The sequence below is a fragment of the Ureibacillus endophyticus genome, assembly GCF_024159215.1.
Lineage (GTDB): Bacteria > Bacillota > Bacilli > Bacillales_A > Planococcaceae > Ureibacillus > Ureibacillus endophyticus.
In genome coordinates, this window is record NZ_JAMYWW010000001.1 from 492672 (window position 1) to 1415417 (window position 922746).

The window sequence follows — 922746 nt, forward strand, 5'->3', positions numbered from 1 at the left end:
AGTTCAAACAAAATGGGGGATTTATATATGACAATTCAAAAAGTGATGGTCGTTGGAGCAGGGCAAATGGGATCAGGTATTGCCCAAGTTTGTGCACAAGCTGGCTTTGACGTAACACTAAATGATATAAAAGAAGAGTTTGTACAAAGAGGATTGGGTGTAATTACAAAAAATCTTTCTCGGGATGTGGAAAAGGGGCGTAAAACTGAGGAAGAAAAGCAAACGATTTTAAACCGAATCAGTTCTTCGGTAGATTTAAAAGATGCTCATGATGCGGACATTATTATTGAAGCAGCCACTGAAAATATGGATATCAAGCAATCTATTTTTAGAGAGTTAGATGCAATCGCTCCTAAACATGCAATTCTAGCTTCTAATACTTCATCTTTACCAATTACAGAGATTGCAGCAGTAACTGAGCGACCTGAACAAGTGATTGGAATGCACTTTATGAATCCAGTACCGGTAATGAAACTAGTGGAAATTATTCGTGGTCTTGCAACAGCGGATGAAGTGTATAAATCCGTTGAAGATATGACGGTGAAGTTAAGTAAAACGCCGGTTGAAGTGAATGACTTCCCAGGCTTTATTTCGAATCGTATTCTGCTTCCGATGATTAATGAAGCAATTTACGCGTTATATGAAGGGGTAGCAACAATAGAAGCAATTGATGATGTTATGAAGCTTGGGATGAATCATCCAATGGGTCCATTAACATTAGCAGACTTTATCGGATTAGATACATGTTTATATATTATGGAAATCTTGCATGAAGGTTTAGGAGATAGCAAATATCGTCCATGTCCACTGCTTCGTAAATATGTAGCGGCAGGATGGTTAGGCAAAAAGACAGGCAGAGGATTTTACATCTACGAAGACTAAGGAGCGATTTGCATGAATCTCAACTTTTCCGAAGAACAAGTAATGGTCCAAGATATGGTTCGTCAGTTTGCTGAAACGGAGATTGCACCATTTGTTGAAAAAATGGAAGAAGGCGAGTTTCCACGAGAGATTTTAAAAAAAATGGGCGAACTTGGTTTAATGGGGATGACTACTCCCGAAAGCTTAGGTGGCGCAGGGATGGACTTTACTTCTTACATCATAGCAATTAATGAGATTTCTAAAATTAGTGCAACAGTCGGTGTTATTTTATCTGTTCATACATCAGTGGGAACGAATCCAATTTTGTATTTTGGAACAGAAGAACAAAAGCAAAAGTATGTTCCGAAACTTGCAAGTGGTGAGTACTTGGGAGCGTTTTGTTTAACAGAGCCTGAAGCAGGGTCCGATGCAGGGGCGTTGAAAACAAGAGCCGTCAAAAAAGATGATCATTATGTTTTAAACGGATCAAAAGTGTTTATTACAAATGGCGGGGAAGCAGATGTGTATATTGTTTTTGCTTCCACATCTCCTGAGAAAGGGTCAAAAGGAATTTCCGCATTTATTGTGGAGAAAAACACTCCAGGACTAGTGATTGGTAAAAACGAACATAAAATGGGGCTTCATGGGTCGAAAACAGTACAACTTACTTTTGAAAATATGAAAGTGCCTGTTGAGAATTTACTAGGTACGGAGGATGCAGGATTTAAAATCGCACTTGCAAACCTGAATGCAGGGCGTATTGGTATTGCAGCTCAAGCACTTGGTATTGCCGAAGCAGCTTTAAATGCAGCGACAAAATATGCTAAAGAGCGAGTTCAATTTGGTAAACCAATTGTGGCAAATCAAGGGGTTGGATTTAAGTTAGCAGATATGGCGACAAGTGTTGAAGCAGCAAGATTACTCGTGTATCGAGCTGCCGATATGCAATCCCGTGGAATACCAATTACAAAAGAAGCATCTATGGCAAAACTCTTTGCCTCTCGCACAGCTGTAGAAGTATCAACAGAAGCTGTTCAAATTTTTGGTGGCTATGGCTATACAAAGGATTATCCTGTAGAACGTTACTTCCGAGATGCAAAAGTAACCGAAATATATGAAGGTACAAGTGAAATTCAAAAAATCGTAATAAGTAAAGCGTATCTGGTTTAAACGTGTGTACCAGGTACATCACAATAGGGGGATGTAAAATGAATTTTCAATTATCAGAAGAGCATGAGCAATTAAGAGAAATGATTCGTGATTTTGCCGTTAATGAAGTGGCACCATCAGCAGCAGAACGTGATGAAAATGAAACATTTGATATGGAAATTTGGCACAAGATGGCTGAACTAGGTCTTACGGGTATTCCTTGGCCAGAAGAATATGGTGGAGCAGGGTTTGATTATTTAGCTTATTGTATCGCAGTAGAAGAGCTTTCCCGTGTCTGTGCGTCAACAGGGGTAACGCTTTCTGCCCATACATCACTAGCTGGTTGGCCAGTTTATAAATTTGGTACAGAAGAACAAAAGCAAAAATATTTACGCCCAATGGCAGAAGGTAAGAAAATCGGGGCGTACTGTTTAACAGAACCTGGTTCAGGTAGTGATGCAGGAGGAATGAGAACGACTGCAAAACTAGAAGGTGATGAATACGTTTTAAATGGTTCTAAAATCTTCATTACAAATGGAGGAATTGCGGACACTTATATCGTATTTGCCGTAACTGATCCAGAATCAAAACATAAAGGAACAAGTGCGTTTATTGTTGAATCTAGTTTCCCAGGCTTTGGTGTAGGGAAAAAAGAGAAAAAGATGGGGATCCGATCATCTCCTACAGCTGAAATTATTTTCGATAATTGCCGAGTTCCAAAAGAAAACCTTCTTGGAAGCGAGGGAGAAGGTTTCAAAATCGCGATGCAAACATTGGATGGCGGACGTAACGGAATTGCAGCTCAAGCAGTAGGTATTGCCCAAGGAGCTTTAGATGCAGCAATTGACTATTCAAAACAACGCGTTCAATTCGGTAAACCAATCGTAGCGAACCAAGGAGTATCATTCAAATTAGCGGATATGGCGACAGCTGTTGAAGCTTCAAGACTATTAACTTACCAAGCAGCTTGGTTAGAGTCTAATAACTTACCATACGGAAAAGCATCTGCAATGGCGAAATTAATGGCGGGCGATACAGCGATGTCTGTTACAACGGAAGCTGTACAAATTTTCGGTGGCTATGGCTATACAAAAGAATACCCAGTGGAACGTTATATGCGTGATGCAAAAATCACACAAATTTACGAGGGTACGCAAGAGATTCAGCGCCTAGTTATCTCGCGTATGTTAACGAAATAGATGTTAGAAAACGAAGAAAAAATTTTAGTTCAAACTAACGTGAAAGATGAAAACCTGATTGAAATAAGGCGCAAACAAATCGTGAGCGGAGCAGTGAAATTATTTAGAGAAAAAGGTTTTCATCGGGCAACAACGCGGGAAATTGCAAAAGCGGCTGGATTTAGCATTGGAACATTATATGAATATATTCGTACGAAAGAAGATGTTCTCTACTTAGTGTGCGATAACATTTATGATCAAGTGATTCAGCGTCTTTCTACAATTTCAACAAGTAAAGGGACGTTAGAGGAATTAAAATTAGCAATCAAGCAATACTTTTCGTTGATTGATAGCATGGTAGATGAATTTACAATCATGTATCAAGAAACAAAATCACTTCCAAAAGATAAGCAACAATATATATTGCAAAAAGAATTGGAAATGGTATCACTATTTGAAAAAATTATCAAAAACTGTGTTCAATCTGGGGAACTGACTATCTCCAATCAAGAAATTTATTTGGCAGCAAATTTACTAGTCGTCCAAGGTCAGGCATGGGCGTTCCGTAAATGGGCACTCCAAAAGCATTTTACGATTGAAGAATATACAGAAGCACAAATAACAATGTGCTTATCAGGACTATTGCATTATGAGTGAAGGGGGAACATCGCTAAAGAGCATACGTAAATTTGCGTTGCATTTTGGCGGTGTTTTTCATTTCTAAAAGGCTAGATGGGAAAATAACATTTGTTCATTGAAAAGGGGTATATCAAATGGTGAAAGTAGATGAAAAGAAACAACAATCTCATATTTACAGACCACAACATCACGTTCGTTTTGTAACAGCTTCAAGTTTATTTGATGGACACGATGTTTCAATAAATATAATGCGCCGTATTTTACAAGCAAGTGGTGCAGAAGTCATTCATTTAGGTCATAATCGCTCTGTTGAAGAAGTGGTCAATGCAGCGATTCAAGAAGATGCTCAAGGTATTGCTATTTCCTCCTATCAAGGCGGGCATATGGAATACTTTAAATATATGTATGATTTATTGTTAGAAAAAGGGGCACCACATATTAAAATTTACGGTGGTGGTGGTGGAGTTATCCTTCCACGTGAGATTGAAGAATTGCATGATTACGGTATTGCGGGCATTTTCTCGCCAGAAGATGGTATGAAACTAGGGTTACAAGGGATGATTAATAAGCAATTAGAAGGAGCAGATTTTTCAACCCTAAAAGGAAACTACTTAGAAAAATTAGAACGACTATCCACTGAAACACCTGAAATTTTAGCAAACTTAATTACTGCTGCTGAAATTGGTGGAGATGGTGAAGTGACGTATTTACTTGAAGAAGCGCGCAAAAAATCAAAAAACACTCCTGTATTAGGTATTACGGGTACTGGTGGAGCAGGTAAATCTTCGTTAACAGATGAATTAATCCATCGTTTCTTGCGTGAATTCCCTGACAAAAAAGTAGCCATCATTTCAGTAGACCCTACTAAACAAAAAACGGGTGGCGCACTGCTTGGCGACCGTATCCGTATGAATGCAATTTTCAATAATCGTGTTTATATGAGAAGTTTAGCGACGAGAGGATCGAGAACGGAACTATCTTCGGCGACTGGGGATGTCCTTGATATTGTAAAAGCAGCTGGCTACGACCTTATCATTGTAGAAACAAGCGGTATTGGTCAAGGCGATGCGGAAATCACAAAATATACAGATCTTTCGATGTATGTAATGACAAGTGAGTTTGGTGCACCAACGCAACTTGAAAAAATCGACATGATTGACTATGCAGACTTAATTGCCATCAATAAATTTGAAAGAAAAGGTTCCGAGGATGCCCTTCGCCAAGTTCAAAAGCAATACCAACGCTCTCATGAATTGTGGAATGAACCTTTAGATAAAATGCCTGTTTATGGTACGATTGCTAGTCAATTTAATGACAAAGGGACAAATTCATTATTTGCTGCACTTGTTGCAAAAATCAACGAGAAGTTTGGATTTAATTGGAAAACTTCCTATGAGCAGTTTGTTCAAACTCAAAAGCAGGATGTCATCATTCCAAATGATCGCCGCTATTACCTGCGTGAAATTGTTGATACAGTAAGAAATTATCACAAACATGCGGCACATCAAGTAGAGCTAGCAAGAAAACTATATCAACTAGAAGGTACGATTTCGCAAGTTCAGCAAAACTCACCAGAGGATGCTTTATTACAATCTTTACAATCTCTTGCCGATAGTGTGAAAAACGAATTATCAGCAGAATCTAAACGTATTTTAAATAACTGGGAGAAATTAAAAGAAGCGTATTCTGGGGATGAATTCGTTACAAAAGTTCGAGATAAAGAGATTCGTACAATTTTAAAAACAACATCTTTATCAGGGACAAAAATTCCAAAAGTGGTCCTTCCAAAATATAAAGATTACGGGGAAATCTTAAGATGGGTTTATGCTGAAAATGTACCAGGTGAATTTCCGTATACTGCTGGCGTATTTCCATTTAAACGCCAAGGTGAAGATCCGAAACGTCAATTCGCTGGGGAAGGTACACCTGAACGAACAAATAAACGATTCCATTACTTATCAAAGGATGATGATGCAAAACGATTATCAACAGCCTTTGATTCTGTAACATTATATGGAGAAGACCCTGATTACCGTCCAGATATTTATGGGAAAGTCGGGGAGTCTGGGGTTAGTGTTTGTACCCTTGATGATATGAAGAAACTATATTCCGGATTTGATTTATGTGCACCATCTACGTCTGTTTCTATGACTATCAATGGACCTGCACCAATTATTTTAGCGATGTTTTTAAATACAGCGATTGATCAACAAGTGAAAAAGCGTGAACAAGAACTAGGTCGTACGCTTACAGTCGAGGAATTTACTCAAGTACGTGAGCAAACATTGCAAGTTGTGCGCGGAACTGTTCAGGCAGACATTTTAAAAGAAGACCAAGGTCAAAATACGTGCATATTCTCTACTGAATTTGCTCTTCGTATGATGGGGGATATTCAAGCATACTTTATCGACCATAAAGTACGAAATTATTATTCTGTTTCTATTTCTGGTTATCATATTGCAGAAGCTGGGGCGAATCCAATTTCGCAACTAGCGTTCACATTAGCGAATGGATTTACTTACGTAGAGTATTATTTAAGTCGAGGTATGAAGATTGATGATTTTGCACCAAATCTTTCGTTCTTCTTCTCGAATGGTTTAGACCCAGAATATACAGTAATCGGTCGTGTTGCTCGTCGTATTTGGGCAATCGTTATGCGCGATAAGTATGGTGCAAATGAGCGTTCTCAAAAATTGAAATATCATATTCAAACATCTGGTCGTTCATTACATGCACAAGAAATTGATTTTAATGATATTCGTACAACGCTTCAAGCATTAATGGCGCTACAAGATAATTGTAATTCACTTCATACAAATGCATATGATGAAGCAATTACAACACCTACAGAAGAATCCGTTCGCCGCGCAATGGCGATTCAAATGATTATTACAAAGGAACATGGATTATCGAAGAATGAAAATCCATTACAAGGTTCCTTCATTGTTGAAGAATTAACAGATTTAGTGGAGCAAGCGGTTTTAGAGGAGTTTGAACGACTTAATGATCGTGGTGGCGTGCTAGGTGCAATGGAGACTCAATATCAGCGTGGAAAAATTCAGGAAGAGTCCATGTATTATGAGCATCTAAAGCATACTGGTGAATTGCCAATCATTGGTGTAAACACTTATTTGAACCCTAATCCACCTTCAGCTGATGAAATCAATAACATGGAAATCGCCCGAGCAACAAAAGAAGAGAAGGAATTGCAAATTAAAAATTTACAGGAATTCCAAAAACGCAATGAGGCAAACTGTTCTACTGCATTAGAAAAATTAAAACAAACAGCTCTTTCTGGAGGGAATATTTTTGCAGAATTAATGGAAACAGTGAAAGTTGCGAGTCTTGGGCAAATAACGCGAGCGTTATATGAAGTTGGTGGGCAATATAGAAGAAATATGTAAATATGATTAATTATAAAGCGCTTGCAAATGAGTATAGTTCAATTGTGCAAGCGCTCCTTTTTGTTAAAAAAGTTTTTTCTCACAATACTGAAATTTCCTTTTTTAAGCAAATTTCTACTCACTTAATAAATATTTTACTGAAATTATAATTTTAAGGAGAATGTGGCATGCTGTTTAGTAGCAATTTTTAGTTTTTTTGTCTAAATTTTAGCTATAATATATTGTACAGAAAGGAAGTTTTGCACTTTGATTAAACAATATTATCATTACATTTTTATACTTTCTTGTTTACTGGCAACTTTCTTTTTGTATAATAAACAGTTAGGTTCTATACCATTACTGATATTATCAGGTTTTTTATTTTACTTAGGGTTTAAAGAAGTTTATAAAATAAAAAACAGTAAATGAAACTAGCATAGTGTATAGTACTTTGTATATAATGGATATTATGCTTAAGATATGTAGAATCGCAAAACAAGAATATGCGAAATTGTATTGATAGAAAGGACGTGCACGAGTTGAATATTCGTGAATTGACAAAAGAACAATTAGCAGAAGAATCGTTAATTGACTTAGCCTACGCAGTATTAGAAGAGAGAAAATCACCGATTGCATTCCATGACTTACTTAAAGTAATCCAATCTTTAAACGGTCTTTCAGATGAAGAAATCCAAGCACGCCTTGTACAGTTTTATACTGATATGAATATTGATGGACGTTTCCTTCTAAACCATGAAAACGGCTGGGGCCTACGTGAGTGGTATAAAGTTGAAACAATTGAAGAAGAAACAGCTCCAACAGTAAAAGCTCGTAAACGTAAATCTAAAGCAGTTGATGAAGAAGAAGAAGAATTAATTGTTGATGAAGACGATTTAGTATTCGAGGAAGACTTCGAAGAGTTTGTTGACGAAGAAGAAATCGATGAATTAGATGATGAAGAAGATTTAGAATTTGTTGAAGAAGAAATTGATGATCTTGACGATGTCGATGCAGACATTGACGATGAAATCATTGAGGACGATGAGGAATTCATTATTGAAGATGATGAAGAAACAGAAGAACTTGAGGAAGAGGAAGAAGAATAATATAAAAGTGTTAGATTTTGCCGCTAGATAAGCAGAAACATCATTTTATTTTTCAATACTCATTTTAAAAGGGCTTGACTTCTCCTATTTTTCAATATACTCTTTTACTTGGGCTCCTTAAAAAAGGAGATTGACCGTGATAAATTCACGCTCCCTCTGCTATTTGCAGAAGGAGCGTTTTTTATTTTGAATAAGAAAAACAGAATAGACCATTAAAAACGTATAGGTTTAAATATCCGGTGGAATGTTTTTATAGAGATATAAAAATTTTGATTAGAAACCACGGTAATGTTCTGTCTTTCAAAAAATGTGTAATAGTAGTATTGAGGAGGAAAATTTGCAATGACAAAGTATATTTTTGTAACAGGTGGAGTAGTTTCTTCACTTGGAAAAGGGATCGTCGCTTCATCTTTAGGACGATTACTAAAAAATCGTGGATTAGAAGTAACAATTCAAAAATTTGACCCTTATTTAAATATAGATCCAGGTACAATGAGTCCATACCAACATGGTGAAGTATTCGTAACAGATGATGGCGCAGAAGCTGACTTAGACTTAGGACACTATGAACGCTTTATTGATATCAATTTAGGTAAACATTCTACTGTAACTTCAGGACGTGTATATAAATCTGTTTTAGCAAAAGAACGCCGTGGTGATTATAACGGTAAAACGGTGCAAGTTATTCCTCATGTTACAAATGAAATTAAAGACCGTATTCAACGTGCAGGACGTGAAACAAACGCTGATATCGTAATTACAGAAGTAGGCGGAACAGTTGGGGATATCGAATCTCTACCATTCCTTGAAGCAATTCGCCAAATGAAATCAGATCTTGGTCACAATAATGTTATGTATGTTCACTGTACATTAATTCCTTACATTGCTGCTGCTGGTGAATTAAAAACTAAACCAACGCAACACTCTGTAAAAGAATTACGTTCATTAGGAATTCAACCTAATATTATTGTTGTACGTACTGAGCAACCAGTATCTCAAGAAATGCGCGAAAAATTAGCTTTATTCTGTGACGTAACGGCACGTGATATCATTGAATCTCGTGATGCAGAGCATTTATATGAAATTCCGTTAAACTTACATGCTCAAGATTTTGACGATATCGTTTTAGAACATTTCCGTATTGAAGCACCAGAAGCAGACATGTCTGACTGGAAAGAACTTGTTCATAAAGTAAAAAATCTTCGAAATAAAACTCGTATTGCTCTAGTAGGGAAATATGTAGAGCTTCAAGATGCTTATATTTCAGTTGTAGAAGCTTTAAAACATGCAGGATATGTATATGATTCTGATATCGAAGTAGATTGGATTAACGCAGAACATGTGACTACTGAAAATGTTGGAGAGTTATTAAAAGATGCAGCTGGTATTTTAGTTCCTGGTGGTTTTGGTGATCGTGGAATTGAAGGGAAAATCGCAGCTATCCAATATGCTCGTGAAAACGATGTACCATTCTTAGGAATTTGTTTAGGTATGCAGTTAGCAACAATCGAATTTGCTCGTAATGTTTTAGGACTTGAAGGAGCACATTCTACTGAATTAAACAAAGAAACACCTTACCCAATTATCGACTTCTTACCAGATCAAAGTGATGATATCGATTTAGGTGGTACATTACGTTTAGGATTATATCCATGTAAATTAAAAGAAGGTTCACGTGCAATGGCGGCATATGATGATGAATTAATTTACGAACGTCATCGTCACCGTTACGAATTTAACAACGAATACCGTGAAGCAATGGAAGCTGAAGGGTTAGTATTCTCTGGTACAAGCCCTGATAATCGTTTAGTGGAAATTATTGAATTACCGGAGAAAAAATTCTTCGTGGCATGTCAATTCCACCCAGAATTCATCTCACGTCCACAACGACCACAACCATTATTCCGTGAGTTCGTAGGAGCAGCATTTAATAACAATAACTGTTAATAAACAAAAAGGACTGTCATTTGGAGACAGTCCTTTTTTAAATATTACTAAATTTAATTCTTTAATATAAAATAGAATTAATCCAAGTCATCATCTGATAGCATTTCATCATAGTTTAATTTGATTGCTTCATAGACAAATAAACCGGCCATTAAATATGGAATAACAACACGTTCTCCTAAATTTGTTGGATGAGGTAATATTCCACCACGAATTTTCATAGAAACATAAGTATAGGCTAAATCACTTAATAGATTCTTTTCGCTCGGCGGTTCACTTGAGACAACGGAAAAAGGAATAAATTTATCATATAGCATATTGGCAAGTTCTATAGCTTTAGAATTTTCAACACTTGGAGTGAAAATACAAACGCGATCTACATCAGTGATTACAGTATCTTCTGACCATTTTTCAAGATTCGCGAATTTTTCTATTCCGTCTAGAGCATTCGTTTGAATAGCTTCTAACCCATCAAAACAAGCAAAGTATACTTTACCTTGTCCAACACTTGCTTGTGCTAGTAGACGAGCAGTTTCTTCGATAGCATCTTCTTCACTTTGAATGATTCTTTGGAATAACCCACTCATTTGAGTAGAAAGTATTTTTGACATAGTTCCACCTCTTCTTTTGGTATTATAAAATTTCGAAGGGTAAAAATCAAAATTTGAAATTATTGTGAATGATTAGAAACTGGGAAATAAAAATAGCAGGACATACATGTTTATATATGGAAATATAGGGAAATGTAAAAGTGATAATACATAAATCTAAATTTTTTTAAGGGGAAAAGAACTGTGAGAAATATATTAATTGTAGATGATCAAAGAGGCATTCGACTTTTGTTGGAAGAGGTATTTTCAAGAGAGGGTTATAATGTTTTTCAGGCAGTGAATGGTTTAGAAGCACTAACCATTATCGAAAATAACATAATTGACTGTGTCTTATTGGATATGAAAATTCCGGGTATGAATGGTTTTGAAATTTTAAAACATATTCGAGAGCGTGATTTTATGATGCCAATTTTTATGATGACAGCTTTCGGCGATCAAGAGATGATGGAGGAAGCCAAAACTCTTGGTGTAGTCAGATATTTTACGAAGCCATTTAATATATTCGAGGTAACGAAAGAAGTAAATGATTTGTTAACAGCTTGATAAATTTTTTTATAGTGATTTCTCCTTAAACCACTATTTTAGTTTATATAAAAATTGATTTTAAAATTCCTGTCTCTTTTTTGAGTGATGGGAATTTTATTTGTTAATAGGCTATAAATGTGATTTATATCTGAATTGTCGATAAAGCTTTAGGTTCATTACGTTTATGTACTAAAAAATATATAAAGAAAGGATCTGACGTTATTTTACATGTCGGTGTGCTTTCTATTAAGAAAACAAGTTATTTTGACAAAAAGTAATTTTTCCAAAAGATTGAATAAGTGTTAGCTTTCTCGAAAAAAAGTTGATTGGAATGGAGTGTGGCTGAGTGTAGCTGACGGCATTCGCCTTTCGCTACAGAGCAAAGCTTCCTGCGGGAATAGCAAATTTATTTGCGACGAAAGCGGAGCGACAGTAGCACTGAGCCGAAAATCCATTTTTGCCGGCGTTAGCCGGAAAAAATTAGTTGAGGCCATGCCCGCGGAAAGCGTCCACACGGAATGGAAATCAACTTTTACTTAATAAAGACCATTTGCAAATAGATGTTAGGATCCTGAAATGTATAAACTAAACTTTTTTAATTAAAAACTAATAAGAGTTTTTGAGCTTGATGCTTGCTTTCACCGCAGAAAAGCAAGTCGTCTCGCACTTGAGAGACGAGAATAAGGAAATACATTAAAAATAATAAATTACTTATTGAGAAGTTTTTGCGCCTTTCGCTACGCTGTCGGCGCAGAAAACGATGTAGTCTCACTTGAGAGACTAATAAGTGAAAGCCTTAGAATTATTTGAATACTTATTAAGAATTTTTGCGCCTTTCGCTACGCTATCGGCGCAGAAAAGCATGTCGTCTCGTACTTGAGAGAGTAGATTAAATAACAATTCCGGTAAAGTAATATTTACTTTATAAAAGTTTTTGTGCCTTTCGCTTCGCTGTCGGCGCAGAAAACGATGTAGTCTCACTTGAGAGACTAATAAGTGAAAGCCTTAGAATTATTTGAATACTTATTAAGAATTTTTGCGCCTTTCGCTACGCTATCGGCGCAGAAAAGCATGTCGTCTCGTACTTGAGAGACGAGAATAAGAAAATACATTAAAAATAATAAATTACTTATTGAGAAGTTTTTGCGCCTTTCGCTACGCTATCGGCGCAGAAAAGCATGTCGTCTCGTACTTGAGAGACGAGAATAAGAAAATACATTAAAAATAATAAATTACTTATTGAGAAGTTTTTGCGCCTTTCGCTACGCTGTCGGCGCAGAAAACAATCCCGTCTCTAACTTGAGAGACTCAATAAGTAACAATTTCGGTAAAGTAAAATATAACTTATAAAAGATTTTGTGCCTGACGCTCCGCTTTCGGCGCAGAAAACACAGTAGTCTCACTTGAGAGACTAACAAGTAAAGCCTCTGAATTAGTGTAATGCTCATAAAGAGTTTTTGCGGCTGACGCTTCGCTTTCGCCGCAGAAAACGATGTAGTCTCACTTGAGAGACTAACAAGTAAATACTTTAAATTGCAATGAATTACTAATTAGAAGTTTTTGCGCCTTTCGCTACGCTGTCGGCGCAGAAAACAATCCCGTCTCTAACTTGAGAGACGGGATTGTTTTTGTTATAGTTAATCTGGAATATTTAATGGAATGTTTTAGCATAATAATAAAAAATTTTGGTCTGGGAGTGTATTTAACGATGCCATTAGTTTCTATGAAAGAAATGTTAATTAAAGCGAAAAAAGAAGGTTATGCTGTAGGGCAATTTAATATAAATAACCTAGAATTTACTCAAGCGATTTTACAAGCAGCTGAAGAAGAAAAATCACCAGTTATCCTTGGTGTTTCTGAAGGTGCAGGGAAATATATGGGTGGATTTATTGCAGTTGTCCACATGGTAAAAGGGTTAATGGAAAGCTACAAAATTACAGTTCCAGTGGCAATTCATTTAGACCACGGTTCTAGCTTTGAAAAATGTAAAGAAGCGGTTGATGCAGGATTTACTTCTGTTATGATTGATGCTTCTCATCACCCATTTGATGAAAACGTAAAAATTACTTCTGAAGTAGTGGATTATGCACATTCAAAAGGCGTTTCTGTTGAGGCAGAGTTAGGTACTGTTGGTGGAGAAGAAGATGGCGTTATTGGCGGTATCATTTATGCAAATCCACAAGAGTGTAAAGCGTTAGTAGAACAAACAGCAATCGATTGTCTAGCTCCTGCATTAGGATCTGTTCATGGACCATATAAAGGTGAGCCAAACTTAGGATTTGCAGAAATGGAAGAAATCTCAAATTTAACAGACCTTCCACTAGTACTTCACGGTGGTACTGGTATTCCAACTAAAGATATTCAACGTGCAATTTCTTTAGGTACAGCTAAAATTAACGTAAATACAGAAAACCAAATTGCAGCAACAAAAGTTGTTCGTGAAATTTTAGAAAAAGACCAAAAAGTTTATGACCCACGTAAATACTTAGCACCAGCACGTGAAGCAATTAAAACAACTGTTATTAGTAAAATGCGCGAATTTGGTAGCTCACAAAAAGCTTAATTTAAAGGTTGCAGAAATAGTTTATAATGATTAGTAAAATGTTTACTAAGTGAAATATTTAAATGAAACTCTGCTTTTCTTGATTGAATATTAACTTACAGGAGAAGAGTCGTTTGTGTTAAACCGACCTTCTCCTCATTTTTGATAGATGACTATTTGAGGAGGATTACACAATGAAATTTTTTATCGATACAGCAAATTTTGAAGAAATTAAAGAAGCACACTCATGGGGTATTTTATCTGGGGTTACAACTAATCCATCCTTAGTTGCAAAAGAAGAGAACGTTTCATTCCACGATCGTCTACGTGAAATTGCAGAGCTTGTTGATGGTTCTGTTAGTGGTGAAGTAATTTCACTTGATGCAGAAGGAATGATTAAAGAAGGTCTAGAATTAGCGGCAATCGCTCCTAATATTACGGTTAAATTACCAATGACTCCAGAAGGATTAAAAGCATGTAAATTCTTCTCAGAAAAAGGCATTAAAACAAATGTGACATTAATCTTTAGTGCTAATCAAGCATTAATGGCTGCACGTGCCGGCGCAACATACGTATCTCCATTCGTTGGACGTCTTGATGATATCGGTCAAACAGGATCTGAATTAATTAGCACAATTGCTGATATTTTTGCAATTCATGATATCCCAACTCAAATCATTGCAGCGTCTATCCGTCATCCTCAACATATTACAGAAGTCGCTTTAGCTGGAGCAGATATCGCTACAACTCCATTCAAAGTATTAAAACAGTTATTCCATCATCCGTTAACTGATAAAGGAATTGAAGGATTCCTAGCTGATTGGGAAAAACGTAAAAGTAAATAACCAGTTGTCCCGATTGTCAACATAAATGATATTTACAATACAATAGAGTAAATTGAAAAAAACTTAGATTCTTTATGGAAATTAGTCTTTAAATTGGGAAATTGGTAAATAATAAGAAGTAATTAAAAAATTATTATTTGGTCACCTTTGTTTTAGAAAGTGAGCGGATCTAACTGATGCGTAAAGGACAATAATAAGTGAAACTTTCCAATCAAAAGGGAGAACGTGTAATGGATGTTTATAAAATCATCGGCGGGAATCGTCTAAAAGGAACAGTGAAAGTTAGTGGAGCAAAAAATAGTGCAGTTGCTTTAATTCCAGCTTCGATCCTTGCAAATTCAACTGTTACAATTGATGGAATACCTGAAATTTCTGATGCTTGGACGTTAAAAGCATTATTAGAGGAAATTGGTGGGGAAGTCCTTTTCAAAGACGGTCAAATGGAAATTGACCCGACCCAAATGCAAGCAATTCCTTTACCAAATGGAAATGTCAAAAAACTTCGCGCTTCTTATTATTTAATGGGGGCGATGCTTGGTCGTTTCAAAAAAGCTGTAATTGGGTTACCGGGGGGATGTTTTCTAGGCCCTCGCCCAATTGATCAGCATATTAAAGGTTTTGAGGCACTTGGGGCGAAAGTAACAAACGAACACGGAGCAATTTATTTACGTGCTGATGAATTAATTGGTGCAAAAATTTATTTAGACGTTGCAAGTGTTGGAGCCACTATTAATATTATGTTAGCAGCAGTCCGTGCTAAAGGGCGTACTGTTATTGAAAATGCCGCAAAAGAACCGGAAATTATCGATGTTGCGACTCTTTTAACAAATATGGGTGCAAACATTAAAGGTGCTGGTACAAGTGTAATTCGTATCGATGGTGTCGATGAATTACATGGTACAAAACATACGATTATTCCAGATCGAATTGAAGCAGCTACTTTTATGATAATGGCAGCTGCAATTGGTGATGGTGTAACGGTTGATAATATTATTCCTCTACATTTAGAAGCTATAACTGCAAAATTACGTGAAATGGGTGTTAAAGTTGTTGAGGGCGAAGAAAGTATTTTCATCCCTAGAACTGATGCACTTCAAGCAGTGGATGTAAAAACACTGGTTTACCCAGGTTTCCCGACAGACGTGCAACAGCCACTCTCGGTATTAATGACACAGGCAGTGGGTGCTTCTAAAGTAACTGATACGATTTATTCTGCGCGCTTTAAACATATCGATGAACTGCGACGTATGAATGCAAACGCAAGAGTAGAAGGGAATACGGCCATTATTCAGGGCCCAACTCGACTACACGGATCGAAAGTTACAGCTACCGATCTTCGTGCTGGAGCGGCATTAGTATTAGCAGGTTTACTTGCAGATGGCGAAACAGAAATACAGGAAATTTATCATATCGAAAGAGGATATAGTTCTTTAATTGAAAAGTTGTGTTTATTGGGTGCAAATATTCGTCGTGAAACCATTAGTGTAAGTACAACCAACCGTGTTGATTAACGACTTAGTTAAATGAAAACCTAAAATGCAAAAATCACAAAGTATGTTACAATAAAGACGTGATAAGTTTCGGCATTTCCGAAAACAGGAGGCAAATATAGAATGGAACGTAGTTTAACGATGGAAGTAGTACGCGTTACCGAAGCAGCAGCAATCGCTTCTGCGAAATGGATGGGACGTGGCTTAAAAGAGGAAGCTGATGACGCAGCTACAACAGCAATGCGTGCGTTATTTGATACAATTCCAATGCATGGTACCGTGGTAATTGGTGAAGGAGAAATGGATGAAGCACCAATGCTTTATATTGGTGAAGAACTTGGCCAACGTAACGGCGGTCCGCATGTGGACATTGCAGTGGATCCTCTAGAAGGAACAAACATCGTTGCAAAAGGAACAAACGGTGCAATTACTGTATTAGCAATAGCTGACCGTGGAAATCTATTAAATGCACCAGATATGTATATGGAAAAATTAGCTGTTGGTCCAGAAAGTAAAGGGAAAGTAGACATCAATGCATCTGTTACTGAAAACTTAATGGCAGTAGCAAAAGCAAAAAATAAAGAAATTTCAGATGTAGTTGCCATTTTACTAGATCGACCTCGCCATCAACATATTGTAGATGAAATTCGCGCTGCAGGTGCACGTATTAAATTTATCCAAGACGGGGATGTAAATGCTGCGATAAGTACAGCATTTGATGAAACTGGTATCGATATCATGTTCGGAACTGGTGGTGCTCCAGAGGGTGTAATTTCTGCTGTAGCATTAAAATGTTTAGGTGGAGATTTCCAAGGTAAGCTAATTCCAGAAGACGAAGAGCAGGCTTTACGTTGCAAAAATATGGGGATCGATCTTGAAAAAGTGTTATACTTAGATGATCTTGTAAAAGGTGATGACGCAATCTTTGCTGCAACGGCTGTAACAGATAGTGAATTACTACGTGGTGTGCAATATAAAGGTGATTATTGCTTAACTCATTCCGTTGTTATGCGTGCAAAGACAGGAACAGTACGCTTCATCGAAGGTCGTCACAGTATTGAGAAAAAACCAAGATACGTAAAAGAATAACTTCAAAATAAATGCCTGATTAAAAAATAGTGAAAAAGGAAATTCTTTTTCTAAGAAAAAGTTCCTCAATATTTCTACATAATTTTAATCAGGCTTTTTTTCCTTCAAAACTTTCAAATAACCCTACAGTAAGTAAATTCCAACAAATTTTAAAGTTATATAAAAATATAAAAGACTGGAGAAATGCTATGTCAGCTCTTACGATAGCACAATTAGAAAATATGACGTTGAAAGAGTTATATGCTCTTGCACGTGATTACAAGATTTCATATTATAGTAAATTAACAAAAAAAGAATTAATCTTTGCAATATTAAAATCTCGTTCCGAACAAGAAGGTTTCTTCTTCATGGAAGGAGTTTTAGAGATAGTAAATCAGGAAGGCTTTGGATTCCTTCGACCAATCAACTATTCTCCTTCAAAAGAAGATATTTATATTTCTGCTTCCCAAATACGTCGTTTCGATCTTCGTAATGGGGACAAGGTATCTGGTAAAGTAAGACCGCCAAAAGAAAATGAGCGATATTTCGGATTACTTCAAGTAGATGCAGTAAATGGCGAAAATCCAGAAATCGCAAAAGAACGAGTTCACTTCCCAGCATTAACACCACTTTATCCAGACCGCCAAATTAAATTAGAAACAGAATCCCATAAACTATCAACTCGCATAATGGATTTAGTTGCTCCTGTTGGATTTGGCCAACGTGGGTTAATTGTGGCACCACCAAAAGCAGGGAAAACATCGCTTTTAAAGGAAATTGCTAATGCTATTACAACAAACTATCCAGAAGCAGAGTTAATTGTTTTATTAATAGACGAACGACCTGAAGAAGTTACAGATATTGAGCGTTCTGTAAAAGCAGATGTAGTAAGTTCTACTTTTGATGAAGTTCCTGAAAACCATGTAAAAGTAGCAGAACTTGTATTAGAACGCGCCCGTCGTTTAGTTGAACATAAACGAGATGTTATTATTTTAATGGATTCTATTACGCGTCTTGCCCGCGCATATAACCTAGTAATTCCACCAAGTGGACGTACATTATCAGGTGGTATTGATCCAGCAGCATTCCACCGCCCGAAACGTTTCTTTGGATCTGCTCGTAATATTGAAGATGGTGGTAGTTTAACAATTCTAGCAACAGCTTTAGTAGATACAGGTTCACGTATGGATGAGGTAATCTATGAAGAGTTTAAGGGTACTGGTAACTTAGAACTTCACTTAGACCGTCAACTTGCTGAACGTCGTATTTTCCCAGCTCTTGATATTCGTCGTTCTGGTACGCGTAAAGAAGAATTGCTAATTCCTTCAGAGCAGCTAGAGAAACTATGGGCAATTCGTAAAACATTCTCAGATGCACCTGACTTTGCAGAACGTTTCTTGAAAAAACTTCGTAGTACAAAATCAAACGAAGAATTTTTCGAGAAACTTGATAGTGATATGAAAAAGGCAAAAGGTAAAGGTTTGCTATAATCGAGTGAGTGGGATATTTGCGCGAATATACAATTCACATACTATATGTGGACAAATTCTAAGCATGAATCGACAAACTATGTAAATGGCAAATATTTTTCCTTGCGATAAGTAATATTACTTGCTATAATCTTTTAGGTATGTAACGTGTGCATATATAACTGGCATATTCGGGTTATGTAAGGCACAGTACGAATAATAACTCTGTTCCGGATGGTTCAGGGCGAGAGGAGAAACGAATATGAAACAAGGAATTCATCCAGATTACAAAACTGCAACAGTAACTTGCTCTTGCGGTAACACTTTTGAAACTGGTTCAGTAAAAGAAAAAATCACTGTTGAGTTTTGCAACGAGTGCCACCCATTCTATACTGGCCGTCAAAAATTCGCGTCTGCTGACGGACGTGTGGATCGTTTCAACAAAAAATACGGTCTTAAATAAGAATTTTATAAAATGCCTGCCAAGCAAATGCTGGCAGGCATTTTTTAAGTTTTACGATAAAGGTTTGTTCGTCCAACGATGATGAAATTGAAGAAATGAGGTATTCTTGAATGGCGCAATTATTTTTTAAACATGGTGCTATGAATAGTGGAAAGTCTATTGAAATTCTTAAAGTTGCTCATAACTATGAAGAACAAGATAAACCAGTATTAATTTTTACATCAGGAATCGATACGAGAGATGAAGTAGGTTACGTATCTAGCCGAATTGGACTTCGCCGTAAAGCAATACCTGTTTTTGATGAAACAAACATTTTTGAATACGTGAAAAACTTTCCAGGAAAATTATATTGTGTTTTAGTAGATGAAGTGCAATTTCTAACAAAAGAACATGTTTTACAATTAACTAAAATTGTCGACATTTTAAATATACCTGTAATGGGCTTTGGATTAAAAAATGACTTCCAAAACGAACTGTTCGAAGGTAGTCGTCATATGCTCATTTATGCGGACAAAATCGAAGAGATGAAAACGATTTGTTGGTTCTGCCATAAAAAAGCAACAATGAATTTGCGTGTTGATGAAAATAACAAACCTGTCTATACAGGAGAACAAATTCAAATTGGTGGCAATGATACATATTATCCAGTTTGTCGCAAATGTCATGTAAATCCACCTTTATAAAAGGTTGTAATTTCTTTATACTAAGAAAGAAAAAAGCAATTGGCGGATAAACGCCTCGATTTGGCGGATAAATTCAAAAGTTTGGCGGAAAAACCCCTCAAATTGACGGATAAATACCCATTTTCGGCGGATAAACGCTAGTACACATAAATTATAATAATCAAAACAAGAGGTGAAATCATGTTTGATCGTCTACAAGCGGTTGAGGACCGTTATGAAAGATTAAATGAATTATTAAGTGATCCGGATATCGTAAGTGATAGTAAAAAACTTCGTGAATATTCAAAAGAACAATCAGATATTCAAGAAATGGTAGAAGTGTATCGTGAATATAAAAGTGTGAAACAACAATTAGCCGATACGAAAGAAATGCTAGAAAACGAAAAAGATCCAGATATGTATGAAATGGTAAAGGAAGAATTTAACGAATTAAATGCGCAAATTCCAGCATTAGAAGAACGCCTAAAAATCCTTCTTATTCCGAAAGACCCGAACGATGATAAAAACGTTATTATGGAGATTCGCGGTGCTGCAGGTGGGGACGAGGCAAATATCTTCGCAGGAGACTTGTTCCGTATGTATTCTCGTTATGCAGAAGCTCAAGGTTGGAAAATTGATATTATGGAAGCAACACCGAATGCAATGGGTGGTTATAAAGAGGTAATCTTTATGATTAACGGCCAAGGAGCATACTCAAAATTCAAATTTGAAAACGGAGCGCACCGTGTTCAACGTGTACCAGCAACAGAATCTCAAGGTCGTATCCATACTTCTACAGCAACAGTTGCATGTCTTCCAGAAGTAGAAGATGTGGACGTTGAAATTCATGAAAAAGACATTCGTGTTGATACATTTGCATCTTCTGGTGCAGGTGGGCAATCCGTTAACACGACAATGTCTGCTGTTCGTATGACCCATCTTCCTACAGGTGTAGTTGTTTCGATGCAAGATGAGCGTTCACAAATTAAAAACCGTGAAAAAGCGATGAAAATTTTACGTGCTCGTGTTGCCGATATGTATCGACAAGAAGCACAAAAAGAAATTGATGCAACACGTAAATCAGCTGTTGGTACGGGAGATCGTTCTGAACGTATTCGCACATATAACTATCCACAAAATCGTGTCACAGACCATCGTATTGGTTTAACTTTGCAAAAGCTTGATATTATCATGGAAGGCAAGTTGGACGAAATTATCGATGCATTAATGTTAGAAGAGCAAGCATCGAAACTTGCCCACTTAAATGATGAAGCATAAAACTATTTTTGAGGCCCTCAAATGGGCTTCTTCTTATTTAGTGGACAAAGGTCGTGACGAAAATGCTGCAAGACTATTATTGCAGCATATTTTACAAACGAATTATTCTGGATTAATGATGCGAATGCACGATGCAATTTCGAACGAAGCACTCGAACAATTTGAAAACTATGTAGAGCAACATGCAAAGGGGCGCCCTGTGCAATATATTACAGGGGTTGAGGAATTTTACGGAAGACAATTTACTGTAAATGAATCGGTATTAATCCCACGACCAGAAACGGAAGAATTAATTGTTGCCGCGCAAGAACGTATCCACAAATTGTTTGGCAAAGCCGCTCCTATAAAGATTGCTGATATCGGAACAGGAAGTGGTGCTATTGCTATTACAATGAAGTGCGAAATGCCAAACGCTGAAATTACTGCAACAGATATTTCTGAATCTGCTCTTGAAACAGCCCGTCTTAATGCTAAACAACACAATGCCCAAATAGATTTCCGTCTGGGTGATTTAACAGAACCACTTCAGAACGAAAAGTGGGATGTCATTTTATCAAATCCACCTTATATTAGCTATGATGAAGCAAAAGAAATGTCAGAGGTTGTTTTAGAGCATGAACCACACTCTGCTCTTTTTGCTGAGGAAGACGGACTCATCTTGTATCGAAAACTTGCAGAGCAACTGCCACCTTTATTAAAAAAGCCAGCATTAATTGGTGTGGAGATTGGTCATTTGCAAGGTGAAGCGGTTGCGAATTTCTTTAAATCTAGCTTTCCAGAAGCAAAAATAGAAATCATAAAAGATATTAATCAAAAAAATCGTTTTGTTTTTTGTGAAATTGATGTATAAAAAAATCTCTTCCTGCCAATTATGATGTCAGGGAGGGATTTAATATGTTAAACGATTACGAGATTACAAGAGTGGAAAACGATGAGAAGGTAAATACGATTTTAAGTCTACTAAAACTAGTAGCTATTTCAGTAGCGATATTATGTTCAATCATTTTATTGCCAGATTTATTCGACAAAGTTTATGAAACTAGAGAAAGTGCAATAGATGATTCATTAAAAATTCGTGTAGTTGCAAATAGTAATACAACTGCCGATCAACAACTAAAAAATGAAATTGTGGATAGTTTACAACCAATTTTTACGCAAATTCAGAAAAATGAATTAAATGGTGTGGATAACGATGAAAGTTATGCACAATTGGTAACTTTCGTACAAAAGCATTATCCACAAGAAGAAATTAATATTAATATTGGAGAACATTTAATACCACCAAAGTTTGATGCAAACACGTTTTACCCACAAAATGTGTATAATTCTCTTGTATTAACAATAGGAAGCGGTCGTGGTGACAACTGGTGGTGCAGTATTTTCGGAAATGTTTGTGAAAGTGCACAAGCAAAAGAAGATACAAAACAAGATACAAAAGAAGTTGCGAAAGAAGAAGAAAAAGACGAACCAGAAGTGAAGTTCTTTATTTGGGAATGGATTAAAAAATTATTTAGCTAAAAGTTTTTTCAAACAATTTAGAAAGTTGTACACATAAGTTGATAAGTTATCCACAAATTGTGTATAACTATGGAGTAATACTCAAAAATAAAGGAGGGAGTAGGATGGAGACTTTCCGATTGCTTGTGGATAAAGATGGGGATAATGAACAGATTTATTCACAAGCTGTGGATTTATTAGAAAATGGGGAAGTTGTAGCCTTTCCAACCGAGACTGTTTATGGACTAGGCGCAGTTGCAACAGATGATCGGGCGGTAAAGAAAATCTTTGAAGCAAAGGGCCGTCCATCTGATAACCCATTAATTGTACATATTGGTTCTATTGAAGAAGTATCTAATTTCATAGAAGAGATTCCTCAAAAGGCAAGCAAGCTGATGGAGATTTTCTGGCCGGGAGCGTTAACGCTTATTATGAAAGTAAAACCAGGTGTATTTGCCCCGAGCGTTACAGCAGGGTTATCCACAGTTGGTTTACGTATGCCGGATCATGAGGTTGCATTAAAACTACTGAGAAAATTAAAAAAACCAATTGCAGCTCCAAGTGCGAATAGAAGTGGGAAACCAAGTCCTACGAAAGCAATTCATGTTGAAGAAGATTTGCGTGGAAAAATCCCGCTTATACTTGATGGGGGTACTACTGGCATCGGTTTAGAATCAACAGTGTTGGATATAACAGTTAACCCGCCAGTCATTTTACGTCCAGGTGGAATTACAAAGGAAATGCTCGAAGAAGTAATAGGTGAAGTGATTTTACCGAATAAGGAGCAACAACAACTTGAATCAACACCAAAGGCACCAGGAATGAAGTACACTCACTATGCTCCAGAGGCACCTGTTTATTTAATTGAAAGTGATCAACAAAAAGTGGAAAAAGCCATTGCCCAACTAAAAAATGATGGAAATAAAGTAGCTTTACTTGCTCCGTCAAATTACCACGCTATTGGCGCCGACTATTTCTTTACGTTCGGTATTGAGGGTGACCAAGAAAGAATGGGAGCAAAACTATATGATGATCTCCGCGCTTGTGATAAAACAGAAGCAAATATCATTCTAGTAACTACTACCTCAACAGAAGGAGTAGGGGCGGCAATCATGAATCGACTAGAAAAGGCTTCTGGTGGGAAATGGTATACAGTTTAAAACATAGGTTAGTAATTAGGACATGACTAATTGCTAACCTTTTTTATTCTTACTTTAAAATCTATGTCGATGAAAAGCCATGATATTGTAAACTTTCTACGCATAAGATGGTAGAAATCTTAAATAGGAAAGAGGACAATATTTGCAGGAAATATTAACGGGTCTCATTGTCGCTTTAGATGTTGTTGCATTATATTTACTACTACCAGATGTGAAAAAACGTTTCTTACTCTCTTTATGGACAGCAATTTTACATATGATATTCCCAATAATCGGTTATAATTTAGGTAACTGGATGTTATCTATTTTAACTCAGTGGTCGAATCTAATATCTAGTATTCTTTTGTTTTTTATTGGTCTTCAGTTAATACTATCGACAAAAAATCGCCAAGTAATAGCGATACCTCTCGTAATTTTAGCAATAACAGCAAGTTTAGATACCTTTTCAGTTAGCATTTCTTTTGGTATGCTAAACTTACAAAAACATTTATTTATAATGAGTGCAGGTATATGGACGTTTGTCCTATCTTATATATCGCTCTATCTTGCCAAAAGTCATTTCCCTATTAAAGGGGATATTTTGAAATGGATTGCAGGAATATCACTATTAACAATTAGTATCCTTACTTTTATTAACAGTCTTGATAATACTTAAAAGGAAGAGTGACAGCATGAATATCTATTTTATATGTACAGGTAACACATGTAGAAGTCCAATGGCTGAGGCCATTTTAAAAGCACGAAATATTCAAGGGGTTCAAGTAAAATCTGCAGGAATCTATGCACTGGAAGGGGGAGAGATATCTGAGAATGCCAAAGCAATATTAGCGCAAGATCAGATTCAGTTTGAACATATTACATCTCAAGTAAAGCAACAAGATATTGAGTGGGCCGATTTAATCCTTACGATGACATTGGCGCATAAAAATATGATTTTGCAATCGTTTCCAAATGTTCAAAATAAAACATTTACTTTAAAAGAATATGTTGCTCCATATAGTTCCAAAGATGTATCGGACCCATTTGGAGGAGATATTAATACGTATAGACAAACATATGAAGAATTATCGAAATTAATTGACGAATTACAACATAAGATTGCTGGGGGTTGTACTACTGAATGAAGAACAATAAAAACTTTAACTTACGCAGAAAGTTAGTTTTATTCGTTGGCGTATTAGCAATTATTACGTACTCAACTAGTTTTATATTTATTCATTATTTGCATCCAATGTTCTTCTCAAAATTTATACCAAATCTTATAGTATTTGAATTTTTAACATATGCTTTAGGTATTTTATGGTCTTGTATTTTAGCAGCTATTTTTAGTGTGGTATTAGTAAAACCATTACAAAAACTCGAAGAATCAGCAACCCTTGTTGCAGAGGGGAAAATTGGACGAGATGTGGAAGTTAGAAACTCTCATGATGAAATTCAATCTGTTGCGGAAGCATTCCAATTAATGCTGACGAACTTAAGACAAATGGTTGATAGTATTGAAAAGAACTTCCAAACAACAAATGAAACGATTATTAATCTATCAAATCAAACAGAGTCTGCTTCAAGAAAAGCAGAGGGAATTGCACACACAGTAAGTCAAATTTCTGAAGGAGCAGAGGCTTCTGCAGTGGCAGTTCAAGAAACAGTAGAAGCAATTGAAGATGTTCGATTACTTGCATCAGAAGTAAATGAGCGAGCACTCAATTCAGCTACACAATCTAAAAAAATTATTGGAAACTTAGAGTCAACTACTGATTCGATTCAAGGCTTAGTAAGTAGTATTCAACAAATTGCAAATGGAAATGAAAAAGCGTTAGACAGTATCCATCAACTTGAGAAAAATGCGGAACAAATTCAACAAATTATTAGTTTAGTAGGCGATATTGCAGCTCAAACGAATTTACTCGCTTTAAACGCTTCAATTGAGGCAGCAAGAGCAGGGGAACATGGTAAAGGGTTTGCTGTCGTTGCTGAAGAGGTTCGTAGTTTAGCAGATGAAAGTGGAAAAGCAGTTCAAGGAATTACGGCGTTAATTAAAGCAATGCAAGAAAATGTGAATCTCGTTGTAAAACAAATGAATGAACAAGTAACTTTTGCTGTGAAAGAATCTTCAAAAGTCTCTCAAACTACTGCGATTGTAGAAGGAATGGCGTCAAGAGTTCGGGAAATGGCAGATGCCGTTGTGGATATTTCACAATTAGTAGAAAGACAAATGATTAATATCGAAACAACTGCTCGACAATCTCAAGAGGTAGCGGCAATTGCTGAACAAACATCAGCAGGAGCTCAAGAAGTTCGTGGCTCAACAGAAGAACAAGCCTTTGCCATCGAACAAGTAGAAAAACTATCTCAAGATTTAAAACGTCAATCTGAGGAATTATATCGCATGATTCAACAATTTGACCGTTCAAATTAAAATTCCATATTTAACCAATAGTGCTATAATAGTTATAGCACTATTTTTTTATGGAAGGGGATTGTTATGAAGGGGAATGGATTCATTAAAATTCTACTAATTAGTTGTTTTCTTCTCATTTTAATAGCTGGTTGTAGTGAAGATGAAAAGGAGTCAACAGCAGAAACAAAAAGTACACAACAAGAAGAAGGACAAGCTTTGGATGAAGCGTTAGTAGCAGAGGGAGAAAAAATCGCGAAATCTAGCTGTATTGGTTGTCATGGGGTTGATTTATCAGGCGATATTGGACCAAACTTACAAAACATTGCGTTATCAAAAGAGCAAATTGTTGAGGTTTTAATAAAGGGAAGAAAAACAATGCCACCAGGAACTGCAAACGGAAATGAAGAAGCCGTTGCGGAATATTTGTTGTCTTTAAAATAACCAACGCTGTAATACATAAGAGAAGACGTAATCACTATAAATGAAGTGCGGCTTACCACAGTAAGCAGCGAATTTTTTTGTAAGAAATCATTGTGAATTTATCCATTACAAAAAAGTGGACGCCTTAATGACGTCCACTTTTGCTATTCAGTAATTTCAAACATAGTTCGAATCGCTGGGATTCCTGTTCCAGGATGATCTTCGCGATAAGTCAGCATTGGTCTTAAATAATAAGTTGGTTGTGTTTGTTGACCCTTATAGATAGATGGGTAAATATCGATAAATTGGTATCCTGGTTCGCCAGTTGCTTTCAATCGTAATTTGATTGTTCCTTGGCTATTAAATCCACAAATATATCCAATATAAGAGTTATTATATAGTACCCCTAAAGCATTATCGAATTCTGTCCATCCTGAACCTTTAATTTCAATAACAAACTCAGTTCCTACAGGACCAGATGATGGTGTTACTGAAACGATGGAAGGTAAAATTCTTAAATAGGTTTGACCGTAAACTTCATCCCCAACCTTCAAGTCGATTAGGTGAGGAAGCCCACCTAAATCATCTGGAATATTAAATTGATGAGTTAAATTACCATTAGCATCCGTTTTTCCTTCGCCAATATCAAATACTTCCTCGCCATAGCCTTCAGCCGTTACGCGAGTTCCAACCATAGTATGCCAATCAAACTTAATCGTTTCATTTTTAGGTAAACCGGAAGCTGTTAACACTACAGGTTCGCCAACTGTTCCTTCCGATTTGTCGATTGAAACAGAAACCCCATCTTTATTCACAGGGTCAGGTAATTTAATTCCGCCGTTTGCAGGTTCTGGTGCTTCTTCGACATAGGAAGCGGTTGTAATTGGCTGATCTCCTGTCACTTCAAAATTGAAATAATGTGTATCGATATAATTGATTGCAGAACTACTTCTACTTAAGTATGGGAAGCCCATTGCACCACTTTCTACTGTGATGCTGTGTAATCCTTCATTACCAGCCGCGCGTACAACAGCTTTTGCTTTTCCGTTTGTCGTAATTGCTGTAATAATTCCTGAGAAGTTGTTATCGTAGTTTAAATGCCATAAACTACCGAACATTTTCCAGCTTAACCCTTCACCAGTAACAGTAATTTCAGTACCAGGTGGGCCGGATTCAGGACTCATTGTAAAGACCGTTTCTACGAACACATTCGCTTTTCCAACGACTGTATCTTCCTGATAAATTAATAAGTCGTGATCGTCACCAAAGCCATCTGGAATAGTAAAAGTGCCTTCCCATTTTCCTGCACTATCAGCAGTACCTTCTGCAACCGTTTTTTCTACAGGTTCGTAAGTAGTACCAATAAATGAATAATTATCTTCAATTTGATAGGAACCAATCATATCTACCCATACTAATTTTACAGGTAAATCAGGTTTTAACGATTCTGCTGTAACTTTTATTTCATCTCCAATGCGTCCGCTTGCATTATCTAATGTAATTTTTCCTTGGAGATTTATTTCTGTTTCTTTTTCTTCAGGTTTTGTAGTTTCGTTTGCTTCTTTAGATTCAGACGAATTTGTTGTTTCATCTGGTGTTTTTGATTTCTCTTCGTTTGCGGCATCAGTACATCCGCTTACTATGAATAGTAGTATAAATAGTGCTGCGGTTAGATATTTTTTCATTTCTATGCATCACCTTCTCCGTCTGCTGGTTGCTGTTCAGCGTTCTCTCCTCCGCCTTCAGCTTCTTCTTGAGCTTTTGCTTCAGCAGCAGCCTTGGCTTCTGCAGTTAATTTCTCTTCAGCACCTTTTTCAAGAATCGTTAATTTAGATAAAGAAACATTAAATGGTTCATGGGTATACTCAGTACCATCAACATCAGCAATGATTTTATAATCAAGTGTTCCTGTTGGGAAATCGTCTGGAATTGTCCATAAAACTGTCCAGAGTATCGTGCCTTCTTCACCATGAGGGCCCATTTTCATTTCATATTCTTCACCATTACCTAAAACAACTTTTACCTTAGCGTCTTCAATTGTTTCGTTTGTTTTACTATCGATAACATTTGCGCGGAAGACTATACTATGGCCACGTTCAAATCGACTATCCACAACACAAACTGCATCGGCTTGGAAGTGGGAATTAATCGTATCTCCTTTCACAACAACAGCAGGTACTTCACTAGCTGCTGTCTCAGTTGTTTCAGTATTTGCTGGACTTTGTTCGGAATCTACTACTTGAACGTCCTCTTCTGTACATCCCGCTGCAATCATTGATGCTAGTAAAGCGCTTGCAATTAAACTTCCCTTAGCTTTCCACTTCATAACATTCCCCCTAATTAAATGTAATTTATCCACCATTTTTTCCAAAATAATGAAGTTACTTTCTATTATAATATTGGTGAATTTTTAGTCAATGGACAAAGTTTTGTAATATTCAATGAATAATAGTGAAAAAAGTAGAATTTTCACTATTCTTTGACACATCTCCTTGGATAAATTTATTCGGTTTAACAATAAAATTTGAATGATTTATATTGAATTTCGTGTTAATATCAACTTAAAAGTGAACAATTTCATGTATGTAAGCGAAATCATTCGTATTTTCAGAAGAAGTTTATCGTTTTCTATGTAAAATTCATGTTATTCTTCAGCATTTAGTGGTACACTGATGATGAAACAATCGCGTAGGAGGTTACAAAAGTGAAAATCGCAATTTCTTCTGACCACGGTGGGAATAATTTACGTAGAGAAGTTATGTCACTTTTAGATGAACTAAACATTAGTTATGAAGATTTTGGCCCACAAAATTCAGATTCAGTGGACTATCCTGATTTTGCAAAACCGGTTGCGGATGGCGTAGCTAGTGGGAAGTTTGATCGTGGTATTTTAATTTGCGGAACTGGCATTGGGATGTCAATTGCTGCAAACAAGGTAAAAGGAATTCGTTGTGCTTTAGTACATGATGTGTTCAGTGCAAAAGCAACACGTTGTCATAATGATTCAAACATTTTAGCAATGGGTGAACGAGTAATTGGTCCAGGGCTTGCTTGTGAAATTGTAAAAGCTTGGCTTGGTACTGAATTTGAAGGTGGTCGTCACACTCGACGCATTGAAAAAATTACAGAACTTGAAGGGTAAGTGACATCTATGTCGTTTCAACATCTACAAGATCAATTAGCTCAATTGCTTAATGAAATGGAACAACAAGTCGATTTTCAACCAAAGCAATTATTCGTCATTGGTTGCTCTACATCTGAAGTTGCTGGTTCTAAAATCGGTACTGCAGGTGCAATGGAAGTGGCAGAAGTACTTTATGCAGAATTAAAAAGTTTTGCTAAGAAACACGATTTATACTTAGTTTTCCAAGGCTGTGAACATATTAACCGTGCCTTAACTATGGAATATGAAGCAGCGTTAAAGTATTCATATGAGCCTGTTACTGTAGTTCCGGTGAAACATGCAGGCGGATCCATGTCAGCATACGCTTATACACAAATGGAAAATCCAGTTGTCGTAGAACATGTACGCGCCCATGCAGGTATCGACATAGGACAAACAATGATTGGAATGCATTTAAAAGAAGTGGCTGTACCAATTCGAACATCTATCCGTCAAATTGGGGATGCGATTGTTACGGTGGCAAAAACTCGACCAAAATTAATCGGTGGAGAACGAGCTATTTATATAAAAGTAGAAGAGTAGTACAAGGTGTTTTCAGATAAGTTTGATAAAAATCTAAATTAAGATTTTTTCACTATATAAAATTTACAAGATTCTTAGGGGGATTTGAACAATGGCATACGAAAAACTAGCAGCGCAAGACAAAGCGGTACTAGAAGGAATTTTAGCGGAGAAAAAACGTCAACAATTAAATATTGAGTTAATCGCATCAGAAAATATTGTTTCGGAAGCTGTAATGGAAGCACAAGGTTCTGTATTAACAAATAAATATGCAGAAGGTTACCCTGGTAAACGTTACTATGGTGGTTGCGAACACGTTGACGTAGTAGAAGATATCGCACGCGATCGTGTAAAAGAAATCTTCGGAGCTAAATTTGCAAACGTACAAGCCCATTCAGGTGCACAAGCTAACATGGCTGTATACTTTACACTTTTACAACCAGGCGATACAGTACTTGGTATGAACTTATCACATGGTGGTCACCTAACACACGGTTCACATGTTAACTTCTCTGGTATTCAATACAACTTCGTAGAGTATGGTGTAACAAAAGATACAAACGTAATCGATTATGAAGATGTTCGTGCAAAAGCGTTAGAACATAAACCAAAATTAATCGTTGCTGGTGCATCTGCTTATCCACGTGAAATCGACTTTAAAAAATTCCGTGAAATCGCGGATGAAGTTGGAGCATACTTCATGGTAGACATGGCACACATTGCAGGTCTTGTTGCTGCAGGTGAACACCCATCACCAGTTCCTTATGCAGACTTTACAACTTCAACAACACATAAAACATTACGTGGTCCACGTGGTGGATTAATTTTAACAAACAATGAAGAGTTAGCGAAAAAAATTGACAAAGCTGTGTTCCCTGGAATTCAAGGTGGTCCATTAATGCACGTAATCGCTGCTAAAGCAGTAGCATTCGGTGAAGCATTACAACCAGAATTCAAAGAGTACGCAAAACAAATTAAAGCAAATGCTCGTGCTTTAGCTGAAACATTATTAGCAGAAGGATTAGAGCTGGTATCAGGTGGTACTGACAACCACTTATTACTAGTAAACGTAAAATCTGTAGGTTTAACTGGTAAAGTTGCAGAACATTTACTTGATGAAGTAGCAATCACTGCTAACAAAAACACAATTCCTTACGATGAAGAAAAACCTTTTGTAACAAGTGGTATCCGTTTAGGTACTGCTGCAGTTACTTCTCGTGGCTTTAAAGAAGAAGACCTTAAAGAAGTAGGTTTAATCATCGCCAAAGTTCTTAAAAACCCTGAAGATGAAGCAGTTAAAGCTGAAGCTCGTGATCGCGTAAAAGCTCTTACTGACAAATACCCAATCTATGAAGATTTAGTAACTAATATCTAATCGATTTTGAATCCTCGCTCATAATAGGGCGAGGATTTTTTATGTGAATTTCAACAGTATCTAGCATGCCGGCACTGTGTAATTTCATTCTGAGTTAATGAAGTGTCCATAGTTTTTCTTTTTTCGACATTATGTTTTATGTTTAAACATTTTTTGATATACTATGCTAGATATAAAGTGAATCTTCATTATATAGATGGGGAAAATAGTTAGGAGCGAACAACATTGAGCAAAGTTTATGTATTTGATCACCCACTAATTCAACACAAATTAACGTATATTCGTGATAAAAACACAGGAACGAAAGAATTCCGTGAACTTGTAGACGAAGTAGCAACTTTAATGGCTTTTGAAATTACACGTGATTTACCAGTAGAAGAAATTGAAATCGAAACTCCAGTTCAAACGGCAAAGGCTAAAGTTCTATCTGGTAAAAAAATCGCTCTAGTTCCAATTTTACGTGCTGGTATCGGAATGGTAGATGGAGTATTAAAATTAATTCCAGCTGCAAAAGTAGGTCATATTGGTTTATATCGTGACCCAGAAACTTTAAAACCAGTAGAATATTATGTAAAACTTCCTGCTGATGTTGAAGAACGTGAATTCATCGTGGTGGACCCAATGCTTGCAACAGGTGGTTCTGCTGCAGAAGCGATTCATTCATTGAAAAAGCGTGGAGCTAAAAATATTAAATTTATGTGTTTAATTGCGGCCCCAGAAGGTGTACAAGCACTTCAAGAAGAACACCCTGATGTGGATATATATATTGCAGCGTTAGATGAAAAACTTAACGACCATGGTTACATTGTTCCAGGTCTTGGTGATGCTGGCGACCGTTTATTTGGTACGAAATAATAATTTGTTAAATAATTTGTAGGGAACCGCCCATATAAGGCGTGAATCCGCCTATAAAAGGTGGAAAACCGCACATAACCACACCAAAACCGCTCATAAAAAATCAATTTGCGTCCTTCGTCTAGGCGAAGGGCGCTTCACAATTTAAAAGGATGGTGCAAGACATTGACTAAAAAGTGGAAAGTAATGACGATTTTCGGAACAAGACCTGAAGCGATTAAAATGGCACCGCTTGTTCTAGAATTGCAGAAACATCCAGATAAAATCGAATCAATAGTTACCGTTACTGCACAACACCGCCAAATGTTAGATCAGGTACTTGAAACATTTCAAATTCAACCTGATTATGATTTAAATATAATGAAAGAACGTCAAACTTTAATTGATGTTACAACAAATGCACTTAAAGGTTTAGATGAGGTCATGAAAGATGCAAGACCTGATATTGTGTTAGTTCATGGTGATACATCAACAACATTCGTAGGAAGTCTTGCGGCATTCTACAATCAAATCGCAATCGGTCATGTAGAAGCAGGTTTACGTACTGGGAATAAATACTCGCCATATCCGGAAGAAATGAATCGCCAACTAACTGGTGTAATGGCAGATTTACATTTTGCTCCTACAGAAAACTCAAAAGATAACTTGTTAAAAGAAAATAAAAATAGTGAAAATATTATTGTTACGGGAAATACTGCAATTGATGCATTAAAAACTACTGTTAGAGAAAACTACACACATCCTGTACTGGACCTAGTTGGGGATAATCGAATGATTTTACTTACAGCCCATCGAAGAGAAAACTTAGGTGAACCAATGCGTAACATGTTCCGTGCAATTAAACGATTACTTGGCGAACATGACGATGTTCAAGTAGTTTACCCTGTTCATTTAAATCCAGCTGTAAGAGAAGTTGCGGATGAAATATTAGGCGACGATCCTCGAATTCATTTAATTGAACCTTTGGAAGTACTAGATTTCCATAATTTTGCTGCCCGTTCGTATATGATTTTAACGGATTCAGGTGGCATCCAAGAAGAAGCGCCATCGTTAGGTAAGCCAGTACTAGTATTGCGAGATACAACAGAACGTCCAGAAGGAATTGCGGCGGGTACTCTTAAATTAGCAGGTACAGAAGAAGAAACAATCTATCAATTAGCAAAAGAATTACTAGAAGATGCTTCAGCATATGAAAAAATGGCTCATGCTTCAAATCCATATGGTGATGGATACGCTTCGGAGCGAATTGTCAAGGCTCTAATTAGCTTTTTAGAAAAAACTTTATAATATTAAGCGATAGTGAGCATAATTTTGTTGAAAAATTAATATTCCATACATTTTTAACAAGATAATTGAACATAACTTACAACATAAATTCAAATTGTTATCATAAATTTGTCGACAATTTGACAAGATTAGAGTTGATGTGAAGTTTTTCACCGGAACCAATTGACATCAAATTACCCCTATTGTATGCTTACAAAGGGTAAGAAAGATAGGGGTTTTGAGTCCGGAAATGGTCCCGAAACGCTTGTTATATCAAGTTTCTACTAGGTTGACAGTTGAAATTAATCAATTGTCAATTTGCAACGTTTTCAAGCGTCTGAATACTTAATGATTGCATTGGAGAAAATGTGGTAATAAGGAAGGAAATTTTCGAAATTTCGACAAATTTCTGATTAAAACAAGATTTTCCAATTCCAATTTTCCACATGCATGTCAATACACCACGCTTGATTTCCTTAAAGTAGAGAGCGATTAAACACATTACTCGAAAAAGATTTGGGAGATAAATTGCCAATGCTAGATTTGCATCACATTTTCGCTATGCAGAAAAAAGCGTTATTTTTTTTGCTTGCTCTTTGTGCATTAGGTTGGGGGTTCACCTCACATCCTACAGTATTTGCTGGTATTGCTGTCGGTGCTTGCTTTGGTACATATAACTTTTGGATTCTTGTTCGAAGAATGGACAAGTTTGATCGTTCCTTAAGTGAAGGGAAAAAAGTAGTATCACTCGGTTCAGCTTTACGCTTTGGATCAGGTGTTGCAGCAGTCGCAATCGCAATTACGTTGCCACAATATTTCCACTTAATTAGCACAGTGATAGGGCTAATGATTCCATACGTGTTCCTGAGTGTAGGGGTATTCGTATATGTAGTAAGAGACAATAAGGTAACTAGAAAGTGAGGTGAATGCAAGAATGAATCATGAATCTCCAGAGTTAACGTTGGACCTAGGTGCCTTTTCACTTACGTTCAACTTATCCACAGTTTTAATGCTAGTTATCACAGCTGTTGTAGTGTTTCTAATCGCATTTATTGCAACTCGTAATTTAAAGCTGAAACCAACTGGCATGCAAAACTTTATGGAATGGGTAATGGACTTTGTAAAAGGGATTATCAAGAGCAACATGGATTGGAAAACTGGTGGTCGCTTCCACATTTTAGGGATCACTCTTATTATGTTCATCGCAGTTGCAAACTTGTTAGGTTTACCATTCTCAGGGATAGTAATTAATGATCAGTTATGGTGGAAATCCCCAACAGCTGACCCAACTGTTACATTAACATTGGCTTCAATGGTAACGGTTTTAGCTACTTGGTATGGTATTAAATTACAAGGTAGCAAACATTATTTCGGTACATTCTTCCAACCTATGTCATTTATGTTCCCATTAAAAATTATCGAGGAGTTTGCTAACACATTAACGTTAGGTCTTCGTCTTTACGGTAACATTTATGCAGGGGAGATTTTACTTGGTTTACTAGCTGGTTTAGCTGGTTCAGGCGTAGTAGGATTCGTAGGTGCTATTATTCCAACAATGGCATGGCAAGGATTCTCAATCTTCATCGGCTTTATCCAAGCCTTCATTTTCACTATGTTAACAATGGTTTACTTATCACACAAAGTGAGTGCAGACCATTAATAAAAGCTTTTAGTGTAAAACATTAGATGCTTAATAAAAAAATATAAACAATTCCAAGGAGGAAATTTTACAATGACAGGTTCATTAGGTTTATTAGCAGCAGCAATCGCAATCGGTTTAGGTGCACTTGGTGCAGGTATCGGTAACGGTCTTATCGTATCACGTACAGTTGAAGGGATCGCTCGTCAACCAGAAGCTCGTGGCGTTCTTCAAACTACAATGTTCATCGGGGTTGCGTTAGTTGAGGCCCTACCTATCATCGCAGTAGTAGTAGCATTCATCGTAATGAACCGATAATTATCGGTTTACAATGTGGCGAAGAGTTTTCCACAAGAAGAACTTCGCCATTCCTTTTGTTATAACTAATGGAAAAATTCCAGTTCTTAATAGTAGTAAATAGAAGTACAACACATAGATGAAAAACCTATTACAATAAGTAATTAGGTTGCTTGTATACATTATCTGAAAGCTCTTGAAGGGAGTGAAACAATCGTGAATTTAGATTATTTAGTACTAGGTTCTGACGGTCACTTTAACGGTGGAGACGTTCTTGCAACTCTAGTTATTTTCCTAATCTTAATGTTCCTTCTTAAGAAATTCGCGTGGGGTCCATTAATGGGCGTTATGCAACAACGTGAAGAATTAGTTAAGAGTGAAATCGATGCAGCTGAAAACGCTCGCAAAGAATCAGCTAAACTATTAGAAGAACAAAAAAGCCTTTTAAAAGATGCTCGTACTGAAGCTCAAACAATCGTGGAAAGTGCGAAAAAACAAGGTGAATTACAACGTGATGAAATCATCACTGCTGCACGTGCAGAAGCAAACCGATTAAAGGAATCTGCTGTACGTGAAATCGAAACTGAAAAAGAAAAAGCAATCGCTGCAGTTCGTGCAGAAGTCGTTTCACTATCAGTTCTTGCTGCATCTAAAGTTCTTGAGAAAGAAATTTCTGAAGAAGATAATAGCGCATTAATTAAAGAAACGATTGCGAAGGCAGGCGAGGCGAAATGAGTCAAGTAGCGAAACGTTATGCGGAGGCATTGTTTCAATTAGCTCAACAAAAACAAGTTGTTGACGAAATCACAACTGATTTAGAAGAGCTTATTAAAGTAATTGAAACAACTCCAGAATTACTTTCATTACTTTCTTCGCCAAAGTTCTCTATCGAACGTAAAAAACAAATCGTTGCTGAGATCTTTGCAAGTGCAAGTCCAATTGTTGTTAATACGTTACAACTTCTTATTGATAAAAAACGTGTTGACGAAGTAAAAAGTTTAGCAAATGAATATAAATTACTTGCTTCAGGAGCTCTAGGTTCTGCGGAAGCAACTGTTTACTCAACTCGTGAGCTTACAGATTCAGAGAAAAATGAAATTTCTACTGCATTTGCGAAATTAGTTGGTAAAGAAAAATTAATCATTAAAAATGTAATCGAACCATCATTACTTGGTGGTGTTCGTGTTCAAATCGGCAACTACATTTTCGATAACACTGTAGCTAATAAGCTAGAGGGTCTAAAACGTACGTTAGTTGGTTAATTCATAAGAAATGTGAGAGGTGACATTCATGGGCATCAAGGCTGAAGAAATCAGCGTGCTGATCAAAAAGCAGATTGAAAATTACCAATCTGAATTAGAAGTAAGCGAAGTTGGTACGGTAATCACAGTTGGTGACGGTATCGCTCGTGCTCATGGCCTCGACAACGTCATGGCTGGAGAGCTAGTAGAGTTCTCTAACGGTGTTATGGGTATGGCTCAAAACTTAGAAGAAGGTAACGTTGGTATCATTATTCTAGGTAACTACCTTGGCATTAAAGAAGGCGATGAAGTTCGTCGTACAGGTCGTATCATGGAAGTACCAGTTGGTGAAGAACTAATTGGACGCGTTGTTAACCCACTTGGTCAACCAGTGGATGGACAAGGCCCAATCAATACTACAAAATCTCGTCCAATCGAAAGTCCAGCTTTCGGTGTAATGGCTCGTAAATCAGTACATGAACCATTACAAACTGGTATTAAAGCGATTGACGCATTAGTACCAATCGGTCGTGGTCAACGTGAGTTAATTATCGGTGACCGTCAAGTTGGTAAAACTTCGATTGCTATCGATACAATCCTTAACCAAGCAGACCAAGACATGATTTGTATCTATGTTGCAATTGGTCAAAAAGAATCTACAGTTCGTGGTGTAGTTGAAACATTACGTAAACACGGTGCTTTAGATTACTCAATCGTTGTAACTGCATCTGCATCTCAACCAGCTCCATTATTATACCTAGCTCCTTATGCTGGTGTATCTATGGCTGAAGAGTTCATGTTACAAGGTAAACACGTATTAATCGTATATGATGATTTATCAAAACAAGCAGCTGCTTACCGTGAGCTTTCATTATTATTACGTCGTCCTCCAGGTCGTGAAGCTTACCCTGGTGACGTATTCTACTTACACAGTCGTTTATTAGAACGTGCTGCAAAGTTAAACGAAACTTACAAAAACGGTTCTATTACAGCTCTTCCATTCGTTGAGACTCAAGCTGGGGATATCTCTGCATACATCCCAACAAACGTAATCTCAATCACTGATGGACAAATTTTCTTACAAGCTAACTTATTCCACTCAGGTGTACGTCCAGCGATTAACGCCGGTCTTTCTGTATCACGTGTAGGTGGTTCTGCTCAAATTAAAGCGATGAAAAAAGTTGCTGGTACATTACGTCTTGACTTAGCAGCATTCCGTGAACTTGAATCATTCGCTCAATTTGGTTCAGATTTAGATAAAGCGACTCTTGCTAAACTTGAACGTGGTAAACGTACGGTTGAAGTATTAAAACAAGACCTTAACAAACCAATTAAAGTTGAAAAGCAAGTAACAATTCTTTATGCTCTAACTCGTGGTTTCTTAGATGATATTCCAGTACAAGACATCGTTCGTTTTGAAAATGAATTCTTAAGCTGGTTAGATGTAAACCACACTAAAGTTTTAGATCATATCCGTACAACAAAAGACTTACCAGCTGATGCAGACATGGCTGCAGCTATTAACGATTTCAAAAAAGTTTTCGTTAAATCAGAATAAGTAATTTTGTTGTAAAACGTGTGATATTTGATTAAAAACTTAAAGGTGGTGAAATACCAGTGGCAAGCTTACGCGAAATAAAAAGCCGTATTAACTCTACGAAGAAAACAAGTCAAATGACAAAAGCCATGCAAATGGTTTCTGCTTCTAAAAGTAAACGTGCTGAACAAAATGCAAAAGGATATGTTCCTTACATGGAAAAAGTACAAGACGTGGTTGCAGCAATCGCGGGTGGTACTAGTGATGCATCACATCCAATGTTAATTTCACGTCCAGTAAAGAAAACAGCTTATCTTGTTATCGGTTCTGACCGTGGATTAGCAGGTGCATATAACTCAAGCATTTTACGTCAATTATCACGTACACTTAAAGAACGCCATAGATCAAATGATGAGTTTGTAATTTTGGCAATTGGACGTGTTCCTCGTGACTACTTCGTAAAACGTGGTTACAACGTAGTTGAAAGTATCGTTGGTTTACCAGACCAACCTACATTCTCGGACGTAAAACAAATCGCTCGTAAAGCTGTTGGTATGTTCGCTGATGGTACGTATGATGAACTTTATATGTACTATAACCACTTTGTCAGTGTTATTTCACAAGAAGTTACTGAGAAAAAGGTATTACCAATTACTGATATAGCTCCAAAAGCAAATGAAGGTTTATCTGCTTCTTATGAATTCGAACCATCTGGTGAAGCAATTCTAGAAGTATTACTACCACAATATGCTGAAAGTTTAATTTATGGTGCTTTATTAGATGGTAAAGCCAGTGAACATGCTGCTCGTATGACAGCGATGAAAACAGCAACTGATAACGCTAATGAACTTATTAGAGACTTATCACTTGTATATAACCGTGCGCGTCAAGCGGCGATTACACAAGAAATTACAGAAATTATTGGTGGGGCAGCAGCTTTAGAATAGTTGCGCTCCCTAACTCGGATAAATTGACGGATATGGCAAAGAGCTTCCTTTTTAGATTCACTAAAGTGGGTGCACACATTTTAGTCATTCATAAAAAAGAAGTATCTTGCCTATGAAGTTTTTTAGGAAGACAGCATGGGTGAATAATTCACATCAGCTCGACACCAATCTTGATAGGAGGGTACACAGGAATGAATAAAGGACAAGTTATTCAAGTAATGGGTCCAGTTGTTGACGTTAAATTCAGCAACGGTCAATTACCAGCAATCTATAACGCTTTAACTGTTAAGATTGAACGTCCAAACGAAGAAGCTGTTACTTTAACATTAGAAGTAGCAGTTCATTTAGGTGACGATTCTGTCCGCACAATTGCCATGTCATCTACTGACGGTTTACAACGTGGTGCAGAAGTTACAGACTTAGGAAAACCAATCTCTGTTCCAGTTGGTGACGTAACATTAGGACGTGTATTTAACGTACTAGGAGAAGTTATCGACTTAGGGGAAGAAATCGCTCCAGAAGCTCGTCGTGATTCAATCCACCGCGAAGCTCCAAAATTTGAAGAATTAACTACAGAAGTACAGATCCTTGAAACAGGTATTAAAGTAGTAGACTTATTAGCACCTTACATCAAAGGTGGTAAAGTAGGTTTATTCGGTGGTGCCGGTGTAGGTAAAACTGTATTAATCCAAGAGTTAATCAACAACATCGCTCAAGGTCACGGTGGTATTTCGGTATTCGCGGGTGTAGGTGAACGTACTCGTGAAGGTAACGACTTATTCCACGAAATGAGTGACTCTGGCGTTATCGGTAAAACATCAATGGTATTCGGTCAAATGAACGAACCACCAGGTGCACGTATGCGTGTAGCTTTAACTGGTCTTACAATGGCTGAATATTTCCGTGATGAACAAGGCCAAGACGTATTACTATTCATCGACAACATCTTCCGCTTCACTCAAGCAGGTTCGGAAGTATCTGCCTTACTTGGACGTATGCCTTCTGCGGTAGGTTACCAACCAACTCTTGCTACTGAGATGGGTAACTTACAAGAACGTATCACTTCTACAAACAAAGGTTCTGTTACATCAATCCAAGCGATTTACGTACCAGCCGATGACTATACTGACCCGGCTCCAGCAACAACTTTCGCTCACTTAGATGCTACAACTAACTTAGAGCGTAAATTATCTGAGATGGGTATCTACCCAGCCGTGGATCCATTAGCATCAACTTCTCGTGCACTTTCACCTGAAATCGTTGGTGAAGAACACTACAAAGTTGCTCGTGGCGTTCAAATGACGTTACAACGTTATAACGAATTACAAGATATCATCGCAATCTTAGGTATGGATGAATTATCTGATGAAGACAAGCAAACAGTAGAACGTGCTCGTCGTATTCAATTCTTCTTATCTCAAAACTTCCACGTAGCGGAACAATTCACTGGTCAACCAGGTTCTTTCGTACACGTAAAAGACACTGTTCGTTCATTCAAGGAAATCCTTGAAGGTAAATACGACCACTTACCAGAAGATGCATTCCGTTTAGTAGGTAGCATTGAAGAAGTAGTAGAAAAAGCGAAAAGCATGGGCGTAGAGGTATAATTTTAGGGACGAGGAGGAAAAAATATGAAGACAGTTCAAGTCAATATTGTCACTCCCGACGGCCCAGTATACGATTCAGAAGTCGCAATGGTTATCGCAAAAACAGTTTCTGGTGAAATTGGGGTTCTTCCTGGACACATTCCAATGGTAGCTCCTCTTGCAATTAGTGCAGTTACTCTTAAAAAAGATAACGGTTCATCAGAAGTAGTTGCTGTTAGCGGTGGTTTTATTGAAGTTCGTCCTGACAAAATTTCAATTTTAGCTCCATCTGCTGAAGTTGCATCAAATATTGATGTAGCACGTGCTAAAGAAGCTATGAAACGTGCTGAGGAACGCCTTCAAAAGAAACAAGATAACATCGATTTCAAACGCGCTGAGCTTGCTTTAAAACGTGCGATTAATCGTATCAGCGTTCATGAGGGTAATAAATAATAATTAATTTAAGAAGCGGGCAGGTTTTCTGTCCGCTTTTTCATATGTGTCAAAATGATGGAGGAAACGAAATGGAAGTATATCAATCTTTAGGACTGCAAGCAGTATTAGGGCTATTTTCGCATATATTTTTTATCGGCATTACGTTTTATGCCATTCAATCATTCCGCTTTGATCAATTATTTAAAAAAGGGCACACTTTTCAGATTCAATTAGTTTATATTTTGCTTAGCATTGCAATCGGATCATCCGTGTCAAATTTTGTTTTAGAAATTACAAATTGGTCTCGACAATTACCTTATCTTTTTTCGTAATTCGAACATACTATATAGACAAAAGGCAACAAGTTATATGCCTTGTAAGGACAAATGAAGTTCGTTTGCCGTTACAACACATATAGATTTAATTTTCCCATCCATGATTTACTTACACGTGTAAAAATTTGCCGCACTTTGAAGGTTTTATCTATTTCCTGGGTAATATTGTAGAAATTTGTACACCTCAAGAACAATTCACCAAAAGTTTTATTACGCGTAATATAAAAGTGTAGATAATTATTGAGAAGTACCGTAAAATAGTGATTTGGATGCTTGTTTAACCCGTTAGAAAGCATTAACATAGTGATAGTTTGTGTGTTTTATAGCTTACAACTTTTTTTAAAATGACAGTTTTTGGACAATTGAATTCGGAGGGACGAATTGTGGAGAAAATCATTGTTACGGGAGGCCAAAAATTACGTGGAGTCGTAAAAGTAGAAGGAGCCAAAAATGCCGTACTACCAATTCTAGCTGCATCTTTACTAGCTTCAAAGAGTATAAATATTATAAAAGACGTTCCGAATTTGGCGGATGTTCATACAATAAATGAAGTACTCAAAAGCTTAAATGCTACTGTAGAATATAATGAGAAGAATAATGAAATTTATATAAATGCTCAACAAAAATTATCAAGTGAAGCACAGTTTGAATATGTAAGTAAAATGCGTGCATCAATACTTGTTATGGGTTCTTTACTTGCACGCAATGGATATGCTCGTGTTGCGTTGCCTGGTGGTTGTGCAATCGGTTCTCGACCAATTGAATTACACTTAAAAGGCTTTGAAGCAATGGGTGCAAAAATTTCTTTTGGCCATGGCTATGTGGAAGCAAAAACCGCTGCTGGTTTACACGGTGCAGAAATTTATTTAGATTTCCCAAGCGTAGGAGCTACAGAAAATATTATGACGGCTGCTGCATTAGCGAAGGGTGTCACTGTAATTGAAAATGCTGCAAAAGAACCTGAAATTGTCGATTTAGCTAATTTCATTAATGGTATGGGTGGCCGAATCTTCGGTGCTGGTACAGATACAATTCGTATTGAAGGTGTTTCTGAACTACACGGAACTACACATCACGTTATCCCTGACCGTATTGAAGCAGGTACATTTATGGTTGCTGCAGCAATTACACGAGGCGATGTATTTATCGAAAACGCAGTACCTGAGCATATGACAGCTTTAATCGCGAAATTACGTGAAATGGGTGTTGAAGTGTTAGAAGAGGGTGACGGCTTACGTGTACGTGCCACAGATCCTCTAAAAGCTGTTGATATTAAAACGATGCCACATCCTGGTTTCCCAACAGACATGCAAGCACAAATGATGGCATTATTATTAACAGCCAATGGAACGAGTATTATTACTGAGACAGTGTTTGAAAATCGATTCATGCATGTGGAAGAATTCCGTAGAATGAATGCACAAGCAAAAATCGAAGGTCGTTCAGTTTTCATTGAAGGACCTGTGAAATTACAAGGTGCTGAAGTTTCCGCAACAGATTTACGTGCAGCAGCTGCATTAATCTTAACTGGACTTGTTTCAGAAGGTGTTACACGCGTTACGAAACTTAACCACCTAGATCGTGGATATGTTGATTTCCACAAAAAACTCGCTGCTCTTGGTGCAAACATTGAACGTGTTGCAGATATGGATTTTGAACAATCACCAAAGCATACTATCGAAATATAGACTTTGCCCATTATAATTTATCTAATTTAATTAAAATTATGTATAAATGAGATAAATTATGACGAAAAATTTATAATGACCAACGAACGACAAAATTCTTAAAAGTGAGTTTTGTCGTTTTAATTTATCCTTTCCTTTTATCCCTCAGTCAGAATTTCCAAATTCTACTTCTTCATAAATCATAAATTTTCCTTCCATATCATAAATAATATGTATGAAAAAATTTAAGAAGAAAAAGCAGTTAATAGTTGTTGCATCAATTTTTGGCTTTATTTCTCTACTATTTTTCTTCCCATTTCTTTTCAAGCAAATGGATCATAAAACTGAAGCTACATCAGAAAAAGAAGAAGGAGAAAGCTTTGCGAACGCTTGTGAACTAACTATCCAAGTAAGTGGTAGTGATGAGCCAATTGATTTAGAAGAGTATGTAATTGGTGTTGTTTCGGCTGAGATGCCAGCAAACTTTCATCCCGAAGCATTAAAAGCACAAGCAATTGCAGCTAGAACGTATGTATTAAAAAACACCGAATATGGGAAAAAGGCAATCGAACCAACCGTTGCAAAACAAGTTTTTTATGATTCAAATACTCGAAAAGAAGTTTGGGCAGAGTCCTTTGATGATTATGAAAAAAAAGTGAGACAAGCTGTTGAAAGTACAAAAGGAGAAGTTATTAACTATAATGGAGAACTCATAACGGCGATGTTTCATTCGATGAGCAACGGTATGACGGAAAGCTCCAAAAACTATAGTGGGACAGACCTTCCATATCTACAATCCGTTGCAAGTACAGATTTTCAATATGCGGATAATTACGAGGTGGAAAAAAGTTTTACTATTAATGAATGGAATCAGCTATTAAACACCAATTTGACTCTAAATCAGCTTAAAAACGTACGTATAAAAAGAAATAATACAGGGAGAGTAGAGACCGTTATTGTTGGAAAAAATGAATGGTCCGGGCGTGATATGAGAACGTTACTCGATTTGCGCTCTACAGATTTCCGTATTGAAGTAAAAGGAGAAAAAATCGTTGTAACAACTGAAGGTTATGGTCATGGTGTTGGTATGAGCCAATACGGCGCAGATGCAATGGCGGAAAATGGTGCAACTGCCCATGAAATTATCCAACATTATTATAAAAATACAAATATTGAAAAAATATCTTGTAAATAATAGAAATTTTTTTCCAAAATGTGTTTAGAATTGTAAAATCTTGTTCACACTTCAAACAGAGGTGATGAACATGAGAGAAGAAAAACAAACTACTCCTTCTCCTAATAAAAACAGTTGGCAGAAAAAGCCATGGTTTTGGCCGTCAATCTATGCAGGTATCGCAGCAGTGTTAATCGGTCTAATTTTCAGTTATAATGCAATCATTAATGATGACGAAGAAAAGGAAGTTGCATCAACTAATAATGAAACAACTTCACAAGAAACAGTCATCGAAACAAATGCTCGCCAGGAAACATTGAAATATCCTTTCAGTGAAGATCATTTAGATCAAGTACAAGTGTTACAAGATTTCTATGATGTAACGGCTGATGAAGCAACAAGAGAAAAAGCACTATTAGTATTTAACCAAACATTCTCTACTTCATCTGGTGTATCTCTTTCTGTTAATGGCGAACCATTTGAAGTACTTGCTGCAATGAGCGGTGAAGTAACTGAAGTAAAATTAGATGCATTTACTGGAAATAAAATCGTAATTACTCATCCAAATGGCATGGAAACACAATATAGTTCTATAACTGATATCCTTGTTAAAGAAGGGGATACAGTAGAACAAGGCCAACCATTAGCGACAACAACTGAAAACGAATGGAATCCAACAGCTGGAAACCATCTGCACTTCCAAGTGTTACAAGATGGCGAACACGTTAACCCAAGAAATTTCTTAGCTTTCTAATTTGACAAGATTCAACTTTTTGTACAAGCAATAAAGCAGAACGTCCATAAACCCTGTACCGTTGAAACCGACGAAATTTTACCTAATTTCAATGGAACAGAGGAATTATGGGCGTTTTTGCAGTTTTGTTCACAAAATTGGTTCTTAAATCACGGAATTCCTCATATGGTGAATAAACGTTATATCGCTAGTTGCAAAAATTTCAATGAAACACTCACAATATGAACATGTTGAAGAAGACACCTCTCGTTAGCAAAACGGCACATTCTTATATCCGATAGAAAGGAAGAGAACGTGCACGAGCACATTCGGCATCGTTGCGTACGGCTTGGAGAGCTGCTAATTGAAACTGGTGAGACAGTTCGTGTCCTGGCGAAAATGACGGGTTATTCGAAGAGCACAGTGCATAAAGACCTAACCGAAAGACTGTTCCTAGTTAATGAAGAATTAGCGAATGAAGTAAAAGAGATATTAGCTTATCACAAATCGATTCGTCATTTACGAGGAGGCGAGGCAACCCGTAAGAAATGGCAGTCCCGACAAAAACAATGAAAGAGCATTTAGTTTGGCTTTCTTTACGAAGTCAACTAAATGCTTTTTTATTGGTGTACCGGGTACATATACAATTTTGAATATTCTGAATTGTTTGTGTACCTGGTACACAAACAATTCTAAACTGCACACAAAATTGTAATACAACTGTAACGACATTGAAATTAAAGATGTAATTACTACATGAATATGATAAAATAATCTAGATAAAGAGAAATTTTGAACGTGAATCATGTTGGAATTGGCGGGAAGGAGAAATATACATATGTTTTCAAAAGATATTGGGATAGACCTAGGAACGGCAAACGTCCTAATTTATGTTAAAGGTAAGGGAATTGTTTTAAATGAGCCTTCCGTCGTAGCAATAGACAAAAACACAAATAAAGTACTTGCAGTTGGTGAAGAGGCACGCCAAATGGTTGGACGTACACCTGGAAATATCGTTGCCATTCGACCACTCAAAGATGGTGTTATTGCAGACTTCGACGTAACTGAAGCAATGTTAAAACATTTTCTAAACAAACTGGATTTAAAAGGATTTTTCTCAAAACCACGCATTCTAATTTGCTGCCCAACAAACATTACAAGCGTGGAGCAAAAAGCAATTCGTGAAGCTGCTGAAAAATCAGGCGGGAAAAAAGTTTACTTAGAAGAAGAGCCAAAAGTAGCTGCAATTGGTGCTGGAATGGATATCTTCCAACCAAGTGGTAACATGGTAGTAGATATTGGTGGCGGTACAACGGATATCGCAGTACTTTCTATGGGTGATATCGTAACAAGTGAATCAATTAAAGTAGCAGGTGACGTTTTCGATAATGACATCTTGCAATACATAAAAAAAGAATACAAATTACTTATCGGCGAACGTACTGCTGAAGCGATTAAAATCAACATCGGTACAGTTTATCCAGGGGCACGTGACGAATCAATGGAGATTCGTGGCCGTGACATGGTAACAGGTTTACCTAGAACAGTGACAATTCATTCTACAGAAATCGAAAAAGCACTTCATGAATCGGTATCATTAATCGTTCAATCAGCGAAAAATGTATTAGAAAAAACACCACCTGAATTATCAGCTGACATTATTGATCGTGGCGTATGTATTACTGGAGGCGGCGCGCTTCTACATGGCATGGATCAACTATTAATTCAAGAACTAAAAGTACCGGTATTTGTAGCGGATAATCCAATCGATTGTGTTGCGATTGGAACAGGGTTAATGTTAGACAATATCGATCGTGCTCCTGGTTCTAGAATTTAATCAGTTCGATATTTTATTGAAATAGTTTTGTAAACTGAATACTTTACAATAAAAAGAGGTGAATATAGTTGTTTAAAGGGTTTTACACAGTTGCTACAGGTATGATTGCACAACAAAGAAAAACAGAAATATTAACAAATAATATGGCAAATGCGAATACACCTGGCTTTAAAGCAGACCAATCAACAATACGTTCATTTCCTGATATGCTTCTTTCTGCAAGGGGTACTACAAATATCCCTACAGAAAAAGGTATTAATACATTAAAAGCAACTGAAATTGGTGCACTTAATACTGGCGTATATTTACAAGAAACACTAGCAAACTATACACAAGGTACTCTTATAGAAACAAACCTTACAACGGACATTGCTCTATTAAACGGTGCAATGCCGATTGATCAAGAATCTGGTCAAGCTGGTACGATCTTTTTCCGTCTAGAACTTCCTGAAGGCGGAGAAGCATATACACGTAACGGAAACTTCACAATTGATGGCCAAGGATATTTAGTAAATCCTCAAGGCTTATATGTACTTTCAGATCAAGGAGAGCGTATACAATTACAAAATGAAGATTTCCAACTTTCACAAGATGGGCGTATTTTAGTGGATGGTCAACAAGTTGCAACTTTAGGTGTGGCTTTCTCAGCAAATCCTGATGTGCTTATTAAACAAGATAATGGTTTGTTCCGTTCTATTGACGGGGAAATGCTACCATCTGCGTATGGACAAGATGGAGTTACCTTTGCACTACAACAAAACTATATTGAAGGTTCCAATGTAGATGCTGCACAATCCATGACAGAATTACTTACAGCTTATCGTGCCTTTGAAGCAAATCAAAAAGTACTACAAGCGTATGATAAGAGCATGGATAAAGCAGTCAATGAAATCGGTAAAGTGTAGTTGGGAAGGGGATAAAACATGATCCGTACAATGATTACAGCAACAAATACATTAGGTCAGTTACAACAACAAATTGATACAATTAGTAATAATATCGCTAATAGCAATACAACGGGTTATAAAGCAAGAGAAGCACGTTTTTCTGAGCTTTTATACCAACAATTTGAAAACGACCAAATGGATCCTACAGTACGCCAATCACCAGTAGGCATTCGTTACGGAGTTGGTGCGCAACTTGCTCAAATCCAAGTGAATACAAAGACAGGTAGTTTACAAAATACAGAACGTGATTTAGACATTGCTTTTACAAAAGCAAATCAATATTTCAACATTATTATGCCTGATGGTGAAAATGGACAACGCACTGTTTATTCACGCCAAGGTGACTTTTATGTAACCCCTGTTAACAATGGCCAAGTCATGCTTGTCAATCATGATGGCTACGCTGTTTCAGATTCGAATGGGAACGCAATTACTTTTGCGGATAACATGAAAAACTTTAATTTACTAGATGATGGAACGTTATTAGTAAATTATAATGATGGTACAACACAAGGATTTGAATTAGCGGTTACACGAGTGGACAAACCTCAATCAATGGAAAAGTTATCGGGTTCATATATTGGGGTACCAGGAAATCTTGAACAATTAGGATTAAATGAGGCAGACCTTTATACAAATTTACAAGGTGGTCTTCGAACTGAAATTGGACTTGCTAATGGGAAACTTGAAATGTCAAACGTCGATATTTCTAAGGAAATGACGGACTTAATTAATGCCCAACGCTCATATCAATTCAGTTCTCGCGCAATTACGATTGCTGACCAAATGTTAGGGTTAATTAACGGAATTCGATAATTGACCCGAAAACTACCTAATAAAGTATACCCTCTATATCAAATATTAAGCATTACAAAAGGGAGAAACGGCCAATGACTAACGACTTAAAAAGTAATTCGCTAAAGCCGAATGTTCCTCAAGAAGAAAAGGAAAAACGAACAGCTAGATATTCTGAAAGACCGATTCGTTTTCATAGCTTTCGACTTTTTCCGATTTGGTTAAGATTACTTATTGTTTTTATTTTATTATTCCTAGCAATTTGTTTTGGAGTAATGATTGGGTATGGAGTCATTGGAGATGGAAAACCGTTAGATGCTCTAAAATGGGGAACATGGCAACATATACTAGATATCATAAATGGCAAAGAATAAATATTACATACTCTTGGGGGGAAGAACATGTTAACTGCTGATCAAATACAAGAAATTTTACCGCATCGTTATCCATTCCTTTTAGTGGACCGTATTTTAGAAGTAGAAGAAGGAAAACGCGCGGTTGGAATTAAAAATGTATCAATCAATGAAGACTTCTTTAATGGACATTTCCCAGGATACCCTGTAATGCCAGGTGTTTTAATTGTGGAAGCATTGGCACAGGTTGGTGGAGTAGCTTTATTAATGTCCGAACAGTTTAAAGGCCGTCTTGCCTTCTTAACTGGAATTGATAACTGCCGATTTAAACGACAAGTGGTACCAGGAGATCAATTAAAATTAGAAGTCGAATTTGTAAAATTACGCGGTGCAATGGGTAAAGGACACGCAATTGCGACAGTTGAAGGCGAACTAGTTTGTGAAACCGACATTTTATTTGCAATTGGACCAGTTCAACCGAAATAAAAAATTGTTCCTTCACTAAAATAAATGAATTTTCTTAGTATAAAATCCAATTTTTTATGGGTATGAATGCTATAAGAAGATTTCGTCAAATGTCCGTGAATTTGCATTTTAATAGTGAAGGATATACAATAATATGGTTGACTTTATTTGTACGTACGAATATACGTATTGTTTGGCTTTTTAAACGTAGGAGGTTTTAAATAGATGTATAAACAGTTGTCTTCAGGCGTCAAGATCAGCATCACTCGATCCATCTCAACGTCTTTCGAGTCATACTTAGCAAGCATTGGATGGGATGAAGATAAATTCTCAATGGAAGACTTCGTAGCAAGCTGGCAAAAGTATTTTACGGAAAACGCTGCTTGGTTCGATAAAGTTCCTCCAGAAGTATTAGTTAGTCAAGAGTTTCATGAGGAGATTGCAAAGAAAATTGACGAAACAATCGCAAAAATTCTAAATGAAAAACCGACTAAAAAGCAAATTGATTCTATCGAAAAAATGCAAAAACAACTTGGTACAAGCTACACATATGGATGTAAAGCAGAAGCCGCATATGTTGAACAACTTTTAAAAGAACAATTAGATAAATAACGATGTCAATTTTTTAAAGATTAACTAAAATCGACTCGTTTAAATTTCGGATAGTTCCCTCCTTTCCCGGGCACTCTATAACTAGTCACATTTAAATGTGATGGAGTGTGCAAATCTTGAAAGGAGGGAATTTTTTATGTGGAAAAAACCAGTCTTTGCATTTATTCTTGGTTCAGCATTACTTGTAGGGTGTAACAACGCTGCAAATGACACTGAGGATGCTTTAGAGGATGTTGGTGAGGACATTAATCAAGGCGTTAATGAAGTACAACGTGATGTAGATGATGCCATTGATAATGATATGAACGATAACAATGGTAACGGCTACGATGCTGACCGTAATGTAGATCAAGACGGTGTTCCAAATAGCAATGGTGCAGGTCAAAATGGTACTTCTGGTACGGTGAACAACAATGATGAACGTATCCTAAATGACAACCAAGAAGACATTATTGAAGATAATCGTGATGTCCGTGACCGTGACCAAATAGATGAATAATAAAACAAAAGATCGTCTCATTCAAGTGAGACGATCTTTTGTATGGCGTGCGGGGAGTGAAGTTGGAGCAAAAGAGGGAAGGTTATGATTCTCGCAAGCGCGGACGTTCACGCATACCCTTTTTAAATCGTTCCAATAACTCATCCTTTGATAAATTTTCTTCTAATAAAAGCTTTAGCAATTGTTCTGCATATTTATTTCGTTGCGCCTTAATTGTCCCTTTCAGTAAAACGGAAATGTTTTCTCCAATTTCCTTAATGGAATAGACAATCACTTTGAACGGGGCAGGTTCATTTTCTGGAAAGGAAATAATGGCGTGCACATCTAAAATATCTCCAGAGGATTCATATTTTTCAAACGTGGACTTGTGTTCTTTTGAAGTAAATATTTCTAATATCCATGATTTGTGACTATTTTCTTGATTAATAATAATCCCATCAATTAGTGGTATATTTAGCTTCCCTCCCTCATTGATAAGATCAAAAGAGAGCATTTTAAAAGTCTTCATTCACGTACCCCCTGTAGATTTTCGTTAATTTTAGTATAACATAGAAAAAATGCAAAAATTATAAATTGGACACACTCAATAAATAAGAATAAACCCTTCTCATATCTACATTTATCCAGATATTAATAAAAAATACATATATTGAAAAATTATTTTTCAAAACGGAAACGAGGCCAAAGTTCATTTTCCTGATTTTGCTAAATATTTTAACTTAAGTTAGGATGTAGTCAAAGGAGGTGAACAACATGAATCAAGTCGGACTAGTCGGTAGAATTACTAAGGATCCTACACTGAAGTCGTTTTCTGAAACTCGTAACCAAACTAGTTTTGTCATTGCAATCAATAGAAACTTTCGGAATAGCCAAGGCATGATTGATGCAGATTTCGTACCCTGTATAGCGTGGGGAAAGCTTGCAGAACGAATTGTTCAATATTGCGGAAAAGGATCGTTGATTGGAGTTAACGGCCGTCTACAATCAAGATCTTATATTACAAAGGAAGATACGAAAGTTTATACTACAGAAGTTGTAGTCGATGATGTCCGATTTTATGCACTGAAGTTACCACAAGATTCAAAACTCTCCGCACCAAAAGATATTGCACAACACTTTGTACTTCCTGATCAACAGGATGTAGTACCTGTTCCGTAACTGTTAAACATTGTGGATGAAGTTGTTATCGTTGTTGAAGGGTAAGTAAGTTGTCAGTAACCATTCTCCTTGTTAAAAATGTAGAGGGGGTGATAGTTCAACCTCTACTGCTGACCGCACAGTAGTGGTTCCCATTTCTCCTAACTCTACATATCTTTTGCCATCTATACGAAAGTAACGTAGAGAAAATAACAACTGAATATTGGAATAAAAGTGAAAAAGGATAACGAGACTAAAAAAGAGTCGAGTAACTACTACCTACTCGACTCTTTTCATACATTTAGTTTCTTATGGTTGTTGTATCTAACATTAATAAATCCATTAATTCCTCTTCTTGAAGCTCTGTTAACCACGTACTTGATTGAATCAATTCTTCGGATAAAGCGGATTTTAACTCAATCATCTTATCAATTTTTTCTTCAATCGTTCCAATCGTGATAAATTTATGAACCTGGACAAATTGTGTTTGCCCGATACGGTACGCACGATCCGTTGCTTGATTTTCAACAGCTGGGTTCCACCAACGATCCGCATGCAATACGTGATTTGCAGCAGTTAAATTTAAGCCAGTGCCTCCTGCTTTTAGAGACAGTAAGAAAATCGGGAATTCTCCTGTTTGGAAAGCATCGACTAACCGGTCTCGTTGTTGTTTTGGCATACTACCAGTTAAAAATGGTACATCAATATCATACAGTTCTGAGAAGCAATGCTGTAACAGATGCCCCATTCCAATATATTGAGTGAATATTAAACATTGTTCGCCATTTTCAACGATTTCCACGGCCAGTTGCACGATGCGTTTTAGTTTGACTGATCGATTCATCAACGTTTTCGCATCATCAAAAGGTTCTTTTAAATACAAAGCAGGGTGATTACATAGTTGTTTTAATTTACTTAGCATTTGTAAGATACGTCCCTTTTTCTCAAATGCAGTCATTGTATCAAGCTGTGCCATTGTATCTTCAATATACCCTTCATATAATGCCGCTTGCTCGCTTGTAAGGGAGCAAAACTCTTTTGTCTCTTGTTTATCCGGTAAGTTTAGCATCAAATCAGGGTCATTTTTCGTACGGCGCAACAGGAATGGACGGATTTTAGTACGCAAGATTTGTTTATGACGTTCCGATTCATCCCGTTCAATCGGCAAGATAAATTGTTCTTGGAATTTGCCGAAGCTTCCTAAATAACCTTTGTGAATAAAGTCAAAAATAGCCCATAACTCAGAAAGGCGGTTTTCAATCGGAGTACCTGTTAACGCAATATGATGTTTACCATGTAATTTTCGTATTGCCCTTGATTGCAATGTTTGCATATTTTTAATGTTTTGCGCTTCATCAAGAGCTACTGTGGACCAATCGATATATTGTAAAAACTCAATATCCTGCGAGATTGTTCCGTAAGTGGTGAGCACTACGTTAGGTTGCTCCGTTTCAAGATAGTGTTTGAAATCCTCATCCTTTAGGCGCGCGGAACTGTAATGGGTATATACTTTCAAAGAAGGGGCAAACCGAGCTAATTCTTTTTGCCAATTTCCTAATACGGAAGTTGGGCAAATGATTAAAGTTGGTAGCACTTCACCGAGACTTTCAACCGTATGCAATAAGTAACTAATTAATTGAACAGTCTTTCCGAGCCCCATATCATCTGCTAATACAGCACCGAATTGTTGGTCACGCATAAATACAAGCCATTCAAAGCCTTCTTGTTGATATGGTCGTAATTCTGCTTGTAGTCCATCTGGTCGTTGAACTTTTGGTAACCCCTTCTTATGTTGTAGCTGATCTATATAATTTTTCAAAGAATGCTGCATTTCAAAGGCAAATAATGGGTCGTCCCGTTCGGCATCTTCTTCATCCATTTCTAAAGGAGCAGTCAGTTCTTCAGGCAATTCTCGGAAAAGCAGTTCGCGTACAGTCCAATTTTCTTCCTCAGCCTTTTCCATCAGTTCGCGAATTTCATTCATCCATTCAGCATCCATTCGGAACCATTCATTGCCGATACGGATAAATTCACGCTTTTCATCGACAATTTTGCGGAACTCCTTTGAAGAAATTTCCTCGCCATTAAGGGAAAGTTGCCATTTGAAGGATAAAATATCGTCTAGTCCTGCAACAGACCGTTGTGTTTGACTATTTGCACTCACACGAACACGCATTTTTGTTTGTTTTAATTCTTTTAGCCATGCAGGTAAGATTACTTCAAACCCTAATAAACTTAGCTTGGCAAAGTCATCACGTAACAGTTTGCGAACATCCGCATCTTCTAAATAAACATGTAAGAAAGTATCCTCAGAAACGTGGTACTTGCTTAAGTCCAGTAGTTCTAGCATTTGATGTTGCAAATCCGATATATCTTCCGCAAAGGGTAACCATTTATCCGGTAATGCCCGTTCAATAGGCAAGTGACGTTTCCGAACGGCTGGTGTCCAATGTTTGGAAGTACTTTTCGAGCTTAATACAGTTTCCAATAGCCATTCTGAAGAAGTTTCTTCCGGTTCACTTAAACGAAGAGCGACTTTTATATTACCAATCGACCGTTCTTTGTTCATTGGCCAACCACCATTTTTGAAAAATGGCATTAATGTAGGAAGATCTGTTGTTGATAATCCTGCATTTGCAAGTTTCTGAATAGTAGCCATCGTTAAAAGGGAAGCGCATTGTTGTAAATCAATCGTCTCTTTTCCAAAGATACTCTGAACTGTCTCATCTTTTGAAAACTGAGTGGGAAGTTCAAAAGATAATCCATTGTCTAACGAAGCATAATCCCAAAGTGCAGCACTATTCCAAAGTAGTTCAATGGCTTTTGAAGTTTTCAGAAGTGTTTCTGAATCGCTATCTGTCCCTACTAAGTTCATGAAGGGATGTTGATACCTTGGGGAGAGAAGATCCAGTAATTCTGAAATGCTTAGTAATAGTTCGTTATCATCGACATTTGCCATCAATCCATAAAAGTTAGGCTCAAATCGATAAAATAGTTGAGGTGTCCAACTTGCCGCTGGGATAATAGTTCCGTCGTTATTGATTGCTTTAATTGAATAATATCCTGGTTGTTGTTCTTCAAGCTTTATATGAATCGTTTTTGTGAATGGTGAAATGTTTGTCATGCAAGTAAATTTCCTTTCTCTAACTCTTCTTGCAATGCTCTTAAACGTTTAAACTGTTCCCGAACCGTTTGAATATAGTCGGTCCAAAAATTTACCTTCCCGCTTTTTTTCGCAGCGGATTTCATCATCTTCCATATACGTACCGCTTGTTTATAATTCATACGCGATTTTTGATTCACTTCTTCCAAGGCGTAATAATGATATAAAGGTAAGGTTGCTGCTGGTTCGTGTTCAAGTATTTCCTTTAATCCACACGTTTCTAAATAAGAAATGGAAGAAGGGTAAAGAAGATGTAGGGCAACCCATTCCTCATAACGTTGTTTCTTTAATAAGAAAGATGAATAAGGTTGTACGCCATGAACACCAAAAGCAGAATAAAGCAGTATTTCTTCTTGTTCGGTTAAATTAATATTGTCGTATAATGAATGAATTCTTTTCACAGACAGTTGTCGTTTGGAAGGCATTAAATAATGATTAATATAATCGCTTAAAAGAGGAAGAATGGATTTTAAAATGTACTCACTCGCAACATCATCTCTTTTAGATATTGAAAATTTAGCAAGCCCAAAGTATACATCTAAATGCTCAGGGTTGATTTCTTCTAAGTTACGCTTTAGCTCTTCATAATTTTTAAGCAAAATATGAAAAATGTTAAGGATATCAGATAATGGAACATCTTCACTAACTTCTTGCAGATTCGCTAAGACATCTCGCTCTTCTTCGGCTCTTCGTCTTTCAGTAAAAATTGAATCCCAAAATAATAAATAGATGTTAAATCTTCTGCTAAAATAAGTGTTTCGTTCCACTAACAGTTCGCGTACCATCACTTGAAGAGCGTCGAAAAACACATCTGTTGCAAATAATCGAGATTTTCCCGCTAATTCATTTACATAAATTTGAATCCCTTCAAAACGACGATCAATAAAGTACTCGAAGTATTCTTGTTTCATTCCTACATTTGTTTGAAAAATATGCTTCCAAAGTTTGCTTATAATCGCTATTTCCATAAACAGATGATAAATCGGTTGCCATTCCCTTTCGAAAGGTTGATGCTTCCGCAATTTTGTATAGGCATTTTCGTAAATAGTAGAAATTAAATAATGTTCAATTTGCCGTCCAGTTGGTAAAAGATGTGACATTACCTCATCAACCATTGCTAGCCAATTTTCGGGTGTCCGTTCAGCGGCTAGAAGGTGTAAGTTAACCCCTTTTTTCGCTCTCCACTTCGCTGCCCAATCTTGAACCGAATCTAAATATTGATATAAGGACAAAATCACGCTCACCTTATGACGGCACCATCCATCATGGGGGCAGTTACAAACAATGATTTGGCTATGCAAATGAAGCATGACTTCAGTAGGTCGAACATCTTGTACTTGTGTATATAAAATCCCGTTAGACGGAATATAACGCCCGATAACAACGGACTTGTTACGAACAGCAAATAACGCGCGGCGAACCAATTCCTCGTCTTCTGTCACAGAAGGGTGTAATGCGCGTTCAATTTGCTCCACTTGTTCTTTTATAAAAATTTCATGCTCACGTGCGAGGGATGAAATTGATAAAGCCATTCTATTCGCTCCTTAAGTTTGCGGAATATCCGCTTAAAAAAGTCTTTCTCTCCATTATAACTTGAATGAGGAGGGATGATAAGTAAAAGGATTGAATAGAAAAAGGCAACGCATGATTTTGCACTACCTTACACCACTATTCAGTTACAAGTTCATCGGCTAAATCGCTGTAAATGACTAAGATGGATTTGATTGCATTTAAACATAACCGACGTTTTTTATCATCTAAATTATTGAGGAATCCTAACAATTGCCTGAGTTCTTGTGTATTGGAAATTAAATCAAAGTAAGATTCTCCAAAGCTAATCATATATCGTTCACGCAATTCTTTTGTTTGTATTGCTAATTTATCAACGGGCAATTTCTTACGATGATGGGATTGATTAAGGAGCATGTCCAAAAATTGTTCATCTGGAATGTTAAACGCTTTCTTAATTTTTGGAAGTAATTCAATTGGAATTGGTCTTTTGCAACGTTCGTAATTGGAATATGTATTCGGTACTAAGTCTAACTGATAAGCAGCTTCGAGCTGGGTAATGTTCATATTTTCCCGGTATTGTCTTAACGATTTTCCAAAACTCATTCACTCGACCTCCATTTTTCAGAATTTAGCTTAATTATACTTTAATTTTGTCGGATTGAGGGGAAATCTGATAAATGTTTTGAAAATTATTACAATGGTTACTGAAAATTAATTTGAAATGGGGGAATGATGATTGGCGATGGTTGAAGTTTCAATTCCGGTGACGAACAATTACTCTGCATTTCAATGGACGCTTACGATTTTTGAAAATTCTGTGCAGAGGCGACTTCTGTACTCGTCATGTAATGTGTACGAAGAGATTGGAAAAATTGAAATCAATGGATACTCATATGAGAAATTAATTTTTGATTTTCAGAAAGGGAAATTACATATTCAATTACTGAAAAATGATCCCAAAGCTGTTATAAATATTTTAAATGCTTTAACCATTCATACCTCACCGACGTCACAAATGTATTTCTTAAAACGAGGTAAGAGACGTCGGAATCGAGAGGTATAAATTTTAAAAGATTTCGTTTAAAACAAGAAAAGTATGGGGAATATAGCATTAATAAGAAGGGAGAAACGTATAATACATTACAGAGGCTCATATACTTCATGAAACCCTAAGAGATTGAGGAGGGGATTGGATGATTCAAGTGCAATTTATGAAACCTTTTTACACGAAAGTAACTGGCAAAAACCTACGTCTCGTTTTTGCGTACCAGTATTTTTCAATTGTAAAAGATGATGAGCTTTACCATTTTGTGCCGGTGGAAGGAAAAGAGATGATTGTCAACTTAGAAACGAAGCAAATCGAAAATCTATCGGAAATTTTTGTTTTCCAGCGCGGTAATCGTTTTATTAGAATGCCATTGTATCAGTTACTTCTGATATCAAATGTACATGAGCATTTATCACCAATTTTGGATAAAGCCTCAACCCACGAAGAAACAGTCAATCTCTTACCGAAAGATGAGGAAGTATCCGAAGTGCAAAAGCTAATTCGTCGATTTGAAGAAGATAATATTAACCGTTTAATTGATGAGGCTTTAGAACAGCGAGATGAAAAGCGTTTCTATCAATTACTTGATGAAAAGGCAAAAATGAATTGGGCATAACAATGTATTCTACAACAAGATCGCATATGACAACGGAGGATAGACATCATGAATAGTCACAAAAAATAAGCACCCTCGATTTGGTTGATAATCGAAGGTGCTTAAATTTTTTAGGGGAGGAGGAAGGGAGAGTTTCGAGATACAGTTCAGATAAAAAAATTCGAATTAACAAAGAGTTGGATGATGATCATTACAATTCCAGAGCCGATAATTCCTAGAATACAATCCTCTTTTGAAAAGGACAGTCGTTTTAAATCCTTCATTCGTCTCCCTCCTATAAGAAGCATTTCCAATGGACTGGAAAATTAAACGTAAATTATGGAAATTCTTTTGAGCTTGACCGATAAAATGAATAAAGGAGGGTTCCACATGCTTGGACAATGGTCGTCTACTGGGATGTCCATATTAAACAATATGAATCGTAACTGGCATTCCGCAAATCAAGCTCTAATGCGAATATCTACAGGGTACCGAATTAATAGCGCGGCAGACGACCCAGCCGGTTTAGCGATTTCTGAAAAAATGCGTGCGCAAATTCGAGGTCTTAATATGGCAGCAAAAAATATCCAAGATGGCATATCCCTTGTACAAACTGCTGAAGGTGCACTAAACGAATCTCACGCCATGATCCAACGCATGCGTGAATTAGCTGTACAAGCTGCAAACGATACGTTAACAGATGATGATCGTAAACAAATCAACATTGAATTTCAGCAGCTGAAGGAAGAGATTACGCGAACAGCTACAGATACGGAGTTTAACACTCGAAAATTATTAAATGGGGATTATGAATCTAACCCATTAAAAATTCAAGTGGGTGCTAATGCTGGGCAAACAATAGATATCTATATTGGTGGGATGGATAGTACAAGACTAGGCATTGACGATTCTGACATTTTGACTCGAGAAAATGCGGACAAGGCCATTGGAGAACTGGACGATGCTCTTAAGAAAGTTTCATCTGAGCGATCTCGACTAGGTGCATATCAAAATCGAATGGAGCACGCGTATAACAACAATGTAAATACCGCCGAAAACCTAACAGCAGCCGAATCCCGTATCCGTGATGCCGACATTGCCAAAGAAATGATGAACTACACAAAAGCTAGCATCCTCCTGCAAGCAAGCCAATATATCCTTGCCCTTCATATGCAACAAGCCCAATCTGTTTTAATGTTATTGAAAAACGACTAAAACTCACTTTTGGAAGTGAGTTTTTTACATTTAGATGGCTGTTTTTGTAAACGCATTCACAAGTATGTTCGAGTCTGATACTTTAATAACAAAAACGAGGAAGGTGAGCGCGGTAGTGATTTTGAAAGGGTTTGAGCCATACGAGCTTAAGAGCGGACTAATAGCACTGAAGAAACGATTACCTCCGTATCATGAGAAATATCCTTTGATTGTGGAGGACTTGAATAAAATGGAGGCAGGGGAGAAAGGGGAGGCTCATGTCTTTAATTTACTAAATTCGTATCCATTAGCGAAAAATACAGTGCTTCTTCACAATGTTTCCCTCAATTCAAATATCCAGTTTGATATTCTCGTGATTTCTCCAAGTTGGTGTCTAATTCTAGAAGTTAAAAATATAAAAGGATCATTATATTTCAATCATAATCCTAAACAATTGATCCGTATGAGTGATGAAGGGAAAGAAGAAAATCTCGGTAGTCCTGAAACTCAGGTAGAAATTTATATGAGAGGTTTGCGAGCTTTACTTGATAAATTAAGAATAAATATTCCAATCTATGGTGCTATCGTATTTGCATTTCAAAATGTCATTATCAAAAAATCTCCTTCAACAGTACCAGCAGTAATAGGACGCGAGCTTATAAGTTATATTGGTAACCTTCCGATACAGGAAAATAAGGTAGATCCCTATTCGTTAGGAAGAAATATCCTGCAACAGGTAAAAGCGAGAAATGTATTTCCGTTGTGCCAAGAATATACAATCGGTGCTAATGAGATAATTAAAGGAGTGGAATGCCCCTCGTGTGAAACTTTTTCGATGTTGCGTACGTTAAGAACATGGTACTGTAAAAATTGCGAGAAAACCTATAATAGGGCGCATGAAAGAGCATTAGCAGATTACTCCATGCTAATTAACGATAAAATTACTAATAAAGAATGCGTGCAGTTTCTAAATCTAAAAAATCATCAAGTAGCAACAAGAATTTTAAAAGCAAACAGTACAGCGCGTATGGGACATAATCGCAATAGTGTATATGTGTTAAAGAATTTTAAGGATATTTTGAATGGGTAGTGAATTGAATAAAGCTGAGTGGACGAAAAGGATACGTATCTGGACGAAAGCCTGGTGTATGTGGACAATACTTGAGTCTATGTGGACGAAACGTGGCTGAGTGGACGAAAAGGATTAGTATCTGGACGTAAGCCTGGTGCAAGTGGACAATAGTTTAATCTATGTGGACGAAACGCAGCTAAGTGGACGGAAAGGATTCGTATCCGGACGAAATCCTGGTGCAAGTGGACAATAGTTTAATCTATGCGGACGAAACACAGCTAAGTGGACGGAAAGGATTCGTATCCGGACGAAAACCCAGTGCATGTGGACAAAAAGTAAATCTATGTGGACGAAACCGTTGGTTATATGGATGATACCAATTAGTATACGCACAAAACAATTAGCAAAAACTTCAATCTTAAGATTTTCATTTCACAGAACCTCATGAAAGTTGTATACTATAATGCGAGATTGTAGAAGCGTTCATCCAAATAGAATGCTAGCATATAAATCGAGTAGATAGGCGTGTGCTGTGATTTGCATAAATTCACAGTATGTGGACATTTTAAATAGAAACTGCTCGAAGATGATATAATGATGTATTGAATATAACCACACTCGTTCTCGAAGTTGAAAGGAAGTAACGAAGATTATGACAAAGACAGTTTGTGTTGTTGGTTTAGGATATATTGGATTGCCAACAGCAGTTATGTTTGCAAACCACGGTGTGAAGGTGCATGGTGTTGATGTGAATCCTGCAGCCGTACGAAGCATTCAAGAGAAAAAATTACACATTGAAGAAACAGGATTGCAGGAGCGTTTGAACCAAGCTGTCGATGAAGGATTCTTAACAGCATCGACGACACCAGTGGAGGCAGACGTATTTATTGTTGCCGTTCCTTCACCAATTAATCCTGATAAAACAGCAAACTTAGAATATGTACGACAAGCAACTGCATCGATTGTGCCATTCGTGAAAAAAGGCAACTTAGTTATTCTAGAATCAACAGTGCCACCAAAAACAGTGGAACGTATAATGATTCCTGAATTAGTGAAAACAGGTCTTGATATTGGATCAGATATTTATGTTGCCCATTCTCCAGAGCGTGTTATTCCTGGACGTATTTTTGAAGAGTTAGTGAACAACGATCGTATTGTTGGTGGGATTAACAAAAAATCTGCTGTATTAACAAAAGAACTTTATGAAACATTTGTAAAAGGGACAATTCATTTAACAGATGCCACAACTGCTGAGTTAGTAAAAGTAATGGAAAACACATATCGTGATGTAAACATTGCCTTTGCCAATGAATTAGCGAAAATGGCAGAAGTGTTAGATGTAAACATTTGGGAAGCAATTAAATTTGCAAACTTCCATCCTCGTGTAAATGTTCACTTCCCAGGACCAGGTGTAGGCGGACACTGTATCGCAGTAGATCCATGGTTCTTAGTTGAGCTTGGTGGAGAAAAAGCGCAAATTATTCATATGTCTCGTAACACAAATGACAGTATGCCAGCATTCACTGCTCAAAAAACTCAAAGCATCTTAAATCGTAATAAAATTGCTGGCGGAAAAGTAGCAGTACTTGGACTAGCATTTAAAGGTAACGTAGATGATATGCGTGAAAGTCCTTCTGTAGAAGTGATTGAGCAACTTCAACACCTTGGATTAGAAGTTATTTCGTATGATCCACATATTAAAGAGAACAAACACGAAACTCAAACGCAAAGTTTAGAAGAAGCGACTAAGGAAGCGAACATTATCGTTGTGTTAACGGATCACAATGAATTTAAAACATTAAATCCTTTAACAATTAGCGCGGAAAATAAAATTGTCTTTGATACGAAAAACTGCTTAAACCGAGAAGCTTGGCAAGAAGCAGGATTCCAGTTCCATCTATTAGGGGACGCGAAAAACAAATAATAGTAGAAGGCATGATTATTCATTGAAATAATCGTGCTTTTTTATTAAATCAGACTAATTCCGGGTTGAAAGAAGCACTCTCCTCTTATTTCTGATATGATGGAAGTAAACATAACAAAAATGGACGGTTGAACAAAATGAAAGAAACAGTATTAGGCATCAAAGTGAATACAGAGAATTATGATGAATTGATAGAAGAGATTTTCAAGCGTATTGAGAAAAAAGAAAAGTCACTGATTGTGGCGATTAATCCTGAGAAGATAATTAAAGCGAAGGAAGATCCAGCACTCAAAAAACTATTAAATGAAGCAGAATTCCAAATTCCTGATGGTATCGGTGTAATCCTTGCATCCAAAATTCAAAAAGGGCAAATTACAGAGCGGGTAACTGGCGTAGACATGATGATGCGTTTATGCGCGGAATCTGCGAAACATCAGAAGCCTATTTTCCTATATGGTGGTAAGCCAGGAGTTGCAGAAAAGGCTGCTGTCAAATTAAAAGAACTATATCCAACTATTCAAATTGCTGGGACTCAAGATGGATATGAGAAGGATAATGAAAAGGTCCTAACGAAAATCAATGAAGCAAAACCAGATATTCTATTCGTTGCAATGGGTAGTCCTAAGCAAGAGAACTGGATAAATGCAAATCGTGATAAACTTCACCCAACGATTTATCAAGGGGTGGGCGGGTCCTTTGACGTACTAGCAGGAAATGTGAAACGTGCACCAGAAGCGTTCCAAAAAGTGGGGATGGAATGGTTCTATCGTTTAATGAAGGAACCGAAGCGAGTTAAAAGACAAATTGCATTACCACTATTCTTATTAGAAGTAGCACGAGGATCAAAACGTAAATAACAAGAAACATAAGCAAAGCTTACATTGGCTTTGCTTTTTTACTTTAAATCACCAAATTATTCTGTAATGTTTGTAATATTTGATTGTTAAAATGTAATGATGGTGATACAATGTAAAAAGTAGTAAAGATTTCCTCTACAATATAATTTTCCCTGCAAGGAAAAAACAAATGGTTGGTAGCCCGAAAAGAAGGCCTAAGCAGCATAATGCTTGGGTCTTCTTTTTTGGAAGAGTAAAATCAATACACAATTTATTCATAAATTCCATTCAACTTCGAGGAATATTTCTACCCCCCCCTCATATACTTATTCGGGTGATTAAATCTATCACAATTTCAAGAGACGACTAGTTAATTTGGAAGAAAAATAAATAGAATAAAATCCAAAACTAATAATATTTCAAATTTCAACATTTGTAACAATAATTTTAATTATTTTACAAAAATAATCTATTGGTAATGTATCCGACATTAATGACGAATAAAACAACATTTCTAATGTAAAAAAATGTAAAACTGGAAAAAATAATGTTAAAAAGTAATATTTTCTAAAAATTACTTCCAAGTATTGTTAAAGAAAATGTTGGTACTACTAGTCGTTTTGTGTCATAATGATAGAAATTTGAAGTTATCCCAATGCAAATCTATGATTCAATTATGAGTATGATATAGGCGAAATATGCCAGAAATGCTAAAAAATGATTGACATACCATTTGTATACTACTAAACTTTTATAGTGTAGTTATTAATCTACTACTCTAGTAAGTTATGGATAACTAAAATTATTAATTGGACTATGAGGAGGAAATTTTTCTATGGCTAACCAACCAAAGAAATACAAAAAATTCGTAGCAACTGCTGCAACAGCTACTTTAGTAGCATCTGCAATCGTGCCAGTAGCATCTGCTGCAGGATTTAAAGATGTAGCAAACAACGATCACGCAACAGCAATCAACGCATTAGCTGACCAAGGTGTTATCAACGGATATCCAGATGGTACTTTCAAACCAAATAAAGAATTAACACGTTCTGACGTTGTTAAATTATTAGGTAAATACTTAGTATCTAAAGGTTATGAAGTTCCTGCTGATTATTCAACAGTACAACGTTTTAACGACGTTCCTGTAGATTATAAAGATGAAGAATTAGTAAAATACGCTGCTTTAGTAAAAGATACTGGCGTATTCAAAGGTTCTAACAACAACTTAAACGCTGCGAACAAAATTACTCGTGGTCAAATGGCTCTTGTAGTTGTTCGTGCATTAGATACATTAAACGATACAGATCTTGTGAAGTTTGTTGCTGGTCAAGATTTCGATAAAGAAGTTATCGATTTAAACTCAGCTTCTAAAGAACAACAAGGTGCTATCGATGTATTAGACTTCTTCGATATCACTAAAACTGCTAAATTCAATCCAAACAACACAACTACTCGTGGTCAATTCGCATCATTCTTATACCGTGCGATCAACACTGACTTCTCTGATGTAACTGATGTGGCAGTTAAATCTGTTAAAGCAGTAAACGCAACAACTGTTGAAGTTACATTTGAAGAAAATATTGATGATATCAAAGCTCTTGATTTCTCAATTGAAGGTTTAGAAGTTAAAAACGCTGCAGTAAAACAAACTGCTAAAAACGTAGCAGTATTAACTACAGCTACTCAAGAAGGCGGAAAGGACTACACTGTTAAGTTAGGCGATAGCAAAATCGGTACTTTCAAAGGTATCTCTGCTGTAATCCCAACTAAAGTTGACGTTGTAGAAAAATCATTACAAGGTACTCTTGGTAAAGAAGTAACTGTAAAAGCTCAAGTTACTGTAGCTGACGGTCAATCTAAAGCTGGTATCCCAGTAACTTTCAACATCGTAAGCGAAAATTCAAACTTAAATAACAAAATTGAAGTAGAAGCTTACACTGACGAAAATGGTGTTGCAACTTATACTTATACTCGTTATTACAAATCAAATGATGAAGTTACAGTATATGCAACTGACAAATCTTCAGTATACTCTCAAGGTAAAGTTTACTGGAGCCAATTCTTAACATTAACAGAAGTTACTTCTGGAAATGATTTAGTAAACGATGCGAAAAAAGTTTACAAAATCCAAGTTAATAAAGACGATGCTCGTAACTGGAATGTAGATGATTCAGGTCGTAAATATGTTAACGTTACTTTCAAAGAAAACGTTGATGTAACACCAGACAAAGCAGTTAAAGATGCTAAAATCGTTGATACTTATGCATTAGGTAACAACACTTATCCATACCAATACACTACTGGTGGTAAAAATGAAGTACGTGTTTATTTAGACAGCGACTACTCAGCTACTTTCACTGTAACTGGTAAAGCTGCAACAGTAACTCCAGTTGTATTTGTAGACTCTGACAAAGATGGTAAATTCGATGCAACTGAAGTATTTGTTCAAGCACCAACAGTTTCATTCACACTTAAACATACTCTTTCAACTAACATAGTTGGTCAAGGTACTAACTTAGCTGCTGCTATTTCTGAAACAGGATCAACAATTGGCTTTGGTGGTCGTGAGTTTGTTGTAACAGTAACTGACAAAGACGGAAAATTAGCTCCTGCTGGTACAGTTGTATATGTTGGCTTCAAGAAAGATGATTTAAGCACAAACAAAGCTGTTTACATCAACACTGATTCAGCTAACGACTATCCAGGAAAAGGAACTCCAGTACGTGTTGATAGCTCATCAGATAAAAATGATTTAACTCGTTTAGTAGTAGGTGCAAACGGTCAAGTTAAATTCAAATTAACTGGTGAACAAGATGCATTTGCTCGTCCAACTGTAACATTAGAAAACGGTAAAGAAACAGGTAATATTGATTCTGATGATACTCAATTCACTGCAACTGATGTAACTTACTTCTCAGATGCAAAAATTAATGATGCTACATTAAAAGTAACTGATGACAAAACTGATGTTAATGTAGAAAAAGCTACAACTGTAACTTATACTTCAGTTGACCAAAATGGCTTCCCATACTACAAACAAGATGGTTCATACACTTACTTAGTATCATTTGAAATTACAGCTCAATTTGCTGACATTAAAGCAGAATATGTAAATGCAAACGGTGTATTAACTACTGAAGTAATTGAAAAAGGTACAACTGCTACAATTACTGCAAAAGCTTCTGCTGGTAAAGCTGATGTTAAATTAAGCTCTGTAGATGCTAAAGCTGGTAGTGCGATTGTAACTGCTTCTTCTGCATATGCTGGTTTACCAAACAAATCAATTACAGTGAACTTTGTTGCTTTAGCTAACACAGCAAATGTAACTGTTCAAGCATTACCAGATACAGTTGCAAAAACTGTGAAAGTTTTACAAGGTGGCGTAGTAGAAACTATTTCTTACTCTGGCGATAACATTAGCCTATACAATAATGGTGTAGCAGTTTCAACTGTTGCATTTGAAAAATTATTAACTGTAGGTACAGTTGTAGAGTACACTAAAACAGCTAATGGAAAAATTGAATTAAACGTAAAAGGTACTGTTCCACCTCCAACTATCCACAAAGTTGAGTTTGCTGATACAGATCTTGATGCTGGCGAAATCGCAGGTGAATTAAAAGTAACTGCTTTAAATGCAGTGAAATACAAAGTAGAAATCGGTACATTAGTAATTGAAAATACTACAGGTACTTTCATTATTCCAGAAAATACTAAACTTGCTGATGCAGTAATCACTGTATCAAATGATATTACTCCTCCAGTTAGTAAAACTGTTACTTTAAAAGATGAAACAACAACAGCAGCTGAAGGCGTATCGGTTGAATCATTAGTTGAAGCTGGTATTGTATCATTTAAAGAAAATACAGTAACAAAACAACAAAGTGTATTATTAGATACTACAAAATTAACAGATGAAAATCTTGTTGGTAAAGAATTAGTATTAGTTGTTGGTACTGAAACACTTGAATTCAAAGCTAACCCATTCTTAACTACTACATTAGAAGTATTAAACACTAACTTCACTGTAGATCAATTAAAAGCTGGTAAAGTTCAAGTTAAATAATTAATTCAAAAATTAGTCACATAGGGAATTTATCCCTATGTGACTATATAATAAATAATAAATTCATAGAAAAATGAGAAAGAGGGACATACATGGCTAAGAAATCAAAAGTTCTTTCTAAATCTGCAATCGCAGCAGCATTATCAGTTTCTGCAATTGTACCTGTAGCAGCAATCCCTGCAGCAGCTGAATCAGCTTCTTCAGTAACAGAAGTTGTTTATGTTGTAAATGGACAGAACGTATCATTAAGTTTCGAAGACTTTACATCAGCACTTAACGTTGGTGCTCTTAAAGATTTAGATATTAAATATGTAAAAACTAATACTGATAAATTCTATTCATTCGAAAACTTCTCATCAGCTTTCAATGCAACTGAAAACGGTACTGTTGATGAAGTTTTTGCACTATTAGAAACAAAACCAGAATTTGAAGTTTCACTTACTGACGTAGTAGAGGGAACTATTGGTAAAGAGGGTAATGTTGAAGCGCCTAAAACAGCTGAATTAACAGTCCAATCTGTAAGTGCGATTGACGAAACTGGTGTAACAGTAACATTTGAAGCTCTTACAGAAGCTCAAGAAGGTGCTAAAATCACTGTTGTTGATCCATCGGGTTCAACTGTTGAAGTAACTCCTGTAAACCTAGAAGTTGGCGACACAACAGTTACATTTGACTTTGTAACTGCTTATGAAGAACTTCCTCTAGGTGTTTTTAAAGTTCAAGGAAAAGACTTTGATACAGCAGCAGTAGCAGCAGTAGCAGCAGTAAATACAGCTGGTAACGTTGTAGAACTATGGGAAGCTCTACAATCTACATACTTCACTGGAGTTGTAGAAGAGAACATTGAAGATTATGATGGCGAGTTAGATGGTACACAAACTACTGTTGCCGAAATTCAAGCTATCATTGATGAGGTTAACCAAGGTAAAGTTGATGCAGAAGCAGAAGGAACTGTTGTGAAAAAAGTAGCAGATGCTACTAACGTATTACAACTTTTAAACGCTCTTAAAGATCCTGCATTTACACGTGTAAATGCTGATTGGATTACAGATTATTCTACAGAAAATGTAGTTCTTGCTGATAACACTGATATGGCTCCTTCTGTAGCTGGTTTATTAGCTCTTGGTTCAGTTAACTACTTTGGTGAAACAAAAGGTGCTACAATTGAAGCTATCCAAGCAGCTATTGATGCTGAGAATACAGCAAAAGCTACTACTGCAGTTGGTAATGCTGAAGGAACTCTTTCACTAAGTGATATTGCGGATGCAAAATCTTTAGTTAACACATACGTCCCAGAAGATGTTGAAGGTGATACTACTAAAAAAGATCTTCTTGATCGCTTAGCTGTACATGAAGCAGTAGTAAACGTAACTCTTGCTAATACAAATGCTAAGTTAACAGCAGCTCTTACAGCATTAGATAATTTATCTGATGACTTCGATGTTGCTACTGTTAATCCTAATGAATTAACACGTTATAGAACTGATATTACTACGGCTAAAGCTACTGTAACAAATGTTAACACTGCAACTTTAATTCAAGGTATTATTACTGCTGCAAATGGAGATGCTGAAGATGATGCAGTTGATGCAGTAGCAAATGTATCTGCAACAGCTACATCAGCACAAGTTAAAACACTTTTAACTACACTTGCAGATCGTTCTGCGTTTGCTTCTGAAGATTTCGATGGAACTACTGTAATTGATGCATTATTAGAAGATTATAGAGATGCTATTGTTGGTGCATTTGCTAATGATCCACTTGATGTTGATACGGCAGCTGAAATCCAAGGTCTAGTTACAGCAGCTAATAGTCCGACAGCAGCACTTACTACTCTAGTTGATGCTGGCAATGCTTTAACTGACGCCGATAAACTTTTAGCAGCTCTTAAAGCTAAGACACTTAACTTGACTGTAACAGACGCTAATAAAGCTGCTTACTTTGAAGATATTGCTGCAGTTAAAGTAGCGGCAGGTAGTAACGCTGACGCTGTACAAGCTGTAATAAATGCAACAGATGCTCGTGTAGCTCTTAACGCGGCAACTACTGATTCTGCAGCACAAACTGCATTGACTAAGTTTGCTATTGCTACTAGCAATACAACTTACATCAACTTGTCTTCTACTGCGAAATTAGAAGTAGCAGGATTAGTATTGGCTGAAAAGCCGGCTAACGGTTATGCTGCTAATACTGCGGTAACTGCTGAAATCGGTACGCAAAATACAGCTCGTACAGGACTTCTTGCAGGTGTAAATAATGCTGCTGATATCGATGCTATGAACACAGCACTTAAAGCACTTGACTATGCTGCATACACTGAATTATCAGAACTTGATAAAATCACTGTTGCTGAAGCGTTCTTGAATGCTTTCCCTCAAGATGACAACGGCAAAGTTAACTACACAACATTAACAGCTATTAAAGCTGATCTTGATAAAGTAATTGCTCAATAATTTAATTTATTTCTATTAAACTATAGGTAGTTAACAAGAAAGGACCAGCCTTCGGGTTGGTTCTTTTTTGTTAGTTTAATGTAATGGTAGAAAATATGATAAAAAATATTACTATTATAAGCTTAGTAAATGTTTTATAATTATTAGTATAGGTTAGGAGGAACTAGTATGATTAACATTTCAATTCTACCGTCAAGTGTCGCTACTAAAGAACATATTGCTGTTCCTTCTGTTATAATGGGAGTGGTTTCAATTGAAGTACAAGATGAACAAAAAGTATATAAAGAATTATCTCATAAATTAATAGAACTTGAGACTTCATTAAATTATTCCCTACAAACAGTAAATGAGATTGAAAAAATGGTAAATCAAATGATAATTGCCATCGATGAGAAACATGAATTGCTTTTACGTTGTGAATGGCTTGTAACTATGTCAGAAATAAAAGACAAGATAGATAAGATAACGTCATTAGAAGATATCAAATCAGCTCGTGCTAAGCTAAGTCATGTACAAACGTGCCCATTAAAGAAACAGTTAATGGAACAGCTTGAACAGAAAGAAGCAAACCTTGAACCAGTGGAAGTTATACTATCATCTAAGGCTGCATTAGTAGAAGCAATCTTTGAAAGTGGTAACGAAACATTTATTAATTTAGGTAGTGCTGGTCGAGAATATGTTTTAGAAGAAGTATTAGCAAATGGTAAAGGTACGATAGAAGAAACTATTGCAAATGCAGTAGCACTAGAAGCATCTGTACAAGCTGCAAAGCAATCAAGTTCTACAGCTGAACTTAGCCAAGTATTAGAGTCACTACCATTACAACATTTTGGAAACATTCCTACAGAATATGTAGAAGAAGTACTACAAAGTCTTCTTGATAATGCAAACTGGAATGGATTGTTCCAACTAGATCTTCAAATCAAACATACAGTCACACAAGTATATCGTAAACATAATCCAGTACAAGAAGGTCCTCTGACAACGCTTGTGATAGACGAAAAGATGATTGAAAAGTTAGGTGTACAACAACTGTAATGGTTGGAAAATCAAATATATATTATATCCTTGAATAAGCTCAAATGACTTACTAATGGTCATTTGGGCTTTTTGTATTTACTAAACTATTCAAGGAGGAATTCATAATGGAAGAAAATCAAAAGAAAGTACCTGCAAAACGTATTCAGCTTGTCGATGTAGTGCTAGAAAGAAAAGGTTCTCAACTGTTTGAAGGGAGACGTGTACGTTCACCAATAGATGCAGCGAATATTATTCGTGACTTCATTGGAGATAGTGACAGAGAGAGATTTGTAGTTCTAGGATTATCTACTAAAAACGAGCCTCAAGTTCTACAGGTTGTTCACACTGGCTCAATCAATAGCTCAATTGTTCATCCTCGTGATGTGATGAAAGCATTAATCTTAGCAAACTGTGCTTCATGCATAGTCGCACATAACCATCGTGCGACACGTTCGTAACTGAAAAGGTTGCGCACGCTGTCCGAACGTCTAAATGACAAGTAAGAGAGTCGTGAACTCTTCACTCAATAGGTGGAATGAGAGGGTAACGCCTCAAAACGCCTACTCTAATACTCCGACATGCGTTATTCAAAGGTGTAATTGAATAAGGTGTGAAGCTCGGTGAAGTCGGCTGAACGTTACCGTAGTGCTAATATAGTAACCGAAAGGCACCTAGAGGTAGGGGCTGTAACGGATAGGTCGGGAGTCGTAAAAAACCTAATATGGTGAGAATGTGGTAAAACACTGACGAACTAGCGAATGAACTATCTGTGAGTGGCGAGTATTCAGAAATGAATAGACTTGTTGAAAGAGACAAGTGCGTTCCGTGGGCGAGTAAGTATGGTGGTTTCGAAAGCTCCATGCACCGTTACAGGCGGTGGAGAGGACGCCAGGTAAGAGCTAGCACCTAAGTTAGGACATTGATAGAGTGAAGGGAACGTGGAAAGCTACCAACATGGAGCGGACACACGCGATGAAGTGGTAGAAAGGAAAGGTATCTAACTATAACTTTCTTTTATGGTAGTGAGAGTAGAGGCAGGAGCGTTGAAGTTTCTGTAATGGAAATGGAGCAATAGCCTCAAGTCGTTCACTTAATGTATTTCAACTCAAACCTTCAGGGATTCTCGTATGACTAAAAAGGTCACGAGCCAAGATTGGAGCGTGATACACCATGAGCGAAAACTTCAAGAAGATTCCTAGAATGAAAAACACAAGGCTACGACATGCCGAGTATTATGGTATGACGGAAACTTTTGATGAATTATATGCCAAAAGTAAAGAAAACCAACCATTTAAAAATCTGATGCACATCATCACATCAGATGACAATATTCTGCTCGCTTACCGTAATATTAAACGAAATAATGGTAGTGCAACAGCGGGCGTTGATGGTGTAACCATTAATGATATAGAAAAATTAAGTACGGCGGACTTTATCATAACTGTTAAGAAACGCTTTCAACATTATCATCCACGCCAAGTGAAACGGGTAGAAATCCCAAAGCCAAATGGAAAAATGAGACCGCTAGGTATTCCATCAATGTGGGACCGTATCGCCCAACACTGTATATTACAAGTACTTGAGCCGATTTGTGAAGCGAAGTTTTATAAATATAGCTTCGGATTTCGACCAACAAAGTCTGCTGAAAATGCGATATCATTAGCAGCCGGTCGTATTAATAATAATCGAATGCAGTACGTTGTAGACATTGATATTAAAGGATTCTTTGATGAAGTGAGACATACAAAACTCATGCGTCAGATTTGGACGATGGGTATCCAAGATAAGCAGTTACTCGTTATATTGAGGAAAATGCTAAAGGCACCCGTTGTTCTACCGAATGGTGACATAACATATCCGACAAAAGGAACTCCACAAGGAGGCATTCTTTCCCCACTACTTGCCAATATCAATCTTAATGAGTTCGATTGGTGGATTGCGAATCAATGGGAGAGTAAGAAATGTCGCTCAATTAATGATTATTATGTGAAGAGTACGGGTTTATATAGCCATCAATATCGTTACCGACAATTAAGAAAAACATCAGCGCTAAAAGAAATGTATATTGTTCGTTACGCAGACGATTTTAAAATTTTCACCACGTCACGTGCGAATGCCAATAAGATTTTCATTGCGAGTAAAATGTGGTTAGAAGAACGACTGGGACTTCCTATCTCAGAAGAAAAATCACAGATTACGAACTTGAAAAAGAAAAGCAGTGAATTTTTAGGGTTTGATTTAAAAATGGAGCGAAAAGGCTATGACCGAGTTGGAAATAAGAAGTTTGTCTGTCAATCACACATTACAGAAAAAGCACGAAAGCGTATTAAAGAACAGTTGAAAAATCAAATAAAGGTGATTCAACGAGCACCGAATGGACAAGAACTAATGAAGCAACTTCAAGTCTACAACAGTATGGTTATTGGGATTCATAATTATTACCAAATCGCGACACAAGTAAATGCGAGTTTGATGCCAATTCAATATCAATTAACAATAGTAGAACGACACCGCTTCAAACATCTGTCCTTAAAGAAACGCTCACCAGCTCATCGGATAAATGATAAAGGAATTCGACCGTATCTAAAATCAGAAATGACAAGGTATATCAACGGTTACCCCATTATTCCAATTGGTTTTATCAAAACAAGAAATGCACTTATGCCCAAAAATGGCGTCTGTAAATTTACATCAGAAGGACGTGCACTAATTCATCGAGACCAAAACAGTGTCTTAGAATGGAAGCTACAATGGCTACGGGAGCATCCGATAAATAGCGAGCGTGCAACTATTGAATTAAATGACAACCGTATTTCCTTGTTTGTCGCACAAAACGGCAAATGTGCTGTCATGGGCGATGAATTAATTTTAACAGAGATGGATTGTCACCATAAAACGCTATGGCGTGAAACGAAGGATGACCGTTATGTGAACTTGGTTTTAATATCAAGAGATGTACATAGATTGATTCATGCGACAAAGGAAGAAACCATTCTAAAATATGTAGACAAGATAAAACCAAATTCGGAACAACAAACAAAAATTAATCAGTTAAGAAAGATGGTTGGCAACGAGGCTATTTAAAATTGGGAAATTGAAATAATCGTGGTTTGAGCTAAACGAAATAACAAAATGAACGATGGAACGCCGTGTGCGATGAAAGTTGCATGCACGGTGTGGAGCAGGGGAAAAGGTGGAGATGACATCAAAACCTTACCTATTGCTATCATCGAATGACGTTACACCAAGTCCAGAAGATATTGACGTGACGAAGAGATTAGTTGAAGCTGGTCACATCATTGGCATTGAAGTACTGGATCATTTAATTTTAGCAAGTGATCAAGCACTTTCATTAAAAGAAAAAGGTTACCTGTAAAGGAGTGATTTATCATGACTGCTGAAAAACGTCTCTCGCAAGTGCTAACTAAGAAGTTAGGATACTATGTTCCTATTAGTAAAATTGGCTACGAAACAATGTCTTTCTACAAAGATGAAGTAGATGAACAACTAGTACCAGCGCACATCATCGAAGACTTAGCAGAACCAATCATGGCAGATTCAGCTAGTTACACAGATGAAGATGGAAATTACTATTTAGTTATCATAATCGAAACTGGACTAGTTGAACCGTATGAGGTTTGGGTCGTTAACGATTCAGTCGAAAAGAACTTTGTGGAAGGAGTAGAATGAAAATGTTAAATAAAGAATATATAAGTGTAACAATCGACCATGAAACGTACTATCGTGAAATACTGGAAGATGATAGACTTGGAGAATTAATACCTGAATATCAATTTCGTGAAATGCTTTTAGAAGAAGCTCTTGCACATGTAGTCAAAAATGAGTACACGATAAATTTTAACCAAATCTATCGAGGTGTTGAAAGTATTGTAGATGTAAATGATCGAAAAGTGATGAGTGATTTTGTAGAGTACACTCAGCAACTCAATGGAATTTTTGACTAGCTCGCGACATTTCTAACAAAAAGCTTACGACAAAAGTAAATGCAAATGGTAAAGAAAACGGTAAGTGCATGCGACACATAGCATGTGCTCATTTTGTGTGCCTAAAAACTGACGCCATTATTATATAACTGCAGTGAGCCAAATTAGAAAACTAAAACAGAATAGGAGAATGAAAAATGACATTACCAAATATACCATGTCAAACTCTTGGAGGGAAATACTTCTGGGAGACACTAGCCAACTCAAATGGCTGGAAACTACAGAAGAATAGATTCACCAATCATTATCGCATTTTAGATCCAGCAAATATCAGACAAGCATGGAATATAGATGAAGAGGAGATTTGGCATGTATTTAGAGCAATGACTAATCAACAGGAACATCAGAAGGTAATTGAACATCTATGACAATTTATAAAAGTAAAAGGAGGTGATGTGGATGTGGCAACAACTAGTTGTAGCTACAGTAGTCGCTGTTGTAGGTGCTATCGCAAAGGAAATCATTGAGGAGAGATAGAATGTTCATGTGCCCATGTATATTGAAAGAAAGAAAGTGTAAAAAATGCCGTTCAAGAATAGTGTTATGGTAAGCAGATTGAGTTAATGTGGTACCCAAGTCAAGGACAAACTAAAAAAAGAGTTTAAGCTATTAAGAGATGGTTTCTGTATTGTACAGGAGCCATCTTTTTTAGATTCCATTGATAACGATAATTGTTGTAGTAAACCATGTAGTGATCGATTTTAGCGCGTAACTCATCCAGTGTTTTGACCATGCTGAAATCAACTTCGTCTTTTAAGTGTCCGAAAAAGGATTCCTGTGGTGCGTTATCCCAACAGTTGCCTCGACGTGACATCGATTGACCAAGTTTATAGTGCTTTAAAAGCTTTTGGAATTTTGGACTTGTATAATGAACACCTTGATCTGAATGGATGAAGGCTTCTGGATGGAGCTTTACACGTTTATTGCGGAATAGTTTCTCAACAGTTTTTGTTGCGAGGTCCAGCGTAATACGATCTGATACATGATAAGCTAAAATTTCATTGGTAGACCCGTCTTTAATGGTCGACAAATAAGCCATTGTTCCGTTATAGGGAATATAGCTAATGTCTGTTAATAGGACTTTGCCTGGTACACCTTGCTTAAATTGGCGCTCTAGCTTATTTGGCACAACACGATGTTCTTTTGTTGCTTTCGCTATTTGTTTATACGGATTGGCTTTGCGGTGAGGGCAGACAATTCCATACTTTCGCATAATACGTTGGATTTTCTTGCGATTCATCACGATGCCAAAGTCGTGTTCAAGTGTCATTTTAATTGAACGTGACCCCTTCTTATAACCACGGCGATTGAAGGCTTTTAAGATCAAATCACGTGCTTCTCTATCCTTCAACTCTTTCGTTGCACGTGTCTCACTTGTCTTTAAATAGTTGTAATAACCAGAACGTGAGACGTTTAAAAGTGCGCAAAAATAAGTCACCATTCGTTTAAATGGAAACTGCTCTAGTGTATCGGAAATCAGTTGGAATACCTTATTTGTGCTTAATTTTTGACTGGTGTTTAGCAGCCTCCTTTCTGTCACTTCGAGCTTTTTTAGCATCTCTACTTGCCCTTCTAGTAGTTCAATACGTGCTGCTTGTCTTCCGAGAACTTCTGCCATCGTTAATTCACGCTTTATAGGTCTTCCGGAACTCGTTTTACGTGTATCGGTTAGCCCAATTAAACCATTTTTCTCATACGCTTTTCTCCAACGAGAGGAGGCTTGTTCAACACGTTTCATGCCTATTACTTCAATATCAAAACCGTATTCCTCAAAAATTCGCCGAGGTGTTTTGCCTGCTAAATATTCATCTATAAATTTACTTTTAAATGCATCTGCGTAAGTAATGGTACGTTCGCTTACCTTTAATACATGTGGATTCTTTTGTAGTTGTTCAATCTGTTCTGGTGAAAATAATTGTTTACTCATCGCTGTCTTCTGTCCGTCCTTATTCCTCTTGAAAGTCTAGTATATAAAAAATACCTGTGAATAGCACACTCTTTTTCAAGTGTCCTATCCACAGGTACCATATTAAGTAGTGGTGAAAATACCGCTACTCTTTTTTTAGTTTTGGAGGAAATGTAATGACAGAAAATATACTAGAATCGTTTCGACAATGGCTCATTGAAGATGGTAGAGCTATCGCTACAATAGATAGTTACATGAACGACATACGAAAATTCAATGATTATTTGGTTGAGAAAGATTGTGATCCTGAAGTGTTACTTAGTCGATTCTATTTCACTAGCTACATGAAACACCTTGAAGTAGAAGGAATGGCAGTTAGCACTCGCAACAAAAAGGTGAATTCATTGAAGGTTTACAATGACTATTTGTTCAAAAGTAGATTTGTAGATGATATTTTCATTAGCATCAAAAGAGACAAGGTCAAAATCGCTCATGGTTCAGAAGGTGAAGTTTCTGTACTAACAGATGCACAAGTGGAACAGTTCTTGTTTCACCTAGAAAAAGAAACACAACGTAACAAACTCATTGGCTACCTGCTCCTGTACACAGGCATTCGAGTGACTGAACTGGTGGACATCAAAATTTGTGATGTGGATCAACTGACCTCACATCTCACAGTGCGGGGCAAAGGGGGCAAAATTAGAGAGATTCCATTGCGGAAAGATGTTCTCGAAGCCATTCAGGTGTACATGCGGGGCGAAAGGGGCAATTCCAAATTCCCCAAAAGCCCCTTTTTGTTGGTGAGTCAACGTGCAGAGAAGATGCACAGAGATGCTGTCAGAAGGTTGCTTGAGATAACGGGCAAACAGCTAGGCTTCCACATTCACCCGCACATGCTTAGACATACATTCTGTACTAGATTGATACGAAATGGAGTTGAAATCAGTACAGTTTCTAAGTTGGCAGGGCATGCAGGAATCAACATGACAGTGAAATATTATATCAATACATCTAAGGAAGAAAAACAAAACGCAGTTGACTTACTATAACAATACAATTGAAAGAAGGAAAATAAATGAGGATCATTCAATGTTTAAGCGATATTGAGTATCTAAGGACATTAGGTTACTTACCTAATTTATTTATTAAAGAAATTGAACAAGATTTCCTTGGAATATATGAAGCAGAGAATCATGACAATATCTATTTATTAAATTATCGCTTGCCATTAGTGCAAGCTCTTTTTGTGTTTGAAAATGGCGATGATGTAATTGGAAGGTTTAGTGATCCATTTGCATTAGAATTCGTAGAGAAAGTTGAGATTGATGAGGTTGCATATTACCGTTGTGGACTAAGAAAAGGACCATTCATACAACTCTACTATTCTTTAGTGAATAGCCATAATGCAAAAATAGAGGAATGGCTTCGTGAACAAGCAGAATGGAATAAAGGAATTGGTGATTTCTAATGTTTGAACCAACCAAACAGTTCTACATGACGAGAGCAATTGCAGAGGAATTATCAGTCGAACATCAGCAATTCATTCTAAAGTATATCTTTGAACATCATCAAAAACTAACGGACTATCTACAAATCTTTGAATTCTACATTGAAAATGAACAACAATGGCTCATTCAAAGACAAGAGGAACCAGAGCGGGAAACTACAATCTATGTTGAACTTACAACAATCAGACCAATAGAACGCAAGATTTGGGTGATGGATGAGTTAGACCATGTGATGATACTATTTCCTGAAGATTACTAGAACTAATAGGAACAGATAGCAACTAGGCTAACTGTTCTTTTTTTGATGATCAGCGACCAATTCATCAAGGAACGCAGAAATATTGGAGATGTAGCCATCAACTTTTAGTGTTTTGAGATATTCAACTGTTTCGGGGTGTAGATGTGCAGTGAACTTTTTACGTTGTTCTTGGTAACGTTCACCTTCAGCTTTTTTAGGTCGACCTCTTTTTTCTTCTACACCGAGCTTTTTGAGTCGACTAGAAATACTAGAAATGGAACGTTCAGCACGCTGCAATCTTGTTGTGTACAATTGTTTTTCCTGAATGGTTTGAGCTTGAGTTAGGTGTTCGAGGAGTTGCTTTCGTTCAGTTTTCAAGTGTTGTAGGGATTGGATTAGCTGAAGGATCTTTAGTTCATTTTGTTTAATAAGGTCTTGCTTTATTCGTTCTCTACTATTATATAAGTTCATTTTGTCACCTCAAAAATATTGATTACAATTATGTTCATTATTTTTGGTCGACTTGAAATTTGAAAAGATTACTACTAAACGCAAACGAGTGTAGTAGCTCTTATAGAAATGGAAGTATATGTTTCTGTTAGAGGTGTTCATGATGGTTCCTTATTGTTGAAATAATTTTTGCTATATATAAAGGAAGAAAACAATAAAAATAATAAGTCTACGCTTAGGTAGACCCAGATGTAGACTTAGAAAGGATGGATGTAAAATGGACAAACCACAATGGGTTATCAATGGAGAAATGTTTTCTCCAAAAATTATTGATGTAGCAGCAAAACCTAAGTTTAAGGAATCGCATACTAGGGTGACAACTTATTTAGAGAATAACCTTCATGTAATAATCAAGTTACTGCTAGAGCATGGACAGATTGAATCAATTTCTGGATTTATCAATGAAAGCATCAAATATTATTTAATGAAAGAAAAGAATGATTTCTCAAATAATGATTACTAATATTAATTAATAGGTTTTGCTATCGATTAGGGATACACTATTTTTCTATTTAAAGGCTATATTTATAATCGTATAATATAGGTTGAATAATCAAAAATAGTCTCTAAGGTGGTTTGGTAATATGGCATATAATTTAACTGATGTTGGAAGAGAAGCGTTCCCCCATAAAACACCAGAATATCAACATCGTAAAACTTCTAATATTATAAGAGAGTTATTAGCGATACCATGGATTGATGAAACACAATATAAGGCGGTTGGAGCAAAAGAGTATTCATTTTCTAAACCAGCATTTGATATTTGGGTATTCTTAGTGAAGCATTATAAAGACTTCAAAGATTATAATGAGGAGTTTAGTACGAAAAAGGAAAAGCAAAAAATAAACCAATTCGTTCTGGACATAATCGCATTTAAAGAACAAATGGATCAATATTTAACAAAGAAAATCGAGAATAATGAAAATCAAGATGATATATCAAAGGAAGAGAAGTTAATTTATCAAGAATACCAACAGCTTTCAGATGCTGATTTTGAAAATGTGTATATGTTGTTCAATAATATTTATTATGCATCTTTACAGCATGGTGATCGAATAGTAGCAAAGTTGAAGATGAATTATATGGAGCAGGTAAATAAAGAAATTGACCGAGTGTTAAAGCAAATATATGATGTTTCAGAACCAGACAACATAACAAAGCGTGCAGAGCTATATATTGAAGCAATGTTGAATAACATTAAAAAGGATAGTGAAACGTACCTTAAATTAATTGAATAGTATTGAAAAAACGAGTGAAATATATCACTCGTTTTTTTATTTGCAAAATACCTGCGAAAAACAGTGTAAAAAAAGTGCAGTTTTTGCAGTCACAATCAATAAATAAAGAACTAAGATGATAGACATAAAGAATTTGCTACAAAACAAATTCAAGAAAGGAGAAGAATTAACGAATGAAAGATTAACAAAAATACCTTCGAAAAACAGTGTAAGAAGAGTACGATTTTTGCAGTCACAAGAAAAAGACAAAAAACTATAATCAAAGACGTAGAGAAATTACTACAAAAATAATTTAAGAAGGTGAAGAGATGATAAAAGAAAATAACCCAAATGTGTTAGACGTACAAACATAATCAGTGTGAAATGTGGCAGATGCTACATTTCACACAATAAATTTAAAACTTTAAGAAAGAAGGAATTAATATGTTTTACAAAGTGACTGATGTATTAGATGTTCAAGAGTTAATTTGGGCTGTACCTAAGGAATTGGTTTCCGAGGCTAAAATTAAGAATTATTGTCTGAAATATGGTAAGTATCGGTTAATTTCAATAGAAGAGGACAATGAGTATTATATTGTTCAATTGTCAGTGGTTTCAGCTTTAGATTTTGAAACCATCAAAGAGTTAATTACAGATTGCCAGTATGAGTTAAGTTACCAATTTGGTAAATTTACTATTCAAAGTTCTGTCATAGTACCTCTAATAGATGGCGAGATTTATGACTACGAATATATGTACTGAGGAGTATTTAGCAGCAAGATCAAAACGGTCAGTCGTATTTATGAAGTGTCTCATGGGAGCTGCAACTTCCATGAGACGAATAACAAAAGTTATGTAAAACAATTATACCTTGAAGGTAGATAAAAAGATTAACTGATTAAATAGTTGTTATCAATAAATTACCTAAGCAAAAAAGAATGGGGCGAATGAAAATGGACCAACAATTTGAGAACATTACAGACACAAAACAATATAGACTCTTACATCCGATTGATTCAAATCATATTGACACAACCTTATTACCTGAAGTTGTTGCACAATATGGTAAACGTGTGACGTTGATACTTATAAATAGCAAATTGAATAACTCCCGATTTGAAGTGAAATTCGATTTTAAAAAAGTGAAGGAAACGTTAATGAAAGGAGAATTTGAAGATTTAGCTCTTTTCCATCATGACTTTACTGTCTTAAAGACACGAAAAAATACGGTGAAATTGAAAGAAATCGAAAAATTGTTTGATGTGAGTAAAATTACAGAAGATGATACAAAAATCACGTATACCGTATCTTTTCAAGAAGGTCCGTATGCCAACACAATCGATGAAACAGTTGACAATATTAATAAAAACTTGGGTAAAGAATTTGAAAAAATTGTTAACCAACTTGATTTAGACGATTACCTTATGACGTTTAAAATCTCACTAGCGTATTAATAAAAATAATGTGAATGAATCGACTGTAATAAGAAAACTAAAAAACTCATCTAAAGGAGATGTAGAATATGACCACATCATTTGGTAGTAGTAGAAGTCGTAGTCGTAGACCAGTAAAAGAAGTTAAACCACAAGAGAAATCTCGTAAGCGTAGAAAAAAAACTCAAATTGTTGAGGGTATACCCCAACCGCTACGTGTTTTAGAGTGTCGTGAAGGAAAAAAAGATATGATCCATGTGGATTTTCAGCATATCTACTCAAAAGAGATTTTTACTTCAACTGTATTTGAAAATCGAGCACCGCATTATATAGAAGATAAAATCATTGATGCAATTTTGCCAGAAGATGTATTGGATTATGATCTTGAGGATTTAGTAAATGGTGGGATTTTTGCGACGTTAAAGTTTTATGAAAAAAACAGTGTAACGTATATCAACATTGTAGAAGTAAAACCATTAGACGAAGAACATCAGGCGCTTTTGGATGAAATTTTGGAAGCAGAAGAGCAAGCAAAGCAACGCACTACTCAAGAAGTCAAGGGAATCGAAGATGAGTTGGGTGAAATGGACACACATGATCCATTTAGTCGCCAACCTATCAATGAAATGCCTAATGATTATAGGTTAGTAGATTACGACGAAAATGATAATCAAAACGATGAGAACGATATCGATGATTTACTCGACCTTGATTTAGATATTAATGATGATGACCTGAAAATCGATGATGAAGATGAAGCTTAATAGAAATAAACAAGGAGGCAATTATCTATGAAAACATTAAAAGAAAATCATGTACAAAATAAAAAATCCAAAATTGAAGTTCCGACAAAAGGTGTGCAAACAGACATTGATGTGCAAGAGCAGGCACAGGCGTCAACAGAAGTCATGAAATCCGATTCAGAGACAGCTGTAACACTTGTCGAAGCAATCGAGTCAAACGCACCAAAAGAACATCAAAAAGCACAAACTGAACAAACACAAGATGGGGTTGCTGCAAACAATGCTGCAGCTTCCCCTGTTCCAGCCATTCAAAAGCTTGAAGAAGCAGCCGCTGATTTGTTCGAAGGGGCTACACTACCAACTGTACCTATACCTCGCAACCAAGTTAAACATTCAGTACTACAAGTGGTCAATCACACAAATGGAAAACGAATTACATTTAGTAAAGACATTGCAAACCGTCTCCAACTACAAGAAGGAGACTCGGTGAATATTGCGGTAAAACCCAATGAGATCATTATCATGAAGGATTCATCAAGTCGTGGGTTTGTTATATGTAAAGAACGTAAAATCTATGGGAAGGAATTGGTAGAACTCATTACCCAGCAATTCCAACTAGATTTTACAGGCAAATCTACATGTCATTTGATGAATGTTGAATATCAAAATTATCAAGGACAAGTTGTGGCGATTATCACAAACTAAGGAGGTCGCTAATTTATGTCTAAACAATTATTAATTATAACGGAGCAAGAATTAAAAAATGGTGCTGAATTTAATGTACAAGAATTCAGTTTGAATGACCAAGACCTTGTGTACTTTAAAAAAGGTAGAAAAGGATTAGGGGAGCATGAGGAAATACTCCTCTCTCCTCCAATCTTCATTGAATCACAGGAAAAAGATTATCTCACAGGAGAAGTGAATATCCATCTTATCTATAAAGTCGGAGGTGAGTATGTAAAAGTAGTGATTCCAGGTGGGCAATTTGCAAATGGAAAACTAATTCAAACACTCGCAACAAAGGGATTTTATGTCTTGGATGCAAACAGTGGGATGTTCTCAAAATACTTAAAGCTTTGTTCAAATGAGATTCCATATATTGATACGTATAGTCAAATCGGCTTTTTATTAAAAGATGCTTCAACAAATGAGAAAGATCTGACCTACGGACTATCAAAATCATTTGGAAAAAGGGCGAATCTCACTTGGAATCAAAAACAATCTCCAAGTGATGTCTCTACAAATGGTTCTCTTTCTGAATGGCTAAACATGGTGAAATTAAATGTTGTCACACATATACCCATGTTATTCATCCTCGCAACATCCTTTGCGTCCATCCTTGTCTGGTATCTTCGATGGAAAAAAATCATCGATGAAAATCCAATCATTCACATGGTTGGACCGACGACGACAGGGAAATCCACAGCTGGAAAACTAGCAGTCTCTGTCTTTGGAAGTCCGATGATTGGACAAAAGAGTTTATACAAAACTTTTAATGCAACAGAAAATGCCTTCCTGCGACAAGTCGGTGGACATCATGGTGTGTTAGCCTACTTTGATGAATTTTCGATGAGTAGCATTGAAGATACAACGAAAGTTATCTATACACTTGCACTAGGAACGGAAAAGGAACGAATGACTGAAACATTGGAGATGGCAGCATCTAACACTTGGGAAACACTCATTCTCACAAATGGAGAAGTGTCGATGCTAGATGCTTCAAATGGCAATGGAGGCTTGTACTTGCGTGTCCTAGAATTTCAAGACGAGCAATGGACAATCGATGCGGAACATAGTGAACGGATTGTCGAGACAGTCATGAATCACTACGGACTCCCTGCACATGCATTTGTTGAATATTTAGCAAAGGAATGGAGCATCATCGAGACTTCATATAAAAAAGCGTTAGAAGAAGTTAAGGCATTTCTACCTCCAGGCGACTTAAAAGATCGTATAGCAAAAAAATACGCCATCATCCTCGCTGCATTGTCGTTAATGGTAGAAGTTTTTGATATCGACTATGACCGACAAGCAATGCAAGACTTTATATTGAAACATGAAAAACGAATGATGAAAAATCGTTCGCTTGCTACTTTCGTATATCAAGAAGTCATTCAAGATGTCATTAAGAATATTAGATTCTATACAACATCTAAACAGAATATCTCTTCTCAATTTTATGGAGATGTTTCCTTACAGGCGAATAAAAAACAATTCAGAATCAGTGTTGCTGAGGACCATTTTCTAGACTTATTAGATTTATTGAAAATACCCGATCACACGAAGTTATTTAAAGAAATGAAGAAATTCAGTTGGTTCGATCATGAGCAAGGAAGAAACTATCATCGACATGTCATTCAGGGGAGACGACGTAAAGTCTACGATTTCTATGTACCTAAAGAAGCATTAAAGACAATCAAGTCGTACTTAGTGTAATGATATGAAACGAAGCGATTTGTAAATAGATATTATATTTATGAATGAAAGCAGGGACTAGTTATCACCCTGCTTTTAAATAATAAGGAGTGAATCATTATGGTTAACCAATTTAGCAAACCCAACTTTGTCCGTGAAACCTTACTAGTAGAAGCTCCGACCTACAACCAAGGAATAGTCGAGTTCTTAAAATCCCTCAAGTATAAACAAATGAGTCCTCAAACCATTCAAGGATACGCTGGAGATTTGAAGCAGTTCCAAAAGCATCTTACAGGAAACAGCAACGCACCAGCCTTTGTCTCATCCATCACAGAAGAAAAAGTGGAGAGCTTCAAACAATCTCAAATCAAAAAAGGACTAAGCGCAGCCAGTGTAAACCGACGCATCAATGCTGTCTCAAGTTTTTGTCAGTTTGCGGTCAAGAAACACTGGTTACCCTACAATCCTGCAAGGGATGTTGATCGTGTGAAAGGTCAAAAGCCTAAACGAACATTCTTGTCGAAACGGGAGATGCAGCAACTCATTGCAAATGTGAAACATCCTATCATCAAATATGTTGTGATATTGATGAGTAATACTGGATTGCGTGTAAGTGAAGCTGCGAATCTACGAATCCAAGATGTTGATTTTGAGCAAAACATGGTTCATGTCATCCAAGGTAAAGGAGGAAAGAATCGAGATGTTCCAATGAGTCCTGCACTCAAGAAAGAATTGCAATATTACCTATACAATGTACGTCCTGAAACAACCTCAATCAATTTCTTTGCGACGAAAAAAACAGGTGGAATTAGCCAGCAATACATTAATCGAGTCATCAAAGAAACGTGCCAAACTCTAGGCTTTTCAAAAGAAGTGACAAGTCATGCACTACGACATTCCTTTGCTTCAAACCTTGTAAAAACGGATACACATGTTGCAGTAATCTCAAATTTATTAGGTCATGCAGATGTGCGGACAACCTCTGTCTATATGCATGCAGATATGACAGATTTACAGAAAGCGGTCAATACGATTGAATTTCTAGAATCGGATGGTGATAAAGCATGATGAAACCAGATGAACGCACACAAGAAATATTAGACTTGTTGGCAGAAGGTTGGACTAGAGAAGAAATTGCTGATCGAGATGGAGTGGGATGGCAAAGTATCGCTCAACACATGCGACGACGTGGCTACTGTTGGTCTAAAGAACAGCAAACCTACATCCCAAAGACTGACGAACCTGAACCACCATCGGCAGCAGCCATGCAACCATCCACACAAAAGCAGCACAAATCATCCGAATGCTCGATGTCAAACATCCCAACATCAGACAAACAGCAACTAAACAAGGGTTTCAGTCCATTGAAGAAATGGGCGAATACATGAAATCACAGGGATACATTTGGAATGATGAAATAGAAAACTACCAAGAAGATCTCACAATTGAGTCAAAGTCACAAGTAGAAGAAATCTCTAAATCGATATTTTCAAAAGAAATGAGTCCTGAAGAACTTTTACGCTACTTGGTACAACATCAATCGGAGCTTCTCTCACTTCTACAATCAGAGTCTTCTAATCGAATTAAAGTGTACAAATTCAAAGGTGCTAAAACGAATAAAACATTGTCAGTTGCTTCTAGTGTTGCTACTCTGCTGGAGGACTACCAGAAGGAATACAATCTAACACAACGTGCCATTGTAGAGACCGCCTTAGCGGAGTTTTTTCTGAAGTATGGTTATCACGATCAATTAAAACTAGCAACAACTTAATAGATAAAATAGAAAGAGTATGGCGAGAGTCATACTTTTTTTCTATGTTCCCTCAAAATCCCCACTAAGGAACCCGCAGCAAACCTTTGTGCCAGTTGGAGTTCCCGCAAAACCCGCACATTTCCGAAAGAGGCAGACTTGAGAGAAACAAGGTGAAAATTTTTAGTTGTTTCAGTAACTTGCACTTTGTATCTGTATAGGCTATTAATGAAACATCTACCTTTTATTAATTTATTTCTTTTTTAGTAATTTGTTTATTTACGGATCTTCGATCCTTTATTTCTTCTTTTTAATATAAGATTTTGTTTCATTATTGTCAGTTATAGATACTATTATTATTATTATTATTATTATTTTCACTCTTATTCAATTTTATTATTTTATAGTTTTTATTTATTTAATCTGTTTTAAAGTAATTTTTATATATTTTATATAGAGTTTCTACCTATTATATAGCAATGTTTTGAACCTGTTTTTTTCTTATGTGGAGTCTGTCCAAAATTGATGGGTTTTTTGGGGTTTCGATGGGAGTCATGGAAAAGTTGCGGGTTTGGTTCGATTGAATTTGCGGGGATAGCTCTAATATTGGTCTACAGAATTTATAAAGTATTTTAGTATATCTACAACAACTCGCCTATTTTTTCTATCTATTTTTTGTATACCTTGTTTTTGAGGCTTATGGAATTCGATGTGTCCCATGGATTGAGAGAAATGAATTTCAGTATAAAATTTGGTTAATTTTGTGCGATTAACAGTACTCAAGCTGAGGTAACATTCAATAAAGAAGTGAAGGAAGTAAAACCTGCTAACTTCAAAGTAACTGATAAAGACGGCAACCTTGTATTCGTTAGCAAAGTAGAGCTAAACGAAGAGAAAACTGTTGCTACTTTGTCTTTCTTTGATAAGTTTGCAGATAAAGGTGTTTACACAGTTGAAACTTCTGGTGTAGCTGATGTAGATGGTAATACAATTGCAACTGCTTCTAAAGCATTTGAATACACGGCTGCGGCAGTTTCTAAAGTAGAATTTATTCAAACAACTGTACCTTATACAACAGATCTAAAAACTGTTGTTAAAGTGACGGATGCGTTAGGGCGTGATGTTTCAGGTGAATCAGAAGTAGAATTTGAAACATCTAATACCAATATCATCAATTTATCTGGTGTAGCACAGTCAACTGATGGATCTGCAATTGTTGTAGCAAAAGTTAAAGTTGGTGATACTTATGTAAAATCAGCACCAACGACAATTACTGTAAAAGATGTAACAGCTTCAACATTTGCTGGTTTCTATGCTTATCCTGGTACTGGTGCAGCAGCTGCTGATACAGATGAATTCGCTAAATTAGATGCTGATAAGAAGTTGGACTATGTATATGTAGACGGAACAGCAATGAAATTAGGTCTTTACTATAAAGATCAATATGGTGAATCAATGGCTGTTGCTGATAATACTGACGTAACAATCACGAACTTAACTCCAAACGTTGTTATCGTTGAGAAAAATGGTGGAGATACAACTTTAGACATTAAACCAATCTCAGCTGGAGAAGGTTTTGTTAAAGTTAAAGTTGGTGATGTTGAACAAACAATCAAAATCACAGTAAGAGCAGCAGCAAAAGTTGCATCTTTTGAAGCTGAAAAAACTGAGGTTGCTGTAGGTACAGGCACTAGCGTTAACAGCCAAACAGTAAAAGTTGCTTACAAAGACCAATTTGGTGCTGATGTAACTCCAGCTGCATCAACTCTTAAAGCAAAAGTTGCAGATGAAACAATTGCACTAGCAACACCTGCTAGTGACGGAAAAACTGTAACTATAACAGCATTAAAAGAAGGTTCAACTTCTGTAGAGTTAAGCTATAAGGTCGACGCTGATACTACATTGAAACAAACAATCAATGTAACAGTTACAAAAGCAGGTGACCTGGCTGCTTACACTGTTGAAAATGCAGCTACTAAATTAGATGTAAATGCAAGTAACACAGCAAACCCTAAAACTCCACAAGACTCTTTAGTGAAGGTATTCTCAAAAGATGCTAATGGAAATAAAATTGAAGAACTAGCTGTTACAACAGACTACACTTTAGTATCAGTTGATAAAGATGGTAATGCTGATTCAAGTATTGTAGCTATTGATGGAACAACTAAAAATAAAGTAAACGCTGTAAAAGCTGGTACTGGTTATGTACAAGTTAAGGTTGGATCTTTAGTAGTAGATACTTTGACATTTGAAGTAGTTAATACAACTGAAGTTGCTAAAACTGCGACATTTGACAGTGTAGCAATCGTTCTTGGGGAAATCGAAAATGATGCTACAGTTGAACTTAAAGCTAAACTTCAAGATATTGTTAAAGTTAAAAACCAAGATGGTAAAGACTTAACTGGATTTGATAAAACTAAATTAGCTTTCGAATACACTATTACAAATGCAGATGGCACAACATTTAATCAAACAACTCAAGATGCATCATTAACTGGTTTAACAAAAGCAAATGCTTCTGCTGATATTGTTATTACAAAAGTAACTTACGATGGATCAGACAATTTAATTACTTCTCCTGTAGTAGTTAAACTATCTGCGAAAGATACTACAGCTCCAGTATTAGCAACAGTTGGTGGAGTTTCATTAGATGTTACTAATAAAGTAGTTACATTAACATTCACTGAAGCAATTACTAACAACCTTGTAGATCCTACAGCTCTAAAAGCTGCGGTTACTGTTGCTACAGATGGTGAAACTTATGAAGCACTTGCTGCTGAAGATGAAGTAGAAATTTCAGGGAAAACTTTGAAAATTACTTTTGATTCTGCATTAACTGGTGCTACAAATACAATTAAGGTTAATGCAAACGCATTAAAAGATGCAGTAGGTAATAAAACTCTAGAAATTATTACTGATGCAATTGATGCTTCTGCTAACTAATATAACGAAACGTTACTTCATAAGCTATTAAACTAGTGAAAGAAGTGGAACTAACACCTCATGATGATGACAACTTAGACAAGTGTTACTTTTCATGAGGTGTTTTTCTAACTATTACTTCCATTTAATAGGTGTAATTCCTATTCATGGTAACAGCCTTTTATCATGTGCCTAATCCTCCTGCATCCAGTGAGGCGCTAACAAGCCGAAAGGGTGAAGTCAGGTGAAGTCGTACTCGAAGATCGAGGCGGGGCTCCTTAAAAGGTGATTATGGTCAGGCAGACGAATCCATGTAGGCAGGGTGAGTTAGTGAATGCTAAGACATAAGCTAGCAGGTTAGCATTCATCCTTATATTTGAGATAATATAATTGGCGATTGGAACAATTCAGGCTGTTAAACCAGTCGTTCTCATTCCTGGATAGTGGAGACCTAAGGTCATCAAAACAAGGGATAGAAGTAATGGAACGTTTGAAGTCTTGCTAGAAGAGGTGTGTTAGCACCAGTGAAGCTAGTAAGATGGCAGCGGGTTCATAGTAGTGTTGATCGCTAGCCGTTTGGACTTGCATGGTAACATGTGAGAAGGGTAAAACTAGCAGGAACGAAGGAACCCAGTCAGTAGTAGATATTCTTTATAAAAGCTTATTTCCCTAATATTAAGCTGAAGTGATATAGAGCCAATCATGTTTTCATGATTGGCTCTAAATTTTAATTATTATATGGGTATAATTTACTGTTTGTAAATTTAGGGATGTCATAAATGAAAATCATTAAAGGACTTAATTCCCAAAAAAATGAGTAATAGAATATACTGACGGATCGCCGTGTGCGGTGAAAGCCGCCTGCATGGTGAAGGCTCGAAACGAAAGCTATCATTTTGATGGTATAAGACGAGAATAGTGGATTATTAGCACCTACTAATGTACAGGGGACATCGCAAGATACAGTTCAATATAATTGGGGTGGCGTACAAAATACAATTTCATGGACTGACAGTCAATCAAGTGGGACGATTACGTATACAATTAAACGTAATACTGTAGATTCTCTTACTGGAGCAACTATTTTACAATCAAATATTCCTTCGGGGACAGAGCAATATGTTTTTATGGATACAACTGCTTCAAATAGTACAACAATAACATATTATTATTTTTTAGAAGCAACAAATGGTACGGAAACTGTTGTTACAGCTAGTTATCAATTAACAACGGTTCAGGATGTAAAAGTAGTTTCAAATCTAAACTATCAAAATCAGAAATTCGCAAATGTTGTATTTAACCCAGCAACAGGTTCTTTTGAGCGTATCTAAAAATTCTAAAGTAGCCTACTTAAATAGTAGGCTACTTTTTTGAGGTGAAGGCATTGGAAATCGTGAAGCTTAGTGTAGAAAATTATTTACTATTTAGTCCTTATTTGAATCCTAATCATTTTCAAAGATTCGAAGATTGTGATGAATTATTTTGGGGATTCGGTTTAGTAGAGGGACATGCACCATATGGGGTTCTATTAGCTGAGTTATACAGTGTAAATAATGCTAGCATTACGCATTTTGAAGTAGTTCAAGATGAGCAGCATATCATTTATTTAGAGCGGTTATTTGATTACGCAGAAAGTCAACTTCAACAAAATAGCGTTGTCTTAACGAACATGAGATTGAACGTTCCATTTGAAATTGTATCCGTAGAGGGACTATTTAGGAAAAAAGGTTGGAGCAAAGAAAGTGAAGCGGTCAATCAATATATAATTGATTTTAAAAAGATGCAATGTAATGAGTGGGTTTGGAGTTTGAAAAAGCCTGAAAACATCGCTATTCAAAAATGGGATGTTCAGATTGAACGGGCATTTAAAAGGGCGGTACATATTGAAGAGAAGTTTAATGACTTTGTCTTGCCATTAGTTGATAATTTGGGGGTAATTGACGAGCAGTATAGCTTTGTTTTAACTGTGGATGGGGAGATTATGGGATGGTGTCTTTGTGAAAGAGTCGCAAAGAACATGTTGCTTTCACCAATGAGTTATGTGGAACGAACACCTGCTACAAGACTTGGGGCAATGCTTTTATATGCAGAGCTTGTAAAAAAGGCATTAGAAACAGACATGTATGTGACATTTTTTGCAAATGTAGATAATTTTAATATGCAAAATATCATAAATAGAAGATTTAGGGAATGCATTATTCAGAAGAAAACAATTATACATTTCTCTAAGAGCAAGTAGTTGCCTTCAAAAAAATCTACGTTTGAATTTCTAGCACAGAACAGATTAAAATATAAAAAATAATCGGATAGAATGAGAGTATAGCAACATTTTTATCTACTTTTATCTCGAAATAACAACATACTAGAGGGCCTTTTAGGTCAAAGAAACTGTTAAAAATCATCGTGGACAAAGTTTTTGCTAACTAGAACACTTGTCTAATTAAAAGTAGAACAAATTTAGGTGAGAATAGTTGAAAAATGACTATTCTCATCTTTTTTTGTTAATAGATAACTGAATATTCAATTATTTATAAAGGTTAAAAAAGGGGATTGTGAGTAAAAATGTTGCTTTTTTTATGAGAATTAATTTGTCAAGGAGCAGGTAAAGGAAGTTAGTGCATTGATATAAATTCAAGTACAGATTCAATGGTCAATGTTTTCTTAAATGTAGAATGCCATCTTAGCATTCGTTTGACCGTATTCTTTTTTAGGTTCTGTATTAGTTCTAAAAATGCGAAAAATTCATCAGCTTGTTTTTTAAATGTCTTTTCGTAGAGAAACTTTAACCATTTGGGCATTTGCCGTTTTTCTCGTGATTGGTCAAATCCATCAGCTTTATGTTGCAACTTATTCAACATATTCCATACTCGATATTTTTTATGGTTCTTCCCATAGCATCGTGAATATTTAGCCAACACCTGTTTCCCATCTAACGTAACAAGTCTGACTGTACGGTCTGTGTATCGGACGATAATTTTCTCACCTTTGTATTTCTCTGGAGCGGAGTAATAGTTACCATCGAATGCAACCAGTGTATTGTTCCTGACACATTTTATTTCGTCTTGGAAATAAGCCATATGTTTCTTTGGAACAGGCGAATTATACCGATTTTCGTGTTTAAGTAAATTGATAATCGTGTCGTTTTTTTCGTGATGTTTCTTTCCATTTAAGTGATTGAAGATCTTATGTATTTCTTCCTGTAGTTCATTGAGAGAAGAAAAATCTGCTTGATAAGCAAATAAGTGTGTTTTTAAAGTTTTGACTGCATTTTCTACAGTTCCCTTTTGATTTGGTCGGTAAGGAGTGCATAGTCGAACTTCAATATGGTAATGCTGCTCAAGTTGTTGAAACAATGATGTCAATTGTGATTGTTGATCTTGGTATTTTTTATGACGAGCTGCGATTTTCATATTATCAATTAAAAGAATAGGATAAACTCCACCGATATGTTTGGTAAATTCAATAAATGCTTTTATAAAGGAACGGCCATCCATTTTTTCTGTGACATACACATAGCTGGTTATGGCAAACTAAAAATGTACCATTCGGACATTAATTTATGCATGAAAAAACCACTTGTCAACATTATCCAATAAAGTTACACTCCTCGTTGGACCAACAACGTTTAACAGGAGGTAATATAGGAGATGTTGCAAGTGGTAGAAATTAATTATATCAGACATGAAGTTAATCATAAAGGGCGTTCCTACAAGGAAGTTGCAGAAAGCGTAAATCATGATCAACGTACAGTTAAAAAGTACGCTGATTTAGAAGAGTTTCCACAAAAGTTAAAGCAAAAACGCAAATCGCCCGTATTAGATGCCGTAAAACCGATCTTAAATAGTTGGCTTGAAGAAGATTTAAAAATGAAAAAGAAGTTCCAGCGTACTGCAAAACGCATGTATACGCAGTTAGTTGAGGAACATGGATTTAAAGGTTCAGCAAGAACTGTAAGACGTTATGTTAGCTCGCGAAAAGAAGAGTTAAAGAAAGAAGCAGAAAGTGCTGTACTTCCATTAGAGGCGCATAAAGGTACTGCACAAGTTGATTTTGGGAAAGCCCCTTTTAAATATGCAGGGGAAATAATAGATTTACCATTTTTAGTAATGTCTTTTCCTTATTCAAATACATTCTACTTTCAGGTATTTCCATCCGAAAATACAGAATGTCTATTAGAAGGTCTGCAACGTATATTTAAACGGTTAGGTAGCGTACCTAAAACAATTCGTTTTGACAATCTTTCACCTGCGGTTAAAAAGATTCACGCAAAGGGAGAGCGTGAGTTAACGGACATGTTCGAACGTTTTGTTTTACATTATGGATTCGAATATGAATTCTGTAATCCTGGCAAGGGAAATGAAAAAGGACACGTTGAAAACATGGTGAAGTATTCACGAAACAACTATTTATTACCTGCGCTATCGCTTACAGATTTAAATGAATTGAATGAGCAATTATGGGAAAAGGCTGAGAAAGACTGGGAACGGATTCACTATGAAAAGAAGCGAAAGCAGTCTGAACTTCATTTAGAGTCCGTCGCAAAACATTTAGTTTTACCAGAAAAGGAGTTTAATTGCGCTCGTATCATGACTGCGAAAGCAGACAAATCTGGATTTGTGCACATCGATTCAAAACTTTATTCTACTTCACCGCGTTTTGCGCAAAAGAAAGTGTTCGTAGAAGTTCTGTATGATGAAATTCGGATTTTAAACGAAAACTATGAATGCATTGTAAAGCATCCGAGATTGTATGGCAATCAGGCCAAATCTATGGTTTGGCAACCTTATTTAAAATTATTGGCACAACGGCCAAAAGCAATTAAATATTCGGGTGTATATGATCATTTACCATCAGAATGGCAAGCCTATTTAAAAGCCTCTACGGAAGATGAGCAAAAGGCAGCACTATCACTTTTAGCAGAATTAATGACCGTAGCTACATTTGGTCAACTAAACGAAGCGTTGATGACCGCATCTAGTAATGGGCATCCTTCGGCTGAACAAATTAGGCAGGCTTTTAATGCACAAAAATTCAATCAGCAGCTCTATCAGGACATTCAAACCTCTGAGGAAATCCCTAAACTGCCAGAAGTGACTAGAGGTTCAAGTCACTATGATGATCTTTTTAAAATGGAGGAGAAATCATGACGCAGCTACTAGAGGATTGTGCAAAACGTTTGAAATTAAGTCAGTTACGTTCACATATTGCGGAATTAACCGCTGATCAAATTCAGTTTCTAGAGCAGCTCTTTACACGAGAAATTGAGCATCGTGAAGCAACAAAACTGAATTTATTATTAAAGCAGGCGCAGTTGCCTCAAAGTGGTCATGAGCCGTTTAATTGGCAGCATGTGCAACTAGCCAAAACATTATCGAAAGAGGATTTATGGGATGGACAGTTTATCTCTGAAAAGGAGAATCTTATTCTTTACGGTGGTGTAGGCACTGGAAAAACTTACTTAAGTCGTTGCATTGCATTAAATGCCATTACTAAGTTTGGTCATAAAGTACGCTTTTACACAATTGCAGGACTCGTTAATCAACTGATTGATGCGAATCAAAAAGGGCAGCTGAATAAATTAATGAACCAAATTGATAAATTAGACCTCCTTATTCTTGATGAGCTAGGCTATATTCCGTTAGGAAAAGAAGGGGCAGAGCTTCTCTTTCAAGTGATTTCGATGTGTTATGAAAAGCGTAGCGTCATTATTACGACGAACCTTCAATTTGGACAATGGAATCATGTATTTGGGAATCAAATTTTAACAGAGGCGGTAATCGATCGCTTAATCCATCATTCACATTTAATCATCTTTACTGGAGAAAGCTATCGATACCGTAATTCTAGTATTCGAAAATAAGTAAAAATAGTGTTGGCAAGTGGTCGCAAAATTAATGACCATTTATTACATTTTTTGATTGCCAAATGCAATTGCCTTTGGTGGAGAGAAAATAGCTAGCATTTGTAAGGAATAATGTTTAAGAGTCTTTATAACTTTCGCTTTCAGTACTAAATGAAAAAATAATTATAAATTATTTTTATTAATATTAACTCAACTCCTAATTCCATTTGTGGAGTTAGGGCTATTTTCATTTCAAGGAGGAAGATTATGGGCAATCTATAAAGTTGAAATACGGGAAATTTTATTTAGAATTTGTGTTGCAAAAACAAGGGAGGATACAATACGTCAGGTGGAGCAGTTATCTTATAGTGAATAGATTTGTTTAGTAGAGGGTGACCTTGTTAAGTGGACTTTAAAGTGCTTGAAGAATAATGTAAGAATAACCTGCAAAACGTGTTGACATTGTTCAAGTGAAATTAGTTAGAGAGGAAACAATGATATACAAAAATCGTTGCATTCGTTCCCCGTATGATGCTTATGATCTGATGAAAGAGTTTCTAGGTGACGTGGATCGTGAACATTTCATCTACATTGTATAGACGCGAAGAATCAATCTACAAGTATTCAAACGGTTCACATTGGTAGCTAGAATTCTAGCATTATACACCCTAGAGAAGTGCTATAACCAGCAATCCTTTTTAACTCTGCAAACAACATTTGTTTTCACAACCATCCCAGCAACTACAGTTGACATAATCCATAAGACTTGTAGTAAAGATAAGATATGTAAAAGATGGAGGTAGTCATTGAAGTAATTTATTATACCTACTAAGTAAAATGAATTATATTTGTATAGAAGTGTTTGGGATAGCTTGATATAGGAAAGGAAATTTCCTTTAAGTAATAGAATCTCTATATAACTTACCTTAAATTTATATAAATATTCGAATTTTTATAAGAAATATATATTTTATGCAAAAAAATTAACAAAAAATATACTAAATACGTTATTATAGTACATGTGGAAAATACTACGTAAAATTAGTATATTCATTAACTATAGGAGGAATACATATGAAAAACCGAAATAAATGGTTTGCAAGTGTTGCAGCAACAACTATTGTAGCATCTGCAGTAGTACCTGCTGCTAGTGCAGCATCTTTTGTAGATATTGAGGGAAATAGCCATAAAGAAGCGATTTTAGCGTTAGCTGAAGCGAAAATTGTAAGTGGTTATCCAGGTGGTTTATTTAAACCAAATGCAGTTGTTACACGTGGTAATGTAACGAAATTTTTAGGAAAATGGCTTATTGCAGAAGGATTTGCTATTCCTGCTGATTATACATCTAAAGCACGATTTGCAGATTTACCAACTTCAGCAAAGGATCAAGAATTATTGCAATTTGCGGCACTTGTAAAAGATGCTGAAGTTTTTAAAGGGTCAAATAATCAACTACAATATAATAATAATATTTCACGCGAACAAATGGCAGTGGTATTAGTTCGTGCAATTAAACAGGTTTATGGCATTGATTTAATTAGCTTATATAAAGAAGTTAATTTCAAAACTTCAGTGACAGATATTTCAAATCTACCAACTGAAAAGAGAGAAGCAATTATTGCATTGGATTTTGCAAAAATCACTACTGTAACTACATTTAATCCAAAAAACTCATTAACACGTGGTCAATTTGCCTCTTTCTTAAACCGGACGATTGTAAATATTACAGGACAACCTAAACCAGAACCTGGAAAAGAATTGGCGATTAAAAAAGTTATAGTAACTGATAATACAACATTAAAAGTAACACTTTCAGACAACACAACACATACAGTTATACTAAGCGATCCATTAGAAAAAAATATTGAAACAAAAGTAGACTTTACTATTAATGAAAAACATTTTAGTACAACTGTTACTTATGTTAAAACTGAAAGTGATGCAGCAGTAAGTGTAAAAGAACTTATTACAGATGGTGTAGTGTCATTAAAATCAAATCCTGTAACGAAACAGTTAAGTATTATTATTGAGAGTTCAAAATTAACAGGAGATTTAGCTGGAAAAGAAGCAACTGATCTTGTTTTAGTTGTAGATAATCAAAACTTTGCCTTTACAGTAAATTTATTTAATACAAGCTATTATGAAGTATTAAATACAAATTTCACAGAAAGTCAGTTAACAAATTCTGTGATTCGAATAAAATAACTCTTTTTTGCCTTCTAATGATGATTTCAAACAATCACCATTAGAAGTTTTTTATTATAGTAAGGAACAAATTAGAGTTTTTGCCGTCTTTAATAATTATTAGTGAAATTATGTATGTTATAATTGTTCTTGTAATAATATAATTGGAGTGTCATAGATGAAGAGAAAATTACTATTTATATCCTTTCTTGCAGTTCTATTAGTTACTGGCTGCTCAAACGATGAGAATCAAACTAAGGAAGAGGAAAATAATGAGCAAGATATTGTACAAAATGAAACGAATAAAGAAAAAAAATCATTAGAAGAAAACAAAAAAATTACAAAGAATTTGCAACAGGAAAAAGGCGTTATTTCTGGACAAGTGATAGAAGAAAACGATAAAGTGAGTGCTCTAATTGAAATAGAGGAAAAAGTTAATGAAAAAGAAGCGAATACATTAGCTGAAAAATATGTTCGTGAATTAAAAAAAGTGTTTAAAAATCAAGACATTATTGTAAAAGTTGAAAAAGAGGGAAAAGTCATAGCGAAAATATCAGATAGTGATAATGAAGCTAAAGATAAAAATATAGAAGAAAAAGAATCAAAATCAAAAACAACACCTTCAAATAATATAACTCTAAAATCATTAAGTGAAAAAGGTGGTTTAACATTAAATTCTAATCCAATTACTCAACAAATTAGTGTAGTTATTGATAGTTCAGCATTAAGCAAAGAATTAGCAAATAAAAAAGCAACAGATATAATTTTAGAGGTAGAAGGTAAAGAATATCCTTTTACTGTTAATCCTTTTAAAGAAACGCTTTTTGAGGTTCAAAATACAGATTTTACAGAGAAACAGCTCCTAGCTGCAATAATAAAAATTAAATAAAATAAGAAAAACAACCTATCCCAACATGCTGGAATAGGTTGTTTTTTAATCAATTCCGATTACTTCAAAATCAATTGAAGATTGTGAAGTTATTACTTTACCTGTTGAAACATCAACTTGACCAATAATAACATTAGTTAATGGTTGTGCATAACTATTGTTGTTATTTAAGGCTTCAGTTGCTAAGTTTAATGATCCAAATGCATTAAGAGCAGAAGTAAACATAGAAAATTGATAGTATTTACCATTAGAAAGTTGAATATATTGAATATTTAAATCTGTTAATACTTTTGCGTTAATTGCAGATGTAAAATAATCAAAATTCAATGCTACATTACTACCATTTACGATGTAGACAGTTTGCGTAGGAGTAAAAGATTGAGCAGAAGCCTCTTGTACTGGTGCAACAGCTACAATAGTAGGTAAAGTCAGTGCAGCACACGCCAATAATTTAGTTGCCTTTTTCATAGGAATAAATACCTCTTTCACCATTTTTAACTAATTATAATGGAAAAAAAATACTCTAGCAATGGGTATTTAAGAAATGGCATAGATAGTACTTCAAATAAACAACTATAAACTGATAACCTCAGCCTCTCTTAGCAGCTCTTCTGTATATTCATTAGTATCAAGTGTTACATCTTTTATGTTAGAATCAAATGGATTAATACTTAATTTGTATTCTTTATTATTAATAATTATACAATAATTTTTATTAGCTTCATCCATTTTATCTTCAAAAATTATTACCCCAAACGCTCGTGAAATGGGATTTATTTTAAATGTTGCTTTTCCTTCATCTACTAATTGTCCGAATTTAACCATATTTCTACTCCTTAATATGTAATTTTCCACTATGTTTTAGTAACTTTACATATTCTATTATATTAAAGAAATATGCTTTACACAAACTAATATTAATATGTTAGATATTATCCTATGATAGTCTTGATGAATTTAGTAACATAAATAAAAAGGAGGTATAAGTAAGTGAATAAAATTAAATACCTTTCTATAATTTTTGTAATGGTATCTTACATAGTTATAAATAGTGTAGATGGAAAAGCCATTGAACAAAATGAATTTATAATAAAAACCTCATACATAAAAGATTTAACTGAATCCTATTCTATTAATATAGTTGACACTATCGAAGGGGAAAATATTTATAAGATTTCTATAGTAGATGACATACATAAAAGCATTAACGGATTAATGGAAAATCCGAGAGTAGAAAGTTACTCTACCAACGTAGAATTGGAATTGCCGATAGAGTCAAAGTTACTTTTCAGTTCGGCATTTGCTCTGCCAAACAATTGGGGTTATAAATCTATGAATTTCCCTATACATAACGTAATAAACAATGATTCAGATGTTGAGATTGCAATTCTAGATACTGGTGTTGACATTAATCATCCTGTCTTGAAGTCTTCAATAGAAAAGGGTTTTGATGCTTTTGGCTATGAAAATATTAATGACGAAAACGGACATGGTACTCATATCGCTGGTGTCATAGTTCGAGATACATCACAAACGAAAATTATACCAATAAAGGTTTTGGACCATAACGGTAAAGGTGATTTATTCACAATTCTTCAGGGACTTCAATATGCAATTGACCAAAAAATTGAGATCATCAATATGAGTTTAGGTATTTCAAAAGATATTCCTCTACTAAAAGAAAAAATTGATGAGGCTATTGATAAAGGAAGTATTATTATTTCATCATCAGGGAATGAAGGGAAGAGCTCGCTTCAATATCCAGCAAACTATCCAAACGTCATATCAGTTGGTGCCTATGACATCAATGAAGCGATAGCCAGCTTTTCTCAGTATGGAGAAAACTTAGATTTCGTTGCACCAGGGGTAGATATTTGGAGTACTTGGAATGATGGAGAATTAAAAATGCACTCAGGGACAAGTATTGCCGCTGCATTTGTAACAAAAGCTGTAGGTTTAATTAAATCTTCCAAACCAAATATTAAAAATGAAGATATTGTTGATGTATTAATTAACTCAGCAAAACCTCTTGCACAAGAAACAGAAAAACAAAAAATGGGATACGGAAAAATCGATGTATCTAAAGCACTTGATATATCTAGTGGAGAAATTAAATATTTCAAATCTAAACATGATGTACCAACTAATAAAATTTGGAGCGTCACCATGTCGGGAGCTATTGATGCGAAACTGTTTAATAAACAACTTATTAAAGTAATAGACGAACAGGGTAAGATTATGCAAATTGAACCTGTGATAGATAAAACTAATCCCTCCATCATAAAAATAATGCCACCTATAACCGGATATGAAATTGGACAAAGCTATCAACTAATAATCGAAAAGGGAATAGTATCTAAAGATGATAAAAACCTTCAAAAAGAAGTAAGAATGCAGTTTACTATCGAAGAATAAGAAAGGAGTGGTCTGAAAAGTGATTTTGAGACAACTCCTTTGCGACGAGGATAGTGGAAATTTATTTCGACTACCGCAGGAGCAATAATTCATAAGAGATATTTATCAAGAAAGAAAAGAGGTGTCCAAAAAATTATTACTTTTTGGACACCTCCTTTTAAATTACTTAATAGTAAAGACTTTCGTATATTCTTTATTTAAGTTTTTATCAGTAGATGATTTTACCTGATCTGTAATCACCAGTTTATACTGTTTACCACTAGTATAAAGTGATCTAGGCGTTACAACTACTGATGATTTACCATTCGAATGAACAGTTTTCAAATCAACGGCAACTCGGTTTCCACTCTCATCTAGTACATAAATGGAGTTTGCATTTACTGAGTTTTCATTTACTTGATGTGAGAAATTAACTGTCCATTTTTTATCAGCTGCTACAATATTACTATTTTCAAATTCAGGAATTGTTAACTTAACATTAAATGTACCTGTTATATCCGGTAACTGGATATTCGCATATTCAAAGTAATCAAGCGGTACTTCATATTTATCTTGAGAATTATTTACATTTGTGAAGATTAACTTCGCGTTCACATTGGACCAATTATTTGTATTATAAATAGATCTCAGTGTGTTATTGTATTGGTCTTTGAATAAGAGTTTATTTCTTCCATCATAAAAATTAACTGATTCTCCACCAATGTATTCGTCTTTCTCAAATGAAAGTTCTCCTGTAAAAGTATTATCTACAGATAAAATGGAATCACTACTTAAATTAAAGTCACTATTTCCTACATTGTATGAAAATTTGCTATCTCTAAGAGATAAGTTCACATCGTACTTTCCTTTTTCAAGTAGGATGCTATCTATAAATGGAGCTGATAAATAAGCTCCTGTTTGACGATTATTAAGAGAAATACTTTCAGGCTTAATTTTTGAGTTCGTTTTTAATGAAACAAAATTGCCAGTATCAATTGTTAATTTATTGTCGCCTTTTTTCACTGTGAAGTTGTTTTTTGTTAGAGCCATCAATAAATTATTTTGACTAACAGTAGCAGAAAGGTTATAAACACCGCTTGGAACGTAAATCTCATCTGTTTCGGAATAGAATCGAATTGTTCCTTCTTCTTTACCATTATTTAATATATCTAATTGTGCACTATTAAACTTCGCTGCTGTTGGAAGTGTAATTTTTGTATCAAAATCATTTGCAGAAAACGTTAGCTGTTGTTCTTGTCCTAAATTAAAGATAAACGCTTTGTTATCAATGGATAAAATACCTTTTACTGTATTAAAGCGTTTTAAATCTTCTTGTTTAACAGTTAGTGTTACTGTTACCCCATTACTAGTATGATTGAACTTTTGATCGTATGATAGATTTGAACAGTAATTACTATTTGTAGTAATTCCACATACATCCACACTAGAAGAGCCCGTTCTTTGCATATCTTTAATCGTAATTGTGTACGTTTTTGAAGTTCCTTGTTTCACTGTAACTGGAATAGATAGTTCTAATCCATTATACTTTGCTACTAATGTTGTTTGACCTTGTTTGACACCACGGATTCGATTGCTGTTGTTAATCTCTGCAATTTTCGAATCTTGGACTGTATAAGTTGCCTGTTGTGAAACATCTTGTTTACCATTTTCGTCTTGTAAGTATAGTCGGCCTTGAAGTGATAATGTTACCCCTTCTTCAACTGTTAAAGTCGTACCTTCAAAAATTAAACTTTGTTTCATTTCAACTGTAGTTTCCCATTTCTCTACAGTTTGGTTTCCAAATTTATCGACAACTTTTAACTCGATTGTATGTTTACCATTAGAAAGTGCTTGAGGGAGTGAAACCCATCCACGGCCATTACTAATCTTGTATTGGACTGGACTAACTGGTTGACCATCAATGATTAAAGCTAGTTCTTTAATAAGAGAGTAATCTTTGTATAACGCATCTTTAAAATCAAATGTAATATATTTCACTTGCTCTGCTTTTTTTCCAGGGAAAACATTGATCATTTCAGGACCTTTTGTAGTCTTTGGATAAACAGTGAAGCTTTTAGTTGTTGTATTATTTTTATCGCTAATTTCGTACTTTTCAAGACCTTGGTTAACAATCACTTTAATTTGATGATTCCCAGCAGAAGGAGTCCAATTAAGTGGTATTGTATTACTATCTAATTTTGAAACGTAAATATTACCTGAGTAAATCACCTGGTTATTATCTAAGACTTGTACATCAGTGAAACCACCACGAGTACCAGCATTAAATAATTTAATTGATAACTTGTTCGCTGTATTTTCAAATATCGGTGAATTATCTACTGTAATCATTTCAGGATAAACCTCAAAGTCAGGTTTGGAAACGACAATATTATCTTCAAATGGTGATTCAATTACTTCTACAGTTTCATTATAACCAATGTAAATTGGAATCGTTTTATCATTTGGTACAGGGATATAAACCTTTTTCTCAGTTTCAATGATATAACTACCTTTATTTTTATGTGTATTTAACTGATCAAGATAGTTTTTACCAGTGCGAATTAAATTCATAGGGAAACTGAAGGAGAATGGACCTTCAATTGTATCGTCATTTACGTTATATACAGGTGTATCATTTACTTTAAATGTAAAGTCTTCTGGATAATAGTTGCTAGTGTATGGTCGATGTATTCTGGAATAAACATAACCATTAGAACTATTATTGTTACTTATATAGTTATTTGGGATTTCAATTGTATTTTCTAAAAACTTTCTGTTAATACATTGCCAACCATAAAAATCATTTAAGAAGTAAAGTAGTGAATCAGCAAGATATTCATTTGTACTATCTGGGAAGCCTAGTTGCTTTTTAAACCAATTATCAGCTTTACTACCAAGTTCTGAAACAATAAATGCACCTGTTCCAGTAAGTGGATCCTTTCGTGTTAGTCCAAAAGCATTCCAACCAATTTTCCCTACTTTAAAAGCAGAATACCCTACATACTCACCAAAACTAATATCACCAGATTTATATTTTTTTTCGGCGATATCTAATTCTACTAAATCTGTAGCAGTTCCATCAATAAACACTGTCCAACCTATTTTAGGGTTATAGACACCACTATATCTAAATGCCATTGCAGCGTCAGAACTACCATCGAATACTATCTGTGATGAGAAGACATCATTTTCTTCTTCATATTTTTTTCTCAATTCTGCAACTTCAGCAGCACTTAAAATTCCTTCAATTGTATAATGGATATTTCCATCTGGTGCTTCAGTATAATTGAATTCAACCTCTTTTTTTGGCGTATCAGCAGGCAACATTTCAATTTCAAGTGATTGCTCTAATTGGAATCCTTCGTTCGTTTGTGCAGTGAATTCATATGTTGATTTTTCTTTCGTTTCAACAATATTTGAATCTACTATCTCTAATGAAGAAAGTTTATCTTTTTCTTTTTTGAGAATATCTTCTACGGAATACTCATATAAAGTTCTGTTTTTAGGTATCTTGAATTGAATTGGTAGACTAACCTTTTTGCCAGCTGCTGTTGCAACGATTTCACTAGATATATCACTAGTAATTGCTGTTAAATCTGGGATGATATTTGTTGTAACCGTCTGACCTGGTGACAGCACCATTTTTTCAATCATCGGATCAAAAGTTGCTTTGCCTTGTAATGAACTAGGTAATGCAATACTTAAGTCAGAAATTTTATCGCCAGTATTAGTAATTTGAATAGTTTTTGCTAATGTATAAGGATTTTCCTCAAGTTCCTTTATGGCAAAATTAACGTTTTGGAAGTCTACTGCAATACCGACGTTTGCTTGTCCCAAATTTGCTCTCGTATTGCTATCTACTGCATTAATTTGAAATTCATATGATTTTTTCGTTGCATCCTGAGTATGTATACTTAATTGAATTTCTTGCTCTTCACCTGGAAGCAGGATAAAAGGATGTTCTGATGAACCTTTCCCAATAAAATCAATCGCTAAATCCTCAGAAACTCCTTCAGTTGTTAAATAGAATTCCATTGGTTTAGATAAAGGGTTGGAAATGGGAATATTGACAACCTGGTTGTAATCTCGCTTTACTGTAAAGTTGTAAGTTTCCTTTGTGAATAGGTTTGCAACAACCTCTTTTTTACTTCCTTTGATTGTAATTGTATCAGTTGCAGGTATAACTGATAGAGACTCACTTGTACTTGCAGCAACAGTATCATAGCTTGTATTTGCCTTTACAGATGTTATGCCTGTTGAAGCCAACGTACCTAAAAAGAAAATTGATGCCGTAGTACTATAAAGTAACTTCTTAAATGTCTTCATCTTACAAAAATCACTCCTTTTTTACTATAAAATACCAAACTATTATAATCTATTAATTGTTTAAATTCCATAAAATTGTCAAAATATTTGGGTTCTTTTGGAAATAAGAAGAAATAAATGGGTGACTTAAGTAATAAGTGATACAGAAAAAATATTAGGAAACATCGTTTAAATAAGTACTTTGTATATTGAAATACTATTGTAATAAAAGCTATTATAAGGTTATATTTGTAATTAATTACATAGGGAGGAAATTATTACTTTGAAGTACATAAAAATTTTTGTAGCACTATTAATTTTTATTAGTTTTACACCTTTTACTAGTAGTGCAAGTGCAAGCGAAATAGATTCCGTTCAAAAACTATGGGATGGAATAAATGGTCAGTTGATAGATGCCAAGACTAATAGCTTTAATGAAACGATTGCTGTAGTAAAAGATATAGAAAGTAGACTTTTACTTGTAAAGTATAGTGAATCTGGAAAACTATTGAAGAAACAGGTTTTTTCAAACAACGGAGACATAAAAATATTTAAAGACCGAGCAGGGAAATTATTTGTACCAGTTTTTGTGAAGCCAAATACTTTAGTGGTTTATAATGAGGATCTAACAATGAGATGGTCTGAACGCCCTGATGTCCGCCCTGAGAATGAGTATATTTATTCATCCTTTGAATTCTATCAGGATGGGGACAAAATTTTTTTGAATAACCTTCGTCAAACACATGGCACTGAATCTTCTAATGATTTTTTTGTTTATACATCTGAGGGAGAATTGATAAATATTTATGAGGATTTTGAGTTTGACTTTTATCCATTAAAAACAAGTCGTATTAACGATGGATTTTTAGCTTACGATAGAACTGATAGACTATATGGAAAAGAACCAAGTACGGTTGAGACAAACTTTAGATTATCTGATTATGGATTTGATGATGTTCATTGGGAAGAGTCATATCTTTATGTATATGATAATTTTGATATTGCCATATTACAATCGGATAATGGAGAATTGGCAGTAAAGTTTGATAAGTCAGGTAACGTATTAAGAACTCAACCAATCTCAGGTTCATTCTTGCAAGCTACAGATGATTATGCAATTATTCGAGGGTTTTTTGAACCAAGCTATCATATGGATTTAAATACATTAAAACTTACAAAATATAATATTAGCGAAGAGAGCATCCCGGATTATAGCCAAGAAGCAAATGCTATTTCTGATGGTGAAAAAGTGCATATTTTAGATGATACAGGGTATATTTCACACTCGATTCAAGCAACAAGTGATGTGTATAGTATTTCGGAAAAGTATATTGCAGTAGCTTCTAAAGAGAAATTATCAGTATTCGAACGTCAAACAGGAATAAAAGCTGGTGAAGTATCAGGTCAATTCGATAGGGTATTCCCAGGGAAAAATGACAATGAGTTTTATGCAACAAACGATAACAATTGGGCATATTTTTCAATTGGTAAAACAAATGTAGGCACAACATATGAACCAACAAAACAATGGTCAATTTCATTCAGCACGGAAATTGATGCATCAACTGTAACACCTTCATAAATCTACGTAACAAATAAAGCAGGCCAAAAAGCAGCAGTTACAACAAAAGTCGATGGTTCAAAAATCTACCTTAGCGCACCAGCATCCGGTTATGTATCAGGGGAAACCTATACTCTACATATAACAGATGTGTTGAAAGCAAAATCTGGTTCAAAATTATAGAATGGTGTAACGAAAGAGTTTACAATACGATAATAATAGTAGAAGGCTTAGTATGAGGATAAACTTCCCTCGTGCTAAGTTTTTTTGTATAAATATTCTAAACCAACTAATACTGATAAGTAATTTAATAATTGTGTAGGCTTTGAACTATTGTGTAATGAACAAAAAGGAGGTGAAATTAATGAACAATACACAGGATTTGAGAGCGATTAGTGAAATTGGTTGGCGGAATGAATGTTAGTACAACAGATGAGAGAAGATATTCTAGAACTGAAAAAAGAACAACAGGAGATGAAAAAAGATATTCTGGAAATGAAAGCTGAGATACAAGAGATAAAAGCTGAACAGAAAATCATGAATAATCGTATGGACAAGTTAGAAATGAAAGTTGAACAAGGTTTTAGAACATTGAAAGCTTGAAAGAGAAGTAGAAAAACTAAGAAGACTGTAATTTTTCATGTCTCGTTATCCTATGCGTCTCCTTTTTCAGCTCTTCAGGGCAGTTTTCTTTTTTTATTTGTTTTTAAGAAATTTGAAACTAATACTAAGCAATAAAAAAGAACAGCCCAAACTGAACTGTTCTTCCTTCATTAATATTGCTCCACCACATTAAAATTCCGATCATTATACGCGAAAAATACATAATCTGGGTCAAGCTCTGCAATCAAATCAACCGGGTCGCCCTTAGTATAACGAAGGTCCACGATAGTTGTTTGTTTGAAATGACTTGCCACGTGGAATTGGATGGCGTTCATGTATGAATCTTTCACAATGACGATATGCTTGTCTGAGTCATAATCTTCATTTAAAAATGACAACATTGCATAGTCTAATGAATATCCCGTAGCATAGGAAACGAACTCATTTTTGTCCATATTCTTCGCTCCACCATATATATCATTAAACGTATACTCTTTTCCTTCGCCAACTTTCCCCATGTACACTGTGAATTGATTTTCAAAAGACTCAGGGTAGTTGTAACAAATTTGATCATCGTTTGCGACTGTCAGATACAATACTTTGTTCCACGAACCGCTAAAGTCATTTGGTAAGCAGCTCATGTTCTTTTCTTCAAAAGGAATTGGTTCAATTTTTTCACCAATTCGTTCATTAACGTTTTTCATCAATGCTAAATATCCTTGGTATGCACCAAACATATTCCAGTGATGGTCCGTTTTAAAGTACATATCGTGGACGTCTACAGCTTTCGGAATAGCATCCATTATTTTTGTATTATCAATGCCATTTGCTGTTAACTTTTCGTGAAGGCGAGCATTGTTTTTGATTCCCATATCTTCAGGTACAAATGATGGGCTTGGTTTACGAATGTACGTTGCTTTTGCTGGGAATGTGAAAAATGCCATTGGGATGTCATGTGCGGATAACCCTTCTTGGATATTTTTAAAATCCTCAACAAACGCATCTAGTTTTTCGTCTGGAACAAGGTCAGCCGCTTTTGATACAATCCAGCCTGTTCGAGCATCTACATAGTATTGATCTTTAATCACTGTTTTTCCCGTGACACTTTGGAATTTTACAAAGGTTTTCATCCAATCATCACGAAAGGCAAATTGATCGGAAATGTAAGATTCCACTTCTTTCGTAAGCTTTCCTGAAATAATATCCTGAACACTTGTTGAAAAATTCGCTGTTTGGAGCTCACGATTTTCCATTTCTGAAACTTCTCGATCCTCTGTCGTAAAAAAGAGGGTTAAGCCTATTACGAGCACCGCCAAAAAAGCGGTGGGTAATAGGAGATTTAATATTTTCATATGTCTCACCTAGAATCTAAAGTAAATAAATGGATTATGTGTTGCATTTACTAAAAACATTGTAATGAATAAAATCAACCCAACGTAGATGACAGTTTGCACAATACGTAATGGAATGGCGAATCCAATTGAATGTTCTGCTTTTGTTTCAGACCATTTTTGATACATGATGTAAACAGGAATTGCAAGGATAATCGCTGCTACAAAATAAATTGCGTAGTCCATTAAATAAACGATTGTGTTGTAATCATAGGCTACGTTATCTGTCATAAAGAACATGGTTTTAATATAATCCCATGAATAAGCAAAATTATCGGCTCTAAAGAATACCCAACCAATCATGACTAGAATTAAGACATATACATGGCGGAAGAAGCGCGGTATTTTTTCAAGCCATTTCAGTATAAATTTCTTTTCTAGGCAAATGATGATTCCATAATAGAAACCCCATGCCATAAAGGTCCAGCTTGCGCCATGCCAAAAACCTGTGAGTGTCCATACGATTAATAGGTTACGATACACTTTCCACTGATGGCTTACACGGCTACCGCCAAGTGGGAAATAGACGTAATCTCTAAACCATGAACTTAATGAAATATGCCATCTGCGCCAAAATTCCGTAATGGATTGGCTAATATATGGATAATTAAAGTTCTCTTCAAAGCGGAAACCGAAAATTCGCGCTAACCCGATTGCCATATCACTATAACCTGAGAAGTCAAAGTAGATTTGCAGTGAGTAGGCGATAATTCCGATCCAAGCTGTTCCTGTTGTTAAGTCTCCAGCTGAGAGGGCGAAAATTTGGTCAGCCACTTCACCCATTGGATTGGCGATTAACACTTTCTTTCCTAAACCTTGAATAAAACGTCTTGTCCCAATCATTAAGTCTGAACTTGATGTAAAACGAGATTTGATTTGCTCATCGATCGTTTGGTAACGAACAATCGGACCCGCCACAAGTTGTGGGAACAAGGTAATAAATAAGGATAAATCAATTAAACTGCGATTTGCTTTTACATCTCTTCGATACACATCAATAATGTAACTGATTGCTTGGAATGTATAGAAGGAAATCCCGATTGGTAGTGGAACCGCTTCCCATTCAACTTGCTGACCAGTAATGTCTGAATAGATATCGATAAAGAACCCTGCATATTTGTAATAACCTAAAATTGCTAAGTTAATGAGGATTGTAGCCACAAGCAAAGTGAGTCGTTTTGATTTTCCATCTGCTTTATCAATGAAAATCCCCATAATGTAGTTCACAACAATGGAGAGTAACATTAATACGACATACTTTGGTTCACCCCAAGCGTAGAAAAACAAACTGGCGATTAATAGCAGCGTGTTTCGAAACCACTTTGGTGAAATAAAATATAAGATGATCACTAACGGTAAAAATACGTATAAAAATATCAGACTACTAAAAACCATGAAGATTACTCCACTTTCTGCAAAATTTAATTCAATGTAAGAAGTATACACTAGTAGCGGGGGGGAGAACAACTAGTGTACAAATAATGTACCCGGTACACAAACAATTCTGAAAATTAACTACAATTTAATAAATGATAGTGAGGATGATATAATTGGGGGAATATCAGGTAAGAGTAGAGGTGTTCGTGGAATGATATTTCAATTTAAGATTACGTTAAAAGACTCAAAACCCCCAATTTGGAGGAGATTTGAGGTTAAGGATACAATGACGTTTTATGATTTGCATAAAATCATTCAAATAGGATTTGATTGGATGGATTCTCATCTTCATGGTTTTGATGTGAGGAAGTCAAATGGCTATCAAATTCACCTTGGAAATAGAATAGGTCCTATTTTAGACGATGATTTTGGTTTTTCAAGATGTGATTATGATGAAGAAGTTGTGCAACTAAAGGATATATTTAAAAAGGAAAAAGATCGTGTTCTTTATACATACGATTATGGTGATGATTGGGAGCATGAAATTTTATTAGAAAAAATATTGCCTACTGATAAAAAAGCTTTCTATCCACGTTGTACAAAGGTAATGCGAGATACACCAATGGAAGATAGCCGTTTTTTATATTTCGAAACAGGTATTGTCACGGAGGCAGTAAACGGCAAGTTGTTTATGGAAGAATATAATGAAATTCTTAAAGAAGCATTCACCAAAGATGAATCTGAGAATAGTAAAATTGAATGGTCCAAGCTGCTGTATAATGTAGACCGATATAAAGACTTACAACCTTGGAAGTGGATGAGCGATGATCAAATTTTTATCATACAAGATCCTGAGACAGAAGAATTTATATATTGCAGCATCTTAGGGAAGTCAGGTATTGAGTATGGTCTAGCTGCTTTTATTGGGGATGAGGGACACACGTTTCTTCAAGGCCTTAGTAAAAAGGAAAACGCAAATCCCCATTTCTATATGAAACAAAGAAGCTTACATTTAAGCTTTTCAAATCGAGACGAGTTAGAAACAGAAGATTACAAATTACTAAAAGCTTTTGGCCGTTCTTACTTTGGGAAAAAGCAATGGCCGCAAATGCGTAGTTTTAAGCCTGGATATTATCCATGGTTTTTAAATGAGGAAGAAGTAAGACTATTTTCGATTGTTTTAGATCAAACTGTTAAAGTATGCGAAATGGCAAAGAAAAATCCAGATTTAATTGGAATCAATGATGGTACTCATTATTTTGCAAGAGCTTATAATAAAAAGAAGAAAAAGTGGGAAAGTGGAGAAATTACATTATATCCAAATGAAAATTATCAAAAAAATCTTCCTTTATATATTAACGACATTGAATTAATGAAATTAAAGAAAATACAAAAAAGATTAAATACTTCTGTGGAATTCGATTGTCGCTACTTTGCAACACCTATTCAAGACTTTCCAGATGAACAACCTTATTTTCCAAAATTGTTACTTGCAGTGGATAAAAAACGAGGTTTGGTACTTTTTAATGAATTTATGGAAATACAAAATGAAGTGGAAGCTGTCCAAAAAGGGTTTGTTCAGTTTATCATCGAAATGGAGAGCATCCCTCGGGAAGTATTCGTCAACGAAGAAACGGCACACTCGATTATGCAAATTGCAAAGAGTCTAAACATCAAATTAATCGTCGTTAACTCGCTACCAGTTACTGAAGAGGTATATAAAGAAATAGATGAAATGATGAGAAAGGGCAAGTTTTAGGAGAGAATTTTGTAAAAAGAATAATATTAAACATGTTGAGTAATTTGGAAGGGGATGTCCGCAATAAAACATCCCCTACATTATTATTCGTTCAACTGTTTCCGAATTTTCTCCATCAACCGTTGTCGGCGTTTTTTTAATGTTGAAATGGCAATACCGTGTTTTTCCGCCAAAGCTTCATAGGAATAGCCAAAGAAGTAAAGATCCAATAGTAGTGCTAATTCATCATCTGTTAAAAGTTCTTCTATCTCTTCAAACAATACCACCTCTTGTACTGTATTATTTTTCATTTGATAATGATGCGCGGCATTCGTAAGGTCATCCCTCTCCCATGCAATTTGAACATAGCTATATCTGTTTTCTTTTGTCATTTCCTTTAATAGCGTTGTTTTAATTGTTGTGTACGCGTAATTTGAGAATTTTCCCTTCGCTTCGTCAAAATTCAGCCACGCCTGCCAAAGTGCAATTCTCGCTGTTTGCCTAAAAGAATCATAATTTTTATAAATATTAAGTTTACGAATAATAGAAGAAATCATTGGTTCATATTGTTCTAGAATCTCTTCGAACGTCTCCATGACAAGTCTCCTGCGACATGTGCACATATCAATTATTCCTAGGTGACTTCATCATAAAATGATTTTTGAAATCCTTCGAACAGGCTATAGATGAGATAGTTTTGTGCGATTTATGAAATTTCATAGAGAAGTTTCTAGAAAAAAATGCTGAAATTTAGAAAATTATAGCTTTTTTCCACGAAATTTTTACTGGAAATATTTACAAAGGTGAGTATATATTTTAGAATATTCAGTAAATGGAGGTGGGTTTATAGAATAGATCAAACTAGTTGCTCATTGGAGTTTCGTGTCTTATGTGAATGAATAGTATAAGAATTTTATTTTTGAAAGGGGAATAAAATTGAAAAAAACAATGCAAAAAATTTTGATGTTGAATGAAACACTATGCCTTGTTCCTCATTATGAAGGTAAGATCTCTTCTATTATTTATACAAAGGACGAGTCCTTCAAATTTGAGGAAAAAGTTGAAACGATAATTAATTCGTACTGTTTACAATATGCCTCTAATTTACAAGGGAGAATACAAGCTTCACGTGAACGATTTAGCTTTATCAAAAACCCCCCTATAAATGTCAACGTTAATATGTACATTTTTGCTCATTTAAGGATGTACAAAATTACTCGTCTATTGGTTCGAGATGTTGTTTTAGACGATATGAATTACCTGTAATTGTTACTACACTTGCGTGATGTAAAATTCGGTCTAAAATTGCATTTGCTAATTTTGGTTCTGGGAAAATTTCTTCCCAAGATTTAAAGTTCACATTGGTTGTAAATATGGTGCTTTTCTTTTCATAACGTGCATCGATGAGCTGGAAAAATAGCTTCGCATCCTCTGAATCAATCGGTAAATAGCCAATTTCATCAACGATCAATAATTTATACTTCGTATAATGCTTTAAACGACTTTCCAAACGATTTTCGAGATATGCTCTTTTTAGATTTTGAATTAAATCATGACACTTAATAAAATAGGTGCTTGTACGTTTCTTCGCAGCCATGATTCCAATCGCTATGGCTAGATGGGTTTTACCCACACCACTTGGGCCTAGAAATACAATATTCTCATTTTCTTGAATAAAACGTAAGCTTTGAAAATCGAGTATTTGTTGCTGATTTATGCTTGGTTGAAAAGAGAAGTCAAAGTCTTTCATTTCTTTTAAATGAGGAAATGCTGCGACCTTTACCATCGCATGAATCATATTCTGTTCACGTACATCTACTTCGTAATTTGTTAATTTTATAAGTGTATCTATAAATGAAAGCTCATTCTTAATACCGAAGTCGATGGTTTCACTTAAATGGAGACCCATTTGCTTTAATTTTAAATACTCCAAGTTTTGTTGAAGCTGTTGATAATTTGAGTTCATATTAGGATTCATTTATAGATTTCTCCAATCGCTGCTAAATTTCGTTTCGCTAGATCATTAATATCTGGATAGTTCGGTAGTGCTTTTAATATTGTTTCAAGATAATGGGCTTCCTGGTAATTAAGTTTTGCATCACTTATTTTGTGGTGTGCGATCAGTTCCATGTTATAATAAATCCATAAATGCTCATCATATACTTGTAAACTTACTTTCTTTCCTTGGTACCCTGGTGGGACAGAGTACTGATTGGATTTGTAAGTAATCATGTTCGATGCATTGACCTTTACAGGTGTATGCTTGATTTTATAGGAATCTCTTACTCGTTCAGTTGGTAGCTGGAGTAAGTGATTCTTTTCTTTTTGGAATTCAAGTAACGGAATTTTATTTGTTCCTTGATGAAGTTCACTGTTAATTCGATTACATAAACGTTCAATATAGTCATATAATTCTTCCATATTAAACTTACCTTGATATGCATGAATCTCATCAAGTAATTTCATTGTTGTTTCGACTTTCCCCTTTGTTCTAGGACGACCTGCGATACATGGTCTGACTTTAAAACCAAAATCCTTCGCAAATTGGGCAAACTTCGCATTTACTTTTCCTTTTGAAAATTCGGTACGTGCTTCATCCATGACTGTCTTCATATTGTCTGTAACTAGCTCTTCAGGGACGCCACCCATTTTTTCAAACGTTTCCGTTAGGAAAGAAAATAGTACGGATTGTGATTTAGAAATACTCATATAAAAGAATCGCATGCGTGAATGGCTCAATACTAAAACGGCTATATTTATTTCTACTTGTTCGCCATCTTTTGTTTCATACATAATGCTTTCTTTCCAGTCTAATTGTGCTTGTTGCCCAGCACGCGTTTCAAATCGAATCCCACTGTTTCCCATACTTGAGATACGTTCATCTTTCTCGAAATACGCTTGGAATTCTGGTGTAGTCGCAATATAATTTCGAAACGTTGATTGCCCACATTCTAAGCCGTGATTATCTTTTAAATACTGCCAAAGATTACGCCGATAATAAAACACCTGCTTTGAATCCTCAGATAATAAACTTGCGATTACTGGATAAAACTTATCGATTTTAGATGGTTTATTTCGTTTCTTTTTGGGAACAAAACCATTTAAATATTTGTCGATTGTACGACGATCTACTCCTAAGTCCCTTGCTAATTTACTTTTATTTATTTTCATTTTTAACTGCTCCATTATTTTTTTGAATCCTGCTAAGTCTGCAAGACTATTTATTTCAAATTTTGTTTCTACGTTTAGTTGGATATACACTCCTAATCACCTCTAGATTAGTATGTATACCCCGAGCATTTATGTACATAGTTATTAAAGCGATAATGTACATATTTAAATTAGCATTTATACCCCCCAATCGTCATTTCCGAACTCAATACAATTGTAGCCATGCAATTACCTGTACTGCATTATCCAGAAAGCATGTGGATTCTTGATTTAAGTTTCAATGTTGAAAAAACAAATAAGCAAAGTGTATCGAATTCCATAACGGTTTGAATTTTAAAATACCACTATCCAAAAATGCGGTCATGGATAGGAAAAGAAATGCCTATCAATTAGTGGTGGAATGTTTAAACATTCAAAAGAAACATAAATAAAGAGAACATTATGATACATAATGAAAACGCTTCCATACCTTGTGGCGAAAGTTATCAAATTTTCGTCACTTCTTTAATTTTAATAAACTATTTAATACAATCAATTGCTATAATTATCCTGTATAGTAAATTTACGGAGGTGTTAGATTTTGAAGAAAATTCTTAGTTTGCTGCTTGTTCTGGCGCTATTTCTCCAATTTAATATAGTAAGCGCGGAAGAAGTTTCATCGTTACAACAAGTGGCTACGATTAACTATAATAGTACAGTCTCTTCTGTTGATTATAGTAAAGACAACCTTTTTATTATCACAGGAAGTACAGATGGTAAAGTTTCAGTGTGGAATGCAGATAGTGGGCGGAACATTAACACTTGGTCCGTATGTAATTGTTCTGGACCAGTACATGTCAAATTTAGTCCGGATAATTCAATTATTGCTACTGCAGATACATATGGAAAAATTAAATTATGGGATACAACATCAGGTAAGTTAATAAAAACGTTGAGTAAGACAGAAGGACAAGGAAAACCAATCAATGATATTATTTTTAATATAACTGGCTCAGTATTATATTCCGCAAATGTAGACGGCAATTCGATTACATTATGGGATATTACGAAAGGTACTGCTATAGAGGAATACTCGTTTAATTCAGAGCCAAAAACGATTGCTTATAATCCGAAAAAACTTCAAATAGCTGTTGGTTTAGCAAATGGTAGTGTAAATATTCGACAATCTGATACAGGCGCATACATAAAAGAAGTTACGGATTTAATGAATGGGTTTAGTGTAGAGCAGCTAGAATATACACCAGATTATCAATATCTTTTTGGGATAAGCTCGAAACCTGACCAAACGCAACCTTATGTGTTAGATGTATCAAAAGATTATGCAAAAGTTAACCTAGCATCAAATGAATTTTCTATTCAACCTACAACTTCTGAATGGTTAGGCTTTTCATTTAGTAATGATGGGAAATATTTAGCGGCAGTTACGAGTGAAGGGAAAACATTGAACATTTTTGACGTTCAGACAAGAGCGTTAATTGCCTCTGTTTTTGCTGGGGCACATCCAGAAGCAGTTGCCTTCAGCCATAATCATGAAAGAGTTTTTGCAGGGAAAACGATTTTTGATTCGACAACATTACCTACCTATCAATATAAAGGGATTGTCGCTATCCCAGATTCCGATACAATTCGAGTTGGGGAGCCATTGAACTTATCTGTATATGCCATTTACCATGATGGTAGAAAAGAGGAAATCAGTAATTATGATGTAACTTCAAGTAATACAGCCGTTTTAAATATAAGATACGGTAAATTAATTGCCATAAAAGAGGGTACATCTACTATTACGGTTGACAACGGTACATTTAAAACATCGTTAAAGGTATATGTCAATAATTTTAAAGAGCTTGAGAAAAAAATAAATCAAGCACCAAATAAAATATGGGTAGTAAAATTTAACGCACCAGTTGATATTTCTTCTGTAAACAAAACAAATGTCTACGTAACAGATACAAACAAGGAATTTGTAGAAGTAAATTATTCTTTGAAATCTAGCAATGAAGTACAAATTACACCTAAACAATACTATAAATCTGGTGAAACTTATACAATATGGGTGAAGGAAGTAAAATCAAAATCAAACCAGACTATCAAACAGTATACGAAAATGGATTTTCAAATTAAATAAGTTTAAGGGATCCTGCATTCTATGATGCGGGATTTTTTATTGAATTTGGTTGGTGGTACTGGATTGGTGGGATTCCGCCTAAAAGTGAGTTAATTCCGCCAAATTTGGAGAGAATCCCGCCAAAAAGTTTGTTTATTCCGCCAAAACTAGAGAAAATCCCGCCAAAGTAGGAGTATTATCCGCCAAACAACATATCTCGTCATAGATTTAGATTTTTTTCCATTTACATATCAAATTTTAAAGTTATAGATATAGTATAAATCTTCCTGCTATAATAATCGTAAAATATTATATGGAAGATGGTGAATGTTTTTGAAAATTATTGTAAAACTATTGTTCAGTTTTATTCTTGTATTTTCTATAGGGTTTTCGGTAGCAATAGATACAACTCAAGCTGCGGAACAGCAATGGGTTGAAATATCTAGTAAGTCAACAACAGATTTAAACAAACCATGGACAATTACATTCTCAAAAGATGTAGATAAAAGTAGTGTAAATTTATCAACATTATATGTAGTAGATTCGAAAGGTTTAATTTTAGAGGTTAATACTCCTGTTGTGAATGGAAATCAAATTGTTGTCACACCAAAGCACTCTTACATAGCTGGGGAAACGTATACCTTATATTTAAAAAATATTAAGTCGTCTTCAGGTGAAACTTTAAAAGATACAAAATTTAATTTTACTGTGCTGGAAACGAATAATGCTCCAAAATTGGTAAAAGAGATTCCGAATCAGTCGACAACGGTTGGAGAAAATCTAACTATTAACTTAGGTGATTATTTTGTAGATACAGATAAGGGCGATACACTAACCTATACAGCTACTAAAGGGCAAATTACAGGGAATTCTTGGGTTTATGAAGCAACTAAAGAGGTAGTAGAATCTGTAACGATAACTGCAACTGATAAAGCAGGGAAGAACGTAAAGAGTATATTTACGATTTCTGTTAAAGCTGTTCCAACACAAAATACATTATATGATACAATTTATAATGCCCTAGTGAATATTCAACCAGAAGTTGATGTTAGCCAATTTACAACTGATAGTGCATTAGTATTTGATATTTTAGAAAAAGTTTTAGATGATCATCCAGAAATTTATTATTTCCAACATAAGGGGAGTTTGTTCTGGAGTAATGGACGATTTGAATTAAAATATCGATATTCTGAATCAGAAATTTTATCAATGAACAGCCAGCTAGAACAAGTTTCGAACAAAATAATTTCTCAAAATATTACAGCAGGAATGAGTGACTTTGAAAAAGTTAAGGCTATCCATGATTATGTTGTATTAAATGCAGCATATGATTATAATAATTATTTAAACGGTACAGTTCCAACATCATCTTATCATATTGACGGACTACTATTAAAAGGCATTGCTGTTTGTGATGGCTATGCAAAATCAATGGTATATTTATTGAATAAAGTAGGAATTCCAGTGCTTTATGTTACAGGTGAAGCAGGTGGGGACTTGCATGCTTGGAATAAAGTGCAAATTGATGGTACTTGGTATAGCTTAGATGCAACTTGGGATGATCCTGTGCCAAATAAAGAGGGACAAGTTCGCTATGAATATTTTTTAGTTCCTGATAGTGTATTAAGCGTTGATCATAGTTGGGATGATTCAGAATTCCCAGATGCAACAGATTCCAGATACTTATTTATGGCTGATATGTGGGCTTTTGAATTATATGAGGGACAATATTATTATAGTAGCATAGCAGATGATATCAATATTTATAAAATTAGTTTAGATGGGAAAGGTAAACAAAAGATCTCGAATGAACGTGCAAATGAGTTAGTTGTGTACGATGGATGGATTTACTTTAGTAACTATTCTAAGGGTGGTTACCTTTATAAAATGAAGACTGACGGAACACAACTCACAAAATTAAATGACTTTATCATCTCTAATCTTCAGAGAAATGCTTCAACCCTCACATACACGAATAAACAAGGTAAGAAATATACGTATGAAATAGAATAGTTTAATCTAGTAAAGATGATTCCAATTCTCAGGAATCATCTTTTTGTTTTATTAAGACTTTTAATATCACTATATTTATTTCTATGGTTACCGTTTTATTCCTATTGATAATACTATATACTTATTCCAAAAGTAATAGTATGGGAGGATAATAATTTGAGGAAAAAAAGGTGTTTGATAGTATACATATCTTTATTGTTTTTTGTTTTCCAATTTTTCCAACTAGAGCAAGTGGCTTTTGCCAATAGCGATAAGGGGGAGACAAATTGGAAGTATTGGGGGAAAAAAGAGGAAGTTCCGAAAAATAAAACTTGGACAGTCAAATTCAGCCAACCAGTGGATGTGGATTCGTTAACAGATGAAAATATTTATGTAGTAGATTCCTATAATGGGAAAATACCAGTATCATTTTCTCTATCAAATGAAGGTAAGGATTTGCTCATTGAAGCTCCATTTTATGACTATTATCCCTATGAGACATACACGTTATATATAGAAAATGTGAAGTCTCAAAATCAACAAGTATTAAAAGAACCAATAAAAATGGATTTTACAGTAAATGAAAAGCAAATAATTGTAGAATCTGAAAAACTTGTACCTCGAAAAGATAGTAAAAATGAAGTTAACTATCAAGATAATGTAGAACTCATTAGTGAAAAGCAAAGTCAATTGTTTCAGGTGATTGATGTGAATACATTGGTACTAGAATCTGCGAATACATCCTTAGAAAAAGGGGATATTCTCATTTTGCCCCCTTCAGATGAATATCCATTTGGGTTATCGAAAAAAATCATTTCCATCGAAAAAGGTGCGAATCAATTTGTAATCAAAACAGAAGAGCCTACTCTTGAAGAAATCGTTGAACATATCGATATTTCACAACGAATTCCAATTACTATGGAGCATGTTAAAGGTGATTTGAGTTTAAAAGGGGCAACAATAGCTTCAACTGATTACAAATTTTTAAATGAGTCTAGCAATACAAAAATCTTAAATAATGGGGTCATTGCTTCTCAAGACTTAAATGATGATATTATCCTTACTTTAGGAAAGTTGAAAATTGGGGATAATTACTATGTAGATGGTGCGATTACTCTGAAAAATGCCGACCTTTTTGTAGATGTTAATGACAGCTGGTGGTGGAAAGGGGTAGAAACTGGCGTTGTTGAATTTGAAGGCACAATTGATATTAAAGGGGCAATCAATGCTAAGAAATCTAACAAAGAAAATAAATTAGCAAAACGAGTAAAAATAACAGATTTATATGTCCCTGTTCCTGCATTCCCGGTTGTTGGTGCATCTATCGAATTATTTTTAGTTATAGATCTAAATGGAGAAGTACGACTAGAATACAACAAAAAAATGGATTTTCGTTTAGGTGCAAGCTTTGATGATGGGAAAATACAAAAAATTAATGACGTTGACTATCCTGAAGAAGAACCACTAACAAATAAGTCTACATTTACTGGAGAAATAAACTTTAATGGAAAACTTGGTATCGGTGCGGGACTTTATTTGTCATTAACTCAAATTGATTTAGCAGGTTTAGAGATGGATGCTGGTCTCAAAACAAAATTAGCATCCTATTTATATAAAGGTACAGTTTGTTATAAAGGATCAAATTCTCTCTATTTTGATGCTGGAATCAACGTAAAAGTGTTCAAAACAAAAGTGACATTACTTGGAATAGAAAAGTTGCTTGATAACGGAAATATTTGTGAGGTTGTAGAAGAATTAGAGGTATACCCGTCAGAGCTCGCATTGCAACCAGGTAAAAGTGAAACAATTTATGTCGAAAAAGTATTTAAAGCTGGTGGATCTGATTACACATTAAAGGATATTTCATTTACTTCATCTGATCAAAATGTTGCAACAGTAGATGAAGAAGGGGTCGTTACAATTAGTAAAAATGCAACAGATGAAGATTCAGCTGAAATTATCGTTACGTATAATAATGGGAAAAATGAAATTAAAAAAACTATTAAGGTAAACGTTTTTATACTTGAAGATGAAGAAGATGATGATGAAAATGCAATCAAAGAGAGTCAGATTATAGATGGCAGCTCCCATTATGTAAGAAAGATTGCATTTAGCTCAGATGGACAAACTATGGCATTTAGTTCGGATGGTGATCCACAAAATATTGAAATATGGAGAAAATCCAATGATGAATATGAATTAGATTACATTATCACTAATGCTCATAACGATCATATAGGTGCTTTAGCAATTTCTCCTGATGGGAAATATTTAGCTTCTGGTGGAGGCGAAATAATTTATCTTTGGGATATCCAAACAGGGGAAAAAATGGAGACATATATAGAAACTGGTTCGGATATGGAAAAAATGATAATTGATGTCGCATTTAGCCCCGATGGAAGTACCTTAGTATCTGCGGATTGGTATGATTCGTTAAACGTTTGGGATGTTAATAGTGGAAATTTAATTCGTTCATTGTTACGAGATTCTGATATTAAATATGAAAGTTCTAGTTGGAGTGTAGCCTTTAGCCCTGATGGAAGCATGTTTGCTTATGGTGGTGGCAATGATACAACTTATTTAAGAAATGCCACAAATTTAAGCATCATTCGCTCACTTCCGTATATTGGAGCTGACTACTGGAAGGGTGGTTCTGATGGTTGGGATTCGGCAATTAGAAGTGTAAAATTTACTAAAGATGGCCAACAAATCATTACTGCATCTTCAGAGGACAATACGGTGAAGATTTGGAGTTTAAATGGTGAATTACAAAAAACAATCCAAACCGATCATAGTGATATTATTTTAGATATGGATATACACCCAGGTCAAAGAGTAATTGCAACTTCAGCAGAAGATGGTGTTGTTAAATTATGGGACAAAGTATCTGGGCAATTAATTACTACTTTATATGGCCATTATGGTGGCGTTACTACAATAAAATTCAGTCCAGATGGAAAACAACTAGCTACAGGCTCATATGATGGACGTGTAATTATTTGGGATTTACCATAGATTAGAACAAAAAATATCAAATTTCTCCTAGAGAAATTTGATATTTTTTTGCTTGTAGAGGACTTTAATGCTTATAAAGTAAATACCCCTTCGCAACCGAATCATAGAATAAAATCTCTGTCTTCGATGCGGCAACTGGCATTAAACTTTCATCAGTTTCTAATACCACATCCGTTTTTAAATCGTAAATTTGCGTATTTTTAATTTTTGTATGCGAGTTGTCTGTATTCCAAGCAATCACCGAATTCCCCATAAATACAATATCTTGGTTAACTGAATCGCCTTCTGCAACAATTGAGTAATCAAAGGTTCCTTTTGTTGCGATATTGTAGATGTAAACAGAACGATCTGTGGATAAATTTGAGTTATTGTACCAATAAGCAATGTATTTTGCATTTGTTTTCACGAATTCTCCATCAAATGGTAATCGTACTTTATTTTTTAAATTTTTCGTGCTCACATAATAAACCGCTTCATTTAATTCCATCAAACTCGTACTTGGCACTGTGTATGAGATGATATCACCTGACATATGCGCGGATCCAACTGAAGCTTCAAGTTTCGTCTTCTTTTTCGATTTGTTGTCATAATACCATAGTTCGTTGCCTTTAATTACGTTATCAACAGTATAAATGAGCCCAGTTGAAGACACTCCTTGTAACGTAATTTGACTTTTGTTATATATAAGCTCACTCAAAGTACCCTTCGCAATGTCGTATTTCATAATTCGATAATCTTGCTCACTGTAACCCGCAAATTCGTATGTCGAAAATATAATACTTTGATCGACAAGTTTAATATCTTTCACTTTCGTATACTTGGACATTTTCGATAATTTTAAACTAGATTGCTTATTCGATTTACGATTTAAATACACAACCTCCACATTCGGTGCTTTTGTCCCTACGATGTACGATTCATTTAAATCATGGGGGACAAACTTTACATTTAAGTCTTCAAGAGTACCGGATTCTTGGGCAGCTGATGCGAAAGTAGGTATTGCAAGTAGGGAAAAGAGCATAAGGAGAGACATTAAAATTTTTAGATTTCTTTTCATTCGAACCTCCTAAATTATTATTTATCCAATAATTACATATGAATTCCAAGTAATCTTAATTCCTAGTTAGTAGGAAATTAGGTACAAAATTACTAATCTCTATCAAAATAGTAAACAACCCTTTATTTCAACTAAAAGGTACCGATATAATGGCTATATGTAGAATTATTTTATTAAAAACGTTGTAAGTACTTAGGTAAAAAGGAGTGATTGTTAGTTAGGAATTTAAGGGATTAAATTCACAATCAATTTTACATATCAATAGAACAAATAGAGGAGGAAAAAAATGAAAAGGAATAAACCAATGAAATGGCTATATGCGTTTCTAGCATTTATGTTGGTGTTTTCGGCAGTGCCTTTTGGTGGGGTGAGTGCTGATACGTTTGATGTTGAAATAGATATAAATCCAGGAACAACCGAAGATTATATCACTGAAGAAGGAATAAAAAGTAGTGATCAAATAATTACATTGAAGTTACCTAGCGGTAAGAAATGGGTCGATGTTAGCGATAAACAAAATTTAATAAGATCTATCATGGTTTCGGATGTTGAAACAAACAACTGGGAGATGTATAAAAAATCTATTACAGCAACTGTTAGTGACGAGGTGACTGGTGATAATAGAATTCTTACAATAAGGTTACCTAAATCCACAAACTTTAATATTTCTAAAAACCAAAAGATTAAAATTAACTTGACCTCTGCTCTTATTAATGAGTGGCCTGGTGAAGTGAATCCTAAAGAATTTACTATTTATGCACAACCAGAATTAAATATTGGTGGAACAATTGTAAATGCCTCTGCAAATGAATTGAGTGGAAAAACAATTGAATTATCTTTAATAAATGCTCATTGGAATGAGAATAAATTTGATAAATGGATTAGTGATTCAAGTGATGGCATAGATTTAAAAACATATTTAGAAGCTTTTAAAATAAGTGGTACCACAAAAACCTGGCCAGTAATCGATACACTAAAAAATAGTGACCCAAATAATTTCCTTTCGTTTAAAGATAGAGATAATAATGGCAGTAATCCACGTACATTAGTAATTAAATTACCTACTATAACACAAACAGTAAAGTCCGAGGAAATAGAGTTTACTGTGCCTGAGCCACTTGTTCTAAATCAGCCTGGATTCTATGAAGTAGAATTGGGTGAAAAATTAATAGGTACAAAATCATTCATAATTTCACCGCCAGCAAGTGGAGAGATGAATCTTGAATTTACACCAAGTATTCTTGAAGAAAAAATTATCAATGAGGGAGATGTTGAAATAGACATCACTCTCCCAGAAGGAATTAAATGGAATGATATAAATGGTGGAAAGCTATCAATTTATGAAAAAGAGCTATTATTAGGGGCATTTAATCCCTTAAATCAACAAGAGCAATGGAATAAATTAAAGAAACAGATAAAAAATGAGGATGTTAATATAGAAAGTATTAGTCCTAATGATAAAAGAAAACTTACATTGATCATCCCGACAACAGAGGATTATGAACTAACTGAAAATCAAATTATTGAATTTAAAGTACCTCCCCTACTTTTAGAGGATGCAGCTGATTTACCTGCACAGCAATTTATAATAAATGCGGAGCCTAAAGTTTTAGTAAGTGGTGGTTCGGCAATACCGAATGTTTCTCACCAAGATTTAATTAAAGGTGGAAAAACTATAGAATTAACACTTGTAAATACAACATGGAAAACAGATGTTGCATCTAATACGACCAAGCGTCAAGAGTTACTTTCATGGTTTAATTGGGATGCTTTAGGTGGTGCAGTTGATGAAATTAAAAAACAAATCTTAACTAAGGCAACAGTTCAACGTAATAATGATCAAAAGTTAACAATTGTTTTACCTGGGTTAAATGACTTTAAATTAGTTAATTCAGAGCTAAATTATCTCACTACAAATGGATTAACGGATAATGCAATCCAAATTGAAAATTTAGTTGATAAAAAAATAGCTCTATATGTTAATGAACTAGGAAATGTCACAGCAACTATCAATGCTCCTAAGGGGAAAAATGAATTTGATGTTGCTAAAGAAGGCTATACTTTTACTATTACTTTATCAAATGATAAATGGAAAAATACTGAAATAACTATTCAAGATCAAAACGAAAAAGTACTTTCAAATACTGATTTTACATTAACTAAAAAAAGTGACTCTGAGCTTGAAGTGAAAATTTTAACAAAATTAAATTTAAAAGAAAAAACTAAATTTAATGTGATTATTCCAGAAAATTCTTTATCGTTTTCTACTACTAAATTAACTACTTCATTTGAAATTGAAGATGTTAAAGCTGAATTTTCAGGTACAACTAATGGAAGTTTAGATGCTAAAGAGTTAGAAAAAGGTGGAAAAACCATTGTATTCACTTTAGATAAAGCTACTTTTAAAAATGATATTACTACTACCGCAATTGCTAATAAATTAGATCTTCTAATTAGTCCATTAAATACAGAAGATAAGAGATTAAGCGAAGTAGTAATTGAATCAATTAAAAAATCTAATGATAATAAAACTATTGTTGTATCAGGAAATAAATTAACTATTAAGTTGCCACCAATTACTGAACAAGTGAGCGGTTCCTTAGAATTTAAAATACCAGCTGAATTTATTGAAAAGGCACCAGATGGTTACGATTTGAGTGTTCAAACAAAGGATGGAAAAACTGCAGTATTATCAGTAGGAGCAGTTGCAGGGGCAAAAATAAATGATTCTACATCAAATGTAACAATATTTGTATCTGCTATTAAAAGTGGGGCTGCAAAATTTAAAATTAAATTAACCAATGCTACATGGGATCCATCTATTACAGATAATAAGTCTAAACAAAATACATTACTAAAAGGTTTCTCTGTAGATGATCAAGATAATGAATGGAAAAAGGTGTTGGATTCGTTTAAAAATAATGGGAAATTTACATTAATAGAAGGTAGTAATGGAACTGAGTTAGAAATACAAATCCCAGCTATTGCTAACTATGAACTTATCAAAAACCAAGAAGTATCTATCAAAATTCCTAAAGCTGTATTAGCTGACTACAAATATGATATTGATATTAAAGAAAAAATTATCATTAAAAGACCAGAAGGTCAAAAGTCGGATGACACATTCCTTACCGCTCTGACAGACTTACCAAAATATATTGAAGAAAAGGGTGGCTTAGAAAAGATTCGAGTAATCGTTCCTGAGAAGAAGATTGAATCTGTTCAGGTTACCTCTATAAATGTTCCTGGTACTAATGATTTAATATCAACAGTAATTGTTAAAACAAATAGTAAAAATGAAAAAGTTTCCGTATCTATAAGTCACCAAACAAAAGAAGGTCAAACTGTCACTTCAACACAGGAAGCCCAAGATACTTCAGATAGTAAGGATAGTTTTACATTTGTTTTTTCAAATGTTAATCCAAAAAGTGATATAAAAGTAACTTTACAAGAAGATAATATTAAAGAAGAATTGTCAGGGAAATTAGGTAAAGGTAAGAAAACGTATAGTGATGTACCTAAGAAACCAATTCATGGTAGTTATTCTTTATCTAGCTTACTAACTGATGAGAAGTTATTAAAAGATATTTTTAAATATTACTTGCCTGGTGATCTTCAAATGGAATTATTAAATTAAGGAGGATAAGAAAACATGAAAAAAGCATTAATTGTATTGTTTAGTGCAGTGTTGTTTCTCCTCCTCCCATTTGAAACATCACTTGCGAAAACTTGGAACTTTCAAACAACAGAGGATGTTTACAAACACTGGAAAGTCAATTTTAGTGGAAAACTAGATGCTTCTACTGTTTCGTCTAACAATGTTTACGTATTAGATGGACAAACTAAACATCCAACGACTCCAACTGTGACAAACGGTGGAAGTTCCATTGAGGTAAAACCAAATTCACCATATCAAATGGGGAAACTTTATCAACTAGTTATTAGTACCAATGTGAAAAATGCTAATGGAATAACTTTAAAAGAGTCAGTGACGATGCCTTTTAAAGTAGTAGATTCTAAGGCAATCATACAATCTGTACATGAGATTACTAGCCAAAGTATCACGGTTTTAACCATCGCTACAAATAGTGATGTATTTGAATTGAAAATTGGTACGGAATCCTTGAAATATCTAGGTAACAATAAATTCCAACATGTACTGATCGGTGAAAAAGTAGGATCTAAAGTTACAATTAACGCCTATGATGAGAATAATAAACGCATTGATCAATTGACTTATACAATCGGTCAATAATGGTAAAGCCTAACTCGAAATTGAGTTAGGTTTTTCTTTTTAATGACAAATGATATATTTTTATTACATGAATTATTTTCCTGTATCAAATGATAGATTTCTATTATAAACTGAAAATTGGTTAGAATTCACTCTAACTATAAAAATCTACCGAAAAGGGGATAATTTATTAATGTGTAATAAAAATGTGAACAAATATTTTAAAGCAGGAGTTGCGGCTGCAGTTGTCGTTTCAAGTGGTGTTGTTGTTGCGCCAAGCGTATCACAAGCTGAAGAAACGCAAACTACCATTTCATTTAAAGATTTAACAACAAAAAATCAATTTTATAATGACATAATGAACTTAGCTCAACGCGGAATTCTTAAAGGATTCCCGGATAACACATTTGGTACATATAAAGAAATTACACGTGGACAAGCAGCTAAAATTCTAGCGAAAGTATTAGAACTGGATACAGAAAATGTAACTGACCCAGGTTTTGTTGACGTTAAAAAAGGACATGAATACTACGGCGCAATTGCTGCGCTACAAAACGCTGGCATTATTAATGGTTATTCAACAGACAACACATTCCGCATGAATGAGTTAATCACACGTAACCATATGGCAAAAATGCTTACAATTGGTTTTGGATTGGAAGCAAATAGCGCGGCACCATTTACAGATATGCATGATTACTATAAAGATTTTATTGCAGCATTATATGAAAATAAAGTTACAACTGGTAGAACGTCTACAACATTCGAAGGTTTATCTCATGTAACACGGGGTCAAATGGCTGCTTTTGCTGTGCGTGCAGAAAGAATTGAAAAAGAAGTAACATTCACAATTAAAGATATCGAAGGTGGTAAAATTATAACGGCTGAAGGTCAATTTAGAACATCTCTACCTATCTTTAACTCAGAAAACGCTTCTGCTTTAGAAGGCGCGGTTGTAAAAGCTGTTATTTCGAAAGGTCAAGTAAAAGCGATCAAAGCATTAACTTTAAATAACTCTGGTTCAGAGGAAAATCCTGTTGTCCTTGATGGTAAAAATGCAGTAATTGATGGTAATTTAACAGTGAATGCGGACTTTACGAATCTTAAAAATATGACTATTAACGAAGATGTCATTTTAACAAGCACAGTTGCTAACAACTTTGATGCAAATAGCTTAAATATTCAAAGAGAATTAGTGATTGCTGAAGGTGCTCAAGCACAATTAGCTTCATTAAATATGGTTGCTAACTCTGTGAACGGTCCAAAAGTTAACTTATCAAATTCTACAGTTAAAGCAATCATTACTAAACGTAACAATGTTGTGATTACTTCAAACAACAAATTACCAGAATTAAAAGTTGCTGCTAACGTATCATCAATCGAATTAATTGCAAATGTTGAAAAAGTAACAGTTAGTGAATCTGAAACACTTCAAATTAAAGGTTCAGCATCTATTGATAATATGGATGTACAACAAGCTACTAATCTTGATTTAGCTGTAACAGGTTCAGTAAAACAACTTGACGTAGCTAATGCGAATGCAAAAGTTTCTCTTGGTGAGAATGTTGCTGTTGAAAAATTAGTTGTTCCAACTGATTCAGATATTTCTACTATTATTAATGACTATGAAATAGTAAAAGAAAAAATTGAACAAGTTGTAGACAAATCAGGTACAGTTGTTGTGCCTCCAGGTAATAATGGTGGTAATCAAGGTGGAGACGGTTCCCCTGGAAATAATGATGGTGGCAACACTGGCACACCTGGTAATGGTGGAAATCCAGGAAATGGCGGAACTCCGGGTGGTGATAATGGAGACCAAGAAGTTAATCCAGCAGTCGCAACGATTTCAAATTTATCTGATTTAAATGAGGCATTAGCAAACAATCAAATCACAACTATCACACTTAATGCTGATTTAGAAAATCTTACTGAGCGAATTGTAATTAATCGTCCAGTTACAATTAATGGTAACGGAAAAACAATTAGTTTTACTAATGAAATTAATACTAAGACATATGGTTCACGTCAAGGAATCTTAGTACATTCAGACGATGTAACAATTAAGGACTTATCAGTTGTTTTAACTGAAAAAGCTGAATGGCAAGGTGCTTATGCAGTACAAGTGTACAATGCGAAAAATGTAACACTTCATAACTTCTCAGGAACAAATGCAGATGGTGCGTTACTCGTAAACAGCTCTACAGTGAAATTAACTGGAACAATTGATGTAAGTGGCAACGAGTTTGGTGGTATCGAAGTATCGAATGGTGTAGGTGTTGAAGCGAAACCGTCATTAGATGTGACAGATGCATTGTTCGTGAACACAACAGAAGCTTTCAGTTTACCAACAATTTGGGAAGATAAAATTACTGGATCGGTAGTTGGAGCGGGAACAAAACTAACAGATAGTAATGAAGTAGTAGAAACTCAAGTTCAGTACTATTTAAACCCAGCAAATGTGGTAAATCCAGCAGTCGCAACGGTTTCAAGCATAGCTGAGTTAAATGCAGCATTAGCTGATAACAAAATTAAAACTATCAAGCTAAGCGCTGATATTGAAAACCTATCTGAGCGAATCGTAATTAATCGTCCAGTTACAATCGATGGTAATGGAAAATCAATTAGCTTTACTGATGAAATTAATACTGCAGCAAAAGGTACTCGTCACGGAATCGCTGTTACTTCGGACAATGTAGTAATTAAAGACTTATCTGTAGAATTAACAGAAAAAGCTGAATGGCAAGGTGCCTATGCAGTACAAGTGTATAATGCGAAAAATGTAACACTTCATAACTTCTCAGGAACAAATGCGGACGCAGCATTACTTGTGAATGGTTCAACTGTTGAATTAACAGGGAAAACGGTTATTTCAGGTAACGAATTTGGTGGAATTGAAGTTTCTCAAGGTACGGGATTATCAAATCAATCGAAATTGACTGTAACAGGTACAATTGAAAATACAACAGAACAATATGGACAACCTTCAATTTGGGTAGTAAATGGACAAGGTTCTGTTGATGGGGACGTTCCAACAACTGTAGACACACTTATTAATTCAGAGCAAACTCAATACTACTTATCTGAAACTGCAGTATCTACTAAAAATGTTCATACTGTTGAAGAGTTAAAAATAGCATTAACCAATGACAAAATTAAAACTATTAAATTAGCAAATGATATAAAAACATCTGAACGTATCATAGTTAATCATTCAGTTACACTTGATGGTGCTAACCATAAAATCACATTTGAAGGTGATGCAAAAGATACGTGGAATTCAAATTACATCATTCAAGTTTACAACACAGCGGATGTAACAATTCGCGACATCAAATTAACAGGTGGAGACGCTGCATTACTTGTAAATAGTTCGAAGGTAAAACTTGCTGGAACAATCGATGTAAGCGGAAATGAGTTCGGTGGTATCGAGTCATCAGTAGGTAAAAACTTAACAACAAAACCAGAGCTTGATGTGAATGATGCTACTTTCGTAAATAGCACAGAGGCATATGGTTTACCAACAGTTTGGGAAGATAAAGTAACTGAAACTGTAAAAAATGGGGATGTATTTACTACAAATGATTCAGTTGTAGCTCAACAAGTCCAATACTATCTAGATGCAAATAAAGCAATTGATTCTACAACAATTGCAAATGTAAAAAATGTTGAAGAATTAGAGGATGCGTTAGAAGACAACCGAATAAAAACGATTAATCTAACAGCTAATCTCGAAATTTCAGAACGTATCCTAGTTAATCGCCCAGTAACAATTAACGGTGCTAACCATACAATTGAATTTGTTGGTGATAATGACGGTTGGAACTCAAACTACATCATTCAAGTTTACAACACAGCAGATGTAACAATTCACGACATCAAATTAACAGGTGGGGATGCAGCGTTACTTGTAAATAGTTCGAAGGTAAAACTAGCTGGAACAATTGATGTAAGCGGAAATGAGTTCGGTGGTATTGAGTCGTCAAAAGGTAAAAACTTAACATCGAAACCAGAGCTTGATGTAAAGGATGCGACTTTCGTAAATAGCACTGAAGCTTACGGTTTACCAACTATTTGGGAAGATCAAATTACTGGTTCTCTAGTTGGAGTGGAAACAAAACTATTTGAAAATGCTAATGTAAAAGAAAAACAAGTACAGTATTATCTAAATGCAGAATTTGCAACAATAGCAAATGTTGCAAGTGTTGAAGCTTTCGAAAAAGCATTAGAAGACGATAAAGTTAAAACTATCAACCTAAATGCTGATTTAGATAATTTAGCAAAACGAATCGTTATTGGACGCTCTGTTACAGTTAATGGTAATAATCATTCAATTAGTTTCAATGATGCAATTAACACAGCTTCAGACGGTACACGTCACGGAATTGCAGTACTTTCAGACGATGTAACAATCAATGATCTAACAGTTACTTTAACTGAACAAGCTGACTGGCAAGGTGCTTATGCGCTTCAAGTGTATAATGCGAAAAATGTAGTTCTTAATAACTTCACAGGAACAAAAGCAGATGCAGCTTTATTAATAAATGCATCAGATGTTCAATTAACTGGTTCGACAACAGTATCGGGTAATGAATTTGGTGGTATTGAAGTATCAAAAGGTACAGCTGCTAGTCTATCTGCATCGGTACTCGATATTAAAGGTACTTTAGTTAATACAACTGAAGCTCATGGGAAACCAACAATTTGGGTTGTTAAGGATCAAGGTACTGTTACTGGTGAATTTCCGACTAATGTAGACGTAGAAAAAATCAAACCAGGGCAAATTCAGTATTATTTAAATTAATGTACCCGGTACAAAAACAATTTTGACAATTGTATACAATTTAACCGAGTTCAATCTTTGAGAGATTGAACTCGGTTTTTTATGTTTAGAGTGGAAGCTCTATTTCATCTTCTTTATTTGTTTCGCAATATTCGAAGTAGTGTTCTTTGGTTTGGAGAAACGGATAAATAAAACAATCGTAAAGTGGCTTAGTATCGAAGAATGGATATGGGCAAGGTTGATTGTGTTTATAAAATACATAGCTGCTATAGCGATAATGTTCAAGTTTACGTACAATTGGGGTTGTTGTATTAATAGGGTTTCGATGAATATATCTACTAACCCTAATCATCGAACTAGGAGTTGTGATTAATTCGGAATAGTATCTTTTCTCATATAGGTGACCAGTATAATGATATTTCTTTCTAAAATAATCACCATAACGATGATTAATAATTCTCATAACCTTACCTAGCGGAACTTCTGGTGATTGTAGTAATAAGTGGTAATGATTAGACATTAAACAAAAAGATGTGATGATAAATGGATATTTTTCGTAGGTATAAGAAAGCACACGAAAGAATTCTATAAAGTCTCGATCACAAAGAAAAATATTTTGGCGATTATTACCTCGGGAAACAACATGATTAAATACATCAGGATGCCACATTCGTGTATTTCTCGGCATAACTAAAACCCCTTCCTTATTTAACTTTGAAAATTCGTATAAAAATAATGCAATAGCTTAATATAAAAATATTCTTCTAATCACTTTGTGTCTATCTCTGTATATTTTCCAAATAGTATCAAATTGCAAATTTAATGTACAAATCACACCTAAAATAAAAAAATAGTATAATAACCTGCCTCAAAAAAATATTTTGACTGTATTTTAAGAGAATTGTACAAAGTTTTCAGAATTGTTTGTGTACCGGGTACATTAACAAATCAAAGTATAAATTCCAATGAATTTCTTATACTGAAAACGATACTTTTAAAAAGGAAGGGATACCTTTGGAAGAGACAAAATTTGCAGAACTAAATCAAGAACAACTCAAGGAAATAAAACAACTAGAGGATAAATTAGAAGTAACTTTAATTGCTTATGACAATGCTGTATTAGAGAATCAAAATAGCTTTGGTAAAACATTAGAATAAACATTTCTCGGCTTTTATACAACATATAAAAAGGCGTGGGAGCTCCCACGCCTAAATGAATTGTATAAAGTTTTCAGAATTGTTTTTGTACCGGGTACACTAATTTCTAATTCTTTTCAGAACCAGCTGCCACTTGATACCCAGATACATCTTCATCAAGTAAGAAGGATGTGCCGCGTTTTTTGTGTGCAGAGATGAAGAAGACTGCTACAAGAGCGATTGTAGCAACTGAACCACCAATATAGGATGCATTTAGCGGTATTCCGAATCCCATTGTTGGTTCAAATAAGATATATACAATAACCATATACGTCATAAAGATTGCAGGAACGGTAGCAATCCAGTGATTTTTCTTAGCTAGGAATAAATACATCGCTCCAACCCATAATGCAATGACCGCAGTTACTTGGTTTGCCCAAGAGAAATATTGCCATAAGATTTGGAAATCAATTTTTGTTAATGCATAAGACATAATGAAGAGCGGAATTGCAATCCACAAACGGCTTAGTAACTTAGCTTGGCCAAATTTAAAGTACTCAGCAATAATCATACGTGCTGCGCGGAATGCAGTATCTCCAGAAGTAATTGGTAAAACTATAACTCCTAAAATGGCAATTGTTCCGCCAATTGAACCCATCATTAACAATGATACTTCGCTAACAACCGCTGCAGGACCACCGGCAGCTAGTAATTCGTTTAAACCATCATATCCATCAAATAGACTCATAGCAGCAGCAGCCCAAATCATGGCGATAATCCCTTCAGCAATCATCATACCGTAGAAAATTTTACGACCTTGTTTTTCATTTTGAGTCGTACGAGAAATAATTGGTGTTTGCGTTGCATGGAAACCAGATAATGCACCACAAGTAATCGTAAAGAATAATAATGGGAAAATCGGTAATTCTTTTGGATGCATATTCGTGAACGTTAATTCAGGAATTGGTGCTCCTGTAAAAATTAAACCTAAACCGATTCCAAGAGCAGAAATTACTAAAACTGCACCGAAATAAGGATAAAGTCGACCGATAATTTTATCTACAGGTAAAAGTGTAGCTAAAATATAATATAAGAAAATTACACTAACAATGATAGTTAATGTAGATGCATCACCTTCTAGTAAATTATTAATTAACATTGCAGGTGATGATACGAAAACGGTTCCAACTAATAACAATAATAAAAGAGCAAAAACATTTACTACATGTTTCATGAATTTCCCTAAAAACTTCGAAACTAGTTCCGGAACATGAGCGCCTTTGTTTCGGATTGAAATCATCCCAGTTAAATAATCATGTACAGCCCCAGCGAAAATACATCCAACTACAATCCAAATGAATGCAACAGGGCCATATAATGCTCCTGCAATTGGACCGAATACTGGACCAGTACCAGCAATATTTAATAATTGGATAAGTGAGTTTTTCGGTGTGGACATCGGAATATAATCAACTCCATCTGCATTCACATAAGCTGGAGTTGGTCGATCTGGCTTTTCACCAAATACCTTTTCAACATATTTGCCGTAAGTAAAAAAACCGACAATTAATAAAGCAATACAGACTAGAAAGGTAACCATTCTGTTAGCCTCCAATACTATTTAAATTTTCACAATATTTACTATAATAATGATGTTATCACATTATGTTATAGAACAGCAATAACTTTTATATAACAGTTGAGTAATCTTTTAAGTCTTGTCTAATTAATATGAAACTTCCTTATATAATAGAAGAAAATGATTTAGAGAGTTGTCCATCTTTGTCATTCTAAAATATCAGAAAAGCATTACTTAAGGTGAAAGTGGAACTAATTCTTCGTATCAAATGGGAGAGGAGTATGAGGCACGATAATTCGTGGTACATAGGTTTTTTAGCAATACTACTCAAATAGAATGTGAAAGCTATACTATTATAATAGAAGAAACTGCTGAAAATACATGCGTTAGTTGAAATTGTAGTAAGTTTTCAGAATTGTTTGTGTACCGGGTACACAAACAATTCTGAAGCACTTATTTAAGCCAAGAATGGTTTTTTCATCATAATGAGTCCGTAAATCATAAAGAACAGGCCACCTGTGATGAATGTAAGAACGACAAATAGGATGGCTTTTCCTGAATCAGCAGTCCATCGATAAAGTATACGGTACATGTAATAAATTGCAATGATCATCATTGCAATTGATGCTAGGAACCCAATGATTGGAATGATCGAAATAATGGCAAGTACGAAATAAATAATCGTAAATTTAATTGCGTCCTTTTTAATTTCTTCTAATGTTGTTTTCGTAGAACCTAATGCAAATAATACATATACATTTAAAAGTGGAATCCATGACCAAAAGGCAATGTCCTGTAATCCATTTGTTTGAGCAGTTTTATAATAAATAATGGCAGTTAAGATATAAGCTAAAATTGCAAAGAGTATGATAAATATCCCGAATGTAACAAGTAGTCCTCCAAGAAACAAATCTAACTCAGCTGGATAACTGTCGTAAGATGACATCTTTTCAACACCTCCCTATAAATTTTCATCCTATGATGAATTTCGATAGTAGTATATGTTTTCATAATCTGATTTATATGTTCCTGTAGTTTTTTATTTTTCAAAGTAAAAAGTCTGAATATTACGCCTCAAGGTTACATATGTGACAAAAAATTACAATTAAATCTATTTTTTTATGAAATAGTACAAAATCAAATCATTGTTCTTTTAATAAAGAAGTGATAGACTAAAATTGTAAAAGAATATTTCCTCTATAACTATATTTTTACAGTAGTGCAAGGAAAATAGGTTGGTAGCCCAATAACAAGAGCACAAGTTATCACACTTGTGCTCTTGTTATTTTTTTAAAATTAACTGATAATCTACTAAATGTCAAAAATATGATAAAATCAATAGGGTTAATACTTTTTGAAACAATATCGTAAAGAATGTAAAAATTATTCCGATATATAGAAGGCGGTAGCCAATAATGTCATTTAATTGATATAAAACGGAAATTTTAGAATAATAAACCAATAAAACAGTAATATATACCAATCTATTATTTTCCTTTGACAACCAACATATGCTACTACTATAATAAAAATAGTTATTGTGCTAAACAATAACATTTATAAGAATATTAACTATTTGATATTTTAGGAGGAACTTCTCTATGACACAATATAAAAAATTCGTAGCAACAGCTGCTACAGCAACTTTAGTAGCATCTGCAATCGTACCAGTGGCTTCTGCTGCAGGCTTTACTGATGTAGAAAACAACGGTCACGCACAAGCAATCAATGCTTTAGCAGATCAAGGAATTATCAACGGATATCCAGATGGTACTTTCAAACCTAACAAAGAATTAACTCGTTCAGACGTTGTTAAATTATTAGGTAAATACTTAGTATCTAAAGGTTACTCAGTTCCAGCAGATGCTAAAACAAAACAACGTTTCACCGATGTTCCTGTTAACTATAAAGACCAAGAATTAGTAGAATATGCTGCTTTAGTTAAAGATGCTGGTGTATTCCAAGGTTCAAACAACAATCTAAACGCTGCAAACAAAATTACTCGTGGTCAAATGGCTCTTGTGGTTGTTCGTGCATTAGATGCGTTAAACGGAACTGACTTAGTAAGTTTTGTAGCTGAACAAGATTTCGAAAGAGAAGTTATTGACTTAGATGCAGCATCTAAAGAACAACAAGGTGCTATCGATGTATTAGATTTCTTCGATATTACTAAAACTCCTAATTACAATCCAAAAAGTTCAACTACTCGCGGTCAATTCGCATCATTCTTATACCGTGCAATTAATGTTGAATTAGAAGTACCAGAAGTTGAGCTAACTGTTAAAAATGTACAAGTGGTAGATGCTACAACATTAAACGTTACTCTTTCTGATGATACAGCTCACGTTGTTAAATTAAACAAAGCTTTAGAAGCTAATAAAGCAACTGAAGTTACATTTACAATTGATGAGAAAGAATATTCAGCTACTGTTACATACGAAGTTGAAGAATTAAAAGTCGATTCAGTTAAAGCTATTAACACTACGACAGTTGAAGTTAAATTCAATAAAGAAGTAGAAAAAATCGATGATATTACAGTAACTGACACTAAAACAGGCGAAAAAATTTACGTTAAAGAAATCAAATTAGCACAAGATAAAAAATCTGCAACAGTAACTTTATTTGATGCTTTAAAATCAAATTCTACTTATGAAGTTGCGACAAAAGTAGCTGGTAAAACATTTGCATCTTCATTTAACTTTGTAATTGGTCAACCAAAAACTATCGAATTAGCTTCACAAACGGTTGCTGATAACGGTAAACTTACTTACAAAGTATTAGATGAAAATGGCTTAGATATCACTGCTTTTACAGCTGTTGATATTGAGTCTGATAAAAATAACGTATTCTCTTATTCAAATGGTGCGGTAACAGTTGACTGGAAAGACGATGTTACTTCTGCATTCTTAAAATTATCTGTTAAAAAAGATGGTAAAGTAATTGCGGAATCATCTCGTGTAACTGTTTCTACAAAAGCAGCACCTGTTGCTACTTCTTTAGATTCAGTTTGGACTGTTGGAGAAGGTAATTTTGCTGCTGATGATTTTAAAGCAGAAAAATCAGTAGCTTTAGGTTCAACAAATAAAGCTGTTAAATTCCAAGTTTTAGATCAATATGGTGAACCAGTTAATGGTGCTACAGTTCAATATACATCATTAGATGCATCTGTTGCAGTAATTGATAAAAACTCTGGTGCAGTTACTCCTCGTAAAGAAGGTAAAGTTGCAGTTAAAGCTGAATTAGTAGTAGACGGTAAAGTAGTTGATACTAAAATTGTTGAATTAACAGTTACAGCGGCTGCAAAATTAACTACTATTGAACTAGCAAAAACTGAAGCAAACCTAACTTTAGGTGGTAATAATGCTGAAGTAACATATAAAACGTTAGATCAATTTGGTAATGAATTTGCAGTTTCAGAAGATACTGAAGTAAAAGTTACAACTGCAGATGAAAAAGTTGCAAAAGCTAATGTAGCTGATGGAACAGTAACAATCACTGCTGTTGGAGAAGGTTCGACTTCAATTACATTAACAGTTGGTACACTTGAAAAAACAATTGCAGTTAAAGTAGCAAAAGTAGGAACAATTGTTGACTACACTGTAGAAGGTTTCGTAGAAGATTTAAAAACTAAAGATGATGGTAAAACTGCTACAGTAACAGAAAATCAAATGACAGTTGCAATTTATGGTAAAGATGCTAATGGTACATTAGCTACAACACCAACAAGCGCTACATTCACTGTAACAGATAAAGATGGCAAAGTAATTACTGCTGCATCTTCTAATGGATCTGTAGCTAGTCAAACTATTTCTTCAAGTGCTCTTGAAGCTGGTCAAACATATACATTAACAGCTAAAGTAGGGACTTTAACAGTTGCTACTAAAACATTTACAGTTACTGAAAATGGTGTTGCACCAACAGTTAAACTTGTAAAAGATAAATTAACAGTTAAAGGTGGAACAACTGTTAAAGCTGAATTAGATAAATTAATTCAATTTACTGCAAATGAAAATGTAGATGTAGCAATTACTGGTTTAGACTATATTTCTAACAATACTAGTGTTGTAGCAAGCTCTACTGCAGATAATTTAAATTTCTCTACAACAGTAGACGGAACAGCTGATGTTTTTGTATCAGCAATTAAAGTCAATGTTACAGCTAAAGATGGTGCTACTAACGTAGATCCAAAATTATTAGGTAACTTCACAATCGAAAACGATTGGAAATTTGCATTTACAACAGACAATACTGCACCAAAATTTGCTGTACCAACAGAAATTAAACTTGAAGAAAATATCTTAAAATTCAACGTATCATTTGATGATGTATTATACTTCAATAACAAAAATGCAGATTCAATTGATAAATTAGTAGCTGGTAAAGGGGTAGCATTTGCTTACATCAACGCATTTAAAGTTGGTACTGAAAATATTAAAGTGAATGCTGACCAAATTAATACATCTAATCAATTTGCTAAACTTTTAGAAGATGGTAAAACGTTTGAAGTACAAATTGATGCAACTGACTTAGACTTAACTAACGGTGTTAATATTCAATTTGCTTTACCAGAAGGAGCAGCTGAGTTAACTGACGTTTTAGGTAATGCTGTGAAAAATTCAGCTGTATATGTAATTAAAAAAGGTAACGATAATAAAATTACAATTACTGAATCTAAATAATATGAAATAAACTTCCTCTATAAACTAGTTTTCTAGTAAAAGGAGTGGAATAAAGCCTTGTGAGTCATCACTTCTTAAAATCCTGCAAAGATTTTAAAGTAGTGAAAAATTCACAAGGCTTATTCTAATTGTTAGTGTACAAACACAGTTGAAATACCAGTCATAGATAGTAAGTTTAGTGGATATAGTAAATATCCTTGGTATTTCATTAATCATTTCAACCGCGGTTTTACATGTACCGAGGAAAGAAATAGGTTACGTAAAGTGAACTATAAGAATTTAGAAAGGGGATATATTAATTGACTAAAAAATCATCCTCAAAAACAAAAAATAAGAAATTTAAACTCTTCACCGCTACATCAATCGCTATTGCAACTACAGCAGTAGTAGTCGTGCAACTTCCAGCACTAGCAAAGCAAGAAAACCCGTTCACTGACGTTAAGCCGGGATATTCCCATTATGAAGGTATTGTTTCATTATATAATGAAGGGATTGTAGCGGGGATAACTTCAACAACCTTTAAACCAAATCAAAATGCTACACGCGGTGAGACTGCACAATTTATTGCGAATGCTTTAAATTTGGATACAACGAATGTAACAAATCCAGGATTTAAAGATGTTCCAAAAGGTCACAAATATTATGGTGCAATTGCGGCCCTATATGAGCGCGGAATCATCGGTGGATATGGGGATGAATTTAAACCAAATAACTTGTTAACACGTTCACAAATAGCGAAAATGCTTACTTTAAGTCTTGACCTTAATTTAGCTGGATCGGCTAAAACGAAATTTACTGATGTGAATAAACTTAGCGATACAAATACTAAACTTTATATTCAAACTTTAGTAGATTACAGTATTACGACAGGTACAACTCCTACTACTTTTAGTCCAAATGGCAATTTAACACGTGGTCAACTCGCGACATTCTTATACAGAGCGATAAATGAAACGGGAGATTCCTTCGAGATTATTGGAATTGAATAAGTTACACTAAAAGCGTCCTCATAAATGAGGGCGTTTTTTGAGCTCTATCGACTTTGTTAATTTTTCACAACTTCATAGGATTCACTCAAGAAAAAAGTATTGTGTTATAATATTAAAGATTACTATAAAAAGGAGGGCGTTTGATGTGCGAAAGAAGAGAATACTTACAACCTTTTTAGTTGTTGTATTAACAAGCACTTTATGGTTTTCAAAAACAGAAGCATCAAACGTCGTTGAAAGTTCTAAACAAGTCTCCCAATCCTATTCTTCGACTCACTATTTTAAAGATGTGAAAAAAACGTTTTGGGCTGCAGAATCTATTAAATCCTTTGTAGATGAAGGTTTTATTCAACTGTATCCAGATGGTTCTTTTAAGCCGAATAGTATTGCGACAAGGGAAGAAGCTGCTTGTGTCATTGCAAGAGCGATGGGGATTTCTTTAGAATCTGATTTTAACTTGAATGCGACAGATGTGCCTGAAACACATCCTTACTATAAAGAAATACGGAAGCTGGCTGAATTAGGGATTATACAAAACAATAGTAAATTTAATCCAAATGAGCCGTTAAATCGAGCTCATATTTCGAAAATGTTAGCCAATGCTTTTGAAATTGAAGTGGATCAAAAAAATACAAAAACGTTCAAAGATTATCCTTCGACATTTTGGGCCAAAGACATAATAGAATCATTGGCTGATGTAGGAGTTATTAATGGTACATCAACTACAACATTTTCACCTAACAATCCTGTATCTCGTGTACAATTAGTAGAATTAACGAAACGTGCAATGGAGTTTCAAGATAAGGTAGAAAATTTAGAAGTAGCCTACGATTATTTGGCAAAAGATTATATATCAACAACGATTACCGCTGAAAATTGGGCGAAGGAAGTAGTTTCTCTTGTTAATGTGGAAAGAGAAAAACATAGTTTAGCACCATTACAAAGCGATGAGGAACTACAACAATTGGCCATAATCAAAGCTCAAGATATGATAAAAAGAAAATATTTTGACCATGATTCTCCGTTTTACGGTTTGCCGTGGGATATGGCGACACTATTCGACTATCAATATACAAGTTTTGGAGAGAATATTGCTCGTAACTTTAATACACCTAAGGAAGTTGTTGCGGCTTGGATGGCGTCTGAAAAACATCGCTCAAATATTTTAAAGCAGAATTATACAAACATAGGCATTGGAATTAAGAAAGATAGAAATGGAAAATTCTATTGGGTTCAACTATTTTCTAGTAAATAATTATGGTAAAAATTTCTTAATTTATTACAATGATATTACTTATATAATATATTACTTACGAATAAGGTCTCTAAAAACCGCTGAATTTCTATATTTATGTAGAAATTCAGTATTTTTTGTTTACTAGAAAACGTTACATAATTGAAAAGTAATTTGGTAATTTTCTATGATACTCTTTATTTAGGCAAAAAAAGCTATGGGCTTTTTGGAAGGAGTATCTAACATCATGAAAAAAAGATTGTTATTACCGATCTTTGCATCATTTATGCTATTTACTGGTATCGGTGCAAATGTAACAGAAGCAGCAACATTTTCAGATATAAAAGAAACAGCATCACAATACATAGGAACACCATATAAATACGGTGGAACAACATTAAATGGAATCGACTGTTCTGCATATACAAGTCTGGTATTTTCAAAATTCGGAATTGATTTAGAACGTACTTCAAGAGCGCAATATACACAAGGAACTGCGGTGTCGAAATCTAACCTTCAAACAGGAGATTTAGTTTTCTTTAATACATCAGGTTCTGGTATTTCACACGTTGGAATTTTTATTGGTGATGGAAAATTTATTTCTGCAACAACTAGTAGAGGCGTTGCAATTGATAGTATAAATGGTGGTTACTGGGGCCCAAAATATGTTGGGGCGAAACGAGTAGCAGACTTTAGTAATGAAGTAGCAGAAGTTAAAGATGCTGCAATTGATTTTACTTATTATATTTCTCGTGGCGATGTAGCATTAAAACTTGCAGAAGCCTTAAAATTAGACACAACTAATACTAATTCACCTTTCCCAGATGTAAAATCAACATCTGAATATGCGGGTGCTGCGACGGCACTAAACAAACTAGGAGTATTCACTGGTAATACAGAGGGTAAATTTAATCCAAGATCTGCGTTAACACGTGCTCAGCTTGCAAAAGTATTAGTTGAAGCGTTTAACCTGAAATTAGTAGATGGTGCAGAACAATTTACTGATGTATCTAAAAATGATTGGTCATATGAATATATTCAAATTTTATCTTCAAATAAAATTACATATGGAAAAGGCGACGGCACATTTGGTGTGAACGAAAAAGTGACAATCAAGCAAATGGATGCATTTATTGATCGCTTAAAACGTAATTCGAAAAACTAATTTTGTATGTAAGTTCGAGCTAACAGGGCTACCAATCTTGTAGGCAGAACTTTTACATAGAGCATTCAATTTGAGTGCAAAAGAAGAGGGGCATTTATTTGCTCCTCTTCTTTTTTTATTAAAAAAGAGAGTGACGAAAATACTGTTACAAAATTATTAAATTGTAGGAATTTGTGAAATAAGGTAGAAAAGCCTGATGCATGAATTTGTCTAATTTGGTAGAATAGGAAATACAAATATAAGAAGGGAGGAAGTGGAACATTGTCTTTAAAAAAGGTCAGTCTGATTGTAGTATTCTTCGTGGTGTCAATGTTTACGATACATAGTGTAAGTGCTAGCCAACGATTTGCAGATGTCCCTTCGTCAAACGCAGCGTATGAAGAAATCAACTATCTTGTCGACCGGGGAGTTATTAAAGGGTATGAAGAAAATGGTGTAACTAAATATAAGCCAAATAACCCTGTTACTCGTGGACAAGCAGCAAAAATGGTGATCGAATCTACTAATAATAAACCATTAGTAGTATCACAATCTTCATTTACAGATGTAAAGGTAGGGACAGAGCTTTCAGGTTATGTTGAAAGTGTTGTAAAACTTGGTTTCATTGCAGAAAAGAGTAAAGGGGTATTTTCACCGAACACGCCTTTAACACGTAATGAGATGGCTAAAGCATTGTCAATTGCCTTTAACTTAAATGCAGAAAAATATGCAAATTTATCAATTCCTTTTACAGATGTTTCAGTAAACAATTCTTACTATAAATATATTGCAGCAATCTACTATAACGGAATTACAAAAGGTAGTGCTACTGGAACAACTTTCAATCCAACAGAATCAGTTACTCGTGCTCAATTTGCTTCATTTGTAGCACGTGCATCAGAAGAAAAGTTTCGTTTAGAATTACCAGTTCAAGGTGTTACAGTACCAAACGAAGCGGAGAAAATTGGACAAGTTGTATCAACGACAGATGGTTTAAATGTTCGAACTTCAGTATCAGTTGCTGATAATTCAAATATTATTGGTCAAATTAATAAAGGAGATACTTTACCATTATTTGAGGTTTTAAATGGATGGTATAAGGTTTCATATAATGGTCGCTATGCTTACATTTCTGCAACCTATTCAAAAGAGGTTGGGTCTGAGCCTGAAACTCCAGAAGAAACTCCTGAAGTGGAAGAGCCAGAAATTGGAGAGCCTGAAGTAGAGGAACCAGTTGTCGAAACGCCAGGCGCGACAAATACAATTGGTATCGCAACAGTGAATAGCTTGCATATTCGTGCTGCTGCAAATGCTTCTTCAAAGTCTTTAGGTGTAATTAACCGTGGTACAGAAGTGAATGTCTACTCAACAGAAGGTAAGTGGGCAAAAATTTCTTATAAAGGTATTGAAGGGTATACTTCGAAAAAATATTTACGCCTAGTGAATGTTACAGGAAGTGCAGTGAAGGGTCGTATTATTGTCTTAGATCCAGGACATGGAGGGAAAGATCCAGGAGCATCAAGTAGTGGTGCTGTTGAAAAGAAAATCGTATTAGAAGTTGCGAAACTAGTTCAACAAAAACTAGAAGCTGCTGGAGCCATCGTTCACATGACACGTGTTTCCGACACATTCCCAACATTGGATGACCGTGTGAAGTTTTCAGAAAGTAAGAATGCTGAAATCTTTGTAAGTATTCATGTTAACTCAGCTACAAATACTTCTGCAAAAGGAACGGAAACTTACTATAGCGTTTCTTCAAATGATAATGAGAAAGAAGATTATCGTTTGGCAAGTGCGATCAATTCACAGATCGTCAAAAATGCAGATATGAATGACCGTAAAGTAAAACGTGCTGATTACTACGTTATACGAAATCAACTCATTCCATCTGTACTAGTTGAGTTAGGTTTTGTATCAAATGCTGAAGACCGTGCAAAACTAGTAAATAGTAAGTATGTTGAAATTTTCGCAGATTCCATTTATAAAGGAATTCTCGAATACTATACGAAATAATCAAAAACTGATGAAAACGTTTAAGTTTTCATCAGTTTTTTAATAGGTGCTAAATGTAAATTTCTATTCTATTAACCTCGCCAATAAAAAACTGCATCACCAATTGTCGACCAATTAGTGATGCAGATGTTATTAATATTTTGGAAGTACTGTTACTAAATCTCCACGAATCCAAACAAATTTTGCGATGGATGGATCATCTGAGTAGACTTTGTACCATACATATCCATCAGAGCCGATTGTTTCTTCAACGATTGCAACTGGATAGCCGAACTCTTTTGATTCGCCTGTCCATTTTTGTCTGTAGGTGAAGGCAATACCGCTGCTTGTAGATGCTTCTAGGCGCGTATTTACAGATCCTGTACCAGTTGGAACCATTCCGATATGGGATTTACCATAGTCTTTTAAGCCGTACTTAGCATCGATTCTATACATATGTCCTGCGATTTTTGCACCCCAATGTGGATCGGATGCATAATAAACATTGATACCTGTTGTTTTGTTACCAGGAACTGCTCCGAATGGATAAACGGCCGTTTGTGGAACATATCGCTTATTCATATAACGTTGAACAAAGGCTTTCACACTATCTGCTGGTGTTGCATATTTCTCACCTAACGATTCATTGGAATCATACACTTGAATACCAAACAAGTTATTTTTCGTTTGTGCATTTGTGCTCATTCCGTAATTACTTTCGTGAATGGCAGCTGCTAGAATGAATAGCGCGTTAATATGTTCAGTTTCTTCCATGGATTTAATCGTTTTACCTAACCCGATTAATTTTGATTTTGTAGTGGCATTTTTATATTGGTCCCCACCGAATGCTTGGCGGTTTTCAAGTTCTGCCATAATAATTTTTTCTAAATCACTTGCCGTATAACTACTTGGTAGACGTACAGAAGCAAATTGGAAGTAAGGGAAATATGTTCCTACTAAACTATTGTTTCGATTATAGAAATGAACACCGTCAAAACTATAATATTTTGCACCAGACTGCATAAATTTTGGCACTGGACCTACTGAATATTTACCTTCATATGCTTTTTTCGAATGATTGTAAATGCGATGAACAAGCATGGAATCCTCGATATAATATTCATCACGGCCATCAATTAGATCTGTTGGAATTAAAGTAACAGCAGATGGTTTTGCGTAACCAACTACATCTCCTAGTTGTACAATGACATAATCACCGTTTGCAGATGTACCGTTGTATTTTAATTCACGTCCTAATTGTGTATAAGTGATTTGTTTTTTAAAGGTTTTATCTTCATAGATTGAAGTCGTTTTTGCAGTCGTATCTGAAGCATAAGCTAATCCGCTCGACATTTTTACGATATTGTCACCTTTGAAAATTAAATTTAGATTACCAGATGCATTTAAAGCAGATAAAGCTTGTTCGTATGTTGTATAAATTGTAGGATTTTTTGATACAACACCGTTTGTAACTTTACCAATGTAGTATTTAGATGAATCTACATTTCCGGTATTATTATTTTGGTTGCCATCAGTATTTTTAGCAACTTCTAATGTACGGTAAAGATAAGCTGCTGCATGTGCTTTTGTTGCTGAATCTCCCGGATTAAAGTAAACACCATTTGCCGTATGTGCACCACGAATAATGTTATAATAAACAGAAGTGGACACAGCTTTAACAAAAGAATTATCAATTTTATTATTATCCTTAAATGTTAATGGTGCTTGATGTAAAGGTACATCTAAATACCTCAAAGCGTTGTATAGCATACCTGCCATTTGTTGACGTGTAATCTTTTGATTTGGTTTAAAAGTTCCGTCAGCATAACCACCTAAAATACTAGCCCCTGCTGCATTTTGAATTTCCTGTGCTTCACGAGTTCCTTGTTTCAAATCCGAAAAAGTATATTTCGTTGAATCAGGTAACTCTAGTGCGCGCGCAATGTATGAAGCAAATTCGCCACGTGTGACAGCACTATTTGGATTGAAATTCCCTTTTGCATCAGGGAGAATGACGCCTTTCTCCGCAAAATATGTAAGTTCGAACTTCATCTGATGGTTACTTATATCATTTGCGAAGGAAGTGTTTGTTCCGATTGAGAGTATGAAAATAATCGAAAATATAAAAATAGTAATCTTTTTTAGCAAATTATTGCCTCCCTTCCATTACGCTCCTATTTTATCAATTTTCGCTATAGATTAATAGAGAAAATCAAACTATTAAAAGGTTTGTAATAAAAGTGCAACCATATTATACTTAAACTCGTCGTAAACTTGATTAAAATAAAAAAATGATAATTGGAGATTCTATAATAAATTAGTTGGGATGGGTCTCCAGCCTAAATATAGAGGTGTGAATAAAGAAAAATAGAGAGGATAGAAATTGATGGTAGACATTTCCACAGAAATCAGAAAAAAAGAATGGCTAGAAATTGCATTAGCTGTGGCTGTTTTAATTGCGGGGACGCTGTTGCCTTCTCAAATTGCGTTAATCACCACTTCCGTTTTCTTCGTGCTCTTTGCATTTTTTAAACCATTCCAAAGTTTAGTCATCTTAATTCCATATGTTATTTTCCGAACACTTTTTACTGATTTAAATAGTGGGATGAAGTTAATTGGGGATTTAATAACAATCGTAGTACTGTTCCGCTTGTTATTACTTAATTTAAAAAACTGGAAAACATGGTTACATTTTAAAAAGTTTGAATGGTTTTTCTTTATCTTTTTAATTTTTGGTGCAGGTATCGGTTATTTAACAGGTGTTTCAATTTCCGCAATCATATTCCAAATTCGAACATTTTTAATTATGTATCTACTTTATTACATATTAAGCCGAAGCGAATTACCGAAAAACTTCTTCGTCAAGTTAGCTTGGATTACAGTATTTTCAGGATTCGTGTTATTTGTACAAGGTGTAGTTGAAAAAATCTCACTACGCCGTATGTGGATGCCAGAAGCTTGGTCAGAAAAAGTTTTATCTGCTACAAACTTTGTGCGTATCTATGGATTGGTAAATAATCCAAACTCTCTTGCACTGGTAATTTTCTTTGCAATTAGCGCGACATTTTTCCTTCGCTGGGTATATAAAGATGGACGATATAAATGGCTTCTGTTAATTTCACAAGTTGCGTTTATGGGGTTACTTTTATTAACCCTTTCTCGAGGAACATGGATTTCTTCATTTGTATTTGTCGTATTCTTTATTCTAGTATCAAGAAATTGGAAAATGTTGAAACGAATTTCACTCACTGTCATTGTCTCACTCATTCTTGTGTATGTGCCAGTGAATATTGGTACAATGCTTGTTCAAAACTATGGAAGCGATGTAAGTGGGGCTCCATCAGTTGGAGGCTTAACAAATCGTTTTGCTGAGACATTTGATGAAGGAAATCTTGAATTAATGGCTCAAAGTGGACGAGTATTCTATATTAAAAAAGGATTTGAAGTATTTTTTGACCATCCAATAACAGGTACAGGTTTTGGTACTTTCGGTGGTTCTGCAACATTATCTTATGATTCGCCAATCTATGAGAAATACGAAATTCGTTCTGATATTTATGGCGGCAAAAACTTCTATTCAGATAATCAATATATTCAAGTCATTGCAGAAACAGGTGCAATCGGTGTTATCCTGTTTGCAGGTTTCTTACTAGCGATGGTATGGATGTTCTGGAAAGATCGCAAACATCCATTTGGCCAATACATGTTTGCATTATGGTTTGCAACAGGTGTCTGTGGAATGGTTTATAATATTTGGGAACTAAAAGTTTATACAATGTTCTTCTTTATGTTGTATGGTATATGGTCAGCAACACATAAGCTATATCCAGAGTTACAGCTAAGTAAGGACGAAACTCAAAATTAATTTTTAGGAGACAAAGCGTATTTTATGCTTTGTCTTTTTTTGTTGCGAAAATCCCGCCAAAAACATCGTTAATTCCGCCAAACCCCAAAAAAGCGACAGTCACAAAATAAATTGTACTGTCGCTTTTTATCAATTTTCCCAATGGAATATAATAATTCCCTTAATGTAACAATAGTATCATAGATTATAATGGAGAAATTTGTTATCTTTATACATATAAGTAGATTGAGAGGAAGGTGACACGCTTCGTCAAGATTATGAAGCAGTACAAATGAAAAGACAATTTAATTTAGTAGTATCTTTCTTACTAGCATTCTCGTTGATGTTAGTTGGAGTCGAACAAGCGTATGCATTTCAAACGACAAATGACTCATACCCAGTTTCACAAGGGGTAAAATATTCGAATTATACATATTCTAGTAAGCCTATTAATCATTTAGAAGTTGATTTATCTAATCCATATACGGAGCTACAACTTGGCTTACCGTCTCCTATCAATACTGTATCGACATTAACGGATCGTGCCAATAAAGATTCAAGAGAAGGCAATCGTGTTGTCGGTGCAATCAATGCTAACTTCTATAATATGACAGATGGATATCCGCTCTATTTAATCTCTCAAAATAACAATATTGTAATGCCAGAAGTACTTTCTGATACGAAACAATATTATGTAAGTGAGCCAATTGCCTTTGGGGTTACTTCAAATGGACTGGCTGAAATCGATTATTATGATAGCGATATTATTGTTCAATACAATAATCAAAGCATTGAACTAAACGGTTTAAACCGTACACGTGAATCAAACGAGGGGATTTTATACACACCTCAATATTTAGTTTCAAAAACGCCAACGAATAAATATGGGATGGAAGTAATTGTCGAAACATCTCAAACAATTGGGGCAACAAAATTTGGACAAACATTAACAGGGAATGTAACTGCAATCCGTAATTATGGGGATGAAAATAGACCAAAAATTCCTCGTAATGGTTTTGTTTTATCTTTTAACGGAAAAGCAATGGAGAAATTTAAAAATGTAAAAATTGGTGAGCAAATTTCTGTATCGATTTCCATTGATGCAAAATGGCAAGACGCTAAATTTATCATGGCAAGTGGACCATTACTTGTGTATGGTGGAAAAGTTAACGTTACAATGGATACAACTAGTTCCCGTGCAAGACAAGTAACTCCTCGTACAGCCGTTGCAGTTAGTAAAGATAAGAAAAAAGCGCATCTTATTACAGTAGATAAAGGAATGTCCCTTGCTCAATTTGCTGCGTATTTAGAGAAACTTGGTGTAGATCGTGCAATCAACCTTGATGGTGGTGGCTCTACAACAATGGGTATCCGTAAATACGGAAGCAATACTGTTGTTTTAGCAAACAGTCCATCAGGTGGCACACAACGTAAAATTTCAGCAATCATTGAAGCAGTGAGTACAGGTGCAACAGGAACTGCCACTACAATGAAAGTAACACGAGATCAAATTGGTACAATGTTAGTTGGTTCAACTGTTACTTTAAAACCGAACTATCTATTGGACGAGCACTACAATCCGTTACCAATAAATGTAAACGACTTTATCATTACATCTTCTAAGAATTTAGTAACGGTGAATGGATTAAGTTATACGGCAGCCACACCTGGTTCTGATTCAATTACTGTTCAAAACGGCAATGCACGTCAAAATATTTCAGTAACAGTGGTTGATGCGCCTGCAAGTCTATCAATCTCTTCAACTAGCAAAACGATTGAACAAGGAGCATCTATGCAATTTACTGCCAAAGCAAAAGATGCAAATGGCAACAATTTAATTTATGCACAATCTCAATTAAAATGGGCAGTTGAAGGGGATATCGGTACAATTAGCAGTACTGGTCTATTTAAGTCAAATGGTAAAGATGGTAAAGGAAAAATTAAAGCTACTTTAGGAACAAAAACAGTTTCAACAGACATTGAAATTAATAAAAAACCAATTTTCTCAGATATCAGTAATTCAAATCCTTATAAAGAAGAAATTCAATATCTAGTTGAGCATGGGTTAATTAGTGGTTACGCAGATGGCACTTTCAAACCAAACGCTAATTTAACTCGCGCACATGCGGCAGTTTTATTAAGTCGCGCATTAAATTTGAATGTGTCTAAGGTAACGAATCCGAACTTTACAGATGTTCCGAGCAGTCACGTCTATTATAAGCAAATCGCTGCGATTGAAAATGCCGGAATTATGGGTGGAGTTGGCAATGGGAAGTTTAATCCAAGTGCCAATTTAACGCGTGCTCAAATGGCTAAAATTCTTGTTGAAGCGTTTGATTTAAGTGGTACATCCGAAACGAAATTTAAAGATGTGGGCGAAACGCATTGGGCAGCGCAGTACATCGATACGCTAGCAACGAATAAAATTACAACAGGTTACGGTGACAACACATTTAAACCAAATGTGGAAGTTTCACGAGCACATTTCGCGGTATTCTTATATCGAGCAATAACTAAATAAGTTCGTAAGTTGGTGGGAAACTTTTGTTTTTCACCAACTTTTTTTGATTGGGATGGGGAACCGCCCATAAACTTGCGAAAAGCGCCCATAAAACCCGAAAAACCGCCCATAAATCACTAATAAACCAAACATCAATTCCGCACTTCCACAATAAGACACTATTCGCGTCATTATGCTATACTCAAACATAGAAAAAAGTAAAAGGATGAAGGTACATTGAAAATTGGAATCGTAGGCAACTATGGAAATGATAATAATGGAGATGAAGCAATTTTATTAAGCATCATTCGTCAACTCCAAAAGGCATTCCAAATTGAAACAAGTAATATTACAGTGTTTAGCAATAATCCTAAACAAACAGCGGAGCAATACGGAGTCGAAAGTTACCCGCTTTATTATAAAAACGGCAACGCCATTAAAACATTCATGAAAACGTACAAGCTAAATGTAAAAGTTGTCCAAAAATTAGATTTTGTCGTAATTGGTGGTGGCGGTATTTTAATGGATTTATACAAAAGGGAAGCACCATTGTACGGCTCTTATGCAATGATGGCGAAAAACTCAAATGTTCCTTATGTCGTATATGGATGCGGGGCTGGTCCTCTAAATACCGGTTTAGGTAAATGGTTTATTAAATTCATGGCAAAACATGCTCAAAACATTTCAGTACGTGATCCAAAATCTAAACAACTATTACAACAAATCGGAGTCAAAAGAGAAGTGCATTTAATTGGAGATCCAGCATTTAGTTTAGAAGTGGAACGCAATGGATTTAGCGAGCGTCCTAAAAAAGTAGGCGTTACAGCTGTACCGTATTATAATGCATCTTACTGGCCAACTGGGGATGAAACACTTTATAACAATTACATCACTGGCATGGCAACAAATTTGGATAAACTGATTGAAGAATTTCAGGTGGATGTAACATTTTTTGCAACGAAATATCCGCAAGATGCTGATGTGACAAAGGATATTCAACAAAAAATGAAACATGCTGACAAAACTTCTATTATTGATGAAAATTTAAAGCCACAAAAACTATTGGACCTTTCTGCAACTTTTGATGTATTAGTAGGAACACGTTTGCATTCTCTTATTTTAGCGACAGATGCAAATACACCGATTATTGGCGTTTCATACCATACAAAAGTAAACGATTTTCTACAAATGGCTGGCTTAGGTGATTATTCAATTCCAATTGATTCATTACATGAAAGTGATGATCAATTTACAAAGCTAGTTTCAAAAATGGATAATGATTGGGAAGGCGCAAAACAATTAGCAGCCAATACTAATGGTGATTTTAAACAAAAATCGAGCCTCGGCTTAAAGTTATTGCAAGAAGGTGCGAGTAAATAATGAAAAAAGTATTCGTGATAAGCAATATGTATCCGTCAAAAGAGCATCTGTCTTATGGGATTTTCGTGAAAAACCAGGTAGAGCAGTTGCGTGCACAAGGGATTGATACCATCTTAGCGGTGAATACAAATCCAAATACAGGGAAAGTCAATGTTTTAAAAAAATATGCAAGCTGGGCTGGACAAGTATACTCACTATTTCGAAAAAGTAAATCGAGTATCGGGATTACTCATAGCCATTATGTTTTTCCAAGTGGGATGTTCTCTTACATATTAAATAAACGCTATGGCATTCCATATGTTGTGACAGCTCATGGTGGCGATATTAATAAAATGGCTAAAAAAAGTGCGCGGATTAAAGGTTATACTGAAAAAATATTGCAGCATGCAGACCACATTATTGCAGTTGGAGAAGAGCTTGCTTCTGACATACAAAAGGATTTCCAAATATCGAAAGAACGAATTTCGGTTATGAGTATGGGGATAGATCGCACTGTTTTCCAAGAACCTGTAAACAAAAAAGACCAGGCTGCCTCCTTAGGTATGGACACTAGTCGAGTGAACTTTTTATTTGTCGGAAATATTATTCAAGAAAAAGGTGTGCAAGAATTAATCGAAGCCTTTTTAAAACTAGAAGAAAAATATCCTGAAAAAGCAGCTTTGTATGCTATTGGGTCTACTAAAAATGTTGCTTTTTCTAATCAAATGAAGGAACTTGCACAAAAAAGTAACCATATTCATTTCTTAGAGCCAATGCCCCAAAAGAAACTAGCAGGTTACTTCCAAGCTGCGGATGTTTTCGTCTTACCGTCTTACATAGAAGGGCTAGGTTTAGTTGCATTAGAGGCACTTGCATGTGGTACACCTGTCATTGCATCAGATGTCGGCGGGTTACACTACATGCTTCAAAATGATGCAGGGATTCTTGTACCACCAAAAAATGTAGGAGCTTTATACGGCGAACTGGAGCAAGTCATCCGACAAAATGGACAACTCCAAGTAAATGAAAATCAAATTCAACAATTACTTAAGCTTCATGATTCGAAAGAAATTATAGCGCGGTTAACAGAGATTTACGAAAAGTATTCTGATTAGGGAATGATACATTTTGAAACGATTTTTAAAGATTGTCGGTGCAGTAGCAGCAATCAATGTTCTCGCAAGATTGTTTGGTTTCTTGCGGGAAATTATTATTGGAACTCAATACGGAACGTCTTATATTTCCGATAGTATTTTTAATGCCTATACGATTCCAAACTTTTTATATTTAGTTATTGGTGGCGCATTTACTACCGCCTTTATATCGATTTATCATAAAACGAAAAGTTCAATTGAAGATTATATTAGAAGAACTTTTACAACGATTTTGGTGTCAATTACGATTATTACTCTCATTTTTGTTGTATTTGGTGAAAGTATTTTACATATCGTTTTCCCTGAAGAAACAGGAAAAGAATTCGATATGTTACTTGAACTCTATCAATGGATGATGCCATCGACAATAATGTTAGTGCTGTCTACATGGTTAAGTGGTGTGTTAAACGTACAAGGGAAATTCCATTTATCGAGTTTTTCGGTACTCGTTTATAACATGTCCTTTTTAGTAATTTCAGTTGGATTGTCTTTAGTAATTGGTCCAATTGGTTATGGGATTGGTGCTTTAATCGGTGCGATTTTTATGGTCGGATTCTTACTATTTGGGGTAAGAAAATTAGAGCATGTATCCTTTAAATTAAAATTTGAACGTGCAGAAGATCAAAAAGAGCTTTGGAAAGTTGCGTTACCAATTATGTTAGGTGGAGCAACGGCCCAGATGTATACATTACTTCAACGTATTTTTACAAGCCTTTTAGCAGAAGGTACGGTTTCGGCGATGAACTATGCAACAAAAGTGTCTCAATTTCCACAAGCAATCTTAATGACGGCGGTAACAACGGTTATCTACCCACTTCTTAGTAAGAAAGAAGGAGAAGGGGATGAAGCATCTGTAAAGGCTCTTTACCTAAAGGGAATGCGCATGCTGTACTTACTAGTAATGCCTATTTCAGTTTATTTCTTTTTCCAACCTGAAACAATCGTTCGAGTTGTTTTTGAATACAACAAATTTGGTGCTGCATCAACAGCCATTACTGCACCACTTTTACAAATCTTTAGTTTAACGATGTTTTTCCTTGCTGCAAACACGTATATTACACGTTTCTATTATGCAAAGGGAAACTCGATGACACCGGTAATTTTCAGTTTAATTACTGTTTTTGGTATAAATATTGGAATAACTTATGCTTTAATCGACCGTTATGCTGGAGAAGCGGTTGCATGGGGAAATTTAATTAGCGCCATCATAAACTTCCTATTATTAGTGGCTTACTTACAATGGAAGTATAAATTAAATATCATAGATAAGAATAGCTTACAATTTATTAAGCTAGCTGTATTAACAATTGTGTTCGTCCTAATCAATTGGATGATTGCATCATTTATAGTAATTGATAATAAATTTATCCACATGATTGTTACATTGTTTGTGGCATTGATTGGATATGCAATCATTGTTTACTTATTGAAATTTGACGAGGTAAAAGGAACTATAAATAAAATTCGAAGTAAATTAGCCAAAAGTAACAAATGATTCAAATTAAAATAAGCATCGCCATTTTACAAATTTCCTATATTTAGTTAATTTTTAATATAATAGTTAGGGTTTATGGCATAATTATGATAAAATCCTTTTAAAACAAATATCTTTAATATATAATAAAATTAGTATAATTAAATGGAATATTCTGTTTTTTATAGTTTATATTTTATGGAACTGAATAGGAGAGAGTTAAATTGCCAAAGGGAAGAAGAGTAAACTCTAGTGGGGAAAAAAGTAAGAAATTACTATTAGAAAAAGCAATGGAGCTATTTTCTACTTATGGATATCACGAGACAAAAATTAGTGATATTGTAAAAGCGGCGAATCTAACTCAACCGACTTTTTACCTATACTTTCAAAGTAAAGAATCATTATATAAAGATTTAAATGAGGAATTTAAAACAAATTTTTTTCAATTAGTTGAACAGGATTTGAACGAAAGTAATATGGTGGAAAGTAATATTGAGAATCTTTTAGAACATGTCTTCACATATTTTACTGAAAATCCATACTTAACGAAAATCGGTTTTTACGATTCAGAGGAAGCAGTTGAGATTAAGGGGAAATTTGCAAATATAATATCAAAGAAATTACAAGCTAGTTCTTTAAATGTTGAACCAATTATATTAGCAGATTCAATCGTTGGGGCTATTGAACGGTTAACTTTAACTGCACTATTGCCAAAGCTACGTGAACCAAAACAATTAGCAAAAGATATTGTAAACATCTATTTTGCAAATCAAAAAGAGCTTGTAGGATAAAATGCTTTTAAAGAAAAATGGGCATCTCTAATAAAGAGACGCCCATTTTTTATTCTTTTACAGTAATGTGTATATATTCTCCTGATTTTAAAGCTTTACCATTTTTATCTTGAATCGATGGGTGTACAATAAGCATATATTGATAGCCAGCTTTTAATGATTTTACCGGTTTTACAATTACTTGATTATTGCTGACTTCATAGGTTGCTTCCACTTTACTTCCACCAAGTTCTACTAATTCAATGGCGTTAGCGGCAATCTGCTCTTTCACTGGTTTATTAAATGTAATTTTAAACGTTTTAGAGACTGGCACATTTAGCATTGCTTTTCTTTCTTTATATGTTGGGAATTTTTTAGTGATACTATCGTAATGTGCTTTAAATATAGGGTTTGTAGTCGTTGTAAAATGTGGTTTTAGACCAACATCTTTTACTACCGTCCCCTTTGGACCAAAAAATTCGGCCATTGTAAGCTTCAAATAGCTTCCATCGGATAATGGATATAGTGCTTGCATTGTTCCTTTGCCGTAAGTATTTTCACCATAAACAATCGCTGCATTTTGATCGATTAATGCTGCAACGGTCATTTCAGAAGCACTTGCACTAAATCGATTCACTAGAATTCGTGTATCTTTAGGAAACTTAATATTTTGGGATATTGATTTCTCAAGATAAGTATTTTTCGACTCTTGAAGTTTATATGCATAAGGTGCATCTGGGAACATCCCAATTAGCTTTTCAGCAGTAGATACATAGCCCCCACCATTATTTTGCAAATCAAGGATGAACGATGTTGCACCTTGATTTATTAATTTTGTATAAGCGTTTTTCACTAAAGTCGTACCATTATCTGAAAAGGAGCTTAAAGCAATATAGCCTACATTGCCATATAGCAATTTGCTAGTAACATTAGGCATTGAAAAGGGTAGTCTAGTAATTTTTTTTGTACTTTTTGAGCCGTCTTCCTTCAAGAAAGTTAAGTCAACAGTTGTATTTTCCTTACCTAAAATAAGCGTTTGCGCCTGTTCTATACTCAACTCTACAGTGGATTGACCATTTACGTTAATAATTATATCTCCAGGAACTACGCCTGCTTTGTATGCACTTCCACCTTCAAAAACATCTACTATTAAAATACCTTTTTCGTGTTTTTCAATGACAACACCGATACCTACAGTAGTCATTTCAATTGAATTAGTAAATGCCTCGAATTCTTCTTTTGTAAAATAAGAGGAATAGGGGTCAAGCATTTCAATCATTTCATCAATTGAGTTAGCGCGGTTTAAATCTCCTTTTATTTCTCCAACATAATCATTTTGTATTAGCCATTTAACCTCATCAAATGTTGAGGCAAAGGATTGTATAGGGAGGATGAATAATAGAAATAATCCTAAAAACATTGGTATAATTTTTTTCATGTAAAAACTCCTTATTATGTGACTGTTCTCATTATATATCTTCTAGATTGGTAGTAGATATTAATATTACCAGAAAAATTTCGACAAATTATTTAAGTGATTCTTGTAATTCTGCTTGAATCGTTTGAAGTTCTGTTTTATCAGGGAAGTAGTACCAAATCCCGTTTTCGATACGACCATCACCTTTTTCAAAGTTTAATTGTTTAATATTATTTAAAGCAGGTTTATATGATTTTATGAAAGTTTTCATATCATCGTAGGTAATATTCGTTTCTACGTTCGAACGAATCGTTTCCAAAACAGAAGGGACTTGCCAGATAATATTGAGTGAAGATAGTTGATTCAATATGCTTTCTACAACCATTCTTTGACGAATTTGCCGCCCAAAGTCTCCAAGGGGATCATCATAACGCATCCGCACATAGGCTAAGGTTTCTGGTCCCGATAATACGATCTTTCCTTTAGGGAAGTCAAATTCATCTGTTATAAAGGCAATTTGATTGTCAATTTCAACCCCGTTTAAAGTATCAATTAAGTCTACAAAACCTTCCATATTAATAGAAACAACGTAATCTATCGGAATTTGCAATAAATTTTCTACCGTTGCATAAGTCATCGCTACGCCACCAAACGCATAGGAGTGGTTTATTTTATCGTAAAAATTTAGTCCAACAATTTCTGTATATGTATCTCTAGGGATACTTAACATTTTGATTGTTTGAGATGTAGGATTAACAGTTAGTACAAGGATGGTATCAGCTCGTCCAGGGGAATTTTGTAACTGATCAATGCCAAGTAAAAGAAGTGTTATAGGTGGCGTGTTATTTTTTAGTTCTGAGCTATTTTGAGAGGGTGTAGTAGTAGGAGTAGGTGTAGGTAGAGCTATTTCAGATGATGTATTTTCAATTGTTAGAGGTGAATGGATAGCCTTCATAGTAGCTTTTACATTTAGGAAAAGGTAAGTGGCATAACTAATTATTAATAGAAGGAAGATAGAAATCGTAATGATAATTATTTTTTTCAAAAAAATCTCCTCCTATTACACAATATGCAATGGGAGGAGAGGGTAGTAATTTTTTGTAAGAAAAAACGGGGTGACTTTTTGATTGTTATAATTGAGTGGGTTTTCGGGCTAGACCTTCGACAAACTTAGAAACGTATTCTAGGCAAAAACGTCCTGTCTACTATCTTTCGTTTGCGGTCACCGCTTTTCTTATTGTCTAGCACTATATGTGTTTTTGGTCATTAAATGAATAATCCAACCAATTGCTAGTCCAACGATTGCTGGAATTAACCAGCCAATGCTTTGATCGTACAATGGTAAAGCTGACAAGATGTTTTCGTACCAAGAAACTTCTATTCCAGCCGCTTTAAAACCATCGTATAAACTTACAAGAGCTGTAGCAATTAACGATAAACTGTAAACGATAGGTCTACGGTCAAATAATTGGTCAAATAACACTAAGAACATTAGAACAATCGCAATAGGGTAAATAAACATTAATACTGGTAATGTGATTGAAATTAATTTAGATAATCCAAAGTTTGAAATTACTAAACTAAATAATGTAAAGATTACAGCTAACGTTTTATAAGATAGGCTTGGGAAGAGTTTATGGAAATACGTTGCGTTTGCAGAAACTAATCCAACTGCTGTCGTAATACAAGCCAAAACAATAACTAGCGATAAAATAATATTACCTGCACTACCAAATAGCACTCGTGCAGATTCGGCAATTATACTAGCACCGTCTCCTAAATAACCGATTTTTTCAGTACTTGTAGCACCGATATATTCTAGTGAGATATAAACAAACGCTAATCCAAGAGCAGCGACAATACCTGAGAAAATTGTAATTGTCACTTGTTTTGAGCGCTCCATAATGCCTTTCGCTTGTAATGATTGAACGATGACGATACCAAATACTAAAGAAGCTAACACGTCCATTGTTAAGTAACCTTGTACAAAACTTTCAGAAAAAGCCTTTGTTACATATACCCCTTGTGCCTCACCAAAGCTACCCATTGGAGTAATAAATGATTTAATTGCAAGTAAAGCGATAACGATTAGTAAAGCAGGAGTTAAGATTTTCCCAATACGGTCTACTAATTTTGTTGGATTTAAAGATAAATAAAGCACAACTGCAAAGAAAACTAACGTAGTAATTAATAATGGAACTCCACTTGTTTTAGTAGCCTCAGATAAAAATGGAGCAATCCCAATTTCGTATGTAACAGCACCAGTTCTAGGTATTGCAAAAAGTGGTCCTATTGATAAATAGATAACCGCAGTGAAAATGGCACTAAACATTGGATGGATTCGATTTGCGACCACTTGTAAATCTCCACCATTTTTCGCAACTGCAATTATCCCAATTAACGGTAAACCGACACCAGTAATCAAAAATCCGATAATTGAAGGAAGAAATTCTGTTCCGGCGTTTTGACCTAGTTCAGGTGGGAAAATAATGTTACCAGCACCAAGGAATAATGCAAAAAGCATAAATCCAACAGCGAGGTTTTCTTTAATAAACTTCATAAAAACCTAAATCCTTTCTAAATTTGAAAAGCAAAAACTTTCAAAAAATAATAATTATTTGTGTTCACACAAGGTGAAATTGTATCACAGAATTCAAAGAAATCAAATAGTATATTCATATTCTTTACTAACATTTGTCGAAATATTGATAAATTCGTAAAATTTTTTCTTTAAATAATGGATTGTGTATCGTCGAAAAATTAACTAAGATGGTAATATAGGAAAATTCCTCATTGAAAGGGTGATTACACCAAATGAGTTACAACAAAAAATTACTTTTATTTACATCTGCTATCATAGCAACTTCTATTGTTACACCCCAAATTGCAGAAGCTTCTACATATGTAGTAAGTAAAGGCGATACATTAACAAAAATCGCAAAAACTAGTAATACTACTATTGATCAGTTAAAAGAATGGAACAAATTAAAAAATGATACTATTTTTGTAGGTCAAAAACTTGTTGTCCAAAGTAGTAAAACTAGTAAGCCTGTAGCAAATACAAATACGATAACGGAATCAATTGAAAAGGATGTTTCTACCTATAAAATAGAAAAAGGTGATACGTTATCCAAAATCTCTAAAAAATTCGGAGTTTCAATTGCGGATTTACAGAAGTGGAATAAACTAGATTCTGATAAAATTTTTGTTGGACAAGTATTGAAATTAAATCCAACAGCACAAATTAGTAATATCGGAGAACCAGTGAAGGATTTTGCAAATGAAGTAATTGCTACAACAGATCAACAAATTAATAATCAGCTTTCAAAAGAAGTTCCTATTAAACAAGCTCCTTCTAGTAACGTTCAAACAATATATAAGAAAGTAATAGAGTTAGCAAATACGTTTATTGGTACACCTTATTTGTATGGTGGTAATACTCCTGAAGGTTTTGATTGCAGTGGTTTTGTACGCTATGTCTATTCAAATGCAGGAATCAATATTGTTCGAAAAAGCAGCAATGACTATTTTTTAAATGACACAACAACGGTTCAGACAGCGGTTCCGGGGGATTTAGTGTTCTTTAAAGAAACATATATTGCAGGAATCTCACATATGGGAATCTATTTAGGTGATGGCGTATTTATCCATGCTGGCAGTGATGGAGTTGAATTGTCGAAATTAGAGTATGAATATTGGAATTCACGGTTTGTTACATTTAAACGCTTTAACCAAATAGCTTCTAAATAGTTAATTCTATTAACCACCTCTATCTTTAGTAGGTGGTTTTTTATATGAATCTATGTAAAAAAGACGATTTAAGTAATGAAAAGGTTTCATTTTATATTACAAATGTTACAAAAATCGAGAAATTTCTTTTCAAATTTTATGTTAATAGCTTAATAAAAGTATAAATATAAATTTAGAAACTAAGGAAAACCTTGGTATTATTGGGTTTTAATCCATTACTAAAAATGCGAAAATTATCAAACTATGTAACTTCTTTGTTATTAAACTGTAATGTCACAGAACAAAATCTCGTGGTACTCTTAATACAGATAATTTGACAGAATATTTACTTTTAGAAGTTGGAGGGGCACATGAGATATAGCAAGCGAATTCGACAATTCATACTAGCAACTGTAGCTGGACTAGCATTATACTTTTCACCAATCGTGGCAGAAGAATCTTTTGCTGCAGAAAAGGGAGATATAACAGCGGTTGAGTTAAAAGAATCAGCAAAACAATATTTAGGTGTCCCTTATCGATATGGCGGCACATCAGAAAATGGTTTCGATTGTTCAGGGTTTGTTTTAACGGTTTATAAAGAGTTAGGAATCAAATTACCACGAACTTCTTCATCTATGTATCAAGTAGGTGAAAAAGTAAGTAAAGATGACTTACAACCAGGCGATTTAGTATTCTTTAATACTTCTGGCAGTGGAATTTCTCATGTGGGTATTTACTATGGTGATGGAAAATTCATTCACTCACAAACAGGTAAAGGTGTAAGTATTACAGAACTTAACGACAAATGGTACTGGGGCGACCGTTATGTAGGTGCAAAACGTGTTGCAAATGTAAAATTAGTAGCAAAAGCTGACTAATACATAGAAAAAAGTGTAGATGGAGACAATATTATTGTCTATATCTACACTTTTTTCGTTTTTGCGTATTTAAGAAATTAAAAGATTGTATTTGTATTTATAATAGGGATAAAAAAGGAGGTGTCCAAAAAGTAATAATTTTTTGGACACCTCTTTTCTTTCTTGATAAATATCTCTTATGAATTATTGTTCCTGCGGTGGTTGTCACCATCCTCTTCACAGTAAAAATGCTCATGCGGTAGTCGAAATAAATTTCCACTATCCTCGTCGCAAAGGAGTTGTCTCAAAAATGACTTTTCAGACAACTCCTTTAATACTAGTTTTTATCGCAATTAGGAAAGCGGCTTACTCATTTCTAATTTATTGAACAACTCTTGCTGTCCAGCGAGAGAAGTCTGCGTTTTCTGCATCTACTAATTCAGCTGGGAAGATAAATGTCCAAGGTTTTGTTGAATTTGGTTGTACAGTTAGGATTGGATCTAATTTGAATGATCCTTTTGCAACTCGTTTACCATTTGCATCGATAATTTCTAATGGTAGTTGTTCTAGATTAATTGCTTTATCGTTTCCGTTACGGATAAAAATCGATGCATGTAAGCTTTTATCATCACGCAAATTCACTTGTAAACCAGTAAAGTTCACTTCTGTTTTACCTAATTTTGGTAAGTCTTTTACAACTTTCTCTAATAGTTCTTGTTGTTCTTTAGGAAGTTGTTTTTTCCACGTTTCATCAAGGTCTAACTGATGTCCGCGTAAAGAAATTAAATTGAAGGCGATTTTCCAACCATCTTCAGGAACTTCTTCTGCTTCGATTGAGTTTTTATCAAAAGTAAATACCCAAGGACGAGCACTTTCTGCTGGGATTGTGCCTAAATCTTTAAAGTTGAATTGTTTTGAAGCTAAACGTTTATCATCTTTGTCTAGTAAAATTAATTCAATGTCGCCTAGTTCAATTGGTTGTGATAATGATGAACGGAAAAATGCTTTTACGTGCCAAGCTCCGTTGCGTGCTTCTTCTTCAATGCTGATTGCCGCTAAAGATAATTGATTTGGTTTTAGTGGTTCCAGTTCATTTGCTAAAAAGCGAAAAACATATTGTTGTTCTTGAGGAACGTTCCAATCTGGATGGAAAGAAAGTTTTGTTACTACCTCTTTTGTTGATGTTTTTTTATTTTCAGAACCTTTTAATAGTTCCTTTGAATCGATTGCACTATCTTTTCCGACTTTATCTGTTTTCTTGAAAAAATCAAAAATACCCATTATTGTTCCCCCTCTTGTCTTGCCAGTTGTTTCATAAACGCTATAAGCTCTCCTACGATTGAACGGCGTAGCTCTTGATAATTTTTACCGAACAATTCTAATCCTTCACGTTGGTAAATACGCATTGGGTCTTCTTGTTGGTAATGACGTAAGCCAATCCCTTCTTTTAAATGGGCCATTTGCTCTAAATGTTTTACCCACATTGAGTCGATGAAACGTAACATAACTTGTGGAATAACTGCCATTACTTGTTCGTTTTGTTCAAAGTTTTCAATCGTGTTTTCGATTTCATCAACTGATGATTGCATTGATTCTAGAATGCGTTTTGCTTTTGTTTCTTCACGATTAACCAAAACAGGTGTTAAGAATAGTGAGTTCACCGCATTTTCCATTTTATCGAAGTCCCATTCAATTGGATCGAGTTCTTCTGGTGCATTTTCAAAAACAGCAAATTCTACTGTTTCTTTTAGCATTGTTTTCAACTCGCCGATTAAATCATTTCCTTCTAACACACGATCACGAAGGTTATAAACAACTCGACGTTGATCATTAATTACATCGTCTAGTTTAAGGTTGTATTCACGCATTGAGAAATGGGCACCTTCAACAATTCGTTGTGTACGATTAATTAACTCGTATACGTCCTTGTTTGTGATACGTCCGATTTCATCCACTTGCATTTTGCTTTGGAATTTTTCGACTTCTTCTTTAGCAAAACGGCGGAACATGTCGTCTTGAATTGAAATGATGAATCGGCTTTCGCCTGGGTCACCTTGACGTCCAGAGCGACCACGTAATTGGTTGTCAACACGGCGGCTTTCGTGCTTTTCTGTACCAATTACATATAGACCACCTAGTTCATCTACACCGTCGCCAAGTACGATGTCAGTACCACGACCAGCCATGTTTGTTGCGACTGTAATACGTCCTTTTTGACCAGCTTCAGAGATTAATTCAACTTCTTGTTCAACCGTTTTGGCGTTTAACAATTGATATTTCAAACCATATTTATCTAATCGTTTTGCTACTTTTTCAGATTGTAAGATAGAAGTTGTACCAATCAATACAGGTTGACCCTTTTCATGACGGCGAGCAGCTTCTTGCGCTACATATTCGTATTTCGCATCAATTGTATCGAACACCATATCTTGTTGGTCAATACGAATTCTTGGACGGTTTGTTGGAATTTGCACAACACTCATTCCGTAAACTTCCTGGAACTCTTTTTCTTGTGTTTTACCAGTACCCGTCATACCAGAAAGTTTTGGATACATTCGGAAGTAGTTTTGAATGGTAATTTGTGCTTGTGCTTTATTCTCTTCCGTAATTGTAACGCCTTCTTTTGCTTCAATCGCTTGGTGTAAGCCGTCTGACAGAGAACGACCTTCTAAAATACGACCAGTAAACATATCAACTAGTTCGATTTTGTCATCTTTTACAATGTAATCTACGTCACGCTCGAACATCACGTGAGCACGAACAGCTTGAATTACGTAGTGGTAAAGTGTTTGATGTTCTAATTCATAAAGATTATCAACACCAAAAGCAGCTTCAACTTTTTCGATTCCTTGATCTGTTAGGGAAGTTGCTTTTGTTTCATCATCGAAATCATAATCTTCATCTTTTTTGAATCGTTTTGCAAGAATCGCTGCAATTCGGTGAAGTTCTTCATTAGCACTCATTTTACCTGCAATGATTAATGGAGTTTTTGCTTCATCAATCAGAACTGAGTCCACTTCGTCTATAATGGCGAAATGATATGGGCGCTGAACTTTATCTGCAATGGAATGCGCCATATTATCACGTAAGTAGTCAAAACCGAATTCTGTTCCTACACCATATGTAATATCTGCATTGTATGCTAATTTTTTTTGATCTGGTTCCATCATTGGGACGTTTAGACCAACTGTTAACCCTAAAAAGCGGTGAATTTGACCGATTAGTTCAAAGTCACGTTTTGCTAAGTAATCATTTACTGTAATTACGTGTACGCCTTTTCCTTCTAATGCACGAACATAGGAAGGAAGAGAGGCAACTAAAGTTTTCCCTTCACCAGTAGGCATCTCCGCAATGTTTCCTTCAGTAAGAACAAGCCCACCGATTAATTGCACATCGAAATGTCTCATGTTCAGTACACGTTTTGATGCTTCACGCACTACAGCGAATGCATCTGGAATAATGTTTACTAGGTCTTCACCTTGCTCTAATCGTTCTTTAAATGTGAACGTCATATTACGAAGCTCATCGTCTGTCATCGATGAGTATGTAGCTTCAAGATCATTAATTTTATCAACTATTTTATAGTATCTTTTTAATTCTCGAGCACTCGTTTTTTCTTTGTTACGACTAAAAATTGAGAACATGTATTTTACGCTCCTTTAAAAATTGCCTATACTTGTAGACACTTCATTATTCTATCAAACTTTTGGGGGTATGACTATAAAACCATAGGGAAAACTAAGGGTGAAAGAGCCAGCTTTATGCGTTAATTTCCAAAATTAATAATTTCATAATATTTGTTCCACTTTTGTAACAGAGAAAGACCTATATTTTAAAAAATAATCATGCTATAATTATTCTGGATTATCGTGCATATATTTTATTTTTGAGGAGGAGAGACATGCTTTACGTGTCTTTAATCGTGGCGTTATTAACGTCTATTTTAATTACTCCGTTAGTAAAGCGATTAGCGTTTCGTATAGGTGCAGTTGACGCGCCAAACTATCGAAAGGTCCATTCGCGCATCATGCCTCGATTGGGAGGTTTAGCGATTTTTATTGCATTTGTAGTAGGTTATATCATTCTAATGCCTGAAACACCAAAATACGAATCACCATTCATGCCTTTAGCAATTATTTTGGGTGCTACAGTGATTGTTATTACAGGTATTTTTGACGATATGTATGAAATCTCTGCAAAAGCAAAGATGTTGGGTCAGATTGTAGCTGCCTGTATTATTATTTTCTTTGGCGGTATCCAAATTGAATTCATCAACTTACCATTCGGTGGTGCATTAGATTTCGGATTTTTAAGTATTCCATTCACACTACTTTGGATTGTTGGAATTACGAACGCCATTAATTTAATTGATGGACTTGATGGACTTGCTGCAGGTGTTTCTACAATTGCACTAATTACGCTAGGGTGCATGGCATTCATCATGGGGAACGTGTTTGTTGTCGCAATTGCAGCCATCTTAGCATGTAGCACGATTGGTTTTTTATTCTACAATTTCCATCCAGCGAAAATATTCATGGGTGATACTGGTGCATTATTCTTAGGATTTATGATTGCTGTGATGTCGCTTTTAGGTTTCAAAGGAATCACAGTGTTTTCGTTCATTATCCCAGTTATTATGCTTGGTGTTCCAATTTCTGATACATTTTTCGCAATTGTACGTCGCTTACGAAACAAACAAAAATGGTCGGATCCAGATAAATCACACTTACATCACCGTTTAATTGATATCGGTTTTTCACATCGTCAAACGGTTTTAATTATCTATGCAATCGCATCATTATTTGGACTAGCAGCAATTACAATTTCAGTGTCCAAGCTATGGGGAGCAATTCTTCTTATCACGGTTATCATCGTTGCAATCGAATTATTCGTTGAAATGATTGGCCTAGCTGGTAAGAACTACAAACCTTTACTAAATATCGTGAGAATTTTTAATAAGTAAAAAAATAATTTATTAAAATAATTTGATGAGCCACTACTTCTCTAGAAGTAGTGGCTTTTTGTATGCGTTAATTGTCGAAAAAAGCTATTCTTTATATAGTAAAATAATATAGTACATTTGACTCATTTAAAGTAAAATATAGGTAAAATACTTTAGGGGAGGAAGGTTAATATGAAAAAAGTTATCTATCCTCTGTTTGCATTAGTCGTGTTGTTACAACTAGTGATTTCGCCTTTATCCGCAAATGCTGCAGAGCAAGTTTATTTTACCGAGCCGAAAGAGGGTGTGTATAATCCATTGCATCCTAATACGTTGAATTGGACGGGGAATGTGTTAGTTGATGGTGGGTATAACTTAATGACGAACAGTTTATATGGACGTGGTGAAGGGGGCCAGGCTGATATTGTCATTACAAGTAAAGAGATTGGAGCAAATGCTATTATTGATTTAGGAGCGAATGCAAATTTATCTGCTACAATAGAAAGGGACCAATATCGAGGATGGAAAACTTATTTTTCACTTAATTATTCGACTTATCTAATTAAAACTCACAATAACAAATTTGCAAAAATAAAAATTACAGATATTCAACCTAATAGAGTGTATTTCCAATACGTATTAGAAACGGATGCACCAGTTCAAGGTGATTGGAGGGAACTACCTGCTAAAAATTTGCAGCCAGCAGATAAAGTATGGCGAATAAATTTTAGTAAAGAAGTTGATGCAACATCTGTACACTCTCAAAATGTGTATGTGATTTCAGAGAGCGGAATAATGGTAAATGTTTCTGTTAAAGTTGATCCATCTAACGCTAAAACGGTTTTGGTACAGCCACCAAGCAGTGGGTATGAATTTGGAAAATCCTACACTGTTTATGTTCAGAATATTAAGGAAAAAGGAACGAGTAAACTAATAAAAGAAAATGTGAAAATGAAGTTTACGATTGAGAATCCAGTAATGCCTGTTCCTTTAAAACCACCTTCAAACGTTAAATATGAAATTGTCGATAAGTCTATTAAATTAACATGGACAGATAGCGAAGATGCTAATCGAAATGATTTTAATGGTTATTATATTTATATAAGTACTAACGGAGTGAACTATACAAAATTAACAAATTCCAATAACGGCAGTAATATTTTTAAAACAAATTCTGTATTCCTTGATGGTTATTCAGGAAAGAATGTTTATATTTATGTAACTGCAGTTGATTTGTTTGGTAATGAGTCTATTAATTCAAATACAGTAACAGTTACCCCAACTCCAGTATCCAATGCGCCAATAATTTTTGATACAAATGCAGGAGATGGTTGGGTAACAGTTGATTGGTACGACATATACGATCCAAATTTATTAGGGTATTATCTATATATTAGTGAAGGCACTAGCAATGAATATGTTCGTCAAAACCAATTATTAACGGTATCTAATGCTAGAATTAATGGATTAACAAATGGTGTTAAATATAACTTTTACGTAACAGCTGTTTATAAGAGTGGTGAATCTAGTAAGTCCAATATAGTCTCAGAAACACCAACAGCTGCCGTAACAAGTACTTGGGAAGGGCAGTGGAGTACAAGATATGGAACTATTAATATGGTACAAAGTGGGAACAAGGTTAAAGGGACATACCAATATGGAACAATCGAAGGAACGGTAGAGGGAAATAATTTAATAGGCACTTTCTATGAAAGTTCAGTGAGTAATGGTGAAATCAAATTTACAATTTCAAGTGATGGGAATAGCTTTGATGGTAAATTCAAATATACTCGCGATAATATTAATGATTGGGCTGACTGGTCAGGAACTCGTTTGAAATAAATTTTTTGCACAACTAGTAATTAGGACTAGTTGTGTTTTTTTGTCTTTAAGTGTAGTGAAACTTCCTAAACACACATGAGAAGTTCCTAAGTGCGCGAGTGGATAGGCTAAACGCACAAGTAGTTAAACTTAATGCACATGAAGATGTGACAAGTGCACGAGTGATGTAATTAACCGCACATCTTTTACAGCAGGGATTAGTTGAAAGCTATTTGCATATGGACGAAAAGAATTGCCAAGTGGACGAAAGCTGCTCGTATGTGGACGGAAAGAATAGCTAAGCGGACGAAAGCATGTTATGTGGACTAAAAGATTAACTAAGCGGACGAAAGCTACGTGTATGTGGACGGAAAGAATAGCTAAGTGGACAAAAGCCTCCGTTATCTGGACGAAAACAAAAACTATGTGAGCAAAACCAGCGCCAATGCAGGCTAAAACTCGAAAACCCAATGAGAATCATCCCAAACAGCACATAAAAAACCACGAAGAAGAAATTCTCCGTGGTCTTCAATATTAATTATTCACCGAAACATTTGATTCAGCTTCTACAGCTGTTTCTTTTTCAGGTGTTGTACTCGAAATGTCAGATGTATCTGGAATTAAGCCGAGGTGACTTTTTAGAATATGTTGTGTTTCTGACAGCGATTCTTGGTCAAGTTGATAATAATAAACTCCAGTGGACATATCATCATAACCTTGTAACGTAAGTGTATCGATTTGCGGAATACCTTTTGATACGTAACTGAAGAAGGATTTCATTTCATCAAATGTCATGTCCGTCTTCATGTTGTCACCGATTGCTTCGATGATGTCATCATATTTTGTGATAGATGAAACTGAAGCTGCTTTTTTTGCAATTGCCTTTAAAATATCTTGTTGACGTTTACCACGCATTACATCGCTATCGTGTTTTCGTGTACGAGCTAGTGATAAGGCTTGACTACCATTAAGTTGTTGTAAACCTGGTTCAAGTTTTACTGTGTAGCGATCGTTTTCGTCTTTTTCTGTGAAAGCATATGGAATGTCGACATCTACTTCAATTCCGCCTAGTGCATCCACCACATCGATGAATGCATCAAAGTTCATTCGTACATAATAATCTACAGGAATATCAAATAATTCCTCAACTGTTTCAATTGTTGCGCGTGTTCCACCAAATGCATGAGCGTGTGTAATTTTATCGTTATATCCGATTTCTGGGATATAAACGTATGAATCACGAGGAATACTAACTAATTTTACTGTTTTATCTTCGTTGTTTAATGTTGCTAACAATAAAGCGTCAGAACGGGAATTTTCAGCACCTTGCCCGCGTTTTTCACTATCATCTACACCAACGAATAAAATGGAAACATTGTCTTGTATTGGTTCGACTTTAGCTTCCCGCTTTTCAGAAACTGGGCGATCCTCAATTACTTCATAAGAATCTTTTACTGCAAATTCAGCCTTTTTTGTAATGTATACACCATATGCAGTGACGCATATTAAAAGAGAAGCCGACAGTAAAAGCAAAACTTTAAGAATCAAAGAAAATTTTGTCGACTTTTTTTTCTTCTTTACATTATGTGTTTTTGATCTTTTCATTTAAAATTCTCCTCTAAAATGTAGGGATTGTGTATATTTAATTATCGAATTGTATATATCTATAGTATGTCGAACATTTTTCGAAAAATCAGTGGTAATACTTTCACTATGTAATCAATGACAATCACATTTAACGGGCAGTATGACTCTAAATAATTAGAGTAAACACTGCCCGTTATTCGTTTTAAATTTATTAATACGATTAATTATACTATGTTGTCGAATAGTGGTAAATAAAATTTTATCACTCTACTATAAATTCTACAAACTTCTTATCTACGCAACTGATAGTAGACTGTCCATTTGTTAATTCTGTTATCCAATTAACAAATGCTTCCTCATCATCCTTTAATACCTCTACAAAAACGTCAACACCCTCAGCATATTGAATTTCTGCGAGTGTATAATGTGAATTCCTTACTTCATTTTCCACTTTCCCTAACCATGTATAGTCTATTGAAATTTTCATAACATGATGCAATTTTCGTTCAACAACTTGTGCAGCATCGATTCCTTCTGTGGTTGCTTTACCGTAAGCGCGTATTAAACCGCCGCCACCTAATTTTATGCCGCCGAAGTATCTTGTCACCACAACGACCGTATCTTTTAGGCCTTGTTTTTTTAATACCTCAAGCATAGGGACGCCAGCTGTTCCACTTGGTTCCCCATCGTCATTAGCTTTTTGAATTTGATCATGTTCACCAATCATGTAACATGAACAATTATGGGTTGCATTTGGATGCTTTTTCTTAATAGAATCAATGAAATTAAGAGCTTCTTCTTCTGTTTCAGCTCGATTTACATATCCGATAAAACGGGATTTTGAAATGACAATTTCTCTTTCTCCGTAGCCTTTTACAGTTTTGTAGTCTTTGCGCATTATTCTTTCTCCTTTTTTTACCAAAAAATGATATCATATGATACATAGGGATATACTTAATATTTAATGTTAAAATGGTATAATAGTTTTTAACATAGCATTAAATGGTTTTTTATAGAAAAAATCTTTATATTGTTATAATATCAACACCAATTAGATTGGGGAAAAGGTATGTTTTCGAACGATAAAGTTGACATAGGTTCACTTGACGTTATTTTTAATCGAATGGTAGAGACCATTACAAATTCAAAAACTGATATATTTGTTATAAGCGAACAAAGCCGTAGAAGCTTTGAAGAGATGCAAGCTGAACTAGAACTCATTAAACTTAAAATAAAATATTTAATTGACGAAAGTGACGATTTAGAAAAGAGAACCAAACTCGCCAAAGAACGTCTAGTAGAAGTGAGTCGTTATTTTGATCGCTATACGGAAGAACAAGTTCGTGTTGCATATGAGTTTGCGAATGAACTTCAATTAAAACTTTCGTTAACCCGTGCAGAAGAAAAGCGTTTACGTGAAAAACGAGATGATTTGGAGCGTCGTTTAAAAACATTATACGATACAATTGAACGCGCTGATCATATTGTTAGTCAAGTAAATGTTGTGCTGAATTTCTTAACGTCCGATTTAAAAAGCGTAGGTGCTGCGTTAGAAAAGGCAAAAATAAAGCAAGATTTTGGCGTCAAAATTATTTCTGCTCAGGAAAAAGAACGGAAACGCCTTTCACGAGAAATTCATGATGGACCAGCTCAAATGATGGCAAACGTACTGATGCGTGCAGATTTAATCGAAAGAACGTACCGTGAAAGAGGAATCGAATCGGCCATTAAAGAAATTAAAGAATTAAAGGGAACGGTTCGAAGTGCGTTATCCGAAGTTCGCCGTATCATTTACGACCTACGACCAATGGCATTGGACGATCTTGGAGTTGTTCCTACCTTGAAAAAATATTTATCCACAGTGATGGAATATAATCCAGGTGTTCAAGTCCATTTCCAATCATACAGCAACGAAAAGCGTCTACCTTCTGATTATGAAGTTTCCATTTTTCGTTTAGTGCAAGAAAGTGTAAATAATGCTATTAAACACGGAAAAGCCTTGGATATCTGGGTGAAAATTGAATGGCTTAATAATTGTGTTAATATAGTAGTGAAAGATAATGGGACAGGATTCGATAAAGATAGTATTAAAGAGCAATCCTTTGGTATTATCGGTATGAGAGAAAGAATTGAATTATTAAAAGGGACAATGGAGATTACAAGCAGTGTTGGAAAAGGAACGATTGTGATGTTTAAACTTCCATTTCCCGATAATGAGTTAGAATAGTATTTTTATTGTGTAGGGGGTAACATTTTTATGACGAAAATTATTATTATTGATGATCACCAATTATTCCGCGAGGGTGTTAAACGTATATTAGATTTTGAAGATACGTTCCAAGTAGTCGCAGAAGGAGACGACGGTACAGATGTAATTAGTTTATACCGTGACCATTTACCAGATGTTGTTTTAATGGATATTAATATGCCAGGGAAAAATGGTGTAGAAGCAACTGCTGACCTTATTGCAGAATTCCCAGAAGCAAAAGTAATTATGCTATCTATCCACGATGATGAAACATATGTAACGCATGCATTAAAATCTGGGGCGCTTGGTTACATGCTAAAAGAAATGGATGCAGATGAAATCGTAGAAGCAATTAAAGTTGTTGCAAAAGGCGGTTCATACTTACATCCGAAAGTAACGAAAAACTTAGTAGCGGAGTTCCGTCGTTTAAGTGAACATGAAAATAAAGGCAATTTCCATCAAACTGAAATTCGCCGTCCATTCCATTTATTAACTAAACGTGAATGTGAAGTACTTCAATTGTTAACAGATGGACAATCAAACCGTACAATCGGTGAAACATTATACATCTCTGAAAAAACAGTTAAAAACCACGTTTCTAGCATTCTTCAAAAAATGAATGTAAATGACCGTACGCAAGCAGTAGTAACAGCAATTAAAAATGGCTGGGTTGAAGTACGATAAGTAAAAGAAACCCCCTCTCAAAAAATTAAATTTGGGAGGGGGTTGTTTTTTGTTCTTTGACGCTATTTTAGTTGCATTTGCTCAATAATCTTTGCATTTTAATAAAAAGGGCTGAAAATCAAAATTTCCCTCCTAAAAACGAAACTAAATCTAACATTTTATCGTCTCGATTACGATAAAGTAACAAATGATATATTTCACTTACAAAATTCGACTTAAATTTACGTTATTAGCCACAATAAGACAATTATGCTACAATATGCCCAGGAGGTTTAAAGATTATGAAAAAATGGTTATTAATGGTGGTAGCAGCCCTTTTGCTTACTGCTTGTAGTGATAAAGAAGAAACAACAAAGAATGAAATAACAGACGAAGAAAGTACAATTGGTTTCGAAGTATTGGGCGATGAAGTAGCAGAAGCCCCAGATGTCCCAAAAGATGAAGAAGAACAAATTTTGGCAGCATTTGATGAGTATATTCAGTCATTTAACTCAAAAGATATTGATCGTTACGTTCAAACGTTATCAAAAAATCCTCAAGGTTTTAACTATGAAGACGATTTAGAAACTGCAAAAAAAGCATTTGAACAATATAATATTGAAAGAACTCCTTCAGACGTAACAATTGTGAAGTATAGTGAAAATGAGGCTCAAGTATTTGCCAATTTAGATATACAAATGACTGAGATTGAAACAGATGTAGAACTAACAAGTAGTGGTCGTCAAGTAACCGTTTTTGTAAAAGAAGACGATGCATGGAAAGTAACAAGTGTTTATTATATAGGAAATGATTCTCAACAATAGAGAAGGTTGTAGTAATTTGTCTATCAAAATAAAAGTAATCAGAATGCGTTTCATGTACAATTATTTGTATATGGAGCGCTTTCATTTTGATTCACATAGATGAAAACTTAAGGTAAACTATTGCTAATAGGAGAGTGGGATATGAGAATTGCAATCGTTACAGACAGTACAGCTTATTTAACCCCAGAGGAACGGGAACGTTATAATATTCATATGATTCCTTTAAGTGTGAATCTTGAAGATGGTAGTTATGAGGAAGAAGTTGAAATTACATCTTCCGAATTTTATGATAAAGTGCGTAATCAAAAACAGTTTCCAAAAACAACTCAACCGCCAGTAGGGAAATTTGTAGAGTTGTTTACCGAACTTTCAAAGAACTATGATGATGTCATTTCTATTCATTTATCTAGTGGCATTAGCGGCACATTACAAGGCGCAATGCAAGCTGGTCAAATGGTAGAAGGAATCAATGTGCATGTCTTTGATAGTGAAGTTTCTTGTTCACCACAAGGCTTTTTCGTGATAAAAGCTGCTGAACTGGCGCAGCAAGGAGCAACAGTAGAACAAATTTTAAGCACGTTAGAAGAAATGAAATCAACGATGGATGAATACTTCGTAGTAGATGATTTGGCACATCTACAAAGAGGTGGAAGACTTTCATCTGCAGCTGCACTTGTAGGCGGTCTACTTCAAGTGAAGCCAATTCTTACTTTTGAAAATAAAGTAATCGTACCTTTTGAAAAAATCCGTACGAAGAAAAAAGCCCTACGCCGGGTAGAAGAAGTTTTTGCAAATGCTGTTCAACAACACGATCAACTGAAAGCAGTAGTTATCCATGCAAACTGTGAAGAAGAAGGCCGTGAATGGATGAATCAATTAGCAGAAAGTTATCCAAATGTGGAATTTAGCTTTAGCTATTTTGGTCCAGTAATCGGAACTCACTTAGGTGAAGGCTCTTTAGGGCTTGGTTGGGTAAAGAAAATATAAGTTAGTAAAACAGTCTCGATTCTTTTTGAATTGGGGCTGTTTTTTTTGTTGGAAGGCAAATAAACATGCTGGAAAAGCAAATAACTTCGAAACACAAAGGAGAGATGCTAATGAAATTATTAAAATCGCCATTTAAATGGTACAAAGGAATAATCATAGAACCCCAAATCCGTGATTTCTTTTTAGGTCGTATTTGGATTAGAACTAGCACGCCCTTCCCACAAGAGAAAATCGAAACTTATTTAAGATTTTTCAAAATAACTCCGGGGATATCCAATAAGCGAGGTCTTTTCAAACGTAAAATTTATAGCTGTAATCGATGTCACAATGAAAATCAACAAGAATTCGTCCACTACGATTGTGCGCGGTGTAATCAAACATGTGTGTATTGTAGACATTGTATAAACATGGGGCGGGTGACAAGTTGTACAGATTTAATAACGTGGAATGGGACAATACCGAAGTTTAGCCGTAAACACAGATTAGATTGGAACGGTACGTTTACCGAAGCGCAATCAAAAGTTTCAAAGGAACTGACAGAAAGTATCAAACAAAAAAATAATCATCTCGTACATGCAGTATGTGGCGCAGGGAAAACAGAGATATTATTTCCTGCAGTACTTGCGGCACTTAAGAAAGGTTTGCGTGTTTGTATTGCTACACCACGAACAGATGTTGTATTAGAATTATTTCCCCGTTTTAAAAAGGTATTTCCAGATACTATTAGTCACGCGCTCTATGGAAATGCCCCAGTACAATCAGGACTTGCACAACTCGTAATTGCAACTACACATCAATTATATCGTTTTGAAAACGCCTTTGATGTTGTCATTATAGATGAAGCTGATGCTTTCCCGTACACGTACGATCCTACTTTGCAAAAAGCGGTATTTAAAGTTAAAAAGCAACATTCACCAATTGCTTTAGTTACAGCAACCCCATCCCATCAAATCCTCGCCCAAGTCAAACATGAAAAATGGGATTACTCATTTATTCCGAAAAGGTATCATGGACATCCGTTACCTGTTCCACAATTCCATTCATTGTGGTCCTATGACAAGCAATTCCTAAAAGGAAAAATCCCTAGCAAACTATTAGAATGGACAAAAACTAGACTTAAAAACAATGAACCATTTTTAATCTTTTTCCCAACAATAAAACTAATGGAAATTGCAGCACCACTATTCCAGCAAATTAATGAAAATATATTAAGTGTTCATGCAGAGGACGCAGATAGAAAAGAAAAGGTGTTAAAACTCAGGAATGAAGAAATACCAGGGCTACTTACAACCACTATCTTAGAACGGGGAATCACGATAAAAAATGTACAAGTAGCGGTAGTAGGGGCAGAATCAAAAATTTTTACATCCAGTGCTTTAATTCAAATTAGTGGTAGAGTGGGCAGAAACGTGGATTTTCCAAGTGGAGAAATTATCTTTTACCATCATGGCATTACAACAGAAATGGATGAAGCCCGAAATGAAATCATACGATTAAACAAAGAAGGCTTTGGGGCGAAAACAACATGAGAAGGAATGAAGTAACAAATTGTCTGCTTTGTAATACCCTACTAAACCATCAAATAACGTGGAAAGCGCTCCTTACAAACACTTTTCCAAAAACAATTTGTACAGAATGTGAACAAAGTTTTGTACCATATGAAAATACTTCGAAGGAAGTAATATCGCTTTATCAATATAACGATGCAATGAAAGATTTTTTACATCGATATAAATTTATGCATGACGTAATACTTGCCAAAGTGTTTCGGGCACAGATACATCAGAGACTCTCAAAAACCGATGCTACTATTGTCCCTATCCCGTTGCATCCTACTAAATTGAAAGAGCGCTCCTTTGCTCAAGTAGATGAATTATTAAAAGCTGCACATATACCTTACGAACATTATCTTGAAAAAACAACGACAGAAACGCAAGTGGGAAAAACTCGACACGAACGCCTTGCAACCCCACAATTTTTTAAACTAATAAAGAATTGTAAAAATAAAGAAATTATATTAGTTGACGATATTTATACTACAGGGGTAACGATATACCATGCGAAAAATCTTCTTCTTGATTCCGGTGCGAAATCTGTACGAGCATTTACTTTAATTAGAGGGTAATAATAAAAAGTAAGGAAATTTGAGGTTTCAATAGTATAATAGAAAGTAACAAAAACTAAACGGGAGGGATCTTCAATGGCGGAGGTAAGAAATTGCTCAAGTTGCGGTGAGTTTTTCAATTATACGGGTATACGAGATGTATGTTATAAATGTGCTCAAAATGAAGAAGAAATGTATCAAATTGTTTACCGTTTTTTAAGAAAGCGAGAAAATCGAGCTGCAACAATTGAGAGAATAGTAGAAGCAACAGGTGTAAGTGAAGAGTTGTTACATAAATGGGTCCGAAAAAATCGTTTACAACCAGCAGTGTTCCCTAATTTAGGATATCCTTGTGATAATTGTGGTCATCTTACGAATTCGGGGAAACTCTGTAGTAAATGTCAAAATGAAATAAAAAAAGATTTACGTACTTTTGAAGCTGCAAAAGAATTTAGAGATAATATTACTAAAGCAGAAAGAGGAACTTACTTAGCATCAGAGCGAAAAAAATAAGTAAATGAGAAGCTCGCATTTATACTTAATAACTTGAAATGAGTATTATACCATTCAAGTATGAGTATAAAATGTGAGCTTTTTTCGTCAAAAACGTTAACATTTTTGTGAACATACCGAAATAAACGATAGTAACAAAATCGAAGGAGGGGTAGTTGTGAAAATTACACCAATTCAAGTAAATTCAGTAAATCCATATAACAAACAACAACGAAAAATTAATGCAACTGCTACAGCATCTACATATGCAGATAAAATCGAAATTTCAACTACCGCAAAAGAAATGTCAACAATTAATACAGAACGTGCCCAAAAAATTCAAAATTTAAAAGAACAAATCCAAACGGGTGAATATAAAGTTGATGCACGAAAAGTTGCAGAAGATATGTTGAAATATTATCGCTATTAAAAGGAGTTCGAAACCATGTCTGTTCAACAAATTATTACGACACTGGAAAATCTTGAAAAAATGCATAAAAGTTTGCTTGAGCTAGCCTATAAAAAAACTGAAATAGTGAAAAAAGGCGACATGGAAGAACTTGATGTGATGTTAAAAAACGAACAATCTCATGTAGCAGCTATTGGAACACTCGAGCAACAGCGCCAAGTATTAGTACAGGATTACTTGAACGCAAAAGGAATTGCAACTACTGGCACACCAACTGTTCTCGATGTGATCGAAGTAGCTGAATCAGAAATCGAACGTAAACAATTGGAGGAGGTTCGTAAGCGACTAATGTTAGTTATTGATGATTTGCGAAAGCAAAATGATTTGAACCAAAAGCTTATTTTCCAATCATTAAAATTCGTTAATATGACATTAGATCTGTTGCGACCTCAGCCTAGTCAAATCAATTATTCAGGAGATCAAACAAGAAACGCTGTACCTAAAAACTCATCTTTTGATTCTCAAGCTTAAATTCTACTACTTAAACGATTTAAGGAGGAAACTTCATGCGCTCCACATTTATGGGATTAGAAGCTAGTAAGCGCGGACTTTTTACACAACAAAGTGCTTTATATACAACAGGGCATAATATCTCAAATGCAAATACTGAGGGTTATTCCCGTCAGCGAGTAGATATGGCACCAACTCAAGGATATCCAGGAATAGGATTAAATGCTCCGAAAACACCAGGTTTTATTGGAACAGGAGTTGAAGCAACAGCTGTAGAACGAATTCGCGATAAATTTGTAGATACGCAATACCGTCAAGAAACAAGTAAACTTGGGTATTGGTCAACAAAGTCCCATTCAATTACGCAAGTTGAAGATATTTTAAAAGAGCCATCTGATTATGGTTTAGCCCAATCTTTAAATGAGTTTTGGAATTCTCTACAAGATTTAAATGTACGACCAAAAGACGGTGGGGCTCGTGCAGTAGTCGTTCAACGTGCTGTTGCAGTTACTGATTCTTTCCATTATATGCATAATTCAATCAAACAAATTAGAGAAAATACTGGAGCAGAAATAGGAATTTTATTGAGAGATGCTAACTCAGTCTTAAAACAAATTGCTGAGATAAACTTTCAAATTCAATCTATAGAACCAAATGGCTATATGCCTAACGATTTATACGATGCACGTGATAACTTAATAGATCAATTATCTACTTATTTCCCGATTGATATTTCTTATACGAAGTCTGGTGGTAATTCCTTACCAATCGCAGAAGGTTCTGTAACTGTTACATTAAAAGTGAATGGCGCTCAAGTTAAACTTGTGGAAGGCAATAATCATGCGGTATTAAGTAATGATGGAGAGAATACTTTAGCAGATGGCGTTACACCTACAAAAATGGTAACAGGATTGGTAGTTAGTGGTATAGATAATCAAGAGATATCAGTAGATATTAATGACTTTAATGATGTAGGAAAATATAAATCATTAGTTGATTCATATGGATATGCTTCTACAGATGGAAGTGAAAAAGGTTTCTTACCTGAAATGCTAGAAAATATAGATAAGTTAGCTAAGGCTTTTGCAGAAGAGTTTAATAAAATTCATAGTGAAGGAACTGATTTATCAGGTGCATCAGGTGGAGAATTTTTTGTAATTAAAAAAGATTCAAGTGATACTAGCATTAATGCTGGGAATATTACCGTATCACAAGAAATTATAGATGATCCAAATTTAATTGCTGCTTCAGATTCAGAACAAGTTCTTGATACAGAGGGTAATCCTGATTCAACTTACGCAGAACCAGGGAATGGGAACAATGCTCTAAAACTTGCGAATATGAAATTCAATTCATTAAAAGCACTAGATGATGTTAGTGCTCAATCCTATTTCGAAGGGCTAATAGGTCAACTTGGTGTTGATGGACAACAAGCATCCCGTTTACAATACAATGCAGAAACGCTACAGCAAGCGGTTCAAGAACGTCGTGATTCCGTAAGCTCGGTCTCATTAGACGAGGAAATGACAAATATGATTACATTCCAAAAAGCATACAATGCAAATGCTCGTATGATTACTGTAATTGATGAAACTTTAGATAAAATTATTAACGGCATGGGCCGCGTTGGATTATAAGGAGGTTTAAACCATGCGTGTAACACAATCTATGCTTTCTGGTAATCTGCTTCGTAACTTATCTAATAGTTATGCAAAACTTGGAAAAGTTCAAGAGCAGGTAAATACGGGAAAAAAAGTAACTAGACCATCAGATGATCCTGTCACAGCAATGAAGGGGATTAACTATCGTACAGAACTAAATAATGTCGAACAATTTTCCCGTAATATTGGTGAAGCATATAACTGGTTAGATACAACAGATGATACTTTTGATAAAGTAGGCTCTACTTTACAAAGAGCAAACGAATTAATGGTACAAGCTTCTTCTGATACTATGACTCCAGAAGATCGAGAAAAAATTAGTGCAGAGTTACAACAATTAAAAGAACATATACGAAGTCTTGCAAACACTAAAATCGCTGATAGTTATATTTTTAGTGGTACAAAAACAAATACAGCACCTTTTAATGTGATTACAAATGAATATGAAGCACCTATGGATGATAATAATCCAACAGATCCGAAAGATCCATTGAATAAGCCGGTTGAAATCGAAGTATTTGATGGAATCACTATTCAAATTAATACGACACCTATTCAGCTTTTTAGAGAAATAGATGATATGTTTAATAAAATAAGTAAAGATATTGAAAATGGAGCAGAGGGTTCTGAATTATCTTCACATCTTAGTGCAATTGACAATATAATGAGCAAAATACTTACAACTCGTTCTGATATTGGCGCTCGTCAAAATCGTGTCGAGTTAATGGATGCTCGATTAGATTCTCAAGAAGTGATTGCAACATCAAGAATGTCAGAAAATGAAGATATTGATTATGAAAAAGCGATAACTGAAATGATTACACAGGAATCGATTCATCGTGCTGCATTATCAGTTGGCGGTCGAATTATTCAACCAACGTTAGTTGACTTTTTAGGATAATAAAAAGCGTTTGGAATACTTGTTCCAAACGCTTTCTTTGAAGGGAGATTATATATGAACATCCCAAAACTACAAATTCAATCGACCCATGCCCAGATCGGTTTAGACATACAAAAACCTGTTCAGCAAATCGAACAACCACAAGCGAATCTTGATCTTCAGCAACCGCAAGCAAAAATGTCAATTCAAACAACCAAATCTAAATTAACCATAGACAGCTATGATGCAAGAGAAAGTATGGATTATAAAACGTCTATGAGTCGTACTCGAGAAATAGCGCAACAAAGTCAACAAGAGTTGTTAGAGGGGATTGCTAGAAGGGCACAGGAAGGTCAAGAACTTATGCAAATTGAAAATGGTGGAAATCCTATTGTAGAGCATGCAAAACGTAGTGGAAGGCAACCATATTCTAGTTTAAATATTAAGTTTATTCCACAAGCTGGTACTGTTAAAGTTAACTTTGAACCAGGAACTGTAGACATCCAAATTGAACCTCAAAAAGTAATTAATAATTCAACTATCAATAAACCAATACATCAGTACACTCCAGGTAAAGTAATGGTAGAAATGTTACAATATCCATCTTTAAAAATTGATTGGTTAGTATGAGTAAGGAGCATTTAAATATGAAAATAAAAACGGCATATATGGGTGAAATTACGATTGATCCCAATGAAATTTTGCATTTTGCACACGGTATTCCAGGATTTGAAGAAGAAGATAAATTTATTCTTCTTCCATTAGAAGAAAACAGTGCCTTTCAAATTCTCCAATCTATAAGAACGGAGCAGCTTGCTTTTATTATTACAAGTCCATACATTGTTGTTTCTGATTATACATTTGATATAGACCAAGCAACAATAAAAGCATTGGATATTCAAAATGAAAATGAAGTGGCTGTTTTTGCAATTATTTCATTAAAAGACTCCTTAGAGAATTCAACAGTTAATTTAAAAGCACCAATAGTTTTTAACACAACAAATAAGAAAGCAAAACAAGTAATTCTTGAAAAAGAAAACTATGGGATCCGCCACAAATTTCATTTTGAAAGTGTAAAGGGGTGAGCAAATGCTAGTGCTATCCCGAAAAGTAGGAGAGACAATTTGGATTGGTGAAGAAGTGGAAATCATTGTTTCAGAAGTGAAGGGCGAACAAGTGAAAATTGGAATAAGAGCTCCAAGAAATATAGATGTCATTCGTGGAGAATTAAGACAAGATATATCTACTTCAAATAATGAGTCAGTAGTGAAGAATTTAAATATTTTAAAAAATTTGAAGTAAATCTTAACCATTTTTCTCGCTTTTTTAGGGCGAGAAATTTTTTTATATAGAGGATTCTCAATAATTAATAACCTTGAAAGGCCAAAGAAAAAATGAAAATAAAAATAAAAAACTATTAAAGAAAATTTTGGGCATCCGATATTAATAATGTAAGCAAGAGAAAAAAGAATCGGCCGGCTTGATTCTCTTCTACATAAATAGAATTGCTCACAAGGACGTGAGCTAATTATTCCAAGGAGGAACTAAAAATGAGAATTAATCACAATATCGCAGCTCTTAACACTCACCGTCAGTTAAATAGTGCAGCTGCAGGACAATCAAAATCAATGGAGAAATTATCTTCAGGTTTACGTATCAACCGTGCTGGAGATGACGCTGCAGGTTTAGCAATCTCTGAAAAAATGCGTGGACAAATCCGCGGTTTAGACATGGCAGCGAAAAACTCACAAGACGCAATTTCTTTAATCCAAACAGCTGAAGGTGCTTTAAACGAAACTCACTCAATTTTACAACGTATGCGTGAATTAGCTACTTATGCTGCTAACGATACAAACACTGAAACAGACCGTAATGAAATTCAAAAGGAAATTAACCAATTAACTTCCGAAATTAACCGTATCGGTAACACAACTGAGTTCAACACTCAAAAACTTATCAACGGTGAAAAAGATAATACTTTAGTAAGACAATCTGATTCAATTAGTGGTACAATCTCAGGAATGAGCGCATCACTTGCATCTAATGCTACATTAAAAGCTGGGGATTATACATTAGAAGTTACGAAAGAATCTAGAATTATTACAACTGAAGCTTTAATGACATCACCAGACTTGAAGGCTACTATTTCAGGTGGAGGCTTTGATTTTGCAGGTGGTGGAATCACAGTCGCTGCTACTTCCGGTGACGCAATGATAGACGGTACTTCTGGTTCTAAGATTGAAATTGCGAGAACTTCAGGAAATACTATTACTGTAACAATTACGAATGCTGGTGCTTCTGGTATTACTGCGACAGATGTTATTACTGCAAATGCAAGTGGTAAATTTGTTTATAGTAACCACGGAGTAGAATTTACTATTAATGGACTTGATGATACAGCAAACGGTGAAAAAGTTACAATTGATTTAAACGGACATAGTGCTCAAAAAACTTATGGAGTTAATCAACAAGGATGGACTTCACTAAGTGTAGACGCTACTGACTCTGGTGCAAAATCACCATCGTTTGCTAGTGGCAAAATTACAGTAAATACAGCCAACGAAGATGTTCAGAAAGGTACTTGGACTGGAACAATTAACACTTCTGGAAACAAACTAACATTATCGTTCGTTGGTGCAGATGGGAAAACAACATTTGATGATGAAGTACAACTAACATCAGGTAAATTCACATATGCTGAACATGGTATTTCATTTGAAATAGATATGACGGATGTAAAACTTAAATCTGCTGCAGAATTTAAATTTGATATTAAAGAAGACTATACATTAAAAGGCACTTTAAAAGATTCTGACGGCAATGCAGTAAGCGGCGCAACAAATGTTACTCTTGTTTCAGGTTATGATGGTGTAAAAGCATCAGGGACTACAATTACTGGTATTGGTGGAATTAATTTATCACAAACTGGCCAACTTAAAGAAGGAACTTTCAATCTTGAAGTAGAAGAAAATTACACAGGGGAAGATAAGTCGCTTAATTTCCAAATTGGTGCGAATCAAAATCAATCATTAAATCTAAGTATTGCTGATATGCGTTCAGAAGCACTAGGAATTAGTAGTAGTGATACTAAGACTCTTACATTCACACATAATGGTAAGCAAGAAACAGTTAATCTTACTCAAACCAAAGATGTAACTGACGGTACAAATGCTGCAGGAGCAGAATATGCATTAGATGTTTCTACAAGTGAAAATGCTTCAAAAGCGATCACAGTTCTTAATAATGCTATTGAAAGAGTTTCAGCTGAACGTTCAAAACTGGGTGCAAATCAAAACCGTTTAGAACATACAATCAACAACTTAAACACATCTTCTGAAAACTTAACTGCTGCGGAATCTCGTATCCGTGACGTTGACATGGCGAAAGAAATGATGGAACAAACTAAAAACTCTATCCTTTCTCAAGCTGCACAAGCTATGTTAGCTCAAGCTAATCAACAACCACAAGGTGTTTTACAACTTCTTCGTTAATTCTAGATTTTATAAAAGAGGCTCTAGTTTTTCTAGGGTCTCTTTTTTACGTGATGAACAGTAAAGTAATGATTCTATATTAATTGTTGAGGTATTCTTGCAATTTATGAAAAAGAAAATGCACAACATCACTAATTCTTTTATACTTGAATTGACCAATAACAAGTAGAGATGAGTAAGTTTTGCATTGTGAATTTTGACATGGAATTACAGGATAAAAGGTGGAAATACTGAGAAGTTTGTTAAACAAGATAATCATGTTCTAATCTATTTTCCAGGGATGGAACAAAATGCATATTGATCCAGCGTATGGGAATTTTGGGGACGTTTAACTAAGTTGATGTATAAATATCGTGGCTTCGTAGTCAATGTAAAAAACGTTTTGCCGAAAAGGTACCATTTGTCGGGTGAGATCAACGTTTTTTTAGGGAATCGCATCAAGGAAGTATAATTTAATCCGCTAAATCTCAAAAACATTTAAAGATGCTGTGAGAACACTTCTTGGGCTACTACAGCTTAATTAACCTTCTTAAGAAGATTTTAGTAAACAAGCAAAAGAGATATTACCAAAAGGGGGTAAATTTACGTTCAAGGTAATTAACCAATTCAGTATGCGCTAAATACATTAAAACAGGTGTTTAATCCTTGAAACAACAACTGTTATCTATTACTCATTAGTAAAATTGACGCTATTTGTATAACATTTTAGAAAAGTTGTCGATATAAAGATTAGAAAAATAATTGGAAGAGGTATTTATATGGAGAATTTAATAGATGATATTAAACATTCGTATTACGAATATGTAAGTAAAATTGCACCAGGTTGTGAGGCAATAGCTAATCAACTGCGTTTAGGTGAGATAAATGATGCATTACACTTAATTATCAATTTTGCGGAAGGATTATCTTGGTTGTTATCTGTAGAAGAAAAAATGAAGGAATATGAATTAAAAATTAATTCGAGAATTGGCGAAGCTCAAAGTTTTCTTAAAGAAATTAATCACGAGTTGGAACAAGGTGATTATATTACGGTAGCGGATTTATTTGAATATGAAATATATCCATTGTTTAGCAGTTCTACGGAATGGGTTTTTGAAAAAGTTAATTAGGAGGAATATGTTTGTTAATTGATAATAGAATTATTTTGAAGAAAAAAAACAGTAATACATATAATAAATTAATAGAATTAGAGAATACTTCTAGTAATATTCAAATCATTCCTTCTAAAAATGGAGAAGATACCCTAGTACTTAAACTCGATAATCAAAACTATAGTTTGCATAGTAAGTACAATCCAAGACGTGAAGCACAAACTTTTATTGAAAAATACAATGATGTTTCAAAAAATGAACATATCCTATTCATAGGAACAGGTCTTGGATATCATATCGAAATGATATTAGAAAAGAATCCTCATTTATCATTTTCCATTTTTGAACCAAATCTTGAAATACTGGAAGCTTTTTTATCTAGAATAAATCTCAAAAAATATAAGGAAGAAAAAATTAAGGGAATTTTCACAAATATAAATGATATTAATAATTTTAAAGAGTTCGTTGAGACAATAGTGAGGAATTCTGCAATCATTGAGTTGCCGATAACAGGGCGATTATATAGAGAAGAAATTGACAATTTACATTTTAAAATAAAAGATGCTTTGAAAAAGAAAAAAACAAACATTGGAACAGATGTTGTTTATCAGAAAAGATGGATTTTGAACTCTGTAATGAACTTTTCTGAAGTGTTAAAAACACCTGACTTATTTAAAGATATAAAAAGTAATTTATTACAAAATAAGCCTGTAATTCTTGTTGCTGCGGGCCCTTCATTATCTTATGAAATTGAAAATCTAAAAAAAATTAAGAATGAAGGAAGAGCATATATATTTGCTGTCGGATCAGCAGTAAATGCACTGATTGAAGCAGAAATACTGCCAGATGCATTTTTTAGTTATGATCCAAACGCAATTAATGCAAAAGTTGCAGAGAGGATAAAAAGAGAACAGTTATCGATACCTTTAATCTTTGGGAGCTCAATAGGTTTCGAAGTATTAGAAGATTACCCTGGTAAAATGATTCATTTTGTAACTAGCCAAGACACCTTTTCTCAACATATTTTAGATATAGATACAACTGATATCGTTCCAGATGCACGAACTATTGCTGTAATTACACTATTTATTCTTTTAAAGCTAAAGATCAAAACAATAATTTTAGTAGGGCAGAATTTAGGGTTTGTAAACAACAAACGTTACGCAAATGAAATTATATATGATTTCATCAATAATGAATTAAGTGAGACGGAAAAAAAAGGGATCCTACTAGTAGACAGTGTTGATGGAAGCAAGATTGAAACAAACGAAGGTTTTTTAAACATGAAAGAAGATATGGAACATATCTTAAAACTTTGTAATTCTCATTCTGAAGTTATCAATACGACGAAAAATGGAGCGAAAATTACTGGAACTACATTTATGACTTTAGATGACGTAATAGAGAAAAAATTGCAACAGGGCAATATAGTTACAGATGAATGGTTACAAGGCGCTCCAAATTATAATGTAAACAAAATTATGAATAATATTAAAGAATTTGAAAAAAGTTATGAAGAAATGATTGATTTGTTTAGAGAAGCTAGCAAGATTCAAAAAGAAATAATTGACGATTATAATCGAGGAATTTTTTCAAAACTAGACTCACAACTAAAACATTTTGATCGTGCTTTTAATAAGCTAAAACGTATGACATATTTTAAAATAATTGTTGTACCTGCTACAAGAGTTCAATATGCGAAATTTATGAGCAGAGCCCATGAAGTAAAAGCGGCTCGTCTTCCGCGGCAAAAAGTGGAGAAGTTTGGAGATGTTTTTTTACGGTATATGACAGCAATTTTAGAAATAAACAATTTTATGCACCCAGCATTAATAAAATTAAAAGACGACAATATTTTTGAAGAAAAGGAAAAATAACTGATGTCGCTCTTTTTTAATGATAATTAATAACTGAACTATGTATTAAGGAGTATACAACATATGTTAAACAATAAAACGGTATTAGTTACAGGTGGTACAGGCTCATTTGGTAGGAAATTTATCAAAAAAGCATTAACTTTAGGAGTAAAAAAAATAATTGTTTTCAGCCGTGATGAATTAAAACAATATGAAATGAAGAAAGAATTTGGTGATGAACGTATTCGATTCTTTATTGGAGATGTACGTGATAAGGACCGTCTATATCGTGCGTTTGACGGGGTGGATATTGTAATACATGCTGCGGCAATGAAGCATGTAGATGCATGTGAATACAATCCTTTTGAAGCTATTAAAACAAATATTCATGGAGCTCAAAATATTGTAGAAGCAGCAATTGATCGAAATGTTGAAAAGGTAATTGCGCTTTCTACTGATAAAGCATGCAGTCCTGTGAATTTATATGGTGCAACAAAGCTTGCATCGGATAAGTTATTTGTTGCTGCGAATGCATACGTTGGGGAGAAGAATACTCGTTTTGCAGTAGTGCGCTATGGAAATGTTGTGGGCAGTCGTGGAAGTGTAGTACCTTTCTTTAAAAAAGTACGTCATACTGGTGTATTACCGATTACGGATGAACGAATGACAAGATTTTGGATTACTCTAGATCAAGGGGTACAATTTGTCTTAGATAACTTAGAAAGAATGCAAGGGGGAGAAATATTTGTACCAAAAATTCCAAGTATGAAAGTGATTGACCTTGCAAAGGCAATTGCTCCAGAGTGTGAGATTGAGATTATTGGTATTCGTCCTGGTGAAAAGTTACATGAAGCTATGATTATGGAAGATGATGCTCGGCACACGGTCGAATACGAAGATTATTATGTAATACAACCAGAATTATCATGGTGGAAAAAAGAAGAGCATACAGAGGGAAAATCACTACCTGAATCTTTTGCATATACAAGTGATTCCAATACAGATTGGTTAACAATTGAACAAATAAAACAATTAGTAGAAGAAATGTAGTCATTGATTGTATTAAGGAGTAAAATGATGCGTGATTCCTATTTACCGTATGGAAAACAGTGGTTAGATGATGATGATATACAAGCAGTAATTAATGTATTAAAAAGTGACTATTTAACAACTGGACCAAAAATTCTAGAATTCGAGAAAACGATAGCTAATTATGTTGGAGCAAAATTTGCTGTAGCATTTGCAAATGGTACTGCTGCATTACATGGTGCATGTTTTGCTGCTGGGATTGGTGAAGGTGATGAAGTAATTACCACACCGATAACATTTGCGGCAAGTGCAAATTGTGTAAGCTATGTTGGTGGCAGGGTTGTTTTTGCAGATATCGATGAGAAAACATATAATATTGATCCATTTGAAATTGAAAAGCAAATTACAGATAAAACAAAAGCAATCATACCAGTACACTTTACTGGTCAACCAGTTGATTTAGATCCAATTCATAAACTTGCAAAAAAGCATAATTTAATTGTAATAGAAGATGCTGCTCATGCATTAGGTGCAGCTTATAAAGGTAAGAAAATTGGGTCTTTAAGTGATATGACAATGTTTAGCTTTCATCCAGTAAAACATATTACGACGGGTGAAGGTGGAATTATTACAACAAATGACGAACACTTTTATCAATTGCTTTTGCAATTCCGTTCACATGGAATTACACGTGATAAAAGTTTATTACCCAAAGATGAAGGACCTTGGTATTACGATATGCAATTCCTTGGTTTTAACTATCGTATGACTGATGTCCAAGCAGCACTTGGTATAAGTCAATTTAAAAAATTAGATAATTTTATAAGTAGACGAAAGGAAATTGTAAAACTATATAATAGTGCTTTTGCTAATATTTCTGAGATTATTATACCATTCCAAAAAATGGAATGCGATTCAAGTTGGCATCTTTATATTATTAAATTAAAAACTGTTGACAGAAAAGAAATTTTTGAAAAGCTATTAAAAATGAATATTGGAGTAAATGTTCATTATATACCAGTACATACTCTATCATTTTACCAACAATTAGGTTATAAAAAGGGGGATTTACCTAAAGCAGAATCTTTATATGAAAATATTATTACGTTACCTTTATATCCAAAAATGACAAATAGTGATGTTCAAGATGTAATTCATGCTGTGAAACGCGTACTAGGATATGAAAGGGAGTCTAACAAATGAATATTGTATTAGGGACTGCTCAATTTGGAATGGATTATGGAATAACTAACATGCTAGGCATTACCCATAAAAGCGAAGTAGAGCAAATTCTTAATTATGCTCAAGAAAATTATATAAATACACTGGATACCGCTCCGGGATATGGAAATTCGGAATTGGTTATAGGTCATTATCATAGAAATCGATTCAAAATTATTACAAAAACGCCGCATATAACTAACGAAGTAATCACAGATGATGATTTAAAGTTCGTCAAGGATACTTTAAAAAGCTCTTTAAATCGTTTAAATATTTCTCAGGTTTACGGTATATTTATTCATAATGTTGCTGATTGCTATAAAAAAGATTCAGAAAAATTGTTTTTAACATTAGAAAAATTAAAATATGAAGGGCTTGTTCAAAAAATAGGTGTTTCTGTCTATGAGACACGAGATATTGAAATGTTGCTAAATTCAAATTTGAATTTTGATATAATTCAGCTACCAATTAATGTATTAGATCAACGTATATTACGAGGTAATCATTTAAAGGTATTAAAGGCGAGAGGGAAAGAAATATATGTTCGTTCTATATTTCTTCAAGGACTTCTATTGGAAGATATATCTAAAATGCCGGAAAAATTTGTAGAAGTGCTAAGTTTTTATTTCGATGCTATAAAAACAAAAGGATTAACTAAATTAGAATCAGCTCTTTTATTTATTAATTCAATAAATGAAATTGACAATATTATTATTGGTGTTAATAATTTGAATCAATTAAAAGAAATTAATGAAGCATATAAGAGAATTCAAAAAATGCAAATTAATACAATTGATTTTAGCAGATATGCAGTAAATGAAATAGACATCATAGACCCTAGGAGATGGTAGTCAGTGTCAAGTTTATTTTCTTTAAAAGGAAAGGTTATTGTTATAACTGGAGGTACTGGTTATTTAGGCTCTGCTATGACTGAAGGTTTTTTAGAGCATGGAGCGAAAGTATATATAGCTAGTAGAGGTATAACTGAAAAAAAACAATTTGTTGATGGTTTAAGAGAAAAATACAGTAGTAAAATAGAATTTCTAAAAATGGATATTACAAAAATTGAATCGATTAAAGATGGTATTAAATATATCCAATCAAAGGAAAATAAGATAGATGTTCTTGTAAATAATGCCTATTATGGTAAAACCGGAGATCTTTTAACAAGTAGTGAGCAAGATTGGCTTGATTGTTTTAATGGTTCTATACATGCAACATATCGTATGACTAAAGAAGTCCTTCCAATAATGTTGGAAAATGGCGGGGGAAGTATTATTAATATAGCATCAATGTATGGTTTAGTTTCACCTAATCCATCAATTTATGGGAAATCTATGCAAAATAATCCTCCACAATACGGTGCGGCAAAGGCTAGTATTTGCCAATTTACTAGATATTTAGCTGGTCATTTTGGTAACCAGAATATTAGAGCAAATTGTATTGCACCTGGCCCATTCCCTAACGAAACTACACAAAAAAATCAAGAGTTTATTACACAATTATCAGAGAAAAACCCAATGGGGAGAATTGGGAAACCAGAAGAGCTTAAGGGTATAGCCGTACTTCTAGCTTCAAATGCATCGAGTTATATTAATGGTCAAACTATTAGTGTAGATGGAGGCTGGACTATATGGTAAAAATAGTTGGTATTATCCAAGCAAGAATTTCTTCAACAAGATTACCAGCGAAAGTAATGTTAAATATTGATGGTAAAACTCTTTTAGAAAGAGTAATAGAAAGAGTAAAGGTATCCAAGCTTTTGCATGAATTATACATAGCCACCTCAACTAACTCAGAAGATGATTTAATAGAAGAAATAGCTTTAAAAAATAACACCAAATGTTATCGGGGCAATTTAGAAAATGTATTCGAACGTTTTGTAGAGGTCGTAAATTTAAGTAATGCTGATATTGTTGTGCGGATTACTGCAGATAATCCATTAACAGAGGCAAAGCTTATTGATTATGGAGTAAACTTTATAATTGAAAATAATTTCGATTATATTGGATATAAAAATACTCCAATTGGATCAGCTGTAGAGATTTTTTCAGCAAAAAGCTTTTTAGAAATACTAACTCAAAATAATTTGTCTTTACATAATAAAGAACATGTTACATCATATTATTATCAAAATCCTCATAGATACTCTGTTTATTTTATTGAAGATTTCTATAAAGAAAATCTTAGTGATATTTCAATAACAGTAGATACATTAGAGGATTATATTAAAGTATATAAGATATATAATGAGTTTAATATTCCTGTATCAGATATTTTAGACGCTTACATAACGCATGTAAGAAAAGAGAAAAATTAAAAAGTTTGGAGGAAATGGATATAAAGGGCATTTTTATTAGAGTTGATGCTTCTGTAGAAATTGGTACAGGTCATGTAATGAGATGCTTAACGTATGCTCACGAGCAAAAAAAAAATGGAAGTGTTGTTGTATTTATTTGCCGTAAAGCACAAGGTGATTGTATTGAATTAATTGAGCAAAATGGCTTTGAAGTTCATGAACTACCTTCAGTAAATACATCTTTATGGCAGTATACAAAAGAGAATTGGATTATTGATGCAAATCAAACTATTAAGATACTAGAACAATTTGAAGTAAAACGAGTAGTAATTGATCATTATTCAATAGATGAAAAATGGGAAAAAATGATTACTCCTTTTACAAATGAAATAATGGTAATAGATGACTTAGCCAATCGTAAGCATTATTGTGATATCTTATTAGATCAGAATTTTTATTTAGATATGAATACTCGTTATGATGGATTAGTTTCTAGTGATACTAAGCTTTTACTCGGCCCAAAATATGCGCTTCTTCGTGAAGAATTTAAAAATGCTCGCCAAAAAATTAAACCTTTTTCTGGACAGGTGGAACGTGTATTTATTTTCTTTGGTGGAAGTGATCCAACAAATGAAACAGAGAAAGTACTACGAGCAATTAAATCTTTAATTGAAATTTATCAATTAAAAGTTGATGTAGTAGTAGGGAATTCAAATTCAAAAAAGAAAGTTATAAAAGAACTTTGTAAATCAATTCATGGGGTTATGTTTCATTGTCAAGTCAATAATATGGCCGAATTGATGGCTAGGGCGGACTTAGCAATAGGAGCTGGCGGAGCAGCAACTTGGGAAAGAGCATATTTACTTTTGCCATCAATAGTTATTACAGTTGCAGATAATCAAATTGAAATTGCTGAAGGATTACATAAAAAAAATATAATATTTTATTTAGGAACATCTTTTAAGGTTACAGAACTGATGATTAGAAATTCAATGCAACAATTTCTTAGCAATCAAAGTTTAGTTACTAAAATAAGTGACAATTGTCTGTCTTTGTTTAAGTAATAATAAAGGTAGTGAGAAAATTGATTCAAGCTAATTTAAGAGATATACATAGAGAAGACTTGGGAAAAATCTTAGATTGGCGCAACCAAGAATTTATAAGAAATGTAATGTTTAGTGATTCAATTATTAGTTGGGAACAACATATCACTTGGTACGCTAATCTTCTAAAAAGTAGTAATATGATTTCAAAAATTTTCACATTAGATAATGAAGATTATGGCATTTTAAATATAACTGATATAGATTTAGTCTCTAATAAATGTAATTGGGGTTTTTATATAGGTAAGAATAATCCAACAAAAGGAGCAGGACTATTTTTAGGATTCACTTCTTTAGAATATATATTTTCTATTATGGGTATTAGAAAATTATGTGCTGAAGTCTTAGGATCAAATCTCATTAGCCAAAATTTTCATGACAAATTAGGCTTTAAATTAGATGGCGTTCTACGTAAACATATTCAAAGGAATGAAAAATTTGAAGATGTACTTCTTTATAGTATCTTTAATGATGAATGGCAAGAAACATCTAGTAATATTAGAATGGAGTTAGAGGAGCGGTTCAAATGTCACAAATTAAAGTAGGTCAATTTAAAATAGGCCCTTTAAATAGACCCTTTATTATTGCTGAAATGTCTGGAAACCACAATCAATCTTTAGAGCGGGCTTTGGAAATAGTAGAGGCTGCAGCAAAAGCAGGTGCTCATGCATTAAAGATTCAAACTTATACAGCGGATACGATGACATTGAATATTGAAAATCCGGAGTTCAATATTAGTGATGATGATAGCTTGTGGAAAGGTCAAAATCTATATCAATTATATCAACAAGCTTATACGCCATGGGAATGGCATAAGCGTATTTTTGATCGTGCAAAAAAATTAGGTATGATTGCTTTTAGTACACCATTTGACGAGACAGCGGTTGATTTTTTAGAAGAACTAGATGTGCCTTTATATAAAATAGCCTCTTTTGAAAATACAGATTTACCTTTAATTAAGAAGGTAGCAGCTACTGGGAAACCTATGATTGTCTCGACAGGTATGGCAACATTAGCAGAGTTAGATGAATTAGTACGTACTGCAAAAGAAGCAGGCTGTAAAGAGTTAGTATTATTAAAATGTACAAGCACGTATCCTGCAACACCTGAAAATACAAATATTTTAACAATTCCCCATATGAAGCAATTATTTAAAGATGTTCAAATTGGCTTGTCAGATCACACACTAGGAGTAGGAGTAGCTGTTGCAAGTGTTGCATTGGGAGCAACAGTTATCGAGAAACATTTTACTTTATCTCGTAAAGATGGTGGTGTTGATTCTACATTTTCGATGGAGCCAGCTGAAATGAAAACCTTGGTAGAAGAAACAGAACGGGCATGGCAAGCTTTAGGTGAAATAACATATGGTCCAACCGAAAAAGAGAAGGCATCATTAAAATTTAGACGGTCTATTTATGTAGCAAAAGATATTAAAAAAGGTGAACCATTTACAAAAGAAAATATTAGAATTGTTAGACCAGGATATGGATTAGAGCCTAAATACTATGAGAAAATTCTGGGTATTAGAGCTAACAAAGAATATAAAATGGGTATGCCAATTTTATTTAATGATTTATTTTAATAAACTTGTCCTTATAATTGACTGTTTTGTATTCATAAAGGATAGGTCATATCGAATTGCTTCTTGTTGACGAATTTGTATACAATCCTCTGGTGAATGATGTTTAATATTACGCTTGATTTGGAACTATCGATTGCAATATTGAACACTGATTTGTCCATTTTTACTTTAAGCTTTTAACCAATAACGACGAACATGCGCCCAATAATTCGCAAATTGTACATGGGGCAATTGCCTATAAGCTGAATAGCCATCGTAAGTAACTGTACCTTTAAAGTCACTAACTAAATCTTTTAAATGTTGCTCTTTCCTAAGATAGAATCCTTTTAAATAAAACAATAATCGGACCTTCACTTTTGACACTGCGATATACTCAATTATAGGTGTTGATTTAACTGGCTTGTGACGATGGTGTTATATCGAAAAAGGAGAATGGAAAGGGTATGACTTGTTGCATTTTGAGAGGTTAAGAAAACAATGGCATACGGTTGTATTAAAATTAATTCGATGAGGTGTAACTGAACTAAAATAGAAAAGAATTTAAACAAGATGGCTATGATAGTCAAATGGAGACATTTAAATATGTTGATAAAACAGATTGCTCAGAAAAGATGGAAAATGTGACAGTAGTAGAATTTATCTTTCTTATAATTCGTCATATTCTAAATGAGGAATTTAAAACGATTTGGCACTTTTAGATGTATAGTAGATGCATTAAAAATGTAAAAAAGTATTAACTTCATGATAAGAAATATCGAGAAATTGTTATTCGTTATTGTAAATATGACAATTTATAATGAAAAAAGTGGATGTTTATTACCTTAGTTTTGGTGTTTCCAATTTTTACTATTGAAAAATGAAAATTCAGAAATTTTCATACGACGGTAGTGAAATAGAAAAAGTATATTTTAAAGGAAATAGAAAATTTTGGGTGGAAGTGGACATATGAATAAAGAACAGCAAGAATGAAAAAGTTTTTAGTTGAACAAGTAGAATGTTGTAAATGGCAAGATAGCATTCTAAAAAAGATTGAGAACAAGCTTTACGAAATGAAAGAACTTGCGGAGTACGCTCGTGATTATGAACTACTGCCATGTGAACGTGAAAGACTGAAAGAACAGTTGAACAGATTGAAACAAGAAGTACATTCCATAGAGCAACAGTTACAATTCGAGGTAAATTAGGATTGTAACGTTGCTCTTTTTTAGTAGAATAATTATTTTATTGAGAAATACTCAATTCTAATAATCATTACTAATTTTAAATTAACCGGCAACAAATTCCATACAACATAAAAAATTCTGTAAAACTGACGATAAATAAATTAAGACGTTTATTGTTTGGGAGGAGAGTGTATGCGTGTTGAATTACAAATAAATTCAATAGATAAAGTATCTTTAACTACTTCTTTAGAATCGCAAATGGTTAATACTGAAAATACAGTTAATCAACAAACATCAATTCAGACAAATGAACAAGAATTACCTAAAGAGAAGCTTCAACAGGCAGTAGATTCAATAAATGATTTTTTTGAAATCAATAATAGAGAATTAAAATTTGTTTATCATGATGGACTTGAAGAATATTTCGTACAGTTAGTAAATACTGAAACAGAAGAAGTGATTAGAGAAATTCCATCTAAAAAGCTATTAGATGTATATTATGAAATGCAAAAATTAGTAGGAATGATCGTTGACGAAAAAATATAAATTAACGTATAGGAGGAAATTCCATGGCAACAACGCGTATTGGCGGCTTAGCATCTGGAATGGATATTGATAGTCTTGTAGAAAAGTTAATGCAAACAGAAAGAGCACCTTTAGATAAATTAGAACAGAAGAAACAAACTTACGAATGGCAGAGAGATGCTTATCGAGAAGTTAATACAAAGCTGCAAACACTTGATACGTATATAGCAGATAATTTAGTCATTAAAAGTATAAATTCAAAAACAGCTACATCTTCAAATCCCGATAGAGTCGGTGTCGTTGCAACTAGTTCGGCAGCAGGGAATGTATCAATTGAAGGTGTTTCACAACTCGCTGTAGCAGCAAGAGCATTAGGCAAGCAAGTGAATGCTGTCGGTACAACAAAAATGAAGGATTTATTAGGTGAAACAGGTTCATTTTCAATAGAGTTAAAGGCTATACAAAATAATGGAGAGATGCCAGATAAATATACAAAAATTGAATTTACTGGTGATATGACAGTAAATCAGTTTGTTAGTAAAGTGAATTCTAGTAATGCCGGTGTTACCCTAGTATTTGAAAATGGACGCTTCTCCTTGACAGCTAAAAATACCGGAGATAATAAAGCTGGAGCTGAAATTGAAATTGGCGAGAATTCAATAGAAATATTTAATGATTTAGGATTTAATGCAGGTTCAGTTGATACGCCGAAAAGCATTCTAACTACAGAAGGGAAGAATGCTATTTTTCTAGTAAATGGTATCGCAACAGAACGTTCAACTAACACATTTACAATTTCAGGATATAATGTAACGTTAAAAGAAACATTTAATGAGATTCAAACAATTACACAAAAGTATAATGCAGCATTGACTGAACGGACAAAAGCAAAAGAAAATTTAACAAATAAATCTGAACAGCGAATTGATGCACTGAATAATTATTATACAACAGCAGAAGAGCGAGATAAAAAACCAAGTTTTACTGAAGTGCATAACAAAGCATACACAGATGCTTTTGGCGGTCCTGCTAATACATTAACGCTATCCGAACAAGAAAAATATAATAAGCTGGGAAGTAACTTCTGGAAAGAGTTGACTCCAGTAGAAACAAATTTTATTTCAAGCATCACAAGTGAAGATGCTGATGAGATTAGAAATGCTATTAAAACTAATAACAGTTTAAGTGATAATAGTAAAAAGAAATTAGAAGCACTAACAGACGATCAATTAGTTACATTCTCAAAAGTAACTCAAGCGGAAATAAATGAACGATTCAAGCCACAGGCAGATTGGGACACTTTAAAGAATGAGGAAAAGCAAGAGAAAGACCCTGATAGAGTAAAAGCAGATGAGTTAAAATCAAAATATAATCTCTTGGGGGATACATTCTTTAATGATTTAAAAATTGATGGAATTGATGAAATATCTATTATCAGTGAAATAGACTTTGCTTTAGAAAATGCTATTTCCGAAATTGAAGATGATAATTTAAGAGCGAAGTTAGAAAAATTAAGTCAAAGCCAAATTGAAGCACTAGATAGTTTATCAAAAGAAGATTTAACAAATTTCAAAAAATTGGCTGAACAGAATGTTGCGCGAAAAGATTATTTAAATTCAGAAGAGGAATACAAGGCTGCAGAGACTCGTGTAACAAATGCTGAGAACACAGTAAAAGTTACAAAAGCTGCTGTAAAAGAAGCAAAAATACCATTAAAGTCTAATGGGACGATTGATCAAGATGCAGATGTATATAAGGACCTTAAAACAGAACCAGCAGTAACGATGACATATTCAACAAATGTAGATGACATTGTAAATAGAATTAAAGAGTTTGTAACGACTTACAATGGACTTATTACAGATCTATATAATTTAACAACTGAGACGAAATACCGTGATTATCAACCTTTAACGAATCCTCAGAAAGAGGCAATGGAAGAAAAACAGATTGAACTGTGGGAGAAGAAAGCGAAAAGTGGTATACTTCGTGGAGATACGATTATTAGAAATGGTCTATCTTCAATGCGTTCTCTTGTCTATCAATCAAATCCAGCTGTTGATAATGTGAAGTATAATACCCTTTATAGTATTGGCATTACTACTTCAAGTAATTATAATTCCGGTGGTACTCTACAAATAGACGAAACGAAATTGCGTCAAGCTTTAGAAGAAGATCCAGATGCAGTAAGTAAATTATTGTCATACCCTAGTGGTAAAGAAAAAGATACAATGGTCATAAATGGTGTCACGAAAGAAGTGGATACTCGAGGTTTAGCTCAAAAGCTGCGTGGTGAAATGAGTAAAATTAAGTCTAAAATTGAAGAACGTGCTGGTCGCTCAACAATGAGTGAAACGCAGTATACTCTTGGGAAATATTTAAGAGATGTTGATAATAGTATTAAAACATGGCAAGATAAATTGGCAGATCTTGAAACTCGCTATTGGAAACAGTTCACTGCGATGGAAACAGCCATTAATAAAGCAAATCAGCAATATACTTCATTAAGTTCTTATTTCTCATAAAATTGGAGATGTACCATTATGGATAATTTACAAAAGTTGCTCCAACTCTCAGCTAAACTCTTTCAATTTTTAGAAGACGTTCCAAAGGGAGAGAAGCGGGACGAATTTATTCAAGACATTGACCGTCAGCTCGATGAACGTGGAAAACTAGTTGCTCTATTAAAAGAAGAAGGAGTCTCATTAAACTTACAAAATAAAGCTCATAACATGCTGATGGACCTAGATAAAGGGGTTCGTGAACGATTGACTGTTGTCATGGAAGAAGTAAAAAAAGATTTGAAAAACCTACAAACTGCCAAAAAAAATGAAAAACATTATAGTAATCCATATTCATCTGTTCGTGTTATGGATGGAATGTATTATGATAAGAAAAAGTAAATGGACGTTTTCTCTAAAAAAAGGAGTGTAATAAATGGCTACACCAACTTCTGCATATAATGCATATAAACAAAATAGTGTTACAACTGCTTCTCCAGGAGAACTCACACTAATGTTATATAACGGTTGTTTAAAATTCTTAGTTAAAGGAAAAGAAGCAATCGTAGATAATAATATTCAAGAAAAAAACACAAATATTCAAAAAGCGCAAGCGATTATAAAAGAATTGATGGTGACATTGAATACAGATCAAGATGTAGCTAAGCAAATGCTTTCTTTATACGACTACATGAATCGACGCCTTATTGAAGCAAACATTAAAAATGACATTTCTATGATTGATGAAGTAATTGAACTCACAACGGATTTCCGTGATACATGGAAGCAAGTTATCCAAATTACACGTCAACAACAATATAGTAATACTCAACAAGTTTAATAGCTTAACCTTACCTCTCAAATAGTATTCATTTACTAATGAGAGGTTTTTTTATATGCTTTTAAAGGAGGTTTATGAGTTTTGTTTTGCTTAAAAGATGAATATGAGGATCATATAAAATGAAGATTTGTCTATTTCAGTAAATTTACCAAATATTACTACCTAATATATTAAAGTCATGCTATAAATATCTTAATAGGCAAAGTTCACAACCTCATGTAACTTTGCTTCCTTTTATGAATTGTTTTAGGAGGAACAATATGAACTTTAAAAGGAAAGAAGGCTTTCGTTTCGTTTTCAATGAACCTATCGAATCAACTTATGGAATATACATAAATGATAAGCCAGTTAATATTGAAAAATATAATGGGAAAATATTAGATATTAGTCCACGAGGCATGAAGTTATTTTGTGGACCAGAAATAGAGAAATATTTAAATGATCCTTCATTACAAGTTGAAATTCAGTTCGTTCTTGACGTTACAACCATCCGCGCTTTAGGTGACATTGTGTGGAGTAAGCCTTTAGGATCTGGGTTCCAATGTGGTGTAGTCCTCACAGCACAAAAAGATATAGATGAATTGATTATTAGTGAAATGAAACGACGCCGCAAAAAAGAGGTTTTACAATCTAAACATAGAAAATATTAATTTTTTGTGAATGAAATTGTCGAAATATGAAAAAGATTCTCTTTAGCGGTAGGATTTTTTATAACCTATGGAGAATATATATTACATAGGTGGAACTAAAGGAGGAGTTTACATGCTAAACTTTAACATTCGTGGTGAAAACATTGAGGTAACTCCAGCGATTCGCGAATACGTTGAGAACAAAATCGAGAAAGTTGAGCGATATTTCAGCGAAGGTGTTAGTGCGAACGCTAACGTAAATTTAAAAGTTTATAACGATAAACAAACAAAAGTAGAAGTGACAATTCCAATGAGAAACGTCACTCTCCGTGCAGAAGAACGTCATGATGATATGTATGCAGCAATTGATTTGATTGTCGATAAATTAGAGCGTCAAATCCGTAAACATAAAACAAAAGTAAACCGCAAATTCCGTGAACGTGAAGGAGTAGGCGTATACTTTGCTCAAGAAGTGGCTGGTACAACACCTAGCCCAGTTGAGGAAGATGAGTTTACAATTGTACGTACAAAACAATTTGACCTTAAACCAATGGATCAAGAAGAAGCAATTCTTCAAATGAATCTTTTAGGTCATGATTTCTACGTTTATACAGATGCAGATTCAAACAATACGAACATCGTTTATAAACGTCGTGATGGCAAATATGGATTAATTGAAACTAATTAAAGTTTGGAGCTCCCGAGAAATCGGGGGCTTTTTTCATGATTTCATATTCCATTTAAATAGAAAATACACTTAGTAATGCGAGGCAGTATTCATTATCACGTAATTATTATGTTAGAATAAAATGGAAATATTAAGTGATTAGGAGTTAAACATGCATTCAAAAAGAATTTCATTTATTGATGGTTTAAGGGGATTTAGTTTGCTTGGGATTTTACTTGCGAACCTTCTCATTTTTCAATATGGGATGTACGGAAAAGATGCTATCGAAACAACTTCTTTTTTAGATGAAGCGGCACTCAAGTTTGTTAAAGTTGCTGTAGAAGGTTCTGCCATGCCGATTTTTACTTTTGTATTTGGCTATTCTTTCATTAAATTAGTAGAATCTATTCGAAACAAGGGCAAGAAAAGTCGCTGGTCAATACTACGCCGAAGCACTGGATTAATCCTTCTTGGGTTTCTCCATGCGACATACTTATGGGATGGAGATATTCTATTATTTTATGGAAGCATAATGATTGTTTTATTACCTTTTATTAATCGCAAACCGAAAACACTTTTCATTTGGGCGACTATTCTCTTTGTTTTAACAACTGCTTTAGGCTATGGCCAAGTAGATTCGACAACCAAAGAAGAGCAGGAAATGAAGGAATATAATGAGCTAGCATATGATACATATGGAAATGGCACTTACGAGGACATTTATGAATTCCGTAACGATGTCATGCCTCCAGGGTTTGAGGATCCTATTTTTATAATAATTCTATTAATCGTCGCACCTTTCATTTACATCCCTATGTTTTTATTTGGAATGGGCGTTGCAAAATTAGGTGCATTTGAAAATTTGAAAGCTGGGCGAAAGTGGTATGTAAGTGGTTCTATTTTGGTTCCAATTGGGCTGATTTGTAAGACACTGGGGCTAATGAAAAATAATTGGGCAGGGGTACTTTCAATGGGCGGCTCTATGTTACTGTCCATTGGGTATATTAGTCTCTTTGCATTACTCTATGAAACGAATTTATTTGTACGAATTCGTTCAGTCTTTGAAAATGTAGGGAAGTTGTCTCTATCAAACTATATTTTACAAACCGTGATTTGTACTTTTGTATTTTATGGTTATGGATTCGGTTTGTTCGGTCAACTTGGTGTCGCAATGGGTGTTCTACTTAGCATTGTTATTTATATCTTACAATGTGCATTTGGCAATCAAAAAATGTAATAAATGGTCATTAATTTTGCGACCACTTGCCAACACTATTTTTACTTATTTTCGAATACTAGAATTACGGTATCGATAGCTTTCTCCAGTAAAGATGATTAAATGTGAATGATGGATTAAGCGATCGATTACCGCCTCTGTTAAAATTTGATTCCCAAATACATGATTCCATTGTCCAAATTGAAGGTTCGTCGTAATAATGACGCTACGCTTTTCATAACACATCGAAATCACTTGAAAGAGAAGCTCTGCCCCTTCTTTTCCTAACGGAATATAGCCTAGCTCATCAAGAATAAGGAGGTCTAATTTATCAATTTGGTTCATTAATTTATTCAGCTGCCCTTTTTGATTCGCATCAATCAGTTGATTAACGAGTCCTGCAATTGTGTAAAAGCGTACTTTATGACCAAACTTAGTAATGGCATTTAATGCAATGCAACGACTTAAGTAAGTTTTTCCAGTGCCTACACCACCGTAAAGAATAAGATTCTCCTTTTCAGAGATAAACTGTCCATCCCATAAATCCTCTTTCGATAATGTTTTGGCTAGTTGCACATGCTGCCAATTAAACGGCTCATGACCACTTTGAGGCAACTGCGCCTGCTTTAATAATAAATTCAGTTTTGTTGCTTCACGATGCTCAATTTCTCGTGTAAAGAGCTGCTCTAGAAACTGAATTTGATCAGCGGTTAATTCCGCAATATGTGAACGTAACTGACTTAATTTCAAACGTTTTGCACAATCCTCTAGTAGCTGCGTCATGATTTCTCCTCCATTTTAAAAAGATCATCATAGTGACTTGAACCTCTAGTCACTTCTGGCAGTTTAGGGATTTCCTCAGAGGTTTGAATGTCCTGATAGAGCTGCTGATTGAATTTTTGTGCATTAAAAGCCTGCCTAATTTGTTCAGCCGAAGGATGCCCATTACTAGATGCGGTCATCAACGCTTCGTTTAGTTGACCAAATGTAGCTACGGTCATTAATTCTGCTAAAAGTGATAGTGCTGCCTTTTGCTCATCTTCCGTAGAGGCTTTTAAATAGGCTTGCCATTCTGATGGTAAATGATCATATACACCCGAATATTTAATTGCTTTTGGCCGTTGTGCCAATAATTTTAAATAAGGTTGCCAAACCATAGATTTGGCCTGATTGCCATACAATCTCGGATGCTTTACAATGCATTCATAGTTTTCGTTTAAAATCCGAATTTCATCATACAGAACTTCTACGAACACTTTCTTTTGCGCAAAACGCGGTGAAGTAGAATAAAGTTTTGAATCGATGTGCACAAATCCAGATTTGTCTGCTTTCGCAGTCATGATACGAGCGCAATTAAACTCCTTTTCTGGTAAAACTAAATGTTTTGCGACGGACTCTAAATGAAGTTCAGACTGCTTTCGCTTCTTTTCATAGTGAATCCGTTCCCAGTCTTTCTCAGCCTTTTCCCATAATTGCTCATTCAATTCATTTAAATCTGTAAGCGATAGCGCAGGTAATAAATAGTTGTTTCGTGAATACTTCACCATGTTTTCAACGTGTCCTTTTTCATTTCCCTTGCCAGGATTACAGAATTCATATTCGAATCCATAATGTAAAACAAAACGTTCGAACATGTCCGTTAACTCACGCTCTCCCTTTGCGTGAATCTTTTTAACCGCAGGTGAAAGATTGTCAAAACGAATTGTTTTAGGTACGCTACCTAACCGTTTAAATATACGTTGCAGACCTTCTAATAGACATTCTGTATTTTCGGATGGAAATACCTGAAAGTAGAATGTATTTGAATAAGGAAAAGACATTACTAAAAATGGTAAATCTATTATTTCCCCTGCATATTTAAAAGGGGCTTTCCCAAAATCAACTTGTGCAGTACCTTTATGCGCCTCTAATGGAAGTACAGCACTTTCTGCTTCTTTCTTTAACTCTTCTTTTCGCGAGCTAACATAACGTCTTACAGTTCTTGCTGAACCTTTAAATCCATGTTCCTCAACTAACTGCGTATACATGCGTTTTGCAGTACGCTGGAACTTCTTTTTCATTTTTAAATCTTCTTCAAGCCAACTATTTAAGATCGGTTTTACGGCATCTAATACGGGCGATTTGCGTTTTTGCTTTAACTTTTGTGGAAACTCTTCTAAATCAGCGTACTTTTTAACTGTACGTTGATCATGATTTACGCTTTCTGCAACTTCCTTGTAGGAACGCCCTTTATGATTAACTTCATGTCTGATATAATTAATTTCTACCACTTGCAACATCTCCTATATTACCTCCTGTTAAACGTTGTTGGTCCAACGAGGAGTGTAACTTTATTGGATAATGTTGACAAGTGGTTTTTTCATGCATAAATTAATGTCCGAATGGTACATTTTTAGTTTGCCATAACCATACAATGTATTCTAAGCACATTGTATTTAAAGAAATTCAAGCGCGGCCCACTAGAAGTCTTGTTACGGATGTGGACTAATTTTTCGTGGAGTGGAAGACCGAAAGCATAAGAAAACAGCCCCAAATGCAATGTTTGGGGCCTTTACTACATTAGTAGTTACAAAATGTCGGTTCATGGTGATTTTTCAAATGGCCTTTTATTTACCGTCACTAAATAAATACTTACACCTACAAGTAACATCCCAATAAATAAATTAATCGTAATTTGTTCATCCAGGAAGATTGCACTGACAAATACAGCTAGAATCGGCACTAAAAATGTAAATGCTCCGACTTTGCTTGCTTCCCCTTCATTCATCAATTTATAATATATTACTTGCGCGGCTGCCATTCCAGCGGTTGTTCCCCATATTAGACTAAAGATTAAATCTGTATTCCAAACGATATCACTCACGTCTTCCATTACGAATCCACCTGTTAATAAAACTGCGCCACCAATCACAAGTTGCATAACAACCATCCAATAGGGGTCTACATTGTGACGGTTTTTCTTTACATAGACAACGCCAATTGCCCAACTGAGTGCAGTACCGAGAGCTAACATGACTCCGATTGCTGATAGATGTATCATTAGGCCGTCAATACTCACGAGAACAATGCCCGTAAATCCAATGATTAACCCGAGGATTTTCCATACCGTCATTGGTTCGCCAAGCCACCACCATGCTAACAGACCAAGGATCACAGGTTGAAAATAAACAAGAACAGAAAATAGTCCACCAGGTAAATAGATTAGTCCTACTGTTTGAATCCCTAAATAGAACACGATGTTCAAAATGGCAGAAATGATGTAATAAACCCAATTTTGTTTAAATTGTAGGATATGGCGATTTTTCCATGCAATGATGAATAAAATAATTCCCCCTAAAAAGGCCCGCACTCCTGCAAAGTACAGTGGAGGCATAAAATTCACACCATTTTTATAGATAGGCCAGCTCACGCCCCAAATGACAATGAGCAGAGCTAATAAACCATAAGTGGTAAGTTTCGAGGTTTCTTTCCCCATTTCAAACCTTCTTCCTTCGCAATTTACACTAGTATATGAATGGGTTTTCGTACCGGGTACAAATGTAAAGCATCCTTTACGTAAAGTTAACTTTACATTTGGTGGTGAAAGAGTTGCGTAACCGGATAAAAGATTTACGGCTCGTTTATGATTTAACCCAGGATGAACTGGCGGAAAAGCTTGAAGTCTCAAGGCAAACGATTATTTCTTTAGAAAAAGGCAGATACAATCCATCGCTCATTTTGGCCTATAAAATTTCTCGTGTGTTTATGTGTCGTATTGAAGATGTATTTATATTTGAGGAGGGAAATGAAAATGGATAATCCAATTATTGCTGTGTTGTTTTGGCTAATGTTAGCTTCGATTATTGTAGGTTCTTTTTATTTCACACGCAGAATGATGAAAAAGAAAAAACAATATGATGAGCGATTTGTTTATAATGATCATCTAGCTCGTTCATATAGTTGGATGGGTTCTCTAGGAGTTATTTTTGTAGCGTGGTTTTTATCACTCGTTGTTTTCAAATCCATGACTGCTTTTTGGCTCATTTCTGCCATTTATATGGGACATATGATTTCTTATATGATAGGAGCAATGATTGCCAATAGTCGAAATTAGAAGGAGTTTAAAAATGACAATAGCAAAAGTATGTACCATTGCTGGGTCAGCTGCTCGGGGTGGTGCGGGTATACAAGCAGATTTAAAAACCTTTCAAGAGCTTGGCGTATTTGGCATGTCAGCTATTACCGCAATGGTAGCCCCACATCCTGAAACGAAACAAGGAATATTCATTCAGCCATTAGAAGTTATCGAAGCTCAGCTTTCAACAATTTATGAGCAAGGAGATATTGCAGCATTAAAAACTGGGATGCTCTTTTCCAAGGAGATAATCGAGCTTGTCGCAAATTGGCTTCAATCAAATGCGATTCAACATATTGTGGTGGACCCTGTTATGTTTGGGAAAGTTGGTTCAGCGTTACTTGATTTTGATGCAATGGATACTTTGAAAACGAAACTTATTCCTCAGGCAAAAATTATTACACCAAATATGCCAGAAGCCTCATACCTATTAGGTGGTGCGGAGATAAATTCATTAGCTCAATTAAAAGAAGCAGCAAGAGCTTTATTCGAATTAGGTCCGCAGTATATTTTAGTTAAAGGTGGTCGTTTGCAAGATGCGGCGGTTGATGTGTTGTACGACGGGAATACAATGATGCTTCTTGAAGCTCCTCGAATTGATACGATTCATACAAATGGTGCTGGTTGTTCCTATTCTGCTGCGATTACAGCAGGACTTGCGAATGGATTGTCAATGAAGGAGTCTGTTATTCAAGCAAAGAAATTTGTAACAGCTGGAATTCGCCTTGCAATTCCCTTTGAAAAGGTCGCGGGCATGATTGATCATCGTGCTTTTAAAAAATATGGTGAAGATGAAGTTACCCTTTACAATTCGTAAAAATTGAATTGTGAAGGGTTTTTTGTTCGAAAATTTTTTATGTTAGAAAACATTACATTGTAAGCGGTTACCGAGAGTTTTTGGAAAAAAATATGCTTTACATATACTTCTTTGATGTTATATTATCTGACATATAAAGTTTTGAGTTTTCAGTTTTTTCGAAATTGTGGCAATGTGAGGGGGAAGTTGTATGGAAAAAAAGAAATTGGTTCTAGTAGGAAATGGTATGGCTGGTGTAAAGACAATTGAAGAAATATTAAATGTTTCAAAAGAAAAGTTTGAAATTACAATTATTGGTGATGAACCTTACCCGAATTATAACCGAATTCAACTATCGAAAGTATTGCAAGGCGATACTACGTTAGAAGATATTACATTAAACGATTGGGCATGGTACCAAGAAAATGATATTCAATTGTATACGAATGAAGAAGTAACGAAAATTGATTCAGATAAACAATTGGTGATGACTCGTTCTGGGTTAAAGCTTCCGTATGATGAATTAATATTAGCAACCGGTTCTAGACCTTTCATCTTACCGATTCCTGGTGCGGATAAAGAAGGAGTAACTGGCTTCCGTAATATTCAAGATACAGATGCTATGTTAAAAGCATCGAAAACTTACCGAAAAGCTGCTGTTATTGGTGGAGGTTTGCTTGGTTTAGAGGCGGCTCGTGGATTATTAAATCTTGGAATGGATGTAACGGTTGTTCATTTAGGAGAGAGCTTAATGGATCGCCAATTGGATCAAACAGCGGCTAACCTTTTGAAAGAAGAACTGGAACGCCAAGGAATGAAGTTTTTACTTAAGAAAAATACGAAGAAAATACTTGGTAAAAAACGAGTAGAAGGTTTGCGTTTTACGGATGGTGAAGAGTTAGCTTGCGATTTTGTGATTATGGCCGTTGGAATTAAGCCAAATGTGGAACTAGCCATTGAATCAGGTATTCATGTAAACCGTGGAATTGTCGTAAATAATTATTTACAAACGGATATCCCTCATATTTATGCAGTTGGTGAATGTGCTGAACATAATGGAGTTGCCTATGGTTTAGTAGCACCACTTTTTGAACAAGCGAAAGTCCTTGCAAATGCGATTTGTGATGTAGAAACTGCTCCTTACAATGGTTCGATTGTTTCTACTCAATTGAAAGTCTCTGGTGTTGAAGTCTTCTCGGCAGGTGAATATATCGAGGGTGGAGAGAAAAAGGCTTTACGCGTATTCGATGATCAAGATGGTGTCTATAAAAAATTAGTGTTTAACGGTAAAAAGCTTGTAGGTGCAGTTCTATTTGGTGATAGTCGCGATAGTAACCGCTTATTATCCCTAATTAAAAAACAGGCTGATGTTTCAGATACAACAAAAGTAAGCATTTTACAACCAATAGGCGGCGAAACGGGTGAGAGTTTAGTTGCTTCCATGAGTGCAGACGAAATTATTTGTGGTTGTAACGGTGTATCAAAAGGAACGATTGTACAAGCGATTCATGAAAAAGGCTGTACAACAGTAGATGGCATTAAATCTTGTACAAGTGCAACAAGATCATGTGGTGGCTGTAAATCATTAGTTTCAGAACTGTTAGAAGTGACATTAGGCGATAACTTTGATGCGAGTGCTCAAAAAGAAACATTATGTGGCTGTACAACACTTTCTCGTGATGAAGTGGTTGAAGAAATTCGTGAAAAACATCTCATGACTACTCGTGAAGTAATGCATGTGCTTGGTTGGAATACTTCAGATGGATGTTCAAAATGTCGCCCTGCATTGAATTATTATATCGGAATGGTTCATCCGCTTGAATATGAAGATGAAAATGAATCACGTTTTGTAAATGAACGATTACATGCAAATATTCAAAAAGATGGTTCCTTTGGCGTTGTTCCTCGTATGTACGGAGGCGTGACAACACCAGAACAACTTCGAAAAATTGCGGATGTTGCAGAAAAATATAATGCGAGATTATTAAAAGTAACAGGTGGACAACGAATCGATATTTTTGGTATCGAAAAACAGGATTTACCTAAAGTTTGGGAAGAACTTGATATGCCTTCAGGTTATGCTTATGGAAAAACCCTTCGTACTGTTAAAACTTGTGTTGGTGAAACTTTCTGTCGATTTGGAACTCAAGATTCTATGAGTCTCGGAATAGCTTTAGAGAAAAAATTAGAACGTGTTGGTACTCCACACAAATTTAAAATGGCTGTATCTGCTTGTCCACGAAATTGCGCTGAATCAGGAATTAAAGACTTTGGTGTAGTAGGAGTAGATGGCGGTTGGGAAATGTATGTTGGTGGTAATGGTGGTACACACCTTCGTGCAGCTGATCTTCTTGGAAAAGTTAAAACGGCAGAAGAAGTAATCGAATATGCATGTGCGTATTTCCAATATTATCGTGAAACAGGTATTTATATGGAAAGAACTTCAAAATGGCTAGAACGTATGGGGCTTGAAAACATCAAAGCTGTTATTGAAAATCCAAAAGAACGAAGAGAACTGTATGCTCGTTTAGATTTAGCATTAAAAGTTCATGAAGAGCCTTGGAAGAAAATTATCAATAGCGATAAGTTAAGAACTGAGTTGTTTGAAAAAGTAGTTGTACAACAATAAATTTTGGAGGGATTGCATATGAAACATGTCGTTGATCGAGTTAAAGTGTTGCAAGTAGATGAAGTGGCAAAGGATTTTGGAAAAACCGTCCAAGTTGGTGATGTTGAAATTGCCTTATTCCGACTTAAAAATGGTGAGTTTTATGCAATTGAAAATCGCTGTCCACATCGAGGTGGAGTATTAGTAGAAGGAATGGTTAGTGGTCAACATGTATTTTGTCCGATGCACGATTGGAAAATTGATGTAACGACAGGGAAAGTTCAGGAACCGGATCATGGCTGCGTCAACACGTACAAAGTAGAAGTTGAAGGTGACGATGTATATATAGTGTTTTAGTGATGGAGTAAAACAGCAGCAAACGAGGAGGATGTACATGGATTATATTAAACCGAAGCAAGTAGTAGAAAGCATGATCCAAGCAGGGTCAGATAAAGCAAAACTATCAATTAAAGATTTAGTCATTCGTGGAATACTTTCAGGAGCGTTACTTGGTTTTGGGACAACACTAGCCTTTAATGCAGAAATGCAAACAGGACTAGGGATTGTAGGTGCCGTCCTTTTCCCAGCTGCTTTTGTCATTATTATCCTTCTAGGACTTGAATTAGTAACAGGGAACTTTGCTCTTATTCCTTTAGCAGTACTAGAGAAAAAAGCAACAATGGCTGAACTTCTTAAAAACTGGACTTGGGTAATTATAGGTCATTTAATTGGTGCGTTCTTCTATGCCTTACTTTATGTAATCGCGATAACAAACTTTGGCCAAACAACAGATCATGTAATGATTCAGAAACTTATTAACGTTGCTGAAGCAAAAACGCTAGCTTATCAAGCGTTAGGTAGTTCTGGCTTTGTAGTGGTTATCGTTAAAGCAATTCTTTGTAACTGGATGGTATGTCTTGGTGCAGTAATGGCTATGACTTCTCAATCTACTATTGGAAAAATTGTTAGTATGTGGCTCCCGATTTTAATTTTCTTTGCCCAAGGTTTTGAACACGCCGTTGTAAATATGTTTGTTATCCCAGCTGGTATGCTTCTTGGGGCAGATGTGAGTTTTGCAGATTGGTGGATTTGGAATCAAATACCTGTCCTAATCGGAAATATACTAGGTGGATTCATTTTTACTGGTTTTGCACTATATGCAACGTATCAAACTGTGTCGAAACAAAAGGTGAAATTATCATCAGTTAAAGCAACGGAAATGGAGGGAGTGTAATGGGAATTGTCTATATCGTTGGTGCAGGGCCAGGTGATGAAGAGCTAATTACGGTTAAAGGGCTAAAATGTATCGAACAGGCAGACGTTATTTTATATGACAGATTAGTAAATAAAGAGTTATTAAACTATGCAAAGGCTGGAGCAGAGCTAATCTCGTGTGGAAAATTGCCAAATTGCCATACGATGCAACAGAATACGATTAATTTAACGTTAGTGAAGTATGCAAAACAAGGGAAAGTAGTTACTCGCTTAAAAGGTGGAGACCCCTTCATCTTCGGGCGTGGTGGTGAAGAAGCCGCAGCATGTAGTGACGCAGGGATCCCATTTGAGATCGTACCCGGTATAACATCGGGTATTGCCTCTCCTGCATATGCTGGTATACCAGTAACCCATCGTGATTACAGTTCTTCCTTTGCAGTTGTAACGGGGCATCGCAAAAATGGAGAACCGGACAATACAAATTGGGCAGCATTAGCAAATGGAATTGATACGCTCGCGATTTATATGGGAATGAAGAACTTGAATTATATTTGCGAGCAATTAATCGAGAATGGAAAAAGTGAAGATACTCCAGTTGCATTAATTCATTATGGGACTACCAATCACCAACATACTGTAACAGGTACATTAGCAACTATCTATGAGATTGCCAAAAGAAAACAAATTAAAAATCCTAGTATGATTGTTATTGGGGAAGTTGTTCGATTGCGTGACCAACTTAATTGGTTCGAGACGAATGAAGAATTGCTTGCAGTTGGTGGAATGTAATGGAGGCAGTTCTTTATATTTGCCACGGAAGTCGTGTGAAATCTGCATGTGATGAAGCGGTGGCTTTTGTGGAAAGGTGTAAAGAAGTTCGACAGGAAAGGATTCTGCAACACTGCTTTTTGGAATTAGCAGAGCCTACGATTTTTCAAGGTATTCAACAATGTGTGGAACAAGGTGCAACGAAAATTCGTGCTATCCCGGTATTGTTATTAACTGCAAATCATGCACTGATTGATATTCCAAAGGAGATTAATAGAGCAAAACAACATTATCCTCAGTTAGAAATTCAAATGGGTGAGCCGATTGGGGTTCATCCTTTACTTATTGATTTGTTGGTTGAGCGATTGCAACAAACGAATCAAGAGGTGACTGCTTGGTCGAAAGTGGTGTTAGTTGGGAGAGGGTCAACAAATGGTCGTGTTAAGCAAGATTTATCACAAATAGCTAGTAACCTTGGAGAGAAGATTAGTCATCCAGTTGAAGTTAGCTTTTTAACAGGGTGTGAACCATATTTTTCGGATAAAATTGCAACACTTGATTCGAGTAATGTGGATAGAGTGTTTATACTACCTTACTTTTTGTTCACGGGTATATTAATAGAAGGAATACGAAAAACGGTAGAGAAGGTAGTGGGAAATCACGATTGTCAATTTATTATTTGTGATTATTTAGGGAACTCACCAGTTGTAGTGGAAGCTTTGAATGAACGGATTGAAGAACTTGTTTGATGGATGAAAAAGGGATGTGTAGAAAGTTGATACACATCCCTTTTCATATTTATTAAAAATGGTGCTACTGCGGTGAACACATCAATATGTCATCGTCCCCGTCTCAAAATGATCTTTCAGACGTATCTTTTACCACTGTTCTCCGCTATCTAAACTCACTTGCCATTCCACACCAAACTTGTCCTTCACTGCACCGTAGCATTTGCTCCAAAATGTTTCTTGAAGCTCCATGTTTACTGTACCACCTTGTTTTAAACCTTCGAAAGAAGAGCGAATAAATTCTTCATCTTTACTTACTAAAGTGACACTAATGTTGTTACCAACAACATAAGGAGAGCCTGGCCAATTGTCTGAGAACATTAATCTACTACCTGCTACATAAATATTCGTATGCATTACTAAATTTTTTGCTTCCTCTGGGATAGGGTAGTCTGGATTTTCTGGTCCATCACCGAACGTCATAATTTGTGGTGCTTCTGTTTTAAATACATCTGCATAAAAATTTACCGCTTCACGACAGTTTCCATCAAAAATTAAATACACTTCAATTGCCATATGATCCAACTCTCCTTAAAAAAATGTAATTTTCCTGTTAATTGTACTATATTTTCTCGTTCAACTGGTACTAATATACAATGTGTGCCCGGTACAAAAACAATTCAGAATATTTCGTGTACCAGGTACACAAACAATTCTGAAAATTCATCCTCCTCTGTTTTAAATGAGAAGGTAATTTGCACCTATATATAGGTAATGATAAAATGAAGAGTGATACTATATGGGAAGTGAAAATATTCATGGCGAACATTTTAAATAAAATTTTTGATCCGAATAAAAAAGAAATAAAAAAATTAAATAAAATTGCAGACCAAGTTGAAGCACTTGCTTCTCAAATGGAACAACTTAGTGATGAAAATCTTAAAGCGAAAACTATTGAATTTAAAGAACGTTATCAAAATGGGGAAACGCTTGAACAGTTACTTCCTGAAGCATTTGCAGTTTGTCGTGAAGCATCACGCCGCGTACTTGGGATGTATCCTTTCCGTGTTCAAATTATGGGTGCTGCAACGTTGAACGATGGGAACATTGCAGAAATGAAAACAGGGGAAGGGAAAACATTAACTGCAACAATGGCCGTTTATTTAAATGCAATAACTGGCAAAGGCGTACACGTTGTAACAGTTAACGAATACCTTGCAAGTCGAGATGCTTCTCAAATGGGTGAACTGTACAATTTCTTAGGTCTTTCAGTTGGTCTAAATTTAAACAGCCTATCAAAAGAAGAAAAACGTGAAGCTTATGCAGCTGACATCACATACAGTACAAATAATGAACTTGGCTTTGACTATTTGCGTGATAACATGGTTCTTTATAAAGAAGAACGTGTACAACGCCCTCTTCATTATGCCGTAATCGATGAGGTGGACTCGATTTTAATTGACGAAGCACGTACACCGTTAATTATTTCTGGTCAAGCTGGAAAAACAGCGAAATTATATGTTCAATCAAATATGTTTGTTCGTATGTTAAAAGCAGATGAAGACTACACATATGATGAAACAACAAAAGGTGTTACTTTAACTGAAAATGGTATTGGAAAAGCAGAGAAAGCATTCGGCATTGATAACCTATTCGACCTTTCTCATGTCCGTTTACTACATGCAATTAACCAATCATTAAAAGCGCATGTATCGATGCATCGCGATGTCGATTATGTTGTTCAAGATGGTGAAATTGTTATTGTTGATAGCTTTACTGGACGTTTAATGAAAGGCCGTCGTTATTCAGATGGATTGCACCAAGCAATTGAGGCAAAAGAAGGTGTAGAAATCCAAAACGAATCGATGACAATGGCAACAATTACATTCCAAAACTATTTCCGTATGTACGAAAAACTTGCTGGTATGACAGGTACAGCAAAAACGGAAGAAGAAGAGTTCCGTAACATTTACAATATGCAAGTTGTCGTAATTCCAACGAACAAACCAATTGCCCGTGATGACAGACCAGACTTAATCTTTGCTACAATGAACGGTAAATTTAATGCGGTAGCTGCGGATATTGCAGAGCGCCATAAAAAGGGTCAGCCAGTATTAGTAGGTACTGTTGCAATAGAAACATCCGAAATTATTTCACAGTTATTAGACAAACATAAAATTCCACATAATGTGTTAAATGCGAAAAACCATGAACGAGAAGCCGAAATCATCGCAAATGCAGGAAATCGCGGTGCCGTAACAATTGCAACAAATATGGCCGGTCGTGGTACCGACATTAAACTCGGTGAAGGTGTTTTAGAACTTGGTGGTTTAGCAGTAATTGGTACAGAACGTCATGAATCACGTCGTATCGATAATCAGTTGCGCGGTCGTTCTGGACGTCAAGGGGATCCAGGTGTTACGCAATTCTATTTATCTTTAGAAGATGATTTAATGCGTCGATTCGGTTCAGACAAAATGAAAGCAATGATGACTCGATTAGGTATGGATGATTCTCAACCAATCCAGTCAGGCATGGTTTCAAAAGCCGTTGAGTCTGCTCAAAAACGTGTTGAGGGGAACAACTTCGATGCACGTAAACGTTTATTACAATATGACGATGTACTTCGTCAACAACGTGAAGTTATTTATAAAGAACGTCGCGATGTATTAGAAACAGATAATATGCGTGCGCTTGTGGAAAATATGATCCAAGAATCAATTGAAAATATTGTTGGTGTTCATACACAGGGCGACAAAAAAGATTGGAATTTAAAAGCACTAGAAGATTATATTCAAGCTAATTTATTAGAAGAAGGCGCAATTAAAGCAAGTGATCTTGAAGGTAAATCTCCAGAAGAAATGATTCAATTCATCTACGGCGAAGTGCAAAAACGTTACGATGAAAAAGAAGAAGCACTTACACCTGAACGTATGCGCGAATTTGAAAAAGTAATTTTACTTCGCTCAATTGATACAAAATGGATTGACCATATCGATGCAATGGATCAATTACGTCAAGGGATTCACCTACGTGCTTATGGCCAAACAGACCCATTACGTGAATACGAGCAAGAAGGATTTGCGATGTTCGAGGACATGGTTGCATCAATTCGTGAGGACGTAACGAAATATGCAATGAAAGCACAAATCCGCAACAATCTAGAGCGTGAAGAAGTTGCAAAAGGTCAAGCTGTGAATCCAAAAGAGGAAGCTGCACCAAAGAAAAAGCAACCAGTGCGTAAAACACAAGATATTAAACGTAATGATCCATGTCCATGTGGTAGCGGCAAGAAATACAAAAACTGCCACGGTGCACAGCAGGATTAGTTGGTTAGTTTATTGGTGTTTTGTGCGGATAACGAGTTGACTCGTGCACATGGGTGGTGTGTTGTGCAGATAACGAGTTGACTTGTGCACTTGTGCCTTGTCTAGTGCGGATAACGAGTTGACTTGTGCACATGAGCTTGCATTTTAAGCAGTTAACCAGTTGAATTGTCCGGATGACTTAGCTTTTCGTCCATACAGATGAAGTTTTCGTCCGGATATCACAGGGTTTTGTCCATTCAACGAGGTTATTCGTCCACATAGCCCAGCCTTCCGTCCACAAAAGATTGGAACGCCACTATAAAATGAAAGTCATTGAACCGTAGTCATCGAAGGGATGATACGGTTCTCTCAATTTAATATTGTACGGAGGATTTTATATGATTGAATTATCAGAAGTGAGAAATTCGTTAGAAACTACAGCCAAAAAATTGGTGGACTTCAGGGGGTCTCTTTGACTTAGAAAACAAAGAGGCACGAATCCAAGAGTTGGATGAAATGATGTTAATGCCAGGATTTTGGGATGATCAAAGTGGTGCCCAAACGGTTATTAATGAAGCAAATGGTTTAAAAGCCATCGTAAATGAATTCAATGAGCTTGTTGCCACACAAGAAAATTTAGAAATGACATTAGAGCTTTTAAAAGAAGAGCCAGATGAAGAATTACAAGAGGAACTTGGTAACGAATTGAAAGAGTTTGAAACGAAAATGGATGCTTTTGAACTACAAATGTTATTAAGTGAACCTTATGATAAAAATAATGCTATTTTAGAGCTACACCCTGGTGCTGGTGGAACAGAATCACAAGATTGGGGCTCAATGTTACTACGGATGTATACTCGTTGGGCAGAGCAACATGGTTTCAAAGTAGAAACGATGGATTATTTACCTGGGGACGAAGCAGGGATAAAATCGGTGACGTTATTAATTCAAGGACATAATGCTTATGGCTATTTAAAAGCTGAAAAAGGTGTTCACCGTTTAGTTCGTATTTCACCGTTCGATTCTGCAGGGCGTCGTCATACATCTTTCGTTTCGTGTGAAGTAATGCCAGAATTCAATAATGAAATTGAAATTGATATTCGTACGGAAGATTTAAAAATTGATACGTATCGAGCAACTGGTGCGGGTGGACAGCACATCAATACAACTGATTCTGCCGTTCGAATTACACATATTCCAACAGGCGTTGTAGTATCTTGTCAGGCAGAACGCTCTCAAATTAAAAACCGTGAAAAAGCGATGAACATGTTAAAAGCAAAATTATATCAACTTGAAATTGAAAAACAACAAGCTGAATTAGATGCGATTCGTGGCGAGCAGAAAGAAATCGGCTGGGGATCACAAATCCGTTCTTATGTATTCCATCCATATTCAATGGTAAAAGATCACCGTACAGGATTTGAAACTGGTAACGTTCAAGGTGTTATGGACGGAGAATTAGATGGTTTCATCAATGCATATTTACGTTCTCGTTTAGGTTAATAAAAGTGAAGGCATTTATAAGTTATCAAAGACTTGTAAATGCCTTTTTATATTACAGATCTGAATAAATCCCTGTTACTTTTTTTAATTTTTTCACGTCAGCTTTAACAGTAATATATTCATCAGCCAAAACACCAATTCTGTACTCAACTTGATCCAGTTTGTTTAGTATTGTTTGATGATTTTTATCTACGTTTTGACCTAAGTTATTAACTTTCTGGCCTAACGAGTCGAGTTTTTGTTCTAAATTATTTACTTTCTGGTCTAATGAGTCAAATTTTTGTTCTAAATTATTTACTTTCTGGTCTAATGAGTCAAATTTTTGTTCTAAATTATTTACTTTCTGGTCTAATAAGTCAAATTTTTGTTCGAAGTTATCTACTTTCTGCTCTAATAAATCAAATCTTTGTTCTAACTTATCAATTCTTTCTGAGAGCTTCGTGAATTTTACATCCATTTTCGATGATAGTTCCAATATCGCTTGCAAGATTTGGTTATTTTCTGTCAATCCAGACCCTCCTCTCTTTGATGTTACGAATTTTAATACTTGTAAATATTATACCTCGATTTTACATGAAAATAAATTTAGTTAATATTTTCTCTCCCATTTGCATTTTTTCAATTTTCATGAATATAATATAAGAACAAATGTTCTGTTTTGGGAGGGGTTTTTTATGGCATATATCCCCATTGAAACTGTTCCGTATTTTGAAGCAGCGATTTATTTACCGATGCTTTTAATCGTTTTAGAAAAGGATTACACAGAAATCGAAAATGGGCAATTTAAGTTCAAAAGTCCATACATTTATTTAATAGAAGAAGCAAGAAGAAATGTTGAGATTGATTTGAAAAATACGAAGGCGTACTTAAGAAAACATCAATTAAAAGTTGTTCGAAAATCACGGGATGATTTGTTTTCTGAATATGAATTTCATTATGCAGGAACATTGGAAATTCGAAGATATGCAAATATACGCCTCCGAAATCATGTAGAAGAGTTGCTTAAACTTTATTTGAAGAAAGCTTTAATAAGTTACTCAAACGGATAAGTCATTTTGTAGGATTAGTCTTTGGTGTGTCCCGAATTTATGTAACATTGTTGCACAAACATATTGAGTACAGAATGAAGAATAGTTAAAGTTTAGTATTAGTTCGCGACCATCTTTTAATGTAATTTCAGTGCTATCTTTAATGCGGCGAATGTTGATAATTGCATGAAGTCCGACCCACACATTATTTGGTGAAGTTGGTGATAAAAGTGGGAAGAATACGCAAGGCATACCATAATCGTGTGAAATAATAATTGGAAGTTTGTGTTTTTCATCACCAAAGAATCGTTTTGAAACTGAACGAGCAGTTTTGTAATTAGATCCCATTAACACACATGATTTTCGAATTATGTAAATCGGTTTTCGTGAAACAATAATTTCTCCACTTTTGTCATAAACACGTGAATAAAGCTTGTCCCCATGTATTAAAGGTTCGATAAGATAAGTGTTAAACGAAATATGATACGAATCAGCAATATTTACATTTCCCATTTTTATTTCCCCCTTAAATGATTAGTGTTGTGGATTTATAGACATGATAGTATGAATTTTGAGCGAATTCAATACATAATTTAGAAAATTTTGTAAATTTAAAATTTCCCTACTCTAAAACAGCCCAAAATGAAAATTTCAAACATATTTTCAACGACGCAGAAAAAATTAATCTATTTTTCAGAATATATTGCAAATTGAGTCAAGGTTATCTTATAATAGAAAAAAGGGAATCGGGGTGATATCGATGGATAAATATTATTCATACACAGATTTTCTTAAAGCAGTTGGACATTATCAACATGCAAACGAATCTGAGAAATTATTGAATGAAATTTATTTGGACTTGTTTTTGAACAGTATGCAAAGACTACAAAGAATTGACCAGTTGAAAGATCTCATCGATAGAGCATTAGACGAACGTGATAAAGAAGCCTTTTTAGCATACACAGCAGAATTGAATGAATTACAAGAAACTCAAGAACTAGAAGATGCACAAGAAGCAGTAAATTAATAGATTATTTTAAAGTCGCCTATTAAAACAGTGCCAAAAATGTAAAGTTTATCTTTACTAAGGCAATGTTTATAATGGGCGACTTTTCTGCCGTTTAAAATAAAATTTTAGAATATACGTTCGCTTTTTAGTTCGTGTTTTATGAATAGTATGCTAAAATTAATATACAAGTATTGGGTGAAAGGACGATTAACGAATGGCCGAAACTTTTGATTTACAGTCCGCTTATCAACCTAGTGGTGACCAACCGAATGCCATAGCGGAATTGGTAAAAGGAATAAATGAAGGAAAACGACATCAAACTTTACTCGGAGCTACTGGAACTGGGAAAACATTTACCATTTCCAATGTAATAAAAGAAGTGAATAAACCAACACTTGTAATAGCTCATAATAAAACGCTTGCTGGGCAACTATATAGTGAATTTAAACAGTTTTTCCCAAATAATGCAGTTGAATATTTTGTTAGCTATTATGACTATTATCAACCAGAAGCATATGTACCACAGACGGATACGTACATTGAAAAAGATTCTAGCATTAATGATGAAATTGATAAATTACGCCACTCGGCTACATCGGCTTTATTCGAAAGAGAAGATGTGATTATTATTGCTTCTGTTTCTTGTATTTATGGTTTGGGGAATCCAGAAGAATATAGAGAATTGGTATTATCAATTCGTGTTGGCATGGAAATTGAACGTAATCAACTGTTAAGAAAACTTGTAGACATACAATATGAACGAAATGATGTGAATTTTACACGTGGTACATTCCGTGTTCGCGGAGATGTAGTTGAAATTTTCCCAGCATCTCGTGATGAGAAATGCATACGTGTAGAGTTTTTTGGAGATGAAGTTGATCGAATTCGTGAAGTAGATGCTCTAACTGGTGAAATAATGGGTGAGCGAGAACATGTGGCGATTTTCCCAGCATCCCACTTCGTAACGCGCGAGGAAAAAATGTTAAAGGCCATCGAAAATATAGAAAAAGAACTGGAAGAGCAGTTGGAAAAATTCCGTTCTGAAGATAAGTTACTTGAAGCTCAACGTTTAGAACAACGGACGAAATATGATTTAGAAATGATGCGTGAAATGGGCTTCTGTTCAGGGATTGAAAACTATTCAAGGCATTTAACATTAAGAGAAGCAGGGGTTACGCCATATACATTGCTCGACTATTTCCCAAAAGACTTTTTGCTCGTTGTTGATGAAAGTCACGTAACATTACCTCAAGTTCGCGGTATGTATAATGGAGACCAAGCACGTAAAAATGTTTTAGTCGAACATGGCTTCCGATTACCGTCTGCATTAGACAATCGCCCTTTAAAATTTGAAGAGTTTGAAGAACATATTCACCAAGCTATTTATGTTTCTGCTACACCAGGTCCATACGAAATTGAACATACTCCAGAAATGGTAGAGCAAATTATTCGTCCTACAGGGTTATTAGATCCAACGATTGACGTACGTCCAATTGAAGGACAAATTGACGACTTAATCGATGAAATCAATGACCGCATTGCAAGACAAGAGCGTGTACTTGTTACTACGTTAACGAAGAAAATGGCAGAAGATTTAACGGATTACTTTAAAGAAATGGGCATCAAAGTGGAGTATTTGCACTCTGAGGTCAAAACGTTAGAACGGATTGAAATTATTCGCGAGTTGCGAAAAGGTACATTTGATGTGCTTGTCGGTATCAACCTACTTCGTGAAGGATTAGATATTCCAGAAGTATCCCTTGTCGCAATTCTTGATGCGGATAAAGAAGGATTTTTACGTTCTGAACGTTCATTAATTCAGACAATTGGACGAGCTGCTCGAAATTCTAATGGACACGTAATTATGTATGCAGATCGCATCACTGATTCAATGAAAAAGGCGATTGATGAAACGAAACGCCGTCGAACAATTCAAGAAGCATATAACAAAGAACATGGTATAACACCACAGACAATTCAGAAGAAAATACCAGACTTAATTCGAGCAACACAAGCTGCTGAACAGGAAGAAACATATGTTACAAAAGTAACAAAAGGTAAAAAATTAACAAAGGCAGAAATAGAAAAGTTAATTGCTTCATTAGAACAAGAAATGAAAGAAGCAGCAAAAGCACTTGATTTTGAACGTGCAGCCGAATTACGAGATACGATATTTGAATTGAAGGTAGAAGGGTGACCGAAATTGAAAAATACAGAAATAGTAGTGCAAGGTGCACGTTCGAATAATTTAAAAAATATTAATGTCACGATTCCTCGGGATAAACTCGTTGTCGTAACGGGTTTATCTGGTTCGGGGAAATCTTCTTTAGCATTTGATACGATTTATGCAGAAGGACAACGCCGCTATGTTGAGTCGTTGTCAGCATATGCAAGACAATTTTTAGGACAAATGGATAAGCCGGATGTTGATTTAATTGAAGGGTTATCACCGGCAATTTCCATTGACCAAAAAACCACGAGCCGAAACCCACGCTCTACGGTTGGGACAGTTACGGAAATTTATGATTATTTTCGTTTATTGTTTGCTCGAATTGGTAAACCAATTTGTCCAAATCATAATATTGAAATTACGTCACAAACCATTGAACAAATGGTGGATCGCTTATTAGAGTATCCGGAAAGAACTAAAATGCAATTACTTGCACCGATTGTCTCGGGTCGAAAAGGATCCCATGTGAAATTGTTAGAGGATTTGAAAAAGCAAGGCTATGTTCGTGTTCGTGTTGATGGCGAAATGAGAGATTTAGATGATTCAATTGAGCTAGATAAAAATAAAAAACATAACATCGAAGTCGTGATTGACCGAGTTGTCATTAAAGAAGGTATCGCATCTCGTTTAGCCGATTCTTTAGAAACAGCTTGTCGACTAGCTGATGGAAAAGTACTTGTTGATGTGATGGAGCATGAGGAACTGTTATTTAGTGAACACCATGCTTGTCCACATTGTGGATTTTCTATCGGTGAGTTAGAACCGCGCATGTTTTCATTTAACAGTCCATTTGGTGCTTGTCCTTCTTGTGATGGTCTAGGCACAAAACAAGAAGTGGACCTGGATTTACTCATTCCCGATTGGAACAAAACATTAGAAGAACATGCAATTGCTGCTTGGGAGCCAACAAGTTCACAATATTACCCATCACTTTTAAAAGCAGTTTGTGAACATTATGGAATACCAATGGATGTCCCTGTTTCCCAATTACCAAAAAGTCAAATGGATAAAATTTTATATGGATCAGGGACAGACTTAATTCATTTCTATTATGAAAATGATTTTGGTAGTGTCCATGATAAAAATATTGAATTTGAAGGTGTTGTTCGAAATATTGAACGACGATTCCGTGACTCCTCATCTGATTGGGTTCGGGAACAGATGGAAAAATATATGACCCAACAACCATGTCCATCATGTAAAGGATATCGTTTAAAACCTGAAACTTTAGCGGTAAAAGTAGAAGGTATACACATTGGGGAAGCAACAAAGCATTCGATTGCAGAAATGTACGAATTCTTTACGAATTTAACGTTATCTGAAAAGGATATGCAAATAGCGAGATTAATTATCCGAGAAATTACGGAACGACTCAGCTTTTTACTCAATGTAGGGCTCGATTATTTAACATTATCCCGATCTGCAGGAACACTTTCCGGTGGTGAAGCGCAACGTATTCGTTTGGCAACTCAAATCGGCTCTCGGTTAACAGGTGTATTATATATTTTGGATGAACCTTCTATTGGATTGCATCAGCGAGACAATGATCGTTTAATTGCAACGTTACAAAGTATGCGTGATTTAGGTAATACATTAATTGTTGTAGAGCATGATGAAGATACAATGATGGCTGCAGATTATTTAATCGATGTTGGGCCAGGAGCAGGTGTTCATGGTGGAGAAATTGTTGCAGCTGGAACGCCAGAAGAAGTAATGAACAATGACGCATCTATTACAGGGAAATATTTAAGCGGGAAAAAATTCATTCCACTCCCTGTAGAACGTAGAAAATCGGATGGACGTAAATTAACGATTAAAGGTGCAACGGAAAACAACTTAAAAAATGTAAAAGTTGATATACCGTTAGGACAATTTGTTGCTGTAACAGGTGTTTCAGGTTCAGGTAAATCAACGCTTATCAATGAAATTTTATATAAATCCCTCGCACAAAAATTAAATCGTGCGCGTACAAAACCGGGGACACATAAAGAAATAACTGGTATAGAACATTTGGATAAAGTGATTGATATTGACCAATCACCTATTGGGCGTACACCTCGTTCAAACCCAGCAACTTATACTGGTGTATTTGATGATATTCGAGATTTATATGCAACGACGAATGAAGCAAAAGTACGCGGCTATAAAAAAGGGCGCTTTAGCTTTAATACAAAGGGCGGCCGTTGTGAAGCTTGTCGAGGTGACGGCATCATCCGAATTGAGATGCACTTCTTACCAGATGTATATGTGCCTTGTGAAGTGTGTCATGGAAAACGTTATAATCGTGAAACACTGGAAGTCCGCTATAAAGAAAAAAATATCGCTGAACTACTGGATATGACGATTGAAGATGCTGTTGTATTCTTTGAAAATGTACCCAAAATTCAACGTAAACTTCAGACGATTGTTGATGTAGGACTTGGATATATGAAACTTGGACAACCAGCAACGACATTATCAGGTGGTGAAGCACAGCGCGTAAAGCTTGCTTCAGAATTGCATCGCAGATCTTCTGGTAAATCGTTCTATATTCTTGATGAGCCAACAACTGGGTTACATGCAGATGATATTGCACGACTTCTTAAAGTGTTGCAACGTTTAGTTGATAATGGAGATACTGTACTTGTTATCGAACATAATCTAGATGTTATTAAAACTGCCGATTATATTATCGATCTTGGTCCAGAAGGTGGCGATAAAGGTGGTACAATTATCGCTACTGGTACACCAGAAGAAATTGCAGAAAATGAAAATTCTCATACTGGTCGCTATTTGAAAACAATCTTAGAACGTGACAAAAAGCGAATGGAACAACTATTGGCTGAAGCCTCTAATAAATAAAACAGATACAAAATTTCATGAAACTTTTGCCCTCCCTTAGGCGTATAAATGGTATACACGTTTGAGGGAGGCTTTTTTAATGGAGAATGAACGTAAACGCATATTATCTTTAGTTGAAAATGGAACAATTACTGCAGAAGAAGCAATTGTTTTACTTGAGGCGTTAACTAAAGAAAAAGGATCCAAAGAGGCACAGACGATTGCACCAATATCATTTGAGAAAGAGTCTGAGTCAAAAGCATCACAACAAACAAGCAACGAGTCTAAATCAACTGGTTTTGAAGACTTATTCGGAAAATCCTTCAACAATAAAGAAGCGAATAAAAAAATGGATGAATTCTTTAACGATTTAAAAGAAGATTTATCCCATTTTAGTCACCGTGTTGTTAATTTAATGAACTCAACATTTACAAAATTAAAGGATATCGATTTAGAATTTCCATTTGGGGAGAAAGTACAATTCCAAAAAAATTATGCATTTAATGCTGAAGATATAAACGGTTTGGAACTAGAAATCCCGAATGGAAAAGTCGATATCGTAAAAGCAGATGATCAACAGTTTACAATTGATGCGCAAGTTAAAACATCTTTACAACATCATAGTGAAGAAAGAACAATTGCTGAATTTGAAGAAAAATTCATTAAACTTGTTGATGGAAAACTTACAATTTCTGTTCCAACTAAAATGTCTCATGTAGATGTTCGACTTGCGGTTCCAGAAAAACAATACGATATTATGATTTTACGTTTATTAAATGGATCTGTTTCTATTAATGATGTAAATTCTAAATTAATAAAGGCAAAATCTTATAATGGATCTGTAAAAATCGATCATGTTTCATTCCAACACGCAGATATTGAAACGGGTAATGGTGCAATTGAGCTTCGTAATAGTAAGGGTGAAGATTTAGAAGCTGAAACGGTGAATGGTCGTATTTATATCGATGGTGATGTGGAAGAAGTGGAAGCCGAATCGGTGAATGGTGCAGTAGTGGTAACGACACATTCCCAAACTGCTAGAAAAATTAAGGCCCAAACTGTCGCTGGCGCAGTGGAAATTTATGTTCCAAAATCCCTATCACTTGCAGGGCAAGTTACGACAAACTTCGGTAAAGCAGATGTTGGTTTGGCGGATGTTGTCACTCGTTCTGAAGAAGACCAATTCTTACTTAAAACGCTACATTTCGACAAAATTATTGAAAATGCAAATTTACTAAAACTAACAGGTGAATCACGTACAGGAAGCATCATTGTACGTTATATCGCTGAATAAATAGGATGAGCGAATCGTATCATACGGTTCGTTCTTTTTTTGTCTTTATACCTAGTATCAACAGAATTGTATACTGTTTTCAGAATTGTTTGTGTACCGGGTACATGGGTCAAATAATGAAAAGAAATTGTAATAAAAAGAGAATAAATGAATGTTATAATGGAAGGTGAGTTAAAAAATCTATTTATGTAGAACTTAGGTGGTTTATAAATGATTCAAATGAATAATGTCGTAAAGAAGTATCCGAATGGTGTTGTTGCGGCAAACGGTATTTCTATAGACATAAAACAGGGTGAGTTCGTATATGTCGTAGGGCCTAGTGGTGCTGGGAAATCTACTTTTATAAAACTTATGTATCGCGAAGAAAAACCAACTTCCGGTGATGTGATTATTGCTGGAACAAATCTATCTAAGCTTAAAAATAGACAAGTTCCATTTCTTAGAAGACAGTTAGGTGTCGTTTTCCAAGATTTCAAACTTCTTCCTCGTCTAACTGTGTATGAAAATGTCGCATTTGCTCTAGAAGTAATTGAAGAACATCCGAAAAAGATTCGTAATCGGGTAATGGAAGTGTTAGAACTTGTTGGACTTAAACATAAAGTTCGTATGTTTCCTAGTGAATTGTCTGGAGGCGAACAGCAACGTGTTTCAATAGCCCGTTCTATTGTGAATACACCAAAAGTGGTAATTGCTGATGAGCCAACAGGGAACCTTGATCCAGAAACATCATGGGAGATTATGAACATTTTTGAAGAAATTAATGCGCGTGGCACAACGATTGTAATGGCTACCCATAACCGTGAAATCGTGAATACAATCCGAAAACGGGTTATAGCCATTGAAGGCGGCATGATTGTCCGTGATATATTCGGAGGTGACTACGGATATGAAGGGTAGGACAATACAGCGACATTTTCGTGAAAGTTTAAGGTCAATAACTCGAAATGGTTGGATGACTTTTGCATCGATTAGTGCAGTCACAGTTACATTATTGTTGGTTGGAGTATTTACCATCATCATGATGAACTTAAATAAAGTTGCAGATGATATCGAAAATGATGTAGAAATTAAAGTTTTAATAGAAATAATTGATGATGCTGATAAGGCAAAAGCAGCAGAAGATAAATTAATGAAGGATATAAAAACTATATCTGGTGTAGAGGAAGTTGTTTATTCTTCGAAGGAACAAGAGTTAGACTTACTTATTGAAGATTTTGGTGAAGATTTAAGTTTATTTGAACAAAGTAACCCACTTCGTAACGTATTGTATGTGAAAGCAACAGAGCCACAGCAAACTGCTAAAGTCGCAGAAAAAATCGAAAAACTAGATAATACATATCAAGTTGTGTATGGAGAAGGTAAAGTAGAAAAATTGTTTAGTTTTTTAAATACAAGCCGAAATATAGGAATTGTTCTTATTTTGGGCTTATTATTTACAGCGATCTTCTTAATTTCCAATACAATTCGTATTACGATAATTGCGCGTAAAGAAGAAATTGAAATCATGAAACTTGTTGGGGCTACCAATGCCTTTGTTCGCATACCTTTTGTCATTGAGGGAATGTGGTTAGGAATTTTAGGTTCAATAATTCCAATGGCGGTTGTAACGATTGTTTATTATAAATTTTACAACATCGTACAGCCAAAACTTCAGGGAGAGTTACTACAATTAGTAGATTTAACACCACTACTTTATCAAGTAAATGTATTAATTTTAGTTTTAGGTATTTTCATAGGAATCTGGGGTAGTTTTATGTCTGTCCGTAGATTCTTAAAAATCTAGCAAAAGTAGTAGCTAAGTTGAAACAAAAGTTGAAGGGAGTCTTAGTTTGTGAAAAGCTTAAAAAAGAAGCCATTCCAAATATTCCTGGCAGTAGTTGCATTTTTCTTGTTCATACAAATGCCTATTTCGTATGCTACTAGTTTGTCAGAATTAAAAGATCAAAAATCGCAAGTTGAGAAACAAAAAAATTCATTAAGTAATCAGATCAAAAAGAAATCTACTGCAATCAGTTCAATAGAAGCAAAGCAAGAGGCGTTACTTGAGCAAATTTCAAAATTAGGCAGTGAGATTACAAAAACGAATGACCAAATTGCTGTTGTTACTGGTGAAATTAAACAAACAAATAGTGAAATTGAAAAATTACAGCAAGAGATTATTGCACTACAAGAAAAAATTGATCAACGTGACCAATTACTAAAAGAACGTGCCCGTGCAATTCAAGTAAATGGTTCAGTAAGTTATATCGATGTATTACTTGGAGCTAATAGTTTCGTAGATTTTATTGATCGTTTCTCTGCTGTTAATACATTAATGGAAGCCGATCGCCAAATTATGCGTGATCAAAAGTCAGACAAAGAAAAGCTTGAAGAGCAAAAATTATTGCTAGAAAATAAGAAAAAAGAATTAGAAACAAAGCAAGCAAAACTACAAAGTTTAAAAGAATCACTAAATGCACAAAAAGCTGAAAAAAATAAACTTGTAGATGAATTAGAAGCAGAACAAGAAAAACTAGCAAAAGAGAAAAAATTACTAGAAAAAGAATATTCTGAGGCGTTAGAAGTAAGTAAAGATCTTCAGGATAAAATTATTGCAGAACAAAAACGTATTTTAGAATTATCTCGTCAGAAGGATGGAGAAGGTACACTTCCTGTAGTTTCTTCGGGAGATTGGACAAAACCAACGAATGGTACATTAACGAGTGGTTACGGTTGGCGAAATCTAGGGTATGGACCAGAATTCCATTATGGTATTGACCTAGCTAATTCAACAGGTACTCCGATTGTTGCAGCTGCTGGTGGGGTAGTTGTGTATACAGGTCCACTTTCATCTTATGGGAATGTAGTAATTCTTACACATAATATGGATGGAGATATTTATACAACTGTTTACGCGCACTTAGATTCCTATAGTGTAAGTGTTGGACAAACGGTTGGTAAAGGGGTACAAATTGCAAGAATGGGTACTACAGGTCGTTCAACTGGACCACACTTACATTTCGAAGTTCATATTGGTACATGGCAAGGACAAGTACCTGGTAACGTAAACCCATTACGTTATATTCCACTATAAAATTAAATTGCAGGTTTAGTTATGGTAAATCCATCAACTAGCCTGCTTTTTTCATATCTAGATGTTAAGAAACCGTCATATAAGTGTTATGCACCTAATTTTATTTATGTTATCCTAATTGAAATAGGTGAATTTTTAGCTTTGGAGGGTGTAAGTTGAAAAAGAAAGCAATTGGACTTTCCGTTGTACTAATACTGGTTGTCATTATGGTTGGTACTTATATAAAAAAACAAATTGAAGCGAGTGAAGTCATCAATGATTACGCTTTAGGATATGAGATGGATTTAGATAAAGAAGGATTAGAAAAAGGTCAAATAGCACCGGATTTCACACTTCAAAATTTATCAGGTGAGAATTTAACATTATCAGATTTAAAAGGAAAAAAAGTTATCTTAAATTTCTGGGCAACTTGGTGTCCACCATGTAAAGAAGAAATGCCTCATCTTCAAAAGTATTATGAAAAATACGCCAAAAAAGATAATGTTGAAATCGTCGGTGTTAACTTAACCTATACTGATAGCAATGTGGACAACGTAAAGAAATTTGTAGAAAGTTATAAATTAAAATTCCCAATTCTTTTAATGGAGGATGAGGGCATTAATGAAATCTATCAAGTTTTAACTATTCCTTCAACCTTCATGATTGATTCTACAGGTCGTATTCAAAAACATATTGTAGGGCCATTAGATCAAGATGCATTAAGAGAGCATGTAAAAGAGTTAGATTAAACCAATAGAATAATTTACGAAAATATAAAATTCGGCTTTTTGTATGTGTTATCCTTTGCTGTTCTTTCATAAATTGAACGAGAGGAGGAAAATAAATGCGAAAAAGTCGAATTTTTTTATGCCTAGCCGCACTTTTTGTAATCATAATTAGTATTGTTGTTTGGCAAAGATGGGCTGCACCTTCTAAAGAAGAAACAAAAGTAAGTGATGTCCCTGTTATTGACCAAGCCTACTCGTTAATTACAGAAAAATCTGTGTACGGTACTAGTGAAGAACAGATTATAGAAGGCGCATTAAGAGGCATGACAAATGCAATTAAAGACCCTTATAGTACGTACTATACGGAAAAAGAAGCTGCATTACATAAGCAGTCATTAGCTGGACAAAGGGTTGGTATTGGAGTAGAAATAACGGAGAAAAACGGTAAATTTATTGTTGTTTCACCTGTGAAGTCATCGCCTGCTGAAAAAGCTGGAATTCGTCCATTTGATGAAATTGTTCAAGTGGATGATGAACGTCTTGAAGGAAAAACAATGGGAGAATTAATGCAATTAATCTCAGGTGAGGCTGGGGAAAAAGTTACTCTCGTAATTTATCGTCCAAGCACTGAAAGACATATAAAAGTAACAGTAGAACGTAAAGAAATTAATAATAAAACTGTCAACTCCAAAGTATTAAAAGTTGAAGACACTGAGATTGGTTATGTATCGATTTCCATGTTTGGTGAAAAAACAGCAGATGAATGGGTTGAGGCAACGAAAAAATTAATCAGTGAAGATGTAGAAGGATTAATTGTTGACTTGCGCGACAATCCAGGTGGTTATTTATATAGCGTAGCTGCTGTTGTTAGTAGTATTGAAAAAGAAAACGTCGTATTCGCTTATATGCAAAATGGAGCTGGAGCAATGGAACCATTAAAAACAGGGGACATTGAAGAAGAAAAGTTTTATTTAGAAAAAATGCGAAAGTTACCGATTGTTGTTCTTCAAAACGAAGGTAGTGCGTCAGCGAGTGAAGTAATGGTAGGAGCTGTTCAAAGTTGGGAACGTGCCCTTGTAGTAGGAGGTAAAAGTTTCGGTAAAGGAACTGTTCAAGAAACATGGGATTTAAAAAATGGTGGAGAATTAAAATTATCAACAAATAAATGGTTAACGCCAAATCGCGAATGGATTCATGGTAAAGGAATCAAAGCAGATGTTGAAGTGGAGCAACATCCACTATTCTCAATGGAAGTGATTCCTTTAAGTGGTGAATTTGCTGAAGGTGATTTCAATGAAGAAGTTGCCTACGTACAAAAAGTATTAAATGGACTAGGGTTTAATGTTGGACGAACTGATGGTTTCTACGATGAACAAACGGCAGATGCTGTTGCACTTTACCGCGAACGAAATGATTTAAGAAAAGGTCGCCATATGGATGATGCATTCTTTAGTAGCATTCGTGAACAAGTAACGAAATATAAAGAAGATATGGACAACGATGTTCAATTAAATATGGGATTAAGTGTGATGCTTCATCGTTTAGAGGGAGATATCTAATTCAATTTAAGTAGCTAGAAAATCTAGCTGCTTTTCTTTTTATTATAAATCTATGAAAAATTAGGTTAATAGCTACGAAAATAGCAGTTCCTTTGATACAATGGCAATAGTTAGTAGTAAACGGGCGGTGAAAATGTGATAACAGATATTTTAATAGAAATTGCATTGGCGATAGGGCGAATGTTTTTGAATCCGGTTCTTTATGTGTCCATCATTGTAGCAGTAATACTTGGCTATCAACGTGTGAAAAGGGAAAGGAAGTATTTCCATGTTCGAATTTTATGGGGATGGACCGAAGCAATTGGATTAATAAAGGATGGTTTGTTATTTGCCTTAATCATTTCAATCCTTTCTATTGCATTCGGATTAACAGTGCCTTTAGAATTGTTGTTTGTTTTAACAATAATTAGTTTAATCGCTCTCATCATTTATGTTTTTCATATCCTTTCACCGATTATTTTATTTGCCTTAAGTATCCTAGTGTTATGGGCTTTTGATTATCTAGGGTGGAAAATTAATTTATTTGGAATTGAAATCAATGGAATCACAATGAGTGAAGGAACTGTTGTAACAGCAACAATTTTAGCAGGTCTTTTAGTAGTAGCAGAGGGCTTATTAATCCGAAAAAAAGGCGCTCAAATCGCTTCACCTATTGTAGAAAATTCGAAGCGTGGTTTAAGAGGGGTGGCATTTACAAGCAAAAGAGCTTGGATTTTACCTATTTTCCTTGTCATACCTGGTAGTGTAATTGATGCTTATTTTCCGTGGTGGCCACAATTTTCTCTAGGTTCTACTCAATTTTCACTTATATTATTTCCTGTTGTCATTGGGTTTCAACAATTGACACGTAGCAAACTCCCAATTTATTTTTATCCAAAATTAGGGCGTGCAGTAATAATACTTGGTGAAATAGTGATTATTGGTGGATTAGTTGCATACTTTTTACCGTTTGTTGGGTTCCTAACACTAATTGTCGGTGCCATAATTAGAATTGGCATTTCATACATTTACTCAACTGGGCAACAAAAGGATGTATATGCGGTGTCTGCAAAATCTGGTGGTGTTATGATTGCAGGGATCCTGCCAAATTCCCCGGCTGAAAAAATGGGATTAGTTGTAGGGGAAATTATTCGAAAAGTAAATGGTGTCGAAGTGCAAACAGAGCGTCAGTTATATGAGGCTTTACAAGTGAACGCGGCCCATTGTCGACTTGAAGTTCTAAATCATGAGCGTGAAGTTCGTCTTGCTCAACACGTTGTTCATAATAATGACCACCATCAAATTGGTTTGTTAATAGCTGAATAAGAAATGCGATGTCGAAAGTCCGACATCGCATTTTTCTATTTAGAAAAAGTAACGCAAAATAGCCATAGAAACAACACCGACTACGACTGTTTTTGATAAGCTTTTTGTGATTACTGCCACGAATAAAGTTGGAACAAAGGCAGATAAATTTAACCAATCAAATGTAACAATAGCACCTTCCGCATTAAATAATGATTCGATTACGAGGGCACTTAAAATGCATACTGGGATATATTTTAACCAACGTAATACGACATCAGGTAACTCGATATTTCTTACTAAAATAAAAGGAATCACTCGTGGAAGCCATGTGACAAATGCACAACCAAGCATTAACAAAATCATTGGAACGGTTGTTGTCATTTTTCAGTCACCACCCCAACCGTTGCAACAATCACTGTTGCAATTAACACCGCTAAATGGCCCGGTACAAAATATAATAAGACATATAAAATGATTGCCAATAACGCGATGAGTTTTAAATAATGCATTAGCTTTGATTTACCTATATCCACTAAGTTTAAAACAAGTAGGGCACAGAACATTGCAATTAATGCAAAATCAAGTCCCCAACTTTCCGCATTTGGAATCCACTTCCCCATTAACCCGCCAATCGTACAAGAGGCAATCCATGTTAAATAGGCTGTAATATTTAAGCCGTCCATCCAGTTGCCACCGATATGCTTTTCTTTCATAAGTTTCGTAACAGTAACACCGAACGTCTCATCCGTTAATAAAGTCCCAAAACCAATATTACGTAATGGAGAGTACCTTGTTAAATTAGGCGCAACCGTTAATGACATCAAAAAGTGCCGTAAATTAACAATAAAGGTCGTTAGAATAATAACAGAAAAAGGTGCACCCGCTATATATAATCCACAAAAAATAAATTGAGCTGATCCTGCATAAACCAAGACAGATAATAAAAAAATCTCAAAGACAGATAAATTTGAAGTTATTGCTATAACCCCAAATGCTAACCCAATACTGATATAACCTAATAACGTAGGAATACAATCTTTAACTCCTTGTGAAAACGTATCAAGTGTATTTGTAGATTGATGAGTATTGACTTGAGTATTCAAATTCACTTTTGTCCTCCTATATAACTCTAAATATAGTAATTTAACAAAAAAACATTATGTAACGATATGAACCTTTTAAATTCTAAAAGCGTTCCTTTAGTGTAGTAGCCAAAATGTAAACATGTTGTCAATAGTTTAATAAATATTGAAAGGACTATGATACTATAATAAAATTATCAATAATATTTAGAAAATTGTTTATTATAGTATACAACTGTCTGATAAAATAAACAATAGGCTGGTGAACTTATGGAGCAAATGAGTCGAAATATCGGTTACCAATTAAAAAAAATACGCGTCCAGCGAAGTTTAAGTTTAGATGATGTTGCCAAAGCTACTAATGTAAGTAAAGCGCAGTTAGCTCAAATAGAAAAAGGTGAATCGAACCCAACTGTCTCCACTATATGGAAAATTGCATCAGGAATGAGAATTTCATTTTCCTCTCTTTTACAACCGCCAAGGGAACAATTTCAAAAATTCGATGAAAAAACATCTACAGTTGTATCAGAAGAAAATGGAAAATATCGTGTATATTCCATTATTCCGTATGACCCTGAAAGAGGCTGGGAATTCTATAAAATAGAGATGGATCCTGGTGTTATACATAGGAGTGAAGCACATTCAGATGGCGTAGAAGAAACGGTAACAGTCATCAATGGACAAGTTCTCGTGGAGGCTGGAGGAATGAAAGAACATTTAATAAAAGGAGAAACATTAGTGTTTTCTGCTTCACAGGAACATCAATACGTAAATCCAACAAATGAGATGACAACTTTACATTTAATTATTCAATATCGATAGAGGTGGTACTTGTGAGCGATTGGTTTACCGTTGAAAATATCGAAAGTTTAGCAGCTCAATATCGAACACTTGGACCGCTAATTGGCATTTTATTGCCTTTTATAGAAGCTTTCCTTCCATTTTTACCACTAGTAGTGATTGTAGTTGCAAATGCTAGTTCTTACGGGCTTTGGATAGGCTTTCTGTTGTCTTGGATAGGAACTGTTTTAGGATCTTATGTAGTGTTTCTACTCGTTCGAAAGTTCGGGAAACATCCAAGGCTTCGAAAATTTATCGGTAGAGAAAAGATACAGAAGCTTATTCAATGGGTGGATATGCGTGGTTTGAGTCCACTTTTTATTTTACTTTGTTTTCCTTTCACTCCTTCCGTATTAGTTAATATTGTTGCCGGTTTATCGCATATAAAAAAGAAGTATTATTTAATAGTCATTATGGCCGGTAAGTTTGTCATGATTGCCAGTATGAGTGTGTTAGGATACGACTTAAAGGCACTATTAACAGATCCGGTTAAATTGATTTTTGCAGGGGTAGGAATTTTCCTTCTCTGGTTTATTGGAAAGGCATTAGAAAAACGTCTTAATAAAAAAGTGGAACGAGATTTGAAAGATTCATCTAGTAATAAGAAAAATGTAAAAATGTCTATGAAGAAAGAGCGGTTACTATAAACTGCTCTTTTTCTACGATATATGGGAAATTATCTTTTACACTTAAAAAATACTATAATAAATAGGTGATATTATAATAGAAAAAGAGTATTATTGATAGAAATTTATAAGATAAGAACATTTGTTCTGTATATAATCTAAATTAATAGATAAGAAGGAGGAGCTATATGTCATTAAGAGTGATTAGTGGAAGAGCTGGGACAGGTAAAACCACACTTATTCATAAAGAAATTATTAATGAGTTAAAGCAACAACCCCTTGGCCCGCCAATTTATTTAATTGTCCCTGACCAAATGTCTTATCAAGCAGAGTATATGTTAACGAACAATTATGGCATCCAAGGAATTATACGAGCACAGGTTATGACGTTCAAACGTTTAGCTTGGTATATCCTACAAGAAACAGGTGGGATAGCAAAAGAGCAATTAGATAAAATTGGATACCGTATGTTAATTAGACGACTTCTTGCAGAAAATAAAGACAAATTTTCACTGTTTCGTCAAGCTGCAGATAAACGAGGATTTACTGAAGAAGTTGAACAATTGGTAAAAGAATTTAGCCAATATAACATAGATAGTGTAACTTTAAATGAAGCAATAAATAGGTTAGAAGAATCCAACGCTCCCCAAACATTAATTGCTAAAACAAAAGACTTACAAATTATCCTATCAAAGTTAGAGGAAAAACTAGGGGATAAGTATGTTGATAGTGATGGTTTTTATCCAATTTTACTCGAGCAATTACAAAATTCACAAAAACTAAAAGAAGCCCACATTTATATTGATGGTTTTACAGCATTTACTGTTCGCGAATTTGAAATTGTAAAGCAATTATTGGCATTAGCTAAACGAGTAACCATCGTACTTCCTTTCGAAAACGAACAAGATATGTATGATGACCAAGCTGTATTTTATCGACCAGCTGTCATGTACGATAAATTATTACAAGAAACTGCAAATTTCAAAGTTGAAATGGAGCCACGTGTTCATCTACATACATGTTATCGTTACAACAATAATGACTTACAACATATAGAACAGCAATTTCACGAGCCAGTGCCAACTCAAGTAAAGGCTGAAGGATTTGTAGAAATAATTGAAGGTGCAAATCGTCGAGCAGAGGTACACGCAATTGCCCGGGAAATATGTCGACTTGTGCGGGAAGATGGCGTTCGTTATAAAGAGATTGGGGTTATGTATCGACAAGCAGACCTTTACGACCCTCTCATTAATACAATTTTTAAACAGTACGACATTCCTGTTTTTACAAATGAAAAGAAATCGATGTTACACCACCCGTTAATTGAGTTTAGTCGTTCAATTTTAGAAATTGTTACATCCAATTGGCAATATGAACCGATTTTTCGAAGTGTAAAAACGGATTTATTTTTCCCATTAAACAGTAATTTGAAGGAAATGCGTGAAAAAGCAGACCTGCTAGAAAACTTTGTTATTGCACAAGGGATTTATGGGTATCGTTGGTTTGAAGATTCAAGATGGTTTTACAAAAAATATCGTGGACTTGAGTTTTTCTCTAAACATCAAACAGACGAAGAATTAAAAATGCAGCAAATCATTGATGAAATGAAATCAATTGTAAAAGAACCAATAGAAAAATTACAGCAGGAATTGAAGAATGCAAAAACTGGACGTGAAATCGCATCTGCGTTGTTTAACTGTATTGAAGAAATGCAAATATACGATAAGTTACAAGTGTTAAAGGATACTGAACTTGAAGAAAAAGAATTACATGGGGCAAGCGAACATGATCAGGCTTGGAATCGCTGGATCAATGTTCTTGATCAATTCGTCCTAATGTTCGGTGATCAAAAATTAATCGTTGAAGAAGCTGCACAAATTTTAGACGAAGGATATGATACACTTCAGTTTTCGAAAATTCCTCCTTCTGTTGATGAAGTAACTGTGGCGACTGTTGAATATTCAAGATTTGATAATAAGTCAGTCGTTTTTGTAATTGGTGTGAATGATGGAGTTTATCCAATGCGTATCGATTATGAAGGATTAATCACCGACACAGATCGTGGATGGTTTGAGGAAATTGATACTGAACTTTCGCCAACTACAAAGTTTAAATTGCTTCAAGAAGCTTTTTTAATTTATCGTGCATTTTCTTCACCTACAAATAGACTGTATGTCACATTTTCAAGTGCAGATGAAGAGAGTAAAGCATTACTTCCATCTCTTTATATAAACCGTCTGCATAAATTATTTGAGGTTAATGGAGTCAAAACGTTACCACATAAAAAGGTATTAATTGATCCAATTGAAGAATTGAATAAAAATAACGCTCTTTCTTATATACAACATCCTAGAACATCTTTAACTTTCTTAATGACGCAATTAAGACAAGCGCAATATTCGAATGAACTTTCATCTGAATGGGTGGCATTAAAGTCAGTTTATGAACAAGATCCATATTGGAAGCAAGAATTAGAAGTGGTCATGCGTCCATTAAGAAAGAAAAATATTGCAGAAAAACTAAAGCCAAACATAACAGAAGAATTATATGGTACTGAGTTAACTTCAAGTGTCTCACGAGTAGAGAAATTCTATCGTTGTCCTTTCTCACACTTTACTAGCTATGGATTAAAACTTGAGGAGCGCGCGGTTTATCGATTAGAAAACTTTGCTATCGGTGACCTTTTCCATGAAGCATTAAAATGGATTACGTTAGAGACAGATCGTTTAAACATCCATTGGAATCGTTTAACACGTGCTCAATGTACAGAACTTGCAAGACAAGCAGTAGAAAAAATTGTGCCAGTTTTTTCTCATCAAATTTTACTAAGTAGTGCCCGATATCGATACATTCAACGCAAATTAATTCGTATTGTGGAAAGAACGATGATGGCATTATCTCAACATGCAAAATCGTCATTTTTCAAACCGATTGCCATTGAGGCAGCATTTGGTCCAAATGAAAAACTACCGCCTTTAGAAATTAAATTAAATGGCGGCCGAAAAATGAATATTCGTGGACGAATTGACCGTATTGATGGAGCAAAAGTTGGAGATAAATCCTATTTACGAGTTATCGATTATAAATCATCAAGTCGCGATTTAGATTTAAATGAAGTATATCATGGTATTTCCTTACAATTAATAACCTATTTAGATGTTGCGGTTGAAAATGCAAACGTCTGGCTTGATGGAGAAGTGGACCCAGCAGGCGTTCTATATGTTCACGTTCATAACCCATTATTAAAGGGTGAAAAAGAGTTAGATGAAATTGCAATTGAAGTTGAACGGATGGAAAAATATAGAATGAAAGGCTTGCTTACTGAAAATCCAGACCCTCTGATTGCAATGGATGATAATTTAGAGTCAGGTGGAACATCGAAAATTATTCCAGTACAAATTAAAACAGATGGAGCAATTTCAGTTGCAAAGTCTAGGGTAGTAGCACCTGATGCAATGAATGAAATTAAACATTATGTTCGAACAAAACATAAAATTGCTGGTGAAGGGATTATGAGTGGGGAAGTAGGTATTCGACCATATCGATTAAAAGGTAGAACTGCTTGTGATTTCTGTAGTTTTAAATCAGTTTGTCAATTCGACCCTACTGACCAAGAGCAAGTTTACCATCAACTTCAAGCTGATAGCCGGGATAAAGTGGTATCTAAAATACGAGAGGAGTTGAAAAAAGATGGGTCTATCGATTCCGAATAAAGGACCAAATGTGACGTGGACTGATGAGCAGTGGAAAGCAATCTGGGCAACCGGTCAAGATACATTAGTTTCCGCAGCAGCGGGATCAGGGAAAACTGCGGTACTAATTAATCGAATGATTGAAAAGGTCATCTCAAAAGATAACCCGATTGATGTCGATGAATTACTTGTAGTGACGTTTACGAATGCATCAGCTGCTGAAATGCGCCATCGAATGGCAGAAGCATTGGAGAAAGAAATTGCAAAAGATCCACGGAATCAACATTTACGCCGTCAGTTAAGTCTAGTGAATAAAGCTCAAATTTCAACTCTTCATTCTTTCTGTTTATCAATTGTTCGGCAATATGCATATTTAATTGATATCGATCCTGGGTTCAAAATTGCGAATGAAGGGGAGTTAGCTTTACTTCGAGATGATATTTTAGCTGAAGTACTTGAAGAAGCCTATGACAAAGAGGACGAAACTAGTGTTAATGCGGTATATCGTTTAGTAGATAGTTTTACTTCTGACCGTGATGACCAAGCCATCGAAACATTAATTGAACGTCTGTATGAAATGTCTCGCGTTCATCCAAATCCGACAAATTGGCTACGTTCCTTACCAAAGCAATATACTTTGCCTGAACAAATTACAATAGATGAACTAGATTTTATTGGACCTTTAAAAAATTCTATTAAATTTAGTTTAGAAGAAGCCTTTGCACAAATTGAAGATTTTCGTCAATATACATTAAAGCCAGATGGACCATATACGTATGGTGAAACTGCGGAATTAGATTTTGCACTAATCAATGAAGCTGTAAGACGAATTAATCATGGTACATGGCAAGATTTATATGATTTCTTCTCTACCTTAAAATGGTCGACTTTATCTAGGAAAAAGTGTGATTGTGATCCTGAGTTGAAGGAAAAGGCTAAGAAAAAAAGGCAGCATGCTAAAGATATTATCGATGGTATTAAGAAGTCCTTTTTCTTAAGAAAACCTGAGCGACTATTACAAGAAATTCGTTTAATGGCGCCAATTATTGAAACATTGGTTGAATTAACAGAAGCGTTTAGTGAGAAATTTACAAATGCGAAGTTACAAAGGGGAATAGTTGATTTTTCTGATTTAGAGCACTATGCTTTAGAAATTTTAGCAGTTAAAGAAAATGACGTTTTAACACCTTCACCCGTTGCAACGGATTTCCGAAACCGATTTAAAGAAGTGCTTGTTGACGAATATCAAGATACGAACATGCTGCAAGAAACGATTTTACAACTCGTGAAAAATGGTAGTGAAGTCGATGGAAATTTATTTATGGTAGGCGATGTTAAACAATCCATATATCGTTTCCGTCTTGCAGAACCGATGTTATTTTTAAACAAATATACTTCCTTTGAAGAAGAGCCAATTACAAGTGGATTAAAAATTGATTTAAACGCCAATTTCCGAAGTCGTAAAGAAGTCCTTCACGGTACAAACTTTATTTTTGAACAGATTATGGGCGAAACCGTTGGAGAAATCAAATATGATGAAAAAGCGGGACTGAAGCCAGCAGCACCCTACAATGAGTTAGAAGCTCCCGTGGAATTAACCATTTTATATGATGATCAAGAGGAACAAGAAGATGAAAAGACGAGTTCAATAGAGTCTACTGAAGATGCGGCATTAGACGTGTTAATCGAAGAAGAGATGAAAAAGTCTCAACAAGAGGCTCGCTATATTATCAAACGAATCCGTGAACTGATGGATAGCGGTACGACCGTATATGATACAAAACAAAAAGATCCATCGAAGCGAGTTCGACCATTAGAATATCGAGATATTGTTATCTTAATGCGTTCTATGACTTGGTCAGGGGATTTAGTTGAGGAATTTAAAGCAGCTGGAATACCACTTTATGCAGAGTCTTCAAAGGGATATTTTGAAGCATTAGAAGTAATGGTAATGTTAAACGTTCTAAAAATCGTTGACAACCCATATCAAGATATTCCTTTAGCATCTGTTTTGAGGGCACCATTTATTGGATGTACAGAAAACGAACTTGCTACAATTCGTTTAGTTAACCGTAAAGTTCCATTCTACGAAGCGGTACAAATATTCGTTAATGAGGAAAAAAGCGGATTACAATCAAATACAGCAGAAAAACTTCAACGATTTTTACAACAATTAGATAATTGGAGAGACATGGCAAGAAGGGGTTCTCTAGCAGACTTGATTTGGCAGATTTATATGGATACCAATTATTATGAAATGGTTGGAGCAATGGGGAATGGTAAGCAACGCCAAGCCAATTTACGTACGCTTCATGACCGCGCATTAATGTATGAAAAAACATCTTTCCGAGGATTATTCCGATTTTTACGATTTATTGATCGAATGCGCTCACGTGGGGATGATTTAGGCGAAGCAAAATCAATTGGTGAAAAAGATGACGTTGTTCGATTAGTAACCATCCATTCATCGAAAGGGTTAGAATACCCAGTAGTTTTTGTTGCAGGACTTGGCAGAAGCTTTAACCAAAAGGAATATAGTGACCCTTATTTGTTTGACCAACAATTTGGACTTGCCGTAAAAGCTATTGACCCAGATGATCGAATTATGTATACTTCTCTTCCTTTTTTAGCAATGAAAGAGAAAAAGATTTTGGAAATGAAAGCTGAAGAAATGCGTATTTTGTATGTAGCCATGACCCGAGCAAAAGAACGTCTTATTTTGGTAGGATCAGTAAAGGATTGGGATAAAACTCGTGCATCTTGGGGTGAATATCAACAATTATCACCTGAAGAAATGATTCCAGATTATGTACGCGCGCGGGCAAAAAATTATCTTGATTGGATTGGACCTGCAATTGCAAGACATGCTTGCTTTGAAGAGTACAGTGATGAGCAATACTCACCGATTGAACATCCTTCAGAATGGAGGGTAAACCCAATTTGTAATCATTCGTTTACAAAAACGATTACAAAGGAACAAGTTGAAACACAAAATGATATTACAGAAGAAGTAGATGGGTCTATATTAAATGAAATAAAAGAACGTTTTAATGCCACGTATCCATTTAAAGACTCGATTACTAAAAAATCAAAAACAAGTGTTTCTGAAATTAAGCGTATTGAGAACTTACAGCGAGAAGAAGAACCAGAAACCTATACGCTTCAAAGTAAAGTAAATAATGCCTATAAACGTCCTTTGTTTGTACAAGAAAAAGCATTATCGCCGACTGAAATCGGTACTGTTGTTCATACAGTTATGCAACATATTCCGCAAGAGGGGCTAACTCAACATGATGACGTGATTAACTATTTACAAACATTAGTAAAAAAGAAACTACTAACAGAAGAAGAAGTAAATACGGTTGATCCAGAGAAAATTATTCGATTTTTCGCTACTACTATCGGGCAACGATTTAGTCATGCCAAGCAACTATATCGTGAATTACCATTTACATTGAGTATTGTAGATCAAGCAGGAGATTCGCAAATTGTACAGGGGATTATTGATTGCTTGTTTGAAGATGAGGATGGTAAATGGGTATTACTCGACTACAAAACTGATAAGATTTTGCCATCGTTTAGTGAAGAAAATGCCCTCAAAACTGAAATGGAAAAACGTTATAGTGTTCAATTACGTATTTATAGCCAAGCTGTTGAATCAGTGTTAAATCTTAAAGTTGATGAAAAAATATTGTATTTATACAATGCGCAAAAAGAGATTTGGTTGAACTAATTTAAAACAGTCTATTAATGTTCAATTAATAGACTGTTTTAATCTAAATGCAAAGTAAAATAGTGTAGAATAACAATAGAAATACTTATAGTACAAGATGTAGAAGAAAAGGGAGAACAGATGTGAATTTTCAACCAACAACCTTAAATGAGAGAATCGATTCTCTCGATATTTTGCGCGGATTTAGTTTACTAGGTATTCTACTTGTCAACATGTTTGCTTTCTATTTACCAATGCCTCATATATTAGATCTAAATTATTGGTTTACTGAAGCAATGGATATTATATGGCAACAAAACCTTGATATTTATGTACAAAGTAGTTTTTATCCATTATTTTCTATGCTTTTTGGATATGGTCTTGCGATGCAATTTATGAAATCTCAAGAAACAGGGGTTAATTTCTATAAATTTGCACCCAAAAGACTAGTCATCTTATTAATTCTTGGTTTACTCCATGCCTTTTTAATTTGGTGGGGAGATATTTTAGCAACCTATGCAGTATGTGGATTTTTCTTATTATTGTTTATCCGTTTTAGTGGTGGATGGTTATTAACTTTTGGATTAGTTATAAACGGATTTTTCCACTTCTTTATTTTAGCTATTTATTTCTTAACGGGGATTGCAAGTACGGAAGTGGAAAAGCCTGCATTAGATATAGAAATGATTAATAGTGCCATTACCGCTTATGGAGTTGGTAGTTGGACAGATGCATTTACCCAAAGACTAAGTGATCTATCTGTACAATTGGGTTTTGATATGTGGATTATGTCTTTGTTGACAATTTTACCTTACATGCTAATTGGTGCTGCATTTGCAAAATGGCGATTAATTGAGCGAGCAAAAGAGCTAAAAATCGTATGGATTATCATGGCGATTATTTTTGTCTCAGTGGGACTATTTGTTAAAAGTGCACCATATACATTTACTCGTACGTATTTATTAGATTATTTAAAAGTGTATGTAGGTGGTCCTCTATTATCAATTGGGTATATTTCGTTGATTGTAAGTATTTGTTTAATACCAATTGCTAATAAACTACTTAAACCAATTGCAAAAGCTGGTCGTATGTCTCTTACGTTATACATTATGCAATCCATTATTTGTACAATCTTATTCTATAATTTTGGTTTTAGTTTATATGGACAAGTCGATGTGCAAATGGGGACGGTTATCGCAATTAGTATTTATGTAGTACAAATTATCTTTGCGGAAATTTGGTTTATCAAATTTAGACAAGGTCCTCTAGAAATGGCAATAAAGCGTATAACTTACAAAAAAATATTGCCGGAAAAGTAAGCAATTTCGGAATATTTCATGTATGATGGTATAAAGTGAATAATCATTTTGTTGATCAATTCACCACATTGATGGTGAGAACAATTTAAACGTAGGAATTAAAGAAGGAGCCTTTATCTATGAAGATTTTATCTTTTAAGTTTAATGGAGAAGTAAAATTTGGTCCAAAAGTTAAAAAAGAAGAAGCTGTTTGGGATGTTGTTGCGATTCAAGAAGAGCTGAATGTTCTACCTTCTTTCCCTGCTAATATCATTGATGGGGTTGCGTTAGGTTTTGATTTTGTTGAAAAGATTCGTAAATTAGTAGAAGCAGCTAAAAATTCGGATAATGTTGAATCATTCAAACGCGCATTTACTGAAATCGAGTGGCTTTCACCAATTCCAAGAACTCCGAAAAACATTTTATGTATTGGTAAAAATTATGATGAACATGCAAAAGAAATGGGTGCTACTGCTGCTCCTACCGATTTAGTAGTATTTACAAAATCTCCTACATCAATTGCAGCAGACGGACAAGTATTACCAATTCATACAAGCGAAACAGACTCACTAGACTATGAAGGTGAATTAGCAGTTGTCATCGGAAAAGTTGGAAAAAATATTGCGAAAAATCAAGCTTTAGATTATATCTTTGGCTACACAATCGCAAACGATATTACAGCACGTGACTTACAAGACCGTCACAAACAATATTTCTTAGGTAAAAGTTTAGATGGATCTTGTCCATTAGGGCCATATGTTGTTACAAAAGATGAAATACCTAATCCTCAAAATTTAACGATTGTAACGAAGGTTAACGGTGCAATCCGTCAAAATGGTTCAACAAAAGATATGGTATTTTCAGTAGAGGAGTTAGTATCAATTCTTTCACAATATGTTACTTTAGAGCCTGGAGATGTTATTTTAACTGGTACTCCTGCAGGGGTTGGAAAAGGAATGACGCCACCAGTATATTTAAAAGCTGGAGATGAAGTGAAAATTTCAATTGAAGGAATTGGAACTTTATCAAATAAATTTGAATAAAAAACTACTAATCTATTTATAAATTTTATAAAGGTTTAAGATAGACTATTATATTTGAATCCCCACTCAGTACTATGGTAGGATAATGCTGTAAAAGAAAATTAAGGTGGGGAAAACATGGATTTCTTAACAAGTTCTACGCATTTACACATTACAACATGGGTAGTTGCACTTGTACTTTTCTTTGTGGGTGCTTTAGTATCAAAATCTAAAGGTATACACATGGCTTTACGTCTATTTTATATTTTAATTATCATTACTGGTGGCGCTCTATTTATTGAAGCGATGGACTATGGTATGGGTATGGATTACGGAATTAAATTCTTACTCGGTATTCTAGTAATCAGTATGATGGAAATGGTATTAACTCGCCAAAAGAAAAACAAGCCAACTACTGTATTTTGGATTTTATTTGCTATTTTCCTATTTGCAGTATTATTCTACGGATTTAAATTACCAATGGGTATGAATTTCTTAGCATAAAAGAAAAATCGCTGGGTACAGGACGTACTTTGCGATTTTTCTTTTTTTGTTTATAATTGTATGGATTAAGAGGCTTTACTCTTAGAAAGGACGAGAAACATGATACCTATCCTCATGCTAATATTCATACTTCTATTAATTGTTCTATTTATTGTTTTTGTTTTTATACAAAAAAATGGAGATAATCATTCTGTGGATGGGTTATTATCTCATGAACAAGTGGAACAACTTCAAGAAAGAATGAAACAAGAAAAGTAAAACATTACTTTGAATTATGTTGTCACTGATTTGTCTTATTTACATTAGAAATGTTTAATTCGTATAGAAATGATAGCCGTGTTTCTTTTTTTTTTGGTAAAATGTCGATGGTATGTTTAAAGGAGAGGGATAATTTGAAATTTAAAAAATGGATTTGTGCAACTGCTGCATCGATCTTGTTAGCTGCTACATTAAATACAACTTCCATTGCAAAAGCAGAGGTAACAAAATCAATTGCAGACGAAAGTATATATGATGTTTTAGTAGACCGTTATTTTAATGGTACTGGAGAAAACGATTACAAGGTTGATCCACTAGACCCATCAAAATTTGCTGGGGGAGACTTTAAAGGTATAGAACAACAATTATCTCTCATTTCTCAAATGGGCTTTTCAATTCTATCATTAGGTTCTGTTTTTGCTACTGAAACTTATAACGGGACGATGACGACTAGTTATTCTGAAATAGAACCACAATTTGGGACAAGCGAAGAGTTTACTTCCTTAATCAAAACATTGAATGAAAATAAAATAAAGGCGATGATTGATTTTCCTTTAACGAATGTTAGCGCCAATCACGAATGGGCAAAAGATCCATCAAAAGCTGATTGGATTGTTGGAAAGTCTGGTAATAAAATTCGATGGGATTTAAGAAATGTAGATGTGCAAGATGCTTTAATTGATAGTGTGGTTAATTTTATTTCTACATATAATATTGAAGGCGTTCGTTTAACGAATCTTGATATTGCAGATACAGCTTTTCTTAATAAAATGATTGAGGCAATCAAAAAAGTAAATAATGAAATTTACGTTATTTCTAATGAAGAAAGTGATGCAAATTTCGATGCGACTTTTTACGATGAAAATCATGAAACTTACCGTAACATTTATAAAAATGTTGACCAAGATTCTTCCAACCAATTAAAACATGTTGAGCCTTTTGCAAAAGGGGAAGGGTTACCAACGCAATTAATGATAGACAACTTAAACACAGATCGCTTTGTTTTGGATGTAGAAGCCTTTCCACCTACAAGACTTAAACTTTCAGTGGCTTCTACACTATTACTACCTGGTGTACCAGTTATGCAATATGGAACTGAGATTGCAATGAATGGTGAAGCTGGTCCAGAAGCTCACCAACTATATAATTTTAAAACAGATGATGAATTGGTGAACTATATTGCTAATATCCAAACATTACGAAACAAGTCTGAAACGTTGCGTCGTGGTGAGTTTAAATTAATTAAAAATGAAAATGGTTTTTTAGCATTCGAACGCTATTCGGATGATGAAAGATGGATTGTTGTAATAAATAATACTGGAAAAACAACGAGAGTTGATATTTCTGCTAACGACATTGGTGAAGATAAAGAACTACGCGGTATGTTAGAGAGTGATGTGATTCGTTCAAATGATGATGGCATTTATCCTATCGTATTAGATCGTGAAGTTGTTGAAGTTTTCCAGGTTATCGATAAAGTTGGTATTAATAAATTGTATATTGTTTTATTAGCTATTGTTTATGTTCTATTTATTTCGTTCATTGTTGCGATGATGAGACGTAGTAAACGAAAAAGAGCGTTAGAAAAATAAGATACAAGGGGCCGTCTAAAAAAGTTTTTTTAAGACGGCCACATTGCTTCTAGGATGGTGGCATTTTGATGCGACCATCGAAACTTAAGAGATATTTTTCGGAGTGTCCAAAAGGTTTTTACTTTTTGGACACTTTTTTTATTTCATGATTCCTGAGAGATTTTTAAACATAATCTTTTAACAATCATAAATAGAATCATGGAGAAATATACCTTTAGAAGAGAACAAGTTTCATACTGCATAGAGTTTTTTCATAAGATGAATGATTCGAATTTCAAAATGAGTTGGAAGGAGAATTCATTTGAAAAGCACCGGAGAAATATTAAAAATTAATGATTTACATATAGGGTTTAAGATTAATGATGAATTCTACGATGCGGTAGATGGCGTGTCGTTAACTTTAAAAAGAAATGAAATCCTTGCAATTGTTGGGGAATCAGGTTGTGGGAAAAGTACGTTGGCAACATCTATTATTGGTCTACACGATCCAAATAGTACCCGTGTTTATGGAGAGATATTATATAGAAATCAAAATCTTCTAACCTTGGGGGAAGACCAATTAAATGAAATTCGTGGTCCAGAAATCGGAATGATTTTTCAAGACCCCCTTTCATCTTTAAATCCACTCATGCGGATAGGAGATCAGATTGAGGAAGGGTTAATTTATCATACAAAACAAAATGCTGAAGAGCGAAAAAATAGAGTACAAGAGTTATTGCAACAAGTTGGCATACAAAACCCTGAACGTGTTGCAAGGCAATTCCCACATCAATTGTCAGGAGGGATGCGACAGCGCATTATTATTGCGATTGCCATTGCATGTAAACCTAAAATACTTATAGCTGATGAACCAACCACAGCCCTTGATGTGACAATTCAAGCGCAAATTTTAGATTTATTGCTAACGCTTCAACATGAAACAGGGGCTGGAATTATTCTTATTACCCATGATTTGGGAGTTGTAGCAGAAGTTGCTGATCGTGTAGCAGTTATGTATGCAGGTGAAATTATTGAAGAAGCGCCAGTAAAGGAATTATTCCTGCATCCTAAGCATCCTTATACTCGCTCATTGTTTCATTCCATTCCACAGATGAGTTCGTCATCAGAACGTTTAAATGTAATTCAAGGGATTGTTCCTTCCCTAATAAATTTACCTAGAGAGGGTTGTCGATTTGCATCCCGCATTCCTTGGATAAAAGCAGAAGCACATGAAAAGAATCCTCAAATTCATGAAGTGGCATCAGAACATTTTGTTCGTTGTACTTGCTATAAAGAATTTCACTTTAAAAAGGAGAGAAATTCATGAGCTTTATGGTAATTCAAGATTTAAAAGTTCATTATCCAGTTCGTGGTGGGATTTTTAATCAAGTAGTTGATACTATCCGTGCTGTGGATGGAATCTCAATGGAATTTGAAAGTGGAAAAGCATATGGACTTGTTGGAGAGTCGGGATGCGGAAAATCGACAACTGGAAGAGCAATTATTGGTTTGGAAAAGATTACTTCTGGTCGCGTGATTTATGAAGGTATCAATGTAACAAATAAAAGAACGAAGCGAAAATCTTCCTTCAATCGGGATGTACAAATGATTTTCCAAGATGCTCACTCAAGTTTAAATCCTCGAAAAAGAGTACGAGATATTATTGCAGAGCCAATTCAAAACTTTTTAAAACTATCATTAAAAGAAGAAGAGAGAAAGATAAGTGAATTACTTGAAATCGTAGGAATGCCAGAAGATGCAAAATATAAATATCCCCATGAATTCTCTGGTGGTCAAAAACAACGATTAGGAATTGCACGGGCGATCGCGACAAATCCGAAATTGATTATAGCTGATGAACCAGTTTCAGCATTGGATCTATCTGTACAGGCTCAAATATTAAATTTCATGAAGGATATTCAACGTGAATTTGGATTAAGTTATCTTTTTATTTCCCATGATCTCGGGGTCGTAAAGCATATGTGTGACTACATATCAATTATGTATAAAGGTCGTTTTGTGGAATCAGGAACAAAAAATGATATTTACAATAATCCACAACATATTTATACGAAACGACTACTTTCTGCAATACCACAAGTTACACCAATTGGTAGAGAAAGGCGGAAACGGGAGCGTATTAAAATAGAAAACTATTATCAAGAACAATATAAAAATTATTTTGATGAAAACGAGCGAGTGCTAGATTTAATACCTATCAGTAATACCCATCATGTAGCAGCTACTTTACCGATGCAGAAAGGGGGGATATGACATTGGGAAAAACAATCATACGGCGTTTTATTATTATAATTCCACAATTATTTGTCCTAAGTATCCTCGTCTTTTTCCTTGCAAAATTTATGCCGGGAGATCCGTTCACAGGCTTAATTACTCCTCAAACAGATCCGGCAAGGCTAGAAGAATTATCAGAAAAAGCAGGCTTAAATGATCCATGGCCAATACAATATGTTCGCTGGATTGGTAATGCATTACATGGGGAGTTTGGGATTAGTTACACATTTAAAAGGGATGTTGGGGATTTAATTGGTGAAAGGGCCTTAAATACTTTTTGGCTATCATTATTAAGTGTCACTCTACTGTATGCAATTGCAATTCCTTTAGGTATTTTAGCGGGGCGATATCAAAACTCCCGATTAGATAAAACAATTATTCTTTATAGTTTTATTACCTATGCAATTCCGACATTTGTATTATCACTGTTGTTTCTTTTTTTATTTGGCTACAAGCTTGAATGGTTTCCTACAAGTGGGAGTGTCGATATCGAATACAGTTCTGGTACTCTCCAATACTATTGGAGTAAATTCCACCATATTCTTTTGCCTGCTATTACCTATGCGATTCTCGGCACAACGGGAATTATTCAATTTTTACGTTCTGAAATTATCGATGCAAAAGGAATGGACTATGTTCGGACAGCCAGAAGTAAAGGCATTCCTATAAAGAAAGTTTATACAAAACATATTTTTCGTAATAGTTTATTACCTATCGCAGCATTTTTAGGGTTTACCATTACGGGATTATTAGGTGGCTCCATCTTTATTGAAACCATTTTTGGTTTTCCAGGAATGGGGCAACTGTTTGTCTCTTCCATTGCTTCTAGGGATTATAGCGTCATTACAGCACTCGTGATGTTATATGGTTTTTTAACATTATTAGGAAGCTTATTATCCGACATAATTATGAGTATTGTAGACCCGCGCATTCGAATCGAGTAGGGGGTTATAGGATGGCTAAAAGAAAACGCAAAAAATATACGAAAAACGCTCCGCCAACAGGTTTACAAGTCATCTTTCGAGAGTTTTTAAAAGATAGAGTGGCATTTTTTTCTTTTGTATCGCTTGTTATCGTGATTTGCGGAGTCTTTATATGGTCATACCTTTTTATTGACCAAGAAGCTTTAATGCGTATCAACTTACAAGACCGATACGCTGAACCAGGAGGAAAGTTTTTATTTGGAGCAGACCAAGGTGGAAAAGATATACTTGGGCAACTGATTGTTGGTGCTAAAAATTCTCTCTTCATAGCAATGGCAATTACAATAATAACTGGCATTTTTGGGGTTATTGTTGGGTTAATTTGTGGATACTTTGGAGGATGGATCGATAATCTTTTTATGCGAATAATTGATTTTTTCATTACCATTCCATCTTTAATGTTAATTATTGTTTTTGTTACAGTCGTTCCGAAGTATACGGTAGCTTCTTTTATCTTTATTATGAGCATGTTTTTATGGACAGGTACTGCGCGGCTCGTTCGCTCAAAGACATTAACTGAAAGTAGAAGAGATTATGTCCTTGCATCCAAAACACTTGGAACGAATGATTTTGTTATTATCTTCACGGGCATTTTACCAAATTTGAGTTCAATCATTATTGTAGAAATGACATTAAACTTCGCTGGAAATGTAGGGATTGAAACGGGGCTTTCTTATTTAGGATTTGGTCTTCCAATGTCTACTCCATCGCTTGGTACACTTGTTAGCCACGCGAATAATCCACTTGTATTGCAACAATATTGGTGGGTTTGGCTACCAGCATCTATCTTCATTTTGTTTATGATGTTGGCAATCAATTATGTTGGTCAAGCATTGCGTAGATCTGCGGATTCAAAACAGCGGTTAGGATAATAATAATACTAATTAACTTTGCCAGTAGATGTACTAGGGAGGAATATTATGAAAATTACTCGATGGATGTTACTTGCAACCATAATATTTGCCTTGTTCATTTTAACAGCCTTCAGCAAATCCGAAAAACAAATTGAAACTGCTGCACCAAGTTCAAATTCACCCTTTGCAACGGCAGTAACGAATGAAGGAAAGCCAATTGATGGAGGAGTCTTGCGGGTCGCCATGGTGAAAGATGAACCGTTTCAAGGGATTTTTTCTTGGGAGTTATATGAAGACGGTTATGATGCAGATTTGATGTCTTGGGCTTCAAATGCTCTTTTTGAAACGGATGAAAATTTCATGATTACTAATGAAGGAATTGCATCCTTATATGTTGATCAAAAAAATAATAAAGTAACAGTCACAATTCGTGAAGGTGTAAAATGGTCTGATGGTCAGCCGTTAAAGATTGAGGATGTCATCTTGCCTTACCATATTATCGGGCAAAAAGATTATCCTGGTGTGCGATACAATTCAGAATTCCAAAATATTATAGGTGCAAAAGAATATCATGAAGGAAAAGCTAAAACAATCTCTGGAATTAGGAAAGTGGATGATTTCACAATTGAAATCAGTTTTAAACAACTTTCCCCATCGATTTTTTATGGTGGTGATGGTTTATGGACATATGCTGCACCAAGTCATCAAATTGGGAATATTCCAGTTGATCAGTTGTTGCAATCAGATGCGGTTCGCAAAAATCCAGTTACTTTAGGCGCTTTTAAAGTAGAGAAAATTGTTCCAGGGGAATCCGTACAATATGTGAAGAATGAGCATTATTGGAAAGGTGAGCCAAAGCTTGATGGCGTCTTAGTAAAAGTGGTTCCTTCTAGTTCGGTATCTGTTGCAATTGGTACCGGTAAATATGATATTATCCAACATTTCAATGCTACGAAAATGCCGGAAATCGAAGGCTACGACAATATTACGATTTTGGGTCGACCTGAACTTTTTTATTCTTACCTTGGATTTAAAGTAGGGAAATATGATTATCAAAAAAATACTGTTGTAACGGATTTAGACGGTTCAAAAATGGGCGATGTGAACTTACGAAAAGCAATGGCCTATGCTTTAGACATCGAACAAGTATCTGAAGTGCTCTATAATGGTTTGAGGGTACGGGCAAATTCATTAATACCACCAGTTTTTGAATCGTTTTATGATAAGTCTTTAAAAGGTTATGTATATGATCCAGAAAAAGCAAAGGAAATTCTCGATAAGGCTGGTTATAAAGATGTGGATGGAGATGGCTTCCGCGAAGATCCAAAGGGAAAAAAGTTAGAAATTAAATTAGCTTCCATGTCAGGTGATTCCGTTCAGGAAGAAATCACAGCGTACTATTTGCAAAACTGGAGAGATGTTGGGTTAAATGTCACATTATCAACAGGGCGATTAATCGAATTTAACTCATTCTACGATATGGTAAAAGCTGATCATCCGGAAATCGATGTTTTCATGGGGGCATGGGGAACAGGAACAAACCCTTCACCATCTGGTTTGTATGGAGCATCAGATCAATATAATTTCAGTCGTTATACTTCTGATCTTTTAGAAAAGACAATTCAAAATATTGATTCTCCCTCTGCATTTGATAAATATTATCGTGCGAACCAATTTAAGATTTTCCAAAAACATATTGAAGAAGTTGCAACAACTGTGCCAATGCAATTCCGATATGAAATTTATCCGATCAATAAGCGTGTGAAAAATTACAGCATCGATTATAAAAATCCAACAGAACTGCATGAAATTGAATTAACGGCAAAAGAACCATTTAAATCTAAAAAGAAAAAATGATAGAACAAAAAACAGGCATTCGAAAGTGAGTGCCTGTTTTTATTGCCGTGTACTAGCTATTTTTGTTAAGTCGATACTTTTTGTAAACTACCTAAGCTGGTTTATGTTCAAGCCATCTTTTTAGTAATCTTTATCCGTAAAGAAAATAGCTATGGTACCAGGTCCAGCATGGGCACCAATAACAGCACCAACCATCGTCATTTCAAAGGATTTTGGTTGTAATTTTTCTTGGATTAAGGATTTCACTTCATTGGCAAATTCTAAATCGTCTCCGTGACTTATACCAACGACTTTATTTGAAAAATCGCCACCGCGCTCATGCATAATCTCAATAATTCGATTTATCGCTTTTTTGCGACCACGAACTTTTTCAAGGGGGATTAATTTACCATCTTCAACGTGTAAAATTGGTTTAATGCTTAATAATCCACCAATAAAAGCACTAGATTTTGAAACCCGTCCACCTGCAGCTAAGTAGTCCAAATTTTCAACAGTAAATAGGTGTGTCATGTGTTGAGCTAAATAATCAACTTTCTCGAAAACTTCTAAATATGGAACGCCCTCATCTCTTAATCTTACAGCTTCTTTTACAAGTAAACCGCATCCTAATGAGGCACATTTAGAGTCAATAATTTTAAGCTTTAAATCTGGATATTGCTCTCGAACTTGAGAAGCAATCATCACTGCTGTGTTATATGTACCTGATAAGTTAGATGAAAAGGCGATATATAATCCTTCTTCTTTACTTTTTGCTAGTTCTTCAAAGTGTTGTAAAAATAATTCCGGAGACGCTTGAGAAGTTTTAGGTACAACGCCTTGGCGCATTGCATCATAAACTTTTTTGGGGTCAATTTCTACTGTATCAAGGTATACAGAGTTGTTTAAATCTACTCTTAATGGGAAAATTTCTACGTTGTGTTGTTCAAAAAATTCTTTTGGCAAATCGCTGCCACTGTCTGCAAATATTTTCATATATACAGTACCTCCTTTAGACATGAGCACCTTAACTAACGTCATTCTATGGTGAGGGCTTTGGAAAGTTGAATTTCCAAGCTATAACTTTAATCGATCTATTAAAAAGTTAGCAATACCGTCCTCATTATTACTTGAAGCAGTGATCTCATTGGCAATATTTTTCAGTTGTGCTATACCATTCGACATTGCTACTCCAATTCCTGCATAATCAATCATTTCTAAATCATTATCTTCATCACCAAATGCGATAATGCGTTCTCTTGGAATGTTCATTTCCTTTGCAATTAGTGAAATACCAACTGCTTTACTTAAACCTTTTTTCACGATTTCAATAATATGAAATGGTGCTCCCCAACGTCTGTGTTCAATTAATTCTGCATGAACATCTTCTAAATGGTCACGAATAAGTTGTACTTTCTCTTCTTCTGCATGGATAAGTAAACTTGTCGGATCCTCGTTTAGGCTTCCTTTTAAATTTCCAATCGTTACACGCGGGTCACCCATTTTAAACATATCCATCATTGGGCTATTTTCCTGATGAATGAATACGTCATCCATCACTTCAGCAATCAAGTTTTCATATTGATATTTATCGACAGAATCCACAACATCGTAAACCACTCTTAAATCAACTGGTGTATGAACCGTTTGCCATGATTTATTTTTCGGATGATGGACAAGGGCACCATTAAAGTTAACAATTGGCGTAGTTAGCTTTAATTCGTTATAATACAACTGACTTGCACGAAATGGACGACCAGTTGCAATCATCACTTGATGACCTGCATCCATTGCTTTAAAGAGGGTATTCTTTGTCTTTTCTAAAATCTTTTGATTATCTGTTAATAGAGTACCATCTAAATCTAACACAATTAAATGTTGCTTCATAAAGGAATGCTCCTTTCTATCTTAATGATTTTATCCCAAATGGATAAATTTAGTCAAAAAATTGTTGTTGTAAGTCGTGAATAAGCGTTATTTTATTCTTTGCTTTACATGAATTCGATATACTTTAGGAGATGGTAAAAATGTATGTTCAAAATGATATGTGGAAAGAGATACCGTTATTACATGTTTATGATGAGGAAATGAATGAACATACACCAATCGTCATCTTTTTACACGGATTTCAAAGTGCAAAGGAACATAATTTACACTATGCATATCAACTTGTAAAAAAGGGGATTCGTGTCATTTTACCAGACGCGAAATTGCATGGTGATCGCTCGGAAAATTTATCTGAAGGAAAGATGAACTTACACTTTTGGGAAATCGTTTTACAATCAATTGAAGAGGTAGGCGTACTTTATAACGAATTACAGTCTCGAAATTTAGTGTCATCTGGAAAAATTGGTGTGGCAGGAACTTCCATGGGTGGTATTGTTACATCAGGCTGTTTAAAAAAATATGATTGGATTTCGACTGCAGTGATTTGTATGGGTGCTCCAGGATTTGTTGAATTATCGAATTATCAGCTTAATCAATTCGAACAACTTGGAGTAAAATTACCGATGACTTCTGAACAAAAGGAGCAACTTCAAGCATTATTAGCTGAATATGATATTACAAGAGAGCCTGAAAAATTTAATCAACGTCCAGTGCTATTTTGGCATGGCGAAAAAGATACAACGGTTCCTTTTAAAAATACATATCATTTTTATATGCAGTTACGTTCATACTATGTGCAAGAACCAGATCATTTAAAATTTATTGCATCGCCGAATAGTGGGCATAAGGTACCGCGAGAAGGTGTATTAGCTGTAACAGACTGGCTATCTCAATATTTGGCATAAAGGATTTACCTTTGATATGATAGAGTTAGCACTATAAGGAAAGGGGATAAAGTAAATATGGCAATTAGCGAAGATATGAAAGAAAGCATCCTTGGAGCTTTAGAAAACGTAATTGACCCTGAGCTAGGTATTGATATAGTTAACTTAGGTTTAGTATATGATGTAGATTTAAATGAAGAAGGTTTAGCTACAATCACTATGACGTTAACATCAATGGGCTGCCCATTAGGACCAGTGATTGTGGATCAAGTGAAAACGGCGTTAAGTGAGCTTCCAGAAGTAAAAGACAGTGAAGTAAACATCGTTTGGCAACCAGCTTGGTCAAAAGATATGATGTCACGTTATGCAAAAATGGCATTAGGAATTAGATAAAAAATGCTGGCTGTGAAGGAAAATTTTCTTCACAGCCTTTTGATTGCAACCATCCTCGTCACAGGATGACTTCTCAGACTCTATTGTTAATCTATCCTACAAATTGTAGATGGGCAATTTTCACAACATATAGCCTGCTTTAAATATCGAATATCCGTAATCGTAATAAATCCTTTATCCATGCTGATTATGCCTTGCTTTTTTAATTCATTCAACATCCGATTAATCATTTCACGACTTGTTGAACAAAGATTTGCGATGTCAGTATTTGTTAAATAATGATTTATGAATATTTTATCGTCTTTTTGCTCCCCATAAGTGTTTGCTAAACGAATTAATGTTGAGTACAATGCGCCTTTCTTACCGTGTAAAATAAGATCACGTAGGAGACTTTGATTTTTCAAATTTTCATTTTGTAACCACTTTAAATACTCTATCATTAATGCGGGTTTTTGCATTAATAACATTTCTAGTGAATCTTTATTTAAAGCTAATAATTCGGTATGGGAATTTGCTTTTGCAGTTGTTGATCTTATCGTAGATGTTGCACTAAATAATGGAAATTCCCCAATGATGCTGTGTTTACCACATATTCTAAAGGTAATTTCCTTCGCATCTTCCGTTTCCTTACTAATTCGAACGGAGCCTTCTTTAATCAGTAGAATGTCTGTGGCTTTCTCACCCTCACGATAAATATTACTTCCTTTTTCAACTTTAACTAATAAACCATGCTCTTCAAACAAATGAATTATTTCAATCGGCAATGTTTCTACCATGCCATCACTTCCTTTTATCCTTGGGGTGAATCTAAAATTTAAACATGTATTTTAAATACATGATAACATAATTTTTCCCGTATTCGTGAAAACTTTATAGTGTGAATTTTTGCATTTCCTATTAAAAAGTCCTATAATCATTTTAGTCAAAAAAGGTCAAAGTTGAAGGGGTGTAACAAATGCAATTTCAACAACAAGATAATCGAAAACCATTAGAACAATTTGGTCGCAACTTAATCGAAGAAGTCAAAAATGGCAAAATGGACCCAGTAATAGGAAGAGATGAAGAAATTCGTAATGTTATACGTATTTTATCAAGAAAAACTAAAAATAATCCAATACTAATTGGTGAACCGGGTGTTGGGAAAACAGCGATTGTTGAAGGTTTGGCCCAACGTATCGTTCGTAAAGACGTACCTGAGGGATTAAAAGATTGTATATTATATGAACTAGATATGAGTGCATTAATTGCTGGTGCAAGTTACCGTGGTCAATTTGAAGAAAGATTAAAAGGTGTACTTAAAGAAGTTAAAGAATCTGAAGGTCGTATTATTTTATTTATTGACGAAATTCATACAATTGTTGGTGCAGGTAAGACTGATGGCGCAATGGATGCAGGGAATATGTTAAAACCGATGTTAGCACGTGGAGAACTCCATTGTATTGGTGCCACAACCCTTGATGAATATCGTATGTATATTGAAAAAGATCCTGCTTTAGAACGTCGTTTCCAACAAGTAATGGTGCGCGAACCTTCTATTGAAGATACAGTTTCAATCTTACGCGGTCTTAAGGAACGTTTTGAGTTGCATCATGGAGTTCGTATACATGACCGCGCAATTATTGCATCTGCTGAACTTTCGAATCGATACATTACAGATCGATTTTTACCAGATAAAGCAATCGATCTAATCGATGAAGCTTGTGCGATGATTCGTACAGAGATTGACTCAATGCCCCAAGAGCTAGATATGGTAACAAGACGTGTTATGCAATTGGAAATTGAAGAACAAGCATTAACGAAAGAAAAAGATGAAGCTAGTAAAAAACGTCTTGAAGCATTGCGAAAAGAATTAGAAACCTTAAAACAAAATACGGACAAGATGCGAAAGCAATGGGAACAAGAAAAATCCGGTTTACAGGAAATTCAAAAGAAACGGGAACTTCTTGATAAATACCGCCGTGATTTAGAAGATGCAGAAAGTAAATATGATCTTAATAAAGCAGCGGAGTTACGTCATGGGAAAATTCCTGCTATTGAAAAAGAATTGTCTGCTTTAGAAGAAGAATTGAAAAAAGGATCTGAAATTCGTATTTTACGAGAAGAGGTAACTGCAGATGAAATAGCTTCCATTATTTCAAGATGGACTGGAATTCCGGTTACAAAGCTGGTTGAGGGCGAACGTGAAAAATTATTACGTTTAAAAGATACTCTCCATGAAAGAGTAGTTGGTCAGGATGAAGCTGTAAAATTAGTAACAGAGGCGGTATGGAGAGCACGTTCTGGCATTAAAGATCCAAACCGTCCAATTGGTTCTTTTATTTTCTTAGGTCCAACAGGGGTAGGGAAAACGGAATTAGCCAAGGCGTTAGCTGCACAACTTTTTGATTCAGAAGATCACTTTATTCGAATTGATATGAGTGAATATATGGAAAAACATAGTGTGTCTCGTCTTGTGGGAGCACCTCCTGGATATGTCGGTTACGAAGAAGGTGGTCAGCTAACTGAAGCGGTTCGCCGTAATCCATATTCTGTTGTATTACTTGACGAAATTGAAAAAGCGCATCCAGATGTGGCCAATATTTTATTGCAAATTTTAGACGATGGCCGCATTACGGATAGCCAAGGTCGACTTGTTAACTTTACGAACACTGTAGTGATTATGACGTCGAATATTGGATCTCATCATTTGTTAGAATCTAGTGTAAATGATGAAAAAACAACGGAAGACTTGGTTATGGCTGAACTTCGATTGCACTTTAAACCAGAATTATTAAATCGTGTAGATGATATAATCATGTTCCATGCGTTAACATCAAATCACTTTAATGCGATTGCATGGAAATATATCCAGCAGTTACAAAACCGTGTAGCAGAACAGGAAATCGAGTTAGACGTATCTGAAGAAGTCGTGTCATGGGTCGTAAAACATGGTATTGATCCACAATTTGGAGCAAGACCACTTAAACGATTTATCCAACGTAATGTAGAAACCGTTGTAGCCAAAGAGTTACTAAAAGGAGAAACACTACCGGGGGATAAATTGCATGTGTCGTTAGCAGAGGGACAATTAGTGGTTCAGAAAGTATAATAGAAGTTTTGGGACAGTAGTAGTTATGCTACTGTCTTTTTTTGTGGGGATGATTGGATATTAGGAGTTTTCTCAGCGATGAATACAAAAATACGGTCGAGAATCGGTAAAATCTGTCTTCATAACCCAGATGAATACAAAAATCCATGTGAGAATTGATAAAAAACGTCTTCATAGAATCCATGAATACAAAAATTCAGTCGAGAATCAGTAAAACCTGTCTTCATAACCCAGATGAATACAAAAATCCATGTGAGAATTGATAAAAAACGGCTTCATAGAATCGATGGATACAAAAATTCAGTCGAGAATCAGTAAAACCTGTCTTCATAACCAAGATGAATACAAAAATCCAGGTAAGAATTGATAAAAAATGTCTTCATAGAATCGATGAATACAAAAATGCGGCCAAGAATCGTAAAACCTGTTTTCATAACGCAGATTCTAGCTAGGCTTTATAAAAAATGTCTTCATTTCATTGATTTAAAAAAATTCCAAAAAGATCTGTTAAAAAAACTTTTTCATCATACATATAAAGGTATTTATTAACTATTTCACGAATTTAATAAAATGAAAAAGCACTCCCAAAATGGAAGTGCCTACATTACAAATTAATGATGTTCTGCATCTGGAGTTGGTTCGTTAGGGATAATTGCGCTAATAATAACAATTAGAATTAGGAATACCACAGATAGAACTAAGCTAGTAGTTAAGCTAAATGGTACATTCAAAATTGAACTTACTACATATGTTACCATTGTTACTAATAGGAATGACCATACAAATGACATAATATATTGCATCTAATTTCACCTCTACTATATCTTTTTAAAATAGTATATCTATATTCATCTTAAATATCATACCATAGTGAAACATTAAAGAACAACACACTTTTGAAACAATTCGTGAAAATAAGGTTGCAGTATAGAATAATTATGAGCTATAATTATGACCAAGTACTAAATGTAAGTCACAAATAAGGGGGATTTTCAGGATGAACGCAGGAATTATTGGGGTAGGCAAATATGTTCCAGAGCAAATTGTAACGAACTTCGATTTAGAGAAAAAAATAGATACAAGTGACGAATGGATTCGCACAAGAACTGGTATAGAAGAAAGAAGAATTGCCGCAGATCACGAAAACACATCTGATTTAGCTTATTTAGCTGCTCAAGATGCAATAAATAATGCAGGTATTTCAGCGGATGAAATTGGTTTAATTTTAGTTGCAACTGTAACTCCAGACCAAGCATTTCCAAGTGTTGCATGTCAATTACAAGAAAAATTAGGCGCAGTTAATGCGGCTGCTATGGATGTTGCTGCTGCTTGTGCTGGTTTTATCTATGCACTATCCACTGCGAAACAATTTATTGAAAGCAAAGCATATAAATACGTATTAGTAGTTGGTGCTGAAAAACTATCTAAAATTACGGATTGGTCAGACCGAAATACTGCTGTGTTATTTGGCGATGGTGCTTGTGCAGCTGTTCTTGGAGAAGTTTCTGAAGGCCGTGGAATTTTAGCCTTTGAATTAGGAGCAGATGGTACAGGTGGAAAACATTTATTTTTAGATGAAGCGGATCACATTGCCATGAACGGAAGAGAAGTATTCAAATTTGCTGTAAGACAAATGGGTGAATCTGCTGTTTCCGTGTTAGAAAAAGCAGGACTTACAAAACAAGATGTTGATTTCTTAATTCCTCATCAAGCTAACATTCGTATTATGGAAGCTTCTAGAGAACGCCTAGAATTACCAGAGGAAAAGTTATCAAAACGAATTCACAAATATGGAAATACTTCTTCAGCTTCTATCGGGATAGCTTTAAAAGACGAATTAGATGATGGTAAAATTAAAGATGATGATATACTAGTCTTAGTTGGTTTCGGAGGCGGCCTTACATGGGGTGCAGTCGTTATCAAATGGGGTAAATAATCAGTTATAATGAGAATAACAAGCTTAGAACCTAAGGGGGAAAAGAGAACTATGAAAAGAAGAGTAGTCATTACAGGTGTTGGAGCAGTTACACCTTTAGGTAATACAATTGAAGAAACTTGGCAAAATCTAATTGCTGGTAAATCTGGTGTAGGTCCTTTAACAAGGGTAGATGCTGAAAAATTCCCTGCAAAAGTGGCAGCAGAAGTAAAAGATTTTGATATTGAACAATATATTGATCGAAAAGAAGCACGTAAAATGGACCGCTTTACTCATTACGCTCTTGCTTCTTCAATTATGGCTGTAAAAGATGCTAACTTAGATATTACAGAAGAAATTGCACCAAAAGTCGGTGTTTGGATTGGTTCAGGTATTGGTGGAATGGAAACGTACGAAAAACAAATGGAAGTTTTCCAAGAACGTGGTGTACGTCGTGTTAGTCCATTCTTTGTACCAATGATGATTCCGAATATGGCTTCTGGTCAAGTTTCTATTCATTTAGGTGCAAAAGGAATCAATTCATGTTCCGTTACTGCTTGTGCATCAGGAACGAACTCAATCGGCGACGCATTTAAAGTAATTCAACGTGGTGATGCTGATGTAATGATTACAGGTGGAGCAGAAGCACCAATCGTAAATATGGCGGTAGCTGGTTTCTGTTCAAGTACTGCACTTTCTTTAAATCCGGATGCTCAAACGGCATCACGTCCATTCGATAAAAATCGTGATGGATTCGTTATTGCAGAAGGTGCAGGAGTTTTAGTACTTGAAGAATATGAATTTGCAAAAGCTCGTGGTGCAAAAATTTATGCAGAAGTCGTAGGTTATGGTTCTACAGGGGATGCATACCATATTACAGCACCTGCTCCAAATGGCGAAGGGGCAGCTCGTGCAATTCAACAAGCATTAGATGATGCAGAAGTTAATCCTACTGCAGTAGGTTATATTAATGCCCATGGAACAAGTACACCATATAATGATTTATTTGAAACAATGGCAGTAAAATCTGTCTTTGGCGAACATGCATATAAATTAGCAATGAGTTCGACAAAATCAATGACTGGTCACTTATTAGGTGCAGCTGGTGGGGTTGAAACAATCTTTACTGCTCTAGCATTAAAAGAAGGGATTTTACCTCCAACAATCAACCTAGAAACGCCAGATCCAGAATGTGACTTAGATTATATTCCAAACGAAGCACGTAAAGAATTTGTAGAATATGCAATGTCAAATTCACTCGGTTTTGGTGGACATAACGCAAGCTTATTATTAAGAAAAATCGACTAAATAATATGTCGATAATAAAATGCCTTTAGCGAAAAGCTAAAGGCATTTTTGTTTTCACTCTTGAATATTAAATTAGTAAAGGAGTGTTGGACATGTTTCGTTTTATGCTTTTTTTATTTAGTTATGGCATATGTGTAATATCCGTAGGCAATCTACTTTTATATTTAAATTACCGAACATTAGGGTATTCATGGTCAGCAGTATGGGCATTTATAGTTGGGACCCATGAGCTCTATTTAGCAATCGGATCAATCATCGTTTTGTTTATCTTGATTTTCGACCTAATCCCATCGCGTTTTCCATTCTTTTAACTGTTGCTGATGCAATTTCGTTTGCTTTTGCTGCACCTTCATCTAAGATTTTATCCAATTCACTAGAGTCAATTAATTCATTAAATCTTTCTTGGACAGGCGTTAAATGTTCGATTAGACTTGTTGCTACACCTTCTTTAAAGGCACCGTAGCCAAGCCCTTCATACTTTTTAACAAGAGTATCAATAGCGATTCCTGTAACAGCAGATTCAATTGTTAAAAGGTTTGAAACACCTGGTTTATTTTTTTCATCAAAAGCAACAATACCTTCTGAATCTGTTACTGCAGATTTAATTTTCTTTTCAATTTGTTTTGGCGTATCTAGGAAGCGAATTGTTGCTTTCGTATTTGGATCTGATTTACTCATTTTTTTCGTTGGTTCTTGTAATGATTTAATACGTGCACCAGCTTTTGGCAGCTGAATTTCTGGAATCACAAATACCTTACCATATCGTTTATTAAAACGTTCAGCTAAGTCACGTGTTAATTCGATATGTTGTTTTTGGTCGTCTCCAACAGGAACAATATTCGTATTATATAAAAGAATATCTGCAGCCATTAATGGTGGATAAGTTAATAAGCCAGCAGAAACAGACTCTTTCCCATCAGATTTATCTTTAAATTGTGTCATTCGTTCTAATTCACCAATGGAAGCGATACATTGTAACATCCAACCAGCCTGTGCATGGGCAGGAACCTCAGATTGAATAAATAAAATCGCCTTATTTGGGTCAATACCTGTTGCTAAGTATGTAGCAGCTAATGTTCGAATATTAGAACGTAATTCTTTTGGATCTTGAGGCACTGTAATTGCATGTTGGTCTACGATACAATAAATTGCTTTTCCCTCATCTTGTAGCGCTGGAAATTGCATAAAAGCTCCAATGTAATTTCCTAGTGTAACAACTCCAGTTGGTTGAACCCCTGAAAAAATAGTCTTCATTAAAAAATCCTCCTATTATATTCAAAATAAAAAACATCATGCGTCCTTACGAAAAAGTTCGTATAGGGACGAATGATGTTGAATCCGCGGTACCACCCAGCTTGTCTATTATATAGACCACTTAGCCTTCGTAACGTGAAGGAGACGAGCTTTACTACTACATCCGTTCATAAAGCCAACTCGAAAGTCCATTCCATTTGCCCCGTCTTCTGTTTGCACCAACCACAGATTCTCTAAACACGGAAGAACAAATGTACTACTCTTTGTCACTGTTTTTATAATTTTTCGCCAATACATATTTGTTAAATAATATATAAAAAATCTTTATTAATTGCAAATAATATTTCACTGCCTTTGAATGAAAAAGAAAGAGATTGGGTAACATTGTAACGTGATTAAGATAATTGTTATTTAAAAGTAACTTTTACATTTGTAAGCAGCTAAATAGTCATTTGCAAGTGCACTAGGAATTAAGCGTTAAATTTACAGAAATTTGCGATTATTTCTCGATTACTATTATCTAATTGAGAATAAAAAAAGCTATACTTGTATGTTTAAATTTTACAAAAGAAGGGTAAAGTAACCTGTTATATTAAAAGGATATAAATTATATTCCTAAAAGAGAAAAAATGAAAACAAAATCCCTTAACATAGCAAATATTTTATTAAATATGTTGTATTCAAATGCGATAGAATGTTGTATAATTAAGACGTTATTTTAAATTAAATTAATTCTAATCTAATAAAAAGTTGAGAATAGATTATTGACCAAAAGAAGGGAAGTGTCATAATGATCGTAACATTATTTACATCACCAAGTTGCACATCATGTCGAAAAGCTAAAGCTTGGTTAGAAGAACATGAAATTCCTTATAGAGAACGAAATATTTTTTCAGAACCGTTAACAATCGGTGAAATAAAAGAAATTTTACGCATGACAGAAGATGGTACAGATGAGATTATTTCTACACGTTCGAAAATTTTCCAAAAGTTAAATGTAGATGTTGAAAGCTTACCATTGCAACAATTGTACGAATTAATCCAAGAACATCCTGGATTATTACGTCGTCCAATTATTTTAGATGAAAAGCGCCTTCAAGTTGGTTACAATGAAGATGAAATTCGCCGCTTCTTGCCTAGAAAAGTTCGTGCATTCCAATTGTTAGAAGCGCAAAAAATGGTTAACTAAACCCGAATTTGTTTAAAAGCAATCGATAAAATCTATTTTACTTGGGTTTTATCGGTTTTTATTTTTGTTTAAAGTCATTAATTAGCGCTAATCATGATGTGTTTTTTTGAAAAGTTCGGTATGATGAATGACCAGTGAATAATAAAGAAGCAATCCAACATATAATAACTAATCTTAAAAATTTTTCACTTGATTTCAATAGTGTAGTCAACTACAATTTCAATATTCAAATAATTTTGTTTGTCCGATGTTTTTTTCTTTTCATTTTTATTAGGTAATCATACAATAGAGTTATAGAATAAAACATAAGTATATAAATAAAGAATGCTTTTATTCTAAATAATGTTGTTCACCTAAAGTGTTGGCGTAAACACTTTTGAATTGCAAGATTAATTCTTGCCAATCAAAACATACTAAGAACGCTTTCCTTGTTTTTCAACGAATGACTGTGAAGGGAGTTGAAGTCTAATGGACATCGAACGCGTAAATGAAAACACGATAAAACTTTTTATTACTTATCGTGATATTGAAGATCGCGGATATAGCCGTGAAGAAATATGGTATAACAGAGCAAAAGGTGAAGAACTTTTTTGGGATATGATTGGAGAAATCAATACAGAAGATTATTTTGATTTAGATGGTCCAATTTGGATTCATGTAAATGCTTCTGAACATGGACTTGAAGTCATTGTTACTCGTGCAAATATTAATGGTGATAGTGAATCCAACTCCTTGCTTTCAAGCTTCGAGGAGCATCGTGAAGCTGCCCAACATAATATAGATGAATCTATTTTTGACTCTTTTGATGAAGAAGACGGTGTTCATCATCAAGGAATTACAAATTTTTCAATTTATAAATTTAAAGACATAGATGAATTAATTCCGGTTGCAAAACGTCTTGTTCAATTTGGTTTACAATCATCTTTGTATAAATTTGAGAATTACTACTATGTTGCAATTGATTTCACAAATATTACTGAAAAAGAGGAACGTCTAAACATTCGTTCAATTATTAACGAGTATTTAGGTATTTCCAAATTAACTGTATTCCGTTTACAAGAATATGGTGAAACAATTATGGAAGAAGATTGCTTTGAAACGGTAATTAAATATTTCTCTTAAAGTATTAGAGGTGACCTTACAATAGGGCATCTCTTTTTTTTTATGCAAATTATTATTTTCAGATAATTCGAAATCTATGATTGAAATTTAAATCGATCCTTCTTACAATTGGTTCAAGGGAGGGAAAGTTATGTTAGTTGCTTATACAGATCAAAATAAAAGGTTTGTATTAAATTCAAGCATACCTCTTTCAACATTAAAACTACTTCGATTAACAACGAAATTTTATTGCCCACAATGTAAACAACAGCTTCAGTTAAAGTTAGGTCAACAAAAAATACCGCATTTTGCCCATATTAATAAAAGTAAATGTGCGAGTACTTTCTCTGAGGGTGAATCGACTCGACACCTGGAAGGGAAGGAACAGTTATATTTTCTTTTTAAATCTCTTAATTTAAATGTTCAATTAGAACCCTATTTATCTACTTTGAATCAAAGACCCGACTTACTAATCTATGCTAACAACGAGCAATTTGCCATTGAATTTCAATGTAGTCCAATTTCACTTGAAAAATTTACAGAACGAAATGCAGGTTATTCAAGTGCCTCCATTATTCCAATATGGATTCCTGTTACACCCTTTGAATTAGGTGATGGAATACATAAGATTTCAATAAGTAAACAACTTCAACAATTTATTCAATCCACCAAACACCATCAATATATTATGATGTATTGTCCATTTCTGCGACAGTTTATTTATCTTTCAAATATATTATTTGTCCATGGCAATACTTTTATTGCAAAAGTACAAGCATTACCTATTGAATATCAAAAATTCCCATTTTATTTACCTAAGAAGTTGTCACGTGAAGAATATGCCCGATATTTAATGTTTTATAATAAAGCGAAACATAACTACTTAAAATCGAGAGTATTAATAAGTAGGAAAGGTGTAAAGGATTTATTATTGCGTTGTATTTACGAGCTTCGATTAAATTTACACTCCCTACCATACTATATAGGTGTTCCTTTAAGAGGCAGTGAGGTGATAGAGCTATTTTCAATTGATTGGCAGCTGGCACTATTTTATTTTTTAAGGGTGTACCAAATCCCTGTGGAGGCTATTAATGATAAAATCATTACTCACTTTTTAGCATGGTCTAAAATAAATGGATCTATGGAAGCTATAAAAGTAGTCATGGATTATAGTGAGTTACTCAAGGACCTTTCTATTCAGAATCCAAATCAAAAAATTTCAAAGGACCAAGTGGACAACTATCTGTATAGTCAATTTCTTGCAATTAAAAGTTAATCTTGAGAAAATGAATGAGATACGAGAAATTCGAAATAAATGGTATCGGAGGCAATTTTTATGGCGAAAAAATTATTGAATCGTGAAGAAGTACCTGTTGAATTAACCTGGGATTTAGAAGTGATTTTTCCATCAGACGATGCGTGGGAAGAAGAATTTAAAGAAATCGAAAAGTTAATTCCAGAGAGTGAGAAATTTAAAGGGAAAGTAGTTGAAAGTGCGAAAAGTTTGTACGATACACTACAATTTAGTGATGAACTATCCAAACGCTTTGGAAAGCTTTATGTATACAGCCATTTAAAACACGATCAAGATACTACAAATAGTAAATACCAAGGGATGGATGCAAGAGTCCGTTCATTAGGTGCAAAATTATCAGCTGCCTGGTCATTTATTACTCCAGAGATTCTATCTATTGAAGAAGAAAAAATTCAAAGCTATTTAGATGAATTCGAACCCCTTCGATTATATACACAAATGTTAAAAGAATTAAATCTTAAACGTCCTCATGTCCTATCAGCTGAGCAAGAACAATTACTTGCACAGTTTTCAGAAGTAACATCTGCATCAAGCGGTACTTTCAGTGCGTTAAACAATGCAGACTTAGAGTTCCCTGTTATCAAAAATGATGAAGGGGAAGATGTACAATTAACTCATGGAAATTATATTACGTTTTTAGAAAGCGATAACCGCGAAGTACGTGAACAAGCATTTAAAGCGATGTATGCTACTTATGGTAAATTTAAAAATACGTTTGCCTCTACATTATCTGGAAATGTTAAATCACATAATGTAAGTGCTCGTATCCGTAAATTTAATTCAGCAAGACACCGCGCATTAAGTAACAATACGATACCTGAAAAAGTTTACGATCAATTAATTTCAACGATTCATGAGTTTTTACCTGTCCTACACCGTTACATTTCTCTTAGAAAGCAAGTATTAGGTGTGGAAGAACTTCATATGTATGATTTATTTACACCTCTTGTAAAAGAAGTGAAAATTGATATGCCATATGAAAAGGCAAAAGAAATTATGGTTAAAAGCTTTGCTCCATTAGGCGAAGAATATCAATCCATCGTTCAAAAAGGTTTAGATAGCCGTTGGGTAGATGTACAAGAAAACAAAGGAAAAAGAAGTGGTGCATACTCTTCAGGAACATATGGTACAAACCCATATGTATTGATGAACTGGCAAAATAACATTAATAATTTATTTACTTTAGCCCATGAATTTGGTCATAGTATGCACAGCTACTATACTCGCCAAAATCAGCCATATCCTTATGCAGATTACTCCATTTTCGTAGCTGAAGTAGCTTCAACTTGTAATGAAGAACTGTTATTTGACTACTTGTTAAAAACGACTGAAGATGAACAGCAAAAAATTTATTTATTAAATCATTGGTTAGACGGTTTCAGAAGTACAGTATTCCGTCAAACAATGTTTGCTGAGTTTGAGCATATTATTCATGAAAAAGATGCGAATGGTGAAGCACTAACTGCTGATGGACTAACAGAAATCTACTATGATTTAAATAAACAATATTTCGGTGATGAAATGACAGTTGATGAGGAAATTGGATTAGAATGGGCTCGAATTCCACATTTCTACTACAATTATTATGTTTATCAATATGCAACAGGTCAAAGTGCTGCCACAGCATTAAGTAAACAAATTTTAGAAGAAGGACAACCAGCAGTGGATCGTTATATTAATAATTTCTTAAAAGCTGGATGTTCGGACTTCCCAATTGAAGTATTAAAAGCTGCTGGGGTAGATATGGAATCTCCAACACCGATAAGAGAAGCATGTAAAGTATTTGAACAAAAACTAAGTGAACTTGAATCATTACTGCTTAAATAATTAAATTCAATTGAACTATGTGGAGGTTTCAGATGATCTTTACATAGTTCTTTTTATTTGATAGGCAATATAATTATATTCTAAAAATATTTTTATAATTCGAAATAATAATTTTTTGTATTGTATAACAGTTTTAAAAGTTATAGAAAACTAGTACAATGTGTTACAATTCCTTATATATCAATGTATATGAAAACGGTTACTATATGACGGATTTGTGAAATGTCCACAGTTTCATTGCATCAATTATTATTCTGTGATAAATTAAATACGTGAAATAAATCACATAACAAACATACACCCCTTTGTTTGAACGTGAACATTTCTCCCATCCCCTTTGTGAAAAGAGGCGTCAATTCTTGAAAAAGAATGTGGCGTCTCTTTTATTTCTTTATATAATGTCCAGATTGGAATGGAGTGTAGCAGACAGTATTCCCTTTTTCTTCGGCTCTAATATATTCCTTATCGAAATTGTCCACAAGGAATGAAAACAACTTTCTACACATAAAAAAAGAGGTTCTTAGTCAAATGTTGGGGTGATGTGTTCTTGCACGTCACCCTTGTTAACCTAAATGAACCCCGATTTCTTTATATAAATCATTTAATAAAATCTTTGCTTTAAAATGCTTAAAACTTCTAAAACCATAAGCATTTCGTTTCATTACCTTCGATTTATTATTAATGCCTTCTAGAAATCCATTTGAATACCTAAAACTAAAGCTATTCAAGATCTCTACTTGCCAATTCTTAAAAGTTTGAATCGCTTTTATGAATGCTGGAATCTTTGCTTCTTCTACCTTACGGTAAAAAGCTTCTAATCTCTTTTTAACTTCTGTTATATCATCAGTTGTTTTTGCCCAATCAAACCATTTACAATAGGCTTCCTTAAGTTCATAGGCTTTTCTCAATTCACTAGACATCCCTGTATAGCGTCTTAAATACCAGCGATTCTTCTCTGTTAACTTATCAAACCGTTTATATAAGACATGGCGCATTTTCTTACACTTTTTACGATCATAAGGATGCCATTCTTTCTGCACTTTACGACGTACTTCATCTAGTGCCCAATAAATATAACGAGAAAAATGGAATCGATCTGCTACGATAATGGGGCGATTTAATGCTTTTCTAACAGCTGCCTTAAAACTTGGATTCATATCCATTACCACTACTTCTACAGCTGCTCCATATTTCATTAAATAATCCTTAATCGTTTCTTTGCGTCGATTTGGTAAAATATCAATCGGTTCGTGTGTTTCAGCGTTCGCAATAATTAGTTGATAGGTCCCTGCATCGGTATCTCCCTTATATTCATCGATTGCAATACATTTCGGTAAATGTACTCCCTCTTTTAACTGTTCTTTTACAACATTTTTAAAGCGACGAATTACAGTTGAACTAGATGTTCCAAGGACTTCTGCAGTTTCCTTAAATGTCTTTGCTTTTACTGAACGAATTCCAACAACTTGGTTCCATTCTTTTGAGTAACGTTGATATTTATCCACGAAAGGGGATTTTTCTGAGAAGCGTTTTCCACATTCGCATACATAACGACGGCGTTTATAAAAAAGGATAGTTAATCTTTCAAACCATTTTAAATGCTTAATTTTTTGAACTCGATAATCATGAATTTTAGAGGTCATTCTCTTACAAACTGGACATTGATGTTCTTTCTTCGGAAGCGACACGTATAAAGCCACACGGTCTCCAATCTCCTCCATCTTATGAATTGTTACATCTTTTAATCCTGGTATATTCATGTTAAAATTCATATTGCACGTATCACCTTTCATAACTTGTTTCTCGTCAATTCAAGTATATCGAAATCGGTGGTTACGTGCTTTTTTATTGTCAAAAATTGTAGTAAAACCCCAACAAATATTATAGAACCAAAAAAGACAATTTCATTAAGAAATTGTCTACTAAATTATAAGTTTTATATACATAATAAAAATAAGTGCTAACGATTATTTTTTTCTCCAGAGGGTAATGTCCTCATTTGTTAAACGGTCTAGTTTTTGTTGTAACATACGTTTTTTTAGTTCACGTTCTGCTTCTTGCTCAGTGATAGAATATATTTCAGCAACATCAGCTGTTGTTAGTGAATGGAATCGATTAAATAACTCTTCAATTGTCGGTAGATTTTGGCAAGTCAGTGTATCATCTAGCATTTCTTGTAATATATGAACATACACATCATATGCATACATACCACTAACTTTTAGCCCTTCATCCTCTATACACTCATTAAAGAATACGATACTCGGTATTTCGTCTACTTCCATTTCGCGGGTAATGTGTAAATCACATTGAAAAGCGCGGGCTGCCTCTTTTGAACCGAAATCATTAATAAATTCATCAATGTCTAGATTTGTTTCCCTAGCTATATCAATTAAAACAGAGTAGGACGTTACATCCTTTGTATTTAATAAAGCATGTTCTTGTAATTTAAGTAAATAACGACTTGCAGCACGTTTTCCTTGTAATTCAGCTGCTTTAATCGCAATTGATGGGAGTGCAGGATGCGTAATATCCAGTTCGGCACCGGTCAAACAACCTTTAGTACGTCTTAAGCCATTTAACGAAACTAATTTTGTACTTAGCACATAGCGCCAAGTAAAATAATGATCGTACTGTAGCTGTAACTTTCTTAGCATAGTTTGCATCTTTAAAGCTTTTTTGCAAAGTGGATCTATAAAAATATATAATTCTATAGGCTTTGTAATGCTAGAAGGTGCGACGGGTTTCGATAATAATTGGACATTATTCACTCTAAATCCTCCTCATCTTCATTTGGCGAATTAATCATATGATGAGCAGTCATAACAAGTCGCTGATAGTATACTTCTCGAAATTTCCCTTCAAGACCAACCTCATCCATTGCTTCGCTCATACATTCAAGCCAAGCTTGTGCACGATCAGGTGTTATTTTAAAAGGCATATGACGAGCTTTCATCATCGGATGTCCGTGTTCCTCTGTATAAAGATTAGGTCCACCTAAATATTGAGTTTGGAATTGTATTTGTTTGCGTAATGTTTCTGTTAAATCTTCTGGAAAAATCGGAATTAACAATGGATGCTTCGCAACACGTTTATAAAAAGCGCGAAGGAGCTCAGAAAGTTTTTCAGCACCAATTTCCTCGTAAGGAATCGTATATTTTCGATTCATAGCTGCAACTCCTTTACTTCTTTTTTGAATACGTAATGAAATATCCGAATATTGCATACCATATTGTCGTTTTACTTTAACACAAAAGTACGATGTATTTATTCTATCAACGTATTGCCTTTTTCTCAAACAAATCGCATATTGGGTATTAAAACTTAAGCATTATAGTATTTTAGTACTTTATCTACATAGTTAACTGTTTCTTTAAATGGAGGAATCCCACCGTATTTCGAAACATTTCCAGGCCCTGCATTATAAGCAGCTAGAGCTAGTTCAATATTATTATTAAATTTATTTAGCATTTGGCTTAAATATTTCGTTCCACCCATTATATTTTGTTCTGCATCATGGGAATCTTGCACACCTAAAAATTTTGCGGTTCCAGGCATCAGTTGCATTAAGCCTGTTGCACCAGCAGAACTAACTGCATTTGGATTAAAATTCGACTCTTGTTTAATCACGGCTGCAATTAACTTTTCAGGTACACTATATTTTGCAGAAGCTTTAGAAATGAATTCTGAATATTTACTTGCTCCTGCAAGAACATCTCCATATCCAGATGTATTTAAATAATCTTTATTAATGTAATTATTAAAAACGTTATTACTGTTCGAACCAATTAATGCATCATAATATGAATCAGGTATGTAATTTGAAGTAGAATTTAAGTACATTGAAGATAGAGCGTTCTCGGTTGTATTTGCTTGTGTATAGTTTTCCAGAAGGTTTGAAGCGTTATTCGTTAAGGAAGATGTTGAAGACAACATCTCTTCCAGTAATTCTGTAAAAATAGAGTTGTTGTCTGTTAACGATTGAACGCTTGTTTGTGTATTGCCTATGGATTGGAGTGCTTGAATTTCAAGTAACATTTTCATTGATGAAATATCCAACTACGATCAACCTTTCAGTGCTTTCATAAAGCGTGCAATTTTTTTATCTGCAACTTGTCTTGTTATGCTGTGTTGTTGTAAAAATTCTAGGAAAATTACTTTTCCTTTGTTTTCGTTACTTGTTTCATATTCTACCTCATAATCGTCACACTGCAAATAGAAAGAATGGTCAAATACAAGGATTCCACCTTTGTATGCAATTTCCACTCTATCTGTTGTTAAAGTGCCAAATACTCTTAATTTCTCAATTGGGATATTTAATTCTAACAACTTCTCCTTTACTCGAGGGGCTAAAAATGCTTCACCTGCTAACATTAAATCCGCTTGTTCTCTCGTTAATTCATCCGTTGTTTCTAAATGAATATTTGTAGATTTTTTCTCTTTTAATGTACAAACTATTTTATTGCTTGTCTCTCGAATTCGAAGGCCACTAGATAATTCTTTAAGAGAAAAATTAGGTGTATCAAAATAATGATTTGTTTGTCGAATTATTTTTTCATTTGGTATTTGAAATGATATTAATAAATTTTCATACTGTTCTTTTGTTAATGTATTTTTAAACTCAATTTCTAATTCTTGACTCATATATATTTTCCTTTCTAATAAGAAGAATGTGTATTTTCCTTCATTCTTTTTCTCGAAATTGTACAGTGCTATGTTAAAATATGAAGGAATAGTGTTGAAGGGATGTAAGTTTAATGCGCAACATTTATAAAATCGACAATTATCAATATTTACATAATAACCATCACTTTAGTTTAAACGAAAATGATAAAGACATACAAATTGTTCCTGCTGGACATATGTTAGCAGACTCTGACAACCTTGCATTCATATATGTTGTCGAAGAAGGTGGAGAGTTTAGTTATTTACATTTTTCGAATGAACTATGGTCACATCTAGTAGATATTTTGAAATCTAATCAAAATCCATATGTAACGATAAATGGTGAAGCAATAGAATTAATCAATTTTACAGAAGAACTGGAAATGCTCATTTTCAATATCGAAGGAAACGACAACTATGGAAAAGAATTTGTCGATTCAGTCGAAGAAGCATTTAAGGAAATATTCCAAAATGACACGTTGTAATCTGTAAAACTTACGTGCTTATTAAATGATAAAGTTGCATGGTTCGATTCGCGATACGAAGATGCAACTACGATTTGTTCTTAAATGACAAATCGTGTTTTCTAAGGAGGAATTTTCTATGGGACAATGGGACATATTTTTAAGCCCATATAAACAGGCTGTGGATGAACTAAAAGTAAAATTAAAAGGAATGCGTTCGCAATTTGGAATTACTGGAACAACTTCTCCAATCGAGTTTGTTACAGGAAGAGTTAAACCGTTAGCAAGTATTTATGATAAAACCTTAGAAAAGGGAATACCCTTTGAACCTTCATATCAATTAACAAAAGAACTTCAAGATATTGCAGGTCTCCGCATCATGTGCCAATTTGTTGATGATATTTCAACAGTTGTAAACTTAATTCGTCAAAGAGATGATTTGAAAGTAATCGAGGAAAAGGATTATATTACACATAGTAAACCTAGTGGCTATCGTTCTTATCATATGATTGTGGAATACCCTGTTGAAACAATTAACGGGAAAATAGAAGTATTAGCAGAAATCCAAATTAGGACGCTTGCGATGAATTTTTGGGCTTCCATCGAACACTCCTTAAATTATAAATATAAAGGCTTGTTCCCTGAAGAAATAAAAAATCGACTCCAAAATGCTGCAGAAGCTGCGTTTAAATTAGATGAAGAAATGTCTTCAATTCGAAGTGAAATCCAGGAAGCACAAGTTTACTTTAGTGAAAATAAAGAAGCATCAACCCCAACGATTCGATCGACAAATGAGGAAAAGGAGCGTGAGTAATTTGAAATTTTCGATTCAGTCACGCAGAGATGCACAATCCAATGAATTAATGGGACTTGCCAAAACGTATTTACAGGATTTTGGCTTAATATTTGATGAAGAAGAACCAGAGATTGTTATATCGATTGGTGGAGATGGGACGCTTTTACATGCATTCCATCGCCATATTCATCGACTACACCAAGTAGCTTTTGTCGGAATTCATACTGGTCATTTAGGTTTCTATGCAGATTGGAAGCCATCAGAACTTGAAAAGCTCGTTTTATCGATTGCGAAAAAAGAATATAACGTGGTTGAGTACCCATTATTGGAAGTGCATGTTCAAACACACAACAATGAATCTAAAACATATTTAGCATTAAATGAGGCAACGATAAAATCTCCTGATGTTACATTAGTAATGGATGTAGAGTTAAATGGCAATCATTTTGAAAGATTCCGTGGTGATGGCCTATGTATTTCCACACCATCAGGTAGTACGGCTTATAATAAGGCACTAGGTGGCGCGATTATTCATCCGACATTACAAGCTTTTCAAATAACTGAAATGGCATCCATTAATAATCGAGTATTTAGAACGGTTGGCTCATCCTTAGTATTACCTGCACATCATAATTGTGCATTAATACCAGTGAGTAATCAGCAATTTACAATGACGATTGATCATAACCAATTTGTGCATAACGATTTGAAATCTGTAACGTTTAATGTTGCCAACGAAAGAGTACGCTTTGCTCGTTTCAGACCTTTTCCATTCTGGGAACGAGTACATGATTCCTTTGTTTCAAATGAATAGAGGCCACCATGGATACAAGATATAATCTACAGTTTAAGGCTACTCAAAATGGTCAATTATTACGGAATGCCATTAGTAATCAAGGAATTTCAAAGAAAGCTTTAACTTCAATTAAATTTAATGGTGGTACGATATTGGTGAATGGTATTGAAAAAAATGTACGCCATGTTTTAAATGAAGGGGACGAAATCACCATTATATTCCCACCTGAGGAAATAAGTGATGGTTTGATTGTTGAACAAGGGGATTTAAATATAATATTTGAAGACGAAGCTTTATTAATTATTGAAAAGCCTCCATTTATGAATACAATCCCATCTCGTGAACATCCTACTGGTAGTGTTGCAAACTTTGTTAGCGGGTATTTTCAACAGAAGGGGATTCATTCGACTGTTCATATAGTAACAAGGCTCGATCACAATACTTCAGGTCTTGTATGTATAGCAAAACATAGTCATATTCACCATTTAATGGGGCTACAACAAAAAAGAGGGCAAATTAATAAACAGTATGAAGCGATTGTTCATGGTCATGTTGATTTAGATGAACAACAAATTATTGCACCAATTGGCCGGAGTGAGACAAGCATTATTGAACGGGTTGTAAGAAGTGATGGTCAATATTCTCATACCGATGTAAAGGTATTAAAAAGAGGATACTCCAATAATGGAGAACCATTAACTCATGTCCGATTAAAACTTCATACCGGAAGAACTCACCAAATCCGAGTTCATATGGCTTATATTGGACATCCGCTTGTGGGTGATGATCTATATGGAGGAAGTAAAAGTTTATTAAATAGACAAGCTCTTCACTGTGTTTTACTAGAAATGGTGCATCCAATAACAATGGAAAAGTTATCTTTTTCAAGTGATTTACTTGAATCGTTGAAGAAACTTATGAATAATTAAAAGAGAGGTGTTCGAAAATGAATCGAACATCTTTTTATTTTCAAATCGCTCATTTGAAAATCTATGTTATATTAGAAAAATGATAATCTATCTAATTAATGGCTAGAACTTTTAAGAAAAAGAATCATATTTGTAAAAGTATTGTGAACTTAAAAAAAGGTATTTACCTGTATTGTATTTGCACATATGATGAAGTTTGAGAGGAGGGGACAAGTATGGTAGAACAACGTAAAAATAATCAAGAAACTCAATATGACGAAGAATTTTTACGACAATTATTACTAGATGAAGATATTGATTCGTTTCGTGAAAACTATTTAGCACTTCATCCGTACGATCAGGCACAATTTTATGAGAAGGTTGGACCTGACATACGTATCACCATCTATCAATTCTTGTCTCCTCGAGAAATGGCATTAATCTTTGAATCAATTGAATTAGAAGATGAAGAATATGAGCAATTCTTAAACGAGATGGACACATCTTACGCAGCAGAAATGCTTTCTTATATGTATACAGACGATGCCGTTGACGTGTTACATGAGCTTGATGAGGAACAACGGGAAAGTTTTCTTGAAATGATGGATAGTGAAACGGTTGAAGAAATAAACGAATTACTAGCCTACAAAGAGTATACTGCTGGGGCTATTATGACGACCGAGTATGTCTCGATTTTGGAAAATTCAACAGTCCGATCAGCAATGACTGTTCTTCGCAATGAAGCTCCAAATGCCGAAACGATTTATTATGTTTTCGTAGTGGATGACCAACACCACTTAACGGGAGTTATTTCATTACGTGATTTAATTATTTCAGAGGAAGATACGTTAATCCGCGACATTATGAATGAGCGAGTTGTATATGTTAAAGTATCCGATGATCAAGAAGAAGTTGCACAAATTATGAAAGATTATAACTTCTTAGCAATTCCAGTTGTCAATGAACAACATGAAATGCAAGGGATTATTACGGTCGATGATATTATTGACGTAATTGACGAAGAGGCTTCAGATGACTATTCCAAACTAGCAGGGGTATCGGATATTGATGATATTGATGGCGGTCCATTAAAAGCGGCAACGAAACGTTTACCTTGGCTTATTATATTACTATTTTTAGGGATGATTACGGCGACAATTATGGCACAATTTGAAGCCACATTAGATAAAGTCGCCTTACTCGCACTATTTATTCCATTAATTTCAGGAACTTCAGGGAATAGTGGGACACAAGCTTTAGCCGTTGCTGTTCGCGGTATAGCTACGGGTGAAATTCAAGAGAAAAGCAAATTTAAAATGTTGATGCGTGAAATTATGACAGGACTAATTACAGGTTTAATATGTGGTCTTGTTGTAATTGGTATTATTTTCTTCTGGAAGCATTCCCTTATTATAGGTTTATTAGTAGGAGCAGCAATTTGTTGTTCCATCCTTGTTGCAACGATCGCAGGTTCCTTTATTCCTTTGTTAATTCATAAGCTAGGAGTTGACCCAGCCGTAGCTTCCGGCCCATTTATTACAACTTTAAATGACGTAACGAGTATTTTAATTTATTTAGGATTAGCAACAACTTTTTTAGGACAAATAGGTTAAGTTAGGCAATATTCACGTATTTTAAGATTTTGCATATTTTATGAAAAAAAGGATGTGCAAAATGGAAGAACCGTTATTATTTATTCCAACTCCACCATTTTATTATATTGAGGTAGAAGAGGCAGAACCCCAGGATGTACTGGATGTGTCTATGGAGGAAAGTACTTCCGTTTATGAAATTGCTAGATCAGGTCGTGTAGTAAATCCTGTTATTGCTAGACAACTCAATTTCTTTTCCCAACCAATAAATAGCAATCGGATTTTACGATTTTATTTAAGTAATGGGGAATCAATCACTGGAAAGATTCAAGAAATAAATGGGAATATAGTGAAAATAAATAATAATGAAGACATTATCGAAATTGATGGAAATCAAATTGAGGTAATTACTACTTCAAGATAAAATATGAAACTGACAAAACCGCATTAGCGGTTTGTCAGTTTTTATTTTTGTTTATTTATGAGGAGTTAGATAATATCTCCATTTGCTCAAAGAATCTTTGTATTTCATTTGGAGCTAAATTTGCACGAATCTTTATGAAAAATTAACAAAGAAAAGAAGGACTAATCGCAATGATTAGTCCCTCCATTTTGTAAATTATCTTCTGCAGATATCTAAGTCAACGTCTGCGATACATTGGATAGCAACGAATGCTGCTAAATCTACAGTTAAGCAGCTGTCTGTTTTTTCGAAGTCTACAACATCTTCTAACTCATCTAAGTCTAGATTTCCATCATTGTTATTACCATGATTGTGACCGCCTTTGCCATCACCATTACCATTAAACACATCAACAACTTCACCATCTTCGTCAACTGGTGCTAAAACGCGTAATGTTGCACAGCAATCACCAAATACATCTTCTACACGGAAGAATGGTGAAAAATGGAACATTTCTTTATCCTTTTTGCCATCTTTTCCATCCTTACCATCTTTACCGTCTCTACCTCTACCATTTTTATTATTATTATCTTTTTCTTTGAAAAAAGCTTTGAATGGAGTACCGTCTTTATTTAATAGCATGAACACACGAGTATCTGCATTGTTACGAGAATGGTTTCTTAAACCTCCTAGTGGCTCTAAGAAGCAACTTGTTCCACACTCATCACATTCATGTCTTACTACATGGTTTTGTAGTTTTAAGATTGTTTTTACTACTTCACATACACAACCCTCATGATGTGAAGTGCCTTCAACATTATTTCTACCACAACCCATTATCTTTCACCTCACTTATTTTGACTTCAATCTACAATATGTCAAATTGAATTTAAAAAACGGGCGAATGTCCTTAGGCCGCATAATTAGGACAGTTTTTTTGTTGAAAAGTTTTGATATAGTTAGTTGTTCTAAAATTTGTGGTAGTTCAGCACAATTTTACTAAATTGATGAAGGTCTTCTTAATTGTTCTTTGATTTTTTTCATTAGTCTACATTCTTTTTGAAAAATCGGGAAAAAATAAAAATGGCTTAAAATAGTGCATTTGGTCGTTCTGAATAATTTTAAATAGACATGCTCATAATGGATAAAAAAAGGGGGTTTCATTTTGAAAAAAATAGCATGGACATTATTTTGCATTCCATTTTTTCTATTTGGATGCTCTGGTGAACAAACAGTTGAAGTTAACAATACTGTTAATAATGAAACCGATGTAGGCGTCAGGGAAGTGATTAATAACTCTAATGAAGTATACGCTGGTAATGCAATTTTTGTAGATAATCAACTATTAGTAGCAGTACAGGCGAAACCTTGGCTAGATTATAAAAAGAAAAAAATTGAAAAAAACTTAAAAAAACAAATTGAAGAGAAATTTCCTGATTTAGAAGTGTTTGTTTCAGCTGATTATAAATTATTTTGGGAAACACAAAAACTTCTTGAAGAAGAGGATGAAAAAAAGATTAGCGATGAAGTTGAAAAGCTAAAAGATCTTGCTAAGGAGGAAACATAGTGGACCAGCAACAATATCAACAAATAGAAGATAAAATTACACCACCTACCCCCTATTTAAAGAACATAATAAAAGCCTTCTTAATTGGTGGATTAATTTGTACGATAGGACATGCAATTACGTACTTTTATATTATCTTTTTTGATTTTACAGAAACTACAGTTGGTAATCCAACTGCCGCTACTATGGTTTTTCTTGCCATGCTTTTAACTGGGTTCGGGCTCTATCGTAAATTAGGACAAGTTGCTGGAGCAGGAAGTGCAGTACCTGTAACAGGTTTTGGTAACGCTGTCGTTTCAGCTGCAATCGAACATAAAACAGAAGGTCTTGTATTAGGTGTTGGTGGAAATATATTTAAACTTGCAGGATCTGTAATCGTGTTTGGTGTAGCTTCCGCATTTTTCGTAGCGTTAATTAAACTAATCTTAGTATCAATGGGCGTGGTAGAATGGTAATTTTATTTAATACAAAACCATCAATTATTGCATGTGGGTCAGTTGCGGGGCCATTAGAGAAAAAAAGTGTTTTTTATTCGTATTTTGATTCGGTAGTAGAAGATGAACGTTGGAATCAACAAACGAATGAACAAGGCCATGCAATGATGATTCAAGAAGCTTGCAACATTATTATGAAGAAAGCAAATATAACAAATAATTTAGATATCGATTATTTCCTTAGTGGTGATTTAGTTAATCAGATGACACCAACAAATTTCGCAGCGAGGGAACTAGCTATTTCATTTATCGGTATGTTTTCTGCCTGTGCAACCTCTGTATCATCATTGATTGTTGCTAGTCTGTTAACAGAACTAGGAGCATCAAAATATGCAATCGCTGGGTCATCCAGTCAGCATAATTCAATTGAACGCCAATTCCGTTATCCAATTGATTATGGTGGACAAAAGCCAGAAACTGCACAATGGACAGTTACTGCTGCAGGTTATGCATTAGTCGGAAAACATCAACCAAATTTTCCTTCCATTGTAGCTGGAACAATTGGGAAAGTAGTGGATTATGGTGAGGTGAATCCTTTCCATATGGGAGGAGCAATGGCACCTGCTGCATTTGATACGATTCAATCACATTTGAAAAAGCGTAATCAAAAGATTTCAGATTATGATGTCATTATGACCGGAGATTTAGGAAAAATTGGGTTGAAAATATTAAAAGCGATGTTTGCTCAAACTGGTGCAAAACAAGAAGAATTAGAAATATTCCGTGATGCGGGTGCTGAATTTTATGGAGAAGATAAAAGTTTCCAATCTGGGGCAAGTGGAGCAGGGTGCTCGGCAAGTGTTTATTATAGTTATATGGAACAGCAATTAAAAACTGGTCGGTATAAAAGGGTATTACTCTGTGCTACTGGTGCGCTCCTTTCTCCATTATCGTTTCAACAAGGGGAATCGATTCCTTGTACAGCACACGCAGTTGAAATTACGGTGGAATGAGGAGTATAGATGATTTTTATTGATTTTCTATTAGCTTTTGTAATAGGCGGGTTGATTTGCGTAATTGGCCAACTTTTAATGGATGTTGGAAAATTAACTCCCGCCCATACATTATCGACCTTAGTAGTTGCAGGATCCATTTTAGCAGGACTAGGTTGGTATGAGCCATTAATCGATTTAGCTGGAGCTGGTGCAACAATCCCAATTACATCATTCGGCAATGCATTAACATCTGGTGCAATTGCAGAGGCTGAAAAACATGGATGGGTTGGGGTATTAACAGGAATGTTTGAAGTTACGAGCTCAGGTATAAGTTCTGCAATTGTTTTTGGTTTTATTGCTGCATTAATTTTTAAACCTAAAGGAAAAGTGAACTAGGGCGTTTAACCCCTCCTTTCGACTGTATATGAGCATAATATACAGTCGAGAGGAGGGGATTTTTATGTGGGAACATAATGGTCAAGAAAGTCCTTTAATGTGTTACGGACACGATCAAGTTATGCCATATAATTACTGTGGTCACACTCAAGAAAGTCCAGCATATGATATGGGAAAGAACGTTTGTTGTGGAGGCAATAAATACAACGGATCGTTATTTGTATTAATTGTTGTGTTATTCATTTTATTGATAATCGTAGGAAGCTGCTTTAAGTAGGGAGGGAAAAAAATGCAGAACCCTTTTTTTAAACAAATAGAAAATAAAACTGGCGTAAACATGGAAGAAATTTTTGCTTTGGCAAATGCCATTCAATATGCTGATTTTAAAAATGAAAAGCAAGTTCGAAAAATCGTACAACGAGTAAGTAAATTAGCGAATAAGCCAATTTCTAAAGACTTAGAAAATCAAATCGTAAAGTCAATTATTCAAGAAGGTCAATCTTTAGATCTATCAAAAATTCAAAAAATGCTAGGATAAAAATATCGCCACTTTAGTACTCAGACCAATAAGAAGATTGGTTTCGACTAAAGTGGCGTCCTTTTTATATTATTTTTTCCATTGCTCGGTGAGGAATATTGGCATCTAAAAATTCAGGAGATGTTACTTTAAACCCTAGTTTTTCATAAAAAGGAACGGCATAACTTTGTGCATTTAACTTAAGTTTTTTCCAGCCCTGTTTAATAGCGTATTCCTCAACTTTTTGCATAATCAGAACACCTAGCTTTTTTCCTCGGTATTCTTTTAACACACAAACTCGTTCAACTTTGCCTACTTTACTGTCAATTTCACGTAATCTTGCAGCAGCGATTGTTTTGTCTTGATCAAGAACGATAAAATGAGTAGATATAGCATCATATTCATCTAATTCTAGATGTAAAGGAACCCCCTGCTCCATTACAAATACTTTTTTTCTTATTGCAAATGCTAGTTCTAAATCTTCCTTTGTTTTAACTACTTTAACTTCAAACACTTCATTACTCATCCCCAGTTAAGCGATATGTTTCATACGTTGTCCATGAACCATCTTCTAATTGGTATAGTAAATGGATTCGATCAATCGTTTCTTGTTCATTAATACCAATCATACGTAATTGACCAAATATATCGTCATGCTCTGTTTCAGTTAAATCTTGAGCAATCGTAATATGTGGAATAAATACATGTTTCGGTTTTCCGATATTTATTCGACTTTGAAGTTCTTGATGAAGGTTTTTCAACTGATCTGTCGGTTCAATTCTGAAAAAGATTACATTTGTCGTTGGGAAGAACGAACTGATACGAGATGCATGAATTTTTAACGGCGCAAAATTATCAGCAATTGATGCGATTTCTTTAGAGATCTTTTGAATTTCGATTTCATCAGCATCAAACGCTTCCTTTAATGTAATATGCGGCGTTATTTTTGTATAATGTGAGTCATATCGTTTTCGATAAGTGTTTGCCAAATCTTGTAATTTCTTAGATGGAAAAGCAACAATTCCATATTTCATCGTTCATTACCTCCCTAAATCTTCTTTTCGAATTTAATTATAGCAGATTAGAGAAAATTAGGCATTTTAACGAGCATTTTGTTAACTAAAGTTTTCGATTAATGCTCTTCTTAAATCTGGTTTCCAATATTTCCAAGTATGGTTACCGTTAAATTCTTCGTAAAAAGTATTATAGCCTTTTTCTAAAAGTAAATTATGAAGGTGTCTATTTGGTGTTAGAAAATCTTTAATTTTCTTATCAGTCGTTAATACTTTGTCTTCACCTGTGCCAATAACATGGTAAATCGATAAGGTATTGTTAACTGGAGTTTTTTCAACTAATTGTAGTACATGTTCATCAACATACGGTGATTGTAAAATGGCTTTTGAAAAAATGTTTGGATACTTTATTGCTGCAAGAAGTGATGCTGTTCCAGCCATAGAATCGCCAATTAAACCACGTGTCGAGCCAAGTTGGAATGTTGAAAACTCATTGTCTAAATATGGGATTAGTTCATGTGCTAAAAAGCGTAAATATGCTTCATGTTGCTCTCCAGTTGGAATATATTTTTTTCTTCTATCTTCAATATTTTTATAAGGTACACCGACGATTATTAGATTTTCGATTTCAAAGTCATCGATTAATTTATCTGCTAGGCGTGAGATTCCACCTAGTTGGAAATAATCTTTTCCATCTGATGCAATTAAGATGTTATATTTATTAAGAGGAGTATAATTTGCTGGTACATAAATCAGTAATTCCATTTCCTCTTGCAAAGAATTGCTAAAAAATGTAATATCTTTTACTTTTCCTTGATCCACGAGGGGACCTCCTATCATATCTTTGATGTATTAAAATTGTATCATATCCGTATTTCTACGTGTACTATGGTCGTAATAGTAGAAAAAACAGAAAGAATTTTATTTTGTCATTAAAAGAAATGGGGCTAAAAAATGGTAAAAAAACGAATTTCTTCAGAAGAAGTAGCAAAAGCCACGAAAGCAGCTTTAGAAAGACGTGGTGTCACAATTAATGATATTGCAGAGATCGTTTATGATATGCAAATACCATATAATGAGGGACTGACAATTGAGCATTGTATTAACTCAGTTGAAAGAGTCCTTCGTAAACGTGAAGTTCAGCATTCGGTTTTAGTTGGAATCGAATTAGATGAGTTAGCTGAGAAAAATTTATTATCGCAACCATTACAATCAATTATTGAATCTGATGAAGGATTATTTGGTGTAGATGAAACGCTTGCTCTTGGTTCGGTAATGACTTATGGAAGTATTGCTTTAACAACTTATGGGCATTTAGATAAGAATAAAGTTGGGATTATTAAAAAGTTAGATACGAAAGTTGGTAATGGGGTTCATACGTTTTTAGATGATTTGGTTGGAAGTATTGCTGCTTGTGCGGCTTCACGAATTGCACACCGTATGCGCGATCTTGAAGAAGAGGGCGAGACGTTTGCAGATATACCTCCACAAGATTTAGGGCCAAAGCCACCGAAAAATCAAGAAAGTGAATAATCCCGATGAAGAGCGCTATTTACGTTAGTGTAATAGTGCTCTTTTTATTTATTTTTATTATGGATACTAATAAAGTATTTTATTTTGTGAGCGGACGTTGCACGCAAGCCGCAAAGCCAACTTGTGTTGTCTTTACGACTTGTTTTTGGGGCCAACACGATGTTGGTCATGGTGACAATGCTACACGATGTAGCGTTTTTGTCACCTGCTTGTGTCATGTCCGCTCACTTGTTGTTTTACCTTCTAAACATTCTAGTATAAGTGCGCGGCTTACGGTGGTAGGCCGCGGCTACTTAAATAGAATGACCACTTTTTTGAATCAATGGGAATCGTTCTTTCGATTTCTCGTATCGGGATACTAAAAAGGATTTAACTTTTGTGAGCGGACGTTGCACACAAGCCGCAAAGCCAACTTGTGTTGTCTTTACGACTTGTTTTTGGGGCCAACACGATGTTGGTCATGGTGACAATGCCACACGATGTGGCGTTTTTGTCACCTGCTTGTGTAAGGTCCGCTCACTTTTTTGTTTTAGCCTCTAAACTTTCTAGTATAAGTGCGCGGCTTATGTGGTAGGCCAGATTCCTTAAAGAGAAAGGCCATTGAATTTAGCTAATAATGTGGTACCCAAGTCAAGGACAAACTAAAAAAAGAGTTTAAGCTATTAAGAGATGGTTTCTGTATTGTACAGGAGCCATCTTTTTTAGATTCCATTGATAACGATAATTGTTGTAGTAAACCATGTAGTGATCGATTTTAGCGCGTAACTCATCCAGTGTTTTGACCATGCTGAAATCAACTTCGTCTTTTAAGTGTCCGAAAAAGGATTCCTGTGGTGCGTTATCCCAACAGTTGCCTCGACGTGACATCGATTGACCAAGTTTATAGTGCTTTAAAAGCTTTTGGAATTTTGGACTTGTATAATGAACACCTTGATCTGAATGGATGAAGGCTTCTGGATGGAGCTTTACACGTTTATTGCGGAATAGTTTCTCAACAGTTTTTGTTGCGAGGTCCAGCGTAATACGATCTGATACATGATAAGCTAAAATTTCATTGGTAGACCCGTCTTTAATGGTCGACAAATAAGCCATTGTTCCGTTATAGGGAATATAGCTAATGTCTGTTAATAGGACTTTGCCTGGTACACCTTGCTTAAATTGGCGCTCTAGCTTATTTGGCACAACACGATGTTCTTTTGTTGCTTTCGCTATTTGTTTATACGGATTGGCTTTGCGGTGAGGGCAGACAATTCCATACTTTCGCATAATACGTTGGATTTTCTTGCGATTCATCACGATGCCAAAGTCGTGTTCAAGTGTCATTTTAATTGAACGTGACCCCTTCTTATAACCACGGCGATTGAAGGCTTTTAAGATCAAATCACGTGCTTCTCTATCCTTCAACTCTTTCGTTGCACGTGTCTCACTTGTCTTTAAATAGTTGTAATAACCAGAACGTGAGACGTTTAAAAGTGCGCAAAAATAAGTCACCATTCGTTTAAATGGAAACTGCTCTAGTGTATCGGAAATCAGTTGGAATACCTTATTTGTGCTTAATTTTTGACTGGTGTTTAGCAGCCTCCTTTCTGTCACTTCGAGCTTTTTTAGCATCTCTACTTGCCCTTCTAGTAGTTCAATACGTGCTGCTTGTCTTCCGAGAACTTCTGCCATCGTTAATTCACGCTTTATAGGTCTTCCGGAACTCGTTTTACGTGTATCGGTTAGCCCAATTAAACCATTTTTCTCATACGCTTTTCTCCAACGAGAGGAGGCTTGTTCAACACGTTTCATGCCTATTACTTCAATATCAAAACCGTATTCCTCAAAAATTCGCCGAGGTGTTTTGCCTGCTAAATATTCATCTATAAATTTACTTTTAAATGCATCTGCGTAAGTAATGGTACGTTCGCTTACCTTTAATACATGTGGATTCTTTTGTAGTTGTTCAATCTGTTCTGGTGAAAATAATTGTTTACTCATCGCTGTCTTCTGTCCGTCCTTATTCCTCTTGAAAGTCTAGTATATAAAAAATACCTGTGAATAGCACACTCTTTTTCAAGTGTCCTATCCACAGGTACCATATTATAATAATTATTTTTCGTTTATTTCTTCATAATGAAATACTAAAAGGACTTATTTTTGTGAGCGGAACTACACACTGCAGAGTTAGCAAATCTCCTCCGTTTAGTTAAATTTTGTTTTTTGACATGTAATTGTATGGTACTATTACTAAGGAAAAATGAAAGAATGAGGTAGTAAGATGAAAGCTTCTGATATAAAAACGATTATTACTAGTGGGACAGTTATTCTCGCAGTTGTGCTTTATTTATTGTTTAATAATTCGTCGAAAGAATCTGAGCAAATTAGTGATGAGTATAAAATCACGCCAGAACTTGCTGTGGAGGCTACTGGTAATGAGTTGATTGAAGCGCAGTATATTTCCATTAATGATGGCGATACATTTCGTGTAAAAGTGAATGGACAAGAAGAGCGAATTCGATTACTCATGATCGATACTCCGGAAATGAATTATGATAAAAAGGATCCTATGCCTTATGCAGAAGAAGCGAAAAGTTATACATTAAACTTATTAGAAAATGCGTCTAAAATTGAATTGCTTTATGATGTGGGACCTGAAACAGATAACTATGGTAGATTATTGACTTATGTTTTTGTAGATGATGTTCTTCTACAAGAGCTTCTACTAAAAGAAGGATATGCTGCTGTTCGATATATAAATGAGCCAAATAACACACTGGAAAAAGAATTTCGTGAAATTGAAGAAACTGCTAAAGCTAATAAATTAAATATTTGGGAACATGAAAATTACCTACAAAAAGATGGGTTCCATCCAGAGGTAATTCAAAACTAAAAAATAGAAGGACTGTCTTTCAAAATAGAAAAACAGTCCTTTTTCTTTACTTATACAATTTTTCTCATCCAGAATTCTTATTCGCTTTGATATTCATTGTCTTGTGGCAATTGTTCTTCTTCACTTAGGAATAAAAAGGATTCGTCCTCTAATTGATGTACTTTTTCTTCATTTAAACCAATTGACAAAGGTCCTGAAAAAATTTTTTCCCACCAAGTATCAGTCGAAATCATAAATAAATTGCCCCCTTATAACGTCTTTCGAATCTAATTTACAATCAATATTGACTTCAATAGCGTTGTAAAAAGGATTTTGAAAGACATTTAGTAGTAAATTGTACATAATTATTATGAACCGAAAAAAAAATATTATGTATAGATTGGGGGAAGAGAAATGATGAAATTTACTCAAGAAGAAGTAGAATTAAGGATAGAAGAACAAAGGAACTTCTTTTTTACAGGGTGTACAAAAAGTATTGATTTCAGAAAAAAACAACTAGAAAAATTAAAAGATAAAATAAAAAAGTATGAGAAAGACATTTTACATGCGTTGAATTTAGATTTGGGAAAAAGTGAATTTGAAGCTTATACAAATGAGGTTGGATTAGTTCTTAGTAGTATTGAATTGATGATTAAAAATATTGATGAATGGTCAACACCCGTTCAAGTGAAAACACCAATTCATTTTCAACCTGCAAAAAGCTTTATTGTAAGAGAACCGTATGGAGTAGTATTAATCATTGCCCCTTTCAATTATCCATTTCAACTGGTTATGGAGCCATTAATTGGTGCTTTAATTAGCGGTAATACAGCAATCGTAAAGCCTTCAGAAACAACGATTCACACGACTAACATTATTAAAAAAATAATCGGAGAAACTTTTGATACATGTTACGTTCGTGTGGTTGAGGGAGAGAAAGAAGAAGTTACTGCACTCATTCATTCTTCCTTTGATTATATTTTCTTTACAGGTAGTGTGTCTGTAGGAAAAGTTATTATGCGAGCTGCAGCTGAAAGATTAACGCCTATTACATTGGAACTTGGCGGTAAAAGTCCAACAATTGTTGATCAGACGGCTAATCTTGAAGTGGCAGCAAAAAGAATTGTTTGGGGGAAATTTACTAACACTGGTCAAACTTGTGTTGCTCCAGACTATTTATTAGTACATTCTTCAGTTTACGACAAGTTTGTTACTCTACTTAAAAATACTATTACACAGTTTTATGGTCGTAATATTCAACAAAGTAAGGATTATGGTCGAATTGTTAATAGACGACATTTCGATCGTTTACACAAGTTAATTGAGATAGAGCAAAAGAACATTACATTTGGTGGGAAAACAGACAGCAAAGATTTATTTATTGAACCAACAATTTTGGAAAATATCACATGGAATAATCCTATTATGGAGGACGAAATTTTTGGTCCAATTTTACCGATTATGGTTTATGATGATTTAAAGTTAGCGATTCATCAGATTCGGCAACTTCCCAAACCATTAGCTGGCTATTTCTTTTCTGAACATGAAAAGGCAATAGAGTACTTCCTACAAGAGTTGCCTTTTGGGGGAGGATGTATTAATGATACTGTTTCACATGTCGGAAACCCATTTTTACCTTTTGGTGGCGTAGGTCCTTCAGGTGTGAATGCTTATCATGGTAGAGCGAGTTTTGAAAACTTTACTCATGCAAAATCAGTTATGAAACGTTCTTCAAAATTAGCAACAAATATCGCATTTCCACCTTATAAACAAAAAATAAAATTAGTTCGTTCTATTTTAAAATAGTATCGACCGAGAAGTTTGTTTTCAAATTTCTCGGTCTTTCGAATTACATACATGTTCACTAGATTATGGTAAAAGAATAAAAATGATATATTTATTAAAAACTTATGGCTATTTTAGACATTTTTCTTTATTCAAGGGTGTCGATAATTGGCGAATTTTGATATGATTATTTTTATTCAGATTTCATTTATGAATGGATAAGTTGGGGGGCTTATTGATGAATGATGTATTTTATAAAGAAGATACCATAGATTTATTAGGCCGAATCGTAAACATTCCTAGTCCATCAGGATATACAAAGACAATCATAAAGTTTATTGGGGAGTATTTATCTGACCTAGGTATTGACTATAAAAAGACGAATAAAGGCGCTATTATTGCTACATTTATTGGAGAAGATAATGAATCCCATAGACTTTTAACTGCCCACGTGGATACATTAGGAGCTATGGTAAAAGAAGTAAAATCAAATGGTCGATTAAAGCTTGCAATGGTAGGTGGCTTTAATTGGAATGCGGTTGAAGGTGAATATTGTACAATCCATACTGCTTCTGGGAAAAAAAATCGCGGGACAATTTTAATGCATGAAACATCAGTTCATGTTTATGCGAAAGCAGGAGAAATCAAACGCGATGAGAAACATATTGAAGTACGGATTGACGAAAAAGTGAAAAACTCAGAAGATATAAGAAATATTGGAATTAATGTAGGGGATTTCGTATCTTTTGATCCACGTTTTGAAGTTACAGAATCTGGCTTTATTAAATCGCGACATTTAGATGATAAAGCAAGTACAACTCTATTATTGCAATTAATGAAATATATCAAAGTAAATAATATTAAGCTTCCTTATACAACACATTTCTATATTTCAAATAACGAAGAAATTGGCTATGGTGGAAATTCAAATATACCTGAGCAAGTTGTAGAATATATTGCGGTTGATATGGGTGCTATTGGTGATGGTCAAGCCACAGATGAATACACTGTGTCCATCTGTGCAAAGGATTCTAGTGGTCCATATCATTATGATTTAACAAGACATCTTGTAAATTTAGCCGAACAACATAAAATTGATTATAAATTAGATATTTATCCATATTACGGATCGGATGCATCTGCTGCAATTCGAGCTGGGTTTGATGTGAAGCACGCATTATTCGGTCCGGGCATTGAGTCGAGCCATGCATATGAACGAACACATATTGACTCACTTAAGGCAACTGCACAATTGTTATATGTCTATGTCACTTCAGCAATGGTTAAGGAGGATTAAGTGAGTATGTATACTGAAGAATTAATTAGCGTAATTCCTTATAAAGAAATAGTAGGGCAGTTACCAACAACAATAAAGGATATTTCAATCGATTCAAGAAGTGTTCAACCAAAAAGTATATTTATTTGTATTAAAGGATATACCGTAGATGGACATGACTATGCTCAAAAAGCAGTCGAGATGGGTGCTATCGTCATTGTAACGGAACGAAAATTACAATTAGAAGGTGAAGTTGCTCAAATCATTGTTCAAGATACGAATCGAGCATTGGGATTATTAGCAGCGAAATTTTTTGAATATCCATCAAATGATATCACAATGATTGGTGTTACAGGTACAAACGGAAAAACAAGCGTATCTGGCATAATTCATCATATGCTTATTGGTATGGGAGAAAAGTCAGCGGTTTCTGGTACAATCGGCTTTAATTTAAATGGCGTTTTATACGAATCAGCTAATACAACTAGCGATGCATTAAGTACACAACAAATGATTTTCCGTGCGAAAATGGAAGGTTGTCGTGCGATGGTGATGGAAGTTTCTTCTCACGGATTAGCATTAGGAAGATTAGCTGGAGTTGATTATGATGTGGCTGTATTTACAAATTTAACCCACGATCATCTTGATTTCCATGGTACAATGGAAAACTACGGAAATGCAAAAGGATTATTATTCTCACAACTTGGACAAGATCTAACGAAAAATAAATCAGTTATTTTAAATGCCGATGATCCATGGTCTGAAAAATATGCACAATTAACTCCATATCCAGTTTGGACATATGGTTTAAAAAATGATGCAAATTTCCGCGCAGAAAATTGTTGTTATGATGATAACATTACAACCTTCGACATGATAACACCTGAAGGGAAATTCCCTGTTTCTATGAAGTTAATTGGGGAATTTAATGTTTACAATATATTAGCTGCTACAGCGGTATTCTATTCAAGAGGCTTCGAATTGGAAGCAATCATTGAACAGATTGAAGATTTAAACCCTGTGCGCGGTCGTATGGAGAAAATTGTAACTGATTTACCGTTACAAATCTTTATTGATTATGCGCATACTCCAGATGCAATCGAAAAGGCAATCAATGCAGCACTACCATATAAAAAGCCGGACAAAAAAATCATCTTCCTTGTTGGGACTGGTGGTAACCGTGATAAATCAAAACGTCCAGCAATGGCTGAAAAAGCATCGAAAGCGGACTATGTTGTATTGACAACAGATGACCCACGTTATGAAGAATATGACAGTATTACTGGTGACTTAGAAAAAGGTATGCAACACGAAAATTATGCATGTATTGGTGACAGAGCAGAAGCTGTAAGACATGCAGTTTCGGTTGCAGAACCAGGAGATATTATTATCTTCGCTGGTAAAGGTCATGAAGATTATCAAATTATTGGTAACACGAAATATCCTCATAGTGATGCAGAAATCGCGATTGAGGCTGGACGATTAAAATTTGTGTAATTTTTGCTTCTTATCCCTCTCTAACTATAATAGAGAGGGTATTTTATTGGATAGAATGAAAAAAGGTTGTGTAATTTAGTTAAATTCTTATATGATAGGAAAGGTATTAATAAAGGAGACTTAAACTATGACTTCAAAAATAGAACAAGATATAACTTCACGTCGTACCTTCGCCATCATCTCCCACCCGGATGCTGGTAAAACGACGATTACTGAAAAATTACTTTTATTTGGTGGTGCCATTCGTGATGCTGGTACTGTAAAAGGGAAAAAAACAGGTAAATTTGCAACATCAGACTGGATGGAAATTGAAAAGCAACGTGGAATTTCTGTTACATCTTCTGTTATGCAATTTGATTATCAAGGTTTTCGTGTAAATATTTTAGATACACCTGGGCACCAAGATTTCTCTGAAGATACGTATCGTACTTTAATGGCTGTAGACAGCGCGGTAATGGTTATTGACGCTGCCAAAGGGATTGAGGCACAAACATTAAAACTATTTAAAGTTTGTCGTATGCGCGGTATTCCAATTTTTACTTTTATTAATAAGTTAGACCGACAAGGGAAAGAGCCGCTTGAATTAATCGAAGAACTTGAAGAAGTACTTGGAATTAATGCATACCCTATGAACTGGCCAATTGGTATGGGGAAAGAATTTTTAGGAATCTATGACCGTTATAACAAACGTATTGAACAGTTCCGTACAGAAGATTCAGAACGCTTTCTACCAATCGACGAGGATGGCGAATTAGCTGTGGACCATCCAATGAAAGTGACATCATACTATACACAAGCAATGGATGACATCATTCTTTTAAATGAAGCAGGTAATGAGTTTTCTGAGGATAAAATACGTCGTGGCGAATTAACTCCAGTATTTTTCGGTTCGGCTTTAACGAATTTCGGTGTTCAAACATTTTTAGAAACGTACTTACAATTTGCACCTGCACCACAACCACGTATTACAGAGGATGAGCAATTCATCGACCCAGTGGAACATAAAGATTTTTCTGGATTTATTTTCAAAATTCAAGCGAATATGAATCCAGCACACCGAGATCGTATTGCCTTTGTCCGTATTGTATCTGGTAAATTTGAGCGTGGAATGAATATAACATTATCACGTACAGGGAAATCCTTTAAAGTGTCTCAATCTACACAATTCTTAGCCGATGACCGTGAAACAGTTGACGAGGCTGTGGCAGGAGATATCATTGGTCTATACGATACAGGGACATATCAAATTGGAGACACAGTAGTCGGTGGTAAAAAGACCTTCCAATTTGAAAAATTACCGCAGTTTACACCAGAAATTTTCGTTAAAGTTTCTGCTAAAAATGTAATGAAATCAAAACAATTCCATAAAGGGATTTTACAATTAGTTCAAGAAGGTGCAATTCAATATTACAAAACATTGCACACAGAAGAAGTCATTCTGGGAGCAGTAGGACAACTTCAATTTGAAGTGTTCGAACATCGAATGAAAAATGAGTACAATGTAGAAGTTATCATGCAACCAATTGGCTCAAAAATTGCTCGTTGGATTGAAAATGAAGAAGATGTAAAAGAATCAATGTCTTCAACACGTTCAATGCTTGTAAAAGATCGTTTTGACAACCTTGTATTCTTATTTGAAAACGAATTTGCAATGCGCTGGTTCTCTGATAAAAATGAGAACATTAAACTTTATAGTTTGTTATAAGAGAAAACTTTTACGCGGCTTACAATTGTAAGCCGCATTTTTTTATGGGATAAATTTAGACCAGGCTTGTTTATAATAGTGAAAGTTTCAATCGGAAACTATTATTTCCTTATATCTTAGATGTATTTAATTTAGTAATGAGATAAAATGGAAACAAGTAACAGCTATATAAAAAATAGGCTGGGGGTCATAATATGGGGATTCATTTTTTCACTGGTTTTCCTGGATTTATTACAAGTCAACTTATTCGAAGTGTTTTTGAGAAGAAAGTTTCAGATTCTGTAATCGTATTAGTGTTATCAACGGAAATTGAAAAAGCACAAAAAGAAATGGAAGAAATACTTAGCCATTATCCTGGATGCACAATGGAGTTAGTAAAAGGGGATATTACGTTACCGAATCTTGATTTGGACCATGACATCTTGAAACGTATTGTGCCTGAGATTTCGGTCTTTTGGCATTTAGCCGCAATTTATGACTTAGCTGTACCAAGAGAAGTTGCTTGGAAAGTAAATGTTCATGGTACATCCATGGTAAATGACTTTGTTGTATCACTACCCAATCTTAACCGTTACATGTATTTTAGTACTGCTTATGTTGCAGGGACGAGGGAAGGGATATTGTTAGAGACGGAACTTGTTCGACCACCTCAATTTAAAAATTACTATGAAGAAACAAAATTTGAAGCAGAACTATTAGTCGAGGATCTAAAGAGAAAAGTCCCAACTACAATTATACGTCCTGGCATCGTTAGAGGACACTCGGTTACTGGTGAAACGATTAAATTTGATGGTCCTTATTTTTTCTTAAATATGATTGATCGTTTAAAAAGTTTACCCTTTATACCCTATTTAGGTCATTCTACTTCAACGATTAATGTAGTCCCTGTTGATTATATTGTTGATGCAGCAACATTTATTTGTACAGAGGAAAGTGCGATTAATAAAACACTACATTTAACCGATCCACAACCCCATCCAGTTCAAGAAGTGTTTCGTACTATGGTAAAGGAAATGACAGGTAAATATCCAAGGGGACGTTTTCCAATAGAAATTGCTCGATCTATGATGAAAATAAAAAATTTAAGAAAAATGCTAGGTGTTGAAATAGAAACATTAGATTACTTAACATGGAATGCAACCTTCGATAGTCGGCAAGCACAGGAAATTTTGATAAAGGGGAATATCACTTGTCCAGACTTCATCGCATCCATTCCATCAATGGTTAAATTTTATAATGAAAATAAAGGTAACAAACTTTACCAAATTGAAATAAAATAATATTGAAGATATTAGTGAATTTGTGTTATAATCAGGTTACAGAAAATCAAATATCCATTTGACTATTGTCAAAGGGGAGTAGCTTATAAGTATTGTGAGATACTTACTTCACATTCGTCATTACATGGTTTGTTCCATCGGGTGTGAGAGCATAATTTGCACGTATAATTATTGCTAAGCAAGACCTTTGCCTATTATTTAGGCAGAGGTCTTTTATTTTGCCTAAATTTGGAGATTTCTGTGTATTTTAAAATCCCATCAATATGGGCATAAAAAGACTAAGGAGGAACTATCTCGTGGAAGCAATATTATTGGAATATGCTTGGGTACTAGTCGTACTTGTTGTATTAGAAGGACTTTTAGCAGCCGATAACGCAGTCGTAATGGCAGTTATGGTAAAACACTTACCAGAAAATAAACAGAAAAAAGCGTTATTTTATGGATTAATTGGTGCATTTATTTTCCGCTTTGTTGCGTTATTCTTGATTACAGTTTTAGTGAACTATTGGGAAATTCAAGCGATTGGTGCTGCTTATCTATTATTTATCTCAATTAAACACATTTATGACTCGAAATTTAAGAAGTCAGAGGAAACAAAAGAAGATATTGAAGAACATACTCAAAAAGGAAAAGGATTTTGGGCGACTGTTGCTAAAGTTGAATTAGCAGACATCGCCTTTGCAGTAGACTCCATGTTAGCAGCTGTTGCGATTGCCGTAACGTTACCTGAAATGGGAGATTTCCATATTGGAGGTATTAATGCTGGACAATTCGCTGTGATGTTCTTGGGTGGTATTATCGGTATGGTTATCATGCGATTTGCTGCACAGTGGTTTGTAAAAATCTTAAACAAATATCCAGATTTAGAAACTGCAGCATTTTTAATTGTTGGATGGGTTGGTGTAAAATTAGTTGTATTAACATTATCACACGATAAAGTTGGAATTTTACCACATGAGTTTCCACATTCAACACCATGGAAATTAACATTCTGGATTGTATTGTTACTTATCGCTCTTGGTGGATATTTTATCAGTGTAGCGAAAAAGAAAAAGCAAGTTGTAGAAGAAAAATAAATGGTTTTTTAGAGGAGCACATTGCTGTTCCTCTTTTATTTTACTCTTGTTTTCCTTATACTAATAAAAAGTTCTATATTATGGATAAGAGGCGAAATATGTGACTCACAAGAAAAAACATAGTAGAGCAATCACGCCATTTCAATTATTGGTTTCATACTATTTTATCGCAATTGCGTCTTCGTTTTTATTATTAAGAATTCCAGCTGTTTACGAAGAGGGGAAAGAAGTTTCTTTAGTAGATAGTTTGTTTACGGCAGTTAGTGCGGTCAGTGTTACGGGATTATCTGTGTTTGACATTTCATCCACTTTAACACCTTTTGGAATGGTAGTCCTATTAGTTATATTGCAACTTGGAGCAATCGGAATTATGTCCTTGGGCACATTTCTTTGGCTAATAACAGGGAAAAGAATTGGGATGAGAGAAAGACAATTAATTATGATTGATTTTAATCAATCTCAAGTGTCTGGTGTTGTACAATTATTGAAAGAAATCGTGAAGCTCTTATTTATTATTGAGGCAGTCGGCGCATTAATTCTTTCCCTTCACTTCCACCAATATTTTGATACTTGGGGTGAAGCCATTAAACATGGGGTTTTTGCATCCATATCTGCAACAACTAACGGTGGATTTGATATCACTGGGGAAAGTCTACAACCGTTCCATACCGATTATTTCGTTCAATTTATTACAATGATTTTAATTGTGTTAGGAGCGATTGGGTTCCCAGTATTAATTGAAGTAAAAAATTTTTTATTTAGAAAAAAGGATACTTTTCGATTTTCGCTTTTTACTAAAATTACAGCATTAACTTATTTTGTTTTATTTATTGTTGGAACACTCGTTATAATTTTGGTGGAATCGTTCTTGTCTTTTAAAGGGATGACATGGTATGAAAAGCTATTTACAGCAATGTTTCATTCTATTTCTTCCCGATCTGGAGGCTTAACAACATATGATGTATCACAATTTAGTGAAGCCACAGATATTTTTTTAAGTTTTCTTATGTTTATCGGTTCTTCTCCAAGTTCTGTTGGAGGGGGAATAAGAACTACTACTTTTGCTATAGCAATTTTATTCCTTATAAACTTTGCAAACGGTAGGACAGAAATCCAAATATTTGGACGAGAAATCCATTTAAGTGATATTTTTCGCTCTTACGTTGTAATTATCCTTGCGTTTTTTATGGTTATGATTTCGACAATGGTGTTGTTAATAACAGAGCCATATGCAACAACTACACAAATTATTTTTGAAATTACTTCTGCCTTCGGTACTTGTGGTATGTCCCTAGGGATTACTGATAGCCTATCAACTGAAGGGAAGTTTGTTGTAATGATTTTAATGTTCATTGGTCGAGTAGGCCTAATTTCATTTTTATATACTTTGGGCGGTAAAGCAGAAAAACCACCTTATCGCTACCCGAAGGAACGTGTCATAATAGGATAAATTATGTTGATGTCTCATACATTTAAAAAGTATGAGACATTTTTAGTTTAATAAGTATTGTAAATATTATTTTATATATGTAATAACGTAAAAGTATTGCACGAATTATCTGAAAAAAGAGTGCGCTATTTATAATATTTTGTTTTAAAATGTGAATTATTGGGTATATAGTATTGATTTTAGAAATATCTTGAAATTAATGGTAAATAACAAATCAACAAAAAAAGGCGATAAAAAAGTCAAAAAAATATCTTTTTAGATTTAAAAGTACTAATTGGAATTGGATAAAAATTGAAAAATGATATTTTTTACCCATTTTTTTATAAAAAAAACTATGAAATAATTTTAATAATATTTTATATAGAGAATATTTTGAAAATGAAAAAATAAGTCATAATCAAATATTATAGATAATAGAATAAATGTAAAAGATTTGCGTGAAAAATAGAGAGAGAGTATTTTCCCAAATGGAAGGATTGGTGTAAAAAGAATGGTGAAAACTGTAAGTCCTATTTTTAGGAAATTGTTTCAAGCCGTCAAAGATCCAGTACTTATTTTAAATACTTCTTGTCAGATTGAGTCAATAAATGACTACGCAGCGCAATTACTTAATATAAATAATGTAACTAAACAACAACCATTACCAATGGACGAGCCATCAAAACTTCAATGGGCTTCGTTTGTAGATAAAATTCGAATGGATATGGGTGGTTTTTGCGTGTTGAATATTAAAACAAGTGAAAACCAATATAGAAAAATTAAATTAGCTGGTTATTATCATGAAAGAGAAAAATTAATTTTTGCACGAATATCATTAATCCATGAGGAAATATTCTCAATGATTAATGATGTCCCTCATGGAATGATTTTGACGGCTATTAGTGGTGAAATTATTGATTTGAACGACATAGCATCAAATTATATTGAGTGTGAAAAATGCGAGATTATTAATTGTCAGCATGAAAATATCTTTGACTATTTAATTGACTATAATTATAGTAAACTTCAATATTTTGCTAACTTGATGAATAACGGACGAGCATCCATTAACGTTTCCAAAACAAATCGTTTTGGTGAAGAAATGTTTTATAAGCTCGAAAGTAAATTCAATTATAAAATGAGCATGATTGTTACAACAATTACGGATGAGACAGAAAATGTTAAGTTAAAACAACAACTTGAGCAACAAAATTCGTTAAATGCTATTGGACAAATGGCTGCTAGCATTGCTCATGAAATCCGAAATCCAATGACTTCATTAAAAGGATTTATTGAGTTGTTGAAAATTAATTCTACAGAAGATGGTTACAAATATTTAAATGTAATGGATTCTGAAATCCACCGTATGGAAAAGATATTAAGTGAGTTCTTATACTTATCAAAACCAAAAGAACGTAGCTTTGAAAAATTATCAATCGTGCAAATAGTAGATGAAGTAATTGAATTGATGTTACCTCATGCAGTTCACCATAATGTAATTCTAAGAAATCATTATCATGATAATCAGAGTACGCTGATATTTGGAAATGATAATCGATTAAAGCAAATGCTTATTAATCTAGTAAAAAATGCAATAGAGGCAATGCCTAATGGTGGACAAATTACAATTACTTTAGAAAATAAAGATTCATATATTCAGCTATCTGTTAAGGATGAAGGTGCAGGTATTACGGAGTTAGAACAAAGTAATTTATTTAAACCCTTCTATACGACAAAGGAAACGGGAACTGGTTTAGGTCTAGCATTGGTAAAAAAAGTTGTAGAAGAACATAATGGGTCTATTTCCGTAGAAAGTACTGTTGGAATGGGGACAACCTTTATTATTAATCTTCCATTTTGTGAGCAAAATTTACAAACACAAGATGAAGAGGAACTAATCAACTATTGGACTAATAGAGAGTCCGTAAAAAAAATCCCAGTTGTATAATTTGATAAATGTATTTTTGACAAAGCTTTCTCTTAATCGATATAATGCATATATATCGATAAAGAGGATGAATTGTCATGTCAACGAATGAGATTAAGCAATCGCTAAAATTATATATCGTTTTGTCTCGAGCTAATAAAGCAATAAATGAAGTGACGAATCAATTTTTTCAACAACATGGATTAAATCCGACAGAATTTGCAGTTTTAGAGTTACTTTATCATAAAGGTCGTCAACCATTGCAACAAATTGGAAATAAAATTCTACTTGCTAGTGGTTCAATTACATATGTGATTGATAAACTTGAGAAGAGGGGATATTTAAACCGAGTATCATGTCCATCAGATAGACGCGTGACGTTTGCAGAAATTACCGAAGAAGGTTCTAAATTTATGTCAACGTTATTTCCGGAACATGAGCAAAACTTGCATGAATTATTAAGCGTCTTAACAGATGAAGAAAAAGAAACAGCAATTACCTTATTGAAAAAATTAGGATTATCAATTAAAGACTTGTCATATTAATAAAGAAAATGGGAGCATTTTTGTGCTTCTATTTTTTTTGTGGGATTTTTGGCTCAAATAGCGAATCCTCTTATACCTATTAATATAAAGCTTATTAATTTATCTTAGTTAGTGATCAGTTTAAAAAAATAAAAATAGGGGGTAGTTCAAAGTCAATTAGTAATTGACCTGATCTACCCCCTATTAATTTAAAGTTTTTATTTTGGTTGAATACTTAAGCCCATCTTAATAAATGCATCAGATAAATCGTATTTTGCATGGTCGTAAATTGTAAGGCGCACCAGAGAATCACCTTTTTCGTATACTACCATCAATACTTCTTCATCTTCAAAGTTCGTTTTAAAGGCTGCTGAATTAGTAAGTTTATTTTCATCATGATAAGTTTTGAAATCAAATGTTTCATACTCCTCATTGATAGCAGACATTGTTTCTTCCGTATTAGCAAGCAAATCATCGAAAGTTGTATCATTTACTGTAGCGTATTCAATTCGCATGAAGATTGAGTCATCTTTTTCGTAATATAATACATCTTTTCCTGGTTCTTCTGCAGTTAACGAAAATCCTTCTATTGTTTGAATTGTATATTTTTCACTGTCTACAGAAGTAGTTGATTCTGTTTGTTCTTCATTGTTTGATGTGTATGAAATTTCAGGTTTTACTTCTTCACTATCAGTTTGAGGTTCTTCTTGTTCCTCATTTGTTATTGGTGGTTCTTTTTCTTCAGCATTGTTGTTAATATCACTATCCGCGGTAATTGAATCACTTGAAGGTTCTGTAGTAGGCTCCTCGGCTGTATTACAAGCTGCAAGTATCACAATGGACAGAAATAACGTCATTAGTAATAATAAGTTATTTTTCATAAGTTACATCCTCCTTGTTGAATTAAACGTTTTTAGATGGTTAAAGTTTCATTTTTTGCAAAAAAATTATTAATTTAGTGGGATAACCAAAAATAATAATAAGATAAACACTTCATGAGCTACGATAATAAGTGGCATACTTTGCTTCCATTCATAAAGAAAGCCCCACATTAGCCCAGCAATTAATGCAACAATTGCTCCTAGCATAAATCCACTAATCGCTACAGAAAATGCAAATAAAATGCTAGTTATAATAACTGCTATAATTGGTGAGAACCATTTCTTTAATTGTTGCTGGACATATCCTCTCCAAAATAATTCTTCACCCACTACAATAATAAAAATTAGAAGTAAGTAATGCCATATATTGTTAGGGCCATAGCTATTAAGGAATTTTGTTATAGTTTTTAATAGACTTGTATCTACTTTCGAAATGATAAAATATCCAAGCCGAACAATAGCATACAAAATTGTCCCGTAACCAATACCCAAAATAAGATATTTCCAAGTAGGAAGTTCATCATTAAACTTTCCTGCAATTATGGCAATTGCCATACCTACTAATAAGGTAAATGTATAAAGGTACCAAAAGATTGCAGTTTCCTTAAATGTGAAAAATAACAGGATGTAGACGAAAACTATTGATAGAAGGAGTACTAAAGTTTGCTTTGAAAATTTCATAATCTGACCTCCTTCTATACATTTTAACAAAAAAAAAATCCCCTATCATCTTTTTGCGAATAATGGGGAATTTAATTTACTTACTTGAAGCTGAGAGTTAAACTATCTTCAACCTTTGTTGCCTAATTTTTTTCTATGATATTTAGGATACAACAAAAATCGAATTCTCTTAAAATTGACTTAATATTTTATATTTTTTATGGTTTACTACAGTTTTTTCTTCCATTTCTAAATCATGAAAATTATCCATAATTGTTAAGTCAACAATGACAGAGTTTTCATTAACTTTTTCGACTACCCCTTGTAGTCCTTCTTTGAACTCGACAATATTTCCAACCTCTGCTATTTTCATAAGAGTCAGCTCCTTATTGACTAATATTATGAAAGTTTGCATTATTTTCTTAAAAAAGTAAAGAGCTTTTTGAATAATTAATAAATTTTAACTATTTCTTAACAAGAAAGTAAGGTGTTTTATGATGGAAATGTATAAAAATATGATTGAACAATTAAAAAATGGGGAAATAAAAAGTTTAGAAATTAAAAAAGAGGAGTTTTTACAATTTAGAGAAGTACTAGTAAAGGATGAAATGTTTAAACATTTTCGTGGCGAGGCAAAACAAGGGGGAAATGTCGTATTTACCTTTCTTGAAAATCCGAGATCTTAATAGTTGTCGAACTTTGTCTAATGATTTTCCTTCTATAATGAATAAAAAACTCTATAATAGGAGGACATCATGAATTTTTTAGGAGGGGTTTTGTGGACAAAAACCTTTTAAAAAAACTTGAGCAAAAACGTCAAATGATGATTGAATCAGGAATGGTAAATGGACTTCAAAACCCAAAAACAATTCGTTTAAGTAAACAATTGGATCAGCTTATGAATCAATTTGAAGGTCAAACAAATAAAAAAGAAAATGAACAATCAGATAACCTATTACAATAGATCATATATTTCAGAAGGTTTGTTTAAGCAAAGGTAAAAAGTCTTTTAATATCCAACCGTCATTATCGATAAAAATTCAAAATAAAAAATTTAAAAATTTTGTTTTATTTTTTAATTAAAATGGACATATTAGATTTGAACACAGCAACATTCTCATTTCCCCCTTTTAGAGCAGAACTTAACGTTTCTGTTCTCTTTTTTTTTGCGAAAAATAATTACTTTATAAAAAAGTGTAATAATTCCAATTATTTATCTACATTTTTCCTGCTGTTTGTTAAACTACAAGTAAGCCGAAAATATTATTGAAGGAGAGATAATGATGAGTGAACAGAAAAAAATTGCCTTTATTGGGACAGGCGTTATGGGTTCAAGTATTGTAAAACATTTAATTCATGCTAATTATGATGTTTCGATATATACACGTACAAAATCGAAAGCACAAAGTTTAATAGAATTAGGAGCAAAGTGGGCTAGAACACCAAAGGAAGCTTCTGAAAATGCAGACGTTATTTTTACAATGGTTGGCTTTCCGAAAGATGTTGAAGAGGTTTATTGCAATCAAGATGGCATCTTTCAATCAGCTAAAAGTGGTTCCATCGTTATTGATATGACAACTTCAGAACCATCTTTAGCGAAAAAACTTTATGAATTAGCAAAAGAAAAGGGAATATCTAGCTTAGATGCTCCAGTATCTGGTGGGGACGTTGGTGCACAAAATGGTACGCTTTCCATTATGGTTGGTGGTGATAAAGAAGCATTTGAAGAAGTATTACCGATTCTACAAATCTTTGGAAAGAATATAGTATACCAAGGGGAGGCTGGTTCTGGTCAACATACGAAAATGTGCAATCAAATTTTAATCTCAACAAATATGATTGGCGTTTGTGAAGCTATTAGTTATGGTATTAAAGCTGGGTTAGACATTGAGAAGGTGTTTCAATCCATTTCTACTGGGGCGGCTGGTTCATGGTCCCTTAGCAATTTAGGACCGAGAATGGTAAAAGGTGATTTAGAACCTGGTTTTTATATTAAACATTTTATAAAAGATATGCGTATTGCTATTGATGAAGCAGAAAGAATGAATTTAAATTTACCGGGTTTAAAATTGTCGAAAGAACTTTATAATCAGCTACTAGAAAAAGGTTTTGGAGAAAAAGGAACGCAAGCTTTAATTAAATATTATGTTGAGTAAGGTAGGCGGCATGGTAGTGAGAATCTAAATTTAGGGGAGATACAATGGGTAAACATTTGAGCCGTAAGATCCCTGGACAAAGAAGCCAACTCGCTTTATATGTGTCTTTGCCGATTCTTTCCTGGGCATTTTATGATTTTGCCAATACGATTTTTTCTTCAAATATAAACACGGTGTTTTTTCCTTTTTATATGGATGAAGTTTTAGGTACGGATGAAGTAAGACAACAAGTTGCAAGTACATTTATTTCCTATGCAAATGCAATTGCTAGTTTCTTTTTAGTTGTTTTCTCACCGTTATTTGGGGTTTGGATAGATAATACTGGATATAAAAAGCGTTTTATAGTTTGGTTTGCTTCCATCTCAATTCTATTTACATTTATGATGGGGATTTTTGCGAGCCTCAATTTAAATTCCAATATTTCGGGTGTACCTTTAAGTTTATTTTTAGTGGTCATTAGTTTCGTCATAGCAAAATTTTTCTTTAATTCGAGTTTAGTATTTTACGATTCCATGATGGGGGACTTAGGAACAAAAGAGGAAATGCCCCTCATATCTGGTTTTGGTGTTGCAGTAGGTTATTTAGGTACAATATTTGGTCTACTTGTGTATCTAATGGTTAGTGATGGAAATTTCCATCGTGCTTTTATACCAACAGCTATTATGTATTTACTATTTTCATTGCCCTTATTTTTCTTTATAAAAGATCGTCCAATTCCAAAAGAAAATAGGAAATCGATTAAGTTTATTGATGGTTATAAGGAAATTGTTAACACTTTTAAAGAAATGAAAAAGTATAAGGCAATTTTCACCTTTATGATTGCGTATTTTTTCTTAAATGATGCTATTGCTACAACCATTGCTATGATGGCTGTTTATGCTACAGCAATTGTAGGATTTTCATCCGGGCAATTTATTATTTTATATTTAGTTAGTACGATTTCAACTGTTATTGGCTCATTAGCTTTTGGCTATATTACAAAAGCAATTGGCTCAAAACGTGCAGTATCAATTGTTTCCCTTCTAATGATTGTAGCATTAATTTTTGCAGTCTTTGCAACTGCTCAATGGATGTTTTGGATTGCGGGTAGTATGTTTGGTATTTCTCTTGGTTCCATGTGGGTTACTTCTCGAACGCTTATTATCGAATTATCACCTGAAGAGAAACGAGGTCAATTTTTTGGCTTATTTGCTTTCTCAGGAAAAGTATCCTCCATCATTGGACCGGCACTTTATGGAACTGTGACACTTTTGTTAAAAGATTATGGCACTTTAGCGAGCCGAGTTGCCTTAGGTTCACTGATAATCCTTACAATTATTGGACTTCTTGTACATCTACAAGTTAGACCTGAAACCCAAAATCGCTTATAGGAGAAAAGACTTCCCTATGATACAATCTAATTAGATTACTAGATACAGTAAGAATAGGGAAGGAGCGCCAAAACTATGGAACAAAAAGGGATTTTACTTGAAAGTGGTACAAATGAACTTGAAATAGTTGAATTTGAAGTGGCGAGTAATAAATTTGGAATTAATGTTATTAAAGTAAAAGAAATCATTCAACCAATTCCAGTTACATTTATCCCTCATGCACATCCACACGTTGAAGGGATTGTGCAGTTACGTGGAGAGGTATTACCTGTAGTTGATATGTTAAAAGTACTAGGCATTCCACATGCTCAATATAACGTTCAACAAAAGTACATTGTTGCAGAGTTTAATAAGCAAAAAGTGGTTTTCCATGTTGACAATGTAACGCAAATTCACCGAATCTCTTGGGATGATATTGAAAAACCATCAGATATGTATCAAGGAGGTTCTTCACAAGTAATTGGTGTAATTAAACAAAATAACTCGATGATTTTACTATTAGACTTTGAAAAAATTATGGTAGATATTAACCCGGATTCTGGTATTAGCATGGAGTCGGTTAAAAAACTTGGGAAACGTGAACGATCTGAAAAGAAAATTGTTTGTGCAGAAGACTCGCCATTATTGCGCAAACTTATTCATGACACATTGACTGAAGCAGGTTATGTTAACCTTGAATTCTTTGAAAATGGACGCGATGCATTAGATTATTTAGAAGGTTTATTAAATACCGGAAAACCAATTGAAGATCAAGTACAACTAGTTATTACGGATATTGAGATGCCAAAAATGGATGGCCACCATTTAACGAAAAAAATCAAATCTAACCCTGCATTAGAGAAATTACCAGTAATTATTTTCTCAAGTCTAATTACAGATGACCTGCGTCATAAAGGCGAGGAAGTAGGGGCAGAAGACCAAATTAGTAAGCCAGAAATTGCCGAGTTAATTCTAAAAGCAGATGAACTGATTTTATAACTTGTGTGCATTGGTATCCTAAATTTTATAAATTTTAACTTAAGGTCGGATACCCCTTTGGCAATCCGATCTTTTTTATTGATCAGGTAGGAAAAGGTATACTTAGTTTCCTTACAAATATTGCATAATTCCGGATTCATTTAACCATTCTTTACTTATAGATAGGGTTCAATATTATTGGTACCCCGAATAAATATAAAAAGAGAGTAGGGATCCCAAACGGAACAGTTAAAAATAGCGATAATAGATATCGGATCAAATACAATTCGTCTCGTACTTTATAAATACAATCCTAAAGAAGGGCTTAATGAATTTGGAAATATAAAAACTGTTGCAAGGTTAAGAACATATATTAATCCTAATGGAGAAATGTCAGAACAGGGCATAAATATTTTATTGGAAACATTAAAATCATATAAAAAGATTTTAGATGATTATGAAGTATCGGATATTTATGCTGCTGCAACTGCTGCTGTTCGACAAGCAACCAATAATACAGAAATTATTGATCGAATGAAAAAAGAGACTGGGATTACCATTAACTTGTTAAGTGAAGAACAAGAAGCTTTTTTTGGTTTTTTAGCAGTAGCTCATTCGATGGATACGCCATCAGCGGTAACAATTGATATTGGTGGTGGTTCTACTGAAATAACACTATTCGAAAATAAAACATTACAAAAATCAATAAGTTTTCCATTTGGTACCGTATCCCTTAAGCAAAAATTTGTTTCGGGCGATATTATAAATGACGAAGAAAAAAAATTATTACGTCAATATATAAAAAAGCAATTTGACAAATTAAATTGGATTAAAGATGTAAAATTACCGGTGATTGCGATTGGTGGAAGTGCCCGTAATCTAGCTCAAGTACATCAACATACAATAGACTATCCAATTTCAGGAATACATCAATATGAAATGAAATTTGATGATTTAGAAGTATTAAATACATTTTTAAGTAGAATGTCATTTGATCAGTTAAAACAACTAGACGGGCTTTCAACGGATCGAGCAGATATTATCGAAATTGCATTAGAGGTATTTAGAACATTAATGGGTGTGGTTGGAGCCAAGAAGTTTCAAATTAGTAAAAAGGGGTTACGAGAAGGGCTTATTATTCATCGTGTACTACAGAGTGATCCAAATAGCTTCAATAAGTTTAATGTTTTTGAAGAAAATGCAAAAAGAATAATGTACCAGTATGGTCGGTTTGAAGATGAATGTCTAATGTTAACTTCTTCTACAGAACAGTTATATTTGGAATGTTGCAAATTGAATCTTTTCACATTCAATGAAAAGCATCTAAGTTTACTAAAAAAAGCTGCACAAGTCTTTTCAATTGGGGAATATATAGAAAATGATTCATCTAATCAACACACGTTCTATCTATTAGCGAATCAATCCATTGCAGGGATGAGTCATAGAGATCGTGTTAAATTAGCATTGTTAGCCTCTTATAAAAATAAAGACTATTTCCGCCGTTTCTCAGCTCCGTTTTTAAATTGGTTTAATCGTGATGAACTTAAAGTTTTGAGAGAATATGGGGCGTTGTTAAAATTTGTCTATTCATTAAATGTTTCAAAGCGAAACTTAGTAAAATCAGTTCATTTAGAGCTAATCAACGATACAGTTCACATTAACATTGTAGCAAGTAAACATCCTATGGCGGAAATCTACCAATCTGAACGTCAAAAAAAACATATTGAACGTGTATTCAAAAAGCCTGTAATAATTCAATTTTTAAAAGAGGGTGAAATGGGATGACTACAGAAATACAGAGAGATTCTCAAGGGGAAAGGGAAAATGGAACAGTTACCACTTATGAGCAATTAATGCAAGAAATTGCTAAGCCAGAATATTATAATAACCGTGAATTAAGCTGGTTAGCATTTAATGAACGAGTGTTAGAAGAGGCTGAAGATCTAGAAAATCCATTACTTGAAAGATTAAAATTCTTAGCCATTTTTAGTTCAAACTTGGATGAATTTTTTATGGTACGTGTTGCAGGTTTACAAGATCAAGTACGAGCAGGTTTTAATAAACCAGAGAATAAATCTGGTTTAACCCCAAAAGAACAATTAACGAAAATAGCTGAGCGAACTCAATCTTTAGTAAGAAGACAAATGGAATTATTTCGTCATTTAGTTTATGAATTATTGCCTTTAGAAAACGTGAGAATCAAGGATTTTAAATCTTTAGATATTGTTCAAAAAAGGTTCATTGATGAATTCTTTGAAGAAACAATTTTTCCTGTTCTCACACCTGTTGCTGTGGATGCGTATAGACCGTTCCCAACGTTATTAGGTAGAACGTTAAATTTACTTGTAATGTTAGAAGAAACTAATACAGTAGAACAAAATGAAAAAGTGGCGATTGTACAAGTTCCATCTGTTTTAGAACGATTTATTGAACTGCCAAGCAATGAAGGCGAAAAGGAATTTGTATTATTGGAGGACGTCATTACAAGTCATATTGATCAATTGTTCTATGGTTATAAAGTAAAATCTACACAAGCTTTCCGTTTAACAAGAAATGCTGATTTAACAATTCACGAAGAAGGTGCACAAGATTTACTAGTTGAAATTGAAAAAGAGCTGAAGAAACGTAAATGGGGTGTCGGTAGTCGATTAGAAGTTCGCGATGGCGAAATGAGTGACGAAGTTCTGGATTATCTATTAGAAGAATTTGAAATTGAAGAGTCAGATGTATTTAAGATAGATGGTCCGTTAGATCTTACATTTTTATTTGGGTTTGTAAAGAAAATTTCTGTAGGTCTTGAACATTTAGAATATGAAAGTTTTATACCACAGCGCCCGAAAGATTTAGATTCAGATGAAGATATTTTTGAAAAAGCGTTAACGCAGGATATATTCTTCCATCATCCATATGAATCTTTTGAGCCTATTGTTGATTTTATTACAGATGCAGCAACGGATCCTACGGTACTTGCGATTAAACAAACATTATATCGCGTTAGTGGCAACTCACCAATTATCCATGCATTAAAACAAGCAGCAGAAAATGGGAAACAAGTAACTGTTCTTGTAGAATTAAAGGCAAGGTTCGATGAAGAAAATAACGTTCACTGGGCGAAAGAATTAGAACAAGCAGGTTGTTTAGTAATTTACGGCATGAATAATTTAAAAACCCATTCGAAAATTACATTAGTTGTTAGAAGAAATAATGGAAAAATTGAGCGTTTTGTTCACTTAGGTACGGGGAATTATAATGATGCAACAGCAAAAATTTACACGGATATGGGTATTATTACATCTAATAAGGAATTTGGCATCGATGCAACGAATTTCTTTAATTACTTAAGTGGGTATACTGAAAAGCCAGTTTTCCATCACTTAGTAGTTGCACCGTATGACATCCGTGATGAATTTGTTCGATTAATTGATGAAGAGATTCGAATGCATAAAGAATATGGAAATGGATTTATTCGTGCAAAAATGAACTCTTTAACGGATAAAGATTTAATGATGAAGCTATATGAAGCCTCAATAAATGGGGTAAAAGTTGAATTATTAATTCGTGGTATCTGTTGTATCCGACCAGGAATTCCTGGCATAAGTGAAAACATAACTGTGACAAGTATTGTAGGACGTTTTTTAGAACATTCTCGAATTTTTTGGTTCCATCATAATGGAGAAAATAAAGTATTTTTATCTTCAGCGGATATGATGACACGTAATATGGTGAAACGAGTTGAAATTTTATTCCCTATTTATTCTGATCAGATAAAGAAAAGAGTAATGCATATACTTTTAACCGAATTAAATGATACGGCAAAAGCACGTATCCAAGATTCATCTGGTAAGTATCATTATAAAAAAGAGCGTGATAGTTCAATGAAGTTAAATTCACAGGAATATTTCTTATTAGAAGCGGTGAGTACCGTTGTCGTAGAAGAGTAAATCGTTTATGATTTACGAAGGATAGTGTGGGAGGCGTCTGAAAAGTCATTGCGGGACGACTCCTACAAAAGTAATTTTTTCTAGGAGATATTTACCAAGTAGGGGAGAGGGTGTCCAAATAGTTTTGACTTTTTGGAACCCCCAATACTAGCTTATGTAAGTAATATAATGGGGGATAAAAATGATAAACTTTCCGATTGTGGAAATTGAAGAATATTTACATGAGATCATAAAACTAAACCCTTTTGAAGCAGTTGTCATTTTAAAACAAAAACAGGCACAAAAAGCATTTTCTGTTGAAATGATTAATTCAAAAGCATCAAATTTATCTCCCACTGCTTTTATAAAAGGGATGGATGCCAGACAATTTTTTCAATTGTTAGATTGGGAGCAGTTTTCTGAAATCATACAAAATCCAACTGGAGAAATCCAATACATATCAATTGATAATTTAAAAATGCTATCGATTTATGTTCAACCGATAGCGCATAAAGAAGATATTTATTATGCATTGATAATCAAAAAAGTTTTACATAACAATAGCCCATTTAGTTTAGTGTCTTTTCAAGATGTAACAACTGGGTTATTAAATCGACGTGCACTTAATGCTAGATGGTCTGAACAATATCGAGAATATAAAGACGATAAGAATATTGCTTTAATATTAATTGACTTAGATCGCTTTAAAAAATTTAATGAATCCCTGGGTAAACAAAAAGCAGATAATATGTTAAAACAAATCAGTGAACGTTTTAGTGAGTTGCAAAATGAAAACTATGAATTATTCCATTATAACGGTGATGAATTCCTTTTCCTCGTTCGGTATTATTTACGAGAAGAACTTGATTTATTAGGAAACCTAATTTTGGAAAAATTAAAAGATCCATTTATGATTGATGGACAAGAGTATTTTGTAACATGTTCAATTGGTATTTCAACAATTTTATCTGACCAAGGTAGAGATTTAGAAACACTTCTATTACAAGCTGAACAAGCTTTATTTTATGTAAAAAAACATGGCCGATCCCATTATCGATTTTATCGTGAGGAAATGAGTCATACATTCCAAAATGTAGTGTTAATGGAAGCTCATTTACGTAGGGCAATAGAATTTAACGAAATGAGTATTCATTTACAACCACAAATCGATTTTGAAACAAATGAAATTGACAGTTTTGAGGCATTAATTCGATGGAATAATCCGAAATTTGGTTTTGTACCACCTTCGCAATTTATTCCAATTGCAGAGTCTTCAGGATTAATTATACAAATTGGGGATTGGGTATTAGAGCAAGTATGTAAATACCAGCAACAATGGCGTGAAAAAGGATACAGACCTGTCCGAATTGCTGTGAATATTTCTCTTAAACAATTTAAACAGGAAGGCTTTGCAGAAAAAATTAAACAAATTTTAAACAAGTATGATGTGAATCCGAAGTTTATTGAGCTGGAAATTACAGAAAGCTCTATGGAAAATGCCGAGGAAACACAAGCAATTTTAAGAAGTTTAAAAGAATTAGGAGTCTACGTATCTGTGGATGATTTTGGAACAGGATACTCATCGTTGAGTTATTTAAAAAAATATCCCATTGATATTATTAAAATCGACCAATCGTTTATTGCTGATTTAAATAAAGATGAGAAAAATGAAGCAATTGTGAAAGCGATTATAGCACTCTCTGAAAATCTCGGAATGGATGTAATAGCTGAAGGTGTCGAAGAGAAGTCCCAGGAACTCTTCTTAAAACAACACCGCTGTAAAAAAGGTCAAGGTTACCTATATAATAAACCACTACCGGTACAAGACATAATTGAACAATATTTAGTGAAGTAACATGAACCAACAAATATTATTTTTATAGAATTTGTTGGTTCTATTTTTTGCTGAAAATTTTACATTATTCACAATATTTTCTGACAATTGAATGACAGTAGATTGAATATGCGGTAAAATGGATTCTGAATAGTCATTCATTTGAGGGGGTAGGGGATACAATGTTATTAAAAGGTGAAACAATCATTGTTACTGGCGGATCTAGTGGTATGGGTTTAGCAATGGCAAAGCAATTTGTTAGTGAAGGGGCTAATGTTGTTATTACAGGCCGAGATAATGATAGATTACAAAAAGCAAAAAGCGAGATCCTAGAAAAAGGTAGTACGATAGAAACATTTCAAATGGATGTTCGTGAAGTTGAACATGTACAAGCAATGGCTCAGTTTACAATTAATAAATTTGGTACGATTACAACTCTAGTAAATAATGCAGCAGGAAATTTTATTGTGCCAGCAGAAAAATTATCTCCTAACGGTTGGAAGGCAGTTATTGATATCGTATTAAACGGTACTTTTTATTGTTCTTCTGAAATAGGAAAGTACTGGATTGAAAATGGAATAAAAGGAAAAATTCTAAATATGGTTGCTACTTATGCTTGGGGTGCAGGTGCTGGAATCATCCATTCAGCTGCTGCAAAAGCAGGTGTTTTGTCATTAACTCGATCTCTCGCTGTTGAATGGGGACATCAATATGGGATTCGGGTTAATGCAATTGCACCAGGTCCGATCGATCGAACTGGTGGAGCAGAAAGATTGTGGCAATCGGAAGAACATACAAAACGAACAATTGAAGCAGTTCCATTAAAAAGACTAGGAACACCTGAAGAAATTGCAGATTTAGCTGCTTTTATTTTATCCCCTAAAGCTTCTTATATGAATGGAGAATGTGTCACTTTAGATGGAGGTCAGTGGTTAAATCAATACCCATTCTAGTTATTGATAACTTGTACATTGGAATAACAAAAGAATTGAGATGCATACTAATTACAACTCTAATGTAAAGGAGGTTGTAATGATGGGAATGTGGGTCATACCAGCATTAATAACAGGTATCATTTTAGTAGCAGTTTCGTATTATATGTCAGTTGGAGTTATGAAAAATGTTCGAAAACGAGCTGCAGCAACTGATACACCAATCAGTAAAGTGATACGTGATCACCCAATTGCAATGAACCCAATTATTATCATGTATGTTATCTTTGGTTTATTTACTGGAATAATGATCTTTTACTACTGGGCCGTTTATGGCTATTAGTATATGATATTTTAGAAAAATCATCCTTCTACTCCAAAATACTACCTTCTTATAATGGTCATTTGTGAACAATTTGTGATATCATATAAGTAACGTAGTGTCCTGTTCTGAATAGTTCGACAGAAAAAGGAGTAGAAGGCAATGATTTCAACAAGTAGAAAAGCGTTATTAGATACTCCAATTAGCGAGTTTATTATTTCATCTGAAAAAGTCGCTCATGTACAAATAGGGAATAGTGCTGAACATGCTTTATTAGTATTGACGAAAACCGGTTATTCATCAGTGCCAGTATTGGATATCAAGTTTCGATTACACGGGTTATTAAGTACGAAAATGATTACTGAGTCTATATTAGGTCTTGAGCGTATCGAATATGAAAAACTTGCAAATATAAAAGTAGATGATGTTATGGATCGAGGGGTAACGTATCTTAAAATAACAGATACATTCCAAAAAGCTCTTGATCTAGTTATTAACCATGCATTTTTGTGTGTTGTAGATCATGAAGGTACATTCGTTGGAATATTAACTCGTCGTGTCATTTTAAAACAATTAAAAAAGTACATTTATTCAGTAGATTAGTAGAGTCGACAAAATCCTTCCTTTGGATTTTGTCGATTTTTTCACTGGTATCATTATTTTAAAACTGAAGGGATGACTATTTTGAATACAACTGAAGCAGAAATAATAAAAATTTTATCTGAAGAAAAGAATATGAGAAAGGCTGCGGAACGACTTTTTTTAACACAACCAGCCCTTTCTCAACGCTTACAGACCATAGAAAAGGACTGGGGGGCGCAGCTTTTTATCAGATCTCAAAAAGGATTAACTCCGACCCCAGCAGGAGAATTAGTCATACAATACGCAATCGAAACAATAGTTCGGAAAGAAGAAGTTTTTGAAACAATTCAAGCATTAAATTCAAAAGTACATGGAACATTAAAAATAGCTTGTGCTTCAATAGTTGGTCAAAACTGGCTTCCTAAAGTATTGAAAGATTTTGTCACACAGTATCCAGATGCAAAGATATCCTTAATTACTGGTTGGAGTTCCGAAATCGTTAAAGCACTATATGAAGGAGAAGCTCATGTTGGAATTGTGCGCGGACAAGCTGAATGGAAAGGGAAAAAAGTACATCTGTTTCGCGATATGATGTATCTAGTTGATAAAGAAATAAAGCAACTTGATGAATTAATAACGACTGATCGACCATTTATTCAATTTAAAAGTGACTCGAGTTATTATCAAGAAATCCAACTTTGGTGGCAACGACATTTTTCTTCAAATCCAAAAAGACAAATATTTGTAGATCAAATTGAAACATGTAAACAAATGGCGTTGAATGGTATAGGCTATGCGATATTACCTTCCATCACTTTGAACGGTGAAGAAAAAGTAAATAAAATTCCGATTACAAATACTGAAAAAGATTTAGGATTAACTCGTGATACATGGTTAATTGGCTATGATTCTTCCTTTGAATTAAGACAAGTAGCAGCGTTTGTTGAAGTGGTAAAACAACACGCAAGCTGTTTGTACGATTATACGAAATAATAAATGCTGGTTAATTTAAATTAGCAAGTATATTCAGAAATTTTTACGTGCTAATTAATGAAAAATTTAGTACAATAATTTAATGTTATAAATCATTACATATATGGGGGAAATCATCGTGACAAAAAAATTAAATGCACAAGAAATTATTGAATTTATTGGTAATGCTAAAAAAGTAACACCTGTTAAAGTATATGTATCAGGTGAAGGGGTTGCGAATTTAAATTACGGAGAAAATACAAAAGTATTTGGTGAAAATAATAGCGCTGTAGTATTTGGTGAATGGAGTGTAATTGAAGCAGCTTTAAAAGAGCATGCTGATAAAATTGCTGATTACGTTGTTGAAAATGACCGCCGCAATTCAGGGGTACCTTTACTTGATACAAAACATATCAATGCACGTATTGAACCAGGTGCAATTATCCGCGATCAAGTTACAATTGGTGACAATGCAGTTATTATGATGGGAGCAATCATTAATATCGGTGCAGAAATCGGTGAAAAAACGATGATCGATATGGGTGCGGTATTAGGAGGTCGTGCGACAGTAGGTAAAAACTGTCATATTGGTGCAGGTACGGTTCTTGCTGGTGTTATTGAGCCACCTTCTGCAACACCAGTTATTATTGAGGACGATGTTGTAATCGGTGCAAACGCTGTTGTGTTAGAAGGTGTACGCGTTGGAAAAGGTGCAGTTGTTGCAGCAGGCGCAATTGTAATTAGTGATGTTGAACCATATACTGTTGTAGGTGGAGTACCAGCGCGCGTTTTAAAACAACTAGATGAAAAAACAAAATCAAAAACAGAAATTATGGACGCGTTAAGAAATATTTAAGAGGGTGATTTAGATTGGATTCACTCATCCAAATTAGACGAGATTTACATCAAATTCCTGAGTTAGGTTTTCAGGAGTTTAAGACACAAAAGTATTTATTAGATAAGATAGCTAAATTACCTCAACAATTTCTGGAAGTTACAACTTGGGAAACAGGGGTAGTTGTGAAAATCTCTGGTAGTAGCCCAGAAAAAACAATCGGTTGGCGTGCAGATATTGATGGATTGCCAATAATTGAGGAAACTGGATTACCATTTGCTTCAACACATGAAGATAATATGCATGCGTGTGGACATGATTGTCATATGACAATTGCTTTAGGTCTTGTGAAGGCATTTGCAGAAAATCAACCAAAGCATAATGTAATTGTCTATTTCCAACCAGCTGAAGAAGGACCAGGTGGAGCAGAACCGATGCTAAACTGGTTAAAACAAGAAAGACCAGATTTATTGCCAGACGAAATTTATGCATTGCATATCGCTCCAGAATATCCAGTTGGGACAGTTGCTACGAGAGCTGGACTTTTATTTGCCAACACATCTGAACTTTTTATTGACTTAAAAGGATTAGGTGGACATGCAGCATATCCACATAAAACAAGAGATATGACTGTTGCTGCGGCAAATTTAGTATTGCAATTGCAAACAATTATTAGTCGAAATGTAAATCCATTAGACAGTGCGGTTATTACAATTGGAAAATTAACGAGCGGTACCGTTCAAAATATTATTGCAGAAAACGCAAGATTAGAAGGAACGATTCGTACGTTAAGTGCAGATGCGATGAATGAAGTGAAGCGCAGAATAGAAGCTGTGTGTGCAGGTATCGAAGCTTCTTTCGAATGTTCTATTGATATTGATTATGGCGCTATGTACTATGAAGTAAATAATACAGAAACTTGTGCTAATAACTTATTATCCTTCGCAAAATCATTCGAAGGGTGTAATGCAGTAGAATGTCCACCTGCTATGACAGGTGAAGATTTTGGTTATTTTCTAAAGGAGATTCCTGGTGCATTATTCTGGGCTGGTGCAAATTGCGACCACGGATTACATCATGCAAAATTATCTCCTGATGAAAACTTATTAGCATTCAATGTGGATTTTGTAGAACAGTTTATTCGAAATATTTAAAGGAAGGACGACTCATGGTGTATCGTGAGTCGCCTTTTTATTTACTGTATCGTATACCCTCCATCTAATACTACAGCTTGTCCAGTCATTCCCTTTGTTTCTTCGCTTGCGAGAAAGACTGCTAAATTGGCAATTTCTTTTACATCGAGTAACCGTTTTTGAGGAATCAATGGATACAAGACCTCCTCTAAAACCTTCTCTAAAGGAACATTACGTGTATTTGCTAGATCTTGTAATTGGTTCCGTACAAGTGGTGTATCAACATAACCTGGGCATATTGCATTTACAGTGATGCCATCAGTAGCTGTTTCTAAAGCTGCAACCTTGGTTAATCCAATTACACCATGTTTTGCGGAATTATATGCAGCTTTTCCTGCAAATCCGACAAGGCCGTTAATCGAAGCGATATTAATGATTCTCCCAAACTTTTGTTTTTTCATAATAGGTAATACATGTTTAATAGCGATAAAAGGGGCAGTTAACATGACTTTCACCATTAATTCAAAACGTTCAGTTGGAAAATCCTCAATCATGGAAACGTGTTGAAAGCCTGCATTATTTATAAGTACATCGATACGTCCGAATGTATTCACTGTTCTAATAATAGTTGACTTTATTTCTTCTTCGTTTGTAACATCACATTTAATGCCAAGAGAATCTTCTCCTAAACCTTCAGCAGCCTTTTTTACTTTGTCCTTATCTATATCTGTTAAAACAACTTTATAGCCTCTTTGATAAAATTCTTTCCCGATTTCTAACCCAATACCTTGTCCAGCACCAGTAATTAGTACAACTTTATTTTGAATCATTGAATTACCCCCATATCAAAAAAATGTTTCCTTTTTTGTAGATATGATAGTAATTAGAGTTTTATTAAAACTACTGCAAAAGTAGACCAGATAAACTGTTAAGAATTCTACGAAAATAAAAAACTAGTGAAGGAAATAATAATTTTTCCCCACTAGTTAGATAGATAAATTTATTTCACCTCTGCATGCATTAGAGATGGTGCCTTTTTACGAGTCCATCCAAAAGCTAATGCATAGCATCCTAATAATATGAAGGTCCCGAAAATAAATGGAGAAGATAACTTCCATTCAAGTAAAATACCAGCTAATGCAGGACCGACCATATTTCCTAAACTCATATACGCGTTGTTCATACCAGCCGCAAAACCTTGATCCGCTCCTGCGAATTTCGATATTAATGTGTTTACAGCAGGTCGAATGAAGACTGTAGCAATTTGGAAGAGCGTAGAAATTAGTAAAATCATAAAGAAACCACTAACGTAAATCATTAGTAACATTGTAGCGGCAGCAACTACTAAGTTAACTAATATGACTTTCATTTCACCATATTTTTTAAATAATTTATTGATAATGAACATTTGAAGGATAACGCCAGAAAGTCCGCCAAGAGTAACTACGATGGCTATATCACTAGGTGAATAATCAAATTTAATTGTTAGGAACATTGATAAAGTCGCTTGGAAATTAGCAATCCCAAAACTAAAAGTAAATACAACAATTAATAAAATAAAATATGGTGTTTTTACAGAACGTACTAACTGGGAAATTAAGTTTTCTCTTGGCTGACTATTAGTATCTGAATTTTGGGGCTTTATGCTTGGTAATACAATGATTGATAGAATACCTGCGATGATGGCAACAATACCTGCTAAATAAAATGGGAAGTGTAAATTTACTTTTGATAAAAACCCACCTAAACCAGGTCCTATCATGAAACCTAAAGAAATAGCTGCGCCAATCATGCCCATACCTTTACCGCGTTCCTCAACAGTTGTAATGTCTGCAACATAAGCCATCACTGGAGGCATAATAAATGCCGCACCAAATCCACTTAGGAAACGTGCGAGAAATAAAATCCAAACTTCCGAAGCTAATCCAAAAAGGATTTGAGCAGTACCGTAAATGATTAATCCACCGACTATAAATAATTTTCGTCCATAACGGTCAGAGAGATCGCCTGATATTGGCGAAAATAAAAATTGTGCAAAAGCAAATATAGCAGTTAAAAATCCTAAAACTTGACCACCTACACCGAAAATTTCTAAATATGAGGGAAGTACAGGAATGATAATACCAATTCCCCCCATTGTAATAAACATATTAAACATTAAAAATAGTAATGCTATTTTTTTCTTCTTTTGTGACATTTCTGCCCACCTTTCCCTGATATCCCCTTATAGCGTGTATTCTATAGATTAACATAATAGAAAAAGTTAAACTAGAAAAAGATATTAAATACATAAGGGGGAAAATTCAGTAAAATGTCCAATATACTTTTATATTAAAAAGATTTACGCTAGTTTATAGTCTTATAAATACAAAAAATGGTTAGTTAGGAAGTGACTGAATGTTAGATCCGATAAAACAAAATAATAAATCGGTTTATCCGATTATTTTTCCGTTAAAATATGGAGCGATGAAATCAGTTAACTGTTATTTATATGATAATGGTTCTACATTAACGTTAATCGATGGGGGTATCAAAACCCCAGAGTTTATGGATTTTTTTAACGAATCTTTAAAACATTATCGATTATCGATAGAAGATATTGACCAAATTTTCTTAACTCACCATCATGACGATCATATTGGCGTTGTAAATACAATACTGTCTAAAAAACAGGTACCAATATATGCTCATAAAAAAGCAATTCCTCGACTACGTTTTGATAAAGTTTATTTACAGAATAAAATAGATTTCTTTAAAGATCTTTATGAAGAGTATGGGTGTTTACATTTATCAGAAAAACGTTTTGAAAAAATGAATCAAACACTTAAAAATCGAAATGAGTTAAAAATTAGAGGGGACATTTACCCTTTGCAAGAAGGCGATATGATTGAAGATTGTAAAGTCATCGAAGTGCCAGGACATTCGCCAGATTCCGTTATCTTTTATGATGAATCGGTAGGGTGGCAATTTCTAGGTGACTTAGTTTTAGAAAATATCTCTACTAACGCATTATTAGATTTTGATGACAATTTACAATTGCTCCCGACTGTAACACAATATGAATCTTCTCTAAGTAAATCTTTACCTTTATATACTAATTGGGTGTTTGCAGGTCATGAAAACATATTTCAACACCATGAAAAAGAGATTGAGAATAAATTTGAACGAATAAAAAAGAAAGAATCTAGAATTATTGAAGCTGTAGGTAATGGGTATCAAGTTACAGCCGATATTGCAGAAGCTCTATATGGAAAAAGGATTGAAAACTTATTTGTTTTTATTATATCTGAGATAATTGGATATTTGGAATACGCCATTAGTCGGGGGAAAATTGAAAAACGAATGATTAATGGTCAATGGCATTTTTCTGTAACAGGTTAATAAAATCGTGTTGCGGTAATATGGAGAATTGGTTTGAGCAGGAAAAGTGAAGAACAGTACAAAAAATAGGTGGTGTCCAAAGAGATTTTACACTTAGACACCACCTATGAGCATTAGCGAGCTGCCTCCGCTAGCTCCTCGACAACTTCAGAATCGCTTGCAAGGGAAAAAAGCGCCCTTTTAGCGATTCTTCCAGTTGTTGTCGGAGCTGAACGAGCGTTCTCCGCTTTTCTAATTTAAACTCATTTTAAATTTTATGAAGTATTCGTTATATTTACCCAGCCATTCGGGTCCTAGGTTTTCGTATACTTCTAGATGTTCTCGTACTTCTTCTGTAGGGTAGAAGCGTTCATCGTTAATTACTTCTGGGTCCATTAATTCCATAGCTGCTTTATTTGGTGTAGAGTATCCGACATAATCATTATTTTGTGCTGATACTTCTGCATCCAACATAAAGTTAATAAATGCATGTGCTCCGTCAATGTTTGCTGCTGTTTTTGGAATAACAAAGTTATCAAACCAAAGATTTGACCCTTCTTCAGGTACTGCAAAGTCTAAATCTTCATTTTCCCACATCATATCTTGAGCTTGCCCAGACCATGTAAGCGCCACTGCTGCTTCGTTATTGATCATTAATGGCGTAATTTCATCCCCAATAATCGCTTTTACATTAGGTGTTAATGTAACCAATTTATCCGTTGCTTTTCGAAGTAATTCTTCATCTTTTGCGTTTAATGATTCACCAATAGAGTTTAAGCCCATTCCCATCACTTCACGGGCACCATCTACTAAAAATACTTTATCTTTTAGGGAAGAATCCCATAAATCTTCCCAAGTTGTAAATGTTAAATGCTCTTCTATTAAATTAGGATTAAAAACAATCCCTACTGTACCCCAGAAGTAAGGGATGGAATATTTATTTTTTGGATCAAAGGCTAAATCCAAAAAGTATGGATCGATATTTTTTAAATTTGGTATCTTTGAATGATCTAAAGGAATTAATAAATCTTCTTCCATCATCTTCTGCACCATATATTCGGACGGAACGGCAACATCATAAGCAGAGCCGCCTTGTTGAACTTTTGTCATCATAGCTTCATTAGAATCAAACGTTTCATAAATTACTTTAATACCTGTTTCTTCAGTAAATTGATCAAGTAAATCAGGATCAATATACTCTCCCCAGTTGTATACAGTAAGAGTATCCTTACTACCTTTTGAGCCAGCAGATTCTAATCTGTTTGTTGCAAAGAAGAGAAGAGAACAAACGACAATAATGGCGATAGTAGCTTGAACTAAAGATTTCATCGTTGTACCCCCTCTTGGATGCGTTTTGCACGGTTGTTAAAGAAGTAATAACCGATTACAACTAACACAGTAACAAGGAACACGAGGCCAGAAATCGCATTGATTGTTAATGTAATTCCGGTACGTGCCATTGAATAGATTTCAACGGACAAAGTGGAAAAGCCATTTCCTGTTACAAAGAATGTTACGGCAAAATCATCTAAAGAATAAGTTAAAGCTAAAAAGAAACCAGCAAATATACCTGGTTGAATGTAAGGTAAGATGACTCTCGTTAATACGTCACGTTTAGATGCTCCTAAGTCTTTCGCAGCATCGATTAAAGACGTGTTCATTTCTAATAGCTTTGGTAGCACCATTAAAACAACAATTGGAATACTAAAAGCAACGTGGGAAACGACAACAGATGCAAACCCAAGCTTAACACCAATCATTGTAAATAAAATTAAAAAACTTGCTCCGATGACAACATCGGGACTTACGATTAATACATTGTTTAAAGAAAGTAGAACGTTTCGCATTTTCTTATCTTTTATTGAGACAATGCCTATCGCTCCTAACGTTCCAATAATCGTTGCAATTAAGCCAGATAAAAGAGCGACAATAACTGTATTGATAAGGATGACAATTAATCTTGTGTCGTCAAATACCGCTTTATAATGCTCTAAAGTAAAGGATTCAAAATTGTTCATGGATTCTCCACTATTAAAGGAGTAAAATATTAAATAGAAAATCGGCGCGTATAAAACAAGAAAAACAATGATGAGATATAACTTAGATGGTAATGATAGTTTTTTCATCGTACACGGCCTCCTTTCTTTTGACCTGTTAGGAACATGATAAGAACCATGCTAAGAATTAAGAAGACTGCAATCGTTGAGCCCATTCCCCAGTTTTGGGAAACTAAAAATTGTTGTTCGATAGCAGTACCTAATGTGATTACTTGGTTTCCAGCAATTAAACGAGTAATCATAAATAAAGATAAAGCTGGTATAAATGTCACTTGTATACCGGATTTTACTCCATCAATTGTTAAAGGAAAGATAACACGTCGGAATGTTGTAAAACCAGATGCACCTAGATCCCTAGCAGCATAAATAAGCGTTGGATTTAATTTATCTAATGAATTAAAAATCGGTATGATCATAAATGGAATAAAGATATACACTGAAACAAAGATAAAACTAAAATCAGTAAATAAAATTTGTTTCGGTTCAAGACCAAATATTTCAATGAAAGCATTGATTGGTCCATATAAACCAAAAATACCAATGAAAGCATAAGTTTTTAACAATAGGTTAATCCAGGATGGAATGATAATTAGCATTAACCATAACTGTTTATGTTTTGTTTTTGTTAAAAGATAAGCTGTTGGATAAGCAATAATTAACGTAAACAATGTGATTAAAAAGGCATACCAAAAACTTGTTATCGTCATTTTTAAATAAACCGGTGTGAAGAATGATTTATAATTGGCAAGGGTAAAATTGCCGCTTAAATCGAGCATTGAATAATAAACAACTAAGGCAATTGGTGCAATAACGAATAATGCAATCCAAATGATATAAGGAAATAATGCTCCTCTTTGTCTAGTCATTTTCTTCTTCTCCGTAAGATTCTAGTCGTTTATCAAATTCTTCTTCTGTTTCATTAAGACGCATAACATGAATTGCCTCTGGGTCAAAATCTAACCCAATTTGTTCACCTACATTTGCTTTTTTCAAAGAATGGACTAGCCATTCATTTCCATCTTTATCATAAGTAGAAAGTTCGTAATGCACACCACGGAAAAGTTGAGTATCAACGGTTACAACGAGTTTCCCTTTCTCAACAGTCGTGATTTCTAAATCTTCAGGTCTAATCACGATATCTACCTTTTCATTTGGTTTCATTCCTTGGTCAACACAATCAAATATTTTGCTAGTAAACTGAACTTTAAAATCTTCTAACATGACACCATCCACAATATTTGATTCACCAATGAAATCAGCCACAAAACGGTTAATAGGTTCGTCATAAATATCCACAGGAGTACCTGATTGTTGGATTTCTCCATCATTGATAACAAAAATTTCATCAGACATTGCAAGGGCTTCTTCTTGATCGTGAGTTACGAATACAAATGTTTTACCAAGTCGTTGTTGTAATTCTCGTAATTCATATTGCATTTCAGAACGTAATTTTAAATCGAGAGCAGATAATGGTTCGTCTAATAAAATTACCTCTGGATCATTTACAATCGCTCGAGCAATTGCCACCCGTTGACGTTGACCACCTGACATTTCGGAAATTTCACGGTTTCCAAAACCAGATAAGTTAACGAATTTCAATGCTTCCATTACACGTTCTTGTATTTCGCTTTCTTTTAACTTTTTAATTCGTAAACCAAAAGCAACATTCTCGAATACATTTAAATGGGGAAAAAGAGCATAATCTTGGAATACAGTATTTACTTGACGTTCGTTTGCAGGCACGTTATTTATCTTTTTATCGTTAAAATAAATATCCCCACTTGATGGAAGTGTGAACCCAGCAATCAAGCGAAGAATTGTTGTTTTTCCACAACCAGAAGGGCCAAGTAATGTATAAAATTTTCCCTTTTTTAATTCAAAATTAATATTATTTAAAACGACAGTTCCATCGTCATATGATTTAGACACATTTTCAAAACGAATAATTGTATCGTTCATGTTCTGTCCTCCTTTAACTATAGATAAGATTCAGTTGCCACTAAGAGCAGCTGAGTTACTCCTTTATTCGCATTTAAAATTTGATGATTTTGAGATGCTTCGTAATAAATAGCATTCCCAGTGCTGGCAATATATTCGTGATCCCCTAATATGACACGAATACGACCTTTAAGTACATAAATAAATGTTTCCGCTAAAGATGGAGGGAATTGTTTAAACTCTCCACCTTCTTCAAGGGTTAAAACTACAGGTTCCATTTCTTTTTCATTAGAAGTAGGAATTAACCACTGTAATTGATACTTTTTTTCTTCATCATAGTAAATCGTTTGATCACGATCTGTATAGACAACTTGTTGTTCTTCTAATGAATCATCAAAGAAATCTTTAGGCTTTGTTCCAAGTACTTCTAAAATGGAAAACAATGTTTCAATAGAGGGAGAGTTTAAATCTCGTTCTAATTGAGAAATATACCCCTTAGTTAAATCTGTTCGTTCACCTAATTCTTCTTGCGTTAATCCTTTTTTTATGCGTAATGCTTTTATTTTTGCACCAATTTGCATATCAATACTCTCCTAGTTTATTGTTAGTAAACTTTGAATGTGAAAAGTTTATAATAACATAACTTTGAGTTTACAAATAACGATACTATTATACATAATCTTCGTTGTAAATCAATAATTTTAATGAGAAATTGAAAATATGGAATAATTAATAAAAAGTAAGGTAATAATTAAATTTGACAAATTTTTGTCTTTTATAAAAATTCTTATTTAAGAGTCTGTCCAAATTATTGAAAAAAAATTTGTCGTTTGTTATCGTAAAAAGTGGGTAATATCCTAATTTAAGCATTTGATAATAATATTGGAGGGAATTTTAATGGCTGAACGTATGGTAGGAAAACAAGCACCTGCATTCTCAATGGAAGCAGTACTGCCTGACAAATCATTTGGTAAAGTATCTTTAGAAGAAAATATGAAAAACGATAAATGGACAGTATTATTCTTCTACCCAATGGACTTCACTTTTGTATGTCCAACAGAAATTACTGCTATGTCTGATCGTTATGACGAATTCGAAGATCTTGATGCAGAAGTAATCGGTGTGTCAACTGATACAATTCATACTCACTTAGCATGGATTAACACTGATCGTAATCAAAATGGTTTAGGTCAGTTAAAATACCCATTAGCTGCTGATACAAACCACACTGTTTCTAAAGAATATGGTGTGTTAATTGAAGAAGAAGGTATTGCTCTTCGTGGATTATTCATCATTAATCCAGAAGGTGAATTACAATATCAAACAGTATTCCACAACAATATCGGTCGTGATGTTGATGAAACATTACGTGTTTTACAAGCTCTTCAAACTGGTGGATTATGTCCAGCAAACTGGCGCCCAGGTCAAGCAACTCTATAATAAGGGTGTTATATCTAGTTTGAATTACAAGTAAATCCCCACATTTGTTCGTGGGGATTTTTTACTTATAAAAAGGGAGGATTAGAATTATGAAATTACGCTCACCAATGCCAGAATTAGAAGGCGCAACGAAATGGTTAAATGGTCAGGTAACAAGAGATGAATTAGTAGGAGAAAAACCTACGTTAATTCACTTCTGGTCTGTAAGCTGTTATTTATGTAAAGAAGCAATGCCAGATGTAAACAAATTCCGTGATCAATATAAAGATGAGTTAAATGTAATCGCAGTTCATATGCCACGTTCTGAAGAAGATACAGATTTAGAACAAATCGAAAAAGTGGCTGCACAATTCGATATTACACAACCAATTTTTGTAGATAATGAAATGAAATTAACTGATGCATTCGAAAATGAATATGTCCCTGCATATTATGTTTTTGATAAATCTGGCGTTTTACGTCACTTCCAAGCTGGAGGAAGCGGTATGAAAATGTTAGAAAAACGTGTAAATCGTGTGTTAGATGAAATGCGTAACGAACAAAACTAAGTAAAATTGAAAGCGTAAGGGTCCACCCCTTGCGTTTTTTTATGTTTTCTAATCTTATAGATTAAAGTCTTTAGCTCAACATGTTGGATAAAATAATACATAGACCAATAATTGCATAAAAGCAGTTAGTAAGTTAAAATAGTGCCATTAAAGTTTTGGTACGGAGGAAAAAATGAAAAAAGAATTTGTCGTAATAGGACTTGGCCGTTTTGGAGGCAGTATTGTAAAAGAACTAGTAAGACTTGGTGCAGATGTTTTAGCAATCGATTCAAATCAAGAGAGAGTTGACGAGTTTGCAAAAATTGCTACACAAGCAGTAATTGCAGATACAACAGATGAAGCAGCCATTAAATCATTAGGGATACGAAACTTTGAACATGTTATCATTGCCATTGGAGAGAATATCCAAAATAGTATTTTGACAACTCTCATATTAAAAGATTTAGGTGTAAAACAGATTACAGTAAAAGCACAAAATGATTATCACGCAAGAGTGCTAGAAAAAATAGGTGCTGATTTTGTCGTACATCCTGAGCGGGATATGGGTATCCGGATTGCTAACAATATGATGTCGAGTAATGTACTGGATTATTTGGAACTTTCCGATGAACATTCAATTATGGAAATTAAAGCGAATGATCGAATTGCAGGTCATTCATTAATTGATTTAGACATTCGTGCAAAATATGGAATCAATATTGTCGGTATTAAAAGAGGGGAAAATATTATTATTTCTCCAGCTGCTGATGAAAAAATCTTATTAGGAGATGTTTTATTAGTTATTGGGGCAGATGTTGATATCAATCGTTTTGTAAAAAAAGCAATGAGTTAAGTACAATAAGAAAGCCGCAATGTAGAACAATTAAATTCTACAATTGCGGCTTTTTATATTTTTTATTAGACTTCCATAATAATTGGAAGAATCATTGGGCGACGTTTTGTTTTCTCGAAAAGATATGGACCTAAAACATCAGTAATTTCATTTTTCAACTCTGTCCATTGAGTTGATTTCTCTTGAATCATTTCATTTAAATGAGTATTTAACATTTTTTGTGCTTCGCTAATTAATGTACCTGATTCACGCATATACACGAAACCGCGAGAAATGATATCTGGTCCGGCAACAATTTTTTGTTTTTTCATGTCTACACTAACTACGACAATAACTAAACCTTCTTCTGAAAGAATTCGTCGATCACGTAAAACAATGTTGCCGATATCCCCGATTCCACTACCATCAATATAGACATCTCCTGATGGTATACGGCCTGCGATATGAGCTTCGTTTGGACTTAATGCTAGAACATCTCCATTTTCCATGACAAATGTATTCTCTGGTAATACGTCACAATCTACTGCGAGATTTGTATGCATTTTTAACATGCGGTATTCACCATGAATTGGCATGAAAAACTTCGGTTTAATTAAACGTAACATTAGTTTTTGTTCTTCTTGAGAACCATGTCCAGAAGTATGGATATTATTTAAAGAACCATGAATAACTTCAGCACCAGCGCGGAATAAAAGGTTAATAATTTTATTAACACTCATTGTATTTCCAGGTATTGGTGAAGATGAGAATACTACTGTATCACCAGGCTGAATTTGAATTTGTCGATGCGTCCCATTGGCAATACGAGATAATGCAGCCATTGGTTCACCTTGAGAACCTGTACATAAAATCATTACTTCATTAGCTGGTAAACGATTAATCGTTTGAGCATCTACAAAGGTTTCTTTTGGTGCTGTAATGTATCCTAGCTCACGACCAATTGAAATTGCATTGTCCATAGAACGACCAAAAACAGCAATTTTTCTACCATATTGTGCGGCAGCATCGGTTACTTGTTGAAGACGGTGAATGTTTGATGCAAAAGTTGCAAAAATTATTCGTCCTTCAACTTTACGTAAAATATCATGGATACTTTCCCCAACTTTACGTTCAGACATTGTAAAGTTTGGTACTTCAGAATTTGTACTATCTGAAAGTAAGCAAAGTACTCCGTCACGTCCTATTTCTGCCATTTTCGTTAAATTGGCAGGCTCCCCTACAGGAGTAAAATCAAACTTAAAGTCTCCTGTATGTACAATGTTACCAGGAGGTGTTTTTACAACGATACCGAAAGCATCGGGAATACTATGTGTAGTACGGAAGAAGCTTACAGATGTTTTTCTAAATTTAATAACATCGCTTTCTTGAATTTCAATCAATTTAGTAGTTCGTAGTAAGCCATGTTCTTCTAGTTTATTTCTTAATAATCCTAGTGCAAGCTTACCCCCATATACAGGAATATTTACTTGACGTAATAAATAAGGAATTCCACCGATATGATCCTCATGTCCATGGGTAATAAATAGTCCTTTAATCTTATCAGCGTTACGTACTAAATAAGTGTAATCCGGAATAACATAATCGATTCCTAATAAATCGTCTTCCGGGAATTTAATTCCAGCATCAATCACGATGATTTCATCCTGGAATTGCACAGCATAAGTGTTTTTACCGATTTCGCCTAGTCCGCCAAGTGCGAAAACAGCTGCTTGATCATTTTTAACAAACTTCATAAAAGATTAAGCATTCTCCAAATGGAAGTTCGGGCTATTTTTTTCATACTCTAAATAGTTGCCCTCAAGTAGTTGAATATATTCAATACTAATTTTTCTGTCTTTTAAATATTGGCGGACTTCTCTTTCAGAAGATGCTTCTAAATAAAGACTTTTCGTATTTTCGCGAACTGGTACTTCATTAGCATTTTCTTGATAGTAAACTTTGTAAATCATGTTTTCTCTCCTTTAATTACGTACATTCTAGTGCATTCATTATCATTTTCCACTTAATGTGAAACTATTCCATATGATGCATTTCCTTTATATTATCATGCAAGTCCTTTAAAATAAAGAAAAGCCCTTCAAATTGAAGGGCTTAAGCAATTGATTTTTTTCCGAGGATGCCATTTAACCGTTTCAAAATTCTTTTTTTGAGGCGTTTTAACATGGCACATCACTCCTTAGTTAAATTATACGCATACTTTCTCTATATGTAAAGTATTTTCCATTTACATGTAAATATGCGCTGAAAGGAATTTATTAAATGAAAAATATTTTATTCTTTGATGTAGACGGAACGTTATATAACAGTGAGAAAAAAATACCTGATTCTGCGAAGAAGGCTATACAAAAAGCTAAAGAGAATGGTTATGAAATTGCAATAGCTACTGGTAGAGCTCCATTTATGATTGAATCATTACTTGAAGAATTAGAGATTAATACATATGTTACGTTTAATGGTCAGTATGTTGTATATAATGGTGAAGTAGTATTTACAGATAGTGTCGATAAAAATTACTTAGCTAAAATAATTGAATTTGGTAATGAACGAAATCATCCAGTAGTATTTATTGATGAGCGAGAAATGATTGCTTCAATTGATGGACATGATTTTATACAAAGTAGCTTAGACACATTAAAATACCCTTACCCAACAATCAATCCATTGTTCTATGAAGAAAATTCTGTTTATCAAACATTAATCTTTATGGAAGAGAAGGATGAACAACTTTATCAAAATACTTTTCCTGAAGTAAAGTTTGTACGATGGCATCAATTTTCTTGTGATATCTTACCGAAAGAAGGTTCAAAAGCACGAGGTATTATGAAGCTTTTAGAGAGAATGAACATCCCAATTGAAAATTCCTTTGCTTTTGGTGATGGGTTGAATGATATTGAAATGTTACAAGCAGTAGGAACGGGTGTTGCAATGGGGAATGGCCATGAATTAGCTAAAAAATCAGCAGACGTCATTGCAGGTCATGTGGATGATGATGGTTTGGCCAAAATAATGAAAGATTTAAACATTATCTAGCTTCTAATAATAGTTTATGCAGACTTGATATAGTTTTTTGGACTATATTTTTATCAATTTGTTCATAATTAAGGAGGTGCCTCTATATTTTGGGGCACCTCCTTCTATAATTTTATTCACCGTTTAGTGGGAATGAATCTGGTACTTCAGCGAAAGGATTGTCTTGATTTATATGATCATAAAACATTACACCATTTAAATGATCCAATTCATGTTGAAATGCAATGGCTGGTAATCCTTTTAATCGTAATTTTTTTTCTTCACCATCAATAGTAAAGAATTTTGCAGTAATTCTCGCGTATCGTGGGACATAACCAGGAACTTGACGGTCAACAGATAAGCAACCTTCCCCAGATGGTAAATATGTTTTTTCAACTGAATGACTAACGATTTTAGGATTAACTGCGACAAAACTTAATAATTCGCCATTATCATCTTCTAAATGAAGGGCAAACATTCTTTTTAAAGAATTTACTTGATTTGCAGCTAAACCAATACCAGGTCGTAATCCATATTTTTCAGCAGTTTCAGGGTTTTGACTATTTATTAAGTATTCGAGCATATCATTTGCAAGTTTACGGTCTTCAACTGTTAATGGGAATTTTACTTCCTCTGCACGAGTTCTTAAGGTTGGATGACCTTCACGTATTATATCTTCCATTAAAATCATAAATGAACTTCCTTTCAAAAAAGCTATGTAAGTTAAGTATACATAAAAACATCTTACTTCCTAAGCTTAAAAGTATCAAAAGTTTTTTACTTAGGAAAAGTTTAGGTGTATTAGTATATGTGAATTAAGAGAAAGGGAAACTAGATGTAATTATTATGTAGAGAAAACAAAAGGATTCCAGGCATTGAAATAATTGTTATAATACAGATTTCGGAGAAGAGTATAACAGTTTGTAATACAGTATGAATTTACGATTAGAAAAAAAGTGAAAAATAAACAGAAATCAATGATTGACCGATTGAATTTATTTTTATATACTCAATTTAACGAATTGTTGTACTAATAATTTTATAAAAAATTTTGATACAGAACTTAAGGAGAGGTGCTATATGGGAGAAAAGATAACAAAAGTATTTAATCCAGCTGAAACTTTAAATGAGATTGAAAATAAATTTGAGATGTTCCAAATTTTAAATGAAAAAGGTGAAGTAGTTAATCCAGAGGCATTACCTGATTTATCTGATGATGAATTAGTAGAATTAATGACACGTATGGTTTATACACGTATTCTTGATCAACGTTCAATTTCATTAAACCGTCAAGGTCGTCTAGGATTCTATGCTCCAACAGCTGGGCAAGAGGCATCACAATTAGCATCACACTTTGCATTGGAAAAAGATGATTGGATTTTACCAGGTTATCGTGATGTGCCACAAATTGTTTGGCATGGTTTACCATTATGGAAAGCATTTTTATTCAGCCGTGGACATTTCGTTGGAAATCAAATTCCTGAAGGTGTAAATGTTGTTCCACCACAAATTATTATCGGTGCACAATATGTTCAAACAGCAGGGGTTGCATTAGGACTTAAAAAACGCGGTTCAAAAACAGTTGCAATTACTTATACAGGTGACGGTGGTTCATCACAAGGTGACTTCTATGAAGGAATTAACTTTGCAGGAGCACAAAAAACACCAGCAATCTTTATTGTTCAAAATAACCAATATGCGATTTCAACACCACGTGAAGTTCAAACAGCAGCAAAAACAATTGCACAAAAAGGGATTGCAGCAGGAATTCCAAGTACATTAGTAGATGGAATGGATGCATTAGCAGTTTATGTTGCGACTAAAGATGCTCGTGATCGTGCTGTAAGAGGAGAAGGTCCATCATTAATTGAAACAATGTGTTACCGATATGGTCCACATACAATGTCTGGTGATGACCCAACACGTTACCGTACTTCAGATATTGATAATGAATGGGCAGCAAAAGACCCGATTGTTCGTTTCCGTATTTTCTTAGAAGGAAAAGGTTTATGGAATGAACAAAAAGAGACAGAAGTAATCGAGCGTGCAAAAGAAGAAATTAAAGAAGCTATCAAAAAAGCAGATGAAACTCCAAAACAAAAGGTAACAGACCTTATTTCAAATATGTTTGAGGAGCTGCCTCACAACCTAAAAGAACAATACGAAATCTACAAAGCAAAGGAGTCGAAATAACCTATGGCACAAATGACGATGATTCAAGCAATTACTGATGCGCTTCGCTGCGAATTAAAAAATGATGATAACGTTTTAGTATTCGGTGAAGACGTTGGTGTAAACGGCGGGGTATTCCGTGCAACGGAAGGACTTCAAAAAGAATTTGGTGTAGATCGAGTATTCGATACACCATTAGCGGAATCTGGAATCGGCGGTTTAGCAGTAGGTTTATGTTTAACTGGTTTCCGTCCAGTACCTGAAATTCAATTTTTCGGCTTCGTATATGAAGTAATGGATTCAATTAGTGGTCAATTAGCACGTTATCGTTATCGTACAGGTAACACGTTTAACATGCCGGTTACAATTCGCTCACCATTTGGTGGTGGTGTACATACACCAGAAATGCACTCTGACAGTTTAGAAGGATTAATGGCTCAACAACCAGGTTTAAAAGTTGTTATTCCATCGACTCCATATGATGCAAAAGGTTTATTAATTTCATCAATTCGTGACAATGATCCAGTTGTATTCTTAGAGCATTTAAAATTATACCGTTCATTCCGTGAAGAAGTACCAGAGGAATCTTATACAATTCCACTTGGTAAAGCGGATGTAAAACGTGAAGGTACAGATTTATCTATCTTTGCTTATGGATTAATGGTTCATGAAAGTTTAAGAGCGGCTGAAGAACTTGCAAAAGAAGGATACTCAGTAGAGGTTGTGGATTTACGTACGATTTCACCACTTGATATCGATACTATTGTCGCTTCTGTAGAAAAAACAAACCGTGCGATTGTTGTTCAAGAAGCACAAAAGCAAGCTGGTATTGCTGCAAATGTTGTAGCTGAAATTAATGAAAGAGCAATTTTAAGTTTGGAAGCACCAGTTTTACGTGTGGCTGCACCAGATACAATTTATCCATTCCCACAAGCGGAAAATATTTGGTTACCAAACTATAAAGATATTATAGAGACAGCAAAAAAAGTTCTTACATTCTAATTAGTTATAGGGAAGGGTGAAATATATGGCGTTTGAATTCCGCATGCCTGATATTGGGGAAGGTATCCATGAAGGTGAAATTGTTAAGTGGTTTGTAAAAGCAGGGGATAAAGTACAAGAAGATGATGTATTGTGCGAAATCCAAAATGACAAAGCAGTAGTTGAAATTCCATCTCCTGTTGAAGGTACGGTAGAAGAAGTATTAGTAGCTGAAGGAACGGTTGCAGTTGTTGGAGACGTATTAATTCGCTTAGATGCGCCAGGTTATGAAAACATGCAATTAAAAGGTGATATGCATGCTGAAGAAAATAACACTTCTGTAACTGCAGCACAAGTTCAAGCTACAAATGAAGATGGCGGACCTGTCGAAAAAGCACCTGTGCAAGGTGATTCTGGTGAGGTACCAAATGTTGCTGCCCCAGTAGCAAATTCTTCAGTTGGAGCTCCAGAAAATTCATCAAATAAACGTATTATCGCGATGCCATCTGTTCGTAAGTTTGCTAGAGATAATGATGTAGATATTAGCTTCGTAAATGGTACTGGTAAAAATGGTCGTATCTTAAAAGAAGATATTGAAAACTTCATGAAGGGTGGAGCAGCTCCTGTTCAAGCTTCAGAACAAGTAGAAGTTGAACAAGCTGTTGGAACTGTTGAAGAAACAAATGCTACAACAATTCCAGTTAACTTAGAAGGTGAATTCCCAGAAACTCGTGAGAAAATTTCTGGAATTCGTAAAGCAATTGCTAAAGCGATGGTTCACTCTAAACAAACTGCGCCTCACGTAACATTAATGGACGAAGTAGATGTAACGGAATTAGTAGCACATCGTAAAAAATTCAAAGATATTGCTGCTGAAAAGGGTATTAAATTAACTTATTTACCTTATGTAGTGAAAGCATTAGTATCAACTTTACGTGAATATCCAGAATTTGCTCGTTCTTTCGATGATGCGACAAATGAAATTATTCAAAAACACTACTATAATATTGGTATAGCTGCAGATACTGAAAAAGGATTACTTGTTCCGGTAGTAAAACATGCAGATCGAAAATCTGTTTTCAATATTTCAGCTGAAATTAATGAGCTAGCAACAAAAGCTCGTGAAGGAAAATTATCACCAGCAGAAATGAAGGGTGGCACAATGTCGATTACAAATATTGGTTCTGCAGGTGGTCAGTGGTTCACGCCAGTTATTAACCATCCAGAAGTAGCTATTTTAGGTATTGGTCGAATTTCTGAAAAACCAATAATAAAAAATGGTGAAATTGTAGCGGCACCTGTGTTAGCATTATCATTGAGCTTTGATCATCGAATGATCGACGGTGCAACAGCGCAAAATGCTTTAAATTATTTAAAACGTTTGCTAAGTGAGCCGGAACTTTTATTAATGGAGGCGTAATAATAATGGTAGTTGGAGATTTTGCAATTGAAATTGATACTTTAGTTGTGGGTGCAGGCCCTGGTGGGTATGTAGCAGCTATTCGTGCAGCTCAAACTGGACAAAAAGTTACAATCGTTGAAAAAGATGTAGTAGGTGGCGTTTGTTTAAACGTTGGATGTATCCCATCTAAAGCTTTAATTTCAGTTGGACACCGTTTTGAACAAGCTAAACACTCAGAAGATATGGGTGTTATCGCTTCTGACGTAAAACTTAATTTTGATAAAGTACAAGAATTTAAAAACGGTGTAGTGAAAAAATTAACTGGTGGAGTAGAAGGACTTCTTAAAGGGAATAAAGTTGAAATCGTAAAAGGTGAAGCATATTTCGTTGATGCTAACACTGTACGCGTTATTAACGGTGACTCTGCTCAAACATATACATTTAAAAATGCGATTTTAGCAACTGGTTCACGTCCTGTTGAAATTCCAACATTTAAATTCTCTAAACGTGTATTAAACTCTACAGGTGCATTAAACTTAACTGAATTACCAGGTAAGTTAGTTGTTATCGGTGGAGGTTATATTGGAACTGAGTTAGGTTCTGCATTTGCTAACTTCGGTAGTGAAGTAACTATCATTGAAGGCGGAAAAGATATTTTAGCTGGCTTCGAAAAACAAATGACTCAAATCGTGAAAAAAGGCCTTAAGAAAAAAGGTGTTACAATTGAAGTTGGTGCTTCAGCTAAAGGCGTTGAAGAAACAGAAACTGGTGTAGTTGTTACTTATGAAGTAAAAGGCGAAGAGAAAAAAGTAGAAGCTGATTATGTATTAGTAACAGTAGGTCGTAAACCAAATACAGATGAACTTGGTTTAGAACAAATCGGTATCGAATTCGCTGAACGTGGTTTAATCAAAGTTGATAAACAATGCCGTACAAATATTCCAAACATCTATGCAATTGGTGATATTGTTGCTGGTCCTCAACTTGCGCATAAAGCTTCATATGAAGGTAAAGTTGCTGCAGAAGCAATCGCTGGTGAAAAATCAGTAGTTGATTACTTAGCTATCCCAGCTGTATGCTTCACTGATCCAGAAATGGCTACAGTAGGTTACAGCGAAGAACAAGCAAAAGCTGAAGGGTTAGAAGTATCTGTTGCAAAATTCCCATTCGCAGCAAATGGACGTGCATTAGCATTAAACCAAACAGAAGGTTTTGTAAAACTAGTTGCACGTAAAGAAGATGGATTACTAGTAGGTGCACAAATTATCGGTGCTGGCGCTTCTGACATGATTTCAGAATTATGTTTAGCAATTGAAGGCGGAATGACAGCAGAAGATATCGCTCTTACTATCCACCCTCACCCAACATTAGGTGAAATCACTATGGAAACTGCTGAAGTATTACTTGGCAATCCAATCCATATCATTTCTAAATAATTTAATTAATAGCACGCAAATTTTACGCATTAGCGCAAAGTTTGCGTGTTTTTTATTTGGAAATATTAATTTGACTACTTGAATCTACTACACTTTAAACAAAAACATGTTTTAATAGACAGTATTTTTGACTAGGCGTACAATATCGTAAAGGGGAGGTGACTGGCAAATTGGGGGAACCTAGTGCCATAATATATGCAAATTATTCGGACGATTGTTCAAATACTTATTTTATACGTTTTTTATTATATGGGCGTTTTTGTTATTGAAGTCACACACTTGCCATTGCCACCGAGTATAGTTGGATTATTAATTTTAGTAGTTTGCTTACAGTTAAAATGGATAAAGGTGGAGTATATTCAAGATGGAGCAGGTTTTTTAATTGGATTTATGACATTATTTTTTATTCCATCAATGCTAGGAATAATCGATTATCCTGAGTTACTTTCTGTTAAAGGTTCGATTTTAATAGGAGCTGTAATTATTAGTACGTTGTTTACAATATTAATAACGGGTATTCTTAGTCAAAAAATAGGGAAGAAAGAAATGGCGATGAAAGAGGAAAATGTGAGGGGGGAAGATACTCTTGAAAGCAATCATCTTCATCATTAGTACAGTGGTTATCTTCTATCTAATGAGTTTATTACATAAAAAGTATAGTTATCCATATTTATTACCGATATTAACATCTACGATTATACTAATCCCATTATTACTTATTCTAGATATACCATATGCAGAATATATGGAGGGTGGACAGTATATACAACATCTTCTAGGACCTGCAGTTGTTAGTTTAGCGTATCCTTTATATAATCAAAGGCATTTAATTGGTAAATATAAATATACGATTTTATCAGGTATCTTGATAGCAATGATTAGCGGGTTAATTAGTGTGTTTTTAATTTCACTATTATTTAAACTTGAAGATTCATATATTTTAACGGCATTACCAAAATCATTAACAACTCCGGTTGCTATGCAAGTAAGTGAAACAATTAATGGAATCCCGCCTCTTACAGCGGTGCTAGTTATGATTGCAGGGTTTGTAGGAGCGTTATTGGGGCCATTTATGTATAAGCTTGGGAAAATAACTTCTCCGATTAGTAGAGGCATTTCCATGGGGAGTGCGAGTCATGGAGTCGGAATTTCAAAGTTAAAAGACTATGGAGAAGAGGATTTATCAATCGGATCACTTTCAATGGGGTTAAGTGCAGTTGTAGGTGCTGTCATTTGTCCTGTATTCGTTTGGATATTCTTTTAGGGGAATGGATCGGTTTAGTGGGAGTTGAGCTGTGACGTGTGTTATTTGTTGTTCTTATGTGTTTAGCTTTTAGACAACTTCCAAATCGTCATACAAGGTCAGAAAGTGCATTATTTCCGTTTTCTGTCACGGCTGAACGAACGCGCTCCGCTTTTCTGGATGTCTAGCTCCGCGCGTTAGCCGTTCGGAAACTTCGACTTCCTCCTGCGTGTGTAACCACACTTGTCAGAAGTCTCCAGTTTCTGTCACGGCTAAACGAACGCGCACCGCTTTTCTGGATGTCTAGCTCCGCGCGTTAGCCGTTCGGAAACTTCGACTTCCTCCTGCGTGTGTAACCACACTTGTCAGAAGTCTCCAGTTTCTGTCACGGCTGAACGAACGCGCTCCGCTTTTCTAGATGTCTAGCTCCGCGCGTTAGCCGTTCGGAAACTTCGACTTCCTCCTGCGTGTGTAACCACACTTAACAGAAGTCTCCAGTTTCTGTCACGGCTAAACGAACGCGCACCGCTTTTCTGATGTCTAGTTGCGAACGCTAGCTCCTCGACAACTTCAGAGCTTCCTGCGAGGGCAAAAAGCGCTCTCTTGTCAGCCCTTCCAGTTGTTGTCGGAGCTGGACGAGCGTTCTCCGCTTTTCTTGATGTCTAGCTGCGGCGGCTAGCTGCTCGAAAACTTTAACTCCCTCCTACGCAGCGGGCTGCTTGTCGAGAGTCTCCAGTTTTTTTCGCAGCTGTTCTAGCCGCCTCCGCTTTTCTGATGTCTAGCTCCGCGTGTTAGCTCTTCGGCAACTTCAGAATCGCCTTCGAGGGCAAAAAGCGCCCTCGAAGGCGATTCCTCCAGTTGCTTTCAGAGCTGAACGAACGCGCTCCGCTTTTCTAATTAAAAAGCATTCTAGTTCTTATTTACTAGAATGCTTTATATTTTGATATATGAATTTGATTGGTTTTGTTTAGTCATTAGTATATTGGTTTTCGTTCTTTTATGACACGAATTGTTTTTAAAGACTGGTCTTCAGGGCCTTGTACTGGTAGACCTGCTTCGATATTCATTTTGATATAGTCGATATTCCCTTGATCTATAATTTCCCCGGGAATGAAAATTGGAATTCCTGGAGGATAAACCATAATAAATTCTGCGCAAATATACCCGGCTGCTTCATCGAATGGTATGACTTCTGTACTAGCGTAAAAAGCATCTCTTGGAGACATTGCTAGTGCAGGAATTTCAGGTACATTTACATTTGTTTCTTTCACTGCAGCTTCTGATTCGAAGGCAAGAGACATTCGTTGTAGTGCATTTACCAGTAGATTAATTTCCTTTTTCGTATCACCTAATGTGATTAAACAAAGGATGTTATAAAGGTCTGATAATTCTACTTCGATATTTGCATTGTGCCGTAACCACTCTTCTGCTTGGTGACCAGTAATACCAAGGTCTTTTACACTGATTAGAAGCTTTGTTGGATCCATATCATAAGTTGCTGAGGAATGAAGTTTTTCTCTTCCTGCCACTTTTAAATGTGGAATCTTGTTAATTCGCTTTCTTGCGTCTTTTGCAAGGCGAATGGCATTATCTATTAAATCATATCCATGTACAGCTAATTGACGTCTTGCAGTATCTAGAGACGCTAATAATGGATAGGATGTTGAAGTTGTCGTTAACATAGATAAAACAGATTGGGCACGGTTTACAGAAACTAAGCCTTCACGTACATTCAAAACAGAACTTCCTGTTAGAGAACCACCTAGTTTATGTACGCTCGTTGCAGCCATATCTGCTCCTGCTTCCATTGCTGAAATTGGCATTTCATCATGGAACTTAATATGAACCCCATGTGCCTCATCAACAATAACAGGTATGTTGTGTGAATGGACAATATCTACAATTTGTTTTAAATCTGTAGCAAAACCAAAATAAGTTGGATTAATGACAAGCATTGCCTTTGCATCTGGGTAAGTTTTTAAAGCTTTTTCTACAGATTCTACAGAAATCCCATGAGCAATTCCATATTCTTCATCAACTTCAGGATGAATGAAAATAGGAATAGCACCAGCAAGAACTATTGCAGACATTGTTGATTTATGAACATTCCGTGGTACCAAAATTTTATCACCTGGACCAACGACGGTTAAAATCATCGCCATTATAGCGCCACTAGTACCTTGAACGGAAAAGAATGTATGATCAGCACCAAAGGCTTCAGCTGCTAAATCTTGAGCATGCTTAATCGCGCCTTTTGGAGAGTGTAAGTCGTCTAGTGGAGCAATATTTATTAAATCAATTGATAAAACGTTGTCGCCGACGAACTCACGAAATGCAGGATCCATTCCTTGTCCTTTTTTATGTCCAGGAATATGAAATTGAATAGGATGTCGATTTCGATGTTTGAGTAATACGTCGAACAAAGGAGTCTCTAACTGTGACAACGCAGGTACCACCTCACTTATTTGGAAATTTGAAAACAAAATGAATTATAGCACCTATTGAAGTTTATTACTACATTAAATTAAAGGAAATTTTCTTAAATTAGCGAAAGAAATTAATAGATTCAAAAAAGGGGATGAAATTATGGAATGGAATACAAAAGTAACAGAACTTTTAAATATTAAATACCCAATCATACAGGGTGGGTTAGCATATTTAGCTTACTCAGATTTAGCTTCTGCAGTTTCTAACGCTGGAGGATTAGGGCAGATTACTGCTATGACTTTGAAAACACCAGAGCTTTTAAGAACAGAAATAAAAAAGGTGAGGGAAAAGACAGACAAACCCTTTGGTGTAAACTTTGCGATTGGTTTATATGGTAAAGGGTATGAAGAAATGTTAGACGTAGTAATTGAAGAAAATGTACCGGTTGTTTCAATAACAGGGGGTAACCCAGCACCTGTTATTGATAGGCTGAAGGGAACGAACATAAAAAAGCTTGTTTTAGTAGCGGCAAAGAGACAAGCACAAAAAGCAGAAAGTCTAGGTGCAGATGCGGTTATGGTTGTCGGTCAAGAAGGTGGGGGACATATTGGAAAAGATGATGTCGGCACGATGGTTCTTGTACCGCAAGTAGTAGACAGTGTCTCGATTCCTGTTATTGCTTCGGGAGGAATTGGAGATGGGCGTGGATGGATGGCTGCACATGCACTAGGAGCAGATGGAATCGAAATGGGTACACGCTTTATTGCAACAAAAGAATGTGTTCATGCTTCAGAAGCATATAAAAATGCTTTGATTAATAGCACAGAATTAGATACAACCGTTATTAAACGCTCATTAGGTACTCCAGGACGAGTATTACGTAATGAATTTGCAGAAAAAATATTAGAAATTGAAGAAATATCACCAAATTATGATGCATTAAAAGATTATATAAGTGGTACAGCTAATAAAAAATATATTTATGATGGCGATGAAACTTCAGGCTATGGATGGGCTGGGCAAGTAACGGGAATGATTAATGATATACCTTCTGTTGAAGAGTTGATTAATCGAATGGTTGCAGAAGCGAAAGAAATAAGGATAAAATGGGGTTAGTAAATAAAGGAGCGTAAGTTAAATAATGGAATATTCATATCCGATATTACCAGATTGGTCTACACAAGAAATTGTGGATGTTATTAAATTTTTTGAAGGCATAGAAAATGCTTATGAAAAGGGCATAAAACGAGAAGATATGCTGGCAAGGTATAGACGTTTTAAAGAAATTGTTCCTTCTAAAAGTGAGGAAAGAACGCTATTCCGTGAATTTGAAGAAGTAAGTGGTTATGTCAGCTATCAAGTAATTAAAAAAACAAAAGAATTGGAAAATAGCCAAATCGTTCAAATGAGATAATAATAAAAAAATCGTTTTGCAATGAAAATGCCAGTGCAAAACGATTTTTTATTTACTTTAATAGGAATATTTATTTGTCAAGAATTATTATTAAATAAAAATTGAAAAAACAATAAATTAACAGTAGAAATATGTAATGTTTGGTTGTATTTTGTGCATATTAATTATACAACACACAACTTGGTAGTAAATATTTGAAGCATTACCAAATTGCAAATAATAAATATGCAAAGAAATACAACTAATTTTATAATTTCAACGGTTATTTACCAGTCACTGTTTTATAAATAGGTAATAGCGTTTCAAACGTTTCTTCTGCAAGTAGTAAAAAAGTATCAGATGAAAGCTTAATAGCTTCTTCACGAGGGATGTGACGCCCAACTAGAAATTCTGCTTTTTTAACGTTTCGTAATCGATTTAGCAACTGTTCAAGTTGCCCATCACGCCCAGTTTTTAAAGAAATTGCGTCTTGTGACATATGATCGCCCGAAAGTATAAAATCATCGGGTAGTTCATCAAAAATAGTTATATTCTCTAATAATCGTTCTGCCATTTGAGATTTTTGGGGTACTTCGTAAATAATTGCAAAAATTATGAATAAATGTGTATTCCATAGCCCAATTTGAAAATGAGGAAGCGATTTATATCCACGCTTATATGGAGCAAATGCAACCCAAGAATCTTTAGGTGGATTTACAGTTCTTCTAGCATGTTTAGCAATATGCGGAAAGAATTCATCACCAGTATTCACACTAAAGAAATTTGAAAATTTTTCTCCTAGTATTTGAAATTTTGGTCGAACAATTGTCGATAATGCTTCCATACGTTGTTCTAAGCCGTCTATTTCAAAAACTCCAAAGTCTTTATTAGTCCAGTTTATTGTAGTCATTCAATTTCGCTCCTGTCTTTAGTTTTTATGTTTATTTTAACGGTTTTTTGGGAAAAATTTTGTAACAAACCATTCATGAGACAAAAATTTTTAAAAATGAAAGGGAAGTGAATCATTATGAAACAGATGATTAAAATTATACGTAAAGTTGATATTGAAAAGCAATATGAACAGGTTTTACGTTTAGAACTGGACTATGAACTCGCTTCGTTATATGCTGCAATGCAAGAAAAAGATGAAAAAGAAATGGAAAAGAGTAAAAAACGTCTGAAAGAAATTCAGGATGAATTAGACGGTCTCCACGCATATGTATAAAATTTTCACAATTATTTAAAAAATCACTTGCTCCGATATCGGTTAGCAAGTGATTTTTGTTATAATCTAATAAAAGGTTAACTTTAAACAACTGAAATTTGAATAAAGTGGATCAACGTTTGTTAGTTAAGGTGGGGGAGTAATGGATTTAAAACATGTAGATAAATTTGCAAAGGAAATGATTTTTGAGGCAGGTAGAAGAATTCGTCAATCGTTTTCCTATGATTTAAAAATTGAAACTAAATCTGGAGCAAATGATTTAGTAACAAATGTTGATCGAGAAACAGAACTATTCTTTATTGAAAGTATTAAAGCATTCGATGCAACGCATAAAGTTTTAGGTGAAGAAGGAATGGGTGAGAAAGTTCATTCCCTTGAAGGTCCAGTATGGATTATCGACCCAATCGATGGGACGATGAATTTTGTTAAGCAGCATCGACATTTTTTTATAACAATTGGTTTTTATGTTGATGGCGTAGGAAAGTTAGGTTACATTTTTGATGTGATGAGGGAAGATTTATTTTGTGCAATAGCTGGTGAAGGCGCATGGTATAACGGGTCTCCATTAAGAAAATTACAACCTTTAACAATTGATGAAGCTGTCATAGGTATAAATGCTAGTTGGGTGACACCAAATAAACATATAAATCACGAGAAAATTATTGAATTAGTTCGTACCGTTAGAGGAACACGTTCGTATGGTTCTGCAGCAATGGAGATTGCTTTTGTAGTTAGTGGAAAATTAGATGCATACATATCTATGCGATTAGCACCTTGGGATATCGGTGGGGGAATTGTAATAGCTAAAGAAGTAGGCGCTATTGCAACAAATTTAAATGGACAAGATTGTGATTTATTAAATTCAGATACGTTTATTATCGCAAATCCATACATTCACCATAAAATTGTTGAAGATTATATAGAAGAAAAATAATAAATAAATCCGCAGTTGCTTTGTGAAAGCGACTGCGGATAATTTTATGAATTATAAGAGTAACTTGTGGAATGATAAGCATACAAGTTCATTCTTCCAAAAAAATTTGGGGATTCTACAATAAACCCTGATCCCTGAATTTACGCTTCATTTTAAAGCCTGTCATCATAACAACACATAACGCAACAATTCCTATTAGTATAGCAACAATTGATTTAATGGCAATTGCATACCCGATTGAAACCATTGATAACATTGCAGCTAATGCAAAGATGAACATAACCATTTTTGCTTTATTCATGAGATGGTGCCTCCTTTATATATGTCGAAAAATCATAAACTTTTACGATTATTGTTGAATTGTAAATATATGAAAAAGACATTAGTCTCTTCTTGTGCTATAATAACACAGTTAATCTTATGAAAAAAGAATATGGAGTGGAATAATGACAAAGTTACGCGAAGATTTACGAAATATCGCAATTATCGCCCACGTTGACCATGGGAAAACGACATTAGTTGACCAATTGTTAAAACAATCAGGTACTTTTCGTTCAAATGAACATGTAGAAGAACGTGCAATGGATTCAAATGATATAGAACGTGAACGCGGGATTACAATCCTTGCGAAAAATACAGCTGTAAATTACAACGGTACACGTATCAACATCTTAGATACACCTGGACATGCTGACTTCGGTGGAGAAGTTGAACGTATTTTAAAAATGGTTGATGGTGTTTTATTAGTCGTTGACGCATATGAAGGTTGTATGCCTCAAACTCGTTTCGTATTGAAAAAAGCACTAGAGCAAAAGTTAACACCAATTGTTGTTGTAAACAAAGTGGATAAAGACTCAGCTCGTCCTGAAGAAGTAGTTGACGAAGTTCTTGATTTATTAATTGAATTAGGTGCAGACGAAGACCAATTAGAATTCCCAGTTGTTTATGCTTCTGGTGTAAATGGTACGGCATCACTTGATCCAGATCCATCTAAACAAGAAGAAAATATGCAATGTCTATTCGAAAAAATTATTGAAGCAATTCCAGCACCACAAGATACACGTGAAGAGCCATTACAATTCCAAGTGGCATTACTTGATTACAATGACTTCGTTGGTCGTATCGGTATTGGACGTGTATTCCGCGGTAAAATTCATGTAGGGCAACAAGTAGCATTAATGAAACTTGATGGATCTGTGAAAAACTTCCGTGTTACGAAATTATTTGGTTTCTTCGGTTTAAAACGTGAAGAAATTCAAGAAGCATACTCAGGTGATTTAGTTGCAGTATCTGGTATGGAAGAAATCAATGTTGGTGAAACAGTTTGTCCAGTTGACCATCAAGAAGCATTAACTCCTTTACGTATTGATGAACCTACATTACAAATGACATTCTTAGTAAATAATTCACCTTTTGCTGGTCGTGAAGGGAAATGGATTACTTCTAGAAAAATTGAAGAACGTCTTCGCGCACAATTGCAAACAGACGTTTCATTACGTGTAGATGATACTGATTCTCCAGATGCTTGGATTGTATCTGGTCGTGGAGAACTTCATTTATCTATTTTAATCGAAAACATGCGTCGTGAAGGTTACGAATTACAAGTATCAAAACCACAAGTTATTATTCGTGAAATCGATGGTGTAAAATGCGAACCAATTGAGCGTGTACAAATCGATGTACCAGAAGAATCAGTTGGATCTGTTATTGAATCTTTAGGTAACCGTAAAGGTGAAATGTTAGACATGATCAACGAAGGTAATGGACAAGTTCGTTTAATCTTTATGGTTCCTGCACGTGGTTTAATTGGGTATACAACAGAATTCATGTCATTAACAAAAGGTTTCGGTATTATTAACCATACTTTCGATTCTTATCAACCTGTAGTAGCAGGTCGAGTTGGTGGACGTCACCAAGGTGCTTTAGTATCGATGGAAACTGGTAAAGCTTCTACTTATGGTATGATGCAAATTGAAGACCGTGGTACACTATTTGTTGAGCCAGGTACTGAAATTTATGAAGGTATGATCGTTGGTGAAAATAACCGTGATAACGATATTACGGTAAATATTACAAAAACGAAGCAAAAAACTAACGTACGTTCAGCAACAAAAGACCAAACAACGGTTATTAAACGTCCACGAATTTTAACGCTGGAAGAAGCTCTTGAGTTCTTAGATGACGATGAGTATTTAGAAGTAACTCCAGAATCAATTCGTTTACGTAAACAAATTTTAGATAAAAATGAACGTGAAAAAATGGCTAAGAAAAAGAAATACGCTGAACAGTAATTGCAAGAGTTTTTGTGGGGAAATGATGAAAGGTGTTGTGGAAGATGAACTTGTATAGCACATTAAACTTTATTCTAGCATCTGTACCTACAAACACGAAGGAAAATGAACTTGTATTCGGGCGAATGGCAGGTATCACTCGATATTTATACGAAAATTTACCAAGCTACGAGGCTGCGGGCTATGTTGTGTTTTTTTTAGTGTTTGTTTTATCTGCAATTGTTTATAAACTAGGTTTTGCCAAAAATGATTTAACACTAGTAAAAAATATTATTATTTATATTTTCCTATTTGTAGGATGTATTGTCTTAACATTTTTAGCTTTATTCCTTCCAATGATAGAAGGGCTAATCGTTGCTGCATTAATCTTAATTATTTATAAAACAAGATTATGGCGAGAAAAACGAGAAGAAAAAAGCGCTAGCTAATGATTAACCGATCTCATTTATTTGAGGTCGGTTTTTTTGTGTATTTAAAACTTCTGAACTAATATATATCCTATTTGTTACTTAGACTCTGAAACAGACGCCTCCGCTTTTCTGATGTCCAGCGACGAACGCTAGCTCCTCGACAACTTCAGAATTGCCTTAAAGGGCAAAAAGCGCCCTTTTGACGATTCCTCCAGTTGTTGTCGGAGCTGGGCGAGCGTTCTCCGCTTTTCTAGGTTGTCCAGTTCCGGCGGCTAGGCTCTCGCGACGCTTCAACTTCTCCTACGAAGGCAAAGGGCGCCTTCTTGTCGAAGTTTCCAGCGCGTGTCGAGCCTGTACGAGCCGCCTCCGCTTTTCTAGATGTCTAGCTCCGCGCATTAGCCGTTCGGAAACTTCGACTCCTTCTTGCCCATGTAAGCATGCTTCTTCAGAAGTCTCCAGTTTCTTTCACGGCTGAACGAACGCGCTCCGCTTTTCTGATGTCCAGCTGCGAACGCTAGCTCCTCAACAACTTCAGAATCGCCTTCAAGGGCAAAAAGCGCCCTTTTGACGATTCCTCCAGTTGTTGTCGGAGCTGGTCGAGCGTTCTCCGCTTTTCTAAGTTGTCCAGTTCCGGCGGCTAGGCTCTCGCGACGCTTCAACTTCTCCTACGAAGGCAAAGAGCGCCTTCTTGTCGAAGTTTCCAGCGCGTGTCGAGCCTGTACGAGCCGCCTCAGCTTTTCTAGATGTCTAGCTCCGCGTATTAGCCGTTCGGAAACTTCGACTCCTTCTTGCGCATGTAAGCATGCTTCTTCAGAAGTCTCCAGTTTCTTTCACGGCTGAACGAACGCGCTCCGCTTTTCTGATGTCCAGCTGCGAACGCTAGCTCCTCAACAACTTCAGAATCGCCTTCAAGGGCAAAAAGCGCCCTTTTGACGATTCCTCCAGTTGTTGTCGGAGCTGGTCGAGCGTTCTCCGCTTTTCTAGTTGTCTAGCTCCGCGCGTTAGCCGTTCGGAAACTTCGACTTCCTCCTGCGTGTGCGAGCACACTTGTCAGAAGTCTCCAGTTTTTTCACGGCTGAACGAACGCGCTCCGCTTTTCTGATGTCCAGCTGCGAACGCTAGCTCCTCGACAACTTCAGAATCGCCTTCAAGGGCAAAAAGCGCCCTTTTGACGATTCCTCCAGTTGTTGTCGGAGCTGGGCGAGCGTTCTCCGCTTTTCTAGGTATTCACACATTTTTTTACATGTGCATACTCTACTCTAGATGAAAAAAGTACGAATTAAGGAGGATAGGAATGAAGAAGTGGGTGAAGTCTAGTTTTTTATTGGTATTGGCTTGTTTTAGTGTGATTTTACTTGCTGCATGTAGTGATAAAGAGGAGCTTCAAGATGTAAAAGTTGGTGAGGTAACTCGTTCAATTTTCTATGCCCCTCAATATGTAGCAATTACACAAGGCTTCTTTGAGGAAGAAGGCTTAAATGTTGAATTGTCTACGATTGCTGGTGGGGATAAAACGATGACGGCGCTTCTTTCAGATGGCATAGATATTGCCCTTGTTGGTTCTGAAACATCTATTTATGTTTCTGCCCAAGGTGCAAATGACCCGATAAAGAACTTTGCTCAGTTAACACAAACAGATGGAACGTTCTTAGTTTCCCGCGAAAAAATTGATAATTTCACTTGGGATATGTTAAAAGGTTCCACATTCCTTGGTCAACGAAAAGGCGGAATGCCGCAAATGGCTGGTGAATTTGTTCTAAAAAAACATGGAATTAATCCACAAGAAGACTTAGAACTAATACAAAATATTGATTTTGCTAATATTTCGACTGCCTTTGCTTCAGGAACAGGAGATTATGTGCAGTTATTCGAACCAACAGCTAGTATTTTTGAAAAAGAAGGTATAGGACATATTATTGCATCATTTGGAGAAGAATCCGGCCATGTACCTTATACAGTATTTATGGCGAAAGATAGTTATATAAAAGAGAATGATGAAGTGATTGAGAAGTTCACACGAGCTATCCACAAAGCACAAGATTTTGTCTATGAAAAATCTGCTGAAGAAGTAGCAGAAGCCATTGCACCTTTCTTTGAAGATACGGATATTGAATTAATTGCAACGGTTGTTGAAAGATATCGTTCTCAGGAATCTTATGCAAAAGACCCAATTTTAGATGAAGAAGAGTGGAACAACTTACAAGATATTATGGATGAAGCAGGAGAACTACCAAAACGTATGGATTACGATGAATTAGTAAATACATCTTTTGCAGAGAAGGTTTCAAAATAAATGGACTTTCTAACTGTTAGCAACGTACACCATACGTATTTCTCAAAAGAAGCAGCAACAGAAGCTTTACAAGATATTAATTTATCAATTAGAAAAGGTGAATTTGTTTCATTTATTGGACCAAGTGGATGTGGAAAAACAACGCTACTTTCAATCATTGCTGGTTTGTTTGAGCCAACATTAGGTACGGTTAAAATTGAGGGGCAGGATGTTTTCGGAAATGATGAGCTATCAATTGGTTACATGCTTCAACAGGATTACCTTTTTCCATGGAAAACTATAGAGGAAAATATAACTTTGGGATTAAAGCTTGTTAAGAAAGAGAAAGAAAATCCATCAATTGCTTCAAAGTTATTAAAAGACGTTGGATTACCACCCGTTGAAAAAAAATATCCTAGAGAATTGTCGGGCGGTATGAGACAACGGGTTGCGTTGGCAAGGACTCTTGCCGTTGATCCAAAGATTTTATTACTTGATGAACCGTTCTCTGCACTTGATTATCAATCAAAATTAAAATTAGAAGATTTAGTATCTGAAATGTTGAAAGAATATAACAAAACAGCTATTTTAGTAACCCATGATATTGGGGAGGCGATAGCTATGAGCGATCGTATTTTCTTGTTTTCTCCAAGACCCGGAAGATTATATAGAACGTTTGAAGTACCAGATGAACTAAGAGTTTTAACTCCTTTTGAAGCTCGTGGACATTCGACTTATTCATCGCTTTTCCAGCTTATTTGGAAGGAGCTAGAAAGCCTTGAATAATAATAAATTACATCAACAATTTATTCAGTCACTTGTCAGAGAAAAAAGATGGGTTCGATTTTATCAATTAATAATTTTAATTGCATTTTTCTCAATATGGGAAATTGCTTCAAGTAATCGATGGATTGACCCTTTAATTTTCAGTTCACCTTCAAAAGTGTATTCTTTATTTATTAAAAATATTTCTGATGGTACTTTATTTACACACATAAGCTATACATTATTTGAAACAGTGCTAGGTTTTATTATCGGTACTTTGCTTGGAACAATTTTGGCTGCAATCCTTTGGTGGTCGCCGTTTTTATCAAAGGTACTCGATCCATATTTGGTAATATTAAATGCAATGCCTAAAGTAGCATTAGGTCCGATATTAATTGTTGCCATTGGTCCCGGTTTGGGGTCAATCATTACAATGGGTGCCATCATATCTGTAATTATTTCAACAATCGTAATATATACATCTTTTAAAAACGTAGATGCCAACTACTTGAAAGTGTTACAAACGTTTAATGCTACGCGCCTACAAATGTTTAAAGAAGCCATTTTACCTGCATCTTTCCCAACAATCATTTCAACATTAAAGGTTAATGTAGGGTTATCCTGGGTTGGGGTAATCGTAGGAGAGTTTCTTGTTTCATCAAAAGGGCTTGGTTATTTAATCATTTATGGTTTCCAAGTATTTAACTTCAATTTAGTATTAATGTCACTACTGATCATAGCGGTATTTGCAACCATTATGTATCAATTAGTTGAGTTACTGGAGAAAAAATTAATAAAAAACGAATAAGATAAGAAAATCCTTGAACTTTTATTTAAAAAGTTCAAGGATTTTTATGTTTATGCGACTTTAAAAATCTTCATCAATCGGTGAAGATGTTCGAAACAATCGAAAATTTCCAGTAGCTAAACGCTGTTCGGTTTTTATTGTGATTCTTTCTCGACATGGTTCACACATATATGTATGAATTGGACGATTTCGAAGTTTTTTTGCTAATGGAGAGTTGTCATCTAAATCATTTACTGTATCACATATGACACATTTTACTCGCATCCAAACTCCTCCAATCTATTCAACTCGAATAGCAGCTACATTTTTAATTGGATTTTCAACATTAGAGCCATCAGCGAAAAGTACGTGGACTGGCCCTCCATCAGTAATAGGTTTACCATCTTGACTATATTTAAAAATAAGGGTATTTGCTTCTTCAATTGAGAAAGCATGTTCCTTACCATCTTTTAGTTCTAAGACAACACGCTCTGCATCTGCCTTAATTTCAGCATTTTTTAAAAAGTGTTTAATCTCCATGCCGAATGTACCTGTTTTCATTCCTTGGCGATCGAATTTACGCTCTGTTTTTAACGTTGGAGGGAATGTAGCCCCTTCCATAATTTCACGTGACCAGTGAGCTCCAGCCTTTTTTAAGTAATCTAGATCTTCATCAACCTCTTCTTTTTGGCTGGTAAAATATGTGTTTAAATCTAATCGGCGGTCATCAAAAATCCATACAGTAGGATCGATTGTAATAGAATATTTAACTAATCCTTTAATAGGTATAATATTTTCCATTTTATTGCTCCCCCTAATCTATATACAAAATATAGTATACCGCTTATTGTTATATTTAATAAAGAAATATAATCAAGTTTGGTGTTTTCAAATGTATAGACTTGCAATTTTAATCACTAAAAGATAAACTTTACTAAGATAGAATAGAAGAAATTCAAATGATGGGGGCGTCCTCATGGATACGAAAAATCAAGCTTCCTACCAGGAAAAAGCTTTAGAGTTACTGTTATCGGATGCAGATAAAATTGCACGTTTAATAAAAGTACAAATGGATCATTTAACAATGCCATCTTGTCCTTTATATGAAGAAGTATTAGATACTCAAATGTTTGGCTTGTCACGGGAAATCGATTTTGCTGTAAAATTAGGTTTACTTGACCGTGAACGTGGGAAAGAGATTCTTGATACGTTAGAGAAAGAACTTTCTTTGTTACATGAAGCATACACAAACAAATAATAAAAAACTCAAACGCGTATGGCGATTTGAGTTTTTTTTCTAAAATGGAGTTTTTAAAATGAGAAAATATTTAGCCTATTATGTAAGAAATTTTGATTACCCGTTATTTTTCACTTATGTATTTTTATGTATTTTTGGATTAGTAATGATTTATAGTGCGAGTATAATCGTTAGTTTTAATGAAGATGGTACAGCAGATTATTACTTCCGAAAACAATTAACAAATCTAATAGTAGCTTCTATTTTCTTTATTGCGGGTGCATTTTTCCCATATAAACATTTTAGTAGTAAAAATTTAATGAAGACTCTACTCTTTGTTACCTTGTTCTTATTCATTTGGTTATTGATTGATGGTTACGAAGCAGGTGGTGCTAGAAGTTGGATTAATGTGTTTGGTATCACAATGTTTCAGCCTTCTGAATTTGCTAAACTTTTCATTATTATCTATTTTGCAGGTGCCTTTTACCGTAAAAGTTTAAATAATCCAATGGAAAACCTAGAACCAAATAACATTGTATATCCAATAATCGTATGGCTAATAATTGTCTCATTTATCGCTACTGAAACCGATTTAGGAGCAATGATTATTATTTCTGGAATTGCGGTTGCAGTTATTGCGGCGAGTGGTATACACATTAAAAAATTTATGAAGTTTCTATCAGTACTTGTTTTTTTTGGAGCAGCAATCATAGGAGCTGCGATATTGATTAAGGGTGATGATTTTTTAACACCAAACCGAATTGGTAGGATTAAGGCATTTTTAAATCCTTTTGAATATGAGACTGGTTCAAGTTACCAAATTGTTAATGGGTATATTGCAATTGGATCAGGTGGACTTGAAGGTGTGGGTTTAGGACAATCCATCCAAAAGTTGGGCTATTTACCAGAACCTCAAAATGACTTTATTATGGCAATCATTGCTGAGGAATTAGGTATATTAGGTGTCATTATTGTTTTAGGTGGCTTAGGATTTATTGTTTTCAGAGGATTAATGATTGCTCTTAAAACAAAGGATCCTCTTGCTAGAATGCTAGCTTCAGGAATTGCTAGTTGGATTGCAATTCAAACGTTTGTAAACATAGGGGGATTATCGGGACTTATCCCGTTAACCGGTGTTACGCTTCCTTTTATTAGTTATGGCGGAACATCTATATTATTTTTATCCATTGCTATGGGAATATTAATCAATATTTCTATGTATGTAAAACTAGAGCAGAGGAAAATCAAGGGGGACTAGTGTTGAGAAAGATTCGTAAGATTTTAGTGGCAAACCGCGGTGAAATTGCGATTCGTCTTTTCCGCGCATGTAATGAATTGAAGCTTCAAACTGTAGCGATTTATTCAAGGGAAGATCAAGCATCTTTCCATCGCTACAAAGCTGATGAAGCCTATATCGTAGGTGTTGGTAAAAAACCAATCGATGCCTATTTAGATATTGAGGGAATTATTCAGATTGCGAAACAAGCAAAAGTAGATGCAATTCACCCAGGTTACGGGTTCTTATCTGAAAACGTTGAATTTGCTCGACGTTGTGAAGAAGAAGGCATTATCTTTATCGGACCAAATTCAGCACATTTAGATATGTTTGGGGATAAAGTAAAAGCCCGTGAACAAGCAATTGCAGCGAATATACCAGTTATTCCTGGTAGTGACGGGCCTGTTGCATCTTTAGAAGAAGTGGCTCAATTTGGTGAAAAAGTTGGCTATCCTCTAATGATCAAAGCGGCTCTTGGTGGTGGCGGTCGTGGCATGAGACTTGTCCATTCTGAAGAAGAGTTAGCTTCAGCTTATGAGCGTGCTAAATCTGAGGCAAAAGCGGCATTTGGCTCCGATGAAGTTTACGTAGAAAAAGCAATTATTAAACCAAAACATATTGAAGTACAAATTTTAGGGGATGCTTCAGGTAATATCGTTCACCTTTATGAACGTGATTGCTCGATTCAAAGAAGACATCAAAAGGTAGTTGAAATCGCACCATCGAATTCGATTTCAGAAGATTTGCGCAATCGCATTTGTCAAGCTGCTGTACAACTGATGCAAAATGTAAGTTATGTAAATGCTGGAACAGTAGAATTTTTAGTATCTGGTAATGAATTCTACTTTATCGAAGTAAATCCGAGAATTCAGGTAGAACATACTATTACAGAAATGATTACAGGAATTGATATTGTTCATGCACAAATTAAAATCGCAGAAGGTCACGAACTTCACTCCGAAGAAGTAGGCATTCCAGAACAAAGTAAGATTCCTTTATTTGGGTATGCCATTCAATCCCGTGTGACGACAGAAGACCCAGCAAATAACTTTATGCCAGATACAGGGAAACTTATGGTATACCGTTCTAGTGGCGGATTTGGTGTCCGTCTAGATGCAGGTAATGGTTTCCAAGGGGCTGTTGTGACACCTCACTATGATTCATTACTTGTAAAAATTTCAACATGGGGGATGACGTTCCGTGAAGCGGCAGCAAAAATGGATCGAAACTTACGTGAATTCCGTATTCGTGGTGTAAAAACGAACATCCCATTTTTAGAAAACGTAGTATTACATGAGAAATTTATTAAAGGTGATTTTGATACAAGCTTCATTGATTCAACACCAGAACTATTTAATTTCCCTGTACGTAAAGACAGAGGAACAAAACTATTAAACTATATTGGTAATGTCACATTAAATGGCTTCCCAGGTGTTGAAAAGAGAGTCAAACCAATTCTAGTTCAACCAAATAAACCGAAATTTGATTTAAATACTGAAATTCCAGCTGGTACAAAACAAATTTTAGATGCGCGTGGAGCAGATGGTTTAGTTGAATGGATTAAGGCACAAGACGATGTGTTATTAACAGATACAACGTTCCGTGATGCGCATCAATCATTACTGGCAACTCGTGTTCGTTCTCAAGATATGTTCCAAATTGCAGATTACAATGCAAGAATGTTACATGATTTCTTCTCTTTTGAGTTATGGGGTGGGGCAACATTTGATGTAGCGTACCGATTCTTAAAAGAAGACCCTTGGGCAAGACTTGAGAAACTGCGTGAACAAATGCCAAATGTATTGTTCCAAATGTTATTACGTGGTGCAAATGCAGTGGGATATAAAAACTATCCGGACAATTTAATCCGTGAATTTATTAAAGAATCTGCACAATCTGGAATCGATGTGTTCAGAATTTTCGATAGTTTGAACTGGATTAAAGGTATGGAAGTTGCCATTGATGAAGTTCGCCAAACAGGAAAAATTGCAGAAGCGGCAATCTGTTATACTGGTGATATTTTAGATGATTCCCGCGCGAAATATACTGTTCAATACTACAAAGATATGGCGAAAGAGTTAGAAGCAAGTGGTGCGCATATTTTAGCGATAAAAGATATGGCAGGTCTTTTAAAACCAGAAGCTGCGTACAGACTTGTTTCAGAATTAAAAGAAGCAACAAATCTACCAATACATTTGCATACACATGATACAAGTGGCAACGGAATTTATACGTATGCCAAAGCAATTGAAGCAGGTGTTGATATTATTGATACTGCGTTAGGATCAATGTCAGGTTTAACATCACAGCCAAGTGCGAACTCATTATATTACGCAATGAGTGGCAATAAACGACAAGTAAGAGCGGATATTGATGCGCTAGAACAGCTATCATACTACTGGGAAGATGTTCGTAAATTCTATAGTGATTTTGAAAGTGGCATGAAGAGTCCACATTCTGAAATTTATGTTCACGAAATGCCAGGAGGACAATATAGTAACCTTCAACAACAAGCAAAAGCGGTTGGTTTAGGAGATCGCTGGGATGAAGTGAAGAAAATGTACTCTACGGTAAATATGTTATTTGGAGATATTGTTAAAGTAACTCCATCTTCTAAAGTAGTAGGGGACATGGCATTATTCATGGTGCAAAATGACCTAAATGAAGAAAATATTTACACACGTGGACAAAACATTGACTTCCCTGATTCAGTCGTTGAATTATTCCAAGGTTACTTAGGTCAAATTCCTGGTGGATTCCCACAAGAGCTACAAAAAGTTATCTTAAAAGATCGTGAAGCGATTACGGTTCGCCCTGGTGAATTACTAGAACCAGTGAATTTTGAAGAACTAGAACAAACATTACAAGAAAAATTTGGACGACCAGTGTCAAAACAAGATGTCCTTGCTTATGCACTATATCCAAAAGTAGTTGAAGAATATATGCAAGCTACTGAATCTTTCGGGGACATTTCAGTTTTAGATACACCGACATTCTTATATGGATTAAAACTAGGCGAAGAAATCGAAGTGGAGATTGAAAAAGGAAAAACATTAATTGTGAAGCTCGTGTCTATCGGAGAACCTCAACATGACGGTACACGTGTCATCTACTTCGAATTTAATGGTCAATCTCGTGAAATCGTTATTCAAGATTTAACAGTAGAAGTTGACGGAAACATTGCCTTAAAAGCAGATCCAAGTAATCCAAATCAAATAGGTGCAACAATGCCAGGTACTGTATTAAAAGTGGTCGTTTCAAAAGGTAGTCCAGTAAAACGTGGAGATTACTTATTAATTACGGAAGCAATGAAAATGGAAACAACTGTACAAGCTCCAAAAGATGGCGTGGTTAAAGAAGTTTATGCTTCGGCAGGCGATGCTATTTCAACTGGTGATTTATTAATAGAGTTAGAGTAATAAAAAAGGGAAGTGGTAAAAACCACTTCCCTTTTAATTATTTAAGTCGTTTTTTCTGATTTAATCCACTACGATAATTCAGCATAATCATGTAACAGAATAAACCAAATAATAAAGTAATGAATAATGAGTGTAATAGAGAAACAAATAGATTAAGTTTAGTAAAGATACTTAACATACCTGTTAGCGATTGTAAAATGATAATAATGAAGGAGATAATCCATCCCCAATAGATGACACGTTGATTTTTATAATGTTTGATTGCATGAATCATAATGTATGTAATCCATACAAATATTAAAAGAACTGCAAAACGATGTCCCATTTGAACCCATTCGTACATATTGCTTGGTAGTGAAGATGCTTTTTCAAAGTTACAGAGCGGCCAATCAGGGCAAACTAAACTTGATTGCGTATGTCTTACTAAAGCACCTGAATAAACAACTATGTATGAATATAGCGTTACACCAACAGTATGCCATTTTAACTTATTACCAACAAAAACCTTATCAGCATCAAATTTTCTATCAACTTCAAATACAATCATTGATAATAATAAAACTGATGCAAAGGAGATTAACGAAATACCGAAATGTAGTGCAAGGATAAAGTCACCTTGACCCCATAATACTTGTGCAGCACCAATTAATGCTTGTGCAATTAAGAAGAAGATTGCTAAAAAGCCTAGAAATTTCACTTCGCGCATATGTCCTAGAGTACGCCATGTCCAAATCACTAAAATTAAAACTAGTATAGACACTGACCCAGTTACAAAACGATGTGAAAATTCAATTAATACCTCAGTTGTAATTTCTTTTGGAATAAGAGAACCATTACAATCTGGCCAGTTACGACCACATCCCATACCACTGTCGGTTTTTGTAACGAGAGCTCCTCCTAAAAGTATAAATAACATCCCTAAGGTTGTAGCTAAAGCAATTAATTTTAATAGTATACTTTGCTTTTGTTGCATAATGTTAGCCACCTACTTTTTATGTATAGAACGTATTATCTGTTCTAGCTTTTATTATGATAGCGAATAAAAAGTTAAAAGACAACTTCAAACAGGATAAGGGTTCCAAGTGCCTTTAGTTTTTCACAAATTGTTCATAAATTCGTACTTTTACTTTCACAAATCTTTTTGGAAAATGCTTTACTATATATATGTTCTTCTATAATTAGCTAACAGTGTGCAATTTCAGCAAACTTCATCGAAATTTTACTTATATGTCTAGAAATCATGGACAAATTTCGATATAGTTATTGTTAGCGGAATATGCTTACAAAAATGAAAGGGACGAGTAATAAATGGGCGAGCTATAAAATCGCATAATATTGTCAGCTATCTTAATACTTCGAAAGACTTTCATGCACTTATAAAGATTGGGATTGTAAATTTGAAATTATTTACTGCCTTTGCAACAGACTTAAAATGTTGATAAACGGTTTGATTTTTATTTTACAATAACTCGATTTGATAATTAGTACATTGCTCGGTGCAGCGTTCATTATCTGTGAATCTGGTGCAATGAGTAACATCGATCAAGATATTGATCAAAATTAATAATCAAATGAAGTATGCTGATAATATTACAAATGATTAAGCTACGTACCATTGGAAATTCTCTTTTCCAACATTGTAAGTGAAATTTTGTTTTTTTACGGCAACATTAATTGCCTGCATGTGAGGACTTTACAATAGGTAATAAAATTCTATATTCAATACGGTTTAAAAAGAAGTTAGTATTTATTAGCTGGAATTCTATTACATCTTTAACTATTTTTATTAGTAGTGAGTTTTCTTTGTATTGTTATTTGATAGCAACCACAATATTCAAAAAGCTTTTGCTATTTAATAATACATAGAATATCGTGGACTAAAATTACCAATGCTACTACTTGTATAAAAAAGTTTGATTAAATAAGATGTATTTACAGATTAGGTCTTCTAGAGATGATAACTATCTAAATATCGAACTGGTATATGATCAAATTTTTTTCTGTATTGAATGTAGGAAAGTTACTAATTGAAGTTCATAATTTTAACACAAAGTTCAGTATTAAAAGATGGTACTATTAATGTGTTAGATGTGGAATTCTCTTACAAATGAGAAAACACATTGAACTTACACGAAGAAGTCCTAGTTACACATGTAAATACAACAAAGAAAGAGGGGTTTTATTAAGCTATGATGAAAGGGCTAAAAAAATGGCGTCTGTTTTCGCTATTAGCGGGATTAACAGTATTCCTTTCTGCCTGCACAGGTGAAGATTATATATCTACACTAAAACCAGCAGGTGAAGTCGGAGAAGACCAGTATGATTTACTTATTTTCTCTATTTCAATTATGACGTTAGTTGTAGTAGTAGTTTCATTCCTTTATTTATACGCTTTTACTAAGTTCCGCCGTTCAAAATTAGGCGACAAACACATGCCAAAACAAGTAGAAGGAAGTCACACTCTAGAAGTAATTTGGGCAGTGATTCCAATCATCTTATTATTAATTTTAGCAGTACCAACAATCCTTTCTACTTATAAATTTGCTGACGTAAAAGCAATGGATGAAGTTGATGAAGAAGGAAACAAAACTGCTTTAACAGTTAATGTTACGGCAAAATTATATTGGTGGGAATTTGAATATCCAGAGCAAGGAATTGTAACTGCACAAGAACTTGTTGTTCCTACAAATGAAAAAGTTTACTTTAACTTAAAAGCTGCTGATGTTAAGCACTCATTCTGGATTCCAGCAGTCGGCGGTAAAATGGATAACAACGTAGAAAACGTTAACAAATTCTGGTTAGAGTTTGGTAAAGAATCTGAAGGATTAAAAGATGGGGTATTCTATGGTAAATGTGCTGAGTTATGTGGACCTTCTCACGCATTAATGGACTTCAAAGTTAAAACTGTTGATCGTGCAGAATTTGACCAATGGGTTGCAGCTATGCAAGCTACTGAAGGACAAACTGCATCTGTTGATTCAACTGATTTAGGTGAAGCTACATTTGCTCAAAGTTGTTTAGGATGTCACGCTGTTTCAGGTGTAGGTACTACTGGTGCAATGGGTCCAAACTTAACAACATTTGGAGATCGTAACCGTGTAGCTGGTGTTTTAGAACATAGCAAAGAAAGTTTAGAAAACTGGATTTCAGATCCTGAAGCAATCAAACCAGGAAACTTAATGACTGGTAAATACTCTGAATTATCTCCTGAAGAGATCAGTGCAGTTGCAGACTATATTATGAGTTTATCTGTCGAAAAATAATTTGAACTTTAGAAACACTTGAAGGAGGTTAAAGTTGTGAGCTCTGTCGCAGTCTCAAAGAAAAAGGGCTTTGGAGCAGTTTTATGGGATTATTTAACAACTGTTGACCATAAAAAACTAGGCGTTATGTATTTATTCGCAGGGGTTTTATTCTTTGCTATCGCTGGTTTTGAAGCGCTTTTAATGCGTATTCAATTAATGGTTCCAAACAATGATTTTATTTCTGCTGGCCTTTTTAATGAATTATTAACAATGCATGGTACAACAATGCTATTCTTAGCAGCGACGCCATTGCTATTTGGATTTATGAACGCGATTGTACCATTACAAATTGGTGCACGTGACGTTGCATTCCCATTCCTAAACTCATTAGGATTTTGGTTGTTCTTCCTAGGTGCTTTATTTTTACACTTATCATTCTTTATGGGTGGAGCACCTGATGCAGGTTGGACTTCTTATGCATCATTATCTTTATATTCACCTGGTCATGGTATTGACTTCTATGTATTAGGTTTACAAATTTCTGGTGCTGGTACATTAATCTCTGGTATTAACTTCATTGTAACGATTATTACAATGCGTGCACCTGGTATGACGTTCATGCGTATGCCATTATTTACTTGGACTACTTTAATTTCAAGTTCATTAATTTTATTCGCATTCCCTCCACTAACTGTAGGTTTATTCTTCATGTTAGTTGACCGTATGTTCGGAGCAAACTTCTTCGACCATACAATGGGTGGTAACACAATTATTTGGGAACACTTATTCTGGATCTTCGGACACCCAGAAGTTTATATCTTAGTATTACCTGCATTCGGATTATTCTCTGAAATTATTCCGGTATTTGCTCGTAAACGTTTATTCGGATACTCTTCAATGGTATTCGCTACAATTTTAATCGGTTTCTTAGGTTTCATGGTTTGGGCTCACCACATGTTTACTGTAGGTATGGGACCAACTGCTAACGCAATTTTCGCGATTGCTACAATGGCAATTGCTGTACCAACTGGTATGAAAGTATTTAACTGGATCCTAACTATTTGGGGTGGATCTATTAAAGTTACAGTGCCAATGATTTACGCTCTTGGTTTTATTCCATCATTCGTAGCTGGTGGGGTAACAGGGGTAATGATGGCCACTGCACCACTTGACTATCAATTACACGATTCTTACTTTATCGTAGCTCACTTCCACTACGTAATCGTTGGTGGTATCGTAACAGCTATCTTTGCGTCAATGCATTACTATTGGCCAATCATGTTCAACCGTACTTTAAATGAGAAGTTAGGATTTGTTACTTTCTGGGTATTCTTTATTGGATTCCATTTAACATTCTTCTTACAACATTTCTTAGGTTTAATGGGTATGCCACGTCGCGTATTCACTTTCCAAGCAGACCAAGGTTGGGATTTATTTAACTATATCTCATCTATCGGTGCGATTATGATGGCTATCGGTGTTGTTTTATTAGTAATTAACGTATTACTATCTGTTAAAACTCCACCAGTTAACAGAAGAGATTACTGGGGCGATGGACGTTCTCTAGAATGGTCTATCCAATTACCAGTACCATTTTACAACTTTAAACAAACTCCACTAGTACGTGGATTTGACCCTTGTTGGTTAGAAAAACAAGAAGGTAACAAAGAAATGATGACATATGCTGAGCCACTTGGTGACATTCATATGCCGAACAACTCAATCTTACCTTTAATTATGTCAATTGGTTTATTCATTGCAGCATTCGGTGCACTTTATCATCCAGACGGTGTTTCTTGGTCAGTACCTGTAATTGTTATTGGTTTAGGTATTACAGTATTAGCTATGATTACACGTTCTGTAAAAGACGATCATGGTTTCCATGTACATGTTGAAGAGGTTATTGCTACTGAAGAGCATCTTTATGGAAAAGGGGGTAACAAATAATGGAAGAAACTAAATTCACCCCACAAACTTGGCCAAATCATGCTGAGCAAGCAACAGCTGAAGGGAAAAATAAATTCGTTGGTATTTGGATTTTCATCTGTAGCGATATCGTTTTATTTGCCAGCGTATTTGCAACTTACCTTTCTTTACGTAACCAAGGTCCAGCTGGTATGGAATTCTCAACTCAATCATTATTTGAATTACCACTAGCATTTGTTATGACAATGTTACTTTTAACATCATCATTAACTTCTGTTTATGCAATGTATCATATGAAGAACTATAATGCTAAAGGCGTAATTACATGGATGGCAATTACTGTATTATTAGGTCTTGGCTTCCTTGGTCTTGAAATTTATGAGTTCAGACACTATGTACACATTGGTTTTGGTTATACTCAATCTGCATTCTCATCTGCGTTCTTTACTTTAGTTGGTACGCACGGATTGCACGTTATCATTGGTTTAGTATGGATTACATGTTTAATCTTCCGTAATGCTAAACGTGGATTAAGCTTATACAATGCTCCAAAATTCTACGCAGCGTCAATTTATTGGCACTTTATCGACGTAGTTTGGGTATTCATCTTCACTGTAGTATACTTAATGGGGGTGTTAGGATAATATGGGACATCATAATGAAGTACAAGCAAAGTCACAAGCTCAATATGAATATGACCGTCATCACAATGCGGTACATATGAAAAAGCAAGTTGTCAATTTTGCTATCATGATTTTCTTAACATTTCTAGCATTTGCAGTAGTAGTAGCAGATTTTTCTCCATATTTAATTAAACCATTTATTCTGTTACTAGCTGGTATTCAAGTTGTACTACAACTTTATTCTTTCATGCACATGGATGACAAAAATGGTCACCATATCGGAGTAATTTCTACTTACGTATGGTCAGGTGCAATGATTATTTTCCCAGTATTCTTAGCATTTGTTACTGTTATTTGGTGGTAAGAATTGCTCGAACACGCTTCTGATTGTTTTCAGAAGCGTGTTTTTTTATAGAAATGAATTAACAATGATATATCATGAAAATTTGTTTTAATTGTCATAGATCGTCCATTGATGTTAATATGTAAGCGTTCTATAATGAGACTAATGAAATAAAGGAGCGCTAGACGATGCCGTTAAGTATATTTGGTTTTCAAGCACTATGGAGCCCTTATTTAATTGGGGTAATCATTTTTTTAACTGTCGTTTACTTTTTAGTTACTGTAGTTTGGAGAAAAGATTTTAAAGTTAGTGAACCTTTAAAGCGTAGTGAGGCAATTTATTTTGTACTCGCAATGATATTAATTTACGTTATTAAAGGCTCGCCAATCGATTTAATGTCTCATATTATGTTCACATACCATATGGTACAAATGGCTTTTCTACTGCTATTAATTCCTATGCTACTTATTAAAGGGATTCCTTGGTGGGTTTGGAAGGTTGTAGTTGAAGCGCCGGTTGTTCGAAAAGTATTTAAGATTTTTGCAAAGCCAGTAGTTGCGATTTTTGTATTTGCTTTAATGTTCTCTATTTATCATATACCACTTGTATTTGATACGATTAAACTAGATGAAACATTACATGGATTATTTACATTTGTTTTATTCCTTTCAGCTTTCTTTATGAACTGGCCGTTAATTCACGATGTTAAAGGGCAACCACAGATGAAAGGGCTATATAAAATCGGTTATATTATTGCAAATGCTATCGTAATTACGCCAGCTTGTGCGTTAATTATTTTTAATCCTGACCCAATGTATGCAACTTATACAGACGGGGAAACATGGTTAAAAGCAATGGAACTTTGTGTACCAATTTCAACGTTATCCGGGTTAACATTATCTGGTCCAGAAATTTTTAACAGTATGAGCCCAATCCGTGACCAACAAATGGGTGGCGTACTAATGAAAATTATCCAGGAAATAATTTTTGCTGTCGTTTTATATAAAGTATTTATTCGTTGGTGGAGAGAAGAAAAGTCAAACGAAGATACAATTACAGAGAATGCATTAAAAGAATTCCAAGCAAGAAAACAAAGTCAGCAATATTAAAGGAGCGTCTCGAATGAGACGCTCCTTTAATATTGCGACGAGGATGGTGAAAACCACCGCAGTAGCACATCTTCTGAAACAAAGATGGTAACTTCAGAAACATTTTAAAAGCAGCGCAGCTCCATTTTTTTGTAAACTAGATATTGTAGGAGAAAAGGTATTAAATAATAAAAAAGAATGTAGATAAAGTTAAAAATAACGTTTATCTACATTCAATGAGTATATCTATGTAATACTCTATCAATCTAGTATTCAATAAGCCTATTATGCTTTTACTGTTTTCTTTGAAGCTTCTTCTGCTGTAAATCCTAAATCTGCGAATTGTTTTTTAGCGCTTGCTAAAATTTGTTCACATTCTTTTACTAAATGTTTAGGGAATACTTCATCCTCGTATTCTACTCCGTGTGGATAATAGTATTTACCAATAGCAGGTTTACCAATTGTTAAAACTGCACTTTTATTACCAACATCACCAGAGATAGCGCTGCAGAATACGCGTAAATAATAGCGACCTTCTTTTAAATCGAAACGTTTATCGAAAGTCATGCGATCGTAGTCCCATGCACCGTGGCATTCTAAACCGTTTTTTTCCATAACGCTTACAAGAACTTCTTGTGGAGCAGTTATATTTTCAAGAGTTTTGTTATCGAAATACATTTATATATCCTCCTTTAGAAAAATCGTACTTAAAGTATAGGCTCAATGTTTATAATAGAGCAAAATAACCTTAGTTGCAATGGCAACATTGTGTCAACAAATATATAATAAGATATAATTACCATAAAAACGAAAGGATAGAAATGACATGAAAACTCTGTTTCGAATATTAATTGTCCTTTCATTTCTAGCAATTATTTTCCATTATTCATCAAATTCCAGTGATTATGAACCGTTAGAGGGACCAAATTCCTCTTCGCAAATTATTCCAAAAACGAAAAGTGACGACTTAAAAGTTCTTCAAGATGCTTTGCCAAGACCTGATGCAGGGCTATCTACTTTAATAGGAAAAAAAAGTAATATACTAGTAGAAAAGTATGGGGAACCTAGCAGATATGATTCATCGCCGTATGGTTATGATTGGTGGATATATAATAGTATTCCAGAACAGTTTGTCATGTTTGGTGTGAATAATAATTTAATTACACAAGTTTATACCAGTGGGGAGGATGTCGATGTATCGCCATATAAAATAGGACAAACTTTAGCTGATATTTATAGAATGACAATAGTAAATTCTGAAGTTGTAGCAAATATTGAAGATAGTATTTATACGTTTACTTTAAGCGAAGAAGATATGAACACGCGAATACTAACAAAATTTGATAATATATTTGCTCAATTATATATTGATAGTGAAAGAGGAGTTTTAAGTGGAATTCGGTTTACAGATAGTAAAACATTAGTCATGCATCGTCCTTATGAAATGTCTTTTGTCGGAGAACTTCTCTCACCACCCAATCCAACTTCATTTTTAATAGAAGAAAGTAATTTGTCAGGTGCAAATCAGTTGTTTGATTTGTTAAACGTTTTTCGAGTTCAAAATAATATATCGCCAATTGAACAGGATGTACAAGTTTCAGAATTAGCAATGCAACATAGTGAAGATATGTATACTCAAAATTATTTATCCCATGACTCGCCAACAAAAGGTTCGTTGAAGGATCGCTTAGATGAAGCGAATATTATATATAAAGAGACGGAAGAAAATATTGCAACTGCTTATTTTGATTCGATTGAAGCGGCACATGGATGGTTAAATTCAAGTAACCATCGTGAGTATATGTTAGATGATCGGTTTACTCATGTAGGTTCGGGTGTATTTATAAATTATTATACGCAAATTTTTTTGCAAAAACCTGATGAGGAAATAATTGAATAGAAGATTCATTGATAACACTTTGGACTTGTCCAAGGTGTTTTTATTTTTGCATTTTCCTCCAAATGTTGAAAAAAGAGTTCTTAAGCAATAGAATCAAACATTTGTATAAAAACTATTTATTTTTCCCTATAAAACTTTTTAAAAAAGCCGGCACGTTTTAGTGTCACGAATGGAGCCTAGGCATAATATAGGGAAAAGGAGTGACAACTTGCAACTAGCAGAACTATTAAAAGATTGGCCGTGTACTGTGAAGGGTGGTTCAATACGAGTAGAAGTGCTCGGAATAGAGGACTATGCGCAAGGAGTAAAAAAAGGTGATTTATTTGTAATTCGAAAAGGTAAAAATTCAGATGGATTAAAATATATCGATATAGCAATTGAAAATGGAGCTGTTGGTGTAGTCATTGAAGATGAAAAGTTGCTTGATTCGTTAAAATTATCAGTGCCAGTTATCTGGGTTCCGAACAGTTTAAAATTTATGTCTTTCGCTGCGGCGAAATTGAATCATTTCCCTGCAGATGCGATGCAGATTATTGCGATAACAGGGACAAATGGAAAAACAACAGTAAGTCACTTTATTGGTCAACTACTACATGCACTACATAAAAACGTAATTGTTATTGGAACGAATGGCATTTACATTAATGGTATGGAAGTTAAATTAGATTATGAAAATTTAACAACTTTACAACCAAAGCATTTACACAAAATATTAAAAATTGCTATTAATCGTGGAGTGCAATATGCTGTGTTAGAAGCCTCATCGATGGGATTAGCAAAACACCGTCTAGATGATTGTTCAATCGATGTAGGAGTATTTTTAAACTTAGCAGAGGACCATATAGAAGATCATGGTTCTTATGAAAAGTATAAGTCTGCTAAACAATTACTATCTTCATTGTCGAGTCAACTCGTTTTAAACGGGGATGATTCTTTCTGCCGTACTGTAGGATTACAGGCAAAAAAGAAAAAGGCTTATTTTGGTTTAGGAAATCGAGTTGACTACCAATTACAAATGTTAGCAGAAGGGCAAAATATTACAACTTGTTGTTTGCAAAGCAATAAAGGCCAAAAAGTATTTACTGTACCATTTGTTGGGGATCATCATTTACAAAATACGATTGCAGCAATAAGTACTGTTAGTGAACTTGGTTTTCCAATCGAAGCAATTTGTGATGCGGTAGAAAAGTTATATTTACCAAAAGGTAGATTAGAAGAGGTGAAAAATGACCTCGGTTTATCAATTTATATCGATTATGCACATACAGAAGCCGCTTTAAGAGCTGTTTTACAAACTTTAAAGAAAACAGTTAAAGGTGATCTTATCACTGTTTTTAGTTGTGGTGGAGATCGTGATAAGCATAAGCGAAAGAAAATGGGTGCTGTTGCCTCAAGATATGCAAATCTCATTTATTTAACGATGGATAATCCAAGAAGTGAGGATCCAGAAGTGATTAATGAACAAATTGCATCAGGGTTTACTCCAAATCAACAATATGAAGTAATTCTTGACCGAGCAAAAGCAATTGAAACTGCAATCCGTTCGGCAAAAGAAGGAGACACAATTTTAATCGCTGGTAAAGGCCATGAAAAAACTCAAACGATTGGAACAAAGCAATACGAGTTTTCTGATTTTGAATGTGTACGATTAATTTTAGAACAGATCGCAATTGATCGTGTAGAATAGATTAAGAGCAATCACTCAAGTATTCCCAATACAAACATTGCGTAATTTCTGCTATGATGTTATTAGATTGGAGGAAGTAATGATGATAATGACATCAGAATGGGCCTTCATTATAGATGAAGCTGATCAATTAAGTGCAATGATCCTTTCTTCTGAGCAAGCACAAAAGTACCGAGATGCTTATAGAGAAGTATATGGTGATGAGGAGTTAGTACAACAGATTAATGCCTTCACAAAAATGAAAGAACAGTATGAAGATGTACAACGATTTGGGAAGTACCATCCTGATTATCATACAATAATGAAAAAAATACGTGAGCAAAAACGAGCTTTAGACTTAAATGAGCGAATCGCAAATTTTAAAATTGCTGAAAACGAATATCAAGATTTACTAGATGAAGTTAGTTTAATAATCGGTAAGTCGGTGTCAGAAGCAGTAAAAGTACCTGTGAGTAATCCATTTTTCTCATCGGGTTCATCTTGCGGTTCTGGTTGTGGTAGTGGCGGCAGTTGCTCATGTTCAGCATAAAAGAAGGCGAAAATGGGTTTTTCCCACTTTCGCCTTTATTTTTCTTGTTCCATATATTCTTGTATACATTCGATTGCAATATCTGGGCGGTCTGTAACGATACCTTTTGCACCAATTTCAAGTAAATGATGTATTGTATTCACATCATTTATTGTCCAGTAATGAACTGGGATATTCAACTTCCCTAAAAAGGCAATGAATCTTGCTGAATCTAATGAGACTACGCCATGTTTTATTGGAATTTGGAAAACATCCACTTTCGGATGGTATAAATGTCCAAATTGACTCGTGAAAGCAGTAAACGCTTTTCGTACATCATTTTCTCCAGCGCCTAATGCTACTCGGTTTTGTGCATACAAATTAAAGCGGTCCACTTGTTCACTAAAGAAGCTTGTTACGACAATTCGATTTTCAGCGTTATATTCTTCAATTAATCTCCATAATTTAGAAGGCATTAAGCTTCCTTCATACGTATCTGGTCCATCTTTTATATCGATATTTATATAAGTATTTGGATATGTTTCAAGGAGTTCTCTTAAAGTTACGACTTCAACTTTTTCTTCTTTATAAGGAAAATTACCTTCTAAATCTTGAAAGTTATACCCAAAATTTAATTGTTTTAATTCATCTAAATTTAATTCTCTTACAAAACCTACTCCATCACTTGTTCGGTCAACTGTTTCGTCATGAAATACAATGATTTCTTCATCCTTTGTTAAACGGATGTCTACTTCAAATCCGTCAACGCCTAAAGAAAAAGATTTTTCAAATGCAGGCATTGTATGTTCAGGTGCTAAATGAGAACCACCACGGTGTGCTAAAACAATCGGTTGATTCGTTTGTAATACTTCTTTATCATCACGTCTTTGTGGCTTTGATACTGCTTTACTACCAGCCCATGCTGCGGCGCTAGCAGCAGCGATTGCAAGCGCTACTTTTGTTTTTTTACCCATTTTGATCCTCCTTATATGGAACGTAACTATGTCTAAGTGGCATTTCTCATTTCATCACAATTAATAAATTTATTCACCATACTCTATAATAATGATTATAACGGAAAATCTTACCTCATGTCAGCTAAACTCTGTTGCTATCAAAAATAACTCTATGGTATGCTTTTATGTAAGAAATGAGGGAATACAAATGCAGGAACGACAAGGAATTATTGTTTACGTCCACCAATTAAAACATGCTAAAAGTTTAAGAAAATACGGACATGTACATTATATTTCACGAAAATTAAAATATGTTTTAATTTATTGTAATCGGGATGAAATAGAGTCAACAATAAATAAAATACAACGCCTTCCTTTTGTGAAAGACGTTGTTGAATCGTATCGCCCGTTCTTAAAAACTGAATTTGAAAATGCAAAACCAGATAAGGCAAAAGAGTATGATTATAAAATAGGTTTATAAGAAGTTGAAATTATTGTTTTGGTGGAATAAAGTGATTCATTCGTAAGATTCCGATTAAATGTTGATAATATAAAGTTGTTTCGGAATAGAAAGAAGAATGTTTAACTTCCATTGGAATGGCTTTTTTACCAATCTCTTGTAATGCATTTTCAAAAATCGTAAGTCTTTGGGAAGGTTTTTCTGGATTATAAGGAATACCTTCACGACATATGTAAATAGGCATAAACTTACCTTCCCCTGCTGCTTTAAACGTAACGGCAATTGAAGCTACTTGTTTATCCCCTATATTCGAAATGAAAATAAATGCATTATGGAATCTTTTTTCGTTTGTTTTGACGAGCTCACAAAGTTCAAAAACATCTCCATAACCTTGTCCAAGTTCTATAAATTGTTGTATCAAAATTTCACACATCCTTTCTACACAATAGTATCATGATGCAGGAGGTAAGGCACATGAAATATGCTTTAAGTTTCTTTACAGTACTTATTTTAGTCATAAGTGGCATGCTCTTTTTCCAATATCAAGTATATTCAGATAAAGTCGAGACACGTGAGGATCATTTCACTTATACACAAGAAATTGAAATTACATATCGAAATGATAGCTTAGACATTCGTCACCATTTTAAAAATTTGCCAAATCAAGTGATTGATATTCAGTGGCCAAAACTAGCAGTAAATCCTGATTGTTTTATAGAAGCAGAAAATACTTGTAAACGCTTAAGCGAGGATAAAACTAAGTTTGAAATCGGAGAAAACCATAGTCAGTCGTTGTCTTATATCATACCATTAAATAATGGTATAAAATCTAACCAATTATTAAAGGATATATTTGTTTCCTTAAAACTTGGCGAAGTTTCTTATTCAACTGTACATATTTCAACGGAAAAAGATGTTAAAGGACAATGGATAACTGGTTTACCTGAAGTTGGTCAACAAACATTATCCCTTGTAAACTATTCAATGTTCGGTGGAAAAGGCCCTGTTTCTGAATTGTATTATAATGCAAATAATTTAATTCAACAGGATCCAATTGATAATGTTTCAATTTACTCTAAAAAACCACTAACTAAAGATTTTACTACTAAGTTAAAGGAATTGAATTTTTTAAACGAGAATCATATTGTGCTTGTGGAAGGGGAGAATGTTTCAAAACTTCAAGGAAAACGAATTTTATTTTTGAAGGATTTTACAACGAATGTTTTATATCGTCAAGTAATTCTTTCACAAGTAAAAGCGCAATTTAAATTTAATGAAAGTCCAATTTGGTTATATGAAACGGTGGCGTCATTTTTAGCTGGTACTACAATAGGTGGAGAGAAATCGACAGAAATTGTAAATACATTAACACATCAAATGACAGACACACAATTAGCAAACTGGCTTCAAAGATTAAACGATTTAAAAGGTAAAGAAATATCCACAAAAATATTAGATGAAGCGTTATCTGAAGTATTTGGTATCCATACTAATTATCTAAGTATGAACGAATCTACGAATGAAGTTTTTCCATTCTTATTTAATGATAATCGAGAAATTTTAGTAAATTCACATTTGCAAAAAGATATTAATGTGATTTTTAAAGATGGTCAGATTTTGTATTCTGCTGATGCTTTATTAAAACATTTAGGTTACGAGGCAAGTAACGGCGAGAATGGTTATTATGTTCATAGCAAAGAACGTAATTTCCGATTCCCTGAAAATCATGGTTTCTATGTTTATAACGAAAGAAGATACAATACAGTATCCAATCCTATCGTTCGAGTTGCAGGAATTAACTACATAGAAGAAACATGGTTGCAAAAATTATTTACAGTAGAAATAATGAAAAAAGATGATTCAATAACAATAAAAACTACTACAACACAACAATAGAAGGTTTGGTGATGACATGAGAGTTGTAGCAGGTGAAAGAAAAGGTATGCCTTTAAAAGCAATCACTGGTACTACTACAAGACCAACAACAGATAAAGTAAAAGAATCGATATTTAACATAATTGGTCCTTTTTTTGAAGGTGGAATTGTATTAGACCTTTTTGCTGGTAGCGGGGGATTAGGGATTGAAACATTAAGTAGAGGTGCAAGTCGCGGAATTTTTGTTGAAAAGGATGGACGTGCATACCAAACTTTATTGGAAAATATTAAAAAATGCCGTTATGAAGAGATTGCTGAAACGTATAAAACCGATGCCAACCGAGCTGTTAAAGGCTTACTTAAAAGAGATATACAAATTAATTACTTGTTTATGGATCCGCCATACGCCAAAGTTGAATATTACGACCTCATTTTAACTTTAATAGAGGCGAATAAGTTAACAGATGATGCTATTATCGTTTGTGAACATGCGAAAGAAGTTGACTTACCTAAAGAATACGGTGAATTTACTTTAACTAGACAAGAAAATTACGGGGGAACAATTATCTCTATATATCGCAAAATATATGGATAAAGGAAGAGGGAGAAACTTTTGTCAGACAAAATTGCAGTAGTACCAGGGAGTTTTGATCCAATCACTAACGGTCATTTAGATATTATTAAAAGAGCTGCAGATGTATTTGATATTGTCTATGTAGCTGTTCTTAATAATTCTTCAAAAACACCACTATTTTCAATAGACGAAAGAATAGAGTTAATTCAAAGTGTAACGAAGGATATTCCAAATCTTCGTATTGAAAGTTCTTCAGGTTTACTTATTGATTATGCTCGTTCTAAAAATGCGAAAGCGATTGTTCGTGGGTTAAGAGCGATTTCTGACTTTGAATATGAGATGCAAATTACTTCCATGAACCGTTTTTTAGATGAATCTATCGAAACGTTCTTTATTATGACAAAAAATCAACATTCATTCTTAAGTTCAAGTATTGTGAAAGAAGTAGCCCGATACGGTGGAGCTGTCACTGGCCTTGTTCCAACCTTAGTCGAAGAAGCGCTTCAAAAAAAATTTATGAATAAATAAAAAAATGGACAAAATCATAAAATGTGATTTTGTCCATTTTTTTAAATGAAAATTAAACAGTATAATAATGGAATTAGCAAGGCATAAAATAATCGCATTATTGTGTATGGCTTTAGCGAAAGTTGTTCACTTTTTGCAATAACAGCAACTTGCATATGAATACTTAAACTTTGAGTTGTTAAGAAGAGGGCTAGGATAACTGGTAATAGTGATGGTTGTCCACTAAATAATTCATTACCAATTTTTAAGCCGTTTGTCATTTCAAGCATTGCTGCTATTGTGAGCATAATCCCATTATGTATTTCTGGAAAAAAGCTTTTCAATGAATGAATGACAACTGTATAAATTGTTGTAAAGAAAATAATTGTCGATCCCACAACTAAAACAGTAGGGATGCTATCTTTAATGCTACTAGTAAATGGGTTTGGTTGTTTAGTAGATTTGACTTCTGTAAAGGTTAGCGATTCATTCTGTCCTTGTCCAAAATAAAAATAAAAACATCCAAGGATGATTAGTGAAAAAACATGGTATAAGATTAAATACTGCCAACTAAATGTCGTATCATTTAATAAATCATTTCCAACAAATCCAAGTACGAATAGAGGGCTTGGACTATGACAAATACTTAAGAGGATGTTCGCTTCTTTTAAGGAGATTTGTTTGCTTTTTTTCAAATACGTAATAGTAGCTGCTCCTGTAGGAAAGCCTCCTAATGCGCTAATTCCATATGTTTTTAAATATAATTGAAATCGTGATAAAGAGTTGTTCGTATTAGGTGTTAAACGTATAAACCATTGGGTCAGAATTAAATAAGGCAATAAATATGGAAATAATGCCTCCATAAATAAATCAATGCCCAAATCTGTACCTTGATGGGCTACCCCAGGGAATAGCAACAATAAACAAATTAAAGTGATACAAATTAATAAATATACTAGTGGAATAAGCATCATCTCTTTTCAAATTTTTGTTTTCCAAATCCTCTAATGCTAAACTAATATATGCGATAATTTAAATTTTTAGTCTATTAATTTGTTACATCTGGAGGTGCAATAAATATTGAAAAAGGCACTATTCACTGTAGTGATTCCGTTATTGATTGTATTTTTCTTAGCTTTTTATAAACTCGACTATTATATTATGAAACCTGGTAGTGCCTATGATGTTAGCCAGTTTGTAACTGTTGATGGAGGAGATCAAGACGACAGCGGATCTCTTAGCCTCATGACAGTTGCAATGGCTCCAGCAACACCTCTTACCTTTGTGATTGCGTATTTTCGAGAGTTTGAAGAAATAATGGAAATGGAAGAAGTTCGTCAAGAAGAAGAAGATGAAGAAGAATATAGTGTTAGACAATTTAAGCTCATGACCGATTCCCAATTTAATGCTCTTTTCGTTGCGTTTAAGAAAGCGAATTTACCTTATACAATTGAATACAATGGAATCACAGTATTAAACGTACTATCAGGTGGGGCAGCAGATGGTAAGTTACGACCTGGTGATGAAATTGTAGAGATAGATGGCAAATTAATTAATCGAACTGAAGAATTAACTAAAATTTTAAGTAAGAAAACCCTTAATGAAGAAGTAAAACTAGTCATAAATCGAAATGAAGAATTATTAGATAAAACACTTACTTTAAAAGAAATACCGGGAGAAGAACACAACCGGGTTGGAATTGGGATTACATATTCAGAAAGTAAGTCTATTAAAACAGACCCTTTAGTGAATGTGAATGCAGAAAATATTGGGGGCCCATCAGCTGGCTTAATGTTTACACTAGAAATTTTAAATCAATTACTTGATGAAGATTTATCTAAAGGATATAACATTGCAGGCACAGGAGAGATGCATGAAGATGGAACGGTTGGTAGAATTGGCGGGATTGAAAAGAAAGTAGTCGCTGCCCATGAAGATGGAATGGAAATCTTTTTTGCCCCAGATGATGAAATAACAGAGAATATGAAAAAGTTGAATCCAAATATAAAAACAAACTATGAGGCTGCTGTTGAAACGGCCAAAAAAATAAAAACGGATATGCAAATTGTTCCTGTAAAAAATATTGATGATGCTCTTAACTATTTACGAAACTTATCACCAAAAGAAACAAAATAAGCTTCAAAAAAGCGAGCTAGTGAACAGAATTTAGTTCACTAACTCGCTTTTAGTTTATATCTAATTGGAGCCTTATCTATAAGCGAATAGGCGGTGTTTGGTAATCTCCATTAGGTTCATGCTGACTAATTAAACTTAAACCTTGTGCGTACATTTCTGTTGCGCGGAGGTCCAATTGTAACATAGGGTCTTTTGTTGAGGCAACTCGACTTATTAAAGGTAATTTAAAGCTCTTTTTGTTTTCAGATAAATATTTTTGGCCAGCACTGGTCATACCTAATAAGCGAATATAAGATGGTTTTGAAAATTGGTGTAAGGTCTCTTTTGTAATGCCAGTATAAATATGTGTAATCATGCGTTGTAGCCTTGTCCATGTATAACGCTTTGATTTTAAGTTTGTCATGAATTGAGAGAATGAAGTACTCTTTCTAGCCGCTTTAATTAGCGCATGTTCGATACCTTCTGTAACATCTGCATATTGAGTAAGCTGTTCAGGAGTATTTCGTAAAATGGCATATCGTAATAAAGGCCATAATGTATCCCAATTAATAAATTGATTATGTGATTTACACCATGCATTTAATTGAGTAAACGTTGTTGTTGGTACGAATTTTTTTATTTCATCTAAATTTAAAGTTTCAAATAGTGATTTTCGTATACCTGTAGCGCTAGCGATGGATAAATCAGTATTAATTAAATCATGATAACCTGCTTGTATTCGTTGTATCGTTACAGGTTTTATAGTTAAGTTCAATCGATCAGCTGCTTCAATATAATGATAACCCAGTATATTATTCGGTTGTGCCAAGTCAATATAGTCGTTTTCTTCTAGCTTTTTTAGTTTTTCGTATGCCATATATAAACTTTGGGGATAACTAAGCCCAGTTGATACAAATTGTTTGATAAGGGCGTTATATTCCTCGTTGTGTTTTTTTAATAAAGAAAGGGTATTTAAGAACGGCTGAATAGTCCCTTGCTCACTGCCAAATGCAAAGGATTCACATTGTATGGCGTCTAAAAGTTGTGTAGCTCCCTCTGCAAAGTGAGTAGCGTTTCCCGTTGAAAAAACGTATGGAAGTTCAATAACGATGTCAATTCCACTAGAGAGTGCCATTTTAGCGCGGTGCCATTTATCAACTAGTGCGGGTTCTCCGCGTTGTAAAAATTGTCCACTCATTACGGCAATAGCAATGTCTGCACCTGTCTCATTTTTTGATTCAGTAATATGGTAATGATGTCCATTGTGAAATGGATTATATTCTACGATTACACCAACTGCTTTCATTGATACACCCCATAGGTTTAAATGTTATTTTTGATATCTTTATTGGGTAACGAAATTATAGCATAATCTACCCATATGTTTTGTAACACAATACTTATACTGTCACATTTCAAAGTGAATCATATCGGTGAAATTTTTGCTCAAAAGATGTTCTATTTATAAAAATTATAATGTTTAATTAGTATAGTGACAAGAAAATATCTTGACATCTAAAAATACACATTATATAATCAACATTGTTGTCTCGAGGTGATTAATGAATGAAGTGGTCAATTCATCAATTATCGAAGTATCGCCAAAATGGGATGCCGATAGATGCAGAAGTACAATTGGATGATGTAAAGAAACGAAATAGCGATATTCGTCATATTTCACCTGTTCATGTTAAAGGACACTGTACTTTCGGTGCATCACAAATGACTTGTCAGTTTACGCTGACGGCAACATTAACACTTCCTTGTGCCCGCACATGGGAAGATGTTGAATATCCAATTAAAGTCGATGCAGTTGAAATTTTCAGCTGGATAGATCCTGAACTTCGTGGTAATGACGATGAAGAAGATATTCATTATATTGATGGAGAAGTAATCGACTTAAAACCAGTTTTAGAAGAACTTGTGCTTTTAGAAATTCCGATGCAAGTATTTAAAGAAAATACTGAAGGACAAGTACAAGGTGGAAAAGGCTGGAGTTATTCAACAGAAGAAGATGTTGCACGTCAAAACGAAAATGACGAACCAAAAGTGGATCCAAGACTTGCTGCTTTAGCAAAGTATTTTGATCAAACAGATGAATAGATAATCTGTAAGGAGGTGCCAATAATGGCTGTACCATTTAGAAGAACTTCTAAAACTGCAAAAAGAAAGCGTCGTACGCATTTCAAATTATCTGTACCTGGTATGGTAGCTTGCCCAAACTGTGGAGAAGCAACTTTAGCTCACCACGTATGTAAAGCATGTGGACACTACAAAGGTAAAGAAGTAGTTAGTAAATAATTCAGTATTTACTAGTTGAGGCTATTAGAGAGGCCATGGCTCTCTAATAGCCTTTTATTATTTTTTAAAGGAAAATTTTTTCAGGTCACTTGTCAAATATAAATAAGTCCTTTACTATTTAAATCAAGATAGTTCATTATGTTAAAATAGCAATCATAAAGGGGATGTTAAGATTGGCTTATAAAATTTCTAATAATGATGGGGTACTAACATTTACAATTGATCGGGAAGAAAAAAGAAATGCTGTAAATGACGAGGTAATGGAAGGCTTAAAAGAAGTTATTACTTACATAAAAGAGCATGAAGATGTACGTTTTTTAGTTGTTACAGGTGCAGGTGAAAAAGCTTTCTGTTCAGGTGGAGATTTATCAGAGTTTCATAGTTTACATACGGAAGAACAAGCATTTGGCATGTTGAGTAAGATGGGAAACATTCTATATGATTTAGCAACGCTTCGTGTACCAACAATTGCTTTAATTAATGGAGCAGCAGTTGGTGGTGGTTGCGAAATTGCTACAGCTTGTGATTTTAGATTAGTGGCTTCTCATGCAAAATGTGGTTTTATTCAAGGTACTTTAGCTATAACAAGTGGATGGGGTGGAGGAACATATCTTTTTGAAAGAGGTTTACGACACGACCGAGCATTAAAAATGTTAGTAGATGCAAAAGTATATGATGCACAACTTTTACATGAAATTGGTTGGGCTATGCGGGTTTTTGAAGGCTCTAAAGAACAAGCTCTAGAAGAATTTATTGCTAATATGAGAAAAATTCATCCATCTGTTCATCAAGCATATAAAGAAATTGAATTACGTAAATGGAAAGAAAGAAATATCTATGATCGTGTAATGGAAGAAATAAGACTATGTGCAAAACTATGGGAAAGCGATGCGCATAACGAAGCTGTACAAGCTTTCTTAAATAAATCCAATTCTAAATAATTTGAACTGATTAACGTCTCTATATGAGGCGTTTTTTTAATTAGTAGAGTTCTGTAAAAGATTTACTTAAAATCTTACGAATGCTTCTTGATTGCTGTTTTACTTTGTAATGATACTAATTTTTATAGTTATTTGTGAAAATTACTTTTATTTTTTTAAAGCTAGAAAGAACTTTATTAGTCACAACTTACTTTTTCTATTGAATGCTTCTATTTATTCTATTTGACAGCATATAGTAGTAAAAAATGTGAGGTGATAATCATGGATGGAAAAAGACGTAAAGATCAATGGACAGCCGAAGACGATGAAAAATTAGCAGAAATCGTTATTCAAGCTGTTCAAAATGGAAAAACCCAATTAGAAGCTTTTGCAGAAGCGGCAACCGTATTAAATCGTACTAAACAAGCATGTGGTTTTCGTTGGAATAAAACTTTGCGTCAGCAATATGGCCAAATGTTAAATAGTGTTAGGAAACGACCAAAGCAATTAATGAGAAGTCATTTAAAACTAGCATTAAATAGCTTTGATGAATTAACAGAAGCTTACAATGAGTTAGAAATTAAATATAGAGAGTTACAAACAGAACATGAAAAAATCTTAAAATGGCTACAACAAGGGTCAAGTTTTTTTGAACATCAAAAATAAACAAAAATACTAAGAAATTAATTTTTTAAAGGGGAGTCATAGATGGCAGAATTACGATCCCAAATGGCCGGTACAGTATTTGAAGTATTAGTAAAAGAAGGTCAACAAGTAAGTAAGGGCCAAACGGTTATTATTATTGAATCTATGAAAATGGAAATTCCTTTTGAAGCAGAAGACGATGGTGTTGTAACGAAAGTACATGTTGCTGAAGGAGATTTCGTAAACGAAGATGATGTTTTAATCACTTTTTCATAATGGACATAGCCAATACAAAGAGGAGAGTATGGCATGAAACTCTATAACGAAAAATTATCGGAAAATATCGAAAAAATATTAGCTGGTGGATCGGAGAAATATCACAATCAATTAAAGGAGAAAAATAAATTATTTGTTCGAGATAGATTAAATCTCCTTTTTGATGATGGTGAATATGAAGAAGATGGTCGTTTTGCAAATTGTGTAGAGAAGGATTTGCCAGCAGATGGTGTAGTTTGTGCGATTGGGAAAATTGAAGGTCAAACAGTGTGTGTTATGGCAAATGATTCGACAATCAAAGCAGGGTCTTGGGGAAAAAGAACGGTTGAAAAAATTATTCGTATCCAAGAAACCGCTGAAAAACTACAAGTTCCACTATTGTACTTAGTCGATTCTGCAGGTGCACGTATTACAGATCAACTAGAAATGTTTCCTGGAAGACGTGGTGCAGGTCGAATATTCCATAATCAAGTAAAATTAAGTGGAATGATTCCACAAATTTGTTTATTATTTGGCCCATCCGCGGCAGGGGGAGCATATATACCAGCGTTTTGTGATATCGTCATAATGGTTGAAAACAATGCATCGATGTATTTAGGGTCGCCTCGTATGGCTGAGAAAGTAATTGGCGAAAAAGTATCGTTAGAGGAAATGGGCGGCGCAAAAATGCATTGTACAATTAGTGGATGTGGAGATCTTTTAGTACAAACAGAGCAACAAGCAATAGAAAGTGCTAGAAAATACTTATCCTATTTTGGTGCGAACTTTAGTGAAAAGCCAAAGATAATAGAAAGTAAACCACCTGTTGCAGGGCGTACTTTGGAAGAAATCATTCCGGAAAATCAAAATGTACCTTTTGATATGTATGAATTAATCGATCAACTGATTGATGAGGATAGTTTTTTTGAAATAAAAAAATTATTTGCCCCAGAATTAATAACAGGACTTGCAAGAATATCTGGAAGAACAGTAGGCATAATTGCCAATCAACCGAAAGTAAAAGGTGGAGTATTATTCGTTGACTCCGCAGATAAAGCCGCAAAATTTATTCAATTATGTGATGCTTACTCCATCCCTTTATTGTTTTTAGCGGATGTTCCAGGTTTTATGATTGGAACAAAAGTAGAACGAGCGGGCATTATTCGACATGGTGCGAAATTTATATCAGCTATGAGCAGTGCAACGGTCCCGAAAATTTCTGTCATCGTCAGAAAAGCATATGGTGCAGGGTTATACGCGATGTGTGGTCCTGCATTTGAACCAGATGTATGTATTGCGTTACCAACAGCTCAAATTGCTGTTATGGGTCCAGAAGCAGCAGTAAATGCAGTCTATTCTAAAAAAATAGAGGAAATAAAAGATGTAAAAGAAAGAATGAAATTTGTAAAAGAAAAAATTGATGAGTATAAAGAAGAGATTGATATATATAAGCTAGCTTCAGAAATGGTGATAGATGATATTATTGCACCGTCCGAACTTCGTGAAACCTTAACAGATCGGTTACATTATTACTCAAGCAAACAAATTACATTCCCTTATCGAAAACATCCGGTATTTCCAGTATAATATAAAGAAATTAAAAACAGGGGCTGTCCAGTAAGTGGAACTTTACTGAACAGCCTTCTTCTCATACAGTAAATATTAAAGACAAAGCTTGGCTCTTGCGGTAGTAGAATAAATTATCACTATCCTCGTTATTAAGGGAGTGTCTCAAAATAAGTTTCAGACACTCCCTTTACTTTCATGTATAAAATAAGTGGGTGATTATATGAAGATTACAATTATTGGAGCAGGTTCTGTTGGAATGTTAGTTGCTAGTTTTCTATCGGAGTCTTTTCATGATATATCACTTATTGTTCGATCAAATGAACAAACAACAGCCCTACATGAACATGGTTTAGTTCGGGAAAACTTGGATGGAACAATTAGTAAGACTAAAGTTAATATCAAATCTCATCTTACACCACTATCAGAAGATACGTTAATTATTGTGGCGGTAAAGTATAACCAATTACAAAATATTTATAAAATACTAGAAACACAACATAAAAACATTCCAATTTTATTTTTACAAAATGGTTTGGCTCATTACGAGGAAGCATTATGTTTACCACAAGAAACGATTCTCTTTGGTTCTTGTCAATTTGGAGCGGAAAAAATCAATCAATATACGGTAGCTCATCGAGGAATTGGTGTGTTAAAACTTGCGATGGGAAGAGGGAAAGAAAAAATATTACATACCCTTTCTGAATTGAAAATACAAAATTTCCCTACTGAATATATAGAGAATGCGGAGCAAATGTTATTTGAAAAGGCATTACTGAATTGCTTTATTAATCCATTAACCACATTATTAATGGTGAAGAATGGGGAATTGGTAGAGAATGTACACTCATTAAAATTACTAGAGGATCTTTATAACGAATTAATGGATGCCTTCCCAGAAGAAAGGGAACGTTTTCAGTTTGCAGATGTAAAAAAACTATGTATCCAAACCGCATCAAATACCTCTTCTATGTTAGCAGATCGAATACATAATCGTCAGACTGAAGTGAAAACAATTGTTGGTGCAGTTATTAAAAAGGCGCAGGTTAGGGGAAAATCTTTACCAATATTATCAACACTATATCATCTATTACTTGCGGTGGAGGAGAGCGGTGAGAAAATGTGAAAATATTATTCCAATACGTAATTAGTACCATCATTCTATTCCCAATTATTCTATTTTTTATATCATTTTTTATTTGCCGAAAAAGAAAAAAGAGTAAATCAAAATCATTTGGCTATTCGTCAGATGTAACAACTTTTGTACTCTTTTTTTCAGTCCCACTGTCAATTAAAAGTCTATGGGAAGTGAATTTGAGTATACTTATTATTAGTATTGCTATAATAATTGCAATTATATTTACATACATAGATTGGAGAACAAAAAAGGAAATAGAAGTATTGCCGTTATTTAAAAAGGTATGGCGCTTATTCTTTATCCTTTTAACTCTTTGTTATTTTATTGTCTGGATTGTAGGGCTAGTTCAAAGTATTATTAACTATGTCAATTAATAAGCATTTTCTTTTGAAGAAAGCTTTTTAAGCATTACAATAAATGAAGTGTATATAAAAATATTTTTTAAATAGAACATCTTTTGTGAACTGTTTATAAAAGTAGAGGAGATTTTTTATGAAACTGGAACAAATTGAAATACCAGTTACCAATCAATTATTAAATGATTATTGGTCACATTGGGAAAAGCTTAACTCCTTTTTTCAATACGAATATAACGATTATTCCTTTAAGAGTCGATACGAGTATTTAAAAAATAGACATTACAACAGTGTGGAATTAAGTAATGTTATTCGATCGTATATGGAGCCTTATGGTATTTCACAAAAACAAGAAGAAAATTTACAAAGTTTACATAATGGTGCAGTTGCAATAGTAGGTGGCCAACAAGCGGGAATTTTAACGGGTCCATTATATTCTGTTCACAAGGCGATATCTGTTATCTTGTTAGCAAAACAACAGAGTGAAAAATTAGGAGAAAAAATTGTCCCACTTTTCTGGATTGCTGGAGAAGATCATGATATTGAGGAAATTAATCATACGTACACAATTGTGAACGAAACTCCAAAGAAAAAAGTGTATGACGTAAGATCTCGTAAAAAAACAATGGCATCTGCGACAGTTATACAAAAAGAACAATTAAAAGAGTTAATTGAAATAATTTTTGAAAATTATGGTGAAACAGAGTATACAAATGATTTGTTGAATATGCTTCAAAAACATGTGGAACAAAGCTCGACGTTTACGCAATTCTTTACATATACAATGAATGAATTGTTTAAAAACGAAGGGTTATTAATGATTGATGCTGCGTTTACACCGTTTCGTAAATATGAATCATCATTTTTTGAGAAAATCATCAATCACAATGAAGAAATTGCAAAACTAGTGGTTGAAAAAGAGGCACTATTAAATGCTGCTGGATATGGTACGCCTATTAATGCAGGTATTGATAATGCTAACCTTTTTTATGTCCATGAGGGTGAACGATTTTTATTAGAGAGAAAGAATGGGCAATATCAAGATGCGAATGGATTATATAAATTTACAGAAAATCATTTGTTAGATATTGCATCAACTTCACCTGAATGTTTAAGTAATAACGTAGTGACTAGGCCATTAATGCAAGAAATGACAATCCCTGTTTTAGCATTTGTCGGTGGTCCAGGTGAGCTTGCATACTGGGCAACGTTAAAAGATGCTTTTCATTGCCTTGACTTACAAATGCCAATTTTAGCACCGAGGTTAAATATCACCATTGTAACAAGAAAAGTAGAGCAATTATTGATAAACATCGATTTAACTATTCCTCAAATAATCAATGGAAAAGTAACTGAAATGAAAGAACAATTTATAGAGCGTGTTCAAGATATTGATGCAAAAGAACAGATTGCAAAAATATATGAGATACTAGATGCTCAATATAAAGAACTGGGTTCGTATTTAAGTTCACAATCAATTAACTTAGATGTCATCATAGAAAAGAATAAACAATATCACCAAATGCAGTTACAATATTTAGGTAAAAAGATAGACCAAGAAGTTTTAATTAAACATGATAAAACACTTCGTCAATTTAATACCATTAATGCTGAAATTTATCCGAATGAAACATTGCAAGAACGAGTATATAACCCATTCCAATATTTAAATATTTATGGTCCTACATTAATTAAAGAACTATGTGGATTACCAATGTCGATTTCGAATAACCATTTTGTAGTATATTTGTAATATAATTTTTATCATTTTCGAGTTATCTCAAATGAGATAACTCTTTTTTTGTGTCTATTAACTTAGGAGTAAAAACTTAAAAAAGTACTATTTACACAAATTATAAAAGTTTAATTACAATCTATTTAAAAGTGTGGAGGAAAGTGGGGGAATGTGGTACATTATTTATTAAAGTGGGGTGAGTAGCATGTTCATGGGGGAATATCAACATTCCGTTGATACAAAAGGACGTCTCATTATACCTTCAAAGTTCCGAGAATCATTAGGAAGTACATTCGTAATAACTCGTGGACTTGATAACTGTCTTTTTGGCTATCCTATGGATGAATGGCGAAAACTCGAAGAAAAATTAAAAGAACTGCCTATGACGAAAAAGGATGCTCGTGCATTTGCGAGGTTTTTCTTTTCAGGGGCAACAGAGGTTGAAATAGATAAACAAGGACGAATTAATATCCCAGCTAGCCTAGCAACTTACGCAAAGCTTGAAAAGGAATGTGTGGTGTTAGGTGTTTCGAATAAAATTGAAATTTGGGCTAAAAGTGCTTGGGAATCTTATTTCAACGAAGCTGAAGAATCATTTAATGAAATTGCAGAAAATTTAATTGGATTTGACTTCTAGAAAACGCAAAAGGAGCAAGGTTTATGTTCGATCATACAACCGTATTACTGAAAGAAACTGTTGATGGATTGAACATCAATCCAAAAGGAATTTATGTTGATTGTACTCTAGGCGGGGCAGGACATAGTGAATATTTAGTTCAACAATTATCCTCAGAAGGTCGTTTAATTTGTTTCGACCAGGATATGACAGCTATAAACAATGCAAAAATACGCCTACAACCATACTTAGACAAAGTAACGTTCGTACATTCAAACTTCCGATATATAAAGCAAGAATTGCAGCAATTAAATATACCAAAAATCGATGGCATTCTCTATGACCTAGGTGTTTCTTCACCTCAACTGGATACCCCAGAGCGCGGATTTAGTTACCACCATGATGCACCTCTAGATATGCGTATGGATCAAACAGCAGACTTAACTGCTTATCATGTTGTAAATGAATGGTCCTATGAAGATTTAGTTCGTATCTTTTTCCGCTACGGTGAAGAAAAATTCTCAAAACAAGTTGCAAGAAAAATTGAAGAAGCAAGAAAACATGCTCCTATTGAAACGACTGGACAACTTGTTGAACTAATTAAAGAAGGAATTCCCGCACCCGCAAGACGTAAAGGGGGGCACCCAGCAAAAAGAATTTTCCAAGCAATACGCATTGCCGTTAATGATGAACTTGGTGCTGCTGAGGATTCATTAGTGGATGCAATCGAAATGTTAAAAGTTGGAGGACGCATAAGCGTTATTACTTTCCATTCATTAGAGGATCGTTTAACGAAGACAATTTTTAAAGAGGCATCCTCTCTTCCAGATTTACCACCTGGTTTACCAGTAGTTCCTGATGAATTTAAACCGGTTTTAAAGCTTGTATCGAAAAAACCGATTCTCCCTTCAGAAGAGGAACTTACATTAAATAATCGTTCAAGATCAGCAAAACTTAGAATTGCTGAGAAAATATTTGATAAAGGACGTGGGTAAATGGCAGTTCGTGTTAGACAACATTCATATATCCAGCAGCCTGTCGCACCACCACAGCAGCAGCCCTCTAAGAAACAAAAAGTTCAAAAATCCAAAAAAATAATTACACTAAAAGAAAGACTTTTATATATTGCTTTTGTCGTAGTTGTTGCTTTTCTAGCGGTTTCAATTTTACACAAACAAAGCACAATTCAACAAACAACATATGACATACAAAAAATTGAAAAACAAATTGCTGAGATAGAGAAACAAAATGTTGATTTAAAAGTTCAAGTTAGTGAATTATCAACGTATGAGCGAATTTGGGAAAAAGCAAAAGCACTCGGTTTAACTCTTAACGAGAACAATGTAAAGGTAGTGCCGGGAGAATGAGTAAAAAGAAATTTCGATTCCAATGGGGAGCCTTTCTAATGTTATTACTTTATGGAGGGCTCTTTTTTGCATTATTTATTCGTATTTTTTTCATTCAGGCAACAGGTGTAGTAGATGGTCAAAAATTAGAGGTGAAAGCTGCGGCTCTTTATGAGAAAGAAGCGGTATTATCGGCAGAACGTGGAAAGATTCTTGACCGTAATGGAAATATTATTGCGGAAGACACACTAAGTTATCGATTAATAGCAGTTGTAAACCCAAAAGCCACAACTAATCCTGAGGATCCAAAACACGTACAAGATCCAGATTATACGGCAAAAGTGCTATCTAAATACATTGCAATGGATGAATCTGAAATCTATAAAATTTTAACTAGAAAATTAAGTGATGGAAGACAGCCGTACCAGGTTGAATTTGGAGTGGCGGGTCGTAGTATTAGTCATGAACTGATGAATGAAATTGATAAAGAGAAGCTTCCTGGAATTATATTTGCTAGTGATAAAAAACGTTATTATCCAAACGGTGCATTTGCTTCTCACTTAGTTGGTTTTGCACAAAAAGAAGAACAAGAAGATGGTTCTTATAAAACTGTGGGGAAAATGGGGCTAGAATCAATTTATAATAAAGAACTTACAGGTACAGATGGAAAAATGAAATACGAGAGTGATATTTTTGGATATCTATTACCGAATAGCGAAAAAATGATTCAGCCTGCTGTAGATGGAAGTAATATCTATTTAACTTTAGATAAAACAATTCAAAATTTTTTAGAAGAATCAATGTCTAAGGTTTATAAACAATATTCTCCCGAGTCCATGGTAGCTGTTGTAGCAAATCCAAAAACCGGAGAAATATTAGCAATGTCTCAACGACCAACCTTTGATCCGGACACACGTGAAGGTTTAGAAAATAACTGGTTAAATGATGTAATTGAAGATGTGATTGAGCCAGGTTCTACAATGAAGACCTTTACATTGGCTACAGCTATTGAAACCGGAAACTGGCATCCGAATGCTGAATTCCAATCAGGGAGCTACACAATCTTAGATAGAACAATTCGAGATCATAATAATGTCGGTTGGGGGAGAATTAGTTATTTACAAGGTTTCCAGCGATCAGCTAATACAGCGATGGCACATTTATTACAAATGATTGGCGATGAAACTTTTATCAATTATATGAAAAAGTTTGGTTTCGGTGAAAAAACAGGCATTGATTTACCTGGAGAAGCAACGGGAACATTATTAACAACGTACCCAATCAATCGTGTAACCACTTCCTTTGGTCAAGGGTCTACGGTAACACCGATTCAACTAGTACAAGCTATGACAGCTGTAGCAAACGATGGCAAGATGATGCAGCCATATGTAATTGATAGAATAGTAGATTCTGAAAATGAAAAAACAATAAAGAAACATGAACCAAAAACGAAAGGTCAGCCAATTTCAGCAGCAACCGCTAAGCAAGTTCGTGAAATATTAGCTTCAACGATTACTTCTGAAGTCGGTACTGCTCAAAGATTTAAAGTAGAGGGCTATGAGGTTGGAGGAAAAACTGGTACTGCACAAATTGCTAAACCAGGTGGCGGTTATTACTATGGAAAAAATAATTATTTATATTCTTTCTTAGGACTAGCGCCAATAGATGATCCTCAACTAATTGTTTATGTAGCAGTAAAGCGCCCAAAATTAGCACCAACAGAAGTTGGATCTGAACCAGTAGCGGCAATCTTTACATCTGTAGTACAAAATAGCTTGAAATATTTAAATATTAAACCGGAAGATGCTGCAAAAGTTCAAACAGTAGCGATGGGTGACTATATTGGGAAAAATTCAGATAGTATTCAAGTTGAATTACAGAATGAAGGATTAACGCCAATAATTATCGGTGAAGGTGGTACGATAACAGACCAGTATCCTGACAAAAATCTAGCGATTACTAAAGGTAGTTTAATATTTTTAAAGACAGATGGTGAGATATCCTTACCATCATTTGAAAACTGGTCATTACGAAATGTACTAGTATATAAAATGATGTCAGGGTTACCAATTGAAATTGTTGGGGATGGTTATGTAGAAAGTCAAAGCGTATCGGCAAATACGGTTGTTTACGATTCTTCTCCGATTGTAGTTAAACTTAAAACACCAAAAGAAATGTATACAGTTCCAGAAAAAGAAACAGAAGAGACTGAAGAAGAAGGCGAGATAATACCACAAGATTAATAAGGAAATAGAATAGATGTCCACTTCAAATCATACTTTGTTAAAAACGAGGTGTGAAGATAAAATGAAGTGGATTTCTACCATTTCAAAAAGTCGCTTGAAATTAATTATTTATGGGTTTATTCTTTTTGGGATTGCAGTTGTCATAAGGCTATTTTATGTACAGGTGATTCAGCACGATAAATTAACAGAATTAGCGAAAGAAAATTGGGATCGTGAAATTCCATTTGCAGCTGAACGTGGTGAAATTGTAGATAGGAATGGGAATGTATTGGTAACAAATAAACTTGCTCCAACCCTCTATTTTATGCCTGCACAAAATGATAATATTGAACTTGCTGCAAAACAGATTGCTTCAGTGTTAAAAATTGATGAAAAAAAACTTTTCGAAAAAATGAATACAAGGGATTATCTTGTGAAATTGGCACCTGAAGCAAAAAATATTACGTATGAACAAGCCGTCCAAATTCAAGGATTGAAAATAGATGGCCTATATACAGGAGTAGATTATGTTCGACATTATCCCTACGGCAACTTATTATCAAGATTTATTGGTTTTACAGGTTACGATACACAGGGACTAGCTGGTATTGAGTACCAATACGATAAATTACTAACTTCTAAAGATGCTGCTATTCGTCTTTTCACGGATGCAAAGGGTAATTCACTTCCACATGTGGACGATGAATGGCGAGAAGGAGATCAAGGTGCAACGGTAGAATTGACGATTGATTTAGATGTTCAACAGGTGGTAGAACGGGAATTAGCTCAGGCCATGGAAAAATATGATGCTGATCAAGCATTAGCAATTGCTATGAATGTCAATACTGGAGAAATATTAGCATTATCTTCTTACCCTACATATGACCCTTCGAATTTTGAAGATGTAGATTCTTCAATTTACAATCGAAACTTACCAGTATGGATGACATATGAGCCAGGGTCTACCTTTAAGATCATCACATTAAGTGCAGCTCTTGAAGAAGGGGTAGTGGATTTAGAAAAGGATACATTCCATGATAAAGGGTACACAATTGTAGAAGGAGCAAGACTTCGTTGTTGGAAACGAGAAGGTCATGGTACTGAAACGTTTTTACAAGTTGTGGAGAATTCATGTAACCCAGGATTTATTGAATTAGGTCAACGTGTAGGACCAACAAAGCTTCAACAATATATTAGAAACTTTGGATTTGGTGAACCAACAGGATCAAATATTGCTGGTGAAGCTTCGGGGATTTTATTCTCAAAAGAAGCATACGGCCCTGTTGAACATGCAACCACCTCCTTTGGTCAAGGGATTTCTGTAACACCAATACAGCAAGTACAGGCAGTCGCTGCGGCTGTAAATGGTGGGAAATTATATACTCCATATGTTGTTTCAAAAGTTTATGATTCGGAAACTGGTAAAGTTTTAGTGGAGAATAAACCGGAACTAAAGCGTACTGTAATTAGCGAGGAAACTTCTAAAAAGGTACGAGAAGCATTGGAATCCGTTGTAGCGAATGGTTCTGGACGTGCTGCTTTCCGTGATGGTTTACGAATTGGTGGTAAGACAGGTACTGCACAAAAAGTAGAAAACGGCCGCTACAAAGATGGTGATTACATTGTATCCTTTATTGGATTTGCACCTGCCAATAATCCGGAAGTAGTCGTTTATGTTGCTGTTGATAACCCTAAAGGATCTTTAATTTTTGGTAGTACGATTGCAGCTCCAATTGTTGGACAAATTATTGAAGATATTGCTCCTAAAATTGGGTTAGAAGTAAATCGAGAAGGTCAACTTGAAAAACAATATCGATGGGGAGATCCGATAACTGAACGAGTACCAAATTTAATTGGATATGAAAAAAAGGACATTATGAAATTACAATATCCATTTAAAATTGAAATACATGGTGATGGAAATGTCGTTACTGCCCAGTTACCTGAGCCTGAAAACATCCTTGAACAAGATGGTACAATTCATTTGTATTTAGATAATAACTAGTTCATTTAGTTCTTAATTAATAGTAAATTACTTATGATGATTTATTAAGAACAAGACTTTAAAGGAGATTTAACATGACAATTTTAACAACAATAACCATTCTAGCAATATCTTTTATCGCTTCTGTGGTTTTAGCACCAATAGCAATTCCAATTCTACGTAGATTGAAGTTTGGACAGAGTATCCGCGAAGAAGGCCCGCAGTCGCATATGAAAAAAGCTGGAACACCAACGATGGGTGGTATTATCTTTCTAATATCTATCATTGCTACGACGGTAATTGTTGGGAATATTTATAACTTGTTTACAACTCAGTCAGTTGTAATGATACTTGTATTAGCAGGCTTTGGGTTAATCGGGTTTTTAGACGATGGAATCAAAGTTATTTTTAAACGTAATCTTGGGTTAACTTCTATCCAAAAGTTAATTGGCCAAATTATTATTTCAATTGCTGCTTTCCTATTATTACGTTTAGGGACATTTGATACATCAATAAGTATCCCTTTTACAGATATCTCTATTGATTTTGGGATTTTATATGTAGGTTTTTTAATTTTCTGGTTAGTTGGTTTTTCTAATGCTGTCAACTTAACGGATGGATTAGATGGCTTAGTTGCTGGTACTGCATCTATTGCATTTACCGCTTTTGGGGTCATCGCGTTATTTAATGAACAGCATGACGTTGCACTATTTACTTTTGCAGTAACAGGTGCATTGTTAGGTTTCTTAATTTTCAATGCGAACCCTGCAAAAGTATTTATGGGTGATACAGGGTCCCTTGCTTTAGGGGGATCTCTAGCACTTGTATCTGTAATAGTGAAAGAAGAATTATTACTTTTATTGATTGGGTTAGTTTTTGTGATTGAAACACTTTCGGTTATTTTACAAGTAGGCAGTTATAAATTGCGTAAAAAACGCATATTCAAAATGAGTCCGATACATCACCATTTTGAGTTATCTGGGTGGTCCGAACGTAAAGTAGTTGGAGTATTTTGGTCCACAGCATTAGTTGTCGCATTAATTGCAGTATTAACGGAGGCCTTAATATGATTCAAATTTCAAATTTCCAACATAAAAAAGTTTTAGTACTCGGATTAGCAAAAAGTGGTGTTGCTGCATCAGAGCTCCTACATCAGTTAGGAGCTTTCGTTACGGTGAATGATTCAAAGCCATTTGATGAAAATCCTCAAGCACAGGAACTCCTGAAAAAGGGGATAACTGTTATTTGTGGTAGACATCCAGAAGATTTATTAGATGAAGGATTTGAATTAATTGTAAAAAATCCAGGGATTCCTTATTCAAATCCGATTATTGTGGATGCAATCAATCGAGGATTACCTGTAATTACTGAAGTGGAACTTGCTTATTTAATAAGTGAAGCGCCAATTATTGGAATAACAGGAACAAATGGAAAAACGACTACGACAACTTTAATTTTTGAAATGTTAAATAACGGTCAAAAACAACCCTTAATCGCTGGTAATATTGGAACAGTTGCATGTGGAGTCGCTGCAGAAGCGAAAAAAGAAAATGTCATTGTGACAGAACTCTCTTCATTCCAGTTAATGGGAACAATTGAGTTTAAACCAAATATCGCAATTTTAACAAATTTATATGATGCGCATTTGGACTACCATGGTACTTTCGAGGAATATGCAGAAGCGAAATTTAATATTACAAAAAATCAGGATGAAAACGATTGGCTCATTTATAATACAAGTCAGGAAGTCGTAAAGAAGTTTGCTGATCGATCAAAGGCTCAGAAAGTTCCATTTAGCTCAAATGGTCGTACTGAAGAGGGTATTAGTGCAGATGAAGAAACAATTTATTGGATGGGAAAACCATACTTAAGTCGTTTGAACATTGCTTTACCTGGGAAACATAACTTAGAAAATGCTTTAGCAGCAATAGCCGCTTGTATCCTATATGGTTGTGATAAATCGGCGATTGAAGAAGTATTAAAAACATTTACAGGTGTTCGACACCGTACACAATTTGTCCGTGAATGGAATGGACGTAAATTTTATAATGATTCAAAAGCAACGAACTGTTTGGCGACAAAGGTGGCATTAAATGCTTTCCAACAGCCAATTATTTTAATTGCTGGAGGACTTGATCGTGGCCATTCCTTTGAAGAGCTCCGAGATTCTATGCAATATGTAAAGGCTGTTGTGGCATATGGGCAAACAGGGGAACGTTTTATTGAATTTGCAAAGTCTTGTGGTATTGAGCAAACAATCCTTGCCCAAGATGTTGAAGATGCTGTTGTAAAAGCAGTTCCACTTTCAGAAAGTGGAGAAGTGATATTATTATCACCTGCATGTGCAAGTTGGGACCAATATAAAAGTTTTGAAGTTCGCGGAGATTTGTTTATTAATGCGGTTATGAATCTTTAAGATTTGTGCTTAGTACAATGTTCAATTGTATCTAAGCACAAATATAGCTATATGAAAAGTTCTTACGAAAGGATGCCTTCACTGAAGTTTACCTATAAAAGGCTTTTTATTATATCAGCATTTCTTTTGTCACTAATGGGAATTCTCTTTATTTATTCAGCGGGTACATATTGGAGTTCAATTCATTATGAAGGACAAATGCCGTTCTATTTGAAGCAACTAATTTATTTAATTTTAGCCATTGCAGTATTTCTTACAGTTGCCAATATGCCTACATTTACAATGGAAAAGACTTGGATTACTCTATATGTATTTTCGTTAATTTTATTGGTTTTAGTACTTGTACCTGGTATTGGTTTGGTGCGTAATGGTTCTCAAAGTTGGATTGGGTTAGGTCCATTAACCATTCAACCAGCAGAATTAGCTAAAATAACAACATTGATGTATTTAAGTTTTCTATTAGGCAAGGTAAAAAATGACGAACGAGTTGTACAAATAAAACATTTTTTAATCATCATTCTTCCATGTGCATTAATTATGTTACAACCTGACTTTGGTTCAGTATTCATTTTAGTTGTTTCGGCATTTATCTTATTGTTTATTGCTAGATACCCAATTAAGCTATATGTCGGGTTTATTGTGATGGGAGTAATTGGCTTAATTGCTTTAATTGCTTCTGCTCCTTATCGATTAAAACGTATTGAAGCTTTTATCAATCCATGGGAAGATCCGTTAGGAAGTGGTTTCCAAGCAGTACAATCATTACTTGCGATAGGTCCTGCTGGATTACTTGGGCATGGGTTTCAAGAGAGCCGTCAAAAATTCCTGTATCTACCAGAACCACAGAACGACTTTATTTTTTCCATTATTTTAGAGGAAATTGGTTTTTTAGGTGGTTGTGTTGTATTAGTGCTTTTTGGTTTATTTATTTATTCTGGTTGTGGACTTGCACTGCAATCATTAAAAAGTTCAGATTTTTATGCGATATCTGCTTTGGTGGGCATGGTCGGGTTCCAAGCTTGTTTAAATATTGGCGTAGTAATTGGATTAATACCTGTAACCGGAGTAACACTACCATTTATTAGCTACGGTGGAACATCTTTGATGATTATATGGTTTGTGGTAGCGATTGTTGTTGGATTTGCTAATCGAACCAATTCTGTATAAAAGGAGGTAGTGTCAAAACTTCTATGAAAAATTGAAAAACACAAGGTATTGGGCGATAAGTACTCTCCGAACGAGGGGACAATCGCTCTTGACAAACATTCCGAAAAGGTTGCGCCCATATTTTTGAGGGCGAAGGGGAAAAAGTAGGCACACCAAATAACCCTCGCCAAATACCAATTTTAACCTTTTCTCCATTCGGTTTGTCAAGAGTTCGCTACGCCGATTGTCATTCGTATGTAGTTATTTGAGGGCTCTGCTAAAAAAAGTAGGCTGCGGTTATTTCGTTAACTCCAATTGGGCCAGTTCAATCAGTTTTGTCCAACGTGCTGGCATATGTGGCATCTGGTCCAACTCTGGAATCATGACCGGCACACGCTTTTCCAGCTTTGCATGCGGTCGAAGGAAATTAAAATAGGCCACAAACATCGTCACAAACGATACCGAGCCAGCTTCGGAACCAAAGCCTGTTGTCGCACGGTAATGCCCTTTAAATGTCCGGTTTAGACGTTCGATAATTTGTTTCAACCAACGATATTCGGCTGACACTGGATCTTCGTTCGTTAAGCCTATCACTTGTGTCACATCAAACCAAATGTCATGTTGTGCGAAAAAGTGTTGTGCTAATAAGTAAATGGGGTTGCCATCCACGATTAAATTCAGGTTTTCGGGAATCTCCTTGAACTTTTGTAAAACATCATCGATTGCTTTAATGGCAGACAATGTATCGCGATTAGGCGAAACACGGTAAGAGAGAATAACTTTTTTCGCCGCATCAAAGAAAAAGAATAAGTAATGCCATTTCCCATTAACCCGAATATACGTTTCGTCGCCACAAAATTGATCGGACAGTTCATAAGGATAACCATCAACGAAGGGCTTCATCAAGATGGAGACACTGTTCACGTAATTTAATATCGTTTGATGTGAAATGGAAACATTATGTATGTCTTGCATAATCGCTGCTGTTTTCCGTGCTGAAATACCGTAATTCACATGGTATGTCAAAATCAATCCAAGTGTATGGGATGACGTATGAATCCGTGATAAATCTACACGTGGTTTTACTGGTGATGCTGGAGATAAAGGTTGATAATCAAACAAAAATTCACGATAAATATAACGCACTTTAAACGCCTGTGGATCTTGTTTAAATCGGGTCTTTTCTTCCTTACTCATTCGACCTATATTGGATAAATAATAGGAACACTGATTACTTTTACACTTCCAAATGTGAAAATCTTTTCGCTCTTTAATTTTCTCTAAGGTCTTCATACAGTGGGGGCAACGAAGAATAGCCTCTTTCTGATAGCGACTTTTTTGATTAAATAAGCAATCACATACCTTACATTGATATTGTCCTTTTGCACCATTATTCGCATACAAATACGAGGAAGGTGCACCACACTTAGGACAACAGAGGTTTTCAGGTACTTTTGATTTGGACTTGGCGTGTCGTCTTACAGGCTTTAATTCTTTGCCATGTTCATGGAAGTAGGCGATTAGTAAATCCTGAAAGGATGCTTTTTCAGGTTGATACAGAATGGGTAACTTATCAACTTGTAACTTGCGGTATTCTTTATTAATTGGCTGTTCAGGACGCACACTTCCAACAGCCTTACCAAATATTATCACCATTAATATTTTAATTATTTTTTCTTGGTACTTGATAAATTCAATTAAATACGCTAATAATTGAGGGTACAAACTTGTCACTTCCTTTTTGGGTAGTTTTGTGTGTGGTAACCTCAACTAACACCAAAATCCAGGGGGTGGCAAGTTTTTTTGCGTAAAAGACTATAAAACCAACGATTATTAGCGATTTATATATATAAGTTTTGACAATACGTAAAAGGAAGGGGGAGTAAAAATATGGATAAAGTAATTGATATTGAAGATCGCATACCAACATTAAGAGAAAAGAGAAGAAAAAGAACAAACTTTAAATTTATGATATTAATCATTCTGTTTTTCCTCACTTTATTTTTACTCCTTTATTTCCAATCACCATACAGTGAAATAAATAAAATTAAAATTACTGGGTCCAATCTTGTTGAAGACAAAGACTATATAAAACAATCTCAACTACAAATTGGAGACTCAATGTGGGGGTTTAATGTTGGTGATGTTGAAGAAAGAATAGCGAAGCAATATTGGGTTAAAGATGTGGAAGTAAAAAGAAAATGGTTAACCACTGTAGAAATAAAAGTTAATGAATGGCAAAAGGTTGCTTATATTTCTCTTGATAATGAATTCTATCCAATGTTAGAAAATGGTGATGTATTCAAAGAATTGAATACATTGGAACCCATCGATGCACCATTATTTTTACAATTTGACGATGAAAAATTAAGGAAAAGGCTATTGAAGGAATTGGCAAAATTAGATTCCACTGTTCTTGCCTTAATATCTCAAATTAATTCTACTCCATCTAGTGCAGATCCGTATTCAATCACACTATACATGAATGATGGTTACGAAGTGCGTGCCGAAATAACAACTTTAGCAGAGAAGTTAAACTTTTACCCATCAATCGTTGCTCAAATCGAAAATTCATCAGATTATAGTAAAGGCATTATTGATATCGAGGTAGGTTCTTACTATAAATCATTTAACGATGAATATACACAATTGGATATTAATTTTGAAGAAATGGATGCACAAGAACAGGAAGTGTTAGTCGATGAAGAAGCGCAATTACAATAGCAAATTTACGAAAAAACAGTTCATCGTACTAATTGTATGTATAAGCACAGGATTTATGATTGGTTATTCCTATAATCTTGCAAAAGATGAAGTGAAAATGAATTCGAATTACCTTGAGCAAGAAGAATCCTATAGAGAAGAGTTAATTTCCCAGCAAGAAAGAAATAAAGAACTTACGGAAGAACTTATTGCTTTACAAACGAAGAGAAGAGAATATGAAAAAGACTTTGCAGAAAATGAAGAAGATTATGAGCATTTGCTTAAAGAGGCTGAAAATTTACGCTTATTACTAGGAGAAATTCCTGCGCATGGTGAAGGAATACGTGTCACTTTAAAAGATGGAGAATATAATCCAAATTCAACAAATCCCAATGAATATATCGTTCATGAAAGTCATGTTTTCAACGTCATAAATGAATTAAAAGTATCCGGAGCAGAAGCAATTTCAATTAATGGACAAAGACTTAAATCGAATTCATACATCAGATGTAATGGACCCGTTATTACAATAGATGGTAAACAATATCCTGCTCCATTTATTATTGAAGCAGTTGGCGATCGAGAAACGTTAATTTCTGCTCTAAAAATTACTGGTGGAGTTTTTGACCAATTACTGAACGATCGAATTGTTGTAACAATTGAAGAGAATGATTATATTCAAATGCCTTCAATAAATGATGAGTAGAACACCTCCTTTATTCAACGGACAAGCCCATAAAATAACAGATATAGGAGGGATTTGTAATTGAATAAAAGAATAGTTATTAGAATAACAATTGTATCATTTATTGTAGGGCTAATGATTGCAGTTCAATATAATACGATTCAAAATCCAGCAGAAAGAGATACAAGAGACCTTTGGGAAATACGTCAGGAACTATCGGAAGAAAAAAAACGGCATTCAGAATTATTATCAGAAATAGTTTCTTTAAAATCTATTGTTAATGAATACGAAAATGATGACAAAGACAACCAGGCGCAAATATTAAAGAATACAGTAGAGGACTTAAAAATTAGAGCAGGTCTTGAAGCTGTATCGGGTCCAGGAGTAATTTTAAAAATTGAACCAGCAATGGAATTAGTTGCGTTAGGATTAGAAGTAGAGTCTATTCCGCCTGATTTATTAATTCGATTAGTTAATGAAATTTATCGATACCACGGTATTTACATTGAAATTGATGGGCAAAGACTTGTTCATACATCTGCTATTCGGGATATTAATGGTAAGACTACTATAAACGGATTTGCCATTAACAAATCAAATGTAGAAATTCGCGTCATTACTGAAAGCTATGAAAAAGCAGAAAAACTTTATGGTTATTTATATGCTTCTACATTTAGCGATGATTTTTATCTTGATAACTTACATTTAATAATTAACAAACCAGTTACAAAATTAACAATTCAAGAGTATGACGGAAAATTATCAAATACATTTTTGGTTGAAAACAATAAAGGGGAATAAAAATGTGGTTACCATTTTTAGGTTTACTTTTAGGACTAGCGTTAGGCTTACTTACAGATATTCAAATTCCTGTAGTATATGAAAATTATCTATCCATTGCTGTGTTAGCTGCTCTTGATACAATTTTTGGTGGAATTAGAGCGAATTTGCAACAAGTATATGATGATAAAGTTTTTCTTTCAGGATTTTTCTTCAACATTGCATTAGCTGCGGGTTTAGCCTTTTTAGGTGTACATCTAGGAGTTGACCTTTATTTAGCTGCAATTTTTGCATTTGGTGTACGATTATTTCAAAATATTGCAGTTATTCGACGAATTTTGATAACAAAATGGGAAGAGAGACATATAAAAAAGGGTAAAAATACAGTATAATAGCTATAAAATTATATAGTATACATGAATTTACTTAGACAATAGCTAGGAATTACAATAGAATAAAAAATAGGAGCAATCGAAGGAGGTGCGGTAGGTGAATCATCAAGATATTTATATTTCTCTAGATATTGGTTCATCTTCTATTAAAGTTCTGATAGGAGATATTACAAATAATCAACTACATGTAATCGGCGTTGGTAACGTAAAGTCTAATGGCATACGTAAAGGTGCTATTGTCGATATCGATGCAACAGTGCAAGCTATTAGAAAAGCTGTCGATCAAGCAGAACGAATGACAGGTATTAAAATAGATGAGGTTATACTTGGTATACCCGCAAATCAAACTACTCTTCAACCAGTTAAGGGTGTTGTCGCTGTAAATAGTGAGAACAGAGAAATTACTGATGAAGATTTAGAAAGAGTTATTGAATCCGCACAAGTTATGTCGATTCCACCAGAACGCGAATTAGTAAATTTAATCCCACGCCAATTTATCGTTGATAACTTAGACGAAATTAAAGATCCTCGTGGTATGATTGGGATTCGCCTAGAAATGGATGCTACAATGATTACAACGTCTAAAACATTAGTTCATAATGTGTTGCGTTGTGTAGAACGTGCTGGCTTACAAATAAGAGAAATTTATTTACAACCATTAGCTGCAGGTTTCTTTGCCTTGACTGAAGATGAAAAAAATCAAGGTACAGCATTTATTGATTTAGGTGGCGGTTCCACAACTATTGCAGTTTTTGAAGATGGATTATTAACACGAACAGGAGTTATCCCTGTTGGTGGAGAACATATAACTAAGGATTTATCAATAGTATTAAAAACCCCTACTGAACAAGCAGAATCAATAAAAAAACAATTTGGACATGCTTTTTATGATGAGGCTTCAGATGATGAAATCTTTGAAGTCCCTGTTTCTGGAACAGATGTGACAGAACAATATAGTCAGAAGTTCATTTCAGAAATAATTGGTGTTCGATTGGAAGAAATGTTTGAACTTGTATTAGACGAACTTGCTAGATTAGGGGTACGTGATTTACCAGGTGGAGTAGTACTTACAGGTGGGGTTGCACAGTTAGAAGGTATCGCACAACTTGCACGTCAAGTTATGCAAACACGTGTAAGAATTTATACTCCTGATTATATCGGTGTACGTGAACCAGCATTTACAACTGCAGTTGGCTTAATAAGATATGCACATTCTGAGGATGAATTTTACGGTAGAAGCCCGAAACAAACACCTGTTTATGCATCAATTGGAGCAGGTTCCACTCCTCCTAAGAAACAAACGAATACTTCTGAAAAAGAAAACAATTCTAATAAACCAAGTGTAATAAACAGAGCGAAAAAACTATTTGATAAGTTTTTTGAATAACTATTTGAAAGACTAGTGTAGCAGGAGGAGAAACTATGTTAGAATTCGATACGAGTATAGATCAGATGGCCAATATCAAAGTAATTGGTGTTGGCGGTGGCGGTAATAATGCGGTAAATAGAATGATTGAACACGGCGTTCAAGGAGTAGATTTTATCGCAGTTAATACTGATGCCCAAGCTTTAAATCTATCAAAAGCAGAATATAAATTACAGATTGGTAATAAATTAACACGTGGACTTGGTGCAGGTGCAAACCCTGAAGTAGGTAAAAAAGCTGCAGAAGAAAGTCGTGAGCAAATTGAAGAAGTTTTACGTGGTGCAGACATGGTGTTCGTAACTGCTGGTATGGGTGGTGGAACTGGTACAGGTGCAGCACCAGTCATCGCTTCAATTGCACGTGACTTAGGCGCTTTAACAGTTGGTGTTGTAACACGCCCATTCTCTTTTGAAGGACGTAAACGCCAAACACAAGCAATTGGTGGTATCTCGGCGATGAAAGAGTCTGTTGACACACTAATTGTTATACCAAATGATAAATTACTTCAAATCGTTGATAAAAGTACACCTATGCTTGAAGCATTCCGTGAAGCAGATAACGTATTACGCCAAGGGGTTCAAGGTATTTCCGACTTAATCGCAACTCCTGGATTAATTAACTTAGACTTTGCAGACGTGAAAACAATTATGTCTGACAAAGGTTCAGCCTTAATGGGTATCGGTATTGCTACAGGTGAAAATCGAGCTACTGAAGCTGCCAAAAAAGCGATTTCAAGTCCACTTCTTGAAACTTCAATTGATGGAGCAAAAGGCGTAATTATGAATATTACAGGTGGTTCAAACTTAAGTTTATTTGAAGTACAGGAAGCAGCAGACATCGTTGCATCTGCATCAGATGAAGAAGTGAATATGATTTTCGGTTCTGTTATCAATGAGAATTTAAATGATGAAATTATTGTAACAGTAATTGCTACTGGTTTCTCAGACGATATCATTTCACAACAACAACGTCAACAATCTTCACGCCCAATAGGTGGTGGACTTCGTGGTGGCCAACAAGCAGCGCCACAGCAACCACAATCATCTATTCGTGAAAGAGTACAAGAACCTGTACAACAACAACCAGAACCAACTCGTCAAGTACAGCAACAGCAAGATGATTTATTAGATATTCCTACATTTTTACGCAATAGACGTAATCGTGGATAAAAAGTATTCGACAAAAAGAGGCATCTCATCGAAAAAGATGGGATGGCTTTTTTTATTGTTAAAATTTAGTAGATATTAATCTTAATCCAATCTCAATGTCTAGAACTTTAAATGTTAACAAAGTAAGGAGTATATTTATTCCTGTTTATTCCGATAAAATGTTTTCTATACAAGTTTTTCATTCTAATAGTTTGTAACTATATGTCAAAAAAGTTAGATTTGCAGAAAATAGTGTCAAAATTATTTTTAGTATAACTACAATGGTTTGACATTTTCCTCGTGATGCTAGTGTTAATCTTTTAATAGGAGGACGCCAAAATGATTGGAGAATTACTCGTACTATACAATACGTTGTTTAATTATTTTTTATTAAAGTTTACGCAAGAAATAACGGGATTGTATGTAAAGAGGAGTAGATTGCTTCTAAGTGCGTTTTGTAGTGGATTAATAGCATCGATTTTTTATAAGTCATTATTAGGTGCTTTGCTTAGTTTTATTGTATTAATTGGGCTCGCGTTTTCTTTTCGCATCCAATCGTTGTTAAAGCAAGGAACTGTTCTTTTTATCACTACGTTTTTCCTCGGCGGCGTTTTAACAAGCATATTACCCTTTTTACTCAATCAATCCAAACTAACATTTTTTGTTCTTTCAACTGCAGTCGCTTTTCTTAGTTTAACAACGATACACTCCAAATGGAGAAAAATGATGCAAGCAAAAATTCAGCATTCATTTGTAGTGGATTGTGAGCTTGAAATTTTTAAACAAAAATATTGCTTAAAAGGTTTCATTGATACTGGGAATGAGTGTATAGAACCTTTAAGTGGGAAGCCGGTACATTTTCTCTCATATAATGCAATAGCAAATGAAATACCAAAAGAAATTAATGAAGCGCTATTAGCTTGGGATGAAAATAACCCTTACCAGTTAACAATGTTTCCTTCGTTCATTTATCCGAAAATTCGAATATTATCTTTATCTACGGTTCAAAAAGAGAGGTCGACAGTGTTGGCTTTTCGTTTTGATCGACTAAAGATAAAAGGAACTACGGATAAAGAAATTTTTGAACAATATGTTGTTTTGACTAGGCATGATGCGAGATATCCACAAAATGCACAGATGATTCTTCACGTTTTAGCGTTGTGAAATTCGAGCATAAAGGGGGAAAATGATTGTTTAATAAATTAATCGACCTATTTAGAAAAATCTGGAGTAAGTTTCGTACTAAAGGAACATACTATATAGGAGGGCACGATTCATTGCCAGTACCATTGACACGAGAAGAAGAAATGACAGTTATTGAAGCCTTTATGAATGGTGATTTGAGAGCTAGGGATACATTAATTGAAAGAAATTTACGTCTAGTTGTATATATTGCAAGACGTTTTGATAATACTGGAACACCAATTGAAGATTTAATTAGCATTGGATCAATCGGACTTATTAAAGCTATTGAAACATTTAATACAGAAAAAAATATTAAACTTGCCACTTATGCTTCACGTTGTATCGAAAATGAGATTTTAATGCATTTACGTAAAACAAGCCGTATGAAAGGCGAAGTTTCATTAGACGAGCCGTTGAACTCTGATCCGGATGGTAACGAACTTTTACTTTCTGATATTCTAGGTACAGAAGAGCAAATTATTATGAATGATGTAGAAAAGAAAATTGAAAGAGCTACAATGTTTAATGCAATTAACGGCTTAAGTGAACGTGAACGATATATAATGGAGTGTCGATTTGGTCTAAATGGTAAACAAGAAATGACCCAAAAAGAAGTAGCAGACCATTTAGGCATCTCTCAATCCTACATCTCTCGACTAGAAAAGAAAATCATTTTAGATTTACGAGAGCATTTAAATCAACCGATTTCATAAGTTACTGGATGAAATTGGACGAGTAAAATGTGCATATTCTTCTTTTTTCCGGACAAACTGAAAAAACAGTTCAGAGATAAAAAACTAGTTCGGAGGAAAAGAAGATGGTTCGTACTAAAGTAGAACTTTGTGGTGTAGATACTGCTTCTTTGCCAGTTCTAAAACATGAAGAGATGAGAGAGCTGTTCGTTCGCCTACAATCTGGAGAAGAGTGGGTAAGAGATGAACTAGTCATTTGCAACTTACGTCTAGTATTAAGTATTGTCGGTAGATTTTCTTACCGAGGTGAACAAGCCGATGATTTATTCCAAGTTGGTTGTATTGGATTATTAAAGGCTATTGACCACTTTGATTTAAAGCATAATGTTCGATTTTCAACATATGCTGTTCCAATGATTATAGGTGAGATTAGAAGGCATTTACGAGACCATCATGCTTTACGTGTCTCTAGATCCTTACGAGACATTGCTTACAAAGCAATGCAAGCAAAGGAAAAGTTTATCTCAGAAAATTTATATGAACCAACCATTGAACAGTTGGCAGAAGCTATTGAGATGAAAAAGGAAGATGTATTATACGCACTTGATGCAATCCAAGATCCTCTTTCATTGCAAGAGCCAATCTATTCTGATGGTGGAGATGCCGTATATATTATGGACCAATTAAAAGATGATGATGTGTCAGAAGATCAATGGGTTGCATACGTTAGTGTGAAGGAAAGTATGCAAAAGCTTGATGAAAGACAACAAATGATTCTTTCCAAACGATTCTATTACGGTGAAACACAAACTGAAATTGCAAAATCACTCGGTATTTCTCAAGCTCAAATTTCAAGGCTAGAGAAAAACGCCATTGAGACTATGCAAAAAGATTATAAGTTAGGTTAAGTATTGTAGCGCACTATAAAAGGTGCGCTTTTATTTATTTTTAAAAATTAAAAGCAATATTTCATAAAAAAATTAATATATTTTTAAGAAGGAACAATTTATTGAAAACGAATCGAACTAATTACTTTAAAAACATAATAGTATCGACCTAATTATAAAAAGAAGGGAGATTAATTTGCGATTTTCTGCTGTACAACAAAAAGAAATTATTGAGGCTGGTAATGGCCGATTTGTTGGATATATTATCGATGCAGAGGTGGACGAAAATACAGGTTCTATCACTGCTTTTCTCGTTGCTGAACCAAAAAAGTTTATGTCATTCTTACAAAATGATGAACATGTGAGAAAAGTCCTGATTAGTGATATACTGGTAATAGGCAAAGATGTAATATTAGTAAAAGAGATTTCTTAATAGGTCATGCTATTCATTGAAAATTACTATACAGCTTGATACAATTAAGGAAACTATTGATGTAAAGTTGGGTTTAAAGTGACAAAGATAAGTGATAATTTAGAAATTATTCAAAATAAAATAGAAACTGCAAAAAAGAAAGCTCAAATGACTCAGGATGTAGAGATAATTGCGGTAACAAAGCAAGTTACAGTTGCAAGAACAACTGAAGCCCTAGAAGCTGGACTACTTCATTTAGGTGAAAATCGTCCAGAAGGATTATTGACTAAAAAGGGCGAAATTAATAATAAAGCCATTTGGCATTATATTGGTTCTTTACAAACTAGAAAAGTAAAACAAGTAATTAATGAAATTGATTATCTTCATTCACTAGATCGTATGAGTTTAGCTGAAGAAATTAATAAACGAGCGGAAAAACCAATAAACTGTTTCGTTCAAGCAAATGTCTCAGGGGAAGAGTCAAAACATGGGTTGAGTACAGAAGAAGTAATTCCATTTATACAATCGTTAGCTCAGTACGATAAAATTCATGTTGTGGGCCTTATGACAATGGCACCTAATACTGAAGATGAAGCCGTTATAAGAAAAGTATTTCGTGATTTGAAAAACTTACAGACACAAGTAATAGAATTAGGGTTAGACTATGCTCCTTGTAAAGAACTTTCAATGGGGATGTCAAATGACTATGAAATTGCGGTAGAAGAAGGTGCGACGTTTGTAAGAATTGGAACAGCTCTTGTTGGATAGAAAAGAGGGGATACTAGATGAGTATGAAAAACAAAATAAAAAATTTCTTTTACCTTGAAGAAGAAGATGAAGAAGTGCAAGAAATTGCAACATCAAGTAAACCAGTAAGTATCACCAAAGAGCAACCTATTGTAAAATCACGCCCTAAAAAAGAACGTAAACTTATTGAAGTGGAACAGAATTCTCACTTAAATGTTGTTAGTTTACAAACTGCAAATTCTATAAAACAATCAAAGGTTGTTATCGTTGAGCCTAGAGTGTATGCAGAAGCTCAAGACATATCTGACCATTTAAAAAATAAGCGTGCTACTATCGTTAATTTACAAAGAATCGATCGTGAAGCAGGTGTGCGTATTATAGATTTTTTAAGTGGTACTGTTTATGCCTTAGGAGGAGATATTCAACGAATTGGTACGGATATTTTCCTATGTACTCCAGATAATGTTGAGGTATCCGGTGAGGTTTCGAACTATCTGTACGACGATATACAATAGATTAGCGAGGTTAACAATTTAATGCTTTATTATTCCATAATAAATTTCATTGCGGCAGCATTTACAATTTATCAATTTATGATAATTATCTATATCTTTATGTCATGGGTTCCAAATATTCGAAATTCAACAGTTGGAGAGTATTTAGGAAAACTTGTTGAACCTTATTTAGGAATTTTTAGAAAATTTATTCCACCTATTGGTATGATTGATATTTCACCAATTGTAGCCCTTTTATTACTACGTTATATACAAATGGGCTTATTAATTGTAGTTGAGAAAGTATATTTTATGTTTGCATAGGTTTTCGTTCAAATCCCTACTAATTTTGTTGTGGGGATTTTCTTTTATTATTTTTTCAACTGAACATACTATTGTTTATAAGGTGGAGTGAATTAATGGAACATTTAATCCAACATTTTCGAAAAGATGAACAACCCTTTATTGAAAAAGTAATTGGCTGGCAAAGAGAAGTAGAAGATCGTTTTGCACCAAAATTAACAGATTATTTAGATCCCCGCGAGCGCTTCATTGTTAACTCGGTTATAGGGCAAAGTAATGAAATAAAAATCGTAGCAGATGGTGGTTTTCTTGATGCTGAAAGACAACGTATGTTAATCGCTCCTAATTACTTTGAACCAACAAAAGAGGATTTTCAAATCTCCATTTTTTCTGTGAACTATCCTTCAAAATTTGTTAATTTAAAACATCCTGATATCTTAGGTGCATTATTATCAATAGGTTTAAATCGTGGGAAATTCGGGGATATCCATATTGATGGTGATACCATCCAGATTTCAGTAGCACAAGAAATAGAAGAATATGTCGCGATGAATTTAACGAGTATCGGTAAGGCAAAAGTACAACTAGAAAAAGTAGATGAAGAGTCGAAATTAATTAAAATGGTTCAAGAATGGGTAAGTAAATCATATACTATTTCGTCGATGAGATTAGATACTGTTCTTGCATCAATTTTTAATGTTTCAAGACAAAAATCCCAGAATCTAATTAATGCTGACAAAGTAAAGGTTAATTGGACAATAATTGATGATACTTCATTTGAACTTCAAGAAGGGGATATCGTATCAGTCCGAGGTTTAGGAAGAGTAAAAATCCTTATGACAGAAGGTAGGACGAAAAAGGATAAAATTCGACTTCAAATAGGTCGTTTAGAGCAAAAATAGCAGATTACAGTGAAAACTTACGAAAACTTGATGTCAAGGAACAGTTAGCGAGTTATAATAGTTTTATATATTTAAAAGAGAGAAGGAGTGTTGACCAATGCCATTATCACCTCTTGATATACATAATAAGGAGTTTACTCGGGGTTTTCGCGGTTATGCGGAAGATGAAGTAAATGAATTTTTGGATCAGATTATAAAAGATTATGAGATCATTTTGCGTGAAAAAAAGGAACTTGAAGAAAAAGTAAAGTCAATGACGGAGCAAATGAATCGCTACAACATTTTAGAGGAAACACTACAAAAATCAATTATTGTTGCTCAAGAGGCTGCAGAAGAAGTTCGTCGTAATTCACAACAAGAAGCAAAATTAATCATAAAAGAAGCCGAAAAAAATGCTGATCGAATTGTTAATGATGCATTGGGTAAAGCACGTAAAATTGCCATAGAGATAGATGAATTAAAGAAACAATCAAAAGTATTCCGTAACCGCTTCAAAATGTTAGTAGAAGCCCAATTAGATTTATTAAATACAGATGATTGGGAGCACTTAATGGAATATGATATCGGTTTAACGGACATTCAAAATCATGTACGAAACGATCAGGGCAATGTTGAACTATCGAAAGAAGAATTAGATAATCTTTTATAATTAATTCTTGTATGTTGAAGTTTCGTGTGAAATAAGAAAAAGGGAGAGTTTAACAAACCGCCCCATTTTCTTTTTTACTTGACTCATTTTATCTATTTCCATATACTGATACACGAGTATAAAAATTTGTATATTTAATTAGCATTGACGGAGACAGTACTTATTGAAGGTGGACTAAGCGATTCGAGGATGGTGCAAGCTCGAACGAAACTATCAAAAAGGAAAATCACTCCGGAGCTAAATCGCTGAAAAAGTGATGAATCAGTTTAAGTAAGCGATTTCGTATTTCACGACGTTACAGTGTCTAAGAGGCAAGTTAATTTTTTTAACTTGTAAATTAGGGTGGTACCACGAGTAAAAGTTTCTCGTCCCTTTGAGGGATGAGAAACTTTTTTTATTTCTCTTAAATTACCACATTATGTTTTTCAACCTGAACACTTATACATTTAGGAGGATTTTTTAATGGTAGAGTATAAAGATACGTTATTAATGCCAAAAACAGATTTCCCAATGCGCGGAAATTTACCAGCAAATGAACCAAAAATGCAAGAAAAATGGGATGCAATGGACATCAATAAACTTGTAAATGAACGTACAAAAGATCGTCCTCATTTTGTTTTACATGATGGCCCTCCATATGCAAATGGAGATATCCATATTGGTCACGCATTAAATAAAGTAATTAAAGATATGATTAACCGTCATCGTTCAATGACAGGTTACCATGTACCATATATTCCAGGCTGGGATACTCATGGTTTACCGATTGAGCAAGCATTAACTAATAAAGGTGTTAAGCGTAAAGAATTAACGATTGCTGAATTTCGTGAGCTTTGTGAAAAGTATGCTTACGAACAAATTGAAAATCAAATGGCTCAATTCAAACGTTTAGGTGTACGTGGAGATTGGGAAAATCCATATATTACGTTAAAACCTGAGTTTGAATCACGCCAAATTGAAGTATTTGGGAAAATGGCGGAAAAAGGCTATATTTACAAAGGTTTAAAACCAGTTTATTGGTCTCCATCTTCTGAATCTGCATTAGCAGAAGCTGAAATCGAATATAAAGATATTAAATCTCCGTCTATTTATGTAAGTTTTGAAATTAAAGATGCAAAAGGTGTCGTACCAGAAGATGCAAAGTTTATTATTTGGACGACAACACCATGGACAATTCCAGCAAACTTAGGGATTTCTTTAAATCCTGAAATTACGTATGTAGTCGTAGCTGTTGGCGATAAAAAATTCATTATTGCTAAAGATTTATTAAAATCTGTTTCTGAGACGCTAGAGTGGGAAAACCCAGAGGTAATTCAAGAAGTTCAAGGTCAAGAGTTAGAATATGTTGTTGCAAAACACCCTATTTATGATCGTGATTCTTTAGTGATGGTTGGTGATCATGTAACAACAGAAGCTGGTACAGGATGTGTTCATACAGCACCAGGTCACGGAGAAGATGACTTCATGGTAGGTAAAAGATATGGTCTTGAAGTTCTTAGCCCAGTAAATGACCAAGGTTGCTACACACATGAAGCACCAGGATTTGAAGGTATTTTCTATGATGATGCAAATAAAGTCATCACTGAAAAATTAAAAGAAGTAGGCGCATTAGAAAAATTATCATTCTTTACGCACTCATATCCACATGACTGGCGTACGAAAAAGCCAGTAATTTATCGTGCAACGCCACAATGGTTCTGTTCTGTTGAGGCATTCCGCGATCAATTATTAGAAGCGGTGGAAAATACAACATTTACTCCAGCATGGGGTGAAACTCGTCTTTACAATATGATTCGTGACCGTGGTGATTGGTGTATTTCAAGACAACGTGCATGGGGTGTACCAATTCCAGTATTCTATGCTGAGAATGGTGAAGAAATTATTACACCTGAAACAATTGCACATGTGTCTCAATTGTTCCGCGAACATGGTTCAAATATCTGGTTCCAACGTGAAGCAAAAGATTTATTACCTGAAGGATTTACTCATCCAGGTAGTCCAAATGGCAAATTCACAAAAGAAAATGACATTATGGACGTTTGGTTTGACTCAGGTTCATCTCACCAAGGTGTACTTGTTGAACGTGGTATGAAATATCCAGCAGACCTTTATCTTGAAGGTTCTGACCAACATCGTGGATGGTTTAACTCATCATTAATCACTTCTGTGGCGATTAATGGTTATGCTCCTTATAAAGGATTATTAACACACGGATTCGTACTTGATGGCGAAGGACGTAAAATGAGTAAATCTTTAGGAAATGTTATCATTCCTGAAAAAGTAATGAACCAATACGGTGCTGACATTTTACGCTTATGGGTAGCATCTGTGGATTATACAGGTGACGTGCGAATTAGTATGGATATGTTAAAACAAATTTCAGAAGTATATCGTAAAATCCGAAACACGCTTCGTTTCTTACACGGTAACATTTCTGACTTTAACCCAGCAACGGATCGTGTAGCTTATGAAGATTTAAACGAAATGGATCAATATATGTACATGCGCTTGCAAGATGTATTAAAAGCAGTGCGTAATGCTTACGATCGATATGAGTTTGCATCTGTATATCACACAATTAATAACTTTGTTGCAGTTGAATTATCCGCATTATACTTAGACGTTGCGAAGGACGTTGTTTATATTGAAGCAGTAGACAGCAAAAATCGCCGTGCTATGCAAACAGTGATGTATGATACTCTGCAAACATTATTAAAAGTGTTAACACCAATTTTACCGCATACTACAGATGAACTATGGTCTTACTTAAACGAAGAAGCAGTTTCTGTTCAATTAACAGACTTCCCTGAAGTAGATGAACGTGAAAACTTCCCACAATTACGTGCGAAATGGGAACGTTTAATTGAAGTTCGTGACGAAGTATTAAAAGCGTTAGAAGAAGCTCGTAACGCAAAAACAATTGGTAAATCTCTTGAAGCTAAGGTAACAATTTATGCAGATCAAGATGTTTTAGATTTACTAAATGAAGATGCAAAACAATTTGCACAAAGCTGTATCGTTTCTCAATTAGTTATTGCTGGTTCAAAAGATAGTGCCCCTAGCGATGCGCTTGTTCTAGAAAAAACTGCTATTTTAATCGAAAAAGCAGATGGTGAAAAATGTGAACGCTGCTGGTCTTACTCAGAATCAGTAGGGCAAAATGAAAATCACCCAACACTTTGCGGACGTTGTTCAGAAGTTGTAGATAAATACTACGTATAATGAAATGTTTAAAACTGTACCAAAAGCTTATGCTTTCGGTACAGTTTTTTTATTATATTAGGGAAAGATTCTGTAAGTTGATCCTAGTGCTCATGAGGGGTTATTACTTGTTTTTTCTTGCCGTCTTAGTAGTAGGAGAAGAAAAAATATTATACGTTGTTAAATCGAATTTTTAAGATTGCATTCCGATTTTTGATAGTGCAGTAGGAGATTATTTAACTTTGATTTATTTAGTTTCTTATCATGCAAACGATATGATTTAATTTATTATTCAAATTAAAAATTTACTTGTTACCCCCAAAAATATTCGCTTATAAGTTTTTTTAAAATCCAAAGAAAAGTAGACATTGTCTGTTTTTAATGTGGTACCCAAGTCAAGGACAAACTAAAAAAAGAGTTTAAGCTATTAAGAGATGGTTTCTGTATTGTACAGGAGCCATCTTTTTTAGATTCCATTGATAACGATAATTGTTGTAGTAAACCATGTAGTGATCGATTTTAGCGCGTAACTCATCCAGTGTTTTGACCATGCTGAAATCAACTTCGTCTTTTAAGTGTCCGAAAAAGGATTCCTGTGGTGCGTTATCCCAACAGTTGCCTCGACGTGACATCGATTGACCAAGTTTATAGTGCTTTAAAAGCTTTTGGAATTTTGGACTTGTATAATGAACACCTTGATCTGAATGGATGAAGGCTTCTGGATGGAGCTTTACACGTTTATTGCGGAATAGTTTCTCAACAGTTTTTGTTGCGAGGTCCAGCGTAATACGATCTGATACATGATAAGCTAAAATTTCATTGGTAGACCCGTCTTTAATGGTCGACAAATAAGCCATTGTTCCGTTATAGGGAATATAGCTAATGTCTGTTAATAGGACTTTGCCTGGTACACCTTGCTTAAATTGGCGCTCTAGCTTATTTGGCACAACACGATGTTCTTTTGTTGCTTTCGCTATTTGTTTATACGGATTGGCTTTGCGGTGAGGGCAGACAATTCCATACTTTCGCATAATACGTTGGATTTTCTTGCGATTCATCACGATGCCAAAGTCGTGTTCAAGTGTCATTTTAATTGAACGTGACCCCTTCTTATAACCACGGCGATTGAAGGCTTTTAAGATCAAATCACGTGCTTCTCTATCCTTCAACTCTTTCGTTGCACGTGTCTCACTTGTCTTTAAATAGTTGTAATAACCAGAACGTGAGACGTTTAAAAGTGCGCAAAAATAAGTCACCATTCGTTTAAATGGAAACTGCTCTAGTGTATCGGAAATCAGTTGGAATACCTTATTTGTGCTTAATTTTTGACTGGTGTTTAGCAGCCTCCTTTCTGTCACTTCGAGCTTTTTTAGCATCTCTACTTGCCCTTCTAGTAGTTCAATACGTGCTGCTTGTCTTCCGAGAACTTCTGCCATCGTTAATTCACGCTTTATAGGTCTTCCGGAACTCGTTTTACGTGTATCGGTTAGCCCAATTAAACCATTTTTCTCATACGCTTTTCTCCAACGAGAGGAGGCTTGTTCAACACGTTTCATGCCTATTACTTCAATATCAAAACCGTATTCCTCAAAAATTCGCCGAGGTGTTTTGCCTGCTAAATATTCATCTATAAATTTACTTTTAAATGCATCTGCGTAAGTAATGGTACGTTCGCTTACCTTTAATACATGTGGATTCTTTTGTAGTTGTTCAATCTGTTCTGGTGAAAATAATTGTTTACTCATCGCTGTCTTCTGTCCGTCCTTATTCCTCTTGAAAGTCTAGTATATAAAAAATACCTGTGAATAGCACACTCTTTTTCAAGTGTCCTATCCACAGGTACCATATTATTTCTTTGGATTTTTTATTTTTACGATGAAATGGTTTCTGCAGAAAATGTTAACAATCCACAAAAATGAATTAAAAGAATGTGTAATGTTGTGAAATGTTGTGGAATATATTGAACTACAAAATATGGAGTTGATGAAAAAATGTCATTTTCATTTGAAGAAAGAAAAAAAGTAATTTTAGATCTACTGGATTTAAATGGAAAAGTAAAAGTGAGTGATGCTGAATCTCTATTAAATGTATCAGGTGAAACTATTCGAAGAGATATGGAACGGTTAGAGAAGGAGGGATATTTACACAAAGTTTATGGTGGTGCAGTAAAAGTAAAAAATCGATTTGAACAAAATTTTGAGCAAAAAGTGATGATCAATCATCTAGAAAAAAGGCTAATATGTAAGGCGGCAGCTAGCATCGTTGAAGATGGTGATGTCATTTTTATTGGCTATGGTTCAACAGCATACGAAATGGTGCGGTTTTTAACGGATAAGAGAAATGTAACGATCATTACGAATTCGCTTCCTGTATTTCTATTAGCAACAGAATGTTTTTCAGGGAAAATTCTTTTTTCAGGAGGTGAATATGAAAAAGAACAAAAATTCACAGGTGGACCTTTGGCAGAATCCTTTTTTAACCAATTAAAAGCATCGAAAGCTTTCATTGCAGCTGGGGGAATTTCATTAAATGACGGAGTTACGGATTATGAAATTCCTGGAGCTAGTATCTCTAGAAAGATGATAGAACGTGCTGATAATGTGATTATTTTAGGAGACCATACAAAATTTGGGGTTTCAACTTTCGTGAAAATTTGTGATTTAAAAGAAGCTTCTATGATTATTACAGATAAAAATTGTTCAACTCAATGGCAAGAAAAATTATCTGAGTTACAAATTGATCTCTTAATTGCGAGTGAAAAATATGAAAATCTCATCATATAAGGGTGGCGAAGTAAATGAACTTTTTTGAAAACAAAAAGGATATATTACAAAAATCAATTGAGTGGTGGAACCCAGGAAAAACAAAGCAATGGCAGAAAGACGGGATTGACCTCGTTATTGGAAAAAGAGAAGGGTATTATTTCTATGATATGGATGGGAAAAAATTAATGAATGTCCATTTAAATGGAGGAACTTATAACTTAGGACACCGAAATCCAGAATTAATTGAAACATTAATTGAAGCAACGAATTATTTTGATATCGGAAATCATCATTTCCCATCGATTACAAGAGCGCAATTAGCTGAACAATTGGCTAAATGTACACCTGAGGGATTAAAATATACGATATTTTCAAGTGGTGGTAGTGAAGCAATTGATGTGGCATTGAAGTGCGCGCGGTATGCTACGAAAAGGAAAAAATTTATTTCCATAAAAAATGGTTATCATGGCCATACAGGTTTGGCCGTATCATTAGGTAATGAACGATATTCGAAATTATTCCTTAGTGAAGGTGACTCTAATGAATTTGTTCATGTACCATTTAACGATTTAACTGCTATGGAACGAGAACTTTCAAAAGGGGACGTAGCTGCAGTTATTATTGAAACTATTCCAGCGACATATGGATTCCCATTACCGTTTCCAAATTATTTAGCAACTGTCAAAGAAATGTGTGAACGTTACGGAACGGTGTATATAGCGGATGAAGTACAAACAGGATTAATGCGCACAGGGAAACTTTGGGGAATAGAGCATTATAATGTAAAACCAGATATTTTAGTTACAGCAAAAGGTCTAGGTGGAGGAATATATCCGATTGCAGCAACAGTAGTAAATGAACGTGCTGGTGGCTGGATGAATGAAGATGGACTAGCACATATTTCTACATTTGGTGGTGCTGAACTAGGTTGTATTGTTGCGAGTAAAGTATTAGAAATATCCCAACGTCCACAAGTGATTAAGAATGTGGATTATGTAGCTAGATATTTAAGAGCAGGGTTAGAACGTATTCAACAACAATATCCGGATTTCTTTGTTGGTATAAGACAACTAGGCGTAGTAATGGGACTTGAATTTGAACATCCAGAGGGAGCTAAATATGTGATGAGTAGTCTTTATAAACACGGGGTATGGGCGATTTATTCAATGCTTGACACTAGAGTTTTACAATTTAAACCAGGTTTATTGTGCAATAAGGAATATTGTGATGAACTACTCGAAAAATGTGAAGCAGGTATAAAGGAAGCAAGTCAACAAATCAAATATAGTTTTACACGTTAAAGTTGCAAATGGGGATAGAAACTATAACAGGGAGGATGTTTCTATGGAACAAATGAATAATTCAACTTTAGATAGAAATCTTCAAATCTTTCATGATGTAGCAAAAAAATCTACAAAAAGATATCACTTTTTAAATAATGCTCAAATAAAAATGCTCGACTATTCAGAGAATGCTACTTATCTAATTCAAAAAGAACATGAGAAATATATATTACGTGTTAACCGTCCAAATTATCATCGTAAAGAAGAAATAGAAGCGGAAATTAACTGGTTGTTAACATTACATGATGAATCAGAAATAGAAGTATCGTTGCCGATCAAAGCGGATGATGCTACTTTTGTAAACGCTGTCGAAATAGATGGCACAACATATTATAGTTCTTTATTTACATTTGTTAATGGTAAAGCACCTGATGAAAATAAAGAAGAAGATTTAGTAAAGCAGTTTGAAATGATCGGTAAAATTTCAGCGACATTTCATAAATATATGATTGATAACCATGAGAAATATAAAAATTATAAACGAATGACTTGGGATTACGAAACAATACTCGGTGAAAATCCTAAATGGGGAAGATGGCAAGATGGCAGAGGAATGACACCGGAAAGAATTGCTTTATATAATCGAGCATCAAATACAATTAAACGAAAGTTAGAACAATTTGGGAAGGATAAGACGAGATTTGGTCTTATTCATTCGGATTTACGTTTAGCAAATCTATTAATCGATGGTAAGAAAATTAGAGTAATTGATTTTGATGATTGTGGATTTTCTTGGTACCTTCATGATTTGGGCTCATCATTAAGTTTTATTGAACATAAGCCATATGTAAATAATCTGGTTCAATCTTGGTTAACGGGTTATACATCGATAAGGTCACTTACACAAGAGGAAATCGAAATGATTCCAACATTTATCTTAATGCGACGATTACAGTTAATTTCTTGGATTGGAAGTCGTGATAATGATACCTCTAGATATTATGGTGAAGACTATACAATTCAAAGTGATTCCCTCGTGTTAGATTATTTAGCGAAGTTTGAAAATTAATTAGCTATTAAAAGGAGGGTAAAGGTTATATGTCATCTAAAAAAGAGACAGTAACGCTAAAGAAAGCTTTAACACCTATTCATTTGTGGACAATTGGTGTTGGAATTGTGATTTCCGGTAACTATTTTGGTTGGAATTTTGGTCTTCTTGAATCAGGTTATCTGGGAATGGTTATTGCTACAGTTGTAATGGCAATTATGTATTTAACAATGACATTAGGAATTGCAGAATTGTCAACTGCGTTACCTTATGCAGGTGGACCCTATTCCTTTGCAAGAAGGGCAATGGGGAAATACTTCGGTTTTATTACCGGTGTTGGTGTCGTTTTACAATATGTAATTGCAGCACCAATCATTGCAATTGGAATTGGTGGGTATATTAGCTTTTTATTTCCTTCTGTTTCAACAGTAATGGCAGCAGCCATCATGTATATATTATTTATGATTATCCATATTATTGGAATTAAAGAATATGCCACAATCGAAATGATATTAGTATTTATCGCTTTAGGACTATTGGTTTTAATGTATTTCGTCGGGTTGCCACAAATTCAGCTAGATAATTTATTCCCAGATGACTATGCTTTAATTCCTGGTGGATTTGCAGGAGTATGGTCTGCACTACCATTTGCAATGTGGCTATTTTTAGCAATTGAAATGTTACCGATGTTGTCAGAAGAAACTCGAGATGTACAGAAAGATATGCCAAAAGGGCTTATTTCGGGAATGATTACATTATTAATTTTATCTTTATTGACAACAACTGTAGCAATAGGTTTAGCAGGTATTGATATTATGGCAGTGGCTGAAGATCCACTACCTGCAGCATTAGCAGCTACTTTTGGTGATACTTATTGGTTAGCTCAAATTTTAGCATCCATCGGTTTAGTTGGTTTAATTGCAAGTTTTTCAGGAGTAATATTAGCTTACTCTCGTCAAGTTTATGCATTGTCCAGAGCTGGCTACTTACCTAGCTTTTTATCCTTAATGCATAAAAAACGTCAAACTCCATATATGGCCATTATTTTACCAGGTTTTGTTGGGTTACTTTTAGTTATTTTATTTAATCCAGATGATTTAATCTTAGTTTCTACTTTTGGTGCCTTAGTATCGTATATTACGATGAATTTATCAGTGCTAATTTTAAGAAAAAAAGAACCGAACTTAAATAGAACATTTAATACTCCACTCTATCCATTCACTCCAATTATTTCACTTGTATTCGCAATCATTGCAATTTTCGCTAGTTTCTTTGCAAATATAACGTTCTTTTTTGTATGTATAATCATCTTTGCAATCGCCAGTCTTTATTACTATGTTTGGGCGAGACATCGTATCAATGAAGATGCACCGGAAGAACGCTTTATTAAAGAAAATAATTCTTCAACTATCTCACCAGAAAATAAATAAACCAAATTTCATAGGAGTAAAAATATGCAAAATGACAGATGGGTATTTTTCGATAAAGACGGAACGCTAATCGATTTATTCAGTATCTGGATACCTTGGAGCAAGTTTGTTTATTTCTATATTACAAATTCATTGGAACAATCATTCTCGCTGTCTGAAAGAGAATTTATTATCAAACTAGGTGTCAATGAAGATGAAATTTCAATCGATATTACAAGCCCATTAGCGATTGGAAGTATACTTGAATCTCAAATTATTGTGGCATTTATCCTTTATGAGAATGGAATTGGATGGGATAAAGCAATGACAATCGCAAAAGAAGGTATTACTTTTGCAAATGAACAAAAAAAGTTTTTAGAAGTAAAAGCTTTACCTGGTGTATATGATCTTTTGGAAGAGTTAAAAAAACATGGAGTAAAGATGGGTGTTATTACAGCAGATGTAACATCTAATGCAACCTATATGTTGGAAAAAGTAAAACTAAGTCACTACTTTGAATTTATTTATGGAAGTGACTTAGTGGAAAATAGCAAACCATCACCTGATTTAGCCTTCCTAGCATCAGAAAGGCATCAAATTGATTTATCAAAGGTATTGATGATTGGTGATTCCAATGCAGATATGAGTTTTGCAAAAAATGCAGGATTAGCACAGGCTATTTGCATTAATTCCACTGGTCAAACTAATTTGAGTATTTTCCCAGAGGCTGATGTAATCATAGAAAAATATGATCAGCAATTAGTTGATAGAATTTTAGAAAGTGAGGGATAGGATGGACCAGCAATTGATTGCTAAAATTACAGAACTTGTTATCTCAAAATTAACTGACGAAATTAACAGTGAGCAAAACATAAAAAATTGTGGCTTAACAGATAGCGAATTACAAGATTGGCAAGCGAATAATTTATTGAGAAATGATAAAGTAGGTCAATTTTCATCCACTCAAACATATAATTTACAGACACTTTCTATAGAAGAATTGAATGATTGGCAATCTCTAAATGTTTATCATTTTTCTTCAAATGAAATAAAAGGATCAGATAATAGTAACTTAATAAAATTTAAAAAGTTCAACTAAAGAGGTGAGCACGTGCTAACAGATATCGATTTAGTCTCAATACAAGAAGTACGGATCGCCATCGAAGAAGCAAGGCTTGCTCAAAAGCAATTTCAAACATTTACTCAGCAACAAGTCGATCAAATAGTGGAAGCCATAGCACATGCGAGCTACCAAAAGGCGGAACAATTAGCCGTACTTGCAGTGTCAGAAACAAAAATGGGCATTATTGAGCATAAAAAAATTAAAAATGAACTCGCCTCGAAAGGTGTATTTGAATCCATTATAGATAAAAAAACAGTTGGTATTTTAAATGAAGATTATTCAAAAAGGATTGTAGAAATTGCCTATCCATTTGGTGTCATTGCAGCGGTGACACCTGTAACTAATCCAACTGCTACAGCTATTTTTAAAACAATGATTGCACTTAAAACAAAAAATGCCATTGTAGTTAGTCCGCATCCAACAGCTGCTCAAAGCACAATTGAAGCATTAAAAATTTGTAAGGAAGCCGCTATTAAAGCTGGTGCTCCGAAAGGACTTATTGGCTGGGTAAGTCATCCGACGTTAAAGGCCACAGAAGAATTAATGCGACATCAGGACGTTAATCTCATATTAGCTACAGGTGGTGCGGGGCTTGTGAAGGCAGCGTATTCGTCTGGAAAGCCTGCTTATGGTGTAGGTCCTGGTAATGTACCTGTATATATTGATCCATCATCAAACGTGCAATTGGCAGTGAAAAAAATTGTTGAAAGTAAATCATTCGATAACAGTACCATTTGTGCTACAGAACAAGCGATAGTGGTTCATCAAGAGATAAAAAAATCTGTTATGGATGAATTAGTTTTTCAGGGTGTATACGTGCTAAATGAAGAAGAAAAGAGAAAAGTTGAGTTAGTGATAAGCCCGGTTCCTCGACAATTGAATGGGGAAATCGTAGGGAAATCAGCGAAGCATATAGCAAAATTAGCAGGGATTGATGTACCGGATCATATTCGCATTTTGCTTGCAGAAGAGACTGAGATTGGTAAAAATTATCCATTTTCTATAGAGAAACTATCACCAATTTTAGGGTTATATACTGCAACTAATGCACAAGAAGCAATATCTATTTGCCAGAAACTTTTAGATATTGGTGGAAGAGGCCATAGTTTCTCCATTCATGCAAATGATGATGCTCTTGTTAGAGAATTTTCAATTCAAATGCCAGTATCGCGTGTTGTTGTAAACACGCATGCTGCTCTAGGTGCCCCTGGTGGATCTACTTCTCTTATACCATCTTTTACACTTGGGTGTGGTTCCTACGGGGGGAATATTACGAGTGATAATATTACGGTTGATCATTTAATCAATATCAAACGGATTGCATATGAAACAAAACCTGTTATAATCCCACAACCAACACATAGGTTAAAGGAAACAAGAATTGATAGGAATTCAGATGTTGTCGAAACAATTGATTCAAAGTTGGTTACAAGAGTAGTAGAAGAAGTTTTAAAAAAATTGAATAGTTAGAGGAGGAATTTTAGATGAGTGTTGAAATTAATGGTGCTTTAGGAATGATTGAAACGCGCGGATTAATTGGCTCAATTGAGGCAGCAGATGCGATGGTAAAAGCAGCCAATGTAAATATTGTTGGTAAAGTACATGTTGGAGGCGGAATTGTCACGGTATTAGTAACAGGGGATGTAGGAGCAGTAAAGGCTGCAACAGATGCAGGTTCAGAAGCAGCGAGACGCGTAGGAGAGTTACTATCTGTTCATGTGATTCCTCGCCCGCACTCAGAGTTACTTGCCATTCTACCAAAATAATTGTTGAAAGGAAGTTTAGGTGAACAGATGTCATTTTGATGATGGAAAAGTAGATATTCCAATCGCAGTATCAGCGCGTCATTGTCATCTAAGCGAGAAAGACTTTCATTGTTTATTTGGAGACGATTGTAAACTGGAAAAATGGAAAGATTTATCCCAACCTGGCGAATTTGCATCACATCAACTGATTACAATACAAGGGCCAAAAGGAAAAATCGAAAGTGTTCGAGTATTAGGACCATTTCGTAAAGAAACACAAATAGAGATTAGTCAAACGGATTCAATTAAGCTTGGTGTCACACCACAGATTCGATTATCCGGACAATTAGATGACTCATCTCCAATTACTTTAATTGGTCCAAAGGGTGTATTGCATAAAGAAAAAGGACTGATTATTGCACAAGCCCATATTCATATGTCACCTGATGATGCCAAACAATTTCAAGTTTATGATGGTGATATCGTTAGAGTGGAAGTGAACACTAGCAGACCTATACAATTTCTAAATGTAGTAGTACGTGTTTCGGAAAACTATGTGCTCGAAATGCATATTGATACAGATGAAGCAAATGCAGCAGCCTTTACTCCGAACATAAAGGGCAAACTTCTTAAATTGGTGTGATGTAAATGGATTATACACAATTAGAAACAATTGTTTCACAAATTGTTAAAAGAATAGTAGAAAACCATAGAATCTACGAAAAAAATATATTGGTTGTTCATCCAAATACATCATCAGCAATAAAAAAAATAGAACGGCTAAAAATATTGTTTCATGTTGATGAGTGGCAAGGGGAAGTAGTTGATGAACTAATCAATTATTATGACTTCATTTTATTTTTAGAGGTTGATCAACAATTTATTGTAAATAGTGCGCAAGGGATTATTTATTCACCTGAGACAAAATTACTTTCTCAATTAATCCTACGAGAAATTACACCAGTGCTTGTTCCGAATGATGAGTTTTTAACATTGGTTATTCAAAGCTCATCCAATAATCCTTATATAAAGATGTTACAAGGATATGTGAAGAATCTACAACAGTATGGCTGTACAATTTGTGAATTTACAAATGTGAAAAATTTTATCCATCCAAAACAGGTTATAAGTGAAAAAAATAAGTTAATTACTGAATCAACTATTAAAGAATATCAAAATTCTGTTTTATCAATTTCAAACAATACGATTATTACTCCCCTTGCTATAGATGCGGCCAAACAAAAGGGGATTACGATTAAGTATGAATAAGAAATTTTCTTCCTAGCAAGATGTGATAGATGCCGATGCCAATTCTTTGGAGTGAAATCAATGAAACAAGCTATTGGAATTATTGAAACGAAAGGTCTTGCTATTTCAATCGTTGTTGCAGACCAGATGTTAAAAGCGGCCAATGTACACATTGTAAGACAAGAAACCATTGATTTGGCTTATGTAACAATTGCAATTGAAGGTGATTTAGTAGCTGTCCGAGAAGCAATTCAAGTTGGTTTAGAAATAGCAAAACAATCGAAGAAATTTATTTCTTATAATATCCTTTCGCGTCCTGAGAAATCCGTTGTGAAGTTAGTTCAGGAAATTTCGAGAAAACCAAAACATTAATAAGGATGGTACTTTATGAAAGTAGATTTAAAGGGCAAAGTCGCTATTGTAACTGGTGGAAGTAAAGGGATAGGAAAAGGAATTGCAACCGTATTTGCACAGCAAGGAGCACATGTGGTAATTGCTGCAAGAGGACTTGAATCTGCACAATATGTAGCGAATGAGTTAAACCAACAAGGTTATTCAGCTTCCGCGATTTCTGTTGATGTTGAAAACTATGAATCTGTTGAAAGAATGGCAAAAAGTGTTGCACAAGACCAGGGTTCAATTGATATTCTTTGCTCAAATGCAGGCATTTTTCCATCAGTAAAATTAGAGAACATGACAGTAGCGGATTGGGACCATGTCATGAACGTGAACACAAGAGGGACAATGTTTTCGGTAAAAGCATGTCTTCCTTATCTGAAAGAAGCCGAAAATGGTCGAGTTATTATTACATCTTCCATTACGGGACCTATTACAGGATATGCTGGTTGGACACATTATGGTGCCAGTAAAGCTGCACAACTTGGCTTTATGAGAACAGCGGCATTAGAATTAGCTCCATTTAATATTACCATTAATGCCGTGATGCCGGGTAATATCGCAACAGAAGGCTTAGAAGGGTTAGGAGAAGAGTATTTAAAAAAAATGGCAAGTGCCATTCCTTTTAAAAGATTAGGGAAAGTGGAAGATATCGGTTATGCAGCATTGTTCTTAAGTAGCAAAGAAGCGGGATTCATTACTGGACAAACAATTGTAGTCGATGGCGGTCAAACATTACCTGAAGATGCTGAAGCATTCTAGCCAAATGTTCAGAGTCTTACGCTATGGAGTAGGTAAGGCTTAATTGTAATTAGATCGTTTTAGGAAGGTGGCAATTCGATGAATCAACTACAAATTAAAAAGATTGTAGACGAGATGGTCTCTCAATTCGCAGCCCCTAAAAATGTGACATCGAATTCAGAATTTACTGACGGAATTCCCATTGCTGTTTCCGCTCGCCATATTCATTTGCAGCAAGAACATGTTGAAATTTTGTTCGGTAGAGACGCGGTACTAACCAAATATAAAAACTTGTCGCAGCCTAACCAATTTGCAGCAAATGAAACGTTAACAATTGTAGGTCCAAAAGGGTGTATTCAAAAAGTCCGTGTTCTTGGCCCAACAAGAAAACTAACACAAGTGGAAGTTAGTTTTACAGATGCACTAAAACTAGGCATTAATCCACCATTACGAGAATCAGGAGATATTGAGGGATCTGCTAGTTGTACATTAGTTCGACCAAAGGGAAGTATTTATTTAAAAGAAGGCGTTATATTAGCTCAAGCACATATTCATATGTCACCTCTTGATGCACAAAACTTCAATGTAAAAGATGGTGAATTTGTTTCAATTGGTGTGAAACAAGATCGACCTGTTATGTTTCAACAAGTAAAAATTAGGGTTTCTGATAAATATCGATTAGAAATGCATATCGATACTGATGAGGCGAATGCGGGATTAATACAACAAGGGACTATCGGTAAACTATATAAAAATGATTGCTCTGAAAATATTGATAGTGAGTACAAATTATCAACACAATTATCTTTTCCAGATCAAAGAGTAATTACAGCATACGATATCCAGAACGTGAAAGGAACAAGTATACGGATTCATTCAAAGACAATAGTTACTGACAGAGCAAGAGAAATTGCAAAACAATTAGGGATTACCATTTTGTATGACGAAGAATGATATAGTCCTTAAGTTGAAACTAATCGTCTTGAACAATCGGAAACTGTGATCGTTTTGGTGATTGGCGAGGGCGAAGATATCATCATCACATTTGGTAGTTTTGCTAGTTCGTGATTGCAAAATGCAAAGAATTATCCTATTGATGCGTTAATTGTAGGTATTATTGGTTCGTCTATAATAGAGCGGAGTGATAAACGGTGAATCAGGCAATCGGCATGATTGAAACAATTGGATTGGTTGGCTCAATTGAAGCAGCAGACGCCATGTTAAAAGCATCAAACATCACATTAGTAAAACCTGAATAAAAATTGATGGTGGAATTGTTACCGTGATTATTCAAGGAGATATTGGAGCTGTTCAAGCAGCGATTGAAACGGGAGAAGCGACAGCGAGAAAAATCGGTAAAGTACTATCTGTACATGTTATTGCAAGAACCGATGAAGGTATTCAAAATACCTTTTTAGTAAATGAAACATTGAATAATCCATAATTACTGGTGTTGGTGAGGGGGTATATTATGGGATTTAAAAGAAAAAAATTGCAATTATTGGTGCAGGACATACTGGAACGACAATCGCTTTAATGGCCGCTCAAAAGGAATTAGGCGATATTGTGTTATTAGATATGTTAGATATGGAGAATCCTACAAAAGGAAAAGCGTTAGACATTTATGAAATGAGTCCAATACAAAAGTTTAATGTAAAAGTGATAGGAACTTCTAATTATTCACTTATAAAAGATGCAGATCTTGTCATAATAACAGCAGGTATTGCAAGAAAACCTGGTATGAGTAGAGAGGACTTAGTATATACCAATGCTAAAATCATTCAATTCGTCAGCGAAAAAATAAAAGAATATGCACCAAACAGTTATGTCATTGTATTAAGTAATCCTGTTGATGCAATGACTTATATTTGTTTGAAGACAACAGGTTTTCGACCAAATCGAGTTATCGGACAATCAGGCATATTAGATACGGCAAGATTTAATACGTTTATCGCAGAAGAATTAAATATATCAGTTGAAGATATTTCGAGTTTTGTTTTAGGTGGTCATGGAGATGAAATGGTTCCTCTTGTTCGGTATACGTATATAGGTGGAATTCCAATCGAGAAGATTCTTACAAAAGAGCGAATTCAAGCATTGGTCGACCGAACACGAAAAGGCGGAGGAGAAATTGTTGAATTACTTGGAAATGGAAGTGCGTATTATGCACCAGCTGCTTCGATTATCGTTATGTTGGAAGCTATATTAGGAGATCAGAAACGAATCCTACCAGCCATTGCATACTTAAACGGTTATTACGGATACAAAGATATTTGTATTGGTGTACCCGTTGTATTAGGTGGGGAAGGGATTGAAAATATAATCGAACTCCAATTAACCGAAGAAGAGAGAATAGCATTTGAATTATCTGCTCAATCTGTTGAAGGAACAATTGCTCTAATAAGATAATCACGAATATTTCTCTATTTGTTAATCGATCATTTATTGGATAAGCCCAATAAATGATCGATTTTTTATTTGAATATCAAAATAATGTAAGTACCTCTTATTTTCATCATTTAGGATTTGGTTAATTTTTTTGACGTAAAGATTTATAAAAATTTGATCATATTTTGAGGGTTTGTAACTACTTGCGACCATTTGGGGCGTCCGACTCAAATAAAAATCAAGTCTAAAGATGAGATTCTTATAATAATTTTATACATAAATTGGAATAGTTTAATGAGTTCTCTTTTTCATTACGACACTCCATATGTTAGAATAGGAAAGATTATAACAAACGGGGGAATACTGTGTATAAGTATTATGGTTTAGCAGCAATTGTTTTGTTAATTGATCAATGGACTAAATGGTTGATTGTTAAAAATATGGAAATTGGTGATCGGATTACCGTTTTGGATCCTTGGTTTGCCATCCTTTCTCATCGGAATCGTGGTGCGGCTTGGGGTATGTTACAAGGACAAATGTGGATTTTCACCATCGTTACACTTGTTGTAATTGGTGGAATCATTTACTACTTCCATAAAGAAGCAAAGGGAAAACCGTTCTTTGCCAGTAGTTTAATGGTTTTACTAGGGGGAGCTCTAGGGAATTTTATTGATCGTATTTTCCGTGGAGAAGTAGTAGATTTTATCGATGTGCTAATTCCGATAATTAATTATGATTTTCCGATTTTTAACATTGCAGATGCTGCACTAACAATTTCAGTAGTTATGTTAATTTTAGTCATACTAAAAGAAGATCGTGAAGGAAAGAAAAAGGTGAAAAAATGACAGTTGTAACAATTACAATTGAAACAGAAAATGCAGGGGAACGTATAGACAAGGCGTTATCTGTAATTAACGAAGAGTGGTCTCGTTCTCAAATTGCAAGTTGGATAGCTGATGGTATTGTAAAAGTTAATGGAGAAGTGCCAAAAGCAAAATATAAAGTAAAAGAAGGCGACATAGTCGAAATTGATGTGCCGGAACCAGAACCTCTAGAAGTAATTCCAGAAGATTTGGATCTTGAAATTGTCTATGAAGATGCAGATGTAATCGTAGTAAATAAGCCTAAAGGAATGGTTGTTCACCCTGCGCCTGGACATATGACAGGAACTTTAGTTAATGGCTTAATGTACCATTGTAAGGATCTATCTGGAATAAATGGTGTATTAAGACCAGGAATTGTCCATCGAATCGATAAAGATACTTCTGGCTTACTTATGGTTGCAAAAAATGACCACGCCCATCATTCACTTGTAGAACAATTGGTGAATAAAACAGTAACACGTAAGTATACTGCATTAGTTCATGGCCATATTGCCCATGATAAAGGGACAATTGATGCACCGATTGGAAGAGATCCAAAAGATCGTCAGAAACAAGCTGTTGTCGATAATGGGAAGCATGCGGTAACTCATTTTCATGTGAAAGAAAGAATCGGGAAGTATACATTGGTGGAATGTCGACTTGAAACAGGTCGTACACACCAAATTCGTGTGCATATGAATTACATCGGTTTTCCTTTAGTGGGAGATCCAAAATATGGACCAAAGAAAACAATTGATTTTGGTGGACAAGTGCTACATGCTGGTGTTCTTGGTTTTAACCATCCAACGAGTAATGAATACTTAGAGTTTGAAGTGCCATTACCTGACGATTTTCGACAATTGCTTGAACAATTAAGAACGGAAGAAATTTAAAAAAATTATTTTATTAAAACAGTGTTGACTTGAGTTATAGATAAGACTATACTGACAACAGTGAATAAAACCTACTGTGATAGGGAATAGTAAAAAAATTAAATATTCACCTTTAATGGCAGTCCAGAGAGGCTGAGAAGGTATAAGATGAATTGTAACGGAGTTTTCATGCGTTTCTAACATAGGCTTATTGTGTCCTTTGCACGATAAAACGCTTATTTAGGTATGCCTATGAAATGAAAACACGACCAAACATGCTTTTTCAACTTGTATATCCCAACCTCTTAAGCTGGTGCTTAGGAGGTTTTTTATTTTGAAAAAGTTATACCTCATGGGACTGTGAACAAAACAATAAATATTCAGGGGAGGAGGAAATGGTATGTCGAATATTACCGAATTATTAGATGGACCTTCAATGAATCGTGCTCTAACAAGAATCGCTCATGAAATCATTGAACGTAATAAAGGGATTGATGAATGTATTTTAGTTGGTATTAAAACTCGAGGGGCATTCTTAGCAAAGCGTCTAGCAGAAAAAATCGAAAGAATTGAAGGCAAACCAATCCGTACAGGGGAACTTGATATTACATTGTATCGTGATGACTTATCTTCAAAAAACGATAATGATGAAGCACTTGTACAACAAGTAGATATCGACTACGTAGTAACAAATCAAAAAATCGTATTAGTTGATGATGTTCTTTATACAGGTAGAACAGTAAGAGCTGGTTTAGACGCAGTCATGGATTTAGGAAGGCCATCGCAAATTCAACTAGCAGTATTAGTAGACCGGGGTCATCGAGAATTACCAATTAGAGCTGATTATGTTGGGAAGAACATTCCAACAGCAGGAACAGAAAGAATTGTTGTTCGCTTACAAGAAGTAGATGGCGAAGATAATGTTACATTACACAAAATAGATTAATTCATCAGATGAGAGAGGAAAATAAATATGTCCAAAGCGATTTTAGACATTAACGATAAACCTACCACAGGACAGTTGATTACATTAAGTTTCCAACACATGTTTGCAATGTTTGGTTCAACAATATTAGTACCTCAATTAGTAGGATTAAGTCCTGCAATCGCACTTTTAACAAGTGGACTAGCAACAATTGTTTTCTTGTTAATTACACAATTTAAAGTACCAGCTTATTTAGGTTCATCCTTCGCCTTTATCGCGCCAATACTTTTAGCAGCTGGCGGCTTAAACGAAAATGGTCAAAGTGTAAACCCTGGTAATGCAATGATTGGTGCAATGGCAGTCGGATTAGTATACGGAATTGTTTCCTTATTAATTTGGAAAACAGGTTACAAATGGTTAATGAGTCTATTACCACCGATTGTTGTAGCTCCAGTTATTATGGTTATTGGATTAGGGTTAGCAGGAACAGCCGTTAATATGGCAATGAATGTAAATGGTGAATATAGCTTCTTACATTTCACAGCTGCATTAGTTACATTATTTGCAGCAATTATCTTTAATGTATATTTTAAAAATGTTTTAAGTACAATGCCTATTCTTTTAGGGTTAATTGTTGGGTACATATATTCTGCTATCGTTGGGATTGTCGATTTTACACCAGTTAAAGAAGCATCTTGGTTTGCTTTCCCTGACTTCTTAATTCCAGGTGTACATTACGAATTTAAAGTAACATCAGCAATCTTATTAGCGATGGTGCCAATCGTAATCGTAACAATCTCAGAACATATTGGGCATCAATTAGTATTAGGTAAAGTAGTAAATCGTAACTATGTGAAAGACCCAGGTTTACATAGATCGTTACTTGGTGATGGATTAGGAACACTTGTTAGTGCTTTTATTGGTGGACCGCCAAAAACAACATATGGTGAAAATATTGGGGTTTTAGCAATCACAAGAGTTTTCTCGGTGTATGTAATTTTAGGTGCAGCAGTACTTGCCATCTTATTTTCCTTCTTTGGAAAAGCAATGGCATTAGTTCAAACAATTCCAACTGCAGTACTTGGTGGTATTTCAATACTACTATTCGGGATTATTGCTTCAAGTGGACTAAGAATGCTTGTTGAAAACAACATTGATTTCGGTAACAACCGCAACATGGTTATCTCATCTGTAATTTTAGTTATCGGTATTGGTGGTGCAGCTTTAAGATTTACTGACAGCTTTGCAATCGAAGGTATGGCTTTAGCTGCAATTGTTGGTGTATTATTAAACCTTCTATTACCAGGAAGAGATAAAGAAGTGAAAGATATTGAATAAAATAATATAACCTTTTAAAAGTTGTCCAGAGAGGCAAAAAAGGGGAAATATGACAGCCGTACGTTGACGTACTAATTTTGTCATACCTCCTAAAGCCTCGTGATAGTCACGAGGCATTTTTCATAAATAGCGAATGCTTTTCTTACAAGGAGGAAGAGACAATGAGAAATTTACTTTCAATGGAACATTTAACAAATGACCAAGTAATGAAGATTATTGAACGAGCAGCTCAATTTGAAGCTGGTGAACAAAGTGTTTTAAATCGAACTTATCATGTTGCAAACTTATTTTTCGAGCCAAGTACAAGGACGAAAACAAGTTTTGAAATGGCAGAAAGAAAAGTAGGTTGTACAGTGATTCCTTTTGATGCAGGATTTTCAAGTGCATTAAAAGGTGAGACAATGTACGATACTGTGAAGACATTAGAAATGATTGGGATGGATGCTGTAGTTATTCGTGCGAAGGAGGATGAATACTACAACGAACTTCTTGAGGGAATTAATGTAGCAGTTATTAATGCCGGTGATGGAGCAGGACAACACCCGTCGCAAAGTTTGTTAGATTTATACACAATCTATAAAGAGTTCGGATCATTTGAAGGATTAAATGTTACGATTGTCGGTGACATCTCACATAGTCGCGTTGCAAAATCAAATGCTACGGCGTTAAGAAAACTTGGTGTAAATGTTCGTTTCCTATGTCCACCAGAATGGGCAGGAGATTTTGAGGCACATCATTCTTGGGATGGGCTGTTAGAAGACAGTGATGTCGTGATGTTACTACGTATTCAGCATGAACGACATATTGTAAATAAAAGTTTCTCAAAAGAAAGTTATCACGAACAATATGGTTTAACTTTCGAGCGTGAAGCAAAAATGAAGAAAAATGCAATCATAATGCACCCAGCACCTGTTAACCGTGATGTAGAAATTGCATCGGAACTAGTAGAGTGCGAACGTTCAAGAATATTTAGTCAAGTTCGAAATGGTGTTTTTGTAAGAATGGCTATCATTGAAACGATTTTGAAAGGAAGATAAACATGATGAAATATTTGAAAAATGTCAAAATACTGAATGAAAACAGTGAATTAATTGAATCATCAGTAACAATAGAAGATGGAAAAATCGTTGCAATTGGAGCTGAACTTCCAGAAGGTGCAGAAGTGATTGACGGAAAAGGCAATCTATTAGCACCAGGTTTTGTAGATTTACATGTACATTTACGTGAACCTGGTTTCGAACATAAAGAAACGATTGCAACTGGTTCAGGTTCAGCAGCAAAGGGTGGTTTCACAACAATTTGTGCAATGCCGAATACGAAACCTGTACCAGATTCAGCAGAAAATATGAAATTAATCAAAGGATTAATAAAAGAAAGTGCAGTTGTACGTGTATTACCGTACGGATCTTTAACGGTAGCCGAAGCTGGTGAAGAACGTACAAATATTCAAGAATTAAAAGAACTTGGTGCAGTAGCCTTTTCAGATGATGGAGTAGGAATTCAACTAGCTTCAACAATGTATGAGCAAATGAAAGATGCAGCTAAAATAGATGCAGTAGTCGTTGCTCACTGTGAAGATAATTCTTTAATCTATGATGGTGTAATGCACGAAGGAAAACGAAATAAAGAACTTGGATTACCAGGTATCCCATCAATTTGTGAATCGGTTCAAATTGCGCGCGATGTATTACTAGCTGAAGCAGCAGGAGCTCGCTACCATGTATGTCACGTATCAACAAAAGAATCTGTACGAGCAGTTAGAGATGCAAAAGCTGCAGGAATCCGCGTTACCGCTGAAGTTTGTCCACACCATTTATTATTAGAAGAAATGGATATTCCAAGTGATGATGCAAATTGGAAAATGAATCCACCATTACGTGCAAGTGATGACAAAGATTCATTACACCAAGCATTACTAGATGGAACAATTGATTGTATCGCAACAGACCATGCACCACACACTGTAGAAGAAAAATGTTGTGGTATGGTAGGAGCACCATTTGGTATTGTCGGATTTGAAACAGCTTTCCCACTATTATACACACAATTTGTAGAAACAGGGAAATGGACTTTAAAGCAATTAGTTGACTGGATGAGTGTAAAACCTGCAAAAATTTTCGATTTACCGTATGGAACAATCGAAGTGGGTGCATCAGCTGATTTAGTATTAATTGATTTGAATAAAGAACAAACAGTAAATGCTGAAGAATTTGTTTCGAAAGGTCGTAACACACCATTCAATGGTTGGACAGCAAAAGGATGGCCAGTAATGACAATATTTGAAGGCAACATCGTCTATGAGGAGGCACAATAATGAAGAAAAGACAATTAATTTTAGAAGACGGTACAGTATTTAATGGAATAGCATTTGGTAGTGAGCGTGCATCACAAGGTGAGGTTGTATTTACTACAGGTATGACTGGTTATCAAGAAACACTTTCAGACCCTTCATTCTATGGACAAATTGTAACATTTACATATCCATTGATTGGTAACTACGGTATTAACCGTGATGATTTTGAATCCATCACACCAGCAATTCGTGGAATGGTTTGTCGTGAATTAGCAAAAGAACCATCTAACTTCCGTTCAGACCTTTCATTAAATGACTATCTAATTTCACAAGATATTCCTGGTATCGAAGGAATTGATACACGTAAATTAACAAGAATTATTCGTTCAAAAGGTGCTGTAAAAGCGATTCTTACTGCAGCAGATGAAGAAGTAAATGTTGAAGAAGTAGTAGAAAAGTTAGTTGCAACGCCACTTATTACAAATCACGTAAAAGAAGTATCACCGAAAGCGGCATATCCAAGCCCAGGACGTGGAAAACGCGTTGTTCTGATCGACTTCGGTATGAAGCACGGAATTTTACGTGAACTTAATAAACGTGATTGTGATGTACTGGTTGTACCTTACAATACATCAGCGGAACAAATTTTAGCTTGGCATCCAGATGGCATTATGCTTTCAAATGGACCTGGGGACCCAACAGATGTTGCAGAAGGAATTGAAACAATTCGCAATTTAGTAGGAAAAGTGCCAATCTTCGGTATTTGCTTAGGACACCAATTATTTGCGTTAGCTTGTGGTGCAAAAAGCTTTAAATTACCTTTTGGACACCGTGGAGGAAATCACCCAGTTAAAGATTTACGTACAGGCCGTACTGAATTAACATCACAAAACCATGGCTATGCAATTGATGCAGATTCATTAGAAGGTACAGATTTAGAAGTAACACATGTCGCATTAAATGACGGTACTGTAGAAGGGTTACGTCATAAAAAATATCCAATATTTACAGTGCAATATCACCCAGAAGCTTCACCTGGGCCAGAAGATTCAAATCACTTATTTGATGAATTTATTGAATTAATGGAAGTAGAAGCAGGGAAGGAGAAACAACATGCCTAAACGTACAGATATAGAAACTATTTTAGTAATCGGATCAGGTCCTATCATCATTGGACAAGCAGCAGAATTTGACTATGCAGGTACACAAGCTTGTCTTTCATTAAAAGAAGAAGGTTACCGAGTAATTTTAATCAACTCAAACCCTGCAACAATTATGACGGACACAGAAATTGCAGATAAAGTATACATCGAGCCAATTTCATTAGAATTTGTTTCTCGTATTTTACGTAAAGAACGTCCAGATGCAATCCTTCCAACATTAGGTGGTCAAACAGGATTAAACATGGCAATTGAGTTACAAGAATCTGGGATTTTAGATGAATTAGGAATTGAAATTTTAGGTACAAAACTTGATGCCATCCATAAAGCTGAAGACCGTGATTTATTCCGTAATTTAATGTATGAATTAGGAGCACCAGTTCCTGAATCAGACATTATTCATACTATTGAAGAAGCGAAAAATTTCGTAGCTAAAATTGGTTACCCAGTAATCGTACGTCCTGCATTCACTTTAGGAGGTACTGGTGGCGGTATTTGTAATAACGAACAAGAATTAGAAGAAATCGTTGCTAGTGGATTAAAGTATAGTCCTGTAACACAATGTTTATTAGAGAAATCAATCGCTGGTTATAAAGAGATTGAATATGAAGTAATGCGTGACTCAAAGGATAATGCCATCGTGGTTTGTAACATGGAAAACTTTGATCCAGTTGGTATCCATACAGGGGATTCAATTGTAGTAGCACCATCTCAAACTTTATCAGACCGTGAATATCAAATGTTACGTAACATCTCATTAGATATTATCCGTGCACTTAAAATTGAAGGTGGATGTAACGTACAATTAGCACTTGACCCACATAGCTTTAACTATTATGTAATCGAAGTAAACCCACGTGTATCACGTTCATCTGCCCTTGCTTCAAAAGCAACAGGATATCCGATCGCAAAATTAGCGGCTAAAATCGCAGTAGGTTTAACTTTAGATGAAATTAAAAACCCAGTAACTGGTTCAACATTTGCAGACTTCGAGCCAGCTCTTGACTACATCGTGGCGAAAATTCCACGTTGGCCATTCGATAAATTTGAATCAGCAAAACGTAACCTTGGAACACAAATGAAGGCGACTGGGGAAGTTATGGCTTTAGGTCGTACGTTTGAAGAAGCAATTTTAAAAGCAGTTCGTTCATTAGAAACTGGTCATATTCATATCGAATTAAAACACGCAGAAGATAATTCAGATAACTGGATTGAAAAACGAATTAAAAAAGCTGGTGATGAACGTTTATTCTTCATCGCTGAAGCATTACGTCGTGGCGTGACAATTGAACAAATCCACGAATGGTCTGAAATTGACTTATGGTTCTTAAATAAACTTCAAAACATTATCAAAATGGAAGATACATTAGCTCAAAATGTTAATGATATGGAAGTTCTACACCAAGCAAAACGTATGGGCTTTGCGGACCAAAAAATTGCGGAACTTTGGAATACAACAGCACAAGAAATTTACGAAACACGTAAAGCACATGGTATTGTACCAGTATATAAAATGGTTGATACATGTGCTGCTGAATTCGAATCTGCAACACCATACTTCTACGGTACGTATGAAGAAGAAAACGAGTCAATCGTTTCTGATAAACCATCTGTTATTGTACTTGGCTCTGGTCCAATCCGTATTGGACAAGGTGTTGAGTTCGACTATGCAACAGTTCACTCAGTATGGGCAATCCAAGAAGCTGGTTATGAAGCGATTATCATTAACTCAAATCCAGAAACAGTTTCAACTGACTTCTCAATTTCAGATAAGCTTTACTTTGAACCACTAACAATTGAAGATGTTATGCACATTATTGATTTAGAAAAACCAATAGGCGTTGTAGTTCAATTTGGTGGTCAAACAGCAATTAACTTAGCAGATAAATTAGCAGCTAATGGTGTGAAAATTCTAGGAACAAGCTTAGAAGATATCGACCGTGCAGAAAACCGTGATAAATTTGAACAGGCTTTACACGAATTAGATATTCCACAACCAGCTGGTGAGACTGCAGTATCTGCTGAAGAAGCATTAGAAATTGGTAAACGATTAGGCTTCCCAGTATTAGTTCGTCCTTCTTATGTACTTGGTGGACGTGCAATGGAAATTGTTTATAATGAGCAAGAATTAAAACACTATATGGAAAATGCAGTAGAAGCATCACCAGATCATCCAGTTTTAGTTGACCGTTATTTAACTGGTCAAGAAATTGAAGTAGATGCAATTTGTGACGGTGAAAATGTGTTAATCCCAGGTATTATGGAACATGTTGAGCGCGCGGGTGTTCACTCTGGTGACTCTATCTCTGTATACCCACCACAAAAATTAACTGAAGAACAAAAAGCAACTTTAGTAGATTACACAACTCGTTTAGCAAGAGGCTTAAACATTGTGGGATTAATGAATATTCAATATGTACTTTCACAAGGTCAAATTTACGTAATTGAAGTAAACCCACGTTCAAGTCGTACTGTACCATTCCTAAGTAAAATTACGAATATTCCTATGGCAAATATTGCAACGAAAGCTATTCTAGGACAATCGATTGTTGAACAAGGATACCCAACAGGTCTTGCAAAAGAACAAAAAGGTGTATTTGTTAAAGTACCAGTATTCAGTTTTGCAAAATTACGCCGTGTGGATATTACATTAGGACCTGAAATGAAATCAACTGGTGAAGTAATGGGTAAAGATGCAACATTCGAAAAAGCGTTATACAAAGGCTTTGTTGCAGCTGGAATGGAAATTAAAACTCACGGAACAGTATTGTTTACTGTATCTGATAAAGATAAAGAAGAAGCAATTGGATTGGCAAAACGTTTCAATACAGTTGGCTATCGTGTGATGGCAACAGAAGGAACTGCAAAAGCTTTCGCAGAAGCAGGCATCGAAACTGATATCGTTGAGAAAATCGGCTCAAAAGGAAAAACATTATTAGATGTAATCCAAAATGGCGAAGCTCAACTTGTTGTGAATACATTAACAAAAGGTAAACAACCAGCTCGTGATGGATTCCGTATTCGTCGTGAATCTGTAGAAAATGGTGTACCATGTTTAACATCACTTGATACTGCAGAAGCAATGTTAGAAGTAATTGAGTCTATGACATTTACGGCAGAAGAGATGCCAAAAGCGGAGGTATTTCACTAATGATTCAACAAGAACGAATGATTGTCGTTCGTCAAAGTGAAATTGCTCATCATATTTTTGAACTTACATTACAAGGTCAAATTGTTCAGGAAATGAATCCTGGACAATTTGTCCACATCCGTGTGTCTGATTCATTTGAGCCACTCCTTAGACGACCAATCAGTATAGCAAATATCGACAAAGAAGCAGGGGAAGTTACAGTTATTTATCGTGCAGAAGGTAGAGGAACGTCGATTTTATCAACAAAACAAGTTGGTGATGAGGTAGATGTTCTTGGTCCAATCGGTAATGGGTTCCCAGTTGAAGCCACTCCAGAAAAAGGTACTGCTTTACTAGTTGGTGGGGGGATTGGTGTACCACCGCTATATGAATTATCTAAACAATTAAATGCTCGTGGTGTACGAACAATACATGTTTTTGGTTTTGCAACTGAAAATGTAACGTTTTATGAAGATCAGTTCTCTACATTAGGTGATACTCATTTTGTGACAGTTGATGGAACAAAGGGAACAAAAGGTTTTGTAACAGATTTATTAGAAGAACTAAATCCTGAGTTCGATGTGTTTTATAGCTGTGGACCACTACCAATGCTACGTGCATTAGAAAATTTCTATCCAGACAAACCTGGATACCTTTCTTTTGAAGAGCGAATGGGTTGTGGCATTGGTGCATGTTTTGCTTGTATTTGTAAAACAACTGAACAACAAGAAAAAGACTATGTAAAAGTTTGCTCAGATGGACCAGTATTCCCGAAAGGAGTGGTACAACTATGAGTAAATTAAATATTCAACTTCCAGGTCTTGAATTGAAAAATCCAATTATGCCTGCATCTGGCTGTTTTGGATTTGGTCGTGAGTATGCACAGCTTTATGATTTATCTAAGCTTGGTGCAATTATGATTAAAGCAACAACAGTTGAAAAACGTTTAGGAAATCCAACTCCACGTGTTGCGGAAACTCCGGCTGGTATGTTAAATGCAATTGGATTACAAAATCCTGGTTTAGATAAAGTAATGAGTGAAGAGCTTCCATGGTTAGAACGTTATGATGTACCAATTATCGCCAATGTTGCTGGTACTTTAACGGAAGATTATGTTGAAGTTGCACGCCGTATTTCAACTGCACCTAACGTGAAGGCTCTTGAATTAAATATTTCCTGTCCAAATGTAAAACATGGAGGAATTACTTTTGGTACAGACCCAGTCATTGCTCGCGAATTAGTGGAAGCAGTAAAGGCAGTTTCAAAGGTGCCTGTTTATGTGAAATTGTCACCAAACGTAACAAATATCGTAGAAATTGCTCAAGCTGTTGAAATTGGTGGAGCAGATGGTATTACGATGATCAATACGCTAGTAGGAATGCGTTTAGATGAACGCACAGGAAAACCAGTCATTGCAAATGGTACAGGTGGTCTTTCTGGTCCTGCAGTGAAACCAGTTGCGATTCGTATGGTATATGAAGTGTATAAGGTGGTAGAAATTCCTATTATTGGGATGGGTGGCGTAACAAATGCTCAAGATGTTATCGATTTTATGTCGGCAGGAGCATCTGCAGTAGCGGTTGGAACTGCAAACTTTGTGGATCATTTTGTTTGTCCAAACATTATTGAAGAATTACCGGCAAAATTAGAAGCTTTAGGTGTTACTCATATTAAAGAAATTATTGGAAGGAGCCACCGTTAAATGAACAATAAACCGATCATTGCACTAGATTTTCCTAGTGAAGTGGAAGTATTCAATTTTCTAAACAAATTTAGCGAACCGTTATTCGTTAAAATTGGCATGGAGCTTTATATGCAGGAAGGTCCTGACATTGTTCGCAAAGTAAAAGAGCAAGGTCACGATATTTTCTTAGATTTAAAACTTCATGACATTCCGAATACTGTAAAATCTGCAATGAAGGGGTTAGCAAAGTTAGGTGTTGACTTAGTAAATGTTCATGCAGCAGGTGGTATTAATATGATGGAGGGTGCTCTTGAAGGGCTAGAAGCAGGAACGCTAGCAGGGAAAAAAAGAGCGGCATTAATTGCTGTTACCCAATTAACGTCGACAACGGAACAACAAATGCAAAATGAACAAAAAATCAATTTATCGTTGCTTGATTCCGTCTTACATTATGCAAGTATTACGAAACAAGCAGGGTTAGATGGGGTAGTTTGTTCTGTCCATGAAGCAGGAGCGATTCGAGAAGTTTGTGGAGAAGAGTTTCTACGAGTAACACCTGGAATCCGCTTAACAGGTGGAGAAACTCACGATCAAAAGCGAATCGCAACACCTGATGGAGCAAGAAAAGATGGTTCTTCATTAATCGTAGTAGGACGCGCGATTACAAATGCAGAGGATCCAGTAGCAGCTTATAAAATAGTACGTGAATTATGGGAGGAACAATAAGATGTCATTACAAAAAGAAATCGCATTAGGAATGTTACAAGTAGGTGCAGTAGAATTAAACCCAACAGATTTATTTACATGGGCATCAGGCATTAAATCGCCAATATATTGCGATACACGCTTAACAATTTCAGATGTGAAAATTCGTAAACAAATTGCAAATGGCTTAGCACAAAATATTAAAAAATTCTTCCCAGAAACAGAAGTTGTTGCTGGTACAGCGACTGCTGGTATTCCGCACGCCGCATGGGTTTCTGATATTTTAGAATTACCAATGGTATATGTACGTTCAAAAGCAAAAGGACATGGACGTGGCAACCAAATTGAGGGAAAATATAAAGAAGGTCAAAAAGTAGTAGTTGTTGAGGATATCGTATCAACGGGTGGCTCTTCAATTACTGCTGTAGAAGCTTTACGTGCAGCTGGTTGTGAAGTAGTTGGCGTTGTGTGTGTCTATACATATAACCTACCAAGAGCAGAACAAGCATTTGAAGAAGCAGGCGTTAAATACGTAAGCTTAACAAATTTTGATTTCTTAGTAGAAGCTGCAACAGAATCAGGCGCAATTGACGAAAAACACATCCCATTCCTAAAAGAGTGGCACGCGAAACTTAAAGCGGGAGAATTGTAATTCTTTAATTAGCTAAATTATGTAGCGTAGAGGTAAGTTTATATAAATGAGAGCTGTGACGAAAGCGAAGCGATAGTCGCACTGCGGACTTAAAAGCGGTGAATTTATAATTTCTTAAGTAAGAACTTTTTAGCGCGGTTGTTAGCATATTCTAAACTAGAGCTGTGGCGAAAGCGTAGCGACAGCCACACCGCGAAACTAATATATTAGAATCTATATGAATAATTAATTTCCTTAAAGTATTAAGACGTAAGAGTGATTTAATAATCATTCTTACGTTTTTCATATTTCAAATTTTAAGAGGCTAGATAATACTATTGATAGGTAGAATAAAAAGATGTCTTAGTAGCGTTTATTACTACTAGACATCTTTTTTACTTAAACTTTAAATTTCTGGTTCTATAATATTTGTTGGGGTTTTACTACAATTTTTGACAATAAAAAAGCACGTAACCACCGATTTCGATATACTTGAATTGACGAGAAACAAGTTATGAAAGGTGATACGTGCAATATGAATTTTAACATGAATATACCAGGATTAAAAGATGTAACAATTCATAAGATGGAGGAGATTGGAGACCGTGTGGCTTTATACGTGTCGCTTCCGAAGAAAGAACATCAATGTCCAGTTTGTAAGAGAATGACCTCTAAAATTCATGATTATCGAGTTCAAAAAATTAAGCATTTAAAATGGTTTGAAAGATTAACTATCCTTTTTTATAAACGCCGTCGTTATGTATGCGAATGTGGAAAACGCTTCTCAGAAAAATCCCCTTTCGTGGATAAATATCAACGTTACTCAAAAGAATGGAACCAAGTTGTTGGAATTCGTTCAGTAAAAGCAAAGACATTTAAGGAAACTGCAGAAGTCCTTGGAACATCTAGTTCAACTGTAATTCGTCGCTTTAAAAATGTTGTAAAAGAACAGTTAAAAGAGGGAGTACATTTACCGAAATGTATTGCAATCGATGAATATAAGGGAGATACCGATGCAGGGACCTATCAACTAATTATTGCGAACGCTGAAACACACGAACCGATTGATATTTTACCAAATCGACGCAAAGAAACGATTAAGGATTATTTAATGAAATATGGAGCAGCTGTAGAAGTAGTGGTAATGGATATGAATCCAAGTTTTAAGGCAGCTGTTAGAAAAGCATTAAATCGCCCCATTATCGTAGCAGATCGATTCCATTTTTCTCGTTATATTTATTGGGCACTAGATGAAGTACGTCGTAAAGTGCAGAAAGAATGGCATCCTTATGATCGTAAAAAGTGTAAGAAAATGCGCCATGTCTTATATAAACGGTTTGATAAGTTAACAGAGAAGAATCGCTGGTATTTAAGACGCTATACAGGGATGTCTAGTGAATTGAGAAAAGCCTATGAACTTAAGGAAGCCTATTGTAAATGGTTTGATTGGGCAAAAACAACTGATGATATAACAGAAGTTAAAAAGAGATTAGAAGCTTTTTACCGTAAGGTAGAAGAAGCAAAGATTCCAGCATTCATAAAAGCGATTCAAACTTTTAAGAATTGGCAAGTAGAGATCTTGAATAGCTTTAGTTTTAGGTATTCAAATGGATTTCTAGAAGGCATTAATAATAAATCGAAGGTAATGAAACGAAATGCTTATGGTTTTAGAAGTTTTAAGCATTTTAAAGCAAAGATTTTATTAAATGATTTATATAAAGAAATCGGGGTTCATTTAGGTTAACAAGGGTGACGTGCAAGAACACATCACCCCAACATTTGACTAAGAACCAAATTTCTTAATAAGTTCCTGTAATTCAATGGATTTATCCGCCAAATCAACTGCAACATCGTTTACACCTACCATTGTAGCAGTTTGTTCTTGTACTGCTGCTGCAAGCATTTGAACATTATCAGAAGCACTAGTTGAACCATTTGAAATTTCTACAATGGATGCTGCTACTTGTTCTGCACTTGCAGAGATTTGTTGAGAAGCAGCAGAAATATCGCTAATTTGATCATTCATGGAGTGAATTGCATCTTGGATTGTATTAAAAGCAATGCCTGATTCAGTAATAATCTCGACACCTTCGCTTACTGAGGATAAGGAATTTGAAACTGCCTTTTCTACATTTTCAGTATCTGCTTTAATAATATTTGTTAATTCAACTATTTTACTAGCTGAAACTTTTGATTCCTCAGCTAATTTCCTTACTTCATCTGCTACAACCGCAAAACCTTTACCATGTTCACCCGCTCTTGCAGCTTCAATAGCGGCATTTAACGCAAGTAAGTTAGTTTGATCTGTGATGTTTGTAATTACTTGAGTAATATTCCCGATTTCTTCGGATTGTTTACTAAGTTTTTGCACTAAATCATTTACTAATGTTGTTGAATCTTTAATAACTTTCATTTGACTTTGTGCTTTTTCAACAGTTTTACTACCATTTAATGCAGTTGTTGCTGATTCTTCAGCATTTTGATTTAATGCTTGAGTTGATTCTGCTATTCTTTGAATACCTGCTGCTGTTTCATCCATTGCTTTAGCACTTTCATTTGAAGCAGATGCAGAAGTAGCAGCAGTTTCTGCAGTTTCGCTTATTCGGTATGCTATATCTTCTGAAGTTGCTGTCATTTCCTCTGTACTAGCAGATAATTCTTCTGCAGCCATTGTTAAATGTTCTGCATTCGATTGTACATTCTTTATTAATACATGTAGATTGGTTTTCATTTTATTAAAAGCAAGAGAAAGTTGTCCAATTTCATCTTTGGAACGAGTTTTCATATCTTCATGAGTTAAGTCACCTTCTGCAATAAGATTTGCAGCTTCAACGACTTTTACTAAAGGATTAGTTATTGCTCTACGTACATAGATAAGAATAATAATCGCAATAATCGTTGCTAAAATAATTGCAGAAATCGTAATTGTTTGAGTTAAAGAAACCGTACTTTTCGCACTAGCTGTAACTTTATCCAATTCTTCAAGTTGATAACTTAAAATCTTTTCTGCATTTTCTAAAATCCCAACATTTGATTTTTCTGCGTCTACATTAATTACTTCAAATGCTCTTTCTTCATCACCAGCATTATAGTATTGCCACATTGTTTCTACATCGGCATTAAATTGATTATTATTTTTAATAATTTCATCTGTGTATTCTTTTAGTTCATTCGTATTTGCTACATTTGAAAGTTCCTGAATTTTATCATCTAAATACTTTTGATAATATTCAAGATTTTCACGAGTTTTTTGAGTGTTATCAATCGCAACTTCACGAACATAGATTCCCTGCATTGCAAGACCGAATTTAATCTCCTCAGCTAATTCTACTTGATATACTTGTTCATCAATTGCTTTTTCCACTTTTTTATTAATATTATGTATTTGATTCAGGATGATACTTAGTGAAGCGATAATTACAACTATAATAGTTACAAAACCAATTCCAATTTTCTTCCCTATCGACATATTTCCACTCCTGATTGGATTATCAAATTTCCTATATTTAGTTAGGATGTAACTACTTTATTCCTATTTATTAGTACGGTCAATAGTGATTTTTTGAATTGAAAGAAAATTTGTTATTTTTCAAGGATTTATACTAAATTACGAGTAACTAATGGCTTTAATTGAAAAATAAAGAAAAAACGCCCAAAAAAGGACGTTTTACTAATTTATTTCTTTAATTTTAATACGATATCTTCATCAGGAGTAACAAATAGTGTCTTCTGTTCAAAATAGATAACGAAACCAGGTTTTGAGCCGTTAGGTTTTTTCACATGACGAATTTCCGTATAATCTACAGGGACAGAAGAGGAATCTCGTGCCTTACTAAAATATGCACTTAATGTTGCTGCTTCAAATAATGTCGTTTCATCTGGATGATTTGAATGAATAACAACATGGGAACCAGGAATATCCTTTGTATGTAGCCAAATGTCGAATCTATTAGCCAACTTAAAGGTTAAATAATCATTTTGCTTATTATTTTTCCCAACTGATATTTGAATACCAGTAGAAGAAATATATTGTTCTGGTGAAGGTTTTTTCGGTTTCTTTTTCTTTTTGCTTGCTCGCATGCGTAGGTAGCCTTGTTCAGCAAGTTCCTCACGAATTTCTTCAATGTCCGCTGGGGAAGCTTGTTCTACTTGCGCCATTAACATTTCAAAATAACGAATATCATTTTTGGTTTTTTCAATTTGTTCATTTACCATGATTAATGCATTTTTCGCTTTATTATATTTCGTGTAATAGCTTTGTGCATTTTCAACAGGCGTTTTTCGTTCACTTAAAGGAATTGTTATTTGTTCAGAAGTTTCACTGTAATAATTAATAACAGTTACTTCTTTCATTCCTTTTTCAAATTGGTAAAGGTTTGCCATTAACAATTCACCGTATAATTGATATTTGTCTAGTTTTGATGCGTTTTCTAAATCTTTTTGAAGTTTTTTTAATTTTAATTTAAGTTTATTAATTTCATTTTGTAGCCAATTTTCAAGGTCACCCGCTTGTTGTTTAACGCGATCTCGTTCAGCTCTTGCATAAAATACACGGTCTAAAAGACTACTTAAGTTTTCAAAGGTAGTTTCTTGACCTGTCAAATGAGTGAGCTTGGTTGGAGAAAAATAACTTTTCGAATCTACTTCACAATAAGATGGATAGGCGCTCGTTAAAGTTTCATTAATAAATGTCCTAAATACTTCTACTAAATTTCCATCTTTCATTCGATGCAATAGTTCTGTAGCATGGATTGGTGAAAAACCTTTAAACGCTGATACAACTTCTTTTGGTGTTCTTTCTTCAGAGAAAAATTGTATAATATCTGCATCAGAAATTTCTAATGGATTTAGTTTATCCTGCGGTGGTGGACCAATGTATGTTTGACCCGGCAAAACAGTTCTATAACTATTTATTGATGGTGGAAGGTGTTTTAAACTATCGATAATTTTGTTTGTTTCACTATCAATTAAAATGATATTACTATGACGGCCCATTATTTCAATGGTAAGTTTACGAGTAACAGAGTCTCCAATTTCATTTTTACTTTCAATTTCTAACGTAATCATCCGTTCAAAAGGTTCAAATTGAATTCCTGAAATAAAACCACCTTCTACATGTTTACGTAATAACATACAGAACATTGGTGGTTCTGAAGGGTTATCAATGGAGTGTTCGGTTAAATGAACTCGGGCGTATGATGGGTGAATAGAACTTAGTAGCCTAACATTTTCCCCGTTTGCACGTATATGCAGTACAATTTCTAAGGCGTTTGGCTGGTGAATTTTTGTAATTCTACCGGTTACAAGTTTTTGTAACTCATTTGCCATTGCATATGTAAATAATCCATCAAAAGCCATGTGTATTCCTCTTTTCTAAAATCAATTCCGATATGATGTTATAATTTCTTTTTGTTAATTGTTATTACGAATGACTATACTTAAAGTACTAATTTTTATTATTGTAGATTCTAATTCTTTATATTAAGGAAGAAGTTATTGTATTTTCTTCATACAATAACTATCTTATCTTAATTATACTACACATTTTTTTAGTTGCCCTCCAAATTAACTTTTATGTGCTTCATAGGTAATAAGTTGAAAAATTTGTGTTATAATCGAAAATAGTATGCAAAGAAAGGTGTGACGAACCTTGGTACGAAGTATGACTGGTTTTGGCAGGGGTGTCACAACGACAGAAAACTATCAACTAACTGTTGAAATTCGTTCAGTTAACCATAGATTCCTCGAAATATATACGAAATTCCCAAAAGAATGGTCAGAAGTTGAGATGGGAACAAAAAAACTCTTGTCTCAATATGTACATCGTGGGAAGTTAGATGTCACAGTGAATCTAAAATCAATAGGAAACGATGCTGAAACTTTTCAAATTAATTGGCCACTTATAGAAAGCTATAAAAAGGCAAAAAATCAGCTTATTGAAGTGTTGCCCATTGAAGAAAAGTGGACAATGGATGAAATATTTTCACTTGAAAATGCTCTTATTTATGAAAAACAAGAAATTTTACCTGAAGAATTACAGCGTTCGATTGAAAATGCAGTTATCGAAGCTGCAACACATTTAATTGAAATGCGAGAAAAAGAAGGGCAGCAATTAAAGCAAACACTTCTTCAATATAAAGACGAAATGATGTTACAAGTGGAGTTTATCCGAAGTCATTCTCAAACTGCTGTAGAAAAATATCGTGAAAAGTTAATAGATAGAATTAAGCAAATTGCTAGTGGAGAATTGGTTGAGGAACGAATTCTTGCGGAAGTTGCAATATTTGCAGAGCGTGTGGATATTTCGGAAGAGCTCGATCGCCTTAGTAGTCATTTTAGACAACTTGAAGGAACCCTAGAGGAATCTAATTCTATAGGAAGAAAGTTAGACTTCTTATTGCAAGAGATGCATCGAGAAATTAATACAATCGGTTCAAAAAACCAATCATCGGAAGTCTCTGTTGCTGTAGTTCAAGCAAAAACTATCTTAGAAAAAATGCGTGAACAAGTACAAAATATAGAATAAACTAATATCAAAAATTATCATTGACTCGTTTTACGAGTTAATAAAGTAAAAAGCTTACTTTAATCAGGTGTAGTTGTGTTACTATTAATTAACAAAAAATATTGTTTAATAGCAGTAAGTGAGGGAGAAGTAGAGAACAATGAGAAAAGAAAGAGGTTTGTTAATTGTTCTATCAGGCCCATCTGGTGTCGGTAAAGGAACAGTACGCAAAGAGCTTTTTTCAAAGGCCGGCACAAATTATGAATATTCCATTTCTATGACAACACGTGCGCCTAGGGAAGGCGAAGTAGATGGTGTGGATTATTTTTTTAAAACTCGAGAAGAATTTGAAGCGCTAATTAAAGAAGGCGGATTATTAGAACATGCTGAATTTGTAGGAAACTATTACGGTACACCTCTTGCATATGTAAATCAAACACTAGATGCTGGCCGTGATGTTTTTTTAGAAATTGAAGTGCAAGGTGCTGCTCAAATTCGCGAGAAAGCACCAGAAGCTTTATTTATTTTCTTAGCTCCACCTAGTATTTCGGAATTACAAAAACGTTTAGTAGGTCGAGGTACAGAAACGGAAGAGATTATTAAAAAGAGAATTGAAACTGCTCGTGCAGAACTTGAAATGATGAGTTTGTATGACTACGTTGTTGAAAATGATGAAATTCAAAATGCGTGTGACAAAATTAATGCTATAATCGTTGCTGAACATTGCAGACGTGAACGCGTTGAAAAACAATATTTGTCTATGTTGAGAGGAGAATAAATTATTATGTTATACCCATCTATCGATGCTTTAAAAAGTAAAATTGACTCAAAATATTCTTTAGTGAGCCTTGCTGCTAAACGTGCTCGCCAAATGCAAGAACAAGGTGACGAAAAACTACAAGTTTATGTTTCACACAAACCTGTAGGAAGAGCATTAGAAGAAGTTGCTGTCGGTGTACTGAAGAAAGAAAAGCAAGATGAATCAACTGTATACGAAGATGAAGTTTAATCTTTCGTAAAATGCGGTATGTTTTATTAGTTTATATTTGTTGATATGACAAAATTTGTAGCTCCCGGAGAATTTTTCTTTGGGAGCTTGTCATTTGAAAGGATGAATTCATCATGAAAAAAAATATTTTACTATGTGTTTCTGGAGGAATTGCTGTATATAAAGCAGTTGCCCTCGTGAGTAAATTATCTCAAGCAAATTTTAATGTAAAAGTAATGATGACGGAATCAGCACGCAAATTTGTAACGCCTTTAAGTTTTCAAGTGATGTCAAAAAATGATGTTTATTACGATACATTCGATGAAAAAGATTCGAGTGTCATTGCACATATCGATCTTGCTGATTGGGCAGATTTAATCCTCATTGCCCCTGCAACAGCAAATGTAATCGGTAAACTAGCAAACGGGATTGCCGACGATATGATCACAACTACATGTCTTGCTGCTACTTGTCCGGTTTGGTTAGCACCTGCAATGAATGTACATATGTATGATCACCCTGCAGTAAAAAGAAATATTGCCCAATTAGCGGAAGACGGTTGTTCTTTTATTGAACCTTCAGAAGGATTTTTAGCATGTGGCTATGTAGGGAAAGGTCGTTTAGAGGAACCAGAAAAAATTACGCAAATCGTGGAGAATTACTTTAAAGAGGAAGCGAATGCACAATGACAATTTCCGTTGCAGAAGTGATTGTCGATGTGGCAGCTTATCCTGTAGATCGGTCCTTTGATTATTTAATACCAGACGAGATGGTTTCGTTAATTGAGTTAGGAAGCCGTGTGAAAGTTCAATTTGGTCCTCGAAATGTGTTAGGATTTGTTGTTGCATTAAAAGAAGAGACAGATATTCCAAGCGAAAAAATTAAACCTATTTCACAGCTTCTTGATATTGAACCTGTTTTAACAAGTGAAATGCTACAACTTGCGAAATGGTTAAAACATGAAACGATATGTTTTGAGATAGATGCATTACAAGTTATGTTACCTTCCGCATTACGGGCAAAATACGAAAAATTCATTTCTCTTGAAACGGATATCGACAACTTACCAGAAGTACTTAAACCTTTTTTTAGTCAAACTTCTAAGGTGAACTATAAAGATTTTGAGAAAAATAATTTATTGCATCCTTTAAAAACGGCGCTAAAACAAAAGTTAGTTGTGTTAGAAAATGTGGTGAAACAAAAAGGACAAATAAAGGAGGTTCGGAAAGTACAAATTGCAGATAACGCTGAGATTTTAAGAGACATCTCAAATCAAATTTCGAATCGAGCTAAAAAGCAAAAAGTACTTATTGAATGGATGATACAACACGTTGGGGAAACAATGGATCCTGATACTCTTTACAAAGAAACGAATACTTCTTCAGCAGTGTTACAAGCATTAATAGAACTTGGGGCTGCGAAATTTATTCAAGAAGAAGTCTATCGAGATCCGTTTTCAAAAGAAGTGGGTCATACCAAGTCGTTAAATTTAACGGAAGAACAATCCACAGCCCTTCAAAAAATTACTACTGCAATGGAAAATCAACAAACAGAGACCTTTTTACTCCACGGAATTACTGGTAGTGGGAAAACCGAAGTATATTTGCAGGCAATTTCTAAGTGTTTAAATGAAGGAAAAGAAGCAATTGTATTGGTTCCGGAAATTTCTCTTACACCTCAAATGACGGAACGATTTCGCTCAAGATTTGGTGAACTTGTCGCTGTTATGCATAGTGGCTTATCTGTTGGAGAGAAATATGATGAATGGCGAAAAGTACATCAAGGTAAAGTAAAAGTCGTTGTTGGGGCAAGGTCTGCTATTTTCGCTCCTTTTGAAAATGTAGGTATTATCATTTTGGATGAGGAACATGAATCAACCTATAAACAAGAAGATAACCCAAGATATCATGCGCGGGATGTTGCGATTTGGCGTGGAGAATACCATAAGTGTCCGGTAATTTTAGGTAGTGCAACGCCATCTTTAGAGTCTTATGCGCGGGCAAAGAAAAATGTCTATTCACTTCTTACCTTAAAAGAAAGGGCGATGAAACAAGCCTTACCTACTGTCCACATTGTTGATTTAAGGGAAGAATTGAAAAAAGGGAATCGTTCGATGTTTTCACAAGAATTATTAGAATCCATCGAAAGTCGATTAAATAAAAAAGAACAAACTGTATTATTTTTAAATCGTCGTGGCTACTCTTCCTTTGTTCTTTGTCGGGATTGTGGGACTGTATTGCAATGCCAAAACTGTGATATTTCATTAACTTACCACCGTTCAAATGAAAAGTGTAAATGTCATTACTGTGGCTATGAAATATATGTACCGAAGACATGTCCACAATGCCAAAGTGAGCATATAAGATTTTTTGGTACCGGAACACAAAAAGTTGAAGAAGAATTGTACAAGTTTTTCCCACATGCACGAGTATTAAGAATGGATGTTGACACAACAAAAACAAAGGGTTCCCATGAACAAATATTAGAAGCTTTTGGTGAAGGAAAGGCAGATATTTTGTTAGGTACCCAAATGATTGCAAAAGGTCTAGATTATCCAAACATAACTTTAGTAGGGGTTCTTAGTGCGGATACATCACTACATTTACCGGACTTCCGCTCAGCTGAAAAAACCTTTCAACTATTAACACAGGTAAGTGGTCGCGCTGGTAGGCATGAGAAAAAAGGTGAAGTAGTTATTCAAACCTATACACCGGAACATTATGCGATTGAATTATCTAAAGACCAGTTTTATGAACCTTTTTATGAACGCGAAATGATGATGCGTCATCAAGCAGGATATCCTCCATATTACTATTTAGCATTAGTTCAAGTCTCCCATGAAGATGTAATGATGGCTGCAGATTATGCTCAAAAATGTGTGGAGTGGTTACGATCAAATCTTTCGTTTAACGTATCGATTATCGGTCCTACTGCAGCTGGCATTAGTCGCCTCCAAAATAGATATCGATATCAATGTTTGATAAAATACAAAATAGCACCTGAGTTGATTCCAACACTAATGCAACTTATTAAACTTTATCGTTCAGAATGGATTAAAAAAGGCTTATTGTTATCCATCGATTTAGATCCAACAATGATTTAATTTGAAGTTGGAACGATATAAAGTTCCAACTCCTTTAATTTATTATAGAAGTGTAGAAAGAGGTAAAAAATTATGGCAATTAAAGATGTAGTAAAATACCCTGCAAAGGTACTAACGGAAAAATGTAAAGAAGTTACGGAAATTAATGAAGAGATTATTACACTTCTTGATGATTTATACGACACAATGGTTGAACATGATGGTGTTGGAATTGCAGCTCCTCAAATTAATGTACCATTACGAGTTGCAATAGTAGAAATCGGTGAAGAACGTGACATTTTAGAAATGATTAATCCTACAGTAATCGAAACAGATGGTGCTGAAGTTGATATAGAAGGATGTCTAAGTTTCCCAAATCTTTTTGGAGAAGTAGAAAGACCTACATACGTAAAAATTGAAGCATGTGACCGAGAAGGCCGCGTATATGAACTAGAAGCGGGTGGTTTCGATGCCCGTGCAATACTTCATGAAATTGATCATTTAGACGGCGTATTATTTAATTCAAAATTAATTCGAGTAGTAACAGAAGAAGAATTAGCTGAAATGTACGGTGAAGAGGAGGAATAATCTTGACGAAAATAGTTTTTATGGGCACACCTGATTTTAGTGTACCAATTTTAAGAATGATACATGAAGAAGGTTATGTAGTAGCAGCAGTAGTTACTCAGCCAGACCGTCCAGTTGGGCGTAAAAGAGTTTTAACTCCTCCTCCTGTAAAAGAAGAAGCGATGAAATTAGGTCTACCAGTTTTACAACCAGAAAAATTAAGAGATTCTCAAGAATTACAAGAAATCATTGCACTTAAACCAGACTTAATTGTGACAGCTGCATATGGTCAAATTTTGCCGAAAAATTTACTCGACACACCTCCTTTAGGTTGTGTGAATGTTCATGCTTCACTATTACCAAAATATCGTGGTGGTGCACCAATTCATCAAGCGATTATTGATGGAGAAGAAAAAACAGGTGTAACGATTATGTATATGGCAGAAAAATTAGATGCAGGAGATATTATTTCCCAACGAGAAATCACAATTGAAGATTCAGATAATACGGGTATCCTGTTTGATAAATTAAGCGTTTTAGGAAGAGATTTATTAAAGGATACACTTCCATTAATTATTAATGGAACCAATGAACGAATTGAACAAGATCACTCAAAAGCAACTTTTGCCCATAATATTTCACGTGAACAAGAAAGAATTGATTGGTCAAAAGATGCGAGAGTGGTATTTAACCAAATACGTGGTCTTTCTCCTTGGCCGGTAGCTTATACGACTCTTAATGGCGAAAATATCAAAATATGGTCAGCAAAAATGGGGAATACTTCATCTAAAGAACAAGCTGGCAAAGTCGTAAAAATCCATAAAGAAAGTTTTGAAATTGTGGCTGGAAATGGTGAAACAGTTGAAATTCTCGAATTGCAGCCTGCAGGAAAGAAACGAATGACTTCAGAGGATTATTTGCGCGGCACAGGAATGAAATTATCGATAGGGGACCAATTTGAATGACAAAAAAGAAAGCGACTATTTGGGATGGTAATGTGAGAGATGCAGCTTTAACTATACTTTTAGCTGTAGATAAGAACCAAGCCTATAGTAATTTACTATTAAACCAAACAATCAATAAGTATAAAATTGATTCAAAGGATAGAGCCTTACTAACTGAAATTACTTATGGTACTTTACAGCATAAGTACACTCTTGATTATTACTTAGAACCATTTATTCGTGGAAAACTAGATCTTTGGGTAAGATGGCTACTGCGCCTTTCTGTATATCAGATTGTTTACTTAGATCGTGTTCCAGACCATGCAGCTGTCAATGAAGCGGTAGAAATCGCTAAAAGAAGAGGACATAAAGGGATTTCTTCAACAGTAAATGGCATTTTACGCTCAATACTTCGTCAAGGTACGCCATCTATCGAAGAAATTAAGGACCCAATTAAACGTTTAGCCATTGAAACAAGTCATCCAGAATGGTTAGTTGAACGATTTATTGATTCTTATGGATTAGAGAAAACAACTGAAATGTTACATGAAAATAATGTTCCACCTACTCAAACCGTACGAGTAAATAAAACAAAGGCATCAGTAGAAGAAGTACTTCAACTATTAGAGAATGAAGGGATTACTGCAAAACAAAGTAGTGTGATTCCTGAATGTATACACTTGGTTAATGGGCAAGCTTCTAGAACGAATGCGTTTAAAGAAGGATACATTACAATTCAAGATGAAAGCTCAATGATGCCAGCCAATGTTTTAAATCCACAAAAAGGTTGGCGTATTCTCGATATGTGTGCTGCACCTGGTGGTAAAACAACACATATCGCAGAGAAGATGGATAATGAAGGTTCAATTTTAGCGACCGACTTACATCCACATAAGCTGGATTTAGTTGATGCAACATGTAAACGTTTAGGGTTAGATATTATCCAAACAGCACCGATTGATGGGCGAAAAGCAGCAGAATATTTACAACACGAATCCTTCGATGCAGTTTTAGTGGATGCACCTTGTTCAGGTCTTGGTGTTATGCGTCGAAAACCAGATATTAAATATACAAAACGAGAAGAAGATTTTGAAAGTCTGCATAACATTCAACTAGCGTTATTAGATAATGCTGTAAAAGTATTAAAGCCAGGTGGACGACTTGTTTATAGTACATGCACAGTGAATACTAGTGAAAACGAAGAAACTGTTCAAGTGTTTTTAGCGTCTCATCCAGAGATGAAATTAGTTGAAATCGAAAATTTACCGGAACAACTTTTACAACGTGGACAGCATGGCATGATCCAAGTATTTCCTCAAGACTTTGGAAGTGATGGATTTTTTGTAGCAGCTTTTCAAAAAACTACTTAGATAAACAAAAGGAGAATCCAATTAAAAATGGATGAAAATAAATTTAACGAACGTATTCAAGACTTAGTAGAAGAGGCTGAACAAAAGCCCCGTCGTCGTGAGAAAAAGGAAAAACCTCAACTAAAAGAATCAATTTATTCTTTACGATTAGATCAATTACAACAATGGTTAAAAGACAATGGGGAAAAAGCATTTAGAGCTACCCAAATCTACGAATGGTTATACGAAAAACGAGTAAAAACCTTCGATGAAATGTCAAACCTGTCAAAATCGTTACGTGAAAAATTAGAAGCGAATTTTGCATTAACAACACTTTCAACAATTATTAAGCAAGAATCAAAAGATGGAACAATTAAATTTCTGTTCCAATTACAAGATGGATACTCTATTGAAACCGTGTTAATGCGTCATGATTATGGAAATTCTGTTTGTGTAACAACGCAGGTAGGTTGTCGAATTGGTTGTACGTTTTGTGCATCAACTTTAGGTGGATTAAAACGTCACTTATTAGCAGGTGAAATTGTTGAACAAGTAGTAAAAGTTCAACAAGCCTTGGATGAAGTGAATGAGCGAGTTTCACATATCGTAATTATGGGTATTGGTGAACCATTTGATAATTACGATGCAATGATGAATTTCTTAAAAGTAATTAATGACGATAAAGGTTTAAATATTGGTGCACGTCACATAACTGTTTCAACTTCAGGAATTATACCAAAGATATATCAATTCGCTGATGAACAATTACAAATTAATTTTGCCCTATCTTTACACGCACCGAATCAAGAATTACGTCAAAAATTAATGCCAATTGCTCGTGCATATAAGTTAGAAGAATTAATGGAGGCCATTCGATATTACACAAATAAAACAGGTAGACGAGTAAGTTTTGAGTATGGTTTATTTGGTGGAGAAAATGATTCGGTTGAACATGCAGAAGAATTGTCAAAATTAATTAAAGGAATTAAATGCCATGTTAACTTAATTCCTGTAAACTATGTACCAGAAAGAGATTATGTAAGAACACCAAGAAATCAAATTTTTGCCTTTGAAAAAACTTTAAAGAAAAATGGGATTAACGTAACAATTCGTCGTGAACATGGTTCAGATATAGATGCTGCTTGCGGACAATTAAGAGCGAAAGAGAGAGCGCAAGAGACGAGGTGACAACTGTGAAATATACAGTCGAAAGTGATATAGGGCGCAAACGTAAAGTAAATGAAGATCGGGTTGCTTTTTTCGAGCGCCCTGATCATTTAAAGCTGGCTATCTTAGCTGATGGAATGGGTGGTCATAATGCAGGCGATGTTGCAAGCGAAATGGCCATCAAAGAGATGGAAAAAAGTTTTTTGCAAATTAAAGCAGAAGACATAAATTCCTCAGAAGCAAAAAAACGCTGGCTTTATGAAGTTATCTCAGAACTAAATACAAAAATTTACAATCATTCTTTATCACATGAAAGCTGTAAGGGAATGGGTTCTACATTAATTGCTGTTTTAATAGATGGTAATAATTGTTTTATTGCCCATATTGGTGATAGCAGAGTGTATTATTTTACACCTGAAGCTGTTACTCTTGTGACAAGAGACCATTCCTTTGTCAATATTTTAGTTGATTACGGTGAAATTAGTGAAGAAGAAGCAGAAAATCATCCACAAAAAAACTTTATCGTAAAATCACTAGGAACAGAAAGCACGATAGAACCAGATTTTTATGAACTGATGTTGGAAAATCCATCCTATGTTTTAATTTGTTCTGACGGTCTAAGTAATAAACTTTCCACAGATGAGATGGCAGCAATTTTAACCTTGCCAATGTCATTAAAGGAAAAAGGAAAAAAACTTGTTCAGTTAGCAAATGAATCAGGTGGAGAAGACAACATTTCTGTCATTTTATTATCCTTAGGTGATGAGGAGGTGTAACGATGTTAATTGGTAAACGAATAAATGATCGATATAAAATTTTGCAACTAATTGGTGGCGGAGGAATGTCTAACGTCTATCTAGCTCATGATATTATCTTAAATCGAGAAGTTGCTGTAAAAATTTTACGTTATGATGCATCCAATGAGGAAGAATTTCACCGCCGTTTCCAAAGGGAAGCATTATCTGCAACGAGTCTCCTTCATCCGAATATTGTAAGTATTTATGATGTTGGTGAAGATGGAGATATGCATTATATTGTCATGGAATATGTGAAAGGCAAAACGTTAAAGCAATACATAAATGAGTTTTCGCCTTTGTCGCCTTCCCGTAGTGTGCAGATTATGAAACAGTTAACTTCTGCAATTGCCCATGCCCATGAAAATCAAATTATTCATCGAGACATTAAGCCACAAAATATTTTAATGGACCAAGATGGAAATATTAAAGTAACGGATTTTGGAATTGCAACGTCATTAAGTGCCACTAGTTATACAAAGACGAATTCAGTAATTGGTACGGTACATTACTTATCTCCCGAGCAAGCAAGGGGAGGCTCAGCTACAAAAAAATCAGATATCTATGCTTTAGGGATAGTTCTCTATGAATTACTAACAGGAGAATTACCTTTTTCGGGAGAGTCTGCTGTGTCCATTGCATTAAAACATTTGCAAACAGAAACTCCTTCCTTACGTGCTTTTGATGCATCAATACCGCAAAGTCTAGAAAATGTCGTTTTAAAAGCAACAGCTAAAAACCCAGATCATCGTTACGCTTCTGTTGAAGAAATGGGAGAAGACTTACGAACGGTTTTATCACCAGATCGTCTAAATGAACTGAAATTTACTCCTCCAATTGATGATGATGAAACGAAAGCAATTCCAATTATAAAAGAGCGTATGCCATTAACGGAAATTGCGAATACCAAAGTATTGTCACATGAGATAAAGGAGAAAGAACCTGTAGTTGATGAAGTAAAAACGAAGTCAAAAAATAAATCAAAGACGAAAACGAAGCCCAAAAAGAAAAATAATAAAGGGAAAATCGTTAGCATTATTCTAGCTATTATTGCAATTATAACTCTTTCCGCATTTTTAGTAATCAATTTAATCACTCCTTCTAAATTTGAAATTCCAGATGTTTCAAATCTAGATGTTGAAGAGGCAACGAAGAAGTTAGAAGATGCAGGCTTTGTTGTTGGTGATATAAGGGAGAAAAACTCAGATGAAATTGAAGAGGGACTCATCATTGAAACAAATCCTAAAGCAGGCTTAACTCGTGTTAAAGGTACTGAAATTAATTTAATTCAAAGTATCGGTAGTGAAAAGATTGAGATGAGTGATTATGTAGGTCAGTCAATTAACCAAGTGACTTCTATACTTGAGAATGCTGAATTTGCAGATTACGAAATTACTGAAATTTATTCTCCTGAAGCAGCAGGTACTATCCTTGAACAGGAACCTAAAGCTGGGGAAGAAGTTAATCCAAAGGAAACAATTGTTAAATTAACGATAAGTAAAGGAAAGAATTTTGTAACAGTTTCAAATTTAATTGGTTATAATGAAGCTGCATTAAAAGAATTTGAACGTACTTCAGGGTTAAAAGTAAAAGTGAAAAATACTGTACATCATGATACTGCACAAGCGGGAACAGTTATTTCACAAAATCCAGCACCAAATGCCAAAATAGAAGCTGGTGGAACAATAGAAGTTGATATTTCAAAGGGCCCAGCAGCAAAACAATCAAAAGTATATTATAAAGATATTGTTATTCCGTATGAACCAATAAATCTAGGGGAAGAACAAAAAATTCGCATATTTATTCAAGATAAAAACCAATCAATGGGAGAACCGACTGATGAATTCACAATTACAGAAGACCGTAAGTATCGAATTTCATTAGAAATTGAAGAAGGCTCTAAAGCGGTTTATCGAATTGAACGAGATTCCATTAATATCGTAGAAGAAACAATCCCATATGAGACTGTAAACTAGGGGTGAAAGGATGGCGCAAGGCCAAATTCGTAAAGCTTTAAGTGGATATTATTATGTTGAGCAAAACGGAGAACTAATTCAATGTCGCGGACGAGGGGTTTTTCGCAATCGCGGAGAATCTCCCCTTGTCGGTGATTTTGTTGATTTTACTAAAGAAGGTGACTCGGATGGAGTGATTGTGAAAATCCATCCAAGAAAAAATGAATTAGTTCGCCCACCTATTGCGAATATTGATCAAGCCTTACTTGTGTTTTCAGTAAAGGAACCTGATTTTAATACGATTTTATTAGATCGCTTCTTGGTTGTATTAGAATCATTTCAAGTAACTCCAATTATTGTGTTAACAAAAACGGATTTATTGACTGAAACAGATCAAGAAACGATTCAAACGTATATCCAACAATACAAATCAATTGGATATGAAATCATTGAAACTTATAAAAATGACCCAACATTATTAGATAGATTACAACCTGTTTTAGAAGGAAAAACATCTGTATTGGCAGGTCAATCTGGTGTAGGGAAATCTACATTATTAAATACACTCTTACCAAACTTAAATTTACAAACAGGGGTTATTTCACAAAGTCTTGGTCGAGGAAAGCATACGACACGCCACGTGGAACTGATTGAAGTAAATAATGGGTTATTAGCAGATACACCAGGGTTTAGTTCCTTCGATTTCGACACAATTGCGAAAGAAGAACTAACATTATGCTTCCCTGAATTTTCCGAATTAAGGGAAGGTTGTAAATTTCGAGGGTGTTTACACATAAAAGAACCGAAATGTGCAATTAAAGATGCCTTAGAAACAGGGGACATCCAGCCACATCGTTACGAACATTACCAACAATTTTTACAAGAAATAATTGATCGAAAGCCGAGGTACTAACAATGATTAAAATTGCACCATCGATCCTAGCAGCAAATTTTGCAAAACTAGGACAGGAAGTAAAAGAAGTAGAAGAAGCAGGGGCAGAGCTTATTCATATTGATGTAATGGATGGACATTTTGTTCCTAATATTACAATGGGACCAATCGTAGTGGAGGCATTACGTCCACTTACGACATTACCACTTGATGTTCATTTAATGATTGAAAATCCTGATAGCTATATTGAACAATTTGCAAAAGCAGGAGCAGATTATATTTCTGTTCACGTCGAAGCATGTAGACACTTACACCGTACAATTCAATTAATTCGTTCATATAATATAAAGCCTGGTGTTGTATTAAATCCTCATACTCCAATTGAATTGATTCAACACATTTTAGAAGATGTTGATTTTGTTTTATTCATGACAGTAAACCCTGGTTTTGGGGGTCAAAAATTCATCTCATCTGTTGTGCCTAAAATTGAAGCACTATCTAGAATCATTAAAGAGCGTGGGTTAAACATTGAAATTGAAATTGATGGTGGCATAAACGCAGAAACAATTGTTCCGTGTGCAAAAGCAGGTGCGAACATTTTTGTTGCTGGATCAGCTATCTATAATCAAGAAGATCGTGCTACTGCCTTACAACAAATTAAAGCTGCTGGCGAGGCAGCATTAGTGTAATGTCAATCGTAGTCATTTGCTCGGGCGGCCCCTACGAAGATATTTATCCATTAGAACGTTTTAAAAGCATTGAGGATGTAGTATTCATTGGCGCTGATTACGGATCTATACATTTATTAGATGCTGGAATCATCCCGACAGAAATCCTTGGTGATTTTGATTCATTATCTGATGAAGATTGGGCACGTGTTACAAAAGTAGTGAGACATATTGATAAGGCAAAAGCAGAAAAAGACGAAACGGATACTGACCTAGCTTTATTAAGAGCGATTGCTTATCAACCTACTGAAATTTATTTAACAGGGGTTACTGGAGGGCGTCTTGACCATTTTGAAGCGGCAATACGTTCAATTTATAGATTACAATTGGAAAATCCTCATATTGTAATAAAAATTATAAACTCCCATAATGAAATTCGCATACTATTGCCTGGCAAACATAATATATTACGAGATGAAAAGTTTCGATATATTTCGTTTTTTGCTTTTGAAAAAACAGTAGAAGATGTAACATTACGTGGGGTAAAATACGAGACTACAAATGAAACAATTGAAATTGGAACTTCTAGATTCACAAGTAATGAATTGATTCTCGAGCAGGGGTATATCTCTTTTTCATCAGGCATATGTTTAATGATAAGAAGCAGTGATTAAAAAGGAGGGCCCAATTTTGCGAGTTTATACATTTCAGTTACCTAAGTTTGTTAGTAGCCTTACACGTAGTTGCATCAATTTATTTACCGGCGGCGGAAAGAAGAAAAAACGCAAGGAATAATAATATTTTTTATTCGTTATTTTATTACGCCGGTCATTTTTATTGGATGCACAAACTAAAACTTTCAGCTGAAGAAGGAGGCGTCTCATATTATTTTGAGACGCCTCCTTCTTAATATTTGATATATTCCTTTTTTCTAAGATAATCCTAGTAACTTTATGTGACTCTCTATGAAGTTGTGAATTATTTTTGAAATATGAAAGAAATTTTGTATAACTTTTTTGCCGCAAAGTTGTATTGTATTTATATAAATCTTTTTACTTTAAAACAAGTTGTGATCAGGGCAAATTAATATACTTGCTTCACTTCATAATAAAATGATACTTTGTCAAATTAAGTGCAACAGTTCTTCCTGAAACGCCTCGTATGCAGTTTTCCAACCAAGACATTTTCTTGGTCGATTGTTGATAAGTTTAAGTGCTTGTTCCATCTCTTTTTCCGTTACGTGATCAAAGTTTGTTTTCTTTGGGAAGAACTCACGTAAAAGACCATTCGCATTTTCGTTACTGCCACGTTGCCATGATGAATAAGCGTCCGCGAAATAAACTTGGATATTTAAGTCTTTTTCGAGTACGTTGTAACAGCTAAATTCTTTTCCGCGGTCAGTCGTAGCCGTTAATATTGAGCCATTTGGTAGTTCTTGATATAACCATTTAACGGCTGCCTCCATTGCTTGAGCAGAACGGTTTGGAATAAGTACAGCTTTATACCAGCGAGTTTTGCGTTCAATAAAGGTAGCGACACAGCCCTTTGCTTGGCCACGTCCAGAAACAACAGTATCCAGTTCCCAATGACCGAATGTTTCACGTTTACGTACATACTTAGGGCGTTTGGAGATTGGTGTACCAATATTGAATCGACCTCTTGTTTCACGCGGTTTTTGGCGTTTCCCTTTTTGACGAAGTGTGGAAAGAGGCACCTCTAATAAACCGTTGTAAATCCAACGATAGATACTTTTAAAACTTAGCTTTCCTGGATATAAGCGTCCGACAATCTGTTCAGGTGACCACCCAATTTTTTCTGAACAACTTCTTTTAACTTAGGTGTTAGTTTAGACTTAGCTCCACACTTCGATTTATTACTATGATATCGAGCTTGAGCCTCTTCAGGAGAACAATTTAGATGTCGTCGTAACTCTCTTGAAATTGTAGATGGACTTCTCTTGAGAAATTCTGCAATTTGTCGAATAGAATAACCTAACTCAAAGTAAGTTTCTATTTTTGAACGTTCAGATATAGTAAGATGAGTATAGCTCATAACGATTCCTCCTTTGATGTTTGTGTGGTAACTAACATTTTATACGAGGTCGTTGTGGGCTTCTTCTATTTTGACTTACAGGTGTTGCACTTAATATTACAATCCGTCAAATAAAAAGGTTCTTAGTCAAATGTTGGGGTGATGTGTTCTTGCACGTCACCCTTGTTAACCTAAATGAACCCCGATTTCTTTATATAAATCATTTAATAAAATCTTTGCTTTAAAATGCTTAAAACTTCTAAAACCATAAGCATTTCGTTTCATTACCTTCGATTTATTATTAATGCCTTCTAGAAATCCATTTGAATACCTAAAACTAAAGCTATTCAAGATCTCTACTTGCCAATTCTTAAAAGTTTGAATCGCTTTTATGAATGCTGGAATCTTTGCTTCTTCTACCTTACGGTAAAAAGCTTCTAATCTCTTTTTAACTTCTGTTATATCATCAGTTGTTTTTGCCCAATCAAACCATTTACAATAGGCTTCCTTAAGTTCATAGGCTTTTCTCAATTCACTAGACATCCCTGTATAGCGTCTTAAATACCAGCGATTCTTCTCTGTTAACTTATCAAACCGTTTATATAAGACATGGCGCATTTTCTTACACTTTTTACGATCATAAGGATGCCATTCTTTCTGCACTTTACGACGTACTTCATCTAGTGCCCAATAAATATAACGAGAAAAATGGAATCGATCTGCTACGATAATGGGGCGATTTAATGCTTTTCTAACAGCTGCCTTAAAACTTGGATTCATATCCATTACCACTACTTCTACAGCTGCTCCATATTTCATTAAATAATCCTTAATCGTTTCTTTGCGTCGATTTGGTAAAATATCAATCGGTTCGTGTGTTTCAGCGTTCGCAATAATTAGTTGATAGGTCCCTGCATCGGTATCTCCCTTATATTCATCGATTGCAATACATTTCGGTAAATGTACTCCCTCTTTTAACTGTTCTTTTACAACATTTTTAAAGCGACGAATTACAGTTGAACTAGATGTTCCAAGGACTTCTGCAGTTTCCTTAAATGTCTTTGCTTTTACTGAACGAATTCCAACAACTTGGTTCCATTCTTTTGAGTAACGTTGATATTTATCCACGAAAGGGGATTTTTCTGAGAAGCGTTTTCCACATTCGCATACATAACGACGGCGTTTATAAAAAAGGATAGTTAATCTTTCAAACCATTTTAAATGCTTAATTTTTTGAACTCGATAATCATGAATTTTAGAGGTCATTCTCTTACAAACTGGACATTGATGTTCTTTCTTCGGAAGCGACACGTATAAAGCCACACGGTCTCCAATCTCCTCCATCTTATGAATTGTTACATCTTTTAATCCTGGTATATTCATGTTAAAATTCATATTGCACGTATCACCTTTCATAACTTGTTTCTCGTCAATTCAAGTATATCGAAATCGGTGGTTACGTGCTTTTTTATTGTCAAAAATTGTAGTAAAACCCCAACAAATATTATAGAACCATAAAATAAAAAAACATCGACTTTTACATGATGTAAAAATCGATGTTTTTTAATGGTATTGAGTCGTATTAAACGCGTTCAACTTTACCAGATTTTAAAGCACGAGCAGATACCCATACACGTTTTGGTTTACCGTTAACTAAGATACGAACTTTTTGTAAGTTAGCACCCCAAGTACGTTTGTTAGCGTTCATAGCGTGTGAACGGCTATTGCCTGAACGAGCTTTACGACCAGTTACTGCACATTGTTTAGGCATGTATATTCCCTCCTTACAGATGAATCTGAAAGCTTGTTTTTCAGTTCGTTATTTCACATACTTTAATAATTTAACATAGCTCGTGATTCTATGCAACAATTTTCGCATAACCTTTCAAGAAAAAATACTTTACACAACAAAAAATATATTTCGTTATTTTTACATTAAATATGATACCAATAAAATTAACAATACTTGCATAATGATGTTAATCAAATGCACAATAAGTAGACGAATACCAACGTTTTCTTTTATAATCAATTTTTGTGTAGTACAATATAGATTAGTTTAGTCTCTAAGTTTGTCGTTAAAATCGAGATACATGTTTGTTACAGTAGCGGATAACTACAGAACTTTTTATCCCAAATTAGCCAAGGAGGCAAAAATTTATGTCACTAGAAATTAAAAATGATTTTGGCCAAATTGATATTGCAAATGATGTAATTGCTCAAATTGCTGGTGGAGCGGCAATCGAATGTTACGGAGTTGTCGGTATGGCATCAAAACATCAAATTCGTGATGGATTAACAGACATTCTACGAAAAGAGAACTTCGCAAAGGGCGTAATTATTCGTCAAAATGGACAAGACCTTAATATCGATATGTATATCATTGTAAGCTATGGAACAAAAATTTCGGAAGTAGCTTATCAGGTCCAATCAAAAGTGAAATACACTATAAATAAAACATTAGGTATGAGCGTAAATTCAGTTAACATATTTGTTCAAGGCGTTCGTGTTATGAATGTGTAAGAGGAGGATTTAAATCGGATGAAGTCACTAGACGGAATCAAATTTGCTGAAATGGTGCAGATGGGAGCTCACCATCTATCGCAAAATGCAAGTTACGTTGATTCATTAAATGTATTCCCTGTACCAGATGGAGATACTGGAACGAATATGAACCTTTCCATGACTTCCGGTGCAAAGGAAACGCAAAGTAATGCAGATCAACATATCGGGAAAACTGCCCAAAGCTTATCTAAAGGATTATTAATGGGGGCACGAGGAAATTCAGGTGTTATCTTGTCTCAACTATTCCGTGGTTTTGGGAAATTCATTGAAAAAGAACAAGAGATTGATGCACAAAAATTCGCTGGTGCATTCCAAGCTGGGGTTGATACGGCTTATAAGGCAGTTATGAAACCGGTTGAAGGTACAATTTTAACTGTTGCCCGTGAAGCTGCTGCAAAAGCTGTGGAAGCTGCACAAACGGAAACAAGCATTATTTCTGTGATGGAAGTTGTCGTTAAGGAAGCGAAAAATTCCTTAGACCGAACTCCTGAATTACTCCCTGTATTAAAAGAAGTTGGGGTAGTCGATAGTGGTGGACAAGGCTTACTATTCATCTACGAAGGTTTCCTTGCCTCTTTAAAAGGTGAAGCATTACCAGAAAAAAATACAGCTTCATTAGATGATCTAATTAGTGCGGAACATCATCGTGCTCAAGATTTCATGAGTACAGAAGATATTGTATTTGGATATTGTACTGAAATTATGGTTCGTTTTGAAGAAGGCAAAGAACCATTTGATGAAGCAAAATTCAGAGAAGAACTAAATGTTATGGGAGATTCCCTATTAGTTGTTTCTGATGATGAAATTGCAAAAGTACATATCCATTCTGAAACACCTGGTGCTGTACTTACTGCAGGTCAAAAATATGGTAGCCTAATTAAAATTAAAGTAGACAATATGCGTGAACAACATTCAGCAATTGTAAATGATGATTCTAATCAATCTACTTCAAACACTTCTAACAAAGTTGAAAAACATCCGTATGCTGTTGTAACCATTGCAATGGGGGAAGGTGTTGCAAACTTATTACGTAGCATTGGTGCTTCATATGTGATTGAAGGCGGACAAACGATGAATCCATCTACTGAAGATATCGTGAAGGCAGTAAAAGCTATTAATGCTGAACGAGTGTTAATCTTGCCGAATAATAAAAATATCGTTATGGCTGCGGAACAAGCGGTTGAATTATTAGATATCGAAGCAGCAGTAGTTCCTACGAAAACAATTCCTCAAGGGATGGCGGCAATTTTAGCCTTTAATCCAGAAGCATCTGTTGAGGAAAATAAAACAAATATGACGAACGCATTCTCACATGTGAAAACTGGTCAAGTAACATATGCAGTTCGCGATACATCGATTGATGGTGTAGAAATTCACAAAGATGATTATATGGCACTAGCTGAAGGTAAAATCGTACTTTCTACGCCGAATAAAATGGATGCGGCTCAAAAAGTAGTCTCTCACCTTGTAGATGAAGATACTGAGATCATCACGGTACTTTATGGTGAAGATGCTTCAGAAAAGGAAGCAGAAGAGCTATCACAATTTATTGAGGAAAATTATCCAGATGCTGAAGTTGAAATAGTAGAGGGTAAACAATCACTATATCCATTTATCTTATCAATTGAATAAAACTTTAAGACAGTACTTGTGTATTTAATTACATGTACTGTCTTTATTTTTTGAATTCTATTTATTTTGATTGTTAAAGAATGTTCATGTTAAACTAGGCTTACAATGTACTATAATGATAATTTCGTAAAATATTTTTTAAAGGAGAGAGTAGGTTGAAATTTACTTCAGTTTTTGACATTATCGGACCCGTTATGATTGGCCCCTCTTCTTCACATACAGCAGGTGCGGCACGAATTGGACGAGTTGCACGAGATTTATTCGGACGTACGCCTAAATGGGCAAAAATCCATCTTTATGGTTCTTTTGCGGAAACTTATAAAGGTCATGGAACAGATGTGGCGATTATTGGTGGGTTATTAGATTTTGATACGTTTGACGAACGAATAAAAACATCTTTTGAACATGCAAAGAAAATAGGATTATCCTTTGAATTTATTGCAGAAACAGCAAACAAAGAGCATCCTAATACGGCACGAATTGTTTTGGGAGATGACACTGGTGAAATGTCTATTGAAGGGATTTCCATCGGTGGAGGGAAAATTGAGGTAAGTGAAGTAAACGGTTTCAAATTACGTTTAACAGGTGGAATGCCTGCTTTACTCGTTGTACATGATGACCGTGCAGGATGTATTGCGAATGTTGCGAACTGTTTAGCAATGCATAATATAAATATTGGTCATATGGAAGTTTCTCGAATTGAACGTGGATTGACTGCTTTAATGGTTATTGAAGTCGATCAAAATATTGATGAGAAAGTGATTCAACAAATTTCTTTAATTCCTAATATTACAAAGGTATCTAAAATAAACAATTAAGGAGTGGGCGAATTGGACGTATTATTTCATAATGTACGAGAATTAGTAGAATTGGCGGATAAAGAAAATAAGCTCATCTCTGAAATCATGATCGAGCAAGAAATGAAAATTAGTGGTCGGTCAAGACAAGAAATATTTGAACAAATGGATAAAAATTTAACTGTGATGGAGCAAGCAGTTGAACGGGGACTAAAAGGGGTTCGTTCTGTATCAGGACTTACTGGTGGTGATGCGGTTTTACTACAGAATTATATTGCGACAGGAAATAGTTTATCCGGTGATTTACTTTTAGATGCAGTTAGTAAAGCTGTGGCAACAAATGAAGTAAATGCTGCAATGGGTACAATTTGTGCAACGCCAACAGCTGGTTCTGCTGGTGTTGTACCAGGCACACTTTTCGCAGTGAAAAATAAATTAAACCCAACACGTGAACAAATGATTCGTTATCTATTTACTGCAGGTGCCTTTGGTTTTATCGTGGCAAACAATGCATCTATTTCTGGTGCAGCTGGGGGATGCCAAGCGGAGGTCGGTTCTGCTGCTGGTATGGCGGCAGCATCCATTGTTGAAATGGCTGGAGGGACACCTGCTCAATGTGCTGAAGCGTTTGCAATTACTTTAAAAAATATGCTCGGCTTAGTTTGTGATCCTGTAGCAGGACTTGTTGAAGTACCTTGTGTGAAACGAAATGCAATGGGTGCTGCAAATGCTCTTGTTGCTGCAGATATGGCATTAGCAGGAATTTCAAGTCGTATCCCTTGTGATGAAGTAATTGGTGCAATGTTTAGAATTGGCCAGACAATGAATCCAAATTTAAAAGAAACAGCTCGCGGTGGTTTGGCGGCTACTCCGACAGGTAAGGAAATTGCTGCTAAGATTTTTGGGAGTGCAGTAAATTGACAATTAAAGAGTTTGAAGCAGTAACTGAACTAAAAGGGATTGGAAAAGAAACAGCAGAACATTTAGCAGAGATGGGAATATTTACAGTTCAAGATTTAATTTGGACATTTCCTTTTCGTCACGAAGATCAACGACTAAAGGATTTAGCTGAAACACCTCATAATGAAAAAGTGACAGTGGAAGCAAGAGTTGAAAGTGTGCCTTCTGTTCTCTACCTTGGAAAAAATAAAACGAGAATACAAGTAACAGTACTTGCTGGAAGACATTTAGTGAAAGTTGTTTTTTTTAATCAAGCGTATTTACGAACGAAATTAACTCCAGGTTCAATTATTACGGTTTCAGGTAAATGGGATCGAGGTAGACAAGTTATCAATGGTACGTCTATTCATTTTGGTCCAAAAACAGATCAGACAGATTTTGAACCGGTCTATAGTTTGCGTGGATCACTTCGTCAAAATAGATTTAGAAAGTATATGCGTCAAGCGTTAGATGTAGCGGGAGAGAACTTAGCGGAGACTCTCCCTTTGCATTTAATACAGAAATATAAACTACCTTCACTTTTAGAAGCATTAGAAGGCGTTCATTTCCCTAAAGATGCAGAGCATGCAAAACAAGCTAGAAGACGATTTGTTTATGAAGAATTATTGCATTTTCAGTTGAGGATTCAAGCATTGCGTAAAGCTCGTAAAAGTGATGAACAAGGTACGATAATACAATATGATCTTAAGAAATTAAAAAAGTTTATAAGTACAATTCCATTTGAATTAACAAATGCTCAGAAAAGGGTTGTAAATGACATTTGTAAAGATTTGAAAGAACCTCATCGAATGAATCGACTGTTACAAGGAGATGTAGGGTCAGGTAAAACAATTGTAGCAGCTATCGGACTTTATGCAGCGGTAACAGCTGGCTTTCAAGGCGCTTTAATGGCACCGACCGAAATTTTAGCGGAACAACATGCAGAAAGTTTGAAAAGTTGGTTTGATCCGATTGGAGTTCGTGTCGCTCTACTTTCGGGTTCTACAAAAAGTAAAGAACGAAAAGTCATTTTAGAGCAATTACATAATGGGGAAATAGAAATTTTAATTGGTACCCATGCGTTAATTCAACCTGATGTTGTCTTTTCGAACTTAGGATTTGTTATTACCGATGAACAACATCGATTTGGAGTAGAGCAAAGACGTATATTAAGGGACAAGGGAATTAATCCTGATGTTCTTTTTATGACAGCAACTCCAATACCGAGAACATTGGCTATAACGGCATTTGGTGAAATGGATGTTTCGATTATTGATGAATTGCCAGCAGGTAGAAAGCAAATCGAAACACACTGGCTAAAAAAGGAACAATTGAATTCAGCTATCTCGAAAATGGAAATAGAACTTAGACAAGGAAGACAAGCATATGTAATATGTCCTTTAATTGAGGAATCTGATAAATTAGACGTTCAAAATGCTGTTGAAGTGTATGAGCAGCTTGCAACCATATTCCACGGAAGATATAAAGTCGGACTAATGCATGGGCGATTACATCCTGATGAGAAGGAGCAAGTGATGCGTGCCTATTCTGAAGGAGAAATTCATGTATTAGTGTCAACGACAGTCGTCGAAGTAGGGGTAAACGTTCCAAATGCATCATACATGTTAATATACGATGCGGATCGATTTGGACTAGCTCAGTTACATCAATTGCGCGGCCGAGTTGGACGAGGACAACACCAGTCTTATTGCGTATTATTAGCCGATCCAAAATCTGATGAAGGAAAAGAGCGGATGATGTCTATGACTCAAACGAATGATGGCTTCCGTTTAGCTGAAAAAGATTTGGAATTACGAGGACCAGGCGACTTTTTCGGTAAAAAGCAAAGTGGTCTCCCTGAATTTAAAATGGCAGATTTAGTACATGACTATAGAACACTAGAAGTTGCTCGACAAGATGCCGAAAAAATAATCTATGATAAGAACTTCTGGGAAAATGAAGAGTATAGATCTTTAAGAGAAATGTTAGAAGAATCAGGAGTACTCTCAGGCGAAAGAATGGATTAACTTAAAATGGACGTAACTTTATGTTGCGTTCTTTTTTTTGGAAATGTATACTGGTATTAGTACCAAGTGCTAAAAAATTCGGAAGTAGGTGACGATTGAATGAAAAGGACGAAAAAAGAAAGGCAACGTCTTCTAACAGAAACAATTGCAGAAAATCCATTCGTCACTGATGAACAACTAGCTTCCCAATTTAATGTTAGTGTACAAACGATTCGCCTTGACCGAATGGAATTAGCCATTCCGGAATTACGCGAAAGAATTAAAGATGTTGCTGCAAAAAATTATGAAAATGAAGTTAAATCTCTACCAATAGATGAAGTAATTGGTGAAATTATTGATATCGAATTAGATAATCGTGCAATTTCTATTTTTGACGTTGGCCAAGAGCATGTTTTCCAACGTAATGGGATTGCTAGGGGGCATCATTTATTTGCACAAGCAAACTCTCTTGCTGTTGCTGTAATTGATGACGAACTTGCCTTAACAGTAAAAGCGAATGTTTCCTTTATTAGACCTGTAAAAGCAGGGGATAGAGTAATTACAAAAGCAATTGTTCGTGGTCAAGATGATGAAAAAAATAGAACGTATATAGATGTCATATCAACTGTCAATAATGATAAAGTGTTTAAAGGTGAATTTGAGATGTATCGCACGAAAGGTAGTGTACAATAATGAAATTAGCAATTGATGGCATGGGTGGAGACAATGCGCCTAAAGCGGTAGTAGAAGGTGTACTACTTGCATTAGACGAATTTCCAAATATCGAAATACAACTCTATGGAAATCAACGAGTATTACAGCCATTGTTAAAAGAACATAGCCGTCTACAAGTAATTCATTGTGAAGAAGTAGTCGAAGCAGAGGATGATCCAGCTCGTGCAGTACGTCGGAAAAAAGATTCTTCAATGGCCCGTATGTTAGAAGCGGTCAATGAAGGGCGTGCAGATGCTTGTTTATCTGCAGGAAATACGGGAGCATTGATGGCTGGCGGTTTATTCAAAGTTGGACGTATAGAAGGTGTTTCACGTCCAGCATTAGCTACAACTTTACCAACAATTGATGGTAAAGGATTTTTAATGCTTGATCTTGGTGCAAATGCTGACGCAAAGCCAGAAAATCTTGTGCAATATGCAATTATGGGAAATATTTATGCCAAAAAAGTACGTGGTATTGATAATCCACGTATCGGTTTATTAAATATTGGAACGGAAGAAAAGAAAGGTAATGACCTTACAAAGTCTGTTTTCGGTTTATTAAAAGAAGCAGATCTAAACTTTGTTGGGAATGTAGAAGCCAGAGATTTATTAGATAATGTTGCTGATGTTGTTGTAACAGATGGATTTACAGGTAATATGGTTCTAAAAACAATCGAAGGAACTGCTGGAGCATTAATGTCCATGATAAAAGATGTGTTCATGGCTTCAGGGAAAACGAAAATTGGAGCACTATTAGTAAAAGGCGAAATGAAAGGTTTAAAGTCAAAACTAGACTATTCTGAACATGGAGGAGCTGCATTATTTGGTCTCCAAGCACCTGTTGTAAAAGCACATGGTTCTTCCAATGCAAGGGCGATTTATAATGCGATTCGCCAGGCATCAATCATGGTTGAACATAATGTTACAGATGTGATTAAAACAACAATTGCTGATAATCCAGTTCAACAATAAGGGATATTGAAAAGGGGATAGACATGACGAAAATTGCATTTATTTTTCCGGGGCAAGGTTCTCAACAAGTAGGTATGGGGGCAGAGTTTGTCCAAAATGATGTAAATAGTAAAACATTTTATGATAAAGCTGATGATGTTTTAGGTTTTTCTCTTTCAAAATTAATGCTTGAGGGTCCTCAAGAAGAATTAACGTTAACTTACAATGCACAACCAGCGTTATTAACTACTGGGGTAATGGTAGCAGCAAAATTAAAAGAAGCGGGCATCGTACCGGATTTTACTGCCGGACATTCTTTAGGTGAATATAGTGCGTTAGTTGCTTCTAATTCCATTTCATTTGAAGATGCGGTTCAAATCGTTCATAAACGTGGTCTATATATGGATGAAGCTGTGCCTGCTGGACAAGGTGCAATGGCAGCTATTTTAGGAATGCCTGCTGATGCATTAAAAGAAGTTACAGATAAAGTAACAAATGAAGGCGATGTTGTTCAGATTGCAAACTTAAATTGTCCTGGACAAATCGTAATTTCTGGAACAAAAGCAGGAGTTGAAAAGGCTTGCGTCGAAGCAAAACAAGCAGGAGCAAAACGAGCAATACCTCTAGTTGTTAGTGGCCCATTCCATTCAGAATTAATGCGAGCAGCATCAGAAAAATTAGGTGATGCATTAAAGAACATTGAAATTTCACAACCAGACATTCCGGTTATCGGAAATGTATGGGCAAAAGAAATTGAAGATGTATCTGCTATTCAACATGAACTTGTTGAACAAGTTTATTCACCAGTTCAATGGGAAAATTCTGTCCGTTATATGATTGAGCAAGGTGTTACAACATTTATTGAATGCGGTCCAGGTAAAGTTCTATCAGGATTAGTAAAGAAAATTGACCGTTCAGTTAGCACTTATTGTGTATTTGACGAAACTTCATTAAATGAAGTGATCGAAGCATTAAGGGGTGAATAATTTGGGGAAATTAGATGGTAAAACTGCAGTCGTAACGGGAGCCTCTAGAGGGATTGGACGTGCAATTGCTTTAGAGTTAGCTAGAGAAGGTGCAAATGTTGTCGTAAACTATAGCGGAAGTGAAGGAAAAGCACTAGAAGTTGTAGAAGAAATAAAAACAATTGGTACAAATGCCATCGCTGTTCAAGGTAATGTTGGTGACGCTGATGCTGTACAAAATTTAATGTCTGCTGCGATCGAACAATTCGGTTCTATAGACATCTTAGTAAACAATGCTGGAATTACAAGAGATAATCTCTTAATGCGTATGAAGGAAGAAGAATGGGACGATGTAATTAACACGAACTTAAAAGGTGTTTTCCTTTGTACAAAAGCTGTGACACGTCAAATGATGAAACAACGAGCTGGACGTATTATTAATATTTCATCAATTGTTGGAACTATAGGTAATGCTGGACAAGCAAACTATGTTGCAGCCAAAGCGGGTGTGATTGGTTTAACAAAAACGACTGCAAGAGAACTTGCGTCGCGAAATATATTAGTAAATGCCATCGCTCCTGGATTTATTACGACAGAAATGACAGATGCCTTACCAGAGGATGTTAAAGGTGCGATGTTAGCCCAAATTCCACTAGGAACATTAGGACAACCAGAACATATTGCGAAAGCAGTCGTATTCTTATCATCAGATGATTCTAGTTATATGACTGGACAAACATTGCATATTGATGGCGGAATGTATATGTAATCCTTTAAAAAATATTATTTATTGAATAATATTGCTGTCAATCTTTGAACAATTATGTTTTTTATGTATACTATTGAGGGGAGGTGACCATCTTGGCTACAGTATTAGAGCGTGTAACAAAAGTAGTAGTTGACCGTTTAGGTGTTGACGAAAGCGAAGTGAAAGTTGAAGCTTCATTCCGTGAAGATTTAGGAGCAGACTCATTAGATGTTGTTGAATTAGTAATGGAACTAGAAGATGAGTTTGATATGGAAATTTCTGATGAAGATGCTGAAAAAATCGGAACTGTTGGCGATGCTATCAGTTATATTGAAAGTAAATTAGGCTAATCTTTTATAAGAGGCACATTGGCATTTGAAAAAATACCAAGAAGTGCCTCTTTTCATATTACAGTATTTTTAATTTGGAAAGAAAAGTTGAATTTCTACAGTTGAACAAGGTAAACTAAACGGTAGAATCTATTAGGAAGGCAGATTGTTCATGACAATAAGAAAAAAAGGTAACATTCAAAAAGTGGGTGTTTTACCAGAGAAAGTAAAACATCAATTTGAATTTTTACAAGAGGAATTAAATATATATTTTCGTAATAAAACATTGTTATACCAAGCATTTACCCATTCATCTTATGTGAATGAGCATCGTCGAAAACTATTTACCGACAACGAACGACTAGAATTTTTAGGAGACGCAGTACTTGAACTTTCTGTATCTAAATATCTTTTTGAAAGATATCCACATATGAGTGAGGGAGAATTAACAAAGTTACGTGCATCAATTGTATGTGAACCTTCTCTCGTTATTTTTGCTAATGAATTAAATTTCGGCAAATATGTTTTGTTAGGTAAGGGTGAGGAACTTACAGGTGGTCGTGAGCGTCCAGCACTACTTGCAGACGTGTTTGAATCATTCATTGGTGCTCTATATTTAGATCAAGGTTTAGAGGTTGTCGTTTCCTTCTTAGAAAGAATTGTGTTCCCTAAAGTAGAAGTCGGTGCTTTTTCGCATGTGATGGATTTTAAAAGTCAACTACAAGAAATGGTTCAACAATCAAACAATGGCGTATTACATTATGAAATTGTAGATGAAAAAGGACCTGCACATAATCGTACTTTTGTTTCTCGCGTATTATTAAACGATCAAGAACTAGGGATTGGTCGAGGTAAATCGAAAAAAGAGGCTGAACAACAAGCTGCCCAAAATGCAATGATTACACTAAATCAGTCCGCGATTAAGGAGGAATAATATGTTCCTTAAACGACTTGAAGTAATAGGCTTTAAATCGTTTGCAGATCGGATTGGAATAGATTTTGTACCTGGTGTAACGGCTGTTGTCGGCCCCAATGGTAGTGGGAAGAGTAATGTAACGGATGCGATTCGTTGGGTTTTAGGAGAACAATCCGCAAAAAGTTTGCGTGGCTCTAAAATGGAGGACGTCATCTTTGCTGGAAGTGAATCTCGAAAACCGCTAAACTTTGCGGAAGTAACATTAGTTTTAGATAATGAAGACGAAAAAATATCGATACCCTTTTCTGAAATAAGTGTAACAAGACGAGTATATCGTTCGGGCGATAGTGAATATTTACTTAATAATCAGCAATGTCGCCTCAAAGATATTACAGATTTATTTTTAGATTCGGGATTAGGTAAAGAAGCATTTTCGATTATTTCGCAAGGCCGTGTTGATGAAATTTTAAATAGCCGCCCAGATGACCGTAGAACCATTTTTGAAGAAGCGGCAGGGGTATTAAAATATAAAATTCGTAAGAAAAAAGCAGAGCATAAACTAGTCGAAACAGATGAAAATTTACATCGTGTTTTAGATATTTTACATGAATTAGATAGTCGTCTCGAACCTTTAAAAATTCAAGCATCTGCTGCAAAAGATTATGTCAAAATGACCGAAGAGCTAAGAGAATTTGATATAGCTTTAATTGTTAACGATTTAACAAATTATAGTGAGAATTTAAGGCAAGTTAATTCTGAATTTGCACACTTGCAACAAACTGAACAACAACATCATTTGGAAATTAATAAGATTGAAGCGCTAGTATCTGACATTCGTGACCAATTAAAGAAACTTGATAGTGACCTGGACAATGCTCAAGAACAACTTGTAGAAGCTAGTTCTGAGGTAGAACGTTGGGATGGTCGAAAAGCTTTAATGAAAGAAAAACGTTTAAATGCACAAAAGCAATTAAATCAACTTCAACTTTCTTTAAAGCAAGCTCAAGAAGAACAGGTTGAACTTGCAACCAACGAGGAACAGAATAAACAACTATTTGCTGAAAAACAAAAAGAAATTCAAACACTTAAAAGTGAACTTAAGCAATTAGAGCTAACTTTAAATTCATCAGCACTTGAAATTGAACAAGAAATTGAGCAATCGAAAAATAAATATATCGATTTATTAAATGAAGAAGCGACAGTCAAAAATGAATTGAAGCATATTGATCAACAACTAACTCAATATCAAGAAACGACTGAGCGGATGAATGACCGTTCCTCAGAGATGGTTAAAAAATTAGAAATTGTCGTAGAAACAAAGAAAAAGCTTCAATTAATTTTACTAGATATTGAAAGCAAATTAAAAGACCGCTTAGAGCAACATGAAATACTTCAAATGAAGTTGAAGTCAAAAACAGATTCATTTGAAGAGAAACAAAAGATGTTGTATCAAGCTTATCAGCACCAACAGCAACTAAAAAGTCGTAAAGATACTTTAGCTGAATTAGAAGCTGATTTTTCAGGTTTCTTTCAAGGGGTTAAGGATATTCTACATGCCCGTGATCGAGGCGAGTTATTAGGAATTGAAGGTGCCGTTGCAGAATTAATCCAAGTTGAAGGAAAATATTCAAAAGCAATTGAAACAGCTCTTGGGGCAGCATCTCAGCATATTGTTACAGAAACAGAACAACATGCACAAAAAGCAATTGGGTGGTTAAAAGTAAAACGTGCTGGACGAGCTACTTTTTTACCGAAAACAGTTATGAAATCACGCTTACTCCAACCTCATCAATATGCATCAGTCAAAAGTCACCCTGCATTTATTAGCCTTGCAGTTGATTTAGTAAGTTTTGAGGATTCGAATCAAACCATTGCTGAAAATTTATTAGGAAATGTGCTAGTTGCTTCAAATCTTGAAGGAGCTAGTGAAATTGCTAGAAGTTGTGGATACAGATATCGAGTTGTAACTCTTGATGGTGATATAGTGAATGCTGGTGGTTCTTTAACAGGGGGCGCTTCGAAGCAACAATCATCATTGTTTACTCGTAAAGCTGAACTTGATGATTTAACAATTAAACTTCAACAAATGGAAGCTTCCATAGTCCAAGCAGAAAAAACGTTGTCTATTGAAAAGGAAAGCATCTCCACCCTACGAGAACAACTAGAGATTATTAAGCTAGAAGGTGAAGCCCTTCGAAAAGAGGAGTTAGAACACCGCTCAAAAATTGTTGAATTAGAAGTAGAGGAAAAGAGCCTACAAGCGACAGTTAATGTTGCAACTTCCGAACAATCCTCCGTAACATCAAGAAAAACTACACTGTTACAGCAAAAGGAGCAATCGGAAAGTCGACTTCAACAATTAAAGCTTGAACTTTATGAACTAAATGATAAAGTTGAACAATTGACTAAATTAAAAGTACAAACGGAAACAGAAAAAGATAGTTTACGTGAACAGTCGGCTTCAAAACGTGCAGAACTTGCAGTAGTTCAAGAGCAATTGAGTCAAATTCAAATTGCTACAGCAGATATTGCTTTAAAACGTACAAAAGCAAAGCAACAAGTTGATTCAATTCTTCAAGAAATTCAATGGATTGAAAATAGTGAATTAAATAGTCCATCTGAAGAAGAGATTGAAAAAACGATGATAGAATGGACAAAACGAAAAGAAGAATTAACAAATAAAATTCTAACTAGTAGAGAAGCCCGTTCGAATCATCAGCTAAAGTTGTCAAAGCTTGAAGATGAATTAAAAGAACTACAACGAATTCATAAAGGCTTTTTAGAAAGTCTACGCTCCATTGAAGTGAGTAAAAGTCGAATAGAGTATGAAATGAATCGTCTACATGTACAGTTAGATGAGCAATATGAACTTGATTTCGAAGAGGCTCAAGAAATAGCAGTAGATATAACTGATGTGGAACAATTAAGACGTAAAGTAAAACTTCTAAAACAATCTATAGAAGAACTCGGTCCAGTTAATCTTACAGCGATAGATGAATATGAACGTGTATTGGAAAGACATACGTTTTTATCAGAACAGCGCAATGATTTACTGGAAGCACAGCAAACTTTACATGAGGCAATTAAAGAAATGGATGAAGAGATGTCAATTCGATTTGGTGAAACGTTCTCCATGATTCAATCGCAATTTAAAGTTGTTTTCCGTGAGTTATTCGGTGGAGGACAAGCTGATTTAGTATTGCTGGATCCTGATAATCTTTTAGAGACAGGTATCGAAATTGTTGCGCAACCACCTGGTAAAAAACTTCAAAGTTTAAGTTTATTGTCAGGGGGAGAAAGAGCATTAACGGCAATCGCTTTGTTATTTGCCATACTAAATACACGCCCTGTTCCTTTCGTTATTTTGGATGAGGTGGAAGCTGCACTGGATGAAGCAAACGTTCAACGTTACAGTGAATATTTAAGAAAATTAAGTAATGATACACAATTTATTGTCATCACTCATCGAAAAGGAACGATGGAAGGGGCAGATGTTTTATACGGTATCACGATGCAAGAGTCTGGGGTTTCAAAACTTGTGTCAGTAAAACTTGAAGAAGAAGCCCTTCTTAGCAGATAGGTAATCGTATAGAACTGGTGTATATTCTGTTTAATATCAAAGGAGCGAGAATTATGAGCTTTTTTAAACGTTTAAAAGAAAAACTAATTGGTGGTAGCTCGGAGGAAGAAAAGGTTCAGGAAACGGACCTGACGAACGAAGCTGAATCTGATGCGGATTTAGAAGATGCTAAGCAAGATCAAGTAACAGAACCGGTAGAGGAAATTGTAGAAGAAGTAGTTGAAGAAGTAGAGCAACCACAAGAGGAATCTACAGCCCTTTCCACAGATGTTGAAGAGACAATGCCAGAACCTGTTGTTGAAAAGAAACCATCAGCTTGGTCAATCACACAAAAATTCAAAATGGGCTTAGCGAAAACACGAGATTCTTTCACTTCAAAGGTAAACGATTTAGTTGCTCGTTATCGTAAAGTTGACGAAGATTTCTTTGAAGAGTTAGAAGAAGTATTATTACAAGCTGACGTTGGATTTGAAACTGTGATGGAACTAATGGACAAATTACGTTTTGAAGTACAACGAAAAAACATAAAAGACACAGAAGGCATTCAAGCAATAATTTCAGAAAAGCTTGTTGAAATTTACGAAGCAGGCGAAGAAAATATTGCAGAGTTAAATATGCAACCAGATGGCGAGTTAACGGTTATTCTTTTTGTAGGGGTAAATGGTGTTGGTAAAACTACTACAATTGGTAAATTAGCACACCGTCTGAAATCTCAAGGTAAATCAGTAGTACTTGCTGCGGGTGATACATTCCGTGCAGGTGCAATTGATCAACTTCAAGTATGGGGAGACCGTGTAGGTTGTGAAGTTATTAAGCAATCAGAAGGTTCCGATCCAGCAGCAGTAATCTATGATGCAATTGCTGCAGCGAAAAAACGCGGAGCTGATGTATTAATTTGTGATACTGCGGGACGTTTACAAAATAAAGTGAATTTAATGAAAGAATTAGAAAAAGTACATCGTGTAATATCTCGTGAAATTCCAAATGCCCCCCATGAAGTATTGCTAGCACTTGATGCAACAACGGGTCAAAATGCACTTGTTCAAGCACAGACATTTAAAGAAGCAACAAATGTAACGGGTATTGTCTTAACGAAACTAGATGGTACTGCAAAAGGTGGTATTGTACTAGCAATTCGTAACAAACTTCATATTCCAGTAAAATTTGTTGGACTTGGTGAAAAAATGGACGACTTGCAACCATTTGATGCTGAACGTTATGTTTATGGATTATTCGCAGAAGGCTTAGAAAAAGAACTTAAGAATATAGAAGATTAAAAAATAAGCTACTTCAGTATGTAAAATAATACTGAAGTAGTTTTTATTTTGAAGTGATTATAATAGTTTAGTATATAATTTTGATTTTCCAGCAAAATTTTGGTGAATTTAAAAGGCATTTTGTTGATATTGTATATTTATAGTCTGATAGTAACCATCTCTCAGTTTGTGATTGGACATTCTGGATAAAAAGCTAAGCATATATACTAGTTATTGCGCTGCTTTTTCCTAAAAAAACAGTTGATGCACTCACTATTGAGGTAATTTTGGTCTCCAATTATCAAAGGCGAGTAAACGAAATGAGTCTTGACATAGTTATTGGACAAGGAAATTCCCTTGACAGACACTAGGGAAAGCATATATGATACAGTAGACTAATTATGATTGGAGAGATATTGATGCTACTTGAAAAAACAACACGCATGAACTTTCTCTTCGACTTTTATCAAGCATTATTAACAGATAAACAACGTAGTTATATGGAACTTTATTACTTAGATGATCTTTCTCTAGGGGAAATTGCAGAAAGTTATAAAGTTTCACGCCAAGCTGTATACGATAATATTCGTCGTACAGAGTCGATGCTTGAGGAATATGAAGATAAATTAAAGCTATTTGAAAAATTCGGGCAACGTCAGCAAATCCTTGAAAAATTGACTGAAGCAATCAAAGATGAATCTTCAACTATGGAAGAACGTCTTGCTTTGATTTCACAATTAAAGGAAACGGATTAGGAGGCTAGACATGGCATTTGAAGGATTAGCGGAACGACTCCAAAATACAATCCAAAAGATTAAAGGTAAAGGAAAAGTTTCCGAACAAGATGTAAAAGAAATGATGCGAGAAGTGCGACTTGCATTAATCGAAGCCGACGTTAACTTAAAAGTTGTAAAAGACTTTGTTAAAAAAGTAAGTGAACGTGCAGTTGGCGTAGAGGTAATGAAAAGTTTAACACCAGGCCAACAGGTTATTAAAATTGTGCAAGACGAATTAGTTGCATTAATGGGTGGAGAACAAAGCCCAATCAATTTCAATAACAAACCACCTACAGTCATCATGATGGTTGGTTTACAAGGTGCTGGTAAAACAACGACTACAGGGAAATTAGCGAATGTTTTACGGAAGAAATACAATCGTAAGCCGTTGCTTGTTGCAGCCGATGTTTACCGCCCTGCAGCCATTCAACAATTGCAAACTTTAGGGAAACAATTATCGATTCCTGTTTTTGCATTAGGGAATGATGTTTCACCAGTGGAAATTGCTCGTCAAGCCCTTGAACAAGCGAAAGAAGAACATCATGATGTAGTGATTATCGATACAGCTGGTCGACTTCATATTGACGAACAATTGATGGATGAACTAAAAAATATTAAAGCGCTAAAAGAACCAGATGAAGTATTTTTAGTAGTCGATGCAATGACAGGGCAAGATGCTGTTAATGTAGCGCAAAGCTTCAATGAAACTGTTGGCATCACGGGTGTTGTACTAACAAAATTAGATGGTGATACTCGTGGTGGTGCTGCATTATCAATTCGTGCTGTAACGGATAAGCCAATTAAATATGTTGGTATGGGTGAAAAAATGGATGCGTTAGAACCTTTCCACCCAGATCGAATGGCTTCCCGTATTTTAGGTATGGGTGATGTTCTTTCGCTTATTGAAAAAGCGCAAGCGAATGTGGACATGGAAAAGGCGAAAGAGCTGGAAGAAAAATTCATGTCGCAAAGCTTTACATTTGATGACTTTGTAGAACAATTACAAGCATTGAAAAAAATGGGACCTCTTGACGAATTATTAAAGATGCTTCCTGGTGCCAATAAAATTAAAGGGTTAGATAATGTAAAAGTGGATGAGAAACAAATGGGGCGTATTGAAGCAATTATTTATTCAATGACACCTGCTGAAAAAACGAATCCAGAAATTATTAATTCTAGCCGTAAAAAGCGTATTGCAACTGGATCAGGGACAACGATTCAAGAAGTAAACAGATTACTAAAGCAATTTGAAGATATGAAAAAAATGATGAAGCAAATGACAGGTATGGCCCAAGGAAAAGGTAAGAAAAAAATGAAATTACCTGGGCTAGATTCATTGTTTAAATAACATTTTTATGTTAAATTATTAGGTGTTAAGAAAAAACACTTTACAAACAACAAGAAACTTGATAATATTCTATCTTGTGTGAAACTTATTCGGAGGTGCAAATAAACATGGCAGTAAAAATTCGTTTAAAACGTATGGGAGCTAAAAAATCTCCTTTCTATCGTATCGTTGTAGCTGACTCTCGTTCACCACGTGACGGACGTCAAATCGAAACAGTAGGTACTTACAACCCACTAACTACACCAGCTACTTTAACAATCGATGAAGAGAAAGCTCTTCAATGGTTAGCTAATGGTGCAAAACCATCTGATACTGTACGTAACCTTTTCTCAGAAAAAGGTATCATGGAAAAATTCCACAACCAAAAATTCAGTAAATAATCGGAGGTGCCACTATGCAGTTGCTGATTGAAACAATCGTAAAACCACTAGTCGATTTTCCTGAAGAAGTTCGTATTGAGACGGACGAAAATTCAAGTCGAATTGTTTATAAACTTTCTGTACATCCACAAGATCGAGGAAAAGTAATAGGCAAACAAGGGCGCGTTGCTAAAGCGATTCGTACAATTGTTTACTCAGCTGCTGGTGGTCACCATAAGAAAAAGACGTACGTCGATATATTGGATTAATAGAAAAGTGGAAGGCGCTTGCTTAGGCAAATTAGCTTAAAGCTTTTCAAACTAGAAGGGGACCTATAATAGGCTTTCCCTTCTTTTTTATTACTCATTTTAGTATGATTATGTCAATCAATTATTTTGACTTTTACAAAGGTGGATTTTATATGGAATGGTTTAATGTAGGTAGAATTGTAAATACACATGGGATACGTGGAGAAGTACGTGTACTTTCATCAACGGATTTTGAAGAAATACGCTTTGCACCCGGAAGTAAATTAGCAGTATTTAAAAAAGATGAGAAAAAACCAATTTGGGTAACTGTAGAAAGCTCAAGAAAACATAAAAACTTTATTTTACTTACCTTTGAAGGATACAATAATATTAATTTAGTTGAGCCGTTTAAAGAAGGTATGCTAAAAGTTACAAAAGATCAACTAGAAGATGATGAACTTGAAGAAAACGAATATTACTACTTCGAAATTATTGGCTGTGAAGTGTTTTCTGAAGTAGGGGATCTTATTGGTACGGTAAGTGACATCTTAGAAACCGGTGCCAATGATGTATGGGAAATAAAAGCATCTAATGGCAAAAAACACTATATCCCTTATATTGAGGATGTTGTTAAAAACATTGATGTGGAAGAGAAAAAAATTACGATTCACGTCATGGAAGGATTATTGTAATGAATATTCATGTTTTAAGTTTATTTCCGGATATGTTTACTGGTGTATTTGGATCCTCTATTTTAAAAAAAGCTCAAGAAAAAGAATTAGTCACATTAAACGTCTCAGATATTCGAGATTTTAGTGATAATAAACATAAACAAGTAGACGATTATCCATATGGTGGTGGAGCTGGTATGGTATTAAAACCAGAGCCAATGTTCCAAGCTGTTGAACAAATCACTCAAGGGCGAAAACCGAGAATTATTCTAATGTGTCCACAAGGCGAACGATTCACTCAGAAAAAAGCAGAAGAACTTGCGAAAGAAGAAGAGTTAATTTTTTTATGTGGTCATTATGAAGGATATGATGAACGCATACGCGAATTTTTAGTGACGGATGAGATCTCGATTGGTGATTTTGTTTTAACTGGTGGTGAGTTACCAGCTATGACGGTTATTGATGCTGTAGTTCGACTCTTACCAGGTGTTTTAGGACAAGAAGATTCTCATATCCATGATTCTTTTTCAACAGGTTTATTAGAACATCCACATTATACTCGTCCAGCTGATTTTAGAGGGATGAAAGTACCTGAAGTATTAACGTCTGGTAACCATGGTAAAATTGAAGAATGGCGTGAAGAACAATCGATAAAGCGTACATTTGAGAGAAGACCAGACCTATTTGAACACATTGAATTAACCAAAAGGCAACAGAGCTTTCTTGATAAATTAAAGAATGAAAATAACTTGCAAAAACCAAAGTAATTATGATATTATACATTCTGTGCTTCTATGTGAAGCGCTCATATTACGGTGTTCCGCTGTAGCCAAATAATGACTATAAGAGCATCTGTTAAGAGGAGAGAAAATTATGTCAAACATTATCGCAGAAATTACAAAAGAACAACTTCGTACAGATTTACCAACTTTCCGTCCTGGTGATACTGTAAAAGTACACGTGAAAGTTGTAGAGGGTACTCGTGAGCGTATCCAAGTATTCGAAGGTGTTGTAATTAAACGTCGTGGTGGCGGTATTAGCGAAACATTCACAGTTCGTAAAGTATCTTACGGTGTTGGTGTTGAACGTACATTCCCTGTACACACTCCAAAAATCGCTAAGTTAGAAGTTACTCGTCGTGGTAAAGTACGTCGTGCTAAACTTTACTATTTACGTAACCTACGTGGTAAAGCAGCTCGTATTAAAGAAATTCGATAATCGATTTAGAATGGGGGCTTGTAAGGCAAGCTCCCTTTCTTTTTGAAGATTTATAAGCATAAACTTTTTTGAATATTATCTAATATATCGCTAAAATTTGAGCATATGCTCCTTTTTCATTAATATGATTATTAAGGGGGGATTTTTTTCTTATGGAAAAAGCTAAGAAAGAGAAAAATGAATTATGGGAATGGATTAAAGCACTTCTAATAGCATTTGGAATCGCAGTTATAATTCGATACTTTTTATTTACCCCAATTGTAGTTGATGGTGATTCAATGATGCCCACTTTAGTTGATGGGGATCGTATGATTGTTAATAAAATTGGCTATACAATAGGAGAGCCTAAACGGTTTGATATTGTTGTTTTCCACGCTCCAGAAGGAAAAGATTATATTAAACGTGTAATAGGGCTTCCAGGTGACTATATTGAGTATAAAGATGATCAATTATATATAAATGGTAAACCTTATGATGAACCATATCTAGATCAATATAAATCAGAATTAACTGAGGGTACCCTTACTCAAGATTTTACATTACAGGATGTTGATCCGACTTTAGAAGTCATTCCAGAGGGCTATGTTTTTGTAATGGGGGATAACCGCCGTTACAGTAAGGACAGCCGTCATATCGGGATTGTAAGTGAAGAAAAAATTATTGGTAGTACAAGTATTGTATTTTGGCCATTTGATGAAATAAAAATTGTAAAATAAAACGTAGCATTTTAAGGGGAGGTTTTCATAATCTCCTTTTCTTTTTGCAACAACAAGGAGGAAGTTTCAATGACTATACAATGGTTTCCAGGACATATGGCAAAAGCTAGAAGGGAAGTTTCTGAGAAATTAAAACTTGTTGACATTATATTCGAATTAATTGATGCACGATTGCCTTTGTCTTCAAGAAATCCAATGATTGACGAAGTAATACATCAAAAACCGAGATTATTAATATTAAATAAGGCGGATATGGCAGATGAATCTGAAACACGTAAATGGGTAGACTATTTTGCGGAAAAAGGACAAACTGCCATTGCTATCAACTCATTAGAGGGTAAAGGTCTGCAAAAAGTAACAAAAGCCGCTCAAGAGATTCTTGCTCCAAAATGGGAACGCATGAAGTTAAAAGGTATGAAACCACGTGCTATTCGTGCAATGATTGTAGGAATACCGAATGTAGGGAAATCAACGTTAATTAATCGTCTTGCTAAGAAGAATATTGCAAAGACAGGGAATACTCCAGGTGTAACAAAATCACAACAATGGATTAAAGTTGGGAAAGACATAGAATTGCTAGATACACCAGGAATTCTTTGGCCAAAATTTGAGGACCAAGAAGTTGGTTTAAAACTAGCTCTTACAGGTGCTATAAAAGATACAATCATTAATATGGAAGACTTAGCTGTATACGGATTAAAGTTTCTATCACTCCATTATCCACAGCGAATGGAAGAACGTTATGGAATTTCTTTTGTTCATGAGAATTTAGTTGAAACCTTTGATCTTATTGGTGAAAAAAGAAAAGTTTATGGACCAGGTGGAGAAATAGATTATGAACAAGTTGCTTTAATTATCGTGAGAGATATCAGAAATCAAAACTTTGGTAAATTAACTTTTGACATTGTTGATGAACAAATTGAAAAAGAATCTTTATAATATATTTTTGGGTACCATGTAATAGGAAAGTGGTGCCCTTTTTTGCATCAAAAATACATAGTACATTTAAATAGCCGATAAAAAGAATAGTAAGTTTAGGGAAGTGTAATAGATGGTAAAAACAATAAAAGAAATTACAAATGCTTTAAATATGGCTACAGAGTATGAAAGTTGGATGGACGAAGTAAAAGCAGATTCTCGTGCTGGAGTCCAGAAAGCATTTCAACAATGGGAAAAGAGAAGAGCCAAACAACGGATTGTGATGGAAGATCATGAGCAAAAATTAAAATTCGACCAGTCATTTTTACCTTTTGAAGAAGCATTGCTTGCCGGTGCAGATGAAGCTGGGAGAGGACCATTAGCTGGACCTGTTGTAACAGCAGCTGTCATATTACCAAAGGATTGTAAAGAATTGGTCGGTATTAATGACTCGAAACAATTAACTCGTAAAGCGAGAGAAAATTTTGCAAAAATAATTAAAGACTATGCAATTGCTTATTCAATCCATTTTCAAAGCGTTGAAGTAATCGATGAGATTAACATATATGAAGCGACAAAACAATCGATGAAAAGTTGTATTGAATCTTTAAGTGTTCGTCCGAATTTTTGTATTATAGATGCACTAGAGTTAGATATTTCTATACCACAAAAGTCTATTATTAAAGGTGATGCAAAAAGCTTAACTATTGCTGCAGCCTCTATCTTAGCCAAATGTGCCCGGGATGAATTTATGGATCGATTACACGAACAATACCCTATGTATGGGTTTGATAAAAATGCAGGTTATGGAACAAAGCAACATCTTGATGCTTTACAACAATTCGGACCAATAGCAGAACATCGCAAAAGTTTTGAACCAATAAAATCAATGATGAATAAGAAGGAGGAATTACTCCTATGACATCCACATCCTTTAATCCTATTCAATCACAACAAGCAACACTACAGTCAAATCAACCTTTAACATTAAAGCAAGGACAGGTTTTTCATGGTACAGTAAAAAAACTTTATCCCGACCAGATGGCTGAAATTCAAGTGGGAAGTCATAAATTATATGCTAAGCTAGAAACACCCTTAAAAGCAGGAGATTCGCATTTTTTTCAAGTAACAAACATGAACCCCCAAGCTGAATTAAAAGTTGTTACAGGGCCAATGCAACAAGCACAAACCACTCAACAATTAAATCAATTGCTAGAATCAATGAATTTGCCGAAAACTGCGGAGATGCAAAAAATATTAGCGTATTTTGTAAAAAATCAACTACCAATTAATAAAGAAACTATAGTACAAACAGAAGCTTTTTTAAAAAATATTCCCGACAATGCAATGAAACAAGAGGCATTGGCAATTATTCAAAAGATGGTTGAAACAAAAATGCCATTCACGAAGGAAATTTTTAATGGATTGTTAAATGGGGCTAAAACAAGTGGATTTACTGGAGAATTATTAAATTTATCTAAACTATTAAACGATGATTCAACAATTTTACCTCAAATGAAATCAAATATTCTTGCTTCATTACAAAGGATTGCACAACCTTTTGAAAGTGAATCAAGTGGAATGATTTTATCGAAGGCAGTACAGGTATTAATGGACAAAAATGCAAATCAACAAAGTCGTGATGATGCTCTTAATCTCTTAAAAGAAGCAAATATATTACCCAAAGATGCAAATGTGAATAATTGGTTATCACAATCGTTTCAAAAAATAGTAGAGAATAAAGGTTTAGAAAATGCTCAGTTAAATGAATTAAGTCGATTGCTATCAACAGCAAAAGTAGAAGAAATCCCGAATATTCTTCAACAGATAAAATCTATAGAGGGTAACGGAAATCATAAACAAAAAATTCTTCAATTAATTAACGAATTTGAAAATGTACCGAAGAATGACACTTCAATACAACAGTTTGTTAAACAACTACAAGGCCAATTAGGAAATTCGACTGCTTTTCTTAAAGAAGTTTCTAGTGACATTGTACACGCGATTGCAAATGCAAACGTAGAAAGTATTCCGAAAATGCTAACTGATTTAAAAACATGGCTACAAGATCAACCACTATCAGCAAACCATAAAGAGCAACTACATCAATTATTAAATAGATTTGAAGTATTGCCTAAAACACCACAAACGATTGAGCTTTTTGTGAAGCAACTGCATGAGCAATTAATAAAAGCATTTTCAGAGAGTATTAATAAGTTTGAACTAAGTGAACCCGGGTATTCTAAAAATGATAATTTACTCTTCCTGTTAAAACCAGAATCTCAAATGAATGTAAATACTACATTTTCTCACTTACTAAAAACTGCAAATGAATCACAAGAGCCATTTATACAACAAATTGTTGCTCAAGTAGATGATGAAATACGTTCTTCAATTGATGGGAAATCAATGGAGCATGCGGTAAAAACGATATTAAAAAGCTTAGGGTTAAGTTATGAAGCATTATTAAATACTAAATCTCAGAATTTACAAGATCAAATCCATTCATTAAAACCACAGTTGTTATCATTAATTCAAGATTCGGCAGTTTCTGCAACAGTAAAAGAAGCGGCAGAAGGTATTTTATCAAGGTTGAATGGAATGCAGTTACATTCAGTCGAAAATGGCCATCAACATCAAATTGTGACGCAAATTCCACTACATTTCTTCGGAAAAAATACAGATGCAACAGTTCAGTGGAATGGTAGAATGGGCAAAGATGGTAAGATTAGTTCGGATTTTGTAAGAATTTTATTTTATTTAAATATGGAAGCTTTAAAGGAAACAATGGTAGATATGCAGGTTCAAAATCGAATTGTAACTATCAATGTATTTAATGAAGATCCTTATTTAGAAAACTATGCTAAACATCTTAAAGAAGCGTTGAAAAACGGACTATTAGAAAGAGATTATCATCTTTCTGGTTTATTTTTTAAGCAATTTGAAAAAGTAGTTCCTCAAAAAGCAGAAATGATAAATAAAGTGAAAGATAATCATAAATCGCAAAGTGGAGTTGATATCCGCATATGAGCGATAAAAAGTATATTCGAAAAGAAGCAATTGCACTATCGTATAATCAAGAAAAATCGAATAGTCCAAGAGTTGTTGCTAAGGGAAAAGGAAAAATAGCAGACAACATTTTAGAACAAGCAACGCTTCATAATGTGCCTATTTATGAAGATAGAAACTTAGTTGAGTTATTGGGAAATTTAGATTTAAATGAGTCAATACCCGAAGAATTATATCAAGCTGTTGCAGAAGTATTCGCCTTTATTTATAGATTAGATCGCAGTTACAGTACAGAAAATTCTAAAAAATAGTATTGTATAACAATTAAATAAATAGAGGTTTTTCTATTAAAACTAGATAAAATTGTCATAATACAATGAAAAAAATGATTTTATAACAATTATAGACTTTGTCAGAATATTTGTTTAGAATATAATGTGTTAATAAAATAATTTCCGAATGCTGATTGGAGGATGTATTTCATGAATATCCATGAATACCAAGGTAAGGAAATCTTGAGAAAGTATGGCGTAGCTGTACCAAATGGTAGAGTTGCATTTTCACCAGAAGAAGCTGTAAAGGTAGCAAAAGAATTAGGTTCTAATGTTACTGTAGTGAAAGCTCAAATCCACGCAGGTGGACGCGGTAAAGCTGGTGGTGTAAAAATTGCCAAAAATCTTGAAGAAGTTCGAACTTACGCAAAAGAATTGTTAGGGAAAATACTAGTAACACATCAAACAGGTCCAGAAGGTAAAGAAGTAAAACGCCTTTACATAGAAGAAGGATCAGATATTGAAAAAGAATATTATTTAAGTTTCATTCTAGATAGAGCAACATCTAGAGTAACATTAATGGGTTCAGAAGAAGGCGGAATGGATATTGAGGAGGTTGCAGAAAAAACTCCTGAAAAAATCTTTAAAGAAGTAATTGACCCAGTTACAGGACTATTACCATTCCAAGCACGTCGTATGGCTTTTAATATGAATATTCCATCAAAACTAGTAAATAAAGCTGCAAAATTGATGCTAGGTTTATATGAAGCATTTATTGATAAAGATGCATCAATTTTAGAAATCAATCCTTTAGTTGTAACGGGTAATGGTGAAGTTATGGCGCTTGATGCGAAGTTTAATTTTGATTCAAATGCCCTTTATCGTCACAAAGATATTATTGAATTAAGAGACTTTGATGAAGAAGATCCAAAAGAAATTGAAGCATCGAAATACGACTTAAGTTATATCTCTTTAGATGGCAATATTGGTTGTATGGTTAATGGTGCTGGTCTTGCAATGGCAACTATGGACACAATTAGTTACTATGGTGGACAACCTGCTAACTTCCTAGACGTTGGAGGCGGTGCAACAACTGAAAAAGTAACAGAAGCATTTAAAATCATTTTATCTGATCCACAAGTTAAAGGAATTTTCGTCAACATTTTCGGTGGAATTATGAAATGTGACGTAATTGCTGAAGGTGTTATTGCAGCAGCGAAACAAGTTGGGTTAGAAGTGCCTCTAGTTGTACGTTTAGAAGGTACAAATGTAGAACGTGGTAAAGAATTATTAAATGCATCTGGATTAAATATTGTTGCAGCAGATTCAATGGCAGATGGTGCCGAAAAAATAGTGAGACTTGTAGGCTAAGGAAGGCGGAGGACATTTCATGAGTGTTTATATTAATGCAGATACAAAGGTAATTGTACAGGGTATTACAGGTGAAACAGCCCTTTTCCATACAAAACAAATGCTAGAATACGGTACAAAAATTGTTGCTGGTGTAACACCTGGTAAAGGTGGACAAGTGATTGAAGGTGTACCGGTGTTTAATACAGTGCAAGAAGCAGTGCAAGAAACAGGAGCTAATGTTTCTGTTATCTATGTTCCAGCTCCATTTGCAGCAGATGCGATTATTGAAGCTGTAGACGCTGAACTAGATCTTACAATTTGTATTACTGAGCATATTCCGGTTTTAGATATGGTTAAAGTAAAACGTTATATGGAAGGTAAGAAAACACGATTAGTTGGTCCTAACTGTCCAGGAGTAATTACTGCTGATGAATGTAAAATTGGTATCATGCCTGGTTATATCCATAAAAAAGGGCATGTTGGAGTAGTGTCACGCTCTGGAACTCTTACTTATGAAGCAGTACATCAATTAACACAAGCTGGTATCGGACAATCTACTGCAGTAGGGATTGGTGGAGACCCTGTAAATGGTACAAACTTTATCGATGTATTAAAGGAATTTAATAATGACCCAGAAACTTATGCTGTAGTAATGATTGGGGAAATTGGTGGTACAGCGGAAGAAGAAGCAGCAGAATGGATTAAAGCAAATATGACAAAACCTGTCGTAGGCTTTATCGGTGGACAAACAGCACCTCCTGGAAAACGAATGGGACATGCTGGAGCGATTATTTCTGGTGGTAAAGGTACTGCTAAAGAAAAAATTAAAGCAATGAATGAAGCAGGAATTGAAGTTGCTGAAACACCTTCAGTTATTGGTGAAACATTAATTAAAGTTATAAAAGAAAAAGGTCTATACGAAAAATGTAAGACACATTAAAATAAAGGTGTGACGCTTCTTTGCGTTACACTTTTTTTATTCAATGCGGTCACGTCTCGTTTTACATTTCTTCTATAAAATATGAGGGGTGATGAAGTTGGATTATTTAAAAGAAATACTTACTCTCCATTACGTTTATCCTCTCACTTTTAAAAAATTCCAAAAACTACAACAGCATATTGGTTCTATCAATAATTTAATCAATGTATCATCGACAAAATTGTCCAGTAGTCTATCAATTTCAACAAAAAATGCAGAAAAAATTTTATTTCAATATAAAAGAATCCTAAATACGAATTTGATAGAGGCATATAATTCTGCTAATATACATGCAATTCCTTTTTATCATGAATATTATCCCAAACAATTAAAAGAATTAATTGATCCCCCGACGGTTTTATATGCAAAAGGGGATATTTCGTTATTAACTAGACCTTTGAAAATAGCTGTTATTGGTTCTAGGAAGGCTACCGACTATTCTAAAATTGCAATGGATTATATCATTCCGGCTCTTGTAGATAATGATGCAATAATTGTTAGTGGATTAGCAAAAGGTGCGGACAGTTTTGCTCATCATGCAACGCTAAAATATGGTGGTAGAACGATTGCTATATTAGGACACGGCTTTTTTCATATTTACCCTAAAGAAAATCAACGTCTTGCTGAAGAAATTGCAAGAAATCATTTGTTGTTAACAGAATATCCACCCTATGTTGGTGTTCAAAAATGGCATTTTCCTAACAGAAATCGTATTATTAGCGGTATTAGTAGTGCTATCGTGGTAACGGAAGCTTCTTTAAAAAGTGGAACACTAATCACAACTGAACATGCATTAGAACATGGAAAAGATGTTTTTGTAGTTCCTGGTCCAATCCATTCAGTACTTTCAAAGGGAACCAATAGTCTACTAAAGGAAGGTGCAATCCCTATATGGGATGGTCATCAAATTCTTGATGAATTAAATTTATTTTTACGCGGATAAAATAATAAAACATTGATTTTATAAGAACAAATTCGAAACAGTTTAGCTTAGGTTAAGGGAAAAATCGTAATTTCTTAAGGTAAATATTGAAAAAAAGTTGCATTATCCTAAAAACTGTTATACATTTTGCAACAGGTATTTATTTTACTATTGAAGAGAATTTAATTTATTAAATATAATAATTTACCTCTACAAGGGGGAAGTATAGATGGCAGATTACTTAGTGATTGTAGAATCACCAGCAAAAGCAAAAACAATTGAAAGATATCTAGGAAAAAAATATAAAGTAAAAGCTTCGATTGGTCACGTACGAGATTTACCTCGTAGCCAAACAGGGATTGATACAGAAAACAATTACCAACCAAAGTATATTACGATTCGTGGAAAAGGCCCTGTTTTACAAGAATTAAAAACAGCTGCAAAAAAGGCGAAAAAAGTTTATCTCGCAGCCGACCCCGATCGCGAAGGAGAAGCAATTGCTTGGCATTTAGCGACTGCATTAAATATTGATATCAATTCAGAATGTCGTGTTGTATTTAATGAAATTACTAAAGATGCGATACTAGATTCTTTTAAAAATCCTCGTCCAATTAATATGAATTTAGTAGATGCCCAACAAGCGCGTAGAATTTTAGATAGACTTGTTGGTTATAATATTAGCCCGATATTATGGAAAAAAGTAAAAAAAGGATTGTCAGCAGGGCGTGTACAATCAGTTGCACTACGTTTAATTATCGATCGTGAGGAAGAAATAAAAAATTTCGTTCCTGAAGAATATTGGACGATTAAAGGATTATTCGAAAAGGGAAAAAAACAATTTGATACACTGTTCTATGGTGTAGGGAAAGAAAAATTAAAACTTTCAAATGAAGAACAGGTAAAATCCATTTTAAGTGACATTAAAGGGGATGAATTTGTTGTTACAAATGTCGTGAAAAAAGAAAGAAAACGTAATGCAGCACCTGCATTTACAACTTCATCCCTACAACAGGAAGCAGCAAGAAAATTAAATTTCCGTGCGAAAAAAACAATGATGTTAGCCCAACAATTATATGAAGGTATTGATATTGGGAAAAAAGAAGGTACAGTTGGGTTAATTACCTATATGCGAACAGACTCAACTCGTATTTCTGAAACTGCAAAAGCAGAAGCAGTTGACTATATAAATAATAAATATGGTAAAGAATATTTAGTTAGCGAAGAGAAGAAGACTAAAAAGTCAACAAATGCACAAGATGCCCACGAGGCGATTCGTCCAACGAGTGTTATGCGTACTCCAGATGAGTTAAAAGAAGTTTTAAGTCGAGACCAACTTCGCTTATATCGCTTAATTTGGGAACGCTTTATTGCAAGTCAGATGGCCCCAGCTATTTTAGATACTGTAACAGTCGATTTAAATAATGGGGAAGTACAATTCCGTGCAAATGGCTCCCATGTAAAATTTCCTGGTTTCATGAAATTGTATATTGAAGGTACTGATGATCAAACGGAAGAAACGACAAAACTACTCCCAGAAATGGAAGTCGGGGATATTGTTAAATCAGTTGAAATTGAACCGAATCAGCATTTTACACAACCACCTCCACGCTATACGGAAGCACGTTTAGTAAAAGAGTTGGAAGAATTAGGGATTGGTCGACCATCTACTTATGCACCAACACTTGATGTTATTCAAAAACGAGGCTATGTACAATTGGATACAAAAAGGTTTGTGCCTACTGAGTTAGGGGAAATTGTGCACCAGTTTATGATGGAGTTTTTCCCTGAAATTATTAATATTGAATTCACAGCAAAGATGGAACAAGATTTGGATAAAATCGAAGAAGCTCAAATTAACTGGGTGAAGATTATCGATGAGTTTTATAAGGACTTTGAAAAACATGTAAAACATGCTGATGAAGTAATGGAAAAAATAGAAATAAAAGACGAGCCAGCTGGTGAGGATTGTGAAAAATGTGGTTCACCAATGGTATATAAGCTGGGTAGATATGGTAAATTTATGGCGTGTTCCAATTTTCCAGATTGTCGCAATACAAAAGCTATTATGAAACTAATTGGTGTAAAATGTCCAAGTTGTGAAACTGGTGAAATAGTAGAACGGAAAAGTAAAACAAAACGAACATTTTATGGTTGTAATACTTACCCAGAGTGTGATTTTGTATCTTGGGATAAGCCGATTAGTAGACCTTGTCCGAAATGTAATGCATTATTAATAGAGAAGAAAATTAAAAAAGGTGTTCAAATTCAATGTACAAAATGTGACTATGAGGAAGCACCAACACAATGATTTAGAAAGATGGTATTGATAAATGGCAGAACAAATTGTTAATGTAATTGGTGCAGGACTTGCGGGTAGTGAAGCTGCTTGGCAAATTGCGAAACGAGGCGTGAAAGTAAGGCTTTATGAAATGCGTCCAGTAAAACAAACACCTGCACATCATACAGATAAATTTGCTGAGTTAGTATGTTCTAATTCATTACGAGCAAATTCTTTAACTAATGCAGTCGGTGTTATTAAAGAAGAGATGCGTATTTTAGATTCAGTAATAATTAAAGCAGCTGACAATGCATCAGTTCCTGCTGGTGGTGCACTTGCAGTAGATCGTCATGAATTTGCAGGTTATGTTACGGAAACTGTAAAGAACCATCCGCTTGTTGAAGTTATTAATGAGGAAGTAACAGAAATTCCTGAAGGGATTACTGTCATTGCAACAGGGCCACTGACTTCTCCAGCATTAGCAGATAAAATTAAAAATCTTACAGGTCAAGAATATTTATATTTCTATGATGCTGCGGCTCCAATCGTTGAAAAAGACAGTATTAATATGGATAAAGTTTATTTAAAATCTCGTTATGATAAAGGAGAAGCTGCATATTTAAACTGTCCGATGACAAAAGAAGAGTTTGATGCATTCCGTGAAGCATTAATCACTGCAGAATGTGCTCCTTTAAAAGAATTTGAAAAAGAGAAGTATTTTGAAGGATGTATGCCAATTGAAGTGATGGCATCGCGCGGCGAAAAGACAATGTTGTTTGGACCGATGAAGCCGGTTGGATTAGAAGATCCAAAAACTGGTAAGCGTCCATATGCTGTAGTTCAATTGCGCCAAGACGATGCAGCTGGTACACTATATAATATTGTAGGCTTCCAAACTCATTTAAAATGGGGAGAGCAAAAACGTGTATTTTCCATGATTCCAGGTCTTGAAAATGTAGAAATTGTGCGATATGGTGTTATGCATCGTAACACATTTATTAATTCACCTACTGTATTAACTAAAACATATCAATTAAGAGCAAATTCAAATATTTTCTTTGCAGGACAAATGACTGGTGTTGAAGGATATGTAGAATCTGCTGGAAGTGGATTGATTGCTGGTGTTAATGCTGCGAGGTTAGCTTTAGGACAAGAACCGATTGAGTTTCCGGTTGAGACAGCACTTGGCAGTATGGCACGTTATATTACAGAGGCTGATTCGAAAAACTTCCAACCGATGAATGTGAATTTTGGTATTTTCCCAGAACTAGGTGAAAGAATTAGATCTAAGCAAGAACGTGCAGAGCGCCATGCTGAACGTGCTTTAACAACAATTCGAAATTTTGTGAATACTCGTGCAATTTAATTGATTAAGTCCTCATAAATTGTTATAATTTATGAGGCTTTTTCTTTGTTATTTAACCTAAATCGAAAGTTAGATAATAATCTATTTTTTTAGTCACGAAATTGTTAATTATATACCCAATAATGACAAAAAATACGACTAAATGCTTGCGATATTTTTAAAATAGGATTAGTGTCGATATGGATGTTTTTTAATTGGTTAAGCAACAAGTAAATGCATTACAGACAAACTTCAAATTACAAGTAGTACATGGGGCATAGGAGGTGTATTACGTTGCAAGTTGAATCGAAAATTGTTCTTGATCAATTTATTCGTTATATACAACTAGAAAGAAACTTCTCTGTCCATACTGTTCGGGAATATGAATTTGATATAACAGAATTTCTGTCATTTTTAGTTTCAGAAGGGATAACAGATTTAAAAGAAGTTGAATATCTCCATGCTAGAAACTATGTCACCAAATTATATGATAATAAATTGGCTAGAACATCTATCTCCAGAAAAATTTCATCAATAAGGTCATTTTTCAGATTTTTGAATCGAGAGTTTGATATCAATGATGCAGCATTCCGATCTCTTTACCATCCGAAAAAAGAGAAACGCCTTCCGCATTTCTTTTACGAAGAAGAGCTTTCGCAACTATTTGAAAAAAATTTGGGAGAAGATTCTAAATCTATTCGTAATATAGCTTTACTAGAATTACTGTATGCCACTGGAATACGTGTTAGTGAATGTACATCCATTGAGCTGGAGGATATTGATTTTCAATATTCTATTATTCGAGTAATGGGTAAAGGTCGAAAAGAAAGAATTATTCCATTTGGACAATTTGCCCATGAAGCATTACTAAAATATATTGAAGATGTTCGTCCTAAATTGATAAAAAATAACAATCATCGCAAATTATTTGTAAATATGCGTGGGGGAGAGCTAACTACGCGAGGTGTAAGTTATATTTTAGAAGAAATGATAAATAAAGCTGCGATGAATACAAAAATTTATCCTCATATGTTAAGGCATACATTTGCAACACATCTATTAAACAATGGAGCAGATATTCGAACTGTTCAAGAATTATTAGGGCATGCGAGTCTATCTTCTACACAAAAGTACACACATGTTACGAAAGAACACCTTCGAAATACTTATATAAATGCGCATCCTAGGGCTTAATTTGAGGAGGGAAATTAATGGAACAATTTCATGCAACGACCATCTTTGCAATTCATCATAATGGGAAATGCGCTATGGCTGGAGATGGTCAAGTTACACTCGGAAACTCTGTGGTGATGAAGCATACGGCAAGAAAAGTAAGACGTTTGTTTAACGGGAAAGTATTAGCAGGATTTGCTGGTTCAGTAGCTGATGCATTTACGTTATTTGAAATGTTTGAATCGAAATTGAATGAGTTTGGTGGGAATTTACAAAGAGCTGCTGTAGAGGTTGCTAAACAGTGGCGCGGTGATAAGATGTTGCGACAACTTGAAGCACTATTGCTAGTAATGGATCAATCGACTCTATTATTAGTATCCGGTACAGGGGAAGTAATTGAGCCGGACGATGGTATATTAGCAATTGGATCTGGCGGTAACTATGCATTAGCTGCTGGTCGTGCATTAAAACAACATTCTAGTCAACTATCTGCTAGTGAGATTGCAAAAGCAGCATTAACGATTGCAGCAGATATTTGTGTGTATACAAACCATAATATTATCGTGGAGGCGCTTGAAGAATGACACAATTAAATTTAACGCCTAGACAAATAACTGAACAGTTAAATCGATACATTGTTGGACAAAATAATGCAAAGCGTGCTGTCGCAATTGCATTGCGTAATAGATATCGCCGTTCACTTTTAAGTGAGGAATTGAAAAACGAAATTATTCCAAAGAATATCCTTATGATTGGGCCAACTGGGGTCGGTAAAACAGAAATTGCCCGTCGTATTGCAAAGCTTACCAATGCTCCATTTATTAAGGTCGAGGCAACAAAATTCACAGAAGTAGGGTATGTAGGTAGAGATGTAGAGTCGATGGTTCGTGATTTAGTTGAAGCATCTAGAAGACTTGTGAAAGATGAAATGACTGAAGCCGTTAAAGAGCAGGCAGAACAAAATGCGAATGAAGCTCTTGTAAAGCTTCTTGTGCCTTCAAAAATCAAATCTAAAATGACTCAAAATCCTTTTGAAATGCTGTTTGGCGGTCAAAAAAATGATAAGCAAGATGATGATTCAAATCGCGAGGAAGTTGAAATTCGCTCTAGACGTTCACAAGTTGCTCAAGATTTGAAAATGGGGAAACTTGAAGACGAGTGGGTAACAGTAGAAGTAACAGAGCAAAACACTCCATTCATGGAACTAATGCCTGGAATGGGGATGGACCTTGGTTCTTCTGGTATGTCTGATATGCTATCAAATTTAATGCCTAAAAAAGTAAAAAAACGCAAAATGAAAGTGAAAGATGCACGTCGCGTTTTAACAATTGAAGAAGCTAACAAATTAATTGACTCAGATGAATTGGCAGCTGAAGCAATTCGACGCGCTGAACAATCAGGAATCATTTTTATTGATGAAATTGATAAAATTGCTAGTCGTAACAGCGCATCAGCAGATGTTTCACGAGAAGGTGTACAAAGAGATATTTTACCGATCGTTGAAGGTTCCACTGTTACTACGAAATATGGACCTGTAAAAACTGACTTTATGCTATTTATCGCAGCGGGTGCTTTTCATATGTCAAAGCCGAGCGATTTAATCCCAGAATTACAGGGAAGATTCCCAATTCGTGTTGAGTTAGATAAATTAACAAAAGACGATTTTGTGCGCATCTTGAAAGAACCGGATCAATCATTAATATTGCAATATAAAGCTTTATTAGAAACTGAAGGAGTAACGATAAACTTTACAGATGAAGCAATTGATCGACTAGCAGAAATTGCTACTGAAGTAAATCGTGAAACAGATAATATTGGTGCTAGAAGACTTCATACTATTTTAGAGCGCTTACTTGAGGAACTTTCTTTTGAAGCTTCTGAAATAGCACCAGCGCATATTGAAATTACACCGTCATATGTTGACAAAAAACTTGGCGAAATATCAAAAAACAAAGATTTATCACAATTTATTCTATAAATTGAGCAAATTACTTACAAATAATTGTTGAAACCTTTAGAATATTAAGTAAATTAACATAGCCTTATTAGGAGGATTTTTTGAAAATGAATTTATTATCGAAAACACGAAAGATTAACTCAATGCTACAAGCATCAGCAGGTAAACCAGTAAACTTTAAAGAAATGGCAGATACACTTGGTGATATTATAGATAGCAACGTTTTTATTGTAAGCCGTAAAGGGAAATTACTAGGTATTTCAATTCATCAAAAAATTGAAAACCCTCGTATGAATAAAATGTTTGAAGAACGTCAATTCCCAGAAGATTATACACAACATTTATTTGACATTACTGAAACTTCACCAAACATTGATATCGATAGTGAACATACAATTTTCCCTATCGAAAATAAAGATTTATTTAAAAATGGTTTAACGACAATTGTCCCGATTATCGGTGGTGGAGAACGCTTAGGTACATTAATTTTAGGTCGCCTATCTGAAAAATTTGAAGATGAAGATTTAATTTTAGCTGAATATGGTGCAACTGTAGTAGGTATGGAAATATTACGTGAAAAATCAGAAGAAATTGAAGAAGAGGCACGTAGTAAAGCTGTTGTTCAAATGGCAATCAATTCTTTATCATACAGTGAATTAGAAGCGATTGAACATATTTTTGAAGAACTAGATGGTAATGAAGGGTTACTAGTTGCATCAAAAATTGCAGATCGAGTAGGAATTACACGTTCAGTAATCGTAAACGCATTACGTAAATTAGAATCTGCTGGAGTAATTGAATCTCGTTCCCTAGGAATGAAAGGTACTTATATCAAAGTATTAAATGATAAGTTTTTAACAGCACTTGCTGAAATAAAAATGAAATAATTGAAAAGTAAAGTATTTTAAAATAGGTTCCATCGACATATGAAGATGGTACCTATTTTTTTGTTTGTTGAATAAAAATACATAAATTACTAATTTCGTGATACTTTTATCTTGTAAGTTCTTTTTAATATAGTTTTCCTCATGAAAAACCTGTCGAAATAGGAGAATAGATAAAGAAATTGTGACTAAAATGAATCTGCACCATATAAAAATTGGTAACAATAGACTACTAAAAAAGGCTAAAAGTAGATAGACACTGCACGTTAACATACTTTAAAATTAAATTATTATTTGAAATAAAATGTTATAAAAATTTAATATGTAGAGGTGAATGGTTTGAACTTATTTAGTGGAACAATCAGTAACCTAGAAAATGGACTAAATTATGCTTCATTAAAAAATAAAACGATTGCTCAAAACATAGCAAATGTAGATACACCGAATTATAAGGCGAAAGATGTAAGCTTTCAGAAAATGCTGGAAGAGGAAAAATTGAAAAGTTTAAAAGCCAATAAAACGGACATCAGGCATTATGAATTTTCTATTCAACAAAAAACGCCTGGTGTATTTAGTTATGAGAATTTTAAATATCGCAGTAATGGTAATGGTGTTGATATGGATGCAGAGCAAGCGAGTTTAGCAGAAAATACAATTTACTATAATGCATTGGTTGAACGTATTTCTGGTAAATTCAATACTCTTAATACAGTTATTAAAGGAGGAAAATAAGAATGTCTATTTTCTCTAGTATGAATACAACTGCATCTGCTCTAACAGCACAACGATTACGAATGGATGTAATCTCATCAAATATTGCAAATATTGATACAACAAGAGCTAGACAAGTGAATGGGGAATGGGAACCATATAGAAGAAAATCAGTAACACTAACTGAGGATAATGGTCAATTTTCTAGTTTTCTTAATAAAGCAATGAACAAGAAAGAAAATGCTGGGAATGGTGTGAAAGTAACATCAATCCGTGAAGATAATCAAACACCATTTAAACTTGTTTATAACCCGACACATCCAGATGCAAATGAAGATGGGTATGTAGAAATGCCAAATGTGGATGTCTTAACAGAGATGGTTGATTTAATCTCTGCAACACGATCTTATGAAGCGAATGTGACTGTATTTAATGCAAGTAAATCAATGTTAACAAAAGCGCTAGAAATAGGAAAATAAATTACATAGAAAGGATGAATTATTGTGGCGGTAAATCCAGTATCTTTAATGATGCCTAATCAAATCGTAAACGAGCCAAACAAAATTTCAACTCAATCGACTCCATACGAAGCACAACAATCTTTTGCTGACACTTTAAAAAATGCGATTTCCTCTGTTAACGAACAACAAATTAATTCAGATAAATTAACAGAAAAGCTTATTAATGGTGAAGATGTGCAGTTACATGAAGTGATGATTCAATCACAAAAAGCAAGTATTACGTTGAATGCAACAATGGAAGTTCGAAATAAAGTGATAGAAGCATACCAAGAAATAATGCGCATGAGTGTATAACTAACGGTTTGGCACAACTATAAAGTGTTGTGTATCCACTATAATCGGGGGACACATAATGAATGAAAGATTAACAAAAGTGAAAACGGACTCTATGAATTTTTGGAAGAGTCGAACAAAAGGCCAAAAAGGGGCAATGATAGGAACGTTGATAGGGGTAATTGCTCTTGCTGGTATACTTACATATTTTTTAACTAGAACTACTATGGTGCCACTTTTTACCGAATTATCTGCAAAAGAAGCAGGCGAAATTGCTGAAGTATTAAGTGCACAAGGTGTTACATATGAACTTGCTCCAGGTGGAACAAATATATTAGTGCCTGAAGAACAAGTAGATTCTTTAAAAATATCCCTTGCATCACAAGGTTATCCACAATCAGGAGAGATAAATAACTCATTTTTCACATCAAATGCTGGGTTTGGTATGACAGATAATGAATTTAATGTAATTAAATTAGCAGCAACTCAAACTGAATTAGCAAACCTAATTAAAACAATTGATGGCGTCAAAAATGCAAATGTAATGATAACGATGCCTGAACAAGGTGTTTTTATTAATGATGCAGCACAAGAAGCAAGCGCAGCAATAATCTTAGACACTGAACCGGGTCATAAGTTTACGGACGAACAAATTAAAACTTTATATAATCTCGTTTCTAAAAGTATTCCAAATTTAAGTACTGAAAATATAGTGATTTCTAATCAATACTCAGAATACTACGATCTTGAATCTGCATCATCTAATTCTAATTCAATTGATTCGGTAGATGGTCAAATGCAAGTTAAGAAATCCATTGAGCGTGATCTTCAACGTCAAGTACAACAAATGTTAGGTACGATGATGGGTAAAGATAAAGTCGTTGTATCTGTAACGACAGATATTGATTTCAAACAGGAAAATCGTGAAGAAAATTTAGTTGAGCCAGTAAATACTGAAAATATGGAAGGTATCGAAATTAGTGCTCAACGAATTACAGAAACATACACAGGTACAGATGCTGCAACAGGAACACCAGAAGCAGAGAATGTTACGGATAATTTCATTGATTATCAACAAGGTGCAAATGGTGATGGCGAATTTGAACGTGTGGAGGAAACTGTAAATAAAGATGTAAACCGCATTAAAAGGAATATAGAAGAAAGCCCTTATAAAATCCGTGATATTGGTATTCAGGTAATGGTTGAACCGCCAGTAGCAGATGATCCTACTTCGTTATCAGAAGATGTACAAACAGATATTGAACGAATTTTAGGGACAATTGTGAGAACATCTATCGATAAAGAAGCAGCGGGACAATTAACAGAAGAACAGGTTAACGAAAAAATCGTTGTATCGGTTGTACCGTTTTATGGAAATGATGTAGCAACTCCTGAAGAAAAGCCTGTTGTACCATGGTGGATTTGGGTAGTTGGAGGAATACTGCTTGCAGTAATTCTATTACTAGTATTCTTTATTATTCGTTCAAATAGAAGCAAAGAAAAAGAAGAAGAATTTGCTATCATTGAAGAACAAGAAGAACTGTTTGTTGATGATATTAATGATGAAAAAGAGACAGAAAATACTGTGCGACGTAAACAGCTTGAAAAAATGGCTAGAGAAAAGCCAGAAGACTTTGCAAAACTATTGCGAAGTTGGATTACTGAAGATTAATGGGGGGTTCGAAAGTGTCCAAGAAAGAAAAAGAATTGACAGGAAAACAAAAGGCAGCATTACTGTTAATTTCACTAGGACCTGAAGTTTCAGCTTCCGTATATAAACATTTAAATGAAGAAGAAATTGAACGTCTTACGTTAGAAATTTCAAGTGTAAAAAAAGTAGAGCCAAATATAAAAGAGGACATTATCGAAGAATTTCATAATATCGCCCTTGCTCAAGACTATATTTCACAAGGTGGGATTGGGTATGCAAAAACGGTACTTGAAAAAGCATTGGGGCAAGAACAAGCACAAGCAATTATTAATCGTTTAACTTCATCGTTACAGGTGCGACCTTTTGATTTTGCTCGAAAAGCAGACCCTGCTCAAATATTTAACTTTATTCAAAATGAACACCCACAAACAATTGCTCTAATATTATCTTATTTGGATCCTAGTCAAGCAGGAGTAATTTTATCTTCACTTCCACAAGAGGTCCAAGCTGATATAGCAAAACGTATCGCAGTAATGGATTCTACTTCACCTGAGGTAATTAGTGAGATTGAGTCTGTACTTGAAAGAAAACTTTCATCTACAGTAACTCAAGATTACACTGAAACAGGTGGCGTTGATGCAGTAGTTGAAGTGTTAAATGGTGTTGATCGTCAAACTGAGAAGACAATTCTTGACGCTCTTGAAATTCAAGATCCGGAACTTGCAGAAGAGATTAAAAAACGAATGTTTGTATTCGAAGACATTGTTACTTTGGACAACCGCTCAATTCAGCGTGTTATTCGTGATTGCGAAAACGAAGACTTATTACTTTCAATGAAAGTAAGTAGTGAAGAAGTTAAGGAAATTATATTTAGAAATATGTCGCAACGTATGGCTGATACATTTAAAGAAGAAATGGAAATTATGGGACCAGTTCGCTTACGTGATGTTGAAGAAGCCCAATCAAGAATTGTGGCAGTTATTCGCCGCTTAGAAGATGCTGGTGAAATCATTATTGCACGTGGCGGAGGGGATGACGTCATTGTCTAGAATTATCCGCTCAAGCTATGCAAAACAATTAGAAGACGATAAAAAAGTTGAAATTCAATTAAAAAATTTATTTACGCAACAATTTAGTGGTGACGAATGCGATGAACCTGAAGAACAAGCTATTACAAGAGAAGATATCTATGCTGAACGTGATCGAATTTTGGTAGAAGCGCATCGTGAAATAGAGGAACAAAAGGTCGAATTTGAAAAATACCGCAATGAACAACTAGAGATGATAGAACAATTAAAACAATTATGGGAAGAGGAAAAGCTAGTTCTTGAGCAACAAGCATATGATACAGGTTTCCAGCAAGGCTATGAAGAAGGCATAAAGAAAGCTAATGCTGATATGGCTGAAAGTTTAAAGACTGCCAACGAAGTTATTGAAACCTCAAAACAAAATGCTGCAGCTTATATAGAAGAACAAGAACGAGTAATTCTTGAACTTTCATTAACTGCTGCTGAAAGAATAATAGGTGCAACATTAGACCGAAATGATGAATTGTTTGTTTCTATTGTGAAGAGAGGATTAAAAGAAGCTAGAGAAATGAAAGAAATTAAAATCTATGTTTCTCCTCAATATCATAATGTAGTTTCGAACAATCGTGCTGAATTAGTCGAAATGTTTCCAACAAATGTACCGTTATTAATTTTCGTTAATGAAGATTTAAGTTCTACCGAATGTTATATTGAAACAAATCATGGACGAATTGTTGTTTCGATTGATGAACAGTTAAATGAATTGCGATTAAAGCTAAATGAACTATTAAATAGTAAGGACTGATCAAATGAAAGCGACTCAATTAATTGATAAAATCCCGCAAATCGAAACATTGAAAAAATATGGTAAAGTCAATCGAGTAGTAGGCTTAATGATTGAGTCGCAAGGTCCTGAAAGTTCCATTGGTGATGTTTGTAAAATTCATGTTAATTCCCCGAAAAATGGTCACCAAGAGATTCTTGCTGAAGTGGTAGGCTTTAACAATGAATATGTCGTATTAATGCCATTTACTTCTATTAGAGAAATATCAATTGGTTGTCTAGTAGAAGGAACTGGTAAACCATTAGAAGTAAAGGTTGGACCTGAGTTAATAGGTAAAGTATTAGATTCAATGGGGAATCCATTTGATGGTTCTTCTTTACCAAGAGGTTTAGTCACGGTTCAAACAGAGAAAGAGCCACCGAATCCATTAAAAAGACCACCAATTAATGAACAACTTGAAGTTGGTGTAAAAGCGATTGACGGAATGCTCACAGTAGGAAATGGCCAACGTGTTGGAATCTTTGCTGGATCGGGTGTAGGGAAAAGTACATTACTCGGAATGATTGCACGTAATACAAAAGCAGATCTTAACGTAATCGCCTTAATTGGTGAGCGTGGACGTGAAGTATTAGAATTTATTCAGCGAGATTTGGGACCAGAAGGATTAAGTCGCTCAATAGTAGTAGCAGCTACAGGTGATCAACCTGCATTAATGCGTATAAAAGGTGCTTTCACTGCAACTGCAATTGCTGAGTATTTCCGTGATCGTGGTTTAAATGTAATGTTAATGATGGACTCTGTCACTCGTGTTGCGATGGCTCAACGAGAAATTGGATTAGCAACAGGAGAACCACCAGCACAAAAAGGATATACTCCATCTGTATTTGCTATATTACCGAGATTGTTGGAACGGACCGGAACAAGTACGAAAGGTTCAATTACAGCATTCTATACAGTTTTAGTAGATGGTGACGATATGAATGAACCTATTGCAGATGCAGTTCGAGGTATCTTAGATGGCCATATTGTGTTAGACCGGACACTTGCAAATAAAGGACAATATCCTGCGATTAATGTGCTAAAAAGTGTAAGTCGTTTAATGAATCATATATCAACACCAGAGCACGTAAAAGCTGCACAAAAACTTCGAGAGTTGTATTACACTTATTCAAAATCTGAGGATTTAATCAATATTGGTGCATATAAGAGAGGGACGTCAAAGGAAATAGATGAGGCAATTCAATTTGAACCTCTAATAACAAATTTCTTAAAACAAGGATTTAAAGATAAAGTCTCATTACAAGATACTGTTAATGAATTAATTGCATTATCAAATGGTGGTGGAAAATAATGGTTCAATATACATATCGTTTTGAAAAAATCCTGACAATTCGTGAGCAAGAGAAACAAGAAACAGAAATAGCCTATAAAGAATCTGTTCGTGACTTTGAGGAAGTGGCAACTAGGCTTTATGAAGCATTAAAGAAAAAAGAAGATTTAATAGATTATCAAAATGAACGATTATCTATCGGTGCTACAATTGACGAAATTCATCATTTTTCTTCTTTTATTAATAGTCTTGAAAAATCTATTGTCGAATTGCAAACAAAGGTGATGCAAGCTAGAACAAAAATGAATTGGTACGAACAGAAAATGATAGAAAAAAACATAGAAGTGCGCAAGTTTGAAAAAATGAAAGAAAAAGATTACCAAATATTTAAAGAAGAACAAGAACGAAGTGAAATGTTGTATTTAGACGAGCTCTCTTCACTGATGTATAACAAAAAAGAATTCAGGTGATTTGATGGCGAAAAATCGAATAAAAGAACAATTGAAAATTGAAGAAATAAAAGAAGAAAAATCACCGGGAATATTTCAAAAACTATTTTATTTAGTTTTAATTCCATTACTTTTCGTGGTGGCTATTTTACTAGTAATAGCTTCATTTACAAATTTTAATGTATTTGAAAAAGCCTCTGAATTAACTAATTCATTACCTTTTGCTTCTGATAAAAAAAGTGAGGAACCTTCTTTAGATTTCGATGAAAAGATTGTAGAACTTGAAGCTGAAATTAAAGAAAAAGAAGCAGAGATTGACCAATTAAAATCGCAATTGGATAAAGCTAATTTAGAAGCTGAAAATAACTTAGCAAAACAACAACAATTACAAAATCAAATTGAGTCTCTTGAAAAGCAACAAAGTGAATCAAAGAAAGAATTCAATGAAATTTTATCAACATTTAAGCAAATGTCTGCAAAAACAGCTGCTCCGATTATCATGGAAATGAGTGATGATAAAGCTATAAAAATATTATCAAATATGGATCCAGAAACTTTATCTGCAATACTCTCCAAAATGGAACCTAAAGAAGCTGCTCGCTATACCGAGTTGATTTCACAGTAATATGAAAAGGAGGTGAAAAAATGAACGTCGGAATTTTGCAATTATCGAATATTAGTACAAATGCGCAATCATCAACCATTTCAAAGCAACCATCTAATAGCGATAATTTTGGTGATATCTTTAGTCAGATTGCTAACAAGGAAGAGGTTCTTCAAAAAAATCCTGCGAATGAGGAATTTGTAAATCTTGAAAAATTAGAAGATTTACTAAATTCATCTACTATTGAGGAAGTTCTCAGTAAGCTAGATATTTCTTATCAAGATGGTATGGTTTTTAACGAAACTTTAATTAGTGATGAAATGAACTCTAATAATCTTGAAAAATTATTAGAAGAAATAGGTCAAGATAAAGGGTTACATAGAAAAAGCGTATCCGAAAATATTGAAACATTAGAAATTAATGAAATGTTGAATATTGATAATCTTTTAAATGTTTTACAAATCAATTATGAGGAAATTATAAATGCTTTTGAGGAACTATTTGGTGCAGATCAAATTATATTAAGCGAAGTTTGGGATTTAATTCATATTGTTGATAATCAACCGCAAGAATTGACAAGTAATAGTTTTATTAAAGGCTTAAATGGGGATCAAAATTTATCTCCACAAACGGTTCAACAAATATTGCATGTTTTAAAAGTAATTGAAACAGTTGGTTCTAATTCTAATCTATCAATAGAACAACAAAATCAAATAGTAAAGTTGAAAGAAATACTTCAAGTAATTTCTAAAGATTTAGAAGTGAAAAATAATCAAAATAAAAACAATAATGATAATAATTTATTCTTTAATAAAGTTATAAATTCTACTATTAATATTGTAAAACAAAATGAAGTGTTATTTAGTCAAAATCAAACCAAAAGCAATACTGAAAAGATGATTATAACTTCAACTGTTCAACAGATGGAAGTAACTAATGAACAAAATGAAGAAAATACAAGTAATGTTATAACACCATCATCATCAACTATGATAAGTTCTAAAACTTTTACAATCACATTACCAGTTGAAAAGTCCGCTCAATCGGATGCATTTGTAAAAGAGTTTCAAAGTTTATTAAACCGAACACAATTGTCTAACTCACAAGGTACAATGAAGCTTTTAGTTAAGCTTTATCCTGAAAATTTAGGATCAATTCGTATTGAAATTTTACAGAAAGATGGAGTACTAACTGCGAGGTTATTAGCTTCAACATCTCAAGCGAAAGAGTTATTAGATAGTCAAATACAACAATTAAAAACAACTTTTGCTCAACAAAATATTCAAATGGACCGCATTGATATTGCTCAAAGTTTACAGGAAATTGACCGAAACTTACGGGATCAAAATCTATTTGGTAACATGTTTAAGCAACAACAATCAGAACAAGAAGATGATGATGAACAAGAAGAAAATACACAAGATGATTCCATGTCCTTCGAGGATTATTTGTTAAATGAGGAGGTGTAATAATGACAAGCACTAATGCTACTAATGAAACTACTAGTATTTCTAATGATTATTATTTATCAAATTATAAAAAGAAAGAGAAAAAAACTGGGACAAGTGAGCTTGGCAAAGATGCCTTTTTACAAATTTTAATAACACAGCTACAAAATCAAGATCCAACACAACCAATGGATGATAAAGAATTTATTTCACAGATGGCTCAATTCTCTTCTTTAGAACAGATGCAAAATATGACAACAGCAATGGAGAAATTGTTAGAGTCTCAACAACAAACACAATTAATGAATTACACTACTTTTATTGGTAAAGATGTAAAATGGCATGAGCTTACTGATAAAGTGGATGAAAAAGGTAAACCAATCGTAAATGAAGGTACTGGAAAAGTAAAAGAATTGAAGTTTGTTGATGGTGAACCAGTATTTATACTTGAAGACGGAAAGGAAATTAAAACAGGGAATATATCATCCGTACTAGATGGTTCAACTTCATCAAGTGATATAACAACTGAAAATCCACTTGTGACTGCAAGTAAGTTAATAGGGCAGAAAGTAGAATACGAATTAAATGGAAAGATAATACAAGGTGTTATTGAATCTGTTAAAACAAATAACGCTCTAATAGAGTATATACTGAGTGATGGATTAACAACATTAACGAAAGATCAATTTACATTAGTCAGTGAATAAGGTTGGTGAATACACATGCATAGAATAGGAATTCAGCACGTGCCATTTCAACCTAAAGCAATACAAACAAAGGTTCAACCTAATCAATTAGATTTAACTATAAAACAATCATTTGCAGAACAATTGCAAAACGCAACAAATGATCTCAAATTAAAGATTAGTAAACACGCAAATGAAAGATTACTTGAGCGAAATATCACTATCTCAGAGCAGGAATGGCATAAGGTAACGGATAAGGTAAATGAAGCTCGTTCTAAAGGAGTCAATCAACCGTTAGTCTTGATGGATCAAGTAGCGTTGATTATTAGTGCCAAAAATTCAACAGTAATTACAGCGATGGAACGCACTGAGGCTAAAGAGCAAATTTTCACAAATATTGATGGCACCATTGTGCTATAGGCAGGACCATTTTGGATGCCTAGTGTTGCGGAATGAATGAAGTAACACGTAATTACAATAAAATTTAAATAGTGAAGGGAGAACATAACATGTTACGTTCAATGTACTCAAGTATTTCAGGCTTAAAAAACCATCAAACAAAATTAGATGTAATCGGGAACAATATTTCAAACGTAAATACTTATGGTTATAAGAAAAGTCGTGTAGCATTCAAGGACTTGGTTTCTCAATCAGTTACAGGGGCTACTGCTGCTACTGCAACTCAAGGTGGGGTAAACCCAAAACAGGTTGGTTTAGGTTCTCAAATGGCAGCGATCGATATTATTCATAGTACTGGTTCTTTACAAACTACAGCTAGAACACTAGACTTGGCAATTAATGGAGATGGATTCTTTGTTGTAGCTGACTCGATAGGAGCTCCAAACGAAGGAGTAATTGAGGATCCAGGATTTACAAATATGTTATATACTCGTGCCGGAAACTGTTATATGGATGCAAATGGGTATTTAGTAAACGGTGATGGTAAATATCTGGTAGGGCATGCAAACGATGTTGTATCTATTAACGATGATGAATCAATACCTGGAAGTGAAGTTGATGCACATAAAGCGGCAAGTGCATTAGCTGGAATTAATGGAAATCTCTTCGGTGATGATGGTATAGATGTTGAAAATGACATAGGTCCAATTAGAATTCCTACAACAGCTCAAAGTATGAGTATTGGTCAAGATGGTACTATTACATATGTTGACTATAAAGGTGATTTACAATATGCAGGTCAACTGATTCTGGCGAAATTCCCAAATACTGGGGGTCTGGAAAAGGTAGGTAGTAACTACTATCAACAAACATCAAACTCTGGTGCGCCTTATGCTCAAGTTGCGAAAGCTGGAGGAATTGGTACAGTAGAATCCGGTTTCTTAGAAATGTCTAATGTTGACCTTTCAGAAGAGTTTACTGAAATGATTGTTGCTCAACGTGGTTTCCAAGCCAACTCTCGTATTATTTCAACATCTGACCAAATATTAGAAGAACTTGTAAATTTAAAACGTTAATTTTATTATTAGTGTAGTGTAATCGATTAATAAATTCATTGTAAAGGAGGGTCGGGCCGGCTCTCGTTGATTTGACCCGGCCCTATTTCAATGATTGAGTTAACACGTTTAAATGGTAAAACATTCTCGTTAAACGCATTATACATAGAAACAGTCGAATCCTTTCCAGACACAACGATCACTTTAACGAATGGTCGAAAGTTTATTGTGTTAGAGAGTGAAGAAGAAGTACGTAAAAAGGTAGCTCTTTTTTATAAAAGTATACATGTTTTGTCAAACCCGCACATTCGAGGTGATCAAAATGAAGAAGAATAAACTATTAACTATTATGCTTATTATTTTAATTACCATTACACTAATAGGCGTTGTCATTTTTGTACTAATAACACAGTTTAATAAACAAGATTCATCTCTTAATCCAACAATCGATGAAATTATTGAAGCTTCGGTGGATGTTCCGGAAATTACAACTAATTTAGCAGATAATAATTTTGTTAAACTTACTTTAAAAATTCAAACAGATAGTAAAAATGCTGCAGAAGAGTTAACAAAACGTGATTTCCAAACAAATAATATTGTAATCCAAGAACTTTCTGAAATGACAGAAGAAGATTTACAAGGAAAGCAAGGAAAGATTTTATTTGAATCAACAATCAAATCGAAATTAAATGAATTGATGCAAGAGGGTGAAGTACAACAAGTTTACATAACCTCCTACATCATTCAATAAACGAAACATCTTGAAATGGGAGGTGGGCAAATGGCTGGAGATGTTTTGTCCCAATCCGAAATTGATGCGCTGCTTTCAGCGATATCAACAGGGGAAATGTCAGCAGATGACATGAAAAAGGAAGATGAAACGAGGAAAGTAAAAGTTTATGACTTTAAGCGTGCTCTTCGCTTTTCAAAGGATCAAATCCGAAGTTTGACCCGAATACACGAGAATTTTGCTAGATTACTAACAACATTTTTCTCAGCACAACTAAGGACTTATGTGCAGATAACGGTCGCATCAGTAGATCAAATTCCTTTTGAAGAGTTTGTACGGTCAATACCAAATATGACATTAATAAATGTATTTGAAGTACCGCCGTTAGATGGTAATATTTTAATGGAGATTAATCCTAATATCGCATACTCAATGTTAGACCGATTAATGGGTGGTAGTGGAGCAAGTTATAATAATGTTGATAATTTAACAGAAATTGAACAAAAAATTATGACGAATTTGTTTGAAAGGTCCTTTGATAATCTTAGAGAAGCATGGGATACAATTGCTGAGATCGATCCGATGTTAGTAGAACTAGAAGTTAATCCTCAATTTTTACAAATGATTTCACCAAATGAAACAGTTGTAGTTATTTCATTGAATACAATAATTGGTGATACAACTGGTATGATTAATATTTGTATACCTCATGTTGTATTAGAGCCTATTATTCATAATTTATCAGTTCAATATTGGATGCAATCAAATACAAAAGAAGCAACACCTGAACAATCAAAAGCATTAGAAACAAAAGTAAAACAAGCACAATTGCCATTAATAGCAGAACTTGGAACGACTGATATTACAATTGAAGATTTCCTTTATTTATCTGTAGGGGATGTCATTCAATTAGACCAAAAAATTGATGATCCACTTATTTTAAGAATTGGTGGCTTACCTAAGTTTACCGTTCAACCTGGAAAACGTAACAAAAAAATGGCAATCCAGATTATCGACCCTTTGAAAGGAGGAGACGAAGATGAGTGATGATATACTCTCCCAAGAAGAAATTGAAGCTCTATTAAGGGGCGAGACGTTGGATGATAAAATCAACCAATTAGAAAATGATTCAAAAAACGATGATGAACCACGAGTAGAAGATTATCTTGATCCTATGGAACAAGATGCTTTAGGTGAGGTAGGTAATATTTCTTTTGGTAGTTCAGCAACTGCCCTTTCTGCGCTTTTAGGTCAGAAAGTAGATATTACAACACCTGTAGTCTCAATGATTAATCGAAATAAATTAGAAGAGGAATTTCCACAACCATATGTTGCTATACAAGTTGAATATACAACTGGTTTATCAGGTGTGAATTTACTTGTAATTAAGCAATCTGATGCAGCGATTATTGCGGATTTAATGCTCGGTGGAGACGGTTTAAATCCAAATCCTGATCTCGGTGAAATTCATCTTAGTGCAGTCCAAGAAGCGATGAATCAGATGATGGGTTCAGCAGCTACTTCAATGTCAACAATTTTCAATAAAAAAGTAGATATTTCACCACCTTCAATTGATTTATTAAATATTTCTCAGAATGAAGGAAAAGAAAGTATTCCTGATGATGATTTATTAGTAAAAGTATCTTTTAGACTGAAGATTGGCGAATTAATTGACTCAACAATTATGCAATTATTACCATTAGGGTTTGCGAAAAAAATTGTTAAGTCATTACTTGGAGAGCCGGAAGAGACTCCACAACCTCCAGCTCAATCAGTCTCACCTAGTCAACCAGTAGTTGAACCACCGATACAACAAACCGTTCAACAACAACCAATGCAGCAACCTGTACAACAGCCTATACAGCAACCGGTATATCAACAACAGGCTGCAACAACGTATGCGGAACCACCAATATTTGCAATGCCGCAATATCAGACACCGCCACCACCTGTTAATGTGCAACAGGCTCAATTTGCTTCCTTTGAGTCAACTAATATTTCTCAATCAGAAGCACGAAATTTAAATATGTTACTTGATATACCATTGCAGGTAACTGTAGAGCTAGGCAGAACTAAACATTCAGTAAAAGAGATTTTACAACTAGCATCAGGTTCTATAATAGAATTGGATAAACTTGCCGGCGAACCAGTTGATATTTTAGTAAATAGTCGACTGATTGCAAAGGGTGAGGTTGTTGTAATCGATGAAAATTTTGGTGTTCGTATTACCGATATTATCAGTAAAGCTGAACGTTTAAATAATTTACAATAGTATTTAATTGGGGGAATCTACCATGTCGAGAAGAATTTTAATAGTAGACGATGCTGCTTTTATGCGCATGATGATTAAAGATATACTTACAAAAAATGGTTACGATGTTGTAGGAGAAGCTGCAGATGGGTTACAAGCTGTGGAAAAATACAGTGAATTACGACCTGATTTAGTGACAATGGATATTACAATGCCTGAAATGGATGGTATTGCAGCGTTAAAAGCTATTAAATCTACTGACCCTAGCGCTACTGTTATTATGTGTTCTGCAATGGGACAACAAGCAATGGTGATTGATGCAATTCAAGCTGGAGCTAAAGATTTTATCGTAAAACCATTCCAAGCTGACCGAGTAATTGAAGCTATTCAAAAAGCATTAGGTTGATAAAATGAAAATTAAAAAATTTGCAAGGTTTCGGTTTATTATTGCTTGTTTGGTTGCGCTTCTTTGCATTGCACCTATGAAATTTGTTAATGCAACTTCAAATAATAACCAAATGATCTCGAATGAGTGTTTGGAGAATCCGAGTGATTGCGAAGATATCCAACCTGCTGCTGACAGTGAACAATCGGCAGCGGTTGGATTAAATATGTGGGATTATATAAAAATGTTGTTTTCCCTATTATTCGTGTTAGCACTTCTAATCATTGTTTTAAAGTTTCTAAATAAAAGAAGTAGTAGCTATCAACAGAATCGTCTTGTGCGAAATATAGGTGGAATTACAGTTGGATCTCAAAAATCTGTACAAATTCTTCATGTCGGAGATACATTATATATTGTAGGCGTTGGAGAAAATGTTCAATTATTAAAAGAAGTTAATAATCCAGATGAAGTCCAACAATTGCTTGAACAGTACAATGATAACCAAGCTTCTGTAAATACTACTCCTTATATATTTGATGTATTTAAAAAATTCAGTTCAAAAACATCAGTAGTGGAGAAAAATGAAAGTAAAACAGAATTTGGAGAAATGCTAAATAAAAGAATTTCGGATATAAAAAATGACAGAAAAAATGAATTGGAAAAATGGAAAGAAAAGGAGAGGGATAATTAATGGAAGATTTTATCTCACTCTTTTCTCAAAATGATTCTACCAATGTTTCCACTTCTGTTAAGTTACTTTTATTATTAACAGTACTTTCATTGGCACCAAGTATTTTAATTCTAATGACATGCTTTGCAAGAATTGTTATCGTTTTGTCTTTTACAAGGACAGCTCTTGCAACAAATCAGATGCCTCCAAATCAGGTTATTATTGGACTAGCTTTATTTTTAACTTTTTTTATTATGGCACCAACTTTTCAACAGGTAAATGAAAAAGCTTTACAACCACTATTCGATGAGGAAATAGGTTTAGAGGAAGCGTATGATCGGGCAGCAAAACCATTTAAAGAATTTATGGCACAACATACGAGACAAAAGGATTTAGAGTTATTTATCAATTACAACCAAGCCGAAAGACCGGCATCAATAGAAGAAATTCCATTAACAATGCTTGTACCTGCTTTTGCATTAAGCGAAATTAAAACAGCCTTCCAAATGGGATTTATGATTTTTATTCCATTCTTAGTAATTGATATGGTTGTTGCAAGTGTACTAATGTCGATGGGTATGATGATGTTGCCTCCAGTAATGGTGTCTTTACCGTTTAAAATATTATTATTTGTATTAGTTGATGGATGGTATTTAGTAATAAAATCATTACTTCAAAGTTTTTAGGGGATGATACAAAATGAGCCAAGAAATGGTTATTTCAATCGCAGAAAGAGCAGTTTGGATTGTTCTGATTGTTTCAGGGCCATTACTACTTGTTGCTCTTGTAACAGGTCTTTTAGTCAGTATATTTCAAGCAACGACTTCCATTCAAGAACAAACATTGGCATTTGTACCGAAAATAATCGCAGTTTTTGTTGCGCTTATCTTTTTCGCGCCGTTTATGATTTCACAATTGATTGATTATGTATCAGATATTCTAAGTAATTTGACTCGGTTTATCGGGTGATTAAATGGCTGAACTTATTCCAAAAGCATCTGTTTTATTATTGATTTTAGTTAGAGTTTCTGCATTTTTTGTATCAATCCCATTATTTTCATATCGTACCATACCGCCGCAATTGAAGATAGCATTAGCGTTTATACTGTCTTGGATAATGTATTACTCATTAGATGTAGATGCTATTCCAATTGATGGAAATTACATATTGCTAGTTTTAAAAGAATTAATTATTGGATTAATGATTGGTATTGCAGCTAATATTGTTTTTTCAGCAGTGCAAATAGCTGGAGGATTTATTGACTTTGAAATGGGTTTTGCAATGGCTAATATTATTGATCCTCAAACTGGAGCACAGACACCCTTAATGGGACAATTTTTTAACTTTTTACTGTTATTTGTTTTGCTAGCTACAAATGGACACCACTTAATTTTAGATGGTATTTTTTATAGTTATGAATTTTTGCCCATGAATCAATTTTTTCCTATGTTCGGTGATGCCGACACTGTAGAATTTATTATTAAATTATTTGGTACAGTGTTTGCGATTGCCTTTCAAATGTCAGCTCCAATAGTTGCTACTTTGTTTTTAGTAACTCTCGCATTAGGTATTACAGCAAAAACAGTTCCTCAATTAAATATATTTGTTATAGGTTTTCCGGTTAAAATAGCGATTGGCTTCTTGGTTTTAATTATTTCTATGGGTGTAATGATTGAAGTAATGGAAAAATTGATTGAACTCACGATTTTAGCAATGAGAGATTTAATGCAATTATTGGGTGGTGCTTAATATGAAGTTACTTCTACCACTTGATCTCCAATTTTTCTCTGGGGAAAAGACAGAAAAAGCGACACCCAAAAAGAGAACAGATGCTAGAAAAAAGGGACAAGTATTAAAAAGTCAGGATGTTTCAGCAGCATTAGTTCTTTTAGCTCTCTTTATGTTTTTATTTTTATTTGCACCAATTATACAAGAAGTATTGTTCACTTTTTTAATCCAAGCATTTCAAAAGAATATTTTAATTGAAACTTTAACTCCTGATACTGTAATGACCATGTATACAGATTCACTTAAAGAGATGGCAAAAATGATATTGCCCATTATGTTATTAGCTGTTGTTGCTGGTGTAGGAGCTAACTTTATGCAATTTGGGTTTCTTTTTACAACAGAAACAATGAAAATTGATTTGAAGAAAATGGACCCAATAAAGGGTATAAAAAAAATAATTTCAGTCCGAGCGATTGTAAATTTACTAAAATCTTTATTGAAGATTACATTTATTGGTACTGTTACAACTGTGGTTGTATGGACGAATATTGAGGAAGTTCTTTCGCTTTCATTCCAAAGCCCATGGGATACACTAACAACAGTTGCAAAATTAGTAGGTATTATGGGAATTGCCGCATCACTTACGCTAGTATTTATCGCACTTTTGGATTACATATATGAAAAGTATGAGTATGAAAAACAATTAAAGATGTCAAAACAAGACATTAAAGATGAATACAAAAATTCTGAAGGTGACCCGAAAATAAAAGGGAAGATTAAGCAAAAGCAACGTGAGATGGCCATGAGGCGGATGATGCAGGAAATTCCTAATGCAGACGTTGTAATAACGAACCCAACTCACTATGCAATTGCATTGAAATATGATGATCAAAGTATGGAAGCACCAACTGTTGTTGCAAAGGGAACAGATTTTATTGCCCAAAAAATAAAATTAATTGCAAAAGAAAATGATATTGTGATGGTTGAAAATCGACCGTTAGCAAGAGCGATGTATGATCAAGTCGAAATTGGTCAACAAGTTCCAGAAGAATTTTTTAAAGCGGTAGCAGAAATTTTAGCTTATGTATATCGCATTAAACGTAAAATTTAGACCATTAGTAGGAGGGGAAACATGAAAATTCGAGATTTAGGGGTTTTAGCCGCAGTAATTATGATTGTGGCGATGCTCATTATCCCTCTACCGACATGGTTACTAAGCTTTTTAATTATTATTAATATTACATTGTCACTAATTGTTTTATTAGTATCAATGAATATGAGAGAAGCTCTTGACTTTGCCATCTTCCCTTCAGTCATTCTTTTACTCACATTATTTCGCCTAGGTTTGAGTATTTCTACGACTCGTGCCATTCTAGCAAACGGTAATGCAGGGGATGTTGTAGAAACTTTTGGGGAATTTGTTACAGGTGGCAACATTTTAGTCGGATTAGTTATTTTCATGTTATTAGTAATTATTAACTTTATAGTTATTACAAAAGGTTCAGAACGTGTAGCTGAAGTTGCAGCTCGATTTACTTTAGATGCAATGCCGGGTAAGCAAATGAGTATCGATGCGGATTTAAATGCGGGCATGATTTCAGAAAAGGAAGCACGAGAACGACGTGAAAAGGTATCCAAGGAATCTGATTTTTATGGAGCAATGGATGGTGCTACTAAATTCGTTAAAGGTGATGCCATTGCTTCAATTATCATGGTATTTATTAATCTATTATTTGGTATCATCATTGGGATGTTACAACTTGGGTATGAAATGGCTGATGCAGCTACGCATTTCTCTAAGTTAACAGTTGGTGATGGTTTAGTTGCTCAAATTCCAGCATTATTAGTATCTACTGCTACTGGTTTAGTTGTTACTAGAGCAGCTTCTGATGGTAATTTAGGTGAAGATATAACGAGACAACTATTTGCCCAAGCAAAGTTATTGTATATTGCTGGCGGAACAATCTTTTTATTAGGTTTATTTACACCAATTCCTGATTGGATAACAATTCCTATTGCATTAGTATTAGTCGGTGGTGCATTTATGACAAGCCGCAAAAAAGACGAAGATCCTGAAGAATTACTTGAAATTGAAGAAGAAGTGGCAACTGACACAATGAAGAGCCCAGAAAATGTTGTAAATTTATTAAATGTTGATCCAATAGAATTTGAATTTGGTTATGGTTTAATCCCTCTTGTTGATGCTGCCCAAGGTGGAGATTTATTAGATCGTGTTGTAATGATACGCCGTCAATTAGCATTAGAGCTTGGATTAGTTATACCTGTCGTTAGAATTAGAGATAATATCCAACTTCAACCAAATGAATATCGTATAAAGATTAAAGGGAACGAAATGGCTCGTGGGGAACTGTTACTTGATCATTACTTAGCAATGAGCCCTGGTGACGATGATTCAATAGATGGAATTGATACAATTGAACCTTCTTTCGGATTACCTGCAAAATGGATAACAGAAAGAGCAAAAGAAGAAGCAGAAATGCTTGGTTATACGGTAGTTGACCCACCAAGTGTTGTATCAACTCATTTAACAGAAATAATTCGAGCAAATGCTCACGAACTATTAGGACGTCAAGAAACAAAACAATTAATTGATCATTTACGGGAAAGTTATCCTATTTTAGTTGATGAACTAACACCAACACCACTTTCAATTGGTGAAATACAAAAAGTTTTAACAAGACTACTTAAAGAAAATGTCTCTATTCGAAACTTACCAATTATCTTTGAAACATTAGCGGATTATTCAAAACTAACTAGTGATCCAGAAATTCTTACTGAATATGTAAGACAAGCTTTAGCAAGACAAATTACATCACAATATGTTTCAGGAGGACCTTCATTAAAAGTGATTACGATTCCTGGTAAGTTGGAAAAGATAATAGCAGACAGTGTACAACAAACCGACCATGGAAATTACTTAGCAATGGATCCTCAAGATTCACAATCCGTATTAGAGGCAATTGCTAAAGAAGTTGAGAGAGTATCATTTATGGAACAATCGCCAATTATACTTTGCTCACCTGGAATCCGTATGTATTTAAGACAATTAACAGAACGTTATTTCCCGCAAATACCAATTTTATCCTATAATGAATTAGATGCTAATGTTGAAATTCAAAGTGTTGGGGTGGTGAATGTAGAATGAAGATGAAAAAATATGTAGCTCCTTCCATTTCAGAGGCTATGAAACAAATTCGTACAGAACTTGGTGATGATGCAGTTATCATTAATTCGAAAGTCGTTGTAACAAAAAAATTTTTCGGATTAATTAAACACAAAAATTTTGAAGTACTTGCAGGTGTAGACAGTGTGGAGTCAGTTAATTTGCCTTCACACTTACCTGACATGCAGCATCGAAACGTATCCAATTCAGAAATGGATACTGTTTCAGAAAAAGAGATGCAAAATACTGATTTAAAACTAACAACTGAATTAAAAAGCGAAATAGCTGATCTAAAGTCAATATTACAATCAATACAAAAGCAAACAACTCATTCAGACATTCCTGAAGAAATTTTGCCTATGATTGACTTTTTAAAACGTCAAGAGCTGAACGAAGAGCTTATCACAGCAATAAGTGATGAGCTTTTTGTGTATTATAAAAAAGCTGAAAATATCAATATTGACGAAATTAAAAGTATTACAAAAGATGTCTTGAAAAAATATCTAACACAATTGCCTATTGGTGGGTTATCGTTTGAAAAAAAATATATAAATGTTTTAGGTCCTACAGGGGTAGGTAAGACAACAACAATAGCCAAAATAGCAGCACGGTCTGTATTAGAAAAGAAGAAAAAGATTGGTTTCATTACTACTGATACATATCGAATTGCAGCGATTGAACAATTGAAAACTTATGCGAACCTTTTACATGCCCCTGTTGAAATCGTTTATAACGCAAATGATTATAAGACTGCTATTGAGAAAATGGAAAATTTAGATTTAGTTTTCATTGATACAGCTGGGAGAAATTATAAAGAAGCAAAGTATGTTAATGACTTGAAAAAAATAATAAATTTTGATGATGATGTTGAATCATATTTAGTACTATCTTTAACTTCTAAAGAACAGGATATGGAAGCAATAATTCAACAATTTCATGAATTTCCCATTGGAAAATTCATTTTTACAAAGATTGATGAAACAAATTCTATTGGCACCATGTATAATTTAATGATTAAATATAATAAAGGACTTGCTTACTATACAAATGGACAAGAAGTACCAGAAGATATAGAAGAGGCAAATATAGACAAATTGATTGAATTGTTCTTTCAAGGAGAATTTCAATGAGAGATCAAGCTGAAAAACTAAGAATGAAAATGCTACAAAGCCAAGGATCGTTAGGTAGGTCTATTGCCGTTGTTAGTGGAAAAGGAGGCGTTGGAAAGAGCAACTTTTCAACGAATTTCGCTATTAACTTAAGCCTACAAGGAAAAAAAGTAGTTATTTTAGATATGGATATTGGGATGGGAAATGTTCATATTCTTATAGGAAAAACTACTCAATTTAGTTTTAAGGATTATTTAATGGGTGAAGCCACTTTAAATGAAGTAATGTACGAAGGACCTAGTAATTTGAAATACATTCCTGGAGGTTCTGGACTTTCTTCAGTTATGGAATGGACAAAGCAAATGTTTGATTCATTAATCATTGCATTTGAAGAATTACAGAAATCCTTTGATTATATTTTATTTGATATGGGTGCAGGTGCAGCAAATTGGTCTCTAGATCTACTTACATCTATAGATGAAATTATTGTCATCTCGACTGCTGAACCAACAGCAATTACAGATGCATATTCGATGATGAAATTTATACACTTAAAAGATCAAAGTAAAAAGTTCTACTTATTATGTAACAGAGCATATTCAAAAGAAGAAGGTCAAGAAACGTTACAGCGGCTAGAGAATACTATGGCAAAATTTCTTAACAAGGAAGTAACGATTTTAGGTTCATTACCTGAAGACCCAGTTGTAAGGAAAGCCGTACGTGAACAAGTTCCTTTTTCAATTGCATATCCTGATTCACCTATAGCGAAAACACTAAAAGAAATTGTTATTCAATTTATTAATAATGATGAAATAAAAGTGATTCATGCTCCTGTTCAATCGAATTCATTTTTATCCAAATTACGGAGTATTTTTTCGAAAGGGCGTGTTTAATTGGGATTCTCAAATAAAAGCAAGCTTTTAATAGTAGATGACTCTGCTTTTATGAGAAAGCTTATTAGTGACTTTTTTGATGGGAATTTAAAAATTGAAGTGGTTGGAACAGCAAGAAATGGTGTAGATGCAATCAACAAAATTCAACAGCTTAAACCTGATGTTGTAACAATGGATGTTGAGATGCCCGAAATGAATGGCTTGGATGCATTAAAAGTAATTATGGAAAAATGTCCGGTACCTGTCATAATGCTTTCAAGTACTACGATTAACGGAGCTAAAAATACATTGAATGCAATGGAAAATGGGGCTGTTGATTTTGTTGCAAAACCTAGTGGTACAATTTCTCTTGATTTACATAAAATCAAGGAAGAGTTAGTACATAAAGTTGAACATGCAGCCCATGTTTCTGTTGCAAAACTAAAAAAGCCAATTGGTCACAAAAATATTTCTACTAAGTTTGCAAATGATATTATTAAAAAAAGAGAAATAACTCCTATGAAAAACTCAACAACTACTAAAAACTATAAGATTGCAAAAGAAGTTAATGCCTCTACAAGAAAAAATCAATGGAGTAATAATTCTAAAAAAATTGTCTTAATTGGGACTTCAACAGGCGGTCCAAGAGCTTTACAGGAAGTTATTACAAAACTCCCAAAATCAATAAATGCACCTATTTTAATTGTTCAACATATGCCGCCGGGATTTACGAAATCACTTGCAGAACGTTTAAATCAACTAAGTAATATAGAGGTAAAAGAGGCAGAACATGGGGATGTATTAATAAATGGAAAAGCGTACATTGCACCCGGGGGAAGTCATTTGAAAATTAAAAAACTGAATTCTCAGTTTCAAATAATACTAGACCAAAATGAGCCTCCTCGATCTGGCCATCGACCTGCAGTTGATGTCATGTTCGAAAATGTTAGTCAATTTAGTGAATTTGATAAAATCGCTGTGATTATGACCGGTATGGGATATGACGGTTCAAAAGGATTAATTGAATTAAAACAAAAAGGAAATACCATCGCTATTGCGGAGTCAGCTGACACTTGTATCGTATATGGAATGCCTAAAGCCGCTGTTGAAACTCAACTTGTAGATGAGATAGTAGATGTTGACGACATAGCGCAAACAATTATGAAATATTTGCCTTAAAAGGAGTGTTGTCGTATGGAAGTGAACCAATACTTAGAAATGTTCATTGAGGAAAGTAAAGAACATTTACAAAGCTGCAGTGATAATTTACTTGAACTTGAAAAAAATCCCAATGATTTAGGGATTGTAAATGAAATATTTAGGTCTGCCCATACGTTAAAAGGAATGTCTGCAACAATGGGATATGAGGATTTAGCAGACTTAACTCATAAGATGGAAAATGTACTAGACGCTATCCGTAATGAAAAAATACATGTAACACCTGAAATTTTAGATATCGTGTTTGAATCCGTTGACCATCTTGAAGAAATGGTAATGGATATTGCTGATGGTGGAGATGGAAAAAAAGATGTATCAAAAACTGTAGAAAAATTAAAACGCATTGAATCTGGAGAATCTATTCAAACAGTAGTTAATGAAGTGACGACTGCAGCTCAAGAAGTAGCGGTTTCTGATGTTGCAACAGTAGTTTCAAATTTAGATTACGATGATTTTGAAAAAACAGTTCTACTTCAATCAACAGAACAAGGCTTTAATGCTTTTGAAATTTCTGTAACTTTACGTGATGATTGCTTATTGAAAGCTGCTCGTGTTTATATGGTTTTTGATATATTAGAGAAAAATGGAGATGTTGTGAAGGCGTCTCCACCAGTAGAGAGATTAGAAGAAGAACAATTTGATCAGACATTCCAAATTGCTTATATAACTAAAACTACTGCAGAAGAACTTAGAAGTAAGATAGTGAAAGTTTCTGAGATTGCAAATGTCACAGTTACACCAATTTTAAAGGAATTGTTAATACAATCAACAACTGAAGAAACTGTCAAACCTATTTCAGCTGCAATAGAACCAGTTCAACATTCAATTACACCTAAAATTGAAGAAAAATCAGTAGAGGATTCAGCTAAAAAATCAACTCCAGCTTCGTCATCATCTTCTTCAAAACAAAATACTCATGCAGCAAGTAAAACAATTCGAGTTAGTATTGATCGATTAGATATTTTAATGAACCTTTTTGAAGAACTTGTAATTGATCGAGGAAGACTTCAATCTATTGCATCTGAAGTAAACCATGGTGAATTAAATGAAACTGTTGAGAGAATGAGTCGTACAATGGGCGATCTTCAAAATATCGTCTTAACAATGCGAATGATTCCTATCGAAACAGTATTTAATCGCTTCCCAAAAATGGTTCGAACATTATCAAGAGACTTAAAGAAAAAAATAAACCTCGAAATCATTGGGGCTGAAACTGAGCTTGACCGTACAGTAATCGATGAAATTGGGGATCCACTTGTTCATTTAATTCGTAACTCAGTTGACCACGGTATTGAAAGTCCGGAAGTTCGTCGAGCAAACGGTAAACCTGAGGAAGGTAATGTCATATTACGTGCATATCACAGTGGAAACTATGTGTTTATCGAAATTGAAGATGATGGTGCTGGTATTAACCGCGATAAAGTATTGAAAAAAGCTATTTCAAAAGGCATTGTAACGAAAGAATCGGCGTTATCTTTATCTGATAAGCAAATCAATGAGCTAATATTAGCATCTGGTTTCTCTACAGCTGACGTAGTTTCAGATATTTCTGGTCGTGGTGTAGGTCTAGATGTTGTAAAAACAACGATTGAATCATTAGGTGGAAGTATTTCAATTGATTCAACAGAAGGTGTAGGATCAATTTTCTCTATTCAATTACCATTAACATTAACAATTATTTCTGTAATGTTAGTAGAAATTGAGCAAGAAATTTATGCAATACCTCTATCATCAATTATTGAAACTTCTATTATTAAAAATACTGATATTTTAAACGCACACAATCAAAAAGTGATAGATTTCCGTGGAAAAGTTGTTCCGTTAATATTCTTAGAGGAAATTTTTGAAGTGCCTAGAAAACAACCTATTGATGATGAATTCCATTCAGTAGTTATTGTTCGTAAAGGTGAAAAACTTGCTGGATTAGTTGTAGATTCATTTATTGGGCAACAAGAAATTGTACTTAAATCACTAGGAAATTATTTAACAAATATTTTTGCAATTTCCGGAGCAACGATTTTAGGAAATGGTAAAGTGGCACTTATTGTTGATTGTAATGCGTTAATGAAGTAATAAAGGTGAATGGAAGAGGTGTAGTGGATGAACGCGCTTGAACAAGAATATTTAAAGGTAATTGTTTTTCAATTAGCCGACAAAGAATATGCAATTCCTGTTTCCAATGTTCAAGGAATTGAAAAGTTAATGCATATTACACGTGTACCTAAAACAGCAAAATACGTTAAAGGTGTTATTAATTTACGTGGAGTAGTTACACCAATTATTGATTTACGGGAGCGTTTCAGTATTCCAATTTCAGAAAATGAAGAATCAACAAGAATAATAATTATTACTCTAGATGAGATGGAAGTTGGATTTGTTGTAGATTCTGCAAATGATGTAATTGATATTCCTGTAAATTCTATTGAACAACAGCCAGAAGTTGTCGGGTCAAACGAAGAAGATTTTATTTCAGGAGTTGCAAAATTAGATAACCGATTATTAATATTATTGCATTTAGATAAAGTCTTAAATCCAGCAGACTAAACAACTTTATGGAGATTGATTAAAGTAGGGATAAATTAATGAATCAAGGTCAAAAAATTACTTCGTTACATCTAGATGTACTAAAAGAAATTGGAAATATAGGTGCTGCTCATGCTGCCACAGCACTTTCAGATTTATTGAATAAAAAAATTGATATGCGAGTTCCAAAGGTGGAAATGGTTTCATTTAATGACATGATGGAATTTGCTGGTGGTGCTGAAAAAGCAGTTGTTGGTATTTTTCTCCGGATTGAAGGGGACGCAGAAGGTAGCATGTTCTTTATTTTACCAATCGAGCAGGCAAATCAGTTTATACGTCGACTAATTTGTGATGATTCATTCAGCCTTAGAGATAGCCAAATTTCCGAAATAGGACTTTCCGCAATGCAAGAGATGGGGAATATCCTATCTGGTTCATACTTATCAGCCTTGTCTGATTTTACAGGTTTAAAAATTTATCCTACTGTTCCAGGCTTAAGCGTTGATATGTTTGGAGCTATTATTAGTATTGGTTTAATTGAAATCTCGCAAGTTAGTGATCATGTTATCGTAATAAATACATCCATTTTTGAAGACGGTATGGAAGATTCAAATGAATTAAAGGGTCATTTCTTTTTATTGCCTGACCCTGATTCGTTTGAAACTATATTTAAAGCTCTGGGAGTATCGTAGAGATGGTACCGTTTATCAGTAACAATGTTATTAAAGTTGGAATTGCACAAATGGATGTAGTAAAAATACCCAACACAATTCGCACTTCGGGATTAGGGTCTTGTGTAGGGGTCGTTTTATATGATGAAATGAAAAAAATTGCTGGTATGGTGCATGTCATGTTACCAGATTCTAGTTTAGGAAGAACGGATTCGATAAATGCTGCCAAGTTTGCTGATACAGGTATTAAAGGATTAATCGACCTGCTAAAACTTGAAGGTGTACAAGTATTTAGATTAAAGGCAAAAATTGCTGGTGGGGCTCAAATGTTTAAATTTGCATCAGATAAGGATTCAATGCGAATTGGACCACGTAATGTTGAAGCAGTGAAAAATGAACTTCAAAGAAATGGAATACCTCTTGTAGCTGAAGATACAGGAGGCAGTAGTGGTAGAACAATTGAATTTGATCCAGAAACTTGCAAACTAAGTATTCGAACAGTGAATCAAGGAGTGTGTGTAATATGATGTTTGGTTCAATATTTTATAATTGTTGGGCTTCCTTAATTGCATTTTCTATCTATTTCTTTGTAACTCTATTAAACTCATATTCACCAACACATATTTTGATAGGTTCATTTATCGTTGCTATTGTTATTTTTATTATGATGTTCCCTGTTCGATATTTCTTATTTTACATTACTTATACTCCTGAAGAAGGGATTTTTGAAGAGTTTCAAGAAGAGCTTAATAAAATCCAAGAACAAAATAGTGAAAATATAGACAGTTTGGACAATACAACAATAGTAGAATTTAGTGATGAAAGTTCAGAAGAAATTGCAAAAGTTGTACGAACAATGATGAATCAAGATATACCTGTACAAAATTAAAAGAGCTGAAATAACAGCTCTTTTTTTTTATATTTTTCACGCTTCTTAATTCTACTAAGAGCCAATGAAGATTAGAATGTTACAATTTTTTAACTTATAGTTCTCCATTTTTTCTAATAATCATAAAAATGTGATACTAGATTACTACAATTATGAAAATATAGGATTCTTAGGGAAATTATTTAGTCTTATAGAAGCGTGTGTTTTTTTTACCAGATTTGATATAATAAATTGGTAGAAAATCGCTAAAAGTGAGGGGGATTTAGATGGTACAACTAAAGCTAGATGATGAGCAAAAACTTTGGAATAGCTGGATAAATAATCGAGATCCTCATGCGGGAGATTTACTGATAAAAAAGTATAAACCGCTTGTAACATATCATGTTCAACGTATTGGTGTAGGCCTTCCTAAAAATGTTTCCCGTGATGATTTGCTGAGCCTAGGTATGATGGGGCTTTTTGATGCATTAAATAAATTTGACATAAATCGTGATTTAAAATTTGATACATATGCTTCTTTCCGTGTCCGTGGAGCGATTATAGACGGATTAAGAAAGGAAGATTGGTTACCACGATCAGCTCGGGAAAAATCAAAAAAATTAGAAGCACAAATAGAGTTGCTAGAACAAAAACTAATGCGACACGCAACGCCAGAAGAACTTGCAGAACATATGAATTTACCAGTTGAAGAAATTTATCAAACCGTTCAAGAACATTTCTTTTCAAATGTTTTATCAATCAATGAACAACAGGATCAAGAAGAGGTAGAAGGCAAAGCTTTTGTAATTAGAGATGATCAAACGAAAACTCCTGAACAAGTAGCAATCCATTCTGAATTAATCGATGATCTTGCAGAAAATATTAAGAAACTCAACGACAAGGAACAACTTGTACTAAGTTTATTTTACACAGAAGAAATGACCCTTACTGAAATTGGTGAGCTACTGGAATTATCTACTTCACGAATATCACAGATTCACTCAAAGGCGTTATTGAAACTAAGGAAACTTCTTTCAAATGAAATGTTAAATACATAGGGAGGAATTTCATGAGTTTAAAAGGGGTTGAATTACAAATTGCAATACCTAAAACTTTTGATGCAGGTAAGGTTCAAGAACAACATCAGCAAAATGTCATTCAACAACAACATAATGCGAATGAAGCACTAAAGAAAGAAATTGAAAAAAAACAATTTACTGTTTTAGATACGGAAAAAACAGATCAAATAACTGATGAGGAGAATGGTAGTAATCATAATGATGATGGGAATGGGAAGAACAAGAAACATTCAAAAGAGAAAGAACCAAAAGCCCAACATCCTTATAAAGGAAATTTTATTGATTTTAGCGGATAGGAGAAAAGAATGTTTTTTTTAATTATCATACTCATCATTTCACAACTTATCTCATTTTATTTAATAATTTTATTAAATGCAAAAATTGCAAAATTTAAAGATTTAGAGGTAAGACAAGAACAGTTGATTAGAGAAATGGATGATGCGATTAGTGTTTATTTAATTGAAATGCGTGAAGAAAATGATCGCTTAATTAAAGAATTATCAAAAGTAAACCAAGAAGAACCATCATCAAAAAACTCCAATTTTGAAATGAAAGAAAGTTTGGAGCATTCTAATTCAATTGATATCATTTCTACACCATCTAAAGATGTATTAGTGCAACCTAAAACAATATTACCCAATATAGCAAAGAAAGCATATCAACAACAAAAAAATATTGATTCTACCCATCAAAAAGAAACTATAAAACAGGATACTATTGCAGATACCTTTGAAAATAAAGTGCTAGAGCTATATAAAACAGGTAAAACAATTGAGGAAATTGCAAAGGAAACAAACAAAGGAAAAACTGAAATAGAACTGTTATTAAAATTCCATTCATAAAAATTGTTGCAGTGAATAAAGTTGTATGTTATATTATCAATTGGTGTTAATTACACACGCATTTTGATGCAGTAAGTGGTGCTTTTTGATTAAAAAGTAGCTTGTTGCAAATGAAAAATGCGGAGGAAAATAACCAAACTATTAGGAGGAAAAATTCATGTCAGTAATTTCAATGAAACAATTACTTGAAGCTGGTGTACACTTTGGACACCAAACTCGCCGTTGGAACCCAAAAATGAAAAAATACATTTTTGTTGAGCGTAACGGTATCTACATTATCGATTTACAAAAAACAGTTAAAAAATTAGAGGAAGCTTATGACTTCATGCGCCAAGTTGGACAAGATGGCGGTAAAGTACTTTTCGTTGGTACTAAAAAACAAGCTCAAGAAGCTATCCAAGAAGAAGCAGAACGTTCTGGTAACTACTATATCAACCAACGTTGGTTAGGTGGTACTTTAACAAACTTCGGTACTATCCAAAAACGTGTTGCTCGTATGAAAGAAATCGAAAGAATGGAAGAAGACGGTACTTTTGAAGTCCTTCCTAAAAAAGAAGTTATTCAACTTAAAAAAGAACACGAACGTCTTGTTAAATTCTTAGGCGGTATTCGTGATATGACTGATATTCCTGATGTTATGTTCGTGGTTGACCCACGTAAAGAGCGTATCGCTGTTGCTGAAGCACGTAAATTAAATATTCCTATCGTAGGTATTGTTGATACAAACTGTGATCCAGATGAAATCGACTACGTAATCCCTGCAAACGACGATGCTATCCGCGCTGTTAAATTATTAACTGCAAAAATGGCTGATGCTCTTATTGAGTCAAAACAAGGTGAATCTGAAGCTCCAGCTGAAGAAGTAGTAGTTGCTGAGTAATTCACTACTAGAAACTTGGCTTTACGCCTAAGTTTCTTATGATAAGCCTTAGCTGCAATAAGCATCTTAGGAAGTATTAAACTTCTTTAGATGCCTACAAAAGGTGATAAGTGGATGAAACCCTTATCACCTTTTTTTAAAGTAATAAACTAGAAATATTTGCTAATACTATATTTAATCTTTATCTAACTCAAGGAGGATACTTCAAATGGCAATTACTGCACAATTAGTAAAAGAACTACGTGAAAAAACTGGCGCAGGTATGATGGACTGCAAAAAAGCTTTAGTAGAAACTGACGGTAACATCGAAGCTGCTATCGATTTATTACGTGAAAAAGGTCTTTCTTCAGCTGCTAAAAAAGCTGACCGTATCGCTGCTGAAGGTACTACTTATATCTTATCAGAAGGTAATGAAGCAGTTATTCTTGAAGTAAACGCTGAAACTGACTTCGTTGCTAAAAATGATAAATTCCAAACATTAGTTTCTGAATTAGCTCAACAAATTTTAGCTGCTAAACCAGAATCTGTAGAAGCTGCATTAGAAGTTAAAAATGCAGAAGGTGTAAAAATTGCTGACCAAATTTCTACAGCAGTTGCTACAATCGGAGAAAAAATTACTCTTCGTCGTTTCGAAATCAAAACTAAAAACGACAGCGATGCATTTGGTTCTTACCTACACATGGGCGGAAGAATTGGTGTATTAGTAGTTCTTGAAGGTTCTACTGATGAAGCTGCTGCTAAAGATGTTGCTATGCACATCGCTGCAATTAATCCTAAATATGTTTCACGTGATGAAGTTTCTGAAGAAGAAATCGCTCACGAACGTAAAATTTTAACAGAGCAAGCATTAAACGAAGGAAAACCTGAAAATATCGTTGCAAAAATGGTAGAAGGTCGTCTTGGTAAATACTTCGAAGAAATTTGCTTATTAGACCAAACTTTCGTTAAAAATTCTGACCAAAAAGTTCGTGATTTCGTAAAAACAACTGGCGGAAACGTAACATCATTCGTTCGTTATGCTGTTGGTGAAGGTATCGAAAAACGTGAAGATAACTTCGCTGAAGAAGTAATGAACCAAGTTAAAGGTAACTAATCCAATCTAATATTGTGTTTTAGCACAAAAGAAATAGGGAGCACATTTTACGTGTTCCCTATTTTTCAAGATATTGTTAGATTTTGGTCGAATTTTAAATTAGAGTTAACGGAGGTTTCCTATGAGTGTGCCACAATATAAACGAGTAGTAATTAAAATTAGCGGTGAAGCATTAGCAGGTGAAGCAGGCTTTGGTTTATCACCAAAAATAATCAAATCTGTTGCTGAAGATATTAAAGAAGTAGTTGAATTAGGTGTAGAAGTTGCAGTAGTTGTTGGCGGCGGTAATATATGGAGAGGTAAGGTCGGAAGCGAAATGGGTATGGACCGTGCTTCTGCTGATTATATGGGTATGCTTGCAACAGTTATGAACTCATTAGCATTACAAGATTCGTTAGAGAAACTAAACATAGAAACGCGCGTACAATCTTCTATCGTTATGACACAAGTTGCAGAACCTTATATTCGTCGAAAAGCTGTACGTCATTTAGAAAAGAAACGTGTTGTCATTTTTGCTGCAGGTACTGGAAACCCATTCTTCTCAACTGACACAACAGCTGCTTTACGTGCTGCTGAAATTGATGCGGACGCAATTTTAATGGCAAAAAATAATGTAGATGGTGTATATTCTGCTGATCCTAAAACAGATAGTACTGCTGTTAAGTATGACACACTCACATATTTAGAGGTAATTCAACAAGGATTACAAGTAATGGATTCCACAGCATCCACATTATGTATGGACAACGACATACCTTTAATAGTATTCTCTATTATGGATAAAGGAAATATTAAACGCGCCGTACTAGGTGATAAAATTGGTACAGTGGTTAGGAGGAATGTTTAATGCCTAAACAAGTATTAGCACAAGCAAAAGAAAAAATGGAAAAATCAATTGCTGCATTTAGTCGTGAATTAGCTTCAATTCGAGCAGGTCGTGCAAACGCATCACTTTTAGATCGCATTTCAGTTGATTACTACGGAGCTCCTACTCCAATCAATCAATTGGCTGGTGTTGCTACTCCAGAAGCACGTTTACTTGTAATTACACCTTATGATAAATCAATTTTAGGTGAAATCGAAAAAGCAATTATGAAATCAGATATCGGAATTACACCAACGAACGATGGTAATGTGATTCGTCTAGCGATTCCAGCATTAACTGAGGAACGCCGTAAAGAACTTGTAAAAGTTGTTAAAAAAGAAGCAGAAGATGCGAAAATTGCAGTTCGTAATGTTCGTCGTGATGCTAATGATGATTTGAAAAAATTAGAGAAAAATGGCGAAATTACAGAAGATGATTTACGTGGCTATGGCGACGATATTCAGAAATTGACAGACGATTACATTGTAAAAGTTGATCAATTAACTAAAGAAAAAGAAAAAGAAATTTTGTCAGTATAAATTCTTAATAGGATAAATCTCTCTAAACCTTTTTAGGTGTAGAGCAGGACATAAAGTGAACAATTTTTAGATGAGGACGTCCTTTCTATTAGGACGTCTTTTTCTTGGTTAAGAAAACGAATCAAATGTCACAATATCAAATTTGTAAAAAGTATAAAATGAACCATAACTTTAAATATTTGTTTTGTTATACAAGTTTTAAATTTTTCATACATATAAACCAATTCGTACATTTTTACGTAATGTTTTATAAGAAAAAAGCGACACAAACATTTGTTTTTGATATGATTATTAAGAATACGTCCAAAATGTTGGCAGGTGGGGGAATAGAATGCTCAAAAATATATTTGGAAAGTCCAAAAAAGAAAAGAAATCTTTGAAGGAACAACAAAATCTTTCTAATAATGACTTAATCCCATCTCATATCGCAATCATTATGGACGGAAATGGACGTTGGGCTAAAAAAAGAGCGCTACCTAGAGTTGCTGGGCACCATGAAGGTATGAAAACCGTTCGTAAAATTGCTCGATGCGCAGATGATTTAGGGATTAAAGTGTTAACACTTTACGCGTTTTCAACGGAGAACTGGAAACGTCCTAAATCCGAGGTAGACTATCTTATGGGGTTACCTGAAAAGTTTTTAAAATCATTTATGCCGGAAATAATGGAACGAAATATTCGAGTGCAAATGATGGGTGAAAAAGGGGCATTACCTACAAGTACCCAAACAGTTTTAAATGAAGCGATGGAAAGAACGAAAAATAACAGTGGATTAATTTTAAATTTTGCTATGAATTATGGTAGTCGAGCTGAAATAGTACGTGCAATGAAGGATATAATGGTAGAAGTGAGTAAGGGAAATCTAAATGTCGACTCAATAGATGAAAGTACTATTACTAATTATTTAATGACATCGCAGTTACCTGAACCAGATTTGCTTATTCGTACTAGTGGTGAAGTTCGACTTAGTAATTTTATGTTATGGCAACTCGCCTATACGGAGTTTTGGTTTACTGATACGCTTTGGCCTGATTTTAATGAGGAAACTCTAATGGAAGCAATTCACGCCTTTCAAAAGCGTAATCGTCGCTACGGTGGGTTGAAAGGGGAAGAAATTAATTGAAGCAACGTATTATCACAGCAATTATAGCTGCAGCATTATTTATACCATTTGTAATTTATGGTAACTTACCTTTTACAATTTTAGTTTATGTTATTGCAGCTGTTGGTTTATATGAACTTTTAAGGATGAAGGAAATTCCGATTGTATCCATACCAGGCATTATTGGCCTTCTGACTGTATTTTCAATTTTATTACCTGAAAAATACACAATTAAATTAATGGATTTGACATCATATTCTAAATTAGAGTTTTTAATGATTGCTGTTGTACTACTATTAATTTACACAGTTGTTGTAAAAAATCATTTTACATTTGATGAAGTAGGGTTTATTTTACTTAGTGCTCTATATGTTGGAATAGGTTTTTATTATTTAATTGAGACACGTAATGCAGGATTACAATTCATTATATTTGCGTTACTTATTGTATGGACTACAGATTCAGGAGCGTATTTTATTGGTCGTAAATTAGGCAAAAAGAAACTATGGCCTGAAATCTCTCCAAATAAAACAATCGAAGGGTTTTTAGGTGGTATTATTGCAGCTGTTGTATTTGCTTGTGCCATGCAGTTTATCTATCCATTAACTGATTCTTGGATTGCATTAATTGTTATTACGATTTTTGCCTCAATATTTGGTCAGTTAGGCGACTTAGTAGAGTCTGCAATTAAAAGACATTATGATGTAAAAGATTCAGGAAAAATATTACCTGGACACGGTGGAATACTAGATCGCTTTGATAGCTTAATCTTTGTACTACCATTGTTGCATTTTTTACAATTTGTATAAATAATTACTGCACGAATGTCAGTGTTGAAAGGAAGAAAGATTTTGAAAAAAATTAGCCTTTTAGGTGCAACAGGTTCGATTGGATGGCAAACATTTGATATTTTATGTAGTCACCCAGATGAGTTCAAACTTGTTGCATTTTCTGCTGGGAAAAACATCGAAAAAACACGTTCAATTATTAATCGTTTAAATCCAGAACTAGTATCTGTTCAGGATGAAGTAGATGCGAGAACATTACAAAAAGAGTTTCCACAAATACATTTCACTTATGGATCAAAGGGATTAGTAGAAGTAGCTACTCATCCAGAATCACAAGTGTTGGTTAATGCGGTCTTAGGTAGTGTAGGTTTAGAATCAACCCTTGCAGCAATTCGTATGGGAAAAACAATAGCGATTGCGAATAAAGAGACTTTAGTTACAGCAGGTCACCTTGTAATGGCAGAGGCTAAAAAATATAATGTACCAATTTTGCCTGTTGATAGTGAGCACTCAGCTATTTTCCAATCAATGAATGGTGAAAATCCGAAACAAGTTGAACGTATTATATTAACTGCATCAGGGGGTTCATTCCGAGACAAAACACGTGAAGAACTTAAAAATGTAACAGTAAAAGATGCATTAAACCATCCAAATTGGTCGATGGGGGCTAAAATTACAATTGATTCTGCAACAATGATGAATAAAGGGCTAGAAGTTATCGAAGCCCACGTTTTGTTCGATCTTCCATTTGAAAAAATTGACGTTTTATTACATAGAGAAAGTATTATTCACTCATTAGTTGAGTATCATGATACAAGTGTGATTGCTCAGCTTGGTACACCAGATATGCGTGTTCCAATTCAATACGCTTTAAGTTATCCAGACCGTTTACCTTTAGTAGGTGGAAAAAGATTAAATTTAGCTGAAATTGGACAATTGCATTTTAGAGAAGTTGATTTTGACCGTTACCGTGCATTAAAGCTTGCTTTTGATGCTGGACGAGCAGGAGGTACAATCTTAACTGCTATGAATGCGGCCAATGAAGCTGCTGTCGCGTTATTTTTACAAGAGAAAATAACATTCTTACAGATAGACGAAATGATAGAACAAATTATGAATGACCATCATAATATCTTACAACCAGATTTAGAAACGATTTTACATGTAGATAGAGAAACAAGAAAAACAGTAGAAAGCATGGTAAAATAGATAGAGTGAGCATAGAATATGTAAACTTGCTCTTTAAAGGTGGGATAGTATGCAAACCGTTATAGCATTTATCATCGTTTTTGGATCACTAGTATTTTTCCATGAACTCGGTCACTTTATATTTGCCAAACGAGCGGGAATATTAGTACGAGAGTTTGCAATAGGAATGGGTCCAAAAATCTTTGGAATGATGAAGGGTGAAACGATGTATACCATTCGTTTATTACCCATTGGTGGTTATGTACGAATGGCTGGAGAAGATGTAGATAAAATTGAACTTCAGCCAGGGTATCGTGTTGGCCTGATATTAAATAGAGATAATGTTGCAGAAAAAATCTATTTGAATCAAAAAGTTCAAAATCCCAATGTTTTATTTTTAGAAGTTGAACGTTCAGATTTAGAAGATGGTTTATGGATAGAAGGTTATGATGAAGAGGATAATTTAGTGAGAATTGATGTTTCAAGAGAAGCGATTATTGTTGAAAATGGAACTGAAACAATTATTGCCCCACTTGATCGTCAATTTAATTCTAAAACTGTTGGGCAAAGGGCAATGGCCATTTTTGCCGGACCTTTATTTAATTTCATCCTTGCATTTGTTATTTTTATTGCTCTTGCACTTTTAACAGGAATCCCAATTTCAGATCCTGTTATCAAAAATGTGGTTGATGGATCTCCTGCTGAAGTGGCAGGATTACAAGATGGTGACGTCGTTAAAGAAATTAATGGTAAATCAGTTTCGAGTTGGGATGATTTAGTTGGTATTGTCCAACAAAATCCAGGAAAAGCTTTGTCATTTGAAATTGATCGAGATGGACAAGCTAAAGAACTGAAAATAACTCCGAAACCATTTGAAACAGAAGATGGACAAACTATTGGCCAAATTGGTGTTTATAGTCCGATTAAAGATGCGAATATACTAGACGCCATTGTGTTTGGTGCTAAACAAACTGTAGAATTTTCAACATTAATCTTTACATTGTTATACGATTTAATCGTTGTTAATTTTGACATTGATGCACTTTCAGGTCCAGTGGGAATCTATAAGGCAACAGAAGAAGTTGCTCAGTATGGAATCTACAATTTAATGAATTGGGCTGCAGTATTAAGTATTAATCTTGGAATTATGAACTTATTACCATTGCCTGCATTAGATGGTGGCCGACTATTATTCTTCGGTATCGAAGCATTACGAGGAAAACCTGTTGATCGACAAAAAGAAGGACTTGTACACTTTGTCGGTATTGTATTGCTTATGATTTTAATGGTCATTGTAACTTGGAAAGATATTAAGCTGTTCTTCTTCTAATTAGCACGAATCTATAACTAAACCTTATTCATTTATGGTAAAATCCAAATGAATAAGGTTTATCTTTTTTATCAACATATATAAAATAAACATTTTCCATTTACGAGTGTTATGCATAATTCTTAAGAGCTAATGGGTGTAAATAAGTGAGGAAAAAAGGTGGAGCACTTATGAAACAAAGTTTAACGCTAATTCCAACCATGCGTGAAGTACCATCCGACATTGAAGTGAAATCCTATAAAATGTTACTTCGTGCAGGGTTTTTAAAACCAAGTACATATGGGGTATATTCGTACTTACCTTTAGCTAAACGGTTGCTCACAAAAATCGAAAATATTGTTCGAGAGGAGATTGAAGCTTTAGGGGCGATTGAAATCTCCCTGTCAACACTTCAATCCCATGACATTTGGGAACTATCTGAAAGAATCCATCATTTTAAAGATGAGTTATTCACATTAACGGACAAAGATAAACGTGATCTTTTACTTGCACCATCCCACGAGGAAGTAGTAACAATGTTAATTCGTGATGAAATTAAAACATATAAAAAATTACCATTGATTCTATATCAAATTCAAATGGCATATCGTGACGAAAAAAAATCACGAACTGGTTTATTAAGAAGTCGTGAATTTTATATAAATGATATATATTCCTTCCATGAGAATGAAGAAAGTTTAAGTGCAACCTATGAGCGAATTTTACAAGCTTATACAAATATTTTAAATCGATTAAGATTAAACTACCACATTGTAGATGCTGATTCAGGAATTAAAGGAGAAATTCAATCACAGGAATTTATTATCCCTTCTGAGTTTGGTGATACCATTATTGTAAAATCAAATGAATCAAATTACGTAGCAAATATTGAAGTTGCAAAAGTGACTCAAAATACGGATGAGATAAAAGAAGTACAGAAATCATTAGAAAAAGTTTCTACACCTGAAGTAAAAACTATTAAAGATCTTTGTTTATACTTTAATATCTCACCTGAAAGTTGTATTAAAACGCTTGTATATGTAATAGATGATGAGTTTGTTGTTGTTTTAGTGCGGGGAGATCATCAAGTAAATGAATTTAAATTAAAAAAAGTTCATAATGCAACATTTTTGCGCTTAGCAACTGAAGAGGAAATTATTAAGCTTCTTGATTGTTCACCAGGTTCAATTGGCCCAATCAAGCTTCCAATTAACATAAAAGTGTATGCAGATTTTGCAATCCAAACATTAAACAATGCAGTTACAGGAGCAAATGAAGAAGGCTATCATTATATGAATGTAAACCCAGAGCGTGATTTTGCCATTAATACCTACGCAGATTTACGATATATTAAAGAAGGTGAAATTTCACCAGACGGGGTTGGAATTACACAATATATATATGGACATGAAATTGGACGTGTAATAAAATTAGGAACATTCTTTTCAGAAAAGTTTAATGCGAACTTTGTTGATGAAAATGATAATTCAAATCCAATTTTAATGGGGAGCTACCAATTAGGTGTTTCTAGGTTACTTGCTATTTTGGCTGAAAAATACCAAGATGATAATGGTTTTGTGTGGCCAACCCATTTATCTCCATATGATATTCATCTAATTCCGATTAACCGCGAAGATGAAGTTCAATGGAACTTATCAACTGAGCTATACAATATTTTAAGTTCATATCATTTTGATGTACTCTTTGACGATCGACATGAAAGTCCGGGGGTAAAGTTTACAGATGCGGATTTAATTGGTCTTCCAGTAAGAGTCATGATTGGCAAAAGAGCGAACGAAGGTATTGTAGAAGTTAAAATACGTTCGACAGGTGAAACTTTCGAATGGGCAAAAGAAGAATTGATTGACCGATTAAATGAATTCTTCCGAACGAATTCATATAACTAAACTTTCAGGAAGTACAACCTTGTACTTCCTTTCTATAATTATTTAAAAAGAAGAGGTGAGTTTCTTGTCAGAAGTTAAAGAAGCTAGAGATAGATTTTTAACCTTATTACAACAATTACAATTAACGGAAGACGTCTATATGTCCTATTTTGAACATGGAGAACTCACTCGACTCACTGTTCATCAGAAAAAGAGAAATTGGTGTTTCCACATTAAACTCGAAAATATATTACCTTTTCAACTTTATCAACTTTTTCGAACTAGATTAAATGAACAATTCTCTCATATAGCGCAAGTGCAGTTTAAAATTGAAGCACGAAATCCAGTAATCAATGAACAGTTAGTTACTGATTATTGGTTAACATCCCTTGAACACTTAGATGCTTCTCCACCGATAAAGGAACGATTATTTTCTCAAATTCCTACATGGAACGGTAATAAATTAATTGTGACATGTATGTTAGAAATGGAACAGTTAACGTTGAAATCAAAATATACGCAAAAGATTTCTGAAGCTTTTCAAAGTGTTGGGTTTCCTCCTCTGTCTGTTGATGTTCAATTAATAGAGGCAACAGATGAAATGAAAGAAGCTCAAGCCTTATATATGGAACAAAGACAATTAGAAGAGGAAGCACTTGCTAGACAAGCAATGGAAGATTTCCAAAATAGAGAACAAGTTAAAAATGATACACCTGAAGCTGTACCAACTGGGCCGTTCCAACTTGGTCAACATATTAAAGATACTGAAATTCGAGAAATTCGAAGTATTATTGAAGAAGAGCGTCGTGTAGTCATTGAAGGTTATGTGTTTGCGGTTGAAATAAAAGAATTAAAGAGTGGTCGTTCATTATTAGAACTTAAAATGACAGATTATACCGATTCCATTTTAGTTAAAATGTTTTCTAGGGATAAAGAAGATCCTGAAATGATGAATAAATTGAAAAAGGGTATGTGGATTAAAGTTCGTGGATCTGTTCAAAACGATACATTTGTTCGTGACTTAGTAATTATGGCGAATGATATTAACGAGATTCATAAGGAGTCGAGAAAGGATTTAGCACCAGAAGGAGAAAAACGAGTTGAGCTACATCTTCATACTCCAATGAGTCAAATGGATGCAGTTACTCCTGTTGATCAGCTGGTTGGCCAAGCTGCAAAATGGGGGCACCCTGCCATCGCTATTACTGATCATGCAGTAGCACAGGCATTCCCAGAAGCATATTCTGCTGGGAAAAAACATGGCATTAAAATTATTTATGGTGTGGAAGCAAACTTAGTGGATGATGGGTCACCCATTGCTTATGCCGAACAGCATATTAATTTAGATGATGCGACATTTGTTGTATTTGACGTTGAGACAACTGGTCTTTCAACTGCATACGATACAATCATCGAGCTTGCAGCAGTAAAAATTAAAGAGGGAAAAGTTATTGAACGATTCGAACGATTTGCTAACCCTCATAGACCTTTATCTGCGAAAATTATCGAATTAACACATATTACAGATGATATGCTTCGAGATGCACCAGAAGTGGATCAAGTTGTAACAGAGTTTAAAGAATTTATCGGAGACGCTATTGTAGTAGCCCACAATGCATCTTTTGATATTGGCTTCTTATATACGGCATATGAAAAAGCGGGCATTACAGGCGTTGTACACCCTGTTATCGATACGTTAGAATTGTCTCGTTTTTTAAATCCTACGTTGAAAAGTCATCGTTTAAATACGCTTTGTAAACGTTATGGTATTGAATTAACTCAACATCACCGCGCTATCTATGATACAGAAGCAACCGGTGAATTAATGCTACATTTACTGAAGGATGCAAAAGAACAAGGAATTCATTATCATGATGAATTTAATAAGCAGATTAATAAAAATGAAAGTTACAAACAATCTCGTCCATATCACTGTACAATTTTAGCTACTGATAATGATGGATTGAAAAATTTATTTAAGCTTATTTCTATTGCCCATACACAAACGTATTACCGGGTTCCGAGAATTCGACGATCCGATTTAATTAATCTTCGAAAAGGATTGATTATCGGTTCTGGTTGTAGTAATGGTGAGCTTTTTGAAACGATGATGAACAAATCACCAGAAGAAGCGGAAAAAGTAGCAGAGTTTTATGATTACATTGAAGTTCAACCAAAGCCGGTTTACTCCCAATTAATTGAAGGTGGAGTCATTCATGATGAATGGAACTTAGAAGATATTATTCGTAAATTAGTGAAACTAGGCAAAAAAATGGGGAAACCTGTTGTTGCAACTGGTAACGTCCATTATTTACATGAAACTGATTCTGTATTTAGACAAATTTTAGTTGGTTCTCAAGGTGGGGCCAATTCATTAAATCGCTATAAATTGCCTGCTGTTCATTTCCGTACAACAGATGAAATGTTAAAGGAGTTTGATTTTTTAGGACCAGATCTGGCAAAAGAGATCGTCGTAACAAACACTCAAAAAATTGCGGATATGGTTGGCGATGTTAAACCGATTAAAGATGAATTGTATACACCTAAAATTGAAGGTTCGGATGAAGAGGTAACTAATTTAACCTACGAAATGGCACATAAAATCTATGGTGAAGAATTACCTGAAATTGTGAAGGCCAGAATTGAAAAAGAATTAAAATCTATTTTAGGTAATGGTTTTGGAGTTATTTATTTAATTTCTGCTAAACTCGTAAAAAAATCATTATCAGATGGTTATTTAGTAGGTTCTCGTGGATCTGTTGGTTCATCCCTTGTGGCAACGTTTATGGAAATTACCGAAGTAAATCCATTGCCACCGCACTATATTTGTCCAAACTGTAAAAATGCGGAGTTCTTTGATGATGGTTCAGTTGGTAGTGGTTTTGACTTGCCAAATAAAGAGTGTCCGAAATGTGGTGCGCAATATAAGAAAGATGGACAAGATATCCCGTTTGAGACTTTCTTAGGATTTAAAGGAGATAAAGTACCAGATATTGATTTAAACTTTTCTGGGGAATACCAACCCCATGCCCATAACTATACAAAAGTGTTGTTTGGTGAAGATTATGTGTATCGTGCAGGAACGATTGGTACGGTTGCAGAGAAAACAGCATATGGTTATGTAAAAGGGTATGGAACAGATAACAATATTACATATCGTGGGGCTGAAGTTGATCGACTTGTACAAGGATGTACAGGGGTAAAAAGAACAACAGGACAGCACCCGGGTGGTATTATTGTTGTTCCAGATTATATGGATATTTACGATTTCACCCCGGTTCAATATCCAGCTGATGCCCAGGATGCGGAGTGGAGAACAACTCATTTTGATTTCCATTCTATCCACGATAATGTATTAAAACTTGATATACTAGGGCACGATGATCCGACAGTGATTAGGATGTTACAGGATTTATCAGGTATTGATCCGAAAACTGTCCCAACAGATGATCCAGAGGTAATGAAAATTTTCTCTACACCGAAGTCATTAGGTGTTACAGAAGAACAAATTGGTTGTAAAACGGGAACATTAGGGATACCGGAATTCGGAACTCGTTTTGTTCGCCAAATGTTAGAAGAAACAAAGCCTTCAACATTTAGTGAACTTGTACAAATTTCTGGACTTTCACACGGTACAGACGTATGGCTTGGAAATGCACAGGAACTGATTAATAGTGGAACTTGTGTATTATCTGAAGTAATCGGTTGTCGTGATGATATTATGGTTTATTTAATCTATCAAGGATTAGAGCCAAGTTTTGCCTTCAAAATTATGGAATCTGTTCGTAAGGGGAAAGGCTTAACAGAAGAAATGGAAGCTGAAATGCGTGCACAAAAAGTTCCTGAATGGTACATTGATTCATGTAAAAAAATCAAGTACATGTTCCCGAAAGCCCATGCAGCTGCATATGTTTTAATGGCAGTACGTATAGCTTGGTTTAAAGTGCATCATCCTATCTTATATTACGCTGCTTACTTTACTGTTCGTGCAAGTGACTTTGATCTAATAGCAATGACACAAGGTTCTGCGGTGATTCGTTCACGAATTGATGAGATTAACGCAAAAGGGCTAGAAGCATCGAAAAAGGAAAAAGACTTATTAACGGTTCTAGAACTAGCTCTAGAAATGTGTGAGCGTGGAATGAGCTTTAAGAAAGTGGATCTTTACCGTTCTAAAGCGAGTGAATTTATAATTGATGGAAATTCATTGATTCCTCCATTTGATGCAATCCCTGGACTTGGTACAAACGTTGCCAAAGCAATCGTTGCAGCAAGAGAGGAAAAAGAATTTTTATCGAAGGAAGATTTACAACAGCGCGGTAGGGTTTCTAAAACAATTATTGAATATTTAGATACGCTTGGTTGTTTAGATGGACTTCCAGATGCTAACCAACTCTCATTATTCTAAGTTTTGTAAATGTCAATTAAGACACAAAATAGTGTAAATTTGCATTTAATAAAAGTTTATGCTATTGTTATTGTAATAATTTGTTGATAGTTTTTACAGCAAAGAGTGGGTTATTTTCCCGCTCTTTTCTGTTTGTAAGATTATCCAAATTATCCCACTGAACTGTGTTCAAATTTTAATTTCACCATTTATGGTGGAATTTTGCGTTTATAGGGGATAGTAAAGTTAGAAGCTAATATTGCATATTTGCAGCATGCTTGCAACATTCAATTTTAATAAGCGCCAAATTACGTTGGGAGGATACTATGAGTAAAGTAACGTCAGTAATTGAAGAGCTTGTTACACCTATTTTAGAAGAGCTAAAACTTGAATTAGTCGACATAGAATTTTTGAAAGAAGGTCGTAACTGGTTCCTTCGAGTATATATCGATACACCTGAAGGCGGAATAGATATCGACCAGTGTGCTATAGTTAGTGAGCGTTTAAGTGTCGTTTTGGATGAAAAAGACCCTATCGAGCAAAACTATTATTTAGAAGTGTCTTCTCCTGGTGCAGAACGACCGTTAAAGAAAGAATCTGATTTTGAAAAAGCAGTTGGTAAATTTATTTATGTAAAAACATACGAGCCAATAAAAGATATGAAAGAATTCCAAGGCTATCTAAAAGCATATAATGAACATGATATAGAGCTAGAAGTTCGTATAAAAACACGTAAAATTAATATTACAATTGAAAAAGAAAAAATCGCAAAAGCACGACTTGCCATCGATTTTTCTTCATAACGCATATATTTAGGAGTGAAAACAAAATGAGTAGTGATTTACTTGATGCTTTAACTGCTCTAGAGCAGCAAAAAGGAATTTCTAGAGAGGTACTAGTTGAAGCAATCGAAGCGGCTTTAGTAACAGCTTATAAACGAAACTTTAATCAAGCACAGAATGTTCGTGTTGATTTAAATTTAGAGAATGGCTCAATGATCGTTTATTCACGTAAAGATGTTGTAGAAGAAGTTGAAGATGATCGCCTTCAAATCTCTGTTGAAGACGCTAAAGAAATTAATCCTGCCTATGAAGTTGGGGATGTATTAGAACAAGAAGTTACTCCTCGTAATTTCGGCCGAATCGCTGCACAAACGGCGAAACAAGTGGTTACACAAAGAGTACGTGAAGCAGAACGCGGACTAATCTTTGAGGAATTTGTAGACCGTACTGATGATATCGTAAATGGTATTATCGAACGCCAAGATTCTAGAAACATTTATATTAGTTTAGGTAAAGTAGAAGCTGCATTACCAGTAAATGAACAAATTCAAGGCGAAGTTTATAAACCACAATCAAGAATTCGTGTATATATTACAAAAGTAGAACGTACTACTCGCGGACCGCAAGTGATTGTTTCTCGTACACATCCAGGTCTACTTCGTCGTTTATTCGAAATGGAAGTGCCGGAAATTTATGAAGGCATTGTTGAAATTAAATCCATTGCTCGTGAAGCTGGGGACCGCTCTAAGATTTCTGTTTATGCTCATAACGAAGAAGTTGATGCTGTTGGTGCTTGTGTCGGAGCAAAAGGCGCACGCGTACAAACAATCGTAAACGAACTAAATGGTGAAAAAATTGATATCGTAGAATGGTCAGAAGATCCTGTTGTTTTTGTTGCCAACGCTTTAAGTCCTTCTAAAGTTTTAGATGTACAAGTAAATGAAGAAGAAAAGTCTACAACTGTTGTAGTGCCAGACTACCAACTATCCCTCGCAATTGGAAAACGCGGTCAGAATGCAAGACTTGCTGCGAAATTAACAGGTTGGAAAATTGATATTAAAAGTGAAACTGATGCTCGTGAGTTAGGTATTTATCCTTCCGAATCAAGCAGACTCATTCAAGCACAAGAAGATAACAATGATTCTTTATATGATGAAGATGTAGAATACGATCTATATCAAGACGATGAGGAATAAAAACGATATACGCTATAGATTTTTGTTTTATGAGGGAAGGTGAAGTTCTCATGGCTACTCAAAGAAAGGTACCATTACGAAAATGTGTCGTAACTGGAGAAAGCTTGCCTAAAAAATCAATGATACGAATCGTTCGCTCTAAAGAAGGTGAAGTATCAGTCGATCAAACAGGGAAAAAATCAGGTCGTGGTGCTTATATTTCAAAGTCTGAAGAAACTGTAGAATTAGCAAGAAAGAAAAATATATTAGAGCGCCATTTAGAAGTTAAAATACCAGACGAAATCTATGATGAAATTATTAAATTGATTCGTAGGGAGTCTATTTTATGAGTCAAAAAGTGCTCCAATTACTAGGTCTCGCTGCAAGAGCAAGAAAAATAATTTCTGGCGAAGAGTTAGTTGTAAAAGAAATACGTAACAATAATGCAAAACTTGTATTGTTAGCTAATGACGCCGCTCATAATTCAAGTAAGAAAATTCAAGATAAGTGTACGTTTTACAACGTTGAGTATCATGTCTTTGGTGATCGTTACCAGCTCGGAAATGCTATTGGCAAAGAAGCACGTGTCGTTATCGCAATTACAGATAGCGGGTTTGCGAGAAAGATGTCTAATCTACTCAACGAAATATAATCGGGGGTGAGCAGATGACCAAAATCAGAGTTCATGAATATGCAAGAAAAGTAAATAAATCGAGTAAAGAAGTTATCGAAGAACTGAATAAATTAAATATTAATGTAACAAACCATATGTCTATGCTAGAAGGTGATGCAGTTTCGAAATTAGATACTGTATTTAATTCTAATACTAATGCAGGTAATGCAAAGACTACTCAAAAAGTTGCTACAAATGTAGCACCAAAGCCAAAAAATACATCGAAAGAACAACAAATGACTAAACAAAAAAAACCTACAAATAACTCAAATAACGAAAATAAACAATCTACTCAAGGATCGAATAAGAAAGTGAGCCAAAATAATAAAAATATGGATCAAAATAAAAAAGGTGGATTTAACCAACGTAAAAAACCAGGAATTCATGGTGGGAAAAGACGTCATCCGAAAACTCACCAACCAACAATTCCTGCAACACCGAAAGAACTACCAGAAAAAATTACATTTTATGAATCTTTAACAGTTGCAGAACTTGCCAAAAAACTTCATCGCGAACCATCTGAAATCATTAAGAAGTTATTTATGCTTGGTGTTATGGCAACAATTAACCAAGAATTAGATAAAGATGCAATTGAACTAATTTGTGCAGATTACGGTGTTGAAGTTGAAGAAGAAGTACGTGTAGATATAACAGATCTAGATGTTTACTTCGAACAGTCTGCAGAAGTTAGTGAAGACGAATTAGAAGAACGTCCACCAGTTGTAACTATTATGGGACACGTAGACCATGGTAAAACAACTTTACTTGACTCAATCCGTCATACAAAAGTTACTGCTGGTGAAGCAGGTGGGATTACACAACATATCGGTGCATACCAAGTTGTTGTAAATGATAAGAAGATTACTTTCTTAGATACACCAGGGCATGCTGCATTTACAACAATGCGTGCGCGCGGGGCAAGTATTACAGATATAGCAATTATTGTTGTAGCTGCAGATGATGGTGTTATGCCACAAACTGTTGAGGCTATCAACCATGCTAAAGCCGCTGAAGTTCCAATAATCGTTGCAGTTAATAAAATGGATAAACCATCAGCAAACCCTGATCGTGTAATGCAAGAGCTAACGGAACATGGATTAGTTCCAGAGGACTGGGGCGGAGATACAATTTTTGTTCCAATTTCTGCTTTAAAAGGTGAAGGTATTGATACGCTATTAGAGATGATACTATTAGTGTCTGAAGTAGCAGAATTAAAAGCAAGTCCTAAGCGTTCAGCTATTGGTACTGTAATTGAAGCGCAACTTGATAAAGGTAGAGGTTCAGTTGCAACATTACTAGTTCAAGATGGTACTTTACGTATTGGAGATCCAATTGTTGTTGGCCATGCGTATGGACGTGTCCGCGCAATGGTGAATGATATTGGTCGTCGTGTTAAAGAAGCGGGTCCAGCTACTCCGGTTGAGATTACGGGAATTAATGAAGTACCTCAAGCGGGCGATCGTTTCGTTGTATTTGAAGATGAAAAAACAGCTCGTTCTGTTGGTGAATCACGTGCAATGACAGCGATTCAAGCAAGCCGTTCAGAAAAACAACGTGTTACATTAGATAACTTATTTGAGCAAATGTCTCAAGGTGACGTAAAAGAATTAAACTTAATCGTTAAAGCAGATGTTCAAGGTACTGTAGAAGCAATGGCTGCATCTTTAATGAAAATCGATGTAGAAGGCGTTAACGTTAAAATTATCCACACTGGTGCAGGTGCAATTACAGAATCAGATATATCATTAGCTGCTGCATCGAATGCAATCGTTATTGGATTTAACGTACGACCAGATGCTAATGCAAAACGTGCTGCAGAAGAAGAAGGCGTAGATATACGTCTACACCGTATTATTTATAAAGTAATTGAAGAAATTGAAGCTGCTATGAAAGGTATGCTTGATCCAGAGTATGAAGAAAAAATTATTGGTCAAGCGGAAGTTCGTCAAACAATTAAAGTATCTAAAGTTGGTACAATTGCTGGTTCTTATGTAACAGAAGGAAAAATTACACGTGATTCTGGTGTTCGTGTAATCCGTGATGGTATCGTTGTATTCGAAGGTGAATTAGATTCACTAAAACGATTCAAGGATGACGCGAAAGAAGTGGCGAAAGGGTACGAATGTGGTATGACGATTAAAAACTTCAACGACATTAAAGAAGGCGACATTATTGAAGCCTTCATTATGGAAGAAATTAAACGATAGTGATTGTTTACGTAGAAGTGGAATATCAAATACCCGATGCCCATTCGTTAAAAGAAAAACGTGCAGTTCTCCAGCGAATGATTACTCGTACAAAACAAAAATTTAATGTTTCAATTGCAGAAATAGATCATCAAAATGTTTGGCAAAGAACAAGATTAGCGCTTGCTGTTGTGTCTTCCTCAAAGGCAAGCGCAGATCGAGAAATCAATAATGCCCTTCATTATTTACAATCGAATCCTGCTTGGGAACAACTAGAAGTTTGGCGCGATTATTTATAATAATAGTGTGGCAAATTTAATAATAATTGTTTAACGAGTTTTCATCATCTTAGTAAAGAGGTGACTCATTTATGTCATTACGTTCAAATCGTATCGCAGAACAAATGAAAAAAGAGCTTGGTGACATCATTACTCGTAAGTTAAAAGACCCTCGTGTAGGATTTGTAACAGTTACGGATGTAGATGTTACTGGCGATCTTCAACAAGCTACAGTGTATATTTCATCTCTCGGAAGTGATCGCGAACGTGAAGATACACTAAAAGCATTAATGAAAGCATCAGGATTCATTCGTACTGAAATCGGACAACGTATACGTTTGCGCCGCACGCCTGAAATTACATTTGAGTATGACTCATCTGTTGAGTACGGAAATAAAATCGATGCGCTACTACGTTCACTTCATAACGATTAGTCGTTAGTTATTGGGCGAAAAAATATTATTTAGAAGAGGTCTACATCTGCATACTATAAGTGCAATGTAGACTTTTTCTATTTCATCTAAAGGAGAACTAACATGAATGGTATCTTACCTCTTTGGAAAGAAAAAGGCATGACTAGTCATGATTGTGTTTTTAAATTAAGAAAAATATTAAGAACGAAAAAAGTTGGACATACTGGAACACTCGATCCGCAAGTTGAAGGTGTTTTACCGATTTGTATTGGACAAGCGACAAGAATTGCAGAATATTTAACAGATGCAGGGAAAACTTACGAAGCAGTAGTGTCGATAGGTAGAACAACAGAAACAGAAGATGCAGAAGGGGAAACAGTTGAGCAGGATATTTCGTACAAAAAAGTAACGAAACAGCAGCTCTTAGATGCTCTTGCTACATTAACAGGTGTTATTGAGCAGACTCCTCCAATGTATTCAGCAGTAAAAGTAAATGGAAAAAGACTATATGAATATGCACTCAAAGGTGAGACAGTAGAAAGACCATCTCGAAAAGTAACAATTTATTCATTGGAGTTACTTAGTGATGAAGAGGTTTATGAAGGAAATGAAATCACTTTTCGTATTCGAATAGCTTGTAGCAAAGGGACTTATATTCGTACATTAGCAGTGCAAATTGGTGAGCAATTAGGCTACCCAGCTCATATGGCATCGCTAGTTCGTACAGCATCTGGTACATTTTCTGCTAAGAATTGTGTTACATTAAAACAAGTAGAAGAAGCTGTAAATGAGGATAAAATCAATGAAATCATTTTACCAATTGAATATGCACTGTCCTCTTATCCATTTATTGAAATTACACAATCTATTGAAAAACAAATTTTGAATGGACAAATACTTCCTATACATGCATTATTAAAAGAAAATGATAAAATTGTTTTTAGTAAGGGTGATAAGGCTTTAGCGGTCTATGTTCCCCATCCATCGAAAGAAGGACTAATGAAGCCTGAAAAAATGTTCCCGGAACTATCATAAGGAGGCAATTCACTTGAATGTTGAACATTTAAGATACCCACATCAATTAGATCCAAATGACCAAACAGCTGCCTACTCTTTAGCAGTTGGATTTTTTGATGGAGTTCACAAAGGGCACCAAGCTGTAATTAAAAATGCAATTGAAAAAGCACAAGAATTAAATATTGAAAGTGCTGTAATGACTTTCGATCCTCATCCATCCATCGTCCTAGGTGGTAGAAAAGAAAAAGTATTTTATATTACACCACTTCAACAAAAAATAGATCTTTTACGTAAAATGGGTTTACAAAATGTTTTTGTTGTACACTTTACATCGGATTTTGCGAAACTTTCACCAGAAGAGTTTATCCAATATTTTATTCGTGATTTAAATGTAAAACATGTGTCAGCAGGTTTTGATTTTACTTTTGGTCAATTTGGCAAAGGTAATATGGAAATGATGAAGCAACTAAGTAATGGTGATTACGGTGTATCCGTAATTAATAAACAAGCGGATGAAGAAGAAAAAATTAGTTCAACAAGAATCCGTCAATATTTACAAGATGGTGATATGGAAAGTGCTGCTAGATTGTTAGGTAGAGCATTTAAAGTACCAGGTATTGTTGTACATGGAGACAAACGTGGACGTACGATTGGATTCCCAACAGCGAATATTCAACCTTCTGAAGGTTCCTTTATTCCAGGCACAGGTGTATATGCAGTGCGCATTAAAATTCAAGATAAATGGTATGACGGGGTTTGTAATGTGGGCTACAAACCTACTTTCAAAAACCCGAACGATAAACAATTATCTATCGAAGTTCATATTTTAGATTTTAATAAAAATATTTATGGTGAAGAAGTGGTTGTTGGTTGGTACAAGCGTATTCGTAGTGAACAAAAATTTGATGGGATAGAAACATTAAAAGCTCAAATCGAAAAAGATAAAAATGAGGCAATTCAATACTTTTTAAACCTATCGTAAAAGTTGCTTGATTACATAAAGTATGGTACTATTCTTTAAGTGCTATATGCATATAATTCCTTAGCTCGGCTTTTCGAATCTCCAACGATTGCTGTGCTAACGGTGTTAAAACTATTTTTTAGGAGGTCCATTTCACATGGCAATTACAAAAGAACGTAAAAACGAAATTATCGCTGAGTTCCGTACTCACGAAGGAGATACTGGTTCTCCAGAAGTACAAATCGCAGTATTAACTGCTGAAATCAATGCATTAAACGATCACTTAAGCACTCATAAAAAAGACTTCCACTCTCAACGTGGTCTTCTTAAAAAAGTAGGTCGTCGTCGTCACTTATTAAAATACTTACGTGACACTGACGTACAACGCTACCGTGAATTAATCCAACGTCTTGGATTACGTCGATAATAAAGAAAAGCGGAGAACGCTCGCCCAGCTCTTGACGGCACTGGAGACATCCGACAAGCGTGTTTACACGCGTAGGAGGATGTTGAAGTGTCCGAAAGAGCTAGCGTTCGTAGATAGACAATAGAAAAGCGGAAGCGGCTCGTTTAGGCTCGACACGCGCTGGAGACTCCGACAAGAAGGCGCTTTTTGCCTTCGTAGAAGGAGTCGAAGCGACGCGAGAGCCTAGCCGCTGCAGCTGGACAATAGAAAAGCGGAAGCGGCTCGTTTAGGCTCGACACGCGCTGGAGACTCCGACAAGAAGGCGCTTTTTGCCTTCGTAGAAGGAGTCGAAGCGACGCGAGAGCCTAGCCGCTGCAGCTGGACAATTGAAAAGCGTACGAACAGACAGTAAAAAGCGGGATTTATCCCGCTTTTTATTTATGCAAAAACGATAGTAAAAATTAAATTTCTTGGCAATACTTTCAATGATAAATTCTAATTTTAAAAGTAGAGTTGTTAATAAAAATTTGTACATAAAAAAGGTCAAATAGAGACTATTTTTATCAAAGAACTGGTTAACCTAAATAATTTGTAAAAATTATACGAATTAGCCATAATTATATTGAAAATATTTAGCATAGAAAGTGCTTTTTTGATACACTAACTATGATATATAAATCGTGACGTAGTGTGTTTCAAAGAGAAAGGGGTTCATTTAATGACCGAAAAAAAAGTCTTTTCATATGAATGGGCTGGCCGTACCTTAACTGTTGAAGTTGGTCAGCTAGCTAAACAAGCAAACGGAGCAACATTAGTACGCTATGGTGAATCCGCTGTACTTGCAACTGCAACAATGTCAAAAACACCAAAGGCTCTTGACTTCTTCCCATTAACAGTAAACTATGAAGAACGTCTTTATGCTGCCGGAAAAATTCCAGGTGGATTTATTAAACGTGAAGGTCGACCATCCGAACATGCGATTTTAGTATCTCGTTTAATTGACCGTCCAATTCGTCCAATGTTCCCAGATGGCTTCCGTAACGAAGTACAAGTAATCTCAATGGTTATGTCATCAGATCCAGATTGCCCAACAGATATGGCAGCGATGTTTGGTTCTTCATTAGCATTAGCAATTTCAGATATTCCTTTCAACGGGCCAATCGCTGGTGTACACGTAGGTTATATCGATGGCGAGTTCGTTATCAATCCTACAGTAGAACAATCGGAAAAAAGTACGGTTCACCTTTCAGTGGCAGGGAACAAAGATGCAATCAACATGGTAGAAGCAGGGGCTCTAGAAGTACCGGAAGAAATCATGCTTGAAGCAATTATGTTCGGTCATGAAGAAATTAAAAAATTAATCGCATTCCAAGAACAAATTGTAGCTGAAGTAGGTAAAGAAAAAATTGCTGTAGAACTATTTGAGTTAGATGCAGAAATTACTGCACAAGTAAAAGCAATGTGTGAAGAAGATATGAATGCTGCAATTCAAACTGTTGAAAAACACGCAAGAGAAGATGCAATTAATGCAGTAAAAGAACGTGTGGTTCTTGCTTACGAAGAACTAGAAGCAGATGAAGAAACTTTAAAACAAGTTAAAACAATTTTAGATAAAATGGTAAAAGATGAAGTTCGTCGTCTGATTACAGAAGAAAAAATTCGACCAGATGGACGTAAAGTTGATGAAATTCGTCCTCTTTCTTCTGAAGTTGGGTTATTGCAACGTGCTCATGGTTCAGGTCTATTTACTCGTGGACAAACACAAGCACTATCAATTTGTACTTTAGGTCCATTAGGAGACGTACAAATTATCGATGGACTAGGTCTAGAAGAGTCAAAACGTTTTATGCACCATTACAACTTCCCACAATTCTCTGTGGGTGAAACAGGACCAATGCGCGGACCAGGACGCCGTGAAATTGGACATGGTGCATTAGGTGAACGTGCACTATTAGCAGTTATTCCAGATGAATCAGAATTCCCATATGCAATTCGTTGTGTATCAGAAGTATTAGAATCAAATGGTTCAACTTCACAAGCTTCGATTTGCGCTAGTACTTTAGCGATGATGGATGCAGGTGTACCAATTAAAGCTCCAGTTGCTGGTATTGCAATGGGTCTTGTTAAAAAAGGTGAACACTATACAATTTTAACGGACATTCAAGGAATGGAAGATCATCTTGGAGATATGGACTTTAAAGTAGCAGGTACTGCAAAAGGTGTTACTGCACTTCAAATGGATATTAAAATTGATGGTCTATCACGCAACATTTTAGAAGAAGCACTACAACAAGCAAAAGTTGGTCGTATGGTCATTTTAGAATCAATGCTTGCAACACTTGACCAACCACGTAAACATTTATCAAAATACGCACCAAAAATTGAAGTAATTCATATCAATCCAGATAAAATTCGTGATGTAATTGGTTCAGGTGGTAAGACAATCAATAAAATTATTGATGAAACAGGCGTAAAAATTGATACAGAGCAAGATGGTACAATTTATATTTCTTCAGCAAATGAAGCAATGAACAAACGTGCAAAAGAAATTATCGAATCAATCGTACGTGAAGCAAAAGTCGGCGAATACTACATGGCTACTGTAAAACGTATTGAAAAGTTCGGTGCATTCTGTGAAATCTTCCCAGGTAAAGATGGTTTATTACACATCTCTGAAATCCAAGAAGAACGCACAAATAAAGTTGAAGACGTATTAAAAATTGGCGATCAACTTTTAGTAAAATGTATCGAGATTGATAACCAAGGTCGCGTTAACTTATCACGTAAAGTAGTCATCAAAGAAGAAAAAGAGCGCGCAGCACAAGCTCAAGAATAATAGAAACAAAAAAGTACAACATCAAATGTGAAGTTGTACTTTTTCTAATTTTATAACTCTTGTCGTAATGCATTGATTACTTGGATTTTTGTAGCTTTTCGTGCTGGTCGCCATCCCGAAAAAATAGCTACAAGTATACTAATACTACCAGCGATGATGATTAAACTAAATGGTATTATTGAAAACGTAATGTCATGTTCCATGATACTTTCATCCGACAATGCGTAGGAGACTATATGTGGTAAGATGGCATTGGCTAAAAAGCTGATGAAATAGGAAACACCAATTGCTAAAATCGTACCTAAAATTCCGATAAACGTACTTTCCATTAAAAATAATCGTTGGATTAAGTTTGGAGAAGCACCGATTGCTTTAAGAACACCAATTTCTCGTGTTCTTTCTGTTACAGCCATCGTCATCGTATTAAAGATTCCGATAGAGGCAATTAAAATGGCGATTGTTCCAATGAAAACTAGACCAAGTTTAAAAATAAGGAAAAATAAATCCAATTCTTCTAATTGCTCCACTTGGGAATACACTTGATAATTATTTTCTTTTAATATATCTAAAACAGGTAGTACATGCTCTAAGCTATCAACATAAATGAGTGTAGTAGAGGATGTAGTAATAGAAGGATACGCATTTTTTAATGTATCACTAAACATAATAGACGAATCAATATACCAATCATAAGAAGGTTTTTTCAAAATACCAACGATTGTATAAGGTTTAGGTTCACTATATTCTTCAGTAGCATCATCAACAAATTGAAGTTCCACAGTTTTGTTTAAAATTTCCCCTTTATACCCTTCTTCTGATCCATCATAGTAGCTTCCTTGTTCTTGCGCAGCCTTTGATTTTCGTTCAATCTCAGCGTTATCTGTTTCATTTAATAAACTTTGAGCATAATGATAACCGACAACGATTTCATTTTCCGCTTCAGGTAAGCGTCCTTCACTCAAATTTGTTGGAAGTTTCTTTTGAGCAGCCATATCAATGAATACACCGTTAGAATCTCCTTCTCGGTCTTCAAATTTTGAGTGAATATACCCATTAATACTTTCCTTTTTTAATACAACATTGACATGCTCTATTTTTTCAATAAAAGTCTTATCTTCATCTGATAATGTTTCATTGCCCCATAATTCAATTTGGGTAATTTGTTCTTGATTCAATATTTCGTTTCTCATCGTTTCTTGTATCCCAAAACCAATAGAGGCAAGGACAATTAGAAAGGAACAGCCAATCATCGTTGCAAGAACGGTCATTGTGACACGGAGTTTATTTTTTTTCATATGTTGCAATACGAATAATATTTGGTCTTTAAAAAGCATATTTTGTACCTCCTACAAGAAATCCATCACTCATACGCAGTTTACGATTTGCAATGGATGCCACTTCTTCGTCATGTGTAATAATGACAAAAGTGATTCCTTCATTTTTATTTAATTGTTGAATTAATAACAAGATGTCTTGTTCAGTTTGTGAGTCTAGGCTTCCTGTTGGTTCATCTGCTAAAATAATAGGAGGATTGGTAATCATTGCTCTTGCGATAGCAACGCGTTGTTGTTGTCCTCCTGAAAGTTCATTTGGATAGTGATCTTCTACTTCCATTAATCCAACCTTTTTAAGAATTTCTTGTACTTTCTTTTTTCGAACAGGTTGTCTAATTCCTTTTAACTTTAGAGGGAGTTCAATATTTTCAAATACTGTTTGTCCCGGTAATAGCTGGAAGTTTTGAAAGACGAAACCGAAATGATTCATTCGAAAAGCTGCACTTTCTTTTTCAGAAAAATGGGCAATTTCCGTATTATTTATTATGATTGATCCTGAGTCTGCTTTTAGGAAACCAGCAAGGATTTGGAGTAATGTAGATTTTCCAGATCCACTTTTACCAACGATGGCTACGATTTCTTTGGATTCAATATTAAAATTTATCCCTTTTAATACTTCAACTCGGTTTTCTTTTCCTTTTTTACCGATTGTAAAAGTATGTTTTAATGAATCTACTTTTATCATAATGTCATTCCTTTTTTATGTGATAGCTAAATTGTAGGAAATAAATCTGAAGAAAGTAGAAGTGTAAAAGTGAAGAAATTCTTAAGAATTGAATAAAACGAATTTAATATTTTCTTCAAAGTTGATGATTGTAAAAGATTAGCATATGATTATGAAATGTAATTTCAATAGGTAGGTGTGGATATTATTGGTGAATGTTTATACATGTAAAAATGGTGTTCGAATTGTATCTGAGCATATCCCCCATGTTCGTTCTATATCTGTTGGGATTTGGGTAGGGGCTGGATCGCGATTTGAATTGCCAGAAGAAAATGGGATTACTCATTTTATTGAGCACATGCTTTTTAAAGGAACAAATACAAGAACAGCAAGACAAATTGCTGAAGAGTTTGATCGTATCGGTGGAGAGGTAAATGCTTTTACATCAAAGGAAAACACTTGTTATTATGCAAAAGTGTTAGATCATCATGGTCCATTAGCCATCTCGATACTAGCAGATATGTTCTTTAACTCTACATTCACAAAAACAGAATTAGAAAAAGAGCGTCAAGTCGTATTAGAAGAAATTTTAATGAGTGAAGATGCACCTGATGATGATGTACATGAAGTATTATGGCGAGTAATGTATCCGAACGATGCTTTGGGATTACCGATATTAGGGACAAGTGAAACACTCTCAACATTTACGGATGACACGATAAGAAATTATATGGATAAACACTACTATCCGGAAAATATTGTGATTTCAGTTGCTGGAAATATTACAAAGGAGCTTCTTCTATATATTGAGAAGCTTTTTAGTGAAATGAAACGTTCCCCTAAGGCTGAAGAATCGATTTTAACATATCCAACTTTTCATTCAGGAAGAATGGTCAAAGAACGAGATGTGGAACAATCTCATTTAGCTATGTCTTATCCAGCAGTTGGCGCTAAAGATCCAGATTTATATAGTTTTATTGCCTTAAACAATATAATAGGTGGAAATATGTCATCAAGACTGTTCCAAGAGGTACGAGAAGATTTGGGGCTTGCATATACAATCTATTCCTACCAATCCTGTTATCAAGATATTGGTGCGTTTACGATTTACAGCAGTACGAATAATCAGCAATTGCAATTGTTGCAAAATACGATTGACCAATCATTAAACAAAGTACGAAAAGAAGGTATAACTGAAACCGAACTCCTGAATGCAAAAGAACAGTTAAAAGGAAGCTTTGTCCTTGGGCTGGAAAGTACTAATTCACGTATGAGCCGTAATGGTCGTAATGAACTGAATACAAAACGGCATAAAACAATGGATGAAATCATAGCAGATATTGATGCTGTATCAATGGAAAAAGTGAATTACATGATTGAAACCATTTTAGGTACTAATCCTGCTATTTCGATAATTGGTCAAGGAGTAAAATAAAAAACTAAAGTTTAACTAAATAAAAATAGTGCCAGCACGTGTTGAATTAAGTTAATCGTGTTGGCACAAGCCTTTTTAAAATTCCTTTGTCTCATATAATTTTACGGATAGTAAATAGGATATAGTTAAGATAATTAATGCAAAAATTGGACTAACATAGCTCATCCTTTGTAAAGTTTCTACGGATGGTAATGTAGGGAGTGCGATTATATCTAATACAAATTTTAGACCGTAACTAAGTGAAAATACGAGGATGAATAACACAATTCGGGCCTTTTGTGTGCCAAATTTAATAAAAGTCGGAATTATAAAAGATAACAAAATAATGCTTAAAGATACAACTAAACAAATGATTGAGAATAATTCATTCATCTTGAAAGAGTCCGTAACATAATTAGAATATACAACAAAAGGACAAACAAGTAATAAGATACCCACAGTAAGAAGTAAACTTAGAATGTATTTACTTTTAACAATTTCTGATTTTCTAAACGGAAGAGTATTGGCAAACTTATCCCAACCACTCATTTCATCAAATGTAAAAATTGAAGTAATTTGTATTGTTCCGAATATTAAAGTAATGGCTAAAAGAATCATTGCATCTTCAAAATAAAATGACATGCCAATAACAATCAGTACGATGAAAAAGATCCATTTTATTTGGGACTTCATTGAGAAGAAGTCCTTTAATAATAAAGCTTTCATTATACACGTACTCCTTTCACAAAAAACAGCATTATCTCCTCAATAGTAGGTTGGTCTAATTGAAAAGCTGAACTAACTTCATTTCGTTTAACTAGTATCTCTACTCCATAGGCAGATTCTCTTGAACGGATTTTAGCATTAGTTGGTAACTCTAAAGATTGTTCCTTCGAACCCTTCCAAATACCAAGCTCATATAATAAAACATCTTTATTTTCACTAAATAATATTTTACCTTCATGAATAAATGTAATATAATCAGCAATTTTTTCTAAATCACTCGTAATATGCGATGAAAACAAAATACTATGTTTTTCGTCTTGCATAAATTCTAAAAATAAATCGAGTATTTCATCTCGTACAATAGGATCAAGACCACTTGTTGGTTCGTCTAAAATAAGTAGTTTGGGATGATGGGCTAATGCGATGATAATGGATAATTTCATTTTCATTCCTCGAGAAAGTTCTTTGATGGGTTTATTGATTGTGACCTTTAATTGTTTGAGTAAATCGAAGTAATAGGATGTATCCCAGTTTACGTAAGTCTCTTGTAGAAATTTATTAATTTGCTGAGCGGTTAGCGTATCTGGAAAATGAATATCATCAAATACGACCCCAATTTGTTCTTTTATCGTTAAATTGTTGTCCTTTATATTTGAACCGAATATTTTTATCGTTCCTGCATCTTTTTTTAGCAAACTTAAAATACATTTAATAGTTGTAGTTTTTCCTGCACCATTTTCACCAACGAATCCCATAATTGTTCCCGTAGGTAAAGAAAAGGATATATCGTTTAGTTGAAATTGATTAAACTTTTTTCTTAAATTTGACACTTCAATTGCATAAGTCATTCCATTTCCTCCTCTACAAGTAAAGTTACTAATTCTAACAATTCATTTTTCATCATCCCTGCAGTTTTTGCAGTTTGTATTGCATGTTGTAGATGAGTTTCAATTTGCCGCAGTAGTTCCTCCCTTAAAAAATCTTGATTACGTTCAGCAACAAAGCTACCTTTTCCTGCAACCGTTTCAATAAAACCATCTCGTTCTAAATCTGTATAGGCTCTTTTCGTCGTCATGACACTAATTTTTAAATCTTTTGCTAAGCTTCTAATAGAAGGAAGAGCATCACCTGATTTTAGATCACCTGATAAGATTGCTTGTTTAATTTGCTGAGTGATTTGTTCATATATTGGTTTTTCACTTGCATTACTTAAACGGATTTGCATCGTTGCACCACCTATATAACTGTATATATACAATATATACAGTTATAACAGATTGTGTCAATAGTGAATTATAGGCACCTTCATTTCTTACTTTGCATATAGTATCAATAAGCTCATGGAGGAGGGAGACAATGCTGCTATCGGAGCTTGCGGAAAAAGAACTGATTGAAATGGAAAATGGTGTGAGATATGGTTATCTATCAGAAACGGAATGTTTATTTGATCCAAAGACAGGTAAAATTTATGGATTTGAATTAGATAATCAATCTAGTAAAATGCCTTTCCAAAAGAAAAAAACCACTTCACCATTATTTATTCCGTGGGAAGAGATTCATCTTATTGGAGAGGATCGTATATTGTTCCGCAAAACATCAACAAGTAGAAGGCAGTTTGACAAATGAAAAATGAAAAATGGTTAGTAATTGGAACAGATGCAAGGATGAAGGTTCTAGCAAAACAGTTAAGTAACGGACATCGAACAGTTTATTTTAAAAATTTTAGCGAGTGGGATGAGGAACTAAACAAAACTGTTTTAGATTTTCATCCTCATTTTGTTGTGCTACCGATTCACCCTCTACCAATTAAAGTTCCAATCGTTCTGGGCCTATCCAATGCAGTTGTTTTCTCAGGAAAACTAAATGACGAATGGCGACACATTTTAAAAGAAAATGAAGTTCATTATTATCTAGAAGATGAAGGATTTATTTGGCATAATGCGGCATTAACAGCAGAAGGCTTTGTGTCACATTTTTATAATACAAAACGTGCAATACAAGGGAAAAAGTTTATTGTGACAGGATTTGGTCGAGTAGCGAAAATGGTTGCTCATATTTTAAAAAGTATTGGGGCTGAAGTGTGTATTGCGGTGAGATCAAATGTACAGCTCAATGAAGCAAAAGCATTTCGTTACGAAACTGTCGATTTATTAGATGTAGGAGAGATAAAAGGAGATTACCTTATAAATACAATTCCTGCAAAGTGGTTAGATGAAGAATTTAACAAAAGAATAACGATGAAAATTTTCGATTTAGCCTCCTTTCCAGGGTGTTTACAAGATCAAGTTCAAAGAAATCAATATGAATTGTTACCTGCACTTCCAGGAAAGTTTTTCCCTGAAGACGCAGGAAACGTATTATATGAATCAATTGTTGAACAGTTAAGGAGGAGAAATGTTGCTACAAGGTAAAAGAATTGGTCTAGGGATAACAGCATCACATTGTACTTATGAGGATGTTGTACCAAAAATAGAGAATCTGCGTAAAGCAGGTGCTACCGTAGTACCAATTATTACGCATTCAGTTTTAACAGCAGCAACACGTTTTGGTACTGGAGAAGAATGGATTAAAAAAATAGAAGCTTTATCAGGTGAAAAAGTTGTTTCATCTATTGTTGAAGCAGAACCATTTGGACCAAAAAATCCATTAGATTGCATGGTTATTGCACCAATGACAGGGAATTCTATCAGTAAGTTTGCCAATGCGGCAACAGATAGTCCTGTTTTAATGGCTGCTAAAGCAACATTGCGAAATGGTTCACCTGTAGTTTTAGGTATTTCTACAAATGATGCACTTGGTTTAAATGGTGTAAATATAATGAGATTATTAAATTCAAAAAATATTTATTTCATTCCGTTCGGTCAAGATGATCCTTATAACAAACCAAACTCTTTGATTTCTGATTTCACAAAAATGGTGGAAACAGTAGAACATGCTATTTATCACAAAAAACAATTACAACCATTATTTATACAATATTTGAAATAATCAAATTTTCTAACACAAACTATTATTTTTATGATACAATCAACACCATTATGTTACTAGTTTTTGAGGAGAGATGAGTAGAATGGCTAAAGAATTATCAGTTGCTATTGTTGGTGCAACAGGCGCTGTTGGAAGCAAAATGAAAGAACAACTAATTAAAAGAAATTTCCCGATTAAAAATATAAAATTTTTAGCTTCAGCAAGATCAGCTGGAAAAGATATCGAATTTAATGGTCAAACGTACAAAATCGAAGAAGCAACACCAGAGGCATTTGAAGGTGTAGATGTTGCATTATTCTCTGCTGGTGGTTCTGTGTCAGCTAAATTAGCTCCGGAAGCTGCAAAACGTGGTGCAGTTGTTATTGATAATACTAGTCACTTCCGTATGCACGAAGAAGTACCTCTTGTAGTGCCAGAAGTTAACAGAGAAGACTTAAAGAAACATAAAGGGATCATTGCAAATCCAAACTGTTCTACTATCCAAATGGTAGCAGCACTACAACCAATTCGTGAAAAATTTGGATTGACTCGTGTTATCGTTTCAACATATCAAGCAGTATCTGGTTCTGGTGTTTCTGCAATCGAAGAACTACGTGAACAAAGCGCACAATGGGATGCTGGTAAAAATGTAGAAGCTAATATTTTACCTGCGAAATCAGATAAAAAGCATTATCCAATCGCACGTAATGTCATTCCGCAAATCGATGTATTTACGGACAATGGCTTTACATACGAAGAAATGAAAATGATTAACGAAACGAAAAAAATCATGCACATGCCAGAACTACCTGTAGCTGCGACTTGTGTCCGTGTACCAGTTGTTTCTGGACATTCTGAATCAGTTTATATTGAAGTTGAGCAAGATGCTAGCGTTCAAGATATTTTTGATGTGTTAAGAAATGCTCCTGGTATTGTTTTACAAGATGATATTACTTCACAAGATTATCCAATGCCTTTATTTGTTGAAGGGGAAGACCCAGTTTACGTTGGGCGTATTCGTCAAGACCTTGCAAACAAAAAAGGATTCCACCTATGGATTGTTGCAGACAACTTATTAAAAGGTGCTGCACTAAACTCAATTCAAATTGCTGAAGCCATGTTGGAGGATAATCTACTCTAAGGGGTGTTATTGATTGGACTTAGGTAGAATTGCTACTGCCATGGTTACCCCATTTGATGAAAATGGTAATATTAATTATGAAGTAGCAGAGGGAATAATTGAATATTTAATTCAAAATGGTACAGATACAATTGTTGTATGTGGGACGACAGGTGAAACCCCAACATTATCAATTCAGGAAAAAAGGGACTTTATTGATTTTACAATTAAAAAAGTAAATAAACGAATTCCAGTAATTGCTGGTGTTGGAGTGAACGATACAGCATACACAATTGAAGCAACTAAAGTGGTTGAGTCATTTGGGGCTGATGGCATTATGGTTGTTGCTCCATTTTATAATAAGCCAAATCAGCGCGGTATTTATGCGCACTTTGAGGCAATCTCAAAGGTAACGAATTTACCAATCGTGGTATATAACGTACCAGGTCGAACAGGTGTAAATATTGCAGCTGAAACGACGATTACTTTAAGCAAAATACCGAATATTCGTATTGTGAAAGAAGCATGTGGTAATTTAGATCAAATGACAGAAATATTAGCAAATGTTTCTGATGATACATTTATCTATAGTGGAGATGACTCGTTAACACTACCTCTAATTGCGATTGGAGGGCGTGGAGTTATTTCTGTAGCATCTCATGTTGTTGGCAATGAAATGCAAGCAATGATTCGCGCTTTTGAAGAAGGTCATCATAAGAAAGCAGCAGCAATCCATCAAGCGTTATTACCATTAATAAAACAATTATTCGCAAACCCTAATCCAGTTCCAGTTAAATACGCAATGAGTAAAGTAGGATTTAATGTAGAAAAGGTAAGACTTCCATTAGTTGAATTGACAGACGAAGATAAAGCAGCGTTTGATCAAGTATGGAACACATTCCAAGAAAAAATGAAAAAGTTAAACATAAATTCCTAAACATTTAGACTGTATATAAACTCATAGCATTGAGTTTATATACAGTCTTTTTTCATTGCTGCTAAGTAAAACTTGGTAGCTATTGTTTACTGAGAATAAAACAAGAGATTAATAGCGAATTCTCCATATCTGGTAGCTATTATTAAAATTTACGCTTTTTTATTTGTGCTTCATTACTGGACACCGTATAATGAATTTAAGTGGTTGTGCGTTCGGGATATTTTAGGAGGAAATCAAGTGACGAAAACAAAAAATGAAGTAATCCGTGTAATCCCCCTTGGCGGAGTGGGAGAAATCGGAAAATCTATGTACGTAATTGAAATAGATGACGAACTATTTGTCGTTGATAGTGGTTTGATGTTTCCAGAAGATGAAATGCTTGGAATCGATATTGTCATTCCGGATATTACTTACTTAGAAGAAAATAAAGAGCGTGTTAAAGGTATTTTCTTAACTCATGGACACGAAGACGCAATTGGTTCAATATCATATTTACTACAAAAAATTAAAGCACCAGTCTATGGATCGAAGTTAACAATTGCATTGGCTAAGGAACATATTAAAGACTTACCAGTGCCACACCCAGTTAAATTTTTCGAAGTGACGAACAAAAGTCGAATGAACTTCAACTCTACGTATGTGACATTCTTCCATGTGACACATAGCATTCCTGATTCTCTAGGAATTGTATTCCATACTTCAGAAGGTGCTATCGTGCATACTGGAGAGTTTAAATTTGACCAATCTGCAAAAGGAAAGTACAAACCTGATTTAGCAAAAATGGCACAAATCGGTGAAGAGGGTGTATTTATTTTACTTTCTGAATCGACAGAAGCAGAGCGACCAGGATATACAACAAGTGAAACGGTAATTGAAGAAAAGTTAGCAAAATACTTCTATTCAGCACCTGCACGAATTATTGTTGCAGTTTACGCATCGAATTTTATCCGAATTCAACAAGTATTTAACCAAGCACAAGATTCGAATCGCAAAATCGCAGTGATTGGAAAAAGTTTAGAAAAAGTAATCGATATAGGTGTAAAACTTGGTTATTTAACAATCGATGAATCCACTCTAATTCCTGTTAGTGAAATTCAAAAATATAATGATGAAGAATTAATCATTATTATTACGAGTAACCAAGGTGAACCTTTAGAAGCGTTAGATAAGATTGTTCGAAAACAACATCGCGACATTCGAATTAAAGAAACAGACACTGTGCTAATCACTTTCACTCCTTCACCGGGGATGGAAATTCAGATGGCAAGTGCAATGAACAATCTTGCTAAACTGGGTGCTACGGTTTTAACATCGGATAAAAAAGTTCATGTATCAGGTCATGGTAGTCAAGAAGACTTGAAAATGATGTTAAACCTAATGAAACCAAAATACTTTATCCCAATACAAGGCGAATATAGAATGTTAATCGCTCATTCTAAGTTAGCACAAGCAACGGGATTACAAAAATCACAAATTTTTATTGCCGATAAAGGTGATATTGTAGAATACAAAAATGGCAAAATGCGTATGAGCGGCCGTGTACAAGCCGGTAATGTACTTATTGATGGTATCGGTGTTGGAGATGTCGGAAACATTGTATTACGTGATCGTAAATTACTTTCACAAGATGGCATTTTCATAGTTGTTGTAACTTTGAACCGAGCCCAAAAGAAAATAGCATCTGGCCCAGAAATTTTATCTCGCGGATTTGTTTATGTGCGTGAGTCCGAACAGTTAATACTAGAAGCAACTGACCTCGCACGTGGTGTTATTGAAAAGTATGTAGATAAAGATACATTCGAGTGGACAAACATTAAACAAGAAATCCGTGATACGCTTAACGCTTACTTATTCCAAAAAACAAAGCGCCGCCCAATGATTATCCCAATTATTATGGAATATTAAGCACAAAAGTTTTAAAACAGGTTGTCGACAAAAAAATAGTTTAAAACTTGAAGGATTAATCGTCATCAACCGAGAAGGATTTTCTTAGCCGAATTAACGGTAAAGGAAATCCTTTTTTTCGCTAAAATATATGATAGTTTAGTTGTAATAGAAAAGTAGGTGAAAAAAGTGGCACAGAAAAAGCCGAGTACAAAAGCAAAAACAGGACTTCATCCGTTAGCTTATGAAATTATTGGCCTATTATTAATTGCCTTTGCAATTATCGTATTTTTTGAATATGGAGTTGTAGGTCGCACAATTCAGACAATATCGATGTTTCTTTTTGGAAACCTATATATTGCAGTTCCATTTTTTGCAGTATTCACTGCAGTATTATTAATGGTCCAAAGAAAAGGGATTTCCTTTAAAGATCGAGTTGTACAGGGATCTATTTTAATTCTATTAAGCTTATCGATATTTGGACATAGTGTATTATTTGAAGAATTATATAAAAGCAACAAACTACTAACAGATTCCGTTTTGAGGGAAACTTGGCGATTACTTATTGAAATGGATGGCATCGAAAATCGTAGTAGTGCATTAGGTGGTGGTATGATTGGTGCACTATTTTTTAGCATGTTCCATATTTTGTTTGATTCTGCAGGAGCAAAAATTGCTGCATGGTTTATATTATTTATTGGTATCATTTTAATTACTGGAAAAGCATTTGTTCCTTTAATAATAGAAAAAGCACCAAAAATTAAAAAAAGTTTCCCTAGAAGAAGAAAAAGAAGTAAAAGATCCGTAGTAAAAGACGAAAAACCAAAACGGCGAAGAAAGGCTAAAGAGAAATCAATAGCAGATGAAATAGCGATGACTACGGATGAAAAAGTCCCAATTAATCAACCCTCACATTATTTTGAAGAAGAAGAGCAAATAGAAGAACCGATCATACAGGCATTTACACGTAATATCCATAAGGAACAACCAAAACAAGAAAAAGTAAATGTTGAAGAAGTACCTGAAGAAAGCAGGGAAGACATTGAAAAATTTGATAAATCCCTTCAACAAGCTGTAGAAGTAAATGTTGAAAACATAAATTATCGATTACCATCGATGAACTTGTTAGAACTTCCTCCCTCCCATGATCAAAGTGGTGAATATTCCATTATTCAATCTAATGCGAAAAAGCTTGAACAAACTTTTTATAGTTTTGGTGTAAAAGCGAAAGTAACTCAAGTTCATCTAGGTCCAGCTGTTACAAAGTATGAAGTAATGCCTGATATTGGGGTAAAGGTGAGTAAAATCGTAAGTCTTCAAGACGATTTAGCATTAGCCCTTGCAGCGAAGGATATTCGGATGGAAGCACCGATTCCAGGTAAGTCAGCAATCGGTATTGAAGTACCAAATAGCGAGATTGCCATGGTTACGTTAAGGGAGGTACTGGAGGCAAAAGAAAATAATAAGCCAAATTCAAAATTATTAATTGGATTTGGTCGAGATATTACTGGGCAAGCAATTTTATCTGAACTTGATAAAATGCCCCATCTACTTGTAGCTGGTTCTACAGGAAGTGGGAAAAGTGTTTGTATTAATGGAATTATCTTATCCATTTTAATGCGTGCAGCTCCCCATGAAGTAAAAATGATGTTAATCGATCCAAAAATGGTTGAATTAAATGTATATAACGGAATTCCACATTTATTAGCACCTGTAGTAACGGATGCAAGAAAAGCGTCACAAGCATTGCAAAAAGTAGTTTCTGAAATGGAACGCAGATATGATTTGTTTTCCCATACAGGTACTCGAAATATTAAAGGATACAACGACCATATAGAACAGATTAATAGAACTCAAAATGAAAAACAGCCAAAATTACCTTATATCGTTGTTATTATTGACGAGTTAGCAGATTTGATGATGGTAGCTTCCCATGATGTAGAAGATTCGATTACTCGATTAGCGCAAATGGCACGTGCAGCAGGTATTCACCTAATAATCGCAACACAAAGACCATCAGTGGATGTAATTACTGGAGTTATTAAAGCAAACATTCCTTCACGTATTGCTTTTGCAGTATCATCTACAGTCGATTCGCGCACAATATTAGATATGGGTGGTGCTGAACGATTATTAGGGAGAGGTGATATGTTATTTTTACCAGCGGGTTCTTCAAAGCCAATTCGTGTCCAAGGATCGTTTGTTTCAGATGCTGAAGTAGAGGCAGTTGTTGATTTTGTAATTGAACAACAAAAAGCTCAATATGATGAAACTATGATTCCAACAGACGAACCAGATAAAACTTTTGAAGATGAAACTGATGAATTATATGACGAAGCTGTACAACTTGTAGTTGAGATGCAGACCGCTTCCGTTTCGATGTTACAGCGTCGTTTTAGAATTGGTTATTCAAGAGCAGCACGTATTGTCGATCAGATGGAAATGAGGGGAGTAGTTGGTCCACCAGATGGTAGTAGACCTCGACAAGTACTTATTACAAAAGCAGGAGTCGAAAATGGATAGCCTTTAATAATAGCATATTAATGTCAAAAAACGTTAATAATCTACTTTTATTAAAGAATAATTGTATGCAAATCTATTTCCTTTAATGAATAAAAATGGTATAGTATGAACGATTAGTAGGAATGTTCAACATCAGATGTCTGATCTTTTGTTGTGGTGGTGATGAAATGTCAATAAAAGCAGACCATCGTCATTTATACCTACAAGTAATTGATCGTTTAAAATCGGATATAGAAAAAGGAATATATAAAGAAAATGAAAAACTTCCTTCCGAATTTATACTTTCAAAAGAACTTGGGGTAAGTCGTGCAACATTACGTGAAGCGCTAAGATTATTAGAAGAAGAGAATGTTATCGTTCGCCGCCATGGAGTTGGAACATTCGTAAATCCAAAACCTGTCTTTTCTTCAGGTATTGAACAATTATCGAGTATTTCATCCATGATTGAAAAAGCTGGGATGACACCAGGAACAATTTTCATTAAGGCAACTGAAGACACTCCAACAGAAGATGATTTAGAACGCTTTGGCTGTGACGCAAATGACTTGGTAATTACAATTGAACGAGTAAGAACAGCTAATGATGAACCTGTAGTCTACTGTGTGGACAAGGTATTGGCTAAACATCTTCCAGAAGATTTCGTTCAGAAAAAAGAAGTATCCATTTTCTCGTCGCTTGAACAATCTGGTGACATTCACGTGGCCTATGCTGTAACTTACATTGATCCAATTGGATATCATGAACAAGTATCACCTATATTAAACTGCGGTCGAGAAACAGCATTACTTGTATTAAAACAACTACATTATGATGATAATGATTGTGTTGTTCTCTACTCTAAGAATTACTTCCGGGCTGATAAGTTCAGTTTCCATGTAATTCGTAAAAGAGTGTAGAGCAAGGTTCAAAAATTCCTGCTAATTACAAAATCTTGGGGGGTTATCTCATGAAGAAACGTAAATTTGCCTTTGCGTTATCAGGGTTATTAGCACTTGGTACAATCCTTGGCGCATGTGGTACAAAAGATGAAACAGAAGAAAAAGATACGAACACTGGTACTGAAGAAACTGCTGAAAACTTCTCTGTTGCAATGGTAACAGATACTGGTGGGGTAGATGACAGATCATTCAACCAATCAACTTGGGAAGGTATCCAAGCATTTGGTGAAGAAAATGGCCTTGAAAAAGGCGATGGTGGTATTGATTATTTAGAATCAAAATCAGAATCTGATTATGTAACAAACTTAAATAACTTAATTCGTCGTGACTTTGATTTAGTATTTGCAGTAGGTTTCGCATTACATGATGCAGTTGATGAAATTGCTGGTCAAAAACCAGAAGCAAAAATCGCTATTATTGACGAAGTTGTTGATGGTAGAGATAACGTAGCATCAATTATGTTCCGTGCAAACGAAGCTTCATACTTAGCAGGTGTAGCTGCAGCTCTTGAAACAAAAACAAACAAAATTGGTTTCATCGGTGGTATGGAAGGTGCTATCATTGGTGGATTCCAAGCTGGTTTCGAAGCTGGTGTAGCAGCAATTAATCCAGATATCAAAGTTGATGTAAAATATGCAGAGTCTTTCACTGATGCAGCAAAAGGTCAACAAATTGCAAAAAGCATGTATGATTCAGGTGTAGATATTATCTTCCACGCTGCTGGTGGTGTAGGTAACGGTTTATTTACAGAAGCAAAAGAACGTAAACAAAAAGATCCTAATGCAAATATTTGGGCTATCGGTGTAGACCGTGACCAATATGATGAAGGTAAAGTTGATGATAATACAAACATCGTATTAACATCTGTATTAAAACGCGTTGACGTTGCAGCTCAAGAAGTTGCAAAATTAGCTAAAGAAGGTAACTTCCCTGGTGGACAAACAATCACTTATGGTTTAAAAGATCAAGGTGTAGACTTAGCTGATTCTCGCGGTGCTATTTCTGAAGAAAACTTAGCAAAAATTGAAGAATATAAACAACAAATTATTGATGGAACAATTAAAGTTCCAGAACAACCTGAGAAATAATTTTAGGTTTTCATGAAGGCTAGCCTAGCTAGTCTTCATGTTCTTTTAATGTTTAGAAACTTAAAAACGTTAACAGATGAAAGGTTTTAAAATTACATAAATTTACTAATAACGATTGAAACCTTTCTTGTGTTAATATACAAGTCTACTAGTTTAAAAAATATAAGTGTCCAAGGGAGTGAACACATTGGAATATGTGATTGAGATGCTTGGAATCCGCAAACAATTTGGGGATTTTGTAGCAAATGACAACATCACCCTTCAACTTAAAAAAGGCGAAATTCATGCACTACTTGGCGAAAATGGTGCAGGGAAATCGACGTTGATGAATGTACTCTTTGGGTTATATCAACCGGAAGCAGGAACAATTAAAGTTCACGGTAAAGAAGTTAAAATAACTGACCCAAATGTTGCAAATAAACTTGGAATTGGTATGGTACATCAACACTTTATGCTAGTTGAAAATTTTACGGTGACGGAAAACATTATTCTAGGTGCGGAGCCAACGAAAATGGCGACGATTAATATTAAAGATGCATCAAAAAAAGTTCAAGAACTATCTGAAAAATATGGCTTGAATGTAGATGCCAATGCAAAAATAGAGGATATTTCTGTTGGGATGCAGCAACGTGTGGAAATTTTGAAAACGCTTTATCGAGGTGCTGACATATTAATCTTCGATGAACCGACTGCATCACTAACGCCTCAGGAAATTACAGAATTAATTCAAATTATGAAACGTCTAATTGAAGAAGGTAAATCCATTATTTTAATTACTCATAAATTAAAAGAAATCATGGATGTTTCTGACCGAGTAACGGTAATCCGTAAAGGGAAAGGAATTGGCACTGTTATAACAGCAGAAACAAATCCAAATCAACTAGCGGAATTAATGGTTGGACGTCAAGTAGTATTTAAAACAGAGAAAAAAGAGGCACAACCAAAAGATGTTGTTCTACAAATTGATAAATTAGTTGTTGCCGATAACCGTGGAATCGATAAAGTCAAAGGATTAAATTTATCGGTACGTGCAGGTGAAATCGTAGGGATTGCAGGGATTGATGGAAACGGTCAATCTGAACTTATCGAAGCAATTACTGGTCTTAGAAAAGTAAAAGAAGGAAAAATTACTCTAAACGGCCAAGATATTACAGGTTTAAAACCACGTAAAATTACTGAGTCAGGTCTTGGACATATCCCTCAAGACCGTCATAAACATGGACTTGTATTAGATTTTCCTATTGGACATAACATTGCTTTACAAACATACTACCAAGCGCCGATTTCAAAAAATGGTGTAATTAATTACAAAAAAGTAAGCGAGATTGCTCGTAAGATAATTGAAGAATATGACGTTCGTACTGGACATGGCGAATCTTCAATTGCACGTTCACTATCTGGTGGTAACCAGCAAAAGGCTATTATTGGGCGTGAAATTAATAGAAATCCAGATTTATTAATTGCAGCTCTACCTACTCGCGGACTTGATGTAGGTGCCATTGAATTTATTCATAAACGTTTAATTGAACAACGTGACAAAGGAAAAGCTGTATTACTTATTTCCTTTGAACTTGATGAAGTAATGAATGTTTCTGACCGAATCGCTGTAATTTATGATGGTTCAATAATTGATACAGTGTTCCCAAATGAAACAAATGAACAAGAACTAGGTTTATTAATGGCAGGTCAATCGCTACAAGAAAACGGAAATAAAGTAGGTGGCGAAAATGAATAAACGACTAATTAATATTCTTGTTCCACTAATTTCAATTGTACTCGGGTTAATTATAGGTGCGATTGTAATGGCTGCAAGTGGATTTAATCCAATTGATGGCTATGCGGCATTGTGGAACGGTATTTTTATGGATTCTTATACACTTGGTGAAACTGTTCGTCAGATTACGCCATATGTGTTCTCAGGTTTAGCGGTTGCCTTTGCTTTTAGAACAGGGCTTTTCAACATCGGGGTTGAAGGTCAGCTTATTATGGGGTGGTTGGCTGCTGCCTATGTAGGACAGGCTTTTGAACTACCTGCAATCATTCACTTACCATTAGCATTGATCGCAGCTGCTGTTGCGGGTGCATTATGGGCATTTATTCCAGGTTTATTAAAAGCGAAATTACAAGTGCACGAAGTAATTGTAACGATTATGTTGAACTATACTGCATTACATGTGGCAAATGCATTGATTGACGTTATTTCTGGTGGTGGAGAACGTACTGAAAAAATTCATGCAACGGCATCTCTACGCTCTGAATTCTTTCAATCCATTACAGATTACTCTCGTTTACACTGGGGATTCGTCCTTGCATTAATTGCTGTAATGGTTATGTGGTTTATATTAGAAAAAACTACGCGCGGGTATGAACTAAAAGCAGTAGGATTTAATAAACACGCTTCACAATATGCTGGAATGAACGTTAGTAAAAATATCATTCTTGCAATGGTTATTTCAGGTGCCTTTGCTGGTCTCGGTGGGGCAATGGAAGCATTAGGAACGTTTGAAAATATGACAAAGTTACATGCAAGTACAGGTATCGGTTTTGATGGAATTGCGGTAGCCTTACTTGGGGCTAATCAACCATTTGGAGTACTTCTTGGTGCAATCCTATTCGGTTCACTAAAATATGGTGGATTAAATATGCCTAGTGAAGCAGGAGTCCCTACAGAAATCGTTTCGATTGTTATTGCATTAATTATTTTCTTTGTAGCTTCAGGCTATGTTATTCGATTGGCGCTTGAACGTCTTAGTAAGAGAAAGGAGGTAAAATAACATGAGCTTTTTAGAAGTGTTATATTTTATCATTCCTTCTGCAATTTTCTACGCGGCGCCATTAATTATGACAGCTATTGGTGGGGTATTCACTGAACGATCAGGTGTTGTAAACATTGGTCTTGAAGGCATTATGATTGTTGGAGCAGCAAGTAGTATTATTTTCAATCTTACATTTGCAGACCAATTCGGCGATGCAACACCGTGGATTGGATTAATCGTAGCCATGTTATTCGGAATTTTATTATCTGCAATTTTAGCTGTTGCAGCGGTATCTTTACGAGCAGATCAAACAGTATCTGGTGTAGCCTTAAATATGTTAGGGTTAGCTGGAGCAGTATTTACTGTTAAAATGATTTACGATAAAGGTCAAACAGATTCAATTACAGAACGTTTTTCACGTTTCGATATTCCACTTTTAAGTGATATCCCTGTTATCGGAAAAATGTTCTTTGTAGACGTTTATGCAACATCTATTTTAGCCGTTGCTGTAGCAATCATTGCATGGTTCATCATAACAAAAACACCATTTGGATTGAGATTACGTGCAGTAGGTGAACACCCAATGGCTGCTGATACAATGGGTGTCAACGTAACAAAAATGAGATATATGGCTGTACTTATTTCCGGAGCATTAGGTGGAATTGGTGGAGCAATTTATGCACAAGCGATTGCAGGTAACTTTGGTGCTTCAACAATTAGTGGACAAGGTTTCATGGCAATTGCAGCGATGATTTTTGGTAAATGGCATCCAATTGGTGCACTTGGGGCAGCACTGTTCTTTGGTTTTGCTCAAGCATTAAGTGTTGTGGGTTCGTCCATTCCTTATATTAAGGATGTACCAGATGTATTTTTACACATCCTACCGTATGTATTAACAATCTTGGCTCTAGCAGGATTTATAGGTAAAGCGAACGCACCAAAAGCAAGTGGTGTACCATATATAAAAGGAAAAAGATAATTTTCCTAAAAAGATCACTTCTCACACATGTGGAAGTGGTCTTTTTTATTGTGCATGAATTAAACAACTGTTGTAGGGCAAAATATAGGATGAATTATTAAATTTTTCACATAATGAGAAACAAATTGGATTATTTTTGCATAAACACCAATTATACATGTATAGTAAGTATAGTTACTTCTAAAGATTGATGTCAGGAGGAATTTTTTTGTTTCTAACAACAAAGATAGCGGAAGGTGTAAATCTTCATATAAGACAAACTACCCAATTTAAGACAGTTAATTTTTCAATAAAATGGAGAGCCCCATTAACGGAGGAAACTGCAGCAGCACGAGCAGTTTTGTCAAACGTATTACACCATAGTAATGGAAAATATAAAAAATCAGCGCAGTTTCGTAGTTATTTAGACGATTTATATGGAACTGTTTTGTATTTTGATGCTTCCAAGCGTGGTAATGAACATACGGTATTATTAAATATTGAAACAGTCAACGATCAATATTTAGCTAATAGTAATGTATTAAACGATGTTCTAGATTTATTAAAGACAGTTGTTTTCGAACCAAATTTTGAAAATGAGAAATTTGTATCATCTATTGTAGAACGTGAAAAAGAGATGATTATTCAACGTATTCAATCGATTTTTGATGACAAAACCCGTTATGCTCAAACTCGCTTGGCACAAATTATCCGACCAAATCATCCTGCTTCAATTTCCGCAAATGGAACGATTGAAACAGTTAAGAAAGTAACTCCAGAATCCTTAACGGATAGTTATTATTCAATGATTAACGAAGACCAAGTTGATATCTATGTAGTAGGAGATATTGATGTAGAGGAAGTACAAAACAAGTTAATTCAAGTTTTACAATTTAAAGACCGTACACCAAAAAAACTAGAGCAACAAAATCAAGAGTCAAAACCAGAAAAAGAATATACAAAAGAACAACAAGATATGAAACAAGGTAAACTTCATATTGGTTTTAGTACGCCAGTCTTGTTTGGCGATGAAGACTTCCCTAAAATGCAAATTTTCAATGGTGTATTTGGGGGTTATGCACATTCAAAATTATTTATGAATGTTCGTGAGCGTGAAAGTTTAGCTTATTATGCATCTAGTTCTTATTCAGCGCAATATGGCTTAGTATATGTAGTATCTGGTATTGAACCCGCTAATGAAAAGAAAGCAACAGATGTTATTTTTGAGCAATTAGATGCTATCAAAAATGGAGAAATTACAGATTTAGAACTAAATCAAACAAAAGCTATGTTAACAAATCAACTGAAAGAAGCCCTTGATTTAGCGAGAGGTCAAATTGATATTTATGATCAATATAAAAATTTAGGAGAAACATTCTCTGTTGATAAATGGAAAGAACGATGGGCAAAAGTTACAAAGAAAGACGTGCAAAAAATGGCATCACAAGTAAAACTAGAAGCAATTTATTTCTTATGTGGAAAGGAGGCTTAAGCCGTGAAAGCAATTGAATTCAATCAATTAGATGAAACGTTATATTATAAAAAATTATCAAACGGTTTAGATGTATATATTTTACCGAAAAAAGGATTTTCAAAAACTTTTGTGACATTTACAACGAAATACGGTTCTATTGATCGTACTTTTGTACCAATCGGTGAAAATGAATCAATTACAGTACCAGATGGAATTGCACACTTTTTAGAACATAAAATGTTTGAAAAAGAAGATGGGGATGTCTTCCAACAATTTAGTGAAGCTGGTGCATCAGCCAACGCCTTTACTTCCTTTACTCGTACAGCTTATTTATTCTCTGCAACGGATAATATTTATAAAAGTACTGAAACATTATTAAACTTTGTTCAAGAACCTTATTTTACTGAAGAAACAGTAAATAAAGAAAAAGGGATTATAGGTCAAGAAATAACGATGTACGATGACCAACCGGATTGGCGTCTATATTTCGGTGCAATCGAAAATATGTACCATACACATCCAGTAAAAATTGATATTGCAGGGACAATCGAATCAATTGATAAAATCACTGCCGAGCATTTATATACATGCTATAACACGTTTTATCACCCATCGAACATGTTATTATTTGTAGTTGGTGCAATTGATCCTACTGAAATGATGGCATTTATAGAAGATAACCAAAATAAAAAAGAATTCCCTGAACCAACACCAATTGAACGTCATTTTGAAGATGAACCATTAGATGTTGCTGTTAAAGAACGCGAACTGAAAATGGATGTTCAAAAACCAAAAGTATATGTTGGCTTAAAGGCTAAAGAAACAGATTTAAGCGGGGAAGAAATGTTAAAACATGAACTTTCTGTCCAAATCGCTTTAGAGTGTCTATTTGGTCGTGCATCTGATTTCTATACAGAAGTATATGAAAACGGTTTGATAGATGAATCTTTTGCCTATGATTTCTCATTAGAAAAGGGATATGGATTTGCTTTAATCGGTTCAGATTCAACAAGTCCAGATGAATTAGCACAGCGTATTAAAGAAGAAATCAATAATGCAGAACAATTATTATCTTCAGAAGCCATTGAAAGAGTAAAACGTAAAAAAATTGGTTATTTCTTAAGAGCATTAAACTCGATGGAATTTATTGCAAACCAATTTACGAGATATAAATTTAATGATATGAATTTGTTTGATGCAGTTCCAGTTATCGAGACAATTACTGAAGAAGATGTCAAAAATGCATTCAAAACAATCCAGGGTGAGTCACAACAAACAGTATTTAAAATCTTACCTTCAAGTGAGAAAGAAGCTTAAAATGAAGAAGTTTGCCCTTGTAATAGGTGCTTCAGGTGCAATAGGTAGTGCAATAGTTAAGCGACTAGCAGATAGAGGTTGGTCGCTCTATTTACATTTCAATTACAATCGTACTAAGGTAAATGAATTGCAAATGGAATTGTCCGAAAAATATAAAGACCAAGAGTTTCTAGTGGTACAATCAGACTTTTCATTAAATAACGCAGCTGAACTATTAGCTTCTCAACTTTATTCACTTCAAGCAATTGTCTTTGCTGGTGGCCATGCATATTATGGACTTATAGAAGACACACCTGTAGAAGAAATGGATAAATTATGGAAAGTACATGTGCAAAACCCAATGCGTTTACTTGCATTAGTATCGAGTAAATTGAGAGCGAATAAAGTAAGTTATGTACTATTTATTGGTTCTATTTGGGGTGAGGCAGGTGCAGCTTTTGAAACAGTTTACAGTGCTGTAAAAGGTGCACAACATGCTTTCGTAAAATCCTATGCTAAAGAAGTCGCCTACAATCATATACTTGTTAATGCGATAGCACCTGGATTAATTGAAACTAAGATGAACGCACATTTATCAGAAGATGAACAACTACAATTACAGGACGATATTCCATTGGGAAGACCTGGTAGTATTGAAGATGTTGCAAATTTAGTTGCTTTTTATCTAAGTGGTGAAGCGGATTATATAACTGGACAAATTATTCGAATTAATGGTGGATGGTACATATAATCTCCGAAGCTGCACATAATAAAGTGCAAAGGAGGAGATTACAATGTTATTAGAAAACTGGGAAAAATGGACATCATTTTTAGGTCAACAAGTTGAAGAAGCAAAAGAACACGGAATGAGTAAAAAAGTGATTGAAAAAACTGCTGTTCAAATTGGTGACTACTTAGCTAAAAATGTTGATCCAAAAAATGAACAAGAGCGAGTACTTTCCGATTTATGGGGAGTAGCAGATAGCGAAGAAAAACATGCGCTTGCTAACTGTGTAATTAAACTTGTACAAAAAAATCGTGTACAATAAACACAGCTTTCGAAAGGCGTCCGATACTTTTGCAAATTAGCAACAGTTAAGGACGCTTATTACAATTTTTTCATAAGGAGGCTAGTCCTCCTTTTTCTTCTATCAATCTTTCTGAAATACAATTATTCATCATTTTTCGACAAAGAAATTTCCTTTTTCTCGTTTTTTAACGTCTTTTATTTCCGTTTTAATAAAATTTTATAAAATGGAAGAAAATCGCATGTTTCTAACTTTTCAATACATATAAAATCCGCTATGATGAAACTTATAAAAGAAATAATCGTTTCGTTTATGGAGGGCGGTTTCATGGGAGAATGGTATTTTGAATATGAGATTCAAGTAAATCGTCCAGGTTTATTAGGAGATATTGCATCTTTACTCGGTATGTTGCGTGTAAATATTGTTTCAATTAATGGTATTGATGAAGATCGTCGTGGAATGCTATTAAAAGCGGAGAAGCAAGAATCAATTGAACGGTTCATGTCAATTGTTTCAACGATGGACAATATTCATGTAACAAAATTTCGGGAGCCAAAAGTCAGGGATCGACTAGCTGTTATGCATGGTAAATATATTACAAGGGATGCGGACGAAAAAAACACCTTCCGTTTTGTTCGTGATGAACTCGGAATATTAGTCGATTTCATGGCAGAATTATTTAAAAAGGAAGGGAATAAATTAATTGGTATCCGTGGTATGCCTCGAGTAGGCAAAACGGAATCTGTTGTTGCTGCCAGTGTATGTGCCAATAAAAAGTGGATTTTCTTATCATCAACAATGATTAAACAAACCGTCCGTAATCAATTAATAGGTGATGAATTTAATCAAAACAATCTATTTATACTAGATGGTGCAGTTACAAGAAGAACAACAGACGAACGTCATCAACAACTTGTTAGGGAAATAATGCGATTACCTGCCACAAAAGTTGTAGAGCATCCTGATTTGTTTGTCCAACACTCAGAATATAAACTTGAAGATTTCGATTACATTATTGAACTACGTCACCATCCAGACGAAGTGATTACGTATGAGATAATTGAGAAAAATGAGATGATGTCACAGAATGACCAATTTGGTGGTTTTGGTGGATTTAATTTTTAGTAATTTAGAAAGAAGTAGGTGTTATTGTTGACAGAACTCGGTACTCGCCTTAAAGAAGCGAGGTTATCAAAAGGATACAGTTTGGATGACTTACAAGAGATTACAAAAATTCAAAAACGATATCTTGTAGGTATAGAAGAAGGTAATTACTCGATTATGCCTGGATCATTTTACGTACGGGCATTTATTAAGCAATATGCAGAAGCAGTAGGTTTAGATGCAGATGAAATTTTAGCAGAATTTAAAAAAGATCTCCCGAATCAACCAACAGAAGAGGTTGCTCAATCGATTTCACAAAGTCCTACGCGTAGAAAGCTTAATACAAGGTCAACAAATCGTTTATTAGAAACAATGCCAAAAATTATTGTGGCTTTATTTATTGTTGTGATTATTTTGGCTATTTGGTTTTTAAATCAACAAAAAGTTTCCAATACACCGGATGATTTAGAAGATGATGTTTCCGAAGTGGAATATGATAAATCACCTACTCCTACGAAACCTGTTGAAGAAGAAACAGATAAAGAAGACAACGAAGTGACAGAAGAGCCTGTTGAAGAAGAGGAAGAGGAACCGGTTGTAACCCAAACGATTACTCCAGGTGAAGTAAGTGGCGAAACAACGAATTATACTTTAACAGGAACAGATACAATGAAAATTCGAATTGAAGTCTCAGGTGAAACTTGGGTAGGAATTCGAAATGCTAACGGTGATGAGCAAGTGGATGCCCGTGTATATCAAGCAGGTGAAGTTGTAGAGCATGACTCAACAACAAATGCCTATGCACGTATTCGACTTGGAAATTCGAAAGCCGCAAAAGTATTTGTAAATGATGAAGAACTTAAGTACGTTCAAGATATTACTACACAAAATATAATTATTACATTACAACAAGAACAGTAGTCATCTCTAAGATGGCTATTTTCTTTCGAATGAAAGGTGTTAAAAAATGAATTTACCGAATAAGATTACAATCTCTAGAATATGTTTAATACCATTATTTGTGATTGTAATACTATTTGATTTTAATTGGGGTTCTATGGAGTTATTAGGTGCAGAAATGCCTGTCAATCACTTTGTTGCGGCGATGATTTTTATCATTGCCTCAACAACGGATTGGGTGGATGGTCACTTTGCGCGGAAATATAACTTAGTTACAACTTTAGGGAAATTTCTTGATCCATTAGCAGATAAATTACTTGTAAGTGCAGCATTTATCGTACTTGTTGAATTAGGTATGGCTCCTTCTTGGATTATCATCATTATTTTAAGTAGAGAATTTGCTGTTACTGGCTTACGAGCAATTTTAGCTGGTGAAGGTGAAATTGTGGCAGCAAGTCAATTAGGTAAAATCAAAACATGGGCACAAATTGTCGCGATTTCTGCTTTGTTATTACACAATATTATTTTTGAACTACTAAACATCCCATTTGATATGATTGCCCTTTATGTTGCATTAATTTTTACTATTTGGTCAGGTTGGGAATATTTTTATTTAAATCGTCGTGTGTTTGTCAACTCTAAATAAGCGAGGTTAGTGTATGAATGCAGAAATCATAGCAGTAGGCTCAGAGTTACTTTTAGGACAAATCGCCAATACCAATGCAAAATTTATCTCTAATCAATTGTCTGAATTAGGGATAAATGTGTATTATCATACGGTTGTAGGGGATAATGCAAATCGATTAAAGTCGGCAATTGAGATAGCTGAATCAAGGGCTAATTTAATCATCTTTTCAGGTGGGCTTGGACCGACTAAAGATGATTTAACTAAGGAAACCATAGCAAATCATTTAGGTGTTTCGTTAACCTTTGACGAAACTGCTTTAAACTATATTGAACAATTTTTTGCTAAAATAAATCGTCCAATGACAGAGAATAATCGAAAACAAGCGCTGATTCTTGATGGTAGCGAAGTGTTAGCAAACCATCATGGCATGGCTCCAGGTATGCTACTAGAAAAAAATAACCATACATATATCTTACTACCTGGACCACCAAAAGAGCTTGAACCAATGTTTCAATATGAAGCAAAGCCAAAACTAGTAGCTAGACTTAATGGTGAAAGTGTGATCATGTCTCATGTTTTACGATTTTACGGAATTGGTGAGGCAGAACTAGAACATAAAGTACAACATATTTTAGATACTCAAACAAACCCTACAATAGCTCCCCTTGCTTCTGATGGAGAAGTTACATTAAGAATTACTGCAAAGTCAAACTCAGAGCAAGTAGCGAAGGATTTGATTAAAGCTAAGGAAGACGAGATATTAGCAATTGTAGGAGAGTTTCACTATGGAAATAATGATGATTCATTAGCATCAAAATTAGTAGAAATGCTCTTGCATAATAAACTGACGATATCCGCTGCAGAAAGCTTAACTGCTGGGTTATTCCAATCTGAATTAGCTGAAATTTCAGGAGTAAGCGGTACTTTAGTTGGTGGTGTTGTTACATACACTGAAAATGCAAAGATTAACCAACTGGGTATCGAAAAATCTTTATTAGATCAATATGGCATTGTTAGCCAAGAGTGTGCGGCGGAAATGGCTGTAAAGGTGAGAGAAAAATTCGGAACAGATATTGGTGTCGGATTAACTGGTGCAGCAGGTCCTGAACCTCATGACGGTCAACCTGCAGGAACGATTTGGATTGGTTTTAGTATTAAAGGTTATGAACCGGTAACACGTCAATTAAAACTGTCAGGAATGCGTAATACAAATCGTTTAAGAGCTGTCAAATTAGCATTTAGTTATTTAATGCGTCTATTAGCTGAAAAGGGTTACGAAAAAAAATAACTGGTAACACCTCTTATTTTCTATTTCCTGAAGAAGAATAGATTGCCAGTTTATATTCGCCTTTATTTATAGTATTACTTCTAAAATTTGAGTTATAATAAATAGCTCAAATTTTTATTTTGGCTAAAAATCGAAAATATGTTCGCTTTTTTCTTGAAACTTGTCTCAAAAAGAAGTATAGTAGAGACATAAGAAAAAGAGAGAGAAATTATAAACGTGTTCTATAAGGAGGAAATCTTTTGAGTGATCGTAAAGCTGCCTTAGATATGGCGTTAAAACAAATTGAAAAACAATTCGGTAAAGGTTCTATTATGAAGCTTGGAGAGCAATCTGACCGTCAAATTTCAACTGTTTCAAGTGGTTCGTTAGCACTTGATGCAGCACTAGGCGTAGGTGGTTATCCACGTGGACGTATTATTGAAATATATGGACCAGAGTCTTCTGGTAAAACAACAGTTGCGCTACATGCAATTGCAGAAGTACAAGCAAAGGGTGGGCAAGCTGCTTTTATCGATGCCGAACATGCACTTGATCCTGTCTATGCACAAAAATTAGGTGTTAATATAGATGAACTTTTACTTTCACAACCAGATACAGGGGAGCAAGCATTAGAAATCGCTGAAGCTCTAGTTCGTAGTGGAGCTATCGATATTATTGTAATTGACTCTGTTGCTGCCCTTGTACCAAAAGCTGAAATTGAAGGTGAGATGGGTGACTCTCATATGGGGTTACAAGCTCGCTTAATGTCTCAAGCGTTACGTAAATTATCTGGTATTATTAATAAATCAAACACATTAGCCATTTTCATTAACCAAGTACGTGAAAAAATTGGTGTAATGTTTGGAAACCCTGAAACAACAACTGGTGGACGAGCACTTAAATTCTATGCTTCTGTACGTCTTGAAGTTCGTCGTGCTGAAACAATCAAACAAGGCACTGAAATGGTCGGTAACAAAACAAAAATTAAAGTTGTTAAAAATAAAGTTGCGCCACCATTCCGTACTGCAGAAATTGATATTATGTTTGGTGAAGGGATTTCAAAAGAGGGAGAAATTGTTGATTTAGGTGTTGAACTTGATATCATCCAAAAAAGTGGTTCTTGGTATGCATACGGGGACGAACGTATTGGACAAGGTCGCGAAAATGCAAAACAATTCTTAAAGGCAAATCCTGAAATTCGTGAGCAAATTTCTAATAAAATCCGTGAATCATATGGTTTAGCGGCTGCATCATACACAATTGGAGCTCATGATGAAGATGAAGACATGGATGAAGAATTAGCATTGCTTTTAGAAGATGAATAATAATTCTACGTTTACTCTTAAAGTTTTTACTTTGGAGTAAACGTTTTTTTCTATAGATGAGTTTACTAGTATTTGCTTAAATAAAGGGATGTTGGATGCAAATAGAGTTGAATAGAAATAATACCCAATATTGAATAGATTTCACATTATTTGCCTAAAATAATTAATAGGTAAAATCCTGTTTTAAGTGGATAAAAAACATATAAAATATTATGTATAAAAAACTTCTTAAGTAGTGGGAATCCTTGACATACCTAGTATTGAACTATACAATAAAAGTTGTATAATTTCTAAATTATGAAATGAAATAGGCAGTATGTTGAAAAAATTACTAAAAAGTCAATGTATGAGCCGACTGAAAATGAAACGAATATAGCAAGAGGAGGTGTTCGAATGATTGAAATTATTATCTCCGCTTTGCTTGGACTCATCGTCGGTGCCGCTGTTATCTATTTCTATATGAAAAAAGTGAATGAATCAAAAGTAAATGGTGCGAAACACGCAAGCGAACTCATCATAGATGAAGCTAAGCGTGAGGCGGAAGCGCTTAAAAAAGAAGCACTACTTGAAGCAAAAGATGAAACTCACAAAATTCGAACTGAAGCAGAAAAAGACATCCGTGAACGCCGGGCAGAGCTTCAGAAACAAGAAAACCGGTTATTGCAAAGAGAAGAAAATCTTGATCGCAAGGATGATGCTCTGAATAAGAGAGAATCAGGCTTAGAGCGAAAAGAAGAAGCTCTAACTGAAAGACAACAGCATATTGAACAGATGGAAAGTAAAGTGGAAGAGCTAGTACGCGAACAAACGTTAGAGCTTGAACGAATTGCAGCCCTAACACGAGAAGCTGCGAAAGATATCATTTTAAAACAAGTTGAGAATGAACTTTCGACAGATATTGCAATGATGACAAAAGAAGCTGAAACTCGTGCTAAAGAAGAATCTGACAAAAAAGCTCGTGAAATTCTGTCACTGGCACTACAACGTTTTGCAGCTGACCATGTTGCAGAAACAACTGTATCAGTTGTAAATTTACCGAATGACGAAATGAAGGGCCGTATTATTGGTCGTGAAGGTCGAAACATTCGAACACTGGAAACACTGACGGGAATCGATTTAATTATAGACGATACACCAGAAGCTGTTATCTTATCTGGATTTGATCCAATTCGCCGTGAGACAGCACGTTTAGCTCTTGAAAAATTAGTGCAAGATGGACGAATTCATCCAGCACGTATTGAAGAAATGGTTGAAAAGTCACGTCGAGAAATGGACGAGCAAATCCGTGAAACAGGTGAACAAACTACTTTCGAAGTGGGAATTCACAATTTACACCCAGACTTAATGAAGATTTTAGGTCGTATGAAATATCGTACAAGCTATGGACAAAATGTCTTAAAGCACTCCATAGAAGTAGCTCATTTATCTGGACTTCTTGCAGCAGAGCTAGGTGAAGATGTAACTTTAGCGAAACGTGCAGGATTACTCCATGATATTGGTAAAGCAATTGACCATGAAGTAGAGGGAAGTCACGTAGAAATTGGTGTAGAACTTGCTACGAAATACAAAGAACATCCAGTTGTAATTAATAGTATTGCATCACACCATGGTGATACTGAACCAACATCTGTAATTGCTGTAATTGTTGCGGCTGCAGATGCACTTTCAGCAGCTAGACCAGGAGCTCGAAGTGAAACGCTTGAAAATTATATTCGTCGTTTAGAAAAACTAGAGGAAATTTCTGAAAGCTATGATGGTGTTGAAAAATCATACGCTATTCAAGCTGGACGTGAAATCCGCATTATCGTACAGCCAGATAAAGTGGACGATTTAGCCTCTCATCGTTTGGCTAGAGATATTCGAAAACGAATTGAAGAAGAACTTGACTATCCAGGCCATATAAAAGTAACAGTTATTCGTGAAACTCGTGCGGTTGAGTACGCGAAATAACATTTATAAAGGCCTTTATGTAATTATAATACCCCCCTTATGACAATTGTCATAAGGGGGTTTTCTATTTCTTTTTGTAAATAATACATTGATTCTTTTTTACTAATAGTTCTATTTTTTGTCCTTTAACATTATGTTAAATGTAGAACATTATAATGGGGGAAAGAGTCGGTGATTGATTTACATAGCCATTTATTATGGAATGTAGACGATGGTCCCACAACAATGGAGCAAACTATAAAAATGTTAAATCGTGCTGTAGAAGAAGGAATTACTGAAATAATCGCCACATCCCATTACCAACATCCACTTTATTCAGTTGATTTTAGTGAAGTACATCAAAAAGTAAGTATTCTCCAATTAGAACTTCTAAAGAACAATATACCCTTAACAATCCATCAAGGCCATGAAGTTAGGCTATCCACTAATATCCTAAGTCAATATAAACAACTAAGCATTCATTCGTTAGCAGGATCAGATTATATGTTAATCGAACTTCCTTCAAATTCTGTGCCGTATTATACATCACATATTATACAAGAGTTAACTTTTGCAGGCATTATTCCAATTATTGCCCATCCTGAGAGAAATAGGGCAATTTATGCAAATCCTAGACTTCTAGAAGAGCTAATAAGAATGGGGGCTTTCACACAGATTACAGCAGGAAGTTTAGCAGGTAACTATGGGCGTAAGATTCAAAAGTTTTCATTAAAACTACTTGAAGCAAATTTAATTCATACGTACGGGTCAGATGCACATAACTTAACCACCCGACCATTTCTTTTTAAAGAAGGATTAAAGGTTTTAGAAAATAGGCGATTAGCTAGCTATGTACAACTACTTCTTGAGAATAATAGGTGCGTCATTAAGAACAAGCCGCTAACTGTTTTTGAACCAGAAAGTGTAAAAAAAAATAAATGGTTTTTTTACAATCAATTTTAATAAACTTGAACATAATTATTTTTATTTGAAGCACAATAAGTTAATAATATGATGATTGGTGATTAAAGTGAATCAGCGAAAAGGGTTAGTCATGCGTGAAATTCGAATGGATGAGATGGCTCAATCCATTGAATTATTAAATTATGTATTTCAAATGTCATTATCTATAAAAAAAGATCGCAAATTTGTTAGTGAAAAGAGTAGACAGTTTCATGTCGGGCATGCTTTAGGGTGGTTTGATGGTAATCAACTGGTTTCCCAAATTTTAAGTTTACCCTTTCAAGTAAATGTATTTGGTGAATGTTATGAAATGGGGGGGATTACCGCAATTGGTACGTATCCTGAATACTCCAAGAAGGGATTAATGGATCAACTAATTAAAGAAACTTTGATAATAATGCGACAAGAAGGACGTTATATTTCATATTTATTTCCCTTTTCAATTCCTTATTATCGGAAAAAGGGATGGGAAATAATATGTGATATTGTAGAGTTTCAAGTAAAAGATACACAATTTCCACACTACGCTGAAGTATCAGGAAAAATGCGAAGAGTGGAAACATTAAGCGAAGAAGTAATTGGTGTATATGAGCGATATGCATCAAGGACCCATGGAGCAATGATTCGTAATTCAATTGCTTGGAATGAAAAATTCCATGAAGATTATTGGGAAGAAAAATTTGTCGATACCGATGTACAGTTGCAGGCAGCAGTATATTATGATGAAAATGATGTTCCTCAAGGCTATCTGTTTTATCGAATTATGGAAGAAAACTTTTACATTGATGAAATTGTGTATTTACAAGAAGAAGCGCGGAAAGGATTATGGAATTTCGTTTCTGCCCATAAATCAATGGTATATAATGCATACGGAAAAACAGCAGGAAATGAGCCAGTTGCGTTTTTATTAGAGGATAGTGAGATTATACAAAAAGTCTCTCCATATTTTATGGCACGTATCGTGGATGTTGAAAAATTCCTTGAACGATTTCCTTTTGATGAGCCTAATTTCCACATTCAATTAAAAATAACAGATCGGTTAGCAGCGTGGAATAATGGAATATATGAAATTACATCAAATGATTGGAAAGTTAAAGTGAAAAAAATCGATGAAGGTAATGAGAAACCAGATATTTTGGTTTTGATGTCGATTCAAACATTAACTACGATGATATTAGGATATAAACGACCAAAATATCTTGAAAAAATTGAACGATTAATAGGTAAAAGTGAAATAATTATGGTGTTAGAGGACATCATTCCAGTTGGGATTCCTACATTTATCGATTACTTTTAAGGTTGTCAAAAATTTAATAAGGTAATTAGAAGGCATTTCTAAAAGTCTTGATATAAGACTTTTAGAGATGCTTTCTTTTTGATTGGTTATAGGTAATTATACTCATAATTCAGGTAAGGTAAATCACTTATTTTATTAATTTGATGAATATTTATTTCGTCAAGATAATTATTTTGAAAAAATAAGGCTTTTTTGATGTAAAAGATGATAAAATAGTAATTTTTTGATATCTCTGTGCATTATAATAGTTATAATAATTTTTTGATTTATTTAGGTATTCGGAAACGGTGGTTATCAATTTATTATTGGTGTGGAAATTAATCAGTATGTAGGGGTGATGTAATTTGAAAGTCTTTACCGGTGTGTATTACGAAAAATTTATTAAAAGACTAATTGATTTGTTCATTTCATTTACTGCTATTGTATTGCTAAGTCCGATTTTTTTACTAGTTTTAATTTTGGTAAAGATGAAACTAGGAAGTCCAATTATATTTAAACAACTAAGACCAGGAAAAAATGAGGAAATCTTTACTTTATATAAATTTCGAACAATGACCAATGAACGGGATGCATCGGGTGAATTGCTTCCCGAAACGATAAGATTAACAAAGTTTGGCCGTTTTTTAAGATCGACTAGTTTAGACGAATTGCCACAACTATTTAATGTACTGAAGGGTGACATGTCCCTAATTGGACCTAGACCACTATTAGTTCATTACTTAAAATTATACAATGATCATCAAAAAAGGCGGCATGAAGTAAGGCCAGGTGTAACAGGGCTTGCACAAGTGAAGGGTAGGAATTATTTATCGTGGGAAGAGAAATTTGATTTAGACGTAAAGTATGTTGAAAATATGAATCTGTTAAATGATATTAAGATTTTGTTACTAACTTTGAAAAAAGTAATCAAACGGGAAGATATATATGAAGATCCAAATAAAATCATGGAGGACTTTGAGGGAAACAAATTTCATGAGATTTTAAATGATTATGTTAACGAAGGAAGTGTATAATTGCTTTCAATTATTAAAATCAATGAAAAAGAAAAGTGGAATGAAATTGTTAGAAGTTTTGATAATTACGATATTTATTATTTATCGAATTATGTAGAAGCATTTCAACTACATGGAGATGGAGAACCACTACTTTTTTACTTTGAACATAACAATATGAAAGCAATAAATGTGGTAATGAAACGTGATATTTCAAAGGATAATAGGTTTATAGATACTCTTCCTTCGAATACGTTTTTTGATTTAGCTACTCCTTATGGTTTTGGAGGATTTTTGTTAGAGGGAAATATTTCAGAAGAAAATATAAATGTTCTAGATGAAGTATATAATGCGATTTGCCAAAAAGAAGGGATTATATCAGAGGTTGTCCGTTTTCATCCAGTTCTAAGAAACTATCAATCTTTAAACCAAATGTATGATATATCATCACTTAGTAAGACAATAACAATTGAAATGGATTCAATCGAACAAGTACAAAAAAATATTGCCAAAAGCAATAAATATAAGATAAGAAAACCTAAAAAAAGTGGAGTGGAAATATATAGCGATTGGAATTACAATCTAATGGAGGAATTTATCGCTTTATATAATTCAACAATGAAAAATAATGATGCTACAGACTATTATTTTTTTAATAAAGATTTTTATATGAATGTGTTAGAAGAATTAGAAAATCATGCGAATATTTTTTATGCTACTTATGAAAATCGAAAAATCGCTATGGCAATTATCCTCCGTTCAAATAATCAACTTCATTATCATCTATCTGCATTAGATCGAGATTTTGGACATTTGAGACCTATGAATCTTCTAATCTATGAAGCCGCTTGCTGGGGTCTAGAGCAAGGGTATAATACATTTCATCTTGGTGGTGGTTTAGGAAGCCGAGAGGATAGTCTTTATGAATTTAAAAGAAGTTTTAATCAAAATTCATCTACTGTTTTTAAATTAGGAAAAAAAGTTTTCTTAAAAGATGAATATGAACAACTTTTAGATATACGAAAAAATAAGTTTTCACAACAAGAATTAAAGAAGAACTATTTTCCGGAATATCGATCATAAAAAATGGGCTGCTCAACAAAGTTAAAGTAAAGAAGCCCGGAAAAATTTGTGAATTCAAAAAGTAATGTTACTCATATAGAACATCCATAAATATTTTACCTTGCCTACAATAAACAAAATAATAATTATCTTCTTGATATACTTTTCCAAATTTTATATTTGATGTTATTGGCTCTTTCACATAATCGTTAACACGCCATTTTATGATAGTTCCTGGTATATCTGAAAAATCATACGCATTAAGCCAATTCTGAGTTCCTCGTAGTAAATGCCATATTCTTTCGATGTCCCAATTCTCCCAATCTACTATACTCTTAAATTCATCTGGTGTAATTTGCCGTGCACGTACAGTTGGACTATTCTCTGGTTGCTTTATTCGGGGGGCATATCCATTTTCTATCGCATTTATGGCTTTTAATAATAATTTTACACCTGTTTTTGATTCTAGTTCTTCAATTAATTCTTCCTGCGTACATCCAAATGGTATACGGCAACTTTCCTGATAAATAATATCGCCTGTATCTTCACCCTCATCTATATAATGTACGGTCGAACCTTGGTTTAAATCCATATCATAAAAAATCCAAAAGTATGGATAGGGACCCCTATATTTTGGAAGGAGAGTTGGGTGTAAATTAATACATCCCTTTTTGGGAATATCAATAATATTTTTCTTTAATAATTCTGACATCCCATTTACAACTATTAAATCAGGTTCCAGACTCTTCACCCAATTCTCTAACTCTGCGTTGCAACCTTTGTTCATAAAATAATACGGTAAATTGTGTTCTTCACAAAATTCTTTTAAATTCGTTTTTTGCCTTGCAGGATTCTTAGATTTTGATTCTATTACGCCAATGACGTTTACATGAGATTCGACAATCGAAGTGAACACTTTATTAACACTCATAGTAATAAAAAGTACTCTTAAATTTGTATGAGAATGCAAATATTTACTCCCTTCTTCTTATAGTACAAGCTATTCGACAATGACATTTACTAGTTTATGAATTAACGAAAGCTTCGTATTCATTTCATCCAGAGAAGAAAATTTGAATAATGCAATTCCTAATTTGTTATTCGCTCCATATAGAGGGGAAATATTATCTCCTTCTTTTACTAAAATTTCATATTCTACAATATTACTTTTGATTTCTTCATGGATATGAACTCCTTTGAATGTTCCACCTTTATTACTTGTAAATAGGTAAGTGGAAACGAATGCATCAGGTTCAATCATTTTTAGATCACCACAATCTTCACCTAATGCTGCTTTTATTGTATATTCAATTAAATCAATTTTTGTCGCACAACATATTGCCTCAGGGTTCCAATCTCCACCATTTCGTGCGGTAAGTTCAATTAAATAGACATTTTCTTCTGCATCTATTTTAATATCAAAATTATATGGGCCATCTTTCATATTTAGAAGAGTGAGTGCTCGTTGTATTTCATTATGAATTTTTGACTGGATATGTTTGGGCATATGACATGGCCATGTTGTAACGATTGGGACAAAGGGATTTGGAGATGTAGGAGTTGGAAAGTATTCATTTGAAAAAGCACGAAAAACTAATTGACCATTTATTGAAAAACCATCGCCACCGATATGTGAGCCATAAGTTTCAATAAATTCTTCAATTATAAATTTCTTTACTTTTGAAAAATGTAGGGCATTGGCCACCTTATTTGGAAGTTCCTCAAATGAGTAGATTTTTGATACACCTCGACTACCAGAAGAATCAACAGGTTTAATCATAACGGGCATATTAAAATGGTGAAAATCCTCATAAGCTTCCTCCAAAGAATTATATCCTCTTGCTTTAGGTGTTGAAAAACCATTTTCCATTAAAAATTTCCGAAATAATTCTTTGTTAGTGAGTATTTTTACAGATTCATATGGATGTGTTGGTAAACCTAGCTGTTCAGCTACATAAGCAGCTATTGTCACATTTGTATCAGATGCATAGGGAATAATACCATCAATATTTAGTGTCTTTGCTAAAGTAAGAACTGCTTCTTTATCTGTTGTACTAACATTATAGTATTCGTGAGCAATTTCCTTTCCAGGAGGATTTGGATGTTCATCACAAATGATGACATGGTATCCTAGTTCTTTTGCTTTATTTATCGCAGGGATTAGAATATGTGCACCGCCAAGAATGAGCAATTTTTTCAAAACAACACCTCAATTTCGCATAATATTGAATCGGTAATATTAAATTACGTAGCATGCAGTGTATTTATAACTATTAACCTAAATTAATGGTTCAATATTCAAGAAGGAGATTATTATATTCATAATAATTTTTAGTTCTAAGATTCAATATAAATAATATATTGTTAACTAGAAGGTAAGACATTGTTCCCACTATACTTAGGGATTATGTATAACAGATAATAAGAAGAGGTGTAACTTGTGAATCATACACTACGGTACTCCATCTTTTTTTTAATTGACTCAACAATGATCCTCTGCGCCATATTTATAAGTTATTGGCTTGTTAATCCCATTTCAATACCAGATTCAATTATAATAATTAGCTTCCTTATACTATTAATTGTTCACCATATTATGGCACATTTTTTCCAACTATATAATCGAATATGGAGTGTCGCGTCAGTCAAAGAGTTATTAGTGATTGGGTTATCCGTCTCGATATGTGTGTCTGCTGCAAGTATTATTCAACTGTTTATCCAACAAATAATTTATGTGAAAGTGATGATCATTACTTGGTTACTTCAAGTTGTACTAATTGGAGGATCTCGTTTTCTATTAAGAGTTTTCTATGATTACCGCAAATTTAAGAACACACAAATAGATTTGAAAAGAGTTTTGATTGTAGGTGCAGGTGAAGCAGGTACGTTACTTATTCGTAGTTTAAAAAGAAACCCAATTCCGGAATATTATGTAGCAGGAATTGTAGATGATAACCCAAATAAACAAAATTTAAGCTTAATGGGTGTAAAAGTTTGTGGGTTTACTAAGGATATCCCAGAAATTGTGAAAGAATTGCAGATAGATATGATTATCTTAGCAATTCCTTCACTAGGGAAAAAAGATATGAAAACAATATATAACTATTGTGCAAAAACAAAGGCAAAAATAAAAACAATGCCAAAAATAGAAGAGATTATGTTAGGCAAAGTAAAAGTAAATGATGTACGAGAAGTAAAAATAGAACATCTACTAGGTCGTGAAGAAATTCAACTTGATTTAGAGGTGCTTTCAAATAAGTTATTAGACAAAGTGATCCTAGTTACCGGAGCAGGAGGATCAATAGGTTCTGAAATTTGTAGACAAGTAGCTCAATTTAGTCCTAGGCAAATCTTACTATTAGGGCATGGAGAAAATTCAATTTACAATATACATTTCGAAATGATTGAAAATCCTTGTAATAAAAATATCGAAGTGATTCCTATTATTGCAGATATACAGGATAGAGAACGAATATTTGAAGTTGTTCAGAAATATAGACCAGATGTAATTTATCACGCAGCTGCCCATAAGCATGTTCCATTAATGGAAGAGAACCCACAAGAAGCAATTAAAAATAATGTCTTTGGAACCAAAAATGTTGCTGATGCTGCTCATCTGTTTAATGTGTCTAATTTTGTAATGATATCAACGGATAAGGCGGTTAAACCGACAAGTGTGATGGGATCAACGAAGAGAATCGCAGAAATGATTATCCAGAACTTAGCAATAAAAAGTTCTACAAATTTTACAGCAGTTCGGTTTGGGAATGTATTAGATTCACGTGGAAGTGTGGTTCCTAGGTTTAAATCACAAATTTTAGCTGGTGGGCCTGTAACCGTTACACATCCAGAAATGACTCGATATTTTATGACCATTCCAGAAGCATCACGACTTGTCATTCAGGCAGGTGCTCTTGCGCATGGTGGGGAAGTATTTGTTCTTGATATGGGCGAACCAATCAGAATTGTTGATCTTGCTGAAAATTTAATTAAATTATGCGGGTATTCAGTAGAGTCTATTGGTATTAAATATACAGGAATTCGTCCAGGAGAGAAATTACATGAAGAATTGCTAAATGAAGAAGAAATTCAAGAAATGCATATATATCCTAAGATACACATAGGAAAAGCAACACCGATAGAAGAAAAACAACTTCTCTATTATTTAGATGAACTCAATTGTCAAGATTTCCATCAATTAAAGAGCAAAGTGATAGAGATTGCTAATAAACAGTACAGTAACAAAAGTACTCACATTGTAAATCCTTGAAATGTAATGAAAGAAAGGGGGATTATGTGACAAACTTTGAAGGGCAAACATCAGTTAAAGCTATAAATCAAGAACGAATTTTCTTGGCATCTCCTCACATGAGTGATGAAGAATTTGAACGACAATATATCCAAGAAGCCTTTGACACAAATTGGATAGCTCCTTTAGGCTCGAATGTCAACGCATTTGAAAGTGAGTTTGCCTCAAAGATAGGAGTAAAATCGGCTGCTGCTCTTTCATCTGGTACGGCAGCAATTCACCTTGCGTTAAAAGCAATTGGGATAAAAAAGGGAGATATTGTATTTTGCCCTTCGCTTACGTTTGCAGCAACTGCAAACCCTATTATCTATGAAAATGCAATACCCGTTTTTATAGATAGTGATGAGAACACTTGGAACATGTGTCCGTTTGCCTTAGAAGAAGCGTTTCAAAAATATCCAAACGTTAAAGCAATCATTGTGGTTCATCTTTATGGTTTAGCAGCAAACATGGATCAAATAATGAAAATCGCCAAGAAAAAAAATGTACGAGTTATAGAAGATGCAGCGGAAAGTTTAGGAACTCTTTATAAAGGACAACAAACGGGAACAATTGGTGATATTGGAGTCTTTTCCTTCAATGGGAACAAAATTATCACTACTTCTGGTGGTGGTATGTTAGTTTCGAATCAAAAAGAACACATAGAGAAAGTGAAGTTTTGGGCCACTCAGGCAAAAGATCCAGCGAGATATTATCAGCACAGTGAGCTTGGTTATAATTATCGGATGAGTAATGTGTTAGCTGGGATTGGGAGAGGCCAATTAAAAGTTCTAAACGAGCGAATCGAAAAAAAGAAAGCAATATTTGAATTTTATAAAAGTGCATTAAGTGAATTAGAAGGAATTAACTTTATGCCAATCAATAAATGGAATGAACCAAACCATTGGTTATCATGTATAACATTACATGGGAAGATTAAACCAATTGATGTAATAGAAGCCCTAGAAAAGGAGAATATTGAGTCAAGGCATATATGGAAGCCGTTGCATTTACAGCCATTCTTTCAAAACTATGATTTTATTGGCAAAGGTGTATCAATAAAATTGTTTGAAAGCGGTGTTTGTTTACCTTCTGATACAAAAATGACAGATATTGATATGTGTAGAGTAGTAAATGTGGTTAAAAAATTGTGGGGTGAACACCAAATTTGAAAATGAATGTTTGGATTTTCAATCATTATGCAACAGCTATGTTCGTTGATCAAGGTGGTAGACATTATTCTTTTGCAAAATATTTAAAAGAATTTGAGACTCAATCGACCATATTCTGTGCTTCTACAATTCATAATACAGATGGAATTATTGAGATGGGAGAAAATATTTATAAAACTGACGAAGTGGACAATATCCCGTTTGTATTTTTAAAAACACCCAGATATAAAGGAAACGGTAAACAACGATTAAAGAATATGATTTCCTTTTATCGCAATCTGTTATTAGTAGCAGAAGAATACGCGGAAAAGCGTGGAAAGCCTGATTCTATTTTGGCTTCTAGTGTGCATCCACTTACTTTAGTTGCTGGTATAAAAATTGCTAAAAAGTTCGGTATACCTTGTATTTGTGAGGTACGAGATTTATGGCCAGAATCGCTAGTTGCATATGGAATATTAAATAAGAATCATATTTTAACAAAACTATTATATAAAGGTGAAAAATGGATTTATAAGCATGCAGATAAACTAATTTTTACATTTGAAGGTGGCAAAGACTATATTATTGAAAGGGGCTGGGATAAGGATAGTGGAGGACCGGTTAACCTAGCAAAAGTTAATTATATTAATAATGGAGTAGACCTTGATTCGTTTCATGAGAACAGCGAAAAATATAAAATAGAAGACTCAGATTTATCGAATGATCATCTTTTTAAAGTGGTTTATGCAGGCTCTATTCGAAAAGCAAATAATGTTCAAAAGATAATCAACATTGCAGAAATTATACAAAAAAAGAAGAATGATAGAATTATTTTTTTAATATATGGTGATGGAACTGAAAGAGAATCATTACAGAAATACTGTAGGGAGAATGGTATCAATAATATTAAATTTAAAGGTGTAATTTCTAAAAAGAACATACCTTATGTCCTAAAAAAATCCGACTTAAATGTTGTGCAGCTTTTCGAAAAAAATGACCTAAAAAAATACGGAACTAGTATGAATAAGCTATTTGAATATTTTGCTAGTGGCAAACCGACTATTTCGGATTGCAAATATGGATATGACTTAATAAAAAAATACAATTGTGGACTCGTTACTGACAATGCAACTCCAGAACAAATAGCTGAAAATATCATTCAGTTCTCCCAAATTTCACAGGAAGATTACGAAACATATTCAAGAAACGCATTGAAAGCCGCGCAAGATTTTGATTTTAAAGTGTTAACCAAAAGACTAGACCAAATTATTCGAAAATAGAGGGTCAGAATATGAGAATTTTGATGGAAAAATTATTAAACAAATCGGCAGTTCTTGGCGTAATTGGCTTAGGGTATGTAGGCCTTCCCCTTGCAGTTGAAAAAGCAAAAGCGGGTTACCGAACAATTGGATTTGATATACAAGAATCAAAAGTGAACATGGTGAATTCTGGTATAAATTATATTGGAGATGTTGTAAACGAAGATCTTGAGGAAATCATAAAATCCGGTAGACTTCAAGCTACCACTAATTTTGATCAAGTAGCGAATGCGGATTGTATTTGTATTTGTGTTCCTACTCCATTAGACAGTTATAAGCAACCTGATTTAAGTTTTGTAAAAGCCTCTGCAGAAAACATCGTCCCATTTTTACATGAGGAGATGTTAATCATTCTAGAATCCACTACATATCCTGGAACAACTGAAGAATTAATAAAACCAATTTTAGAATCATCTGGCTTAGTCTGTGGGAAAGATTTTTATCTTGCTTTCTCTCCAGAACGGGTAGATCCAGGTAACCTCTATTATAAGACAAAAAATACCCCTAAAGTTGTTGGTGGTGTTACGCCAACATGTACAGATGTGGCTGCAACTTTATATGAAATTATTTTAGAAGCACCAATTCATCGTGTTTCCTCACCGGCTGTTGCAGAAATGGAAAAGATTTTAGAAAACACGTATCGAAATGTAAATATCGGTCTAATAAATGAATTAGCAATTTTGAGTAATAAAATGAATATCAATATATGGGAAGTCATTGAAGCTGCAAAATCAAAACCATATGGATTTCAAGCTTTCTACCCTGGTCCGGGGTTGGGAGGACACTGTATACCATTAGATCCGTATTATTTATCTTGGAAAGCTCGTGAATATGGATTTCATACTTCGATGATTGAAGCTTCTATGATGATAAATGATCGGATGCCTGAATATTGTGTTGAACGTGCAAGTAGAATACTAAATCAGTATAAAAAATCGTTAAATGGTTCTGAAATATTAATGCTAGGAATCGCCTATAAACAAGATATTGATGACTATAGGGAAAGTCCTGCAATTAAGGTAATTGATGAATTAGAAAAAGAGGGGGCAATCGTTAAATATTTTGATCCATTTGTCCCAGAATTTCCGAAGAGTGGAAGAGTCATAAAGGGAGAGACTGAATTAACGAAAGTGTTAATAGAGCAGGCAGATCTAGTCATTGTGACAACGGCTCATACGAACGTAGACTACTCCTTTGTACAACAACATGCGAAAGTAATTTTTGATACAAAAAATGCACTAGTTGATGTATCAAGCAGAGAGAATATAGAACTTTTATAGGAGGAGGTATACGATGTACCAAAAGGGGGTTTAAACTATTTTCTTCATGAAAGTAGTTACGTAGACGCCAATGTCTCAATTGGTAAGGGGTCAAAAATATGGCATTTTTGCCACATTCAAAGTGGTGCAGTAATTGGTGAAAATTGTACGCTTGGTCAAAATGTGAATGTAGGGAACAATGTCATAATTGGCAATGGTGTAAAAATACAAAATAATGTATCTGTATATGAAGGTGTTGAATTAGAGGACTATGTTTTCTGTGGACCTTCAATTGTATTTACAAATGATTTAACTCCGAGAAGTCAATATCCAAAAGGTTCAAAAGGCTATATAAGAACATTAGTGAAATTTGGTGCAACAATTGGAGCAAACGCGACAATTATTTGTGGCAACACCATTGGACGTTATGCCATGATTGCATCTGGTGCAGTTGTAACGAAGGATGTCCCAGATTATGCATTGATGGCTGGGGTACCAGCAAGACAAATTGGATGGGTTTGTGAATGTGGAAGAGGATTAAAAGAAACGTTAACTTGCTCTGAATGTAATAGGGCCTATCAATTAATAAATGGAAAATTAGAAAAAAGTGATGGGTAAGGGGATAATTAATTGAAAGGGGAACAAAATGGAGTTTTCCACTGAAGGATATATAAAATTATTAAATTTATTAATAGATAAAGGATATAACTTTTGTTTTTATGACGAAATCGATGAAGATAAAAAAACAGTTATTCTTCGACACGATGTTGATTACACCATTGATAATGCCCTTAGCATGGCAAAAGTTGAACATAATCTTGGTGTGAAATCTACCTATTTCTTCTTACTAACAACAGATTTTTACAATCTTTACTCCAGAAATGCTACTGAAAAACTACAAAAAATTTTATCCTTAGGTCATGGAATAGGGCTTCATTTCGATGAAAAAAGATATGATGTATACACTGTTGATGATGTAAAACAGTATGTACAAAAAGAAATAACCCTTCTTAGTGAATTATTGAATAGGGAAGTAAATGTAGTTTCTATGCATCGACCTTCTAAACTCATCTTAAACAACGATATTCAATTTGATAATATAATAAACTCTTATTCTTCAAAGTTTTTCAATGAAATAAAATACATTTCGGACTCCCGTATGTACTGGCGTGAAGACCCTATTCAAACAATTAACTCTGATTCTTACTATCAATTACATGTATTGACCCATCCATTCTGGTTTTTTACAGAAGGAAAAACAATGAAAGAAAAATTAGAAACATTTATTAGGCATGCAATGGAAAATCGCTACGATAATATAAACGATAATTTTAGACAGTTGGAGGAAGTATTGCCTAAAAGTGATTATTTTGAATGGATCTAACCTTATTAAAATAGGGGTTGAAAAATGACAAACTTAACATATGCGATTATCGGATGTGGGAGAATTTCACCCAATCATATTAACGCTGCTATCAATAATCATCTTGAAGTAGTAGCAATCTGTGATTTAGATGTTTGGAAGATGGATCAAACGATAGAGAAATTTGCATTAGGTGAAAAGGTAAAAAAATATAAAAATTATAAAGAAATGATAGAAGTTGAACAGCCTAATTTAGTAGCGATTTGTACAGAAAGTGGGAAACATGGTCAAATTGCCCTCGATTGTATTGAAGCTGGTTGTCATTTAATAATTGAAAAACCTATTGCACTTTCTTTAGAAGAAGCGGATTGCATCATAAAAAAAGCGGAAGTAAATAATGTTAAGGTCAGTGCTTGCCATCAAAATCGTTTTAATTTATCCGTACAAAAATTAAGAGAAGCAGTTGAGAAAAATCGATTCGGTAACCTTCTTTATGGAACGGCTCACATTCGGTGGAATAGAGGAGAATCGTATTATAAACAAGCATCCTGGAGAGGAACCTGGGAACAAGATGGTGGGGCTCTAATGAACCAATGTATTCATAATATCGATCTCTTACGATGGATGATGGGGGAAAAAGTCGTTGAAGTAGTTGGTATGGTGGACAATTTACTTCATGATTATATTCAAGCTGAAGATTTTGGTGTCGCTTTAGTTCGTTTTGCGAATGGAAGTTATGGAATCATTGAAGGAACGACCAATGTTTACCCTACTAATTTAGAAGAAACTCTCTATATATTTGGAGAACGGGGTACTGCTAAACTCGGTGGAAAGTCCGTTAATAGAATAGAAGAGTGGCTATTTGCAGATGAGCTTGAAGATCCATCGAAGGTAAAAGAAGTTTATGCAGAAAATCCTTCCGATGTATACGGATTTGGTCATACTCCGCTTTACTCAGATGTAATCAATGCTATCAAAGAGGATAGGGAACCATATGTAACGGCAAAGCATGGAAGAGACGCATTAGAGCTCGTACTTGCCATTTACAAAGCATCCTTTGAAAAAAAAGGTGTTAAGCTTCCTCTACTGCGCGGAAGTACGTTAGACTTTATTTAATAATAGAATGAAGGGAATGGCTTATGGCAGACCTTGAAAAATATAGGCGTTTTAGTGAAATGGAAACGAAGATGCCTTTATTTTCAAAGGGTTGGTGGATGGATACAGTTTGTTTAAATGAGTGGGACGTTATATTAATAGAGGAAAATGGGAAAATAATTGCTTCATTACCTTTTTATAAACAAATACAAAATGGTCAATTAACGATTCAGAAGGCACCACTTACTCAAACGAATGGCATTTGGATCTATTACCCACCTAATCAAAAATATGAAAAAAGGCTTTCATATGAGAAAAAAATAATGAATGAAGTAATTGATGAAATTGAAAAATTAAATATCAAAAAATATCAACAGTACTTTCATTATTCAATCACCAATTGGCTACCTTTTTACTGGAGAGGTTTTTCACAAACAACACGATACACATATGTTATAGAAAATAATTTAGATTTAGATGAGATTTATAAAAATTTCAATTCAAATGTTCGTAAATTAATTCGTAAAGCGAAGAAAAAGGTCGTTGTTAAAGAAAATCTTGATATTTATCAATTTTACACTTTAAATCAAATGACCTATGAGAGACAAAATTTAAAGACGCCATACACTCTAGATATCGTATTAAGAATCCACAAAGAATGCTTGGAACGGAATGCGGGAAAGATTTTATACTGTATAGATCAGCAAAATAATATACATTCCGCAGCTTATTTTGTTTGGGATGATGAGTCTGTGTATTATCTAATGTCTGGTTCAGACCCTGCTTTTCGTAGTTCCCAATCCTTAACATTGTTATTGTACGAAGGAATAAAATTGGCAAATAACATGGGGAAAAAATTTGACTTTGAGGGAAGTATGAAAGAAAACATCGAACACCATTTCAGACAATTTGGTGCCAAACAAATTCCTTATCATAATATTTATAAAACTTTTTAATAGGGAAATGGAGTGGACCATTGAAATTTCAATTTAGAGATTTACAAGCTCAATATAACGCTTATAAAACTGAGATTGACTCAGCAATCCAACGAGTGTTATCTGATGGTCAATTTATAGAAGGAAAAGAAGTTCGTGAATTGGAACACCAACTTGCAAAATTTATAGGAGTTAAACATTGTATCACATGTGCTAATGGGACAGAAGCGATGACCATTGTATTAAAGGCATGGAATATAGGTGAAGGAGATGCTGTTTTTGTTCCGAATTTCACCTTCTTTTCAACTGCTGAAGTTGTAGCTTTTTGCGGGGCGACTCCAATTTTTGTAGATGTCTGTAGGGATACTTTTAATATGGATTCGCAAAAGTTAGAAGAAGCGATTTTGAGTGTTTTATCGGAAGGGAAATTAACACCAAAAGTAGTCATCCCTGTAGATTTATTTGGATTGCCAGCAGATCATCAAAACATCGATAAAATTGCAAAGAAATATAATTTATTAATTTTGGAAGATGGTGCGCAAGGCATTGGTGGTAGCATCAATGGTAAGATGGCGTGTAGTTTTGGTGATGCTGCAACAACCTCCTTCTTTCCAGCTAAACCACTTGGCTGCTACGGCGATGGAGGAGCCATATTTACAAACAATGATGAACTTGCCATTATAGTACATTCCTTAAAGGTACATGGAAGAGGGGAAGACAAGTATGATAATATTCGCATCGGTGTAAACTCAAGACTCGACACCATCCAAGCAGCTATTTTACAAGTGAAATTAAAAGCTTTTATAATAGATGAATTAGAAAAGGTAAATCAAATTGCTTTCTATTATCATGAGAAATTAAATAATTATGTTGAAGTTCCTACAATTCCTAAGGGCTACTATTCTAGCTATGCTCAGTACACTTTAAAATTAAAATCCTTGGAGAAAAGGGACGGTTTACATAATTCACTTAAAAATTTTGGAATTCCAAGTATGATTTATTATAAAAAGCCTTTACATCAACAGAAAGCTTTTTCTAATTTGCTTGTAGATGATGAAAATTTATCAGTATCCATTGAGCTTTCAAATTGTTCACTTTCTTTACCGATGCATCCGTATATGAATGAGTGGGATGTGGAACAGATATCTAAAGTAGTGATAGATTATTTAACAAAATGAATGGTATGAATGAACAAAATTGGAGAGTGAATATCATTAAAAAAGTTTGCCATTTAACAAGTGTTCATCCAAGATATGATATTCGAATTTTCCAAAAGGAATGTAAATCGTTAGCTCGCCATGGATTTGATGTTACTTTAATTGTCAACGACGATATAGAAGATGAGACAATAGATGGGGTAAAAATTGCATCAACTAAATTTAAACCGAAAAACCGATTATTACGTATGTTGTTATCGAATAAAAAGATATTAAAAAAAGCATTAGAAGTGGATGCAGAAATTTATCATCTTCACGATCCAGAATTATTGCCCATAGGTAATAAATTAAAACGGCTAGGGAAAAAAGTAATATTTGATTCCCATGAAAATTATTTTCTTACAATACTAGATAAAACTTATATTCCGAAGTTATTCCGAAGCTTTGTCGCGAATATTTATAAATTATACGAAGCATACTCCGCAAAAAAAATAGATGCCGTGATTATTCCTTGTACTTTTAATAATAAAAATCCCTTTGAAAAAAGTGCAAATAAGACAGTTGTTCTTGATAATGTACCAATATTGAATGAATTATATTCTCAATTCGATGATGAAAAAACATATACGAATCGTACAATATGTCATGTAGGCTTATTAAACGAATATAGAGGTGTTACACATAATATTCGAGCAGCAGCAAAGGTTAAGGCGACACTTTTATTAGCAGGAAAGTTTTTTTCTGAAAACTATTATAAAAAACTATGTGAGATGCCCGAATTCAAATATGTTGAATATAAGGGTTATGTCGATCGAAATGGAGTATTGGAAATTTATAAGAAAAGTACAATTGGACTTTGTACAGTTTTAAACCATGAAGAACCTATTAAAATGGATAATTTTAATACAAAAATCTATGAATATATGTCAATGGGTTTACCAGTCATTCTAACAGATTCACCATATGCTAGGAGAATACTAGATCAGTATAATTTTGGCCTCGCAGTAGACCCAAGTAATCAGGAAGAACTATGCGATTCGATTAATTTTCTTTTGGACAATCCGAATATTGCAAAGGAAATGGGTAGAAATGGACGATTGGCTATAAAAGAGCGATTCAATTGGAGTATTGAAGAACAAAAACTCATTTCTTTGTATAAAGAGTTGTAAACATATGGTGAGAGACTTCTAATCTTCTGTATTTAGATAAGATGGAAAAGAGGATCCTATGGATGGTACAGTAGAGAAAAAACATAGTGTGAATGAGGAAATAGCTGATCTAAAAATAAGTATCGTGATTATTTCTTCAACCGTTGTACTTCCGATTCAATTTTTAATATTATTCTCCTTAAATCTATACGAAACCTCTATAGGAAACGCGATACAACTTTTTTCAAAAGGGATTGTGGCAGTTTTATTTCTTTTTACGCTCCCCATCATATTGAAAAAAAATATGATGAAGTTAATAGTCGTCTATTTTCTTGGTACTTTCATCTTTTTTCTTCAATTTATCATTTTTCCAGAAAATCGTAATTATTTAATCGAGCTTATTTTTCCGCTTTTCTTCATGTGTTTACCAGTATTTATTTATACAGTTACGTTAAAAAATTGGGCTGTATTAAAAAAGGTAATGGAACAAGCGAGTATCATTATTTTTATTGCTTGTGCCATTATGGGCATACAAGTAATTTTAGGTACTGCATCAATAGGAACTTATAGTATGACATTCTCTTATTACCTTCTGCTACCAGTGGTAATATCGCTAAATGAGCTTATTGAGCGATTTCGTTTACTTCCTTTTATTATTACAATGTTGTCTATTTTACTAATCTTATTAATTGGTTCAAGAGGTCCCTTACTATGTATTGCAGTATTTATCATATTAAAATTGATTAGACCCGGTGTCAGTATAGCAACTTCAAAAATGAGGATTTTTTCATATTTCACCCTCATCATGTTAATTTTGTTTTTTTGTATTAATTATAAAAATATCATTCTAGTAATAAATTATAACCTTTTGAAATTTGGATTTTATAGTCGGAGTATAAATCTTTTCCTTTCCAATGAAATTTATTTAAGTGGCCGTGATGAAATCTATGAAATGATTGTGCAGAATATTGTTAATAATCCTTTTCTAGGTATTGGAATAGCTGGGGATAGGAGAGTTGCAGATGGTGTATATGCTCATAATATCATGATCGAATTTTTTGCAAATTTTGGCGTAATTATTGGGACAATATTAATCACAGCATTACTTTTTAAAATGACTAAATTATTATTTTCAAAGGATATAAATGTTTATAATATGATGATTCTTTGGATCTCAATGGGCTTTATTGAATTATTGGTGAGTGGAAGTTATTTAACACATATTCCATTTTGGATTTTACTAGGATTGATTATAAATAAAACCATTTTACAAAAATCTTGAATGTTTCATAGTAAATATAATCTAATGGGAGTATTTATGGATGAGTAAAAAAAAGTTTTTGCTCGATACAGTTTTTAATATTATAGGGACGGCTATTCCAATTATTATATTACAATTATATACTCTTCCTAAAATTGGAGATAAGTTTGGAGAAGAGCAGTACGGAATAGTCATAACATTCATCAGTCTTTTTACAGTATTAAGTTTTCCTTTTGGGAATGTATTAAACAATATTAGACTATTATTAAACCGCAAATATGAAGAAAACAATTATAGTGGAGATTTTAATATACTATTATTATATAGTATGGGCATAAGTGCCATTTTGGTAGCCTTTTGCACGTTTTTTTATGAAGGTAACTTGTTAATTACAAGCATTCTTTTAATGATACTAATTACATCATTAAATTTAATTAGAGAATATTATGTTGTAAGTTTTCGAATTGTCATTAATTATAAAAAAATATTAATCAATAATATTATCTTAGCTGCTGGCTATGTAGTAGGGACAATACTATTTCAATATACTGGTGCTTGGCAAACAATATATATCTTAGGTTTTGGATGTAGCTTACTTTATATTATTAAAAATTCAACTCTTTGGAAAGAACCTTTTGAGAAAACTATCTTATTTAAGTCTACAACATATAAAAGTTCGGTATTACTGGGTTCATCACTGTTATCCAATGTACTATCTTATGCCGATAAACTCCTACTTTTCCCCTTATTAGGACCAGTATCCGTATCCATTTACTATACCTCTACAATTGTAGGTAAAATCATTTCCATGATCATTAATCCTATTAACGGTGTAATTTTAAGCTATTTGTCAAAAATGGAAAAAATCCAGCTCAAAATATTTCTATCTATAATATTAGTGACGAGTTTTATTGGATTAATTGGATATTTTTTTACCGTCTTTATAAGCCCTTTTGTTTTAAACTTTTTATATCCAAGTTGGGCTGAGGAATCATTGAAATACATTTATATTACCTCTGCTACTGCTATTGTGGAGTTAATGATTTCAGTAATTAATCCTTTTATACTAAAGTTTAATAATATCAATTGGCAATTTGTAATTAATGGAACTAATATAATTGTCTATCTAGTGAGTACAATTGTTTTGTACAATTTTTATGGTCTTGCAGGTTTTTGTATGGGAATTCTAGTTTCTAGTACCTATCAATTTATATTAATGATAAGTATATTTTTATATGAACATAGAAGAGCATTAAATGCTCATTTGTAATTAAATGTTAGGCTTTGGAGGTAGTGTCAAAACTTCTATGAAAAATTGAAAAACACAAGGTATTGGGCGATAAGTACTCTCCGAACGAGGGGACAATCGCTCTTGACAAACATTCCGAAAAGGTTGCGCCCATATTTTTGAGGGCGAAGGGGAAAAAGTAGGCACACCAAATAACCCTCGCCAAATACCAATTTTAACCTTTTCTCCATTCGGTTTGTCAAGAGTTCGCTACGCCGATTGTCATTCGTATGTAGTTATTTGAGGGCTCTGCTAAAAAAAGTAGGCTGCGGTTATTTCGTTAACTCCAATTGGGCCAGTTCAATCAGTTTTGTCCAACGTGCTGGCATATGTGGCATCTGGTCCAACTCTGGAATCATGACCGGCACACGCTTTTCCAGCTTTGCATGCGGTCGAAGGAAATTAAAATAGGCCACAAACATCGTCACAAACGATACCGAGCCAGCTTCGGAACCAAAGCCTGTTGTCGCACGGTAATGCCCTTTAAATGTCCGGTTTAGACGTTCGATAATTTGTTTCAACCAACGATATTCGGCTGACACTGGATCTTCGTTCGTTAAGCCTATCACTTGTGTCACATCAAACCAAATGTCATGTTGTGCGAAAAAGTGTTGTGCTAATAAGTAAATGGGGTTGCCATCCACGATTAAATTCAGGTTTTCGGGAATCTCCTTGAACTTTTGTAAAACATCATCGATTGCTTTAATGGCAGACAATGTATCGCGATTAGGCGAAACACGGTAAGAGAGAATAACTTTTTTCGCCGCATCAAAGAAAAAGAATAAGTAATGCCATTTCCCATTAACCCGAATATACGTTTCGTCGCCACAAAATTGATCGGACAGTTCATAAGGATAACCATCAACGAAGGGCTTCATCAAGATGGAGACACTGTTCACGTAATTTAATATCGTTTGATGTGAAATGGAAACATTATGTATGTCTTGCATAATCGCTGCTGTTTTCCGTGCTGAAATACCGTAATTCACATGGTATGTCAAAATCAATCCAAGTGTATGGGATGACGTATGAATCCGTGATAAATCTACACGTGGTTTTACTGGTGATGCTGGAGATAAAGGTTGATAATCAAACAAAAATTCACGATAAATATAACGCACTTTAAACGCCTGTGGATCTTGTTTAAATCGGGTCTTTTCTTCCTTACTCATTCGACCTATATTGGATAAATAATAGGAACACTGATTACTTTTACACTTCCAAATGTGAAAATCTTTTCGCTCTTTAATTTTCTCTAAGGTCTTCATACAGTGGGGGCAACGAAGAATAGCCTCTTTCTGATAGCGACTTTTTTGATTAAATAAGCAATCACATACCTTACATTGATATTGTCCTTTTGCACCATTATTCGCATACAAATACGAGGAAGGTGCACCACACTTAGGACAACAGAGGTTTTCAGGTACTTTTGATTTGGACTTGGCGTGTCGTCTTACAGGCTTTAATTCTTTGCCATGTTCATGGAAGTAGGCGATTAGTAAATCCTGAAAGGATGCTTTTTCAGGTTGATACAGAATGGGTAACTTATCAACTTGTAACTTGCGGTATTCTTTATTAATTGGCTGTTCAGGACGCACACTTCCAACAGCCTTACCAAATATTATCACCATTAATATTTTAATTATTTTTTCTTGGTACTTGATAAATTCAATTAAATACGCTAATAATTGAGGGTACAAACTTGTCACTTCCTTTTTGGGTAGTTGTGTGGTGTGGTAACCTCAACTAACACCAAAATCCAGGGGGTGGCAAGTTTTTTTGCGTAAAAGACTATAAAACCAACGATTATTAGCGATTTATATATATAAGTTTTGACAATACGGCTTTGGAACAGGGGGGACAAAATGCAAACTCCAATTAATTATCAAAAATTAAAAAGGGCAATAATTAAATATACTGTTTCTACTATCAGTATAACGATTCTTTGTGTAAGCATTGCTCTTGTATATAGTTTCTATATTGCAAAACCAATGTATGAAGCAGAAACGCAATTATTAATCAATCAAAAAAATGTGAATCAAGAGGTTAATTTCTATCAGGCGATAGAAACTGATTTACAATTAATAAATACGTACACGGTCATTATCCAAAGCCCAGTTATACTACAGCAAGTAATTAAAGACTTAAATTTGAACATAACAGAAGAAGAATTAACTAATAAAATTACTGTACACAATGTGAGTGAATCGAAGGTAATAACGATCAAAGTGAGGGATAAGAGTCATTATCAAGCAGTTCAAATCGCTAATTCAATTGGAAAAGTAGTTAAAGAGGAAGTTCCGAACTTAATGAGCATTGATAACATTAATATTTTATCCCTTGCAAAATATCAAGATACCCCAATTCCAATTTCGCCTAACATACCTCTAAATATAGCAATTGCCATTACGTTTGGCATATTTCTTGGAGTCGGTATTGCCTTTTTAAGAGAATATTTCGATACATCGATAAAAAATGAGAAGGAACTAGAAGAATTGTTGGAATTACCAATAATAGGTGTTGTTAGTTCAATTCCTGAAAAAACTTAATTACAATTAATTATGTAAGTTTCACTAGGAAAGGATGGAAAGAATTCTAAAAAAGAAAAAAAAAATATCTCGAATGCCAATGTCAAGAAAACTTATAACAATTAGTGAACCAAAGTCAATATTTTCAGAGCAGTTTCGAACAATTCGTTCTAACCTTATGTTTACTTTACCTGAAAAGAATTTCTATTCAATTCTAGTAACTTCATCAATCCCTGCTGAGGGAAAATCAACCATTGTAGCAAATATTGGTGTTGTCTTTGCTCAAGAAGGAAAAAAAGTATTAATTGTAGATGCGGACATGCGAAGACCGACATTACATTATACATTTGATTTTTTTAATGTGCATGGCCTTTCAAATGTTTTATCAAGGACAGCAAAGTACGATGAAGTATTAAATGAAACGCATGTAAAAGGGTTATATGTTTTGCCATCTGGTCCTATCCCTCCTAACCCTTCAGAATTATTAACTTCGAAATATTTGGATGAATTTATAAAGGATATGTCAAGATATTTCGATATTGTTCTATTTGATGCACCGCCGATTTTACCAGTTACAGATGCACAAATGTTATCAAAAAAGTGTGATGGAACAATACTAGTTGTTGACTCTATAAATACAGAACGAGAAGAAGTACTTAAAGCCAAATCCATTCTTCAAGCAAGTCATGCAAATATTTTAGGTGCAATTTTAAATAACACTGAATTATCTAAATCGGAATATCAATATTATTATTAAAAAGTTGGGGCTATCAGTTTAGATAGCCCCATTCACTTTGATTATTGATGCAGCAAAATGGTAAAATAAAAGTGTTATTATAGAAAGTAGGTCGTACGATGAAAGTATTGTTTATTGGTGATATTGTTGGTTCAATCGGGAGAGATGCTGTAGAAAAATATTTACCGCGCTTAAAGAAAAAATATGCTCCTGATGTTGTGATTGCAAACGGAGAAAATGCTGCAGCTGGACGTGGCATAACTAGAAAAATTTATCAACAGTTATTACAAGTAGGTGTTGATGTGATCACAATGGGAAATCATACTTGGGATAATAAAGATATATTTGACTTTATTGATGATGCAGATTATTTAATTCGTCCTGCAAACTTTTCGAAGGAAGCACCTGGAAAGGGCATGGTTCAAATTTCGAAAAACGGTGTGACATTATCGGTAATTAATTTACACGGTCGTGTCTTTTTACCGCCCCATGAAGATCCATTTGCAGTTGCAGATGATTTAGTAGAGGAAGCAAGAAAAACATCTCCATTAATTTTTGTTGATTTTCATGCGGAAGTAACGAGTGAGAAAATTGCCCTTGGTTGGCATTTAGATGGACGAGTATCAGCATTAGTTGGAACACATACCCACGTACAAACGGCAGATGCACGCATTTATCCAGGAGGAACAGCGTATATTACAGATGTTGGGATGACTGGACCATATGATGAAGTATTAGGAATGACAAAAGAAAGCGTTATTTATAAATTCCAAACAAATATGCCATCACGTTTTGAAGTACCAAAAGCAGGGCGTGACGTGTTGAGCGGTTTCTTTGTTGAAATTGATGATAAGACAGGTAAAGCAAAACACTGTGAACGCGTATATATTAATGAAGATTATCCGTTTCAAGGTTAATGGATCTACAGCTTTTTCAAAAGTTTCATAATAATAAAAAAACATTTCCAAATTCAGTTACATTAGATTCTATTTTCCACTTTAGCAACATAAAATGTGTTACGGACACTAAGTTGAAGTCCTTTGAATGAACGCCAAACAATTCAATTGCTTCATTCAACATTTATTAAAGCTATATGGGGAGGAATAAATGTGGATTCATTAAAAGTATCGTCTCGCTCTAATCCAAATTCTGTCGCAGGTGCGCTTGTTGCGGTGATCAGGGAGCAAGGATATGCGGAAATGCAAGCTGTAGGTGCAGGTGCTTTAAATCAAGCAGTAAAGGCAGTTGCGATTGCGCGAGGTTTTGTCGCACCAAGTGGTACCGACTTAATTTGCGCACCTGCATTTGCTGATATTACAATTGCAGGGGAAGATCGTACGGCATTGAAGTTGGTTGTTGAAAAGAGAAATCGTTAGTTAAAAATTTAAACCAGAAAGCTCTTGTTAATTAGCTTATGTCTAATTAGCAAGAGCTTTTTCAATTTGTTAGTATGTTCTATATTTTAATGAAGAAAGCTAAATTGACGGAAATGTACAACATGTGATAACTGTCATTCCGTCAAAGGTCTGATTTTCATGTAAATGTTGTAAATTGGATAGTTAATGAAAAAAGTTCGTGTTAAACTATGATAGGAAAAAATATAAAAAATAGTTTCGTTTAAGGAGTTGTTAAAATGTTACATCAGCTTTCATGGAAAGTCGGTGGGCAGCAAGGGGAAGGGATCGAGAGTACCGGAGAAATTTTCTCAATGGCTATGAATCGTTTAGGATATCACCTATACGGTTACCGTCATTTCTCTTCACGTATTAAGGGTGGCCATACGAATAATAAAATTACAGTAAGACCTACAGAAGTCCGTTCTATTGCAGACGATTTAGATATATTAGTTGCATTTGACCAAGAAACAATTGAAGTAAATTATAAAGAGTTAACCGAAAAATCAATTATATTAGCGGATGCGAAATTTGAACCTGTGAAACCAGAAGACTCAAAAGCACCATTATTTGTTGTTCCTTTTACAGAGATTGCAACCGAACTTGGTACATCTCTAATGAAAAACATGGTGGCAATTGGTGCAACTTCTGCGCTTCTAAACTTAGAAACGTCAGTATTCCAAGGTGTTGTAGAAGAAATCTTTGGCCGTAAAGGAGAAGAAGTCGTTCAAAAAAATATGGACGCAATCCAAAAGGGTTACGATGCAATGAGTGAACTTTTAGGAGATCGTGTTGGTGAATGGGAGTTAGCACCAGCTGATGGAAAACGCCGTATGTTCATGATTGGGAACGATGCTGTTGCGTTAGGTGCAATTGCAGCGGGATCACGTTTTATGGCAGCATACCCAATTACTCCAGCATCTGAAATTATGGAATATATGATTAAAAAACTTCCAAAATTAGGTGGAGCAGTTATTCAAACGGAAGATGAAATTGCAGCTGCAACAATGGCTATCGGAGCAAACTATGGTGGTGTACGTGCCTTCACAGCATCAGCTGGCCCTGGTCTTTCATTAATGATGGAAGCGATTGGTCTATCTGGTATGACAGAACAACCATTAGTTATTTTTGATACGCAACGTGGTGGTCCATCTACTGGTTTACCTACAAAGCAAGAACAATCCGATTTAATGGCAATGCTTTATGGTACACACGGGGAAATTCCAAAAGTGGTTATTGCGCCTTCTACATTAGAAGAAGCATTCTTTGATACAATTCAAGCATTTAATATTGCAGAAGAATTACAACTTCCTGTAATTGTAATTACGGATCTACAACTTGCGTTAGGAAAACAAACAACAGATCCATTTGATTATAGTAAAATTCAAGTTCGCCGTGGTAAACTTGTTGATCGAGAAATCGAACCAAACGACAACAAAGATTATTTCAAACGATATGAAAATACTGAAGATGGTATTTCACCTCGCGTCTTCCCAGGTACACCAAATGGTATTCACCATGTAACTGGTGTTGAGCACGATGAAACAGGTAAACCAAGTGAAGCAGCTGGTAACCGTAATACACAAATGGACAAGCGTTTCCGCAAATTAGAAAACTTGAATTTTGATACACCTATTTACGTAAATGCTCCTCATGAAGAAGCAGACGTATTACTTGTTGGTTTTAACTCAACACGTGGTGCAATTGAAGAAGCTCAAGAACGTCTTAACGAAGAAGGTTTAAAAGTAAACCATGCACATGCTCGACTAATTTTCCCATTCCCATCAAGTGAAATGGCTCCATTAGTTGCAAGTGCAAAAAAAGTAATTGTCGTTGAAAACAATAAAACTGGCCAACTTGCAAACATTATGAAAATGAATGTTGGCGGTCACGATAAAATTGTTAGTCTCACAAAATACGACGGTACACCGTTCTTACCAGGTGAGCTCAAAACTAAAGTAAAGGAGTTGCTTGACTAATGGCAACATTTAAAGATTTTCGTAACTCAGTGAAACCTAACTGGTGTCCTGGCTGCGGTGACTTTTCTGTTCAAGCAGCTATTCAACGTGCTGCAGCAAATGTCGGTATTGAACCACATGAGCTTGCAGTTGTTGCTGGTATCGGTTGTTCTGGTCGTATTGCAGGTTACATTAACTCATACGGATTCCATGGTATTCATGGCCGCGCATTACCGATAGCACAAGGTTTAAAAATGGCAAACCGAGATTTAAACGTAATCGCTTCAGGTGGAGACGGAGACGGTTTTGCAATTGGTATGGCGCATACAGTCCATGCCATCCGTCGCAATATCGATATTACGTACGTTGTAATGGATAACCAAATTTACGGTTTAACAAAAGGTCAAACATCACCACGTTCTGCAAAAGGATTTATTACAAAATCAACACCTGAAGGAGCAATCGAACCTTCATTAAAACCTTTAGAAGTGGCATTATCATCAGGTGCAACATTTGTAGCACAAGGATTCTCTACTGATATTAAAGAATTAACAGCATTAATCGAAGCAGGTATTCAACACAAAGGCTTCTCTTTCATCAACGTATTTAGCCCATGTGTAACATACAATAAAGTGAACACATATGAATGGTTTAAAGAGCATTTAACAAAACTATCTGATATTGAAGGTTATGACTCTTCAAACAGAGAATTAGCAATGCAAACAGTAATGGAAAAAGAAGGTTTAGTAACTGGTATTATTTATCAAGATACTGAAACAAAATCGTACCAAGAAAAAATTCCAGGGTTTGCAGATGCGCCATTGAATAGCTTAGATATGAATTTAAGTGAAGATCAATTTAATCAATTAGTTAAAGAATTTATGTAGTATTGGGCTGTGCAGAAAATTTTCTGTACAGCCTTTTCCATGCAATTAACATATTGCTTCTGCGGTGGTAGGAAGAATCTAAAATGCCTTTTTAGACTCTTCCTTTTTTACATAAATTTTACAAATAATCTACATCAACTTTATAGTACTAATCTATGCTCGAACTACAAATATTGTGGGGGTCGAGTACATGCGTTTGAAACGCTATATAAAGGTGAATGACCGATTACTAGTTTTAATGATAGTTTGTATCTTATCAAATTGCATACTTGCTATTTTTAGCATGGATTATTTAAGAAAGATGGAAAATAACACTGAGAGAATGTATGAAGAAAAGGTTTTAGCTGTAAATACAATTTCAAACATTGAAGAAAGTGTCTATCAGGGTAACTTCCATGAAGCAAGGGAAATTCAAAATAACTTACCCAATTTTGATAAGAAAATGGAGTTTTACAGTAAACAATTAAATACCACTTTAACTGACCAGAACTTAAAAGAATCATTAAATATTTTGAAAGAAACAAAACAATATGTCGTTGATCGGGCTAATAGTCAATTGAATACATATCAGAAAGATATTGCATTTGGTTATAAATTATTAACTGGTGTTTCACTTTTTATTAGTTTAGTCATTATCTACTTTAATTTAGGGGCAACACGTGCTGTGAAAATTCCAACAAGGCAACTTAAATCATTATTGAAAAAAGCAGAACAAGGAGATTTTACGAGTGTTGCTACTTATGATTCAAAGGATGAACTTGGAGAAGTAATGCTTAGCTTTAATCAGATGGCGACAGAAGTGAAAGAGTTGTTAAAAATTGTTCAACAAAGTGCTGCTTCGGTTGATGAAGCAAACGAACAACTCCAACGTGCATCAGAAAAAACAACGGAAGCCTCTATACATATTTCCCAAGATGCTACGAGTTTAACGAAATCAACAATTCGTTCAACCGAGCAACTAGATGTAAATACAATCTCGATACAAGAAATTGCTTCTGGTGTTGAAACCATTACCCAGCAAATTGAATACATTGAAAGAAATATTCATCAAACGGTAAACGAGGCAAATGCAGGTGTTCACTATGTAACAATGAACATGGAACAAATGCAAAAGATAGAACATGCAGTAACACTAACGAATGAAATGATGTTAGTTTTAGCGAACCACTCCAATAAAATTGAACAAGTCATTGAAATAATTAATTCAATTGCTGAACAAACCAAACTTCTTGCTTTAAATGCGGCAATTGAAGCAGCAAGAGCTGGTGAATCTGGAAAAGGATTTAGTGTAGTAGCAGGGGAAGTTCGAAAACTCTCTGAGCAATCAGTTGATTCAACGAGGGTTATTGAAGAAATCGTTAAACTTATTCAAAAGGATATGAAAGAATCCGTACACTTTATGGCTAGTGCTATTGAATCAGTTCAATCAGGTATTGAAATCACAAATCAAACTGCTGCTAAGTTTCAACAGATTGTTTCTGCAGTAAATGAGGTAGGTCCTCACATTGGTGAAGTATCCGCAACGATACATTCCATTACTACAAACACGAAAGAAGTTGCAAATAACTCAGTGCAATTAAGAGATATGGCAAAACAAAATGCCCTTCGCATTGAAAAAGTATCGAACTCAACTAATGAACAATTAAACGCAACTCGAAAAATGCATAGCGAAATTCAAAGGATAGCAAAAAATATTCGCTCGTTAACGAACTCTATTAAGAAATTTAAAGTATGAAATGATGAATTTCTAGCTTTTTCTAGTTTCCTATTTTATCCCTCTCGCCTTTCAGTAGAATGTAAGGTAGGAGGGATTTTTTTGACCGTAATTGTACGAAAACTACCATCGAAAATAGTAGTATTGGATGCGTTACTTCGAAGGGTACCTTTAGAAAAAAGAGAGTATATAGAGAATCTATTAAAACGCGCGGAGATTGGTTACTTAGGAGAATTAAGGTAGATACTATTTGGAAAGAACTAGATTTGCCAATGAAGTTTTTACTTTTTCATAATTATGAAATTCCTCATTATCAAATTGACACATTGTTCGTTTGTCCTCATTTCGTTCTTATTCTTGAAATAAAAAATGTGGCAGGATACATTTGGTATGAGCCGGAAAAACATCAATTTTTACGGAAAAGAAAATCGGGAGAAATTGAAAGCTTCCAAAGCCCCTTTGATCAGGTCAAAAGAAATGTAGAAAAAATGGAACGTATTATAAAATATCTAGGGATAAATATTCCGATTCATAAAGCTGTTGTAATAGTTGAACCAACTACAGTAATTGGAAATATGCATGGAGAAATTTCAATTTTCCATGCAATTGGTTTGCGCACAGAGGTGAAAAGGCTATTATTAAAATATAGTAAGCAGAATTTAGGAATTGTACAATTTGAAACGTTAAAAGAGAATCTTCTCAAATTGTATCAACCTAGTAAGTATAAACCTAAATTTGAAATTCCCCCTATAAGAAAGGGTGCCTTATGTAACTGCGGAAAAGTGATGGCTTACAAAAGAGGTTTTATTTGTACCTGTGGCAACAAGTCGAAAGAAGCATTATACCAAGGGTTGCATGAATATCGTGTATTAATCAGTGAAAGGATTACAAATCGTGAATTTAGAGATTTTTTCTTTATCGAAAGTCACGATGCAGCTAATAAAATTCTAAAAAGATTAGATTTTCAATATACAGGGAGCACTAGAAACAGGGCTTATCTTATTCCAAAAGATGTTTGGCGGGATTTGGCGGGATTATATAAATTTTTGGCGGAATTTTAAACATATTTGGCGGAATTAATTCAAAAAATGGCGGAATTACACAAAACGAGGTCACTCAATTGAACAAAATAATCAATTTTCTCGAAATCAAACAACAAAAAACGAACGAGCAACTTAATAAAATATTTAGCAAAGCAAATACATTAAAAGATCCTTACCAAATTGATAAATTGGTAGAAGAAAAATCCCTCGCAGTACAGGATCATAAATTATTTTTGGGGTTTCTTAAATATCTAGAAGAAAAGCAAATTGAGCCAAAAACAATTTTTAACCAAGTACTTACCTTACCAAAACATCAATTTGAAGACCAATACCAAATGAATTGGCAATCGGTTGTGCAGCTTTGTTTTACTTTCCTTGCAATTTTGAAAGAAAATGATTACAAACAATATGAACAGTTCATCAAATTATAACAACTTTTATTGTTCTTTCTACCTATTATTCGTTATAATATTAAAATGGGATTCGAATGTACGAAACCAATCTTGAAAGGAGTTTCTGGATTTCAATGAATGAGGAACAACGACTAGCTAGTCAACAAGTGAAACAACCAAAACCTGAAAAAGATTATAGCAGTTATTTTGAACGAGTAGTTACAGCAGCTCCTTCTTTAAAAGATGCGAAAAAGCGCGGTAAAGAAGAAGTAAAATATCATAAAGATTTCGCAATTGATGAAGAATTCTTAGGAATGGGTCAAGGGCGTAAATTTTATATACGTACGTACGGTTGTCAAATGAATGAACACGATTCTGAAGTAATGGCAGGGATTTTAACACAATTAGGATATGAACCAACTCATTTAATCGAAGAAGCGGATGTTGTATTGTTAAATACATGTGCAATCCGTGAGAATGCGGAAAATAAAGTATTTGGTGAACTTGGTTTCCTAGTTAAATATAAACGTCAAAACCCTGAAATGTTAATTGGTGTTTGTGGCTGTATGTCACAAGAAGAATCGGTTGTTAATAAAATCTTAACAACATACCAACATGTAGACATGGTATTCGGTACACACAATATCCACCGTTTACCACATATTTTAAAAGAAGCCTACATGTCTAAAGAAATGGTTATTGAAGTTTGGTCAAAAGAAGGGGACGTAATTGAAAACCTTCCAAAACAACGTAATGGTGCGATTAAAGCTTGGGTAAACATTATGTACGGTTGCGATAAATTCTGTACATACTGTATCGTTCCATATACTCGTGGTAAAGAGCGTAGTCGTCGTCCTGATGAAATTATTCAAGAAGTACGTGAATTAGCAGCACAGGGCTACCAAGAAATTATGCTTTTAGGTCAAAACGTAAATGCATACGGGAAAGACTTTACAGATATGGAATACCGACTTGGAGATTTAATGGACGAGCTACGTAAAATTGATATTCCTCGTATTCGTTTCACAACAAGTCACCCACGTGATTTCGATGATCACTTAATTGAAGTGTTGGCGAAAAAAGGAAACCTAGTGGAACATATTCATTTACCAGTTCAATCTGGATCAAATGACATTTTAAAAATTATGGCGCGTAAATATACACGCGAACATTTCTTAGATTTAGTGAGAAAAATTAAACAAGCAATTCCAGATGTTGCATTAACAACTGACATCATCGTAGGTTATCCAAACGAAACGGAAGAACAATTCCAAGAAACAATTGATTTATACCGTGAAGTTGGATTTGAAACGGCCTTCACTTATATCTATTCCCCACGTGAAGGAACACCTGCTGCAAAAATGAAAGATAACGTTCCATTAGAAGTGAAAAGAGAACGTCTTCAACGATTAAATGCAGTTGTGGAGGAATTCTCATCAGCGGCATTAAAAAAATACGAAGGCCAAATTGTCGAAGTATTAGTTGAAGGTAGCAGTAAAAAACGTGATGATGTATTAGCCGGTTATACGCGTAGAAATAAATTAGTGAACTTTACAGGACCGCTTGATTTAGTTGGTCAAATTGTGAAAGTAAAAATACTCGAGGCGAAATCTTATTCACTGCGTGGTGAGTTTGTAGAAATCGTTAAACGACATGAGGTGGAAGTATAATGACAACAAAGCTTTATACAAAAGACGAAATCGTGGCAAAAGCAAAAGAAATTGCACACATGATTGCAAATACAGAAGAAGTTGAATTTTTCAAAAAAGCAGAAGCACAAATTAACGAAAATCAAATGGTACGTGAAAAAATCGCTTCTCTAAAAACTTTACAAAAACAAGCTGTGAACTTCCAACATCTTGGTAAAGAAAAGGCAGTAAAATTGGTTGAAGAAAAAATCGCAAAAATTGAAGAAGAAATCGATGCTGTACCGATTGTACAAGAATTTAAACAATCTCAATCAGATGTAAATAATTTATTACAACTTGTATCAAATGCCATTGCAAACACAGTAACAAATGAAATCATTGAATCAACTGGCGGCGACCTATTAAAAGGTGAAACAGGTTCAAAAATTAAAAACAGCCAACCTGGAAGCTGCTCATAATAAGTAAAAACCTCCTACATATTGTAGGAGGTTTATTTTTTGGTTAAATGAAAACCCCCTGCTATGCAGGGGGTTCCAAAAAGCTTTTAGCTATGGACAAAAAAAATACTCCAATCGTACAATAATATATGGTCTGGTCAACCAATTATGTACGAAAGGAGATCCATATGGATAATAAAAGTTTAGCACATACAACATGGAATTGTAAGTATCACATTGTGTTCGCACCTAAATATAGAAGACGAATTATTTATGGTCGAATTAAAGCAGATATCGGTAAAATATTACGGCAGTTATGTGAGCGAAAGGGCGTGGAAATTATTGAAGCAACAGCATGTCCTGATCATATACATATGTTAGTAAGTATTCCACCAAAGTTAAGTGTCTCTAGTTTTGTAGGGTATTTAAAAGGGAAAAGTAGTCTCATGATATTCGATCGACATGCAAATTTAAAATACAGATATGGGAATCGAAAATTTTGGTGTCGAGGGTATTATGTCGATACAGTAGGAAGAAATAAAAAAGCGATTCAAGAATATATCAAAAATCAGTTGCAAGAAGATATTCTGGAAGATCAAATGACCATGAAAGAATTCATTGACCCATTCACAGGAGAAGAAATAAATCGAAGCAAAAAATAAAATAGCCGCTTTAGCGGTAGTCGGAAACGTAGTGCGGTTGGCAGACCATTCAGCGCGTCTTTAGACGTGGGCCAGTAACCCAGCGTTTCACGCGCAGAGAAAACCACCAGTTCGACTGGTGGTTTTTATTTTTTGTGTTCCCCACGAATAACTCTACTCATTACTATAGAAGGTTCTTTAATTTTCCCCTTATTTAACTCCCATATCGACTGACAGTTTCATAATTAGATTTTTCATTTTTTAGGAACACAATTTGCCCAACAGTAATACTATAAGTGGGAAGTCAGAAAGAACTCGGTTAGTGAACATCAAACTTAACAAAAAAATTCAAATCCAGGACATTTCACCAATTAGGCACTAGCCGCATACTATAGTTCGACTAGATAGTAAAGGAGGAAAAGCGTTGAAACGTTTGCGTCAAATTGTGACAAAAGCGGTTGTCGCGAAAGGTAAGAAAAGAACAGAGAGCAGTGAGGTACTGCGTCCTTCAAATGTTCCAACGAGCATTTTAGGTTGTTGGGTAATTAATCACCACTATAGTGCAAAAAAAGTGGGGAAATATGTTGAGGTATCAGGTAAATTCGATGTAAACGTATGGTACGCGTATAATAATCATTCAAGAACAGCAGTTCATACAGAAACTGTTCATTACAAAGATCGTATTAAATTACACTACCGTGATGAAGAAATTATTGAAACAAATGATTGCCATGTACGTGTATTACAACAACCGAATTGCGTAGAAGCAATCATTACACAAAATGGTGAATGCTTCAACATTGTGATTGAACGCGACTTCTTAGTTGAAGTTATCGGTGAAACAAAAGTAGTTGTTTCTGTACATCCAATTGAGTTTGAAGAAGAATGGAGATTTGATGACAATGACGATGATGAAAGCTCATCATCAAGCTCTAGCTCAAGTTCCAGTTCAAGTTCTTCTGAAGCAATTAACTTTGGCAAAGGAAAATTCGGTCATATAAGCGACGAATCGTCATCATTTCATCGATAATAAAGTGAGAGCGCCATCTACTAAGTATTTAGTAGATTAATAGGCGCTCTTCTTTTTTCTTATACTTTTTACTTTTCAAATTTGTGTGAAACTCTAATATAACATCAATTTTTGTTATAATGAAAAGTATTAAGTAGTTTAGAGAGGAACAACAAAATGACGACATACACACCAATGATGCAACAATATTTAACAATAAAATCTGAATATGAAGATGCATTTCTTTTCTATAGACTAGGCGACTTTTATGAGTTGTTTTTCGAGGATGCCGTAAACGCATCACAAATATTAGAGATTACGTTAACAAGTAGAGATGCAGGGAGTAAAGACCGTGTCCCAATGTGTGGTGTGCCGCATCATTCTGCCCAAAATTACATCGAAACCCTTGTATCGAAGGGGTACAAAGTGGCAATTTGTGAGCAAACAGAAGATCCGAAGCAATCTAAAGGGGTCGTAAAAAGAGAAGTTGTTCAACTCATTACACCGGGTACTTTAATGGAAGGGAAAACAATTGATGGGAAGTCCAACCATTATATAGCAAGTGCAGAGCAACTAACAAAGGAAACTTTCTCCCTAGCCTATTTAGACGTATCAACGGGTGAATCAAAAACGACGATTGTTGAAGGGGGAATTAAGTCACTGCTTCAACAATTAATCTCATTAAATATTCGAGAATTAGTCGTAACTGAACAACTACAAATCTTATTAGAAGAACCAGCAAAAAATTTAAGCTTAGTTCTATCCCTTGAAAAAGAAGAAATGCCAATCGAGAAGTCCGGGAAATATATTGAACAGTTGCCTGAAAATTTACAAGGTGTTGCAAAAAGTTTATTACAATATGTAGAACGAACACAGATGCGTTCTCTTTCTCATATCCAACCCTTTACATATACCGAAACTAAGCAATTGTTACGGATCGACTCTAATTCAAAACGTAATCTTGAATTACTTCAATCCATTCGTGGAGGGGACCAAAAAGGAACACTTCTTTGGCTACTAGATGAAACTGTAACAGCAATGGGTGGTCGTAAATTAAAGCAAATGCTACACCAACCATTAGCAAACCGAAAGTTGATTGAAGAGCGCTTATCCATCGTAACGGATTTATTAGATGAGTTTTTTGTGCGGGACGAATTACAAGAATTATTAAAGAAAGTATATGATTTGGAGCGTTTAGCAGGACGTGTTGCCTTTGGGAATGTTGGAGGACGTGATTTAGCACAGTTGCGGGAATCCCTTCGTCAGGTTCCACATATAAAAGAGCAGTTATTACAAAGTGGAAAAGAAACATTAATACAGTTGGGTAACTCATTGGATGAATGTAATGAAATTGAAGAGTTGCTATCCCGTGCGATTACAGATCACCCCCCAATTGCCATTAAAGAAGGCGATGTAATTCGTGACGGTTATAATGAAAAATTAGATGAACTGCGCTATGCGGCACGAAACGGAAAAGATTGGATTGCCCAACTAGAGCAAAAAGAAAGAGAATTAACGGGCATTAAAAATTTGAAAATCGGCTATAACCGAGTGTTCGGTTATTTTATTGAAATTACAAAATCCAACATTGCAAATGCAGATTTAACACGTTATGAACGAAAACAAACACTAGCAAACGCAGAACGCTATATTACAGCGGAATTAAAACAAAAAGAAGCCATTATTTTAAATGCAGAAGAACAAAGCTTAGCATTAGAATATGATCTTTTTGTGGAACTTCGTGAACAATTAAAAGAATTTATTCCACGTGTACAAGCTTTAGCATCGAAAATAAGTGAACTCGATGTGTTTATAAGTTTTGCAGTTGTTTCGGAAAAATATCGTTTCACGAAGCCAACCTTCCATGAGGGAAGAGCGCTTAAAATAATTAACGGGCGTCATCCTGTTGTTGAAAAAATGCTAAATAAACAGATGTATGTACCTAACGATTGTGTTTTAACAGAAGATAAAAATATGATGTTAATTACAGGGCCAAACATGTCTGGTAAAAGTACTTTCATGCGCCAAGTGGCATTAATTGTTGTACTTGCCCAAATCGGATGTTATGTCCCTGCAGAAGAAGCAGAACTTCCGATTATTGATCAAATCTTCACTCGTATTGGTGCAGCAGATGACTTAGTTGCGGGGCAATCGACTTTCATGGTGGAAATGTTAGAATCGCAAAATGCCATCACAAACGCAACGGAGAAAAGTCTATTGTTATTTGATGAAATTGGACGAGGCACATCTACATACGATGGAATGGCTTTAGCCCAATCAATGATGGAGTATATTCACAATAAAATTGGTGCAAATACATTGTTCTCTACCCATTATCATGAGTTAACTGCTTTAGAACAGCAATTACCAAAGTTGAAAAACGTTCATGTTAGTGCGACTGAAAAAGATGGGAAAGTTGTGTTCCTTCATAAAGTTCGGGAAGGTGCAGCGGATAAAAGCTATGGTGTGCATGTAGCGAAATTAGCTGAAATGCCTGATGAAATTATTGAACGAGCTCAAACCCTATTAAATCAATTCGAGTCTAAAGAAATAGAAGTGGCTTCAACTAATGTGGAAGCAGATGAACTTCAACTATCATTATTTGAAGAAGTACAGCAACCAAGTGAGCTATCAAATATAGAATTGGAAGTACTTGAAAAATTGGAGAAAATGAACATTATGGGCACTTCTCCAATCCAAGCAATTAATATACTTTATGAACTACAACAAGCACTTTTGAGTAAAAAATAGGGGATTGCTGTTTTTTGTCAGCATTCCCTGGGAAATAATTCGACAAAATTAAAAGGAGGTATTACCATGGGGAAAATTCAAATTATGGATGAATGGTTATCGAATAAAATTGCGGCTGGTGAAGTGGTGGAGCGACCATCTTCTGTTGTGAAAGAGTTAGTCGAGAATGCCATTGATGCTGGAAGTACATCCATAGAAGTTTTTCTTGAAGAAGCAGGGTTAACCTCCATACAAGTTACAGATAATGGAAGTGGGATGGATGAAGAAGATGCATTAAAATCCTTCTCCCGCCACGCAACATCTAAAATTTCCAATGAACATGATTTATTCCGTATTCGAACACTCGGATTCCGTGGTGAAGCATTGGCATCAATTGCTTCGGTTTCAAAGGTTGTGCTAAAAACTTCAGATGGCCAACATTCAGGTGTAGAAATCGAATTAGACGGTGGCCATGTAGTGTCGATGAAACCGACAGCTTTTCGAAAAGGAACAGATATTACAGTGTCCCAACTTTTTTTCAATACACCAGCAAGATTAAAATATTTAAAAACCATTCAAACCGAACTTGGGCATTCTATTGACTATATGAATAGATTAGCATTAAGTAATCCAGATATTGCGTTTAAATTAGTACATAATGGTGGAACACTTCTACTAACGAATGGTAGAGGAAATGTTCAACAAGTAATTGCAGCAATCTATGGAGTTCAAAATGCTAAAAAAATGATTTCCTTTAGTGCTGAGTCACAAGATTATAAGATACATGGCTATGCAAGTTTACCTGAAGTAACGCGAGCATCAAAGAATTATATGTCAATTTTTGTAAACGGACGTTATGTGAAACATTATCTTCTACAAAAGGCAATAGTCGATGCCTATCACACATATTTGCCAATTGAACGATATCCAATCGTTGTGATGTATATCGAAGGCGATCCATACTTAACGGATGTGAATGTTCACCCGGCAAAATTGCAAATTCGATTAAGTAAAGAACAGGAATTATTACCGTTAGTAGAAGATGCAGTTCGTAAGGCTATTCGTTCAGCAATACATGTTCCTTTGGCAGAAAAAAAGGAAAAACCAGTGAAAGTGCCAAGTGAACAAATGAATATTTGGAAACCAGCACCAACGTTTAATCAAACGAAAATGAATGAGATTGTGGAAAAGTTGAATGACTCTATAGTGAAAGAACCAACTGTAGAAGAATTCCCTATTAATGAGGTTGTTTCTGAAGAGCCAGAGCCAACACCAATAATAATTGAAGAAGAACCTGTACCTATGCCTGTGGAAGAGAAAAAAGAACCTTTCCCACAACTAGAGATTGTTGGGCAAATTCACGGGACTTATATTGTTGCACAAATGGAAGATGGATTTTATTTAATTGATCAACATGCAGCACAAGAACGAATAAAATATGAATATTTCCGTGAAAAAGTAGGCGATGTTAATCCTAATGAACGCCAATCTTTATTGTTGCCGTTAACGTTCCATTATGCTGCCGATGAAGCATTAATTCTAAAAGAGAATTTGCATTCATTGGAAGAAGTGGGCGTATTTTTAGAAGACTTTGGGCAATCTTCATTTGTAGTGAGGGAACATCCGACATGGTTTCCAAAAGGCTTTGAACAGGAAATTATTGAAGAATTAATAGAACAAGTTTTGAAAACGAAAAAAACAGATGTGAAAAAATTACGAGAAGAAGCAGCCATTATGATGAGTTGTAAAAAATCGATTAAAGCAAATCACTATTTAACAAAAGAACAAATGGTTGCATTGCTCGATGATTTAAAGAAAGCAGACAATCCTTTCACCTGCCCTCATGGAAGACCGGTCATGATTCACTTTTCTTCTTATGAAGTAGAAAAAATGTTTAAACGTGTAATGTAGATTTACCTATTTGAAATAAAAGGGGTAATCGTTATGTTTTCATATAAAGAAAGGTCTACTATTCTTAATACTTTGAATCACTATTCCTTTGATGTCCTTGTCATTGGTGGGGGAATAACGGGTGCTGGTATTGCGTTAGATGCCGCGTCCCGTGGTTTATCCGTTGCATTGGTTGACATGCAAGATTTTGCAGCTGGAACATCAAGCCGTTCAACCAAATTGATTCACGGTGGGCTTCGATATTTAAAACAATTTGAAATTGGCCTTGTTGCAGAAGTTGGGCGAGAACGGGAAATTGTATATGAAAATGCCGTTCATGTAACAAAGCCTGAGTGGATGTTGCTTCCTTTATATAAAAAAGGAACTTTAGGGAAGTTTACAACTCGTGCTGCTCTTACCCTTTATGATCGACTTGCACGAGTGCGTCCAAATGAGCGAAGAAAAATGCTTAATAAAAAGGAAACACTTCAAAAAGTACCCATTCTAAAAGAAGACGGTTTATTAGGTGCAGGTTATTATGTTGAATATAAAACGGATGATGCCCGCTTAACATTGGAAGTGATTAAAAAGGCACTAGAGTTTAAAGCGGTTTGTATTAACTATGCTCGAGTTAATGGCTTTGAATATAAAAAGAAAAAAATTGTTGCAGCAAACGTGCGTGATGAAATTTCAGGAATATCCATCACTATACATGCTCATCAGATTGTTAATGCAACTGGTCCGTGGGTGGATGATGTTAGGAAAATGGATAAAGTGCATAACAACAAACAAGTTCGCCATACAAAGGGCATTCATATTGTTTTTGATCAATCAAAACTTCCATTACAACAGGCCGTTTATTTTGATACAGAGGATGGTCGAATGGCATTTGCCATTCCAAGAGGTGGGAAAACTTATGTTGGTACTACTGACACGTTCTATGATGATGACCCAATTCAGCCAGTTGCAAGTGCAGAAGATGTTACCTACTTATTAAATGCTACCCGATTCATTTTCCCTAAAATTAATATAACGGAAAAGGACATTGAATCTTCTTGGGCAGGCATTCGACCACTTATCTTTGAAAAGGGGAAAAATCCGTCTGAAATTTCTCGTAAAGATGAAATTTGGTCCTCTCCTAGTGGGCTTGTCACGATAGCAGGAGGGAAGCTTACTGGGTATCGACAAATGGCTGAAACAATTGTAGATGAAATTATAAAAAAACATAAATTTAAACATGCCCAAAAGAGCAACACGAAGTTTTTACCTTTATCTGGCGCTAAGGGATTAAATTCTATCAACTTTCATGACTTTGTTGCAAACAAAGCGAAAGAGGGAGAGCAACTAGGAATTTCATATAATGAATCGAAACAATTAGTAGAGAAATATGGAACGAATGTAGTTGATGTTTTTCATTTTATTCGCAAAGGAAATGAAACGAATCTGCCAAATCCCTTATACGCAGAGCTTTTATATTCCATCTATTTTGAAATGGCTTTGACGCCAAGTGATTTTTTCATACGACGAACAGGATATCTTTATTTCGATATGGAATTAGTAAAAAAATACAAAGATGAAGTTATCGAAGTGATGAGTAATACAATCGGCTATTCAGAAAGTGAGAAAATATTCTATCAAATGCAGTTGGAACAATTTATTGATGAAGCAACAATATAAAGGTGCGTGATAGGGTTGAAAAAACTAACAAAAGTGGTCTCAATGAGTGATGGACATGAAATTTTTGTACGGATTTATGAACCATCCAGCAATCCCATTGGAAATTTTCACATTTTGCATGGGATGTCAGAACATGGTGGTCGGTATGATGCTTTCGCTATGAATTTATGTGAGCAAGGTTATATTGTCATTGTTCACGATCATCGTGGACATGGTAAAACAGCGGAACTGAATGGAAGACTTGGTTTTTTTGCTGACCAAGATGGTTTTGAACGAGTGGTGCAAGACGTTTATGAGCTTGTTCAAAACTTTCGTCTCTATTCAGAAAATGAAACTGTACTATTTGGACATAGTATGGGTTCCTTTATTGCCCGTCGTTATATACAACTCTATAATGACATTGATAAATGCATCTTATGTGGAACCGGAAATACAACATTTGCACACAGAATAGGTAATACTCTTGCTAGAACACTTTGTTTAGTTCAAGGTCCAACAACCCTTAGTTCAATCATGAGCGAATTGAGCTTTGGTAGTTTTAATAAAAACATCGCTAATGTTAAAACGGCTTTTGATTGGTTGTGTACGAATGAAGAAGAAGTTGAAACGTATATAAAAGATCCAAACTGTGGATTTGTCCCAGCGAATCGTTTTTTTGTTGATTTAACAGACGGCTTGCTTTTAATCAATCAACAATCTGAATTAGAAAACATTCGAAAAAACTTACCCATCCTTTTAATAAGTGGGAGTGAAGATCCTGTTGGCAATCGAGGTGCTGGTGTCTTCAAAGTTGCCAATCAATATAAAAAAATCGGTTTATCTAATGTAGTTGTATATCTTTTTGAAGGTATGCGCCATGAAATTTTAAAAGAAAAAAATAAAGAGCATGTGTTTCATGTGGTGTCACGGTGGTTAAAAAATGAAGGAAAAAGAAATTGAAGTTGTAGCTATAGTTGGTCCTACAGCTTCAGGAAAAACAGCATTAAGTATTAAGATGGCAAAAGAATTTAATGGGGAAATAATTAACGGAGACTCCATGCAAATTTATAAAGGGCTTGATATTGGTACTGCAAAAGTAACTAAAGAAGAAATGGAAGGGATTCAGCACCATTTGCTTGATTTCAAAGAGCCAACAGAAAGTTTTTCTGTAGCCGAATATCAAACCCTAGTACGTGCGAAAATTCGTGAAATTCAACAACGTAACAAGCTGCCAATTATCGTTGGTGGCACAGGTTTGTATGTACAAGCGGTATTGTATGATTTTCAATTCACAAAAGAAGATGTAGACGAAGAAGCGCGGAAAAAATATTATGATGAGTTAGCAAAGATTGGTCCAGAAGCAATGCATGAACGATTGGCAAAGCTCGATCCAGAAACGGCAAGCACCATTCATCCAAATAATACTCGCCGTGTCATACGGGCACTCGAGTTAGTAGAATTACATGGGGTATCAAAGGCAACTGAGGAACTAAATCGAGGAAATGTCCCACTTTACAATCATCTCATCATTGGAATGGATATGGATCGGGAAAAACTTTACGAACGAATTAATTTAAGAGTGGATTTGATGATGGAAAAAGGCTTACTACAAGAAGTAAAGTCATTATGGGATAGAAATATTCGTAACGTACAATCGGTTCAAGCGATTGGTTATAAGGAACTATATGCATATTTTGATGGACTTTTGTCGTTGGAGGATGCCATTGAACAGCTAAAACAAAACTCGCGCAGATATGCAAAAAGACAACTAACCTACTTCCGAAATAAAATGGATGTGCAGTGGATTGGGAATGACTGGGCGAAAATTGAAGCGTTTTCAAAAAATTTTATAAATCAAGAAGGAAATTAATTTCCTTTTGCCGAATACTTCCAATATAAGAAAAAAAGATATAGAAGAGGTGTGTACGGCATGAAATCAATCAATTTACAAGATACGTTTCTTAACAACCTACGCAAAAACAATCTATTCGTTACTGTCTTTTTATTAAATGGTTTTCAGCTGAAAGGGTTAGTAAAATCATATGATAATTTTACAGTACTAATAGAATCTGATGGTAAACAGCACCTTATTTACAAACACGCAATTTCAACGTTCGTCCCTTCTAAACATGTTTCACTAAGTTCGGAAGATGAAGTAAATCAATAAACAATTAATCGGCGAAGTGATAAATACTAGCCGATTTTTTCTTTTTTCTCTATAATTACAGTGTATATCAAATTTGGAGGTTCTGTTAAATGAAAACAATGTCAACGGAAGAACTAATTAACCTGTTAGATGCAAATGAAGATTTAAATATAGTAGATGTACGTGAAGATAATGAAGTGGAAGAAGGAATGATTCCTGGAGCAATTCATATCCCACTTGGACAAATTCCTGAACGTGCAAATGAACTTGATTCATCGAAAGAATATATTCTTGTTTGTCGAGGCGGAGTTCGCAGCGAAAAAGCTTGCCAATATTTAGAGTCTCAAGGCTTCCAAGTAGTTAACTTAGAAGGCGGCATGATGGCTTACGATGGAGAATTAGAATTTAAATAAAATACATGAGGACTGGTAATTCATTATAATTATCAGTTCTTTTATTTTATAGGGGGACAACTGATGTTAATGATGATGTTTCTTGTCGTACCAGCAATAGGGGTATTATGGTTTTTAAATTTCACTACTTTTTTAAAACATTTAAAGGATGGGAAAAGCACCCATAATCAAAATGTTTTAGGAGGAGCCTTAACGTTTATTTTTCTATGTGCTCTAATGTTTTGCTTCGTTGGAACCCATTAAACGTCCTTGTCTAAAAAATAGTTGAAATGCCTATAGGAATTGTTAAGATGGTAGAGGACGATAAATAAGGGAGTAATTATACATGACATTTATTTCAAATATAAAAGAAGAAACGATTCAACTTGCAAATCAAGTTGAAGAAAAAATTAAGCCTTATCTTGCAAAAGTTGACGAAATGGCATTTTTCAATCAACAGAAAGTATTAGCTGCATTTCGTAAACATCAAGTAAGTGATTTTCATTTACATCCATCAACAGGGTACGGGTATGACGATGAAGGCCGTGATAATTTAGAACGTGTCTATGCGGAAACCTTTGGAGCAGAAGCAGCGATTGTTCGTAGCCAAATCATTTCTGGTACCCACGCTATTACACTTAGCTTATTTGGTGTATTACGTCCTGGTGACGAGCTAGTATACATAACTGGTAAGCCTTATGATACCCTTCAATCGATAGTGGACGGTGGAGAAAAGGATACTGGATCATTAAAAGATTTTGGTATTAGCTATCAACATGTTGATTTAATTGATGATCGAGAAATTAATTGGGATGGTGTTCAAGCTGCAATTTCCGATAAAACGAAAATGGTAGCTATCCAACGTTCAAAAGGCTATGCAACAAGACCTTCATTTACGATTGATGAGATTCGCCTAATGTGTGAAAAAATTCGTGAAATCAAGCAGGACGTTGTAATTTTCGTGGATAACTGTTACGGGGAATTTGTTGAAGCGATTGAACCAACAGAAGTAGGGGCAGATTTAATGGCAGGTTCTCTTATTAAAAATCCAGGTGGGGGTTTAGCCAAAATTGGAGGCTATATTGCAGGTCGTGCTGACTTAGTAGAAAAATGTGCTTATCGTATGACGTCACCGGGAATTGGTGCTGAAGCGGGTGCTTCTTTAAATACATTAGCTGATTTTTACCAAGGATTTTTCTTAGCACCTCATGTAGTGGCACAAAGCTTAAAAGGGGCAATCTTTACATCCGCAATGCTAGAAGAAGTAGGAATGCAAACGTTCCCTCATTACACTGCGAAACGTACGGACCTTATTCAATCGGTTTCCTTCCAAACAGCAGAGCAAATGGTAGCGTTTTGTCAGGAAATCCAAGCAGCCTCCCCAATTAATGCACATTTTGCACCGGTTCCTGCCTATATGCCAGGATATGAAGATGACGTCATTATGGCAGCGGGAACATTTGTACAAGGGTCTAGTATTGAATTAACAGCAGACGGTCCAATTCGTCCGCCATTTACTGCCTATGTACAAGGTGGATTAACCTATGAACATGTGAAATTTGCTATTTGTAGAGCGGTGCAGAAAATTCGAGAAGCTTAAAAGCAAATAAGTTTCAGTTAAAAGCAGATAGCTCTTTTAGAAAAGCAAATAAGTCTCAATCAAAAGCAAATAAATTTAGCAATAACGAGGTTCACACATGCTAACATTAGATAATATTAAGAACTATGGAGAATATATTGCCGTTGAAGCACCACACCCTCTTCGAACATTTAGCTCGGCCATGCACAACCCTGGCTATGGGGAATATCAGTACTTTATTAATCGGACGGTAGACATTAGTTATAACCCTTTAGATGCCCACGAAGAAATGAAGCAATTTATTCAAACTAGTGGTTATTCGTTACATCAAACGGTAGCAATGATGACGGCTGTTGATATGAAGTTTGCATTTATGGACTTTTATGAGGATGGCGATACGTCCCTTGTCGTCCTCGTTACTACGGGTCTTGGGAATGCGGTAGATATTACCCGCTCCCACGAATACGCCCATCCCCCGAGAGTTGGTACGATTAATACCTTCATTTTCATAAATGGTCATTTAACGGATGAAGCACTTATTCAGGCGATGTGTGGTGCAGTCGAAGTGAAAACAAAAATCCTTTCAGAACACGATATTCGAGATCCACAATCAGGGACAATTGCAACGGGTACGTCAACAGATAGTATATGTATCGCCTCAACGCAAACAGGGGAAAGACATGAATTTGGTGGTTCCATCACAAAACTAGGTAAACTAATTGGAAAAGGATTGTATAACACAATGAATCGTTCTGTAGAAAGTTTTCTGGAATATAAAAAGGGGAATCGATAAATGCATATTATCGCTGTGATTTTTGGACAACTTCTAGATTTAATCATTGGAGATCCTCCAAAAATGCCTCACCCTATCAAATGGATTGGTTCATTCATTGCACTACTTTCGAAAAAATTAAATAGTGGAAGATTTCGTATTGTAAAAGGTGCCTTTACCGCATTGTTTGTTATTGGAGTCGTAACGGGTATTACTTTTACAATTGTAACGCTATCCTACAAAATTAATATATTTGTCGGTCTGTTTATAGAAATGATATTAATTGCCATTGGTCTTGCCCAAAAAAGTTTAAAAGAGGCTGCAATTATTGTTTATGATGCGTTAGATAAATCTGATTTAGATGAAGCTCGCTTGAAGTTGTCTTGGATCGTAGGACGTGATACAGAGCATTTAGAGGAACCTGAAATTGTGCGTGGCGTTGTGGAAACAGTGTCGGAAAATACAAGTGATGGGGTCACGGCTCCACTGTTTTATGCCATTTTATTTGGAGCTACTGGTTTATGGGCGTATAAAGCCATTAATACTCTAGATTCAATGATTGGCTATAAAAATGAAAAGTATATGGAATTTGGGAAAGTAGCTGCAAGACTGGACGATATTGCGAACTTTATCCCAAGTCGAATCACAGGATTTTTATTGTTATTCACAAAAAATAAAACGAAACGAAATTTTATGGAACGATTTAAACACTGGTTAGTGGATGCAAAAAAACATCCAAGCCCTAATAGTGGTTATTTAGAGGCGGCTACTGCTTACCAATTAGGCATTCAACTAGGCGGATTCAATACATATAAGGGAATTACGTCATTCCGTGCCCATATGGGAGTACCAGAGCAAACATTACAAAAAGAACATATAAAAGATGCGATTACTCAAATGTTTATTGTATCCTGGTTATTTTTGATCATCGTAGGAGGTGTTTATGTTGCAATTTCCTTCCCATGGAGCGAATTATGAACAATTGTATAAAAATTTCAATTTGGACATGCCAGAGATTGTTTACGATTTAAGTGAAAATGTAAACTTTTTAGGTTATCCGAAACAAATTGAAAACTTATGGCAACAATTACTTCCAAAAATCACAGCTTATCCAAATCCATTAGCAGAACCGCTTCGAACGATAATAGCAGTGAAACATAAAGTTTCACCTGAATGTATTTTAGTTGGGAATGGAGGGGCAGAGTTACTAACTTTTTATGCTCAACTATATAAGGGCAAAAAAGTGATACTTATCCACCCAACTTTTTCAGAATACAAAATGACACTCGAAGCTGCTGGTGCAGAAATTGTAAATGTTACAGTGAATGACCTTGTAAATTATGAATTACCTTTAGATGAAATAAAATGTCATATGAAGGATGCGGATTGCCTTTATTTATGCAATCCAAATAATCCAACAGGAGCATTAATTCAAAAGAATGCAATTTTAGAGTTAATTGAGCATGGTGAAAGTGTCGTTTGTTCTCTTTTAATTGACGAAGCATTTATGGATTGGACAAATGAAAAACATTCTGCAATTGAACTTGTGACATCTCATGAAAATGTAACAGTAGTCAGATCGATGACGAAAATGTATGGAATAGCGGGAATACGCCTTGGTTATTTAATTGGCCAACCAGACTTAGTAAGTACTATGCGAAACCGTTTGCCCCACTGGAATGTAAATAATTTAGCCATTTCCATTGGAGCTGAATGTTTAAAAGATGAAGACTTTCGATTACAAAGTATAAACGAACATCTCGCTATCAAAAACGAAATCATCCATTTCTTAAAGTCATATCATTGCGCTGTTACGAACAGTAGGGCTAACTTTTTATGCTTCCAATTGCAAAATCCAGAAGAAACCGAAAACTTCTATTTCCATTGTTTAAAACAAGGGATTGTTCTTCGACATACGAACAATTATGAAGGTATGAACGGGAAATGGCTTCGAATCGGTATGAAAAATCTTAAGGCAATGGATAAATTTAAAGAAGTTTTGGCGGATTGGCATGAGTAAAGTGGAATTGTATTTTGTTCGGCATGGAGAAACAGAGTGGAATAAAGAAGGGCGCCTTCAAGGATGGTTAAATTCGAGTTTAACAGACTATGGTAGGGAACAAGTAAAAGCATTACAACACGAATTACAGCAGTTAACATTTGATGCTGTTTATTCAAGCCCACTACAAAGAGCGGTGGAGACGGCGGAAATTTTAGTTGGTGACACTACGCATATCAAACTCGATGACCGATTAAAAGAAATTCATCTTGGGAGCTGGCAAGGACGGAAAATTAAAGATATTTGGGATGAAGATTATGATCGTTATTTTGCTTATTGTAACGAACCTCAATGTTACACTCCAGATAGTGGTGAATCTTTTTTGCAAGTGAGTGCGCGGATGACCGAACTACTTACGGATTGTCTCAATCAATATAAAAGCGGGAAAATTTTATTGATTACCCATGGTGTTGCTATTCGTGCTTTACTGATGAGTGTGCTTGCACTGGATTGTAATCAAATATGGGATTTTGAAGAAATTGAGGGTGCGAGTGTTACGAAGCTAGTTGCTGAAAATAACACAATAACGGTTCAATATATCGGGAAAATCATTAATAACCACAACTTCATTGAAATATAGTAATTAATAAATCTATAAAGATTGGGGTTGTGTATGAGGCAAATAAGTAGAAATCGGAACTACGACCTCATATTGAAACATTTTGCTGTAATGTGGATTCTAACTGTACTTGGTGCTCTAATTGCAATTGCTTTACCAATGTGGATTGTCGTTACTTTATCCATTGTTTGTATTGGTCTGTTGGTTTTGATTTACTTATTGAAACTTGCAAATGTTATTTTGTATTATTTGATTCCATTTTTCATGGGTATCTTTCATTTCTTAATCATCACATTGCTCATTGATTGGCTTGGAAAAGCATTGGTTTTATCTGTATTTATTGGAACCGTTCTTATCTTTTTATTACTTGCCTTTTTAGGGTTAAAATTAATTGCTGAGATTTCTGATACTGCAATTTATGCAATTTCAGTTGCCATTGTTTTTGTTGTCTTTGCATTTATTTATATTTTTATTCCAATTAGTAGTCATGTGATTCTAGTGTTAGCTGGATTGTTTGTATTATTATTTGCTATTTATACAGTCTATGATTTAAATAATATTCGCAAAAGTTTTGCTAGAGACAATGAAGTAATTGGTGTTGCACTAGGATTATATTTAAATTTCTTAAATGTGTTTTTCAATATCGTAGAGGTTACGAAAAAAAGAAGATAGTTTTAAGACGGGAGATTGTTCACTAGTCTCCTGTTTTTTTCGTTCAATTCTAAATTTTAGTCGATTTCTATTAAATTTTGTTATTAATGTTAGTTTTCCTAACATAACATTGACATTATAACTAACCGAGCGTATTATAAGACAAAGGGAGGTGAATTAAATGAGTGAAAAGAAAAAATCTAGTGAATTAAGAAGATCTATGCCACTATTACCAATCGGTACAGTTATGCAATTAACCGAACTTTCCGCTCGACAAATTCGCTATTATGAAGAACACGATTTAATTCAGCCCCATAGATCTGATGGGAATCGAAGAATGTTTTCTTTAAATGATGTCGATACTTTACTTGAGATAAAAGATATGCTTGAACAAGGCATTAACATGGCAGGTATTAAAAAATTATTTGATATGAAAAAGAATGCTGCGGTTCAATCCGTGCAAGCTGAAAAAGAAATTTCTGATTCAGAATTACGTCGAATTTTGCGTGAAGAAATGCGAAATGCAAATCGTCACCAAAAATCAACGTTACGTCAAGGGGATTTATCGCGTTTTTATCAATAAGACGCGTAAATTACAAATTTTTCGTTAGGTAAAAAAGTAGGAGTGTGGAATACTGTGGGTAAATACACAAAAGACGACATAAAACGTCTTGTAGAAGAAAAAGAAGTAAAATACATTCGATTACAATTTACAGACATTTTAGGAACAATTAAAAATGTAGAAATTCCCGTAAGTCAATTAGATAAAGCATTAGACAATAAAATGATGTTTGATGGTTCTTCAATTGAAGGATTTGTTCGTATTGAAGAATCTGACATGTACTTATATCCTGATCTTGATACTTTTATGGTATTCCCATGGACTACTGGAAATGGTAAAGTTGCTCGTTTTATCTGTGATATTTATACAGCACAAGGTGAACCATTCGCAGGGGATCCTCGTAACAATTTAAAACGTGTATTAAAAGGTATGGAAGAACTAGGCTTTACTCATTTCAACCTTGGTCCAGAGCCAGAATTCTTCTTATTTAAATTAGATGATAAAGGTGAACCAACGCTAGAAGTTAATGACCATGGTGGTTATTTCGACTTAGCACCAACAGACCTTGGTGAAAACTGCCGTCGTGATATCGTGTTAGAACTTGAAGAAATGGGCTTTGAAATTGAAGCTTCTCACCATGAAGTAGCACCTGGTCAACACGAAATCGACTTTAAATATGCGAACGTAGTTGAAGCTTGTGACAACATCCAAACGTTCAAATTAGTAGTAAAAACAATTGCTCGTAAACACGGTTTACACGCAACATTCATGCCAAAACCATTATTTGGTGAAGCAGGATCTGGTATGCACTGTAACGTTTCTTTATTCAAAGGAAATGAAAATGCATTCTACGATAAAGATGCTGAATTAGGTTTATCAGAAACAGCGATGCAATTCATGGCAGGAGTTTTAAGACACGTACAAGGGTTCACGGCAATTACAAACCCAACAATCAACTCTTATAAACGTTTAGTTCCTGGTTATGAAGCACCATGTTACGTAGCTTGGTCTGCTCAAAACCGTTCACCTTTAATTCGTGTCCCATCTGCACGTGGTTTATCAACACGTATTGAAGTGCGTTCAGTTGACCCAGCTGCAAACCCATACTTAGCTTTAGCGGTTATTTTAGAGTCTGGTTTAGAAGGAATTCGTGAAGGTTTAACACCACCACCAGCTATTAACCGTAACATCTATATCATGAGTGAAGAAGAACGAAAAGCAAACGGAATCGATAACTTACCAGCAGCTCTTGACGATGCATTAGTTGCTCTTGAAAAAGATGAAGTGGTAAAAGCTGCACTAGGTGAGCACATCTACGCAAACTTCAAAGAAGCAAAAGAAATCGAATTCGAAATGTTCCGTACAACAGTACACCCTTGGGAACGTGAGCAGTACTTAAAAATGTACTAATTGTTTTATGTACCCGGTACACAAACAATTCTGACAATTGTATACAATTTAAAAAGCATTGGAGTTTGAACTGCACCCCAATTGTTAGACACAATCTAACAATTGGAGGTGTAGTTTTTTTATGACTAAATTTACTAGTGATATCAAGTTAGCTATAGTTCAGGGGTTTAATCCACATATGATTTCACAAAAAGAATATGCGTCACAGGTGGGTGTTACAAGAGCACAATTTCAATTTTGGTTGAAGTTATATGAATTGCATGGTGAAGAAGCGTTTAAGAATTTCTATACAAATTATCCCGTACCATTTAAACTAGATGTACTTAATTATATGGTTCAATCTGGCGCATCACTAATGGATACAGCAGCTCTTTTTAAAATTCCTAGTTATACGATGGTGTATAATTGGCAAAGACAAATGGAGTACGGTGGCTTAGATGCCCTTGAGCCAAAATCAAAGGGGCGTCCATCCATGAAAAATGAAACAAGTAAACACCCAAAACAAACACCAGTAGAAGGTTCACCTGAAGCACTTCAAGCAGAAATCAATCGTCTACGTATGGAAAACGAGTATTTAAAAAAGTTGAACGCCTTAGTTCAAGCCAAGGAAAAATCACCAAAGAAGACAAAGTAAAGGTCATCTATGAATTAAGGCATAAATACTCGGTGAAGGCGCTTGTGGCATTCGCACAAATTCCACGTAGCACGTACTATGATTTAGTAAAGAAGATGAATCGAGCAGATCCAGATGCCGAGTTGAAAGCTGAAATTCAAGCAATCTATAACGAACACGAGGGCCGTTATGGGTATCGTCGTATTCGAGATGAGTTGGCGAATCGTAGTCAGAAAGTGAATCATAAAAAGGTTCAACGTATTATGAAAGAACTTGGTTTAAAATGCGTCGTGCGAATGAAAAAGTATAAGTCTTATAAAGGGGCGGTTGGCAAAATCGCACCTAATAGTTTAGACCGCAATTTTACAGCAGAAGTACCGAACGAGAAGTGGGTAACGGATATTACGGAGTTTAAGTTGTTTGGCGAGAAGCTATATTTATCACCTGTTTTAGACTTGTTTAACGGAGAGATTATTACCTATACGATTGGCTCTAGACCAACGTATTCATTGGTTGCCGAAATGTTAGAAAAGGCTTTAGAAAGATTGCCAGCAGAACATCAGCTACTCATGCATTCGGATCAAGGCTGGCATTATCAAATGAAACAATATCGCCACACCCTAGAATCGAGAGGGATTGTGCAAAGTATGTCACGTAAAGGAAACTGTTATGACAACTCGGTGATGGAAAATTTCTTCGGAATCATGAAATCTGAATTTCTTTACTTAAAAGAATTTGAAAGTGTCGAGCAGTTTAAATTGGAACTTGAAAACTATATAACGTATTACAACACGAAACGTATTAAGGCAAAATTGAAAGGCATGAGTCCGATTCAATATCGAACTCATGCCCAAACCGCTGCCTAAATGAAATAACCGTGTCTAACTTTTAGGGGTCACTTCAGTTTATGAATTACTCCAATGCTTTTTCATTTATTTCTTCCATGTTAATACGTTTGATAGTTCAGTAATGAGGGAGCCGTTTTCTTTATCAAAGATTTGTACAAGCACTCGTGATAAATTATCGTAACTTTCATGAGGTTGTAATTTTAATAAAATATAAACGTCACCTTCGTTATGCTTTTCAAAAGTCATGGTCGTCTTATCAATTTCAGGTTCGCTGTACCCAATAGATTGAATGGCTTCTGCACGTTCCTCAAATGTATAGGATTCTGCTGCAACAAAGGCTTCACTTAATTCCTCTTGAGCAATTTCAGATGCCGCTGCAATTTCTTCCTCTGAAAATTTCTTCGCTTTGTCTGAAACATCATAAAATATCGTAAGTGCACCACCGATTAATAACAAGATAATTAGAGTGATGGATGTAATTTTTACTTTGGACATGAAGATACACCTTCTTAGTACGTAATCGAAACAATTCTCAATTACAATGTACTTCAATCTCCGTAATAAAACTATAATTTTACGAAAATCTACCGATTATTTACTAATGGTTGTCACAATTTATATAGATTATTTCGTATTTTTCTGAAGGAGGAAAATCGACAGTAATGGGAGGTTGTATAAACAAGAAACACTTGTACACTCGGCTTGTAGATTAAAGTAGTCGAATCCGCAATTAAAATATGCACTACCAATTGAGATTAAAAAAATAGTTCTTTAAGATGATTCGATCTTTCAGAGGGAATGATTATTGCTGATGTTTAAGCTTCTGTTTCAAAAAAGTGATATCAAAAGGAAATTACAGCACATTAAGAATAATAGTATTATTAATTAAATCATAGATTATTTAATCAGATCCTTCTTTCCACCTATAGCTCCATGTGTATTTTTTAATCCATATTTACCATCATCAATATTAATAATTGAGATGTAATGAGTAAATAGTTATTAATATTTTATATGAATAACTTAAGTATTTTTTTGAAAAAAGTTGTAATATAAGTAAATAGTATATTTTTAATAGAATAAACTGGCATATTGATTTAGGAGGAAAAAACGTTGATAAACAATGAAAAGGGGATTTCATTAATAGAAGTCATTGCATCTTTAGTAATATTATCTTTTATTTTAATATCATTCGTAAGTTTTTTTCCTCAAATGGGTAAAACGAATAAAAGTAATGAAGATAAACAACAAGCTATAAGTATTGCTAAAACTGAATTAATATATTGGAAAGATTATTTTGAATTTAATGGACCGGAATTTAAAAGTTTTATCTCAACCCCGTCAAATTCTTTTTCATTTATTCAAACTACTGACGAAATCGATTCGACGGAAAAAGAAACAAAAATCATAATTAGTACAAAACCTCGGTCAACATATTCTAAACCTGTTTCAAATTATAGTTATGATTTAGTAATAAATACAACAAATGATTTAGAAAATGGTACAACAAATGCTTATCAAATTATTATCAAAATGTATAAAAATGAAACAATTCCTTTAACTGAAACATATGGTTATGTATTTATTAATTATTGATGGGGATGAAAGTAATGATAAATAATGAAAAAGGTATAACATTGATGGAGGTATTAGCTACATTAGTTCTACTTTCAATTATTGGATTAATAGCATGGAATGTTTTCTTTCAAGGCACTAAATATTCGAATATCGAACTAAAGAAAACTCAGATGCAACAAGAAGTAAATTATATTAATTCAAAATTAACGGATATACATATTAGAAATGAAACTTATCAGATTGATATTGCACCAGATTCTTGTAGTTTTTCTGTCTTGTATGGTGGGAGTATAGATGAATTTAAACATAGAGGTTATTGTATAAATATTGAAAGTTATAATTCCCCAACACTGTTAGATAATCCAATCAATCAAAAAGATATTGATTTAAAATTAAAAATCTCTGATAAAAGTAATTTAGACAATTACATTGAAGTAGATATTTTTTTGCATAAGTTGTAAGGAGGGTAATTATGAAGAAGTACTTTTATAATGATGAGGGCTATTCCCTATTAATAGTATTATTGATTATATCTATATTTACTATACTTATATTATCTTTTATAAGAATCTCTGCATCTACAACAAAGCAAAATATCATAGTAGAAGATAATTTTAAATCAGCTGCATTAGCTGAAATGGGCGTAGAATTTTATACAACTGCTATTGAAAATGAGTTAGAGAAATTAAGTTCAGTTGCAGAAAATGCTTATAATACTTATATTGCGAATGTTTCGAAAATAAGGGAAGTTACTCAAACTGATATAAAAAATGCAATTGATGAAGGTATTAAAGCAGCTTTTAATTCACTTAAATCAAAATTAGAAAGCGATTTAATACAATATCAAAACAAGATAGATATTGGCTCTAATTATGGTCAATTCTCCATAACTCCGGATCCATCTTTAATTACCTTTGATATTGTTAATAAAATAGCAGAAATAAAATTTGTAAGTACAGGTATACAAAATAATGTAGAAGAATCAATCGAATCTACTATTACTATAAACTTTGGAACAATGAATAGGACGTCATCGCATGATGAATTGATATCAGATCCAGATCCAAACAATAAATATTCAGTATGTATACCTAGTAGTTCAAAAAATAATCATGAGGGTTATTCAAATATTAGTTGTAAATTTGATGGTGAAAGAACTTTTACAAAACAAACTAGTATCTCATATTCAACTATTAAAATTACCGGAAGTGCAAAATTCCCTAATAAAATAGGGATTTCAAACTCTACGTTGTATGTAAGCGGTGATTTCTCAGATGGTAATGGAAATGATGCTATTATTAAATCTAATATTTTTGTTGGTAAAAATGCGGTGTTTGGAAATCTTAATAATTCAAAAGATGTAATTATTGTAGTAATGGGAAATGCTACAATTGGTAATATACAAGGTTCTGCGAGTAATGTAAAAATATGTGTTCATGGAACTGTAACAGGAGGAAGCAGTAATAATAGTGGTGTGAAGATTTATGACAAAAATAATAATCCAGAAGCATTCGAAGAAAATGGTGCTTGCATAGGTAATTCTAGTGGTGACTTAATCTGGGATGTTCCGTTCTTTGATAAAAACTATTCGTATAATTATGTAAAGCAAAATTAAACGATAAAAGATGGCACAATTTATAAAATTGTAGCTATCTTTTTTATTTAAATATTACGAAAATGTTACAATTAGAATTTTAGTTTTTGGGTTATAGTCATGAAAATATATCGTTTAATAGTGGAAGTTATAGTAATATAAAGATAGATTCCGTTAACATAAATATAAAAAATGTCACAAATCAATCATATTATATCTATATTTTAGGTATAAAGTTTTATATATAATAATTTGATATATTGTATGATATATTTATGGTAATTTTGAATTATTGGTAAAATAATCAAAAAATATTACAGGATTCTTACAAAATTAAAGAGGTGAGTAAACTGGTTATTCGTAAAAAAATCACAGTTTTAATTGCACTTATAGCTATATTTATTTATATTATTTCACCTTTAAATGTTTTCCATAAACATACTGTCTCTGCAGACGAAAAAGCACCTACGGGATCAACAATTGGTGGAGCCGAAGTTAGTGGTCTCAAAAATGAAGAAATTCAAAAAGTTGTAATGGATGCTATTCAGAGTTGGAAAACAGAACCAGTAACTATCTATGGTGGTGGAAAAGAACTATCTATTGACACAAACGAACTTCAATTCAATGTAGATTCAACAATCACTCAATATAAAGCAATGACAGACAAACCGTGGTATGACTTCTGGTCAAAAGAGAAGATTGTACACTTACCATTAGAAGTCACAATTTCAGAGGATGCCATGAATACTATAGAAAATGTATCTATTTGGGATAGTGAAGAAACAATTAATAGAGTTTTAGGACAAGCTTCCTATTTAAAGGAACATAATATAGAAGCTGAAGTTACAGACCTATCAATTATTGAAAATGATCGATTATCCCTTTCAATGGAGAAAATTCCGGAAGGGGCATTGGGAATATCTTATTTAGCTCAAGCAATTAATGAAACTGTCATCAATTCGAATGAAACTTTTTCATTGTTAGAAACCCTTGGTGAAAATAGTGAGATCTCAAACAAAATAGGTCTAAATTTCCTAGCATCAGTACTTTATAACAGTGTATTACAAACAAGTTTTAATATTCTTGAACGTCATTCACAGAACGAAATTCCCAATTATTTAGTACCTGGAATCGAAGCAGCAGTGAATAAGCTTGAAAATAAAGATTTACGATTTGCTAATACGACAGAATCACCTGCTCTTATTAAAGCGAGTATTGAAAATGAAATGTTAAAACTTGAAATGTACTCTAGTTTGAAAGAAAGTGAAGTCACTGTCCAAGTTAATCAGGATGAAATCATTATGCCAAGAATTATAAATCGATTCTCAACAGATTTACCTACTGGACAAGCAAAAATCATACAAGAAGGTAAGAATGGTGTAAGAATTTCGGTCTGTCGAACTATTGAAAAAAATGGTAATATCGTAGAAGAACAAATTAGTCGTGACTATTATCCTCCGACAAATCAAATTGTTCTAAAATCTTCAAGACAAGTACTAGAATCTGATTCAGAAAATCCGCTAACAGACGATGATTTGAATCTCGATTTAAATGGAGATGGATTACCTGACTTAGACAATTATCTGCCAAGTAACCCATCTGATTTAGTTCCGAATGACTTACCAAAAGATGAAGATGAATTACCACCAGGTAGCTATTATGATAAAGGTGGAAATTTAGTCACTCCATAGAGAGGAGAACAGTAGATGAAACCTTCTTCACGTAAACGCCTAGGGGATTTGCTTGTAGATGCTGGTGCGATTACGAGTGAGCAACTAGACTATGCCCTTACAACAAAAAGTAGGGAAGAAAAAATTGGGGATTTCCTCATTAAACAAAAAATTATTACAGAGCAACAATTAATAGAAGTTTTAGAGTTTCAATTAGGCATTCCACACGTACACTTAAATCAGTTTACGATTGACCCTGAATTATTACATTTAGTTCCTGCAGAGTTAGCAAAACGAGCAATGGTCATGCCGATTCGTCGAGATCGAAATAAACTATTTATTGCCATGGCTGACCCTATGGACTACTTCGCTATTGAAGAAGTACGTATGGCAACTGGATGTCAAATTGAGACCAGTATTGCTGCAAAAGATGATTTATATCGAACAATTACGAAATATTATGACCTCCAAGAATCCATGGAAGCTGCACTTTCTGATATTGGTCTGGCAGCAACAACTGCTGATGCACCACCACAACAAGAGATGACTGACGAGGATTCACCAATTGTCCGATTAGTAAACCAAATCATTGCAAATGGTGTTGCTCAAAAAGCGAGTGATATTCACTTTGACCCGCATGAAAACGAATTTAAAGTTCGATATCGAATTGATGGAATATTACGAACAGAGCGATCTTTACCAAAACATATGCAAAATATGATGACAGCCCGTGTGAAAATTATGGGGGATTTAAACATTACCGATAACCGTACACCCCAAGACGGACGTATTCGAACAACTGTAAACTTTAAGCCAATTGATATTCGTCTTTCAACATTACCAACGATATACGGTGAAAAAATCGTAATGCGTATACTTGATGTAACAAATGCAGCAAATGATATAACAAAACTCGGATTTACAAGAAAAAATGAAAATTTATTCCGTGATATGATTGCACGTCCTAATGGAATTGTATTAATTACTGGTCCAACAGGTTCAGGTAAATCATCAACTTTATATGCTGCTCTGTCAAATTTAAATAATGAAGATGTTAATATTATTACTGTTGAAGATCCTGTTGAATATCAATTAATTGGTGTAAACCAAATCCAAGTAAATGAAGATGTAGGGTTAACCTTTGCTTCAGGTTTACGTTCAATCTTGCGTCAAGACCCTGATATTATCATGATTGGGGAGATACGTGACTTGGAGACGGCTGAAATTGCAGTACGTGCTTCATTAACTGGTCACTTAGTGTTAAGTACACTGCATACAAATAGTGCAGTTGAATCGATTGCCCGCTTAAGAGATATGGGTATTGAACCATTATTAATTTCATCATCACTCGTTGGGGTAGTAGCACAACGTTTAGTGCGAAGAATTTGTCGAGACTGTGCTGAAACGACTGAAGCAACTGAACGGGAAAAAGAAATTTTTGCAGATAATGGATTACATGTAACGACATTGAAAAAGGGACGAGGTTGTCCTTCTTGTAATCAAACTGGTTATAAAGGCCGCTTAGCAATTCACGAAGTATTACCTGTTGATCGCAATATAAAAGATTTGATTTTAAATAACGGTAGTACGGCACAATTGCAAGATTATATGAATAAAGAAGGATACAATACTTTATTAGTAGATGGCCTACTTAAAGTTATAGATGGTTTAACAACAACTGAGGAAGTAGTTCGAGTAGCTACAACAGAATAGGGAGTTTTTCTATGAGTATATTATCAATTCGCGATTTACTAATGCGTGCATATACAGAGAAAGCATCAGACTTACATTTAACTGTTGGGGTTCCTCCAATTTATCGTCGAAATGGTAAGCTCGAGCAATATGGTAATGAAATTTTAACACCTGAAATTTTGCATGATATGGTATATGACATTATACCTGAGCATAAAGTTGCGGAGTATGAGAGTCATGGGGAAACAGATTTTAATTTTTCCTTAGATGACTTATGTCGATTCCGTGTAAATGCATTTCACCAAAAAAATTCTAGTGCTTTAGTACTACGACTGATATCATCTAAAATACCGACAATCGAGTCATTGCATATGCCGGATGTACTTTATAAACTGATGGAGAAACCTCAAGGATTAATTTTAGTAACAGGTCCAACAGGGTCAGGTAAATCAACGACTCTTGCGGCAATGATAGATTATGTGAATGAATCAAAAGCAAAACATATTATTACGCTTGAGGATCCAATTGAGTATTTACATAGCCATAAACAATCTATTGTCAATCAACGAGAAATTGGTGTAGATACTGAATCTTTTGCAACAGGTTTACGTGCTGCATTACGACAAGATCCAGACATTATTTTAGTTGGTGAGATGCGGGATTTAGAAACGATTTCAACAGCAATTACTGCTGCTGAAACGGGACACCTCGTATTAGGGACATTACATACATCAAGTGCACCAACATCCATTGACCGAATTATTGACGTGTTCCCACCGCATCAACAAGGGCAAATACGTGTACAACTTGCAAACGTTCTACAAGGAATTATTTCACAACGATTGTTCCCACTAAAAGATAATAGTGGTCGTGTTGCTGCAACTGAAATTTTAGTAAGTGTACCAGCCATTTCGAACTTAATTCGTACTGAAAAAGTTCATCAAATCCCAAGTGTTATGCAAACGAGCAGAGCTATGGGAATGCATACTTTGGAAAGTTCCATTCAAACTCTAGTCTCTACTGGTAAGGTTTCATTAGAAGAAGCAAGACCATACATGAATGTTGGTGAATATAGTTGACGGTTTACAAATATACCGGTCGAACAAAACAAGGTGCACAAAAAAAGGGAACCGTTGATGCACCTACAAAAAAGGCAGCCATTGCAAAACTGCGTGAACAAGGCATTAATCCACGTCAACTCGAGGAATCAAAAAGCCTACTGCATGCTGAAATCAAGCTAGGAGCTAGCGGAAAAGTTAAAAACGAGGACTTCGTTATCTATTGTCGTCAATTTGCAACGCTAATTCGAGCTGGGATTTCCATAGTTGAAGCTACAAAAATATTAGCTGAACAAACAACAAGTAAAGCATTGAAAAAAGTTTTGTATGAAGTTGAAGAAGATGTACGAGCTGGAACACCTTTTTCAAAAGCAGCAAGTAAACACCCAAAGGCTTTCCCTCAACTTTTCGCGAACATGATTAGTTCCGGGGAAGCAACCGGGAATATGGACGATACATTAGAACGCCTTGCCAACATGTTTGAAAAACAATTTAAGTTAAAAAAGAAAGTACAATCTGCATTAACGTATCCAGCGATTTTACTTTTCATTACATTTATAGTTGTGTTTTTCTTATTAATTTTTATTGTACCTACTTTTGTAACGAGCTTCGAAGAAATGGATGCAGAACTACCACTTATTACAGTTTATACGGTTGCATTTAGTAACTTTCTACAAAACTATTGGTGGATAGTGGTATCTATCATTTTAGGTATAGTTTTAGGGTTTCAACTCTTTTATAAGAAAAATAGTCAATTTAATTATAGTATAAACTTAATTTTACTCAAAATGCCAATATTCGGCAAGTTATTGCAAAAATCCGCAATTGCTCGAATGACAAGAACACTTTCTTCTTTATTTAGTAGTGCTGTTCCAATTTTAAATGCATTAACAATAGTAGAAAGAGTGGTTGGTAACCCAGTAATTGGAAAAGTAATTATAGAAGCAAAAACGAGTCTAGAAAAGGGACAATCTTTATCAGGACCTTTTGAGAAAAGTTGGTTGTTTCCACCACTAGTTTCATCCATGACAAAAATTGGTGAATCAACTGGTTCATTGGATTTAATGTTAGAAAAAGTAGCTGATTTCTACGAAGAGGAAGTTGATCGAGCGGTAGATACTTTAAAGTCTTTAATTGAACCGTTAATGATTCTCTTTTTAGCTGGTGTAGTAGGACTAATAGTAGCTGCGATAATGTTGCCTATGTTTAGTTTATATGAACAGATGTAGAGTCTATAAGAAATAGATTTGACAATTTGCAAGGAGGTGAAATGTATGCAACAAAAGTTTGTGCATGAAAAAATAGAAATAAATAATAGAATGAAAAATTTAGGAGGAAAAGGTATGTTTAAAGAAATGAAAAAACGTGTAAATAATCAAAAAGGTTTGACTTTGATTGAATTGCTAGCGGTAGTTGTAATCCTAGCTATTGTAGCTGCAATTGCAGTACCAGCGATTGGTAATATAATTAATAATTCTCGTGATAAGGCAATACTTGCAGAAGCTTCGAATGTACTTTCAGCTGCAAAATTGGCTCATATTGATAATAAATGTACAACTGCAAGTGGAACAACTACATGTAATAAAGCTGCTATTACTCCATATCTAGATGGTGTTACATTAGATGATAATGATAAAGCAGTATTAACTGATGATATTTGGGAGGTAACATATAAAAAATTAGAAAAAATTGTTGGTGATGATTATAAGTCAAATATAACAACAAACACTGTAAAAGAAGCAGACTTAAATACAAACCTTGGAAACTAATAATACTATTATAATGTTATTATAGTTTTTGTCACTTTTCCTGAATTATATAAATAATATTCAGGAAAAGCATAGAAAAACTATTTAATAGTTAAGGAGGTCCTTCGCATGTTCAACTCAAAGAAAAAATCACATATATCCATCGAACTTCGAGATTACATCATACGTGCACTTGTGGTAAAGGGGCCAGACTTTGAACATTCACAGCTTTTTGAAATTCCATTAAAAAATGGAACGATTGTGGAATCTATCATTGAAGATGAAATGGCGTTGTTTGATATATTTAAAAAATATACATCAAAATGGGGCGGCAAAAAGCAAAATGTCCGCCTTTTTGTGCCGGATACGTCTGTTCTTTTAAAAACATTCGAACACCCTGAAGATGTAGATTCTGATAAACTATTAGAGTATGTGCAAATGGAGTTAGGAGAATCAATACGAGTGCCCTTTGAAGATCCATTAGTGGACGTTTATGACCATGTACCTCACGATGGACAAGCTGTTATTTTTGCGGCACCTTCTGATGAAATTTCTAAACTTACATCATTATTTCTAGATATTAAAATGGAGCCTGAAGTAGCGGATATTCGTTCTCTTTGTAATTTACGAATATTAGACAAGATTGGCTATTTAGATGAGGAACGAACATATTTAGTTGCTGATTGGTCCATTAATGAACTTTCCATTTGTATTTATTCACTAGGACAAGTGGAGTTTTTGCGTTTCCAAACCATTGAAACTGACTTACATAAATGGGCTTCCACTGTTGAATCTGAACAAGAAGTTCAATTCTCGTTACAAGGTGACCCACAAAGTTATTTAATGCAAGTGATGGATGAGGTACTTGAACTTGATCGTATGATGAACTTCTTCCGTTACTCTTTACATAAGGGTGAAAAGGGTGTTGACGAAATCATTGTCATGGGGGATAATCCGTTTTTAGAACAGATTACGGAAACATTAAACAATAACTTAGTGGTCCCTTCAAAAATGGTTACTGATGAAGTGATTGCGAAACATTTTCCTAATTTTAAAGGGAAACATGCTGCATTATTAGGCCTCGCCCTTAAGGAGGTTCACCCATGATTCCAGATATAAACCTTTTGCCCAAGTTAGAACGGCGACCAAATAACACAAAATTACTCTATATTTTATTAGCGATTATCGCCTTACTTATATTTAGTCTTTTAGTTTGGCAATATTTTAGTGCAAGAAGCTCATTAGTATCGATTGTAAATGAAGAACAAGCTCTTATTGCTCAACGAGATCAACTTCAATCCCAGCTAAACGTTTACAACGATTCGAAATCCAATATCAGTTTAGAGCAATCTGTACAATTTCTAGATCAAATTTCTTATCAAGTTTCACCGTTAATAAAAGAAATTTTGAATTTACAACCGAATAACTCTTTCTTAAGAACATTCGAATTTGCAGAAAAAAGTGTGACAGTTTGGATCGATTTTGAAACGATGAATGATATATCCAACTATGTAACTCGTTTAAATAACAGTGATTATTTTTTAGATGTGCAAGTTTCCACTATATCGAACTTTGAATTAGTAGTAGAATCTGGAGACACAGTGGAAAGCACTACTAACTTTAATGAACAACCACGATATACAACGAATTTAACTTTAGTTATAGATGAAACCTATTTATCTACTGGAGGTGAAGAGTGATGAAACTTTTCTCCGGTAATAAAAATTCAAGTCTATTATTAGTTATTGCTTTGCTGGCAGCATTATTGTTTGCCTTTTATTACTATGTAGTATTGCCAAAAAAGGAAGAGCTGAACTCAACACAAAACACTATTTCGAGTACACGGACTGAAATTAGGTCAATGCAAGAACAAATTGCAAAATTAGAAAATGAACAAGCCATAGAAACGAATATTTTTTCGCTTCGCAAGAGATTACCGCAAAGTCGTGAAATTGATCAGTTACTATTAAATATTGAAGAAATCGAGTATGTTTCTGGGACAAGGGTATTAAATATCAATTTTAACAATTACGATTCTCTTGTGTCTGAATCAATGAAGCAGGAACAAACAGCACCTGAAGAAAATACAAAGGGTGAAGAAGAGGAAGGAGAAGAGGAAGGAGAAGAGAAAGAAACACCTATCTCCTCAATTGACATTTCAACATTACCTAGTGAATTAAAACTCATTACTTTCGTTCTGGATGTTGAAGCTCCTGATTACAATAGTTTGTTAACATTTATCGAGGAAATTGAAAATTTAGAACGAATTATGCACATCGATGCGTTAAATTTTGAATTACCAGGGGAAGAAAGTGTTATCCAAAATGAAGAGGCAACAGTAACGGTTTCTGTACAAGTAACAACGTTTTATCATGAAGGTACTGAATAATTGAAACAGGTATGAGTAAGGAGCGTTTTCCATGGACATTGTATATGCTATTTTTGCGTTATTATTTGGACTAATTTTTGGTTCATTTTTTAACGTAGTTGGTTTGAGGGTTCCAAAGAAAGAATCAATTGTAACCCCACCATCCCATTGCACATCTTGTCAGCGTAGATTAACAGCACTAGACTTAATACCTGTTTTTTCATACATATTTTTAGGTGGGAAATGCCGTAGCTGTGGCGTAAAAATATCACCAATTTATTTATTAACGGAACTTATCACAGGCATTTTATTTGGTTTTTCTGTCTGGCAATTAGGAATCACGATTGAAACTGCAGTTGCTTTATTCTTCATTTCGTTATTAATGATTATTGTAGTATCGGATATCACATATATGTTAATTCCTGATAAAATTCTATTATTCTTTTTACCATTTTTAGTTTTTGGAAGAATTTTATCACCTTTAGACAATTGGTGGGATAGTTTACTAGGAGCAGTAGTTGGGTTTGGTATTCTCCTATTAATTGCTGTCATTTCGAAAGGCGGAATGGGTGGGGGAGATATTAAACTCTTCTTCCTTATTGGGTTAGTATTAGGTACTGCCAATACTTTAATTACACTATTTCTAGCTTCTGTTATAGGTATGATTGTTGGAATTATTGTATTAAAGGGGCGCGGTCATGGAAGAAAAACGCCAGTGCCTTTTGGTCCATCCATTGCACTTGCTGCAATAATTGTCTATTTCTATGGAGAAGACATGTTAGATTGGTATATGGGTTTATTTTAGGAGGTGTCCAAAAAGTAATAATTTTTTGGACACCTCTTTTCTTTCTTGATAAATATCTCTTATGAATTATTGCTCCTGCGGTAGTCGAAATAAATTTCCACTATCCTCGTCGCAAAGGAGTTGTCTCAAAATGACTTTTCAGACAACTCCTTTTCTTACGATTAGTCAAGTATATTTAAGTTATTTCTTTTATTTTAATGAATTAGTTTTAGAAGGGAGGGGTACCCCTCCCTTCTAAAACTAATTTTTTCATGCCGAAAAAACCTAACGATTTTTATTTTTTTCGAAAGGTCTATATGATATAGTTGTATTACGTTTTATTACGATTTCTGAGCTGGTAGTGCGGACTCATAATCGTATAGGATTCCTCGTGTTAATAACTGAAAGGTCACTTTCAAAAATTTATTAACACAAGCTATCATCGCAACCTTATGAGGCTTTCTCTGAGGTTGCTTTTTTAATTTATAATAGTAATCCGCAAAATGATTGGGTTTTTCTTTTAACATAAGCATCCCTTGTATCATGAAATATAAAATTTTTCGCAAATGTTTATTCCCACGCTTATTGATTCGGTCCCGATATTGTGTGTTGCCAGATTGATAACGCATAATATCAATTCCTGCGTATGCATTTAATTGTTTCGCATTTTTAAAACGGCGAATATCACCGATTTCACCTATCAGACGACAAGCGGTTGAATCGCCCACACCAGGAATAGAACGTAATACAAGATATTCTTGACGTTCTTTTGATAACGTCTTCATCTGTTGGACAAGCGCTTCTTTTTTATCTTTCAATTCTGCAATCCGTATGGCGTAATCCTTTACTTGATCACATCGAACATCTGTCGGTTTAATGGCTGGATAACTATTTTGCGCTGCTTCGATTAGCTCAATTGCTTTTTTCTCTGCACGAGTAAGTGAAAGGTTCTTTTTTGTATTTGCCTTTAAATGATTTTTAATTACTGTTTTTGAATGGGCTAATACAAGTGCTGGATGTGGATACAGCTGCACGATATTTAAGAATAAAGCAGAACTTGGTGTAATGAGTTTTTCAAGCTCTGGGAAGCTCATATGCAAAATCGCATGCATCCGACTTTTAAGTAAAATTATTTCTTCATCCACTTCATCGTAATAACGTGTGAGAGCTCGCATCTGTTCATAATAATCCTCTTGAACGTATGTCGTTTCACGCTCCATTTTAAAGTGTGTTTTCGCTAATTCGTGTGCATCACTTACATCCGTCTTATGACGTCGCATTTTTGCCATTTGTAGGTTCGCTTCAAGCGGGTTCATCCGACTATATGTATAACCATGATTTTTTAAAAATGCTTCTACCGATTTCGAATAGACACCAGTTGCTTCAAAGACAATTTCAGGTGCTTGTCCATCAAACTTCGTTATTTCTTCAATACGATTATGTAATCGTTCAAAATCAACTCGGGTATGATTTAGTTCACCTTCATATTCACATTGTCGATATTGATTATACATAACTACCGAACTTTTCCCTTTACTCACATCTAACGCAATGACATGATTCATCATTCTATTCTCCTTTTTAGCCAATCATAGAAGTCCTCACATTGCCTTATCGATTCCACTTTCTTATACACGATCTCTTGGACCCAACATACTAAACTGATTCATATAAGGATGTGAAGTTAGCCGGTTTTTTTTACGGACTCTCATACGGTCCCTGGAGCTGTTCGACTTTCCTTCACTTCTACTATAAAAAAATAGTAGCACAAACCATGGCCTTGGTTTGTACTACTAATGTTAGTATGTTTTTATTGTCAGGAATGATTTATAGCCCCCTTCGAATAGTTTATAGTGGAGGTGGTTTTGTGAAGCCAATCATCGGAATTACAATGACAACGAGTGATGGAAAGTATTGTATTAACTCTCCTTATGTTAAATCGGTCATAGATGCTGGTGGGATTCCATTTTGTATTCCTTTTGGTGTTGAAAAAGATGTCAGGCAAGTAATCGATTCAATTGATGGCCTATTGTTAACAGGTGGGGTCGATATACATCCTCACTATTTTCAAGAAGAGCCACATCCCAAACTCGGTGAAGTAATGTTAGAGCGGGACAAAGTAGAAATTGCTCTTGCTCATGCGGCGTTAAATCATAAGCTACCTGTTTTTGCAATTTGCCGAGGCATTCAACTATTAAATGTAGCACTAGGTGGAACATTATATCAAGATATTAATGCTCAGTACGAAGCTGAGCCATTATTGCACAAACAAAATGCATTAAGACATGAACTTGCTCATTTTATAGAAATTTCGAATGGAACGAGATTGCATAATATTTTAGGAAAAGATCGTATTGCAGTAAATTCTCTTCATCATCAGGCAGTTAAGGATGTTCCTGCATTATTCCAAATTTCTGCTAGAGCTAGCGATGGCATTATCGAAGCAATGGAATTAAATGACTATCCGTTTTGTATAGCTGTTCAATGGCACCCAGAGGAAATGGCTGCAAAAGGGGAGGAGCATTCTTCAAAATTGTTTAAGGCATTTGTTGAAGCATGTTTGGAACAAGGTGTAACTTAAAAAAAGTGAACAATAGGGAGTGCTAAACGCACAAGTTCAGGGTTAAGTGCACGAGAGAGAATACTAAACGCACAAGCCATACTTATTAAAATAAGAAATTCAGCTCCACAAAAAATGGTTGTCCTTCAGTCTAGTTATGACTAAAGTGACAACCATTATTATTGAATATTGCGGTATAAGCCAACAACTTTACCTAAAATCGTAACTTGGTTTACTAAAATCGGATCCATACTTGAGTTTTCTGGTTGTAATCTAAAATGTGTTTTTTCTTTAAAGAAACGTTTTACCGTAGCTTCGTCATCTTCAGTCATAGCTACAACAATATCCCCATTGTCGGCTGTTGAGGTTTGTTTAACAATGACATAATCTCCGTCTAATATACCTGCTTCTATCATGGACTCTCCCATTATCTCAAGCATAAATAGATTTTCTTCACCCGTTCCATATGTATCTGGTAGAGGGAAGTATTCTTCTATATTTTCAATTGCTGTAATTGGTAAACCTGCAGTAACTTTCCCAACTAGAGGAACATGGATTACGGATTGTTTTTGAACAGTGTCACTTTCATTTTCTAATATTTCAATTGCACGTGGTTTCGTAGGGTCTCGGCGAATTAGACCTTTACTTTCTAAACGTGCTAGATGGCCGTGTACAGTGGAACTCGATGCAAGACCTACTGCTTCTCCAATTTCTCGAACAGATGGTGGATATCCCTTCGTACGTACTTCCTCTTTAATAAAAGCTAGTATCTCTTCTTGTCTTTTTGATAATTTTTTCAACTTTCTCACCTCTTTAAGTGAATATCTATCTCTATTAATTACATATAGTATAGCAGTGAAAGATTGGAAATGCAAACATAGGTTCGAAAATGTTATTGACAAAAACATGTGTTCGTATTAAATTAGGAACATAGATTCCGAACAAACATTCGATTAGGGGTTGATAGTATGAATTGGTTACAGAAAAATAATTACATCGTTGTACTATTTATTGCATTTGTTGTAATAGTAGGCATTTTATTAATAACAGATAACGGGAAAACAACATACGAACAAATAGAAATTCAACATGGTGATACACTTTGGACTTTAGCAGAACATTATCGTGGAGATATGAAGCCACAAGAATGGATTAATCTTGTACAATTGGAAAACCACTTAAACAATGAGATAATTATTGCTGGACAAGTTATCACTATCCCAATTGCTGAAGATAGTCATTACATTGCCCAAAATAAAATGAATGAGGATTCTCATTCAATAGAGGTAGCGAGTAAAGATCAATGAATAAAAGTGCAGTAATTTACACAAGAGTGAGTACAGAAAAAAATACACAGGAAACTTCTCTCAAAAGACAACAAGAAGAATTATCCCGTTATGCTGAACAAATGGGTTATCGAGTTCTAGCAACTTATCAAGATCAACAGAGTGGCTACGATGTAGAGAGAGAAGGCCTATTAGATATGATGGACTATATAAAAGAGCACAATATTTCTGCATTGTTTATACAGGATGAAACCCGTTTAGGACGAGGAAATGCAAGAATGGCAATTCTACACTTACTTCAAAAAAGTGGAACAACTGTATACTCATTAAATAATGCTGGTCCACTAACATTAAACGAAATGGATACAATGCTTCTTGAAATATTGGCTATTGTGGAGGAATATCAACGAAAGATCCATAATGCGAAGATTAAAAGAGGGATGAAACGAGCTGTTGAAAATGGCTATCGTCCTGAGTTGAATATAAAAAATCGTCAAAATCACGAAGGTCGTGAAAGAATTGATGTGCCTATTGAAGAAATAGTGAATTTGCGGGAAAAGGGACTTACTTTCCAAGAAATCGCTTCTACATTAAGAGGATTAGGGTTTCAGGTTAGTAAGGCAACAGTTCATCGAAGATACACTGAATATATAGAAGGACTTGGAGACTAGAATTTGTGCTTCAAGTGTTGCAATCTTTTAAGAAATGCATATATATAAATTACTTGGGGTTGGTTCATAAAGAACTGGCCCCATTTTTTGTCTCATTACCTTAAAACTATCACTAAACATCGCAACAATTTTCCCATGAATGCAATGTCAATTTCATTTTCTGCTTTGATTCACCTCAACAAAAAATCGCGTAAAATCCCATATACAATGAAAATTTCATAAAGAAAAATTTCCGTAGGCGAAAGTGATTATATAAAATACATTTTTATCCTATAAAGTTATTAAATCCATAAAAAATTAATGATAAAGGACAAAAATTATTGTAAAATTCATATATATTAACTTTTAATTCCATTAAATGGAGGAAATTGGAAATGACTACAAATGTAGCTGAGATTCGTTCAAAGGAACAAACAATCTTTAATTTCACTGGAAACAAAGTTAAAACAGAGGACAGAGTAATTGATGTATTGGCGAAATACGAAGAACCGTTAGTTGTTGTATTAGGTTCTGTATTAAATGATGAAGAATGCGACAGACTCATCGAATTATCAAAGAATCGCCTTCAACGTTCCAAAATTGGAGTAGAAAAAATCGTTAGTGATATCCGAACAAGTAGTGGATCATTTCTTACGGACGTTAATGATGAAATTGTGTCAAAAATTGAAAAAAGAGTTTCTTCTATCGTGGGTATCCCTGCAGAGCATGCGGAAGGTTTGCATATTTTAAACTATAAACCTGGGCAAGAATATAAAGAGCATTTTGATTATTTCGCAGCAACAAGTAAATCAGCAAGCAATAATCGCATTTGTACGGTTGTATTATATTTAAGTGATGTGGAAGATGGTGGAGAGACGTATTTCCCAAAACTTGGCCTAAAAGTGTACCCTAAAAAAGGAATGGCTGTATACTTTGAATACTTCTACAACGATCAAACATTAAATGAATTAACATTACATGGCGGCGCTCCAGTCGTTACAGGCGAAAAATGGATCGCAACGCAATGGTTTAGAAGAAAGAAACTTGATTAATTCACAATATACATAAACTAATGTGAGTTTTTTTCTATCTCAATCATCCTATAATCTACGAAATTTAATGATTCCCCTTCTACATGATAGAAGCAGAATTGGAAAACAAAATGTTTACCAATTCCGCTTATTTTTTTACTTACTAGAAGACAGCACCTGCTTACAACTCTTCATCAAAATTTCCCCAAAGACTCTTAAAAATATATGGTTTAATCTATTTATATAAGAAAGAAACCTTATTAAATAGCGACTTTTTATAAAATTAATGCCCAATTTGTTAAGGTTTATTACTTGCGCTCCCAGTCTTTTTTACTTACCTTTTAAGTAGTGAAGATTGAAAGGTGAGAGAAATATGTTATCCAAAGAAAAAATCGAACGAATTAATGCACTATCTAAAAAAGCAAAGTCTGGAACATTAACTGAAGAAGAAGCAAAAGAACGCACACTTCTTCGTAAGGAATATTTAGAATCCTTCCGTAACTCATTTAGAAATACAATCGAAAATGTGCAAGTGTATGATTCGAATGGCAATGAAGTAACGCCAGAAAAAATAAAAAATATCCAAAAGAATAAATTGAATTAATAGAGTAAAAACTTTAAAACAGTGCGTGGCTATACATTGACATAGCTGCATTGTTTAATGATGTAGCACAATTCAAAAAAAGTATGTCATAAATCCGAAAATGTCTGTAAATAGGATTGTTTTCTTACACAATCTTGTCTAAACTGTAAAAGTATACACATTAGCACGAGAAAGGATGTCAAATAATGGCACAAAACGCGGATCTATTAGCAATTAACGCTATCCGAACATTATCTATTGATGCAATTGAGAAAGCTAATTCGGGCCATCCAGGTTTACCAATGGGTGCAGCTCCAATGGCATACACTTTATGGACGAAACAATTACGTCACAACCCACAAAATCCAAACTGGTATAACCGCGATCGCTTCGTTCTTTCGGCTGGTCATGGTTCTATGTTACTTTATAGCTTATTACATTTAGGCGGATATGGTTTAGATATGGAAGAAATTAAAAACTTCCGTCAATGGGGCTCTAAAACTCCAGGACATCCTGAATATGGCCATACAGTAGGTGTTGAAGCGACAACAGGACCACTTGGACAAGGTATTGCAATGACTGTTGGTATGGCTATGGCTGAAAAACATTTAGCTGCTACATATAACAAACCAGGTCATGAAATTGTAGATCACTACACATTTGCACTTTGTGGTGATGGGGACTTAATGGAAGGTGTAGCTGCAGAGGCAATCTCTTTAGCTGGACATTTACAATTAGAAAAATTAATCGTGTTATACGATTCAAATGATATTTCTTTAGACGGCGATTTAGCAAAATCATTCTCAGAAAACATCCAAAAACGTTTTGAGTCTTATGGTTGGAACTATCTTCATGTTGCAGATGGTAATGATATTGATGCAATTAATGCAGCAATTGAGCAAGCAAAACAATCAAAAGGCAAACCAACTTTAATTGAAGTAAAAACAGTTATTGGTTACGGTTCACCAAACAAATCTGGTAAATCAGATTCGCACGGTGCTCCACTTGGCGCAGATGAAGTTGTTTTAACTAAAACAACATATGGTTGGGAACATGAACCATTCCAAATTCCAGAAGAAGTTTACACAACGTTTAAAGAAGCTGCTGAAAAACAAGGTGCTCAATCAGAGGCAGATTGGAATGCGAAATTTGAAAGTTACAAAGCTGAATATCCTGAGTTAGCTGAGCAATTTATTAAAGCAATGAATAATGAATTACCAGCAGACTTTGATGCAGAAGTACCAGTATATGAAGCAGGAAAATCAGTTGCAACACGTTCTTCATCAGGTGAAGTGATTAACGCATTAGCGAAAAAAGTACCTTCATTCTTTGGAGGAAGTGCTGACCTTGCTGGATCAAACAAAACAACTATGAAGGGTGAAGGCGATTTCTCACCTGAAACTCCAGAAGGCCGTAACATTTGGTTTGGTGTTCGTGAATTTGCAATGGGTGCTGCATTAAACGGTATGGCACTACATGGTGGTTTAAACGTATTCGGTGGTACATTCTTCGTATTCTCGGATTATGTACGTCCAGCAGTTCGTTTATCTGCATTAATGGGTCTACCTGTAACTTATGTATTTACTCATGATTCAATCGCTGTAGGGGAAGATGGTCCGACGCACGAACCAATCGAACATTTAGCATCTTTACGTGCAATGCCAAATCTTTCAGTTATTCGTCCAGCTGATGCAAACGAATCTGCAGAAGCTTGGAAATTAGCAATTCAATCTAAAAATGTTCCAACTGTGCTAGTTCTTTCTCGTCAAAACTTACCAGTATTAAAAAATTCAGCACAACTAGCAAAAGATGGAGTTGCAAAAGGTGCATATGTAGTTTCACCAGCTACAAAAGAAACGCCAGATGCAATCCTAATTGCAACAGGTTCAGAAGTTTCTCTTGCTGTTGAAGCGCAATCGAAATTACGTGCTGAAGGAATTGATGCATCTGTAGTTTCAATGCCATCAATGGATCGTTTCGAACAACAATCTGCTGAATATAAAGAATCTGTTCTTCCAAAAGCTGTGACAAAACGTCTTGCTATTGAAATGGGTTCTTCATTCGGTTGGCATAAATATACAGGCTTTGAAGGAGACGTTTTAGCAATCGATCAATTCGGTGCAAGTGCTCCTGGAGAAGTTGTAATGGAAAAATACGGTTTCACAGTAGACAATGTTGTTTCTAAAGTAAAAGCTTTATAAAAAAAAGGGAGGTCTGAAAATTCATTTTGAGACCTCCATTTTGCGCCGAGGATGGTGGCATCTTGATGCGACCACCGCAGAAGCAATAATTCCTAAGTGAAGAAAAATGTGCCCAAGAAGTAATTACTTCTTGGGCACATATTTTTTCTATACTTTTCCTTTTTCATTCAATAAATATTTTAATTGACGAGGTGTGATTTTTAACGAATCAGCTGTCTTTTTTCGGTCTCCAACATGATTCTTTAGGGATTTTAAAACAAATGAACGTCCAACTTGTTTTTCTAATTCTTTTACTGAATAAAGCACATCATCTAATTGAATGTCTTTATTTTTATCCCACATCGTTAAAATATTTCTTGTCCAACTCGATAAGTAGGACTCTAAATCATCTTCACTATATTGTATTTCTGGTTGTTGTCCTGTATTTTGCAGTATTTTCTCTGGTAAATAGGTTGGTGTAATGATGGTTTCATCTTCGTCCATTAAAGCTACTGCGCGTTTAACAATATTAAATAGTTCCCGGACATTTCCTGGCCACTCATAATTTCGCATAATGTTTAAACATTCTTGTGAAAAGGACAAATGACTAGCATTTACCTTTTTCAAAAAGAATTTTAGATATAATTCAAGATCTTCCCGGCGCTTTCTTAAAGGAGGAAGGTTTAGTTTTACAACATCTAATCGATATAACAAGTCTTCCCGAAATGTTTTTTCTTCTACTGACTTTGCTAAATCTCTGTTCGTTGCTGCGATGATTCGTGTGTTTGTTTTTCGAACGGATTCGCCACCTACACGATAATATTCACCGGTTTCTAATACTCGTAACAACTGTACTTGGATTCCTAAACTTGCCTCTCCAATCTCATCTAAGAAAAGTGTTCCATTATTAGCAATTTCAAAAATCCCTTTTTTCAACTTTACTGCACCTGTAAATGCGCCTTTTTCGTGTCCAAATAACTCACTTTCTAGTAAAGTCTCTGGGATGGCACCACAGTTGATTCGGATAAACGGTTGATTGTAGCGTAAACTCACATTATGAATAAAATTGGCAAGTACCTCTTTACCTGTACCTGTTTCGCCTTCTATTAATATATTGATATTTTTCTTGGCAATTTTTTCGGCAAGTTTGGCTAATTCATTCATTTCTTTATTTTTTCCAATAATAAACCCAAGTTTAGAAGCTAATTGATTTGTCTCTTCTTGGTTGGCAATTGGCTCTAAATTTAAATGTTTGTCCAATGTTTTTTCTAATTGATCTAAATCATCAAAAGGTTTTTCAATATAGTCATTCGCGCCATTTTTCAGTGCTTCCACGGCTGTTTTGACGGTGCTATAACCAGTCATAATAATTGCTTTACAATTTGGTTGTGAATTTTTTAGCAGTTTTAATAATTCAATTCCATTTGAATCAGGTAGTTTTAAATCAATTAAAGCTAGGTCAAAATTAAATTCTGATATTAAGGTAGTAAAATCATTTTTATTTGTTGCAACACTTACTTGTAATGCTTTCTCCTCCAATAAATGTCTAAAGAAATTTCCAACTTCAATTTCATCGTCCATAATTAAAATATGTTTCAATTTATGAACACAACCTCTCTATTGGCATTTCGCTGGTAATTTTATTCTGAATTCGCTACCTTCCATGTAAGTACTATCGATTTCAATGAAACCATTATGTTTTTCTGCAATTCCTAAACTAACAGATAGACCGAGTCCTGTACCTTTCCCAGGTTCTTTTGTTGTGAAAAATGGATTAAACACATCTTGTTGTTGATGGTGAGGAATTCCACAGCCATTATCCTTTATAGAAAGTACAACCCATTTTTTTTCGTTTTCTATTACTTCTTTCGATTCGATGAGAATAACTTTTTCTTCAGTATCTTTTTCTTCAAGAGCGTCTTTTGCATTAATGAGCAGGTTTAAAATGATCTGCCCGATTTGTTGGATATTTCCTTGGACACAATGAAGATTCTTCGGCAAATCTTTTTTTATTGTTATGTTGAGCTTATTAAATTGATCCCCAATAATATCTAACACTTGTTCCACTGCTTCGTTTATGCAGAAATCTTCAAAACTATACTCGTCTTGGCGTGAGAATGTGAGTAAATTTTGGATAATGTTTTTGCACCTTTTTCCACACACATAAATATCTGATAGCAATTTATTGGTTCGCTCATCAGATTTTCCAACACGTAATAATAATTGGGAGTTTCCTAATATAGCAGTTAATGGGTTGTTTAACTCATGTGCAATTCCTGCTGCAATTTCTCCAATCGCTGCAAGTTTACCAGATTGAATGAGTTGGGCTTCCATTTTTCGTTTTTCTGTAATATCAATAATGTAAATGATATAAGAATAGATTTGATAATTTTTGTTAGTAATTGGATATGCCCGTAATTCAAACAAATGTTGCTTATAATGAAACTCTTGATAATAATTTTCTTCTATAATCGCTAAATCGGAAAGTTCAAGCAGATTTTGCAAGTTTTGACCGATAATATATGAATCAAAAAATTTATTGGCTGAATTATTACACTTTAAAATGGTGCCATTTGTATCAGTTACAAAAATCAAATCTGATACAGCACGAAATGTTTCTTCCCACTCCTTTTTTGAATCCAAAACTTTCTGATACAGCTTTACATTTTCAATACAAACCGCAATTTGATTTGAAAGCTGTTGGAAAAATGATAAATCAGACTCACTAAAGTGGTTTAATTCCTTACTCCCAATGCTTAATACTCCAATGACCGCTTTTTTACTAACTAGAGGTATGATTAGGATGCTTTTTATTCCTAACGAATGATAAGCAGTTTCTTCTTCATAGGTTAGCGACTCACTTTCTAGCTTAAATAAAACCTTTTCAAGAGATAGGATAGAATTCCAATAAAGGGAGTTTTCCTTTTGAAATTGATGTCCAATTGGAAAGTGAATGGAGTCTATTGGATAGACATTTGATAAAAAAAGCTCATTATTTTCATAAAGTGCTAAACTTATTCGATCGATGGCGATAAATGCTTTTATTTTCTCAAATATATTACTTAACATTTCATCAATGGACATTTCAATATTAATACTTTGGGTTACTTCATTGATGACTTCTAACTGCATGTTTTTCTTTTTTAATTCTTCGACCATTACTTTTAATTCACTGTAATAGCTCTTTTTTGAGGATTGGATGCCTGTTAATTTACCGATTAACGATTCTCGCTCTTTTAATACCAAATTTACCAGGCCTTTCCAAATAGTTGTTCAATGTCATCGATGGTCACGTCTCTTGGGTTCGTTAACATACATGCATCATGCAAAGCTGTATAACTCATTTCAGTTATCTCGGAATCTTTCACTTCTAATTCAGAAAGTTTTTGTGGTGCACCGATATCTTCAATTAATTCATTTACTAGTTTAATAGCGATTTTACCTGCTTCCATCTTCGAAATATTCGGGTCTTTAAGTCCAAGTAAGTAGGCAATATCCGCAAATTTTTCTGGATTGGCTAATAAGTTAAATTCCATTACATGGGGAAGAAGAATAGAGTTAATATCACCATGTAAGACTGGATATCTGCCACCAACTGCATGACTCATAGCATGAACAGCCCCTAAAATCGCGTTTGAGAAGGCAATTCCAGCTTGAAGACTTGCCATTGCCATATGCGTTTTTGCTTCCTTATTGTATTTAGATGCTACTGATGAGCGTAAATATTGACCTACTAGAGAGATTGCATTTTTTGCGTGAACATCTGTTAATGGGGTTGCAGCTAAACTAATGTACGATTCAATTCCATGGGTTAATACATCTATGCCTGTAGAAATTGTCAGTTGTGTACTTTTAGTAACAAGTGTTTCAGGGTCAACAATTGCGATATCAGGAATTAATGACTTTGAGATAATTGTCATTTTTTTTCGTTCTTCTGAATTTAGGATAATCGAAAACTGTGAAACTTCTGATCCAGAACCTGCTGTCGTTGGAACCATGATTTGAGGGGGAAGGGGGTGTTTAATTTTATCAACACCTTCATAATCACGAATATGTCCTTCATTTGTAGAAAGTAATGCAATTGCTTTTGCAGCGTCAATTGTACTTCCACCACCAACGCCTATCACTGCATCGCAATGATTTTCTAAATAAATTTCTCTACCTTTTTCGACTTCGTAATCTTTTGGATTAACAGTAATATCCGTGAAGGTTGTATATTTTAATCCCGCTTCTTTACAGTTTTCAACGACTTTATCGAGCCAGCCTGCTTCTGCTATACCCTCATCACTGACAATCAAAACATTAGAAGCACCTAATCGTAGACAACAATCGCCAATTTGCGAGAGAGTATAATTGCCGAAGATGATTTCTGGTAATACAAATTTATGAACGTTCATATGTACCTCCTAAAAAATCTTATATAGTTTTAATTCAATAGAAGTGAGTTTTTCCCTTTTTTCCAAAATAAAAAGGTTGTCCAAATCGACAACAATTCGACTTGAACAACCTTGGTAAGTGCTATTATTCGAGAGTTAAAACAATGCGACCGTTAATTTTTCCTTCTTCCATACGTTTGAATACTTCGTTAATATTTTCAAGTTCAGTAGTTTCAATCATTGCACGTACTTTACCACGTACAGCAAAATCAATAGCTTCTTGCATATCTTTTCTTGTTCCAACAATTGAACCTTTTACAGTTACACCATTTAATACAGTGTCGAAAATTGGAATTGGTAGTTCATCATTTGGTAACCCAACTACAACAAGTGTTCCGCCACGTTTAACTGATTGGTAAGCTTGTTCAAATGCTTTTTTGCTCACGGCAACACTTACTGCTGCATGAACGCCACCAACTTTTTCTTTGATTGTTGCTACTGGATCTTCTTTTAGACCGTTAATTGCGATATCAGCACCTAGTTCAAGGGCTAATTTTGATTTGTCATCGCTAATATCTACAGCAACAACATTTAATCCCATTGCTTTAGCATATTGTAGCGCAATGTGACCAAGACCACCGATACCATAAATTGCTACCCATTCACCTGGTTTTGCACCGGAAACTTTTAATGCTTTATAAGTTGTTACACCTGCACATAAAATTGGTGCAATTTGTACTGGGTCAGCTTCTTTTGGAATACGAGCAACATAGTCAGCTGGTGCTTTACAATATTCTGCATATCCACCATCTACAGAATATCCACCATTTAATTGATCTTCACAAAGTGTTTCTTGTCCAGATAAACAGTATTCACATTCACCACAAGCAGAATATAACCAAGGAATTCCAACACGATCTCCTACTTTAATAGAAGAAACATCATTAGCAACTTCAACAACAATACCAACGCCTTCATGACCAGGGATTAACGGTAATTTTGGTTTTACTGGCCAGTCACCGTGTGCTGCATGTAAATCAGTATGACATACGCCACAAGCTTCAATCTTAACTAAAACCTCTCCACTTTCTAACGTTGGTTTTTCAACCTCTTTGATTTCTAAAGATTTTTTAAACTCATTTACAACTGCTGCTTTCATTAAAATTCCTCCCCTTTCTGGTTATACTTTTATATAAGCAAAACCGATGCCAACTATTAAACCTGTAAAAAAGGCGTATTTTAGTAGATTTTTAGCTCGGAATGGCCAAAATTTTGGCCGTTTTGAACAATAAAATGTTCGTCTATGATTTCTGATTGATTGAAGATGCTGTTGGTTTGGATAAATGCTAAGGGTATCAATAAAAACGTCAATGGAAGTAAGTTTTAGTGATGAAGCTGAAGAAAAATTGATTTTGAGAGTTATATTGAATGGAGGAGGAGGGGGGATTGGCAATCAGTGTAATATGAAGTTCAGTTGTATGTAATCTATCATGAGATTTGACGTGCTCTTTGATATGAAGGTCACTAGAATCAATATTCGTATGAGATTTGACGTTCAACCAGGCAATGAAGGTCACTAGAATCGATATTCGTATGAGATTTGACGTTCATCTCAATTAAGACTGTCACTACAAATCGTAATTTACCTTTTATCACAGCAATTAAGTACACACTAGAATCCACTCTTATTTACTTTTCATACATCCAATCTCTCAAAATAACCCTAAACCTTATTTAAAAATAAAATTGACGAATGAACTCGAAAAAGTATCACTAAAGTCCTTTATTGAATAAATATTCAGATTGTATAATTTTCCATAATATGAGAAAATACCCTTTCTATAGTACTGCCAAATATGTACGATTAATAGTAAGAAGCTTAAAAAAGGTGGTGCACTTACTTGAGATTTTCTATTAAGAAAAAAATGTGGATGGGTTTTAGCTCAATTTTATTCTTGTTAATTGCAGTTACTATTTTAGCGATTGTCGGTCTATTTGATTTAACGAATCGATATAAAGAAATACTAGAGATCGATATGCAGAAGATTGCAAAGATTACCGAAATCGAACAAAGTCAAAGAATTATAGGTGCTACATTGTTGGAGTATGTGACTTTTGAAGATCCTGAATCCTTGGATATTATTAATTCTACAATCGAGGAGCGACTAACTGCTATTGATGCGGTATTTGCACTGGGAATCGATGACCAATCAGCTGCGTTAATTGAAACGTTTAAGATGAATTCTGAAGAATATTTTGCTACGAATGATAAATTAATAGAACAAGTTCAAAGAGGTAGATTAAATGAAGCCACTTTTATTGAATCAAAAATATTGAATGAAAAGTTAATAGGCACTTTAGATGAATTAAAAGTAATTTTTGAGAACGATATTCTTGTGTCACAAACAAATTTGGAATCTTTCCGAAAAGCAGCGAATACAGGATTTACTATTGTTACAATTATTAGTATATTACTAGGCATATTAATTTCATCATTCATAAGTAAAATGATTGCGTCACCAATTTTAAAAGTTACCAAAGCCCTTGAAGAAGTAGCGAATGGAAATTTCTTAATTGAACCTATAAAAATAAAAAATAACGATGAAACTGGTACAATGGCCGAAACCTTCAATAAGATGTTAGCTGATATACGAAATGTTGTGACAAATGTTCGTTCTTCGTCTATTCAGCTTGCAACAAACGCTGAACAGTTATCTTCAACTGCTGAGGAAACATTAGCATCTTCTCAAATGGTTTCATCATCAGCCGAGCAACAAATGTTAACAAGTGAAGAACAATCGAATTTGATGCATTCAGCTGTACAAGCTATTGCTGAGTTAAATGACGCGGTTTCACAAATAGCTTCTGATAATGAATTAATGCTAGGTTCGGCAAATGGAGTTCAAAAATTAGTTAAGTCAGGATCTGCTGTTGTAACGGATGTAGTTCATCACATGAATAATATTCATGATGCCTTTAGTGAAACTTCAAATATTATGAAAAAGGTAGAAAGGCAATCCAACGAAATTCAAAGGATTACATCTTTAATTACAGAGATTTCAGATCAAACAAATTTACTTGCACTTAATGCAGCCATTGAAGCAGCTCGTGCAGGGGAATATGGTAAAGGGTTTGCGGTAGTTGCTGAAGAAGTTCGTAAGTTAGCAGAGCAATCGAAAAATTCCGCAATAGAAATTACATCTATGGTTCAACAAATTCAGTCCGCAAGTAGTGAAGCTGTTAAAGTTATTGCAGTTGGTGGAGATAAAGTAGATCAAGGATTGAGTAAAACAAGTGATTCTCTTGAGGTGTTTAATCAAATTGAAACAAGTGTAGGGGATGTAGTAGTTCGTGTAGAATCTGTGTCAACAGCGATTGAACAAATTCACGGGATGGCGGAAACGGTATTAGATAACGTCCATCAGATTCAGAATCTTGCGAATAATGGGGTACAACTTTCAACAGAAACGAGTGCAGCATCAAAACAACAAATCGCAGCAAATGAAGAGATATCTTCAAGTGCAGAATTTTTAGCGGAATTAGCTGAAAGACTTCAAGTAGAAGTGGAGCAATTTAAAATATAAAAATAAAACGGGTATTCATGTCAATTCGTGAATGCCCGTAAATTGTTCTATTTGACCAATCCATTTTGAAAAGCATAAACAACCGCTTGTGTACGATCTTGTACTTCAAGTTTTGCTAAAATATTGCTCACATGAGTTTTTACTGTTTTTAATGCAATAAATAATTCATCGGCAATTTCTTGATTTGTTTTGCCTTGAGCTATTAATAGGAGAATTTCGGATTCCCGATCTGTTAATTGGTCATGTAACGCGGTTGCCGTACCACTTCTCATTTTTGAAATCATCTTTGTTGTTACTTCTGGTTCGAGTACAGTTTCGCCTTTCATCGTTTTCCGAATGGCTTCTGCAATTTGTTTTGCATTAGATGTTTTCAAAATATAACTGATTGCACCAGCTTCTAAAGCAGGATACACTTTATCATCATCTAGAAAACTAGTAACCATCATTATTTTTGCTTCTGGCCATTTTTGTATAATCTGTGCTGTGGCTTCGGCTCCTGTCATTACTGGCATCACGTTATCCATTAGAATAATATCAGGTCTTAATTGTAAAGCAAGTTCAACGGCTTTAGCGCCATTTTCTGCTTCTCCCACAACCGTCATGTCTGGCTGCGCGGAAAGATAAGCAGATACTCCGATTCGAACCATTTCATGATCATCTGCTATTAATACATTTATCAAACTATCACCTCATTTATTTTGATAGGGGGCTAATTATTCAGACTCCGTTGCATTGACTTCCATATCTAGCTCTTCGGATTCAATATTTGTTTTTAACGGTACCTTGACTTCAACAATCGTTCCAACATCTGGTACAGAAACGATTTTGTACGTACAACCAATTTCTACAGCGCGTTCTGCAATGTTTTTCAGACCATAAGAAGTAGATTTATCTTCTTCCATATTGAATCCTTGCCCATTATCTTGAATACGCAAAATACCGAAGTTGTCCCTTGCCACTAACAGCAATTCCACTTCAGTTGCTTTGGAATGGCGTAACGTGTTGGAAAGTGCTTCCTGAGCGATTCGGAATAAATGATCCTCTTCAGCCTTCGTTAATGCAACTTCTTCTATTTTATAAACAATATTAAAGTAAACTTTTTGTTGCAATTCAACAATTAATTCAGTTAATCCTTGAGCAAGGGTATTGTTTCGTAATGCAATTGGTCTTAAATGTAGCAGTAAAGCGCGCATTTCGAGTTGTGCTTGTTGAACAATTTTCTCCACTTGCTGTAATGTATGTTTGGAATTCCCTAATTCTTCCTCTTGTTCAGTTACGGCAGAAAGTAACATGGAGGCTGCAAAAAGTTGTTGTGAGACAGAATCGTGTAATTCACGTGCTAGTCGTTGGCGTTCAGCAATGATTCGTTCTTGAATGACTTTATCGTTGGCTTCTGCTTTTTCGTTCGTTAATCGTTGTAAGCTTTTTCGTTGAGTATCAATTAGTTCATTTGCTTGTAGTAAGGCCTTTTTCAATGCGTGGGAGACATTTTTCTTCTTTAATGAAAAATCAGGTTCCGCCACTTGCTTTACATATCGAGTTGCTGCAGATTCTCTTGATCTTGCGACGGAGCTCATCCAAAGACTAATAACAATACTTAAGAAACTAATAAAAGTAAAGATGATTGCGATATAAGGTAATTGTTCAAAATTCTTTTCCCATAAAATGTCCCAATTTTTTTCGTTTGGTTCTCCGAAAAATAAAAAGCAGAAGAAAAATGTCATGCCAGTTAATAGAAAGAAAAGTGTGATAGTACGAAAGAAGAATGAAATCATTTACGAATCACCTCCACATCGCCAAGCCATGTTGCCACATGTATGACTAGTTTACGTTTTGCATCTTCTGGGTTTCCATCTTCAAACACTAACTGTTCATTAATTAATCGTTTTTTTCCTTTTCCAAGTAGTTTTGCTTCGCCTAAAATCGTTGAAAATTGTAGGCGGAACGGTATTTCATAAGGAACAATAATCGTCACTTTCCCAATGGATTGACGAATGGATATAACGGATGTTCCGGCAGGTAAAATTGTTTCTGTCGTATCAATTGTAATATCCCCGATAAAACGCTGAATTTGTACATCTTGCCATTTATAATTATCAACTGGAGGTGCAGTTGATCCAATCAGTTCATTCGTTTCGATAGACTTTACTTGAAAATCGTTTGTATCAACCGTTACATATTTTTGTTCTTTTGTAGCATGTTTATATAGCAAATAAATGAGTATGCCAACAATGAGCAAACGTAAACTCCATACTGTAAGAACTGCAATAAATAAGAAGAAACATCCTAGCCAAAAATAGCTTCTTTTATTTTTCGAAAAACTGTAATAGAGTAGTAGTGCTCCAACAATAAGTAAAAAGGCGCCACCATTATTAAAAATTGTGAGCTCGACGAACACAATTAATAATACGATTATTGTAATGAATGTAAGTTGATCTGTACTAAATCTGCTCAAAATGGTCCCTCCTTTTTACATTATTACATAGGTAGGGCTGTGTAGTAAGACACAGCCCTTTTCATTACTTTATTAATAAAATGTTAGAAAATATTGCTCCTGCGGTGGTCGCAATAAAAATTGCCACCATCCTCGTCGCAATTTATCTGTGACGAAAGCAAAGCGCCAGTCACAAAGGAGGCGTCTCAAAATGACTTTTCAGACGCCTCCTTGACAATTATAATTATATCATGTTCGAATTACTTTTGTTCTGTCATTTCTAGTGCTTTTGTCTTTTCTAGTTGTGCTAAACGTGCTTCAAGTTGAGTACGTTCGTAATCTTTTTCAATGTTGTTTGCAAGATTATCGATGTATGAAGATAGCTCGTTAAAATCCATTTCATCATTTGATTTTAAAACATTATCCATTTTATGGTGAGCACGAGTAACATTTTCTTTACCCATTAGTTGTAATTGACGAACTTTCATATCTTTAATTTTGTGCTTCATTGTCTCAAATTTGCGTTCTAAAGAAATAAATTCTTCATCCGCTTTTTCAAGACTTGTAGCTAAAGTAACTTGGCGAGTTTTGTAAGCTTCCACTTCTTGTGTTGCGAATAGAATTAAATCTTCTTCGCCATTTGCTTGGGCAAGTTGAAGTTGATTTGAACGCTTTTCTAACATTTCTGTTGTTTCTTTTAATTCTTTTTCTAACTGCTCTTTTAATTGTGCCTGACGTGTTAGTAATTTACCAGTTTGTTCTGTTTGTTTTTCTGCTTCACGGATATATTGATTTAACATTGCGATTGGATTTTTACGTTCCTTTTTATCAAACATTTCGTGTAAATCTGCCTCAATTGTATACTTAAATCTTTTTAATAAACCCATCATTTTTACCTCTCCCTTATTTTGTAAGTTTTGCCCATTCGTTTTCAAAGTTTGTGAATGGATCATCTTCTTTAATTGTTACATTGCTAAAAGAAACTTCCTCATTGTTCCATTTTTTATATAGAACATAAATTACCGCTAAAGCACCAAGACCAATTAACGCTGGAATATTTGAAATTGCTGAGAATACACCGATTAACCCTAGTACTACATAGAAGATTTTCGAAATAGTTGATTTCGATTTTACATAGTAGTGCATACCAGCAAAGACTAACAATGCTGAAAAAGCAAATCCAAGTAATGGCCCCGTTAGACTAAGTGCAACAATAGCAGCAATTCCTCCAGCAAGTAAGATAAGTAATTTTTTCATTTTTTCTAGCTCCTTTCGTTATGTCTCTATGTTATCTCTCCTGCCAATTTCTTAAAACGGACTGGAATTGCATTTTCAACTAGGTCTAGAGGCTGAGAGGAACTAGGACAACAATACGAAAAGTTAGTTTCCCTCTTATTTGACAAAAATAGAAATGAAATCATGACACTCTTTGACAAAAAATTCAGATTTCTTCTTATATAATGAGTTTAAAGAGAGGAGGACGCATATGAGAAAATATTCGATTTTTAATATAAAAAAACAATATCAATCTTTTGTGTTTGGTAGAGAAAGATTGCTTCTAGAAATGGTATCATCAAAAGGGCAAGCTCTCGAGTCCTCTGTTAGTAAGCAGCTAAGTTTTATCTGCGAACCAATAGAAGGAAGTTTAGAACAAAGTGTTATATATGAACATTTAAAAAAGAGCTTTCCAAATATAAAAAGGGAAGATGATTATTTTATATTTGAACACCAATTTAAAGGTGGCCTAAAACTAAAATTATGTACTTACCATATAGAAGCAATTTGCGAAGGCTCACGGATGTTGGATCTAGATTTGTTTCATTCTTTAAGTCAAATGAATGATTCCTTTATTGCCTTTAACAAAGAAGAAGCGGAATGTGGTTGGTTAAAACCAGTTAAGCATGTTTCTTACTAGATTGAGTTTGTCGAAAAAATAGAAAAAACAAGTGAAAAGCTAGTATCCATAAAATTTATAGTGTATAATCCTTCATGGAGAGTTATCTCGATGTATTCGTAAGTGGAGGAGGTAGGCACAAATGGCTACATGGATTTGGATTATTATCGTTATTATCGCACTAGCTGGAGGAACAGCACTTGGTTTCTATTTAGCGCGTCAATATATGATGAAATATTTAAAAGAAAACCCACCAATTAATGAACAAATGATTCGTGTCATGATGGCTCAAATGGGACGTAAACCATCTGAGAAACAAGTTCGTCAAATGATGGCACAAATGAACAAATTCCAAGATAAATAATCGCAAAACAAACAACAACAGTCTTCATTTGAATGAACTGTTGTTTTTATTTTGTTTTAAAATGGATGATGATGGTTGATGGTGATTTAAATGGGTAGGAATCTTGCTGAATTGTTATTTGTACATCTGAGAACCGATTCTAAGTGGGGGGGCAATTATAATTTATATCTATCTATGTAAGAGAGAAGGAAAGAATATTCATTTTATGATATGTAAACTCTGAATGAATACAAAAATTGATGAAGATCTCAGCAGAAAATGTATTCATCCCCACAATGAATACAAAAATTGATGAGGATTACAGCAGAAAATGTATTCATCCCCTCAATGAATACAAAAATTGATGAAGATCTCAGCAGAAAATGTATTCATCCCCACAATGAATACAAAAATTATAAATGTCAACGTTAATATGTACATTTATGCTTGTTTAAGGGTGTACAAAATTACTCGTTTACTGGTTCGAGGTGTTGCTTAAGACGGTACGAATCACCAGTAATAGTTACGACACTTGCGTGATGTAAAATGCGATCTAAAATCGCATTTGCTAACTTCGGCTCTGGGAAAATTTCTTCCCATGATTTGAAGTTCACATTGGTTGTAAAAATCGTACTTTTCTTTTCATAACGTGCATCGATGAGTTGGAAGAATAGCTTCGCGTCCTCCGGATCGATTGGTAAATAACCGATTTCATCAATGATTAATAATTTATACTTTGTATAATGTTTCAAACGGCTTTCTAGACGATTTTCAATGCGCGCTTTTTTCAAGTTTTGAATTAAATCATGACACTTAATGAAATAGGTACTTGTCCTTTTTTTCGCTGCTGTAATGCCGATTGCCGTAGCTAAGTGGGTTTTACCCACACCACTTGGACCAAGAAATACAATGTTTTCGTTTTCTTGAATAAAACGTAAGCTCTGAAAATCACGTAATTGTTGCTGATTGACACTTGGTTGAAATTCAAAATCAAAATCTTTCATTTCCTTTAGATGTGGAAAGGCTGCGACCTTCACCATTGCGTGAATCATGTTTTGCTCACGTACATCTACCTCATAATTCGTTAATTTAATGAGCGTATCAATAAATGAAAGTTCATTCTTGATACTGAAGTCAATGACTTCACTTAAATGAAGCCCCATTTCCTTGAGTTTTAAATACTCCAAGTTTTGCAGGAGATGCTGATAGTTTGTGTTTGTAAACTGATTCATTTATAGATGTCTCCGATCGCTGCTAAATTTCGCTTGGCTAAATCATTAATATCTGGATAGTTTGGCATCGCTTTCGACAGTGTCTCACGATAGTGAGCCTCTTGATAATTGAGTTTTGCGTCACTAATTTTATGTTGCGCTATGAGTTCCATGTTATAATGAATCCATAATCGGTCATCATATACTTGTAAACTTACTTTCTTTCCTTGATACGCTGGTGGTACAGAGTATTGATTGGACTTGTAAGAAATCATGTTAGATGCATTGACTTTCACAAGTGTATGGTTGATTTTGAAGGAATCTCTTACTCGTTCAGTTGGTAGCTGGAGTAAGTGATTCTTTTCTTTTTGAAATTCAAGTAATGGAATCTTATTTGTCCCTTGATGAACTTCACGGTTCACACGATTACACAATTGTTCGATATAAATGTGTAGCTCTTCCATATTCAATTGCCCTTGATAAGCATGAATTTCATCAAGTAGCTTCATCGTTGTTTCAACTTTTCCCTTTGTCTTCGGACGTCCTGCGATACAAGGTCTCACTTTGAAACCAAAATCTTGCGCAAATTGGGCAAACTTCACATTCACTTTTCCTTTGGAAAATTCGGTTCTCGCTTCATCCATGACCGTTTTCATATTGTCTGTAACCAGTTCTTCAGGCACCCCACCCATTTTTTCAAACGTTTCCGTAAGGAAAGAAAATAGCACAGCTTGCGACTTTGAAATACTCATATAAAAGAATCGCATACGTGAATGGCTCAAAATTAAAACAGCTACGTTAATTTCTACTTGTTCACCATCTTTTGTTTCGTACAAAATACTTTCTTTCCAATCTAACTGTGCCTGTTTACCTGGACGTGTTTCGAAACGAATACCACTGTTTTTCATACTTGGAATCCGTTCATCTTTATCGAAATAAGCTTGGAATTCCGGTGTATTCGCAATATAAGTGCGGAACGTTGATTGAGCACAACCTAAGCCATGATTATCTTTTAAATACTGCCAAAGATTACGACGATAATAAAACACCTGCTTCGAATCCTCTGATAATAAACTTGCGATTATTGGATAAAACGCATCGATTTTAGATGGTTTGTTACGCTTCTTTTTGGGAACGAAACCGTTTAGATATTTGTCGATGGTACGACGATCTACACCCATGTCCCTTGCTAATTTACTTTTATTAATTTTCATTTTTAAATGCTCCATTATTTGTTTATATGCTGCTAAATCTGTAAGACTTTTCAGTTCGAATGTTGTCTCTACGTTTAATTGAATATACATTTCCAATCACCTCTAGATCAGTATGTATACCCCGAGCATTTTTGTACATTGTTATTCAAGCGGGAATGTACATATTTAAATTAGCATTTGTAAAAATTGATGAGGATTACAGCGGAAAATGTATTCATCCCCACAATGAATACAAAAATTGATGAAGATCTCAGCAGAAAATGTATTCATCCCCACAATGAATACAAAAATTGATGAGGATTACAGCGGAAAATGTATTCATCCCCTCAATGAATATAAAAATTGATGATGGAATGTCAACACTAAACTGGACAAAAATTATGTGGGCTGTAGCTTGAATTCCATCGGCGTTAAATAGCCTAAAGTTCCGTGAATACGGATGTTGTTAAACCAGTGTACGTAATCATCAAGTTCAAGAGCGAGCTGTTCAAGGGAAGCGAAGTGGACTTGGTTTGCGAATTCGGTTTTAAATACCTTAAATGTCGCTTCGGCCACGGCGTTATCGTAAGGGCAACCCTTCATGCTTAATGAACGCTGAATGCCAAACGTTTCGAGTGCTTCTGAAATCAATTGGTTATCGAATTCTTTTCCTCGATCGGTATGAAACATTTGTACATCATTCAGATTGGCTTGGACGCTTGCGAGTGCTTTATAGACAAGGTCTGCTGTTTTATTTTCACCTGCACTATGTCCAATAATTTCTCGATTGAAAAGGTCGACAAATAAGCATACATAGTGCCATTTTTTGCCGACACGGACGTATGTTAAATCGCTCACTACGACAGCTAACTCCTCAACCTGATTGAATTCACGTTGTAATTCGTTTTTAATGGGTGCTTCATTGCTGCTCGATTTATGCGGCTTAAATTGTGCCACTGTGTAGTTTGAAACGAGTCCCATTTCGCTCATCAAACGACCAATTCGACGTCTTGAAACTTGTTTTGGCTCGGCCAATTTCGTCAGTTCTTTTTTGATTTTACGTGTGCCATAGTTATTACGGCTGGCTTTGAAAATGCGTTCAATATCCTTAGAAAGTGCCGCATCTTCCGCTTTTCTTGCACGCTCACCAGAAAGGTCCGCATGGTAATAATACGTACTTCTTTTAATATCGAGGACGGCACACATTGCTGATACCGAATACTTGTGAGCGTTATTACGAATCACATTTATTTTCGTCCCATGATCAGCGCCGCTTGCTTTAAAATGTCGTTTTCCATTAGTAAGCGTTGATTTTCTTTGCGTAAGCGGTCAAGCTCTGTTTCTTCTTCTGTTCGATTATCTTTTGCAGCGAAAGAGCCAGTTGCTTGATGATTTTTGATCCATTTATCCAAAGCTGAAGCCGTTAGATCATACTCTCGTACAATATCTGCACGAGACTTTCCGTTTTCATAAAGCTTCACCATTTGCAGTTTAAATTCAGGTGTAAATGTTCGACGTTGACGTGTCATAAAAGCACGCTCCCTTAAGTTAGTAGTCTAAGTTTACAACCCCTCATTTATTCTGTCTAACTTAGTGTAGCCTATCCATGAAGATCTCAGCAGAAAATGTATTCATCCCCTCAATGAATACAAAAATTGATGAGGATTACAGCAGAAAATGTATTCATCCCCTCAATGAATACAAAAATTGATGAAGATCTCAGCAGAAAATGTATTCATCCCCACAATGAATACAAAAATTGATGAGGATTACAGCGGAAAATGTATTCATCCCCACAATGAATACAAAAATTGATGAAGATCTCAGCAGAAAATGTATTCATCCCCACAATGAATACAAAAATTGATGAGGATTACAGCGGAAAATGTATTCATCCCCACAATGAATACAAAATTTGAAGAAGATTACAGCAGAAAATGTATTCATCCCCTCAATGAATATAAATTTTGATGGGGATTTCAGAAAAAAATAGTATTCAAATTATCGATAGATATAAATTGTGGAAAATCAGCAGAAAGTTTTATTCATATATACAACAAAAAAGAGTGCTACACATCACGATGAGCACTCCTTACTATGATATTTCCTTTTCCAACTCTTTGACGAGTACATAATTTTGTAAAAACTCCGATACAACCTCTTCATATTCTTGTGGGTTTTGATTAAAGCTTTGGGCATGAGCACCTTTTTCAAAAAGCTTTAACATTTTCGGTTCGCTTTTTTCTTCGTACATTTCTTTTGTCATGTACGGTAAGATAAAATCATCTTCCATGCTATGAATAAACAACATTGGAGCTTGGATACTTTTTACTGCTTCTTTTGGTGTAATGCTTTTTAATGAATAACCGTCCCGCAATCTTAAGAAAAAGTCTGCTAAATGAATTGGCAGTTTTGTTCGTAAAATGGTTTCCTTTTTCACAATTTGAGCAATCAGTTCGGAAAAATTAGAGAAACCACAATCTGCTATATAAAAGTCTGCACCATCTTCAACTAATCCCGCATATAAAATCATACTTGCTGCACCCATTGATTCACCGTGAATACCAAGTATCGCATCATTACCAATAAGAGTTTTTACAGTTTTTACAACAGCTGCAAGATCGAACTTTTCATAATATCCATAGCTTGTTGTCTTTCCACCTGATTCACCATGTCGGCGATGATCAAATACAAAAGAATTGAATCCTAGACGTTCAAACATACGTGCATATCGAACGGAATTAATTTTATTTTCCGTTACACCGTGACAGATAATAATGGTATTGTTTGTATTAATGGGTTTAAAGAAAATCCCTTTTATTGGATATCCGTTTGGAGAATCAATGCTTAATTCTTCTTTCGGACAATTGTTAAACCAATTTTCATCAAAACGTTGTGCTTTTAATTCACGATCGTAAATGAAATGATCATCTTTCTTTTTTATATACATTAAACGATTCGTCACCATAAATCCAAAACCAGTAGTGATAGCAGAGAGAGTAGTAATAATACTAGATAGCCATAATACTTTTTTTCGTTTCATTAAAAACACCTCGATTCCTACATAGTATTGAATATTCCTATTCACTTCATACGAGTGTATTAATACATGAATGGTTATTATTATTTTACGCAAATATACTTTAATAGGTTCTTTATATTAGAGAGTTCTTTCGTGAAATTTGGCTAAAAAATGTTAAACTAAAAGTGACTTTATTTTGAGTAGGTGAAGAAAATGGCAAAGAAACAAAAACAAACGGTTAATAAAGATGATTCTGTAACATTAAAAGATCAACTAAATGCTGATGTGTTAGCAAAATTAAAAGCTGCGAAACAAAGCCTAGTTGCAGAAGAGCAAGCAAAAGAAGAAGAGCGTCAAGCAAAACTAGCATTTGAACGAAAACAACGTGAGAAAAATATGAGCTTTGAAGAGTTATTAGAAAAGTACGGAGACAAAGGTTCGAAATTTTAATTGTTTGCAAATATTCCCGTCAAATTGAACGATAATTCTGCCAAAATAGTGAATTATCCCGCCAAACTACGGGAAAATTCCGCCAAAATCAAAAATAATCCCGTCAAAAGAAAAAAGCGCTAAGTAATCAAGATTACTTAGCGCTTTTTCTCATTCCATAAGTAAACAACAATAGTATAAACCAAACTGGTGTAAGTAATAATGCAGATCTCGTATCCTCAGAAATAAACATAATAACTAAAATTGCTAAAAATAATAGCAATACAACATAATTGATAAATGGTGTTAATGGAGCTTTAAACGTTGATTTTTTATGTAAATCAGGTCGTTTTCTTGTATAACGTATATGTGATATTAAAATAATAGCCCATACCCAAATAAAACAAATGGCACTAATTGTTGTTACAACACTGAATGCAGAATCTGGAATCACATAACTTAATAATCCACCAATTGATACAACAACCGTTGAAACTAGAAGAGCGTTGCTTGGTACAGAGTTTCCATTTAATTTACCTAAAGATTTTGCACCTTGGTTATTTTTACTTAAGTTGAACATAATTCTACTCGTTGAAAATAGTCCGCTATTACATGCAGAAGCTGCAGAAGTGAGAACAACGAAATTGATAATCCCAGCTGCTACTGGAATTCCGACTAAACTAAATACTTGTACAAAAGGACTGTTTTCTGCACTTAGACTTGTCCAAGGATTTATACATAAAATGACAAAGATGGCTCCAATGTAAAATAACAAAATACGCATTGGAATTTTGTTAATGGCAGATGGGATGTTCTTCTTTGGATCAGAAGTTTCAGCTGCGGACACACCAACAATTTCAACTCCTACAAAGGAAAATACAACCATTTGGAAGGCGAATAAAAATCCAGTAATGCCATTCGGGAAGAGACCACCGTGTGACCAAAGATTACTTACTGAAACAGTACCGGTGTTTGTTTCAAAGCCAATAACTAACATGACAATTCCCACAACAATTAAAGCAACAATTGTTATTACTTTAATGATTGCAAACCAAAATTCTAATTCACCAAATAATTTTACAGTCAGTAGATTGAAAAATAGTAGAATAACTAAACATACAAGGGCTGGAATCCATTGCGGAATGTCAAACCAATATTGTACGTACATTCCGACAGCAATAATATCGGCCATTGCTGTCATAATCCAGCAAAACCAATAAGTCCATCCTGTAACATATCCTGCCCAAGGACCGATATAATCAACGGCAAAATCATTAAACGATTGATAGCGAGTGTTCGATAATAATAGTTCTCCTAATGCTCTCATGACAAAAAATAATGCAATACCAATAATTAAATAAACGAAAATAATTGAAGGACCAGCTTTTTCAATGGCTGCCCCAGAACCTAAAAATAAGCCTGTCCCAATTGTCCCACCTATTGCGATTAATTGGACATGACGATTTTTTAAGTCACGTTTTAATTCTTGCTGTGCCACAAGAATGCCTCCTTTTTATTACCATATTCCATAGAAAATAAAAAAATGAGATAGGATATCCCATCTCATTAGACATAAAAAATAACAAATAAAATATATAAAAATAGTAAAACAAAATAGTATTACTTCTTATACTTGTTACTTTTCTGTCCTTTTGCCTGAGATTGTGAACCCTTCGGCGACGCAAATGCGTTCTCTCCAGAAATTGCTCCGGCTATAGTTACCCCATAGCGTTCATCGCGGTTATTTAATTTACTTCCAAATGTTGTGTTCAATAATATCAATCTATTTTGTTTATTTCAATGCTATATAACTAGAAATACGACATGGACATATGAATTTTAATATATTTATGTAGAAAATTGCTGTGTGATATAGCTAGAATGAGGATAAAAAAGTTTTGAAAAATACAAAAAACTCCCCATCAGAGGGGGAGCAAATTATTTTTCTTCACTAGTTTTAAACAAATATCTAATTGAATAAATGACTTTAAATAGAAATAAGAAAGTAATGGCACCTGCTGTATCTAATAATACATCTTGAAAAATTCCAGTTCTTCCTGCGACAAAAGTTTGGCGAAATTCGTCTAGGGAAGCAACTAAAAATGTTGAAGCAATTGCATAAATAATCGCGAGTTTTAACTTGAACTTGCGATAGAATAAATAGAACAATAATCCGACAAATCCATAACCGACAAAATGTAGTCCTTTTCTTACTAAAAATTCAATAAAGTAATAATAGCCACGAGTTTCAACTGAAATCGTTCTACCCCAATAATAAAATTCGAATTTACTTAGAAAATCATAGAATGGCTCGTCCTTCAACAAAACTTGCAAAGATGGTACAATCGTTTGCTGTTCATAAGACATACTGGAAACCATAAATAATACGATTAGGACTGAAATGATGAGGAAAATATACTTTTTCATCTGTGATCGGTATAAACATCTTTCTTTGTAATTTGATCAATGTAGGATAAGTCTGTTATACCTTGTGCTTTTTCGTATGCCTTGATATTTTGTTCAAGTTGTTCTTTATTGCGGGCTCCTATTACTGTTGATGCAACTACAGGATGTTTCAAATTAAACGCAAATGCAAGAGCATGTATATCTTCGTAATGAGATTCTAAAGATTGGATAACTTGTTGTAGTTCTTCACTAGAATAACTCATATAATTTTGTATTCTATTTTTCCAATCACTTGTAAGAATGCCTTTCGCAATGGAACCTCTTGTCACGACTGAGGTACCTGCAGAAGCAATTTGTTCAAACCATTCCTCAGCGCGGCGATCTAATATGTTATATTGCATCATATTTGAAATGGCATTACTGTTCTTCAAAAATGATGTAAACACATTTGGACGTATAGAAGATATACCATATTCGCGAATATACCCTTGATCCTTTAGTCGTTCAAATGTTTCAATAATGTCATCCCAGGGGTCGTTAATTGTTCCGCCGTGTAATTGATAAACATCAATATAATCTGTTTTTAATCGACGTAAGCTTTCCTTTAATCCGTTTTCAATGTGAGAAGGGGAAGGATCCCAACTCCATCCATTTTCTCCTGTATTCCATCTGTTTCCAACCTTTGTAGCAAGTACAATTTCATTACGGTGTGGTTTTAAAAGTTCACCGACAATTTCTTCGTTCATCCCATGATCATACAGGTCTGCCGTATCAAAATAATTAATACCATAATCAATGGCAGAATAGATCACTGGTTTCGCATCTTCAATAGTAGTTGGTAAAGACATACAACCTAAACTTAATTCGGTGATTTCAATAGAGCTATTCCCAAGAGCTCTTTTTTTCATTTATTACACGCCTTTCTGCCATACAAATTTCTAACTACAATGGTACAATGAATGTAATGAACACGACAAGCGAGGAATCTTAATGAAAAAATTTGAAGAGAAAACGATAAGTTCTAATCAAATCTTTAATGGGAAAGTAATCTCATTAAAAGTTGATGATGTTCTACTTCCAAATGGTAATCAATCTAAACGAGAAATCGTAAATCATCCAGGGGCAGTGGCGGTTATTGCAATTACGGATGAAGGAAAATTAATTCTTGTCGAACAATACAGGAAAGCATTGGAAAGATCGATTATCGAAATTCCTGCGGGGAAACTTGAACCAGGAGAAGCACCTGAAGTCACTGCACGAAGAGAACTAGAAGAAGAAACAGGGTACGGCTGTCACAAATTAAGTTATCTTCAAACCTTTGCAACATCGCCTGGATTTGCGGATGAAGTAATACACCTTTTTGTAGCGGAGCAATTATTTGAAATTGTAGAAAAGGCAGAGCTTGATGAAGACGAATTTGTTGAACTAATGCAAGTATCTGTAGAAGAAGCAGAAGAAATGGTGAAAGACGGTCGCATTTATGATGCAAAAACAGCGTTTGCAGTGCTTTGGATGAAATTAAATAAATCATAACTTGCCTTAAGCAATAGGCAAGTTTTTTTAGTTTATAAACTCTTAAAAAAGTAAATTTGATAGAATGGATTGAAAATTGGAGGGTATATTGATAGAGGACGAGCATAAGATGGTAACAACGAAAGGAGAATGCTTATGTATCGTTCCACTCTAGTAATCCAATTTGCAGTGATTCTAGCAATTAGCTTTGTAAGCGGTGTCGTTTGTTTTCAGTTATTTCCCCTGGACAAGGCAATGGAGTTAATTAAATATATAGATCCGAGAGTTTTGGAATTAGAAAAAATCACCATATGGAATACAGTTTTTCCCCTTATACCTTGGATAGTCCTAGTATTATTTTTCACGACTCATCCTTATTTTCATGTGTTAGCACGTTTTGTCGTAGCAGTTAAAGCTACTTTTTTTGGATTTAGTTCTGTATTTCTATTAACTCAACAAGAATCACTATTAGTTTATAGTGTATGGTGGTTTCCTTTTCAATTTCTTTATTGCATTCTACTTTTCCTTCTTTGTTCCGTATATGCATCAAAGAAAGTTGGCAATAACCGAAAATTTTTCTTCTCCCAAAGGCTTTTTGTTACACTAATTATTGCAATATCCATTATTTGTATCGGTGAAAATTTAGTCATTACTTATATTATTCCAAGCTAATGACATGAAAGCTTTGAAGTTTTTATTAATAAAGTATCCCTCTCTTGTAATAGCTTTCACTCATTTGGTATAATGAGATGAGTTTAGGAGGGCGTCTTATGGAAAGCCGTATTGATCGAATAAAAAAGCAATTACATAGTGCTGGCTACAAACTGACGCCGCAGCGTGAAGCGACAGTTGCAGTGCTATTAGAACATGAAGAAGACCATTTAAGTGCAGAGGACGTTTACTTACTTGTAAAAGATAAAGCACCAGAAATCGGTCTTGCGACAGTATACCGTACATTAGAATTATTAACAGAATTAAAGATTGTTGACAAAATTAACTTCGGTGATGGCGTGTCCCGTTATGATTTACGACAAGAAGGGGCAAAGCATTTCCACCACCATCTTGTTTGTATCGAATGTGGTGCTGTTGACGAAATTCAAGAAGACTTACTAGATGACGTTGAAGTTATCGTAGAAAAACGTTGGAACTTTATAATTAAAGACCACCGATTAACATTCCACGGAATTTGTCATCGTTGCCATGACCAACAAAATGAAGAAAAATAATTAAAAGGTGTACCTAAGATAGTGACTTAAGTACACCTTTTCACTTTTAATCTAACTTTGTTTTTGAAACAGTTTTTGTATCCTCAATGTTTGCGATTTTTAGAACACCATCAACTAACTGAAAGACATATCGTTTTTCCCGCTCATAATGCCAAGTACCTTCATCCAACGAATAGAATTTGAAAATCTGCATACCTATCATTATTTATTTCCTTTTCACAAGATGAGCAAATGGAAAGTTATCTTCTCCATCAATTGCTGGGGAACTGCATTCTATAATTCATCAGAATCTGTGGCGATTTTTCCACAATTGTGGCTAGAACGCATAAATTAGAACCTCCCCATAATATCTTTAATACTAATGTATTGTTACTTATTTTCAGTAATAACTATATTGATGGGGATTTTTGTTAAATTTAAGGGGGAATTCAGGTTGGTTAGAGCAAGTTACGAAAAGGAATTAGATATTCATGACATTAAAAAACGATTACTTGAAACAAACGAACAACGATTAGAATTAATTGTGAAGCTTGGGGAAATAACAAACAGTGTTCTAAGGAAAAGTGATGCAGAATTAACATTACTAAATCAATTTACGGATCAATTATTAAACTTAGATTTAGAGATTTACCAGCTTCTTTGTAAAATAGATAGTGTCACATCAAAATGTAAAGATTGCCCTAATTGTCACCTGTAAATAGTACTTCCCCTAGTGCCTATTGCGCTAGGGGATTTTTTTGTTTTTAGACATTACATGGTAGAATAAATAAAAAGTAGCAAATAGAAATGGGGCCTGTCCAAATGAGAAATTTTACAGATCCACTAAACGATTATCTTCACTTTTTGCAAGTTGAACGACAATTATCAACTAACACACTATCTTCCTATCGACGAGATTTAGAGAATTATATAAATCATTTAAATAAAGAACAGGGACTATCAAGTTTAAATCACGTAGAAAGAACACATATATTAATCCATTTAGAAAACTTACGGAATCAGGGAATTTCTGCACGTACAATAGCTCGTCACATTTCCTCAATCCGCTCATTTCATCAATTTTTATTACGCGAAAAAGTGACAGAGCAAGACCCGACTGTACACTTAGAAATGCCTCAAATTGAACAAAAACTACCAAAAGTTTTATCCATCCAAGAAATTGATGCTTTAATTTCTACACCAAACCGTGATAAACCACAAGGCATTAGAGATGTAGCAATGCTCGAAATTTTATACGGTACAGGGATGCGTATAAGTGAATGTATTGGACTAAACCTAGAGGATGTCCATTTAACGATGGGATTTGTTCGCGTTTACGGAAAAGGGGGAAAAGAAAGAATTGTGCCTCTTGGAAAAGGTGCAATTCGAGCGTGTGATCAATATCTACAAATTGCGCGGAATAAATTGCAAGGTAAATATCCAAAAACCGATGCATTTTTTATAAATCAGCGAGGAAAACGTTTAACTCGACAAGGTTGTTGGAAACTCTTAAAAGAGCATGCAACAAATGCAAATATCAAAAAAGAAATTACACCCCATACTTTGAGACATAGCTTTGCCACGCATTTAATCGAAAATGGTGCGGATTTGCGAGCAGTGCAAGAAATGTTAGGACATGCAGACATCTCAACAACTCAAATTTATACACATATTAGTAAGACGAGATTATCCGAAGTGTATAAGCAATTTCATCCGAGAGCTTAAGATAATGCATAAAAAATATTGTCTGTCGGATGTCTGACCTTTATTTCTTTTGCCAAATTAGGTAATATAAACGTTGTAAGAGGAGGACGAAATGATGAAACCCTTTAAAAAAATACATGTAGTAGTAATGGATTCAGTAGGCATTGGAGAAGCGCCTGATGCAGCAAACTTTGGAGATGAAGGTTCAGACACATTAGGTCATATTGCAGAAAAAATGAACGGTTTAACAATGCCGAATATGGAATCTCTTGGTTTATCGAATATTCGTGAATTAAAAGGAATTGCAAAAGCTGAGCAACCAAAAGCGTTTTACGGCATGATGCAAGAAGCGTCTGTCGGGAAAGATACAATGACGGGGCATTGGGAGATTATGGGTCTAAATATCGACAAACCGTTTAAAGTGTACCCTGAAGGATTCCCTCAAGAATTAATCCAAAAGTTAGAAGAAAAAATCGGTCGAAAAGTAATTGGGAATAAACCTGCAAGTGGTACTGCTATTATTGATGAACTAGGTAAAGAACATATGGAAACAGGTGCTATTATCGTCTATACATCTGCAGATCCAGTGTTACAAATTGCAGCCCACGAAGAAATTGTTCCTTTAGATGAACTATATAAAATATGTGAAATTGCTCGTGAACTAACGTTAGACCCTGAATTTTTAGTGGGTCGTGTAATTGCACGTCCATTTATCGGAACGCCTGGTAACTTTACACGAACATCCAATCGTCACGACTATGCCTTAAAACCATTTGGACGAACAACGATGAATGAATTAAAGGATGCAGGACTTGACGTAATTGCTATTGGTAAAATTTCTGATATTTTCAACGGTGAAGGCATAACAGATGCAATCCGAACAAAAAATAATGATGATGGAATGGATAAATTTGCTGAAGTGGTAAAACAAGATTTCCACGGAATCAGCTTCTTAAATTTAGTTGATTTTGATGCGAACTTTGGCCATCGTCGTGATCCAATGGGATACGGAGAAGCTTTAGAGGAATTTGACCGCCGTTTACCAGAAGTGTTAACGGCATTAAATGAGGATGATTTATTAATTATTACAGCTGACCATGGAAACGACCCAACATTCCCAGGTACAGACCATACACGTGAATTTGTTCCGTTAATTGTTTATTCACCAAGATTTGAACAAGGCACAGAATTACCTTTACGTAAAACATTTGCTGATATTGCTGCGACGATTGCAGAAAACTTTAATGTAGCTGCACCACAATTTGGCACAAGTTTTTTATCGAATTTGAAGTAGGGGGTTAAAGCCGTGAGAATGGTTGATATTATTGAAAAAAAGCGTAATGGGGAAGAGCTAACTACTGAAGAAATTCGTTTCTTTGTTGATGGTTATACAGATGGTTCGATTCCTGACTATCAAGTAAGTAGTTTAATGATGGCAATTTATTTCCAAGATATGAATGAGCGTGAGAGAGCTGATTTAACAATGGCGATGGTTGAATCAGGCGACCAAATCGATTTATCTGGAATTGAAGGAATTAAAGTGGATAAACATTCCACTGGCGGAGTAGGGGATACAACAACTCTTTCCCTTGCAGCAATGGTTGCAGCAGTGGGCGTTCCTGTAGCCAAAATGAGCGGACGTGGATTAGGGCATACAGGTGGAACCATCGATAAATTAGAGTCTATTAAAGGGTTTCATGTTGAACTTTCCAATGAACAATTTATGAAACAGGTAAATGAAATTGGAACGGCGGTAATAGGGCAAAGTGGAAATTTAACACCAGCTGACAAAAAATTGTATGCTTTACGTGATGTAACCGGTACAGTACCAAGCATTCCTTTAATTGCGAGTTCAATTATGTCGAAGAAAATTGCTGCAGGTGCAGATGCCATTGTTTTAGACGTGAAAACAGGCGACGGTGCATTCATGAAAACTTACGAAGATGCAAAAGCTTTAGCCCAAGCAATGGTACAAATTGGGAATAATGTAGGTAGAAAAACAATGGCCATTATTTCTGATATGAGTCAACCCCTTGGCTTTGCTATTGGGAATGCCCTTGAAGTAAAAGAAGCGATTGATACATTAAAAGGTAACGGTCCGAAAGATTTAATGGAATTATGCTATACACTTGGATCGCAAATGATTGTACTCGGTAATAAAGCCAAATCATTAGAAGAAGCTAGAGTACTACTTGAAGAAGTAGTTCAGAACGGAAAAGCTTTAGACGTATTTAAGAAGTTTATTACTGCTCAAGGTGGAGATGCATCGGTTGTTGATGATCCATCTCTTTTACCTCAAGCGAAATTCCAAATTGAACTTCCGGCTAAACAATCAGGATACGTTGAAAAAATTGAAGCAGATGATGTTGGTGTAGCAGCGATGTTACTCGGTGCAGGTCGCGCTACTAAAGAGTCAACAATCGATTTAGCAGTTGGATTAGTACTTCATAAAAAAGTAGGGGATTCTGTCAAGGATGGGGAATCTCTTGTTACAATCCATTCGAACAAAGAAGATATTCCAGAAGTAATTGAGAAATTGTATAAACATATTATTATTTCAAATGAACCTGTCGAAGCCCCAACATTAATAAAAGATATCATTAAAAAATAACTGGTCAATAATATCTTTCGATGGTATTATGAGGACAATTATTACTTAATGATAATAAAAGTTAGTAGCATACTTGCTACTAATTTTTTCTTTCTATTTTCCAAAAATATGTTAGAATATGAATAATTTAACCTATATTCACTTCCGAGATATTTTTTGCCTGAAAGAGAAATTTTGTGTGAAATTCTATTAAAAGAAGGGATAACATGAGTAAGTTTTGGACAGGGAGATTTGAGGGGTATTCATTTGATCATTTTAAGAAGGATTTATTATCTGGAACAATTGTAGGGATTGTCGCAATTCCATTAGCAATGTCCTTTGCAATTGCTTCAGGTGTAAAGCCCGAGTACGGAATTTATACCGCAGTCATCGCGGGGATTTTAATTTCACTATTAGGTGGGTCAAAATATCAAATTGGGGGTCCTACTGGTGCCTTTGTTCCAATTCTATTAGGAATCGTTATTTCTTATGGATACGAGAATTTATTAATCGCAGGATTGATGGCTGGCGTCATGCTCGTATTGATGGGAGTCTTCAAACTAGGGGTATTAATTAAATATATACCTAGACCAGTAACAATCGGATTTACAGCTGGTATTGCTGTCATCATATTTACCGGTCAAATTTCTAATTTCTTAGGTCTAAAAGGGATTGAGCAACACGAACGTTTTATCGATAATATGAAAGAGATTACTAGTCACTTAAATACTATGAGTATTTATAGTATTTTAGTTGCTGCGATTTGTTTCGTTATTATGTTATTAACACCAAAAGTATTACCAAAAGTTCCGGGAGCATTAGTAGGAATTATTGTTTCTTCTGTTGTAACTGCACTATTTTTCAGTGGTCAAGTTGCGACAATTGGTTCTACTTATGGAGCAATTCCAAATTCATTACCGTCCTTTGGAATTCCGGAAATTACTTTAGATAGAATACAAATGTTGATTGGACCTGCATTTGTTATTGCCATGCTTGGTGGTATTGAATCGTTATTATCTGCAGTTGTAGCAGATGGTATGACAAACAGTAAACATAATAGTAATCGAGAGTTAATCGGGCAAGGGATTGCAAATATCGTGACACCATTCTTTGGAGGTATACCTGCTACTGGAGCAATTGCTCGAACAGCAACAAACATTAAATCCGGTGCTACTTCACCAATGTCTGGTGTTATTCATGGGGTGTTCGTTTTATTAACGTTACTTGTTTTTGCACCTCTTGCAACACATATTCCATTAGCAGCTTTAGCACCAGTATTAATGATGGTTGCTTGGAATATGAGTGAGCGAAAACATTTTGCTCATATATTAAAATTAAAATCTGGGGATTCATTAGTTTTAGTAATTACGTTCCTTTTAACTGTATTTACAAGTTTAACTGTTGCTGTTGAAGTTGGTCTACTACTAGCGATTATTCTATTTGCAAAACGTATGAGTGAAATGTTAGTTGTTTCGAAAGTTTTACCAGATCATGAAAGCAGTAATGGGAAAGTATTACCTCATGTTGTAAGTCCAAACCATGATTGTCCACAAGTGAGTATTTACACAGTGGAAGGGCCGTTATTCTTCGGGGCTGCTCAAACCTTTGAGCAATCAATCTTGTCTTCTATTAATGCGAAACCTAAAGTACTTATTTTACGATTAAGAAAAGTGCCTTTCATTGATACAACGGGAGAGGAATATTTCAGAAATATTATTACTGATTTTAAAAGTCACGGGGGAACGTTGTTAGTAACTGAAGTTCGTCCATCTTTAAAACTTGCAATGGATCAAAGTGGTTTAACGAATGAAATTGGTGAGCAAAACTTCTTTGTTCATACAGGAGATGCAATCAATTGCGCATTAGGTTGTATAAACAGAAGCGCTTGTCTTGGATGTAAACATTTCGCCTTTAAAGAATGTGCTGAATTAGCCAGTTCAAAAAAACCCGTTAAACCAAAAGAAGTTGAAACAACTCTAGTCTAACAAATAAGGAGAATTTGAGTGTACTCAAATTCTCCTTTCTAATATTCCTTAACTTCTTATTAATTCTTGCTTCCATTTATAAACCCGATCTCCAAAAAGTTGATCAATACTCCAATCTGTTTTCTCTTCAATATCTATTGAACAATCGGATAATTCTATATAATATTTACCTTTAATGTTTTCAATCGTGAGTTGAATACCACTTTCTAAAAAAGTTTTCTTTAGTCTGTAAATGGTTGTGTATAGATTTTGTTCTGCCTTTTTCATTTCGATACTAGGCCATAGCTTCTCGATAATTTGCCATTTTTCTATGCCATTTTTTCGATGTAGGACCATTAAAGAAAATAATTCTTCAACTTTTACAGTAGTTCATTTTAAACGAATTTCTTTATCGTTCTGGAAAACTTTTATATGTCCAAGGAGTTCGATTTTTAATGAATTATCACTTTGCATCATTTGATAACTCTTCTTGTCAATCAATCTTTGTATTGCTTCAAGAACATCTTCTTCGTCGGATGGTTTTAATATGTAGTGTATCGCGTAAAGTTTAAAAGCTTCTACGGCGTATTGATTATAAGCTGTAACATAAACAATTTCTAAATTCGGAAATTTATTTAACAATTTCGTACCGAGTTCAATTCCATTCATTCCTGGCATTTCGATATCAAGAAAAGCTACATCTGGCTTAATCACTGGAATTTCATTTAATGCATCGATGGGTCTGATAAATTCCTCAACAACGTTTACTAAATTCGAATGTTCTAATTGCATTTTCAAAAAATTTGAGACTAATTTTTCATCATCAACTATTACAGCTTTTAACACTTAACTAAACTCCTTTTTAATTAATTGGGACTTCAAATTGTACCTTAGTCCATAATCCCAATTCACTTTCAATTGTTAATTGTGTCTGATAAAACTTTTCCAATCGTTTATTAATATTGGAAATACCTATGCCTTGCTTAGTTGTTTTATCATTTTTTATGTTTGATATTTTTTCTGGAGTTAACCCAATCCCATTATCAATAACCGCAATCTTTAAATGTGTGTCATTTTTATTGATAGACACTGTAATAATTCCACCTTCATCTATTGGACGTATACCATGAAGGATGGCATTTTCTACTAGAGGTTGGATCGACAGAGGGAGTATAGACTCCTGTAAAACTTCTTCATCCACTTCAAACACGACTTGTAATTTCTCATCGAAGCGTGCTTGTTCAATGGCGATATAAGAGTTTAATAGTTTCAATTCTCTTTCAACCGTAATAAAAACATCTTTGGCGTTAAATTCAAAGGAATGTCTTAGAAAATTACTGAAATGTGATAATAATTGAGCAGCCTTTTTTCCATCTGTATAACATAACGACATAACGCTCGTTAATGTGTTGAAGAAAAAGTGGGGCTTTATTTGGGCTACCAAATAAGCTTGTTCGGTTACGTCTAACTCGTTGGATAAGTAATCATTCTTTTTATAAGATAAGTTTACTTGAATTGATAACAAAATTGCTAGAGCGATTCCGTATAATAGGACGTTATAAAATCCAAGTCTTAAGCTTTGGATATATCCTAAACTATATAAAAGCAAGTCGATATTATAAACATTAATATTTATTATGCTAAAAAGTATTATTGAATGATTTCCGGAAAGTGTATATTGTCTATTCTTAAAATAGTAGTACAAGCATCTTACTATTACATATAGATATGTAACAGCGTTGATTAGTATAAATATCGGAACAAAACGATGAAAAAAATTCAAAGGACTAAATACAATCAATAAGATATATAAAGAGTAAAGTGTAATTAAGGGATATCTAACCCAAGGAACAAGTATTCTTTTATCATACTGTGAAATGATAAATATAAAGGAAATTGTTGCTAAAAAAATAGAAATATCTTTTATTTTAAACATTGCTTCGAAGGATAAATCTGGAAGAATGAATAGAATCGTTCGTTCACTTAAACAAAAATTAATAACTGCGAAAAAAATACATGATAGTGCAAATGAAAGAATGAAAAATTCCTTCCTACGATATCTTTCAACAAATAGATATAAAAGAATATAAAGCAAACCAATCGTCATTAAAATTGTAATAACAGATACTTCTGAAAAGACTTTCTGATAATGGAATTTAATTAATTGTTTTTGTTCGCCAAAAAATAACGAGTTTGCAATCCCTGCACTATTATAGGAGAAATCGGAAACTTGAATAACTAAGTCGATCGTATCTGTGTCTGTTTGGAAGAAAAGTAATTGTGGATTATTTCCTTCTATATAACTCTCTTTATTATCAGAGGTAACGCCTTCCTCACTGATTAACTCCCCGTTTATGTATATCTTACTCGCACTTCGTATGTTCTGCTTTTTTATTCCTAAAATTTTGTTTAGAGGGACATTTTGAATTTGTAATCGATACGTACCAATTCCCTGTTCTTCTCCCTTTGTCCAAGCGCCAGGCACATTGAGTAAAGTTGCATTTGTGATAGAACCATCTGAGAAATCTAGTGGATCATACAACTCCCCCTCGTAAAATTCCCATTCACCATCGAGGGGAATAATTTTTTCTTCATAAAAGTTACTGTCGTTCAAATCGAGAATCCCTTTTTGTGCAAAGGATATGTTTTCTTTATTATCTAGTAGAAATAGAGGTACAAATAATAGCATCACGCCAATGAGTAAGAATATTATCTTATGTACTTTCAAATAAATACCTCCGATAGTATAAAATAACGACCTTTTATTAGTAATTTTATTATAAATTTGAATAGGTACTAAGTCTATATAGGGAAAAGTTATATTTAGAAAAGCGATTTGAAACCAATATTTTAGCAAAGAGAAGGATTAAGGGCTTTTAAATTTTTAAAAAGTTTTTTAAAAAAACTAATTCGAATCCTTGTAAGGGTTTTGTAAGAAAGATGTAATAGACACGCAAAATCTTGATGTTTCATAATCTATTTATTAGTAATTTTAAGTCTATGAGATTATGCTCAAAAAGGAAGGTACATGTATGGGAATAAATCCTACTGATGCACAAATTTCTATAGCAAATCTTTGCGAAGAAACTGTTTACATTTTAATTGTACCTTTTAAAGAATGGGATTGGGGTGATAGAGGTTTTACGATAAACTCTTCAGATGATGAATCGAAATCCTATATCAATTCTTTAAGTAGTTTAATTGCAAAACTTCATTTACACTCTATGCAAAAAGCTAGTGAAGGTGAGCATAATCAAAAGAAGTTAAAAGAAATAAATAGAGAAGTTGTCACATTCCTAAATAAAGAGGCAATTATCATACCAGCGGGTCAATTTAAGAAGATTACGAGTGATAAGGGGAGAAATTCGTTAAGAACCTTTGCACTATCTGGTTGGGGTTCTTTATTTGGTGTTTCTGATCTAACATTATTTATAATTTCAGCTACTTTAAGACGCCAAGCCGTTATACAGACAAATTATAACGATTCCTGGGTGGTAGAGCCCCATGAGATTGGAAAAGCCAAATCTAGTTCTATTTGGGATATCGACAGAAGAAGTGAATCCTATAAATTTTAATATCTTGTAAAATAGAAGGTTTCTCAAAAAAATGAGATACCTTTTTTATTTAATAGAATTAGAAAAAATTAACTTGTATTATCGATGATTTATACCTCTGTTAACCCCATCTATTCGAATTGTTCCTCACCAATAAAAGTTACATCAAAAAATTGAATACTTCCCACAACATTTGTCTAGATTGTTTATTATGTGAAAAATTATACAACCTTGTACCATAAGTTGGGGAGAAAACCATTTTTATGTTTAAATTATCCCTTTCATTCCCATACTAACTTTTAGTAATGCCTCCGAGAATTGTTGTACTGTGTTTCCAATTGCGGAATTAATGCTGTTTGTTCAGAATGCGTAAGTCTCTAATGCTATTGATGTGTCTTATATTACTCACACTTTTGCCTAAACTTTTGTAGGTCTGCTTTTTCCACAAAAAACCTTTGATAATAGACTTTCTGTCGTATTTTCACTAGTTTCAGCGAATTAGTTCTACTATTGTCAGCTGAAAAGGATTTTGACCAAATGTTGTGGAATTAAGCGCATAAGAGGAGGCGAACTAACAAAATGAACTATGAAATGGACATGCATTTAAATGACATAGCAGTAATCAGGCTATATGGTGAACTTGATCATCATGAAGCAGAAAAAATACGTAGTCAGATTTCAAAAACAATTTTACAAGGAAATTTAAACACAATTATCTGGAACTTAGAGAGATTAAACTTTATGGATAGTTCTGGAATTGGTTTAATATTAGGTCGCATGAGAGAGCTTAGCGCGGTGAATGGACAAACAATCATTTTAAACCCGTCAAATACAATGAAAAAAATATTCCAGTTTTCTGGTCTCGCTTCATACATGATGGATGGTACGGAGGCAGATGCAATTTTACACGCAAGGGGGATTGTGAATGGATAACGAAATGACTCTTTCATTTGTAGCAATTAGTGAAAATGAAAGTCTTGCGAGGATGGCAATTACTAGTTTTGTGGCACAGCTTGACCCAACAATTGATGAACTTTCAGAATTTAAAACAATTGTTTCAGAAGCTGTTTCAAATGCAATTATTCATGGTTATGACGAAGACGGTAAAGGGATCGTCACTGTACATGCAGTTCGAGATGGAGATGTCATAAGTGTCGCTGTAAAAGACAATGGAAAAGGGATTTTTGATGTGAAACGTGCAATGGAGCCGTTATTTACTTCGAAAGCTGAGATGGAACGTTCGGGTATGGGCTTTACAATTATGGAAAGCTTTGCGGATGATTTGCAAGTTGAATCTGAACCGAATGTTGGTACAGTTGTTACCTTCTCAAAAAAATTTTACTCGGTAAAAATGCCTCAAATTTCTTAAATGAATAACAATATATCGAGCTTTCAAAAAAATTCTGGACGCAAATACAGTCGTATTTGATAGAAGTGAGGGGGATGAGGACAATCGAACAGCCGTCCAATGTTTTGTTGACACAGGAAGAAATGCGGGAGCTTATTGGAAAAGCTCAGTCTGGTGATATCGAAGCAAGGAAACAAATGATTGAAGGAAATACGCGGCTCGTTTGGTCCATTGTTCAACGCTTTGCATCTCGTGGGGTAGAATTAGAAGATTTATTTCAGATAGGTTGTATCGGTCTGATGAAATCTGTTGATAAATTTGATTTATCCTATGACGTAAAATTTTCTACTTATGCTGTCCCGATGATAATTGGAGAAATACAACGTTTCTTGCGTGATGACGGCATGGTGAAAGTCAGTCGATCAATTAGGGAATTGAATTATAAAATACGACATGCAACCGATGAATTTTTAAAAACAAACGAAAAGCCACCATCAATTTCTGAGCTTGCAGATATCCTTGGTGTAACACAGGATGAAGTGCTCGTTGCAACGGATGCTATGCGAGACCCAGCATCACTTCACGAGCAATTGTTTGAGTCTGAAGGCGATTCCATTACATTAATGGATCAAATGAAAGATGAAAAGTCTGAATTGCCGTTTCAATACATTCCATTAAAAGAAGTTTTAACAAAGCTAGACAAACGTGAACAGGCGATTATTTATTTAAGGTACTACTTAGATCTGACCCAAACAGACATTGCCGAACGTTTGGGTATATCGCAAGTTCAAGTTTCACGTTTAGAAAAGAAAATTTTAGCGCAACTTAAGTCATGGATGGAAACAAACACATCACGAACTACTAAAAAGACGGTGAATAAATGACAAACAAGATTTTCACATCTATAGACGATGCAAAAGAATTTTTATACAGCAAGTTTGGAAAAGACGAGTCATTTGATGTTTGTATTAAAGATTTACACGTGTATAGCTTACCTATCTTATGTGTATACATAAGTGGATTGGTAGACGGAAACACGATAACTGAACAATTGACTCCTCTTTTTCATGATTATGGGAAAACCGATGAATGGGAAAAAGAAATTGAAGATGAAGACAAATATTTTGATGATCACTTTAATTTCTATGGAAAATCGGAACCGAAAGACCGAGATGAATTTTTACTTGGTGTTTTGAGTGGACAAGTTGGAATCATTACAAAAAGTGGTTTTGGATATGTTTTAGAGCTTCGAAGCTATCCAGGTCGTCAACCGGATGAACCAGATAACGAGAAAGTTATTCGTGGTTCTCGCGATGGATTTGCAGAGAATATTATGTTAAATACTGCATTAATCCGAAGACGAATTCGAACAGCAGATTTACGCTTCGAGCTCCATAAAGTTACTGCAATTGGTCAAACAGATGTAGCAATCGCTTATATCAATGGTTTGACTAACGAAAAGAATTTGAAGTGGTTGAAAAAAAGATTATCTGAAATTAACCATGATGGTTTAACCATGTCTGACAAATCTTTAGAAGAATGGCTGTTTAAACAAAAATTCCATCCATTGCCATTTGTAAGGTATTCGGAAAGACCTGATATCGTTTCGGCGCATTTATTAGAAGGCCACATTGCAATAATTGTGGATACTTCGCCTTCAGTAATAATTGTGCCTATTTCTATGTTTCATCTACTTCAGCATGCTGAGGAATATCGGCAATCGCCTTTTATTGGAACCACTATGCGATTTCTACGGTATTTCGCAGCATTCTTTACATTAACGCTGCTACCAATTTGGTATCTATTAGCCACCCATGAGGAATTTTTACCTGCAGCATTAGATTTTATTGGTGCAAAGGAAAAGTCTTCAATACCTTTATTTTTGCAAATAATTATTGCTCATTTAGGACTAGAATATTTACGTATTGCAGCGATTCATACACCAACACCTTTATCTACTGCAATGGGATTAGTAGCAGGTATTATCATTGGGCAAATTGCAATTGATGTTGGGTTATTCTCTCCTGAGGTCATATTGTATACAGCAGTAACTGCTATCTTCTCTTTCTCAATCCCAACTTTTGAACTGAGTGTGGCGTTAAAATACTTCCAATTCTTCATTTTAATAATGACCGCCTTGGCAGGGGTAAATGGTTTCTTTATTTCGATATTTATTTTATTCTCGTATTTATGCTCTCTAAAACCAATGAAAGTTCCATATTTATGGCCGCTAATACCGTTCTTTCCAAAGGCGTTTTCGAGAGTCTTTATTCGTTTCCCAATGGCAGACGATGCAATCAGACCGTATATTGTTGGGGCAAAACAACGAGATCGTTCATAAATCTTGCGTTGCGTTAGCCTTATTCATGTGATAAAGTTCCCTCATAAGGTAATTTTCTATAACGAAAAAATTTTTTCGTTTGTTACGGAGGGAACATTATGCATTTATACGGTACACAAAACATAAATGAAAATGGTCATCTAACGATTGGTGGAGTCGATGCAGTTGAATTAGCAAATTCATACGGTACTCCACTTTTCGTTTATGATTTAGAATTAGTTAGAAAACGTGCACGCGGATTTATCGGAACATTCCAAAAGTTAGGCGTAAAAGCGGAAGTGGCCTACGCTTCAAAAGCTTTCTCATGTGTAGCTATGTATCAAGTAGCTCAAGAAGAAAATCTTTCTCTTGATGTTGTATCTGGTGGGGAATTATACACTGCTATTAAATCTGGTTTTCCAGCAGAGAGAATTCACTTTCACGGCAATAATAAATCATATGCTGAATTAGAATTAGCATTCGATACAAAAATTGGTTGTATTGTAGTAGATAATTTTTATGAAATTGCATTATTAAAAGAAATTTCTGAAGCAAAACAACAACCAATGCGTATTTTATTACGTGTTACACCAGGTGTTGAAGCGCATACGCATGACTTTATTACAACAGGTCAAGCTGATTCAAAATTTGGCTTTGACTTAAATAATGGACAAGCTGATGAAGCATTCCAAAAGGTAACGGATCATGAATATCTTCAATTATTAGGTTTACACTGCCATATCGGTTCACAAATTTTTGAAACAGATGGCTTTAGCTTAGCTGCTGAAAAGTTAATGCAAAAAATTGGTGAGTGGAAAGAAAAATACAACTTCGAATGTACTGTATTAAACCTAGGTGGAGGATTTGGTATCCGTTATACAGAAGAAGATCGTCCGCTTGAACCACAAGTATATGTAGAAGAAATGATTAAAACAGTTCAATCCCACTGTGCACAATTAAATTTAACAATGCCAGAGATTTGGATTGAGCCAGGTCGTTCCCTTGTAGGAGATGCTGGTACTTCTCTATATACAATTGGCTCACGTAAAACGGTTCCTGATATTCGCGAATACATTGCAGTTGACGGTGGTATGAGTGACAATATTCGTCCTGCTCTTTATGATGCAAAGTATGAAGCGGTTATTGCTAATAAAGCAAATGAAGAAAAAAATAGTACATATACTGTTGCAGGGAAATTATGTGAATCTGGGGATAAATTGATCGTGGATGCTTCTTTACAATCTGCTGAACCAGGCGACATTTTAGCGATTTTCTGTACAGGTGCATATGGTTATTCAATGGCTTCGAACTATAATCGTGTTCCTCGCCCAGCAGTTGTATTTGTTGAAGGTGGTCATCATCAATTAGCAATTAAACGAGAGTCTTATGAAGACATTGTGCAAAATGATCTCCCTCTTACACTTCAAAAAGGTGAGTAACGCATGAAAAGAATATCAAAATGGTGGTTGTTAGGAATTCTATTAGTTTTTAGTATTGCCTGGGCTTTATTTTATCTATATGTGATTATTCCAAACGCACCGAGAGAAGAAGAAAATACATTAGGTTTGGTATTTATTGGTAATATAGTTGCATCCTTTGCTAAAATCGTGTAGGATATGAGTTGTTGTACGATAGAAAATGAGGGATTGTTATACAATGTTAATTCGCTATAAAAAACCTTTAGAAAAAATAGCAATGGGTCTACTTTCGTTAATGCCACAAGAAAAAGACGTTAAACGATTAATGGAAACGATTCAAGCCTATGATCAAGAAGATGATTGGTATTTATACTTATGGAAAAAAGACGAAGAGTATATTGGAATCGTTGGCATTCTTGACGAAGGCGATACAGCTACAATACAACATATTACCGTAGTACCTTCATATCGTGGTGAAGGTGTAGCAATTGCGATGCTAAAAGAACTTTTAAAGACAAGCCAATTTAAAACTTTAAAAGCAAATGATGATACAAGACCTTTTATAGAAAAATGTTTACCTATATTAGAAGAGGCAGACGCATAATTTACGTCGGCCTCTTCTTATTTTTCTTATTTAATTGACGTTCTTCCAATTTCTTATTGCGTGCAATAAGAATATCTGAACGATCGCGGAGCATATGTTTATGAAGAAGATAATTTAATGGTACTGTGGGAAGTTCAGATATTTTCTGATGAACTAAAGCAGATAATTCATTATTTTTGATAATAATTTGAAATGGAGTAAATTCATCTCCCTTTTTAATTAACGTTATACTATTCTCGCAATCGTTATACAATTGGTTAAAATGGATAAAATCAAAAAATGGTGAAGCTTGATTGGTAGAAAAGTTATGCAATGCTTTTTCTAATATTTTCATAGCTCCATTTCTATTATTTCGTCGCCAATGATACATGCCTGTAGCTAATTGGACATATCCTACCAATGGGTGATTTTTGTCACCAGGAGCAACTTCCTTCCAGTATTCTTCCAACACTTCATGGCATTCAAAATAATCCTGGTTCCCATTAAAATAAGTGCAAAAATCGACAAACAATCTATGAAACAATGGATGCATTCAAACCCTCTTTCCTCTATACTAAAATTTGAACAAAATGCATGGGCACTTAATTTGGACAACTGTTTACAGATTAGACTCATGCATAGTAACAACAACATACGTCAGGTGGTTACATATGTATGAAGTAAAATTAGAAGCCTTTACAGGACCTCTTGATTTATTATTACATTTAATTAACCGTTTGGAAATTGATATTTACGATATCCCGATGGCAGAATTAACAGCACAATACATAGATCATATCCATGCAATGAAAGTGTTAGAGCTAAATGAAGCAAGTGAATACCTCGTAATGGCAGCTACACTTTTAGCAATTAAAAGTAGAATGCTTCTTCCGATTCATGAAGGTGAAATGGAGGATGCTGAATTTGAAGTGGATGGACCAGATCCACGTGAAGAGCTTGTAACAAAATTAATTGAATATAAAAAATATAAAGAAGCAGCAGTAGAATTAAAACAATTAGAAGAAGAGCGGGCACAAGTGTTCACTCGACCACCTACAGACTTATCAGCTTTTATGCCCGATGAACAATTAGCACTTTTTGATGCAAATGTTAATGTATATGATATGTTAAGCGCATTTCAAAAGTTATTACGTCGGAAGCAATTAAAAAAGCCGTTATCTACTAGAGTTACAAGGCAAGAAATATCAGTAAAAGATCAAATGATGGCGGTCATTGGTTCTTTAAAATTAAACGGTGGTAAAACCTATTTTTCAAAACTCTTTCCCTATGAAGATAAAGCAACAATTATCGTAACTTTTTTATCATTATTAGAGCTAATGAAACGTCAGGTTGTTTTGGTAGAACAACAAAATAATTTCGAAGATTTAACCGTTACATTACAAAAGGAGGCAACTCTTGATGAACTTGAACAACTTGATGAGCAAAATTGAGGCGCTTCTTTTCGTAGTTGGTGATGACGGGCTATCAATAAAACAACTTTCTCAATTACTAGAAGTCGAAACAATGGAAATTGAAGCAGCATTAAGTGAGCTTGAAACAAATTATAATGAACATGCAGAGCGTGGAATTACATTAAAAAAATTAGCTGGTACTTATCAAATTACAACGAAACCGGAGTTAGCTGATAGTATCAAAAAACTTGTAGAAAATCCTAATAGTAACGTATTAACAACCGCATCATTAGAAGTTTTAGCAATCATTGCGTACAAGCAACCTATTACAAGAGCTGAGATTGAAGATTTGCGTGGTGTAAAAAGTGAACGTCCCATCCAAACTCTTGTTTCAAGAGCATTGGTGCAGGAAGTTGGACGAGCTGAAGGGACAGGGCGTGCTATCCTTTATGGGACAACAAAGGAATTTTTAAATTATTTCGGATTAAAAGATATTAAAGAACTCCCTCCATTACCTGAAGGAGATCTCGTTGATCAGGAAGAGGAAACCGACTTATTTATGACGAAGTTCCAAGAAGCTTTCAATGAAGAGTAATTTGTCAAAGGAGTGGCTTGTTGAAAAGGTTTGCTAAAGTGTTTATTGCGAGCATTTGTTCATTCTTCATTTTTTTCTCTGTAGCAGAAGCAGCAAGTGCATCATATGCAGTGATAGATGCGGATACTGGCCGATTATTATTCGGTAGTAATGTTCATGAAAAAAAGCCGATTGCAAGTTTAACAAAGATGTGGACTGCACTTATAGCGATTGAAAATAACGATCTTAAAGAAGAAGTTGAAATTTCTAGACAAGCAGCATTGAGTGAGGGATCCTCTATCTACCTTGAACCAGGGGATAAGGTAACGATAGAAGAGCTGCTATATGGACTTATGTTGCGTTCTGGAAATGATGCTGCTTACGCCCTAGCAGAGCACACTGGAGGATCAATCGAAGGCTTTGCTGATTTGATGAATGAGAAGGCACGTCTTTACGGATTAAATAATACGTACTTTACAAATCCATCTGGTTTACACAATGACCTTCATCTATCGTCTGCCTATGATACGGCGCAAATGTTACGAATCGCTATGCAAAACGATACATTTAAAAAGATATCTTCCACAATTAATTATAAAAGCCCTTCTAAAAACGGTGTCACATGGCAAAATAAACATAAACTACTAAGACAACAAGTTGGAGCAGTTTCAGGGAAAACGGGCTTCACGAAAATTGCGGGTAGAACATTAGCAACTTATTTTGAGAAAGGTGAAGAAAAGGTTATTGTAGTTACGTTAGGTGAATCAAATGATTGGCAAGTACATACATCGCTTGCAAATAAGGTGTTTTCAGAATATGACTATGTAACAGTTGCGGATAAAGGTGAGTACAAAGCAACCGAAGACAAAATAGTTGAACTTAAGAAGCCGATTAAATTATTGCTAAACAATGAAGAAGAAAAGAAATTACAAAATGTTCTACATCTTTCTCGAAAGCAAAATGAATTTGGCATTTGGCATGTTATGTTAAATAATGAGAGTATTTATGTAACGAAGGTAAATCTAAAGTAATCCAAAATTGGATTAAGTTAGGAACTTTAGTATTAAATAAATCGTTATAAGATTAAAAACAGACTGCTTATTTGGCAGTCTTATTTTATTGTTTTAGGGAAAATAATACGTGATAAATGGAATAATAGAAATAAGTTATTTTCCTTTAATAATGCGACAGAATATGACATAATTTTTAGCAGTATATGACCGACTAACAAAATGGAAGACAAAAGGTGAGGAAACATGGAAAGATTGCAGAAAGTAATTGCCTATGCAGGTATTGCATCTAGAAGAAAAGCGGAGAGCTTAATTTTAGAAGGTAAAGTAAAAGTAAACGGAAAAGTCGTAAAGGAGCTAGGCACGAAAGTTTCCAATTCTGACACAATTGAGGTAAATGGTGTAAAACTTGAAAAAGAAGATAAAGTATACTTCTTATTATACAAACCAAGAGGCGTAATCTCAGCCGTAACTGATGATAAGGGTAGAAAAACGGTTACGGATATCTTTAAGAAACATGTTCATGAACGTATTTTCCCAGTAGGAAGATTAGATTATGATACATCTGGTTTATTGTTATTAACGAATGATGGGGAATTTGCTTATCAAATGACACACCCAAAATTCAAAATTGATAAAACGTATATTGCGCGAGTAAAAGGTGTTCCGACAATTGAAGGCCTCAAAAAACTTCAAAGAGGCATTAAACTTGAAGATGGTAAAACTGCTCCTGCAAAAGTAAGTATGACTTCATTTGATCTAAAAGCAGGAAAAGCAATATGTGAAATTACCATCCATGAAGGAAAAAATCGACAAGTCCGTCGTATGTTTGAGGCGATCGGTACACCAGTTGTTAAATTAAAACGTGAACGCTTTGCTTTCTTAGATTTAACAGGTCTAAACCCAGGTGAGTATCGACAACTTACAAAACATGAGGTTAAGTTGCTTCGTGTCTTAGCTGAGACAGGAAAAATTGATTAACACTAGGGAAGTAGTGGAAAGGTTCATAAATCATTCATAAACAGAAAAAATTTAAAAAGTGATTTTTGCTATAATGGAGAAGATTGTATTAAGTAACGGGGAGGTAATCGGCTATGGATAAAAAGAAAAAACGTTCAATTACTCGCGGTGTCATCCTTGTTGTTTTATTAGCTGCAATAGTTTATACAGTATATAGCTCGGCAACAAAGGACAAAGTAAAACTTCTCCAAGTTGGCGATAAAGCACCAGATTTTGAACTTATCGATTTATACGATAGCAATATTAAACATCGTCTGTCCGACTATGAAGGAAAAGGAATCTTTTTAAATTTCTGGGGTACATGGTGTGAGCCATGTAAAAAAGAAATGCCAGCGATGTCTAATCAATACGCAATTTATAAAGATCAAGGAGTAGAAGTTTTAGCAGTTAATATCGCGCAAACAGAATTTGAAGTAAAAAACTTTATTGAAGGTTTAGGTGTACATTTTCCTGTTGCAATCGATGAAACGAGAGATGTAATGACTGAATATACGATTGATCTTCTACCAGCAACGATCTTAATCAATCCTGAAGGGGAAGTTGAAAAAATTATCACTGGTGAAATGAATGAACAACAAATAGCTTCATACATGGAATCCATTAAGCCAGAACAGGAGTAATTTAAGATGGAAAAAATTATTTGTGCTTGTGGACATGAAAACCCATTTGGAACCAAGTTATGTGAAAAATGTGGACGACCATTAACCGAAGAAGTGAAAAATCAAAAAGTTTTGGACATGCGCTACGATGGAATTGCTATTCGATCCAAAACACGAAACAAATCAATTGTAGATAAAATTTGGAACTTCTTTTCTAGTGTAAAAGTAGGGGTTTCCCTTATTTTTATTAATTTAGTAGCGGCTTCAATTGGAACAATCTTTCCTCAGGAGTTTTATGTAAATGTAGCAACCGAGGCCGAAAGAGAAATTTACTATGAAGAAACATATGGATCCCTTGGTAAATTGTACTATACATTGGGATTATCGGATGTTTATAGTTCATGGTGGTTCCAAATTTTAGTAGGACTTTTGGGGATTTCAATCATTATTGCAAGTTTAGATAGAGGAATTCCGCTTCATCGTTCTTTAAAAAATCAACGTGTAAAACGCCACGAAAGTTTTATGAAACGTCAACGTGTCGTAGCAGAAGGCCCAGTTACTGCTGGAGACTCTGCGAAAACTCTTGATTTAGTAGAAGAACAAATGAAAAAATTAAAATATAATGTTCGTCGTGAAGGCAATGCGATTTTAGCTGAACGTGGACGATTTGCGCGTTATGGCCCATACATAAACCATGTAGGTCTAATTGTTTTCTTACTTGGTGTCATGTTAAGACTATTGCCAGGATTCTATGTTGACGAATCGATGTGGGTCCGTGAAGGTGATATTCGAACAATACCAGGTATGGATGGTTACTTTATTGAAAATGAAAAGTTTATATTAGAACTTCATGATAATGAAAAAACGGAAGCACAAATTCAACAAGGTGTGAATGCGGTTGCAAAGAATTACCAAACGAACGTAAAATTATATAAACAGCCGGATGATGCTCTTCCAGGTCAAACAGACAATCTAGAATTAGTAAAAGAATATTCAATTCGAGTGAATCACCCACTAAAACATGAAGGTTATTCACTTTATCAAATGGATTTCCGTTTAAATGAATTAAAAGGTATGAATTTCGCTCTTACAAAGAAAGAAACTGGTGAAGAATTAGGGGATGTAAGTATTGATTTAACAAACCCTCAAAAAGAGTATGTCATTGATGATCAAACAAAAGTGGAATTATTAGGTTATTATCCAGACTTTAGTGGGTTTAAAAATGGTGAACCACAAACGGCAACATCTAACCCTAATAATCCAGCATTTATTTTCAAAATGACAACACCAGAAAAACCAGATGGGGAAGTAAGTTTTGTGGCAATTAAAGAAACGGTTGAACCAAATGGTGACAATGTATACAAAATGTCATTCAAGGGTATAGAAACACGAAATATGTCTGGGTTAACGGTTCATAAAGACAGAACAATTCCTATTTTAATCGTTGGTGGAATCATCTTCATGTTAGGTGTTGCAATCGGATCTTATTGGAATCACCGTCGAATTTGGGTTGAACAATTACAAGACGGTACAATTCGACTTGCAGCACATACAAATAAAAACTGGTTTAGTATAAAGAAAGATTTAACTGCAATTACAGAAGTTGCACATTTACCTCAATTTATTGACCAAGTTGAAAAAGAAAATAATGAAGACGGGCAAAAAGAAAAGGAAGGTGACAGCACCTTATGAGTTTGATTGATTTAAGCGGTAACTTACTATTTATCGCGTTCTTAGCTTATTTAATTGGGACATTATTGTTCGGTGGTGCAATTAAAAGTAATAAACCCGATGGAGCAGCGAAACGTGCGGATAGATGGGGTAAAATTGCAATCATTGTTACCATTATCGGTTTCCTTGCACAATTAGGGTACTTTATTACACGATGGATGTATACGGGACATGCTCCTGTAAGTAATATGTTCGAATTTACAACTGCATTCGGTATGTTTATCGTTGGTGCATTTATTTTAATTTATTATATGTACCGATTAACTGCACTTGGCTTAGTCGCATTACCGATTGCTTTATTAATTATTGCATACGCAGCGATGTTCCCGAGAGATGTAACACCTCTTGTTCCATCATTACAAAGTTATTGGTTAACAATTCACGTAATTACAGCTGCACTTGGACAATCTATTTTAGCGATTAGTGCAGTAGCGGGGTTAATTTATTTATTAAAAGCAGTAGATCCAAAAGTAAAAACAAAAGGTCGTTTTTGGTTAGAGGCAGTACTATATTTTGCTGTTCTTGTTGTTGGCTTTATTGTTGTAACTGTTATTTTCAGAAGCATGGGTTACGAAGCGGTATTTAATTATGTTGATAAAAATGGTGCTCAACATGAAATTATCTATAACGTACCAGCTGTGTTTGGTATGAACGAATATGTATTATTAACAGATGATGTTATGGAACCAATTGCAGAAATGCCTCCTGTTATTAATGCAAAAAAATTAACAGTTGTATTCTGGTCATTTATCGTAGGTTCAATTATTTATTTACTATTCAGATTAATTTCACGTAGAAGAATTTTAGATTTGCTACATCCATTAGTACGTAAAGTTAATTTGAACTTACTAGATGAAATTGGTTACCGTTCTGTATTAATTGGTTTCCCTGTATTTAGTTTAGGTGCACTAGTTTTTGCGATGATTTGGGCACAAGAAGCATGGGGTAGATTCTGGGGATGGGATCCGAAAGAAGTATGGGCTCTTATTACTTGGTTATTCTATGCAGCGTTCTTGCATTTACGTCTTTCAAAAGGATGGGAAGGGAAGAAGAGTGCTTGGCTTGCGTTAATCGGCTTTGCAATCATCCTCTTCAACCTAATTGTCGTGAATCTAGTAATTGCAGGTCTACATTCTTATGCATAATAATTAATATTTTTGAAGGTTCTTCTCTATCTTGGGAAGAACTTTCTTTATATGTATTACCCGTTAATGTAAGTTTTACTATATCATCTTTTATTTTTCGACATGAAATTGTACAATAATATTAGAGAAAGAATGAGAGGGGTAAAACCTATGTCTGAAAATATATCTGTATTAGTAGTTGATGATGAAGACCGTATTCGTCGCCTATTAAAAATGTATCTTGAACGCGAAGGCTATCAAGTAGAAGAGGCGGAAAATGGCGAAATTGCACTCTCGAAAGCTTTAGAAAATGATTACCATTGTATATTATTAGATATTATGATGCCTGAGAAAGACGGGCTTCAAGTTTGTGCAGAATTGCGTGAAAAGAAAACAACACCAATTATCCTTTTAACGGCAAAAGGTGAAGAGGCAAATCGTGTACAAGGTTTTGAACTAGGTGCAGATGATTATATCGTAAAACCATTTAGCCCACGTGAAGTTGTACTTCGTGTGAAGGCTATTTTAAGACGTTCTTCTGCATTCTCACCGGTGTCAAGTCCATCTTCATCAAAGGATTTAGTTGTATTTCCACACTTAACGATTGACCATGATGCTCATCGTGTAACAGCAGATGGAACAGAAGTAAACTTAACTCCTAAGGAATATGAGCTTTTATACTTCTTAGCGAAATCACCAGATAAAGTATTTGACCGTGAGCAACTATTAAAAGAAGTTTGGCATTATGATTTCTTTGGTGACTTACGAACAGTTGATACACATGTAAAACGTCTACGTGAAAAATTAAATCGTGTGTCAGAAAATGCTGCAAAAATGATCGTGACGGTTTGGGGCGTAGGTTATAAATTCGAGGTTATCAATGAATAGAATATGGAGAAGTATTGTCGGGAAGCTATGGATTACCATATTGCTTCTCGTTTCATTTGTATTATTCGTCTTCACAATTTTAATGTTAGAGTTTCTTGAAAATTACCATAAAGAAAAGGCAGAACAATCATTAAATCAAACCGCCTCAACCATTGCCAGTATAGTTGATAAGTATAACTTAGAACATTTAGCAGATGAAATCATTGAAGAAATGTTGCCAGAAGATACAAATGCACTTTTAGTATCCCCAGATCATCTGGTTGTTTCCGCTTTTCAAACAGGAATTAATAAAGTAGAAATTCAAGAAAGTATTGTAAATAGTAAAGATTTTAATAAAATATACGAATCGAATAAACCGATTATAAAAGAAATGATACTTCCATCTCAAATTGAAGACGACAAGATGGAATCGTATTTTGTGCTTAGCTACCCGTTAAAAAGTGAAGATGCTTTACATGGGGCAATCTTTATCTACCAAAACCCAACTGCTTTGCATAAAACTTCACAAAAAACAACGAAAATTGTCTTTCTTTCAGCATTTATCGCGTTTGTTTTAACAACATTCTTTGCATTTTTCCTATCTTCCCGTATTACGTGGCCATTACGTAAAATGCGTGAACACGCCTTTGAATTGGCAAAAGGGAAATTTGATGCAACGTTACCAACAACTCAAAATGATGAAATTGGACAACTCGCAATGGCATTTAATCAAATGGGGAGACAATTAAAACATCATTTAGAGGTTATTAATCAGGAGAAAGAACAATTAGCAAGTGTCTTAACTTCGATGACGGATAGTGTAATCACCTTTAACCGTGATCGTACGATTTTATTAAGCAATCCACCAGCGGATCGATTATTACAAAAATGGTTCCTGCGAAAAAAATCGCAAGGTGATAGTCCAATTCCAATTGAAATTTATGAGATGCTAGAGCATGTTTTAGATTTTGAAGACAAATTAGAAGAAGATATTGAAATGGATGGTTCTTATTACCGAATAACGATAAGCCCATTAAAAAATAGTCAACAATCCATTCGTGGAGCCATTGCTGTAATACGAGATATGACGGAACAATTGCGTTTGGAAAAACTGCGATCAGACTTTATCGCAAACGTTTCTCACGAGCTTCGAACACCGATTGCCATGTTACAGGGCTATTCAGAGGCACTATTGGATGATGTCGTGACAGAAGAAGAAGAACGCAATGAAATGATTCGTATCATTTACGATGAATCCCAACGAATGGGGCGCCTTGTAAAAGACTTACTGGATTTAGCACGCATGGAATCTGGACATACAACGCTTTATAAAGAAGATGTCTCTGCTGTCCATGTCCTTGAGCGTATTACTCAAAAATTTGCTCAAGTTGCAAAAGAAAAACACGTTAATCTGAAATTCAAAAGCTCTTTATCAGAGGATGTTATGATCAGTCTTGATGAAGACCGAATTGAACAAGTACTGACAAATCTAATTGACAATGCTATTCGACACACACCTGAAAATGGAAGTGTGACAGTCTCCTTGGATCAAGAATTCTCTTATGCAAAAATTCAAGTGGCAGACACTGGTGAAGGCATTCCACAAGAAGATTTATCCTTTGTCTTTGAGCGTTTCTATAAAGCAGATAAAGCACGTACTCGCTCAAAAGGCGGAACAGGATTGGGCCTTGCTATAGCAAAAAATATAGTAGAAGCACATAAAGGAAATATTAAAGTCGATAGTACAGTTGGCGTTGGCACAACCTTCACTTTCCATTTACCATTATAAGTAGGGGAAACTTTCCTCTGCTTTTTTTTGTTGGTTTAGAAACACACCAATAGTAGATTTATTAAAGAAGTTTTGGAATAATAGATAAATGTGTGGGATTATTAGACAAAATTGGGTTAATAATAGAAAAAATGAACAATTAATAGAAAGTCTGCAAATTCCAATAAAAATAGACGCTTTTTTGAATGATGTAACCTTTTTTATTCAAACTCGACAAATATAAAGAACGGGGGTGGTATGGATTGAAGAAATCCATTTTCCATTCGTTATACGATCGCTATCATCAAGATGTCTTTCAATTTTTAATATACTTAGTGAAAGATCGTGGAGTTGCAGAGGATTTGTCCCACGAAGTATATGTACGGGTTTTGAAATCCTATGAACGATTTGAAGGAAGAAGTTCCGAAAAGACTTGGCTTTTTGCCATAGCGAAAAATGTAGCCATCGATTATTTCCGAAAAAATGCAGTTCGTTCATCTCGTAATTTTGATGCATTTAACTGGGAAACGGAACAGCTTGTTTCACCGACAAAATCGCCTGAAGCATTAATTGAATTAAACGATGATATGCAGCAATTACTCGAAGCTTTAGAAAAATGTACAGGGGATCAAAAGATGGTTATAATCATGCGATATTTTCAAGAATTATCTATTGCAGAAACAGCAGCGATATTAAATTGGACTGAAGGGAAAGTCAAAACTACCCAACATCGAGCGATTAAGAACCTACGAGATTTATTAACAACATCTGGTAAAAAGGAGGCAAATCATTATGAGTCATGAAAAATGGGACGATGAAAAAATCGAACAAGTGCTTTCAAATGTACCAAAAATTCATGATCATCGTTCAAAAGATGATGTGCTTCAACGATTAATAGATGATGGAGTTTTTGACGAAGAAGAAACAAAAATTGTTAAAAAGAAAAAACGGAATTGGATCCCGATTACAATATCTGCCGCCGCACTTATTTTATTTGCAATTTTAGTACCTTCATTTATGAAAGAGCTAAATCAAACATCAGAAGTATCGGAAGAGAGTATGAAAATGGAATCTACAGAAGATACGGGCCAAATGGAACAAGAGTCTGCAACAGAATTAGCAGAAAATCGAACAATGATGACGATGGATGCCGTTAATCTAAGCACAGCTGTCTATCCAGATGAAATCGAAGGAAAAACAATTTTCCAATTAGGATTAGCAAGTGATGCAGCTGATAGTGTTCCGGTAACGGTACTAATCCCAAATGAACGGATTATGGAGGATTTCGGCAAAATTAAGCCTACCGGTGTTGACCTTTATAATCAATACGCACCACTATTTGATGAAAGTGCGATTGGTTTTAGTGAGTATCATCCCTATGTTGGAAAAATATCAGAACAAAATCAACAAGTTGTTCATACATTACCAAAGAATCCGCCATATGATTCCGGATCAGCAGGACCAGCTACGTATGAAGCTTCCCTTATTGATACATTCAGTTACTACTATGATGAAGCAATTACGTTAGATGAAACAGGTTCACCTTTTGTATTTAGTGAAGTTGGAATGCCAAATAAACCAATACAGTTAAAGAACCAATATAATTATTACAGACATACACAAGCAGACGGATCAGAATATTTAGCACCAAATTTTCGTTTAACTTTTAGCACTATAGAAGAAGCCATTTCAGCAATGAAAGAGGAGGATAATGATATTTATCAATCTGTCATTATCGAAGGGGTTGATTTTAAAATTTCAGTTGAAGGTGACATTGTGACAGTTGCATTTACTGATCAACTAGATTTAATGAATTACGATCAACAAGATGCTATGCAAATGATAGAAGGTATTTTATTAACAGCGGCTAACTTCAATATGCAAGTACAATTTAATAACATTGTACAGACGGGATGGCAGGGTTTTAATTTTAGTGAACCACTACCTATGCCAATAGCTGCAAACGAAGTATCTTATGAACTAGTTCTACAATAAATCGAATTATTCAGTAAATTCAATAAACTATTTTACTCCTATTTACAATACTTCTTTTCCGAGATATAATAGTACCATAAAACAAATTTAATATTTGATTCATCTTCGGGGCAGGGTGTAATTCCCGACCGGCGGTAATAGAAAACGCAACTTCCGACCATTAACTTGGAGGATTTTGCAGATGTTTTCTTCAGCCCGCGAGCTTTTTTATAAAGCAGGATTTGGTGCGATTCCAAAGCCGACAGTATAGTCTGGATGGGAGAAGGTGAAGGTACGGTCTTTATTCGATTCGTTTTGAATTGGAAAAAACTGTACGCTAAAAGTATGCAAATATATTGTTGCACATACTTTTATTTGAGTTGCCAATTTTCGTGTTGGTAATCTCTTCTTTCGCGTACGATTTTTTACCACTTCATGTCAATGTGCCTATTTTCTCCCTTATGCTCATTTTACATAAGGGATTTTTACATTGAGAAACGAATTTTGGTGACTGTCCTTTCTTCTTGCGAGTTGAATCAGCAAAGAGGAGAGATTGCGATGAAACATCAAAAACTTAAGTTACGTTCATTCGTAACGATTGCTATGTTAAGTAGTATTTCATTTATTTTAATGCTTTTAAATTTCCCGCTACCATGGTTCCCGGTGTTCCTGCAAATTGACTTTAGTGATGTACCGGCGTTAATTGCAGCCATTACAATGGGTCCATTAGCTGGTACTTTAGTAGAATTATTTAAAAACATTCTGGATTGGATTTTCTCGGGAGCACCTACTGGAGTTCCAGTTGGACATATGGCAAATTTCGTAACGGGAATCTTATTCATTTTACCTGTATATTACATCTATAAAAAATTACCTACAATTAAAGGTTTAACATTTGGTTTAGTAGTTGGTACAATCACGATGTCTGTAGGAATGAGCTTATTAAATTATGTTGCCTTCTTACCAATGTACTCTTATTTCCTTGGTTGGGGCAGTTTCGATATGAAAGAAACGATTGTATTAGGTATTTTACCGTTTAATATAGTAAAAGGAATTATGTTATTAGTGATTGTTATTGTGTTATTCCGTACGATGAGAGTGTGGATCGGAAATCAACGAGCACAATATCTTCTATAACAATATTAAAAATCAACGGGGTGGTGTCGTCCCGTTGATTTTTTTTGTGAAATGGCGATGTAAGATTTTCAGATTTAAAAAGGGTACAAAACGTGTCATAAGGATTTTGAGCCGTTTGATAAGCATTTACGCTTATTGAACGGCTTTTTTAATACAATAATCAATCGAAATTATTGAACATTTGATGGCAAATGTATCTAATAACTGGATAATAATTATCGAAAAAACATATGTTATTTTTCCTAACATCACATTGCAAAGAGACATAACATATATTAATATAAAAACATGAAAGGGAGGAGATACTAATGAGTCGAGAGTTTCGAAGAGCCATGCCGTTACTCCCTATAAGCATGGTAATGAAATTAACGGAGTTGAGTGCGCGGCAAATTCGCTACTACGAGGAACATAAACTTATAGAACCGGCAAAATCAGAAGGTAATAGAAGGATGTTTTCGTTAAATGATGTCGATGCACTGTTAGAAATTCGAGACCTCCTCAACCAAGGAATTAACATAGCTGGGGTCAAGAAGGTATTTGACATGAGAAGTACTGGTGGTGTCAAAACAGCTGACAAAGTATCGATTTCGGATGCACAACTTCGTTCAATATTGCGTGAGGAAATACAACAAGCGCAAATATTGGAAAAGGTTTCTTTAAGAAATGGGGATTTACCTCGCATTAAGGATGAATTTTAATTAATTAGGAGAGTGGATGTAATGGCTAAGTACACAAAAGAGCAAATTAAACAAATCGTAAGTGAAAAAGAAGTTAAGTATATTCGTCTACAATTCACGGATATCTTAGGAACAATTAAAAACGTTGAAATTCCAGTAAGTCAATTAGATAAAGCGTTAGACAATAAAATGATGTTTGATGGATCATCAATCGAAGGATTTGTACGTATCGAAGAATCAGATATGTATTTAAAACCAGATTTAGATACTTTTGTAATCTTCCCATGGACAAATGAAAAAGGTAAAGTAGCACGTTTCATTTGTGACATTGCAAACCCAGATGGCACACCATTTGCTGGTGACCCACGTTCAAACTTAAAACGCATCTTAGCTAACATGGAAGAGTTAGGCTTCACTAGCTTTAACTTAGGGCCAGAACCAGAATTCTTCTTATTCAAACTAGATGAAAAAGGGAACCCTACTTTAGAGTTAAATGATGATGGTGGTTATTTCGACTTAGCACCAACAGACCTTGGTGAAAATTGCCGTCGTGACATCGTGTTAGAATTAGAAGAAATGGGCTTTGAAATTGAAGCATCTCACCACGAAGTAGCACCTGGACAACACGAAATTGACTTTAAATATGCAAATGCAGTTGAAGCGTGTGATAACATTCAAACGTTTAAACTAGTAGTAAAAACAATTGCACGTAAACACGGCTTACATGCAACATTTATGCCAAAACCATTATTTGGTGTGAATGGTTCAGGAATGCACGCAAACCTTTCTCTATTCAGCGGTGATAAAAACGTATTCTTTGATGAAACTGCTAATTTACAATTATCAGATACAGCTCGTCAATTTATGGCTGGTATCATTAAACATGCTAAAGGATTCACAGCAGTTACAAATCCATTAGTAAACTCATATAAACGTTTAGTACCTGGCTATGAAGCACCTTGTTACATCGCATGGTCAGCTCAAAACCGTTCACCTTTAATTCGTATCCCAGCATCTCGTGGTCTTTCAACTCGTATTGAGTTACGTTCTGTAGACCCAGCTGCAAACCCATACTTAGCATTAGCTGTATTATTAGAAGCTGGTTTAGATGGAGTTCGTAACGGTTTAACACCACCAGCACCAGTTGACCGTAATATTTATGTAATGAATTCTTCTGAACTAAAAGAAAATGGTATCGAAAGCTTACCAGGTTCTCTATTAGAAGCATTAGCAGAATTAGAGAAAGATGAAGTAATCAAAGCTGCTCTTGGAGAACATATCTATTCTAACTTTAAAGAAGCAAAAGAAATTGAGTATGATATGTTTAGAACTGCTGTTCACCCTTGGGAGCGCGAACAATATATTAGAATGTATTAATATTTTCAAAGAGACATCCTTAGTGGTGTCTCTTTTTTCATAGACTCATATTTTCTTCATAAACTATAAAAGAAAAGGAGAGAAATATGGGTAAAAAAATATTATCGATTAGTTTATTACTAGTAATCTGTTTTGCGCTTATCTATTCTATATATTCACATATAAATGAAAGGCAAATAACGGAATCGGAATATATGGATGAAGAATTGTTTATGAAATTATTACAAGAGCCTCCAAATGAACAGGATCAAGAACAGATAGAAAATCAACAAGTGGAATTACGTTACATTGATGAGGAAATATATGTTGAGGAGGGTGATCATGACCATATTCATTCTCATGAAGAAAGTGAACCAGATGTCATTGCAGCAAAGGGCAAAGCGATTAATTTTAATTTAACAACATTAGATGGGGAAAAGGTTAAGTTAAGTGATTACCTAGGTAAAAAAGTATTGATTAATTTTTGGGCAACATGGTGTCCGCCTTGTGAAGATGAAATGCCTCATATAGAGGAATATTATGAAAAATATGCTGAGAAACATAATGTAGTCATACTCGGAATAAATACAACAGACCTCGAGAGTAACGTGAAATCGGTACAAAAATTTGTACAAGACCACGAAGTTACTTTTCCAATACTGTTAGATGAAGAGGGGGAAGTTTCAACGAAATATGAAATTTTAACCCTCCCAACAAGTTTCATAATTGATGAGAATGGAAATTTGGTGGAACAGATTATTGGACCCGTTACGGATGAAATGCTTGTAGAGAAGTTCGGGTAAACAATAAAAAGGAGGTGTCCAAAAAGTAATAATTTAATGTGGTACCCAAGTCAAGGACAAACTAAAAAAAGAGTTTAAGCTATTAAGAGATGGTTTCTGTATTGTACAGGAGCCATCTTTTTTAGATTCCATTGATAACGATAATTGTTGTAGTAAACCATGTAGTGATCGATTTTAGCGCGTAACTCATCCAGTGTTTTGACCATGCTGAAATCAACTTCGTCTTTTAAGTGTCCGAAAAAGGATTCCTGTGGTGCGTTATCCCAACAGTTGCCTCGACGTGACATCGATTGACCAAGTTTATAGTGCTTTAAAAGCTTTTGGAATTTTGGACTTGTATAATGAACACCTTGATCTGAATGGATGAAGGCTTCTGGATGGAGCTTTACACGTTTATTGCGGAATAGTTTCTCAACAGTTTTTGTTGCGAGGTCCAGCGTAATACGATCTGATACATGATAAGCTAAAATTTCATTGGTAGACCCGTCTTTAATGGTCGACAAATAAGCCATTGTTCCGTTATAGGGAATATAGCTAATGTCTGTTAATAGGACTTTGCCTGGTACACCTTGCTTAAATTGGCGCTCTAGCTTATTTGGCACAACACGATGTTCTTTTGTTGCTTTCGCTATTTGTTTATACGGATTGGCTTTGCGGTGAGGGCAGACAATTCCATACTTTCGCATAATACGTTGGATTTTCTTGCGATTCATCACGATGCCAAAGTCGTGTTCAAGTGTCATTTTAATTGAACGTGACCCCTTCTTATAACCACGGCGATTGAAGGCTTTTAAGATCAAATCACGTGCTTCTCTATCCTTCAACTCTTTCGTTGCACGTGTCTCACTTGTCTTTAAATAGTTGTAATAACCAGAACGTGAGACGTTTAAAAGTGCGCAAAAATAAGTCACCATTCGTTTAAATGGAAACTGCTCTAGTGTATCGGAAATCAGTTGGAATACCTTATTTGTGCTTAATTTTTGACTGGTGTTTAGCAGCCTCCTTTCTGTCACTTCGAGCTTTTTTAGCATCTCTACTTGCCCTTCTAGTAGTTCAATACGTGCTGCTTGTCTTCCGAGAACTTCTGCCATCGTTAATTCACGCTTTATAGGTCTTCCGGAACTCGTTTTACGTGTATCGGTTAGCCCAATTAAACCATTTTTCTCATACGCTTTTCTCCAACGAGAGGAGGCTTGTTCAACACGTTTCATGCCTATTACTTCAATATCAAAACCGTATTCCTCAAAAATTCGCCGAGGTGTTTTGCCTGCTAAATATTCATCTATAAATTTACTTTTAAATGCATCTGCGTAAGTAATGGTACGTTCGCTTACCTTTAATACATGTGGATTCTTTTGTAGTTGTTCAATCTGTTCTGGTGAAAATAATTGTTTACTCATCGCTGTCTTCTGTCCGTCCTTATTCCTCTTGAAAGTCTAGTATATAAAAAATACCTGTGAATAGCACACTCTTTTTCAAGTGTCCTATCCACAGGTACCATATTAATTTTTGGACACCTCTTTTCTTTCTTGATAAATATCTCTTATGAATTATTGTTCCTGCGGTGGTTGTCACCATCCTCGTCACAAAGGAGTTGTCTCAAAATGAATTTTCAGACAACTCCTTCATTTTTTATCCCATAATATTGTAACCACAATCTACATAAATTGTTTCACCTGTAACACCACGAGATAGGCTACTTAACATAACAATTGTCATATCTGCAACTTCTTCTTGGTTTGTGTTGCGTTTTAATGGTGAATTTTCTTCGATTTGACGAAGAATGGTATTAAAGCTTGGTACACCTTTTGCAGCTAATGTACGAATTGCACCAGCAGAAATTGCATTAACTCGAATATTCTCAGCACCTAAATCAGAAGCTAAGTAACGCATAGCTGCTTCAAGTGCAGCTTTGGCAACACCCATTACGTTATAACCTTCAAGAACGCGTTCAGCACCTAAGTAACTCATTGTTACAATCGAACCGCCCTCTGTCATGTATGGACGAGCTGCATTTGCAACTGCTACTAAAGAATAAGCACTTGTATCTTGTGCAAAGGCATAACCTTCACGAGTCGTTTCAACAAATCGATTTTTTAAATCTTCTGCGTGGGCAAAAGCAACGGAATGTACAATTCCGTGAATGACACCAAATTGTTCTCCAATTTGTGAGAATGCTTGTTGAATGCTTTCGTCACTATTTACATCACATTCGACGACAGCAGTTTTATATTCTGTATAATCTCCTAATACTTTTTCAATTTTACTTTTTGAACGTTCTTTTCGGTATGTGAAAATGACGTTTGCTCCTACTTCTAAAAGACGCTTTGCTACTCCCCAAGCAATACTACGTTCATTTGCAACGCCCATTACGACAATGTTTTTATCTTTTAATTGTAAAATGTCCATGTCATTCGCCCCTTTTATATCAGTTATTAGTACCAACTACTAAACAAAAGTTTAACAGTAATTCCTGTAAAAATCAATCTTAATAGAAAACTGCGAAAGTTGTTTTTTGGGTGGTTGGCAAATAACTTGAGTAGAACGACAAATAATTGTTGTGGAAAGGCAAATAACCTTTCTGGAAGAGCAAATAGTTATTGAATCCAGGCAAATAAATTTCGGTAATACATCATACTTCATCAGTTTAAATAAGATTTTTCAAGGTGCACTTTTAAGTAGAAATTCATTTTTCTAATTTTGCAAATTTCCCTTGAAATTATGTACAGTGTTTTCAAGGAGGCGGAAAAATGATTTCGATAGAAAGAAAATATCCAAAGAAATTACTTATACTCGAATCTATACTCAGAAGACTACCTCAAGATAATCCTGTGTACGAAAAATATTTAAGACAATACAAAATTGCTAAACATGGATATGAGGGCGAACTTCGAGTTGATAGAGAATGGAAGGAAATACAATTAGAATTGAAACATTTTTTATTACATAGTTATCAAAAGATAAATGATTATGGCACCACACATCAGATTGACACGATATTTTTATCATGTCAGTTTATTTTGTTATTAGAGATAAAAAATATTAGTGGTACTCTTGTATTTGATGAAGATAAACATCAATTTCTTCGTACGCAAGTAGATAATACAATAGAGAGTTTTTATAATCCAATTGATCAAATTGAAAGGCATACAATACTCATTAAAACTATAATGAATAAAATGGATTTGTGCATACCAATTGAAACAGCTATTGTGATTGCTAATCCTGCAACAATTATTGGTGTTAAACCGAGGGATACTTTGATTTTTCATGTAAGTGGCTTGCGTTCAAAAGTAAATAAATTAATCTTAAAATATCCTAAACCCCGAATTACTTTAGAGCAATTGGTAAGCTTCAAAGAAACTTTGCTTGAAATGTATTGTGATGTTGAATTGTTACCCAAGTTTGAGAAAAGTAATCTAGTAAAAGGAGCAATTTGTTCAAATTGCAATTCAAGTGTTCCTATGAAATATACACGGGGTGTTTTTTGTTGTAACCGATGTAATTTTACTAGTAGAAATGCTATTTTTGAAAGTCTTCATGATTATCGTCTATTATTCGATGAGTGGATTACAAATAATAGGGTGCGTCAATTTTTTGGCATAGAGTCCATTTATTCTGCTAATAAATTGTTGAAAAGAGCGAACTTAGTATCGTACGGAAATAATCGAGGAAGAAAATACCTTATACCAAATGATATTTTGGAGAAAAGTAAATAACTTAAATTAACAAGCAAATAAGTCAACCATAAAAGCAAATAACTCATGTGAAAAAGCAAATAAAAACCCCGTTACTTAAGAACGGGGAATTAAAAAATACATTATTCAAATTTTAGTGGATCGCCATCAAATGATTCATCAGATACTTTGATAGAATCTGTTGGGCAACCTTCAAATGCGTCTTGCATGTCTTCTAATAGATCTTCTGGAACTTCTGCTGTTCCCATGTTATCATCTAAAATAACGAAGGCAATACCTTCATCATCGTAATCGTAAATGTCTGGGGCAGCTGCACCACAAGCGCCGCAAGCAATACATGTATCTTTATCAACAATTGTATATTTTGGCATTTCTTTCTCTCCTTTTTTGACCTGCTACATCAAAGCTTCTTTTTTATTCTAAATCTGTTTAAACTACTTTTCAACATAATACTACGAAATTGGAGGATTTGATATTGATTTTTCAACAAATTATTTGGCAAATTTTCCACAAATTAAAAGAAGAACGGACGATTTCAGCGCCATTCCATTTGCTGCGTGGTAAACGTTCAGGTCAAACAATTCAAGATGTTGGAATTTTTCACCTACATCAATATTTTGGTATTTTACCGAAACTATCTCGACAAAAATATGATGAAGAGATTAATAAATTAATTGATCAGGGCTTTATTACCGTTTTTGAAAATGGCGATTATACATTAGCAAATAACTTTATCAGTGACAACTTGTTACCCTTTGATGGCTGGCATTATCGAGGAAATGAACATCTATTTTTTGCGCGGCTCTCATTAATTGTTCAAAGTCTTTCCCATAAAGAAGCGGGTGTGATGGCATTTATCCCAATACAAAAAGACCCACAAGTTCAAAAATGGGTAAGAAATTTTCTTATTTCGAATGAATATCAAGGGGGGACACTTCAACAGCAATTATTGAATGAAATACTAATCAGTCTTGAAGAAGCTGAGGCTGATCCAATTGCAAAAGAGGTTTTAATAAAACGTTTTGCAGGTTATAAAATCCCGGGTTACACATGGCAGCAATTAAGTATTTACGAAAATAAAGATGAGATGGATATCCAATTGCTTTATATTTCTTGTTTACATACTTGGTTAAATATTATTACATTGAATGAAAAAGACTTTCCATTATTACATAAGATAGCCGAAGATATACGGATTCATATTCCTTTAAGTGACTCTGCTTTTCAGACAGCACAACTTTTCAAAGAAGGGCACTCGCTAGAGAATATTAGCCAATACCGAAGATTAAAAATGAGTACGATAGAAGACCATATTGTGGAATTAGCAATGAATGATCCACATTTTTCAATTAACCAATTTATTTCTAATGAAGAAATGGAGCAAGTATTAACAGCAGTAGAAGATTATGATACAAGAAAGTTGAAAGTATTGCGTGAAATTTTGCCAAATCTATCTTACTTTCAAATTAGATTAGTGCTTGCAAGGGGGGATACGACTAGTGCAACTTGAATCCATATTACAACAACGATTTGGTTATTCCTCTTTCAGATCTGGACAAAAAGAAGTGATAGAACAAATCTTTAACGGAAAAGACGTAATCGCCTTATTGCCTACTGGAATGGGAAAATCATTATGCTACCAATTACCAGGGTATGTACTAAAAAAGACCGTACTCGTAATTTCTCCTCTATTATCATTGATGCAAGATCAAGTGGACCAAATGAAATTATTTGGAGAAAAGAGAGTAATTGCACTTAACTCATTTTTAAATAAGGAAGAAAAAAATCGGGTAATTAATGGGCTAGAGCAGTACCGATTTATTTTTATTTCCCCTGAAATGCTTGCTCAAAGGCAAGTGCAACAAAAATTAAATCGTATAGAATTGTCTCTAATAGTAGTGGATGAAGCCCATTGCATATCACAATGGGGATTTGATTTTCGACCAGATTATTTAAGGATTGGAGAAATGTTCGGAACCTCAAGATCACCAATACTTGCTTTAACTGCAACTGCTACAAATAAAGTGTTAGAAGATATTGAGCTATATTTAAATATGAAAGAACCGTTTAAATACATACATTCTGTAGACCGACCGAATATTCATCTCAGTAAAATGTCTTTTTCGAATCGGGAAGAGAAATTGGAATGGTTATTTCAACATGTGTCCAATACTGCGGGACCAGGGATTATCTATACTCAATCTCGTTCAAAAACACATAGTATAAGTGAAACATTATTGCAAAATGGTATTTCAGCTGCAAGTTATCATGGGGGAATGGACCTTTTAGATAGACAATTTATCCAGCAACAATTTATTGAAGGAACATTGGATTGGATAGTTGCAACGAATGCTTTTGGGATGGGGATACATAAACAAGATGTAAGGCAAATCATCCACGAATCAATTCCAAGTAATATGGCCAATTATATGCAAGAAATTGGACGAGCCGGTCGTGATGGGAATGATGCCGTTGCAATTTTACTTTATTCAGAACATGATGAAGAGCTTGCGAAATTTGTAGGAATAGATGATTTGCCACTGGAACAACATGTTGATATTTTTGAGGAGTATCAGAGAAATGGCCAAGATGCTACACAAATGCTAAAACAAGGAGAAATTTCAGAGACAGCATTCCGAGTGTTAAATTATTGGATGGAACAAAAAACTCCAAACGAAGTAAAAACAATTTTTCAAAATATGAAGATTGAAAAGATGCAAAAAGTTGAAGAAGTGATGAAACTTATAACTTCAGATACTTGTATGAGAGAAACGTTAGTTCACTATTTTGGACAAACTTTAAATGACAAGCCAGAGCAATGTTGTATCAATTGTGGTCTTGATTTAGCACAGTTATTAATAGCAAAAGAAGAAAAAAATCTATCTTCTTTTTCTATGACTTGGCAAGAAAGAATTACAAATTTATTAACAAAAAAATCATAAACTTTGTTTAGTTTTCATGAATTGTCGACAAAAATCTATTAAAATATCAATTACCATCATTTACTTTTTCATGAAATTTCGTCATAATTATATAAGAAGTTACTATTTACACGAATATTATTGATACAATTCGGGTTTGAGAATTTTTACTGTTTGTTTTTGCGGGCTTAGATTGTTGGAGGTGGTATTTGTGAGTAAGGAAGATTATCGAGAAAAAATTGAAGAACATCGTCAATTAATCGAAATTGAAGAGAAAAACTCAAGAATGTCTCGTACACGCCGGAAAGTAAAAAAGAAAAAACGTAAAAACCCATTAATGTCTATTCTATTATTTATATTTATTGTTATCCCAGTGATGGTATTAGTTTATGTTACTTTCCTTTATAAACCAGGTGAACAGGAAGTTGCCAAAGTTGATAATGGCGGTTCTATCGTTGAGGTTCAAAAGAATGATTCACTCGCTTCGGGTGGTAAGGAAGATAAAAAGCCAGCCATTGAAGAGAATGAAGATAAAGAAGAAAGCAAAAAACAAACTGATAAAGAAAAAGAAAATGCTAAAACTGAAGATGCAAAACAAGCAGAACTTGAGGCAGCTAAAAAAGCTGAACAAGAAAAACAAAAAGCGTTAGCGAAAGAGAAAGAATTAGCGAAGCAAAAAGAGTTAGCAAAACAAAAAGAGATTGAAAAACAAAAAGAGATTGAAAAACAAAAAGAGATTGAAAAACAAAAAGAACTTGAAAAGCAAAAACAACAGGAACAGCAAAAAGCGTCTCAGCAAAGAGTACATACGGTTCAATCTAATGAAAATCTATTTAGAATCGCGCTGAAATATTATAACGATCCAAGTGGTGTTGAGAAAATTAAGGCTGCCAATGGGTTAGGTTCAGATAGCATTTCAGTAGGACAAACATTAATTATTCCGGAATAGTGTAAATATTTTCTTTTAAACATAAAATAAATTACAATGATTTCATTCGTTTGTGTGAATGAACCGGTTGAAGACGAAGGTTATTCAAAAAGCCTCGTCTTTTTGTTTTGGAACGGAGGAAATTTATGATTGTTCTACTTTTATTTCTTGTCGTTTGCTTAGGATTCCTTTTATACATGTTCAAGCAAGCGTTCGAAAATCATGTGTTGTATCATGAACTTCAATTATCATCCGGTAAGGAAGAACAAGTCACACTTTTTTTTATATCAGATATACATGTACGAAAAATTAACAGTAAGATGATTAAAAGCATTAACAAAAAGATTGATGCAGTCATTGTTGGAGGCGATTTTGCCGATAAACGTACACCCATTACTCGGATAAAAGAAAATATTGAATTACTTAAAACGTTGGGGCCAGTTTTTTTTGTGTGGGGAAATAACGATCGTGAAGTTGGGGAGGAAACTTTACGCCAAATTTTTGATGAAAAGGAAGTCCAAATTATTGAAAATGATGCGGTAAAGCTCCCTAATATTACAAATCGTTGTTGGCTAAGCGCGGTTGATGATACTTCATCAAGAAATGTACGGATTCATGACGCTTTAAAAAAATGTTCAAATGACGAGCTTGTTATATTTATTTCCCATAATCCAGAACAATTTGTGAAAGTAAAACAAGAAGAAAATATTAAGTTGAAGTTGGGTGGTCATTTTCATGGAGGGCAAATTCGATTTGGTCCCTTTGGAATGCATCAGCCTGGGTCTTTCAAAATAGAAAAAGGTGTGGCCACTTTAATTAGTAATGGGTATGGAACAACAATGATACCATTAAGACTTGGTGCAAAACCCCAGTGTCACATAATTGACTTAAATATTATGTAGTGAAAAAAGCCAATTTCCTATTATCTAGCTGTATAATTGATTTTGTGTAGTCGTTTTTAAGGAGATGTAATTATATATGCAAACTGTAGATGCAATTATTGTTGGTGGAGGTCCATGTGGTCTTTCTGCTGCAATTGAACTACAAAATATTGGTCTAAAACCTATCGTTATTGAAAAGGGGAATGTTGTGAATGCCCTTTACAATTATCCAACACATCAAACCTTTTTTAGTACTAGTGAAAAATTAGCGATTGGTGATGTACCATTTATTATCGAAGAACGTAAACCTAGAAGAAACCAAGCGCTTGTTTATTATCGAGAAGTTGTAAAAATGAAAAATATCCAAGTAAATCGTTTTGAAAAGGTAGAATCCGTTGTAAAAAAACAGGATGGAGCATTTGAAGTTCAAACTGATAAAGCAATTTATTCAACGCCGTACGTGATTGTGGCAACTGGTTATTATGATCAACCAAACTATATGAATATTCCTGGTGAAGATTTACCAAAAGTATATCATTATTTTAAAGAGGCACATCCTTTCTTTGATACTGATGTATTAGTAATTGGTGGCAAGAATTCAGCAGTTGATGCAGCCCTTGAGTTAAATAAAGCTGGAGCGCGCGTAACAGTTGTTTATCGTGGTAGTGAGTATTCTCCAAGCATCAAACCATGGATTCTACCAGAGTTTGTAGCCCTTGTACGTAATGAAGAAATCACGATGCATTTTAATTCCCATGTGAAAGAAATTCGTGAAAAAGAAGTGGTTGTTGAAATAAACGGTGAAGAATCCACTATTAAAAATGACTTTGTTTTTGCGATGACAGGTTACCATCCAGATCATGGTTTTATCCGTGCTATGGGTGTAAACATTGATGAAGAAACGGGAAGACCAACATATGATCTGGAAACAATGGAAACTAATGTAGAAAATTTATATATTGCAGGTGTCCTAGCAGCAGGAAACAATGCCAATGAAATTTTTATTGAGAATGGGAAATTCCATGGTGGATTCATCGCCGCAGATATTTTAAAGAAAATGAAATAATGGTTGTATATGGAGATAATCTCAGGTATGGGGTTATCTCTTTTTATTATCAAGTCTATGAAGGTCACTAGAATCACATTCAAGCAGATTTTGGCTTTCATCAATTCCAAGAAGTTTGCACTATAAAATCACTCTATCCAAGCATCCTAACAAAAAATCGACACGCCTCAACGTGCCGATTTTTCTTCAACATCAATTAAAAAACTCTTTTAAATCTAAACTTTCATTTTGTTGATTTAAGCCAATTAATAATTTAAGTCGTGCTTTTTGGCCACTAATTCCTGTTGCAAAAATAACACCTAAATCTTCTAAACTTTTCCCACCGCCGACATAGCCATATACACCTTCTGCAATTCCATTAAAACAACGGGAAACAAAGATGACAGGTAATCCCGCATCCAACAACTTTTTAATCGCTGGTACAACATCTGGAGGGATGTTTCCTTGACCTAATCCTTCTATCACTACGCCATCATAGTTACAATGTAAAATGGATTCGACTAAATCGCCTTCCATCCCAGCATATGCTTTTAATAACGCTACACGTTTTTCAATAGATTGAACTTCAACGTATCTTCTTCTTATTGGTGTTTGATGGAAATGGACCATTTTCTTTGTGATTAATCCAATAGGCCCGTATTGCGGACTTTGGAAAGTATTTACCGATGAGGTCGATGTTTTTGTACAATTAAATGCCTGATGCACCTCATCATTCATTACAACCAGCACGCCTTTTTCCCTCGCATCTGGATGGATTGCCACTCGGACTGCCTCAACTAAATTGTAGACCCCGTCTGCTCCTAATTCATTCGAAGAGCGCATAGCTCCCGTTAATACAATAGGAAAGTCAAAACGAGTCGTTAAATCTAAAAAATAGGCAGTTTCTTCTAAAGTATCTGTACCATGGGTAATGACAATTCCATCCACTTCATGTTGCTTTACAAACTCAACGATTTCGTTACGTAATATTAACATTTCCTTAGGCGTAATATGAGGGGATGGTAAATTGAATATTTCTTTTTCCGTAATTTTCGCCAATTTTGAAAGGTCATTACTAATTCCGAGGATGGCATTTCTCTCATTCGGGAGTACTGCTCCGGTTTGGTCATTTAAATTCATTGAGATGGTGCCACCTGTATGAAGCAATAATATATGTTTCATCGCTATAATTTCTCCTTAAACAATCAATTTATAAGGTAATTAATGTTATAATATCATTAATCTCTAACGAAAGGAGCGTATTCAAATTGATTTTACTCTTTTCTGCTGCTGTTGCTCCAGGATTAGCATTATTTAGCTACTTTTATTTACGTAACCAAATGGCAACAGAGCCGAGAAAAACATTATTTCAAGCATTTTTATTTGGTGCGCTCATTACGTTCCCGATTATGTTTATTCAATATGTGTTAAAAGAAGAGGCAACAATTACAAACCGTTATTTAACCGAAGTACTCGTATCTAGCGGGTTAGAAGAGTTCTTTAAATGGCTTGTTATCTTGTTAGTAATCTTTCGGCATATTGAATTTGATGACCCCTATGACGGAATACTCTATGGGGCAAGTGTTTCTTTAGGATTTGCAACAGTTGAAAATGTATTATATTTATTATCTTTCGGTATTGATACAGCAATTTTAAGAGCAATCTTACCGGTATCTAGCCACGCACTATTTGGTGTTGTGATGGGCTATTATTTTGGTAAGAGTAAGTTTGCAAAAAATGATAAAGAACGGGAATATTTATTCTTATCTATTTTTGCTCCGCTTATATTACATGTTACGTATAATTCCATTTTAAGATTTGAAGGATATTGGGTTTATTTAATAGCTCCATTTATGTTTTATTTATGGTGGTTAGCACTACGGAAAGTGAAATTAGCCCACCAACATTTAGTGCAACATTTATATGAACAAAAATATCAATAAACAACTTTTATTTCTTCACTATTTATCGTGAAGAAAATAAAAGTTGTTTTTTTTCTTGAATTTTAGGAAGTCTCTCTAAATTAAAAACGTATAAAAGTTTTTGAATTTTACATGCTATGAGAAAGGAGTGAAATAAATGGTAAGAAGTATCTTTATGACAATCATTTTAACACTTGGTACTTTTGCTATTGTGAAACCAAGCGAAACAAGTGCATTTTCAAGTCAACTTATTGAACGAGGATCATTTGGAGATGATGTAATTGAATTACAGGCGAGGTTACAGTGGTTAGGGTATTACAATGGGAGAATTGATGGGATTTTTGGTTATGGTACTTACTGGGCCGTCCGTAATTTCCAAAAAGAATTTGGTCTTGATATAGATGGTGTAGTTGGTAGTTCAACGAAAAAGAATTTAGTGAATTCTACTGAGTATCATGAAGATTGGGTAAAACAACAAATTGATAGAGGAAATCAATTTACTCACTATGGTGGAACACCACTTTCTCAACAAGTAAAAGGTGGAGGTGGCGGTAGCGGTCAATCCAAAAGTTCGGATATGCAGTTACCAGTTAAGTATTCTGAACGAGACCTTCAACTAATGGCAAATGCAGTTTATGGTGAAGCGCGTGGTGAACCATATGAAGGTCAAGTTGCAGTAGCCGCAGTTATTCTAAATCGACTTGAATCGCCTGATTTCCCAAATACAATTTCAGATATCATCTTCCAACCAGGTGCCTTCACTGCAGTAGCAGATGGTCAGATTTGGTTGACGCCAAATGAACGTGCAAAACAAGCTGTATTGGATGCAATGAATGGGTGGGATCCAACTGAAAATGCTCTCTATTATTTCAATCCTCAAACAGCAACAAGTAAATGGATTTGGTCTAGACCACAAATTAAACAAATCGGTGATCATATATTCTGCTATTAAAGGAGGGAGAACATGAAAAGCGCAATATACTTACTATCCATCGCAGTTTTAGCTTTAGGTTTGTACTCTTATGAAGTAAGGCAAGAAAATACCAACTTACAACAAACAGTACATGCACAATATACAAATGCTCTTACAAATGCATCGGAAAGATTAACGAACCTTCAAGAAGCAATATCTCAATCTTTACTTTTCCAAGACCAAGTAGCATTAGAGGCTCAACTCGATAATATTTGGAGAATGAGTAATGAGTTTCGTTCATCGATTAGTAGTTTACCTTTAAGTACAGAAGTAGCGAACGATTGGTTACGGTATGTTGGAAATATTGGAGAAGAAGCAAAGTATGTTGCAGACAATGGTGATTTTGAAGAATGGCATAAAAAAATGGGTAAAATAAATGAGAATTTAAAAGCATTGTCTGATGAATGGACAGTGGCAACGACTAGATTTTATGAAAATGATGGAGATTTTAAAAAATGGGCTTCCGTTGCTACACAAGAAACAAAGGAATCACCATTTAAAAATGTTTCTGCAAATTTAAAATCCTACACAGAAACAGATTTTCCTTTAACAGCTAGTGAATCGGATTGGAAAAAGAAACAAGAGTTACAAAACTTAACAGATAAAGAATTAACGAAGGAACAAGCAATTGATAAGTTAGAGTTGCTTATCCCTGGAATTAAAGATGCTACGTATACAGTTACAAAGAGTAAAGAGACTGCTCCATACCCGTTCTATCATATTCAATTTGTAAAAGGAAGTAGAATTGGGTATGCAGATATTACTGTAAAGGGGGGGCACATATTATCCTTCTTATCTGAGCGACCTGTTCAAGAGCATACGGGAATTACTCAACAACAAATTAAGGATCGAGTATATCAGTTTTTAGGTAGAGCAGGTTATAAAGATTTACAACTAGTAGAAATGCGTGAAAACCATGAAGCATGGCATATCTCTTTAGCAAGAGTAGTAGGGAAAGATAAAGCCCTAGTATATCCTGATGGTGTTCAATTAAAGGTATCTAAAGACAGTGGTGAGCTGCTTGGCTTTAATGCAATGGAATACGTTCAGAAGGAAACTGTTGATGAAAGCCAACCAGTAAACCCTATCGATTGGGAGACGTTCTTCCGTCCAGGTACAATTGTTGAAGAAGAAAGATTGATTTATACAGAAAACGATGCATTCCAATTAAGAAAATGCTATGAGGTAATTGCACGTTTCGACAATAAATTAAATGAAACATTTAGAGTAGTAGTGGATACAGATAACCACGATGTAATCAAAGTTGAATATATGCCATAATTTTGAAAAAAACCTAGAACCTCCTAGAAAAATCACTCGTTTCGTGCAATAATTATATTATCTTATTGTGCGAGGCGAGGAATATGAAACTAAAAATCGGGACTTCATTAATCTTAGAAGCGACTAACACAGACAAAGATGTTGATAAGTTACGCTGTAGGGTTGTCGAACAGGTTGACAATGTAATTTATATTGATTATCCAGTTAATACAATTACAAATAAAACCGCTTTTTTAGTGGATGGTGCCCAATTCCGAGCGACATTTACAACGGAAGATAAAGTTAGCTATGCATTTAATACTGAAGTGATAGGAAGAAGAAAATGGCACATTCCTACAATCATGCTTTTGTGTCCTCCCGTTGAGGAATTTGAAAAAATGCAACGCCGTCAATATGTTCGCATACGTACTGCTGCTGATGTTGCTGTCGAATACAATAATATCTTCTATCAATATGTTACAGAAGATATTAGTGCAGGTGGTATGGCTCTTAAATTAACATCTGCTCCACCCTTTGAAGCTGGTGAGCGAATCCATACAACCATTGTCCTTCCATATAACAATGGGGATATAAAATATGTAAAAACAGATGCAAATGTTATACGAATTTTTGAAAAAAATAATCAAACATTAGCCTCACTTCAATTCACTGATACAGACGATATAGACAAGCAATATATTGTTCGTTTTTGCTTTGAACGCCAACTTGCAATGCGTCGAGTAGAAGCGCAAAAAATATGAATTTAAAAAGCCCTATTTTCATAATAGTGGCTTTTTTTGTAGACAAGAAAGATACGATTTCCGTAAACGAATGGGAAAGCATAGAGAAAGAAAATTTATTACTTCCGGTCGGAGCTACGTAAATCAAAAAATCTTCCCATTATGGTACAATGTTGTAGGAAAGTAGGGATTTTATGGCTAAAAAAATTCAAATTGCAATCGATGGTCCTGCTGGGGCTGGGAAAAGTACAATTGCCAAAATTGTTGCTGAAGAATTAGGCTTTACTTATATCGATACAGGGGCAATGTATCGAGCAGTAACGTATAAAGCAATGAAAGAAAACATAGGATTAAGTGATGAAAAATCTTTAGAAAAAATGTTAATGAATACTTCAATTGTATTAAAGCCATCTCCAAATGGACAACTTGTCTTTTTAGATGGGGAGGATGTTTCTCAACAAATTCGTTCGAATGAAGTAACTGCAAATGTTAGTGAAGTGGCAGCACATCCAATTATCCGTGAAATCCTTGTAGCTAAGCAACAAGAGTTAGCAGCTAATGGAGGAATTGTCATGGATGGACGAGACATTGGTACCCACGTTTTGAAAGACGCTGAATTGAAAATTTTTATGTCTGCATCTGTAGAAGAACGTGCGAAAAGACGCTTCATTGATAATGAAAAACGAGGGATTCCTTCATCGATTGAAAGTTTAAAAGAAGAAATTGCAAAACGAGATAAACTGGATAGTGAAAGAGAAGCCTCTCCTTTAATTCAAGCTGAAGACGCAATCTATCTTGATACAACTCATTTAAATATAGAAGAAGCTGCTAATGAAATTTTAAAACTTGCAAATGAAATTATGGGATAGACTTACTTTTATAGGAAATAGTTATATATTTGTTTATATCAGAGGAAAATTTTTGTTTTTATAAACAATTTCGAATAAAATAGAAATTGGAAGATGCGAAGGAGGGTTACATATGTCTGAAGAAATGAACTTAGGATCAAACCAAGAATTTCGTGAAGGAGATATTGTGAAAGGTGTTGCTGCACAAGTAGATGATAAAGCAGTAACCGTATCTATTGAAGGTGCACCTTTTGATGGTATTGTGCCGATAAGCGAACTTTCAAGCTTGCATATCGAAAAAGCTTCTGATGTAGTATCAGTTGGTGACAAGTTAGAGTTAATGATTACTAAAGTGGAAGAAGAAAACTTTGTCTTATCTAAACGCAAAGTGGATGCATTAAAAGCTTGGGATAAACTCGAGGCACAGTTTGCATCAGGTGAAATTTTTGAAGCGGAAGTAAAAGATGTTGTGAAAGGTGGCCTAGTTGTTGATTTAGGCGTACGTGGCTTCGTTCCTGCATCACTAGTAGAAGATTATTTTGTAGAGGACTTCGAAGATTATAAAGGCAAAACATTAACATTTAAAATTACTGAACTTGATAAAGAAAAAGGTAGATTAATTCTTTCTCACCGTGCTGTTTTAGAAGAACAAAAAGCTTCTAAAAAGAAACAAGTAATTGAAAATATTAAGGCAGGAGACGTTCTTGATGGTACAGTTCAACGTTTAGTACCATTTGGAGCTTTCGTAGATATCGGTGGCATTGATGGATTAGTACACATCTCGCAAGTTTCCCATGAACATGTGACTGATGTAAGTACTGTACTTTCAGAAGGGCAACCTGTAAAAGTGAAAGTATTATCTGTTGATCCAGCTAACGAACGAATTTCTTTATCAATTAAAGATACATTACCTGGACCTTGGGCGAATGTTGAAGACAAAGTATCAAAAGGTTCTGTATTAACTGGTACAATTAAGCGACTAGTATCATTTGGTGCTTTTGTTGAAGTATTCCCAGGTGTTGAAGGATTAGTTCATATTTCTCAAATTTCACATAAACATATCAATACACCTCATGAAGTATTAAAAGAAGGTCAAGAAGTTGAGGTAAAAGTATTAGATGTAAATGCGAATGAGAAACGACTTTCTTTAAGTATTAAAGATCTTCAAGAAAATCCTGCAAAAGAAGAAGTAATTGATTACGAACTTCCAGAAGAAACAACAGGTTTTTCATTTAGCGATGTTATTGGAGATCAATTAAAACGTTTTTCTGAAAAATAATATTTAAACACGTAATGAAGTTCATTACGGGGCTGTAGTTGACGTATTCTAGTTGGCTACAGTTTTTTATTTTTATTGAAATTGTCGCTCTACAGATCCCTCTTAATCAATGAATTTCCTCCAAGTCACAATCCAGTCCTTCTGAATGTTCGATTCAAGATTCATAGAAACCAATAGTATACCTAATATGAAATGACTTAATATTGCCACGTTTATATATCCAAATAAATGTGAAAAAATGATATTGGCAATAATTTCGTGTATAATACAAAAGATAAGAATTTGGAAGGATGAAGTACAGATGACAAAACCAGTAATCGCCATCGTAGGTCGTCCGAACGTTGGAAAATCAACAATATTTAATCGTATTGTTGGAGAACGCGTATCAATCGTGGAAGATATTCCAGGTGTAACACGTGACCGCATCTACAGTTCGGCAGATTGGTTAACCCATGAATTTAACATTATTGATACAGGCGGGATTGAAATTGGTGATGAGCCATTTTTAGATCAAATTCGCCAGCAAGCAGAAATTGCAATCGATGAAGCAGATGTCATTATTTTTATGACAAATGGTCGTGAAGGTGTAACGTTAGCAGATGAACAGGTTGCTAAAATTTTATATAAAACGAAAAAACCTGTTGTCCTAGCTGTAAATAAAATTGATAACCCTGATATGAGAGAATTGATGTATGATTTCTATTCCCTTGGGTTTGGAGAACCTTTCCCAATTTCAGGGTCCCACGGTTTAGGACTAGGGGATTTACTTGATGAATGTGCGAAACATTTCCCGAAAGAAGACGAAGAACAATATCCGGACGATACAATCAAATTTAGTTTAATCGGCCGTCCAAATGTAGGGAAATCATCCCTTGTAAATGCCTTTTTAGGACAAGAACGCGTTATCGTAAGTGACGTAGCAGGTACTACTCGCGATGCGATTGATACACCGTATTCATATAATGGACAAGAATATGTGATTATTGATACAGCGGGTATGCGTAAAAAGGGGAAGGTGTACGAATCTACAGAAAAATATTCTGTTTTACGTGCATTAAGAGCAATTGAACGCTCCGATGTTGTGTTAGTTGTTTTAAATGGTGAAGAAGGTATTCAAGAACAAGATAAGAAAATTGCTGGATATGCCCATGAAGCAGGTAAAGCGGTAATCATTGTTGTAAATAAATGGGATGCAGTAGAAAAAGATGAAAAAACAATGAATCATTATACACAACAAATCCGTGAACATTTCTTATTCTTACACTATGCGCCGATTATTTTTGTTTCGGCAAAAACGAAACAACGTGTACATCAAATTTTAGATATCGTACAACGTGTAAGTGAAAACCACGCAATGCGTATTCAATCTTCTATTTTAAATGAAGTCATTGAAGATGCAGTTGCACGTAATCCAGCTCCAGCTGATAAAGGTCGTCGTTTACGTATTTACTACACAACACAAGTAGCTGTAAAGCCACCAACATTCGTTACATTTGTAAATGACCCTGAATTAATGCATTTCTCTTACGAACGTTTCTTAGAAAATCGTATCCGCGAAACGTTTGACTTTGAAGGTACGCCAATTCGTTTAATCGCACGTGCTCGTGAGTAACGAAATGAAGGGGGAATTGAAATGGAAAATGTAACGGTGTTAGGTGCTGGTTCTTGGGGAACTGCTCTTGCCATTGTTTTAGCTGAAAATGGACATCATACGCTTTTATGGACACATCGAGAAGAACAAGCAGTTGAAATTAATGAACACCATACAAACCAAAAATACTTGCCAGAAACAAACCTTCCTAACAATTTAGTTGCAACAAGTCACTTAGAAAAAGCGATTGACCATAGTGATGTTGTGGTAGTCGCTGTACCGACAAAAGCAATCCGTGAAGTTTGTGAAAAGATGATGACGTTTCTAAATAAAAAAGTTTTATTTGTTCATGTCTCTAAAGGGATTGAACCAAATTCATTAATGCGTATTTCGGAAATGTTGCAAGAGTCACTATCGGCTGATGTCATTGAAGAAATTGTGGTTTTATCAGGCCCAAGTCATGCCGAGGAAGTAGTTTTACATCACCCGACAACCATCACAGCAGCAAGTAAAAATTTATCTGCTGCTGAAAAAGTTCAAGATTTATTTATGAACCAATATTTCCGTGTTTATACAACGGATGATGTTGTGGGAGTGGAACTTGGCGGTGCATTAAAGAATGTTATTGCATTAGCTGCTGGGATTTCAGATGGGTTAAATTACGGTGATAATGCAAAAGCAGCCCTCATTACACGTGGTTTAGCTGAAATCACTCGTTTAGGTGTAAAAATGGGTGGTAATCCTTTTACATTTTCAGGTTTAACTGGAATGGGCGATTTAATTGTTACATGTACAAGTGTTCATTCCCGAAACTGGCGTGCTGGAAACATGCTTGGTAAAGGGATGAAATTAGAGCAAGTGCTTGATCAAATGGGAATGGTAGTTGAAGGCGTAAGAACAACCAAGGCCGCTTATCAGCTTTCTCAAGAGTATCAAGTTCCTATGCCGATTACTACTGCTCTCTATGACGTGTTATTTAATGATAAAGAGCCAAAAATCGCAGTGGACGAGTTAATGATTCGCACGAAAAAACGTGAAATAAACGATTTACAATAACAAGTGATAATTGTGGAGGTATGCAAGATTGTACCTCCTATTATTTTGATACTAATTTTTTGAATACATAAAGTTTATCGAAAGGTGGTTTTCGTCAATGGATTATTTAATGCTTGCTTCAGCAAGAGGACCACTTGCAAGTATGCATGCCCTTGATGTGATGTGGGTTTCCTTTTATTCCATTGGTGCCATGTTAATATCCGTGTTAATCGTTACAGCAGCGCGGAAATGGGTGAATAGTGGAGTATTATCATTTATTATTAGACTTTTTGCGTTTGGCTTATTTTCAGTAGGAACAATTTTAATGCTACTCGTTGTTCTTACATGGCCAAATTAATAAAAAGAGGTGGAATATCTATGAGTAGAAAATGGAGCATGTTTTTAATGCTCATCGTTGCTTCTGTATTACTTTCAGCGTGTATGTACCCGGAAGAAGAAAAGGCTGGGGCAAACATTCCATATGAAGACCAATTAGCTGACGTTCAAAGCGCAGTTGAAAAATACCAAGCTGATACAGGTGTATTACCGATTCAAGACAGAGATATGGATACGGATATTTATATTAAGTACCCAATCGATTTCTCAAAATTAGTTCCGAAATATATGGCAAAACCACCAACGAATTCTTACGAAAAAGGTGGAATATTCCAATATGTTATTTGGGATGCTGAGAATAATCCAACTGTAAAATTAGTAGATTTACGTTTGGCGGAAACGATTCGTGATTTAAATATACGTTTTACAACAACAACATACCCGACTTATAAAGAACCAATTACAAATTATATCTATACAATTGATTTTAAAAAAGTTGGTTATAAAGAAGATGTAACGGTACCAAGTCCATATTCAAACAATCAACTTCCGTTAATCGTGACTACGGCCGGTAAAGTATATGTAGACTATTCAATGGATTTAAATCAATTTATTATGGACAATAACTTAACGCCTAAGCCAGGTGAAGATATTCGAAATCTATTAGTTGAGGCTTATCCGGTTCTTCCTGCTTATTCATTACCTTATACTGTCGATGAAAATAATGAACCTGTTTTTATGTATGAACCTACTAAAAAATAAACATGAACTAAAGCGTTTTCTACTAAGGTAGAGGCGCTTTTTTTACTGTCCAATCCGTAAAACTCAAGATGAGTCTCTCCCTTTTTAAAAGAAAAAATTTTTCTCTTAGTCTTATTATTGTTAGAGACACATATACATTAAGAGAAATCTTATTATTTACTACTTAGTTTTTGTCCATTGGCATTTCATATTTGATGATTTACACACATAAACTTAATTACGTAAAGGAGGAGCTACAATAGGCGAAGAAATCTTTCATCAAATAGCAGAGCGTACGAATGGGGATGTATACATTGGTGTTGTAGGGCCTGTGAGGGTGGGTAAGTCTACGTTAGTGAAGAAAATGATGGAGTCAATTGTACTCCCGAACATCACAAGTGAAGAAGACCGCAAAAGAGCACTGGACGAGCTGCCACAAAGTTCACCTGGTCCTGTTATAATGACAGCTGAACCTAAATTTGTTCCTGCACAAGGAACTGAAATTACAATTGGGGAAAGTGAAATTCCTTTCCGCATTCGTTTCGCAGATTGTGTTGGGTATATTATCGATGGGGTTAAAGGGTATGAAGATGAAAATGGTCCAAAATATGTTCACACACCTTGGCATAATGAAGCGATTCCATTCCAAGAAGCTGCAAAGATTGGAACTGATAAAGTAATTCGTGATCATGCGAACATCGGAATCGTTGTAACAACAGATGGTACTGTAAATGGTATTCATCGCGTAGCTGCTGAAGTGGCAGAGGAACAGATTGTGGATCAATTAAAGGAAATTGGAAAACCGTTTGTCATTGTATTAAACTGTCAAATGCCAAGCCATAGTAATACACAAGCATTGCGCAACCAGTTGCTAGAAAAATACAATGTACCAGTTATTCCAGTAGCAGTTGATCAAATGAATGCGAAGGATATGGAATACATTCTTCAAGAGGCACTTTATGAATTCCCGATTGAAGACATTGAAGTTGAAAAACCAGATTGGCTTGATGTGTTAGATTCTACACATCCATTAAACTTAACTTTAACAGATGCTGTAAGTAATGTATTAAATTCAGTAACAAAAATACGAGACGTTTCCCAAGCAGCAAACGAGCTTCGTGAAATTGATTTTGTTGAAGAAAGTGAAATCGAGCGAGTAGATGCTGGTCTTGGTGTTGCCACTGTCCGCGTTACATTAAAACCAGAAATTTATAAAGCGGTGTGTAATGAATGGCTTGACTCTCCGATTGACACGAAAAAAGACTGGCTGTTATTCATTAAAGAAGCAGCTGAAGCAAAACAAGCGCATAAACGTTTCCGTGAGGCTATTGAGGAAGCTAGTGAGCATGGCTATGGTGTTACTCTACCGACTATGGAAGAGTTCGAACCAAGTGAGCCAGAAATTATTAAACAAAACAACTTCTATGGTGTTCGAATGAAAGCATCGGCACCGTCCTACCACATTATTCGTGTGGATATGGAAACAGAGTTTGCTCCATTAATAGGTACAGAGTTTTATAGCCAACAGTTATTAAAAGATTTACAATATGCTTATAAACATGATCGTGAGCAACTATGGCAAACGCAACTCTTTGGTACAACTTTGCATGAGGTACTAAAAGAAGGGATTCGTTATAAAATGAATGCTGTACCTCTTAATGCGAAGAAAAGAATGCGTCAAACGATCGAAAGAATGGTTAATGAAGGTGAACGTGGTTTAGTAACTTTCATTATCTAAAATTGTATAAATTAACAAATTTTAGGTTAATCTAATAACAGGAACTTTTCATTTTTCGGGTGAAAAGTCCTGTTATTTGTTTTTTGTATGAAAAAATACATTTTTATAGCGAAAAACATGGACAAATACAGTTGCACCAAGGATTTCTATATGTTACTCTTTTTACATGATTTAGCTTCTACCCTTTGAGAGGAGGTGAATGGTGTGAATAAAACAGAATTAGTAAACTCTGTTGCTGAAGCTGCAGGTCTTTCTAAGAAAGACGCTTCTAAAGCAGTTGAAGCTGTATTTGATACAATTCAAGATGCTCTTGCAAAGGGTGACAAAGTACAATTAATCGGTTTTGGTAACTTCGAGGTACGTGAACGTGCAGCTCGTAAAGGACGTAATCCACAATCAGGTGAAGAGATCGAGATAGCTGCAAGTAAAGTACCTGCTTTTAAACCAGGTAAAGCTCTTAAAGATGCTGTAAAATAATTCAGTATTCGCAGTTACATAGGGCAGTCGTCATGGACAAGCATGATGACTGCTCTTTTTAAATGTTATTAGATTTAGGACTTACATAATAAATACATAGTCATCAGAACAAATTATTTACATAACAATTGATTTGAATTTTTCTATTAACTTAATAACCCCTTTTTGCGAATATAGAAGGGATATGCTACGATTCATTTTGACGATCATTGCATCATAGGTTTAGGAGGATATATTAATGTCGAATGTCGATTTAAATAAAATAGAAGAAGCTGTAAAAATGATTTTAGAAGCTGTTGGAGAAGATGTTAATCGTGAAGGATTATTAGATACACCATCACGCGTGGCAAAAATGTATGAGGAAATGTTTAGTGGCTTAAACGAAGATCCAAGAGAATATTTCAGCACAGTATTTAATGAAAATCATGATGAATTAGTACTAGTAAAAGATATCCCATTTTATTCAATGTGTGAACATCATTTAGTCCCTTTTTACGGTAAAGCCCATGTTGCTTATCTACCTAAGGAAGGAAAAGTAGCTGGTTTAAGTAAGCTTGGAAGATGCCTTGAATCCGTTGCACGTAGACCACAACTTCAAGAACGTATCACAGCAACGGTTGCAGATTCAATTATGGAAATGTTAGATCCATATGGTGTGTATGTTGTTGTAGAAGCAGAACACATGTGTATGACAATGCGCGGATTAAAAAAACCTGGTTCTAAAACAGTAACATCTGCGGCGCGTGGTGTTTACGAAACAGACGATGTTTTACGACGCGAAGTGATTTCATTTATTCAAATGTCTTAAAACTAGCTTTTGATTATGTTATGATGTACAAGAATATATTTAATGAGGAGAAAAGAATATGACAAATCCTGATTATATTATTATCGAAGCTGAAGAGGATGGCGTTCACGTTATCGGTTTAACTAGAGGAACAGATACGAAATTCCATCACTCTGAAAAATTAGATGCTGGCGAAGTCATGATAGCACAATTTACAGAGCATACTTCAGCAATGAAAATTCGAGGAAAAGCTAAAATTATTTCGGCTCACGGTATTGTAGAAAGTGGTTCGAAAAAATAATTATTTTATGACCAAGTTTTGATGCAATTGTACTGTTCAATTGCACTTAAAGTAGAATGGAGTAATATCTATGGATGCAACATACATTCAAGAGTCAATCGAACAATTAAAAACAAACATTTTCATGCATGTTCGTCATAGAACATTACTGCAATATACTGGAGAACCAGTTTTAGATGAAAATCAATTGTTTTATTTGTTAATGCCATTTTTAAATGGAGAAAAATGGAATGAACAAATTCATAAAAGTGCGATTACAGTTGGAATTGTACATGCCTCACTTTCTGAGCATGATAAAATAGATGAAACGAATGCAACAAGTAAAGAGCAACAATTAACAGTTCTCTCTGGTGACTATTATAGTGGTCGTTATTACGAGATTTTAGCTCAAGCTGGCAATATACCGCTGATAAAACAGTTATCGGAAGGTATAGCAATTCGTTGTGAGCATCAAATTAAAGTATATGAAGTTAATTCATTAACTTTAGACAATTGGTACGAATCAATCTCAGTAGTAAAAACAGAGCTAATCAAACGTTTCTATCAAGTTTATGGATTTGAACAATATAGTACATTTATGCATACTAGCCTACTATTGATTCAATTACAAAAAGAACTCCGCAATTTACAACATGGGAATAAGTCTTTGATACTAGAGAAAATGGTAGAAAGTGCAGCAAAAGAAGGGCAACCTCTTGAGTTATTGTTACAGCAAAAAATAGATGTGCTAAATGATTTACTCCATGAATATCTTCGTTCGTCTATCATTAAGGACGAATTAAAGTTATACATAGAGCAACAAATTAGTAGTTGATGTGTAGAAAGGTTCTGAAAAAATGGCTAAATCAAAAGAAGAACACGTACACGAAGTTTTTGAAAGCATTTCCGAAAATTACGATAAAATGAATTCGGTGATAAGTTTTCAACTGCACGTAAAATGGCGTGAAGATACAATGAAAAGAATGAACGTAAAACCTGGTTCAAAATGTTTAGATGTTTGTTGTGGAACAGCAGATTGGACTATTGCTTTAGCACAAGCTACAGGTGAAAAAGGGGTAGTAAAAGGACTTGACTTTAGTAAAAATATGCTAAAAGTTGGAGAAAAGAAAGTTCAGCCATACCCTCAAATTGAGTTAATTCATGGAAATGCAATGGAGCTTCCATTTGAAGATAATACATTTGACTATGTCACAATCGGTTTTGGATTACGTAACGTGCCAGATTATATGCAAGTTTTACGTGAGATGAACCGTGTGTTAAAACCTGGTGGAATGGCGGTTTGTTTAGAAACAAGTCAATCTGAAATTCCAATCTATCGACAACTATTTCGTTTTTACTTTAAATATATCATGCCATTATTTGGTAAGCTAATTGCGAAAAGTTATAGAGAATATTCTTGGTTACAAGAATCTGCAAAAGATTTTCCGGGTATGAGAAAATTAGCGAAAATGTTTGAGGAAGCAGGTTTCCAAAAAGTAAGTTATAAAGGGTATAGTGGTGGCGCTGCGGCTATGCATATGGGCTTTAAAAAAGAAAACTAGGGGGAGAAGGTTTCACGCGTGGAAAAGATGAAGTTAAAATTGCTATATTCCGATTTAAAAGCGGATATAGACATCATCGAAAAAGAATTAGAAATAGCGTTAAACTCGTCTTCGCAATTGATAAATGATGCCTCTCTCCATCTACTACAAGCGGGCGGTAAGCGAATTCGCCCTGTTTTTGTTTTAATTAGTGCAAAATTTGGGCAATATAATATTGATCAAGTCAAAAATATTGCTGTACCGCTTGAATTAATTCATTCAGCGTCTCTAGTACATGATGATGTAATAGATGATTCTGATTTGAGAAGGGGAAGACATACTGTAAAAGCGCAATGGAATAATCGAGTTGCCATGTATACTGGTGACTTTATTTTTGCCCGGGCTTTGGAGTATGTCACATCGATCGAAAACCCACGTGTCCATCAAATTTTAGCCAAAACAATGGTTGAAATTTGTAATGGCGAAGTGATTCAAATAGAAGATAAGTTTCGTAGTAATCAAAACATTAAAGATTATTTCCGACGTATTAAACGAAAAACAGCTTTACTTATCGAATCTAGTTGTGAACTAGGTGCTGTAGTTAGTGGCTTGGATGATAAAAATGTGAGGCATTTAAAACAATTTGGCTATTTTGTTGGAATGAGTTATCAAATTGTTGATGATATTTTAGATTTTACTGCCACGGATAAAGAACTAGGTAAGCCTGCTGGAAGTGATTTATTACAGGGAAATATTACCTTGCCAATATTATTATTAAAGGATCATCCAACTATCTCAAGATTTATTGAGTTGGCAGCAAACGGGGAAGTTACTGAACAACAACGACTTGAAATGCTTTCAATCGTTCGTAAATCAGATGCAATTAAACAATCGATAAATGTTAGTAATCATTATTTGCGTAAAGCTTTGAAAGAAGTTGACGCATTGCCAAATCATCCTATGAAGAAAAAATTAAGAGACATCGCTTTATTTATTGGAAAACGAAAATTTTAATAAATTATGATGGCGTAAATTGTAAATAGTTGATGAATGAATGTTATTCTGGTAATATTTATCGGTAGGTGTAATACCTTATTCAAACTTAAGGAGTGTATATAGAAATGGCAATCGAAAGAACATTTTTAATGATTAAACCAGACGGAGTAAAACGTCAAGTAATCGGAGACATCGTAGACCGCTTTGAACGTCGCGGTTTTGAATTAAAAGGTGCTAAACTTATGGTAGCAACACGCGAAATCGCTGAAGCACACTATGCAGAACATGCTGACAAACCATTCTTTGGTGAATTAGTTGACTTCATCACTTCAGGTCCAGTATTTGCTATGGTATGGGAAGGCGAAAGCGTAATTTCATTAGCTCGTATCATGATGGGTGCTACAAAACCATCTGAATCACAACCTGGTACAATCCGTGGTGACTATGCAGTAACAATCTCTGAAAACGTAATCCATGGTTCAGATTCACCAGCTTCTGCTGAACGTGAAATCAGCTTATGGTTCGCTGGAGAATTAGTTTAATTTTCATTTTCATACAACAACGAGTAGCTATTACGAAAAGTGGTAGTTACTTTTTTTTTGGAAACTTTTAATGAATTCGTACGTATTAAGGAAAAAGGGGGATTCATATGGCAGATTACGTAATATTAGTTTTAGGTATCGTTTCCATTTCTTCATTAATTTCGATTGCTGGAATTGTATCCGCTCATATTAATAAACAGTCAAAACTGAAGTTAGAAGTGTTAAAACAAGAAATCGAGTTAGAAAAAATTCGTAAGGAAAGCTATATTATTGAAACGGAAAAATTACGATTAGAAATCGAACAAACAAGACTTCAATTATCTCTAGATTCACCTACCATTCAATCATCCTCTCAGCATTTTATAGATGATAAAACAAATTAAATTTATATGAAATCTCTCGAAATGATTTATTTAAGATTTCGTAATTTTCAGCTATAATAACATTAGGACAATGCTCTGTAACATATAATGGATGTTGCAATCGAGGGGAAAGATGGAGAATGTCAGATTATGTACAGTTTATCGAAGGTATAAAAAGAAAAACGGGAATTGACCTCGCCCTTTACAAAGAAGCACAGATGAAGCGACGTTTAACATCGCTGTATGAGAAAAAAGGGTATCGAAATTTTATTGAGTTTTTACACGCACTTGAAAAAGATAGAGATTTATTAAATGAATTTCTAGATCGTATGACGATTAACGTATCAGAATTTTATAGAAACGGGAAGCGATGGGAAGTATTGCAAAACAAAATTTTCCCTTTACTTCTTCAATCAAATAAAAGACTGAAAATTTGGAGTGCTGCATGTTCTACAGGGGAAGAACCGTATACTATTGCAATGGTTTTATCCCATCATGTGCCACTTTCCCAAGTTCAAGTGTTGGCAACAGATATCGATGAAAATGTCATTCAAAAAGCAAAACTTGGCCTTTATCCTGATCGATCTTTAGCTGAAGTGCCAGTTGATGTGAAAAACAAATATTTTAATAAAGAAGGTCAGTTTTATAAAGTAAAAGATGAAATTAAAAGAACAGTAACATTTAAAAAACATAATTTGTTAAACGATCGCTATGAATCGAATTGTGATTTAATTGTTTGCCGAAATGTGATGATTTACTTTACTGAAGAAGCAAAGGATCAAATCTATCATAATTTTAGTAACTCCTTGCGATCGGGTGGTATTTTATTTGTTGGTTCAACAGAACAAATCTTCAATCCTGCACGATATGGGTTCGAAGTGGAAGATACATTTTTCTATAGGAAAAAATAGACGAGAAAATACATTTAAATGTACTGACGCTTTTCGTTTACAAACGGGAAGCGTATTTTTTTAAATTCGTCTTTATACCTTAATTTTCTAGAATTTCAGAATATTCGATACTATATTGAATTACTTATCAAAAGACACTGTTTTTTAGGCTATAATATATGTTATGATAAAAAATACATACTTTAGCGAGTTGAAGGGAGAAAGTGTTTTATGCGTTACCTAACAGCAGGAGAGTCTCACGGACCTCAACTAACAACAATCATTGAGGGATTGCCGTCTCTTTTACCAATAAGTGCAGAAAAAATAAACTATGATTTAAAACGTCGTCAAGGTGGACATGGCCGTGGAAGACGTATGCAAATTGAAACGGACACTGTAGAGATTGTAGGAGGTGTTCGTCACGGGAAAACACTTGGTTCTCCAGTAGCATTGGTTGTTACAAATGATGATTGGAAACATTGGACAAAAATTATGGGTGCAGAACCACTTCCAGAAAATGTGGACCCAAATGAAATTAAACGTCAAATTTCTCGTCCACGACCTGGACATGCTGATTTAGTAGGTGGTATGAAGTATGGTCACCGTGATTTACGTAATGTACTAGAACGTTCAAGTGCACGTGAAACAACTGTACGTGTTGCGGTAGGTTCTGTAGCAAAAGCTTTACTAAATGAATTAGGTATTTCTGTAGTTGCTCATGTAACAGAAATTGCAGGTATCAAAGCAGATACTTCAAAGGTTGAAGGTAAATCAGCTGATGAAATTCGTGCAATTGTAGAAGAAGATCCATGTTATTGTGTGGACCCAGAGGCTTCAGAAAAAATGGTGCAAATGATTGACGATACAAAAAAAGCAGGAGATTCTATTGGTGGTGTAGTAGAAGTAATAGTAGAAGGACTTCCTGCAGGTATCGGCTCTTATGTTCATTACGACCGTAAATTAGATGGTCGTCTTGCTCAAGCAATGTTATCAATTAATGCTTTTAAAGGTGTAGAGTTCGGAATTGGATTTGAAATGGCTCGTCGTAAAGGGTCTGAAGTTCATGATGAAATATTATGGGATGAAGAAAACGGCTATACACGCGCGACTAACCGTTTAGGTGGATTAGAAGGTGGTATGTCTACTGGTATGCCAATTGTTGTACGTGGTGTAATGAAGCCAATCCCTACTCTATATAAACCATTACAAAGCGTAGATATTGAAACAAAAGAACCGTTTAAAGCAAGTGTAGAACGTTCTGATAGTTGTGCAGTTCCAGCTGCTTCCATTGTTGCGGAAAATGTCATTGCATGGGAGATTGCCAATGCAATTGTTGAACAATATCATAGTGATCAACTTCCTCAATTAAAAGCACAAATCGATGCAATGCGCGAGTACGCAAAGGGGTACTAAAAATGAGAATTCCTGTAAATACAGCATCACATCAATATGAAGTTGTCATTGGAAATGATATTTTAAAATCTGCCGTTCTTTCTTTTGAAGATAAGTTGCAAAAAGCTGACCAATTAGTCGTTTTTACGGATAAAAACGTATGGGAAGCACAAGGGGAGTATTTTAAGCAAAATTTCCCTTATGACTTTAAAGTATTCATTATGCCAGCAGGTGAAGAATGTAAAGGGTTTGAAAATTTCCAAAACTCTCATACATTCTTAATTGAAAACAATTGTACCCGTAAAAGTTTCCTTTTTGCCTTTGGTGGTGGCGCAGTTGGAGATTTAACTGGATTTGTCGCAGCTACTTTCATGCGCGGTATTCCATTTATACAAATTCCAACAACGATTTTAGCTCATGATTCAGCAGTTGGTGGTAAAACAGCGATTAATCATCCACTTGGTAAAAATTTAATCGGCGCTTTCTATCAACCTGAAGGAGTAGTTTATGATACAAATCTTCTACATTCTTTAAGTGAACGTGAGATTCGTTCAGGAATGGCTGAAGTGATTAAACATGCTCTCATTTCCAATGAAAATTGGTTGAAAGAGTTAATGAATACTCCTTCTATTACTGGAATTGATAATGATCAATTAGCCCTTCATTTAAAGGCCGGTATTGAAGTGAAAGCTGATATCGTTTCTAAAGACGAGACAGAACAATCTGTCCGAAAATTCTTGAACTTAGGGCATACGTATGGTCATGCAATTGAAGCTGCAGCAGGTTACGGAGGTTTAGCTCATGGTGAAGCTGTAGTCATTGGTATTGTTTATGCATTACTTTTAAGTGAACGATATGGTCAAATTAATAGACAATTTACAAAAGAATTTTTACAGTTCGCTCATCAAAATGGATATCCATTTGAGAAGCTTGAAGAATTCTCATTTGAAACGCTGGAGCAGTATTTAGTAAAGGATAAAAAGGTAGAATACGGGGAATTACAATTTGTGTTACTAAACAAAATTGGCGAACCATTTATTCAACCAATCGAACTATCAGAATGTAAAGAAGTAGATCGTGAATATCGTTCTCTTCTAATGGAGGTAAGTAAATGATACGCGGTGTAAGAGGGGCTACAACAGTAGAAGAGGATAAACCAGAATTAATATATAATGAAATTACTAGATTAGTATTACAAATTGTGGAGGAAAATAATATCCAACCTGAAGATATCGCTTCAGTACTGATTTCCACTACACCAGATATTACATCTGCCTTTCCTGCAAAAGCAGTCCGTTCTATCGAAGGTTGGCAATATGTACCAACTATGTGTACCCACGAAATGAGTGTTCCTGGGGCACTACCATTGTGTATTCGAGTATTAATGCACGTGAATACACAAGTTCATCAAAAAGATATTCAACATATCTATTTAAACAATGCAGTTAGTTTACGACCTGACTTAGTCAAATAGCGGTTTAGGAGGAGAAATTTATTATGAAATGGAAACAACAACTTTTTGGCATGAAAGCATATCAGCCAGGTAAGCCAATTGAAGAAGTAAAAAGAGAATTTGGTTTAGATGAAGTAGTAAAATTAGCTTCTAATGAAAATCCATATGGTTTTTCTCCTAAAGTGAAAGCATTTTTAGAAACAGATTCAACAAATCATGCAATTTACCCTGATGGTTATGCTCAAGAATTACGTACAGCGGTAGCAAAACACCTTGGTGTAAAAGAGACTGAACTTTTATTCGGTAATGGTTCGGATGATTTAATCGCGATTTTAACTCGCGCTTTACTATACCCTGGTGTAAATACTGTAATGGCAGACCCATCTTTTTCTCAATACAGCCATAACGCTGAGATTGAAGGAGCAGAAGTACGAAAAGTTCCAACAAAAGATGGAAAACATGATTTACAGGCAATGCTAGCTGCAATTGATGAAAACACTTCAATCGTTTGGGTATGTAACCCAAATAACCCAACAGGAACAATTGTAAGTGATGATGAATTACAAAATTTCTTAAAGCAAGTGCCATCTGATGTGTTAGTAGTTCTTGATGAAGCTTACTTTGAATATATCAATGCACCAGAATTTAAAGATACATTACATTATGTGAAAGAGTATCCTAATGTAATCATCATGCGTACATTCTCTAAAGCATATGGTTTAGCATCATTCCGTGTTGGATATGCCTATGCACAAGAAGATGTAATTGCGAAACTTGATCCAGTACGTGGACCATTTAACAATACAGTTTTAAGTCAAAAAATTGCAGTTGTTGCTCTTGAAGATCAACAATTTATTCAAGAATGTCGCACGAAAAATGAAAATGGCAAAAAACAATTCGTTGAGTTTTGTAATAAACACGGCTTAAACTACTATCCTTCTCAAACAAACTTTATTTTATTTGAAGTAAAAGCGGATAGTGACGTTGTGTTCCAAGAGATGATGAAACGTGGATTTATTATTAGAAGTGGTAACGCACTTGGCACTCCTGGATATATCCGTGTAACGTTTGGAACAGAAGAGCAAAACAGCAAGTTTTTAACATTACTTGAAGAAGTGTTAACAGAACAAGGAGTATTTGCATGACACAGAATGTCTTTGTCATAGGTTTAGGTTTAATCGGGGGGTCCATTGCAATGGCCTGTCAAAAGGCCCCCCATACTAAAGTTTACGGGTATGATGTAAGTCAACAAACCCGTGAACTTGCAAAATCTTTGCACGTTGTAAATGAAGTGGTTGATGAAATTATTGAAGGTGCAAAAATTGCAGATATCATCATCTTTGGAACACCAGTAAACGCAACATTAGAATGGTTAGAGGAATTAAAAGACTGGCCATTGAAAGAAAATGTCATTGTTACGGATACTGGTAGTACAAAAGGGTTAATTATGGCAAAAGGAAAAGAACTCCAAGAATGTGGTATTACATTTATTGGGGGACACCCAATGGCAGGTTCGCATAAAAGTGGAGTAAAAGCTGCAAAACCACACCTATTCGAAAATGCATATTACATGTTAACTCCTTTAAAAAATGAAAATGAAGAGAAAGTTCAAGAACTTGAACAGCTCTTAAAATATACGTTAGCGAAAATTGTGAAAGTGGATGCGCAAGAGCATGATCATATGACAGCGGTTGTTAGTCATTTTCCACACATTGTTGCAGCATCACTTGTTCATCAATTGGACGCGGAGCAAAGACATTATCCGATGACAACGTTACTAGCTGCTGGAGGTTTCCGTGATATTACACGTATTGCTTCATCCAATCCATACATGTGGAGAGATATCGTGTTGCAAAACCGCCAAGAGCTAATTAGTCAATTAGATTTATGGTTAGATGAAATGGACCGTGTGAAAAACATCCTTTTAAGCAATGAGCAAGATTCCATTGAAGAATATTTTGCAATTGCGAAACAAGTGCGAGATGATTTACCAATTACTACAGGTGCATTTTATACTACGTACGACTTGTATGTTGATATTCCGGATTACCCAGGGGTTATTTCTGAGGTTACAGGCTATTTAGCAGAAGAACATATCAGTATTACGAATCTTCGAGTTGTTGAAGCACGTGAAGACATTTTCGGTATCTTGGTAATTAGTTTCCAAACTGCTGAAGACCGAGAAAAAGCTGAAAAATGTATTAGTAAAAGAACAAATTTTGAGATATTTGCATCTTAATTACTGAAAGGGGTACTTAAATGTCTTCTACAAAAATTTTAGACTACACAAACCCACAATTGAACGGAACTATAATCGTACCAGGAGATAAGTCAATTTCTCATCGCTCTATTATGTTCGGAGCAATTGCCAAAGGGAAAACAACCGTTAGCGGATTTCTTCTTGGAGAAGATTGTTTAAGTACAATAGATTGTTTTCGTAAACTAGGAGTAGATATTACAGTCGAAGGTACAAATGTTACCATTCAAAGTGATGGAATGGATAATTGGCAAGAACCCAAAGAAGTTTTATATACTGGAAATTCCGGTACTACTACAAGATTAATGTTAGGAATCTTGTCTGGTACAAAATTACATACAGTGATGACAGGAGATGCTTCCATCGCGAAACGTCCTATGCGTCGAGTAGCAGATCCGCTTCGATTAATGGGTGCACAAATAGCTGGTAGAGAGAATGGTCAATATACTCCGTTAGCTATTCAAGGTACTCAACTAAAAGCGATTGACTATACAATGTCAGTTGCAAGTGCACAAGTAAAATCTGCAATTATTCTTGCGGGGTTACGTGCAGAAGGAACAACGATAGTTCGAGAAAAGGAAGTATCTCGTGACCATACAGAACGAATGTTGAGACAATTTGGTGCACAAATTACAGTAGAAGATGGTGTCGTCTATTTTGAGGGTGGGCAACAGTTAAAAGCTACCCATGTTAATGTACCAGGGGATATTTCGTCAGCTGCATTCTTCTTAGTTGCTGGTGCTATCGTACCTAACAGTAACATTGTGATGAAAAATGTTGGGGTAAACCCAACTCGTGCAGGAATCATCGAAGTCCTTGAAAATATGGGTGCTTCAATGAAAGTGGAAGTAGAAGATGAAACAGCAGCAGAACCAACTGCAACGATTACAATTGAAACGTCAAACCTAAAGGCTACTACTATTGAAGGGGACATCATTCCTCGCTTAATTGATGAAATTCCAATTCTTGCGTTACTTGCAACACAAGCAGAAGGAAAGACAATTATTCGTGATGCGGAAGAATTAAAAGTTAAAGAAACAGACCGTATTACAGCAGTAGTGAATGAACTGAAAAAATTGGGTGCAAATATCGAAGCAACAGATGATGGTATGATTATTCATGGCCCAACAAAACTTCATGGTGGAAAACTACAATCTTATGGAGATCATCGCATCGGCATGATGGGAGCAATTGCTGCGTTAATAACAAACGAACCGGTAGAGATTGATGATACGGATTGTATTGCTGTTTCTTATCCGACATTTTTTGATCATGTAAACAGTCTTTTAAATAAATAATTTTTCTGTAAAAAATTTGGTCTTTGCCGCTTTCTGGCAAGGCCTTTTTCTTGTTTCTTAAGTTTTCGTCATGTAGCATATAATTACTAAAGGAAAAAAAGGTGAGCGATTTTGACAAATACAACGACTGAAATGTTACAAGCTATTCAAAATGGTGATTTACAACAAATTAATAATTCATTAGAGTCTTTCCTAATCAATGAACAACCAGAAGTTCAATATGAATTTGCAGATTTATTTATGCAATATGGCTATTTGAATGAAGCAGATCGTGTATTTGAACATTTACAATTTTTATATCCAAATAATGTCCAACTTACAATAGACAGAGCTTCTGTATTAATTGAATTAGGTGAAGAAGACGAGGCATTGAGTCTACTAATGGAGGTAGATTCAGAAGCGCCAGAATATCCGCAAAGCTTGCTACTACTTGCTGATTATTACCAAATGCAAGGATTATATGAAGTTGCTGAACAACGAATTAATGAAGCATTAGAAATTTTGCCTACTGAGCCATTATTACAGTTTGCAAAAGCAGAACTGCTATTCGAAACAGGTCGCTTTACTGAAGCGGTACGTATATATGAAGAATTACATGAAAAAGAAAAATCAATTGCGGGTGTTACATTAGCAACACGCTTAGCAGAAGTATACCGAGCTGGAGGAAGCTATGAAACTGCTCTCGATTATTATATGGAAGCCCTTGAAGAAACAGTAACTCCCGATTTATTATTCGGATCTGCCTACTCAGCCTTCCAATCTGAAAAATTTGAAATGGCTATTAAGCAATTAGAAGATTTAAAGGCATTAGATCCTGATTATTTTAGTGGTTATTTACTACTAGCTGAAAGTTATGCGATGGTAGAAGATAATAAAAATGCATATAAAGTAATATTAGAAGGAATTAAACGTGACGAATATGAAAAATCATTTTACTTGTTTGCAGGTAAAATCGCTCTGAAAAATGGATTAGTAAAAGAAGCAATAGACCATTTACAACAGGCAATTGCTTTAGATCCTGAATATATGGAAGCGTTAATTGTTTTAATGTCGATATATGCCAATGAAGAACGCTATGATGATGTCATTGATTTATATGAAAGTTTAAAAGGCGAAGATTTTGATTGGAGTGCTTTATACCCATTAGTTGCAGATGCATATCATCAAGAAGAAAATATGTTGTGCGCATACGAAATTTACAAGCAAGCATATAATGAGTTTAAAGAGGATTCGTCGTTTTTAAGTAAATATTGTTATTTCTTGATAGAGGATGGAAAACGACACGAGGCTCGGAGTATTGTTGAACAGTTGATTACGTTGCAGCCTAGCGATCAGCAGTGGTTAGATTTGCTTTATACTCTTGAATAAAAGGAGGGATAGCTAAATGACTTCTTCCGTTCCGATTCTTGACAAGAAAACTTTTGTTCGTTGGTTTCTTAAGAATTTCCAATTAAAAAGGCGAGAGTGTGTGTGGATCTTAAATTATTTGTTAAGCAATGATAATTTACTTGAAAATATCCATTTCGTTGAAGAAGCGCATTATTGTCCAAGGGCAATTGTTATGTCATCTGTAGATTCTAGTGGAGTACCATTCCGATTTTATAAAGGGAATATAATGACTAGCGATGCAGAAAAGTCATTTCATGATTTAAGACTACATCCTAATGAAAGTATGTATATTCAACTTAATTTTCCTAATATACCACCAAGTCAGCAATATTTAGCGGTGTTAGAGGAAAACCCATACATGCCAAAATATCTTCATATTAATGAGAAAGATCGTTTAATAGCTGAAGAGATGTTAAATAATAGTCTGTTAGCATTCCAAAAAGAAAAATTGTTAAAAGAAATCGATGAAGCTTTAGATCAAGGCGATAAAGAGAGATTTTACCAGCTATCCGACTTACTTCAAGCATTGAAACAAACATCTAAAAACGTTTAACCTCAGGATCAGTCGATCAATTCGACTGAAATTGAGGTTATTTTTTTGAATACATACAAATGTCTAATTTTGTATGTTATGCTAAAGTAGTGAATGGACAAGAAGTTATTGTAAATACATAGTTTGATTAAATCCAATTAACTAGTTTTAAAACGAATTTTATTGGGGAATAGTAAATATTGTGTCAGTGGAGGTTGAAGAATGTATTTTAATGTAAAGGATGTGCAGCAATTTGAAGCACAAAAGGATTTTATCGATACGGCGATTGTTCCATTGCTGTCTTTAGATTTCCAAGAGCAATCTATTAAACAAAGCAGTTCAGCAGCTGAGTACTTAATGTCCCTAACAGCATTTATTGAACAACAATTTAAAGGAAGATTAATGCTTGTCCCGCCGTTTTCTTACACAGAACAAACAAAAAGTGGGCTATTTGTTCCTCTATTAAAAGAGGAGTTGCATAATGCAGGTTTTAAACATGTAATCTTCGTAACTTGTGATCATTCTTGGACAAGCCTACAAGACCAAATAGATGTAATTTGGCTACCTGCGATTCCATTAGAATCAATGGATAAAGAGGTGAAGAAAAAGGTATTAGAAGATCAGTTAAAACAGGTAATTCCTATCCTTTCTTCCAAATGGTCTCAGAGTTAGGAGATTGTTTCATTGTTTCATTAAATGTTCACAAACTTGTCCAATCAATAACAATGCAATATTGACCAACCTATTTTATTGATATATCATAGATATGTCCTAGTAATTACTATTTGTAAAAGTATGTCCGTTGGGGCTGACCTTTTAGTTAGAGGGGGGAAAAGAATGAGTAACAATCGAGTTTCAAGACGCCAATTCTTAAACTACACTTTAACAGGTGTTGGAGGATTCATGGCTGCTGGTATGTTAATGCCGATGATTCGTTTTGCAATTGACCCAGCTTTACAAACTAAAGCTGAAGGGGATTTTGTACAAACAAGCCAAAAAATTGATGAAATCACAGAAGAACCAATTAAAGTTGACTTTACATTTGAACAAGTTGATGCTTGGTACAAATCTGATGTTACAGAAGCTGCTTGGGTTTATAGAGATGGTGATGCTATTATCGCCCTTTCACCAGTATGTAAGCATTTAGGTTGTACTGTTAACTGGGCTGGGGATTCTGCTCACCCAGATCAATACTTCTGTGCATGTCATGGTGGACGATATGAGAAAACTGGTAAAAACGTACCAGGTACACCACCAACTGGTCCATTAGATGAATATGAAGTAGCAGAAAAAGATGGTTTTTTAATGCTTGGGAAGAAAATTCCAAATACTTTAGGTTAATAGTTAGGGGGTAGACAATTGTGCTAAATAAAATTTATGATTGGGTCGATGAACGATTAGATATCACTCCAATTTGGCGTGATATTGCCGACCACGAAGTGCCAGAGCACGTTAACCCTGCACATCACTTTTCAGCATTCGTTTACTGTTTCGGTGGTTTAACATTCTTCATTACAGTAATTCAGATTTTATCCGGTATGTTCTTAACAATGTATTACGTGCCAGACGTAGAGAATGCTTGGAAATCAGTTTATTATTTACAAAACGAAGTAGCTTTTGGTGAAATCGTACGTGGTATGCACCACTGGGGGGCTTCATTAGTTATCGTAATGATGTTCTTACATACGCTTCGTGTATTCTTCACAGGTTCATACAAGAAACCTCGTGAGTTAAACTGGATTGTAGGCGTTGGGATTTTTTGTGTAATGTTAGGTTTAGGTTTCACAGGATATTTACTTCCTTGGGACATGAAAGCGGTATTCGCTACTAAAGTAGGTATTCAAATTGCGGCTTCTGTACCATTTATTGGTGAGCTTATTAAAATTTTACTTGCCGGTGATGCAGAGATCCTTGGTGCTCAAACGTTAACACGTTTCTTCGCAATTCATGTATTCTTCTTACCAGCTGTGTTATTCGCTTTACTTGCAGTACACTTTATTATGATTCGCCGTCAAGGTATTTCAGGACCGCTATGATTTAGCGTGTTTTTTATGATTTATTAAAGGAGGGGACACTATGCATCGCGGAAAAGGGATGAAATTCGTAGGTGATTCGCGCGTTAAAATGAATGACCGTATGCCGAATATTCCGAAAGATTATTCCGAGTATCCAGGTAAAACTGAAGCTTTTTGGCCTGATTTCTTATTAAAAGAATGGATGGTTGGTGCGGTTTTCTTAATTGGATATTTACTATTAACTGTCGCTCATCCTTCACCACTTGAAGGTCCGGCAGATCCTACAAATGCTTCATATATTCCATTACCAGACTGGTACTTCTTATTCTTGTACCAATTATTAAAATATACTTATGTATCTGGTCCATATAACGTAATTGGTGCTGTTATTATTCCAGGTTTAGCAGTTGCGGCATTAGCACTTGCGCCATTCTTAGATAAAGGACCAGAACGTCGTCCATCTAAACGCCCATTACCAACAGCATTTATGTTATTAACACTTGCATCAATGGTATACTTAACTTGGGAATCTGTAGCACACCACGATTGGGAAGCTGCAAAAGCACAAGGTGTTATTACAGATAAAGATTTAGGATTATTACCAGATGTTGAAATTGATGAAACATCACCTGGTTATGAGATTTTCCAATCACAAGCTTCATGTATCGGCTGTCACGGTGGTGACTTAGCAGGTGGTACAGGTGCTCCTATGTTATTAGGTAACGAATTAACTGCAGAAGAGGTTGCAGAAGTTATTAAAAATGGTCGTGGAGCAATGCCAGCTGGAGTATTTGAAGGTACAGATGAAGAACTTCAAATTTTAGCTGAATTCATTGCAAGCTTAAAAGAAAAAGAATAATCTATACTTAAACAAGAGAGTCAGGCAACTGGCTCTCTTCTATTCTTTTAAGAATATTTCTATATTTATTACATATGCTAATTTAATCGAACATAATACATAAAACTTTTATTTTTTTAAAGGAGTAAACAGTATGATGTCTTTTTTGGCTCGAGCTTGGTATCTTTTAACGCACCGATCATTTTTAACACTATTATTTATAATAAATTTTCTTGGTACTGTTTATGGGTATTATTGGTATAAATGGCAGTTAGCTGTAACAGAACCACAGTTTTTAATCTTTGTACCTGATAGTCCGACAGCAAGTTTATTTTTTTGTATCGCAATCATCGGCTGGATTATAGGAAAAAACTTTAAGTTAATTGAAGCATTAGCTTTAATCACATTAGTAAAATATGGTCTTTGGGCTGTTGTAATGAATTTATTAACATTGGTTGAAAACGGGGCGATTGGACCTGCTGGCTGGATGTTAGTTGCTTCTCATTTTTTAATGGCAGTAGAGGCGATTTTGTATTTTGGAAAATACCGATTTGGCACTATACACATTATAATAGCAGCAATTTGGACATTGCATAATGATGTAATAGATTATGTATATGGTCAAATGCCGACATACCGTAGTATCGAAAAATATGCACATCATATAGGCTATTTCACATTTTGGCTTTCAATTGCGTGCATTCTACTAGCATATCTTGTTTATAATAAGCGTGAATATTTGCACAAACTATAATAATTCATTAAAATTATTATTATATTAGATAGTAAAGAGAGGGAGATAGTAAATTGACAACCGGAATGTATATTATTTACTTTCTGATTATTTTAATTTTGCCGATTTATGCCCAAATTAAAGTCAAAAGAACGTATAATAAATTTTCAGATGTTGCGGCAGCAAAAGGTTTGACAGGTGCACAAGTAGCACGAATGATATTAGATCAACATGGGTTATTTGATGTACGAGTAGTACCAACACAAGGCGTATTATCAGATCACTATAACCCTGCAACGAAAACAGTTGCACTTTCTGAGGCGAATTATTATAATGCTTCAATTGCAGGAACAGCGGTAGCAGCTCACGAAGTTGGTCATGCGATTCAGCATAAAGAAGCTTATTCATTCTTAACATTACGTTCAAAATTAGTTCCAGTAGCAAATATTTCATCAAATGCTTCATGGATTTTTGTTATGATCGGTATTTTTGCTTCTAGTACAGGCTTTTTATTATTAGGTATTCTATTACTAGCGGCGGGAGTATTATTCCAAATTGTAACTTTACCAGTAGAATTCGATGCATCAAGAAGAGCGATGAATGAAGTTGTTCAGCTAGGAATTATTTCAAATAACGAAGAGCGCAGTGCAAAAAAAGTATTAAATGCAGCAGCAATGACATACGTTGCAGCAGCAGCAGTAGCTGTACTTGAACTATTACGTTTAATTCTAATCTACACAAACATGAGCTCAGACGATTAGAAAAGCGGAGAACGCTCGCTCAGCCGTGAAAGAAACTGGAGACTTCTGACAAGTGTGCTCACACACGCAGAAGGAAGTCGAAGTTTCCGAACGGCTAACACGCGTAGCTAGACAATAAGAAAAGCGGAAGCGGCTCGCACAGGCTCGTCCATGCTTTTCTTATTAATACATACAAAAAACTGATCCTATTTTGGGATCAGTTTTTTATTTTGCAGGAAGGTTAAAAAATATTTTTTTATCAAGAATACTAACTTACCCCTTCAATTAATATGATGTTAAAAATGAACAATTTTATGACAGTTCAATATCACTAACAAGGGGTGGAGAAATGAATCTTAGCTTTTCAAAAATGCTCTTGTTTGGGTTTTTCATCGTTCTGATGCTGGTGTTTTTTGCAGTGTATTCCATTGTCTTAACGAATAACATTATGGATGAGTATTATAATGACACCGTTCAATATGAAAGATATAAAATCGAATAATAGTAATATATTATCTTAAAAAATTGAGTATAGTTAGAATGTTTTTTCATGTTTTTGAATAAAGAAAAAGTACAACTATTAATCAGTTGTACTTTTTTACTTTAAACCACTTTAATCAATTTTAAATCCTTCACCAACAACATCCTTCACTTCAATAATGGATACGAAAGCTTTCGGGTCGATATGATGGATCATAGATTTTAAACGAACAATTTCTCTACGACCTACGATACAATATAAAACATCCTTAGATTGCTTTGTATAATGGCCGTAAGCATGGAATACGGTTACCCCACGTTCCATTTGTTCTGTGATATATGTTGCAATTTCTTCAGATTGATTCGAAATAATTAGCGCAGCCTTTGCAGAATATGCTCCCTCTTGCACCATGTCAATCACTCTTGCACCGACAAATACAGCAACTAACGTATACATCATTGAGCGTGCATCTAAGAATGTAAGCAATGAAGCTAAAAGAACGGTAACATCAAATAAAAACATTGTGCGGCCCATACTCCAGCCTAAGTATTTATTTGCAACACGGGCAATAATATCTACACCACCAGTTGTCCCACCAAAACGGAAAATAATTCCTAGACCGATCCCAACAAACACCCCTGCAAATAATGAAGCTAAAAATAGATCATGTTGCAAGTTTAATTCAATCTCATAGTGTTGAAAAATTCTTAGAAAAATGGAAACGGAAACTGTTCCAATAATTGTATAGATAAATTCTCGTCTAGGAAACTGTTTCCAACCAATAATGAACATAGGAATATTTAAAATAATATTTAAGATTGCGGGATCCCAATTCAAAGTAAAATACAAGATAAGGGTAATTCCACTAAATCCACCTTCACCTAGCTCATTTTGCATATTAAAATGAACAAAGCCAAAACCTAATATTGCTGCACCGAAAATTATTCCTAAAATATTGCGAATTTTTAAATCCTTCAACAAAAAGCCCCCATTTCATGCTGAAAAAATCTTTCTATTTTAGCGACTGTGCTGTACGATTTATTATGTTGTAATTTTCATCTTTTGACAACTCTAGACTAAATTATATACGATAATATAGGAGTGGGAAAAATGTCAAACGAGTTAACGCTGAACCAATTACAGGAAAAAGTCGATCGATATATAGGACAATATAAAGAAGGGTATTTTCCGCCTTTTGAATTAATGGCTAGGTTAACTGAAGAGATAGGGGAATTATCGCGAGAAGTACAACATGTCTATGGTCAAAAGAAGAAAAAACAATCCGAAAGTATTAATAGTATTGAGGAAGAATTAGGAGATTTATTCTTTGTAATAGTTTGTTTTGCAAATTCTCAAGGTATCCGCTTAGATGAAACATTATTAAAAGTAATTAATAAGTACGAAACGAGAGATAAAGATCGTTGGACACGAAAGGACGAGTAATATGACAATACGAGTAGCAATCGCAGGCGCGAGAGGTAAAATGGGTTCAGAAGCTGTAAAAACGGTATGTAAACATGAGGGAATGGTCTTAGTGGCTGCATTAGACTACAAACATGTAGGGGAAAGTCTTTCACAGCTTGAAATGTTTCCTCCAAATTTAGATGTACCGATTTATACAAACTTAAGTCAATTAATTACTGAGACTAACCCAGATGTATTAATTGATTTGACAAATCCTCATTCGGTTTATGAACATACGAAAGAAGCCATGTTACATAATGTTCGCACTGTAGTTGGTACTACTGGTTTTACAGATGAACAACTTGAAGAATTAAGTTTGTTAGCAAGAGAGAAAAAATGTGGTTGTATTATTGCACCAAACTTTGCAATTGGCGCTATTTTAATGATGAAATTTGCAAAAGAAGCTGCAAAATACTTACCACATGTTGAAATTATAGAATTGCATCATGATAGAAAACTGGATGCTCCTTCAGGTACAGGTAAGAAAACGGCTCAAATGATTGCTGAAGTTCGTGAAGCAAGTAAACAAGGCCATCCAAATGAGATTGAAACGATGATGGGGGCAAGAGGTGCCGACTTTGAAGGCATGCGTATACACTCAGTTCGCTTACCTGGTCTAGTTGCACACCAAGAAGTCATTTTTGGTGGTGACGGTCAAATGCTTACAATTCGCCATGACTCATTTAATCGTGAATCATTTATGAGTGGTGTAGTATTCTGTGTTGAAACTGTTATGACTATGGAAGAATTAGTTTACGGATTAGAAAACATCCTATAAGAAATGGAATGGTTGAAATGAAAATCGCATTAATAGCCCATGACCGAAAAAAAGACAGTTTAGTTGAATTTGCAATCGCCTATAAAAATATACTACAACAACACCAACTTTTTGCTACAGGTACAACAGGACAACGTATTCAAGAAGAAGTTGGCCTTCAGGTGACACGATTTCGTTCAGGTCCATTAGGTGGAGATCAACAAATCGGTGCAATGATTGCAAATAATGATATGGATATGGTGTTTTTCTTCCGAGATCCATTAACTGCACAACCACATGAACCAGATGTTACGGCATTAGTCCGTCTATGTGATGTGTATCATATTCCACTAGCTACAAATATGGGAACTGCTGAAATTCTGTTAAAAGGTTTACAAGAAGGTTTTGTAGATTGGAGATTAATCCAAGAAAGAAGGAAAGAATAGCTTTTTTTAAATCTTCTGACGGGTGTGCGCTTATATTTTGGCAACAACAAAATTGAGTGAAACTTCAAAGAGTAGAGTTTCTTTCCCACTTATATAAGTGGGAGACTACTACCCGATAATACGGGGAAAAGAAGTTATAATTACATTTATTTGATTAATTTAAATCGTTATATTGCTTAAAACAATAAATGAAGTAAATTATTAAATATTTTGTAGAGAAGGGATGAACGTCGGATGAAAAAATTAAAAATTGGTATTACATGCTATCCAACAGTAGGGGGTTCTGGTGTACTTGCAACAGAATTAGGGAAAATGCTTGCAGAACGAGGTCATGAAATTCATTTTATCACCTCGAGTGTACCATTCCGTCTAAATAAATTATATCCGAACGTATTTTTCCACGAAGTACAAGTTAATAATTACTCAGTGTTTCAATACCCGCCGTACGATTTAGCATTAGCAAGTAAAATGGCAGATGTTATTCGAGATGAAAAACTTGACGTATTACATGTACATTATGCGATCCCACATGCAGTTTGTGCAGTTCTTGCTCGTGATATGTGTGGAGAAAATATTGGAATTGTCACAACTTTACACGGAACAGATATTTCAATTTTAGGGCAAGATTCCAACCTTGCTCAAGCAATTAAGTATGGTATAGAAAAATCAGACATCGTCACAACAGTATCAAATTCTTTAAAAGAGCAAACTTATGAAATCATTGGGACAACGAAAGAAATTGAAACGGTCTATAATTTTGTAGATGAATCCGTATTTAAACCAATCGTTGATACGAATTTAAAAGAGCAACTTGGTATTGCCGAAGATGAGCGTGTGCTAATTCACGTTTCCAATTTCCGTAAAATTAAGAATTTACCGGATGTAGTGGAGACCTTCTTAAAGGTTCGAGAAGAAATGCCGGCGAAACTATTATTAGTTGGTGATGGACCGGAAAAGCAACGTGTGTTAGAACAAATACATTCTTCACCATTTAAAGACGATATTTTATTTTTAGGGAAGCAAGAAAATATAGCGGAATTATTTAGTATAAGTGATTTAAAATTATTACTTTCTGAAACGGAATCATTTGGGTTAGTTCTACTAGAAGCGTTAGCTTGTGGAGTTCCAGGAATTGGTACGAATGTTGGTGGTATTCCTGAAGTAATCGATCACGGTGTAAACGGCTTTGTCGTAAATCTTGGAGATGTGGATGAAGCAGCACAATATGCGATTGAATTATTAAAAGATGAAGAAAAATTAATCTGCTTCCGTCAAGCAGCTATTAATACAGTACAAACAAAATTCCTTGCGAAACCAATTATAGATCACTACGAACAATTATATGAGCGATTGGTGGCATTACGCGTATGAAGATAAGTGAAGATTGGGACTTTGCCATTAGAGTCATCGAAAAAATTGAAAATGCCGGATTTGAAGCGGTCATTGTCGGTGGTGCTGTTAGAGACCACTTGTTAGGAATAAAAGGTAATGATGTCGATGTAGCAACAAATGCTTTACCTAGTGAAGTAAAACGAATCTTTTCCACCACTGTCGATATTGGCATTGAACATGGCACTGTGCTAGTACTTGATGAAGGTCAACCAGTAGAAGTAACAACATATCGTACGGAAAGCGATTATAGTGATTATCGTCGGCCAGAACAAGTAATATTTGTTCGTACATTGGATAAGGATTTACAAAGACGTGATTTTACCATCAATGCAATGGCCATGACAAAAGATGGTCAAATTATTGATTTATTTGGTGGACAGCAAGATATTGAAAATGGTGTCATCCGTTCTGTAGGCGATGCAACCGTAAGATTCCGAGAAGATGCATTACGCATGCTTCGGGCAATTCGATTTAGTGCGCAATTGGATTTCACAATAGAGGAAAAAACATTAAAAGCGATACAACAAGATTGCGATCTAATAGAATTTATTGCCCATGAAAGAATAGCAATGGAATTGTCGAAGTTGTGGAAAGGCAAGAATGTGTATGGTGGCATTCAAGCTTTAGGTGAAAGTCATTTAGATAAATATTTAATTGGTAACTATAAAGCTAACGAACAGCATTGGGAAAAGTTCCATACAACAAAATCAGAAGTTGGTTGGGCATACCTTTGTCTATTAAATCGTGAAGAAATTCAAGATATTTTTGATTTTTACCGACTTTCAAATAAAGACAAAACGTTTATTCGTAATGTCATGAATGCATACAATAGCTTGTTAAAAGAATGGTCTATTATGGATTACTTTACGAATGATTTAACGATTTTAGAAACTGCCTATGATTTTGCAATTTGGCAACGACAAAACATTCCTTTTGAGAAAACAGAAATAAAACGAGTGAAGGAAAATTTAAATATTCAATCAGTAGATGAACTCGCAATTAATGGGAACCACTTAATAGAATGGACTTCTAAAAAACGGGGACCATGGATCAAAGTAGGATTAGATGCAGCAATCATAGCTGTACTGAATGGTTACGTAAAAAATGACGAACAGACGTTGAAGGAATGGTATTTAAATGAATTTACCAATGAAGGATGAAATATTAAAACGTTTTCTACTTGCAAAGGATACGCCAATTTCTGGTCAATCTCTAGCAGATGAACTGGGTATTTCTCGTACTGCAGTTTGGAAACATTTGCAAACTTTACAAGAGGAAGGCTATGTTTTTGAAACAATTAAGAAAAAGGGCTATGTATTAAAAGGTAAACCCGATAAGGTAGACCCAGCGCGGATTACCTCTTTCCTTACGACACAACGCTTTGGGCGAAATATTCAATACTTAGATGAAGTGACATCAACACAAAGCGTTGCTCACGAGTTAGCTAGAGAAGGCGTACAAGATGGGACCGTTGTGATTGCCGAAACGCAAACAATGGGGAAAGGTAGAATGGCCCGGCCTTGGGAATCTACAAAAGGAAAGGGCGTTTGGATGACGGTGGTTATTCGTCCAGATGTACCACCATCTCAAGCTCCACAATTTACTTTAGTGGCAGCAGTCGCGATTGTTAATGCAATTAAATCAGTGTGTAAAAACTTTACGCCAACGATTAAATGGCCAAACGATATCTTAATCAATGGGCGGAAATGTACAGGAATTTTAACGGAAATGCTTGCTGAAATGGATCGTGTGGAAGCATTATTAATTGGCATCGGTATTAATGCAAATCAACAGATGGAAGATTTTCCACCTGAGCTTCAAACGATTGCAACATCATTATCGATAGAAGAGCAAGCTGAAATTAATCGTCCACAACTAGTGGCAGAGTTACTAAATTATTTAGAACTTTATAGTGATCTATATATTAAGGAAGGTTTTAAACCAATCAAAGCGTTATGGGAAGAATCTTCTGGCACAATTGGAAAGCAAATAAAGGCGACTACTTTAAGAGAAGTAATCGAAGGAAAAGCAATTGGCATCACTGAAGAGGGTGTCCTTGAAATTCAGTTAGACAATGGCGAAATCAAGGGTGTTTACTCTGCGGATATTGAGATTATGTAATTTTAGCGAGGATCTTTGATTTTTTAAGATTATAGTTGTTTGAAATTTTAACTTCTACCGGTCTTTGAATGGTAGAAGTTTTTGATTTTTTTGGAGCTACTCTAGTATTGGTGAACGAGCCGCCTCCGCATTTCTAGATGTCTAGCTGCGAACGCTAGCTCTTCGACAACTTCGGGGCAGTCTGCAAGGGCAAAGAGCGCCCTTTTGCCAGCCCCTCCAGTTGTTGTCAGAGCTGAGCGAGCGTTCTTCGCATTTCTAATTGTCTAGCTGCAGCGGCTAGGCTCTCGCGACGCTTCAACTTCTCCTACGAAGGCAAAGAACGCCTTCTAGTCGAAGTCTCCAGCGCGTGTCGAGCCTGAGCGAGCCGCCTCCGCATTTCTAATTGTCTAGCTGCGAACGCTAGCTCTTCGACAACTTCGGGGCAGTCTGCAAGGGCAAAGAGCGCCCTTTTGCCAGCCCCTCCAGTTGTAGTCAGAGCTGAGCGAGCGTTCTTCGCATTTCTAATTGTCTAGCTGCGGCGGCTAGGCTCTCGCGACGCTTCAACTTCTCCTACGAAGGCAAAGAGCGCCTTCTCGTCGAAGTCTCCAGCGCGTGTCGAGCCTGAGCGAGCCGCCTCCGCATTTCTAATTGTCTAGCTGCGAACGCTAGCTCTTCGACAACTTCGGGGCAGTCTGCAAGGGCAAAGAGCGCCCTTTTGCCAACCCCTCCAGTTGTTGTCAGAGCTGAGCGAGCGTTCTCCGCATTTCTTGCTAGAAAGTACTCTATTTTTCTAAAATACTATACGTTTTCTTCAAAAATTGTTATAGTTGTTTATGGACAGTATCGGATGAACTGTACCTTCATGCAGTAACTTTTTTACAAAAAAGATCTGCCCTGATCAATTAGACAGGGACGGAAGAAAACGTTGCGTTAAAATCTTTATTTTGTATGACGCTACCCTTCTGTCCATTTTGTGATAGAAGGGTATTTTTAATGTTTTCTTCTTACGATAAGGAGGAGAAAATAGTGAAAAGTACAACAGATTTTATAAAGATGAAAGAAAGGCAAGAAAAAATCGTGATGATTACTGCCTACGATTATCCTGCTGCGAAGTTTTCTGAAGAGGCAGAGGTGGATATGATTTTAGTAGGAGATTCACTGGGCATGGTAGTGTTAGGCTATGATTCTACTATGCCAGTTACAGTGGAAGATATGATTCATCACTCAAAGGCAGTACGTCGCGGAGCAAAGGATACATTTATCGTTGTTGATATGCCATTCGGTTCTTACCATGGTGATGTAAATGAAACGTTAAAAACTGCAGTAAGAATGATGCAAGAAACGGGAGCCAATGCCTTAAAAGTAGAAGGTGCTGGAGAAGTACTAGAAGTTATTAAAAAACTTACAACTGCTGGCATTCCTGTCGTTGCTCATTTAGGATTACAACCACAACAATCGGGTGTACTAGGTGGTTATAAGGTTCAAGGTAAAACAGCTGAACAAGCTGAACAATTAATAAAAGAAGCAAAAGAAGTAGAAGCTGCAGGGGCATGTGCAGTTGTTTTAGAGTGTATTCCCCATCAACTGACAGCAGCTGTAACTGCTCAATTAACGATCCCAACAATCGGAATAGGTGCAGGTCCAGATGCGGATGGGCAAGTCCTTGTATTCCATGATTTATTACGCTATGGAAATCATCACATACCGAAGTTCGTTGAAAGTTTCTCATTTGTAGGTGACGAGGTAGATCGCGGAATTCGAGCATATACGAAAGCTGTAAAATGCAAAGCTTTCCCGACACTACGTCACAGCTTTACAATGAAGGAAGAGGAATTAACGCAAATTTATGGGGGCATCAAATAAAATGCAAGTCGTTACAACAATCCAAGAACTTAAATCAATCGTAAAAAATATAAAACAACATGGAAAAACAATCGGACTCGTGCCTACAATGGGTTATTTACATGAAGGGCATTTAACTTTAGCAAGTACATCAAAAAGCGAAAATGACTTCACTGTGATGAGTATTTTTGTTAATCCAACTCAATTTGGTCCAAGTGAAGATTTTGAATCATATCCTCGTGATTTAGAACGAGATACAAAGTTAGCTGAGTCTGTCGGAGTCGATGTAATCTTTGCACCATCCGTTGAGGAAATGTATCCAACAAATGGTGGAATTGCAATACGCGCGGGAAGACAATCGGAAATTTTGTGTGGTGCATCAAGACCTGGTCACTTTGATGGAGTACTTCAAGTCGTAACGAAATTATTCCATTTGGCAGAACCTACGAGAGCATATTTCGGTCAAAAAGATGCTCAACAAGTAGCGATTATTCAAACATTAGTGAGAGATTTTAATTTCCCATTAGAAATTCGAACTGTTCCGATTGTTCGAGAAGAAGATGGTCTTGCAAAATCTTCTCGAAATGTTTATTTATCTGAAGAAGATCGCCGACAAGCACCAGCGATTTACGAAGCATTACAAATCGCAAAGGAACATTTTTTATCCAGTGCGAATGTTGAAGAATCGATTCAATTAGCAGAAAACCATATAAATGAAAAAACATCTGGTAAGATTGATTATTTACAATTACTTTCTTATCCAGATTTAGCTGAAATCAAAAATGATACAGAACAGTTTTTACTCGCGACTGCCGTATATATTGGAAAAACTAGATTAATAGATAACATAATATTTTCAAAATAAGGGGTAACGAATATGCTTAGAATGATGATGAATAGCAAAATCCACCGTGCACAAGTGACTCAAGCAGATTTGAACTATGTTGGTTCAATCACAATTGACCAAGATATTCTTGATGCAGTGGGGATGCTACCAAATGAAAAAGTACACATAGTGAACAATAATAATGGAGCACGTTTTGAAACTTATATAATTGCTGGTGAACGTGGCAGTGGTGTAATTTGTGTTAATGGTGCAGCAGCAAGACTAGTTCAAAAAGGTGACATCGTTATTATTATTTCTTACGTGTATGTGGACAACAATGAAGCTGCAAATCATAAGCCAACCGTTGCCATTATGGGTGAAAACAACACAATTAAAGAAATGATTAGCTACGAACCTGAAGCAACAGTACTATAACTTGAAAATGTTAACATAAGTGAGGCATTCTATTGATTATTCAATAGAATGCCTTATTTTTATGTAAAAAATGTAAAACAAGATTGATTTTGTCAGTCGTACAATGCTATCGTTTGGAGTGAGGTGACGTTCATGAAGAAATTTGACTTAACGGTAATCGGTGCTGGAGCTGGTGGATATGTCGCAGCAATCCATGCAGCAAAAAGTGGATTAAAGGTTGCCATTATTGAAAAAGGAAAAGTTGGGGGAGCATGTTTTAATCTGGGATGCATTCCTTCTAAAATCATGCTTGAACATAGTAAAGTGGTACAAAAAATTCGTGAATCTGCACAATGGGGTATTACTGTACCTTCTATAGATGTTGATTTTCCTAAGTTAATGAGTCGAAAAGAAAAAATTATCCAACAGCTACTTGATGATATTCATGTGTTTATTCAAAACGCGACGATTACCTTTATCACGGGAGAAGCAAAAGTTACAAGTGATGGCAACATTACTGTAAATGGTGAACAAATCAAAACCGATCACATTATCCTTGCAACAGGTAGTAAGCCTTTTGTTCCGCCATTTAAAGGATTAGAAAATGCTAAATATCATACAACGGATACAATTTTTAATATCCGAGAGTTACCAAAGCAATTAACGATTATTGGTGGAGGCGTCATTGCAGTTGAGATGGCCTTTAGTTTAGCACCACTTGGAACAAAGGTAACCATCTTAAATCATAGTAAAGATATTTTACAAACGGAAGAGCCGGAAGCACGACCAATTATTCGTCAAAAATTGCATGATCTTGGTGTTGAACTAGTTTTAGATTTCGAATTCCAAGAAATCCGAGAAAATGAAGTGATAACATCAAGAGGTAATTATCCTTTTGAACAATTATTGTTTGCAACAGGAAGAAGACCAAATCTTGAAGTAGTAAGCGACTTAAATCTTGAGATGGATGGGCACTTTATTAAAGTGAATGATGAATATCAAACAAGTATTCCAAACATTTATGCAATCGGGGATATTATTGGAGGTTATCAATTGGCCCATGCAGCAAGTGCAGAAGGAATTCATGCAGTTGAAGCAATTCTAGGTAATCATCCAAAACCAATTGACCCAAATGCAATTCCTCGTTGTGTCTACACAAATCCAGAGATTGCTACATTTGGATTGTTAGAAGATGAAGTAGAAGAAGAGTGTATCGTTACGAAATTACCGTTCAAAACAAATCCTAAGGCGTTGATGGAAGGAAATGATGTTGGATTTATCAAGTTTATTGCATCAAAGGATCGCCACGACATTTTAGGAGCTTGTGTAGTGGGGGATGGAGCAACAGAAATACTCAATTCCATGTTGTCTGTCAAAGTCGCTGGCGGAAATGCAGATGACCTATCAAAAATCATCTTCCCACACCCTACAGTTAGTGAACACATCGGAGACGCAGCAAGAGCGGTATTCTGGAAAGCAATTCATAGTTAAAGTAGGCGTTTAAAAACGCCTACTTTTGCGACGAGGATTGTGTAACAACCGCAGGAGCAAATTCACGTGGGTAGAGAAAACTACTGTAAAGAGGCAAATTCCCTGCGCCGAGGATGGTGTCATTTTAATGCGACCACCGCAGAAGCAATATGTTCTACGACGAGGATGTGTAAACACCGCAGAAGCAATATGTTCTACGACGAGGATGTGTAAACACCGCAGAAGCAATATGTTCTACGACGAGGATGTGTAAACACCGCAGGAGCAATAAACCCTGCGACGAAGATGGTGAAAACCATCGCAGGAGCAATAATATCTGCGCCGAGGATTGTGTAACAACCGCAGGAGCAAATTTTCTTTGAAAAGGATGGTGTCATTTTAATGCGACCACCGCAGAAGCAATATGTTCTGCGACGAGGATGTGTAAACACCGCAGGAGCAATAATCCCTGCGACAAAGATGGTGAAAACCATCGCAGGAGCAATAATATCTGCGACGAGGATTGTGTAACAACCGCAGGAGCAAATTTTCTTTGAAAAGGATGGTGGCATTTTAATGCGACCACCGCAGAAGCAATACTTATATAAGTAAAGAAGGTATCCAAAGAGTTTTAACTTTTTGGATACCTTCGCTTATTTTTATAATACAAACTTTTTTGTTGCAGTTTTCAAATCGTTCGCTAATTCTTCCAATCCATTCATCATGTCAACAATTTTTTCCAATTCATTATGTTGTCCTGCAGCACTTGCAGTAACTTCTTCGGCACTTGCTGCAGATTGTTCAGATATCGCGACAACTTGTTGCATTCCTAATACAGTACTTTCTTTTTCCTCTAACATTGCTTTTAATCGATCAGTAAATTGCATGATGCGTTGTTCGATTTGAGAAGCATGATTTAATTGTTCTTTAAAAGCAACTTCTGTACTTGTCACGGAACCTCTTTGTGAGTTCAATAAACTACTACTTTTTTGAACTATACGGGAAGTTTGTTCGGCTTGTTGTAAAATGGAAGCGACGATATGTTGAACATGTTCTGTTTCACTTTGAGATTGCTCCGCTAATTTTCTTACTTCTTCTGCAACAACAGCAAAGCCTCTTCCGTGCTCACCTGCACGAGCTGCTTCAATGGATGCATTTAATGCTAATAAATTTGTTTGTGCTGTGATAGCTTGAATTGATTCCATGACTTTGTTAATGTTTTGGATTCTTTCACCCAATGTGTTCATTTGTACATCTAAATCTTCATTAACAGTCGATACATCGTTTGTTTGTTGTCGTAAGTTTTCTATTTCTTTCATTCCAAGACGGGCTTGATTGCTTGATTCTTGAATACTTACTAACATCTCATTTGAAATAACAGAAAGTTCATCAATTTTATCTCCTAATAAGGACAATTGACAATTTGATTGGTCAATTTCTGCTGATTGAACTTGTGAACCTTTTGCAATCTCTTCAATTGCTTTTGCAATTTCTTCACTACTTTGGGACATTTCTTCCATTGAACGATTCATCTGAACCGATTTTTCTAATATTAGGTCAGATGCTTTACTTACATTCCCTACAACCGTATGCATCTGTTCTCGCATATGATTGAACGCAAAACCTACTGAACCAATCTCATCATTATTTAAGCGGCTATTATCCACTTCGACTGTTAATTTCCCGGCAGCTGCCTCTTCTAAAGCAAGTTTAACCTTTTGTAAAGGCTTTAAATTTCTTGCGATAAATAGGTATGTTAACACAGCAAGAATAATGGACATGAGAATGGCAGCCCATATTGTGATATTTACGATTGAATTAAAGGTTTCGAGAATAGTTGATTTTGGAATAACCGTTTGGATGATCCATTTTGCTTCATTTTGGTCGATTTGTATAGGCGTAAAGAGTGAGAAGGCATCTTTGTTATTTAAAGCAGTATCTTTAGAATAAAAAGTTACCGTTTCACCAGATTGAATTTTTTGTGATTGTGTGTCCCATTCAGAAATTAAATCAGATATAGGTTGATTTTTTACATTTACATTTGAACTATCTGAAATAATGGTACCAGCAGGAGTGATGACACGTTGAAGGCCAGTTTCTGGAACATTTTTTGCAATTAGTTCATCAAAGAAGTCTAGGGTGAAATCTGCTAATGCAACTCCGAAAAATTGATTATTTACTATAATCGGAATCGTAGCGGTTACCATAGAGACCGTTCCATCTTTTAATTCATAGTCATATGGTTCAGTAATATAGGGTAATTGTTTTTCTTTCGGTGTTTTAAACCAGTCTTCTTCAGCAACACCTTCGATAGGCATGTTCGTAATATTATTTTCCTCTCTATATGTATACTGAGCAAAAAGATTAGAATTTTTAAGTATACTATCATCCGTCAAATCGATGTCTTTTAAATTGGCTGCATCCAAAATAATAGATACACCTAGAAAGTTTTCGTTGGAGCTTAACACTTTTTGTTGCAAATCGATTATTTGGGTAGGGTTTAACTGATTTTGAGCATATAAAGATGAAATAACATCCGATTCGGTTTTTAAAACACTAATTGTTTTTTCAAAAACTTGTTGAATTTCTTTTGATGTGGTATTACTTACAGCTTGGATATTCTCCTCACTTTGTTTTAAACTATTTCGGTAAATGATAACAGTAGAAACAGTACTATAAATCGCAAATAGTAAAACAAAGATACTAATGGTTAGTAATGATAGCTTTAACACAAGATTTTTCTGTTTTTTCATAAGGTCTCACCTACATATACATGATCTGCATAACATTTCTCTAATCAGTACAACGAAGAATTATGGTAAAAAATGTTATAATATGTTGAATATAGCACCGAATATTACTCTTGTGTTAATTAATTTTGAAATGTCAAAAAATTGTTTCAATTTAGGGCTCTGTAAATTCCACTTGTTTTTCTAAGATAATTAATATAATATATTTAGTAGGTGCCAAACCTAGTAAAGTTTATACTTTACAACTAAAGCGCTCGCATACGGCACGGATTGCCGGAGTGCTTTATTTTTATGAGCAGGGAGATGAGCCCCTGCTCTTTTTATATGAGAAAAATTTGCGTCGGTTTTAATTATAGAACAGGCGCTTTTTTGTGTTTAAGTAATGGAAATTTTACATAAAAATCAAATTTAATTATTGGGGGTAAAGCATGACCAGAGATATTTAAGTATGATAAAATCCCTTTATAATTAATTTAAATGTGAGTTGAGAAAAATGATGGAAAGTCAAAAATTTGCAATTGTTGATTTGGAAACAACAGGGCATTCACCATCCTCTGGAGATCGAATGATACAAATTGCAATCGTCATTATGAAAGATTGGTGTATTGAGAAGACTTTTACATCATTCATTCATCCAGGTAAACCAATTCCAATATTTATACAAGATTTAACAAATATTACAGATGCCGATGTGGCGAATGCTTTACCTTTTGAAGACCATGCAAATGAAATTTACGAACTATTACAAGAGGCAATTTTCGTTGCTCATAATACTGATTTTGATTTATCTTTTTTGCAATCTGAATTCATGCGTGCAGGCTTACCAAAATGGAGAGGGAAAAAAATTGATACTGTCGAACTATCAAAAATTTTATTCCCTACTTCGTTAAGTTATAAATTAGGGGATTTGGCTGCGGATTTGGACATTCCTTTAGATAATGCTCATCGCGCGGATGATGATGCAAAGGCTTGTGCTTACCTCCTAAAAAAATGTTGGGAAGAGCTTTTATCCCTTCCATTAACGACAGTTGAGCAATTGCATAAAAAGTCTTTTCAACTCAAGACAAATATTTCTCAATTGTTATTTGAAGCACTGCAAATCAAACGAAAATCCGTAGAACAAGAAAAAGAAATTATCTATTATAATCAATTGGCTTTAAAGAAACGACCAGTGAAGACAAAAGACTGCGAAAAACCCATACAATTCCCAAAAACGGTTGATGAAAAAATGGTGTTATTCCAACAACGAATCCCATCCTTTGAAGAACGTCCAGGACAATTTCAAATGATGGATGCCATTTGGGAACATTTGAATAATAAATCTGAACTTATGATTGAAGCTTCAACAGGTATCGGAAAAACGATTGGATATCTATTGCCTTCAGTTATCTATGCAAAACAAAACAATAAAAAAGTATGTATTAGCACATATACCACACATTTATTAGAGCAGCTTTTAGCTAGTGAATTACCGAAAGTGGAAAAAATACTCGGTTGTAATGTCAACGTGACCCTTTTGAAAGGAAAACAAAATTATGTGGATGTGGCGAAATTTGAGCAACTACTGAATTTACGAGATTTATCCTATGATGAGACATTAACAATCCTTCAAGTGTTAGTTTGGCTTTCAAAGACAACAACAGGAGATTTAACGGAACTAAATGTTTCGGGTGGCGGTCAGTTATTTATTGATAAAATTCGTAAAAATAATGAGAGCTCAAAGCAGCAACAAACCTTTGATTATTACGATCGTGCAATCCAAGAAAGTGAACAAGCGGATTTAATTATTACGAATCATGCTATGTTGTTGGCAGATATAGTACGTAATGAACCAATATTTGATAGTATTGATGGATGGATTATTGATGAAGCCCATCAATTTATACAAGCGGCTGTTAATCGAGATGAAACGATTTTCACCTTTACCAATTGGAAATATGTTTTTGGACAAATTGGATTATCAACAGATGAGCAGTTATTTTCCAAATTTCAAGCAGTTGCTTTAAAAAATCAACTTGTTCCGATACAACTTTTCCATCAACTGGAACGGAAATATATGAGGTTAGTGAACTTATTTGATAAAGCAATGCAAGAAATTGTTTTTCAAATGAAAGGCTTTAAACCTAAAGGTAAAGGGGAAACCAAGCAATCCGCATTTTTATCTGAACTAGTACTCGATCAAGGATTAATGAAAAGCGTTTCCCATGCTATGCAAAATTGGATTGAACTTGCCGAAAGAATTGTTGAGATTTTTAAAGGAGATATAGAACAAGTTCCCAAGCAGCACAAAATCGTAGTAGAGCAGTGGGAATATTGGATTCGAGAATACAAAATCAAAGTTGCAGAATGGGATGAAGTATTCCTACAGCAAAGTACAGAATACTCGTCATGGATTGAAATTGATGTACGTAATCTACCAGGTAGTATTCGGGTTATCAAGAAACCAATTGATATTACTAATACAATCCAGCACTTATTAAACCCAATTCGGGAGAAAGCTGCTATTATTTGGACATCTGGTTCGCTCTCAGTTCCAAATAATGAACGATTTATTGCAGATCAATTAGGGATAAATAGAAGTGTGCCTTTATTAACACTTCAAGCGCCAACTCAATATTACAAAGGTGCTCAAGCATATATCGTGACAGACATGCCAGATATTCAAGCCGTTTCCCAGACAGACTTTATTGAATCGGTTGCACTAGCAATCACTAGAATCGTTCGTGCTACAAATGGACGTTGCTTTGTTTTATTTACATCTCAAGACATGTTAAGGAAAACCGTTGAACTTATTCAAGAAAGTGAACTGTTACACGATTATATGTTGTTTGCTCAAGGGGTAACGAATGGAAGTCGAATGAGGTTATTAAAAGCCTTCCAAAAGTTTAGTCATTCTGTATTATTTGGGACAAACAGCTTTTGGGAAGGAGTAGACGTACCGGGAGAAACCTTATCTTCGGTAATCGTTGTACGTTTACCATTCTCTTCTCCGGACGAGCCTACCTTCAAAGCAAAATCGTTGTTAATTCAACAACAAGGACGGAATGCCTTTACGGAATTATCATTGCCAGAAGCAATATTACGTTTTAAACAAGGGTTTGGACGACTAATCCGATCTTCCCAAGATAAGGGTGTTTTTATTGTCCTTGACCGACGAATTGAATCAAAGTCATATGGAGTAGAATTTTTAAAATCATTACCGAAAATTTCTATTCAAAAACTACCTCTACAAGATATGGTTTTAGAGGTTGAACATTGGTATAATAACAAAGATGAGGAAAGAAAGCAGGTTGACGAAAATGATAAGTAAGAAACAAACGAATATGAAGGTGATTCGATGAAAAACTGGATAATTTTCATTTCGGTTTTTTTACTTTCATTGATCCTGGCCATTTCAATCTTCGTAATATGGAAAGCCGATACACCATTTAATAAAATTGAGAAGCAAGCAGAGGAATTAGCAATCTCTTCTGGAAAGCTTACAAAAGTGTCTGATAGCTACGTTTACAATGGTAATAAACCGTATGTTACTATTTTCGGGGAAGATGAAAATGGTAAAGAAAAAGCATTATTTGTTCCGGTCAGCTTAGAAGAGAACTCGATTCAGGAAGTATTTTTGCAAGACGGTATTACTAAGGAACAAGCTTTATCGGTCTTAAATAATGAAGAGAAAGTAAAAGAAATCCTCCATACGAAATTAGGCTATGAGGAAGTCGGTCCAGTTTGGGAAATCACCTATATGAACGAGTCCGAAAAACTAAATTACGTCTACATTGTTTTTGAAGATGGAGAATGGTGGAAACGCATTTTGAATTTATAAGGGGAAGATGAAACAATGAAAAATCTACTAGCCAAACGTGTAAAAACATTAACACCATCAACAACATTAGCGATTACTGCAAAAGCAAAAGCGTTAAAAGACCAAGGCATTGATGTAATTGGTCTTGGTGCAGGTGAACCAGATTTTAATACACCACAAAACATTCTGGATGCTGCTTTAGATTCAATGAATAAAGGATTAACAAAATATACTCCATCAGGCGGACTTCCTGTATTAAAACAGGCAATTATCGATAAATTAGTACGTGATAATCAATTAGAGTATAAACAAAATGAAATCATCGTTGGTATCGGTGCGAAACATGTGCTTTATACTTTATTCCAAGTAATTTTAGATGAAGGCGATGAAGTAATTATCCCGATTCCTTACTGGGTATCATATCCTGAGCAAGTAAAACTAGCTGGCGGTGTACCTGTGTATGTAGAAAGTGATGCTTCTCAAAACTTCAAAATTACAGCAGCTCAATTACGCGAAGCAATTACTGACAAAACAAAAGCAGTGATTATCAACTCTCCAAGTAACCCATCTGGAATGGTTTATACACGTGAAGAACTTGCTGAAATCGCTGCGGTTGCAGTTGAACACGATATTTTAATCGTATCAGATGAAATTTATGAAAAGCTTTTATACAATGGAGTAGAACATTTTTCTATTGCTCAACTTTCTGAAGAAGTGAAAGCTCGTACAATTGTCGTAAACGGTGTGGCAAAATCCCACTCTATGACAGGATGGCGTATTGGTTATGCAGCTGGGGATGCAAACATTATTAAAGCAATGACTGACTTAGCATCTCATTCAACATCAAACCCTACGACAACTGCTCAATATGCAACAGTTGAAGCATATAATGGACCACAAGATTCTGTTGAAGAAATGCGTCAAGCATTTGAATCTCGTTTAGAAGTAATCTATCCAAAACTTAGTGCAATTCCTGGGTTTAAAGTGTTAAAACCTCAAGGTGCTTTCTATCTATTACCAGATGTTTCAGAAGCAGCTGCTAAAACTGGATATGATTCAGTAGACGAATTCGCTACAGCTTTACTTACTGAAGCAAATGTTGCAGTAATACCAGGTTCAGGCTTTGGTGTTCCATCGACTATTCGTTTAAGTTATGCAACTTCTTTAGAATTATTAGAAGAAGCGGTTAAACGAATGGACAACTTTGTAAGAACAAAATGGCAAGACTAATTTTAAAGAAACTATAAAGAGTTCTTAATGTATTGGCGCTTGGTTTGCTTTTTCTATAAAACAATTCCAACGCGCCTTTACCTTTTTAGAAGATTCATCGTTGTATTCCTTATGTTTATTGCATAGAAGGGATTATATTACATAGTGGTCAAGTTGGACTAGACAGCGCCTGAATCTGGACAATACTAATATTGTTGGAGGAACAATATGAAAAAAATTATGATTAAAGACATGCCATCATCTATTGGCGAAACAGTAAAAATAGGTGTTTGGCTAGCAAACAAGCGTTCAAGTGGAAAAATTGCATTCTTACAATTACGTGATGGTTCTGGTTTTGTACAGGGCGTAATCGTTAAAGAAGAAGTAGGGGAAGAACTATTTGCAACTGCAAAAGGTTTGACACAAGAAACATCGATGTATGTAACAGGTGTTGTAAAGGAAGATACACGTTCTAGCTTTGGTTGTGAATTAGCTATTACGGACATTGAAGTGATTCATGCTGCAGTGGATTATCCAATTACACCAAAAGAACATGGTGTCGAATTCTTAATGGATAATCGTCATTTATGGCTACGTTCTCGTAAACAACATGCCATTATGAAAATTCGCAATGAAGTCATTCGTGCTACTTATGAATTTTTCAACAATAACGGGTTTGTAAAGATTGACCCTCCGATTTTAACAGGTTCAGCACCAGAAGGAACTTCAGAGCTTTTCCACACAAAATATTTTGATGAAGATGCTTATCTTTCACAATCTGGTCAGTTATACATGGAAGCTGCTGCAATGGCATTAGGGAAAGTATTCTCCTTTGGGCCAACCTTCCGTGCAGAAAAATCAAAAACACGTCGTCATTTAATTGAGTTTTGGATGATTGAACCAGAAATGGCTTTCGTTGAATTTGAAGAAAATTTAGAAGTACAAGAACAATACGTTTCGTATATCGTTCAATCGGTATTACAAAATTGCAAAATGGAATTAGAGCGTCTTGGCCGAGATACATCGAAGCTTGAAAATATCAAAGCGCCATTCCCACGTATTACGTATGATGATGCGATTAAATTCTTACACGAAAAAGGATTTACGGATATCAATTGGGGAGACGACTTCGGTGCACCTCACGAAACAGCAATCGCCGAGCATTATGATAAACCAGTATTTATTACATGCTACCCAACTGGAATTAAACCGTTCTATATGCAACCTCATCCAGAAAGAGAAGATGTTGTATTATGCGCGGACTTAATCGCTCCAGAAGGTTATGGTGAGATTATCGGTGGTTCAGAACGTATCCATGACTTCGAACTTCTTAAACAACGTATCCAAGAACATAACTTAGATGAAGAAGCTTATGCATGGTATTTAGATTTACGTAAACAAGGTTCAGTTCCACACTCTGGATTCGGCTTAGGTTTAGAAAGAACTGTTGCGTGGATCAGTGGTGCAGAACACGTACGTGAATGTATCCCATTCCCTCGTTTATTAAATCGACTTTATCCATAAAATAAAACTTTAAAAAGCGTCCGTTTATACGGGCGTTTTCCTTTAAATAGGAATTTATTTTCAGAGAGCTGAACCTACTTAGGGAATTTTGGAAGTACTTGTTTTTCTGATGCTGATGAAGGTTATATTCTAGTGAAAATCCGGTCAAATTGGTCTTCATAAGTGTAATGAGGGACAATACTTAGCGGGAATTCGATGGAATAGTCTTGATAAGGTTGATGAAAACCAAAACTGAAAGAAAATTTGTTTAAAATGGTCTTCATAAGCGTAATGAAGGACAAAACTGAAAGAAAATCCGTTTGGAATGGTCTTCATAAGGCAGATGAAGGACAAAACTGACTGAAAATCCGTTTGAAATGGACTTCATAAGGTTGATGAAGGACAAAGCTGAACGAAAATCCATGTGAAATGGTCTTCATAAGGTAGATGAAGGACAAAACTGACTGAAAATCCCTTTGGAATGGTCTTCATAGGGCAGATGAAGGATAAAACTGAATGAAAATTTGCTTGGAATGGTCTTCATAAGGCGGATGAAGGACAAAACTGACTGAAAACCCGTTTGAAATGGACTTCATAAGGTTGATGAAGGACAAAACTGAGCGAAAAACCAGTAGAAATGGTCTTCATAAGGCAGATAAAGGACAAAACTGAACGAAAATCTGTTTATAATGGTCTTCATAAGGCGGATGAAGGACAAAACTGAATGAAAACCCGTTTGAAATGGACTTCATAAGGTAGATGAAGGACAAAACTGATTGAAAATCCGGTTGAAATGGTCTTCATAAGGTAGATGAAGGACAAAACTGAATGAAAACCCGTTTGAAATGGTCTTCATAAGGTTGATGAAGGACAAAACTGAGCGGAAAACCAGTAGAAATGGTCTTCATAAGGCGGATGAAGGATAAAACTGAACGAAAATCCATTCAAAATGGTATTCATAAGCATGATGAAACACAAATTAAACAATAAATCTATCGAACTTGTTTTTATCAGTATTTTGAAATCAGTTCTCAACCCAAAACCCGTAATAGATGAATTTTCTCAAAAGAAAGGAGTCTTATTATGAATGCAAAAAATCAACGACTCCGTATGTGGTCAGAGCAAGTGCATGTAAACGTACCTCAACTTTTTTTTCAACACTATAAGGCATTAAAAATACCTGATGACGAAGCACTTCTTCTACTCCATCTGCTTGCTTTTCATACAGAGCAAAATGATTTCCCTACTCCTGCTGATCTGTCGGAAAGGCTCCATTTTAACGAAAATGATATAACTCTAAAATTACAAAGATTAATTCAAAAAGGGTTTTTAGAAATAACTCAAGGCATTGATGCACACGGTAAATTGTATGAGAAATATTCGATATATCCATTATGGGAAAGAATTTTAGATTATATTGAAACGTCTACTAGAAATCAAGAACAAGAGGAAGAAAAGAACGAAGAGGGAGCTATTTTTTCTCTTTTTGAACAGGAATTTGGACGATTGCTATCACCAATGGAAATCGAAACAATTTCCATGTGGATCGATGTAGACCGCCATTCACCAAGTATTATTAAAGCAGCTTTAAAAGAAGCTGTTTTAGCTGGTAAAATATCATTACGATATATCGATCGTATTTTATTTGAATGGAAAAAGAAAAATATTACTTCTGTAAAGCAAGTAGAAAAACATACGGAACAATTCCATCAAAAAACAACTACAGTACAACCAAAACCACAAGCAGAACCAATACAGAAAAAAGTACCTTTCTATAACTGGTTAGAAGAAAGGGAATAAATTTGAAACAGGGGTGAGATCAATGCTTACAAAAAAACAATGGGAACATTGCTTAGAAGAAATGGACAAGATGTTTCCGGATGCACATTGTGAGCTTGTACACGATAACCCGTTTGAGTTAACAATTGCAACACTATTGTCAGCACAATGTACTGATGTTCTCGTTAACAAAGTAACGAAAGATTTATTTAAAAAATATAAAACACCAGAAGATTATCTAGCAGTATCATTGGAAGAATTGCAAAATGATATTCGTTCCATTGGACTATATCGCAATAAAGCTAAAAATATTCAAGCTTTATGTGAAAAGCTCATCAAAGAATTTAATGGTGAAATTCCTCAGACTCGCGAACAGTTAGTCACTTTACCGGGAGTAGGTCGTAAAACTGCAAATGTCGTTTTATCTGTAGCCTTTGACATACCAGCACTAGCAGTCGACACCCATGTTGAACGAGTGTCAAAACGGCTTGGCTTATGTCGGTTAAAAGACACAGTTCTTGAAGTAGAAGAGACGATTATGAAAAAGACGCCAATTGAAAAATGGTCGAAAACTCATCATCAATTAATCTTCTTTGGTCGATATCATTGTAAAGCTCAAAACCCTCAATGCGGCGAATGTCCTCTTCTTGATCTTTGTAGGGAAGGTCAAAAAAGGCTGAAAAGAGGTTTGGTGAAACAATGATACTAGTGAATAAACAAGCTATCCAAAAAGAAAAAGTGGACCCATATTTTGAACAATGGGAACAATTAAGTACATTAATTCATGAAGCGCATTCTGAACGGAATAATCAAGCAAGGCCATTAATGGAGCAGGGAATTGCTCTCTTTGAAAAATGTGTCCTTGATTGTTCAGAAACCCATGAAAAGACGATGAAAGAAAACGAGCAATATGAAGTGTTACCGATCAACGGAATGGAGCGCATATTATTTATTAAAGCTCGACCTGCTCAATATGCATGTTATCGACAATTAGATGAGCTGTTTAAAGAATTGAAAAAACGTCTTGCTCGTCTTCGAATCAAATAAGAAAAGGGATTATCATTGGTGTAATGATAATCCCTTTTTTACGTATTTAGCTTAATTCAAACCGCTTCCGCTTTTCGAATCTATTCAGTTTCCGGAGCGGTTGGATTTGTTGGTGGTACTACTTCACCTTGATTTTCACCTGGTCCAAACCAATCTTCAAAATCATCATCTTCATTATTTCCATTACCTTGGCCATTTCCATGACCATTGTTTCCGCCGTTATTATTGTTTCCACCGTTATTATTGTTACCGTTGTTGCCATTACCGTTTCCGTTTCCATTATTGCCGTTGTTGAAGTCATCACCAAATTCTCCTTCAGGTGTTTCAACTTCTGGCACTTCAACTGCTTGATCAACATAGATTGATACGGAAGCAGGGTCACTACGTAAGTCACCGGAAACCGCTACAACAGAGAATGTGTAGTTTTTACCTGGTTCGATATTTGACAATGTGATTTGATTACCCGTAATTGTATCAACAACAACTGGTGCGCCATTATCAACTGCCATCGAAACTTCAAAGCTCACATCTGACGGAGCATTTTCATCATCAGATTCTGGAAGTGAATATTCCCAAGTTAAATCTACTAAACCGCCACCGTCATTATAATTCGCTTTTAAATTTGTTGGCGCATTTAAAGTTTGTGCTTCATATTCCTCAGAAACTTGTGTTGGTTCTGTACCTTTCACAAATAATTCTGTTTGGCGTAATTCAGCTGGCGTAAATTCACTCGCTAATTTTAATGGATTTGACCCAACTTCAATTGTTGCTTCGACTACTGAACTTGGTTTTGTAAAGTTCGGTGTTTCTACATTCGCTGAAATTTGAGACATAATCGACTTAAATAATGTTTGTGGTAATCGACGCTCATCCCACGTTGTAATAGGTTCTGAGTAATTCGAGTAACCACTCCAAATCGCGATTGAATAATTTGTCGTATAACCCGCAAACCAAGAATCTGGAACGGCACTACTTGGTAAATTAAATTGTTCGAAATCTTTCGTATCATAGTTTGTTGTACCAGTCTTACCAGCAATATCAAGTCCTGAAACAGCGGCAGCAGTACCAGATGCGTTTCGTTTGCTACTCACAACATCTCGTAAAATGTCTGTTACCATATAGGCAGTATAGTCATTCATTGCAACTACTGGTTCAGTTTTATAAGATTTCTTAGAACCATCACGGAATACGATTTCTTTGATTGATTTCGGTTTATTATAAATCCCGTTATTTCCAAAGGCAGCGTAAGAAGCTGACATTTGGACTGGAGTTAATCGAATATTACCTCCACCAATCGCATCGGATTCGTAAACATTTTCTACATCGATACCTAGTTTAGATATGAATTGTTTTGCAGTATCCGTACCAACTTCTTGTAAAGCTTTTACAGCTGGTACGTTTCGAGAAGTATATAAAGCTTCGCGAATTGTCATTGCACCTAAATATTTATTATCCCAGTTTGAAATTATTTTGTCAGAACCAGTATAGGACATTCTTTCATCAACAATTGTTTGACCAGTTGACCATTTTAAGTTTTCAATTGCTGGTCCATAATCTAAAAGTGGCTTAATTGTCGAACCAGGTGAACGTTTCTTTAAGTCGTATGCATAGTTAAATCCACGTTCTGCACCATAATTTCGTCCACCACCAATTGCACGAATTTCCCCAGTTTTTGTATCAATTACTGAAACACCTGATTGGATTGTTTCAGTAGGGAAGTTACTTGGGTTGTTCATAACGTCTTCTACTACTGATTGTGCATTCGGATCTAATGTTGTATAAACTTTAACCCCTTCAGAAAGTGCATCGCCGTCACCATTTGCTTCGATTTCACTTAACACTACATCTAAAAATGCATCATATTTTGTACCAGCAATTGCTTGGCGTTCTTCTTCTGGAAGTAATCGAGAAGTGACATCTATTTTCTTTGCCTCTTCCGCTTCTTTTTCAGAAATTTTGTCGTGTAAAACCATCAAATCGAGTACTAGGTCACGACGTTGTTGAGCGCGTTCTGGGTTACGGAACGGATTGTAATTGTTTGGACTTTGAGGCATACCAGCTAAAAGTGCCATTTCGTCCAATTCAAGTTCATCTAATTCCTTACCGAAGAAGTGTTTTGAAGCTGTTGCAATACCGTGTATGCGTCCAGACATTAAGATTTTATTAAAGTACATTTCAAAAATTTCTTCTTTAGAATATTGCTGTTCAAGTTGAATAGCTAACCATGCTTCTTGTGCTTTACGTTTTAACGTTTTACCGTTATCGAAGAATGAGTTTTTAATAACCTGTTGGGTAATTGTACTACCACCTTGTGCACCAAATCCATGACGGAAGTTGGCTAAAACGGCACTAGCAGTACGCCAAACATCGATACCAAAATGTTTAAAGAAGCGTGAATCTTCTGTTGCTAAAACGGCATCTACTAAACCTTGTGGAATTTCATCATAGGTTACATATTTACGATCGATTGTACCGGTCGTTGCAAAGAGTTCACCATTAATATCGTAGAATTCTGATGATACTGGGTCTTTTAATGCTTCTTCATCTAAATCGGGTGCAGAACTTGCATAAACAGCAAATAAACCTACACCACCTAGAAACCCTACTACACCAACGATGACTACAATCATTAAAATCCTTTTAATCCATGTCATAATAGGCTTTTTTTGTGCTTTTTTTTGTTTTTCGCGTTGACGTTTTAATTCTTCACGCGTACGACGTTTCTCTGTCAAGATAATCTCCTCACTTTAACAAACTATCATTCTTCGTTTGCTATTAAATTTGGTATTACGGATAAATAATCAATTCTTGGGTTGTAACCTGGTGTTATTTCAAAGGTTTCAGTTTCAAAGACTTTTAGTGGAATTGATTTACGACCACCTTGCTCCATTGTTGTCCACGCTTCACATAGAATGTCGAAAGGAACGACAAAATATCGATCCAAAGACGAAAAGCGTACAATCATAAAGGCGATTCCTTTTTGATTTGTCACTTGTTTCATATGCGTTACTTGGTGTTGGTGAATATTTTTTAATGGAAAAGAGGTTTTATTCTCCGTTTCCTTCGCCTCAAAATCAATATAATAACCATTCCAAACGCCATTATAATCCGTGGTTGATGGTGTTCTGAAATAAGCTTCCCGAATAACCGCAGCACTCCTTGATGGATACTCTACTTTAACGATTTGTACGGGAACAGGTTTCTTATGGATAATGGCTTTTTGTTGATTGAGATAATAGATATTTGTTTCATTTATTTCATCTTCAAGGGTTTTCCCCCGGTTACTAAAAGATAGGTCTTTCTCCTTTTTCACTACATTCTTTTCATTTGTAATTTCATTAGTTCTTGGCCTAAATCGCTTGCCGTTCGGATAATTAAACACCATGAAATCACCTCTTGAAAATGATATTTTACCATTTGACTATATCATAGAATTATAGCGAAAATTTTCTTGTTTTAGCATCCTATGTCTAGTTTTGACAAGTCGAAAGGAGTTTAACAATTAATAGTGAATTTTACAGTCAAGGGAGGAATGACAATGAATCGAATTCAAAAGCTTATTTCGCAAATTGACTGTGTTGATCAAATGATGACGGCTAAAATTGATAATGAACGTGCTTTCATTCACGACCAAATTTTTTCTCGTCTCGGTACCACTTATCAAAAAATAAGCTTAGCAGAAAAGCAATTCCATGTAAAGAATGCGTGTTCCCCTATTACTAGTGAAATAGTTTAATTTTTGATAAACTAAAATCTATAATATATTTCTTAAGAGGTCGTTTATCATGCAACTTATTGAACAAACTAAATTGTTATTACTTGAGTGTGATGCGTCGAAGGATCGTTTCTTTAAACAACGTGAACTTGACGCTTCTCCTCAATTTTTTGAAGAAGTAAAACCCCATGCAGATGAAATCCAACTCCTATTAAAAGATTGGAAACAAAATGCAATGGATTGGATAAAAGAAAAGAATCCAAGATATATACACAAAATGCAAATTGACAATGTAGAAGATGCAATGAATCAATTCGTAGTGCAATCCTTTTATAAGGAAACAAGTAAAAAACGTTTTCTTCAATCTGTTCAATCTGTTCATTATACATTATCTTTCTTTTTACGATATTTAATGGAGGATAGCGATTATGCTAAATAAAAAAAGAACAATTGATGAACTTTTAAAAGAATGGATGCACGATGAAGAATTAAAACAGAATATCTTGCATTGGCAAACGTTAGAAGGGCAGGAAGCGAAATTTGCACCTTTCCCTGAAAACCTTCATCCTTCTATCCAAAAAGCATTAAAAGTAAGGGGAATCTCTCAATTATATACGCACCAAAGAGAAGCCTTTGACTTTGCAACAAACAATCAATCATTTACTGCTGTTACTCCTACTGCCTCTGGAAAATCACTTTGTTACCATTTACCTGTCCTTCAAAAAATACTAGAAGATCCTTCAAGTCGTGCCATTTACTTATTTCCTACAAAAGCGTTAGCGCAGGATCAAAAAGCAGATTTGAATGATCTAATCGAGTTAATGGGAGAAGAGGTACTGAGCTATACCTATGATGGAGACACAGCACCTGGAATTAGACAAAAAATCCGAAAAGCTGGACATATTATCATGACAAATCCAGATATGTTACATTCGGGAATTTTACCGCACCATACAAAATGGGTTTCTCTTTTTGAAAATTTAAAGTATATCGTGATCGATGAATTACATACATATAAAGGGGTATTTGGTAGTCACGTTGCCCACGTAATTAGAAGATTAAAAAGAATTTGTGAATTTTATGGAAGTAACCCGATATTTATTTGCACATCTGCCACAATTAAAAATCCAAAAGAGCTGGCAGAGAGCTTAACGAATACAAAACATGAACTCATTGCGAATTCAGGTGCCCCTGTAGGGAAGAAAACTTTTTTGTTTTATAATCCTCCAATCGTTCACCCTACATTTGGTGTTCGACGAAGTAGTATACTCGAAGTTCGAGATTTAGCTACAAGACTCTATGAAGCAGGTATTCAATCTATTGTTTTTGCAAAATCTCGTGTTCGTGTGGAGATGCTTGTTACCTATTTAAAGAGTTTAACGAAAAAGAAAATCCAAGATGAGTCAATCCGCGGTTATCGAGGTGGCTATTTACCTACTGAGAGAAGGGCCATTGAGAAGGGCTTAAGAAATGGTGATATCCAAATTGTTGTTAGTACAAATGCACTAGAATTAGGTGTTGATATTGGGCAATTGCAAGCTTGTATCATGACGGGATATCCTGGTAATATAGCTAGTGCATGGCAACAAGCAGGTCGCGCGGGTAGAAGACAGGATTCCGCCTTAATTATATATGTAGCGAATTCTACCGCCCTCGATCAATATGTTGTGAATAATCCAAACTATTTACTTGGAAGTTCACCAGAAGAGGCGCTAATTAATCCTGAAAATATTTTAATATTAATGGACCATTTAAAATGTGCTGCCTTTGAGTTGCCCTTTGCTACAACAGATAGTTACGGAGAATTTGAAATACAACAATTATTAGAGTTTTTAGAAGAAGAAGGCGTAGTCATTAAAACGAGCAGTCAGTGGTATTGGATGAGTGAACGATTCCCAGCCCATGAAATAAGTCTGCGTTCAGCATCTCAAGAAAATGTAGTCATTATCGATCAGTCCATTCCTGCTGGTACAAAAGTGATCGGGGAAATGGATACGTATAGTGCAATGACTTTATTACATGAAGAAGCCATCTATTTACATCAAGGAACGCAATTTCAAGTTGAAAAATTGGATTGGGAAGAAAAGAAAGCCTATGTGAGAGAAGTAGATGTCGATTATTTCACAGATGCGAATCTAGCAGTCGAATTAAAAGTCCTAAATGAGGATAAAAGGGTAGATTACGAATCTGCTAGTGTTAGCTATGGCGATATTAGTTTACTAGCTATTCCAACGATATTTAAAAAAATACGTTTCCAAACACACGAAAATATCGGCTCTGGGAAAATCTATATTCCACCATTAGAAATGCATACGAATGCAACATGGATGTCCTTTGAACTACCCGAAAACTGGTCAGAAGAAATGTTAACCGACGCTTTAACAGGTGCTGCTTATGCAATTGGTTCATTTATCCCGCTATTTATTCAATGTGATCGCAATGATTTATCAGTCGTGCCACAAGTAAAAGCGGTTCATAATGATAAACCAACGCTTTTTATTTATGACAGTTATCCTGGTGGCATTGGTTTAAGTGAAAGAGTATATGATATTTTACAGCCAATTCTTGAACAAACGATTGAACATGTAAAACAATGCCCATGTAATTCAGGCTGCCCATCTTGTATTGGAGCACAAGACAGTTTAAACGAAAGTAAAGGTAAAGTGTTAAAAGTATTGTCAATTTTATTACGTGAAATGATGTGATTTAGAGATGTCATATGAAAATAAAATGATGCAGCTTAAACAAATGCTTGGGAAAAAACAAGAGAAAAAGGTGGAAAAGCCTTCCTTTACAAAACCTGATAAACCTTGGTATGTCGAAGAGTGGAAAAAAGAAGGGCTAGAAGTTATTGAAAATGATTTTGGGATGTTATTTAAAAGGCAAGTAGAGTATCCCCAAGATTATTTACATGGTTCATATCAATTAAAAATGTTTTTTGAAGCTATTAAGAAATGGCAAACGTCAGCGATTGAACATCCATTTTCAATTGATTATGACGAGACAGTTGTGTTTTTCGATACAGAAACAACTGGGCTAAAAGGTGTTGGAACAAATATCTTTTTATTAGGTTTTTTAGAAGTATTAGAAAATAAATTTCTTTTAACACAATATGTTTTAGCAGATCCATCCCACGAGGCTGCTTTTTTATTCGAATCCAGATTATGGCAGCGAAGTAAAACGATCGTAACATATAATGGCAAAAGTTTTGATTGGCCACAATTAGAAACAAGATGGACATTAAATCAACAAATATTGCCAAAGTTAAAAAACATGCGACAAATTGATTTATTACATAGCACAAAACGCATATGGAAAAATAATTTGGAAAGAATGAAGTTAACACAGGTAGAAGAAACAAAACTTGGATTTAAACGAAATGGAGATATCCCAGGTTTTCTTGTTCCAATTATTTATACAGATGCGGTAAAAACTGGTAATGCTAGTAGCCTTATGAAGGTGTTAACCCATAATGAATGGGATTTACTTTCACTAATTACGCTCTATATCCATTCAACAAATCTTCTACTTGAAAGTCATTCACAAGATACTGCTACTACCTACACGAATATTGGAAAGTGGTATGGAGATTTAAAGATTACTGAGCAAAGTGAAACGGTTTTACGTACTGTAACAAATACCTTTCATGAACAAGATGTAGGATTAGCGCATTTTTATTTGGCAGTACAGCAAAAAAAACGAAAAGAATATGATGAAGCAACAAAATCATTTCAAAAGGCTTTAATGACGATTGGGAATAAAGAAAAGTTAAAAGCTTTAGAGCATTTAGCTATCATTTATGAACATCAGTATAAAGATTATAGTAAGGCATTTGACTATACTTTAAAGGGAATTGAAATGATTCAGAATAATGATTCAAAAGCAAGAAAATTACTAGATTGGACAAAACGTCTAAATAGGTTGAAAAATAAAATGGAAAGGGAAATAAATAATTAATACAATTTCCCAGGAAACCGCAAATTTAGACAATTTTCAACTTGGTCAATTTACACAATTTTTAATAGTTTCTAACAATCCTTTTTATATTTGACATATGATATAATTGAAAATAAGGTACGTATTTGCATGGAAGGGCGATGTGAATGGAAATTAAATTAAGTTCTAAGATCATATTAGAAAAAGAATTTAAAAAATCGATGAAAGGTTACAATGTTGACCAAGTCGATCAATTTTTAGATCAAATTATGGAAGATTATGACGCATTCGAAAAAGTTGTGGAAGAATTGCGTGCTGAAAATAAACGTTTAAAAGAAGAACTAGAAAATACAGCAAGTCGAAGAACACAAGTCCAACAACCAGTGACGAGCAATACAAACTTTGATATTTTAAAACGCCTATCAAACCTTGAAAAAGAAGTGTTTGGTAGTAAACTTTTTGAATAAACATCGATTAGGTATTGTTTTTGTACTTAACTTTTAGTATAATAGCTTTTGTCATAGTCATTCAGGTAATCGCTGCAACTCTTTGAAGTTGTAGAGGAAAGTCCATGCTCACACGGATCTGCGATGACCGTAGTGTTCGTGCTTACTGAAAAAATAAGGTAAGGCAAGCAATTGCTTGACGGCGGAAGGATAACCTAAGTCGTAAGATATGGTTAACACTTCCTGAAAGTGCCACAGTGACGTAGCTTCAATGGAAACATTGAAGGTGGAACGAGGTAAACCCCACGAGTGAGAAACCCAAATTATGGTAGGGGCACTCTCCTGAAGGAACTGAACGGATGGAGGGACGCTAAATTTTAGCGTAGATAGATGATTACTGCCCGGTTCGTACGAGGTTGAGGCCGTTTGAGTACTCGGGAACAAAACATGGCTTACGAATCACTATGATAAAAAACATATTAACCTCATGAATAATAACTAAAAAGGACAAAAAATGTCCATTTAACAAACATACTTTTCTCCAATGCGAGATAGTATGTAATACATAAGGGCATTTTGCTCAAGATGATAGGCTCTCCATCACTTTGGAGAGCCTTTCTTTTAGCAAGAATAGGGAGAAATAATATGAGGAAAGCTTTAAGTATGTTGAAAAAACTAAGTGAAAATGGAAACTTAGTTAATTCTTATCAAGTTTTCACGAAGATTTTCGAGAATGTATATGAAGGTATTATGGTAACCGATGCAGAAAAAAATATCATCATTGTAAATCCAGCCTTTGAAATTGTAACAGGATACAAATTTAAAGAAGTTGTAGGAAAAAATCCAACACTTTTACAATCTGGAGTTCATGATCGCTCATTTTACCTGAATATGTGGAAAAGTTTAGCTGATCATGATATTTGGCAAGGTGAAATCTGGAATCGCCGAAAAACCGGTGAAATTTATCCAGAATGGTTAACAATACTTAAAATTAAAGACGAAAATGGGAATGTAACGAATTATTGTGGGATTTTCACTGATTTATCTGAACGTAAAACGGTTGAAAATGAGCTGAAAAAACGTGCATTAACTGATTCACTTACAGATGTAAATAATCGTTTCGCTTTTCTTGAAAAAATGAATACCCTCCTCTTAGAATCTTCAAACACTGTTCAACATGCTGTCTTTTTCTTAGACTTAGATCGATTTAAGCAAGTTAATGATACACTAGGTCATTCCATTGGTGACTTACTTCTCGTTGAAGTGGCAAAGCGAATTAAACGCTTATTAAAGCATAAAGATATTATCGCGAGGTACGGTGGTGACGAATTTGTTATTACTTTAACAAATATCCATCATCCTAGAGAGGCTGCCAAGTTTGCAGAGGAAGTTATCCGTGAAGTAGAACAGCCAATCATGATAAATAATCAAGAATTATTCGTTTCAACAAGTATAGGAATAAGTATTTATCCGCATGATGGTGTTACAACGGAAGAATTAGTGAATCGTGCAGATAAGGCGATGTATTTTTCAAAACAAAACGGGCGTAATCGATTTTCATTCTACTTTGAAGAATTGAATACTGATAACGAACGTTTAATTGCGCTTGATACAGAAATTCGAAAAGCGATTGAACATCGTGATTTTGAATTATATTATCAACCAAAAGTGGATAGTAAAAAGAACAAAATTATTGGGGTAGAAGCCCTTGTGCGTTGGAAAAATGAAAAATTGGGGTTTGTTTCACCGGGAGAATTTATCCCATATGCGGAAGAAACGGGTTTAATTATTCCAATTAGTGAAATCATTTTGGAAAAGGCATGTGAAGAATTAGCCGTACTTAGAATGGCTGGATATTCAAATTTAACCATTTCCATTAATATTTCCAGTATTCACTTCCAACAACAAAATTTCTTAGAATCCATTCAAAGGATTTTAGAGAAATATAATACATCTGCCCAAAATTTTGAAATCGAAGTGACAGAGCGGACTGTAATGAATAGCGAAGAAGAAACGATTCGCAAATTAGTACGTTTGAAACAACTTGGTTTTAAATTATCAATTGATGATTTTGGAACTGGTTATTCTTCCTTAAGTTACTTAGTGCGTTTCCCATTAGATTATTTAAAAATCGACCGTAGTTTTATCCATCATATAGTGACCTTAGATGATAAACAAGCGGTAGTAGACGCAATTATCCAAATGGCACATCGATTAAAAATGGAAGTTATCGCAGAGGGTGTTGAAAGTATTCAACAAATTAATATTTTGCGAGATATGGGCTGTGATTATATTCAAGGATATTTCTATAGTAAACCAATTCCTATGGATGAGTTAATTGAATTTTTACAACTCTGGGAATATGAACATCAAGGAGAAATTGAATGATGGCAAAATTTAAATTAGTAGCAACCGCTGCAATGGGACTTGAATCAATTGTAGCGCAAGAAGTACAAGATTTAGGTTATGAAACGAAAGTAGAAAATGGAAAAGTTTACTTTGAAGGCGATGAAACAGCAATTGCAAGATGTAATCTTTGGTTACGTGTTGCAGATCGCGTAAAAATCGTTGTAGGAGAATTTCCTGCTGAAACATTTGATCAATTATTTGAGAATACAAAAGCATTAAATTGGGAACAATATTTACCAGTCGATGCTAATTTTCCTGTTTCTGGTAAATCTGTAAAATCAAAGTTATTTAGTGTTCCAGACTGTCAAGCAATCGTTAAAAAAGCAATCGTTGAGAAAATGAAGCTTCATTATAAACGTCTTGGTTTCTTAGATGAATCTGGAGCAACGTATAAAATCGAAGTGTCCATTTTAAAAGATGTAGCAACATTAACTATCGATACTTCAGGTGCAGGTTTACATAAGCGTGGTTACAGGCAGAACCAGGGGGAAGCTCCTTTAAAAGAAACACTTGCAGCAGCATTAGTGAAAATTTCTAGATGGAGCCCAACACGTCCTTTTGTTGATCTGTTCTGTGGTTCAGGTACCATCCCACTAGAAGCTGCGATGATTGGACAAAACATTGCACCGGGTTACAATCGTGAATTTATTTCAGAAGAGTGGCCATGGATGAAAGCTAAAATTTGGGACGATGCTCGCAATGAAGCGGATGATCTTGCAAAATATGACCAACCACTTGAAATTATTGGTTCCGATATCGATCATCGTATGGTCCAAATTGCTCAAGAAAATGCCCTGGAAGCTGGGTTTGCAGATTTAATTACGTTTAAACAAATGCAAGCAACTGACTTTACAACGAAGTTAACTGATGGTGTAATTATTTCGAACCCACCTTATGGAGAACGTATTGGAGAAAAAGAGGAAATCGAGCAAGTGATCAAACAATTAGGGGATATTATGAAAAACTATCCTACTTGGTCGGTTTATATGCTTTCTTCGATGGAAAACTTTGAGCAGCTATATGGTAGAAAAGCTACGAAGAAACGAAAATTATTTAACGGGTTTATTCGCACAGACCTTTACCAATATTGGGGTCAAAAATCGAAACGTGACTAATAGATGTTGAATAATATATTTTAACGGAAGGAGAACGGTCTCCTTCCGTTTCAATGTCTTCTTATAAAGAGAAAAGTTAGCGTGTTGTCTAGCCAAAGTCATGAATAGAATGACTTATTGTAGGCATAGAGATAGGAGAAAAATAATGAGACAGTCTTTACCGTTTGAATTATCTAGAGATAAAAACTTTTTTGATTCATTAGGCGATTGGATGGGTGACGTCCTTTATGACGAGTTGCCCGAAAAAGGATTTGAATGTCGTGATGAACAAATTTTCATGGCATACCAGATTGAACAGGCGTTAAAAGAAAAAAATGTCCTTTTTGCTGAAGCAGGAGTAGGAACAGGAAAAACGATTGCCTATCTTTTACCTGCCATCTCGTATGCACGTTATACAGGGCGACCTGCATTAATCGCATGTGCAGATGAAACATTAATCGACCAGCTTGTAAAAGAAGGCGGCGATATTTATAAGTTAACTGAACATTTAGGTTTAACCATCGATGTTCGTCTTGCGAAATCTCGTGATCAATATTTATGTTTAAAACGTTTTGAAGAAGCTGAAAAAGTTGTAACGGACGAATGGATTGACGATATTGCCATGTCTATTCCAGATGGTGTGTATGCACAAGGTTCGATGATTTCGATAGAACCCTATGGCGCAAGAAGTGACTACTCAACGGTTAGTGATGAAGATTGGCAAAAGGTAAATTACAATGCCATTATGCAATGTTCTGTATGTGATATGCGCAATCGTTGTGGTCAAACATTACATCGTGCACACTACCGTAAATCAACAGATTTAATTATTTGCTCTCAAGACTTTTTAATGGAGCATTTAGCAACAAAAGAATCTCGTGAACGAGAAGGACAATTACCACTTTTACCAGAAGTGTCGATGATTGTACTGGATGAAGGGCATTTACTTGAATATGCAGCTCAAAAAGCAATGACTGTAAAAGTTCAGGGCCATACGATTGTGACTTTATTAGAGCGATTAATGGTGGATGGTGTAAGAGAAAAAACTCTATACACGATGGAAAAATTACAAGATGATCATGAATTATTCTTTGATCAACTTCGTGACGATGTGGTGCCATCGGAAGAAGATCGTAAAGCAATTAAAAAATCTGCTCGATTAATTGCCCTTGGGAAACAATGTATTCAAGATGTAGAACAATTGCTAGAAGAATTTGTGTTTGAATCGGAATTATATATGATTCCAGAATACGAATTAAATATGGCTGAGGAATTTTTAGAGCAATATCAAGCTGCAATGAGAATTTTTGTTGCTCAAGGTGATGCAGTCGATTGGTTAGAAGATACGGACGGGGAAGAAACATTAGTTATAATGCCACGACTCATTACGGAAGTTCTTCAAGAGAAACTGTTCTCGAAAAAAACACCAATCGTCTTTTCATCTGCAACATTATCAGTTAAAAAAGATTTTTCATATATCGCTTATAGTTTAGGCATTAAAAAGTACCAATCCTTCAGTGTACCATCTCCATTTGACTATGATGAAGTGATGAAAATCTATTTACATGAAATAGACCAAAAGGATAAAGTCGCAAAAGTTGAACAGCTTTTAAAAGACAACAAACAAACGTTAATTTTATTTAAATCAAAACAAGCGATGCTACAGTTTAAATCAAAATTATCAATGATGGCAAGACTTACTGTTGCATTTGAAGGTGATCGCGAACTTTCTGCTATCGTTCGTGATTTCCAAGAAGGCACAATTAAAACATTATGTTCTTATCATTTATGGGAAGGGTTAGACTTACCAGAAGAAGCGCTGACTCGAGTTGTTATTTATGATTTACCATTCCCGCCGAAAGATCCACTATTCGAGGCAAAAAGAGCATTTTCTGAAAATCCATTTGAAGAAGTAGAATTACCGTTCATGCAGCTACGTCTGCAACAAGGTATTGGTCGTTTAATTCGAACTTCAAATGACTTCGGAGATATCCATATTTTATTAAATGAAGAGGATCAAAAGGTGAAAAATTCATTTATTGACATTTTACCAGTAGATCCAATGTAAATATTGAGGGCTGACGTTTTAAGAGAAAAAAATCTTAAGCGTCAGCCCTTTTTTGACAAATTAATACAGATAAGTATGATAAAATGATTTGAATATTATGAATAATGAAAGGGGGTTTTCGTTTTGAACCATGTATTACTCTCAAAACTTATCCCGCCAGATCCATCTATTCATTATTTACACAGAAGTCGTTTGCTGAAAAAACTATCAAAAAGTGTCCATGTCAAATTAACCGTTGTACACAGTGGAGCAGGCTTTGGAAAAACATCAGCCCTTGCCCAATTAATGACCACTCAAAATCAGCGCTTCTCTTGGTATCAGGTAACGGAAGATGATGATGACATTTTGCCTTTTTTAAGGCATTTATTTTATAGTATTCAACGGGTGAATCCTTCCTTTGGGAAAGAAATTGAAGAATGGGATCATTTTTCTAGCTTTCCGAAAGTAGAAGATTTGAACAAACTATATCGTACCTTTATTAATGAATTTTGTAAGATAGAAGAACCTTTATTTGTGATTATTGATGATTTTCATCTAGTAAATCATGTGTTTCAAATCAATTATATTATGGATAAAATCATCGAACATTTACCACCACACATTCATTTTATCGTGGCATCGCGAATTTATCCAAATTGGAAATGCATTTTGCCATTACGAATGAATGCTAATTTAGTAGAGTGTAAAGAGGAAGACTTTGTTTTTTCGGCAGAAGAAGTGGAAATCTTATTTGAAGATTTTTTTGATCGAAAACTATCAAAAGAAGAAGTCAATAATATTCTAACTTTGACTGAGGGATGGCCGATTGTCATTTTGCTATTAGCAATGCAATCAACAGAAAGCACCCTACCCATTCAAGAGATTGCTAAGTTTTCTTTACAAGACTTCTTTTCCTACTTATCAGAAGAGGTATTTGAAAATTTAAATGATGCACAACAGGAAGCATTATTAAAATATAGTATTTTCCAAACGTTTTCCTTACAGCTCATTGAAACGTTTTACAATAAAGAAATGGCCACGCAATTAAAGGAACTTGTAAAATATCATGCATTTATACAGCCCCTAGTTGGTTTTCAGGAGTTTCGTTTTCATGCGCTTTTTAAGCAATTTCTTGAGGTGAAATTCCAGGAAAAAGATTATGAACAATGGACAGAACTACAAAAGCAGGCAACAAACTATTTTTCCCATCAAAAAGACCCTGTAAATGCGTTATATCATGCATTCAAATCTAATGATGAAGAGCTCATTGCAAATACATTAATGTCTTTTGCAACAACCTTTATCCGTGCAGGTCAGTTTGATTATTTTTTAGAAAGAGTGAAGGAACTAGGGGAAGATACGAGAAAGCATTTTTATCCGTTATATTTTTTCGAAGGCGAGTGCCAGCGATATCGGGCGCAATATGAAAAAGCAAAAAAAGCCTATGAAAAATGTATGAAATTTGCAACTGAGCAACAAGATCGTTTTTATATTTTAAAGGCAAATGCTGGAATTGCCCATATTTATTTAGATACGATTCAGCCTGCTTTTGCACAAAAATATTTAATGAATGCATTGCATCTTGTTGACACGGTAGAAATGGATACGGAAGAACTTCACTTATTGCAACGTCAATATGCTGAAAACCTAGTGAATTTAGGTAGAGCTGGGGAAGCGGAAGAATGGGTTCTTTCAAAAGGACTTCCTGAACAAGTGTTAGCCCAAGGAAATTTAGACGTTCGAATTTTGCTAAGGCAAGGTAAACTGGCTCAAGCAAGGAAACTCATTCAACAAAGGGAAAATGAACATAATTATTCATTAGATGCCCATCGTGAATCCGATGTGTTACATGCTTTAATCCTATCTTTACTAGGAGAAAATGAAGAGGCATTACGCTGTTCCATAAATACAATTCATAATAGTTTGCAAGATTATTCCCAGTTTTCATTGGCGGTAGCCTATTTACGAAAAGGACATGCAACTTGGGTATTAAATCCCTTGCTTTTAGAAGAAGCTGAAACTTGTTATTTAAAAGCAATTGAAATAATGGACGAGATTCATGTTTCAAGGGCAAAAGCAGAATCTTATTTAGGTTTAGCGATCGTAAAGATAAAACAAGGTGTTCTTCATGAGGCATTATCTTTTGTAAAAATAGGTTTGTATGAAACAGAAAAAGCGCAGGATCAATGGGTAACCGCACTATTACTTACAGCTTCTACGATTATTCATTTAGAGAATAATAATTTAGGAGAAGCGAAGAAATGCGCGGAGAAGGCAAAAAAATTATTTGAGATAAGTCCTGATTATTACGGGATGATGGTGACTAATTTTTGGCTTTCCTACATTGCTTATAAAAATGGTGATACTCAAGAATTTATGCAATGCTTCGAATCATTTGCTTCGTTATGTAGTGAACATAATTTTTACTTCTTTTTAAATAAACGAACTTTATTCGGTCCAGAACGATTCTTAAGTTTTTGGGAGACGGTGAGTTATGCTTTACAAACGAAGCCGAATGACCAAAACATTCAACAAATTGCACAATTTCTCCAATTACATCCAGATAGTTTAATTCCAAAGCATACTTTTGCCTTGCGTGTTTTGGGACCATTTACAATGAAGCGAGATGGATTGGAAATAGTAGATAAAGAGTGGAAACGGGAAAAAGCGAAGGAATTGTTCTTATATTTATATTTTCATCGAAATCGCTTTGTGGCAAAGGAAGAGATAATGCATACGTTATGGCCAAATAGTGATGAACAATCCATGAACCGCGATTTTAAAGTGGCCTACAATGCTTGTTTAAAAGTGCTACAGCCAGATCGTTTAGCTCGTGATGATAGTCCATATATTTTAAGAAAGCAATCAATGTATAAATTACATCCTGTTATAGCATTTTCCTCGGATATGGAATTTTTCGAGAAGTTTGCGAAGTTAGGATTAAATGAAAAAAACACGCATTTTGCATTGGAGTTACTCTTAAAGGCATACAGCATGTACAAAGGACCAGTATTAGAAGATTTATCGTCTTTCCAATGGGTAGAAGGGAAAAGAGCTGAATTTCATAAACTTGTTATTTTGGTAAATGAAAAGATTGCTCAAATTTATGCGGAGCTAGAAGATTATCAATCGACAATAGAATGGGCAGAGAAACTACTTCAACTTGATAGCACGTGGGAAGAGGGCTATCGATTGCTTATGTTAGCCTACTACCATCAAAATAACCGTCCTCAAGCAGTTCGATGGTATGAGAAATGTGTGGAAGTGTTGGAGGAAGAATTAAACATCGAGCCAATGGAAACGACAATCCAAGTGTACGAAATGATTTCACGCTAATGCAGACAGAATCTATGAGGGTTCTGTTTGCGTTGGTGTTTTTTTCTTGTTACAGTTCGCTTCTTGAGATTTATTCTAATAGAAATTCAAATGAGAGTCGTTTGTAGTGAGAGGACTAAGCACACAAGCCGCAGAGCCAACTAGTAGTTGTCTCTACGCCTTGTCTTAGGGGCCAACACGATGTTGGTCATGGTGACAATGCCACACGATGTGGCGTTTTTGTCACCTGCTTGTTGCAATGTCCTCTCACATCTAGGTACGCCTTCTAATAAATTCTCGATATATTGCGCGGCTTACAGTGGTAGGCCGCGTATCCTCAATGTAGGTATTCTACTGAAATAGTTGAAAAAGAAGGAACTTAGATTGGTGACATCAAGTTGGTTTATTTTTCTCAAATAATACTGCAAGTTCTATCGAAGCCGAGAATCTTTAAGAGCAGCGTTTTTTCTACATCATAACTTGCATAATACACGATATTAATTTTTTCACTTCCACAATAACTAATTCATTTCTTTTCAATTCATCAATTAGGATGCTTTTCGTGAACAGATGCTTAGCTTTTTCTAATATAAATGCTATGAAAAGCAGCATACGATTGAAATGCAGTAATATCAATGGTTTAGAGCATTTTTAGAAAAATACATAATTAAAGCAATTTAAAATGATGAATTACGATACAATAAAAAATAGCAAAATAATGATTAGTTATTAATGTTAATGCAGTGTTATTTTTCATAAATTCGTTGTAGCTTAATTAGTAATATAAGTAATATTCTGGTATATTCATTTATATCAAAATAAGGAGTAGTATATTTATGAGCTACAAAAATTTATTTGATGAAAATAAGCAACGACAAGCAATGGAAAAGATCTTGGGTAATACGGTTTTAGATTCATTGAAACAACAACAGCAGTTAATGGAGAAGGTATTGGGCAATCCTGTATATAAAGAACAACAGCAGTTAATGGAGAAGGTATTGGGCAATCCTGTATATAAAGAACAACAGCAGTTAATGGAGAAAGTATTGGGCAGCCCTATATATAAAGAACAACAGCAGTTAATGGAGAAGGTATTGGGCAGTCCTGTATATAAAGAACAACAGAAGTTAATGGAGAAGGTATTGGGAAGTTCTGTATATAAAGAACAACAGCAGTTAATGGAGAAGGTATTGGGCAGTTCTGTATATAAAGAACAACAGAAGTTAAAGGAAATGATTTTAGGCAGTTCTGTATATAAAGAACAACAGAAGTTAAAGGAAATGATTTTGGGAAGTTCTGTATATAAACAGCAACAGCAGTTAAATGAAAAATATAGTAGAAATTCAGTTTTAGATAAATTAAAACAGCAACAACAAGCAATGGAAAAGGTTTTGGGAAGTTCTGTATATAAACAGCTACAAGAGTTAATGGAAAAGGTTAGTGTTGGTAAATTCCAATTCGGTGAAAGTCTAGTAGTTGTCGATACAACATTTTCGACTATTTACAATGAAATTGAAGATAATCAAAATACTGATGAATCAACAGATGAAGTTGTATCGTGGCTTTCAAATTATATTACAATTTGGAAACAATTGGTTGATAAGTTGCAATTGGGATATAATGTACTTGATACAAAAATTGTTAATAATATTTTGTTTCAAGTATTATCGGTCGTAAGTTCCATTATAACTATAGTATTGTGTTTTAGTGATGATACCCCTGAAATTCATATTCATAATGAATATGAAGAAATTGAAGTAAAAACAGAATCTTCAGATAATAAAACTGATATTTACATTGAACATAAAAAAAGCCCAAAAGATGATGTTGATTATAAAGATGATTGGTATTCAGGAGGAGAAAGAACATAGTTTAATATATTAATAAGTTTACGATTCAATTCTGTTAAAATTGAGTCGTTTTTTTATATTTAAAAGACAAGGTGTAGGTTCTTGATGATGAATATGAAAATTGTGATGAATTTAAGAAGTTAATTTGGTGAATATAATATGCGTGATACTCAATTCATGCGGGTAGTAAATTTGGATAAGTTGGTTATAAAAAGGGTTACTCTAAAGGTGCTTCTGTAGTTAATGCTCTTTCTTCTGTATATTTGCATAATACAAATAAGCGGATTATAAAAAACTAATTTTTGAGTCTATGAAAATAGCAAGTAATAGTATGAACTTTGTTTTAACCCATTTTTTGTTGACGTGACAGAAGCAATCTTGCAATTAGAAAGCGCGGCCTACTACTGTAAGCCGCGTAACAAATTAGAAGTTTTAGAAAGTGGAACAATTGTGAGAGGACCTTAACACAAGCACAAAGACAAGCTGTAGAGACAACAACAAGTTGGCTCTGCGGCTTGTGTGCTGAGTCCTCTCACATAACAACACTCAATTTTGAATCTTTATTAGATCGAACTGCTTTTATAAATATAAACCAAATTTTTTTTGCACCTGTTGCTACGCTTTCGGCGCAGAAAAAATCGATATCCTATCCGGGGTTTTTTGCACCTGCCGCTTCGCTTTCGGTGCAGCAAAAAAGAAGCTGTCTCTATACAGCTTCTTTTTTGTGTAACCAATTTGTAACTCCTATTTAGTATCTTATATTCAAAGCAATGTAAGCGCTTTATAAAAGGATAGGGGGTAATCGGATGAAGAAGTTTTGGTCATTATTTTTCATCATGGGATTAGTCGTACTGATGTTGGTAGCTTGTAGTAGTGATGAACAATCGGCAACGAAGGACTCGGATGAAACGGTTACAACAGGGGGAGAGGCAGAGGGGACTGAAGCCACAACAGAGGGCGGCACAATCAAAGTCGGTGTTTTAGCCTCATTAACAGGCGCACTTGAATCTTATGGAAAACAAACGCAAAAGGGATTTGAACTTGGTTTAGAATATGCAACGGATGGCACGATGGAAGTCGCAGGTAAGAAAATCGAAGTCATTTGGGAAGATACTGAAACAAAACCGGAAGTAGCGGTTCAGAAAGCTACAAAACTATTAGAAGATGATGGTGTTGACTTCTTAGTTGGTTCTTCCAGCTCAGGCGATACATTAGCTGTACTACCACTTGCGGAAGAATACGAAAAAATTATGATCGTTGAACCAGCAGTAGCGGACAGTATTACAGGTTCCGAATTTAATCCATACATTTTCCGTACAGCACGTAACTCTTCACAAGATGCGTATGCAGCAGCTGCAGCCATTGCTGGCGATGGTGTGAAAATTGCAACCTTTGCACCGGACTACTCATTTGGTTGGGATGGTGTTGCGGCATTTAAAACAGCTGCAGAAAAATTAGGAGCTGAAATTGTCGTGGAGGAATATGCAGATCCAGCAGCAACGGATTTCACATCAAACTTACAAAAAATTATTGAAGCAAAACCTGATTATTTATTTGTTGTTTGGGCAGGGGCAAACTCGCCTTGGAATCAAATTGCGGACATGAAGCTACAAGAAAACGGTATCAAAATTTCTACTGGTGCACCAGACATTGTCGCGTTACAAATGATGGGTCCTCTAGTGGGAATGGAAGGGTTCTCGGTTTACTATCACACACTACCACAAAATCCAGTAAATGATTGGTTAGTAGAAGAACATAAAAAACGTCATAACGGTGAAGTACCTGACCTGTTCACACCAGGTGGTTTCTCAGCAGCTATTGCCATTGTGGAAGCTTTAGAAAAATCTGGTGGGGATGCGGATGGCAATACACTAATTCCGTTAATGGAAGGGATGTCCTTTGAAACGCCAAAAGGAACAATGACTTTCCGTAAAGAAGATCACCAAGCATTACAAACAATGTATTCAATTCGTTTAGAAAAAGTAGATGGTGTGGATTATCCAGTACCTGTGTTAATTCGTGAATTATCACCGGAAGAAACAGAGCCACCAATCTTAAATTAATCAAATAGAGAACAGATCATTCATTTGATCTGTTTCTCTTAAAATCTTTTCAATTTAGAAGATTTTAAGAGGGACAGATTTGAAGGGGGAGGAGTAACACATGGAACCAATTATTCGAACTGAAAACTTATCCATTCAATTTGGTGGTCATAAAGCAGTTGATAAAGTGAACTTTGAAATGCCTGAAAAACACTTTAAATCCATCATTGGGCCAAATGGTGCGGGGAAAACGACTTTTTTCAATTTAATAAGCGGTGAACTGAAACCAACTGAAGGGGATGTGTTTTTTAAAGGGCAATCCATTGCAAAATTATCTTCCATTGAACGGACGCGAATCGGATTGGGACGTTCCTTTCAAATTACAAATGTTTTTCCGAACTTAACGGTTTTAGAAAATGTTCGCCTTGCTGTTCAATCAAAAGAAAAGGTTCGATTCCACTTCTTAAAACATTATTTACATTATAAAAAGATTACAGAAAAAGCTGTGGAACTGTTAGATCAAGTATTGTTATCGAATAAAATCCATGCCATTGCAAGTCAATTGTCCCATGGAGAAAAACGAAAATTGGAAATTGCCATGCTACTCGCCCTTGATACAGAAGTATTATTACTTGATGAGCCTACAGCTGGAATGTCCTTAGAAGAAGTACCTGCAATTTTAGAAGTGATTAAATCCATTAAAGAACAAGGGAATAAAACCATTCTACTAATCGAACACAAGATGGATATGATTTTAGATTTATCCGATTCTATCATGGTGCTTTTTAATGGCAAGCTCCTTGCTGATGGGACGCCAACTGAAATTATGAATAATACAACCGTTCAAAATGCATATTTAGGGGGACTTTACGATGGAGAACTTGTTGAAACTTCATAATATCCATACTCATATAGGTCAATATCACATTTTACAAGGGATTGACTTTGAAGCGAAGGAAGGGGAAGTCTCTGTTTTACTTGGTCGAAACGGTGCGGGGAAAACGACTACTTTAAAAACAATTATGGGGTTAACCCCTGCATCCAGTGGTGCGGTTCATTATTTAAATCAAGATATTACTAAAAAACCAACCTATGATATAGCCAATTTAGGGATTGGATATGTCCCTGAAAATCAAGGAATCTTTGGCCAATTAACGGTAGAGGAAAATTTAAAAGTAGCGATTAGAAAAGAAACGCCTGAAATAATGGAAAAGCAAGAATATGTGTTAAATCTTTTCCCTGACTTGAAAAAGTTTTGGAAAAAAGCAGGGGGAAATTTATCGGGTGGGCAAAAACAAATGCTTGCGATGGCGAGGGCATTTGTAAATGATAGCAAATTGCTGTTAATCGATGAGCCTTCAAAAGGATTAGCGCCGATCGTGATAGAAAAGGTTATGGAAGCGATTGTGGAGATGAAAAAACAAACAACCATTGTCCTTGTCGAACAAAACTTCTTAATGGCAAGCAATATTGGCGACATATACACTCTCATTGATGATGGCAGAACGGTTCGGAGTGGGGAAATGAGTGAGTTAATTCAAAACGATGAACTAAAACAAAAATATTTAGGTATCGGCTAGGGGGAAATGGGATGGATTTATTAATTAGTCTCGTTATAAATGGCCTAGCAACTGGAATGTTAATTTTCCTTCTTGCTGCCGGTTTAACATTAATATTTGGTTTGATGGATGTGTTGAATTTCGCACATGGTGGTCTCTTCGTTTGGGGAGCTTATACAGGTGTAGTTACCTATGCCTATACAGAAAGTTTTCTCATTGGTATTGTAGTTTCCATTCTTACCGGAATCATTTTAGGGTTCATTATGGAAAAATTAATTATTACACCGGTATATGGCAATCACGTTCAACAAATTTTAATTACCCTCGGATTTATGCTAGTCCTACAAGAGATGATTAAAGTAGCATTTGGACCGAATGCCATTCCTGTGACTGTGCCAAGTTATTTAGCAGGCAGTTGGGAAATCGGTGAAGTCATTGTCATTAAGTACCGAGTATTTATCATTGTCGTTGGTTTTATTATTTTTGGTATCTTCCATTATATTTTAACTCGTACGAAAATCGGGCTTATCGTACGTGCAGGAGTAATTAATAAAGAAATGGTTCAAGCATTGGGCATTAATATTAAACGAGTATTTTTATTTGTTTTCATGACGGGTGCCTCCCTTGCTGCATTAGGTGGAATGTTGATGGCTCCATATTCAGGTTCGATTTATGCAGAGATGGGGATGGAATTTGCCATTTTAGGATTTATCGTTGTGGTTATCGGTGGAATGGGAAGTTTTTCAGGATCGTTGCTTGCTGCCATTTTAGTAGGGTTAGCAGGTAGTTTCATGGCTTACTATGTTCCATATTTATCCTTAGCAGTAAACATGATTCTTATGGCTATTGTACTCATCTTCCGTCCACAAGGTCTATTTTCAATGATTAGGAGGGAAAGTACATGAATCAACCGGCATTATTATCGAAGCAAAATATCATTTTTGCCATACTTCTAGTTGTTTTAGTGGCTTTCCCTTTTGTTGCAGATTCTAGAACGTTAACGATTTTATTAACGCAAATCTTTATTTTTGGCATATTGGCGATGAGCTATGACATTTTACTAGGTTACACAGGAATTGTTTCCTTTGGCCATGCTATGTTCTTTGGAATCGGTGCCTATTCAACAGCGATCATGTTAAAGGAAATTCAGCCAACGATTCCTGTATTTATCGGCTCCATTGTCGTTGGAATGGTTTTAGCAGGGATTCTAAGTTTCTTTGTTGGATTGTTAACTTTACGATTAAAAAGCCATTTCTTTGCAATGTTAACACTAGCAATCTCTGGGCTACTACTAGTGGTTGCAGAAAAATGGCGTAGTGTAACGAAAGGAAATGACGGGTTTACTTTTAGAGCACCAGATGTGTTTAAAGATCGTATCGTCTTTTATTTTTGTGTTCTTGCTTGTCTTGTAATTGTTTTTCTCATACTGCGAAGATTTGTGAATTCACCATTAGGGCGTGTACTCATTGCCATTCGGGAAAACGAACAACGTACAAGATCACTTGGTTTTAAAACATTACACTACAAAGTGATTTCTTCAATTGTGGCTGGTGTGATTGCTAGTTTAGCAGGGTCACTTTATGCGATTTCATTACGCTTTGTCAATACGAGTATGATGACGATGGATATTACCCTTGATGCATTACTGATGACCATCATCGGAGGAGTTGGCACATTAGTTGGTCCATTAGTCGGTTCTGTTGTTATTGAATTTGCACAACATTACTTGTCCGGATTAGCAAGGGATTATCCAATTTTTGAACGATGGATTATTTTCTTTGGAATCATCTACATTTTGGCGGTTGTGTTCTTCCCAAAAGGTATTGTAGGTTCCATCCTAACAAAAATTTCAAAATGGAAGCAGCGTGATCAAGTCCCTTTACCTGAATCGAAGGAGCGATCGAAATGAACGTAGGAATTATCGGATTAGGAGTTTATTTACCAGACAAACGCATGACTAGTGAAGAAATTGCTCGACTTGCCAATATCCCAGTTCATATCGTCCAAACAAAGATGGGTATTGAAGAAAAAACGATTGCAGGTGAAGACGATCATACTGTGCAAATGGCCATATGTGCTGCAAAAGAGGCGATTCAAAACGCCAATATTAATCCAAAAGCAATCGATGTGGTTATTTATTTTGGAGAGGAGCATAAAGAATATCCGCTTTGGACTGCAGGAATCAAAATCCAAGAAGAAATCGGGGCTACGAATGCTTGGGCTTTTGATACCCAGTTGCGATGCGGAACTGCAATACTAGCGATAAAATTAGCGAAAAGTTTAATGGCTTCAGATGAAGATATAAACACGGTCCTTCTCGCAGGGGGCTATCGTAATCACGATTTAATCGATTTTAACAACCCAAGAACGCGATTTATGTTTAATTTAGGTGCTGGTGGAGGCGCACTTATTTTGCAAAAAGGGGCAATGGAGAATATTGTGTATGAATCGGATTTAATTACAGATGGCTCTTTTTCAGAAGATGTGTTGATTCCAGTTGGAGGGACAAAACAGCCTTTAACACCACTTTTACTTGAACAAGGATTATATCGTTTTGACGTAACCGACCCAGAAGGCATGAAAACAAGGCTTGAACAGAGATCCCTAGATAATTTTATTAAAGTTATTCGAAATTCTTTAATGAAAAGCGGCTTTAAAGAGGAAGACTTATCCTATTTAGCCATGCTTCATATGAAAAAATCTGCCCATGATTATGTGTTAAAAGTATTCGATTTAAAAGAAGAAAACTCAATTTATTTATCGAAGTACGGCCATATTGGTCAAATTGATCAGTTACTATCTCTAAAACTAGCATTAGATGAGGGCAAAATTAAAGAAGGAGATATCGTAACATTAGTTAGTGCAGGAATTGGGTATGCATGGGGTGCAACAACTATCCAATGGGGGAAACGAAAGGAGACAGAGGCATGGGTGAATTAAAATATGTTGAATTACCAAATGGTGAAACTCTTTCTTACCGTGAGCGAATCGGGGGAGAAGAACTTTGTATTTTTGTTCATGGTAATATGACTTCTTCAAAACATTGGGATGTATTAATAGAAAATTTCGATCCTCGCTATACGATTATTGCTCCAGATTTGCGCGGCTTTGGAGCGTCTACTTATAAAAATAGAATTACCCATATGCGGGATTTTAGTGATGACTTAAAAAGTTTCGTGGATTCATTAGGATTAAAAGACTTTAGTTTACTAGGTTGGTCCACTGGTGGAGCAGTAGCGATGCAGTTTTGTGCTGACTACCCAGGACTATGCAATAAATTAATGCTACTTGCATCCGCATCTACACGGGGGTATCCATTTTATCAAACAAATGAAGACGGCACTCAAAGTACAATTCGACTAAAGACAATTGCTGAAATCGAAAACGACATTGGCAAAACAATTCCAATGCAAGGTTTATACGATACAAAAAATCGAGATGGCTTAAAGGCAGTTTGGAACGCTGTCATCTATACTCATAACCAACCAGATGAACAAAAATATGAAGAGTATGTTGATGATATGCTGACGCAACGAAATTTAGCGGATGTGTACCATGTCTTAAATACCTTCAACATTAGTCATCACGACAATGAAGCAGCAAAAGGTACTGGTGAAATTGATAAAATTCTAATTCCAGTACTTATTCTCTATGGCGAAAGAGATTATGTTGTGCCAGGTAATATGACAGAGGAATTAATTGAAGATTTCGGTGAGAAGGCGAAAGTTGTAAAGCTAGTAAACTGTGGCCATTCTCCATTATTAGACGATTTAGACCAGCTGAAAAATGCGATTGAACAATTTTTGAAAGATTGAGGTGGGCATTTTGCGATTAAAAGATAAAGTAGCAATTATTACAGGTGGAGCAAATGGAATCGGTAAAGCTGCAGCAGAAGTGTTTCTAAATGAAGGGACAAAAGTAGTGATTGCTGATTATGATGCAGAAAGTGGCAAACAAGTAGAATCCCAATTTCTTGAACAGGGGTTTGATGTGACATTTCTTCAAGTGAATGTGGCGGACCTAGCAAGTGTTAAAACGATGGTTCAACAAGTACTATCAAAATATTCAAAGATTGATATTTTAATCAATAACGCAGGAATTACGCGAGATGCTATGCTCGTGAAAATGACAGAAGAAGATTTTAATCGAGTGTTAGATGTCAATTTAAAAGGGGTATTCAACTGTACCCAAGCAGTTGTGCCTTATATGATTGAAAAAGGTTATGGCAAGATAATCAATACATCCTCAGTTAGTGGGGTCTATGGCAATGTTGGTCAAACGAACTATGCGGCGACAAAAGCGGCGGTTGTAGGGATGACAAAAACTTGGGCAAAGGAATTTGGTAGAAAAGGCATTAATGTCAATGCTGTTGCACCAGGCTTTACGAGGACAAATATGGTTGAAAAGATGCCAGAAAAAGTCTTGAATCATATGGAATCCATTGTTTCATTACAACGTTTAGGAGAACCCAAGGATATTGCCAATGCCTATTTATTTTTAGCATCGGACGAATCAAGTTATATTACAGGTCATGTATTACATGTTGATGGCGGAATAATGATGTGATGATAGGAGGGTGTTTGAAATGCTTAATAGCGAGTCTTGGATCTTAAAAAGAGCTAGTTTAACACCTTTCAAAATTGCATTAATCGATATCCAAACAAATAGGCAGTGGACTTATAAAGAGTTAGCAAATGAAACCTTAAAATGGCTTAATGTTTTGCAGAAAAAGGGACTATCAAAGGGAAGTCGTGTGGCACTTATTGCAGAAAATAGTATCGACTTCTTCCCGATACTTTTTGCTTGCGGATTGGGCGGCTTCATCTTTGTTCCCTTAAATTGGCGACTCGCTGAAAAAGAATTAATTCATATAATTGAAGATTGTACACCATCATTACTATTAACAGATCACAAATTTGAACAATTGGGGAAACGTATTTTTCAACATACTTTTACTTTACAGTGCAGCGAAGAAAAAGCTGACTATCAATCTACAAGTATGAGCGGTAGCGATCCATGGTTAATGATATACACTGGGGGAACAACCGGGAAACCTAAAGGCGTTGTCCTTTCCTTTGATGCAGTGAACTGTAATGCATTAAACACGATTGTAAGTTGGGGACTTGAACCTTCAGATTGTACGTTAAACTATATGCCTCTATTTCATACAGGTGGAATCAACGCTCTTGCATTGCCAATTTTAATGGTGGGTGGCACAGTTGTAATCGGCAATAAGTTCAACCCAGAAGAAGCAATTCGTGCTGTGAATGATTACAAGACAACGATTTCTCTATTCGTACCGACAATGTATCAAGGCATGGTGGATACGGATTATTTCAAAGAGTCCACTTTTCCCACAGTAAAAGTATTTTTATCCGGTGGGGCACCCTGTCCTAAAACTATTTACGACCATTTTGCCAAAAAGGGACTTCAATTTAAAGAAGGCTATGGCCTGACAGAAGCTGGACCTAACAACTTTTACATTTCACCGGAGCTCGCAGCCAAGAAAAAAGGATCCGTTGGGAAAAGTATGCTATTTAATTCCGTTCAGATACGAAACGAGGAAGGCGCAATTTGTAAAGTAAATGAAGTAGGGGAGTTATACCTTCAAGGAAAACATGTCTTCACAAAATATTGGAACAATGAAAAAGAAACAGCGAAGAGTTTGGACAATGGCTGGTTAAAAACAGGCGATTTAGCAAAAATGGATGAAGATGGCGACATTTACATTGTTGGTCGTAAAAAAGACATGATCATCACTGGAGGGGAAAATGTTTACCCTCAAGAAGTGGAACAATGCATCATTACCCATCCCCAAGTGAAAGAAGTAGCAGTAGTAGGTATACCCGATAAAAAATGGGGTGAAATCGTCACAGCATTCATTGTAAGTAAAAATCCTTCACCTGAAATGAAAGATGACATCCTAGCACTATGTAGAACACAACTAGGAGTATACAAAGTACCCAAACAAATCGACTTCGTGGAAGAACTACCAAAAACCCACGTAGGCAAAATCGACAAAAAACAACTAATAGAGCGATCTGTATAAGCAGATCGTTTTTATTTTAATAAAAATAAATTGATATATTTTTAGTGATAAGAAAGATATTAAAGAACAACTTACTTCACCTCAAAAAGATAGAATTTTATATTAGAAGACGCGGCCAACCATCTATGCCGCGCAATAAATCTAGAAGTTTTGGAAGGTGTAAAAAAAATAGTGAGCGGACCTAACACAAACACCTAAACAAGCTGTAGAGGCAACTACAAGTGGCTCTGCGGCTTGTGGGCCAAATCCGCTTACAACTCACTAAAATTTTATAAAAGTAAAAAAGGAATAACTTGAATCTAATTTTTTGTTTGTAATAAAGAGATATCTAAATAAGAAGACGTGGCCAACCACAGTAAGCCGCGTAGTAAATCTTGAAGTTTTAGAAGGTGTAAAAAATAGTGAGCGGACTTCTATCACAAGCAGGTGACAAAAACGCCACATCGTGTGGCATTGTCACCATGACCAACATCGTGTTGGCACCAAAGACAAGTCGTAGAGACAACACAAGTTGGCTCTGCGGCTTGTGTACTAAGTCCGCTCACAAAACAACAAAACTAAATTAAAAGTACAAATATTTACTAACCCAATCTAATTTTTTTCATAATAATTAGAGAGATTTCTAGATAAGAAGACGCGGCCTACCACTTTAAGCCTTGCAATATAATAATAGCTTTAGATGGTAGCATAAATAGTGAGCGGACTTCTACCACAAGCAGGTGACAAAAACGCCACATCGTGTGGCATTGTCACCATGACCAACATCGTGTTGGCCCCAAAGACAAGTCGTAGAGTCAACACAAGTTGGCTCTGCGGCTTGTGTGCTAAGTCCGCTCACAAAACAACAAAACTAAATTAAAAGTACAAATATTTACTAACCCAATCTAATTATTTTTTCATATTAATTATAGCGATTTCTAGATAAGTAGACGCGGCCTACCACTGTAAGCCGCGCAAATTATCTAGAAGTTTTAGAAAGTGGAATTAAAAGTGAGCGGACCTTTACACAAGCAGGTGACAAAAACGCCACATCGTGTGGCATTGTCACCATGACCAACATCGTGTTGGCCCCAAAGAGAAGTCGTAGAGACAACACAAGTTGGCTCTGCGGCTTGTGTACTAAAGTCCGCTCACATAAACAAAACTTAATTAAAATCTCAATCAAAACAACTAAATTTCCTTTGTTTACTTATCTATAAGATGTATCCAATAAGTATCTTTTAAAATGGGAAAATTTATTGAAAAAAGATGTGTCATATCCTAAAATTGAATTTGTATTGCTTAATTGGTACCTACCAAAAGGAAACAAAAAACCTCCCCAAACGAATCTATTAATTCGTTCAGGAAGGCTACTATTACCAGAACTTATAACCAGTTGACCCAAGCGGAGAATTATTAATAATATCAAAGATTGGGAATGTGTAAGCAATTAGAATTAGGGCTACCAAGATTACACCCCATAATTTAAAGTTTTCTAGAATCGCTGGTGTTCTCTCAGCACCTTGTGAAAGTTCTGCAAGAGGGAACTCTTCTTCTCCTTTTGGTGCAAACCAAATTAAGTTAATCACGATACCAATAATTAATATAATCGCAATGAATAATACTGTTCCACCAACTGCTTGCGCAATTTGGTATGGAATCCATTCTGCTGCTTGTTCAGAGCCACCATAAGTTGAGTATTCAGAACGACGAGGAGCACCGAATAAACCAGCAATATGCATTGCACCAGACATAATGAACATACCAATCGTCCACATAATACCAGATGTTACAGCTAAATCGTTCATCTTTTTAGTTAAAACACGTCCTGTTAAATGTGGAATTAACCAGTAAGCTGCACCGAAATATGTTAATACTACTGTTGTTGCAATTGCTAAGTGGAAATGTCCTGTTACCCAAATTGTATTATGGATTAGTTCGTTCATTTGGTATGAAGCATTTACAACTCCCCCTGCACCACCAGGGATAAATGCAGCCATACCGATAAATGGTAATAAGAAACGGCTATCTTTCCAAGGTAATTTTTTGAACCAGCCAAATATACCTTTTCCACCAAGTTCGCGACCACGAATTTCAAATGTAGCAAACATAGAGAATGCAGTTAATAGGGATGGTACAATTACAAAGAATGTTAAAACAACTTGTAAGAATTTCCAGAATCCATCAATCCCTGGTTCAGTTAATTGATGGTGAACACCAACTGGGATTGAGAATAGTAAGAATAACATAAACGCTAGACGAGCTAGTGAATCAGAGAAAATTTTCGCGCCAATGACTTTAGGTACTACTGTATACCAAATCATGTATGCTGGTAATAACCAGAAGTAAACAAGTGCGTGACCAAAATACCAGAATAATGTACGAGATAGTAGAACATCGACACGTTCAACAAGGCCTAAAGACCAAGGTAATAATTGGAATAATACTTCAGCTGCTACGCCTAGTGTGCAGACAAACCACATTAGATTGTTTACAACAACCATAAATGATAATAGTGGAGATGTTTGACCTTTATTTTCCTTACGCCATTGGATATAACGTAAACCTTGTGCTAATGCGACTGTCCATGAACCTACTACGACTAATGCTAAACCTAAATAAAAGATCCAGTGTGCTTGTAATGGGGCATAGAAAGTATATAAAACAGATGCTTCATTTAATAAGACCATTGTTGCTGAAGCGGCAGTACCGATTGTCATAATCCAGAAGCCAGCCCAACCAATCGTACGTTGTTTATTAGAAAGTGCTCCAGATGTGCGGCTGATTGCTGCAGTTTGGAAGCCTAGAATAAAGTATGTTGTTAAAATAAGTCCTAATAATACACCGTGTACAGTTAAGATTTGATAATAGTTAATTCCTGCAGGGAGTTTAAATTGACCAGAGCGTACAAATACTTGTAATAAACCGGCAAAACCACCTAAAAATAATGCGATAAATGCTACAACAATATGGGCTAATGCAAGTTTTGCGTCTCGACGATCAACTTGAACAAATTTTTCTTTGAAAGTTTCTTTACTACCGTTTTTCTTTGTTATTTCTTTAGTGACTGTTGCTGTTGTCATTTGCGTCCACCACCTTAAGTGTAGAATACATCATTGCGTGACCTGTACCGCAATATTCGTTACATACGATTACATATTCACCGGCTTTATCAACCGTTGTGATTTTTTCCGATACATAACCAGGTTCTAACATGAAGTTAATATTTGTTCCTGCAACCTCAAAGCCATGAACTACGTCTTTTGTTGTAGCGATAAATCGTACCTTTGAACCAACAGGAACTTCAATTTCCATTGGGTTATAACTAAATGCCGAAGCAACTAAAACAACTTCGTAATCCCAATCTTTACCTTCAACTTTGTGTACGCCAGGGTTATCAAAAGGTGCAATTTCATCTACCTTTTCATAATTAATCGTCCATTTTGAGTTATTTGGATGCGTACCGCCATGAAAAGCGCTCACACCAACAATAACTAGAAACGCAATCAGCATGGCTGCGCCAAATGTTAGCCACCATTTTTCATACTTGTGTATGTGCATGTTGATGATCCTCCTTAAATATCATTCTTCTAAAATCGATCCATAAATAAATTGAAACAAAGTGCCCAAAGAATAATGATAGAAATTCCTACGCCAAATGTAGCGTAAAGAGTTCCTTTTAAATTATCGTTGGACTTATTGTGTTTCCCCATGAAGCTCCCTCCTAAATTAGAGAAATATTATTTCACGAACTCATCATATTAAAAAATTTTTTCTCGTGATGTGAAAAAAATCACACTTTGGATATCCAAATGTGAATTTAATGTGAAAGGTAAATATTATAAATAAATAACAAAAAACACACTATTACCAGATAATAGTGTGTTAAAGTAGCTATTTTAGGAAAATATTAATCTATCTCTACTCATCGATCGTAAAAAGAATCGTTAGGGCTCCAGCATTTTCTATTGTTGTAGGGAGTCTAAAGCATTTTTCGAAACCGAATAATTTTGTATGACCAACCATGACAGTAGGAGGTGTTATATCAATATTTAATTCTCCCGTTCCTACATGCGTACATAAATTCCCTGCGAACATGTTCCCAAATTCCCCAGTAAATGATTCTAACATTTCACCTTCTAGAGGCATTCCAAACATTTGAGCTCCAATTGCACTAAATGCATCGGAAGTACTATCAAGAATAACTCTCCCTTTAATATCCCCTAATAAACCAATTAAAACGCCCATTTCCTTCTGTATGTATGGTTCTGACAAAATGGATGGTGCATGAAAGTTAATATTTGAAGGAAGAATGGTTTTTAATGAGTGCATAGACCCATTCAAGATTGTTTGAATATGTTTCGAATTATTCATTTTATACACCCTTTTTTATGCTTTTTTTCATATTACCATTTACTTAGCATATTCGTATACAAAAAATATTAAAATGAACTTGACGATATTCTGACTTTTTTCATATAATGGATGAAAATGATTCTCATTAACGAAAAAAGAGGTGTAGAATAATGGTTTATGCTTTTGTAGGTGCAACATTAGTCATTTATGCAGGAATCGGTACTTATGTTTGGAAAAGAACAATTAAATCATAACCCCACTTATAATGACACTACACCGATATAGCTTCTACTCAATCCCCATTGTATTAATCCTATTATACAAATATAAAATTTATTTCCCTTTTATTCTTATTTTTTAGCCGATTTGACTACTAAACATGGTAGTATATAATTGTGACAATAATGAGACAAAAGGGGTATAGTTTTTAATGAGTTCTTTTGATGAAAAATTACAGCAACTATTACAGCAATCCGCTGTTCAATACATAATTTATAAAAACAATGAAGACACAGAACGAATGGAGAAACTTCATTTATTTGCACGAAAACTTTTACAAAAAGAATATGTAATTGGTTTTGCTGGACACTTTTCTGCAGGGAAGTCGAGTATGATCAATGCCCTATCTGGGGAAGACATACTAGCAGCTAGTCCAATTCCAACAAGTGCAAACATTGTAAAAGTACATAAATCTGAAGAAGACTTTGCAATAGTTTATATGCATCATGATAAGCCGGTAAAATTTGAGGCAGGATATGATTTTAAAACGGTAAAAGAGCTTAGTAAAAATGGGCAACTTGTTTCTCAAATTGAAATTGGCCATCAAGCTTCATCTCTTCCATACGGTGTAACAGTGATGGATACGCCAGGTGTGGATTCAACAGATGACGCCCATGCGATGTCAACAGAATCGGCACTTCATATTGCGGATGTCGTATTTTATACAATGGACTACAACCATGTGCAATCAGAGCTTAACTTCCAATTTACAAAACAATTAATGAAATATAACCCAAATGTGTATTTAATTGTTAACCAAATTGATAAACATAAAGAACAAGAGTTATCTTTTGAACAATTTAAACAATCTGTTCACCAATCCTTTGCAGCGTGGGGAGTAGAACCAAAAGGAGTCTTCTTTACATCTTTAAGAGACTTTGATCACCCTCACAATGACTTTACAACAGTGAAGAAAATTGTTATGGACTCAATGAACGATTGGCAGGAACAATTAGTCCTTACTGCTGAAAATACACTAAAGAAATTACAAAGTGAACATTTGGCGTTTTTAGAGGAAGAGAAAAATAATTTATTTGCTGAATATGAAAATATTCTAAGTGATGACGAATGGGAAAATCGTCAAGACATTCTAGACCAATACGAAAAATTAAAATTACAAACAAACCTATTCTCCATGGAAAACTGGGAAGAGTCCTTTAAAGAAAAGCGTAAAGAGCTATTAGCAAATGCTGCAATTATCCCAGCAGATTTCCGTGAAAAATTACGACTGTATCTTGAAAGTAAACAACCAGGATTTAAAGTGGGCGGTTTATTCACTGCGAAAAAGAAAACGGAAGAAGAAAAAAATCGCCGTATTCAAGACGTGTATGACCAATACAAAACGATCTTACAATCTCAAATTATCGGGCATTTGAAAAATTTAATGAAGCAATCTTTAAGAGATGTAGGTGTTTTAAAGGATGAAAATGCTGCTCAAATCGATGCAATGCAATTTGATGTTCCATTTTCTCTTATTGAAGATCAAGTGAAAGCAGATTCACTAGCAACGGGGGATGCGCTTCTAAACTTTGCAAACCGTGTAGCAGAAGCCACAAAACGTTATTTTGTTGATGCAACAGATGAATGGAAAGCAAGTCAAAAATCGGTTTTAGAAAATGCAGCAACTACTTTATCTGCACCTGTAATGGCAAAGTTAAATGCTTTATCAGGCAAAGTGACAGCAATTAAATCAATCATGACGTTAGATGAAAGAAAACAAATTGCTGAAAAAGAGATTACTTTAACAACAAAAGATGTTCGCAATGCAGCAAAAGCTCAAGAGAAAAACTGGCATAACGATTTTGAACAATCACTAAAAGAAATTCGTTTATTTGACCCGGCAATGCTAGCTCCAAAAGAAGAAAAAGTAGAAGAAACTTTCGAAGAGCAACAAACGACTAATTCCTTCAACGTGAAGGGCGATGAAGTAATTCAAGCAGCTATTCGTACTGCAAATGCAGTAAATAAAGTAAATGGCTTTGAAGAAGTTGCAAGCTTCTTAATGAAGAAGGTAGAACGTCTTCAACAAAAAGATTTCACAATTGCCTTATTTGGAGCGTTCAGTGCCGGAAAATCAAGTTTCTCTAATGCGTTAATGGGTTCAAAAGTATTACCTGTTTCACCAAACCCAACGACTGCTGCAATTAATAAAATACGCCCTGTTACAGATGAACATCCTCACGAAACTGCGGACGTTCAATTAAAAACAGCAGAACAATTATTAGAGGACATTAAATTTTCTTATGAAGCAATTGGATTAACGATTAATTCTCTACAAGAAGCATATACACGTGCTGAAGAGGGACTTAAAGTTCAATTAACCGATGAGCGTTTAAATGTTCATAAATCATTTATTCGTGCCTTTGCACAAGGGTTCCCAACATTTGAATCGAAACTTGGGGAAACGTTACGTGTTAACCGTGAAGAGTTCGAAAAATTTGTTGCGGAAGAAAATCGTTCATGTTTTGTAGACAATATTGATTTCTACTATGATAGTCCATTAACAAGAATGGGTGTTACATTAGTTGACACACCAGGGGCAGACTCAATTAATGCTCGTCATACAGGGGTTGCCTTTGACTATATCCGTAATGCAGATGCAATTTTATTCATTACGTATTACAATCATGCCTTTGCAAAAGCTGACCGTGAATTCTTAATTCAATTAGGTCGTGTAAAAGATGCCTTTGAATTGGATAAAATGTTCTTCGTTGTAAATGCGATTGACTTAGCTTCTACGAAAGAAGAAGAGGAAGAAGTAAAAAGCTATGTACGTAATGAATTACAACGCTTCGGAATTCGCTTCCCGAAACTTTACGGGGTATCAAGTTTATTAGCCCTTCGCGAAAAAGTGGAACAACAAGAGCACAATTCTGGTATGCATGATTTTGAACAAGCTTTCCATCATTTCTTAAATGAAGAATTAACATCGATTGCGATTCAAGCGTTACACGAAGAAGTGGAAAAAACACATAACCGATTCTCAGACCTAATTACTCAAACAGAAGAAAACTTAAAACGTAAAGATGAGCGTTTAGAAGAACTTGCGAAATTAGAGCAACATGTTCGAAATACGTATAGTACAACTTCAACTCATATGGTTGAAAGTGACCTAAAACAAGAACTGGATGAATTATTGTATTACTTAATGCAACGTGTGTATTATCGTTATCCTGACTTCTTCAGAGAAAGCTATAATCCATCAACATTTGCGTCTATGCCAGTTCAAAATGCGTTAGAAACAGCTTTAAAAGAAACGTTAAATGCATTGAAATTTGACTTTGCCCAAGAGTTACGTGTAACGAACTTCCGTTTAGTTCAGTTTATTCAAAAGAAAATGATTGAACGTTTCAAAGATGAAGTACGTGGATTAAAAGAGTTAAATAACAGCTTCTCATTTATTGCTTATGAGCCAGATGAGCCGGATTTATTAAGTTTTGATGGTCCATTTGAAGACTTTAATAAATATGCAACAGTGAAATCTCATTTCAAAAATGCAAAAGCCTTCTTTGAGAAGAATGAGAAAGAGAACTTAAAAGCTGCTTTAGAAGATATCACTAAGCCAGACGCTCAAAGCTATTTAGAGAAGGAAAAAGAGGAATTGTTGAAATGGGCAACGAACTTTATTCAAAACGAAGCAAATCGTTTAAATGAGCACATTTCAAATCAAGCAATGAACCAAATCGAAACAGAAAGACTATTACTTCAAGAAGAAAGCAGATTAGAAACTTGGAAATCTATTTATGCAGACTTACAAAAAACGGGGGTATAGTGTTTGGGGAACGTATTTGTTGAAGCAACCGAAGTAAAATCTGGTCGATTTATTGATACTCGTTTTAATTTACAAGACCAAGAGTGGGGACTAAAAGAGTATCAAAACGCGCATATTGAAGGTAGTATTTATTGGGATTTAGAAAAGGATTTATCCGATTTATCGAGCACAGAAGGCAGACACCCAATGCCTTCTAAAGCTCAATTACAACAATTGTTCGAGCAATCTGGTTTAAGTTACGAAGATACGATTTATGTGTATGATCAAGGTGGGGCACCTTTTGCAGCCCGTGCTTGGTGGATGTTAAAATACGCGAACTTCCCAAAGGTTTATATCGTAAATGGCGGAATAGATGCTTTGAAGGATGCAGGTTTTAACGTTACAAACGAAATACCTAAGTTCAATCCAACAACATTAAATATTGATTGGAACGAAGGAATTTATGTAAATCGCCAATACGTGAAAAATGTTGTAGATGGTGTGGAGCATGCAAAACTGTTAGATGCTCGTGCAGCTATTCGTTATCGAGGAGAAATGGAACCTATTGATAAAGTAGCCGGACATATTCCGAATGCGATTAATTACGATTGGGAACAGTTAAAAGAGGGTCCTTCAATACGATTCAAAGATGAGTTATTAAATGTTGTACAAAAAAACGAGGATATCGTCGTGTATTGTGGTTCAGGCGTTACTGCATCACCATTATATGCAATCCTAGCCGATGCTGGTTATGACAATTTAAAGCTGTATGTCGGCAGCTTTAGTGATTGGATTAATCATTATGATGTGGACACTGGAGATAATAAATAAGTGAAAAAATGAAACGTATAACGTCAAATTATACGTTTCATTTAATTTTCGCATATGAATGAATAGTCATTCATTAAATGAAGGGGGGAGTAGATAGATGATGATAAAGAAAAGTATTGATTTTGGCAATATCAATGGCATCAGTTACGCTAATGGAAAAGTGACGTTTAATAAAGTATCCATGAATGTTTATTGTTACGTAGTCGATGGAATGTTAGTCGATACGGGTCCGAGGTCACTTATGAAAGAATTAACACCATTTTTATTAGGGCAAGATTATGAGCAAGTGGTTATTACACATCATCATGAAGATCATACTGGATGCGCCTCTATCATTGAACAGCAGAGGTCTGTACCAATTTATATTCATCAAATGTCTGTAGAAGAATGCAAGAAGCCTGCCCATTATCCGATGTATCGAAAACTGTTTTGGGGTAAACGAAAACCGTTTCATGCTAGAGGGTTGGATTCAACGATTTCCTCGCGCACTTCCACTTGGGATGTGATTGAAACACCAGGGCATGCAGAAGACCATATCGTTTTACTAAATCAACAGACAGGGCAGCTTTTTACAGGAGATTTGTTTGTTCAACCAAAAACAAAACTAATTTTAAGAAATGAAAGCATTCCAACAATCCTGCGTTCTATTGAAAAGGTTCTAACCTATGATTTTAATGAAATGTATTGCTGTCATGCTGGTTTTGTTAAAAATGGAAGGGAAATGTTACAACGAAAGCGAGACTATCTATTAAACCTTCAGGGGCAAGTGCTTCGTTTATATGAAGAGGGCTATAATCCACGCCAAATTCATGAAGCATTATTTAAACGAAAATATCCCATTACAAAGATTTCTTTTGGAGAATGGGATTCCTTGCATATGGTAACGTCCATTTTAACGGAATTGGCCATAAAAAAATAAAAAATTTTCTTCTATTGTGTAACCTTTTTTCTCGTGCCTCGACTAATTTTACGAAAACAGAGAGAGGAGTGACATAATTGAAGAAAACATTATCGATATTACTTTGTTCCGCAATTGCAGGCACGATGGTTTCTCCCGTTGCAGGAGCAAATGAATTAGAACCAGTCCCTGTAGTGGATCAAAAGGAAGAAGTGCAGCAAATGAACTTCTATACAATTACTGGTACCATCACAAAAATTGCTGAAGAATCAAAAGGGACTTTCTTTGCAAGTGTCAAAACAGACGAAGAGGAGTTTGGATTCTATTTTAATAATCAAACTTTAGTTTTTGATAATACTGGTAAAGAAGTAAAACTTGAAGAGGGTATGGAATTTACAGGGTATGTGGATTCATCTAAGCCAATGATGATGATTTACCCACCACGCTATTCAACAGATGTGGTGATTGTTCATACTGATGAACCTGGCACAGTAGAACTTCAACAATTTGATGAAAATTTACTTAATAAAAAGCAAGATTTAATCATTCATTTATCAAAAGAAACTGTGATGGAGAATCTCTCTAAAAAACTAGTTTCAAAAGATGAAATTATTAATAAAGAAGTTCTCATATTCTATGAAGTGGTACTAGAAAGCTATCCAGCCCAAACAGGTCCAAAAAGAGTCATTTTGCTAGAACGTGAACAAACGGCTGTTGATAAAGCGTTAAAAATTGCAGAAACTGATTTTTATGATGTGAATGGGGAAACAATGATTCCTTTACGACTTGTAGCGGAAACTTTAGGGTTCAAAGTTGAGTCGACAGGAAAAGGAGCAATTGTTTCAAAAGGCAATCTATCCTTTACGATTACGCGCGGTTCCACAACCTATGGATACAACAAAGCCTTAAGATACTTTAAAGAAGCACCTGAATTATTAGAGGAAAAGAAAACGTACGTACCAATCGAATTTTTACACCTATTAATCGAGCACACTGAAAAATAATAATATATATTGGCTACCAACCAAAAACGGCTATTTACACAAATTGTGTAGATAGCTTTTTATTTTTCTAAAAAGGGGATATTAGATAATTTAAATATCTATGGAATTAATAGCAGAATTATCATTTTAATAGAAAATTTGGTATGAAATTAGAAAAATACATCTTTTATTAGAAAGTATCTAGCCGTTAGAAAATAAATTACTGACCCTTATTTTTCCAATTCCTTCTAAAAATATTTTTCATTTCTATTATTCGATCGAAAAAAAAGTGAACTTTTTTTGAAAATTTTTTCAGAAATTTTAAAAAAGTTTGTGAAAAACTTCTTATTTTCTCTACTAAAGCAAAACGTGTAATTCTTCACAGAGAACCCCCTGATATATATGGTGTAGAAAAATGAAAGTGTTTACACGAATTATTCCGATATAATTATTTTTGGTAAAAAAACCTTTTGTGAATATTTGCACAATTATTAAAAAACGCGCAAATTCAACGAAAATGGAGATTTTATAAAGAAAAATTAGCAAAATTCCGTTGACTTTAACGCAATAAAGCACTATGATACAAAAATATAAGAATTATTGGTTGGATAAAGAAGGGATGGATGAAAATGGATTTAATGAAAAAAGCAATCGAAATGCATAGTGAATATAGAGGGAAACTGGAAATTAATTATAAAATACCAGTAGTAGATTCATATGATTTAAGTTTAGCTTATTCACCTGGGGTAGCTGCACCATGTATTGAGATTGAAAATAATCGTTCAAGGGTTTATGACTATACAATTAAAGGGAATTTTGTAGCAGTTGTAACAGATGGCACAGCAGTTTTAGGTTTAGGGGATATTGGCCCTGAAGCAGCGTTACCAGTAATGGAGGGGAAAGCACTTTTATTAAAACGTTTTGCAAATGTGGATGCTGTTCCAGTTTGTTTAGATACAAAAGATGTGGATGAAATTGTACGTACTGTTAAAGCGATTAGCCCTACGTATGGTGCAATTAATCTAGAAGATATTTCAGCACCACGTTGCTTTGAAATTGAAGATCGTTTAAGAAGAGAATGTAATATTCCAATTTTCCATGATGATCAACATGGAACTGCAATCGTTGTAGGGGCTGGACTACAAAATGCACTTAAAATAGTTGATAAACAAAAAGAAAATGTAAAAATCGTAATTAACGGTGCCGGTGCTGCAGGTATTGCGATTGTAAGACTTTTACTTCAAATCGGTTATAAAAACATTGTAATGTGTGATTCAACTGGGGTTATTTATCAAGGTAGAACAGAAGGAATGAACCCTATTAAAGAAAATATTGCGTATATTACAAACCCGAACCGTATTAAAGGTAGCTTATCAGAAGCGCTAGTAGGAGCAGATATTTTCATCGGTGTATCTGTTGCAAACTTACTAACAGAAGAGCATATTAAATCAATGAGTTCAGATCCTATTGTTTTCGCATTAGCAAATCCAAATCCAGAGATTACGTTTGAAAATGCAAAAGCATGGGGGGTACGAGTAATTGGGACTGGCCGTTCTGACTATCCAAACCAAGTAAATAATCTATTAGCGTTCCCTGGTATTTTTAGAGGGGCATTAGATGTTCGTGCTACTGATATCAATGAAAGTATGAAATTAGCAGCGGTAGAAGCAATTGCTTCCCTTGTAACAGATGAAGAGTTACATGAAGATTATGTAATTCCGAAATCTTTAGATGAACGTGTTGCACCTGCTGTAGCAAAAGCGGTAGGAAGTGCAGCAATTGAAACTGGGGTTTCAGATTTATTCCAACAACCGTTAAAAGTTGAAGCAGGAGTTTAAAAATAAGCACTCCAACAGCCCACAATTGAGGCTGTTGGAGATTTATTTAATTTTCAAGTTGTGTAGTTAGTTCTTCTAATTGGTCGACTAATGAACTGATAAATTGGATTGTACTTCGAAGTGGTTGATCTGTTGTCACATCAACACCTGCCATTTGAGCAAGTTCTACAGGTGTTTTTGTACCACCGGCTTTTAATACATTAATCCAATCGTTTACAGCAGGTGTGCCTTCTTTTAAAATACGTTGAGAGACTTCTGTTGCAATTGTTAATCCGGCTGAATAAGTGTATGGATATAAGCCCATATAATAGTGAGGTTGACGCATCCACGTTAATTCGGCGCCTTCTGTAATTTCAACTGCATCTCCCCAGAAATCAACCAATACATCGCGTTTCAACTTATTTAAAATCGAAGCATTGACACTTCCACCATCATCAATGATTTCGTAAACTTTACGTTGGTAAGCGGCCTCTAATAAATGGGTAACGAAATTATGATAGTACGTTCGAGCAATGATTGTAGAGATTACCCAGCGTTTGAACCTTGCATCATTTGAATTTGAAAGTAAGTGATTGGCCATAAGCATTTCATTCATCGTTGAAGGTGCTTCAATAAAGTATAAGGAAGGACGGGCATTAAAAATGTTTTGTTCTGCATTGGCAAGGTAAAAATGCCCAGCATGCCCAAGTTCGTGGGCTAAAACAAACACTTCATTCATGCGAGAAGTCCAAGAAATTAATACATAAGGGTGATAACCATATGGGCTTGAACAAAAGGCTCCTGTGGATTTTCCGATATTTTGGGCAAAATCAATCCATCTTTCGTCAAATGCACGGTCTAGCATAGCTTGATAGTCTTTACCTAAGACAGACAAACCATCCTTCATATATTGACGAGATTCTTCTATTGAAATTTTTGGCTCATATGAAGGATCTAATGGTATTTTCAAATCAGCAAACGTCATTTTTTCTAATCCATGACTTTTTTGAAGAAGTTTCGCATACTTCCGCATAATCGGGGCTAATTCACTTGTAATCAGGTCAATTTGGCGGTCATAAAGCTCTTTATCAACTTGCTGGTCAAAAAGCAATGAATCAAAAATAGAATTAAAGCCGCGTAAGTCAGACTCTGTTTTTTCGATTTTTAAGTGGGTATCGTAGGTTTTTGCCGTTGTATGCTGATAGTCACGGAGTTTGTTAGAAAATGCGGTAAATGCCGCTCTCCGAATGTCTGTATCCGTTTCAAGCTCCCAATCTCCTTCGAAAGAGTTGTAGCTTAGTGGATAGCTTTTGCCGTTCACTTCAAAGTTTTCGAATTTCATATCAACTAGTTTGGTTGTGTTGTAAAGTTCATATGGAGCTTCAAAAATTGATCCGAAAGCAGCTAACGTTTTTTCAACTTCAGGATGTAATTGATAAGGTTTTTTGCGTATTAATTTATCGATGTAGTGAGAAAAATCTTGGGACTTATTTTTTGTTTCTGTAAGTGTTTCTTCATCTAATTGTAAAAATTCAGAAGTAATAAATGATAGTTGCGCACTGATTTTTGAGTAAAGTTGGCCAACCTTTGCAGCACGCATTTGGGCTGTGTCATTTGTTTGATCCACGCTTAAAGAAAGCTGCGAATAGTTACCGATTGGCACAAGCTTTTCGGACAAGTTTTTGTATAAGGTAATTACTTCTACAGCAACTGTTGAATTTGTGATTTTCCCTTTAAATTTTGCTTCAATCGCTGTAGCTTCCTCTGATACCTCTTGTAAAGCCTCTTCAAACTGTTGTTCATTTTCAAATAAATCAGTTAAATCCCAAGTTTCTTCTAGTTTTACTTCGCTACGTTTTAACATATTGCTCCTCCCTTTCCCCTTAAAATTATTACGGAACTCGAAATAATTGTACCATATTTTTCTTTTAAGAGACAACGAGAACAAGAGAGGGGAGACCGAATATTTAACTAGAATCATTACGGAAATAAAAAATCACCTGAATTGCTAGGTGATTTTTTTATTGGTTAAATGAAAACCCCCTGCTATGCAGGGGGTTCCAAAAAGCTTTTAGCTATGGACAAAAAAAATACTCCAATCGTACAATAATATATGGTCTGGTCAACCAATTATGTACGAAAGGAGATCCATATGGATAATAAAAGTTTAGCACATACAACATGGAATTGTAAGTATCACATTGTGTTCGCACCTAAATATAGAAGACGAATTATTTATGGTCGAATTAAAGCAGATATCGGTAAAATATTACGGCAGTTATGTGAGCGAAAGGGCGTGGAAATTATTGAAGCAACAGCATGTCCTGATCATATACATATGTTAGTAAGTATTCCACCAAAGTTAAGTGTCTCTAGTTTTGTAGGGTATTTAAAAGGGAAAAGTAGTCTCATGATATTCGATCGACATGCAAATTTAAAATACAGATATGGGAATCGAAAATTTTGGTGTCGAGGGTATTATGTCGATACAGTAGGAAGAAATAAAAAAGCGATTCAAGAATATATCAAAAATCAGTTGCAAGAAGATATTCTAGAAGATCAAATGACCATGAAAGAATTCATTGACCCATTCACAGGAGAAGAAATAAATCGAAGCAAAAAATAAAATAGCCGCTTTAGCGGTAGTCGGAAACGTAGTGCGGTTGGCAGACCATTCAGCGCGTCTTTAGACGTGGGCCAGTAACCCAGCGTTTCACGCGCAAAAAACCACCAGTTCGACTGGTGGTTTTTATTACATTTCTTTAAGTGCATTATTCATTCAATATTCATTTTCAACAGAAATCAAAGAAAATCATTTAATGCACAATAGCTTTTTTAAGATTATAAAGGATTTAAAAATGTTTATTAGTAGAGTTACCTTTTGACACAAGCTTTTCGGTTAAGTTTCTATATACTGTAATTAACAACCATAGTAATTGTTAAATTTGTAAATTTCCCATTAATTCGAAGCTACTTCTAATATCAAATGTAATATGTTATTCATTTTTTATGTATCGATTATATCTCAAGATTCTTCTAGTTTTACTTCTCCTTAACCTTTGTTCTTAAATTATCTCTTCAGAAATTTGAAATAAATGTTCCGTATTTTCATTAAATGCGCAACAATGAAGGGGAATGTAAAAAAATTCCAATAAAAAAACAACCGAATTACAAGAATTCGGTTGTATATTATTCCCCTTTATTATATCGAACAATGTATTATCTTTGGATATATAGAGCGAGCGTTCTCCGCTTTTCTAATGTCTAGCTCCGCGCGTTAGCCGTTCGGAAACTTCAACTTCCTCCTGCGTGTTCAAGAACACTTGTCAGAAGTCTCCAGTTTCTGTCACGGCTGAACGAACGCGCTCCGCTTTTCTAGATTGTCTAGCTGCGAACGCTAGCTCTTTCGGACACTTCAACTTCCTCCGGCGCGTGTAAACACGCTAGTCGGAAGTCTCCAGTGCCTTCAAGAGCTAGGCGAGCGTTCTCCGCTTTTCTAATTAGTACACACCTTCAGTAAGCATACCGTTAGCTACTTTTACGAAGCCAGCGATGTTTGAACCTACTACTAAGTTACCTGGGTAACCATATTTTTCAGCTGCTTCTTTACTGTTTGTGTAGATAGATTTCATGATGTTGTTTAATTTTTCGTCTACTTCTTGGAATGACCAGTAGTTACGGCCAGAGTTTTGAGCCATTTCTAATGCAGATACTGCTACACCACCAGCGTTTGCAGCTTTTGCTGGACCGAAGTATACGTCGTTTTCTAAGAATAAGTTAATTGCTTCAAGGTTTGAAGGCATGTTTGCACCTTCTGCAACGAATTTCACGCCATTAGCGATTAATGTACGAGCAGAATCGCCATCGATTTCGTTTTGAGTTGCACATGGTAATGCGATATCACATGGAATTGTCCAGATACCTGTGCATCCTTCTGTATATGTTGCACTTGGACGATAATCTACGTATGTTTTGATACGATCGCCTTTAACTTCTTTAATTTCTTTAACTAGTTTTAAATCAATACCTTCTGGGTCATAAATATATCCGTTAGAATCAGAACATGATACAACTTTTGCCCCAAAGTGTTGTAATTTTTCGATTGCATAGATTGCAACGTTACCAGAACCAGATACAACAACTGTTTTATTTAAGAATGATTCTTTTTTCTCTAATAACATTTGTTCTACAAAGTATACTAATCCGTAACCAGTTGCTTCTTTACGTGCTAGGGAACCGCCGTATCCTGGAGTTTTACCAGTTAATACGCCTGCTTCGTAAGCGCCACGGATGCGTTTATATTGGCCATATAAATAACCGATTTCTCTTCCGCCAACACCGATATCACCTGCAGGAACATCGACATCTGGACCAATGTGACGATATAGTTCTGTCATGAACGCTTGGCAGAAGCGCATAATTTCTGAATTTGATTTACCTTTTGGATTGAAGTCAGATCCACCTTTACCACCACCGATTGGTTGACCTGTTAAAGAGTTTTTGAAGATTTGTTCAAATGCTAAGAATTTCATAATTGATTCGTTTACTGTTGGGTGGAAACGTAAACCGCCTTTGTAAGGACCAACTACATTATTAAATTGAACGCGGTAACCACGGTTTACTTGTACTTGGTTGTTATCGTCTTGCCATGCTACACGGAATGAAACAATACGATCAGGTTCTACGATACGAGATAAAATATTATTTTCAATATATTCAGGATGTTGTTCAAAAACAGGTACTAAAGAAAGGAAAATTTCTTCCACAGCTTGTAAGAATTCTGCTTGATGTCCGTTTTTTGCTTTAACCTGTGCGAATACTGAATCTATATACTCTTGTGCTGCTGTTTTATTGTCGATGAATTGTGTCGTCATTGTGTGACCCCCTAAATTTGTTGATGAATGTATAGTATTATGATTTTTCGAACAATTCAATAAAAGATTTTGGTGACAAACCGATGTAACCTGTGTAATGGTTGAAAAAATATTATACAAATATAATAATTTAAAGGGATTATTTTCTGGAGGTGGAAACGATTTTACAGCTATTAATTGATGCAGATGCATGTCCAGTTATTGATTTGGCGCTATTTGTTTCATCTGATTATGAGATTAAACCGTTCTTGTTTTGCGATACTTCCCATCGTATAGAAAGGGAGAATGCAATAACAATTATCGTTCCAAAAGGACCCGATTCCGTTGATTTTAAGCTAGTGAATGCGGTTACAAAGTATGATATTGTTATAACACAGGATTATGGATTAGCTGCCATGTGTTTGGCAAAAGGTGCCTTTGTCATTGATCAAAATGGAAGAGAAATGACAGCAGACAACATAGACCAATTGCTCGCATTTCGTTTTGAAAGCGCAAAATTTAGAAAAGCAGGTGGACGCACTAAAGGACCGAAAAAACGAACGGAAAAAAATAATATTGCCTTCGAAAGGAATTTTCGACAAATTTGTGAACGAGCAATTTTAGCAAAAAAAAGGGGTGAAATGAGTGATTGAACGAGAAGAATCAATCTCAAAATTAGATGAAATCCATCTAATAAATGAAATAAAGAACTTAAAATCAGTATTATGGATAAATCCGAATAGAAAACCCATACCTAATCAAGAACAATTCTCATTTCAACAAATGCATGAAGCAAATGAACGATTGAATCGTCTTTCTTCATATATAAAAGTAGCTTTTCCTGAAACCGAAAAATTAAAAGGAATAATTGAATCTCCTCTAAAAGAAATTCCTCAGATGAAAAAGCTCATTGAAGGGCGTAGAGGTTTTAAGATACCCGGAAGATTAATCTTAAAATGCGATCATTCCTTACCGATTTCAGGGTCGATCAAAGCCCGGGGAGGAATTTATGAAGTTTTGAAATTTGCTGAAACAATCGCAATGGAGCATGGATTACTTACAATAGAAGATAATTATGCAAAGTTAGCTGATGAAAGCTGCAAAAAACTATTCAGCGAATACCAAATAGCAGTTGGTTCAACGGGCAATTTAGGTTTAAGTATAGGCATTATTAGTGCAAAACTCGGTTTCCAAGTTACCGTCCATATGTCACATGATGCAAAGGCATGGAAAAAGCAACTTCTTCGTGATAAAGGAGTAACTGTGATAGAATACGAATCTGATTATAGTAAGGCGGTAGAACAAGGACGTAAACAAGCTCAACAAAATCCGAAATGTCATTTTGTAGATGATGAAAATTCAGTTGATTTATTTGCTGGCTATTCCGTTGCTACATTACGGCTAGAAAAACAGTTACAAGATCAAGACATACTAGTAGATGCAAATCATCCGTTATTTGTGTATATCCCCTGTGGTGTAGGTGGAGCTCCAGGTGGAATTGCTTTTGGACTAAAAATGATTTTTGGTGAGAATGTCCATATTTTCTTCGGGGAACCGCTACAATCGCCATGTATGTTACTTGGATTGATGACAGGATTACATGATGGAATATCGGTGAATGATATAGGATTAAACAACAAAACGGAAGCTGATGGACTTGCAGTTGGGAGAGCTTCAAAATTTGTAGGTAAAATAATGGAGCCTGTTTTAAGTGGTTGTTATACAGTAGATGATAGTTTTCTGTTCCGGAGTTTAAAAGGGATGTATGAGCAGGAGAATATTTTCATGGAACCATCAGCCCACGCTGGTGTATTCGGTCCAATCCAACTAATAAGTGAAGGAAAGCAGTATTTAGAAGAGAATGGTTTAACATCGAAAATGGAAAATGCCACACATCTCATTTGGTCTACAGGTGGAGATATGGTTCCATTTGAGGAACGAAAGATTTATTTAGAGAAGAATGTATAAGGAGTGCCCTAAAGTATTAAGGACACTCCCCGGAGTAGGTGCGATTAATTTTAGCGCATCTACTTTTTTTAATCGATTTGTACTTCTTCGACTGTTTGTTCAACTTCTTCACGAGACATTTTTTCTTTGCCATCTTTTAACGCTTTTAATGTTTTGTGAGCAAGGGCTAAAGGTAAACGACAGAATAATAAAATCGAACGTTTATTAACATCCTTCATATATCTATCGGCTTTTTCTAAATTTTCTTCTGCATATCCAAATAAATCTGAACGTGTCCAGCCTTCTGGCACAAAGCTTACGCCTCGTTCTTCCATATCTTCTTGTTGATTACGAAGAATGTTCACTAATTGTAACCCTCGACCATAGCCAATTGCTAAATCTCTATCTGTTTTCACGCCTGCAAACTGTTCCCATAATTGAGAGAGCATGACTCCAACAAGTCCAGCAACATAGTATGTGTAGTCATCCAAATCTTCTTTTGTTTTGACTTGGAAGTTCGCTAATGCCCATTTCCCCATACCCTCTGCCATTTCACTTGTTGAATTTTTTACAATTTCCACTGCCTCTTTTGGAATAAGACGAATCCAGTCACCCAAACGAAGCGTTACTTCAGGCATATACTCTTTTACAGGAGCAAGAATTTGTAAATATTTTTCCTCATCAAATGTTGGTTCCAGTATCAGTTTACTAACTTCAGTTAAAATCGAATGTTTCAGTTCATTTGTCACGGCTGGATTTTCATTATCTTCAATTTCATCAATTGCACGCATCATTAAATAAGCAGTGGCTACTGCTGTTTTAAGTTCTTTTTGTAAAAAAGTTATCGGTATATAAAAAGTTCGGCTCGTTGCTTTTAAGACTCTCATTGCATCTTTCAGGAGTTCTTTGTTATTCATTTTGGTAATTCCTTTCGTTCATTACATACATATATCAATACTATCGTACCTCAATTTGAAGGAAATTAAAAATAGAATCTGAAAGAATGTTCAAAATCAGTTCTAGCGCGGGTCGATTCTTTCATTTATTATTTCTCAAAAAACTATTTTCATAATATATTCGTGTTATTCTATTGCATATTCGATACAATATGAGAATAATAGATTTTACACACATAAACTTATGTTAGAAAGCAAAGGTGGAATAATGGTTCGCAAACACAGTTTTATTTTTATCGATGTTGAAGCGACATTAATTCGTGGCAAACAATATATTATTGAAATTGGTGCCGTTAAATGGTTGCCAAACGGAGACCAACAATTTTTTTCGCAGCTCATTCAACCATATAAATTTAAAAAATTAAATTCACATATACAAAAGTTAACAGGGATCACGACAGAACAACTGCTATGCGCAAAGTCTTTTCAAACAGTTATTCAAGACTTTATAAAGTGGTGTAGTGATGATTCAATCCTTGTGACGTTTGGAGAGTTTGACCGAAAAGTATTGGAAGATGAATTAAATCGCAATCATATAGATGCTAGTTTCTTGTATCCAATTATCGATTTTCAACAGAAATATATGATAGAAAACCAAATTAAAGAGCAGCCTAGCTTAGCTGGTTTAATGGAAAAACTTCAAATTGAAATGGAAACACAACACCGAGCATTAGCAGATGCCATTAGTTTGTTTGAAATTTTCAAAGCATCAAATGGGCAAACAATAATTGAAAAACAACAAACCAACGAATTTAGCATGGTCTTTAGTGAGCTTCAACAATTAGATGAGACATTTGATTTGAATATCACTTATATTTCTGGAAAAGTGTCATCGTTGAATCTTCAAGTAGATGAAATTAAAATCTTGAACAAACAACTAGATTTTGATATTTATGAAGAAGAAAAAACGGACGAACAAGGCGAAACACAAGTTTTACAAAAAATAATTATTAATCCGAATGAAGAAGTTAAATTGTTTTTAACCAATATTATAGAAGATATTAAAAATAGAGTATTAATTACTCGTAGTGGATTAAAGTCACTATCGAAAATTAATCGCTTGCATCATTGCACGTTTCCTAAAACAGAAGTAATGACTTTACAATACTTGCTTAAAGATAATGAAGACATAAATGAATTCACATTTAGAAACTTATCCACTCAATCAATTGAGCGAAAACTATATCAATTAATTAGAAAACACGAGAAACGAATAATACAAGAATTCGAAAAACGAAATTTATTTACGAAAGAACCAGTAAAAATTTCTTAACTTAGATTTTCTTCCTTTTTACTAAAAATTATTGCACTAGTATTTTAAGAAAGTTAAAGTTTAGAAAGGGAGTAGAAAAAAGGAGAACGTGTATGCAAAATGTAATTGGAATAGACGCCGGGGGAACATTAACAAAAGTCGTATATATAAATGAAAACAATGACTTAGAATATAAAATTTTCCCCTCCAATGATTTTTCGAAAGTGAAGGATTGGATTGAAGCAAATCCTTTTATTGAAGAGATTGGATTAACGGGTGGACGAACGCAACAACTGTTAGAAGTTTTAAATACGATGAAATCGATTCAATATTTAGTTGAATTTGAAGCAACAATCAAAGGTGTCCAATATTTATTAGAAAAAGATGGACATGCTATTGAGCGAAGCATTATTACAAATATCGGTACAGGTACTTCCATTCATTATATGGAAGGAAAAAATCACTTCCGTGTTGGTGGAACGGGTGTTGGTGGCGGAACATTAACAGGTTTATCTACTATAATGACAGGAATTTCGAACTTTAATGAAATTACAACAAGAGCATCTCAGGGAAATCGAGATTCTATCGATTTATTTGTGAAAGACATTTTCCAAGGAATGGAACCACCAATTGAAGGGCATTTAACCGCAAGTAATTTCGGAAAAGTAAACATAACGAAAAAGAAAGAACATGAAGAAAATGACTTACTTGCAACGGTACAAGCCCTTGTCGGCGAAGTGATTACAACGCTAAGTATTCAATTTGCCGAAGAAAAGAAAACCGAAGCAATTGTATACATAGGGTCAACATTACAAAACAATGACCACTTAAAAAAGGTAATTGGGAATTACACAAAATTAAAGAAACACAACCCAATCTTTTTGCCAAATTGCGGTTTTACGGGTGCAATTGGTGCGTTGCTAAATAAGGTAGAATCCAAATAAAATTTATGAGCATATAAAGGTTCTTTATATGCTTTTTTTTGTGAATTTTTATTGGAAGGATTGCTCAAGTTAAATTTAAGATGTGCGGTTGAGTAGGGAGTTATTCAATAATGAATTAGTGGATGTTACTTCGGAAATCGTCTTTATAAGTTGGATGAATGCAAAAATCAGAGGAAATTTGAATAAAAACTGTCTTCATAAGGTGGATGAATGCAAAAATCAGAGGAAATTTGAATGAAAACTGTCTTCATAAGGTGGATGAATGCAAAAATCAGAGGAAATTTGAATGAAAACTGTCTTCATAAGTTGGATGAAGACGAAAATCTCAGGAATTTTAAAGGAAAAATGTCTTCATCCCCCTGATGAATACAAAAATCTGAAGAAATCTGAAGGGAAACTATCTTCATGAGCCCGATGAATACCAAAATTACATTCGAATTTAGAAAAAATCGTCTTCATAACTTGGATGAATGCAAAACATAAAGAAATTAGAATAAAAACTGTCGTCATCCCGCCGATGAAAATCGAATACCAGCATAAAATACTATTCAAAAGCCGATAAAGAAAAATAATTACCCCCACTTTCCCTTTTACATTTTAACGCTTTTCTGCATAGCATATAAATATAAACAAGGATATTATCTGGGGTTACAATTGGTTGATGTTATGATGAAGCTCTCTAAAAAACTCGCCTCATAACAAAAGAGGCGAGCATCTTAGGAAGTTTTTCCTTTTAATATAGCTTCCCTTGCAAGGGCATCTGCAGCTTTATTTTGGTTATCGGGAATCCATTTAATAAAAAATAAATCAAATTGTTCTGTTAGACGAATCGCTTGTTGCAATAGTGGCTGATAAAGCTCATTTTTCACATATTGCTTTTCTACAGATGCAACGACTATTTTTGAATCGGAACGAACGGATACAAGGGAAGATCCAAGTTTTTTTGCTTCCTCCAACCCTCGAATTAATGCGGTAAATTCGGCAATATGATTATTTGTTTCTCCTATGTATTCACTGATTTTTATTAGTTGGCCTTCACCCTTAATAAAAATGCCAATTCCACTCGGACCGGGGTTGCCTGCACTTGCACCATCAATATAAACTTCTAACATAAATATCCCTTCTTTTTTTGAAATATTTGATTGAAATTTACCCATATTATATCTTATTGTGAGAAAATAAAATATAAATGCGAGCACTTCCAATGAGTGCACTTTACAAAATAAAAAATTTAATAGTAGAATAGTGAAACACGAAAGAGGGGGAGTTGCGTGAACAAAAGTACTGTTATTAAAGATATAGATGAACTAACGGATACGTATTGTAATGATTGCCCTATAAAAAAGGATTTACGCAATAAAATTGGTAAATCAAATGCACATCGTTTTTGTATCGAACAATGTTCAGTCGGGGAAAAACTTCAATTTTTAGGGCAAGAATTAATGAAAATATACGAAAAATAATGCCTTGATATATAAAAAGCGGTGAAAAACAAATTTTGTTTTTCGCCGCTTATTTTTATACCGGAACTGCTACGTATTGTAATAGTTCTTGGTAATATTTGTTTAAAGAAGAAGCTGAAACATTGAAACTTTCCGCAATCTCTTTTACTGTATATGTTGTTTCTAAAATGTTGCGTTCTTGAGCAAATCGAATTGAACCAGCTGCGATTGCCGCCGCTTTTCTTGCTTTTGGTTTTTTCTCTACTAAATAATCCTCTAATGTCTCCACTAAGCCATTTGATTCAAGATTACGTTCTTGTAGGAATTGTTTTGTTAAATCTACAACTTCAATTTCGAAGGATGTATATTCTTCACCTGTATAGCCAAATTCAACTAAATGCTGCCAGAAGTTCAGGTGATTTTCCTTTAAGAACACAGCAACCGATTGTTTTGAAGAATCGAAACCTTTTGCAAAGTTTTCGAATACTTGTTTATAGTTTTCTGGGTAGAAAATTAATGTTGAAACTGCTAAATAACAATGTTCTTCTGTCGCGCTTTCTGGCAAGATAAAGGCAAATACTTGCATACCTTCTGGCACTGGACGATTTGATTCGCGACGGATACGAATTTGCTGTTTAGTTAATGTACAAGTTGCGAATAAATATTGATTTTCCACTTTATCCACTTGACCGATAAATAGTCTTGGTTCGTCCCAAAGGTTTAGTAGTTCAATAATTCCAGGTCGGATTGCCTTTTTCTTCACACGTTTTAAGTAGTTTGCCCATATATCGTGGCGTTGGTGGAAGAAAAAGTCGTCAAGTGCAACAGCTTCAATTAACTCTCTTTGTAAGTGATTTTTTAAATGAGGCAGCCATTTGTTGACCGCTTCAATATATTCCTTTATATCGCTTCTTTCAGGATATACATTATAAAACGTTTGAAGAATTTGTTCGATCTCTTCAAACATTAATATTTCTTTCATTGTATCTTGTTTATTATTTTCACAACACTTTTTATATTTTTTTCCACTACCGCACGGGCATAAATCATTTCTTCCTACCATATTTAGTGCACTTCCTTTCAAGAATTCTAGTTCCATTAGATTTAGATATTCTGCAATAATCATAATATCGATTTTGAGTGTAGATGAAAAATGATAATTTATTTAGAAATTTTAGAATAATGGGACGTACTAATATTTATATGACTGAATCTATCAGAATATACCAAAAAAATAGATTTTAAATCTATTAATAGATTTGGGTCATATTCAATAATTTTATTATCTAATTAAATAAAAATTTATTGTAAAACGATAAATTATGTGGTAAATTCAAAATGAAAAAACATTAGTGAGGTGCTAAAATATGAAAAGAGGAACAACACTCTTTCTAAAAATTGCAGTAATTTTAATGGGTCTGCCAATATTATCCATATGTATATTTATTGTTCCGGAAGTTGGTTTATTTGGAGCTGAATTATATCCTGAGTTTACATTTATTAAATATTTAATTTGGCTTGTGATGTATGGAGCAGCAATTCCTTACTATCTAGCCCTATACCAATCAATGAAACTTCTTACTTACATTGACCACAACTTTGCATTTTCTCAATTCTCTGTCGATGCATTGAAGAATATTAAATTTTGTGCAATAGCAATTAGTGCAATTTATGTTGTAGGTTTACCATTGTTTTATTTAATTGCAGAACGTGACGATGCGCCAGGACTAATTTTAATTAACATGGTTTTAATTTTGGCTTCAATGGTTGTTGGAGTGTTTGCAGCGGTTTTACAAAGACTTTTACAAGAGGCAATTAATATAAAAGAAGAAAATGATTTAACGGTCTAGAGGTGAAATCAATGGCGATTATTATAAATATAGATGTTATGTTAGCAAAACGAAAAATGAGTGTAACAGAGCTATCAGAAAAAGTAGGAATTACAATGGCCAACCTCTCTATTTTAAAGAATGGCAAGGCAAAAGCGATTCGAATTTCTACTTTAGATGCCATTTGTAAAGCTTTAGATTGTCAGCCTGGGGATATTTTAGAGTATCGAATGGATGAGGATTAGGGGGGAGTATATTGCGAAGTCTCAAACAACTCTTCTATTTTGGATGGCAACAGGCATTATCTTGTTTATTTCCCGTTGTGATTTTTGCCTCCCTTGCCATTACCAAATACATTCCACTTCCATTTCTTCCACGATATGATTGGCTACTGATTATCTTCCTTTTGATACAGTGGTGGATGGTGCGTTCAGGAATTGAAACACGAGATGAATTAAAGGTCATTACATTGTTTCATATTATTGGTCTTGCCCTTGAAATATTTAAAGTCCACATGGGGTCTTGGTCTTATCCAGAGGACGGTTATACAAAAGTTTTTGGTGTTCCATTATATAGCGGTTTTATGTATGCAAGTGTTGCAAGTTACCTTTGCCAAGCGTGGCGAAGAATACAAGTTGAACTGTTCAATTGGCCTTCATTTTTCATTGTCGTGCCATTAGCAGCTGCTATTTATTTAAACTTTTTCACACACCATTTTTGGATCGATATTCGTTGGTGGTTATCAGCTCTTGTAATCATCGTCTTTTGGAAATCTTACGTCACATATGTCGTGAACGGAAAGTCGTACCGAATGCCATTAGTACTTTCCTTTGTATTGATTGGATTTTTTATTTGGGTTGCAGAAAATATCGCCACATTTTTCGGTGCTTGGCAATATCCCAATCAAACAGAAGCATGGAGTCTTGTGCATTTAGGTAAAGTAAGTTCATGGCTATTATTAGTTATTGTTAGCTTTTTAATAGTTGCAACATTAAAACTAGTCAAGAAGCGGGATTTACATCATATTGAATATGGTGTTTCTCCCTTAATAAAAGAAACGTAAATAAAAAAGCCCGGAAATTAAATTCCGGGTTTGATTTCATCTTACATTAAATCCATGACACGTCTGCCTCGCTTTTCTTAAAAAGAATCGCTTTCTCAGTACAGATGGTTCCTTCCGAGTTCAATCTTCCTTACTCATCGGGTTAACCCTCCCAAATCACAGATTAGAAGTGAAATCTCTAATAGTATAGACGATTTTGAAATTTCTAAACATTGTTTTTTCTAAAAAAAACATCTTTTTGTAGCTTTTTTGCTCATTTTAAACTAAAATTCAAGAAGTATATTGTTATCTCCAGATTTATAATAGAAATCATTCTGAGGTAATAATATTAAAATAATATATAGATGTTTTGTCTATTATTAGGGAAAGTATTTTTAAACATCAGGAGGGAATTGTCAAATGAGTAACGGAATTTTCAAAATACCGACACCTAAGAACGAACCTGGATATACATATGCACCAGGTACAAAAGAAAGAGAAACACTAAAAGCAGAATTAAACCGTCAATCAAATATTGTAGTAGATATCCCTGTAATTATTAATGGCGAAAATATAAAAACAGATACAGTAAAACAAGTAGTTATGCCACATAATCATCAACATGTTTTAGCAAACTATTCAGAAGCGGGCGAAGCAGAATTACGTGCTGCAGTTGAAGCGGCAATGGCTGCAAAAGAATCTTGGGCAAATATGCCATGGGAACACCGCGCAGCAATTTTCTTAAAAGCAGCTGATTTAATTTCTGGTCCATACCGTGATCTTATGAATGCTGCAACAATGTTAGGTCAATCAAAAACTGTAATTCAAGCTGAAATTGACTCTGCACAAGAATTAGCAGACTTCTTACGTTTCGGTGTAGATTATGCAAACCAAGTGTATCAAATCCAACCAGATAGCATGAAAAATGTTTGGAATCGTTTAGATTACCGTCCATTAGATGGTTTCGTATTAGCGATTTCACCATTTAACTTCACAGCAATCGGTGGTAACTTACCATCTGCACCTGCTATGATGGGGAACGTTGTAGTTTGGAAACCTGCGACAACTTCAATTCTTGCAAACTATTACTTCATGCGTATTTTAGAAGAAGCTGGATTACCAAAAGGTGTTATTAACTTTGTACCATCACGTGGTTCTCAAGTTTCTGAAATCGTATTAACAGACCCACGTATGGCTGGATTCCACTTCACTGGTTCAACAGCTACATTCCAAACAATTTGGAAAAACGTTGGAGAAAACATTGCAAACTATCAATCTTACCCACGTTTAGTAGGTGAAACTGGTGGTAAAGACTTTGTATTTGCACACGAAACAGCTCAAGTTGATAAAGTAGTATCTAACCTTGTTCGTGGTGCTTTTGAATACCAAGGTCAAAAATGTTCAGCTGCTTCTCGTGCTTACATTCCTGCAAGCATTTGGGAAGATGTAAAAGCTGGTTTATTAGAACAAACAGCAAAACTTAAAGTTGGGGATGTTCGTGACTTCCGTAACTTCATGGGTGCTGTTATTGATAAAGCTGCATTTGACTCAATTACAAGTTATATTGAGTATGCTAGAGAAGCAGAAGATGCAGAAATTATCGCTGGTGGTACGTATGATGATTCAGTTGGATATTTCATTCAACCTACAATCATCGTTACGTCAAATCCAAACTTTAAAACAATGGTAGAAGAAATCTTCGGACCAGTATTAACAATCTATGTTTATGAAAATGAAAAATTAGAAGAAACATTAGATTCAGTAGATAGTGCTTCTATGTACGCATTAACAGGTGCCATCTTCGCACAAGATCGTACAGCGATTATGCACTTAGAAAACCGTTTATCAGGCGCTGCTGGTAACTTCTATATCAATGATAAACCAACAGGTGCGATGATTAACCAACAACCATTTGGTGGTTCTCGTGGTTCTGGTACAAACGATAAAGCTGGTTCAGTATTTAACATGATTCGTTGGACAACTCCACGTGTCATTAAAGAAAACTTCGCGCCAACAACAGATATCGCTTATCCATTCATGGACGAAGAATAATTTATTTATTAAAGAGGTCGAGACTTACTGTTTCGACCTCTTTTTATATTGCACATGAAAGGAATCACGAAAGTAAATTAATCGCATACCCTATAACATCAATATAGTTTTTGTTTCATAGTATATTTTTGGGGTGAGAAGATGCCAAGAGTAAAATATCGTGATGCAGATATCGATTTAGTAGCAAGAATGATGAGGGCGGAAGCGGAAGGCGAAGGAAATCAAGGGATGTTGTATGTAGGAAACGTCATTGTGAACCGTGCCATTGCAGACTGTTTGGACTTTAGAGACGTTAGAACGATTGAAGACGTGATTTATCAGGTTCAAGGAGGGAATTACTCCTTTGAAGCCGTTCAAAAGGGGAATTTATTCTATAACAGAGCGAGACCGAACGAACAAAAATTAGCACGGCAAGTGTTAGATTATTGGAGACAACTACCAGGAAAATATTCTCTATGGTACTTTAACCCATACGCACCATGTCCTCCAACTTGGTATGGTCAACCATTTGCGGGACAATTTAAAAACCATTGTTATTATGAACCAGCTGCAGGAACTTGTGAGAGTGTCTACAGATAAACAATAAATATAAAGCTAGCCATCTACCTTTTCGAAACGTGTACGATGGCTAGCTTTTTTCGGTTATATTTCTGTTTTAATCCACTCGATGGCAATGCTTCTTAATTCGATTGACTCTTCTTCATAAAGATAAAGATGTTTTTTTAAATCAATTTCACGAAGTTTTGAAGGGACAGGCATATGTAAATCTCGACGAAGCCCATCTTGGATAGCAATTTTCATACAATCTCTTGCTATTGAGATAATATCGTCTTCAGTATGACTGCTTGAAGATGCTAGGTTAAAACCAGCATCCATCAGGTCAGGTATTCGTATGTAAACGGGAAAATCCCCTTCTTCTGTAGTTTGGTCTTCTACTGCAAAAATCACTGGATATTCATAAATTTTTATCATTTGTTTCACCTCCGTTACAATAATAATATAAAAATGATATTTTAGGGGCTAGCAATTTAAGGAGAGTAATCCTTATTTATTTAAATCTCTTTTTTTGTGTGAATAATTACATAACTTATGACCATATATTCCTATGTTGAAGGTAATAGAGAGGGAGGTTTCCATTTGAAAAAAATAGTCTTAGTAATTTTACTTCTGTTTGGTTTTACCTTTGTATACGCAGAAGATGCCGTGACTGCAGCAGGAACAACGGAAATGTATGTCAATGCTAAAAACGACATCATCCTACGAGCAGAACCGAAACAAAATGCAGAACAACTAGGGACGATTAAAAATCACTCAAAAGTAACAGTACTTTCTTCATCAAATGGTTGGTCTTATATAAAAAGTGGGAAGTTAGAAGGGTATGTTTATTCCGTTGCGCTTACAACTAAAAATCCAAAGGCGACAAATGGTACGGTAACCGGTGGACTTGTGCCAAGCGAAGGTTTAATCCTCACATATAATCCGTCCTTTTTAGATGATGCAAAAGAATCCTTTATAGTAAAAAAAGATGGAGAGTACACACATCTCTATAATCCAAAAAGCTCGTTATATCCGGATCTTCCAAATTACACATATATTGAAACGAAAGATCGTTTTTTAATTGGAGTTGCAAGTTCGGATTTTATTTTTATCAATGTTCCGTTACCACTAAAACAAGGTAGTCATGTAAAACAACCAATCATGTATCACGAAGAATTAGATGTGTTAGTAGAAAGCACAACGAAAACGATAAAAGTAAAAGCAGGAACGTTTAATAATGTAGTGATTTTAAAATATGCGGATGGTTCAAGGGAATATTTAGCAAGGGGAATTGGCATTATAAAAAGTACAACGGGTGATGGAAAAATTATTACGGAGTTAGTATCTGTGAAACAATCGAAATAGTTTATGTTGGACTGTTAATATACACATTGATTAACAGTCCAATTTTTTAAATAATATTGTATCCTTCTTTATCTTTTAAAAGTGTAACAAAAACTTCTGATGCTTTTGTTTGAAATTTTGTGGATGGCGTAACAAGTGAAAATTTACGGATAATAGGGAATCCTCGGATTTTTAAAATTGCTAGCTTTTCAAGTTTCAACTCTTTGTGAATGGCCCAGTGTGATAAAAGGGATACGCCAAGCCCTGCCTCTACGGATTCTTTAATAATCTGTGTACTTCCGAACTCCATCATATCTTTGGGACTAAATTGAAATTTCTCAAACATTCCGTCCGTTGCTTCTCTTGTCCCTGAACCCTTTTCTCGGACAATCCACGTCTCGTTTTGTAAATCTGGTAGTGTTAAATCCTTATGCATAGCGAAAGGGTGTTTACCAGAGACGATGATAGACATGAAATCCTCCGCAATATCCTCAACATGGAGCTTTTTACTTTTGATTTCTCCTTCGACAATGCCTACATCAATTTGATTGTTCGTCATCAGTTCTTCAATCTCATACGTATTACCAATAGTGATGGTTGGTTTGATTAAAGGGAATTGTTCTCGTAGTCTTGCAATAATATGTGGTAGGACATACTCACCAAATGTATAACTTGCCCCAATCGAAAGCTCTCCAGTTGCAGTATTTGTTAGGTCATCTACTAAATTCCTCATTTTCGTATAAAGACCAAGAATCTCTTTTGCATGATGATAAACAATTTCCCCCGCTTTATTTAAGTGGACATACTTATTACTCCGATTTAAAAGTTTCGTTCCAACACTGCGTTCAAGCATTTGAATATGTTGGCTGACAGCAGGCTGAGTCATGTGTAAGGTTTCCGCTGCTCTGGAGAAATTTTGCTTCTCTACAACTGTGACAAAAACGAGTAGTTGCTGATCCATTTTTTACGTCCTTTCAACTATAATCATTTACTTATCATAATGATTATTATAATTTATTTTCCTTATGATAAAAACAAGCATATGATGAATTAAGAAAATATAAGGACGTGAACAAATTGCATCATGAGGAGACAGAAGAATATGTAAGGAAATCAGAAACCTTTACAAAAAATTTATTATGGTTAGCAGGGATTTTCTTCACTTTCGCAATCGCGATTTTGGGATTTGTTATGGCAAAAGTACCCGGATTAGCTTACATTGGACCGTTAGCAATTGCGATTATTATTGCTGTAATATATCGACAATTATTTGGTTATCCAGAAATGATTCGTTCAGGAATCCAATATTCATCAAAAAAATTATTACGTTATGCCATTATTTTATATGGGCTCAAATTAAATATGGAAGTCGTTTTCCATCAAGGAATGGGATTACTTGTAAGAGATATTGGAACTATTATCTTTTCTATTTTGTTAACGATGTGGTTAGCTAAAAAATTGAAAGCCGATTTTTCATTATCTTTACTGCTAGGAATCGGAACGGGGATATGCGGTGCAGCAGCAATTGCCGCCGTTTCACCCATATTGAAGGCAAAGGAAGAGGATACTGCAATAGGGGCAGGAATTATCGCCCTTGTTGGGACAGTATTTTCCATTGGGTATATTCTTTTAAAACCCTTTTTAGATCTGACGGATATCCAGTATGGGATTTGGTCGGGAATCAGCTTACATGAAATAGCCCATGTTGCGTTAGCTTCAGCACCAGCCGGACAGGATGCTTTAGCAGTCGCACTTTTAGCAAAACTAGGACGAGTTTTCCTTCTTGTTCCATTATGTTTTATCCTGATTATTTGGATGAAACGTACAGGGAAAGCCCAATCTGATATGAAAATCGAGTTTCCGTGGTTTTTAATTGGATTTTTGGTGATGAGCTTGTTTGGGAGCTATGTGTTGGGGGAATGGATAATCGTTCATGAAAGTGTCTTAAATAATCTATCCAATATTACGACCTTATTACTAACAATGGCAATGGTGGGGCTGGGGTTAAATGTAAACCTAAAAGAATTGCGTTCAAAAGCATTACGTCCATTCATCGCTATGCTTATTACATCGATACTGTTATCCTTGATTACATTTTTAACTTTATAATGGACCAAATAAACTAGATGATAGATTTTTTACCTTACATGTTAGCAATATATGAATGAAATTAATGAAATTTTTGTGAAAGTCAGTTAAACTTGTTCTATGAATAGATATAGATACGGGTGATGGTGTGAAAAAGTTAAGTGGCAAAAAAGTATTGATCACAAGTGGTGGAACATTAGAAAAATGGGATCGTGTGCGCGGTCATACGAATTTATCTAAAGGTACAATGGGGTGTTACTTAGCAGAATCTGCCCTTGCAAATGGAGCGGAAGTCATTTATTTACATGGCTATTTTGCAACACTTCCAACGAACGCAAAATCTATGAGAACGATTATGTTTGAAGGTATAGAAGATTTAGGTGAAAAAATTAAATCTATCGTACAAACGGAACATATCGATTTTGTTATTATGGCAGCAGCAGGTTCCGATTGGATTATTGATAAAGTATATGACCAGTCAGGAAATCTGATCGAGGAAAAGGGAAAAATGCCGTCTGATGAACCCCCAATAATTCACTTTAAAAAAGCGCCAAAAGTGTTAGGGCAAATTAAAGAATGGGCACCAGATACAACGTTAATTGGCTTTAAATTAGAAGCGACAGATGATGTGGACTATTTAATCCATCGTGCAAAACTACGCATGGAAACATCTAATGCTACATATATGGTTGCAAATAGCTCAAATTCTTTATATGGTGTGCATGAGCCGCATTATATCGTGTCATCTACTGGAGAAGTGGAAAGAGTAGAAGGAAAAGAAGAAACAGCAAAAGTATTAGTTGAATTATTAGGTACGACACTGGACTAGGATTCCCTAGTCTTTTTGTTTTGTTTGGGTTTAAATTACCAAGAAGAGGATATAATACTAACGGTTTTTAATATTAGAGTAAGGGTGATTGTAATGGTGAAAGTCGGTATTATTAGTGGTAGTTTACGTAAAGAATCGTATTCCAAAAAAATTGGCGAAAATGTAGCACAACTTTTCCCACAAGATTATGAAACTCAATTTATCGATATCGGTAATCTTCCTTTGTACAATGAAGATATTGATAATGAAAATACTTCTCCTGAAGAATATACAACATTCCGAAACACGTTAAAGGAAATGGATGCAATTTTATTTATAACGCCTGAATATAATCGTTCCATTCCTGGTGCGTTAAAAAATGCAATTGATGTGGGTTCAAGACCTTATGGACAAAGCGCATGGAATGGAAAGCCTGCCGCGATTATCAGTCAATCTATGGGGAATTTAAGTGGCTTTGGAGCAAACCATCATTTGCGTCAATGTCTAGTGTTCCTAAATATGCCAATTTTACAACAGCCGGAAGCATACATTGCCAACTCCAGCACACTTTTTGATGACAATGGGAAATTCAAAGAGGAAAAAACGACTCAATTCCTACAAGTATTTGTCGATGCATTTGTTGATTTAATTAATCGCTATAACCGTTAAACATTCAGAGCTTTTTTCAGAGATATTCTGAAGAAGGCTCTTTATTTATTTTCTGGCAAAACTTTACTTCATAAATCTATTCATAATAAACTGAATTTAGAGGTGATTTACTAAGGAGGAAGTTAAAGAAAGTAGTAATGGAACAGCCAAAAGAATGGAATAAGATATTTTGCTTTAATAAAATACCTAATTTCTAAGAAACACCTTTAACACTTTCTTGGGTTAGGGGGTGTTTTATTTATACTTTCTAATATTTCCCTGTATAATAGGGTACAAAATCATTTGGTAAGAAAAGAGAGGTTTCAACATGTCAATTGCAAGCGTAAAAGAACATTTCAAAAAATATAATCGAGAACAAGATATTTTAGAATTTAATCAATCCAGTGCAACAGTGGATCAAGCGGCAAATGCGTTAAATGTGATTCCAGCGAAAATTGCGAAAACATTATCTTTTAAAGATAAAGAAGGAAATGCATTCTTAGTAGTTACAGCAGGTGACTCAAAAATTGATAATAAAAAATTTAAAGAACAATTTGGAACAAAGCCAAAAATGTTAAGTGCAGAAGAAGTGGTAGAACAAACAGGCCATATCATTGGAGGCGTTTGCCCATTTGGACTAGCAAATCCGTTAGATATTTTCTTAGATGTGTCGATGAAACGATTCGAAACCGTATACCCGGCTTGTGGAAGTGCGAACTCGGCAATCGAATTAACATGCGCAGAATTATTGGAATATTCAGGCGCTAATGCTTGGGTCGATGTAAGTAAAGATTGGGATGAATCGCTACAGGAATCTGCGGAGGATTCAGCATGTACGAACTAGATCACATTGTTCATTTTGTGGACAAGCCTGAAGATTTAGTAGATGAAACAAAGAAAATGGGCCTACATACCGTGCTTGGTGGGAAGCACGAAATGTGGGGTACATATAATTCGTTATGTTATTTTGGGTTTACTTACATTGAGTTTATCGGCGTTTTTGACGAAGCATTGCTAGAAAAATCTGCAGCCATTCCACATACGTTGCATGAATCCTATAAAAAACGTCACTATAAAAATGGATTCACGAGATTAGCATTTCGCACTTCGACAATAGAAGAGGATGCAGTGCGACTTTTAAAGGAAGGTTATGAAGTGGATGGACCACAACATTTTTCTAGAGTTCGTCCAGATGGCTCCATTGTGAAGTGGCAATTATTGCACTTTGGAAAAAAAGATGTAGAAGTGGATTTTCCGTTTTTAATCCAGTGGGAAGGAACCGATGAAGAACGGTTTGATGAGTTGGTGAAACTCGGTACGATTGTTGAGCATCCATTGGGGGACTTAAAGATTAAGGAAATTACTTATTCGGTAAAAGATGAATCTGTTGCTCAAGATTGGGCACGGGTTTTTGGTCTTGAAAAGGTAGAAAATAAAAACGCGATTACACTTTTTCTTCCAAATTGTCATATTACGTTTAAAAAATCGGATGAAAATGAAATTGCTGATGTATTGATTGCAGGGGCTAAGGTTGAGAAGGATGTAGTAATTGAAGAGGCAACATATAAAATTCGCCAATAAGGATGTGTACCAAACAATGGATAGTATCATATTTGATTTAGATGGTACCATTTGGGATTCCGTTGATACCATAGTTGATGCGTGGAATAGTAGTATACAGAAATGCCTTGCTGGAAAGATGCAATTAACACGGGTTGATCTAGAAGGTGTAATGGGGTTACAAGCCGATGACATAAGTAAAAAATTGTTCCCAACTTTAGATGAAGAGTTACGTAAAAAAGTAATGGACGAGTGTTTTAATGCGGATGGCGAGTATATCAAAAAACAAGGTGGTCAACTTTATCCGAATGTGAAGGAAGTGTTGAGCCGATTATCGAAAAAATACAAACTATTTATTGTCAGTAACTGTCAAGAAGGATACATTGAAGCGTTCTATGAATACCATCAGCTTGAAAAATACTTTTTAGATTTTGAAAATGCAGGTAGAACCGGTCTTTCAAAGGGTGAAAATATCAAATTACTTATGGAACGGAACAACCTACAATCTTCGGTTTACGTTGGAGATACTGCTGGGGATTTAAAAGCTGCGCGATTTGCAGGAATTCCATTTGTTTATGCAGAATACGGTTTCGGGACTGTAATTGAATATGATTATGTAATTGAACGATTTGATAAGCTTTTGGAGATTTTCTAACTGTATTTTATTTCCACTAGTTTACCTCCCTGTAAATCTTTATAGTTTTAATATAATAGTTTACAGGGGGACTAAAAAATGGTTTTGAAACGTTACATATCGTTTGTTTTCGTTACTGTATTTGTTGTTAGTTTAATGATGCCTCAAATAAGTGCTAAAGCGAGGGCTGTGGAATTTTCTGATGTCTCGAAAGATCAACCCTATGCCAGTGCAGTTTCGCAACTTACTGAGCGGAAAATAATTGGGGGATATCCTGATGGTACGTTTAAACCTGAAGCTTCGATTACTCGGGGACAAGCCGCAGCTATTATTGCGAAATTATTAAATTTGGATACGAAAATTGTAAAAAATCCAAAGTTTAAAGATGTTTCTCCCAAAACGGGAAATTATGGAGCCATTGCAACGGTAGTAGAAAAAGGGATTTTTCGTGGTTATGCAGATGGACGATTTGGACCGCATGATCAAATTACCCGTGCGCAAATGTCTTCTATTTTGATAAAAGCTTTCAAGTTTAATACGTTAACTTATATGCAATCTACCCCATTTAAAGATATTGATCGATTGAGTAGTCATCAAGAATCAGTCTATACACTTTATAAATTAGGCATTGCATTTGGTACATCTGAAACAACATTTAGTCCGAATAAACCAATTACTAGAGGGGAAGCAGCAATCTTCATCACAAAAGCTGAAAAAGTTCGCTCTGAAACGATTGAGTATTATGCTAAAGATTTTGGTTGGTCGAATTTTGGATATGTTGTTTACAGTAATCCTTATGAACCTGAACAAAATGAAGAACAGGTTGTGCAAATCCTTCAAAACAAAAAAGCTTCGAGTCATATTCAAATTGTCCCAATAAAAGAAGGAACGCAAAAGCTTGGACTTTCAGGGCGTTTGAAAAATGATTCTAATACCTTAGAAAGCAAAAAATATTATGTGAGTGTAACGAAGGAAAATGAACGATTTACCATTCATTTTGATGAGACGAAGGACGTTCTACCGACAAATGTTCGTTTAAATGTAGAGAAGGATCCAATTAAAAATGTGACGTTATCGACGATGGATGGAACGGTTATTGAAGAGTCAGCTAAGTTTAAAACATGTAAAGAATATTTAGGCTTCAATCAAATTTGCTTATTGTTAAATAACCCAGGTGAATACATTGCAACCGTTGAATATGCGAACAACACAAAAATTCGCTATGGGGTCAAGGCAACTGAAAAGCCGGCTCATTTTTACCTAGATACCTATTCAATTGTGGAAAATCCAGTTGTAACACTAGATTTAAGTAAATATGAAGGCGATTTTAGTGAATATAAAATGGATGAGAAAACAGCGAACATTGTGAACATAACACGAGAAGGTAATTCCAATAAGTTTTCTATTGAAGGATTATCGGAAGGATATGTATTTGTAGATTTTCCGAAAAGTAGAAAAGAAATATTGGGATTGAGAATTCAAGTGTATAATATAGGCTCAATACTCAATGTGCGAGTGGAACCTTACACTTATTCTGAACAATTTTATTAAAATGAAGACAATCCTTTCTTGCATCAAGGAGGGATTGTCTTTTTCTTATTAGGTTTTCACAGGGGAATTGACTTATGTTGTGGTAATGAAGGTCACTAGAACAGAATTTCACAAGAGATTTGACCTTCATCGGGGTGATGAAGGTCACTAGAAAGGATTTACATATGGGATTTGACCTTCATCAGGGTAATGAAGGTCACTAGAAAGGATTTACACATGGGATTTGACCTTCATCAGGGTAATGAAGGTCACTGGAACAGGATTTCACAAGAGAATTGACCTTCATCCCAGTGATGAATGTCACTAGTTTGAGTTTATTTAAGGACTAACTCAGAATAAAGTTTAGTTCTTTAATCTAGTTTTAAGTTCGTCTCTACCTCAGAAAAAATAAAATGAGTAACCGTAGCAGCAAACGGATTTACAGTGTCGATAAATTCCTCTGCTTTAGAAAAACTCTCAAATTGCATTTTTAGCATATAACAGGCATTTCCCGCAACTCTATAACAAAATTCCACATTTGGGAGACTTTCTATAAAATTTTTAAACTTCTTATAATCCCCATTTTTTACAGTAGCTTCGATGATACATTGGATAGGTAAGCCGATTTTTTCATAATCAATTTCCAAAGTATATTTTTTAATAATGCCAAAAGACTCCATTTGCCGAACTCGTTCAGTGACAGAAGGGGAGGACAGATGAACTCTTCTACCTAGTTCACTCATCGACAAACGACTATTATTAGATAACTCAACAAGTATTTTTTTATCAATATCATCAATTTTCATTTTTAAAGAAAATCCTCTCTTTTACGTTAATTATCAAAATCATTTCACCAAAAAACATTTCAAATTTAATGTGAAATTCAGAATCCGTATTTTATATTTAATGTAACAAGGAGGAGTTGCATATGGCAAGAATCAAACAATCAAATTTTGGAGGAACACCTTTTCAAAAACTATTAGGTCACAATCAAGAAGTGATGACGTCATGGGCAGAGTTAGGGGATGAGTTAGAAAAAGATGGATGTTTATCAGCTACATTAAAGGAACAAGTTAGAAGAACATTGGCACAAGGGAATGGATGCGAGTATTGCAAAGCAAAAGGGAAGCCAGATCCTCTCAATTTTGATGAAAAAACATCTGTTGCAGTGGGTTTTGCCGAGGCTTTTTTAAAATATGAAAAAGGAATTGTTCCAGATTCAGTATTTCAAATACTACACAACTATTTCACAGAGGATGAAATAAGTGAGCTTTGCGCGTTTATTTGCTTTACTACCGCACAACAATATTTTGGAGCATTAATGAAATTAGAAGCGAATGAATTTTAATTTTTCATGCCTTTTCACTTTACATGCAACCAATTAGTTGCGTATAATCGGCTTATGGAATGGGAAAAAGACGCAATTTTTAAAGGACTTGCAGACGAGAATCGACGGCTAATATTAGATGAACTTTCAGAAAGTAACGAAATGACATTGTATGAACTGAATGCTCGTCTAATTATGAAGCACAATCTTTCCATTTCACGACAGGGTATAGCAAAACATCTTACATTATTGGAAGATGCAGGGCTCGTCCTTTCAAAAAAAGAGGGAAAATATCGAGTGCTACAATTCAACAAGGAGCCGCTAAAAAATTTGTTGGATAAATGGTTAGAGTAAGTTGTGCATCACAAATTGTAAAGGAGAAAAAATTAAATGAAAATTATTGTAACTAGCATTTTCGTAGACGATCAAGAAAAGGCATTGAATTTTTATTGTGACACATTAGGATTTATTAAAAAGCATGATGTTCCTGCTGGTGAATTTCGATGGATTGCTTTAGTTTCACCAGAAAATGAACAAGGAACGGAACTAATCCTTGAGCCAAACAATCATCCAGCTGCAAAGGAATATCAACAAAAATTATTTGCTGATGGTATCCCGGTAACGATGTTTGGCGTAGAAGATATTCAAGCAGAATATGAACGTTTACTGGATAAAGGCGTGAAGTTTACAATGAAGCCAACATCAATGGGCAATGTAACGGTTGCCGTGTTTGACGACACATGTGGTAACCATATTCAAATCATCCAGCAGTAATATTTGATGTACCCAGTAAAAGGTAGTCGATCGTTGTCTAAATTTTTCAACAGCAATTGAATTACGCAAAAATAAGAAATAGAAAAAGGCAATCGTGATGAAAAATCATGATTGCCTTTTCTAAATTTTATGAATTAGAAATACTTAAAAATCGATCCATCGCATTATCCATCTCGTTTACAAGACGGAAACCTCCATCAATGATTAAAGTAGCACCTGTAATAAACGAGGCTTCATCTGAGCATAAAAATGCAGCAGCAGCGGCTACATCAGAAGGGGAACCAATCTTACCTAGTGGAGTTGCTTTTGCTAATTCCTCCTCAGCCATTGATAAAATGCCACTAGTCAAGGCAGAGCGAATAACCCCAGGCTTTAATGCATTCACAGTGATACCATATGGTGCTAAATCTTTAGCCGCCGTTTCTGTTAAACCTAAAAGGGCATACTTAGCAGCTGCATAATGACCATATCCACGTAGCGATGTTTCAGATGCAAGTGAGGACATATTAATAATGCGACCAGAACCATTTTTTTTCATGTAAGGAACGGCACATTTTAAACAATAAAATGAACCATTAACATGAATATCAAGCAAGTTTGTCCATTCTGCATTCGGAATCTGCTCAATTGAACTTGGTTGACCAGGTATGCCTGCATTATTAATTAAGATGTCCAGTTTCCCAGTATCATTCGCAACTTTTTGGAATGTAGCTTCCACTTGCTCAGGATTCCTTACATCAAGAGGTAAATACTTTGCTTTTCCATTATTCCTTTTAATGATATTTACAGTTTCTTGCCCACTAGCTTCTGTAATATCTGTTACGTAAACGAATGCACCTTGTGAAGCTAACTTTTCTGAAATCGCTCTCCCAATCCCACTTCCTGCTCCAGTAACTACGGCAACTTTGTTTAACAAATTCATATTAGTCTCACTCCTTATTTGATATTGCTATATCATAAGGAATGTAACTTACTCATTACTTACTTTTTATGGTTAATAAACTTTCAATTTCAGATTGTATTGGAATTCCAAGTTCAACTTCTATATATTGTATTGCTTTATTAGCTATTTGATGTGCTTTGTTTCGTTGACCGGTTTTTAATAGGCTTTTGATATAGTTTAAATAAAATTGTTCTTCAAACGGATCAACTTGAATCATTTTTTCATAAATCTGATAGCTCTGTTCTAGCTTTCCATTACCCTCTGATTCTTTAACTAGGTTTTTTAGTACATCAAGATAATCGGATTTTAGTTCATCTCTTTTATCAATTAGGAAATCTTCATATGGGTATTCTTCAAGTAAATCCCCTGAATATAGTTGAATGTAAGTCTCAAGGGAAGTGTTCGTATTGATTGGGTCATCCAATAAATCGTTCAGTTTTTTGAAATCGCAATCTATATTTTCATAAACAAAATAGTAATGAGAACCGTCATATTTAATATATTTAGAATCCCTTCCTTTCTTTAGGTTAGGTTCTAACTCCTTGCGAAGATAGGAAAGGGCTACATTAAAATAGTTAGAAGCAATTTCTTCTTCTTCATCCGGAAAAAGTCTTCCAATAATTTCTTCCTTCGACCAGCGTCTTTTGTATTGTGTAGCCAAAAGAAAAAGTAGTTTTTTACTAGATTTTCTCGATATTTTAATTTTCTTCCTTCCAACTTTGATTTCAAATGAACCAAGTAATTTTAATGTTAGTTTTTCGTCAATGTCAGGTTCTATTTTAGGTTCGTAAAAAGTAATCCATTCATAATCATATTTTTTTACAGTCTTTTTAATATCATCGAGAATTTTTTGTGCTTCTTCATTTTTGTTGAATTCTCGTAAAATATCAACAAGATGAAGACGTACAATACAGTTGTGATGCCGAAATGATTTAAACAATTCTTCAGCCTTTTTTATATATTGTTCGGCCAACTCAAATTGTTGGTTATCTTTATACCAAAGTGCTAATTCTGTATAAGCCCAACCTAAATCAGTTTCAATCTGATATTTTTCAGCATGCTTAACGGCTTTCTCTACCCATTGAAAGGACTTGTCCAGTTGATTTGTCTTTCTATAATACTTGCTAATTGTACAGTAAGGGTAAATAACAGCTGCATCATCACATTTTAACGATACATCAATCGATTCCATAGCAAAGCGTTTACCTAAATGAATATCTCCCTCATCTACCATAATTTCAGAAAGGTTCCAAAGTGAATGCATTTGAGTATGATCATAGCCATCTTTTTCTGCTAAGAGGAGTGCTTTCTTAGCGAGAGAAATTGATTTTTCTTTATTTTTAATAAATCGATACATTTGTGCTAGCATACTTGTGTTTAAAGCGATCATTGGAGGATAATTTATTTGTTTAGCTAGATTTAAACTATTGTTGTAATCTATGATTGCCTTTTTTAGTTCACCTTTATAAAAATAAATCGTGGCTAATCGATGATAGATATTTAAAGTAATAGCTGGGTTAACATTTTCGAATTTTTTTAATAATAGTAACAGAGGGTCGATTAATCGTTCAGATAACTTTACAGGTATGCATCGAAATATTAAGAGGCTAGTCATTGATAAATCTAAGCTAGGTGAAATACTTTCTAACCAACCATCTATTAATTGTAGGAAATGCTCTGGTTCATATCGGTCTATCATTAAATTCATTATTTCTGCTGTCTTTTGTGCATTACCAGATGCAAGGGAGTGGGATAGGGCGTTGAAAAATTGATATTTTTTCAAAAAGGTTAGGGATACTTGTCCATGAAATGCTTGAATTCTTTCTTCTCCCAACTCGATTAATGCCTTTTTATATAAATAACGTCTAAAAAGTTCGTGTAATCTTGGGGTTCCATTTGCATCATAAATCATAATAACTCCTTTATCTTCTAGTTCATGAATTGCTTCGTGAACAGATAAGTTAGGAAAGACTTCAATGAAAATTTCCTTATCTATGGTTCTACATAAAGAGCAGTAATAAAGAAATTCATGTAAATGATGAGGTAGTTCTTCTATTATTTCATTCGTGATGTATTGATATATATCATCACCTGTTTTGATATTATTCCAAAATTGTTCCCGATCAATAGAAGGCAATTCTTTAACCGCTTCGTAATATAGTGCAATACCAGCAGCCCATCCTTCCGTCTCTTGAAGCGTTCTCTCTATCTCAAAATCACTTATTTGCAATTGATAGATGGAGTGAAATAGATATTTTATGTCCTCCTTATTGAATGCAAGGTCTTCTGAATTTATAGATAGTAATTTCCCCTGCATTTTCCACTTGCTTTGCGTTATCTTGTTTGGTAAACGCTTTCCTAAGAAAACACAAGTAACATGATTCGGCAATCTATCAATAAATGAATTTAATAAAGCGAAGTGATGATTTTCAAACTGAATATGTTCACAGCCCTCTAAAATAAGCCAATACGGGTCTTTTTTCTTTAAAAGTATATTTATTACTTCGTCTAGTAGTTGATTAATAGGTAATGTCTCAAATTGATTTTGTTGTATGGATTCTAAGTGCATTATTATAGTTGAGAGGAATTCTTGAATTGTTGTTAAGGGTGATTGCAGAGTAAACCAGGTGTAATGAATATTATTGTGTTTAAGATAACTAGAAATCAAAGTTCGTTTTCCAAAACCATTACCAGCTGTTAATGTAATTAGTTTCTTTGAATGAAAGCTATCTAGTTTTAAAAATAGATCTTTCCGAACTAAAAGGTTGTTTTCATTAATTTCTATAGTAGATATCATCATGATTCTAACACTTCCTTTATTAGAAAATAATGAATATTGATTAATTTTAACTTAACTTCCTTATATTAACAATAAATTTAAAGTGTTTGTAAGTTGTTTTGTAAGTTGCTAGTAAGTGGTGTTCTGTATGATGTAAATGTAGTTAACTTCAAACAATTAGGAGGAATGTAGAATGTCTAACGAACAAGGTCTTTCAAAGAAGTATAATCCATTATACTGGATGAAAAATCCTGGTAATACCCCTAAAGGAAAAAAACGTGATTTTATAAATCCTGATTGGATTCCGTGGACTGATTGGCTGATGCCGGGAACTTATTTTAAGCTTTTATCCTGTGATCTTGTTTCAGGTAATTTTACAATTCTACTAAAAATTGATCCGGGTATAAAAGCAGCTACACATTGGCATCTTCATAATTCTGAAGCTTATATTATTGAAGGTGGTTTTTATTATGAAGATGGTGATGATAAAGGATATCCGGGTTATTACACTTGCGAACAAGCAGGTCATATACATGAACCATTTGCAGCACCTGAAGGCTGTACAATGTTAGCTGTCTCATATGGTCCAATTGCAGGTTATGATGATGATGGTAATCTTGCACTTATAGCAGATGCACGATTACATTATTATATGGCAAGGGAAAATAATGCAATCGAGTATACAACAGTTATTGACTATACGGATGGTACTACAGAAATGCATGAGTATAAGTAAGTTAAATTGTTATGTACATCCCCTTTTTAAAGTCACCCAATTTTGGGTGGCTTATTTTATTTGAATGGGTACTTGCATTGCTTTCTAAGATCAGAACTCATTCAAACCACGAAATATGATACTCCTATAGAGATACCGTGAAATTGTATGAATATGGAATATAAGAAAAATCAAACCTACTATAATTTTATGAAAGATTTAGAGTCGGATACAATCATTCTGATGAAAAATCAAATTTGATGAAGTTTACAATTACCGATTGAAATAAAATATTTGATTCGTAAAAATTCGCATCTTCACGTTTTGTTTAGGTGCTGTTTTTCTAAAAATCTTTCAACTAACTGACAATATTAATACTTTACTTAGATAGTTTTTTCTTGATCATACAATTTCCTTCGTTTCCCCAACAGTTTATTATCCCCTTATTTTTCCACATCTACATTTCTAAAGGAACATACTACTAAATGGTATTTCGAAAAACATTCTAAATTTTTACTCTAGTAATATTATAAAAAATATTCAAAATTTTTCATTTACAATATTAGGGATTATGGTAAAATCGAAAATAATTACAGTAATACAGTAATTATTCTTCTCGTAATAGAAAGGAATTAAGCTATGGAAGAAATTTTTCAAAAAATTAAGCAATTGCGATTTGAGCAAGGAATGACTTTAAAGGAGTTAAGTGAAAAGACAGACCTATCTGTTAGTTTTTTATCTCAAATAGAACGAGGGACATCATCACTAGCTATTACATCATTAAAAAAAATTGCTGACGCTTTTGGAGTAAAAATGCTTCATTTCTTCGAAGAGAGCGAAAATCTAAATTATGCAGTAAAAAAGCAAGATCAAAAATCCTTTAAAATAGAAAGTTCGGATTCAACTTATGTAAGGTTAAGTAATAAATTTGCAGATAGAAAAATAGAGCCTTTATTGGTAACAATCAAGCCGCATCAAAAGGAAAAAGAGCCGGTAAAACACCCTGGAGAAGAGTTTTATTACGTTCTAAAAGGTGCAGTATTATTCACAGTTGATAATACCGAATACTATTTGCGAGAAGGGGATGCCATTCATTTCCCATCAACCCTACCACATATATGGGAGAATCCACTCGACCAGGAAACTCTATTACTGTCTGTCATTACTCCAGTTATTTTTAACTAAAATTTAAAAATCAATTATTAACAATACAGCGAAAAAGGTGAGGCAATGACATTACTAAAAGTAGAGGATTTGACGATTCAATTCAAATCGCGACAGGGTGTTGTCAAAGCAGTAGATAATTTAAGCTTTGAATTAGCAAAAGGTATTTCACTAGGAATCGTAGGTGAAAGTGGTAGCGGTAAGAGTGTCACATCATTAGCTATTATGAGACTTTTGCAAAATGCAAACACTGAAATAACTGGAAAGATAGATTTTGAGGGTGTAGATTTATTAAAACTATCGCCTGATGAAATGAGGAAAATAAGAGGTAATTCTGTGTCCATGATATTTCAAGAGCCGATGACATCTTTGAATCCACTACATACTTGTGGTAAGCAAATCATGGAGCCTATCCTAATTCATCAAAAAGGGATAAGTAAACAAGAGGCAAAAAAACGCGCAATTGAGTTATTACGTTTGGTAGGAATCCCTTCACCTGAGCAAAGGTTCCATGAATATCCACATCAAATGTCTGGTGGGATGCGACAAAGAATCATGATTGCGATTGCGTTAGCTTGTGATACAAAACTATTAATTGCTGATGAGCCTACTACTGCACTAGATGTAACGATTCAAGCTCAAATACTCGATTTAATGAGCAAACTGAAAAAGCAACGAGATATGAGTATTATTATGATCACCCATGACTTAGGTGTTGTAAAAGAAATGTGTGAGAATGTAGTCGTGATGTATACTGGCCAAATCGTTGAAAAGAGTCCTACTGACCTTGTATTTAAGGATCCACTTCACCCATATACAAAGGGTTTACTAAATGCAATTCCTAAAATCTCTAGTAAAGTTGAAAGACTTGAGGCGATTCCTGGTACAGTACCAGATGCGTTGAGAATGCCAACTGGTTGTAGTTTTCATCCTCGTTGTAAGTATGCTACGGAACGTTGCAAAGCAGAAAAGCCTCCATTATATAAACGAGAAGATGGTCGTGAAGTAAGATGTTTTATTTATGACGCAGGAGAAAAGGGTGATGATGGAAATGTCACAAACGAATATAAAGAGTACAGCAACTCTATCAATCCAAAGTGAAGTTGAAAATATTTTAGAAGTTTCCCATTTGAAAAAGACGTTTCAAATTAAAAGCCCTGATGGAAAAAAGGGATTACTTAAGGCAGTAGATGATGTATCTTTTACGATAAAAAAGGGAGAAACATTTAGTCTTGTAGGTGAAAGTGGATGTGGAAAAAGTACGTTAGGTAGGACTTTGCTTGGTCTATATCCGCCTGACCGCGGTTCTAAAATATTGTTTAATAACGAGGACATTACGAATATTTCGAAGACGAACCGGAAAAATTTTGCCAGAAAGGCGCAATTGATTTTCCAAGATCCATCTGCTTGCTTAAATCCCCGCAGAACGATTAAGCAAATTTTAATGGAACCTTTCAAAATTCACAAAATTAAAAATGGGGAAGCGAAAATTACAGAACTAATGGACATGGTTGGGCTACCAAGTCGTTTTTTAGATAGATATCCTCATGAGATGTCTGGAGGTCAGAAACAAAGGGTAGGAATTGCAAGAGCACTGGCACTAGATCCAGAACTGGTCGTCTGTGATGAACCCGTTTCGGCTTTAGATGTATCAATCCAAGCACAGGTTATTAATTTACTAGAAGACCTTCAAAAACAATTAAATCTTACTTATCTATTTATCTCGCACGATTTAAGTGTTGTTCACCATATTAGTGACCGAGTGGCAGTAATGTATCTAGGTAAAATTGTTGAGCTGGCAACTCGTGATGAACTATATGAAAATACGCAACATCCATATACAAAGGCGCTCCTTTCATCGATTCCAGATGTTAGCGGTGAAGTTAGAGAGAAAATTATTTTGACAGGGGATGTTCCAAGTCCATCGAATCCACCATCTGGATGTAGATTTCACACAAGATGCCCTGCAGTAATGGATATTTGCAGAACAAAAGAGCCAGAGTTCAAACAAACAAATAGTAACCACTTTGTTGCATGTCATTTGTGTACAAAGTGATTCTATAAAAATATAAAAAAAGGGGTCTTTGCTAATGAAAAAGATAATTTTACTGGCAATTACATTGTTAGTGAGCTTATCACTAATAGCATGTAGTGAAAAAGAAGAAAGTGGACAAACGACATCATCTTCATCTTCATCAAATGGTAGTCAAGATACAATCGTTATTGGGGTTGCATCTGACTGGAAAACACTTGATCCAGCCCGTGCATATGAAGTGTTCGGGAATTTTTATTTCTATGCAACATATGAGAACTTATATATGTTAGAAGGTTCAGAACTTATACCAAAACCAGCCCTTGCAAAGGAATATTCTGTTGATGAATCTGGACTTGTGTATACTTTCAAACTGGTTGAGGGACGTAAATTTGCAAGTGGAAATCCTATTACTGCAAATGATGTTGTATTTAGTTTTAACCGTACAATGAATATTAAAGATAATGCATCTGCTCTAGCAGAAGGCGTTGAAAAAGTAGAAGCACCAGATGAAAATACGGTTGTTGTGACGTTAAAGGAACAAGATGCTTCATTCCTATCTAAACTAACAAGTAATGCTTTCGCGGTTGTAGATAGCCAGGTTGTGAAGGAACAAGGTGGTACCGATGCAGAAGATGCAAGTACAACGGATACTGCAACAGCTTATCTTGATGGGACATCAGCAGGTAGTGGTCCATATGTATTAACGAAGTGGACTCAAAATACAGAAATGGTACTTGAAAAGAATCCAAATTATCCAGGCACTGTGAATGCAAGCAAAATTATTATCAAAGAAATTCCAGATCCAAACACACAAATTCAAGCACTAGAAAAAGGTGAAATTGACGTTGCTTTAAGTGTTGGTCCTGACCAAGTAAAAACAATTAAAGATGGTGGAAACGCAAAAGTTGTATCTTCTCCAACTTCAACGATTTCATTCTTACTAATGAACAATAGTCCTGAGATTGGAAAGGAAATGTCAGATCCACTTGTTCAGCAAGCGGTACGCTATGCACTTGACTATGAAGGCTTTAAACAATTAGCAGGTGATGGCGCACTACTACCAATGTCATTTGTTCAAGATGGCTTTGTAGGTGCTCAATCAAGAGCAGATAACTATCAAAACATTGAAAAAGCAAAAGAATTAATGAAGGAAGCTGGTTTTGAAAATGGCTTCACAGTACCTTTAATTGCAGCTAACTATGATTCTGAGGGACTTTCATGGGTAACGATTGCTGAAAAAGTAAAAGAAGATTTATCTAAGATTAATATTAATGTAGAAATTCAAACGGGTGATGTTGGCGTTGTCATCGAAGACTATCGTAATGGTAAAACACCATTCCTAGTAATGCACTGGTCACCAGATTACTATGATCTAAGCAATCAATTAGCATTTATTCCTGGAGATATTGTAGGAACACGTGCAAACTGGGATCCTTCAGCAAATCCAGAATTAGTAGCTTTAGCTGAACAAGCAAAAGTAGAAATTGATGAAGCAAAGCGTGCAGAACTTTCAGGTAAAATGCAAGAAATCATTGCAGAGAATAGTCCTTATGCATTTTTAGTACAACACCCGAAATCATTTGCAGTTAGCGCTAACCTTGAAGGTGTTGCTTATAATGATTTATTTAAGCTAAGTTTAAAAGATTTAAAGCTTTCAAAATGATGATGTAAATGTCCAAAAAGCTATCTGTGGGCAGTCAATTGCCTACGGGTAGCTAGTTTATGAGTATCGACTTGTGAGTTGTTTTTAGTTGGGAGTGTGATCTTAAATTGCTTAGGTTTATAGGTAGACGTCTAATCTTTCTACTTTTCTTATTATTTGGTGTGGCACTGTTCGTGTTTATTCTTTCGCATTTAGTGCCAAGTGATCCGGTTGCTGCGAATTTGAGCCAAAGTGCAATGAATAATCCCGAAATTGTTGCTGCTTTCAAAGAGAAGTGGGGGCTCGATAAGTCGCTATTTAGTCAATTTATACTGTACTTCCAACACTTATTGACTGGTGATTTGGGTACCTCAATTCGAACTGGCAGACCAGTGATGGAGGACTTAATGCAGTTCTTCCCAGCAACCCTGGAATTATCGATAGTGGCTATGGTTATTGCCTTAGTGCTTGGAATTCTTTTTGGAGTAATCTCTGCTATTTTTCGAAATAAGCCTGTTGATCATATCATTCGTACGCTTTCTATTAGTGGGGTTTCTGTACCGAGCTTTTGGTTTGCATTAATTATGCTCAATATTTTCTCTTCTGTTATTGGTATTACACCAGGTCCTGGCCGGATAGATGCGAGATCAACAACTCCAGAAGGGGGAACTGGACTATTATTATTAGATTCTCTTTTAAATGGAGATTTTCAACTGTTAGGTGATGTCGCGATGCACTTGATTTTGCCTGCAACGGTGTTAGGATTCTTTACAATGGGACTAATCGCTAGGCAAACACGATCGAATTTACTTGAAGTGATGTCTATGGACTATATTCGTACAGCGAGATCAAAGGGATTAAAAGAATCCGGCATTATCGTTGGACATGCAATCTCCAATTCCTTAATTCCTGTCATTACAGTCGCTGGTATTGGTTTCTGTAATCTTTTAGGCGGTATGGTGCTTGTTGAGAATATCTTTGCGTGGCCAGGAATCGGTCAATATGCATATCTTTCAGCAGTTTCACTAGACTTCCCAGCAATATGTGGAGTTTCACTTTTAATAGCATTTATTTATGTAGTCATTAATCTATTGATTGATATCTTATATGGAATTATTGATCCGAGAGTGAGGTATAGATGATGAGAACATTTAAATCTTTTATCACTCAAAAAGGATTTCTATTTAAACTCGGACTAATTATTTGCGCATTATGGTTTATCGTTGTGATATTTGCACCGTTAATCGCAACACATAGTACTACTGCACAAGATCTGTCGATTCGATATGAGCCTCCTAGTTTATCTCATTTATTTGGGACCGACGAATTGGGGCGTGATGTATTCTCAAGGGTTATGTATGGCTCGAGAATTTCTTTAACAGCCGGAATCATCACAGTTATTTGTGCCTTATCTATTGGTATTCTCTTTGGTGGGATAGCAGGATATAAGGGTGGGAAAGTCGACGAAATCATGATGCGTTTCTCAGAACTGATTATGGCGTTTCCACCTCTAATTTTGGCGATGGTCATTGCTGCGGCACTTGGACCGAGTATCTTAAACTCAGTAATAGCGATGGCTATTATTTGGTGGCCAAACTATGCGAGGTTGATGCGATCGATGGTTATATCCTTAAAAGAAAGCGAGTATGTGACGGCCTCCCGGGTTATGGGTGCTTCGCATATACGGGTTTTATTTTTAGAAATTTTACCTAATAGTTTTGGTCCATTACTCGTAATGGCAACGCTTGATCTTGGAAATGCAATATTGATGTTTTCAGGGCTCAGCTTCCTTGGTCTAGGAACACAACCCCCAACACCTGAATGGGGTTCAATGGTATCGGATGGTGCGAAAGTTATTCAAAATTGGTGGGTTTCAACCTTCCCTGGCTTAGCTATTTTCTCGATTTCTATAGCAGCTAACTTCGTAGGTGATGGTCTACGAGACTTTCTAGATCCTAAACTTCAAAAAGAATAGGTGGGAAATGAATGGAAAAAATCAACATAAATCAAGTAGATCCAACTGGTATGCCTCTTTATGAAATGAAGAAACTCTTCACAAAAAAGGGAGATTTTAAAGAAGTGAGCATGAGTGTTATTTCTCTTACACCTGGTGAAAGAGTTCCAGCTGAAGGGATGAGTTGTCATGAGGAAGATGAGTTCTCGTATATTTTCAGCGGGGAAATCGAAACCTACTGTAATGGTAAATATAGTGTGGAAAAAGCTGGAGATGCAACATTGATTCCAGCGGGTGAAGAGCATTGGTGCATTAATAAAACAAACGAACCATGTATGCTCGTTTGTTTTATGGTAAAAAAAGCTGATTCTTAATCTAATACTTATTAAAACATCTGCAGATATAATTTTGTAGGTGTTTTTTATTTTTCTATAATATTGGTATATTGCATAAATTTGTATACACTTTTGATATATTGATGTATACAGAGGTGGAAGTTAGTATATTTAGGGGAAATGCAATGGCTAGAAAGGCTATGAACCGCAAATTAGTGAGCGCGGAGTAAAGTTATCGGGTGGTTAAAAGCAACGAATTTTCATTGCTCGTGCATTGCTGAAAAATCCAAACTTAACTCTATTGGATCAAGCAACGGCAACCCTTGATACAAAATCTGAAAAACTGATTCAGGAGACACAAGTTCATGTGTCTTTTTTATTTTTTGAAGGAAATTTTTCCATCATTATCGAAGTAATTTTCGAAATCAAGAAAGGAGAGCCCAAAATGGAGTACCGGATGGAAACAATTGATTTTGATATTAAAATTATCGGTAAGGGAATAGTTGTACAAACGGCCGAAAGTTTTAAAACAATTTCCACTATTTGGGAAAATGCTGAAAAGGATGGATATTTGCAACAATTAATTAATTTGTCATGGAAAGAACGGAAATGCACCCTTGAAGGCATATTAGGTGTTTGTGGTAATGAAGCCGCGATTAAGGAAGGTGAATTTACTTACTTTATGGGAGTTCGTTCTGATGGGGAAGTGCCAAGTGAGTTAGGAATTATCCATATCTCGCATAATTTATGGGCTGTTTTTCCAAATGTAAGTAATGCCTGGGAACGTTTATATATTGATTGGCTTCCGAATTCAGGATATGAACTTGCGAAAATCCCATGCATTGAATGTTATTATCCACCAAACCATGAACCTAGTAACGAATTATGGGTACCCGTAATTGTAAAATAAGTATATAAAAAAGGCCAATTTTCAAATTTGGCCTTTTAGCATTTATTCAAACTTCAAAAGGTAACTTTGGAGAAATAAACTGAAGAAATTGACGAACTGCCGGTGAAGGGCGTTTCTTTTTCTTGGAAATTAAACCTAAATTCCATGGTAGTGTTGGATTTTCAATATGAACCGATTTGATAATTGTTTGGTCGACTTTATTTTCCATAGGTTTTGGGAAAATGGAAATCCCTAAGTTTTCTCCAATCATTCCACTAATGAAATCCCATTCCAAACTTTCGTATGCAATTTCTGGACGAAAACCAGCTCGTAAACATTCTTGCACAATAAGCTCCTGAAATAACTTTTGTTTAAACAATATGAAGGTTTCGTTTTGCAAATCTTTCAAATCTACTTTTTCCCTCTGTGCCAAAGGATGGGTATGATGAACGAAGAGAATCAATTCATTCGAAACAAAAGGTATCGCATCGAGTACCTTTTCATCCACTGGTAACATCACAACGCCAAGATCCAGCGTTCCATCTGTCACTTCTTGTTGCACCGTTTTTGAATCAGCTTCAAATATTTTGATTTTAATATCGGGATATAAACTATTAAATTCCTTAATGATTTTCGGGAAAAATAAAGAACCAATAACTGGTGGTATACCGATTTTGATTTTTCCCTTTTTTAAATTCATTAAATCGTAAAGGTGAATCGATAAATCATCGAGGGATTCCATAATTTTTTCGCCTTCTGCAAAAACGATTTCTCCTGCGTCCGTTAGTTCAATATTCTTTGCGGAACGATCGATTAGTTCTACCTTCAATTCTTCTTCCAAACTTTTGACGACTTTACTTAATGTTGACTGCGATAAGTGCAAGGATTTAGAGGCTTTCGTAAAACTCTTATATTTTGCCACCTCGATAAAGTAGGTAAGCTGTCGTATATCCATCCATTCTATCTCCAATCTTTGAAGAATCTTCAATTTTAAGTGTACATGAAATATATTATAAATTTCCCTTCATCATATTATGAAAAAAAGGAATACAAAACATGAATTTTATATATTTTACGAATGTGTGAAAGTTACGTTATAGTATGTTTGCAAGACAAATTCGATATTAGAAGGAACAATGGTAAGGCGAAATTAAGCGCTTCCAATTAAGTTAATTTGTCGTAGAGTAGAAAATTCCAAAAGGCAGAAGTGGCAGAAACTTTGGTAGCGTATCTAATATCATCTTGAATTCAAGAATAATGAATTCGAAATATCCGAAACAACAAGAAATAAAGAGGTGATAGAAAATGGATATATTAGGAATATTCGGAATATTGTTAGGGATATTAACAATCATTCTATTTATCGTAAAAAAATTCAATATTATTGTTGCAGCTCCAATTGCGACAATTGTTGTGTTGCTATTTAATGATGTAAATATTTTAGAAACTGTTTTTGGTAAAGAAAATTCTTATATGTCTGCCCTTGCTGGGTTCGTGGCATCAAACTTCGCGATATTCTTATTAGGTTCGATATTAGCAAAATATATGGATAAAAGCGGGGCAACGATATCGATTGCCAATAAAGTGTTGTCGGTAGTGGGAACGAAAAATCCGTACAATGCGTTAGTAGCGTTATTCATAATTTCTGCACTTCTTACTTATGGAGGAATTAATGTATTCGTTATTATCTTCGCATTAGTTCCGATGGCAAAACCAATCTTCCAACAATTAAATATCTCTTGGAAATTGGTCATCATCCCCGTATTTGGTGGTACATCCACATTTACAATGACCATGTTACCAGGGGCGCCTTCCTTACACAATGTTGTGCCATCCACAGCTTTAGGTACAACATTAACTGCTGCGCCATTCATCGGAATTGTTACTTCCATCGCGGCAATTATTTTCTTATTAGTTTTTATGAAAATGATGCTGTCGAGAAGTTTACGTAAAAAGGAAACATTTGAAGCAGAGCATTCTGTTGAACATAGTGAAGATGCAATGAAACGCGATCTTCCACCTTTCTTAATCAGTTTACTTCCGATTATTGTATTATTAGCAATTATCTTATGTTTCAGTTCTGTAAGCAATATCATTATTGTCGCTTTAATTGTGGCAGTTGGTTTAAGTGCAATCTTATTCCGAAAACAACTTGATCAGCAAAAAGAAGTATTGAATCAAGGAGCAAATGAATCGGTTACTTCAACGATTACAACGGGTAGTACGATTGCATTTGGTAGCATTGCAACGGGTGTTCCTGCCTTTAAAGGTGTCTTCCAATTGATTCAATCGATTCCTGGACCTCCCGTACTGTCATTAATGATTGGGACAGGTTTAATCGGTGGTATTACGGCATCCGCTGTAGGTGCAATCGGTATTTCTGTAGCGAACTTTGCTCCATATTATTTGGATTTAGGGTTAGATCCTGAAACGGTTCACCGTGCAATTGCCATTGGTTCTGGAGCATTATCAATTGTTCCTTATTCAGGTTTCTTAATTATCTTTAACAAGATTACTGGTTTAACAATGAAAGATACATTTAAAAATGGATTTATTAGTATAAGTGTTACGCACTGGGTCGCAATGGCTGTAGTCGTAATTTTAACTCTAGTAGGTTTAGCTTAAAAATATTAAACATTTGGAGGAATAAATATGAGTAAAAAAATTGGATTTATCGGATTAGGTACTATGGGATTCCCTATGGCGGCGAATTTAAAGAAAGCTGGTTTTGAAGTAATCGGTTTTGATGCTTGGAAAGGTGTTTATGAAAAAGCAGAAGCTGCAGGATTTACAATGGTTGATACAGTGAAAGAAGTAGCAGAGCTAGCGGACGAAGCAATTATTTCTATGGTTCGTGACTATGCACAAAACGTGGACGTTATCTTTGGTGAAAACGGCATCCTTACTGGGGAAAATACGGACGGAAAAACGGTCATCGTCATGAGTACTCTATCTCCAGATGCGATGAACGAATTAGGTGCAAGAGTGGAAGCTGAAAGTGGATTAAAACTAATCAGTGCTGCTGTTTCTGGCGGTGCATCAGGCGCACAAGCTGGTACTTTATCTATCATGACTTCAGGGGATGAAACAATCGTAAAATCTTTCGCTCCATACTTTGATGCGATGGGTTCTCACACATTCTACTATGGACCAGAAGCGGGGAATAGCCAAGTAGCAAAATTAGTGAACAACATGATTTTAGGAATTAACATGAATGCAGTTGCAGAAGGATTAAAACTTGGGGAACATTACGGCTTACCTGAAGAAGAAATTTTAAATCTATTAAAAGTAAGTACGGGCGACAGCTGGGTAGTACGAAACTGGAGCGATGTATCTGAATGGACTGCAGACACAGCTTTAGCAGTATTACTAAAAGACTTAATCGCTACGTACAATGAAGGGGTAAAACTTAATATTCCAATGCCATTCAACGCACTATCTTCTACTCAATTGTTTAATTCTATGGGAAAAGAGAAAAAATAAGATTGGTTGGTTAGCCATAAAGGAAAGTGTTCTGTGTAGCGCAGAATGCTTTCTTTTTTTAAAAAATTGAAAGAAGGAATTTTCTAAATTGTATTGACAAAATAATAGAATTCGTTAAAATAAAAAAACAATTAAAAATACTTGTATATAACAAAGGCTATGAAAAGAACTAGTATCAATTATTTTTACGAACAGAAAGTTACCGGTTGCTGAGAGGTGCATGTAAAACGATTGTGAATTCATCTTGGAGCTATGTACCGAAAGGTTTTTTCTAAGTAGGCTACATCGGTAAGCACCCGTAATCATGTGCTTGAGTATCGTCATATGACTGTACTTTTTGAGGTAAGTAATGTGAATTACTTATAAATTTAAGGTGGTAGCACGAGTTGAATCGTCCTTTTGGTGAATCCAAAAGGGCGTTTTTTTTTATTCCTTTGTTGAACAAGTAATTTTAAATAGAAAGGTATGAGGTGTAAGGGGAAATGAGAGAAAATCATCAAGATTCACAACTTAGACGTGGTTTAAGTAACAGACACATGCAATTAATTGCCCTTGGTGGGTCCATTGGAGTCGGTTTATTCTACGGATCGAGTTCAACGATTCAAATGGCAGGACCATCGATTTTATTCGCTTATTTAATTGGCGGAATAGTCATTTTCACAATTATGAGAGCGTTAGGTGAAATGGCTGTAGCTGAACCAGTATCAGGTTCCTTTAGTACATATGCAAATAAATATTTAGGGAACTTTGCAGGATTCTTATCTGGGTGGACATATTGGTTCATGTGGATTGTCGTTGGTATGGCGGAATTAACAGTAGTCGGTGTTTATATTAACTATTGGTTCCCAGATATCCCGCAATGGATAACAGCACTTGTGGTCCTTGTCGTTCTGACGCTTGTTAATTTTGCAAATGTAAAAGCTTATGGTGAATTTGAATTCTGGTTTGCAATGATTAAAGTCGTAGCCATTATCGGAATGATTGTCCTTGGATTAGCCATTATTTTATTTGGAGTTGGTAATCAAGGCGAAGCAATCGGTTTTTCTAATCTTTGGTCTCATGGTGGCTTCATGCCAAATGGCTTCAACGGTATATTAATGTCTTTAGTATTAGTTATGTTTTCATTCGGTGGCGTTGAATTAGTTGGTATTTCTGCAGGAGAAGCGAAAAACCCTGAAAAGACGATTCCGAAAGCGATTAATAATATTGTATGGCGTATATTAATTTTCTATATTGGTGCATTAGGGGTTATGATGGCGATATACCCTTGGAATGAAGTGGGGGCAGAAGGTAGTCCATTCGTTCAAATTTTCGATTATGTTGGTATCCCTGCAGCAGCACATATTATAAATTTTGTTGTCCTAACAGCAGCAATGTCTGCATTTAATAGTGGTTTATACGGCTCCGGAAGAATGTTGTACAATTTATCTTTACAGAATAATGGGCCAAAATATTTCAATACCGTTAGCAAAAACGGAAGTCCACAGAGGGGTATTTTGTTTTCTTCGCTAATGTTATTAATTGGCGTTGTTTTAAATTATGTTGTACCAGAAAAAGTATTTATATATATTTCTGCGGTTGCGACGGTTGCGGTTATAACAAGTTGGATGATTATTTTGCTCACACAATTGAGATTCAGAAAATTCAAATCAAATGAGGAAATTGCAAAGTTAGAATTCAAAATCCCACTTTATCCAATTTCTACGTATATCGCTATCGTATTTTTACTAATGGTAGTCGTGTTAATGGCATTTATTCCAGATATGCGTGTTGCTCTATATGTAGCACCAGTTTGGTTCTTAATCTTGTATATTGGATATAAAGTTATAAAAAAATAGATAAAGAAAGTGTTCTGTGTCATGCAGAATGCTTTCTTTTTTATATGGATTATTGGGGATTACGGTAATATAATGAAGTGAAAAAAATCTATAGGAATGATTTTTATGAAGAGGTGGCAACTATCAATCTTAAATTCATTATGTAATTGTGAGTAAAGTGGATTGGGATGGAAAGGGAAGAGCCCTTGATATTTGGAAATGAAAAAGAGCTGTACAATCAATTAAAGATGTATGGTGTTAAAGAGTTGAAAAGCCATAAAATTCAAGAAGTCATTAACTTACCAAATCTACTATTAAATAAAAAAGTGATTATATTGAACGAAAAATTGTAATTTTTGTTTAATAAATACATTTAATGGGTATTACATATAATAATTGGTTAGCTATTAGAAAAAAGTGTTCTGTATGATGCAGAATGCTTTCTTTTTGTTTTTAAGCATACCCCGGATAGTTTAGCTACCAGTCGTCCAGCATTGTACCTTCATTTAGTTTTGAGAAAAATTTAAAAATGGACAATGTGTTGAATTTTGTTTATTAAATCAGTTGCATATGCCTTTTAAACTATTAATTGTGATGAACAAGGTGTTCGATTCTAGGAGGAAGCAATAATGAACAAAAAAGCAAAATTAGTGATGGTATTTGCAGCGGCAGTTGTACTAACTATAATAGGGTAATCATTTATTTTAGATGAAGCTGTGAAAGGGAAGCGGCTCGGGGTCAAAATCGCCTTTTTCGCAGGTCTTTTAAGTGTAGGTTTACCTTTTCAAAACTGGTTTCGTATAGAAGTAATTTTCGCAATGAGCAAAACGTTTATTATTCCAAGTGTGATTGTAATGGTCGCAAGTGTTGTATTAATGACAATTGTCTATGGAGTAATTTATGAGAAATTTCGCGTACCGTATTTAGAAGAAATACATGTTGCATAGATATATCAGGAATGAATTTCAATAGTGGAATTCATTCTTTTTTAGAAAGGATAGGGGGAAAAATTCATTAATACATTATCCATTATTGTTGCGATTTTGTTCGTGTCCATTGCAGTTTTTCAAGTGTTGCTTTCGTTAGGTCTTCCTTTTGGTGAATATGCAATGGGAGGATCTTATAAGATTTTACCTAAAAGATTACGAATTGTTAGTGTTGTAAATGCATTAATATTATTATTGATGGGCTTTGTTTGTCTGCAACATACTCATACCTTGATTGATATAGATTTGCCCACAAGTAGTTTCATATGGTTTATTTCCATTTTACTCGGCATAAATACCATCGCCAATCTATTATCTCGAAGTAAGAAAGAGAGATTGGTGATGACACCATTATCAGGTCTTACATTCCTATTGTGTTTAATTATTGCTTTATTATAAAGTAGGAGGTGTCCAAAAAGTAATATGGTACCTGTGGATAGGACACTTGAAAAAGAGTGTGCTATTCACAGGTATTTTTTATATACTAGACTTTCAAGAGGAATAAGGACGGACAGAAGACAGCGATGAGTAAACAATTATTTTCACCAGAACAGATTGAACAACTACAAAAGAATCCACATGTATTAAAGGTAAGCGAACGTACCATTACTTACGCAGATGCATTTAAAAGTAAATTTATAGATGAATATTTAGCAGGCAAAACACCTCGGCGAATTTTTGAGGAATACGGTTTTGATATTGAAGTAATAGGCATGAAACGTGTTGAACAAGCCTCCTCTCGTTGGAGAAAAGCGTATGAGAAAAATGGTTTAATTGGGCTAACCGATACACGTAAAACGAGTTCCGGAAGACCTATAAAGCGTGAATTAACGATGGCAGAAGTTCTCGGAAGACAAGCAGCACGTATTGAACTACTAGAAGGGCAAGTAGAGATGCTAAAAAAGCTCGAAGTGACAGAAAGGAGGCTGCTAAACACCAGTCAAAAATTAAGCACAAATAAGGTATTCCAACTGATTTCCGATACACTAGAGCAGTTTCCATTTAAACGAATGGTGACTTATTTTTGCGCACTTTTAAACGTCTCACGTTCTGGTTATTACAACTATTTAAAGACAAGTGAGACACGTGCAACGAAAGAGTTGAAGGATAGAGAAGCACGTGATTTGATCTTAAAAGCCTTCAATCGCCGTGGTTATAAGAAGGGGTCACGTTCAATTAAAATGACACTTGAACACGACTTTGGCATCGTGATGAATCGCAAGAAAATCCAACGTATTATGCGAAAGTATGGAATTGTCTGCCCTCACCGCAAAGCCAATCCGTATAAACAAATAGCGAAAGCAACAAAAGAACATCGTGTTGTGCCAAATAAGCTAGAGCGCCAATTTAAGCAAGGTGTACCAGGCAAAGTCCTATTAACAGACATTAGCTATATTCCCTATAACGGAACAATGGCTTATTTGTCGACCATTAAAGACGGGTCTACCAATGAAATTTTAGCTTATCATGTATCAGATCGTATTACGCTGGACCTCGCAACAAAAACTGTTGAGAAACTATTCCGCAATAAACGTGTAAAGCTCCATCCAGAAGCCTTCATCCATTCAGATCAAGGTGTTCATTATACAAGTCCAAAATTCCAAAAGCTTTTAAAGCACTATAAACTTGGTCAATCGATGTCACGTCGAGGCAACTGTTGGGATAACGCACCACAGGAATCCTTTTTCGGACACTTAAAAGACGAAGTTGATTTCAGCATGGTCAAAACACTGGATGAGTTACGCGCTAAAATCGATCACTACATGGTTTACTACAACAATTATCGTTATCAATGGAATCTAAAAAAGATGGCTCCTGTACAATACAGAAACCATCTCTTAATAGCTTAAACTCTTTTTTTAGTTTGTCCTTGACTTGGGTACCACATTAAAGTAATAATTTTTTGGACACCTCTTTTCTTTCTTGATAAATATCTCTTATGAATTATTGTTCCTGCGGTGGTTGTCACCATCCTCGTCACAAAGGAGCTGTCTCAAAATGACTTTGAACTGCTCCCCGTCAATTAGACAGTGTAAATAATAAAAATGATTTAAGCGGCTTGAGACCTAAATTCTAAAGGACTTAAGCCGTTTAATCTTTTTTGGTAACGTTTATTGTTATAAAAATCTATGTAAACTTCAATTGCTTTTTTTAATTCGTTATACGTTTTAAACTTTTTTAAATAATACATTTCACATTTCAACTTGCCCCAGAAGCTTTCAATCGGACTATTATCGATACAATGTCCCACACGTGACATACTATGGCTCATTTTAGCTGTTTCTAAAATGGTTTTAAATTTCCTTGATGTATATTGATAACCTCGATCACTATGTATTAACGGTGCTTCACCTGGATTTAACTGTCGAATAGCTGCTTTTACATTTTGAAATACAAGTGGATTATTGTTCGATTTTCCAATAGTGATGTCGACAATTGAACCATCATATAAATCAAGGATGGCGCTTAAATATGCTTTTTGTCCGTCCCCGTATTTGAATTCTGTGACATCTGTACACCATTTTTGATTTGGCTTTTCCGCCTTAAATTCTCGATTTAAAATGTTTTCTGCCACATGGTCTGCAGGAGACTTTTTATATCTTTTCCGCTTACGACGAATAACCGCCTGTATACCAAATAAACGCATTAATCGATAAATACGCTTCTCATTTACTACTGGTTGATTGTTAATAGTTCTTTCTCGATTCAATGTAAGAGTTATGCGGCGATAGCCATAAATACCATTCACTTGGCTATGTAGAAGGCGAATCGATTCTAATAATTCTTCATTCTCTAATTGTCGCTTAGATGGTTTACGGTTTCTCCATTTATAAAAGGCGGCACGCTTAATTTCGGCAACCTCACACAATAAGACAATCGATATTTGTTCTTCTTGATGAACCGCTTCAATGGCTTCATAACATTGTTGTGATCGATATTGTGTTAACGATGCCTCCTCTCCAGCTCCTCTAACTTTTTTAGTAATAAATTCTCCGCACGTAACCGTTCATTTTCACGTTCTATTTGTTTAATTTTTAGTTGTAATTTCTCTGATTCTGTTCGTTCTTCTTCCGATTTTTTTCGTCCACGTCGGTCCTCTAAAGAATGTTCACCAGAAACTTCATATTTTTTCACCCATTGATACACCTGTTGATAAGAAACTTGGTACTTCGTTGCGATTTCTTGATAATTCTTTCCGTTCATTAAACATTCTTGTGCGATTTGAATTTTTTCTTCTACAGTTTTGCGTCCTTTGGTCATAGTTTGGCTCATTCCTTTACCTGAATCTTTTAATTTACTATGACCAGTATACTTTTTTACCCACTTCATTAAAATCGTTCTGCCGGAAATCTGGTGTTGCATCATCAATTCATACAAGGAATAGTCACCAGTTAAATAATCATTGACTGCGAGCAGTTTCTGTTCCTTTGTATATTGACGTTGTGGAAAATGATCATCAAATACGCATTCTCCAAAAACTTCAAATTTTAAACACCATTCTTTAATGGTACTTTTATGAATTTTAAATTGCGCTCCTAGCTGTTCAAAAGAATAATTTCCCGCCATATATAAACGGATGATTGATAACATCACTTCTTTAGGATACTTATAAAATCCCATACAAAATGCCCCCAATTAGGTAAGATGATTTTTTTAATTCATCTGTCTACCTAATTGGGAGCATATCACTTTTCAGACAACTCTTTTTTTGCACTATTGTTGGTTTCCTACAAGTTTATCATTTATATTCATATTGTTTTTTCTAACATTTCGATGATAGAAAGCAAAGTAAATGACCATCGCAATAAATGCTACTATTGCCGATGATACATACATGACACGATAATCGCTATATGAAGCTAATGCTCCTAGTATGTAAGTACCTAAACCATAACCGAGATCAGCCAATAAGAAAAATGTTGATGTCGCTGCTCCACTTCGATTAATTGGTACTTGATTTACAACGGTATTTTGTAAGCAAGGTGTCAATATACCATAACTAAAGCCCATGATGACGCCAGCGCTTAATACTTCAAAATTAGAATTTGCTTGGCTTAAAAGTAGCATCCCTATTCCAAATGCAAGCATAGAAGGATAGAAAAAATAATGGACAGGAAATTTATCAAACAATCTTGACATAAATGGTCGGAAGGCGACAATCATGATGGCATACAGTACAAAGAAAATGCTAGCCACTTTTGCAAGGTTGATTTCCTTTGTATAGGAAGCTAAAAAACCAGATAGTGAGCTATATGAAAAAAATAAACAAAAGGACACAAGGGAAATAGGAATTGCCTTCTTTTCAATGATATTTTTAAATTCAAATTTAGTAGGCGTAGTTGGTTCATCTAATTTCGGGAGCTCAATTAATTTCATTAAAAGAAGTGCAATGGCTGATAAAATGACAACTGCAATTAAAACAATATAAATATTTTCATCCTTCCATAAAAATAAACCAAAGGAAGGTCCTACTACCATGGCTAAACTAATAAACATACTAAAATAACCAATGCCTTCTCCTCTACGTTTAGCAGGTAAAATACTGATCACCGTTGTATTGGTAACAGTCGATGCAATGGCATAACTCATGCCATGAATAAAACGTATGATGAGAAATAAAACCAGACCATTTTTTACACCGAAATAGACGATACACATGATGAAGAAAATGGAAAATCCAATCATCCCCATCTTTTTTTGCCCAAATCGGTCTACGAGTGCACCAGAGAAGATTCGTGCAAACACGCTTCCTAACACATAAACGGAAATGATTAATCCCATTTGTTTTTCATCGCCATTTAGTCCTACCTGAACATATAAGGGTAATGTTGTAGCAAGCATATAAAACATTAGACCAATTAAAAAATTGCTACCACATAAATATAAAAAGTTCTTATTCCATATCGAGTCATTCAAAATAATGTACCCTCCAATAATTAACATTAGGTTATTATATATTGAAGAATTTCTAATGTATAATTAATAATTATGAAGATTTAAATAAGTTTTTCTTATGTAAAAGGGGAGTAATATGAACTTTGAACAACTACTCTATATAAAAAATGTTTTAGAACATAAATCGATTACCATTGCAGCACAAAAGTTATTTGTGAGTCAATCAGCGATTAGTCAAGCAATCACAGCCCTTGAAAAGGAACTGCAAATCAAACTATTTCAACGTTCAAGACAAGGGACGATCCCGACTGAGGATGGTAAATGGATGCTGCCGAAACTCATGGAAATATATCAAAAAACAGTGGATATAAAGCAAGAAGTGAAAAACAGACAGAGTGATTTGTTTGGAAATCTTGTAATAGCGACTGTTCCAGGGGTATTTATGACGATATTACCGAAAACCTTCGCAAAATTTAAAAACATCCATCCAAGGATTAATTACAAAATTTTCGAATCAGATAATCCTAAAGTGATTGAACGCGTTTTAAATAAGGAAGTGGACTTAGGTTTTATCGCAAAGTCAGATGAAATAAATGAAGAGATTCTACATGTTCGTACTCTACCAATTTCAAGCAACTACTATTTAATAGTAAATACACATTCTCCATATGCATTATTTCAACAAATCTCACTAAAAGATTTAGACAATACTTCTTTTATCGTGTATGGCTATGAATATTTTGCGAATTTAATGCACCGCTTTTCAGAAAGAGAACCACACATTTTATTTTCATCATACAATTCTGAGGTGATCAAAAAGTCTGTTATAGAAGGATTAGGTGTTAGTATTTTATCGGATTTAATGTTAAAAGATGATCCATACATTGCAGGGGGACAATTAAAGGCGATAAAACTAACTGATTCTCCATTTGATACACCGGTTACGTATAGCTTAATTTACCGTAAGGACTGTCCGAACAAAATGATAGTGGAAAAATTGATTTCGTTTTTGAAGGTAGAATGATATTAATATAATGATTTTGGGATTATCTCAAAAATATTAGATAGTGCTTTTTTCATGTATTTTCACTTAAAACTACAGTGTAATTTGTTATATCTTTGTATTATATGCTATTTTTAACCAACCTGTAATAAGTATGTAATAATTTTTTGATACTATGTATCTCGTAGACAAAATATAAAATATTACATAGATATAGAGGTTTAAGTAGATTATGAAAAAATTAACTAAAGTATTAGCATCAATAACTTTAAGTGCATCACTATTATTTACAACGGTATCCGGTGCATCAGCAGCAACATATACGGTAAAAAGTAATGATACATTATCAGGCATCGCAAGACAATACGGAACTACGTATACAGAAATTATGAAATTAAATGGATTAACTTCAACAAAAATTAAAGTTGGTCAAAAATTACAGGTGAATGGGTCTACTGCTGCTTCTTCATCCACACAATTGGTGAATATTGCGAAGAACTATCTAGGTGTACCTTATGTATTCGGTGGAACATCAACATCAGGTTTTGACTGCTCTGGATTTGTATATTATGTATTTAAAAACGCAGGAAAATCTGTTAGTCGCACATCAGCAGCAGGTTACTATTACATGGCGAAAAAAGTAACGACTCCAAAAGTGGGGGATTTAGTATTCTTCAGTAATACATATAAAGCAGGTATTTCTCACGTAGGTATCTATATTGGAAATGGGAAAATGATTAATGCGAGTGGAAAAAGCGTAAACATCGCTTCGATTCAATCAGGTTACTGGAAATCACATTTAACTAGTTATGGACGTATCTAGGGGATAAAAGGGGATTGTTCCCGTGAATATAGCAAAGGTAGAAAAAGGGGAATTGTGGATAAACAATTCCTCTTTTGTTTTTCATCGTTGTTCGCGGATTTTTTTCATTAGGAACGATATTAGAACAAGCACACATCCTACACCAAACATACCATACTCACCTAATTCGATTGCGCGGCCAAATGCTGGCATCTTGTTGGCAAGTAGAGCAATCGCTATGGAACCTATCATAAATGTTAGCCCTGTAAAGACATAGAATTTCTTGGACTTTGATGGATTAAAGGAATCTTCCTTTAGCATTTTCATGAATATCCAAATCACCAACGCTAACAAAGCCATGAACGCACCGATAATGAACAAGGCATTTCCTGCATAGATGGTTTTTGACTGTCCCATAAAAATATCCATTATTCCAATTACAACCGTAAAGCTAGCCAATAACGTGGTCATTAACTCTACACCAAATACAAAGATATTTCGGAAAGGTTCAGTCGGTAGATTCTCTACGACATCATCCGCCAGTTCTTTCGGATTTTTTCCAAACACCTCTTCTGCTGATTTTCCTTCTTCCTGTGCTAACAATAAATGATCCACAATCTCTAGTAACACTTCTTCTGTCGCACGCTCATCCTTAAATAAATGAGATCGTATATACGTTAGAAAATTTTCATAATAGGTTACATTTTCTTCATTTAGTAATTTTCGCTTTTTATTATTTTCTGCTATGAGTGTTTTAATTGGTTTCTTCATTTTGATTCCCCCCTAATAACACCGTAATCGGTTGCGCAATGGCAGCCCATTGTTCCTTAATTTCTTGTAAAGCTTCTTTCCCAAGTGGCGTAATTTCATAATATTTGCGGTCTGGACCAGCAGGAGATGGGCGCATTTCTCCTTTTATATAGCCATTCTTCTGCAAGCGTAGTAACACCGGATAAATCGTTCCTTCGCTAACATCCTTAAGTCCTGCTTGCTGTAGCTTTTGAGATAATACATACCCATACACAACCTCTTTTTCAATAACTGATAACACACAACCATCTAAAATCCCCTTTAATAATTGCGTACGAATGGACATTTAAACACTCCCTTGTAATACAAGATAGCAACCTAAAAATATTACTACCTTGTAAAACAAAGTAGCCTTTGTTAATACTATATTGCATTACCAAATAGTTGTCAAAGTTAAAGCTGTGTTTCATAATCATAAATTCATTTGTGGAAAATTAAGTTGTTATGCAAAAAGGGAAATTAGTAGCAGTTTTTTTTGTTGTCTCTCATTATATGCAAAGAATTTAAGGCGCATAGTGAAGAAGGGTGGTGAAGGAAAAGAAAGATTTTATAAGAATCACTACGAATTCGATTGTTAATAATATATTAATGTTTTACCGTGCGGATTGAAATTTGTTCTTAGTTAAACAATGTGATATAATTGAATAATAATTGATGAGCGAACGCATTTTAATTTTTTCTGTACGTGGTCAGAGGAAATTAAAATGCTTTTTTTTTCTTCATCGAATGAGTTTGGACGGTTATACACGGTTAAAAGTAAAAGAAAATAGCTAAACTGAGCTATTCGAATGGAGGAAAATAAATAATGAATTTAATTGATAAAAAAGTTACACATAAGCAATTTGGTGAAGGTGTAATTGTTTCAATAACTGATTTTAGTGTGAAGGTGCAATTTAGTGTGGAAGAAAAAAAGTTTATGTATCCAGAAGGTTTTTCTAAATACTTAACATTGCATGATAAGACGGAAGCAAAAGTTTTACATGAAATTCTACAAGTAAAAGAGGTTGAAAAAAAAGCTGCTGAGCTACTTAAAGAGCAGGATATTTTGAAACATCGAAAAAAACAAAAACAACAATTAGAATACGATAAGTTAACTAATAATCATAAGTTACATCCAGAATCTCAAGTTGTTTTTTGGTGTGACGAAGAAGAGAGCCATAGAGTGTTTGAAAAAGGTCAAGTTTTTGTTGGTGAGGTTAAAAGCGGTGTCAATAAAGGCAAACCAGTAAAAATGAATCGCGTACATGAAAATAGCGCAGTTTTATTAACAAGCAAAGAACCTGGTACTCAGGAAGAGGATCGCCTTATTCATGGAGTGTTTATGGTGAAAAAAGGTTATATCGGGAAGTTAAATGAAAGCGGGTTTATTCCAGCGCATTCTAATTATAACATCCAATTGTCAGAGGAAGAATCGAAGCAAATGCCTTTTTGGAAATACTATAAAAATAAAAAATCACCTAATAAAATTTCTTGGAATACTGGAAAATATAAATATTTTGATAATGAATGGATGGCTCAAATTATCTTAGATATTTACTCAATTAAAAAAGATCCAATGGAAAAACAAATGGTCCAACAATTTTTATTCCATTTTTGTAAAATGAATAATATTTCAGTGGACGATATAACACTTCCGAAAGGTATATTAACTTTAAATAAGTAATGGTCGAATTAAAGCTAGTCAAAGAAAACGGGGTTGGGACAAAACTAAAAAGACACTATTTTTCTAACTTGAAAAATGGTGTCTTTTTGATCTGAAGAACGTTGATTTCCATTCCGTGTGGACGCTTTCCGCGGGCATGGCCTCAACTAATTTTTGCCGACAATGGCCGGCAAAAATGGATTTTCGGCTCATGCTATTCCCGCAGGAAGCTGTGCTCTGTAGCGAAAGGCGAATGCCGTCAGCTACACTCAGCCACACTCCATTCCAATCAACTTTTTCTAAATAGCAGATTTTCATCACTATATTTCTAAATAAATTTTAAAAACCACCTTTTGTTCCAAACTCGTTTCTCATTTTCTAATTCTATTATAAAAACATCTTCTCTAATTCAAGTGGCTCGATATATTCTCCGTCTTTGTAAGCACGCATGTTGCCGCCTGAAATTTCGTCGATTAGAACGATTTGTTTGTCCTCTCCAACTCGTCCGAATTCGAATTTGATGTCGTATAGTTCGATACCTTTTTTCGCAAGTTCTTCTTTTACGACATTTCCGATTTGTTGAGTCAGTGATTTTAGTTGTTGGTATTCAGCTTTAGTTAAGATGCCTAGCATATCTAATGCGTCTTCGCTAATTGGTGGGTCTTCGCGTAAGTCGTCTTTTAATGTTACTTCCACGAATGCGTCAAGAGGTTGTCCTTCTTTTGCATATAATCCATAGCGGCGTAAGAAGCTTCCTACTGCACGGTAACGGCAAATGACTTCAAGACCTTTCCCAAACACTTCGGCAGGCTTAACTGTCATAGTCGCGTCTTCGATATTTGCATCAATATAATGCGTTGGAATGCCTTTTTCATTTAAAATTTCAAAAAAGTATTTTGTTAAACGTAATCCTGCGCGGCCAGCACCTTCTAATGTTAACCCAACTGAGTTTGCGCCTGGATCAAACACGCCATCCACACCTGTTACATCATCTTTGAATTGTAATAAATAATTACCATCTTCTAATTTGTATACATTTTTCGTTTTACCTGTATATTTAAGTTCCATTTTCATTCTCCTTACATGTTATGTTACATCCATTATTATAATATAAAGTTGGCAGTTGATGTCGGAAAATTCGAACTAACTAGAAAACTCCCTAAAAAAGTAGGATTCTAGTGATTTATGTCGAATGATAAAGGAGAGGAGGTATTTACCTTGAATTTCTTTAGTTCATTGTTGGTTTTATTCTGTTTTCTATTTGTATTAGCACCTGTATCGTTCATGTTTTTATTAGCTGGTCAACTGCACTATATTCCGCTAATTTTAGTCGTTGCTGTGATTCTTTATCTATTAATAGTTTTCAATATTTATAAATTCTTCAAAACGAAAAAACGGAAAATGGTATTTGGGATTGTCAGTGGAGTGGCGCTGGCCATTGCTTGCATTTCACCAATAAAACAATTGTATTTAAATTCAATTCCTACTGTTGATGCAGAAGTGGACATTTATCAATATCGCCCATTTTCTGAAGAATCCATTGTGGTGGAGCTAGAGGAAGAAGCTACGTTGAAGCTTACGGAAGATTTGCCAAAAATTGATGGAGCAACAGCGTTATACCCGCTCTATTCAGCCATTGTGCAAGCAACTTATCCGGAAAAGGATTATTACCCATACGATAGTGAAGTGATGGTCAATACAACACCGGATGCCTATGATAATTTAATCAAAGGCAAGGTGGATATGATTTTTGCAGCGGGTCCATCTGATTCGCAACAAAACTATGCGAAGCGTTTAGGGAAGGAACTGAAACTTACGTAAATTGGAAGAGAAGCATTTGTTTTCTTTGTGAATCAGAAAAATAAAGTGGATGGATTAACTCTAGATCAGATTAAAGGGATATATTCTGGTGAGATTACGAATTGGAAGGATGTTGGCGGAAATAATGACGAAATCCGTGCATTCCAACGTCCTGAAGAAAGTGGCTCTCAAACGGCATTACAAAAGTTAATGGGGGATACGCCAATTAAAGAGGCTCCTACAGAACAAATTGCTACTGGGATGGGAGAGATCATTCGTGAAGTATCTCAATATAAAAATTTTAAAAATGCTATTGGGTATACCTTTAGATATTACTCAAATGAAATGGTGAAAAATGATCAAATTAAATTGTTGGAGGTAAACGGGGTAGCACCGACAAAAGAAAATATTCGAAATGATAGTTACCCGATATCTTCGGAGTTTTATATTGTCACAGCTGGCTCGACAAACCCGAATGTTGAAAAATTGATTGATTGGGTATTATCTGAGCAAGGTCAACAATTAGTAGAAAAAGTTGGATATGTACCATTAGAACCCTAATTTTTTAGGGTTTTTTTATTCGCCCATAAATTGTTGGAAAGCGCCCATAAACCCATTAAAACCGCCCATAAAACCTCAATAAAAAAAACCAGCCCAAGATCGACTGGTACCCTTACCTTATAGTTTAATGACGTTTAAAGCTTGGGGACCGCGATTTCCTTCCACGATATCAAATGTTACATCTTGTCCCTCTTCTAACGTTCGAAATCCTTCTTCCTTTATGCCAGTGAAGTGAACGAAAACGTCCTCACCATTGGAGCATTCAATAAAGCCGTAACCCTTTTCATTATTGAACCACTTTACTTTGCCTTGGTGCATAGAGTCGTTCTCCCCCTTAGAAATAGTTAATGGCAACATTAAGAAAATTATGATTATTACGAATAAAATATACATGATTCCAAGATAGGTGTCAACATTTCGACATTTTTCGAAAAATATGAAAGGTTTTCCTGTTAAATGGTAAGCTAACATATAGAATGAACATATGAAAGTAGGTTAGTACGTTATGACTGTGTCAAAACCATTATCAGACTTACAAATTGCAACATCCGCAAAAATGAAGCCGATTACTGAAATTGCGGAGGCTGCGAATATTCCCCTTGAAGCAATTGAACCGTACGGAAAATATAAAGCAAAAATTAACACAAACCTCATTCAAGGTACACCATCTGGAAAAGTTGTGTTAGTAACAGCAACAAGCCCAACACCTGCAGGAGAAGGAAAATCTACTGTAACAGTTGGTTTAGCAGACGCATTAAAACAGCTAAATCAAAACGTGATGGTGGCATTACGTGAGCCGTCATTAGGTCCAGTAATGGGTATCAAAGGTGGAGCAACTGGTGGTGGATATGCGCAAGTTGTGCCAATGGAAGATATCAATTTGCACTTCACTGGCGACCTACACGCGATTACTACGGCGAACAATGCATTAGCAGCGTTTATCGATAACCATATTCATCAAGGAAATGTACTTCAAATTGACCCACGACGTATTATTTGGAAACGTGCATTAGATATGAATGACCGCGCTTTACGTAAAGTAGTCGTTGGCCTTGGTGGACCTGGTCAAGGTATTCCGCGAGAAGATGGCTTTGACATTACCGTGGCATCTGAAATTATGGCGGTGTTCTGCTTAGCAACAAGTCTCGAAAATTTAAAAGAGCGTTTGGGAAATATCGTTATAGGATATACGTATGCAAAGGAGCCCGTTTTTGTGCGTGATTTAGGTGTGGAAGGTGCATTAACTTTATTATTAAAAGATGCATTCCAACCAAACCTTGTGCAAACATTAGAAGGAACACCTGCGATTATCCATGGTGGGCCATTTGCAAACATTGCCCATGGTTGTAACTCCATAGTTGCAACACAAACAGCTCGTAAGTTAGCGGATATCGTCATTACAGAAGCTGGTTTTGGGGCAGATCTTGGAGCAGAAAAGTTTATGAACATTAAAGCGCGACAAGGCGAATTTGCACCAAGCGCGGTAATTGTTGTAACAACTATTCGTGCTTTGAAAATGCATGGTGGGGTAGCAAAATCCCAATTATCAGAAGAAAATGTAGAAGCAGTTCAAAATGGGTTACCAAATTTAGCGAAGCATGTGGATACAGTTCGTGCATTTGGCGTGGAGCCAATCGTATCTCTAAACCGTTTTATTACCGATACTGAGGAAGAACTAGCTGTTGTGTTAAATTGGGCAAAATCAATAAACCTTCGCATCGCTCGCACAAATGTATGGGAAGAGGGAGGAAAAGGTGGTCTAGAATTAGCACGGGAAGTTTTAGAAGTACTAGACCAACCGAATAATTTTTCTCCAATTTATGAGATTTCTGATTCCATTGAACAAAAAATCACTGCCATTGTGCAAAAAGTGTATGGTGGAATTGGTGTACAATTTACAGATGAGGCAAAAAAACAAATGGCACAAATCGAATCATTTGGATGGGATATGTTACCGGTTTGTATGGCGAAAACACAATATTCTTTGTCGGATCAACCGAAATTATTAGGCCGTCCAATAGGGTTCACAATTACTGTTCGTGAAATTATCCCGAAACTCGGTGCTGGATTCCTAGTTTGTTTAACAGGAGATATTATGACAATGCCAGGACTTCCTAAAACACCTGCTGCACTTCGCATGGATGTTGATGAAAATGGGGAAGCAGTAGGGCTATTCTAGTAAAAACAAAACATCTTAACGAGACCAAATCGTTAAGATGTTTTTTATTGATAATAGATTTGTTTTTTTCTTCCAAAAAAATGATAATAAAAAATAGGGAGGGAAAATGATATGAAGAAGCCGATGATAGGTGTTTTACCCTTATATGATTCTGAAAAAGAAAGTTACTGGATGTTGCCTGGATACATGAAAGGGATTGAGGATGCAGGTGGAATCCCGATTATGTTGCCGTTAACAACGGATGAGGAGATTATCTTAAGATTAGCAGAATCCTTTGATGGATTTTTATTTACAGGTGGTCAAGATATCAATCCAGCGTTATACGGTGAAGAAAAAGAAGAGTTATGTGGGGAACTGTGTAGTGAACGAGATATGATGGAGACCATTCTTTTTAAAAGAGTACTAGAATTAGATAAACCTGCATTTGGTATTTGTCGTGGTCTGCAAGTATTTAACGTGTTGTTAGGAGGAACATTATATCAAGATATTCCAACTCAGGTTAGTCAAAGTCAGATTCAACATAAACAAAACCCACCATATACAGAACCTATTCACAGTGTGTATATAAGAGAAGGGTCCATGCTACATAAAATTCTCCAAATAGATTCTATGAAAGTAAATAGTTATCACCATCAGGGGATAAAAACTATTTCTGAACAGCTAGTCCCTATGGCAACTGCTGATGATGGATTGATAGAGGCAGTTTCGATGCCAAATAAAAAATTCGTATTAGCCGTTCAATGGCATCCGGAGTTCAACTATAAATTAGACGATAATAACTTTAGGTTGTTTTTAGAATTCATAAGAGCGTGTCAATAATTGAACAATAGGATAGGTACCACTTGTGCATCTATCCTTTTCTTATAGTTTAAACTGATTCATCCATCGATTTAGTTGTGAGTTAATAAAATAACATTACGGCATCACCTTCCTTTAACATTATGAATTAACAATGCTAATTGAAAGCTTTGTTTAAAGTTCAGAAAATATACTATTTTTTTAAAAAAAGAATAATTTTTTTAAGTATAGCTTAATCTCGCTAATTGTGACATACTGTAAAAAGTTTGTGTCATTGTGGAACCGATTACACATTTGATACGTTTTGTGTAACCGGTACCACAATGATAAAAATGATGAAATGAGAGAGAAAAAATGGCGAACATTAGTGATGTGGCAAAGCTAGCGAATGTATCTGTCGCAACGGTCTCGAGATACTTAAATAACAGTGGATATGTTGGGAAGAAGTCTCGGGCTCAGATTGAAGAAGCAATTAAACAATTAAATTATACTCCGAGCGAAGTGGCACGTACGTTAACAACGAAACAATCGGATTTGATTGGTTTAATCATCCCGGATATTAACAACCCCTTTTTCCCGGAGTTGGCTCGAGCAGTTGAAGATACTGCTTTTCGTCATGGTTATACGGTCATACTGTGTAATTCCGATGAAGATATAGAGAAAGAACAACATTATATTAAAGCACTATCTAAGAAATATGTTGCGGGTCTAATTCTAACAACGATATTAGATCAAGATAACTATAGCAATAATTTGTCCATACCAATTGTTGCGCTTGACCGTCCGTTAAACGTCAATATCCCAACAGTTACAACTGATAACGAAAAGGGTGCAAAAATTGGAACACAATATTTAATCGAAAATGGTGTCTCAAATATTCTTTGCATTAGTGGACCGAAATCAGTTACGTCTACAAATTTACGATTAAAAGGATTTTTCAAAGCTGTAGAAGGTAATAATGTTGAAATACATATGGTTGAAAGTAAGCATGATTTCCAAACGGCTGAACAATTAACTTACGAAACCTTACAAGCACATCCTGAAATTGACGGTATCTTTGCCTTTAGTGATGCCTCTGCAATCGGTGCATTAAAAGCGGCCCACCGTTTAGGATTGAAAGTTCCAGAACAGCTTCAAATAGTTGGTTTTGATGGAATTCAAATGGGAAAAGTGGTAACGCCAAGTTTAACAACAGTGGCGCAAGATATTTATAAGCTTGGAGAACGAGCAACTCAGATTTTAATCGAGCAAATTGAAGGAAAATCAACTAACAGCTTCAGTGAACAGATTGAACCACAATTGCTCATACGTGAAACAACAAAAGAGAGGGGTCCATTATGATTACAGTAATCGGAAGTATCAATATGGATATCGTCGTTAAGACAGACATCTTCCCGAAACAAGGTGAAACGGTATTAGGAAATTTATTCACAACTATCCCAGGTGGCAAAGGAGCAAATCAAGCTGTGGCAGCAGCAAGACTTGGAAGCCCAGTACAAATGATTGGTGCTGTAGGGGAAGACAGTTTCGGTAAGGAATTATATAGCAATTTAAAAAATGAAAACATCGATGTGGAGGCCATTGCAAAAACAACTAATTCTACTGGGATAGCAAATATATTACTGCACGATAGTGATAATCGAATTATCGTTGTTCCAGGGGCAAACTTTGATGTCACAAAAGAAGTAGTTGATGCGAACTTAGAGCGTATTAAAAAAAGTTCACTTGTTATGATACAGCTTGAAATTCCTGTTGAAACGATTGAATACGTATTAGATCTTTGTCAGCAGTTGAACATCCCAGTCCTTCTAAATCCAGCACCTGCTGGGAACTTCAAAAAAGAATGGATCGAAAAAGTAACGTATTTAACGCCAAATGAAACGGAATGTGAGTACTTATTTGGAGCCGATGTGGAAGCGATTTTAAGCAAATACCCAAATAAAATGATTGTTACTTTAGGTGGGGATGGTGCTGCTTTCCATAATGGCGAGAAGATCGTAAAAATTACTGGCTATAAAACAACACCAGTCGATACAACGGGTGCAGGGGATACATTTAATGGAGCCTTTGCCCATGCGATTATTAGTGGTTATTCAATCGATAAAGCCGTGCAGTTTGCCAATATCGCAGCTTCTCTTTCTGTAGAAAAGTTTGGAGCGCAAGGTGGCATGCCATCGAATGAAGCTGTTTTGGCACGTATGGAGGAATTGAAATGAAAAAGCACGGAATCTTAAATCGCGAATTAGCAGGACACTTTGCGAAATTAGGTCATACTGATCAAATCGTTATTGCGGATTGCGGTTTGCCAATCCCAGATGGTGTACCGTGTATCGACTTATCTTATAAATTAGGGGAACCGGGATTTATCACAATTTTAAACGTTGTGTTAGATGATTTAGTAGTAGAATCGGCAATTGTTGCAGAAGAAGTGAAGCAAGTGAATGAAAAGGTTTCTAATGAACTGACGAGTCTTTTGCCGGAAATTACTTATGTAACACACGAACAATTTAAACTACAAACAAAAAATGCAAAATTAATTATCCGAACAGGTGAAATATCACCTTATGCAAATGTGATTTTACAATGCGGCGTTATATTTTAAAAAACTTCTAAAGAGTGGGTGAACCTATGATTGAAATGAGAGGGATATCAAAATCCTTTAGTGGCAATGCCGTGTTAAAAGATGTGCAATTCGACTTAGCCAATGGTGAAATTCATGCTTTGATGGGTGAAAACGGTGCCGGTAAATCCACAATGATGAAAATTTTAAGCGGCATTTATACGAAGGACCAAGGTGAAATTAAAGTTGATGGCCAAGTTGTCAATTTTAAATCTCCAAAAGATGCTGAAAAACTTGGAATCATCGTAATCCATCAAGAATTAAACATTTTACCGGATTTGACTGTTGCACAAAATCTATTTTTGGGAAAAGAGCTTACATACGGTAAAACGGGTATTTTAAAAACGAAGCAAATGGAAAAAGAAGCAGCAGAACTTCTTAAAAAACTTGGGTTAGATGTGAATCCTCGTACTCGTACAGGTGATTTATCTGTAGGGAAACAACAAATTATTGAAATTACGAAGGCTATTGCAAGTGACGCAAAATATATTGTCATGGACGAACCAACTGCCGCGCTGACAGATCGTGAAATTGAAACATTATTTAAAACAATACGCGAGTTAAAAGCAAAAGGCATTTCCTTTGTGTATATCTCACATCGTATGGAAGAAATTTTTGCAATTTGTGATCGCATTACGATTTTACGAGATGGTCAATACGTAGGTGTTCGAAAAATTCCTAAAACTACTTTTGATGAAATTGTAGCGATGATGGTTGGTCGTGAATTAGGGGAGCGTTTCCCAGAGCGCAACTGTCCAATTGGCGAAACGAAATTAGAAGTTCGTAATTTAACGGTAAACGGTGTATTCAAAGATGTATCTTTCTCTGTTCGCAAAGGGGAAGTGCTTGGTGTTGCTGGTTTGATGGGTGCTGGACGTACAGAAGTTGCCCAAACTATTTTCGGCTACAGAAAAGCTAATAGTGGTGAAATTCTTATCGATGGCAAACCAGTTTCTATTAAATCTCCAATTGATGCGATGAAACACAGAATCGGTTTTGTAACGGAAGATCGCAAGACACAAGGATTAGTATTAGACTTTTCGATTCAAGAAAATATCTCGTTAGCGAACCTTGAAAAATGTTCATCTTCCGGCATTATGAACAAACAAAAAGAATTATCCATGGTTCATCAATATATTGAAGATTTGAAAATCCGTACTTCAGGGCCAGAACAAAGTGCAAAATCATTAAGTGGTGGGAATCAGCAAAAGGTTGTCATTGCAAAATGGTTAGGTACAAATCCTGAAATTTTGATTTTAGATGAACCAACGCGCGGTGTTGATATCGGTGCGAAAAAAGAAATTTATCATATTATTAACAAATTAGCAGAATCAGGTGTTGCGATTATCGTGATCTCTTCTGAATTGCCTGAAGTCATCGGTATTTCAGATCGAGTGATTGTCATGCGAGAAGGATTGTTAACTGGAGAAGTAACGAAAGAACAGATGACACAAGAAAACATCATGCATTTTGCAACAGGAGGAGAGTAACTTGTCGAATCAAAATAAAGAGTGGTTATCTAAGCTTGGCCCACTATTTGGGTTAATCTTACTAATCATCGTGGTATCTATATTAAATCCAAGCTTCTTATCAATTGCCAATATTTTTAACGTACTACGACAAGTTTCGATTAGTGCAATTATCGCATTTGGTATGACGTTTGTAATTTTAACGGGCGGAATTGACTTATCCGTTGGGTCGACCCTTGCCTTAACAGGTGCTGTTGCTGCAAGTTTATTAGCAGGTGGTATGGATCCATTCTTAACAATGGGAATTGCTCTATTATTAGGTTTAATTTTAGGTATGGTGAATGGTGTCATCATTACAAAAGGGAAAGTCGCACCATTTATCGCGACTCTTGCTACGATGACAATTTATCGTGGTTTAACATTAGTGTATACAGAAGGACGTCCAATTTCTGGATTAGGTGATCATTATTCATTCCAATTGTTCGGGAAAGGGTACTTTTTAGGTTTCCCAGTTCCAGTTGTAACAATGGTCATTGCGTTTATTATTCTTTGGTTTATTTTACAAAAAACAACTTTTGGCCGCCGCGTGTATGCTGTTGGTGGTAATGAAGAAGCTGCAAAATTATCAGGTATCAATGCAGACCGCGTGAAAATTGCCGTTTACGCAATTACTGGTTTTTTAGCAGCATTATCTGCACTGATTTTAACTTCACGTTTAAACTCTGCCCAACCAACAGCAGGGGAATCATATGAGTTAGATGCCATTGCTGCTGTTGTATTAGGTGGGACAAGCTTAAACGGTGGTAAAGGTTGGATCTTTGGTACGTTAATTGGTGCATTAATTATCGGTGTTTTAAATAATGGTATGAACTTAATCGGAGTTTCTTCATTCTGGCAACAAGTTGTAAAGGGTATCGTAATTTTACTAGCTGTCTTAATGGACCGAAAGAAATCAGCATAAGGAGCACAACTATGAAAAAGTTTCATTTTTTACTTTTAGCCGTTGTATCGATTATTTTGGCCGCATGTTCTATGGAATCGCCATTTTTAGAAAATGCCAATGAAGGCACAACTGGTGAAACCTATAAAATTGGATTTTCTATTTCAACTTTAAATAATCCTTTCTTTGTAACCTTGAGTGAAGGGGCAAAGGAAAATGCATCAAATGAAGGTGCGGAAATTTCTATTATTGATGCTCAAGATGATGCATCAAAACAAGCAGCCGATGTGGAAGACTTAATTCAACAAGGTGTAGATTTAATCTTGATCAATCCAGTCGATTCTTCAGCGATTGGTTCTGCCGTTGAATCAGCAAACGCAGCAGGAATCCCTGTTATTACAGTTGACCGTTCAACAGAAAGCGGTGAAGTAGTAGCACATATCGCTTCAGATAACGTTGCTGGTGGTGTATTAGCTGGTGAATATTTACTAGAACAAGTAGGAGAAGGCGCAAAAGTAGCGATGCTTGAAGGGATTGCTGGATCTTCTGCGGCGCGCGACCGTGGAGAAGGTTTCTTAAAAGCTGTTGACGGCAAAGTGGAGTTAGTATCAAGCTTAACAGCGAATTTTGACCGCGGTGAAGGGTTAACGGTAATGGAAAATATGTTACAAGCAAACCCTGGTATTGAAGCGGTATTTGCACAAAACGATGAAATGGCTTTAGGGGCACTTGAAGCAATTAAAGCTGCAAACAAAAAAATCGTGGTGATCGGGTTTGATGCTACAGACGATGCACTAGCGAAAATCGAAGCAGGTGAAATGGCGGCATCCGTTGCCCAAAAACCTGAAGAAATCGGAAAAGCTGCCATCGAAACGGCAGTGAAATACTTAAACGGTGAAACAGTTGAAGAGTTCGTACCGGTTGATTTAGAGTTAGTGAAGAAATAATTAAAGTGAGAAAGAGATTGCATTGGGCAATCTCTTTTTTTGATTTGAGGAGACGAAAAAAAGAGACACCAATTCGGAATTGTGTCTCACTGTTTCTATATTTTTTAATAGCTTCGTTTAAATTCAATTCGAGCTTTTTTCTTCGGTTCGCTCGTAAAAAGCTTGTCCAATGCGAGTAATCGACTACCTGCCACTAATAAGTAAGAGGCCATCGCAATTAACGCAACATTAAACTCATATCCATTTAAAAAGCCAGCTTCCAACTTCACTTTCATAATGGCGCCAACCATAACCGCGATGAGTAAGGCAGAAACAAAACGCACGGAAAAACCAATAATTAAGAAGAACCCACCAAGAAGCTCGATGCCCCCAACTCCATATGCAACATATTGGGCATATGGAATTCCGTACTCTGCAAATCTCGTGACGGTCTCATTAATGCCTTCTTGAAACTTCGTTAACCCATGGACAAAAAAGATAACCCCCAAAACAACCCGAATAATTAATGCCCCAATTTCATATTTAGCCAGAATACTTTCTCCTCTCACAATATTTCTTTTTTACTATCTTATTTCGGCTAGTCCCAATATAATACTATCTATCAAAAGAAGATTTCGTGAAATTTTGCGGTGAAACGTGTATTGTATTGTTCAGGAGTTGATACTGATGGAAAATTTGATACAACAAGTAAAAGCGATTTATGACCAGTTCGATGCAAGTCATGATTTTCAACATATTGAACGGGTGCTACAAAATGCGGAAAGTATTTTAGAGGCTGAGCCGGATGCGGATAAGGAAATTGTTCGAATCGCCGTATTGTTGCATGATGTGAGCGATAAAAAGTATACAGATAGTAAAGAAGCAGAAGAACGTTTGTTGAACTCTATAAATTTATCTGATGAAAAAAAACAGCATATTCGTGAAGTTATTGCCAGCGTCTCGTTTAATGGGGGCAATGAACTTCCAGCAAAAACGTTAGAAGCCAAAATCGTCCGAGATGCCGATCGTCTTGATGCAATTGGCGCAGTCGGCATTGCCCGCACCTTTGCCTATGGGGGAGCAAAAGGCCGCAAACTGTATGATGACGAAGAAGTAGCAAGAATGTCGATGACGGAAGAAGAATATCGTTCGAAAAATACCTCATCTGTTACTCACTTTTATGAGAAGTTATTATTGTTGAAAGATAAAATGACTACGGAAAAAGGGAAGCAAATGGCTGAGGGACGTCATGCGTTTATGGTGACGTTTTTGGAGCAGTTGCAGAATGAGAAGGAAGGGAAAGCGTAAGTAGAGACCATTCTCGTGCTAAGTGGACGAAAAGGGGTGCTATATGGACGAAAGCTAATGCTATCTGGACGAAACGGAATGCTATGCGGACGAAAGTAAATTTTATCTTGACGATACCTAATTCTGTGCGAGTAAATTAATGAAAGGGGGAAATCAAATGAACTACTTTCCAATCATGTTAAATATTGATCATAAAAAAGTTGTGGTTGTAGGTGGTGGGCAGGTGGCAAGACAGAAAATCCAAGCGCTCCTACCTACAAAAGCCAAAATTACGGTTGTTAGCCCAACTGTAACTGATGAAATTGAAACTTATGTATATGAAGGTAAAGTCAAATGGATAAATCGTTACTTTGAACCAACTGATTTAGAGGGCGCAACATTAATTTTTGCAGTAACGGATCAAAAAGAAGTAAATGATGCAGTTGAACAAGCTACGCAACCTTGGCAATTGTTAAGCCGTGCAGATGCAAAAGGACGCGTGGATTTTATAAACCCAGCTGTTGTACGTAGAGGGGACCTTACGTTAACTGTTGCTACGTCTGGTGCCCATCCCGGATTAACTCGTAAATTAAAAGAAGACCTTGCCGAGCAATTTGATGAAACGTACAGCGATTATATAGAATTTTTAAAAAAGGCAAGACGCGAAATTATTGAAACAGTATCAGATAAACAGAAAAAACGAGAACTGATTGCATCCCTTTTAGATCCACAGTTAGAACAGTGGGCAAAAGAGCAGAACTGGGAAAAGTGTAATGAGTATTTACATAAAATGATGGAAAATCAAGACAAGGTTTGATGCCTTGTCTTTTTTATTGTTAATGTGCACAAGACGAGATGCTAAATGCACAAAATCAGCTTTCAAGTGCACAAGTTGTCAAGTTAGGTGCACAAGAAGTGATTTCAAATGCACAAGATGGTACTTTATCCGCACAAGAGCGAGTGGGCGAAACGTGGTCTTATCTGGACGAAACGTGATGCCTAGTCGACGAAGCAAACTCTATCTGGACAAAACGTAATGACGAGTGGACGAAATGAAACTTTATCCAGACGAAACTCGATTCAGAGTAAATTAAGATAAACGCACAAAACCTGTTTTCAAATGCACAAGTTATCAGATTAAGTGAACGAGATGTGATTCCAAATGCACAAGATGGTACTTTATCCGCACAAGAGCGAGTGGGCGAAACGTGGTGTTATGTGGACGAAGACACTTGCTATCTGGACGAAACGCGATGACTAGTGGACGAAAGCAATAGCTATCCGGACGAAACCCAATCCCAAGTGGACGAAAGCAATAGCTATCCGGACGAAACCCAATCCCAAATGGACGAAAGCAATGGCTAACCGGACGAAACCCGATACCAAGTGGCCAAAACCAATCCGAACCGATCGAAATTCCACACCTTGAGCATCAAGCAAGTTAGTTTAATGCTTTCTCTTCTATTATTCGATATAATTAAATAAAAGTAGAATTTTCTAAGTGAAAGAGAAGAGATGTTATGAGTCATTTAATCGTATCGAATTTAACGAAAACAGTTGGCGATAAAACGCTATTTAAAGATATTGAATTTACTATTTATGAAGGGGAACGCGTGGGGTTAATCGGGATTAACGGTACGGGAAAATCGACATTATTATCGATTTTAGCAGGTACGCAAGACGCGGATTCTATCACTCTTGATCACCCGAATAAATACCGCATTGCCTATTTACCGCAAGAGCCTCAATTCCAAGAGGGCGAAACGGTATTACAAGCGGTGTTCTCTGGGGATTCACCGATTTTACAATTAAACCGAAAATATGAAGATACTGTTACAAAACTAGCTCAAAATCCACAATCTGAAGCATTGCAAAACGAATTGTTCCGCTTGCAACAACAAATGGACAATGAAAAAGCATGGGATGTCAATGCATTGGCTAAACAAGCATTAACGAAGCTCGGCATTGATATGTACGATCAAATCGTTACAAATTTATCAGGTGGCCAGCAAAAACGTGTAGCTTTAGCGAAAGTTTTAATTGAACCAGCTGACCTTTATTTACTTGACGAGCCGACCAACCATTTAGATGTGCAATCGACAGAATGGTTACAGGAAATGGTGTTGCGATTAAAAGGCGCTGTTATTTTCATTACCCATGACCGTTATTTTTTAGATGAATTATCAACGCATATTTATGAATTGGCGGATCAAACATTGTATCGCCATACAGGAAACTATGCAGACTATTTAGAATCCCGCGCAATTCGTGAAGAAATGCATGCCGCAACCCAAGCAAAATTACGAAACCGTTACCGTTCTGAATTGAAATGGATTCGCCGTGGTGCAAAAGCCCGAACTACAAAGCAAAAAGCGAGAATTGACCGTTTTGAAGATTTGGATTCAAAAATTGAACGCGGATCAAATGATGCAAATCTTGAAATGAACCTTGCTACAACTCGTCTTGGGAAAAAAGTTATTGAAGGGGAACATTTAACGAAAGCTTTTGGAGAACGAACCATTGTAAGTGACTTCAACTTCTTACTTCAACAAGGCGACCGTATCGGTATTATTGGTGCAAATGGTTACGGGAAATCGACATTACTGAATATGTTGGCAGGGGAACTTGAGCCTGACGCTGGGGAAGTAATCGTTGGGTCAACGGTAAAACGCGCTCACTTTAAGCAAGTGCTCCCACCGATGAACGAAAATGAACGAATGATTGAATATATACGAGAAGCTTCAAACGACATAACGGATGCAGAAGGAGTGCGTTATTCAGCAGCCCAAATGCTAGAACGTTTCTTATTCCCATTACATACCCATGGAACACCAATTGGTAAATTATCTGGTGGGGAGCGTAAACGACTTCATTTATTGCGTTTATTAATGGAGCAGCCGAACGTTTTACTATTGGACGAGCCGACCAACGATTTAGATATCGAAACATTAGGAGTACTGGAAGACTTTATTGAGCATTTCCCTGGCGTTGTCATTACCATTTCCCACGATCGTTTCTTCCTTGATCGTATCGCGAAAAAGCTTTGGATTTTAGATGGCAAAGGAAATGTGGAAGAAAGTTTAGATATTTATAGTGACTATCTAGTAAAACAATCTGCCCTACAAAAAGAAGAAGCAAAAGAAGTGAAAGTGGAAAAACCAAAGCCACAGAAGCCAAAAACTGAAAAGAAAAAGCTTTCCTTTAAAGAACAAAAAGAATGGGAAACGATTTCTGATACTATCGCGCAAGTAGAAGAAGACATTACAACGACAGAAGAAGAAATTGCAACAGCAGGCAGTGACTATACAAAATTACAAGCGTTAACGGAGAAGCTTGATCAATTAAATCAGGAATACGAACGTTTAATTGAAAGATGGTCGTATTTAGATGAAATTGTAAATGGATAAGGAGAGAAAAGCATGAAAATCATAACAATCGAACCAACACCGAGTCCGAATTCCATGAAGGTGGTAGTGGATGAGGAGCTACCCTTTGGTAAAAGTTTTAACTATACAAAAGAAAATGCTTCCGAGGCACCAGAACAAATTCAAGCAATATTAGCTATTGATGGGGTAAAAGGCGTTTATCGCGTTGCAGACTTTTTAGCAATTGAACGTAATGCAAAATATAATTGGGAAACGATTTTATCTAGTGTTCGCGTAGCGCTAGGGGAAGAAGCTTCTGAAGTTGCGCAAGGTGAGCAAGCGGTTGACCATTATGGTGAAGTGTTTGTACATGTCCAAATGTTCCGAGGAATCCCATTGCAAATCAAAGTGTTTGATTCGTCTTCAGAACACCGCATTTCAACGGGTGACCGTTTTGTGAAAGCATTTGAAAATGTTCAAATAAGTAAATTCGATGATAACTATATCCTTGAACGTAAATGGGTTGATTTTGGTGTACGTTATGGCGATAAAGAAGAAATTGCGCAAAATGTATACAGTGAAATTGAGGCTACATATCCTGAAAGTCGACTTGCTGAAATTATAGAAGCTGCAAATACGAAAAATACGGTAACAGTTGAGCGTGAAAAAGTAACGTTAGAGCAATTTGAAGCAGCAGAAGACTGGCAAAAACGTTACCAGCTGCTTGATCAAATGCCAGATCCAGAAGTAGAAGACTTACCATTATTACAAAAAGCCCTTGAAGATGAGCAAATGTCCATTCGTCGATTAGCAACTGTTTATTTAGGCATGATTGAGGATGTGGCAGTTGTTCCAGCGTTAAGTCGCGCATTAAAGGATAAAAGTGCCGCAGTAAGAAGAACAGCTGGTGATTGCATGAGCGATTTAGGCCTTGTCGAGTTTGAACCAGCGATGATCGAAGCGTTAAAAGATAAAAATAAACTCGTACGTTGGCGCGCGGCTATGTATTTATACGAGTCCGGAACAGAAAACAGTTTATCAGCCTTACATGAAGCGGAAAATGATCCAGAATTTGAAGTAAAACTCCAAGTCAAAATGGCCATTGCCCGCATTGAACAAGGTGAAGAAGCAAAAGGCTCGGTATGGAAGCAAATGACGGAAACGAGTACACAAAATTCTAAACAATAAGGGGAGAATTTTTATTCCCATTGATACTAGTCTTTGATAATATAGATGCAACATGAATCGATGAAAGGCTGGTGTCTAATTGGAAGAACTGTTAAAGCAATTGTTGACGGAAATTCAAGGTTTCAAGGCAGAAGTCTCAAACCGATTTGATCAGGTGGATAATCGGTTTAATCAAGTTGAAGAAAGATTTGATGAAGTAGATAGTCAATTTAATCAAGTTGAAGAAAGATTTGATATGGTAGATAATCAATTTAGTCAAGTGGATGAAAGATTTGATGAGATAGATAATCGATTTAGTCAAGTTGAAGAAAGATTTAATGAAGTAGATAATCGATTTAGTCAAGTTGATAAAAGGTTTGATGAGGTAGACAATCGGTTAATTCAGATGGACATGCGTTTAGGCAACCTTGAAAATGGTCAGGAAGAATTGAAACAACTAATCAAACATAATACTACCTTAATGACTGAGAACCTAACGAATATTCGAAGAGATTTTCGAGAGAGAATTCAAGACACGGAAGCTGATGTGAACTTGTTATTTAAAGAGGTTGAAGAAAATAAAAGAAAAATCAACCAAATTGATGAACGAATCAAATACTAATGAATAAAGGAGGTGTCCAAAAAGTAATAATTTTTTGGACACCTCTTTTCTTTCTTGATAAATATCTCTTATGAATTATTGTTCCTGCGGTGGTTGTCACCATCCTCGTCACAGTAAAAATGCTCCTGCGGTAGTCGAAATAAATTTCCACTATCCTCGTCGCAAAGGAGTTGTCTCAAAATGACTTTTCAGACAACTCCTTTGCTTCTTTCTTCGGTTTTACAATCGTCAATATAATCCCACCAAACACGAGTAGGATCCCAATACTTTGGAATATAGAAGGGCTAAAGTCTAATAAAATCGTGTCTAATAGAATTGCCACGACTGGGTCCACAAAAGTCAATACGGAAACAACAATGGTTGGCAAGTTCCGGATGCTATCAAAGAATAAATAATACACAAAACCAGTATGGATAACACCTGTCCCAATTATGTATAGCCAATTGGTTGTGGTTAACCCTTGAAAAACAGAAAAATTACATAATGGCAATAACATCAGTATACCTACTATGGTTTGTAAAAAAGTTGTCGCATAAGGGGATAGACTATGTAACGTTTTACTTGTAAACATGGTTAATGCGTAACAAATCGCTGAAAGCAACGCCCATACAAATCCAGAATCGATAAATTGATCAATCGATTGAAAATTTTCGATTCCCACAATAAATATACTTCCGATAAAACAAATCGCAATCGCCATCACACCACGAATTGTGAGACGTTCTTTTAAAAATAAAGTCCCCAATATTAAAACAAAAATCGGTGCTAGATTATAAATGGAGATAGTAATCGAAATTGCCATTTCTTCAAAGGCTTTAAATAAAAACACCCAGTTTAATACGAGGAATACGCCACAAAGTAGTGTTTGGAGAACTTCTTTTTTGTTCCATGCTTCTGTTTTATGTCCCCCTGTAAAGTACCACATTAATCCTAAAAAGAGAGTGGCACAAATGCATCGAACAAATACGAGTTCTAGCGCGGGAATTCCTGTATTAATCGTGAAAAATCCTATGGAGCCGAATATGGCCATGGATACCGTTAGTTTAATCATCGCCGAAACATTCATTTTTGTACCTACCTTATATCTTTCTTATCTTAATATACCAAAATATTAGAAAGTTTTTTGAATTTTATGAGCGAAATCAAAAAAAGTGACCCAACAACGTGAGCCACCTTCCATCAATTATTTAGAAACAACCATATTTAAAAACTGATCTCGATCCTCTTCAGATTGTTGAACACCATCAAGCAACAATGCGCCAACTTTATAGCCCTTTTGATTATCTTCCACGACAAATTGTAAATTTACGTCATTTACATCGCCATCAACAGGGCATGCCCCTTTGAACTCTACCACATTATGATTCTTCTGAGTTCTGAAAAATACCCATTTTCCTTCTTCACAATAATTCGAAAATGCTTTTTCCAACGTTGGTTCACCTGTGTCGGTAACAGAAGTTTCTTTTATATATGATATGTATTCATTATCTGTAATTTCTTTTTGCGGACCGTAGAAATACCAAAAAACCGCAATGATTATGATTGGTACAATCCATAAAATTGTTCGCTTTGAAACATTCTGCATAATTACTCCCCCTTACCCTTTGTAAAAATATTATATCAATCATAATACTATTTTTCTATAAAATGTTGAATTTTACTGCAACAATACAAATATTTCATTTGTTTTAAGAAAAATAGAAATACTGAAAAAGTATCTACCATTTTTACAAACGACACAAATCTCTATATACTTTAGGAAGGAAAAAGGGGGGTTCTTCATTTGAAAAGAGCATTATTAATCGCTGAAAAACCGTCTCTCATGCGCGATATTCAAAAAGTATATAAAACAATGAAATTACCCTATGAGATAGATTTTGCTTCATTTGTCGGACATGTCGTGGAATTGAAAGAACCACATGAATATAAAAAAGAGTGGAAAAAATGGGATTTATCTTTGCTGCCCATGATGCCAGAACGTTACGAGTTTCGAGTGAAAAAGACGTCTTATAAAGTGTATAAAGAACTTGAGCAAATACTTAAAACAAACCGTTATGACTTCATAATCAACGCTTGTGATGCTGGGATGGAAGGGGAAAATATTTTTTATTCCTTTTATAAACGAGTTGGATGCAAAATTCCAGTAAAGCGATTTTGGACTTCCCAAACGACAGACCCTGCCATTCGCAAAGCTCTTACGGATTTAATTGATGAACAAGATCCTTTAATTCGAAATCTGCGTAATGCAGCGATGTATCGAGCGGTATTTGATTGGTTAATTGGGTTGAACTTAACAAGAGCCGCTACGATAAAAGGTGGACGAATTATTAAAATTGGCCGAGTAATGACTCCAACATTAGCCATTGTCGTAAAACGAGAATTAGAAATTCGTAACTTTATACCACAAAACTATTTTCAAATAGAACTAGATTTAGGGAAATTTAAAGCGCTATGGTTTGACCCAAAAACAAATGAAAATAAAATACCAACGTTGCAACAATCCGAGGAGATTCAAACAACTTTGGCGTATACTGCAACGGTAGTCGATTTAAAAACGGAACGAAAAACGATGTATGCGCCATCGCTTCATTCCTTACTTGAATTGCAAAAGGAAGCGAATAAATTTTACGGTTTCACTTCATCAGAAACGTTAAAAATTGCGCAAACTTTATATGAAAAGAAACTGATCACCTATCCAAGAACGGAATCAAAACATTTACCGACCAACCTTGCAAACACCATCGAAGGGCATATTCAGGCGCTTGCCAGTTTGCCAGATTATAAGGAAATTGCTTCAAAATTATTAAATGACAAACAAAAACTCAATTCGATTAAGCGATCCAAAAAATATGTGGACGATAAAAAATTAACGGATCATCATGCCATTACAGTGACGGATGTTCCAATTGGACGAAAAAAACTTTCAACGAATGAACTGAAAATCTATCATTTAATTGCAAAGAGGTTGTTAGCGATTTTTATGCCGCCCTATGTTATTGATAAAACAGCCGCCATTTTAAAATCGAACACGCAATACTTTAAGGCTACTGGAAATATTGTCATCGATAAAGGCTATACCATTCTCTATGAAACTTTTAAGAAAAAACAAGAACAGCCACTGCCAACTTTAGTAGTAAATCAAACATTGCCAATCGTGCAATCAGATATTTTATCGAAAATGACAGAACCACCTGCACGTTATACGGATAGTACGTTGTTAGATGCAATGTTTCATGCTGGGCAATTTGTAGACAATCCCGAGCTGCAAAAGATATTAAAAGATGCTGAAGGGATTGGCACATCTGCTACTCGAGCAGAAATTATTGAAAAGTTGATTTCCATTGGCATGATTGCGAGGGAAGGGAAAAGTTTTGTTGCGACTCAGTTTGGCATCGATGTCATTATGAGTGTGAAGCAACATGATATTGTTTCGCCTGTACTGACGGCGGTTTGGAGTAAGAAGTTGAAAGATATTGTGGACGGCAATTTAAGCTCAGGTCAATTTTATCGCAATATGTTGCAGTATGTGCAAGAAACGACTGCGCGGTTTATCCAATTAGAAATGAACGTAGCTGAAAAACAAGTTGTGACGATAGGGAAATGTATCGAATGTGGACAACCTGTAGTCGAAGGGTTTAAAGGGTATGCTTGTACAAACAAAGCATGCAAATTCTTCATTAGTAAAACGATCATGAAGGGGAAAATTACCGCTACTGATGCCAAAAAACTCATTTCGGGTAAAGAAACGAGAGAAATCCGTTTTACTTGGAAAAGTGGGAAAAAGGGAAAAGCGAAATTAAAACTAGTTGGTGGAAAGATTGAGTTCGTTTTTTCAAATAAGCAATCGTAATCCCGAAGATTGGTTCTAAAAACCGCAAAAAATTAATAAATAGAATAGGTAGATTTTCGATTAAAAGCAATCGTTATTATTCCATTATTATAATATTTTGAAAATTGTTTCTACCTATACTTATATTAATGAAGTAAAAAAGAAAATCATTTTATAGAATGTTAGAAAATTTGCAGTCCGTCATAAATATTACATTAATTTCTATCTTGCGTATAGGAAATCTTGTTATATAATTAGCTTACGAAATAGGAAGTATGCATCTTTTTTAATACTTTTCGTGTACATCTGACTAAGGTGTACACTGTTTTATTTGGTTCATTTTTTACTATGGCTGAAATAGGCAAACATGCTACCGTCAAATTGAAATGTACATATAATAAAGTGATTTGTAAACATGCGTATTTCACTGACGAGTTGGTTATACTTTCCGCTTATAGCCTTAGTACTTTTACTAATATTATTGATATGAAAGTTAAGCGAATCTAGGAAGTATCGTCTATAACCGCATTTTGGTAAAAATATTGTCTTTTTAGATAAATAGACTTGACGTGTGTTTATAAAATTTGTACACTGTGAACAATCAAATGTTTTTTCGGAAAATACAATTAAATTTGAATAGTAAGGATTTGGTGAAATGATAGTATGTAAATTTGGTGGTACATCCGTTGCAAGCGCCGAACAAATAAAAAAAGTTGCAAACATTGTAAAATCTAATCCTGATAGAAAGATTGTTGCAGTTTCTGCACCAGGTAAACGTTACAGCGAAGATATTAAAGTAACGGATCTGTTAATTGATTTAGCAAATAGTGCATTAAACAATGGGGATGTAGCAGGCAAGCTTGCAAACGTAGTAAACCGTTATAAAGATATTACTGATGAGCTTGGTCTTGATCAAACAATTTGTGATGTTATTGCAAAAGATTTGCAAGAACGTGTCAACTCAGATAAATCAAATAAAGTATTATTCATTGATAATTTAAAAGCGAGTGGAGAAGATAATAACGCAAAATTGATTGCGGCTTATTTCAACTCTATTGGCATGAAAGCGAAATATGTAAGTCCAAAAGATGGGCTAGTTGTTAACGATCTACCAGAACGAACAATGGCTCTACCTGAAGCTTATGAAAACTTAAAAGATTTAGGTAAAGGTGATGAAATCGTAGTATTCCCAGGTTTCTTCGGTTATACAAAATCGGGAACTTTAAGAACGTTTGACCGTGGTGGTTCTGATATCACTGGTTCGATTTTAGCTGCTGCAGTAAAAGCAGACCTTTACGAAAACTTTACGGATGTAGACTGTGTATTTTCAGCAAATCCAACAGTAGTTAATGATCCAGTGGGGATTACTGAACTTACGTATCGTGAAATGCGCGAATTATCATATTCAGGATTCTCTGTATTCCATGACGAAGCATTAATGCCTGTATATCGTCTTGGAATTCCTGTAACAATTAAAAATACAAACAATCCTTCTGCACCAGGTACAAAAATCGTACCAACTCGTCCATTAAATGGTCGTCCTGTAACTGGTATTTCTGCAGATAGTGGATTCTCGATTCTTTATGTATCGAAATATTTAATGAACCGCGAAATCGGCTTTGGTCGTAAGCTTCTTCAAATTATTGAAGAAGAACACATTTCATACGAACATACGCCATCTGGTTTAGATGATATTTCTGTTATCATTCGTTCAAACCAACTTACACCGGAAGCTGAAGATCGTATTATCAAACGCGTAAAAGATGAGTTACATGCGGACGATGTACACTTCCGACACGGATTTACATTAATTGTAATCGTTGGTGAAGGTATGCGAAACAATACAGGTCTTGCTGCACGCGCAACTTCTGCAATTTCAAGAACTGGTGCAAATATCGAAATGATCAACCAAGGTTCTTCAGAAGTAAGCTTAGTCTTTGGGGTAATGCAACATAGCGAAAACCAAATTTTACGTGCCCTTTATGAAGAGTTTTTTGCTCCGATAACTGTGTAATAGCGTACCCGGTACACAAACAATTCTGACAATTTTATACAATTTGAAAAGGTTCTACATGGATTTTTCCTGTAGAACCTTTTATTTTTTTCAAATTGGTGAACGAAGTGGGGAGAAATTAATATTAAAACTGTAAAACTTATGGAAAAGTAGTTTACTTGACTTATAATATTGGAAAAGGAGGGAAATTTATGGCGCAAAAAGATACAATTTTTATGAAAGAAAACCCAATTTCGCGTTTTTTATTAAATGATACACGCTCAGGCTGGCTATGGTTAGTAATCCGGCTATATGTTGGATACGTCTGGTTAAAAGCCGGTTGGGGTAAAATACATAACGATGCATGGGTTGGTGAAAATGGAGGTGCCGCTGTAGCAGGCTTTGTACAAGGTGCCATCGCCAAGTCATTGGAAACAAATGATGTAACAGGTTGGTACGCAGCATTCTTAGAAAATATCGTCCTACCAAATGCAAAAGTTTTTGCCTTTGTGGTGGCATATGGGGAGATATTAGTTGGCCTTGGGTTAATCTTAGGCTTACTAACAGGCATTGCCGCATTCTTCGGATCGATGATGAATGTAAGTTTCCTATTTGCAGGGACAATTAGTACAAATCCTATTTTATTTATCTTAGCAACTTGGTTAGTGCTAGCTTGGAAAGTAGCGGGCTGGTACGGGCTAGATCGTTGGGCATTACCGAAATTAGGTACTCCTTGGAGTAAGCTGGATTATGATGAATAGGAATTCGAAAAGCTTTGCACGTTTTGGCGTGTGGAAGCTTTTTTATTTTTGGGGATGGTAGGTCAAGGGGTATACTGATGAATGCCAACATTTTGTGGGAAATTGAGTGGAATGACCTTCACAATCGGGGTGAAGGTCAAATTAACGAGGAAATTGGAAGCTAGTTATCTTCATGAGTAGAATGAAGGTCAAAAGTCCGAAAAAATTAAATCTAGTGACCTTCATAAGAGTGATGAAGGTCAAATCACCGAGGAAAGTTGATGCTAATGACCTTCATAAGCAGAATGAAGGTTAAAACACCGAGGAAACTAGTATGAATTGAACCTTTATAAGAAAAATCACATGAAAATCTGAACAAAATAGTATTCATTAAGCCAATGTACATAAAAATCAAGCAGGATACCTCACAGGTTCCATAACCTACCCCAGATTTCCGTCCACTCAGCAATTTCCAAAATCATGTATAATAAAGGATAAGAGAAATATATCGCACTAAGGAGTAAGAATGCATACCTACCAATATATTCATCCAAAAGAAATCGAATCTACAGAAGAAGTTGCGATAACAAACGAAGCAGGAGAAGTTGTCGCTATTTCCAAACGGGTTTATGATAATATCTTGAAGAAAAAAATGGATATCATGTTTGATTTCCGTTATTTTCTTAAATACAACATTTACAATCCAACTGGTGATCTCCTTTTCACAGTGAAGAAAATTAGCCGAAGAGGGAGACTTTGGTTTGAGGGACAAGACGCCAAATCCAATACAAAATATATCATTTCCTATGAAAATTGGCGTTTGGGGGTTCCAGAATTATATATCACAGACGGCAATATCAAAATCCAATTGAATAAAGAGATGGAAGATTGGTCACAATTTCTCTTCAACAATGAAGTCATTGCACAATGGAAAGCGGATTATATCAACGATCAATTCCATATGACGCTAACAATCAATGAAAAAAGCCCGATTCAAAATGTTGCGGTTTTCGTTGGCATTTGCCAAGCAACTCTTTTTGTAGGGGCTTAAAAAGGAGTATTAAAAATGAACGTAATTTTTGTCCTAACAAAAACAGGTGAGGAAGTACTTGAAATGGTATCCAATGATGTGGCGGGATTACTTGCTGCAGTCAAAGGAGAAAATGTAACTTTCCCATTTGGGAGTTTCAAATATGACTTTCATACATTAGACCATTATTTAGTGGATAATGTGTATCGTCAAGAACTGGTAATTTACTTAAAAGAAGAAAGCGAAACTATTCCTACATTACCTACTATTTAATTAAGTCACACTTCCCATTACGGGGAGTGTGAATCCCCTCATATCAATGAATTTTCCCGAATATACTAATCTATTACAAGTTCATCTGCTATATACGATATTTTCCAAAAATGTGATAAAATAGAATTTTAGACATTCACAATAGGGAGGTGATTTCGTATGATCACGGTATTTGGAGGGATTGGCATTTTCCTATTAGGGATGTCAATGCTGACAAATGGCTTGAAAGAAATCGCAGGGGAAGCGTTAAAACGATGGTTGAATAACTTTACGAAAGGGACTTTTTCGTCTCTTTTCACAGGGTTAATTATGACTATCCTTATGCAATCCTCCACTGCCACAACACTGTTAACAGTCGGGTTTGTGAGTGCGGGGTTAATCTCCTTTAGTCAATCCATCGGGGTAATTATTGGAGCGAATATTGGAAGTACAAGTACTGGATGGATCATTTCGTTGCTTGGATTTAAAATCAGTTTGCAAGCCATGTCATTGCCAATCATTGGTATTGGTGCATTTATGCAATTCATTGCGCCGGTCAACTTCAAAAAATATGGTGGAGTTCTAGTCGGCTTTGGTCTTTTATTTTTAGGAATCGATTTTCTCCAACAAGGGATGAATTCAGCTCATGATATAATTTCCTTTGAATCTTTAAATACAAATTCCTTCTTTTCAAGTTTTCTATTAATTCTCATCGGGATTATCATGACGATTATTATGCAGGCATCCAGTGCATCGATGGCAGCAACGTTAGCAGCATTATTTTCAGGGGCAATCGATTATGAACAAGCTGCTTATTTAGTCATTGGTCAAAATATTGGAACAACAGCTACTGCTTTGTTTGCATCCATTGGGTCATCCATTGCCGCAAAACGAACGGCCATTACCCATCTGTTGTTTAACATTATTACTGCAATCATTATTACGATTTTCTTCAAATACATATTAATCATTACGGAAGCGATCACGGTAAGTATTTCAGGAAATTTTGACGAAACGCTTGGCTTAGCGATATTCCATACGTTATTTAGCGTCATTGGTGCTATACTATTTGTTCCGTTTATTAAACCGTTTGCAAGTTTCCTAGAAAAATTATTGCCTGAAAAAGAAAACGCATTAACAAAGGACCTTGATTCGAACTTAGTGTCTGTCCCTTCAGCAGCGTTAGAAGTTTCCTATAAAACATTAATTCAAATGATGAAACAATTAACTCGTCTATTGCTGGAATTAATTCAAACAAAAAAGGTACCACCGTATTTTGATAAAAAATTAGATGAAGTGGAAGAGGCAATCGAAATTACACGGAAGTTTTTAGATTCCGTCCAATCCAGTTCCACAAAAATCAGAAATAAACATATTGATATCATTCATGCTCTGGACCATTTACATCGATTGGTGAATGTATTTCGGGAAAAGCAACGGCTTGAAGCAATTAATCTGCATGGGGCCATTATGAATCAATTGCATGAGACGATGTTTTTGGTGGATGGGTATTTTGAAGAAAATGAAATATTTGAGATTGAAAAACTACTTGAACAAGACTCGCAAAAAATGGCTGAAGAGCGCCGGAGAAGACGGAATGAATATTTAGAACGATCCGTTGTGAATGAGACGCAAATTGATGTTGCGGTTTCTAAGGTGCAATCCATTCTTTGGATCGACCGACTCGTTTACCATTACTGGCGGGCATCTGCGCGGTTAGCTAGTTATCAGGATGATGAGAGATAAATAGATAAAGGTTATGGTGTATCCGCACTATAACCTTTTTTCTGTTCTTAATAGTGAATACATATTTAAATCAATAAAACGACCCTTTGATTTTTCACTTTGCCTTAACGTTCCTTCATAGATAAAATGTAATTTTTCTAGAACTTTAATAGAATTGATATTTTCAGGTTCAACTTTTGCTTCAATTCGATTGAGCTTGAGGGTATTAAAAGCGTAGTCTAATAAACCATCAATGGCTTCTGGTGCATAGCCTTTACCCCAGTGAGATTTGGCAAGTTCGTATCCAATTTCGGCTTTTTCATTGTCAAAATCTAAAGAATTGAAGCCGCACGATCCGATAATATCACCAGAAGTTAATTCAATGATTGAATAGCGAATTGCTTTTTCGTCTTCAGCTAGTTCATTTAAATAACTAATAATTTCTTTTGCTTGGCTTTCATCTTGGAAGTTGTCAATATTCATAAATTTGGTCACATCCGGATCAGACCAAATTTTAAAAAGACTCGGTGAATCATTAATGTGCATTTTTCTTAAATGCAATCTTTCAGTATAAATATCCGTTACCAAAATTATCCCTCCTTTATCATCATTATATATGAAAAAATTCAAGACAGAGCAGAAAAGTAGAATGTTGTTAGTATCTTGTGCCAAACTAATATACAATTTCAGTTATAACCAAATTATCAAACGAGGTGGAAATCATGGCAGATATCAAATATGAAGTGGTTGAACATATTGGTGTGTTATCGGAGTCAGCAAGAGGTTGGAAGAAGGAAGTGAATCGTATTAGCTGGAATGGCGCAGCACCGAAATATGATATTCGAGAATGGGCGCCGAACCGTGAAAAGATGGGGAAGGGCGTTACATTATCGGTGGATGAGGTTGAAAAATTAAAGGAACTTTTAAACATATAATAAGAATAAGCAGTAATTGACGTATGCAATTACTGCTTTTTTATTCAAGAATTCACTCTACTAAACTAGTCATCTGTTCGGGATAACTTGCAAGAGAATCAATTGTAGCTTCATCTAAATCTGCATGGAAAAGTTCAATGAATTTAGGATCACGGAAAAACGTAAGAATCAGCTTTCGGTTTAACATGTAAGAGTAAGTTTCAACACTAGCTGAATCATCGTTCAAGTTAATGGCGATTGACGGCCCATTTGAAAAATTATGATATTAGGAAATTAGGAATTGATTTACTTGAATCGTTACGTACATAGAAATTAATATCAATTGCTTTCGGAGCAGAATCACTGATTATCTCAAAACGATCATCCAATGAACTTTCAGGAAGAAATGCAATTCCTTTATGGGAAGAAACCATTGCTAAAATGATGTTCAACGAATCGATTTCAACCACTTGTGAATTCAATAAATCATTGTCTTGTATATATTGAAGTGTATGTTGTCTAAAGGGACAACTGTTGTCTCTACTTACAAAAAAAGTTTCGGTTTGTAAATTAATATCTTTTTTGTGAATTGATCTTAATAAGATGATATTTTCTTTCATTTGATGGACTTTTTTTACGGAATGGACTTTAAATAAATGATAAGTAATTACCATATCAATTTCATTATTTTTAAGTAATTTTTTCAAAGTCGAATTTGACTCAACATATAATGAACAGATTGTATCATTTTCAGCAAACTTTTTTTCCAAATAGTTTTTAGCTATTGATTGAGTGGTTCCAATATTATATATCTCTATCTCAGATTGGACTTTCCCCTTCATCTCTTCAATTAAGCTAATTAATTTTTTTCCATAGTTTTGTACGATTTCTCCCGCCGGTAATATTTCCACCCCTCTATTATTTCGGATAAATAATGGTACACCTAATTCTTCTTCTAATTTTTTTACTCTCTCTGAAACATTCGGTTGAACATATCCGAGTTCTTCAGCTGCCTTACTAATGGAGCTACACTCTGCTACTTTCAAGAAAATTTGTAAATCGTTTATCTCCAAAAATACCACCCCTCGATATCATTAATAATGATAGCCAATATAATTTATAACTTTTTTACATTGGAAAAGAAAAGAAATATACTCAAAATATACTAGAAAAATAGATGGTAATGAAAATGGTGATTAATTTATTAGGGGAGAAACCAGTTAATTGGTGGATTTTTCATATTAACAACTCGTACAAATAAAGACTATGGAAAACTGATAACTGTATAGTATCATTAGAAAGCTGGTGGCTAGATGAATGGGAAATTGAAATCGATTCATCCAATTGGGTGGAATATTATTATCGGGACCTTATTTGCAAGATTGGCAAGTTCTATGAGCATGCCTTTTTTAGCAATCTATTTAACAATGACAAAAGGTGTCTCTCCAGGTATGACAGGAATAATCATTGCAGTAAGTGCATTGGTGGGGGTTTTTACAAGTTACATAGGTGGAAACTTATCCGATCAGTTTGGTCGTAAGTGGATTATGATGGGGTCTATCATCGTATGGACTTTTGTGTTTCTTGGTTTTGCATTTGCAGACCATGTGGCATGGTTCTTCATCTTAAATGCATTAAACGGTATTTGCAAATCATTTTTTGAACCGACATCTCGTGCATTATTGTCTGATATGACAAAACCGGAAAATAAACTGATGATTTTTAATTTAAGATATGCTGCAATCAACGTCGGAGTAGCAATTGGACCACTAATTGGTTTGCAGCTAGGAAGTTCAAAATCATCATTACCGTTTATCATAACTGCATTTGTCTACATGATTTACACAATCTCTTTGCTAATACAATTTAAGAAATATAACTTAGAAGAGAAAGTAGCAATAAAAAAAGAACGAGTAACGATGAAACAATCCCTTCAAGTATTGGGGAAAGACACGATATTCTTGTTAGCGCTCATTGGCATTATTTTAGGAAATGCAGGCTATTCACAATTTTCATCAACGTTATCTCAATACTTTGCAAATGCCCCCGTCTTTCTTGATGGTGTGAAACTATTTTCATATGTCCTTGTGTTAAATGCGATTACAGTACTAATAGTGCAATATCCCGTAACCCGTATCGGAAAAAAATACTCTCCACTAGTTTCAATCATGTTTGGAACGATGACGTTGAGCCTCTCACTACTTGGATTTGGCATGCTAAAATCCGTACCCCTCATGTTTGCTTGTGCGGTATTGTTTACAGTTGGGGAAGTATTGATGTTTTCGATGACAGATGTTTTTATCGATCAAATTGCTGTACAGAACCTAAAAGGAACATATTTTGGCGCAATGGGATTTTCAGGGCTAGGTGGAGTAATCGGGCCATGGCTGGGTGGTTTCCTTCTAGACTATTATGGATATGGCAACGGGGCAATTGTTTTTGCTTATCTAGCGGCTGTGTGTTCTTTAGGGTTTCCGATATTACTTTATGTGAAAATCATGATAAATAAGAGAGATATGCTTTTTGAAAATAAGAAATTACACACATAGAAATAGCGTTGCACACAATTTTTTAAGTTAACTACTAGGGATATTTAGAAAGGAGTATATATGATAGCTTCCCAATATAAAATCATTTTACCAAGTAATTATGATATGAACATTATAAGAAAAAGAGTTGAGGATAATGGTTTTAAAACAGATGGACTTAGTGGTCTAAAGTTTAAATTATATTTAATAACTGAAAAGGGGATAAATCATAACCTTCAAAATAGCTATTCCCCTTTATATGTGTGGAAAGATAGCGAAGGGTTAAACCGATTTTTATTTAATGGATTATATGACAATATTATATCGTCATTTGGTTGGCAAAAGGTGAATATTGGAATACCATTCATTGATACAACAACAGAGAGAATTATAGAAAGTAAATATTTATTTGAAATCGTTGGAGAAATTGAAACACAAGAAAGTTTAAATAATTTGAAAAATAAAATAGAAAAAGACATACCAAAAATAGAAAATGCGGAGTATGTAATCATTTATAATCCAGATAAATGGAAATATCATGTATGTTATTTTATTAAAGATTTAAGTACAATAAAATCAGAAAAAGGTATAATTTACACAATTCTTCATATTTCACAATAATATTTCCCGTTTGGATGAAAAAGTGGAAATACGGGGAACAGCGAGGCTTAAGTTTCTCCTTTTAAAGAAAATGAAAAATAAACTAGTAGATTTGAAGAGCAATCCTTTGAATCTACTTTTTTATTGGAGAATACTCTCCAAAGTTAAACATCCACCAACTTTTAACCTTTTTACAGTACATATCGTAAATTATATAGATGAAAATCGGGGGAGAAGGCTTTCCTAGTTAAAAAAGGTAAAAAGGGGACTGAATACAATGGCTATTGATAAATCCAAATTCAAAAGCATAGGGGAAAATGTTCAAATCGAGAAAGGGACATTTTATTTGTACAAAAATATAGAAATTGGTGACAATGTGTACATTGGACCGGAAGCTTATATTTTTGCACAAGGTGGAGTATCAATTGGAAATGGAACGATATTAGGTCCTCGGGTGACAATTTTAACGAATAATCATAACTACGATAGTCCTGATTTAAGAAGCATTCCTTACGATGGTAAAAATATATTAAAGAAAGTATCAATTGGCGAGAATGTATGGATTGGCGCAAATGTTTCCATAGCACCAGGAGTCACAATTGGTGAGGGCGCGGTTATTGCCATGGGGGCAGTTGTAACAAAGGACGTTCCACCTTTTGCAGTCGTTGGTGGTAATCCTGCAAAGGTCATTAAATATCGAGACACGGAACGATATCTTAAATTGAAGCAAGAAGGAAAAATTTATTTAAAAATGAAACAACAAAAAGAAATTTCTATTTATTTTACACGAGAATAATCTTTCTGGAGTGCGGTGTTTTAAAAATAAAACATGAGCTATTTTAGTAGATTGAAATGTCTAAAATAGCTCATTCTATTTACATTTTTTGATGCAATTGTTGTGTTCGCACATCATACCAAATAAGGCTCGCAATTTCTTTTACAACTTGTTCTAATTCAGAGCCTCTAAATTCGTCAATGAATACTTTTAGGAAAGCATTGAGTATAACCTTGCGAGTGGACTCACGGTTCAATTCCTCAATGATTGCCATTACAATTTCCTCTTGTGAGTTTGTGATATTTTGTGCAACAAGATTTTCAAGTCTTATTATGATTTCTGAAATATCCACTTGATATCGTTTTTTCGAAACGGATAATAATACATTAACTTTATCAGTATTAAAAATCGCCGTATTTTCGTGAAGCATAAGATAAATAATTTTTTCTAAGTAAATTAATGAGGTAGAAGCAATTTCTTCAATCGTCGTCGAATTTTGGTTTAAAATTTTACATGCAATGCTGAAATGTTGCATCATTCCATAAAATAACACAGCGGCTTCAAACCCATTGTTACGCATTTCATCGCCAAAAATTTCACATAAACGTAAACTGAACCATTCAAACTCTCTTAAACGGTGGCGTAAAACCAATTCTTTTAATTCGTCTTCCCCCGAATGAAAAATTTCTTCATATATAACATCTAATCCTGAGATTTGATTAATATTCCATAGTACAGCAATCTGATTTGCAAATACGTTTAAATCAGTAGGATCTTTTCCTATCATGATTTCTGAACGTAAAAGTGCAGCATCATATCTCGCTTGTTCTAAAATGGCTTCAATACATTCCGTTTTAGAGGAAAAGTAATTATAAAATGTACCTTTCGAGATCCCCGCACTTTGAATGATTTGTTGAATCGATGTTTTCATCACACCATTTTCAACAAATAATTGTAAAGCATGATCAATTACTGCTTTTTTTCTTTTATTCATTTTAACCTCCTCTATAAAAATAGTGGTCTAAATCATTATACACAAATAATTGAAAATAAAAATATTTTTAGACTGATAGATTATTTTATTGAAAAAAATAGACTATGGGTATAAAATGTTTAAGTCGAAGAAATAAAAGAAATAGAAATGAGGAAAACAGAATATATGACATTAGATAATCAAGAGAAAAAACCGCCATATTTAGTAATAGCCATTTTATTCTTTGGTGCGTTTGTTTCATTCTTAAATAATTCTTTGTTAAACGTCGCGTTACCAACGATCATGACGGATTTTGAGAAAGATTATGCAACGGTTCAGTGGTTAGCTACAGGCTATATGCTAGTTAGTGGTGTATTAATCCCTGTATCTGCATTTTTAATCACACGTTTTAAAAACCGCCATTTATTTATTACATCCATGGCACTCTTTACAATAGGTACTGCATTAGCAGCTTTTGCTCCTAATTTTGGACTTCTTTTAGCTGGTCGTATGGTACAAGCAGCAGGTTCTTCAGTAATGGGGCCATTATTAATGAATATCATGCTAGTTAGCTTCCCTCGTGAAAAACGTGGTGCAGCAATGGGGATTTTTGGTTTAGTAATGATTACAGCTCCAGCAATTGGACCAACGTTATCAGGCTATATCGTTGAGTATTGGGACTGGCGCTTATTATTTGAAATGATTTTACCATTCGCAGTCATCAGCTTAGTACTAGCTATTTGGAAACTAGAAAATATTATGGAGACACGTAATTCATCACTTGATTACTTCTCTGTTGTATTATCGATTATTGGTTTCGGTGGGTTATTATACGGCTGTTCAACAGCAAGTTCAGATGGTTGGGATAGTGCACAAACATTAGTACCATTAATTGTAGGTGCAATCGGTATTATTTGGTTTGGTATTCGTCAATTCCGTCTAGAACAACCTTTATTAGATTTACGAGTTTATAAATATCCAATGTTCGCATTAGGTTCTATCATCTCAATGGTAAATGCTGCGGCAATGTTCTCAGGTATGATTTTAACACCTGCCTATGTACAAAGTGTTCGACACATTTCACCACTTGATTCAGGTTTAATGATGTTACCTGGTGCAGTTGTAATGGGTCTTATGTCACCAATTACAGGTAAATTATTCGATAAATTTGGACCTCGTGTGTTAGCATTTATCGGCTTAGCTATTACAGCATATTCAACATATTTATTAGCAGGTGTAGATTTAGAAACAACGAAAATGACAATTATCGTCATTTATACTCTTCGTATGTTCGGTATGTCCATGGTCATGATGCCAATTATGACAAACGGATTAAATCAATTACCAACACGTTTAAACCCACATGGTACAGCAGTAAACAACACAGTACAACAAGTGGTTGGTTCAATCGGTACAGCGTTATTCGTAACATTAATGAACTCTGTAGCGACAAGTAAAGGTGAAGAATTAGCGAAAGCTGCAGATCCGGCAAATTTACAAGACCAAACATTTATGCTAGGTCTTCAACAACAAGCTTTACTTGAAGGTATTCAAGTTTCATTCTTAGTTGCAACAGGCGTAACGGGTCTAGCGTTAATCTTAACGTTATTCTTAAAACGAGTTGACGTAAGTAAAGTTATCTCTGAAAACATGGAGAAATAATATTTCAAATTAAGCTATTTATCTTCTGAAATAAAGGGAGATAAGTAGCTTAATTTTTTGGTTCTATATTAATTGTTGGGGTTTGCCTACAATTTATGAAAAACAAAATGCACAACATCACCTATTTTTCTATACTTGAGTTGACTAGAAACAAGCAGAAAAAGGTGAGTTGTGCATTATGAATTTTAACATGGAACTACCAGGATTAAAAGGTGTAAATATTGAAGAAATGGTTGAACAAGAAAATCGTGTACTAGTCTATATTTCCATGCCTATAAAAGAACATATTTGTCCAGCGTGTGGTGAAAAAACAAAGAAAATACATGATTATCGAATGCGAAAAATCGGCCACCTTTCCTTTTGGGGACGTTTAACTAAGTTGATGTATAAATGTCGTCGTTACCGCTGTCAATGTGGAAAGCGTTTTGCAGAAAAGGCTTCATTTGTCGAGCGATATCAACGTTATTCAAGAGAAGCGAATCAAGCGATGACGATTCAATCCGCGAAATCGAAAACATTTAAAGATGCGGCAATGATTCTCGGTACATCTATTTCAACCATCATAAGAAGATTTAAAAAACAAGCAAAAGCAGTATTACCAAAGGGTGTTCAATTACCAAAAGCAATTGCCATTGATGAATACAAGGGAGATACGGATGCAGGAAAATATCAATTAATTATAGCGAATGCGGAAACACATGAACCAATCGATGTTTTGCCTAATCGCAGACTTCAAACGATCAAAACTTATTTGCAAAAATATGGTCAAGAAGTGGAAATCGTTGTCATGGATATGAATGGAAGTTTTAAAGCAGCGGTTCAACAAGCATTGGGAAAACCAATCATTGTGGCGGACCGATTCCATTATTGTCGTTATATCCATTGGGCTTTAGATGAAGTCCGAAGAAAAGTTCAAAAAGAAATGCATGCCTATGATCGTAAGAAATCGAAGAAAATGCGATTTGTTTTACATAAGAATTCCGACAATCTATCAGAGGAAGAACGTTGGTATTTAAATCGATATCTAGCTTTATCATCAGAGTTAAAGCAGGCTTATGAATTAAAAGAAGCATTTAAACAGTGGTTTACAGAATCCAAAAGGAGAGAAAATATACAGGAGGTCAAAAGTGGATTAGAAGCATTTTACCGAAAGGTAGAAGAAGTAGGCATTCCAAGCTTTTTAAAAAGTATACAAACACTAAAAAACTGGCAGAATGAAATATTAAACAGTTTTGTATTTGGATATTCCAATGGCTTTTTAGAAGGAATTAACAATAAATCAAAAGTGCTCAAACGAAATGCTTATGGATTCCGAAAATATGAGCACTTTAAAGCGAAAATACTATTAGGTCACCTATATAAAAAAATAGAGTTGTATGTTGGGTAGGATGAACGCGCGCGTTCTGCCATCCATTCCTTCTTCGCTACGCTTCAGAAGAAATGGATGGCAGAATAGTATATCAAATATCCAAGTTTTCTTGTCCTCTCATTTCTTACCCCAACAATTGACAAAGGACCAATTTTTTTAATGCCCTAAATTGGTGAAATCATACATACTTTTGCATACATGAGGTGTCAAAAAAATCTGAAATTTCTTGTTGACTTTTCAACAAGTTGTATTTATCATTAATTACAATATTATGAATACTAAGCTGACTATACTGAATAGAGGCTCTCTTATCAATTTGGATAGGGGAGTCTCTTATTTGTTTTAAATAGTCTAGCAATTACTTTTAAATAAATACCAACTAAAAAGGTTTGTATAGTTTGTTATGGGAAGGGATTAAAAACATTAAATTAAAGAGAGGAAGAGAGTTTATGTCAAAAGAAGTTGCTCAACAAACATTTAAAGAAGTATTGGGGAATTATCCTACAGGGGTAACAATTGTAACAACTGTCGATGCGGAAGGAACACCAGTCGGTTTAACGGTGAATTCATTTGCTTCGGTTTCATTAGATCCATTACTAATATTATGGTCAATTGATCATAAAGTATCGTCTATAAAAGCATTTACAGAAGGTGGTAAGTTTGCGATTCACATTTTAGCAGGGGAACAGCAAGAATTATGTAAAACATTTGCGAGTAAAGTGGATCGCTTTGCTTCATGTGATTGGAAACTATCTGAAAATAATTTACCAGTGATTGATGGTGTGTTCGCTGTATTGGAGTGTAAAACATTCCAGACGGTTGAAGCAGGAGATCATACAATTTTAATAGGTGAAGTAATTAATATAGAAAAATTCGAGAAGAATCCGATGTTATATCATCGAAGAGAGTTCGGTCCAATTCCGGAATCGTTCTATTCATTAGTAAAATAGCTTAAAGGGGTGTGAACTTTTATGAAAAAATTAGATAAAGAAATTCTGTTTAAGGGTATAGTTGTTCACGGTTTGAAAGTCGGGAGAAAACTAGGATTTCCCACAGCTAATATTTTAGTAGATAATATAGATCAGTTAAATGTATCGAATGGTGTTTATGTGGGAAAAGTTTATTACGATAATAAAAGCTATGATGGTCTAGTGAATATTGGAATAAAACCTACCTTTAACTTAAATGAAAAGAAAAGAACAATTGAAGTGCATATTCTTAATTTCAATGAAAACATTTATGGAGAACACTTAACTTTACATTTATCTCACTTTTTAAGATCTGAAAAAGCTTTTAGTACACAAGAAAGTTTAATCAATCAAATTCAAGAGGATATCAAATTAGCAAAATCTATAACAGAGCAAAGTATTTTAGTATAATCTTGTTTAGTAGTGTAAATCTGACTATGGTTTGCACTACTTTTTTATTCATTGATAAAGTTTATAGAACTCCTGCTTCATATTGGCATATAACAATATAAAGAGAAAGAGTAATATCTATTTTGGTTTTACTGTGTTCGTTCGGCCGATATGATTATTTCGTTGGGGGCGAAAAAATGAGTTCGATGAATAAGCTTGATGTATTGATCACCTGTATTAATGAGAATATCGCCTACTTTGAGAAGAGGAAAGTGATCAATCGAAAGAGGGCGTATTTATTAAATTTGGCTTCCATTATTTCATCTGCACTTATTACATTGTTATTAGGTTTAAAGGCTGTCAATGTAAACCTCTTCTCCAACATTGCATTATTTTTTGCTTCTTTCCTGACGATAGTTAATGGGATAGAGAGTTTCTTTAATCACAAGGGTTTATGGTATAAGGATGCTAGAACCTTAGCCAATTTAAAGGAATTAAAACGGGATATCGATTTTAAAATAGCAGGGGAGCCAATCGATAATATTTCAATGAAAATACTGAATGAGTATAAAAACAGGCTACAAAATATCTTATCGGAAGATATCAATACTTGGTCAAAAATGAGAGAAGAATTAGATCAGACGCAGCATGTTGAGAAAAATTAATAGTAAATAAAAGCAGATTCAAGAAATTACAACTTCCTTGAGTCTGCTTTTTTATTAGAGCTAAAGAAGTATAGAGGATTAGTAAGTTATGACACTATTGTCTTTGTCACCTGATTTAATTTAACGTTTTAAATAATATACCTAATGTATTCGGACCGCAATGGGCTGAAATGGTACATCCTGCTGTCGTTTCTAATATTTGTTCAAAATGTTCATAGCTTTCAAGTTGTTGGCGTACTTTTTGAACCGTTTCAGAGGAACAATGAGAGTGCGTGATAAATACACGGCTCGGATCAATTTCTTCTATATTAACTAGTTGATCTTCTACATATTTTTCTAAAACTTTATCAAAATTGCCTCGATATTTTTTTCCAACAACCATCTGACCATCTTTCACTTCAATGGATGGTTTGATTTTTAACAATGTTGCTCCAAAAGCCTCTATACTTGAGCAACGGCCTCCCTTTTTTAAGTAGTCCATTTTATCAATAACAAATGAGGCACGAACATTACTCTTTATTCTTTCAATCTCTGCGATAATTTCGGGAGCAGCTATACCTTTCTGGGCAAGCATGGCTGCCTCGTAGACTAAGTGACCACTCCCCGTTGACAGGTTTAATGAATCAATCACATAAATGTTTTTGAAACTTTGGGCTGCCAACTTTGCATTTTGATAGCAAGAAGACAAATGTTGGCTTAAGTTAATATGTATGACAGCTTCATGAGTTTCAGCAAATGGTTTAAAAAATTGCTCGTACTCAAACACATTAATCGCTGCCGTTGAACAGGTTTTCCCCTGATTCCCAACGTATTCAAAAATATCTTTTGGTTGAATTGCGACACCATCTAAATAATCTTGATCGTCAACTAGCACGTGTAATGGAGCTAAAGAAATTTGAAATTGTTCAATTATTTCTTTGCTTAAGTCACATGTACTATCCGCTGTAATTTTTATCATCATATTGCCACCTTTTGTTTCTCATATATTTTCATTTTAGTACTTACTCTCTAAAATATCATCCAATCCATATTCTAACAGTAGAAGTAAAAAAGAAACAAGGACAGAGGAAAGCGATAACTCAGTTGCCAAGGTGGGAACATCTTTTATAAAAAATTCGTATCATTAGCGATTTCGATACGAATTAGCTTTCTCAACGGATGGAGGTGCCCAAAAAGTAATAATTTTTTGGACACCTCTTTTCTTTCTTGATAAATATCTCTTATGAATTATTGTTCCTGCGGTGGTTGTCACCATCCTCGTCACAGTAAAAATGTTCCTGCGGTGGTTGTCACCATCCTCGTCGCAATTTATCTGTGACGAAAGCGGTAGCGTCAGTTACAAAGGAGTTGTCTCAAAATGACTTTTCAGACAACTCCTTGCAGTCACAGTTTTAGGAGAAGTAATCTGGGTCAATAATTGAATTTTTTGTATAAATTGATAGTGTAGCGGGAATAGGCATTGTATAATAATGGATTAAAGTGAAGTGAAATCGGAGGACCTTGTGTGATATTTTTAATCTTCATCGTTATTGCGCTCTTTATCATTGAACCACGTTGGTATAATAATATCTATTTTTTAGCAATTATTTTGTTAGTAGAATTGCTTTATTACACGGAAAAAATATTCTTTAATCAAGATTTTAGCGAGCAAGTTGTCAACATTACGGGTTATGTGTTTGTTTTTGCCTTCATACCGCTAGTAATGGCGACGATGTCTGTTTTAACCTATTTCAATAGTAAAGTGTTACTGGAAAAGGAAGGTCGCAAAAAGTCGAATTTATTTATTGGTTTGATTGGTGTTGCAGTGAATATTGTGCTTGTCTACTATATTTACTCGATGCATCCGAATAACGGTAATAAGTATAGTGAAGCCGGATTTTTTTATGTGCTTGGTTTATTTGTTTATTTTACAACGATGTATTCGGCCACGGCCATTTACTTAGTACTGTATAATTGGCGACCTATTTTTTATAAACCGGAATACATTATTATTCTGGGTTCTGGCTTAATTGGTGACCAAGTACCACCACTCCTTGCAAGTCGAATTGAAAAGGGCGTTCAGCAATATAAAAAATATAAGGGACAACCATTAATAATCACATCTGGTGGCCAAGGTAGTGACGAGAAAGTAGCGGAAAGCTATGCGATGAAGTGTTATATTCATGAGCATTACCCTGAAATTCCTGATCAAGCGGTAGTCATGGAAGATCAATCGACAACAACATTTGAGAATATGCTATTTTCTAGAAAAATCATTTTAGAACGGTTTGGCGCGAAGGCACGGGGTATTTTTGTGTCGAATAACTATCATATTTTACGAGCTAGTTATTATGCAAAACGAGCGAAATTAAGAGCAAATGGTGTCGGCTCAAAAACTGCCTTTTACTATGTGCCAAACGCATTTACACGGGAGTTTATTGGATTACTCGAAATGTTTAAATGGCGTCATATAGCCCTCATTATATTGTTTACTATTTTTTCATTTTTAGTATTTCGAGCGATGTAAATGTAATATTTTACGAAAAAGAAAACGACAAACGTTGAATTTACAGCGTTTGTCGTTTTTATTAGAAATTCTATTTGTTTTAAATTCCATTATTTATCTGCTCCACTTGCGAACATTTTTAATAAGCTATGCAAAAAGGCTCGAGGTAAAAATATGATTTAATCAATCATTACGAGTGATGAATATATCCAAACTTTTTAGGAACACTTTCTATATGCTAAAGCTTTTAAAAAAATAATGAAATTGGTGGGATAAATGCGATTTGTTATAACAGTCATTCTCATAACGATTACCTTGTTCATTAACTGTTCCAATGTTTTAGCAAAAGATGAAAGTTTGGGCGTTCCAATTCAAATGCTCCATTGGGAAGAAGTAGATAAGATTTTGCCGAAGTACAGCAAGTTTACTATTATGGATATGGAAACAGGGAAAATGTTCCAAGTGCAGCGACGTGCAGGAAATCGCCATGCGGACGTTCAACCCTTGACATCGAAAGATACAAAAATTATGAAAGAGATTTATGGCGATAAATGGAGCTGGAAAAGAAGAGCTATTTTTGTCATGCATCACAATCAATGGATTGCAGCCTCCATGCATGGGATGCCGCATGGTGCCGGTGCATTAGATAATGATTTTCCTGGACATTTTTGCATTCATTTTTATGGAAGTATGACCCATAGAACAAATTCTATGGATTTATCACATAACCTAATGATTTTTAAAGCAGCAGGCAAACTTGAAGAGTATGTCACAAGCGCAGACCCATTTGAATTAATTAATGCATATGTAACGGGAATTAAGCAACAGGATCCCCGAATTATCTCAACTATGTCCCTTCAGCAAATTGACTGGAAAAACCATATTGAATCGATAGAAAATATAAAATTGAAACGTATTTCTACATTGCCTGTTGAAGACGTAGTAAATAAATTAAGTCTTCAAGTGCCAGTTGAAATCGAATGGATAAGTAATTCGGAGAAAAAATATTTTAAAGGGGATATTTATTTATTCCGTTTTTCCCCAGCAGATGCATGGAAAATAGATAGTAGCCGTTTTTTAAAGGATAGTGGTATATAAAGGATAAAAAACTTTTTGGAGTAATCATCAAAAATAATTCTGCGGATAAAAGAGTAAACAGGTAATCTGTATTACTCTTTTTTCTTTTTATCTGCTGTTATTCCATTAATTGTTTTTCAATATTGTTCTTTAAATTGCTTTTTGGATACCAGGTACTGGTAAATCCGAAATATACGAGTGGCATAGGTTTGAAGCATGAATAGCAGGTATTTTATAAAAACTGAATACAAAATGGACAAACCTTTTTGCAATTTATATATTTCTTAATGCAATTTATATATTGCAAAATGCAATCCATATTGTATAATTAAAATAAATTCGAGAGATGGAGGTTGATGTATGTTTAAGCGTCAAATGATTCAGGATGAGCGTATTACGAATTTGCAAAATAAGATTTATCGAGAAATTTATATAATTGTACTAATGATTTGTAGTGGCAGTATGGTGTTGAAAGTCATTTCGGGAAAGGGTGGATTCGAAAATCTTGGTACGGAAATGATTATTTTTTTTGTTGGAGCATTGTATTACCTAGTACGTTCGGCAAACTTGGGTATCTTTTCGGAGGAAATTATGTATGCGAAAGGAAAAGAAGTTAAAAATCCAGATTCTCGAATAGCAATTAAAGGCATTGGTATTGGAGCAGTTATTGGCATTGTACTAGGTCTCGTTTTTGGTATAAATAGTGCGCTAAATTATGCAGAAGGTATGGGCCAGTCAATTTATTATTTCTTCTTAACATTTGCAACTACAGTAATGATGTATACACCGTTTTTATTTATTGTTTTATTCGTTCCATATATTTTAGCGAAGAAGAAGAGCGAGCGTGTAAATAAAAAAATGCTTGAAGAATTGGAAGAAGATGAACAATGAAAAATGTACGTATGAAGACAGCACGAATTGCATTAGATATGTCGCAAGGCGATTTAGCGGAAAAAGTAGGGGTCACAAGGCAAACGATTGGCTTGATTGAATTAGGGAAGTATAATCCAACGCTTTCCGTTTGTATATCTATTTGCAAGGCATTGAATAAAACATTAGATGAATTATTTTGGGAAGTAGATGATTAGGTACTCTTTTGAACTGAAGAGGTCTGTGAAATCATGACCTTTAATATTAAAATGATTGCCATCTTCAGGGAATGTAATTTAAAAACCACATGCGTATTTACCATAATGTTTGGTTCATTACTATCAGATACCCAAAGATATCTGAGTAGCGGATAAGTATAGCGGTCGGATTTTTTTGTGTTTGGTCTTTTACGTTCCAAATACATTTAAGCGGGAGTTTATTGGTTTGCTCGAAATGTTTACATGGGGTCAAAATAAGCCTGAAACTCTTAATATATAAGGGTTTCAGGCTTTCGTTCTTCACCTTTTCGAGGATAGTGTCAGATACCCTGACAGCTAGAATAATACCCACTATGGATTTATTGATAATAAAAGAAGTGCCAACAACTATTTGGACACTCCTAACAATTTAAAGATTCTCATTTTGCTGCTTAATCTCATCACCGGTGATGGCAATATTGGCTTCTTCCAGTTTCTTATGTTTGTTCACTGAGTTTTCTAATATGCTTCTTACATTCATTTCGTTTTCAACGGTGATTTGTTTCTTTTCTGGGGCGGTTGTAAGATATTTATCGTCCTTTTCCACTGACATCACTCCTTAAAGAAAGTTTTTGTCTTTCCCTCTGTACTTATACCACAATATTATTATTGGATAGAACCTGTACTTTTTAGGGATGCTGAAACCTTCACCTTTACATCTGCATTTTTGTAAGCTTCTTTCCACTCCTCAGTACTCATTCTTTTATGATGAATCGTTTGAGCCTTATATTTTAAACCAAAGCCGATTGGATCAATGCCTTCAGATTGGAGTAGCTTCATAAATTTTGTTATTTTATCTTTCGCTTCTTTTTCCAACAGTTGGCTGTACTTTGGTAAATCACGCATATTCAATGCATTTTCCGATTCAGCTATATATCCAACTAATTTAGCATCGATTTCTAAAGAAACCTGATTATCCTTTTGTACCTTTACTTTATTTTTTGCTTTTATTTTATCTAGCCTTGCAACAAAAAGTTCATTTTCCTCATTTACTTCGATATCAGCCATTTGCACATTCATTGAAAGGGTATTAAACACTAATGTAGAGAGCGAATCCAATTCAAATGGGGTTATTTTATCTTTTAATATAAAGGATTTATTTACTGTAAAGGTCGTTTTATTTTCATTTACTTGAACAATTGGTAAAATGGGATCCAAGCCATTATCCATCATTCTTCTCCGAAAATCGAATAAAAACGTAGTCACAATATACGGACTTTCCGTGCCATTTCCATCAAAATAATTATACAGTGATGGGTAGGCTGCCGTTTCTCCCGCAGGAACCATTTTGACAATCTCTTCCGCATTCGGTCTCCCAACAGTAATCCAAGAAATTAGTTGAATATCCGGCCTTCTTAATAAAAAATCTAAAATTTCTTTAGTTTTATTGTTGTTGATGAGTTCTTCACCAATGACAATCAGCTTCATATGGCCAAAGTCTAGTTCTTTGTCAATATGGGTTTCTAACATTCGAATGGCTTCAGATAAAGTTTCCCCTTTTTCCACAAGGTAAGTGTAATTGGCTTCGGGATTTTGTTTAAAGGAGCTAGTAGGAACAAATAGTTTTAAAATTACTTTGTAAGGTTTATCTTTGTCTTCTGATAAGTCAATGCCAATCATTGAAACAAAAACATCTTTATCGACATCTTTAAATTCTTCACAGCCGGAGAGAAAAAACAATATTGAAAAAATGAATAACAGTTTCAATTTACTTTGTATTTTCTGCATATTTCATCCTCCGCTTGATGTAAAAAAATACAAGTATCATACAGGGGAAAAATCCGGCAAGTATCATATAAAAAATACTCGAAAAACGGAACAATTGGCTTTCGTTAAGTGCTTGTACAAAATAAGTTGAGATGACTGTAAATATGGCAGGTGGAATTAAAATACCTATGTTAACATCTTTAACCTTAATTTTTTCAAAGGTAAATAAATATTTTAAATATTCCACGGCAACATGCCAATGGATGAGGATGCTTAAAAAGGCAATACATAAATAAAATAATAAAAATACAAATAATACCCGTTCAATTAAAGAATATTTCATACGTAATGAGTCGCTTGTTTGAAGCCATGGATACACGAGACTTTCAATTTCGGATGTACCATGAAAACCAATTGGGATAAAATACGTTGTAAATAACGTTAATATTGTAATAAAGAATATTGAAATAATTTGCTTCCATCCAAATTTTTGCTTGATGTTGAAAAAACGATTAAAAATAAAAAGATTACCCACTCCGAGAAATAAGTAAAAAGAAGATGTAAACGATTCTAGATTCGGCATTTGGTTAATATACAAAGTTGCTTCTTTAATAAAATTCCAGTTAATATTTGCATCAGTAGAAGCTTTAAAAAAGATATAGATGATTAATGGAAACGTTATTAGCATGATGATTTCGACTGTATAAAGTACTCGATCTGTTTTTATGAGACAACCTAAAATGACAGATAGGATAATAGAAAGACTAATGAGTATAATTGGCATTTCAGGTGTTAAGTAACGGATTAGAAGAAACGTAAACGTAATTAATGTAATCATCCCTGCTATAAACCAAACGACGGTCATTATCAAAATAAGTGGCACATAAAACCATTTCGCCGTCGTTTTTTTTAATAAATCGGGCAAGGTCATTCCAGGGAATTGTATAAAGAACTTTGCATATACGGTAATTATCAGTGTTCCTGTAATGGTTGCAAGTACCATGGCAGAAACGGACCCTTCATTATAATGCCTTAAAAGGATGGAAGGGACGGATGCAATAATATTAGCCACCATATTAATTAAGACGAAGTAGTAAAAATATCGACTCAAAGATGTCCCTCCGATCTTTCCTTATTTTTCTTATAATTATAGACTCTCAAGTAAGGCTCTCCGTAACTGTCCAAACTTGTTAAATACAAAATGAACACAAGGAATCCTAAAGTAAGTCCTGCTAATCCGAAAATACTTGTTATGACTATTAATAGAAGGCGGACAATACGAATCGCGAAGGCCATTTCATTTACTGGAATTACAAATGTAGAAATGGCTACTGCAGAGACGATGATGACCATAATATTGGATGCAAGGGAAGCTTCGGTCACCGCTGTTCCAAGAATTAACCCTCCAACTGTTGTAGCCGTTGCACTGACAGCCTTTGGGAGACGGATACTGGCTTCGAGTAATAGTTCCATGAAAAAGAGCATGAACAATACTTCAACAAAGGATGAAAAAGGAACGCCCATTCGACTTCCAGCAACGGTTAAAGCAAGTTCCGTGCGAAATACTTCTGGGGCATAAGAGGTAACCCCCACATAGATACTTGGTAGAAGTAGACTAATAAAAAATCCTAAATACCGAAGCAACCTTAAGAAAGTTGAAATAATCACGGTATGGTAATCGTCTTCCATTGTGTTCATAAAATCGAAAAATACGACAGGTGCCGCTAAACATTGGGGACTGCCATCTTGTAAAATCACGACTTTTCCCCCGGCGATATTATAAATAATACGGTCTGGCCGTTCTGTCATAATCATTTGAGGAAACAATGAAAAACGCTTATCATTCAAATAGTTATTAAACTGATTAGCTGCAGAGATAACTTGTTTATCGACCCTTTGAAGTTTCTCTTTAATTAATTTCAACGCTTGGGTATTCACTTTTTCCGTATCGTAAACAATCGCAACTTTTTGCTGATTGACTTCACCAAGGGACATATATTCGATGTTCAAGGTTGGTTGTCGATAGTAAGAACGGATTAAGTTTAAATTCGTCAATAAGTTATCACTTAACGCAATTTGCGATCCGTGAATGGTCATTTCTACCGAAGCAGATGAAACCTCATCGTTTTTCGATAATTTAAGATCGATTAAACATAATTCATTACCAATTTCCAATAAGATACTACCATTCATAATTTCTAGGAGAACTTGCTCTTTTGCTGGGACTTCTTCAAATTGTGGTAATGCTTGTACATAAAGTTTGAATTGCTCCATATTCGCCATTTCAAAAAAGGGTTTAATGATAGTTTTCTGAAGCATTTCATTATCAATCAAAGACTTGATGTACATATAGGCAATGTTTTTCTGTTCGTACTCTAATGTTTTTTGTACCAATTCATTTGTATGGCTAAATTGTTCATTGATCCACAAAAGAGTTTCCTGCGTATTCATACAGTTTTCTCCAATCTAATAGAGATAAGAATCCAAACTTAGTGTTTCCCACTATTGTGAAATAATGCATTTTGAGGGAAGAAAAAGTGTAATATATATTTTCGGAAGAGGGGGAAATCATGGTAATCATCACTGAAAATCAATTGCTTGATGCAATAGAAAATTATTTTACAAAACATGGGTTTACTTTAATTTCGATGGCTAAAAATAACGAAAAGGGCATTGATATGGAGCTACTTAAAAACGGGGTAACGCTTCTAATTGAGGCAAAAGGGTCTATTGGCAATAAGTATGATACAGATCCATCTATTAAACCATTTGCGCGGAGTTTGGTTCGAGAATATGTAAGAAAGCAAATTACGAAGTTGATGGAGCGGGAGGAAAAGAATGTTGGAGACAATACATATTTTATAGCTGCTTGGCCCGAAACCCCACTATTCAGAAATGAAGTAAATAAAAAAGCAAAAGCATTAGCAAAATTGGGCTATCTACATATATGGCTTCAGGAGAATATGAGGGTGAAAATTGAAGGACCTGGAGCAGAGAAGTTAATTGAATTGTTGGATGAGTAATTTTCAAAGAAAAATATCATAGAATAATATTTTTAGTAAAATATGTTTTTCTACGGACAAAGTGGAATATTGATAGAAATATCAAAAACATGCTAAAGACAATAGCGCTAACAACCTTTATTATAGTCTTAAAGGGGGAGTGTGATGGGGAATGATTGGGGGAAATGGCATACAAGAACGAGTATTATTGAAGCAAAACGACTCTGTGAATGTGGAGACGGAGAAGTATTAATTAAAGTTGATATAGAAGAGAGTTTTGACCAACCTTTAGGAAAAATTATCGCTCGATATCTAGAAATCAATTGTCCAAATAAATGTGAATAGTATCCTTATATAATTTAGTTACGCTTCAATTAGCGTAACTTTTTTCATGTTTCATGATTTCTTCCACGAAAAAAAATCTAAACTCGCATAGACAGCAAGTATGCAAGAATTGCGTTCGAGGTTTAACGAGCTGAAAAAATTCGTTTATCTTGAACGATTTCCAGTCTATGAAAATCATCAAATCGTGAAATGGAGTCAATTGTCTATTAAGTACCTCAAAATTTATCTTCACAAAATGTCAAAGCTAGTAACGTCAATCCACCTTCTTAAACCAACAGAATGAAACGCTACTAAATACTGATTCTACTGTTAAAGAAAAAGAATAGTTGGTACATAATGTTCTGTTGTTAGTTGTTATATGTCTCGAATTGAAAGGTATTTATCTTTATCTTTAAGATTAAAGGGTGCATTTATTGAATATCATTATAGGTAGTATAAAAACAAAAAGGGGTTGGGACAAAACTAAAAAGACATTATTTTTCTAACTTGAAAAATGGTGTCTTTTTGATCTGAAGAACGTGGATTTCCATTCCGTGTGGACGCTTTCCGCGGGCATGGCCTCAACTAATTTTTGCCGTCAATGGCCGGCGAAAATGGATTTTCGGCTCAGTGCTCCTGTCGCTTACGCTTTCGTCGCAAATAAATTTGCTATTCCCGCAGGAAGCTTGGCTCTGTAGCGAAAGGCGAATGCCGTCAGCTACACTTAGCCACACTCCATTCCAATCAACTTTTTCTTAATAGCAGATTTTCATCACTATATTTCTAAATAAATTTTAAAAACCACCTTTTGTCCCAAACACTAAGTCGAGTCCAATCTAATTAGCTGCCTTGTCAAATTGATTTTGATCATCTAATACAGAACTATCATATGCAATTAGCGTTACATCTAATTTTTCCTCTAGCTGTTTTATTTCTTTGAGTTGCTGTTCATTTAAATCAGCAAATTTTGTTTTTTCCAAAATCATCACATCCTTTTTCGTAAGTACTGTTACAAGTGTGGAAAATTTGCTAAAAATCTATACTTGATATTTACAATTGAAAGAGCAGTTGGATTAATTATTATTTTTTATTTTATACAAAAACTATAAATAGAATTTAGTAATATTATGGTTTTGAAAGTTTTCTGATGTTTCTCTTTGGATTCAAATAATAAGGTGTTTTACACAATATTTACTTAAGCAATAAAAAATTGTTTCTATTTATAGAATAGTATGGTACTTTATTAATTAATTTAATAAATATGCAATTTAAATAAGTGCTCTTATTACGTAAGAGTTAAAAGGGAAACTAGTGAAAATCTAGTACAGCCCCCGCTACTGTAATGGCTGATGAAACTACAACATACCACTGAGAAATCGGGAAGGTGTAGGAGTAAGATGATGCTTAAGTCAGGAAACCTGCTTATTTAAACGATACTTACTTTTCGGAGGGAAAAGTACAGGCGAAACCTTGTGTTTTTGTGTTTTTTTATACTTTTGTATGTAAATTTCACGTGCCCGTACCTACCTGTTAAAGGTGAGTACGGGCATTTTTTATTGTAAATCGGAGGGTGTTTGGATGCAAAAAGGAAAAATCTTTGTTGTCGGCTTCGGACCTGGAGATAGGGATCATATTACAAAGCGCGCTGTAGATGCACTTCAACAAAGTGATCACATAATGGGTTATAAGACGTACGTTGAATTAATTCGGCATTTAGTAACTGCAAAAACCATTGTAAGCACGGGAATGACAGAGGAAGTTTCACGAGCACAACAAGCAGTGAAGCAAGCAGAGGCAGGAAATATTGTATCTGTTATTTCAAGTGGTGATTCGGGTGTGTATGGAATGGCAGGACTTGTATATGAAGTGCTGATTGAAAAAGGTTGGACAGAAGCAACAGGAATAGAAGTTGAAGTGGTTCCAGGTATTTCGGCTATCAACTCTTGTGCAAGTTTACTTGGAGCCCCTGTGATGCATGACTCTTGCACTATTAGTTTAAGTGACCACTTAACTCCGTGGACAGTTATTGAAAAGCGTATTGAAGCAGCCGCTATGGCAGATTTTGTAATCGCCTTTTACAATCCGAAATCAGGGCGTAGAACACGTCAAATTGTAGAAGCACAGCAGATTTTATTGAAGTATCGCTCATCTGAAACACCAGTCGGTTTGGTGAAAAGTGCTTATCGCGAGAATCAGAATATTGTGCTAACGAACTTAGCAGAGATGTTAGAACATGATATAGGGATGTTAACAACGGTTGTAGTAGGGAACTCATCGACATTCTTTTATGATAATAAAATTATTACACCCCGTGGCTATCAACGTAAATATACCCTTGGAGAGGAAAAGCAAATTTGGAAACCTCACCAACGTTTGAAAAAAGAAGCAGAACCATGGGCACTTGATCAAGAAACAGGAGTAGCGAAATCAGGCTTTGAAAGAATTGAGCCTATAAAAAAAAACTTAATTAACAACCAGTCTGTGAAAACGGCTGGAATCGCAACATTAGAAACAAATTTAAAATCCCAATCAAAATTCGAACAAACTCAAAATAATATTTCATCACTTGAAATGGCAAGAATGGCTTTAGCTTGTATTACAAAGGAACCAGTAAAGTCAGAATTTTTAGTGCAACAATCGATTGAATCGATTTTTGAGTTTGCGATTTCCCCTGGGGTTGCAAACAAAGTGATTACTCCTAAGCAAATGCAGGTGATTGCTGAGATAGTTGGGGAAAACGGTACATTTGAATACACACCAGATCATCGTTTCTATGTGAAGATTCCAACTGAAAATCCAGAATTCATAGTAAATAGATTACGTGAAACAGGATTGTATGTTCTTCCAATTGGAGACGTACTAAATGTAAAAGCATGCGATTTTTGCAATGGGGAAAAAGCTGATTCCATTCCATATGCTGAAGAAATTATGGATTCACTTGGTGGTATGAAGTTACCGAAAGAATTACATGTAGGCTTTAATGGCTGTGGGATGGCTTGCTATCGTGCGGTGTTTGATGATATTGGAATTGTTTATCGTAAAAAGAAATTTGATTTATTTATTGGATCAAAACCAGTAGGAAGAACAGCTCATGCTGCACAACCTGTTGCAGAGGGAATCGCACCTGATGCATTGATACCATTGCTAACCAAAATCATTGAGGAATATAAACAAAACGCACATCCCAATGAACGTTTATTTAAATATTTTAAACGGGTGAAAAAAATTGGACAGTTTGAATATCAAGATATGAGCTGCAAAATTAAGATTGAAGAGGCACCATGTGGCGATTAGGAGGGGTGGCATGATTTTATTTCTCGCAGGGACAAGTGATGCACGTGAACTTGCAATGGAACTTCAAAAACAGGGACATAAGTTATTGGCGACTGTTGTTACAACTTCTGCAGCTGATAGTTTAAGAGATGCCGGTATTGACTATCACGTAGGTCGACTATCAGTAGAAGATATGGTGACCTTAATTCATGAAAAAAAGGTGACAACGATTATTGATGCCAGTCATCCTTATGCTGAAGAAGCATCCAAAACGGCAATGAATGCAGCAAAAGAATGTGATGTTTTCTACATTCGATATGAACGTCCACAACAACATTATGTACATCCACTTGTAACAGAAGTAGATACTTATGAGGAAGCAGCACTAATTGCTAGGGAACATAAAGGTACTGTGATGCTAACAACAGGAAGCAAAACATTAGCAACTTTCACTAAGCACTTACTAATTGATTCGATTCGTTTAGTATGCCGAATGTTGCCAAACAAAGAGAATATGGAAAAATGTGATGCATTAGGTATTAAACATCGTGACATTATTGCCATACAAGGACCATTTTCAGAAGAGTTAAATATTGCATTATATCGTCAGTACGAGACAACACTGGTGATCACGAAAGAAAGTGGTAAAGTTGGTTCCGTCGATGAGAAAATGGATGCCGCATTAAAATTAAATATTCCAGTTATTTTAATTAAAAGACCAAAAATAGAGTACTTGAATCAATGTTCTACTTTTGAAGAAGTATTTCAAAAATTAGGAGGAAATATAAATGACAAACACGGACTTTAATACGGATTTCGTACCATTAACGGTTGATCCAGATAAAATTTATGATTATAGTTTTTCAATCATTAAAGAAGAGATGGGTGAACATAACTTTACTGACGAACAGTGGTTAGTTGTGCGTCGCGTGATTCACGCGTCTGCAGATTTTGAATTAGGACGTAGCATGATATTTACTGATGATGCAATAGAAGCAGGAATTCAATCCATCTTAGCAGGTCGTCATGTAATTGCAGATGTACAGATGATTGAAAGTGGCTCAGGACGTAAACGATTCCAAAAACATTGTGGAGATTTACATTGTTACATTGCTGATGAAGATGTTTCAAAAGAAGCAAAAGAACATGGAGTAACACGTGCAATTATGTCAATGCGAAAAGCTACAAAGTTACATGAAGGTGGCATCTATGCAATTGGAAACGCTCCGACTGCTTTATTAGAATTAATTCGTTTAATTAAAGAGGGTTTAGCAAAACCAGATTTAATTATTGGAATGCCAGTTGGGTTTGTATCTGCAGCAGAATCAAAAGCTGAGCTAGCTTTATTAAAAGGAATACCATTTATCACGAATGAAGGTAGAAAAGGTGGCAGTACAGTGACAGTAGCAGCATTAAATGCCATCTCAATTATGGCTGATGAACGAGCAAAGCAAGCGAAATAAAAAAGATCCATCACAAATGCGACATGGTTACACAACTGGTGCTTGTGCTACAGCAATGACTAAGGCAGCGTTGCAAGCGGTTATGACTGGACAAGTTCCTGAAGAGGTTACTATTTATTTACCAGCTGGAAAATTTGCAACGTTTAAAGTAGAATCGAGTGAAATTCAAGGGGATGCCATTATGTGTGAAACAATTAAAGATGCAGGTGACGATCCAGATGCAACACACCAAGCTCGCATTCAAAGTACAGTTCGTTTAATAGAAAAACCGGGCATTCATCTAGACGGTGGTGTAGGGGTTGGCCGTGTTACAAAGGCAGGGCTGCCTGTTCCAGTTGGACAAGCTGCAATAAATCCTGTACCACGAAAGATGATTATAGGAGTTGTCCAAGAAGCTATTGATTTATATGCAATCGAAAAAGGTGTTGAAGTAATCATTTCTGTACCAGATGGAGAGGAAATTGCGAAAAAAACATTGAATGGTCGTCTAGGTATTCTTGGAGGGATTTCGATATTAGGTACTCGTGGTACCGTAGTTCCGTTCTCGAGTTCTGCATATATGGCCAGTATTGTTCAAGCGCTTAATGTTGCAAAAGAATCCGGCTGTGATCATGTTGTTATTACTACTGGTGGACGTAGTGAAAAGTACGCAATGCAGCAATATCCGGACTTACCAGAAGAAGCATTTATTGAAATGGGCGATTTTGTTGGGTTTACCTTAAAGCATATTGCAAGAAAAAAATTTGCCAAAGTATCTCTTGTAGGTATGATGGGGAAATTTTCGAAGGTAGCTCAAGGCGTTATGATGGTACATTCCAAAAGTGCACCAATTAGTTTCGAATTTTTAGCAGGTATTGCAAAGAAAAGCGGTATCCAAGAACCTCTACTTAGCGAAGTTTTAACTTCTAATACGGCATCGCAAGTGGGCGAGATTTTAAAAGATTATAAAGAATTCTTTGATGCTCTTTGTAAAAATTGTTGCTATCATGCATTAGCACATATGAATACAACGATCAGTGTTTCAACAAGTTTATATGCAATGAACGGAGATTGTTTAGGGAAGGCTGAGAAT

General features: G+C 34.9%; 870 protein-coding genes, 1 other RNA gene, 5 pseudogenes, 3 riboswitches and 3 other annotated features (1 of these 882 cut by a window edge). Of the genes and pseudogenes, 716 read left to right on the forward strand and 160 right to left on the reverse strand.

Annotated features, from left to right (window positions below; translation table 11 throughout):
* Positions 1-27 precede the first annotated feature (27 nt).
* The 7 genes from NKR20_RS02525 (at position 28) to NKR20_RS02555 (ending at position 10263) form a co-directional block, all read left to right on the forward strand.
* Positions 28-882 carry a 3-hydroxybutyryl-CoA dehydrogenase gene (locus NKR20_RS02525; protein ID WP_253423250.1) on the forward strand — a complete coding sequence of 285 codons (855 nt, stop codon included), beginning with the start codon at positions 28-30 and terminating at the stop codon, positions 880-882.
* A gap of 12 nt (positions 883-894) precedes the next feature.
* On the forward strand, positions 895-2031 hold the full coding sequence (locus tag NKR20_RS02530) for an acyl-CoA dehydrogenase (RefSeq protein WP_253423254.1): 1137 nt from the start codon (positions 895-897) through the stop codon (positions 2029-2031).
* A gap of 38 nt (positions 2032-2069) precedes the next feature.
* Complete coding sequence (locus NKR20_RS02535; RefSeq protein ID WP_121214070.1) at positions 2070-3209, forward strand: acyl-CoA dehydrogenase; 1140 nt, start codon at positions 2070-2072, stop codon at positions 3207-3209.
* On the forward strand, positions 3210-3845 hold the full coding sequence (locus tag NKR20_RS02540; RefSeq protein WP_121214069.1) for a TetR/AcrR family transcriptional regulator: 636 nt from the start codon (positions 3210-3212) through the stop codon (positions 3843-3845).
* A 116-nt stretch (positions 3846-3961) separates the two neighbouring features.
* Positions 3962-7231, forward strand: coding sequence for a fused isobutyryl-CoA mutase/GTPase IcmF (icmF, locus tag NKR20_RS02545; protein WP_253423257.1), 3270 nt, complete (start codon positions 3962-3964; stop codon positions 7229-7231).
* 518 nt (positions 7232-7749) lie between these two features.
* Positions 7750-8316: a DNA-directed RNA polymerase subunit delta gene (gene rpoE, locus NKR20_RS02550; RefSeq protein WP_253423260.1), complete on the forward strand. Its 567-nt coding sequence runs from the start codon at positions 7750-7752 to the stop codon at positions 8314-8316.
* Positions 8317-8658: 342 nt separating this feature from the next.
* Complete coding sequence (locus NKR20_RS02555; RefSeq protein WP_121214066.1) at positions 8659-10263, forward strand: CTP synthase; 1605 nt, start codon at positions 8659-8661, stop codon at positions 10261-10263.
* A 77-nt stretch (positions 10264-10340) separates the two neighbouring features.
* On the opposite strand, the gene NKR20_RS02560 is transcribed toward NKR20_RS02555, so the two are convergent.
* On the reverse strand, positions 10341-10874 hold the full coding sequence (locus tag NKR20_RS02560) for a DUF2529 family protein (protein ID WP_253423263.1): 534 nt from the start codon (positions 10872-10874) through the stop codon (positions 10341-10343).
* 183 nt (positions 10875-11057) lie between these two features.
* Here NKR20_RS02560 and NKR20_RS02565 point away from each other — a divergent pair, with 183 nt between their 5' ends.
* From NKR20_RS02565 to NKR20_RS02640, 16 genes are all read left to right on the forward strand, one after another.
* Positions 11058-11417 (forward strand): response regulator, encoded by a 360-nt coding sequence (locus tag NKR20_RS02565; RefSeq protein ID WP_253423266.1) that lies wholly within the window; start codon positions 11058-11060, stop codon positions 11415-11417.
* Between the two features lie 1690 nt (positions 11418-13107).
* The gene (locus NKR20_RS02570; RefSeq protein ID WP_253423269.1) at positions 13108-13962 is read left to right on the forward strand and encodes a class II fructose-bisphosphate aldolase; all 855 of its coding nucleotides are present in this window, start codon (positions 13108-13110) and stop codon (positions 13960-13962) included.
* A gap of 173 nt (positions 13963-14135) precedes the next feature.
* On the forward strand, positions 14136-14786 hold the full coding sequence (gene fsa, locus NKR20_RS02575) for a fructose-6-phosphate aldolase (protein ID WP_121214062.1): 651 nt from the start codon (positions 14136-14138) through the stop codon (positions 14784-14786).
* A gap of 230 nt (positions 14787-15016) precedes the next feature.
* The gene (locus NKR20_RS02580) at positions 15017-16297 is read left to right on the forward strand and encodes a UDP-N-acetylglucosamine 1-carboxyvinyltransferase (RefSeq protein WP_121214061.1); all 1281 of its coding nucleotides are present in this window, start codon (positions 15017-15019) and stop codon (positions 16295-16297) included.
* Between the two features lie 102 nt (positions 16298-16399).
* Entirely contained in the window at positions 16400-17365 is a 966-nt protein-coding gene (gene glpX, locus NKR20_RS02585) for a class II fructose-bisphosphatase (RefSeq protein WP_121214060.1), read from the forward strand.
* 188 nt (positions 17366-17553) lie between these two features.
* Positions 17554-18834, forward strand: coding sequence for a transcription termination factor Rho (rho, locus tag NKR20_RS02590; RefSeq protein ID WP_121214059.1), 1281 nt, complete (start codon positions 17554-17556; stop codon positions 18832-18834).
* A gap of 241 nt (positions 18835-19075) precedes the next feature.
* Complete coding sequence (gene rpmE, locus NKR20_RS02595; protein ID WP_097071668.1) at positions 19076-19276, forward strand: 50S ribosomal protein L31; 201 nt, start codon at positions 19076-19078, stop codon at positions 19274-19276.
* A gap of 110 nt (positions 19277-19386) precedes the next feature.
* Entirely contained in the window at positions 19387-19959 is a 573-nt protein-coding gene (locus NKR20_RS02600) for a thymidine kinase (protein WP_121214058.1), read from the forward strand.
* A gap of 180 nt (positions 19960-20139) precedes the next feature.
* A complete protein-coding gene (prfA, locus tag NKR20_RS02605; RefSeq protein WP_253423272.1) occupies positions 20140-21216 on the forward strand; it encodes a peptide chain release factor 1 in 1077 nt (358 codons plus the stop codon).
* The gene (prmC, locus tag NKR20_RS02610; protein ID WP_253423275.1) at positions 21203-22066 is read left to right on the forward strand and encodes a peptide chain release factor N(5)-glutamine methyltransferase; all 864 of its coding nucleotides are present in this window, start codon (positions 21203-21205) and stop codon (positions 22064-22066) included. The genes prfA and prmC overlap by 14 nt, the downstream gene beginning before the upstream one ends.
* Before the next feature lie 44 nt (positions 22067-22110).
* Positions 22111-22734: a stage II sporulation protein R gene (locus tag NKR20_RS02615; protein WP_253423278.1), complete on the forward strand. Its 624-nt coding sequence runs from the start codon at positions 22111-22113 to the stop codon at positions 22732-22734.
* A gap of 104 nt (positions 22735-22838) precedes the next feature.
* The gene (locus NKR20_RS02620; protein ID WP_121214054.1) at positions 22839-23873 is read left to right on the forward strand and encodes an L-threonylcarbamoyladenylate synthase; all 1035 of its coding nucleotides are present in this window, start codon (positions 22839-22841) and stop codon (positions 23871-23873) included.
* A 142-nt stretch (positions 23874-24015) separates the two neighbouring features.
* Positions 24016-24528, forward strand: a complete 513-nt coding sequence (locus tag NKR20_RS02625) for a manganese efflux pump MntP (protein ID WP_253423280.1) — start codon at positions 24016-24018, stop codon at positions 24526-24528.
* Positions 24529-24544: 16 nt separating this feature from the next.
* On the forward strand, positions 24545-24997 hold the full coding sequence (locus NKR20_RS02630; RefSeq protein ID WP_253423283.1) for a low molecular weight protein arginine phosphatase: 453 nt from the start codon (positions 24545-24547) through the stop codon (positions 24995-24997).
* The gene (locus NKR20_RS02635) at positions 24994-26289 is read left to right on the forward strand and encodes a methyl-accepting chemotaxis protein (protein ID WP_253423286.1); all 1296 of its coding nucleotides are present in this window, start codon (positions 24994-24996) and stop codon (positions 26287-26289) included. Before NKR20_RS02630 ends, NKR20_RS02635 begins: the two co-directional genes overlap by 4 nt.
* A gap of 66 nt (positions 26290-26355) precedes the next feature.
* A complete protein-coding gene (locus NKR20_RS02640; protein WP_253423289.1) occupies positions 26356-26712 on the forward strand; it encodes a c-type cytochrome in 357 nt (118 codons plus the stop codon).
* A 143-nt stretch (positions 26713-26855) separates the two neighbouring features.
* Here the strand turns inward: NKR20_RS02640 and NKR20_RS02645 are convergent, their stop codons facing one another.
* On the reverse strand, positions 26856-28376 hold the full coding sequence (locus NKR20_RS02645) for a hypothetical protein (protein ID WP_253423292.1): 1521 nt from the start codon (positions 28374-28376) through the stop codon (positions 26856-26858).
* Between the two features lie 2 nt (positions 28377-28378).
* Positions 28379-29017 (reverse strand): hypothetical protein, encoded by a 639-nt coding sequence (locus NKR20_RS02650; RefSeq protein WP_253423295.1) that lies wholly within the window; start codon positions 29015-29017, stop codon positions 28379-28381.
* A 378-nt stretch (positions 29018-29395) separates the two neighbouring features.
* Here NKR20_RS02650 and rpiB point away from each other — a divergent pair, with 378 nt between their 5' ends.
* The 26 genes from rpiB (at position 29396) to NKR20_RS02780 (ending at position 50971) form a co-directional block, all read left to right on the forward strand.
* Entirely contained in the window at positions 29396-29833 is a 438-nt protein-coding gene (rpiB, locus tag NKR20_RS02655) for a ribose 5-phosphate isomerase B (protein WP_253423300.1), read from the forward strand.
* 9 nt (positions 29834-29842) lie between these two features.
* A complete protein-coding gene (locus NKR20_RS02660; protein ID WP_253423303.1) occupies positions 29843-30397 on the forward strand; it encodes a TIGR01440 family protein in 555 nt (184 codons plus the stop codon).
* 91 nt (positions 30398-30488) lie between these two features.
* On the forward strand, positions 30489-31751 hold the full coding sequence (gene glyA / locus NKR20_RS02665; protein WP_121214045.1) for a serine hydroxymethyltransferase: 1263 nt from the start codon (positions 30489-30491) through the stop codon (positions 31749-31751).
* A 225-nt stretch (positions 31752-31976) separates the two neighbouring features.
* Complete coding sequence (upp, locus tag NKR20_RS02670) at positions 31977-32606, forward strand: uracil phosphoribosyltransferase (RefSeq protein WP_121214044.1); 630 nt, start codon at positions 31977-31979, stop codon at positions 32604-32606.
* A 165-nt stretch (positions 32607-32771) separates the two neighbouring features.
* On the forward strand, positions 32772-33893 hold the full coding sequence (wecB, locus tag NKR20_RS02675) for a non-hydrolyzing UDP-N-acetylglucosamine 2-epimerase (protein WP_301285877.1): 1122 nt from the start codon (positions 32772-32774) through the stop codon (positions 33891-33893).
* Between the two features lie 513 nt (positions 33894-34406).
* Complete coding sequence (locus NKR20_RS02680) at positions 34407-34793, forward strand: ATP synthase subunit I (RefSeq protein WP_121214042.1); 387 nt, start codon at positions 34407-34409, stop codon at positions 34791-34793.
* A 13-nt stretch (positions 34794-34806) separates the two neighbouring features.
* Positions 34807-35532, forward strand: a complete 726-nt coding sequence (gene atpB, locus NKR20_RS02685) for a F0F1 ATP synthase subunit A (RefSeq protein ID WP_121214041.1) — start codon at positions 34807-34809, stop codon at positions 35530-35532.
* 72 nt (positions 35533-35604) lie between these two features.
* A complete protein-coding gene (gene atpE / locus NKR20_RS02690) occupies positions 35605-35829 on the forward strand; it encodes a F0F1 ATP synthase subunit C (protein WP_097071686.1) in 225 nt (74 codons plus the stop codon).
* A 195-nt stretch (positions 35830-36024) separates the two neighbouring features.
* Complete coding sequence (gene atpF / locus NKR20_RS02695; protein ID WP_121214040.1) at positions 36025-36543, forward strand: F0F1 ATP synthase subunit B; 519 nt, start codon at positions 36025-36027, stop codon at positions 36541-36543.
* Positions 36540-37070, forward strand: coding sequence for a F0F1 ATP synthase subunit delta (locus NKR20_RS02700; RefSeq protein WP_121214039.1), 531 nt, complete (start codon positions 36540-36542; stop codon positions 37068-37070). The genes atpF and NKR20_RS02700 overlap by 4 nt, the downstream gene beginning before the upstream one ends.
* Before the next feature lie 28 nt (positions 37071-37098).
* Entirely contained in the window at positions 37099-38607 is a 1509-nt protein-coding gene (gene atpA / locus NKR20_RS02705) for a F0F1 ATP synthase subunit alpha (RefSeq protein ID WP_253423305.1), read from the forward strand.
* A gap of 59 nt (positions 38608-38666) precedes the next feature.
* Positions 38667-39533, forward strand: coding sequence for an ATP synthase F1 subunit gamma (gene atpG, locus NKR20_RS02710; RefSeq protein ID WP_253423308.1), 867 nt, complete (start codon positions 38667-38669; stop codon positions 39531-39533).
* 191 nt (positions 39534-39724) lie between these two features.
* Positions 39725-41140, forward strand: coding sequence for a F0F1 ATP synthase subunit beta (atpD, locus tag NKR20_RS02715; protein WP_121214036.1), 1416 nt, complete (start codon positions 39725-39727; stop codon positions 41138-41140).
* Between the two features lie 24 nt (positions 41141-41164).
* A complete protein-coding gene (locus tag NKR20_RS02720) occupies positions 41165-41572 on the forward strand; it encodes a F0F1 ATP synthase subunit epsilon (protein WP_121214035.1) in 408 nt (135 codons plus the stop codon).
* A 71-nt stretch (positions 41573-41643) separates the two neighbouring features.
* Positions 41644-41886, forward strand: coding sequence for a DUF1146 family protein (locus NKR20_RS02725; RefSeq protein ID WP_121214034.1), 243 nt, complete (start codon positions 41644-41646; stop codon positions 41884-41886).
* 386 nt (positions 41887-42272) lie between these two features.
* Complete coding sequence (gene murA, locus NKR20_RS02730) at positions 42273-43577, forward strand: UDP-N-acetylglucosamine 1-carboxyvinyltransferase (protein ID WP_121214033.1); 1305 nt, start codon at positions 42273-42275, stop codon at positions 43575-43577.
* Between the two features lie 214 nt (positions 43578-43791).
* Entirely contained in the window at positions 43792-44751 is a 960-nt protein-coding gene (spoIID, locus tag NKR20_RS02735) for a stage II sporulation protein D (RefSeq protein ID WP_253423311.1), read from the forward strand.
* 70 nt (positions 44752-44821) lie between these two features.
* Positions 44822-45484 carry a M23 family metallopeptidase gene (locus NKR20_RS02740; RefSeq protein ID WP_253423314.1) on the forward strand — a complete coding sequence of 221 codons (663 nt, stop codon included), beginning with the start codon at positions 44822-44824 and terminating at the stop codon, positions 45482-45484.
* Positions 45485-45778: 294 nt separating this feature from the next.
* Positions 45779-46036, forward strand: coding sequence for a sporulation transcriptional regulator SpoIIID (locus NKR20_RS02745; RefSeq protein WP_097071697.1), 258 nt, complete (start codon positions 45779-45781; stop codon positions 46034-46036).
* 265 nt (positions 46037-46301) lie between these two features.
* Complete coding sequence (gene mreB / locus NKR20_RS02750) at positions 46302-47300, forward strand: rod shape-determining protein (RefSeq protein WP_121214030.1); 999 nt, start codon at positions 46302-46304, stop codon at positions 47298-47300.
* 68 nt (positions 47301-47368) lie between these two features.
* Positions 47369-48205: a flagellar hook-basal body protein gene (locus tag NKR20_RS02755; RefSeq protein ID WP_253423317.1), complete on the forward strand. Its 837-nt coding sequence runs from the start codon at positions 47369-47371 to the stop codon at positions 48203-48205.
* Positions 48206-48223: 18 nt separating this feature from the next.
* Positions 48224-49063 carry a flagellar hook-basal body protein gene (locus NKR20_RS02760; protein WP_253423320.1) on the forward strand — a complete coding sequence of 280 codons (840 nt, stop codon included), beginning with the start codon at positions 48224-48226 and terminating at the stop codon, positions 49061-49063.
* A gap of 74 nt (positions 49064-49137) precedes the next feature.
* Positions 49138-49416: a DNA-directed RNA polymerase subunit beta gene (locus tag NKR20_RS02765; protein WP_121214027.1), complete on the forward strand. Its 279-nt coding sequence runs from the start codon at positions 49138-49140 to the stop codon at positions 49414-49416.
* 27 nt (positions 49417-49443) lie between these two features.
* Positions 49444-49881, forward strand: a complete 438-nt coding sequence (gene fabZ, locus NKR20_RS02770) for a 3-hydroxyacyl-ACP dehydratase FabZ (protein WP_121214026.1) — start codon at positions 49444-49446, stop codon at positions 49879-49881.
* A gap of 204 nt (positions 49882-50085) precedes the next feature.
* Positions 50086-50472: a hypothetical protein gene (locus NKR20_RS02775; protein ID WP_121214025.1), complete on the forward strand. Its 387-nt coding sequence runs from the start codon at positions 50086-50088 to the stop codon at positions 50470-50472.
* A 136-nt stretch (positions 50473-50608) separates the two neighbouring features.
* The gene (locus NKR20_RS02780; protein WP_121214024.1) at positions 50609-50971 is read left to right on the forward strand and encodes a hypothetical protein; all 363 of its coding nucleotides are present in this window, start codon (positions 50609-50611) and stop codon (positions 50969-50971) included.
* An 82-nt stretch (positions 50972-51053) separates the two neighbouring features.
* On the opposite strand, the gene NKR20_RS02785 is transcribed toward NKR20_RS02780, so the two are convergent.
* Positions 51054-51479 (reverse strand): YwpF family protein, encoded by a 426-nt coding sequence (locus tag NKR20_RS02785; protein ID WP_121214023.1) that lies wholly within the window; start codon positions 51477-51479, stop codon positions 51054-51056.
* Between the two features lie 245 nt (positions 51480-51724).
* Between NKR20_RS02785 and NKR20_RS02790 the strand changes: the two genes are divergently transcribed.
* Positions 51725-52129, forward strand: coding sequence for a single-stranded DNA-binding protein (locus NKR20_RS02790; protein WP_121214022.1), 405 nt, complete (start codon positions 51725-51727; stop codon positions 52127-52129).
* Positions 52130-52409: 280 nt separating this feature from the next.
* Here the strand turns inward: NKR20_RS02790 and NKR20_RS02795 are convergent, their stop codons facing one another.
* From NKR20_RS02795 to NKR20_RS02805, 3 genes are all read right to left on the reverse strand, one after another.
* Positions 52410-55232 carry a DEAD/DEAH box helicase gene (locus tag NKR20_RS02795; RefSeq protein WP_253423323.1) on the reverse strand — a complete coding sequence of 941 codons (2823 nt, stop codon included), beginning with the start codon at positions 55230-55232 and terminating at the stop codon, positions 52410-52412.
* Entirely contained in the window at positions 55229-56803 is a 1575-nt protein-coding gene (locus NKR20_RS02800) for a hypothetical protein (protein ID WP_253423326.1), read from the reverse strand. Before NKR20_RS02800 ends, NKR20_RS02795 begins: the two co-directional genes overlap by 4 nt.
* A gap of 136 nt (positions 56804-56939) precedes the next feature.
* Positions 56940-57386 carry a helix-turn-helix domain-containing protein gene (locus NKR20_RS02805; protein WP_253423328.1) on the reverse strand — a complete coding sequence of 149 codons (447 nt, stop codon included), beginning with the start codon at positions 57384-57386 and terminating at the stop codon, positions 56940-56942.
* A gap of 590 nt (positions 57387-57976) precedes the next feature.
* Here NKR20_RS02805 and NKR20_RS02810 point away from each other — a divergent pair.
* From NKR20_RS02810 to NKR20_RS02875, 14 genes are all read left to right on the forward strand, one after another.
* Positions 57977-58447 carry an IDEAL domain-containing protein gene (locus NKR20_RS02810; protein ID WP_253423331.1) on the forward strand — a complete coding sequence of 157 codons (471 nt, stop codon included), beginning with the start codon at positions 57977-57979 and terminating at the stop codon, positions 58445-58447.
* A gap of 369 nt (positions 58448-58816) precedes the next feature.
* On the forward strand, positions 58817-59641 hold the full coding sequence (locus tag NKR20_RS02815; protein ID WP_253423333.1) for a flagellin N-terminal helical domain-containing protein: 825 nt from the start codon (positions 58817-58819) through the stop codon (positions 59639-59641).
* Between the two features lie 115 nt (positions 59642-59756).
* Positions 59757-60710, forward strand: coding sequence for a nuclease-related domain-containing protein (locus tag NKR20_RS02820; RefSeq protein ID WP_253423336.1), 954 nt, complete (start codon positions 59757-59759; stop codon positions 60708-60710).
* 634 nt (positions 60711-61344) lie between these two features.
* Positions 61345-62616 (forward strand): nucleotide sugar dehydrogenase, encoded by a 1272-nt coding sequence (locus tag NKR20_RS02825; protein ID WP_253423339.1) that lies wholly within the window; start codon positions 61345-61347, stop codon positions 62614-62616.
* A 137-nt stretch (positions 62617-62753) separates the two neighbouring features.
* On the forward strand, positions 62754-63473 hold the full coding sequence (locus NKR20_RS02830) for a WecB/TagA/CpsF family glycosyltransferase (protein WP_253423342.1): 720 nt from the start codon (positions 62754-62756) through the stop codon (positions 63471-63473).
* Positions 63474-64287: 814 nt separating this feature from the next.
* Complete coding sequence (locus NKR20_RS02835; protein WP_253423345.1) at positions 64288-67515, forward strand: S-layer homology domain-containing protein; 3228 nt, start codon at positions 64288-64290, stop codon at positions 67513-67515.
* A gap of 92 nt (positions 67516-67607) precedes the next feature.
* Complete coding sequence (locus NKR20_RS02840) at positions 67608-69968, forward strand: hypothetical protein (protein WP_253423348.1); 2361 nt, start codon at positions 67608-67610, stop codon at positions 69966-69968.
* Between the two features lie 168 nt (positions 69969-70136).
* Complete coding sequence (locus tag NKR20_RS02845) at positions 70137-71006, forward strand: hypothetical protein (protein WP_253423351.1); 870 nt, start codon at positions 70137-70139, stop codon at positions 71004-71006.
* A gap of 107 nt (positions 71007-71113) precedes the next feature.
* Positions 71114-71446 (forward strand): JAB domain-containing protein, encoded by a 333-nt coding sequence (locus NKR20_RS02850; RefSeq protein WP_253423354.1) that lies wholly within the window; start codon positions 71114-71116, stop codon positions 71444-71446.
* Between the two features lie 712 nt (positions 71447-72158).
* Positions 72159-74072, forward strand: coding sequence for a group II intron reverse transcriptase/maturase (gene ltrA / locus NKR20_RS02855; RefSeq protein ID WP_253423357.1), 1914 nt, complete (start codon positions 72159-72161; stop codon positions 74070-74072).
* Between the two features lie 115 nt (positions 74073-74187).
* The gene (locus NKR20_RS02860; protein WP_301285878.1) at positions 74188-74364 is read left to right on the forward strand and encodes a JAB domain-containing protein; all 177 of its coding nucleotides are present in this window, start codon (positions 74188-74190) and stop codon (positions 74362-74364) included.
* Positions 74365-74378: 14 nt separating this feature from the next.
* Positions 74379-74678 (forward strand): hypothetical protein, encoded by a 300-nt coding sequence (locus tag NKR20_RS02865; protein ID WP_253423360.1) that lies wholly within the window; start codon positions 74379-74381, stop codon positions 74676-74678.
* Positions 74679-74680: 2 nt separating this feature from the next.
* On the forward strand, positions 74681-74953 hold the full coding sequence (locus tag NKR20_RS02870; RefSeq protein ID WP_253423363.1) for a hypothetical protein: 273 nt from the start codon (positions 74681-74683) through the stop codon (positions 74951-74953).
* Positions 74954-75129: 176 nt separating this feature from the next.
* Positions 75130-75360 carry a hypothetical protein gene (locus tag NKR20_RS02875; protein WP_253423367.1) on the forward strand — a complete coding sequence of 77 codons (231 nt, stop codon included), beginning with the start codon at positions 75130-75132 and terminating at the stop codon, positions 75358-75360.
* Between the two features lie 233 nt (positions 75361-75593).
* Here the strand turns inward: NKR20_RS02875 and NKR20_RS02880 are convergent, their stop codons facing one another.
* Positions 75594-76919: an IS3 family transposase gene (locus NKR20_RS02880; protein WP_253423370.1), complete on the reverse strand. Its 1326-nt coding sequence runs from the start codon at positions 76917-76919 to the stop codon at positions 75594-75596.
* A 155-nt stretch (positions 76920-77074) separates the two neighbouring features.
* Between NKR20_RS02880 and NKR20_RS02885 the strand changes: the two genes are divergently transcribed.
* From NKR20_RS02885 to NKR20_RS02895, 3 genes are read left to right on the forward strand one after another with little or no spacing between them, the layout of a single operon-like run.
* Complete coding sequence (locus NKR20_RS02885) at positions 77075-77947, forward strand: tyrosine-type recombinase/integrase (protein ID WP_253423373.1); 873 nt, start codon at positions 77075-77077, stop codon at positions 77945-77947.
* 26 nt (positions 77948-77973) lie between these two features.
* Complete coding sequence (locus NKR20_RS02890) at positions 77974-78366, forward strand: hypothetical protein (protein ID WP_253423376.1); 393 nt, start codon at positions 77974-77976, stop codon at positions 78364-78366.
* The gene (locus tag NKR20_RS02895; RefSeq protein ID WP_253423379.1) at positions 78366-78665 is read left to right on the forward strand and encodes a DUF960 family protein; all 300 of its coding nucleotides are present in this window, start codon (positions 78366-78368) and stop codon (positions 78663-78665) included. Before NKR20_RS02890 ends, NKR20_RS02895 begins: the two co-directional genes overlap by 1 nt.
* Positions 78666-78692: 27 nt before the next feature.
* On the opposite strand, the gene NKR20_RS02900 is transcribed toward NKR20_RS02895, so the two are convergent.
* Positions 78693-79115, reverse strand: coding sequence for a hypothetical protein (locus tag NKR20_RS02900; RefSeq protein ID WP_253423382.1), 423 nt, complete (start codon positions 79113-79115; stop codon positions 78693-78695).
* 256 nt (positions 79116-79371) lie between these two features.
* Between NKR20_RS02900 and NKR20_RS02905 the strand changes: the two genes are divergently transcribed.
* The 13 genes from NKR20_RS02905 (at position 79372) to NKR20_RS02965 (ending at position 91873) form a co-directional block, all read left to right on the forward strand.
* Entirely contained in the window at positions 79372-79617 is a 246-nt protein-coding gene (locus NKR20_RS02905; protein ID WP_253423385.1) for a hypothetical protein, read from the forward strand.
* A 121-nt stretch (positions 79618-79738) separates the two neighbouring features.
* Positions 79739-80392, forward strand: coding sequence for a hypothetical protein (locus tag NKR20_RS02910; RefSeq protein WP_253423388.1), 654 nt, complete (start codon positions 79739-79741; stop codon positions 80390-80392).
* A 423-nt stretch (positions 80393-80815) separates the two neighbouring features.
* Positions 80816-81133 carry a hypothetical protein gene (locus NKR20_RS02915; RefSeq protein ID WP_253423390.1) on the forward strand — a complete coding sequence of 106 codons (318 nt, stop codon included), beginning with the start codon at positions 80816-80818 and terminating at the stop codon, positions 81131-81133.
* 191 nt (positions 81134-81324) lie between these two features.
* Positions 81325-81825: a hypothetical protein gene (locus tag NKR20_RS02920; protein ID WP_253423393.1), complete on the forward strand. Its 501-nt coding sequence runs from the start codon at positions 81325-81327 to the stop codon at positions 81823-81825.
* A gap of 68 nt (positions 81826-81893) precedes the next feature.
* Entirely contained in the window at positions 81894-82568 is a 675-nt protein-coding gene (locus tag NKR20_RS02925; protein WP_253423396.1) for a hypothetical protein, read from the forward strand.
* Between the two features lie 27 nt (positions 82569-82595).
* Entirely contained in the window at positions 82596-83252 is a 657-nt protein-coding gene (locus tag NKR20_RS02930; RefSeq protein WP_253423399.1) for an AbrB/MazE/SpoVT family DNA-binding domain-containing protein, read from the forward strand.
* 15 nt (positions 83253-83267) lie between these two features.
* Positions 83268-84983, forward strand: coding sequence for a DUF927 domain-containing protein (locus tag NKR20_RS02935; RefSeq protein ID WP_253423402.1), 1716 nt, complete (start codon positions 83268-83270; stop codon positions 84981-84983).
* A 99-nt stretch (positions 84984-85082) separates the two neighbouring features.
* Complete coding sequence (locus tag NKR20_RS02940) at positions 85083-86030, forward strand: tyrosine-type recombinase/integrase (protein ID WP_253423406.1); 948 nt, start codon at positions 85083-85085, stop codon at positions 86028-86030.
* Complete coding sequence (locus tag NKR20_RS02945) at positions 86027-86350, forward strand: hypothetical protein (protein WP_253423409.1); 324 nt, start codon at positions 86027-86029, stop codon at positions 86348-86350. The genes NKR20_RS02940 and NKR20_RS02945 overlap by 4 nt, the downstream gene beginning before the upstream one ends.
* Positions 86347-86733 carry a hypothetical protein gene (locus tag NKR20_RS02950; protein ID WP_253423412.1) on the forward strand — a complete coding sequence of 129 codons (387 nt, stop codon included), beginning with the start codon at positions 86347-86349 and terminating at the stop codon, positions 86731-86733. Before NKR20_RS02945 ends, NKR20_RS02950 begins: the two co-directional genes overlap by 4 nt.
* Positions 86734-87519: 786 nt before the next feature.
* Complete coding sequence (locus NKR20_RS02955; RefSeq protein WP_253423415.1) at positions 87520-89655, forward strand: hypothetical protein; 2136 nt, start codon at positions 87520-87522, stop codon at positions 89653-89655.
* 1106 nt (positions 89656-90761) lie between these two features.
* Positions 90762-90965, forward strand: coding sequence for a hypothetical protein (locus NKR20_RS02960; protein ID WP_253423417.1), 204 nt, complete (start codon positions 90762-90764; stop codon positions 90963-90965).
* A gap of 53 nt (positions 90966-91018) precedes the next feature.
* On the forward strand, positions 91019-91873 hold the full coding sequence (locus tag NKR20_RS02965; RefSeq protein ID WP_253423420.1) for a hypothetical protein: 855 nt from the start codon (positions 91019-91021) through the stop codon (positions 91871-91873).
* 373 nt (positions 91874-92246) lie between these two features.
* On the opposite strand, the gene NKR20_RS02970 is transcribed toward NKR20_RS02965, so the two are convergent.
* A complete protein-coding gene (locus tag NKR20_RS02970) occupies positions 92247-93128 on the reverse strand; it encodes a Mu transposase domain-containing protein (RefSeq protein ID WP_253423423.1) in 882 nt (293 codons plus the stop codon).
* 153 nt (positions 93129-93281) lie between these two features.
* Here NKR20_RS02970 and istA (NKR20_RS02975) point away from each other — a divergent pair, with 153 nt between their 5' ends.
* From istA (NKR20_RS02975) to NKR20_RS02990, 4 genes are all read left to right on the forward strand, one after another.
* Positions 93282-94781, forward strand: a complete 1500-nt coding sequence (gene istA / locus NKR20_RS02975; RefSeq protein WP_097075058.1) for an IS21 family transposase — start codon at positions 93282-93284, stop codon at positions 94779-94781.
* On the forward strand, positions 94778-95494 hold the full coding sequence (gene istB, locus NKR20_RS02980) for an IS21-like element helper ATPase IstB (RefSeq protein WP_121216053.1): 717 nt from the start codon (positions 94778-94780) through the stop codon (positions 95492-95494). Before istA (NKR20_RS02975) ends, istB (NKR20_RS02980) begins: the two co-directional genes overlap by 4 nt.
* 1056 nt (positions 95495-96550) lie before the next feature.
* Positions 96551-97681, forward strand: a complete 1131-nt coding sequence (locus tag NKR20_RS02985; protein WP_253423426.1) for an S-layer homology domain-containing protein — start codon at positions 96551-96553, stop codon at positions 97679-97681.
* 157 nt (positions 97682-97838) lie between these two features.
* The gene (locus NKR20_RS02990) at positions 97839-98549 is read left to right on the forward strand and encodes a hypothetical protein (RefSeq protein WP_253423429.1); all 711 of its coding nucleotides are present in this window, start codon (positions 97839-97841) and stop codon (positions 98547-98549) included.
* A gap of 45 nt (positions 98550-98594) precedes the next feature.
* Here the strand turns inward: NKR20_RS02990 and NKR20_RS02995 are convergent, their stop codons facing one another.
* Both NKR20_RS02995 and NKR20_RS03000 read right to left on the reverse strand, forming a co-directional pair.
* A complete protein-coding gene (locus NKR20_RS02995; protein WP_253423432.1) occupies positions 98595-99017 on the reverse strand; it encodes a hypothetical protein in 423 nt (140 codons plus the stop codon).
* Between the two features lie 105 nt (positions 99018-99122).
* Entirely contained in the window at positions 99123-99374 is a 252-nt protein-coding gene (locus NKR20_RS03000; protein ID WP_253423436.1) for a hypothetical protein, read from the reverse strand.
* 165 nt (positions 99375-99539) lie between these two features.
* Here NKR20_RS03000 and NKR20_RS03005 point away from each other — a divergent pair, with 165 nt between their 5' ends.
* Positions 99540-100964 (forward strand): S8 family peptidase, encoded by a 1425-nt coding sequence (locus NKR20_RS03005; RefSeq protein WP_253423439.1) that lies wholly within the window; start codon positions 99540-99542, stop codon positions 100962-100964.
* 162 nt (positions 100965-101126) lie between these two features.
* Here NKR20_RS03005 and NKR20_RS03010 read toward each other — a convergent pair whose 3' ends face one another.
* On the reverse strand, positions 101127-105269 hold the full coding sequence (locus NKR20_RS03010; RefSeq protein WP_253423442.1) for an Ig-like domain-containing protein: 4143 nt from the start codon (positions 105267-105269) through the stop codon (positions 101127-101129).
* Positions 105270-105531: 262 nt separating this feature from the next.
* Between NKR20_RS03010 and NKR20_RS03015 the strand changes: the two genes are divergently transcribed.
* Positions 105532-106830, forward strand: coding sequence for a hypothetical protein (locus NKR20_RS03015; RefSeq protein WP_253423445.1), 1299 nt, complete (start codon positions 105532-105534; stop codon positions 106828-106830).
* A 396-nt stretch (positions 106831-107226) separates the two neighbouring features.
* A complete protein-coding gene (locus NKR20_RS03020) occupies positions 107227-107412 on the forward strand; it encodes a hypothetical protein (RefSeq protein WP_253423448.1) in 186 nt (61 codons plus the stop codon).
* Positions 107413-107582: 170 nt separating this feature from the next.
* Here NKR20_RS03020 and NKR20_RS03025 read toward each other — a convergent pair whose 3' ends face one another.
* Complete coding sequence (locus NKR20_RS03025; RefSeq protein ID WP_253423451.1) at positions 107583-108665, reverse strand: DHHW family protein; 1083 nt, start codon at positions 108663-108665, stop codon at positions 107583-107585.
* Between the two features lie 108 nt (positions 108666-108773).
* Entirely contained in the window at positions 108774-110198 is a 1425-nt protein-coding gene (locus NKR20_RS03030; protein ID WP_253423454.1) for an MBOAT family O-acyltransferase, read from the reverse strand.
* Positions 110199-110391: 193 nt separating this feature from the next.
* Between NKR20_RS03030 and NKR20_RS03035 the strand changes: the two genes are divergently transcribed.
* Complete coding sequence (locus NKR20_RS03035) at positions 110392-111939, forward strand: plasmid pRiA4b ORF-3 family protein (RefSeq protein ID WP_253423457.1); 1548 nt, start codon at positions 110392-110394, stop codon at positions 111937-111939.
* An 83-nt stretch (positions 111940-112022) separates the two neighbouring features.
* On the opposite strand, the gene NKR20_RS03040 is transcribed toward NKR20_RS03035, so the two are convergent.
* On the reverse strand, positions 112023-112514 hold the full coding sequence (locus NKR20_RS03040; RefSeq protein WP_253423459.1) for a sigma-70 family RNA polymerase sigma factor: 492 nt from the start codon (positions 112512-112514) through the stop codon (positions 112023-112025).
* A gap of 367 nt (positions 112515-112881) precedes the next feature.
* On the opposite strand from NKR20_RS03040, the gene NKR20_RS19515 reads away from it, so the two are divergent.
* Positions 112882-113184, forward strand: a complete 303-nt coding sequence (locus NKR20_RS19515; RefSeq protein ID WP_366519771.1) for a competence protein ComK — start codon at positions 112882-112884, stop codon at positions 113182-113184.
* Here NKR20_RS19515 and istB (NKR20_RS03045) read toward each other — a convergent pair.
* Both istB (NKR20_RS03045) and istA (NKR20_RS03050) read right to left on the reverse strand, forming a co-directional pair.
* A complete protein-coding gene (gene istB, locus NKR20_RS03045) occupies positions 113132-113884 on the reverse strand; it encodes an IS21-like element helper ATPase IstB (RefSeq protein WP_253428007.1) in 753 nt (250 codons plus the stop codon). The genes NKR20_RS19515 and istB (NKR20_RS03045) overlap by 53 nt on opposite strands.
* Positions 113885-113892: 8 nt before the next feature.
* Positions 113893-115179 carry an IS21 family transposase gene (istA, locus tag NKR20_RS03050; protein ID WP_253423462.1) on the reverse strand — a complete coding sequence of 429 codons (1287 nt, stop codon included), beginning with the start codon at positions 115177-115179 and terminating at the stop codon, positions 113893-113895.
* Between the two features lie 490 nt (positions 115180-115669).
* Between istA (NKR20_RS03050) and NKR20_RS03055 the strand changes: the two genes are divergently transcribed.
* The 3 genes from NKR20_RS03055 to NKR20_RS03065 all read left to right on the forward strand — a co-directional run bounded on the left by NKR20_RS03055 (position 115670) and on the right by NKR20_RS03065 (position 122200).
* The gene (locus tag NKR20_RS03055) at positions 115670-117214 is read left to right on the forward strand and encodes a WD40 repeat domain-containing protein (protein WP_253423465.1); all 1545 of its coding nucleotides are present in this window, start codon (positions 115670-115672) and stop codon (positions 117212-117214) included.
* 306 nt (positions 117215-117520) lie between these two features.
* A complete protein-coding gene (locus tag NKR20_RS03060; RefSeq protein ID WP_253423468.1) occupies positions 117521-119206 on the forward strand; it encodes a DUF5050 domain-containing protein in 1686 nt (561 codons plus the stop codon).
* 195 nt (positions 119207-119401) lie between these two features.
* Complete coding sequence (locus NKR20_RS03065; protein WP_253423472.1) at positions 119402-122200, forward strand: Ig-like domain-containing protein; 2799 nt, start codon at positions 119402-119404, stop codon at positions 122198-122200.
* Between the two features lie 64 nt (positions 122201-122264).
* Here NKR20_RS03065 and NKR20_RS03070 read toward each other — a convergent pair whose 3' ends face one another.
* Positions 122265-123257, reverse strand: coding sequence for a hypothetical protein (locus NKR20_RS03070; protein WP_253423475.1), 993 nt, complete (start codon positions 123255-123257; stop codon positions 122265-122267).
* A 286-nt stretch (positions 123258-123543) separates the two neighbouring features.
* On the opposite strand from NKR20_RS03070, the gene NKR20_RS03075 reads away from it, so the two are divergent.
* The 3 genes from NKR20_RS03075 to NKR20_RS03085 all read left to right on the forward strand — a co-directional run bounded on the left by NKR20_RS03075 (position 123544) and on the right by NKR20_RS03085 (position 132292).
* Positions 123544-126894, forward strand: a complete 3351-nt coding sequence (locus NKR20_RS03075) for a hypothetical protein (RefSeq protein ID WP_253423478.1) — start codon at positions 123544-123546, stop codon at positions 126892-126894.
* A 15-nt stretch (positions 126895-126909) separates the two neighbouring features.
* On the forward strand, positions 126910-127512 hold the full coding sequence (locus NKR20_RS03080; RefSeq protein ID WP_253423481.1) for an Ig-like domain-containing domain: 603 nt from the start codon (positions 126910-126912) through the stop codon (positions 127510-127512).
* A 172-nt stretch (positions 127513-127684) separates the two neighbouring features.
* Positions 127685-132292, forward strand: a complete 4608-nt coding sequence (locus NKR20_RS03085; RefSeq protein WP_253423484.1) for an S-layer homology domain-containing protein — start codon at positions 127685-127687, stop codon at positions 132290-132292.
* 85 nt (positions 132293-132377) lie between these two features.
* On the opposite strand, the gene NKR20_RS03090 is transcribed toward NKR20_RS03085, so the two are convergent.
* On the reverse strand, positions 132378-132959 hold the full coding sequence (locus tag NKR20_RS03090; protein ID WP_253423487.1) for a transposase: 582 nt from the start codon (positions 132957-132959) through the stop codon (positions 132378-132380).
* 326 nt (positions 132960-133285) lie between these two features.
* Here NKR20_RS03090 and NKR20_RS03095 point away from each other — a divergent pair, with 326 nt between their 5' ends.
* The gene (locus NKR20_RS03095; RefSeq protein WP_253423490.1) at positions 133286-133429 is read left to right on the forward strand and encodes a hypothetical protein; all 144 of its coding nucleotides are present in this window, start codon (positions 133286-133288) and stop codon (positions 133427-133429) included.
* Between the two features lie 106 nt (positions 133430-133535).
* Here NKR20_RS03095 and NKR20_RS03100 read toward each other — a convergent pair whose 3' ends face one another.
* Together NKR20_RS03100 and NKR20_RS03105 are read right to left on the reverse strand one after the other, a co-directional pair.
* A complete protein-coding gene (locus NKR20_RS03100) occupies positions 133536-135008 on the reverse strand; it encodes a carbon starvation CstA family protein (RefSeq protein WP_253423493.1) in 1473 nt (490 codons plus the stop codon).
* A 436-nt stretch (positions 135009-135444) separates the two neighbouring features.
* A complete protein-coding gene (locus NKR20_RS03105) occupies positions 135445-135933 on the reverse strand; it encodes a hypothetical protein (protein WP_253423496.1) in 489 nt (162 codons plus the stop codon).
* A 655-nt stretch (positions 135934-136588) separates the two neighbouring features.
* On the opposite strand from NKR20_RS03105, the gene NKR20_RS03110 reads away from it, so the two are divergent.
* The 5 genes from NKR20_RS03110 (at position 136589) to NKR20_RS03130 (ending at position 145046) form a co-directional block, all read left to right on the forward strand.
* Complete coding sequence (locus NKR20_RS03110; protein WP_253423500.1) at positions 136589-139666, forward strand: S-layer homology domain-containing protein; 3078 nt, start codon at positions 136589-136591, stop codon at positions 139664-139666.
* A 299-nt stretch (positions 139667-139965) separates the two neighbouring features.
* Positions 139966-140655, forward strand: coding sequence for an S-layer homology domain-containing protein (locus NKR20_RS03115; protein WP_253423503.1), 690 nt, complete (start codon positions 139966-139968; stop codon positions 140653-140655).
* A 145-nt stretch (positions 140656-140800) separates the two neighbouring features.
* A complete protein-coding gene (locus tag NKR20_RS03120; RefSeq protein ID WP_253423506.1) occupies positions 140801-141910 on the forward strand; it encodes a CAP and S-layer homology domain-containing protein in 1110 nt (369 codons plus the stop codon).
* 226 nt (positions 141911-142136) lie between these two features.
* The gene (locus NKR20_RS03125) at positions 142137-143054 is read left to right on the forward strand and encodes a C40 family peptidase (protein WP_253423509.1); all 918 of its coding nucleotides are present in this window, start codon (positions 142137-142139) and stop codon (positions 143052-143054) included.
* Between the two features lie 261 nt (positions 143055-143315).
* Positions 143316-145046 (forward strand): N-acetylmuramoyl-L-alanine amidase, encoded by a 1731-nt coding sequence (locus tag NKR20_RS03130; RefSeq protein WP_253423512.1) that lies wholly within the window; start codon positions 143316-143318, stop codon positions 145044-145046.
* A 132-nt stretch (positions 145047-145178) separates the two neighbouring features.
* Here the strand turns inward: NKR20_RS03130 and NKR20_RS03135 are convergent, their stop codons facing one another.
* A complete protein-coding gene (locus NKR20_RS03135) occupies positions 145179-147173 on the reverse strand; it encodes an S-layer homology domain-containing protein (RefSeq protein WP_253423515.1) in 1995 nt (664 codons plus the stop codon).
* A gap of 238 nt (positions 147174-147411) precedes the next feature.
* Here NKR20_RS03135 and NKR20_RS03140 point away from each other — a divergent pair, with 238 nt between their 5' ends.
* From NKR20_RS03140 to NKR20_RS03165, 6 genes are all read left to right on the forward strand, one after another.
* A complete protein-coding gene (locus tag NKR20_RS03140) occupies positions 147412-148890 on the forward strand; it encodes an O-antigen ligase family protein (protein WP_253423518.1) in 1479 nt (492 codons plus the stop codon).
* Between the two features lie 271 nt (positions 148891-149161).
* On the forward strand, positions 149162-151390 hold the full coding sequence (locus NKR20_RS03145) for an S-layer homology domain-containing protein (protein ID WP_253423522.1): 2229 nt from the start codon (positions 149162-149164) through the stop codon (positions 151388-151390).
* A 216-nt stretch (positions 151391-151606) separates the two neighbouring features.
* On the forward strand, positions 151607-152749 hold the full coding sequence (locus NKR20_RS03150) for a polysaccharide pyruvyl transferase family protein (RefSeq protein ID WP_253423525.1): 1143 nt from the start codon (positions 151607-151609) through the stop codon (positions 152747-152749).
* On the forward strand, positions 152749-153843 hold the full coding sequence (locus tag NKR20_RS03155; protein WP_253423528.1) for a glycosyltransferase: 1095 nt from the start codon (positions 152749-152751) through the stop codon (positions 153841-153843). The genes NKR20_RS03150 and NKR20_RS03155 overlap by 1 nt, the downstream gene beginning before the upstream one ends.
* A gap of 13 nt (positions 153844-153856) precedes the next feature.
* Complete coding sequence (gene murJ / locus NKR20_RS03160) at positions 153857-155377, forward strand: murein biosynthesis integral membrane protein MurJ (protein WP_121215642.1); 1521 nt, start codon at positions 153857-153859, stop codon at positions 155375-155377.
* A gap of 203 nt (positions 155378-155580) precedes the next feature.
* On the forward strand, positions 155581-156147 hold the full coding sequence (locus tag NKR20_RS03165; RefSeq protein WP_253423531.1) for a TetR/AcrR family transcriptional regulator: 567 nt from the start codon (positions 155581-155583) through the stop codon (positions 156145-156147).
* 49 nt (positions 156148-156196) lie between these two features.
* On the opposite strand, the gene NKR20_RS03170 is transcribed toward NKR20_RS03165, so the two are convergent.
* The 3 genes from NKR20_RS03170 to brnQ form a co-directional block, all read right to left on the reverse strand.
* Positions 156197-157564, reverse strand: coding sequence for a S41 family peptidase (locus tag NKR20_RS03170; RefSeq protein ID WP_253423535.1), 1368 nt, complete (start codon positions 157562-157564; stop codon positions 156197-156199).
* Between the two features lie 88 nt (positions 157565-157652).
* Positions 157653-158588: an LCP family glycopolymer transferase gene (locus tag NKR20_RS03175; protein WP_253423537.1), complete on the reverse strand. Its 936-nt coding sequence runs from the start codon at positions 158586-158588 to the stop codon at positions 157653-157655.
* Between the two features lie 189 nt (positions 158589-158777).
* Positions 158778-160103 (reverse strand): branched-chain amino acid transport system II carrier protein, encoded by a 1326-nt coding sequence (gene brnQ / locus NKR20_RS03180; protein WP_253423540.1) that lies wholly within the window; start codon positions 160101-160103, stop codon positions 158778-158780.
* 254 nt (positions 160104-160357) lie between these two features.
* Between brnQ and NKR20_RS03185 the strand changes: the two genes are divergently transcribed.
* Positions 160358-161293, forward strand: coding sequence for a C40 family peptidase (locus NKR20_RS03185; RefSeq protein ID WP_253423543.1), 936 nt, complete (start codon positions 160358-160360; stop codon positions 161291-161293).
* 350 nt (positions 161294-161643) lie between these two features.
* Complete coding sequence (locus NKR20_RS03190; RefSeq protein ID WP_121215416.1) at positions 161644-162150, forward strand: C40 family peptidase; 507 nt, start codon at positions 161644-161646, stop codon at positions 162148-162150.
* Between the two features lie 360 nt (positions 162151-162510).
* Here the strand turns inward: NKR20_RS03190 and NKR20_RS03195 are convergent, their stop codons facing one another.
* Positions 162511-163410, reverse strand: coding sequence for an accessory Sec system S-layer assembly protein (locus tag NKR20_RS03195; RefSeq protein ID WP_253423546.1), 900 nt, complete (start codon positions 163408-163410; stop codon positions 162511-162513).
* The gene (secA2, locus tag NKR20_RS03200; RefSeq protein ID WP_253423549.1) at positions 163410-165773 is read right to left on the reverse strand and encodes an accessory Sec system translocase SecA2; all 2364 of its coding nucleotides are present in this window, start codon (positions 165771-165773) and stop codon (positions 163410-163412) included. Before secA2 ends, NKR20_RS03195 begins: the two co-directional genes overlap by 1 nt.
* Before the next feature lie 257 nt (positions 165774-166030).
* Between secA2 and NKR20_RS03205 the strand changes: the two genes are divergently transcribed.
* Together NKR20_RS03205 and NKR20_RS03210 are read left to right on the forward strand one after the other, a co-directional pair.
* Positions 166031-167092, forward strand: a complete 1062-nt coding sequence (locus NKR20_RS03205) for a glycosyltransferase family 4 protein (protein WP_121215413.1) — start codon at positions 166031-166033, stop codon at positions 167090-167092.
* A gap of 171 nt (positions 167093-167263) precedes the next feature.
* On the forward strand, positions 167264-168913 hold the full coding sequence (locus NKR20_RS03210) for a fibronectin type III domain-containing protein (protein ID WP_253423552.1): 1650 nt from the start codon (positions 167264-167266) through the stop codon (positions 168911-168913).
* Between the two features lie 513 nt (positions 168914-169426).
* Here NKR20_RS03210 and NKR20_RS03215 read toward each other — a convergent pair.
* Positions 169427-170497 (reverse strand): LCP family protein, encoded by a 1071-nt coding sequence (locus NKR20_RS03215; RefSeq protein WP_253423555.1) that lies wholly within the window; start codon positions 170495-170497, stop codon positions 169427-169429.
* A 244-nt stretch (positions 170498-170741) separates the two neighbouring features.
* Positions 170742-171377: a YigZ family protein gene (locus NKR20_RS03220; RefSeq protein WP_253423559.1), complete on the reverse strand. Its 636-nt coding sequence runs from the start codon at positions 171375-171377 to the stop codon at positions 170742-170744.
* A 171-nt stretch (positions 171378-171548) separates the two neighbouring features.
* On the opposite strand from NKR20_RS03220, the gene NKR20_RS03225 reads away from it, so the two are divergent.
* From NKR20_RS03225 to pseI, 25 genes are all read left to right on the forward strand, one after another.
* Positions 171549-172706: a sensor histidine kinase gene (locus NKR20_RS03225; protein ID WP_121215409.1), complete on the forward strand. Its 1158-nt coding sequence runs from the start codon at positions 171549-171551 to the stop codon at positions 172704-172706.
* 30 nt (positions 172707-172736) lie between these two features.
* Positions 172737-173411, forward strand: a complete 675-nt coding sequence (locus tag NKR20_RS03230) for a response regulator (protein ID WP_121215408.1) — start codon at positions 172737-172739, stop codon at positions 173409-173411.
* Positions 173412-173692: 281 nt separating this feature from the next.
* Positions 173693-174214, forward strand: coding sequence for a DUF4440 domain-containing protein (locus NKR20_RS03235; protein ID WP_253423562.1), 522 nt, complete (start codon positions 173693-173695; stop codon positions 174212-174214).
* Positions 174215-174355: 141 nt separating this feature from the next.
* Entirely contained in the window at positions 174356-175201 is an 846-nt protein-coding gene (locus tag NKR20_RS03240) for a DegV family protein (RefSeq protein WP_253423564.1), read from the forward strand.
* Positions 175202-175608: 407 nt separating this feature from the next.
* A complete protein-coding gene (locus tag NKR20_RS03245) occupies positions 175609-176730 on the forward strand; it encodes an ATP-dependent helicase ComFA (RefSeq protein WP_366519701.1) in 1122 nt (373 codons plus the stop codon).
* The gene (locus tag NKR20_RS03250; protein ID WP_253423570.1) at positions 176727-177326 is read left to right on the forward strand and encodes a ComF family protein; all 600 of its coding nucleotides are present in this window, start codon (positions 176727-176729) and stop codon (positions 177324-177326) included. Before NKR20_RS03245 ends, NKR20_RS03250 begins: the two co-directional genes overlap by 4 nt.
* Positions 177327-177401: 75 nt before the next feature.
* A complete protein-coding gene (locus tag NKR20_RS03255) occupies positions 177402-177818 on the forward strand; it encodes a TIGR03826 family flagellar region protein (RefSeq protein ID WP_253423573.1) in 417 nt (138 codons plus the stop codon).
* A 157-nt stretch (positions 177819-177975) separates the two neighbouring features.
* The gene (gene flgM / locus NKR20_RS03260; protein ID WP_253423576.1) at positions 177976-178227 is read left to right on the forward strand and encodes a flagellar biosynthesis anti-sigma factor FlgM; all 252 of its coding nucleotides are present in this window, start codon (positions 177976-177978) and stop codon (positions 178225-178227) included.
* A 15-nt stretch (positions 178228-178242) separates the two neighbouring features.
* Positions 178243-178737: a flagellar protein FlgN gene (locus NKR20_RS03265; protein WP_253423579.1), complete on the forward strand. Its 495-nt coding sequence runs from the start codon at positions 178243-178245 to the stop codon at positions 178735-178737.
* Positions 178738-178772: 35 nt separating this feature from the next.
* Entirely contained in the window at positions 178773-180353 is a 1581-nt protein-coding gene (gene flgK / locus NKR20_RS03270) for a flagellar hook-associated protein FlgK (RefSeq protein WP_253423582.1), read from the forward strand.
* A 13-nt stretch (positions 180354-180366) separates the two neighbouring features.
* Positions 180367-181278: a flagellar hook-associated protein FlgL gene (flgL, locus tag NKR20_RS03275; protein ID WP_253423585.1), complete on the forward strand. Its 912-nt coding sequence runs from the start codon at positions 180367-180369 to the stop codon at positions 181276-181278.
* A gap of 54 nt (positions 181279-181332) precedes the next feature.
* The gene (locus NKR20_RS03280; protein WP_253423588.1) at positions 181333-181887 is read left to right on the forward strand and encodes a DUF6470 family protein; all 555 of its coding nucleotides are present in this window, start codon (positions 181333-181335) and stop codon (positions 181885-181887) included.
* Positions 181888-181904: 17 nt separating this feature from the next.
* A complete protein-coding gene (gene fliW, locus NKR20_RS03285) occupies positions 181905-182342 on the forward strand; it encodes a flagellar assembly protein FliW (protein ID WP_253423591.1) in 438 nt (145 codons plus the stop codon).
* A gap of 4 nt (positions 182343-182346) precedes the next feature.
* Entirely contained in the window at positions 182347-182559 is a 213-nt protein-coding gene (gene csrA / locus NKR20_RS03290) for a carbon storage regulator CsrA (protein ID WP_253423593.1), read from the forward strand.
* 248 nt (positions 182560-182807) lie between these two features.
* Positions 182808-184748: a flagellin N-terminal helical domain-containing protein gene (locus NKR20_RS19370; protein WP_301285880.1), complete on the forward strand. Its 1941-nt coding sequence runs from the start codon at positions 182808-182810 to the stop codon at positions 184746-184748.
* A 758-nt stretch (positions 184749-185506) separates the two neighbouring features.
* Positions 185507-185857, forward strand: a complete 351-nt coding sequence (locus tag NKR20_RS03305; RefSeq protein ID WP_253423596.1) for a DUF8042 domain-containing protein — start codon at positions 185507-185509, stop codon at positions 185855-185857.
* Positions 185858-185868: 11 nt separating this feature from the next.
* Positions 185869-187716, forward strand: a complete 1848-nt coding sequence (locus NKR20_RS03310) for a motility associated factor glycosyltransferase family protein (RefSeq protein ID WP_253423599.1) — start codon at positions 185869-185871, stop codon at positions 187714-187716.
* Between the two features lie 63 nt (positions 187717-187779).
* The gene (pseB, locus tag NKR20_RS03315) at positions 187780-188745 is read left to right on the forward strand and encodes a UDP-N-acetylglucosamine 4,6-dehydratase (inverting) (RefSeq protein WP_253423602.1); all 966 of its coding nucleotides are present in this window, start codon (positions 187780-187782) and stop codon (positions 188743-188745) included.
* A gap of 27 nt (positions 188746-188772) precedes the next feature.
* Positions 188773-189927 carry a UDP-4-amino-4,6-dideoxy-N-acetyl-beta-L-altrosamine transaminase gene (gene pseC, locus NKR20_RS03320; protein ID WP_253428016.1) on the forward strand — a complete coding sequence of 385 codons (1155 nt, stop codon included), beginning with the start codon at positions 188773-188775 and terminating at the stop codon, positions 189925-189927.
* Complete coding sequence (locus NKR20_RS03325) at positions 189924-190796, forward strand: aldo/keto reductase (RefSeq protein ID WP_253423605.1); 873 nt, start codon at positions 189924-189926, stop codon at positions 190794-190796. The genes pseC and NKR20_RS03325 overlap by 4 nt, the downstream gene beginning before the upstream one ends.
* A 3-nt stretch (positions 190797-190799) precedes the next feature.
* Positions 190800-191585 (forward strand): SDR family NAD(P)-dependent oxidoreductase, encoded by a 786-nt coding sequence (locus tag NKR20_RS03330; RefSeq protein ID WP_253423608.1) that lies wholly within the window; start codon positions 190800-190802, stop codon positions 191583-191585.
* The gene (locus tag NKR20_RS03335) at positions 191579-192265 is read left to right on the forward strand and encodes a cytidylyltransferase domain-containing protein (protein WP_253423611.1); all 687 of its coding nucleotides are present in this window, start codon (positions 191579-191581) and stop codon (positions 192263-192265) included. Before NKR20_RS03330 ends, NKR20_RS03335 begins: the two co-directional genes overlap by 7 nt.
* Positions 192266-192279: 14 nt before the next feature.
* Entirely contained in the window at positions 192280-193308 is a 1029-nt protein-coding gene (gene pseG / locus NKR20_RS03340) for a UDP-2,4-diacetamido-2,4,6-trideoxy-beta-L-altropyranose hydrolase (RefSeq protein ID WP_253423613.1), read from the forward strand.
* A 20-nt stretch (positions 193309-193328) separates the two neighbouring features.
* Complete coding sequence (gene pseH, locus NKR20_RS03345; RefSeq protein ID WP_253423616.1) at positions 193329-193892, forward strand: UDP-4-amino-4,6-dideoxy-N-acetyl-beta-L-altrosamine N-acetyltransferase; 564 nt, start codon at positions 193329-193331, stop codon at positions 193890-193892.
* Positions 193874-194929, forward strand: coding sequence for a pseudaminic acid synthase (gene pseI / locus NKR20_RS03350; protein WP_253423618.1), 1056 nt, complete (start codon positions 193874-193876; stop codon positions 194927-194929). The genes pseH and pseI overlap by 19 nt, the downstream gene beginning before the upstream one ends.
* A 168-nt stretch (positions 194930-195097) precedes the next feature.
* Here the strand turns inward: pseI and NKR20_RS03355 are convergent, their stop codons facing one another.
* Positions 195098-195292 carry an IS66 family transposase gene (locus tag NKR20_RS03355; RefSeq protein WP_253423621.1) on the reverse strand — a complete coding sequence of 65 codons (195 nt, stop codon included), beginning with the start codon at positions 195290-195292 and terminating at the stop codon, positions 195098-195100.
* A 58-nt stretch (positions 195293-195350) separates the two neighbouring features.
* Here NKR20_RS03355 and NKR20_RS19580 point away from each other — a divergent pair.
* The 9 genes and pseudogenes from NKR20_RS19580 to NKR20_RS03395 all read left to right on the forward strand — a co-directional run.
* Positions 195351-195624, forward strand: a pseudogene (locus tag NKR20_RS19580) (IS91 family transposase); the annotation flags it as partial.
* 270 nt (positions 195625-195894) lie between these two features.
* On the forward strand, positions 195895-196113 hold the full coding sequence (locus tag NKR20_RS03360) for a hypothetical protein (protein ID WP_253423624.1): 219 nt from the start codon (positions 195895-195897) through the stop codon (positions 196111-196113).
* Positions 196114-196284: 171 nt separating this feature from the next.
* Positions 196285-196638 carry a flagellar protein FlaG gene (locus tag NKR20_RS03365; RefSeq protein WP_253423628.1) on the forward strand — a complete coding sequence of 118 codons (354 nt, stop codon included), beginning with the start codon at positions 196285-196287 and terminating at the stop codon, positions 196636-196638.
* A gap of 23 nt (positions 196639-196661) precedes the next feature.
* A complete protein-coding gene (fliD, locus tag NKR20_RS03370) occupies positions 196662-199142 on the forward strand; it encodes a flagellar filament capping protein FliD (protein WP_253423631.1) in 2481 nt (826 codons plus the stop codon).
* Positions 199143-199160: 18 nt separating this feature from the next.
* Positions 199161-199520: a flagellar protein FliT gene (fliT, locus tag NKR20_RS03375; RefSeq protein ID WP_253423634.1), complete on the forward strand. Its 360-nt coding sequence runs from the start codon at positions 199161-199163 to the stop codon at positions 199518-199520.
* 34 nt (positions 199521-199554) lie between these two features.
* Positions 199555-199959, forward strand: a complete 405-nt coding sequence (fliS, locus tag NKR20_RS03380) for a flagellar export chaperone FliS (RefSeq protein ID WP_253423637.1) — start codon at positions 199555-199557, stop codon at positions 199957-199959.
* A gap of 260 nt (positions 199960-200219) precedes the next feature.
* The gene (locus tag NKR20_RS03385) at positions 200220-200609 is read left to right on the forward strand and encodes a PilZ domain-containing protein (RefSeq protein WP_253423640.1); all 390 of its coding nucleotides are present in this window, start codon (positions 200220-200222) and stop codon (positions 200607-200609) included.
* Between the two features lie 112 nt (positions 200610-200721).
* A complete protein-coding gene (gene hpf / locus NKR20_RS03390) occupies positions 200722-201276 on the forward strand; it encodes a ribosome hibernation-promoting factor, HPF/YfiA family (RefSeq protein ID WP_121213935.1) in 555 nt (184 codons plus the stop codon).
* Between the two features lie 151 nt (positions 201277-201427).
* On the forward strand, positions 201428-202492 hold the full coding sequence (locus NKR20_RS03395) for a DUF418 domain-containing protein (protein WP_253423643.1): 1065 nt from the start codon (positions 201428-201430) through the stop codon (positions 202490-202492).
* A gap of 45 nt (positions 202493-202537) precedes the next feature.
* Here NKR20_RS03395 and istB (NKR20_RS03400) read toward each other — a convergent pair whose 3' ends face one another.
* Together istB (NKR20_RS03400) and istA (NKR20_RS03405) are read right to left on the reverse strand one after the other, a co-directional pair.
* Positions 202538-203254: an IS21-like element helper ATPase IstB gene (gene istB, locus NKR20_RS03400; protein WP_121216053.1), complete on the reverse strand. Its 717-nt coding sequence runs from the start codon at positions 203252-203254 to the stop codon at positions 202538-202540.
* Positions 203251-204750: an IS21 family transposase gene (istA, locus tag NKR20_RS03405; RefSeq protein WP_097075058.1), complete on the reverse strand. Its 1500-nt coding sequence runs from the start codon at positions 204748-204750 to the stop codon at positions 203251-203253. Before istA (NKR20_RS03405) ends, istB (NKR20_RS03400) begins: the two co-directional genes overlap by 4 nt.
* Before the next feature lie 129 nt (positions 204751-204879).
* Here istA (NKR20_RS03405) and NKR20_RS03410 point away from each other — a divergent pair, with 129 nt between their 5' ends.
* The gene (locus tag NKR20_RS03410; protein ID WP_419095294.1) at positions 204880-204990 is read left to right on the forward strand and encodes a DUF418 domain-containing protein; all 111 of its coding nucleotides are present in this window, start codon (positions 204880-204882) and stop codon (positions 204988-204990) included.
* 62 nt (positions 204991-205052) lie between these two features.
* Here NKR20_RS03410 and NKR20_RS03415 read toward each other — a convergent pair whose 3' ends face one another.
* Positions 205053-205946, reverse strand: coding sequence for a DMT family transporter (locus NKR20_RS03415; protein WP_253423648.1), 894 nt, complete (start codon positions 205944-205946; stop codon positions 205053-205055).
* 113 nt (positions 205947-206059) lie between these two features.
* Between NKR20_RS03415 and NKR20_RS03420 the strand changes: the two genes are divergently transcribed.
* The 8 genes from NKR20_RS03420 (at position 206060) to NKR20_RS03455 (ending at position 212721) form a co-directional block, all read left to right on the forward strand.
* Positions 206060-206269, forward strand: coding sequence for a helix-turn-helix transcriptional regulator (locus tag NKR20_RS03420; protein ID WP_097072350.1), 210 nt, complete (start codon positions 206060-206062; stop codon positions 206267-206269).
* Positions 206262-206564: a hypothetical protein gene (locus tag NKR20_RS03425; RefSeq protein ID WP_121213932.1), complete on the forward strand. Its 303-nt coding sequence runs from the start codon at positions 206262-206264 to the stop codon at positions 206562-206564. Before NKR20_RS03420 ends, NKR20_RS03425 begins: the two co-directional genes overlap by 8 nt.
* Before the next feature lie 13 nt (positions 206565-206577).
* Positions 206578-207402: a bifunctional hydroxymethylpyrimidine kinase/phosphomethylpyrimidine kinase gene (thiD, locus tag NKR20_RS03430; protein WP_253423651.1), complete on the forward strand. Its 825-nt coding sequence runs from the start codon at positions 206578-206580 to the stop codon at positions 207400-207402.
* A 190-nt stretch (positions 207403-207592) separates the two neighbouring features.
* Positions 207593-210010 carry a nitrite reductase large subunit NirB gene (gene nirB / locus NKR20_RS03435; protein ID WP_253423655.1) on the forward strand — a complete coding sequence of 806 codons (2418 nt, stop codon included), beginning with the start codon at positions 207593-207595 and terminating at the stop codon, positions 210008-210010.
* An 18-nt stretch (positions 210011-210028) separates the two neighbouring features.
* Complete coding sequence (gene nirD / locus NKR20_RS03440; RefSeq protein ID WP_253423659.1) at positions 210029-210346, forward strand: nitrite reductase small subunit NirD; 318 nt, start codon at positions 210029-210031, stop codon at positions 210344-210346.
* A 37-nt stretch (positions 210347-210383) separates the two neighbouring features.
* Complete coding sequence (locus NKR20_RS03445; protein ID WP_253423662.1) at positions 210384-211223, forward strand: formate/nitrite transporter family protein; 840 nt, start codon at positions 210384-210386, stop codon at positions 211221-211223.
* Positions 211223-211993, forward strand: coding sequence for a uroporphyrinogen-III C-methyltransferase (gene cobA, locus NKR20_RS03450; RefSeq protein WP_253423665.1), 771 nt, complete (start codon positions 211223-211225; stop codon positions 211991-211993). Before NKR20_RS03445 ends, cobA begins: the two co-directional genes overlap by 1 nt.
* Positions 211993-212721 carry a sirohydrochlorin chelatase gene (locus tag NKR20_RS03455; RefSeq protein ID WP_253423669.1) on the forward strand — a complete coding sequence of 243 codons (729 nt, stop codon included), beginning with the start codon at positions 211993-211995 and terminating at the stop codon, positions 212719-212721. The genes cobA and NKR20_RS03455 overlap by 1 nt, the downstream gene beginning before the upstream one ends.
* A gap of 129 nt (positions 212722-212850) precedes the next feature.
* On the opposite strand, the gene NKR20_RS03460 is transcribed toward NKR20_RS03455, so the two are convergent.
* Positions 212851-213276: a VOC family protein gene (locus tag NKR20_RS03460; protein ID WP_253423673.1), complete on the reverse strand. Its 426-nt coding sequence runs from the start codon at positions 213274-213276 to the stop codon at positions 212851-212853.
* Between the two features lie 242 nt (positions 213277-213518).
* On the opposite strand from NKR20_RS03460, the gene secA reads away from it, so the two are divergent.
* Together secA and prfB are read left to right on the forward strand one after the other, a co-directional pair.
* Positions 213519-216029, forward strand: a complete 2511-nt coding sequence (gene secA / locus NKR20_RS03465; RefSeq protein ID WP_253423676.1) for a preprotein translocase subunit SecA — start codon at positions 213519-213521, stop codon at positions 216027-216029.
* Positions 216030-216409: 380 nt separating this feature from the next.
* Positions 216410-217511 (forward strand): peptide chain release factor 2 gene (gene prfB, locus NKR20_RS03470; RefSeq protein WP_121213939.1). Its coding sequence is split into 2 segments (ribosomal slippage): positions 216410-216481 and positions 216483-217511, totalling 1101 coding nucleotides; the frame shifts between segments, so codons are not numbered across the junction.
* A 52-nt stretch (positions 217512-217563) separates the two neighbouring features.
* Here prfB and NKR20_RS03475 read toward each other — a convergent pair.
* The gene (locus NKR20_RS03475; RefSeq protein ID WP_253423679.1) at positions 217564-218019 is read right to left on the reverse strand and encodes a hypothetical protein; all 456 of its coding nucleotides are present in this window, start codon (positions 218017-218019) and stop codon (positions 217564-217566) included.
* Positions 218020-218185: 166 nt separating this feature from the next.
* Here NKR20_RS03475 and NKR20_RS03480 point away from each other — a divergent pair, with 166 nt between their 5' ends.
* Positions 218186-218560 (forward strand): YhjD family protein, encoded by a 375-nt coding sequence (locus tag NKR20_RS03480; RefSeq protein WP_253423682.1) that lies wholly within the window; start codon positions 218186-218188, stop codon positions 218558-218560.
* Here NKR20_RS03480 and NKR20_RS03485 read toward each other — a convergent pair.
* Positions 218549-219052, reverse strand: a complete 504-nt coding sequence (locus NKR20_RS03485; protein WP_170148395.1) for a competence protein ComK — start codon at positions 219050-219052, stop codon at positions 218549-218551. The two genes, NKR20_RS03480 and NKR20_RS03485, sit on opposite strands and share 12 nt — an antisense overlap.
* Positions 219053-219299: 247 nt before the next feature.
* On the opposite strand from NKR20_RS03485, the gene NKR20_RS03490 reads away from it, so the two are divergent.
* The 10 genes from NKR20_RS03490 (at position 219300) to NKR20_RS03535 (ending at position 232536) form a co-directional block, all read left to right on the forward strand.
* Positions 219300-219566, forward strand: a complete 267-nt coding sequence (locus tag NKR20_RS03490) for an IDEAL domain-containing protein (RefSeq protein ID WP_121213920.1) — start codon at positions 219300-219302, stop codon at positions 219564-219566.
* Between the two features lie 196 nt (positions 219567-219762).
* Complete coding sequence (uvrB, locus tag NKR20_RS03495; RefSeq protein ID WP_253423685.1) at positions 219763-221745, forward strand: excinuclease ABC subunit UvrB; 1983 nt, start codon at positions 219763-219765, stop codon at positions 221743-221745.
* 6 nt (positions 221746-221751) lie between these two features.
* Entirely contained in the window at positions 221752-224619 is a 2868-nt protein-coding gene (gene uvrA / locus NKR20_RS03500) for an excinuclease ABC subunit UvrA (protein ID WP_253423688.1), read from the forward strand.
* 79 nt (positions 224620-224698) lie between these two features.
* The gene (locus NKR20_RS03505) at positions 224699-225892 is read left to right on the forward strand and encodes a DUF4097 family beta strand repeat-containing protein (RefSeq protein WP_253423690.1); all 1194 of its coding nucleotides are present in this window, start codon (positions 224699-224701) and stop codon (positions 225890-225892) included.
* Positions 225893-226102: 210 nt separating this feature from the next.
* Positions 226103-226789, forward strand: a complete 687-nt coding sequence (gene ftsE / locus NKR20_RS03510) for a cell division ATP-binding protein FtsE (protein WP_121213916.1) — start codon at positions 226103-226105, stop codon at positions 226787-226789.
* Positions 226779-227675 carry a permease-like cell division protein FtsX gene (gene ftsX / locus NKR20_RS03515; RefSeq protein ID WP_121213915.1) on the forward strand — a complete coding sequence of 299 codons (897 nt, stop codon included), beginning with the start codon at positions 226779-226781 and terminating at the stop codon, positions 227673-227675. The genes ftsE and ftsX overlap by 11 nt, the downstream gene beginning before the upstream one ends.
* Positions 227676-227723: 48 nt before the next feature.
* Positions 227724-228965, forward strand: a complete 1242-nt coding sequence (locus NKR20_RS03520; protein ID WP_366519702.1) for a murein hydrolase activator EnvC family protein — start codon at positions 227724-227726, stop codon at positions 228963-228965.
* Between the two features lie 155 nt (positions 228966-229120).
* Positions 229121-229693 carry a peroxiredoxin family protein gene (locus NKR20_RS03525; protein ID WP_253423693.1) on the forward strand — a complete coding sequence of 191 codons (573 nt, stop codon included), beginning with the start codon at positions 229121-229123 and terminating at the stop codon, positions 229691-229693.
* A gap of 95 nt (positions 229694-229788) precedes the next feature.
* Complete coding sequence (locus NKR20_RS03530) at positions 229789-231231, forward strand: S41 family peptidase (protein ID WP_253423696.1); 1443 nt, start codon at positions 229789-229791, stop codon at positions 231229-231231.
* A 135-nt stretch (positions 231232-231366) separates the two neighbouring features.
* Positions 231367-232536 carry a PDZ domain-containing protein gene (locus NKR20_RS03535; protein WP_253423699.1) on the forward strand — a complete coding sequence of 390 codons (1170 nt, stop codon included), beginning with the start codon at positions 231367-231369 and terminating at the stop codon, positions 232534-232536.
* 39 nt (positions 232537-232575) lie between these two features.
* Here the strand turns inward: NKR20_RS03535 and NKR20_RS03540 are convergent, their stop codons facing one another.
* The gene (locus NKR20_RS03540; RefSeq protein ID WP_253423702.1) at positions 232576-232899 is read right to left on the reverse strand and encodes an AzlD domain-containing protein; all 324 of its coding nucleotides are present in this window, start codon (positions 232897-232899) and stop codon (positions 232576-232578) included.
* Positions 232896-233621, reverse strand: coding sequence for an AzlC family ABC transporter permease (locus NKR20_RS03545; protein ID WP_301285973.1), 726 nt, complete (start codon positions 233619-233621; stop codon positions 232896-232898). Before NKR20_RS03545 ends, NKR20_RS03540 begins: the two co-directional genes overlap by 4 nt.
* 258 nt (positions 233622-233879) lie before the next feature.
* Between NKR20_RS03545 and NKR20_RS03550 the strand changes: the two genes are divergently transcribed.
* From NKR20_RS03550 to NKR20_RS03615, 14 genes are all read left to right on the forward strand, one after another.
* On the forward strand, positions 233880-234422 hold the full coding sequence (locus NKR20_RS03550; RefSeq protein WP_253423708.1) for a helix-turn-helix domain-containing protein: 543 nt from the start codon (positions 233880-233882) through the stop codon (positions 234420-234422).
* Positions 234423-234433: 11 nt separating this feature from the next.
* On the forward strand, positions 234434-235087 hold the full coding sequence (locus NKR20_RS03555) for a TVP38/TMEM64 family protein (protein WP_121213909.1): 654 nt from the start codon (positions 234434-234436) through the stop codon (positions 235085-235087).
* 167 nt (positions 235088-235254) lie between these two features.
* Positions 235255-238779 (forward strand): helicase-exonuclease AddAB subunit AddB, encoded by a 3525-nt coding sequence (gene addB, locus NKR20_RS03560; RefSeq protein WP_253423711.1) that lies wholly within the window; start codon positions 235255-235257, stop codon positions 238777-238779.
* Entirely contained in the window at positions 238757-242491 is a 3735-nt protein-coding gene (gene addA, locus NKR20_RS03565; protein ID WP_253423714.1) for a helicase-exonuclease AddAB subunit AddA, read from the forward strand. The genes addB and addA overlap by 23 nt, the downstream gene beginning before the upstream one ends.
* Positions 242492-242613: 122 nt before the next feature.
* The gene (locus tag NKR20_RS03570; protein WP_253423717.1) at positions 242614-243789 is read left to right on the forward strand and encodes a DUF418 domain-containing protein; all 1176 of its coding nucleotides are present in this window, start codon (positions 242614-242616) and stop codon (positions 243787-243789) included.
* A gap of 119 nt (positions 243790-243908) precedes the next feature.
* On the forward strand, positions 243909-244811 hold the full coding sequence (locus tag NKR20_RS03575; protein WP_121213905.1) for a fumarylacetoacetate hydrolase family protein: 903 nt from the start codon (positions 243909-243911) through the stop codon (positions 244809-244811).
* A 117-nt stretch (positions 244812-244928) separates the two neighbouring features.
* On the forward strand, positions 244929-245294 hold the full coding sequence (locus NKR20_RS03580; RefSeq protein WP_121213904.1) for a YisL family protein: 366 nt from the start codon (positions 244929-244931) through the stop codon (positions 245292-245294).
* A 114-nt stretch (positions 245295-245408) separates the two neighbouring features.
* Positions 245409-245552, forward strand: a complete 144-nt coding sequence (locus NKR20_RS03585) for a hypothetical protein (RefSeq protein ID WP_253423719.1) — start codon at positions 245409-245411, stop codon at positions 245550-245552.
* Between the two features lie 134 nt (positions 245553-245686).
* Positions 245687-247144 (forward strand): alpha-amylase family glycosyl hydrolase, encoded by a 1458-nt coding sequence (locus NKR20_RS03590; RefSeq protein ID WP_253423723.1) that lies wholly within the window; start codon positions 245687-245689, stop codon positions 247142-247144.
* 301 nt (positions 247145-247445) lie between these two features.
* The gene (locus NKR20_RS03595; protein ID WP_253423726.1) at positions 247446-248450 is read left to right on the forward strand and encodes an ABC transporter ATP-binding protein; all 1005 of its coding nucleotides are present in this window, start codon (positions 247446-247448) and stop codon (positions 248448-248450) included.
* On the forward strand, positions 248447-249397 hold the full coding sequence (locus NKR20_RS03600) for an ATP-binding cassette domain-containing protein (protein WP_253423729.1): 951 nt from the start codon (positions 248447-248449) through the stop codon (positions 249395-249397). The genes NKR20_RS03595 and NKR20_RS03600 overlap by 4 nt, the downstream gene beginning before the upstream one ends.
* Before the next feature lie 2 nt (positions 249398-249399).
* Positions 249400-250362, forward strand: a complete 963-nt coding sequence (opp4B, locus tag NKR20_RS03605) for an oligopeptide ABC transporter permease (protein WP_253423732.1) — start codon at positions 249400-249402, stop codon at positions 250360-250362.
* Positions 250363-250373: 11 nt separating this feature from the next.
* On the forward strand, positions 250374-251273 hold the full coding sequence (locus NKR20_RS03610) for an ABC transporter permease (protein ID WP_121213899.1): 900 nt from the start codon (positions 250374-250376) through the stop codon (positions 251271-251273).
* A gap of 48 nt (positions 251274-251321) precedes the next feature.
* On the forward strand, positions 251322-253112 hold the full coding sequence (locus NKR20_RS03615) for an oligopeptide ABC transporter substrate-binding protein (protein ID WP_253423735.1): 1791 nt from the start codon (positions 251322-251324) through the stop codon (positions 253110-253112).
* Between the two features lie 120 nt (positions 253113-253232).
* On the opposite strand, the gene NKR20_RS03620 is transcribed toward NKR20_RS03615, so the two are convergent.
* A complete protein-coding gene (locus NKR20_RS03620) occupies positions 253233-254084 on the reverse strand; it encodes a DegV family protein (RefSeq protein WP_121213897.1) in 852 nt (283 codons plus the stop codon).
* 81 nt (positions 254085-254165) lie between these two features.
* On the reverse strand, positions 254166-254975 hold the full coding sequence (locus tag NKR20_RS03625; protein ID WP_121213896.1) for a Cof-type HAD-IIB family hydrolase: 810 nt from the start codon (positions 254973-254975) through the stop codon (positions 254166-254168).
* 140 nt (positions 254976-255115) lie between these two features.
* On the opposite strand from NKR20_RS03625, the gene NKR20_RS03630 reads away from it, so the two are divergent.
* Both NKR20_RS03630 and NKR20_RS03635 read left to right on the forward strand, forming a co-directional pair.
* Positions 255116-255880: a prolyl oligopeptidase family serine peptidase gene (locus NKR20_RS03630; protein WP_253423738.1), complete on the forward strand. Its 765-nt coding sequence runs from the start codon at positions 255116-255118 to the stop codon at positions 255878-255880.
* A 57-nt stretch (positions 255881-255937) separates the two neighbouring features.
* Complete coding sequence (locus NKR20_RS03635; RefSeq protein ID WP_121213894.1) at positions 255938-256252, forward strand: metal-sulfur cluster assembly factor; 315 nt, start codon at positions 255938-255940, stop codon at positions 256250-256252.
* Positions 256253-256338: 86 nt separating this feature from the next.
* Here the strand turns inward: NKR20_RS03635 and NKR20_RS03640 are convergent, their stop codons facing one another.
* Positions 256339-257028 (reverse strand): Crp/Fnr family transcriptional regulator, encoded by a 690-nt coding sequence (locus tag NKR20_RS03640; protein WP_121213893.1) that lies wholly within the window; start codon positions 257026-257028, stop codon positions 256339-256341.
* 179 nt (positions 257029-257207) lie between these two features.
* On the opposite strand from NKR20_RS03640, the gene NKR20_RS03645 reads away from it, so the two are divergent.
* Entirely contained in the window at positions 257208-259340 is a 2133-nt protein-coding gene (locus tag NKR20_RS03645) for an ATP-dependent Clp protease ATP-binding subunit (protein ID WP_253423741.1), read from the forward strand.
* Between the two features lie 611 nt (positions 259341-259951).
* Here NKR20_RS03645 and NKR20_RS03650 read toward each other — a convergent pair.
* Positions 259952-260131, reverse strand: coding sequence for a DUF2929 family protein (locus NKR20_RS03650; protein WP_419095283.1), 180 nt, complete (start codon positions 260129-260131; stop codon positions 259952-259954).
* 206 nt (positions 260132-260337) lie between these two features.
* Here NKR20_RS03650 and NKR20_RS03655 point away from each other — a divergent pair, with 206 nt between their 5' ends.
* Both NKR20_RS03655 and fabF read left to right on the forward strand, forming a co-directional pair.
* Positions 260338-261276: a beta-ketoacyl-ACP synthase III gene (locus tag NKR20_RS03655; RefSeq protein ID WP_121213890.1), complete on the forward strand. Its 939-nt coding sequence runs from the start codon at positions 260338-260340 to the stop codon at positions 261274-261276.
* Between the two features lie 51 nt (positions 261277-261327).
* The gene (fabF, locus tag NKR20_RS03660) at positions 261328-262563 is read left to right on the forward strand and encodes a beta-ketoacyl-ACP synthase II (protein WP_253423744.1); all 1236 of its coding nucleotides are present in this window, start codon (positions 261328-261330) and stop codon (positions 262561-262563) included.
* Between the two features lie 264 nt (positions 262564-262827).
* Here the strand turns inward: fabF and trpS are convergent, their stop codons facing one another.
* Entirely contained in the window at positions 262828-263817 is a 990-nt protein-coding gene (trpS, locus tag NKR20_RS03665) for a tryptophan--tRNA ligase (protein ID WP_253423746.1), read from the reverse strand.
* 61 nt (positions 263818-263878) lie between these two features.
* Positions 263879-264096 (reverse strand) — a binding site (T-box leader).
* 514 nt (positions 264097-264610) lie between these two features.
* On the opposite strand from trpS, the gene spxA reads away from it, so the two are divergent.
* From spxA to pepF (NKR20_RS03685), 4 genes are all read left to right on the forward strand, one after another.
* Positions 264611-265006, forward strand: coding sequence for a transcriptional regulator SpxA (spxA, locus tag NKR20_RS03670; protein ID WP_202615613.1), 396 nt, complete (start codon positions 264611-264613; stop codon positions 265004-265006).
* 468 nt (positions 265007-265474) lie between these two features.
* Positions 265475-266128 (forward strand): adaptor protein MecA, encoded by a 654-nt coding sequence (mecA, locus tag NKR20_RS03675; RefSeq protein ID WP_121213886.1) that lies wholly within the window; start codon positions 265475-265477, stop codon positions 266126-266128.
* A 130-nt stretch (positions 266129-266258) separates the two neighbouring features.
* A complete protein-coding gene (locus NKR20_RS03680) occupies positions 266259-267383 on the forward strand; it encodes a competence protein CoiA (RefSeq protein ID WP_253423749.1) in 1125 nt (374 codons plus the stop codon).
* A 60-nt stretch (positions 267384-267443) separates the two neighbouring features.
* On the forward strand, positions 267444-269249 hold the full coding sequence (gene pepF, locus NKR20_RS03685; protein ID WP_253423752.1) for an oligoendopeptidase F: 1806 nt from the start codon (positions 267444-267446) through the stop codon (positions 269247-269249).
* 563 nt (positions 269250-269812) lie between these two features.
* Here the strand turns inward: pepF (NKR20_RS03685) and NKR20_RS03690 are convergent.
* The 5 genes from NKR20_RS03690 to NKR20_RS03710 form a co-directional block, all read right to left on the reverse strand.
* Positions 269813-271021 carry an ISL3 family transposase gene (locus NKR20_RS03690; protein ID WP_253422723.1) on the reverse strand — a complete coding sequence of 403 codons (1209 nt, stop codon included), beginning with the start codon at positions 271019-271021 and terminating at the stop codon, positions 269813-269815.
* A 195-nt stretch (positions 271022-271216) separates the two neighbouring features.
* On the reverse strand, positions 271217-272020 hold the full coding sequence (locus tag NKR20_RS03695; protein ID WP_253423754.1) for a DsbA family protein: 804 nt from the start codon (positions 272018-272020) through the stop codon (positions 271217-271219).
* Positions 272017-272418, reverse strand: a complete 402-nt coding sequence (locus tag NKR20_RS03700) for a globin domain-containing protein (RefSeq protein ID WP_121213882.1) — start codon at positions 272416-272418, stop codon at positions 272017-272019. Before NKR20_RS03700 ends, NKR20_RS03695 begins: the two co-directional genes overlap by 4 nt.
* 155 nt (positions 272419-272573) lie before the next feature.
* A complete protein-coding gene (locus NKR20_RS19380) occupies positions 272574-273293 on the reverse strand; it encodes a lytic transglycosylase domain-containing protein (protein WP_170148396.1) in 720 nt (239 codons plus the stop codon).
* Positions 273294-273314: 21 nt separating this feature from the next.
* Complete coding sequence (locus NKR20_RS03710) at positions 273315-273893, reverse strand: CYTH domain-containing protein (protein ID WP_253423757.1); 579 nt, start codon at positions 273891-273893, stop codon at positions 273315-273317.
* Between the two features lie 113 nt (positions 273894-274006).
* On the opposite strand from NKR20_RS03710, the gene NKR20_RS03715 reads away from it, so the two are divergent.
* The 6 genes from NKR20_RS03715 to NKR20_RS03740 all read left to right on the forward strand — a co-directional run bounded on the left by NKR20_RS03715 (position 274007) and on the right by NKR20_RS03740 (position 278894).
* Positions 274007-274399, forward strand: a complete 393-nt coding sequence (locus NKR20_RS03715; protein WP_253423759.1) for a UPF0738 family protein — start codon at positions 274007-274009, stop codon at positions 274397-274399.
* Positions 274400-274517: 118 nt separating this feature from the next.
* Positions 274518-275192, forward strand: a complete 675-nt coding sequence (yjbM, locus tag NKR20_RS03720) for a GTP diphosphokinase (protein ID WP_121213878.1) — start codon at positions 274518-274520, stop codon at positions 275190-275192.
* Between the two features lies 1 nt (position 275193).
* Entirely contained in the window at positions 275194-275988 is a 795-nt protein-coding gene (locus tag NKR20_RS03725) for an NAD kinase (RefSeq protein WP_121213877.1), read from the forward strand.
* A gap of 8 nt (positions 275989-275996) precedes the next feature.
* Entirely contained in the window at positions 275997-276899 is a 903-nt protein-coding gene (locus NKR20_RS03730) for an RluA family pseudouridine synthase (RefSeq protein WP_253423763.1), read from the forward strand.
* Positions 276900-277114: 215 nt separating this feature from the next.
* On the forward strand, positions 277115-278491 hold the full coding sequence (gene mgtE / locus NKR20_RS03735) for a magnesium transporter (protein ID WP_253423766.1): 1377 nt from the start codon (positions 277115-277117) through the stop codon (positions 278489-278491).
* A gap of 61 nt (positions 278492-278552) precedes the next feature.
* Positions 278553-278894: a hypothetical protein gene (locus NKR20_RS03740; protein ID WP_121214082.1), complete on the forward strand. Its 342-nt coding sequence runs from the start codon at positions 278553-278555 to the stop codon at positions 278892-278894.
* Between the two features lie 195 nt (positions 278895-279089).
* Here NKR20_RS03740 and NKR20_RS03745 read toward each other — a convergent pair whose 3' ends face one another.
* Positions 279090-279710: a CotY/CotZ family spore coat protein gene (locus NKR20_RS03745; RefSeq protein ID WP_121214083.1), complete on the reverse strand. Its 621-nt coding sequence runs from the start codon at positions 279708-279710 to the stop codon at positions 279090-279092.
* Positions 279711-280038: 328 nt separating this feature from the next.
* On the opposite strand from NKR20_RS03745, the gene NKR20_RS03750 reads away from it, so the two are divergent.
* The 6 genes from NKR20_RS03750 to NKR20_RS03775 all read left to right on the forward strand — a co-directional run bounded on the left by NKR20_RS03750 (position 280039) and on the right by NKR20_RS03775 (position 282803).
* On the forward strand, positions 280039-280440 hold the full coding sequence (locus tag NKR20_RS03750; protein WP_170148401.1) for a YhcN/YlaJ family sporulation lipoprotein: 402 nt from the start codon (positions 280039-280041) through the stop codon (positions 280438-280440).
* Positions 280440-280895 (forward strand): stage V sporulation protein AC, encoded by a 456-nt coding sequence (gene spoVAC, locus NKR20_RS03755; RefSeq protein WP_121214085.1) that lies wholly within the window; start codon positions 280440-280442, stop codon positions 280893-280895. The genes NKR20_RS03750 and spoVAC overlap by 1 nt, the downstream gene beginning before the upstream one ends.
* Positions 280889-281887, forward strand: a complete 999-nt coding sequence (locus NKR20_RS03760) for a stage V sporulation protein AD (protein ID WP_253423769.1) — start codon at positions 280889-280891, stop codon at positions 281885-281887. Before spoVAC ends, NKR20_RS03760 begins: the two co-directional genes overlap by 7 nt.
* A 9-nt stretch (positions 281888-281896) precedes the next feature.
* A complete protein-coding gene (gene spoVAE, locus NKR20_RS03765; protein ID WP_121214087.1) occupies positions 281897-282265 on the forward strand; it encodes a stage V sporulation protein AE in 369 nt (122 codons plus the stop codon).
* A gap of 64 nt (positions 282266-282329) precedes the next feature.
* On the forward strand, positions 282330-282542 hold the full coding sequence (locus NKR20_RS03770) for a YjcZ family sporulation protein (RefSeq protein WP_414674153.1): 213 nt from the start codon (positions 282330-282332) through the stop codon (positions 282540-282542).
* Positions 282543-282554: 12 nt separating this feature from the next.
* Positions 282555-282803, forward strand: a complete 249-nt coding sequence (locus tag NKR20_RS03775; protein ID WP_121214088.1) for a stage VI sporulation protein F — start codon at positions 282555-282557, stop codon at positions 282801-282803.
* Between the two features lie 64 nt (positions 282804-282867).
* Here the strand turns inward: NKR20_RS03775 and NKR20_RS03780 are convergent, their stop codons facing one another.
* The 3 genes from NKR20_RS03780 to NKR20_RS03790 all read right to left on the reverse strand — a co-directional run bounded on the left by NKR20_RS03780 (position 282868) and on the right by NKR20_RS03790 (position 284617).
* On the reverse strand, positions 282868-283296 hold the full coding sequence (locus tag NKR20_RS03780; protein ID WP_253423772.1) for a GNAT family N-acetyltransferase: 429 nt from the start codon (positions 283294-283296) through the stop codon (positions 282868-282870).
* 4 nt (positions 283297-283300) lie between these two features.
* Positions 283301-283816 carry a YjcG family protein gene (locus tag NKR20_RS03785; protein WP_253423775.1) on the reverse strand — a complete coding sequence of 172 codons (516 nt, stop codon included), beginning with the start codon at positions 283814-283816 and terminating at the stop codon, positions 283301-283303.
* Between the two features lie 81 nt (positions 283817-283897).
* Positions 283898-284617, reverse strand: coding sequence for an alpha/beta hydrolase (locus NKR20_RS03790; RefSeq protein ID WP_121214091.1), 720 nt, complete (start codon positions 284615-284617; stop codon positions 283898-283900).
* A gap of 132 nt (positions 284618-284749) precedes the next feature.
* Here NKR20_RS03790 and NKR20_RS03795 point away from each other — a divergent pair, with 132 nt between their 5' ends.
* Positions 284750-285328 (forward strand): phosphatidylglycerophosphatase A family protein, encoded by a 579-nt coding sequence (locus tag NKR20_RS03795; protein ID WP_121214092.1) that lies wholly within the window; start codon positions 284750-284752, stop codon positions 285326-285328.
* A 654-nt stretch (positions 285329-285982) separates the two neighbouring features.
* Here NKR20_RS03795 and NKR20_RS03800 read toward each other — a convergent pair.
* Entirely contained in the window at positions 285983-287308 is a 1326-nt protein-coding gene (locus NKR20_RS03800; protein WP_253423370.1) for an IS3 family transposase, read from the reverse strand.
* A gap of 280 nt (positions 287309-287588) precedes the next feature.
* On the opposite strand from NKR20_RS03800, the gene NKR20_RS03805 reads away from it, so the two are divergent.
* Complete coding sequence (locus tag NKR20_RS03805; protein WP_121214093.1) at positions 287589-288200, forward strand: thermonuclease family protein; 612 nt, start codon at positions 287589-287591, stop codon at positions 288198-288200.
* A gap of 77 nt (positions 288201-288277) precedes the next feature.
* Here NKR20_RS03805 and NKR20_RS03810 read toward each other — a convergent pair whose 3' ends face one another.
* Positions 288278-288433 carry a hypothetical protein gene (locus NKR20_RS03810; protein WP_170148402.1) on the reverse strand — a complete coding sequence of 52 codons (156 nt, stop codon included), beginning with the start codon at positions 288431-288433 and terminating at the stop codon, positions 288278-288280.
* A 163-nt stretch (positions 288434-288596) separates the two neighbouring features.
* On the opposite strand from NKR20_RS03810, the gene NKR20_RS03815 reads away from it, so the two are divergent.
* The 9 genes from NKR20_RS03815 (at position 288597) to NKR20_RS03855 (ending at position 300699) form a co-directional block, all read left to right on the forward strand.
* Complete coding sequence (locus tag NKR20_RS03815) at positions 288597-289985, forward strand: aldehyde dehydrogenase (RefSeq protein ID WP_253428038.1); 1389 nt, start codon at positions 288597-288599, stop codon at positions 289983-289985.
* 217 nt (positions 289986-290202) lie between these two features.
* Positions 290203-291261 (forward strand): M42 family metallopeptidase, encoded by a 1059-nt coding sequence (locus NKR20_RS03820; RefSeq protein WP_121214094.1) that lies wholly within the window; start codon positions 290203-290205, stop codon positions 291259-291261.
* 6 nt (positions 291262-291267) lie between these two features.
* Entirely contained in the window at positions 291268-292737 is a 1470-nt protein-coding gene (locus tag NKR20_RS03825; protein WP_121214095.1) for a UDP-N-acetylmuramoyl-L-alanyl-D-glutamate--2,6-diaminopimelate ligase, read from the forward strand.
* Positions 292738-292864: 127 nt separating this feature from the next.
* Positions 292865-294442, forward strand: a complete 1578-nt coding sequence (locus tag NKR20_RS03830) for a peptide chain release factor 3 (protein ID WP_121214096.1) — start codon at positions 292865-292867, stop codon at positions 294440-294442.
* 194 nt (positions 294443-294636) lie between these two features.
* On the forward strand, positions 294637-295722 hold the full coding sequence (locus NKR20_RS03835; RefSeq protein ID WP_253423778.1) for an SDR family oxidoreductase: 1086 nt from the start codon (positions 294637-294639) through the stop codon (positions 295720-295722).
* Between the two features lie 296 nt (positions 295723-296018).
* On the forward strand, positions 296019-296798 hold the full coding sequence (locus NKR20_RS03840; protein ID WP_121214098.1) for a TerC family protein: 780 nt from the start codon (positions 296019-296021) through the stop codon (positions 296796-296798).
* A gap of 100 nt (positions 296799-296898) precedes the next feature.
* Positions 296899-298248 carry a TrkH family potassium uptake protein gene (locus NKR20_RS03845; RefSeq protein ID WP_121214099.1) on the forward strand — a complete coding sequence of 450 codons (1350 nt, stop codon included), beginning with the start codon at positions 296899-296901 and terminating at the stop codon, positions 298246-298248.
* A gap of 523 nt (positions 298249-298771) precedes the next feature.
* Entirely contained in the window at positions 298772-300175 is a 1404-nt protein-coding gene (locus NKR20_RS03850; RefSeq protein WP_253423780.1) for an ATP-binding protein, read from the forward strand.
* A 77-nt stretch (positions 300176-300252) separates the two neighbouring features.
* The gene (locus tag NKR20_RS03855; protein ID WP_121214101.1) at positions 300253-300699 is read left to right on the forward strand and encodes a MarR family winged helix-turn-helix transcriptional regulator; all 447 of its coding nucleotides are present in this window, start codon (positions 300253-300255) and stop codon (positions 300697-300699) included.
* Positions 300700-300896: 197 nt separating this feature from the next.
* Here NKR20_RS03855 and NKR20_RS03860 read toward each other — a convergent pair whose 3' ends face one another.
* The 3 genes from NKR20_RS03860 to NKR20_RS03870 all read right to left on the reverse strand — a co-directional run bounded on the left by NKR20_RS03860 (position 300897) and on the right by NKR20_RS03870 (position 302592).
* The gene (locus NKR20_RS03860) at positions 300897-301559 is read right to left on the reverse strand and encodes a hypothetical protein (RefSeq protein ID WP_253423784.1); all 663 of its coding nucleotides are present in this window, start codon (positions 301557-301559) and stop codon (positions 300897-300899) included.
* A 69-nt stretch (positions 301560-301628) separates the two neighbouring features.
* Complete coding sequence (locus NKR20_RS03865) at positions 301629-302240, reverse strand: CPBP family intramembrane glutamic endopeptidase (RefSeq protein WP_253423787.1); 612 nt, start codon at positions 302238-302240, stop codon at positions 301629-301631.
* A gap of 169 nt (positions 302241-302409) precedes the next feature.
* Positions 302410-302592, reverse strand: a complete 183-nt coding sequence (locus NKR20_RS03870) for a YkvS family protein (RefSeq protein ID WP_097071958.1) — start codon at positions 302590-302592, stop codon at positions 302410-302412.
* A 124-nt stretch (positions 302593-302716) separates the two neighbouring features.
* Between NKR20_RS03870 and NKR20_RS03875 the strand changes: the two genes are divergently transcribed.
* From NKR20_RS03875 to NKR20_RS03940, 14 genes are all read left to right on the forward strand, one after another.
* Positions 302717-302905, forward strand: a complete 189-nt coding sequence (locus tag NKR20_RS03875; protein WP_121214104.1) for a hypothetical protein — start codon at positions 302717-302719, stop codon at positions 302903-302905.
* A 92-nt stretch (positions 302906-302997) separates the two neighbouring features.
* Positions 302998-303183 (forward strand): aspartyl-phosphate phosphatase Spo0E family protein, encoded by a 186-nt coding sequence (locus NKR20_RS03880; RefSeq protein ID WP_121214105.1) that lies wholly within the window; start codon positions 302998-303000, stop codon positions 303181-303183.
* A 319-nt stretch (positions 303184-303502) separates the two neighbouring features.
* On the forward strand, positions 303503-304375 hold the full coding sequence (locus NKR20_RS03885; protein WP_253423790.1) for an NAD(P)-dependent oxidoreductase: 873 nt from the start codon (positions 303503-303505) through the stop codon (positions 304373-304375).
* A 44-nt stretch (positions 304376-304419) separates the two neighbouring features.
* Positions 304420-305745: an MFS transporter gene (locus tag NKR20_RS03890; RefSeq protein WP_253423793.1), complete on the forward strand. Its 1326-nt coding sequence runs from the start codon at positions 304420-304422 to the stop codon at positions 305743-305745.
* Positions 305746-305820: 75 nt separating this feature from the next.
* Positions 305821-306723 (forward strand): chemotaxis protein, encoded by a 903-nt coding sequence (locus tag NKR20_RS03895; protein ID WP_121214108.1) that lies wholly within the window; start codon positions 305821-305823, stop codon positions 306721-306723.
* A 234-nt stretch (positions 306724-306957) separates the two neighbouring features.
* Positions 306958-308487 (forward strand): Ppx/GppA phosphatase family protein, encoded by a 1530-nt coding sequence (locus NKR20_RS03900; RefSeq protein ID WP_253428040.1) that lies wholly within the window; start codon positions 306958-306960, stop codon positions 308485-308487.
* On the forward strand, positions 308484-310643 hold the full coding sequence (locus NKR20_RS03905) for an RNA degradosome polyphosphate kinase (protein ID WP_301285887.1): 2160 nt from the start codon (positions 308484-308486) through the stop codon (positions 310641-310643). The genes NKR20_RS03900 and NKR20_RS03905 overlap by 4 nt, the downstream gene beginning before the upstream one ends.
* Before the next feature lie 181 nt (positions 310644-310824).
* A complete protein-coding gene (locus tag NKR20_RS03910; RefSeq protein WP_121214111.1) occupies positions 310825-312477 on the forward strand; it encodes a putative bifunctional diguanylate cyclase/phosphodiesterase in 1653 nt (550 codons plus the stop codon).
* A gap of 161 nt (positions 312478-312638) precedes the next feature.
* Positions 312639-313409 carry a 2,4-dienoyl-CoA reductase gene (gene fadH, locus NKR20_RS03915; RefSeq protein WP_121214112.1) on the forward strand — a complete coding sequence of 257 codons (771 nt, stop codon included), beginning with the start codon at positions 312639-312641 and terminating at the stop codon, positions 313407-313409.
* Between the two features lie 79 nt (positions 313410-313488).
* Positions 313489-313731 (forward strand): short-chain dehydrogenase, encoded by a 243-nt coding sequence (locus NKR20_RS03920; RefSeq protein ID WP_245987495.1) that lies wholly within the window; start codon positions 313489-313491, stop codon positions 313729-313731.
* 141 nt (positions 313732-313872) lie between these two features.
* The gene (cbpB, locus tag NKR20_RS03925) at positions 313873-314313 is read left to right on the forward strand and encodes a cyclic-di-AMP-binding protein CbpB (RefSeq protein ID WP_121214114.1); all 441 of its coding nucleotides are present in this window, start codon (positions 313873-313875) and stop codon (positions 314311-314313) included.
* Positions 314314-314385: 72 nt separating this feature from the next.
* Positions 314386-315285: a LysR family transcriptional regulator gene (locus NKR20_RS03930; RefSeq protein WP_121214115.1), complete on the forward strand. Its 900-nt coding sequence runs from the start codon at positions 314386-314388 to the stop codon at positions 315283-315285.
* A 118-nt stretch (positions 315286-315403) separates the two neighbouring features.
* Positions 315404-316120, forward strand: a complete 717-nt coding sequence (gene dapD / locus NKR20_RS03935; RefSeq protein WP_245987496.1) for a 2,3,4,5-tetrahydropyridine-2,6-dicarboxylate N-acetyltransferase — start codon at positions 315404-315406, stop codon at positions 316118-316120.
* A 14-nt stretch (positions 316121-316134) separates the two neighbouring features.
* A complete protein-coding gene (locus tag NKR20_RS03940; RefSeq protein ID WP_121214117.1) occupies positions 316135-317253 on the forward strand; it encodes an N-acetyldiaminopimelate deacetylase in 1119 nt (372 codons plus the stop codon).
* A gap of 41 nt (positions 317254-317294) precedes the next feature.
* Here the strand turns inward: NKR20_RS03940 and NKR20_RS03945 are convergent, their stop codons facing one another.
* A complete protein-coding gene (locus tag NKR20_RS03945; protein WP_121214118.1) occupies positions 317295-318062 on the reverse strand; it encodes a 3-hydroxybutyrate dehydrogenase in 768 nt (255 codons plus the stop codon).
* A 170-nt stretch (positions 318063-318232) separates the two neighbouring features.
* Complete coding sequence (locus NKR20_RS03950; RefSeq protein WP_121214119.1) at positions 318233-319429, reverse strand: MFS transporter; 1197 nt, start codon at positions 319427-319429, stop codon at positions 318233-318235.
* A 200-nt stretch (positions 319430-319629) separates the two neighbouring features.
* Here NKR20_RS03950 and NKR20_RS03955 point away from each other — a divergent pair, with 200 nt between their 5' ends.
* On the forward strand, positions 319630-320613 hold the full coding sequence (locus tag NKR20_RS03955) for an MBL fold metallo-hydrolase (protein WP_121214120.1): 984 nt from the start codon (positions 319630-319632) through the stop codon (positions 320611-320613).
* 231 nt (positions 320614-320844) lie between these two features.
* Here the strand turns inward: NKR20_RS03955 and NKR20_RS03960 are convergent, their stop codons facing one another.
* Genes NKR20_RS03960 through NKR20_RS03980 form a run of 5 tightly spaced genes read right to left on the reverse strand, consistent with a single transcriptional unit; the run spans position 320845 to position 325168 of the window.
* Entirely contained in the window at positions 320845-321921 is a 1077-nt protein-coding gene (locus NKR20_RS03960) for an ABC transporter substrate-binding protein (RefSeq protein WP_253423796.1), read from the reverse strand.
* Entirely contained in the window at positions 321918-322718 is an 801-nt protein-coding gene (locus tag NKR20_RS03965) for an ABC transporter permease (protein WP_121214122.1), read from the reverse strand. Before NKR20_RS03965 ends, NKR20_RS03960 begins: the two co-directional genes overlap by 4 nt.
* Positions 322715-323515 (reverse strand): ABC transporter permease, encoded by an 801-nt coding sequence (locus NKR20_RS03970; protein ID WP_253423799.1) that lies wholly within the window; start codon positions 323513-323515, stop codon positions 322715-322717. The genes NKR20_RS03965 and NKR20_RS03970 overlap by 4 nt, the downstream gene beginning before the upstream one ends.
* The gene (locus NKR20_RS03975) at positions 323508-324608 is read right to left on the reverse strand and encodes an ABC transporter ATP-binding protein (RefSeq protein WP_121214124.1); all 1101 of its coding nucleotides are present in this window, start codon (positions 324606-324608) and stop codon (positions 323508-323510) included. The genes NKR20_RS03970 and NKR20_RS03975 overlap by 8 nt, the downstream gene beginning before the upstream one ends.
* Before the next feature lie 17 nt (positions 324609-324625).
* Positions 324626-325168 carry a helix-turn-helix domain-containing protein gene (locus NKR20_RS03980; RefSeq protein WP_121214125.1) on the reverse strand — a complete coding sequence of 181 codons (543 nt, stop codon included), beginning with the start codon at positions 325166-325168 and terminating at the stop codon, positions 324626-324628.
* A gap of 316 nt (positions 325169-325484) precedes the next feature.
* Between NKR20_RS03980 and NKR20_RS03985 the strand changes: the two genes are divergently transcribed.
* The 3 genes from NKR20_RS03985 to NKR20_RS03995 all read left to right on the forward strand — a co-directional run bounded on the left by NKR20_RS03985 (position 325485) and on the right by NKR20_RS03995 (position 327407).
* Positions 325485-326027, forward strand: coding sequence for a peroxiredoxin (locus NKR20_RS03985; protein ID WP_121214126.1), 543 nt, complete (start codon positions 325485-325487; stop codon positions 326025-326027).
* 89 nt (positions 326028-326116) lie between these two features.
* Positions 326117-326575, forward strand: a complete 459-nt coding sequence (locus NKR20_RS03990) for a TlpA family protein disulfide reductase (RefSeq protein WP_121214127.1) — start codon at positions 326117-326119, stop codon at positions 326573-326575.
* A 172-nt stretch (positions 326576-326747) separates the two neighbouring features.
* On the forward strand, positions 326748-327407 hold the full coding sequence (locus NKR20_RS03995; protein WP_121214128.1) for a potassium channel family protein: 660 nt from the start codon (positions 326748-326750) through the stop codon (positions 327405-327407).
* Positions 327408-327472: 65 nt separating this feature from the next.
* Here NKR20_RS03995 and rnjA read toward each other — a convergent pair whose 3' ends face one another.
* Positions 327473-329140 (reverse strand): ribonuclease J1, encoded by a 1668-nt coding sequence (rnjA, locus tag NKR20_RS04000; protein WP_121214129.1) that lies wholly within the window; start codon positions 329138-329140, stop codon positions 327473-327475.
* 6 nt (positions 329141-329146) lie between these two features.
* Positions 329147-329356 (reverse strand): DNA-dependent RNA polymerase subunit epsilon, encoded by a 210-nt coding sequence (locus NKR20_RS04005; protein ID WP_121214130.1) that lies wholly within the window; start codon positions 329354-329356, stop codon positions 329147-329149.
* 310 nt (positions 329357-329666) lie between these two features.
* Here NKR20_RS04005 and NKR20_RS04010 point away from each other — a divergent pair, with 310 nt between their 5' ends.
* Positions 329667-330437, forward strand: coding sequence for a Cof-type HAD-IIB family hydrolase (locus tag NKR20_RS04010; RefSeq protein ID WP_121214131.1), 771 nt, complete (start codon positions 329667-329669; stop codon positions 330435-330437).
* 112 nt (positions 330438-330549) lie between these two features.
* Here the strand turns inward: NKR20_RS04010 and def (NKR20_RS04015) are convergent, their stop codons facing one another.
* The gene (gene def, locus NKR20_RS04015; RefSeq protein WP_253423802.1) at positions 330550-331107 is read right to left on the reverse strand and encodes a peptide deformylase; all 558 of its coding nucleotides are present in this window, start codon (positions 331105-331107) and stop codon (positions 330550-330552) included.
* A gap of 389 nt (positions 331108-331496) precedes the next feature.
* Here def (NKR20_RS04015) and pdhA point away from each other — a divergent pair, with 389 nt between their 5' ends.
* From pdhA to NKR20_RS04045, 6 genes are all read left to right on the forward strand, one after another.
* Positions 331497-332609 carry a pyruvate dehydrogenase (acetyl-transferring) E1 component subunit alpha gene (gene pdhA, locus NKR20_RS04020; protein WP_253423804.1) on the forward strand — a complete coding sequence of 371 codons (1113 nt, stop codon included), beginning with the start codon at positions 331497-331499 and terminating at the stop codon, positions 332607-332609.
* 3 nt (positions 332610-332612) lie between these two features.
* Positions 332613-333590 (forward strand): alpha-ketoacid dehydrogenase subunit beta, encoded by a 978-nt coding sequence (locus tag NKR20_RS04025; protein ID WP_121214134.1) that lies wholly within the window; start codon positions 332613-332615, stop codon positions 333588-333590.
* Positions 333591-333615: 25 nt separating this feature from the next.
* Positions 333616-334989 carry a dihydrolipoamide acetyltransferase family protein gene (locus NKR20_RS04030; protein WP_253423807.1) on the forward strand — a complete coding sequence of 458 codons (1374 nt, stop codon included), beginning with the start codon at positions 333616-333618 and terminating at the stop codon, positions 334987-334989.
* Positions 334990-334994: 5 nt separating this feature from the next.
* Positions 334995-336407: a dihydrolipoyl dehydrogenase gene (lpdA, locus tag NKR20_RS04035; RefSeq protein ID WP_121214136.1), complete on the forward strand. Its 1413-nt coding sequence runs from the start codon at positions 334995-334997 to the stop codon at positions 336405-336407.
* Positions 336408-336602: 195 nt separating this feature from the next.
* Positions 336603-337019 (forward strand): CidA/LrgA family protein, encoded by a 417-nt coding sequence (locus NKR20_RS04040; protein ID WP_253423810.1) that lies wholly within the window; start codon positions 336603-336605, stop codon positions 337017-337019.
* A complete protein-coding gene (locus tag NKR20_RS04045) occupies positions 336994-337671 on the forward strand; it encodes an LrgB family protein (protein ID WP_253423813.1) in 678 nt (225 codons plus the stop codon). The genes NKR20_RS04040 and NKR20_RS04045 overlap by 26 nt, the downstream gene beginning before the upstream one ends.
* Before the next feature lie 953 nt (positions 337672-338624).
* On the opposite strand, the gene NKR20_RS04050 is transcribed toward NKR20_RS04045, so the two are convergent.
* The gene (locus tag NKR20_RS04050; RefSeq protein ID WP_253423816.1) at positions 338625-340094 is read right to left on the reverse strand and encodes an aminotransferase class I/II-fold pyridoxal phosphate-dependent enzyme; all 1470 of its coding nucleotides are present in this window, start codon (positions 340092-340094) and stop codon (positions 338625-338627) included.
* A gap of 142 nt (positions 340095-340236) precedes the next feature.
* Here NKR20_RS04050 and NKR20_RS04055 point away from each other — a divergent pair, with 142 nt between their 5' ends.
* Together NKR20_RS04055 and NKR20_RS04060 are read left to right on the forward strand one after the other, a co-directional pair.
* Positions 340237-341193, forward strand: a complete 957-nt coding sequence (locus NKR20_RS04055; protein WP_253423818.1) for an NAD(P)H-dependent flavin oxidoreductase — start codon at positions 340237-340239, stop codon at positions 341191-341193.
* A 25-nt stretch (positions 341194-341218) separates the two neighbouring features.
* Positions 341219-341491, forward strand: a complete 273-nt coding sequence (locus NKR20_RS04060; RefSeq protein WP_253423820.1) for a UPF0223 family protein — start codon at positions 341219-341221, stop codon at positions 341489-341491.
* Between the two features lie 262 nt (positions 341492-341753).
* Here NKR20_RS04060 and NKR20_RS04065 read toward each other — a convergent pair whose 3' ends face one another.
* Positions 341754-342380, reverse strand: a complete 627-nt coding sequence (locus tag NKR20_RS04065; RefSeq protein ID WP_253423823.1) for a YktB family protein — start codon at positions 342378-342380, stop codon at positions 341754-341756.
* A gap of 117 nt (positions 342381-342497) precedes the next feature.
* Between NKR20_RS04065 and NKR20_RS04070 the strand changes: the two genes are divergently transcribed.
* Complete coding sequence (locus NKR20_RS04070; protein WP_118874790.1) at positions 342498-342695, forward strand: hypothetical protein; 198 nt, start codon at positions 342498-342500, stop codon at positions 342693-342695.
* Positions 342696-342837: 142 nt separating this feature from the next.
* On the forward strand, positions 342838-343629 hold the full coding sequence (locus NKR20_RS04075) for an inositol monophosphatase family protein (RefSeq protein WP_121214142.1): 792 nt from the start codon (positions 342838-342840) through the stop codon (positions 343627-343629).
* A gap of 115 nt (positions 343630-343744) precedes the next feature.
* On the opposite strand, the gene NKR20_RS04080 is transcribed toward NKR20_RS04075, so the two are convergent.
* Positions 343745-343930: a DUF5325 family protein gene (locus NKR20_RS04080; protein ID WP_121214143.1), complete on the reverse strand. Its 186-nt coding sequence runs from the start codon at positions 343928-343930 to the stop codon at positions 343745-343747.
* A 145-nt stretch (positions 343931-344075) separates the two neighbouring features.
* On the opposite strand from NKR20_RS04080, the gene typA reads away from it, so the two are divergent.
* The 5 genes from typA to NKR20_RS04105 all read left to right on the forward strand — a co-directional run bounded on the left by typA (position 344076) and on the right by NKR20_RS04105 (position 350175).
* Positions 344076-345920 (forward strand): translational GTPase TypA, encoded by a 1845-nt coding sequence (gene typA, locus NKR20_RS04085; protein ID WP_121214144.1) that lies wholly within the window; start codon positions 344076-344078, stop codon positions 345918-345920.
* Between the two features lie 44 nt (positions 345921-345964).
* The gene (locus NKR20_RS04090; RefSeq protein ID WP_121214145.1) at positions 345965-346348 is read left to right on the forward strand and encodes a YlaH-like family protein; all 384 of its coding nucleotides are present in this window, start codon (positions 345965-345967) and stop codon (positions 346346-346348) included.
* A gap of 1276 nt (positions 346349-347624) precedes the next feature.
* Positions 347625-348623: an ABC transporter substrate-binding protein gene (locus NKR20_RS04095; protein WP_121214147.1), complete on the forward strand. Its 999-nt coding sequence runs from the start codon at positions 347625-347627 to the stop codon at positions 348621-348623.
* Entirely contained in the window at positions 348624-349388 is a 765-nt protein-coding gene (locus tag NKR20_RS04100) for an ABC transporter ATP-binding protein (RefSeq protein ID WP_253423827.1), read from the forward strand. It begins immediately after the preceding gene.
* Positions 349381-350175, forward strand: coding sequence for an ABC transporter permease (locus NKR20_RS04105; RefSeq protein WP_121214149.1), 795 nt, complete (start codon positions 349381-349383; stop codon positions 350173-350175). The genes NKR20_RS04100 and NKR20_RS04105 overlap by 8 nt, the downstream gene beginning before the upstream one ends.
* A 60-nt stretch (positions 350176-350235) precedes the next feature.
* Here NKR20_RS04105 and NKR20_RS04110 read toward each other — a convergent pair whose 3' ends face one another.
* Positions 350236-350439, reverse strand: coding sequence for a YlaI family protein (locus tag NKR20_RS04110; protein WP_121214150.1), 204 nt, complete (start codon positions 350437-350439; stop codon positions 350236-350238).
* Between the two features lie 15 nt (positions 350440-350454).
* Positions 350455-350955, reverse strand: a complete 501-nt coding sequence (locus NKR20_RS04115) for a peptidyl-prolyl cis-trans isomerase (RefSeq protein ID WP_121214151.1) — start codon at positions 350953-350955, stop codon at positions 350455-350457.
* Positions 350956-351130: 175 nt separating this feature from the next.
* Between NKR20_RS04115 and NKR20_RS04120 the strand changes: the two genes are divergently transcribed.
* From NKR20_RS04120 to pyc, 3 genes are read left to right on the forward strand one after another with little or no spacing between them, the layout of a single operon-like run.
* Positions 351131-351412 (forward strand): Fpa/YlaN family protein, encoded by a 282-nt coding sequence (locus NKR20_RS04120; RefSeq protein ID WP_121212864.1) that lies wholly within the window; start codon positions 351131-351133, stop codon positions 351410-351412.
* Between the two features lie 58 nt (positions 351413-351470).
* A complete protein-coding gene (locus tag NKR20_RS04125) occupies positions 351471-352649 on the forward strand; it encodes an FtsW/RodA/SpoVE family cell cycle protein (RefSeq protein ID WP_253423830.1) in 1179 nt (392 codons plus the stop codon).
* A 2-nt stretch (positions 352650-352651) separates the two neighbouring features.
* Complete coding sequence (gene pyc / locus NKR20_RS04130; protein WP_253423833.1) at positions 352652-356086, forward strand: pyruvate carboxylase; 3435 nt, start codon at positions 352652-352654, stop codon at positions 356084-356086.
* A gap of 37 nt (positions 356087-356123) precedes the next feature.
* On the opposite strand, the gene NKR20_RS04135 is transcribed toward pyc, so the two are convergent.
* A complete protein-coding gene (locus NKR20_RS04135) occupies positions 356124-357059 on the reverse strand; it encodes a COX15/CtaA family protein (RefSeq protein WP_253423836.1) in 936 nt (311 codons plus the stop codon).
* 1216 nt (positions 357060-358275) lie between these two features.
* Between NKR20_RS04135 and coxB the strand changes: the two genes are divergently transcribed.
* The 5 genes from coxB to ctaG all read left to right on the forward strand — a co-directional run bounded on the left by coxB (position 358276) and on the right by ctaG (position 363332).
* The gene (gene coxB / locus NKR20_RS04140) at positions 358276-359349 is read left to right on the forward strand and encodes a cytochrome c oxidase subunit II (RefSeq protein ID WP_253423839.1); all 1074 of its coding nucleotides are present in this window, start codon (positions 358276-358278) and stop codon (positions 359347-359349) included.
* 36 nt (positions 359350-359385) lie between these two features.
* Positions 359386-361278 (forward strand): cbb3-type cytochrome c oxidase subunit I, encoded by a 1893-nt coding sequence (locus NKR20_RS04145; protein WP_121212869.1) that lies wholly within the window; start codon positions 359386-359388, stop codon positions 361276-361278.
* Complete coding sequence (locus tag NKR20_RS04150; RefSeq protein ID WP_121212870.1) at positions 361278-361901, forward strand: cytochrome (ubi)quinol oxidase subunit III; 624 nt, start codon at positions 361278-361280, stop codon at positions 361899-361901. The genes NKR20_RS04145 and NKR20_RS04150 overlap by 1 nt, the downstream gene beginning before the upstream one ends.
* Before the next feature lies 1 nt (position 361902).
* Entirely contained in the window at positions 361903-362244 is a 342-nt protein-coding gene (locus NKR20_RS04155; protein ID WP_253423843.1) for a cytochrome C oxidase subunit IV family protein, read from the forward strand.
* 167 nt (positions 362245-362411) lie between these two features.
* Complete coding sequence (gene ctaG / locus NKR20_RS04160; RefSeq protein ID WP_253423846.1) at positions 362412-363332, forward strand: cytochrome c oxidase assembly factor CtaG; 921 nt, start codon at positions 362412-362414, stop codon at positions 363330-363332.
* Between the two features lie 264 nt (positions 363333-363596).
* Here the strand turns inward: ctaG and NKR20_RS04165 are convergent, their stop codons facing one another.
* Entirely contained in the window at positions 363597-363989 is a 393-nt protein-coding gene (locus NKR20_RS04165; protein ID WP_121212873.1) for a YugN family protein, read from the reverse strand.
* 148 nt (positions 363990-364137) lie between these two features.
* Between NKR20_RS04165 and NKR20_RS04170 the strand changes: the two genes are divergently transcribed.
* The 3 genes from NKR20_RS04170 to NKR20_RS04180 all read left to right on the forward strand — a co-directional run bounded on the left by NKR20_RS04170 (position 364138) and on the right by NKR20_RS04180 (position 367427).
* Positions 364138-365211 carry a CAP domain-containing protein gene (locus NKR20_RS04170; protein ID WP_253423850.1) on the forward strand — a complete coding sequence of 358 codons (1074 nt, stop codon included), beginning with the start codon at positions 364138-364140 and terminating at the stop codon, positions 365209-365211.
* A 208-nt stretch (positions 365212-365419) separates the two neighbouring features.
* The gene (locus tag NKR20_RS04175; RefSeq protein ID WP_121212875.1) at positions 365420-366898 is read left to right on the forward strand and encodes a UDP-N-acetylmuramoyl-L-alanyl-D-glutamate--2,6-diaminopimelate ligase; all 1479 of its coding nucleotides are present in this window, start codon (positions 365420-365422) and stop codon (positions 366896-366898) included.
* An 82-nt stretch (positions 366899-366980) separates the two neighbouring features.
* Complete coding sequence (locus NKR20_RS04180; RefSeq protein ID WP_121212876.1) at positions 366981-367427, forward strand: YlbF/YmcA family competence regulator; 447 nt, start codon at positions 366981-366983, stop codon at positions 367425-367427.
* A gap of 35 nt (positions 367428-367462) precedes the next feature.
* Here the strand turns inward: NKR20_RS04180 and NKR20_RS04185 are convergent, their stop codons facing one another.
* Positions 367463-368380 carry a glycerophosphodiester phosphodiesterase family protein gene (locus tag NKR20_RS04185; protein WP_253423853.1) on the reverse strand — a complete coding sequence of 306 codons (918 nt, stop codon included), beginning with the start codon at positions 368378-368380 and terminating at the stop codon, positions 367463-367465.
* Positions 368381-368570: 190 nt separating this feature from the next.
* Here NKR20_RS04185 and NKR20_RS04190 point away from each other — a divergent pair, with 190 nt between their 5' ends.
* Positions 368571-368843, forward strand: coding sequence for a YlbG family protein (locus NKR20_RS04190; RefSeq protein WP_121212878.1), 273 nt, complete (start codon positions 368571-368573; stop codon positions 368841-368843).
* A gap of 10 nt (positions 368844-368853) precedes the next feature.
* Here NKR20_RS04190 and NKR20_RS04195 read toward each other — a convergent pair whose 3' ends face one another.
* Entirely contained in the window at positions 368854-369243 is a 390-nt protein-coding gene (locus NKR20_RS04195) for a DUF7147 family protein (RefSeq protein WP_121212879.1), read from the reverse strand.
* A gap of 53 nt (positions 369244-369296) precedes the next feature.
* On the opposite strand from NKR20_RS04195, the gene NKR20_RS04200 reads away from it, so the two are divergent.
* Genes NKR20_RS04200 through coaD form a run of 3 tightly spaced genes read left to right on the forward strand, consistent with a single transcriptional unit; the run spans position 369297 to position 371799 of the window.
* Entirely contained in the window at positions 369297-370718 is a 1422-nt protein-coding gene (locus NKR20_RS04200) for an RNA polymerase II (RefSeq protein ID WP_253423855.1), read from the forward strand.
* A 16-nt stretch (positions 370719-370734) separates the two neighbouring features.
* On the forward strand, positions 370735-371292 hold the full coding sequence (rsmD, locus tag NKR20_RS04205; RefSeq protein ID WP_253423859.1) for a 16S rRNA (guanine(966)-N(2))-methyltransferase RsmD: 558 nt from the start codon (positions 370735-370737) through the stop codon (positions 371290-371292).
* A gap of 18 nt (positions 371293-371310) precedes the next feature.
* A complete protein-coding gene (coaD, locus tag NKR20_RS04210; RefSeq protein ID WP_121212882.1) occupies positions 371311-371799 on the forward strand; it encodes a pantetheine-phosphate adenylyltransferase in 489 nt (162 codons plus the stop codon).
* Positions 371800-371840: 41 nt separating this feature from the next.
* On the opposite strand, the gene NKR20_RS04215 is transcribed toward coaD, so the two are convergent.
* Positions 371841-372749, reverse strand: coding sequence for a hypothetical protein (locus NKR20_RS04215; protein WP_253423861.1), 909 nt, complete (start codon positions 372747-372749; stop codon positions 371841-371843).
* 109 nt (positions 372750-372858) lie between these two features.
* Here NKR20_RS04215 and NKR20_RS04220 point away from each other — a divergent pair, with 109 nt between their 5' ends.
* Positions 372859-373914: a SepM family pheromone-processing serine protease gene (locus NKR20_RS04220; RefSeq protein WP_253423864.1), complete on the forward strand. Its 1056-nt coding sequence runs from the start codon at positions 372859-372861 to the stop codon at positions 373912-373914.
* A gap of 76 nt (positions 373915-373990) precedes the next feature.
* Here NKR20_RS04220 and NKR20_RS04225 read toward each other — a convergent pair whose 3' ends face one another.
* Entirely contained in the window at positions 373991-375199 is a 1209-nt protein-coding gene (locus NKR20_RS04225) for a nucleotidyltransferase (protein ID WP_253423867.1), read from the reverse strand.
* A gap of 260 nt (positions 375200-375459) precedes the next feature.
* On the opposite strand from NKR20_RS04225, the gene NKR20_RS04230 reads away from it, so the two are divergent.
* The 17 genes from NKR20_RS04230 (at position 375460) to NKR20_RS04310 (ending at position 392563) form a co-directional block, all read left to right on the forward strand.
* Complete coding sequence (locus tag NKR20_RS04230) at positions 375460-375996, forward strand: YceD family protein (RefSeq protein ID WP_253423870.1); 537 nt, start codon at positions 375460-375462, stop codon at positions 375994-375996.
* 24 nt (positions 375997-376020) lie between these two features.
* Positions 376021-376194, forward strand: coding sequence for a 50S ribosomal protein L32 (gene rpmF, locus NKR20_RS04235; RefSeq protein WP_036202717.1), 174 nt, complete (start codon positions 376021-376023; stop codon positions 376192-376194).
* Positions 376195-376367: 173 nt separating this feature from the next.
* The gene (locus NKR20_RS04240; protein WP_253423873.1) at positions 376368-377135 is read left to right on the forward strand and encodes an enoyl-CoA hydratase/isomerase family protein; all 768 of its coding nucleotides are present in this window, start codon (positions 376368-376370) and stop codon (positions 377133-377135) included.
* Positions 377136-377396: 261 nt separating this feature from the next.
* Positions 377397-377780 carry a transcriptional regulator gene (locus tag NKR20_RS04245; RefSeq protein WP_121212886.1) on the forward strand — a complete coding sequence of 128 codons (384 nt, stop codon included), beginning with the start codon at positions 377397-377399 and terminating at the stop codon, positions 377778-377780.
* Between the two features lie 42 nt (positions 377781-377822).
* Positions 377823-378035 carry an acetyl-CoA carboxylase biotin carboxyl carrier protein subunit gene (locus NKR20_RS04250; RefSeq protein ID WP_121212887.1) on the forward strand — a complete coding sequence of 71 codons (213 nt, stop codon included), beginning with the start codon at positions 377823-377825 and terminating at the stop codon, positions 378033-378035.
* Positions 378036-378068: 33 nt separating this feature from the next.
* A complete protein-coding gene (locus NKR20_RS04255) occupies positions 378069-379601 on the forward strand; it encodes an acyl-CoA carboxylase subunit beta (protein ID WP_253423876.1) in 1533 nt (510 codons plus the stop codon).
* A gap of 202 nt (positions 379602-379803) precedes the next feature.
* Positions 379804-380706 (forward strand): ketopantoate reductase family protein, encoded by a 903-nt coding sequence (locus tag NKR20_RS04260; protein WP_253423879.1) that lies wholly within the window; start codon positions 379804-379806, stop codon positions 380704-380706.
* On the forward strand, positions 380703-381092 hold the full coding sequence (locus NKR20_RS04265; RefSeq protein WP_121212890.1) for a DUF3397 family protein: 390 nt from the start codon (positions 380703-380705) through the stop codon (positions 381090-381092). Before NKR20_RS04260 ends, NKR20_RS04265 begins: the two co-directional genes overlap by 4 nt.
* A 118-nt stretch (positions 381093-381210) precedes the next feature.
* Positions 381211-382827 (forward strand): bacillithiol biosynthesis cysteine-adding enzyme BshC, encoded by a 1617-nt coding sequence (bshC, locus tag NKR20_RS04270; protein WP_253423882.1) that lies wholly within the window; start codon positions 381211-381213, stop codon positions 382825-382827.
* A gap of 187 nt (positions 382828-383014) precedes the next feature.
* On the forward strand, positions 383015-383446 hold the full coding sequence (gene mraZ, locus NKR20_RS04275; RefSeq protein ID WP_253428044.1) for a division/cell wall cluster transcriptional repressor MraZ: 432 nt from the start codon (positions 383015-383017) through the stop codon (positions 383444-383446).
* 23 nt (positions 383447-383469) lie between these two features.
* Positions 383470-384420, forward strand: a complete 951-nt coding sequence (rsmH, locus tag NKR20_RS04280) for a 16S rRNA (cytosine(1402)-N(4))-methyltransferase RsmH (RefSeq protein ID WP_121212893.1) — start codon at positions 383470-383472, stop codon at positions 384418-384420.
* A complete protein-coding gene (gene ftsL / locus NKR20_RS04285) occupies positions 384421-384792 on the forward strand; it encodes a cell division protein FtsL (RefSeq protein ID WP_121212894.1) in 372 nt (123 codons plus the stop codon).
* A complete protein-coding gene (locus NKR20_RS04290; RefSeq protein ID WP_211330846.1) occupies positions 384789-387014 on the forward strand; it encodes a penicillin-binding protein in 2226 nt (741 codons plus the stop codon). Before ftsL ends, NKR20_RS04290 begins: the two co-directional genes overlap by 4 nt.
* A gap of 64 nt (positions 387015-387078) precedes the next feature.
* The gene (locus NKR20_RS04295) at positions 387079-389001 is read left to right on the forward strand and encodes a stage V sporulation protein D (protein ID WP_253423885.1); all 1923 of its coding nucleotides are present in this window, start codon (positions 387079-387081) and stop codon (positions 388999-389001) included.
* A gap of 74 nt (positions 389002-389075) precedes the next feature.
* Entirely contained in the window at positions 389076-390050 is a 975-nt protein-coding gene (gene mraY, locus NKR20_RS04300) for a phospho-N-acetylmuramoyl-pentapeptide-transferase (RefSeq protein ID WP_121212896.1), read from the forward strand.
* The gene (gene murD, locus NKR20_RS04305; protein WP_253423888.1) at positions 390047-391396 is read left to right on the forward strand and encodes a UDP-N-acetylmuramoyl-L-alanine--D-glutamate ligase; all 1350 of its coding nucleotides are present in this window, start codon (positions 390047-390049) and stop codon (positions 391394-391396) included. Before mraY ends, murD begins: the two co-directional genes overlap by 4 nt.
* Before the next feature lie 72 nt (positions 391397-391468).
* On the forward strand, positions 391469-392563 hold the full coding sequence (locus NKR20_RS04310) for an FtsW/RodA/SpoVE family cell cycle protein (RefSeq protein WP_121212898.1): 1095 nt from the start codon (positions 391469-391471) through the stop codon (positions 392561-392563).
* Positions 392564-392839: 276 nt separating this feature from the next.
* Here NKR20_RS04310 and NKR20_RS04315 read toward each other — a convergent pair whose 3' ends face one another.
* Entirely contained in the window at positions 392840-394267 is a 1428-nt protein-coding gene (locus NKR20_RS04315; protein ID WP_253428046.1) for a DDE-type integrase/transposase/recombinase, read from the reverse strand.
* Between the two features lie 165 nt (positions 394268-394432).
* Between NKR20_RS04315 and NKR20_RS04320 the strand changes: the two genes are divergently transcribed.
* The 16 genes from NKR20_RS04320 (at position 394433) to ileS (ending at position 409169) form a co-directional block, all read left to right on the forward strand.
* Complete coding sequence (locus NKR20_RS04320; RefSeq protein WP_253423891.1) at positions 394433-395266, forward strand: cell division protein FtsQ/DivIB; 834 nt, start codon at positions 394433-394435, stop codon at positions 395264-395266.
* A complete protein-coding gene (locus tag NKR20_RS04325) occupies positions 395244-395951 on the forward strand; it encodes a DUF881 domain-containing protein (protein WP_253423894.1) in 708 nt (235 codons plus the stop codon). Before NKR20_RS04320 ends, NKR20_RS04325 begins: the two co-directional genes overlap by 23 nt.
* Before the next feature lie 60 nt (positions 395952-396011).
* A complete protein-coding gene (locus NKR20_RS04330) occupies positions 396012-396731 on the forward strand; it encodes a DUF881 domain-containing protein (RefSeq protein ID WP_245987401.1) in 720 nt (239 codons plus the stop codon).
* A gap of 2 nt (positions 396732-396733) precedes the next feature.
* Complete coding sequence (locus tag NKR20_RS04335; protein ID WP_253423897.1) at positions 396734-397102, forward strand: small basic family protein; 369 nt, start codon at positions 396734-396736, stop codon at positions 397100-397102.
* Positions 397103-397199: 97 nt separating this feature from the next.
* Positions 397200-398489, forward strand: a complete 1290-nt coding sequence (gene ftsA / locus NKR20_RS04340) for a cell division protein FtsA (protein ID WP_253423900.1) — start codon at positions 397200-397202, stop codon at positions 398487-398489.
* A 35-nt stretch (positions 398490-398524) separates the two neighbouring features.
* A complete protein-coding gene (gene ftsZ / locus NKR20_RS04345; RefSeq protein WP_121212903.1) occupies positions 398525-399697 on the forward strand; it encodes a cell division protein FtsZ in 1173 nt (390 codons plus the stop codon).
* 318 nt (positions 399698-400015) lie between these two features.
* Positions 400016-400840, forward strand: a complete 825-nt coding sequence (locus NKR20_RS04350; RefSeq protein ID WP_121212904.1) for a sigma-E processing peptidase SpoIIGA — start codon at positions 400016-400018, stop codon at positions 400838-400840.
* A gap of 26 nt (positions 400841-400866) precedes the next feature.
* Complete coding sequence (sigE, locus tag NKR20_RS04355) at positions 400867-401574, forward strand: RNA polymerase sporulation sigma factor SigE (protein WP_097072056.1); 708 nt, start codon at positions 400867-400869, stop codon at positions 401572-401574.
* A 104-nt stretch (positions 401575-401678) separates the two neighbouring features.
* Complete coding sequence (gene sigG / locus NKR20_RS04360) at positions 401679-402461, forward strand: RNA polymerase sporulation sigma factor SigG (RefSeq protein ID WP_253423903.1); 783 nt, start codon at positions 401679-401681, stop codon at positions 402459-402461.
* Between the two features lie 175 nt (positions 402462-402636).
* Positions 402637-402873: a PRC-barrel domain-containing protein gene (locus NKR20_RS04365; protein WP_121212906.1), complete on the forward strand. Its 237-nt coding sequence runs from the start codon at positions 402637-402639 to the stop codon at positions 402871-402873.
* A 78-nt stretch (positions 402874-402951) separates the two neighbouring features.
* Positions 402952-403620: a YggS family pyridoxal phosphate-dependent enzyme gene (locus NKR20_RS04370; RefSeq protein ID WP_121212907.1), complete on the forward strand. Its 669-nt coding sequence runs from the start codon at positions 402952-402954 to the stop codon at positions 403618-403620.
* A gap of 17 nt (positions 403621-403637) precedes the next feature.
* Positions 403638-404114 carry a cell division protein SepF gene (locus NKR20_RS04375; protein WP_121212908.1) on the forward strand — a complete coding sequence of 159 codons (477 nt, stop codon included), beginning with the start codon at positions 403638-403640 and terminating at the stop codon, positions 404112-404114.
* 21 nt (positions 404115-404135) lie between these two features.
* The gene (locus NKR20_RS04380) at positions 404136-404417 is read left to right on the forward strand and encodes a YggT family protein (protein WP_121212909.1); all 282 of its coding nucleotides are present in this window, start codon (positions 404136-404138) and stop codon (positions 404415-404417) included.
* A gap of 95 nt (positions 404418-404512) precedes the next feature.
* A complete protein-coding gene (locus NKR20_RS04385) occupies positions 404513-405298 on the forward strand; it encodes a YlmH family RNA-binding protein (protein ID WP_121212910.1) in 786 nt (261 codons plus the stop codon).
* A 97-nt stretch (positions 405299-405395) separates the two neighbouring features.
* Positions 405396-405947, forward strand: coding sequence for a DivIVA domain-containing protein (locus NKR20_RS04390; protein ID WP_121212911.1), 552 nt, complete (start codon positions 405396-405398; stop codon positions 405945-405947).
* A gap of 135 nt (positions 405948-406082) precedes the next feature.
* Positions 406083-406323 (forward strand) — a binding site (T-box leader).
* Positions 406324-406409: 86 nt separating this feature from the next.
* Positions 406410-409169: an isoleucine--tRNA ligase gene (gene ileS / locus NKR20_RS04395; protein ID WP_253423906.1), complete on the forward strand. Its 2760-nt coding sequence runs from the start codon at positions 406410-406412 to the stop codon at positions 409167-409169.
* 398 nt (positions 409170-409567) lie between these two features.
* Here the strand turns inward: ileS and NKR20_RS04400 are convergent, their stop codons facing one another.
* The gene (locus tag NKR20_RS04400) at positions 409568-410893 is read right to left on the reverse strand and encodes an IS3 family transposase (RefSeq protein ID WP_253423370.1); all 1326 of its coding nucleotides are present in this window, start codon (positions 410891-410893) and stop codon (positions 409568-409570) included.
* Between the two features lie 246 nt (positions 410894-411139).
* Between NKR20_RS04400 and NKR20_RS04405 the strand changes: the two genes are divergently transcribed.
* The 29 genes from NKR20_RS04405 (at position 411140) to NKR20_RS04540 (ending at position 438639) form a co-directional block, all read left to right on the forward strand.
* Positions 411140-411931, forward strand: a complete 792-nt coding sequence (locus NKR20_RS04405; protein WP_253423909.1) for a DeoR/GlpR family DNA-binding transcription regulator — start codon at positions 411140-411142, stop codon at positions 411929-411931.
* Between the two features lie 14 nt (positions 411932-411945).
* Positions 411946-413214: a class-III pyridoxal-phosphate-dependent aminotransferase gene (locus NKR20_RS04410; protein WP_253423911.1), complete on the forward strand. Its 1269-nt coding sequence runs from the start codon at positions 411946-411948 to the stop codon at positions 413212-413214.
* Between the two features lie 43 nt (positions 413215-413257).
* On the forward strand, positions 413258-414265 hold the full coding sequence (locus NKR20_RS04415; protein ID WP_253423914.1) for a phosphotransferase enzyme family protein: 1008 nt from the start codon (positions 413258-413260) through the stop codon (positions 414263-414265).
* 29 nt (positions 414266-414294) lie between these two features.
* Entirely contained in the window at positions 414295-415674 is a 1380-nt protein-coding gene (gene eat / locus NKR20_RS04420; RefSeq protein WP_253423917.1) for an ethanolamine permease, read from the forward strand.
* 24 nt (positions 415675-415698) lie between these two features.
* On the forward strand, positions 415699-416445 hold the full coding sequence (locus tag NKR20_RS04425; RefSeq protein WP_253423920.1) for an HAD family hydrolase: 747 nt from the start codon (positions 415699-415701) through the stop codon (positions 416443-416445).
* Between the two features lies 1 nt (position 416446).
* Entirely contained in the window at positions 416447-416752 is a 306-nt protein-coding gene (locus tag NKR20_RS04430) for a hypothetical protein (protein WP_253423923.1), read from the forward strand.
* Positions 416753-416764: 12 nt separating this feature from the next.
* A complete protein-coding gene (locus NKR20_RS04435; RefSeq protein WP_253423926.1) occupies positions 416765-418246 on the forward strand; it encodes an aldehyde dehydrogenase family protein in 1482 nt (493 codons plus the stop codon).
* A 14-nt stretch (positions 418247-418260) separates the two neighbouring features.
* Positions 418261-418542, forward strand: coding sequence for a BMC domain-containing protein (locus NKR20_RS04440; protein WP_053995836.1), 282 nt, complete (start codon positions 418261-418263; stop codon positions 418540-418542).
* Between the two features lie 19 nt (positions 418543-418561).
* Entirely contained in the window at positions 418562-419164 is a 603-nt protein-coding gene (gene pduL / locus NKR20_RS04445) for a phosphate propanoyltransferase (protein ID WP_253423929.1), read from the forward strand.
* A 5-nt stretch (positions 419165-419169) separates the two neighbouring features.
* Entirely contained in the window at positions 419170-419790 is a 621-nt protein-coding gene (locus tag NKR20_RS04450; RefSeq protein WP_253423932.1) for a hypothetical protein, read from the forward strand.
* 60 nt (positions 419791-419850) lie between these two features.
* Complete coding sequence (locus NKR20_RS04455; RefSeq protein ID WP_253423935.1) at positions 419851-420141, forward strand: BMC domain-containing protein; 291 nt, start codon at positions 419851-419853, stop codon at positions 420139-420141.
* A 15-nt stretch (positions 420142-420156) separates the two neighbouring features.
* Entirely contained in the window at positions 420157-420927 is a 771-nt protein-coding gene (gene fabG, locus NKR20_RS04460) for a 3-oxoacyl-ACP reductase FabG (RefSeq protein WP_253423938.1), read from the forward strand.
* Positions 420928-421005: 78 nt separating this feature from the next.
* Positions 421006-421860, forward strand: coding sequence for a phosphate propanoyltransferase (locus NKR20_RS04465; protein ID WP_253423942.1), 855 nt, complete (start codon positions 421006-421008; stop codon positions 421858-421860).
* Between the two features lie 197 nt (positions 421861-422057).
* A complete protein-coding gene (locus tag NKR20_RS19385; protein WP_366519703.1) occupies positions 422058-422165 on the forward strand; it encodes a BMC domain-containing protein in 108 nt (35 codons plus the stop codon).
* A gap of 23 nt (positions 422166-422188) precedes the next feature.
* Positions 422189-422350 (forward strand): BMC domain-containing protein, encoded by a 162-nt coding sequence (locus tag NKR20_RS19390; protein ID WP_366519704.1) that lies wholly within the window; start codon positions 422189-422191, stop codon positions 422348-422350.
* A 92-nt stretch (positions 422351-422442) separates the two neighbouring features.
* Positions 422443-423315: a malate dehydrogenase gene (mdh, locus tag NKR20_RS04475; protein ID WP_253423946.1), complete on the forward strand. Its 873-nt coding sequence runs from the start codon at positions 422443-422445 to the stop codon at positions 423313-423315.
* 344 nt (positions 423316-423659) lie between these two features.
* Positions 423660-424139: a signal peptidase II gene (lspA, locus tag NKR20_RS04480; protein ID WP_121212913.1), complete on the forward strand. Its 480-nt coding sequence runs from the start codon at positions 423660-423662 to the stop codon at positions 424137-424139.
* Positions 424136-425050, forward strand: a complete 915-nt coding sequence (locus tag NKR20_RS04485) for an RluA family pseudouridine synthase (RefSeq protein WP_121212914.1) — start codon at positions 424136-424138, stop codon at positions 425048-425050. The genes lspA and NKR20_RS04485 overlap by 4 nt, the downstream gene beginning before the upstream one ends.
* A gap of 379 nt (positions 425051-425429) precedes the next feature.
* A complete protein-coding gene (pyrR, locus tag NKR20_RS04490; protein ID WP_121212915.1) occupies positions 425430-425975 on the forward strand; it encodes a bifunctional pyr operon transcriptional regulator/uracil phosphoribosyltransferase PyrR in 546 nt (181 codons plus the stop codon).
* A 27-nt stretch (positions 425976-426002) separates the two neighbouring features.
* Positions 426003-427292, forward strand: a complete 1290-nt coding sequence (locus tag NKR20_RS04495; protein ID WP_121212916.1) for a uracil-xanthine permease family protein — start codon at positions 426003-426005, stop codon at positions 427290-427292.
* 161 nt (positions 427293-427453) lie between these two features.
* Positions 427454-428329 (forward strand): aspartate carbamoyltransferase catalytic subunit, encoded by an 876-nt coding sequence (locus NKR20_RS04500; protein ID WP_121212917.1) that lies wholly within the window; start codon positions 427454-427456, stop codon positions 428327-428329.
* A gap of 2 nt (positions 428330-428331) precedes the next feature.
* Positions 428332-429606 carry a dihydroorotase gene (locus NKR20_RS04505; protein WP_301285889.1) on the forward strand — a complete coding sequence of 425 codons (1275 nt, stop codon included), beginning with the start codon at positions 428332-428334 and terminating at the stop codon, positions 429604-429606.
* On the forward strand, positions 429606-430706 hold the full coding sequence (locus NKR20_RS04510) for a carbamoyl phosphate synthase small subunit (protein WP_121212919.1): 1101 nt from the start codon (positions 429606-429608) through the stop codon (positions 430704-430706). Before NKR20_RS04505 ends, NKR20_RS04510 begins: the two co-directional genes overlap by 1 nt.
* Positions 430699-433896 carry a carbamoyl-phosphate synthase large subunit gene (carB, locus tag NKR20_RS04515; protein ID WP_121212920.1) on the forward strand — a complete coding sequence of 1066 codons (3198 nt, stop codon included), beginning with the start codon at positions 430699-430701 and terminating at the stop codon, positions 433894-433896. Before NKR20_RS04510 ends, carB begins: the two co-directional genes overlap by 8 nt.
* Positions 433896-434669, forward strand: coding sequence for a dihydroorotate dehydrogenase electron transfer subunit (locus NKR20_RS04520; RefSeq protein ID WP_121212921.1), 774 nt, complete (start codon positions 433896-433898; stop codon positions 434667-434669). The genes carB and NKR20_RS04520 overlap by 1 nt, the downstream gene beginning before the upstream one ends.
* Entirely contained in the window at positions 434666-435577 is a 912-nt protein-coding gene (locus tag NKR20_RS04525) for a dihydroorotate dehydrogenase (protein WP_253423949.1), read from the forward strand. The genes NKR20_RS04520 and NKR20_RS04525 overlap by 4 nt, the downstream gene beginning before the upstream one ends.
* Positions 435578-436285: an orotidine-5'-phosphate decarboxylase gene (gene pyrF, locus NKR20_RS04530; protein ID WP_253423952.1), complete on the forward strand. Its 708-nt coding sequence runs from the start codon at positions 435578-435580 to the stop codon at positions 436283-436285.
* 1 nt (position 436286) lies between these two features.
* Complete coding sequence (gene pyrE / locus NKR20_RS04535) at positions 436287-436916, forward strand: orotate phosphoribosyltransferase (RefSeq protein ID WP_253423955.1); 630 nt, start codon at positions 436287-436289, stop codon at positions 436914-436916.
* Between the two features lie 514 nt (positions 436917-437430).
* Entirely contained in the window at positions 437431-438639 is a 1209-nt protein-coding gene (locus NKR20_RS04540; RefSeq protein WP_253422723.1) for an ISL3 family transposase, read from the forward strand.
* A gap of 39 nt (positions 438640-438678) precedes the next feature.
* Here NKR20_RS04540 and NKR20_RS04545 read toward each other — a convergent pair whose 3' ends face one another.
* Positions 438679-440364, reverse strand: a complete 1686-nt coding sequence (locus NKR20_RS04545) for a methyl-accepting chemotaxis protein (protein ID WP_253423958.1) — start codon at positions 440362-440364, stop codon at positions 438679-438681.
* Positions 440365-440570: 206 nt separating this feature from the next.
* The gene (locus NKR20_RS04550; protein ID WP_253423961.1) at positions 440571-442253 is read right to left on the reverse strand and encodes an Rqc2 family fibronectin-binding protein; all 1683 of its coding nucleotides are present in this window, start codon (positions 442251-442253) and stop codon (positions 440571-440573) included.
* Between the two features lie 292 nt (positions 442254-442545).
* Here NKR20_RS04550 and NKR20_RS04555 point away from each other — a divergent pair, with 292 nt between their 5' ends.
* The 14 genes and pseudogenes from NKR20_RS04555 (at position 442546) to NKR20_RS04620 (ending at position 456480) form a co-directional block, all read left to right on the forward strand.
* Positions 442546-443421 (forward strand): YicC/YloC family endoribonuclease, encoded by an 876-nt coding sequence (locus NKR20_RS04555; RefSeq protein WP_253423964.1) that lies wholly within the window; start codon positions 442546-442548, stop codon positions 443419-443421.
* A 139-nt stretch (positions 443422-443560) separates the two neighbouring features.
* Positions 443561-444178 carry a guanylate kinase gene (gene gmk / locus NKR20_RS04560; protein WP_121212928.1) on the forward strand — a complete coding sequence of 206 codons (618 nt, stop codon included), beginning with the start codon at positions 443561-443563 and terminating at the stop codon, positions 444176-444178.
* A gap of 6 nt (positions 444179-444184) precedes the next feature.
* Positions 444185-444409 carry a DNA-directed RNA polymerase subunit omega gene (rpoZ, locus tag NKR20_RS04565; protein ID WP_121212929.1) on the forward strand — a complete coding sequence of 75 codons (225 nt, stop codon included), beginning with the start codon at positions 444185-444187 and terminating at the stop codon, positions 444407-444409.
* Between the two features lie 113 nt (positions 444410-444522).
* A pseudogene (gene coaBC / locus NKR20_RS04570) lies at positions 444523-445062 on the forward strand (bifunctional phosphopantothenoylcysteine decarboxylase/phosphopantothenate--cysteine ligase CoaBC); the annotation flags it as partial.
* 11 nt (positions 445063-445073) lie between these two features.
* Positions 445074-447491 carry a primosomal protein N' gene (gene priA / locus NKR20_RS04575; protein WP_253423967.1) on the forward strand — a complete coding sequence of 806 codons (2418 nt, stop codon included), beginning with the start codon at positions 445074-445076 and terminating at the stop codon, positions 447489-447491.
* A 72-nt stretch (positions 447492-447563) separates the two neighbouring features.
* A complete protein-coding gene (gene def / locus NKR20_RS04580) occupies positions 447564-448058 on the forward strand; it encodes a peptide deformylase (RefSeq protein WP_253423972.1) in 495 nt (164 codons plus the stop codon).
* 2 nt (positions 448059-448060) lie between these two features.
* Positions 448061-449002: a methionyl-tRNA formyltransferase gene (gene fmt / locus NKR20_RS04585; protein ID WP_121212933.1), complete on the forward strand. Its 942-nt coding sequence runs from the start codon at positions 448061-448063 to the stop codon at positions 449000-449002.
* Positions 448999-450351 carry a 16S rRNA (cytosine(967)-C(5))-methyltransferase RsmB gene (gene rsmB / locus NKR20_RS04590; protein ID WP_253423975.1) on the forward strand — a complete coding sequence of 451 codons (1353 nt, stop codon included), beginning with the start codon at positions 448999-449001 and terminating at the stop codon, positions 450349-450351. Before fmt ends, rsmB begins: the two co-directional genes overlap by 4 nt.
* 27 nt (positions 450352-450378) lie before the next feature.
* Positions 450379-451518 (forward strand): dual-specificity RNA methyltransferase RlmN, encoded by a 1140-nt coding sequence (gene rlmN, locus NKR20_RS04595; protein ID WP_253423978.1) that lies wholly within the window; start codon positions 450379-450381, stop codon positions 451516-451518.
* 5 nt (positions 451519-451523) lie between these two features.
* Positions 451524-452273, forward strand: coding sequence for a Stp1/IreP family PP2C-type Ser/Thr phosphatase (locus NKR20_RS04600; RefSeq protein ID WP_121212936.1), 750 nt, complete (start codon positions 451524-451526; stop codon positions 452271-452273).
* Positions 452274-452275: 2 nt separating this feature from the next.
* Entirely contained in the window at positions 452276-454267 is a 1992-nt protein-coding gene (gene pknB, locus NKR20_RS04605) for a Stk1 family PASTA domain-containing Ser/Thr kinase (RefSeq protein WP_253423981.1), read from the forward strand.
* 10 nt (positions 454268-454277) lie between these two features.
* Positions 454278-455159 (forward strand): ribosome small subunit-dependent GTPase A, encoded by an 882-nt coding sequence (gene rsgA / locus NKR20_RS04610; RefSeq protein WP_253423984.1) that lies wholly within the window; start codon positions 454278-454280, stop codon positions 455157-455159.
* Between the two features lie 2 nt (positions 455160-455161).
* Positions 455162-455827 (forward strand): ribulose-phosphate 3-epimerase, encoded by a 666-nt coding sequence (gene rpe, locus NKR20_RS04615; protein WP_253423987.1) that lies wholly within the window; start codon positions 455162-455164, stop codon positions 455825-455827.
* Positions 455827-456480: a thiamine diphosphokinase gene (locus NKR20_RS04620; RefSeq protein ID WP_253423990.1), complete on the forward strand. Its 654-nt coding sequence runs from the start codon at positions 455827-455829 to the stop codon at positions 456478-456480. Before rpe ends, NKR20_RS04620 begins: the two co-directional genes overlap by 1 nt.
* 449 nt (positions 456481-456929) lie before the next feature.
* Here NKR20_RS04620 and NKR20_RS04625 read toward each other — a convergent pair.
* The 3 genes and pseudogenes from NKR20_RS04625 to rpmB form a co-directional block, all read right to left on the reverse strand.
* Positions 456930-457858 (reverse strand): annotated as a pseudogene (locus NKR20_RS04625) (IS30 family transposase).
* Between the two features lie 165 nt (positions 457859-458023).
* Positions 458024-459232, reverse strand: coding sequence for an ISL3 family transposase (locus tag NKR20_RS04630; protein WP_253422723.1), 1209 nt, complete (start codon positions 459230-459232; stop codon positions 458024-458026).
* Positions 459233-459419: 187 nt separating this feature from the next.
* The gene (gene rpmB, locus NKR20_RS04635; protein WP_097072095.1) at positions 459420-459608 is read right to left on the reverse strand and encodes a 50S ribosomal protein L28; all 189 of its coding nucleotides are present in this window, start codon (positions 459606-459608) and stop codon (positions 459420-459422) included.
* Between the two features lie 389 nt (positions 459609-459997).
* Here rpmB and NKR20_RS04640 point away from each other — a divergent pair, with 389 nt between their 5' ends.
* The 90 genes from NKR20_RS04640 to pnp all read left to right on the forward strand — a co-directional run bounded on the left by NKR20_RS04640 (position 459998) and on the right by pnp (position 549497).
* Complete coding sequence (locus NKR20_RS04640) at positions 459998-460360, forward strand: Asp23/Gls24 family envelope stress response protein (RefSeq protein ID WP_121212941.1); 363 nt, start codon at positions 459998-460000, stop codon at positions 460358-460360.
* Between the two features lie 18 nt (positions 460361-460378).
* On the forward strand, positions 460379-462034 hold the full coding sequence (locus tag NKR20_RS04645) for a DAK2 domain-containing protein (protein ID WP_253423993.1): 1656 nt from the start codon (positions 460379-460381) through the stop codon (positions 462032-462034).
* Between the two features lie 155 nt (positions 462035-462189).
* On the forward strand, positions 462190-462852 hold the full coding sequence (sdaAB, locus tag NKR20_RS04650; RefSeq protein WP_121212943.1) for an L-serine ammonia-lyase, iron-sulfur-dependent subunit beta: 663 nt from the start codon (positions 462190-462192) through the stop codon (positions 462850-462852).
* 12 nt (positions 462853-462864) lie between these two features.
* Positions 462865-463752 carry an L-serine ammonia-lyase, iron-sulfur-dependent, subunit alpha gene (gene sdaAA, locus NKR20_RS04655; protein WP_121212944.1) on the forward strand — a complete coding sequence of 296 codons (888 nt, stop codon included), beginning with the start codon at positions 462865-462867 and terminating at the stop codon, positions 463750-463752.
* A complete protein-coding gene (recG, locus tag NKR20_RS04660) occupies positions 463749-465797 on the forward strand; it encodes an ATP-dependent DNA helicase RecG (protein WP_253423996.1) in 2049 nt (682 codons plus the stop codon). The genes sdaAA and recG overlap by 4 nt, the downstream gene beginning before the upstream one ends.
* A 99-nt stretch (positions 465798-465896) precedes the next feature.
* Positions 465897-466469, forward strand: a complete 573-nt coding sequence (gene fapR / locus NKR20_RS04665; protein ID WP_253423999.1) for a transcription factor FapR — start codon at positions 465897-465899, stop codon at positions 466467-466469.
* Entirely contained in the window at positions 466469-467464 is a 996-nt protein-coding gene (gene plsX, locus NKR20_RS04670) for a phosphate acyltransferase PlsX (RefSeq protein WP_253424002.1), read from the forward strand. The genes fapR and plsX overlap by 1 nt, the downstream gene beginning before the upstream one ends.
* A 23-nt stretch (positions 467465-467487) precedes the next feature.
* Positions 467488-468429 carry an ACP S-malonyltransferase gene (gene fabD, locus NKR20_RS04675; RefSeq protein ID WP_253424005.1) on the forward strand — a complete coding sequence of 314 codons (942 nt, stop codon included), beginning with the start codon at positions 467488-467490 and terminating at the stop codon, positions 468427-468429.
* A gap of 1 nt (position 468430) precedes the next feature.
* Positions 468431-469177, forward strand: coding sequence for a 3-oxoacyl-[acyl-carrier-protein] reductase (gene fabG / locus NKR20_RS04680; RefSeq protein WP_121212949.1), 747 nt, complete (start codon positions 468431-468433; stop codon positions 469175-469177).
* Positions 469178-469269: 92 nt separating this feature from the next.
* Positions 469270-469506 (forward strand): acyl carrier protein, encoded by a 237-nt coding sequence (gene acpP / locus NKR20_RS04685; RefSeq protein ID WP_097072105.1) that lies wholly within the window; start codon positions 469270-469272, stop codon positions 469504-469506.
* Positions 469507-469657: 151 nt separating this feature from the next.
* Positions 469658-470419 carry a ribonuclease III gene (rnc, locus tag NKR20_RS04690; RefSeq protein ID WP_121212950.1) on the forward strand — a complete coding sequence of 254 codons (762 nt, stop codon included), beginning with the start codon at positions 469658-469660 and terminating at the stop codon, positions 470417-470419.
* A 1-nt stretch (position 470420) separates the two neighbouring features.
* Complete coding sequence (gene smc, locus NKR20_RS04695) at positions 470421-473981, forward strand: chromosome segregation protein SMC (RefSeq protein ID WP_253424008.1); 3561 nt, start codon at positions 470421-470423, stop codon at positions 473979-473981.
* 53 nt (positions 473982-474034) lie between these two features.
* Entirely contained in the window at positions 474035-475258 is a 1224-nt protein-coding gene (gene ftsY / locus NKR20_RS04700) for a signal recognition particle-docking protein FtsY (protein ID WP_253424011.1), read from the forward strand.
* Positions 475259-475656: 398 nt separating this feature from the next.
* Positions 475657-475992 (forward strand): putative DNA-binding protein, encoded by a 336-nt coding sequence (locus NKR20_RS04705; RefSeq protein WP_253424015.1) that lies wholly within the window; start codon positions 475657-475659, stop codon positions 475990-475992.
* 10 nt (positions 475993-476002) lie between these two features.
* Entirely contained in the window at positions 476003-477361 is a 1359-nt protein-coding gene (gene ffh, locus NKR20_RS04710; protein ID WP_121212954.1) for a signal recognition particle protein, read from the forward strand.
* Positions 477362-477468: 107 nt separating this feature from the next.
* Positions 477469-477741 carry a 30S ribosomal protein S16 gene (rpsP, locus tag NKR20_RS04715; protein WP_097072112.1) on the forward strand — a complete coding sequence of 91 codons (273 nt, stop codon included), beginning with the start codon at positions 477469-477471 and terminating at the stop codon, positions 477739-477741.
* Positions 477742-477755: 14 nt separating this feature from the next.
* Entirely contained in the window at positions 477756-477989 is a 234-nt protein-coding gene (locus tag NKR20_RS04720; RefSeq protein WP_121212955.1) for a KH domain-containing protein, read from the forward strand.
* Between the two features lie 152 nt (positions 477990-478141).
* Positions 478142-478660 (forward strand): ribosome maturation factor RimM, encoded by a 519-nt coding sequence (rimM, locus tag NKR20_RS04725; protein WP_121212956.1) that lies wholly within the window; start codon positions 478142-478144, stop codon positions 478658-478660.
* A complete protein-coding gene (trmD, locus tag NKR20_RS04730) occupies positions 478660-479406 on the forward strand; it encodes a tRNA (guanosine(37)-N1)-methyltransferase TrmD (protein ID WP_253424018.1) in 747 nt (248 codons plus the stop codon). Before rimM ends, trmD begins: the two co-directional genes overlap by 1 nt.
* Before the next feature lie 106 nt (positions 479407-479512).
* A complete protein-coding gene (gene rplS / locus NKR20_RS04735) occupies positions 479513-479857 on the forward strand; it encodes a 50S ribosomal protein L19 (protein WP_121212958.1) in 345 nt (114 codons plus the stop codon).
* A gap of 152 nt (positions 479858-480009) precedes the next feature.
* The gene (gene lepB, locus NKR20_RS04740) at positions 480010-480573 is read left to right on the forward strand and encodes a signal peptidase I (RefSeq protein WP_121212959.1); all 564 of its coding nucleotides are present in this window, start codon (positions 480010-480012) and stop codon (positions 480571-480573) included.
* 69 nt (positions 480574-480642) lie between these two features.
* Positions 480643-481512, forward strand: coding sequence for a ribosome biogenesis GTPase YlqF (gene ylqF, locus NKR20_RS04745; protein ID WP_121212960.1), 870 nt, complete (start codon positions 480643-480645; stop codon positions 481510-481512).
* Between the two features lie 112 nt (positions 481513-481624).
* Positions 481625-482413, forward strand: a complete 789-nt coding sequence (locus NKR20_RS04750) for a ribonuclease HII (protein WP_253424021.1) — start codon at positions 481625-481627, stop codon at positions 482411-482413.
* A complete protein-coding gene (locus NKR20_RS04755; RefSeq protein ID WP_253424024.1) occupies positions 482410-484521 on the forward strand; it encodes a hypothetical protein in 2112 nt (703 codons plus the stop codon). The genes NKR20_RS04750 and NKR20_RS04755 overlap by 4 nt, the downstream gene beginning before the upstream one ends.
* Positions 484518-484811: an EscU/YscU/HrcU family type III secretion system export apparatus switch protein gene (locus tag NKR20_RS04760; RefSeq protein WP_253424028.1), complete on the forward strand. Its 294-nt coding sequence runs from the start codon at positions 484518-484520 to the stop codon at positions 484809-484811. The genes NKR20_RS04755 and NKR20_RS04760 overlap by 4 nt, the downstream gene beginning before the upstream one ends.
* Before the next feature lie 171 nt (positions 484812-484982).
* Positions 484983-486143 (forward strand): ADP-forming succinate--CoA ligase subunit beta, encoded by a 1161-nt coding sequence (gene sucC / locus NKR20_RS04765; protein ID WP_253424031.1) that lies wholly within the window; start codon positions 484983-484985, stop codon positions 486141-486143.
* 19 nt (positions 486144-486162) lie between these two features.
* Positions 486163-487065, forward strand: a complete 903-nt coding sequence (gene sucD, locus NKR20_RS04770) for a succinate--CoA ligase subunit alpha (RefSeq protein WP_121212965.1) — start codon at positions 486163-486165, stop codon at positions 487063-487065.
* A gap of 91 nt (positions 487066-487156) precedes the next feature.
* Positions 487157-488047: a DNA-processing protein DprA gene (gene dprA, locus NKR20_RS04775; protein ID WP_253424034.1), complete on the forward strand. Its 891-nt coding sequence runs from the start codon at positions 487157-487159 to the stop codon at positions 488045-488047.
* A 208-nt stretch (positions 488048-488255) separates the two neighbouring features.
* Positions 488256-490334 carry a type I DNA topoisomerase gene (topA, locus tag NKR20_RS04780; protein WP_121212967.1) on the forward strand — a complete coding sequence of 693 codons (2079 nt, stop codon included), beginning with the start codon at positions 488256-488258 and terminating at the stop codon, positions 490332-490334.
* Positions 490335-490356: 22 nt separating this feature from the next.
* Positions 490357-491670 (forward strand): FADH(2)-oxidizing methylenetetrahydrofolate--tRNA-(uracil(54)-C(5))-methyltransferase TrmFO, encoded by a 1314-nt coding sequence (gene trmFO / locus NKR20_RS04785; protein ID WP_121212968.1) that lies wholly within the window; start codon positions 490357-490359, stop codon positions 491668-491670.
* A 249-nt stretch (positions 491671-491919) separates the two neighbouring features.
* Positions 491920-492843 (forward strand): tyrosine recombinase XerC, encoded by a 924-nt coding sequence (xerC, locus tag NKR20_RS04790; protein ID WP_419095284.1) that lies wholly within the window; start codon positions 491920-491922, stop codon positions 492841-492843.
* Between the two features lie 17 nt (positions 492844-492860).
* On the forward strand, positions 492861-493406 hold the full coding sequence (gene hslV, locus NKR20_RS04795) for an ATP-dependent protease subunit HslV (protein WP_121212970.1): 546 nt from the start codon (positions 492861-492863) through the stop codon (positions 493404-493406).
* Positions 493403-494800 carry an ATP-dependent protease ATPase subunit HslU gene (hslU, locus tag NKR20_RS04800; protein ID WP_253424040.1) on the forward strand — a complete coding sequence of 466 codons (1398 nt, stop codon included), beginning with the start codon at positions 493403-493405 and terminating at the stop codon, positions 494798-494800. The genes hslV and hslU overlap by 4 nt, the downstream gene beginning before the upstream one ends.
* A gap of 86 nt (positions 494801-494886) precedes the next feature.
* Positions 494887-495666, forward strand: coding sequence for a GTP-sensing pleiotropic transcriptional regulator CodY (gene codY, locus NKR20_RS04805; protein ID WP_253428051.1), 780 nt, complete (start codon positions 494887-494889; stop codon positions 495664-495666).
* A 336-nt stretch (positions 495667-496002) separates the two neighbouring features.
* The gene (flgB, locus tag NKR20_RS04810) at positions 496003-496395 is read left to right on the forward strand and encodes a flagellar basal body rod protein FlgB (protein ID WP_121212973.1); all 393 of its coding nucleotides are present in this window, start codon (positions 496003-496005) and stop codon (positions 496393-496395) included.
* Between the two features lie 2 nt (positions 496396-496397).
* The gene (gene flgC, locus NKR20_RS04815) at positions 496398-496853 is read left to right on the forward strand and encodes a flagellar basal body rod protein FlgC (protein ID WP_253424043.1); all 456 of its coding nucleotides are present in this window, start codon (positions 496398-496400) and stop codon (positions 496851-496853) included.
* A gap of 48 nt (positions 496854-496901) precedes the next feature.
* A complete protein-coding gene (gene fliE / locus NKR20_RS04820; RefSeq protein ID WP_301285976.1) occupies positions 496902-497189 on the forward strand; it encodes a flagellar hook-basal body complex protein FliE in 288 nt (95 codons plus the stop codon).
* A gap of 58 nt (positions 497190-497247) precedes the next feature.
* Entirely contained in the window at positions 497248-498840 is a 1593-nt protein-coding gene (gene fliF, locus NKR20_RS04825; RefSeq protein ID WP_121212976.1) for a flagellar basal-body MS-ring/collar protein FliF, read from the forward strand.
* A gap of 14 nt (positions 498841-498854) precedes the next feature.
* Positions 498855-499868, forward strand: a complete 1014-nt coding sequence (fliG, locus tag NKR20_RS04830) for a flagellar motor switch protein FliG (RefSeq protein WP_121212977.1) — start codon at positions 498855-498857, stop codon at positions 499866-499868.
* Entirely contained in the window at positions 499852-500652 is an 801-nt protein-coding gene (gene fliH, locus NKR20_RS04835) for a flagellar assembly protein FliH (RefSeq protein WP_366519705.1), read from the forward strand. Before fliG ends, fliH begins: the two co-directional genes overlap by 17 nt.
* A 4-nt stretch (positions 500653-500656) precedes the next feature.
* On the forward strand, positions 500657-501982 hold the full coding sequence (gene fliI / locus NKR20_RS04840) for a flagellar protein export ATPase FliI (protein WP_253424052.1): 1326 nt from the start codon (positions 500657-500659) through the stop codon (positions 501980-501982).
* The gene (gene fliJ, locus NKR20_RS04845) at positions 501982-502431 is read left to right on the forward strand and encodes a flagellar export protein FliJ (RefSeq protein ID WP_253424055.1); all 450 of its coding nucleotides are present in this window, start codon (positions 501982-501984) and stop codon (positions 502429-502431) included. The genes fliI and fliJ overlap by 1 nt, the downstream gene beginning before the upstream one ends.
* Positions 502432-502462: 31 nt before the next feature.
* Positions 502463-503035, forward strand: a complete 573-nt coding sequence (locus NKR20_RS04850) for a MotE family protein (protein WP_253424058.1) — start codon at positions 502463-502465, stop codon at positions 503033-503035.
* A gap of 20 nt (positions 503036-503055) precedes the next feature.
* Entirely contained in the window at positions 503056-504483 is a 1428-nt protein-coding gene (locus NKR20_RS04855; protein ID WP_253424061.1) for a flagellar hook-length control protein FliK, read from the forward strand.
* Positions 504484-504485: 2 nt separating this feature from the next.
* The gene (gene flgD, locus NKR20_RS04860; protein WP_253424064.1) at positions 504486-505169 is read left to right on the forward strand and encodes a flagellar hook assembly protein FlgD; all 684 of its coding nucleotides are present in this window, start codon (positions 504486-504488) and stop codon (positions 505167-505169) included.
* 15 nt (positions 505170-505184) lie between these two features.
* On the forward strand, positions 505185-505568 hold the full coding sequence (locus tag NKR20_RS04865) for a TIGR02530 family flagellar biosynthesis protein (RefSeq protein WP_253424066.1): 384 nt from the start codon (positions 505185-505187) through the stop codon (positions 505566-505568).
* Between the two features lie 89 nt (positions 505569-505657).
* The gene (locus NKR20_RS04870) at positions 505658-506623 is read left to right on the forward strand and encodes a flagellar hook-basal body complex protein (RefSeq protein ID WP_253424069.1); all 966 of its coding nucleotides are present in this window, start codon (positions 505658-505660) and stop codon (positions 506621-506623) included.
* 90 nt (positions 506624-506713) lie between these two features.
* A complete protein-coding gene (locus NKR20_RS04875; protein ID WP_253424072.1) occupies positions 506714-506938 on the forward strand; it encodes a flagellar FlbD family protein in 225 nt (74 codons plus the stop codon).
* Entirely contained in the window at positions 506925-507353 is a 429-nt protein-coding gene (gene fliL / locus NKR20_RS04880; protein WP_253424074.1) for a flagellar basal body-associated protein FliL, read from the forward strand. Before NKR20_RS04875 ends, fliL begins: the two co-directional genes overlap by 14 nt.
* 30 nt (positions 507354-507383) lie before the next feature.
* The gene (fliM, locus tag NKR20_RS04885; RefSeq protein ID WP_253424078.1) at positions 507384-508379 is read left to right on the forward strand and encodes a flagellar motor switch protein FliM; all 996 of its coding nucleotides are present in this window, start codon (positions 507384-507386) and stop codon (positions 508377-508379) included.
* Positions 508372-509604 (forward strand): flagellar motor switch phosphatase FliY, encoded by a 1233-nt coding sequence (gene fliY / locus NKR20_RS04890; RefSeq protein WP_253424081.1) that lies wholly within the window; start codon positions 508372-508374, stop codon positions 509602-509604. Before fliM ends, fliY begins: the two co-directional genes overlap by 8 nt.
* A gap of 22 nt (positions 509605-509626) precedes the next feature.
* A complete protein-coding gene (locus NKR20_RS04895) occupies positions 509627-509989 on the forward strand; it encodes a response regulator (protein WP_121212990.1) in 363 nt (120 codons plus the stop codon).
* A gap of 4 nt (positions 509990-509993) precedes the next feature.
* On the forward strand, positions 509994-510659 hold the full coding sequence (locus NKR20_RS04900; RefSeq protein ID WP_253424084.1) for a flagellar biosynthetic protein FliO: 666 nt from the start codon (positions 509994-509996) through the stop codon (positions 510657-510659).
* Positions 510659-511324: a flagellar type III secretion system pore protein FliP gene (gene fliP / locus NKR20_RS04905; protein WP_253424087.1), complete on the forward strand. Its 666-nt coding sequence runs from the start codon at positions 510659-510661 to the stop codon at positions 511322-511324. The genes NKR20_RS04900 and fliP overlap by 1 nt, the downstream gene beginning before the upstream one ends.
* 13 nt (positions 511325-511337) lie before the next feature.
* Complete coding sequence (gene fliQ, locus NKR20_RS04910) at positions 511338-511607, forward strand: flagellar biosynthesis protein FliQ (RefSeq protein ID WP_121212993.1); 270 nt, start codon at positions 511338-511340, stop codon at positions 511605-511607.
* 4 nt (positions 511608-511611) lie between these two features.
* The gene (gene fliR, locus NKR20_RS04915) at positions 511612-512388 is read left to right on the forward strand and encodes a flagellar biosynthetic protein FliR (RefSeq protein ID WP_121212994.1); all 777 of its coding nucleotides are present in this window, start codon (positions 511612-511614) and stop codon (positions 512386-512388) included.
* 1 nt (position 512389) lies between these two features.
* On the forward strand, positions 512390-513478 hold the full coding sequence (flhB, locus tag NKR20_RS04920; protein WP_121212995.1) for a flagellar biosynthesis protein FlhB: 1089 nt from the start codon (positions 512390-512392) through the stop codon (positions 513476-513478).
* A 21-nt stretch (positions 513479-513499) separates the two neighbouring features.
* Positions 513500-515533 (forward strand): flagellar biosynthesis protein FlhA, encoded by a 2034-nt coding sequence (flhA, locus tag NKR20_RS04925; protein ID WP_253424090.1) that lies wholly within the window; start codon positions 513500-513502, stop codon positions 515531-515533.
* Entirely contained in the window at positions 515530-516681 is a 1152-nt protein-coding gene (flhF, locus tag NKR20_RS04930; RefSeq protein WP_253424093.1) for a flagellar biosynthesis GTPase FlhF, read from the forward strand. Before flhA ends, flhF begins: the two co-directional genes overlap by 4 nt.
* Positions 516678-517553 (forward strand): MinD/ParA family protein, encoded by an 876-nt coding sequence (locus NKR20_RS04935; RefSeq protein ID WP_253424096.1) that lies wholly within the window; start codon positions 516678-516680, stop codon positions 517551-517553. The genes flhF and NKR20_RS04935 overlap by 4 nt, the downstream gene beginning before the upstream one ends.
* A complete protein-coding gene (locus NKR20_RS04940) occupies positions 517554-518711 on the forward strand; it encodes a protein-glutamate methylesterase/protein-glutamine glutaminase (protein WP_301285892.1) in 1158 nt (385 codons plus the stop codon).
* A 15-nt stretch (positions 518712-518726) separates the two neighbouring features.
* Positions 518727-520823, forward strand: a complete 2097-nt coding sequence (locus NKR20_RS04945; RefSeq protein WP_253424102.1) for a chemotaxis protein CheA — start codon at positions 518727-518729, stop codon at positions 520821-520823.
* Between the two features lie 27 nt (positions 520824-520850).
* Positions 520851-521294: a chemotaxis protein CheW gene (locus tag NKR20_RS04950; RefSeq protein WP_121213001.1), complete on the forward strand. Its 444-nt coding sequence runs from the start codon at positions 520851-520853 to the stop codon at positions 521292-521294.
* A gap of 38 nt (positions 521295-521332) precedes the next feature.
* Positions 521333-521965: a chemotaxis protein CheC gene (locus NKR20_RS04955; RefSeq protein WP_253424103.1), complete on the forward strand. Its 633-nt coding sequence runs from the start codon at positions 521333-521335 to the stop codon at positions 521963-521965.
* Positions 521966-521967: 2 nt separating this feature from the next.
* Complete coding sequence (locus NKR20_RS04960; RefSeq protein WP_253424106.1) at positions 521968-522471, forward strand: chemotaxis protein CheD; 504 nt, start codon at positions 521968-521970, stop codon at positions 522469-522471.
* Positions 522468-522833 carry a hypothetical protein gene (locus NKR20_RS04965; RefSeq protein WP_253424109.1) on the forward strand — a complete coding sequence of 122 codons (366 nt, stop codon included), beginning with the start codon at positions 522468-522470 and terminating at the stop codon, positions 522831-522833. The genes NKR20_RS04960 and NKR20_RS04965 overlap by 4 nt, the downstream gene beginning before the upstream one ends.
* A 266-nt stretch (positions 522834-523099) precedes the next feature.
* Complete coding sequence (locus NKR20_RS04970; RefSeq protein ID WP_121213004.1) at positions 523100-523870, forward strand: FliA/WhiG family RNA polymerase sigma factor; 771 nt, start codon at positions 523100-523102, stop codon at positions 523868-523870.
* Between the two features lie 11 nt (positions 523871-523881).
* Positions 523882-524187, forward strand: coding sequence for an RNA polymerase subunit sigma (locus tag NKR20_RS04975; protein WP_121213005.1), 306 nt, complete (start codon positions 523882-523884; stop codon positions 524185-524187).
* Between the two features lie 9 nt (positions 524188-524196).
* A complete protein-coding gene (locus NKR20_RS04980) occupies positions 524197-524733 on the forward strand; it encodes a hypothetical protein (protein WP_253424112.1) in 537 nt (178 codons plus the stop codon).
* A 157-nt stretch (positions 524734-524890) separates the two neighbouring features.
* Complete coding sequence (gene rpsB, locus NKR20_RS04985; protein WP_121213007.1) at positions 524891-525613, forward strand: 30S ribosomal protein S2; 723 nt, start codon at positions 524891-524893, stop codon at positions 525611-525613.
* A gap of 208 nt (positions 525614-525821) precedes the next feature.
* A complete protein-coding gene (gene tsf, locus NKR20_RS04990; RefSeq protein WP_121213008.1) occupies positions 525822-526706 on the forward strand; it encodes a translation elongation factor Ts in 885 nt (294 codons plus the stop codon).
* A 121-nt stretch (positions 526707-526827) separates the two neighbouring features.
* Entirely contained in the window at positions 526828-527553 is a 726-nt protein-coding gene (pyrH, locus tag NKR20_RS04995; RefSeq protein ID WP_121213009.1) for a UMP kinase, read from the forward strand.
* Complete coding sequence (gene frr, locus NKR20_RS05000) at positions 527553-528110, forward strand: ribosome recycling factor (protein WP_121213010.1); 558 nt, start codon at positions 527553-527555, stop codon at positions 528108-528110. Before pyrH ends, frr begins: the two co-directional genes overlap by 1 nt.
* A gap of 331 nt (positions 528111-528441) precedes the next feature.
* On the forward strand, positions 528442-529233 hold the full coding sequence (locus NKR20_RS05005) for an isoprenyl transferase (protein ID WP_253424114.1): 792 nt from the start codon (positions 528442-528444) through the stop codon (positions 529231-529233).
* Positions 529230-530021 carry a phosphatidate cytidylyltransferase gene (locus tag NKR20_RS05010; protein WP_253424117.1) on the forward strand — a complete coding sequence of 264 codons (792 nt, stop codon included), beginning with the start codon at positions 529230-529232 and terminating at the stop codon, positions 530019-530021. Before NKR20_RS05005 ends, NKR20_RS05010 begins: the two co-directional genes overlap by 4 nt.
* Before the next feature lie 42 nt (positions 530022-530063).
* On the forward strand, positions 530064-531209 hold the full coding sequence (dxr, locus tag NKR20_RS05015) for a 1-deoxy-D-xylulose-5-phosphate reductoisomerase (protein WP_253424119.1): 1146 nt from the start codon (positions 530064-530066) through the stop codon (positions 531207-531209).
* Positions 531210-531258: 49 nt separating this feature from the next.
* Positions 531259-532518, forward strand: coding sequence for an RIP metalloprotease RseP (gene rseP / locus NKR20_RS05020; protein ID WP_253424122.1), 1260 nt, complete (start codon positions 531259-531261; stop codon positions 532516-532518).
* A 170-nt stretch (positions 532519-532688) separates the two neighbouring features.
* Complete coding sequence (locus tag NKR20_RS05025) at positions 532689-534404, forward strand: proline--tRNA ligase (protein ID WP_253424126.1); 1716 nt, start codon at positions 532689-532691, stop codon at positions 534402-534404.
* A 64-nt stretch (positions 534405-534468) separates the two neighbouring features.
* The gene (locus NKR20_RS05030; protein ID WP_253424129.1) at positions 534469-538791 is read left to right on the forward strand and encodes a PolC-type DNA polymerase III; all 4323 of its coding nucleotides are present in this window, start codon (positions 534469-534471) and stop codon (positions 538789-538791) included.
* A 305-nt stretch (positions 538792-539096) separates the two neighbouring features.
* Complete coding sequence (gene rimP, locus NKR20_RS05035; RefSeq protein WP_121213018.1) at positions 539097-539573, forward strand: ribosome maturation factor RimP; 477 nt, start codon at positions 539097-539099, stop codon at positions 539571-539573.
* A gap of 26 nt (positions 539574-539599) precedes the next feature.
* On the forward strand, positions 539600-540748 hold the full coding sequence (nusA, locus tag NKR20_RS05040; RefSeq protein ID WP_253424132.1) for a transcription termination factor NusA: 1149 nt from the start codon (positions 539600-539602) through the stop codon (positions 540746-540748).
* A 50-nt stretch (positions 540749-540798) separates the two neighbouring features.
* Positions 540799-541077 (forward strand): RNase P modulator RnpM, encoded by a 279-nt coding sequence (rnpM, locus tag NKR20_RS05045; protein ID WP_253424135.1) that lies wholly within the window; start codon positions 540799-540801, stop codon positions 541075-541077.
* Entirely contained in the window at positions 541074-541379 is a 306-nt protein-coding gene (locus NKR20_RS05050) for a YlxQ family RNA-binding protein (protein ID WP_121213021.1), read from the forward strand. Before rnpM ends, NKR20_RS05050 begins: the two co-directional genes overlap by 4 nt.
* A gap of 14 nt (positions 541380-541393) precedes the next feature.
* Positions 541394-543607: a translation initiation factor IF-2 gene (gene infB, locus NKR20_RS05055; protein WP_121213022.1), complete on the forward strand. Its 2214-nt coding sequence runs from the start codon at positions 541394-541396 to the stop codon at positions 543605-543607.
* Complete coding sequence (locus NKR20_RS05060) at positions 543607-543885, forward strand: DUF503 domain-containing protein (protein WP_121213023.1); 279 nt, start codon at positions 543607-543609, stop codon at positions 543883-543885. Before infB ends, NKR20_RS05060 begins: the two co-directional genes overlap by 1 nt.
* Before the next feature lie 71 nt (positions 543886-543956).
* Positions 543957-544298, forward strand: a complete 342-nt coding sequence (rbfA, locus tag NKR20_RS05065; RefSeq protein WP_121213024.1) for a 30S ribosome-binding factor RbfA — start codon at positions 543957-543959, stop codon at positions 544296-544298.
* Positions 544299-544400: 102 nt separating this feature from the next.
* Positions 544401-545312, forward strand: a complete 912-nt coding sequence (gene truB / locus NKR20_RS05070) for a tRNA pseudouridine(55) synthase TruB (protein ID WP_253424138.1) — start codon at positions 544401-544403, stop codon at positions 545310-545312.
* A gap of 13 nt (positions 545313-545325) precedes the next feature.
* Positions 545326-546276 (forward strand): riboflavin biosynthesis protein RibF, encoded by a 951-nt coding sequence (gene ribF / locus NKR20_RS05075; protein WP_253424141.1) that lies wholly within the window; start codon positions 545326-545328, stop codon positions 546274-546276.
* Between the two features lie 136 nt (positions 546277-546412).
* Positions 546413-546682 carry a 30S ribosomal protein S15 gene (rpsO, locus tag NKR20_RS05080; protein ID WP_121213027.1) on the forward strand — a complete coding sequence of 90 codons (270 nt, stop codon included), beginning with the start codon at positions 546413-546415 and terminating at the stop codon, positions 546680-546682.
* Positions 546683-547379: 697 nt separating this feature from the next.
* Positions 547380-549497, forward strand: a complete 2118-nt coding sequence (gene pnp, locus NKR20_RS05085; RefSeq protein WP_253424144.1) for a polyribonucleotide nucleotidyltransferase — start codon at positions 547380-547382, stop codon at positions 549495-549497.
* Positions 549498-549547: 50 nt separating this feature from the next.
* Here pnp and NKR20_RS05090 read toward each other — a convergent pair whose 3' ends face one another.
* Positions 549548-550831: an ABC transporter permease gene (locus NKR20_RS05090; protein WP_253424147.1), complete on the reverse strand. Its 1284-nt coding sequence runs from the start codon at positions 550829-550831 to the stop codon at positions 549548-549550.
* On the reverse strand, positions 550821-551516 hold the full coding sequence (locus NKR20_RS05095; RefSeq protein ID WP_121213030.1) for an ABC transporter ATP-binding protein: 696 nt from the start codon (positions 551514-551516) through the stop codon (positions 550821-550823). Before NKR20_RS05095 ends, NKR20_RS05090 begins: the two co-directional genes overlap by 11 nt.
* A 187-nt stretch (positions 551517-551703) precedes the next feature.
* Here NKR20_RS05095 and NKR20_RS05100 point away from each other — a divergent pair, with 187 nt between their 5' ends.
* Positions 551704-552930: a M16 family metallopeptidase gene (locus NKR20_RS05100; RefSeq protein WP_253424150.1), complete on the forward strand. Its 1227-nt coding sequence runs from the start codon at positions 551704-551706 to the stop codon at positions 552928-552930.
* 75 nt (positions 552931-553005) lie between these two features.
* Here NKR20_RS05100 and NKR20_RS05105 read toward each other — a convergent pair whose 3' ends face one another.
* From NKR20_RS05105 to NKR20_RS05115, 3 genes are read right to left on the reverse strand one after another with little or no spacing between them, the layout of a single operon-like run.
* Positions 553006-553635, reverse strand: coding sequence for an ABC-2 transporter permease (locus NKR20_RS05105; RefSeq protein WP_253424153.1), 630 nt, complete (start codon positions 553633-553635; stop codon positions 553006-553008).
* Positions 553635-554483: an ABC transporter ATP-binding protein gene (locus tag NKR20_RS05110; RefSeq protein WP_253424156.1), complete on the reverse strand. Its 849-nt coding sequence runs from the start codon at positions 554481-554483 to the stop codon at positions 553635-553637. The genes NKR20_RS05105 and NKR20_RS05110 overlap by 1 nt, the downstream gene beginning before the upstream one ends.
* The gene (locus tag NKR20_RS05115) at positions 554480-554860 is read right to left on the reverse strand and encodes a GntR family transcriptional regulator (protein ID WP_121213034.1); all 381 of its coding nucleotides are present in this window, start codon (positions 554858-554860) and stop codon (positions 554480-554482) included. The genes NKR20_RS05110 and NKR20_RS05115 overlap by 4 nt, the downstream gene beginning before the upstream one ends.
* A 131-nt stretch (positions 554861-554991) precedes the next feature.
* On the opposite strand from NKR20_RS05115, the gene NKR20_RS05120 reads away from it, so the two are divergent.
* The 26 genes from NKR20_RS05120 to NKR20_RS05245 all read left to right on the forward strand — a co-directional run bounded on the left by NKR20_RS05120 (position 554992) and on the right by NKR20_RS05245 (position 584092).
* On the forward strand, positions 554992-555261 hold the full coding sequence (locus tag NKR20_RS05120) for a YlmC/YmxH family sporulation protein (protein WP_121213035.1): 270 nt from the start codon (positions 554992-554994) through the stop codon (positions 555259-555261).
* Complete coding sequence (locus NKR20_RS05125; protein WP_253424159.1) at positions 555258-556046, forward strand: NAD(P)-dependent oxidoreductase; 789 nt, start codon at positions 555258-555260, stop codon at positions 556044-556046. The genes NKR20_RS05120 and NKR20_RS05125 overlap by 4 nt, the downstream gene beginning before the upstream one ends.
* The gene (locus NKR20_RS05130) at positions 556033-556623 is read left to right on the forward strand and encodes a dipicolinate synthase subunit B (RefSeq protein ID WP_121213037.1); all 591 of its coding nucleotides are present in this window, start codon (positions 556033-556035) and stop codon (positions 556621-556623) included. The genes NKR20_RS05125 and NKR20_RS05130 overlap by 14 nt, the downstream gene beginning before the upstream one ends.
* A gap of 82 nt (positions 556624-556705) precedes the next feature.
* The gene (locus NKR20_RS05135) at positions 556706-557743 is read left to right on the forward strand and encodes an aspartate-semialdehyde dehydrogenase (protein WP_253424162.1); all 1038 of its coding nucleotides are present in this window, start codon (positions 556706-556708) and stop codon (positions 557741-557743) included.
* A gap of 13 nt (positions 557744-557756) precedes the next feature.
* On the forward strand, positions 557757-558659 hold the full coding sequence (dapA, locus tag NKR20_RS05140) for a 4-hydroxy-tetrahydrodipicolinate synthase (RefSeq protein WP_121213039.1): 903 nt from the start codon (positions 557757-557759) through the stop codon (positions 558657-558659).
* A 237-nt stretch (positions 558660-558896) separates the two neighbouring features.
* Positions 558897-560564, forward strand: coding sequence for a ribonuclease J (locus NKR20_RS05145; protein WP_253424165.1), 1668 nt, complete (start codon positions 558897-558899; stop codon positions 560562-560564).
* A gap of 159 nt (positions 560565-560723) precedes the next feature.
* Positions 560724-563066, forward strand: a complete 2343-nt coding sequence (locus NKR20_RS05150; RefSeq protein ID WP_472926695.1) for a DNA translocase FtsK — start codon at positions 560724-560726, stop codon at positions 563064-563066.
* A 167-nt stretch (positions 563067-563233) separates the two neighbouring features.
* Positions 563234-563962, forward strand: coding sequence for a GntR family transcriptional regulator (locus NKR20_RS05155; protein WP_121213042.1), 729 nt, complete (start codon positions 563234-563236; stop codon positions 563960-563962).
* Between the two features lie 50 nt (positions 563963-564012).
* Complete coding sequence (locus NKR20_RS05160) at positions 564013-565092, forward strand: BMP family lipoprotein (protein ID WP_121213043.1); 1080 nt, start codon at positions 564013-564015, stop codon at positions 565090-565092.
* A 187-nt stretch (positions 565093-565279) separates the two neighbouring features.
* On the forward strand, positions 565280-566827 hold the full coding sequence (locus tag NKR20_RS05165) for an ABC transporter ATP-binding protein (protein ID WP_253424172.1): 1548 nt from the start codon (positions 565280-565282) through the stop codon (positions 566825-566827).
* Positions 566820-567866, forward strand: coding sequence for an ABC transporter permease (locus NKR20_RS05170; protein WP_121215016.1), 1047 nt, complete (start codon positions 566820-566822; stop codon positions 567864-567866). Before NKR20_RS05165 ends, NKR20_RS05170 begins: the two co-directional genes overlap by 8 nt.
* Position 567867: 1 nt before the next feature.
* A complete protein-coding gene (locus NKR20_RS05175) occupies positions 567868-568827 on the forward strand; it encodes an ABC transporter permease (RefSeq protein ID WP_121215015.1) in 960 nt (319 codons plus the stop codon).
* Between the two features lie 208 nt (positions 568828-569035).
* On the forward strand, positions 569036-570298 hold the full coding sequence (yfmF, locus tag NKR20_RS05180; protein ID WP_253424176.1) for an EF-P 5-aminopentanol modification-associated protein YfmF: 1263 nt from the start codon (positions 569036-569038) through the stop codon (positions 570296-570298).
* Between the two features lie 3 nt (positions 570299-570301).
* The gene (yfmH, locus tag NKR20_RS05185; RefSeq protein WP_121215013.1) at positions 570302-571597 is read left to right on the forward strand and encodes an EF-P 5-aminopentanol modification-associated protein YfmH; all 1296 of its coding nucleotides are present in this window, start codon (positions 570302-570304) and stop codon (positions 571595-571597) included.
* Between the two features lies 1 nt (position 571598).
* Complete coding sequence (gene ymfI / locus NKR20_RS05190; protein ID WP_121215012.1) at positions 571599-572327, forward strand: elongation factor P 5-aminopentanone reductase; 729 nt, start codon at positions 571599-571601, stop codon at positions 572325-572327.
* Between the two features lie 43 nt (positions 572328-572370).
* A complete protein-coding gene (locus NKR20_RS05195) occupies positions 572371-572625 on the forward strand; it encodes a DUF3243 domain-containing protein (protein WP_097072205.1) in 255 nt (84 codons plus the stop codon).
* A gap of 306 nt (positions 572626-572931) precedes the next feature.
* Positions 572932-573729, forward strand: coding sequence for a DUF3388 domain-containing protein (locus tag NKR20_RS05200; protein ID WP_121215011.1), 798 nt, complete (start codon positions 572932-572934; stop codon positions 573727-573729).
* Positions 573730-573747: 18 nt separating this feature from the next.
* Positions 573748-574629 (forward strand): helix-turn-helix domain-containing protein, encoded by an 882-nt coding sequence (locus NKR20_RS05205; protein WP_414674161.1) that lies wholly within the window; start codon positions 573748-573750, stop codon positions 574627-574629.
* 46 nt (positions 574630-574675) lie between these two features.
* Positions 574676-575254 carry a CDP-diacylglycerol--glycerol-3-phosphate 3-phosphatidyltransferase gene (gene pgsA, locus NKR20_RS05210; protein WP_121215009.1) on the forward strand — a complete coding sequence of 193 codons (579 nt, stop codon included), beginning with the start codon at positions 574676-574678 and terminating at the stop codon, positions 575252-575254.
* A gap of 13 nt (positions 575255-575267) precedes the next feature.
* Entirely contained in the window at positions 575268-576524 is a 1257-nt protein-coding gene (locus NKR20_RS05215) for a competence/damage-inducible protein A (protein WP_253424179.1), read from the forward strand.
* A 239-nt stretch (positions 576525-576763) separates the two neighbouring features.
* Positions 576764-577828, forward strand: a complete 1065-nt coding sequence (recA, locus tag NKR20_RS05220; protein WP_121215007.1) for a recombinase RecA — start codon at positions 576764-576766, stop codon at positions 577826-577828.
* Positions 577829-578221: 393 nt separating this feature from the next.
* Positions 578222-579778, forward strand: coding sequence for a ribonuclease Y (gene rny / locus NKR20_RS05225; protein ID WP_121215006.1), 1557 nt, complete (start codon positions 578222-578224; stop codon positions 579776-579778).
* A 171-nt stretch (positions 579779-579949) separates the two neighbouring features.
* The gene (locus NKR20_RS05230) at positions 579950-580720 is read left to right on the forward strand and encodes a tyrosine-protein phosphatase (protein ID WP_253424182.1); all 771 of its coding nucleotides are present in this window, start codon (positions 579950-579952) and stop codon (positions 580718-580720) included.
* Between the two features lie 67 nt (positions 580721-580787).
* Entirely contained in the window at positions 580788-582017 is a 1230-nt protein-coding gene (locus NKR20_RS05235; protein WP_253424185.1) for a GNAT family N-acetyltransferase, read from the forward strand.
* Positions 582018-582361: 344 nt separating this feature from the next.
* Positions 582362-583030: a sugar transferase gene (locus NKR20_RS05240; RefSeq protein WP_301285893.1), complete on the forward strand. Its 669-nt coding sequence runs from the start codon at positions 582362-582364 to the stop codon at positions 583028-583030.
* Positions 583031-584092 carry a GNAT family N-acetyltransferase gene (locus NKR20_RS05245; protein WP_253424188.1) on the forward strand — a complete coding sequence of 354 codons (1062 nt, stop codon included), beginning with the start codon at positions 583031-583033 and terminating at the stop codon, positions 584090-584092.
* A gap of 67 nt (positions 584093-584159) precedes the next feature.
* Here NKR20_RS05245 and NKR20_RS05250 read toward each other — a convergent pair whose 3' ends face one another.
* Together NKR20_RS05250 and NKR20_RS05255 are read right to left on the reverse strand one after the other, a co-directional pair.
* Entirely contained in the window at positions 584160-585041 is an 882-nt protein-coding gene (locus tag NKR20_RS05250; protein WP_253424191.1) for a methionyl-tRNA formyltransferase, read from the reverse strand.
* A 30-nt stretch (positions 585042-585071) separates the two neighbouring features.
* Complete coding sequence (locus NKR20_RS05255) at positions 585072-586271, reverse strand: ATP-grasp domain-containing protein (RefSeq protein ID WP_253424194.1); 1200 nt, start codon at positions 586269-586271, stop codon at positions 585072-585074.
* Positions 586272-586559: 288 nt separating this feature from the next.
* On the opposite strand from NKR20_RS05255, the gene NKR20_RS05260 reads away from it, so the two are divergent.
* The 12 genes from NKR20_RS05260 to NKR20_RS05315 all read left to right on the forward strand — a co-directional run bounded on the left by NKR20_RS05260 (position 586560) and on the right by NKR20_RS05315 (position 600317).
* Positions 586560-588341, forward strand: a complete 1782-nt coding sequence (locus NKR20_RS05260; RefSeq protein WP_253428055.1) for a polysaccharide biosynthesis protein — start codon at positions 586560-586562, stop codon at positions 588339-588341.
* A 98-nt stretch (positions 588342-588439) separates the two neighbouring features.
* Positions 588440-589531 carry a DegT/DnrJ/EryC1/StrS family aminotransferase gene (locus NKR20_RS05265; protein ID WP_253428057.1) on the forward strand — a complete coding sequence of 364 codons (1092 nt, stop codon included), beginning with the start codon at positions 588440-588442 and terminating at the stop codon, positions 589529-589531.
* A gap of 2 nt (positions 589532-589533) precedes the next feature.
* On the forward strand, positions 589534-590790 hold the full coding sequence (locus NKR20_RS05270; protein WP_253428059.1) for a glycosyltransferase family 4 protein: 1257 nt from the start codon (positions 589534-589536) through the stop codon (positions 590788-590790).
* 11 nt (positions 590791-590801) lie between these two features.
* Positions 590802-592109, forward strand: coding sequence for a nucleotide sugar dehydrogenase (locus NKR20_RS05275; protein WP_253424197.1), 1308 nt, complete (start codon positions 590802-590804; stop codon positions 592107-592109).
* 78 nt (positions 592110-592187) lie between these two features.
* Positions 592188-592706: an acyltransferase gene (locus NKR20_RS05280; RefSeq protein WP_253428061.1), complete on the forward strand. Its 519-nt coding sequence runs from the start codon at positions 592188-592190 to the stop codon at positions 592704-592706.
* 28 nt (positions 592707-592734) lie between these two features.
* Positions 592735-593472: a polysaccharide deacetylase family protein gene (locus NKR20_RS05285; protein WP_253424200.1), complete on the forward strand. Its 738-nt coding sequence runs from the start codon at positions 592735-592737 to the stop codon at positions 593470-593472.
* Between the two features lie 24 nt (positions 593473-593496).
* Entirely contained in the window at positions 593497-594567 is a 1071-nt protein-coding gene (locus tag NKR20_RS05290) for a Gfo/Idh/MocA family protein (RefSeq protein ID WP_253424203.1), read from the forward strand.
* Positions 594568-594626: 59 nt separating this feature from the next.
* Positions 594627-595502: a GNAT family N-acetyltransferase gene (locus NKR20_RS05295; RefSeq protein WP_253424206.1), complete on the forward strand. Its 876-nt coding sequence runs from the start codon at positions 594627-594629 to the stop codon at positions 595500-595502.
* Positions 595503-595522: 20 nt separating this feature from the next.
* Positions 595523-596659, forward strand: coding sequence for a DegT/DnrJ/EryC1/StrS family aminotransferase (locus NKR20_RS05300; RefSeq protein WP_253424209.1), 1137 nt, complete (start codon positions 595523-595525; stop codon positions 596657-596659).
* Complete coding sequence (locus NKR20_RS05305) at positions 596656-597807, forward strand: glycosyltransferase (RefSeq protein ID WP_253424212.1); 1152 nt, start codon at positions 596656-596658, stop codon at positions 597805-597807. Before NKR20_RS05300 ends, NKR20_RS05305 begins: the two co-directional genes overlap by 4 nt.
* 58 nt (positions 597808-597865) lie before the next feature.
* On the forward strand, positions 597866-599068 hold the full coding sequence (locus NKR20_RS05310; protein ID WP_253424215.1) for a hypothetical protein: 1203 nt from the start codon (positions 597866-597868) through the stop codon (positions 599066-599068).
* Positions 599069-599108: 40 nt separating this feature from the next.
* Positions 599109-600317 carry a lipopolysaccharide biosynthesis protein gene (locus NKR20_RS05315; RefSeq protein WP_253424218.1) on the forward strand — a complete coding sequence of 403 codons (1209 nt, stop codon included), beginning with the start codon at positions 599109-599111 and terminating at the stop codon, positions 600315-600317.
* A 290-nt stretch (positions 600318-600607) separates the two neighbouring features.
* Here the strand turns inward: NKR20_RS05315 and NKR20_RS05320 are convergent, their stop codons facing one another.
* A complete protein-coding gene (locus NKR20_RS05320; protein WP_253428046.1) occupies positions 600608-602035 on the reverse strand; it encodes a DDE-type integrase/transposase/recombinase in 1428 nt (475 codons plus the stop codon).
* A 165-nt stretch (positions 602036-602200) separates the two neighbouring features.
* Between NKR20_RS05320 and NKR20_RS05325 the strand changes: the two genes are divergently transcribed.
* From NKR20_RS05325 to NKR20_RS05470, 30 genes are all read left to right on the forward strand, one after another.
* Positions 602201-602884 carry a YveK family protein gene (locus NKR20_RS05325; protein ID WP_253424220.1) on the forward strand — a complete coding sequence of 228 codons (684 nt, stop codon included), beginning with the start codon at positions 602201-602203 and terminating at the stop codon, positions 602882-602884.
* Positions 602885-602963: 79 nt separating this feature from the next.
* Positions 602964-603620 carry a CpsD/CapB family tyrosine-protein kinase gene (locus NKR20_RS05330; protein ID WP_253424223.1) on the forward strand — a complete coding sequence of 219 codons (657 nt, stop codon included), beginning with the start codon at positions 602964-602966 and terminating at the stop codon, positions 603618-603620.
* A 98-nt stretch (positions 603621-603718) separates the two neighbouring features.
* On the forward strand, positions 603719-604516 hold the full coding sequence (locus NKR20_RS05335; protein ID WP_253424226.1) for a TIGR00282 family metallophosphoesterase: 798 nt from the start codon (positions 603719-603721) through the stop codon (positions 604514-604516).
* 192 nt (positions 604517-604708) lie between these two features.
* Positions 604709-604975 carry a stage V sporulation protein S gene (locus NKR20_RS05340; protein WP_097072367.1) on the forward strand — a complete coding sequence of 89 codons (267 nt, stop codon included), beginning with the start codon at positions 604709-604711 and terminating at the stop codon, positions 604973-604975.
* Between the two features lie 257 nt (positions 604976-605232).
* Complete coding sequence (locus NKR20_RS05345) at positions 605233-606972, forward strand: 2-oxoacid:acceptor oxidoreductase subunit alpha (protein ID WP_121214007.1); 1740 nt, start codon at positions 605233-605235, stop codon at positions 606970-606972.
* Positions 606972-607838, forward strand: a complete 867-nt coding sequence (locus NKR20_RS05350) for a 2-oxoacid:ferredoxin oxidoreductase subunit beta (RefSeq protein ID WP_253424229.1) — start codon at positions 606972-606974, stop codon at positions 607836-607838. The genes NKR20_RS05345 and NKR20_RS05350 overlap by 1 nt, the downstream gene beginning before the upstream one ends.
* A 190-nt stretch (positions 607839-608028) precedes the next feature.
* Positions 608029-609573: a methyl-accepting chemotaxis protein gene (locus NKR20_RS05355; RefSeq protein WP_253424232.1), complete on the forward strand. Its 1545-nt coding sequence runs from the start codon at positions 608029-608031 to the stop codon at positions 609571-609573.
* Positions 609574-609654: 81 nt separating this feature from the next.
* Complete coding sequence (locus NKR20_RS05360; RefSeq protein ID WP_253424234.1) at positions 609655-609795, forward strand: hypothetical protein; 141 nt, start codon at positions 609655-609657, stop codon at positions 609793-609795.
* Between the two features lie 23 nt (positions 609796-609818).
* Positions 609819-610613: a nuclease-related domain-containing protein gene (locus tag NKR20_RS05365; RefSeq protein ID WP_366519706.1), complete on the forward strand. Its 795-nt coding sequence runs from the start codon at positions 609819-609821 to the stop codon at positions 610611-610613.
* A 59-nt stretch (positions 610614-610672) separates the two neighbouring features.
* A complete protein-coding gene (locus NKR20_RS05370; RefSeq protein ID WP_253424239.1) occupies positions 610673-611026 on the forward strand; it encodes a hypothetical protein in 354 nt (117 codons plus the stop codon).
* 95 nt (positions 611027-611121) lie between these two features.
* The gene (miaB, locus tag NKR20_RS05375; protein ID WP_253424244.1) at positions 611122-612657 is read left to right on the forward strand and encodes a tRNA (N6-isopentenyl adenosine(37)-C2)-methylthiotransferase MiaB; all 1536 of its coding nucleotides are present in this window, start codon (positions 611122-611124) and stop codon (positions 612655-612657) included.
* Positions 612657-613094 carry a YlbF/YmcA family competence regulator gene (locus tag NKR20_RS05380; RefSeq protein ID WP_121214001.1) on the forward strand — a complete coding sequence of 146 codons (438 nt, stop codon included), beginning with the start codon at positions 612657-612659 and terminating at the stop codon, positions 613092-613094. The genes miaB and NKR20_RS05380 overlap by 1 nt, the downstream gene beginning before the upstream one ends.
* A gap of 167 nt (positions 613095-613261) precedes the next feature.
* Positions 613262-613735: an IS200/IS605 family transposase gene (tnpA, locus tag NKR20_RS05385; protein ID WP_253424246.1), complete on the forward strand. Its 474-nt coding sequence runs from the start codon at positions 613262-613264 to the stop codon at positions 613733-613735.
* A gap of 403 nt (positions 613736-614138) precedes the next feature.
* Entirely contained in the window at positions 614139-614744 is a 606-nt protein-coding gene (gene cotE / locus NKR20_RS05390; protein ID WP_121214000.1) for an outer spore coat protein CotE, read from the forward strand.
* Between the two features lie 156 nt (positions 614745-614900).
* The gene (mutS, locus tag NKR20_RS05395) at positions 614901-617474 is read left to right on the forward strand and encodes a DNA mismatch repair protein MutS (protein WP_253424249.1); all 2574 of its coding nucleotides are present in this window, start codon (positions 614901-614903) and stop codon (positions 617472-617474) included.
* 66 nt (positions 617475-617540) lie between these two features.
* Complete coding sequence (gene mutL / locus NKR20_RS05400; RefSeq protein WP_253424251.1) at positions 617541-619364, forward strand: DNA mismatch repair endonuclease MutL; 1824 nt, start codon at positions 617541-617543, stop codon at positions 619362-619364.
* A 33-nt stretch (positions 619365-619397) separates the two neighbouring features.
* Positions 619398-621020: a glycerol-3-phosphate dehydrogenase/oxidase gene (locus tag NKR20_RS05405; RefSeq protein ID WP_253424254.1), complete on the forward strand. Its 1623-nt coding sequence runs from the start codon at positions 619398-619400 to the stop codon at positions 621018-621020.
* 15 nt (positions 621021-621035) lie between these two features.
* Complete coding sequence (locus NKR20_RS05410; protein ID WP_253424256.1) at positions 621036-621959, forward strand: alpha/beta fold hydrolase; 924 nt, start codon at positions 621036-621038, stop codon at positions 621957-621959.
* Entirely contained in the window at positions 621940-622869 is a 930-nt protein-coding gene (miaA, locus tag NKR20_RS05415; protein WP_253424259.1) for a tRNA (adenosine(37)-N6)-dimethylallyltransferase MiaA, read from the forward strand. The genes NKR20_RS05410 and miaA overlap by 20 nt, the downstream gene beginning before the upstream one ends.
* Before the next feature lie 60 nt (positions 622870-622929).
* Complete coding sequence (gene hfq, locus NKR20_RS05420) at positions 622930-623166, forward strand: RNA chaperone Hfq (protein ID WP_097072243.1); 237 nt, start codon at positions 622930-622932, stop codon at positions 623164-623166.
* 89 nt (positions 623167-623255) lie between these two features.
* On the forward strand, positions 623256-623558 hold the full coding sequence (locus NKR20_RS05425; RefSeq protein WP_121213995.1) for a rhodanese-like domain-containing protein: 303 nt from the start codon (positions 623256-623258) through the stop codon (positions 623556-623558).
* Between the two features lie 325 nt (positions 623559-623883).
* A complete protein-coding gene (locus NKR20_RS05430; RefSeq protein ID WP_253424262.1) occupies positions 623884-625137 on the forward strand; it encodes a methionine gamma-lyase family protein in 1254 nt (417 codons plus the stop codon).
* A 97-nt stretch (positions 625138-625234) separates the two neighbouring features.
* On the forward strand, positions 625235-625909 hold the full coding sequence (locus NKR20_RS05435) for an adenosylcobinamide amidohydrolase (RefSeq protein ID WP_253424265.1): 675 nt from the start codon (positions 625235-625237) through the stop codon (positions 625907-625909).
* Positions 625910-626866 carry an adenosylcobinamide-phosphate synthase CbiB gene (cbiB, locus tag NKR20_RS05440; protein ID WP_253424268.1) on the forward strand — a complete coding sequence of 319 codons (957 nt, stop codon included), beginning with the start codon at positions 625910-625912 and terminating at the stop codon, positions 626864-626866.
* Positions 626832-627908, forward strand: coding sequence for a pyridoxal phosphate-dependent aminotransferase (locus NKR20_RS05445; RefSeq protein WP_253424271.1), 1077 nt, complete (start codon positions 626832-626834; stop codon positions 627906-627908). The genes cbiB and NKR20_RS05445 overlap by 35 nt, the downstream gene beginning before the upstream one ends.
* On the forward strand, positions 627901-628527 hold the full coding sequence (locus NKR20_RS05450) for a histidine phosphatase family protein (RefSeq protein ID WP_253424274.1): 627 nt from the start codon (positions 627901-627903) through the stop codon (positions 628525-628527). The genes NKR20_RS05445 and NKR20_RS05450 overlap by 8 nt, the downstream gene beginning before the upstream one ends.
* Positions 628528-628599: 72 nt before the next feature.
* On the forward strand, positions 628600-629178 hold the full coding sequence (locus tag NKR20_RS05455; RefSeq protein WP_253424276.1) for a Bax inhibitor-1 family protein: 579 nt from the start codon (positions 628600-628602) through the stop codon (positions 629176-629178).
* A gap of 160 nt (positions 629179-629338) precedes the next feature.
* Positions 629339-629740 carry a MerR family transcriptional regulator gene (locus NKR20_RS05460; RefSeq protein ID WP_121213987.1) on the forward strand — a complete coding sequence of 134 codons (402 nt, stop codon included), beginning with the start codon at positions 629339-629341 and terminating at the stop codon, positions 629738-629740.
* Between the two features lie 54 nt (positions 629741-629794).
* Positions 629795-631129, forward strand: a complete 1335-nt coding sequence (gene glnA, locus NKR20_RS05465; protein WP_121213986.1) for a type I glutamate--ammonia ligase — start codon at positions 629795-629797, stop codon at positions 631127-631129.
* Positions 631130-631250: 121 nt separating this feature from the next.
* A protein-coding gene (locus tag NKR20_RS05470) for an IS3 family transposase (protein ID WP_253424279.1) occupies positions 631251-632608 on the forward strand; the annotation gives its coding sequence in 2 pieces (ribosomal slippage) (positions 631251-631704 and positions 631704-632608; 1359 coding nt in all).
* 66 nt (positions 632609-632674) lie between these two features.
* Here NKR20_RS05470 and NKR20_RS05475 read toward each other — a convergent pair.
* On the reverse strand, positions 632675-633085 hold the full coding sequence (locus tag NKR20_RS05475) for a hypothetical protein (RefSeq protein WP_253424282.1): 411 nt from the start codon (positions 633083-633085) through the stop codon (positions 632675-632677).
* A 618-nt stretch (positions 633086-633703) separates the two neighbouring features.
* On the opposite strand from NKR20_RS05475, the gene NKR20_RS05480 reads away from it, so the two are divergent.
* From NKR20_RS05480 to NKR20_RS05535, 12 genes are all read left to right on the forward strand, one after another.
* Positions 633704-634186, forward strand: coding sequence for a type IV pilus modification PilV family protein (locus NKR20_RS05480; protein WP_253424285.1), 483 nt, complete (start codon positions 633704-633706; stop codon positions 634184-634186).
* A 14-nt stretch (positions 634187-634200) separates the two neighbouring features.
* Positions 634201-634629 (forward strand): PulJ/GspJ family protein, encoded by a 429-nt coding sequence (locus NKR20_RS05485; RefSeq protein WP_253424287.1) that lies wholly within the window; start codon positions 634201-634203, stop codon positions 634627-634629.
* 11 nt (positions 634630-634640) lie between these two features.
* Complete coding sequence (locus NKR20_RS05490) at positions 634641-635783, forward strand: hypothetical protein (protein ID WP_253424289.1); 1143 nt, start codon at positions 634641-634643, stop codon at positions 635781-635783.
* Between the two features lie 320 nt (positions 635784-636103).
* Positions 636104-637453 carry a VanW family protein gene (locus NKR20_RS05495; protein ID WP_253424293.1) on the forward strand — a complete coding sequence of 450 codons (1350 nt, stop codon included), beginning with the start codon at positions 636104-636106 and terminating at the stop codon, positions 637451-637453.
* Between the two features lie 15 nt (positions 637454-637468).
* The gene (locus NKR20_RS05500) at positions 637469-639145 is read left to right on the forward strand and encodes a GspE/PulE family protein (protein WP_121213980.1); all 1677 of its coding nucleotides are present in this window, start codon (positions 637469-637471) and stop codon (positions 639143-639145) included.
* An 11-nt stretch (positions 639146-639156) separates the two neighbouring features.
* Positions 639157-640203 (forward strand): type IV pilus twitching motility protein PilT, encoded by a 1047-nt coding sequence (locus tag NKR20_RS05505; protein WP_253424295.1) that lies wholly within the window; start codon positions 639157-639159, stop codon positions 640201-640203.
* A complete protein-coding gene (locus NKR20_RS05510) occupies positions 640200-641411 on the forward strand; it encodes a type II secretion system F family protein (protein WP_253424298.1) in 1212 nt (403 codons plus the stop codon). The genes NKR20_RS05505 and NKR20_RS05510 overlap by 4 nt, the downstream gene beginning before the upstream one ends.
* 45 nt (positions 641412-641456) lie before the next feature.
* The gene (locus tag NKR20_RS05515) at positions 641457-641951 is read left to right on the forward strand and encodes a type II secretion system protein (protein ID WP_253424302.1); all 495 of its coding nucleotides are present in this window, start codon (positions 641457-641459) and stop codon (positions 641949-641951) included.
* Positions 641952-642059: 108 nt separating this feature from the next.
* On the forward strand, positions 642060-643037 hold the full coding sequence (pilM, locus tag NKR20_RS05520; RefSeq protein ID WP_253424306.1) for a type IV pilus biogenesis protein PilM: 978 nt from the start codon (positions 642060-642062) through the stop codon (positions 643035-643037).
* Positions 643034-643630: a hypothetical protein gene (locus NKR20_RS05525; protein WP_253424308.1), complete on the forward strand. Its 597-nt coding sequence runs from the start codon at positions 643034-643036 to the stop codon at positions 643628-643630. The genes pilM and NKR20_RS05525 overlap by 4 nt, the downstream gene beginning before the upstream one ends.
* Positions 643630-644319: a potassium transporter gene (locus NKR20_RS05530; RefSeq protein ID WP_253428063.1), complete on the forward strand. Its 690-nt coding sequence runs from the start codon at positions 643630-643632 to the stop codon at positions 644317-644319. Before NKR20_RS05525 ends, NKR20_RS05530 begins: the two co-directional genes overlap by 1 nt.
* 31 nt (positions 644320-644350) lie before the next feature.
* Positions 644351-645103: a prepilin peptidase gene (locus NKR20_RS05535; RefSeq protein ID WP_253424311.1), complete on the forward strand. Its 753-nt coding sequence runs from the start codon at positions 644351-644353 to the stop codon at positions 645101-645103.
* 320 nt (positions 645104-645423) lie between these two features.
* On the opposite strand, the gene NKR20_RS05540 is transcribed toward NKR20_RS05535, so the two are convergent.
* The gene (locus NKR20_RS05540) at positions 645424-646647 is read right to left on the reverse strand and encodes an IS110 family RNA-guided transposase (protein ID WP_121216054.1); all 1224 of its coding nucleotides are present in this window, start codon (positions 646645-646647) and stop codon (positions 645424-645426) included.
* A gap of 302 nt (positions 646648-646949) precedes the next feature.
* Here NKR20_RS05540 and NKR20_RS05545 point away from each other — a divergent pair, with 302 nt between their 5' ends.
* Positions 646950-647663, forward strand: coding sequence for a gamma-glutamyl-gamma-aminobutyrate hydrolase family protein (locus NKR20_RS05545; protein WP_253424314.1), 714 nt, complete (start codon positions 646950-646952; stop codon positions 647661-647663).
* A gap of 158 nt (positions 647664-647821) precedes the next feature.
* Here the strand turns inward: NKR20_RS05545 and lexA are convergent, their stop codons facing one another.
* Positions 647822-648442 carry a transcriptional repressor LexA gene (lexA, locus tag NKR20_RS05550; protein WP_253424317.1) on the reverse strand — a complete coding sequence of 207 codons (621 nt, stop codon included), beginning with the start codon at positions 648440-648442 and terminating at the stop codon, positions 647822-647824.
* A gap of 168 nt (positions 648443-648610) precedes the next feature.
* On the opposite strand from lexA, the gene yneA reads away from it, so the two are divergent.
* The 5 genes from yneA (at position 648611) to tkt (ending at position 653393) form a co-directional block, all read left to right on the forward strand.
* Complete coding sequence (yneA, locus tag NKR20_RS05555) at positions 648611-648949, forward strand: cell division suppressor protein YneA (protein WP_253424319.1); 339 nt, start codon at positions 648611-648613, stop codon at positions 648947-648949.
* A complete protein-coding gene (locus NKR20_RS05560; protein WP_253424322.1) occupies positions 648946-649599 on the forward strand; it encodes a YneB family resolvase-like protein in 654 nt (217 codons plus the stop codon). The genes yneA and NKR20_RS05560 overlap by 4 nt, the downstream gene beginning before the upstream one ends.
* 374 nt (positions 649600-649973) lie before the next feature.
* Positions 649974-650630: a 2OG-Fe(II) oxygenase gene (locus tag NKR20_RS05565; RefSeq protein WP_253424325.1), complete on the forward strand. Its 657-nt coding sequence runs from the start codon at positions 649974-649976 to the stop codon at positions 650628-650630.
* A gap of 352 nt (positions 650631-650982) precedes the next feature.
* Positions 650983-651213, forward strand: coding sequence for a DUF896 domain-containing protein (locus NKR20_RS05570; RefSeq protein ID WP_253424328.1), 231 nt, complete (start codon positions 650983-650985; stop codon positions 651211-651213).
* Positions 651214-651398: 185 nt separating this feature from the next.
* Positions 651399-653393: a transketolase gene (gene tkt, locus NKR20_RS05575; protein WP_253424331.1), complete on the forward strand. Its 1995-nt coding sequence runs from the start codon at positions 651399-651401 to the stop codon at positions 653391-653393.
* 147 nt (positions 653394-653540) lie between these two features.
* Here the strand turns inward: tkt and NKR20_RS05580 are convergent, their stop codons facing one another.
* From NKR20_RS05580 to adhP, 4 genes are all read right to left on the reverse strand, one after another.
* Positions 653541-654971, reverse strand: coding sequence for a sigma-54-dependent transcriptional regulator (locus NKR20_RS05580; protein WP_253424334.1), 1431 nt, complete (start codon positions 654969-654971; stop codon positions 653541-653543).
* Between the two features lie 18 nt (positions 654972-654989).
* Complete coding sequence (locus NKR20_RS05585; RefSeq protein ID WP_253424337.1) at positions 654990-656618, reverse strand: sensor histidine kinase; 1629 nt, start codon at positions 656616-656618, stop codon at positions 654990-654992.
* A gap of 2 nt (positions 656619-656620) precedes the next feature.
* Positions 656621-657769: an iron-containing alcohol dehydrogenase gene (locus NKR20_RS05590; protein ID WP_253424340.1), complete on the reverse strand. Its 1149-nt coding sequence runs from the start codon at positions 657767-657769 to the stop codon at positions 656621-656623.
* A 124-nt stretch (positions 657770-657893) separates the two neighbouring features.
* Positions 657894-658907 carry an alcohol dehydrogenase AdhP gene (gene adhP, locus NKR20_RS05595; RefSeq protein WP_121213964.1) on the reverse strand — a complete coding sequence of 338 codons (1014 nt, stop codon included), beginning with the start codon at positions 658905-658907 and terminating at the stop codon, positions 657894-657896.
* A gap of 742 nt (positions 658908-659649) precedes the next feature.
* On the opposite strand from adhP, the gene NKR20_RS05600 reads away from it, so the two are divergent.
* Positions 659650-661332, forward strand: a complete 1683-nt coding sequence (locus NKR20_RS05600; protein ID WP_253424343.1) for a methyl-accepting chemotaxis protein — start codon at positions 659650-659652, stop codon at positions 661330-661332.
* Between the two features lie 47 nt (positions 661333-661379).
* Here NKR20_RS05600 and NKR20_RS05605 read toward each other — a convergent pair whose 3' ends face one another.
* The 5 genes from NKR20_RS05605 to NKR20_RS05625 form a co-directional block, all read right to left on the reverse strand.
* On the reverse strand, positions 661380-662012 hold the full coding sequence (locus NKR20_RS05605; RefSeq protein ID WP_121213962.1) for a response regulator: 633 nt from the start codon (positions 662010-662012) through the stop codon (positions 661380-661382).
* A 33-nt stretch (positions 662013-662045) separates the two neighbouring features.
* Positions 662046-663107 carry a sensor histidine kinase gene (locus tag NKR20_RS05610; protein ID WP_253424346.1) on the reverse strand — a complete coding sequence of 354 codons (1062 nt, stop codon included), beginning with the start codon at positions 663105-663107 and terminating at the stop codon, positions 662046-662048.
* The gene (gene liaF, locus NKR20_RS05615) at positions 663104-663787 is read right to left on the reverse strand and encodes a cell wall-active antibiotics response protein LiaF (protein ID WP_121213960.1); all 684 of its coding nucleotides are present in this window, start codon (positions 663785-663787) and stop codon (positions 663104-663106) included. Before liaF ends, NKR20_RS05610 begins: the two co-directional genes overlap by 4 nt.
* A gap of 239 nt (positions 663788-664026) precedes the next feature.
* On the reverse strand, positions 664027-664656 hold the full coding sequence (locus NKR20_RS05620) for a PspA/IM30 family protein (protein ID WP_419095285.1): 630 nt from the start codon (positions 664654-664656) through the stop codon (positions 664027-664029).
* Positions 664657-664669: 13 nt separating this feature from the next.
* A complete protein-coding gene (locus NKR20_RS05625) occupies positions 664670-665023 on the reverse strand; it encodes a lmo0954 family membrane protein (RefSeq protein ID WP_121213959.1) in 354 nt (117 codons plus the stop codon).
* Between the two features lie 229 nt (positions 665024-665252).
* On the opposite strand from NKR20_RS05625, the gene sirA reads away from it, so the two are divergent.
* Together sirA and NKR20_RS05635 are read left to right on the forward strand one after the other, a co-directional pair.
* The gene (sirA, locus tag NKR20_RS05630) at positions 665253-665681 is read left to right on the forward strand and encodes a sporulation inhibitor of replication protein SirA (RefSeq protein ID WP_121213958.1); all 429 of its coding nucleotides are present in this window, start codon (positions 665253-665255) and stop codon (positions 665679-665681) included.
* 121 nt (positions 665682-665802) lie between these two features.
* On the forward strand, positions 665803-666024 hold the full coding sequence (locus tag NKR20_RS05635) for a YneF family protein (protein ID WP_121213957.1): 222 nt from the start codon (positions 665803-665805) through the stop codon (positions 666022-666024).
* Between the two features lie 446 nt (positions 666025-666470).
* Here the strand turns inward: NKR20_RS05635 and istB (NKR20_RS05640) are convergent, their stop codons facing one another.
* The 4 genes from istB (NKR20_RS05640) to NKR20_RS05655 form a co-directional block, all read right to left on the reverse strand.
* Positions 666471-667235 (reverse strand): IS21-like element helper ATPase IstB, encoded by a 765-nt coding sequence (gene istB, locus NKR20_RS05640; protein WP_253424349.1) that lies wholly within the window; start codon positions 667233-667235, stop codon positions 666471-666473.
* A complete protein-coding gene (gene istA, locus NKR20_RS05645) occupies positions 667232-668518 on the reverse strand; it encodes an IS21 family transposase (RefSeq protein WP_121216049.1) in 1287 nt (428 codons plus the stop codon). Before istA (NKR20_RS05645) ends, istB (NKR20_RS05640) begins: the two co-directional genes overlap by 4 nt.
* Before the next feature lie 288 nt (positions 668519-668806).
* Positions 668807-669936, reverse strand: a protein-coding gene (locus NKR20_RS05650; protein WP_253424351.1) for an IS3 family transposase whose coding sequence is annotated in 2 segments (ribosomal slippage) — positions 668807-669690 and positions 669690-669936 — 1131 coding nt in all. Because the reading frame shifts where the segments join, the coding sequence is not laid out codon by codon here.
* A gap of 566 nt (positions 669937-670502) precedes the next feature.
* Positions 670503-671450, reverse strand: coding sequence for an alpha/beta hydrolase (locus NKR20_RS05655; protein WP_253424354.1), 948 nt, complete (start codon positions 671448-671450; stop codon positions 670503-670505).
* A gap of 192 nt (positions 671451-671642) precedes the next feature.
* Between NKR20_RS05655 and NKR20_RS05660 the strand changes: the two genes are divergently transcribed.
* On the forward strand, positions 671643-671879 hold the full coding sequence (locus NKR20_RS05660) for a YqkE family protein (protein WP_121213955.1): 237 nt from the start codon (positions 671643-671645) through the stop codon (positions 671877-671879).
* A 133-nt stretch (positions 671880-672012) separates the two neighbouring features.
* Here the strand turns inward: NKR20_RS05660 and NKR20_RS05665 are convergent, their stop codons facing one another.
* The 3 genes from NKR20_RS05665 to NKR20_RS05675 form a co-directional block, all read right to left on the reverse strand.
* Complete coding sequence (locus tag NKR20_RS05665) at positions 672013-673356, reverse strand: amino acid permease (RefSeq protein ID WP_121213954.1); 1344 nt, start codon at positions 673354-673356, stop codon at positions 672013-672015.
* Between the two features lie 136 nt (positions 673357-673492).
* A riboswitch (glycine riboswitch) is annotated at positions 673493-673568 on the reverse strand.
* A 228-nt stretch (positions 673569-673796) separates the two neighbouring features.
* Positions 673797-674285, reverse strand: a complete 489-nt coding sequence (locus tag NKR20_RS05670) for a VanZ family protein (RefSeq protein WP_253424358.1) — start codon at positions 674283-674285, stop codon at positions 673797-673799.
* Positions 674282-675172, reverse strand: a complete 891-nt coding sequence (locus tag NKR20_RS05675) for an aldo/keto reductase (RefSeq protein ID WP_253424362.1) — start codon at positions 675170-675172, stop codon at positions 674282-674284. The genes NKR20_RS05670 and NKR20_RS05675 overlap by 4 nt, the downstream gene beginning before the upstream one ends.
* 82 nt (positions 675173-675254) lie before the next feature.
* Here NKR20_RS05675 and NKR20_RS05680 point away from each other — a divergent pair, with 82 nt between their 5' ends.
* From NKR20_RS05680 to fur, 3 genes are all read left to right on the forward strand, one after another.
* On the forward strand, positions 675255-675797 hold the full coding sequence (locus NKR20_RS05680) for an NUDIX domain-containing protein (protein ID WP_253424365.1): 543 nt from the start codon (positions 675255-675257) through the stop codon (positions 675795-675797).
* 135 nt (positions 675798-675932) lie between these two features.
* Positions 675933-676448: a hypothetical protein gene (locus NKR20_RS05685; RefSeq protein ID WP_253424367.1), complete on the forward strand. Its 516-nt coding sequence runs from the start codon at positions 675933-675935 to the stop codon at positions 676446-676448.
* 98 nt (positions 676449-676546) lie between these two features.
* Positions 676547-677002, forward strand: coding sequence for a ferric iron uptake transcriptional regulator (fur, locus tag NKR20_RS05690; protein WP_121213949.1), 456 nt, complete (start codon positions 676547-676549; stop codon positions 677000-677002).
* A 46-nt stretch (positions 677003-677048) separates the two neighbouring features.
* Here fur and NKR20_RS05695 read toward each other — a convergent pair whose 3' ends face one another.
* Positions 677049-677195: a hypothetical protein gene (locus NKR20_RS05695; RefSeq protein ID WP_253424370.1), complete on the reverse strand. Its 147-nt coding sequence runs from the start codon at positions 677193-677195 to the stop codon at positions 677049-677051.
* A gap of 240 nt (positions 677196-677435) precedes the next feature.
* Between NKR20_RS05695 and NKR20_RS05700 the strand changes: the two genes are divergently transcribed.
* The 5 genes from NKR20_RS05700 (at position 677436) to NKR20_RS05720 (ending at position 683260) form a co-directional block, all read left to right on the forward strand.
* Positions 677436-677699 (forward strand): hypothetical protein, encoded by a 264-nt coding sequence (locus tag NKR20_RS05700; protein ID WP_121213948.1) that lies wholly within the window; start codon positions 677436-677438, stop codon positions 677697-677699.
* A gap of 104 nt (positions 677700-677803) precedes the next feature.
* Positions 677804-678706 carry a site-specific tyrosine recombinase XerD gene (xerD, locus tag NKR20_RS05705; RefSeq protein WP_121213947.1) on the forward strand — a complete coding sequence of 301 codons (903 nt, stop codon included), beginning with the start codon at positions 677804-677806 and terminating at the stop codon, positions 678704-678706.
* Positions 678707-678800: 94 nt separating this feature from the next.
* On the forward strand, positions 678801-679979 hold the full coding sequence (deoB, locus tag NKR20_RS05710) for a phosphopentomutase (protein WP_253424373.1): 1179 nt from the start codon (positions 678801-678803) through the stop codon (positions 679977-679979).
* A gap of 12 nt (positions 679980-679991) precedes the next feature.
* On the forward strand, positions 679992-681296 hold the full coding sequence (locus NKR20_RS05715) for a pyrimidine-nucleoside phosphorylase (RefSeq protein WP_121213945.1): 1305 nt from the start codon (positions 679992-679994) through the stop codon (positions 681294-681296).
* A gap of 206 nt (positions 681297-681502) precedes the next feature.
* Positions 681503-683260: a SulP family inorganic anion transporter gene (locus NKR20_RS05720; RefSeq protein WP_253424375.1), complete on the forward strand. Its 1758-nt coding sequence runs from the start codon at positions 681503-681505 to the stop codon at positions 683258-683260.
* Between the two features lie 48 nt (positions 683261-683308).
* On the opposite strand, the gene NKR20_RS05725 is transcribed toward NKR20_RS05720, so the two are convergent.
* The 3 genes from NKR20_RS05725 to NKR20_RS05735 are packed head-to-tail and all read right to left on the reverse strand — an operon-like array spanning position 683309 to position 685967.
* Positions 683309-683596, reverse strand: a complete 288-nt coding sequence (locus NKR20_RS05725) for a hypothetical protein (protein ID WP_253424378.1) — start codon at positions 683594-683596, stop codon at positions 683309-683311.
* A gap of 33 nt (positions 683597-683629) precedes the next feature.
* Positions 683630-684085: a LytR/AlgR family response regulator transcription factor gene (locus NKR20_RS05730; protein WP_253424382.1), complete on the reverse strand. Its 456-nt coding sequence runs from the start codon at positions 684083-684085 to the stop codon at positions 683630-683632.
* A gap of 16 nt (positions 684086-684101) precedes the next feature.
* Positions 684102-685967, reverse strand: a complete 1866-nt coding sequence (locus NKR20_RS05735; RefSeq protein WP_253424385.1) for a sensor histidine kinase — start codon at positions 685965-685967, stop codon at positions 684102-684104.
* A gap of 304 nt (positions 685968-686271) precedes the next feature.
* On the opposite strand from NKR20_RS05735, the gene NKR20_RS05740 reads away from it, so the two are divergent.
* The 8 genes from NKR20_RS05740 (at position 686272) to NKR20_RS05775 (ending at position 692483) form a co-directional block, all read left to right on the forward strand.
* On the forward strand, positions 686272-686814 hold the full coding sequence (locus tag NKR20_RS05740) for a hypothetical protein (RefSeq protein WP_253424388.1): 543 nt from the start codon (positions 686272-686274) through the stop codon (positions 686812-686814).
* 558 nt (positions 686815-687372) lie between these two features.
* The gene (gene spoIIAA / locus NKR20_RS05745) at positions 687373-687726 is read left to right on the forward strand and encodes an anti-sigma F factor antagonist (protein WP_121215600.1); all 354 of its coding nucleotides are present in this window, start codon (positions 687373-687375) and stop codon (positions 687724-687726) included.
* Positions 687719-688162 carry an anti-sigma F factor gene (gene spoIIAB, locus NKR20_RS05750; protein WP_253424392.1) on the forward strand — a complete coding sequence of 148 codons (444 nt, stop codon included), beginning with the start codon at positions 687719-687721 and terminating at the stop codon, positions 688160-688162. The genes spoIIAA and spoIIAB overlap by 8 nt, the downstream gene beginning before the upstream one ends.
* 74 nt (positions 688163-688236) lie before the next feature.
* Positions 688237-689025, forward strand: a complete 789-nt coding sequence (locus tag NKR20_RS05755) for a SigF/SigG family RNA polymerase sporulation sigma factor (RefSeq protein WP_121215598.1) — start codon at positions 688237-688239, stop codon at positions 689023-689025.
* Entirely contained in the window at positions 689022-690482 is a 1461-nt protein-coding gene (locus NKR20_RS05760) for a spore germination protein (RefSeq protein WP_121215597.1), read from the forward strand. Before NKR20_RS05755 ends, NKR20_RS05760 begins: the two co-directional genes overlap by 4 nt.
* A 98-nt stretch (positions 690483-690580) precedes the next feature.
* Complete coding sequence (gene lysA / locus NKR20_RS05765; protein ID WP_253424395.1) at positions 690581-691900, forward strand: diaminopimelate decarboxylase; 1320 nt, start codon at positions 690581-690583, stop codon at positions 691898-691900.
* 3 nt (positions 691901-691903) lie between these two features.
* Positions 691904-692074, forward strand: coding sequence for a hypothetical protein (locus NKR20_RS05770; protein ID WP_170148464.1), 171 nt, complete (start codon positions 691904-691906; stop codon positions 692072-692074).
* A gap of 43 nt (positions 692075-692117) precedes the next feature.
* Positions 692118-692483: a GNAT family N-acetyltransferase gene (locus NKR20_RS05775; RefSeq protein ID WP_121215595.1), complete on the forward strand. Its 366-nt coding sequence runs from the start codon at positions 692118-692120 to the stop codon at positions 692481-692483.
* 1 nt (position 692484) lies between these two features.
* Here NKR20_RS05775 and NKR20_RS05780 read toward each other — a convergent pair whose 3' ends face one another.
* The gene (locus NKR20_RS05780) at positions 692485-693015 is read right to left on the reverse strand and encodes a DUF309 domain-containing protein (RefSeq protein ID WP_253424398.1); all 531 of its coding nucleotides are present in this window, start codon (positions 693013-693015) and stop codon (positions 692485-692487) included.
* A 118-nt stretch (positions 693016-693133) separates the two neighbouring features.
* Here NKR20_RS05780 and NKR20_RS05785 point away from each other — a divergent pair, with 118 nt between their 5' ends.
* From NKR20_RS05785 to NKR20_RS05855, 15 genes are all read left to right on the forward strand, one after another.
* Complete coding sequence (locus NKR20_RS05785) at positions 693134-693913, forward strand: segregation/condensation protein A (RefSeq protein WP_121215593.1); 780 nt, start codon at positions 693134-693136, stop codon at positions 693911-693913.
* Positions 693882-694469, forward strand: a complete 588-nt coding sequence (gene scpB / locus NKR20_RS05790) for an SMC-Scp complex subunit ScpB (protein WP_170148463.1) — start codon at positions 693882-693884, stop codon at positions 694467-694469. The genes NKR20_RS05785 and scpB overlap by 32 nt, the downstream gene beginning before the upstream one ends.
* Positions 694470-694489: 20 nt before the next feature.
* Positions 694490-695479 carry a D-alanyl-D-alanine carboxypeptidase family protein gene (locus NKR20_RS05795; protein ID WP_301285894.1) on the forward strand — a complete coding sequence of 330 codons (990 nt, stop codon included), beginning with the start codon at positions 694490-694492 and terminating at the stop codon, positions 695477-695479.
* A 225-nt stretch (positions 695480-695704) separates the two neighbouring features.
* Positions 695705-696439: a pseudouridine synthase gene (locus NKR20_RS05800; RefSeq protein WP_121215591.1), complete on the forward strand. Its 735-nt coding sequence runs from the start codon at positions 695705-695707 to the stop codon at positions 696437-696439.
* 113 nt (positions 696440-696552) lie between these two features.
* Positions 696553-697098, forward strand: coding sequence for a thiol-disulfide oxidoreductase ResA (gene resA / locus NKR20_RS05805; RefSeq protein WP_253424400.1), 546 nt, complete (start codon positions 696553-696555; stop codon positions 697096-697098).
* Between the two features lie 6 nt (positions 697099-697104).
* Positions 697105-698769, forward strand: a complete 1665-nt coding sequence (resB, locus tag NKR20_RS05810; protein ID WP_121215589.1) for a cytochrome c biogenesis protein ResB — start codon at positions 697105-697107, stop codon at positions 698767-698769.
* The gene (ccsB, locus tag NKR20_RS05815) at positions 698766-699953 is read left to right on the forward strand and encodes a c-type cytochrome biogenesis protein CcsB (RefSeq protein ID WP_301285895.1); all 1188 of its coding nucleotides are present in this window, start codon (positions 698766-698768) and stop codon (positions 699951-699953) included. Before resB ends, ccsB begins: the two co-directional genes overlap by 4 nt.
* Positions 699954-700103: 150 nt before the next feature.
* A complete protein-coding gene (locus NKR20_RS05820; protein WP_121215587.1) occupies positions 700104-700820 on the forward strand; it encodes a response regulator transcription factor in 717 nt (238 codons plus the stop codon).
* On the forward strand, positions 700813-702588 hold the full coding sequence (locus tag NKR20_RS05825; RefSeq protein WP_121215586.1) for an ATP-binding protein: 1776 nt from the start codon (positions 700813-700815) through the stop codon (positions 702586-702588). The genes NKR20_RS05820 and NKR20_RS05825 overlap by 8 nt, the downstream gene beginning before the upstream one ends.
* Before the next feature lie 242 nt (positions 702589-702830).
* On the forward strand, positions 702831-703370 hold the full coding sequence (locus NKR20_RS05830) for an RNA polymerase sigma factor SigX (protein WP_121215585.1): 540 nt from the start codon (positions 702831-702833) through the stop codon (positions 703368-703370).
* Positions 703360-704562 carry a hypothetical protein gene (locus NKR20_RS05835; protein WP_253424403.1) on the forward strand — a complete coding sequence of 401 codons (1203 nt, stop codon included), beginning with the start codon at positions 703360-703362 and terminating at the stop codon, positions 704560-704562. Before NKR20_RS05830 ends, NKR20_RS05835 begins: the two co-directional genes overlap by 11 nt.
* Before the next feature lie 97 nt (positions 704563-704659).
* Positions 704660-704833, forward strand: a riboswitch (FMN riboswitch).
* A gap of 266 nt (positions 704834-705099) precedes the next feature.
* Positions 705100-705678, forward strand: a complete 579-nt coding sequence (locus NKR20_RS05840; RefSeq protein WP_253424406.1) for an ECF transporter S component — start codon at positions 705100-705102, stop codon at positions 705676-705678.
* Positions 705679-705986: 308 nt separating this feature from the next.
* The gene (locus tag NKR20_RS05845; RefSeq protein WP_121214757.1) at positions 705987-706376 is read left to right on the forward strand and encodes a MerR family transcriptional regulator; all 390 of its coding nucleotides are present in this window, start codon (positions 705987-705989) and stop codon (positions 706374-706376) included.
* Between the two features lie 21 nt (positions 706377-706397).
* Positions 706398-707732 carry a type I glutamate--ammonia ligase gene (gene glnA, locus NKR20_RS05850; protein WP_121214756.1) on the forward strand — a complete coding sequence of 445 codons (1335 nt, stop codon included), beginning with the start codon at positions 706398-706400 and terminating at the stop codon, positions 707730-707732.
* An 86-nt stretch (positions 707733-707818) separates the two neighbouring features.
* The gene (locus NKR20_RS05855) at positions 707819-708514 is read left to right on the forward strand and encodes a peroxiredoxin family protein (protein WP_253424409.1); all 696 of its coding nucleotides are present in this window, start codon (positions 707819-707821) and stop codon (positions 708512-708514) included.
* A gap of 74 nt (positions 708515-708588) precedes the next feature.
* On the opposite strand, the gene NKR20_RS05860 is transcribed toward NKR20_RS05855, so the two are convergent.
* Together NKR20_RS05860 and NKR20_RS05865 are read right to left on the reverse strand one after the other, a co-directional pair.
* The gene (locus NKR20_RS05860) at positions 708589-709914 is read right to left on the reverse strand and encodes an IS3 family transposase (protein WP_253423370.1); all 1326 of its coding nucleotides are present in this window, start codon (positions 709912-709914) and stop codon (positions 708589-708591) included.
* 232 nt (positions 709915-710146) lie between these two features.
* Positions 710147-710923: an enoyl-ACP reductase FabI gene (locus NKR20_RS05865; protein ID WP_253424412.1), complete on the reverse strand. Its 777-nt coding sequence runs from the start codon at positions 710921-710923 to the stop codon at positions 710147-710149.
* A 341-nt stretch (positions 710924-711264) separates the two neighbouring features.
* On the opposite strand from NKR20_RS05865, the gene NKR20_RS05870 reads away from it, so the two are divergent.
* Entirely contained in the window at positions 711265-712233 is a 969-nt protein-coding gene (locus NKR20_RS05870; RefSeq protein WP_253424415.1) for a nuclease-related domain-containing protein, read from the forward strand.
* A gap of 101 nt (positions 712234-712334) precedes the next feature.
* Here NKR20_RS05870 and NKR20_RS05875 read toward each other — a convergent pair whose 3' ends face one another.
* Positions 712335-712583, reverse strand: coding sequence for a ferredoxin (locus NKR20_RS05875; protein WP_121214752.1), 249 nt, complete (start codon positions 712581-712583; stop codon positions 712335-712337).
* A 104-nt stretch (positions 712584-712687) separates the two neighbouring features.
* Between NKR20_RS05875 and NKR20_RS05880 the strand changes: the two genes are divergently transcribed.
* The 5 genes from NKR20_RS05880 (at position 712688) to NKR20_RS05900 (ending at position 718008) form a co-directional block, all read left to right on the forward strand.
* Positions 712688-713722, forward strand: coding sequence for a YpbB family protein (locus NKR20_RS05880; protein ID WP_253424418.1), 1035 nt, complete (start codon positions 712688-712690; stop codon positions 713720-713722).
* Positions 713712-715154 carry a RecQ family ATP-dependent DNA helicase gene (locus tag NKR20_RS05885; RefSeq protein ID WP_253424421.1) on the forward strand — a complete coding sequence of 481 codons (1443 nt, stop codon included), beginning with the start codon at positions 713712-713714 and terminating at the stop codon, positions 715152-715154. Before NKR20_RS05880 ends, NKR20_RS05885 begins: the two co-directional genes overlap by 11 nt.
* Before the next feature lie 190 nt (positions 715155-715344).
* Positions 715345-716082 carry a LysM peptidoglycan-binding domain-containing protein gene (locus tag NKR20_RS05890; protein ID WP_253424424.1) on the forward strand — a complete coding sequence of 246 codons (738 nt, stop codon included), beginning with the start codon at positions 715345-715347 and terminating at the stop codon, positions 716080-716082.
* Between the two features lie 203 nt (positions 716083-716285).
* The gene (locus NKR20_RS05895; RefSeq protein WP_253424427.1) at positions 716286-716963 is read left to right on the forward strand and encodes a metallophosphoesterase; all 678 of its coding nucleotides are present in this window, start codon (positions 716286-716288) and stop codon (positions 716961-716963) included.
* Positions 716964-717039: 76 nt separating this feature from the next.
* The gene (locus tag NKR20_RS05900; RefSeq protein WP_121214747.1) at positions 717040-718008 is read left to right on the forward strand and encodes a YpdA family putative bacillithiol disulfide reductase; all 969 of its coding nucleotides are present in this window, start codon (positions 717040-717042) and stop codon (positions 718006-718008) included.
* 192 nt (positions 718009-718200) lie between these two features.
* On the opposite strand, the gene NKR20_RS05905 is transcribed toward NKR20_RS05900, so the two are convergent.
* A complete protein-coding gene (locus NKR20_RS05905; RefSeq protein WP_121214746.1) occupies positions 718201-719169 on the reverse strand; it encodes an asparaginase in 969 nt (322 codons plus the stop codon).
* Positions 719170-719255: 86 nt separating this feature from the next.
* Here NKR20_RS05905 and prsW point away from each other — a divergent pair, with 86 nt between their 5' ends.
* The 34 genes from prsW to NKR20_RS06075 all read left to right on the forward strand — a co-directional run bounded on the left by prsW (position 719256) and on the right by NKR20_RS06075 (position 748993).
* Positions 719256-719930 (forward strand): glutamic-type intramembrane protease PrsW, encoded by a 675-nt coding sequence (gene prsW, locus NKR20_RS05910; protein WP_121214745.1) that lies wholly within the window; start codon positions 719256-719258, stop codon positions 719928-719930.
* A gap of 136 nt (positions 719931-720066) precedes the next feature.
* Positions 720067-720861, forward strand: coding sequence for a spore cortex-lytic enzyme (gene sleB, locus NKR20_RS05915; protein ID WP_121214744.1), 795 nt, complete (start codon positions 720067-720069; stop codon positions 720859-720861).
* A 12-nt stretch (positions 720862-720873) separates the two neighbouring features.
* Entirely contained in the window at positions 720874-722163 is a 1290-nt protein-coding gene (locus NKR20_RS05920) for a PepSY1/2 domain-containing protein (protein WP_121214743.1), read from the forward strand.
* A gap of 83 nt (positions 722164-722246) precedes the next feature.
* Positions 722247-722903 (forward strand): flagellar brake protein, encoded by a 657-nt coding sequence (locus tag NKR20_RS05925; RefSeq protein ID WP_253424430.1) that lies wholly within the window; start codon positions 722247-722249, stop codon positions 722901-722903.
* Positions 722904-723076: 173 nt separating this feature from the next.
* A complete protein-coding gene (cmk, locus tag NKR20_RS05930) occupies positions 723077-723751 on the forward strand; it encodes a (d)CMP kinase (protein ID WP_121214741.1) in 675 nt (224 codons plus the stop codon).
* A 112-nt stretch (positions 723752-723863) separates the two neighbouring features.
* Entirely contained in the window at positions 723864-725009 is a 1146-nt protein-coding gene (rpsA, locus tag NKR20_RS05935) for a 30S ribosomal protein S1 (protein ID WP_121214740.1), read from the forward strand.
* Positions 725010-725310: 301 nt separating this feature from the next.
* A complete protein-coding gene (gene der / locus NKR20_RS05940; RefSeq protein ID WP_121214739.1) occupies positions 725311-726621 on the forward strand; it encodes a ribosome biogenesis GTPase Der in 1311 nt (436 codons plus the stop codon).
* 21 nt (positions 726622-726642) lie between these two features.
* Positions 726643-727656, forward strand: coding sequence for an NAD(P)H-dependent glycerol-3-phosphate dehydrogenase (locus NKR20_RS05945; protein ID WP_253424433.1), 1014 nt, complete (start codon positions 726643-726645; stop codon positions 727654-727656).
* A 97-nt stretch (positions 727657-727753) separates the two neighbouring features.
* Complete coding sequence (locus tag NKR20_RS05950; protein ID WP_253424436.1) at positions 727754-727993, forward strand: DUF2768 domain-containing protein; 240 nt, start codon at positions 727754-727756, stop codon at positions 727991-727993.
* A 20-nt stretch (positions 727994-728013) separates the two neighbouring features.
* Positions 728014-728733 (forward strand): hypothetical protein, encoded by a 720-nt coding sequence (locus NKR20_RS05955; RefSeq protein WP_253424438.1) that lies wholly within the window; start codon positions 728014-728016, stop codon positions 728731-728733.
* A gap of 238 nt (positions 728734-728971) precedes the next feature.
* A complete protein-coding gene (gene spoIVA, locus NKR20_RS05960) occupies positions 728972-730450 on the forward strand; it encodes a stage IV sporulation protein A (RefSeq protein ID WP_121214735.1) in 1479 nt (492 codons plus the stop codon).
* Between the two features lie 204 nt (positions 730451-730654).
* Entirely contained in the window at positions 730655-730927 is a 273-nt protein-coding gene (locus tag NKR20_RS05965) for an HU family DNA-binding protein (RefSeq protein WP_053994313.1), read from the forward strand.
* A gap of 238 nt (positions 730928-731165) precedes the next feature.
* A complete protein-coding gene (gene folE, locus NKR20_RS05970) occupies positions 731166-731735 on the forward strand; it encodes a GTP cyclohydrolase I FolE (protein WP_121214734.1) in 570 nt (189 codons plus the stop codon).
* Between the two features lie 58 nt (positions 731736-731793).
* The gene (gene mtrB, locus NKR20_RS05975; RefSeq protein ID WP_121214733.1) at positions 731794-732015 is read left to right on the forward strand and encodes a trp RNA-binding attenuation protein MtrB; all 222 of its coding nucleotides are present in this window, start codon (positions 731794-731796) and stop codon (positions 732013-732015) included.
* Positions 732016-732085: 70 nt separating this feature from the next.
* Positions 732086-732829 carry a heptaprenyl diphosphate synthase component 1 gene (locus NKR20_RS05980; RefSeq protein WP_253424441.1) on the forward strand — a complete coding sequence of 248 codons (744 nt, stop codon included), beginning with the start codon at positions 732086-732088 and terminating at the stop codon, positions 732827-732829.
* A gap of 22 nt (positions 732830-732851) precedes the next feature.
* Positions 732852-733556 carry a demethylmenaquinone methyltransferase gene (locus tag NKR20_RS05985; protein ID WP_121214731.1) on the forward strand — a complete coding sequence of 235 codons (705 nt, stop codon included), beginning with the start codon at positions 732852-732854 and terminating at the stop codon, positions 733554-733556.
* A gap of 18 nt (positions 733557-733574) precedes the next feature.
* Positions 733575-734549, forward strand: a complete 975-nt coding sequence (hepT, locus tag NKR20_RS05990; RefSeq protein ID WP_253424444.1) for a heptaprenyl diphosphate synthase component II — start codon at positions 733575-733577, stop codon at positions 734547-734549.
* A 107-nt stretch (positions 734550-734656) separates the two neighbouring features.
* Complete coding sequence (ndk, locus tag NKR20_RS05995) at positions 734657-735073, forward strand: nucleoside-diphosphate kinase (RefSeq protein ID WP_121214729.1); 417 nt, start codon at positions 734657-734659, stop codon at positions 735071-735073.
* A 107-nt stretch (positions 735074-735180) separates the two neighbouring features.
* Positions 735181-735456: a hypothetical protein gene (locus tag NKR20_RS06000; protein WP_121214728.1), complete on the forward strand. Its 276-nt coding sequence runs from the start codon at positions 735181-735183 to the stop codon at positions 735454-735456.
* A 119-nt stretch (positions 735457-735575) separates the two neighbouring features.
* The gene (locus NKR20_RS06005) at positions 735576-736346 is read left to right on the forward strand and encodes a CheR family methyltransferase (RefSeq protein ID WP_121214727.1); all 771 of its coding nucleotides are present in this window, start codon (positions 735576-735578) and stop codon (positions 736344-736346) included.
* 210 nt (positions 736347-736556) lie between these two features.
* Positions 736557-737738, forward strand: coding sequence for a chorismate synthase (gene aroC / locus NKR20_RS06010; RefSeq protein WP_253424447.1), 1182 nt, complete (start codon positions 736557-736559; stop codon positions 737736-737738).
* 2 nt (positions 737739-737740) lie between these two features.
* The gene (gene aroB, locus NKR20_RS06015; RefSeq protein ID WP_253424450.1) at positions 737741-738832 is read left to right on the forward strand and encodes a 3-dehydroquinate synthase; all 1092 of its coding nucleotides are present in this window, start codon (positions 737741-737743) and stop codon (positions 738830-738832) included.
* Entirely contained in the window at positions 738829-739191 is a 363-nt protein-coding gene (aroH, locus tag NKR20_RS06020; protein WP_121214724.1) for a chorismate mutase, read from the forward strand. Before aroB ends, aroH begins: the two co-directional genes overlap by 4 nt.
* 23 nt (positions 739192-739214) lie before the next feature.
* Positions 739215-740315 carry a histidinol-phosphate transaminase gene (gene hisC, locus NKR20_RS06025; RefSeq protein ID WP_121214723.1) on the forward strand — a complete coding sequence of 367 codons (1101 nt, stop codon included), beginning with the start codon at positions 739215-739217 and terminating at the stop codon, positions 740313-740315.
* Entirely contained in the window at positions 740312-741409 is a 1098-nt protein-coding gene (locus tag NKR20_RS06030) for a prephenate dehydrogenase (protein WP_121214722.1), read from the forward strand. The genes hisC and NKR20_RS06030 overlap by 4 nt, the downstream gene beginning before the upstream one ends.
* A gap of 20 nt (positions 741410-741429) precedes the next feature.
* Entirely contained in the window at positions 741430-742725 is a 1296-nt protein-coding gene (gene aroA / locus NKR20_RS06035) for a 3-phosphoshikimate 1-carboxyvinyltransferase (RefSeq protein WP_253424453.1), read from the forward strand.
* A 132-nt stretch (positions 742726-742857) separates the two neighbouring features.
* The gene (locus NKR20_RS06040; protein ID WP_419095295.1) at positions 742858-744093 is read left to right on the forward strand and encodes a tetratricopeptide repeat protein; all 1236 of its coding nucleotides are present in this window, start codon (positions 742858-742860) and stop codon (positions 744091-744093) included.
* Positions 744094-744109: 16 nt separating this feature from the next.
* Positions 744110-744667 (forward strand): ReoY family proteolytic degradation factor, encoded by a 558-nt coding sequence (locus NKR20_RS06045; protein ID WP_121214720.1) that lies wholly within the window; start codon positions 744110-744112, stop codon positions 744665-744667.
* A gap of 201 nt (positions 744668-744868) precedes the next feature.
* Positions 744869-745318: a YpiF family protein gene (locus tag NKR20_RS06050; RefSeq protein WP_121214719.1), complete on the forward strand. Its 450-nt coding sequence runs from the start codon at positions 744869-744871 to the stop codon at positions 745316-745318.
* A gap of 165 nt (positions 745319-745483) precedes the next feature.
* Positions 745484-745987 (forward strand): QcrA and Rieske domain-containing protein, encoded by a 504-nt coding sequence (locus NKR20_RS06055; RefSeq protein ID WP_121214718.1) that lies wholly within the window; start codon positions 745484-745486, stop codon positions 745985-745987.
* Between the two features lie 20 nt (positions 745988-746007).
* On the forward strand, positions 746008-746682 hold the full coding sequence (qcrB, locus tag NKR20_RS06060; RefSeq protein ID WP_121214717.1) for a menaquinol-cytochrome c reductase cytochrome b subunit: 675 nt from the start codon (positions 746008-746010) through the stop codon (positions 746680-746682).
* A 40-nt stretch (positions 746683-746722) separates the two neighbouring features.
* The gene (locus NKR20_RS06065; RefSeq protein WP_121214716.1) at positions 746723-747520 is read left to right on the forward strand and encodes a menaquinol-cytochrome c reductase cytochrome b/c subunit; all 798 of its coding nucleotides are present in this window, start codon (positions 746723-746725) and stop codon (positions 747518-747520) included.
* A gap of 133 nt (positions 747521-747653) precedes the next feature.
* Positions 747654-748253, forward strand: coding sequence for a lipoprotein heptaprenylglyceryl N-acetyltransferase LhaT (gene lhaT, locus NKR20_RS06070; protein ID WP_253424460.1), 600 nt, complete (start codon positions 747654-747656; stop codon positions 748251-748253).
* Positions 748254-748318: 65 nt separating this feature from the next.
* Complete coding sequence (locus NKR20_RS06075; RefSeq protein ID WP_253428072.1) at positions 748319-748993, forward strand: zinc metallopeptidase; 675 nt, start codon at positions 748319-748321, stop codon at positions 748991-748993.
* A 592-nt stretch (positions 748994-749585) separates the two neighbouring features.
* On the opposite strand, the gene NKR20_RS06080 is transcribed toward NKR20_RS06075, so the two are convergent.
* Positions 749586-750434, reverse strand: a complete 849-nt coding sequence (locus NKR20_RS06080) for a YitT family protein (RefSeq protein WP_170148427.1) — start codon at positions 750432-750434, stop codon at positions 749586-749588.
* 129 nt (positions 750435-750563) lie between these two features.
* Here NKR20_RS06080 and NKR20_RS06085 point away from each other — a divergent pair, with 129 nt between their 5' ends.
* The 10 genes from NKR20_RS06085 (at position 750564) to lpdA (NKR20_RS06130) (ending at position 760185) form a co-directional block, all read left to right on the forward strand.
* Entirely contained in the window at positions 750564-750896 is a 333-nt protein-coding gene (locus tag NKR20_RS06085) for a nucleotide pyrophosphohydrolase (RefSeq protein ID WP_253424463.1), read from the forward strand.
* A 1-nt stretch (position 750897) separates the two neighbouring features.
* Positions 750898-751695 (forward strand): 4-hydroxy-tetrahydrodipicolinate reductase, encoded by a 798-nt coding sequence (dapB, locus tag NKR20_RS06090; protein ID WP_121214712.1) that lies wholly within the window; start codon positions 750898-750900, stop codon positions 751693-751695.
* 17 nt (positions 751696-751712) lie between these two features.
* Entirely contained in the window at positions 751713-752120 is a 408-nt protein-coding gene (gene mgsA / locus NKR20_RS06095) for a methylglyoxal synthase (protein WP_253424466.1), read from the forward strand.
* 234 nt (positions 752121-752354) lie between these two features.
* The gene (bshA, locus tag NKR20_RS06100) at positions 752355-753491 is read left to right on the forward strand and encodes an N-acetyl-alpha-D-glucosaminyl L-malate synthase BshA (protein WP_253424469.1); all 1137 of its coding nucleotides are present in this window, start codon (positions 752355-752357) and stop codon (positions 753489-753491) included.
* Positions 753488-754672: a CCA tRNA nucleotidyltransferase gene (locus tag NKR20_RS06105; RefSeq protein WP_253424472.1), complete on the forward strand. Its 1185-nt coding sequence runs from the start codon at positions 753488-753490 to the stop codon at positions 754670-754672. Before bshA ends, NKR20_RS06105 begins: the two co-directional genes overlap by 4 nt.
* A complete protein-coding gene (locus NKR20_RS06110; RefSeq protein ID WP_253424475.1) occupies positions 754650-755633 on the forward strand; it encodes a biotin--[acetyl-CoA-carboxylase] ligase in 984 nt (327 codons plus the stop codon). The genes NKR20_RS06105 and NKR20_RS06110 overlap by 23 nt, the downstream gene beginning before the upstream one ends.
* A 1005-nt stretch (positions 755634-756638) precedes the next feature.
* Positions 756639-757475, forward strand: a complete 837-nt coding sequence (panB, locus tag NKR20_RS06115) for a 3-methyl-2-oxobutanoate hydroxymethyltransferase (protein ID WP_253424479.1) — start codon at positions 756639-756641, stop codon at positions 757473-757475.
* Between the two features lies 1 nt (position 757476).
* Positions 757477-758319, forward strand: a complete 843-nt coding sequence (gene panC, locus NKR20_RS06120; protein WP_253424482.1) for a pantoate--beta-alanine ligase — start codon at positions 757477-757479, stop codon at positions 758317-758319.
* A 12-nt stretch (positions 758320-758331) separates the two neighbouring features.
* Positions 758332-758715 carry an aspartate 1-decarboxylase gene (gene panD / locus NKR20_RS06125; RefSeq protein ID WP_121216032.1) on the forward strand — a complete coding sequence of 128 codons (384 nt, stop codon included), beginning with the start codon at positions 758332-758334 and terminating at the stop codon, positions 758713-758715.
* 132 nt (positions 758716-758847) lie between these two features.
* Complete coding sequence (gene lpdA, locus NKR20_RS06130; protein ID WP_253424484.1) at positions 758848-760185, forward strand: dihydrolipoyl dehydrogenase; 1338 nt, start codon at positions 758848-758850, stop codon at positions 760183-760185.
* A gap of 638 nt (positions 760186-760823) precedes the next feature.
* On the opposite strand, the gene NKR20_RS06135 is transcribed toward lpdA (NKR20_RS06130), so the two are convergent.
* Positions 760824-762917: a methyl-accepting chemotaxis protein gene (locus NKR20_RS06135; protein ID WP_253424487.1), complete on the reverse strand. Its 2094-nt coding sequence runs from the start codon at positions 762915-762917 to the stop codon at positions 760824-760826.
* A gap of 490 nt (positions 762918-763407) precedes the next feature.
* Here NKR20_RS06135 and dinG point away from each other — a divergent pair, with 490 nt between their 5' ends.
* The 7 genes from dinG to NKR20_RS06170 all read left to right on the forward strand — a co-directional run bounded on the left by dinG (position 763408) and on the right by NKR20_RS06170 (position 772251).
* The gene (gene dinG, locus NKR20_RS06140) at positions 763408-766224 is read left to right on the forward strand and encodes an ATP-dependent DNA helicase DinG (RefSeq protein WP_253424490.1); all 2817 of its coding nucleotides are present in this window, start codon (positions 763408-763410) and stop codon (positions 766222-766224) included.
* Positions 766225-766251: 27 nt separating this feature from the next.
* Positions 766252-766734, forward strand: coding sequence for a cell wall elongation regulator TseB-like domain-containing protein (locus NKR20_RS06145; protein WP_121214558.1), 483 nt, complete (start codon positions 766252-766254; stop codon positions 766732-766734).
* 15 nt (positions 766735-766749) lie between these two features.
* Positions 766750-767943: a pyridoxal phosphate-dependent aminotransferase gene (locus NKR20_RS06150; RefSeq protein WP_121214557.1), complete on the forward strand. Its 1194-nt coding sequence runs from the start codon at positions 766750-766752 to the stop codon at positions 767941-767943.
* 219 nt (positions 767944-768162) lie between these two features.
* Positions 768163-769446, forward strand: a complete 1284-nt coding sequence (asnS, locus tag NKR20_RS06155) for an asparagine--tRNA ligase (protein ID WP_414674156.1) — start codon at positions 768163-768165, stop codon at positions 769444-769446.
* A 1062-nt stretch (positions 769447-770508) separates the two neighbouring features.
* Positions 770509-771225 carry a DnaD domain-containing protein gene (locus NKR20_RS06160; protein ID WP_121214555.1) on the forward strand — a complete coding sequence of 239 codons (717 nt, stop codon included), beginning with the start codon at positions 770509-770511 and terminating at the stop codon, positions 771223-771225.
* A gap of 22 nt (positions 771226-771247) precedes the next feature.
* Positions 771248-771907, forward strand: a complete 660-nt coding sequence (nth, locus tag NKR20_RS06165) for an endonuclease III (RefSeq protein ID WP_253424493.1) — start codon at positions 771248-771250, stop codon at positions 771905-771907.
* Positions 771904-772251: a YpoC family protein gene (locus tag NKR20_RS06170; RefSeq protein WP_301285899.1), complete on the forward strand. Its 348-nt coding sequence runs from the start codon at positions 771904-771906 to the stop codon at positions 772249-772251. Before nth ends, NKR20_RS06170 begins: the two co-directional genes overlap by 4 nt.
* Before the next feature lie 80 nt (positions 772252-772331).
* Here the strand turns inward: NKR20_RS06170 and NKR20_RS06175 are convergent, their stop codons facing one another.
* Positions 772332-774983, reverse strand: a complete 2652-nt coding sequence (locus tag NKR20_RS06175; protein ID WP_253424495.1) for a PBP1A family penicillin-binding protein — start codon at positions 774981-774983, stop codon at positions 772332-772334.
* 26 nt (positions 774984-775009) lie between these two features.
* Positions 775010-775636 (reverse strand): Holliday junction resolvase RecU, encoded by a 627-nt coding sequence (recU, locus tag NKR20_RS06180; RefSeq protein ID WP_253424498.1) that lies wholly within the window; start codon positions 775634-775636, stop codon positions 775010-775012.
* Positions 775637-775789: 153 nt separating this feature from the next.
* On the opposite strand from recU, the gene NKR20_RS06185 reads away from it, so the two are divergent.
* From NKR20_RS06185 to NKR20_RS06280, 20 genes are all read left to right on the forward strand, one after another.
* Positions 775790-775987 carry an endonuclease gene (locus tag NKR20_RS06185; protein WP_121214552.1) on the forward strand — a complete coding sequence of 66 codons (198 nt, stop codon included), beginning with the start codon at positions 775790-775792 and terminating at the stop codon, positions 775985-775987.
* A 49-nt stretch (positions 775988-776036) separates the two neighbouring features.
* Complete coding sequence (locus NKR20_RS06190; RefSeq protein WP_253424501.1) at positions 776037-776405, forward strand: YppE family protein; 369 nt, start codon at positions 776037-776039, stop codon at positions 776403-776405.
* Entirely contained in the window at positions 776395-778671 is a 2277-nt protein-coding gene (locus NKR20_RS06195; RefSeq protein ID WP_253424504.1) for a DEAD/DEAH box helicase, read from the forward strand. The genes NKR20_RS06190 and NKR20_RS06195 overlap by 11 nt, the downstream gene beginning before the upstream one ends.
* A 7-nt stretch (positions 778672-778678) precedes the next feature.
* Complete coding sequence (locus NKR20_RS06200; protein WP_253424507.1) at positions 778679-779923, forward strand: ribonuclease H-like domain-containing protein; 1245 nt, start codon at positions 778679-778681, stop codon at positions 779921-779923.
* A gap of 146 nt (positions 779924-780069) precedes the next feature.
* Positions 780070-780369 carry a cell division regulator GpsB gene (gene gpsB, locus NKR20_RS06205; protein ID WP_121214548.1) on the forward strand — a complete coding sequence of 100 codons (300 nt, stop codon included), beginning with the start codon at positions 780070-780072 and terminating at the stop codon, positions 780367-780369.
* 57 nt (positions 780370-780426) lie between these two features.
* Positions 780427-780807: RNase P RNA component class B (gene rnpB, locus NKR20_RS06210), an RNA gene on the forward strand.
* A gap of 204 nt (positions 780808-781011) precedes the next feature.
* On the forward strand, positions 781012-782736 hold the full coding sequence (locus NKR20_RS06215) for a putative bifunctional diguanylate cyclase/phosphodiesterase (RefSeq protein ID WP_419095296.1): 1725 nt from the start codon (positions 781012-781014) through the stop codon (positions 782734-782736).
* Positions 782736-783872, forward strand: a complete 1137-nt coding sequence (locus NKR20_RS06220; protein WP_253424513.1) for a THUMP domain-containing class I SAM-dependent RNA methyltransferase — start codon at positions 782736-782738, stop codon at positions 783870-783872. The genes NKR20_RS06215 and NKR20_RS06220 overlap by 1 nt, the downstream gene beginning before the upstream one ends.
* A 145-nt stretch (positions 783873-784017) precedes the next feature.
* Positions 784018-785919, forward strand: a complete 1902-nt coding sequence (locus NKR20_RS06225) for an ATP-dependent DNA helicase (protein ID WP_253424515.1) — start codon at positions 784018-784020, stop codon at positions 785917-785919.
* A gap of 123 nt (positions 785920-786042) precedes the next feature.
* Entirely contained in the window at positions 786043-789234 is a 3192-nt protein-coding gene (locus NKR20_RS06230) for an AfsR/SARP family transcriptional regulator (RefSeq protein ID WP_253424518.1), read from the forward strand.
* A gap of 815 nt (positions 789235-790049) precedes the next feature.
* Positions 790050-791084, forward strand: a complete 1035-nt coding sequence (locus NKR20_RS06235) for a hypothetical protein (protein WP_253424521.1) — start codon at positions 790050-790052, stop codon at positions 791082-791084.
* Between the two features lie 785 nt (positions 791085-791869).
* Positions 791870-793126, forward strand: a complete 1257-nt coding sequence (locus NKR20_RS06240; protein ID WP_121214544.1) for a substrate-binding domain-containing protein — start codon at positions 791870-791872, stop codon at positions 793124-793126.
* Positions 793127-793226: 100 nt separating this feature from the next.
* Positions 793227-794003, forward strand: a complete 777-nt coding sequence (locus NKR20_RS06245; RefSeq protein WP_121214543.1) for an ABC transporter ATP-binding protein — start codon at positions 793227-793229, stop codon at positions 794001-794003.
* Positions 793978-794685 carry an ABC transporter ATP-binding protein gene (locus NKR20_RS06250; protein ID WP_253424524.1) on the forward strand — a complete coding sequence of 236 codons (708 nt, stop codon included), beginning with the start codon at positions 793978-793980 and terminating at the stop codon, positions 794683-794685. The genes NKR20_RS06245 and NKR20_RS06250 overlap by 26 nt, the downstream gene beginning before the upstream one ends.
* 11 nt (positions 794686-794696) lie before the next feature.
* Positions 794697-795569: a branched-chain amino acid ABC transporter permease gene (locus tag NKR20_RS06255; RefSeq protein WP_121214541.1), complete on the forward strand. Its 873-nt coding sequence runs from the start codon at positions 794697-794699 to the stop codon at positions 795567-795569.
* Positions 795566-796573, forward strand: coding sequence for a branched-chain amino acid ABC transporter permease (locus NKR20_RS06260; RefSeq protein ID WP_121214540.1), 1008 nt, complete (start codon positions 795566-795568; stop codon positions 796571-796573). The genes NKR20_RS06255 and NKR20_RS06260 overlap by 4 nt, the downstream gene beginning before the upstream one ends.
* Complete coding sequence (locus NKR20_RS06265) at positions 796570-797604, forward strand: 3-oxoacyl-ACP synthase (RefSeq protein ID WP_253424526.1); 1035 nt, start codon at positions 796570-796572, stop codon at positions 797602-797604. Before NKR20_RS06260 ends, NKR20_RS06265 begins: the two co-directional genes overlap by 4 nt.
* A complete protein-coding gene (phaZ, locus tag NKR20_RS06270; protein ID WP_121214538.1) occupies positions 797592-798479 on the forward strand; it encodes an intracellular short-chain-length polyhydroxyalkanoate depolymerase in 888 nt (295 codons plus the stop codon). The genes NKR20_RS06265 and phaZ overlap by 13 nt, the downstream gene beginning before the upstream one ends.
* Before the next feature lie 10 nt (positions 798480-798489).
* Complete coding sequence (gene fabG / locus NKR20_RS06275) at positions 798490-799230, forward strand: 3-oxoacyl-ACP reductase FabG (protein WP_121214537.1); 741 nt, start codon at positions 798490-798492, stop codon at positions 799228-799230.
* A 19-nt stretch (positions 799231-799249) separates the two neighbouring features.
* The gene (locus NKR20_RS06280; protein WP_121214536.1) at positions 799250-800713 is read left to right on the forward strand and encodes a class I adenylate-forming enzyme family protein; all 1464 of its coding nucleotides are present in this window, start codon (positions 799250-799252) and stop codon (positions 800711-800713) included.
* Positions 800714-802068: 1355 nt separating this feature from the next.
* Here the strand turns inward: NKR20_RS06280 and NKR20_RS06285 are convergent.
* The 4 genes from NKR20_RS06285 to NKR20_RS06295 form a co-directional block, all read right to left on the reverse strand.
* Entirely contained in the window at positions 802069-803775 is a 1707-nt protein-coding gene (locus NKR20_RS06285) for a b(o/a)3-type cytochrome-c oxidase subunit 1 (RefSeq protein ID WP_253424529.1), read from the reverse strand.
* Positions 803753-804253 carry a cytochrome c oxidase subunit II gene (locus tag NKR20_RS06290; RefSeq protein WP_253424532.1) on the reverse strand — a complete coding sequence of 167 codons (501 nt, stop codon included), beginning with the start codon at positions 804251-804253 and terminating at the stop codon, positions 803753-803755. Before NKR20_RS06290 ends, NKR20_RS06285 begins: the two co-directional genes overlap by 23 nt.
* A 29-nt stretch (positions 804254-804282) precedes the next feature.
* Positions 804283-804405 (reverse strand): hypothetical protein, encoded by a 123-nt coding sequence (locus NKR20_RS19395; RefSeq protein WP_281272156.1) that lies wholly within the window; start codon positions 804403-804405, stop codon positions 804283-804285.
* Positions 804406-804613: 208 nt separating this feature from the next.
* Entirely contained in the window at positions 804614-805066 is a 453-nt protein-coding gene (locus NKR20_RS06295; RefSeq protein ID WP_121214533.1) for a chemotaxis protein CheX, read from the reverse strand.
* Positions 805067-805478: 412 nt separating this feature from the next.
* Here NKR20_RS06295 and NKR20_RS06300 point away from each other — a divergent pair, with 412 nt between their 5' ends.
* From NKR20_RS06300 to NKR20_RS06320, 5 genes are all read left to right on the forward strand, one after another.
* Positions 805479-809099 (forward strand): dynamin family protein, encoded by a 3621-nt coding sequence (locus NKR20_RS06300; RefSeq protein ID WP_121214532.1) that lies wholly within the window; start codon positions 805479-805481, stop codon positions 809097-809099.
* 3 nt (positions 809100-809102) lie between these two features.
* Positions 809103-809909 (forward strand): sulfurtransferase, encoded by an 807-nt coding sequence (locus NKR20_RS06305; RefSeq protein ID WP_121214531.1) that lies wholly within the window; start codon positions 809103-809105, stop codon positions 809907-809909.
* A 97-nt stretch (positions 809910-810006) separates the two neighbouring features.
* Positions 810007-810828: an MBL fold metallo-hydrolase gene (locus tag NKR20_RS06310; protein WP_253424536.1), complete on the forward strand. Its 822-nt coding sequence runs from the start codon at positions 810007-810009 to the stop codon at positions 810826-810828.
* Positions 810829-810905: 77 nt separating this feature from the next.
* Positions 810906-811811, forward strand: coding sequence for a stalk domain-containing protein (locus NKR20_RS06315; protein WP_253424539.1), 906 nt, complete (start codon positions 810906-810908; stop codon positions 811809-811811).
* A gap of 608 nt (positions 811812-812419) precedes the next feature.
* Positions 812420-813628 carry an NAD(P)-dependent malic enzyme gene (locus NKR20_RS06320; RefSeq protein ID WP_121214563.1) on the forward strand — a complete coding sequence of 403 codons (1209 nt, stop codon included), beginning with the start codon at positions 812420-812422 and terminating at the stop codon, positions 813626-813628.
* Between the two features lie 46 nt (positions 813629-813674).
* Here the strand turns inward: NKR20_RS06320 and pepF (NKR20_RS06325) are convergent, their stop codons facing one another.
* A complete protein-coding gene (pepF, locus tag NKR20_RS06325; RefSeq protein ID WP_253424542.1) occupies positions 813675-815471 on the reverse strand; it encodes an oligoendopeptidase F in 1797 nt (598 codons plus the stop codon).
* Positions 815472-815759: 288 nt separating this feature from the next.
* Between pepF (NKR20_RS06325) and tnpA (NKR20_RS06330) the strand changes: the two genes are divergently transcribed.
* Positions 815760-816233, forward strand: coding sequence for an IS200/IS605 family transposase (gene tnpA / locus NKR20_RS06330; protein WP_253424246.1), 474 nt, complete (start codon positions 815760-815762; stop codon positions 816231-816233).
* A gap of 874 nt (positions 816234-817107) precedes the next feature.
* Here the strand turns inward: tnpA (NKR20_RS06330) and gdhA are convergent.
* Positions 817108-818481 (reverse strand): NADP-specific glutamate dehydrogenase, encoded by a 1374-nt coding sequence (gdhA, locus tag NKR20_RS06335; protein ID WP_121214527.1) that lies wholly within the window; start codon positions 818479-818481, stop codon positions 817108-817110.
* A gap of 161 nt (positions 818482-818642) precedes the next feature.
* On the opposite strand from gdhA, the gene NKR20_RS06340 reads away from it, so the two are divergent.
* Positions 818643-819113: a YaiI/YqxD family protein gene (locus tag NKR20_RS06340; RefSeq protein WP_121214562.1), complete on the forward strand. Its 471-nt coding sequence runs from the start codon at positions 818643-818645 to the stop codon at positions 819111-819113.
* On the forward strand, positions 819109-820428 hold the full coding sequence (locus NKR20_RS06345; RefSeq protein ID WP_253428074.1) for a D-serine ammonia-lyase: 1320 nt from the start codon (positions 819109-819111) through the stop codon (positions 820426-820428). The genes NKR20_RS06340 and NKR20_RS06345 overlap by 5 nt, the downstream gene beginning before the upstream one ends.
* 68 nt (positions 820429-820496) lie before the next feature.
* Here NKR20_RS06345 and NKR20_RS06350 read toward each other — a convergent pair whose 3' ends face one another.
* Complete coding sequence (locus tag NKR20_RS06350; RefSeq protein WP_253424544.1) at positions 820497-821324, reverse strand: squalene/phytoene synthase family protein; 828 nt, start codon at positions 821322-821324, stop codon at positions 820497-820499.
* A gap of 247 nt (positions 821325-821571) precedes the next feature.
* On the opposite strand from NKR20_RS06350, the gene NKR20_RS06355 reads away from it, so the two are divergent.
* Together NKR20_RS06355 and coaW are read left to right on the forward strand one after the other, a co-directional pair.
* Positions 821572-822636: a 3'-5' exonuclease gene (locus tag NKR20_RS06355; protein WP_253424547.1), complete on the forward strand. Its 1065-nt coding sequence runs from the start codon at positions 821572-821574 to the stop codon at positions 822634-822636.
* 92 nt (positions 822637-822728) lie between these two features.
* Positions 822729-823559, forward strand: a complete 831-nt coding sequence (coaW, locus tag NKR20_RS06360; RefSeq protein WP_121215671.1) for a type II pantothenate kinase — start codon at positions 822729-822731, stop codon at positions 823557-823559.
* Positions 823560-824275: 716 nt separating this feature from the next.
* Here the strand turns inward: coaW and NKR20_RS06365 are convergent.
* Positions 824276-824671, reverse strand: a complete 396-nt coding sequence (locus NKR20_RS06365; protein WP_121215670.1) for a ribonuclease HI family protein — start codon at positions 824669-824671, stop codon at positions 824276-824278.
* Between the two features lie 159 nt (positions 824672-824830).
* Here NKR20_RS06365 and NKR20_RS06370 point away from each other — a divergent pair, with 159 nt between their 5' ends.
* Positions 824831-825022: a zinc-finger domain-containing protein gene (locus NKR20_RS06370; protein WP_121215669.1), complete on the forward strand. Its 192-nt coding sequence runs from the start codon at positions 824831-824833 to the stop codon at positions 825020-825022.
* Between the two features lie 55 nt (positions 825023-825077).
* Here NKR20_RS06370 and NKR20_RS06375 read toward each other — a convergent pair whose 3' ends face one another.
* On the reverse strand, positions 825078-826127 hold the full coding sequence (locus NKR20_RS06375) for a YecA family protein (protein WP_253424550.1): 1050 nt from the start codon (positions 826125-826127) through the stop codon (positions 825078-825080).
* Between the two features lie 241 nt (positions 826128-826368).
* Here NKR20_RS06375 and NKR20_RS06380 point away from each other — a divergent pair, with 241 nt between their 5' ends.
* The 5 genes from NKR20_RS06380 to NKR20_RS06400 all read left to right on the forward strand — a co-directional run bounded on the left by NKR20_RS06380 (position 826369) and on the right by NKR20_RS06400 (position 830503).
* On the forward strand, positions 826369-826851 hold the full coding sequence (locus NKR20_RS06380; RefSeq protein WP_253424552.1) for a DUF2975 domain-containing protein: 483 nt from the start codon (positions 826369-826371) through the stop codon (positions 826849-826851).
* A gap of 11 nt (positions 826852-826862) precedes the next feature.
* The gene (locus NKR20_RS06385) at positions 826863-827075 is read left to right on the forward strand and encodes a helix-turn-helix domain-containing protein (protein ID WP_253424555.1); all 213 of its coding nucleotides are present in this window, start codon (positions 826863-826865) and stop codon (positions 827073-827075) included.
* A gap of 11 nt (positions 827076-827086) precedes the next feature.
* The gene (locus NKR20_RS06390; RefSeq protein ID WP_253424559.1) at positions 827087-827893 is read left to right on the forward strand and encodes a DUF817 domain-containing protein; all 807 of its coding nucleotides are present in this window, start codon (positions 827087-827089) and stop codon (positions 827891-827893) included.
* Positions 827894-828292: 399 nt separating this feature from the next.
* Complete coding sequence (gene pruA, locus NKR20_RS06395) at positions 828293-829924, forward strand: L-glutamate gamma-semialdehyde dehydrogenase (RefSeq protein ID WP_253424562.1); 1632 nt, start codon at positions 828293-828295, stop codon at positions 829922-829924.
* Between the two features lie 141 nt (positions 829925-830065).
* Entirely contained in the window at positions 830066-830503 is a 438-nt protein-coding gene (locus NKR20_RS06400; protein ID WP_121215663.1) for a cell wall hydrolase, read from the forward strand.
* Positions 830504-830566: 63 nt separating this feature from the next.
* Here NKR20_RS06400 and NKR20_RS06405 read toward each other — a convergent pair whose 3' ends face one another.
* A complete protein-coding gene (locus tag NKR20_RS06405) occupies positions 830567-830896 on the reverse strand; it encodes a hypothetical protein (protein ID WP_121215662.1) in 330 nt (109 codons plus the stop codon).
* Positions 830897-831061: 165 nt separating this feature from the next.
* Between NKR20_RS06405 and NKR20_RS06410 the strand changes: the two genes are divergently transcribed.
* A complete protein-coding gene (locus NKR20_RS06410) occupies positions 831062-831826 on the forward strand; it encodes an SH3 domain-containing protein (RefSeq protein ID WP_253424565.1) in 765 nt (254 codons plus the stop codon).
* A 46-nt stretch (positions 831827-831872) separates the two neighbouring features.
* Here the strand turns inward: NKR20_RS06410 and NKR20_RS06415 are convergent, their stop codons facing one another.
* Entirely contained in the window at positions 831873-832766 is an 894-nt protein-coding gene (locus NKR20_RS06415; RefSeq protein WP_253424568.1) for a LysR family transcriptional regulator, read from the reverse strand.
* A 116-nt stretch (positions 832767-832882) separates the two neighbouring features.
* On the opposite strand from NKR20_RS06415, the gene NKR20_RS06420 reads away from it, so the two are divergent.
* The 7 genes from NKR20_RS06420 to NKR20_RS06450 all read left to right on the forward strand — a co-directional run bounded on the left by NKR20_RS06420 (position 832883) and on the right by NKR20_RS06450 (position 839094).
* Positions 832883-833914, forward strand: a complete 1032-nt coding sequence (locus tag NKR20_RS06420) for a YeiH family protein (protein ID WP_245987635.1) — start codon at positions 832883-832885, stop codon at positions 833912-833914.
* Positions 833915-834041: 127 nt separating this feature from the next.
* Positions 834042-834722 (forward strand): phosphopantothenoylcysteine decarboxylase domain-containing protein, encoded by a 681-nt coding sequence (locus NKR20_RS06425; RefSeq protein ID WP_121215658.1) that lies wholly within the window; start codon positions 834042-834044, stop codon positions 834720-834722.
* A 93-nt stretch (positions 834723-834815) separates the two neighbouring features.
* Complete coding sequence (locus tag NKR20_RS06430) at positions 834816-835370, forward strand: NADPH-dependent FMN reductase (RefSeq protein ID WP_121215657.1); 555 nt, start codon at positions 834816-834818, stop codon at positions 835368-835370.
* Positions 835371-835677: 307 nt separating this feature from the next.
* On the forward strand, positions 835678-836193 hold the full coding sequence (locus NKR20_RS06435) for a YbaK/EbsC family protein (RefSeq protein WP_121215656.1): 516 nt from the start codon (positions 835678-835680) through the stop codon (positions 836191-836193).
* On the forward strand, positions 836181-836930 hold the full coding sequence (locus NKR20_RS06440; protein WP_253424570.1) for a VOC family protein: 750 nt from the start codon (positions 836181-836183) through the stop codon (positions 836928-836930). Before NKR20_RS06435 ends, NKR20_RS06440 begins: the two co-directional genes overlap by 13 nt.
* Before the next feature lie 16 nt (positions 836931-836946).
* Positions 836947-837564, forward strand: coding sequence for an HAD family hydrolase (locus tag NKR20_RS06445; RefSeq protein ID WP_121215675.1), 618 nt, complete (start codon positions 836947-836949; stop codon positions 837562-837564).
* Between the two features lie 78 nt (positions 837565-837642).
* Positions 837643-839094 (forward strand): S-layer homology domain-containing protein, encoded by a 1452-nt coding sequence (locus NKR20_RS06450; protein ID WP_121215654.1) that lies wholly within the window; start codon positions 837643-837645, stop codon positions 839092-839094.
* 350 nt (positions 839095-839444) lie between these two features.
* Here the strand turns inward: NKR20_RS06450 and NKR20_RS06455 are convergent, their stop codons facing one another.
* The gene (locus NKR20_RS06455; RefSeq protein ID WP_253424574.1) at positions 839445-839879 is read right to left on the reverse strand and encodes an Lrp/AsnC family transcriptional regulator; all 435 of its coding nucleotides are present in this window, start codon (positions 839877-839879) and stop codon (positions 839445-839447) included.
* A gap of 122 nt (positions 839880-840001) precedes the next feature.
* Here NKR20_RS06455 and NKR20_RS06460 point away from each other — a divergent pair, with 122 nt between their 5' ends.
* From NKR20_RS06460 to NKR20_RS06470, 3 genes are read left to right on the forward strand one after another with little or no spacing between them, the layout of a single operon-like run.
* Complete coding sequence (locus NKR20_RS06460) at positions 840002-840421, forward strand: carboxymuconolactone decarboxylase family protein (protein WP_121215468.1); 420 nt, start codon at positions 840002-840004, stop codon at positions 840419-840421.
* Positions 840422-840475: 54 nt separating this feature from the next.
* Positions 840476-840754, forward strand: coding sequence for an ArsR/SmtB family transcription factor (locus tag NKR20_RS06465; protein ID WP_253428076.1), 279 nt, complete (start codon positions 840476-840478; stop codon positions 840752-840754).
* A gap of 36 nt (positions 840755-840790) precedes the next feature.
* The gene (locus NKR20_RS06470; protein ID WP_121215467.1) at positions 840791-841174 is read left to right on the forward strand and encodes a VOC family protein; all 384 of its coding nucleotides are present in this window, start codon (positions 840791-840793) and stop codon (positions 841172-841174) included.
* 127 nt (positions 841175-841301) lie between these two features.
* Here NKR20_RS06470 and NKR20_RS06475 read toward each other — a convergent pair whose 3' ends face one another.
* Both NKR20_RS06475 and NKR20_RS06480 read right to left on the reverse strand, forming a co-directional pair.
* The gene (locus NKR20_RS06475; RefSeq protein ID WP_121215466.1) at positions 841302-842096 is read right to left on the reverse strand and encodes an SDR family NAD(P)-dependent oxidoreductase; all 795 of its coding nucleotides are present in this window, start codon (positions 842094-842096) and stop codon (positions 841302-841304) included.
* A 55-nt stretch (positions 842097-842151) separates the two neighbouring features.
* Positions 842152-844917: an AfsR/SARP family transcriptional regulator gene (locus tag NKR20_RS06480; RefSeq protein ID WP_253424577.1), complete on the reverse strand. Its 2766-nt coding sequence runs from the start codon at positions 844915-844917 to the stop codon at positions 842152-842154.
* A gap of 172 nt (positions 844918-845089) precedes the next feature.
* On the opposite strand from NKR20_RS06480, the gene NKR20_RS06485 reads away from it, so the two are divergent.
* From NKR20_RS06485 to NKR20_RS06525, 9 genes are all read left to right on the forward strand, one after another.
* Entirely contained in the window at positions 845090-845632 is a 543-nt protein-coding gene (locus NKR20_RS06485; RefSeq protein ID WP_253424580.1) for a 2,4'-dihydroxyacetophenone dioxygenase family protein, read from the forward strand.
* A 618-nt stretch (positions 845633-846250) separates the two neighbouring features.
* On the forward strand, positions 846251-846796 hold the full coding sequence (locus NKR20_RS06490) for a helix-turn-helix domain-containing protein (protein WP_253424583.1): 546 nt from the start codon (positions 846251-846253) through the stop codon (positions 846794-846796).
* A gap of 45 nt (positions 846797-846841) precedes the next feature.
* The gene (locus NKR20_RS06495) at positions 846842-847876 is read left to right on the forward strand and encodes an ABC transporter ATP-binding protein (RefSeq protein ID WP_121215461.1); all 1035 of its coding nucleotides are present in this window, start codon (positions 846842-846844) and stop codon (positions 847874-847876) included.
* On the forward strand, positions 847827-848831 hold the full coding sequence (locus tag NKR20_RS06500) for an ABC transporter ATP-binding protein (RefSeq protein ID WP_121215471.1): 1005 nt from the start codon (positions 847827-847829) through the stop codon (positions 848829-848831). Before NKR20_RS06495 ends, NKR20_RS06500 begins: the two co-directional genes overlap by 50 nt.
* Positions 848832-848865: 34 nt before the next feature.
* Positions 848866-850473: an ABC transporter substrate-binding protein gene (locus tag NKR20_RS06505; protein ID WP_253424586.1), complete on the forward strand. Its 1608-nt coding sequence runs from the start codon at positions 848866-848868 to the stop codon at positions 850471-850473.
* 107 nt (positions 850474-850580) lie between these two features.
* Positions 850581-851594, forward strand: coding sequence for an ABC transporter permease (locus NKR20_RS06510; RefSeq protein WP_121215459.1), 1014 nt, complete (start codon positions 850581-850583; stop codon positions 851592-851594).
* Complete coding sequence (locus NKR20_RS06515) at positions 851594-852427, forward strand: ABC transporter permease (protein WP_253424589.1); 834 nt, start codon at positions 851594-851596, stop codon at positions 852425-852427. The genes NKR20_RS06510 and NKR20_RS06515 overlap by 1 nt, the downstream gene beginning before the upstream one ends.
* An 11-nt stretch (positions 852428-852438) precedes the next feature.
* Complete coding sequence (locus NKR20_RS06520) at positions 852439-852780, forward strand: cupin domain-containing protein (protein WP_121215457.1); 342 nt, start codon at positions 852439-852441, stop codon at positions 852778-852780.
* Positions 852781-853042: 262 nt separating this feature from the next.
* Positions 853043-853651, forward strand: a complete 609-nt coding sequence (locus NKR20_RS06525) for a GyrI-like domain-containing protein (RefSeq protein WP_253424592.1) — start codon at positions 853043-853045, stop codon at positions 853649-853651.
* A gap of 46 nt (positions 853652-853697) precedes the next feature.
* On the opposite strand, the gene NKR20_RS06530 is transcribed toward NKR20_RS06525, so the two are convergent.
* Positions 853698-854585, reverse strand: coding sequence for a LysR family transcriptional regulator (locus NKR20_RS06530; RefSeq protein WP_253424595.1), 888 nt, complete (start codon positions 854583-854585; stop codon positions 853698-853700).
* A gap of 350 nt (positions 854586-854935) precedes the next feature.
* On the opposite strand from NKR20_RS06530, the gene NKR20_RS06535 reads away from it, so the two are divergent.
* From NKR20_RS06535 to NKR20_RS06560, 7 genes are all read left to right on the forward strand, one after another.
* Positions 854936-856255, forward strand: coding sequence for a GntP family permease (locus NKR20_RS06535; protein ID WP_253424598.1), 1320 nt, complete (start codon positions 854936-854938; stop codon positions 856253-856255).
* 27 nt (positions 856256-856282) lie between these two features.
* Entirely contained in the window at positions 856283-857113 is an 831-nt protein-coding gene (locus NKR20_RS06540) for an NAD(P)-dependent oxidoreductase (RefSeq protein WP_253424600.1), read from the forward strand.
* A gap of 150 nt (positions 857114-857263) precedes the next feature.
* Positions 857264-857515: a binding site (T-box leader), on the forward strand.
* An 80-nt stretch (positions 857516-857595) separates the two neighbouring features.
* On the forward strand, positions 857596-858951 hold the full coding sequence (locus tag NKR20_RS06545) for an amino acid permease (RefSeq protein ID WP_253424603.1): 1356 nt from the start codon (positions 857596-857598) through the stop codon (positions 858949-858951).
* Positions 858952-859118: 167 nt separating this feature from the next.
* On the forward strand, positions 859119-859283 hold the full coding sequence (locus NKR20_RS06550; protein WP_253424605.1) for a hypothetical protein: 165 nt from the start codon (positions 859119-859121) through the stop codon (positions 859281-859283).
* A 465-nt stretch (positions 859284-859748) separates the two neighbouring features.
* Positions 859749-859877 carry a hypothetical protein gene (locus NKR20_RS19400; protein ID WP_301285900.1) on the forward strand — a complete coding sequence of 43 codons (129 nt, stop codon included), beginning with the start codon at positions 859749-859751 and terminating at the stop codon, positions 859875-859877.
* Between the two features lie 102 nt (positions 859878-859979).
* On the forward strand, positions 859980-860315 hold the full coding sequence (locus tag NKR20_RS06555; RefSeq protein WP_253424607.1) for a hypothetical protein: 336 nt from the start codon (positions 859980-859982) through the stop codon (positions 860313-860315).
* A gap of 125 nt (positions 860316-860440) precedes the next feature.
* A complete protein-coding gene (locus NKR20_RS06560) occupies positions 860441-861766 on the forward strand; it encodes an IS3 family transposase (RefSeq protein WP_253423370.1) in 1326 nt (441 codons plus the stop codon).
* Between the two features lie 200 nt (positions 861767-861966).
* Here NKR20_RS06560 and NKR20_RS06565 read toward each other — a convergent pair.
* A protein-coding gene (locus tag NKR20_RS06565) for an IS3 family transposase (RefSeq protein WP_419095286.1) occupies positions 861967-863537 on the reverse strand; the annotation gives its coding sequence in 2 pieces (ribosomal slippage) (positions 861967-862898 and positions 862898-863537; 1572 coding nt in all).
* A 93-nt stretch (positions 863538-863630) separates the two neighbouring features.
* Entirely contained in the window at positions 863631-864860 is a 1230-nt protein-coding gene (locus NKR20_RS06570; protein WP_253424610.1) for an MFS transporter, read from the reverse strand.
* A gap of 88 nt (positions 864861-864948) precedes the next feature.
* Between NKR20_RS06570 and NKR20_RS06575 the strand changes: the two genes are divergently transcribed.
* Both NKR20_RS06575 and NKR20_RS06580 read left to right on the forward strand, forming a co-directional pair.
* Positions 864949-865836, forward strand: a complete 888-nt coding sequence (locus tag NKR20_RS06575) for a LysR family transcriptional regulator (RefSeq protein WP_253424612.1) — start codon at positions 864949-864951, stop codon at positions 865834-865836.
* Between the two features lie 211 nt (positions 865837-866047).
* Complete coding sequence (locus tag NKR20_RS06580; RefSeq protein WP_121215449.1) at positions 866048-866638, forward strand: C40 family peptidase; 591 nt, start codon at positions 866048-866050, stop codon at positions 866636-866638.
* Between the two features lie 81 nt (positions 866639-866719).
* Here the strand turns inward: NKR20_RS06580 and NKR20_RS06585 are convergent, their stop codons facing one another.
* Together NKR20_RS06585 and NKR20_RS06590 are read right to left on the reverse strand one after the other, a co-directional pair.
* The gene (locus tag NKR20_RS06585; protein WP_121214805.1) at positions 866720-867388 is read right to left on the reverse strand and encodes a DUF1129 family protein; all 669 of its coding nucleotides are present in this window, start codon (positions 867386-867388) and stop codon (positions 866720-866722) included.
* Positions 867372-867713 (reverse strand): PadR family transcriptional regulator, encoded by a 342-nt coding sequence (locus tag NKR20_RS06590; RefSeq protein ID WP_121214804.1) that lies wholly within the window; start codon positions 867711-867713, stop codon positions 867372-867374. The genes NKR20_RS06585 and NKR20_RS06590 overlap by 17 nt, the downstream gene beginning before the upstream one ends.
* A gap of 519 nt (positions 867714-868232) precedes the next feature.
* On the opposite strand from NKR20_RS06590, the gene NKR20_RS06595 reads away from it, so the two are divergent.
* Entirely contained in the window at positions 868233-869090 is an 858-nt protein-coding gene (locus tag NKR20_RS06595; protein ID WP_253424615.1) for a malate synthase, read from the forward strand.
* Positions 869091-869456: 366 nt separating this feature from the next.
* On the opposite strand, the gene NKR20_RS06600 is transcribed toward NKR20_RS06595, so the two are convergent.
* Entirely contained in the window at positions 869457-870137 is a 681-nt protein-coding gene (locus tag NKR20_RS06600; protein WP_121214802.1) for a phosphoribosylaminoimidazolesuccinocarboxamide synthase, read from the reverse strand.
* A 150-nt stretch (positions 870138-870287) separates the two neighbouring features.
* Between NKR20_RS06600 and NKR20_RS19520 the strand changes: the two genes are divergently transcribed.
* Both NKR20_RS19520 and NKR20_RS19525 read left to right on the forward strand, forming a co-directional pair.
* Positions 870288-870890: a hypothetical protein gene (locus NKR20_RS19520; RefSeq protein ID WP_366519707.1), complete on the forward strand. Its 603-nt coding sequence runs from the start codon at positions 870288-870290 to the stop codon at positions 870888-870890.
* Positions 870891-871430: a PstS family phosphate ABC transporter substrate-binding protein gene (locus NKR20_RS19525; protein ID WP_366519773.1), complete on the forward strand. Its 540-nt coding sequence runs from the start codon at positions 870891-870893 to the stop codon at positions 871428-871430.
* Positions 871431-871547: 117 nt separating this feature from the next.
* Here the strand turns inward: NKR20_RS19525 and NKR20_RS06610 are convergent, their stop codons facing one another.
* Entirely contained in the window at positions 871548-871748 is a 201-nt protein-coding gene (locus tag NKR20_RS06610; protein ID WP_121214800.1) for a cold-shock protein, read from the reverse strand.
* A 187-nt stretch (positions 871749-871935) separates the two neighbouring features.
* Between NKR20_RS06610 and NKR20_RS06615 the strand changes: the two genes are divergently transcribed.
* The 8 genes from NKR20_RS06615 to rbsB all read left to right on the forward strand — a co-directional run bounded on the left by NKR20_RS06615 (position 871936) and on the right by rbsB (position 880383).
* Positions 871936-873609 (forward strand): formate--tetrahydrofolate ligase, encoded by a 1674-nt coding sequence (locus NKR20_RS06615; protein WP_121214799.1) that lies wholly within the window; start codon positions 871936-871938, stop codon positions 873607-873609.
* Between the two features lie 111 nt (positions 873610-873720).
* Positions 873721-874428 carry a gamma-glutamyl-gamma-aminobutyrate hydrolase family protein gene (locus NKR20_RS06620; RefSeq protein WP_121214798.1) on the forward strand — a complete coding sequence of 236 codons (708 nt, stop codon included), beginning with the start codon at positions 873721-873723 and terminating at the stop codon, positions 874426-874428.
* 333 nt (positions 874429-874761) lie between these two features.
* A complete protein-coding gene (locus NKR20_RS06625) occupies positions 874762-875748 on the forward strand; it encodes a LacI family DNA-binding transcriptional regulator (protein WP_121214797.1) in 987 nt (328 codons plus the stop codon).
* Positions 875745-876623 (forward strand): ribokinase, encoded by an 879-nt coding sequence (gene rbsK / locus NKR20_RS06630; RefSeq protein ID WP_253424619.1) that lies wholly within the window; start codon positions 875745-875747, stop codon positions 876621-876623. Before NKR20_RS06625 ends, rbsK begins: the two co-directional genes overlap by 4 nt.
* On the forward strand, positions 876620-877009 hold the full coding sequence (gene rbsD / locus NKR20_RS06635; RefSeq protein ID WP_121214795.1) for a D-ribose pyranase: 390 nt from the start codon (positions 876620-876622) through the stop codon (positions 877007-877009). Before rbsK ends, rbsD begins: the two co-directional genes overlap by 4 nt.
* 26 nt (positions 877010-877035) lie before the next feature.
* Positions 877036-878517 (forward strand): sugar ABC transporter ATP-binding protein, encoded by a 1482-nt coding sequence (locus NKR20_RS06640; RefSeq protein ID WP_253424623.1) that lies wholly within the window; start codon positions 877036-877038, stop codon positions 878515-878517.
* Position 878518: 1 nt separating this feature from the next.
* Entirely contained in the window at positions 878519-879457 is a 939-nt protein-coding gene (gene rbsC, locus NKR20_RS06645; RefSeq protein ID WP_121214793.1) for a ribose ABC transporter permease, read from the forward strand.
* Between the two features lie 11 nt (positions 879458-879468).
* The gene (rbsB, locus tag NKR20_RS06650; RefSeq protein WP_253424626.1) at positions 879469-880383 is read left to right on the forward strand and encodes a ribose ABC transporter substrate-binding protein RbsB; all 915 of its coding nucleotides are present in this window, start codon (positions 879469-879471) and stop codon (positions 880381-880383) included.
* Positions 880384-880487: 104 nt separating this feature from the next.
* On the opposite strand, the gene NKR20_RS06655 is transcribed toward rbsB, so the two are convergent.
* Positions 880488-880931, reverse strand: a complete 444-nt coding sequence (locus NKR20_RS06655) for a DoxX family protein (protein ID WP_245987547.1) — start codon at positions 880929-880931, stop codon at positions 880488-880490.
* Between the two features lie 118 nt (positions 880932-881049).
* On the opposite strand from NKR20_RS06655, the gene NKR20_RS06660 reads away from it, so the two are divergent.
* The 6 genes from NKR20_RS06660 (at position 881050) to NKR20_RS06685 (ending at position 886803) form a co-directional block, all read left to right on the forward strand.
* Entirely contained in the window at positions 881050-881670 is a 621-nt protein-coding gene (locus NKR20_RS06660) for an HD domain-containing protein (protein WP_121214791.1), read from the forward strand.
* 157 nt (positions 881671-881827) lie between these two features.
* On the forward strand, positions 881828-882466 hold the full coding sequence (locus tag NKR20_RS06665) for a precorrin-2 dehydrogenase/sirohydrochlorin ferrochelatase family protein (protein WP_253424628.1): 639 nt from the start codon (positions 881828-881830) through the stop codon (positions 882464-882466).
* A gap of 38 nt (positions 882467-882504) precedes the next feature.
* Positions 882505-882645, forward strand: coding sequence for a hypothetical protein (locus NKR20_RS06670; RefSeq protein WP_170148432.1), 141 nt, complete (start codon positions 882505-882507; stop codon positions 882643-882645).
* A gap of 524 nt (positions 882646-883169) precedes the next feature.
* Positions 883170-885056, forward strand: a complete 1887-nt coding sequence (locus NKR20_RS06675; protein WP_121214789.1) for an ABC-F family ATP-binding cassette domain-containing protein — start codon at positions 883170-883172, stop codon at positions 885054-885056.
* A gap of 12 nt (positions 885057-885068) precedes the next feature.
* Positions 885069-886202 carry a conserved virulence factor C family protein gene (locus NKR20_RS06680; protein WP_253424631.1) on the forward strand — a complete coding sequence of 378 codons (1134 nt, stop codon included), beginning with the start codon at positions 885069-885071 and terminating at the stop codon, positions 886200-886202.
* A 79-nt stretch (positions 886203-886281) separates the two neighbouring features.
* Complete coding sequence (locus NKR20_RS06685; protein WP_253424634.1) at positions 886282-886803, forward strand: hypothetical protein; 522 nt, start codon at positions 886282-886284, stop codon at positions 886801-886803.
* A gap of 175 nt (positions 886804-886978) precedes the next feature.
* Here NKR20_RS06685 and NKR20_RS06690 read toward each other — a convergent pair whose 3' ends face one another.
* Both NKR20_RS06690 and NKR20_RS06695 read right to left on the reverse strand, forming a co-directional pair.
* Positions 886979-887869, reverse strand: a complete 891-nt coding sequence (locus NKR20_RS06690) for a DMT family transporter (protein WP_253424637.1) — start codon at positions 887867-887869, stop codon at positions 886979-886981.
* Positions 887870-887986: 117 nt separating this feature from the next.
* Positions 887987-888388: a glucosamine 6-phosphate synthetase gene (locus NKR20_RS06695; protein WP_121214785.1), complete on the reverse strand. Its 402-nt coding sequence runs from the start codon at positions 888386-888388 to the stop codon at positions 887987-887989.
* Positions 888389-888586: 198 nt separating this feature from the next.
* Between NKR20_RS06695 and NKR20_RS06700 the strand changes: the two genes are divergently transcribed.
* From NKR20_RS06700 to NKR20_RS06725, 6 genes are all read left to right on the forward strand, one after another.
* On the forward strand, positions 888587-890653 hold the full coding sequence (locus NKR20_RS06700; protein WP_253424641.1) for a DNA topoisomerase: 2067 nt from the start codon (positions 888587-888589) through the stop codon (positions 890651-890653).
* Between the two features lie 634 nt (positions 890654-891287).
* Complete coding sequence (locus NKR20_RS06705) at positions 891288-892646, forward strand: aspartate kinase (RefSeq protein ID WP_121214783.1); 1359 nt, start codon at positions 891288-891290, stop codon at positions 892644-892646.
* A gap of 191 nt (positions 892647-892837) precedes the next feature.
* On the forward strand, positions 892838-893386 hold the full coding sequence (locus NKR20_RS06710; protein WP_253424644.1) for a DoxX family membrane protein: 549 nt from the start codon (positions 892838-892840) through the stop codon (positions 893384-893386).
* A gap of 505 nt (positions 893387-893891) precedes the next feature.
* Positions 893892-894416 (forward strand): tubby C-terminal domain-like protein, encoded by a 525-nt coding sequence (locus tag NKR20_RS06715; RefSeq protein WP_253424647.1) that lies wholly within the window; start codon positions 893892-893894, stop codon positions 894414-894416.
* Between the two features lie 15 nt (positions 894417-894431).
* Positions 894432-894668 carry a thymidylate synthase gene (locus NKR20_RS06720; RefSeq protein ID WP_121214780.1) on the forward strand — a complete coding sequence of 79 codons (237 nt, stop codon included), beginning with the start codon at positions 894432-894434 and terminating at the stop codon, positions 894666-894668.
* A 159-nt stretch (positions 894669-894827) separates the two neighbouring features.
* The gene (locus NKR20_RS06725; protein ID WP_253424650.1) at positions 894828-896393 is read left to right on the forward strand and encodes a Na/Pi cotransporter family protein; all 1566 of its coding nucleotides are present in this window, start codon (positions 894828-894830) and stop codon (positions 896391-896393) included.
* A gap of 27 nt (positions 896394-896420) precedes the next feature.
* Here the strand turns inward: NKR20_RS06725 and NKR20_RS06730 are convergent, their stop codons facing one another.
* Positions 896421-896960, reverse strand: a complete 540-nt coding sequence (locus NKR20_RS06730; protein WP_253424653.1) for a GNAT family N-acetyltransferase — start codon at positions 896958-896960, stop codon at positions 896421-896423.
* A 134-nt stretch (positions 896961-897094) separates the two neighbouring features.
* Between NKR20_RS06730 and NKR20_RS06735 the strand changes: the two genes are divergently transcribed.
* The gene (locus tag NKR20_RS06735; protein ID WP_253424655.1) at positions 897095-897307 is read left to right on the forward strand and encodes a YdbC family protein; all 213 of its coding nucleotides are present in this window, start codon (positions 897095-897097) and stop codon (positions 897305-897307) included.
* 52 nt (positions 897308-897359) lie between these two features.
* Here the strand turns inward: NKR20_RS06735 and NKR20_RS06740 are convergent, their stop codons facing one another.
* Both NKR20_RS06740 and NKR20_RS06745 read right to left on the reverse strand, forming a co-directional pair.
* On the reverse strand, positions 897360-897533 hold the full coding sequence (locus NKR20_RS06740) for a hypothetical protein (protein ID WP_253424657.1): 174 nt from the start codon (positions 897531-897533) through the stop codon (positions 897360-897362).
* Between the two features lie 31 nt (positions 897534-897564).
* Positions 897565-898359, reverse strand: coding sequence for a LysR family transcriptional regulator (locus NKR20_RS06745; protein ID WP_253424660.1), 795 nt, complete (start codon positions 898357-898359; stop codon positions 897565-897567).
* A 240-nt stretch (positions 898360-898599) separates the two neighbouring features.
* Between NKR20_RS06745 and NKR20_RS06750 the strand changes: the two genes are divergently transcribed.
* The 4 genes and pseudogenes from NKR20_RS06750 to NKR20_RS19590 all read left to right on the forward strand — a co-directional run.
* Entirely contained in the window at positions 898600-899835 is a 1236-nt protein-coding gene (locus NKR20_RS06750) for an MDR family MFS transporter (RefSeq protein ID WP_253424664.1), read from the forward strand.
* A 60-nt stretch (positions 899836-899895) separates the two neighbouring features.
* Complete coding sequence (locus NKR20_RS06755) at positions 899896-900435, forward strand: DUF4865 family protein (RefSeq protein ID WP_253424667.1); 540 nt, start codon at positions 899896-899898, stop codon at positions 900433-900435.
* Positions 900436-900691: 256 nt separating this feature from the next.
* Positions 900692-900850 (forward strand): annotated as a pseudogene (locus NKR20_RS19585) (acyltransferase); the annotation flags it as partial.
* Between the two features lie 111 nt (positions 900851-900961).
* Positions 900962-901114, forward strand: a pseudogene (locus NKR20_RS19590) (DapH/DapD/GlmU-related protein); the annotation flags it as partial.
* A 175-nt stretch (positions 901115-901289) separates the two neighbouring features.
* Here NKR20_RS19590 and NKR20_RS06770 read toward each other — a convergent pair.
* Positions 901290-902183 carry a TetR/AcrR family transcriptional regulator gene (locus tag NKR20_RS06770; RefSeq protein WP_253424670.1) on the reverse strand — a complete coding sequence of 298 codons (894 nt, stop codon included), beginning with the start codon at positions 902181-902183 and terminating at the stop codon, positions 901290-901292.
* A 165-nt stretch (positions 902184-902348) separates the two neighbouring features.
* On the opposite strand from NKR20_RS06770, the gene NKR20_RS06775 reads away from it, so the two are divergent.
* The 5 genes from NKR20_RS06775 (at position 902349) to NKR20_RS06795 (ending at position 907216) form a co-directional block, all read left to right on the forward strand.
* A complete protein-coding gene (locus tag NKR20_RS06775) occupies positions 902349-903824 on the forward strand; it encodes a DHA2 family efflux MFS transporter permease subunit (protein WP_253428078.1) in 1476 nt (491 codons plus the stop codon).
* Positions 903825-904002: 178 nt separating this feature from the next.
* Positions 904003-905211: an ISL3 family transposase gene (locus NKR20_RS06780; protein WP_253424673.1), complete on the forward strand. Its 1209-nt coding sequence runs from the start codon at positions 904003-904005 to the stop codon at positions 905209-905211.
* Between the two features lie 431 nt (positions 905212-905642).
* The gene (locus NKR20_RS06785; protein ID WP_253424676.1) at positions 905643-906143 is read left to right on the forward strand and encodes a flavin reductase family protein; all 501 of its coding nucleotides are present in this window, start codon (positions 905643-905645) and stop codon (positions 906141-906143) included.
* A gap of 21 nt (positions 906144-906164) precedes the next feature.
* Positions 906165-906572, forward strand: coding sequence for a riboflavin kinase (locus tag NKR20_RS06790; protein ID WP_253424679.1), 408 nt, complete (start codon positions 906165-906167; stop codon positions 906570-906572).
* Between the two features lie 176 nt (positions 906573-906748).
* Positions 906749-907216, forward strand: coding sequence for a DUF4231 domain-containing protein (locus NKR20_RS06795; RefSeq protein WP_253424682.1), 468 nt, complete (start codon positions 906749-906751; stop codon positions 907214-907216).
* A 115-nt stretch (positions 907217-907331) separates the two neighbouring features.
* Here the strand turns inward: NKR20_RS06795 and NKR20_RS06800 are convergent, their stop codons facing one another.
* Complete coding sequence (locus NKR20_RS06800) at positions 907332-908174, reverse strand: DegV family protein (RefSeq protein ID WP_253424685.1); 843 nt, start codon at positions 908172-908174, stop codon at positions 907332-907334.
* Positions 908175-908720: 546 nt separating this feature from the next.
* On the opposite strand from NKR20_RS06800, the gene NKR20_RS19530 reads away from it, so the two are divergent.
* The 4 genes from NKR20_RS19530 to NKR20_RS06820 all read left to right on the forward strand — a co-directional run bounded on the left by NKR20_RS19530 (position 908721) and on the right by NKR20_RS06820 (position 911866).
* The gene (locus NKR20_RS19530; protein WP_253424687.1) at positions 908721-909722 is read left to right on the forward strand and encodes a YdcF family protein; all 1002 of its coding nucleotides are present in this window, start codon (positions 908721-908723) and stop codon (positions 909720-909722) included.
* A gap of 255 nt (positions 909723-909977) precedes the next feature.
* A complete protein-coding gene (locus tag NKR20_RS06810) occupies positions 909978-910799 on the forward strand; it encodes a hypothetical protein (protein ID WP_253424690.1) in 822 nt (273 codons plus the stop codon).
* 339 nt (positions 910800-911138) lie between these two features.
* Complete coding sequence (locus NKR20_RS06815) at positions 911139-911669, forward strand: DUF6773 family protein (protein WP_253424692.1); 531 nt, start codon at positions 911139-911141, stop codon at positions 911667-911669.
* Complete coding sequence (locus NKR20_RS06820) at positions 911666-911866, forward strand: helix-turn-helix transcriptional regulator (RefSeq protein ID WP_253424695.1); 201 nt, start codon at positions 911666-911668, stop codon at positions 911864-911866. The genes NKR20_RS06815 and NKR20_RS06820 overlap by 4 nt, the downstream gene beginning before the upstream one ends.
* A gap of 409 nt (positions 911867-912275) precedes the next feature.
* On the opposite strand, the gene NKR20_RS06825 is transcribed toward NKR20_RS06820, so the two are convergent.
* From NKR20_RS06825 to NKR20_RS06840, 4 genes are read right to left on the reverse strand one after another with little or no spacing between them, the layout of a single operon-like run.
* Complete coding sequence (locus NKR20_RS06825; protein WP_253424698.1) at positions 912276-912452, reverse strand: hypothetical protein; 177 nt, start codon at positions 912450-912452, stop codon at positions 912276-912278.
* Positions 912453-912511: 59 nt separating this feature from the next.
* A complete protein-coding gene (locus NKR20_RS06830) occupies positions 912512-913633 on the reverse strand; it encodes a Ger(x)C family spore germination protein (protein ID WP_253424702.1) in 1122 nt (373 codons plus the stop codon).
* Complete coding sequence (locus NKR20_RS06835; RefSeq protein ID WP_253424705.1) at positions 913614-914723, reverse strand: GerAB/ArcD/ProY family transporter; 1110 nt, start codon at positions 914721-914723, stop codon at positions 913614-913616. The genes NKR20_RS06830 and NKR20_RS06835 overlap by 20 nt, the downstream gene beginning before the upstream one ends.
* The gene (locus tag NKR20_RS06840) at positions 914720-916063 is read right to left on the reverse strand and encodes a spore germination protein (protein WP_253424708.1); all 1344 of its coding nucleotides are present in this window, start codon (positions 916061-916063) and stop codon (positions 914720-914722) included. Before NKR20_RS06840 ends, NKR20_RS06835 begins: the two co-directional genes overlap by 4 nt.
* A 119-nt stretch (positions 916064-916182) precedes the next feature.
* Here NKR20_RS06840 and NKR20_RS06845 point away from each other — a divergent pair, with 119 nt between their 5' ends.
* Both NKR20_RS06845 and NKR20_RS06850 read left to right on the forward strand, forming a co-directional pair.
* Positions 916183-916635: a hypothetical protein gene (locus tag NKR20_RS06845; protein ID WP_253424711.1), complete on the forward strand. Its 453-nt coding sequence runs from the start codon at positions 916183-916185 to the stop codon at positions 916633-916635.
* A gap of 144 nt (positions 916636-916779) precedes the next feature.
* Positions 916780-916959, forward strand: a complete 180-nt coding sequence (locus tag NKR20_RS06850) for a hypothetical protein (protein WP_121215121.1) — start codon at positions 916780-916782, stop codon at positions 916957-916959.
* Positions 916960-917774: 815 nt separating this feature from the next.
* Here the strand turns inward: NKR20_RS06850 and NKR20_RS06855 are convergent.
* On the reverse strand, positions 917775-917918 hold the full coding sequence (locus NKR20_RS06855) for a hypothetical protein (protein WP_253428205.1): 144 nt from the start codon (positions 917916-917918) through the stop codon (positions 917775-917777).
* A 277-nt stretch (positions 917919-918195) separates the two neighbouring features.
* Positions 918196-918378, forward strand: a riboswitch (cobalamin riboswitch).
* A 138-nt stretch (positions 918379-918516) separates the two neighbouring features.
* Between NKR20_RS06855 and cobJ the strand changes: the two genes are divergently transcribed.
* The 4 genes in view from cobJ to NKR20_RS06875 are tightly spaced (at most 10 nt apart) and all read left to right on the forward strand, a layout consistent with a single transcriptional unit that may run on beyond the window.
* The gene (cobJ, locus tag NKR20_RS06860; protein WP_253424714.1) at positions 918517-920232 is read left to right on the forward strand and encodes a precorrin-3B C(17)-methyltransferase; all 1716 of its coding nucleotides are present in this window, start codon (positions 918517-918519) and stop codon (positions 920230-920232) included.
* A gap of 10 nt (positions 920233-920242) precedes the next feature.
* A complete protein-coding gene (gene cobK / locus NKR20_RS06865) occupies positions 920243-921019 on the forward strand; it encodes a precorrin-6A reductase (protein WP_253424717.1) in 777 nt (258 codons plus the stop codon).
* Complete coding sequence (locus NKR20_RS06870; RefSeq protein ID WP_253424721.1) at positions 921000-921674, forward strand: precorrin-8X methylmutase; 675 nt, start codon at positions 921000-921002, stop codon at positions 921672-921674. The genes cobK and NKR20_RS06870 overlap by 20 nt, the downstream gene beginning before the upstream one ends.
* Positions 921649-922746: the 5' portion of a cobalt-precorrin-5B (C(1))-methyltransferase gene (locus tag NKR20_RS06875; RefSeq protein ID WP_366519774.1), read on the forward strand. 39 nt of this gene lie beyond the right edge of the window; the window shows 1098 of its 1137 coding nt (coding positions 1-1098); the start codon lies at positions 921649-921651; the stop codon falls past the right edge of the window. The genes NKR20_RS06870 and NKR20_RS06875 overlap by 26 nt, the downstream gene beginning before the upstream one ends.

Excerpts from the sequence above, each read along its gene's own strand:
- NKR20_RS02525 (WP_253423250.1), top strand. The coding sequence starts at position 28 with ATGACAATTCAAAAAGTGATGGTCGTTGGAGCAGGGCAAATGGGATCA.
- NKR20_RS02530 (WP_253423254.1), top strand. The coding sequence starts at position 895 with ATGAATCTCAACTTTTCCGAAGAACAAGTAATGGTCCAAGATATGGTT.
- NKR20_RS02535 (WP_121214070.1), top strand. The coding sequence starts at position 2,070 with ATGAATTTTCAATTATCAGAAGAGCATGAGCAATTAAGAGAAATGATT.
- NKR20_RS02540 (WP_121214069.1), top strand. The coding sequence starts at position 3,210 with ATGTTAGAAAACGAAGAAAAAATTTTAGTTCAAACTAACGTGAAAGAT.
- icmF (WP_253423257.1), top strand. The coding sequence starts at position 3,962 with ATGGTGAAAGTAGATGAAAAGAAACAACAATCTCATATTTACAGACCA.
- NKR20_RS02555 (WP_121214066.1), top strand. The coding sequence starts at position 8,659 with ATGACAAAGTATATTTTTGTAACAGGTGGAGTAGTTTCTTCACTTGGA.
- NKR20_RS02560 (WP_253423263.1), bottom strand. The coding sequence starts at position 10,874 with ATGTCAAAAATACTTTCTACTCAAATGAGTGGGTTATTCCAAAGAATC.
- NKR20_RS02570 (WP_253423269.1), top strand. The coding sequence starts at position 13,108 with ATGCCATTAGTTTCTATGAAAGAAATGTTAATTAAAGCGAAAAAAGAA.
- fsa (WP_121214062.1), top strand. The coding sequence starts at position 14,136 with ATGAAATTTTTTATCGATACAGCAAATTTTGAAGAAATTAAAGAAGCA.
- NKR20_RS02580 (WP_121214061.1), top strand. The coding sequence starts at position 15,017 with ATGGATGTTTATAAAATCATCGGCGGGAATCGTCTAAAAGGAACAGTG.
- glpX (WP_121214060.1), top strand. The coding sequence starts at position 16,400 with ATGGAACGTAGTTTAACGATGGAAGTAGTACGCGTTACCGAAGCAGCA.
- rho (WP_121214059.1), top strand. The coding sequence starts at position 17,554 with ATGTCAGCTCTTACGATAGCACAATTAGAAAATATGACGTTGAAAGAG.
- rpmE (WP_097071668.1), top strand. The coding sequence starts at position 19,076 with ATGAAACAAGGAATTCATCCAGATTACAAAACTGCAACAGTAACTTGC.
- NKR20_RS02600 (WP_121214058.1), top strand. The coding sequence starts at position 19,387 with ATGGCGCAATTATTTTTTAAACATGGTGCTATGAATAGTGGAAAGTCT.
- prfA (WP_253423272.1), top strand. The coding sequence starts at position 20,140 with ATGTTTGATCGTCTACAAGCGGTTGAGGACCGTTATGAAAGATTAAAT.
- prmC (WP_253423275.1), top strand. The coding sequence starts at position 21,203 with ATGATGAAGCATAAAACTATTTTTGAGGCCCTCAAATGGGCTTCTTCT.
- NKR20_RS02615 (WP_253423278.1), top strand. The coding sequence starts at position 22,111 with ATGTTAAACGATTACGAGATTACAAGAGTGGAAAACGATGAGAAGGTA.
- NKR20_RS02620 (WP_121214054.1), top strand. The coding sequence starts at position 22,839 with ATGGAGACTTTCCGATTGCTTGTGGATAAAGATGGGGATAATGAACAG.
- NKR20_RS02630 (WP_253423283.1), top strand. The coding sequence starts at position 24,545 with ATGAATATCTATTTTATATGTACAGGTAACACATGTAGAAGTCCAATG.
- NKR20_RS02635 (WP_253423286.1), top strand. The coding sequence starts at position 24,994 with ATGAAGAACAATAAAAACTTTAACTTACGCAGAAAGTTAGTTTTATTC.
- NKR20_RS02640 (WP_253423289.1), top strand. The coding sequence starts at position 26,356 with ATGAAGGGGAATGGATTCATTAAAATTCTACTAATTAGTTGTTTTCTT.
- NKR20_RS02645 (WP_253423292.1), bottom strand. The coding sequence starts at position 28,376 with ATGAAAAAATATCTAACCGCAGCACTATTTATACTACTATTCATAGTA.
- NKR20_RS02650 (WP_253423295.1), bottom strand. The coding sequence starts at position 29,017 with ATGAAGTGGAAAGCTAAGGGAAGTTTAATTGCAAGCGCTTTACTAGCA.
- NKR20_RS02660 (WP_253423303.1), top strand. The coding sequence starts at position 29,843 with ATGTCGTTTCAACATCTACAAGATCAATTAGCTCAATTGCTTAATGAA.
- glyA (WP_121214045.1), top strand. The coding sequence starts at position 30,489 with ATGGCATACGAAAAACTAGCAGCGCAAGACAAAGCGGTACTAGAAGGA.
- NKR20_RS02680 (WP_121214042.1), top strand. The coding sequence starts at position 34,407 with ATGCTAGATTTGCATCACATTTTCGCTATGCAGAAAAAAGCGTTATTT.
- atpB (WP_121214041.1), top strand. The coding sequence starts at position 34,807 with ATGAATCATGAATCTCCAGAGTTAACGTTGGACCTAGGTGCCTTTTCA.
- atpE (WP_097071686.1), top strand. The coding sequence starts at position 35,605 with ATGACAGGTTCATTAGGTTTATTAGCAGCAGCAATCGCAATCGGTTTA.
- NKR20_RS02700 (WP_121214039.1), top strand. The coding sequence starts at position 36,540 with ATGAGTCAAGTAGCGAAACGTTATGCGGAGGCATTGTTTCAATTAGCT.
- atpA (WP_253423305.1), top strand. The coding sequence starts at position 37,099 with ATGGGCATCAAGGCTGAAGAAATCAGCGTGCTGATCAAAAAGCAGATT.
- atpD (WP_121214036.1), top strand. The coding sequence starts at position 39,725 with ATGAATAAAGGACAAGTTATTCAAGTAATGGGTCCAGTTGTTGACGTT.
- NKR20_RS02720 (WP_121214035.1), top strand. The coding sequence starts at position 41,165 with ATGAAGACAGTTCAAGTCAATATTGTCACTCCCGACGGCCCAGTATAC.
- NKR20_RS02725 (WP_121214034.1), top strand. The coding sequence starts at position 41,644 with ATGGAAGTATATCAATCTTTAGGACTGCAAGCAGTATTAGGGCTATTT.
- spoIID (WP_253423311.1), top strand. The coding sequence starts at position 43,792 with ATGAAAAAATTTAAGAAGAAAAAGCAGTTAATAGTTGTTGCATCAATT.
- NKR20_RS02740 (WP_253423314.1), top strand. The coding sequence starts at position 44,822 with ATGAGAGAAGAAAAACAAACTACTCCTTCTCCTAATAAAAACAGTTGG.
- mreB (WP_121214030.1), top strand. The coding sequence starts at position 46,302 with ATGTTTTCAAAAGATATTGGGATAGACCTAGGAACGGCAAACGTCCTA.
- NKR20_RS02760 (WP_253423320.1), top strand. The coding sequence starts at position 48,224 with ATGATCCGTACAATGATTACAGCAACAAATACATTAGGTCAGTTACAA.
- NKR20_RS02765 (WP_121214027.1), top strand. The coding sequence starts at position 49,138 with ATGACTAACGACTTAAAAAGTAATTCGCTAAAGCCGAATGTTCCTCAA.
- fabZ (WP_121214026.1), top strand. The coding sequence starts at position 49,444 with ATGTTAACTGCTGATCAAATACAAGAAATTTTACCGCATCGTTATCCA.
- NKR20_RS02775 (WP_121214025.1), top strand. The coding sequence starts at position 50,086 with ATGTATAAACAGTTGTCTTCAGGCGTCAAGATCAGCATCACTCGATCC.
- NKR20_RS02780 (WP_121214024.1), top strand. The coding sequence starts at position 50,609 with ATGTGGAAAAAACCAGTCTTTGCATTTATTCTTGGTTCAGCATTACTT.
- NKR20_RS02785 (WP_121214023.1), bottom strand. The coding sequence starts at position 51,479 with ATGAAGACTTTTAAAATGCTCTCTTTTGATCTTATCAATGAGGGAGGG.
- NKR20_RS02790 (WP_121214022.1), top strand. The coding sequence starts at position 51,725 with ATGAATCAAGTCGGACTAGTCGGTAGAATTACTAAGGATCCTACACTG.
- NKR20_RS02795 (WP_253423323.1), bottom strand. The coding sequence starts at position 55,232 with ATGACAAACATTTCACCATTCACAAAAACGATTCATATAAAGCTTGAA.
- NKR20_RS02800 (WP_253423326.1), bottom strand. The coding sequence starts at position 56,803 with ATGGCTTTATCAATTTCATCCCTCGCACGTGAGCATGAAATTTTTATA.
- NKR20_RS02805 (WP_253423328.1), bottom strand. The coding sequence starts at position 57,386 with ATGAGTTTTGGAAAATCGTTAAGACAATACCGGGAAAATATGAACATT.
- NKR20_RS02810 (WP_253423331.1), top strand. The coding sequence starts at position 57,977 with ATGATTCAAGTGCAATTTATGAAACCTTTTTACACGAAAGTAACTGGC.
- NKR20_RS02815 (WP_253423333.1), top strand. The coding sequence starts at position 58,817 with ATGCTTGGACAATGGTCGTCTACTGGGATGTCCATATTAAACAATATG.
- NKR20_RS02825 (WP_253423339.1), top strand. The coding sequence starts at position 61,345 with ATGACAAAGACAGTTTGTGTTGTTGGTTTAGGATATATTGGATTGCCA.
- NKR20_RS02830 (WP_253423342.1), top strand. The coding sequence starts at position 62,754 with ATGAAAGAAACAGTATTAGGCATCAAAGTGAATACAGAGAATTATGAT.
- NKR20_RS02835 (WP_253423345.1), top strand. The coding sequence starts at position 64,288 with ATGGCTAACCAACCAAAGAAATACAAAAAATTCGTAGCAACTGCTGCA.
- NKR20_RS02840 (WP_253423348.1), top strand. The coding sequence starts at position 67,608 with ATGGCTAAGAAATCAAAAGTTCTTTCTAAATCTGCAATCGCAGCAGCA.
- NKR20_RS02845 (WP_253423351.1), top strand. The coding sequence starts at position 70,137 with ATGATTAACATTTCAATTCTACCGTCAAGTGTCGCTACTAAAGAACAT.
- NKR20_RS02850 (WP_253423354.1), top strand. The coding sequence starts at position 71,114 with ATGGAAGAAAATCAAAAGAAAGTACCTGCAAAACGTATTCAGCTTGTC.
- ltrA (WP_253423357.1), top strand. The coding sequence starts at position 72,159 with ATGAGCGAAAACTTCAAGAAGATTCCTAGAATGAAAAACACAAGGCTA.
- NKR20_RS02860 (WP_301285878.1), top strand. The coding sequence starts at position 74,188 with ATGACATCAAAACCTTACCTATTGCTATCATCGAATGACGTTACACCA.
- NKR20_RS02865 (WP_253423360.1), top strand. The coding sequence starts at position 74,379 with ATGACTGCTGAAAAACGTCTCTCGCAAGTGCTAACTAAGAAGTTAGGA.
- NKR20_RS02870 (WP_253423363.1), top strand. The coding sequence starts at position 74,681 with ATGTTAAATAAAGAATATATAAGTGTAACAATCGACCATGAAACGTAC.
- NKR20_RS02875 (WP_253423367.1), top strand. The coding sequence starts at position 75,130 with ATGACATTACCAAATATACCATGTCAAACTCTTGGAGGGAAATACTTC.
- NKR20_RS02880 (WP_253423370.1), bottom strand. The coding sequence starts at position 76,919 with ATGAGTAAACAATTATTTTCACCAGAACAGATTGAACAACTACAAAAG.
- NKR20_RS02885 (WP_253423373.1), top strand. The coding sequence starts at position 77,075 with ATGACAGAAAATATACTAGAATCGTTTCGACAATGGCTCATTGAAGAT.
- NKR20_RS02890 (WP_253423376.1), top strand. The coding sequence starts at position 77,974 with ATGAGGATCATTCAATGTTTAAGCGATATTGAGTATCTAAGGACATTA.
- NKR20_RS02895 (WP_253423379.1), top strand. The coding sequence starts at position 78,366 with ATGTTTGAACCAACCAAACAGTTCTACATGACGAGAGCAATTGCAGAG.
- NKR20_RS02900 (WP_253423382.1), bottom strand. The coding sequence starts at position 79,115 with ATGAACTTATATAATAGTAGAGAACGAATAAAGCAAGACCTTATTAAA.
- NKR20_RS02905 (WP_253423385.1), top strand. The coding sequence starts at position 79,372 with ATGGACAAACCACAATGGGTTATCAATGGAGAAATGTTTTCTCCAAAA.
- NKR20_RS02910 (WP_253423388.1), top strand. The coding sequence starts at position 79,739 with ATGGCATATAATTTAACTGATGTTGGAAGAGAAGCGTTCCCCCATAAA.
- NKR20_RS02915 (WP_253423390.1), top strand. The coding sequence starts at position 80,816 with ATGTTTTACAAAGTGACTGATGTATTAGATGTTCAAGAGTTAATTTGG.
- NKR20_RS02920 (WP_253423393.1), top strand. The coding sequence starts at position 81,325 with ATGGACCAACAATTTGAGAACATTACAGACACAAAACAATATAGACTC.
- NKR20_RS02925 (WP_253423396.1), top strand. The coding sequence starts at position 81,894 with ATGACCACATCATTTGGTAGTAGTAGAAGTCGTAGTCGTAGACCAGTA.
- NKR20_RS02930 (WP_253423399.1), top strand. The coding sequence starts at position 82,596 with ATGAAAACATTAAAAGAAAATCATGTACAAAATAAAAAATCCAAAATT.
- NKR20_RS02935 (WP_253423402.1), top strand. The coding sequence starts at position 83,268 with ATGTCTAAACAATTATTAATTATAACGGAGCAAGAATTAAAAAATGGT.
- NKR20_RS02940 (WP_253423406.1), top strand. The coding sequence starts at position 85,083 with ATGGTTAACCAATTTAGCAAACCCAACTTTGTCCGTGAAACCTTACTA.
- NKR20_RS02945 (WP_253423409.1), top strand. The coding sequence starts at position 86,027 with ATGATGAAACCAGATGAACGCACACAAGAAATATTAGACTTGTTGGCA.
- NKR20_RS02950 (WP_253423412.1), top strand. The coding sequence starts at position 86,347 with ATGAAATCACAGGGATACATTTGGAATGATGAAATAGAAAACTACCAA.
- NKR20_RS02960 (WP_253423417.1), top strand. The coding sequence starts at position 90,762 with ATGGATACAACTGCTTCAAATAGTACAACAATAACATATTATTATTTT.
- NKR20_RS02970 (WP_253423423.1), bottom strand. The coding sequence starts at position 93,128 with ATGGATGGCCGTTCCTTTATAAAAGCATTTATTGAATTTACCAAACAT.
- istA (WP_097075058.1), top strand. The coding sequence starts at position 93,282 with ATGTTGCAAGTGGTAGAAATTAATTATATCAGACATGAAGTTAATCAT.
- istB (WP_121216053.1), top strand. The coding sequence starts at position 94,778 with ATGACGCAGCTACTAGAGGATTGTGCAAAACGTTTGAAATTAAGTCAG.
- NKR20_RS02985 (WP_253423426.1), top strand. The coding sequence starts at position 96,551 with ATGAAAAACCGAAATAAATGGTTTGCAAGTGTTGCAGCAACAACTATT.
- NKR20_RS02990 (WP_253423429.1), top strand. The coding sequence starts at position 97,839 with ATGAAGAGAAAATTACTATTTATATCCTTTCTTGCAGTTCTATTAGTT.
- NKR20_RS02995 (WP_253423432.1), bottom strand. The coding sequence starts at position 99,017 with ATGAAAAAGGCAACTAAATTATTGGCGTGTGCTGCACTGACTTTACCT.
- NKR20_RS03000 (WP_253423436.1), bottom strand. The coding sequence starts at position 99,374 with ATGGTTAAATTCGGACAATTAGTAGATGAAGGAAAAGCAACATTTAAA.
- NKR20_RS03010 (WP_253423442.1), bottom strand. The coding sequence starts at position 105,269 with ATGAAGACATTTAAGAAGTTACTTTATAGTACTACGGCATCAATTTTC.
- NKR20_RS03020 (WP_253423448.1), top strand. The coding sequence starts at position 107,227 with ATGTTAGTACAACAGATGAGAGAAGATATTCTAGAACTGAAAAAAGAA.
- NKR20_RS03025 (WP_253423451.1), bottom strand. The coding sequence starts at position 108,665 with ATGGAAAATCGTGAGCTCCAAACAGCGAATTTTTCAACAAGTGTTCAG.
- NKR20_RS03030 (WP_253423454.1), bottom strand. The coding sequence starts at position 110,198 with ATGGTTTTTAGTAGTCTGATATTTTTATACGTATTTTTACCGTTAGTG.
- NKR20_RS03035 (WP_253423457.1), top strand. The coding sequence starts at position 110,392 with ATGATATTTCAATTTAAGATTACGTTAAAAGACTCAAAACCCCCAATT.
- NKR20_RS03040 (WP_253423459.1), bottom strand. The coding sequence starts at position 112,514 with ATGGAGACGTTCGAAGAGATTCTAGAACAATATGAACCAATGATTTCT.
- NKR20_RS19515 (WP_366519771.1), top strand. The coding sequence starts at position 112,882 with ATGTTGAATGAAACACTATGCCTTGTTCCTCATTATGAAGGTAAGATC.
- istB (WP_253428007.1), bottom strand. The coding sequence starts at position 113,884 with ATGAACTCAAATTATCAACAGCTTCAACAAAACTTGGAGTATTTAAAA.
- NKR20_RS03060 (WP_253423468.1), top strand. The coding sequence starts at position 117,521 with ATGTTTTTGAAAATTATTGTAAAACTATTGTTCAGTTTTATTCTTGTA.
- NKR20_RS03070 (WP_253423475.1), bottom strand. The coding sequence starts at position 123,257 with ATGAAAAGAAATCTAAAAATTTTAATGTCTCTCCTTATGCTCTTTTCC.
- NKR20_RS03075 (WP_253423478.1), top strand. The coding sequence starts at position 123,544 with ATGAAAAGGAATAAACCAATGAAATGGCTATATGCGTTTCTAGCATTT.
- NKR20_RS03080 (WP_253423481.1), top strand. The coding sequence starts at position 126,910 with ATGAAAAAAGCATTAATTGTATTGTTTAGTGCAGTGTTGTTTCTCCTC.
- NKR20_RS03085 (WP_253423484.1), top strand. The coding sequence starts at position 127,685 with ATGTGTAATAAAAATGTGAACAAATATTTTAAAGCAGGAGTTGCGGCT.
- NKR20_RS03090 (WP_253423487.1), bottom strand. The coding sequence starts at position 132,959 with ATGCCGAGAAATACACGAATGTGGCATCCTGATGTATTTAATCATGTT.
- NKR20_RS03100 (WP_253423493.1), bottom strand. The coding sequence starts at position 135,008 with ATGGTTACCTTTCTAGTCTGTATTGCTTTATTAATTGTCGGTTTTTTT.
- NKR20_RS03105 (WP_253423496.1), bottom strand. The coding sequence starts at position 135,933 with ATGTCATCTTACGACAGTTATCCAGCTGAGTTAGATTTGTTTCTTGGA.
- NKR20_RS03110 (WP_253423500.1), top strand. The coding sequence starts at position 136,589 with ATGACACAATATAAAAAATTCGTAGCAACAGCTGCTACAGCAACTTTA.
- NKR20_RS03125 (WP_253423509.1), top strand. The coding sequence starts at position 142,137 with ATGAAAAAAAGATTGTTATTACCGATCTTTGCATCATTTATGCTATTT.
- NKR20_RS03140 (WP_253423518.1), top strand. The coding sequence starts at position 147,412 with ATGGTAGACATTTCCACAGAAATCAGAAAAAAAGAATGGCTAGAAATT.
- NKR20_RS03145 (WP_253423522.1), top strand. The coding sequence starts at position 149,162 with ATGAAAAGACAATTTAATTTAGTAGTATCTTTCTTACTAGCATTCTCG.
- NKR20_RS03155 (WP_253423528.1), top strand. The coding sequence starts at position 152,749 with ATGAAAAAAGTATTCGTGATAAGCAATATGTATCCGTCAAAAGAGCAT.
- NKR20_RS03170 (WP_253423535.1), bottom strand. The coding sequence starts at position 157,564 with ATGAAAAAAATTATACCAATGTTTTTAGGATTATTTCTATTATTCATC.
- brnQ (WP_253423540.1), bottom strand. The coding sequence starts at position 160,103 with ATGAAGTTTATTAAAGAAAACCTCGCTGTTGGATTTATGCTTTTTGCA.
- NKR20_RS03185 (WP_253423543.1), top strand. The coding sequence starts at position 160,358 with ATGAGTTACAACAAAAAATTACTTTTATTTACATCTGCTATCATAGCA.
- NKR20_RS03190 (WP_121215416.1), top strand. The coding sequence starts at position 161,644 with ATGAGATATAGCAAGCGAATTCGACAATTCATACTAGCAACTGTAGCT.
- NKR20_RS03195 (WP_253423546.1), bottom strand. The coding sequence starts at position 163,410 with ATGGGTATTTTTGATTTTTTCAAGAAAACAGATAAAGTCGGAAAAGAT.
- secA2 (WP_253423549.1), bottom strand. The coding sequence starts at position 165,773 with ATGTTCTCAATTTTTAGTCGTAACAAAGAAAAAACGAGTGCTCGAGAA.
- NKR20_RS03205 (WP_121215413.1), top strand. The coding sequence starts at position 166,031 with ATGCTTTACGTGTCTTTAATCGTGGCGTTATTAACGTCTATTTTAATT.
- NKR20_RS03210 (WP_253423552.1), top strand. The coding sequence starts at position 167,264 with ATGAAAAAAGTTATCTATCCTCTGTTTGCATTAGTCGTGTTGTTACAA.
- NKR20_RS03215 (WP_253423555.1), bottom strand. The coding sequence starts at position 170,497 with ATGAAAAGATCAAAAACACATAATGTAAAGAAGAAAAAAAAGTCGACA.
- NKR20_RS03220 (WP_253423559.1), bottom strand. The coding sequence starts at position 171,377 with ATGCGCAAAGACTACAAAACTGTAAAAGGCTACGGAGAAAGAGAAATT.
- NKR20_RS03225 (WP_121215409.1), top strand. The coding sequence starts at position 171,549 with ATGTTTTCGAACGATAAAGTTGACATAGGTTCACTTGACGTTATTTTT.
- NKR20_RS03230 (WP_121215408.1), top strand. The coding sequence starts at position 172,737 with ATGACGAAAATTATTATTATTGATGATCACCAATTATTCCGCGAGGGT.
- NKR20_RS03235 (WP_253423562.1), top strand. The coding sequence starts at position 173,693 with ATGAAAAAATGGTTATTAATGGTGGTAGCAGCCCTTTTGCTTACTGCT.
- NKR20_RS03240 (WP_253423564.1), top strand. The coding sequence starts at position 174,356 with ATGAGAATTGCAATCGTTACAGACAGTACAGCTTATTTAACCCCAGAG.
- NKR20_RS03245 (WP_366519701.1), top strand. The coding sequence starts at position 175,609 with ATGGGGCGGGTGACAAGTTGTACAGATTTAATAACGTGGAATGGGACA.
- NKR20_RS03250 (WP_253423570.1), top strand. The coding sequence starts at position 176,727 with ATGAGAAGGAATGAAGTAACAAATTGTCTGCTTTGTAATACCCTACTA.
- NKR20_RS03255 (WP_253423573.1), top strand. The coding sequence starts at position 177,402 with ATGGCGGAGGTAAGAAATTGCTCAAGTTGCGGTGAGTTTTTCAATTAT.
- NKR20_RS03265 (WP_253423579.1), top strand. The coding sequence starts at position 178,243 with ATGTCTGTTCAACAAATTATTACGACACTGGAAAATCTTGAAAAAATG.
- flgK (WP_253423582.1), top strand. The coding sequence starts at position 178,773 with ATGCGCTCCACATTTATGGGATTAGAAGCTAGTAAGCGCGGACTTTTT.
- flgL (WP_253423585.1), top strand. The coding sequence starts at position 180,367 with ATGCGTGTAACACAATCTATGCTTTCTGGTAATCTGCTTCGTAACTTA.
- NKR20_RS03280 (WP_253423588.1), top strand. The coding sequence starts at position 181,333 with ATGAACATCCCAAAACTACAAATTCAATCGACCCATGCCCAGATCGGT.
- fliW (WP_253423591.1), top strand. The coding sequence starts at position 181,905 with ATGAAAATAAAAACGGCATATATGGGTGAAATTACGATTGATCCCAAT.
- csrA (WP_253423593.1), top strand. The coding sequence starts at position 182,347 with ATGCTAGTGCTATCCCGAAAAGTAGGAGAGACAATTTGGATTGGTGAA.
- NKR20_RS19370 (WP_301285880.1), top strand. The coding sequence starts at position 182,808 with ATGAGAATTAATCACAATATCGCAGCTCTTAACACTCACCGTCAGTTA.
- NKR20_RS03305 (WP_253423596.1), top strand. The coding sequence starts at position 185,507 with ATGGAGAATTTAATAGATGATATTAAACATTCGTATTACGAATATGTA.
- pseB (WP_253423602.1), top strand. The coding sequence starts at position 187,780 with ATGTTAAACAATAAAACGGTATTAGTTACAGGTGGTACAGGCTCATTT.
- pseC (WP_253428016.1), top strand. The coding sequence starts at position 188,773 with ATGCGTGATTCCTATTTACCGTATGGAAAACAGTGGTTAGATGATGAT.
- NKR20_RS03325 (WP_253423605.1), top strand. The coding sequence starts at position 189,924 with ATGAATATTGTATTAGGGACTGCTCAATTTGGAATGGATTATGGAATA.
- NKR20_RS03335 (WP_253423611.1), top strand. The coding sequence starts at position 191,579 with ATGGTAAAAATAGTTGGTATTATCCAAGCAAGAATTTCTTCAACAAGA.
- pseG (WP_253423613.1), top strand. The coding sequence starts at position 192,280 with ATGGATATAAAGGGCATTTTTATTAGAGTTGATGCTTCTGTAGAAATT.
- pseI (WP_253423618.1), top strand. The coding sequence starts at position 193,874 with ATGTCACAAATTAAAGTAGGTCAATTTAAAATAGGCCCTTTAAATAGA.
- NKR20_RS03360 (WP_253423624.1), top strand. The coding sequence starts at position 195,895 with ATGAAAAAGTTTTTAGTTGAACAAGTAGAATGTTGTAAATGGCAAGAT.
- NKR20_RS03365 (WP_253423628.1), top strand. The coding sequence starts at position 196,285 with ATGCGTGTTGAATTACAAATAAATTCAATAGATAAAGTATCTTTAACT.
- fliD (WP_253423631.1), top strand. The coding sequence starts at position 196,662 with ATGGCAACAACGCGTATTGGCGGCTTAGCATCTGGAATGGATATTGAT.
- fliT (WP_253423634.1), top strand. The coding sequence starts at position 199,161 with ATGGATAATTTACAAAAGTTGCTCCAACTCTCAGCTAAACTCTTTCAA.
- fliS (WP_253423637.1), top strand. The coding sequence starts at position 199,555 with ATGGCTACACCAACTTCTGCATATAATGCATATAAACAAAATAGTGTT.
- NKR20_RS03385 (WP_253423640.1), top strand. The coding sequence starts at position 200,220 with ATGAACTTTAAAAGGAAAGAAGGCTTTCGTTTCGTTTTCAATGAACCT.
- hpf (WP_121213935.1), top strand. The coding sequence starts at position 200,722 with ATGCTAAACTTTAACATTCGTGGTGAAAACATTGAGGTAACTCCAGCG.
- NKR20_RS03395 (WP_253423643.1), top strand. The coding sequence starts at position 201,428 with ATGCATTCAAAAAGAATTTCATTTATTGATGGTTTAAGGGGATTTAGT.
- istB (WP_121216053.1), bottom strand. The coding sequence starts at position 203,254 with ATGACGCAGCTACTAGAGGATTGTGCAAAACGTTTGAAATTAAGTCAG.
- istA (WP_097075058.1), bottom strand. The coding sequence starts at position 204,750 with ATGTTGCAAGTGGTAGAAATTAATTATATCAGACATGAAGTTAATCAT.
- NKR20_RS03415 (WP_253423648.1), bottom strand. The coding sequence starts at position 205,946 with ATGGGGAAAGAAACCTCGAAACTTACCACTTATGGTTTATTAGCTCTG.
- NKR20_RS03425 (WP_121213932.1), top strand. The coding sequence starts at position 206,262 with ATGGATAATCCAATTATTGCTGTGTTGTTTTGGCTAATGTTAGCTTCG.
- thiD (WP_253423651.1), top strand. The coding sequence starts at position 206,578 with ATGACAATAGCAAAAGTATGTACCATTGCTGGGTCAGCTGCTCGGGGT.
- nirB (WP_253423655.1), top strand. The coding sequence starts at position 207,593 with ATGGAAAAAAAGAAATTGGTTCTAGTAGGAAATGGTATGGCTGGTGTA.
- nirD (WP_253423659.1), top strand. The coding sequence starts at position 210,029 with ATGAAACATGTCGTTGATCGAGTTAAAGTGTTGCAAGTAGATGAAGTG.
- NKR20_RS03445 (WP_253423662.1), top strand. The coding sequence starts at position 210,384 with ATGGATTATATTAAACCGAAGCAAGTAGTAGAAAGCATGATCCAAGCA.
- cobA (WP_253423665.1), top strand. The coding sequence starts at position 211,223 with ATGGGAATTGTCTATATCGTTGGTGCAGGGCCAGGTGATGAAGAGCTA.
- NKR20_RS03455 (WP_253423669.1), top strand. The coding sequence starts at position 211,993 with ATGGAGGCAGTTCTTTATATTTGCCACGGAAGTCGTGTGAAATCTGCA.
- NKR20_RS03460 (WP_253423673.1), bottom strand. The coding sequence starts at position 213,276 with ATGGCAATTGAAGTGTATTTAATTTTTGATGGAAACTGTCGTGAAGCG.
- secA (WP_253423676.1), top strand. The coding sequence starts at position 213,519 with ATGGCGAACATTTTAAATAAAATTTTTGATCCGAATAAAAAAGAAATA.
- NKR20_RS03480 (WP_253423682.1), top strand. The coding sequence starts at position 218,186 with ATGGCATATATCCCCATTGAAACTGTTCCGTATTTTGAAGCAGCGATT.
- NKR20_RS03485 (WP_170148395.1), bottom strand. The coding sequence starts at position 219,052 with ATGGGAAATGTAAATATTGCTGATTCGTATCATATTTCGTTTAACACT.
- NKR20_RS03490 (WP_121213920.1), top strand. The coding sequence starts at position 219,300 with ATGGATAAATATTATTCATACACAGATTTTCTTAAAGCAGTTGGACAT.
- uvrB (WP_253423685.1), top strand. The coding sequence starts at position 219,763 with ATGGCCGAAACTTTTGATTTACAGTCCGCTTATCAACCTAGTGGTGAC.
- NKR20_RS03505 (WP_253423690.1), top strand. The coding sequence starts at position 224,699 with ATGGAGAATGAACGTAAACGCATATTATCTTTAGTTGAAAATGGAACA.
- ftsE (WP_121213916.1), top strand. The coding sequence starts at position 226,103 with ATGATTCAAATGAATAATGTCGTAAAGAAGTATCCGAATGGTGTTGTT.
- ftsX (WP_121213915.1), top strand. The coding sequence starts at position 226,779 with ATGAAGGGTAGGACAATACAGCGACATTTTCGTGAAAGTTTAAGGTCA.
- NKR20_RS03530 (WP_253423696.1), top strand. The coding sequence starts at position 229,789 with ATGCGAAAAAGTCGAATTTTTTTATGCCTAGCCGCACTTTTTGTAATC.
- NKR20_RS03540 (WP_253423702.1), bottom strand. The coding sequence starts at position 232,899 with ATGACAACAACCGTTCCAATGATTTTGTTAATGCTTGGTTGTGCATTT.
- NKR20_RS03550 (WP_253423708.1), top strand. The coding sequence starts at position 233,880 with ATGAGTCGAAATATCGGTTACCAATTAAAAAAAATACGCGTCCAGCGA.
- addB (WP_253423711.1), top strand. The coding sequence starts at position 235,255 with ATGTCATTAAGAGTGATTAGTGGAAGAGCTGGGACAGGTAAAACCACA.
- addA (WP_253423714.1), top strand. The coding sequence starts at position 238,757 with ATGGGTCTATCGATTCCGAATAAAGGACCAAATGTGACGTGGACTGAT.
- NKR20_RS03575 (WP_121213905.1), top strand. The coding sequence starts at position 243,909 with ATGAAGATTTTATCTTTTAAGTTTAATGGAGAAGTAAAATTTGGTCCA.
- NKR20_RS03580 (WP_121213904.1), top strand. The coding sequence starts at position 244,929 with ATGGATTTCTTAACAAGTTCTACGCATTTACACATTACAACATGGGTA.
- NKR20_RS03585 (WP_253423719.1), top strand. The coding sequence starts at position 245,409 with ATGCTAATATTCATACTTCTATTAATTGTTCTATTTATTGTTTTTGTT.
- NKR20_RS03600 (WP_253423729.1), top strand. The coding sequence starts at position 248,447 with ATGAGCTTTATGGTAATTCAAGATTTAAAAGTTCATTATCCAGTTCGT.
- NKR20_RS03610 (WP_121213899.1), top strand. The coding sequence starts at position 250,374 with ATGGCTAAAAGAAAACGCAAAAAATATACGAAAAACGCTCCGCCAACA.
- NKR20_RS03615 (WP_253423735.1), top strand. The coding sequence starts at position 251,322 with ATGAAAATTACTCGATGGATGTTACTTGCAACCATAATATTTGCCTTG.
- NKR20_RS03620 (WP_121213897.1), bottom strand. The coding sequence starts at position 254,084 with ATGAAAATATTTGCAGACAGTGGCAGCGATTTGCCAAAAGAATTTTTT.
- NKR20_RS03625 (WP_121213896.1), bottom strand. The coding sequence starts at position 254,975 with ATGAAGCAACATTTAATTGTGTTAGATTTAGATGGTACTCTATTAACA.
- NKR20_RS03630 (WP_253423738.1), top strand. The coding sequence starts at position 255,116 with ATGTATGTTCAAAATGATATGTGGAAAGAGATACCGTTATTACATGTT.
- NKR20_RS03635 (WP_121213894.1), top strand. The coding sequence starts at position 255,938 with ATGGCAATTAGCGAAGATATGAAAGAAAGCATCCTTGGAGCTTTAGAA.
- NKR20_RS03640 (WP_121213893.1), bottom strand. The coding sequence starts at position 257,028 with ATGGTAGAAACATTGCCGATTGAAATAATTCATTTGTTTGAAGAGCAT.
- NKR20_RS03645 (WP_253423741.1), top strand. The coding sequence starts at position 257,208 with ATGCAATTTCAACAACAAGATAATCGAAAACCATTAGAACAATTTGGT.
- NKR20_RS03650 (WP_419095283.1), bottom strand. The coding sequence starts at position 260,131 with ATGTCATTTGTATGGTCATTCCTATTAGTAACAATGGTAACATATGTA.
- NKR20_RS03655 (WP_121213890.1), top strand. The coding sequence starts at position 260,338 with ATGAACGCAGGAATTATTGGGGTAGGCAAATATGTTCCAGAGCAAATT.
- fabF (WP_253423744.1), top strand. The coding sequence starts at position 261,328 with ATGAAAAGAAGAGTAGTCATTACAGGTGTTGGAGCAGTTACACCTTTA.
- trpS (WP_253423746.1), bottom strand. The coding sequence starts at position 263,817 with ATGAAGACTATTTTTTCAGGGGTTCAACCAACTGGAGTTGTTACACTA.
- mecA (WP_121213886.1), top strand. The coding sequence starts at position 265,475 with ATGGACATCGAACGCGTAAATGAAAACACGATAAAACTTTTTATTACT.
- NKR20_RS03680 (WP_253423749.1), top strand. The coding sequence starts at position 266,259 with ATGTTAGTTGCTTATACAGATCAAAATAAAAGGTTTGTATTAAATTCA.
- pepF (WP_253423752.1), top strand. The coding sequence starts at position 267,444 with ATGGCGAAAAAATTATTGAATCGTGAAGAAGTACCTGTTGAATTAACC.
- NKR20_RS03690 (WP_253422723.1), bottom strand. The coding sequence starts at position 271,021 with ATGAATTTTAACATGAATATACCAGGATTAAAAGATGTAACAATTCAT.
- NKR20_RS03700 (WP_121213882.1), bottom strand. The coding sequence starts at position 272,418 with ATGAATCGAAAATATACGATTCCTTACGAGGAAATTGGTGCTGAAAAA.
- NKR20_RS19380 (WP_170148396.1), bottom strand. The coding sequence starts at position 273,293 with ATGAAAATGTTACTTGAAATTCAAGCACTCCAATCCATAGGCAATACA.
- NKR20_RS03710 (WP_253423757.1), bottom strand. The coding sequence starts at position 273,893 with ATGAGTCAAGAATTAGAAATTGAGTTTAAAAATACATTAACAAAAGAA.
- NKR20_RS03715 (WP_253423759.1), top strand. The coding sequence starts at position 274,007 with ATGCGCAACATTTATAAAATCGACAATTATCAATATTTACATAATAAC.
- yjbM (WP_121213878.1), top strand. The coding sequence starts at position 274,518 with ATGGGACAATGGGACATATTTTTAAGCCCATATAAACAGGCTGTGGAT.
- NKR20_RS03730 (WP_253423763.1), top strand. The coding sequence starts at position 275,997 with ATGGATACAAGATATAATCTACAGTTTAAGGCTACTCAAAATGGTCAA.
- mgtE (WP_253423766.1), top strand. The coding sequence starts at position 277,115 with ATGGTAGAACAACGTAAAAATAATCAAGAAACTCAATATGACGAAGAA.
- NKR20_RS03740 (WP_121214082.1), top strand. The coding sequence starts at position 278,553 with ATGGAAGAACCGTTATTATTTATTCCAACTCCACCATTTTATTATATT.
- NKR20_RS03745 (WP_121214083.1), bottom strand. The coding sequence starts at position 279,710 with ATGGGTTGTGGTAGAAATAATGTTGAAGGCACTTCACATCATGAGGGT.
- NKR20_RS03760 (WP_253423769.1), top strand. The coding sequence starts at position 280,889 with ATGGTAATTTTATTTAATACAAAACCATCAATTATTGCATGTGGGTCA.
- spoVAE (WP_121214087.1), top strand. The coding sequence starts at position 281,897 with ATGATTTTTATTGATTTTCTATTAGCTTTTGTAATAGGCGGGTTGATT.
- NKR20_RS03770 (WP_414674153.1), top strand. The coding sequence starts at position 282,330 with ATGTGGGAACATAATGGTCAAGAAAGTCCTTTAATGTGTTACGGACAC.
- NKR20_RS03775 (WP_121214088.1), top strand. The coding sequence starts at position 282,555 with ATGCAGAACCCTTTTTTTAAACAAATAGAAAATAAAACTGGCGTAAAC.
- NKR20_RS03785 (WP_253423775.1), bottom strand. The coding sequence starts at position 283,816 with ATGAAATATGGAATTGTTGCTTTTCCATCTAAGAAATTACAAGATTTG.
- NKR20_RS03795 (WP_121214092.1), top strand. The coding sequence starts at position 284,750 with ATGGTAAAAAAACGAATTTCTTCAGAAGAAGTAGCAAAAGCCACGAAA.
- NKR20_RS03800 (WP_253423370.1), bottom strand. The coding sequence starts at position 287,308 with ATGAGTAAACAATTATTTTCACCAGAACAGATTGAACAACTACAAAAG.
- NKR20_RS03805 (WP_121214093.1), top strand. The coding sequence starts at position 287,589 with ATGAAAGCTTCTGATATAAAAACGATTATTACTAGTGGGACAGTTATT.
- NKR20_RS03810 (WP_170148402.1), bottom strand. The coding sequence starts at position 288,433 with ATGATTTCGACTGATACTTGGTGGGAAAAAATTTTTTCAGGACCTTTG.
- NKR20_RS03815 (WP_253428038.1), top strand. The coding sequence starts at position 288,597 with ATGAAATTTACTCAAGAAGAAGTAGAATTAAGGATAGAAGAACAAAGG.
- NKR20_RS03820 (WP_121214094.1), top strand. The coding sequence starts at position 290,203 with ATGAATGATGTATTTTATAAAGAAGATACCATAGATTTATTAGGCCGA.
- NKR20_RS03825 (WP_121214095.1), top strand. The coding sequence starts at position 291,268 with ATGTATACTGAAGAATTAATTAGCGTAATTCCTTATAAAGAAATAGTA.
- NKR20_RS03830 (WP_121214096.1), top strand. The coding sequence starts at position 292,865 with ATGACTTCAAAAATAGAACAAGATATAACTTCACGTCGTACCTTCGCC.
- NKR20_RS03835 (WP_253423778.1), top strand. The coding sequence starts at position 294,637 with ATGGGGATTCATTTTTTCACTGGTTTTCCTGGATTTATTACAAGTCAA.
- NKR20_RS03855 (WP_121214101.1), top strand. The coding sequence starts at position 300,253 with ATGTCAACGAATGAGATTAAGCAATCGCTAAAATTATATATCGTTTTG.
- NKR20_RS03860 (WP_253423784.1), bottom strand. The coding sequence starts at position 301,559 with ATGAAAAATAACTTATTATTACTAATGACGTTATTTCTGTCCATTGTG.
- NKR20_RS03865 (WP_253423787.1), bottom strand. The coding sequence starts at position 302,240 with ATGAAATTTTCAAAGCAAACTTTAGTACTCCTTCTATCAATAGTTTTC.
- NKR20_RS03870 (WP_097071958.1), bottom strand. The coding sequence starts at position 302,592 with ATGAAAATAGCAGAGGTTGGAAATATTGTCGAGTTCAAAGAAGGACTA.
- NKR20_RS03875 (WP_121214104.1), top strand. The coding sequence starts at position 302,717 with ATGGAAATGTATAAAAATATGATTGAACAATTAAAAAATGGGGAAATA.
- NKR20_RS03885 (WP_253423790.1), top strand. The coding sequence starts at position 303,503 with ATGAGTGAACAGAAAAAAATTGCCTTTATTGGGACAGGCGTTATGGGT.
- NKR20_RS03890 (WP_253423793.1), top strand. The coding sequence starts at position 304,420 with ATGGGTAAACATTTGAGCCGTAAGATCCCTGGACAAAGAAGCCAACTC.
- NKR20_RS03895 (WP_121214108.1), top strand. The coding sequence starts at position 305,821 with ATGGAACAAAAAGGGATTTTACTTGAAAGTGGTACAAATGAACTTGAA.
- NKR20_RS03905 (WP_301285887.1), top strand. The coding sequence starts at position 308,484 with ATGACTACAGAAATACAGAGAGATTCTCAAGGGGAAAGGGAAAATGGA.
- NKR20_RS03910 (WP_121214111.1), top strand. The coding sequence starts at position 310,825 with ATGATAAACTTTCCGATTGTGGAAATTGAAGAATATTTACATGAGATC.
- fadH (WP_121214112.1), top strand. The coding sequence starts at position 312,639 with ATGTTATTAAAAGGTGAAACAATCATTGTTACTGGCGGATCTAGTGGT.
- NKR20_RS03920 (WP_245987495.1), top strand. The coding sequence starts at position 313,489 with ATGATGGGAATGTGGGTCATACCAGCATTAATAACAGGTATCATTTTA.
- cbpB (WP_121214114.1), top strand. The coding sequence starts at position 313,873 with ATGATTTCAACAAGTAGAAAAGCGTTATTAGATACTCCAATTAGCGAG.
- NKR20_RS03930 (WP_121214115.1), top strand. The coding sequence starts at position 314,386 with ATGACTATTTTGAATACAACTGAAGCAGAAATAATAAAAATTTTATCT.
- NKR20_RS03945 (WP_121214118.1), bottom strand. The coding sequence starts at position 318,062 with ATGATTCAAAATAAAGTTGTACTAATTACTGGTGCTGGACAAGGTATT.
- NKR20_RS03950 (WP_121214119.1), bottom strand. The coding sequence starts at position 319,429 with ATGTCACAAAAGAAGAAAAAAATAGCATTACTATTTTTAATGTTTAAT.
- NKR20_RS03955 (WP_121214120.1), top strand. The coding sequence starts at position 319,630 with ATGTTAGATCCGATAAAACAAAATAATAAATCGGTTTATCCGATTATT.
- NKR20_RS03960 (WP_253423796.1), bottom strand. The coding sequence starts at position 321,921 with ATGAAATCTTTAGTTCAAGCTACTATCGCCATTATTGTCGTTTGTTCT.
- NKR20_RS03965 (WP_121214122.1), bottom strand. The coding sequence starts at position 322,718 with ATGAAAAAACTATCATTACCATCTAAGTTATATCTCATCATTGTTTTT.
- NKR20_RS03970 (WP_253423799.1), bottom strand. The coding sequence starts at position 323,515 with ATGACTAGACAAAGAGGAGCATTATTTCCTTATATCATTTGGATTGCA.
- NKR20_RS03975 (WP_121214124.1), bottom strand. The coding sequence starts at position 324,608 with ATGAACGATACAATTATTCGTTTTGAAAATGTGTCTAAATCATATGAC.
- NKR20_RS03980 (WP_121214125.1), bottom strand. The coding sequence starts at position 325,168 with ATGCAAATTGGTGCAAAAATAAAAGCATTACGCATAAAAAAAGGATTA.
- NKR20_RS03985 (WP_121214126.1), top strand. The coding sequence starts at position 325,485 with ATGGCTGAACGTATGGTAGGAAAACAAGCACCTGCATTCTCAATGGAA.
- NKR20_RS03990 (WP_121214127.1), top strand. The coding sequence starts at position 326,117 with ATGAAATTACGCTCACCAATGCCAGAATTAGAAGGCGCAACGAAATGG.
- NKR20_RS03995 (WP_121214128.1), top strand. The coding sequence starts at position 326,748 with ATGAAAAAAGAATTTGTCGTAATAGGACTTGGCCGTTTTGGAGGCAGT.
- rnjA (WP_121214129.1), bottom strand. The coding sequence starts at position 329,140 with ATGAAGTTTGTTAAAAATGATCAAGCAGCTGTTTTCGCACTTGGCGGA.
- NKR20_RS04005 (WP_121214130.1), bottom strand. The coding sequence starts at position 329,356 with ATGATTTACAAAGTTTACTATCAAGAAAATGCTAATGAAGTACCAGTT.
- NKR20_RS04010 (WP_121214131.1), top strand. The coding sequence starts at position 329,667 with ATGAAAAATATTTTATTCTTTGATGTAGACGGAACGTTATATAACAGT.
- def (WP_253423802.1), bottom strand. The coding sequence starts at position 331,107 with ATGATTTTAATGGAAGATATAATACGTGAAGGTCATCCAACCTTAAGA.
- pdhA (WP_253423804.1), top strand. The coding sequence starts at position 331,497 with ATGGGAGAAAAGATAACAAAAGTATTTAATCCAGCTGAAACTTTAAAT.
- NKR20_RS04025 (WP_121214134.1), top strand. The coding sequence starts at position 332,613 with ATGGCACAAATGACGATGATTCAAGCAATTACTGATGCGCTTCGCTGC.
- NKR20_RS04030 (WP_253423807.1), top strand. The coding sequence starts at position 333,616 with ATGGCGTTTGAATTCCGCATGCCTGATATTGGGGAAGGTATCCATGAA.
- lpdA (WP_121214136.1), top strand. The coding sequence starts at position 334,995 with ATGGTAGTTGGAGATTTTGCAATTGAAATTGATACTTTAGTTGTGGGT.
- NKR20_RS04040 (WP_253423810.1), top strand. The coding sequence starts at position 336,603 with ATGCAAATTATTCGGACGATTGTTCAAATACTTATTTTATACGTTTTT.
- NKR20_RS04055 (WP_253423818.1), top strand. The coding sequence starts at position 340,237 with ATGGAATGGAATACAAAAGTAACAGAACTTTTAAATATTAAATACCCA.
- NKR20_RS04060 (WP_253423820.1), top strand. The coding sequence starts at position 341,219 with ATGGAATATTCATATCCGATATTACCAGATTGGTCTACACAAGAAATT.
- NKR20_RS04065 (WP_253423823.1), bottom strand. The coding sequence starts at position 342,380 with ATGACTACAATAAACTGGACTAATAAAGACTTTGGAGTTTTTGAAATA.
- NKR20_RS04070 (WP_118874790.1), top strand. The coding sequence starts at position 342,498 with ATGAAACAGATGATTAAAATTATACGTAAAGTTGATATTGAAAAGCAA.
- NKR20_RS04075 (WP_121214142.1), top strand. The coding sequence starts at position 342,838 with ATGGATTTAAAACATGTAGATAAATTTGCAAAGGAAATGATTTTTGAG.
- NKR20_RS04080 (WP_121214143.1), bottom strand. The coding sequence starts at position 343,930 with ATGAATAAAGCAAAAATGGTTATGTTCATCTTTGCATTAGCTGCAATG.
- typA (WP_121214144.1), top strand. The coding sequence starts at position 344,076 with ATGACAAAGTTACGCGAAGATTTACGAAATATCGCAATTATCGCCCAC.
- NKR20_RS04090 (WP_121214145.1), top strand. The coding sequence starts at position 345,965 with ATGAACTTGTATAGCACATTAAACTTTATTCTAGCATCTGTACCTACA.
- NKR20_RS04095 (WP_121214147.1), top strand. The coding sequence starts at position 347,625 with ATGAAGAAGTGGGTGAAGTCTAGTTTTTTATTGGTATTGGCTTGTTTT.
- NKR20_RS04100 (WP_253423827.1), top strand. The coding sequence starts at position 348,624 with ATGGACTTTCTAACTGTTAGCAACGTACACCATACGTATTTCTCAAAA.
- NKR20_RS04110 (WP_121214150.1), bottom strand. The coding sequence starts at position 350,439 with ATGCGAGTAAAATGTGTCATATGTGATACAGTAAATGATTTAGATGAC.
- NKR20_RS04115 (WP_121214151.1), bottom strand. The coding sequence starts at position 350,955 with ATGGAAAATATTATACCTATTAAAGGATTAGTTAAATATTCTATTACA.
- NKR20_RS04120 (WP_121212864.1), top strand. The coding sequence starts at position 351,131 with ATGGATACGAAAAATCAAGCTTCCTACCAGGAAAAAGCTTTAGAGTTA.
- NKR20_RS04125 (WP_253423830.1), top strand. The coding sequence starts at position 351,471 with ATGAGAAAATATTTAGCCTATTATGTAAGAAATTTTGATTACCCGTTA.
- NKR20_RS04135 (WP_253423836.1), bottom strand. The coding sequence starts at position 357,059 with ATGCAACAAAAGCAAAGTATACTATTAAAATTAATTGCTTTAGCTACA.
- coxB (WP_253423839.1), top strand. The coding sequence starts at position 358,276 with ATGATGAAAGGGCTAAAAAAATGGCGTCTGTTTTCGCTATTAGCGGGA.
- NKR20_RS04150 (WP_121212870.1), top strand. The coding sequence starts at position 361,278 with ATGGAAGAAACTAAATTCACCCCACAAACTTGGCCAAATCATGCTGAG.
- NKR20_RS04155 (WP_253423843.1), top strand. The coding sequence starts at position 361,903 with ATGGGACATCATAATGAAGTACAAGCAAAGTCACAAGCTCAATATGAA.
- ctaG (WP_253423846.1), top strand. The coding sequence starts at position 362,412 with ATGCCGTTAAGTATATTTGGTTTTCAAGCACTATGGAGCCCTTATTTA.
- NKR20_RS04165 (WP_121212873.1), bottom strand. The coding sequence starts at position 363,989 with ATGTATTTCGATAACAAAACTCTTGAAAATATAACTGCTCCACAAGAA.
- NKR20_RS04170 (WP_253423850.1), top strand. The coding sequence starts at position 364,138 with ATGAAAACTCTGTTTCGAATATTAATTGTCCTTTCATTTCTAGCAATT.
- NKR20_RS04180 (WP_121212876.1), top strand. The coding sequence starts at position 366,981 with ATGATAATGACATCAGAATGGGCCTTCATTATAGATGAAGCTGATCAA.
- NKR20_RS04185 (WP_253423853.1), bottom strand. The coding sequence starts at position 368,380 with ATGGGTAAAAAAACAAAAGTAGCGCTTGCAATCGCTGCTGCTAGCGCC.
- NKR20_RS04190 (WP_121212878.1), top strand. The coding sequence starts at position 368,571 with ATGCAGGAACGACAAGGAATTATTGTTTACGTCCACCAATTAAAACAT.
- NKR20_RS04200 (WP_253423855.1), top strand. The coding sequence starts at position 369,297 with ATGAAATATGCTTTAAGTTTCTTTACAGTACTTATTTTAGTCATAAGT.
- rsmD (WP_253423859.1), top strand. The coding sequence starts at position 370,735 with ATGAGAGTTGTAGCAGGTGAAAGAAAAGGTATGCCTTTAAAAGCAATC.
- NKR20_RS04215 (WP_253423861.1), bottom strand. The coding sequence starts at position 372,749 with ATGCTTATTCCACTAGTATATTTATTAATTTGTATCACTTTAATTTGT.
- NKR20_RS04225 (WP_253423867.1), bottom strand. The coding sequence starts at position 375,199 with ATGAAAGCAGTTGGTGTAATCGTAGAATATAATCCATTTCACAATGGA.
- NKR20_RS04230 (WP_253423870.1), top strand. The coding sequence starts at position 375,460 with ATGAAGTGGTCAATTCATCAATTATCGAAGTATCGCCAAAATGGGATG.
- rpmF (WP_036202717.1), top strand. The coding sequence starts at position 376,021 with ATGGCTGTACCATTTAGAAGAACTTCTAAAACTGCAAAAAGAAAGCGT.
- NKR20_RS04245 (WP_121212886.1), top strand. The coding sequence starts at position 377,397 with ATGGATGGAAAAAGACGTAAAGATCAATGGACAGCCGAAGACGATGAA.
- NKR20_RS04250 (WP_121212887.1), top strand. The coding sequence starts at position 377,823 with ATGGCAGAATTACGATCCCAAATGGCCGGTACAGTATTTGAAGTATTA.
- NKR20_RS04255 (WP_253423876.1), top strand. The coding sequence starts at position 378,069 with ATGAAACTCTATAACGAAAAATTATCGGAAAATATCGAAAAAATATTA.
- NKR20_RS04260 (WP_253423879.1), top strand. The coding sequence starts at position 379,804 with ATGAAGATTACAATTATTGGAGCAGGTTCTGTTGGAATGTTAGTTGCT.
- bshC (WP_253423882.1), top strand. The coding sequence starts at position 381,211 with ATGAAACTGGAACAAATTGAAATACCAGTTACCAATCAATTATTAAAT.
- mraZ (WP_253428044.1), top strand. The coding sequence starts at position 383,015 with ATGTTCATGGGGGAATATCAACATTCCGTTGATACAAAAGGACGTCTC.
- rsmH (WP_121212893.1), top strand. The coding sequence starts at position 383,470 with ATGTTCGATCATACAACCGTATTACTGAAAGAAACTGTTGATGGATTG.
- ftsL (WP_121212894.1), top strand. The coding sequence starts at position 384,421 with ATGGCAGTTCGTGTTAGACAACATTCATATATCCAGCAGCCTGTCGCA.
- NKR20_RS04290 (WP_211330846.1), top strand. The coding sequence starts at position 384,789 with ATGAGTAAAAAGAAATTTCGATTCCAATGGGGAGCCTTTCTAATGTTA.
- NKR20_RS04295 (WP_253423885.1), top strand. The coding sequence starts at position 387,079 with ATGAAGTGGATTTCTACCATTTCAAAAAGTCGCTTGAAATTAATTATT.
- mraY (WP_121212896.1), top strand. The coding sequence starts at position 389,076 with ATGACAATTTTAACAACAATAACCATTCTAGCAATATCTTTTATCGCT.
- murD (WP_253423888.1), top strand. The coding sequence starts at position 390,047 with ATGATTCAAATTTCAAATTTCCAACATAAAAAAGTTTTAGTACTCGGA.
- NKR20_RS04310 (WP_121212898.1), top strand. The coding sequence starts at position 391,469 with ATGCCTTCACTGAAGTTTACCTATAAAAGGCTTTTTATTATATCAGCA.
- NKR20_RS04320 (WP_253423891.1), top strand. The coding sequence starts at position 394,433 with ATGGATAAAGTAATTGATATTGAAGATCGCATACCAACATTAAGAGAA.
- NKR20_RS04325 (WP_253423894.1), top strand. The coding sequence starts at position 395,244 with ATGAAGAAGCGCAATTACAATAGCAAATTTACGAAAAAACAGTTCATC.
- NKR20_RS04335 (WP_253423897.1), top strand. The coding sequence starts at position 396,734 with ATGTGGTTACCATTTTTAGGTTTACTTTTAGGACTAGCGTTAGGCTTA.
- ftsZ (WP_121212903.1), top strand. The coding sequence starts at position 398,525 with ATGTTAGAATTCGATACGAGTATAGATCAGATGGCCAATATCAAAGTA.
- NKR20_RS04350 (WP_121212904.1), top strand. The coding sequence starts at position 400,016 with ATGATTGGAGAATTACTCGTACTATACAATACGTTGTTTAATTATTTT.
- sigG (WP_253423903.1), top strand. The coding sequence starts at position 401,679 with ATGGTTCGTACTAAAGTAGAACTTTGTGGTGTAGATACTGCTTCTTTG.
- NKR20_RS04375 (WP_121212908.1), top strand. The coding sequence starts at position 403,638 with ATGAGTATGAAAAACAAAATAAAAAATTTCTTTTACCTTGAAGAAGAA.
- NKR20_RS04380 (WP_121212909.1), top strand. The coding sequence starts at position 404,136 with ATGCTTTATTATTCCATAATAAATTTCATTGCGGCAGCATTTACAATT.
- NKR20_RS04385 (WP_121212910.1), top strand. The coding sequence starts at position 404,513 with ATGGAACATTTAATCCAACATTTTCGAAAAGATGAACAACCCTTTATT.
- NKR20_RS04390 (WP_121212911.1), top strand. The coding sequence starts at position 405,396 with ATGCCATTATCACCTCTTGATATACATAATAAGGAGTTTACTCGGGGT.
- ileS (WP_253423906.1), top strand. The coding sequence starts at position 406,410 with ATGGTAGAGTATAAAGATACGTTATTAATGCCAAAAACAGATTTCCCA.
- NKR20_RS04400 (WP_253423370.1), bottom strand. The coding sequence starts at position 410,893 with ATGAGTAAACAATTATTTTCACCAGAACAGATTGAACAACTACAAAAG.
- NKR20_RS04405 (WP_253423909.1), top strand. The coding sequence starts at position 411,140 with ATGTCATTTTCATTTGAAGAAAGAAAAAAAGTAATTTTAGATCTACTG.
- NKR20_RS04410 (WP_253423911.1), top strand. The coding sequence starts at position 411,946 with ATGAACTTTTTTGAAAACAAAAAGGATATATTACAAAAATCAATTGAG.
- NKR20_RS04415 (WP_253423914.1), top strand. The coding sequence starts at position 413,258 with ATGGAACAAATGAATAATTCAACTTTAGATAGAAATCTTCAAATCTTT.
- eat (WP_253423917.1), top strand. The coding sequence starts at position 414,295 with ATGTCATCTAAAAAAGAGACAGTAACGCTAAAGAAAGCTTTAACACCT.
- NKR20_RS04425 (WP_253423920.1), top strand. The coding sequence starts at position 415,699 with ATGCAAAATGACAGATGGGTATTTTTCGATAAAGACGGAACGCTAATC.
- NKR20_RS04430 (WP_253423923.1), top strand. The coding sequence starts at position 416,447 with ATGGACCAGCAATTGATTGCTAAAATTACAGAACTTGTTATCTCAAAA.
- NKR20_RS04440 (WP_053995836.1), top strand. The coding sequence starts at position 418,261 with ATGAGTGTTGAAATTAATGGTGCTTTAGGAATGATTGAAACGCGCGGA.
- NKR20_RS04450 (WP_253423932.1), top strand. The coding sequence starts at position 419,170 with ATGGATTATACACAATTAGAAACAATTGTTTCACAAATTGTTAAAAGA.
- NKR20_RS04455 (WP_253423935.1), top strand. The coding sequence starts at position 419,851 with ATGAAACAAGCTATTGGAATTATTGAAACGAAAGGTCTTGCTATTTCA.
- fabG (WP_253423938.1), top strand. The coding sequence starts at position 420,157 with ATGAAAGTAGATTTAAAGGGCAAAGTCGCTATTGTAACTGGTGGAAGT.
- NKR20_RS04465 (WP_253423942.1), top strand. The coding sequence starts at position 421,006 with ATGAATCAACTACAAATTAAAAAGATTGTAGACGAGATGGTCTCTCAA.
- mdh (WP_253423946.1), top strand. The coding sequence starts at position 422,443 with ATGGCCGCTCAAAAGGAATTAGGCGATATTGTGTTATTAGATATGTTA.
- NKR20_RS04485 (WP_121212914.1), top strand. The coding sequence starts at position 424,136 with ATGACAGTTGTAACAATTACAATTGAAACAGAAAATGCAGGGGAACGT.
- pyrR (WP_121212915.1), top strand. The coding sequence starts at position 425,430 with ATGTCGAATATTACCGAATTATTAGATGGACCTTCAATGAATCGTGCT.
- NKR20_RS04495 (WP_121212916.1), top strand. The coding sequence starts at position 426,003 with ATGTCCAAAGCGATTTTAGACATTAACGATAAACCTACCACAGGACAG.
- NKR20_RS04500 (WP_121212917.1), top strand. The coding sequence starts at position 427,454 with ATGAGAAATTTACTTTCAATGGAACATTTAACAAATGACCAAGTAATG.
- NKR20_RS04505 (WP_301285889.1), top strand. The coding sequence starts at position 428,332 with ATGATGAAATATTTGAAAAATGTCAAAATACTGAATGAAAACAGTGAA.
- NKR20_RS04510 (WP_121212919.1), top strand. The coding sequence starts at position 429,606 with ATGAAGAAAAGACAATTAATTTTAGAAGACGGTACAGTATTTAATGGA.
- carB (WP_121212920.1), top strand. The coding sequence starts at position 430,699 with ATGCCTAAACGTACAGATATAGAAACTATTTTAGTAATCGGATCAGGT.
- NKR20_RS04520 (WP_121212921.1), top strand. The coding sequence starts at position 433,896 with ATGATTCAACAAGAACGAATGATTGTCGTTCGTCAAAGTGAAATTGCT.
- NKR20_RS04525 (WP_253423949.1), top strand. The coding sequence starts at position 434,666 with ATGAGTAAATTAAATATTCAACTTCCAGGTCTTGAATTGAAAAATCCA.
- pyrF (WP_253423952.1), top strand. The coding sequence starts at position 435,578 with ATGAACAATAAACCGATCATTGCACTAGATTTTCCTAGTGAAGTGGAA.
- pyrE (WP_253423955.1), top strand. The coding sequence starts at position 436,287 with ATGTCATTACAAAAAGAAATCGCATTAGGAATGTTACAAGTAGGTGCA.
- NKR20_RS04540 (WP_253422723.1), top strand. The coding sequence starts at position 437,431 with ATGAATTTTAACATGAATATACCAGGATTAAAAGATGTAACAATTCAT.
- NKR20_RS04545 (WP_253423958.1), bottom strand. The coding sequence starts at position 440,364 with ATGTCGATAGGGAAGAAAATTGGAATTGGTTTTGTAACTATTATAGTT.
- NKR20_RS04550 (WP_253423961.1), bottom strand. The coding sequence starts at position 442,253 with ATGGCTTTTGATGGATTATTTACATATGCAATGGCAAATGAGTTACAA.
- gmk (WP_121212928.1), top strand. The coding sequence starts at position 443,561 with ATGAGAAAAGAAAGAGGTTTGTTAATTGTTCTATCAGGCCCATCTGGT.
- rpoZ (WP_121212929.1), top strand. The coding sequence starts at position 444,185 with ATGTTATACCCATCTATCGATGCTTTAAAAAGTAAAATTGACTCAAAA.
- priA (WP_253423967.1), top strand. The coding sequence starts at position 445,074 with ATGACAATTTCCGTTGCAGAAGTGATTGTCGATGTGGCAGCTTATCCT.
- def (WP_253423972.1), top strand. The coding sequence starts at position 447,564 with ATGGCAATTAAAGATGTAGTAAAATACCCTGCAAAGGTACTAACGGAA.
- rsmB (WP_253423975.1), top strand. The coding sequence starts at position 448,999 with ATGACAAAAAAGAAAGCGACTATTTGGGATGGTAATGTGAGAGATGCA.
- rlmN (WP_253423978.1), top strand. The coding sequence starts at position 450,379 with ATGGATGAAAATAAATTTAACGAACGTATTCAAGACTTAGTAGAAGAG.
- pknB (WP_253423981.1), top strand. The coding sequence starts at position 452,276 with ATGTTAATTGGTAAACGAATAAATGATCGATATAAAATTTTGCAACTA.
- rsgA (WP_253423984.1), top strand. The coding sequence starts at position 454,278 with ATGGCGCAAGGCCAAATTCGTAAAGCTTTAAGTGGATATTATTATGTT.
- rpe (WP_253423987.1), top strand. The coding sequence starts at position 455,162 with ATGATTAAAATTGCACCATCGATCCTAGCAGCAAATTTTGCAAAACTA.
- NKR20_RS04620 (WP_253423990.1), top strand. The coding sequence starts at position 455,827 with ATGTCAATCGTAGTCATTTGCTCGGGCGGCCCCTACGAAGATATTTAT.
- NKR20_RS04630 (WP_253422723.1), bottom strand. The coding sequence starts at position 459,232 with ATGAATTTTAACATGAATATACCAGGATTAAAAGATGTAACAATTCAT.
- rpmB (WP_097072095.1), bottom strand. The coding sequence starts at position 459,608 with ATGCCTAAACAATGTGCAGTAACTGGTCGTAAAGCTCGTTCAGGCAAT.
- NKR20_RS04640 (WP_121212941.1), top strand. The coding sequence starts at position 459,998 with ATGTCACTAGAAATTAAAAATGATTTTGGCCAAATTGATATTGCAAAT.
- NKR20_RS04645 (WP_253423993.1), top strand. The coding sequence starts at position 460,379 with ATGAAGTCACTAGACGGAATCAAATTTGCTGAAATGGTGCAGATGGGA.
- fapR (WP_253423999.1), top strand. The coding sequence starts at position 465,897 with ATGAAAAGGACGAAAAAAGAAAGGCAACGTCTTCTAACAGAAACAATT.
- plsX (WP_253424002.1), top strand. The coding sequence starts at position 466,469 with ATGAAATTAGCAATTGATGGCATGGGTGGAGACAATGCGCCTAAAGCG.
- fabD (WP_253424005.1), top strand. The coding sequence starts at position 467,488 with ATGACGAAAATTGCATTTATTTTTCCGGGGCAAGGTTCTCAACAAGTA.
- rnc (WP_121212950.1), top strand. The coding sequence starts at position 469,658 with ATGACAATAAGAAAAAAAGGTAACATTCAAAAAGTGGGTGTTTTACCA.
- smc (WP_253424008.1), top strand. The coding sequence starts at position 470,421 with ATGTTCCTTAAACGACTTGAAGTAATAGGCTTTAAATCGTTTGCAGAT.
- ftsY (WP_253424011.1), top strand. The coding sequence starts at position 474,035 with ATGAGCTTTTTTAAACGTTTAAAAGAAAAACTAATTGGTGGTAGCTCG.
- NKR20_RS04705 (WP_253424015.1), top strand. The coding sequence starts at position 475,657 with ATGCTACTTGAAAAAACAACACGCATGAACTTTCTCTTCGACTTTTAT.
- ffh (WP_121212954.1), top strand. The coding sequence starts at position 476,003 with ATGGCATTTGAAGGATTAGCGGAACGACTCCAAAATACAATCCAAAAG.
- rpsP (WP_097072112.1), top strand. The coding sequence starts at position 477,469 with ATGGCAGTAAAAATTCGTTTAAAACGTATGGGAGCTAAAAAATCTCCT.
- NKR20_RS04720 (WP_121212955.1), top strand. The coding sequence starts at position 477,756 with ATGCAGTTGCTGATTGAAACAATCGTAAAACCACTAGTCGATTTTCCT.
- rimM (WP_121212956.1), top strand. The coding sequence starts at position 478,142 with ATGGAATGGTTTAATGTAGGTAGAATTGTAAATACACATGGGATACGT.
- trmD (WP_253424018.1), top strand. The coding sequence starts at position 478,660 with ATGAATATTCATGTTTTAAGTTTATTTCCGGATATGTTTACTGGTGTA.
- rplS (WP_121212958.1), top strand. The coding sequence starts at position 479,513 with ATGTCAAACATTATCGCAGAAATTACAAAAGAACAACTTCGTACAGAT.
- lepB (WP_121212959.1), top strand. The coding sequence starts at position 480,010 with ATGGAAAAAGCTAAGAAAGAGAAAAATGAATTATGGGAATGGATTAAA.
- ylqF (WP_121212960.1), top strand. The coding sequence starts at position 480,643 with ATGACTATACAATGGTTTCCAGGACATATGGCAAAAGCTAGAAGGGAA.
- NKR20_RS04750 (WP_253424021.1), top strand. The coding sequence starts at position 481,625 with ATGGTAAAAACAATAAAAGAAATTACAAATGCTTTAAATATGGCTACA.
- NKR20_RS04755 (WP_253424024.1), top strand. The coding sequence starts at position 482,410 with ATGACATCCACATCCTTTAATCCTATTCAATCACAACAAGCAACACTA.
- NKR20_RS04760 (WP_253424028.1), top strand. The coding sequence starts at position 484,518 with ATGAGCGATAAAAAGTATATTCGAAAAGAAGCAATTGCACTATCGTAT.
- sucC (WP_253424031.1), top strand. The coding sequence starts at position 484,983 with ATGAATATCCATGAATACCAAGGTAAGGAAATCTTGAGAAAGTATGGC.
- sucD (WP_121212965.1), top strand. The coding sequence starts at position 486,163 with ATGAGTGTTTATATTAATGCAGATACAAAGGTAATTGTACAGGGTATT.
- dprA (WP_253424034.1), top strand. The coding sequence starts at position 487,157 with ATGAAGTTGGATTATTTAAAAGAAATACTTACTCTCCATTACGTTTAT.
- topA (WP_121212967.1), top strand. The coding sequence starts at position 488,256 with ATGGCAGATTACTTAGTGATTGTAGAATCACCAGCAAAAGCAAAAACA.
- trmFO (WP_121212968.1), top strand. The coding sequence starts at position 490,357 with ATGGCAGAACAAATTGTTAATGTAATTGGTGCAGGACTTGCGGGTAGT.
- xerC (WP_419095284.1), top strand. The coding sequence starts at position 491,920 with ATGGGGCATAGGAGGTGTATTACGTTGCAAGTTGAATCGAAAATTGTT.
- hslV (WP_121212970.1), top strand. The coding sequence starts at position 492,861 with ATGGAACAATTTCATGCAACGACCATCTTTGCAATTCATCATAATGGG.
- hslU (WP_253424040.1), top strand. The coding sequence starts at position 493,403 with ATGACACAATTAAATTTAACGCCTAGACAAATAACTGAACAGTTAAAT.
- codY (WP_253428051.1), top strand. The coding sequence starts at position 494,887 with ATGAATTTATTATCGAAAACACGAAAGATTAACTCAATGCTACAAGCA.
- flgC (WP_253424043.1), top strand. The coding sequence starts at position 496,398 with ATGTCTATTTTCTCTAGTATGAATACAACTGCATCTGCTCTAACAGCA.
- fliE (WP_301285976.1), top strand. The coding sequence starts at position 496,902 with ATGATGCCTAATCAAATCGTAAACGAGCCAAACAAAATTTCAACTCAA.
- fliF (WP_121212976.1), top strand. The coding sequence starts at position 497,248 with ATGAATGAAAGATTAACAAAAGTGAAAACGGACTCTATGAATTTTTGG.
- fliH (WP_366519705.1), top strand. The coding sequence starts at position 499,852 with ATGACGTCATTGTCTAGAATTATCCGCTCAAGCTATGCAAAACAATTA.
- fliI (WP_253424052.1), top strand. The coding sequence starts at position 500,657 with ATGAAAGCGACTCAATTAATTGATAAAATCCCGCAAATCGAAACATTG.
- fliJ (WP_253424055.1), top strand. The coding sequence starts at position 501,982 with ATGGTTCAATATACATATCGTTTTGAAAAAATCCTGACAATTCGTGAG.
- NKR20_RS04855 (WP_253424061.1), top strand. The coding sequence starts at position 503,056 with ATGAACGTCGGAATTTTGCAATTATCGAATATTAGTACAAATGCGCAA.
- flgD (WP_253424064.1), top strand. The coding sequence starts at position 504,486 with ATGACAAGCACTAATGCTACTAATGAAACTACTAGTATTTCTAATGAT.
- NKR20_RS04865 (WP_253424066.1), top strand. The coding sequence starts at position 505,185 with ATGCATAGAATAGGAATTCAGCACGTGCCATTTCAACCTAAAGCAATA.
- NKR20_RS04870 (WP_253424069.1), top strand. The coding sequence starts at position 505,658 with ATGTTACGTTCAATGTACTCAAGTATTTCAGGCTTAAAAAACCATCAA.
- NKR20_RS04875 (WP_253424072.1), top strand. The coding sequence starts at position 506,714 with ATGATTGAGTTAACACGTTTAAATGGTAAAACATTCTCGTTAAACGCA.
- fliL (WP_253424074.1), top strand. The coding sequence starts at position 506,925 with ATGAAGAAGAATAAACTATTAACTATTATGCTTATTATTTTAATTACC.
- fliM (WP_253424078.1), top strand. The coding sequence starts at position 507,384 with ATGGCTGGAGATGTTTTGTCCCAATCCGAAATTGATGCGCTGCTTTCA.
- fliY (WP_253424081.1), top strand. The coding sequence starts at position 508,372 with ATGAGTGATGATATACTCTCCCAAGAAGAAATTGAAGCTCTATTAAGG.
- NKR20_RS04895 (WP_121212990.1), top strand. The coding sequence starts at position 509,627 with ATGTCGAGAAGAATTTTAATAGTAGACGATGCTGCTTTTATGCGCATG.
- NKR20_RS04900 (WP_253424084.1), top strand. The coding sequence starts at position 509,994 with ATGAAAATTAAAAAATTTGCAAGGTTTCGGTTTATTATTGCTTGTTTG.
- fliP (WP_253424087.1), top strand. The coding sequence starts at position 510,659 with ATGGAAGATTTTATCTCACTCTTTTCTCAAAATGATTCTACCAATGTT.
- fliQ (WP_121212993.1), top strand. The coding sequence starts at position 511,338 with ATGAGCCAAGAAATGGTTATTTCAATCGCAGAAAGAGCAGTTTGGATT.
- fliR (WP_121212994.1), top strand. The coding sequence starts at position 511,612 with ATGGCTGAACTTATTCCAAAAGCATCTGTTTTATTATTGATTTTAGTT.
- flhB (WP_121212995.1), top strand. The coding sequence starts at position 512,390 with ATGAAGTTACTTCTACCACTTGATCTCCAATTTTTCTCTGGGGAAAAG.
- flhA (WP_253424090.1), top strand. The coding sequence starts at position 513,500 with ATGAAAATTCGAGATTTAGGGGTTTTAGCCGCAGTAATTATGATTGTG.
- flhF (WP_253424093.1), top strand. The coding sequence starts at position 515,530 with ATGAAGATGAAAAAATATGTAGCTCCTTCCATTTCAGAGGCTATGAAA.
- NKR20_RS04935 (WP_253424096.1), top strand. The coding sequence starts at position 516,678 with ATGAGAGATCAAGCTGAAAAACTAAGAATGAAAATGCTACAAAGCCAA.
- NKR20_RS04945 (WP_253424102.1), top strand. The coding sequence starts at position 518,727 with ATGGAAGTGAACCAATACTTAGAAATGTTCATTGAGGAAAGTAAAGAA.
- NKR20_RS04950 (WP_121213001.1), top strand. The coding sequence starts at position 520,851 with ATGAACGCGCTTGAACAAGAATATTTAAAGGTAATTGTTTTTCAATTA.
- NKR20_RS04955 (WP_253424103.1), top strand. The coding sequence starts at position 521,333 with ATGAATCAAGGTCAAAAAATTACTTCGTTACATCTAGATGTACTAAAA.
- NKR20_RS04960 (WP_253424106.1), top strand. The coding sequence starts at position 521,968 with ATGGTACCGTTTATCAGTAACAATGTTATTAAAGTTGGAATTGCACAA.
- NKR20_RS04965 (WP_253424109.1), top strand. The coding sequence starts at position 522,468 with ATGATGTTTGGTTCAATATTTTATAATTGTTGGGCTTCCTTAATTGCA.
- NKR20_RS04970 (WP_121213004.1), top strand. The coding sequence starts at position 523,100 with ATGGTACAACTAAAGCTAGATGATGAGCAAAAACTTTGGAATAGCTGG.
- NKR20_RS04975 (WP_121213005.1), top strand. The coding sequence starts at position 523,882 with ATGAGTTTAAAAGGGGTTGAATTACAAATTGCAATACCTAAAACTTTT.
- NKR20_RS04980 (WP_253424112.1), top strand. The coding sequence starts at position 524,197 with ATGTTTTTTTTAATTATCATACTCATCATTTCACAACTTATCTCATTT.
- rpsB (WP_121213007.1), top strand. The coding sequence starts at position 524,891 with ATGTCAGTAATTTCAATGAAACAATTACTTGAAGCTGGTGTACACTTT.
- tsf (WP_121213008.1), top strand. The coding sequence starts at position 525,822 with ATGGCAATTACTGCACAATTAGTAAAAGAACTACGTGAAAAAACTGGC.
- pyrH (WP_121213009.1), top strand. The coding sequence starts at position 526,828 with ATGAGTGTGCCACAATATAAACGAGTAGTAATTAAAATTAGCGGTGAA.
- frr (WP_121213010.1), top strand. The coding sequence starts at position 527,553 with ATGCCTAAACAAGTATTAGCACAAGCAAAAGAAAAAATGGAAAAATCA.
- NKR20_RS05005 (WP_253424114.1), top strand. The coding sequence starts at position 528,442 with ATGCTCAAAAATATATTTGGAAAGTCCAAAAAAGAAAAGAAATCTTTG.
- rseP (WP_253424122.1), top strand. The coding sequence starts at position 531,259 with ATGCAAACCGTTATAGCATTTATCATCGTTTTTGGATCACTAGTATTT.
- NKR20_RS05025 (WP_253424126.1), top strand. The coding sequence starts at position 532,689 with ATGAAACAAAGTTTAACGCTAATTCCAACCATGCGTGAAGTACCATCC.
- rimP (WP_121213018.1), top strand. The coding sequence starts at position 539,097 with ATGAGTAAAGTAACGTCAGTAATTGAAGAGCTTGTTACACCTATTTTA.
- nusA (WP_253424132.1), top strand. The coding sequence starts at position 539,600 with ATGAGTAGTGATTTACTTGATGCTTTAACTGCTCTAGAGCAGCAAAAA.
- rnpM (WP_253424135.1), top strand. The coding sequence starts at position 540,799 with ATGGCTACTCAAAGAAAGGTACCATTACGAAAATGTGTCGTAACTGGA.
- NKR20_RS05050 (WP_121213021.1), top strand. The coding sequence starts at position 541,074 with ATGAGTCAAAAAGTGCTCCAATTACTAGGTCTCGCTGCAAGAGCAAGA.
- infB (WP_121213022.1), top strand. The coding sequence starts at position 541,394 with ATGACCAAAATCAGAGTTCATGAATATGCAAGAAAAGTAAATAAATCG.
- rbfA (WP_121213024.1), top strand. The coding sequence starts at position 543,957 with ATGTCATTACGTTCAAATCGTATCGCAGAACAAATGAAAAAAGAGCTT.
- truB (WP_253424138.1), top strand. The coding sequence starts at position 544,401 with ATGAATGGTATCTTACCTCTTTGGAAAGAAAAAGGCATGACTAGTCAT.
- rpsO (WP_121213027.1), top strand. The coding sequence starts at position 546,413 with ATGGCAATTACAAAAGAACGTAAAAACGAAATTATCGCTGAGTTCCGT.
- pnp (WP_253424144.1), top strand. The coding sequence starts at position 547,380 with ATGACCGAAAAAAAAGTCTTTTCATATGAATGGGCTGGCCGTACCTTA.
- NKR20_RS05090 (WP_253424147.1), bottom strand. The coding sequence starts at position 550,831 with ATGCTTTTTAAAGACCAAATATTATTCGTATTGCAACATATGAAAAAA.
- NKR20_RS05095 (WP_121213030.1), bottom strand. The coding sequence starts at position 551,516 with ATGATAAAAGTAGATTCATTAAAACATACTTTTACAATCGGTAAAAAA.
- NKR20_RS05105 (WP_253424153.1), bottom strand. The coding sequence starts at position 553,635 with ATGAAAGCTTTATTATTAAAGGACTTCTTCTCAATGAAGTCCCAAATA.
- NKR20_RS05110 (WP_253424156.1), bottom strand. The coding sequence starts at position 554,483 with ATGACTTATGCAATTGAAGTGTCAAATTTAAGAAAAAAGTTTAATCAA.
- NKR20_RS05115 (WP_121213034.1), bottom strand. The coding sequence starts at position 554,860 with ATGCAAATCCGTTTAAGTAATGCAAGTGAAAAACCAATATATGAACAA.
- NKR20_RS05120 (WP_121213035.1), top strand. The coding sequence starts at position 554,992 with ATGCTGCTATCGGAGCTTGCGGAAAAAGAACTGATTGAAATGGAAAAT.
- NKR20_RS05125 (WP_253424159.1), top strand. The coding sequence starts at position 555,258 with ATGAAAAATGAAAAATGGTTAGTAATTGGAACAGATGCAAGGATGAAG.
- NKR20_RS05135 (WP_253424162.1), top strand. The coding sequence starts at position 556,706 with ATGGCTAAAGAATTATCAGTTGCTATTGTTGGTGCAACAGGCGCTGTT.
- NKR20_RS05155 (WP_121213042.1), top strand. The coding sequence starts at position 563,234 with ATGTCAATAAAAGCAGACCATCGTCATTTATACCTACAAGTAATTGAT.
- NKR20_RS05160 (WP_121213043.1), top strand. The coding sequence starts at position 564,013 with ATGAAGAAACGTAAATTTGCCTTTGCGTTATCAGGGTTATTAGCACTT.
- NKR20_RS05170 (WP_121215016.1), top strand. The coding sequence starts at position 566,820 with ATGAATAAACGACTAATTAATATTCTTGTTCCACTAATTTCAATTGTA.
- NKR20_RS05175 (WP_121215015.1), top strand. The coding sequence starts at position 567,868 with ATGAGCTTTTTAGAAGTGTTATATTTTATCATTCCTTCTGCAATTTTC.
- ymfI (WP_121215012.1), top strand. The coding sequence starts at position 571,599 with ATGAAGAAGTTTGCCCTTGTAATAGGTGCTTCAGGTGCAATAGGTAGT.
- NKR20_RS05195 (WP_097072205.1), top strand. The coding sequence starts at position 572,371 with ATGTTATTAGAAAACTGGGAAAAATGGACATCATTTTTAGGTCAACAA.
- NKR20_RS05200 (WP_121215011.1), top strand. The coding sequence starts at position 572,932 with ATGGGAGAATGGTATTTTGAATATGAGATTCAAGTAAATCGTCCAGGT.
- pgsA (WP_121215009.1), top strand. The coding sequence starts at position 574,676 with ATGAATTTACCGAATAAGATTACAATCTCTAGAATATGTTTAATACCA.
- NKR20_RS05215 (WP_253424179.1), top strand. The coding sequence starts at position 575,268 with ATGAATGCAGAAATCATAGCAGTAGGCTCAGAGTTACTTTTAGGACAA.
- rny (WP_121215006.1), top strand. The coding sequence starts at position 578,222 with ATGATTGAAATTATTATCTCCGCTTTGCTTGGACTCATCGTCGGTGCC.
- NKR20_RS05260 (WP_253428055.1), top strand. The coding sequence starts at position 586,560 with ATGATCCTCTGCGCCATATTTATAAGTTATTGGCTTGTTAATCCCATT.
- NKR20_RS05265 (WP_253428057.1), top strand. The coding sequence starts at position 588,440 with ATGAGTGATGAAGAATTTGAACGACAATATATCCAAGAAGCCTTTGAC.
- NKR20_RS05270 (WP_253428059.1), top strand. The coding sequence starts at position 589,534 with ATGAATGTTTGGATTTTCAATCATTATGCAACAGCTATGTTCGTTGAT.
- NKR20_RS05275 (WP_253424197.1), top strand. The coding sequence starts at position 590,802 with ATGAGAATTTTGATGGAAAAATTATTAAACAAATCGGCAGTTCTTGGC.
- NKR20_RS05285 (WP_253424200.1), top strand. The coding sequence starts at position 592,735 with ATGGAGTTTTCCACTGAAGGATATATAAAATTATTAAATTTATTAATA.
- NKR20_RS05290 (WP_253424203.1), top strand. The coding sequence starts at position 593,497 with ATGACAAACTTAACATATGCGATTATCGGATGTGGGAGAATTTCACCC.
- NKR20_RS05295 (WP_253424206.1), top strand. The coding sequence starts at position 594,627 with ATGGAAACGAAGATGCCTTTATTTTCAAAGGGTTGGTGGATGGATACA.
- NKR20_RS05305 (WP_253424212.1), top strand. The coding sequence starts at position 596,656 with ATGAATGGTATGAATGAACAAAATTGGAGAGTGAATATCATTAAAAAA.
- NKR20_RS05310 (WP_253424215.1), top strand. The coding sequence starts at position 597,866 with ATGGATGGTACAGTAGAGAAAAAACATAGTGTGAATGAGGAAATAGCT.
- NKR20_RS05315 (WP_253424218.1), top strand. The coding sequence starts at position 599,109 with ATGAGTAAAAAAAAGTTTTTGCTCGATACAGTTTTTAATATTATAGGG.
- NKR20_RS05325 (WP_253424220.1), top strand. The coding sequence starts at position 602,201 with ATGCAAACTCCAATTAATTATCAAAAATTAAAAAGGGCAATAATTAAA.
- NKR20_RS05330 (WP_253424223.1), top strand. The coding sequence starts at position 602,964 with ATGTCAAGAAAACTTATAACAATTAGTGAACCAAAGTCAATATTTTCA.
- NKR20_RS05335 (WP_253424226.1), top strand. The coding sequence starts at position 603,719 with ATGAAAGTATTGTTTATTGGTGATATTGTTGGTTCAATCGGGAGAGAT.
- NKR20_RS05345 (WP_121214007.1), top strand. The coding sequence starts at position 605,233 with ATGTTACATCAGCTTTCATGGAAAGTCGGTGGGCAGCAAGGGGAAGGG.
- NKR20_RS05350 (WP_253424229.1), top strand. The coding sequence starts at position 606,972 with ATGGCAACATTTAAAGATTTTCGTAACTCAGTGAAACCTAACTGGTGT.
- NKR20_RS05355 (WP_253424232.1), top strand. The coding sequence starts at position 608,029 with ATGCGTTTGAAACGCTATATAAAGGTGAATGACCGATTACTAGTTTTA.
- miaB (WP_253424244.1), top strand. The coding sequence starts at position 611,122 with ATGAATGAGGAACAACGACTAGCTAGTCAACAAGTGAAACAACCAAAA.
- NKR20_RS05380 (WP_121214001.1), top strand. The coding sequence starts at position 612,657 with ATGACAACAAAGCTTTATACAAAAGACGAAATCGTGGCAAAAGCAAAA.
- tnpA (WP_253424246.1), top strand. The coding sequence starts at position 613,262 with ATGGATAATAAAAGTTTAGCACATACAACATGGAATTGTAAGTATCAC.
- mutS (WP_253424249.1), top strand. The coding sequence starts at position 614,901 with ATGACGACATACACACCAATGATGCAACAATATTTAACAATAAAATCT.
- mutL (WP_253424251.1), top strand. The coding sequence starts at position 617,541 with ATGGGGAAAATTCAAATTATGGATGAATGGTTATCGAATAAAATTGCG.
- NKR20_RS05405 (WP_253424254.1), top strand. The coding sequence starts at position 619,398 with ATGTTTTCATATAAAGAAAGGTCTACTATTCTTAATACTTTGAATCAC.
- miaA (WP_253424259.1), top strand. The coding sequence starts at position 621,940 with ATGAAGGAAAAAGAAATTGAAGTTGTAGCTATAGTTGGTCCTACAGCT.
- hfq (WP_097072243.1), top strand. The coding sequence starts at position 622,930 with ATGAAATCAATCAATTTACAAGATACGTTTCTTAACAACCTACGCAAA.
- NKR20_RS05425 (WP_121213995.1), top strand. The coding sequence starts at position 623,256 with ATGAAAACAATGTCAACGGAAGAACTAATTAACCTGTTAGATGCAAAT.
- NKR20_RS05430 (WP_253424262.1), top strand. The coding sequence starts at position 623,884 with ATGACATTTATTTCAAATATAAAAGAAGAAACGATTCAACTTGCAAAT.
- NKR20_RS05435 (WP_253424265.1), top strand. The coding sequence starts at position 625,235 with ATGCTAACATTAGATAATATTAAGAACTATGGAGAATATATTGCCGTT.
- cbiB (WP_253424268.1), top strand. The coding sequence starts at position 625,910 with ATGCATATTATCGCTGTGATTTTTGGACAACTTCTAGATTTAATCATT.
- NKR20_RS05445 (WP_253424271.1), top strand. The coding sequence starts at position 626,832 with ATGTTGCAATTTCCTTCCCATGGAGCGAATTATGAACAATTGTATAAA.
- NKR20_RS05450 (WP_253424274.1), top strand. The coding sequence starts at position 627,901 with ATGAGTAAAGTGGAATTGTATTTTGTTCGGCATGGAGAAACAGAGTGG.
- NKR20_RS05460 (WP_121213987.1), top strand. The coding sequence starts at position 629,339 with ATGAGTGAAAAGAAAAAATCTAGTGAATTAAGAAGATCTATGCCACTA.
- NKR20_RS05475 (WP_253424282.1), bottom strand. The coding sequence starts at position 633,085 with ATGTCCAAAGTAAAAATTACATCCATCACTCTAATTATCTTGTTATTA.
- NKR20_RS05485 (WP_253424287.1), top strand. The coding sequence starts at position 634,201 with ATGATAAATAATGAAAAAGGTATAACATTGATGGAGGTATTAGCTACA.
- NKR20_RS05490 (WP_253424289.1), top strand. The coding sequence starts at position 634,641 with ATGAAGAAGTACTTTTATAATGATGAGGGCTATTCCCTATTAATAGTA.
- NKR20_RS05500 (WP_121213980.1), top strand. The coding sequence starts at position 637,469 with ATGAAACCTTCTTCACGTAAACGCCTAGGGGATTTGCTTGTAGATGCT.
- NKR20_RS05505 (WP_253424295.1), top strand. The coding sequence starts at position 639,157 with ATGAGTATATTATCAATTCGCGATTTACTAATGCGTGCATATACAGAG.
- NKR20_RS05515 (WP_253424302.1), top strand. The coding sequence starts at position 641,457 with ATGCAACAAAAGTTTGTGCATGAAAAAATAGAAATAAATAATAGAATG.
- pilM (WP_253424306.1), top strand. The coding sequence starts at position 642,060 with ATGTTCAACTCAAAGAAAAAATCACATATATCCATCGAACTTCGAGAT.
- NKR20_RS05525 (WP_253424308.1), top strand. The coding sequence starts at position 643,034 with ATGATTCCAGATATAAACCTTTTGCCCAAGTTAGAACGGCGACCAAAT.
- NKR20_RS05530 (WP_253428063.1), top strand. The coding sequence starts at position 643,630 with ATGAAACTTTTCTCCGGTAATAAAAATTCAAGTCTATTATTAGTTATT.
- NKR20_RS05535 (WP_253424311.1), top strand. The coding sequence starts at position 644,351 with ATGGACATTGTATATGCTATTTTTGCGTTATTATTTGGACTAATTTTT.
- NKR20_RS05540 (WP_121216054.1), bottom strand. The coding sequence starts at position 646,647 with ATGAATCATGTCATTGCGTTAGATGTGAGTAAAGGGAAAAGTTCGGTA.
- yneA (WP_253424319.1), top strand. The coding sequence starts at position 648,611 with ATGAATTGGTTACAGAAAAATAATTACATCGTTGTACTATTTATTGCA.
- NKR20_RS05560 (WP_253424322.1), top strand. The coding sequence starts at position 648,946 with ATGAATAAAAGTGCAGTAATTTACACAAGAGTGAGTACAGAAAAAAAT.
- NKR20_RS05565 (WP_253424325.1), top strand. The coding sequence starts at position 649,974 with ATGACTACAAATGTAGCTGAGATTCGTTCAAAGGAACAAACAATCTTT.
- NKR20_RS05570 (WP_253424328.1), top strand. The coding sequence starts at position 650,983 with ATGTTATCCAAAGAAAAAATCGAACGAATTAATGCACTATCTAAAAAA.
- tkt (WP_253424331.1), top strand. The coding sequence starts at position 651,399 with ATGGCACAAAACGCGGATCTATTAGCAATTAACGCTATCCGAACATTA.
- NKR20_RS05590 (WP_253424340.1), bottom strand. The coding sequence starts at position 657,769 with ATGAACGTTCATAAATTTGTATTACCAGAAATCATCTTCGGCAATTAT.
- adhP (WP_121213964.1), bottom strand. The coding sequence starts at position 658,907 with ATGAAAGCAGCAGTTGTAAATGAGTTTAAAAAATCTTTAGAAATCAAA.
- NKR20_RS05610 (WP_253424346.1), bottom strand. The coding sequence starts at position 663,107 with ATGATTTCATTCTTCTTTCGTACTATCACACTTTTCTTTCTATTAACT.
- NKR20_RS05620 (WP_419095285.1), bottom strand. The coding sequence starts at position 664,656 with ATGATGGGTTTATTAAAAAGATTTAAGTATACAATTGAGGCAGATTTA.
- NKR20_RS05625 (WP_121213959.1), bottom strand. The coding sequence starts at position 665,023 with ATGAAAAAATTACTTATCTTACTTGCTGGAGGAATTGCTGCTATTGTT.
- sirA (WP_121213958.1), top strand. The coding sequence starts at position 665,253 with ATGAGAAAATATTCGATTTTTAATATAAAAAAACAATATCAATCTTTT.
- NKR20_RS05635 (WP_121213957.1), top strand. The coding sequence starts at position 665,803 with ATGGCTACATGGATTTGGATTATTATCGTTATTATCGCACTAGCTGGA.
- istB (WP_253424349.1), bottom strand. The coding sequence starts at position 667,235 with ATGAATCAGTTTACAAACACAAACTATCAGCATCTCCTGCAAAACTTG.
- istA (WP_121216049.1), bottom strand. The coding sequence starts at position 668,518 with ATGTATATTCAATTAAACGTAGAGACAACATTCGAACTGAAAAGTCTT.
- NKR20_RS05655 (WP_253424354.1), bottom strand. The coding sequence starts at position 671,450 with ATGAAACGAAAAAAAGTATTATGGCTATCTAGTATTATTACTACTCTC.
- NKR20_RS05660 (WP_121213955.1), top strand. The coding sequence starts at position 671,643 with ATGGCAAAGAAACAAAAACAAACGGTTAATAAAGATGATTCTGTAACA.
- NKR20_RS05670 (WP_253424358.1), bottom strand. The coding sequence starts at position 674,285 with ATGAAAAAGTATATTTTCCTCATCATTTCAGTCCTAATCGTATTATTT.
- NKR20_RS05675 (WP_253424362.1), bottom strand. The coding sequence starts at position 675,172 with ATGAAAAAAAGAGCTCTTGGGAATAGCTCTATTGAAATCACCGAATTA.
- NKR20_RS05680 (WP_253424365.1), top strand. The coding sequence starts at position 675,255 with ATGAAAAAATTTGAAGAGAAAACGATAAGTTCTAATCAAATCTTTAAT.
- NKR20_RS05685 (WP_253424367.1), top strand. The coding sequence starts at position 675,933 with ATGTATCGTTCCACTCTAGTAATCCAATTTGCAGTGATTCTAGCAATT.
- fur (WP_121213949.1), top strand. The coding sequence starts at position 676,547 with ATGGAAAGCCGTATTGATCGAATAAAAAAGCAATTACATAGTGCTGGC.
- NKR20_RS05695 (WP_253424370.1), bottom strand. The coding sequence starts at position 677,195 with ATGCAGATTTTCAAATTCTATTCGTTGGATGAAGGTACTTGGCATTAT.
- xerD (WP_121213947.1), top strand. The coding sequence starts at position 677,804 with ATGAGAAATTTTACAGATCCACTAAACGATTATCTTCACTTTTTGCAA.
- deoB (WP_253424373.1), top strand. The coding sequence starts at position 678,801 with ATGAAACCCTTTAAAAAAATACATGTAGTAGTAATGGATTCAGTAGGC.
- NKR20_RS05720 (WP_253424375.1), top strand. The coding sequence starts at position 681,503 with ATGAGTAAGTTTTGGACAGGGAGATTTGAGGGGTATTCATTTGATCAT.
- NKR20_RS05725 (WP_253424378.1), bottom strand. The coding sequence starts at position 683,596 with ATGGTCCTACATCGAAAAAATGGCATAGAAAAATGGCAAATTATCGAG.
- NKR20_RS05740 (WP_253424388.1), top strand. The coding sequence starts at position 686,272 with ATGGGAATAAATCCTACTGATGCACAAATTTCTATAGCAAATCTTTGC.
- spoIIAA (WP_121215600.1), top strand. The coding sequence starts at position 687,373 with ATGAACTATGAAATGGACATGCATTTAAATGACATAGCAGTAATCAGG.
- spoIIAB (WP_253424392.1), top strand. The coding sequence starts at position 687,719 with ATGGATAACGAAATGACTCTTTCATTTGTAGCAATTAGTGAAAATGAA.
- NKR20_RS05755 (WP_121215598.1), top strand. The coding sequence starts at position 688,237 with ATGAGGACAATCGAACAGCCGTCCAATGTTTTGTTGACACAGGAAGAA.
- NKR20_RS05760 (WP_121215597.1), top strand. The coding sequence starts at position 689,022 with ATGACAAACAAGATTTTCACATCTATAGACGATGCAAAAGAATTTTTA.
- lysA (WP_253424395.1), top strand. The coding sequence starts at position 690,581 with ATGCATTTATACGGTACACAAAACATAAATGAAAATGGTCATCTAACG.
- NKR20_RS05770 (WP_170148464.1), top strand. The coding sequence starts at position 691,904 with ATGAAAAGAATATCAAAATGGTGGTTGTTAGGAATTCTATTAGTTTTT.
- NKR20_RS05775 (WP_121215595.1), top strand. The coding sequence starts at position 692,118 with ATGTTAATTCGCTATAAAAAACCTTTAGAAAAAATAGCAATGGGTCTA.
- NKR20_RS05780 (WP_253424398.1), bottom strand. The coding sequence starts at position 693,015 with ATGCATCCATTGTTTCATAGATTGTTTGTCGATTTTTGCACTTATTTT.
- NKR20_RS05785 (WP_121215593.1), top strand. The coding sequence starts at position 693,134 with ATGTATGAAGTAAAATTAGAAGCCTTTACAGGACCTCTTGATTTATTA.
- scpB (WP_170148463.1), top strand. The coding sequence starts at position 693,882 with ATGAACTTGAACAACTTGATGAGCAAAATTGAGGCGCTTCTTTTCGTA.
- NKR20_RS05800 (WP_121215591.1), top strand. The coding sequence starts at position 695,705 with ATGGAAAGATTGCAGAAAGTAATTGCCTATGCAGGTATTGCATCTAGA.
- resA (WP_253424400.1), top strand. The coding sequence starts at position 696,553 with ATGGATAAAAAGAAAAAACGTTCAATTACTCGCGGTGTCATCCTTGTT.
- resB (WP_121215589.1), top strand. The coding sequence starts at position 697,105 with ATGGAAAAAATTATTTGTGCTTGTGGACATGAAAACCCATTTGGAACC.
- ccsB (WP_301285895.1), top strand. The coding sequence starts at position 698,766 with ATGAGTTTGATTGATTTAAGCGGTAACTTACTATTTATCGCGTTCTTA.
- NKR20_RS05820 (WP_121215587.1), top strand. The coding sequence starts at position 700,104 with ATGTCTGAAAATATATCTGTATTAGTAGTTGATGATGAAGACCGTATT.
- NKR20_RS05825 (WP_121215586.1), top strand. The coding sequence starts at position 700,813 with ATGAATAGAATATGGAGAAGTATTGTCGGGAAGCTATGGATTACCATA.
- NKR20_RS05835 (WP_253424403.1), top strand. The coding sequence starts at position 703,360 with ATGAGTCATGAAAAATGGGACGATGAAAAAATCGAACAAGTGCTTTCA.
- NKR20_RS05840 (WP_253424406.1), top strand. The coding sequence starts at position 705,100 with ATGAAACATCAAAAACTTAAGTTACGTTCATTCGTAACGATTGCTATG.
- NKR20_RS05845 (WP_121214757.1), top strand. The coding sequence starts at position 705,987 with ATGAGTCGAGAGTTTCGAAGAGCCATGCCGTTACTCCCTATAAGCATG.
- glnA (WP_121214756.1), top strand. The coding sequence starts at position 706,398 with ATGGCTAAGTACACAAAAGAGCAAATTAAACAAATCGTAAGTGAAAAA.
- NKR20_RS05855 (WP_253424409.1), top strand. The coding sequence starts at position 707,819 with ATGGGTAAAAAAATATTATCGATTAGTTTATTACTAGTAATCTGTTTT.
- NKR20_RS05860 (WP_253423370.1), bottom strand. The coding sequence starts at position 709,914 with ATGAGTAAACAATTATTTTCACCAGAACAGATTGAACAACTACAAAAG.
- NKR20_RS05865 (WP_253424412.1), bottom strand. The coding sequence starts at position 710,923 with ATGGACATTTTACAATTAAAAGATAAAAACATTGTCGTAATGGGCGTT.
- NKR20_RS05870 (WP_253424415.1), top strand. The coding sequence starts at position 711,265 with ATGATTTCGATAGAAAGAAAATATCCAAAGAAATTACTTATACTCGAA.
- NKR20_RS05875 (WP_121214752.1), bottom strand. The coding sequence starts at position 712,583 with ATGCCAAAATATACAATTGTTGATAAAGATACATGTATTGCTTGCGGC.
- NKR20_RS05900 (WP_121214747.1), top strand. The coding sequence starts at position 717,040 with ATGCAAACTGTAGATGCAATTATTGTTGGTGGAGGTCCATGTGGTCTT.
- NKR20_RS05905 (WP_121214746.1), bottom strand. The coding sequence starts at position 719,169 with ATGAAACATATATTATTGCTTCATACAGGTGGCACCATCTCAATGAAT.
- sleB (WP_121214744.1), top strand. The coding sequence starts at position 720,067 with ATGGTAAGAAGTATCTTTATGACAATCATTTTAACACTTGGTACTTTT.
- NKR20_RS05920 (WP_121214743.1), top strand. The coding sequence starts at position 720,874 with ATGAAAAGCGCAATATACTTACTATCCATCGCAGTTTTAGCTTTAGGT.
- NKR20_RS05925 (WP_253424430.1), top strand. The coding sequence starts at position 722,247 with ATGAAACTAAAAATCGGGACTTCATTAATCTTAGAAGCGACTAACACA.
- cmk (WP_121214741.1), top strand. The coding sequence starts at position 723,077 with ATGGCTAAAAAAATTCAAATTGCAATCGATGGTCCTGCTGGGGCTGGG.
- rpsA (WP_121214740.1), top strand. The coding sequence starts at position 723,864 with ATGTCTGAAGAAATGAACTTAGGATCAAACCAAGAATTTCGTGAAGGA.
- der (WP_121214739.1), top strand. The coding sequence starts at position 725,311 with ATGACAAAACCAGTAATCGCCATCGTAGGTCGTCCGAACGTTGGAAAA.
- NKR20_RS05945 (WP_253424433.1), top strand. The coding sequence starts at position 726,643 with ATGGAAAATGTAACGGTGTTAGGTGCTGGTTCTTGGGGAACTGCTCTT.
- NKR20_RS05950 (WP_253424436.1), top strand. The coding sequence starts at position 727,754 with ATGGATTATTTAATGCTTGCTTCAGCAAGAGGACCACTTGCAAGTATG.
- NKR20_RS05955 (WP_253424438.1), top strand. The coding sequence starts at position 728,014 with ATGAGTAGAAAATGGAGCATGTTTTTAATGCTCATCGTTGCTTCTGTA.
- folE (WP_121214734.1), top strand. The coding sequence starts at position 731,166 with ATGTCGAATGTCGATTTAAATAAAATAGAAGAAGCTGTAAAAATGATT.
- mtrB (WP_121214733.1), top strand. The coding sequence starts at position 731,794 with ATGACAAATCCTGATTATATTATTATCGAAGCTGAAGAGGATGGCGTT.
- NKR20_RS05980 (WP_253424441.1), top strand. The coding sequence starts at position 732,086 with ATGGATGCAACATACATTCAAGAGTCAATCGAACAATTAAAAACAAAC.
- NKR20_RS05985 (WP_121214731.1), top strand. The coding sequence starts at position 732,852 with ATGGCTAAATCAAAAGAAGAACACGTACACGAAGTTTTTGAAAGCATT.
- ndk (WP_121214729.1), top strand. The coding sequence starts at position 734,657 with ATGGCAATCGAAAGAACATTTTTAATGATTAAACCAGACGGAGTAAAA.
- NKR20_RS06000 (WP_121214728.1), top strand. The coding sequence starts at position 735,181 with ATGGCAGATTACGTAATATTAGTTTTAGGTATCGTTTCCATTTCTTCA.
- NKR20_RS06005 (WP_121214727.1), top strand. The coding sequence starts at position 735,576 with ATGTCAGATTATGTACAGTTTATCGAAGGTATAAAAAGAAAAACGGGA.
- aroC (WP_253424447.1), top strand. The coding sequence starts at position 736,557 with ATGCGTTACCTAACAGCAGGAGAGTCTCACGGACCTCAACTAACAACA.
- aroB (WP_253424450.1), top strand. The coding sequence starts at position 737,741 with ATGAGAATTCCTGTAAATACAGCATCACATCAATATGAAGTTGTCATT.
- aroH (WP_121214724.1), top strand. The coding sequence starts at position 738,829 with ATGATACGCGGTGTAAGAGGGGCTACAACAGTAGAAGAGGATAAACCA.
- hisC (WP_121214723.1), top strand. The coding sequence starts at position 739,215 with ATGAAATGGAAACAACAACTTTTTGGCATGAAAGCATATCAGCCAGGT.
- NKR20_RS06030 (WP_121214722.1), top strand. The coding sequence starts at position 740,312 with ATGACACAGAATGTCTTTGTCATAGGTTTAGGTTTAATCGGGGGGTCC.
- aroA (WP_253424453.1), top strand. The coding sequence starts at position 741,430 with ATGTCTTCTACAAAAATTTTAGACTACACAAACCCACAATTGAACGGA.
- NKR20_RS06040 (WP_419095295.1), top strand. The coding sequence starts at position 742,858 with ATGTTACAAGCTATTCAAAATGGTGATTTACAACAAATTAATAATTCA.
- NKR20_RS06045 (WP_121214720.1), top strand. The coding sequence starts at position 744,110 with ATGACTTCTTCCGTTCCGATTCTTGACAAGAAAACTTTTGTTCGTTGG.
- NKR20_RS06050 (WP_121214719.1), top strand. The coding sequence starts at position 744,869 with ATGTATTTTAATGTAAAGGATGTGCAGCAATTTGAAGCACAAAAGGAT.
- NKR20_RS06055 (WP_121214718.1), top strand. The coding sequence starts at position 745,484 with ATGAGTAACAATCGAGTTTCAAGACGCCAATTCTTAAACTACACTTTA.
- NKR20_RS06065 (WP_121214716.1), top strand. The coding sequence starts at position 746,723 with ATGCATCGCGGAAAAGGGATGAAATTCGTAGGTGATTCGCGCGTTAAA.
- lhaT (WP_253424460.1), top strand. The coding sequence starts at position 747,654 with ATGATGTCTTTTTTGGCTCGAGCTTGGTATCTTTTAACGCACCGATCA.
- NKR20_RS06075 (WP_253428072.1), top strand. The coding sequence starts at position 748,319 with ATGTATATTATTTACTTTCTGATTATTTTAATTTTGCCGATTTATGCC.
- NKR20_RS06085 (WP_253424463.1), top strand. The coding sequence starts at position 750,564 with ATGTCAAACGAGTTAACGCTGAACCAATTACAGGAAAAAGTCGATCGA.
- dapB (WP_121214712.1), top strand. The coding sequence starts at position 750,898 with ATGACAATACGAGTAGCAATCGCAGGCGCGAGAGGTAAAATGGGTTCA.
- mgsA (WP_253424466.1), top strand. The coding sequence starts at position 751,713 with ATGAAAATCGCATTAATAGCCCATGACCGAAAAAAAGACAGTTTAGTT.
- bshA (WP_253424469.1), top strand. The coding sequence starts at position 752,355 with ATGAAAAAATTAAAAATTGGTATTACATGCTATCCAACAGTAGGGGGT.
- NKR20_RS06105 (WP_253424472.1), top strand. The coding sequence starts at position 753,488 with ATGAAGATAAGTGAAGATTGGGACTTTGCCATTAGAGTCATCGAAAAA.
- NKR20_RS06110 (WP_253424475.1), top strand. The coding sequence starts at position 754,650 with ATGAATTTACCAATGAAGGATGAAATATTAAAACGTTTTCTACTTGCA.
- panC (WP_253424482.1), top strand. The coding sequence starts at position 757,477 with ATGCAAGTCGTTACAACAATCCAAGAACTTAAATCAATCGTAAAAAAT.
- panD (WP_121216032.1), top strand. The coding sequence starts at position 758,332 with ATGCTTAGAATGATGATGAATAGCAAAATCCACCGTGCACAAGTGACT.
- lpdA (WP_253424484.1), top strand. The coding sequence starts at position 758,848 with ATGAAGAAATTTGACTTAACGGTAATCGGTGCTGGAGCTGGTGGATAT.
- NKR20_RS06135 (WP_253424487.1), bottom strand. The coding sequence starts at position 762,917 with ATGAAAAAACAGAAAAATCTTGTGTTAAAGCTATCATTACTAACCATT.
- dinG (WP_253424490.1), top strand. The coding sequence starts at position 763,408 with ATGATGGAAAGTCAAAAATTTGCAATTGTTGATTTGGAAACAACAGGG.
- NKR20_RS06145 (WP_121214558.1), top strand. The coding sequence starts at position 766,252 with ATGAAAAACTGGATAATTTTCATTTCGGTTTTTTTACTTTCATTGATC.
- NKR20_RS06150 (WP_121214557.1), top strand. The coding sequence starts at position 766,750 with ATGAAAAATCTACTAGCCAAACGTGTAAAAACATTAACACCATCAACA.
- asnS (WP_414674156.1), top strand. The coding sequence starts at position 768,163 with ATGATTAAAGACATGCCATCATCTATTGGCGAAACAGTAAAAATAGGT.
- NKR20_RS06160 (WP_121214555.1), top strand. The coding sequence starts at position 770,509 with ATGAATGCAAAAAATCAACGACTCCGTATGTGGTCAGAGCAAGTGCAT.
- nth (WP_253424493.1), top strand. The coding sequence starts at position 771,248 with ATGCTTACAAAAAAACAATGGGAACATTGCTTAGAAGAAATGGACAAG.
- NKR20_RS06170 (WP_301285899.1), top strand. The coding sequence starts at position 771,904 with ATGATACTAGTGAATAAACAAGCTATCCAAAAAGAAAAAGTGGACCCA.
- recU (WP_253424498.1), bottom strand. The coding sequence starts at position 775,636 with ATGGTGTTTAATTATCCGAACGGCAAGCGATTTAGGCCAAGAACTAAT.
- NKR20_RS06185 (WP_121214552.1), top strand. The coding sequence starts at position 775,790 with ATGAATCGAATTCAAAAGCTTATTTCGCAAATTGACTGTGTTGATCAA.
- NKR20_RS06190 (WP_253424501.1), top strand. The coding sequence starts at position 776,037 with ATGCAACTTATTGAACAAACTAAATTGTTATTACTTGAGTGTGATGCG.
- NKR20_RS06195 (WP_253424504.1), top strand. The coding sequence starts at position 776,395 with ATGCTAAATAAAAAAAGAACAATTGATGAACTTTTAAAAGAATGGATG.
- NKR20_RS06200 (WP_253424507.1), top strand. The coding sequence starts at position 778,679 with ATGTCATATGAAAATAAAATGATGCAGCTTAAACAAATGCTTGGGAAA.
- gpsB (WP_121214548.1), top strand. The coding sequence starts at position 780,070 with ATGGAAATTAAATTAAGTTCTAAGATCATATTAGAAAAAGAATTTAAA.
- NKR20_RS06215 (WP_419095296.1), top strand. The coding sequence starts at position 781,012 with ATGTTGAAAAAACTAAGTGAAAATGGAAACTTAGTTAATTCTTATCAA.
- NKR20_RS06220 (WP_253424513.1), top strand. The coding sequence starts at position 782,736 with ATGGCAAAATTTAAATTAGTAGCAACCGCTGCAATGGGACTTGAATCA.
- NKR20_RS06225 (WP_253424515.1), top strand. The coding sequence starts at position 784,018 with ATGAGACAGTCTTTACCGTTTGAATTATCTAGAGATAAAAACTTTTTT.
- NKR20_RS06235 (WP_253424521.1), top strand. The coding sequence starts at position 790,050 with ATGAGCTACAAAAATTTATTTGATGAAAATAAGCAACGACAAGCAATG.
- NKR20_RS06240 (WP_121214544.1), top strand. The coding sequence starts at position 791,870 with ATGAAGAAGTTTTGGTCATTATTTTTCATCATGGGATTAGTCGTACTG.
- NKR20_RS06245 (WP_121214543.1), top strand. The coding sequence starts at position 793,227 with ATGGAACCAATTATTCGAACTGAAAACTTATCCATTCAATTTGGTGGT.
- NKR20_RS06250 (WP_253424524.1), top strand. The coding sequence starts at position 793,978 with ATGGAGAACTTGTTGAAACTTCATAATATCCATACTCATATAGGTCAA.
- NKR20_RS06255 (WP_121214541.1), top strand. The coding sequence starts at position 794,697 with ATGGATTTATTAATTAGTCTCGTTATAAATGGCCTAGCAACTGGAATG.
- NKR20_RS06260 (WP_121214540.1), top strand. The coding sequence starts at position 795,566 with ATGAATCAACCGGCATTATTATCGAAGCAAAATATCATTTTTGCCATA.
- NKR20_RS06265 (WP_253424526.1), top strand. The coding sequence starts at position 796,570 with ATGAACGTAGGAATTATCGGATTAGGAGTTTATTTACCAGACAAACGC.
- phaZ (WP_121214538.1), top strand. The coding sequence starts at position 797,592 with ATGGGTGAATTAAAATATGTTGAATTACCAAATGGTGAAACTCTTTCT.
- NKR20_RS06280 (WP_121214536.1), top strand. The coding sequence starts at position 799,250 with ATGCTTAATAGCGAGTCTTGGATCTTAAAAAGAGCTAGTTTAACACCT.
- NKR20_RS06285 (WP_253424529.1), bottom strand. The coding sequence starts at position 803,775 with ATGACAACAGCAACAGTCACTAAAGAAATAACAAAGAAAAACGGTAGT.
- NKR20_RS06290 (WP_253424532.1), bottom strand. The coding sequence starts at position 804,253 with ATGCACATACACAAGTATGAAAAATGGTGGCTAACATTTGGCGCAGCC.
- NKR20_RS19395 (WP_281272156.1), bottom strand. The coding sequence starts at position 804,405 with ATGGGGAAACACAATAAGTCCAACGATAATTTAAAAGGAACTCTTTAC.
- NKR20_RS06295 (WP_121214533.1), bottom strand. The coding sequence starts at position 805,066 with ATGAATAATTCGAAACATATTCAAACAATCTTGAATGGGTCTATGCAC.
- NKR20_RS06300 (WP_121214532.1), top strand. The coding sequence starts at position 805,479 with ATGAGTTCTTTTGATGAAAAATTACAGCAACTATTACAGCAATCCGCT.
- NKR20_RS06310 (WP_253424536.1), top strand. The coding sequence starts at position 810,007 with ATGATGATAAAGAAAAGTATTGATTTTGGCAATATCAATGGCATCAGT.
- NKR20_RS06320 (WP_121214563.1), top strand. The coding sequence starts at position 812,420 with ATGGATTTAATGAAAAAAGCAATCGAAATGCATAGTGAATATAGAGGG.
- pepF (WP_253424542.1), bottom strand. The coding sequence starts at position 815,471 with ATGTTAAAACGTAGCGAAGTAAAACTAGAAGAAACTTGGGATTTAACT.
- tnpA (WP_253424246.1), top strand. The coding sequence starts at position 815,760 with ATGGATAATAAAAGTTTAGCACATACAACATGGAATTGTAAGTATCAC.
- gdhA (WP_121214527.1), bottom strand. The coding sequence starts at position 818,481 with ATGACGACACAATTCATCGACAATAAAACAGCAGCACAAGAGTATATA.
- NKR20_RS06350 (WP_253424544.1), bottom strand. The coding sequence starts at position 821,324 with ATGAATAACAAAGAACTCCTGAAAGATGCAATGAGAGTCTTAAAAGCA.
- NKR20_RS06355 (WP_253424547.1), top strand. The coding sequence starts at position 821,572 with ATGGTTCGCAAACACAGTTTTATTTTTATCGATGTTGAAGCGACATTA.
- coaW (WP_121215671.1), top strand. The coding sequence starts at position 822,729 with ATGCAAAATGTAATTGGAATAGACGCCGGGGGAACATTAACAAAAGTC.
- NKR20_RS06365 (WP_121215670.1), bottom strand. The coding sequence starts at position 824,671 with ATGTTAGAAGTTTATATTGATGGTGCAAGTGCAGGCAACCCCGGTCCG.
- NKR20_RS06375 (WP_253424550.1), bottom strand. The coding sequence starts at position 826,127 with ATGATTATTGCAGAATATCTAAATCTAATGGAACTAGAATTCTTGAAA.
- NKR20_RS06380 (WP_253424552.1), top strand. The coding sequence starts at position 826,369 with ATGAAAAGAGGAACAACACTCTTTCTAAAAATTGCAGTAATTTTAATG.
- NKR20_RS06385 (WP_253424555.1), top strand. The coding sequence starts at position 826,863 with ATGGCGATTATTATAAATATAGATGTTATGTTAGCAAAACGAAAAATG.
- pruA (WP_253424562.1), top strand. The coding sequence starts at position 828,293 with ATGAGTAACGGAATTTTCAAAATACCGACACCTAAGAACGAACCTGGA.
- NKR20_RS06400 (WP_121215663.1), top strand. The coding sequence starts at position 830,066 with ATGCCAAGAGTAAAATATCGTGATGCAGATATCGATTTAGTAGCAAGA.
- NKR20_RS06405 (WP_121215662.1), bottom strand. The coding sequence starts at position 830,896 with ATGATAAAAATTTATGAATATCCAGTGATTTTTGCAGTAGAAGACCAA.
- NKR20_RS06415 (WP_253424568.1), bottom strand. The coding sequence starts at position 832,766 with ATGGATCAGCAACTACTCGTTTTTGTCACAGTTGTAGAGAAGCAAAAT.
- NKR20_RS06430 (WP_121215657.1), top strand. The coding sequence starts at position 834,816 with ATGGTGAAAGTCGGTATTATTAGTGGTAGTTTACGTAAAGAATCGTAT.
- NKR20_RS06435 (WP_121215656.1), top strand. The coding sequence starts at position 835,678 with ATGTCAATTGCAAGCGTAAAAGAACATTTCAAAAAATATAATCGAGAA.
- NKR20_RS06440 (WP_253424570.1), top strand. The coding sequence starts at position 836,181 with ATGTACGAACTAGATCACATTGTTCATTTTGTGGACAAGCCTGAAGAT.
- NKR20_RS06445 (WP_121215675.1), top strand. The coding sequence starts at position 836,947 with ATGGATAGTATCATATTTGATTTAGATGGTACCATTTGGGATTCCGTT.
- NKR20_RS06450 (WP_121215654.1), top strand. The coding sequence starts at position 837,643 with ATGGTTTTGAAACGTTACATATCGTTTGTTTTCGTTACTGTATTTGTT.
- NKR20_RS06455 (WP_253424574.1), bottom strand. The coding sequence starts at position 839,879 with ATGAAAATTGATGATATTGATAAAAAAATACTTGTTGAGTTATCTAAT.
- NKR20_RS06460 (WP_121215468.1), top strand. The coding sequence starts at position 840,002 with ATGGCAAGAATCAAACAATCAAATTTTGGAGGAACACCTTTTCAAAAA.
- NKR20_RS06465 (WP_253428076.1), top strand. The coding sequence starts at position 840,476 with ATGGAATGGGAAAAAGACGCAATTTTTAAAGGACTTGCAGACGAGAAT.
- NKR20_RS06470 (WP_121215467.1), top strand. The coding sequence starts at position 840,791 with ATGAAAATTATTGTAACTAGCATTTTCGTAGACGATCAAGAAAAGGCA.
- NKR20_RS06475 (WP_121215466.1), bottom strand. The coding sequence starts at position 842,096 with ATGAATTTGTTAAACAAAGTTGCCGTAGTTACTGGAGCAGGAAGTGGG.
- NKR20_RS06480 (WP_253424577.1), bottom strand. The coding sequence starts at position 844,917 with ATGATGATATCTACTATAGAAATTAATGAAAACAACCTTTTAGTTCGG.
- NKR20_RS06485 (WP_253424580.1), top strand. The coding sequence starts at position 845,090 with ATGTCTAACGAACAAGGTCTTTCAAAGAAGTATAATCCATTATACTGG.
- NKR20_RS06490 (WP_253424583.1), top strand. The coding sequence starts at position 846,251 with ATGGAAGAAATTTTTCAAAAAATTAAGCAATTGCGATTTGAGCAAGGA.
- NKR20_RS06495 (WP_121215461.1), top strand. The coding sequence starts at position 846,842 with ATGACATTACTAAAAGTAGAGGATTTGACGATTCAATTCAAATCGCGA.
- NKR20_RS06500 (WP_121215471.1), top strand. The coding sequence starts at position 847,827 with ATGTCACAAACGAATATAAAGAGTACAGCAACTCTATCAATCCAAAGT.
- NKR20_RS06505 (WP_253424586.1), top strand. The coding sequence starts at position 848,866 with ATGAAAAAGATAATTTTACTGGCAATTACATTGTTAGTGAGCTTATCA.
- NKR20_RS06515 (WP_253424589.1), top strand. The coding sequence starts at position 851,594 with ATGAGAACATTTAAATCTTTTATCACTCAAAAAGGATTTCTATTTAAA.
- NKR20_RS06520 (WP_121215457.1), top strand. The coding sequence starts at position 852,439 with ATGGAAAAAATCAACATAAATCAAGTAGATCCAACTGGTATGCCTCTT.
- NKR20_RS06530 (WP_253424595.1), bottom strand. The coding sequence starts at position 854,585 with ATGGATATACGACAGCTTACCTACTTTATCGAGGTGGCAAAATATAAG.
- NKR20_RS06535 (WP_253424598.1), top strand. The coding sequence starts at position 854,936 with ATGGATATATTAGGAATATTCGGAATATTGTTAGGGATATTAACAATC.
- NKR20_RS06540 (WP_253424600.1), top strand. The coding sequence starts at position 856,283 with ATGAGTAAAAAAATTGGATTTATCGGATTAGGTACTATGGGATTCCCT.
- NKR20_RS06545 (WP_253424603.1), top strand. The coding sequence starts at position 857,596 with ATGAGAGAAAATCATCAAGATTCACAACTTAGACGTGGTTTAAGTAAC.
- NKR20_RS06550 (WP_253424605.1), top strand. The coding sequence starts at position 859,119 with ATGGAAAGGGAAGAGCCCTTGATATTTGGAAATGAAAAAGAGCTGTAC.
- NKR20_RS19400 (WP_301285900.1), top strand. The coding sequence starts at position 859,749 with ATGAGCAAAACGTTTATTATTCCAAGTGTGATTGTAATGGTCGCAAGT.
- NKR20_RS06560 (WP_253423370.1), top strand. The coding sequence starts at position 860,441 with ATGAGTAAACAATTATTTTCACCAGAACAGATTGAACAACTACAAAAG.
- NKR20_RS06570 (WP_253424610.1), bottom strand. The coding sequence starts at position 864,860 with ATGTTAATTATTGGAGGGTACATTATTTTGAATGACTCGATATGGAAT.
- NKR20_RS06575 (WP_253424612.1), top strand. The coding sequence starts at position 864,949 with ATGAACTTTGAACAACTACTCTATATAAAAAATGTTTTAGAACATAAA.
- NKR20_RS06580 (WP_121215449.1), top strand. The coding sequence starts at position 866,048 with ATGAAAAAATTAACTAAAGTATTAGCATCAATAACTTTAAGTGCATCA.
- NKR20_RS06585 (WP_121214805.1), bottom strand. The coding sequence starts at position 867,388 with ATGAAGAAACCAATTAAAACACTCATAGCAGAAAATAATAAAAAGCGA.
- NKR20_RS06590 (WP_121214804.1), bottom strand. The coding sequence starts at position 867,713 with ATGTCCATTCGTACGCAATTATTAAAGGGGATTTTAGATGGTTGTGTG.
- NKR20_RS06595 (WP_253424615.1), top strand. The coding sequence starts at position 868,233 with ATGAATTTAATTGATAAAAAAGTTACACATAAGCAATTTGGTGAAGGT.
- NKR20_RS06600 (WP_121214802.1), bottom strand. The coding sequence starts at position 870,137 with ATGGAACTTAAATATACAGGTAAAACGAAAAATGTATACAAATTAGAA.
- NKR20_RS06610 (WP_121214800.1), bottom strand. The coding sequence starts at position 871,748 with ATGCACCAAGGCAAAGTAAAGTGGTTCAATAATGAAAAGGGTTACGGC.
- NKR20_RS06615 (WP_121214799.1), top strand. The coding sequence starts at position 871,936 with ATGACTGTGTCAAAACCATTATCAGACTTACAAATTGCAACATCCGCA.
- NKR20_RS06620 (WP_121214798.1), top strand. The coding sequence starts at position 873,721 with ATGAAGAAGCCGATGATAGGTGTTTTACCCTTATATGATTCTGAAAAA.
- NKR20_RS06625 (WP_121214797.1), top strand. The coding sequence starts at position 874,762 with ATGGCGAACATTAGTGATGTGGCAAAGCTAGCGAATGTATCTGTCGCA.
- rbsK (WP_253424619.1), top strand. The coding sequence starts at position 875,745 with ATGATTACAGTAATCGGAAGTATCAATATGGATATCGTCGTTAAGACA.
- rbsD (WP_121214795.1), top strand. The coding sequence starts at position 876,620 with ATGAAAAAGCACGGAATCTTAAATCGCGAATTAGCAGGACACTTTGCG.
- NKR20_RS06640 (WP_253424623.1), top strand. The coding sequence starts at position 877,036 with ATGATTGAAATGAGAGGGATATCAAAATCCTTTAGTGGCAATGCCGTG.
- rbsB (WP_253424626.1), top strand. The coding sequence starts at position 879,469 with ATGAAAAAGTTTCATTTTTTACTTTTAGCCGTTGTATCGATTATTTTG.
- NKR20_RS06660 (WP_121214791.1), top strand. The coding sequence starts at position 881,050 with ATGGAAAATTTGATACAACAAGTAAAAGCGATTTATGACCAGTTCGAT.
- NKR20_RS06665 (WP_253424628.1), top strand. The coding sequence starts at position 881,828 with ATGAACTACTTTCCAATCATGTTAAATATTGATCATAAAAAAGTTGTG.
- NKR20_RS06670 (WP_170148432.1), top strand. The coding sequence starts at position 882,505 with ATGCTAAATGCACAAAATCAGCTTTCAAGTGCACAAGTTGTCAAGTTA.
- NKR20_RS06675 (WP_121214789.1), top strand. The coding sequence starts at position 883,170 with ATGAGTCATTTAATCGTATCGAATTTAACGAAAACAGTTGGCGATAAA.
- NKR20_RS06680 (WP_253424631.1), top strand. The coding sequence starts at position 885,069 with ATGAAAATCATAACAATCGAACCAACACCGAGTCCGAATTCCATGAAG.
- NKR20_RS06690 (WP_253424637.1), bottom strand. The coding sequence starts at position 887,869 with ATGAATGTTTCGGCGATGATTAAACTAACGGTATCCATGGCCATATTC.
- NKR20_RS06695 (WP_121214785.1), bottom strand. The coding sequence starts at position 888,388 with ATGCAGAATGTTTCAAAGCGAACAATTTTATGGATTGTACCAATCATA.
- NKR20_RS06705 (WP_121214783.1), top strand. The coding sequence starts at position 891,288 with ATGATAGTATGTAAATTTGGTGGTACATCCGTTGCAAGCGCCGAACAA.
- NKR20_RS06710 (WP_253424644.1), top strand. The coding sequence starts at position 892,838 with ATGGCGCAAAAAGATACAATTTTTATGAAAGAAAACCCAATTTCGCGT.
- NKR20_RS06715 (WP_253424647.1), top strand. The coding sequence starts at position 893,892 with ATGCATACCTACCAATATATTCATCCAAAAGAAATCGAATCTACAGAA.
- NKR20_RS06720 (WP_121214780.1), top strand. The coding sequence starts at position 894,432 with ATGAACGTAATTTTTGTCCTAACAAAAACAGGTGAGGAAGTACTTGAA.
- NKR20_RS06725 (WP_253424650.1), top strand. The coding sequence starts at position 894,828 with ATGATCACGGTATTTGGAGGGATTGGCATTTTCCTATTAGGGATGTCA.
- NKR20_RS06735 (WP_253424655.1), top strand. The coding sequence starts at position 897,095 with ATGGCAGATATCAAATATGAAGTGGTTGAACATATTGGTGTGTTATCG.
- NKR20_RS06750 (WP_253424664.1), top strand. The coding sequence starts at position 898,600 with ATGAATGGGAAATTGAAATCGATTCATCCAATTGGGTGGAATATTATT.
- NKR20_RS06755 (WP_253424667.1), top strand. The coding sequence starts at position 899,896 with ATGATAGCTTCCCAATATAAAATCATTTTACCAAGTAATTATGATATG.
- NKR20_RS06770 (WP_253424670.1), bottom strand. The coding sequence starts at position 902,183 with ATGAATAAAAGAAAAAAAGCAGTAATTGATCATGCTTTACAATTATTT.
- NKR20_RS06775 (WP_253428078.1), top strand. The coding sequence starts at position 902,349 with ATGACATTAGATAATCAAGAGAAAAAACCGCCATATTTAGTAATAGCC.
- NKR20_RS06780 (WP_253424673.1), top strand. The coding sequence starts at position 904,003 with ATGAATTTTAACATGGAACTACCAGGATTAAAAGGTGTAAATATTGAA.
- NKR20_RS06785 (WP_253424676.1), top strand. The coding sequence starts at position 905,643 with ATGTCAAAAGAAGTTGCTCAACAAACATTTAAAGAAGTATTGGGGAAT.
- NKR20_RS06790 (WP_253424679.1), top strand. The coding sequence starts at position 906,165 with ATGAAAAAATTAGATAAAGAAATTCTGTTTAAGGGTATAGTTGTTCAC.
- NKR20_RS06795 (WP_253424682.1), top strand. The coding sequence starts at position 906,749 with ATGAGTTCGATGAATAAGCTTGATGTATTGATCACCTGTATTAATGAG.
- NKR20_RS06800 (WP_253424685.1), bottom strand. The coding sequence starts at position 908,174 with ATGATAAAAATTACAGCGGATAGTACATGTGACTTAAGCAAAGAAATA.
- NKR20_RS06810 (WP_253424690.1), top strand. The coding sequence starts at position 909,978 with ATGCGATTTGTTATAACAGTCATTCTCATAACGATTACCTTGTTCATT.
- NKR20_RS06815 (WP_253424692.1), top strand. The coding sequence starts at position 911,139 with ATGTTTAAGCGTCAAATGATTCAGGATGAGCGTATTACGAATTTGCAA.
- NKR20_RS06820 (WP_253424695.1), top strand. The coding sequence starts at position 911,666 with ATGAAAAATGTACGTATGAAGACAGCACGAATTGCATTAGATATGTCG.
- NKR20_RS06830 (WP_253424702.1), bottom strand. The coding sequence starts at position 913,633 with ATGCAGAAAATACAAAGTAAATTGAAACTGTTATTCATTTTTTCAATA.
- NKR20_RS06840 (WP_253424708.1), bottom strand. The coding sequence starts at position 916,063 with ATGAATACGCAGGAAACTCTTTTGTGGATCAATGAACAATTTAGCCAT.
- NKR20_RS06845 (WP_253424711.1), top strand. The coding sequence starts at position 916,183 with ATGGTAATCATCACTGAAAATCAATTGCTTGATGCAATAGAAAATTAT.
- NKR20_RS06850 (WP_121215121.1), top strand. The coding sequence starts at position 916,780 with ATGGGGAATGATTGGGGGAAATGGCATACAAGAACGAGTATTATTGAA.
- cobJ (WP_253424714.1), top strand. The coding sequence starts at position 918,517 with ATGCAAAAAGGAAAAATCTTTGTTGTCGGCTTCGGACCTGGAGATAGG.
- cobK (WP_253424717.1), top strand. The coding sequence starts at position 920,243 with ATGATTTTATTTCTCGCAGGGACAAGTGATGCACGTGAACTTGCAATG.
- NKR20_RS06870 (WP_253424721.1), top strand. The coding sequence starts at position 921,000 with ATGACAAACACGGACTTTAATACGGATTTCGTACCATTAACGGTTGAT.